This is a genomic window from Clostridium sp. BJN0013 (assembly GCF_040939125.1).
Taxonomy (GTDB): domain Bacteria; phylum Bacillota; class Clostridia; order Clostridiales; family Clostridiaceae; genus Clostridium_B.
In genome coordinates, this window is sequence record NZ_CP162495.1 from 170,691 (window position 1) to 1,093,436 (window position 922,746).

Genomic DNA, 922,746 nt, shown 5'->3' on the forward strand with positions numbered 1-922,746 from the left:
TTGAGGTGATATTATGGATTTTTATCCTGTTGCTATCGAAAAGTTAATAGAAGAATTTGCAAAGCTTCCAGGAATAGGACATAAAACAGCTCAGAGACTTACATTACATGTATTGAATTTACCAGCAGATGAAGTGAGAGAATTTGCTAAGGCATTAGTTAAAGCAAGAGATACTATAAAATATTGTTCTATTTGTGGAAATTTTACAGATTCTGATCCTTGTGCCATATGTTCAAATCCTAATAGAGATAAAAGTATAATCTGTGTAATTGAAGAATCTAAAGATATAATGTCCATGGAGAAAATAAAAGAATATAATGGAGTTTACCATGTATTACATGGCAATATATCGCCTATGGCAGGAAGAGGACCTGAAGATATAAAACTTAAAGAACTTATAAGAAGAATAAATGGTGATGTAAATGAAGTTATAGTCGCTACTAACCCGAATGTAGAGGGAGAGGCTACAGCTATGTATATATCTAAAATATTAAAGCATCTCGGAGTAAAAGTCACTAGAATAGCTCATGGTATTCCTGTAGGGGGCAATTTAGAGTATACAGATGAAGTTACATTATTAAAGGCACTAGAAGGCAGAACAGAAATATGAGTAAAATTTGTATATTACACATAATTTATGTTAATTATTAAAGTAATATACAAATTTCAGGAGGTTTCATGTTCTATGAATAAATATAATGTAGTTAAGTATTTACTGAGAAAAGGTTCAAAATATACACCAAAACAAAAAAAGTTATTAAAGGATATAGAAATGGCCAGACAAGAATTGGAGAGGTGTAGAATATACTTTGATGCTGTGAAAGATCCTCATTTGGTGGATTATGCCATATATATGGAAGAAGCAGCAAAAGCAAAATATATGTATCTATTAAATGAAATGAAAAAAAATAAAATAAAATTGAATTATAAAAATATATCTAAGAATGTAGATAATAATAGAAAATTATCTTAAAAAATAAGAAATTTAGACTTATTTCTTTTGTATTAATATTTTTTTACTGTTAGAATATAAATTAAGTAGTAATTATAGTTAAGTGTATAATTATACTAATAGTGGGTTATATGGGAGGAATAAGTATTATGGTTGAATATATAGGGTATTTTTTAATTGCTATAGTGGGGTTATATGTTATTGTAAAAGTATTTTCATGGCCTATAAAAATATTATTTAAACTTATTATAAATGCAGTACTTGGTGTGGTGCTTTTAATAATTGTAAACTTAATAGGAAGCTATTTTGGATTTAGTATAGGAATTAATGCCGTTACTGCACTTATTGCAGGCTTTCTTGGGATACCGGGAGTAATATTTCTTATAATATTTAAATTATTTTTTTAGAAATTTTAATGTATGAGACTTCATTTTTTTATTTTAAGGATGAAGTTTTTTTATTATCAAGTGATTCTTAGGTTCAGGTGGAGTTTGCTTGTAAGGAATACCTTTCTCCATCTGAACTTTAGAAGAACTTATCCAGGGGCGTAGCAGTGCTTATCCTCCACTTTGAAGAAGATGGGGACGTTAGCAATGGTAGCCTTCGGATAAAGACTTATTCATAAAAATATAACAAAAATAAATTACATGTTACATATGAGAATCTGGTATGATCTAAATGTATAAATAAATTTAGTTCTACTGGAGTTGATAGGTTGATATTTCATAAAAATATAGTAAAGGCTGAATTTATTAGAAGACCTAATAGATTTCAAGCTTATGTTAAGTTGAATGACTCAGAGATAATGGTTCATGTTCCTAATACGGGAAGATGTAGAGAGATACTTGTCCCAAGAGCAACAATACTGTTAAGAGAAGAAAATGGCATAAATAGAAAAACAAAATATGATTTAATAGCAGGATATAAAGGAAATAAATTAATAAATATAGATTCACAGATTCCAAATAAAGTTGTAGAAGAAGCTCTAAATAGTGGAAACATAAGTTATTTCAAGAAATATAAAGAAGTAGAAAGAGAAAAGACTTTTGGAAACAGCAGATTCGATTTTAAACTTTCGGGAAATGGAAGTGAAAAATGTTATATTGAAGTAAAGGGAGTTACTTTAGAGAAAAAAGGAGTGGCCATGTTTCCAGATGCACCTACAGAGAGAGGTAGAAAACATTTATTAGAATTGGTAGAAGTAAAAAAATCTGGGATGGATGCAGCAGTATTATTTTTAATTCAAATGAAAGAAGTTAGATATTTTAGACCTTATGATGAAATGGATAAAAAGTTTGGGGAAGCTTTAAGATATGCAAAGGACAATTATGTTCAAATAGTTGCTTATGATTGTGATGTAGGTGAAAATTTTATAATTTTAAAAGATGAAATAAAGGTACAATTATAATAAATTGTATAATATATATTAAATTTATTTTTAATTTTGTATATGTAGTTTATAATATTAATATATTAATGTTTAAAATATGACATGTAAAAATTTTATTAAAATCAAAGGGGGTGTAGCTGCTTTTGTAGCAGCTTGTTTATGAAATTTGTATACTGTCCGATATGTGGAAGAAAATTAGAAGAAAAATACAGCTGGGACGAAGGAGGAGTTCCGTACTGTCCTGAAGACAAGATAATGTATTTTGATACTCCTAGACCCTGTGTAATGGTGGCGGTGGTAAAGGGAAATTATATATTATTGTTAAAGCAAAGTTATATATTTAAAAATTGTAAGGTTTTATTATCAGGATATGTTACAAATGGTGAAAATGTAGAACAAACTGTTCATAGAGAAGTATTTGAGGAAGCTGGACTTAAAATAAAGGATTTAAAATATTTAGGGAGTGAATATGTATTTAACAATAAAAAAGAGTTGTTAATGCTTACATTTATGGCCAATTATGGAAGCGGATATATAAAAAAATCTGCTGAGGTGGAAGATGCTAACTGGATTCATATAAAAGATGCTTTAAATGAAATGCAAGATGATGAAGTTGGTAAAAGAATAGTAAAAAAAGTTTTAAAAGAAATAGAGTATACTGAAGAATTAATAAAGTAAGTGTTGTTAATACTGCAATAGGCTAATAGGTTAAAGAACAAAAAGGGGGAGAAAATATGGCTAAATATATACCTGAAATAAAAGGTATCCCTATAAGGCATATGGTTAAGGTACCTGAGGTTATTAGAGAAACAAGTGGTATAAGAATATTTGGTAAAAGGTTAAAATCTTTTTTGTTTACTACAGATGTAGCAGTTATAAAAAATAGTAATGCAGATGCAGTTATTGCAGTATATCCATTTACACCTCAGCCTCTCATAACTCAAGCAATTCTTTTATCTGCAGATATACCTGTATTTTGTGGAGTTGGCGGGGGAGCTGTAGCAGGAAGAAGAGTTGTAAACTTAGCTTTAGATGCAGAATTTAAAGGGGCTATGGGAGTTGTTTTAAATAGTCCTACTCCAAATGAAGTTATAAGACAGGTAAGAGATACTATAGATATACCTATAATAGTAACAATAGTGTCAGAGTATGAAAATGTAAAAGAAAGAGTGGAATCGGGAGTTACTATAATAAATGTATCAGGTGCTAAAGAAACTCCTAAAATAGTAAAAAAGGTTAGAGATGAATATCCTAGTTTTCCTATAATAGCTACAGGAGGTCCAACAGAAGAAAGTATAAAAAATACTATCCTGGCAGGTGCCAATGCAATAGCATTTACTCCACCTACATCAGCTGAAATTTTAAGCAAGATTATGGTTAAAAATAGAGAAATATATGCGAAAAAAAATCAGGAGTAAAGAACTTAATTAGAATAGAAGTATATTATATTTTAGAGAGGAATAATTTCTTTTATATTTTATAATTTAGTAAATGTAAAAGTTAAGGTTGTTATGCTATGAAAGGTATTTTATATTATTTTAGTGGTACTGGAAATACTAAATGGGTGGCAGATAGATTTAAAAAAAATTTTAAGTTTTATAATGTAGACATAGATTTAATAGATATACAACATATAGAAGATAAAGGATTAAAAAAATGTGATTTTGTAATTATAGGTTCACCAGTTCATGTGGGATTTCCACCCAAAATTGTAAGAGATTTTTTGAATAGACTTGATTCCTTAAAGAAAAACAAAAAAGTTATAATATATTGTACACAAGCAGCTGAATCGTCTTCTGCATGTTGTTTTATAGCAAAATGTTTAAAGAAAAAAGGATATATTATTTCCGCACAGATTAGCGTAAAAATGCCAAATAACTATTATTTTTTTATAGGTAAAAAACCTACGAAAAATGAAATTGAAAATTTATTGATTAAAGCTGATAAAAAAGTTAAAAATGTAATAGAAAATTTTATAAAAAATAAAAATACTAATGAAAACACTTTTTTTATTAGGCTTCAATTAAACAAAATAGCTTATGATATATTTAAAAGTATGGTTCCTAAATTATCTAAGAATATATATTCTACAAAAGAATGTAATAAGTGCGGATTATGCCTGAGAAATTGTCCGCAGGGAAATATAACATTTGAAGGAGGATATGCAATTTTTCATAGTAAATGTATTTTATGTCTTAGATGTATACATATATGCCCCATAAATGCCATAAGATATAAAAATAAAAAAATAGATCAAACCCAAAAAAATATAATGAAAGTATTAAATTTAAATAAATAAAATTTTAGATTCAGACAATACTAAAGTTATAATGTTTTTGGGAGTGAATTGAATGTTTTCGTCACAAGATAAAATGATCATTGCAGAGAATTGTAAAGAATATAGGGCTAGAAGTTATATGTTAAGTCTACAGGCTAGTTATGTTGCAAATGATTGCAGTAATTGTATGAATTTTTCTAACAACAAATGTACGAAAAATCTATTTAATAAAATTGGAAAAATGATAAGTATTAATTAAAAATTATGTTTTATTTTAAAAATAAGTATTGACATATATAAGAATACAACATATAATAGATAACAAATCTTAAGACCTAATGAATTAAATATTATTCTATGAAGAGAATAGTAACATAAGTTTAGGTAAAAGAGAATCAGTGGCTGGTGGAAGCTGATACCTATACTTTTGTGAATCCATCTTGGAGAGTTACTGCGATGAGTAGTACGGAAAATCCGTTATTTTAATGAGAGGGTTATATTTTTATATAATCAATAAGGGTGGTAACGCGAGCCAATCGTCCCTAAGAGGATTTGATTGGCTTTTTTATATTAAAATTAAATATTATCCTATGAAGAGAATAGTAATATAAGTTCAGGTAAAAGAGAATCAGTGGCTGGTGTAAACTGATACCTAATTTTTGTGAATCCGCCTTGGAGGATTATTATGATGAATAATACGGAAAACCGTTATTTAAATTGAGAGAATTATACATGAAAGTATAATTAATAAGGGTGGCAACGCGAGTCAATCGTCCCTAGAGGGGGCTATTGACTCTTTTGTTTTATACCTGATTTATATATTAATTATAATATTTATTTAAGTAATTATGTAAATTTTGGAGGTACAAGTATGCATAAAAAATTATTTATTCCAGGGCCTGTAGAAGTAAAAGAAGATGTGTTGGAAAAAATGTCCCAGCCTATGATAGGGCATAGAAGCAAAGAAGCTTCTGCATTGCAAAAGAGAATTAGTGATAAATTAAGAATTTTATTTAATACGAAAGAAGAGATATTATTATCCACCAGTTCAGGAAGTGGACTTATGGAAGGGGCCGTAAGAACCTGTACAGCAAAAAGAGCAGCAGTTTTTTCAATAGGTGCATTTGGAAAAAGATGGTATGAAATGGCTAAAAATAATAATGTGCCAGCTGATTTGTATGAAGTGGAATGGGGAAAAGCTTTAGATATAGAAAAAATTCATGAAGTATTAGATTCTAATAAATATGATGTAATTTGTATAACTCATAATGAAACTTCAACTGGAGTAATGAATCCTGTAGAGGAAATATCTGAAGTTGTAAAGAAATATCCAGAGGTTGTATGGTGTTTAGATACAGTTAGTTCTATGGGAGGTACTAAAATAGAAGTGGATAAACTTGGTGTGGATGTATGTTTAACATCCAGTCAGAAAGCTTTAGGGCTTCCTCCAGGAATATCAGCTTGTTCCTTTTCAAAAAAAGCGGTAGAGAGAGCAAAAAAAGTAGAATTCAGAGGGTATTATTTGGATTTACTTTTACTCTATGATTATATACAGAAAAAAAATTACCAGTATCCCTCAACTCCTTCTATTTCACATATGTTTGCTATGGATTACCAGCTGGATAAAATACTAGAAGAAGGATTGGAAAATAGATATAAAAGACATTTAGAGATGGCTGAGTATGTTAGAGACTGGGCTAGAGAATATTTTGAATTATTTGCTGATGAAAGGTATCTTTCGAATACTCTTACTAATATAAAAAATGTTAGAAACATAAGTGTAGCTGACTTAAATAGAGAATTAGGTGAAAGAGGATTTCAGATTTCTAATGGTTATGGAAAGTTAAAAGAAAAAACATTTAGAATAGCTCATATGGCTGATTGCAATATTTCAGATATAAAGGAACTTTTAGAAAATATTAATTATATATTAAAATTGTAGATTTGGGAGGTCTTAATAATGATAAAAATATTAGTTAGTGATGGAATGGATAAAGAGGCTTTAAATAAACTTGTAGAGGATGGTTATGAAGTTCTAGATAAACACTTTGATGAAGAGGAATTAAAAGATAAGATAAAAGATTTTGATATAATAGTGGTAAGATCTGCTACTAAAATAAGAAGACCACTTATAGATGCAGCTAAAGACGGAAATTTAAAACTTATAATAAGAGGAGGAGTAGGAGTGGATAACATTGATGTAGATTATGCACTTCAAAATGGAATAGCAGTTAAGAATACTCCAAATGCTAGTGCTGCTTCAGTTGCAGAGTTGACACTCGCTCATATGTTTGCCATATCAAGATATGTAAATATTTCTAATGTAACTATGAGAAATAGTGAATGGCATAAAAGTCAATATAAAGGAGTAGAATTATATGGTAAAACTTTAGGAATTATAGGTTTTGGAAGAATTGCAAAAGAAGTTGCAAAAAGGGCAAGCGCATTAGGTATGAAAATAATATATACTGATAAACTTGGAATGGCAAAGGGGTATAATAATTATGAGTTTTGTGAGTTTAAAGATTTGTTAAAAAGAGCAGATTATATAACGCTCCACATTCCATTTAATAAAAATCAAAAAGCTTTAATAGGAGAAGAAGAATTTAATATTATGAAGGATGGAGTATATATAATAAATTGTGCAAGAGGCGGAATAATAGATGAGAGGGCTTTAATAAATGCATTGAATTGTGGTAAAGTTGCAGGTGCTGGAATAGATGTATTTGAAAATGAACCTAACCCTTGTGAGGAGCTTCTGAATAATGATAGAGTATCGGCAACACCTCATATAGGAGCATCAACTTGTGAAGCTCAAAAGAGAATAGGCATGGAAATAGTAAATATAGTTGAACAATATTATCTTGATAAGAATTTAATTAATGTATGTTAATATACTATAAAAGGAGAAAGAGATGATAACTTTAAAGGCATTTAAAGCACTAAGACCTAGAGAAGATATAGTTCAAAAGGTTGCTGAACTTCCCTATGATGTTATGAATAGCAAAGAGGCAAAAGAAATTGCAAAAGATAATAAATATTCTTTTCTACATGTAGATAAAGCAGAAATTGATTTAGATGAAAATATAAATTTATATGATAGGGAAGTTTATATAAAAGCTAATGAAAATTTACAAAATATGATAGATAACAAGATATTAATACAAGATAAAAAAGAAAATCTATATATTTATAGATTAATTATGAATGGAAAAAGTCAGGTTGGTATAGTAGCATGTACATCTATAGATGACTACATTAATAATAAAATAAAAAAACATGAGTATACGAGAAAAGATAAGGAACAAGATAGAATAAATCATGTAGATTTTTGTAATGCAAATACTGGGCCTATATTTTTAACTTACAAATATAATGATAAAATTGATGAACTGGTAAACACTTGGATACAAAAAGATCCCATTTATGATTTTACAGCAGAGGATGGAGTTAAAAATACTGTATGGGTTATAGATGATAATAAAACAATAAATGATATTTGTAGTTTATTTAAAGATGTAGATAGTTTGTATATAGCAGATGGACATCATAGGGCAGCTTCAGCAGTGAAAGTCGGACTTAAAAGAAGAGAAGAAAATCCAAATTATTCAGGAAATGAGGAGTTTAATTTTTTCCTATCGGTAATTTTTCCACACTCACACTTAAATATTATAGATTACAATAGAATCGTTAAAGATTTAAATGGTCTTTCTAATGAAGAATATATGAATAAAGTTTTAGAGAATTTTAATATAAATATATGTGAGGAACAAGGACCCTATAAACCTTCTTCTAAACATAATTATGGAATGTATTTAAATGGCAGGTGGTATAGACTTACTGCTAAAGAAGGAATTTATGATCCTCTTGATCCTGTTGGAAGATTAGATGTATCTATTCTTCAAAATAATTTATTAGCTCCAATTTTAGGCATAAAGGATCCACGTACAGATAATAGAATTGATTTTGTAGGTGGAATAAGAGGACTCAAGGAGTTAGAAAGTAGAATAGACGAGAAAAACACAGGTGTTGCATTTTCCATGTATCCTACTACATTAGAAGATTTAATGAATATTGCAGATGCTGGGAAAGTAATGCCTCCTAAATCTACTTGGTTTGAACCAAAACTTAGAAGTGGTCTGTTCATTCACAAGTTAAAATAGTTGCTTAATTATTGTATTTAACATATAGATGTAAAGATATAAAAATTTATTTTAAAATAAATCTTTATATCTTTTAGTGTTTTTTGTAATATATCTAATGTAAGTCAATAAATTTTTAAGTTTGATACAAGACTTTAAGTATCAGAACAAGGGTCTTGGTAGTATCAATTACACACACTTCGAAGAAGATGGGGATGTTAGCCAACTTGACCTCTTATATAAACATATCCTTGTGTATCTTTATGTAAAAAATATAGAAATAAATAAAATATATGAGATATAATAAGATAATCTTATAATTTTGCCGTGAAAGTGAATTTTTATATGTAAGGCTATGATATAATAACCTTCGTCGTGTCAGCAGTACCTAAAAACAAGTAAATCAACAAATTTAATTAATATAAAGAAATAATAAAAAAGTATTGACAAAGGGAAAATGAGATGATATACTATAAAAGCTGTCTGGGAAAACAGGCGGCAGTAAAGATTAGATATGATCCTTGAAAATTAAACAGAATGAAGAACATAGGTAAACTTATTTATTAAAGAATAAACCAGCAATTCTTTTGAGCTGCGAGAGCAGTAGAGGAAGTAATTTCGTAAAGTAAGAAATGAGTCAAAAACTTTTAAAATAAGAGTTTGATCCTGGCTCAGGACGAACGCTGGCGGCGTGCCTAACACATGCAAGTCGAGCGAGGAAGCCCTTTCGGGGGTGGAATAGCGGCGGACGGGTGAGTAACACGTGGGTAACCTGCCTCAAAGAGGGGGATAGCCTCCCGAAAGGGAGATTAATACCGCATAGAAGGTAAAAACCGCATGGAGGATACCTTAAAGGAGAAATCCGCTTTGAGATGGGCCCGCGTCGCATTAGCTAGTTGGAGGGATAAAAGCCCCCCAAGGCGACGATGCGTAGCCGACCTGAGAGGGTGAACGGCCACATTGGAACTGAGAAACGGTCCAGACTCCTACGGGAGGCAGCAGTGGGGAATATTGCACAATGGGCGAAAGCCTGATGCAGCAACGCCGCGTGAGTGAAGAAGGTTTTCGGATCGTAAAGCTCTGTCATCCGGGACGATAATGACGGTACCGGAAGAGGAAGCCACGGCTAACTACGTGCCAGCAGCCGCGGTAATACGTAGGTGGCGAGCGTTGTCCGGAATTACTGGGCGTAAAGGGTGTGCAGGCGGATATTTAAGTGAGATGTGAAAGACCCGGGCTTAACCCGGGCAGTGCATTTCAAACTGGATATCTAGAGTGCAGGAGAGGAGAACGGAATTCCTAGTGTAGCGGTGAAATGCGTAGAGATTAGGAAGAACACCAGTGGCGAAGGCGGTTCTCTGGACTGTAACTGACGCTGAGGCACGAAAGCGTGGGTAGCAAACAGGATTAGATACCCTGGTAGTCCACGCCGTAAACGATGAGTACTAGGTGTAGGGGGTATCGACCCCTCCTGTGCCGCAGTAAACACAATAAGTACTCCGCCTGGGAAGTACGATCGCAAGATTAAAACTCAAAGGAATTGACGGGGACCCGCACAAGCAGCGGAGCATGTGGTTTAATTCGAAGCAACGCGAAGAACCTTACCTGGACTTGACATCCCCTGAATAACTTGTAATGGAGGAAGCCCTTTGGGGCAGGGAGACAGGTGGTGCATGGTTGTCGTCAGCTCGTGTCGTGAGATGTTAGGTTAAGTCCTGCAACGAGCGCAACCCCTGTTGTTAGTTGCCATCACAGAAAGGTGGGCACTCTAACAAGACTGCCGCGGTTAACGTGGAGGAAGGTGGGGATGACGTCAAATCATCATGCCCCTGATGTCCAGGGCGACACACGTGCTACAATGGGCAGAACAGAGAGAAGCAATACCGCGAGGAGGAGCAAATCTCAAAAACTGCTCCCAGTTCGGATTGCAGGCTGAAACCCGCCTGCATGAAGTTGGAGTTGCTAGTAATCGCGAATCAGCATGTCGCGGTGAATACGTTCCCGGGTCTTGTACACACCGCCCGTCACACCATGAGAGCTGGCAACACCCGAAGTCCGTAGTCTAACCAAGGAGGACGCGGCCGAAGGTGGGGTTAGTGATTGGGGTGAAGTCGTAACAAGGTAGCCGTAGGAGAACCTGCGGCTGGATCACCTCCTTTCTAAGGAGTCGAAAGGCAGGGAAGCTTGCCTTAAAAGCTGGGGAATATAGATAAGTAAGTTACCATTTATTCTGTTTAATTTTGAGGGATCATAGTCAGTTGACAATTAAGAGTTGACAATTGACAGTTAGATTCTCATTCCAATTGTACGGTGTAAGCAGTAATAGTAAATTGTGCACTGTGAATTGAAAGAATTTTGTCCTTTGAAAATTGCACAGTAAATAAAAGAAGTAAAGCTAAGGTTAGAAATAACCTTTGTAGTAGTAAGTATAATTAAAGTTATGCTTGCATTGTAATAAATAACTAAGGATAAAAAATTGGTAATAACGAGTACGGCAAGGAAAAGGCCGAATTAGGAGCAGAGTTTACTTATGTAAATGAGCACCGCAGTGAGGCATTTGATGCAGCTGTGCGAAGTTAATAGCAATTTTTTAATGAAACTCACTCAGCTAAGGCTGAGGAGTGCAATTTAGGAACCAAATCAAAGATTTGGACTAAATTATCAGGTCAAGCTACAAAGGGCGCATGGAGGATGCCTTGGCACCAGGAGCCGAAGAAGGACGTGATAAGCTGCGAAAAGCTCTGGGTAGGCGCAAATAGCCAGAGAACCAGAGATATCCGAATGGGGAAACCCACCTAAAAAACAATAGGTACTGCAGGGTGAATATATAGGTCTGCAGAGGGAAACCCGGGGAACTGAAACATCTAAGTACCCGGAGGAAGAGAAAGAAAAATCGATTTTCTAAGTAGCGGCGAGCGAAAGGGAAAGAGCCCAAACCGGAAACTTGTTTCCGGGGTAGAGGTCAGGTAAAAAAAATTGTGGAAGCTTAATTGAATACAACTGGAAAGATGAGCCGCAGAAGGTAAAAGCCCTGTAAGTGAAAAGCAGAAACAAAATAACCTGTACCGGAGTACCACGAGACACGAGAAACCTTGTGGGAAGCAGGGAGGACCACCTCCCAAGGCTAAATACTACCTGGTGACCGATAGAGGAGGAGTACCGTGAGGGAAAGGTGAAAAGAACCCCGGGAGGGGAGTGAAAGAGAACCTGAAACCGTGTGTCCACAAACAGTCGAAGTACGTTAAAGTACGACGGCGTGCTTTTTGTAGAACGAGCCAGCGAGTTACGGCATGCAGCAAGGTTAAATACTTAAGGTATGGAGCCGGAGGGAAACCGAGTCTGAAAAGGGCGTGGAGTTGTATGCTGTAGACCCGAAACCGGGTGACCTATCCATGGCCAGGTTGAAGCGGAAGTAAAATTCCGTGGAGGACCGAACCACGTTGGTGTTGAAAAACCATGGGATGAGCTGTGGATAGCGGAGAAATTCCAATCGAACTCGGAGATAGCTGGTTCTCCCCGAAATAGCTTTAGGGCTAGCGTCGGGAGTGAGTAATGGAGGTAGAGCACTGAATGGGGTAGGGGCTGACAACAGTTACCGAACCTTATCAAACTCCGAATGCCATATACTTGAATCCCGGCAGTCAGACTGCGAATGATAAGATCCGTAGTCAAAAGGGAAAAAGCCCAGACCACCAGCTAAGGTCCCGAAGTGTAAGTTAAGTGGAAAAGGATGTGTGATATCGAAGACAACTAGGATGTTGGCTTAGAAGCAGCCATACATTTAAAGAGTGCGTAATAGCTCACTAGTCAAGAGGTCATGCGCCGAAGATGTCCGGGGCTAAAACTTACCACCGAAGCTATGGGCCTGAAAGGGCGGTAGGGGAGCATGCTGCACAGGCAGAAGCCATACCGGAAGGAGTGGTGGACGGTGCAGGAGAGAGAATGCTGGCATAAGTAGCGAGAAATAAGTGAGAATCTTATTGGTCGAAAACCTAAGGGTTCCCGGGGAAGGTTCGTCCGCCCGGGGTAAGTCGGGACCTAAGCCGAGGCCGAGAGGCGTAGGCGATGGACAACCGGTTGAAATTCCGGTACCACATTTTTGCGAAAAAGAACAGAAGGGATGACGCAGAAGGATAGGATGTGCACACGAATGGATGTGTGTCCAAGGAGTGAGGGAGGAGATAGAGGAAAAACCATATGTCCGGTAATCCTGAGCTTTGAAGGGGAGTCCGCAAGGGCGAGTATCTGATTTCACACTGCCAAGAAAAGTCTCTATGGAGCAAGAGTGTGCCCGTACCGCAAACCGACACAGGTAGGTGAGGAGAGAATCCTAAGACCATCGGAAGAATTGTTGTTAAGGAACTCGGCAAATTGACTCCGTAACTTAGGGAAAAGGAGTGCCACGGAAGTGGCCGCAGAGAAAAGGCCCAAGCAACTGTTTATCAAAAACACAGGTCTCTGCTAAAGCGAAAGCTGAAGTATAGGGGCTGACGCCTGCCCGGTGCTGGAAGGTTAAGGGGACTGCTCAGCGAAAGCGAAGGCAAGAACTTAAGCCCCAGTAAACGGCGGCCGTAACTATAACGGTCCTAAGGTAGCGAAATTCCTTGTCGGGTAAGTTCCGACCCGCACGAATGGCGTAATGATTTGGGCACTGTCTCAACAACAAATCCGGCGAAATTGAAGTGCAAGTGAAGATGCTTGCTACCCGCGATTGGACGGAAAGACCCCGTAGAGCTTTACTGCAGTTTATCACTGAATTTTGGTATTGCCTGTACAGGATAGGTGGGAGGCAGGGAAAGAAGTGCGCCAGCATTTGTGGAGCCAACGTTGGGATACCACCCTGGCAGTACTGAAATTCTAACCGGAGTGCATGAAACTGGACACGGGACAATGATAGGCGGGCAGTTTGACTGGGGCGGTCGCCTCCAAAAGAGTAACGGAGGCGTACAAAGGTTCCCTCAGAAGGGTTGGAAATTCTTCGGAGAGTGCAAAGGCAAAAGGGAGCTTGACTGCGACACAAACAGGTGGAGCAGGGACGAAAGTCGGGCTTAGTGATCCGGTGGTACCTCGTGGGAGGGCCATCGCTCAACGGATAAAAGCTACCTCGGGGATAACAGGCTGATCTCCCCCAAGAGTTCACATCGACGGGGAGGTTTGGCACCTCGATGTCGGCTCGTCGCATCCTGGGGCTGGAGTAGGTCCCAAGGGTTGGGCTGTTCGCCCATTAAAGCGGCACGCGAGCTGGGTTCAGAACGTCGTGAGACAGTTCGGTCCCTATCCGTCGCGGGCGTAGGAAATTTGAGGGGAGCTGTCCCTAGTACGAGAGGACCGGGATGGACTGACCGCTGGTGAACCAGTTGTTCCGCCAGGAGCACAGCTGGGTAGCTAAGTCGGGAAGGGATAAACGCTGAAAGCATCTAAGTGTGAAGCCCACCCCAAGACGAGATTTCCCATGGCGAAAGCCAGTAAGACCCCTCCGAGAAGAGGAGGAGATAGGTCAGGGGTGTAAGCATGGCAACATGTTAAGCTGACTGATACTAATAGGTCGAGGGCTTGACCAAATAATATTTACTGTGCAATTTTGAGGGGATAAAACTCCTGAACAAAAGAATAGAAATCTGGTGGCAATAACGTGGAGGCAACACCCCTTACCATTTCGAACAGGAAGGTTAAGTTCCACAGTGCCCATGGTACTGCAGGGGAGGCCCTGTGGGAGAGCAGGTCGCTGCCGGATATGTTTTGGTTCACTAGCTCAGTTGGTAGAGCACATGACTTTTAATCATGTTGTCCGGGGTTCGATTCCCCGGTGAGCCACCAATAGGGAAAGGAAGCATATTATTGATATGCTTCCTTATTTATTTAAAAAATAAATATTATATTTAAAATCCATTATTATATTCCAATAATAGAAAAACTTTCATTGTAGTTATGTTATAATTAAAGTAATCCATAATTATTAGATGAAACACAATTAAATTATTAATATATTTGATTGGAGGTAAATATGAAGGATTTAGACTTTTTTAGAACAATATGTGAAGCTCATGCGCCAAGTGGAAGAGAAGATTGGCTGTATTCTATTATAGAGGATAATTTTAAGGAATTTGGAGAGACAACTATAACTAAATTAAATAACATGTATATACATAAGAGAGGTACAACTTCTAGTAAATTAATGATAATGTCTCATGCAGATGAAGTCTTTTTGATGGTAAAAGAAATTTCTAAGGATGGATTTATAAAATTTGAAGGATTTGGAATAGATGCAAAAAGTCTTGTTTCTCAAGAAGTTATCATTCATGGAAGAGAAAATATATCTGGAATTGTAGCATTAAAATATAATTATAATGATAAAGAGAAAAACAAAGTTTCCATGGAAAATTTATATATAGAAACTGGACTTAGTAGAGAAAGATTAAAAGACATAGTTGGATTAGGAGATTATATTACATTGGATAGAAAGATGGTACGGCTTTTGAATAATAATGTAAGTTGTAAATCAATAGATAATAGAGCTAGCATTTTTGCTATGTATATTTGTGCAGAAGAACTTAAAAATGTAAATTCAGATCTGGGTGTCTATTTTGTATGTTCATGTCAGGAAGAAGTAGGGCATAGGGGAGCCAAAATGGTAAGTTATGATATTAAACCCGATATAGGTATAGCGCTTGATGTAACCTTCGACAGTGGAATGTTAGGAGATAGCAATAGAGAAAACAAGCTAGGGAAAGGGCCAGTTATATGCATAGGACCTAATATACATACTAAAATTAGAAATAGATTAATACAAACAGCAGATAAGTACAATATCCCTTATCAGGTTGAAGTAGAACCAGGAAATACAGGAACAGATGCTTGGGATATTCAAACTTCCGTAGGTGGAATAGCTACAATTCTTATATCCATTCCTATAAGATATATGCATACTTCTGTAGAAGTAGTTAATTTAGAAGATATAAGAAATACAGGAAGACTGTTAGCAAGATTTATTCAGGAATTAAAAGAGAGTGAATTGGAGGGACTATTTTGTTTTTAGAAAAACTTTGTAATTCTATAGGGCCTTCAGGATATGAAGATCAGATTAGAAATGTAATAAAAGATGAACTAAGTACTTTTAATGACAATATACTTGTAGATAGAATGGGAAATATTATAGTTAATAAGGATAAACAAGATAATTCTTCACCTAAAATAATGGTGATTTCTCATATGGATGAAGCAGGGCTTATAATAACTGCATATAATAAAGATGGAACATTAAAATTTTCAACATTAGGAGATATAGATAAAAATTCACTTCCCTGTAAAACTGTTTTAATTGGAAATAAAAAAATACCTGGAGTTATTGGAATAAAGCCAATACATGTTCAGAGTAAGAAGGAAAGAAATGAAGACATATCCTATGAAAGTATGTGTATAGATATAGGTGCTTTTTCTGAAGATGAATGCAGGAAGGTTGTATCATTAGGTGATTTTGTAATATTTAATAGTGAATTTTCTAGTTTTGGAGATAATCTTTTAAAAGGAAAAGCTCTAGATAATAGAATAGGATGTTCTGTACTTTTAGAGTTATTAAAAGAAGATTTAAATTGTAATTTGTATGGTGTATTTAATGTTCAAGGAAATATAGATCAAAGAGGTATTTATGCAGCTGCTTACAATGTTGATCCAGATTTAGTTATAATTTTAGATACCATAAATAGTATAGATTATATGGAAATTCCTAGTTATTTCAGAACAAGTAAATTAAGAGAAGGTCCTGTGATACCTTTTAAAGGGGGACAATGTATATTTGATAGAGACATTGTAGAATCTATAAGGAATAAGGCAGATGATATAGGTATACCATATCAAAAAATTGGGAATACCCAGGGAGAAGGAGAACTTAAAGCAGCTTATCTCACTACTAGTAATTGTAAAACAGCATCAATATTATTACCATGCAGATATATGAATTCTAATATTTCTGTATGTAGTTTAGCCGATTATGATAACACTTTAATCTTGTTAAAAAGTTATTTAGAGGACTATAGTATCAAGTAATTCAGAGGTTCAGGAGGAGTTTGTTCATAAGGAATATTTTTCTTTATTTGAACCTTAGAAGAAATTATAAAGTGGAATAGATTCTCCACTTTGAAGAAGTTTGAAAAAGCTGGGGTTTAGCTGACTGTCTCCTTCGGACAAATATTTAGAATATATAAGGGGTGAAAATTATGGATAAGCTTTTGTTAAAATTAATTAATTCTTTTGGGATTAGTGGCAAAGAAGATGAAATTAGACAAGTGATAAAAGAGAATTTAAAGGAATCTGATCATGATATACATGAAGATAATATAGGTAATATATTAGTGAAAGTGGGAACTGGTAAAAGTAAAGTTATGATATGTTCTAATATGGATTCAGTGGGATTTATAGTTAATGATATAGAAGAAAATGGAATGATAAAAGTAGATAATATAGGGGAGTTCAATGTTCAGGATATATCACATAGTTTTATAAGATTTCATAACGGCACATTAGGTAAAGTATGTACATGCTCAAAGGGTGTCTTTGTAGATATAGGTACAATTGATAGGGAAGATACATTAAAAAAAATAAAAGAGGGAGATATGGCATCTCTTGTAGGTCCTTATTTGAAAGTAGGAAATAATAATATAATAAGTCCTCTACTTCATAATAAGGTAGGATGTTATATACTATTGAAACTTTTAGAAGAAATTAAAATAACAGATATGGAATTAAATTTTGTATTTGCTTCCCAAGGAGAAATTGGAGGAATAGGTGCAAGAATAGCTGCGAATACTATAAATCCTGATTATTGTATAGTAGTAGGTACTGAAAATACAAAAAACAAAGAGGAGACAAGAATAAATATAGGTAAGGGTCCGGTATTGAAAATTATGGATAGTTCTTTGATAATGCATAAAGATATAAAGGATTTATTAGAAAATGCCGCTGAAAGAGCTGATATAACACTTCAATATAGTATAAGCAAAGGTAAATCTCAAGGGGGATTGATACATAAAGAGAGAATAGGTATAAGGACTGGTGAGATTGCAGTACCATGTAGATATAAATATTCTACTTCTGAGATGGTATCTATTGATGATATAGAAAATACTATAAAGGTATTAAAGCAGTTAGAAAATTTTAAGGAACTTATATAGGAAAGGCTGATATGAAGAAAATCAAATGGAGTCTAGTCATAATATGGATGGTAGTAATATTTATTTTTTCTAATGAAACAGCTACTATATCAAATGAAAAAAGTGGATTTTTCATATACCTAATTCAAGTTTTAGGTTTGGACTTAAATGCATCATTTGGAAAATTATCTAATTTTGTAATTAGAAAAGTCTCTCATTTTCTTGAGTATTTTATACTGGCTATACTATTGTTTAATATTATAAAAGGTAAATTTAAAATAAAAAAAGTATTTATAATTTCCATTATTATAGTATTTCTGTATGCTTGTTCAGATGAGATTCATCAAATATTTATACCTGGAAGAACAGCTAGAATAAAAGATATATTTATAGATACAGCAGGAGGCAGTGTAGGTCTATTAGTAGGTTATTTTATTAATAAAAAAAATTCTTATAGAAAGGAGAACTAAAGATTATTTAGAACTCCTTTTAATTTTTTCCAGTCTTCTTCATACATAGATTGAAAATTTTCATTTCTATTATAGGTTAAGGCGGAAGGGTGGTACATAGGAAATATGTATTTTTTTAGATTCTCATTAAAATAGATGGTGCCATGACATTTCCCTATGGAGTTGAATTCAGTAAAACTTTTTAGAGGTACATTTCCTAATGTTATAATTATTTTAGGATTCACAAGATCAATTTCTTCATTTAATACTTCTTTAAATAATTTAATTTCTGATATTTTAGGAGTTCTGTTACTTATGGTCTTTTTACCATCTTTTGATATTTTAATTTTAATTGGTCTAAAAAAACAAGTATTTGTAATTCTTACTTCTTCTCTTTCTAATCCTATGAAATTTAAATATTTTTCAAAGTTTTTTCCTGCCATACCCACAAAAGGTTTTCCTTGTATTATTTCTGTTTTTCCTGGGGCCTCTCCTATGAATAATATGGGACAAGGAATAGGTCCATTGCCAAAAATATGTCCTTCCGTAGGCGCATCTTTATAATTTTCACATATTTCTCTAATTTTCTCTTTGATTTTTTCTTCAACTTTCATAAAAGAATTCCTTTCTTTAATTAAATAAGTTTTTTTATATTTTAACATAAGTATTAAATATAAAATTAATAGTGATAATTATTTTTTAAAAAAGTTTCTCACTTAAATATATATTTTCTTTCTTAATAATAATTTATTCAAAGGCTACCATTGATAATATCCTTAGCTTTTTAAAAATCAAAGAATAATCACTGTTATGTCCTTGAGGATAATTAATTTTTATCGAATTGTATTGATACATTTCATTTAAAAAAATGATAGTGTTATAATACTACTAGAATTATTCAGAGAGGTGATTTTGTTGAAGGTTCCATATATATTGACACCAGGTCCTACAGAAGTTAGAGAAAATGTTAGATTTGCAAGGAGCATGAGATTTACTAATCCAGACTTGGATATACAATTTTATAATTTTTATAGAGATACCTGTAAAAATATAGGTCAATTATTAAAGACTAAAAATCAGATTAGAATATTAGGTGGAGAGGGTATGTTAGGATTGGAAGCAGCCTGTGCATCTCTTACAGAAGAGGGGGATAGGGTACTTGTAATTGATAATGGCATATTTGGAGAAGGATTTTCGGATTTAGTGAAGTTGTATGGGGGAAAGGTTGTATTTTTTAAGGGAAATAGGAAAAAAGATATAGATTTAAATGAATTAAAGGAATTTTTAAATAAAGATAGTAATTTTAAATATGCAACAATAGTACATTGTGATACTCCATCGGGAATATTAAATGATGTATCAAAAATATGTCCTTTGCTTAAAGAAAAAGGTATATTAACTTTAGTAGATAGTGTTTCTGCAATGGGAGGAGAAAAATTAGAAGTTGATAATTGGAACATAGACATAGTGGTAGGAGCTTCACAAAAATGTATTTCGGCTCCACCAGGACTTACTTTGATTAGTATAAGTGATGAAGCTTTTAAGGTTATGAAAAATAGAAATCAGCCCATAAAGTCTTTTTACTGTAATTTATTAGTTTGGGAAAAATATTATGAAAATAGATGTTTTCCATATACTCTTCCAATAAGTGATATAATTGGACTTAAAGTAGCTATAGATAATATTTTAGAAGATAAGGATATCTTGGAAAGACATAGAATAATTGCCCAAAGTGTAAGAAAGACTATTATAGAAGCGGGTCTTAATCTATATATAGAAAAAGGTTATTCTAATACAGTTACTGTTATCGAGGTTCCAAAAGGCATAGAAGAAAAGCAAATTAGAAAATTTATGTTAAATAATTTTAATGTTATGATAGCAGGTTCTTTTGGATATTTGGAAGGAAAAGTTTTAAGAATAGGTCATATGGGAGAAAATGCAAGAAAAGATTTGATAAGTTATAGCCTTTATGCTCTTCAAGAAGCTTTAAAGTATTTGGGCTTTCAATGTAAATGTAATATGCCACAATTTTTTTTAAGACATTGCAGATGAAATTTTAAGATATTATAGTCTTGAGATAAATAAACATAGCCTAGTGTATCAATATAAGTATATTATAGAAAATAAGAACTATATGCCTTATATAAAGGTTATTCTTATATAGCTGGTATATTTTATAGAGACATTAGAATAAAATATGATAAAATATCACATGTTGCTGTAGAATACGGAATAGTAATTTTAGTAGCATGTGTATTTTGAAGATTTTAACCTTTGAAGGGCTAAAAAAGTATTGACAAAGGGAAAATGAGATGATATACTATAAAAGCTGTCTGGGAAAACAGGCGGCAGTAAAGATTAGATATGATCCTTGAAAATTAAACAGAATGAAGAACATAGGTAAACTTATTTATTAAGAATAAACCAGCAATTCTTTTGAGCTGCCGAGAGCAGTAGAGGAAGTAATTTCGTAAAGTAAGAAATGAGTCAAAAACTTTTAAAATAAGAGTTTGATCCTGGCTCAGGACGAACGCTGGCGGCGTGCCTAACACATGCAAGTCGAGCGAGGAAGCCCTTTCGGGGGTGGAATAGCGGCGGACGGGTGAGTAACACGTGGGTAACCTGCCTCAAAGAGGGGGATAGCCTCCCGAAAGGGAGATTAATACCGCATAGAAGGTAAAAACCGCATGGAGGATACCTTAAAGGAGAAATCCGCTTTGAGATGGGCCCGCGTCGCATTAGCTAGTTGGAGGGATAAAAGCCCCCCAAGGCGACGATGCGTAGCCGACCTGAGAGGGTGAACGGCCACATTGGAACTGAGAAACGGTCCAGACTCCTACGGGAGGCAGCAGTGGGGAATATTGCACAATGGGCGAAAGCCTGATGCAGCAACGCCGCGTGAGTGAAGAAGGTTTTCGGATCGTAAAGCTCTGTCATCCGGGACGATAATGACGGTACCGGAAGAGGAAGCCACGGCTAACTACGTGCCAGCAGCCGCGGTAATACGTAGGTGGCGAGCGTTGTCCGGAATTACTGGGCGTAAAGGGTGTGCAGGCGGATATTTAAGTGAGATGTGAAAGACCCGGGCTTAACCCGGGCAGTGCATTTCAAACTGGATATCTAGAGTGCAGGAGAGGAGAACGGAATTCCTAGTGTAGCGGTGAAATGCGTAGAGATTAGGAAGAACACCAGTGGCGAAGGCGGTTCTCTGGACTGTAACTGACGCTGAGGCACGAAAGCGTGGGTAGCAAACAGGATTAGATACCCTGGTAGTCCACGCCGTAAACGATGAGTACTAGGTGTAGGGGGTATCGACCCCTCCTGTGCCGCAGTAAACACAATAAGTACTCCGCCTGGGAAGTACGATCGCAAGATTAAAACTCAAAGGAATTGACGGGGACCCGCACAAGCAGCGGAGCATGTGGTTTAATTCGAAGCAACGCGAAGAACCTTACCTGGACTTGACATCCCCTGAATAACTTGTAATGGAGGAAGCCCTTTGGGGCAGGGAGACAGGTGGTGCATGGTTGTCGTCAGCTCGTGTCGTGAGATGTTAGGTTAAGTCCTGCAACGAGCGCAACCCCTGTTGTTAGTTGCCATCACAGAAAGGTGGGCACTCTAACAAGACTGCCGCGGTTAACGTGGAGGAAGGTGGGGATGACGTCAAATCATCATGCCCCTGATGTCCAGGGCGACACACGTGCTACAATGGGCAGAACAGAGAGAAGCAATACCGCGAGGAGGAGCAAATCTCAAAAACTGCTCCCAGTTCGGATTGCAGGCTGAAACCCGCCTGCATGAAGTTGGAGTTGCTAGTAATCGCGAATCAGCATGTCGCGGTGAATACGTTCCCGGGTCTTGTACACACCGCCCGTCACACCATGAGAGCTGGCAACACCCGAAGTCCGTAGTCTAACCAAGGAGGACGCGGCCGAAGGTGGGGTTAGTGATTGGGGTGAAGTCGTAACAAGGTAGCCGTAGGAGAACCTGCGGCTGGATCACCTCCTTTCTAAGGAGTCGAAAGGCAGGAAGGCTTGCCTTAAAAGCTGGGGAATATAGATAAGTAAGTTACCATTTATTCTGTTTAATTTTGAGGGATCATAGTCAGTTGACAATTAAGAGTTGACAATTGACAGTTAGATTCCCATTCCAATTGTACGGTGTAAGCAGTAATAGTAAATTGTGCACTGTGAATTGAAAGAATTTTGTCCTTTGAAAATTGCACAGTAAATAAAAGAAGTAAAGCTAAGGTTAGAAATAACCTTTGTAGTAGTAAGTATAATTAAAGTTATGCTTACTAAATAACTAAGGATAAAAATTGGTAATAACGAGTACGGCAAGGAAAAGGCCGAATGAGGAGCAGAGTTTACTTATGTAAATGAGCACCGCAGTGAGGCATTTGACGCAGCTGTACGAAGTTAGTAGCAATTTTTTAATGAAACTCACTCAGCTAAGGCTGAGGAGTGCAATTTAGGAACCAAATCAAAGATTTGGACTAAATTATCAGGTCAAGCTACAAAGGGCGCATGGAGGATGCCTTGGCACCAGGAGCCGAAGAAGGACGTGATAAGCTGCGAAAAGCTCTGGGTAGGCGCAAATAGCCAGAGAACCAGAGATATCCGAATGGGGAAACCCACCTAAAAAACAATAGGTACTGCAGGGTGAATATATAGGTCTGCAGAGGGAAACCCGGGGAACTGAAACATCTAAGTACCCGGAGGAAGAGAAAGAAAAATCGATTTTCTAAGTAGCGGCGAGCGAAAGGGAAAGAGCCCAAACCGGAAACTTGTTTCCGGGGTAGAGGTCAGGTAAAAAAAATTGTGGAAGCTTAATTGAATACAACTGGAAAGATGAGCCGCAGAAGGTAAAAGCCCTGTAAGTGAAAAGCAGAAACAAAATAACCTGTACCGGAGTACCACGAGACACGAGAAACCTTGTGGGAAGCAGGGAGGACCACCTCCCAAGGCTAAATACTACCTGGTGACCGATAGAGGAGGAGTACCGTGAGGGAAAGGTGAAAAGAACCCCGGGAGGGGAGTGAAAGAGAACCTGAAACCGTGTGTCCACAAACAGTCGAAGTACGTTAAAGTACGACGGCGTGCTTTTTGTAGAACGAGCCAGCGAGTTACGGCATGCAGCAAGGTTAAATACTTAAGGTATGGAGCCGGAGGGAAACCGAGTCTGAAAAGGGCGTGGAGTTGTATGCTGTAGACCCGAAACCGGGTGACCTATCCATGGCCAGGTTGAAGCGGAAGTAAAATTCCGTGGAGGACCGAACCACGTTGGTGTTGAAAAACCATGGGATGAGCTGTGGATAGCGGAGAAATTCCAATCGAACTCGGAGATAGCTGGTTCTCCCCGAAATAGCTTTAGGGCTAGCGTCGGGAGTGAGTAATGGAGGTAGAGCACTGAATGGGGTAGGGGCTGACAACAGTTACCGAACCTTATCAAACTCCGAATGCCATATACTTGAATCCCGGCAGTCAGACTGCGAATGATAAGATCCGTAGTCAAAAGGGAAAAAGCCCAGACCACCAGCTAAGGTCCCGAAGTGTAAGTTAAGTGGAAAAGGATGTGTGATATCGAAGACAACTAGGATGTTGGCTTAGAAGCAGCCATACATTTAAAGAGTGCGTAATAGCTCACTAGTCAAGAGGTCATGCGCCGAAGATGTCCGGGGCTAAAACTTACCACCGAAGCTATGGGCCTGAAAGGGCGGTAGGGGAGCATGCTGCACAGGCAGAAGCCATACCGGAAGGAGTGGTGGACGGTGCAGGAGAGAGAATGCTGGCATAAGTAGCGAGAAATAAGTGAGAATCTTATTGGTCGAAAACCTAAGGGTTCCCGGGGAAGGTTCGTCCGCCCGGGGTAAGTCGGGACCTAAGCCGAGGCCGAGAGGCGTAGGCGATGGACAACCGGTTGAAATTCCGGTACCACATTTTTGCGAAAAAGAACAGAAGGGATGACGCAGAAGGATAGGATGTGCACACGAATGGATGTGTGTCCAAGGAGTGAGGGAGGAGATAGAGGAAAAACCATATGTCCGGTAATCCTGAGCTTTGAAGGGGAGTCCGCAAGGGCGAGTATCTGATTTCACACTGCCAAGAAAAGTCTCTATGGAGCAAGAGTGTGCCCGTACCGCAAACCGACACAGGTAGGTGAGGAGAGAATCCTAAGACCATCGGAAGAATTGTTGTTAAGGAACTCGGCAAATTGACTCCGTAACTTAGGGAAAAGGAGTGCCACGGAAGTGGCCGCAGAGAAAAGGCCCAAGCAACTGTTTATCAAAAACACAGGTCTCTGCTAAAGCGAAAGCTGAAGTATAGGGGCTGACGCCTGCCCGGTGCTGGAAGGTTAAGGGGACTGCTCAGCGAAAGCGAAGGCAAGAACTTAAGCCCCAGTAAACGGCGGCCGTAACTATAACGGTCCTAAGGTAGCGAAATTCCTTGTCGGGTAAGTTCCGACCCGCACGAATGGCGTAATGATTTGGGCACTGTCTCAACAACAAATCCGGCGAAATTGAAGTGCAAGTGAAGATGCTTGCTACCCGCGATTGGACGGAAAGACCCCGTAGAGCTTTACTGCAGTTTATCACTGAATTTTGGTATTGCCTGTACAGGATAGGTGGGAGGCAGGGAAAGAAGTGCGCCAGCATTTGTGGAGCCAACGTTGGGATACCACCCTGGCAGTACTGAAATTCTAACCGGAGTGCATGAAACTGGACACGGGACAATGATAGGCGGGCAGTTTGACTGGGGCGGTCGCCTCCAAAAGAGTAACGGAGGCGTACAAAGGTTCCCTCAGAAGGGTTGGAAATTCTTCGGAGAGTGCAAAGGCAAAAGGGAGCTTGACTGCGACACAAACAGGTGGAGCAGGGACGAAAGTCGGGCTTAGTGATCCGGTGGTACCTCGTGGGAGGGCCATCGCTCAACGGATAAAAGCTACCTCGGGGATAACAGGCTGATCTCCCCCAAGAGTTCACATCGACGGGGAGGTTTGGCACCTCGATGTCGGCTCGTCGCATCCTGGGGCTGGAGTAGGTCCCAAGGGTTGGGCTGTTCGCCCATTAAAGCGGCACGCGAGCTGGGTTCAGAACGTCGTGAGACAGTTCGGTCCCTATCCGTCGCGGGCGTAGGAAATTTGAGGGGAGCTGTCCCTAGTACGAGAGGACCGGGATGGACTGACCGCTGGTGAACCAGTTGTTCCGCCAGGAGCACAGCTGGGTAGCTAAGTCGGGAAGGGATAAACGCTGAAAGCATCTAAGTGTGAAGCCCACCCCAAGACGAGATTTCCCATGGCGAAAGCCAGTAAGACCCCTCCGAGAAGAGGAGGAGATAGGTCAGGGGTGTAAGCATGGCAACATGTTAAGCTGACTGATACTAATAGGTCGAGGGCTTGACCAAAATATATTTACTGTGCAATTTTGAGGGGATAAAACTCCTGAACAAAAGAATAGAAATCTGGTGGCAATAACGTGGAGGCAACACCCCTTACCATTTCGAACAGGAAGGTTAAGTTCCACAGTGCCCATGGTACTGCAGGGGAGGCCCTGTGGGAGAGCAGGTCGCTGCCGGATATGTTTAAAATAGAATGTCAGATAAGATATTCTATTTTTATTAGCTAAAATAAAGCATTTTAAAAAGTATACTTTTAAAGTATACTTTTTAAAACTTTTCCTATACTGTCATGTATAACTATATTGGCTTTATTATCATAAGGAGTAGTAGATTTATTTATGAGAACTAAATTACTTCCATTAAAATAATCAACTAACCCAGCAGCTGGATATACTACTAGAGATGTACCTCCTACAATTAAAATATCTGCCTGACGTATATATTCAGTAGAGTTATTTAACACATCCATATCCAAGTTTTCTTCATATAAAACTACATCTGGTTTAACTATCCCATTACACTTATCACATTTAGGAATAAGATCAGCACTTTGTAGCACATAATCCAAGTCAAAGAATTTATTACATCTAGTACAGTGGTTTCTATGGATTGAACCGTGTAATTCTAATACATTATGTGATCCTGCCATTTGATGAAGTCCGTCGATATTTTGGGTTATTACAGCTTTTAGCTTTCCCCTTTTTTCTAATTCTGCTAAAGCATAATGTGTGTCATTTGGCTTAGCATCTTTATATATCATTTTTTTTCTGTAGAAGTCAAAGAAGTCTTCAGTATGATACATAAAAAATGTATGGCTTAGCATTATTTCAGGAGGATATGAATAATTATTTTTAGTCTTGTATATACCTGCTTCAGATCTAAAATCAGGTATATTTGATTCAGTAGAAACTCCGGCACCTCCTAAAAATACAACATTTTGGCTTGAGTCTACAACTGATTTTAAGTTTTCATAACTCATAAAATCACCTCTAATTTATATTGAATGTTATTTTATCCGAACGATACCATTGCTAACGTCCTAACTTCTTCAGGGGGGATAAGCACTGCTACGCGTCTGGATAAGTTCTTCTAGGTTCATATGGAGAAAAGTATTCTTTATGAGCAAACTCCACCTGAATCTAAGAATCACTTGATTTCAATTGGATATTTATCTTTTAAGTTATTAATGCATTTTGAGTATTCAAGATTTCTTTTTTCTTGTAATAGTCCATTTTTTATAGCATTTTTTACCTCGTCAAAACTTTTTATAGAGTCTTTTTCTTTTGTCTCCACTTTTATAAGATGATATCCAAATTGAGTTTTTACGGGTTTACTTACTGTACCTGTTTCCAATTGAAAAGCTACTGTTTCAAATTCGGGTACCATCTGTCCTCTAGTAAATTTACCTAAATTACCACCTTGAGCTTTGGAAGGACATGAAGAGTATTTTTTAGCTGCATCTTCAAAAGATAGACCTTCTTCTATTTCATTAGATATTTGGGCAGCTTTTTCAAATGAATCTACTAATATGTGTTTTGCAGTTACATTTTCGGGTTTTTTATACATAGATTTGTTATTGGTATAATAATTTTCTACTTCTTTATCAGTAACTCTAATATTTTCCATAATTTTGGATATTGTCTCTTGAATCAGTAATTCTTTTTTAGTCATTTCTAACTTAACTAAATAATCTTTATCTTTTTCTAATTCAATTTCCCTACCATAATTATAAAAAAGTTCAAAAGAGATAAGTTCATCTAACAACTGTTTTTTACCTTCATCTGTATTAAAATATTGTTGCCTTTCTGCAGGAAACCTCTTCACAACATTTTGAAGATCATTTTCAGTTATTTCTACATTATTAACAATTGCTAATACATTATCTTGCATATATTTTCTCCTTAAATATAATTTATAACTTATAATTAATTATTACATACTTTGCATAGTTTTTCTATACAAAATAAAAATGTGGTAAAATATTCAACTATTTAAAGCTTTTTAATAATATAAAATTTGGATGGAGGAAAGTATTTTATAGCAAAATCTACTTGAATTTAAGAATCATTTGATTTTACTACAGGTTTTAATAAATGTATTTTACCATTTTTTAAATCTATTTCTACTTCTGCACCAATCGGAATAGTTATTTTAGGATATGAATGACCGGATTGAAAATTAGTTAAAGTTGGTTTTCTAAGACTTAATATTCTATCTTCAAATATTTCAGATAAAGTTAAACTCTTTTCATATTGGGAGAACTCACAGTCTTTAAATTGACCTATAATGAAACCTCTACACTGTTGAAGGCTTCCACTTAGGGACAAATGAGTAAGCATTCTATCAATCTTATAAGGTTCTTCCTCCACCTCTTCTATAAATAATATTTTATCTTTAGTATTTATAGCATAAGGTGTGCCAAGTGTACTGCATATTAAGGACAAATTACCTCCTACAAGCTCTCCTTTAACATATTCACCGTTGAAATAATTTGTAGGTATATTATTAGTATTTTCTATGGTAAAAGGATTATATCCAAACATCAATGTATTTAAAAAGCTTTTTAGTGTAGAGGAATCAAATTGAGAATTACACATAGGAGAGTGAAAGGTAATTAAATTACATCTTTGATATATGCTATTTAGTAGAGTAGTTATATCACTGAATCCAGCAAATATTTTTGGGCTTTTTTCTATAATATCAAAATCTATAAGAGGAAGAAGTCTCATGGCACCATATCCACCTCTTATACACAGTATTATATCTACTTCTTTGTCTAAGAACATATCCATAAGATCTTGTACTCTATCTTTGTCCTTACCGGCTAGATAACCCCATCTATCGTAAATGTGTTTTCCACTTTTAACGTTAAAGCCCAAGCTCTCTAAAAATTTAATGCTTTCTTTTATTTTTTTAGGTTCTTCACTACTGGAAGGAGATACAATTCCTATAGTATCTCCCTTTTCTAATTTTTTCCCTAACAAAACTATCACCTTCCAAAATTAAAATAAATCCTTTTTTTTAAGAAATATTATGGATATAACACAAATTAAAGCTGTAATTCCATATATAATCCAAAAAGCATTTGTATATTTTCCAAAAGGTATGCCGGATACATTCATACCAAAAGAACCAAATATTATATTTGGTATAGCCATAACTATAGTTACAGATGCTAAAAGTTTCATGACTATATTCAAATTATTAGATACAACTGAAGCAAATGCATCCATAGTTCCCGCTAGAATATTGCTATAGATATTGGTCATTTCTATAGCCTGTTTATTTTCGATAATAACATCTTCTAAGATATCCTGATCTTCAGGATATTTTTGTAAAAGCTCTAATTTTAACATTTTTTCTAGGGTTATCTCATTTGCCTTTAAAGATGTAGAAAAATAAACTAGAGATTTTTCTAAAGATAAAAGTTGAATAAATTCTTTGTTTTTCATAGATTTGTGAAGTCTCTGTTCAATCATCACACTTTTTTTATCTATTTGTCTTAAATAAAGTAGATAATAACTTGCTATCCTATAAAGTATTTGCAATATAAATCTAGAGCGTTTAAAGGTGTAGAAAGATTTCACTTTACCAGCTATGAAATCTGTAAGAATCTTACTATTTTTCAAACAAACAGTTATTAAAATAAATTCCGTGTGAATTATTGCCAGAGGATAAGAGTCATAAGTTAAAGAATTAACCTCCATTTCAGTAAAAGGAATATCAACTATTACAAGTAGATTATTATCTTCTGTATCTATACGGGATGTTTCTTCTTCATCAAGGGCAGCTCTCAAAAAATCTAGTGAAACACCAGTTTTTTTTGATATTAAAAGTAAATCTTCATCAGAAGGTGCTATAATATTAATCCAACAGCCATGTTCTATAGTGTCTAAAGATTGTAACTTGTTTGATGTATCTATAGTTTTATAAATCGATATCATATAATGTCCTCCTAAGTAAATATGGTATAATTATCATCTTTAGCTAAGTGATTGTTGATGGCTATTTACATTATAGCTTATGAAGTATACTTTTGAATATGATATTATTAATATCTACATAATAATACTATATTAAAATTTAAATTTATTTATGTGGACAAAATAAATTTAGGGATAAATTGAATATTATATAATATTAGGATAATAAAATAAAATTCAATTGAATATTATATGCATTAAAAGGCGAGAATCTAAATGATAAAATTAATTTATAATTCATAATTAGGACTTGCTAGGAGGATATGAATGAAAAAAAAGTATTGTATAATATGTGGGAAGCCTTTAAGTAATGGTATAATAATATATGGTAGAGGAATATGTAGAAGTTGTGAAAAAAGATTATTAAAGTTAGAAAATAATGTGGATTTTTATGAGTATTATAAACAAAGAATAAAAAAAACTATAGTACGTTTTATTAAAAAAGGAGAGATAATCCATTGTCAGAATTACCGCTTTTAGAGGGAGTTTTAAAATACATTGAAGAAAATAATATATCATTTTGTATGCCTGGACATAAAAATGGCAGGGGATTTTTTAATACTTCAATAGGAAGGAAGTTTATAGATAATATTTTAAAGTTTGATATTACAGAGGTAGATGGAGTAGACAATTTTCATAATCCTAAAAGTATAATATTAGATGCCAGTGAGCGTCTTAGAGATTTTTATGGAAGTAAAAAATCTTATTTTCTGGTTAATGGTAGCACCTCGGGAAATATGATAATGCTATTTAGCAGCTTTAATGAGGGGGATAAAGTTTTAGTAGAAAGAAATTGTCATAGCTCTGTATTTAATGGAATAATTATGAGAAAGTTAAATCCCGTATATTTAAAAAATATTATAAGTACAAGATTAAATGCTCCTGTTTGTATAAATTTGGAGCATTTTTTAAAAACCTTAGATGAAAATAAAGATGCAAAAGGAATAATTGTTACATATCCTAACTATTATGGTATATGTAGTAATTTGGAATTTATAATAGAAAAAGCTAGAGAATATAATATGAAAATTTTAGTGGATTGTGCCCATGGCGCTCATTTTGGAGTCCATGAAAGTTTACCTGAAAGTGCAGTTAAAATGGGAGCAGATATGGTAGTCACAAGTACACACAAGACACTTCCAAGTTTCACTCAAACTGCTTATTTACATATTAATAATGAAGAGGATTTAGATAAAGTTGATTTTTATTCTAAGGTATTTTTAAGTACAAGTCCTTCTTATGTAGCACTTTGTTCTATGGATTATGCCAGATTTTATCTTGAAAAGTATGGATATAAAGATTATGAAAAACTTATTGAAATAAGTGAATATTATAGAGATAAAATAAATCTTATAAAAGGATTCAGTATAATTGGAAAAAAGGATATCTCTGTACATAATAAAAATTTACCATCAAGTGTGTGGGATATAGATTTGACCAGATATACTATAAATTTGGAAGAAGGCTACAGTGCAAATTTATTATTGGACTATTTAAGAAAATCAAGAATTCAAGCTGAAATGAGTGATAACTTTAATGTAGTATTAATTTTTTCTCCTTTTAATAAAAAAGAAGAATTTGAAAAATTGTATAGAGCATTAAAAAATTGTGATTTAAAAAATTTTACACATAAAAAAATAGATATTATGGAGTATGAAATACCTAAAATGGGCATATTGCCTTATGAAATTATAAATTCAGAAACAGAGACAATAAATATAGAAAGTTCATTAGGAAGAATAGCAGCAATTAACGTAACACCGTATCCCCCAGGAATACCTTTATTATTGATGGGGGAGATAATAGATAGAAATATTTTAGAAATCATAAAGTATTATGTAAAATCTGGATTAGATATAATAGGTATAAGGGATAATAAAATTCGAGTTGTAAAATAAATTTATGGGGGAAGTTAAATGGAATCATTAAAAGGAAAACTTATAGTTGTAGAAGGATGTGATGGTAGTGGTAAAGCTACCCAAACAACAAAACTTTATAATAGACTTCTAAATGAAAAATACAATGTAAAAAAAGTAGAGTATCCTAATTACAGTAGTGAATCATCCGCCTTGGTAAAAATGTACTTAAATGGAGACTTTGGAGAAAATCCTGAAGATGTAAGTGCCTATGTTGCATCTACTTTTTATGGAGTAGATAGATTTGCTTCTTATAAAACTCAATGGAAAAAGTTTTATGAACAAGGAGGTATAATTTTAGCAGATAGATATACTACATCTAATATGATACATCAAGCTTCCAAAATTAATGATATAGAAGAAAAAGATAAGTTTTTAAAATGGTTGTGGGATTTTGAATTTAATATATTTAAGCTGCCAATACCTGACTGCATCATATTTTTAGATATGCCTCCTAAGTATAGTAAAAATCTCATGATTGAGAGAAATAATAAATTTACAGGTAATTCTAAGAAAGATATACATGAGAGTAATTATGAATATTTAATTAATTCATATAATAATGCATTATATGTTGCAAGTAAATATAGATGGAGTAAAGTTTCCTGTGTGGGAAATAATAGAATAAATACAGTAAATGAAATTCATGAAAATATATATAGTTTAGTAAAAAACATATTAATGTAATATATCCGTATTAAATAGTTTAATATAAGATTATACAATTAAGTAATTATGCTATAATTATTATAAGTTAATTTTAAAAATTCAGATAATTTTCAGATAAAATTAGAAGGAGAGATGCTTTGTGAAATTAATTATAGCTATTGTTCAGGATGATGATGCAGGAGATTTATTAAAAATTCTAACGAAACATGAATTTAAAGTGACTAAGCTTGCTACTACAGGAGGATTTTTAAAAGCAGGTAATACAACTTTAATGATAGGAGTAGAAGAAGATGGTGTAGATAAAGTGATAGCTTATATTGAACAGGTCTGTAAAACTAGAAAACAAGTTGTAACTACTCCTTCTTCAGTTGCAAGTGCTACAGGGGTATATATGCCTTATTCTATGGAGATAGAAGTTGGAGGTGCAAATATATTTGTAGTAGATGTGGATAAGTTTATTAAAATTTAGGAGGTAAATTTAAGGGTGAGTTTTTATAGGATAATAGGTCATGACATGATAAAATCTCAGATAGAAAATTCCATAAAGCTGAATAGATTTTCTCATGCCAGTATTTTTGTAGGAGAAGACGGATTAGGAAAGAGTTTGCTTGCTAAAGAACTAGCTATAAAAATATTAGGTAAAAATGAAATTAAACAATACGTAGATATAATAGAACTCAAGTTATTTAAAAATAAAAGATCTATTGGTATAGAAGAAATAAAATATATAATAGAAGAGATTAATAAAAAACCTTATGAAGGTGATAAAAAAGTAATAATATTATATAATTCTGATAAAATTACGGAAACCGCTCAAAATGCACTGTTGAAGACTATAGAAGAACCACCCGAAGGGAGTTTTATTATACTATTGTGTGAAAAGTTGGATGGAATTTTAGATACAGTAAAATCCAGATGTCAGATATATAAACTTAATAGATTAAATTCAAAAGATATGCAAATATTTTTGAATAATAAATTTCCAGCATTGTCTAAACAGGAACTAAAGTCCATTATGGCTTTTAGTGATGGGATACCTGGAAGAGCAGAAAAATTTATTTCAAGTTCAGTTTTGAGGGAAATAAGGAATATAACTATAAAAATATTTAGGAAATTATATGATGAAGATATAAATCTTACTTTGGAATTTTCTAATTATTTATTTAAAGAAAGAGATAATTGGGAAGAGATACTTACCTGTATGTTATCTTATGTACGTGATGTTCTCATATATAAGGAAACAGGTAATAGTGATTTAATTATAAATACTGACAAATTTCAAGATCTAAAAGCTATAGGAGAAATGTTTTCATTTAATGAGTTAAATGCTATTATTAATATTATAGAAAATGTTAGAGAAAAGCTAGATAGAAATGTAAATTCAACCTTGGTTTTTGATTCTATGTTGATGAAAATGCAGGAGGTATAGATAAAATATGGTAACAGTTGTAGGGGTACGATTTAAAAAAGCTGGAAAAATATATTATTTTTCGCCAGATAATTTAAGTATAAAAAAAGATGATAATATAATAGTTGAAACGGCTAGAGGTATAGAATTCGGCAGATGTGTTATAAATCCAAAAGCTATAGATGAAAGTGATATAGTTTCACCACTTAAAAATGTATTAAGGATAGCCACAGAAGAAGATATAAAAAAACATAATGGAAATAAAAAAAAAGAAAGTGAAGCATTTAAAGTATGTATTGAAAAAATACAACAGCATGATTTGAAGATGAAACTTATAGATGTAGAATATACTTTTGATAATAATAAAGTTATATTTTATTTTACTGCAGATGGAAGAGTAGATTTTAGAGAATTGGTAAAAGATCTTGCTTCAATATTTAGAACTAGAATAGAACTTAGACAAATAGGAGTAAGGGATGAAGCTAAAATGGTGGGAGGACTTGGACCTTGTGGTAGAACCATGTGTTGCTCTACTTTCTTAGGGGATTTTGTACCTGTTTCTATTAAAATGGCTAAAGAACAAAATTTGTCATTAAATCCTACAAAAATATCAGGTATGTGTGGAAGACTTATGTGCTGTTTAAATTATGAACAGGATACTTATGAAAAAATAAGAAAAAAATTGCCTAAAGTAGGTTCCATTGTAGATACATCTTATGGACAAGGAGAAGTTGTGAGTAATTCTGTAGTGAAAGAGATAGTTAAAGTGAAAATAAGAGTTAAAGATGGTGAAGATATGATGAAAGAAATATCTATAGATGATATTCATATGATATCTGGAGGGTTTGAAGGAAATATAAATGAAGATGAAATAAAGATTGATATAGAAGACGAAGATGAAGATATAATTAAACACTTATTTAATGAGAACTAGGGAGGTCAGTGTATGAAATCTGTATTTAAGATTCCTAATATACGTAATACTAGAGATGTAAATAATATAAGAAAAGCTATTTCTAATAATGAGGGAGTAATAGCATGTCAGATAAATACACAAAAATGTGAAGTTAGTATAGTATATGATGATTATTTTATAACAGAAGATAAAATAATACAATGCCTTGAAGATGTAGGCTATGCGGTGTTTTAAAATTATCTTTAAAAATTTTAATAAGTGTGATAAAATGTTATAGGATAATAGAAACATGTGATTTTAATTAAGGAGGTGTAGGATTAATGTCATATAAAATTACAGATGCTTGTATGAATTGTGGAGCATGTGCTTCAGAATGTCCAGTTGAATGCATAAGTCAAGGAGATACTCAATTCTTAATAGATGAGGGTACATGTATAGAATGTGGAAACTGTGCTAATGTCTGTCCAGTAGGAGCACCAGTTCAAGCAGACTAATGTAAATGATTAAAATTACTTTTAAAAAGGCTGCCTAGGGTAGTCTTTTTAATTTTGGACAAGTTTCTTTTCTAAGGATCCTAATATTCTTATATTTATAAATACATAAAACATTGTATAAAGAGTAGATTATTTTGACCGATTAATAAAATATAGGTGAAAAGATTTAAATAAGAGTTTTAGTAGCAAAATGCATTAAACGGAGGTATAATATGGATATATCTGTTATTTTATTCTTAATTTTTGGATTATTAGCCCTAGGTGGGGGATTCATACTAGATGGAGGACATCTTTCAGCTCTTTTGGGGCCTACAGCAGCTATGATAGTATTTGGTGGAACAATTGGGGCTGTAGGGGTGTCTTTTCCTTTAGATTTATTGAAAAAAACTCCAAAGATGGTTAAAGTTATGATAAGTCCTCCAAAAACGGATTTGCCTTCTTTAATATCCTATTTTAAAGATGTATCTTATAGAACCAGGAAAAATGGGCTTTTAAGTTTAGAAGGAGAAATATCTAATGATCCTAATTTAGATCCTTTTATAAAGAAAGGATTGCAGCTTGTGGTAGATGGAGTAGATCCTCAGGCAGTTAGGGGTATATTAGAGTTAGAATTAGAATCCACTTCAGAAAGGCATAGACAAGGAGCAGCTGTATTTCAAAGTGCTGGCGGATATTCTCCTACTATGGGTATAGTAGGTACAGTTATGGGATTAGTTCATGTTTTGGGTAATTTAGAAGATCCGTCTACATTGGGACCTAAGATAGCAATAGCGTTTTTAGCAACATTATATGGTATCGGTGCAGCTAATCTTATATGGCTTCCAATAAGTAGTAGATTGAATGTACTTGATGATAAAGAAGTAAAAGAGAAGACTTTAATAATTGAAGGAATATTATACATACAAGAAGGAATAAATCCCAATACCATAGCAGAAAAATTAAAGAGTTTTCTAAATAAAGAAGAACTAGTTAAATTTGAAGAAATGGATGGTAGACAGCAGCTATGAAAAAGAAAAGAAAGCATTCAGAAGAAAATACAGAAAGATGGCTGCTTACTTATTCCGATTTAATAACTTTACTTATGATATTTTTTGTTGTAATGTATTCTATGAGCAATATAAGTGCATCTAAATATAAGCAGGTGGCAGAATCTTTAAAGATGTCTATGGGTGGAGGGAAAAGTGTAATAGGAAGTGATGATACTTCAAGTATAAAAGAAACTATAGATCCTGAAGAAGTACATCAAACTGATACAGATGATCAGGAAAAAAAATTGTCTGAACTAAAGGCAGAGGTGGACAAATATCTGCAAAACAGTGAAATGAGCGGAAGTGTATCTACAAGTATAAATGAAAGAGGACTTATTGTAAGTATGAATGATACTTTGCTATTTGATACAGGAAGAGCCGATATAAAACCAGAGTTTCAACAAAAACTTGTAGAAATAGGTAAAATTTTAAATCAGCTTGGAAACTATATGAGGATAGAAGGGCATACAGATAATGTTCCCATTAGTAATAATCAATATTCTTCTAATTGGAAGTTATCCTGTGACAGGGCATCTAATGTTACTGAGTTTCTTATAAAAAATGCTGGAATTGAACCAGAAAAGTTATCTGCAATTGGCTATGGGGAATACAGACCTGTAGGAGATAATTCCGTAGATGAAGGCAAAGCTAAGAATAGAAGGGTTGATATAGTTATATTGAACAGCAAATTTAATGCAGTAGAGGAAAATAGTGTTAACAATAGTTCCACTGAAAAATAAAATAATATGGTATTTACATTTCCTAGGATTATGTATCCTGGGATTTTTTATATATGAATTTATCCGAATGCTTCAATTAGCTAATACTCTCATTCTCTTCAAATTAGGAGATAAACACTGCTATGCGCTTGGATAAGTTCTTCCCCTAAAGGATAACGTATTCTAAGTGCTAAAGACACTAAGAATACTGTTAATAAGGTTCAGATGGAAAAAAGCATTCCTCATGGGCAAACTCTACCTGAACTTAAGAATCACTTGATGACTATTTGACAATGTAAAGTATTTAAATCATAATTAAAAATATCAATTTGAAAATGAGGTATTTATGTGAATAATAATTTATTAAGAAATGATGAAACTTTAGATGACTTACAATTAAAAGGATTATATATTATACAAAAAAAAGATGCTTTTAGGTTTGGGGTAGATGCAGTGCTACTTGCCAATTTTGCTAGAGTAAAAAGAGGAGATAGGGTAATAGATTTGTGCAGTGGTACAGGAATAGTTCCATTTATATTATCAGGAAAAACACCGGCAAGTAAAATAATAGGTATAGAAATACAGAAAGATATGGTGGAAATGTCCATAAGATCTGCAAAATTCAATAATATGGAAAATATTATAGAGTTTATTAATAAGGATTTAAAAGATTTAAATTATTTGAGGAATATCCCTAGAGTAGATGTGGTTACAGTTAATCCACCTTACAAATTGAAAAACTCTGGAATCATAAATTTAAAAAATAAAAATGCCATTGCCAGGCATGAAATATGTTGTGAATTAGAGGATGTTATAAAGGCAGCTAAAGCGCTCCTGAAAGATAATGGCAAAATTTATATGATACATAGACCGGATAGAATGGCAGATATTATTTGTACTATGAGACAGTATAAGATAGAACCTAAATTCATAAGAATGGTTCAGCCTGATGTAAGTAAGGCTCCTAACATGGTACTTATAGAAGGACAAAATAATGGAGGACGATTTTTAAAATGGGGTGTGCCTGTATATGTACATGAGTTAGATGGAAGTTATACGGAAGAAATTAACAAAATATATGGAAGATAAGAAGAGAGGTAAATCATGGGTAAACTTTTTTTAGTGGCAACTCCTATAGGAAATTTAAAAGACATAACTTTAAGAGCTTTAGAAACACTAGAAAGTGTGGATTTAATAGCAGCAGAAGATACCAGACAGAGCTTAAAGTTATTAAATCATTTTAATATAAAAAAGCCTCTTATAAGCTATTATAAATATAATGAAAATGGTAAGAGTGAATTGTTAATAGAAAAACTAAGAGATGGAAAAAGTATAGCATTGGTAAGTGATGCAGGTACCCCGGGGATATCAGATCCAGGAAGTGTTATTGTACGTAAGTGTATAGAAGAAGGGATAGATTTTGAAGTATTACCCGGTGCTAATGCTGTAACTACAGCATTAGTTTATTCGGGTATGGATACTTCTCAATTCATGTTTATGGGATTTTTACCCAGGGAAAATAAAGATAAAAAAATTTTTTTACAGAGTGTAAAGGATAGAAGGGAAACCCTTATAATGTATGAATCTCCACATAGATTAATACATACTTTAGAAGCTTTGAAAGATATTTTAGGTAATAGACATATAGCCATATGTAGGGAACTTACCAAAATTTATGAAGAAATATTAAGATTTACTATAGAAGAATCTATAAATTATTATTCTGGCAGAAATATAAAAGGAGAATTTGTTCTTGTAATAGAAGGTAAGGATAAAAAAGAACTTTTACAAGAGAAAAAGAAAAAATGGGAAGATTTATCTATAGAAGATCATATAAAGATGTATATTGATAAGGGATTAGATAAAAAAGAGGCTGTAAAAAAAGTAGCCAAGGATAGAAATGTTTGTAAATCTAAAATTTATAAATATTCTATTAATTTATAACAGTGGAATATAAAATTAAAATGAAATAATAAAAATAATAATGTGATAAAGTATTATCTTATTAGAAAATATAATAGAAAATAATCAATTTATCAATGAAGATTGTGGATTTACAGTAAAAATTTAATTTTTATTAAGAAGATTTTATATAAACGTTGAGAAGTATTCCAATTTAATGATATAATATACACATGTTAAATTTAAAACTATACTTAAATCAATTAGGTATGGTTTTAAGTTTTGTTTAAAGGAGACTCTAAACCTGTAATTTAGAGTAAAACATTTGCTCTTCTTAATTTATATTAAAGGAGAAAATTTGTTAAATATTTTACAAGGAGGTATGAAATATTGAATAAAAAAACTTTGTCTGTTGTAATTGCCCTAGCTATGTCATTGTCAATAGCTGGAAATGTATTAGCGGCACCTGGCAGTTCAAATTCATTAACTGAAGTTAAACAGGAAAAACAACAGTTAGAAATTAAAGTTGAAAAATTAAACAGTGAAATAGTACAAGTTATACAGAAGATTGATGCCAATAAAAAGGACATCGCTAAAGTTTCAGATAATATGAAAAAGACCCAAGATAATATAGAGTCTACTGAGAAGGATATAGAAAGTCAACAGGAATTATTTAACAAGAGGGTAAAGGTCATGTATATAAATGGTATGGACAGTTATCTTGGTGTTATACTTGATGCAGATAGTTTAAATGATTTTATATCCAGAATAGATAATATAAAGAAGATAATGGGTTTTGATAAACAAGTTATAGGCAGTTTAACGGATAAAAAAGAACAGTTGGATGAGGACAAGCAAAAATTAGATAGTGAAAATAATAGACTCTTAGCATTAAAATCTGAAAATGAAGAAAAGTTGTCCAAGCTTAATAGTGATAAAGAGACTCAAACTAATTTAATAGCTGACTTAAATAAAAAAGAAGAGGCTCTTGAAGCAGTAGATACTACTACTTCACAAGTAATAGCTACGGCATCAAATAATGTACAGCAGATTAGGGAGTCTGCGCCAAGAATTACTAACTCCGATGGAAGTTCAAGCATAAGTGTTTCAAGAGGTGGACAACAATTAGTATCTTCCAGTGCAGTGGTTGCATATGCTTCTAATTTTTTAGGTGTTCCCTATGTGTGGGGAGGAACATCTCCTTCAGGTTTTGATTGTTCGGGTTTAGTCCAGTATGTATATGCACATTTTGGAGTTAATCTTCCAAGAGTTTCACAAGATCAGCAAAAGTCAGGTACAGCTGTATCTAGAAGTGAACTTGAACCAGGAGATTTAGTATTTTTTGGTTATCCTGCATATCATGTTGGCATATATGTAGGTAATGGAGCTTTTATTAATGCACCTAAAACAGGAGATGTAGTCAAGATAGCATCTTTGGATGCCAGATCTGATTTTAGTGGAGGAAGACGAGTTAAATAACATAATAATAGACATAGACTAAAAAGACATATATACATAGTTAGCTTTATTTTAACTACAAAGAGTTTAGCTGTGATGTTTTACAAGTATATTAATAATTAGGAATAAATAAAAAACTGACATCGAAATTTCGATGTCAGTTTTTTATGTAATTGTTATTTTCCTTCTTTTAATTCATTTAGACAGCTTTTGCAGATATTTTTGCCTCTATAGTTTACTACATCTCGTGCATCACCACAAAAAATACATGCAGGTTCATATTTCTTTAATATGATTTGTTCGCCATCTACATATATTTCTAAGGCATCCTTTTCAGCGATGTCTAGAGTTCTTCTTAATTCTATAGGAATAACAATTCTTCCTAGCTCGTCTACTCTTCTTACAACACCTGTCGATTTCATTTGTTTTCCCCCTTTGATTCCATAATTCGACATAGATACAATTAAATAATAGCAAAAATTACATTAAAAGTCAACACATTTTGATAAGATATTTTACAAATTTCTTATCAAATTCCATCTAAAGTTAATATACTACCAAAATATACAAAAGTCAATAATAATTACAATTTTGTAATGGTTTAATCTTGGGATTAATGATAAAATAAAAGAAAAAATTAGATAACTTTTCAAATATATATATAAGAAAAAAGTAACTAAATGGATAATTCATATTATATGTCGAAATTCCAAATGAACTATTCAGATTATATTAATTTTAAAATAAGGAAGTTTTATCTGTAGAAATTCAGTATTCTTGTATGATAAAATAAATAGGGGAGTAGGTGATAAATTTGAATTATATAAAAAAATTTATTTATGATGTAAAAGATATAATTAATGAAGTAGAAGGAGAACTTTATTTAGTAGGAGGATATATAAGAAATAAGTTAATAAATATAGTCTCTCAGCCTAAAGATGCAGATTTTGTGTTTAATGGAGATATTCATGAACTTATAAATAAACTTCAAAATAAAGGATATAAATTTTTCCCTATAAAAAAAAGTGTATCTATATATAGATGTGTAAAAGATCAAAGTAAAATAGACGTATCTCTTATGAAAGGAAATTCCATTGAAGAAGATTTGGGAAATAGAGATTTTACAATTAATGCCATAGCCTTAAGACTTGGCGATAATAAAATAATAGATCCTTTTTATGGAAGAAGGGCAATTCAGAGTAGGATAATAAAAAATGTTACTGATAGAAGTCTAGAATATGATCCTTGTAGAATATTAAGGGGTATTAGATTTTGTATAAGTTTAGGGATGCATTTTAATTTAGAAACTGAGAATAATATTGAAAAATTCAAAGGTAAAATAGTGGATCTACCCAAGGAAAGAATTTTCAACGAACTTATGCTTATAATAGAAAGTGATAAATATGGAAGAGCCTTTGAAATTCTTGATAATTATAGAATACTAAGGTATATAATTCCTTATATAGAAGAATCTAAAACTATAGGAAAATGTAAATATCATGTTGAAGATGTATTTACTCATTTAAATTTAACTTATGGAATATTTAAAGATATTTTAAATGGCAGTATAAATTTTGAAAATTTAGATATCAATAAATTAAATACTAAAATGGGTGAATTTAAATTAAAAGAATATTTAGCTTTGGCCTGCTTTTTACATGATATAGGCAAATATGAAGCGTATAAAAAAGTAGGAGATAAAGTAAGTTTTTACAAACATGAAATAAAGGGAGCTGCTATATGTAGAAATTTTTGCAATTATATGAAATTATCTAAAAAGGCAACAAAATATATAGAAAATATAGTAGAAGGACATATGTATCCACTGAGCATTTTTACAAATAAAACTATAAATAGAAAAAAGGCTTTTTATAAATTTTTTAATAAATATGATGGATATGTAGTAGAAATAATTATTACTGCGTTTTGTGATAATTGTGCTACCAAAATGTTATTAGAGATAAAAGATAAAAATTCAGGGTTTAAAGAATTTATTGAGGAGATGTTAAAAGAATATAAATTATATTGTAGTATACGAGATAATAAAATTCTAAGTGGAGAAGAGGTTGTTGAAGTATTGGTTAAATCAGGACCTCAGGTAAAAACTGCAATTGAAAGTATTCGTAGGCTCAGATATTTAGGCGAAATAATTACTAGAGAAGATGCATTAAATTATTTAAAATCACAGACTTCTAAAATTTATATTTAACTTAATTAAAAGAATACCCGTTTACGATATAAATAAGTATTTATATTGATTACAAAAGGAGTGCTGCAAAACTACCTTTTAAAGTAGTTTTGCAGCACTCCTTTTGAAGTTACTAATAGTTTTCTATAAATATTTCAAAATATGATTGAGGATGTGCACAGGAAGGACAAACTTCAGGAGCAAATACTCCTTCATAAATATATCCGCAGTTAATACATTTCCATTTGTGTACTTTTTGCTTTTTAAATACGGTATTGTTTTCTATATTTTTAAGTAAAGCTAAATATCTTTCTTCATGATGTTTTTCAACTTCAGCTATTTTTCTAAAAACCTCTGCTATATCAGAAAAACCTTCTTTATCAGCTATGTCAGCAAATTCTGGATAAAGTTTCGACCATTCTTCATTCTCACCTTTTGCAGCTGCTTTAAGAATTGTTTTGGTATCTCCCAGAGCAACTGGATAAGAAGCATTTATTTCTACAGATTCTCCTAATAAATCTTCATTTAAAAATTTAAAAAATCTTTTGGCATGTTCTTTCTCATTTTCAGCAGTTTCTAAAAATATGTTAGAAATTTGAACATAACCTTCCTTTTTAGCAGTAGATGAATAATAAGTGTATCTATTTCTTGCTTGAGATTCTCCTGCAAAAGCCTTCATTAAATTTTCAGCAGTTTTTGTACCTTTTAAAGATGCCATAGAAATTACCTCCTAAAAATAAATTAATATTTTGTTTTATAATTTAAAAATAAGTATTTTTTAATACATTTATAAGTAACTTGATTGATAATTTTTAATGACTATTTATCAAATAGATTAATAGTCTTCTCAGTTTATTTAGGAGACTATCATAAAACATAAGTTTTTATCCGAACGCTACCATTGCTAATACTCTCATCTTCTTCAAAGTGGGAAATAAGCACTGCTACGCGCCTGGATAAGTTCTTCCCCTAAAGGATAACGTATTCTAAGTGCTAAAGACACTAAGAATACTGTTAATAAGGTTCATGATGGAAATAAGCAGTTCTCTACAGTAAACTCCACCTGAACCTAAGAATAACTTGATTATTTTTTCCAGAGTCCATGTAAATTACAATATTCTCGTGCCATTACTAATTTTTCATCTAATTTAAATGTAGCTTCTGGTTTTTCTCCTGGTTTCAAATACTTTCTATAAATTTTATTTTCAGTATGAACCTCAATCCATTGAATATAATGTTCTGGCAGCATTGGATGTTCAACTGATCCAACTTTAACTACTACTCCTCCATCTATTTCTTCGATTACGGGTACATGCTTTTCAGAAGCTGCATCTACAGTATTTTCTTCAATAAGCTTCATTGGTTGACCACAGCAAGCCAAAGTGCCTCCTCCATTATAAAGAACCTCCACTATGTTTCCACAGACTTCACATTTATATACTTGCTTAATTTCTATCATAATTATTCCTCCTTAATATTTATAACTGAAAAATATTTTTTTATATTGACCTAAGAATCACTTGATAATATTAAATTTTTTCAAATTCTATACGATGGCACCTAGGACAACGATGTAAAAAATCTGTATCCTTTCCAAGAACTACTATTTCACCATATGTAGTACATTTATAGTTACCTTTACCTGGTTTATTACCTATACAAAATTTAACATGTAAGTAATGCCTCCTCTCATTACACATATTAGTTTATTTTTTAGCCTAAGTACTAAATTGAATTTACTCTTTAATTATACCCTAAAAAAATTAAATATTCAATAGTTATTATAGTTTTTTAATAAATAGTTTTAAATAATAATAATTTAAAATTATTTATATAGTTGTAAAGACATTATTTTAAGAGAGTTCTTATTCGTTATATAATTAGCTTAATTAAGAGCAACTGTACAGGATTATGAAGGTAGGTTTAAGGGAATTAGACGAATGCGAGATAATAAAATTGCTTGCAGCCTGTATCAAGTACAGTTGACATCTTAAAAGTGTTATTGTAAAGCAGTCTTTTCAATATTTGAGGAAAGTCTTTTTATGCCAAGATACATTATCAAAAGTCCAATGATAGATAATAGGGCTATAATAAGAATATTTGAGCTAATTAGCAATAAAAACTGTGGATAGCATTGAAGTAAAATGCTTGTAATTACATTATAGAGTATATCGCCAATTATACATAAATATAATGAATAAGTTTTTATATAAAGGTAACCTAATAAGATTCCAAGTATAAAAGCGCACATAAATGCTGCAGGGCTAAAGGTAGATATTCCAAACAGCAGTGAGGATATCAATATTGCTTTTAGATTGGAATATTTTTTGGAAAGTCCGCCGACAATAATACCTCTAAATACAAACTCTGTTAATAAAGGTCCAATGACATATGAGTATCCAATAAAAAATACAGGATTTTTATTAATAAGTTGTATGCTTTTCATAACTAAGCTAAATCCCGGAAGAATTTTATCTATTGGCATCAAAAGTGAATCGAAAAACAGCAGATAACCTAAAACAATCAGTATTAGAAGCAATGAATTAATTAAAGTAAATTTTTTTACCGGTCTCACTTTAATTTTATCTTTACTAAGATTAGTAATGTAATATCCATAGAATACTGCAGTAACTGCGAAAAAAGTAACTCCTAATATAAAAATAGACAATGACAATTTTAATATGATATTGTTGAATAGGCTAATCACATGGAAACTGATGCCTAAAGAAAAATACAATATCAATATATAAGAAATTGCAGCAAGTACTGCATCTGTAATACTCAGCTTTTTAACCTCTGATTTTTCATTTTCAAGATTTGATAAAATTTTAAAAGAATTTAAATTAGACATAATTAAACCTCCCCATAAAAATTAAATTTTTATTATTTCATTTTACTTTTATTTTTGATTTTGAAGTTTATTCTTAATGAAATATACCTTCATAATTAAAACTGTAATTAATATAATGCCAGATATAATGATTAAAGTTTCTTTTACGTGATTTGGAAAAAGTATAAAGGAAACAAAAAATACACTAAAGATGATATCGCATAGGGCTATTAGATATAAAAATACGCTTTTGTTTTCAATATTGATATGTTGGTAGAAAGCAATGCACCCGATAATCCAAGAAATACTAAAAAGTAAAGAAGTAAGATTTTGAAAAGTAAGACTGCCATTATTAAAAAGAATATGAATGATGAACAAGATACAACCAGTTATAAAAATGGCAATTGCTGTTTTTACAATTTTCAAAGTAAACTCGCTTTTTCTTGTCCATATGCTGTTCATTTCTGAAATAACATTGTTTTCTTCACCAAAATTCTTCAAGGTAATTTTTATACTTTCTTCCTCGCTGAAACCTTGATCTTGCAGCTCTAATACCTCATCATGAAGGTTTGATTTCAGTTCTTCTCTAAGTATTTGGATATCCTTGTCAGATTCATTGAACTTGCTGCAAATACGGTCTACATACAGGTCAATTTTATTCATTAATGTTCACCTCCAAAAAATGATCTAATAGTTCCCTAAGAACCACCCATTCCTGAACTTTTTCTTTAAAAAAATTCAAACCTTCTTGTGTAATCCTATAATAACGTCTTCTCCCGCCACCAGTATTTTCATCGTCATTCCAGTATCCTTCCAAATAATTTCTCTTTTCCAGTCTCTTTAAAGATACATATAAGGTTGCTTCCTTCATCTCAAAGTTTTTATTTGTTTGTTTTATGGTTTTTCCAACTTCATAACCATACATATCTTTATGTTTTAAGATTGATAAAACGATTATATCAATATAGCCTTTTAATAATTCCTTTTCGAATTCCACTACAACAGCACTCCTAACTAAATTAGTTCATCGTATAAAGTATTCTAATATAATATAGTTCTTTACTATATTATATTAGAAAGTACTTGATAATATCAATTACTTTCGTAAAATAATTAGGTTTATTACATAATGTTGAAAATGTTGCCGGAATTATGGTATAGGGATGGAATGAGATGAACTGTAACATTCTAACAAGATCACATTAAAACAGTAATACTCAAGAATAAATGTCAATATCATAATACGACAAATTATAATATAATTTAAGACAATAGACTACATTTATATTTTCTTGAAATATATGAGCTTTTTTCGAAAAAGTGGACACTTTAGAGTTAGAAATTCTCTTAATGTCGCATAATTATTATTCTTGCCATTGATTATAATATTCCATATAAAATTAGCTATGATGCCATTAAAATCTTAAATTTTTTTCTGAATTGAGCATGCTGCATGTTATTTTATTCCTTCGAACACAATCTTTTACAGTTGCAAGGTATAGCCAGCCTTCATGTATACCAATATAACTGATATCAGTTACCCACACAGAATTTGAACTTTCAACTTTAAAATCTTGGTTTAAAAGATTCTCAGCTACTGGAAGTTTATGATCGGAGTATGTAGTTGCCTTGAATTTTCTTTTCCCTATGGAGTAAAGTTTATTTCCACTTTGTATCCTGTAAAGTCTCTGCCTGCTGCAGTGTGGAAATTTTTCTCTTACATCACAAAGAAGCTTGTCAAGCCCGCAAATCCCATGGCTTTTAAAATAACTGGACCGTACTATTTTAAGTATCTGCTTGTTTTCAGCTTTTATCTTACTTTTTAACGGCTTATTCAGTAACATCCACTGCATGACACATTAAATAATTTGCACATCTTTGTAACCGAATGTATGGCCACGCTGACGTCTCATTTTTGCTATTTACCCAATTTCTCAAGGTCTGGTCATTTATACCCAAATCTTTTGCTGCGCTGTTCACAAACCTTCTTTTTTCCAGTACAAGTTTTATGGCATCTGATCTAAATTCTGCATTATACCTCTTACCATTACCTGACATTTATTATCTCCTCCATATAATTATTATATCTAACTCATATGTGTTCATCAATTCGAGTACAGGTCACTACGGTTCTATGATCCAAGATATAATCTTCCAAAATGAAATATATAATATTTATATTCTACATAAAAACTCAAAATCATTTTTGTCCAAAACAAAAAACTACTGACAGAATATGTTTGTCAGCAGTCTGAACACCTATTTACAATATAAATAAGTATTCTTTTAATTTTGATGTAGTATGCATAAGTTATCCACAGAAATTGTTGATAACTTTGTGTTTTCTGTGGACAAATATTTTGAATTGACAATATATTTATTCTTCTATGGACTGAAAAGTTGAAATTATAAAGTCAAATTCTTCAGCATTTGATATTTCTCCATAACTATCCTCAGAAATTCCAGGATAATAATATAATATAAACTTTTCTTTTAAGGCAATATTTTCAATAATTATATATTTTTTATTTAATTGTACATCTTGAAGTGTTGAAAGCACAGTATACCTATTACTTTCACCAGTTTTATTATTAGTTAAGTCTACAAAGAAAGTATCATATTTTGAAGCATTTATTCTTTTCCTATCACAATGTACAATTTTAGAACCAGATTTACATCCAAGACAACTATCAAAACTACAAGGAGCTGTACAATTTAAACATTGACAACTAGAACATTTTTCAAGTTGCAGTAAGGATTGATAATTATCATTTTTATAGTCTTTTATTAGAGATATATATTTATTTCCTTTTAATCTATTTAAAAGGCTTATATTTTTAAATTCCTTTTCTACTTCTTCAATTAAATCTATATACTTTTTTAAAATTGATATTTTAGCTACATACTTTCTTATACTTAAAGTATCCTTGTCCAAAAAAGGAGAAACAGAACTTATGGCATAATTTATATCTACAAATATTTTTCCGTATTTATCCTTTTCTGCTTTTATAAACTGATCTGTTTTTCCCATGGTATCACCTAATTTTGCTTATATTTTTTTAATTCTTCATCTATGTTGATTTCATTTAATTTTTCAAATTCTTTTTCTAACGAGTCCTCCTGTCTTAAATCACCAAGGCCTTCAGCTAAAGCTTCCTTGTTCTGAATTTTTCTTTCAATGTCATCTATATTTATTTTGTTTCCACCTGTTTCTACGTTGGCTAATATTTCATTTACTTTTTTAGAGGCCTCAGCATTATTAAATCTTGCAGCAGCTTCATCTCTATATGTTCTAGTTTTTCTAATTTCTTCTTCTAATTCTTTTAATTTAGTTTTTATTGCCTCAGCTTTTTCACAGGCATCTTTATAACTTGATTCTAAAGAAGCATAGGTTTTATCAGCCTCTAATTTTCGTTCTAAAGCTTTTTTAGCAAGATCTTCATTGTTTTTACTCAAAGCAAGTTTAACTTTTTCATCAAATTCTAAAGATATTCTCTTTGAGTCTTCCATTTTCTTCTTAATTTCATGTACATTACCTAGTATTTGTGCAGAAGATAATTTAGCTTTATTTAAACTATCCTCCATATCTTTAAGTTTTTGATCCAGCAATTCAATAGGGTTTTCCATCCCATCTAAAGTGTTATTTACTTTTGCTCTGAAAATATTAGATATTCTTTTTAATACTCCCATAAAAATCCTCCTCAAATTATTTTTTATTTCTCTTATATTTTTTTATCATATTAATAATAAATATCAATACAATAATAAATATTATAAATTTAACAAAACCCCAGAAGAAACTTGCTAAAAGACTACTGCTGTTACCTGTATAGTGGTTATTTCCCCAAAATATAGGGATGGGTATCGGTAAAATAGAACGTTTTTTTTCATTGGTATAGCCTTTACTAGATTGTGAATTAGTATTAGTAGATGTATTAGAACTATCGGGAGTTTTAGAAAAACTACCAGATTTAAAATCTCCACTAGAACTATTGCTGGAATTAGAGCTATTATTAGTATTAGAAGCATTACTGGAGTTAGGCGAAGAAAAACTACCGGATTTAAAATCTCCACTAGAACTACTTTTGGAACTAGAATTAGTATTATTTTTAGAACTACTATTATTACTAGATTTAGGTGAAGAAAAGCTGCCAGATTTAAAACTATTTCCAGAAGATTTTGAAGTACTTCCAGTTGAAGAAGAACTTCTGGATTTTGAGCTTTTAGCATGTACAGTAATGGAATCTGTAGTTGTTTTTAAAGTAATTAATTGTGGAGTGACAGCATGTACCCATAAAAATAAAAAAGTAAGTAACAGGGATATGATAAAATATTTTTTATTTAATTTGATTTTACACACCTCCCCTTAGGCACCTTTTGATTGATATTTAGATACCTAAAATAATATATGTTTTCCACTATAATAGTAACATAATATGTTTATCAATGTATACAACTTATTATACGGTATATAATAACATATAACAAGTATAATATTAACTCATTTAAAGTATATTAATACGGTTTATCTAAGATATTCTAATGAAATCTTATATTTTTATAGGATGTTTGATTTGTAAACAATATGTCTATGCAATATAATATAGATATGATTTAATGTTTTAAATTTTTTTTAGAAATACATTGGTTTGGAGGATGTTAATATTGGATGAACGTAGATTTGGAATAGAATATATAAATAAGATTGCTAAAAACATATCAGATAATAATATAATACCTTATGAAGACTTGCCAAGATATGATCTATTTTTATCTCAGGTAACAGATTATTTAAATGATAAATTTAAAGGAGAAAAGTATACTAATAATATAGTGCAAAATTATATAAAGAATGAAGTTATATCTAGACCAGAAGACGGAAAAAAAAGAGGTTATACCAAAGTTCATTTAGTTCAGCTTATTTTATTAAGTTATATGAGGCCTATATTAACTACAGAGGAGATAAAAAAAGTATTTAGGTTAGCTTTTAATGAAATAAATAATGGAGAAGACGATATAATATCTTGGGAAAACGCCTATAAGATATTTTCTGACTTACAGCAAGATAGCTTTAAAAACTTAATCGAAAAAGAATATCTTAATGAAAGTAAATTTCAAAATATGGTAAAAGATATGAATTTAAAAATTCATGAAGAAGAAAAAATAATGGTTTTTTTTATGGTCATGTCTTTAATTTGTCAGGCAAGTGCAATTAAAAAGTTGGTTCAAAATATAGTAAATAATTATGAAGAAAAATAAAAAAATTATTAAAAACTTCCTTGCGACTTTTATTAGAGTCTATAATAATAAGGAAGTTTTTTGACAATATATAAAATTAGAATAAATTAAAAATCTATAGTTTGTTTTGAATTATTATATAATAAGCATATGCTTTGAGCAGCTATTCCCTTTTTTTTACCTGTAAATCCCAGACCTTCCTCAGTAGTAGCTTTTACACTTATTATAGATATATCTACTTTTAAAGTTTTAGCTATATTTAGTCTCATTTCAGGTATATAAGGAGATAATTTGGGCTCTTCAGCTATTATAGTGGAATCTATATTGCCTATAGAATATCCTTTGTTTCTTATTAGATTTGATACGTAATGTAATAATTTAAGGCTGGAGATATTTTTGTATTTCATATCACTATCGGGAAAATGTTTTCCTATATCTCCTAAAGATGTAGCTCCTAATAGAGCATCCATTATTGCATGAACAAGTACATCAGCATCAGAATGTCCAACTAATCCCTTATTAAAAGAAATATTTACACCACCTAATATAAGAGGTATGTTATAAGCTAGTTTATGTACGTCATAGCCAAGTCCAATTCTCATAGTAAATCCTCCATAAATTTTTATTATATTTTATCATATATGAAATAAAAAGGTGCATTGATTAAGCACCTAGGATATATAACGAGAATATGGAATTATTTTATTATCTTCTTTATGAGTTTTATTTTTAGAACTAAAAAGATTTATAAAAAATTTTTTTAGTGAAAGAAATAATGTCATTTTTTCATTTTTTTTATTTTTTGAGAAATCTACTTTGGTAACGTTATCTTTCATACAATAACCCCACCTTTCATAAAATATTTTCTTATTTAAATAATAACATAAGTTCAAACAAATGTTAATAAAATTGTAAAAAGTGCAAAAATTATTTTAAAAGAAATCTTATTCAAAGTTAGTAAAGTAAAGAAATTAAGAGGAAAGGTGATCCTCTTAATTTTTTGAGATAAAAAGGTATATTTTTTGTATGAGGAAATGTTAGTTATAATATATGAGCTTTGTAACTATGTGGGTATTAATATTATATGGTCATGGATCTAATTTAGTTACTATTATTTTAAATAAATGTATAATGTTTAGTGAATAATATTCATAGCTTTGTGTATACTTAATTAAATTTAGACAAATTAATAATTTTTTAGTATAATTTACATTGAATGAGGAATTTATACTAATAGTGTATATGTATACAAAATTTTAGAAGTTATGGCAATTGTAAAATGGCAAGTTGTCCACAGCTATTTGTGGATAATGTGTATAATTCATAAAATATTAAGTATATTTTAACAGGGAAGTGAAAAAATGAAAAATAATATTATAAAAATTTTAGTTAAATTAATGATAATATTATTTATTTTATCTGGAATATTTGTGATTTATAAAACCAGATTTTTATTTACAGATGAAAAAAAAAAGTAACATAACTGAGAATTTAAATTCTAAACAGATTGAAAATGACAAGAAAAAACAATATACTAATGAAGTTGTTGATGAAGATAACCAATCTATAGAGGGGAATTTAATATATAACTCACAATCTATCCCTGTATTGTATTATCATTCTATAGATTATGAAGAAGGAAATGAACTGAGAATCCCGAAAGAAAAATTTAAGCAGCAAATGCAGTATTTAAAGGACAATAAATATACTACCCTTACTTTAGATGAATTTTATAGCTTTTTAGTTAATAATAATCCAGTACCTAATAAGTCTGTAATTATAACTTTTGATGATGGATATAGGGATAACTATAAAAATGCCTTTCCCATATTAAAAGAGTTAGGTTTTAAGGCTACTATATTTATAATCACAAGTACTATAGACAAAGAAAAAGATTTTTTGACTTCTAATGAATTAAAAGAGATGTCAAACTATGGATTAGATATTGAAAGTCATACCGTAAATCATGATAATTTAAGTGATTTGGATTATGATGCTCAAATAAAGACTCTTAAAGATTCAAAAGAATTTTTAGAAAAAATCTTGAATAAAGAGGTAAAGTATATTGCATATCCCTATGGAAAATGGAATGAAGATACTTTAAGAGCTGTGAAATCAGTAGGATATAATATGGCTTTTACTGCTATAGGAGGATGGTCTAATAAAAATCAGGGATTATACATGTTAAATAGAGTGTATATAAGTTCTAATCATGATATGAATGAATTTAAAAGAAGATTGACAAATAGTCAATATGAAGTTTCGAACTAGGTAAAATTTTATCCAAAGGTGGCAATTAAGCTAAATTCCCAACTTCTTCAAAGTGGAGGATAAGTACTGTTGTGCGCCTGGATAAGTTTTTTTAAGATTCAGTTGGAGAAAAGCGGTGATTATGAGCAAACTCCGCTGAATCTAAGAATTACTTGATAATCAATATTTTTAGGAGGTGTAAATTTGAATAAAAGAGTGAAAGCAGCCATTTTATCGGTACTATTTTTAATGACATTTTCTCAATTTAAGGTATATGCAAGTTCTTTTATACCAACACCTAAGGTAAATATTAATACTAATAAAGAGTGGACTGTTAAATTCAATATTGAATTAAAATCAACTACTGTAAATAACACTAATATAAAAGTTATGGACAAGAGTAATGTTGAGGTACCTGTGGTAGTAACACAGGGAAGTGATCTAAGTACTGTAGTAATAAGTCCTAAGGTATCAGGATATAATCCTGGTGAGACATATAATTTAATTATAGGAACAGGACTTGAATCAATTTCAGGCAAAAAACTATCAAGTCCAGTAAGCTTACAATTTACAACAATAAATGAGTATTCAGATGGTACTAGTTATTCAGGTCTTCCTAAGATAACTTCCAGTAGATTTGAGTATACTCCTTTATTGTCATCTCAATATCAAGGATTTTTTGTAAATTCTGATTCATCCAATGTTCAATACAGAGTTTTTATAAATAGGCAGTCAGGTGAAAGTGGAGTTTATACAGAACTTACTAAAGGATATACTACTGTAGTAGATGGTAAAATAACAGCGTTGAATACATTAAGTTCAGGAACTAATGGAGAAAAATATAAAGTAATTATATATGTAAAGAGACAGGGGATAACAGGAGCTCATAGAGATGTAAATACAGATTATGATAATTATATTGTAGATTACTTTAGATGTGTTGATAGTATAAATGATGAAAATAACCAATATGTAGAATATGACATAACCTTGGATAAAATGGTAGACACCCAGTTTAATTCATATAGCAAGCCAGTTTTTGTTGAGACTAGTATAATGGACAATGCAGCAACTAAAAATCAGATAAAATACTATGTTAATCCAGATAACTTTCTTGATAGTTATGGAAAATATCAATTTTTAAAGCTTACATATTCAGAGGGAATTACGGTAGATAATTTAAATAGTTTTTTGAAGGGAAAAGGAATTTTTGAAGGAATGGGACAAGCATTTTTGGATGCAGCCAAGGAAAATAATATAAGTGTAGCTTATTTAGTATCTCATGCAATGCTTGAGACAGGATATGGAACTTCAAAATTGGCTACAGGAGGGGCTGTTGATGATAGCGGCAGTTATATATATGGAAAACCGGTATATAATTTCTTTGGTATAGGAGCCACAGATGATAATTCTTTAATTAATGGAACTAAGACAGCATATGACAATGAATGGTTTACTCCAGAAGAAGCTATTTTTGGGGGGACAGCTTGGATAGCAAGTCAATATATAAATAACCCTACAAAAAATCAAAATACACTTTATAAGATGAGATGGAATCCTGACAATCCAGGAGAACATCAATATGCTACGGATATAGCTTGGGCATATAAACAAATTCCTAATATAATGAAAGGAATACAAGATATATCCTCAAATTCTAATACTATATTAAAATTTGAAATACCTAAATTAAAGTAAAATTTTAGTAATATAAAAGCCTCTATGAAATTAAAATTAAGATGTATCTCAGAAAGTAGACAATAGAAAAGGCTGCTCTATAGGGTATATTTTAAAGTAACTAAACTTCATAAGGGCTTTTTTATTTATCCGAAAACAGCAACTAGAACTTAACTACCTCCAACTTCTTCAAAGTAGGGGAATAAGTACGGCTATGCCCTTTATAAGTTTTTCCCCTAAAGGATAACGTATTCTAAGTGCTAAAGACACTAAGAATACTGTTAATAAGGTTCAAATGGAGAAAAGCATTCCTTATGAGCAAACTCCACTTGAACCTAACAATCACTTGATATATTAAATATATTATTTTAATTTAATATGGCTTTTATATTTATCGGGAGATCCTCTTTTATAAAAGGCGCACAAAATTGAAAGACTTTTTCATAACCGCAGTTTGAACATATACAATGGCATATATCATAAGGAATATCATCAATTAAAATTTCATTTGAACATTTAATTATATAATTTCCACCACATACTTTACACGGGGTATAATTTATAATTGAATATTCACTTTCTATGTATTTCATTATATCTTTAATTATCATTGTTAGCCTCCCTATAAAAATATCATATCACAAATGGTAACACTCCTGAAAAATATTTTCAATATAAATTTTATATATTTTAATTAGTAATTTTATATATGATAACTGTCATATATTAATTATGTAAAAGTAAAATAATTACTTTTTATAAAAATTTTAAGATTAGAAAGTGAGTCAATTATGATCAATATTATATGGTTTTTTATTTTGGTTTTTGGAATAATATTTGGTATTATCTGTGGTAGAGGAGAAGAGGTATCTAAATCTATTATAGCTTCTTCAGATTCAACGGTAAAACTTATAATAAATCTTGTAGGAATAATGTGCCTTTGGTGTGGAGTAATGAAAATAGCAGAAAGAAGTGGACTTACGTATAAAATAGCCAAGCTTATGAAGCCAATATTGAAATTATTGTTTAAAAAAGCTGCTAAAGATGAAAAAGCCATGGGGGCAATAGTTATGAATATTACTGCCAACATGATGGGATTATCCAATGCAGCTACTCCTTTTGGAATAAAAGCCATGAAGGAATTAAGTCGTTTAAATAATGAAAAAGAAGAAGCCAGTGATGATATGGTTCTTTTTCTGATACTAAATGCAGCATGTATACAATTTTTACCTACTACGGTTATTTCCATTAGAGCTGCCATGGGTTCGAGAAATCCTGCAGAAACAATAATACCAGCGGTAATTAGTACTGCTATAGCTGCAATAGTTGGATTAATATGTTGTAGAATAATGGAAAAATATTTTTGATTGGTTTTATAATAAAAGGAGGAAAAATTTTGAGTTACATAATAAAGAGTATAATACCCATAATTATAGTGTCTGTAGTTACCTATGGAATAATAAAAGAAGTTAAAGTATATGAATGTTTTGTAGAAGGTGCTAAAGAAGGTATTGGTATATGTATTAGGATATTTCCATATTTACTGGCAATGCTATTAGCGGTAGGGGTGTTTAGAGAATCTAAAGCTTTAGATTATTTCATAGGATTTATAAAACCAATAGTAAACTTTATAGGTATTCCAGCAGAAGTAGTACCGCTTGTATTTATAAAACCTCTATCAGGAAATGGTGCTCTTGGCGTATTTAGTGAAATACTAAGTAATTTTGGGGCCGATAGTTATATAGGCAGGGTAGCTTCTGTAATTATGGGTTCCACAGAAACTATATTTTATACATTAACAGTTTATTTTGGAGCAGTAGGTATAAAAAAAATAAGACATGCCCTTTGGGCAGCTATAATGGCAGATTTGGTTTCAGTAATAATGGCAGTAACAGTGGTAAAAATTATGTTTTAATGAGATTTTTTCTATAAAAATATTATGTTTATTTTAAGTCATTAGTTGTATAATATAATTGATAATGGTATTTTGAGGTGAGATTGGAATTGTTGAAGTGGAGAGAATTATACGAAGAATGTATAAATTGTAAGAAGTGTGGTTTAGGTGATAATAGAATAAATATGGTTTTTGGAGATGGAAATCCTAAGGCAGGTATGGTGTTTATAGGAGAAGCACCTGGAGCAGATGAGGATAGGATAGGATTACCTTTTGTAGGAAGAGCAGGAAAACTTTTGACTAAAGCTCTTGAAGCACTGGATCTATACAGAAAGAGAGATTATTACATATGTAATATTTGTAAATGCAGACCTAAAAATAATAGAACTCCTTATGAAGATGAAGAAAAGACATGTCTTCCTTATTTAAGAAATCAAGTAGCACTTATAAAGCCTAAAATAATAGTTTGTCTTGGGGCTACCGCAATGGGCTGTATATTAGGGAAGGATTGGAGAATTACACGAGATAGGGGAAAGTGGGTTGAAAGAAAAGGATTTTATATAACTACTACTTTTCATCCTTCCGCTATATTGAGAGATGAGAATAAAAAACCTTTATTTTGGCAAGACTTAAAAAATATAAGAAAAAAATATGAAGAAGTATTTCAAGTAAAAAATGTTGACACATAAAAGTATATAACATATTATAGTGTTAAATACCATGAAGGAAAGAGTAGTAAATTAATTTTGTACAAAGAGAGTCGACAATTTGGTGAAAGTCGAAAGCAAAATAGTTTATGAATATGGCTCTGGAGTATACCATTTGAAGTAGTGAAATTAATATTAGGATGGTACGGCATCAACCGTTATATTGAAAGGTAATATTATTTACTTACAAATGTCTTTATTGTGAGATAAAGATGAAATAGAGTGGTAAAGCGTATTCTACGCCTCTATATGAAGAAAGTTTTCATATAGAGGTTTTTATTTTTAATATAAATTATAAGAGAAAGGAAGAAATAAACATGACTAAAGGAACATATTACATTACTACACCTATTTATTATCCATCGGCAAATCTTCATATAGGTAATACATATACTACTGTTGCAGCAGATGCCCTTGCTAGATTTAAAAGGATTACTGGTTATGATGTAATGCTTTTAACGGGTACAGATGAACATGGACAAAAGATTCAAAGACTGGCAGAGGCTAAGGGAGTTACTCCTAAAGAGTATGTAGATGAAATAGTGGCTGGAATTAAAGAATTGTGGGAAATAATGAATATAAAGTATGATAAATTTATAAGAACTACAGAAAAATATCATATAACGGCAGTTCAAAAAATATTTAAAAAATTATATGATCAAGGAGATATATACAAGGGAAATTATGAAGGATGGTATTGTACACCTTGTGAATCGTTTTGGACTGAAACTCAATTGATAGACGGAAAATGTCCTGATTGTGGCAGAGCAGTTGAAAAAGCTAAAGAGGAAGCGTATTTCTTTAAAATGTCAAAATATGCACCTAATCTTATAAAACATATTGAAACTCATCCTGAATTTATACAACCTGAGTCCAGAAAAAATGAAATGTTAAATAACTTCTTGAAACCAGGGCTTCAGGATCTTTGTGTTTCAAGAACTTCTTTTGACTGGGGAATACCTGTAACCTTTGATAACAAGCATGTAATATATGTATGGATAGATGCACTAGCAAATTATATAACAGCTCTAGGATATGGTAGTGAAGATGACAAGTTGTATAAAAAATATTGGCCGGCAAATGTACATTTGGTAGGTAAAGATATATTAAGATTTCATACAATTTATTGGCCTATAATGCTTATGGCTTTAGGAGAAGAAGTACCGGAAAAGGTATTTGGACATGGTTGGCTTCTAGTAGATGGAGGGAAAATGTCAAAATCTAAGGGAAATGTAGTAGATCCTGTAGTTTTAGTAAATCATTTTGGTACGGATGCAGTTAGATATTATTTGCTCAGAGAAATTCCTTTTGGTGCTGATGGACTGTTTAATAATGAGATATTCATAAAGAAAATTAACTCAGATTTAGCAAATGATTTAGGAAATTTATTATCAAGGACCTGTACTATGATAGAAAAATATTTTGATGGCATTATGCCAGCACCAAAAGAAAAGGAAGATATAGATGACGAACTTATAAGTTTAGCTTTGGATACACCTATAAAAATAGAGAAACATATGGATCATTTAAGAATACCCGAGGCATTAGACAACATATGGGAACTTATATCAAGAACTAATAAATATATAGATGAAACTACTCCATGGATATTAGCCAAAGATGAAAGTAAAAAGGATAGATTGGGAACGGTACTTTACAATCTTTCAGAATCATTAAGGATAATATCTGTATGCCTTTGTGCATTTCTTCCTGAAACCAGTGAAAAAATCTATAAACAGCTTAATGTAGAGGTTACATCTTGGGACAGCATAGCTTCTTTTGATGGAACTAGGTCAGGAACTAAAGTAAATAAAGGAGATATATTATTTCCTAGAATAGATGTGGATAAAAAGATAGAAGAGTTAAATAGTCTAAAAGAAGAAAAAAGTGCCCAGCAGAATTTTAAAGTAGAACCTATAAAAGAAGAAATAACCATAGATGACTTTGAAAAATTAGATCTTAGGGTTGCAAGAGTATTGGAATGTGAGGCCATAAAAGGCTCTAAAAAGTTACTTAAACTGCAGCTTGAATTAGGGCAGGAAAAAAGGCAGGTAATATCAGGTATATCTAAATATTATAAACCAGAAGAACTTTTAGGAAAGTATGTGGTGGTTGTAGCAAATTTAAAGCCAGTAAGATTAAAGGGAGAGCTCTCAGAAGGAATGATATTATGTGCAGCTTCAAATGATGACAGTAAATTATTTACAGTATCTATTCAAGGAGAACTTCCTACTGGGAGTATAGTAAAATAAATATAGAATTTCTAACTTGAATAAAGGTTAATTGAGAATTAAGAGAGAATAATTCAAGATTGTAGATTATTTTTTACAATTTGAAACTTTAATTCTTAATTAACAATATATCTATAGGAAGAATTTAATTTTAAAATGGAGAGGAGTCAATATGAAATTAAATATATTTGATGCCCATGCACATTATGATGATGAACAATTTGACGGGGATAGGAATATAGTGATAAATGAATTGAGAAAAAATAATATAGTTGGAGTATTAAATTGTGGATCTTCTATAGAGGGAGCCAGAACTTCTGTTAAACTAGCAAATGAACAGGATATATTTTATGCAGCAGTAGGCATACATCCAGAATATGCAGATAGATTTGCCTACAATACAGAAAATGAGTTAAAAATTATGGCTCAAAATGAAAAAGTAAGGGCCATTGGAGAAATAGGTCTTGATTATTATTATAAAGAAAATCCACCTAAAGAAATACAAAAATCTATATTTATAAGACAAATGGAATTAGCAAAAGAGTTAGACCTTCCTGTGATCATACATGATAGAGAAGCACACAAAGATGTTTTAGATATAATAAAACAATTTAAAGGTGTTGTTGGAGAGATACATTGTTTTTCAGGAAGTGTGGAATTTGCAAAAGAATGTATAGACCTAGGTTATTATATAGGATTTACTGGGGTAGTGACTTTTAAAAATGCAAAAAAGTCATTGGATGTAGTAAGGGAAATACCTATTGATAGAATTTTAGTGGAAACTGATTGTCCTTATATGGCTCCTGTACCTTTTAGGGGAAAGAGGAATAGATCAGAATATATAAAGTTTATTATATCAAAAATAGCGGAAATAAGAGGAATTACAGAAGAAGAAATGAGTAAAATAACAATTTCTAATATTAAACATCTTCTTAACCTAACATAATATTTATAAATAGGAATATACTATAATTGTATCCATTAGTTACCTCATAAGTAATTTAAAATATATTTATAACATAAGATGTAATAAAACTATAATAATACCACCTGAAAAATAACATAAATTGTAATTTTAAAATATAATTTAGCTTTGTAATTAGGCATAAATTATTTATTTACCTAAATTTAGGTATAAATTTACACTGTATTAATTAATAATATTGGTATCATAAATAAATATTTTTTATTTATAGTTTATGCACAAAGCTGCATTTAGAATTTTTTTACAATTTATCCTGGGCGATATTTGACATAAATTTAAGATCCGTTTATAATGAGGTATGTCGCTCTTGCCCAGAGGAGGTATTTTTATGATGGAAAAGTTTAAAACTTACTTAAAGAAATATTTTTCCGACGGTCCCAAGGTAGAATCTATTATAGTTATAAGTTTAACAATAAGTTTAGTAGTTATAAGTTTAACAATATTTTATATGATAAAAACGATAACTATTTCAGTAGATGGCAGTGACAAAAAAATTGCCACGTTTGGTGGTACTTACAAAGAAGTTTTGGATAATAATGGAATTAAATTGGGATCAAAGGATAAGGTAAAGCCTAGTCTAGACAGTAGAGTGAAAGATAAAAGTAAATTATCAATTATAAGGGCAGTACCAATTGAAGTAAAAGTGGATGGTAAAAAATTAAATATAGAGTCTGCTGAACATAATGTTAAAGATATGTTACGGGCAGAAAAAATTCAACTTTCAAATCTTGATAAAGTATATCCATCTAAAGATTATGCAATTAAAAAAGGATTAAAAGTAGTAGTGACTAGGGTGAAGACTAAAGACGTAAAAGAGATTACAAATATAGACTATGATATAGTTATAAAAAATGATAGTGAAATTGAAAGTGGGGCCAAGAAGGTTCTACAAGAGGGGCAAAATGGAGAAAAACAAACTATTACCAGAATAATATATGAGGATGATAAAGAAGTTTCTAGAAAGGTTATCAGTGAAATTGTAGAAAAAGAACCAGTGCAGCAGATAGTAGCTGTAGGAACATTAAATAGTGACTATACCCTTTCTAGAGGGGGAAATTTTAGTTATGCTAAATTCTTGCAAATGAAAGCAACTGCATATACTGCGGACTATGAAAGTACAGGCAAAGGACCTGGGCATCCGGATTTTGGCATAACAGCCTCAGGAACTGTAGCTCGAAGAAGCAGTGGAGGCTACAGCTCTGTAGCAGTTGATCCTAGAGTGATACCGCTTGGTACCAAACTTTATATAGAAGGTTATGGATATGCCATAGCTGAAGATACAGGAGGTGCCATTAAAGGTAATAGGGTAGATTTGTTTTTTAATTCTGCTTCTGAAGCAAATAACTGGGGCGTGCGATGGATTAATGTTTATGTTATGGATTAGGGGCATGTGCTCCTCTTTTTTCTTTTAATAGGAAAATTAAATATTAATGGGGGAAAATATGATTAAAGAAGTAATAGTTGTTGAAGGAAAGGACGATATATCTGCAGTTAAAAGAGCCGTAGATGCAGAATTGATAGCTGTAGGTGGTTTTGGAATAAATAGAAAGGTTATTGATGAAATAAAAGAAGCTCAAAATAGACAGGGTGTAATAGTTATGACAGATCCGGACTTTGCAGGAGAAAAAATAAGGAAAATCATATCTAAAAGAGTTAAAGGTATAAAGCATGCCTATATATCTCAAGAAGATGGGATAAAAAACGGTAATATTGGTATTGAAAACGCATTACCAGAAACTATAATAAATGCTTTGAAAAATGCTAAGTGTGAATTGAAAGAGAAGAGAAAAGAATTTAAAGTAGAAGATATGGTATTTTTTCAGCTTACAGGAGGTGCAAAATCTAAAATGAAAAGAGATATGCTTGGTAAAGAGTTAGGTATAGGATATTGTAATTCATCCCAATTTCTAAAAAGACTAAATAATTATGGCATAGCAAGAGAGGAGTTTGAAAAAGCTATAGATAAAGTAAGTAATCTAATAAAGGAGAAAGAAAATGAATAATTTATCTACTAGAGAAATAGTGGAAAAATATAATTTTAGATTTTCGAAAAATTTAGGACAAAATTTTTTAATAGATAATTCTGTATTACATGACATATTGGAAGGCACGGATATAAATAAAAATGATTTTATTATAGAAATAGGACCAGGAGTAGGCACGTTAACAAAAGAACTTTTAAAAAGGGCTAAAAAAGTTTGTGCTATAGAACTGGATTCAGATTTAATTGCCATACTAAAAGAAGAATTAAAATATTATCCTAATTTTGAATTAATACATAAAGATGTACTAAAGATAAATTTTAACAAAATAATAAAGGATGAATCAAGTGTAAAAATTGTGGCTAATCTTCCATATTATATTACTACTCCTATTATTTCAAAACTTTTAAATAATCATTATAATTTCAAAACTTTAACTATAATGATTCAAAGAGAAGTAGGTGAAAGAATAGTATCAGAGCCTAATTGTAAGCAATATGGGGCACTTTCTTTATTGGTTCAGTATTATTGTAGTGTAGAAATACTTAGAAAAGTTAGTCCCTATGCATTTATTCCATCACCTAAAGTTGATTCTATAGTTATAAAATTAACTAAGTTAAAAAGTCCTAAAGTTAAAATTAAAAGTGAAGATTTATTTTTTAGGGTAATAAGATGTTCTTTTAATATGAGAAGAAAAACTTTATGGAATGCCTTAAAAACCTTAAAGCTATCTAAGGAATATATGGAAAAAGCATTTAATAAAGCTGGAATAGATCCCAAGAGACGGGGAGAGACTCTTTCTATAGAGGAATTTGGCGTATTGTCAGATTGTATATATGAATTAACATACAGGGTATAACATGTTTTCTAACTGAGGATAAAACTATTTGTTCACTTTTTGAGAGTTATCTCATATATTATAATGAAGATAATATATGGAGGTATAGAAGTTGGCACAAAAAAAGAGTTATAGTAGATACTTTATAATATTACAAGAAGATGAAAAAGGATACTCTTTAGCTTCTGACAAGATTGCTTCAGGATATGCAAAATTGGAAACAAAAAATGATAAGTGTAAAATATCTTACTATGTACAGAATTTAAAGAAAGAAAAAACCCCTTATTATATGATGCTAATATGTAATAAAAAAGGTATAAAAAATATAATTAAAATTGGTGAAATGAACATAGATGATTATGGAAGAGCAGATACATGTTATGAATATCCCATAAATGATGTAGCAGGAAGTGGCATAGCTATGGATAAGGTATCAGGAGCTGCTATAGTTAGGATATTGGATAATAATATAATACCTGTAATGAGTGGGTTCTCAAGTACTGAAATACCGAATTGGAGATCTTTTACAGTAATAGAAGACAGGGGTGATGAAGCAAAGGACGATATAAAAGAAGATGAAAGTAAAATAAGTGAAAATGAAATAGTAGAACAAGAAGTGGAAAAGAAAGAAAAAAGCATATTTGATAAATATGAAGACAGTATAGAAAAAGCTAAAAGTGATAGAGAAAAAACTGAAGTTGAAAAAGATAATGAAGAAGACAAGCAATTTATAGAGGAAATAGAGAATGAACAAAGTCAGGAAGATGACCAAAAAAGTAAAGAAGTTTTTGTAGATAAAAAAGAAGAACCAATATCAGATGATGTATTTGAATCAAAAATTAGAGAAGATCTTCAGGAGGAGAATGTAACTCTAGAAGAAGAACTAGAAGAAGAGGATTCTCTCTATATAGATAATTTTGCAGAAAAGCACTGTGAAAAGTCAAAAGCAAGTGATCATAAGTGTGAGGATAGATGTATGAATGGAAATTATCGAAGAAACTCACAGGGGAATTTTTTTAATAAACTTGTGTATGGCTTTAAGGAGATAAAGAATTTAAATAAGGAATTAAAAAGATGCAAATGGTATAAGGTACCTGCAAATTCTATAGAAGACATGTATAATATGGATGATTATAGTAGATATGCCTTAGTTTACTATCCTATGATAGGATACTATCCTTATATAAAGAAACATCTTCATTATTTGACGGGATATAAATTTGATAAGAATAATAAAGTAAAATATTTAATATATGGTATACCAGGCACTAACAGTAAGAAGGATCAGCCATATGGAGGTAAGTCAGGATTTGTTACATGGATACCTAAGGAAGGTAAAGATAAAATGGGATACTGGTTAATGTTCTATGATTTTAAGACAAATACCATAGTCATACCAGTGAAAAAGTGAAATTATGACACCTATTATTAAATCAATAGTAATAAATAAGAGAAAACTTGGAGTTACCATAATTATAATAGGTCTTATGATAATACTTTTAGGACTTGAAAAAAATTTTGATATGAAATTAAAATTTACAGCTCTTATGCAAAATAATATAAAATATTTAACTCAGTATGAAGGAATGGAAAGTAAATTAAAGTATAAACTGCCTTCCAAGTGGTCTTCTAAGAATCAAGATATATTTGGAAATGAAATATTATACCATAGTGATTTTAAAAGTGAAGATAATAAAATAAGAGGATTTGTTGAAGTATGGAATTTAGATGGAAGCTTAAAATCATTTTTACAAAATAGTAAAATTATATCTCAAAAACAGAATTTATATAAGAAGTATCACATAAATGAGATTGAGATTAACGGAAGTAGTGGATACTTAGTTGAATATACTATTACAAAAGAAGTAGGAGATAGTTATAAAGGTATGGAGTATTTTTTAAAAAAAGGAACTCAATTTTGTAGATTTTCTTTTTTTGTAAATGAATCAGATTTTAAAGAGAATATGCCAACTATATTTGAAACTATTGTTAAAACATTAGAGTATAAATAGAGATGTGTATAATTTCTTCCCTTTCAGTTTATCATTATGGAAGGGGATTTTTTATATTTAAATATGATATAATTATTTAGAGACTTTTTAATTAAGTGATTCTTATATTCAGATGGAGTTTGTTATAGAGAGATGCTTTTCTCCATCTGAACCTTAGAAGAACTTATAAAGGCGTGTAGCAGTGTTTATACCTTACTTTGAAAAAATGGAGGTGTTAGCTAATTGCCGTATTGGGATAAATAAGGAGAAAAAATTATAACTGTGTAAATAAAAATTAGTTTATGGAATGGATTTATAACGTTGTTATATAGTAGGTGAAGGTAATGGATGGGGTTATAAAAAAAAGAATCAATATATTTTTTATATTAATTGTTTTAATAGGAGTATTTCTATTGTGTGGATGTAATAAATTAGATGAGTTAAAGGTTAAAACGGGGTTAAAGAATTCTGATTTTGAATATATAAAGCAAGGTAAAGTAGAAGAAATAATTATTCAAAGTACCAGAGATCAAGGATTTAAATTTGTAGTTACTGACCAAGATACTATTAAGGATCTATATGATATGTTGGCTTCAGCTAAAAAAGTATCTAAAAAATCTTCTCTGCAACCAGATTATACATTAGAAATAAAGGAAACGAATAATAAGGTTCATAAATTTTCTTATATAGCAGGACTTGATAAGGATGAAGCAGGAAATCTCTATAATGGAAAACAAATATACATAGTATCAAAGAGAATAGATAATGATATGATAAACAGTTTTTGGAATATAAGAATGCCTCCGAGTAATTTTAAAGAGGTATATTATGGAGCTATAATAGAAACATTAAATAAATATTTTAAGGATAAGGATAAAAAAATTGGAATAAACTTTAATGATGATATAGATGCAGCAAGATTTATATTGTCTACAGACTTAGAGGAATTTAAATCCGAGCTTATTGATGAATTTAAGAATGCTAATATTGGAAATAATGATAAGGAAAAATATGATATATGGGTTACAGTAAAAACTGAAGGATATAAGACTACGTTGTATAAAGCTACTGTTAAATTTTGGGATGTAAAAAAGAGAAGTGAGAAAATTTACTATATAAAGGATGTTTATGAAAATGGAAGATGGAATGTTACCATATCTGAAGATAAACTAGAAGGATTTTAAAATAATTTTAATTCATCTATAATAAATCATGTTTTTGAGAATACTAAAATAGGCTTTCTTAGATATAGAAAGTATAATTTATAATTCCATGATTATGGATGAAAGGGGTGAAAATCCCATTATATATTGATTGTATTATAATTAATGTATAGGGATAATATTATGAAAGCAGCAGTTGATAAAGGTACCTGTATAAGTTGTGGATTATGTCCAGAGGTATGTCCAGATGTATTTGATATGGATGGTGATGGGAAAGCAGTAGCTACAGTAAATGAAGTACCGAAAACATCTCAGGATTCTGCTAAAGAAGCGGCAGATGGCTGTCCTGTTTCTGCTATTACAGTAGAATAAGTTATTGTAAAATTAAATAATAGACTGTGTATAAATTTATTAAAGAATATTTAAATTAGTATTTTTTAAGATAGTTTGTGCACAGTTTTTTGTTGTTTCCTATTTTTATAATATATTCATAGGATAGGATATATATCATTTAGTTTATCACCCAAAGTAGGTGAGGAATTAGGAGTTATGTTTACTCTATCACCTATTTTTGAATTTGAAGGTAGATGAGTAATGTTTACATCTTTAGTAGTTCCATCTTGAAAACTTACAAGAGCATGAGAAATATTCATATCAATTATTTCTCCAATCATAAAATATTTCCTCCTCAAAATTTAATTTATATATTCTATTTAATGTTAACTATATATTTAATTATTATTCATATTTTACTATATGATACATAATAAAATATCAAGTACCATTTAGGGATAATAATTAAAAGAAATGGAAGAAATATAACTTAGAGAGTTTGTTAAATTGTGATAAAGCTAAATTCTAAAATTGATATTTTAAATTTTACATAGTATAATAAACAAGATATATACACAATATATAGTAGTTGGGAGGTATAGTGTATGCTACATGTTGTGAAAAGGGATGGTAGAAAAGTAGGATTTAATTCTATAAAAATAACTAATGCCATAAAAAGTGCATCAGAAGAAATTGGTTATGAATTAAAAGAGAGTGACTTTATAGATTTGACTCAAAAAGTAATAAAGGAAATAGAAAAGCTTAATGTAAAAGAAATAGAAGTAGAAGAAATACAAAATATAGTTGAAAAAATTCTTTTAAAAAATGGCCATAGAGAAATAGGATTGGTATATTCAAATTATAGGAATGAAAGAACTAAAATAAGAGATATAAAATCAGATCTTATGAAAGTTATTGATAAGATAGGTATAGAGACAGATAGAGACAATGCTAATGTAGGAAATAATTTTAGTTCTAAACTACTTAGAATAGCCAGTGAATCAAACAAATGGCATAATTTAGGTGCTATGCCAAAATACTTAGCAAAAGCTCATGAAAATGGAGACATATACTATCATGACTTAGATAGTTATAATCTAACTATTAACTGCCTTCATATACCAACTAAAGAGATGCTTTTACATGGATTCAATACAGGGTATGGTAATATTAGAACTCCAAAGAGAATAGAATCTGCAGCGGAACTTTCCTGTATATTATTGCAATCATCTCAAAATGATATGTTTGGTGGACAGTCTCATCCCGATTTTGATAATGATATGGCTGTTTTTGTGGAACCTACAAGAAAGGAAATAATACAGTATCTCAGGGAAGTAGGGGTAGAAGAGCATAGGCTAAAGGAGATTTCGGAAAAAAGATTAAGAAAAAATGTAGAGCAGGCTATGCAGGGAATAATTTATAATTTAAATACTATGCATTCAAGAGCAGGTTCACAAGTGCCTTTTAGTTCAATAAATTTAGGCATACCAAGATCTAAAGATGCAGCTTTAGTATGTGAGGTATTTTTAACTGAATATGAAAAAGGATTGGGAAAAGGAGAACAGCCTATATTTCCCAACATAATATTTAGAGTTAAAAAGGGAGTAAATAAAGATCAGTATGATCCTTATTATTATCTGTTTAAAATTGCATGTAGGGTAGCTTCAAAGAGAATGAATCCTACTTTTATGAATTTGGATGCTGATTTTAATAAGATGTATTATGATAAAGGTGTAATACCAGCTACTATGGGATGTAGAACTTATGTTTGTTCAAATGTAAATGGAGAACCAGGAACAAAAGGAAGAGGAAATATAGCACCGGTAACAATCAATTTACCTCGATTGGGGATTATGGCTAAAAAAAATGTGGATAGGTTTTTTGAGTTATTAGATAATAAGTTGAATTTAGCTAAAGAATCTTTAATGCACAGATATGATATTTTAAAAAGGTTAAAAGTTAAGGACTTACCTTTTGTAGTAGGTCAGGGGCTTATGAAAGGTTCTGAAGATTTAAAATTAGATGATTCTATAGAGCCTGTATTGAAGCAGGGTACCTGGGCTATAGGATTTATCGGACTTGCAGAGACGTTAATTGCACTAACGGGAAAACATCATGGTGAGGATGAAAATTCAAGAGAACTTGGGGTAAAGATAATTTCTTATATCAGGAAATATACAGACAAATTTATAGAACAAACTCATTTGAACTGGAGTTGTTATGCTACACCTGCAGAGGGTTTAAGTGGGAAGTTCATATTACAGGATAAAAAAATATTTGGAGAAATACCAGGTGTAACAGATAAAGATTATTACACTAATTCTTATCATATACCTGTAGGATTTCCAATATCTATAAAAGATAAGATAGATATTGAAGCTCCTTATCATAAAATTTGTAATGGTGGACATATAAGTTATATAGAAATAGATGATTATCCATCGGAAGAAATTATTAGGGATATAATCAATTATGCCTATGATAATACAAATATATCCTATATGGGAATAAATTTTCATATAAGATATTGCAGGGAATGTGGTACTTATTTACATGGGGAAAATAGATGTCCTCACTGTGGTAGTAGTAACATACAGGGCATATCTAGGGTAACTGGATATTTATCCTTAGATGAAAGATTTGGGGAAGGAAAAACGGCAGAAAGAAAGGACAGAATAGCACAAGGTAGTAATAAAATAGTATATTATTAAATCAATATATTGGAAAAGATAAATTTGTCTATTTTACGTAATGATTTTTACAGGAAATTCTGTGTATATGTAAAAACATTAAGTAAAATAGACCGGGTTTTAGTTCATTATTTACTTAATTTATTTAATATATTTTAATAAGGAAGTGGAATAATAATGAATAATAAGGTTAGATTAGCAGGTATTGCCTATGAAAGTCTTGTAAATGGACCTGGCATGAGGAGAGTATTTTTTGCACAAGGATGCAGACATAACTGCAAGGGATGTTTTAATCCATCTACCCATTGTTTTAATGGAGGAGAATTAAAAGATATAAATGTTTTAATCCATGATGTGAAGGTTAATCCTCTTATAAAGGGAGTTACCTTCTCGGGTGGTGATCCTTTTGAACAGGCAGAAGCTTTTGCATATATGGCCCATAAGATTAAAAAATTAAATTTAAATATATGGTGTTATACAGGATATACATTTGAATATATATTAAATAGTAAAGGTAACAAGTCATGGCAAGAGCTATTAAGAAATATAGATGTATTGGTAGATGGAAAATTTGAAGAAGATAAAAAAGATGATAGATTGAAATTTAAGGGTTCTAAAAATCAAAGAATTATTGATGTGAAGAAAAGTTTACAATATGGCAATACTATAATTAAGAACTTTAAGTTGAAAGATTATAGATAAATATAATATAATATTTCATAATGAGGTGGTATTTTTGAAGGATGATTTGAAGATTGAAGTTTGTTCCTGCACTGAAATTAATAAACAAAATATAGAATATGTGAAAGAAAATATGTTAAGTGAAAAAACTTTTATGAAATTATCAGAGCTTTTTAAAATATTAGGTGATTATACAAGGATTAAAATAATATATTCTTTATTTAAAAAAGAGCTATGTGTATGTGATATAGCAGAAGTAGTTCAAATGAGTCAATCTGCTATATCACATCAATTGAGAATTTTAAAAGCTGCCAGGCTGGTTAAGTTTAGAAGAGAAGGAAAATCTGTTTATTATTCTTTGGATGATGAACATATAGATAGATTATTTAATGCAGGACTAGAACATGTGGAACACAATTAAGATTTCTAAAGATTTAAAATAATTTTTAGAAATCTTTTCATTTAAAATATAGATATGTTTTGTATTTTAAATGAAATCAAGTACAGTAACCACATTATAATGAGATAATTTATTTTCTATAATTAAGGTATTACTTTTAATTCTCTTTCCGTTTTTCATATATTTAAGAAATTGATCTAATCCTTCCAACTCAAAGGTTAAATGAGAGGTTTTATAATGCATGGGAATTACTATGTGGCTGTTGATAGCTTTAGCTAACTTGGCAGCTTCCCTGCCGTCTATAGTAAAATTACCTCCTATAGGAATTAGAAGTACATCAACATTACCTAATTCTTTTAATTCATTCTCAGTCAATATATAACCTATATCTCCCAAGTGACATATTCTATAACCATCCATTTCTATAATGAATATTATATTCTTTCCTCTTTTAGCACCCTGTACTTTGTCATGATAAGAAGGTATACCTGTAATATTTACTCCAAATAAATTATAGGAACCTACACTATTTATAAGATGTTTATATTTTATTTTTTCAGTATAGCAGTGATCAAAATGATTGTGACTTGTAGTAATTATATCAACTTTCCCTTGAAAAGTATTATATCCAACAGTTTCGTCGAAGGGATCTGTCAAAAGTTTGTTTCCTTTTGAATCTTTTAATAAAAAACAAGAATGGGCTATCCATTTTATTTCCATGAGAGTATTTCCTTTCTTTATATATATTTTTCCTGAAGAGGAATTATGGCAATTAGTGTAAAAAATAAACCACTAAAGTTAATATTTAAATATAGTTAACTTTATTTATAAAAATCTATAAAATTAACCTTTTTTATATTATAATAGTATATGTTACATGTAAAATTTTATAGATGTAAGTTTTTAAATTTTATTATCTAGAAATTTATGATAAGGAGGTGATTATTTGAAAGATACAAAAGTTTATAAAATTATGTTGATAAGTTTTATATTTATGTTTATGGCTTTTGTAAAAATCGATATTGTTCATGCTTCTGCATATGATGGAACGGTTATAGGAAAAGATGTAGAAATTAATAAGTCATGGAAAATAAAGTTTAATATGCAATTGGATAAAAATACAGTAAATGATTCAAATATAGTAGTTATAGATAGTGATGGGAATTCTGTTCCAATATCTGTGCAATTGCAGGATAATGGAAGTGATTTGGTAGTTGCACCTAAAACTCAGTATACCTATGGTAAAACTTATAATTTAATTGTGAAAAGTGGATTGAAGTCTATAAGTGGCAAAAGCTATGGTGAATCTAAAATGCAATTTAGTGTAAAATCAAATCCAACTTCTAGTGCAAAATATACAGTTACTATTGATGCAGGTCATGGAGGAAATGATAAAGGAAATATTAGTGGATCAGGTTTAAATGAGAAAGATGTGAATCTATCTGTAGCGTTAAAAGCAGGAAATATATTAGAGCAAAATGGAATAAATGTAGTGTACACTAGAAAAGATGATAATATTTCCTGGGATAGTAGCTCAGATTTAAAATCTCGTTTTGATATAGCAAATAATGCAAAGTCAGATATGTTTGTTACTATACATTGTAATTCTTATGCTGAAAATTCAGCAGTAAATGGTATAGAAACTTATTATGCAGGTTATAGTGATGAAGCTAAAAATATTGCTCAAAAAATCCAAAATGAAATGGTAAGCTATACTGGACGTGTGGATAGGGGTGTTAAAGAAGGACAGCTCCAGCATGAAATACTTAGGGGAACCTTATCACCGGCTGTTATGGTAGAGTTAGGGTTTATGACTAATTCTGAGGAAAGTAGTTTACTTGGAAGTGACGATTATCAAAATAAAAGTGCAGCTGCTATTGCAAATGGAGTTTTGGAATCCTTAAGTTCCTTAAATGAAAATAAAGAACTAACGGTAAGTTCCATATCAGATCTAGCCAATCAGATAACTGAGGGGGATGAGTACTCTCTTCCAATTAGTGTACAAGCTACTATGAGCAATGGAACTACTCAAAAAATAGGTGTCATATGGGATTCAAAGGAAGTGGATTCGTCTAAAATTGGTACATTTACATATAAAGGCACTGCGGCAGGATATGATAAAGAAGTGACTCTTACTTTATCTATAGTTGCGAAGGCCCAACAAACACCACCTTCAAATACGGCTCCTATAATAGTTATAGATCCAGGACATGGAATGGGAAGTGATGTTGGTGCTACTGGAATAAATGGACTTCAAGAAGATGATATTACACTGTCAGTAGGTTTGAAAACAGGTAAAATACTTGAGGAGCATGGAATAAATGTAGTATATACAAGAACAACAGATATGCGTTCTACTTCAATGAGTGTTTCAGAAAGTCTTCAAAAACGTTGTGACACATCAAATAGTGTCAATGCTAAATATTTTGTATGTATTCATACTAATTCTTTTGATAGTTCTTCAGCTAATGGTACGGAGACTTTATATTATACAGGAAATGAAGAGGGTAGAAAGTTAGCCACATATATACAAAATAGCATTGTAGAAGAAGTAGGAACTTATAATAGAGGCTTAAAAGATGGAAGTTGGCTTTATATTGCAAGGAATACAACTGCACCGGCAGTATTGACAGAATTAGGTTTTGTAACAAATCCTGAGGATGCTGCAAAATTAAGCAGTGATGAATATAGAACAAAATTTGCACAAGCTATAGCTGATGGAATACTGAAAGCACTTGGGTACTAAGAGTTTAAAAATTTTCTTGCAAATAAATTGACAAGAAAATTTTCATATAATATAATAGAGAAAAATTCAATAGTAAACATTTTAAAAACTTTGAACAGGAAAAGTATTTAGGTTTATATCATTTACAGAGAGCGGCCAATGGTGAGAATCCGTAGGATAATTTAAAGAAAATCACCTGGGAGTTTGAGGATTGAAAAGTAGTTAAATATCTGAGTAAATTTTTACGTAATTCTGCGTTAGAGAATACCATGTTAGTGTTTTAAAAATTACCATAGGTGGTATAACGAATTTAACTTCGTCCTATTTGGATGAAGTTTTTTTATTGTAAATAATCTACATAGAGATTAATTTAAATAACAATGTTTTAAATATGAATATAACTGTATGCATTTTAAATAGCATATTTAAGCTATGTATAAAACAAAATAAGTAGTAAAAAATTAACAATAAAGATGAAAGGAGTTCAATTTATGTATAAAAAAATTGATAATAATAAAAGTTTTGTACAGATGGAAAAAGATATTTTGAAATTATGGCAGGATAAAAAAGTAGTAGAAAAAAGTTTTAGTTCCAATAAGCAGGGAGAGTATTTCACTTTTTATGATGGTCCTCCAACTGCCAATGGAAAACCTCATATAGGACACGTTTTGACTAGAGTTATAAAGGATCTTATACCTAGATATAAATCTATGAAGGGATATAGGGTCTTAAGAAAAGCCGGTTGGGATACCCATGGGCTTCCTGTTGAACTAGAGGTTGAAAAAAGTCTTGGAATCTCAGGGAAACCTCAAATTGAAAAATATGGTGTAGAGGAGTTTATAAAAAAGTGTAAAGATAGTGTATTTACTTATGTAAATCAATGGAGAAAGATGTCTGATAGAATAGGCTTTTGGGTAGATATGGATGACCCATATGTAACTTATCACAATGATTATATAGAGTCAGAATGGTGGGCTTTGAAACAAATATGGGATAAAAATCTTTTATATAAAGGACATAAAATAGTACCTTATTGTCCTAGGTGTGGTACTGCTCTCTCTTCACATGAAGTTTCACAAGGGTATAAGGATGTAAAAGAAACATCAGTATATGTCAAATTTAAAATTAAAAATGAAAATAAATATATTCTTGCATGGACTACAACTCCATGGACATTACCCAATAACATGGCTTTGACAATAAATAAAAGTTATGATTATGTAGAAGTAATCAATGATGGAGAGTGCCTGATATTAGCGGAAGGACTTCTTGAAAAGTTAGAAGGGGAATATGAAGTTGTAAAGAAATTTAAAGGTGAAGAAATGCTGGGAATAGAGTATGAACCTATGTTTAATTTTACACCTTTTGAGGGGAAAGCCCATTATGTTGTTCATGGTGATTATGTAACCCTGACAGACGGTACTGGAATCGTGCATACAGCACCTGCATTTGGTGAAGATGATAGTATTACATGTAAAAAGTACGATATACCTATGATAAATTCTGTAACTACACAGGGAAAATTTAAAGAAGAAGTTACTCCGTGGAAGGGACTCTTTGTAAAAGATGCGGATCCCCAAATAATAGCATACTTAAAGGAAAAAAATATATTATATAAGGCAGAGAAATTTACTCACTCTTATCCATTCTGCTGGAGATGTGATACACCACTTCTATATTATCCAAGAGATACCTGGTTCATTAGAATGTCAGCTATGAGGGATAAACTTATTAAGAATACTAATGATACAAACTGGTATCCGGACAATATAAGGACAGGAAGATTTGGAAAATTTGTTGAAGGGGTAATAGATTGGGGACTTAGTAGAGAAAGATATTGGGGTACACCGCTGCCTATATGGGAATGTGAGTGTGGTCATAGGGAATGTATAGGAAGTATTGCAGAATTAAAGGAAAAGGGAATTGATGTACCAGATGACATAGAGCTTCATAAGCCATACATAGATGAAGTTAAATTAAAATGTGATAAATGCCAGAAGGAAATGGAAAGGGTACCAGAAGTAATTGATTGTTGGTTTGACTCAGGATCTATGCCTTTTGCACAGCATCATTATCCATTTGAAAATAAGGAGCTTTTTGAAAAAAATTTTCCAGCTCAGTTTATATCTGAAGCTGTAGATCAGACTAGAGGATGGTTTTACACTCTTATGGCAATATCTACAGTATTATTTGATAAAAGTTCCTTTGAAAATTGTCTGGTTTTAGGACACGTATTGGATAAACATGGTCTTAAGATGTCAAAGCACAAGGGAAATGTATTGAGTCCTGAAGTGGTACTAGAGAATGAAGGAGCAGATGCTACTAGGTGGTATTTTTATACAGAAAGTGCGCCATGGCTTCCATCTAGATTCTATGAAGAAGCAGTTCAAGATAGTCAGAGAAAGTTTTTAGGTACACTTTGGAATGTATATTCCTTTTATGTACTTTATGCAGATTTGGATAAATTTAATCCTTTAAAATATCCAGATTTTGTAAGTAAAAATGTAATGGATAAATGGGTTATTTCAAGGTTGAATTCACTAATAAAAAAGACAGAGGAAAATTTGGATAACTATAGAATTACACAGGCTGCAGAAAACATTGGAAATTTTGTAGATGAACTTTCAAATTGGTATGTAAGAAGAAATAGAACCAGATTTTGGAATGAAAAATTAACAGAGGATAAAATAGGGGCTTATGTAACTTTATATAATGTATTAAATACGTTATGTCTAATTACAGCACCTTTCGTACCATTTATGACAGAAGAAATTTATCAAAATCTCATTTTAAGTTTAAATAAGGATGTACCGGAAAGTATACATTTATGTAAATGGCCGGAGTATAATTTAAGTTTAGTAGATAATGATTTAGAAATAAATATGGAAGAATGCTATAAAATAGTAAAATTAGGAAGAAGTGCTAGAAATGCGGCCAATATAAAAAATAGGCAGCCATTATCTGAAATGCTCATAAGTGCAAAAACACTTCCTGAATACTATGGGGATATAATAAAAAGTGAGTTAAACATTAAAAATATAGTATTTAATGCAGATCTATCAAAATATGTTAATTTTAATATAAAGCCTAATCTTCCTGTATTGGGAAAGAAATATGGAAGGATGATACCTAAAATAAAACAAAGTATATCTTCCATGAGTCAAATGAACTTGGCCAGTAAAATAAATAATAATGAAATGGTAAAAATACAAATAGATGAAACTGAAATAGAATTGAACTCAGAAAATTTACTTATTACTATGGAAGGATTAGAAGGCTTTGCTTTTGCTGGAGAAGGGAGTACAGGAATAGTTCTAGAAACTACAATTACAGAAGAACTTAAGGAAGAAGGAAATTTGAGGGAAGTATTAAGTAAAATACAAAATATGAGAAAAGAAAGTGGATTTGAAGTTGCTGATAAAATAAAATTATATGTTTCAGACAATGAAAAGCTTGAAGGAGTAGTGAAAAAATTTGAAGCTCAAATTAAAAAGGAGACTCTTGCGGTAGAAGTCGTTTATAATGAAAATAGAGAATATAGTAGTTGCAACATTAATGGAGAGAAACTTAATATTGCAGTAGAAGTATTAAAATAACAAATTATCTTGTAATAAAGTAATTTTGTAAGTATAATTATAAAAAACAAATCGGTAGGTGATAAAATGGCCACATCAATTAAAGACGTTGCTAAGGAGGCAGGAGTTTCTATAGCTACAGTTTCCAGAGTACTCAATGATGTAGATGTTGTAAATGAGGAAACTAAAAAGAAGGTTTTAGCAGCTATTAAAAAACTAGGATACAGACCTAATATAGTAGCAAGAAGTCTTAAAACCCAAAAAACAAGAACTATAGGAATAATAATTCCTGATATATCCAATCAATTTTATCCTGAGATTGTAAGAGGAGCTGAGGATGTAGCAAATATATATGATTATAATATAATGCTGTGTAATACTGATTTGGATATAGAAAAGGAAACGGAATATTTAAAAGTTTTAAAAGAAAAAATGTCAGATGGAGTTTTATATATGAGTAATTCTTTGGAAGAGGATATGTTAAATCTTATAAAACAGCTTCAGATTCCAATGGTATTGGTAGAGACTACTAATGATAAAGAGGATATTCCTAGTGTAACTATTGATAATGAAAAGGCAGCATATGATGGAGTGACTTATTTAATAAATAAAGGGAATAAAAAAGTAGCCTATATAGGTGCCAGTGAAGATATGGCTAATGCAAGTGCAGTAAGGTATAAAGGATATAAAAAAGCTCTTGAGGAAAATAATTTAAAAGTTGATAAAGATAGGACTTATTTTAGTAATCTGAAAGCAAAAGATGGATATGAGGGTATAAATAAAATACTAGATAAGGTAGAGGTGGATTCAATATTTTGCAGCAGTGATGAAATTGCTATGGGAGCCATAAACGCGCTAAGGGACAGGGGTATCAAAGTACCTGAAGATGTAGATGTTATGGGGTTTGATAATATATATTCAGCGTCTATATTTTATCCTAAATTGACTACTGTAGCTCAGCCTATTTATGACATGGGCTCTGTGGGTATGAGAATGCTTATAAAATTAATAAACAATCAGAAAATGGATAATACAAATTATGTATTACCTCATCAACTAATTGAAAGAGACTCTTGTAAAAAATAATATACAAAATTAAGTGTAGTTGGTTTTGATAAACTTAGTACTAACACTGTTTATAGAAAATTAATACAAAAATTCCGGGATATAATATATAATAGAGTATAAATAAAATACATATTTTTCGTGGGAAAGGAACGTATGATGATAGAAAGAATAATTGATGTAGTTATTTTTGTCCTGGACAAAACAGGTTATGTAGGTACATTCATAGCTATGGCCTTAGAAAGTGCCTGTATACCTATCCCAAGTGAAGCTATATTACCTTTTGGGGGATATTTAAGCTTTACAGGAAGATTAAATTTAACTCTTGTTATAATTTTTGGAACGCTTGGAGGAACAGCAGGTTCCATAGGGGCGTATTATATTGGTAAAATAGGGGGAAGACCTTTAGTTGAAAAATATGCTGATAAGCTTAGGCTATCGAAGTCCCATATTGAAAAAAGTGATTATTACTTTAATAAATATGGAGAAAAAATAGTATTTTATTCCAGGCTTTTACCTATAATTAGAACATTTATTTCTCTTCCTGCAGGTATAAGTAAAATGGATGTTAAAAAATTTACCATATATACTTTATTAGGATCGACTATATGGAGTATAATTTTAGGATACGCTGGTTATAAAATGGGAGAAAATTGGACTATTATACGTGAATGGTTTCACTTTGCAGATATAGCCTTAGTGATTTTAATAGTTGCATTTATTCTTTATAAGTTTATATCTAAAAAGGTGCAGACAGAAAATTCATAGGCATGTGTCTAAATATCATTTGATTAAAAAAATATTAATGTTACTTTGAAAGACCAGCAATTAATTTGCTGGTCTTTCAAAGTAATATATGAATAAGGCATGAAATTCGTATTTAAAGCTTTCTTACCTCTTTTCATAAGGCCGTCCTCCCTTAGCATTTCATATTTTAACTTGTTCATCACAGAATTTCTACATATCCTTCTTTTCCATTTATCCTTATTTTCTGTCCGTCTTTAATCAATTTTGTAGCATTCTCCACGCTTACCACTGCAGGTAAGCCATATTCTCTTGCAACGACAGCCCCGTGGGTCATCATCCCCCCTACTTCGGTAACCAAGCCCTTAATCGATACAAATAGCGGAGTCCAACTAGGATCAGTAAATGTTGTGACCAAAATATCTCCTTTCTCTATATTGGCATCCTCCATTTTTAAAACAACTCTTGCACGTCCTTCCACAACACCTGAGGAAACAGGTACTCCTGCTAATGCTCCATGAGGTATGCTGCTGGTATCATATTCACCAGATATAATCTCTCCTTCAGATGTTATCACACGAGGAGGTGTAAGCTTTTCAAAGATTTCATATTCTTCTTTCCTCTTAATTATAATACTGTAATCCAGCCTATTTGTTTTAACAACATTCCTAAGTTCATCAAAAGTCAGGTAATATATATCCTCTTTATGACCTATTATACCTTTATAAACTAAAATATCAGCTTCTTTCATTAACGCCTGTTTGATAATCCAATCAAACCATATGAGGATATATTTATTGAATTCACGGTAACCAGCATAGTTACGTAAAACACTGATTGCTTTTTTGGCCTTCTTGGCTTTTCTTTTTCCACCAGGCAATTTCTCAAGGCTACTTAGGATTTCCTGCTCCTTCTGCTTTGCGTCCTTCAGTCCCTGTTCAAACTTAATACTGTGTGCATTTGGTCCAAAAGCTTTGATATTACTTAGAATAGCAGGAACAAGTATGGTTGACCTTTCATTCCATCTCGTTCTTGTTATATCAATTTCCGCAGAACAACGCATACCATATTTCTTAAGATATGCTTTAATTGAATTAGTAACAGCCAAGCCACCTTCTAGTTTGCTTAAATCTTTAAAAAAAGTAGCTTCTTTCGGCTGCTGGAAATATTCAATCACTTCTGGATATTGCCTGACAACATCCGCTACATCCAAAAGCTCAAGTCCCATTTCAGATGTAACATTATTAGATACAGATTGAGCAAGGATATCAGCTGCATTTTTTTTACCCAGCCATTTTTGAATATTCTTGTTTATCCAATAAGAGGCATAGGCTCCCGCAAAAACCACTCCATAGCTATCAAAAATAGTATCCATTATTTGCTTCATACTCTTTAGAATAAAATCAAACAGTTTATCTCCCGAAACTTTAGCAATACTTTGCTCCATTTCCAGCATCAGAGCCTTATTATTATTCATTAGTCTTTCCACTATAGCTGGATCGTTTGCCCTATAGTCTTTTATGGTAAGGTTTAACCATTTCAGCCACATTGATTTTGGAGGCATGACTGTCTTTCCCTTATACAGAGTTTTCATAAAATTCTTTCTTTTCGTCAGATTAATAATAGCACTCTTCATTAGAACATCCACCGTATCAAGACCTTTTATAAATGTCATCCTGCCAAAGGGTGAAGAAATCTCACGAGATACATCTATATAAAGTCTTCCACCCATCTCACTCATGACGCCGCTGATCATCTGTTTGAATAAAGTCTGGAAAAGAGACATTCCCAGTGGCCTCATGGCTTCGGTCATCATCTGCCGGTGTCCAAATGAGATATATACATGATTCTTCCCATCCTTAGTTTCCGGAGGTATAGGATATAATGTAGTGATAGGGCGACTTTGAACAATATAGAATTTATCTTCATAAAAGCACCATTCTATATCTTGTGGACATCCAAAATACGCCTCAATCTTTCTACCCATACTCTCTAGTTGCAAAATCTGATCATCCGGAAGTGTTTGCTTATTCTGCTGTGTAGCTTCAATCTCTTGCTCCTTTGTGCCGCCTGTCTCTAGTGCATATATGGCCGATTTCTTGGTGGATATCTTTTTATCTAGTATACTGCCTTGCCGCACTTTATAGATATCTGGATTTACTAGACCGGATACGAGAGCCTCCCCGAGCCCAAAGCTTGCATCAATGGATACAACCTTTCTGTTGGAGGTAACAGGATCTGCAGTAAACATTATTCCTGAAGCCTGTGGAAAAACCATCTTCTGTATTACTACAGATAGATAAACTTTGCGGTGGTCAAAATCATTTTGTATACGATAAATTACTGCTCTGTCTGTGTAAAGTGATGCCCAGCACTTTTTGATATACTTCAGTATGTTATCTTTTCCCATAATATTCAGATAGGTATCCTGCTGACCTGCAAAGGAAGCCAGGGGCAAATCCTCTGCTGTGGCACTTGAGCGCACGGCATAGGCATTTTTTTCCCCAAGCTTTAAAATATATTGTGATACCTCTTTTGCAATATCCTTTGAAATGTCCATACTTTCTATAACCCCGCGAATTTTTTTGCTGAGCTGGCCGATTTTTCCCCTGTCATCTACCTTTAAAAGGGATAATTTATCAATTAATACATTAAATTCGGGATTGTTGTCAACAATTCTTTTATATGCTTCAGTAGTTATGCAAAAACCATCTGGAACGGCTATTCCCTTAATTTTGGACAATTCTCCAAGATTGGCACCTTTGCCTCCTACTACCGGAAGTTTTGATTTATCAATTTCTTGAAAACCTAACACATATGAACTCATATATATTCCTCCTCGTATAATATAGTTGTACCAATCAATAGAGATTAGATCATCTCTACTAACGGATATTTATAAATATAAATTAATTATTGTTCGTACATCTCAAGTTCCGTTCTGGAAATTGCAATATCCTTTAGTAAGTCTAAAAATAATAAGAGTGTATCTTCCACAAGGGTAACTTGATTAATAGTTAAATCATTGTATAATATCTTCTGAATAGAGGTTAGATGTTTAGCTGGTTGAGTTTCTTCCCTTGCGGAAGAATTACTCGTGTCACAAACGAGGTTGTTAGCTCACTGTTAGGTATGGATACTCTGTTCTATCTTCAAAAATATATGAAAAGGAGATATTTACAATGTCAAAATTTTTTAATTTACCTGTAGTAGGTATCGATGTTTCTGCTGATTATTCTATGGTTGCAATACTAGCCCCTGATGGAGCAGTTTATAGAAAGGCTTTCAAGATAATGCACACTTCTGATGGTTTCTCTTATCTTCTCAAAGAAATGAGAAAAGTGGAAAAAGAGTTCTCCATGAAACCATCACTTTTCATGGAATCAACTGGTGTTTACCATTTAACTCTTTTCCACTTCCTAAAGAATAACGAATTAGAAACTTTCGTTATAAATCCTCTTATTACTAATAGTAACAAAAATTTAGGAATAAGAAAAGTGAAAAATGATAAAATGGATGCCTTAACTATTGCAAACATAGCAAAATTTCAAAATATAAAAATGTCTGATTATTTAGATATCCCAATATTTGCTGTAAGATCACTTTGTCGTGATTACTACAGCCTTATAGATAACCGTTCCCAGTTCAAGAAAAAGTTATCTTCTGATCTTAGAACGTTTTTTCCTGGATATCATAATGTTTTTTCTGACGTAGCTGGTGTTACTTCATTAGCAGTTTTAAGTAAATTTTCATCCCCTAAAGCAATTGTTGATGCACCAAAAGATGATTTAATTGCTTTACTAAAGGAAAATTCTTGTAAATCAATTGACTGGTGTACAAACACATATAACAAACTTTTAAACGCTGCACTAAGTGCTGTACAAATAGGAATAACCAATAATTCCTTTAAAGTAACTATAGGCATAAATATAAAGCTTTTAAACATCATTAATGAACAAATTGAAACTCTAGTAAATGAAATAGAATCAGCAGTTAAAAATGACTCAACACCTGCTTCATTTAAGAACAACATAGCATTGCTTCTTTCTTTCAAAGGTATAGGCTTTATTACAGCTGTAACCATAATGAGTGAAATAGGCGATCCTACAAGGTTCAAGCATCCAAAAGAAATGGTTGCTTTCTTTGGAATTGACCCTTCAGTTAGTCAATCCGGGAAATTTAATAGTGACCAAAATAAAATGTCCAAGCGTGGTACACGCTTTGGTAGAAGAGCACTTTATGCTGCTGCTCTTGCATCAATAAGAAAATCCAAAACTGGTAAACCAATTAACAGTGTTCTTTACCAGTATCGCAATAAAAACTTAAATGGTAAGAAGAAGAAAGTTGCTCTTTGTGCAATTATGCACAAACTTGTAAAGTACATATTTGCAGTTCTTAGAGATCAAAAGCCTTATGAAATTCGTGAACCAAAACTGCACAACCAAATGTATGTTACTAATTTTTCAAGATCAGTTTCTTAACCACTTAGACAAATTAATTATGGTCCAAATTGGATAAATTATTTCCAATTTAGTTTTAGTAAAAATTTGCCATAGTTCGTATTTTTTTATGGTTTGTTTGCCATGCTCTTTTTTGCTCTTAAATTTAGTAAATAAATTTTTTAAATTAACTATTGACTTTTACTAGCTGGTCTTATAAAAATTGTTTTTAAGTAAATCCATGCATTCCTCAAATTCTTTTAAAAAGCCTTCATAATCAATCTCTGTCTTACTTGATAATTGATTCATATACCCATCAGTAAGCCAGAGAAGCATTTTCATAACCAGCTTTGGATCAATACCTTCTTTAAATTTTGAACAGTCCATACCATCAAAAGCAATTTTGTTTCTGAAACCCTCTCCTTTCGCTAAAATGCTTCTTATGTCTTCTTTTACTTTCTCATCATTTTCAAAATACATACTTGTTAAAAAGGCCGGAATTGCATTATGTTTTCTCATAATCGCAATTTCAATATTAGATGAAAGTTTAATTCTTTCAAAGAAATCAGTAATGGTATAATCAAATTTTTCATTAACTTCCTTCGTAATAATATTGCCGCATAGCTCAATTAAATAAAGATATAAGGCTTTCTTTGTACCGAAGTAATGAAATACCATTGCTTTTGAAATTCCCGCAGCAGCAGCAATGTCGCTTACGGAGGTTTTCTTATAACCATTGGCAGCAAAAGATTTAAGTGCAGCATCTATAATTGTCTTTTGTTTCTTTACAGGCAAATTAAAAAATTTTTCCATAGAACTCACCCCACAAAGTTTACCGACCGAATCGGTTCACGATGATATAATTATATTACTATAAACCAATCCGGTCAATAATATTTTCACGAATAATTTTAATCATTATATTTTATTTAATAACTATTCTAAATAACCATCTTAAGCTCTTTTCTATATTTAGACATTATGAAAAAATATTGTCGCAGATATCTGAATTTTGTTTAACGAATTTTTTGAAATTTTTTCTAAATGGTGGTATAATTTAACATAAAAGTAAATATAATTATTGTTTGCCATTATAGGAGGGGAATTATGAATTATAGGGATAAGGTAAAAAGGATATTTTATTACTTGCTAAATTTAAAAGAACTAAATCAAAAATGCATAAAGAATATTTATGATTGTGATAAGTTATACTGGGAAGAAGAATTTTGCCACACACCCAATAGTGAATCTTGGGTAGAAATAAATAAGAATAATAATAAGCTATACAGAGAATTTTTTAACTTATATCAAGAAAATGAAAAAAATGGAGAGAACTTTGAGATAGTTTTTGGGCACGGATTAATAGTATGGAAGCTAGAAAACGATAAAATTATTTATCCAGTTTTAACAACTAGGATGAAAATAGAGTTTAATAAGATAAAAGGAAATTTTATGCTAATTCCTTCTGCTAAAACTACTTTGGAGACTTTTCTATTTGAAGATTTAAAACAATGTGATGTGGCTAATATTTTTAAGTTGGAAGATAAAGTGAATGAGAGTAATTTAGATCCTAAAAATATGGGGGAAATTGAGAATATATTTTTAGAGTTACTTTCTAATATAGATACTAGGGGAGTGGTTAATAAAAATAAATTTTCAAGGAAAAAAATTAATTTTGAAGAATTTCCGGTTATCTATAATACTTCTGTTATTTTAGCAAGAAAAAATAGTATGAAATTATGGGAAATTGAAATTAATAATATAATAAAAGGAATAGATAATGGGTGTAAAATACCTGAAACTATTAAAGCTTTAGTAGATGAAAAAGATATAAATTATAGTGAAGAGGATATAAATCAGTGGAGAAATGTTGGACAAGACTTACTTTTTCCATTACCGGCAAACTCAGATCAAAAGGAAATAATAAAACGTATATCAGAAAATTATGGGGTAGTTGTACAGGGACCTCCAGGTACCGGTAAAAGTCATACTATAATAAATTTAATATGTCATCTTCTTGCCTATGGGAAAAGGGTATTAGTAACAAGCCAGACAAGCAGGGCGCTTAAAGTGTTAACGGAAAAAATACCTGATGAAATAAAACCATTGTGTATCAGTATATTAGGTAATGATGCTAACTCTTTAAATAACCTTAATGAATCTATAAGAAAAATAACAGATAATTTATCTGAAGATCCTGAATTGATGTATAGTGATATTAAAATACTAGAACGAAAATTGAATCATTGCAGAAAAAATCAACAGATTTTATATGAAAAGCTTAAGCATGTAGAAAAATTAGAAAACTACAGTGTAAATTACAAAGGGAAAAATTATGATACTATGTATATGGCAAAATGGGTAAAAGATAATAAGGACAAGTATAATTGGATAAATGATAGAGTAGATATTAATGAAAATATACCTATTTCAGAAAAAGAGTTTGAGTTATTAATTTATTTGTTAAGAGAATTAGATAAAACTGAAAAATGCCGTTTTGATAGCATAAAAAATATAGTAACCAGGCTACCTGATGAAGAGGAATTTTGTGAAAAAATAGAAGAATACAAACAATTAACTATGGAATATGAAAAATGCATTGAAACAGTAGAGGGATGGCATATACCTTATAATGACAGATGTGATTATGATAAACTATTAGAATTAATTGAAGAGTGTAAAAATAAAATTTCATATCTTGGAGAAGGTATGTGGGGAAACATGATGTATAATTATTACAATAGCAATATAACAAAGGAAGCACTTAAGGATTTACTATATAAAAGCAATAACTATATATTAATGCTTGGTAGGATTAGAAATCAACTTAGAAATCACAAGGTGGAAATTCCTAAAGATATTAATATGGACAAGTTTATAGAAAAGTTTAATGTATTATACAATGCTTTAAATGATAATGGGAAAATAAGCAAATTTTTTATTATGCTTCATTCAGAATATAACTATATATTGGACAATTGTAAGATAGATGGTAAGCCTTTAAAAACTATGAACCAAGCTATGACAGTTAAGCTCTATACACAGCAGGAACAAATATTCAAAGAATTAAAAGCTATTTGGAATAACACTGTAAAAGATTATGGTGGGAAAATAATAAGCTCCAATCTAAAAGAAGCTGACCTTATTTCTATTGAAAAAAATTTAGAACATTTGAGCGAAATTGTAAATTGGGATGCGAAGTATAAAAAACGTATTATGGAAAGTTTTGGGAGAATATCAATTCCTCCATATATTAATTGGCATAAAAAAGAAACTTATGAGTATTTAATTAAATGTGTAAAAGCCATAAAAAATATAAATAAATATAATCAGGCTAAAGCGTATATAGAAGTATTTAAGAAGACAATAAATAATTCAGAAAGATTAAAAGGTCTTTATAAAGCTATAGAAGAGCTTAATACGGATAAGGTTAAAAAGACATTAGAAAGATTGAAAGAAATGAGTGCTATAAAAAATAAATCTGCCAAGATAGATGAGTTATTAAGCAGAATAAGTAAAGTATGTCCCAACACTGCTGAAAATATAATGGACAATTGGAATTTAGCAGGAGAGAAATTTAAAGATTGGGAACAAGCATGGAGATGGGCTCAATGGAATAGTTTCCTGAGTGATATGTATAGTTTAAATTCAGAAGCCTTAGAAGAAAGTATAGAAGAAGAAAAAAATAAGGAAAAGGTAATTATAAAGGATATAGTTTCAAAAAAAACCTGGTATAATGAAATACGTCAAACTACTGAAAATCAAAAAAGAAGTTTATTTTCATGGCTGCAGGCAGTAAAGAGAATTGGCAAGGGCCGAGGTAAAATGGTACCTGAATATAGAAAAATAGCTCAAAATGAAATGGAGAAATGTAAAGAAGTAATTCCAGTATGGATTATGCCTCTAAATAGAATTATTGAGAATGTAAAGTTGTCTAAAAATATGTTTGATGTAATAATATTTGATGAAAGCAGTCAAAGTGATATATTCTCATTATGTGCACTTATGAGAGCCAAAAGGGCAGTAATAGTAGGAGATGACAAACAGATAAGTCCGGAAACTGTTGGAATTGATCAAAGTAACATATATGACTTAATAGATAAATATCTAAAAGATATACCTCAAAAAGAATGGTTTGATCTTCAAACGAGTCTTTATGATACAGCTCTTAGAGTATTTCCAAGCAGATTAATGTTAAAAGAGCATTTTAGATGTATTCCTGAAATAATAAATTTTAGCAATGATTTAAGTTATTCTGGGGAAATAATACCTTTAAGGTATCCTAAGAACTGTGAGAAATTTTATCCTCCTATAAACACTATTAAAGTCAACGATGGAGCAAGAGATCCTGTTAAGCCTATTAATGTAAAAGAAGCAAAGTGTCTGGTGGAGAAGGTCGTATCTTGTTGTAATGATACCAAATATTCTGATATGACTATGGGGGTTATATCTTTACTTGGAGAAGCTCAAGGGCATCTAATAGCAGGCATGCTCAGGGAAAAGATAGGCGTAGAAGAAATGATAAAAAGAAAGCTGATATGCGGGGATGCCTATTCTTTCCAGGGAGATGAAAGGGATATAATGTTCTTGTCTATGGTAATTTCAAATGATGTAAAATTTGCTCCTCTTATGAGAGAAAATGATATTAGAAGATTTAATGTAGCAGCTAGCAGAGCTAGAAATCAAATGTGGTTATTTCATTCAGTAGAATTAGAAGATTTAAATGTAGAATGTGCACGTTATTATCTTTTAAACTATTGTTTAAATTATGATAAATATTATGCCAATAATAAAAATGTAGATTATATATTCCAATCTAGGTTCCAAAAAGATATCTATAATATTATAAAAAATAAAGGATATAATGTAATACCAGATGTAAAAATAGGCAAATATAAAATAGATTTTATAGTAGAAGGATCTAGAAATAGAGTAGCTATTATATGTGATGGAGATATGTCTTCAGAGAAATATAATTGGAAGGAGAATATAGAGAGACAATTGGATTTAGAAAGGGTGGGGTGGATATTTTATAGGATTAGAGGAAGTGAATTTTATTATAATCCAGAAAGAGTTATGAATAAATTATGGGAAAAATTAAGTGATATAGGAATAGAGCAGTATAAAACAGAAGAAATTGATGCCAAAAATCTCAGAGTAGTATAGAGTTATTTACAAAAATTATAGTTTTGTACTGTATTTTTCAAAGAAATGTCTGGTTAATTATAAAGTGAAAAGTGTTTCAAAAGTATTTTTGGAATGCTTTTTTCTAATGACATACTTTAGGATTCAATTACCATATTACATTTCACACTTATAACAATCTATACATAGTATAAAGCATAGCAAGCATTTTTGGAGTGAAGTTATTGTTATATGCGCTAATTCTTGCAGGTGGTAAAGGAACAAGATTATTTCCATTATCAAGGGCTAAAAATCCTAAACAGTTTCTAAAAATTATAAATAATAAAAGTTTTTTAAGAAATACTGTAGATAGAATTAAGCCTTTAGTCAATGAAAAAAAAATATATATAATTACTAATAAAGAATATATAGATAAAGTTCAAGAAGAACTTCCGGATATAAATGAAGAGAATATATTTGCAGAACCGGAAAACAAGGAAACTGCTACATGTATAGGATTTTCTGCAGTAAAATTGTTAAAAAAAGACCCTGCTGCTACTATGATAATTTTACCATCGGATCATTATATAGAAAATGAGAAATTATTTATAGATACTATTTTTCAAGCAGTAGAAATAGCAGAAAGAAGAAAAGGGCTTGTAACTATGGGAATTAAACCTTCCAGACCTGAAACAGGGTATGGCTATATAAATATGGGAGAAAGGATAAATGCTAGAATTGCTACCTTTAAAGTAGAAAGATTCCTAGAAAAACCTAATTTAGAGGTTGCCAAAGATTTGATATTTAAAGGTACTTATCTATGGAACAGTGGTATATTTGTGTGGAGAGCAGATGTATTTTTGCGAGAAATGCAAAAATATCTTCCTAAAATGTATAAGTGTATGCTTTCAATATATAAAAATTTGGATACAGAACAAGAAGAAAAAGTAATAAAGGAACAATATAGTCTTATAGATGGAATATCTGTAGACTTTGGAGTAATGCAAAAAACTAGGAAAGCTTATGTAATTAAATGTGAGTTCTTATGGGATGATATAGGAACTTTTAATGCTTTAGGAAGATTTCTCAAGGATTTTAATGGTAATAGTGTAAAGGGCAATGCAGTATTGGAATCCAGTGAAAGCTGCACTGTATATGGAGATGATAAGCTTATTATAGTATTTGGAGTAAAAGATTTAATAGTAGTAGACTGTAAAGATGTACTTTTAATCATGGATAAGAATAAAGATCAAGAGATAAAATATTTAGTCGATGTTCTAAAAAATAGAAATGATTTAAAAAAGTATTTATAATAAAAGTCTGAATATGTTCTCTAAGTTTTGGAAATAAATGTAAATATGTTTTATGCAAATTTAAGTAGATTTTGTTACATTTATTATCTCTTTTTAAATGATTTAATTAAATTCAATTTATTTTTTCTGGTCATCTTTTTTATAATATATTCTCTATGTAGAGCATCTTTTTTGGAATTATATTTCTCAAAATATACAAGTTGCACAGGGAGCCTACCTTTAGTGTATTTGGCTCCTTTTTTGTTGTTATGAGCTTGTATCCTTTTTTCTAAATTATTAGTATAACCTGTGTATAATGTTTCATCACTACATTTTACTATATAAACGTAATCCATATACAATTCACTTTCTTAAATTCATTTTATAGATACATAAGGATTATCTTCTATATAAAATCTCCAGAGGTAATCTGCTGCATCCCCTGCATAGTCTACACCTATTCTTTTTGCACTTTTTATTTTAAAGTTTTTAAAGTCATCATCTTCAATGTAGAGATTACTACTATAAAGATCTTTTTTATTTTGGTTCTTATCTATAAGTAGTGCTTTACATAATTTACCAGGGCCATTGGTCAAGTTTTTTATTTCATTCTTATTTAAATAGACAAATTTTTTTTTATATCTGTTAAAAGATATCTCATCTATACAATGAAGAGGCTCTATAGCTCTTACAAGTACTGCTTCGGGTATGCCTTCATCTTCAGTTACAATATTAAAACAATGATACATACCGTATATCATATATACATATGAAAATCCGCAGGGACCATACATTACTTCTGTTCTTTTTGTTCTCTTATTCATATAAGAATGGGCAGCTTTATCTTTAATTCCCTTATAAGCTTCTGTTTCAACTATTCTACCAGATAATTTTTTACCTTTTATTTCATGAACCAATATTTTTCCCAGAAGATTTTTGGCAATTGATAACGTATCCTTACTGTAAAAGTTCCGATGTAATCTTTTCAACAATAACACAATCCTTTAATATTTAAATTTAATAATAATTATATATGAATAAGATATTTTGTCAAACCGCAGTAGTAATTAAATATATTACTAGTAAATGGATTAATGGTCGCTTTATAGAATAAAAATTAATTTATTGAATATATATCAAATAATAGAGAAATACTAGATGGAAATAGTTTCATAAAATGATTGGGAGGAATAGCATATGAAAACCACTGAAATCTTGGAAAAAACGGCTAAAGATGCTTTGGTTAAAACAGGCATAGAATTGCTTAATAGAAATCCTGAGGAAAATATTGACAGACTATTTACTCTTATTAAAAAAGCAATAAAAAAAGATGAAGATAATTTAACTAAAATTCAAAAGGTGGAAGAATTATATAAAACCAATCCTACAGTTCATGAACTTGTTATAAATATTATTAAAGATTCAAATAAGAAATGCAAAAATAAATTTTTTGCAAATTTTTTTGGAAATGCAGTTTGGTATGGAATGCCAAAGAGAAAAAAATTTTTTAACGAAAAGGGTACAAAGATACCTTTTACTATTCTTATAAGTCCATCTATGAGATGTAATTTGAGATGTAAAGGATGTTATGCTTCCAGCTATAGTAAGAAAGATGATATTCCAGAAAAAGAAGTAGATAGAATTATCAAAGAAGCTAGAACACTTGGAATCTATTTCTTTGTAATTCTTGGAGGAGAGCCCTTTATAAATGATTATATGCTGAACATATATAAAAAATATAATGACTGTATGTTCGTACCTTTTTCAAATGGCACACTTTTTAATGAAAAGTTAGCAGATAAGATAAAAGAACTTGGCAATGTTCTTCCTATGTTTTCTCTTGAAGGGTTTGAAAAAGAAACTGATATGAGAAGAGGAAAAGGTGTATTTAATTCAGTTATGAATGCTATGGATCTCTTAAAAGACAGGGGAGTTTTATTTGGAGTATCTACTGCCGTTAGCAGATATAATATAAATAAGGTGATATCAAATGAATTTATAGATATGCTTGTACAAAAAGGAGCAAAAATGGGATGGTATTTTATATTTATGCCAGTAGGTAGAGAACCTGATATAAATTTAATGCTTACTCCTAAACAAAGAATATATCTAGGAGAGAGAATACGGGAAATAAGAAATACAAAACCATATTTTGTTATAGACTTTTTTAATGATGCACCATATGTGGGAGGATGCATTGCAGGGAAATATTATTGTCACATAAATTCCAAAGAGGATGTAGAACCTTGTATATTTGCTCATTTTTCAGTAGATAATTTAAAGGGGAAAAAACTTGTGGATGTATTTAATTCAAACTTTTTTAAAGAGCTTAGACATAGACAGCCTTATAATTCTAATTTGTTATTACCTTGTATGATGATTGATAATACAGATGAAATTAGAAATATTGCGGAGAAAACAGGAGCAAGGCCTACAGACGAAGGAGCAGAGATGATGCTTCAAGATTTAGAATTTCAAGAAAAACTTAGTAAAATATCACAGGAATTTAAGCCCTATGCGCAAAAAGCATGGGAAGAAAACTTCAAATCTCAAGGCAATTATAAGATGTCTAAAGGTTAAATATTATATTCAAGTACGTCTTCCAAATAACATATTGAAAGATAAAATTATATTTGTTAGTATAAAATATATATATTAAGTTTAAATAATAGGAGAATTTTTATGAAGATATACAGAAGAATAGTATCATTTTTAATACTGGCAGTTATTATAGTATTATCATTTTTTTATTATAATCAAAAAGAAAATGGGGAAACAAGTAAAGAAGCATTAAAAGGAAAGATTGAAATTATCACTGATGAAATTCATAAGCCCCAGTTAAAATTAGCTGCAGATAGGTTTAAGTTATTACATGAGAAGGTTAATATAGATATTATAGTATTAAATGATATAGAAAATAATGTTAAATCTATATTAAATAATTCTCAATATGATGCAGATATAATAACGGTAAATGATAGTTATATAAAATATGTGCTTTCTGAAAATACAGGTAAGTTTTTAGAAGTTACAAACCTGATTAATCCCTATAAGAGTATACTGTTAAATAATAAAATTAATAATAATAGTATAAAAGGAAAAGTGTATGCTATGCCTTGGGATACTTATCCTAAAGCTGTAATATATAGAAAAGACATATTTTTAGATCAAGGTATAGATGCAGAAACTATAAAAACCTGGAGTGATTATATAGAGGTAGGTAGAAAGATAAATAAAAATACGGGAAAGATATTTGCAGCTAATGCTTTAGATGGTAATAGTGATATATATTTACTACTTGCCAATCAATTAGGGACTAGCTATTTTAATGAAAAAGGAGAATTAGATTTTCAATCTTCAAATTGGAGTAGGTTGGTTGAAGTAATTAAGATTTTATATGGAGAAGGATTAATTAAAGATTTTAATTCTAAAAATGAAATTGTGGCTAAAGCACAAACAAATGAAATAGTTTCATTTATAGGTGATCCTGTTTATGTTATAGATTTAATGAAGTATTCCCAAAATTCAGATAAGTGGGGAATAATAAAGTTACCAGCTTTTGAGTCAGGTGGAAATAGGGATGTGTCCCTGGGAGGAGTAAATTTGCTTATAAACAAAAACACATCATCATCTAATCTAGTACAGGAATTTATAAAATTTACGCTTACAGATGATAAATTGCAAATGGATTTGTTAAATCAATATGGTAGATTTCCAGTAAATATGAATGTGTATAATTTTGTAGATTTTAATAAGAATGTTTCCTATTTTAATAACGAGATATGGAATTTATTTGCCAGCATAGAAACAGGAGCTTTTAGTATAAATTACACTAAAGAATTTCCAAAAGTAAGGAAAATAACAGAGAATACCCTAACTAGTTATAACATAAAAATTCAAGATTTTAAAACTATAGTTGAAAGTATAGAAAGTTCTGTAAAGCACAAGTAGAACTTATCTAGGAGTAGAGCGGTACTTATCTCTCATTTTGAATGATTTTGGGATATTAATATAGCAGTAGCCTTCAGATAAAATTATTTTAAAATAAGTGCTATAAAACGTTTACAAAATTTTAAATTTAAGGTATAATAAACATAGGGATTAATCATATAGGGAATTTTAACATATAAGCAAAGCCTTTTAACTAGGAGCGTAAATAGTTAAAGGGTTTTGCTTATATCAAGTAAGTTTATTACAGCCTTCAGATAAATTTCTTATTTGTTTAAAACTTTCTTGTAAACTTCAATGGTTTTTTCAGAGGTTTTTTCCCAAGAAAATTTAGCTGCTTGTTTTAGGGCCTTTGAGCTTAATTCTTTCCTTATATTGACGTCATTAATTAAAGCTTCCATAGAATACATAAAGCTTTCCATATCAAAGGGATTTATAAGAATCCCACCATCTCCTACCACTTCTGGAATGGATGAAATATTGGAAGCTATTACAGGAGTACCGCAACTCATAGCTTCCAGGGGAGGAAGTCCAAAACCTTCATATAAAGATGGATATATGAATATATCACAGGCATTATAAAAAAGAGGCATCATTTTTTCTTCTACAAATCCTGTAAATTTAATATTTTTATCTATGTTCAAATCTGTACTTAAATTTTTTAACATATTAGAATCATCTTTATTAGAACCTACAATTATCAAATCATAATCTCTATCTAATTTTTTATGAATTTTAGAAAAGGCAGTAATTAATGAAGATACATTCTTTCTTGGGCTGAAGCCTCCTATATAGAGGATAAATGGATTCTCTATGTCATAATTAAGATGTAATTTATATCTACATTTATCTTTATCTAAGGGTTTATATTTTTTATCTGCAGCTAAAGGAGTCACAAATATTTTGTCTTCATTTATGGGGAAAAATTTTAGGATGTCTTTTTTTGAACAATCGGAAACAGTTATTATCCCATCAACTGAACTAATAATTTTAGGCATTTCCTTCAAAAATTTTGATAAATATCCTTTTCCCACTGTTTCAGGAAGTATATAAGGTATCAAGTCATGGATGGTGACTACTTTTTTACATCCTATATTTTCGGATATGCCAATACCGTTTTGAGGAATATGGTATATATCTACGTTTTCTTTTCTTAAATTTACTGGAAAGTAGTACTGCTCGAAAAATCTATGTTGCCTTTTAGAGGCCATTATTATTTTAGTATTTTCTTGCTGTAATTTATCATAATTACTACCTGACCAGTATATGTGATAAAAATTTTCTTTATGATTTCTTATTATATATTTTAATATTTTACTGGTATAAGTTCCTATACCGGTACCATTATACCAGTTAGCTCCCCTTGCGTCTATGGCAATTTTCATTATTCATACCTCCACATTCCAGTAACTTTAAAGTAATTGAGATTGTTATATTACATATTATTAACATTACTATAAAAAGGTGACCATAACTTTTAGATTAAGATTCAAGTAAACTTCTTTTATCACATACATATATGATTAGTCATATACTACATATATAATAATTTTTGGAGGAAAAGCTTTTGGATATATTAAAAGTTCGAGAGTATGTTGAAGATGCTTATGATCTCCATATTGAATTTATAGAAAAAATAAAAAGTATATATAGAATTCATACTAACTGTAATGAATACTGTTTAAAGGTAATAAATTATGACTATGGGCACTTCTTATTTATAATTTCTGCTATAAAGCATCTCCAAAATAAAAAATTCAGAAGTATACCTAAAATAATCAAGACTAAGGATGAGAAAGACTATATGAAAATGGAAAATTCTTATGCTTATTTGTGTGAATGGATTACCTCTAGAGAGTGTAATTATGATAATCCTTTAGATATTTTGGTAGCAACCTCTAAGCTGGGAGAGTTGCACAAAAAAAGCTGTAATTTTAAAGTTACTAAAGATATGAATCCAAGAATAGGATGGTTTAAATGGATAAACACCTTTAAGCATCGTCAAGAGGAAATGATGAATTTTAAAAAAGTAATACTGGGAAAAGAATCTAAGGGAGAATTTGATATATTATATCTAAATTATATTGATGAGGAGATCAAATTGGCAGAAAAGTCTATAAAGCATTTAAAGAAGACCAATTATATAGATAATATGAAAAAAGAAATGGAAAATATGGGATTTTGTCACCATGATTATGCAAATCACAATATTTTAATAGATGTTAAGGGAGAAGTTAATATAATAGATTTTGATTATTGTATATTGGATACTCACCTACATGATCTCTCAAGTTTGCTTCTAAGGAGAATGAAGAATGGAAGATGGAATATGAATAATGCACTTTTTATTATTGATACTTATAATTCCATAAATGACGTAAAAGAAGAGGATATACTTATTATGGCTGCTTTTATGGAATTTCCTCAAGATTTTTGGCAACTTGGAATACAGTATTACATGGAAAAGCAGCCTTGGGGAAAAGATTTTTTTATAAAAAAATTAAAGAAGATACTTAAAGATAAAGAAGAAAAATTAGATTTTATAGATGAATTTAGAAATTGGAAATACAATTAAAACATTTAAGGGGGAATTAATTCATGTCACATAAAAAATCTCATGGTAAAAATGAAGAAGAAATTGAAAATAAAGATTTAGGTTATTATGATAATAAAGTGGAAAGTCTTAAAAAGACTGTTAAACATTTAGAAAAAATCAATAAAAGAAAAAAAGAAGTTATGAAACTTGAAAAGAAGAGGAGACGGATGTTAAAGGAAATGAAGAAGAAACACAGATAGGATAGTGACAGTATAGGGGTGAGGTGGTTTAAAGGTGTATAGTGACAATGTTGAATTGTGTTTTGTAGAATATTTAAAATCAAAAGGAATATACGTAGTAAAGCAATTCAATAGGGATTTAAAACAAGAACACTTAACTTTAGATAGAATAAAAGAACAAATATCTATAATAAGTGAATTTCATAAGAAAACTTTAGGTTATACAGGAGTTATGAATAAGCGTCTAGATAATAATATAGGAAAAGTAGTAGAACGCTATAAGATATATATAAAGAAATTAAAAAAGTATTTAGAACAGATATCCAGTTACAAAAACAGAAGTAATTTTGAAGAAAAACTAAATAAAGTGGGAGAAGGATATTTAATTAGGGCTCAAAAATGTATGGACAATTTATATAAAAATAATTATATAGAGTTGATACTTAGAAGTATGAGTAGGGTAGAAATGTGTCTTACAGACACTTATTTCGATAATTTAAGGAAAGTAAAAGATATACAAATAATAAATATAAAAGATTGTTGCTATAATATGGTTGAAGTGGATTTAGTATATTTTTTAAACAAGATAAAAAGAAAAGGTATAGATATAGATTTTAGTGAACTTATAAAAATTTTTTGTATTGAAGAATCCTTAGATGATAATAGTGTGCAATTTATATTATCTATAATATCTTATCCCTATCAATTCATGAAATGTTGCAATAGGTATAGATATAATACAAAAAATTGGACAGAAGATGAATATTTACTTAGATTAGATAAATCCATTAATGAGGATGGAGAAAGTTTAATTTAAATAATAGTTAATAGGAGGCTTTCAGATTGATAGATAGATATGGTGAAAAAAAATATTTAACTGGATATGATCTATGTGTAGAACTTTTCGATAGATTTGATTTAAAAGTATATGATGTAATACCTATTAGAAAAGTATATATGGTTTCTTCGGATAAGGGTAAGAAAATATTTAAGAAATTAGAGTATACTTTGGATGAGTTAAAATTTATAAATGAACTTTTAACTTATGTAAGAAGCAAATTTTCCAGAGTGGTCAATTTTGTAAAAAATAAAGATGGAGATATATATACCATATGGAATGGAGATATGTATTGCATAATGGATGTAGTTTATGGTAAGGAATGCAATTTTAGTAATCCTGTAGATTTGAGTATTGCAGCTGAAGGGTTGGGAGAATTTCATCTTGCATCTGAAGGTTTTAAGACAGATGTACGGAATAAATATAATAATGGAAAACTTATTGATACCTTTAATCGGAGAATTCAAGAAATGGAGTTTTTTCAAAATATAGCACATATACATGAAAAGAAAACGGAATTTGATGAAATATTTATAAAGAATTCAAACTACTATATAGAACAAATAAAGAAAAGTGAAAGTATGCTTGAAGAATCTTATTATTATAAGTTATGTAGTGAGGAGGACAAAATAGTAGTATGTCACCATGATTTAGCTTACCATAACATATTAATAAATAATAATGAAGCTTATTTTGTAGATTTTGATTATGCCATTATAGATCTCAAAGTACATGATTTATGTAATTTTATAAATAAAGTCATTAAAAATTTTGCTTTTGATATAGAAAAGGCAAAGCTGATAATAGATAATTATTGTAATAAGAATACATTAAGCAATAGGGAATTAGAAGTATTATATGCTATGCTAAATTTTCCTAATGATTTTTATACTATATCTAGGGACTATTATACTAAGCGAAAAGATTGGAAGGAAGAAATATTCTTAGATAGGTTAAAAAGAAAAATCAGATATAAAGAGGATAGAGAAGAATTCTTAGAAGAATTTAGAAATAAAATTTTAAATAAAATATAAGATCATATTTGGTGTTATTAAAATAAAAAATATACCCATCCAAGTAGTGTAAAGCTTATTTTGATGGGTATATTTTTTATTGATTTAGATTCTGTTTATGCCGCCTGATCGTTTGGTTGTATAGCTTCTAAAATTCCAATCTGTTCAGGAGGGCCACCATCTCATGTTATGGTGCTGGTACAATCTTCTACTGTAGAATTATAAGTGTAGCCCGTGATGCTTCCCACCGATTCAGAACCTCCGGTAATAATCCCAGTAGTGGGACAATCTTTAATTGCAAAAGAAGAAGGAATTGGCTCAGTGGAACTCTCTTTACTGCCGCTTACTAGTCCGCTGACCCAGGTTGTGTTGTCTGACAGGTTAATGGTAATATTGGAAGCAGTTTGTTATTGAAATGGGTATGTCCCCTGACCTACGGACGGTAAAAAGGTGCTATTAGGATAGAAAAAGAAGATTATACATAAGTTAAATAAGTTACCAATGGAAAAGTGTAAAGAAATATAGCCAAGCTCTAAAATATAAGTTAAATTTATAGCAACTTATAAAATTTGTTTATATATTATATTTTCTTGGTTGGCATATGTCAATATATAGTGTTTGGTCTATTTTAGTCGCCGTACATTCTTAACCAAACCTTCTTCTTTTCTTTCAGCAGGCATATCTGACTTACAGAACCCTGAGCTATGATTAGTAAAATGAGAGATAGGAAGCAACAAGAAAAACCACAAAAGCATAGTTTTTAAGCAGTTGCCCAATGTTTTATACGATTGTATGGAATAGGCTAGATCTTTTGAAATTGGCACAGAAAATACTATTTTTTACCCGCAATTTTGTTATATATGTTTATAGTGTTTTTAGCAGTTTTCTTCCAACTTAGTTCGGAAGCTCTTTTGATACCAGAAGATATCAATTTATTTTTAAGAGTATTATCTAATAGTACGTTTAACATAGCGTGACATAAATCAGTTTTATTTAAGGGATCTATAAGCAGGGCACCTTTACCAACTACTTCAGGAAGAGATGTAGTATTTGAAGTTATTACAGGTACGCCACAGGCCATAGCTTCTATAGGAGGAAGTCCGAATCCCTCATAAAAAGAAGGATATACAAATAATTTAGCTGCATTATATATATAAGGAAGATGTTCTATGGAAATAAAACCAGGAAATAAAACTCTGTCAGATATATTTAGTTTTTCAGTATGTTCTTTATAAGTGCTATAAGATTCACCTCTTTTGCCAGCTATTACTAAAGATAGAGGTTTTTTATATAAAGTTATAAGCTTATTAAAGCTGTCAATAAGTCCTAATATATTTTTACGAGGGCTAAATCCACCTACATAAAGTATATAATCTTCAGTGATGGAGTAGTATTTTTTAGCTACATATTTACTTACTCTTTTATCCATAGGTTTGTATATATCTTCACTAGCTAAATGAGTAACATATATTTTATTTTCAGGAAAGTTAAAAGATTTAACTATATCTTTTTTAGAAAAATTAGAAACTGTAATAATACCATCACATAGAGGTACTATTTTAGGTATATATTCTGAAAAAATTTTAAGATATCTATTGCTTACAGTTTCAGGCATTCTATATGGGATCACATCATGAAGTGTTATTATGAATCTACAATTTTTATCAATAGGAAGTCCAACTCCGTTTTGAGGCACGTGATATAAATCTATTTTATTGTTTTTTATTATATTAGGTATAATAATTTCTTCCCAGAAATTAATTTTATCATTTTGCGGGGCACTGTCTAATTTGAAATTTTTTTTAAGATACATATCATTTCTAAAGCTTTCAGGCATGAAAAGTAAATAATTATTTATATTATCCATATTATTTAAACATTTTATTAATTGATAAGTATAAGTTCCTATGCCAGTACCCCTGTACCATTTGGCAGCACGTCCATCAATGCCTATTCTCATAAAATTGTCCCTCTCTAAATTAATATATTTCATTATATTAATTTGAAGTTAAAAATGTTAATGTTCTTCTAAATTAATTTGGGTGTTCATATAAATATATAGGGGTGATTAGTATGATGCGAGAATTTGAAATAGAAAGACAATTCAATGTAAAAATTGAAAATATAAAACCAAGTAGAGGAGTATATTTATTAAAAACAAATAAAGGGATGAAATGTCTTAAAAAGATAAATTATGGAACTCAAAAACTTTTGTTTGTTTATGGGGCAAAAGAACATCTTACAAAAAATGGGTTTCCTTATGTGGATAAATATTCTGTTAATATAGATGGAAATCCATACGCAATTATTAATGAAGATATATATACGCTATCAGAATGGATTAAAGGAAGAGAGTGTGATTTTAAGAATAGGGAAGATGTTATAAATGCTGCTAAGTGTTTGGCAAATATGCATATAGCCTCTAAAGGATATGAACCACCTGAAAATAGTAAATTAAAGACTGATCTTGGAAGATGGCATCACCTTATGGAAAAGAGAGTTAAAGCCTTGGATAAGATGAAAGATATGGGAAGAAAAAAAAATAATAAGGGAAATTTTGATTTGAATTATATGAAAGTAGTTAAATTTTATAAAGATTTCGGGAAAAAGGCTATTGAAGTATTACAGGATTCTAAATATGATGAGTTATGCAGTATTACCGAAGGAGAAAAGGGGTTTTGCCATCATGATTTTACCTATCATAATATAGTAGTAGATGGGAATGATACATTCAATGTAATAGATTTTGATTATTGCAAAAGGGAAATACGATCTTATGATATTTCATCTTTTATGATTAAAGTTTTAAAAAGATCTAATTGGAATGTAGAAAATGCACAACTTATTATTGATTCATATAATGAAGTTAGTCCGATTAAAGAAGAGGAGTATAAAGTGATATATGCCTTCTTATTATTTCCTCAACGTTTTTGGAGACTGGCAAATAGATATTATTATAATGAGGTCAACTGGCCAACAAATACTTTTAATAAAAAATTGGAAGAATTAATTGCTGAACAGGAGAAATATATTGACTTTATTAAAAAGTTTAAAGAAATTTATAGTGAAAAAAATATCTAAATTCAAAAATAAGGTCTATACTGGATTAATTTAAAATCCAGATATAGTCCTTATTTTTTGCACTTTAAATGGCATGTAATCATAATATATATCATGACTTTTTATATATGGGGATGTATAGAATATGAAAATAGGTGATGTAGTAGTAAGAAAATCCTATAATAAAGATATAACTTTTAAAATAATAGATTCAAAACAAACTAAAGAAGGTGTTCTATATAGTTTAAAAGGAGTAAATTTAAGGATAATTGCAGATTCTAAAGAAGATGACTTAGAAATTGTTCCTGAAAACACCCTTACAAAAGAGGAAATAGTATTTAATAAACAAGTGAATGAATCAATTAAAAACATATTAATGAATAGAGGTGGATTTAGATATAAAGATAATTTTAGACAAGAATATAGTGTAACAAAATTTGCATCCCATAATTCTAAAAATGAATTGGCTTTTGGAAGACCTGGGAAGATTCTTCATATAGATGGAGATGCAGAATATTTAGATGTATGTATTAAAGTGTATAAACAACTTTTATTGGATGTAGTTGGCAAAAATATAGTGGAGAAGGAACAACCTACAAAAGTGATAGAATTAGTAAAAGAGGTCAAACCAGATATAATTGTAATTACAGGGCATGACGCTATAGTGAAGGATACCCAGGATTATATGGATCTAAATAACTATAAAAATTCTAAATATTTTGTTCAAACAGTATCAGAACTTAGAAATTATAAATCTAATTATGATGATTTAGTAATATTTGCAGGAGCCTGTCAATCCTGTTATGAAAAAATTTTAGATTCAGGTGCAAATTTTGCAAGTTCACCTAGTAGAGTACTTATACATTGTTTAGATCCAGTATTCTTGTGTGAAAAAATAGCATATACTAATATAGAAAAGGTTGTGTCAATTCAAGAAGCCCTGCAAAATACAATAACAAGAACCAATGGTATTGGAGGACTACAGACAAGAGGAAAGTATAGAGAGGGATTTCCAAAATCACCGTATGTATAAAAATCATAAAAATTGTAAATATTATTATATAGATGAGGCACTTAGAGAAATAATCATATCTAACAGTATAAATAAAGGTAAGTTAAGTTTGTTAACAAAGATTTAATATTGACAAAGTAATTTATTAAGGATATACTAAAGTGTTTAGTTGACATAAACTCATTTAAAGTGTATAATATAAGTTGTAGAAAGAGGGTGTTTGGAATGGATGGTTCGAACGTGTTAGCTTCTATAAGAGAGAATATAGAAAATCATGTAGGAGATAAGGTAACCTTAAAAGCAAATGGAGGTAGGAGAAAAGTTTTTATAAATAAAGGAATAATAGAAAAAGCTTATCCTAGTATATTTGTAATTAGGCTAGAGAATGACACCCAAAGGAAAGTGACATATAGTTATTCGGATGTTTTAACTAAAACAGTTCAATTGGTTTTCTCAGTGTAGAGTGATATTCAATTTAATGAAACTGCTATTCTTTTTATCTCAGTGATGATCATTTAGTTTAATCAGTAATTTTTAGATATAAAGTTTACCGGTATAGAATTATGACAAAGTCATTATTTATATAAGGTATTAAAATTTTATAATTTAATTTAGAAGTAGTATGTAGAGCCATAATTGTTCTGGATGCTACTTTTGTTTATGAATTTTGGTATTAAAATATTAAATATACCTTATAGGGTAAGAAGAAAGATGGCAAGCTTCCATCTTTCTTCTATGGTATAAAAGGGTATTGAGAATTTATGAGAGGTTATATGGTTAACAACCAATTTAATATTACGTCAAAACTTTATAAATGTCAATATTAATAGACATTATAAAATTATTCATAATGTTAGCATATTTTTTACTTTCAATTTATATATATAAATAGTAGGCCTTATGGGGAGGTAAATAAATATGGATGTAGACTTTATTAAGGAAAATATAGAATGTGAACAAATGTTAGCTGAAAATTTCTCTGATACTATTATAAAAGAGGAATATGTAATACCAGATACTCATCCCGATGTAACAGATATCTTAATTCTTGAAGCAAGACCTGTTATAACTAATAAGGAAGTAATGGATGATAAAGTATTTTTAGAAGGGAAAGTTGAATATACTATACTTTATCGTGCCAAAGAAGATGAAGATATGGGTCTTTATAGTGTAGTTTATACCGGGAATTTTTCTAATTATGTGGAAATGCCGGGAGCAGAACATATAATGTCTTGCGATTCTAATTGTTATGTGGAGCATATGAATTGTACAGCTGTAAATGAAAGAAAAGTATCCATTGAAGGGATCATAAAATTAAAGGCAGAAGTATATAAAAAATATAACTTTGAGGTTATAAAAGATATTACCGGCTCTGAAAATGTGCAAATGTTAAAAAATCCTGCTACTATAGATAAAATAATAGGTACGGTTTCAGGGGATTTAGTAGCAAAGGCTGAGATACCAATACCTATGGATAAACCTCAAGTGGGAAGTATATTGCAGTATGATGTGAATGTGCATAAAAAGAATGTAACAATACTAGAAAACAAGTTAGCTATAGAGGCTTATGTACTTATAAGATTTCTTTATAGGGGAAAAGATACCAAAGATATTGTATGTGTAGAAAAGGATGTGCTTGTAAATAAGGAACTTTCACTAGAGGGAGCACTTCCTTCCATGGAAAGCTATACTGATTTTAATATAAGTGAAGTAGAACGGAATATTAGAGAAGATGATTTAGGAGAAAATAGGATCATTGAAGTAGAGGCCCTTATAACAGCTAATACCAAGGTTATGTATAAAGAAGACATTGATATAATAGAAGATGCCTATTCTCCATCTAATTTTATGCAAATGGATAGAAAAGATTATGGATTAAATGTAGTTCATGGACAAAATACTGTCCCTAGTATAATTAAATCTAACATAGAATTAGATAGCAAATCTAATCCAGCGGAGATACTTATGTGTTATGGAGATGTATGTATCACTGATAAAAAAATAGTAGAAGATAAAGTTATTGTTGAGGGAGTTTTGAATGTAAAGGTATTGTATAAAGATTCGGATAATCAAGTAAATAAGATTTGCGATGAAATACCTTTTAGTTGTAGCGTAGATGTACCTGACAGTAAAATTGATATGCAGTGTATATCGAAAATATCTTTAGAAAGTATAGAAGCAAGTATAGAAATAGATACCATAGCTGTAAAAGCAGTAGTTGAAGTTTATGCAAGAGTAAATTATGTTACCAGAAAAGAATTTTTAGTAGATATAGAAGCTGTTGAGGGGGAATTTCCTGCTAAAAAATCTAGTTTGACTATATATGTAATTCAACAGGATGATACTTTGTGGAAAATAGCAAAGAAGTACTATACTACTATAGAAAATTTAATAAAATTAAATAACATAGAAGATCCAGATATTATAAAAGTAGGAGAAAAGCTTATTATACCTGGAAGAGCCATAATATAATTTTAAAAAAGTTTTAAATTTATATTTTGAGGAAATTATACTTCAGTAGTAATCTGCTGAAGTTTTTGTTTTATTAAAGATAAGTTATGGTTGTTTATTTTCATGTATACTACGCATAATAATTAAGAATGTGGAAAAAATATAAAATATCCACAAAAGAAGGTGTATAACTTTGGAAGAAAAATTGGAAGGAAATTTGATAATAATAGGAGGGGCAGAAGATAAAACTGGTGATAAAAAAATATTAAAAGAAGTTTGTAGCAAATTAGAAAAAGATAGAGATATACTTGTAATTGCTACTATTGCCTCTGAAGTACCTGAGGAGTTAGGAAATGAATACTACAAAATATTTACGAAACTGGGTATAAAAAATGTAAAAATATTAAATATAGTAGATAGAAAAGGTGCTTTTGATATAAATAGTATAAAGACAATAGAAAATGCTTCATTAATATTTTTTACGGGAGGAGACCAGCTTAGAATAACAAGTCTTATAGGGGGAACACCTTTATATTCAAAAATTCAAGAATTATACGAAAATGGATGTACTTTTGTTGGAACTTCTGCAGGGGCCTCTATTATGAGTGATACTATGATAATAACAGGTCCTAATGATGAATCACCAAAAAAATGCACTTTGAAGATGGCGCCTGGATTGGGATTTATAAAAGGCGTAATTATTGATCAGCATTTTGCACAAAGAGGAAGAATAGGAAGGCTTTTAGTGGGAATAGCGGAAAATCCACAAAGCTTGGGTATTGGAATAGATGAGGATACAGCTATTATAGTTAAAGATAATGGGAAATTTCAGGTAATGGGTTCTGGAGCTGTATACATAATAGATGGTTCTGATATAACTTATAGTAATGTATCAGAACAATATCCGGATGAGATATTATCTATATTTAACGTAAAAGTACATGTACTTAAACAGGGAAATAGTTTTAATTTTACAACTAAATTACCTTTATAATAGTTTTATGAATTATTATAAGTTACATTATTGATAAAGTTTAAATTATATAGATATTAATAAAAGGTCAAATAGATATAAGGGAGGAGTCTGAAAAAACCGTTAAATCAGTAAGTAGCATATAAATAGATGCTGATATACCGTGAATTAAACGGGATTTTAAGCCCTTGGAGTATCAGACCAAACGAGGTAGCAGCATGTGTGCGAAATCGGATACTATGAATGGGGAAGTAAACAGGGTTTTTATGAAAATTTAAAAATTAGATTGTTTACGTAACGGGCAATATACACAAAAATGAGAATAGATGATTTTATAGTTTTTGAGGGAAGAAATATATTTGCTCATAAAAAGTGCATAAAAATGTCTGTAGATTTGGAAGGATATAGTGAAACTCCAACTAATAAAATACCAGAATTTAATGAAAAATTATTAAAGGTCATACCGCAATTAGAGGAACATAGGTGTGGTATAAATGAAAGTCATGGCTTTAAAAAGAGATTAATGGAAGGAACCTATCTAGCCCATGTTTGTGAGCATATTATAATTGCTATTGAAAATAATTTAGGTATTGATGTGTCTTATGGAAAATCAAGAGAAATAAAAGGAAATAAGTATTATATAATATATGAATACCTATATAAAAATACAGGGGTGGAAACTGGCAAAATAGCTGTGAATTTAATAAATTCTTTTATAAAGGAAACAGATTATAATTTTAGTGAGGCTATATGTCATTTGGAAGAAATATTAAAATATGAAAAGATAGGATCTAGTACATTATGCATATTATCAGAGGCTAAGAGAAGGGGAATACCTGTAGCTAGGATCGGAGATGAAAGCATTTTCCAATTGGGGTATGGCAAATACAGTAAGATTATAGAAGCTACTATATCTTGTAATACAAAAGCTGTAGGTGTAGATATATCCTGTGACAAAATGTTGACTAAAGAAATGCTTAAAAATCAATGTTTGCCTGTAGCTGAAGGGGGAAGAATAAAAAATCCATTAGAATTATTTATAAAAGCTAAAGAAATAGGATATCCTATAGTGCTGAAGCCTTGTTATGGAAATCAAGGTAGAGGAGTATTTATAAACATACAAAATGAAAAACAAGCCCTGGAAGCTTATAATATATTATCTAAAAATTTTAGAGATATAATGATGGAAAAGAACATATATGGTAAAGATTTTAGAGTATGTGTGGTTAATGGCAAAGTGGTAGCTGTATCTGAAAGAATACCTCCTTACGTTATAGGTGATGGAGTAAAGACCATAGTAGAATTAATAGAAGATATAAACAAGGATACTATGAGGGGAGAAGATCATGAAAAACCTTTAACTAAAATAAAAATAGATGAGGAATTAAAAACGTATATAAATAAAAATAATTATACTTTAAGTAGTATACTTCCAAAGGATAAAAAACTTACACTAAGAGAAAATGGAAATTTATCTACAGGAGGAAAATCAATAGATTGTACAGATTTAATATGTAAGGAAAATATAGATATTTGTGAAAGGGTAGCAAGTACTATTGGCTTAGATATATGTGGTATAGATATCTGTTGTAATGATATTGGTAAGTCTTTATTTGAAAGTAGTGGGGCCATAATAGAAGTAAATGCAGCACCAGGTATTAGAATGCATCATTATCCGGGAAAAGGTAAGAGTAGAAATGTAGCAGGAGCCATACTAGATATGTTATTCCCTAAATCTAAATCTATACCATTAGTTTCAGTTACAGGAACTAATGGCAAGACTACTACCACCAGACTTATTGCTCATATTTTAAATAAGGCAGGATATAAAGTGGGTATGACTACCACAGGAGGAATATATATAGATAATAAATGCATATGTAAAGGAGATACCACAGGATACTTAAGTGCTAAAACTATTTTAGGAAATGAAAAAGTAGAGGCGGCAGTACTAGAAACCGCAAGAGGGGGTATAATAAAAAAAGGGCTTGCCTATGATTTGGCGGATGTGGCAGTAATAACTAATATAACAGAAGATCATTTAGGTATGAATGGAATAGATAGCCTGGAAGATTTAGCATATGTAAAAGCTTTAGTTGGAGAGGCAGTAAAGAAAAAAGGATATGTGGTATTAAATGCAGATGATTTAATAAGTAAAGATATAATTAGTAGAATGAAAAGTTGTATTATAATGTTTTCAAAAGATAAGAATAATTTAATTCTCAGGAACAATATAAATATGGGCGGATATGGCGTATATATTGATCAATCTGTTATGTATTTAGAGAAAAAAAATAAAATTATACCTATTATATCCGTAGAGGACATAAAGATATCCTTAGATGGAAAATTAGTTTACAATATAGAGAATGCTATGGCTGCTTCTGCAGCTGCAATTGGGCTCAATATAGATTATTCGGTTATAAAGGAAGGATTGAAAAGTTTCTATTGTGATGCTTATTCTAATCCTGGAAGGTTTAATATATATGACTTAAATGGAGTGAAAGTGATTTTAGACTATGGTCATAATGCAGAAGGGTATAAAGCAGTAATAAACGCAGTTAAAAATTTTAATTATAGAAGATTAGTTGGAATAATTGGAGTACCAGGTGATAGAAGTGATGAAAGTGTTGAGAAAGTTGGAAAAATTGCAGGAAAAAGTTTTGATTATATATATATTAAAGAAGATAAAGATAGAAGAGGTAGAAAACCGGGAACCATAGCTTCTATTCTAAAAAAAGGTATAATAAAGACAGGTTTTAGCATAAAGAAAGTAGAAACTATATTAAACGAAAAAGTGGCTCTGGAAAAGGCAATAAATACTGCTAAAGAAGGAGATTTTATAATAATATTTTTTGAAGAAATGGAATCTTTGGTAGAATTATTAGACAATAAATTAGATGAAATAAATAAAAAATTAAATTCCATAGCTATGATATAAGAGAAAAGCTATACCTTATTAAGTGATTTTCAGGTTTAGGTGGAGTTTGCTTATGAAGAATGCTTTTTGTCCATCTGAATACTAGAAGAACTTATTCAGGGGCATAGCAGTATTTATTCCTCACTTTGAAGAAACTGGGGGGCGTTAACTAATTGCCGCCTTCCGATAAATATAATAATTATAAGAGTATAGCTTTAATTTTAAAATAGTATTATACTATTTTAAGAAATATATTGTGGTGAAATAATTTTGGAGGAATAGTAATGTTAATAAAAGCCTATGCCAAGATAAACCTTTCATTAGATGTAATAGGAAAAAGAGAAGATGGATATCATCTTTTAAAAATGATAATGCAAACTATAGATTTATATGATCTTTTAAATATAACTCCAGTTGAAAAAGGAATACAGATAAAATGCAATAAGTCATATATTCCATGTGATAAAAGAAATTTAGTATATAGGGCAGTAGAATTATTTGCAAGCAAATATGACATAAAAAGTGGAATGAGCATAGATATAATTAAAAATATACCTGTAGCAGCTGGCCTTGCAGGAGGAAGTTCAGATGCAGCGGCAGTATTAAGGGTTATGAGAGAGATATACACACCTGAATTACAATATAAAGATTTAATTGAATTAGGAACAAGCATAGGTGCAGATGTGCCTTATTGTATAATAGGAGGGACTGCTTTATGTGAGGGAATAGGAGAGAAAGTTACATCTATTTCTCCTTTTAAAAATCATGTCTTGGTATTAGTCAAACCGTTTTTTGGCGTAAGTACTACAGAGGTGTATAAAAATTTGGATATAAATAGAATAAAGATTCACCCAAACACGGATATATTAATAAATGCCATAAATTCAGGATCGCTACTGAAGGTAAGTAGAAATATGAAAAATGTATTGGAAAATGTAACCTTGAAAAAGCACCCTTTATTACGAAAAATAAAAAATGAGTTAATTAATTTTGGCGCATTAGGTACTTTGATGAGTGGAAGTGGGCCAAGTATCTTTGCTTTTTTTGATGATATGCTGAAAGCGCAAATATGTTATGATAAAATGAAAAGTAAGTATAAAGAAGTGTTTATTACAAGAACTATATAAATATTTAATATATAATATCAAGTGATTCTTAGGTTCAGGTAAAATTGATTTACTGTTGGCAGATATATTGTCAGCAGTTTTTTATGTATAAATAGCCTTTAATAGGCAAAGAATAATTTAAGATTATTCTACAGTAATGAAGGAAAGAAGGAAAAAGTGTGAGGTTGATTCACTTGTTTAATAAATATTTTTTTATACTTATGATAGTTCAAGGAATTTTTTTGGTATTTATTGATCCTAAAAAGTTTAAAAGAGATAAATTAAAAAAAACAGCCTTAAAATCTAAAGCAATTGGGATAATTTTTATAATATTTTCAACTGCACTATATATTTTTTCCATGTATTCTTTTTAAAAGGAAGTGACTAGGATGAAAGAAGAAGTAAAGAGTTCCATATATCCCCAAGTAGATAAAAATATAAACTACTTAAAAGAATTATTTGAAGATAATTCAGATGTAGTTTTCAGAGAATTTTATATAGGGGATGTTAAATGTGCTCTAGTATACATAGATGGAATGGCAGATAAAATACTTTTAAGTGATTTATTAAGAGGGCTAATGACTAGAGCTCGATATGTACAACATGCAGAGGGCATAAAGGATAAATTAATAACTATATCTGATGTAAAAGAATTAGAAGATTTTAAAAAAGGGATAGATTTAATGCTATCAGGTGATACTTTGATGGTACTTGAGGGATTGAAAAGCTTTTATATACTTTCAACAAGGTTATGGCCTGCAAGAGGGGTATCGGAACCTTCAGGAGAAACTGTTTTAAGAGGGTCTAGAGATGGATTCACAGAAACTATTAGATTTAATACAGCATTAATAAGGAGAAGAATAAGGGATACAAGACTTAAAATTGTATCTAAACCCTTAGGAGTAAGATCTAAGACTGATTTAGTAGTAATGTATATAAATGATATAGTTAACACCAAAGCATTAGAAGAACTTATAAAAAGATTAGATAATATAAAGATAGATGCAATTTTAGATAGTGGATATATAGAGCAGCTCATAGAGGATAATAAATGGTCTTTTTTCCCTCAGGTCCAAAGTACTGAAAGGCCTGATGTGGTATCATCTGCATTATATGAGGGAAGAATTGCCGTATTAGTAGATAATTCTCCTTTTGCTATTATAGTACCTACTACGATGCCAAATTTATTTCAATCACCGGATGATTATTATCAGAGGTGGATATATGGCTCAACTATAAGGGTAATACGATTTATATCTATTATAATTGCACTTATAATGCCTGCTCTTTATGTAGCAGTTACTTCTTTTCATACAGGAATATTACCTACTAAATTGGCATATTTTATTGCAGCTTCTAGAGAAGGAGTCCCTTTTCCGGCATTTATTGAAGCTATAATTATGGAAGTGAGTTTGGCATTATTATTAGAATCCATAGCTAGATTACCTAAAGCTATAGGTGCTACTACAGGTATAGTAGGAGGCTTAATTATAGGCCAGGCAGCAGTTCAAGCTGGAATAGTAAGTCCTATAATGATAATTATAGTTTCTATTACTGCTATAACTAGTTTTACTACTCCTAATTACGAAATGACTTCAGCATTTAGGATGATTAGATTCTTACTTATAATTCTTGCAGCAATAGCAGGTTTCTATGGAATTATGATTGGACTTATATTTACTTTAATACATTTAGTTAGGCTAAAAAGTTTTGGTATACCCTATTTATCTCCAATGGTAAATGAAAATACTAATGATTTTAAAGATATGTATTTAAGGTTACCTATTAATTTTCTAAAAAAAAGACCCCAATATATGCACACTCAAGATAAAGTAAGACAAAGATGAAATATTTTTAATTATGTAAATTTTGAACTAAAAGAAGGAGGTGGATATATTAGATATGCAGCGTGAAAATTCTATAACGGAATTTGGGGTATTTAGTACTATTATAGCAACTATTATAGGGGTGGGAATATTCTCTTATCCAAGACAATTGACAAGCGAAGTAGGTACTGATGGATGGATTGTCACTATAATAACGGGAATAATAATTTATTTTATATTTTATATTTGCCATAAGAGTATAAAAGCTAATGAATATAATAAATTTAACATTATACTTGAACAAAACTTTGGTAAAATATTAGGGGGTATTTTAGCTCTTATTTTTGTTATATATAATGTGTTCTCTATATCTTTGGGCATGAGAATATTTGTAGAGGTTATAAAGATGTATTTGCTTGAAAAAACTCCTACAGAATTTTTGATAATCATAACTATATTTGCAGGAATTTATCTTGTGAGAAATGAAGTAGCTACTTTGATAAAATTTAATGAAGTTTGTTTTTGGGTAATGTTTATACCTATAATTTTAGTTTTATTATGTGCTTTGAATAAAACGGACTTTACTAATATTTTGCCTGTATTTGATAATAGTATTTATAATCATTTAAGTGCATTAAAGAGTTCTATATACAGTTTTGCAGGTATAGAAATAATATATTTAATTGGACCTTTTGTAAAAAACAAATCAAATATAACTAAAACAGTTTTAAAGAGTATTGTGTTTATAACTTTATTTTATATTATAATTGTTGTTTTTGTTTTAGCTATTTTCTCTAAAGAACAAACTAAAATATTGTTATGGCCCACTATAACCATGATAAATTCTATAAATATACAGGGAGCTTTTATAGAAAGATGGGAAGGAATAATAATGGCCATTTGGATTATATTTTATTTTACTACCTTTTCTAATGTGTATTATTTATCCTCTGATGTGATAAAAGATGTATTTAAATTAGACGATATAAAACTTTCATCTGCCATAATAGCTCCTGTAGTATATGTAATATCTTTATATCCTCAAAATATAGCAGAAGTATATAATGTGGGAGATAGATTTATACCTATATTATTTTTATATAGTTCAGTTATACTTCCTATAATTATACTTTTAGCAGGAAAATTAAAAAAAGGATCAAATAGTGGAAAAGTAGTATCTCTACTTTTAATTTGTGTGCTTTTAACTGGATGTTGGGATAAAGTTGAAATAGAGAATACTGAATTAGTTTCTGTAGTTGGAATAGATGCAGGAGAGGATATAGGAAAAAGAAAAGAACTTAAAAATGTTAAACCAACAGATCCTTTAACAGATATAGATTTAAAAAAACTTCATGTAACTTTTGGAACTCCAGATTTAAGTAAATTAGGTCCGGATAAAGGGGGTATATCTGGAGATAAATATATAGATGTAGATGCATACTCAATACAGGATGCAATAAGTAGTGCTATGCTTAAAAGCAGTAGAGCCGTAAGATTCAGTCATACAAAATTATTAGTATTAGGACAAAATCTGATGATGTATCCTGATGTGGTAAAAGAAGTTATTGATTATCTTCAGAGAGAACCATCTTTAAACAGAAATATGTATATAGTTACTTCACAAGGAAGTTCACAAAAGTATATAAAATTTAAAACTTCAGTAGAGAAAAGTGTTGAGAGTTATATATTGGGCTTAATAGAGAATGATGCTAAAAGTAGTGAAATTATACCTGTTACTTTAAATGATTTTTTAATTCAAATGAGTGAAAATGGAAACAGTATATTGCCTAAGATTGTTATAGATGATGATAATAAAAATATAAAGATTGTAGGTACAACTGCAATTAAAGATTTTAAACGAAAAGGAAGTTTAAATGAAGTAGAAACTGCTAATATAGAATTGTTAAGAGGCAATTTAAGGGGCGGAAAAAAAATGATATATATAGATAATCATCCTGTAGATATAACAATGGATAATATAAGAAGAAAGATGGGAATGTATCAAAATAAAGGCAAACTGTCATTTTATATAAATTTAGATATAGAGGGACAGATAAAAAACTACTATACTAACAATAATATTTTATCTACAGATAAATTAAGTTATATTGAGAAAAGTTTTAATGAAGCTATATCTAAAGAATGTGAAGAAGTAATAAAATTAACTCAGAGGGATTTAGAGATTGATCCTATAGGATTTAGAGAATATGTGGAGAAATATCACCCTTATATATGGAAACAGGTAAAAGGTAACTGGGAAGAGATATATAAGAGTATAGTTGTAAATGTAAATGTAGATACAAAAATAAGAAGAATCGGAGTAGTAAAATAATATAAGATGAATATAAAAAAAATATATGGTAATAATTACTAATACAAAGATTAGAAAATGGGGGTATAATCTATGAAAAAATTTGTATTAGTATTTATTATAAGTATTATAAGTATATTTACTGTATGTTCTTATTTAATTAGAGTAAAGAGCAATAATCTACAAGGTGACGTAGCCTCTAAAATTATAAGATTTCATGTTATAGCAAACAGTAATTCAGAATATGATCAAAATCTTAAATTAAAAGTTAGAGATGAAGTATTAAAATATATGATACCTAAATTAAAGGATTGTAAAAATATAGATGATTCTAGAAAAGTTATAAAAGAAAATAATAAAATAATATTGAATATAGCAGATAGGGTAATAAAAGAACAAGGTTATAATTATGAAGCTAAGGGTAGTTTATCTTGGGTTAATTTCCCTATAAAGAGTTATGGTAACATAACTCTTCCACAGGGGACATATGAAGCTTATAGAATAATTATAGGTAATGGAAGAGGTCAAAATTGGTGGTGCGTTATGTTTCCTCCTTTATGTTTTGTAGACATTACAAAAGGACAAGTATCTTATAAAAAGGTATCGGATGAAATGAAAAAAGTTTTAACACCAGAAGAATATGATATGATTAATAATAATGCATTAAACATGAATAAGACAAAGAATATAAAAGTTAAATTTAAAATATTAGAGTTATTAAAAGATATGGGAATATAAAGATATGATCTATAGCATAAAAATTCAATTATAGAATTAAGAGTTATAGATCATTTTACCATAGTTTTAAATGTTCACTCTTAATTCTAAACTTAAAATGTAGTATTAATTTAAATGGAAACCTGTACAATATACAACTTAACTAAATAATATAAAATAACTTTAATACAGCTTTTAGAAAATATTTTTCTGAGCATTTAGAAAATGCTTCAATGTTACCTTCAACATGGATTTTTTTGGCTTTAAAAAAGAAGGTTCAACTAATTTTTTTTGTACAAGTCTGTTAATTAAATTAAATATGTGATCACTAGCATAAGGTTTAGAAAATTTATAGCAATTTTCAGTCATAATATTCAGGATATCTTTAGAATTTAATAGTTTTTCTATGTTTTCCTTGAATTTTTCTATGTCAGTTAAATCTATAGCAAGGTTATGTTTTAGTAAGAATTCTGCATTTTTTTCCTCTTGACCAGGTATGGGAGAAAGTAGACCCATAGGTATTTTACATATTAAAGCCTCGGTAATAGTAAGTCCTCCTGGCTTAGTCAAAAGAAGATCACTAGCTCGCATGTATTTGTTTACATGTTGAGTAAAACCTATAATTACTGTGTTCTTAAGAGAACTTTCTTTGATTTTTAAAAGTTCTGAGTAAAGTTTTTTATTTTTACCTGTTATAATTACTATTTGAATATCTGCAGTAACTTTATCTAGTTGTTTGTATATATTTAGTATTTTCCCCATACCTAAACTCCCACCCATGATTAATATGGTGAATTTAGAAGGAGATAATTGTAAACTTTTTAAAATATCCTCTTTACAATAATTTATACTAAATTCAGGTTTAACGGGTATTCCTAAATTATAAATAATATTTTCCGGGATACCTTTAGATATCATTTTGTCAATCATATCTTCGTTAGAAACTACATAGGCATCTAAATAGGGATGAAGCCAGGAGTTATGAGGATAGTAATCAGTAATTATACACATACAAGGTATAGTCATATTATACTTTGATTTCAACACTGACAACATTTCAGCAGAAAACGAATGAGTAGCTATTAATATATCCGGATTAAAATCATTAATAAGTGGAAGTAATTTATAAGTCATAGCTTCAATAAGTCTTGAACTTATAACGTTTGTAATTGTATAATCATGTTCCGAATATGTATATAATTTTCCATATAAATAAGGATATACTTTCAAAGACTTCAAATATCCCCCTATTATTACTTTATCTATTATAGGATTTATATATTTAAGAGTATCAATAATCTGTATTTCTGATTGCGGTGCTCTTAGAACTATGTAATCTTTTAGGGCTTCTGCAGCAGTTCCATGCCCACCGCCAGCAGAAATTGAAAGAATTAAAACTTTCATTTAATCACCTTCTGATTCAATGTGTAACTTTATTATATAGAATGTAGTAAAAATAATAAACTAGTTTAACAAACATTTAAGAAAAAGTTAATAATAAAAAATATTAGTAAAAGTTAAATATAATAGTAGTATTAGCGTTTATCATATATATTAATCAAATAATACATAACAATTAGATAAATGTAGATAATATAATATATAGACTAATTTATAGATATATTAAAAGTATTTTTATTGTAATTACTATAAAAATGCTTGTAAGAAAGAGGTGTAAATTCATGAGAATTACTAAAAAGAGAATAATATATACTGCTTTAGTAACACTTATTGTAGTATTTTCAAGTACCTTTGCAATTTTAATGACTCTTGAAAGAAATGATTATAGAAATTATTTACAAGGTGAATACGGAAAAAATATGTATGAATTAATAGATGCAGTTGAAAATATAAGGGCAAATTTAACTAAAGCAGCTATAGTTGGTTCAAGAGAACAAAAAATAGCTGTTTTTGAAGAAATATTTAGACATTCTGCTGTAGCAAGCGATAAACTGCATTCATTACCGGTATCACAGCCAACAATATCAGATACCAGTAAATTTTTGACTCAAACTGGAGATTTTTGCTATAGTTTAGCTAAATCCTCTACAGAAGGTAATCAATTAACTGATGAAGATTATAAAAATATAGAAGGATTAAAAAAAGAATCTATTGTTTTAGAGAATCAATTAAAATCCGTATCGGATAACATAAATCAAGGGAAAGTACAGTGGGGAGAAATAAGAAAGAAGGTTACTGGAGTTCTTGCTAAGAGCAATGCAACATCTGTATCTCAGCAATTTGAAGGAATACAAAAGCAAATAGTTCAATATCCTGCATTAATTTATGATGGACCATTTTCAGACAATATACTTGAAATAACACCTAAAGTCAATTCACAAAAAGAAGTATCAAAAAGTGATGCAGAGAAAATAGTAAGAAAAGTTATAGGAAAAAGTAAAATAGAAAATTTGGAAGTATCAGAGGTTAACGGAAAGGCCAATATAAAAACTTATAGATTTACAGCTACACTTAAAGATAGAACTAAAAAAGAAGATAGAGTGGTTTGTGAAATAAGTAAAAATGGAGGAAAAATATTTTATTTAATAAATGATAGAAGCATAAATAATAGTTCAATGAATGTAACAAAAGCAGTAGATATTGGTTTGAAATACTTGAATGACTTAGGATATCATAATATGATTTCTACATATTCTTTAAAATATGGTAATGTGGCGGTTGTAAACTATGTGTATAGTCAGGATGGAGTTGTCATGTATCCAGATCAAATAAAGTTAAAAATAGCTTTAGATAATGGAGAAATTATAGGAGTGGAAGCAGAGAAATACTTAGTATCTCATGAAGATATTAGGCAAATATCTAATCCTAAAATAAGTTATGAAAAAGCTAGAGAGAAAGTTGGAAGTAGATTAAATATATCAAACCAAAGACTTGTTGTGATTCCTACAGATACTAATAAAGAGGTATTATGCTATGAGTTTTCTGGTAACTATAATGATGATGATTTTAAGGTTTATGTAAATACGGAAACTGGCTATGAAGAAAGAATAATTCAGATAATCAATACTCCAAATGGTCAGCTTACTATATAATTTATCAAGTGATTCTTGGACTTAGGTGGAGTTTGATCATAAAAAATAAGACTTCATCTTAATGTAAGAATCACTTGATAATACATTTAAATATGAAAATTACTTTGGTATAATATAGTATAATTAAAATATTTATTAATAGATATTAATATATAATGGAAGTGAAAGATGAAGTGATAGATTGGAAAATATGAAAATGTTAAGAAAGGAAGGTGAGAAATCTTATAGATTTACTAAGAATTAATTCTATATGTAATTTTAAATATACAGTGTAATATTTTATCCAAGCTCTAGAATTAGCTAATGCTCCCATCTTCTTCAATGTGGGAGATAAGCACTGCTATGCGCCTGGATAAGTTCTTCTAAGGTTCAGATGGAGAAAAGTATTTCTCATAAGCAAACTCCACCTGAACCTAAGAATCACTTGATATCTTAGTAAAGTATAAGTATATTATGAAAAAAAAGGCTATTATATCTGTATCTAGTAAGCAAATTGATAATGAAGTTATAGAAGTTGTTACTCCAGGTAATTTTTACAGAAAAAATGATTCTTATTATGCTGTTTATGAGGAAACTGAACTTTCTGGCATGGAAGGAACTACTACTACATTAAGAATAAAGGATGATAAATTTTCTCTTATCAGGATGGGAAGTACCAGTACTAAAATGGATTTTAACAAAGATAAAAAGAGCATTTCAATTTATAAGACACCCTATGGTACTATAGAATTAAAAATAAAAACTAGTAAATTAAATATAAATGTAAATGAAGCAGGAGGGGATGTATTTGTTAACTATAGTATGAGTGCTGCAGGACAAGCTCCCCAAGATACACAATTAAAGATAAATATAAAAACGCAGGATTGAATTTCCTGTGTTTATTTATGATTAAAAATATTAATATATGGGAACTAATTAAATATCAAGCAATTTTTAGATTCAGATGAAGTTTGATATAAGTAGTTCTTTCCTCCATATGAATCTGAGAAAACTCATCCAAGGATCATGCAGTGATTATCCATCATTTTGAAGAAGATAAGGATGTCAATAATGACAACTTTGGTATAAAATTTATAAGGAGAGTATACTATGAAAAAATATTTTACAGATAAGGAAAAGGTATATTGCAAGATAATTGATATATTATGTGAGTATAAGGGATTGGATAAACAGGATTTACTTGAAATATTGAGAGATAAATCTTGCAGACATCTATATTTTTTGCTTATTAAAAAATACAAATGTTGTGATTTGGAACTGATTCAAAAAGACTTTCCTTCATTAAATAAGAATAATATAAGAAATAATGTAAAAAAAGCAGAAGAAAAATTATTGTTAAACAAGCATATAAGAGAAATGTATTTTGAAGCAGAAGAGATAATAAATGAAGCAAAGTAAAACAAATAATTTTCTAATTAAGGAAACAAAAAACTAGAATATAAATAAGAAATGTGCTATTATATTAAGTATGTTTTTCACAGAAACATACTATTCTGTATTATAAGGGTACTTTTAATTATAAAACTAATTAAATATTTTGTCAATAGTTTTCAGAATTTTTATTTAGATGGTGTAATTAAAAGTTTATAAAGAATGAATTTTATTATGATAGAAATATAGGGGGTGACGCTGCTTTTAAAAGCAGGAATTTTTATGAATACAAAATATATATTTGTAACTGGGGGAGTAGTATCTTCATTAGGAAAGGGAATAACGGCTGCTTCATTAGGAAGATTATTAAAGAATAGGGGACTTAAAGTTTCAATTCAGAAATTTGATCCATATATAAATATAGATCCAGGGACTATGAGTCCATATCAACATGGAGAAGTTTTTGTTACAGATGATGGAGCAGAAACGGACTTAGATTTAGGGCATTATGAAAGATTTATCGATGAAAGTTTAAGTAGAAACAATAATATTACCACAGGAAAAATATATTGGTCAGTGATATCGAAAGAAAGAAAGGGGGATTATTTAGGAAGTACGGTTCAAGTAATTCCTCACATAACAAATGAAATAAAATCAAGAGTATATAAGGTTGCAGAGGAAAAAGATATAGATGTAGTTATAACCGAAATTGGGGGTACCGTAGGAGATATAGAATCATTGCCTTTTTTAGAAGCTATAAGACAGATAAAATATGATGTAGGCGTTGAAAATGTATGTTTTATACATGTTACACTGGTTCCTTATTTAAAAAAATCGGGAGAATTGAAAACCAAGCCTACTCAACATTCAGTTAAAGAACTAAGAGGTATAGGTATACAACCAGATATAATAGTATGCCGTTCAGAGAAATTAATTTCCAATGATTTAAAAGAAAAAATAGGATTATTTTGTAATGTAGAAAAAGATTCAGTCATACAAAACTTAGATGCAGAAAATTTATATGAAGTTCCATTAATGCTTCATGGAGAAGGACTGGATGACTTAGTATGTAAAAAATTGAAGTTAAAATGTAATGAAATAGATAATACTGAATGGATTAATATGGTAAATAAAATAAAAAAATTGTCTAGAAGTGTTAATATAGCTTTAGTAGGAAAATATGTAGAACTTCATGATGCATACATATCTGTAGTAGAGGCATTAAGTCATGGAGGGTATGCTAATGATGCAAATGTAAATATAAAATGGCTGAATTCAGAAGATATTACAAGGGATAATATAGGAGAGTATTTAAAAGATATAGATGGCATACTGATTCCAGGAGGTTTTGGTGATAGAGGAATAGAAGGTAAAATATTAACGGCAGGTTGGGCTAGAGAAAACAAAATTCCTTTTTTTGGTATATGCCTTGGGATGCAATGTGCTTTAATAGAATTTGCTAGAAATGTGCTTAAATACGAAGGGGCTCATAGTTCAGAGATAGATCCTGGAACTAAATATCCTGTTATAGATTTAATGCCTGATCAAAAAGATATAGATAAAAAAGGAGGTACTATGAGACTTGGAAAATATCCTTGCAAGCTTTTAAATAATAGTATTTCTTTTCAAGCTTATGGAGAAGATGTTATATATGAAAGACATAGGCACAGATATGAATTTAATAATTTTTATAGGAATGAATTAATAGAAAAAGGTCTGGTACTTTCAGGAACAAGTCCTGATTCAAAGTTAGTAGAAATTATAGAAATAAAAGAGCATCCATGGTTTATAGGTGTACAATTTCATCCAGAACTTAAATCAAGACCTAATAGACCTCATCCTTTATTTAGAGATTTTATAAAAGCATCTTTGAATAATAAGCACAAATCAAGTGATTCTTAGGTTAAGATGGGGTTTAATCATGAGAAATGCCATTCTTCATCTAAATCTTAGAAGAACTTATCCAGGTGCATAGCAGTGCTTATTTCCCTTTGAAAAAGCTGGGGTGTTAGCAATGGCAGCGTTGGGATAAATTTAATTAAGATATTTAATTAAACAACTAGATACTATCTAACATAATTTAGATGGTATTAAAGTTAATTAGATATAATGAGTTTTTGTCGAGAGAAAATAATATAATTATAGGTTATATAAAGAATTTTATGAAGGATTTTGATGATATTTATAGAAATTAAATATATAAACAGTTGTTTAGATGATTTAAAGTAAATACTATAATATATACTTAAATAATTCATTTGTATTATCAAGTGATTGCTAGGTTCAGGGGGAGTTTGCTCATAAGGAATACTTTTCTTCATCTGAACCTTAGAAGAACTTATAAAAGGATGTAGTATTGCTTATTCCCATTGAAGAAGATGGAGATGTTAGCTAATTGCCGCCTTTGGATAAAAAGTTCAAGGTATAATTGAGGAGGTGAGGTTATGATATTTGAAACAAATAAGTGTATTGTTATAAAAACCCCGGAAGGAAATCATATTGTTAAAAATTTTTCTGCATTTAATCTAAATAAAATTAATGAAAATTCTACTTTCCTAAAAGTGAGCTTTTTAAATAATAAAATGGTGTCTTTAAAAGTAAAATGTATATTTTGTGAAAATACACATTATTATAGGTATAGCATAGGTGATCTTATTAAAAAAGATATGATAATCGGAGGATGTGATATATTAGGATTACCCATATTATATATAGGTAACTGTAAAATGATAGAAGATGAAATTTTAAAATACACTAAAGTTAACACCCGAATATATGCAATGATATAATTTTTTTATTATTTATGTAAAAAATATGGATTAAACTATAAAAAAAGGGTATAATGTATCTTAAAAGTATCCTTTCTATATAAAATCTTTTTATTTGATTAAATATTATTCAATGTATGTATTTCAATATTTATTTTTAGTATTCCCTAATTAAAGTATAGTATAATTTGAAATTAAATAATTGTGAGGTGTTACCTTTTGAAGGATAAAGATATAAATGACATGACAGTTACTGAGTTAAGAGAAGTTGCCAAAACTCTACAAATAAAAAATATATCAAAGTATAAGAAAATTGAATTAATTGAGGAAATAAAAAAAGTTTCTCCAGCACATATAAAAAAAGATGGAATTATACTTAGAGAAAAAATAAGTCCTAAGAATGAAACAGTAGGCAAGTGCAGAGAGATAGAACAGACTATAAAATTAGATGAAGTGAAACTTCAGGAACCCAAAATGGAAGAATCAAAAATAAACTGTGGTGAAAAAAAAGAAAAACTTAAAGAAATGATAAATGAATCAGATAGTGCAAGGGGAGTACTTGAGATAATTGAAAATAATAATTATGGATTTTTAAGAGGGAAAAATTATTTAACAGGTCCTGATGATATATATGTGTCACCTTCTCAGATAAGGAGATTTAACTTAAAAACGGGAGATGAGGTTTGTGGAAAGGTTAGAACTCCAAAAGAAGGAGAAAAATTTAAGGCATTATTATACGTTGAGAGAGTAAATGGAGAGAATCCAGAAAGAGCAGTTAGAAGAAAACCTTTTGAAACCCTTACTCCCATATATCCCAATCAAAGACTAAGACTAGAAACTAATAGTTCAGATTTATCTACTAGGCTTATGGACATAATCTCACCTATAGGAAAAGGCCAGAGAGGAATTATAGTTGCCCCTCCTAAAGCAGGTAAAACTACTCTTCTAAAAAAAATAGCCCAAAGTATTTCAAAAAATCATCCAGAAATAAAACTTATAGTTGTACTTATAGATGAAAGACCAGAAGAAGTTACGGATATGCAAAGATCTATAAATGGAGAAGTTATCTACTCAACTTTTGATGAGGAACCAGAACATCATACTAAAGTTGCTTATATGGTACTTGAGAGAACAAAACGCATGGTAGAACAAGGACAGGATGTAGTAATACTTTTAGATAGTATTACACGGCTTTCAAGGGCATATAATTTGACTATAACTCCTACAGGAAGAACTCTTTCAGGAGGGTTAGATCCTGGAGCACTTGTAATGCCCAAAAAATTTTTTGGTGCAGCTAGAAATATAGAAGAAGGGGGAAGTCTTACTATATTGGCTACTGCCCTTATTGAAACTGGTAGCAGAATGGATGATATGATATTTGAGGAATTTAAAGGAACGGGTAACATGGAAGTTCACTTAGATAGAAAACTCCAGGAAAGAAGAATATTCCCCGCTATAAATGTATATAAATCAGGTACAAGAAGAGATGATTTGCTTTTTGAAAGCAGAGCAGAAAAAGAGACTGCTTTTAATATAAGAAAAGTATTATATGATGAAAATAAAAATCAAAATATTTTAGAACAATTAATAAGTTTAATGTCAAAAACAAAAAATAATATGCAGCTTATTAATATTGCTAATAAAATAGATATAGGAAAGTATGTGAATAAATAACCAAGGTAAAAACCTGTCTTTATTTTAGAAGACAGGTTTATAAGTAAAGTAAAAAACTTTATTCCTCATTTTTTAAATTGAATTTCTTTAAGAATCTATCAACTCTTCCACCGGCATCTACTAATTTTTGTTTACCGGTAAAGAAAGGATGGCACTTAGAGCATATTTCCACTTTTAATTCTTTTTGTGTTGAACCAGTTATAAAAGTGTTTCCACATGCACACTTGACTACTGAATCATGATAGTATTCTGGATGTATGCCTTTTTTCATAATATTCACCTCTTTCAAGTTTAAAGAGAACTTTAAATTTTAACCTCTGTATTATAGCATAGCTATAAAGTTAAGTCAAATTTACTTTCTATAATACTGTTGATATCTGAAAAAGTTACATTTAAGTTATAAAATAAATTTATTTACTATATTGTTCAATTCATCATAGATATTTTTAAGTTCCTGCATATTTTCATTTATAGCTTCTATGGAATTATTCTGTTCTTCCACTGAAGCGGCCAATTGCTGACTTCCAGCAGAAGATTCTTGTGAAATGTCAGATATATTTTTTATAGCTTGTATAACAGAATTTTTATTTGATTCTACTTGATTAATTTTTTCAGTCAATATATCTATATTTGGTAGCATATCATTTATAGAATTTTCAATCATTAAAAATAATTTATTGGATTGTTCCATACTTTCATTAGCTTCAGCATTAATTTTATTAGAATTAATAACATTTTTTTGCGTTATTTCGATTTCGTTCTGTATTTCTCTTATTACCTTTGAAATCTTATCTATGGCCTGTTTAGTCTGTTCTGAGAGAGCCCTTATCTGATCTGCCACTACAGAAAATCCTTTTCCAACTTCTCCGGCTTTGGCAGCTTCAATAGCAGCATTTAATGCCAGAAGATTAGTTTGTTCTGATACAGATGTTATAGTGATTACTATTTCACCTATAGATTGGGATTTTTGTATTAAATTACTCATGCTTTTTGAGACTTGGTTAGATGCTTTGTTGTTGTTTTTTAATTTTAAGTTTAAAAGTTTTATTGTCTGTATTCCACGAGTACTAATATCTTTTATATTATAAAAGTATTTTTTAACTTGCTCAACAGCATTTGACACATCCTTAATTTCATAGGATAAATTATTTAATTTATTTACTCCATCGTTAGCGGTATTTACCTGAATAATTGAACCCTTTGCCATTTTTTCTGTAGTCTTGGAAACTTCATCTATTGATTTGGAAGTTTCATTTAATGAAGTAGCTACACTGGATGAATGAGTTAATATATTGTTAGAACTATTTTTGATATCTTTAATTACAGTAATTAAAATATTTGATAATGAATTTATATCTGCTGCTATTATACCTAGTTCATCCTTATTTTTAATTACAGTATTTAATTTACTCTTGTCATATTTAAAATTTAATTTTTCTATTTCAGATATAACATATCTTATGTTTTTTATAGGTTTAGATATAATATTTGAAATATATCTAGAAACTATAATAGCAGCGATTATACAGACAATGAAAATAATTGAATTTAAAATTATAAGTGAATTTAATTCTTTAGTAAATTCACTTTTAGGTACTGCAAATCCTACAGTCCAGTTGGATATTTTGATATTAGAAGATAAAAAATATTTATTTACACCGTCGTAGTCTTTTAAAGATAATAAGTTATTACTTTTATTTGCAATTTGAATGTATTTTCCACCATTGAAAGTATCTAAATTTTTGAGTGTTTCACCTGAGGGTTTAAGTTCTTTATATGGATGAACAAGTACGTTGTTTTCTTCGTTTAATAAATAGCCATAACTATTTTTAACAGGAGTTGCTTTTTCTATTAAATTTATAATAACATCCATTCGTAAATCTTCTGCCATTACCCCTATAAGTTGACCATCTTCTTCTATAGGTATTGTTATAGATACAACTATTTTTTTAGTATACATATCAAAATATGGAATATATGATATTTTATTTTGTTCTATTGTTTTTTTATACCAAGATCTTTTTGTACTATCATAGTTTGCTGGAGGTATCCAGCCTGCTCCATCTAAGATACCTTTATTTGGAAGCCCCATGTATAAGTCAGATATGTTAGAATTTGATTTAAGCTTTTCTTTAAAATAGGCAAGTGATTTAGTATTATCACCTACAATATTGTTATCATACATAGTCTGTACAATTTGTTTAAATAGAGCAGTTTCTTTATCTAACCAGCTGTTTACTATATTTGAATAGTTCTCTGATGATATGTTCATTTTGTCACTATATTGCTCTATAATAATATTTCTAGATACTAAATAGCTGCCTATAGATGAACAAAGTAGTAATAATATAGTTAGTGATAAAGTTAAAAAGGTCATTTTACTTTTAATACTTTTCATAATGATTCCTCCTCGTATAATATAGTTGTACCAATCAATAGAGATTAGATCATCTCTACTAACGGATATTTATAAATATAAATTAATTATTGTTCGTACATCTCAAGTTCCGTTCTGGAAATTGCAATATCCTTTAGTAAGTCTAAAAATAATAAGAGTGTATCTTCCACAAGGGTAACTTGATTAATAGTTAAATCATTGTATAATATCTTCTGAATAGAGGTTAGATGTTTAGCTGGTTGAGTTTCTTCCCTTGCGGAAGAATTACTCGTGTCACAAACGAGGTTGTTAGCTCACTGTTAGGTATGGATACTCTGTTCTATCTTCAAAAATATATGAAAAGGAGATATTTACAATGTCAAAATTTTTTAATTTACCTGTAGTAGGTATCGATGTTTCTGCTGATTATTCTATGGTTGCAATACTAGCCCCTGATGGAGCAGTTTATAGAAAGGCTTTCAAGATAATGCACACTTCTGATGGTTTCTCTTATCTTCTCAAAGAAATGAGAAAAGTGGAAAAAGAGTTCTCCATGAAACCATCACTTTTCATGGAATCAACTGGTGTTTACCATTTAACTCTTTTCCACTTCCTAAAGAATAACGAATTAGAAACTTTCGTTATAAATCCTCTTATTACTAATAGTAACAAAAATTTAGGAATAAGAAAAGTGAAAAATGATAAAATGGATGCCTTAACTATTGCAAACATAGCAAAATTTCAAAATATAAAAATGTCTGATTATTTAGATATCCCAATATTTGCTGTAAGATCACTTTGTCGTGATTACTACAGCCTTATAGATAACCGTTCCCAGTTCAAGAAAAAGTTATCTTCTGATCTTAGAACGTTTTTTCCTGGATATCATAATGTTTTTTCTGACGTAGCTGGTGTTACTTCATTAGCAGTTTTAAGTAAATTTTCATCCCCTAAAGCAATTGTTGATGCACCAAAAGATGATTTAATTGCTTTACTAAAGGAAAATTCTTGTAAATCAATTGACTGGTGTACAAACACATATAACAAACTTTTAAACGCTGCACTAAGTGCTGTACAAATAGGAATAACCAATAATTCCTTTAAAGTAACTATAGGCATAAATATAAAGCTTTTAAACATCATTAATGAACAAATTGAAACTCTAGTAAATGAAATAGAATCAGCAGTTAAAAATGACTCAACACCTGCTTCATTTAAGAACAACATAGCATTGCTTCTTTCTTTCAAAGGTATAGGCTTTATTACAGCTGTAACCATAATGAGTGAAATAGGCGATCCTACAAGGTTCAAGCATCCAAAAGAAATGGTTGCTTTCTTTGGAATTGACCCTTCAGTTAGTCAATCCGGGAAATTTAATAGTGACCAAAATAAAATGTCCAAGCGTGGTACACGCTTTGGTAGAAGAGCACTTTATGCTGCTGCTCTTGCATCAATAAGAAAATCCAAAACTGGTAAACCAATTAACAGTGTTCTTTACCAGTATCGCAATAAAAACTTAAATGGTAAGAAGAAGAAAGTTGCTCTTTGTGCAATTATGCACAAACTTGTAAAGTACATATTTGCAGTTCTTAGAGATCAAAAGCCTTATGAAATTCGTGAACCAAAACTGCACAACCAAATGTATGTTACTAATTTTTCAAGATCAGTTTCTTAACCACTTAGACAAATTAATTATGGTCCAAATTGGATAAATTATTTCCAATTTAGTTTTAGTAAAAATTTGCCATAGTTCGTATTTTTTTATGGTTTGTTTGCCATGCTCTTTTTTGCTCTTAAATTTAGTAAATAAATTTTTTAAATTAACTATTGACTTTTACTAGCTGGTCTTTTTGCTATAATAAAAAATAAAGTATTTTAAAAGTACTTTTATATGAGATTAACTTTAATATTGTTTATATATCGGCGATTATTTTAATAATTTGATATATTTTTTTATAAAATATATCAAGTTGGTAGGTATTTTTTCAATCTATAGCTTTTTAAGAAGATTAATGTTTAAATATGCACTTTTATATATGCTAGGACTTTGTTAAAATATATTTAATAATTTAAAAGCTTTTAAAAGGTGGGATATTAGTGGCAAGAAATACATCGGTTGGAGGACAGGCAATAATAGAAGGGGTTATGATGAGAGGAATATGTGGCATAGCCACAGCTATAAGAAAATCAAATGGTGAAATTATTGTTAATATAGAAAAAAATATACCTTATAGTAAAAGAAATGTTTTTTTAGGGTTACCTATTATAAGGGGATTTGTATCCTTGATAGAATCTCTAGTCATAGGCATACGTACATTGAATTATTCTGCTTCTTTTTTTGAAGAATGTGAAGAACCATCTAAATTTGACAGGTGGTTTCAAAATATATTCAAAGAAAAAACTGAAAATGTGATCATGGTAACAACTTTATTTATATCTTTAGTTATTGCCACACTTTTATTTTTTATATTTCCCACTTTTGTGGCAAATATATTTAAAAAATTTTCAGTATATGATAGTATAGTTCTTAATATAATTGAAGGAGTAATTAGGGTAATTGTTTTTCTTATCTATTTGCTCTTAATAGGGAATATGAAAGATATAAAAAGAGTGTTTCAGTATCATGGTGCAGAACATAAAACTATTTTTTGCTATGAAAATTCAAGAGAGCTTACATCTGAAAATGCACAGAAGTTTACCAGACTCCACCCAAGATGCGGTACTAATTTTTTATTTTTGGTTATGATAATAAGTATAATATTTTTTTCATTGACAGGTTGGGGCAACATTTTGGAGAGAATTTTATACAGAATAATTTTACTGCCTGTAGTTTCTGGAGTTACTTATGAACTTATAAAATGGGTAGGAAAAAGTGATAATTTTTTATCTAAAATTATATCTTATCCTGGACTTATGCTTCAGAAAATTACTACAAGAGAGCCAGATTATGAACAATTGGAAGTGGCAATTAGAGCCTTAAAGAGTGCAGAGGGAATAGACAAAAATCAAGGGGAAAGTAGAGAATTACTGTGATGGTTAAATTTAATGATATTAATACACTTTTGAAATATGGTTATAAAGTTTTAAAAGATAAAAAAATTAGTAGTTATGTTTTAGATTCCCAGCTTTTATTAGGGAAGGCTATAAATAAGGATAGACTATTTATATTTATAAATGCAGATTATAAAGTTACCAAGGAAGAGTCCGAAAAATATTATTATTATTTGAAATTGAGATCAAAAAAAATGCCTGTAAAATATATATTAGGACAATGCGAATTTATGGGAATGGATTTCATAGTAAAGCCTGGAGTATTAATACCCCGGCCAGATACTGAAACTTTAGTAGAACAGGCTTTAGAAGAAATAAATAATAATAAATTTTATAATATATGTGATTTATGTTGTGGCACAGGAGCTATTGGAGTATCATTAGCTAAGTTTATGGAACATATAAATGTAGTATGTTGTGATATATCAGATACAGCCTGTGAGGTGGCAGAACAGAATGTAAGAAGGTACAGTTTGAATAAAAGAATAAGTATTGTTAAAAGTGATTTAATGGAGTATTTTATTTTAAACAAAATAAAATTTAATCTGATTGTATGTAATCCTCCTTATATAAAAGAAAGTGTTATAGATACTCTAATGGAGGATGTAAAGAACTATGAACCCCATGCAGCTTTAAGTGGAGGAGAAGATGGATTAGAGTTTTATAGGAAAATAGTTAAACAGAGTCTAAAAGTTCTAATTGAAAATGGTATGCTTATGTTTGAGATAGGATATGATCAGAAAAAAGATGTTACAAGTATACTAATGAGATATGGATTTAAAAATATAACCTGTATAAAAGATTTGGCAGGAAAAGATAGAGTCATTAAAGCAGTGATTGTATAACATTTAAATGATATACAATAGATATTATTTTTTAGGATTATAACATTTATTGTGATGAGTAGAAATGATATGATATAATAATTAGTTGTGAAAATATTTATACGGAGTGATAAAATTATGTTAGAAAGGCTTAATTTCATAGAAAATAAATATGAAGAACTATCTATTAAAATAAGTGATCCTATGATTATAGCAGATCAAAAAAAGTGGCAGAAATTATGCAAGGAACATGCAGAATTAGAAGAGATAGTTATCAAATATAGAGAATACAAAGAAGCTTTGCAAGATTTGGAAGATAATAAAGAAATGTTGCGAGAAGAAACGGATAAAGATATGAGGGAGATGGAACAGGAAGAAATAAAAAGACTGGGGGATGTTATAGAAAAAAGAGAAAACGAACTTAAAATATTACTTCTTCCTAAAGACCCAAATGATGATAAAAATGTATTTGTAGAGATAAGAGGAGGTGCAGGAGGCGAAGAGGCAGCTTTATTTGCAGCAAATCTTACAAGAATGTATACACGATATGCAGAGATTAAAGGATGGAAGGTAGAGACTATAAGTTTAAGTGCTACTGATATAGGTGGATTTAAAGAAATTGTATTTATGGTAAAAGGTAAAGATGCCTATAGCAGATTGAAATATGAAAGCGGTACTCACAGGGTGCAGAGGGTTCCAGATACAGAATCCAGTGGTAGAATTCATACATCAACGGCTACTGTAGCTGTACTACCAGAAGTTAATGATGTGGATATAGTGGTTAATCCTAATGATATAAGGATAGATGTATTTAGGGCATCAGGCCATGGTGGACAGTGTGTTAACACTACTGATTCAGCGGTGAGAATTACACATTTACCAACAGGACTTGTGGTATCCTGTCAGGATGAAAAATCTCAGCTTAAAAATAAAGAGAAGGCTATGAAGGTACTTAAATCAAGGCTTTATGAAAAAGCTCAGGAAGAAAGAAATGCCAGTATAGCAGAAGATAGAAAAAATCAGGTAGGCACAGGGGATAGAAGTGAACGAATAAGAACCTACAATTACCCACAGGGAAGAGTTACGGATCATAGAATAGGAATGACTTTATATAAACTTGATTCATTTTTAAATGGAGATATAGATGAAATAATAGATGCATTGATAACAGAGGATCAAGCACAGAAGATGAAATCCATAGGTAACAGATAAGAATTATTGGAGGAATCCAGAAAGGAGATGAAACCGTTAAGTTCTACTAACGGGAAAGTATGAATATAGATAAAGCCATTAGAAAGCAAAAAAAATCTTATAAGATATTTCTGCTATCGATGGTCTTTATTTTTTTTCTCTTACCAATAGTTTTTATTTTAAACAGAAAATTTTATATATTTTATATGTTCTATCTCATAGTTTTAGAGATTCTTATTTTTTTAGCAATTGTTGTTACAATTAATAATGAATTTTTAAAATTCGAATATGACGGATATAGGTTAAAAATAAATATGGGAGTAAGAAATATTAAATTAAATATAATATGTAATAAAGTTGTATTAGTACATGTAGAAAATTATGTAGTAAAAAATAATAAAGTAGTGGATTTTAGAATTATTTTTTTATCTACAGCTAAATTTAGAAATAATAGAATGATTCCTGTAAACAGAGAATTTTTAAAGAAACATCTTTATTTAGCTCATCAATATAATAAGCTTAAAATTTTACGTCCTAATACAAAATTTTATTATACTATAATAAAAAATGGAAGGTTAAATAAATATCTTTTTTTGGATACTGTTTATAAAAGTTGTGTTTATGCCTATTTTACTGAAGAAACCATAGAAAAAATAAAATACTATAGAGAAAATTCGGAAAATTATAATCTGTATAGAAAAAATATAACTACTTAAAAATATAATTCATATATTATAGATTTCTGCAATAAATATTAAATATCAAGTGATTCTTAGATTCAGGTGGAGTTTGCTCATAAGGAATGCTTTTCTCCATCTAAATCTTAGAAAAACTTATCCAGGGATTAGTAATGCTCATCCCCCTACTTTGAACAAATTAGGGGCTTAGCTAATTACTGCCTTTGGATGAATAAATAGATAAAGGTGATTTTATTTTGCATACAGATATGTTTTATATACTAATAGTAGGAAGTATAGTATCCCTTTTGGGAACTATGATAGGTGCTTCATTAGGAGTAGCAGTGAAAAAACCTTCTAACAAATTATTGGGATTTATAATTGGTTTTGCAGGGGGGATAATGTTATCGGTAGTAGTATTTGATTTGATTCCGGAAGCCATTGGCAAATGGAGTTTTTTGCCTACTATAGTATTTGTGATTTTAGGAGTTATAATTATTGCTATAGTTGATGACAAAATAAATATAAATAACTCTAACAGACATATTAAAGCAGCATTTATGGCTTCATTAGGGCTTATGCTTCATAACTTTCCAGAAGGTATAATAGTGGGATGTGGCTTTGCTGCAGGCAGTACACTTGGAATAAAAATGAGTATTATAATTACAATTCATGATATACCAGAAGGTATCGCAGTAGCAGCACCGCTTATGGCATCTAAAGTAAAAATTTCAAAGATACTTTTTTATGCCTTTATTACAGCCTTTCCTACTGCTATAGGAACCTTTATAGGTGCTTATATAGCAAATATTTCTACTGGGATATTAAATATATGTATTTCTATGGCCTCTGGAATAATGCTGTATGTTATATGTGGAGAAATGATACCAGAATCTTCAAAACTTTGGGAAGGCATAACAAGTACATTGGGAACCTTAAGTGGCATTATTTTAGGGCTTGTAATAGTACAGGTATTATAAATCTTAGAGTCTAATAGAATAGCATATTAAAAATTTGTTTTAATTTTAAAGAAGGGATATTATTTTATGAATACAAAAGTAAAAATTTTAGATGAAAATGATTTGGATCTAGAAATTATTAGAGAAGCGGGAAAAATAATAAGAGATGGAGGGCTGGTAACTTTTCCTACAGAAACTGTATATGGACTTGGAGCAAATGCTTTGGATCCTGAAGCGGTAAAGAAGATATTTAAAGCTAAAGGCAGACCTCAGGATAATCCTTTAATTGTACATATAGCTGATATAGAAGATATGAAACCGTTAGTTGTAGATATATCACCTATGGCTCTCAAGTTCATAAAAAATTTTTGGCCTGGACCTATGACTATAATTCTTTCAAAATCATCTGTTATTCCAGATATTACAAGCGCATCTCTTGATAGTGTAGGAATTAGGATGCCATCTAATATTATAGCAAGGGAACTTATAAAGGCAGCAAAGGTTCCTATTGCAGCACCTTCTGCAAATATATCAGGAAAACCAAGCCCTACTGATGTAGATAGATGTATAGAAGATTTAAATGGCAAAGTAGATATTATATTAGGGGGAAATATATGTGATGTTGGGTTAGAATCTACAGTTATAGATTGTACTGTAAGTCCTAGTTGTATATTAAGACCAGGTGGTATAACTTTTGAGATGTTAAAAGAAATAGAAAAAGAAATTTATATTGATCCAGCTATAATGAAAAAAACAGAGGGAAGTAACAGACCTAAATCCCCTGGAATGAAGTATAGACATTATGCTCCTAATGCTCCAGTAAAAATAGTTAAAGGGGATTTAAATAAAACTATTGCAAAAATCAATGAAATGGTAGAAAATTATATAGATGAAAATAAAATTGTAGGAATAATTGCTACAGATGAGACAAGAAGATTTTATAAAAATGCATTGATAATATCGGTAGGAAGTAGACATAATATGTCAAGTGTGTCTAAAAATTTATTTGAAACACTTAGAAGTTTTGATGATAATAAAGTAGATATTATAATATCAGAGGCTTTTGAGGAAAAAGGCATTGGATTAGCAATAATGAACAGATTGAATAAATCTGCTGGTTTTGATATTATAAAAGTATAATTTTTATTTTAAGGGAGGTTAGTTTGTGAAAAGTATATTATTTGTCTGTACTGGTAATACTTGTAGAAGCTGTATGGCAGAATCTATATTTAATTTTAAATCTGATATAAAAAATATAAAAGCTGTTTCAGCAGGATTATCAGTAGTACCAAATAGTGTGACCTCTAAAAATTCAGTAATAGTGTTAAAGGAAAATATTGGTGTAGACATAAGTAACAGAAAGGCTGTACAGTTAAGTAGTTCCATGATAAAAGATTCAAAAATTATTTTAACTATGACTGCTTACATGAGAGATATATTAAGACAAAATTTTGTGGATTTTAAAAATAAAATATATACTTTAAATGAATTTATATCCTTAAAAGAAGATATAAAAGATCCCTTTGGACAGGATATAACTAAATATAGAACTGTTTATAATCAACTAGAAAATAGCATTTCATTGTTGATAAAGAAGTTAAAGGAAGATACGAGCATTAATTAAATGTTATTATCTTCTTTTTTTGCGAGATTATATCTTTGTTAAATTATTTGCAATATAATTTTAAATGATATATTATATACTTTTGGAGGTATTTTTTATGAAAATTGCTTTAGGTAGTGACCATGCAGGGTTTCCCTTGAAAAGGGAAATAATAGAACATTTAAGAAATAAAGGTCTAGAGTTTGAAGACTTTGGAACTTTTTCAGAAGAGTCCTGTGATTATCCAGATTATGCATTAAAAGTTGGAGAGCAAGTTGTAAATAAAAATTATGATTTTGGAATATTGGTATGTGGAACTGGCATAGGAATAAGTATAGCTGCAAATAAAATACCGGGAGTCAGAGCTGCACTTTGTGGAGACACCTTTAGTGCCCATGCTTGTAGAGAGCATAATAATGCTAATATACTAGCTATAGGGCAAAGGGTAGTAGGTGTAGGACTTGCCCTTGATATAGTAGATAATTTTTTATTCACTAAGTTTCAGGGAGGCAGACATCAAAAAAGAATAGATAAAATAGGAGAAATAGAAAAAAAATATAACGGGTAATATGGGATTGAGTAGTTATAATTATTTACTACAAATTATTAAGGAATACCTTAATGGAATTGGAGGATATATTTAATGAGCAAAGTAATACAAATAACACATCCACTTATATTACATAAATTAGCTTTAATAAGAGATCAGCATACAGGTTCTAAAGATTTTAGGGAACTTGTAGAAGAAGTAGCTATGCTTATGGCTTATGAGGTAACTAGAAATCTTCAAACAGAAGAAGTGGAAATAGAAACGCCTATATGTAAAACAACCTGTAAGATGCTTTCAGGGAAAAAAGTGGCTGTAGTACCTATATTAAGGGCAGGGCTTGGAATGGTAGGTGGAATGTTAAAACTTATACCTGCAGCAAAAGTAGGTCATATAGGGCTTTATAGGGATGAAACTACACTAAAACCAGTAGAGTATTTTTGTAAGCTGCCCCAGGATATAGGAGAAAGAGAAGTAATTGTTACAGACCCTATGCTTGCTACAGGAGGATCAGCTATAGATGCTATAACTATGTTAAAACAAAAAGGTGCTAAGAATATAAGACTTATGTGTCTAATAGCTGCAGAAGATGGTATAAAGTCAGTTACAGAAGTACACCCAGATGTTGATATTTATACAGCGGCTATAGATAAAGAGTTGAATAAAAATGGATATATAGTTCCAGGCCTTGGAGATGCTGGTGATAGATTATATGGAACGAAGTAAAAATTATTTGAGTTTTTAGTAAGGAAAGCCCAACTTATAACAAGATGGGCTTTCCTTAAAGTATTTTTTATTATAATTCATTTTTACAGGAGTAAGATTTCAATATATAACTTAATAATACTAATGCGAAAGGAATTGTTTCAAAACATTACCTAATAGTTTATAATATATAATGTATTATTATAGTTTAAGGAGATAATTGCTAATTATGAGAAAAGATTGGGATAATTATTTTATGGATATTGCTTTTGAAGTTGCAGAGAGAAGTACATGCCCTAGATTACATGTAGGAGCAGTCCTTGTAAAAAACAAAAGAATAAAGGGTACTGGATATAATGGAAGTCCTAGAGGATTAGAACATTGTGATGAGGCAGGATGTTATATGAGGGATAACCATTGTATAAGAACTATTCATGCAGAAGTAAATTGTTTGCTTGAGGTATCACCGGATGATAGAGAAAATTCTACACTATATGTAACTCATATGCCCTGTCCAGAATGCCAAAAGTTAATAATTAACTGTGGAGTTAAAAGGGTTATATATTATGAAGATTATACACCAGAAATCAATTGGTTCAAAAAAGTACCTGAAATTGAATTAATATGTATAAAAAGAGTAGAATAATATAATATCTGAATTAAGTGATTCTTAGATTCAGGTAGATTTTATATAAAATTTTTCACCCTCTGAATCTTAGAGGAAGTTATCTAAGGACATAGAAGTGCTTATCTTCTATTTTGAAAAAGATGGAAGTTAGCAATAGTAGCCCTTTGATAAACAGAAGATATGATTAAGGAAGGTTAATATGAATAATTTATATCTATTTGCAATAGTATCGACAGTGTTTTCAGTTATACTTACACCAATTGTTAAAAAAATTGCTTTAAAGTTAAAGATTATAGATATGCCAGAGGGCAATAGAAGAATACACAGTAAACCTACACCACTTTTGGGGGGGTTGTCCATATATTTTTCCTTTGTGATTACTTTATTGTTGAAGAAAGGAAATCTTACAAGGGCAGAAATAGGGCTTATATTAGGTGCTACAATAATAGTGATAGGTGGATTTTTAGATGATAAATTTGATATAAAACCTCGATATAAATTAATATTTCAAATTGTAGCTGCTTTAATTTTAATTATCTATGGGGTAAAGATAGTATTAATTACTAATCCCTTTAGCAGCGTATATCAATTTATCGATGTGGGAGTAATGTCTCTTCCATTAACTATAATTTGGGTGGTGGGTATTACCAATGCTTTAAATTTGATAGATGGTTTAGATGGTTTAGCATCAGGGATTGGGTTAATATCCTCCTTGACTATTTTAATTATAGCATTATTAAATAAAAGATATGAAGCTGCAGTACTTGCCATTATATTGTGTGGGTCTATACTTGGATTTTTACCCTATAATTTTAATCCTGCTTCTATATTTATGGGAGATACAGGGGCACAATTACTTGGATTTTTACTTGCATCTATATCCATTGAAGGAGCCGTAAAATCTGCGGCAGCATTTTCTATAGCAGTTCCTATTCTTGCACTTGGAATACCAATATATGATACTCTTTTTGCTATGATAAGAAGAAAGATAAATGGTAAACCTATTATGCAAGCTGATAGAGGGCATCTTCACCATAGACTTCTTGATATGGGATTTAGTCAAAAACAAGCTGTTGGGACAATGTATGCTATAAGTGCAGTACTAGGTAGTCTTTCTATAATAGCTATGGAAATAAAGGTACAGCTATCTTATTTTCTTCTAGTGATAATTATGGTGATTTTAGTATTTATAGCTTGGAAGGTTGGATTTTTTGAACATAAAGATTAAGGTATCTTTCAATTATATTAGATACCTAAAGATGGAGGTTTTAATATGGATAAACTTAAAATTATTACAATATTTGGAACAAGACCTGAAGCAATAAAAATGGCTCCCTTAATCAAAGAGCTTGAAAAAAGGCATAGCATAGAAAATAAGATATGTGTTACAGCTCAACATAGAGAGATGCTAGATCAGGTTCTAAAACTTTTTAATATTATACCTGATTTTGATTTAAATATAATGAAGAGCAATCAAACATTGACAGGTATAACTAATAAGGTACTTGAAGGTCTTGAAGAAGTATTTGATAAAGAAAATCCAGATTTGGTACTTGTTCATGGAGATACCACTACTACATTTGCAGGAGCACTAGCAGCTTTTTATAAAAAAATAAGAGTAGGTCATGTAGAAGCAGGTCTTAGAACTTATGATAAATATTTTCCTTTTCCAGAAGAAATGAATAGAAAACTTACAGGAGATATAGCCGATCTCCATTTTGCACCAACATCTGGTTCTAGAGAGAATCTCCTTAGGGAAGGAGTGCCTATGAATGAAATATTTGTTACTGGGAATACAGTAATAGATTCAATGGAATTTACTGTAGAGAAAGAGTATGTATTTAATACTGCTGAATTGAATAATATAGATTATCATAAAAGTAAAGTAATAATGGTAACTGCTCATAGGAGAGAAAATTGGGGAGAAGGCATTGAAAATATTTGTAATGCATTAAAAAAAATAGTAGAAGAAAATAAAGAAGTAGAAGTAATCTATCTTGTACATTTAAATCCTAAAGTGAAAGATATGGTATATAAAATACTTGGAAATGTTCCTAGAGTTCATCTATTAAATCCTCTGGATACTAAAGAAACTCATAATTTAATGGACAGATGTTATATGGTTATGACTGATTCTGGAGGACTCCAGGAAGAAGCTCCACATCTTGGTAAACCTGTATTGGTGCTTAGAAATGTAACTGAAAGACCAGAAGCGGTAAAAGCAGGTACAGTAAAATTAGTTGGCACAAAGAAAGAGGATATAGTAAAATTGGCAAGTGAACTTATATTGGATTCTAGTAAATATGATATGATGAGTAAAGCTGTAAATCCTTATGGAGATGGCAAGGCATCAAGAAGAATAGCTGCAGCTATTTTGCAGTACTTTAACATAGAAAAAGGAGAATATGAGGAATTTATTTGAGTATACTATGTTTAGGTTAGTGAATTAAAAAAATATATAAAGTAATTATAGAAGCGTATAATAAAAAACTGAGATTTTTTCATATAAAAAAACTTTGTGTTTTTTTTAACAACAACATTGACAACGTTATGATTACTTAGTATAATGAACTTGTTATTAGGTTAAAATGTTGACATCATGTAGGTTAAGTTTCAGTTAAAAAGAAAATAAACTTTTAGGAGGATTTACTTATGAGAGAAGTAGTTATTGTAAGTGCAGTGAGAACAGCTATAGGAAGTTTCGGTGGAGCTTTGAAGGATGTTCCTGCAGTAGAACTAGGAGCTGTAGTTATAAAGGAAGCAGTAAAAAGAGCAAATATTAAACCAGAACAAGTAGATGAAGTTATATTTGGAAATGTAATACAGGCAGGTCTTGGACAAAGTCCAGCAAGACAGGCAGCTGTAAAAGCAGGTATTCCTGTGGAAGTGCCAGCATTCACATTAAATAAAGTTTGCGGTTCAGGCCTTAGATCAGTAAGCTTGGCAGCTCAGGTTATAAAAGCTGGAGATGCTGATGTTGTTATAGTTGGCGGAATGGAAAACATGTCTGCTGCGCCATATCTACTCCAAAAAGCTAGATGGGGACAGAGAATGGGAGATGGAAAGTTAGTTGATTCTATGATAAAAGATGGACTTTGGGAAGCATTCAATAATTATCACATGGGGATTACAGCTGAAAATATAGCAGAAAAATGGAATTTAACGAGAGAAATGCAGGATGAATTTTCAGCAGCATCACAACAAAAAGCAACAGCGGCTCAAAAAGCAGGAAAATTTAAAGATGAAATAGTACCAGTAGTTATTAAAACTAAAAAAGGAGAAAAAGTTTTTGATAATGATGAATATATTAGACCTGAAACAACTGTTGAAACATTAGCAAAATTAAAACCAGCATTCAAAAAAGATGGAACAGTTACAGCAGGTAATGCTTCAGGAATAAATGATGCAGCAGCAGCATTGGTTGTTATGAGTGCAGATAAGGCAAAAGAACTTGGAATCAAACCACTTGCAAAAATTGTTTCTTATGGAAGTAAAGGATTAGATCCAACAATAATGGGATATGGACCATTCTACGCAACAAAATTAGCACTTGAAAAAGCTAATATGTCAGTGGCAGATTTAGACTTAATAGAAGCAAATGAAGCATTTGCTTCACAGAGTTTAGCTGTAGCGAAAGATTTGGAATTCGATATGAGCAAAGTAAATGTAAATGGTGGAGCAATAGCTCTTGGACATCCTGTTGGTTGCTCAGGTGCAAGAATACTTGTTACATTACTTCATGAAATGCAGAGAAGAGATGCAAAGAAAGGTCTTGCAACATTATGTATAGGCGGTGGAATGGGAACTGCTCTAATAGTTGAAAGATAAAATAAAGGATATTATTTAAGTCACCTGTATGTAAAACAGGTGACTTGATTTATATAGTTAGAATACTTATATCTATATGGTATAGATTCAAGAGACTTTTAATGTAGCTTATTTTTCCTTAAGATAATTTATATACTTTAAAATTGAAAATAAGCATAAAAATTATCTCTGTTTAAAATTAGACTTTATGTTTTTTTAAAATTGTTTTTCTTATATTTATTGCAATATTTACACAACAAGAAAGAAACATAGAAAATTAAATTGTTCTAAGTATTTAGTTTATCTCAAATGGTTGTTAATATAGGGATTTATAGTAGCAATTACAGTAAAATAATGTTAGGTAAAATATTAAGGTGTGTAAAAAATTTTGTTTATTCTCTTTCTTTAGACGAAAATTTAAAACTAAGTTATTTGTAAAGTGATATTAAGTTTACCGGATAGAGTTTAGTTATATACCAGTATCATGAAGTACATTATATCTAGGTTTTGAGTATAATATACTTGCCAATGAAAATATAAGACAATCTTGAGGAATAACCTGAGCGATTATTAGTATTCTATGCAGAAACAAATAGGATTTGTTCTATCCACTTTGTAGTCATTAAATTTTCAAGTATAGCATCTTCATTTACTGTTTCATAGATAAATTTTAGATTTCTTGTAATTTTTTTACTGAATATATCCAGTATATATTTCATAGTATACCTTAACTAAGGATATACTGTTTTTATTGTTTTTAAATCTATTATGTCTGTCAAACATGGAATGCAAAAATGTACTAAATATCTTTTTTTATGTATGAGGAAATTATTTTTAATAAAGTCCTTCTTTTTATTTATATATATATAAAGATTTTATGATGTCATTACTGTTATTTAATAAACTAATGAGACAAAAATTAGAATAATAAATAAAAAAAGTAAATATAAGTAATTTTTCTAATTTAAAATATCTTAAAATAAAGCATATTTGGTCATTTTAAGTTAATATACTTATATATAATTAAATAACTTAAGGAATAGTATGAAAACTTTCCATAAACGTGCGTTTATTAAACTTTGTGTTTTTTTTAACAAGAGATATTGATAAAAAATTAATTAGTTAGTATAATTAAAATGTATTAGAATTGTATGAATTAAATGAATTATTTTAAATAATGTTGTTTAAGTTATAAACTTAAATAATTGTGAAGTAATATCATACAATTTCATCATTTATAGAAATTTTCTTAATAAATTATTATAGTTTGTATTTAAAAATATAAGCACTAATATCTAAAACACTTGAAATTTGATTGATCTAGAGCTTTACGAAATATTTAAGTTTAAATAAATTTATTAGGAGGGCTTGTTTTATGAAAGATGTAGTTATTGTAAGTGCTGTAAGGACAGCTATAGGAAGTTTTGGAGGAACTTTAAAAGATGTTTCTGCTGTAGATTTAGGAGCCATAGTTATAAAAGAAGCAGTAAAAAGGGCAAATATTAAACCAGAACAAGTAGATGAAGTTATATTTGGAAACGTAATACAGGCAGGTCTTGGACAAAGTCCAGCAAGGCAAGCAGCTGTAAAAGCAGGTATTCCTGTAGAAGTACCAGCTTTTACACTAAATAAAGTTTGTGGCTCAGGACTTAGAACAGTAAGTTTGGCAGCTCAGATTATAAAGACTGGGGATGATGATGTAGTTGTAGTTGGTGGAACAGAAAATATGTCTGCTGCACCATATCTACTTCCAAAAGCTAGATGGGGATACAGAATGGGAGAAGGAAAAATAGTTGATTCCATGATAAAAGATGGACTTTGGGAAGCATTCAATAATTACCACATGGGAATTACAGCTGAAAACATAGCAGAAAAGTGGAATATAACAAGAGAAATGCAGGATGAGTTTGCAGCATCATCCCAAAAAAAAGCAGAAGCAGCTATAAAATCAGGAAAATTTAAAGATGAAATAGTACCAGTAACTGTTAAGCAGAAAAAGAAGGAAGTAGTTTTTGATACTGATGAGTTTCCTAGATTTGGGACAACTGTCGAAACATTAGCAAAATTAAAACCAGCATTCAAAAAAGATGGAACAGTTACAGCAGGTAATGCTTCAGGAATAAATGATGCAGCAGCAGCATTGGTTGTTATGAGTGCAGATAAGGCAAAAGAACTTGGAATCAAACCACTTGCAAAAATTGTTTCTTATGGAAGTAAAGGATTAGATCCAAAAATAATGGGATATGGACCATTCTACGCAACAAAGTTAGCACTTGAAAAAGCTAATATGTCAATAGCAGATTTAGACTTAATAGAAGCAAATGAAGCATTCGCTGCACAGAGTTTAGCCGTAGCGAAAGATTTGGAATTTGATATGAGCAAAGTAAATGTAAATGGTGGAGCATTAGCTCTTGGACATCCTGTTGGATGCTCAGGTGCAAGAATACTTGTTACATTACTTTATGAAATGCAGAGAAGAGATGCAAAGAAAGGTCTTGCAACATTATGTATAGGCGGTGGAATGGGAACTGCTTTAATAGTTGAAAGATAGTTTAAATATATTTTTTATAGTTAAGATGTAAAAATAATTATCTCCCGGCATAGCCGGGGGTATTTCTTTAACGGGCATAGCCTTTTTCTATTAGCTATATCTAGGTGTTATACGTTTGATACATGCGAATATATTGTTATTTGCTACCTGTAAGCTTGTAGTATCGGAAGTTAACTGTTTTTCCAATTGATTTTCTTTTAACTGTTTTTGAATATACTCTTGAATTTTTCTATCATTTTTACTAGCTGTGTCAACATAATATCTTCTACACCAAAACTTTCTATTCCTATATTTATTTATGTTTCATGTTTTCCTATCTTTCATATATCATCAAACTATTTTTCTCTTATTAATAGCTGTATTTATTTTCCCTAGTAAATGCTTCTTTGGTACTAAATTTTCCAAACTATTAAATTCAATCTGATCTCGTAACTCTTTTCTTTTTTAGGTAACATTTTTACCATCCATATTATTTTAATCTAAAAAAGCTTAGAGTGTCGACTTTAACATAATTCCCTAGTTATCTGCAATAAAAGATTATTTAGAAAGCAGAAAAAGCAAAGGGCAGTTATCGAAAGAATATAGTGTTTTAGAAACCTTAGTACAACGATGAATTTCATTATATCAATCAATGGGAGAATCAGCATTAATAACTATATATTAAATTCTGATTATTGCAAAAATTGAAATACAAAGCTGTTAAGGTTTACATTTCAGGTATTAGTTTGAAACTAGATATATGTAAAAAATACAACATCCGTTCAACAGCTCAACTATCAGATTGAGTTTTAAAATATAATGGTTATGAAAAGATAAAATTTTCGGGTATAGGAGGAATATCAGCTGACTTACGGACAGTGATTTAGAATAGATTATGTTTAAGTAGATTAATAATCCTGTTGTAGATAATATTTACACTGTAAATTAATAAAATAATATCCTCAAAATGATAAATATATATTCATATGAAGTTTATGTAAGTATAAAAGTCTATAAGTATCATGTAATACTTTATTAAATATTAAATTTTATTGTTATTGTTATATATCATAAAATATAAAATCAAATTTAAGTTTGTACTTTTTAATGCTAGAGTCATAACATCTATTAAACTATTTCAGACCACAATTAAATAGGCTGTATATTCTAACTATTCTGTTCTTTAATTTTTGTGTAACTTCCATAATTTTAATTTTTTATTTTTAGAACAATCTGCTCCTAATATTATCATCCATGTATATGCTATACTTAAGCATAAATATAGATTCTTTAAATAAACTATATCTTCTGTCTATGTATCTTCCATATGAAATCCATTAGGTTCTGAATCTCTAAATATTTCTTCTATATGCTAAAATATTTTATACCATAAGGGAATTGTCCTTTTGCCAACTTTTAATGAAAATTTTAATATTAAGAACCTGTCATCAATAGTCATATGTCAAATATTATAATTGCTTTATTGTTGTTATTTCGTTTTATATATTTTCTTAAAATTTCTTCAACAAAAAAACTATATAGATAATCTGGATTTATTGCTGAAGTTCTAAAAAATCTATATATTCTTTTTATCTTACTTTCCTCTCAGCTACCTAACTTTTATCTCTTTAATATTTATTTTTTGACCAGCGAAAGGTGGTCTATTTATCGTGTCCTCTTATGTTACAGGCTAAATATACTTTCTTTTTCAACCTTATTCCTTGGTTAATATCCTCTTTTAACTGTCCGTAAGTCAGGGGATTCTGGGGAATTTTAAAATCTGAGATGTATTATCTTCATAAGTTCAATGATCATGAAAGTTTAAAGAAATTCATTGAAATATGTAGACTATTATAATTATAACACTAGGTGATACCAGAAATGCTTAAATTGTATGGCATCATTGGAATATCGCGACTATCTTTCTAGCATACCGTTATAAAAAAATACTAGTCTTTTTGATTAACGATTTATACAAAAAATGGAAATGATACAATAAAGTAGATATCAAGATAAGAGAAAAATGTGAAAGGGTGCAGTTCGCTTTATCGATATTCTGACTATCTGTTTTACGTGTAATGTTAATTTTATATTATTAAATATTTATTGCCATATAAAATTTTAAATATACAGATTTAATGAGTAATTACTGAAAAATATAGCATTAATTTACTTAGATTGAAGAAAAATAAGCAATTTAGAGAAAAATCAAGCTTTTAGATTATATTTTTAGGGTATATAATTAAAGTTGTATGCTACAAAAGCTATGTATTTACATTAGCTGTAAAGGATTAAATGGTATTATAACTTTATTACATACCTTAGTAAAAGTATGTAATAAGCTTTTGAAATTTTCTATATTATGATAAAATGTGTTTAAAAATAGTAATCTAATTTTTAATATGTACTTATTTGTAAAGGGAGAAATTAATGGATAAAAATATTTTAGGCATGACAAAGATGGTATTTTTAATTAATGTACTAATAGGTATATTATTAGCAGGTTTATCACAGTTGTTTTTTAAAAGGTATGGATTATTTATTTTACTTGGAATATCTATAGCCATGTTTAATTTTTTTGTTAACAATATACTAGGTGGGGCAATGTTACATAAATTTAAAAATTCATCGGCATTTTTATATCTTATAGGCTTTATTATTAGAATTATGATTGCTACAGGGATAGGGTATATTACTTTTAGATACAATAAATATAATGCAATAGCATATTTGTTTGGCTATACTTGTAATCTATTAGGTATATACATATATTCAGTTTTTGAAAATAACAAAACATAAACTTATAATAATTTATAAAAGGGATGTGATGAAGTGGAACACTTTTCACCATTGTTTTCAATACATTTGGGATCATTTGAGATTCCTATAACTTCTAGTGTTGTGGTACAATGGGGTATCATTTTAATTTTAGCTGTTTTAGCAAAGTTTTTTACAAGAAATATGCAAAAACTGCCAGATAGAAGACAGAATGTTATTGAGATAATTGTTGAGGCAGTACAAAATCTAGTTAAGAATAATATGGGAAAAGAATACATATCATTTGTACCATATGTAGGAACTCTTGCAATATATATATTGGTAATGAATATTGCACCAGTAATTATAGGATTAAAAGCTCCTACGGAAGATTTGAGTGTTGCATTAGGTTTAGCACTTATAACTTTTGTGTTGGTTCAGTCTAATGCCATTAAAAAAACTGGATTGAAAAATTATTTTATAGGTTATACTAAGCCAGTTATAATGTTATTGCCCCTTAATATTATAGAGAGATTAGTTCTTCCAGTGTCTTTAAGTCTCCGACTATTTGGAAACTTAACTGTCGGAGCTGTAATTATTGGAATAGTATATAAAGGATTAGGAAATATTGCATGGTTTTCACAGCTTTTAATACCCATTCCTTTGCATGCTTTTTTTGACTTATTTGATGGGTCAATACAGATGATAGTATTTGTTATGTTAACAGTAATGAATATAAAAACCGTTGCTGAACACTAATATATATTTAATTTATTTTCAAGGAGGATTTTTTATTATGAATTTAGATTCACAATCATTTATATCAGGTATGGCAGCTATAGGAGCAGGATTAGCAGCTATAGGATGCTTAGGTGGAGGTATTGGAATTGGTATCGCCACAGGAAAGGCAGTTGAAGGTGTTTCAAGACAGCCAGAGGCAAGTGGTAAGATATTAAGTATGTTCTTTGTAAGTGCAGCTTTATCAGAGGTAACAGCTATTTATTCTTTATTAATAGCTCTTATTTTAGCATTTAAAGTTTGATTTTATTTTATACCTCACCAAATTTAAACATACATTTTAGAGGGGAGGATTGAAGTTTAACATGCAAGTTGATTGGGTTACAGTTGTTATGACAATAATAAATTTTATTGTATTATACATTATTTTAAGACATTTCTTTTTTAGACCTGTTGATAATCTACTTACAAATAGACAGCAGGAAATTGATTCTAAAATTAAAAATGCCTATGAAAATGAAAAGAGGTCTAAAGAGTTAGTTACTAAACATGAGGCATTATTGAAAGGTTCAAGAGAAGAGGGTAAAAATATTGTTGAGGGCTATAAAAATAGAGCAGAAGAAATCTCGGAAAATGTGTTAAGTGAAGCACGTAAAGAAGCACAGTTAATACTAGACAGGGCAAAGAATGAAGCTGACAGGGAAAGAGAAAAAGCCCAGGATGACATAAAAAATCAAGTGGTAGATTTAGCTATTTTAGTGTCATTAAAAGCATTAGAAGGATCTATTGATGAAGAACAACATAGAAAACTTATTAAGGACTTTATAGCTAAGGTAGGTATCTAAAAATATGTATGAATATTTAGATAGAAGATACGCTCTTGCACTTTATAAGATTGCAGAGGAAAAAGGAAAAGTTGAAGAATATTTAGAAGAATTAAAAGATGTCGCAGATATTATAAATAATGATGTTGAATTTTTAGAATTTATAGAGCATCCTGAAATTAGTACTTCCACAAAGAAAAAAACATTTATAAATATTTTTGAAGGTAAAATAAATGAAGATATACTTTCGTTTTTATTACTGCTTATTGATAAAGGAAGAATTAATCAACTGTATAGTAAGCTTAAAGAAATGGGAAAGATATATCTTGAAAATCATAATACAGTTATTGCTACAGTAAAAACTGTTATTCCTTTAGAAGATGATGAGAGGGAAACTCTAACTGAAAAATTAAAGAAAAAGTTTAATAAAGAAGTTTTGATTAAAGAAGAGTTAGATCCTAAAATAATAGGTGGGGTTTATGTAGAGGTAAATAATGTGGTTATTGATGGAACTATAAAATCAAAGCTTTCTGAAATGAAAAAAATAATGCTTAAAGGAGAACAGAGGTGAGCTTATGAACGTAAAGCCTGAAGAGATAACTTCAATTATAAAAAGTCAAATAGAAAAATATGAAAAGAAAATAGAGACAGTTGATTCAGGTACAATAATTCAAATTGGTGATGGTATTGCTAGAGTTTATGGTCTTAATAGGTGTATGGCAGGAGAACTTTTAGAGTTCCCTAATGATGTTTATGGTATGGCTCTAAATCTTGAACAAGATAATGTAGGATGTGTTCTTTTGGGTTCTCAGGAGGGAATAAAGGAAGGGAATACAGTAAAGAGAACAGGTAAAGTTGTGGAAGTGCCTGTAGGAGAAAATATCATAGGAAGAGTTGTAAATTCATTAGGACATCCCATTGATGGTAAAGGTGCTATTAATACCACTGAAACGAGAGCTATAGAGCTTGTGGCACCAGGGGTTATAACCAGGCAGGCAGTTAAGCAACCTTTGCAAACAGGAATAAAAGCCATAGATGCTATGATACCAATTGGAAGAGGACAAAGAGAACTTATAATAGGGGATAGGCAGACTGGTAAAACTGCTATTGCCATGGATACCATAATAAATCAAAAGGGAAAAGATGTAATATGTATTTATGTAGCTATAGGACAAAAACAATCTACAGTAGCACATATAGTGAATAATCTGATAGAAACGAATGCCATGGATTATACTATAGTGGTATCTGCCTCTGCTTCTGAATCAGCACCACTTCAATATATTGCTCCTTATGCAGGCTGTTCCATGGGAGAATATTTTATGAATAAAGGAAAAGATGTGCTTATAGTATATGATGATTTATCTAAGCATGCAGTGGCATATAGGGCTATGTCTCTATTACTTCGAAGACCACCGGGAAGGGAAGCATATCCGGGAGATGTTTTCTATCTCCATTCAAGGCTTTTAGAAAGAGCTGCGAAACTTTCAGATAAGTTAGGAGGAGGGTCACTTACAGCACTGCCCATAATAGAAACATTGGCAGGAGATGTTACCGCATATATACCAACTAATGTTATTTCTATAACGGATGGCCAGATATTTTTAGAAACAGAACTTTTTTATTCCGGGCAAAGGCCTGCTATAAATGCGGGTATATCTGTATCTAGAGTTGGAGGTAATGCACAAATTAAAGCCATGAAGCAAGTAGCAGGTACCCTTAGAATAGATTTGGCACAATATAGAGAGCTTGCATCTTTTGCACAATTTGGCTCTGATTTGGATAAGGAATCAAAGAGAACTCTTGAAAAAGGTAAGAGATTAACGGAAATATTAAAGCAGTCTCAATATAAGCCAATGGCTGTGGAAAAACAAGTAATGATATTGTTTGCAGCCAGCAGAAATTACATAATGGATATACCGGTAGAAAGAATATCAGAATTTGAAGAAGAATTTCTTGATTATATGGATACCCATCATAGAGAAATAGGAGATGAAATAAAGGAAAAACAAGTCATATCTGATGAATTAAGTGATAAACTTGGAAATGCTATAGAAGAATTCAAAAAAATATTTTTAATAGAGGGATAGTTGTTTTTATCTCAGGGAGGTGAAATATGGCAGGGGCAGGACTTGTTACAATTAAAAGAAGAATTAAATCAATAACTAGCACTCAGAAAATAACTAAGGCCATGGGACTTATTGCCACCTCTAAACTTAGAAAAGTGAGAAGAAAACTTGAGGCAAATAATAAGTATTGCGAACTTTTTAGTTCTATTGTAAATGAATTGGTGATAGAAGCTGAACAAAATAATATTTATATAAAGGGTAATAAGAGTGATAAAAAATTATATATAGCTTTGAATTCTGATACAGGATTGTGTGGAGGATTTAATGCTAATGTGGTAAACGAGTTAAGTGCCATAAGGTCAAAAGAGAAGGAAGATTTTCTTTTAATAACCATAGGGCAAAAAGGAAAGATGTATTTTACAAGACTTGATTATAATATAGAATCAGAATACATAGATATTCCAGATGTTCCTACAATAAAAGAAACGGATGATGTAGTATATAAAGCCTTAGAACTTTATAAAAGTGGCAAGGTTGGAGAAGTTAATATAGTGTTTACTAAATTTATTTCAACTATTAAACAAAATGTAATTGTTGAAAAATTGCTTCCGTTGGAAGTTAAGAAAATGGAAAAAAGAAATTTTATTGTAAAATTTGAACCATCTGCGGATGAAATGATAGAAGATATAGTAGAACTTCATTTAAAGCAAAAAGTACTTAATTGCATGATAAACTCAAAGGTTAGTGAACAATCTTCTAGAATGACAGCAATGGATGGGGCTACCAAAAATGCAAATGATCTGTTAGATGAACTAAATCTTCAATATAATAGAGAGAGGCAAACTGCTATAACGCAGGAAATAACTGAAATAGTTGGAGGAGCAGAAGCTCTAAAGTAAGGAGGGATGTTCATGCCCAATATAGGCAAAGTAGTTCAGGTCATAGGACCTGTAGTGGATATAAAATTTGATGAAGAAAACCTTCCAGATATATATAACGCCATAAGTATAGAATCGGGAAATATAAAAATTATTACGGAAGTAGCACAACATTTAGGCGATGATATAGTAAGGACTATATCTATGGAAAGTACAGATGGGTTAATGCGAGGTATGGATGCTTTAGATACTGGAGCACCTATATCCGTGCCTGTAGGGAAACCGGTTTTAGGAAGACTTTTCAACATGCTAGGGCAACCTATTGATGAAAGTGGAGAGATAAAAACAGATGAATATTCTCCTATTCATAGACCAGCACCAAGTTTTGAAGAGCAATCTGTTAAACCTGAAATGTTTGAAACAGGTATAAAAGTTATTGATCTTATTGCACCATATCAAAAAGGTGGAAAAATAGGATTGTTTGGCGGAGCAGGTGTGGGAAAAACAGTTATTATACAAGAACTTATAAACAATATAGCAAAAGAACATGGTGGATTATCTGTTTTTACAGGAGTAGGAGAAAGAACCAGAGAAGGTAATGACTTATATTATGAAATGCAAGAATCTGGAGTTATAAATAAAACTGCCCTAGTATTTGGGCAGATGAATGAACCACCGGGTGCAAGAATGAGAGTTGCACTTACAGGACTTACTATGGCAGAACATTTTAGAGATGAAGGGCAGGATGTACTTTTATTTATAGATAATATATTCAGGTTCACTCAAGCGGGTTCAGAAGTTTCGGCACTACTCGGAAGAATACCTAGTGCTGTTGGATATCAACCAACGCTTGCTACAGAAATGGGATCTTTACAGGAAAGAATAACTTCTACGAAACATGGCTCTATCACATCTGTTCAAGCAGTATATGTTCCAGCGGATGATTTAACTGATCCGGCACCAGCAACAACTTTTACACATCTTGATGCCACTACGGTGCTTTCAAGGTCTATATCAGAAATTGGTATTTATCCTGCAGTTGATCCTTTAGCCTCAACATCAAGAATACTTGACCCTAGAATTGTAGGGGAGGAACATTATAAAGTAGCTTCAGATGTTAAACATATACTTGAAAGATATAGCGAACTTCAAGATATTATAGCAATTTTAGGTGTAGATGAACTTTCAGAAGAAGATAGATTGGTGGTTATAAGAGCAAGAAGAATACAGAGATTTTTGTCACAGCCATTTTCTGTGGCAGAACAATTTACAGGATATGAAGGGAAATATGTACCTGTAAAAGAAACTATAAGGGGTTTTAAAGAAATACTTGAAGGTAAGTACGATGATTTACCAGAGACAGCTTTCTTATTTAAAGGTAGCATAGATGAAGTTGTTGAGTCTGCTAAAAATATAGTAAAAAATTAAATGTATGTTAAAAAGGATAAAGTGTAGATACTTTAAAAAGGAGAATTAATATGGCAGAAGTTCTGAAATTAACTATCCTTACTCCTGATAGAGAATTCTATAAAGGAGAGGTATTAGAAGTAATAACAGAGAGCATTCAAGGTAATATAACTATTCTTCCGGGACATATGCCTTTAATTACTACTTTAAAATCCACAGATACTCGCATTGTCGAAAAGGACGGCAAGGAATTAAAGGCATTTACCTCAAATGGGATGTTGGAAATAAAAAATGATGAATTAAAAATCTTATGTGATGTTTGTGAATGGCCGGAGGAAATAGACTTGAAAAGAGCAGAAGAGGCTAAAAAAAGGGCAGAACAAAGATTGGCCCATAAAGATGCAATAGATGTGAAGAGAGCACAGTTAGCATTAAACAGGGCCTTGGCTAGAATTAATTTACTGAAATAATCCAGTAATTTAGATTATTTTAGTAAATTAAAAAACACTATCAAGATCACTATAACAGGTGATAATCTTGATAGTGTTTTTTTATATTAAATATGCACATTCTATTATGTAAATTTATATATTAATATAAGGCCCTCCTTATAGAATTCTTATTTTTTGGAAACAGTAATTAATCTATTATTTCTAAACTTTAGTAAAAATAATATAAAATAAAAGCTTTTACGAATAGTAATAAAAAAGTTGTCCATAATTTCTAAAATAAGGGTAAGGAGGTGAAAAGTTCTGTATAATATATCGCAGGACTATATTATATGAAGAAACGAGGAATAATATTCTTTTTACTGATATATTTAATATCTTTTCAATGTTATTTGGAAGTACCAGTAAATGGCTGTTATAATAAACGAATATTTCAGAAAGGGTATAGTACTTCTTTAGAAAAAGTAGATTTATTTAAAGATATATTGGATAGAACTCACAGTCATCCTACAGAATGTGGAGGAATGTTGGTTTTTACTACTACAAACTATGGGGAAAAAACAGCAAATGAGATATTCACAAAATTAGATGAGTATTATAAATTAAATAAGAAAGTATGTAAGAATAATCAAATGTATTCTGTAGATTTTAATAATAGCTATATTGAAGGTTATATACAAAGTGTGAAATATGAAGATTATAATATTATAACGATTAACGTTATACAAAAAAGTAATGTATATGAATTAAAAAATATAAAAAACAATTTAAATGAATGTGTTCCAAAAGAAGCAAAAAAATGCAGATATTTTCAATATGTTAAGGCAAAAGTTGAATATGGAAAGGTTGAAGCTTTAAATAAACAGATAAAAGAAATTTTAGAATATTGGGATGCATGTAATATCAAAACTGTAGCCTTACAAGAAGGATATACTAATACTGCATATACCCATAGATATGAAAGTATACAAAGCAATGGAGATCTAATAGATTTTAATTATGCTGTTATGAAATATGATATGGAAACTTATATAATTATGGGAACTCCAGAGATAATGACTGCATATTAATAATATATACTATTGAATTATAATGGAATTTTAATTTGCAACATAAGTACTGTCTTTTTCATATTATTGTTTTTTAAAAATAATTGTCTGCTAGGATGAACTGTCTTACATAATATTTTGTTAATAAAATCCTACATGATAGAAAAACTATCAAAGGAGCTTATTTCTTTAATTTTAAGTGAAATGAGATTACCATCTTTGACTTGTAATTTACTTTGATACTATTTAACTTAAAAATAAATAGTGCCTCTCGTTAAAAAATGGTCATTGAATTGGTAAAAATTAATTAACATATCAGCAATTATAGAATGGAGGAACACTATGAATAAGATAGTAATCAAAGGAGGAAGTAACCTCCATGGGGAAGTTAACATCAGTGCTGCTAAAAATTCAGTATTACCTATTATAGCGGCTTCCATTTTAAGTGGGGATAAGTGCATTATAGATAATGTTCCTATGTTAGAGGATGTTTTTGTAATAAGTAATATATTAAAAAGTATATATGCAGATGTAATTATAGATAAGAATTTAAATAAGATTATTATAGATACTTCTAATATAAGTTATTGTGATCCCTGTAGTGAACTAGTGAAAAAAATGAGGGCATCATTTTTAATAATGGGACCTATGATATCAAGATTTGGAGGATTTAAATTATGTCTTCCTGGAGGATGTAATATTGGAACTAGGCCAATAGACTTGCATTTAAAAGGGTTTGCGGCTCTTGGTGCAAAGGTAAATGTAGAACATGGATTTGTAGAAGCAAAAGCTAAAAAATTAATAGGAAATAAAATATATTTGGATTTTCCATCAGTAGGCGCTACAGAAAATATAATGATGGCAGCAGTGACTGCTGAAGGAGAGACTATAATAGAAAATGCAGCGGAAGAACCGGAGATAAAAGATCTGGCAGACTTTTTGAATAGTATGGGTGCAAATATAACTGGTGCAGGGTCTAGGGCTATTCATATAAAAGGAGTAAAAAATTTGAAAGGTAGTAGTCATAGTCCAATATGTGACAGGATAGAGTCAGGAACATTTATGGTAGCTGCAGCCATAACTAAGAGCAAGATTAGAATAAATGGTATAAATGAGGAATATTTAAAGCCTATAATTGCTAAACTTACAGAGGCTGGGGTATATATAAAATGTGAAGGAAATAGTTTAATTGTAGATGGGAATAGAGAGTTAAATCCTATAGATATTAAGACTATGCCTTATCCAGGATTTCCTACGGATATGCAATCACAAGTAACTGGTTTATTAAGTACAGTTAAAGGTACAAGTATTATAACTGAAACCATTTTTGAAAATAGATTTATGCATGTAATGGAAATGAAAAGAATGGGAGCAAATATAAAGATAGATGGAAGAAGTGCAGTCATAGAAGGAGTTGATAAGCTTACAGGAGCAGAAGTAAAAGCTACAGATCTTAGAGCTGGTGCTGCACTTATACTTTGTGGGCTAGCGGCAGAAGGAAAAACAGAAGTTACAGATGTATATCATATAGATAGAGGATATGTAGATATTGAAAAAAAGCTAAAAGCATTGGGCGCTGATATTGAAAGAATAAATGAATAATTTTTATGTTATTAGTAGAAAAAAGAAGAAAAGTAAAATAAAAATTTTCTTCTTTTTTATTGTTCAAAGATTTTCATTGGAATAATTTAAATGCTAATGTAATAAGGATATATTAAGTCATAATACGGGAGAACAAAATGAAAAGATGTATTACAAACTTTTTCAAAAAACTTATTATTTTAGTATCTATGAGTACAGCATTTATAGTATTACTTTCTTTGGGCATAAACGGCATGAAAATTAGCCAATACACTATACCAGAATTTTTAATGAGATCCATAAATAAAAGCTATAATTATAATCCGCAGTATATAAAAGTATATATAAGTGAAGAAAATAAAATAGAAAAAATGACCTTGGAAGAATACGTAATAGGAGTTGTAGCAGCTGAAATGCCAGCGGAATTTTCGGAAGAAGCAATTAAGGCTCAAGCTGTAGCAGCTAGAACCTTTGGGGCAGCCCATATGGAGATATATGGAGGGAAAAAATATAAAAGTAATACTGGAGCAGACGTATGTGATACAGTTAAATGTCAAGTATTCACAAATAAAGAGGAAAGAATGAAAAACTGGCCTGAATCTGAGAGAAATGAATATTGGGATAAAATAGTAAATGCAGTAGAAGCTACTTCAGGACAGATATTAACCTATAAAAATAAACTGGTTATGGAACCTTATTATTTTGCGGTAAGTGGGGGTAGGACAGAAAATGCAGTAGATGTGTTTGGAAAGGGAGAAGAATATTTAAAGAGTGTAGAAAGCCCTGGGGAAGAAGATGCATCTAAGTATAAAACTTCTATACAATTATCCTATACTAATTTTATAAATAAAATAAATTCTCAATATCCTAATTCGAGATTGTCCGTAAAAAATTTATCTGATCAAGTATGTATAGAATCTAGAAATGAAGGAGGGTCTGTTAAAGAAATTAAATTAGGATCAATTACTATATCTGGAGCAAAATTTAGAACTATTATGTCATTAAATTCTTCAGATTTTAATATTTATTTTAAAGACAATATTATTATTGAGTGTATTGGATATGGGCATAGAGTGGGAATGAGTCAGTGGGGAGCAAATGCCATGGCAAAACAGGGTAAAACTTATAAAGAAATATTAGCCCATTATTACAATAAAACAGAGCTTCAAAATTTAGAAATATTTCGCAATAAATAAAGTTTATCTAAAGCTCAGATAATAAAGAGATAAAATGAAATTTCATTTTGTCTCTTTATTATTTTTTATAAAAAATATAAAGAAAAAATTATAAAATATGTATTTTTTGTTATTGTCTGGACAAACTACAAAAAGGAGGTGTTCATATGGACAGAAAAATTTTTAGTAGAGCATTTAACTTTTTGAAAAAGGAGGGCTTTTATATAATACTGTTTGTTTGTCTTTGCGTTGTAGCAACAGTTGCAGTAATAACTGCTAGAAATAATAAAAATCAGAGTGCTGAGTTACAGAAAAGTGTAAGCTTAGAGCAAAAACAAACCAAAGAAACAGCCCAGACAGATGAGAAGCCTTCTTCCAGTTATGATAATGCTCTCCAAGTAAAAAAGAGTGAAGAAACAAATAGTAATGAATCCGAAGAAACTTCAAAAAGTGTATCTAGTTCAGTTAGTACTTCTTTTCAAAAACCAGTGGAAGGAAATATTGCAAGAGCATATTCAGAAGATCCAGTATATTGGGATTCTACAGGTACCTATAGACCTAATTTGGGATATGATATACAAACAGAGTTGGGGAAACCTGTATTTGCAGCTATGGATGGAAAAGTAGAAGAAGTGAATAAAGCAACTCAGGATGGAGTAGAAGTTATTATAGATCATCAAAATGGATTAAAAACTATTTATTCTAACTTGGATCCTAATGTTGAAGTTAGTGTCGGTCAAACATTAAAAAAAGGAACTGCTATAGGAATAGTAGGAAAAAGTACATTAAGAGCAGCATATGAGAAATATGGAGATCATTTGCATTTTGCAGTTCTAAAAGGCAATGAGTTTGTAAATCCAGCTAAATATATAAAATATTAATATTAGGCCATTTCTTACTATTTTATGGGGAAATGGCCAACACACCATGAATTTAAAAATGTTAATGAGCATATTTATAAATATAGGGGGGACGAGCAACTGTGAAAGATTATGAGAGTAATGAGTATATTTAGAAGTTTTTATTTATTGCGGTCAAGTGTATAAAGGAGTTGAATAAATTTGAAAGATTACATTGAAGAAAGAGTTTTAGAAGTTGCCAAATATATAATAGGTTCTAAAGCTACTATAAGAAAAACCGCTAAAGTTTTTGGAGTAAGTAAAAGTACTATACACAAAGATATGACAGAAAGATTACCAAAGATAAATCCGCAAATTGCCCAGGAAGCTAAAAATATATTGGATTATAACAAGGCAGAAAGGCATATAAGAGGCGGAAAAGCTACAAAAATGAAATATAAAGCTATTGAGGGGTAAAAACATTCCCATTATAATTAGAATGTGATATGATAATAAATATGATAAGTTTATATTTTTATTGTGAAAAGCTAGTAAGATTAGGAGTGAAAGAGGAATGTTTTTTAATATAGGAACTGATATGGGTATAGATTTAGGCACGGCTACGGTACTTGTTTACATTAAAGGTAGAGGGGTAATTTTAAAAGAACCTTCAGTTGTTGCTATAGATAAGACTAGAGATAAAGTGCTTGCCGTGGGAGAAGAAGCATGGCAAATGATAGGGAGAACACCAGGAAATATTGTTGCTATTCGTCCACTAAGGGATGGAGTTATATCTGATTATGATGTAACAGAAAAGATGTTAAAGTATTTTATAGGTAAGGCTTGTGGGAAAAAAAGAATGTCAGCACCTAGAATAGTAGTATGTGTTCCTTGTGAATCTACTGAAGTTGAAAAGAGAGCTGTAATTGATGCAGCTAAAAATGCAGGTGCAAAAAAGGTGTTTTTGATTGAAGAACCATTAGCTGCAGCCATTGGTGCAGGAATTGACATAACTAAAGCTAGTGGTAATATGGTAATAGATATAGGGGGAGGAACTACGGATGTGGCAGTGATTTCTTTAGGAGGAATAGTTGTAAGATCCTCTATAAAAATAGCAGGAGATAAGTTTGACGAAGCTATAATGAAATATATCAGAAAAGAACATAAATTAATGATTGGAGAAAGAACTTCAGAGGATTTAAAAATAAATATAGGTTCTGCCTTTGACAGAGAAGAAGAAGTGACTATGGAAATAAGGGGAAGAGATTTGGTTACAGGACTTCCTAAAAATATAACAGTGTCCTCAGAAGAAATGAGAATAGCATTAAAGGAAATTGTAAATTCTATAGCGGATACAACTCATGCAGTATTAGAGAAAACTCCACCAGAATTAGCAGCGGATATAGCTGAAAAAGGTATTTTTATGACTGGTGGAGGATCATTATTAAATGGACTAAGTGATTTAATAAGAGAAATTACAAAAGTACCTGTTTATGTGGTTGAAGATCCTATATCCTGTGTGGCTTTAGGTACAGGCAAAGTTCTTGAATATTTAGATAAAATGGAAGTTTTCTTTACTGGTGATGATATAACATTAATAGATTAACTATATGGAATAAATATATTTTTAAGATATTAAAAGAGCAAACTCTAACTTATTGTACTGTAAATTAAACTTATTTAAGTTAGTTTTTTTGTTGTATAGGCTTAAGATAATATATTGTTATAATATAAATAATATGAATGAATTAATGAATAAAGTATTACTTCAGCCATATTTAAAATTAAATTCAGACGAATATTACTAGAGTTACTAAAGAGATTTTCATTTTCATTTGAATCAACTATGCCTATTATTGAATAATCTCCTACATTTGGAAGAGACTTTCCTACGCCTTTACCAGGATGAACAGGGAAATCCCTTGCTTGAATTTCTCCTATGGTTTCTGGATTCCCTAAACAAGCATCTATCCCTATAATAGTACTATAGGGATGAATTAACTTTATTTGTTTTAATTTATCTTCTATATTTAAAGCATGTATAGGATCTGAAATTGTACCGTAAGTAGGTAAAGGAAAGTGTTTGCATTTTAGTAGACTACCTACTAAAGGACCTAAACAGTCTCCTATATATCTATCTGTACCAATACATACAATAATAGTATCTTTATTAATGTAATTCTTTAGAAAGTAGGCAAGTTCATGGTAGGACACAGGATTTTTATAATTGACTTTTACTCTATTCATATATTCACCTTCCTTTATGTATAACCTTATAAATGTTTTTATCCGAAGGCAAGCAATTAGCTAACACTCCCATCTTCTTCAAAGTGAGGGGATGAGTACACTATGCCCTTGGATAAGTTCTTCTAGGGTTCAGATGGAGGAAAGCGTTCCTTATGAGTAAACTCTACCTAAACCTAAGAATTACTTGATAGAGAACATTATATATAATGTATATGATGAGAACGGGTAAAATATTAAATTTCAACCATATACATATGATTTTTAAAGGGATCTAAAGAAATATGGAGTAATAAACCTTTAATATTATATTATACGGGTATAGTAGGTTTGAAAATAAATGAATGAGAATGTATACTAATCTACGTTAGGTATGTGTGTTTATATTCTATAAAGATACATAGTCTGGGAATGAGCTGGCATAGCTCAGCAGGTAGAGCAACTGACTTGTAATCAGTAGGTCGTGGGTTCGAAGCCTACTGCCAGCACCAGATTCGGAGGAATTCCCGAGTGGCCAAAGGGGGCAGACTGTAAATCTGTTGTCAGTGACTTCGATGGTTCGAATCCATCTTCCTCCACCATAAAAATTGGGCGCATAGCTCAGCTGGGAGAGCATCTGCCTTACAAGCAGGGGGTCACAGGTTCGATCCCTGTTGTGCCCACCACATCATTTAATAATAAAATAAGCTGGCATAGCTCAGCAGGTAGAGCAACTGACTTGTAATCAGTAGGTCGTGGGTTCGAAGCCTACTGCCAGCACCAAATGCGGAGGAATTCCCGAGTGGCTAAAGGGGGCAGACTGTAAATCTGTTGTCAGTGACTTCGATGGTTCGAATCCATCTTCCTCCACCATAAAAGGCACTTTTAGGTGTTTTTTATTTTACTTAATTTGTTATTTTCATAACCAAGAAAATTCATTATATAAAAGCTCTTATCAAGAGAGGTGGAGGGAAAAGGCCCTGTGAAGCCCGGCAACCAGTGTGTGGTCACCAAGGTGCCAATTCCGGCAGTTAAAAGTCTGCAAGATAAGAGAGTAGTTAATTTATTTAACCTCTTCTTACTGAAGTGGTTTTTTATTTTATATAGGGAGGTATTAAGAATGAGAAGACTTTTTACATCTGAATCAGTTACAGAAGGACATCCTGATAAAATGTGCGATCAAATTTCAGATGCTATTTTAGATGCTATTTTAGAACGGGATCCCCAGGGGAGAGTGGCATGTGAAACTGCAACTACTACAGGTATGGTTTTAGTTATGGGAGAAATATCTACCAATTGTTACATTGATATTCCTAAAGTAGTTAGGAAAACTATAAGGGAAATAGGGTACACTAGAGCTAAATATGGATTTGATTGTGATACTTGCGCTGTGTTGAGTTCAATTGACGAACAATCATTAGATATAGCTATGGGAGTTGATAAATCCTTAGAAGCCAAAGTAGGTAAAATGGAAAAAGTAGATGCTATAGGAGCTGGAGATCAAGGTATGATGTTTGGATTTGCAACAAACGAAACTCCAGAATATATGCCTATGCCTATAAACTTAGCCCATAAACTTTCAAAGAGGTTGTCACAAGTCAGAAAAGAAAGTATATTGAATTATTTAAGACCGGATGGAAAAACACAGGTTACTATAGAATATGCGGATAATAAACCAATTAGAGTTGATACAATAGTAGTATCTACACAGCATGATGAATTTGTGACCAGGGAGCAAATTGAAAAAGATATAATAGATAATGTTATAAAACCTATTGTATCACCAGAATTTTTAGATTCTAATACTAAATATTTTATAAATCCAACAGGGAGGTTCGTAGTTGGAGGTCCTCAGGGAGATTCTGGACTTACGGGAAGAAAGATAATAGTTGATACATACGGCGGTTACGGAAGACATGGCGGCGGGGCATTTTCAGGAAAAGATCCTACTAAAGTCGATAGATCTGCTGCTTATGCTGCTAGGTGGGTGGCTAAGAATTTAGTCGCTGCTGGAGTTGCTGACAAGCTAGAAATACAAATTGCTTATGCCATAGGTGTAGCAGAACCTGTATCAATAAGTGTAGATACTTTTGGCACACAAAAGATATCAGAAGAGAGGATAATTGATATAGTAAATAGAGTATTTGATTTAAAGCCAGCAGCTATAATAAGAGACCTAGACTTAAGAAGACCTATATATAGGCAAGTTGCAGCTTATGGACATTTTGGAAGAACTGATATAGATTTACCTTGGGAAAGGTTAAATAAAGTTAATGATATAAAAGGTTATTTTTAATAATAAAAGAACTCTGTATTGTATTATGCGGAGTTCTTTTATTTTAATTGTTTTTAATAGATACTCAGTTAAGTATGTTAGTATATTTTACATAATACGTCCTCAATAGAACCCACATGGCAATGACAGCATTACCATCAAAGGAAGCTGATTCTTTGTATTATATAAAATACTTAATACATATTTATTTTTTGGGATTTAATATGTCCTCTATGTCATTAGCTGATAGATCATAATAGTAGTAATTTTTATAAAATTCTTTTACCTTTTGCTTAATATCTAAATCATTAAATAAGTCGGGATGGAGATTTTTGGCTAGCCATAAAGGTTGTAATGCACCTTCTGCACTTCTTACAGACCATAAATATACTCCTTTAGGATTAAGATAAACTTGTTTATTTTTTACAGCTGTTAGAGATTGCCACTGATTTGAACTGCTTGTGTCCATGATATAATCGTAAGTGTTTTTACTTGTGGCTATAATCACATCTGGCTGATTTTTGTATAGAAACTCAAAATCAACACTGGTACCTTCATTGCTAGTGCTAGATTCTTTAGAAATATTTTCTGAAGCTATATTTATACCTCCAGCAGCCTCTATGTAGGAAGTATTTATGTCATTGGAACCAATTGTGGTAAGTGACCCTTTTGGGGTACCACTGGCAACAAATACTTTAACTTTTTCACTAGACTTAGTTTTGTCACTAACATATTTTATATTATTATCATAGTATTCATTAAATTTTTTAGCTTTCTCTTCACCGCTTTCTCCAAGTACTTTTCCAACCATAGTAATAGTATTTTTTATATCTTCAGGAGTTTCTAATTTTAGTCCTAGAAAAGCTATATTAGCTTTTTGTAGTCTTTCTTGTTCAGTTTGAGTAAATGTACCAAAAACTACTTGTGAGTTTGCTTTAAGTAAAGTCTCCATGTTTAAAGTTCCAGGGCCTGAACCTGTGTAGGCAGCGGGAATTTCTGTTATCCTAGGATAAACTTTAGGAAAAAAACCTGTTTGAACCCCTTGGGCTGTTGCCACCAATTTATCTGCTCCACCAAGTATTAAAACTATCTGATTCAAAGCTCCAGATGCAGCTATTCTAGTAATCTCATAGGGTATTGTGACTGTTTTACCAGTACCATCAACTATTTTTCTTGTTGAGGATGTTGAATTCTCTTGCTTGGTGGATGTACTATTTTTTTTATTTCCACAGCCTGTACTAATAATTGACATGAGCATAACTGTAATTACTATAAATAAAATTAAAATTTTTGAATTTGTTTTTTTCATATTAGCTCTCCTTTATTATTTTATTGTAATATCTTTTTGATTTATAATCCTCTTAATATGCAGGAAAAAATATCTTCTATAAAAGCTAGCCTTCCTTCATATCCAACATAACTTTTATTGAGTATCAACCTATCTGAAATAGGAAGACTTATAGAAATGAAATATCCTTTCAACTTAGAAGCAATTATTGAATCCCAGCTGCTGCCTATAATTAAAGGAATTAAATCTTCAATTTTTTCCTTGATACTTTTAATAATTTTTTCTCCATCATTTACGAAGGTAATTGCTGAAGATATTTCACTAGTTATATTTTTAAAACTGTTTTCTATCTTATCTCTGTATTTATAAGGGGGATCATCTACTATATATTGGCATCCTGGTATCATACCCAATTCTTTTACTAAAAATCTGGTAATTCCAGATATATATGTAGACTTTCCAATAGTAAAGAAACGTTGTGGGAAGGTGCTGTCATAACGAGTTAACATTTCAGTTAATCTTTCCATTAGCCAATTTGCAATATATTTGCTGAAACGGTCAGCAGAAATTAATAGAGTACCTTGTGCACTTCCCATTTTTTCTAAACACTCATAATCTGTATAGCAAGAGATATGATTCCACTTAACGGGTATTTTATTAAGTATTTCTTTTATATCATCATTACTACTAAAATTAATAACATTATAAAATTTTCCCTCTTTATGGGTAGTTCTTATGAGTTTATTCAAGCCTCCGGCTTTTTTGAAGTTAAATCCAGAACCCCATGCCTTAGAATTGTAAAGTTTGCAGGTAATTGTGATTAAAGGAATTGAATAATTATCCTGGATAGAATCAATAACATTTTGTATATCCATCTCTGTGATATTGCTGCTAATTAACTTTGCATTTTCAATAGGCAAACCGCGTTTTTTTAATCCTATTTTAAATTTAAGATTAAAATCCACAAATGATGATGCGCATCCCAAAGGTGAGTGAATAATTACTACATTACCTTTTATTGTAGAAAGAATATTTGAAATAATAGGTGACTGACATTCTGCACATTGCATAAAAGTTAGATTGTGTGTATTATTATGTTCTAATTTTTCTTTGTACATAGATACCCCCTTTTGAGATTTTAAAATATATACTTCAAATAATAACTTAATAATATATAACATATTATTTATAAGTTTATTATTGTAATGATTCATTATGTTTCATGTAATTTTATTATGTTTAGCATAATTTTGTGTTTATTATAATATAAGAAAAATTATATTTCAATAATTTTTTCAATATTTTATTGATAATTTATTATTTATAATGCCTTTTATTTTCGTATATGATATTTTTATTATATAATTTTTTTGAATTTTACTTTGGAGAGTTTTTAGATTATTTTTTGTAAAATGCTATAAGATTAAATGTTGTACAAAAACATTTGTATATATTTTTATAACGTGTAAGTGTATAATAATGATGTAAATAGCATTATTACATTTTTAAAATTTTATAAATAATTTTATATTAAGGTGAGTTATATGCAGGAATTACAGGGAGTTGTAGAAGATATAATATTTCAGAACAAGGATAATGGGTATGCGGTGGCTAAAATGAAAGAGAGAGAACATACAATAACTATAGTTGGATGTATACCTTATATAATAGAAGGACAAAATTTAAAGGTTTCAGGAGAATGGGTAATTCATCCTGAATTTGGGCATCAATTTAAAGTTAAAATATTTGAAGAGATAATTCCAGATACCTTAGTTGGTATAGAAAAATATTTGTCTTCAGGTATTATATCAGGCATAGGACCGGTTACTGCAAAAAAAATAGTAGAAAAGTTTGGAAAAGATACCCTTCATATACTAGATAGCAACATAGAAAGGCTAAAAGAAATAGAGGGTATAGGGGCAAGAAAAATATCCTTAATAGAAAAATCTTATTGTAAGCAATATGAGATAAGAAATATAATGATATTTATGCAAACTTATGGAGTGACTCCTAATCAGTGTGTAAAAATATACAAAAAGTTAGGAGCTAACTCTATAAATATGGTAAAAGAAAATCCGTATATTCTTACAGAAGAAATATCAGGAATAGGATTCAAGATAGCAGATAAAATAGCAAGGGGTCTTGGCATAGAAAAAGATTCTCCTTTTAGGATACAAAGTGGTATAAAATATTTAATAAATAAATTTTGCAGCATGGGAAATACTTATATGCCTATAGATATATTGATAAAAAATGGAATGAATATACTTGGGGTGACTCAAAAAGAATTGGAGAAAAATATATATGAAAGTTCCTTAAATGGGAAAATAAAGTTAGAACAATGGCAAGATAAGGTCTGTGTATTTTCTATGACCTATTATTATTGTGAATTAAGTGTAACTAAGAAGATATTAACTCTAGCTTTCAACAAGTATAAAAATATAGATTTGAATATACATGAAGAAATTAAAAATTTTGAAAAGACAAATGACATAAAATTCGATCTTTCACAAAAAGAAGCAATTAAAGGGGCAGTAGAAAATAGTGTAGAAATAATAACAGGAGGACCTGGAACAGGAAAGACTACTATAATTAATTGTATAATTCAGTTATTTGAAAAATCTAACTTGAAAGTTCTCATGGCTGCACCTACCGGAAGGGCTGCGAAGAGAATGTCAGAGGCAACTAATAAAGAGGCAAAAACTATACATAGATTACTTGAAATAGGTGTGGAAAGTGATGAGGAAGCATTATTTTTTTCTAGGGGGGAAGAATCTCCTCTTCAATGTGATGTAGTAATTATAGATGAAGCTTCTATGATAGATATAGTAATGATGAATAATTTATTAAAATCTATTTCATTAAAAACAAGACTTATAATAGTAGGAGATTCACAGCAGCTTCCTTCTGTAGGACCTGGAAATGTACTTAGAGATCTTATAGATAGCCGATGCATTAAAGTAGTTAGGTTAAAAGAAATATTTAGACAGTCAAGAGAAAGCATGATTATAGTAAATGCCCATAAAATAAATTCAGGAGAAATGCCAATCTTAAATAAGAAATTTAAAGATTTTTATTTTATAAGATCTTTGGAATTCTCTAACATATTAAATCTTTTAGTAGAATTAGCAAATAAAAGATTACCAGCATTCAATGAGCATTGGGATAAAATGAAACATATTCAAATATTATCTCCTATGAGAAAAGGAATTTTAGGAGTATCAAATTTAAATAGAAAACTTCAGGAGGTTTTAAATCCTAGAAGTGATAATAAAAAAGAAAAGTGCTTTAGAGATATGATTTTTAGAGTTGGAGATAAAGTAATGCAAATTAAAAATAACTATACTTTAAAATGGACAGGAATTTCAGAAGAAAAAGAGGGAAAAGGTATGGGGATTTTTAATGGTGATTTTGGATATATTGAGGACATTGATGAAGAAAAAAACACAGTAACTGTTATATTCGATGAAGAAAAGAGAGTTGTATACGATAGTATATGTTTAGATGAACTAGATTTGGCTTATGCCATAACTATACATAAAAGTCAGGGTAGTGAATTTCCTGTTATTATTGTTCCTATATTTATGGGGTCAGTTTTACTTATGAACAGAAATTTATTATATACAGCTATAACTAGGGCAAAAGAGATGGTGGTGCTTGTAGGAGATTTAAGAGCCTTAAGCTTTATGATAGGTAATAATAAAAGTTTTGAAAGGTATTCCTTATTAAAATATAGAATAATGGATATAATGGAGAGTGAAGTGGATGTTACTTTGGAACAAAATGAGTTTCATTGATAGGAAAGAAGAAATAAGTGAAGAGATATTAAAGTGGAGTTTTACTAAAGAATCTTTTTTAAGTGTTATTTCTGTTCCGTATAATTCAACTAAGAGTTTTATTCAGATTATTCAACGTTATGTAACTGAAAACAAGAATGTAATTTATATAACTAATGAGGAATTGGGTAATATTGATATAATAAAGAATATAGAAAAGTATGGAAAAGTTGTGGATTATGCATATGTGGAAAATTCAGAAAAGTGTATAGAATCTAAGCTAAAGGTATGTAATTTCGAAAATGCCATAAAGTTAAAAGAAAAGTTTAAATTAATTATATATGATGATATAAATAGTTTTTCTGAATACAATAAATATGAAATATTTGATTTGATTGATAAATTAAGCTGCAAAGACAGTAAAGTTATTATATATTCTATAGAGAATATATTCAAACACTCAAGAGAAATATTTATACCAGTTAGAAAAGGGATACAAATAGTGGAACCAAGGTTAATACTTACAAGACTTAATATAAATGAGAACATACCATTTGTTGTATACGAATATTTAAGATGGTCTATGGATATAGGAAAAAAAACTATAATATATGTTCCAAATGAACAAAAATTACAAAATGTATGCCTGTATATTTATAAATATTGTAGAAGCTTTAGTAAAAATATTATACCTTTTTTTGATGGAAAATCTAATGAAACGTTACTCAAAGAATTTTTACACGGGGTAAATGACATATTAATAACTAATTCTTTTCATAGAGATATATGCAATGTAAAAAAATGCGATGTAATGGTATATTTTGCGGATAATCCACAGTTTGATTATAAAAAAATTGTCTATTTATGCAGAGGAAGAGATATAGGAAGAGGTGAAAATAGCTTAAAAGAAGAGGTTATATTATTGGCTAATTTAGAAAGTGTACATATGGAAGAAGCTAAAAATATAACCAGGAATTTTAATAGGAAAGCATGGAAAATAGGGTTATTAAAAATCTAAGGTTTTTATTGGATTGTGTACTGGATTTAGTGTATTGCGGAGATGGAAAATGTATATTATGCGGAGAGGATTTATATGAAGATGAAATTATATGTACTGCTTGTGAAAATAATGTAAAAATTTGCAAAGATAGTTTTAATATAAAAGTTCATAATAAACAGTGCAGATGTTATAGCAGTGCTTATTATTCTGGAAGTATGATGGAACTTATTTTAAAGTTAAAATATAAAAATTCCTTTAAGGCAGGAGAAGTTATAGCGAAGTACATGAAAAATACAATATTTAATAATAAAATTGAGTTTGATATTATAACTTATGTACCTATGACAAAGAAAAGTATTAAAAAAAGAGGATACAATCAAAGTGAATATCTGGCAAAAACACTGGGGAAATGTATGGATAAACCTGTTGTATCCTGTCTGAATAAAATAAAGGACACTAAAGATCAAATTGGATTGAGCAAAATGAATAGGTGGGATAATATTCAAGGAAGTTTTAAGTTCAATGATAGATATTCCATAGAAAATAAAAGTATTTTAATAATAGACGATGTATTAACTACTGGTGCTACAGCCTTTTATTGTTGTAGTGAGCTTATTAAGGGTAAGGGGGGAAAAATTAATATATTGACTGGAGCCAAAAGTAAGGTATAATTTTATTAGTTGGGTTAGGTTTGTGGTTGAAAATCGATGCTAGTCGCAGGCAAAACGATCCACGTAAGTTGAATAAAATATTTAATGAGCATGGTGCGGTTTAGAAGTAAGTCCTGCCGTAAAATACGAGAGGATTAGTAGTGAGAGGGTAATTCCGGGTAGTGAACGTTCCAGCAGGCGAGTGTGGGGGCAAAGACCAGGTCAACTAACTCACAAATGCACCAATCGTGCAACTGTAGCAGCCTTTTTTAAGGCTGCTATATTAATTTGATTTTAAATATTCCCGCCTTATTCCCGCCTTAGAGAAAATGGCTATGTTCTTGGGTAGTACTTCTGCTTCAATAAGGTCATGACCATAATTATGATATGGTGCAAAATTATTCATAGTTGAATTTTTTAGTGTTTTTATGTGGTAAAATAAACAATGCGATTTAAAGAGTAAATATACTTTCATTTGATAAATTTAAAATTTACTGCCATATTGACTTTTTACGCAAACAGGTATATGATGTAAAAAATAAGAGTAAAAGTCGGTGAAGAGAAGTAGTAGATATGGGAATTTAGCTAAAGCGAATTTGGGATAGTGAGAGCCAAATGCTGTAGTCTATATTGAATGGGTCTCCGAGATGTGATGTGAAATAGAAGTAGCAATAAACGGATAGTCCACCGTTAAAAGGACAGAGTATCGAGTAATCTCCGTACCTGAAAAAGCTGATTTTATATTAAGGTGGTATAGCATAATGTTCACTTTGCCCTTATTAGGGTGAAGTGTTTTTTTATTTTATAGAACTTTTAGCTGTTATTTTCATATTAGTATAAAAAATAAATATGGGTGGCATAGCAGTCACTTTGTCCCATATGGGGATAAAGTGGCTTTTTTGTTTATAAAACTATTTATGGAAAGGATGATATTCATGTTAAACTTATGGTTTAGAAATAATCATTGTTATTTAAGATAGACAAACTTAGGAGGTTAAAAAATGAGCCAAATTAAAGTATATGATCTAAAGAATAACCTAAATAATATTAAGGGAAAATTATCAGAGGTTATTCATCCTTGTGTAGTGGATGTTTTTCAGATGCCTGGAGATAAGAGATTCTATAGATTCTTTCCTTTAGATAGAGAGGATTTTTACTTTCAAACCAACAGAACAGAAAAATATACAATAACTGAAGTTAGCATATTTGAGGGAAGAACTACTGAAGCAAAGAAAAAATTAATAAAGCTTTTACTTGAAAGAATCCAAGAAGAACTAAATATTATGCCTAATGATATTGAACTAACAATTTTTGAGACTTCTAGCCATAATTGGGGAATAAGAGGATTACCAGGAGATGAATTAAGTTTAAATTACAATATCGAAATATAGTTTTGGAGTGGATGATATGGAGAAGAAATTGGACTTAAAGAATATCGTTCTAATAGGAAGAACTTTTAATGAATATTATAGGATGTTTGATATTCATAATATAAGTAAAAGTGAGAGAATATTGGATGTAGCTTCAGGTGTTAGTTCTTTTTGTGCAGAAGCTAGAACTTTAGGATATGATGTTACTGCTTCTGATAGAATTTATTGTTTTTCAGCTAAGAAAATAAAAGAAAAGTGTGCAAAAGATTTAGAAATAACAATGACAAAAATGGAAGAGATTAAAGATTTGTATAAGTGGGAGTATTTTAAAGACATTAAACATTTAAAAGGACACCGTAAAAAAGCGTATAAGACATTTATTCAGGATTTTAAACAAAATTCAAGGGTGGAATATGTTACTACTGAGTACCCTAAAAGCCATTTTAAAGATAAACAGTTTAATATAGCTCTTGTATCACACTTTCTGTTTATGTATGATGAGCATTTAGGTTATAAATTCCACAAAAAGGTTATTGAGGAATTAGTAAGGATAACATCAAAGGAAATAAGAGTATTTCCAATAGTCAATTTAAAATGTGAGAAATCTCTGTTTGTTAACAGGCTAATAGAAGATAAATGCTTTTCTAAATATGAAATTGAAACAGTAAAAGTAAATTATGAATTTGTGAAAGGTGGAAACGAAATGTTAGTAATCAAGGTTCAATAATAGTACTTGGTTCATCAATTCAATCATATGGAATGAAGCAGATAAACCTCTGAAAATGATAGGCCTATTTATACAGCAAAAGAAGGTGCTGACTATTTTAAAATTGATATTGCTCAAATGGCACCAACATTAATAATATATACTGCTAAAGGGTTTTATGTACTAGTTATATCAGGTGAAAGAGGTCATGTAAATTTCAAGGAAATAAAATGCTTGCTAAATTGTAAAAACGTTAAATTAACGACTAAAGACGAAGTTAAATTGATAACGGGATTTTCAGTTGGTAATGTTCCAATACTTGAAATCCCATTGCCATATATAATTGATAAGAGACTTCTATTGAGTATTTAGCTATTATTATATGATTAACATACTCTTTTAATTCATTACTTATTATTTTCAGCATAAAACTTTAGGGATTCTCCAATAAATTTAGATGCACCATTTCCATATTTTTTATCTGTTGCTTTTATAAATTCAGACTTTAATAAATAAAAATCTGCCATATACCCCAAATAATTTTCTCTCTCATCTACTTTTAAAGTTTCATGTATTTTTCGGGTCTCATTTGCTATTTCAGAAACAATTTGCTGGATCGCTTTTGAAGTAGGATCTTTACTTAGGTTAGATCTAAGCTTTTTATATAGAGTTTCTATTTTAGGCTCATAATCCCCCAAATAAATTTTTAAAGCTTTTCCAATAAATTTAGACGCACCTTCTCCATATTTCTTATCAATTTCTTCTATCCATGATATACCACTTCCACCATATTTCTTATCAACTTTTATTTCCTTAGGAAATACTAAGTAAAATTTTACCATAGTGTACCAATAATAGTCTCCCATGTTAGTTTTAAAAGCTTCATAATCTTTTTTAGCTATATTAGTTATTTCACCAGCAATTTGTTGAATTTCATCTGAAGAAGGATCTTTACTTAAGTCAGCTGTAAGTTTTTTATATAGCTCTTTTAATTTGGGATGCTTATCATAAAGACAATCTTTTTTAAACTTATCAATTTGTTCTGATTTAGTTATTGCCAAACTATTATTTAAATTTTTCTTCAAAGCTTCAGTAAATTTTTTTATACTTCCATAATGCTTTATAGCATCTTTAGCAATCTCATCCTCCTTAGATTTACATTTTTCAATAAATTCATTATAATTATCTACACTACCATAAATTCTGATTACTTTATCTTTATTTTCTTTCTTGAATTCTTCTAATACATTATAATATTCAGTCATATCAAATTCTTTAAAACTCATCGTATTCGCTCCCTTCAAAGTTTTATTTATAAGCTCTATCAAGCTATTTAATTTATCTCGTTTTAAAACGATTAGCTTTTTATGACTTTCTAGTGCTTTCATCTTGTCAAAGTGAGGGCTAGTTATGATTTCTTTAATTTCTTTCAGTGGTAAATCAAGTTCTTTAAAAAACAAAATCTGCTGCAAAGTTTCAAGAGCCTCATCGTCATAAATCCTGTAGCCTGTTTCTGTTAATTTAGTTGGTTTTAATAATCCAATTTTGTCATAGTGATGAAGCATACGCACACTTACTCCTGTTAAATCCGAAACTTGTTTTACTGTTCTCATAACTTTACCTTCAACTTTGATTTTAGAGCTGTCAATGCTGCCAAATACTCTGTCGGCTATGAGTTTTAGTTTATATCTTCAAACTCTATTTTTATATTATACTATGACATAATGTTAGGGTCAACACTTTAAAAAATTTTTTAATTCTAAAAATCATTAATATCACTTAAATTTTTCTAAACGAAATAAAAACTAGTAATTGCTATTTCCCTAATATTCTATAAAATCTTGAAAGTCGTACTTCATTTGGTATTGTTATAGCTCCACTACTTAGGTCTGAATTGCGTTTAAAATATTGCTTTTGGATACGTATAGTTCTTATTTTATGCTGTAATCTAAAAAGGCAATTATGTTTTTTCCTTTACATATGTTGCTTCTTAATTTTTAAGATTAGGATAAATAAAATAGAAACTGCAAGGCATTAAAAAGTATAATGTTTTTTATTGTGCTCAATATTTTTACAAGCATTAAATTCTCTTGTTGAATTCTTTATGTAGTTAATTAGTAAAAAATAATATATAATGATAATATAAATTTGATTTAGGGAAGGTGAAATATGATTAACGTAGATGCTGTAGTAAAAAAAATCGAAGCATTACCACCTCACTTATTACAGGAAGTATCAGATTATATAGATTATATAGAATTTAAGAATAATAAAGATAGAAATCTAAAAATAGATGATATAACACTTGCAAGTGAAAAGAGTTTAGCAAAGGATTGGCTTGATCCAGAGGAGGATAAAGCATGGGAGAATTTATAGAAGGTGATGTAGTTGTTGTGCCCTTTCCATTTTCTGATTTATCCAATTCAAAGAGACGTCCGGCATTGGTATTAGCCAATCTAGAAGGTTATGATTTAATACTTTCGCAGATAACAAGTAAAAATATATGTGACATATATTGAATTAAGCTCATTAATGATGATTTTACTAAAGGATCATTAATGAAAGATAGCAATATAAGATCTAATAAAATATTTACAGCTGACGAAAATATAATTATTTACAAAATTGGGCATTTAGCTGACGGAAAAATGAACAAAGTAACTGAAACGGTTATTAGGATTTTAACAGAAGGGTAGATATTTTTATTATAATAGGCGTAATTATTTTATTTTCCTATATGGTAAAAAACAATATATCACAATATAGTTGTGATATATCTCAAGTCATAGTACAAAAATGAATAAGTTTAAATTTATGAGGCACTGGCCAAGATTTAACTCTGCCATTGTTCAGACAAGAAGATTGGCCAGTGCTTTTAATTTAAATGAGATATTCCCCCTAAAAACCTAGGAAGTGCATAAACGGACTTTTTCAGTTGTAAGGAAACCTTAAACAAGTTATATTTTTTACTACGTTCAAAAAAATAGCTTGTTTAACGGGAGATTAAAGAAAAAGGTAACTATTCAACAATAATATGTATTAAAGGTTATTGGGGATGTAGTATTAATTGTAGTAATTTTGCTTTAAACATTGCTTAAATCAAGTAGTATCAATGGATAGCGGCTTTCAATAGTTCAAATCCCTCTTTCTACTCCATTATGATTCAATTTCTTATATGGAAAAATAAAATCTTCCATACTCATTTGTGTATATATTTTCTACATTTGTACAGAATATGCAATCTGAGACTGAGGATATAGAATTAAAGGCAGCACATGTTGATTGTCCTAAAAAATTATATGATACTATTTCTAGTTTTCCCAATAAATCTGGCGGTGGAATTATTATATTTGGAGTAGATGAGAGGAGAGATTTTGAAGTAGTTGGAGTATATGATGTTAACGACTTGCAGAAAAAAGTTGTACAACAATGTAATTTAATGATACCAAAAATAAGGCCTATTTTTACTGTACTTGAAATAATGAAAGGAAAGTTTGTAGTATCAGCAGAAATATCTGAAATTCCAAAGGAAGAAAAACCTTGTTATTATTCAGGTGTGGGAATTCAAAAGGGGTCATATATAGGAGTTGGTGATGCAGACGAGCCAATGTCGGATTATGAGGTATATAACTATCAATCATACATAAACTATAATATTGATACAATAGAAAGTTCTTGATTTCAATGACTTTTAGCGTTTTTTGAGAAAAGTCAGTTGGAAATTTTAAGATTTGAGACTTGGATTTATTGATTTTTATATTGGACATGCACACTCCTAGAGTTTTTGGATAGAGGGGTGTGCATTTTTAGCTTGGGGTGTGCACTTTTTAGCGGAATAGATTGCTATAAAAACTAAGCATATTGCAATAGTTTTTGTAGCAGCAGTTGAATATATTTCCTCAGACAAGGCAGGAAGAAAGCAGAAATTAAAAAGAGTGCTGATAATAAAAATTTAGAATCAATGTACAGAATAGAAAATATACTAATAAATATGGCTTTGTGGGAAAGTTATACTGTGAGAAGTGAGGGGGAAGACTTTAAAACGCAGATGATGATTTAATATTAAATAGAGCTTTTATTCAACTATATGGTTGCTGATAAAGGCTCTTTTAAAATATTTCTAGATAATATGGGAAAATTTACAAATCAAGATACTATAGTAGCTAACATTTCAAAAACTTCAAAGGAAATAACCCAAATAGAACAGGACTTAAGTGAATTGGTTCAATTAAAGCTTAGAAAGCAAATATATGATAAATATTACAATAAGGAAAAAGTAGAATATATAAAGGAAAGCATAGGTAATGGAAGTGAGCCTCTTACAGAATTTGATGATAGTCTGTTTATAGCCCTTATAGATAAGGTAATTATAAAATCGCCTAAGTATTTCAATTTTTGTAATGGGTCAGATCCTCATGCAAAGATTGGAAGTTTTTTAACTTATTTTTTTAATCTATTGAAATTTTTTATTTGAAGCATTAATCCAAATGATACTGCAAAAGATTATAAAATTATTTTTTAACTACATATTACTTATTGAGGTTTATGCGTATATTATGTTGCAAAAGTATGTAATTTTATTGTATTATATAATTATTTAAAATTACATAATATTGGATTGAGAGGAATAATGAGCGGAAAAGAGTATTATAAAACAAAAATGGTTGAATATGAAAAAGCTAGAGACAAATTAGCATCATATAAGGAAGAGCTTGATAGATATTTAGACAGCTGTAGGACAGATTTTAAAGACTTTAACACTGTATATGAAGCAAGCTATAATCTTCAAGGGGAAGTTATGGATAATTTTAATTATAAATCAGAGGATTTTAGCAAGGAAGTTAATCAACTATTTGGTAAAATTGAAGATGATATAAGTATTATTGATAACCAAAGAGCTAAAGCTAATGAATTATATAACAAGTATAGACAGTTATATGAAGAAGCATGTGAATGTGATAATTAGAAAAATAATTATTTTAGTTAGGAGATAAAAGATGCTTTATAGATTAGATAATAGTATACATGATGACATAGGAAATTTTATGAATGGTAATAAAACTTTACAAGAGTCTTTAGATACAGTTAATGAGGTATTATCAATTTTAAATACAGATGTATGGAAAGGGAAGAGTAAAGAATCAGCAATAGATTTGATGACAATATTAAAAAAATATCACGAAATGCTTCTAAGTGTAGCTAAAGATAATGTAGACACAATGGTTAAGTTAGAAACTAAAGCTGAAGAATATATGCACAGCGGTAAAATGCCATCTTTATGGAAGTAGTATGGAGGAATGAAAATGATTAGTGCAAGTGAATTATACTATCTAAATAGGGCACTAGATGGAACACCGATTTTGGGTATAAATCCCGTTGAAACTTTGATTAGTAATGATAAAGGTGAAAATTCACCAAAAAAATCATTAATTAAGAAAAAGATACTACAAAGTAATAATGGATTAAATGAAAAATCGTTTAGAATTATTAGTAACTTAGAAAAATATAAAAAGGCAAAAAGGCACATATGGATTAATAATTTATTAATATCACTAGATAAGACTGATTTTTTAGTATTTTTAAAGAACAGAGAAAAAGGACAATTTATTATTGAGAGAACAAGCAAATCTCTTATGCTGTATGAGATAATAAAAAATTATCAATTTTTATGGAATAATACAAAGGTAGAGGATAGCGAAAAAGAAATAATAGAACCTAATAATTTTATATTAAATGAAATTAAATAAATGGATGATACCATAAAGGTAAGTGGTGAATTAAAAAATATTGCAAACAAAATAGGTAAAGCATCAGAGTTAGTAAGTGATGCATCCACAATGTATCAACAAACATTTGAAAGTTTTATAGGAATGTATTTAGGAAAAGCTGGGAATGATGAGAAAGTGCTGTCAGATAATTTTGTTAAAAATTTAAATACATTAAGTTATTTTTATGGACAAGCAGAGTATTATGTAAATTATTGTTTAGAAAATTTAAGTAAGCAAGATGAAGAAGAAGCAGAAAGTTATGATGCAAATATGGTGTAGCGTAGCAAATTGGTAATATGTCAAGAGCAAAATGAAAAGGATATGAGGAGAATGCAAAATGAGAAAGTATATTTTAGATTCAGATCTTTTATCTAAGAAAACTACTGCTGCTTACTCCATGCTAAATGATATGCTTCCAGTCCTGGATAAGATAGAGGAAACTAGCAAGGAAGCATTTGAAGAAATAAACGCTCATGACGAATTAGGAAATGTGGATTATACATCAATAAAGAATAATATGGAACATATTGAAGAATACATGGATAAATATAAGGCTTTCGGAGCAGTATCTAGTGGTGCTGGACAAAATAGTAGTAGTGGATATAATTATAATATGAGTACTGTAGGTCATAGCAGCAATGATGGATTTATAGGGGAGTATCAAAGAGAAGTAGATGATGTATTCTATAATGATCTGGTTAAAACAATAAAAAAGCTAAGAGATTCGAAGTTGCAAGATATAAGAATAGATAACAATGTAGGAATACAAGGAAAAAGACCTGCATCGATATTTGATATGAATACAAAAGTATCAGATGGAATTAACAAGGATAAAATAGGCTTGGAAGACCTACTTGGCTTTGGAAGAATATCAATGGCTATGCATCAAGAGTATGAACAGATAAAATCTCAAATAGATGCCTATAATGCAAGTTTGCCAAAGTATAGTTCAGAAAATGCTTCAAAATTCCTGCCAGATTTTATTAGTAAGCTTATATTTGATTCGGAAATAGATAAGGAAAAAATAAATAGTTGTGATGATTACATAAAAAAATGGTAACTTCATCAGACTTTGATTACGAATGGTGAAAGAACAGCATCTATTGCAGCAGATTTCATACCAGTATTTGGTAAACTTAAAATGTCAGGTGAAATAGTTGAAGGAAAGGATTTAGTATCAGGAAAGCACTATAGTACAGGAGATCAATTGTTTGGACTAGGTACTCTAGGTGCAGGAAGTCTACTAGGAAAGATATACAAGGGAATAAAAACAGGAATGTCACCAGAAGTAGAAGAGGCAGCAGGCAAATTAAGTAACGGAACTGTATTTGCAATGAATGGTGCTGGTGGAGCTAGTGGAATTGAAAAACTTGCTAAGAATATAACTAAAAAGATTGTTGGTAAGGGAGAAGGGGCATCTGAGGGGGCGGGTAACCCTAATTCAATATATAAGAGCAATCCATTAGAAAATCCAAAGGTTGGAAAAGATGTTATTGAAAATCCAGATGCAGTGTATGGATATTCATTAAAACCAGAATCAAAATTAAATTCTTTTGGAGTAGATTGGACAAATACGGATGAGGTTGCATATGCACAGAGTGAAAGAATCAGATATCACGAGCATCTTCAGCAAAAGAAAGCAATGTTGAAAGATGAAATAACTAAATTGCAAAATGATGGATATTCAATGGAAGATATAGCTAGAATGAAAGTTGAACAAAGAAATCAAGATAGAATTAATAATTATATTAAATCTGATAATTATGATGGATTAGAAGCAATGAAACAAAGAAACTTGGAAGAATATCAAAGAGCTGAAGGACCAACAACAGACCAATTATATAAAAAATATGGTTCATGGGAAGAGGCTATTTATTCAAGCGTAAGAAGTAATCCTGCAATGGATGTAGTAACAGGATTATATGATATATACGGAGGTAATTAATTATGCATGAAGAAAAAAGAAAACATAATAAGATATGGTATAAATATAATGATTTTATGTTTAGAGTTGAAGCTATTGATAATGAAAATACTGTAATATGGTTAAATTATCATTTTAAGAATCCAGCCTTTTCAATGGTTATGAGAGATTTTTTAAATAGGATGGAAGAGTATGGAATACCTATAAAAGTAAATAATATTTGGAATAAACATAGAGGATTTGAAGTTAAAAATACGGATGTAAAATTATTAATTGGAGAGATTATTAATTTTTGTGATGAAAATGATGTGGAATCAATGGTTTCAAAAGACATCTATTTAAGAGATGAATGGTATGAATAATTTTTAATTGTGACATAATGGAAATGCTATTAGCTCAATTTGCTAAAGACAATGGAGTTGATGGTTCGCTATTGAGCTATGATGAAATTCTAAAATTCCGAAAAATGGATTTAACAAAAAATGATAACCTAATGCTTAATATTGGAGGGGAAAATGCTTAGTTTTATTGGTATGGGAAGTGCTTTTAATACAGAAATGGGAAATACAAGTGCTTTTGTAAAGCAAAATGGTAGCTTACTTCTTATTGATTGTGGAGGAACTGTTTTTCATAGATTACAAGAACTAAATTTATTCGATGGACTTGAAAATTTGTATATTATTGTAACTCATACACATCCTGACCATGTAGGAAGCCTTGGAGAAGTAATATTTTATTCATATTATATTTTGAAACATATACCAACTATTTTCTTTCCTAATAAGGAACTAATTGAAGGTTTTCTAACTAGTATAGGTGTAAGTGTTGAAATGTATAAACTCAATAGTTGTGAGAGAATAGATGCGGATGATATACAGCTAGGAAAGTTCAGTATAGAATTTTTGTCCGTTTCTCATGTCGATACAATACCAGCATATGGATTTATAATGAAAATAAAAGAGAAATCATTTTACTATAGTGGTGATGCAAATAATATAAGTGTTAATGTTATTAACATGATTATAAGTGGAGAAATTTATAGAGTTTATCAAGATACATGTGGATTAGACTATAAAGGAAATAATCACTTATCATTAAGAAAACTTTGTAGCATAGTACAGCCTAAATTTAGAAATACGGTTTACTGTATGCATCTTGATAAACATATATCAGAGAAGGAAATAAAAGACAAAGGGTTTAATGTTGTTGAAGTATATAAATAACAGTACTTACGCAAAAACTTGTACCTAAGATATACCAATAGTTCCATGTCTTAGATGTTTCTAAAAGGTTGTTGCTATGAGGTTTTATAAAGATTTAGCATTAAAATTTTAGAGTTAATAGCCTAAATAATAATAGCAATATGTACTGTTTAGTTACTATTTACCGATTTAAATAAGCTTTTTATATTGAATTTAAACAGAATATATAAAAAATCATGAGTAAAAGTTGCCTAAAACCCCGTAGCAACAACCCTTAAGCAATCTTAGAGTCTATAAAACCTTGATATATCTAAGTTTGAGTTGGTCTGCGTAAGTACTGTAAATAAGAATAAAAAAATCTAACTACAGAATTTTCATGAATCTGGCTACAAAATAGTTAAATATGTTGTAGAAGTGTAGCATTCGTTATATTGTGTAATTTAAGATGTAATCTGATGTATAATAATACACTGCATAATAATAATTTTGTAGCAAGTTTGTAGTCTACCACATGAAAAATACACTCTAAAAACTGTAAACAACTACCAAAAAGAGGTTTCAATGCTGACAGTCATGGGAAAAATCACGAGTGTTGATTATCCAAAATACGTAAATAAAAAGGTATGAAAATGAGGTCATCCTATGGTAATATTAATTTGCTGAGAAAAAATACTACTGTTTAGGAGAGTGACCTCATGAGAAATAATACCACTATATTTGATATATTTCAAGCACTTTTAAAAAAAGAAGAAGTAATTACAGTATGTGCGGTTTTAGGCTATAAGGATACATCAAGAAAATTCACAGTATATGATTTGTTTCAATTTTTTATAGCGACAGCAACTAATGAATACAAAAGTTTTAGAGCTGGTTCAGATTTTATGAATGAAGCTGGATTAAGAGCAGTTGATTATTCCACAATTTCGAAGAAAGCAGCAAATGTAGATTATAAAATAGCTAAGAAATTATTTGAGATTCTTATAACTAAATGCAATCGTTCGACTCGAAGAATACTTAAATTACCAAAAGATTTATTAGCAGTAGATTCCACTACTATAACTGTTGGTGAAGGCAGATTGAAATGGGCAAAGTTCAAAGGTAATAAGTCAGGAATAAAGCTGCATGTGGCTCTTAATGTAAATACTTTAATGCCTCAAAAAGTCATTGAAACTACTGCAAACAAACATGATGGTCCAAATAGGTGAAAAACTTATTAATACAGATTGTATTTTGGTAGAAGATAGAGCTTATGGGAAACATAAGAGATATGATATGTTTAAATCTATAAAACAAGCATTTGTCATAAGAATCAAAGATAATATAACACTAAGTTATCCAAAAAACATAAAAAGTTTAAGAGCTGAAAATTCTAATATAATCAAGGATGTTACTTGTTACCTTGGAGAAGGCTCTTCTAAAACTGAAAATAGATTTAGAGTTGTTGAATTTAGTGACTTATATGGAAAATCCATAAGGGTATGTACTAACTTAATGGCTATTACACCTGAAAAAATTGCAGATATCTATAAAGAAAGATGGAAAGTTGAAAGCTTTTTTAGATTTATAAAGCAAAATTTGAATGTTAAAAGATTGTTTGGAACTAAAAAAACTGCCGATGGCAAAAACCTATCGACAGTTTTTTATTCTCATAAATGAAATATTTAAAGAATAAAAATTAGTTATCTGTTCTTTTCAATTGTTCTTCTTTTACTAATACTTTTTCTTCATATCCATCAATTTTCTTATCCAGACGTTCTAGCGTTTGCTTCATTCCATTAATTCTCTCAACAAGCTGACTACGCTGTTCTATCAAGAGCTGTTTTCTAGCCTTAATTGTAGAATTTCCCTGTTGAAACATGGTTACATACTCAATCAATACTTCAATTGGAAGACCTGCATTTCGCATACATTTGATAAATTCGACCCAATTACAGTCTTCTTCCGTGTAGTCCCTAGTTCCACTGGCATTTCGATTCACAGGTGGAATTAAACCTATACGCTCATAATACCGCAATGTATCAGCTGTTATGCCATATTTTTGACTTACTTCTGCAATCATCATAGAAAAGCACCTCATTTATCGAATAAAATTTGTGAATATGGTTTGTTCTCTTTCCGGTAAAGCAATACCCGCTTTTGTTCCGGCTTCTTTGCATTTTAAAAAGAATGCCATATTAATTGGCATCTCCATTAATGTAAAGTATTTATTTAATTGATCGAAAGTTGCCGTAGTTCCAGCTCTTCTGGCTGATACCACAGCAGCTGCAGGTTTCAAATAAAAAGATTGTTTACCCGAACATAAATCTGCATAAAATACACGATCCATAAAAGAAGTAATTGCCCCGCTGGCAGCTGCATAGTGTACCAGAGAACCAAATATATATCCATCAAAATTTCCTGCTATTTCAAGAAATTCATTGACTTTGTCATCAAATACACAATGGCCTATTTTGACACAGCTTTTGCAGGCAATACATCCAGTCAATGGCTTCGTTCCAATTTGAAATATTTCCACATCTATTCCTTCGTGATTTAAAGTTTTTGCCACTTCATGTAATGCTGTATAGGTACATCCTTTTTTATGTGGACTTCCATTTACTAATAATACTTTCATAGTTTGCTCCTTCCATCTTAAACTTAAATATTTTCTGACATAACCTATTCTAAGTATCCATGATATATTTTTCAAAAATCATTATAAGTTTCTAGAGTAATTAAATATTCCACTAAACTTGCTAAAAACATATTTTCCAAATTCTTTATTTTTTTACCTACGCTTTTTACTTGTATTTCTTTGTTCTATATATACCCTATCACTTGAAGTATACTCCAAGTCAAGTATTTTTTAATAGAAATATTGTAAAATGAAAAGGTAATTTGTTGTTTGCACTACTTAATTCGTGTTTCGTGATTTTAGTCTTGCACGATATTTGGCTACAAAGTTCCTCTTTCAAAAGATAAATGCTATAATTTTTATTAGCAAGGAGGATAATTGTAATGAAAAAATTAATTCTAATTTTAGGGATAATAGTTACAATAATATTTGTGGGGACGCTAATAAAAGGCATAAATTGAAATAATAAAAATGATTCACAGCCATAAAAGTACTTGCTGTAATGGCAGGTGCTTTTGTTATGTCTGTAAAAAGGGGATGGAAATTTGGCAATAAATGCAGGACCCGTAGTAGCTTTTTCCGGGGCTTTTGATTTAATCTTATAAAAAGGTGGTATAAAATGAAAAAACTCACACATGATGTTTTTTTAAATAGAATATTAAATATACATGATAATAAGTTTAAAATATTAGGCGAATACAAAATAGTAAAACAAAAAATAATATATGAATTAAAGGATAAATTGAGCAATATAAATATGACAATACCGAGCGGAAAAAATACGAAATTGTTTATCTAATTTGTAATGAAAGGCAATTAATTATTGTAAAATTTGATGGTGTAAGAGGTTTTATGGCAGATTTTCTTCTGTATTTAGAAGATGAAGAATTTATTTATCAAGCTTTTATTGAACCAAAGTGAGAGCAGCTCATTACTCAAGACAAATGGAAAGAAAAATTTCTTGAAGCTACTTCTAGTAATGATTTACAAATAATCGATGAAAACGATAATGTTATTTTATATGGTTTTAAGTTTTTTACTAATAAAAATAAAGATTTATTTGTTAAAGAGTTAGAAGACAAGCTATTTGATGGAAGGTCTTTGGATGAGTCAATAGAATTAGTGCAATATTCAGGAAAAATGCCTGTATAAAATCCACTTTAGAACATAAAAGCCCTGGATGGCCCCAGAGCTTTTATCCATGATAAAATTATTTCATGATAAAACTATTTAGTGAGATAATAAAGGATTTTATAAACATTAATTATTATACCCAATTTACCACGTTTTATATTTATTCAAAAGTTGGAGTACTTAAGTGAAAGACTCGTACCTTAAAAGTCTGAGGCTTTTGCTGTTTATATTAATTGTGGGCGTAAATGAAAGATTTAATATGTAGAAAACTTCTGGCTAAAATAAAGCTGGATGGTATGCTTTATAAAGACTGTACAAAGGATTGAGAAAATTAAAGGATACTGTTAATTAATAGCATATTCATAATATATTGTTTTATTCATTCAAATAATTATGTTAAATAATTTTAGAGAAGCAATTAAAAATTTGTTCATACAAATATAAAAAATACATAAATTTAGTATCTTTAAAATATTACCATTATTATGCTATAATGTATTTAATAGTAATGATTCATGTTATATAGAATTACCCTCTTTCTATCATTACTGTATGAGTGATTACAGGGATAATAGGTCGGCACAATGGAAGGGGGTAATGTGAATGAACTTTTTCTTTTTGTGTATTATAGTGCTTTCAATTACTGAGATATTGAGTTTATGTATTATTTCAGTTTTCTGTTATAAACAAGATAAACTTAAAATGTTTTTTGAAAGCAAGAACGGTATCTCGAAAAACAAGATTTTGACGGATATTAAAATTAAAATAGATAAACTAAAAAAAGAAAATAACAAGTAACTTTTGGGAGAAGTCACTTGTTCATATATAGGTTCTTTCTCGTATAACATGATTTTATAAATTTACAGTTTCTCTGTAATCACTCACCTACATACCTTATTATTATATTATAATTGAAGCAAAAAATATACTTATTTATGATATTTTTTATTAGTTTAATTGTTATTGTCTAATTTATTTTAACAAATATTGCCAAAGACTCATTTAATCACCTGAAGTGTTTTTATAGAAATGTATAAACAACGAATTAATTATTGGAAGTTGTTAAATATGAAATAAAGTCAGATAAAGCTACTAAATTTGTATATAGGGTTGTTTACCCAAATCTAGTTTGATTTTAAATTGTTTTTTACACCCTTAACTAAATTAACTATATTCATATAAGCATATAAGCCTGCTGTGTTCCTTTTGTTACAATAGGTCTGCCAAAGCTTACCCAATGTAATTTCCTTAAGAGTTTAGCAAGAACTTCGTTGGGCAGGCATGGCTTCAGATGCTTGTGATGCCTGGAACAGATACAATTGCCCTATTGGGAACGTAACTTTTGAACCTGGGTGTCGTAACAACTGGTATAAACTGCAGGTGGTCAGATTCTGTTAGTTATAGGCGGAAGAGGCTAGTATCAAGAAGAAGATAAGCCAGCACAGGAACTCCATCCAGGAGATGTGGTAAAATCGGTTAATGTGAAACACTGGTATGATGCTGCTAAAACAGCTGGTTTGTACATTTTTCTGTAGAGACAAATGTACAGGCTGGTTCGGCAGAGTGATTGGAGGCTGTGGCAGATGAAGAATACAACAAATTAAAATAATTGAGAAATGAGGTGAATGAAGCATAAATAAGAATATCCAGTTTACTTCTATTCTGTAAGTGCATAACTTAAAATGGTAATTAATCGTACAGTTGCTGAGTACACTGAGATTAAAAATAAAGAATTATATTTCATTATTATTATTGTATAATTAGTGTTGTTAGATTGAATTTATTTTTTAATTCCTGTTAGTGTGATTTGTGAGTCCCCTTCATAATTCCTTATCTCAAATAAATATTATGTACGTATAAATATTCATATTATAAATTAAAGTCATCCTATTGAGAGAAATAAATATCAGGGAAATATCAAATATTTATTATTAAATTTAATATTTACTATTTTATATTCATGCATAATATAGTATAATCATAAATATAAAAGGAGGTAAATATATGAATTTAGTATTAGAAAATAGAAATTTATTAAACTATTTACTGGTAAGTAAATATGTTGATTTTGATAAAGAGATTATACAAGATAAAGCAAAGGAACTATTTCATGAAAATTTAGATGAAATTAAAAAAATTAGAATTGCATTTGAGTATGTTAGAGATAAGATTTCTCATTCTTGGGATATTCAAAGTAAGAAGATAACAAGAATTGCTTCAGAAGTATTAAAATATAAAGAAGGTATGTGTTATGCAAAATCCATGCTATTGGCTGCATTATTAAGGTATCAGGGTATTCCAACTGGTTTTTGCTATCAAAGATTAATATTAGGAGATACTCCACAAACAGGATATTGTATACATGCCTTAAATGCAGTTTTCATTTCATCAACAGGCAGATGGATACGTATAGACGCTCGAGGAAATACAAATGGCAAAAATGCTCAATTTTTTATAGATAAAGAACAACTTGCATTTCCGATCCGTGTAGAATATGATGAGATTGATTATCCAACAATATTTGTTAATCCTATTAAAGTAACAACTGAAACATTAGAAAATAATACAAATTGTATTGAAATGATTAAATATAATTTACCTACTGTATTAAGATGACTTTAATAATATGAATATTTTAAATTTAAATAGTAAATAAATACGAATTATATTAAAGCGGAGAGAGTCACAGTAAAATATTATTAGGCAGAAAAAAAGGAAAGGCCGCCAGCAATTACCTAGCTGAAAGGCCTTTTATTGATACTAAAGACTTTTTATAATTAATTTTGAGAAAACAAATATAGAAAGAAGCTTTAGTATGAATAATATAATTTTAGATGAATTGGAATTGAATTTCAACAGTATAGAGAAGGAAATTTTTGAGGTTGTATGCAAGATAGGTTTATCAAGGATAAAGGTTATCTTGGAAAATGTAGATAATTTGATATTTGAAAGCAGGGATACTAAAAGATATAGATATAAGTTTAAAACAGATGAAAAGATAAAAGAAGAACTACAAGAGGTATATAGCTACTATAAGAGTAATTTTAATGCACTTACAAGATACCAGGATAGATCTGAAGATGACAGGCGTGAAATTAACTTGTTTTTAACAGCCAAAGGTAAGGAAATATCACAAAAATCAACTTAGACTCCTGCATCATATATTGCTATGATTTCAGCGTTAGAAAAAATATCGACGGAAGATATTGATACACTACTTCATATTCATAAAGAACTCTTAAGATCTATACAGTAAAACATGAGATTATATAAAAAGATTGAAAGTAGGATTAATACGATTTTGAAATAAGACATAATTTTCTTGGAAGTGTCACAAGTGTAATTTATTATAAATTAATATTAAAAGCAGGAATTATCATAATAGAAATATAATACTAAATTTGTGAATTATCTAAATGAAGAGGAGTGTAAAATTATGGAAACAAAAGGACTTAACGAATTTCAAAAATCATTAGAAGATATTGTAAAAGAAATTGAAGAGCTAGAAAATAAATTAGAAGTATCATTTGATGAATTGTTTAATGAAGATTTTATGCGGCAATATACATCTTATAATACCTGGGATGAATTGTTAAATAAGAGTGGTTTTGGAGTAAAAAATAATGAAGATTTTGAAAAGATTCCAAATAAAAAATTGAATAGATATATCAGAAAAGTAACATCTTTTAAAAATTGGGAAAATATGATTAATAAAGCCACTGAAATTTATATTTATAAACAAATAGGAATTTAATTTTTTGTTTATATAGAAATATAATTAATACAAATAATAGATTTTGATTTATAATAAATAGTATGTTTGATAATCAATTATTGAACGATAATAAAAAATAGCTATTTACAAACTTATTTACATATTATATACGGAAAATAGTATATAAAAAATGTTTCATATTTATACAAAAATGTAAATGAAGAGAGGATTAATAATGACTGAAAAGATTAGAATGAACGTACCTTTAGTAGAAATGGACGGAGATGAAATGACTAGAATCATCTGGAAGATGATTAAGAATTTACTCTTGGAACCATACATAGACTTAAAAACTGAGTATTATGATCTTGGACTTGTTAAAAGAGACGAAACTAATGATGAAATAACTATTGAAGCTGCAAATGCAATAAAAAAATATGGTGTTGGCGTAAAATGTGCTACTATAACTCCAAATGCTAAAAGAGTTAAGGAATATAACCTTAAGAGTATGTGGAAAAGTCCTAACGGAACAATAAGAGCAATTCTGGATGGTACAGTTTTCCGTACACCTATTATAGTAAACAGTATAAAACCTCTTATGAGAACATGGGAAAAACCTATTACAGTTGCAAGACATGCATATGGTGATGTGTATAGAGATGTAGAGTACAAAGTAGAAGAACCTGGTAAAATGGAATTAGTGTTCACTTCTGAAAAAGGAGAAGAAACAAGACAAACACTTCATGTTTTCAATGGACCAGGTGTTGTAATGGGAATGCATAACCTTGATAAATCTATTGAAAGTTTTGCACGCTCCTGCTTTAATTATGCATTGGATATGAATCAAAATTTATGGTTTGCTTCAAAAGATACGATTTCTAAGACCTATGATCATAGATTTAAGGATATATTCCAAGAAATATATGATGCTGAATACGATACTAAGTTTAAGGATGCGGATATAGAATATTTCTATACATTAATTGATGATGCTGTTGCTAGAGTTGTAAAATCAGAAGGTGGTTTTATATGGGCATGTAAGAATTATGATGGTGATGTGATGTCGGATATGGTTGCTACTGCTTTTGGAAGTCTTGCAATGATGACTTCAGTGCTTGTGTCACCTGAAGGCTATTATGAGTATGAAGCAGCTCATGGTACTGTACAAAAACATTATTATCAGCACCTTAAAGGACAGCTAACCTCTACAAATTCCATGGCTACTTTATTTGCATGGACAGGAGCTCTACGAAAGAGAGGAGAAATAGACGGAATAGATGAATTAGTTGAATTTGCAGATAAACTTGAAGATACATCTATCAGAACCATTGAAGAAGGCGTTATGACTAAAGATTTAGCTCCACTTTCAGAGTTAGAAAATAAAAAAATAGTTAATACAGAGGAGTTCCTTTTAGAGATAAAGAAGAGATTAGAAGAGTAGTATTAAATGACGGTTTGTTAAAGACTATCTTTGGGATGGCGTTGATAGATCAGGGATTCCTTTAAAACAAGTGAACTGAGAGGTAGTTAATAGCAGTCTTTTTTAAGGCTGCTATATTAATTTAATTTTAAATATCATCATCTTGTTTCTGTCTAAATTCAGGGAGAAGTTTAAAAATAAGATCCATTTTAAATTTAGTCATGTATTTGGCGAAATATTTAAATGTTATAGTTGAAAATTTATTTAAAAATTAGGTGATAGTAGATAGAATTTTTTATAAAACAATACTAATATATTGACTTGATATGACATAAAATATTATACTTAAAATAACTTAGAGGAATTTAGGGGAAAAAGATGAAAATAATAAAAAGAATATATAACTATATACCAAAATATTCTATTAGACCTTTAATTTTATGTGTATTATTTAATTTTACCATATATTTAGGGGTACGTTTGTTCTATAAACATAGAGTTTTTCATAATTTAACGTCGTACTGTGATAATAAAATTCCAGTAATTCCAATATTCGTATTAATCTATTTTGGAAGTTATCTTTTTTGGATTATTAATTACATATTAATCAGTAGCATAAATGAAGAGCATTGCTATCGTTTTTTAATGGCAGATTTATTAGGAAAATTAATATGTGGCATTATATATATAAAATTTCCTACGACTAACATACGGCCCAATATTACCACATCAGATATTTTTTCGGACATGCTTAAATTTCTATATAGTATAGATGCAGCAAATAATCTTTTTCCATCAATTCATTGTTTGGTTAGTTGGTATTGTTTCATTGGTTTACGAAATTGTAAGGTTATTCCTGCTTGGTATAGATATTTCTCTTTATTTATGGCCATAATGATATGTATTTCAACATTAATGACAAAACAGCATGTTATAATTGATGTTTTAGGAGGAGTTATGTTGGCTGAATTAACATGGCAGCTATCTTTACATTTGCAACTTTATAAAACATTTAAGCTTATTAATCAGGAGGTATAAATGAAAGTTCTTACTGTAGTAATACCCTGTTACAATTCAGCAGATTATATGGATAGGGCAATAGAATCATTGCTAATTGGGAACGAGGATTTAGAAGTTTTGATTGTAGATGATGGCTCTAGTGATAATACTTCGATAATTGCTGACGAATATGAGGAGAAATACCCCAATATAATACGTGCAATACATAAAGAAAATGGCGGTCATGGTGATGCAATAAACACAGGGCTTAGATATTCAAAAGGCATATATTTTAAAGTTTTAGATAGTGATGACTGGTTTGATAAAAATAGTCTAAAAAAAGTACTTGATATATTAAAAAATATGATTAATAATTCTAAACCATTGGATATGCTTATTGCAAATTATGTATATGAAAATATAAATATGCATAAATCAAAAAGCATTAATTATAAAGGTGCAATGCCAGAAGAAAAAATATTTACATGGGATGATTTAGGACATCTTAAAAACAGCCAGAATATATTAATGCACTCAGTTATTTACCTTACAGAGATTCTTAAAAAATGTAATCTAGAGCTTCCTAAACATACATTTTATGTGGACAACATTTTTGTGTATAAACCGTTGCCTTATGTAAAAACAATATATTATGTAAATGTGGATCTTTACAGATATTTTATTGGAAGAGAAGATCAATCAGTTAATGAAAAAGTAATGATTAAACGTATTGATCAGCAGATTAAAGTAACAAAAATGATTATTGACTGTTACAATCCTATGATTATAAAATCTAAAAAGTTACGTAAATATATGATTAAATATTTGGTTATGATGATGACAATTAGTACGGTACTTTTATTAAAAGACAATACAGAAGAAAGTCTAAATAAAAAAGAAGAACTTTGGTATTATCTAAATTCTAAAAATAGGGATTTGTATGAAGAAATAAATAAATCAGTTTTGGGTTTGTTTATGCAAATTAAAGGCTTATTAGGAAGGAATATCATATTATTAGCTTATTCATTATCAAGAAGGATATTTGGATTTAATTAGTAATGAATCTCTATGTTATTAATGAAGCATTATATGTAGATGCATTGAAGGTTTGATGATTAAACTTTCAATGCATTTTACTAGATATTTTTAGACATCTCATCTTCCACACACATCAAGGCCTCTGCTACAACATTATGCATGTCAAAATATCTATACATTCCAAGACGTCCGCCAAATATAACTTTGTTTTCTGTATCTGCCAATGCCTTATATTTTGCATATAATTTATTATTTCTATCATCATTCATTGGGTAATACGGTTCATCACCATGTTGCCATGTGGTGGGATATTCCCTTGTGATTACTGTTTTAGGATTAACATTTCTACTTTGACAGCCAAATTCAAAATGCTTATGTTCAATTATTCGGGTATATGGAACATCATATTCTGTAAAATTAACAACTGCATTACCTTGATAATTCTCACAATCCAGAATTTCTGTTTCAAAACGAAGAGAACGATATTCAAGCTTCCCATAACGATATTTGTAATATTCATCGATCATTCCAGTGAAAACAATTTTATCTGCAAGAGATGTTAGTTCATCATGTTGCTTAAAGAAATCAGTCTCAAGGCGGACTTCGATGCCTTGCAGCATTTTCTCAATGATTTGTGTATAACCTCCAATTGGTATTCCCTGGTATTTATCATTAAAGTAGTTGTTATCGTAGGTAAAACGAACTGGCAGCCTTTTTATAATGAAACTTGGAAGTTCTGTTGCCTTACGTCCCCACTGTTTCTCTGTATAACCTTTGACTAACTTCTCGTAGATATCTCTACCAACCAGACTTATTGCCTGTTCCTCAAGATTTTGAGGTTCAGTAATACCGGCTTCTTTAATCTGTTGTTGAATTTTGGCTTTTGCCTCTGATGGGGTAATTACTCCCCACATCCTATTGAATGTGTTCATATTGAAAGGCATATTATAGAGTTCAGATTTATATCTGGCAACAGGGGAGTTCGTGTATCTGTTAAACTCAGCAAATTGATTCATGTATTCCCACACCTTCCTGCTATTTGTGTGGAAAATGTGTGCACCATACTGATGTACTTGAATTCCCTCTATTTGTACTGTATGTATATTTCCCCCAATATGTGAACGTTTGTCTATTACAAGACATTTCTTACCTGCTTTAGTAGCTTCATATGCAAATATTGATCCAAATAAACCGGATCCAACAATTAAATAGTCATACATTCTCAATCCCCCTTTTAATTGGTACCATTATTAAAATAAAATTTAAGACAGCTTTATACATATTAGTATTTATTTACAATGTTTTCAAATATCGGATCAATGCCGTTAATATAATCATTAATACTAGTGCTTATCTCTATATCTGGTTTAAGTGTATCATCAATAAGTATATCATTCTCCCTTTTTAAACTAAACAATACCAGATTACCCCCTAAAATCTAATAAATTTCTTCACTTATTTTAAAATTAAACCTTTTTATTTTGACTTTATTTTTAAAATAGAAGTATGGTAGTATTAAATTAAAGATGTAAATTTTATAAACAAAGGATATAGTTATTTATGGAGATATTTAAATCAATATTTTATTTTGTGGTAGCAGGATTATTTGAAATAGGTGGCGGATATCTTGTATGGCTGTGGTTAAGGAATGGTAAAAGTTATGGTATGGTTTAGCAGGAGCTATAGGTCTTATTATTTATGGTATAATACCTAGCTTATCCTCTACTAATGGCAGCTTTCGGATAAATTCAAAGCAAATTTAGTTAGAAGAGGTATCTTAATTGAAAAAATTGCTAATATGTAAATTTACCCATTTATAGATTTACATATTAACAATTTCAATGGTTATATTAGCTAATAATTATATTATTTTAACTAAAATATATTAATATATTTAAAAGGATATGCTCTAAAAATTACATGCCCCTTTATATCTTTTATATTTATAAAACCAAGTATTCTGCTGTCAGTGCTATTTTCTCTATTATCCCCAAGTACAAAAATATATCCTTCAGGTATAACATAATCTGTATTAGAGGAATTGCATTCAGTAATTGTACCCTGTGGAAGATAATTCTCTGAAAGAAGTTGACCGTTTAAATAGACTTTTCCATCTCTTATATTAATTTTATCATCAGCTATGCCTATTACTCTTTTTATATAATTATCGTTATTTTCATTATTGGAATTAAAAATAACAATTTCCCCTCTATTTATATGTCCAATTTCTGTACTGATCTTCTCTACAAATAGTATGTCTTTATTGTTAAGTGTAGGCTGCATAGAGGGGCCTATTACATCTACTCTTGCAAAAACGTAACTATGAAATATAAATAAAAATCCAAGAGCTAATAAAATGATTAGTATATATTCTTTTAAACTTTTGAAAATTGTTTTATGATTCAATTATTACCCTCCTTACTACTACTTAATAATTATATCATTATTTAGTTGATTTTTGGTTGTTGCCCTAAAGTTGTTAAATAATTTTAACAATTTATTTTTTTATAGGTAAACTCTTGATTTGTATAAATTATATTTTACACATATATCTAAATATTCATCCAATTACCTAGAGTATTTTTTATAGAAATGTACAAACTTTAAATATAATCAGTAAAAATCACTATAAAAGGAGTGTTTATTATGGCATATAACAGTAATAAATTAGCAGTACCACAAGCTAGAGAAGCTTTAAATCAGTTTAAAATGGAATCAGCTAGAGAAGTGGGAGTAAATTTAAAAAATGGTTATAATGGAGATCTTACTTCAAGAGAAGTCGGTTCTATAGGTGGAAATATGGTAAAAAAAATGGTTGAGGCTTATGAACAAGGTCTAAAGTAATATTTAATCCGAAAGCTGCAATTAGCTAATACTCCCATCTTCTTCAAAGTGGGAGATAAGCACTACTACGCAGCTGGATAACTTTTTCTAAGGTTTAGATGGAGAAAAGAAAAGCATTTCTCATAAGCAAACTCCACCTGAACTTAAGAATCACTTAATAAAAAGCCTGTACCTTTAAATAAAGATTCAGGCTTTATTTAAAAATCTATAACAGGTTAAAATGTTCCAAGTTTAAATTTTTATTATCTAAATATAAAATTAATAAATGGTTAAAATAAAGATAAATAACTATAAAAAATAATATAGGTGATGATAATATGAAAAATGGATTAATTACAACAGCCTTAGGTACTGCAGTTACTGCAGGATCAGTTGCATTAAGAGCATCAGATTTAAAAAATAGAAGAATGCATAAAAATGACGTTGTTCCTATGATAGAAACAGCTGCTTTGGGATTTGGATTAGCACATATTGTTTTGGGAACTGTAGATTTATTGCAAAATCGAAGATAAATTAAAAATCGTTATTTATATGTTTAGCATTGAAAATATTCTTAAAATTTTGAGTTGAGAAACTCTAATCTATAAATATAATAATTTTAACATATAGCAGTCTTCTAGAAGACTGCTATAGTAAGTTATACTAATAATTGTTTTAATCATATTTAATATTACCTTGTGACTTGTTTTAATATTTTTGGATAAATTATTATTTTAGCAATCTTATTAATATATTTGGAAGAGAGAATTATAACAATAAAAAATGAAAGTATAATAATAAATATTTCGGTTCTGAAGGATTCTATGTAATCGAAAAATTTATATTTAAGCAATAACTTTATAATAAAACCGTGAAATAAATATACGGTCATACTTCTAGAACCTAGATGAGTAAAAAAGAATTTTTTATCTGGAATTAATGTTAATATACAAATAGATATAATTATGGCTAATATATATATAGCTGTGCGAATAATACAATTAGGATATATGGAGTCATTTAATTGTGAATAGGAAAGACTACCATAGAACCATTTATAATTGATTTTATTATTTATTAAATATAATAAGAAAAAAATGGCTAGTAAAGTTGAAACCGCATATTTTTTTACAAAGTATTGTTTAATAATAGTTATGTGGCGCTTTTGGGTAAAGTATCCCATTAAGAAATAAGGGAAAAATGTTATGGTTCTTGATAAACTCAAATAATATCCAACGTTAGTATCATATCCACATAATATAGAAATAAGAAGTGAAATTATAATGCAGTATTTAATTTTGGAAAAGTAAGGTAATACAAGATTCCATGTAAATAGAGAAAGAAGATACCATGTAATCCAATAAGGATAAACTAAAGTAATTTTGAAGTTTTGTGCTTTTAGAATGTAAATATTAAATAAAGAATATAATAATTGAAAAATAACATAGGGTACAAAAATATTATTAATTTTAGAAAAAAGTTTTTCTTCATTATTGATATTTTTTGAAAAATATCCTGAAATAAAAACAAATAAAGGCATATGGAAAGAGTATATAAATACATATAATAATTTAATATTTAAATGTGAGTTTATTAGAGGTTCTATGGTATGTCCAACTACTACAAGAATAGTTAATAATAGTTTTAAGTTGTCAAAATAATCTTCCCTACAATTTTTTAAATTCATATTAAACTCCATCTTTATGTAATATTTTAGCCAAACGCTGGAATTAGATAATCTCCAACTTGTTCAAAGTGTGGGATAAGCACTGCTTGCATTTGGATAAGTTCTTTTAAGCTTCAGATGGAGAAAAGTATTCCTCAAGCAAATTCCATCTGAACCTAAGAATCACTTGATATTTATTATTCTATGTTTATACTGTTACAATATAGTGTTATATTAATTAATTAAATTTGTATTTTTTGAAAATTTAGTTAATAATGTTAACAAATATTAAAATGTAGGATTTCTATATCTTAATAGAAAACCCTACATTTCATAAAGTGTTATTATATTTGTGTATAAGAGGGAAAGCAATTAATAAAAATTATACCATTTCACTTTTTTCATCTAATTTTGCATACATTCTATCTTGTTGCTTAGTTGTAAATTGAAAGTATATTTCTGTATTGGAAACGGATTTATGACCCAACCACCATTGTAATTCCTTTATGTCCATATCAGATTCAGCCAAATGGACAGCAGTTGTATGCTTTAAAGCATGGAAATGGTGTTTGGATTTATCTTCAATGCCAGCCATTGAACAGTATTTTTTCATAAGATAATCCAAGGTCTGTCTTGAAATTGGATTATTTTTTTGACTTGAAAATAATACCTGGGAGGTTGAAGTTATGTTATTTTCAACAATATATTTATCTAGAATATATTTAGTTTTAGAATCTAATCTTAAAGTGTTATTATTACTGCCTTTAAGTCGCCTACAGTAAAGTTCACCTTTTGAAGCATTGTAATCTTGCAATTTTAATAAAGCAATTTCAGAAACTCTTAAACCGCATCTATAAGCTATTCTAAAGATAGCTAAATCCCTAAGAGAATGAGAAGTGTAAGTGTTCTCAATTGTTTTAAAAAGAGAATATGCTTCTTGTTGTGTTAAATATTTAATTTTACTTTCATTATTTCTTGACATAATTATTCTCCTTAGCTAGTTATTATACAAAATAAATATTTTGTACAATTTCGTCATAATATATTTTAAACATTTATATATAATTCTATGTAAATTAATATATAATAATTTGAATGGAATGTCAAAAAACAATTAAATTTTATATACTAATGGAGTATAATTTAATATTATGAGTAGATTGTGGTGTATACTTTTATTAGTTAAAGTACTATAATAAGTAAAAAAAGTTTTAATAAATAGTACAGGATATTTTTTAAAAATATAAAAGTATCAGTGTAAAATATTATTTTAAATCTAAAGGAGGATTAACATGGGCAAGACTATAAATATTGATTGGAATGAGCTGGGATTTGACTATATCAAAACGGATTTCAGATATATTTCTGTTTGGAAAGGTGGCAGCTGGGACGATGGAAAGCTAGTAGAAGATAATATGCTTACTATAAGTGAAGGTTCACCAGCACTCCATTATGGACAACAATGTTTTGAAGGATTGAAATGTTATCGTAGAAAGGATGGAAAAATACAATTATTTAGGCCGGATCAAAATGCAAAACGACTAAATAATAGCTGCAGACGTTTATTAATGCCTGAAATACCAGAAGAAAAGTTTATTAGTGCATGTACCCAGGTTGCAAAAGCTAATGAAGGCTATGTTGCACCTTATGGCACAGGGGCTACTCTTTATCTTAGACCATTTGTAATAGGAGTGGGGGATAACATTGGAGTTAAACCTGCAGAAGAGTACATATTTTGCGTGTTTTGTTGCCCGGTAGGACCTTACTTTAAAGGAGGAGTTACACCTGTTAACTTTACAATTTCAGATTATGATAGAGCAGCACCATATGGAACAGGAGCAGCAAAGGTTGGAGGAAATTATGCTGCAAGCTTACTTCCTCATGAAAATTCTGCTAAGAGAGGTTTTGCAGATTGTATATATCTTGATCCCGCTACCCATACTAAAATAGAAGAAGTAGGAGCTGCGAATTTTTTCGGAATTACTAAAGATAACAAATTTGTAACACCAAAGTCACCATCTATATTGCCTAGCATCACGAAGTATTCTTTATTATATATAGCTAAGGAATATTTAGGCATGCAGGTTGAGGAAAGAGATGTTTATATAAATAAAATAGATGAGTTTGCTGAAGCTGGAGCATGTGGTACGGCAGCTGTAATAACCCCTATTGGAGGTATAGAATATAAAAATGAACTTCATGTATTTTATAGTGAAACAGAAGTAGGCCCTGTAACTAGAAAACTTTATGATACACTTTATGGGATTCAATTTGGAGATGTAAAGGCCCCTAAGGGATGGATTGTAGAAGTATAAATGTAAAAATAATACTTCAGTATCTCAAAATAAGCACTGGTATAAAACCGGTACTTATTTTTTATTTGGCATTTTTAAAACATTGATAAAATGATAAAACTAAATTTTTGTTAATTTGCTATTAAACTCTATTGTAATTTATGGGTAACAGTATTAAAATGTAGTTAACAATTAATAATAATTTCGTAATATAATTTTATAAAATTTATCCTTTACATAAGTATATGCCAAGGATAACGATAAGGAAGGGGCTGGAAATATGAAAATAACTGTGAATGGAAAGAATATTGTGCTAACAGATGCATTGAAAAATGCAGTGAGGAAAAAGTTATCTAAAATTGATAAGTATTTCAACCCTGATGTAGAAGCTCATGTTACGTTAAGTGTACAAAAAAACAGACAGAGGATTGAAGTTACAATTCCCTTTGGTGGGGTTATACTAAGAGGAGAAGAAGAAAATGATGATATGTACGCTTCAATTGACTTAGTTCTAGATAAATTAGAAGGACAGATAAGAAAACAAAAGACAAAACTTTTAAAGAGAAATAATTCTGAATCTTTAAGGTTTCAGTTTATACCAGATGAGAAAGAAACTGATAACGAGGAACATAAAATAGTGAAAACTAAGAGATTTGCAGTAAAGCCTATGTCATCAGAAGAAGCAGTTCTTCAGATGGAACTTTTAGGTCATAGCTTTTTTGTATATCGAGATGCTGATAATGGAGATGTAAATGTGATATATAAAAGGCGAGATGGAAATTATGGATTGATAGAACCGGAATTTTAGAGGTTAACTACAGGGAGGAAGCAGAGCTTCCTCTCTTTATAATTCAAGATATACAGTAATTAATCAGTGTTTAAGTTGAATAGCATATAATTAGATGATATAATTTAAAAGATGTACTTTTTTATAAAATTTAACGGGTGAGGATGAAAAAAATGAAACTTTTTCAAAAAATATTTGGTTCATATAGCGAAAGAGAAGTAAAAAGAATTATACCTATAGTTGATAAAATAGATGGTTTAGATTTAAAAATACAGGCATTAACTAATGAACAGTTGAGGGCAAAGACGGATGAATTCAAGGATAGAATTTCTAAAGGAGAATCTTTAGATTCAATAATGCCTGAAGCTTTTGCAGTTGTTAGGGAAGTAGGATTTAGAACTGTGGGACTAAAACAATACAGAGAGCAGCTCATAGGTGGAATAGTTATTCATCAGGGAAGAATAGCAGAGATGAAAACTGGGGAAGGTAAAACTCTTGTTGCTACTGCACCGGCATATTTGAATGCGCTTACAGGCAAAGGAGTTCATATAATTACGGTAAATGATTATCTTGCAAAAAGAGACAGAGATACTATGGCACCTATATATGAAGCATTAGGACTTAAAGTAGGAGTTATTTTGCATGATATGAGTCAATCCCAAAGACAGGAAGCCTATAATTGTGATATAACTTATGGAACTAATAGTGAATTTGGGTTTGATTATTTGAGAGATAATATGGTTATCTATAAAGAAGAGAGAGTTCAAAGAAAACTAAACTTTGCTATAGTAGATGAAGTTGACTCAATTTTAATTGATGAAGCTAGAACGCCACTTATTATTTCTGGAGAAGGAGAAAAGTCAACAGAATTTTATAATATTGCCAATGGATTTGCTAAATCTTTAGAAAAAGAAGATTATAAAGTAGATGAAAAAGCAAATGCAGTAATGCTTAATGATACGGGAATAAAAAAAGCAGAGACTTTTTTTAGTCTTGAAAATTATGCAGATCCAGAAAATATGGAAATACAACACTATGTAGTGCAAGCTTTGAAAGCAAATTATATAATGAAAAGAGATAAAGACTACATGGTAAAAAATGGAGAAGTGCTTATAGTAGATGAGTTTACAGGAAGAATGATGGAGGGTAGAAGGTATAGTGACGGACTTCATCAAGCCATAGAAGCAAAGGAAGGAGTTAAAGTAGAAAGGGAATCTAAAACTTTAGCTACAATTACTTATCAAAATTACTTTAGAATATTTAATAAGTTGTCTGGTATGACAGGTACTGCACAGACAGAAGAAAATGAATTCAGACACATATATGGATTGGATGTAATAGTTATACCTACTCACAAGCCTATAGTTAGGAAAGATTATCCAGATGTAGTGTATAAGAGTGCAAAAGGCAAATTCAAAGCTATAGCCGATGAAATATATGAAACCTATAAAAAAGGGCAGCCAGTACTTGTGGGTACAGTAAGTATAGAAAAATCTGAATTACTTTCAGATATGTTAAAGAAAAAAGGAGTACCTCATCAGGTTTTAAATGCAAAGTTTCATGAAAAAGAGGCTGATATAATTTCCTATGCAGGGCAAAAAGGAACTGTTACCATAGCAACCAATATGGCAGGCCGTGGTACAGATATAAAGCTTGGAAAAGGAGTAGTTGCCTTAGGTGGATTAAAAATAATAGGAAGTGAAAGACATGAATCAAGAAGAATTGATAATCAATTGAGAGGACGTTCTGGACGTCAGGGAGATCCAGGTATGTCAAGATTTTATGTGTCCCTTGAAGATGATCTTATGAGAATATTTGGCTCAGATAGATTACAAGGTATAGTTGAAAAATTAGGACTTAAAGATGATGAAGCTATAGAAAGTAAAATGGTTTCAAATGCCATAGAAAATGCACAGAAAAAAGTAGAGGGAAACAATTTTGACATAAGGAAAACTTTGCTTCAATATGATGATGTAATAAATAAACAAAGAGAAATTATATATAAACAAAGATCTCAAGTTCTTGAAGGAGAAGACCTGAAAAATGATATACAGGATATGATAAAGAGTTTAATAAATTCAATTGTGGATTCCCATATATCTGGAATAGAAGAGGATTTTGAGGATGAAATAGTAAAATTGATTGAATATATGGAAGATGTATACGTGTCTAAAGGTTCTGTTAAAAAAGAAGATATTATAAATCTTTCTAATGAGGCCATTAAAGATAAATTTGTAGATATAGCCCAAAAAATCTATGAACAAAAAGAAATGGAATTTACTTCAGAACAGATGAGAGAAATTGAAAGGGTTATACTACTTAGAGTTGTTGACACAAGATGGATGGATCATATAGATGATATGGAACATCTGAAAAGGGCTATTGGACTTAGAGCTTATAGGCAGCAGGAGCCAGCTCAGGCATATCAATTCGAAGGCAGTGAAATGTTTGAGGAAATGATTTATAATATCAAATTGGATACGGTAAAATATCTAATGCATGTACAAATTGAAAGAGCTCCAGAAAGAGAAAGAGTAGTTAAAAATGTTATTACAAATCAGGAAGCGGATTCTATGAAGAAGACACCTGTAAAAAAGGAAAAGACTGTAGGAAGAAATGATCTTTGTCCATGTGGCAGTGGTAAGAAGTATAAAAATTGCTGTGGAAGAACTGTTTAAAATTGGAAGGTGATTAGATGTTACTTCAATTAGAAGAAACTATTGGTAAACTAAATGAATTAGAAGAAACTATAAAAGAAATAAGGGAGTCTCTTTGACTTAGATAATTTAAAAAATAAGATAGAGGAACTGCAGGCAAAGATGCAAGAACCAAATTTTTGGAATGATATAGATAACGCCCAGAAAATAGCCAGTGAAGAAAAAAATTTAGAGAGTATACTAAATAGATATGATTTATTGTCACAGAGTATAGAAGATGCTAGGATTTTATTGGAAATTATAAAGGAAGAGGAAGACAGTATATCCTTTCAAGAAGTTATAAAGGATATAAGGGATATAGAATTTCAAGTTGAAACATTTAAAACAGAAATACTTTTATGTGGAGAATATGACAAAAATAATGCCATATTAAATTTACATGTAGGAGTCGGTGGCACAGATGCACAGGATTGGACTGAAATGCTTCTTAGAATGTATACAAGATGGGCAGAAAAAATGGGATATAAGGTAAATACCATGGATATGCTTGAAGCAGAAGATGCAGGCATAAAAAGTGTATCTCTTAGCATTGTTGGGGAATTTGCTTATGGATATTTGAAAAGTGAAAAAGGAATTCATCGTTTGGTTAGAATATCTCCTTTCAATGCCAACGGTAAAAGACAGACTTCCTTTGCATCTGTGGAGGTACTTCCTGAACTTACAGCTGATCAGGATATAGAAATAAAACCTGAAGACTTAAGGGTAGACACATTTAGGTCAGGAGGTGCAGGAGGGCAGCATGTAAATAAAACTGAATCTGCTGTGAGGATAACCCACATACCTACGGGAATAGTTGTACAGTGTCAAAATGAAAGAAGCCAGCATTACAATAAAGAACAAGCATTAAAAATTTTAAAGGCCAAATTAGTGGAATTGAAAGAAAGGGTACACAAGGATAAAATAGAAGACCTTACAGGAGAACTTAAAGATATGGGATGGGGAAGTCAGATAAGATCCTATGTATTTCATCCTTATAATTTGGTAAAGGATCATAGAACCGGTGTAGAGACCAGTAATATAACTTCTGTAATGGATGGTGATATAGATAATTTTATAAAGGGTTATTTAAAGCAACAAGGTGTTAAATAGTAAAAAGATGCTGAAGGCATTGCGACCTGAGGGCGTCTTTTATTATTTATCCGAAGCTATTTTTGTCTGAGTGGATTTTGCCATATATATTGAATAAGTCTTTTTAGTTAGGCTTTTGATGATATTATAGAATTAAAGGAGGGATTATACAGCATTATGTAGAATATGTAATTTGAAAAATGAAATTAGGAGGAATTCTTATGGATATTAAAGAAAATGAAAAAGCTTTAAGTATTGACAAAAAAATTATTTATTTTTTCAAGAAACCAGGGATTATTTTTAGTGAATTTATAGAAAAACCTAAGTATTTATGGACTATGCTTTTAATTATTTTAATCAATATAATTTACGGAATCATGCAAATGACTACTTCTATAGATATTTTAAAAAAATCAATTACGGATAAATTTAAAGAAGCAGCGGCTGGTACATCTCAAGCACTTATAGAAAAATCTATAGAATATGCAACCTCAATACCTATACAGACTGTAACTATTATAATAACTACTATAATAGGTATATATTTAGTATCATTGGTTTACATGGGGCTGGCTAGAATTTTTGGTTCTAAAATAAAATACAAACAGATTGTATCTGTATACTGTTTAAGTATGCTGTCTATAACTATTGGTAAAATTATAAAATGGTTGTATATGGCCATCACAAGTAACCCTTTAGGGGTAAAAGCATTAACTAAACCTACATTACTAAATGGATTTTTAGATAACTTTGATATATTCAATATATGGCAGATAGTATTATTGACTATAGGCGTATCCATAGTTGGAAAGATTTCAAAAAAGAAAAGTTTTGCTATTGTTGCAATTTCCTGTATACTTGTTATGATTATATCTTTACACTCTTATTTAAAACTCTAAAGTAACTTTAATATGCGGCAATTTTGATGATTCGAATGCAGAGAAAGGGATGGACTTATGAAAGATAGAAAAAAAATATTAATTATTGGTTCTGCTGTTGGTGTAATTATTATATTGTTTGTTGTAACACTTTTTTTAAATTATAATAAACGAAATGCACATAAAAATGATTCATTATTTGATATATATACTATTCCAGCACAGCAGAATATATTTTTAGACGGAGAGGTTCAATATTTCAGAAAATTAAATTTTACTGAAGATGCAACTAAGGGAACCGTTGATAAAATAAATGTGGAGGATAAAGAACAGGTAGAAAAAGGACAAACTTTATTTACCTATAAGAATGACCAGATGATAGAGCAGTATGACACTCTCACCCAGCAGCTTAACAGTATTGAGGCTCAAGCAAAATCCATGGCAAATGTACAAAATAGTGCTCAAATTTCTGAAATCAATAGTCAGAAGACAAGTTTAAAACAACAGTTAAACAATATTAAAGATAAACGATATACCACAATTTCCGCTCCTTTTGATGGTATTGTTTCAATGACATCAGATAATGAAGATAGTACTAATAAAATTATTTTGACATTGATTGACCCCAAAATGCAGGTAGTAGCTAGTGTTAGTGAAAAAGATGTGTTAAAACTTAAAGAAAATCAAAAAATAAAGATTACTGTGTATGGTACAAATGAAGAATTTAAAGGTACTATTAGTTCCATTAGCACTGAACCATCACAAGCACAGTCCATTCAAGGGGCTTCAGCCTCAAACTTAACACAAACTACAGGAAGCAGTGTGTCTTATTACCCTGTTTATATTGATATAAACAATCAGCAGGGCATATATGCAGGTTTTCATATTCAGGGAACTGCGGTGGATGAAAGTGAACTGCCCAAAATTCCAGTATCCTCAGTTTTTAATGATAATGGACATAAATCTGTATGGCTTGTAAAAAATAAAAAATTAAGAAAAGTACGTGTAAGGGTTGAAAAATATAATAATACATATGTGCAGGTGAAAAGTGGTTTAGATTTTAATGATAAAATTATGAAAAATCCATCTAGTGAAATGAAAGAAGGGGACAGCATTGACACAACATCTTCTGGAAGTTAAAGGGTTATGTAAGTGGTATGAACAGGATAAAGAGTGCTGTCATATTTTAAAGAATCTTGATTTTAGAGTGGAACAAGGTTCATTTGTGGTTGTAATGGGAAAGTCAGGTAGTGGAAAGACCACTTTGTTGAATATTCTAGGACTTCTTGATAATTTCAATGAAGGAAGTTATTTATTCAATGGACAAGATGTTACGAAAATGACAGAAAACCAGCGTTGCTCATTTAGAAATAGTCATATTGGTTTTATATTTCAGCAATTTTATTTAATTGAATCTTTAACAGTGGCTCAAAACATTGAACTTCCACTATTGTATCATGGAGGATATAGTAACGAGCAAAGAATTGACATGGTAAAAAAAAGTCTTCAAGATGTCGAACTTGAGGAAAAATTTAAAAGTTATCCAAATGAGTTATCTGGGGGGCAACAACAGCGTATTTCAATTGCCAGAGCACTTGTTAATGAGCCCGATGTTATTCTGGCAGATGAGCCTACAGGTGCACTGGACTGGAAAACCGGTCTAAAAATCATTGATATATTGGTTAAACTTAATAAACAAAATAGAACTATTATAATGGTAACTCATGATAGTGATCTTAAAAAATACGCTACTCATTGTGTTTTTCTCAAAGACGGTATTTTTTCTGAGGAGGATAATATATGAATTTGTGGGAACTTATATATAGTGCAGTTTTAAGTTTACGTACACATAAGCTTAGAGTTTTTTTAACCATGATAGGAATAATTATTGGAATAAGTTCTGTGGTTATTATTCTTTCTATTGGAGAAGGGTTAAAAGCACAGGTAAATCAATCCACTAGTGATGTGGGGGCAAATACTATTACTGTTAATTTTGAACCTTCAGATGTAGATTCTACGAAAGTAGATACACCATTTGAATATAAGGACTTTCAATCTCTTAAAAATGTTGATGGTGTAGAACAAGTTAGTAAGAGCAGCAGCGGATTAGAAGGCCTGGTAGGAGTTACTGAAAATGCAACTTTTTTTGACAAACAGTCTTACCTGATGATAAATGACTATGATAAGAGTTCAGGCGTTGTGGCAGGAAGAGGCATAACCGAGGAAGATGATGAGTTTAAGCATTATGTGGTGGTGCTTTCAAAAGATCACGCTAAAGCATTGTTCGGAGAAGACGTAAATAAGGGAATTGGAAAGGGAATTAAAATAAAGGATGAGTTTTTTGAAGTTATTGGCATTGAAAATGGAAGTTCAGGTTTATTGTCTATGCAATATGATTATGTGCCTAAATTTGCAAAGAAACTTTTAGAAAATGATATATCAATTTCTTCAATTGATGTTAAAATTAAGCAGGGATTCAGCTCTGACTCCGTATTTAAAGAAGTAAAAAAAGAACTAGAAACTCTTCACCCAGATGTAAAAGGAAGTTATACTAAGGGGGACCCTAAAGCTGTTTCTAAAGCTTTTGAAAAAATAATAGGCAGTATAACTATTTTTATAGCTGTTGTATCAGGAATATCTTTATTTGTGGGTGGAATTGGAGTAATGAATATAATGTATGTATCTGTTACAGAACGCCGTCGTGAAATAGGTATTAGAAGAGCTATAGGTGCAAAACCAGGTACAATTCTATTACAGTTTTTAATAGAATCAATATTTATTACAGGTATAGGAGGAATCATTGGAATAGGTATAGGATATTTGATATCCTTAATTTTAGGAGTATTTTTACCATTTAATCCAGTTATAACCATAGGAATATTAATAGGGTCATCTATTACATCTATTACTGTGGGAATAATTTTTGGGATAATTCCGGCATATAAGGCAGCAAACTTGGATCCTATTAAGGCTATTTATAAGTAATATTTAGACCTTAAAATTATAACAAGGAGAAAAAATAAAATGGCAGCTGTTATAGGATATAATCATAATATCGTAAAAAAGGCTCAAGAGAAGGCATTAAAATTTGTGCAACAGGGAATTTGGGAGGCAGAGTAGTATTCGAACATTATAAAGATAATCTCATTTATATTCTTATAAGACCAAATAGTTTATATTTTTTACTTCAAATTAATGATTCTTAAATATATTAATTTGCAAAAGTCCATTCAACTGTTGTAATATATTTTTAGCTAGTTTAACATAAATTTATAAAGCTTTTATTTTAAGTTAACTGAAAAATTAATTGTTTACATATTTAGACAAATTAAGCAAAATCAATAGGATTCATCGGGAGGTTAAAATGAACGATATAGTAGACATACTAGTTAGAGAGTTAGACGTAAATGAAAAATATATAAATAATGTAATAGAATTATTGGACTCAGGTAATACAGTTCCCTTCATAGCCAGATATAGAAAAGAATTAACAGGAAGTATGAGTGATGTCACTTTAAGAAAACTGGCAGAAAGGCTTACATATCTTAGAAATCTTAAGGCTAGAAAAGAGGATGTAATAAGAATAATAGAAGAACAGGGGAAACTCACAGAAGAATTAAAGAAATCTCTGGAGAATTGCAATACTTTAACAGAAGTTGAAGATCTATATAGGCCATATAAACCAAAGAAGAGAACAAGAGCTATTATTGCCAAAGAAAAAGGACTGGAACCACTTGCACAGATAATGTTAGACGGCAATTTCAAAGGCAATATAGAAGAGTATGCAGAAAAATTTGTAAATGAAGAAAAGGGAGTAAATTCTATAGAAGATGCTCTTCTGGGAGCTATGGATATAATAAGTGAAATTATATCTGATGAGGCAAAATATAGAAAGTGGATAAGAAAATTTGTTCAAGATAACGGAAACATTGAAACAAGAGGGGAAAATGATGAACCAAATCCTTATGAAATGTACTATGATTATCATGAAACGGTAAAGTCCATACCTCCTCACAGAATACTTGCTATAAATAGAGGAGAAAAAGAAAAAATTTTGTCTGTAAAGATAACCTGTGATATGGATAAAGTAATAAAATACTTAAAAGGAGAATGTCTAAAGGGAAATAAAGTAACTGATAGTTACATAGAAAGAAGTGTAGAGGATTCTTTAAAAAGACTTATATATCCTTCTATTGAAAGGGAAATAAGATCTGAACTCACAGATATGGGAGAAGAAGGTGCTATAAAGATATTTAAGGCCAACTTAAAGGCACTTTTAATGCAGCCACCTATAAAAGGAAAAAATGTGCTTGGATATGATCCTGGATTTAGAACGGGATGTAAAATAGCAGTTTTAGATGATACGGGAAAACTTCTAGATACTGCTACAGTTTATGCTACAGCGCCTCAAAATGATGTAGAAGGTTCTCTAAAGATATTAAAGAATTTAGTGTATAGATATGATGTTAGTGTGATATCTCTTGGAAATGGTACAGCAAGTAGAGAATCAGAAGAAGTAATTGGCAGACTTATAAAAGAAATAAAAGAAGGAAAAAATAAGGATGTTTATTATGTGGTGGTATCAGAAGCTGGAGCTTCTGTATATTCTGCTTCGGAACTGGCTGCAAAAGAATATCCCGATATAAATGTATCACTGAGAGGAGCTATATCCATAGGAAGAAGACTGCAGGATCCTCTGGCGGAACTTGTGAAAATAGATCCTAAATCCATAGGGGTAGGCCAATATCAACATGATGTTTCACCAAAAAAATTAGATGAGTCTCTAAAGGGTATTGTAGAGGATTGTGTAAATAGCGTGGGAGTAGATTTAAATATGGCAACGGCTTCTTTACTATCTTATATATCTGGAATAAATTCAGCTATAGCCGAAAATATTGTAGCTTATAGAGAAGAGAATGGTAAGTTTAAAAATAGAAAAGAGCTTTTAAAAGTTAAAAGACTGGGAGCAAAGGCTTTTGAACAATGTGCAGGATTTTTAAGGGTTATGGAAAGTGATGAACCCCTTGATAATACCTCAGTACATCCAGAATCCTATAGTGCTGCTAAAAAGCTTTTGAAGACCCTTGGGTACAGTGATAAAGACTTGAAAAATAGCGGTCTTGTAGATATAGAAAATAGAGTTGAAAAGATTAGTATAGATAATGTATCACGGGAACTTGATATAGGTATTCCTACCTTAAAGGATATAATGAAAGAAATAAAGAAGCCAGGGAGAGATCCAAGAGAGGAACTGCCAAAACCTATATTGAAAACAGGAATAGTTGATATAAACCAGCTTAAAACAGGAATGACACTTACAGGTACAGTCAGAAATGTAGCAGATTTTGGCGCTTTTGTAGATATAGGTGTTCACCAGGATGGTTTAGTACATATAAGTCAGCTGTCTGATAAATTTGTAAAGCATCCACTAGATGTAGTTAAGATAGGAGATGTTGTAAATGTAACTGTACTTGAAGTAGATGAAAAAAGAAAAAGAATTGCACTTAGCATGAAATAGCAGAAAAATGAATATGAAATTAACATAATTAGTCATAAATATTTATTAATAGATAAAAATTATTTTAACAATGCATTGAATTTTGTCGTTAAAAGTATTATAATAAACTTATAAAAATTAAAATATAATCTTCAGGGCGGGGTGAAATTCCCCACCGGCGGTATAGCCCGCGAGTTGCGTGTGCAGCATGATTCAGTGAAATTCTGAAGCCGACAGTAAAGTCTGGATGGGAGAAGATAGAATGGTATGTTTATTAGCCCTGGTATTTTTGCCGGGTTTTTTTATTTTATCCGAATGCCACCAGTACTAATACTCCCATCTTCTTTAACGTGAGAGATAAGCACTGGTACGCACCTGGATAAGTTCTTCCCCTAAAGGATAACGTATTCTAAGTGTTAAAGACACTAAGAATACTGTTAATAAGCTTCAGATGGAAGTAAGTATTTCTCTATAGCAAACTCCGCTTGAATCTAAGAATTACTTGATTATTCACCTAGGAGATTATACTTGATATTTTAGGAGGGTATTTAAAATGAGCAGTAGTAAATTAAACAGATTAGTGAAGGTATCATTGTTAGGTGTAATAGGATTTTTATTTATGTTCATAGAAGTTGCAATTCCTATATTTCCAACATTTTTAAAAATGGATATAAGCGATTTGCCGGCTTTAATTGGAACTTTTGCATTAGGACCTGGTGCTGGGATTGCTATAGAGTTTTTAAAAAATGTACTTCATGGAATATTCAATGGTAAAACTGCATTTGTAGGAGAACTTGCAAACTTTGCAGTAGGATCAGTTTTAGTTTTTACAGCGGGGTATATATATAACAGACATAAGACCAAAAAGGTGGCAGTAATCAGTTTAGGGGTAGCCACTATTGCAATGTCAGTGGTAGCAGGACTTTTGAATTATTTCATATTGCTTCCGCTTTATGAGAGAGCGCTTAATTTTCCTATAAGTGCAATGGTGGACATGGCAGCAAAAATAAACAGCAGCATAACGGATTTGAATACATTTGTATTACTGGCTATTGTTCCATTTAACTTGTTAAAAGGTATAACTCTTACCATTTTAACACTAGTTCTTTACAAGAGTGTTTCACCTCTGCTAAAGCAGGAACATAATAAAATAAAGAACTCTGAAAAAGTAAAAATTTAGCACAAAATGGCAACTAAAAATCTGGGACATGTATCCAGATTTTTTTATTGTATTTTGACTTTATAAAATAGTAATTCTATACGATAATCTATATAATTTTAATTAGGAGACATTTTTAATAAATTATAAAGGGTGATTAAGTTGGCGGGAATATGGAATATAAATAGTGTATATAATATGAATAACAAACAAATATCTGCAAAATTATCTTTTGAAATAGGAGAGAAATTTTCTGCTAAAGTACTGAATTTAAATAAATATACAGGAGAAATACTTTTAAAACTCTTAGATGGATGGAAATTTTCAGCTCAAATAGATAATCCTGAAAATATTGTAGAAAATAAGCTTATAAGGCTTCAGGTAGAGGGATTTGAAAATGAAAAGCTAAAATTAAAAATTGTTACTGCAGAAGAAGAACGGCAAAATCAAAGCAAAGATTCCATAAAACTTTTTATTAAGGAAAATTCCCTTAACTTAAACAGTGAAGATTATGACATTATAGAGAAAATGGTTAAAAGTGAAATACCACTTACTAAGGAAAATATTTCCGATATAAAAACCATGATAGATTTTATAAACAAAATAAAAGAAAATCCTACAGAAGAAGATACATTTATAAAAAATTATTTACTTAGTAAAAATGTAGAATCTGATAGCCAAAAAGGAAATTTTATAAAAGATACCCTTAAAAATTTCTTTAGTGAACTAAAAAATATAAGTAAAGAAGACTTATTTATTCTACTAGAAAATAATATAGAATTAAATGAAGATAATATAAAAAGCTTTAATAAAGTGTTTAAACAGGAGGGTACTATATATAATGAAGTAAAATATTTAGGGGATATTTTGAAAGCTGATGAATTAACTTATAAGAGCATAGAAAATACTGAAAATGCAAAAAAATCTGGTATATATAAAAAACAGCAAGACAATATAGTAGGTAATTTAAATACAGATGGAAAAGTTACTTATGCAGATGGAGAAAAATCAAATACAGATTTAAGACCTAGTATAATGACAGAAAATATAGATAAACCAAATGAATTCTCAGATGAAATAAAAAGTATCAATGGTGAAGATAAATCACAGACTAAAAATAATCAATCGTTAGATATAAATAAAAATATTAGTCCTAAAGATATACAGGAAGAGGAGATTAAAGGGAAATTAGATAATATACTTAACTATTTTGAAAAGGAAAAAGGAACAACGTCTCGAACTTCTAAAGATTTAAATGTGATTGCAGGTAATATGGATGAAATGGTAAATCATATAAAAGAGCAGATAAATATGAAAACAGATGAAATGAAAGATATAATAAGAACATTTTTAGAACAAAATAATGATAGTGAAAATAAATTTTCTAAAAATATAATTTCTCAATTAAATAGCAGCGTAAATGATTTTAAGTTATTTAACACCATATCTAATTCTTATTATTATATGGATTTGCCTATAAATTTAAATGATATGGATTATCAGTGCAAGCTTATGATTAAAGATGATAGAAAAAAAGGGAAAAAAATAGATGCAACTAATGTGAAGATAATAACATCTATAAGTACTGAAAATATGGGAATAGTAGATGCTTATTTGACAGTGAATAATATCAATATGAATATAGATATTAAGTGTAATAAAGAGTGGATAAGCTTCATGAAACAGGGATATAAAACAATACTAGAGAGTTTATCAAACATAGGGTATAATATAGATATTGCATTTCATGAAAAAAAAGAAGAGATGAACATATCTACCTGTAGAGAATTTTTTGATGATAATGACATAGGGATGTTAAATACCAGAGCTTGATTGTGATAGCTAAAAAACATCTGAGAATTAAATAAGGGGAATATTATGAAAAAGAGAAAAAAGGCAGTAGCTTTAAAGTATGAACAAACTTATGAAGCACCTATGGTTACTGCCGCAGGTATTGGACAAATAGCGGATAACATATTAAATAAAGCCAGGGAAAGCAATGTACCTATAGTTTATGACCAGGAACTGACTAATCTTTTGAGTAATGTGGATATAGGAAATAGTATACCTATTGAACTATATGATGCAGTGGCAAAAGTGATAGCCTATGTAGTAGATGTAGACGAAAATATAAGTAGAAGGTGATTGTGTGGCGTTATTTGCAATATCAGATTTACACTTGGATATAACTGGAAATAAACCAATGAATATCTTTGGACATAATTGGATTGATCATGATAAGAAAATAAAAAAAAATTGGATTGATAAAATAACCTGTGAGGATACAATACTTGTGGCAGGAGATATATCCTGGTCTATGAATATAAAATCAGGTTTTGGCGATTTAGAGTGGATTCATAACTTGCCTGGAAGAAAGATTATGGTAAAGGGCAATCATGATTATTGGTGGAGCAGCATTACTAAATTAAATGGTTTATATAGGGATATGGATTTTATACAAAATAATTTTTTTGTATATAAAGATTATGCCATATGTGGTACTAGAGGATGGCTTTGTCCAGGAAGTGAAAATTTTTCAACCCATGATGATAAAATATATAATAGAGAGCTTTTGAGAATAAAAAATTCTTTAAATTCCGCAGTGAAAGCTGGATATGACAAATTTATAGTGATGATTCACTATCCCCCTATAGGAGAAAAATTCATGCATTCTGATTTTAGGTGTATATTTGAAAAGTATAGTGTAGAAAAAGTTATATATGGACACCTTCATGGAGAATCTCTCTCAAAGTCAGTAAAAGGATTTATAAATGGAGTAGAATACATAGTAACTTCTGCAGATTATATAGATTTTAATCCAATAAGAATAATGTGAAATAGATTACAGGTTATGCTACAAGTTAAAATATTTTCAAAAATAAAGTAATTTGCACTTAACCTGTAAGATTTAAGTATTATTTGTGAAATTTAGAAAAAATATTTTGTTTTTTATTATCTTTTAAATTATCTTCAGAGTTTGTATCATCTAAATTGGTTTTTATCAAATCTTTTTGATCACGAGCCATATTTTTAATTTTTTGTGATGCTGTAGGAGCGGTTATTACTTGTCCAAACCATATTAAAGATTCGTCTTCTTTATCAGTACGTCTGCATAGTTCACCTATAAGGTACATAGTAGTAAATCTATCCATACCGCATATAGGGAAACTCTCATTATAGTAGGCGTTTTTGAAATTTTCCAGAGCATGATTTAAATAATCCAGTTCACTTTTTTTATCTTCTTTTAATCGGAACATCCATGCTAGTTTTAGCAGGTTAATTGCTTTTTTGCTAGATCTGACTTTGATGATATCATAATTTAAAAGAGATAGTTTGTACCTTTGTATTGCTAAATTTAGATTATATACTTCAGGATAATGTTTACTATGCCATTTTGGTAAAATTTCAGTTCTTATTATATTTGCATCATAGTCACTTAAATTTTCAAAATCACTTTTTATAGATGCATAACCGCATCTATCACATACCCATACATCATAAAAATATGGATTTATAATTAAATATCGTATAAAAAAATCAGAGTCTTTTTTTAATATTCTATATGAGGATTTTTTTATAGCCTTAGCATTAAATACTGTACTACAAACGGGACAAGTTATTTTTTTATTATAAAGCATTAGTTTTTGCTTATCTTCATCATATAGTTGGCTTTTATTCTCTGAAGTGTTTGAAGTTGAAAATGTGTTATCAAGCATGTCTGTATCACCTCCACTAGTTAGTATAATTATTATATCAAAGATATGGATTAAAATCATATATTTTTGATATATTTGGTATAATGATATTATACATAGTTGTCTGTTGGAGGTGAATTTATAATGGCTATAGGGGAATGGAAAACATTCTTAATACCATATGACCAAGCTGTAGAAGAATTGAAAGTAAAATTTAAAAGTATACGAAAAGAATATAGAAGAAAAAATGAATATTCGCCAATAGAATTTGTTACAGGTAGGGTGAAAGAGATATCTAGTATATTAGAGAAAGCTAATAAATTTAATATACCGCTTGATAGGATTAGATATGAAATAGAAGATATAGCGGGCATAAGAATCATGTGTCAGTTTGTAGATGATATAGAGAAAGTAGTTCAAATAGTGAGGAATAGAAAAGATATGAATATAATGTATGAAAAAGATTATATAGATAATGTAAAAGAAAGCGGTTATAGAAGCTATCATGTAATAATTAAGTATCCCGTTAATATGGCAGGGGGTGAAATGGAAATATTAGCCGAATTCCAGATAAGAACACTTGCTATGAATTTTTGGGCCACCATAGAACATTCTTTAAATTATAAATATAAACAAGATATACCAGATCACATTAAATTGAAACTTAAAAATGCCGCAGATGCTGCATTTCAGCTGGATGAACAGATGCTTGAAATTAAAGATGAAATAAAAGATGCCCAAAAATTATTTGAAGTAAAATCAAATTTAATCTCTGATATAATGAATAACATATTGACTTTGTCATCTATGGGCAAGCTAGTTGAAGCAACCCGGTATCAAGGGCAGTTAAATAAATTAATTGAAGAGGGAGAAGTATTTGAGTTGGTAAATCTGTTAAGAGCTACAGAAAAACTACTTAAAATTTATAAACAATAGTAATAAAAAACCACCAGTTAACTGGTGGTTAAGGTTTAACTACTATATTTACAAGCCTTCCTTTTACTACTATAACCTTTTTTATGTTTTTTCCCTCTAATAGAGATTTAATATGGTCATTGGATATAGATAATTCTTTTATTTCCTCATCACTTAAATTTGTAGGTATATTTATTTTGGCTTTGATTTTACCGTTTATTTGAATAGCTATTTCTACCTCATCTTTTACTAAAGCTTTAGGGTCAAATTCAGGCCATTTTTCATTAAATATAGAATATTTTTGTCCTAGTACCTCCCATTGTTCTTCCGCAAAATGAGGTGCAAAAGGAGCTATTATTTTTATAAAATCAAGTATAGCATCTCTTAAAAGAGATATATTTTTAGCATCTTCCTGCATATACTTATAAAGTGAATTTGTAAATTCCATAATTCTGGCAATAGCTGTGTTAAATTGAAACTTGCCCGCATCTTCTGATACGGATTTTATTGAATAATTCCTTGAATAATTCAATTCTTTTTCTGCAGTATCCATTGAATTTTTAAAGTTTCCATCACTATTTATAAGTTCTTTTATATTTCCTACAATTCTTTCAATTCTATCTACAAATTTACTCATGGATTTAATACCGTCGTCGTTCCAGGCACCACCTTCAGCGTAGTCAAATCCGAACATTAAGTACATTCTAAATACATCTGAACCATATTTTTGTATACAGTCATCTGGAGATATGGTGTTGCCTTTTGACTTGCTCATTTTTTGACCATCAGGTCCAAGTATTAGTCCTTGATGTCTTAAAGATAGAAAAGGTTCATCAAAATTTAAAAACCCCATATCTCTAAGTGCTTTAGTAATAAACCTGGCATATAAAAGGTGCATACATGCATGTTCAGGACCACCTACATACATATCTACAGGAAGGAGTTTATTTATTTTATCTTTATCAAAGGCTTTTTCTGTATTTTTATTATCAGCATATCTTAAATAATACCAGGAAGAACACACAAAGGTATCTAATGTATCAGCTTCTCTTTTGGCAGACTGGCCGCAAATAGGGCATGTAGTATTCATAAACTCTTCTGATTTTAGAAGAGGAGATTTTCCATCAGGAGAAAATTGTACGTTATAAGGAAGTTCAACTGGTAAATCACTTTCTGGTACTGGCACTGTACCACATTTTTTACAGTATATTATAGGTATAGGTGTTCCCCAGTATCTTTGTCTTGATACAAGCCAATCCCTTAATCTATAATTTGTTTTTCCAGAACCCAATCCTATACTTTCTAATTCCTTGGTTACAGCTTCTTTACCTTCTGGAGTATATAATCCATTAAATTTATCACTATTTATCATATTACCATATTCTACATAGGGTAGGGAAGAACCCCCTTCTATAACCCTTTCAATGGGTAATTTATATTTTGTGGCAAATTCAAAATCCCTTTCGTCATGGGCAGGAACTGCCATCACAGCACCTGTACCATAGGTGTTTAACACATAATCTCCTATCCATATAGGTACTTTTCTTCCGTTTATAGGATTTATAGCGTAGGAACCCGTAAATACACCTGTTTTTTCTCTGGTAATTGATTGTCTTTCAATGTCAGTTTGTTTTTTAGCAGCTTCTCTATATTTTTCAATTTGGTCTTTATATTCTTCTTTAGTAACACTATCCACTAAATCATTTTCAGGGGATATAACTACATAGGTAACACCAAACAAGGTATCCACTCGAGTGGTAAATACATTAAATTTTATATTGGAATCTAATACTTTAAAAGTTACATCTGTACCTGTGGATTTACCTATCCAGTGTCTTTGCATAGCTTTTGTTTTTTCAGGCCAATCTATATTGTCAAGATCCCTAAGCAATTCTTCAGTATAGTCTGTGATCTTAAAAAACCATTGTGTTAAATCCTTTTTTGTAACTTCTGTACCACAACGTTCACATTCACCTTCTTTTACTTGTTCATTGGCGAGTACTGTATTACAGCTGGGACACCAGTTTACAGGAGCATTTTTTCTATAGGCTAAACCGTGTTTATACAATTGAAGAAATAGCCATTGATTCCATTTATAGTAATCAGAACGACAGGTGACTACCTCGTTTTCCCAATTGAACATAGCTCCCATGGATTTAAGCTGTTTTTCCATGGTATCAATATTCTTTTCAGTAGAATCTTTTGGATGGATTCCAGTTTTTATAGCATAGTTTTCAGCAGGAAGACCAAAAGCATCAAATCCCATTGGTTGGAACACATTATATCCTTGCATTCTTTTCATTCTGGCCCAGGAATCTACAGGGGCATAGTTGAACCAATGACCTGCATGAAGATTACTGCCAGAAGGATAAGAGAACATCTCTAAAGTATATAATTTTTTATCTAAATTTTTTTCATCAAAGGTATAAATATTTGTTTGGTCCCATTTCTGTTGCCATTTTTTATCTGTTTTAGTACTGTACATAATATCTTCTCCTTTTACTTATGTTTTTGTGGATTAAAGAGATTTGATCAAGTGATTCTTGGATTCAGATGGAGTTTGTTTATAAGGAGTGCTTTCCTCCGTCTGAATCTTAGAAGAACTTATCCAGGCGCGTAACAGTGGTTATCTCCTACTGTGAAAAAATGAAAGTATTAGCTAATTGCGCGTTCGAATGAATTACATCAGATAAGAAACAGTAGCTTTTGAATAATCTTGATTTAGACTTCCACATTTTTTTATTTCAGTATAGTTTTAGAATATAAAAAAGCTTTTCATCTCTTAGGACTATAAGAGACGAAAAGACTACTTTCCGCGGTACCACTCTAATTAAATCAATAAAATTGATTTCACTCAAAATAAATAACGGTTTCTACCGTATCTGATTTTTTCAGATAAAGCTCTTAAGGTGAGTTCATATTCTATTCACGCTGTTTTTCACCCTGCAACAGTTCTCTTTGGTGATATAAATACTACTATTCCTTCTTCAAAGCTAAGTATTGAATTATTTTACATTTTATAATAGTAATTGACTTTTTGTCAAGAGCTGCCCTTAAATAAAGTAAATTATAATTTTAAAATTATTTTAAAAGAGAACCCGTAAAACAAGAGTTCTCTTTGGCTGCCCATGCTGGATTCGAACCAACAGATGCCTGTTCCAGAGACAGGTGCCTTACCATTTGGCGAATGGGCAATATTATGTGAATCTCAACACTAAATATTATATCATCATAAATTTATATGTCAATAGTTTCATTTTAATAAAGCACATTTATTTTAGGGCCTTTAGTATATATTTATTAGTATAATTTATAAACAATGTTAATAGATAATCATATATTAAAAATATTATTTGTATTCCTATTATAATTAAGTATAAATTAAACTTTATTTTTAAAAGTCCAGGAAAAAATAAGCTGTATAATAAGAATAATACTAATAAACAAAAATTGAAAAATAAAAGTTTTAATATAATTTCAACAGGTAGTTTTTTGAGTTTTTCTATGTGGTATTTAACCAGTCCGTAAAGACCGAAAAATGCCACATAAGATAATACTGTTGATTTTAATCCACATATTAAAAGGGACAACAAGGCAGTTGAAATATAAATTATAAAAGCGGTTTTTTTGTTTGTAATTATGACAGCTAAAGGTATGACAAATGAAGATAGGGCCAGTAAATAAGTTTTGTTTAAAGGAACTATTCCGCTTAAGTACACTAAAACAACGCCTATGGTAGTTAACAGGCCGCCCTTGGCAATATAAGAGGTATTACTGGAAATTTGAACCATATAGGACTCATCCTTTCTTTAAATATTAACAGCCTCCACAATCCCCACAATCACACAGACAGTCAAGACAATATAAGGTAGCACAAATATTGCATATATCATCTCTTTTTCTAGTATCGTAATAAGGCTGTCTATAGGAATTATTCATTCCTCTAAGCTTGTTAAGGGCATTTTGATATTTAAAATTATTGGGATCAAGACTACAAGCAGTAGTTAAATTATTATAAGCATCATTATACCAGGCTCTTCTCATATTTAAAATTCCCATAAGGTAATGCCACTGGGCATCTCTTGTCTTAATTCCCACAAGTACTGATTCTGCATTTCTAATATTACCATTATAAATATCATTTTCTACAGATTGATAAATTGAGGAGTTAGAGCCGTTGTAAGTATTATCACTCCTACTATTATATGTACCTTTTGATGGGTTCTTCATTAAATAATCGTAAGCCTCATTTATTTCTCTCATTTTATCTTCGGCTAAATCTCTAAGTGGATTATTGCCATATTGATCAGGATGATATCTTTTTGCCAGAGTTCTATAGGCTTTTTTTATTTCCTCTTGTGAAGCATTTTCATTTATTTCTAGTATTTCATATGGATTTTTCATTTTTGTAAACACCCCTTTTAAATACTCTATCCATTTTATCTAAAAGTCCATATTGTAGTATATTATAAATTAATTCTTTATTTTTTTTTATAGGAAGCTTGTTAAAAATATTTGTGCATTGTGCTGCACAAGTTCCTAAAATAAAATCTATTCTAGGTATTATTTCTATTATGAAATTTTCATAACAAAGATTTTTATCATTAAAGCAGATATTTATGGCATTAAATTTATTTTTCTGCATATCTTTTTTTAAGTCATCCAATGCGTCTATAATATATATCCATTTTCCTAGATTATATCCAAGTAAATACAAGTCTTTCCTGGCAGCGTTACAATTATTATAAGATTTTAGTATAAATCCTGTAAGGTCTCCAAAAGGGTGGCATAAAACATCTATAGATATATTTTGGGAACTTTTTTCTAATGCATATAAATTTTCAAGCTTATTTTTTATATTTTCAAAAATGTTTTTAAAGTTATCAGGCATATTACTTAAATATCTTTTTAAGCATAAATACATTATTCTGCTCTTTAAAGAATTATCATCATAAACATCATCTAAAACTTTAAAATAGCTTAGAGATATATTACAAAAAGCTGCATATTTTAAAGGAGCGTTATCTTTTAAAATAATTTTTTTATTTGCAGGATGGAATAAGCATCGTTTTTTCATATAAATTTGATTGTCACATTCTAATGAGTCCAAAAGTAAAGCTAAAAAAGTCATATCATAGTTCAAAGAAATTCTAGGTATATTTCCTATATTATTTTTTATAGATATACATAATCCACAATAATAGGCTTTGAATTTTTCATAATCTTTTATTTTAAGTTCCATTTTACAAGGGGTTACATAACCAAACATATAATTTTCCTATCTTTTTTTATTTTTATCCAATATTTGATATATAGTTTCTGAGGTAGTGTCTTCTAAAGAATAACCAAGTAAATTTACTATTTCATGAAACTCCTGGTCATTTGTCGATTCTATTTCTAAATAGGGAAATGGACAGAAAGCTCTTTCATTTATATCTATTTCAATTAAACTATGTTTGTATTTATAACTTTCTCTATATTTTTTTATAGATTGTAATAATTTTAATCCTAATGATTGAAGAATTTTTTTGCCTGCTTCCATATTTAATATTTCTGTTTCATTTTCTTCCATTATTTTATATTTTCCCTGACTCAAAAGTTTTTTAGTAGTCATATAATAATGAGTAGAATTATGTATTAGATCTTCTACAACTCTTATTCTAGCATACCCTTTATTTTTTATTAAGAATCCATCTTCAAAATCATATATGTCATTTATCTGATTTTCCATTTTAACTTTTAAAGCATTAACCTTTTTTAGTTTATTTCTTATATTCTTAGGATCTATTCGTATTATCCGTGTTTCATATTCCTTCATAAAATTTCACTCCATTTATAAAACCACTTATTTTGCATTATACCATAAAAGTGAGTTAGCATAATTAATTTAATAAAATAAAATTGTTAAAAGATATATTACTTATATATTGAACTGAATAAAAATAAAGGACTTTCCTGAATTTAGGAAAGTCCTTTAATATAATTTTTATCCGAATGCGGTAATTAGCTAATACTCCTATTTTCTTCAAAGTGGGAGATAAGCGTAGCTAACACATCTAGATAAGTTCTTCTAAGGAATTAGCTGATCCTAAAACATTATCTATTTTATCTTCAACAACTTTTTGAATAGCATCTCTTCCAGCACCTAAATATTTTCTTGGATCGAAAACCTTTGGACTATCTCCAAAAGTTTTTCTTATAGCAGCAGTCATGCTCAACCTAAGGTCTGTATCCATATTTATTTTACATACAGCCATACTAGAAGCTTTTCTAAGCATATCTATAGGGATTCCTTTGGCATCAGCTATGTTTCCGCCATATTTATTACAAGTTTCCACGGCTTTAGGATCTACAGCTGAAGCTCCATGGAGAACAATGGGAAAGTTTGGAAGGTTTTCCTGTATTTTTTCTAATATATCAAATCTTAATTTAGGTTTGAAGTTTGGAGGGAACTTAAAAGCTCCGTGGGATGTTCCTATGGCTATAGCTAGAGAATCTACACCCGTTCTATTTACAAAGTCTACAGCTTGTTCTGGATCCGTATATATATGATCTGAAGCAGATACTTCATCTTCAATTCCTGCAAGTACACCAAGTTCTGCTTCTACTACTACCCCGTGAGAATGAGAATAGTCTACTACTTGTTTGGTTTGAGATACGTTGTCTTCATAGTCTAAATGTGAACCGTCAAACATAACAGAGGTAAAGCCTGTTTCTATACATAATTTTACAGTTTCAAAATCTGGACCATGATCTAAATGGAGGGCAATATCTATTCCAGTATCCTCTACAGCAGCATCTACCATAGCTTTTAAGTATTTTGGTCCTGCATATTTCATTGCACTTGCTGAACATTGCAGAATAACAGCAGAATTTTTAGCTTTAGCTCCATTTACCACCCCTTGAATTATTTCCATATTGTTGATGTTAAATGCACCTATTGAGTAATGTCTTTTGTAAGCCTTTTCAAACATTTTTTTAGTAGTAACTAATGCCATTTCTTATTTCACCCTTTCAATAATAAAATATTTTTAGGTATCTGAGAATAAATAATAATTGCAGGATAATAAATCTATTTTAAAATATTATTATGTAAAATAGATTCCCATATCAACTATTTATTTGTTTCAAGATGCCTTTTTTAAAATATATATATTTAATGTTATTTTAAATGCCAATACTATTAACAATCAATTTCCATTATACATTAATATTTAGTATTTTCCATAATCTAATTTTTAAAATTTTTTTAATTTAATATTCATGGTTATTATGATATTAAGTATATGCTATATCTTTAACAATATACTATAAATATATAATATATACATTTATAGTATATCATAAATAATTTATTTTTACTATAATATTCAATATAATGCATTTATCTGAAGACAGCAATTATCTGACACCTCCATCTTCTTCAAAGCGGGGGTGATTACTGCCGCGCTTCTGGGTAAGTTCTTCTGAGGTTAAGATGGGGAGAAAAGCATTCTTATGAGTAAAATTCTACCTGAACCCAAGAATCACTTGATTAGAATAAATTTTCTATATTTAATTGTTGAATATGAAGTATGCTGTAAATTGAATTTTTTATTATATCTATGGATATTAAGGCTTCTTCCTTGTTTTTATATGTTATATGATGAAGAAGTTTCCACAGCTCATTATTAATGTCATCAATTTCATGATGGTTTGAAAAGATAGATAACTTTGATGAATATTTTTTCCATTCTGCCATAAGATGTTCAGAATTTTTATAAGATTCCTCCCAGTCATTTGCTTGAATAGCTTGCTCTATTTTAACATTTAAATTTTGTAATTTTATACAGGTGTTATTTAAATATTTTATTGAGAATATTATAGAAAATAGCATTAAAATAAATATGGAGAAAGATATTATTGTATTTTTCATTTAATCACATCCTAGCTACTTTTTTCTTTTAATTGATAATAAAACTTTCCCTTTGAATCTAGAAGAGCTATTAATATATCCTTTGTAGAAGATATACTATTTTTTTTCAGCATATTATATAGCCAATCTTCAGTTTTGTTTGCCTTGATCAAATTTTTTAAATTTATTTTTCCATCTAATACTAGGGTTATAGGTAAAGTATCCTGAGTAGATTTTATTTTTAGGTCTGCTCTGGTTACAGGGGTAGATTCTGTTTTAGGTATAACTGAGAGTTGTCCGCTGGTTTCCAGTATTGCATATTCCACATCAGCTAAATTATAATATCCTTGCATTCTCAATTCTTCTATTAAATCATTCATATTAAATTTTTCGTTTTTTAATTCTTTTAAGTTTAACTTACCTTTCTCAATTAATATACTGGGTTTTCCACTAAAAATTAATCTCATTTTTTCACTTTTTAACTGGCATAAGCCCATTAAAGTTTGTAGCATTAAGAGTGTTATTATAGGTATTATGCCATGAGTTATGGACACCCTGGTATCTTGCATTGGAAGAGAGGCCAATTCTGATATCATTATTGCTATAGATAGTTCAAAAGGCTCCATTTCACCTATTTGTTTTTTACCCATAAGCCGCATAGATATAACTACCAGTAAATATAAGATAATAGTTCTAAAAAGTATTGTAAACATAAAGTATCACCCTCTAAAATTTTATAGTTAATTATATTTTTACATTTAATATAGAAAATTATAAGTAAAATTAACACAATTATAATTAAATATGAAGTATAATATATTACTAAGGGAGTTGAAGTTTATATGGATAATAAGGATATTCAATTAAAAGATAAGTGTATCAAACCCTTTTTACACAGGGAATGGGAAGAGATGATATGTTAAAATTAAAATTAAATGGTAAAGATATATCAGTTCCATTTGGAACTAGTCTATATAAAATATTTAAAGATAATTATGATATTTGTCATATACCTATAGTATTAGCTAAAGTAAATGGAAAATATTACGAATTTACCAATTCCTTGAAGGAATCTGGGATATTTGAAACTGTGGATATAAAGGATCCATTGGGTAACAAGACCTACATAAGGACACTTCAGTTTGTACTTATTAAGGCTGTATACGATTTATTCCCAAGGGCTAAGGTAATTATAGAACATTCATTAAGTAAAGGTATATTTGGAGAGATTCATAAAAGCACACCGCTTTCTAGGGAAGATATAAAACTTATAAAGAGTAAAATGAATGAAATAATAAGAAAAGATATATGTATAAGAAAAATAGAGATAAAAAAAGAGGAAGCTATAGAAATTTTTAAGAGCTATAACATGGAAGATAAAATAATGCTTTTAAATCACATAAATGCAGAAAAAGTAAAATTATATGAATTGGATGGAAGGTATGATTATTTTTATGGCTCCATGGCATTTTCTACAGGGATATTAAAACTATATGATATTATGTATTATGAGCCAGGATTTATACTTAGATATCCTGTAGAATCAGATCCCTATAATCTACCTGAATTTTTGGAATATAAAAAATTGAGTAATATATTTTATGAAACAAAGCAGTGGGATAATATACTAGATGTAGGGAATGTAGGTTCCCTAAATGATAAAGTAGAAAGCAACGAAATTGTAGATATGATAAGAGTAGCTGAGGCACTTCACGAGAAAAAAATTGCATATATAGCAGATATGGTATCTGCAAGAAAAGAGGTAAAAGTTGTATTAATTGCAGGTCCAAGTTCTTCGGGAAAAACTACTTTTGCAAAAAGGCTTTCAATACAATTAAGAGTAAATGGAATTAAGCCAGTTCCAATTTCCTTGGATGATTATTTTGTAGATAGGGAGCATACACCCAGAGATGAAAATGGAAATTATGATTTTGAATCTATATATTCTCTAGACTTGAAACTCTTTAATAAACATCTAGAATTTCTCTTGAAGGGAGAAGAAATTGAAATTCCTTCTTTTAATTTCAAGAAAGGTGCGAGGGTATGGAATGGCAAGCGAGTGAGGCTTCCACAAAATGGAGTGATTATAATTGAAGGAATACATGGGCTAAATGAAATATTAACTTCTTCAATAGCAGCAAAAAACAAGTTTAAAATATATATAAGTGCTCTTACACAATTAAATGTGGACAATCACAATAGGATAGCTACTACGGATGTGAGAATAATAAGAAGAATAGTTAGAGATTCTTTTTATAGATCATTTAGTGGAGAAGATACTTTGAAGATGTGGCCTTCTATAAGAAGAGGAGAAGAAAAAAATATATTTGTGTTTCAGGAAAATGCGGATGTTATGTTTAATTCTACACTAGTATATGAACTCTGTGTCCTAAAAAATTATGCACTGGAAGAATTAATAAAAATAAACAGTTCCAGTCCTGTATATTATGAAGCATTGAGACTTAAAAGCTTTTTGCACTTTTTTAAACCTGTAGATTTAAAATTTGTTCCTGATAATTCCATTTTAAGAGAATTTATAGGAGGCAGTTGTTTTTATAGTTAATAATGTATAATTTATAGTAACAATTAGTTCATATTGTGGTATAATTTGAGTAGGTACTTTGTGGAATTAAATTATAAAATAAATGCATTTTTATAGTTGTGTGGGTTGCAATATGTTATATGTTATAAATTAAATGAATAAATACAATTCGTAATTTCATAAAAAATTCTAAACGAAAAAGTGCTACTAAAGAATACTGCTTTAGAGTATTTTTAAATATAATATTTATGTTTATGCAAAAATATATGAATTTTAATATATAAATTGTATGTTGTGATTGCATGTAAATAACAAATATATTGACTTTTAAGAATATGTGTATTATACTTATAATAAGATAATGGGTACTTTATAATATGTTTTTATAAAATTCAAAAGATGTTTTTTGCAAGGTGTTGTTATTATTTTAACAAGTAATTATATTCATGTATTCTCACCTGCTCATAAAATGAGGAAGGTGTTTTTATTTAAAAATTAATTAAATTTTTGAAAGGTGGTTTTAAAGATGGTTTTTAAAAATTGGGAAGATTTATACAAAAGTAAAGTTGTTAGTGCAGATGAAGCTGTATCTAAAGTAAACTGTGGAGATAGGGTAGTTTTTGGTAATGCTTGTGAGGCAACATTATTCCTCCTTGATGCACTAGCTAGAAATAAGGAAAAGTATAGAAGTGTAGAGTTATATAATATGATACCTATGACTAAAAATGAGCCATATGTTCAGGAAGGTTTAGAAAAATATATTCATTATAATTCTTTGTTTGCAGGAGGAGGAACAAGAGAAGCTCTAAGTTCGGGTAGAGCAGATTATATTCCATGTTTTTTTCATGAAATGCCAAGGCTATTTAAAGAAAATTATATACCAGTAGATGTATCACTTATTAAAGTAAGTAAACCTGATAGACATGGGTTTTGCAGTTATGGAGTATCCACAGATTACATAAAGGCTGCTACAGAAAATGCTAAACTTGTAATTGCGGAAGTAAATGAAAATATGCCAAGAGTTTTAGGAGACAATTTTATACACATTTCTGATATTGATTACATAGTAGAAAATTCCGATCCAATAGCTGAATTAAAACCTCCTAAAATAAGTGATGTAGAAAAAACAATAGGAAGATATTGTGCATCACTTATAGAAGATGGATCTACACTTCAGCTTGGAATAGGAGCTATACCAGATGCAGTGCTTTTATTTTTAAAGGATAAAAGAGATTTAGGAATACATTCAGAAATGATATCTGATGGTGTTGTGGAATTAGTTGAAGCAGGAGTAATTACAAATAAGAAAAAAGCACTTCATCCAGGAAAAATAATCGTTACCTTCTTAATGGGAACGCGAAGATTATATGATTTTGTTGACAACAATCCTATGGTGGAAGCTTATCCTGTAGATTATGTAAATGATCCTAAAGTGGTTATGAAAAATTCTAAGCTTGTATGTATAAATTCCTGTGTAGAAATAGATTTAATGGGACAAGTATGCGCTGAAAGTGTAGGAATGAGACAGATAAGTGGTGTAGGTGGGCAAGTTGATTTTATGAGAGGAGCTAGTATGGCCGATGGAGGAAAGTCTATTCTTGCTATAACCTCTACTGCAGGAGGAGGTAAAGTTTCAAGAATAGTTCCATTTTTAAGTAAAGGGGCTGCAATTACAACTTCAAGAAATGATGTTCAATATGTTATTACAGAATATGGTATTGCTTCACTTAAAGGTAAAACATTAAAACAAAGAGCTAAGGAGCTTATAAAGGTTGCGCATCCTAAATTTAGAGATGAATTGAAGGATGAGTTTGAAAGAAGATTCAAATGTAAATATTAAATTTCTTTAAAAAGATATGATTAAAATAAAAAGGCTATTGAAAAACGGATATTCATAAATTTTTATGGATAAAAGCCATGTATTAAGGAATTTGTCTTTCTTTATACATGGCTTTTAGTTATGGGCTTATTGTATTTTTAAATCTCAAGTTCTTAGTATTGAAAATTTCTTTATTTGTTAGCATGATTTTTATTAAATAATAATATAGTAATATAAATAATATACTATAATTATCCAATGAAAAATTAATATGTGAGGTGAATATGGCTATAATATATTTGCCTTTTTATACTATAAATAATCAAGTGATTCCTAGATTTAAGTGGAGTTTGCTCATAAGGAATGCTTTTTTCATCTGAATTTTAGAAGAACTTATCCAAATACGGAGCATGGCTTATCTTCCACTTTGAAGAAGTTGGGAGTATTAGCACAATGGTAGTTTTTGGATAAATTATGTATGATAAATTTAAGATAGGGTGATAAATGTGTCTCATAGAAAATTAATGGAGGAGTATTATTGTGATATAAATAATCTGACAGATTTATTATCTAAATTAGCAAATAACTATAGATTGCTTATAGGAGGTGCTGGAGAGATGAATTCCATGGCGGTGTCTCATAAAAAAGATGTTAAGGATGCACTGCATAGGGCAAATAAGTTGGGGGATTTAATTGATAAAGTATTAAATACATTAGAAAAATCTACAGGAGGATATGTGGAGTATTGTAAAATGAGGTCTGAAGTTATAAAGGAAAAAATGTTGATTCAATACATAGAAACTGAAATAAATGAGGAACTATTTTTGAATGGTTTAGATGATTTGGAAGATAGTGATGGTAGTGATGATAGTGATGATATAAAGGAAGATTAGGTATAGAGTGTTTCACCTAATCTTTTATATAGAATAATAAAGGGATATATTTTTTAATGAGATTAAATTTTTTTAAATTTATAATTGGATATCATAAGGTAAGAAAGTGCTATAATAAGTAAAATTGTAATTTCAGAAGGAAGGGGGTGATTTAAAGTAAGTAAACAATAGAGAGATATAAACATACCCGTGAAAGTTATAGGAATACCTGAAAATTCCCCATCAAAATCAGTAACATTAAATCTTGCCAATCTATAGGCACCAGATATCGGTAACAATAGCACTAATAAATATCCTAGTAGTCCCAATTGTGAAAAATTATAAATATTAAAAACCAGTACTGAAGGGGCTACACCAAACGAAACCAGATCAGCAAGAGAATCTAATTCTTTACCTAAAGTACTAGATACTTTTAAAAATCGGGCAATTCTTCCATCATATCTATCGGCTAAACATGCAAGTAGTATAAATGCACCAGCCCATATATAATTTTCTTCAAAAGACATCATTAGAGACATTACACCACAACTAAGATTAGTAAATGTGAATACGTTAGGCACAGAATTTTTTGCTATTTTAGCCATTGTGATCACTCCTTAAAATAAAAAATATTTTTATTGTTTTAAATGAGTAAAAAGTATATAATTACATAAGCTAATTATAACCTATTTTAATAAATTAGTTAAGTAAATATAATATACATTATATTTATATATGTATATACTGGCATTATTTACAAAAATAGTGTATTTTTGTTAAAATTAATTTTGTTAGAAGGATAGTTAAAAATTTATGAGATATAATAAAAAAATTATTTTGAAATATGTGATAAATATTTTATTAATTATACTAATTATAGTTATAGTATTTAAATATAAAAAACATTTGCATTATGTAAATATAGAAAATATTAAAACATATATACAAAGTTATGGTAAACTTTCAGCCCTAATTTTTCTTTTGATTTATATGTTAAGGCCTATAGTACTTATAATACCTGCATCTTTGATGTCTATTATTGCAGGAAATATTTTTAATTATTATGTAGCTGTGTCATTAAGTATGATTGGATGTTTTGGTTCAGCTACAATAGCTTTCTTTTTAGCTAGGTTTCTAGGACGTTCATTTGTAGACAAGTATTTAAAAGGTAAGGCTTTAAAATTAAATAGAAATATAGAAAAGTACGGCTTTAAAATTATGACTGTGATGAGATTGTGTTTTGTATTTCCATATGATCCTTTAAGTTATAGTGCAGGACTTACAAAAATTAAATATAGGGATTTTATTTTAGGAACTTTAATAGGGATTTTTCCAGAAATTATAACTTATTCTTTAATGGGAAAGCATCTAGGAAGTCCTTTTTCCTTTAAATTTATAATGCCCGTAATAATTTTATTTGTTATAGCCTTTATTTCAATTTACACATATAAAAAGTATAAAAATACCAGCGTTTATAAGTAATATAGTTTTTTAAATTAGGAGATAATAATTTTTGAAATCTAAAATTTAAAGAGGTGTTATAATGAAGGTCAAGAATGTAATGACTAAATCGGTAGCTAGTTTAACTCCTGATGATACTATAGAGAAGGCAGCACAGGTTATGATGGAGAATAATATAGGTTCTCTGCCGGTATGTCAACAAGGAAAAATTATAGGAATTTTAACAGATAGAGATATATCTATAAGAGCTATGGGAAATAAAGGTTCTAATTCTAAAATAGTAAGAGATATTATGTCATCAAATCCAGTAACAGCATCGCCAGATATGGATGTTCAAGATGTTTCTAGAATAATGAGTGAAAGACAAATAAGAAGAATTCCAGTAGTAGAAAATGATAATGTAGTTGGTATAGTATCTTTAGGTGATCTAGCAGTAAATCCTAAATCTAATAGCCAGGCTGGAGATGCTTTAAGCAGTATATCTCAACCAGATAATTCACAATTTTAGAAATTAACAATTTGTAAATAAATCCGCAGGAATTATAACTAATCTTGTGGATTTATTGTTTATGGTGATATAATTATGTTACGTCATATATTTAACAATAAAGTTTTATTTTAGTTATAGAGCCTAAATTTTAATATTTAGACTAGAGTTCTAGGAATAATAATTACGATTAAAAAAGTTAGTTATAAAGTTTATTATTTAGGAGAGTTCAATATGAATAAAGTAAAATTTATTTATAATCCGTATTCTGGAGAAAAAACTATAATATATAATATAGAAAACGTTATTAGAATACATCAAAAATATGGATATCAAATAATACCTTTTAGAGTTAGTTTTGAATTTGGTATGAAAGAAGCTTTTAAAGATATAGATAAAACCTATAAATATATACTGATAGCTGGAGGAGATGGAACAGTAGATACTGCTGTAAATCACATGAAAAGATTAAATATAAATATACCCATAGCCATACTTCCCGTAGGCACTGCTAATGATTTTGCTAAATTTATAGGTATGCCAGAAAATATTGAAAAGGCCTGTGAACAAATAATAAACAGTGTTCCTAAAAAATTGGATTTGGGAAAAGTAAATGATAAGTATTTTATAAATGTAGCTAGTACAGGCTTATTTACAGATGTGTCTCAAAAAACAGATGTAAATTTGAAAAATACCATTGGAAAGCTGGCCTATTATTTGAAGGGATTGGAACAACTTACCAACCTTAGAAAATTAAAAGTAAAGGTGAAATCTGAAAATGCAGTTTTTGATGGAAATATGTATCTGATACTCATATTTAATGGTCAGACAGCAGGTAATCTTAAATTTGCATATAAAGCTGAAATAGATGATGGACTTTTAGATATAATTATAATAAAGGCGGGAATGATAAAAGATACTATTGCCCTCTTTATAAAAATGTTGAGAGGGGATCATTTGGAAAATGCATCAGGTCTTCTGTATTTTAAGTCAAATAAAATAGAGATATACTGCGATGAAGGTATAGTAACTGATATAGATGGAGAAAGGGGACCAGATTTTCCACTTATGGTGGAATGTATAAAAGGTGGATTAGAAGTTCTGGGAATACAGGAGAAATTATAATTTGAATGAGTTTTTCCTTAAAATAGTAATATGAATCGGGTAATAATAATAAATATAATTTAGGATACTACTAAAAACAAGGAGGACCCATGGCAATTTATATTTTTCTATTACCTGTTATATTTCTGTTGCTAATTCAAGGATTGGTCTGGATTAAATTTTTACCTCATAAAATAAAGGCAATAAGTTTTATCGTTATTACAGCCATGATACTTAGGTATATTTCAATTTTTATTATGCTTTTTGCTACCAATATGAAGTATTTATATATGCTTAAAATTCCCTTTTTTTTAAATTTAATCGCAGTTCCTGTAATAGCGATTACTATATTATATATTTTTATGAGAAAAAATAATATTAAATTTTATTATGTATTTATAGTATCTATCGTTTTGACTTTGCTGTATGTTTTTATTATGTATAATTGCAAGGCTGTATTGCAGAGTGTGGCAGAATCCGTATATACATTAGTTTTTTTACAACATATATATATATATTGGACATACATAGTATTCAATACTTTGATAATATTCTTTATTATAGGGTTTGTTAATAAGAAAAGTAGTAATAAATTAGGTATATATTTAGTACTGATAGCAGCTTTTATAAGTATAATAGAACTTATATTATGGATTGTAGGTGTAAGAATTTTAGTGGAGAATATAGTTGGAGATATGTTCTGGATTCTTGCATTAATTTATGCATTAAATAAAGTTAAAAAGAATGTAATACCTGGTTAAACTAGTATCCATTTTTTAAGATAATTGAAGTTATGCTATGATATATGCTATTAAAATGAGTAAATTCAAAATAAATTTCTGTAATGGATGAATATAAATAAATTTTATATTTACTGTTGCATTTCAATGAATTTGTAATATAATAAAAATATAGAATAAAATTATATATTTTTATTATGTTAGGTGAGGCTCCTATATAGACATATGCTGCTGCCCGGAAACATCGAGAGATGCCAATGGGTCAACAGGTATTACCGAATTAAGGTTTTACTTAATGTAGCTGGACAAAAGTCTAAAGCTATATAGTGCTAAAACTCAGACGATTTAAAAGTTTTAGTTTAATAAGGCCCTCTAGGGCTTTTTTTAATTTATTTAATTTGCATGTATTTAAATTTTTTAATTTAGGTGGTGTGTTAAATGGAAAACGGACCTTATGGAGGTCGGTGTATCTTAAAACAAAAATTTAAAAATATATAGAGAATTATTTTAAATAAGCAGTTATGTTAATTTATATAAAATATTTCTCTGTATATTAAAGGAGGAATATTTATGAAAAAATTATCTAGCTTCTTTTTGAGTAAAATTCTCTACAGGAAGATCTATGATGAATTCAATGAATATGTAGGAAGACTATGTGACATTTATGTATCTGTTGATGACGGAATACCAAGGGCTATAGGTTATAAGATAAAAAAAAAGTCAGAAGTATATAACTGCGAGTGTAAAAATATAAATTTTTATGAAGATAATGATAAGATAGTAATAAAAGGAGAAGGAATAAGAGAAATAATACTTCAGAAGTATTCTTACCTTTTATCAAAACATTTGTTGGATAAACAGATAGTAGATATTAATGGTAAAAAACTTGTAAAGGTAAATGATATCAGAATTACAGAAATAGCAGGAGAATATAGAGTTGTGGCTGTGGACACAGGAGTTTTAGCTTTGGGGAGGAGATTTGGCATTGAGAAGTTTGTGAAAAAATGTTATGACTTGTTTGGTAAAAAACCCGAAGACAGCCTAATAATATGGAATAATGTGGAGTCTTTAGAGGTTATAGATAATAACCTTAAATTATGTATACCCTATAAGAAATTATCTAAACTTCATCCGGCAGATTTGGCAGATATATTAGAAGATATGGATATAAACTATAGAAAAAGAGTTTTTGAAAGTCTAGATGAAAATTTAGCTGCAGATACTTTAGAAGAAATAGCTCCTGAGATACAAGTAGATATTTTGGAGAATTTAAGTCAATCTAAAAGGGATGAAGTATTGTATAATATGCCCAATGATGAAATAGCGGACATCTTAGAGGAAGCTGATGAGGAAACTGTTGAAAAGATACTTATCAATATGAAAAAAGAAGACTCAGAAGAAGTAAAGGAACTTATGGGTTATAAAAAAGAGACCGTGGGAAGTATAATGAATAAAGATTTCATTTCTTTTAATATAAATATAACAGTCAAGGAAACCATTGAACTTTTGAAGGAAATTAAACCGGAAGATGAGGTATCATATTATATATACATTATTGATGATAAACAAAAACTTCAAGGGGTGGTATCCCTTAAGGATTTGATATTATCAAACTTTGAAGATAGCTTAAAGGATATAATGGAATGTAGTGTATCTACCATAAATCATAATGAAAATATAGATAAAGCTATAGAAATTTGCTCAAAATATAATCTTTTTTCATTACCGGTATTGGATGATGAGGAAAAGCTGTGTGGTATAGTAATAATGAATGATATAGTAGAAGACATATTAATACCTAATTGGAAGAAAAGATTGAGAAAGGTAGGGTAAATCAATATTATTATTTAAATTTTAAAAAAATACTATTAATGAATCACTAAAACAGTGAAATTAATAGTATTTTTTTATGTATTTTTTACTATATATGTGAGCAAACTAAACTTACATAATAAAATTTCAAAAGGAGAGATGGTTGTATGGCTAAGAAAATTATGAAGTTTAAAATACAATTAATACTAGTATTTATTATAATATTTACATATATGTCTACTTCTTTATTTTTACTTCCCTATAGCAATGCAGTAAAAGCTGTAGCGTACTATTATGGTTCAAAGGGAGATGTAGTTATAAAAATACAGACAAAACTTAGAGATTGGGGATATTATAATGGAAGTGTAGATGGAATATATGGATATCAGACTTATACTGCAGTAAGATATTTTCAATCTAAAAATGGATTGAAGGTAGATGGAATAGTAGGAGATGCTACTCTATCAGCATTGGCTATAAATGTAGCTGGATCATATGGAAATGAAAGTAATAATCAGAATGTAATGTTATTGGCACGATTGATAAATGGTGAAGCTAGAGGAGAACCTTATGAGGGGCAAGTTGCAGTTGGAGCTGTAATTTTAAATAGAACTAGGGATCCTAGATTTCCATCTACCCTAGCTGGAGTAATTTATCAACCAGGAGCATTTACTGCTGTAGTAGATGGTCAGGTACATGCCAATATGGAACAAAATTCCATAAATGCTGCCAGAGATGCCTTAAATGGGTGGGATCCTTCAGAAGGAGCATTATATTATTTTAATCCTTCTACTGCTACTAGCTCATGGATATGGTCAAGACCTCTTATTAAAATTATAGGTAAACATAGATTTTGCAGGTAAAAATATATTTTAATCCTCCCAGTATATTAATATTTATTATAATTGAGTATAATAAAATTATAAAATTGGAAAAATAATATATTGGGAGTGATTAAAGCATGTTTCATTTTCTAAAGAAAAATTTTGAATTAACTGCTCCAATTGATGGAAAAATAATAGATTTATCACAAGTACCAGATCAAATATTTTCAGGAAAAATGGCAGGGGATGGTGTTGCAATTGATACTACTGGAGATATAGTTTTGGCTCCTGCAGATGGGGATGTAGTTCTTATACTTAAAACAAATCATGCTTTTGGAATGGTTTTGAAAAATGGAACCGAAATATTAGTACATATCGGTGTTGACACTGTGGAGTTAAATGGGAAAGGGTTAGAAAGATTAGTAGAAGAAGGTGCAGATGTAAAAGCAGGAGATCCTATAATAAAATTGGATAGAAAATTTATAGAAGAAAAGGGGTATTCCCTTATAACCTCAATTGTTATAACAAATTCAGAAATTATTAAAGATATAAAATATAATGTAGGTAAAGTAGTCAAAGCTGGGAAAAATCAGCTAATTATGTATAAGTTGAAGTGAAAAGTAGTCAGTTTAATAATATTATTGCTTTAAATTTATAAAAAATAAAAAGTCAAAATAATTAAAATTTCGACAATATTATTTAATAAAAATTGTTAATAAGTAGTATATAAGTATATATATTCTTATATAACCGTAGGTACAAGATTTTTATTGTCATATATAAGGGATAATTTATAAGTCCACTAATCTATGAACTGACACATTTTTTTTATAGTATATGTTAATATAATTTTAATAAGATCATTGCTATAAATAATTATGTGGGAGGTATTAATTTATGGTAGTAGAAAATTTTATTTCCACTGAGGTTGTAGAAGATATAAAATATGTATATTTTTATAGATTACTTAAGGGAAAAACAATTGTCACTTATGAAAAGGAGCCAGTAGAAGTTCAATCCTATGGCATAGAGGTAGAGAGACAGGATATATTAAATGAAAAATTAGTAAATGTACAGAGAGATTGCATAGAAAATATAAGTCCATATAGGCATAAAGTACATAATCTAATAAGATTGTTATATAAGAATAAGGTATCGCCATTACATTTAATTGATATAGCTGGTGATTATGTAGATAGATATATCTTAGATTTTGAAAGAGAAGTAAAATATATAGCATATTAAATTTAATGAAAAAGGGGAGAAATCCTCTTTTTTATTTATATAAAAATATGAAAAGTAGATATAATTTTTGTGATTAAACTCAACCTGAGTCTCTGAATTATCTGATGTTTCAACATGTGTAAATATATGTAGTTAATTATTATATGAACCTAATTTAGTATTTACTGTATTAATAAATAAATGTAATATTAAGATATAATAGTATAATTTTAAAATTGCTCTGGGGGGTGTATTGTATTTGATATTTGGTGTTGGAGTAGATATAGTTGAAATTAGGAGAATTAAGGAAGCTATTGAAAAACATAATACTTTTATAGATAGAATTTTTAGCAAAAATGAGGTGGAGTATCTTAAAAATAGAAATCTGAGACCTGAATTTGTTGCAGGTAGGTTTGCGGCAAAGGAGGCTGTTGTGAAATCATTAGGCAGTGGATTTAAGGGTTTTGATTTTAAAGATATAGAGATAGACAGAACTGCTTCTGGAAGACCAACTGTAGTGCTAAAGGGAAAGGCTAAATTAATGGTAAATAAGTATGGAAATTATAAAATACATTTAAGCATATCTCATGGAGTAGATAATGCTATAGCTTATGCGATAATGGAGGTTGATAAAATTGAAGATAGCGACTGTAGAACTATCTAGAGCTATAGATAGTTATGCTATAAATCAGTTAAAAATACCTGGTATTGTTTTGATGGAAAATGCAGCACTTAAGGTAATTAAAAATATAGATTTGGCAAATTGTAATTCTTTTTGTGTAATATGTACCCGGGGTAATAATGGAGGAGATGGATTTGCTGTGGCAAGACATCTTTATAATTTAAATAAAAAAATACAGGTGTTTTTAGTAGGAAAAGAAGATGGAATGAGTGGAGATTGTAAAGTCAATTATACTATTTTAAAGAACTTGGGATTAAACATATATAAATTGAATTCTCAGGAAGAAATGGGTACTCTTAAAAAATGTATACAAAAAAGTGATGTTACAATTGATGCATTGTTTGGAACAGGAATCTCCAGGGAAATAGTAGGAATACAAAACTCTGTTATATCCTTGATAAATGAAAATAGCAAATATACAATTTCTATAGATATTCCTTCAGGACTTAATGGAGATACGGGAAAAGTTTTGGGAAATTGCGTAAGAGCCGATATAACTGTTACTTTTCAATTATATAAAAAAGGGTTTCTAAAATATGGAAGCAATGAATTTACAGGGGAAATATTAGTGGAAGATATAGGAATCCCCGAAGCAGCTATTGAAAAGTTTAGTCTGAATTATTTTATTATTGATAAAGATTTTATTAATAAAATTTTAAAAAGAAGAAATAAATTTGCACATAAAGGAGATTATGGAAGAGTATTTATTATAGCAGGCTCTGTGGGATTTACGGGGGCTGCATATATATGTACAGAAGCAGCTATAAAGAGTGGAGCAGGACTTGTTACTTTAGGCTGTTATGACAGTGTTAGATCAATACTTAGCTCAAAACTTATAGAAGGCATGACTGTAGATTTAAATGAAACTACAAATTTAGAAAAAACTATAGAGAAAAGTGATGTTATTGCAATAGGTCCTGGCATGGGAATAAATAATGATACATTCAACTTAGTAGAAAAAATCATAAAAAATTTTACAAAAACCGTAGTAATAGATGCAGATGGAATTAATGTTTTAAGTGAGAACCTTCACATTTTAGAGGATAAAAAATGTTCCATAATTTTAACTCCTCATCTGGGGGAAATGTCTAGAATTACTGGTCTGAATATGGAATATATAAGAGAAAATAGAATTGAAGTTGCAAAAAAGTTTGCAAAAGAAAAAAATGTAATTTTGCTTTTAAAAGGATACAATACAATTGTTACAGATGGAAATAGGGTAGCTGTAAATTCTACAGGAAATTCATCAATGGCTTCAGGAGGTATGGGGGATTGTTTAACAGGAATTATAGCTTCTTTTATAGCTCAAGGGTATGAGCCCTTTGAGGCAGTATGTGCTGCAGCTTTTGTACATGGATACTGTGGAGATAAATTATCCCAAAGTATGTTTTGTGTAAATGCAAGTCATATTTTAGAAGAGTTACCATTTTCGATAAAGGAATTAATACAGTAATCTAAACTAAATCATTGAATGAAAAAAGTAATATAAAAAGACATAATAGAATAGATTAGTAGTGAAAAACTGTACGTTGGAGGTACCAAGTGAGAAAAAAACTAATACTAGGAATTATGTCTTTTACTTTAGTTATATTTTTTTCATCCTGTAATAAAAATATTAGAAATACGGAAGAGATAATCTACTATTTAAAGGATTTGAACAGTTATAGTTGTGATGTAAATATGTCCATAAAAAATACTAAACAGGAAATAAATTATAGTGGAAAACAATTTTATCATGTTAAATATGGAGATAGACTAGATTTAGGGGAAGATGAAATAATTTTTTATAAACAAAATAAAATAGTTTCTAAATGCATTAAAAGTGGAAACATATATAATCAGAATAAAGATTTTGATAGTTTGTTTAAGTTTTGCTTTATAGACCAATATATATCATTAATTTATACTAATGAAAAAATTGGAAACTCATTTAAAAATATGGGTAATCAGCAATATCAGGTTATACATTTAGATATACCTGGAAACAACAAAAACATAAATAAAGCAGAATTATATGTAAATATAAATCATAGTATTCCCACATATTTAATAATATATGATTCTGATGGAAAAGAAAGAATAAAAGTACATTATACTAATTTTAAAGCTAATCCAGAATTAGAAGAAAATGTGTTTAGCATAAGTTAGTTTTTTATTTAGGCATTTTTTAATTTTCATAATATATTCACATTCACAATAAAAAAGGTATATAATTTTAGTATGTTTTTATTTGTTAGCATTTTTAATAAAAATTAACTTTTTTTAATGAAATTATAATGGATGAGGTGATATATTATGTTTAAAAAATACAGACCTGTATGGGAAGAGATTAATTTAGATAACCTTGTATATAATATAGGTCAAATAAAATCTAAAATTGGGAGTAAGAAACTAATAGGTGTTATTAAGGCTAATGCTTATGGCCATGGGGCTATAGAGGTTGCAGAGGTGTTGTTAGAGAATGGAATAGATAGACTTGCTGTAGCGGTTTTAGATGAGGCAATAGAACTTAGAAAAAATAAAATTAAGGTTCCCATAATGGTACTTGGCATAATACCACATACATTTCTGGAGGAAATAATAGATTATGATATAGAGCCTATAGTGCCTTCTTATAATTACGCCAGCAAATTATCTAAATTAGCTGGAAGTAAGGATAAAAAAACAAAAGTACATATTGCACTAGATACGGGAATGGGAAGGATAGGATTTTCCATAGACCAAAATAGTGTAGAAGAGATAAATAAAATAAGTAAATTATCCAATATAGAAATACAGAGTTTATTTTCACATTTTTCCACAGCAGATGAAGCAGATAAAACATATAGCCACGAACAATTTAAAAAGTATGAATTATTATATAAGGAATTGGTAAAGAAAGATGTGAAAATAAATATGAGAACTATATCAAATAGTGCAGCTATAATGGAATTACCGGATACTTATTGTGATTTGGTTAGACCCGGTATAATAATGTATGGATATTATCCTTCTACAGAAGTAGATAAGAATAATTTAGATATAAAGCCTATAATGACTTTAAAAGCTAATATAGTCTATGTAAAAATACTAGAGCAAGGAAGTTATATTGGATATGGAAGAAAATTTAAATGTGATAGAAAAAGTGTAATAGCCACATTACCTTTAGGCTATGCAGATGGATATACTAGAAGGCTATTTGGAAAAGCAAAGGTTATAATTAATGGTAAATTTGCTCCAGTAGTAGGAAATATATGTATGGATCAATGTATGGTAGATGTAACAGATGTAGGTGAAGTTAATATAGGAGATGAAGTTATACTTATAGGTGAAAAAGATGGGTTAAAATTTAATGCAAATGACATAGCTGAAATTACTGGAACTATAAACTATGAGGTACTTTGTATGATAAGTAGAAGGGTTCCAAGAGTATATATAAAGGGAGGGGAGGTAGTTAAAATTAAAAATTATGTAATATAAATTTTTATGTTATAAATTTGTATTATATATTACGGAAGATAATAGTACTTGCATATAGTCTTTAAAAACAAAATTGTTTTTTACTATATAATTGAAATAATTATATTTATGTGTCAAGAAACTGTATCATTTCTTTTGGCAGAATTAAAGTGGCTTAGGTATATACTGTAGAGTTGTGAATATAAATTTGAAAATTGGTATAATATATAATATAATAATTAATTAGTAGAATAAAAAATTTATTTAGAATATATAAATACAAAATTTTTATATAGTATAAGTTTTATTACACTTTATTTTATACTAAGAATATGAATCTTATTGCTAAATAGTGGGTATTTTTATAGTTTGAAAGTAAATACATATATACATAAATTAATATCTAAGATTTTACATAATAAATTATAATATGCATGAATAGAGACGTATAAAAGGTTATATTAAATATTTATGAAGATAAAAAGCCCTATGTAAAAAATTACAAGTAGAAAAATGATGAAATTATAGATAATTTCTTTGACACAATTATAGATTTGGTAATATAATTGGTTTGTATATATCTTTCGCTTAGGGTAATAGGAGGTATTAATTTGTATATGTCAACTTCAAAAAGATTGGTAATAAACCTCTCAGAAACACTATATAATGAATTCAACAAGGCACTTAAGGAAGATTGCAAAAAAAGAAGTGAATTTATTAGGGAAGTTATCATATTATATATTAGTGAGAAAAAAAGGTTAAATAAAATATCAGAAATGGAAAAAGGGTATAGGGAAATGGCGCAGCTTAATCTTGAATTCGCAGAAATGGGCTTTGCAAGTGACATGAAAGAATTTAAAGAATATGAAGCGAAGCTTTCGGAGAGTGATTTGCAAGATGACAACAATAGTGAAAAGAGGAGATATATTTTATGCTGATCTAAGTCCAGTAGTTGGATCTGAACAGGGAGGGGTAAGACCTGTTATAATAATACAAAATGATGTAGGCAATAAATACAGTCCTACGGTAATTGTTGCAGCTATTACCTCTCAGATAAATAAAGCAAAACTTCCAACACATGTAGAAATATCATCAGAAGCCTATGGACTTAACAAAGATTCAGTAGTATTACTTGAACAAATAAGAACTTTGGACAAAAGAAGATTGAAAGAAAAGATTGGCCATATGACAGATGTTGACATGGAAAAAGTAGATGGAGCACTTTTAGTAAGTGTTGGACTTCAATAAATATTTCAGTTAAGATTAATTATGTGCCAATAATTTTAATTTTATAAATACTTTACCGATATAAACCCCTGTGTTAAGACACAGGGGTAAAGTTTTATGTGGTTTTTGTATATAAAGATGAAATTTTATGTTAAAATAACTATAAAAAGTTTTTAGCTTATTAGGAGGTTAAGTTTGTGGAAAAAAATATAGAGAAACTTGAGAAAATTGCAAGATCTATAAGAAAAAATATAATAAAAATGCTAACTAAAGCTGGATCAGGGCACCCAGGAGGTTCTTTATCCATAGTAGAAATTTTGACTGTTTTGTACTTTTGTGAAATGAATATTAATCCACAGAATTTTAGGGATTTAAATAGGGATAGGTTTGTGCTGTCAAAAGGCCACGCTGCCCCTGCACTTTATAGTGCTCTTGCTGAAAGGGGATATTTTAATGTAGATGAACTTCAATCCCTTAGAAAATTGGGATCTATGCTTCAGGGGCACCCTAACATGAATGACGTACCTGGAGTAGATATGTCCACAGGATCCTTAGGTCAAGGGGTATCTGCAGCCGTAGGAATGGCATTAGGTGGTAAAATCGATAAGAAAGATTATAGAGTGTATACTTTATTGGGAGATGGAGAACTCGAAGAAGGAGAAGTCTGGGAAGCTGCCATGGCTGCAGCACACTATAAATTAGATAATCTAACTGCTTTTGTGGATGCTAATGGACTTCAAATAGATGGTCCTTGTGAGGAAGTTATGTCTGCATATCCTATTGGAGATAAGTTTAAGGCATTTAAATGGAATGTTATAGAAGTAGATGGACACAGTTTGGAAGAATTGATAGATGCCGTTGAAGAGGCAAAATCAGTGAAAGATAAACCTACTGTGATAATTTGTAATACTATTAAAGGTAAAGGAGTTTCTTTTATGGAAAATCAGGTGGGCTGGCATGGAACAGCACCTAATATAGAACAATGTGAAAAAGCATTAAGTGAAATAGGAGGTGAGGAGTAATGTCAAATAAGATATCAACTAGAGAAGCTTATGGAAAAATATTAGTGGAATTAGGAGCAAAGAATGAAAAAATAGTGGTTTTTGATGCAGATCTTTCCAAATCAACCAAAACATCCAATTTTGGGAAATTATATCCTGAAAGATTTATGGATATGGGTATAGCAGAATCTAATATGATGGCAGTGGCTGCTGGAATTTCTACCTGTGATAAAATACCTTTTGTAAGTACTTTTGCTATATTTGCCACAGGAAGAGCTTTTGAACAAGTAAGAAATTCAATATGTTACCCTAATTTAAATGTAAAAATATGTGCTACCCATGCAGGAATTACTGTAGGGGAGGATGGTGCATCCCATCAATCTGTAGAAGATATATCACTTATGAGAAGTATACCTAATATGACAGTTGTATGTCCAAGTGATGCTGTAGAGACAGAAGAAGCCATTAAAGTTATAGCAGAAATAAAGGGACCTTGTTATGTGAGACTAGGAAGATCTGGAGTATCTGTTATAAATGATAATGAGGATTATAAATTTCAGCTGGGGAAATCAGTAAAACTTCGTAAAGGAAAAGATGCAGTAATTATAGCTACTGGTATAATGGTAGATGCAGCTCTGGAAGCTTATAATATATTATCTGAGGAAGGTATAAAGGTATCAGTTTTAAATGTACATACAATAAAACCTATAGACAAGGATGAAATAATAGAAGAAGCAAGACGAACGGGAGTTGTTATTACTGCAGAGGAGCATAGCATTATTGGAGGACTTGGTTCTGCTGTATGTGAGGTATTAAGCGAAAATTTGCCGACCCCTGTGGTAAGAGTAGGAATAAAAGACACTTTTGGAGAAAGTGGTACGCCTGCCGAACTTTTGAAAGCTTATGGATTAACTGCAGAGAATATAGTTAAAGCGGTGAAAAAGGGATTGACTTTGAAATAAATCATGATAAAAACGATGCTTATAATTTTATAACATCGTTTTTTAATTAAGGATGATTAAAGTATAATGTAAATTTCATTTTAATAGTTTATTTAATGTTAATAATTTTACAATTTTGGTTTTTGACCCTTTATGATATAATAAACTTTATAATATGACAAATTTTGAAGATGTATTAAATATGAGGAGGTTTACATGATAGAATTTAAAAACGTAAGTATGGTTTATAATAATAACATATTTGCATTATCTAATATAAATTTAGAAATAGAAAAGGGTGAATTCGTTTTTTTAGTAGGTTCTAGTGGGGCTGGAAAAACTACGTTTGTAAAAGCACTTTTAAAAGAAATTCAGCCTACAACTGGTGATATTATAGTTAATAATATAAATGTTACAAATTTAAAGAGAAGGCAGATACCTTTTTATAGAAGAAAATTAGGAGTGGTTTTTCAAGATTTTAGGTTAATACCTACACTTAATGTATATGAAAATGTAGCTTTTGCAATGAGAGTTATAGAAGCCCCTTTAAGGGAAATAAGAAAAAAAGTACCTGTGGTATTGTCTTTAGTGGGACTATCCAGTAAATATAAATCATTTCCCCATGAACTTTCCGGAGGAGAGCAGCAAAGAGTTTCTCTGGCAAGGGCTATAGTAAACAACCCTTCTATATTAATAGCAGATGAACCTACAGGAAATTTGGATCCCGATACTTCTATGGATATAATGGAAACTATAAATGATATAAATCACGCAGGAACTACAGTATTAATGGCAACTCATGCAAGTAGTATAGTTAATTCTATGAGAAAAAGAGTTATAGAAATAGAAGATGGTATTATTGTGAGAGATGAGCAAAGGGGTGCATATGATTATGAGGATTAGTACCATAAGTTTTTTTATAAAAGATGCCTTTAGAAGTTTAAATAGAAATAAGACTATAAGTATAGCAGCTGCAGCCACGGTGGCGGCTACATTGTTCATATTTGGTATAGCTATACTTGCAATGCTCACTATCAAACAGGGTATGTTGGAAGTTCAGTCTAAAGTAGAGGTAAAAGTTTATCTTCAAGACAACATAACCTCAGCTCAAAGATCAGATATTGAAAAAAAGGTTAATTCTATAGATGGTATAGTTAAATTGAACTATGAAACAAAGTCTGAAGCATTGAATAAATTTAAAAACCAGTTAGGAGAACAAAACAAGTCTCTTGTGGAAGGACTAGATAAGGACAACCCTATTCCTAGTGCATTTATAATTAAGGTTAAACAACCTGAAATTGTTTCCACAGTAGTTAAGAATATAGAAGGTATGCCCGGTATATACAGTATTCAAGATGGAAGAGGCATTGTAGATAAGATTATAACTATAAGCAGAACTATAAAGTGGGCAGGAAGTATTATACTTATAATACTAATTGGAGTTTGTTTATTTTTAATAGGAAATACTATAAGAATAACATTGTATTCTAGAAGAAAAGAAATAGGAATAATGAAATATATTGGAGCCACAGATTGGTTTATAAGATGGCCTTTTATTATAGAAGGTATTATAATAGGCTTGGTAGGAGCGGTGGTTTCAAATGTTATATTATATTATTTATATAAAATAGTATATAATAAAGCATCTAATGTTCTTATAATGATTCAAATGGTTAATCCGCAGTATGTAATTACCAACATTTTAGGTATATTTGCTTTGGCAGGTATAATTATAGGTGCTGTAGGTAGCGTATTATCTATTAGAAAATTTCTTGCAGTTTAGGATTTTGGGGAAACTTACCTATGGCAAATACATAAATAAAGCATGTAGAATATTTTAATTTCTGCATGCTGATTTTATATATTCTATTGATCAAATGATTCTAAGGTTCAGGTGGAGTTTGCTATGGAGAAATACTTATCTTCATCTGAACCTTAGAAGAACTTATCCAGGCGCGTAGCAGTGCTTATATTCCACTTTAAAGAAGATGGGAGTATTAGCAATGGTAGCGTTCCGGATAAAGTATTAATAAATAGTGGTGCAAATTTATTTTTTTTAGTGTTATAATTATTTAAGATTTACATAAATACTATATATAGTGAATGTTTCAGAAAATGAGGTGTTAATAGATTGAAAGTCAAAAGAAATTGGATAGCGTATACTGTAGTTATTGTAATTATAACAAATGTTCTCACCATGTTTGGTACGGTTAGTTTTATAAGAAATGCCCAGGGAAATGCAGTAGGTAAATTTGAAAAGTTATTTGAAGTGAGAAATCAATTGTATAAGTATTATTATGGCTCTATAGATGATAGTGTGCTAGTTGAGGGAGCTATTAAAGGTATGACAGAATCTTTAAATGATCCATATACTGTATTTATGAATAAAAAGGAATTTGAAAGTTTTAGTGCTCAAACTGAAGGAAATTATTATGGAGTTGGAATTCAGGTCATGGCAAAAGAAAATAATATTGTTGTAATAGATGTATTTGATAGTTCTCCTGCAAAACAGGTAGGGATAACTTCTGGTGACATAATACAGAAAGTAAATGGAACTGTTGTAAATGGCAAGAATTTAGATAAAGCTGTATCTCTTATAAAAGGAAAAGAAAATACAGAAGTTACCCTTACATTATATAGAGAAAATAAAGGCAGTTTTGATGCGAAGGTAAAAAGAAAAAAAATAGATATTAATACTGTAAAAGGTGAAATGCTAGAAAATAATGTAGCTTATATTCAAATAGATATGTTTGATGAGAATACAGCAGAAAGTTTTAAAAATGAATTAAAGAGATTAAATACCCAGGGGATGAAATCTTTAATTGTAGATTTAAGAGACGATCCAGGCGGTATGCTAGATCAGTGTGTAGATATGGTTTCTAATTTTGTTCCAAAAGATAAGGTAATAGTGTCAACTATAGACAAATATAAAAATAAAAAGGAATATAAGTCAAAGGGAGGAGATTTTAATAATCTGCCTGTGACCGTACTTACCAATGAAAATACAGCTAGTGCTTCAGAAATATTTTCGGGAGCTTTAAAAGACTATAAACTTGCAACTATAGTTGGAAAAAAGACTTATGGAAAAGGGGTAGTTCAGACTATATTAGATACCGGGGATAGCACTGCACTTAAAGTTACTATATCTAAGTACTATACTCCTAATGGTGAAGATATAAATAAAAAGGGAATAAATCCTGATGTGGAAGTAGAATATCCAGATGAACTTAAAGAGTCCAGTTATGATAGGAGTAGAGATCCTCAGTTTAGTAAGGCATATGAGATAGCAAAAAGTAAGGTAAAGTAATTTTGTTTTAGATTTAGTTATAATATATTGGGGATTTTTAAGTTAGGCAGACAAATTCTGTCTAATTTAATTTATCCGAGGATTGTACTCATGAATTTAGAATTAGAAAGATTTCAAAAGGTAGAAATCTTAAATTTAAGAATTTTGTTTATGGAGAGGGGAATTAATTTTAATGATACTAATGTACACATTAAAATCTGTAGCTTTTGCACTGACAGAACCATATCTAGTGCTCCTTTTAGCTATATTGGCATTTACATTTTATAGGAAAAATAAGCAGACAGTTATAATGCAGCAAATGATAATTGGAGAAAAAATTAATTCTCCTTTTGAACTCACAATATCTCAAATTGTAATAGGGATTTTCGGTGGGATTCTAGTAAGTGTCATTATGTCTTATCTTGGAGTGATTTTTAATGAAGATTCAGCTATAGATTTAATATTTTTAGCATCAATAATTTTTATGTTTTTTAATCCCAGATTTATATGTTTTTCTTATTCAGGTGCAATATTAGGATTTATAAGTCTTATGTTGGGTGTTCTATCACAAGATCTTAATATACCTGGTTTGAATTTTTTAAAAATAGATGTAGTTTCACTTATGAGTATGATAGCCATATTACATTTAGTAGAAGGAATTTTAATTATTATAGATGGTAAGAGAGGAGCTATTCCGGTTTTTACCAGTAAAAATGGAAATATAATAGGGGGATTTGCACTTCAGAGGTACTGGGCAATTCCTATGGCTATAATTTTTATGCTTCATCCAAAATCTATAATAGGTAATTTCTCACAGATACCTATTCAGGATTGGTGGCCTTTAATAAATAATTCTATACCGCGTAGTATTTTACAAAGTGCAGTTATGGTTTTGATACCATTTTATGCAGTCATGGGATATAATAGTGTAACATTTACTCGGGATGTCAAGGAAAAGACAGCTATATCTGGAGGACTTGTGATTTTATATAGTTTAGTTTTGTTTGGCATGGCACAGATTGCTGCTTTAAATATATGGTTTAAATTTTTAATATTGATATTTGCACCGTTGGCCCATGAAGGAATTATATTACTTCAGAGAAATATGGAAATCAAAGGCAAACCCAAATATATAAGTAGCAGCGAAGGCATTATGGTATTAGCTGTAGCACCCAACTCTCCTGCCAATGAAATGGGAATTAAAAGTGGGGATCTATTGGTAGAGGTAAATAGTGAGAAAATCGAAAGTGAAGACAGAATAATGGAAATAATAAAAGAATGTTCAAATTTTATATGGTTTAAAGTGAAAAGAGTAGCGGGAAATTTTGAACAGGTCAGTTATAATAGAATGAATAAAAATAAAAGACTGGGGATAGTTTTTGTTCCTAGAAATGTACCTAAAAATAGTATGGTGGTAAAATTAGATAAAAATAAATTTTCAGAAATATTAAACAAGATAAAAAATAAAGATAAGGATGATTGATAAATGGAAAGATTTAAAGTACATTCTCAATTTAAACCTACTGGAGATCAACCTCAGGCCATAGAGAGTATATCTACCCATATTTTTAAAGGAGATAAATTTCAGACATTGCTTGGAGTAACAGGTTCCGGCAAAACCTTTACTATGGCAAATATAATAGAAAAGGTACAAAAGCCTACACTGGTGCTTGCACATAATAAAACCCTGGCGGCACAGCTGTGTTCAGAATTTAAAGAATTTTTTCCTGAGAATTGTGTAGAGTATTTTGTATCTTATTATGATTACTATCAACCAGAGGCATATATACCTCAAACAGATACTTATATAGAAAAAGATGCATCTATAAATGATGAAATCGATAAATTAAGGCATTCTGCCACTTCTGCATTATTGGAAAGACGGGATGTAATAGTAGTTGCCTCTGTATCTTGTATATATGGTTTAGGAAATCCAGAGGAGTATAAAAAATTAACTTTATCTTTAAGACAGGGAATGATAAAAAACAGAGATGAAGTACTTAAAAAATTAGTAGAAATACAATATGAGAGAAATGATTTAAACTTTATAAGAGGTACTTTCAGGGTAAAAGGAGATACAGTGGACATATTTCCTGCATCCTCTGCGGAACGTGGCATACGTGTGGAATTTTTTGGGGATGAAATTGATAGAATACGAGAATTTGATGCATTAACAGGGGCAACTCTTGGAATAAGAAAACATGTTTCCATATTTCCTGCATCCCATTTTGCCACCTCTCAGGAAAAGTTGGAAATATCTATAGAAAAAATAGAAGCAGAATTAGAGGAAACACTTAAAAAACTTATATCTGAAGATAAATTACTGGAAGCCCAGAGACTAAGACAAAGAACCAATTTTGATATAGAGATGATGAGAGAAATAGGTTATTGCAGTGGCATTGAAAATTATTCTAGAATATTGGATGGAAGACCAAAAGGAAGTCCTCCCCAAACTCTTATAGACTATTTTCCTAAAGATTTTCTATTGTTTATAGATGAGAGTCATGTTACTCTTCCTCAGGTAAAAGCCATGTATGCAGGAGATAGGTCTAGAAAGGAGTCTTTGGTGGGATATGGATTTAGATTGCCTTCTGCTTTTGATAATAGACCTTTAAAATTTGAGGAATTTGAAAAAAAATTAAATCAGGTAGTATTTGTAAGTGCTACTCCCGCAGATTATGAATTAAAAAATTCTCAAAATATAGCGGAACAAATATTAAGGCCTACAGGATTATTAGACCCTGAAATTATAGTAAAGCCTATTAAAGGCCAAATTGATGATCTTTATAACAATATACAGGAAACTATACATAGAGGTTATAGGGTACTTGTTACTACCCTTACTAAAAAAATGGCGGAGGATTTAACAGAATATTTTAAAGATATGGATGTAAAAGCTAGATATCTTCATTCTAGTATAACTACCATAGATAGAATGAAAATAATAAGAGATTTGAGAAAAGGAGAGTTTGATGTTTTAGTGGGAATCAATTTATTGAGAGAGGGACTTGATATACCGGAAGTTGCACTGGTTGCAATTCTAGATGCAGATAAAGAAGGATTTCTAAGATCAGAAAAATCTCTTATACAGACTATAGGAAGGGCAGCAAGAAATTCTGAAAGCAAGGTTATAATGTATGCAGACAATATTACCAATTCAATGGATAGGGCTATAAATGAGACCAAAAGAAGAAGACAAATACAGATAGAGTATAATAAAAAGAACGGTATAAAACCTACAACTATTAATAAAGCCATTAGAGAAATCATAGAATCTACTATGATCTTGGAAGAAAAAGAGGAATATAATACTTTAGAAGAGGCTGTAAAAGCAGACAATAGAAAACTGGAAGAACTTATTAAAAATTATGAGAAACAAATGACCATGGCGGCTAGAGAACTTAGATTTGAAGAAGCAGCAAAATTAAGGGATGCAATGGTAAAGTTAAAAAAACAGAAAAATAAAAACATATCTAGAAATAATTAAATTATCTAAGGAGTAAAATTAATGAGAAATAGCATAGTGATAAAAGGTGCTAAAGTTCACAATTTAAAAAATGTGGACTTGACATTACCTAGAGATAAATTCATAGTGTTTACTGGACTTTCAGGCTCAGGGAAATCTTCTTTAGCTTTTGATACTTTATATGCAGAAGGACAGAGGAGATATGTAGAATCTTTATCTGCCTATGCAAGGCAATTTTTAGGACAAATGGATAAGCCAGAAGTTGAATATATTCAAGGATTGTCACCGGCCATATCTATAGATCAGAAGACAACCAGTAGAAATCCCCGTTCTACTGTAGGGACGGTTACTGAGATATACGATTATTTAAGATTATTGTATGCCCGTATAGGAGTACCACATTGTCCTAAATGCGGTAAAAAAATAGCCCAGCAGACTGTAGATCAAATGGTAGACAGGATTATGGAGATGGATGAGGGAACTAAGATACAAGTACTTTCCCCCTTGATAAAAGGACGTAAGGGAGAACATGTGAAAGTACTGGAAAATATAATGAAAAATGGGTTTGTAAGAGCTAGAATTGATGGAAACATAGTAGACCTTCAAGATGAGGAAATAAAACTGGAAAGAAATAAGAAGCATGTTATTGAAGTTATAGTAGATAGGATTGTAATAAAAGAAGAAATAAGAAGTAGACTGGCAGATTCTATAGAGATGGCACTAAAACTGTCAGATGGAACAGTTATTATAAATGTTATTGCAGGAGAAGATATTTTATTTAGTGATAAATTTGCATGCCCAGATTGTGGAATAAGCTTGGGAGAAATTACTTCAAGAACTTTCTCTTTTAATGCTCCTTTTGGCAAGTGTGACACCTGTGATGGGCTTGGTACATTACTTGAAATAGATGATAATCTTGTCATACCTGATAAGAGAAAGAGTATATTAGAAGGAGCTGTAATGTGCTGGGGAGAAGGTAGTTTAAAAGAAGACTCCTGGACCTTTAGTATATTAAAAGCTTTGTCTGGTAAATATAAATTTAAATTGGATACTCCTGTAGAAAAATTGGATCCGAAGATTTTAGATATATTATTACATGGATTAAGGGGAGAGAAGATAAAAGTTAAATATAAAAGAGAGAACAGGGTAGTGGAGTTTAATCATGCTTTTGAGGGAATAGTAAATAATTTAAAGAGAAGATATATGGAAACAAACTCGGATTATATAAAAAGAGAAATAGAAAATTATATGAGTCATAATCCATGTCCCAAATGCAAAGGAGCAAGATTGAGACCAGAAGCTCTTGCAGTTACAGTGGGTGAAAAAAATATATTTGAATTGAGCAGCATGTCTATAAAGGATGAGTTAAAGTTTTTTCAACAAATACAGTTATCAAAGAAAGATACTATTATAAGTGAGCAGATATTGAAAGAAATAAATTCCAGGCTGCAATTTTTAATAGATGTAGGGCTGGATTATTTAACTTTATCCAGAACAGCGGGAACTTTATCTGGTGGGGAGGCTCAGAGAATAAGGCTTGCTACACAAATAGGATCTAGCTTGGTAGGAGTGCTTTACATACTTGATGAACCAAGTATAGGACTTCATCAGAGAGATAATGACAGATTGATTGCTACTTTGAAACACTTAAGAGATCTCGGAAATACGGTTATAGTTGTAGAACATGATGAAGATACTATAAGGCAATCAGATTTTATAGTAGACATAGGACCAGGGGCGGGGGAACATGGAGGAAAAGTCGTTGCTGCAGGAAATATTTCAGATATTATAGAATGTGATGCTTCTATAACAGGACAGTATTTAAGCGGTAAGAAAAAAATAAAAGTACCGGAGAACAGGAAAAAAGGAAATGGGAAATTTATAAAAGTAATAGGAGCCAGAGAAAATAATTTAAAAAATGTTGATGTGGAATTTCCACTTGGGGTATTTAATTGTGTTACTGGAGTGTCTGGCTCAGGAAAGAGTACTTTAGTAAATGAAGTATTGTATAAGGCTCTATATAAAAAATTAAATAAATCAAGGCATAATCCTGGAAGGCACAAAGATATTTTAGGAATGGAAAACATAGATAAGGTAATAAATATAGATCAAAGTCCTATAGGAAGGACTCCCAGATCAAATCCTGCGACTTATACAGGAGTATTTGATATAATAAGACAGGTGTTTTCAAATACCAATGAAGCTAAGATGAGAGGATATAAACCAGGACGATTTAGTTTTAATGTAAAAGGTGGAAGATGTGAAGCCTGCAGTGGTGATGGAATAATAAAAATAGAAATGCAGTTTTTGTCAGATGTATATGTTCCCTGTGAAGTATGCAAAGGTAAAAGGTATAATAGAGAAACCCTGGAGGTCAAATATAAGAATAAAAATATTGATCAGGTACTTAATATGACTGTAGAGGAAGCATTGAAGTTTTTTGAGAATATACCAAGAATAAAAAATAAATTACAGACCTTAGTAGATGTAGGACTTGGATACATTAAGTTAGGTCAACCATCAACACAGCTATCTGGAGGAGAAGCTCAGAGAGTTAAGTTAGCTTATGAACTATCTAAAAGAAGCACGGGAAAAACCATATATATATTGGATGAACCTACTACAGGACTTCATATAGATGATGTAAGTAAACTTATAAATATACTTCAGAGAATTGTAAATGTAGGTAATACGGTAATTGTTATAGAACATAATTTAGATGTTATAAAGTGTGCAGATTACATCATTGATCTTGGACCTGAAGGAGGAGATAAGGGTGGAACTATTCTCTGTACAGGTACCCCGGAGCAGGTAGCTGAAAATAAAGACTCCTATACAGGACAATATCTAAAAAAGATGTTATAATCTATGTAAAGACTAGCGCGCATACTTATGATGCTAGTCTTTACATATGTTAAGGGAGGATATTTTTAAATGGATCTAAGTAAATTAAGTATGATTTTTAAAATTATAATTATAGGTATAGTTTATATTATAATATTTTGGGCATTAAGAATAATGTATAAAGATATAAAAAATGGAAGCAGAAAAAGTAGAAGTTTAATTAGAAAATCCTTTGGACTTGAAGTAGTTAATCCAGGTAAAAATTCAAATCTTAGAAAAGGTGCTGTAATTCCTGTAAGAAGAGAAGTGACTATAGGAAGGAAAAATGACAATCAGCTTATATTAGAAGATCCTTATACATCAGGTCATCATGCTAGGGTTTATATAAAGAATGCAAAAGATTGCGTACTAGAGGATCTGGGAAGTACTAATGGAACTCTTTTAAATGGTAAAAAATTAAGGGGAAAGCATTATTTAGCTCCAGGAGATGAAATTAAAATTGGAAATACAGCTTTTAAAGTTATAGGATAGTTTATTTGGAATACTGTTGAAATAGAAATTTACTATAATGGTTATAGGTGGTGGATATATTGGATACTACTCGAGATGAGAAAAAACTATTAAAATATACATATTTGTTATGTTTTATTTGTTTCTTAAATTTGGCAATAATAAAACAGCCTTTTGATAAAGGTGCTATGGTAATGGCAATTGTGATCTGTCTGTTAATAGGATACTCCTATTTTGTAATAAGAAAGTTTTTTTCTGATGGAGATAAATATATATTTATTTTTTCAAGTATACTATCAGTTATAGGTATGGTAATGTTGTATAGAATAGATATGACGGTTGCCATTAAACAGATAATATGGTTTGCAATTGGAGTCACAGGCTTTATACTTATTGTAGTTTTAATGCCGGATACCAGCAGATTTAGCAAGTATAAATACATATATTTAATATGCACATTGATATTTATGGGAATGGGAACTATTTTTGGTACAGAATTAAATGGATCTAAAAACTGGGTAAATTTTTTTGGAATACAATTTCAACCCTCAGAGTTTGGAAAGTTATTTTTAGTAGCATATTTGGCATCAGATCTAAAAGATTATAAAAATTTTAAGAATTTGATAGTACCCTGTATAGTTGTAATGGCATCATTAGTTTTTATGGTACTTCAAAGGGATTTGGGTTCTGCTCTCATATTTTTTGGAATAGCTGTAACCATGCTTTATATAGCTACTTCTAAATTTAGGTATGTACTAATTTGTTTTTTACTTTCATCTGGAGGAGCTTTCCTTAGTTATAAGTTATTTAATCATGTTAGAACTAGAATTATGATATGGAAGAATCCCTGGCCCTATGCCACCAATGAAAGTTATCAAATTGTACAATCTATGTTTTCTATAGCTTCTGGAGGCCTTACAGGTACAGGCCTAGGACTAGGACATCCAGAGTATGTCCCTATTAATACCACAGACTTTATATTTGCAGTACTTTGTGAAGAATTAGGAATATTAATAGGTTTTTCTATAATAATATTATATTTCTTGTTATTTTATAGATGTATGAGAGCTGCAGTATATGGAAATGATGAGTTTTCAAGACTTCTTGCAGTAGGCTATAGTGCAATGATAGCATCTCAGGTTTTAGTTATAGTGGGAGGGGTTATGAATGCAATTCCTCTCACTGGTATAACCCTTCCACTGGTGAGTAGGGGAGGTAGTTCCATGCTTATAACGTTTTTTTCTTTAGGTATAATACAAAAGATATCGGAAGAAGGTAGGTAATAAGATGAATGACATATTGAATAATATAAAAAAAGTAATGATGGTTTTTTTAATATGTTTCATAGCACTTATTTCTTATATGACTTATTTTGAGATGGCTATTGGACCTAATATAGTAAATAATTCTTATAACAGAAGACTATGGATAAAGAGGAATGAAGTGCTTAGAGGAACCATATATGATAGAAATGGGAATGCTCTTACTAAGAGTGAACCTATAGATCAAGAAAATCAAAAAAGAGAATACACAGGGGGTGCAATGTTTGCACATGCATTAGGTTATGTAGACATCAAGTATGGAATTACGGGACTTGAAAGAAAATATGATGAAGAATTAATGTCTACAAATATTAAGGATAGTATAAAAAGTCTCATTGAGAATAAAGGAAAATCCCAAAAAAAAGTTGGAAACAACTTAAAAACAACTTTGGATCTAGAGACACAAAAAGTGGCCTATGATTTATTAGGAGATAACAAAGGAGCTGTAGTAGTACTAAATCCTAAAACTGGAGAAGTAATAGCCATGGTATCAAGACCATCTTTTGATCCAAATGATTTGCAAAATACCTGGGAGCAGTTAAATAAAGACGAAAATAGGCCACTTATAAATAGAGTTACAGCAGGACTTTATCCACCAGGATCCACTTTTAAAACCGTAACTGCCATAAGTGCTTTAGAGAATATAAGTGGAATTCAGGGAAGGTATTTTCAGGATACTGGAGAGTTATATATAGGAGGAGATTATACTCTTCATAATTTTCAAGGAGAAGTTTTAGGGAGTATTAATTTTAAGGAAGCCTATACTCATTCCAGTAATGTATATTTTGGTTCTTTAGGTCTTGAACTTGGGAATGAAAAACTAAAGCAGACAGCAGAAAAATTTTTCTTTAACAAAGAAATTCCTGCAGATGGCATACCGGTAGAACCTAGTAAATTTCCTGAACTGAAATCTTATGAGAAAGGAAGTATAGCTCAGAGTGCCATAGGACAGAGCAGTGATCTGGCGAGTCCCCTTCAAATGGCAGTAGTTACAAGTGTCATAGCAAATGGGGGAATTTTAATGAAACCTCATCTGGTAAGTGATGTAACAAATAGTCAGGGAGAGGAAGTAAAAAGTATACAACCGGAACAAGTAGGTCAGATAATTTCTTCAGATGTAGCTGCTACTATGAAAGATATGATGAGATCTGTAGTGGAATCAGGAACAGGGACCAATGCTTCTGTAGAAGGAATAGAAGTAGCAGGAAAAACTGGAACAGCAGATAATGAATCTCAAGGAAAGTATTCTAATCCACATGCGTGGTTTATAGGGTTTGCACCTTATGAGGATCCACAGGTAGCTGTAGCAGTAATTGTAGAGAATGGAGGCCAAGGAGGTAAATTGGCTGCATCCATAGCATCAGAAGTGATAAGAACTGCACTCCGAAAATAGTTAAAATTTAAACTTTTCTCGGGAAATTTCACAGCAAAGGATAAAGTTTCTTTGAATTTAATGTTATAATATAGGTACTTAAAAAGTCGTTAAATGGCAAGTGAGATTTTAATATTGTAACTTTTTTTGAAGGAGAAAATATGAAAGGTAAAACCCATGCAGGTGTTGGATTAGTTACTTTTTTATCTGTTTATGACATACTTCCGGGAAAGTTTAATTATGTTGGTATATTTGTAGTGATATTTGCATCTGTACTTCCAGATATAGATCATCCCAAAAGCATAATAAATAAATATATACTTCCTTTTAGAAATAAACTTACTAAAGTTGTTTTTTATAGTTGTCTAGGAACAATACTGCTCTGGTATGATTATTTATATAAGGGGGAACCTGTAATCAAGGCTATTGGTATATCGTTTTTTATAATAGCCTTATCCACTCATAGAAATGGACTAACTCATAGTTTAACAGGTATGATAATGTTCTCTTTTATTATAGGATATTTAGGCAATATGTATAATTTACATTATTTGGTGTATTATTTTATTATAGGCTATGGTATGCATTTACTATGTGATATGATTACAGATAGGGGAGTACCATTGTTTTATCCTTTTAAAAATAAAAAATTCAGGATGCCTTTGACTTATAGGACTAATTCTAAAATTGGATGTACTATAGAAGAACTTTTGATGATAGGTGGGCTTTTATTTACTATATATAAACTTCCGGTTATATATAAATAATCTTAGGAGTGAATTTAGTGTTTGATTTTCAACAGCAGTTAAAAATATTACCGGATAAACCTGGGGTATATTTAATGAAAAATTCTTTAGGAGAAGTAATATATGTAGGAAAAGCAAAGATTTTAAAAAATAGGGTTAGACAATATTTCCAAGAATCTAAAAATCACTCTGAAAAAGTAAGAACAATGGTTAAGCATATTTCAGAGTTTGAGTATATAGTTACAGATTCTGAAATGGAAGCCCTTGTATTAGAATGTAATTTAATAAAAAAATACAGACCAAGATACAATATATTGTTAAAAGATGATAAAATATACCCACTTATAAAAATAACTTTAAATGAAGATTTTCCAAGGATAATATGTGCCAGAAACAAGGTAAAAGATGGTGCAAAATATTTTGGACCTTATATAAGTACCGGGGTAGTTTATGAAACTATGGAGGTTATAAAGAAGATATTTCCTATAAGGGATTGCAGACTTAATATAAAAACTGGAGATGTAGAAGGTAGACCCTGTCTGAATTATCATATAGGATTGTGCAGGGCACCTTGTGCAGGACATATCAGCAAAGAAGAATACGGAAAAATTATATCTGGGGTTATAGAGTTTTTATCAGGAAAGAACAAGGATATAATTAGGAAATTAAAAGAGGATATGGATATTTCATCCCAAAATATGGAATTTGAAAAGGCAGCAGAACTAAGAGATAAGATTTTTGCATTGGAAAAAATTATTGAAAAACAAAAAATAACCACCGGTAGTTTTGAAGATGAAGATTTTATAAATATATATTCTGATGAAAAGGATACCTGCATTCAAGTGTTTTTTTCCAGAACAGGAAAAATAATAGGAAGAGAACATTTCATTGTAGAAGATACACAAGATCTTCCTAAAGGCGAAGTAATAGCAAACTTTATTAAAGAATTTTATGGAGGCACAGCATATATAGCCAAGACAATATATGTGCCAGAAATTTATGATGTTCAATTATTAGAAGATTGGCTCAGTATTAAAAGGAATTCTAAGGTATATATTAAAATGCCCCAGAAAGGTGACAAAAAGGCAGTTTTAGACTTAGTGAAAAAAAATGCCAAGACCACTTTGAAAAACTTTAAATTAAAATTTATTCAAGATAAAAAAATGTATAAAAGGTCTTTAGAAGAACTTAGAGAAGTACTTAACCTGGATGATATTCCACATAGGATAGAAGCTTACGATATATCTAATATTCAGGGAGTAGATTCTGTGGGTACCATGGTAGTCTTTGAAAATGGAAGGGCAAAGCATAATGATTATAGGAGATTTAAAATTAATACAGTAAAGGGAGCCAATGATTATAAAAGTATGAAGGAGATTCTAACAAGAAGATTTCAAAATGGCATGGAAGAAATAAAGAGAATAAAAGAAAAAAAATTAGAATTTAGTGCAGGAAAATTTAGTGTATTTCCTGATTTAATTCTTATGGATGGAGGAAAAGGCCAGGTAAATGTAGCTCTTGAAGTACTAGAAGAATTTAACGTAGATATACCTGTATGCGGTATGGTGAAGGATGATAGACACAGAACTAGAGGACTTATATATGAAAATAAAGAATTGCTGGTAAATAAGAACTCTAATGTGATTAAATTAATTACCCGAATACAGGATGAAGCTCATAGATTTGCTGTAACTTACCATAGGAGCTTGAGGAATAAAAGGGTACTTCATTCTATATTAGAGGATATACCAAATGTAGGTGCGAAGAGAAAAAAAGAGCTTTTAAAAAAATTTGTAAGTATAGAAAATATAAAAAAAGCAAGTATAGAGGAACTTAGAAGTACTCCCTCTATAGATATGCGTACGGCAGAGAGTATAGTTTCTTATTTCAAAGGATATAAAGGTTGAATAAATTTAGTTTGATATAGCAATATAGTTTGTATAATATACTATAATTGGCGGTATTAATAGGTAAAAATCACAGATGAGATAATATAATAATCGTCATATTGCTAATTTTAAGTAGATTATATCTAAATATTGATTAAGAATTATACATACATTATACTGAGTATGATACATAATTTTAATTTTCGAGGAGAATATTTATAATGAACAAGTTTAAAGATTTTGCTATAAAGTTAAGAGAGATATTGGATATAGAGGATATAAAAATAGATGAGTCTATGAAAGAACATACCTCATTTAAAGTAGGAGGACCTGTAGATGTATTGCTTACCCCTGAAAATTTTAATCAGGTAGTAGATGTGGTGAAATTATGTAAAAAGGAAAATGTACCTTATTATATAATGGGAAATGGCTCCAATTTACTGGTAAAAGATGGTGGTATAAGGGGTATAATGATTAAACTTATAAAATTAAATAAAATTCAGGTTAAAGGAAACAAAATTGTTACAGAAAGTGGTGCATCATTAAAAGATATTTCAACTGTAGCACTAGAAAACTGTTTAACAGGATTTGAGTTTGCCTGTGGTATCCCCGGAAGTGTAGGTGGTGCAGTTACCATGAACGCAGGTGCCTATAATGGAGAAATTTCAAATGTGATAGAAAGTGCCAAAGTTATATGTAATAGTGGGGAAATTATATCACTTAATAGAGAAGAAATGGAACTAGGTTATAGAATGAGTTCTATATTGAAAAATGGATATACCATTTTAGAAGTTACATTTAATCTGCAAAAGGGTAATAAACAAAATATAATGAGCCGTATAGAAGACCTGAATAGAAGAAGAAATGAAAAACAACCTTTGGAGTATGCTTCTGCAGGCAGCACCTTTAAAAGACCACAGGGACATTTTGCTGCGAAGCTTATAGAGGATAGTGGCTTAAAGGGAGAAAGTGTAGGGGATGCACAGGTATCTGAAAAACATTCAGGTTTTATAATAAACAAGGGAAATGCTACTGCAAGGGATATTTTGACTTTAATATCTATTGTACAGGATAGGGTAAAGCAAAACTTCGATATAGATTTATATACTGAAGTTAGAATTATAGGGGAAGACTAGATAAAGATAGGATATTGAAGCTGGAGGATTAGTGTATACTGCACTGGATTCTCCTTTTTAGTTATATTTTATTGTTATAGTTGGTTATGTTATAATTAAGAAATAAATATGTACTGTAATTGTGAATTTGAAGTGTTCGGATAAAATATTGCTCATGGAGGGATGTACTGTGAGATTTGTTATAGTAACAGGATTGTCTGGAGCCGGAAAAACTCAAGCCATAAGAAATTTAGAAGATTTAGGTTTCTTTTGTGTAGATAATCTACCCCCTACACTAATACCTAAATTTGCAGAAGCCTGTTATCAAACTGACGGAAAAATTGATAAAATAGCACTTGTTATAGATATAAGAGGAGGACAATTTTTTGATGATATTTTTGAGAGTTTAAATTATCTACAAAAACAAGGATATAAATATGAAATATTATTTTTAGATGCTTCAGATGAAGTATTGATTAAAAGATTTAAAGAATCTAGAAGAAAACATCCTCTGGCACCTGATGGCAGAATTTTAAATGGAATACTCATGGAAAGGAATAGACTTAGGGAAATAAAAGATAGATCAGATAACATAATAGATACCTCTAAATTGGCAACAAGAGAACTTAGAGAAGAGATAACAAGGATATATTCCGAAGAAGGCCAAATGGAGACTCAATTGATAATTACCGTGCTTTCTTTTGGTTTTAAATATGGTATACCTGTTGATTCGGATTTGGTATTTGATGTGAGATTTCTACCTAATCCTTTCTATATTTCTGAACTGAAAAAGCATTCCGGCAGAGATAAAATTGTAGTTGATTATATAATGAATTTTAAGGAAACTGTTGAATTTATAGATAAGCTGGAGGATATGTTGGAATTTTTAATACCAAATTATTTGAAAGAAGGTAAAAGACAACTTATTGTATCTATAGGATGTACAGGAGGAAGACACCGCTCTGTAACTATTGCAAATACTATTTATAATAGATTAAAAGATAATGGCCATAGGGTGAACATAGACCACAGGGATATAGAAGAAGATATTAAAGGTGGTAAAAAGCTATGAAGATTATAGATTGGTTTAGACCTGGCATTAAGGTTAAAAGATGGGTTATGCTGGGGGCTATGGGGGTACTTTTTATAATATTTGGGGTAATTGAGTTTATAAATAGAAGATTCTATAGTCCTTATTATATATCTTTTTATATATTCTTGATGGCATCAGGAATTTTTGTGGTATATATTTCTATAACTCAAGGAATGAGATCTATAATAGCTCTTATAAACAAGGGATATTTAAGTGTATCTTTAGATTCTAAAAAGTTGGAAAATTTAATATATGAGAAACGTTTATTAGTCAAAGGTCCTAAAATTGTTGCTATAGGAGGAGGTACTGGCCTTTCTACTATGCTTAGAGGTCTTAAATACTACACTTCAAATATAACAGCTATAGTTACCGTGGCAGATGATGGAGGAGGCTCTGGAGATCTTAGAGAGGATCTTGGAATGCTTCCACCTGGAGATATCAGAAACTGTATAATGGCCCTTGCAGACACAGAACCTCTTATGGAAGAACTTCTGCAGTACAGGTTTAAAGATGGAAGGCTAAAAAATCAAAGTTTTGGTAATTTGTTTCTAGCGGCTATGGATGGCATATCCGGAAACTTTGAGGAGGCTGTTCATAAAATGAGTTCTGTACTTGCGGTAACGGGAAGGGTAATGCCAGTTACCCTGGATAATCTGGTTTTAAGGGCAAAGTTAAAGAATGGCACTATAGTATCTGGAGAGTCCAATATTCCTCAGCAAGCCATTAATCAAAACACTTGTATAGATAAAATATTTATAGAACCTGAAAATGCTAGAGCTTTAAGGGAAGCAGTAGATGCCATACTGGAAGCAGATGCGATAATATTGGGACCGGGAAGTCTTTATACCAGTGTAATTCCAAATCTTTTGGTAAAAGATATAGCAAATGCAGTAAGAAAAACTCCGGCTATAAGACTTTATGTTTCAAATATAATGACCCAGCCGGGAGAAACGGATGGATTTTCTGTGGAGGATCATATAAGTACTATTTTTAAGCATGTAGGAAATGATATAATGGATTATGTAATTGTTAATGTGGGAAAAATAGATGTAGAACTAGAAGGAAAATACAAAGAAGAAGAATCCCATTTGGTAAAAATAAATGATGATAAAGTATCTTCTTTAGGTGTAAAAGTTATTGAAGGAGATTTTATAAGTATTAAAAATGGATTAATAAGGCATAATTCTGAAAAATTAGCATCCATATTAATAGAAACTATTATGGATAAAAAACTTTTATATGATAGAAAGAAAAGAATAGAGTATTTCTATTTGTCAGAGAGATTAAAAGAAAATAAAAGATAAGCGGGAGAGAGATATGTCATTTTCATTGAAAGTAAAAAATGAAATTTGTAGATATAGAATTATTAGTGAAAGGGAAGCTGTAGCAGAATTATCTGCAATAATGAAAGTAAGTGGAACCTTGCTTTTAGGTGCAAATAAACATTTTAATTTTAAAATAATTACTGAAAATGCTGCCACTGCTAGACTTATATTCAGAATATTAAAGGATAAATTTGATATACATACCAAAATACTTGTTAAAAAAAATAATTCCTTTAAGAAAAATAATGTTTATATGATAATGATAACGGAAAATATGGATGTAAAATCCTTACTTAGAAAAGTGGGGATTTTAAAAGAAGAGGATAATGTTTTTTCTTTAAATTACAGTATACCTAAGAATATTATGGAAAGTGAAGAACTTAAAAGAGCCTATATTAGAGGAGCTTTTTTAGGAGGAGGGAGTATCAGTAATCCGGAAAAAACTTATCATCTTGAATTTGTTACCCATAATAATGAATATGCAAAAGAATTGAGTAACCTTATAAATGGATATGGGTTAAATTCTAAAGTAATACAGAGAAAAAATAGTTTTATAATATACCTTAAAGAAGGGGAACAAATAGTAGATTTATTAAATATAATAGGAGCTCATTCTTCTCTTTTGGAATTGGAGAACATAAGAATAATAAAGGAAATGAGAAATAATGTTAATAGACTTGTAAACTGTGAAACTGCAAATTTAAGTAAAACTGTAAATGCGTCTGTAAGACAATCTGAAAGTATAAAACTTATACAAAGGGAAATAGGTCTAAATAGGCTTCCTACTAATTTAAAAGAAATTGCACAATTAAGATTAAAATATCCAGATGAATCTTTAAAGGAGTTAGGTGAAATGCTAACTCCCAAAGTGGGTAAATCCGGAGTAAATCATAGATTGAGAAAAATTGAAAAAATAGCAGACGAACTAAGAAGAGAAAGGTAGGAACTTATTCAATGTCAAAGCATGAGAAGCTAATGGAATACATACTTTCATTAAAAGCTGGAACCAGAATTTCAGTTAGAAGCGTAGCCAGTGAATTAGGCGTTAGCCATGGAACTGTATATAGGGCTATAAAACATTCTGCTGATCTTGGTATAGTTACTACCATTCCCAGAGTGGGAACTGTAAGGATAGAAAAGGTTGAAAAGAAAAATATAGAAAAATTAACTTATGCTGATGTTATAAATATTGTAGATGGAAATTTACTTGGAGGAAAAGATGGAATATATAAGATATTACACCATTTTATAATAGGTGCCATGACTCTAGATACTATGAAGCAGTACATAGAGAAAGATTGTCTTGTTATAACGGGTAACAGAGAAGAAGTTCAAAAACTTGCTATTCTAAATGGAGCAGGAGTTCTTATAACAGGAGGTTTTAAATGTAGTAATGAAATAAAGAAATTGGCAAATAAGAAGTGCCTTCCAATAATATCTACAAATTATGATACATTTACAGTGGCAAGTATGATAAATAGAGCACTTTCAGAAAATTTGATAAAAAAAGAAATAGTTCTTGTAGAAGATATAATGCAAAATGATCCTTGTTATCTCAAAGATACGGATACAGTGTACGTATGGAGAAAAATAATGGAAAAAGTTAATTACAAAATATATCCTGTGGTAGACAATCAAAAAAGAGTATTAGGAATCGTATCTTTAGAGGATCTGCCAAATCATAATTTGGATAATGAACCTGTAAGTAAGATAATGCGTAAAGATCCCATTGTAGTAAAACCCAAAACTACAGTGGCTTATGCGGCTCATATGATGGATTTAAAAGGATTGGAAGTATTTCCTGTAGTAAATTATAAAAAGCTTATAGGAATTATAACTAAAAGAGATATAATAAAAGCACTTCATTATATGGCAAGGCAGCCTCAATCAGGAGAGACACTGGAAGATCTGATACTAAAAAAATTTAAATGGCAGGTAAGAGATAATAAGTTTTGTTTTATAGGAAAAATAACTCCAGAAATGTTAAATGATATAGGAACAGCTTCGTGGAGTTCTTTAAATATGATTTTGTCTACCATGGCCATCGTAACTTTGAGGCAGAAAAGTAATACTAATATGTTGGTAGTGGACAGCATAAGCACATATTTTATGAAACCTATACAAATAGATAAGCAGATTGAAATATATATTGATGTAATAGATCTTGGAATAAATCATTGCAAAGTAGAGGTAAATATGTTTAATAACAAGAATATAGCTGGAAAATGTATTTTATCTGCAAGGATAATAAGAAAGTGATTTACTATTAGAAATTTTCGGTAGACTGGCGTGCTGACCGGCTATTTTTTATCCGAGGGCTATGGGTGAGAATTTCCGGTTTCTTCAAAGCGGGAAATAAGCACTGATACGCCCCTGGATAAGTTCTTATAAGATTTAGATGGAGAAAAACATTTCTTATAGTAAACTCTATCTGAATATAAGAATCACTTGATAAAAAAGGAGGTAGACTGTTTTAAATGGGTGATAAAAAATACAAATGGGTAAGCTTACACCAGCATACAGAATACTCTCTCCTAGATTCTTCAGCTAAAATTTCAGAACTTGTAGCCAGAGCTAAAGAATTAGGTATGGATAGCATTGCTATAACAGATCATGGGAGTATGTATGGTTGTGTGGAATTTTATAAGGAGGCTAAAGCTCAGGGAATTAAACCCATAATAGGGTGTGAAATATATGTGTCCCAAAAGTCTATGTATGTAAAGCAAAATAATGGAGAAAATGAGAATTACCATTTAGTGCTTCTGGTAAAAAATAAAGAGGGATATAAAAATTTGATGAAAATAGTTTCCACAGCTTCTATTGAAGGATTTTATTATAAACCAAGAGTAGACCATGACTATCTAAGGGAACATAGTAAAGGATTAATAGCATTAAGTGCCTGCATGGGTGGTGAAGTACAGGCAAATATATTAAAAGATAATGTAAAAACAGCAAAAGAAATAGCTCTTTTTTATAAAAAGATATTTAGAGAAGGATTTTACCTTGAACTTCAATATCATGGTATAGAAGAACAACTAAAAATAAACCAGGAACTGATATCCATGTCCAAAGAACTCAATATTCCTTTAGTTGCAACAAATGATGTGCACTATATAAGAAAAGAGGATTATAGGTCTCATGATGTTTTGCTTTGTATACAGACAGGGAAAACTGTGGACGAAGAACAGAGGATGAGATATCCTTCAGACGAATTTTATTTAAAATCTCCAGAACAAATGTATGAAATATTCTCTTATGTGCCAGAAGCTCTGGAAAATACAGTGAAAATAGCGAAACAGTGCAGCTTTGACTATGAGTTTCACAATTCAAAACTACCTAAGTTTCCTCTTGAGGAAGACATAGACCCTTATGAATATATGAGAGAACTATGTTATAAGGGACTTGAAAAAAGATATAAAAATATAGATGACAATTTAATAAACAGACTGGAATATGAATTAGATATAATAAAGAAAATGGGATATGTAGATTATTTCTTAATAGTTTGGGATTTTATAAGATTTGCCACGCAAAATGGAATTATGACAGGACCGGGTAGGGGCAGCGGAGTTGGCTCAATAGTTGCATATACCCTTGGAATTACTAAAGTAGATCCCATAAAATATAACCTGATATTTGAGCGTTTTCTGAATCCAGAGAGAATATCCATGCCAGATATTGATAGTGATTTTTGTTATGAAAGACGAGGAGAGGTTATAGATTATGTGGTGGGAAAATATGGTAAAAACAATGTATCACAAATTGTAACATTTGGAACCATGGCCGCTAGAGCATGTATAAGAGATGTGGGAAGGGCAATGAATTATCCTTATGGAGAAGTAGATAGAATAGCTAAAATGATTCCCACAATGCCAAATATAACTATAGATAAAGCACTTGAAATCAACCCGGAATTTAAGGAAGCCTATGAAGAGGAGCCTAGAACTAAAGAGTTAATAGATGTGGCGAAGGCACTTGAAGGGCTTCCAAGACACACTTCCACCCATGCGGCAGGAGTGGTTATAGCCTCGGAACCTCTGATAAATTATGTACCCCTCCAGAAAAATGAAGGCAATATAGTAACTCAATTCACTATGAATACATTAGAGGAACTTGGTCTCTTAAAAATGGACTTTTTAGGACTTAGAACTTTGACAGTTTTAAGGGATGCCCTTACCATGATTAAAGAAAACAAGGGAGAAAGCATTGACTTAGATAACATAGATTATGATGATAAAGCAGTGTATGATATGATAGGACAGGGAAAAACTGTAGGAGTTTTTCAATTTGAATCTCCGGGAATGACCTCTTTCATGAAAGAATTGAAACCAGATTCTCTGGAGGATATAATAGCCGGAATCAGCCTTTATAGACCGGGACCTATGGCTGAAATACCAAAATATATTAAAAATAAGAATAATGTTCATGAAATTAATTATGTAACCCCACAGCTTGAACATATTTTATCCGTTACTTATGGATGCATGGTGTATCAAGAACAGGTAATGCAGATTGTAAGAGATCTGGCAGGTTATTCCATGGGAAGAAGTGATCTTGTAAGACGTGCAATGTCTAAGAAAAAGCACCATGTTATGGAAGAGGAAAGGCGTAACTTTGTATATGGCATAGTAGATGAAAATGGAAAAGTAGAAGTACCGGGATGTATAAGAAACGGCATATCTGAAAAGGCTGCCAATGATATATTTGATTCCATGATAGATTTTGCATCCTATGCATTTAACAAATCACATGCTGCCGCTTATGCCGTAGTGGCTTTTCAAACAGCATATCTAATGCATTATTATCCTACAGAATTTACAGCAGCAATGTTAAACAGTGTAAAAGGCGACAGTGAAAAGGTGGCGTATTATATAAGGTTCGCAAAAGGGATTGGAATAGAAGTATTGCCTCCTAGTATTAATGAAAGTTATGCAAAATTTACAGTGGAAAATGGTAAAATAAGATTTGGATTATCTGCTGTAAAAAATGTAGGGGAAAATATAATAGACAGCATAGTTAAGTCCAGGTTAAAGTATGGTAAATTCAAAGATTTAGTGGATTTTTGTAGTAATATAGAAATACAGTCAATAAATAAAAGGGTAGTAGAAAGCTTAATTAAGGCAGGAGCGTTTGATTGTTTTGGAAAGTATCGTTCACAATTAAGTTTAGTATATGAAAAAATAATTGATAGTGTCATAAACTCAAGAAAAAAAAATATAAAGGGGCAGATAAGTCTTTTTTCCCAGATAGAGGACAGTAGTATAGAAATACAGTATCCTTCTATAAAGGAATTCATGAAAAGAGATATGCTGTCTATGGAGAAGGAAATGACAGGTCTGTATCTTTCAGGTCATCCTTTAGATGAATACGAGAAGACCTTAAGATTACAAACAGATACTAAGATATCAGATATAATAGCTAGGGAAACATTAGAAGAAGGTTTCATAGAAGAATCTAGAGTAAGAGATGGAGATAAAGTTATAGTTGGAGGAATATTATCACAGGTATCTAGAAAAATTACTAAGAATAATGACATGATGGCTTTTGCTAGATTAGAAGACCTATATGGAATCATGGAGATAATAATATTCTCTAAAATTTTTCAGAAATTTAAAAGTTTAATTTATGATGATTCCATAGTTTTGGTAAAGGGCAGGATAAGTATTAGAGAAGAGGAGCAGCCTAAGTTAATCTGTGAAGTTATAGAGCCCCTTATGAGAATAGATACGGAAAAACTTTATATCTTAATTGAAGAACAGCAGGATATAAGAAACACCTTGAAAGAAGTTAAGCCTTTATTTATAAATTTTAGTGGAAGTGTTCCGGTGTATTTATGTACACAAAAAGAGAGAAAAAAATTCAGGTTGGACAGAGAACTGTGGGTAAAATCCGATTTAGAGCTTATGGCTATATTGAAAAAAAGATTTGGAGACAACAATGTGAAAATAATATAAAATAAAATTTGTATATTTTTATTATAAAATAAACAAAATATTAAAGAAAACTTTTTCTTTGTATACTTATAAATTAAATAAGGTTGATTATGTTATGGTAAAAAATACATAATTGTGGTATAAATAAGATTATATAGTTTTAGATAAAGGTTGGCTTTAAGTTGGCAGGGATATTTGGTTTCTTATAATTATGGGAGGTTTTATGTATGAAAAAGATAGCGGTATTAACCAGTGGGGGAGATGCACCGGGTATGAATGCTGCCATAAGGGCAGTGGTAAGAACAGCTTTGGATAAAAAGTTTAGTATATTGGGAATAGAAAGAGGATATAGTGGACTTATAAATGGTGAAATAACACCTATGGAAAGAAAAAGTGTAGCAGATATTATACAGCGGGGAGGCACCATATTAAAAACTGCCAGATCTGAAGAGTTTAAAACAGATAAGGGTAAAAAAATGGCAGTAGATGTACTAAAAAAATTTAAAATAGATGGACTGGTAGTAATAGGTGGAGACGGTTCCTTCAGAGGAGCCCAGGAATTATCTAAATTAGGCATATCAACTATTGGAATACCGGGAACTATAGATAATGATCTTTCATATACAGATTTTACTATAGGGTTTGATACTGCAACAAATACAGTTTTAGATGCAATTAATAAATTAAGAGATACTTCAACATCCCATCAGAGGGTAAGTATTGTAGAAGTTATGGGGAGAAACTGTGGAGATATAGCTCTTCATGCAGGGCTTGCCGGCGGAGCTGAAAATATAATTGTACCGGAAAAAGGATATGAGCAAGAAGAATTGTGTAAAAATATATTGGAGGCAAAGTTAAATGGCAAAGTGCATAATTTGATAGTTCTAGCAGAAGGTATAGGGGGAGCCGAGGCCTTGGCAAAAAAAATACAGTATGTTACTGGAATAGAGGCAAGAGCTACGAAATTAGGACATATTCAACGTGGAGGCAGTCCTACCTGCAGGGATAGAATATTGGCTTCAAGATTTGGATATAGGGCTGTTGAACTATTAGAAGAGGGAAAAACTTCAAGAGTTATTGGCATTAAAGAGGGAAAAGTTATTGATTTGGATATAGATGAAGCCTTAAGTATGCCAAGAAGATTTGATGAAAAACTATATGAAATAGCAGAAGCATTAGCATGATAATGGGGAAAATAAATTTTGTATAAGGAGAGTATGGGAATTATGCAAAAAACTAAAATGATTTTTACAATCGGACCTACCAGTGATTCAGAAGAAGTTTTATCAAAACTTATTGAAGCTGGCATGAATGTAACCAGACATAATTTTTCTCATGGTGACTATTCAAGTCATGAGAAGAGAATAAATACAGTAAAGAGACTTAGAAAAAAATATGATAAATCTATAGCAATTATGTTGGATACCAAAGGACCTGAAATAAGAACGGGAAATTTTGAAGGTGGTAAAGTTCAGTTAAAAGAGGGAGATAAGTTTACTATTTACTGTGGAGATAATATTATGGGGGATAACACTAAATGTTCCATAACTTATGATGGGTTAAGTAATGACTTGAAAAAGGGAGATAGTATATTAATTGATGATGGATTAGTTGCTCTGGAAGTAGATAGTATTGAAAATAACAAAATATGCTGCATAGTTAAAAATAGTGGAATAATCAGTAATCATAAAGGGGTAAATGTACCGGGAGTTTCTACTTCACTGCCAGCATTAACAGAAAAGGATAAAGAGGATTTGATATTTGGATGCAAAGTTGGCGTAGATATGATAGCGGCATCTTTTATAAGAAAAGCTTCTGATATACTTACCATAAGAAAAGTACTAGAGGCAAATGGAGGACAAGACATACAGATATTTTCTAAGATCGAAAATCAGGAAGGTGTTGACAATATAGACGAAATAATAAAATTTTCTGATGGAATAATGGTAGCAAGAGGAGATATGGGAGTGGAAATTCTCATAGAACAGGTACCTTTAATACAAAAAACTATAATACAAAAGTGTAATAAAGCAGGTAAACCTGTTATAACTGCGACTCAGATGCTTGATTCTATGATAAGGAATCCAAGACCTACTAGGGCTGAAGCATCAGATATAGCCAATGCCATATTTGATGGGACAGATGCCATAATGTTAAGCGGTGAAACTGCCAATGGAAAATACCCTGTAGAAGCAGCACAGACTATGGCAAGAATAGCCCGTGCTGCAGAAGAGAAAATTGACTATGATTCCCTATTGAAAAAAAGAAGGGAAATTCATATACAAAATGTACCAAATGCCATAAGCCTTGCTACCTGCAGCACTGCTTCGGAATTGAAAGCTTCTGCCATAATAACTGCCACCCAGAGTGGGCATACAGCCAGAATGGTTTCAAAGTATAGACCACAATGTCATATTATAGCTGTAACTCCAAGTGATAAAGTGGCAAGAAGGCTTGCATTAAATTGGGGAGTATTTCCCATACTTACTAAAAAGGTGGATTCTACGGATGAATTAATAGAAGATTCAGTTAAGATAGCATTAAAAAGTGGCTATGTTAAAAAAGGAGATCTGGTAATTATAGCAGCAGGTATACCTGTTAGTTATTCTGGTACTACTAATATGTTAAAGGTTCATATAGTTGGAGATATATTAGTTCAAGGGAGAGGGGCAGGAGTTAGACCGAGTTATGGAAATGCTAAAATAGTTTATAATCCTAAGGATGCCCAGGAAATAATAGAAGATGGGGATATTTTAGTAGTTAAAGATTTAGATATAGAATATATGGATGTATTAGATAGAGTTTCAGGAATTGTAGCGGAAAATGGAGGATTAACGTCCCATCTTGCTATTGAATGTCTCACAAGAGAAATACCTATTATCTGCGGAGCTGGAGGGGCTACTGAAGTATTAAAGACAGGTACATTTATAACTATGGATATTATCAGAGGAATAGTATATAATGGTAGAGCTAATATAATGTAAAAAAATGTTCATTAAAAATTTACATAAATTTATTGTATATTACAGAAATATATGGTTAAAATTATATGATGGGAAATTAAGAGACAACTGATTCCATATTTAAGCACCTTTACAGGTGCAATTTTTTTGTATTATAATAATATGTCTTATCAATAAGATTTTCATTTGAGACAATTAGAACTAGTACTCCCATCTTCTTCAGAGTGGAAAATAAGTGCTGCTGTGTGTATAGATAAGTTCTTCCCCTAAAGGATAACGTATTCTAAGTGCTAAAGACACTAAGAATACTGTTAATAAGGTTTAGATAGAGAAGAGCATTCCTCATGGGCAAACTTTACTTGAACCTAAGAATCATTTGATCAAATATTAAAGGAATTTGTTTTAGTAGGTGAATATATGGTGAATGAAATAGAAAAAAACAAAGAATATGTATTAAATATAGATGGGATGGGATATCAAGGTGAAGGAGTAGGAAAAATAGGCGGCTTTACAATTTTTGTACCTGGAACTATCGAAGGAGAAAAAGTCAGAGTAAAAGCTATAAAAGTAAATAAAAATTTTGCTTTTGGCAAATTAATGGAGGTGATTGAACCTTCCAAATATAGAGTGACTCCTATCTGCGGCATATATAAAAAATGTGGCGGATGTCAGCTTCAACATATATCCTATAATGGACAACTATCTTTTAAGGAAAATAGAGTTAAGGATTGTTTAGAGAGAATAGGTAAACTTCAAGTAAGTTACGGAGAACAAAATATTAATCAACATGGAACTGTTACAAAATTATATCATACCATAGGTATGGAAAATCCTTATAGGTACAGAAATAAAGTACAATTACCGGTAGGCAGATTAAGTGGTGGTATAACTATAGGATTTTATGCAAAGAAAAGTCATGAGATAATCAATATGACCAGTTGTTTCATACAGAGTAAAATTTCTGATCAAATAGTTAAACTAATTAGACAATGGCTTGAAAAATATAATATTGAGCCCTATAATGAAAAAAATGGTAAGGGAATTGTAAGACATATAATGATAAGAGAAGCTTTCACTACAGGTGAAATTATGGTTGTAATAGTAACAGCTGTGGATCATTTACCTTATAAGAAAGAATTTATAGAAATAATAACTAAAAATGTACCTGGCATAAAAAGCATAGTACAAAATATAAATAGTGATAGAACTAATGTAATAATGGGAAAAGAGTGTATAACTCTTTGGGGACGAGATACTATAAATGATTACATTGGAAAATTTAAATTTAGTATATCACCATTATCATTTTTTCAAGTAAATCCAGTGCAGACAGAGATACTTTATAACAAGGTATTAGAGTATGCCGAGTTAACTGGAAGTGAAGTTGTATTTGATGCATATTGTGGAACTGGAACCATATCTCTATTCTTGTCACAGAAAGCTAAAAAAGTTTATGGAGTAGAAATAATTCCTCAGGCCATAGAAAATGCCAATATAAATGCCAGGGAAAATGGTATAGATAATGTGGAATTTATAACCGGAGAATCAGAGAAGGTAATACCAGAGCTTATAGAAAAGAGAGTAAGAGCAGATGTGGTAGTGGTAGATCCCCCTAGAAAGGGATGTGATGAAATACTTCTTTACTCAATTGCCCATATGAATCCAAGAACAATAGTGTATGTATCCTGTGATCCTGCAACCCTTGCCAGAGATTTAGCTATTTTAAAAAACTTTGGGTATACAGCGGAAAAAGTACAGCCTGTGGATATGTTTTCGCAAACGAGTCATGTAGAGACTATAGTTTCGCTACGAAGAAAACATACTTAGAAATCCTTGATTTTAAGCACTTTCTCAAACATATCGTGTTTATAGAAAATGGTGATAAAAGCCGAAATAAAGAGATAAAAAATTATATTAATGTTTCAGTGGTGGTTGATATAGAGTGTGGAGATACAATAGAATAGAATTAGAAAAAAGAGATATTGTGAAAAATATCATAAAAGATCACTTGTCTTTTATGTAAAAAGCGAGTGATTTTTATTGTTTTATACCTCAGCTTATATATTTCCGTCAAAAGAAATATAATAAAATTATGGAGGTGTTATGCGTGGATTATATAACGACAAAAGAAGCAGCGAAAAATTGGGGAATCACAGACAGAATGGTAGTGTACTATTGCTCTGCTGGACGGATTAATGGAGCTAAAAAAATGGGAAATACATGGCTTGTTCCGGTTGACGCTGAAAAACCGGCTGACGGACGATATAGGAGCAGTAAAGTAAAGGATGGTGAAAATAAATGAAACGGATATTTTTGGTTGAGGACGATAAGGAAATCGCCAAAAACCTTGTGCTTCTGCTCCGCTCGGAGGGATTTACAGTCACTCACGCTCCTACGCGGAGTGAAGCCCTTGCCGCACTTGCCGGGAATAAATTTGACTTGGCGTTGATTGATATTTCTTTGCCTGACGGAAATGGATTTACGGTTTGCACGGAAGTTAAAGAAACGCAAGATGTTCCCGTTATCTTTCTGACGGCTTCTGGCGATGAGGCGAGTGTTGTTACCGGGCTGAATATAGGCGCGGACGACTATATCACCAAGCCTTTTCGTCCGCGTGAACTGATCGCACGAATCAGAACCGCCCTGAGAAAAAGCGGGCGGTTCGGCTCGGCTTTTGAAATCTGCGGGCTTCATGTCGATATGGCAAGCGGCGTCGTGAAAAAGGACGGCAGCGAGGTTTTTCTTTCAGCCTTAGAATACCGCTTGTTGTTGGTGTTTATTAACAACCCAAAAAGTATTATCACGAGGGGCAGGCTGCTTGACGAATTGTGGGACGCAGCGGGCGAGTTTGTCAATGACAATACATTGACCGTATACATCAAACGCTTGCGGGAGAAGATAGAGAACGACCCCGCAAGCCCGCAAATCATTCTGACCGTTCGCGGGACGGGATATAGATTGGGGGACGGGTATGCTTCGGAATAGAGAGTTTCTGCAGCTTGCCATTTTGTTCTCCTTAATAGCTGCCGCCGCTGTGACGTTGGGATTTGCAATCAATAGGTTGGCTGGAATTCTTGCCATTGCTTCTGCCGCCGCTTTTGGAACAGCGTTTTTTGCGTTTACCAAAGCTCGATATAAAAGCATTGCGCAGATTTCAGATCAAATCGATCTTGTGCTTCATAACGCTGACCATCTGTATATTGGTGAATCGGACGAGGGCGAACTTTCCATTCTGCAAAGCGAGATAACAAAAATGACACTACGTATTCGGGAGCAAAACGATGCACTGAAAAAAGAAAAAGAACATCTTGCCGATTCGCTGGCTGACATAGCCCACCAACTCCGCACCCCTCTCACATCCGTAAACCTTATTCTGTCATTGTTAGAGAATAGCTCTGACGAAAATGATCGGAAAGCACTGATGCGTGAAACAGAGGAATTGCTTGTGCGGATGGATTGGCTGCTTACTTCCCTATTGAAATTATCTCGCTTGGACGCGGGCATTGTGGTGTTCCAAAGCGAGCAGATAGATGTAAACAGCTTGATATGCGCCGCGCTTCGCCCGTTCCTAATCCCAATGGAACTGCACAATATTGATTTGCAAATAGATGCACCGAAAGGGATTATTATTCAGGGCGATTCAGGTTGGCTTTCGGAAGCAATTCAAAACGTCCTCAAAAATTGCATAGAAAGTGCAGGAGATAACGGGAAGATTGAGATTGTTTGTAAGGACAACCTACTGTTTACCGAGATTGCTATCCACGACAGCGGCGCAGGCTTTGAAAAAGAAGATTTACCCTGCCTGTTTGATAGGTTCTATCGTGGGAAAAACGCAGGTGCGACAGGATACGGGATCGGATTGGCTCTCTGCAAGACGATTATAACACGGCAGGGCGGGACGATTACCGCAAAGAATCATCCGCAGGGTGGCGCGATATTTTCCATTCGTTTCCCAAAGTGACGAATCTCTCACCTGAAAGTCACAGAGATGTAAGTTGAAAGTTCTATTATATAGGTAAAACATGAAAAAGGAGGCTCACATAATGGAGTTTTTAAAAACAGAAGATTTATGCAAGGTCTACGGTAGGGGCGAAAATCAGGTTACCGCGCTTGACCATGTTTCGCTTACAATCGAAAAAGGGGAGTTTACCGCAATCATCGGCTCCTCCGGCTCCGGCAAATCCACATTGCTTCACATCATCGCCGGTGTGGATGTGCCGACAAGCGGAAAGGTATATTTGGATGGGCAGGATGTATATGCCCAAAGCAATGAAAAACTCGCCATTTTCCGCAGGCGGCAGGTTGGGTTGATTTACCAGTTTCACAACCTCATTCCCACTCTGAATGTGGTGGAAAACATCACCTTGCCTATACTGATGGACAAACGGAAGGTCAACGAGGAACGGCTGAATGATTTGTTGGATTTGCTTGGGCTAAAAGACCGCAAAACGCATTTACCCAATCAGCTTTCGGGCGGACAGCAACAGCGCGTTTCCATAGGACGCGCTTTGATGAACGCCCCGGCAGTCATGCTTGCCGACGAACCCACGGGCAATTTGGACAGCCAAAATGGACATGAAATCATCAAGCTGCTGAAAGAAAGCAATAAAAAATACAGTCAGACCCTTATCGTCGTCACGCATGACGAAAATATCGCCCTGCAAGCAGACCGCATTATCGGCATAGCAGACGGCAAAGTAGTGCGAGACGAGAGGGTGAGACCATGAACATTTTCAACAAAGTTACCCTGCAAGGCATGAAAAAGAGCCGCACACGAACGATTGTAACGATTATCGGAGTTGTTCTGTCCGCCGCCATGATTACGGCAGTCGCCACCTTTGGCATTTCCCTGTTGAACTATATGGCAAACGGCGCGGCTCAGAAATACGGCGATTGGCAAGTTGAGTTTTTGGACGTCCCTTCTTCTTTCGTACAGGAACGAACCCACGACGAGGGAGTCGCTAACACCGCGGCATTTGAAAATATCGGCTACGCAAAACTTGACGGCGGGAAAAACCCGGACAAGCCGTATCTTTTTATAGCTGGATTCAGCAAGGAAGCCTTTGATACCTTGCCCATCAACCTGATTTCTGGCAGGCTGCCTGAAAACAGCGGGGAGATTCTTGTCTCGGGGAGCGTCGCAGCAAACGGCGGCGTTAAATTCGCGGTGGGCGACACGCTTTCACTTGTTGTCGGAAGCCGCATGGAGGTCAACAAAAATCTCGGTCAACACGACCCTTACATTTTCGGGAAAGAAACTCTTGTGCCACAAGACGAGAAAACCTACACGGTTGTCGGTATCTGCCAAAGACCCGGCTTTGAGGAATTTTCTGCGCCGGGATACACATTGATAACCAAAGCGGATGCACAAGACAAAGTGGACAACTTAAGCCTATTTGTCACGCTGAAAAATCCGCGCCAGGTTCGCGCTTACGCAAGCAGCACAGCCGGAAATTATAGCTATGTCTTTAACGATAATGTGCTGCGTTTCATGGGTCTTTCGGACGATAATTTGTTCAACACGCTTCTGTACGCGGTTGGCGGCATTGTGGTCGCCATCATCATGGTAGGCTCGATTTTTCTGATTTATAATTCGTTCAACATATCGCTGAATGAACGCACACACCAGTTCGGGATTCTCTCGTCGGTGGGAGCTACAGCGAGGCAGCTGCGAAATTCGGTGCTGTTTGAAGGACTTTGTATCGGTGCGGTCGGCATACCGATTGGCGTTATCGTTGGCATAGGTAGCATCGGGCTTGTGATTTCCGTTGTCGCCAGGAATTTTAGGAACATTCTCTACAGCAACGTCCCTTTAACCTTGACGGTGTCTATCCCCGCGATTATCGGCGCGGCGGCGGTCAGCATGGTTACGATTCTGATTTCGGCCTATGTCCCAGCTCGAAAGGCCGCAAGCACTCCTGTGATGGAGAGTATTCGCCAGACGAACGAGGTCAAAGTTGAATCCAAAGCCGTGAAAACGTCAAAACTGGCGCAGCGTATTTACGGTTTGGAGGGAACTCTTGCGCTAAAGAACTTTAAGAGAAACAAGAAACGTTATCGCAGCATTGTGCTGTCACTTGTTTTAAGCGTAGTGCTGTTTATATCGACCAGTTCTTTTGTAACGGATTTGAAACAGGAGTCGGAGCGGGTAACATCATTTACTACCTATGACATCGGTTTTTCCACACAGAATATGGACGACAGCGAAATGCTGCAGCTTTACGACAAACTTAAAACCGCCGACGGGGTTTATGAAAGCTCGTATCAAGCTCTTATGATGTATTCATGCGCTGCCAAAGCAAGCGATCTTTCAGACGCTTACTGGGAAAGTCAGAGTTCCCATTCGCCGGACGAGACGGTTAATCTTCCAATGGACATCCAGTTTCTTAATGACAGCACCTATCTGAATATTGTCCAGGGACTGGGCTTGCCTGCAGAGGAATATACCGGGCAAAATGCGAAACTGATTGCCGTTGCCAAAATGGAAGGCCAGGCCAATCAGATGGCGGAGGTTGACCAGCTTAGTGATATGTTCACGAGATCTTCCCTGAATTTTAACATCGCTCCCAAAACAAATGGTGAGCCGAAAACGGAACAGGAGAAAAACGTAAGCATTACGTTTGTCAATACCGTGCCGCCTGATACACTCCCGATCATAGGAAACTCCGAGCAGAAGCCATACTTTTTTAGGGTGATGGCCCCTTATTCGCTCAAGGAGAAGTTTGAAACCCCCGATAGCCCTATGGATATTAAGGTCAAGGGCTTGACTTTTCGGTCAAGGAATCCTTCGCAGTCGGCGGCTGAAATGAAAACGATGATTCAGGGTGCAGGAGTTACAGCCACGTACAACCTGTACAATAGCTATGACATGATGGATGAGAACCGCAATTACATCTTCATTGCCAACGTGTTCGCGTATACTTTTATCATTATGATTTCGCTGATTGCGGTTGCCAATGTGTTCAACACGATTTCCACGAATATCAAACTGCGCCGGCGGGAGCTTGCCATGCTTCGCTCTGTAGGGATGTCCGACCGCGATTTTAATAAAATGATGCGCTTTGAGTGTGCCTTTTATGGCATGAGGGCCCTGCTTGTCGGGCTTCCCATAGCGGCAGTCTCATCCTGGCTGATCTACAAAGGAATGTTCATCGGCGGAGCGGATGGTATCAATTTTGTGTTGCCGTGGGCCAGTATCGGAATCAGCGTGTTCAGTGTGCTCTTTGTGGTGTTCATTACAATGCTGTATGCCATTAGCAAGATAAAAAAAGAAAATATCATTGACGCACTTCGGGATGATATGACTTGATTCAAAACCGATATTAACTTGATATAAAATCAAAAAATATCTAGTCAAGTGATTCGCAATCGTCCCGAAAAGCGCTTTAGACCTTGAAAATACAGAATCTATCCTACACAAGTAATGTAAATTACAAAGGAGTGCTACCCTGCGGTAATAAAAAAAACGCCGTTGTGGCAGATGATGTTTTGCGGCCAAAATGTGGCCATGCGGCGGTTTTGAAATAACAATCAAAACCGCCATTTTCCTTTTTCAAAATTGGAAATTCGGATGGTGTATTAAAGTTACCCATTTTTTAGGACATGTGGAGACCTAACCTACGGACAGCTAATAACCATATAAATGGGAATTAAAATTTGTATAGAAATATTCTGAAAATAATAAAAAGCACCAATTCATAGTATAAAATTGATTTGCAGCACAATTTTACTAGAAAAGATGGCTTATTATGATCAATGATCAAGAATATATTACTACAGAATTAAAAAAAATACTAGAAAAAATGATAATTTTATCATCATACCGTTTAAATAACTTAATAGCTATAGTTGTAGGAATAATAGTTTCACAGTCAGTTATATTATCCAAAATATCTCAAGAGCTGAAGGATTCCTATTCTTCAGGTACAGAAGAAAGTAAAATTAAAAGATTGAGAAGATTTTTAACTAACAAGGCTATTAATTGTGAGAAAATATATGAATTCTTCGCATATAGGTTACTACAAAAGTATAAAAGTCATTCAAAGAAAATATATATAATTTTTGATCACACAACTATTATAGATAAATTTGTTATATTACAGTTTTCTTTAAAAGTGGGAAGAAGGGCAGTTCCCCTGTGGTATAAGATGTTCTTATATAAAGATGAGGGAAGTAAAGATTTCAAGTATATTAAACAAGGACTTAATTTTATACATAAAATAGTAGTTCCCTATAATTTTGATGTTACAATTTTAGCAGACAGGGGATTTAAAAGTGTCGATTTGTTTAAGTTTATAGATAAAACTTTAAAATTCAAGTATTGTATCAGGTGTACAAAAAATTTAAAAATATCAATATGCGGTAAACCAAATATAAAAAAGCTGGGAAATATAATACCTTTAAAGGGAAAGACAAGACACTTTTACAATGTAAAATTAACATCTAAAAAATATATATGCAATCTGGCAGTCTGCAGGGCAGAAAGTTCTGATGATACCTGGTTCATAGCAAATAATTTAGAACAGACCTTTTCAATTAGAGAATATAAAAAAAGATTTGATATAGAAGAAATGTTTAAAGATTTTAAATCTGGTGGGTTCAATTTAGAAGGTACCTGGACACATAATATCCAGTATGCAAGAACCTTATATTTATGCATTTGTATAGCTTACTGCTGGATGATAACCCTTGGAACATCTTGTACAAAAGATAAGAAAAATAAACTTATTGGGGCTACAAAAACATTGAGAGACAAACAGGTAAGAATCTACAGCTTATTTAGGGCTGGAGTTAAATGGTTCAAAAGATGTTATTATTCTTTAAGAAATACCTATTATTTAAAAATTGCTTTTACATTATATGAATATTAGTTCCTTTTATTTACATTGACATAAAACACTGTTATAAGTATAAATTTATACTTACATTTTAATCAATTTATTCAATAATAATCAATTAGGAATATGATTAAATCCTTGAGTATAAACATCAACATCAATCATTATACTTTAATGGAATTTTATATAAATTTACTGTCCGTAGGTCAGATGTGGAGACGGTAGTTAAGCTTAAAAGTAAAGACAGCTAGAGGCATTGGTATAGCTGCAATTAGTAAATGGTAAGAACTGTATATATTTAGTGATACGGGGGTAGGAAACAGCAAGTATAATACCCCTTGCTGTAGATTTGTATTTTACACGCTCTCAAATATCAGTTATTATTTCAAATTAATTTAACCACTAGAATGAAAAAAGGATAAAAGAATGTGAGAAATATATCTAACATTCTTTTATCCTTTGTTTTTGATATAAAATAAGAAATGGAGAAGCCACCGATCAAAGTTACTTCTCCAAATCTGAATAGAACTATAAAGATAGTTCAAACCAATAATATTATGATAATAGATTTTACAGTAAATTTCAATAATTATGATGATAGGATTTTAAAAAATTATTCAATTATTATTTATACTTGTCCAAAGTGTGGTGCAAAACATTCCTTAACTAGACATGGCTGCTACGAAAGAAATGTCTTCCTTATTGATGAATTTGACAATATACAAGATAGAAAGATGCTTATTTTAAGGGTTAAATGCTCTTCATGTAGGAGCACTCACGCTATTTTGCCCAATGATATTATACCTTATTGTATTTATTCTTTTTCATTTATTTTAAAGGTTCTAACAGCATATTATTCTAAGCAGCATAAAGTTAAGGAAATAAGTTCGAATTTCTCTATTTCTTTTCAAGTCATTTATGTGTTTATATCAAAACTTTCATCATTTCTTAATTCTTGTAAATCTGTTTTAAGAAGCCTAAGCTCCTCCATGGCTTCTACTCTAAATGCGATAGTAGCCTCAATTGCCAACTATCAATTGAATGGGAACTTTTTATACCAATATTTCTTTAACTCTCAGTGGATATTTCTAATGCTTAAGTTTCAAAATGTTTTACCTCGTGCAATTTATATTGGGGGCTTCTACTGAGTACTTTTTCCAACCCACATAACTCTTGAATAGAATTTGATAGCTTGTCCTGGTAATATCAAATCAAATATATTTTAAGGAGGTTTTTCATTGTGAAAGATAAAGAAAAACAAGCCATAGCTCTTTTTAGATTCTCTTTAATAGCTCCTTTAGTAAATGAAACTTATGAAGCTGCTTCTAAAAATCAATTTTTTAGAGATATTGCGTCTAAAGAACATACTTTACCAAATGGACATAACATTAAAATTTCCTCTGGAACCATAAAAAAGTGGTTTCTAAATTATAAACATGGTGGTTTTGATGCACTTATACCTAAGGCGAGAGCCGATGTAGGACAACCTAGAAATATTGATGCTAATGCTATTGCAAAAATTCATGAATTAAAAGAAAGATTACCCTATATAACAGGAAGCTTAGTTTATCAAAAGCTTATTGAAGAAGGATATGTTAAAGAGAGTAAAACTTCTTTAGCAACAGTTTTAAGATACATAAGGGAAAATAACTTGAAAAGAAGCCAATTAGCTCCTGTAGATAGAAAAGCTTATGAAATGGAGTTTGCAAACGATTGTTGGCAGTCAGACACTTCCTATGGCCCTATTATTAAGGTTACTGGACAACAAAAGAAGAAAACTTTCTTGATAAGCTTTATCGATGATGCCTCCCGGCTAATACTTCATGGTGAATTTTTTTTCAAGACAATGCGGTGAATATGCAGACTGTATTTAAAAAAGCTGTTTCAAAATATGGAATTCCTAAAAGACTATTTGTAGATAATGGAGGAACCTATAAAAATGATCAGTTACAGCTAATTTGTACTTCTTTAGGAATTGAGTTAATTCATACAAAGGCTTACAGTCCAGAGTCAAAAGGTAAAATAGAAAGGTCCTTTAGAACTATAAAAGATAACTGGATGAATGGCATCAATTGGAATGATTACACTTCGTTAGAAGCCTTAAATATAGATTTCAATAAATACTTAAATGAGAAATATATCAATTGTATTCACTCCTCTTTAAGTATAACCCCTAGAGAAAGATATATTCAAGATATGGATAAAATGAAATTTATGCCACATGAAGAATTAGATAACCATTTTCTACATCGAGTAAGTAGAAAGGTTAGTAATGACGCTACAATTAAATTAAATTGTCTTCAATTTGAAGTTCCTGCAAAGTATATAGGGCAAAGAATTAATTTAAGGTACTCACCTATAGATTTAAATAAGGCATTCATTTTTGACAAAGACAATAATATATGCGATACAGTTTATCCATTAAAAAAGGTTGATAATTCAAAGATTAAGAGAAATGTTATAGATTATTCTAAAGTCAATGGAGGAGAATAAAATGTATAAAGCTTATTGGGGAATGGAGTTTAATCCCTTTGAGAAAGGCTTAAGCGAAAAAAACTTTTTTCAATCTCAAGATTTTTCACAGGCAATGTCACGATTAGAGCATCTTAAAAATATTAAAGGAATAGGACTATTTACAGGTCAGTCAGGTATAGGAAAGACCTATACTTTACGATGTTTTACAAATTCATTGAACTCAAATTTATACAAAGTTATTTATCTAACACTATCTACTGTTACAGTATTGGAATTTTATAAATCCCTCGCCTACGGCTTAGGTGTAGAAATCTATTCAAAGAAAATAGATCTGTTTAAAGCAATCCAGGAAAGAATTATTTCATTATGTAGGGATAAAAAAATCACACCTGTAATTATTGTAGATGAGGCACAATACTTGAAAATAGAGGTTTTAAATGACCTTAAATTACTATTGAATTTTGATATGGACTCTAGAAATTATGCTGTGCTAATACTTTGCGGACAACCTCTTTTAAACAACATACTTTCAAAACAAATCCATGAAGCCTTAAAACAAAGAATTGTAATTAACTATAACTATGAAGGAATATCCAAAGAAGAAGTTATTGAGTATATTTCTTCAAGGCTAAAGCTTTGTGGAGTGTTCACTGAAATATTTAACGATAACGCTTTAGAAGCTGTAAATTCTTGTTGTAATGGTTCTACAAGAATACTAAATTTTCTTATTGAAAAATGTTTAATGATAGGCTATCAAAAAACTTAAAAGTTATTGATACAGAAACAGTAATGTTAGCGCAAAATGAGATAAATCTTATTTAATTGAGGAATTTGTAAATAAAGTACCTTTGTTTCCATAATAGATATATTAAACTTTGAAGAAATACACAATTTATTAGAGCAGTTATCTGCTCTTTTTCTTATATAGGTTAAATTTGCTTGCAAAAGTTGGTTAATTTATTGTGATTAAAGGATATTCTATTGTGAAAATCTATATTGCGCCAGGATAAAATAGTTTGAAAAAAGTAGGAGAAAACAAAGTGTAAATCAACACCTTGCCTCCATCAAATAAGAACTAAAATTTTGATACAATAAAAAGTCACTGAAATCAGTGGCTTTCAGCGTTTTTTGTTGAAATTAATATGTTGGTTAGGCTAAATTATTTCATTTAAGTTAATACTTAATAGTAAAAATGCACTAGAGGTGTGTAAAAGAGTGCAAGGTATGTTCACTTTTTAGCGGAAGTAATTAGTGAAAAAATAATTAAAGTGTAATTTTTTTAAATTACACTTTTAATAGTTGCAATAAAATTCCTTTTGTGCTATGATCACATCATAGTAAATAAAGTTAATTTTAGAAAGGCACAATATTTTATGAAAAAGTTGAGTGAATTAGTTAGATTAGTAAGTGGATCACCTCAGTTTAGAATTACTGAAGTGTTTGATGAGAAAACACCGCTTTTTACTTATTATAGTCAAACAGATTTAACAGATGATTTGGTAGGTATTATTTCAAACGATGTGGACAATAAACAAGTCAGAACCAATGATAAAGTAAATACCTTATACGATGGTGATGTGGTGTTTAGTTTAATCACGGGAATTGCAACAATGGTAAGAAAAGAGCACCAGGGATACCTTTATACGCAAAACTACGTTAAATTATTGCCTGGCAAAAACATTGATTCAAAGTTTTTGGTTTATCTCATTAATGAAAACAAAACAATCAAAAAACAGTTTATGCTAGGACTGCAAGGTTCACAAGTTTTAAAGTATACTCTCAAGCAACTTAAAGAGCTTGAAATACCTAAAATACCTTCCATGGATAAGCAAAAAATTATAGGACAAGTCTATTTTAATCAGTTAAGGCTGCAAACCCTTAGGAATAGGGCAGCAGAACTTGAAACAAAAATCATATTATCCAAGTTAGAGGAGGCAGGTGAGAAATGAATGAAGAGCAATTTGAAACTGAATTAATACAATATATTACCAGTGGAACCATAACTAAACCTGAACACCTGGAAGGAATCAGCGGCTTTAAGGTTAGTGAAAAATCTGCTGATTACTGTGTGAAAACAAAGCTGTGGAAGTATGAACCAAAAATTAAAAATACAGACCAGCTTTGGGATAACTTCAAAGAGATTCTTGAGCAACACAATCAAAATACACTTGATCATCCACTAAGTACTGTGGAATTTAATCAAGTTAAAAAGATTATATCTGGTATTCAAACACCATATGAAGCTGGACAATTTTTATATGGACTTAATGGTGTATCGCAAATCGAAATTGATTTAGATGACGGTCGTCATGTGTTTTTAACGGTTTTCGATCAAAAACAAATTGGTGCTGGAGATACAGTGTATCAAGTAGTTAATCAAATTGAACGCCCTGCAATCATAAGTGGAAAACAAAATCGTCGTTTTGATACGACACTTCTCATTAATGGGTTGCCTATCATACAAATTGAAGAAAAACGTGATACACATGATGTCAATGAAGCGCTAAATCAAATGCATCAATACTCTGAGGAAAACCAATATCAGGATATTTTTTCAACTTTACAAATATTGGTGGCGATTACGCCAAATAACGTGAAGTATATGGCCAATACCACGCCGGATAAGTTTAATAAGGATTTTGCTTTTAACTGGCAGCGTAAAAGTGATAATACGATTGTGCGTAATTGGAAAGAGTTTGCTGATTCAATGTTAAGTATTCCAATGGCACATCAAATGGCTACTAATTATATGATTTTGGATGGCACGAAAAACAAAGAAATGTTAAAGGTGATGCGTCCATATCAAGTATATGCTACTCAGAATGTAATTGAAAATTTAAAGCAAGTTGATTTTGAACTTGGCACAAATAAAGTAGGCTATGTTTGGCATACCACAGGTTCAGGCAAAACCATAACCAGTTTTAAAACAGCATGGCTTGCAAGTCGCATGCCAAAAATTGATAAAGTTGTATTTTTAGTAGATAGAATTGCTTTAACAGATCAGACAAATGAAAATTATAGGGCCTATGATCCAGATGCTGGCGAAGATGTTAGTGGCAGTGTTCAAGATACTAATAATACTAATGATTTGAGCCGTAAGTTAAAGAGTAAAGATAATAGTATTATTGTTACTTCTGTTCAAAAGCTTGATACCTTAGTGAAACGTAAATCTTTTAAAGCACCTGAAAAAAATATTGTATTTATCGTGGATGAGGCACATCGTTCAACTGGTGGTGAAAGTTTTGCAAAGATACAAAAGGCTTTTAAAAGATCTGCTTGGATTGGTTATACAGGGACACCGATGTTTGATGAAACTACTAGTGGTTTAAGAACAGAAGATATTTTTGGACCATTGTTACATGCTTATACTATCCGTGAAGCAATTGCGGATAGAAATGTTCTAGGCTTTAAAGTAGATTTTGAAACAACCATTGATGAAGAACAAATGAAATTAAAATATCTGCCAAATTTCTATAGAGAACGCTATCCTAAGTGGAGTGAAGAACAGATCCAAGAAAAGATTAATAATCTAAGTCAAGAAGATATGGATGATGCGATTGAACCAAGTTTTTATGATGAAAATTCAGATCATATCAAGTTGGTAGTTGAAGATATTTTCAAGAACTGGCGAAATCGTTCAAACGAAGGGAAGTACAATGCTCTCTTTACTACTCATGTTGGTGGTGGGAAAGCGAGTACTCCAATGGCAATGATGTATTTCAATGAGTTTCAACGAGTAAATGATGAAAATAAGAAGAATGGTGGACAAACATTAAAAGTAGCAGTTACATTTAGCCAAAACTCATCCAATAATGATAGTATGCTTGCCACCAATCAAGGTTTACATGATGCTATTAAGGCCTATAACAAAGAATTTGGTACAAGCTTTGGTATGGAGGATGTAGCAGGATATACACAAGATGTTACCAGTCGTTTAAATAAAACTGCTACAGACAAGAATTTTTTAGATATTGTGATTGTGGTAGATCAACTATTGACTGGATTTGATGCACCAGAACTTAATACTCTTTATGTAGATAGAACACTTAAAGGGGCTGGACTTATTCAAGCTTATTCAAGAACAAATCGTATTGCTGATATGCAAGAAAAACCTTGGGGGCGTATTGTAAATTATCGTTGGCCTGCTCAAAATGAGAAGTTGATGAATGAAGCTCTCGCAATTTATGCTAATAAAGATTCCGCAATTTTATCAGAAAATGAGCAACGTAAATCTAACCAAAAAGATGGTATTATCGCTAAATCTTTTAAAGATGTATTTAATGAAGTTAAAGAGGTTGTTGAGAAATTAGACAGCTTAACTAATGAATTTCAACAATTACCGCCTTCTGAGAAGCAAAAAGAATATATGCTTGATTTGTTGCGTGATTATAATGCTGGCATGGCTAAATTAAAACAATATACCCCTGAAGAAGTTGATGGAAATACAGTAGGTTTCAATTACGACAATCCTGATGAGTTAGTTGAAAAATTAGGCATGACTAGTGAACAAGAAGTTATGCTTACTACAGTTTTAACCAATGAGCTTAAACAACATATATCAAAAGAAAAGAAAATTCCTTTTTATCAAATTGAGTTAAGAATGACCCATGTGAAGGATGTGAAAATAGATTATGATTATTTAACTGAATTGGTGGAACAATTATTAAACCAGGTGCACGAGGGCAAGAGCCAGGAAGCACAAGCTACGAAAGAGAAAATCGATCAATTTGCCACTGGTTTGGAAGACAGAAATTACGCTGCGAAGGTTATGAATGCAGCAACTGCTATTATCAAAGGGCATTTTCCGCCGGAAGGTTCTAATCTTAAATATCCAGTAAAATTGAGGGATAGTGAACAAATTATTCAAGCGGCTAACAATGTCAGCCTTGATAGAATGTTCCTGGATTTTCGGGTGAAGTGGGGAATTACAGATATTATCACAAGTGCTCAGATGCGTGAATTATTTAGTAGTCATCGTTATGGCGTGCAAGATTTAGATGATACTGGTCAAATTCGAGATATAATTGCTAAAGCAAGTGTGAATTATAAGATTTTGGCACATAACCAAGATATACAATCTTTGTCTAAAATCAAGTACCGTAATGGTTTGCGTGAAGCAATTTATGAATTAGCCGATGAGCAGGCAGAAAGTTAATTTATATCTAATAACACTTTAAAATTAAAGCATTTAATAAGATGCTTAAGAATAGTAAAATTAATTATTGAACTGTAGACTATCAATTGACAGTTAAGATAGGAGATAAAATGGATAAAAATAAAGCTAATGTACCTAAAATAAGGTTTCCAGAATTTACTGACCCTTGGGAACAGCGTAAGTTGGGAGAGATTTCAGATAAAGTAACTGAAAAGAATACGGGAAATTTTTATGATGAAACTCTTACTAATTCAGCAGAGTTTGGTATTGTCACTCAAAGAGATTTTTTTGACAAAGATATTTCCAATGCAAAGAACTTAAATGGATATTATGTAGTTCAAAATGATGATTTTGTTTATAATCCACGAATTTCAAACTTTGCACCCGTCGGACCAATAAAAAGGAACAAATTGGCAAGAACAGGCGTAATGTCGCCACTTTACTATGTATTCCGAACACACGATATTGATAAAACCTACTTAGAGCATTATTTCGATACGACTTGCTGGCATAGTTTCATGAAACTAAATGGAGATTCGGGCGCACGTGCCGATCGTTTTGCAATTAAGGATTCTGTGTTTATAGAAATGCCAATCCCATTTCCAAATTTGGAAGAACAGAAAAAAATTGGGAAGTTTTTTGATACAATAACAATCCTTATCACCCTTCATCAGCGTAAGTTAAATCACTTGCAAGATAAGAAGAAAAGTTTGTTACAAAAAATGTTCCCTAAAAATGGCGAAGATTTTCCAGAACTTCGTTTTCCAGGATTTACTGACCCTTGGGAACAGCGTAAGTTAAGTGAGGTAGCTACAATTAAAGCACGAATAGGGTGGCAAGGTCTAACGCAAAAGGAGTTTCTTGATGAAGGTGACTATTACCTTATTACAGGAACAGATTTCGATAATGGACAGATAGATTTTAGTAATTGCCATTATATAAGTAAAGAACGATACAACCAAGATGCAAACATTCAAGTGAAGAATGGTGATGTTTTAATCACAAAGGATGGAACTATCGGAAAAGTTGCCTATATAAGGAATATGGATAAACCAGCAACGCTTAATGCAGGTGTTTTTGTAATTAAAGGAAAGGATAAAAGTTTAAGTGATTTATACCTATATCATTATTTGGCAGCTCCATTTTTGTTGGATTATGCAGATAAACAAGCTACCGGAGGAACGATCAAACATCTCAATCAAAATGTATTGGTCAGCTTTCCTATTCCACTTCCGAAAGTAAAGGAACAAAAGGAAATTGGACAGTTCTTCAGCAAAATTGACAACCTTATCACCCTTCATCAACGTAAGTTAAATCACTTGCAAGAACAAAAGAAATCATTACTACAACAGATGTTTATATAAACAGAGTTCTTGGTTTCAGGTGGAGTTTTTTTCTCCATCTGAAACTTAGAAATCGTTATCCAGGGACGTAGCAGCCGTTATCCCCCACTTTATAAGAAAAGTAGAGAACCAAAATTTTCAATTTTGTGTGAATCACTTTCACAGAGTACGATGGGGGTATTACGGCTGGTAGCCATCGGATAAAATAATTTGAAAAGAGAAAGGAAATAAAAATAATGAGTAATAATCTACAAACAATTACTAGTAAACTTTGGGCTATGGCAAATGAACTGCGTGGCACAATGGATGCGTCAGAGTACAAAAACTATATCTTGGCATTTATGTTTTATCGATACCTTTCGGAACATCAAGAGCAGTATTTAGTGGGAAATAATGTTATTGATGTTGCAGAGGGAGAATCTATCAATGATGCTTACCTAAAACAAGCGGTAGGTGCAGATTTAGATGACTATTTACAAGATATTTCATCAAGTTTGGGGTATGCAATTGCGCCGAATGATACATGGGAGTCTTTGATTAATAAAATTAATGATGCACAAGTTATTCCTAGTGACTACCAAACTATTTTTGATAACTTTAATAAAAATGCAGAATTAAATAAAGAAGCAGTTAAAGATTTTCGTGGTATTTTCAACGATATTAACTTGGGAGATTCACGTCTTGGAAGTTCTACAAATGAACGTGCAAAATCACTTAACAATATAGTTAAGTTAGTTGATGGAATTGAATACAAGGGAGATGATGGAAAAGATATTCTAGGTGAAATCTATGAATATTTAATTGGTAAATTTGCTGCAAGTGCTGGTAAAAAAGGTGGAGAATTCTATACACCTCATCAAGTAAGTAAGATTTTAGCTAAAGTGGTCACTAACGGTGTAGAAAAATCAGATGAATTCTTCAATGTATATGACCCAACAATGGGATCAGGTTCCTTACTACTTACTGTTGGACAAGAATTGCCTAATGGTACTCCTATGAAATATTTTGGTCAAGAGTTGAATACAACAACGTATAACTTGGCCCGTATGAACTTGATGATGCACAATGTGTCTTATAACAATATGACACTAAATAATGCTGATACTTTGGAAAGCGATTGGCCAGATGGACCAGACGGAAAAGGGATTGACCACCCACGTAGTTTTGATGCAGTGGTTGCAAATCCACCATATTCTGCAAAATGGGATAATGATAAAACTAAGTTAAAGGACCCACGTTTTAGCGATTATGGAAAATTAGCACCAGCCTCAAAAGCAGATTATGCTTTTATATTGCACAGTATATATCATTTAAACAACACTGGCACAATGGCTATTGTTTTGCCTCACGGTGTGTTATTTCGTGGTGCAGCAGAAGGCAAAATACGTCAAACTCTGATTGAAAAAAATTATCTTGATACGGTTATTGGTCTACCAGCTAACTTATTTTATGGAACAAGTATACCGACAATTATTTTAGTATTTAAAAAGAATCGTAAAACGAAAGACATATTATTTATTGATGCAAGCAATGATTTTGAAAAGGGTAAGAATCAAAATAACTTAAATAATGAAAATATAGATAAAATCATCAATACATTTAAAGAACGTAAAGATGTTGATAAATATGCTCATGTGGCATCAATTGAGGAAATCAAGGAAAATGAGTTTAACTTGAATATTCCACGTTATGTTGACACTTTTGAAGAAGAAGCTCTAATTGATTTGGAAGAAGTAAATAAGCAGTTAGAACAAGATAATAAGGAAATTGCAGAACTTGAAGCAGAGATTAATGAACAATTGAAGATTTTAGGTGTAAAAATTTAGATTTGTTGGTGGTGGGAAGGTGAGATTTTCACTTTTCTACATTTGCTTGGGAACAGCGTAAGTTGGAGGATGTAGTAGATTTTCTTGGTGAGCAAAGGAAACCATTGGAGGCTGGGACGCGTGAATCTGGTTCGTATCCTTACTATGGAGCATCAGGAATTATTGATTATGTGAAAGATTATATATTTGATGAAGAACTGATTTTATTGAGTAAAGACGGTGCGAATATTATAGACAGGAATTATCGTGTATGTTTCTTAGCGTGTGGTAGATATTGGGTAAATAATCATGCACATGTTTTAAAAGCAAAAAAAATTATAGCAATGGATTTATTTGTGAGGCATTAGAAAGACTTAACTATGAAAAATACAATACAGGAACAGCGCAACCTAAATTGAATCAAGAAGTATGCCAGAATATCAATATTATGGTTCCTGGGTTAGATGAACAAGAGAAAATATTTTATGTAGAATAATCGAAATATAGAGTATAATATATATAAGAATTTGCATTATTTAGTTAGGGGTGTGAAGTAAATTGGGTGCTGAAAAAGTAAAAATAGATTTGAATTTATCTAAGGATTTAATACCACTTATAGAAGATCTAGGACTTTCAAAATCTTTAAATGATAATATAACTATATCAATAGCAATTGCACTATTTACAAGTAAGTCTGTGTCATTAGCTCGTGCAGCTGAGATAGCAGAAATGAACCTTGTAGATTTTATGGATTTACTTAAAAATAAAAATATACCTTGGAATGAATATACAGAAGATGAATTTCGTCTTGATCAAATTGCACTAAGAGATTTAAAAGATGAATTAGGAGCTAACAAAAATGACTAAAGTTGTATGTAATTCAAGCCCAGTCATAGGGCTAAGTATTATTAAAAAGTTAGATTTGCTAAGGTACTGTGAAAAGCACCAGAAGCAAGTGGACAGGAAATACAGCAGGATGAACAGACCCTTTAAACACTTATATAACACCAGCAGGTGGAAGAAGCTGAGAAAACAATTCTTACAGGAACATCCCATTTGTGTAAAGTGTAAAGCTAAAGGTGTTATTAAAGCTGCAGCTGTTGTGGATCATGTTCGGGCACATAAAGGTAATGAAAGGCTCTTCTGGGACGAGAGCAACTGGCAGCCCTTATGTAAATCCTGTCATGATAGGAAAACTGCCAGGGAGGATGGCAGCCTACTGCAGGGTAAGTGTGCGTCCGTAAATAGCCTTAATATATAGGTTATGCGGGCTTGTTAAGAATACTACCTTTAGCAAGTAGTAGGTAAAAGTATTGGAGCAAGTAAAACTTGCAACCTATCACCACTGAATTTATTCCAAAGGGAAACTGGAGGAGGAGTGCAGCATATTCAGAGAAAGGCACAAGTCATTTAGTTATCAAAATGCGACTTATGGCAAATAGAAATATTTGTGCAATAGTGTCAGGTGAAAAGATGTGTATGAGGGTAAAAGCTAAACTGCTTGAATGATAGTCAGAGGTTAGGAATATGGCATCCTATGACGGAAGATAACTATTAACGTCAGAAATCAAGGCAAGTGTAAAGTTGTTACTTATAGTTGTGTAATACTCTTGATTAACTAGCTATTGGATAATAGAAAATGACGAAAGTCATACCCGACAACATATCAAGCTAATTCTGCAAGTCTAAACGGAGATTTCCTAAACAGGCAAAATGCTTGCAAGGAAACAGAGTTTTCATAGTAGTTAGAGATAGGGAAAGCCTATTACAAGGCGAAGGGAAACAGTTTGTTTTTAATTACAGTACAAAGAAAGGTGCGTGAGGCACTATGAGAAATCCTAGTATCGTATTAAAGAGTTTGAGTGAAAATTCGTGTAAAAAAAGGATATAAATTCCAAAGACTATATAGAAATTTGTACAATATTGAGTTTTACTTTAAAGCCTATGCAAACATCTATGGAACAGATGGAAGTATGACAGCAGGGATTGATGGACAAACGGTAGATGATATGAGTATAAAAAGAATGGAAGCAATAATCAGTTCATTAAAAGACCATAGTTATAAGCCTAATCCTGTAAGACGGACATATATCGAAAAAGAGAATAGCACAAAAAAGCGACCTTTAGGAATCCCGTCAGCAAATGATAAATTGATACAGGAAGTAGTCAGAATGTTACTTGAAAGCATATATGAACCTTGTTTTTCTGAGAATTCACACGGTTTTAGACCGAATAGAAGTTGTCATACAGCATTAAAAAGCATTGATAGAACGTTTTTGGGGGTAAACTGGTTTATTGAGGGTGATATTAAAGCGTGCTTTGATAGCTTTGACCACCATATATTAATAGACATCCTCCGTAAAAGAATTGATGACGAGTATTTTATATCACTAATATGGAAATTTCTAAAAGCAGGCTATATGGAGCAATGAAAGTATAACCATACATATAGCGGAACACCTCAAGGAAGTGGAATCAGTCCAATACTTGCTAATATTTACCTTAATGAGTTGGATAATTATATTGCTGAATATAAAAGCAATTTTGATGTTGGAAGTAGTAAATATCAAAAAAAGAACCCGGAATATAATCATAACCGACATAAATATGAAAATAAGAAAAAGGAAAACAATAAGCATTGGTGGAAGTTCACGGAACTTGAAAAGAAGCAGGCAACAAAAGAACTTAAAATACTTGAAGAAATATACAAAACAACAAGATGCACCGAAGTACGTGATAATGGATATAAGCGAATACAATATTGCCGATATGCAGATGACTTTATAATTGGAGTAATAGGCAGTAAAGATGACGCAAAAAAAATAAAATTAGATATAAAAGATTTTTTTGGTGAAAAGCTTAAACTCACACTGTCAGAGGAAAAGACAAAAATTACACATACAACTAAGATGGCAAGATTTTTAGGCTATGATATAGCCATATCACACAGCAATCAATTACAATACAACAATAATGGAGTAAAACAACGACAACACAGGGGTACTGTAAAAATGTATGTACCGAAAGAAAAATGGGTAGACAAACTAAGAGAATACAAAGCATTCAAGATAATAAATGGCGAAAAAGAAATTTGGAAACCAATTCATAGGGGTGAATTATTCAATCTTGAGGATATTGACATAATAACCCAATATAATGCAGAAATTAGAGAACTGTATAATTATTATAGACTTGCGGACAATGTGTCGGTATTAAACTACTTTAGCTATTTTATGGAATATAGTATGTATAAGACATATGCTAGTAAATATCAAGTTTCAATGAGTAAAATAATTACACAACACAAAATAGATGGAGTGTTCGGCATAAATTATCAAACAAAAGCAGGGAAGAAAAGGTGTGAATTTTATAATCAAGGTTTTAAAAAGGATGACAAATGCTTATATAGGGCAGATATTCTACCACAATATGTAAAGTATAAAAGACCAAACAGTATAATTGCAAGACTAAAAGGTGGTATATGTGAATTATGTGGCAAAAAAACGGATGATGTAAGAATGCACCAAATCAAGAGATTGAAGGACTTAAATGGTAAGAATGATTGGGAACAGATTATGCTTAAAAAAAGGCGAAAGACATTAGCCGTATGCTATAAATGTCATACTAAAATACACGAACAATAAACCAAACTTATAACAAATGGAGAGCCGTATACATCGAGAGGTGTACGTATGGTTCGGGGGAGAGTTACGCCTAAAACCTACTATAAGAGCAAGGCGTAGGCGGGCTTATCCCATACGGAACAATTAGAGCACTTATCAAGTTATGAAGCACAGGTTAACTACTATACTGCTTATATAAATAGTAATCCTGAATATGAATTCGCTGGAGTATTTGCAGATGAAGGGATTTCAGGAGCAAACACTAAAAAGAGAGAACAATTTAATAAAATGATAGAGGAATGCAGGGCTGAAAATAATGGGGAAGTTCCAAAGTATTATGTTGAGGAAAGTCATCCTGCCATAATAGATAGGGAGACATGGGAAGCTATACAGTTTGAAATGGAGAGGAGAAAAGCTTTTGCAAAAAAGTATGGGATAGTAAAATTAGATTATACTACGGTTGATAATCCCTTTGCAGGAAGAGTTATCTACGGACGCTGCGGCAGCGTTTTTGGGAGAAAGGTATGGAACTCCACAGATGAAAGATTACGAAGGGTGGTTTGGAGGTGAATTGATGTCATCTTGACCGTTTTTTCATTTTTATTAATAATAATTTCGATATCCTTTTAAGTATTTATGAGCATGTTGATAATCATTTTTATATGTGTTATACTGAAACAAATATTTAGAAAAGAGGTATAAGAATGTTTATTGTTAAAATGAGACTCCGTTATTTAGTTTAATACAAATAACTAAATAAAAAATAAGGTAAAAAAACCTATAGTTTTAGGTTTATTTGTTGTACCTTATTTTCGGATTCTTACAATGAACATTCATATACTTTTATCGTATCCTATTATAGACATTAAGTGTGACTGCCTTAGTGTAGTTTTTGATGTCCTATATTTTTTATAGAGATATAAGGGTTGCAGGTGAATTATGTTCATTTGCAACCCTTTTTTGCGTTGAATGGTCATTTTCAAGAATTCACATCGAATTAATTAATGAGGTGAATTTGAGAATATGTGTATAAATAATATTAAGAAAAAAGATAGAATTAGAGAATTGATACAGAAAAATAAGAGCTTTTTTAAATGTCCTGTATGCAATGGGTCAATGGTTATGAATGATTTCGGAAGTTTAACTTGTAATTCTAGGCATAACTTTGACTTATCTAAAAAAGGGTATCTGAATTTATTAACATCAAGTAATGCTCTTGTATATTCAAAGGAATTATTTGAAGCAAGACATAGAGTTTGTGAAGTTGGCTTCTATGACCTTTTGATTGATGAACTTACGAAAATAATTGATGAATACAAAAAATCTGTGGATTATAAAAAAATGAACATTTTAGATGTAGGATGCGGTGAAGGGTTCCATATTTACAGTATCTTTCAAAAGGTTAAAGAAAACCAGAACAACACTTATGTAGAAGTAGATATTTCAAAAGACAGTATTAACATTGCTGCAAGAAACAATGCTGATATTATTTGGTGTATAGCAGACTTAGCAAGACTACCTTTTCAAAATAAGAGTTTTGATGTTATTTTAAATATACTATCTCCTGCTAATTACGGTGAATTCGAGAGAATATTAAATGACAAAGGAATTGTTATAAAAGTGGTTCCACGGTCTAATTATCTTAAAGAATTACGTGAAACAATTTATATTGATAATGATGTCTCTGACTATTCCAATAGTAAAGTAATTAATTATTTTAAACAAAAGCTAGATGTTGAGGACATTCAAAATATCAACTATAAATTTGATATTAGTAAGGAGTTTTTACCGCATTTCATTAAAATGACACCATTAACTTGGGGGAAAAGCACTGAAAGATTAAATGATGTATACAAAAAGAATATATCTTCAATAACTGTAGATTTAACATTAATAATTGGTACTAAGAAAAAATAAATTGATCACTAGATAGAGGAGGTTTGTATAAGACTTAAATGAAAATTTTTGAAGGAGGAATATTTATGTATTATATTTTCATATAATCCTTTCTGCTTAAATCGCAGGGTTTTCCCTGCGAACAGGTAAATGAAAACATGCGATTTTAGACAGGAGGAAAGAAAATGGAATTAATAATAAAAGCAAAAGATCTTCGTATTGAATACACAGGGCGTGAGGTTTTAGATATAGATGAATTAGAGTTATATCACTATGACCGTATTGGTTTGGTTGGAGCAAATGGGGCAGGAAAAAGTACCTTACTAAAGGTGCTTTTGGGGGAATTAACTTCACCGGGATGTAAAATCAATCGTCTTGGAGAATTTGCCTATATCCCTCAGTTGGATGAAGTAACTTTGCAGGAGGAAAAAGATTTCGCACTTATAGGCAAACTTGGTGTTGGGAAATTAGAGGTACAGTCCATGAGCGGTGGTGAAGAAACAAGACTTAAAATAGCACAGGCTCTTTCAAAGCAGGTACATGGTATTTTGGCGGATGAACCTACCAGTCATTTAGACCGTGAAGGAATAGATTTTTTAATCGGACAGTTAAAATATTTTTCTGGTGCATTGCTAATTATCAGCCATGACCGCTATTTCCTTGATGAGGTGGTAGATAAAATATGGGAACTGAAAGACGGTAAAATCACGGAGTATTGGGGGAACTATTCTGATTATCTTCGTCAGAAAGAGGAAGAATATAAAAGCCAGGCTGTAAAATACGAAAAGTTTGTTGAAGAACGTGACCGACTGGAACAGGCGGCTGAGGAAAAACGAAAACAAGCACAAAAAATAGATCAGAAAGCAAAAGGTACTTCTAAGAAAAACAAATCTGAAAGCGGTGGACGTTTGGCTCATCAGAAAACAATGGGAAGTAAGCAAAAAACATTGTATAATGCTACTAAGTCTATGGAACATAGGATTGCAGCTTTGGGGAAGGTGGAAGCTCCTGAAGATATTCGGACTATTCGTTTCCATCAGAGTAAAGCATTGGAGCTTCATAATCCATATCCGATTTGTGGGACAGAAATTAATAAAAGTTTCGGGTATAAAGTGTTGTTTGAAAAGGCATCTTTTAGCATCCCACTTGGAGCAAAAGTGGCGCTGATCGGTGGTAATGGTGCAGGAAAAACAACTTTGATCCAAATGATCTTAAACCATGAAGATGGTATTTCGATTTCACCTAAGGCTGAAATAGGTTACTTTGCCCAAAATGGTTATAAATATAACCGTAATCAAGAAGTTATGGAATTTATGCAGGAAGATTGTGATTATAATGTGTCAGAAATCCGTTCAGCGCTGGCCTCCATGGGTTTTGTACAAAATGATATTTGCAAAAGGTTATCTGTTTTAAGCGGCGGCGAAATTATTAAATTGCTGCTGGCTAAAATGCTAATGGGTAGGTATAATATCTTGTTAATGGACGAACCGAGTAACTTCCTTGACTTGCCAAGTTTAGAGGCTCTGGAAATGCTGATGAAAGGGTATGCTGGAACCATTGTGTTTAGCACCCACGACAAACAACTGCTTGATAATGTGGCTGATGTGATTTATGAAATCAAAGATAAGAAATTGAACCTAATTCGATAAATTATTTTATCTGTATATAAGAGATGAAAAAGGAGGTAGCATCTTATGATAGGACCAGATAAGAAGAAACTATATCCAAATGAAAGTATTAAGACAGTATGCTATATAAGTAATTTGCCTAAAAGATCCAATGTTGAGATCGGAGATTACACTTACTATAGTGATAATAAAAAATCTCCAGAGAAATTTTATGATAATATAGAGCACCACTATGAATTCTTGGGGGATAAACTTATTATAGGCAAGTTCTGTGCAATTGCAGAGGGTGTTAAGTTTATCATGAATGGTGCAAACCACAGAATGGATGGAATTACAACTTATCCTTTCAATATCTTTGGTAGTGGTTGGGAAAGGGTCACTCCAACAGTAGAACAGCTGCCTTTTAAGGGAGATACAGTGATTGGCAATGATGTATGGATAGGTCAAAATGTAACTATTATGCCGGGAGTTAAAGTAGGTGATGGTGCGATTATTGCTGCTAATTCTACTGTAGTAAAAAGTATTGAACCGTATACAATTTATGGAGGCAACTCGGCCAAATTAATTAAGAAACGCTTCAGTGATGAAAAAGTTGAACTTTTACTAAAGCTTCAATGGTGGAATTGGAAAGAAGACAAGATATTTAATAATCTTGAAAAGTTAACATCGGAAGATGGTTTGGATCAATTAATGAAAGAATATTGTTGAACTATAAGTTCTATGGAATTTGCGTAAATGTATAAATCAATAAAATTGCACGCCCCCTTACTTTAGGGGGCATACCTTTACGCAAAATCAATACTATTGCGTCTTATATAATTGGAAATATGAATGCTTCAAAGTACTTTTCCACTTTTTCAGGAGTTTCCTTCATACCATTATGCATCCACCATTTAACTAAGTCAACAAAACTTCCTGAAATATGATTAATCAATAATTCATCTGGAATGGATGAACTCTTAGTAGTTCTGACATTTAGAAGATAATTAGTAATGTAACGTGAAAACTGTTGTCTTATATAGTTCCAAAATAGGTCGCTGCTTTCACAGCAAAGAACTCCTTTTAAATTCTTCTCATCATCCTTTAAATGATAAAGGATATGAGTAAGTGAGGTGTTTGATTGCCCTTTGCTTAACGAGAAATCGTGAGTTTCTTCTGCTTGTAGGTCATCTGAAAATATGTGATTAAATAATTTTTGACACATTTCTTTTAGTAAATCATCTTTTGTTTCAAAGTGGGCATAAAAAGTGCTGCGCCCTATGTTAGCTTCATCTATAATTTCTTGAATTGTAATTTTTGAGTAACTTTTTTTAGATAAGAGTTTGTTAAATGCAGCAAAGATGGCAGTATGTGTTTTTTGCATTCGTCTATCCATAATAGCCTCCATAATCATACAAATTTTTTAAAATGTTCAGTATCGTACAAAATGAGAATTCTGGTTGTTGAAGTAAATAGCTTGCAAAGTTATACTAGATACAGAACAAAGTGTACGATAACATACTTATTGTATGATACTAAATAAAATTTATCAAGTATGTTTATACTAAGAGGGTGGCTGTTATGGAAAAAATAAAGCTATGGTTTACAGATAATGATAAGAGAAGAATATTTATGACGGTAATATCAGGTATTTCATTAGCAATAAGTCTTGGTGGATGGCTGAAAAGTGCCATTCCTTTCGATATTGCATGGGTGTCAGTTATTTTATGTGGGATACCAATTGTTTTTGGTGCAGTGAATGCATTGATTAACGAACATGATATAAAGGCAGATGTGCTTGTATCCATGGCACTATTGGGGTCATTATTCATAGGAGAATGGTTTGCAGCAGGAGAAGTTGCTTTTATTATGCAGATAGGGTCTATTTTGGAAGATGTAACAGCAGCGAAGGCAAGAGCTGGAATTGAAAAATTGATTAAATTAACACCTAAAACAGCAAGAATAAGACGTAATGGAAAAGAGCAAATCGTTCAAGCAGAAGATGTACATGTTGGTGATACAGTTATTGTGCTTGCAGGAGAAACAGTACCTGTAGATGGGATTATTGTTTCAGGAAACACTGCGATAGATCAGTCTGTTATGACAGGAGAATCTATTCCTGTGGACAAGACTACAGGAGATGATGTGACTAGTGGAACTATTAATCAATATGGAACTTTTGAAATGGAAGTTACCAAAGAAGAAAAGGACAGTTCATTGCAGAGAATGATACAGATTGCAAAGGAGGCAGATGCAAATAAGGCGCCAATTGTATCTCTTGCTGATAAATGGGCAACATGGATGGTGATTATTTCTTTTCTTATATCTGTAATAACATGGTTAGCTACAGGTGAATTGATTCGTGCAGTTACAGTTCTAGTTGTGTTTTGTCCTTGTGCATTTATTCTTGCAACACCAACGGCTATCATGGCAGGGATTGGAAATGCAACAAAATATGGAATTCTCGTACGTTCAGGTGATGCGTTGGAGAGATTATCAAAAATAAAATATGTGGCTTTTGATAAGACAGGAACACTTACGAATGGAACACCAAAGGTTGTAGCAATTAAAAGTCTGACAGATAATTATAAGGAAGATGACATATTAAGGATTGCAGCTTCAGTAGAAAAATATTCAGAACATCCACTGGGACAAGCAATATGTAGGACTTATGAATCAGAACATAAACTTGATGAAAAAATATCTGATTTTGAAATTATTGCTGGGCAAGGGGTACAATGTGTTATAAATGGTAAGGTGGTTTTCGCAGGAAAATCAGCATTACTTGAGGCAGAGGGGGTAGAAGCTAATCAAAATCAGTTAGATGCAGATAAAAAATATTTAAAAGAAGGTGCAACGGTTATTTATGTCAGTATGGACAAAGAAATTATTGGTATGATAGCGCTGGCTGATACCTTACGCAGTGACTCAAAGGATATGATTAAAAATTTGAAAGAAGAAGGTGTAGAGCCTATACTGTTAACTGGAGATAATGAAGATGCAGCTAAGCATATAGCAGCAGAGGTTGGCATCAGTAATGTAAGAGCAAATCTTCTTCCTGAAAACAAGATGAAAATTATTAAAAAATATATGAGTAAAAACAAGAATATTTGTATGATAGGCGATGGTATAAATGATGCTTTAGCACTTAGTATCTCTTATGCAGGAATTGCAATGGGTGGCATCGGAAGTGACATAGCAGTTGAATCTTCGGATGCAGTTCTTCTTAATGATGATATCAAGAGAATACCTTATCTTCTATTTATAGCAGATAAAACAATGAAAAAGGTAAGCTTTAATATAATATTCTCTATGGGCCTGAATTTCATTGCTGTTGCATTAGCCGTTACTGGTGTGCTAAATCCTATATGGGGAGCACTCGTGCATAACTTAGGTTCGGTGTTTGTCGTAGTGAATTCATCTTTATTATTAATGTTAAAAGAACCCGAGAAGAAAGGACAATAAAATAGAACTAAAAAATTAAGAGGTACTGTGAAAATAGTATCTCTTTTTTAGTTTAGGCATTCAGAAATAAGCACCTATTTTTTATAAAGGGAGTGATCTATTATACAACGAAAATATATAGAAGATTTATTATTAGATAAGTTACCAGAGTTTATGAATAGGCAACAAAAGTATTATAAAATTAGTAATATTATAAAAGAAATGTCCAAAACAGATAAAGTGATTTATAATGATTCTCAAAGCACTAAATTTTCAAAATGGAAGTTAGTAAAAAAGAATAAAGTAGCAAACGAATTTTCTTTGTAAATAAGAAGTGATGGGATTGAAATTGGTAACAAAATGGCTATTCGCCAAAGAATGAAACAGTTAGGAATGCGTTGGAGCATTAATGCGGCCCCAAGAACTAAGCATGAAAATAGCAAGGGGAATGAGGTTAAATATGCCACTTGTTCTTAAATGGAATTGTATAGTAAAAATTCAATATATGCATCTTAATATTCTGATTTATTTGCATATTTCAAGCTTTTGAAATATAATACACATAGAATTTTAGCGAGGTGATAATATTTATGGAATATTTGACTGTAAAAGAAGCGGGAGAAAAGTGGGCCATCACTGGTTGGATGGTAACATATTATTGCGTGGACAGACGAATAAAAGGCACGATTAAAAAAGGCAACCTTTGGCTTGTTCCGGCTGATGCGGAAAAGCCTGTTGATGGACGTTATAAAAAGAATAAGGCAAAGGAGATGGCGACGGCATATGAGCACTATCCTACTGATTGAGGATAACGAAAGTTTACAAAAATATATTCGGGAATACCTGAACGCTTACGGTTTTGAAGTACATGTACTAAATGACTACGATATGCTTTATAAAACAATTAGCGCAGTATCACCGAAGCTCATTCTCTTAGATATTACATTACCTAAGTTTGATGGATTCTACTACCTAAAACTGATTAGGAAACAATATTCAATCCCTGTCATAATTATTTCCGCTCGAAGTGAGGACAGCGACCAAATACGCGGAATTGAAAACGGTGCAGAAGACTATATCACAAAACCTTTTTCCATTGGCGTATTGCTTGCTAAAATAAACGCTATGTTGCGTAGAGAGTCAGAGCACCAAAAAGGTGGTATTTCTATCGGCACGCTCTGCTTGAATGAAGATACTATGCGTATATCGTACAAGGATGCAGGGACGGAGCTTTCAAAAAATGAATATCGTGTTCTTCGACTTTTGATGAAAAATGCAGGGCAAATTGTCAGCCGTGAGCAGCTTTTGGAAGAACTTTGGGACGATGTGAGTTTTGTTGACGACAATACCTTAACCGTAAATATTACTCGCGTGAAAAAGAAGCTCATGGAACTTGGTCTGGAAAATTGTATCAGCACGAAAAGAGGTGTTGGCTATGTATTTGATCCGGCTTCTGCGCAAAACAATTGATAGCGAAAGGAAAGCTATTGTTTTCTATCTCGTCAACACCGCTATGATGCTTTTGATTTTTAATCTAACTTTCACTCAGATCATTATAGCCTATCCCACTTTGATTAGCCTGACCATTTTAATTGTTTATTTGATTGTTAAAGCTGTGAGTATGCACGGCTTTTTAAACAGCTTAGACAGAGCAAAGCACAGCAAGGGCTACAAATCCAATCCCGAAACTTGCAAAGAGACCTACGTTTTTGAGATTATAGAGGAAATACATAAGAATTACAATGAAAAAATCACCACCATGAATGATAAGTTGGCAGGGCGCAATTCGATGTTTTCCAGTTTTATCCATAACATGAAATCCTCTTTGGCCGTTATTGAACTTGCTTGTGCCAATCCATCCTCAGATGCACTTGGCGATATTTCACTGGAAAATGAAAAGCTGAAAAGAAATTTGGAGCAAGCTCTGAACATTCTGCGGCTTGATGAGTTTTCAAATGATTATGTGCCGGAGCGTGTTGATCTTCACGGATTAGTTAATATGGTTATCAATGAAAAGAAACGTGACTTTATATATGCAGGCGTGTTTCCGAAACTTTATGGTGAAGTTACCTATGTCTATACTGATAAAAAGTGGTGTGCTTATATCTTAGAACAAGTCATTTCAAATGCAATTAAATACAGTCCTTCAGGTAAAAATATTTATATGGAAATAAACCCAGGTGAAAAACACACTGTACTTACAATACGTGATGAAGGCATAGGTATCGAAGCTGAAGATGTTCCAAGAGTTTTCGATTTGTTCTTCACGGGCAAAAACGGGCGAAACCATAAAGCCGCCACAGGAATAGGTCTTTTTATGGTTAAACACATTGCAAAGCAACTTGGTATTGAGGTAACTCTGACATCCGCCGTAGGTGAAGGAACAAGTGTTAGTCCTAACCTACGGACAGCTAATAACCATATAAATGGGAATTAAAATTTGTATAGAAATATTCTGAAAATAATAAAAAGCACCAATTCATAGTATAAAATTGATTTGCAGCACAATTTTACTAGAAAAGGTGGCTTAACTTGAAAGAAATTCAGGTGTTTTTGAACATGACAAAAAGACCTATTAAAATGAGGTCAAAAAAAGAGACTTATATTATTTATAATTAAAAATCAACTTATTTTCGGTGATATCTCTTGACTTACTTTTGTTACTTCAAAGCCTTGAGCTTGAAGAAATAAAATAATTCTATCTATATCAGGTTGAAAATGTCGAGAAGTGTTTTCTCTTTTTAGATATTTTTCATAAATAGAATTATCAAAGGCTTCATTTTTTAAAAGCATATTATAAATACAGGTTAAAAGCATTCTTGCTATAGCAATAATTGCTCTTTTGTGCCCACGTCTTTTCTTTATACTTTCATAACGATATTTAAAGTATGGGCAGGACTTGTTTTTTATTGCTGCATTAGCACACTGAATAAGTATTGGCTTTAAATAAGCTCCGGCACGGCTTATACGAACACTTTTCTTTTTGCCAGCACTTTCATTATTTTGTGGTGTAAGACCTGCCCAAGAACACAGATGTTTAGCATCTGGAAAGACTGACATATCCACTCCAATTTCAGAAATTATAGTTGTAGCAGATTGTGTAGTTATCCCAGGGGCAGAAGCAATAAGCTCAATTTGTGACTTAAATTCACTTGAAATTAATGAAATGGCAGTATCAAGTTGAGAAATACAATTGTTAATATAATCATAATGATTCAAGCATACAGACATCTTTGCTGTTTGATTTTTAGAGATGCTTCCTTGCATAGCAATCTTAATTTCGTCAGCCTTAGATAACATACTCTTGTGTAGAAATTGAGTATAGTCTATATCTAATTTATCAGGATGCTCCATGGCATATTTAATTATAGCTGATGATGATTTACCAAAGGTATCTGATACTACGCTTGAAATCATGATATTTGAAACTGTTAATGAATTTTGGAATCTGTTTTTCTCACTTGAACGGAAATTTGTAAGTTTAAAGCGATAGCGCATAAGGTCTCGTAGTTCTCTTATGGCCTTTGGAGGAATAAAACTTCCTTTAACTAATCCATGCTTATGTAAGTCTGCAAGCCATAGAGAATCTTTTTTATCAGTTTTTTTGCCGGGAATGTTTTTAACGTACTTTGGGTTAGCCAGAGTAATATTACAGGAATCTTCAAGTATGTTATAGATAGGTATCCAGTACTTTCCGGTGCTTTCCATACAAACTTCTTTACAGTTATGCTCAGATAACCACTCTTTTAAATGGAAAAGATTCTTTGAGTAAGTACTGAATTGTTTGGTTGCATAGGTAGTGATGTTATTCTCATTGGTTGATGTTACAGTTGCAACTACAAATTTTTTGTGAACATCAATACCGCAACAAATAGAATAAACGATTTTTAACATTTATATCACCTACAAATAAAAAAATAAAGTACACAGGTGTTGACTGAATACTCATACTTTTAAACGGTCTTTGTTTAAACAAAGATTAACTTACGTGCCCTAGGGCACACTTATTTGTACTTAAAAGAGTAATCGGCACATGTTATTATACGGATTACAGTGAAGTGCAATCACACTCACCCCGCCGTGCTCTGTAGTACACCTGTATACTTGTCTATATTATTCACAGTAATTGGTAATTTTAATCACTCTTTCATTAATTTTTGTGCCTTGAGCACAGCGAAAGGAATGAATGTTATTATGATCAATGATCAAGAATATATTACTACAGAATTAAAAAAAATACTAGAAAAAATGATAATTTTATCATCATACCGTTTAAATAACTTAATAGCTATAGTTGTAGGAATAATAGTTTCACAGTCAGTTATATTATCCAAAATATCTCAAGAGCTGAAGGATTCCTATTCTTCAGGTACAGAAGAAAGTAAAATTAAAAGATTGAGAAGATTTTTAACTAACAAGGCTATTAATTGTGAGAAAATATATGAATTCTTCGCATATAGGTTACTACAAAAGTATAAAAGTCATTCAAAGAAAATATATATAATTTTTGATCACACAACTATTATAGATAAATTTGTTATATTACAGTTTTCTTTAAAAGTGGGAAGAAGGGCAGTTCCCCTGTGGTATAAGATGTTCTTATATAAAGATGAGGGAAGTAAAGATTTCAAGTATATTAAACAAGGACTTAATTTTATACATAAAATAGTAGTTCCCTATAATTTTGATGTTACAATTTTAGCAGACAGGGGATTTAAAAGTGTCGATTTGTTTAAGTTTATAGATAAGACTTTAAAATTCAAGTATTGTATCAGGTGTACAAAAAATTTAAAAATATCAATATGCGGTAAACCAAATATAAAAAAGCTGGGAAATATAATACCTTTAAAGGGAAAGACAAGACACTTTTACAATGTAAAATTAACATCTAAAAAATATATATGCAATCTGGCAGTCTGCAGGGCAGAAAGTTCTGATGATACCTGGTTCATAGCAAATAATTTAGAACAGACCTTTTCAATTAGAGAATATAAAAAAAGATTTGATATAGAAGAAATGTTTAAAGATTTTAAATCTGGTGGGTTCAATTTAGAAGGTACCTGGACACATAATATCCAGTATGCAAGAACCTTATATTTATGCATTTGTATAGCTTACTGCTGGATGATAACCCTTGGAACATCTTGTACAAAAGATAAGAAAAATAAACTTATTGGGGCTACAAAAACATTGAGAGACAAACAGGTAAGAATCTACAGCTTATTTAGGGCTGGAGTTAAATGGTTCAAAAGATGTTATTATTCTTTAAGAAATACCTATTATTTAAAAATTGCTTTTACATTATATGAATATTAGTTCCTTTTATTTACATTGACATAAAACACTGTTATAAGTATAAATTTATACTTACATTTTAATCAATTTATTCAATAATAATCAATTAGGAATATGATTAAATCCTTGAGTATAAACATCAACATCAATCATTATACTTTAATGGAATTTTATATAAATTTACTGTCCGTAGGTCAGAGTGTTAGTCTATCTTTTCTTTCAAAATTGCAAGGTTATTGTAAGCTAGATCGATTTTAACTATGCGCCTTTTTCACTATACTATAATTACACTAATACAAGGAGATGAATTTATGGATGACATTATCAAGGTGGAAAACTTAACAAAAGTATATCACTCATTTAAGGGCGCAAAGGAGGTCCGGGCTTTACAAGACGTGAATCTCACCGTTTCTAAGGGTGAGTTTATCGGGATTATGGGACCAAGTGGCAGTGGAAAAACCACGCTTCTCAATATATTGTCTGGTATTGATACTGCAACATCAGGCAAAGTAATCATAGACGGCAAGCCCATTGATAGGCTTAAAAAAGATGAGTTGGCGCTGTTTCGCCGGCAAAGAATCGGATATATCTTTCAGGACTTCAATCTTCTTGAAAGCCTGACACTGAAAGAAAATATCGCTTTACCGCTGATTCTGGATAAAGTACCGCCGCAAAAAATTGAAGACCGCGTGAATGAACTGATGAACTTCTTCGGCATAAGCGACCTTGCCGAGAAATATCAATACCATGCTTCCGGCGGTCAGAAACAGCGCGTGGCGGCTGCGAGGGCACTTTCCACCAACCCGGCGGTATGCTTTGCCGATGAACCGACAGGTAATCTTGACTCAAAGTCGTCGGCCAATATTATGGAAATGATGACACAGATGAATCAAGAAAAAAACTGTACCATATTGATGGTTACTCACGATGCCTTTGCCGCATCCTACTGCCAGAAGATTATCTTTATCAAAGACGGTAAAATCAACATTCAAATACAGAGTTCGGGCGACAGAAAGGTCTTCTTTGACAAGATATTGGAGACCTTAAGCATAGTGGGAGGCGATAAGGAATGACATTTTGGCATATTGTGGGCAAAAACCTAAAATATAATTTAAGGCGTTTTCTTTCCTATCTTTTTGTAAACAGCTTTGTCGTTGCAGTTTTATTTTTGTACGGCAGCCTGATGTTTAATGAAATTTTAGCCCAGAACGGTTCTTTTCGGTCAGCGTCTCCTTATATTAACGCGGCAGCATATGCCATCCTTTTATTTTCCATCGTTTTTGTAGCATATACAGGTATATATTTTGTAAAATCGAGAAGCCGTGAATTTGCACTATATCTCACTTTAGGCATGACGGACAGAGACTTAATACGAATGATTTATATAGAGAGCCTTGTCATTGTTGCCGGATCTATGGTTCTCGGTATGCTTTCCGGACTTTTGCTGTCAAAATTGTTTTATATGATACTTGGCAGAATATTAAGCTTCACCGGGTTCAGCTATAACGATATTTACTATATAGACTACAGAACCTTTTTGCTGAGCTTTGGTGTTTTTATCCTTGTCTTCCTTTTTAACATGCTTTTTACCAACATCTTTATCCGCAGACTCTCTATTGTACAGATGATGAAGTCCTCCAGCACCAAAGGCGTTTTCAAGTCACGTCCAGTTGTTGGTGCAGTTGCTACCGTTATATGCATTTTTTCAACGTTCTTTTTTCACGAGTTTTTAGCCAGAAGTGAATGGGCCAGGGATATTACAAGCAATCATCCCGTACTGATCCCATTGTTTACCTTCTTTGTTGTCATCGTATCGTTGTATTTTTTAATAGCTTTTGGTATTGATATTGTGAGATATTTTAGTAAGCGATTTCCTGCATTTTATAACAGAAACATTTTGACTTTTGGAAGTCTCAGTCACCGATTTTTTTCCTATAAAGTAACATTGTATATCGTTTCGCTATTAATTTTTGTGGCCATCTATTTTATGGGTATGGGCATATCAATCTATACCTATAATGATAAGACCATTAAGGAATTTGTTCCCTACGATTTTATGATTGAAACAAGCGGCAATATAAATAATATAAGCTCAGATGAGATTAAGGAACTTGTGGGAAGTGCAGGCGACGTTTTAGACACTTTTTCCGCTTTGAAATCTGCAAGCTGCCAAAATTACAGGAATACCAAGGAAGGGTTTGTCAATTATTATTTAGAAAACTATAAGGATAGTATGGTCATCAGCGAAAGCGAGTTTAACAGGCATATGGGGTTACATCTTGATGTTAAACCTGACGAATTACTGCTTGTCTATAATTCCAGTGCAAAAGCACAAGAATTCATTGACTTTGATACGGTTATCACAATTGAGCCTTGGCGAGAAGGTGTAACCCATGCAGAAGCATTTGGGGCAAATTCTACGGATATGGATACTTTTGTCCGCAAATTGGGAAATACAAAGCATTTAGTATATAGCAGAGAAAAAACAAGAAGTATGTATGCTCCTTTCATTGATTCCTATGGAAATATTGAGTATGCAGGTGTTTTGGCAGATGTAGTTGACGACAAGGTGTATGCAGAGCTGAAAGCCAAGACAGAAACCGCCTATTTGTTTAGTCTGAAATCAGGTGATGGCAAAAAGGTTTTTAATGCCATACTTGACGGGCTGCGCAAGATAAATGGTGCTGATGAAAGCTTATGGGAAAGCTCCAGCTTAGTATTTGGTGTAAAAGACGATATAACCAATTTGCGACCAATTTACAAGCAAGAACGCTTTGATATGGCGTTTGGTATTGGTGGGTTTACGTTCTTTGCGTTTAGCTTCATAGGATTTTTATTCTTACTGTCATCAGGTATTGTATTGTATTATAAAATTGTTACTGATATTGATGAAGAAAAAGAACAGATTGTGATACTAAAAAGAATAGGAGTAAACGACAAAGAGTGTAGAAGATACCTGACAACACACTTGGCAATCCTTTTCTTTACCCCTCTTATCATAGGCGTCATTTTAGGAACGGTATACATGCATGCAGAACTTGTGTTTAGCCCTTATGTGGGCTATATGATGGGCTTCATATGGATAATAATAGGGGTAATCGCGGCTTTGGACGCACTTCTTTATCTGTCGCTTAGGAAAAAATTTTTTAGAGGCGTTGAAGTTTGATAAAAAATTTCTCTTTATAATAAAGTATTTCCTTAATAAAAATCTCAACAATTTTGAAGCAGCACAAAAGAATGGTTAAAACATATATTTACAAGAATGGTAAAATTTACATCAGAAGTATTGAAGCTACTAACGGTGATTAACCTTCTTCTCGATTTTAAGGGGGTCTAACTTTTACGCAGAACCAAGGATATTTGTGTTAAGGTATAGGTTTTGCGTATTTGTTTATGTTGATAAAGGAAAATGACCCCCTTACCTTTAAAGGATCAATTACTCCCCCTCAATTTTATTATATCATATGAAATTTTTAAATAACAGGCTTATAATTTGCGCTTATTGTGTGTATTATAGGAACAGATATAACTTCATAGAGAATTGCTTCACCTATATCTAGAAAAGAGGAAGGAGAATATGTATGAATTCATATGTGCTTAGCTTTCAGAAAATTGGCAAAACACAGCTTTCCATGGTCGGGGGTAAAGGTGCCAATCTAGGGGAACTATCCAAGGTTGAGGGGATTCTAGTACCGGAAGGTTTTTGTGTTACCACAGAAGCATATAAAATGATAACGGGGAATAATGAGGAACTTAACGGTTTATTAGATGAATTATCACATCTTAGAGTAGAAGATAGGGAAAAAGTTGGTGAAGTTAGCAAGAAAGTTCGCATGGTCATCGAAAGAATAGCTATTTCTAAGGATATAGCAGAAGAGATCATGGGTTATCTCACAAAGTTTGGTGAAAAAAATGCCTATGCAGTACGATCCAGTGCAACTGCAGAGGATTTACCGACGGCCTCCTTTGCAGGCCAGCAGGATACGTATTTGAACATTATTGGAAAGGAGGCAATCCTAAAGCATATCAGCAAGTGCTGGGCATCGCTGTTTACCGAAAGGGCAGTAACTTACCGCCTTCAAAACGGCTTCGATCACCGTAAAGTCCACTTGTCTGTGGTTGTTCAGAAGATGGTCTTTCCGCAGGTGTCAGGAATTTTGTTTACTGCCGATCCCGTCACTTCTAACAGGAAAGTGTTGTCCATTGATGCCAGTTTCGGGCTTGGTGAGACATTGGTCTCCGGCCTGGTGAATGCTGATATTTATAAAGTGCGTAACGGCAAGGTTATGGATAAGAAGATATCCACCAAGAAGTTGGCTATTTATGCCTTAAAAGATGGCGGTACTAAAGAACAGGAGATTGAGCCTGAGCGGCAGAATAGGCAAGTGCTGACAGATGAGCAGATTTTGCAGCTTGAGTGCATGGGCAGAAAGATCGAAGAACATTTTGGCTGTCCCCAGGATATCGAATGGTGTTTGGCTGATGATACATTCTATATTGTCCAGAGTCGGCCAATCACTACTTTATACCCCATCCCTGAAGCAGATGATCAGGAAAATCACGTTTATGTATCTGTTGGTCACCAACAAATGATGACCGATCCCATGAAACCATTGGGATTGTCTTTTTTCCTGTTGACAACTAGTGCACCCATGTGTAAAGCTGGTGGAAGGTTGTTTGTTGATGTTACACATATGCTGGCTTCACCTGATAGCAGAGAAAGTTTATTAAATACCATGGGACAACACGATCCGCTCATGAAAGACGCACTCATGACCATAATAGAGCGAGGAGATTTTATAAAATCGTTACCAAATGATAAGAAAGAACAGAGTACCAGTAAAAGCAATAAAGGTATGTCGTCTTCGGGTTTTCATACACAAATCGAAAACCATCCGACAATCGTTTCCGATTTGATTAAGAGTAGTCAAACATCCATAGAAGAGTTAAGACAAAACATCCAAAAGTCATCAGGATCGGATCTATTTGATTTTATCCTAGAAGATATCCAGCAATTAAAGAAGATTTTATTTGATCCACAAAGCTCGGATGTGATTATGACTGCTATGAATGCTTCGTCATGGATCAATGAAAACATGATGAAGTGGTTAGGTGAAAAAAACGTAGCGGACACGCTTTCTCAATCTGTACCAAACAATATTACTTCGGAAATGGGTCTGGAGCTATTGGATGTCTCAGATGTGATTCGTCCTTATCCGGAAGTAATTGAGTATTTACAGCATGTAAAAGATGATAACTTTTTGGATGAACTGGTTAAGTTTGATGGTGGACAGGAAACCCGAAATGCTGTATATGCTTATCTTAACAAATACGGAATGCGATGTGCCGGAGAAATCGATATTACTAAAACTCGTTGGAGCGAAAAACCAATTACACTTGTCCCTATGATTCTCAGTAACATCAAAAACCTTGAGCCTAATGCCAGCAATCGGAAATTTAAGCAAGGGCGACAGGAAGCTTTGAAAAAAGAGCGAGAATTATTAGATCAATTGAAGCAATTACCGGATGGTGAGCAAAAAGTCAAAGAAACAAAACGAATGATCGATCTAATCCGGAATTTCATCGGTTATCGTGAATATCCCAAATACGGCATTGCCAATCGCTACTTCGTTTATAAGCAGGCTTTGCTGAAAGAAGCCGAACAACTCGTACAAGCGGGCGTTATTCATGAAAAAGAAGATATATACTATCTCACTTTTGAAGAATTTCACGAAATCGTACGCACAAATAAACTGGATTACCAGATCATCAACAAACAAAAAGACGAGTACAAATTATATAAAAAACTAACTCCCCCTCGTGTTATTACCTCTGATGGTGAAATCATTGCAGGTGAGTACAAACGAGAAAATCTCCCAGCGGGCGCTATTGTAGGCCTACCTGTTTCTTCCGGAGTTATAGAGGGACGAGCACGTGTCATCTTAAACATGGAAGACGCTGATCTGGAAGATGGAGATATATTAGTCACCTCCTTTACTGACCCTAGCTGGACACCATTGTTTGTATCCATAAAAGGCCTAGTCACCGAAGTTGGCGGACTGATGACCCATGGAGCAGTTATTGCACGTGAATATGGCTTACCAGCAGTTGTCGGAGTAGAAAATGCTACCAAACTGATAAAAGATGGGCAGCGAATCCGGGTTAATGGAACAGAAGGCTATGTAGAAATCCTATAATGGGGAAGATGTTGCCTTCCTCATTGCATTGAAATTTAAAATAGTATTATTATGAGGAACTTACAAGGGGATGATATCATGAGAGTTTTAATTGCACCCATGTCAGCAATGGCAGAAACAAGAGATTCATTTTCAAGAGCAGCTGATCTATGCCATATTAATATTGATAAAAGATTTGATTTTAGTAAACTTATGCCAGAAGCTATAGCCTACATAAATCATGGAGGCCAAAATAGCATTATGACGGGTCTGATGTATGGGTTCCTCAAATTATATGCCCGAGCAATGGATTCGAAAGGAGATATAATGCAGACTCAATAGTTAATTTAAGAGCAGGAGTTTCATTAGAGGTAAATGATTTTAATAGAACATCTATTTATATAAATAATTCTAAAAAAGCAGGAGAACACCTACTAAGTCTTGGAGGGGTAACCAAGGTAGTGCGAGTTATGGAAAATTTGTTATAACAAACGGTATCCTTATTTTATGTATTAATTGAAACTATATAATGGATATTTATTCCAGAATGTGGTTTGTTTTTATATATAGAGACTGTAAATTTTAATTCCTTTTTTTATTGTGCATTTTATATTCTTATAGACTGGGGTGATAAGCAGGTCTGTGACCACCAAGGGTACATAAAGTACACAAAATGATGGAATATTTTGCTGATAATGTGAAGAAAAATTAAATGATTAGGGCAGATAATTTATCTATATTATAGGGTATAATTATGATAAATAATGATTAAGGGTGTGAGGTTAAATGAGTGCTGAAGAAATAGTAAAGATAGCAATAGAAAAGAAGGCGTATATAATGAATCCGACAATTTATTATTTTTCCGCTACGGGCAATTCGCTGACAATAGCCCGGCAAATTGCAAAGGGACTTGGAAACTGTATAATTAAGTCCATGGCTGTAAGGGTGACGGATGAGCCTGTTGGTGGTCCTGATAATCCGATTGGTTTCGTCTTTCCCGTTTTTTATATCGGGTTACCGAGACTTGTAAAACGCTTTGTACAAAACCTCAATATCGTTAAAGGAACTTATTGCTTTGCATTTATAAATTTCGGTGGAAACGGAGCGGATACTTTGGGGATGCTGGACGATATCTTAAAAGAAAAGGGTGTTTGTCTGTCCTATTCAGCTGGGGTAAAGATGCCGGGGAATTATATCGTGAAGTATCAGGCTTTCGCTCCCGATGTTGTACAAAAACTGATAAAAAATGCAATGGAAAAGGCAGATGAAGCCGCCGAAGCAGTTGCTGGTGGCAAGCTGCAGCCGGTTAGAAGAAAGGCCAGGCTTCTTAGTAAGATAGCCAATTGCAGTTATTTATACAAAGGTATCTCCGAATGGGACAAAAAATTTGAGGTGAGCGAAAAGTGTAGTGGCTGCGGTCTGTGCGCCAGAGTATGCCCTGTAAACAATATAAAAATGGAAGATCGGAATCCGGTTTGGCAGCATCATTGTGAGCGGTGTCTTGCCTGTATTCAGTGGTGCCCATATGAAGCAATAGAGTATGGCAGAAAAACAATCGGGCGCAGAAGATATCACAATCCAAATGTTAAGGTTGAGGATATTATAAAAGGATCGACATGTAAAAATATTTAACCGCAGTACTGATTCCCATGGCACATAATAGATAATTATATTGTGTTTTATTTTGTAAATGAACATGTGCATTCTTTACGGTCCCAGTAATTTTAAGAATGTTTTATGCTGTGTTTTGTCTCCCCATATACTATAATATTTGTGAAAATGCGGTTAGGAATAATCCGATATAAGATTATTTGAAATTTAGGTAATGTTGACTATTGGGGAACTGGAGATTTGCAAATTGCAATAAAAAATACTAAGGATTTCGGAAGGGCTAAGGAATGTATTCATAAGGCTTATGAGGAAAATTAACAGTGTTAATTATTTTTAGTATTAGGAGGTAAATTGATGTTTCAGTTTAATAACAATATTTTAGTTATTGGGACAGGGTATGTAGGTTTGGTCAGCGGTGCATGTCTTTCAGAATTTGGTATGAATGTCATATGCATGGATAATGATTTAGACAAGATAGAAAAGTTGAAAAGTGGAGAAATGCCTATATATGAACCGGGGCTTTATGATATAGTAAAGAAAAATATGAATCAAGGTAGGTTGAGTTTCACAAGTGACTTGAAATATGCCGTTGAAAACTCGAGGGTTATATTTATTGCAGTTGGTACCCCTCCGCTGGAAGACGGCTCAGCAGATCTGCAGTATGTGCTTGATGCAGCTTGCGAAGTGGCGGAATATATGAATGAATATAAAATCATTGTAGATAAGAGTACAGTTCCTGTAGGAACGGGACAAAAGGTAAAAGCAAAGGTAAGGGATGTATTGAATGCAAGGAATGTAAATTATGACTTTGATATAGTATCCAATCCAGAATTTTTAAGAGAGGGAGCTGCTGTAAAAGATTTTACACATCCGGATAGGGTCGTTGTGGGGGTTGAAAGCAAAAAAGCTGAGGAGATAATGAAGCAAATATATAAAGTATTGTATATTATAAGTGTGCCTTTTGTTATAACTAATTTGGAAACTGCAGAGTTGATAAAGTATGCTTCTAATGCTTTTCTTGCGACTAAAATTTCTTTTATAAATGAAATGGCAAATATATGCGAGGAAGTTGGAGCTGATGTTCACAAACTGGCCCAGGATATGGGGGAAGCTGTTTTCCAAAAGACACTAAAGCATTAGTGCACATAGCAAAAGAAGCTGGCGTGAGGTCTGAAATTACAGAGACTGTTATAAAAGTAAATGACGCCCAAAAGGAAAGAATGATTAGCAAGATAAAGAATAGATTTAACAATGATTTACATGGGAAAAAGATAGCACTTTGGGGATTGTCATTCAAGCCGGAAACAGATGATTTAAGAGAATCACCGGCTCTTTACATAGGTAAAAGGTTGATTGAAGAAGGGGCAGAAGTTAATGTATATGATCCAATAGCTATGGGTAACTGTCAGAAATTTTATTCTGAAATTCAATTTAATTATTGCAAGAATGAATATGAAGCTTGTAAAAATGCGGAGGCAGTTGTCTTAGCTACCGAATGGAATCAATTTAGAAGCATGAATTTAAATAAAATTAAAAGTAATATGAAAGGTGCCTTGTTTCTGGATTTTAGGAATGTATATGAACTACAGGAAATGAAAAAGATTGGCTTTGATTATGAAGGAGTTGGCAGAAAATGAAAAACATATTGGTTACAGGCGGTTCGGGATTTATAGGTTCCAATTTGTGTGATAGGTTGTTGAGTTTAGGATACAAACTGATAAATATAGATAATTTTAATGATTATTATGCTTCTGAAATAAAGGAAAAAAACATTGAGATGGCATTGAAAAATGATAACTATACACTATATAGAGGTGACATACTTGACAAGGATTTGATAAATAGAATATTTGCTGAAAATGATATAGAACTGGTCATACACCTGGCTGCCATGGCAGGTGTCCGGAATTCCCTGAAAGATCCTCTTGAATATGTGGATATAGATATTAAAGGCACTGTAAATTTACTTCAAATATGTGCTGAAAGAGGAGTAAAAAAATTTATTGAAGCCTCTTCTTCATCTGTATACGGGGTTAATTCAAAACTTCCCTTTTCAGAGAATGACAGTGTAGATCTTCAGATTTCACCTTATGCTGCTGCAAAAAGAGCTGCGGAATTGTTTTGTTCAACCTATACAAGATTATATGGAATAAGTACGGCCTGCTTGAGATTCTTTACCGTTTACGGGCCAAGGCAGAGGCCGGAAATGGCAATACATATATTCACAAAAAATATAGATGAAGGCAAACCGATAAATATGTTTGGTGATGGTTCGAGTGAAAGGGATTACACTTATATAGACGACATAGTGGATGGAATAACTTCTTTGATAGACAGAAATTTTGAATTTGAAATATTTAATCTTGGTAACAGTGAAACCATCTCTCTTTATGATTTAATAAAAATCATAGAGAATGTTGTAGGTAAAAAGGCCATTATCAATAGAATGGATATACAAAAAGGTGATGCACCCGTTACTTATGCGGATATAAGCAAGGCAAAAAAATTCATTGGATATAATCCAAAGTTAATATAAGACAGGGTATTGAAAAATTTTATGAGTGGTATTGCAATGAAGTAAAAAACGAATAGTTTTTTACAACCATCCGTTTTTTTGCAAATATAACGCTGAGCAATTTACTGCTTACCTTTAATAGACCTTTGTTGCAATTTTGGTTCCGCCTGATTTTATAATATAATTAAGCACTGATAACACCATTCTTTTTATTAAGTAAAATATCATTATAGGTATCCATAAGTCTGCTAAAAACCTTATTCCAGGATCTTTTCAGTCCAGTATCTCTGGCATTTGTCCTTAACGTGTTTCTCAAGTTTTCATCTTCAATTAACTCTACCATTAAACCAATTAGCTCATTGACATTCCTTGCTTTGAACTTAAGGCCATTAATTCTGTGGTCAATAATATTTTTAACTCCCCCTGCGTCAGCACCTATAACAGGGATACCAGAGGCCATAGCCTCAAGTACTACATTTCCAAAGGTCTCTGTTGAAGAAGGAAACACAAATATGTCACTGGATGCATAAATTTGTGCTAATTCTTTTCCTTTCTTAAATCCCGTAAATATAGTATCTTTGGGAAAATTATTTTTACATTTATCCAGGTATGGACCTTCTCCTGTTATAATAAGAACTATCTTGTCTCTATATTTATTGTAGACTTGTCTGTAAGCATCAATTAAAATATCTAAGTCCTTCTCGGGTGAAACCCTGCCTACATATAAAAATACCAATTTATTATTGATACCAAGCTGTCTTCTTAGATCCTCACTCCTCAATTCAGGATTAAACTTTTTAGAATCTATGCCTCTTGAAAAAATATCTGTATTTGCTATTCCTTCCTTTTTAAGATACAATTTTATTTCTTCCGACGGACATAATGTCAAATTATTTTGATTGTGAAACCATCTCATATAAGCCCATATGGAATTATTTAAAAAGTCTAAATTATAATAATTTAAATACTGACAAAAATTAGTTGTATAATTAGATACAGTAGGTATCCCATGTTTTTTCCCATACTTTAATCCGGTCATTCCCATGTTGAATTCGGTCATGAGCTGTATTATATCTGGCTTAAAACTAGATAGTGAGGCATTTACTTTGAAAGTGTTAGGAAAAGCTATTCTGCATTCCGGATAGAGAAAAAATTTTATACTAAAAAATCTTTGAACATTATAACTTTCGTTTTTCTCTATATCGTTATCAGGTGCAAATATTAAATATTCAATATTATTTGCTTCATAATATTCTATAAGTTTATTTAAAGTGTTGGTAACTCCATTTATCTGGGGTAAAAAAGTATCTGTAAAAATAGCTACTTTCACATTATCCCTCCTATATCCCCTGTTAGATTATAATTTTTTGAATTTCCAAATTTGCTTATATTTAAATAAAGTATATCTCTTAAAATGACCTCCTCTGCCTAACGTATTTCTTTGCACATTAAAATAATTGATGATACATCCTTTTGTGGCAAACTGTTATTATCAATTAATTTTGACCTGCCTTATATAAGAGGAATTTACAATATAATAATATCTCTTATAGATATTTTTTGATTGCATATTTATGTTAAGTTTATGATAAATATTATGAATTTGAGTTAATATTGGGATTACTTAGTGTAGCTGTCTTTTAATTATGACAGACTGTTGTCAGGTTAAAGGTGATATAATGGCAGTATATCAGAAATGGCTGGGGGAACTTTTTATGAAGGCAATTGGCATGGTGGATGACCATATAAGAACATGCCCTTACCATTCCACAAATAGATAATCTGTTTAAGATTTTAAGAAAAAAAGATGCTGTACTTGAAAAGCTGTGCATGGAAAAAGAAAAGTTGAATTACTACGCAAGTACGGATGTTAAGACAGGGGCATTAAATAGAAGATCAGGTTTGAAATTGCAGAAGACGATCTTTCTATATAATGTAAATAAAGTATAGCAATGAGGAGGTGATATCCTATGCTGGACAAAGCAATTCTAATAGCTGCAAAGGCCCATGAAGGTCAAGTTGATAAAGGTGGACAGCCTTATATACTGCACCTCCTGCGGGTGATGTTTTCAAGAAAAAGTGAAGCTGAGAGAATATGTGCAGTACTCCACGATGTAATAGAAGACACTGATATCTCCCTGGACTATTTAAAAGCCCAGGGATTTTCTGAGGAAGTACTATCTGCACTGGATGTCCTGACGAGGCGAAAGGGCGAAACCTATGATGAATACATAAGCAGAGTTATAGAAAATAAAACAGCCTGCCATGTAAAATTGTGTGATTTATGCGACAATATGGATTTGTCAAGAATAGCAAATCCTTCAGATGCAGATCATAAGAGGATGAAAAAATACCGCAAAGCCGCAGATAGAATATCTGATGCTCTTGACGAGAATGAAGATGGAGAATTTGTCAACACCAAGGAAATCGAAATAGATGGCTGCGTATCAGTACCGGAAAACTGTTCAGAGGATGAATTCTGGGATAAATTTATAGATTTCATTGAGAGAAATTACTGGTCATTTTTCGGCGGCATAAATGAAATCAAGTGATTCTTGAGCATATGGAAAGGAGAAAGTATATGGCTAATTATAGGACACAAATACAAGTTGACGGTGGAACTATGGAAACACTTCAGGATATTTTACCCCAGGGTAATGAATTGAACATATTGTTTGTAGGTAAAGTACCTACACCTTTCAGTGTTAAAGAAGGACATTATTTTCAGGGCAGGCAGGGTAAGATGTTCTGGAATAAACTTCAAAAATATGATATTTTACACATACCATCAGGAAGCAAGGAGGATGAACAGCTGTTAAACTATGGATATGGAATTGTGGATATTACAAAAATTCCAAAAAAATATGGGGTGGAGCCTTCGGCAGATGAGTATAGGAAGGGAGCTGAAAAGATATCCAGTATCATTGGGTTATACAAGCCTAAGGTAATTGTCTTTATTTATAAAAGGGTGTTAGATAGGCTGTTGGATTGTGCCTTCAATATGAATACAATATCTCAGTATGGTTTTAATAGAAATTTAGAACGTGTACTTGGATCAAAAATCTTTGTATTTCCAATGCCGGGAACTCCCTGTAAAAAAGACGATGCAGACAAGTATATGATGCAGCTTAAAAAGCTGATTTCTGGCGATTAGTCCTTTTGCAATTTAATGAAAAAACTATTTTGAGAATAGGAAATGGGTTTGCCATGAATCGTTTAATCACAGTGAGAGGTACAGGTAATACAGTGTTAGGCCGGATTTAATTGTTATTACAATGAACCTTGAATCACAGCATTGTAATTATGATAAGACAATGGAACTTGCTGCTATTGCAAAAACACAAATAAATCCACAGCTGAATGTACAGTTTTCTGTTAAGGACAAGACTGTTGCTAGTCAGAAACTTTTGATAAATGTAGTTGAAAATGCAAAACTCAAAGCGAAAACTTTAGCAAAGGCATCAGGGGTTATTCTTGGAGACTTGATTAGCATTGATTACAATTAGAGTGAACTGTGTTTTTATTCTCAAACAAGATATGAGGATGGGATTATATGCAAGATCTATTGATAGCAATATTCTATGATGTGGATAATTATTGTATAGGACTTGAAAATTACTGCAAAAGCCATTTTCTAACCGATAACTCTGACAGTGAATTTATGATGATTAAAAGCAAAACTTTATAATTAAGTGAAGTTATGACAATTACAATATATTTTCACTTATCAGGTTATAGAACCTTTAAAAGCTATTATAAAGAACATGCTTCTACTCTCCTTAAACCTTATTTTCCTAGGCTTGTGAGTTACAATAGATTTAATGAAGAATATTAATGAAATTTGAAATTAGTTTTCATTTTTGCTATTGAGCTTTTATTGAGACTATGTGGATATACTTTATTATAATAACAAGGTATGGTATAATTATTTACTAAAAAAGGGTGGTCATATTATGTTTAGAATACTGATTGCAGAAGATAATGCGGAGCTTAGACATTTGTTTAGCCGTGTTCTGAGCAGAAATGGGTATGAGCCGTTGGAGGCGGTTGACGGTGCGCAGGCGCTGGAAATTCTTGATCATGAAACCGTTGATTTAATTATCTCTGATATTATGATGCCAAAAGTAGACGGTTTTGAGCTGACAGCTTTGCTTCGGGAGGCTGGATATACACTTCCGATATTGATGATTACAGCTGCGGGTTCTTTTAATGATATTAAAAAAGGTTTTTCGTCCGGTACCGATGATTATATGGTAAAACCGGTCAATGTAGAGGAAATGGTAATCAGAGTAGGTGCTTTGCTGCGCCGTGCTCAGATGATTAATGACAGAAAGCAAACCATTGGAGGGACCGTTTTGGATTATGATGCCATGACTGTAACCTTTGACGCCACGAGCTTTACACTTCCTCAGAAGGAATTTCAGCTTTTATATAAACTGCTCTCTGATCTCGGGCATATTTTTACCCGCCAACAGCTAATGGATGATATATGGGGTATTGATAGCTATACCGATCCACATACTGTGGAAGTCCATATCGGCCGGCTGCGGGATAAACTTCGGGACAATCGGGATTTTGAAATCGTGACTATGCGTGGAGTCGGATATAAGGCGGTGAAGCGTAAGTGAAGAAAAGACCTTTAAAATCCATGAGGCTATATTTTTCAATTATGGTCGTTTCCGTTGTTATAATAACAATTATTCTTGCAGGTCTGATAACTTTTTTCTTTGACCGGATGAAAATAACATGGCTGAGCAATCTGAATCCAATGCTGCAGATAGCCTTATATTGTACATTTTTAGGAATTTTGATTGCTGCCATATTTAATAAAAGCATTATTACCCCTATAAAGAAACTGAGTAATGCATCCCGTGAGGTTGCCAAGGGTGATTTTACAGTTAACCCTGATTGTAAATCAAATCTGAATGAGATGAAAGAGTTGTTTGAGAATTTTAGAATTATGGTTGCTGAACTGGGTGCTACAGAAACTCTTCGCAACGACTTTGTATCTAATGTTTCCCATGAGATTAAAACACCAATCAATGCAATTGAGGGCTATGCCACTTTGCTGCAGGACAAAAATCAAGCTGAAGCAGAAAAAGATGAATATGTATCAAAAATTATCTATAATACAAAACGACTGTCCAACCTGGTGGGAAACATTCTGATGCTTTCCAAAGTGGAGAGTCAGAATATTCCCTTAAAAAAAAACCTGTATGCACTTGATGAGCAAATCAGACAATCTATTGTCTCCTTGGAATCTAAATGGCTGGAAAAGGAGATTGAATTTGATGTGGAGCTTAACAGTATCAAATATACAGGGTTGGAAATGTTAATGTACCATGTATGGTCTAACCTGCTGGACAATGCAATTAAATTCACACCCAGACAAGGGCTCATTTCTATTAAATTAAAAGATAGCGGCAATCAGGTAGTCTGTTCGATCTCGGATACTGGTACAGGTATGACTGAAGAAATCAAAGCGCATATATTTGATAAATTCTATCAGGGTGATACCTCTCACCAGTCCGAAGGGAATGGGCTTGGGCTGGCACTAGTAAAGCAGATTGTGGATATTAGTAAGGGGGCCATAGAAGTGACTAGTACAGTTGGCAAAGGTTCGAGATTTACAATTACGTTGCCTAATCCTTCATCAAATAACATTTTGTGATGAAACCTCAACAAAGCTCAACAAAAGCTGAAGTCGTGTTAAGGTTTTGTTGATTAAGGAGTTTTATTCTGTAGATAACAAATTTGCATCTTTTATTGCACAAAGTAGATCCAACTATGCCAGCGGTCAAAGGCAAAGATTTACCATCGCCCGCACGATATACAGAACTCCGGAAATGTTTATTTTTGTGGCTTCTCTATTAAAAGCTATTATTTAGAAAGGTATTGTATTATGAAATTAGATAAAAGTATGGTATCCGGAGCGGATAGGATGTAAAAGAAGAAAATAACAAGGTATGTGAAATCTGTTGAGCTTCAGTTGAAAAAGATTTGATATTAATTATTTATGGATATATATAACGTTTGATGGAAGAAATAGATAACAAAACATATGATATTTTTTATCATGTAAGTAATGGAGGAGCGATTTGCACCACTTCGGCGGTTAATCTTCTTGAATATAAATCGTTTTTTGAGCAGTTTGTAAATAAGTATGATGCAGTAATCCATATAAATATCGGCAGCGGATTTTCAAGTTGTTAGTAGAATGCCTGTATAGCGGTACAAGAGTTTGAGAATGTTTTTGTTGTAGATTCTAAGAATTGTCAACCGGCCAAGGGCATGTTGTTATTGAAGCGGCAATAAAAGCTGCCGAAGACTATCCTACCGACTGTATATTGGAATGTCTGGCTTACATGACAAAAGGCGGCCGATGCTCAGCTGTTATGGCATTGGGTGTCAATCTATTGAAGCTTAAACCCTGTATTGGAGTGGAAAATGGGAAAATGCGAGTTGGAAAAAAATACCGTGGTACGTTAAAAAGGTGCCTGATGCAATATGTTGATGATAAGCTGCAAAATTCAAACAAAATTGTCTCCCGAAGGGTTTTTATTACGCATACAACTATAAATCTGGAAATAGCAGATGCCGTTAAAGATGCTGTCAGTCAAAAGGCAATTTTTGATAAGGTATATGAAACAAATGCAGGATATACTGTTTCAAGCCATTGCGGTCAGAATACATTAGGCGTCTTGTTCATTGAAAAATAAAGGAATTCTATAAGTCAAGGAGGATAAATTGAAACGCTTGAGGAACTTTATAAAAACCCATAGACATTTCTATTGGGTACTTGTGTTGATACCGATCTTAATCTGGTTTAAATATTTGGAGGTAACTTTAGTACCGAAGTATATGATATATAGTCCGCTGGATGATCTTATTCCTATGGTACCTGCATTGATTATCCCTTATTTGCTGTGGTTTCCCTATATAGCTTATGGTATTATTTATACCGGAATTTATTCTAAAAGGGACTTTTATCGGTTGCTTATCTTTTTAGCAGGGGGAATGAGTACCGCTTATATTATCTATATGATTTACCCGAATGGTCAGGAGTTAAGGCCTGCTGTTTTGGGACATGATCCGTTTTCTTTTATGGTAAGACTCGTTTATAAAACGGATACTCCAACCAATATCTGCCCAAGTGTTCATGTAATCAACTCCATTGCGGTGCATTCAGCCCTATGTCACTCAAAGGCATTTGAGAGGGTAAAATACGGAAAACAAAAATCGAGCATATTAATGGTATTGATTTGCCTGTCAACAGTTATGATTAAGCAGCATTCCATAGTAGATGTAGCCGCAGGGATTATGGTGAGTGTACTTTTTAATATATTGCTTTATCATATAATTGAATCTAAGGAGAAAAGGAAAGAATACGCCTTATTCCATTGTGCAGAGGAGGATTAGCGGGAATATGGAGATAAATATTTTTAAAAGTATATTTGTATTTTTTTTATTATCCTTATTAAATACTGTGTGGTATCTTCTTTTACCGGGGGACAAATTTCATGAGGATAACTGTTTTTTCCGGGAAAGAAAATGGGAAGAGAAAGGACTGTTTTATCAAAGGGTTTTTAAGGTAAAGCAATGGAAAGACATATTGCCTGAGCTGGGGGATTTTCTTCCGGTAACGTTTAAAAAGAAAAAAATAGTCTCTTTTGACAAAGAGTATGTTAAGCAGTTTATTGCAGAAACCTGCAGAGCTGAAATATGCCATTGGAGTATTATATTTACAGTGTTTTTGTACTTTCTATATCAAGCAAATTGGATAAATACCGTAATGTTGGTAGTGGCAGTCTTGATAAATATTCCATTTATTATAATACAAAGGTACAACCGTCCAAGGATGGCTGCAATGATGAAAAGGCAGGACAGAAACAGTAATAAAATAGAAAAGTGCAAAGTTCAGCATATGCCCTCCATGCACACCGGCAAAATATTATTTATCTCAGCTGATAATACCGGAAATGGGCATAAAAGTATTACAGAGGCCTTGAGGCATCAAATAAAGAAGCTGGATGCCACGAAGCATTTGGAAGTAGTAGATGGATTTTCAATGGGGAATTATTTCTTTCGGGTCTTGAGTAATTTATATAGCCCTATAGCCGTAAATGCTCCCCTTATATGGGGATGGCTATATAGGCTGTCTAATCACATGGTAAATGCTATTAATGTAATGTGTTCCCGGATCATTAAGAAGAAGCTGCTTCAGTTGCTGGAGGAGCTAAAGCCTGACATTATCATTTCAGTTCATGCGTTTTTTACCGGCTCTGTAACAAGAATTTTAGAAAAAAACCACATGGAAATTCCCGTTATTTCATTTGTTGCAGATCTTGACAATGTTTCGAACTTATGGGCAGACTCAAGAGCAAAGTATATACTTTGCCCTACTAAGGAAGCAGAAGACAAAATGAAATCCTTGGGAATATCTTCAGAAAGATTAAGGGTAGTGGGTTTTCCGGTAAGGGAAGAATTTTGCAGTGATATACCGGATATTGATATAGAAGCAAAAGATTCGGCTAATGGCAGTATATCTGTGCTTTTTATAAGTGGAAGCCAAGGGTCCAGGCAAGTACTTAAAATGGCGAAGAAACTTCTGGAAAATGGTAAGTGCAATGTTACAATTATTGCCGGAAAGAATGAAGTTCTTAGAAAACAACTGGAAAAAGAATTAGCAGAATATTCGGAGGAGCAGGTCAGTATAATTGGTTTCACGAAAGAAATAAAAGAGTATATGGCAAAAGCCGATATTCTTATCTTACGAGCTAGCCCGAATGTTTTAATGGAAGCTGTTAATTTATGCAAACCAATTATTATAATTGGTGCGTTAAAGGGGCAGGAAGAAAAAAATCCGGAGTTTATAGAAAAGTATCAATTAGGCTGTATTTGTGAAAATTATAAAAAAATATCAAGTGTGATACAAGAATTATATGCATTTAATCAAGAAAAGATAGTATCTCTTAAGAATAATATGGTTCGCTTTCGAAATCCTGAAGCAGCATATAATATAGCAGTATTTATAATTCAGCAATGTAATCAGCAAATCAAGGAGTATCGAAATACAAAGGAAATAAAATCAAATCGAGTAATTCATGATATGATTTCTCAATAAGAAAATAATTTAAGAACAAGAAAGGGAAACAGAAAGGATCAAGGATGAAAATCCATAGAAAAGAGCTTTTATCTATACCTAATTGAATAGGATATTTCAGGATTTTGTTAATACCGTTGTTCTGTATAATTTATATAGGAGCCGATTCCATAATAGACTATTATGTGGCAGCGGGAATTGTAATAATCTCGGCAGTAACAGATTTTCTGGATGGTAAAATAGCCAGAAGATTTTATATGATAACGGAATTTGAAAAGATCATAGATCCTATGGCAGATAAGCTGACTCACTGTCTATAGCCTTATGTCTTACGCTATGGTATCACTATATGAAATATCTTATATAATCAATTAGAAATATGATTGAATTCCTAAATATAAGTTTCAATACCAATTATTATACTTTAATGGAATTTTATATAAATTTACTGTCCGTAAGTCAGCCTACACAGTAGATTTTTTAACGAAAAAGGGGAAGCGGAAGAAGTTGGTACCGTCCCTGTAAGCGCTGTTGCCTCGCCCTAACTTGGTTGATTATAGCCCGTATTTGAACTGACAAACAGAATCAAAGAAACAATTGATGATTTTTACACAGGACGCAAAAAATTATCTGAAGAATCACTGAGAAGTATTTATTGAACAGTACCACAAATAGATAAAACAAATGAAGTACCTTACCCAAATAGGCAAGGTACCTTTGTGCAATCACTGGATTATGCCACCGTAAACTACACAGTGAAAGATAATGCTTATTCCAAATCCAACACAACCTTAATAGCACAGGTAGGATCTGCTGCAATTTCAAAAGCTTTTTCAGCATTTTCCAGAGGGAATTTATGAGTGATGATCTCTGGTGCTTTTGACTTCTTTTCAGCCAAATTGGATATTACTTCTTCAATGTCATTAGGTGAAAAACCACGGGAACCCATTAATGCGCACTGTGTACTCATCAATTCATGAAAGCTGATGGTAACGGGCTGCTTATGCAGTGCTATGCAGGTATACCTGGAATGCTGTTTTGCATGTTTCATGAATTCATCCACAAAGCCTTTGATTCCTGCACAGTCAATAACAACGTCTATATTTATTACTGAATTTTCTGTAACCGTCATTTTACCATTTTCATAACTGATACGGTGATTTGTATTTTTAAGAATGCCAAAATAGTTTTCAAGGAATTTTATTGTGCTCTCCGGACCTTTCAGTGAGCTAAAGCCAATTCCACCCAGTTTTTGGACAGCTTTAAGTCTTGTGTCGTCTATGTCCAGCACGACAATTTTTTTGTTTCCCTGTGCGGCAAGGCTACATAGTGCACATAAGCCAATTGTCCCTGCACCGATAATCAGTATGTTTTCATTAGGTTTTGCCTTTGCTGTATTTTTTCCGTGGGTAGCCACGCTGAAAGGTTCAATTAAGACGGCATCATCGTAAGAGAGATTATCTGGCAGAATATAAAGGTTATAACCAATTTTTGCATTTTGAACTCTTACATACTGGGAAAATGCGCCTGCCATGTCTGCTTCATATTGATTAGGTGTGCATTTTGAAGGTTCTACAAACACTCTTGTGCCAACTTCCACATCTTTCACATTTTCACCTTTTTCATATATATATCCAACCATTTCATGCCCGAATTCACGGCCTGGATTGATTTGCACCTTTTCTCCTCCATGAAGGTACCCTGTAATATCTGTTCCACAAATACCTGCTCTCACATTCCTTACGATTACATCATCGGGACCACAGATGGGAAGTTCTTTTTCCTCCAGTTTTACATTTCTGATTCCATGATAAATCAATGCCTTTATAGTAGATTTCTTTTCATTGTTCTCTAATTTGTTTATAGTTATATTTCTGCTATTTAATTTGTCCATAATAACGCTCCTTTTCAATTACTTTTATATTGAATGATTTTATATGTTTATAATGCATGGGTAATATTTAGCTCTTGTTAGAGAAATGTTTGGGAAATATTAATTTAAAAAAGGCAGTTTACTACAAAATTATCGTATTTTACGAAAAACAATCACCTGCAAAAAATGCAAATTTCAAGTAGGATGGCGGTAAAATTCAATTATTGCCATAAATCATTATAAATTTGTCTAATAATTTTAGAAGTATAAAAATGTATGGGAAACCATTTATCAGTATTAGTGCAGTGCTTTTGTATTTGGCAAGTAATAATCATTTTGAAGAATATATAATTGATTTATATTGGGAATATGTTAATGATGTTGAATTTGAAGTTATAAAATTTTCTTAAAAAGTTATAATAATGTATATAAATTTTTGATATTAAGATATAATGTGTACTATGTATAATTATAGTAATTGTTTCTTTTTAAGACAAAATCAAAAGAGTAGGATGTGTAAATAATGGAGCAGAAAATTAAAGAACTCACGTTATTGTTGTTATACTTAACTTCCTGGGAAGAAGATTGTAAACCATACAAATTTAAAAGAAGTTGGAAAGGATATAATTTTGAAATACTTGATAAATTAAAAGATCAAGGATTTATTAATATGGTAGCCACAAATCTAAATCAGTGTATTTTACGGATGAAGGTATAAAGAAAGCTGAAGAATTAATGTGTAGCTATCTTAAAAATTCTAAGTCAAATGAAAAAGAAAAAATATAGGTGCCCTTACTGCGGAGCATTGTCGCTAGATGAAGAAAATAGCTGGGATATTTGTGCACTGTGTGACTGGGATTTAGAATTATTTATGTTTACTTTGGTATCGGATGGTATTTCATCAGGCCTCAAAGTAATTTTTATTCTCAATTTTTATATCTGAACTTTTATCAGATAATGCTATGCTAACTATAACGGTTATTGAAAACACCAGAATCAAATTTTTGGTGTTTTTATATATTGCTGTAATATTCAAGAGGAATATAATTGTTTGTATCGAATATTATAATTGTAACATGTTTGGATTAGGTGGTTGTTTACATTAACTGATGACAATATTGAAGAGCTATGTGAATATTTAGATAAAGTATGTAACCTCATTCTTGATTTAGTATGCTGTGTAAAGAGGTTGAAAGAAAGTAAAATAACATTACTGGATAGATGGGAATGGAATTGGAGTTAACAGAAAGGAATGCTGATGTCAGTGTGTAAAGAGTGTAATAGAGAATATGATGAAACAATGTTTTTACAATATCCGTCTTGTTTAATTGAGCAGGAAAGTTCTGATGAAAAAGTTGACTGCCAGAATACAAATGGTAAAGTTAAAATAGCTGAAGTATTTTCGGAAAATGCCTATAATCTTTTCGTCAAGTACTGTACAGCACACAACCTAAAATATATCAATGACTTGAGATCTTTTGATTTTAACGAACTCAGAAAAGTGCCGGGTATTGGGAAAAAGAAAATTGATAGTATAATTGCCCGCTTTAGAAAATTTCCTGAATTGGCAGAAAAAAATTTAACAAAAGAAGTTGAGAACGTTATTGATACTATGTTTAATGAAATAGATGAAAGTATCTTAGATCTAAATATAGGATGTCTAAATACTTTAGATATCAAGTTGCGTACGTTGCATACTCTTGAAAGTAATGGATATACATATTTGAGAGATTTAGAGAATATTTCTAGAGAGCAATTGACAGATATAGTTGGTAAAAGGAATATAGAAAAGTTTGAAAATATTCAACAAGATTTTAAAAAAAATCTGACAGAATTTCTTGAAATAGTGTTGGAAAATCTATCAGATAAAGAAGAATATAAAATGTTTTTGAAACGAGCCAATGGATTTACTTTACAGGAAATTGCTAATGAAAGGGAAATAACCAGAGAAAGAGTGCGCCAAATTCTAAAAAATTTTAATTTGAAAATATCAATTTTTATAGATTTAATTATAAAACGAGCAATAGATCAAAAAGGGTATGCAACGGTTCAGGAACTGCTGGGTATATATAATAATGATGATTATGATAAGATTCTAATTTCATCATGCATTCAAAATGAACAGTTGGAATACCTTGATTTTGCAGATGTATTTGTTGCTAAAAGAAAAGATGAAAAATCTACGGAAGATATTATATTTCAAATTGCTTCAGAATTTGTTGGTGATGGAAAAGATTTATATGAGAATTCAGAAGAACTTGAGATGATAATGAGTGATAAAGGATTTCCATATATACAATGCGGTGAGTTTATTAATTTAATACAAAAATATGGATATAGATTATATGGCCACTATGCCGTCAAAGGAAAACAATCATATGGGTATTTGTGTTCAATGCTGGTTGCAAAGGAATTCCCTAATGGAATAAAACTATATGAAAGCAAAGATTTAGATAAACTCAGAAAACTTGCATTGAGGGAGTACGGTGATTTGGGACTGCCTGACAGCAATAGAGCATTGAGTGCAAGAATATCAAATTTCTTGATTTTATGTGGCCGGGGGATGGCTATAGCTGAAAAAAACGTTCATGTGGAGATGTCTACTATAGATGAGATTAAAGAATGTATCGACAGATCGGAAGAATCAATTATATTTTATACAGAATTGTTCTCGAAATTTGAAAGAATTTTAAAAATAACAAGCAATATATATAATTACAATTTTCTACATGGAATTTTAATGTTGTATTATCCAGATGAATATGATTATTCTAAAGATTATTTGCAGAAGAAGTCAACCGGCAATGTTTCTGGAAGTTTAACGAAACGTATTAAAGATTTTATCATTAGTAAGAATAGGCCTGTTAGTAAAAACGAGCTGAAAGCTGAGTTTGCAGGATTTTCAGATGCAATGATTGTCAGGGCAGTAAGTGAAGATAAAGATCTGTTCCAATGGGAATATAATTATTACAGCTGTATACAAATTATTAGCATTGATAACAGTATTATAAATTATTTAAAGTCAATTATAAAGTATATTATGGATGCAAATAACGGGTATTGTAGTGAAGGTATGTTGTATGAAACTGCGAAAGAACTATTGGGAAATTTTATGGATGTAAATAATGTCGTATTTCCAATAAACTTATTCTATATATGCGCTTGTTTGTTTGATGGTCTGTATGATTTTAGACACCCCCACATTGGACAAAAAGGTGTATTTCACGATGTATCGACAAAAAATGTTGTACTGCATTTACTTGGTGATACAGGTAAAATATCATTTAAAAAATATAGCGTGACAGCTGAAAGGTTTAAGTGGTCTGCAGCGACTACAGGTTCTGTTTTTGCCAATATTGAAAGTGACTATGTAAGGGTGTCATATGATACATATATACGAAAGGATTTATTTAGTATTAGTGATACCGCAATTCATGAAATTGAGAGTAAATTAGTAAAATTTATGAAGTTCAGTATACTTCCATTAATTAATTTTAATGAATGGGATGAGTTGCCCGATATAAGAGGATATGGATGGAATATTTTCTTACTAAATTCTATAATATGCAATTTTGGATGTAAGTTGAGGATAATTGATCCAAGAATAAAGGATAGAAGGTACCAGAAGGGTATTATTGTTTATAAGGATTCTAAATTAACAGAATATCCAGAAGTTATTACTTATGTATTGAAACAGAATGGAATGACTGAATTATCGGAAGGCAAGTTGCTTTCTTTTATGGTCACTAACGGTCTAACCTATAAAGTGATTCCGAGAGAGTTGTATAATGCAGGATGTATTAATTACATTAATGGGAAATTTTTATGCCAATAAAGATGGAACAGTATTCAAATTATAAAAAAAGGTATATAATTTATTTATACAGATATTTTTCCACATATTCATCCAATTCCCTAGAGTATTTTTTGTAGAAATGTACAAACTTTAAATGTAAGCAGTAAATATTACTATAAAAAGGAGTGTTTGTTGTGGCATATAACAGTAATAAATTAGTAGTACCACAAGCTAGAGAAGCTTTAAATCAGTTTAAAATGGAATCAGCTAAGGAAGTAGGAGTAAATCTGAAAAATGGTTATAATGGAGATCTTACTTCAAGAGAAGCTGGTTCTGTAGGTGGAAACATGGTTAAGAAAATGATTGAAGCTTATGAACAGAATTTAAAGTAAAAGGTAGCATGTAATAAAGTGTATGCAGTTCTAAATACAAGACGCACACTTTATTTGGAAGTGTATAAAACCATTATTAATAATAAAAACTCCAGTTTAGTTTTTAAGCTGGAGTTTTAGTTTTTCGATTTTTTAATTATTTTATTATTCTAAAGGTTATCATTGCTATATTCATAGCTTTTTCAAAGTAAAACATAAGCAATAATACTTCTTCGAAGAAGTTTTTCTAAAATTTATTTCATAATGGTTTATTGATAATTATTAATATAGACAGAATGGTCAATCATGTATATAGCGTTGACAATAATCTTTAGTTGGTATAAAATGTTATTATAAAATAATACTTTAACATAGAAAGGGGAAATTAAAATGAGTCACGTTTTACCAAAATTACCTTATGATTATAATGCATTGGAACCATATTACGATGAACAGACTGTAAAATTACATCATGATATACATCATAAAGGATATGTAGATGGTCTAAATGCAGCAGAGGCTAAACTTAAAGAAGCAAGAGAAAGTGGAGATTATTCACTTGTAAAACATTGGGAAAAAGAATTGGCTTTCCACGGCAGCGGTCACATACTACATAAGATTTTTTGGGAAAATATGAAGCCAAATGGCGGAGGCACTCCTTCCGGTGAAGTATCTGAAAAAATTAATGAATTTTTTGGAAGTTTTGAAGCATTTAAGGATCAGTTTACAAAGGCAGCTATTGCAGTGGAGGGATCAGGATGGTGTGCTCTTGTATGGAATAATATATTTAACAAGTTAGAGATATTGCAAATTGAAAAACATCAAAATTTGACTCAATGGGGCAGTACACCTATACTTGTAGTTGATGTATGGGAACATGCGTACTATTTGAAATATCAAAATAAGAGAGCAGATTTTGTTAATAACTGGTGGAATCTAATTAATTGGGAAGATGTAAACAAAAAATTATCAGAAGTTAAATAAAATGAGAATTTAAATGAATATGTTGAAAATTAAATTTTAAAGGTGGAAAATTAGAATGCAAAAGTATTTTAAATGTAGTTACGTTGGTGTAAATTAATTATTTATAATTATATTTATATAGAGTATATAAATATTAAAATACACCAACATCTATTATCTGAATATAATAATTGAGTAAGTAATAAAGTAGAAGATGATTAATTAATGATAGGTTATTTTTATAACTTATGGGATGGCTACTGGAGAAATTATCGCATTGACACTGAGACAGCTGTGCAAATTGCATTACAAAGAGTTCCAGGCCAATTAATAAAAATTGAAGTGGACATGGAAGATGGTTTTTTAACTTATGAAATTAGTATTAGATCTAATGATGGCTTAATGTATGAAGTTAAGATGGATGCTAATACTGGTGAAATACTTGAAGTTGACAGAAATGATTAACTTATGGGAGCTCAAGGCAGAGCTTCCTTTTTATGTGCGCCCGCCACTTCTTAAAAGAATAAAGGAACAGATTGAAAAACTCACTGAAATGGTGTCCAAAGAGGATTATAGAAATATAATAAATGAAAGAATATTTTGGTATAGTAATTTCCCTGCCCTTATGCTATATTAAAATCAATAAGGTGATGGAGTTCACCATAACCGCAGAAATGCTGATGACTCCTACAAATAACATTCTGTTATTTGTAGGAGTCATTTTGTTTAAAGTGGCTCTGAAATAATTACACAGGACAAGGAGACAAAGAAATGAGAAAGTATATATTTATTAGCATTGGAGGTATTTTAGGTGCTATATTAAGGTATGTTATCAGAAATATTCCTATTGCTCATTATCATGGGAGCATTCCCTTAAATACTTTGATTATCAATATTACAGGAAGTTTTATTTTGGCTTTGGTTTTAACGGCGGCTTATGAAGTTTTAGAACTTGATTCTGACATTCGGCTCGGGATTGCCACAGGCTTTATAGGAGCGTATACCACTTTTTCCACATTATGCAAGGAAACTGTGATATTGTTTTCTGAAGGGGATTATTTCTCAGCAATCTCCTATGTAACTGTTTCAACCATGTTAGGAATTGTTGCAGTGTATTTGGGCGTCGTGCTTGCCAGAGAGGTTGTAGTAAAATTAATTAATAAGGAAGATAAAAAGTTAGAAGAAGAATCAATTAATGAAAGCGGGTCGGATTGAATATGAATTTTGTTTTTGTGGGGATAGGCGGTGCATTTGGAAGTTTAGCTAGGTATCAATTAGGAAAAGTTATTTCACAGAAATCTGTGACTACGTTCCCTGTCGGTACTTTTACAATCAATATAACAGGCGCTATTCTTTTAGGCATGGTCAGCAGTTTGGATATTAGTAAGAATATGTACCTGTTATTTGGAGATGGCTTCCTGGGGGCATATACTACATTTTCAACATTTATGTATGAAGGGTTTAATTTGTTTCAGGAAAACGAGAAACTGAATGCATTTATTTATATTTTGGGTTCTTTGATTTTGGGTATCATTGGCTACACGTTAGGTTTTTGGTTAGGCAATCTTGTTAAAATAATATAAGAAAAAGGAAAGGTGGATAAACATATGGATATCAAGGGAAAATGTAAGATTTTAAAAATCTATATTGGTGAGGATTCCATGTATAAAAAACATAATCTTTATCATGCAATTGTCTTTAAGCTCAAAGAATTAGGAATAGCTGGAGTGACTGTTACAAGAGGAATAGAAGGTTATGGTAAGGGAAAAAGATTAAGAACAATGAGAATTCTGGACCTTAGCTCAAGCCTGCCAATTATCGTGGAAGCCATCGATGTACAAGAGCGCATCGAAAAGGCTATACCGGCTATGGAAGAAATGGTGAATGAGGGGCTAATTTTGATTACAGATGTAGATGTTATAAAATACGGCAGAGAACAGACAAATTAGCAACTGTAATGGAAAATATTGACATAGGTCAATTGGCAAATATGTTACTGATGGATCAGACTACAGTAACCCGTAATATTGAGATTCTAAGAAAAAAGGGATATGTTAATTTTAATTTTTCATCCATTTACTCAATAAAAGTAGCATAATAATCGATTAGGGACCTAAATATTTGTGTTGACATTTAATAAAAGAGTTGGTATACTAAAATTAAATTAGGTACCTAAATTAATTTCAACATATTTAGGAGGAAAAATTATGTCAAAAATAAATTTAAATGATTTGTATTGTACTTTACATCGTTTGAACAGGCAGATGCATCGTGTATACCATAAAGAAGGTTATAGAAAGGGTAGACTTTATCACGGGCAGGCGAACTTGTTATTGTTAATTTCCCAAAATGATGGTGCCAGTCAGAGAGAATTGGGAGAACAGATGGATATACGTCCATCTTCCATGACTGAAATGTTGACGAAGTTAGAACAGAATGGTCTGATTGTGAAGAAACGGGACGACAAGGACCAGCGGGTAATGCATATTTATTTAACTGAAGAAGGTAAAAAAGCATCTGAGAAAATTACTGAAAGTAAAGATACACTTGCAGAATCTTTGTTTACAGGTTTAACAGAGGATGAACAAGAACAATTACTTATTCTTACTCAAAAATTGTGTGCAAGTTTAGAAATGATTGAGAATTCTCATGGAGAGGAGATATACCATAGACATGGGCTTGGTCATCATGGTGGGCATTGTCATGATTTCTGGAAAGAAAATGGTATACATCATAGGCATGGATATCATCATGGATATTATTCTGAGTATGAGTAAACCAATAGTTTAAAATTATAAATATAGGATTGAATATTATGGAAGATTTTGAGATGTTGCTTAAAGGAAAAGGATATAGATTGACTGGGCAGCGTCAAATTATATTGAATGTGATGCTGGAAAGTATGGGGGAACACCTAAGCATAAAGGAAATATGGGAGATAGCTAGGGAAAAAGACAATACATTAGGAATCTCTACTGTTTATCGAACTTTAAAAATTATGGCTGAGATAGGGATTGTTACAGGCTTTGATAAAAAGGATGAGCTTAACAAATATGAACTTAATACAGATGAAAAAAACTTTATACATCCTCATCTCATTTGTATGCGTTGCGGAAAGATTATTGGAATTCAGGAAAACTTGCTTATAGACAATCCAAAAGTAAAAGTTTATAATAAGTATAATTTTAAAATAGAAGATATTCGAATTAAATGTTATGGATTTTGTGAGAAATGTGCTAAAGAATCGGTAAAATAGATTGTTATGCCTTGGCTTTAGATAATTTATGTATTGTAACTATAAATTACATTTATAAAGCAACTATAGGTTGCTTTTAGAAACGGCGAGTTGGTTTTCTTTTAATGTGAAATGATACAATAAAGTCATAAAGATGAATTTAAGATGTATATATTTCATATTTGAATTTAGCTATATATAGAATATAAAATTGAATAAAAGCAGAGATACCCTTTGAAGGATTTAGAGTGATCTCTGCTTTTATTTTATTAAACTAAAAATTATTATAGAATACTATTTCCTCCGATGGTTCTCTTTTGTAATGCAGTGGATTTGGGGAGGCATCTGATGCAGGGTATCCCAGAGGAAGCAAGGCAACCGGTACAATATGATCTGGGAGAGAAAATTCTTTTTTGATAATAGCAGGATCAAAATGTCCCACCCAGGTAGTACCCAGTCCAAGTTCTGAGGCCTGAAGCATTAAATGTGTAGTTACAATACTGGCATCTATATCTCCGCTATCTTTACCGTCAAAACTGCGTTTCCAGCTTTCTGAATTGTCATAGCAGATGAGCAATACTACCGGTGCATTAAAATGATAGGGTGTGCATTTTCTTATTTTTGCCAAAGCTTCTTCATTTTTTATCACAAGAATACGCTGAGGTTGATTATTACAAGCAGTAGGAGCAAGCAGGCCAGCCTTCAGTACAAGGTCAATAAATTTCATACATCTCATCCTTTCATAACATATTTTTAATAATGTGGAGTATAAGGGTCAATATTAAAGTTTGCTTAAATACTTGTCAGTCTAACGCCTATATCAAAGGCTTTTTTAAGGTCAATAGGAAATTGCTCTGCCTTTATGTAAAATTTTACTTTTATTAATAAAAGTATTATACTAAGTAAGAAACAAATAATCAAGTATGCAAATTTTTGTGTCTTGAATTTGAGGAGTATTTAAATTTGTAAACAAACTCTACCTGAACCAAGGAATCACTTCATAGAAAAAAGCTGACCCAAGGTCAGCTCAAAATAATTCGAAAGGGTAATGATATTTATAGTATGTCCAAAATTTTCAAAATATATACATAATTATTTAGGTATAATATAAATGATATAAGAGATATTATAGATAAAATTATTGAGTACAGAAATGGTTGGTAGATAACTATTTGAGTCTGATTAAGTATCGTATGGAGAAGGGAGATTTTATTTATGAAAAAAATTGTACTTGCAGGAGGATGTTTTTGGGGAGTTCAAGCTTATTTTGACAACAAAAAAGGCATTTTAAGTACAAAGGTAGGATATGCAAATGGAAATGAGGAAAATCCTAGCTATGAAGAAGTATGTAGTGGGGATACAGGTTTTGCAGAAGCTTGTTTTTTAGAATATAATGCTGGAGTTATAGATCTTGAAGAATTATTGGAGCTTTACTGGAGGATAATAGATCCAACCATTGTGGATAGACAGGGAAATGATAGGGGAAATCAATACAGAACGGGAATTTATTACATAGATGAAGAAGACGTAGAGATAATAGAAAGATCCAGAGAAAAGCAGCAGAAGAACTATAATAAAAAGATTGTGACGGAAATTTTACCACTTAAAAATTTTTATTATGCAGAGGAATATCACCAAAAATATCTGGAGAAGAACCCCGGTGGCTATTGCCACATACCAGGAGAGTTAATGGAATAGTTAAGTAAATATAGATTCTGGAATTACAATGAACTCCATTTGAATTTAAAAATCACTTCATTGACAAGTAGAAATATAGTGGTTATATTTAATGCATATCTGTGATTAAAGGAGGAAATATTATGAATTATTTAAATAAGCCATTAGATACAGGTAAATTATTACTAAAAAATAGATTGATCATGCCCCCTATGGCAACAGCAAAATCTGGGATAGACGGAAGGATAAGCAAAGACATTTTGGATTATTATGATGAAAAATCAAGAGGGGGATATATTTCTCTTATTATCATTGAGCACAGTTTTGTATCACAGCAGGGGAAAGCTAGTAACAATCAGATGTCTATTGCACAGGGAAGCATGGTGGAGGATCTGAAAAAACTAGCAGAAATTATTCATAAAAATGGATGTAAAACAGTAATGCAGATAAATCATGCTGGAAGTGCGGCAAATGTGGAAGTCACAGGTATGGAAATTGTGGGGCCTTCAGCTGTTCCTAATTCCTTTGGAACCGGAATGACTCCAAAAGAACTTCAAAAAAATGAAATTAAAACAATTGTAAATGATTTTAAGGAAGCAGCACTAAGGGTAAAAAATGCGGGTTTTGATGGTGTAGAAATTCATTCTGCCCATGGCTATCTTTTAAATCAGTTTTTATCTCCTATCACCAATAAAAGGACAGATGAATATGGAGGAAACATAACAGGAAGAGTTAAGATTCACAAGGACATTATAAAGAGTGTACGTGAAGCTGTAGGAGAATCTTTTCCAATATTTATGAGGTTAGGTGCATGTGATTATATGGATGGAGGTTTAACTATAGAAGACAGCAAGATAGCCGTACAGCAGCTTGAAAAAGCTGGAGTGGATATTTTGGATATTTCAGGAGGACTTTGCAGATATACTATTCCCGGGGTAAATGAAGAAGGTTATTTCACGCCTCTTTCAAAGGCAATTAAAGAAGTTGTATCAATACCTGTAATTGTAACAGGAGGAATTATCCATGCAAAAACAGCAGATGAGATTTTAAGTAGGGGAGAAGCTGATTTAGTAGGAGTGGGAAGAGCTATATACAAAGATTCAGATTGGGCCAGAAATGCTATGAAATAACCTGGAATACAATACTTAAGGAATTATAAAATAGACAGTTTTGAAAAATTCAAACTGTCTATTGATTTTGTTATTAAACTGTAGGCTATAATGAAAGTCATCAATTTAGGTTATTTGATTTTCTCTGCACTTATTTCTTGACCTGACTCATATAGGGAGATTCCTGTAACCTGATCTTTGTTATTTATATTGAAATTTATTTGAACATCAGATACTCTCAGAAAAAATTTATTTTGTGATTGGGCAAAGAGTTCATATTTTTGTCCACTATTGTTTTGTTTACAATATAGGTGTCCGTTCTCATGTGTTATGGATATACTTCCAAGATTGCCCTCAATTTTATAATTTCCTGTATATTTATCAAGGAGGGCATCATCAATTTTTACTATGGATTTTTTCTTGGGCATTTCATAGTTTTTGCCAAGGGATATATCTGCCAGAGTATCATTAAGAGAATTTATGTTGTAATATCCCACATTAGTGAGAATAATTATAGTTAAATTTTTATCTGGATATCTTGCTATATTGCTTGTAAAGCCAAGTGTATTCCCGCCGTGATATATTTTTTTGCCGTAATTTTCTTTTGATAACATCCAACCATAGCCATAGTATATTCCAGATGATGTTATCTGTATGTGATTTGAAAAAATATCTTTTAAAGTGGATTGTTTTACTAGCGTATCCGTATAAAGGGCTCTATCCCATTTATACAAATCTCTTGTGGTGGAGCATAGGTTACCTGCACCATAGGTACCGTTAATTGTCATCATATCGCTTACAGGAAAAACATCCAGATAACCACTATATCCTGTGGAGGTATACATTTTTTTCATTCCATTATAACCTAGTCCAGTATTTTTCATGTTAAGAGGGTGAAATATATTTTTTTGAAGATAATCTATATAATTTATTCCGCTTACTTTTTCCACTATATACCCAAGTAATATATACCCTGAATTGCTGTAGCTAAATTTACTTCCAGGTTGAAATTCCAGAGGCTTATTTTTAAATAAATTTATTACATTATTTATATCATTAAAGGAATCAATACTCATAGACCAGAACTCAGGCAAATTTGTACAGTTTACAATTCCTGAACTGTGGGTTAGAAGTTCTTGTATCGTTATAATATTACCATTTGGAAAATCTGGTATGTATTTGGATATAACATCATCTATATTTATAAGGCCTTTTTCAACCAGCTGCATTATTGCTATGGCTGTAAATTGTTTGGTCATGGAGCCTATGGGAAATATAGTGTCTTCAGTGTTTTTAATATTTTGTTCAAAGTCAGATTTCCCATATCCCTTATTAAGAATTATACTGCCATTTCGTGCCACAAGTACACTGCCGTGAAAGTTATCTGTAGTTTCTAGTGCATTTAAATAGTTATCCAATTTTTGTGAAATGGTCAAATAATTTTTCAGATTTAACACATTTTTAAAAGAGTCTTCTATATTTTTTGAAGAAGTATATATTTCAATGGATTTTGTACTGTTGTCCCAATTTATTGTCTTACCAAGTACTTCACTGAAAAATTCAAGAGGTACAAAAACAATATTTGTTCTAATAACAGGTGCTGTGGCTAAAGTAATATTTTTCCTATTTACAGATATTTTTTTGTTATTGTTTTCAATTTTTATCTTATAATTGGAGGTATTCAGTAGAGCACTGTCATTTTTTACTTCAAGCTTTGCATCTCTATCTAGTTTCTGACATAATACATTAAGGGAAAGCATGACTACTGAATTTAAATCTTGATAGGGTTGTACATATTTTGATGGAATATTGGTGCCATCTACGTTTATGGTAAATTCATTTGAAATGGATGCTGTCTCAGCATGTACTGTTATCTCTATTATATTACTACTTGAAAATGCTAAAAAAATTGAGAGAAAAATACACATCAATGGTTTCTTAAACATTAGATTATCATCTCCTCTGTTAAAAATTAATGGAATAATATAATTATATCATAAGAAGTAGATAATTTTTATAATTAAGATAAATTATTGTTTTATTTCCAATATATTAATTTCATCTCATATTATATGATAGTCAGATTCAGGTGGAGCTTAAATAAGGAATGTTTTTCTCCTCCCTGAATCTTAGAATTATCTGATAATTGTTAAAAGCATTTTGAATCTTTCTCCAGATCCAAGTGCATGAGGAATATTAGAGGGCATTATTATGGTTTCGCCTGATTTAACAGTAAAAGTATTATTATTTATTGTAACATCTGCTGCCCTATCTAATATTTGAACCATAGCATCTCCAGAAATTATATGGATACAATATACCATACTCTCTTCAGTACTTGTCTAATATTATACCAAATGATTTGAAAAAAATTTTTAAATTCAATTTACAAATGGCAAAAATATGATAAAATGTGGTTATTATTTGTTATTAGCTTGTTAATTTACAAATACAAGGTGGTAAGGAAAAATGACAATTCAAGTTTATTTGGTTTTTATTTTAACTTTTGTTATTTACATAATAGGAACACTGGCGTATTCTGCAAGAATTGTAGGAGTAAGAACAAGAAGAATTGCAGTATCTTCTGCAGTATTTAATGTGTTTGTATTGATACAAAGAACCGCGAATACTGTGCAGGCACCTTTACTTGCAAAAACTATTGAAAATGGTATAAATTCAGGACAGTCTGCAGGTTTAATACATATCTTTAGATGGGTAATTTTTTCTATTACCTTAGCTACAATATCAGGTGCAATTTTAATGCCCACTTTTATAAAAATATTCAACAAATTAGTTATATCATTTAGTGTTTATAGATCTTTGCCCAGATTAATGATGCATGCATTTTCAAAGTCGGGAATTGAACAATTTAAAAATAGTATTTCAATCCCTAAAAGAGAAAACCTATCTGAATTAAAAAATTTTAGGGAGACTCCTAAAAAGGTGATTTTATTAAATATGATTTCATTTTCAGTATCAAGTATAAGTGTCTTATCAGCTTTGTATGCTAGTTGTTTAGAACCAGATTTGAGAATGACAAGCAGTACTTTATCTTCAGTTATTAATAGCATTTCAACAATATTTATGGTTATATTTATCGATCCCTATTTATCCATGATGACAGATGATGTAATAAGGGGAGAATCCACGGAACTGGAATTTAATCGCTGTATAATTTTTATTGTAGGAGGTTTGATTGTAGGAAGTATACTTTCACAATTTTTATTAGTACCTGCTTCAAAGTTAATAGTAATTATTGCAAGGCTTATTTAGCATAAGTTTTTCTAAGGTTTATATAGATAAAGGAACTTCTTATAGGCAAATGGACAAACCTTAGCTGTATTTAAAAATAACTTTATTGTAAAGTTAGCTTGACAGTAAAATATTAATGGCATATAATATGTGTAAAGTTAACTTTACGTATGAAGGAGTCATAAGTTGAAGAATTCAATCAGGGAATTAAGAGAAAAGCGAGGATTAACCCAAAAAGAATTGGCAGATGCGATGAGAGTATCAAGACAGACCATAAATTCACTGGAAACGGGAAAATATAATCCATCAGTAATGCTTGCTTATAAGATTGCTAAATTTTTTGGATTAATAATTGAACAAGTTTTTATATTTGAGGAAGAATAAGAAGTCAAGTACGGTAATAGATATTTTTAGTAAAGGTTATGTCATTTAAAGGGGAGATTTATTGTGGATGTGAACAGGTACGTTAAAAAAGAGATTTTATATGCAAAGGTATTTATTGCAATAGGAATTATAGGTATAGCTATTTTATTAATTGACCTCATTTTTGATTTAAGAATAAAATCTTTGTTGGGAGTGGGGAGTGCCTTAGCATTTGGATTTACACCAACTGGAGTCGGAATGTTCTTAATATATAAAAATGCAACAAGAAATCCTAAAATAATAAAGAATATAGAATTAGAAAATGAAGAAAGAAATATTTTTATTAATACAAAATCAGCCCACTCAGCATTTTGGATTATGTACTGGTATATATTTATTTTAGTAATGCTAAACAATATAATAAATATTTCTTTTTATAAATTTGGTATTTTTACACTGATTTTTATGCCAGTAGTTTATTTTTCTATGGTTGTAATAAATCATAAAAGATATTAATTCATTAATATTTTAACAATTTGCTTCCTACTTTTATTTTAGAGAAATTTGTAATTGTTTTAAGTATTTATACTATGTTTAATTATTTTATGTTTGAAATAATATTATGATATGTAATTATTGAAAGTTTTTATAGAAGTAATGAATAGTATATTTTAAAAATAAAATGCATTTAATTGATGTGTTTTATTTTTTTGTCCTTATGTCACATTATAATCAAATACATGTGAGAGCAATGTGAATGTATTATTGCTGTTTTTACTTTTTCATTGATTTAAATATTTCTATATAGCTTTTAAAGTTTTTTTATATAATTTTGTGAAATATCAATTATATTATCCGTATTAATTAGTGATAGGATAAACTGAAAGGAGCTAAAAATGAAAATTAATGACGAAAATTTTTTATTAGAACTTAAGAAAAAAAATCCTATGGCTTTAGAATACATAATTAATACTTACTGCAATTTAGTCTTCAAAATCGTAATGAATGTACTTGGAAAGGATAATTATGAAAATGCAAAAGAATGTATTAATGATGTATACCTTTTAATATGGAATAAAAGCCATTTATATAATCCTGAAAAATCTTCATTCAAAAATTGGATTTTAGCTGTAAGTAAATATAAAGCTATAGATTATAAAAGAAGTTTAGTTAAACAGGACAACCTCCAAATAGAAGAACAAATGTTAATTTCTAAAACTGATGTTGAAAATGAGTATATATTCAAAGAAAAGAAAGAAATATTAATAAAGCTTCTGCAATGTGAGAATGAGCTGGATAGAGAATTATTCATACGAAAATACATTTTAGATGAAGATATGGGCAGTTTATGTAAAAATTTTAATTTATCAAGAGGAGCTGTTTACAACAGATTATGGCGCACTAAAAATTCACTTATAAGAAAGTTAAATGTTTCAAATGAAGTGGAGGAATTAAAATGAAATTAAATTTAAATGAAGATGATATTTTAATGCTTTTGAATGATATTAATATAAAGGAAAATGAATTTAGCAGTGATGAGCTCAATGAAATTGAAAAGAAAGCAATCTGTAAAAATATTATTAGCAAAGTAAAATCTAAAAGCTCCAAAGTTAAAAGAAATTCTATTGCAGCAGCGGTTATTTTGTTGATAAGTATTCCAATATTCATATCACAAAAGGATGTTTTAGCCAATATGATAGAAAAACTCACTGTCATATCTGGCATTGGAGAAGTAAAGATTTCTTCAGATACCCCAAAAATTCTTAAAAACAGTCTTAAACAAGGTAATATAACTTTAGCGAATATGTATGTAGATAACAGTAAGATTGTAGTTACTTTAACCATTGAACCGGAAGAACTTAAACGCTCTTATTATATTATTAGAGACGAACATGGTAATTCCTATGAACTTAATAGGAGTGATAATCTTGCCATGATGCCGGATAATCACATAGGTTCATATAGAGCAGAATACAATGGCAAAGTAAAAAAAGCTAATAGTTATACTTTAAGTATTATGGATAATGATAAAAAATTTACTAAAGCAACTTTTAAACTGAAAAATTCTGATTTTAAAGAAGTTCCTGAATCAAATATATTATATACTGCAGCTAATGGAATAACTACGTTAAATGTGACTTCATTAAAAAGAGAGGGAAATATTTTAAAAGTAGATTATTATTTTACAGATACCTTACCAGATTTTAAATTAGAAAGAATAGATAAAGTTAATTGTGGAACCTTTGAAGAAAGTAAAAAATGGGAGTTAAAAGAACCAACTAGTATAAAATCAATAAATAATGATTCTATACAGGATTCTCGCATTATAATTTCCGATGAATATAATAATGCAGTATATGGACATGACAATACCAACTATTTAGATCAGGGAAATGAATCTCTATTCGATTTAAGCAAACTCACCGGCAAAAAGTTAAAATTGACTGTTCCAAAAGTAGTTTATCACGTTCAAAATGATTATTTGGGTAAAAGTAATGATTTTAAGATAGACTTAGATGTTCCTAAATCAGGAAAAAGTATTTTAAACAAAACTGGTGAGTATAAGGGAATTAAATATAAAATTATTAGTATTCAGCGACTATCAGATAAAAGTGTAGAACTGATTTACAGTTATCTAAATGACGGCAGTGCAAAATTGCAAATTTGGGATATTTCTTTTGCAAGCGTCACTATGGGCGGAAATGGAAGTAACCATCATAGTAGATATAATGATAGTATTAAACATATTCTTGAAGATGAAAAAGTAATAGGTGATAAATTACAATTAAACGAAATTGATGTGTCTTTTTCTTCAATAGGTCCTTTTGAAATAGAATTAGATCCATCAATGATTAAGTAGTTTCTATACTCATAGTTAATCCATATTTTCTATAATAGATTTTAAAAAGTCTGTAAAGAGAGAATCTCTTTCATGGTTCATGTGTTATACACAAATTATGAAAGGGGTTCTTTCTTTTTATGTAATACCCAAAAATTAACTCAAACAGGTAAACAATTGATTATTTCTTTACCTGTTTGAATAACCAGTCTCGTACACCTTCAATTGTATAAGCATATTGCCAAGTATATCTATGGCTACCGCCCTTGAATACCGTATAATTGATGCTGCAGTTTGAACTCAGCATTTTACTTACGTCAGTTGCCAATTCATCTTTACTAGCTTCTGCATTCCAAGTTGCCTTGCTTACAGTAGCTCCTTTCTTTTTCAATACTTCAGTAATAGCATCCTCTCCTGGATTAGCCTTATTATCACCTTCTGATACAATAATCCATAAGTTCTTATTTGCCATTGGACTTACTTTTGTAGGATCCCATTGACAAGCAACCAGTAATGATGCTGCAAACATGTCAGGATACTTGATATCCATAGAGATGGAAGTCATTCCTCCCATTGATTGACCAGTGTTGTATATACGATTGAAATCAATGCTATATTGTTTTTCCAACTGTTTTACAAGATCAATTGTTATATCCATTTGATCGGTAGTTTGAGAAGTGTCATCAGCAATAATACTAGTATATTGTGGTGCAAGTACAAAGCATTCATTCTTTGCCTGTTCAGATGGTTCTGCCCATACAACTGCTCCTAACCCCTGTGTTAACGTATTTGTAGGATTATTACTTACAACACCGGCATCATGCATAAACAACACTAATGGGTACTTTTTAGATGAATCATAATTTTTTGGTACATATAGATTATACATAAGTTTTTCATTGTTGTAATTTGGATCTGTATAAGTAAGTTGCTTGAAGTCTTCTACTACTAAATTAACATCCTTGGTACTTGTCATCGCTTTTGAATCGGCCTTATATATTTGACCTCCCACAGTTTCTATGTCACCACTTTGTGTTATATTCACTGTCAACGGCTTACTTTTAGCTGAATCAGTGGCTTTTTCTCCTAATTTAGGACCAGCGCTGCCGGGCGTTTGATTACCGCTGCTTTGAGAAGCACCTTGCTAAGCATTTCCATTTTGACTGTCACTGCCACCATTTCCTGAATCAGATTTAATGGTTGTATCAAGCTCAACAATGACATATTTACCATTTACACCGTTATCTGATTTTTTTGCTTCAGTATTAGCATATACCTTTGTAACGGTCTTTCCCTCAACTTTAAAATCTGATGTATTCAACTTAGAGGTATCTATAGCACTATCGTATTGCAGCGCTGCGGCACTTACCTTTTGCCCATCTCCATATACTTCATTAATTGCTGTGACACTTTTAATATGCCCACTGCCTGGTGCTGATTTTGCAGTTAAACCACTAGATGAACATGCAGATAAATTTGTTATCGTAAAAAGCATGAAACCTGCTACTAGGGTAGACATTATTTTTTTCTTTTTCATTATTGGCCTCCTTATTTTCCTTAATTATTAAATGTACAAAAAATTATAGTCTGCTGTTTGTATGGAGTTAAATTTTTACTTCTGTAAATAATCAGTCTCTAATTTTTAACACTACCGGCCAAATCATATATTTGTTCGGAGTTATTCTGATTTGAACTTTCTGAGGAATTTGTTGAAGCATAGGAAACAAGCTTGCCATTCTTTTGGATCCAGGACATAATTTCATTGTTTGAATTACCTCTATTATCCTTGCTGTTACCACTGCCAGCTAAAACATATCGTATTTCTCCACTTTTTACACGAGCCTCAAATTGTTCCAAGGTCATAACAGTTTCATTTCCTTCAAATCCACTTAAAGATCCAACATACAAATTAGTATTAATGGTAAGGTTCTCTGCAGTGTTTAATGAGGTCACAACAACTTGACTTTTTCCATTCACTTGATGACTATTTAAAAATTTAACTAAATCAGCTGTGTTAATATTTTGATTGTCGAATTCACGGTTGCTATTTCCATACATGCTTTTAGCTCCAGTTTGGCTTTGGTTTTTTGACGACTGTGAGGACAGCAACTCCATACCAGCGGAAGGGTTTGTCGAATCCACAGCATAAAACATTACAGCACTAGACCCGACCATAGGTGATATTAGAATTCCTGCAACACCCATGCAGACCAATACCCTATTAATTTTAGACAATCTGTTTTTGAAAAGGTTAATCCCTGACAATATTAATACAGGTACAAAGCATAACCCAATAAGTAAAACCATCAATATTTTAACTATCCGAGAGGAACTGTAGAAATAAGAAAGTATCAGCATCTGTACTGCACCATTTGCCAATAGTGCTAATGGTAGGAACCAAGCTTTCCATCCTCCCTCTTTGTACATTTGCCACATGGCTACGATTCCGATCCCAGTCAAAGCTGCAGCAGGAGGTGCCATCATTGTTAAATAATGCGGATGGAATAACCCTGTATTGAAACTAAAATATATAAACTCCGGAAATAGCCACATAAACCACAGGAGTAGTGCCTGCTTTTTATCAGTATCTAGTTTACTCCTCAGTTTTTCTTTTATTGATGCTGCTATAAATCCAAGGAATGCTAATGGAATAAACCAAATAATCTGATCTGAAAGAATATTTTTCGAAAACAAACGTGTAATACCTGCAGGTGTCTGGTTTCCCATGGAGCCTGCTAACCTGCTTCCGCCGCCAAATCCTCCACCTGAAAAGTTTTCATTCGTATCAGGGTTGTCTTGCTCTAAGCCTCTTTGGCCTGGATTATTTTGACTTGGCTCTCCTTGTCCAGGGCCTCCTGAACCATGACTCTGTTGATTACTGCTGCTGCTAAGGTTAAGTCTTTCTGTACCATTATGTCCTATAATAAGACCTATTTCGGTATTATTGCCACTACTTCCTACATAGGGACGATTGCTTGCGGGTATAGAATCCACTATCAATGCCCAGGAAAACGATACTGCAAGCAAAATTGCCGTACCTGCAAACAGATGGATAACCCGTCTTTTGATGGAAATTGTATTGGAAAGTAAATACATGATGTATATTGCTGGCAGGATCATATATGCCTGCAGTGCTTTAATATTAAATCCAATACCTATAAGTATCATGCCTAATATAAGATATTTAAATTTTCCCTCTCTGGCTGCAGCTGAAAGTGCCCAACATGCCAGCAATAAAACAAATACCAGCTGATTGTCGATTGTATTATTTCTGCTTACTGCTACAAACACAGGGGTAACAGAAAGGCACAGGGCTGAAATTAAACCAGCAGCACTGCCGAAAGATTTTTTAACAATTACATATATCAACACAGTGGAAAGTACTCCCGCCAGAGCTTGTGGAAAAAGTAGACTCCATCCGTTAAAACCAAATATTTTAGCTGAGATTGCTTGAATCCAAAAACCCAAGGGAGGCTTATCAATAGTGACAAAACCTGCAGGATCCATGGCTACAAAAAAGAAGTTCTTAAGGCTCAGTGTCATGCTCTTTACTCCAGCTGCGTAATATTGATTAGAATATCCCTCTATTCCTAAATTTGAAAAATTTAGTACTGCAGACATAATTACAATAGCTGCAAGATAAATATATTCTTTTGCTTCCTTGACTTTTTTCAATTTATGTATCCTCCTTTATGATATTCTATTTTTTTCAAGTTATCATCTTAAATGTTAACATACAAAAACGGAATGATTATGTGAATACTATGTGATTTATAATGGACAGTTGTGAAAACTAAAAGCCACTCTCCATCAGGGAAAACGCTTTATTGTAAGGAGAGAGAAAAAAGATTTTTTAATCTGATAGAGATGTTGTATCAGCAGAATATGGGATAATGAGAGTATCTGTGACACCGAGGGCGAAGTATATTCCATAACTCAGGTGTTTCCATTAGATGTCTTATTGCATATTAGACGGAAAATTTATAATGCCTAGTTAGTCTGCTCACTATTGTGTGGAACTGATAAAATAGGCATAAAACCTTGATACACAAGGCCTTATGGCTGTTTTTTATATTTTAAAGTATAAAATTGTATTTTCTAATTACACATATTATAATATATATAAATAATAAGTAAAATTATTTGGAGGTAAAAATGGAGAGGGTAGAACCAATAAGATCGGTCAAAAAAATAAATGATTTAAAGAAGTATTTTAATTGGATCAGGAAACATGAGAAATTATGCTTTAATAGTTTTGGGACTGAATTCAGCATTAAGAATATCAGATATGCTTTCACTTACCTGGGAAGATGTATTTGATTTTGAGGAAGACCAATTTAAGACCCCATGTTTACATTAAAGAAAAGAAAACTGGTAAGGTTAAAAAATTTCTACTAAATAAAAACGCTGTAGGAGCACTTTCAAGGCTTAAAAAGAAACTTAAGCATAAAATGATCAGGAATATATTTTTAAGAGTAGAGAGGGACAAAATAGGCCAATTAACCGTTATATGGCTATAAAAATAATAAAGGGGGACTGTGAAGCAGTTGGGATAAAAGAACATATTGGCTGCCATAGTTTGCGTAAAACTTTTGGCTACCATTCATGGAAAAAGGGAGTGCCTATACCAATGCTCATGGAGCTATATAACCACAGTAACCAAGCTATAACCAAACTTTATTTAGGTATCAATCAGAATGATATTGATGATGTATACCGTCTAATCGAATTATAAGAGAGCCATTTGTGAAAAATTTATAAATGGCTTTTTAACTTTAATATAAATCCTATTAGGATTTAGTCTCACGAAATTCTATATGAAGATCTTTACCTAGAGCTTTTGCGATTTTTTGTAAGAAATCTATACTTGGATTGTAATTACCACTTTCTAGCCTAGAAATATTGCTTTGTCTTATACCAACTTTATCTGCAAATTGTTTTTGTGTTAAATGTTGGGCGTTTCTTTCTTCTATAATTTGTTTTATTATTTCATGTTTAGGAGTTAGTTTATTGTATTCTTTTCGAAATTCTTCATCTTTCATTTGTTTTTCGATAAACATATTTAAATTACTCATTTTCCATATCTCCCTTCATAATCAGCTTTATATCTTAAGGCTCTGTCAATTTCACTTTTTGGCGTGTTTTGGGTTTTCTTAATAAAACCATTTGTAAGAATTATTCTATTTCCAACACAAAAGAAGTAAAAAATTCTGGATATATCACTGCCTAATTTGATTCTTAGTTCAAATATTCCATCCTTAATTGGTTTTGAATGAGGTTCTCTTAAGTCCATACCAAATTGTTGAAGTATATTTATTCATAAAGAGCTTTTGCACGCATTTTAATATTTAACTGTTTAAAAACTACTCTACTGGAGCAATATTATCTTTTGTTCTGTAAAAATCTACATTCCACATTAGTAGTCCTTTCTTATATTTCATTGTGTTCAATTCTTAATATAAATATACCATGTATGATATAAAGAATATACCTTATTATGATATATTCTTTTAAAATAAAAAAAATTGCCCCAGTCATTACAGCAATTAATTCTTATATACAAAAATAATTATTTTTCTTTGAAAATTTTAGATAGATCTATTTCAGAGTTTTTATTCAATTAGGTACATATGGTTTTCAGTATATGATAATATTGCTAGCATTGGGCTATTTATGAAAAACAAAAAAACTCTTGACATTTATATTCTACTTTTGTAGAATATAAACTAAGGAGGTGATTTATATTGTCAATTATGAAAATTCCTGAATCAGAATTAGAAGTTATGAAAATTATCTGGTCTAGTGAAATTCCTGTATCTTCAAAAGAAGTAGTTAAAATTATGGAAGGAAAAAAAGGATGGAAAATTACAACTACATTAACACTACTTTCACGTTTAGCAAAGAAAAAATTTATAACAGCAACAAAAGGTAAAAAAATCACTCATTACACAGCTATTGTAACAGAAAATGAATATTTAAGATTAGAGACAAGAACTTTCTTTAAAAAAATTCATGGAAGCTCATTAAAAAGTTTTATTACTACGTTACATGAAAATAATGATATTACAGATGATGATTTAAATGAATTAGATAAATGGATAAAAAATAGGTGATAGTATGATTGAAATATTTGTAAAAAATCTATTGAAAGCATCTTTAGTAGGAAGTATAGGGATTATATCTATTATGATTTTGCAAAAAACTTTATTAAAAAAATATACTCGTGCATTTACCTATTATATATGGTTAGCTGTAATAATAAAAATGCTTATACCTTTTAAAATCCCAATTTATATGTCAGAAAAAATATGTAATATTGTTGGATACTCGCCTAGCAATATTAAAACAATTATTAATAATGGAATTTCTATAAATCAAGGTATAAAAATAGAAAATAGCATCAATATAGTATCCGATAATAACAATTTAAATTATTTTATAATAGTGTTTCATTTGTGGTTAATTGTTTCGATAATATTTTTATCTTATCACATTATTTCTTATTTTGTTTTCAATAATAAAATTAAACATTTAGTTTACGATGTACCTGACAATAATATTAAAAATATATATTTGAAATTATTAAAAGAAATGAATATTAAGAAAAAAATTTCACTAAAGTCTTGCAAAGCAATTTCAACACCATTAGGTATAGGAATATTTAATGCCCGCATAGTGATTCCTACTGTTTCATATGATATTCAGGAATTAAAATATATTTTAAAACATGAACTTATGCATTATAAAAGACATGACATAATGTATAAAATTGTATTATTAATAACTTTATCAATACATTGGTTTAATCCTCTAGTTTACATAATGTGTAAAGTGATAAACAATGATTGTGAACTATCTTGTGATGAAGCTGTACTTAAAAGATCAGATATAAAAGAAAGAAAATTATATGCGTCAGCTCTTGTCAATTCTTTAAGGCTTAATAAAAATAATATAGTAAAACAAAATCTAATTACAGGCTTTAATAATAAGAAGAATATATTAAAAAGGAGACTAGAAAATATGTTGAATTTAGAAACAAGAAAAAAAGGTATACTTATAGGTGCTTTGGCTACTATCATAACTGTAAGTTTATCGGTAAGTTTAAATACCTTAGCAAAAAGTAATACTGATGAACTCCATACTGATGAACTCCATACTGAAAAATTTTATGCTGGAGAAACTATACAAGGCATTACCATAGTATCAGTTGATAAAGAGGGACGACCAACTAAGATTAAGTATAAAACTGATTCTGTTTTAAACGAAGAGAAAATTATGGAAATTATAGGCAAATCCGATAAAGATAGTATAAGAGTTAAACCTTATAGCACTAAACCAGTACAATTTAATGTTTATACGTATGAAAATGCTCCATCAGATGTAAAAGCACAATATGAAGCTGATGTTAAGGCTGTGAATGGCAAAGTTTCTCCTTCAGATGAAATACTTGTACCAACCGAATAATATTTTTTAATTCATACCATTATATGTATAATTATATGAAAATAACGCATTGCGCTAGTTAATATATTATAAGAAAAACCCTAACAAAAACTAATCACCTGGATTATAATTAAATTAGGAAAAGAAATTATAATAAGGAGATGATTAATTATGTTAGAGTTCACTTATTATAATACTGAAAAAATTAATAATTTAAAAGACTTTTTTACAGCTGCTTTTGTTTTGATAGATGATATGTGCTTTCAAAAAAGAAACTTATTTTTGATTAAAGCTTCATGCATTAATTTCAATGAATAGCTTTATAACCGACATTCCACATGTAAAAATTAACAAATAATTAATTACATTTAGCACTCCACTAAGATATTAGAATATATTATTATATTGTTCAATATAGTACGTGAAGGGAAAAATGAATATAAAAAGTATAAAACCTGTTATAGATGGAGCTATACTATTAATTTTAAAATATTGCAGAAAGCTTAAGATTGCAGAATATATTAATGATAAGATAAATTTTGATAAGGAAAGACTACTAGTACACCTGGAACTGCTATTGAAGCCATTATCGCTAATGTTCTAGTAGACAGACATCCTTTATCAAGATTAGATGAGTTTTATGAGAATACTGATGTTGAAAAGTTTTTTGGCAGTGGTATAAATTATAGACACCTAAATGATGATGCGCTTGGTAGAGCACTAGATGATTTCTATGAGGTAAATCCTAAAGAATCTTTCTCAAACATAGCTCTCGAAGGAATTAAAACTTTTAATGTGGAAGTTAAAAGTATTCATGCTGATACCACAAGCAAAAATGTCTATGGACAATACACTTCTCCATCATCAGATGATAATTGCATTAAAATAACCTATGGTCATAGTAAAGACAAAAGACCTGATCTGAAACAAATTATGTTTGGAATTGCCTGCACTAATGACAAAACTATTGTTACCGGAGAAGTTTTGGATGGCAGCACCAGTGATAAAACATGGAATACAGACTTCATAAAAAAAATAAGAACTACTGCCGATAAACTTGATGTTAATAATATGATATATGTTGCTGACAGTGCTGCACTTACAAAAGACAATCTTTATGCAGCTTTTGAGCATAATATAAGTCTTATTTGCTTACTGCCATCTACTTTTAATATTGAAAAAGAACTTAAGAGTAAGGCTTATGAAAATACAGAAAAGTGGACTGATGTAGGTAAAATCAGCAATAGAAAAGATTCTGCAAAGTGCAAAATACAAAGCTTTATTGATGAAATTAATGACCGGAAGTATAGGTTTATTGTATGTCATTCAAGTGCGTTAGATAACCGTAAAATTAATTCTTTAAAGAAAAAAAGAGATAAAGAAGAAATGAATATTAAAAAGATTATAAAGGACTTTGAGAAGAATGAGTATTATTGTGAACAGGATGCAGTAAGCGAACTTAAACGATTTATCGGTGAGAATGAACTCGATTTTTATACTATAGATGGTACAGTCTACTCCAAGGATAAGAAAAAGAAAACAGAGGAAAATTAAAGGCGGGAGAGAAAGTTCAAATGGAGACTAAATTTAAATTGTCTCTGCAATATGATATAAACTATGGTGCATTTGAAAGAGCCAAAAATGAAGCAGGAATGTTTGTACTTCTAACCAACATATTAGATACCCAGGCTATGTCTGATGAAGATATATTGAAGGAATACAAGGAACAAGTTTGCGTAGAAACAAACTTTAAGTCTCTTAAAAACTCTGACTTTATAGATGAAATTTATCTTAAAACACCTAAAAGGATAGAGGCTTTGGGATATGTTTTTCTGTTGGCACTAATGGTTTATACTACAATTGAAAGAGAAGTAAGAAATGCTTTAAAAAAAGAGAAGGAGCCTGTTATAATACCTGGTAAAGTTAAAAGTTACACCCCCACGGCTAAAAACATTATGGAACTCTTGAAGAATATCATTGTATCTATTATCACCTTTAAGGACGGCAGTACTGTGCGTGTAATAAACAACATCAATGATAACACAAAGAGAATTTTAATTTTAGCTGGTTCTAGTGAAAAAATATATACAGAGGATTTTATCTATTAATCTAGAAATATTAAAAAATTCCTATTTATACCATCAACTATTAATGAGTCTTTAACTTTTTGATTTTTGTGTGGTAAATATAACACATAATGCTTAATTAAAGTCGTAATGCTATGTAGTGCTAGTCTATATTTCCTTTGTAGAATGTAAGAATCTCCAATAGATATACCGGAAAATTCTACGTGCGGAATATAAGATATAACAACTTTATTGTAACTACTGCAGCTGTATTTGAATTAGTTGAAGCAAATAACACATTAAAAATACTAGGAGATAAGGGATATATCTGCAAGGAACTTAAAACTTCATTAACTAAAGAAAAACAAGTATTATTAATCTCTCTGAAAAGAAAGAACAGTAAACATCCATTAGAAGAGCAGTTTCGTAATATTTTATCAAAAGCAAGGCGGAGAAAGAATTGAAACTAGCTTTTCTCAATTAGCAGAGCAATTCAATATTAATAGAGTATTAGCTAAGTCTAAATGGGGATTAATGCTTAGAATTGCTTTAAAAGTTCTAGCTCATAATCTATCATTTATATTGAACATAATTACAGGTAATGTAATAAACATGGCACAAATTAAGCAACTTATATTTTAGATTTTTTTAAAAATATTAAATTTAGCATAGGGACATTTTGTGCTTTTTCAAAATGCAATATTTTGGAATATAGGATCTAGCACAATGCGTGAAAATAATAAACCCATTAAGATCATCCCAATAGCTTTTTAGATAAATATGCAATATATTTAATTATTTTTATAAAGTCAAGCCCATGAAACTTTATTATAAAAAGGAATATAGTAACTATACTCCTTTTTATATATTCCGTGAATTGTACGAAAAATAATTATATTTTTTATGATTATATGAAATTTTATTAATTAACAATTACTTGCCAAGTTGAAGGACCTACAATTCCATCGCAGGAAAGATTGTAGCTACTTTGAATATCAAGTACTGCAGATTGAGTTTGAGAGCCAAAGTATCCATCAACAGCTAAACTATATCCGAATTTATAATCTATAGCCGCTTGAAGACACTTTACTTTATCTCCTTCAGTTATATGCCCATATCCTATGTAATCGCTATATATGTTAGCATGATGGATATACATACCATGTATATCCATCATGATAGTAACGTAATACAGCAGTTACATTACCAGAAGAATCACGATATACATCTACAACAGTTGCAGTTACTGTTGATTGAGGACTAGCTTTAGCAGAGTTAGTATTCACATCTGTAATAGGTACAAGTATTTCATCTGAAGGAGAAACTTTGCCATTCACAGCCTTAACATCAGCTTCATATTGTGCTTTTACATCTGATGGAGCATTTTCATACGTATAAACATTAAATTGTACTGGTTTAGTGCTATAAGGTTTAACTCTTATACTATCTTTATCGGTAGCTTGGACATTATTAGCCGAATTAGATGTAGCTAGAACAGGCATTGAAGTAAATGTTACAGTAAGTAGAACAGATAAAATTAAAAACAAAACTTTAACTTTATTGTTTTTTAAAACTTCAGTCATTTTAATTACCCCCTCAATTTTAAATTTATAACATTATTCTACACCAGTAGAGTTATGTTAGTCAATACTTATAATGGAAATAATATAATATTTTTAATTTATTGTTTACTAATGTGTTTAACACCAATATATAACGGGTAATATTAATATGGCCTAATACCAACAAACATGTAACAAGGGGGAAAGTATATTCCATAATTTAGGGAGTTGCATTAGATATTTTATTATATTTACATAAAATAGTTGTTTTTACCAATTTTATGTAGGTATAAACCTTATTTAAGCGGGGTTATAAAGATACTAATGAAGAATTAAATAAACTTTTAGCCGATTCTCAAACTAGAAATATTGAATTAGATAATAGCATTAAAGAAAAGGATATTGTTATTGAAAAGTTGAATAGTGAATTAGCAGTGGTAAAAAAAGCTAATGAAAAGGCAGTACAGGAATTAAATACTAAACATAATGAATTTATTCAATCTGTTAAAGATAAGGCAGAGCTTCAAAGGGAAAAGGCAATATTAGAATTAACACAGCAGCAGCAGGAAAAAGAAGAATTGCAGGGTAGGTATAATAAGCAAATTGAAGAATATCAGAATAAGTACAGAGAGTTGTTAAAGGAGATGAAGCAGAAGAAGGCTCCACGTACAACTACCACCAGAAAAAAACAGTAAAGAGCTGTTTAAAATTTAGATAAGCTCTTTACTGTATTGAAGGAATAAACATTTTGGTCAAAGACGTAGATTAAAATATGAGTTTATTTGAAAAAGTCACTTAAGTACCTTTCCTGATTTATTTTTATTTATAATTTTTCAAACTTTATGAGCCTACAACCTATCATAAATCCTATTATGTTAAATATTATATCATCTATATCAAAAATACCTACTTTTAAAATATATTGAATTATTTCTATACAAAGAGAAATAACAAATGCGCTTACCAAAGAAAATGTAAAAGTTTTTTTTCTAAATAAATACCCTAATGGGATAAATATAAATATATTCATAATCACTGTGAATATAAATAAAGGATCTGCAGATATATTTTTGATAATATCAAGAGGATTAAGATTTATTCCTGTCATTCCAACCATTCTTATAAAAAAAATAAACATTAGAATACAAAAATAACATCCCCAAAGTATATATGCATATGGTTTACTAATCTTTTTATGTATAAGAAGATTAATAAGAGCAAATATAAATATTCCTTGACATATTATAGCCATTATATGTATCCAAGTATGTGAGTAAATTCTAGGGAAAAAATTCATTATTAAATCTGCTGTCAACATCCTATGTAAAGAAAAACCTATTATTGAAGAAAATATAAAAAGCACAATGTTTTTTGTAAAATTTTTCATTATATTCCCCCTTTATTCATTAAAATCTCTTAATTATACCTAATATTCATTATATAACATAAAATGTAAAATTTGAATATAATCTGTAGATTTTGTCAAAAAGTTTACTAGATTATCGGCAAGTGATTTTAAAATTTATACCTTTCCAAATAATATAATGAAAAAGGCGGATGTTTATCAATGAAAAAAACTAATATTTTTATATCAACAGTATGCTTAATTTTGATATATTTAAAACTTAGAAAGTAGAGTGTCTAAAACGGGCATTCTTTTTTGCAATATTTTTTTATTGCTTTATTTCATTAATGTTTATAAAGCTAAATTATTAGGATTTTCAGATATTAGCTACCTTCTTCAAATATTAAATATCTTTTACCAAAAATATGCTTACTTATTAACAACAATCTTTTTCCATTAGCGTTTCTAAATGAATACCCAGCCCCTAACTGTTCTTGAAATTTCCAACCATTATTTTCTAAAAATGATTTAATATATTTTGGATTTGATTTTGTTAAATATGAATATTCATCCAATTTTACCACATCTCTTCCATCGAATTCTATCTTTACAATAGATTTAAACACATCAATAGGGTTTTTTTCTGCCGTAATAATTTGAATTGCACGAAATCCAATTATTAAGAGCACAAAAACTATAATTACAATTAAACCTCGTTTGATTACCATTGACATTTATTTATTCCACCACCTTATATTTAAAACCTACTTCTTGAAATGGAAATAGCATCGGTATCATATATTTTACACTTGATGATATCGATACTATCTCTACTTCACCTTAATTGTATCATCGCATACTAAATACTATAATTTTTATTTTTTTAGTAGCCATTTTTTACAAGATAAAAGTTAAATGTTGTATTTTTTTGAGAATACTTTTCTTCTAATGCGTTTTTATAGTTTTTCAAATAATCGGGATCTTTATTACTTGAGTTTGCCAGAACTGCCTCTATTTCTGAATCAGATTTTGTTGTTTGATTTTTGATTAATTTCATGTGGTCTTGTTTATAATTATTAATTTATTTTAATTCGTCCGCTGTCTTAGTTTTCGTAAGTGTTTCTGCAAAAGCAGTTTGACCTGCTAACGTTAAAATAGTGACTGTACAAATTGACAATATGAGTAATTTTTTTAACTTTAGTCCAATTTTATGAGCCATAGTTTAGGTTCCATTCCTAATATTTACTTCTTGTTTCAATTTTTAATATTGAGCTTGTACAAGTTTTTTCACAATAACCCTCCTTACAATTATGTGATAAAATACATTTTATCATATAATTTATAAAAATAATGTCATAATTTACACTAGTTAATAAAAAATCACACGTGTTGATTAACCAGTTTCCACCATAAACAAATTTGATAATTATTGATATTTCTAAATAATAAGTCAATACATACGTATCGCATACTTTAAACCTCCTGAAAGTTTTGACCATTGATAATTGGCTGCTACCATGTTATCATATACTCAAATAAACTTAGAGTACACAGTTTTATGATATATACTACTATTATTAATACTATTGTGATTTTAGGAGGTTTTATGAGTACATCAGTAAATCAAAATAAGAATGTGTGTCCTCTGGAATTGGTTCAGCAGGTTATCGGAGGCAAGTGGAAAATTATGATACTTTGGGCATTAAGTGAAGAAACAAAAAGATTTAATGAGTTGCAGAAGTTATTTCCCAACATAACGCAGACTATGCTTACAAAACAATTGCGGGAGCTTGAAAACGATAATTTTATCCATCGTGAAGTTTATAAGGAGGTTCCGCCAAAAGTAGAATATTCATTAACGCCTACGGGAAAAGACTTTTTTCCAATCATACGGCAAATGAACGATTGGGGAAGACTTAATTATGATATTTTGAATAAATGATTTAGGTATCCAAAAAAGGTTAGAGCATGGAAATTGGTTGTACCATGCTATTCTGTCGAAAATATCTCCTTTCATAGTACCAACAATACTACTAAGTACCATCAAATTGCGTACTTAAATATTTAAATGATATATGTTATTGTGAAATAAATAACTTGTTGAAAGGAGATTATTAAAATGAATGTAGTTGTTGTTTACGCGCACCCCTATGATGGAAGCTTTTGCAAAGGAATATTGGACACTATCACATCCCACTTGCAAAGCAGAGGTGCAACTGTTAAGGTAAAAGACCTTGTAAAAATAAAATTTGATGCCGTTATGCAACCAGACGATCTAAAAGCCGCAAGCACTGAGGTCTATACAGATGAGGTGAAGCGAGAACAGGAGGATGTTCTCTGGTCAGATGCAATTATTACAATTGCTCCTATTTGGTTCGGAGCAATGCCCGGCTTTCTAAAAGGTTATTTTGACAAGGTGTTTATGACTAAATTCGCCTATGATGTAGAATATGGCGGTAAAATAAAAGGGAAAAGGGTATTTTCACTCTTTACAGCCGGCTCTAACGATCCGTATCTGGATATGGCAGGTCAATATGAGTGCATTAATCTTTCACTGGACAATCTCTTTGGCAGTGTAGGCTTCATCGATGTTGCCACTAAATTCTTTCAATCTGTGCCTATTGTTACTGATGAAGCAAGGAAACAGTATTTAACCGAAGCAACTCAATTTGTGGATCAGATTTTTGATTGCCAGCCCGGAGAGGTTGGATAGGTCGGAAATGGTGGCCTTCTTACCAAGCTTCATATGCAAGGGTATCTAAACGGAAAAATATAAGTTTTGAGTGATTAAGACTGTTATTGTATTTAGGCACTGCTTATCGGGCAGCGTCCATTCTGTTAGCCAATGTAAGGTTCTTGCGCACATCAAGGGCCGCAAATAAATCGCTGGCTAATTCTAAATAATATATAAAGATAGTAAATTTACAAAAAATGGAGGTCAATGTATGAAAGTGCTAGCATTTAACGGAAGTCCGCGAAAAAAATGGAATACTGCCACCCTTTTAAACAAAGCATTGGAGGGGGCCACATCACAGGGTGCTACAACCGAGATGATTCATCTTTATGATCTGAACTACAAGGGGTGTATCAGCTGTTTCGCCTGTAAAACCAAAGGCGGAAAAAGCTTTGGCAAATGCCCGGTACAAGACGATCTGGCAGAAATCTTCCAAAAAGTAGAGCAAGCTGATGCACTTATTTTCGGATCACCTATCTATTGGGGTCGGGTAAGCGGTGAAATGGTTGCTTTTCTGGATCGGTTACTGTTTCAGTACCTTGGATATGGTAAATCCCGGCGCTCGTATTATCCGAAAAAAATAAATACCGGGTTTATTTATACAGGGAATGCGACAGAAGACTCGCTAAAAAAAATGGGTATGGATAAACCCATTGAGATTAATGAGTGGTCAATGAAAATGATATTTGGGTCTTCTGAGTCGCTTATTAGTTATGAGACGTGTCAGTTTGAAGATTACTCCAAGGTTGAAGCTGATCTTGTTGACGTTGAAGCGAGGGCTAAAAGAAGGGCCGAAGTATTCCCCATTGATTGCCAAAAAGCATTTGACATGGGGGTAAGATTGGCAACTAAAGAGTTAATTAAGTCTATAATACAAAATCCTTTAAAGTATACTGAAAGAGCATTAAGGGATATAAAAAGAACCCATCATAATGATGAGAGGCTCAGGCAGATACTTTTAAATCCAAAAAAAGTAGATATTTGTGGTGAAAATACTTTTATAGTTCGCGGGAGGAAGACAGCAAAAATGAAAGTTGAGATTATTGAAGGCAAGTATTTGTTAGTGCATTGGTTTGAGTATAATAAAACATTTATTATCTAAAGCGGATTGACAGTATATTTTGTTTAAAAAGCCGAGAGAAGTCACCGTATTTTTAGAAGTTAAGAGAATTAAAGCATAAGTAACTAATTTATCCACAATATATTGAAAATATTTGAATTTAAAAAAATAAACCTGTGTAGGAAAATGAGGTTTTATATTTATGAAAATAAACAGATTGCTGGCAATTATAGTTATGCTTTTAAATAGAGATAAAATATCTGCTGTAGAGTTATCCCAAAAATTTGAGGTTTCCATAAGAACCATTTACAGGGATATTGATGCAATCAATATGGCAGGGATTCCCATAGCTTCAAAACAAGGAAATAATGGGGGATTCTATATCTTAGAAAACTATAAAATAAATCATCAATTCCTCACACTGGGGGATATGATTTCCATAGTGGAAGCTTTAAAAAATATAAATGGGGTATTAAATAATAAAAATGTAGAAATTGCCATGGAAAAGATGAAGAATATAATACCATCCAATAAGAAAAGTGAAGTTGACCTGCACTTCAAGCAAGTTTTTATAGATACACTGCCCTGGGGGTTTAAAAAATCTGAAAATGAAAATATTAAATACAAAGTTATATATAAAGCACTAAAGGAAAATAAGTGTATAAGTTTTAATTACAGAAATTCAAAAGGAGAATATATTTTAAGAGAGGCGGAACCTGTTACTCTTGTATTTAAAGGATTTTCCTGGTATATTTTTTCCTTTTGTCTTTTAAAAGGGGATTACAGAATATTTAAACTCACTAGAATGGATGGATTGGAGATTTTAAATAGGGAAGTTTCAAGGGAAAGAATTTCCTATGGAGAATATATAAACAGTAAAAGTCCGGAAAAAAGTCCTGTAAAACTTTTACTTAAGTTTTCAGAAGAAGTGAGGTATAGGATACAGGATTATTTCCATGAAGAGGAGATGACATTTCTTGAAGATGGTAGTGTTATAGTAAATACGGAAGTTATAGAAGATGGCTGGGTATATTCTATGGTGTTGAGTTATGGTGCAACTAAACGGTAGTTGTAAATGTATAAATAACTGCAATAATATAAAACATTATTTATAGATTTATCAATAAGACGATAAGCACCCCATGTTCGTAAAGAGCATGGAGTCATAGAGATAGAATCTATGCAAAATTTCTTGAATTGCTGGAATCCCCTAAAGCTAACTAAACTACAACGTAGGTATGAAATAAAACCAAGCGTGAATGTTACGAAAGTAGAAAAAATTAGTTAGATGGCATAAGGTTAAATCCTAAGTGCTGTAAAAATGGGCAATCAGCAGCTAAGACCCGAATATAGGGTAAAGTTCAACGACTATCCTGTGATGGGAGTAGGATTAAGCAATCCGAAGTGGGAAATGCCCTTTTGCAAGGGTAATGATATAGTCTGAGCTTATGTGAGAGCATAAGAAGTTCATAAGAGAACTGCTTAGTGGCAGCGTACTAAGTGAACAACGTCAAAATTCTATTATAAATTTGTTGAAAAAATAACACCCTGTTTAAGAGCGTTAATGTAATCTTTTAATGTTATTTAAAAATGATTCGATAGCTTTATCTAATAATTTTGACATTGGTGTTCCTGTTTCTTTAGAATAAGCTTTTAGTTTATTCAGTAACTCAGTATTAACTGCATTTGAAAAAGGAGTTCTATTTTTCAAATCTTTGTCAGCCATGCCATCACTTCAAAAATATTATATAACATTTAAATAGCCTTTGTAAGTAATTGGACATTGGGTATAATAATATTAGAAAGTGAGGTGAAAGATATGATAAGAGCAATTAAGATAAGATTAAAACCAACAAAAGAACAAGAAATATTAATGTGGAAATCAATAGGTATAGCCAGATTTGCTTACAATTGGGGTTTAGCAAGACAAGAAGAAAATTATAAGAAAGCTAGTGAATTCATATCTTGCAGAAAATTGAGGGATGAATTTAATAAGTTGAAGAGTACAGAAGAATTCGCATGGCTAAATGAAATAAGCAGTAAAACTATCAATCAAGCGTTTGAAGATTTACAAACAGCTTATAATAATTTCTTTGATGGAATAGCTAAGCATCCTAAATTTAAATCTAAGAAAAAGTCGAGAAAATCATTTTATGTTAGACACGATGCCGTTAAATTTAAAGATGGCAAGGTTAAAATGGAGAAAATAGGTAAAATTCAATACAAAACTAATTATGATATTCCCGATTTACCTAAGTACACTAACCCAAGATGTCATTTTGATGGCCGATACTGGTATTTATCTTTAGGATTTGAACAGGGCGAAAACCAGGCTGGGTTGAATAAAGATTTAAGTGTAGGAATAGATTTAGGCGTTCATGATTTAGCTATAGTAAATTGTCTGGACAATCCTATAAAAAACATTAATAAATCAGGTAAAGTTAAGAAATTAAAGAAAAAACTTAAAAGATTACAGAAACAAGTATCAAGGAAGTATGAAGCAAATAAACAAGGACTCCAATTTATCAAGACTAATAATATTGTTAAATTGGAAAAGAAGATAGGACTTATACATAGAGAGCTTGGCAATATTAGATTAAACCATATTCATCAAGCTACCAATAAAATAATTAAGTTAAGACCATATAGGGTAGTTATGGAAGACTTAAATATAACAGGTATGATGAAGAATAAACATCTATCGGAAGCCATACAAGAACAATGCCTATATGAATTTATGAGGCAGATTAAATATAAATGCGGGTTTAATGGAATTCAATTTGTTCAAGTTGATAAATTCTACCCATCAAGTAAAACATGTTCTTGTTGTGGAAGCATAAAGTCAGATTTAAAACTGAAAGATAGAGTTTATGTCTGTCCTGAATGTGGATTAGTTATTGATAGAGACAAAAACGCTTCAATAAATCTTGGTAATTATAAATTAGTAGAATAATCACATGAAAGATACTACTAATGTGTAGGATGAGTTGTATCCGAATTTAAGCTCTGGGAGTGTTATATCAAACGAAAGTAGTATATCCTTTTAGGATTACAAAATCGGACACTATGAATAGAGAATTAAACAAATTTATATATATTTATACATTTGTATAGATTTTTATAGAATTTTGGCAACTGAGTATGTGGAAGTGCTTGCCCCAAAACATATAAGAGAAATTATAAGAAAAAAGTGCAAAAAAATAATTGATATGTATAAATAAATTCAAACATGACATAATGATGGCAAAGTTCTTCTATATAATGTAGATATCAAGTGATTCTTAGGATCAGGTGGAGTTTGCTTATAAGGAATACTTTTCCCATCTGAACCTTAGAAGAACTTATCCAGGGGCGTAGCAGTGCTTATCCCCCACTTTGAAGAAGATGGGGGTGTTAGCAATGGTAGCCTTCGGATAAAATATTAAAGGGGAAATATATTATGGAAGAGAAATATTGTCAGAGTTGTGGAATGCTTTTAAGTGAGGAATTTTATGCCAGTGAATCAGATAATAAGAAAAACTATGAATACTGCATGTACTGCTATGAAAATGGAAGTTTTAAACAGCCGAATTTAACTATGGAAGAAATGATTGAGGCTTGTATTCCTTTTATGAAAGAAAAAGGAATGGGAGAAAAGGAAGCAAGATCTCTTATGAAAAATGTCCTTCCAAATTTAAAAAGATGGAAAAAACACTAATGGATTTTAAAATAGTGGAAAAAAGCCGGATACTTTTGGTGGGTAAAGAGATAAGAACCAGCAATAAAGATGAAGATTGCAGCATTAAAATTCAAACACTGTGGAAGGAATTTTCAGAAAAAAAACTTGGAGATGCTGTACACAATAAGTTGAATAGTGATGAAATTCTTGGAGTGTACACAGATTATGAAAACAAAGAATTTGGTTATTATTCCTTTGTAGTTGGATTTGAAGTTTCAAATGGAGATGACATACCTGAAGGAATGGTATTAAAAATAATACCACCTTCAAAGTATTGCGTTATAACTGCGAAAGGTAAAATGCCTGAGAGCATTGGTAAGGCTTGGCAGTATATATGGAATGCGGACATTAAAAGAAGTTATACGGGAGATTTTGAACTTTATGATAAAAGGTACAATGACAATGAAAACCCTGAAGTGGATATATATGTGGCAGTAAAATAATTTAAAGAAGGATATTTTGATGCAGAATAGTATTTACATAAAATATATATGTAAAAAATATTTCATATATCTATTGACATTAACGCTGCGTATAAGTTTATAGTTGAATTGTCAGGAGGTGCAGTTATGGAATATACAGTGCAGAAGTTGGCTCTCATGTCAGGTGTCAGTGCACGGACACTCAGGTATTACGATGAAATTGGAATTTTAAAACCTGCCAGGATCAATTCATCAGGTTACCGCATATATGGGGAAAAAGAAGTGGATAGGCTTCAGCAAATACTTTTTTACAGAGAATTTGGAATAAAATTGGATAATATTAAAAGTATTATGGATTCTCCCTATTTTGACAGGGCAAAGGCACTTAAAAAACATCATAATAAACTTCTTGAAAAGAGAATACAGTTGGATTTATTGATTTCAAATGTGGAGAAAACAATTGAATCCATGGAGGGGAGAATTAAAATGAATGACAGTGAGAAATTTCAAGGATTTAAAGAAAAGCTCATTTATGATAATGAAAAAAAGTACGGAGGAGAAATCAGAAACAAATATGGAAATGATGTGGTGGATAGATCAAATAACAGGTTAAAAAATATGACCCAGGAAGAATATGAAGAAGTTACTAATCTTGAAAAGGAAATCCTTGAGACTCTGGATAAAGCTTATAAAACAGGTGATGCTTCAGGAGAGTTGGCTCAAAAGACTGCAAAACTTCATGCTAAGTGGATAAGTTTTTACTGGGGAAATTATAATAAAAAGGCTCATGCATCCCTTGCACAAATGTATGTGGAAGATAGTAGGTTTAAGGCATATTATGATAGAAAACAGCCTGGAACAGCAGAGTTTTTAAGAGATGCAATTTTGATTTATACAGGAATAAAAAAATAGCAGTAATTTAATAAGAGCATTCAATACCTATTTGAGTTGAGTGCTCTTATGGTGTTGATATATATGGCTAAATTATATAGTCCAACTTATAATTTGGCAAGATCAACGCTTAATGAAAATATGATCATCTGCCATCCCATAAATATTTTTTCATATCTATATGCCCATCTTTTTTTAAAGTGATCCCCTCTGATTTTAAAAGAGCTTTTTGAATGTCAGAGCTTCCAAATACATAATCTGGAGACAGTTCACCGGATTTTTTCACAACTCTGTGACAAGGGAGATGGGAAGGAGCTTTTCTCATTGCCCACCCAACTATTCGGGCACTTCCGGGTTCTCCCAGCATGAAGGCTATCTGACCGTAGGTAGCTACTTTGCCCCTGGGTATTCTGGCAACTAGGTCATAAACTTTTGAGAAAAAATTTTTGGCCAACTTAAAACACCTCCTGAAAATATCAATGAATATTATATACTATTTTTAAGATAAAAAGATTTATTGTCTATGGCCCGCATTGTAGCAAGTATACCGTCTAAGTGGTCATATTCGTGTTGTATCAGTTCTGAAAGATCACCTTCAAATTTTATGGAATTTTCTTCGAAATTCATATCCTTATAGGTTACCGTACAATTTTTAAAACGCTTTACTTTTACTAAAAGGTTGGGAAAAGACATACAGTCATCCATTACTTCCATCATTTCTTTATTGGGAAAGGTAAGTATGGGATTAATGAAAATCAAAGGTTCGTCAATGTACATATATATAAGCCTTTTGAATACACCAATTTGAGGTGCGGCAATTGCCCTGCCTGCATTATATTTTTTACGAAAATCAATTAAAGTATCATGTAAATTAGAAACGGCTTGTTTTATTAAATCTGTGTCTTTTTCTTCCACTGGTGAACTTTTTCTATATAGATCATAATTTCCAAGAAGCAGTATTTCTTTTATCATAAGTATAAAACCCCCTACTGTATAGTATTTTTTTATCCGAAGGCTAGAATTAGCTAATACTCCCATCTTTTTCAAAGTTGGAGATAATATTTCTTTATAGCAAACTCCATCTGAACCTCTGAATCACTTGATATAATTTTACTACATAAGCATAGTTAAAAAAAGGTTGCTATGATTATTTGGGCCTTTGTAGTTTATGATAAAATTAAAACATATGATGTATATGATTTTATCATTTTAGGGGGTAGTATATTTATATATGTATAAAATAATGATAATTGAAGACGACAGGGCACTTTCAGATAATATTATGGAAATGTTGATTAAATGGGGTTTTAATGTGTATGGAGTAAGAGATTATTCCAATATTCTCTCTGAATTTATTGAAAATAAACCCCATTTAGTTGTTATGGATATTAACTTACCTTATTTTGATGGGTTTTATTGGTGTAATAAAATCAGAGAAATGTCTCAATGTCCCATTATATTTCTTTCTTCAAGAGATAGCAATATGGATATTATTATGGCTGTAAATATGGGGGCAGATGATTATATAACAAAACCTTTTTCTATGGATGTTTTAATTGCAAAAATAAGTGCACTTATAAGAAGGACTTATTCATATAGGGAAGGAGCTTCTGAACTATTAGAGTGTAATGGAGCTATATTGAATTTGACGTATAAAACGCTTTCGTATAATGAAAGAGAAATTGAACTTACAAAAAATGAATTTAAAATTATACTACTTTTAATGAAAAATAATGGAAAAACTATATCAAGGGAGAGAATAATGAGAACACTTTGGGATGATGAGAATTTTATAAGTGATAATACCCTTACAGTAAATATTAATAGACTTCGTATGAGATTAAGAGATATAGGACTCCATGATTTTATAAAAACAAAAAAAGGACGTGGGTATGAAATATCATGAATAAATTAACTTATATGAAAAATTCAGTTTTTAAAATAATATATTTCATCTGCATTTTTACTGTGATAAATTTAATATTATACAGTAGTAAGCCCGTTGGTGCATCATTTTATGATATAGTTTACATGGATTTTTTAATTATAGCTATATCAGTATTTTTTATGTTTGTTGATTACAAAAGATGGAAATGCAATTATAAAGAAATATATGAATCTGTAACTGGTGGAAAGGAAATAAACTTAAGTATATTGGGAGGGAATCATGTTTTTGAAGTTTGGCTTATAAAGGAAATCCTAAAAATTAAGGATAGAGAAAAAAATGAAAAGGTTCAGGAAGTAAAAGATAATTTAGATGAAATCAATGATTATATGACAAAATGGATTCATGAAGTAAAGATCCCCTTATCTGTGTGTGAACTTATTTTAGATAAAATGGAGGAGACAAATATATCTGAACAACTGAGACTTGAAATGGACAGAATAAAATTTCTTATAAACCAGGTGCTTTATATAAGTAGAGCTTCAAGCTTTTCAGAGGATCTCCAGGTAGGTGAAATTAATGTTGCCCGGATTATTAAAGCAGTAGTGAAAAAAAATGCATCATTTTTTATAGCAAAAAAAATAAATTTAAATTTTGAAAATATTGATTTTAATGTAATAACGGATGAAAAATGGATTTCCTATATTATAGATCAAATTATAAATAATAGCTGTAAATATATGTATGAGGGTGGAAGAATAGATATATGGGGAGAAGAAAATGATAAGGAGATAACACTTCACATTAAAGATAATGGAATAGGCATAGAAAAAAAAGATATAAGGAGAATATTTGACAAAGGTTTTACGGGAGAAAATGGAAGACAATTTGGCAAATCTACAGGAATGGGTTTGTATCTTTCAAAAAAAATAATAGATAAGTTAAATCATCAATTAAAAGTCGAATCTCAAGTAGGCATCGGAACAGAATTTATTATATATTTTTACAAACTGTCAGATTATTTTAATGTTACATAAATGTAAGGTTAAAAGGGAAAATGTAAGCTAAATTGGATGGAAACCTGCAAAGTCAAGAGATAAAATAACACTGAGCTTTAAAAAAGGAGGATTTTTAAATGGGTATAGTTATAGAAACAAAAAATTTAAAAAAAGTTTACGGTTCAAAATCTATGTCTTTTACTGCTTTAGGTGGAATTGATTTGCAGGTTGAAGAAGGGGAATTTCTTGGCATAATGGGGCCTTCAGGAGCAGGGAAGACTACTTTGCTGAATATTATTTCTACAATTGACAATCCAACTAGTGGAAGTTATTTTTTTCAGGGAGAGGATATGTCGAAGGTTAAAGGTAAAGCTCTGGCAAGTTTTAGAAAGAATAAAATAGGTTTTATATTTCAGGATTTTAACCTTTTGGATAATATGTCAGTTCAGGATAATATAGCTCTTCCACTTGCACTTGGGAAGGTCAAATACAGTGAAATAACAAGGAAAGTCAATGAGATATCGGATTTTTTGGGACTTAAGGAACATCTAAATAAATATCCCTATCAGCTTTCTGGAGGACAAAAGCAGAGAGTTGCAGCGGCAAGGGCGCTTATGACAACGCCTTCTGTAATATTTGCAGATGAACCTACAGGTTCTCTGGATTCAAAGTCTGCGGCAGAACTTCTAGGATGTCTTACAGATATGAATATAAAATATAAAACAACTATAATAATGGTAACACATGATGCCTTTGCTGCCAGCTACTGCAGAAGAATAATGTTTATAAAAGACGGAAAAATTCATGCAAGACTGGATAAAAACAAGGATAGAAAGGAATTTTTCCATAGGATTATGGATATGGTTTCCTCCATGAGCAGCGGTATAGATTATTATGTACAGGATGATAAGAGGAGGGATCATTAATGAATTCTCTCAGTATGGCTTTTGATAATTTCAGGAGAAATATAAAAGTTTATGGGCTTTATGTAATGTCAATGATTTTTTCTGTACTTATATACTATAATTTTATTGCTTTAAAATATAATCCGGATTTTGAAAAGGCAAAAGAAGTTACACAGTACATTAAGGGAACCTCCACAGCAGTATCATATATGCTTCTTTTATTTATTATATTCTTTGTGTGGTTTTCAAGTTCATTTTTTTTAAATCAAAGGAAAAGGGAAATAGGAATTTATGCTTTTATGGGTGTTACAAACTCTGAAATTGCCCTTATATATTCTATAGAATTTATTTTTATAGGAATTACAGCAATTGCATCAGGGTTATTTCTTGGAATTATATTTTGCAAGCTGTTTCTTATGATGCTGGCCAAAGTTGCCATAATGAACATGAAAATAAGTTTTTTTATATCCTATAAGGCAATAGCTGAAACAGCTGTTACATTTTTTATAATCTTTTTTGTAAATTCAATTTTAGGTTATATAAATATAATAAGGACTAAGCTTATTGATCTTTTGAATGCATCTAAAAAGGAGGAGACCTATCCAAAAGTAAGCTATATAAAGGGCATATTGTCTTTGGTATGTATAGGTATGGGATACTATTTTGCCAGAAAAACAACGGGGGGTGTAGGCAATTTTATGGAAAATTTGCCCCTGGCTATCATATTTGTAGTGATAGGGACTTATTGGCTGTTTGGAGCGGCGTATTCTGTACTAATGAAGTTTATAATAAATCAAAAGAAAATACTTTACCGGGGGATAAATATAGTAAGCATGTCCAATATTGCTTTCAGAATAAAAAACAATTATAGGACTCTAGCAGCAGTAGCCATTTTAGTAACTGTAACGCTGACTTCCTATGGTACTGTGGCATCTCTTAAGTATTTTATTAAAATAAGAGATTCTATACAGGCTCCCTATGAAATTTCATATATTTTAGAGGAGAATGGCAAAGTAAAATCTGAAGTAAAGGACAAGTTAAGAGAAGGTGGCAAAGATATAATTCTCGATGAAAATATAAAATTTCTTATTTTAAAACCACATATAGAAAATCAAACTGAGTTCAAAATGAAAGATTCTGATACGGCGGTAGTAAGATATTCTGATTTTATAAAGATAAGTAGAGATTTAAAGGTAAAAAAGTTAAGGAGAATAGAAAAAGAAAAACTTTTAAAAGGAGAAGCTTTCTATGTGCAAACACCCACGGTAGTAATGAGTCTTATGAATTTTGAGAAGATAAAAGCATATATAGATGGAAAAAGTTATTTTATAAAGAAAACCTATAAAACCCCTTTGTTTGGCAATGGCATGCCTACAGGATGTCTTATATTAAATGACGAGGATTATAACCTGCTAAGAAGTAAAAATAAGGAATATGATTTTACCGGATTGAAAATAAATAATGTAAGTGATATAAAATCAACAGCTAAAAAATTAAAATCTATTGATGCAATTAAAGATACACTATATGTCACTGTAAGCAAAGATGTTACAAGCTACAGCACCTTTGGAATAATCTACTTTCTTGGTGCCTTTTTAGCTCTTGTATTTATAGTAGCTACGGGAAGCATAATATATTTCAAGCTTGTAAGTGAAGCTTATATAGACAAAGAAAAATACAGCATTTTGAAGAGAATTGGAATGACTTATAAAGAAATATACAGTGCTTCTGCAAGGCAGATAGGTATTTCATATTTGTTTCCTCTTATAGTTGGAATAATTCACAGCTGTGTGGCAATGTCTGTACTAAGTAATCTTATGAGCTACAATATAATAGTGCCTGCAATTTTAAGTATAATAATCTTTATTTTTGTATATGGCATTTATTTTGTTGCAACCACTAAAAAGTATTTAGATATAGTATTATCAGATGGAATTTTGTATACCTAATGGCAAATATAGAATTGAAAGGGGTAATTAATTATGTGGATAAACGAAGCGATATTTTATCAGATATATCCTCTTGGTTTCTGCGGAGCACCAGAAGAAAATGACGGTGAGATTAATTCTCGTATTCTAAAAGTCAATCAGTGGATTAATCATATTCAAAACTTAGGAGCAAATGCGGTTTACTTTTCCCCAATATTTCAATCTGACAGACATGGATATGATACTCGGGATTTCCGAAGGATTGACTGCAGGCTTGGCACCAATCAGGATTTTGCTGATGTTTGTGCAAATCTACACCAGAAAGGTATCTGGGTGGTGATAGATGGTGTATTTAATCATGTAGGGCGTGGTTTCTGGGCCTTTCAGGATGTGCTAGAAAATGGGGAGCAGTCCTGTTGCAAAGATTGGTTCTTTATTAACTTTCATGGTAACAGTCCTTATAATGATGGTTTTGGTTATGATGCCTGGGAAGGACATTATGAACTTGTAAAGCTTAATTTAAGCAATCCACAGGTGAGAGAGCACATTTTTGAAAGTATTGGCCTGTGGGTGAAGGCGTTTGGAATTGATGGGTTGAGGTTGGTGTAGCTTATTGTCTGGACGTGGATTTTTTAAGGGCATTAAGGACATTTGTGATAGTCTCAAAACTGATTTTTGTCTTATAGGAGAAGTTCTTTTTGGTGATTACAATAGAATTGTGAATGATGAGATGTGCCACAGCTGTACTAATTACGAATGTTACAAAAATCTCTATTCAAGCTTCAATGACCTGAACTTGTTTGAGATCAACTATTCACTTAACCGTCAATTTGGAAATGAAGCCTGGACACTTTATAAGGGTAAGAGTTTGCTCAGCTTTGCAGATAATCACGATGTAACCCGTATTGCCAGTATTCTTAAAGATAGAGGACATTTACCACTGGTTTATGGACTGCTTTTTGGTATGCCGGGTATACCTTGTATCTATTATGGAAGTGAATGGGGTGTAGATGGAGTAAAAGAAAAGGGTTCAGATAAAGGATTACGTCCTTATTTTGATTTACCTCAAAGTAATGCTCTGACTCATTTTGTTGCTAAACTTGCACATATCCGTAAAAAAAGTAAAGCCCTATGCCATGGAGGGTATAGGACAGTTTTGATTACTAATGGACAGTTGATTTTTGAAAGATGTTTTAAAGATGAACGGGTTGTTATTGCATTAAATGCTCAGGATAGGGAGCATTGTGCTCATGTTGATTTAGTGGCATCTAATGCTGTTGATTTGTTAACAGGTCACAGCATAGAGTTATGTGGAGATTGCAGTCTTCCACCTTACAGTGTATACTTTTGGTCTGTAAACTAATAATATGAAAGTGTTATAGATAGGGGCTTTTGCTCTGTTTCCTGTGATAATATTTCTACAGGTGATTAGGGCATGAAAGCCCTTTCAATATTGGAAGCATTAATATAGTTATTAGAGGAATAGTTAAGGAATAAATTAACAGAAATTATATTGAAATTAACAGAAATTAATTATATTATAATAATAAGTATTAGTTTAGACTAATAATTTTTATAAGGAGGATGCTATGGGGAAACAATTAGATGATAAGAAAGCTTTATGTAAAGAGATTGAAACAGTAAGGGAATTACTTCATAAGAAAATAGAAGAAAACACTGATGGAGAAGAAATCCAGCAGGTCAGTGAGACTTTGGACAAACTTATAGTTGCCTACTTTACAAAAGTAAAATAACATATTTTCACCTGTGTCCCAGAAAAATAGAGAAACAATCAAATTTTTACTAAACTTGTCTTGTTAAAATAGCATCTTAAAATTAATTATTTCATGTTTTTAATTAACACAATAGGTTGATTGGACTAATTATTAAAAATGTAATTTTAATAGTGTATTTTGATAGATTTATAATTTAAAATGTATATTTTTGATAAATCATTAAAATATACTATTGCCTTTTTAGAAAAGTTATGATATAGTTTAATGCAAGTTATTATTCTAAATAATGTTAATTTTCATTTGATAAGAATTAACTGTTATCAAAATCCTTTCATAGAATAATTCACATAATTTCAAAAGATGAAAAATCATTGTAATAGACTGGAAGACAATGATAGACCTAATTACATTATTTGTTACCAGAGGTAGTTTTACTAATAAAGAAGAACAATATGGAATATGTGCTAAAGAAGTTACTGAGAAGATAAAATGAATATGTAGCAATAAGAGAGCATACCCCTTAGTTTTATAAAAACGTCAAGAGATACACTCACAGATAAGTTAGAATCCGTTAAATTCTAACCACATGTAGTATAGCATAAAAGGTAAGCAGTGTCAATATCGTTTACACTTTTAAGAAGTATATGAAATGAGGATTATAAGGAGATGATTAATTAGAAAAAATAATGTCTTGGTTTAAAGGGATAAATATAGACTATGAGAGGATTAATGAAAATAATTTTTAAAAAATAAGGAGGAAATAATTATGCCATATCATGAGTTTGAATGCAGCGAGTGTATTCCTGAAAGAAAACAACACGCTGTTATAAAAGGTCCCGGTGAGAATTTGACAGATGCCCTTCCATTAGGATACCTTAACACGATTCCGGGGACTATTTCGGAACGAGGCTGTGCATACTGTGGAGCAAAACATGTTATAGGTACACCTATGAAGGATGCCATCCATATGAGTCATGGACCTGTAGGATGTACCTATGACACATGGCAAACTAAACGTTATATAAGTGATAATGACAATTTTCAGATTAAATATACCTATGCCACAGATATGAAGGAAAAGCATGTTGTATTTGGTGCTGAAAAATTGCTGAAACAAAATATCATTGAGGCATTTAAAGCATTTTCAGATATTAAACGAATGTGTATTTATCAAACCTGTGCTTCAGCTCTTATCGGGGACGATATTAACGCGGTAGCTCAAAAAGTAATGAAAGAAATGCCTGGTGTAGATATTTTCGTTTGTAATTCTCCGGGGTTTGGGGGTCCCAGCCAATCCGGAGGACATCATAAAATCAATATCGCCTGGATCGACCAGAAGGTAGGAACATTTGAACCAGAAATTAAAAGTGACTACGTCATTAATTATGTGGGAGAGTATAATATTCAGGGTGATGAGCCAGTCATGATGGATTATTTTAAGAGAATGGGTATTCAAGTTCTTTCTACTTTTACAGGTAATGGGTCTTATGATGATCTAAGGAGTATGCACAAGGCACACCTGAATGTACTTGAATGTGCATGTTCCGCAGAATACATTTGTAATGAACTCAGGAAAAGATACGTCATTCCCCGTCTTGATATCGACGGATTTGGTTTTGGACCACTATCGCTATCACTGAGGAAGATTGGATTGTTTTTCGGAATTGAAGACAAAGCTCAAGCCATTATTGATGAAGAAACAGCTAGATGGAAACCGGAACTTGACTGGTACAAGGAACGGCTTAAAGGTAAAAAAGTATGTCTCTGGCCGGGAGGATCCAAACTCTGGCACTGGGCCCATGCAATTCATGAAGAAATGGGAGTAGAAGTGGTGTCGGTGTATTCAAAATTCGGCCATCAGGGAGATTTTGAAAAGGGCATTTCCAGGTGTGAAGTAGGTGCACTGGCTATAGACGATCCAAATGAACTTGAGGGATTGGAAGCCATGGAGATGTTGAAACCTGATGTTATTTTCACCGGAAAACGTCTGGGGGAGGTTGCCCAAAAAATACGGGTACCCTATCTTAACGCACATGGATACCATAATGGTCCTTATAAAGGATTTGAAGGATGGGTCAGGTTTGCACGTGATATATATAACGCTATTTATTCCCCTATTCATCAGCTTGCCTATTTGGATATTAGCAAAGATGAAGTACCTACAGATGCAGGATTTTTAACACAAAGGATGATTTCTGATGTGAATTTAAGTCAGGAAGTAATTTCTTCAAGCAATTTGAGGGAGTATACGGGTAAATATGATATTATTCCAGAGTTGTGCAAAAAAACCTACCCGGATTTCCCACTGCAAAAACAACTTTCCACATTATAATGGAGGTAATGACTTATGGAAGATATAATGAAAGATAGGATTGAACAGCTTGTTGACTATATTATGAAGAACTGTCTATGGCAATTTAACTCACGTGCCTGGGACAGAGAAAAACAAAATGAGGGAATACTTACGAAAACCATGCAAATATTGTGTGAGGAACCCGCAGAACATGAAACTCCAGCCGACAGGTGCTATTGGGTGGATGCTGTGTGTCTGGCTGATGCGTTCAAAAGCCGCTACTCCTGGCTGGCTGCCATGGACAAAGCAGAAATTAAAATATTAATGCAGGGACTCAAAGATCGTATGGATTTTTTAACTATTACAGGCTCTCTTAATAAAGAGCTTACAGTTCCACTCTATTAGAAAGGAATGATGTTTATGTCTTGTGAAGTGAAAGAAAAAGAACGTGTGGGTATTATCAATCCTATATTTACATGTCAACCTTGTGGTGCACAATATGCCAGCATAGGTATAAAGGATTGTATTGGCATAGTACATGGAGGACAAGGATGTGTTATGTTTGTCCGCTTACTATTCTCACAACATTTCAAGGAAAGTTTCGAGCTTGCATCTTCCTCCCTGCACGAAGATGCTGCGGTATTCGGTGCCCTGAGACGTATAGAAGAGGCGGTAGATGTACTTTTGATGAGATATCCCCATGTAAAAGTTGTACCAATTATCACAACCTGCTCCACAGAAATAATCGGTGATGATATTGATGGTGTTGTTAATAAACTCAACAAGGGACTTTTGAAGAAAAAATTTCCTGGCAGGGAAGTCTATCTTATTCCAGTTCACACACCAAGTTTCACTGGAAGTATGGTAAGTGGATACGATATTACGGTAAAAGATTTCGTAAAATATTTTGCTAAAAAAGGTGAACCTAACGGAAAACTCAATTTGATTACCGGCTGGGTCAATCCTGGAGATGTGACAGCATTGAAGCATCTTTTATCGGAAATGCAAGTGGATGCTACTGTTCTTTTCGAAATTGAAAGTTTTGATTCTCCACTGATGCCAGATGGGAATGCAGTTTCCCATGGCAATACAACAGTTGAGGATCTCACTGGAACAGCCAATGCACTTGGAACTATCGCACTTAATAGGTATGAAGGTGGTCAAGCTGCTCAATACCTAGAAAAGGAATTTGGGGTTCCAGCCATTATTGGTCCTATACCTATTGGTATACGTAACACGGATACTTTTTTGAAAAATTTGAGCAAAATTACCGGAAAGCCAATTCCTAAATCTCTGGTTCATGAGTGTGGAGTTGCCATTGATGCAATTACAGATGTTACACATATGTTTTTAGCGGATAAAAAAGTAGCTATTTATGGCAGTGCCGATCTTGTAATAGGCCTTGCTCAGTTCTGTCTGGATATGGAAATGAAACCCAAACTGCTTCTTCTGGGAGACGACAACAAGTCTTATGCAAAAGAGCCACGTATCGAGGAATTGCAGCAAAATGTAGATTATAATATGGAAATCATAACCAATGCCGATTTATGGGAACTGGAAGACCGTATAAAAAATAAGAGACTTGAGCTTGATCTCATTCTTGGTCATTCCAAAGGACGGTTTATTTCCATTGATAACAATATTCCCATGGTACGGGTGGGTTTCCCAACTTATGATCGTGCAGGACTCTATCGCTATCCGGTAGTGGGGTATGCGGGTGCCATATGGCTTGCTGAAGCCATGGCAAATACCCTATTTACCGACATGGAGTACAAAAAAAAATAAAGAATGGGTGTTGAATGTATGGTAAAATATATTTAAAAAGTTACATCTTTGAGCAATTAAATATTGTAAGATTTATTTTTAATTTTATTGGGTTCTGCCAGATATTGCTTGTTATTAGACTCTGGCAGAATTATTAAGAAGAGGTGTAAATGATGTTTTAGGAGGGGAAGTTACCAAAAATCCGGAGCGTGAAATAGGATGGTTTCCAGTTACTTTTAATTCAGCGACTTTAAAGTCCAGCCTTTTCAAAAGTTTTCCAAAAGAGCCTTATGTGTTCCAGTGGCACGGTGATACATTTAGTACATTGCCTGAAGGTGGCGCTTGTATTGCCAGCAGTGAAGCTTGTAGTAACCAGGCATTTATTTATAAAAAACATGTGATAGGTTTTCAATTTCATATGGAAGGTACTAAAGACAGTATTTCATTACTTATAGACAACTGTTTGGAGGAAATAAAAGAGGGTGGCAGCTATGTACAATCAGAAGATGAAATTAAATCTAAAATGAATTTTTTAATTGATGCCAATTCACTGATGGAGAATTTCCTCAATGGACTTGAGGCTTATCATTTAGAAAGGAAGTAGTAATTATGGAGCAAATAAGTTATACAGCCAGAATATGCAGTGACCAGAAAAAAATTAATAGTTTTTTAACTGAAAAAAGAGTAGGAATATTGGGTATGTGTGATAAGGAGGGTAAACCTTATTCCATACCTGTAAATTATATATATGAAGATGGTAAAATGTACATTCATGGTATGGGAAGCGGCAAGAAAAATAATATACTTAAAGAAAAATCTTTCGTTTGTTTTACAGTATTTGAAGAGTTCGGAACGGTTAAAGATTCCATACCATGCAAATGTGATACCTCTTATTTTAGTGTAGTTATTTTTGGAAAAGCAGTTTTAGTAGAAGATTTGGAAGAAAAGGCCCGGGTACTTACGCTAATTTCAGAAAAGTTTGTTCCTGGAATTTTTAAAAATCCCCTTTCCAAAGAATTTGTAAGTAAGTACCACTCTTCTTGTGATAATAATACCACAGCTGTCTATTGTATTTCTCCAGAAGATATTACTGCTAAAGAAAATCCGGTTGATATGGAAAATATGGTACAATATAATTGATTGAATAGATAAAAATTTATTTTACATATTTTTAGTTTAGAAAGGATAAAAAATGCTTGGTATTACTAAATTATTATGTGGATCTGAAAACTTTGGAGATAGGTTGCGCTATGTTCCCGGTGCAGGACATGAGAAAAGTGGTGCAGCTAAAGGAAAGGGTCCTGTAGTTGTATGGAATTGTACTAATAGTTGTAATCTAAAGTGTAAGCACTGCTATGCTGATTCCCAAAATAAAAAATTTGAGGGAGAACTGGATTCAAAGGAAGCAAAATATCTAATAGATGATATGGCAAAGCTAAGAGTTCCGGTACTTCTCATTTCTGGTGGAGAGCCTCTAATTAGAAATGACTTATTTCAATTGATACAATATGCTGGCAAATATAATATCAGAATTACTATTTCCACTAATGGAACATTAATAGATAAAAAAGTGGCAAAAGATTTGAAGCAAAGTAGTGTAGGTTATGTAGGAATAAGCCTGGATGGAATAGGCTCAAAACATGATGAATTAAGAGGGGTAAGTGGAAGTTTTAATAAGTCCTTGAGAGGAATTAGAAGTTGCCTTGAAATAGGACAAAAAGCAGGACTTAGATTTACAATAAGTAAAAATAATTATAATCAGTTAAAGGATATTTTCTATTTGATAAAGGAAGAAAAAATACCAAGAGTGTGTTTTTATCATTTAGCTTATTCCGGAAGGGGAAATGCTATGATAGAAGAGGATATTGGTTTCCAGGAAAAAAGAGATGCTTTAGATCTTATAATGGATATGACAGTGAAGTTTGGAAGAGATACAGAAATCTTGACAGTGGCTAACCATGCGGATGCAGTTTATTTATATCTTCAGGTTAAAAAGAAATATCCCCATTTGACAGACAAGGTCTGGAATTTAATACACATAAATGGTGGTAATAGATCGGGAATGGCTCTTGCAAATATTGATTTTAAAGGGAATGTGCATGCAGATCAATTTACCCAACATCATAGTTTTGGCAATGTAAGAGAAAAGAGTTTTAATGATATATGGAAAAATCCTTCAAGTTCTCTGGCTTTAGGTTTGAGAAATAGAAAGCCTCTGTTAAAAGGAAGATGCAGTAAATGTAAATGGCTTAATATTTGTAATGGAAATCTCAGGGCAAGAGCCGAAGCAGTAACAGGAGATTTTTGGGAATCGGATCCTTCCTGTTATCTAACTGATGAAGAAATAGGAATTTTTCATAGAGTTAAATGAAGAGGAGGATATGCAGCTTTGATATTATCATGGAATGCTACAAATAGGTGTAATATGAAATGTAAACATTGTTATAGAGATGCAGGTCTAGAGCTTAAAGGGGAATTAAATACAGTAGAAGCTAAAAAATTGATTGAAGATATTGCAGAAGCCGGATTTAAAATTATGATATTTTCTGGTGGAGAACCTTTAATGCGTCCGGATATTTTTGAATTGATAGAATATGCGGCAAAGTGCAGACTTAGACCTGTTCTTGGAAGTAATGGTACTTTAATCACGAGGGAAACAGCGGTTAAACTTAAAAATGCAGGTATCATGGGAGTGGGCATTAGTTTAGATAGCCTTGATAGCAGTAAACACAATAAGTTCAGAGGGCTGGATACAGGATGGGAGTACACTTTAAATGGAATGGAAAATTGTAGAGAAGTGGGACTTAACTTTCAAATACATACAACAGTTATGGATTGGAATTTCAGGGAAATAATGGATATAACAGATTTTGCTATTAAAATAGGAGCTGTTGCCCATCATATTTTCTTCATAGTGCCTACAGGCCGTGCTCAAAATATTCAACATGAATTTTTAAATGCCTCTCAGTATGAAGAACTTCTCACAAACATAGTTAATAAGCAAAAAGAAGTATCTATAGAAGTAAAGCCTACCTGTGCACCACAATTTATGAGAATAGCGAAACAAAAAGGAGTTCCATATAGATTTTCAAAAGGATGCATAGCAGGGATAAGCTATTGTATCATTAATAGTAAAGGTGATGTACAGCCCTGTGCGTATTTAGATATGTGTTTGGATAATGTTAGAGTTAAATCTTTTCATGAAATATGGAAAAACAATAAGGTTTTAAAAGAACTCCGTACAATGGATTATAAGGGGAAATGCGGTATTTGTAGTTATAAGAATTTATGCGGAGGATGTCGTGCTAGAGCTGCATTTTATAACAGTGGTGATTATATGGCAGAAGAGAGTTTATGTGTTTATGAGGAAAGAGGTTAATAAATGGAAAGAAAGAGTGTAGATTTACTAAATATTATACAAAACAATTTTCCAATGGAATCAAGGCCTTTTTTAACTCTGGCAAATAAATTGGATATGACTGAAGAAGAAGTTATAGAACTTGTGAAGAAATTTAAAGAATCAGGCTATATTCGCAGATTAGGAGGGGTCTTTGATTCAGAAAAATTAGGATATACAAGTACCTTGTGTGCAATAGAAGTTCCAGAAGAAAGAGTTGAGGAAGTGGCATCTATAATAAATAGTTATAGTGGTGTCACTCATAATTATCTAAGAATACATAAATATAATATGTGGTTTACATTAACGGTACCCGCCAGTGAGAGTATTGAAGACACCCTCGAAGAAATAAAAAATAGCATAAAAATTAATAATATATTAGTTTTAAATTCCGTAAATACTTTTAAAATAAAAGTGAATTTTAATGTAGAAGGAGTATGAAATTTATGGATATACTAGATAAAGCTATTATTTTTAAGCTTCAGGAGGATCTGCCTTTAGTTTCCCGGCCATATAGGCATATAGCATGTGAATTAGGGATTTATGAAGAAGAATTATTGGATAGATTGAAAAAATTAAAGGAAGAAGGAATACTGCGTAGAATAGGTGCTATATTATATCATAGAACTGTGGGATTTAAAGCTAATGCCATGGTTGTATGGAATGTTTCAGAGTGTAGAATTAAAGAGGTAACGGATATAATGATTACTTTTCCAGAGGTAAGTCACTGTTACCAGCGCAAGGCTTTGCCAAATTGGAATTATAATATTTATACAATGATACATTCTAAAAGTTTTGAGCAATGTGATAGTATTATCTTACATATAGCAGAGCGTATAAATGTAAATGAATATGAAATTTTATATAGTACTAAAGAATTAAAAAAAAGCAGTATGAAATATTTCCTATCCTATAATAATTGTAAGGAGTAATTTGGTATGGTAAGGGAGATAAATATGAAAGAAAATTTAAAATTAAGCTGATTAACTAGTATTTTAAAAAGGATTAAAATTGTTTAATTGCAATAATATAATTATTGGTATAAAATCATAATTAACAAATTTATATAGGAGGTTTTGCTGTGATGGAGGTAAGAAAAGGTAAGAATAAATTTTATATAGGATATGAAGAAAAAGAACCTTTGGCTGAAATAGTGCTGGATGATTTTAATAAAAATCCAATAACAATTGAGCATACTTATGTGTCAGAAAAATTAAAAGGTCAGGGTGCAGGTAAAAGATTAGTTAAGAGTGTTGTTGATTTTGCAAAGGAAGAAAATAAAAAGGTTATACCAGTATGTGAATTTGCAAAAAAAGAATTTTCAAAAAATAAAGAATATGACAATGTATTGGATAATTCCACAACTATTTAAGCATAAGCACTACTAAGGTTAAATTAGTAGTGCTTATATATTTGAATATTCTTCAAGAAAAATTTGTTTTCACTAAATTCTCCCTTTTCTAAATTGGAAAGAGTATCCTGAAACTGATATATAATAGCATCTATTTCATCTAGTTTGTTTAATAATTGAGCCTCCAGAATCATGGGTCTTCTAGGAGAACCATTTTCTTCAGAGCCATGATGAGAGATTAAAATATGTTTTAAAACCAGTTCATCCTCCGCAGGAATATTTAATTCCCTGGCTGCATCGTGGAGCATAATCACTCCCTGTACTATATGACCAAGTAATTTACCTTCTGTAGAATAATCTTCTACTATGCCATTTTCATTGGAACTTAGTTCATTCAATTTTCCTATGTCATGCAGTATAATCCCTGATATGAAAAGTTCTGTATTTATACCATATTTATATATATCTGCAAGAGCCAGACCGCTTTTATACATTCTATATATGTGATATAGAAGACCTCCTTGTATAGCATGATGGACTACTTTGGCAGCAGGGTAGTAGAGAAGTTTGTCTTTATTATCCTCTAAAAGTTTTGTAACCACTTTTTTAAAGCTTTCATTTTCAAAATGGGATACTCTTGTTAAAAGTTCATTATATATTTCCAAAGGATCTACAGGAGAAGTTTTTATAAAATCTTCTATATGTACATTATCATCTTTGGTAATTAATCTGCACTGTAATACGGTAAGCTGAAGAGTACCTTTGTAAGTTTTAGGAATTGTCCTTATTTTAATAACGCTGCCAGAGGAAATATTGGGAATGTCTGTAATGCTTTTGTCCCACATAACTCCTTTGATGGAATCTTTGCCATCAGTAAAAGTGAATTTAATATAAGGTGAATTATTGGAGGTGAGGCCTTCAGATACCTCATTTACCATAACAAAAATATCGCTAAGCTTATTGTGAATTAGTTCCTTAATTTTCATTTAATATACCTTCTTCCATTTGATTTTATATCATTAAGGATTATAATGATATAAAGTGATTTTCAGATATACTTAATATTATACCCTAAGTCCGAATTTATTGTACATGAATAATATAAATATTAGGAAGGTATGTATATAATATGATATTTGTAATTCAATTGTTAATTAAAACTTGTATAGAAACTGCATATCTTATAGGAATGATAACTTTAATTGGGTTACTTCTTGAAATATTAAGAAATAATTCTATAAGAAATTTTCAGAGAAGTTTTGGAAATAAGGCATTAATGGTAACAGGGTTTATCGGAGTTCCAATACATGAATTGAGTCATGCTATTTTTGCTTTATTATTTAGGCATAAAATTAATAAAATAAAACTACTACAAAAACCAGATGTATATGGTGTTATGGGATATGTACAGCATAGTTATAATAAGGGAAGCATTTACCAACAGATAGGGAACTTTTTTATAGGTGTGGCACCTATATTTAGAGGAGTTTTTTCTATTATCTTGTTAATGAGAATTACAATACCTGAAGCCTATGAAAAATTTATTAGTATATTGATAAAAAGTTTAAATATTACAGTAATCAACAAAAGCACAATGGAAATAATAATAAATTCTTATGGAGAATTGATAAGAATTATTTTTTCAGTAAAAAATTTTCAGGATATTTACTTTTATATATTTTTGTTTATAGCTATATGTATATCATCTCATATGTCATTAAGTATTGCGGATATAAAAGGAGCTTCCAGAGGGCTTATGGCTATATTTTCCATATTATTAGTGTTTAATCTCTTGAATTTATCAAAATATTTAGCTTCTTTTAACTTTATAAAGTATAATATTATAGTAACAGGATTTTTAGTTATAGCTATAATACTTTCTGTAATAACATACCTGGTAAGTTTGATTTCAGTTGCTATAAGGAGAATTTCTCTAATATAAGGTGTAAGGGAGTAAATATGGATAAGCATAATAGAAAAATTGAGAATTTCAATTTGTATGTAAATAGAGATAATAATATAGAAAAGTATATTATAAATGATGGTATAGAGAAATATATAGTTCAAGATAATGTGGAAACTAAAAAAGAGAATTTACCTACTATAGCAAAGAGTAAGAAGAACAAAAAGGATAAGAAGGGTATTTGGGGTATAATTGGAATTATTATTGCAGTACTTATAAAACTTAAATCTATAATAATACTTATTTTTACCAAGCTAAAGTTTTTGTTAATATTTTTTAAATTAGGTAAATTTGCTTCAACTTTAATATCCATGTTATTAATGATTTTGGTGTATGCTAAAATCTACGGATGGGCCTTTGGTCTGGGTTTTGTAGTATTGTTGTTTGTCCACGAAATGGGACATTATTTAAGTGCCAAAACTGTTAAACTTGATGTAACACTTCCTCTGTTTATTCCATTTGTGGGAGCTTTAATAAATATGAAAGAAGAGCCTAAGGATGCAGCAGTGGAAGCTAAAGTGGCAATAGGGGGTCCTTTGATTGGAAGTCTGGGAGCATTAATTTGTTTTATATTGTATTTTTCATTTAAAGAAAACTTTTTAATGGCTCTGGCTTATACAGGTTTTATGCTGAATTTGTTTAACCTTATACCTCTGCACCCTCTTGATGGTGGTAGAATTGTATCTGCAATATCTCCCAAGTTATGGCTCATAGGAATACCTATTGCTGTAATTGCCCTATTTAAGTTTTTCAATCCTATTATTTTACTACTGCTTATACTTGGAATTTTTCAAGTTATTAATCAATATAAAAATCCTGATAAAACTTATTATGAAGTAAAGTCTACCACAAGATGGATATTTGCTTTTATGTATTTTGGATTAATTTTATTTCTTGGAATAGGAATAGCATATATCCATGGCATCCATGAATATATGCTGGTTAAATAGAAGAACTGTAGTTACAGTTCTTTCCTTCTGTATAGAGTTAAAGATATTAAAATGGAAATTATAAAAATTGCAAAATGAGAAAACTTGCTATAAATGGCAAGAAAAGTTCTGAGGAAATATCATTTGAATTGGTTGAAATGAAAAAACAAATTGAATCAATCCAGAAGAATGTAATACAAGTTCTTTCTATAGTAGAAAGTCAAGTTGCAGCAATTGAAGAGATCACTTCAGCGTTAGAAGAAATTATATCTTTGCCATTGGTTATTATTGAATAAATTGATTAAAATGTAAATGTAAATAAAAGGAATTAAATTCCATATAATGTAAAAGTAATTTTTAAATAATAGTTATTTCTTAAAGAATAATAACATCTTTTAAACCATTTAACCCCAGATCTAAATAAACTATATAATCCAAGAAAATTGCAGCAAATACAGCAATAGCAGCTATTTTAAATTCTTTTCTTTTTACACATTTCCTATAATTTACAGTACCTGTGGCAGTATTAATCTCTAATTGTACATTTTTTAATTCACATGATAGTATATTCTTAAAAAAATAGTAATACAATACAAAAGCATGAAATACCTTATTCAAAGCATGAAAAATATATTAATAAATATTAATAACTTTTCATGCTAAAAAAACACTGTTTCATGCTTTTTATATTGAATTTATTTTTTTTAGATATAAAATCAATATTGTAATTACTCTTGAATTCAACCAAATAATGTTTACAAGTATTGATATATTACATCTTACTAAAATTTTTTTGTAAATGAGTTATACATTACCAATTGCTTGATTGTCTTATTTGGGAATTCAAGTTCGTATTCGTATATGTAGCGCTACATATGATAGAGCATGTTACTTTGTTCTTTTTAAATATTAAATTTGTGGTGGAGACTATTTATAAAAATAGCAGTTTGATTAGGTGTTTTATTACCATCTAATACATTAGTAAGCACTAACATCAAGGATACTGTAAAAAATCAAAAAACTATAAATGAAATTGAAAAAGTTCAAACTCAGCTTCAAAAACTTAGGATTGAAGAAATGCAATTATTAGCAGACTCTATAGTATTAAATTAAAAGAGGAGTGATTAAAATGAAAAAATTTTCAATAGTGTCAATGTTATTTTTAGCAATTACGCTTTTTGCTGGCGCAGGTAGTGCATGTGCTGATAGTTGGGGAATAACATTAAGTCCAGCTTGTATATCTACTGGAGAGGACAATTGGAGTTATAAACATAATTATGTTTCAAGTTATATATCATTAACTGATATTGTAGGAGGGTCGTCATATTATATTAGAGGAATGGCTGTAAATTCAAATAAAGAAAGTAGAAGTAATTATGCGTTAATTCAACAAGGTGTTGGACCAGTATATTTAGACGATTGGATGACGGTGGGCAATCAATATTGGGTTATGGCAAAAAACACTGTTTTTGAAACATCATATAGATGGGCATATGGAGAATTTGAATGGTAATATTTCAATATACCCATTAAATATATTTAGTAACCATTACTATAAAATGTGTTAGTAGATTTTTTAATCTATATATAGATTAAAATAGGTAATTATACTAGAAAATATATTTTGAACTATTGATATAAGATAAAAAGCGAATATCAATAGTTCAAAGTTAAAAAAATATTATTTTTTAAAAGGAAAAAGAGGAGAATAGTTGATGTTGATAAATGAATTAAAAAGGAGTTTAAAGAGTAAGAAATTTTTAATAATAATCATTATTGGACTTTTAATTCATTTTTTAAGTCTATATATGGAAGTAAAAGACTTTATTTTTTTTAATTATAATGCTTCTGATCTTCAGGCACCAGAAATACAAGCTAAAGCAAGGCATATGATAGAAAAGGCATTTAATATTTATGCTGTTTGGTTCAGTATATTTCAACTGTATGCAGTGGCAATGCCAATTATTTCAGCACTTCCATTTTCATTATCATATTTAGAGGATAAGGAATATGGAATTATTAAATATATAGATGTTAGAATTAATCATAGGAGGTATTTAATTACAAAAACATTAGCAAATAGTATAGCCGGAGGTTTAGCTGTTGCACTCCCGACAATTATTATGACAATCTTTATTCATATTTTTTTCAAAGGAAGTATAAATGATTTTTATGGAAAAGGTGTATATGGAGGAATCTTTACTTCTTTGCTAACATATAGCTTCTGGTTGTATAGTTTGTTACATATTTTTATAGAATTTATGTTTGGTTTTGCTTATGCTAACATTGCATTAGCAGTATCTGCATTTATAAAAAATAAAATTGCTATAATGCTTTCACCATTTTTATTCTGGATTAGTATTAGTGTTGTATTCAATTTTTTAAATATACAACATTATTCAACAGAACGTATTAATCAGTTTTATATGATTCCAACAGTAACTGTACGGGAAATTTTTATAGAGCTAACATTTATAACTATTACATCAGCCTTATTATTTATTTTTAAATCAGGAAAGAGGAATATTTATGAATGTTAATTTTGAAAAACATCTAATAATAAATCTAGTTAAGTTAAATTTAAAAACATATAATTTATCAAAGAGAGTAGGTCTTAGCTTAATATTATTTTTAATTATTTTATATAAAGTTATAAGTAGATTAAATACCTTTGGTATAGAAAATAACTTGAATGTTAACTTTTGGGATGGGGTTTTTAGGGTTTTAAGTTATCCTATGTTATTTTTAGGATTATACTTTCCATTTGTAATAATAATAACATTTTTATCTAATCATACTAAAAATAATTACATTACATTTATAATGATAAGAACTAATAAAAAAATCACTTGGATAATTAGCAAAATAATTATTAGTTTAATTTTAAGTCTAGTGTTTGTAATTACATTTTTTTTATCAATTTTTACAATTAGTTATATTTTTTTTGGATTTAGTAGTAATTGGAGTGATGTTATTTTAAATCCAAACAGCTTAAAATTAGTGCCTGAGTTATATGTAAATAGCTTTGTTTTTCAATTAACACCTATAAAAGCATATTTTATTTCATTTTTTGAAATTTATTTATGTACCACTATAATTATAAATTTTAGAGATATACTTATAAATTATATACCAAAAGCTTACATAGCAAATCTAATCCTAAGTGGATATTTATTTTTTAATATGATTTGTAACGGATATAATTTAAATGACGGAATATTTATATTGTCTAACTATATTGGACTAGATACAATGTCACTTATATGGCATCATAAATTTTATAATTTTAACTATTATAAAGTTACACTAACTCAATCACTTATAATAAGTTTGTTGCTTTTAATTATATTAATAGTTATTGATTTAGTGATGAATAGAAAGTTAGTGGTGGATCATGATTAGAAGACTTATAAAATTGAATTTAAAAGGAACTAATAACAAATTACATATATTAATTTTGATAATTTCAGCTACTATGATAACATTTATAAATTTAGGTATACTTACTATGCCACATACAGGATATTTTTGTATGGGTGACATTATAATTGGAGTTTTTGGTGGTCTCACACCAGATTTTGATTTAACAAAAGATGTTATGTCGTTTATATTATGGGTACTTCCAAATATATTAATTATTTATTTGATTGATATTTGTATAATACATAAACTTAGAGAAAGTACTATTTTAATTCTTCCTAAAGTAAAAAGCAAACTGAAATGGTTTATCGCTTTTGATTTAACTATTGCAATAATAGTTATCAAATATTATTTAATATTAGTAATTTCTTCATTGTTTATTATTTTTATAAAAATGAACAGTAATGCTTTTAAAAACAGTAATATTATAATGAATACTTTTAATTCTTTAAATGTTAATGTAAATCAGTATTTGATTCTATTATATATTGTTATATTAAATATTTTAACTATAATAGCAGTATTATTTTTTACAAATAATTTGTATTATATTTTCTTTAATTCAAATGAAGCAAGTATAATTGGATTATTATTATGCATAGTTTCAGTGAATATTACAAAATCAAATATGTTTAATAAATTTATACTTATGAATCAAGGAATGTTAAAGAGACACAATATGTTTAAGCTTGGATTTAAAGGATTTAACATAGAAAGTTCGATTTTTTATCTAATTACTTTTTTAACTATTAATTTTATTATAGGAATATTAATAATTAGAAAAAGAGAGCTCAACAATATTTAATTATGAGGAGAAAAGGTGTTTTTATGGAGAATAATAATATAATAGAAATCGTTAATTTTACAAAAAAATTCAAAAACAATGTCATTTTAAAGAATATTAACTTGAGTATAAAAAAAGGAAAATGTTATGGATTTGTAGGCTTAAATGGATCAGGAAAGACTTTGATTTTCAAAGCTATTTGTGGATTTATTAAACCAACATCAGGACATATAATTGTTAGCGGAAAAAAAATTGGGTCAGAAGTTGACTTTCCAGAAAATGTAGGAGTTTTGATTGAGCAACCAGGTTTTTTACCTAATTACAGTGCTTTTGAAAATTTGCAATTTTTAGCTGGAATTACCAATAAAATAGGTAGAACAGAAATTGAAAATGCACTGCAATTTGTTGAATTATATCCATATGAAAGAAAAAAAGTGAAAAATTATTCTATGGGAATGAAACAACGTTTAGGAATTGCACAAGCTATTATGGAAGATCCTGAAATATTAATTCTTGATGAACCACTAAATGGATTAGATAAAGATGGAGTAAAAATAATTAAAAATAAATTACTAGACCTTAAAAAGAAAGGAAAAACAATACTTTTAACGAGTCATATTTCACAAGATATTGAAGAATTAAGCGATTATATTTATGAAATTTGTGATGGTAATTTGAAAGTATTACGTTAACTAACAAAAGTGTATTTCATCTTAGGAGTGGTTTTATGGAAAAAGAAAATAAACACAAAAAAGAAGTGATTAATTGGATAAAGATTATTATAATTACTATTATAATATCATTGGTTGCTAAAAATTATGTATTTGAAAGAATACATATTAATGGATATTCAATGATGCCAACACTTAATAATAATGATAGTGTGTTGATTGAAAAACTTTCGTTATTAACTAATAATTTTAAAAGAGGTCAAATAATAATATTCGATTCTGAAAATAAAAACCATGATGTATTAATAAAAAGAATTATAGGTGTTGAAGGTGATGAAATAGAACTTATTAAAGGAAAAGTATATTTAAATGGTAAAATTCTAAAAGAACCTTACCTTGAAAAAAATATAATTACAGATGGTGGCACATTTTTAAATCAAAAAAAGAAAATAAAAATTGAAAAAGGATTTGTTTTTTTACTTGGAGATAATAGAGTAAATAGTAAGGATAGTAGATATTTTGGACCTATTAATATAAAATCAATAAAAGGACATATTATATTAAAAATTTTTCCATTAGGCCAAATCAAGCTTTTGTTTTGATTTATGTCAAAGATTAGACAGTGCCTTAATTTAAATTTCAAATAAATATACACTAACGAGAGATAAAGCATATTCCTTTTTAGTTTCTTGAGACTTTCATAAGATGATACTGTTGCAGATCTCCTACGTATAATATATTTTTGTAACCATGAGTTTCAAAAAAGCCTTCATTTCAGTTATTGCTGTTGGATTCCACTCACTATCTGAATGATTGCCAGAAAGAATTTGTGCCATAACTGGAAGACCATTTTTTGAACAGCAGTACCTATTTTAAATTGTTTTAAATCTGGACGATGGTCCTTGAATTGGTGTTCTTTATTATTTTCAGAATACTTTTTTTATACAAGTTTTAATTCCCATTTATATGGATATTAGGTGCCCGTAGGTCAGGGGAGCCTTCGAATAAAAATTTTTAATCAGAAGTTAAGAATAAAAAGGACTTAAATACTAAGGCTTATACCTGTAAGATGGGGCTATTTCTTTTAAGGTTTTTTCTTTAGTAGCATTATTTTTAAATATCTTAAATGAGTATATAGCTAAAAGTAATACTATAAATACGGTAGAAAATCTATACATAACAGCATAACTTTCATGTTCTGCAACAAAACTTAAAAGAATAGCACCTAATGTGTAAGATAGATCCATGGAGGATAAAAAAGTTCCATATTCCACATAATGTTATTACTAAGAGAAAACATAATAAAGAGGGTAGGGCAGCTTTTTTTCAAAGGATTCTACCGGTGAAAAAATTTTCCTTGAGTTAGATTTTGAAGCAATTTTCTCAGGCGTTTTAACCTGAAAAAGAAATAGTACTCCAACAACTACTAGAGTTATTGATATAAAAGCAATATTTTTAAAACTGTATAAGTTCATTAGAATTATTGCAACCATAGGGGATAAAGCCATAGATATTATCATGGAAAGAGAATAATGACCCATGCCTTCACCACGTTTTTCTTTAGGTATAATATCAGAAAAGATAGCAGCAGCACCGGTAGAAGCAAGTCCCCATCCTACTCCTTGAATAATACGGACAATTATTATGGCATCTACAGGAAGCCAAATATAAGATAGTGTAGTTATATTAAGAATTATTCACCCTATTACAAGTAAGGGCTTGATCTCAAGTTTATCCATTATACTGCTTGAAATTAACCTGATAAGCAGTGAAGTTATTGAAAAAGTGCTTACAACAAGACTTGCTTCAAAGTTACTTCCACCACAGAGTTTTGTGTATGCAGATAAAGTTGGTACAAGCATGTAAAATCCTAAATATATAAATAGGTTTGAAAACAGCATTACTATGTAACTTTTAGTCCATGGTCCTTTAGGTATTGATTGAAGCTCTTCTTCCAAGATGATTCTTCCTTAAATATAATCTATATTTTTGTTAATCTGCAAAAGAACTTTGCGATATATTTTTAGTTCCTCGCAAGATATATCATGAAGTATATCCTTAAATATTTCCTCTAAAAAGGGAATAACTTTATTACATATGTTTAGACCATCTTCTGTTATGTGTATTACAAAGGATCGCCTGTCATTTTCAGAGGCATGTCTTTCAATAAAATTTTTTCTTCCCATTATATCAAGTATTCTGGTTAATGTAGATTGATCTTTATCTGAAATCTCTGCCAACAGTTTGTGGCTTATCCTATTCTTTTTAGATAAGTTCACTAGTACCAGCCACTGTTCAGTAGTTAGATGAAATCTTTTTAATTGTTTATTGACATAATGTACTAATTTTTTGGAAGTTTTATTAGTCAACATTCCAATATCTTCATCATAAGATTGAAACATATTATTTTCATCTCCTTAAAATAAATTTGTTATATTAATAGTTTGTACAACAATTAATTTATAAACAGATTTATACACATTTTTCAATAAGTATTATATAAATTAAGGTTAATAACATATGTTTTATCCGAAGGCTACCATTGCTAACAGTCCCATCTTCTTCAAAGTGAGGGATAAGCACTGCTACGCCTTTGGATAAGTTCTTCTAAGGTTCAGATGGAGAAAGGTATTCCTTATAAGTAAACTCCATCTGAGCCTAAGAATCACTTGATATAATGAATAATTTATTGTTAAAAATGAATAAATTACATTATTATACAGAGGTTTTTATACTTTTTTGTAGAATAATTACTATAATGTATATTAATATGGATTTATAGTGAGGTGGCTTATGGTTAATATATTGGTATTGGAAGATAATCCAGTTCAAAGAAAAATTTTAGTTGAAACAATAAAACAAATAGACAAGCACTTTATTATTTATGAAGGAGACAGCGAAAAAGAAGGCCTGGAAATTGCAAACAAAAAAGAAATATCATTATTTTATGTAGATATCAGTTTAAAAGGCTCTTCAGGACTAGACTTTGCAAAAAAAGTAAGAACCATAAATGAATATAAGTTAACATGGATTGTGTTTATAACCACCTACGTAAAACATATGCTGGAGGCATTTAAAGAAATTCATTGTTATGACTATATTATAAAACCCTATAAAGAGGAAAAGGTAAGGGAAGTTACCTTAACTCTTCTGGAAAATAAGAAGCGGGAAGATACAAAGCTTATTGATAAAAAAAAGTATATGGTATTTAATGTAAAGGGAATTCTCCTTAAACTTTGTGTTGATGAGATTATTTTTATTGAAGTATATTTGAGAACTTTTATTATACACACTAAAACTGGAAAATATGAGGCAAAAAATACTTCCTTAAAGAAAATAAAAGAACAGATGAAGGATTTCAATTTTATTCAAGTGCATAAATCGTATATTGTCAACTTAAAATTAGTAAAATCCATTGATAGGACTACATGTCCATGGAACATACAATTTGAAAATTATAAAGAGTGTGTACCTATAGGAAATAAATTTAAAGATGATGTACTTAAGAAATTTAAAGATAATTTTAGAGGTGTGCTATGAATAACTATGAACTTTTTTTTAGTTCTTTTACAGAATTAATCAGTATACTTATATTGTTCAATGCCTTCAATAAGAATTCTCAGAATAAGTTTATAAAAAGTTTTATTATTATTTTATTATCGAGTATAGTGGTAGTTATAACCAATTCTTTTACTTCATGGATAGGAACACTCATCAATTTTGCTTTTCTAGTATTTATGCTTATGTTCTTCTATAAAAAAAATATGAGGGATCTGGTGATAGAATATACATTTATAATAGTATTTGTCATGGTAATGGAATTAATTGTAGATAGAATTTTAATAGTATTTGTATTCGGAGAACTTAATAGTGAATTTCTCAATTATATTTTCACTAATACGATAATGATAATTTTATGTATTTTTGTTTATTTTTGGATTACAGATAAAATTATATTTAATATGTATAAAAGAATAGATAAATTGTATTTTTTGTTAATAAACTTAATTATCTATGGCATTATAGCAAAGTTGATCTGGGAAAACAATAAATACATTATACTGAAAAATGTATTTGTTTTTATTATGATACCCATTGTGATGTGCGTTGTAAATTTAATATTCATTATTTATATTCAAAATATTGTAGAACATAAAAAATCTCTCGAAACCTATAATAAATACAATTCTATAATTTTAAATTTAATAGATGAAATAAAAAGTAGGCAGCATGATTTTAAAAATCATTTCACAACTATATATGGAATGGTATTAACTTATGATGAAAAAGAGTTAAAGTATGAACTGAAAAATTATTTGGAATCCCTACAGAAATCTCTTTCAGACACTGAAGAATATATATATATGGGCAGCAAAGTTTTTGTTGCAATAATTTATGTAAAAGTTAGAGAAGCAAAACAAAAAAATATCAATTTTTCTTTTAACATTGAAGATAATACTATAAAATTTCCGTTAAGAGGATATGAACTGTCAGAAGTGTTAAATAATTTGATTGACAATGCCTTTAAAGCTGTAATGGATATGGAACCAGATAAAAAAAATGTATATTTAAAGATAGCGCAAAATGAGAAGAAAAAGTGTATAGAGGTAGGCAATACCAAACCTGAAATGTTTGAAAAAGTTATTACAGATATTTTTCATAAGGGTTTTACTACTAAAAAAGAGGATGGGCATGGATATGGACTGTACAATGTAAAAAAGATAGTACAGAGGTACAAAGGTAAGATTGAAGTTTTAATAGAAGATGAAAATGTAATTTTTAGGATAACGTTCTATTCCATATGAATTTTTATTTAGGGATTATTTGAAATATTTACGATACTATAATTTATACAGAATGTAAATACAAAAAGCATGAAATAGTGTTTTTTAAGCATGAAAAACTATTAATGTTCATTAATATATTTTTTATGCTTATTTATTTAGGTTTCATGCTTTTTGTATTGAATATAAAATATATATCCATATAATCTTAAGTATGGCAATTGTATGTATGATTACAAGACTGTACATATAAATTTTCTAGGTTGCCAAGGTTTTTAAGGGGGAATAAAAAATGTTAAGAAGAAGACTGTCAACACTTTTTTTATGTGCATCCTTGTTACTGTGTAATTTACCTTTTAGTTCATCAGCTTTTGCAAGTCCATCAAATGCAACCACAATGGATATTCAGAACATTACTTTAACAGAAACTGATAAAGCAAGCATACAGCGTACTATTAACGACTTCTTTAATATTGAAAAAGAATCATTAGTAAATGGAAATTTAATTGATAGCAATAAAATTACTCCTAATGAGAAACTGAGAAAATCATATAACGCAAAAAATGAATTTAATATTTTGTGGAACAAAAAATTAAATGAAAAAATAACATCATATAATTTCAATGTTAAATATGACTCTTTCGAATTAAAAGATAATAAATGCACAGTTGATTTAACAAGAGATAGAACTATGACTAGTACTAACTTTCCTAATATTGCTCAACAATCAGCAGGTGAAAAATTTTCATTTGTATTAGAAAAAGAAGATAGCAATTGGTATATTGATAGCTATGCTAATTCAGAAGATGATGGATTTGATAAAGAGGAAGTATCCTTAAAGTCAAATAAATTAGAAGTAACTAATGAGAGATTAGCTAAATGGGAACAGAATCTACAAAATATAGATGAATTAGTATCGGATTTTAAAAATATTACTTTAAATAAAGACAAAGATAAAGACAGCAGTAGTATGAAACCTGCTCAATATTCAGGTTATAATGGTATAGCAGCTTCAGAATATGCTCAAACATGGGCAATGTCATATAATCCTTATTACCAGCATTTTGATGGAAATGGTGGAGATTGTACTAACTTTGCATCTCAAGCTATCCATGCAGGAGGATTACCTTATGGTCTTAGTTGGCAACCTTACACTAATGCATGGATACGGGTAATTACATTAAGGGATTATTTAGTTATTAACAACTATGGTACAGAATTTCCTTATGTACCTTTTGATTATATTGGACAACTAATTCAATTTTCTGATGCAAGTGGATGGGGCCATTCTGGTATTTTGACTTATTATTCTTCAAATGGAGATTACTTATACTGTTGCCATAGTGATTTTAAAAAAAATTGGCCGTTAAGTAGCGTATTTCCAGGGAGATACTCCCAAATCAGGGTTTTTAGGATATATAGTTAAGCTTGAATATGTAATGATTTGTGTAAAAAGCAACAGTAAAGTAGCTGTAACTTTTATATGCCGCTATTATTATGGTAATAGATAAGTTTGCCTATGAAGGTATAGAAAAACTATGCTAATAAACTAAGAAATTAGCATAGTTTTTTGACTTTACTCCTAACTCATAATAATAAATATGATGGTAATCGATTTATTAATTAAATAGAATAAAATTAAGGCTGCCCCATATCATCTATAAGCCAGGGTGAATTTTTATCTTTTCTAATTACATAAAACCAGCATGTGTGATTTCCATTTTCTTCAGGAACAACTGAACCTTCTGTATATTTTACATCATATTTAGCTCTATATACTTTTACATTCTCTTTTTTGACCCCATTAATACTTCCTCTGCCATGGGATAAATAACCATTTTTGAAAAGAGGATCTGATTCTTCGTTTATACTAATAATTTTAAAGTATTCTATATATTTAAATACCCATATAGGATTAGGGCCAATGGCTTCTTTAGTTAATAATTTTTCCACATGTTGTTGATCTTTTTCACTATAATATTTAAAATAATTTTCTACTACTTGTTTTGGCTGTAATAATTCTCTATTACCAGTTACATTGTTTTTTTGACTTATGTTATTTTGGGCAAATATATTAACACTAATCAATGATACTGCAGTTAATGTCACAACTAAAAGTATAAGAATTATACCTTTTTTTCTCTTCTTAAAATTAAACATATTTTTAAGTCTCCCCTTTAATATATTCTTATTATTAAACCCTGTAATTAAATTTTGCTTTACAGCATTATTTTTATTAAGTCTTAGTGAATTAACAAGAGCGGATGCATATAATTTTCTTTCTTCCATATCTGACTTTTTAAGTACAGCTTCATCACAGGACAATTCACAGTCTTTGTTTATTTCTCTGCACATAACATAAACCATAGGATTAAACCAATGCATGGATGAAATTATTAATACTAAAAGCTTATACATCATGTCATATTTTTTATAATGCATAAGTTCATGTTTTAAGATATATTTTAATTCTTGAGTATTATATAAAACTGAAGGAATTAATATACAGGAATTAAATATTCCAATACCCAGAGGTGTTGAGATTCCCCGGCAGAACTTGAGAGAAATTTTTCTTTTAATATTCATTTCAACTAACAATTCTGAATATATATTTCTAATTTTACTGTCAGGTATATCATAAGTGAAGTGTTTGATTTTATTGTTGAAAATAATATAGGAAATAATATGATAAGCTAAAAATATTACTGACACAATGAGCCATATATAAAACAGTATTGTGAAGTAGTTTTCCATAGGGTAGCTGTCAGTTATCATATCAGGACTGTTTTTTATTTTCATACTTTCACTTAAAGAAATTCCACTTTCTATAATTGTCTTTACATTAGTTGGGGAGTGTTGAAAAGTATTGGATATCTTTTCTGGAATATAAATTGGAATTTTAAAAGGCATAATCATTTTAAGTATTACAGCCAGCCATATATAATAATTAAAGGCACTGGTATATCTTTTAAATAATGTTTTTCTTAAAATTAGAATGAGTATAATTATTATGCTGCCTGTTAAAGAGGTTTTTAAAAGATTTTTCATGAATATCTCAATCATACTATCACCTATTTCTAATCCATTTGTCTAACTCATCTAAATCATCTTCTGTAATATCATTATTATCATGAAGTGTGGTAATAAAACTTTTTAATGAACTTCCATGGACTTTTTTAAAGAAGTCCCTTGTTTCCAATCCTAAATATTCATTTTCTGTTACAATGGGTGTATAATAAGTAATTTTTTTACCCTTTGCTGATGTTATGAAATTTTTCTTTGTGAGACGTGAAAGCAGTGTTAAAATAGTAGTATTTTTCCACCCTTTTTTTTCTTCCAGGGTTTTAATAATTTCTTTTGAAGATACAGGAATTTCACCACTCCAGATAACTTTCATCACTTCTAGCTCTGATTCAGGAATTTTCATAATTGACAATATAAAGCACCTCCTTAATATATATTCTACATATGTAGAATATATATGTCAAGTGCTTTTAAATGAAATATTATTTTTGTTAAGTAATTTCAAGGTTCAGAAGAAGTTTGTTGGTGCTAGAATAAAAATAGTACAATAAATAATAGAAATCTGTTTTTATAAGGAGGGCTAAAAAAAGAAAAATTAATAACATAAAATGGAATCAGGGAATTATCAAACCACATATTACAATACTTATCAAAAGAAGAGGCTGCAGCTTTTAGTTCATATCTTACTAGGCATATTAAACTTTCAGCGATTATATAATTAATTTAGATAATGCACCAAATGATATAGATATGAATGTTTCAATACCAATAAAACAAGAAAAAGCCAGGTGATGGATATTTATTGTTATTCTCCCCAATCATCAATTAACCAAGGTGAATTTTTGTCTTTTCTTATAACGGTACACCATTTAGTCTCTTTATCTCTATGAAATACCCAATTTACATCAATGAATTCAATTTTATAAATTTTTACATTTTCTTCTGTTGCACCATTTCTTCGTCCTCTTCCATTTTCCAGGTATGATTTCTTTTGAAAGGGGTTAGTCTCTTCTGATATACTTTCGATTTTAATATAATTAATGTATTTAATATTATTGGTATCTTTAGAACCTCTTCCCCAAATTATAGAATAATACTCTTTAGTCATCAAATTTTTTTGAACTTTTTTATCATTTTTATTCAAATATTTTATATAATTTTCAACTACTTGTTTAGGCTGTAGTAATTGTCCTTTAGTATTTATTTTATCACTGCCATCATCTTTAGAAAATATATTAACACTAATGAGTGAGACTGTGATTACCGCTATAACTAAAATTCCTATAAGGACATCCTTTTTTCTCTTTTTAAAATTAAACATATTTTTAAGTCTCTCCTTTAATACATTCTTATTATTAAACCCTGTAATTAAATTTTGTTTCAAAGCATTATTTTTATTAAGCCTTAGTGAATTAACAAGAGTAGAGACATATGTTACCAACCAATTAAGTTTTTTTCCTTCTGCGTTTTTATATTTACTGCCTTTGGCTTCTTTACATTTTCTCCATCTATTAAAATGAAGGAATCATTATCATACCAGCCAGCAGGGTAATGGGATGGTTTTTTACGTGTATCATATTTGTAAATTTTAGAACTGCCTATAGTAGCTACTGTAATTTTATCATCATCATAAGACCTCATAAGAATTTTATCTTTATTTGGGGAAATATAATATGCTGGAAAATCTTCTAATTTATCTTGTACATTAAATAGAATTTCTTTATTGGTTAATGTATCAAATACATGAATTTCATTGTCGTTTAGAAACGCGAACATATCTGTAGTATCAAATACTGGAATAGCATTTAAATTCGCTGGTATTGAGTATACTTTGTTAACTTGTCTTGTTCTTGGTACCAATTTTGAAACTTGATTTTTATCTATTAAATAACAGTTATCTGCACTATTGCTGTAGATGTATCCATCCCAGTCATCTAGCACTTTATTCCAGCTATTATCTGAATACTGATATAAACTATTATCAATGACACAAAGAATATAGTTGTCTTTAATATATACAATATTACAATTGCGCTTAAACTTCCCAGTAGGTCTTTTTATTTCTTTACTCTTGTTACTTTTTACATCATATATGTATATACTATCCAATCTATTGCTGCTAAATATATATTTACTACTATCCTTTGACCAGCAGCCCACTGCATTGTATCCACCTTTTTTAATGAGAGTTTTTAACTTTTTAGATTGTATATCATATATTTTTAATTGATCTTTATCTTCATTTTTGTCAATTAAATCTTCATCTGCTCCATCAAATCTAAAGATAATGTGTTTACAATCTGGACTAATAGTGCTAATGACAGTTGTACTTCCCTGTACTCTTGTGGCATCTACTCTTTCGGAGTCAAAAAGCTTTGTTATCTTCTTTTTCTTAACATCAATCAATAGTCCATCTACAGGATTGTGTACAAATATTTTAGAGCCATAAACGTCCTGAATAGTATAAGGCCAATCTGAAAAGTCGTAACCTGTTTTGTTCTTACAACTTACGCATAAAACAATAATTAATAATTGCAAAATAAATATAAATAGGATATTTCTTAATGAAAATACTCTTTTTAAAATTGTTTTATCCAACATATTTAACCTCCTTTATGCATAAATCCACATTATAACTTTAATAGGTTTCATATAAAATGTAAATACAAAAAGCATGAAACAGTGTTTTTTTGACATGAAAAGTTGTTGAAGGGAATTAGAATGTTTTTCATGTATGAAATAAGCTATTTCATGCTTTTTGCATTGTAGTATTATTTTTGTTAATAATATAATGGAAATGAAATTGAAAAGTAAGTTTATACACCAATTCTTAGCTATATAAATTTTATTAACAGATTAATATAAGAATTCTCCAGAATTACTTTTGAAATTAGTCATTTGTTATTGTAAGTCATATAGTTGGAATCCAATTTAAAATATAGTTAAAAAAGAGAGTTGATGTTAATGAAAAATAATAAAATTAATGATAGAATTATAATAGTAATACTTGCTGTAATAATATTAACTATTATAAATGTATCTTTTAAAAATAGCAGACTACCTTCTGCTGTAAATGTTTATACGTCAATTAATAATGATCCGGAAACTATATTAAGTTACTCTAAATATAAACATTCAATAGGGAGTTATAAAGAGGCTATTGAAGGATATGAAGCTGTTATAAACAACTCTTCATCAAGTAAATCTTTGAAATTAAAAGCACAAGCATATCTTATATTATCACAGCATGGACATGCATTAGAGCCAATTGAAACAATTAAATACTTAGAAGATAGTAAGGCTAAGAGTAATGAATTTAAAAAAATAGGATATATATTTTTAGATAGAGTTAACTATACAACCACAGGCGATTATTTTAATGCCAGTAAAGAAACTTGTTATCATGAAAGTGAGTTTACTCATCTTGATGAAAATGGACTACCTATGGTTAAATATAGTGCTTATAATGGGGGGGATGGAAATTTTCATTATAATCCTGTAACAATAGCACAATTTTCTTTAACTGCATTTGGTAGATATAAAAATGGAACTGGTACTAGAAAACAATTTATAGATTCAATTGATAAATTATTATCCCGGCAGAGTCCTTCAGGTGCCATGAGACTTGATTTTAATTTCAAGCATTATGTAAATAGTGATATCTATAAACCAGGCTGGGTATCATCATTAGCTCAAGGACAGGCTATAAGTGCCTTTGTACGGGCCTATCAGGTAACAGGTGATAATAAATATTTACATGCCGCAGATAAAGCTTATATGTTTATGTGTATACCAGTAAATGAAGGTGGCACCAAAGATACTAGTGAGGATTTAGATGGAACTGATAATGTATTTTTTCAAGAGTACATTACTACACCAAAATCATATACTTTAAATGGCTTTATATTTACTATTATAGGTATTTATGATTTATCTCAAACTAAAGATAGTATATATAACGAGGATGCTCATAAGATGTTTGTTAATTGTAATGATACACTTCTAAAAGTTATACACAAATATGATTTAGGGTGTATGACAGCTTATGATACAGCATATCTTACAAGAAAGGATCAGTATCCTAACATGAATATACAATACCATGCAACTCATATAGAGCTTATGGATGCAATGTATTCTATAACTAACAATCCAATATACAAATACTATAATTTAATGTGGAAATCATATGTTGTTTGATATATAATTATTGACTTGTATTATTTACAGGCGTAATATTAAATTATAAATTACATCTGTAAACAGAAAGGAGAATATTTTTTGAGGAAAATAGTTGCAATCTCTGATGCGGAATTAGAAATCATGAAAATAATATGGAAAAACCCCAATATAACAGCAAATAAAATTATTGGACAGCTTAAAGGTAAGACTGAATGGAAGCCTAATACCATAAAGACATTAATAAATAGATTACTTAATAAAGGGGCCATTGATTTTCAGAAGGAAGGAAAAGAATACTACTATTAACTTGATTAATGAAGAGGAATACAAAATTTCAGAGAGTAAGTCTTTTTTAAATAAAATATTTAATGGATCTTTCAATTTGATGCTGATGAACTTTATAAAAACTAAGAACCTGTCAGAAAAAGATATTGAAGAATTGAAAAAAATTTTAAATAATGCCCATAAATAGATGATGGTGAGGTTTAGATATGGTAAATATAGTAAAAATACTATTTTTAATGTCACTGCAGGGAAGCTTTTTAGTTATATTTATACTTTTAATAAAATTAATTTTAAGGGAAAGGCTTAATGTCAAATTTCACTACTGTATATGGTTTTTGTTAATAATAAAACTTATCGTCCCGTATGCCCCCGAGAGCAATTTCAGTATATTTAATATATTTAATTCTATAGTGGATATAAGGGCTGCTGGGGCAGATCATGTTTTTAAAATTAATAAAAATAACTTTACCATATCAGATGTTAAACAGGTAGAACCTATAAAAAACACTGGAACTACAGAAAAATCTAAAAATACTATAAATTCAAATAGTATACCTGAACCAGATAAAAAAATTGATTATGAGTTTATATTTATATGTATATGGATTCTAGGCATTATGATCATGAGTATATTTGTATTATATGGAATTATAAGGATTAGGCTTATTAAAAAATTATCTACTTACCAGCAATCATCTAATATTAATAAAATTTTAGATGATTGTTTAGACATAATGGCTATTAAAGAAAAAGTAAATTTAGTATATACCTATAAAATAAACAATCCGTGTATATATGGGGTTATCAAGCCTTCAATTTTTATACCTATAAAGATTTTGGAAAGTATTTCAGAAGATGAATTCAAGTATATTTTATTACATGAGCTTTCTCATTTTAAAAGAAAAGATACTTTAGTAAATTGGATATTGATAATACTAAATATTTACTGGTATAATCCTGTGATATGGTATGGATTTTATAAGATGAGACAGGATTGTGAAATTGCATGTGATAACTGTGCCATGAAGTATTTAGGACATGGGGAAAATATAAAGTATGGAAGTGCAATTATAAAGTTGATACAGTTAACTAATGAATCACAGATTTTAATTGGTACTACCTCAATAGTTAGCAGCAAATCTGAAATAAAGAAGAGAATCATTATGATATCAAAATATAAAAGAACATCATGGAAAAGCATATTATTTGGACTCATAGTTATTATGGGCATGGGAATAGTAGGATTGACATCATCCAGTTTAAAAGTAAGTGCCCTAGATAACCATAAGATCACATTTACAAATAAAACTTTGGAAAAAGCCTTAAGAGAGAAAATGAATAAACCAGAGGGAGATATATTAAAAAACGATGTATTAAAGATAGATGAACTCAACTTATCATATAAAGAAAAAGAACTTAAATCTTTAGATGGCATTGAGAATTTAACCAACTTGAAGAGTTTGAATTTAACATTTAGTTACGCATTAAAGAAATTAATTTAAGTGGTGGTTCAAGGGATGGATATAACCATATAAAAGATATTTCTGTATTGAAGAATTTTAAAGATCTTCATAATCTAAATATTTCATTTAATGATGTTTATGTAACTTATGATACGTATAGTGGTTCAAATATCATTACAGAAGGCTCAACTTCAGTTTCATTTGCTAAGATAGTAAAAACATGTTCAAATAATAATGTCAGGTATGCCTTACTTGAAAATGAAGATACAAAGAAGATATGGGAGTAACTGTACTTAGGCTTCTCATCTGATAGTATAAAAAATTAATTTAATAATTTAGAATGTCTATTATAAAAGATATTAGTTAAATAATGGTAATTACACGAATACATTAAAAAATGATTAAGCCTAAATTCCTGGCAATAACTGGAGATCTTTAAAGTATATATGATGAATGTAGTTTTAGTATGAATGTATTGGGAATTTAGGCTTAATAATATCAGGAGTATATGATGAAAAAAAATATAATTTTAATATCGATATTTTTATTAGGGTGTGTCTGAAAACAATGCAACAATAAATTACTTAGATAAAATAAAAATAGCAGCAATATAAACAAAAGCAAGGAAAGAATCAGCAAGCTTGTCATAACGAGTTGCAATTCTTCTAAAATGTTTGATTTTGTTAAAGAAACATTCAACTAAATGACGTTCCTTGTACAGCCACCAGTCACAATTCCATGGTTCTCTTACATTTGATTTTGGTGGAATAGTATATGAGGATTTCTTTGAAGTAATATATTCTCTAATTTCATTTGTGCCATATGCCTTATCTGCCAGGATATTGCTGCCTTCTATATCAACGTTGGAAAGAACATCTACGGCCTGTGTACTGTCGTGTAGATTGCCAGATGATAATTGAAAATGGATTGGATTGCCAAGTCCATCAACAACTGCATGAATTTTTGTTGTATGTCCGCCGCGACTCAGTCCAATATGCTGTTTTGTTTCGCTGTTTACAGCCCCTTTTTAGCACCAGCACTGTGCTGGTGGGCTTTTATACATGTTGAATCAATGCTTAAATTTTCATAATCTGCATCTGAGGTTAACTCTTTAAAAATTGTTAATAAAGTACCATCGTTACGCCACTTACAAAAACGACTGTATACAGTTTTCCATGAACCGAAGCGTTCTGGTAAATCACGCCATGCTGCACCACTTCTTGCAATCCATAGTATGGCATTAAATATAAGTCGGTTGTCTTTTGGAGGTCGTCCTGTTTTTGCTATTGGAATTAAGTTTTTTATTTGATCCCATTGTTCATCTGATATTTCATAACGCTTCTGTGACATATTTGCACCCTCCGAGTTTTTTATCTTATTTTACCTAAAACTCGCTTCTTTCGCAATATTTAGTTTTCAGACACACCCTAATAAGCTGTTGTTCTTTTTCTAGTTGTAATAATTTATTTTTTAGTAATAAAAAACAATCAGCAGTATCTAATAACGTAGTGAAAGAATCAAATAAACAGTTAATGATGGATACTGTTAAAACATTGACTGGTAGTAGTAGAGCTGTTGGCTCAAATGATGAAAAAAAAGCTTGTAAATACATAAAAAATAAACTTGAATCCTACGGATATAAAACACAGTTACAGACATTTTCTGTACCTTCTGATTACTCAGAAAGTGGTGAAGTAAAGTTTAATAGCAGTCAAAACTTAATATCAATTAAAAAGAGTAAAGTAAATTATAATAAAGGTATTATAATCATTTGTGCACATTATGATTGTAATAAAGATTCTGTTGGTGCAAATGACAATGCTTCTGGAGTTTCGGTAGTTATGGAGACAGCTAGATTGTTAAAAAATATATCAAGTGATTATGAATGCAGATTTATTTTTTTTGGAGGTGAAGAAATAGGTTACTTAGGTTCTAGATATTATATAAAAAATTTATCTTCTAATGATAAAAAAAATATAAAGGCAGTTATAAATATTGACTCAATAGCACAAAAGGATGGTAGTAAGCCATCTATATTTACTATAAATGGAGAAAAAAATTACGCTACTATGTTATTAAAAAATATTCCTGAATATATGACTGTAAAGAAAACAGTTAAAGAATTTAGCGATTATGCTGTATTCGATGAAGCTGGAATTCCATCATTATGTATCGGACAGGTTTATGATAAAAATTTAAAAATAAATGGTCCACAGGATACAATTTCTACTATAGATGAATCAAAACTTAAGTTGGTTGCAGATATTATTATAAATTCGTTAGTCAATTTGGAAGTTTTAAATTATTGAGGTAATGCTAAAATTAAAGCTACTTTCATTAGAGGGTTTGTTATTCCTTTAATTTAGAGTGGCTATTTTATAAAAGGGGAGAAAATTGAGTATAAATGTTTATAAAAATATATAATATAATGAAAAAATATTTAATAGAAATAATAATCTTGATACCTATAATTATCATATTAATAAATACTCTTTTTATTTATCCAATTATAGGGAAATGTGATAATGGAGATTTTGAGAGATTGTTCTTATATGGAGGACTCTCAAATTTATGTAATAGTTATAATAAAATTTACGATGGATTCGTACATATACATTATTTGATGTCAATACCAGATATATTTTTAATATTTTTATTATTCTACAAAAATTGGGTATCTGGAAGTATATTGTTAAAATTAGCTGTAGTTATTTCATTATTCATAAATAACTCTAGTAACAATATATTTGATATAAGATACTTAGCATTTGTATATTCAGCAATATTTGTGTTAGCAGTATTTCTTATAGTTAGCTTCAAAAGATTTTCTACTTCATTAAAAGTGTTAGCAGGTATTTATATTATTTTAATTTTTACGGACACATCTTATATATCTTATTTTAACTCTTTTTTTGGAGAGGCAGGTACAATTGTTTTCTTTTTTCTAAGTATTGGAACATATTTGACACTAATAACTAGAGATAACCCTGAAATAAGATACTTTGTATACTTTTTTATAGCATCTGCAGGTTTTTTGACATCTAAGGCACAGGAGATTCCGTTATTTGTTTTTATGATTATGGTGTATATAGGATTATTTATTTATTATAAGGACAGGAATTGTAGAAAGTGTATTGTAATATCTTCACTACTTGTATTTATACTTTGTGGTGTCTCCTATATTTCATTGACAGGTAGAATGAATCAAAACAATATGTATCAGGCAGTTTTTTCAGGTATTCTAAGAGGCTCTGAGAATCCAGAAAAAGATTTACAAGAACTTGGATTAAATAAAAAATTTATAGTCTTTTATGGAAAATCTTTTTATAATAGAAATTCTGATGCAGATCCATTAAGAAAAGAGATGATAGAACAATTCTATCCTAATATATCACCAGTAAAGATCCTGTGTTTTTATTTAAAACACCCAGATAGAATGTGGCAAAAAATTCAGGATTCTGCAATGAATGCCTATGACTTTTCTATACCGGGTAAATGGAACTTTGCTAAAGGAGAATACGATGCTAATAAAAATATAAATACATTTAGAACAAAACTTAAAGATAAATACCCCCAATTACATCATAATATTTATATTTTTATTTTATTTTCAGTTATGTATCTATGTGTAGTAATAATTTATTTTATAAGGAGAAAAGATAAAACTACAAGACTTATTTTGTTAATGCTAATATTTATTTTAGCAGCAGGTTCGTCACAATTTATTTTACCAGTTATTGGTTCAGGACATGGAGATTTTGGTAAACATTTATTTTTATTGAATCTATGTTATGATACTATGTTTGGTATTTCTTTATTATGGTGTTTGAATATTATAGTAAAATTATTTTATTATAGTGGTATCTGTAATAATGAAGGTAAACACGGCCGTACAAGATTTTATTAAATTTATCGATTCCTGTTGTACTAAAATTAGGGTTGGATCAAGAATCCCCCCACCTCTTTCAAAGTGGGGGATAAGCATTGATATGATCAAGGATAAGTTTTTCTAAATGAGCAAACTCCAATTGAATCTTAGAATCACTTGATGAATTAAGATGTTAATTTATTCAAATGATCTGCAATTAATGTGATTTCCTGTAAATTTGCATTGGTTTCCTGGATGGCAGAGGTTTGTTGCTGTGTAGTCTGCAGGGTAGAATTTGATGACTCTACGGTTTTTTCTACAGAGTCTTGAATTTTTTTAGTAAGCTCTGATATTTTTACAGCTGTATCTTTTGAGTTCTGAGATAACTTTCTTATTTCTGTGGCAACCACGCCAAAACCTCTTCCTGAATCACCTGCTCTTGCAGCTTCTATAGCAGCATTTAATCCAAGCATTTTAGTCTGATCAGCTATGGATTTTATTCCATCCAATATAGAGTTTATTTCCAAAGATATATCTTTAATATTAATAATTTCTTTATTTAATACGTGCTGATTATCCGTAACATTAATTGAGGATGCAGATAGCTCTTCCATAATTGCAGAAACTTGATTTAAATTATCAAAAAGTGTTTCAGAGGTATTTTTAAGTTTTAGTTCCTGATAACCAATTTTCGATAGTGCATTTGAAATAACATATAGTACTTCTGCAGCTGCTCTTATATTTTTTTCAGTACTAATATTTACTTCATTTACAGCTTGTAAATATTTAGCCTCATCAATTCCTAGTTCTTTTGCAGTGTTTCTATATAGGGATTCTTCGGGAGCAGAAGTTAAAATTTGACCTCCTAAAATTGAGCCTATTTGTATATCCTCTACTAATATGGGAACAGCAAAATCTATTAATCCTGCGTGACAGGTATAAATGTAAGGTTTTCCTGTTCTTGCTGCTTCTATACCTCCTTTTCTATGAGATTCAGCACAGCGTCTGGTACCCATATCGGTAGACTGGGTAAGATTTAAACAAAAATTTGTATAAGAACTTGGATTTGTTACAGGGTTTCCATCCATATCTACAGTTACGCTGGCAATATTTATGCTTTCTGCAAAATTATCTTGAAATTTTTGAAGTAGTTCAATATCTATAATATCCTGTATCTTAAGTGAACTTACATCATCGTAAATATGATTGTTTTTAATATCTTTAGTCATGTTTTTATAATACCTCCAATGAATTTAAATATAATTAAAAGTAAACTAATAGTGCAATTTTTTATTTAAAGATTGCAATTAGCTAGTACTCCCAATTTTTCCAAAGTAGGGAATAGGTACTGTTCTATACCCCTAGATAAGTTTTTGTGTGATTTTTGCACTTAACTAAAAAGAACAAAGGGATGAATGATTATAAATATAAATTTACCTGATATATAGATTGAAAATAGGCATTTATTAAATCTGTATAATTTAGGCCAAAATCTAAGTTTAGTAATTTTACTTTATCCCATTGTTCATTTTCATATGCAATAATTAGTTTTAATACTTTATAATAATTATTTTTTTCCCCCAATAAGGCGCTCTTAACTTCATTTGATATGTTCAATTCTTTTAATATTTCGTTTAAAGGTCTTTCTAATATTATATCTATTAAGGATAGCATTCCTGTTAAAAATGCATTGAAGGAGTCTTTTGCCAACCCCAATTTAATAAATATTAATTCAGCAAAATGGGCTCTGACTAGTGTGTTGATCATGAATATTTCAGGTTTATCATGAGAAATTAATTTTAAGCAGGTCAGATTTATCCATTTTTTTATTCTGTCTTCACCAAAATAAATAAGAGCCTGTTTAACTGATTCTATTTTAGTTTTCAAGCAAAATTTAGCAGAGTTTGTTATCTTTAATAAATTATAAGAAAGTGAAACATCATTCTTAATTAAGTTTTCAACATTATTTATGGAGATTTCCTCTGAATTTACTTCCTTCAATAGTTTTATATATATAAGTTCATTTTCAGGTATTTTTTTACCTGATATAATTGTAGGTTTGCTAAAATAATATCCTTGAAAATATGTATAGCCGTATTCTATAGCTTCATTAAAGTCATCAAGTGTTTCAACCTTTTCTGCAAGAAATTTTATATCTTTAGACTTTATAGTGTTAATTAATTTAATTATATTTTTTCGTTCGTAACCTCTAGTTATATTAAAATCTACTTTTATTATGTCTACTAATTTAATAAGTTGTTTATATTCAGAACTAAAAGTAAAATCGTCTAAAGCCAGTGTAAAACCATTTTGCTTCAAAATTTTGCATGCATTTATTATTTTATTGGATGGTTTTATATTTTCTAAAATTTCAATTACAATAGTTTTAGGTGAAATTATTTGAAATATTTGTGAAGTTAAAATATTTTCAGTAAAATTGATGAAAGCCATTTTATTTTGAGTTATTTTATTTATATCCATATAAAATGTACTATTTATTATAATTTCCATAGTGGCTTTATCTCCATCATTTTCACTATATTTATTTTTTTTCATGTCATTTCTAAATAAAAGCTCATATCCATAAATTTTACTGTATTTATCTAGGATAGGTTGTCTAGCTATAAATATGTTCATAAAACCTCCATAATAAAATTTGTGTTTTAAATATTATTATATTTTATATTTTATTAAAACAAAACAAATATTTTGTATTGTTATGGTAGCATATTTTAAATTTAATTAAACTTAATGATGATATTTATGTGATAATTATATTGAATAAGATAAAAAATCTACATTTAAACTTAAAATTATAAATATATTATGCAATGTTTGCATGTTTTTACAAAATGTATTATAATAAAATGATACAAAATATTTGTTTTGTATCATTAACTTGTCTTGTTTTATCTAATTATCCACTAAAAATTTTTTATGGGGTATTTTGAAGCGTAATTATATTGATTTTACTGACTAATAATGATATGCTTATAGTGTATTATATACAATAATAGCAAAATTTAATAATAAAATATAGGTTTAATCAAAATTTATTAATTAAAAGGGAATCAGGTGAAATTCCTGGACTATCCCGTAGCTGTATTAGATGAATTTAAATACATTAGTAACCACTTGGAAACAGGGAAGGGGTATTTAAATGAGGATTCTTGAGTCAGAAGACCTGCCTATATTTTTGACCATGGTCTCTACGAGTGATAGGGGGTGTCAAAAAATGAAATGTACTTGTTAAATTCCTTATGAATGAGTATAGTTTTTGTCTTATCCTTTTAATGCTTTTGTTAGGGGGATTATTTACTTTTTGTGCTGTAATTTTAAATTTTAGAACAGGAGGTTTTTGTTTATGTCAAAAAAGTATCAAATTTCATTGGGAATTTTTCTTGCATTATTATTTATACCTAAAGATGTATCTGCTATGCACATTATGGAAGGCTTTCTTCCAGCAAAGTGGTGTATAGCGTGGGGTGTTGTATGTATACCTTTTGTTGTGGTGGGATTATTTTCTATAAAACAAAAGATAAAAGTAAATCCTAAAATAAAAATGCTAATAGCTATGGCAGGCGCATTTGCATTTGTTTTATCTGCCTTGAAAATTCCATCGGTTACAGGAAGTTGTTCTCATCCGACAGGAGTAGGACTTGGGGCTGTACTTTTTGGACCTGCAATTATGAGTGTCTTAGGCCTTATAGTTCTTATATTTCAAGCATTACTTCTTGCACATGGAGGATTGACTACTCTTGGAGCCAATACTTTTTCTATGGCTGTAATTGGTCCGTTGGTATCCTATTTCTTGTACAAGTTCTTGAAGAAAATGAATGTATCACCATCAATAGCTGTATTTACTGCTGCCATGCTGGGAGATTTAATGACTTATGTTACAACCTCAATTCAACTTGCTCTGGCATTTCCTGATACAACAGGAGGAGTATTGGTTTCTATGACCAAGTTTATGGGTATATTTGCCGTAACCCAAATTCCTCTTGCGATAAGTGAGGGATTACTAACTGTTATAGTTTTTAATCTTTTAAATAATTATAATAGGGAAGAACTTGTACAGCTAGGTGTTATATCAAAGGAGGTATAATAAATATGAGCGTAGAAAATAAAACTAATAATATATTCAAGAAAAATTTACTATTGGCTTTTCTTGTGATATTAATAGCAATTATTCCATTAGTATTTATGAAAAATGCCGAATTTGTAGGCTCAGATGATAAAGCAAAAAAGGCAATCACCCAAATTGACAAAAATTATAAGCCTTGGTTTTCCTCAGTCTGGGAGCCCCCAAGCGGTGAAATAGAAAGTCTTTTATTTGCATTGCAGGCAGCTATCGGTTCAGGAATAGTATGTTATTATCTAGGATACTCAAAAGGCAAGTCTAAGAAAGTGGAAAAAGATAAACTATGATTTCCATAGACAAGCTGGCCTATACATCTCAATTAAGAAGTGTTAGTCCCATGGAAAAGGTTATATTCAGTATTTTTACTATGGTATTATGTATATTCTTAAACAATATAGTGTATTCATTGATAATTACAGTACTCATGGGCATTATAACCCTTTTTAAGGGAAAAATACCAGGTAGAGCATACTTGGAATTAATGTTGATTCCTATGATTTTTCTCATTATTGGGGTTATTACCATTGCTATAAATGTAATTGGAAATAGTAAAGATGTATTATTTGGTTTTACCATATTAAATATCAAACTAGGCTGTACAAGAGAAAGTATTGAAATGTCTTTAAAAATATTTTTCAAGGCTCTTGCTGCAGTTTCGTGCTTATATTTTCTTGCTTTGTCAACTCCTATTTTTGAGGTATTAATGGTATTGAGAAAATTGAAAGTACCTAAATTGTTTGTGGAACTAATGGGACTTATATATAGATTTATTTTTGTATTGTTAGATACAGCCAATATGATCTTTATCTCACAAAATTCAAGACTGGGATACTCAACAATAAAGACTAGCTATAATTCCCTTGGAAAGTTGATAAGTTGTTTATTTATAAGTTCTTATAGACGTTCACAGGATATTTATACTGCAATGGAATCCAGATGTTATGATGGAGAAATAAATTTAATAGAAAATAATTATAAAGTTTCATATGGGAATATGTTAATAATAATTATTATAGAAATTATAGCCATATGTATAAGTTTTAACAAAGGTATTTTTGGAGGGATCATATGAGTAAATATATACTGGAAACAAAGAATTTAAGTTTTCAGTATCCAGATGGTACTAAAGCTTTAAATAATATAAATTTAAAAATAGAAAAAGGGAAAAAAATATCTTTTGTTGGTGTTAATGGATCTGGAAAATCTACACTATTTTTAAATTTCAATGGAGTCTTAAGACCTACTAAAGGTAGCTTGATATATAAAGGGAGTGAGATGAAGTATAATCAAAAATCTTTATTGGAATTGAGAAAAAATATTGGAATTGTTTTTCAAGATCCAGAAAATCAATTATTCTCAGCAAGTGTATATCAAGAGGTTTCTTTTGGAGCTATGAATTTAAAGCTTGGTGAAACCGAAGTGAAAAGAAGAGTGGAAACTGCCTTGAAAAATATAGGCATGTATGATTATAGGGAAAAGGCTGTACATTTTTTAAGTTATGGACAGAAGAAAAGAGTTTCGATTGCAGATATACTTGTTATGAATCCAGAAATAATAGTATTTGATGAACCCACTTCAAGCCTTGATCCCAAACATGCCACACAGATTATTGATATATTCAATGACATTAATGAAAAAGGTATTACTGTGATCTTATCAACTCATGATGTAGAACTGGCATATTCCTGGTCAGATTATATCTTTGTTATGAAAAATGGAGAGATAGCTAAAGAGGGAACACCTTATGAGATTTTTTCAGATAATAAATTGATAGATGAATGTTATCTTCAAAAGCCTCTGGTTCTGGAAGTTTTTGAGGTTTTGAATGAAAATAATAAAATATCTTGGAATAATAGCATACCCAAAAATAAAGAGGAGCTTTTTAAAATTTTAAGAGAATAATTTAAATTGAGGTAAAGGAATCAGGGCTGGAGAAGCCCTTTTTCTTATGGATTATTTATATTAGAGCTTTTGAATTGATTTTAAATAGCAGCTTTAAAAATATTCATTATATCTGTAAAAGTTCCTTGTCTTGGGTTTGTAAGGGAGCTTATATCTTTTTCTGCATTTTTCGAAAGAAATTCTAAATCTTTTTCATTAAATCCTAAAGAACTCAAATGAGTTGGAAGACCAATATCTTCACAGAGATTTTGAATACTATGTTTAATATTATTAACTGCATCTTTCTTTGTCTGTGCTTCTAATCCTATGATCTCATTCATTTTAAAGATTCTTTCATCGGGTATTGATGGAGAATTAAATTCTAATACATAGGGCAGTAAAATTCCATTACAAGTTCCGTGAATTTGATCATAAAATGGTCCTAATTGGTGGGACATGGAATGAACATATCCTAATCCTGCGTTATTAAAGACCATTCCAGCCATGATATTAGCAAACATCATTTGTTCTCTAGCTTCTAAATCATTCCCATTCTCATAGGCTCTTTTTAAATACCTAAAAACTAATTTCATAGATTTCATTGCCAGGGCATCTGTAATAGGTGAAGATTCAGTAGATACAAAGCCTTCTATTGAATGACTTAGAACATCAATGCCGGAGCTGGCAGTTACTTCTGGAGGCATAGTTGACATAAACATGGGATCATTTACAGATATAATAGGCATCATTTTAGGATCCCCTATAGTCATTTTTACCTTTCTGCTGTCATCTTTTATAATTGCAAAATTTGATATTTCAGATCCTGAACCAGAAGTAGTATTTATTGATATTACTGGCAGAGCAGGTTTTTTCATTTTTTCATATCCTTCGTAATCCTCTATAGAGCCGCCATTTGTTGCTATAATAGCTACAGCTTTTGCACAATCATGGTTAGTTCCACCTCCTATGGATATTATAATTTGGTAGTTTCGTTTTAATATATTCAATCCTTTTTTAAAGTAGGTAAGGGCATCCTCCACAAATGAAATAGTACAATCTGGATGTAAAATGCCATCAAATATATCGTAAGAGATAAATAAACTTTTTAATATTTTTTCTACCATTTCAACATAACCAAGTTTTATTATATTTTTGTCCGTAACAATTAAAGCTTTACTTAATTTATAAGGCATCAATTCTAATGGTAAATCTTTAATGGCTCCAACTCCAATGAGATTTATTGCAGGTGAATGAAAATCATGCGTGTTTTCCAATATAACTCCCTCCAAATTTTAAATATATATGATTTATTTTTTCTGTTTACTATTGCACTTATGTATAAAATATAAATTATTATTTGGAAAAATTAAGTATATATTAAAAATGTGTTTAAGAAAAATACCAGGCTTAAGACAATCAGTAGCTATTGTTTTAGCCATAGTAGGTACTTTTTTTATGATTATCCGTGGAAATATTCATGCATTGTCTATTTCTAAATTAGGATTATTTTGGGGTCTTAGTTCTGCCTTTACTTTAGCCTCTTATACATTACAGCCTTGTTCTCTCCTGCGTAAATGGGATTCCATTGTTGTAGTTGGCTGGGGCATGCTTATTGGAGGATTATCATATAGAAAAAATTTCTTGAAAACGAATATTTTAAAGTATATTATATTTTACTATATATAAAAATTATGATAGAATTATTAGAGAAAAAATTATAAATTGAGATGTTAAAGGGGAGTAACTATCCTATAGTGGTGATAAAGTCAACATACTGACCTTGTGGTCTGGCTTTATTATGGCTGATATCAGTCAAGTGAGACTTTTAACACAATGTTATTTGTACATTTTAAATTTCATTGTGGTAAAAGTCTTTTTTATATTTTAGGAGGTAAATTTAATGGATACATTTATACAAGCACTGTTACTTGTAGTTATTGCAGAAATGGGAGATAAAACCCAGTTGCTTGCTATGGCCATGGCCAGTAAGTATAAAATAAAGGAGGTGTTATCAGGGGTACTCATAGCCACAATTTTTAATCATGGACTAGCAGTGGCAGTGGGAAGTTATTTAAGTTCTCTTATATCTATGAGATTAGTAAATATAGTAGCCGCAATATCTTTTTTGATTTTTGGTTTCTGGACTTTAAGAGGGGATAAAATTGATAAAGAAGGTGATAATAGAAGCAGATTTGGACCTATTGTTACAGTTAGTATAGCCTTCTTTTTAGCAGAAATGGGAGATAAAACTCAGCTTATGACAATAACCATATCTGCAAAGGCAAATGAACCAATATTCACATTAATAGGGACAACAATGGGAATGATTATTGCAGATGGTATAGGGATCATAGGTGGAGCCTGGATATATAAGCATATTCCGGATAAATGCATAAAATGGACGGCAGGAGGTATATTCATATTTTTTGGAACTCTTTCTATTTATAATGTTATTCCTTCATGGATGTTTCATCCCGTATATATTATAATGTACATAATATTACTTGGTATATTTATATATTTATTTGGAGTGAAATTTGCATATGGCAATAAAAATTCATAATCAATGAAGTGTTTAGTGTACAAGTTACATATCAAGTACTTATTGAAATTATTAAATTAGGGTATTAACATAAAATACAATATATATTAATATACTGGTAGGAGAAACTAAAATGAATAATATTAAGAGAAATAAAAAATATATAATGATTCAGCTTATGAAAAAAATGCCTTCTTTATTTTTGGGACTTATCTTATATTCTGTAGGTATACTGTTGACTTTGCACTGCAATTTAGGGATGGGTCCTTGGGATGTATTGCACGTGGGAATAGTAAAACATAGTATCTTTACTTTAGGACAGGTATCTCAGTTAGTAGGAATTTTAATATTGGCAATATGTCATTTTATGGATGTACCTTTAGGACTGGCTAGTATATTTAATATGCTATTTATAGGATTTTTTATTGATATAATTGAAAAATTTAACATGATAAAGACAGCGGATATACTACCGGAACGAATACTTATGCTGTTTTCAGGTATTTTAATAATAGGGTGGGCAACATATTTTTACTTAAAGGTTAACCTTGGAGCAGGGCCGAGAGACAGTTTAATGGAAGGCTTAGTAAAAAAGACTAATAAGCCTGTATGGATGATAAGGACATTTATAGAAGGAAGTGTACTGATTGTAGGATATTTTCTAGGAGGACCTGTAGGTATAGGAACCCTTATAATTGCCTTGACATTGGGACTTTCTATACAACTGGCATTTAAAATAGGAGGATATAGTTCTGAAAATGTGAAACATGTAAGTCTGATGGATTTATACAGAGATTTTCGCCTGCAAAAGGAGTACTTATCAGAAAAAAATAGTGAAACTTATTTAAAATGAATGGAAAAATTAACAGGGACTAAAAATGTCCCTGTATGATTATTGACATATAAAATTATCTATCTGTTTTATATTCATACCAAAATATGCCCATCTATTTCTGTACCATCTATAACCAGAAATAGTGTTTCTTTCTACGTAGGTAATCCATGCCCAAAATGGATTACCTCTTTTTGGCCATATGTGAGTGTATCTAAATAAGCATGGCTTTAAAGATGATTTTGTTGTACTAGCATTTTTTTTTGAAGGAGTATGAGCCGGAGGAGGTCCTGGTGGAAGTCTGTGGTGAGGCTGTTGTCTAGACATATTAGGCATATACATAGGCGGGTGAAATGCATAAAACTGAATATACGGGCAATAAAATTGATTAGCAGGATCTAATATTTCAGGCATATCATCATAAGTAGCACCTTCATAGTCAATTTCATCATATATGGGGTCGTCTTCAAATCTAAAGTAGTCATAATCGTACATATATACAACTCCTATTTTTTACTGTTAATTAAATTATATGTATTTATAAAGTATATAGTTACAAATTATATAAATCAGAAATGCTGGTATTGACAAATACTTATTTGGAGCATAAAATTTAAACATGGGGTGTTTCTGATGTGAAGTCTTTTTTAAGAGAATATTAAATTTATTAGAGGAGATTATTTGGGTACTTGTATCAAGTATGGCCAATAGGGGAGTTATAATGAAAATTGTAATGGTAATAGGGAGAACTGGCTCGGGAAAAACCACTTTGTGTAAGGCTATGAGTGGCCAGAATGTAAGTACTGAAGAAATGAATTATAGCAGCACTCAGACTACAGATATTATAAATGGTACATTTATAGATACACCGGGGCAATATATAGAAAATAAGTGGTATGGATCACTTACAATTATTTCAGCAGATTGTGATATTATGGCTATTTGTCAGGATTGTACGAGTATGGAAAGTGTATTTCCTCCAAGTTTTGCTAGCATATTTGCTAAACCTGTTATAGGTATAATAACTAAAATGGATCTCTGTGAGGATATGAATAATGTTAAAATGGTAGAAGAAATGTTAAGTATGGCAGGAGCAGAAGCTATATTTAAAGTTAGCAGTCTAAGTAAACTTGGTTTTGAAGAAATAGAGAAATATATTAAAAATTAATTATGAATATATTGAAATTGTTGGTAAAAATATTTCATTGGAAGAGATCTTCTGGCGAGTTAATTGTCAGAAGGTTTTTTATTTTTTGACGTATTAAATTAGTTATTTTATGTTATTTTTTTTATTATTCAATAATAATAATGTTTTCTTTTTTATAAGTATATAACATAATCATTAAATTTTAAATATAGGAGATGAATTATGTTATATCCAATTAAGTTTGAAAACTTATATTACAGTAAAATTTGGGGAGGAAGAGATCTGGAGCTTTTTAGAAATAATCTACCGGAGGGAAAAATAGGGGAAAGTTGGGATATAGCATGTCACAAAAATGGTATGGGAATAGTAGCAAATGGAAAGTTAAAGGGCGTTAGGTTTGATGAACTTATTTTAAGGGAAGGAGAGAGGCTTTTAGGAAGAAAAATTAAAGTAGATAGATTTCCACTTCTTGTAAAACTCATTAATGCCAGAGATAAACTTTCCGTACAAGTTCATCCTGACAATATATACGCCAATAATGTGGAAAAGGATTGGGGAAAATCGGAAGTTTGGTATGTAATGGAATCAGCTGAAGGAGCCAGCTTGATACTAGGTACTAAAAATATAGTAAGTGGAGCTGAATTTAAAGATGCCATTAGACGGGGAATTCTAGAAAAACATTTAAATAAAGTGCCTGTAAACAGAGGAGACGTATATTTTATAAAAAGCGGACTAGTTCATGCTATAGGGGCAGGGGTGATTGTAGCAGAAATTCAGCAAAATAGCGATATAACTTATAGAATCTATGATTATGGAAGAGAAAGAGAGCTTCATATTGAAAAAGCTCTACATGTAATAGACTTGAATTTAAAAGGAGAAAAAAGCAGGGGGGTTACGCTGAAAAGAAAAGGCTATGAAAAAACTTATTTATGTCTTTGTAGGGAATTTTCCTTAGAATTATATAATATTCATACAGAGGCAGTAGAGGAAAGTGATTGGGAAAGATTTTATATATTTACATGTGTTCATGGCCATGGAAACTTAATATATGAAGGAGGAGTGCTCCCTATATTTATAGGAGATAGTGTGCTTATTCCTGCATTTTTAGGAAAATATATCTTAAGAGGGAATATGAAGATATTGAAAAGTTATGTACCTGATTGTAACAAGGTAGAAAAAGAAATATTAAAAGAAATAAAAAAATTTTAAAAACCTCTTGCAATATAATAATATATATTATATAATAATAATTGTTAAAAGAAACTTATAAAAATAATTATATAATATAAATATATAGGGAGGAATTTATAATGAAAAAATTTGTTTGTACAGTATGTGGTTATGTTCATGAGGGAGATACACCTCCAGCAAAATGTCCTGTTTGTGGTGCATCAGCAGATAAATTCATAGAGAAGAAAGAAGCTGGAGCAATCAGTTGGGCAGATGAGCATGTAATAGGCGTTGCTAAAGATGTGGATCCAAAAGTAGTAGAAGAACTAAGGGCTAACTTTACAGGAGAATGTTCAGAGGTTGGAATGTATTTAGCTATGAGTCGTCAGGCAGATAGAGAAGGATATCCAGAAGTTGCAGAAGCATACAAAAGAATAGCTTTTGAAGAAGCAGAACATGCAGCTAAATTTGCTGAACTATTAGGAGAAGTGGTAGTAGCAGATACAAAGAAAAATTTACAAATGAGAGTAGATGCAGAAGAAGGAGCCTGTAAGGGGAAAAAAGATTTGGCAACTCTTGCTAAACAATTGAATTATGATGCAATTCATGATACAGTACATGAAATGTGTAAAGATGAAGCAAGACATGGAAGTGCATTTCAAGGATTGTTAAATAGATATTTTAAATAGGCATTAACAAATTATTAATAAATATTAAAGTAACATAAAGTTACTCCTCTTAAAAATACATTGAAAGAACCTGTGTACAGGTTCTTTCAATGTATAATACAAAGGTGTATTTTTGCAATTTAAGAATATATCTTTTGAAATACCATTGTAAAAATACCAGTATATAAAATTGTATATATCTGTTCAAGAAATTCTATAGATATATTAAAATATATGGAAATTTAATAAAACCTAATTTTGCTTATATAGCTACAAATTTTACCTGTTTATCCTGGCATAACTTCCTCTGAACAGTTGACAAATGCACATTAGTGGCGTATTATTAACTTAAATCAATATCGAAAAAGTCGAAAAGGAGATTGTGACATGGATTTACAAAATATACTGGCACAAGAAGGCAAAGTGAGAATTATCCAGGAAACTGTTCCGGGTAAGCAAATCACGATTGCACACATAATCGCCAGTCCTGATGATATTATATATAAAAAATTAGGATTAAATCCTACTATTGATTATGGTAAGGCAGCTATTGGAATTATATGTATGACTCCAAGCGAAACTGCAATCATTACAGGAGATATTGCTTCTAAAGCTGCTGATATAGATATCGGTTTTGTAGATAGATTCAGTGGGACACTTATTATAACAGGAGGAGTTGCAGATGTTGAATCTGCTATGAAAGCAGTAGTGGATTATTGTAGGGACAAGCTCCTTTTTACAGTATGTGAAATAACAAGAACGTAGGTGAGGACGTATGAGGAAAATAATCTTATTTGGTAGAAGTGGATGTGGAAAAACTACACTGACCCAGGCTTTAAGGGGAAAAGATATAGTCTATCATAAAACTCAATATATTAATTATCATGATGCAGTTATTGATACCCCAGGAGAATATGCAGAAAACAGGTCTTTAGGAAGTGCACTTGCTATATATTCCTATGAGGCAGATGTGGTAGGGTTATTGCTTAGTGCCATAGAACCTTATTCTATATTTCCACCTAATATTGCACCTTATGTAAATAGAGAAGTCATTGGCATAGTAACACAAATAGATAGGCCTGATGGTGATGCTAAACGAGCAGAGGAGTGGCTGAGTCTTGCAGGTTGTAAAACAATTTTCCGTGTAAGTTCTTATACCAGAGAAGGAATAGATAAGGTTTTAAATCACCTTAAAGAGGATAGGGATAATAACGATGTGCTAAATAACTGATATTAGACGCTATCTGTTGAAAGTTAGGATTCCTACACTAAGTTAAGGTATTAAAGTTGGAGCTTTAATGAGAACGTCTACAATTGATAGCATAATTATTTTATCCGAAGGTTATTATTACCAATATCCTTTCCAGGAAGTGCTTTCATTGTTATTTACTGTTATATTTAAAATAATAGAGTGTGAACAAAGTTCACACTCTGAGAACCTAGTTATTTAGGTTCTTTTTATTTTTAAGTTAAATACATAAAGTAAGATAAAGCATCCTTGGTCGGTGTAGCAAAGCTTATATTTCTTTTGTGATAGTCATTACATCCATAATCATAACCTTGGTTATCACAGACATAAGCATAATCATAATCATAGTTGTCTGTACTAACCCATCCCATAAATGTATAGGTATGAGTTGGACCATATCCATAAGAAGTGGTAAAACATATATCTCCTGGTAAAAGCATAGACAGGTCTGTAGAAGTCTCCCATCCTCTGCTTCTTAGTTGTGATGTAAGTGTAACGGTATTTGCCACATAATTTGGAAGGTCAGTTAGTCCTGCCCTGCGAAGTGCTTCGCTGGCAAAATACACACAGTTGTTACTGGTGATTCCATTATGAAGTTCAACTGCCCTGTTTAAAACAGATTGTCTATTATCGTAGTTCATAAGGTAATTATAGAGGTTTGTCCCAATTGTAGATTGAGTTCTATATTCATTTGAAATAGATTCTACAGGTTCAAAAGGTTTTATAGTTAAATTTAGTGTTACTGCTTTGTCATAACCATCTACTGTACCTGTGTAGGTATAATTACCAGGGATACTTGTTCTATCTATGGATTTGTCCCAAGATACACCTACGGAAGCAGTTGAATCATTTGACATTTTAGAGGTTACTTCTGTAGGTAAGCTGTATTCATCTTCTTGATCGATAGTTACAGTTATATCATCAATAGATACTATAGAAGGTGATGTTTTGAATTCTACTATAGTGGGATTTTTAAGTTTTCTATTGTACGTAGATACTATATCTTTTCCCAAAGTTAAGGTATATTCTGTTTCGGCACTATAAGTATTTTTAGGAGTTATAATAACTGAGGTGCCATTATCTTCTAGAGATAAAGTTATAGGAATTTCTGTATTATTTTCATCAACTAATTTTATATTATCCTTTAAAGAGTCGATATCCACTGGCTGATTAAACAATATTTTCCATTTTTTATTTAAAGATATATCATATTTAATCAGTGTATTATAATTAACATCTTCATTTTCATTATTGGATGCATTGTTTTTTTGTGCAATATTGTTTTGGGTAATACTTTCACCATATGTATTATTAACTGATGAATCTTCATCATAATATGTGTCAGTTTTAGATGTAGTATCCTGAGTTGAGATTTCTTCATTTAATTCAGTATCAGTTTGATTTTGTGTATCTACATTGTCATTTTCTGATAAATCATCAGAATTTTTATCTTGTTCTAAAGTAGTTTTATCAGGAGTACTGTAAGAAATTGAGGAAGGGTTGTCCTCGTTGTTTGCTGCAAGTACAATTTTATAATAAAAACCCTGGGTAATTACATAAACTATACACAATATTACAAAATTCTTGATAAACTTTTTCACTTTTATCCTCCTTTCTTTATATAAAATATCTTCACAGTTAAGTTTAATTGTTTTAAAAAATATTTCAATACATTTATTTATAATTTAACATACTGAAATAAAAAATTATAATAATATAATGATAATATAATATAATATAAATATAATTTTAAAATATAAAATCTGGCTTAAATCCAGGCAGAGTTTGTTATATGATGATATTTGTATGGGTTCATGGAGGTGTATATGTGAAAAAAAATTCATTATCATTTAATAAATTGAAAGCATTTATCTTTAGATTTATAGAGGATGATGTATTGGCACTAGCCTCCCAATTGGCTTATAGCTTGATATTTTCTTTTTTTCCCTTTTTAATATTTATTATAAGTATCATAGGGTATAGTGATATAAGCAGTAGTGATATACTCAGTAGTCTAAGTTATATATTGCCTGAAAATATATTACAGTTGATAAAAACTACCATAATAAGAATAACTAATACAAGAGATATAAAATTATTATTTAGTAGTTTGGCTCTTACCATATGGTCTTCATCAGGAGGATTTCATTCAGTGATAAAGGGGCTTAATAAGGCCTATAATAAAAAAGAAAGCCGATCTGTACTAAAAATTTATACCATATCCATGTTATGTACGCTGGGAATAACGGTTATAATAATAATTACCATATTGCTGCTGGTATTCGGGCGAATTATTGGTAGTTTTCTAGCATTTAATTTGGGGCTTTCTGAAGAATTTAATTTTATATGGAATATGTTTAGATATTTAATGATTCTTTTTTCAACTACATTTATTTTTGCAGCAGTATATCGCTACACTCCTAACATAAAACTTAGATGGAGGGAAGTAATGTCGGGAGCATTTTTTTCCACTGCTGGTATTGTAATAGCATCTATAGGGTTTGGGTTTTATATAAATAATTTCGCTAATTATTCTATAATATATGGAAGTATAGGGGCGGCCATAATACTTATGACATGGCTTTTTATATTATCTGTTATAACTATCTTGGGAGGAGAAATCAATTCTGTATTATCTATACATAGGAGAAAATAGCTTCATTTTACACATGAATTTAAGTCCGGATACATTATGAAATATATTTAATATTTTACAATAAAATATTAAAAAAACATTGACAAAAACTTAGGTAGTTGTATAATATAAATATATAAATTATAGTGAAATAGTCAGAAATACTTTGAAAAAGAAAAGTAGTTTAAAGGAAGTTTTGTAGAGAGGGAACTGTAGGCTGAAAGGTTTCTAAATGGAATTTAAATGAAGTGCTCTTTGGAGTTATTGGCCGAACTAATAGTAGGTTGTATCGGGTTCACCCGTTATAGTGATAGAACATAGTGTTGTGTTTGATGAGTGAGGTCAGAAGATCTAAAAAGAGTGGAACCACGGAGTAATACTTCGTCTCTATAAAGTATAGAGAGGGAGTTTTTTTTATGTTAAAATTCAAAACATTTTACTAAAATATTAAAATTTATTATATCGGGAGGAATAAAAAATGATATTTAATAATGCTATAGATATGATAGGAGCTACACCTTTATTTAAATTGGATAATTTTAAAAATAAAGATTCAGCTGAAATATACGTTAAGCTTGAAAAATATAATCCAGGTGGAAGTATTAAAGATAGAGCTGCCCTTGGAATGATTGAAGAAGCAGAAAAAAATGGTCTTATAGAAAAAGGGGGAACCATAGTTGAGCCTACCAGTGGTAATACAGGGATAGCCCTTGCTATGATAGGGAAATTGAAAGGCTATAAAGTTATAATTGTTATGCCTGAAACCATGAGTGTAGAGAGAAGAAATATGATAAAGGCATATGGAGCAGAATTGGTTTTAACAGATGGTACTAAAGGTATGAAGGGTGCTATAGAAAAAGCTTATGAAATTGCTAAAAATAAAAGAGGATATTATATACCACAGCAGTTTATAAATAAAGCAAACCCTAAAAAACATTATGAAACTACTGCAGAAGAAATATTAGAGGATTTACAACATGTAGATGCATTTGTAGCAGGAGTTGGCACAGCTGGAACGCTTGTAGGGGTAGGAGAAAATTTAAAGGGACGCGATAAGAATGTAAAAATTATTGCAGTAGAACCAGCATCTTCACCAGTTTTATCGGGAGGTCAAACCGGAGCACATAAAATACAAGGCATAGGTGCAGGATTTGTACCGGATATATATAAATCAGAGCTGGTAGATAAAATAATTACCATAACAGATGAGACAGCCTTTAAATATGCTAGGCTTATGGGAAAAGAAGAAGGAATATTAGTTGGAATATCTTCAGGTGCCAATATAGCTGCAGCAATACAAGTAGCTGAAGAACTTGGAAAGGGTAAAAATGTGGTAACAGTGGCACCTGATGGAGGAGAAAAATATTTGTCTATGGGACTATATGATTAGCTTACAACAGGGTAAAAAGGGATTTAATCTAAAAAACTTTAAGAGGGGAGATAGTGATGAAGAATCCATTTAAATTATTGGCTTACGATATTAAAAATGCCATGAAAAATGATCCTGCTGCTAGAAATCCATTGGAAGTATTCTTACTGTATCCTTTTATACATGCATTGATATGGTATAGAATAGCCCACTTTTTCTACAAGAGAAAATGTTTTTTTATTGCCCGTCTTATATCACAGGTTGCTAGAAGTTTAACTGGTATAGAAATACATCCTGGAGCTAAAATAGGCAAAGGATTATTTATAGATCATGGAATGGGAGTTGTAATAGGTGAAACTGCGGAAGTAGGAGATAATGTGACTCTATATCATGGGGTGACATTAGGAGGAACTGGTAAGGATACAGGTAAGAGGCATCCTACTGTTGGAAACAATGTATTTATAGGCAGTGGAGCCAAATTGCTTGGACCAATAGTTGTAGGAGATAATGTAAAAATAGGTGCAAATGCAGTTGTATTGAAAGATGTACCTTCAAATTGTACTGCGGTAGGAGTACCGACAAGAACTATATATAAACCCATCGCCCAGGTTATAGAAATAAAAGACTATGCAGGTAAAAAAAGAAAAATATACAATGAAATGGTTATATAATTTTTAATTATAATTCCATAGATACAGAAAAGACAATGTCATTATTGTCTTTTCTTAATTTTTTAAAATTATTATAGTGATAGACTTTTCCAGCTTTTAAAATTATAATTTATTATAGCAGCATTTAATTTTAAAAACATAAGGCAATGTGAAAGGAAAGGTGATTTTATCTATGATTTCTCCATGGATGGCTAAATTGATAGGATATCTTCCTAAAAGATGGGTAAGTTATATTTCAGAGAGAGTGTTATTTGGTTATTTAGAAAAATATGCAGATATAAAGGTAGGAGGTATTGAGAATTTAAATAAGGTGAAAAAACCTGCAATATTTATTTGCAATCATCTTAGTAATTCAGATGCACTTGTATTAAGCAGTGTACTTAAATCAGAAAGTTTAACTTTTGTAGCAGGAGCAAAACTTAACCAAAATCCTTTAACTCAATTAGGAATGAGTATCACTAGAACTATAAGCATAAAGCCTAATAGTGCAGATAAGGAGGCTATATCCAAAATCGTAAAAACTTTAAAAGCAGGGGAAAGTATACTTATATTTCCAGAGGGAACGAGAAGTAGAACAGGAGCTATGGGAAAGGCTAGAAAAGGCGTAGTTTTAATACAAAAATTAACTAAAGCTTCAATTGTACCTGTTGGTATTTATGGCACTGAAAAGCTTTTACCTATAAGCAGCAGGGATATGGCATTAGAAAATTTTCATAATGCAGAGGTTTATGTAAATATAGGATCACAAATAGATATCCCAATTAGAGAAAAAGGTGAAAACAAACATGATTATGAGGATAGGACAGCAGATTTTTTTATGTTTAAAATATCTGAATTACTGCCTGAAAAATATAGAGGAGTTTATAGTCTAGATGAAGGTGATAAAATTTGAATAGAGAAAATATAGACAATATATTAAAAACACTAAGTGAGACATATCCTCAGGCAAAATGTGCATTGAATTTTAAATCTCCCTATGAACTTTTGGTATCAACCATATTATCAGCTCAATGTACAGATGTTAGAGTAAATAAAGTTACTCATGAACTTTATAAGCAATATAACACTCCTGAAAAAATGCTTTCTTTAACAGAGGAAGAATTGGGAGAAAAAATAAAAAGTTGTGGCTTTTTCAGAAGTAAGAGCAAACATATATTAGAAACTAGTAGGGTAATTTTGGAGAATTACAAGGGTCAAGTTCCAAAAACTATGGAAGAGCTGACCAAATTATCAGGAGTGGGAAGGAAAACTGCAAATGTAGTTTTATCGAATGCCTTTGGCATACCGGCTATTGCTGTGGATACCCATGTTTTTAGAGTATCTAACAGGCTTGGTATTGCAACAGGTAATACACCAGATAAGGTAGAAAAAGAACTTATGAAAAATATACCTGAATCTATGTGGAGTGATGCTCACCACTACCTGATATGGCATGGACGGCTTATATGTAAGTCTAGAAAGCCAGACTGTGAAAACTGCCCTTTAGTACCTTGGTGTCAATATTTTAATTATCCTGAAAAATATGAAAAGGTATCTAAAAATAAATAACTGGTTATCCTGTTATTTATTTTCAGATACCTAAAATCTGAAATATATCTATAATATTTGTCGTCTTATCCAGTCAAGAGCGTTCATAGTGGTTCTTTTTCTTATCATATCTCTTGTTCCTGCATGGTGAAGTTCTTTCACTTTAATATCACCTCTATTATAAAGTCCCAAATATACAAGGCCTATAGGTTTTTCAGGAGTTCCACCATCAGGCCCTGCAATACCTGTGGTAGATATGCCTATGTCCGTATTGGAAGTTCTGGCTATACCAACAGCCATTTCTTTTGCAACTTCAGGGCTTACAGCACCATATTTATCTAAAGTATCTTCTTTTACTCCAAGTCTATTAATTTTAGCTTCATTACTATAAGCTACCACACCTTCTTTGAATACTTTGGATATACCAGGATAATTTATAAGCTTTGAGGCAATTAATCCACCGGTACAGGATTCTGCGGAAGATAGAGTATATCCTTTATCTACAAGTAATTTGCCTAGCACATCTTCCATTTTTACATCATCTTCTCCATATACATTTACTCCGAGAATTTTCCTAAGTTCAATTTCTACAGGTTTTATGAGATTTGAGGCTTCTTCTTCTGTTGCTGCTCTTGCAGTAATTCTAAGTATTATGTCCTCTGCTTTAGCGTAGGGAGCTACAGTAGGATTTGTGCTATTTTCTATAAAGTGTGATACCTTTTCTGCCATAACACTTTCTCCAAGTCCATATATTCTAAGTGTTTTAGATTTTATTATACCATTACTATATTTTTTTAAAAGTGGTATTACATAGTTTTTAAACATAGGTTTTGTTTCTCTTGGGGGACCTGGTAGAACTATTAAAATCTTACCTTTATCTTCAATAGCACATCCTGGAGCCGTGCCATGAGGATTTGGAAATACCATAGAACCTTTTGGAAAATAAGCCTGCTTTATATTATTGCCATCTGAATAGGATTTTCCCATTCTATTGAAATGTTCTTTTAGGTCTTTTAAAGACTTTTCATCTAATACAAGTTCTCTGTTAAAAAATTTAGCACCGGTTTCTTTGGTTAAATCGTCCTGGGTAGGGCCAAGGCCTCCTGTAGTAATTATAATGTCAGATCTTTCAAATCCAATCTTAAATTCATCTAAAAGTCTTTCGGGATTATCTCCTACTACAGATTGGTGGTATACTTCTATGCCTAAATTTGCCAATTCTTTAGAAATAAATTGAGAGTTTGTATTTACTATATCTCCCAATAAAATTTCGGTGCCTACACATAATATTTCAGATTTCATGGCTTAACTACCTCCGTATTTTAAGTATTTAAACAATTTTTTAATTAAACTGTTATAGTTTTATAATATCATAAAATTATGTCTATTTTTAGGGAATAATATAATTAAAATAATACTTTTTACATATCCAAAATTATAACTGTATAGTATAATAATTATGTGGAAATAAAGAGGTGGTCAAAATGAGTAGAAGAGCTCAGTCAAAAAAGTCAAAACTAGTATTAAGAAAAAGATTGTCAGTGGCAATTATATGTGCTTTAGCTATCTTTATAAGCATAAGTTGTGGATTCATAGTATATCATTATAATGATATAAAATACTGGGATAATTTAATTTATCCTAAGGTTTCTATAAACAATATAGATCTTTCTGGAAAAACCAAGACAGAAGCTGAAAATATAGTAAAAGCCGCCTATTCAGACGAGATACAAAATAAGAAAATTATTGTAATTGCTGAAGATAAAGAATATGAATTATCTTATTCAAATCTCAGCGCAAAGTATAATGTAAGTGAAGTGGTAAATCAGGCTTATTCCTATGGAAAGGATACTAACATATTTAAAAAATATAAAATTTTAAATTCACCTGACCCTGTAAATTACACATTAAAATTTACTTATAATGAAAAACCTGTAGAAACATTTATAGATGATATTGAAAAACAGATTAACTTAGATCCTATAAATGCATCTTTGAAAATGGGAAGTGTAGGTTTTATAATAAATCCTGATCAAAATGGAATTGAATTAAATAAAGAGGCACTGAAAAAGGAGTTGACTTCTAAAATAGATGGTAGTGTAGGTAAAAATTTAAGTGTGAAGGCAGAGCTTAAGTCTATAGAAGCCTCAATAAAGGCAGAAGAGTTAGAAAGTGTTGATACATTAATATCAAGCTTTAGTACAAACTATGGAAGTATATCTTCTTCTGAGAGAGCAAATAACATAGGGCTTGCTACGGGAAGTATAAATGGATATATAGTAATGCCTGGAGACACTTTTAGTTTTAATGGAGTTGTGGGGGAAAGAACTGCGGCTAAAGGGTATCAAGCAGCTCCTGTTATTATTGGAGATAAGCTGGAGGCAGGATTAGGAGGGGGAATATGTCAGGTGTCTTCTACGCTTTATAATGCAGTCAATAATGCAGGACTTCCTTCTGTGGAAAGAACACATCACACCCTTCCAGTACACTATGTAAAAGAAGGTATGGATGCTACTGTAGATTATGGAAACATAGATTATAAGTTTAGAAATGACTTTAAATATCCTATATATATAGAAGGATATACTTCAGGAGGAAATATAGTATTTAATTTGTATTCAAATTCTGATGTAGTAAATTGATAAATGGATTTATATATTTTAATAAAAATAGAACTTATATATTAACTTAATTAAAAAAGTATGATATAATATCTAAGTAATTTTGCGGATATGGCGGAATTGGCAGACGCGCTAGATTCAGGTTCTAGTGAGGGTAACTTCATGCAGGTTCAAGTCCTGTTATCCGCACCATAATCCTCGTGAATTCAATACTTCATGGGGTTTTATTTTTTTATAATTTATTAAAAATATCAAGAAACCCCCTATAAGATTCTTTGAAAATTTTTAATAGAATTAGTGAGGGGTTTTTATTTTGTATATTTGTAAATTTGAAAGTAAAAGGTGAAGATATGCAAAATAAAATTGAGTTAAAAAAGAATGGTATTGATAAAGGATTTGATAAATTTATTTTTTATTGTAAAGTAAGGAATTTAAGATCAACTACTATAAAATATTATAATGATGTAATTAATACTAATGTTACAGTGAATTAAGATTGGGGAAGTTTAATTATGATTTCATTAATAGTGGCAGTGTCAGAAAATAATGTTATAGGTAATAATGGAATAATACCCTGGAAGGTAAAAGGCGAACAGAAGAGATTTAAAGAGCTAACTACTAGAAAAACAATAATTATGGGTAGAAAATCTTTTCAAGAGATAGGAAAACCATTGCCAAATAGAAAGACAATTATTATTTCAAATACTGTAAATATAATAGCTGATAATTGTACAACTGTAAAATCTTTGTCTGAAGCATTTGATTTAGTTAAAGGCGAAGATGAAGTATTTGTTGCTGGCGGAGGGCAAGTATACAAAGAGGCGTTGCCTTATTCAGATAAAATATACCTTACTGTAATTGATAAAATAATAGATGGTAATATCTATTTCCCTCAAATTGATAAAGATGATTTTGTAAAAACCTATGAAGAAAGAATTGAGGGTGAAATACCATATACATATTATACTTATGAGAGAAAAAGAAAGTAGGGTAGGGTTTATTAATTGTAAATCTAAGATATTTGAACAATGGTAATTTACAATATTATTTGTGTAAATAGAAGGATATTTAATTATTCTGTGGAATATTACAATAATAGATAAAATAAAAATATACACTTAAGGAAAAATCTTAGATAATCACAATAACTTTATAACATATAAATTGTTAATAATTAAGGGGTGATTTTATGAAATATGATGATTTTCCATATTATGTAAAATACAATGATGAAGAAATTCAATGTCATGTTTTTAGGTGGGATAATACTTTAAGAGTAAAATGTAAATACAAAAATACTTCAGTAGAATGTACTTGTTCCTATAAAAAATATTTAGAAGATATGTCTATAATTGAAACTATGGTTAATAAACATTTAAAAATAATTGATAAAAAAGGAAAAGAGTTTTATCAGTATTATAAACTAAAAGAGATAATGGAAATTTTAAAAGATTAAATATAATTATGCTATATGAAAGAGGATCGTAATTTAATGAAAAATATAAACTTAAAATTGAAAGAATTAAAAAAATATGTTTTCGAAAGAAAAATGAAATTAATGATTTGTATAATAATTTAATAAATTCTATATTAAAAAGAGATATGGAATTACTTTCAAAAAAATACAAGGTAATGAAAATGGTAAAACCTAGCTTTTGTAAAACGGACTATTTCAGATGTCATATAGATAGAAATGTACTTGATATAATTGATGTTCGAGGAGAATATTTTGGATGTTTTTTTTATCATATAAATAACTTGCATTTCTTTGTTTTATGGTAGTAAGATAATTTTATACAAAAAATTACCTATTACATTTTTTAAAAAAATTATGTTATAATTTATATAGCTCAACGTGTAGTTTGCTTAGCGGAACGTAAGTCCGGTTGCAGCAAACTGCACGTTTTTTATATCTGGCAATAGCCAATTAGCTAACATTTTTATCTTATCCAAAGTGGAAGATAAACAGAGAAAAAATTGATATATTTTATAATAACAAGAAAATACTGTAGAAAGAATAGAATGGAAGGGGGAGAAATTCGTGTACAGAATAAATGATATCATACTGTATGGAATACAGGGTGTATGTAAAATTATAGATATTACAGAAAAAGAAATTGAAGGAAAACGCCGTGAATATTATGTATTAAAGCCTGTTTATGATAGTAACTCTACTATATTTATTCCAGTTCATAGTGAGAAATTAGTCGCCAAAATGCGCCGTATTCTTTCCACCGAGGAGATTTATGCACTTATCAAAGCCATCCCTAGCGAAAGCACAGTCTGGATTGACAACGAAACCCTTCGCAGGGAAAAATACAGTGCGATCCTCACCAGCGGAGATAGAACGGCACTTGTAAGACTGATTAAAACTTTGTATCTACATCAGAAGATGCAAAGGGAAAAAGGGAGAAAACTGCACGTTTCCGATGAACGTTTTATGAAGGACGCGGAAAGGATGATTTATGATGAGTTTGCCTATGTGCTTCACATAAAGTGTGAACAGGTTCTCCCATTTATCTTAGAACAATTAAGGTTGATGAGAAAAGGGCAGGGACAAGGTTCGCAGGGAGTCATATGAAGACTTGACTAAGTATGATGAAATAGAATGGGTCAAAGTAATTTAAGTTTGGTATATCTTTGCAAACAGGAGAGGCGCTCATACCATCAGGAATGGCATATGGCAAAAAGGCGAAAGACTTTTTGTATAGTGAAATATTGGTGATTTTGGAAGTCTCCATGGGTAAAGTCGAGGACTATTCAACGCTTATGGTGCAGTTACTTCTATGTTCTGAAATTTTAATAATGATAAGGAAACTCGAAAAACTGCAAAAAGTCAATTAAAATCCGTACTAAAAAAAGATTATAAGGGAAATAATGGTACGAGGGAGAGTATGCTATTGATTTGCTGACCTTTGCACAGTTAATAGCCGTATTATATTAACTTATATTAAAGGCTTGTTTATTAAATCATTCAAACTAATCTTACCTTCTTCTACTATTAAAAGTTTAAGAGAAAAGAATACAGTTAGAAAAGATGTAAAGGTAAGTGACTTGTTAGATAAAAGTTATTTGGATGGTGCCGGAATCAAATGATTTTAGGGTTCAGGTGGAGTTTGTCATACTCTATCTGAACCTTATTTTATTTCCCCTTAAGTTATATAGATAAAAATAGTCACAGTATGGTTTTTGGTTGTAAACCCAACAAAGAAATGATATACTATTTTTTGTCGAAATAATGTAAATGTATTCTGTTTTTTGCCTGAAATGTTTATTTAAAGTCAAATGTATACATATATCAATCAGGCAGGAAAGGCTCTGTGATTTCAGTAGTTATAGAATTTTTTAAGTTATTCATTAAATTCTTATGAGGGATATTTGAGGACAAGTATAAGCCATATAAACTTTGACCTCAATTTCAGCAATTATTTATCCAAAGGCTGAAGTTAGTTGACACCCCAAGTTTCTTCAAAGTGGGGGATAAGCTCTTCTAAGATTCAGATGGAGAAAAGCATTCTCCATGAGAAAATTCCACCTGAATTTTAGAATTATTTAATAATGATTAAGAGAAAATTATAAGGGGATTGAAAAAATGGAAATGGGATTGAAAAAGAAATATGGATTATTTACAGCAGTTGCCATGGTAGTGGGCATCGTTATAGGAAGTGGAGTTTTTTTCAAGGCAGAGGCGGTACTTAAAGCTACTGGAGGAAATATGCCCCTTGGAATTGCGGCATGGGGTATTGTAGGTCTAATTATGATTGTATGTTCTTATTCTTTTGCTACAATGGCTACAAAATATGAAAAGGTTAACGGTGTGGTAGATTATGCCGAGGCGGCGGTAGGTAAAAAATATGGATATTATGTAGGTTGGTTTATAGCAGTTATTTATCAACCCACCATTACATCTGTATTGGCTTGGGTATCTGCAAGATATACCTGTGTGCTTATTGGATGGGATATTACAGGGGGAGCCTGTATGACTATTGCGTGTTTTTATCTTGTTGCCAGTTTTGCAATGAACGCACTATCTCCTGTTGTTGCGGGAAAATTTCAGGTGGCTACTACGGTTATTAAACTTATACCCCTTTTGTTGATGGCGGTTATAGGTACTATAATTGGATTATCAAATGGTATGACTGTGAGTAATTTTTCTCATGCAGTGGATTCTAGTGTCAGTGTAGGAGGAGGCTTGTTTGCTTCTGTGGTAGCAGTTGCTTTTGCCTATGAAGGATGGATTATTGCCACTTCAATAAACTCGGAGATTAAAGATTCTAAAAAAAATTTGCCAAAAGCACTTATGATAGGAGCCTTTATAGTGGTGGCGGTGTATATTTTTTATTATATAGGACTTGCGGGTGTGGTTACTACAGAAACACTGATGAAAAGCGGTGAAGCAGGTGCAAAACTAGCTTTTCAGAATATTTTTGGTTCAGCAGGGGGAGCTTTAGTCTTTGTATTTGTTATTATATCCTGTCTTGGCACGTTAAATGGGCTTATGCTGGGATGTAGCAGGGGATTGTATTCACTGGCTATTAGAAATGCAGGTCCAAGGCCTGATATTTTTAAACAGGTAGATTCAATTACTGATATGCCAACTAACTCTTCTGTATTTGGATTACTCCTCTGTGGATTTTGGCTGCTTTATTTTTATGGTGCAAATCTCACTACACCTTGGTTTGGAGTATTTTGTTTTGATACATCGGAACTTCCTATAATAACTCTCTATGCTGCATATATTCCAATCTTTTTCATGTTAATGAAGAAAGAAAAAGATTTAAGTACATTTAAGCGATTTATAATGCCTGCACTTTCTATTATAGGTTGTGTATTCATGGTGGTAGCCGCTTATCTGGCTCATGGTATGTCTGTGGTTTATTATCTTATTGTTTTTGCAGTTATTATGATTATAGGAAGTAATTTCTCTGAAAAAAGTTCCAAAGGTCAATTGATATAGCAGGATTTAAGTTTAATAAATAAATTTAAAAGTTTTATATCAAGTTTTAAAATAGCAGGGAGTAAATATTTAAGCTTCAATCTTTACTCCCGTTGTTTTTAGAATATGCCCTGGCAGATGCCTATAATATCTGCAATGTATTCTTTTTTAAAAATAATAAGTACTAATTTTGAGCATAGTATACCAAGTATGGTTCCGGATATAATATCCGTAGGATAATGAACGTATAGATATACTCTTGATAAGGCTATCAAAAGTGCTATTGCAATAAATATAAATTTATACTGCAGAAAATATACAGACAGGGTATGTGCTGCAGCGAAAGATGATAAAGTGTGTCCTGAAGGAAAAGAGTAAGATTTAGGTTTTGTTATGAGCAAGTTTAAATTAGGTCTCCTGTAAAAAGGTCTGTTTCGTTTTACTATATTTTTTATAATCCCTTCTCCCAAAATGGTACTTGCAATTAGAGTTAATATTACTAAAATACCAATTTCCCTGTAAGGTTTATTTACTATTAATAAAAGGGCCATTATTATCCAAATTGTACCTAAATTACCTGTAGTAGTTATCACACGCATTACAGCATCTAAATATTTATTCTGCATATATTTTTTTATAAGAAATAAAATATAATTATCAAATACATATATTGCTTTTAATATGTTGAAACCCATAGAAAGATACCCCTTTGTAAAAGTTAATTAAATTCTCATTATTATCCTATCATATATTGGAGATTTAAACATTAGAATTGGATTAAGAAGCGTTTATAATTATGTAAAAAATGAAACTGGGAATAGAATTTAATCTAATCCCCAGTTTTTTATAGTATAAAAATTTAATTTACAGTATTTTTATTTAATTCATAATTCGGTTGTTTTACCCCTATACAAGGAATGTTTGATTTTATAAATCCATACCATCCTATAAGTGCTATAGCTGAAAATAATGTAACCAAACCTCCTAATCCCACAACTATATTTTTATAGGAAATAGAAGCTAATAACATTCCTGCACTGCCAAATACAGTAAACAAGGTATTGATTAGTGAAGAGGCGGATCCTGTATCTCCATTCTGCTGTTCCAATAAAATGTTGGTACTGAAGGGACGAATAGCAGTACCTATTAAAGATATAATCATAAAAGATAAAAGGAAAAATACAGGAGATAGTTTTCCTACAGTTATTATTAAAATACCGCTTAGAACACTCAATCCAAAACAACCTGAAGCAAAGATTTTTTTATCAATAGTATTTAAATATTTTACATATATAATTGGACCTATAATAGATATTAATGCGTTAGCTGCAAAAAAATAGCTGTAAACTTGTTCGCTGAGACCAAAATAATCAACATAAATATAAGATGAAATAGCTATATACCCCATAAATGGCAGTGCGCTTAGTGAAAATATAATGGCCGGGATTAAAAAAGCTTTATTTTTTCCTACTACTAATAAACGTTTTATGGATTCTGCCAATGTTCCCATGTATCTTTCATTGTCTTTCAGAGTTTCTTCATATAAAAAAGTCAGTAATAAATTTAAAATACTAATTGCAGTCAGAATCCAGAAGGAACCCCTCCAGGTGGAAATTTTTAAAATCCAGGCACCTATAATTGGTGCCACCATAGGTGCTATACCTGATAGTGATTGTACTATTGCCAGGATGGATTCTCGTTCTTTTCCTGAAAAGTAGTCTTTAATTATGGCAATAGAAACTGAAGTAATGCCTCCTGCTCCTATGCCTTGTGCAATTCTCGAAAAAATAAGAAAATAAACATTTGAAGATAGGGCACAAAAACTGCTGCTTATAATGTATATAATACTTCCCACTATAAGAACGGGTTTGCGACCATACTTATCACTTATAGGACCCCAGATTAAAATGCCCAGTGCATAAAAGAAGAAAAAAGCAGTTAGTGTCAAATTAGTTACTGAAATACTGCTTCCAAAATATGAACTCATTTTGGGTAAAGCAGGCAGATATAAATCCGTAGAGAGAGGAATAAACATATTCATTAATGCTATAAAGGCAATAAGACCTTTTTTCCCTAAATACTTTTGATTATTTGTCTGGTTTGTATTTTCATACCCTTTTTCACTCATTTTTTCCCTCCTGATAATATTTTAAATAACATTTAAATGTGTATAAATACACTTCAGACCCTTTATAGATATTGAAAAGGGTCTGTGATATACTAGTTGGTGTACTAATTATGTAGAGTTTATAAATTATTAATATATATATATATTTAATAAATATTAACTATTTTATTATACTGACTTATATGGGAATTGTCAATGATTATAGATATTTAGGAGGTTACTCAAATGAAAGAAGTTGATATAAATCAGGTGGCAAAAAATTTATCTACTTTATTACCTACCCTTGACAGAAAACTTATAAGACCCTTTGAACAGCAAGCACGACATTTAGTAAGTCCTCTAGCAATTCATGTCATGTCTATTTTATCTGAAAAACATTCATTTACAATGACAGAACTTGCGGAGGAAATTAGAATTGCAAAACCCCAGTTAACACCTATTATTGATAAGCTTATTGCCAGTAACTGGGTCTGTAGGGAACATGATTGTAAAGACAGAAGAATAGTAAAGATAAAAATTACTTCCTCTGGTATTGAGTTTCTTGATAATCTGCAAAAAGATATAATCAGCAGCATTAAAACAAAAATAGAAGGCCTTGATAAAGAAGATCTGTTTCTCCTAAATAAGGCTTTAAATCAGCTTTATACAGTAATAAATAAGATTTTCTAGTAATTATTTATGGCAGCAGATTATTTAGATATTTAAAATATAAAAATAGCTGTAATATGATAATAGCAGGAATACCTATAATAAATTTTGGATGCTTGGTCTTATGCCTGAAAGCATACATACCTAAAAATATACCCAAGCTTCCAAATAAAATAGCTGTAATAAAAAGCTTGTTTTCAGGTATTCTCCATTTGCCTTTTTTGGATTTGTTTTTATCAATATACATTAATACAAAGCCATATATATTTATAAGTAGAATATAATATAAAAATATTTTCATAACTTAAAGCCCTCTTGTCCTTTCTTAAGTGGTAAATATATTATATGAGTAAATAATGGGAGTACAATTTCTGTAAAAATAAAATAGGTTTAATCTTTTATTTCTTTAAATAATTCGTATGCTTTTGCTTTGGCTTCTTTAAGAACCTCTTCTCCAAACTCAGTGATTGAATAATATTTTCTTATCTTTCCCTCAACATTTTTATCTTCAACTTTCAAAACACCATTTTTCTCCAGGGTGTGAAGTATAGGATATAGTGTACCCGCACTGATTTCATATCCGTGTTCCTTGAGTTCTTCTATCATCCACGCCCCATAAAAAGGTTCTTCTTTGGCATGATGTAATATATGAACATGAATAAATCCCAAAAATAATTTTCTCATAATTTGATCTTGCATTTAAATTCCTCCTGTGATATCCTTAATTTATAATTCAGATATCGTAGTTCGATATCTAATCCAGATATCTGATTCAGATATTAATTTTCGTTATCTATGATATTATTTTATCAATTAGATATACTGCAGTCAAGGATGGGACTTAGCTTGAAAGAGATATAAGTATTCCTGGCATCCGTGACTTGTATATGTAAATAAAGGAAGGAAATATAATGAATAAACCATTATTTCAGGCCAGTAACCTTATTTATAAAGCTAATTTAACTTATGATAGTGTTAAAATTGAAAAGAATAAAATTAATTTTATTGTTGGGGAGAGCGGCAGTGGTAAAAGTACTTTTTTAAAGCTGCTGAATCATTCCATAAGTCCGGTATCTGGAGAATTATTGTATAACGGTAAGACAATAGAAGAATATGACCCCATTGCTTTAAGACGTGAGGTAAGTCTGGTTTCTCAAGAAGTTTTTCTCTTTGATGAGAGTATTTTAGATAATTTTAAAATCTTTTACTCCATGAGGCAATTACCTGTGCCTGAGAAAGATTATGTCAGTTATATTACCAGACTTTGCTCTGTAAATATTTCTTTAGATCAAAATGCATCTAGCCTTTCTGGTGGAGAGCGTCAAAGAATCTATATATCCATTTTTTTATCATTATATCCAAAGGTTATATTGTTGGACGAGCCGACTTCAGCACTAGATGAAAAAAATAGCTATAAAATAATGAAAAATGTAATAAATTTTTGTAAGGAAAAAAATATTGATATTGTAATTGTAAGTCATGATAAAAATATTGTTGGGGAGTTTTGTGAAAATAAAATTGAAATAGTTAAGGAGGACAAAATTTGGAAGGAGTAGTTTCACTGGGTATTTTTCAGTTTTTGTTTATTTATTTGCTACTAATTATAGTGCTATTAATAATGAAAAAATCGAAAGTTAATCAAACAAAACTTCTTTTAGCTGCAAGTTTAAGAATGTCAGTTCAACTGGTAATTGTAGGGTATATACTTCAATATATATTTAGTAATCCAAAGCCTTTGTTTACTGTTATTTTTCTTATACTTATGATAGCATTTGCTGTTAATAGAGTAATTAAAAGCAGAAAGGACCTAAATTATAATTTTAAGATTGCAATAGGAATTTCTTTAACATTTTCAGGGATTTTTATTTTGTTTTTCTTTATGACTGTAGTGGTTAACGAATCTATATTTAATCCTCAATACAGCATACCTTTAGCTGGTATGATAATTGGAAATGCTATGACTGGAATAAATATTGGAATAAAAACCTTTATGGATTCTGTAAATAAAGAAAAAAATAGAATTAATACTCTACTTAATTTAGGAGTAGAGCCTAAAGATATTTTGAAACCCTTTGCTAATAATGCTTTAGAAACCGCATTGATTCCCACACTAAATTCCATGGTAGGAATGGGAATAATATTTTTGCCTGGAATGATGACAGGACAAATATTATCTGGCACGTTACCTACCACAGCAATTATGTACCAAATAGCTATTATGATTGCAATCTGTACTTCTGTTTGCATAACAGTGTTTTTATCATTAAATTTAGGCTATAAATCTTTATATAATAATAGAAAACAATTGTTATAATAAAAAAGTAAGCAATCCCGTATATGTCTTTAATATGGAAACTAAATTTGCTTACCATGCTGCAGGAAGACTTCTCTATTAACTTTTATAATGAATGGTGAAAGGTTGAAAGGAATTTTAAATCAATTATATTAAATTACTATGTAAAGAAATATAAAGGCTTTAGCTTATAGGATAATAACCCTGATATATACTTTAAACAAATATGAGTTTCCCTAAAGATACAATATCATTGATAGACATTATGACCTGTTTTGCTGAATATATAGAAAACCAAGGCTTTAGCTCCCTTGGTTTAATAATTTTCTAGTTTTGTTTTTACTAAAATTAAATTCAGTCCATGAATTTTGCTTATCAAGCACTTCTTTTCTATATTTCAAATTTTTATCAATAACCATTTTTATATGGCTGTCGCCCTTATCCCTCAGTTCAATCAAATAAGGAACGGCTTCAAAAGACAATGAAGTCAAATAATAAGCATCCAGCTTGCCAGTTTCATTATAGCGCTCTATATTTTTTCTCGCTATAAACCCATCTATATTAAGATAATTTATTATTGTATACATAATTATTGTTATCACAATTATGCTTTTTACTATAGGAATTTTTCTGTACCAAATACCAGCAGCCACAACCAGGCACAGTATGAAAAGCAGCAGCATAAATAAATGCACCGATACCCTTAAAAAAGTATACCCAAAGGCAGCCTCATACAAAGTAAGTTTAAAGTTAGCAGAAAAAAGCATATTTAAGGTAAATACTACAAGCACAGTTAAAAGAAGATTTGCTACATTTAAAAGCTTTTTATTATCTTTTTTTATATATTTCTGGCAGCCCAGCACTATTATAAAATTGATAAAGGTAACTGCGGTTAGCTCAAAAAAGCCTTTTCTAGCATATTCTGCATAGGTAAAATCAGCTGGTAGTGTTATATTATCTCCACCATAAAGATAAGAAAATTGAATTATTGTGAAAATCAGATACAGTATATTTAAAGCAGCCAATACGGTTATTATTGTAACCGCCTCCCAGCTCACAGCAGGGGCATCCAAGTCCTTCTCAATTGCTTTTTCCTCACTTTTAAAGCCCCAAACATAACCAAATAAATAGAAGGCTATAACTAAAATGATTATGGCATGTGGTACAAACTCTTCTATATTTATATTATTAAAAATTTCTGTCAGGTTAGCAAAGTAGTAGCCAAAAACCATATCTGCAGAGCTTAAAAGTATCATTAAAATCACAAGTAAAGGCAAGGAAATAAGTATGCCAATCAATATCTGCTTTTTTCCTTCCTCCATTTGAACAGTTCTTCCCATTTTTATTGAAGCCTTTAAAATTGTAAAGGGTTTGGTGATATTATTAAGCACATTTGCTATTCCTTTTCTTAACATTTCAGCTACAAAGCTAGCTTTATCCCATTTAAGCCTTGGATTCACTATTAAAATTGAGCTTGCAATCATAAGAATTGGAACCGCTAAAAAATTTAATAAATAAAATATGTTCTCTGTATGAACTGCAAAGCCGAGGGACAGCAGGGCTATTGGTATAAGTAAAAACCAGCCAAAGCTTTTTTTCATTATTATCCTATCTCTTATGGACCATAGGAAAAATCCAATACACAGTCCTATAAATATGGGGTAGGATATGCCAGGGGCCTTGTCAAAAAATAATTTGTCAAATGTAATTCCAAGCAGCAGTGAAAATAGCATACGGTATAGTTCATCCTTAGTTTTAGTTTCTAAAGTTTTATTAACTTCCATTTTGCCTCCTCCTTTTATTCCTCATATTTTCTATTTACTGCCCCAATATCCCCTGAAGTTAATGTACTTATAATTAAACTTATAAAGGTTAATACCCCAAAGGCAATAAGCACATTTAATACAATTATTAAAAATCTGGCCATAGAATTATATTTGTTCTCTTTCATAAATCACTGCCTCCATTTACAATTTTGTAATTTCATCATACTACATCCTCTTAATAATTTCAATAATTATTTATTGTTTTTCAATAAATAATTATTGAAATTTACAAAGGAAACCTTATTGACTTTTTATTTATATTGGATACAATTTCATTTATACTAAATATATATTCTTACTGGAGGTAGTTTCTATGAACATAATAAATTTTTATAAATCAAGTAAATGTCGTATTATTGTGGTAATAGTGGGCTTTGCAGGAAGTATTATCCTGCCATATATATTACTATTATTTTTACCTGCTGTAGTAATATATTATCTTATTAAAAGGTAGAAAGTTATGTTAAAGAATAATCCTACTTTTCTACTGAAACAAATTGGGCATGACTGTTTACCAACTTTGATGTATAATTGAAAATTTCATAAAAACGTTTTTTGAAAAAGAAATATTAAACTTAAGCACAATATTATGGTTTGACAGTAAAATTAATTAAGGTTACTATGTGTTTAAAAGATTTATCCAAGAGGAGTGATTTTAGTGAAGCGAATCCTTGTTGTTGAAGATGATATTATGCTAAATTCTGGGCTGTGTTATAACCTTCAATTAGATAACTATGAAGCCATTCCTGCATATAATATGCCCTCTGCAGAGGAGGATATAAGAGATACGGACTTTGATTTAATTGTATTAGATATAAATTTGCCTGAAGGCAGTGGCTTTAATTTTTGCAAAAAAATAAAATCTCGAAGAGATGTTCCTGTGATATTTTTAACTGCCCGTGATATGGAAGAAGATGTTATGAAAGGTTTTGAACTAGGTGCTGAGGATTATATTACAAAGCCTTTTAATATCAATATCTTCAGAAAAAAAGTAGCAGCTATTTTAAGGCGGTGTGATAAACAATGGGGAGAAAATATTTATACACAGGGCAGTTTTATTCTGGATTTTAATAGGTTTACAGCAACTCTGGAAGGAAAATATATTACATTGACCCCTACGGAATATAAAATGTTGAAGGTATTCATAGAAAATCCTAATAAAGTACTTACAAGACAAGTATTGCTTGAAAAGTTATGGGACTGTCATGGAAATTTTGTTGATGAACATGCCCTTACTGTTAATATTAATCGTCTCCGAGGGAAAATTGAAAGTGAAAATAGAAAATACATAAAAACAGTTTATGGTATGGGGTATATGTGGATAAACGAAAAATGCTGAAAGAGAAAGTGTCTATAGATAATATCTATAGGGGAATTGGCATTTCATTTTTTACACTGGGAGTATGTTTTATTACAGCTGTATTTTTCTATTTTCAACACTGGATTATGAGGCTTATTGCATTTTTATTTATTATATCTTTTGTTATATTGGCGTTTATATTTATTTTACTTGTGAGAAAAAAAGTAGTTGATTTTTCTGATTCAATAAGTGAATGTATTGACGATGTAATGAATGGAAAAGAAGAAATTGCCTTCCATATGGAATCTGAAGATTTAATTGCTAAAATTCATGTAAAGTTAAGACGCCTTTATAAGATTATGAGGGAAAACAGCAGTAGAAATAAAAATGAAAAACAAGCCATACAGGAAATGGTTTCAGATATTTCACATCAAGTAAAAACCCCTGTGGCAAACCTTAAAATGTATAATTCTACCCTGCTTCAGTCACAGCTTCCCGCTGAAAAGCGAAGGGAATTTTTGTTGGTTATGGAAACCCAAATTAATAAGTTGGATTTTTTAATGCAGTCTTTGGTGAAAATGTCTAGATTGGAAACAGGAGCTATCACACTTTATATTAAATCTATACCATTGTATGATACCCTGGCTCTGGCTTTAAGCAGTATTGTCCTTCCGGCAGAAAAGAAAAATATTGAAGTAACAATAAATTGTGATCCTCATATTAAAGTATTTCATGATAGAAAATGGACAGCCGAAGCTCTCTTTAATATTTTAGACAATGCAGTAAAGTATACAGAAAAAGGAGGAAAGATTTCTGTTGAAGTAACTCGGTGGGAGATGTATACAAAAATTGATATTAGTGATACGGGAAAAGGCATTGCAAAACAGAATGTAACTAATATATTTAAGAGGTTTTACCGTGAAGAGGAAGTCCACCATATATATGGGGTTGGCATAGGGCTTTATCTTTCCCGCCAGATTATTTCACGACAAGGAGGATATATAAAGGTAACTTCTAAAGTAGGAAAAGGCTCAACTTTTTCTGTATTTCTTCCTAATGAAGGGCAGTTTTAAGAGCTGCTTTTTTCTTTTTACAAATATCTCAATACTGTGATATTTTATTTTAAAATTGAGAGATTCATGAGATATTTCCACTGTAATATATAAGTATAGTACTACTAAAAATATTGAACTTAATTGTATTTTGGAAGGAGGAAATATGAATATATTAAAAACAAATGAACTGAAAAAATATTATGGCTCGGGAGATACTATTGTAAAAGCTTTAGATGGAGTGAGCATAACTGTAGAAGATGGCCAGTTTGTTGCTATTGTAGGTACCTCCGGCAGTGGAAAATCCACATTGTTGCATATGCTTGGAGGACTAGATAAGCCCACTTCCGGCAGTGTAATAGTAGATGGAAAAGAGTTATCTTTCATGGATGATGAATCACTTACTGTTTTTAGGCGCAGAAATATTGGATTTGTCTTTCAAAATTATAATTTGGTGCCTATACTGAATGTTTATGAAAATATTGTTCTTCCCATTGAGCTCGACGGTAACAAAGTGGATGAAAATTTTGTGGATAAAATTGTGAAGATGTTGAAACTGGGGGAGAAACTCAATGTACTGCCAAACAATCTGTCCGGTGGACAGCGGCAGCGGGTAGCTATTACAAGGGCATTAGCTGCAAAGCCTGCTATCATACTGGCAGATGAACCTACAGGAAATTTAGACAGCAGAACAAGTCAGGATGTAATTGGACTCTTAAAAGCCACAAGCATGGAATTTCATCAAACTATAGTAATGATTACCCATAATGAAGAAATAGCACAACTGTCAGATAAAATTATTCATATTGAAGATGGCAAAATTGTAGGGTAGGGAGGGGAGAATTTGTTTCAAAATAATAACAATGCAGTGGTAAAAAAACTTACAAAAAGAATGGTGCACACAAATAAGTCCCGAAATATCTATGTAATTGCTGCAATTACCCTTACTGCACTTTTGATTACTTTTGTATTTAGTATAGGCATGAGTTTTTTAAAATCCTATAAAATTCAACAGGTACGACTTATGGGAACTAAAGCCCATGCTGCAGTCACAAGGGTCACTAACAACCAGATTAAAAAATTAAAATCTTTGGACTATGTAAAAATTGTAGGACTTCAAAGCTATGTGGCAGGAGTGAAAAATACCTCTAAAATGAAAAATATATCTGCCAGCCTATACTGGTATGACAAAACTGAGTGGGAACAGTTTAGAGTCCCTACAAATACCAATGTGGTAGGAAATTATCCTAAAAAGTACAATGAAATCATGGTTCCACTGTGGATGCTTGAAAATATGGGTGTTAAAAATCTTGCAGTAGGAATGAAGATTCCACTTGATTTTTTCATAGAAACTGAAGGTAATAACAAATTGAAAAGCCAGACTTTTGTATTGTCTGGGTACTTTAAAGACTATGTAAATATTCGTTCTGGAAATATAGATGTAATGCTTGTATCTAAGGAATTTGCAGAGAAAAATGGAATGTCAGTTAAAGAAGATGGTGCTGCATCTGTAATTTATAAAGACAGCAAAAATATTAATAAATACAATAAACAGCTGGCTAAAGATTTATCTATCACTGGAAATCAAAAAATTAAAATCTCACCTATATATGATGAAACAAGTAATGAGGATTTACCCTATACTATACTTGCCTTTGGAATTATTATATGTTTTATTATGTTTACTGGTTATTTGCTTATTTACAATGTGCTCTATATTTCAATTTCAAAGGATACCAGATTTTATGGGCTTCTAAAAACCATTGGCACTACCCCTAGACAATTAAGCAATATAGTAAAAGGTCAGGCACTTAGATTATCTGCAGTGGGAATTCCTTTAGGACTTATATTTGGAGCTATTCTATCTTTTCTGGCAGTTCCTATGGCCTTAAGTACAGTTAATCTGGATACAGGAGTTGAAATATCTTTTAATCCTTTAATTTTTATAGGAGGAGCATTTTTTGCACTGATTACTACACTGATTGGAGCATATAAGCCTGCAAAAATAGCAGGAAAAATAACTCCTATTGAATCTATGAACTATACCGGGATAAATTTAAAAGGAAAGATAAAGCGTTCTGTAAATGGAGGAAAATTATACAAAATGGCATGGCGTAATGTCTTTCGTAATAGAAAGCGTGCTCTCATAGTGTTTATATCACTATTTCTAGGTATCACTACTTTCATGACAGTTACCTGTTTAATCTCCAGTATGAATATGGATAATTTTATTGCATCTTATGTGGAAAATGATTTTACCCTTGAAAATAACACCTTAGGTATTGGTACTACTGGTGAAAAGAAGCAAAAATTCAATAAAGATTTTCTGAAAAAAATCAAATCCATAGAAGGGATAACTGCTTTGCATACTACCTCTCTTGAAGGAATGCATATGAAATATAGTCCAGAGCAGTTTGGAAAACATGTAAAATGGTTCATGAAGAGATTTAATATTAAAGAAAATACCACAGAAAAGAATATACAACAGACGTTTTGGGGATATGTCATAGGGATCGACAGCAGTTATATTGAAGAATTTAATAAAAGCAGAAAAAAGCCTATAGATGTTGAAGCATTTGAAAAAGGGCAATTGGCACTGATTGGAACAGATAATCCGGAAAATTATTCAAATGTGGATAAAATGGATGTCACTATTGAATCTACAAAGACCAATTTTGAAGTACATTTAGGTGGATTCATTCCCTGGGGATTTCAGTATGCAGGAGGAGGAATGGCTCCTAATATTTATATGTCCAATAAAGCTCTTGAAAAATTAGTAGATAATCCTTTTGTATATAAAGTAAACATTGATGTGGAGGACAATTTTGAAAAACAGGCTCTGGAGAAAATAAAGTCTCTTACAGATAATGATCATGAAATTACTCGTATTTCTAAAATAGAGCAGCAGGAAATGATGCATTATGCTAAGATGACCATGTATATTTTAGGAGGGGGAGTTGCTTTAATACTGGCACTTATTGGAATGCTTAATTTTGTCAATGTTATGTCAACTGGTATTATGGTACGCAGGCATGAATTTGCTATAATGGAAAGCATGGGTATGACTAAAAAGCAGATGAGAAAAATGTTGAGGTTTGAAGGAGTGGTATATGCAGGTATTACCACAGTTTTAGTTGGATCATTTGGAAACGTTATTACCTTTGGCTTATTTAAATTATTTCAGCAGCAGGCGGATTATGCAGTTTTCTCATATCCCTATCTACAGTTGTTGTGCAGCATTATAATAATATTTTTTATATGTGTTATTACCCCCGAAATTCAATATAGGGTATCTACCAGATCCAGTGTTGTAGAGAGGCTTAGAGAAATAGAGTAATGATGGATTTTGTAGCATTTACCAGATAAATATATTTTGATAAAGAAATTATTGCATTAAAATATGTGTAAAATTTAACGATAAATAAGGAGAAGAAAGTTGATTAGAGTATATAAAAAATGTATATGCTCTAATCTATATTTTTTTATTCTTATAATATATTTATGGTAAATAAAAGCAGGAAATTCAGGCTATATTTAGATATAAAGCCAATTGATATAATTTAAAATAAAATATCAAGATTTTATAAATAAATTATAAATTAAGTGGACATATGCATATTATAGTAGTATAATTAAATTAAAGAATGACAATAATTTAACAAACTCATGGGCTATTGAAAGTAAGAATATTAAAAAATATAAAAGAAATAATTTATCAAAACAAATTTTAATAAGGAGGAAATTTTTATGAGTAATTCTTTAACAAAGTACAAGGATTTTGATACAGTAGATGAAATTTTAGGAAAATGGTTTGGTGAGCCGCACAATTTAATGGATAATTGCAATAATAAAGATATCTCTCCTGGTCGTTGGGAAGAAGTCCCAAATGGTTACAAAGCTGTTTGCAAAACTGTAGGAATAAGGCCCGAAGATATTAAAGTTGTTTTAAAAAATGATTATATAGAAGTAAGTGGCAAAAGTGTTGTAGATAATCATGATTACTCTGTTAGTTGCAATTTACCTGTAGGTTTAAAAATGAGAGATAAAGTTGAGAGTATAGACTATAGAGCGCAGGATGGAATAACCATTATTTATCTTAATGTTAAAAAAGAATTTAAAAAAGGCATTGACATAAGAAGAATTTAGAGCATGAGGAGAAATGCCTGTATTTGATTACATGCCTAAAAACTTATAATTTATCATATGAGAGCTTATAGAAATATAAGTTCTTTTTTTATCTGAAGAAAATTTTTAAAAGGCTTGACTTTTATTTGTTTAACGCAATATTATTATATAAATAATAAAAATATAATTAAAAATCTAATGATTTAACAATCTGATTTCAAGGGGGCTTTTAATATGTATTATTTAAATTTGTTTGAAAATGATCAACCATCCGTCTATTCTTAATCTGGGATGAGGATGGACAGTTATTATAACATGGCACCTCATTTTAGATATTGTATCAATACTATTAAATGAAAAGACGGAGGATATTTAAAATGAAGGAAAAATTGATTGGATCGTTGTGTTTATTCCTAGCAGCTTCTATATGGGGATCAATGTATGTACTAAGTAAATACATTTTAGAATTTGTGTCTCCCATTACACTGTTGTGGATTAGATATGCCATTGCATTTGTAGTGTTATTTATAATACTTATGGTTTTTCAACATAAAAAAAGGTGTAAAGTGGCTATAAAAAAGAGGGACTGGCTCCTAATAGCCTGGATAGGTTTTATAGGTTATTTTATATCCATTTTTATGCAGTTTCTGGGAACAAAACTATCCGATGCACATACAGGGGCTTTAATTACAGCATCTACACCGGTTTTTGTTGTTTTGTTTGCTAGGTTTATATTAAGGGAAGCCTTTACAAGAAAAAAAATAATTTCCTTAGTGCTGGCTACTTTAGGTGTTGTTACAGTTATAGGGCTTGATACAATGTTTTTAAAACATCTTATAGGTAATATAGTGTTGGTTGGGGCAGCTGTAACCTGGGCACTGTTATCTGTTTATGTTAAAGTGGCATCAAGGCGTTTTGATTCTTTAATTATAACCACCTATGCAATGTTGTTTGCATTAATATTTACTACTCCTTTAATGCTTTTGCAGCATGAAAATATTTCTTTTTTGTTATATAATAGACAGTTTTTGCTTGGAATATTATATCTTGGAGTTATATCCACTGCAGTAGCATTTTTTCTTTGGAATAAAGGTATTGAATTAATGGATACAGGAATAGGCTCTTTATTTTTGTCATTTCAGCCTGTTACAGGTTCAATTTTAGGCTGGATTTGTCTTGGTGAACAATTAAACATCGGTTTTTTTATAGGGGGAATATTAATAATAGTTGCCATGTTTATAGCTTCAAAGGATGAAGCACAATAAAATTTAATTTGTAAAAAATGCTATTATATGACTTTTTTCTGTAATAGCATTTTTTCTAAAATATCATATATTTCATTCCAATCAAAAACCCTTGTTATATTTTTATTTAAGGGCATACGGTTGTAGTTAGTATCTATTAGCAAGGTTTTGAATCCATTTTGAGATAGTTCCAGGGCATTTTCATAACAGTCTTCTATAAACACGTCACAGTTTAAATTTATGGCGGTATCTACCTTGTAAGAAGTGCCTAATACAAAAACTCCGTCATAGGGTATGTTATGTTTATTTAAATAGTGATAAGTGAGAATTTCCAGGTCTTTTTCTCTGGCAGTTACAAAGTAGATATTATTTGTTTCTATAAGTTTTTGAATGATTTTTTTTGCATCTTTTCTCATAGGTTCTTTTCCACTGTGAAGTTCAAATTTGTTTTTATTGTAAAAATCTACATATTCCTTTCTGGTTACTCCCATGGCTTTATCAACTCTGTACTGGGTTATTTCCTGAATGGATACATTCTTTTTAAAATATTTATTAGCACTATCCAGCCAGAAATAAGGGTCTGTAATTGTTCCGTCAATGTCTATACATATATTAAGATATTTCATATTATCAACTCCTCTGATAAATATATTAGTATATAAATGTTAATAGCATATTAAAATAAGATAAAATATAATTTACTGAAAGTATGATGGAATTGTAATATTAAAGCAAGTAGTGCTATAGAATATAAAAGATTAGATATTAAATATAGAAAGAAAAAAACATAATGTATATTATAAGGGGAAAGAAGAGGAGGTAGTGGTAATGAGAGAAGCTTTGGGAATGATGGAGACAAAAGGTTTAATAGGAGCTATGGAAGCAGCAGATGAGATGTTGAAAAATGGTGATGTTAAGTTATTGGGATATGAAAAGGTAAGTGCAGGACTTGTAACAGTAAAGATAAAAGGAGATGTGGGAGCAGTAAAGGCAGCTACCCAGGCAGGGGCGGAAGCTGCTAAAAGAGTAGGGCAGTTATTGGCTGTACATGTAATTCCCGCACCCCAAATAGATGCAGATAAAATTAAGTAATTTTTAGATTGAGGTGGAGTTTGATGTGAGAAATATCTTTCTCCACCCTAAATCTAACTAAATAAAATTTAAATTTATATGGAAATTTAAGGTAATAAATGGTATACTTGTTATAAATTATAAAAACAAAAAAGAGAGTAGTGATAGTATGTTATTTAATAGCAAGAAAAAAGTCATGTTTTCTTGTGTTTTTTTCACCTTGGTCATGTTAATTTTTGCCAAAAACATTAATCTGTTCAACGGGAAAAATTCAATTAATATAACTGCAGCTCCTTTGGGAAGTACAGTGAGTAAAACTACTGATAAGAATGTTTCATCAAAAAAATACTACATAGTTCTTGATCCAGGACACGGAGGTATAGATAAGGGTACTAGCTATGGAAATATGGAGGAGAAAAATATAACTCTAAAGATAGCAAAGTATGCTAAAACTTATTTAAGTAGTAAGGGAAATGTGGTATTTCTTACGCGAGAAGAGGACAAGCTGTTATCTCTTACAGAGATAGGAGACAAAGTGAATTCCTCTTGTGCAGATGCTTTTGTTTCTATACATGTAAATTCTTTAAATGACAAAGATTTTAAAGGAATAACTACTTTATATTATGATGTAAATGGGTACCAGAAAGAGGAAAGAATAAAACTGGCTAATTCCATAGAAAAAGAGTGTGTTAAAAATGATGGATGGGAAAATAGGGGTATAAAGAGGCAGAATCTGGCGGTATTAAGATATAGCAAGATACCCGGGGTATTGGTGGAGTGTGGATTTATAACTAATGAAGAAGATAGAAAGAGATTATCCAATGAAAAAGTATTAAAAACATTGGCAGAGAATATATCAAAGGGAATAATCAATTATTTGAATGAAGGTGGAAAGTAAAACAATTTTCCCTTTAAAGTTTTTCAAGAGAGAAGGGCTTATAAAGAGGCACAGCAGTGCTTATCCTCCATTTTGAACAAGCTGAGAGTATTAGTTAATTTTAGACTTTGGATAAAAATATACAATATTCTAAAAGTGGAAGGATAGTTGGAATACCCGATAAAAGTCCAAAAGAAATGTACCTTCAAGGTAAAAACACTTTAGTGGTGGGTATTAGAAAGATTTCTAATTTTCAATCCTGCAAGCCTTCTGCCCATTATCAACTCCCCCTTGTGCAGTGGATGTAAGAGTATAAGGGGCTTATACAAAGGATAAATAATATTTTTTCTGGAGAGGAAATTTCTTTTGAAGTAATATCTCATAGGTTCACTAAAAAGGCAAAAGAAAATATTTTGAAAGTATTTTCTAAAACCAATCTTCCCATGGAAGAGGAATTGAGAAAATTTAAATATGGTCAATTTGGATATGGAAAATACATATATAAACAAGAAGAATTACAAGATATGAAAGAATTTTTTCAAGAAAATATAGGAATAAATTTTGGTACTGGTGCTATAAATTATATTATATAATTTATAGCACCTCCTCTTTACTGTATTATTATTATGGAGTAATATATTTATTAGGACTTTTGAACTGATGAATCAATTATATATACACATATTAGGGGGGAAATAAGATTGAGCTTGAATATAGTTCTGTTTGAACCTGAAATACCTCAAAATACCGGTAATATTGCTAGAACTTGCGTGCTTACAGGTTCAAAACTTCATCTTATAAAACCTTTAGGTTTTAGTTTAGATGAAAAGCATTTGAAAAGAGCAGGTCTTGATTATTGGAAATATTTAGATTTGGCCTTATATGATTGTTATGAAGAACTTAGAGAAAGATATAAGAATGGTACTTTTTATTTTTCTACTACCCATGGGAAAAATTTTTATCAACGTGCAAAATTTAAAGATGAAGATTTTATAGTTTTTGGAAAAGAAAGCTGTGGATTGCCTGACAAAATAAGAAACAGCGCTCCGGAGAAAAATATAAGGTTACCTATGATAAAAACAACTACTCGTTCTTTGAATTTATCCAATGCTGTAGCAATAGTTGTTTATGAAGCCTTAAGACAGCTGGATTTTCCAAATATGAAGTAATAAATTCCGGTTTGATATGTATATTTACATACCTAAGGAAGGAGCTATTTTGAAATGGAAAAAATAAAAATAATAACAGACAGTACTGCGGATTTACCAGACAGTGTATTGAAAAAATATAATATAGAGGTACTGCCTCTTCTTATTAATTTTGAAAAAGATTCTTATAGAGATGGAATTGACATAGATATCCATGCCCTTTTGGATAAAATGGATAAAAGTGATATATTCCCATCAACAACACAGATAAATCCTCAAACATTCCTGCAATGCTATGATTCCTATATGAAACAAGGATATAAAATAGTGTCTATTCACCTTTCATCTAAAATGAGTGGTACGTATCAATCAGCATGTATTGCAAAAGAAATGCTTGAGACAGAGGATATAATTGTAATAGATGGTATGAATGTAACTTCCGGGCTAGGACTTCAGGTTATTAAGGCTGCAAGATTAAAGGATCAGGGGCTTGGAATAAAAGAGATAGAAAATAGAATAAAAAAAATTTCTCCCCATATAAAAAGTACTCTTGCCTTTAATAGTTTAGACAACCTTATAAAGGGAGGGCGTCTTTCTAAAACTGCTGGTGTTATAGGAAATATTTTGGGAATAAAAATAATAGTTGCAGTAGAAAATGGAGAAATGACAGTAATTGACAAAGTAAGGGGAAGTAAAAGAACTCTTAGAAATATGGTGGATTATATTGACAAAAAGGGAATAAAGGAAGGAGAAATATCTATATTGCTTCATGTAGGGGAATCAGATATATTGGATATATTGAGAAAACATTTAGAGGAAAAGAAGATAGAATTTATAGAATGTGAAGTGGGTTGTACAGTGGGGGTACATTCAGGTTCTGGAGCTTGTGGGTTATTTTTTGTAGAAGATTATTAGGATAGGACTTGCATATAAAAACACTTAATTTTAAGCATATAAGAAAATACCAGATATTTTTACCAGGTATTTTTTTATATGCTTTATATTTATGAATATTTTTGTGTGAACTGCGATAAAATATAAATTAGTAATGGTAGTAATAGGATAAATATTTTAATATTAGGAGGAATCGGAAGTGACTAAAATTGGTATTAATGGTTTCGGTAGAATAGGAAGGAATGTATTTAAAGCATTGATAAAAAATTATGATGACAATTTAGAAGTAGTAGGTATTAATGATTTAACTGATGCAAATACCTTGGCTCATTTATTAAAATATGATTCATTGTATGGAAAATTTCAGGGCAGCTTAGAGGCAAAGGAAGATTCAATAATTGTAAATGGGAAAAAAGTAAAAATATTTGCCCAGAGAGATCCTAAAAATATAGATTGGAGTTCTTTGGGGGTAGAGATAGTTATAGAGTGTACGGGGTTATTTACAGATGCCACAAAGGCCAGTGCACATATGGGAGGGCAGGTTAAAAAAATTTTAATATCAGCTCCAGCTAAAAATGAGGATATCACTATAGTTATGGGAGTTAATGAAGAAAGTTATGATTCTTCTAAACACAATATAATTTCAAATGCATCCTGTACTACAAATTGTCTTGCACCTTTTGCAAAAGTACTTCATAGAGAATTTGGCATAATAAAAGGATTGATTACTACAGTTCATTCCTACACGGGAGATCAGAGATTGCTTGATGCCCCTCACAAGGATATGAGAAGGGCCAGAGCTGCCATAGAGTCCATGGTACCAACTACTACAGGGGCTGCAAAAGCTGTTGCATTGGTGCTTCCAGAGTTAAAAGGCAAATTAAATGGATTCTCCCTTAGAGTTCCTACTCCTACAGTATCCTGTACGGATTTAGTTGCAGAGCTTTCAAGGGATATTACTGCAGATGAGGTAAATGAAGCCTTTAAAAGAGCAGCGGAAACTGATATGGAGGGAATACTTGGATATAGTGAAGAACCTTTAGTATCCATAGATTACAGGGGAGACAATAGATCCTGTATAATAGATGCTCTTTCAACTATGGCTATAGGAGGGAATATGATAAAAGTTATTGCTTGGTATGATAATGAATTCGGATACTCCAACAGATTGGCGGATTTAACTAAATATGTTGCTGATAGACTATAGACATTACAAGGTTCCTGATTTTGTAGTTTTTACTATAAGACAGGGATTTTTTACTATAATATTTTCTAAATCAGTTGTATAATATTAAATAGAGTGTTTATAAAGGAGATGAAAAGACAGATGATTTTTAATAAAAAGACAATTGAAGATGTAGACGTAAAGGGGAAAAGGGTACTTGTAAGATGTGATTTTAATGTACCTCTAAAGGAGGGAAAAATTACAGATGAGAACAGACTTATAGGCTCACTTCCTACTATAAAGTATTTAATGGAAAATAATTCTAAAATTATACTGTGTTCACATCTTGGAAAACCAAAGGGGGAAGCAAAATCGGAAATGTCACTGCTTCCTGTTTCAAAAAGGCTTTCAGAACTCTTGAAAAAAGAAGTAATATTTGCAGCAGATAATAATGTGGTAGGTGAAAATGCTAAATCTGCAGTTGAAAATATGAAAGATGGGGACATAGTACTGCTTGAAAACACAAGATACAGAATAGAGGAAACTAAAAATCAGGATAACTTTTCAAAAGAACTGGCATCTCTTGGAGAAATTTTTGTAAATGATGCTTTTGGTACGGCACATAGGGCACATTGTTCTACTGTAGGAGTTACCAAATTTTTGCCTATAGCTGTATGCGGCTATTTAATACAAAAAGAACTTAAATTCTTAGGAAATGCCATAGAAAATCCATCCAGACCTTTTACAGCCATACTTGGCGGAGTAAAGGTTTCCGATAAGATAAATGTAATAAATAATTTATTGGAGAAGGTAGACACTTTAATAATCGGAGGGGGAATGAGTTATACTTTTGCAAAGGCTGAAGGATATACCATAGGAACTTCCGTAGTAGAAGAAGATAAAATAGAATATGCAAAGGAAATGATAGATAAGGCAAAAGCTAGGAGTATAAAGTTGTTATTGCCTGTAGATAGAATAGTTACAGATAAATTTGATGAAAATGCAAAGCCCATATTAGAGGATGACAAAAATATAAAAGATGGTTATATGGGCATGGATATTGGACCTAAAACTGCTAGAGTATATACAGATGTTATAAGAAATTCCAAAACTATAATCTGGAATGGTCCTATGGGAGTATTTGAATTTAAGAATTTTGCAAAGGGAACTTTTGAAGTGGCTAAAGCCATGGCTGAGTCCAATGCCGTTACTATTATAGGCGGAGGAGATAGTGCGGCAGCTATAAATCAACTGGGTTTTGGAGATAAAATGACTCATATATCCACAGGTGGAGGAGCTTCTCTTGAATTTTTAGGCGGAGAAGAATTGCCAGGGATAGCAGCTTTAAACGATAAATAACATTATGGGGGGAATTATTTGTGAGAAAAGCAATAATAGCTGGAAACTGGAAGATGAATAAAAATCTGGAGGAAGCATTAAAATTAGTCCAGGAACTGAAACCTCTGGTAAGCAGTGCAAAGTGTGATGTAGTTTTATGTCCACCTTATGTTTGTTTAGATGCAGTAGTTAAAGCAGTAAATGGGACCAATATAAAAGTTGGAGCACAGAACATGCATTATGAAGAAAGTGGTGCCTACACAGGAGAAGTGTCTCCAGGAATGTTAAAGTCCCTTAAAGTAGATTATGTCATAATTGGACACAGTGAAAGAAGACAATATTTTAATGAAACAGATGAAACAATCAATAAAAAAATAAAAAAAGCTTTTGAATATGATATAACTCCTATAGTTTGTTGTGGGGAAAGTCTTGAGGAAAGAGAAAATGGTATAACAGAAGAAATATTAGGAAAGCAGATAAAATTGGATCTTAAGGATCTCAAAGAGGAGCAGGTAGAAAAATTGGTTATAGCTTATGAACCCATATGGGCTATAGGTACAGGTAAAACTGCCACTGATAAACAGGCAAATGATACAATAGCTTATATAAGAAGTGTAGTTGGAAAAATGTATGGAGAAAGTGTGGCAGAAAAAGTAAGAATTCAATATGGAGGCTCTGTAAAGCCCGCTACAATTAAAGCCCAGATGGAACAACCCCATATAGATGGAGCGCTGGTTGGAGGAGCTAGTTTAAAGTCAGCAGATTTTGCGGCTATAGTAAATTATTAAATTTTGGAGGAAGACATGGAAAAAAAGCCAGTAATGCTTATAATATTAGATGGTTTTGGAATTTCAAAAACAGATAATGGAAATGCTGTTAGGGCAGCCTATAAACCTAATCTGGATAAATATTTTAAAGAGTATCCCCATACTGAACTTGGAGCCAGTGGCTTGAGTGTAGGATTACCTGAAGGTCAAATGGGTAATTCAGAGGTTGGGCATTTAAATATAGGTGCAGGAAGAATAGTATATCAATCTCTTACCAGAATCACAAAGTCCATAAATGAAGGAAAATTTTTTGAAAATGGAGTTTTAAATAGCGCTGTAGATAATGTTATCAAAAATAATTCGGATCTCCATCTTTTAGGACTTGTATCTCCAGGAGGAGTACACTCCCATACAGATCATTTAAAGGGACTTTTACGATTGGCCAAACAAAAAGGAGCGAGCAGAGTGTATATCCATGCTTTTACAGATGGAAGAGATGTTCCTCCCAGTTCTGCATATATGTATATAGATGATATGGAAAAATATACAAAAAAAATTGGGGTAGGGAAAATAGCAACGGTATCGGGAAGATATTATGCCATGGATAGAGACAAGAGGTGGCAAAGAGTAGAGCTGGCATATAATGCATTGGTTTATGGCAGGGGGAATAAGGCAGGTAGTGCTTACGAGGCAGTAACAAATTCCTATGACAATGGAAAAACAGATGAATTCATAATTCCAACAGTAATTGAAGAAGATAATAAACCTGTGGCTACTATAAAAAATGGAGATTCTGTAATATTTTTTAATTTTAGACCAGATAGGGCAAGACAACTTACAAGAGCATTAAATGACAATATATTTGAGGGTTTTAAAAGAGAGAGGCTAAATCTGAAATTTGTAACCATGACTGAATATGATTCCACCCTTGAAAATGTATATGTTGCTTTTAAAAATGAAGTATATAAAAATACTTTGGGGGAATATGTAAGTAAAATGGGAAAAAGTCAATTAAGAATAGCAGAAACGGAAAAATATGCCCATGTAACTTTTTTCTTCAATGGGGGAGTTGAGGTGCCAAACAAAAATGAAGATAGGGATCTTATTCCTTCACCAAAGGTTGCAACTTATGATTTAAAGCCTGAAATGAGTGCAAGAGAGGTAACTTCTAAGGTTTTATATAGATTAGATGAGGATAAATATGATATGATAATATTAAATTTTGCAAATCCGGATATGGTAGGACATACAGGAATATTTCAGGCTGCTAAAAAGGCAATAGAAGTAGTGGATGAGTGTTTGGGCAAGATTGTAAGTAAGATATTAGAAAAAGATGGTATAGCATTTATAACTGCGGACCATGGAAATTCTGAGCAGATGGTAGACTATTCTACAGGAAATGCAATGACAGCTCATACTACAAATTCAGTGCCGTTTTTGTACATATCAAAAAATTCCACTGAATTAAGAAAAGATGGCATATTAGCGGATATTTCTCCCACTATACTCCAGATTATGGGACTTGAAAAACCTAAAGAAATGACAGGAAAAAGTCTTATTAAATAATAAAATTTTGCATTAATTAATTTCCAGGAACATTATCAAAATAAAGTATTGAGAGGAGTTGAAAAAAGTCGTCATAAGTCTATGTGGCGGTGAATATTCATGAGAAATTATGTAGAGATAGTAGATGTAACAGCAAGACAAATTCTTGATTCCAGGGCAAATCCAACTGTGGAGGTGGAAGTAATACTAGAAGATGGTACAGAAGGAAGGGCAGCAGTGCCTTCTGGTGCATCTACCGGTGCATTTGAAGCTGTAGAGTTGAGAGATGGAGACAAGGAAAAATATATGGGAAAAGGTGTTTTAAAGGCCGTAGAAAATGTAAATAATTATATTGCAGAAGAACTTATAGGAATGAATGTATTTGATCAGATACTGATAGATAAAACTATGTTGGAACTTGATGGTACTCATAATAAGGAAAAATTGGGGGCTAATGCCACTTTGGGAGTATCTCTTGCTTGTGCAAGAGCTGCAGCTAAATATCTGGGGATCAGCTTATACCAATATATAGGTGGAGTAAATGCCAAAGTTCTACCTGTTCCTATGATGAATATAGTAAATGGAGGAAAACATGCGGATAATAATGTGGATTTGCAGGAATTTATGATAATGCCTGTGGGAGCTCCAAGTTTTACAGAAGCACTTAGAATGAGCTCAGAAGTTTATCATACATTAAAATCACTTTTAAAATCCAAAGGACAGGATACAGGTGTAGGTGATGAAGGAGGTTTTGCTCCAAATTTGAATTCTAATGAAGAGGCAATACAGATAATAGTTGAAGCTGTAGAAAAGGCTGGATATGTTCCTGGAAAAGATATATTTATAGCTTTAGATCCTGCTTCTACGGAAATATATGAAGATGGAAAATATAATTTAAAAAGTGAAGGAAAAGTTTTAAGTTCAGAAGAAATGGTAGATTACTATGTAACCCTTGTAAATAAATATCCTATAATCTCCATAGAGGATGCTATGGCAGAAGAGGATTGGGAAGGATGGAGTATACTCACTGAAAAATTGGGAGATAAGGTACAGCTAGTAGGTGATGATTTGTTTGTTACCAATACAGAAAGATTAAAAAAAGGTATAAATAAAAAAGTGGCAAATTCCATACTTATAAAATTAAATCAGATAGGAACTCTTACTGAAACATTAAATGCCATAGAAATGGCGGAAAGAGCTGGATATACTGCAGTAGTATCTCATAGATCAGGGGAGACGGAAGATACCACAATAGCTGATTTAGTTGTAGCAGTGAATGCGGGGCAGATAAAAACCGGTGCTCCAGCCAGAAGTGAAAGAGTGGCAAAGTATAATCAACTTTTAAGAATAGAAGAGGAACTTGGAGAAACAGCTGAGTATAGGGGATTAGATACCTTCTACAATATCAAGTAATCCTTGGAACTCTGATTTTTAGAGGTCTGTTATTTGAAGGTCTTTAAAAATTGCAATTCGTATATATATATGCTACAATAAGGTATCTAAAAAAGAGTATAATAAGAACATATCCGGCGGATATGTGAATTTATCCGAACGCTAGAATTAGCTAATGCTCCTATCTTCTTCAAAGTGGAATATAAGCAATACTATGCGCCTGGATGAGTTCTTCCCCTAAAGGATAACGTATTCTAAGTGCTAAAGACACTAAGAATACTGTTAATAAGGTTCAGATGGAGAAAAGCATTTTTCATAAGAAAAAAAACTCCATCTGAATCTAAGAATCACTTGATTTTAGGTTAATATTTCCTATGTAATGGCAGGAGGTGGAATCCATGCATATCTTTTTAACAATTGCACAGCTAGTAGTAGGAGTTATGCTTATATGTTTTATATTAATGCAGCCAGGTAAAACCAATGGGTTAAGTGGATTTATATCAGGAGGGCCTTCTGAAAGTTTTTATTCAAAAAATAAATCTAGAACTTCAGAAGCAATGTTATCCAGAACAACTGTTGTGTTAGCTATATTATTTGCAGTTATATGCATAATACAAAATATGGTAAAATAATTTGAATAGTAGTTTACATAAATAGAGTAGTTTTGTACTCTATTTATTTTTTTAGTATGCAGTAAGGATATTTATAAGATATTTTACAATAGAGGGAATATATTGACTTATAACATGGACATAATATATTATTAGGAATATATTAAGATAGGAAACAAGTAAAGTATTTACGTGAAATTGTTTGATTTAAAATAAAAATGTTTTTATAATATTGAATATTATTTTATTACTAATCTCAATATATATAGAAGGTGGTGAAAGAATGAATATAAAAGAAGCTATTGTAGATTTTATGAAAGAACAGGCGTATAAGCCTATGAATATAAAAGAATTGGAAAGAGTGTTTTCTGTAAAAAAGGCAGATGTGAAAAATTTTAAAAAAATATTGGATGAAATAGAAAGAGAAGGCACCATAGTTAAAACCCGTACTAATAGATATGGTATACCAGATAGAATGGGGCTTGTGACTGGAAAACTTCAGGGTCATCAAAAAGGATATGGATTTGTAATACCTTATGATGGGGGAAATGATATATTTGTATCATCTTCAGGATTAAATGGTGCTATGAATGGGGATAAGGTAGTAGTAAAAATAATTAAACAAGGAAACACAGAAAAGAAATGTGAAGGAGAAATAATAAGAGTGCTTGAAAGAGCAAATAATAAAGTTATAGGAACTTTTGAAAATAGCAGAAATTTTGGGTTTGTTGTACCAGAGGAAAAACGTATATACCAGGATATATTTATACCTAAAAATTGTAAGAGAAAAGCTGAGACAGGGGATATTGTAATTGCAGAAATAACTGAATGGCCTGACAAGAGAAGAAATCCAGAGGGAAAGATAGTTGATATACTAGGCAAAAAAGGAGAAAAAGGTATAGATATATTAACTATAATAAAAAAGAATAATCTTCCTGAAGAATTTCCTCAGAAAGTTGAATCTTATGCGGAGAATATACCGGAAAAAATACCAGATAAAGAGTATAAAAGAAGAATGGATTTGAGGGATATGCTCACAGTTACAATAGATGGAGAAGATGCCAAAGATTTAGATGATGCAGTGTCTTTGGAAAAACTACCTGATGGAAGCTACTATTTAGGAGTACATATAGCAGATGTATCTTATTATGTAAAAGATAAAAATCCTCTGGATAAAGAAGCATTAAAAAGGGGAACGTCAGTATATCTCATAGACAGAGTTATACCCATGCTTCCAAGAAAGTTATCCAATGGAATTTGCAGTTTAAATCCTAACACAGATAGATTAACCTTAAGCTGTTTTATGAAAATAGACGGAAATGGAAAAGTCATAGAGCATAATATTGTAGAAAGTGTAATAAGAAGTAATGAAAGAATGACTTATACAGATGTTACAAAGATACTTAAAGGAGATAGGAAAACTATAGAAAAGTACAGTCATCTGGTGGATACATTTAAGCTCATGGAAGAACTTTGCAAAATCTTAAATAAAAAAAGAATGGTACGGGGAGCTATAGATTTTGATTTTGAAGAGTGTAAGATAACTCTTAATGAATTGGGTGTACCTATAAGGATTGAACCTTATGAAAGGGGAATATCAAATAGGATAATAGAGGAATTTATGCTTGTGTGCAATGAAACTATAGCAGAGCATATGTTCTGGACCAATGTACCTTTTGTATTTAGAGTACATGAAAATCCTGACGAAGAAAAATTGATGAATTTTAATGAATTTATTCATAATCTAGGATATGTAGTGAGATGGGGAAAAGATGTTCACCCAAAAACACTTCAGGATATAATAGAAAAGGTAAAGGGAAAAAAGGAGGAAACTGTAGTAAGTACGCTAATGCTTCGTTCTATGAAACAGGCTAGATATTCTCCTGAATGTATAGGACATTTTGGACTGGCAGCCAAGTATTATTGTCATTTTACATCTCCTATAAGAAGATATCCTGATCTTATTATCCATAGAATAATTAAAGAATTTATAAATGGTCAGTTAACCGATAATAGGATAAAGAGATTGACAAAGGAAGTGGATTATGCAGCAAGACAATCCTCTGATATGGAAAGATTGGCTCAGGAAGCGGAAAGAGAAGTAGATGACTTGAAAAAGGCAGAATATATGAGTACGAGAATAGGAGAAAAGTTTAATGGTATAATATCTTCAGTTACTAACTTTGGAATGTTTGTAGAAATCCCAAATACCATAGAAGGATTAGTTCATATAAGTACTTTAGAAGATGATTATTATGTATATGATGAAAAGTACTTAAGTCTTATGGGAGAAAGAACTAGGAATATCTACAAATTAGGTGATGAAGTTAGAATCTGTGTATCAAAGGTTGATCTGGCCGCCCATGAAATATATTTTGAAGTGGTAAAGGAAGAAGATGGTGAAGAGGAATAGACTAAATGGTAAGGGGGGATAAGAAACTATGACAGCTAAAAATAAATCCAGTAATAAAACTCTTGCAGAAAATAGAAAGGCAAGACATGATTATTTCATTGAAGAATCAATGGAAGCAGGAATACAGTTGGTTGGAACTGAAGTTAAATCCATAAGGGCAGGAAAATCCAATTTAAAAGATAGTTATGGAGAAATAATAAATGGAGAAATTTTTATACGTAATATGCATATAAGTCCCTATGAAAAAGGAAATATATTTAATAAAGATCCTCTAAGGGACAGAAAGTTACTTCTCCATAAGAAGGAAATAGCAAGGCTGCTTGGATATACTGCACAGCAGGGATATACTATTGTGCCACTATCTCTTTATCTTAAAAATGGCAGGGTGAAAGTAAATCTAGCAGTAGCCAAAGGAAAGAAAAACTATGATAAAAGGGATTCCATGCTGGAGAAAGCTGCTAAAAGAGATATAGAGAGACAGATGAAAGAGAGATTTAGGTAGTCACATAGGGAAGTTAACCATAGAAAATCTAGATCAAGTTTTTCTAAGATTTAGGTGGAGTTTAATATAAGTGATATTTTTCTCTATATGAAACTTAGAAAAGTTTACAAAAGGATGCAGCGGTGTTACCTCATTTTCAAGAAGTTGGGGTGACAGGCATAGTGGAGACAATTTGGATAAAAGCTTTTATTGCCGCTGTTATCCATTTATTCTTATGGTAGAGCATCTGTGTCATCATGCTAAATTCACATCCTTTTAAATCCAATACTATTAAATCCTTTTTATCCAGTTCTTTTTTTACAGTCATCACAGGCAATAAAGTAATTCCAAGGTTACTCATAGTAAAATTCTTGATAGCCTCAATATTTCCTACCTCCAGTGATAAATGTGGACTTAGACCCGATTCATGAAATATTTTTTCAAAGGCATTTCTATAACTGCAGCCACTTTCTGTAAGAATTAATGGCTCATCTTTAATATCTTCTATGGTTAGATTATTTTTATATGCTAATTTATTTAATGGTGAAGCCAGAACTGCCATAGGTTCATCATAGGACATACATGATATTAAATCTGAATCCATAACTGGCTCATCTAATATAAACATTAAATCCACTATGTTATTTTTAAGCATATCTTTTAAATCGGAGCATATACCTAATTTAATTATAATTTCCACATTGGGATATTTTTTGTGATAATTTCTGAGAAGCTCAGGAAGTTTCATTGTGCAAAGAGATTCAACGGTACCAATTCTTAAAGTTCCAGCAGGAATATCTGTGTCACTTATTGCTTCTTTAGCCTCATGTGCAAGATTCACTATATTTTGTGCATATCTAAGAAAAATTAGACCTTTAGAAGTCAGCTTTATACCTCGTCCAATTCTTTCAAATAGCTTTATATTAAGTTCTTGTTCTAGAAGTTGAATTTGGGTTGTAATCGTAGATTGAGCATATCCAAGTTCTCTTGCAGCTTTAGAATAGCTTTTTAAATGGGTGATTTTACAAAATGTTATTAGATTTCTAAGTTCCATGGTATTTTCTCCTGACTTCAATAAAATTGAATTATAGTTTCAAATAATTCAATTTTATTAATGATTAATTCTATGTTAGTGTAATATTGATAAAAATTCAAGTAATTTTTAGGGAAAGTGGGGAGAGTATGGATAAAAATAGAACTATTGGAGTTGTTACACTTTGTGGTCTTATAGTGGGACCTGTTTTAGGATCAGGAATAGTATTATTGCCCCCCATAGCTTATGGAGTAATTGGCCAATGGGCCATATTGGCATGGATTGTAATAATGGCACTGGGAATTGTATTTGCTTATGTTTTTGTATTTTTAAGTTTGAAAAGTCCAGGAAATGAGGGAGTTGCAATTGCAGTGGGTAACACCCTTGGAGTTTTTTGGCGTGAACTTACTGAAAATTTTCTCACAGCTGCCGTTTGTTTTGGTCCTGTAGCGGTTTTAATTACTGCAGCAGGTTTTTTGAAAAACTTTCGTGTTTTTTCAAATGTAAAGATTGAAATCATAGCCTTTGGAATAGAAATTATTTGTGTCTGTATAATTATTTCAGGTGTTAAAACTTTGGGCAGGGTAGCTTTCATATTAACGGGATTTACAGCAGTATTGTTATTGTGTGGAAGTATCTATGCTCTGATCTTTAATTCTGATATAGGATTGCCTAATACAGCATTTTCTCTATCCAAATTTGGATATACGCTGCTAATTTTATTTTGGGCAATAGTGGGGTGGGAAGTCATTGGTAACTATATTGAAGATATAGAAAATCCTAAAAAAACACTTATGAAAGCTATGACAATAAGTCTTGTGATTATTGCAGTTTTGTATTTAGCCGTAGCACTTTCAATACAAAGTGTATTAGGGGGTAAACATGATATTATAGCAATTATGACGCCTTTGTTTGGTGTGTTTGCTTTACCCATAATAGGAATTATTGCAATGGGACTTTGTATGTGTACATATCTTATGATAGTTGGGGCAGTTTCGCGAATGAGTGCCCTTCGTGCAGCAAAAAATAGATTGCCAGGATATCTTTCATACTTAAATAGAAATAGAAGTCCAGTTAATGCCGTTATAACTTTTGTCATTATACATTCCTTAGTGATGCTTTTTACAGGTATGGGAATTTTAAGCCTTGATAGTGTTGTAACCTGTGCAAATGTATTTTTTCTATGCAATGCAATAATTGGATTAGTTGCTGGATTTCGATTACTTCATAACATAAAAATAAGAATTGCAATTGGCATACTTATTATAGCTTTTACTCTGCTCTTATTTAAATCAAATTTATGGAGTATGTTACTTTTAGTGATAGTTATTCTCTTATCTCTACATAATAGTAAAAAATCAGGTGTAATCAATATTTATGAAAAAACTGTATTGTAAAAATTTTAGATAATACTGATGTAATTGAAAAAATTACACTTATAAAATTAAAAAATAATTAATGAATCAATAAAAATTTTAATATAACTATAGATAATTTGTACAAAAATTAGTATTATATAAATAGTTTTTTAAAAGGCCTTTAAAAACTATTTATATAATACTTTATTTTTTATTTATTTTTTAGGAGGTATTTTTATGAGTGGAGTAAATGCAGCAGATACTGTATTTGTAATTATGAGTACAGTTCTGGTAATGATTATGACTCCGGGACTAGCTTTGTTTTATGGAGGTATGGTTAGGGGGAAGAATACATTAAACAGTACTCTTCATAGTTATTCAGCCCTGGCAGTAATATCCATTCAATGGATATTTATAGGATATACATTATGTTTTGGGACAGATATTGGTGGATTAATAGGAGGTTTTAATTTTGCAGGTTTGAAGGGAGTTGGAATTGCACCAAATGCAGATTATTCAAGTACAATTCCACAACAGGCATTTATGATATTTCAGCTTATGTTTGCAATAATAACTTCAGCTGTTATATCAGGTTCTATTGCAGAGAGAATGAAATTTATTCACTGGATTTTATTCCTTTTTCTTTGGACAACATTAGTTTATGATCCTATTGCCCATTGGGTATGGGGAGCAGGAGGCTGGCTTAGAAATCTTGGAGCCTTGGATTTTGCAGGGGGAAATGTAGTGGAAATAAGTTCAGGTATATCAGGGCTTGTTGCAGCATTGATGCTTGGAAAAAGGAAGAATGTAGGTAAACCCAGCAGTCTTCCATTAACCTGTTTAGGAGCTGGATTACTTTGGTTTGGGTGGTATGGTTTTAATGCAGGAAGTGCACTGGCTGTAAACAGTGTAGCACTAAATGCTTTTATAACTACCAATACCTCTGCTGCAACTTCTGTTGTAAGTTGGAGTATTTGTGAGTACATATATAGAAGAAAAGTAACCTCTCTTGGTGTTGTCAGTGGTATAGTGGCAGGTCTTGTAGCCATAACTCCTGCAGCGGGTTTCGTAAGTCCTATGGCTTCGGTAGTTGTTGGTTTGGTTGCAGGAATTGTATGTTATATAGCTATTACATTTGTTAAAGCTAAATTTGGATATGACGATGCATTAGATGTATTTGGATGTCATGGTATAGGTGGAATATGGGGTGGAATCGCCACAGGAATATTTGCCTGGAAATCCATAAATCCAGCTGGTGCCAGTGGATTGATACATGGAAATCCAAGATTGATAGGGATTCAGCTTATAGCTATTTTATCCAGTATTGCATATTCAGCTATAGGCACATTTGTAGTAATTAAAATAATTAATACTTTAAGCAGTATGAGAGCAAGTGATAAAAATGAGCAGACAGGTCTTGATGTAACAGAACATGGAGAAGAAGCTTATGGTGGACTGGGAGTATAAAAAATAATTTAAATATGCAAATATGGTTGAAAACCTTTTATAAAATAGTATAAAATCTATATATAGAATATAAATATATATTTTCAGGTGATTTTTGCACTAAGGTTAAGAATATTGATGATTTTTAGAACATTGCTTAATTTATCCGAACGCAGTAATTAGCTAATAGTCCTATCTTTTTTAAAGTGGGAGGCAAGCACTACTACGCACCTGGATAAGTTCTTCTTAGGTTCAAGATGGAGATAAGCATTTTTCTATAGCGAACTCCACTTAAATCTAAGAATCACTTGATTATGGTTATAAAGGACTATATTTTCAAATACTGCATATGTTACTTATATACTATTATTTTAAATTATAAAAAAGCTGAAATATATATTTAAAAGGGAGGTAAAACCAATGGCTGACAAACTTACAAAAATAGATATTATTACTTCTAAAGCTAAGTTAGATGAATTGAAAGAGGCGTTAAATGAAATTGGCATTGCAGGTATGACAGTTACAAATGTTTTAGGTTGTGGAATACAGAAAGGTCATAAAGAGTATTATAGAGGATTGACTATGGATATTAATCTACTTCCAAAAATAAAAGTAGAAGTGGTGGTTTGTGAAGTGCCTGTGGAACTTGTTGTCGAAACTGCCAAAAAAGTGCTTCATACAGGGGAAATGGGAGATGGAAAAATATTTATTTATGATGTAGAAAATGTTATACGCATAAGTACAGGAGATGAAGGTAGGACAGCTCTGCAATACAATACTAGGTCTTAGAGAATAGTCTAAACGCATTCAATATAGAAGTTATATTAAAAATGAAATTATTTTTATAGTAGATAAAAAGGAGATACTTTATATGGAGGTATCTCTTTTCTTTTTCAATCCATCTAGAAATATAATAGAGTTTGTGAAATAATACAAAATTATTAAAGAATAGATATAAAGTTATTTTTACTGGCTATTTATTTAAAGATACTTTAATATAAAAATTGTTAGAAAAGTGTAAAAGGAGATGAATGTATGGAATTTAAAGGACTGTGGGATATTTATGAAATAAAAACTATCAATGGTAATTATGCCCATATGGAAGTACAATCTTTTATAAAAATTAATGATAATGGAAAAGGACAGCTTCAATTGGGATTGACCACCGGGGATTTAACAGGGGAAATTGTAGAGCAAGGAAGCGGGAAAAAATTCATATTTAGATGGCTTGGAATGGATAAACTTAAAATAGTAAATGGCAGTGGTTGGATTGAAATTGTAAAGGAAGATTTCATAGAAGGGGAAGTTACATTTTATAATGGACAAAAATGGAGAATTTCAGCTAAAAAAAATAAGTTCATATAAGGTATAAATTTAAATATAAAGTAATATATTACATAAAATGGAGTGGTATTTGGCATTATTTATTTAATTTGAATAATTTTAATCTTTTTTTAATAATTTAAGAAGGAAAAAATAAAATATTGTAGAATGTATACAATAAATTGCTTGAAATTACTTGAATTACAAATTATTTAAGGAGGAATATCAAAATGAAATCTTTAAAAGGGAAATTATTGAGAAATGGTTTAAAAGTGTTGGGAAATGTATCTTTATTTTTATCAGCAGTAATTTTAGTTGTGACATCGAGTGGCGGATATTACCAGCCAAAATGCCCTGAGAAACTTTTAAAATAGTAATTTAGGTTTTTATGAATGTTGTAGTTAAAAACATAAAAATATTAACGTATAACATTTGTAAAAGCCTTGGCAACAAAGGAGGAATTATATGGATACTATTGTAAGAGAAATAGTATTGGATACTATAGAAGTATTACTTATTTTGGGAATTTTTGAAGCATTGTGTAATAGAAAGAGATTTGTAATAGAAAATAAAATCAGAACGGGATTATTTTATATATTGTTTGTTTTTGTAACTTATTGGAGCACATTTCATATGTCTATGTCTTATCATACACCGGTTCTTGTAGTGTTTGATATTTTATTACTGGCATATGTTATGAAAATAAAGCTTTTTGATTCCACAGTTATAATTTGCTTATTTTTTACAATACTTTTTATTACGGAAAACTTTATTGAAGTTATTCAAATGATTATATTTGGAATAAACTTAGAGCAAAATTTTTTAGGCAGATATTTTTGGATTGGTGCAATAACTTCCAAAACATTGCAAATAATTATTGTAGCTATGATTTTTAAATTCAATTCCTATTTTGTTAAACTTAAATTATTCGAAAAGGAAGGAAAAGTTTTTGCAAATTTAATAATTGAATTAGGAGTAGTTAGTGTGTTTATGTTTTGTGTTAACTTTAGTATTTTTAATATAAAAAATATTCAAACCTATAATATGTTTATTTTTATATTATACTTTACATTTTTAATAATAAAATTTAGAAGTTTAAGAGAAAAAGAAATGCTTGTAAATATAAATGCTAATTATAAAGTGCAAAAACAGCAAATTAAGAATATGGAGGAAATAATAAGCATAATAAGACAGGAAAAACATGATTTTGCCAACCATATTAATGTTATACAGGGGCTGTGTTTGTTGAACAAACCTAATACGGTAGAGAGAATAAACAACTATGTGAAAAAAATATCAGGTACAATACATTCTTCTTTTAGATATCTAGATACAGGGAACGATTACATAGATGGCATGTTATCCATAAAAAATAACTATGCCATGAAAAACAATATTGACTTTAAAGTTATAATCGATGAACCCTTTAGTTTGATAAAAATTAGAGAGGATGAATTAATAAGTATTATAAGTAATCTTGTAGATAATGCCTTTGAAGCATTTATTAAGTCAGATGTTGAAAATAAAGAAATATCTATTATCACCTTTAAGGAAGGTATGAATTTTTGTATTGAAATAGCTGATAATGGAGATGAAATTCCTAAAAATATAAAGACAAAAATCTTTGAAAAGGGTTTTTCTACAAAAACCAAACAAAAGGGTGGACATGGCTTTGGATTATATATTATCAAACAACTGGTTGAAAAAAATAATGGCAGTATATTTTTAGAGAGTACTCCCCAAAGAACCAAATTTACAGTAAAATTTAAAATGGAGGATTAACTAAATGAATGGACTTATAAACTGTGTGGTAAACAAAATTTCTGAGACTAATCCACAATTTTCAGATTTGGAATTGAAAAAGATAGCCTATGGACTGGAATGCATATTTGATGAAATAACAAAAATCATCCCCTATTTTATTGTATTCTGGCTGTTTTCCCTTCATAAGTATTATTTAATTATTCTTATATTTTTTTGTCCTATAAGATTATTTACAGGAGGATATCATGCCAAAACTTACTGGGGATGCTTTTTTATTACTTTTATCACATTTTCAGCTATAATTTTTATGGGTAAATATATTTTAATCAATAATGTTATTTTAGTGGCTTTACTGATTATATCCTTTATATTTGTGTGTATTTTTGCGCCTGTAGACAATGTTAATAAGAGGATAAAAAGTGAGCAGTGGAGGAGAAAAGTAAAACATATTTCTATGGTCATCACTTTTTGTTTGAGTGTATTGTGTTATTTTTTACCTGAGGCATTTTTAAATACTGCTGTAATTTCCATTACATTTTCAGTAGTACTTATGATGGTAGGTAAAATAATGGACTTAAAAATATCTTAAAAAGTAATGAATATATGGTTATTTCACATAACATAAGGACAATATTTATCTATAATAAGTTTTACTTATTAAATAGTTTTGTCGGCCAGGTATTATGTGAAATATTTAGTATGTGATTATCTTATAAAATTAGTAACTGCCATTGGTTCTTTTTGGGGTAATGAAATTCCAGCCTTTTTTCCTGCCTGGATACATTTTAAAAGCCAGGCCATATTTTTACCTAATGTTCTCATTGTCTGCATTCCCTCCAAATCTTGTTTCACCTCTTCTGGAGTATTTCCATGAACCATATTCCAATATTGAGAGGATACCACAGGCATGTTTGAAATAGTAAAATATTTGTTTAACTGTTCAAAAGCTGCTGTTGCACCTCCCCTCCGGCAACTTACAATTGCAGCCCCCGGTTTATATTCAAAGCAATTCCCTGCATAGAAAAATCTATCTAGAAAAGATGTTATAAGACCAGATGCTGATGCGTAATGTACAGGGGAACCGAATATAAAACCATCTGCCGCTTTAGCCTTTTCCAAGGCCGCATTTACAGTATCATCATCAAATACACACTTGCCGGATTTAGTATTAAAACAGTTGTTACAGGCTGTGCAACCTATAATAGGTTTATTTCCTATATGAAAAATTTCTGCTTCAATTTTTTCTTTTTCCAGCTCTTTTGCTATTTCGCATAAGGCAGTATAAGTACATCCCTTAGCTTTTGGGCTTCCGTTGATAAGCAATACTTTCATAATTAACACCTCATTTTTTAATTTATCCGAAGGCTACCATTGCTAATACCCCCCCAGCTTCTTCAAAGGTGGGGGATAAGCACTGCTACACCCCTGGATAAGTTCTTCTAAGGTTCAGATAAAAGTATTCCTCGTAGGCAAACTCCACCTGAACCCAAGAATCACTTGATTATTAATAATAGTACCATATAATTTAACAATATGGTTTAAATGGTAAAAATTCTTTTTACAGTATTTTTAAAGTAAGCTTCATGTAATAAGAGAGCCATGGTATTATTGTTTTATTTAGAATACATATGTTTTTATGGATGAAATAGACAAACAGTAAATTATTTGATATAATGTAATAAAATATATATAAAAGGAGAGTTGTTATGGAAAACAAAAAAACAGTGGAATTAGTTCTAGGACTTATTGGAGGTATTTTAGGAATTATAGCAGGTATTTATTCAATGAATATTGGAGGGCTGGCATCTGTATTTCAGGTTGATAAGGCAGTTACAGTAAATAATTTTGGAATAGGTGCTATATTGTTGTCAATACTAGGCATCATTGGAGCTTTAATAGTTAAAAGTAAAAGGAAGCTTGGAGGAATATTTATGATTATTGCAGCTTTAGGAGGGCTTGTATGTATAACTTATTTTTATATTCCATCGGGTATACTTTTAATAATTCCTGGCTTGATGAGCATCATTAAGAAAAAAGATGAGAGCAAACCCAAAGCAGTTGTATAATAGTACTTTTTAACACATGGAAACCTTGACTTGATTTTTAAGTCAAGGTTTCTATTTTTTTGCATTGAAATAGACATTGCCAATTTGTTAGTGCTTATTTTTTGTATTTTATATTAATTCAATTTAACATAAATAAAAAATGCGCTCTTTTTAGGATAGTTTATACTGATTTTGGAAGGAGGTGTTTTTTTATGTACAAAATTGAAGACATATTAAGGGAAATAGAAGCGTTAAGAGTCGAATTAGTGGATGCAATTAGAAGTAAGGAAAATTTGCTTGATCCGGATATAATCAAGGAAAGTCAAAGATTAGATTTGATTTTAAATGAGTATAACAATATGATCAAGCAAAAAATGCACAATGTGAAAGACTAAGAAAAAGAGAGGCTTTGGCCTCTCTCGCAGTTTAAAAATTTAGTTCCAATTTTTTATTGATATCCAAGATATAAGAAATAAGATTTTCCCTTAAATCACTACGTTTTAGGGCATATTCTATATTAGCTTCAATGAATCCTAGCTTGTCACCTATATCATATCTCTTTCCTTCAAAACAATAGGAATATATTGCCTCTTGCTTTAACAATTCTTTTAATGCATCTGTAAGTTGAATTTCATTACCTTTTCCAGGTTTAGTTCTTTCTAGTATATTAAATATTTCTGGTGTTATTATATATCTTCCTAAAATAGCAATATTGGATGGAGCTTCCTCTTCTTTGGGCTTTTCTACCATGTTTTTTATTTTACGAACTCTATTGTCGATTTGTATACCGTCAATAATTCCATATTTGGATACATCTTTTTTGTTAACAGGTTGTACCCCTATAATTGATGTATTATACTTGTTATAGCAGTTAATTAGTTGTTTTAAACAGGGAACTTCACTATCTACTATATCATCTCCCAATATAACACCAAAGGCTTCATTACCTACAAAAGCTTTTGCAAGACTTATAGCGTGACCTAATCCTTTTGGCTCTTTTTGACGTACATAATATATGTTCACCATATTGCTTATATTTTGAATCAATTCCAGCAAGTTATCTTTATGGCTGCTTTTTAATTCATCTTCAAGTTCTACGGACTTATCAAAATGATCTTCAATGGATTTTTTATTTTTGCCTAGAATTATTAATATTTCTTCAATACCTGAGTTAACGGCCTCTTCTACTACATATTGAATTGTAGGTTTATCTACTATTGGTAACATTTCTTTAGGCTGTGCTTTTGTAGCAGGCAAAAACCTTGTTCCTAGACCGGCAGCGGGAATTACTGCTTTTTTTATACTCATAATAGCTTACCACCTTTTCTAATTTTAAAGTTATTTAAAATGAGAATATCATTTAACTTTTAAATTTACTGTTTAACGTTATATAAAATTATACTTGTCTTTTGTTGTATAAATATCAAAAAATTGTGTGAAATCTATGTGATTATAATTATTTTTTATTTTGGTACTGGATAAATTTTTCTAATATATCTGAGTTGTCCTTAAAAAAGTTGTTTAGTGTTTCAATTTTTGTTAATGCATTGGAAGTTATGTTATGTTCTATGAGTTCCACATTTATCAATATATCTTTTTGTACACCTATTATTTTTAAAAATTGTTCAATTATAATATGACGGTTTAAAAGAAATTCTCCTATATTTATACCTTTTTCTGTGAGTTGTATAATTCCATATTTTTCATAATTCACAAATCCTAATTTGGTTAATTTTTGAACCATCTTAGTTGCAGAGGAGGCTTTTATATTTAATAATTCTGACAGGCTATTTATACGGGCATAACCTTCTTCCAGATAGCATCTGTATATCATTTCCAAATAATCTTCCATACTGTGAGTTAAACTTTTTTTTTCTTTTTCTAAGATTTCATACCCTCTAACAGTATGAAAGGATTGATTATTATTCATAAATAACACTTCCTATATAAACTTGATGTTCTTTTAAAGATATATGTTTAATAATCATGTATAATTACTTTTATCGGGTGTTGACTTTGAATTGAAATTATGGTAATATGGGCAAGATAAAATCAAGTACTCAACCTTTAAGACTAGTTCCGTGAAGCTAGGAAGGCATAGTAAGAATTATAATATTATTATATTTATGGTATAATAATGCCTTCCAACGGGGAAGGCATTTTTTTAAGCCTTTAAATTTAGCACAGAGATGCTGACAAGGAGGAATGAAATGTTAAAAGGAAGACATCTAATTGATGCAATGGATCTTTCAACAGAAGAATTAGAGGAAATATTTAAACTTTCCGATGAAATAATTTCAAAAGAACAAGAATTTTCACATATCTGTGAAGGAAAGCTTCTGGCTACCTTATTTTATGAGCCAAGCACCAGAACTAGATTGAGTTTTGAATCTGCCATGCTAAGACTAGGTGGAAAAGTAATGGGATTTTCAGAACCGGGATCAAGTTCAGCTTCAAAGGGTGAGAGTATAGCAGACACCATAAGGGTAATTAGCTGTTATGCAGATATAGCTGCCATGAGACATCCCAAAGAAGGAGCTCCAAAGATTGCAGCCATGTATTCCACAATACCTGTTATAAATGCAGGAGATGGAGGACACCAACATCCTACACAAACCCTTACAGATCTCTTAACTATTAAATCTATAAAAGGAAAATTATCCAATCTAAAAATAGGCTGTTGTGGTGATTTGAAGTTTGGAAGAACAGTACATTCACTTATTAAAGCCATGTCTAGGTATGAAAACAATAGTTTTATATTAATATCTCCAGAAGAATTAAAGATTCCTAATTATTTAAAGAAAGAGTTAAATAGAAAAAATGTTAAATATGAAGAAACTAGAAATTTGGAAGATTCTATAGAATCTCTAGATATACTATATATGACCAGGGTGCAAAGAGAAAGATTTTTTAATGAAGAGGATTATATAAGACTTAAAGATAGTTATATACTTGATAAAGGAAAAATATTCAGGGCAAGAGATGACATGATAGTTCTTCATCCGCTGCCTCGGGTTAATGAGATTTCCTATGAAATAGACAAGGATCCTAGGGCTTATTACTTTAAACAGGCTAAGTATGGCATGTATGTAAGAATGGCTTTAATGATAAAATTACTTGGAATTCAGTAAGGGGGAGATGTAATGCTTACAATTAATAGTATAAAAAATGGAATTGTAATTGATCATATAAAAGCAGGATATGGAATGAAAATATATAAGTATTTGGACCTGGATAAGGCTAATTATTCTGTAGCCCTCATAATGAATGCAGAAAGTAAAAAATTCAATAAGAAAGATATAATCAAAATAGAAAATAATATAGAATTGGATTTGGCTGTATTAGGATTTATAGACCCTAATATAACAATTGATATTATAAAAAATGAAACTATATATAAAAAGATAAAGTTAAAGTTACCAGATAGAGTGGAAAATATTATAGTCTGTAAAAATCCAAGATGTATCACTTCCATAGAAAAAAATATACCTCACATTTTTAAGTTAGTAGATGAAAATACCGGAGAGTATAGGTGCGAATACTGTGACCAGATATATGAAAATTGATCATTATAAAAATTGTGTAAAGTTTTGGAAAGGGAGTTAAATATGGAACTTCTAATAAAAGGAGCCAGGATAATTGACTATTATCAGGATTTTATAGGAGATATTTATATAGCTGATGGAATTATAAATAAAATAGGAGTAAACTTAAATGATGACTGTCTTAAAATAGATGGAAAAGGATTAGTAGTTATGCCTTCTTTTGTGGATCTCCATGTACATTTTAGGGAACCTGGATTTACAATTAAGGAGGATATAGAAAGTGGAAGCAAGGCTGCAGTTAAAGGGGGATATACCATGGTAAATCTTATGGCAAATACAAATCCTGTGTGCAGCAATATGGACACTGTAAACTATGTTTTAAAAAGAGCCAGCCAGGTAGGGATTTTAGATGTACATCAGTGTGTATCCATAACTGATAATTTTGAAGGAAAGGATACAAGTCATTTAGATAAATTGGATGACAAGGTAAAAATAATATCTGAAGATGGAAAAGATGTTATGGACAGTGCTGTTATGCTAAGGGCAATGGTAAAGGCCAAAAAATCTGGAAGAATAGTTATGTGTCATTCAGAGGACCACTCTCTTTCACATAGGGATATGAGATTAGCGGAAAATATAATGACCTGGAGAAATATCACCCTATCTGAATTTACAGGGTGTGCTGTGCATGTAGCTCATGTGAGTACAAAAGAAGCTATGGAGTATATAATAGAAGCAAAAATTAAAGGAGTAAATATAACCTGTGAAGTTGCACCACATCATATAGTACTTTATGAAAATGACTATAGAGTAAATCCACCTATTAGGACAGAGAAGGATAGAAATTTCTTAATAAAATCTATTAAAGAGGGATGGGTGGATACCATAAGTACTGATCATGCCCCTCATACTGCTGAAGACAAGAGGAAGGGGGCACCAGGTATATCGGGAATAGAGACTGCCTTTAGCCTATGCTATACAAATCTTGTGAAAAATGGACATATAACTTTAAACAAACTTTCAGAATTGATGTCTAAAAATCCTTCTGATATATTAGGTGTAAAAAAGGGTAGGATAACTCCTGGCTATGACGGGGATTTGGTTTTACTTGATTTAAATAAGGAATATAAAATACAAGGGGACAAATTTTTATCCAAGGGCAAAAATACTCCTTTTGAAGGATATAGGGTATTTGGGGACATAGTTAAAACAATAAAGGCGGGAAAGATTGTATTTGATAATGCTTCCGATTGGAGTTGGAATTTATGATTATTGATGAATTGTATGAAACTGTAAATAAAAAGGGAAATGTATGTGTAGGTTTGGATACGGCACTAGAATACATACCTGAGAATATAAGAGAACGTCATGAGAATATAGAAGATTGTATATTTGAATTTAATAGGACAATAATAGACAGTACTTTAGATGTAGCTGCCTGTTATAAAGTTCAGATTGCATATTATGAAGCACTTGGTATTGAAGGACTTAGAGCTTACAGTAAAACCTTAAAGTATATAAGGTATAAAAATGCCCTGTCCATTGCAGATATTAAAAGGGGAGATATAGCAAAAACAGCTGAAATGTATGCAAAGGCCCATTTTGAAGGGGAATTTGAAAGTGATTTTGTAACGCTGAATCCATACATGGGATTTGATACCATAGAACCTTATTTGCCTTATGTAGAAAATAACAATAAAGGATTATTTATATTAATAAGAACTTCAAATAAAGGAGCAAAAGATCTTCAGTATGTAGATACGGGAAAAGGCGCAAAATTATATGATGTTGTGGGAGGAAAAGTAAACTCCCTTGGAAAAAAGTATCTAGGAAATTGTGGTTATAGTTCCCTGGGAGGGGTAATAGGTTGTACCCATCAGGAAGAGGGTATAAAGCTGCGAAAAAATTTAGAAAATGTATTCTTTTTAATACCGGGATATGGAGCTCAAGGGGGCACTGCAGAGGATATTTCAGTTTATCTCAAAGAGGGAAATGGAGGAGTGGTTAATTCTTCAAGAAGTATACTACTTGCTTATAAAAATAAAGAAGATGGATTTAAAAAGTATGGGGAATGTGCAAGACAGGAGTGTATTAAAATAAGAGATGATATTTTAAAAATATCGCAGAATAAAAATTCTTAGTATATAGAATATTTTGGAATGGAGAAGAAATTACATTGAAAAGTAAATTGGATTATAGGGTTGAAAAGGTATTTAAAAATAGACAAATATCTGAGAATTTATATGAACTTGAAATACAGGGAAATTTTGAAGGAATACCCGGTCAGTTTTATATGTTAAGATGTTGGGATATGGAGCCTGTACTTTGGAGGCCTATAAGTATACATTATATGGATGAAAAAAGAATAGTTTTTTTATATCATGTAACGGGTAGAGGAACTAAAAAGCTCAGCAGTTTAAAATCAGGAGACCAAATGAAAATTTTAGGACCTCTTGGAAATGGTTTTTATATAAAAGATATAATAAGAAAGAATATTGCTATAATAACAGGAGGAATAGGTATTGCCCCTATGCTTTATTTGGCAGAGAATATAAGAGAGAAAATTAAAGCAGACAAACTATTGTATAGGGATTATAAATTAGACTTGTATGCAGGGTTTAGAGACAATACATATTGTATGGAAGAATTTAATTCTTTGGTAGATAATATTTATATTTCTACGGAAACAGGATTGGAAGGCAAGAAAGGATACATAACGGATATTTTTAATCCTGAAAAGTATGATGTGGTGTTATGCTGTGGTCCTCAGGTAATGATGAAAAAAGTAGTAAATATGTGCAGAGAAAAACAGGTAACTGTATATGTGTCTATGGAAAACCGCATGGCTTGTGGAATTGGAGCTTGTTTGGTATGTACCTGCAATACAATTGGTGGAAATAAAAGAGTGTGCAGGGATGGGCCAGTTTTTTTAGGCACTGATATAGTAATATAACAATTGAAAAGGAAGGAAGATTATTTATATTGATAGATATATGTGGTGTAGAGTTTAAAAATCCTGTAATTGCCGCTTCTGGAACTTTTGCTTTTGGAGCAGAATACAATGAAATTTACGATGTATCAAAATTGGGAGGTATATGTTCCAAGGGGCTTACACTGGAGAGAAAAGAAGGTAACAATGGCATAAGAAGCTTTGAAACCAGGTCAGGTATGTTAAATAGTGTAGGTCTTCAAAATCCAGGAGTGGAACATTTTATAAAAGTTGAACTTCCAAGAATGAAAAAATTTAATACAGCAATTATAGCTAATTTAGGGGGAAGTAGTAAGGAGGAGTATATTAAGGCTGTGGAGAAATTAAATGATTCTGCAGTGGATATTATAGAGCTTAATATATCTTGTCCCAATGTGAAAAGTGGAGGTATGGCCTTTGGAATAAAATCTAAAGTAGCTGGTGAAATTGTACATTCTGTAAAGAGGGTGTGTAAAAAACCTCTCATGGTAAAACTTTCTCCCAATGCAGAGGATATTGTAGATATGGCCTATACATGTTGTCAGGCAGGAGCGGATAGTCTGTCTCTTGTAAATACATTTAAAGCTATGGCTGTGGATATAAAAAATAGGAAAGCTGTATTTGATAATATAACTGCAGGACTTTCAGGCCCTGCAATAAAACCTATAGCTCTCAGAATGGTATATGAAGTTTCAAAGGTTGTAGAAATTCCTGTAGTAGGAATAGGTGGAATATGTAACTGGCAGGATGCTGTAGAGTTTATAATGGCTGGAGCCAGTGCAATACAGGTTGGAACCGCCAATTTTATAAAACCTGATATTTGTTTGGATATAATAAAAGGTATAGAAGAATACATGGAAAAAGAAAAAATTAAAAATTTGAATGAAATAAGAGGAATAATATAAGAGGTGGACTATGGATAATTTAGTTATAAAGTCTTTAAAAGAAGTAGGTGCACTTTTAGAAGGACATTTTTTGCTTTCTTCGGGAAAACATAGTGATAAATATTGCCAGTGTGCAAAACTTTTGCAATATCCTTCTAAAGCAGAAAAGGTAATAAGAGTTATTGTGGATAAATTAAAGGATGTAGATTTTGATAAGATAGTAGGACCTGCCATGGGAGGTATTCTAGTTTCTTATGAGCTTGCAAGACAAACAGGAAAACCTGGTATATTTGCAGAAAGACAGGATGGAAATATGATTGTAAAAAGAGGATTTGAAATAAATAAAGGGGAGAAAATAATAATATCGGAGGATGTGGTAACCACAGGAAAATCTTCTTTAGAAGTTGCTAAAGTAATAGAAGGATTGGGCGGGGAAGTTATAGGTATATGTTGTATAATAGATAGGAGATCAAGAGATGTTAATATACCTTATCCTATTTATAGTGCAGCAAAATTAGATATAAATACTTATGATAAAAAAGACTGTCCTATGTGCAGAGAAGGACTGGAATATGTAAAGCCAGGAAGCAGGGTGTTTAAGTAACAATTCACAATGCACGATTCACAGTTTGTAGTGTGCGGTGTATTATAATTTAAAATAAATTTATATTAAATTCATATTGAATTCATTTCTGTATAGTAAATTAATTATTTGTAAAATTTAAAAAGTTTTATATTATTGAAATAATTAATTGAATTTTAGAAATGAATTTAATTTTTGGTATAGAAACTGAATTTTAGCTTTTAAAATATTATATTTATACTGTGAAAATTTTGTGTTTGGTAATTTTAATAGGTTTATAAAAAATTATTACTATTTATATTATTTTTAAGTTATAATAAGTAATAATTTTTAACATAGTATGTTATTATATACATGGAGAATTACAATAATTTCTTTAGGAATTTAAGCTTGATATTATATATTTATCTGAAGGCGGCAATTAGCTAGCTTCCAGCTTCTTCAAAATGGGAGATAAGCACTGTTATGCTTCAGGATAAGTTTTGTTTCTATTAATACAGAGTATAGGAGGAGTTTTTTAGTGGGTAAACCAAGTATTTTTAGTAAAGATTATGGAAAAAAAGTGAGACAACGCAGGAGAAATATAGTTATATTGGTTGTAGTATGTTTACTAGTGATAACTTTAGGTGTAATTTATATAAGAGGGGCATTTAAAGATGTGATAAATACAAAGAATGCAAAGGTTAATAATTCAGCTGTGAATAAACAAACTACGGATAACAATAAAAATGTACCTCAATCTGATAACAAAGCTGAACCTAAGGAAAAAGACACAAAAAAAGAAAATTCCTATAAAGTACAATTAAGTGATGGCAGAGATATTACATTGACTTATGAAGGGGACAGTAGTAATAAGGCGTTTAAAAGTGCTGCAGCAGCATCTGGTGATGTGGCTTATGATATTAATCCATCACATAAGAATATAATTTTATTTGATAATGCAGCCCAGAGCATGCTATTAGTTGATATAGAAGGCAATAAACAGGATGTAACAAACTCTCAGTATGTTTCTACTTCAGGAGATGTTATACAAAAGGATTCTCAAATATCAAGCAACCCATCCTATGTATGGTGTTCTTCTCCAAAGTTTTTGGATGATGGCAATATTGCATACATAAGCCAACTACCATGGATTGGGAAAACAACTAAATATGTTTGGATAGAAAATATTCAGGACAAAAGTCATATTATGGTACAGAACATACAGGGTGAGGATATAAAATTTGGAGAGCTGACGGAAAAGGGACTTACGGTAATTGCAGACGGAGTAACTGTTTATATGACAGCATCTGGTTCTGTGAGCCAGTAGAAAAATATCTTTAATTTTTAATTGAAATTTTAATAGTTAAATGTTTTTGTGTAAATAATATTTTTGGAGGGATTATGGATGTAGGACTGTCTTCCGCCAGTTTTTATCCCTATGTAAATACAGAGGAAAGTATAGCTTTAATGAAGAATTTGGGATTTAATTCTGGGGAAATATTTTTAAATAGCATTAGTGAGTATGAAGAAGATTTTGCAAATATAATTTTAGAACAAAGTTTAGAAAATGATTTTAAAATTAATTCCGTGCATGGATTTTCTTCTTCTTTTGAACCTTATTTATTTGACGAATACAAGAGGAGAAGAGATGATTCCTTTTTACAGTTTGAAAAAATATGTAAATTTACTAAAATCGTAGGAGCTGATTGCTACACTTTTCATGGAATGAGAAATAAAAAATTACATGAAATTTCGAAAGAATTTGTATTTGATGCATATGATAAGTTATTATATATATCAGGAGAATATGGAATAAAGCTTTGCCAGGAAAACGTATTTTGGTGTATGTCAGGTAATATTGATTTTTTATATATGCTGAAGGAAAAGTATGGTAACTCAATATATTTTACTTTGGACATAAAACAGGCATATAGAGCAGGAAGGACACCGGAAGAATACATAGAAGTCATGGAAGATTCCATAGAAAATCTACATATAAATGATAAAAACTGTGAAAATTCTTGTTTGCTTCCGGGAAAGGGAGATGTAAATTTTAAAAAAATATTTTGTAAATTAAAGGAAATAGGGTATAATAAGATAGGAATAATTGAAGTATATAGAGATAATTATAAAAACTATGAAGAATTAAGTAGTGCTAGAAATTATATTAAAAATTGCTTTACATAATTAAAAAAAACTATAAAAGTTGTGTTTTTTGATATATAATTATAATACTATTGTTTTTTAGTATTATATCAGAAATATGTAATTTAAAGTTGGGATTAGCATCTTTTGTGGTATATATTATTATTGGATGAATTTTAAACTCTGATTATATGTAAATTAAATATTTACACCAAATAAATGTAAAGGAAAGTAATATACTAGGCATATAGGAATGTTTATAAATATATGGTATAATGGCATAGTTAAATATAAGAGTGTAGAGTAATTAGTTAGTAGGAGGAATTTTATAATGAATGTTAAAATGGAGAAAATAGAAGAAAATGTTGTAAAATTAGAGATAACTGTGGAAGCAGATAAATTTAATGAATCTATGAAAAAAGCCTTTGTTAAAAATGCAAAGAAATTTAATATACCAGGTTTTAGAAAGGGCAAAGCCCCTATGAATATAATAAAGAAATATTATGGTGAAGGTGTATTTTATGAAGATGCAATAAATTTTTCCTGTGAAAGTACATATCCAGAGGCCTTAAAAGAAAATAACGTAAATCCAGTAGATTATCCTAAAATTGAAGTAGTTCAGATCGGAGAGGGAAAAGAATTTATATATACAGCTGAAGTAACGGTATTTCCAGAAGTTAAATTAGGAGAGTATAAAGGCCTGGAAGTAAAAAAGAATACATATGACGTTAAAGAAGAAGACATAGAGCAAGAATTAAAAAATATGCAGCAGAAAGATGCTAGAATAGAGACAAAGGAAAATGGAAGTATAGAAAATGGCAATATAGCTATAATAGATTTCAAGGGTTTTGTAGATGGTAAGGAATTTGAAGGTGGAGAAGGAAAAGATTATCAGCTGGAGATTGGCTCTGGCACTTTTATAGATAATTTTGAAGAACAATTAATAGGATTAAATGCAGGTGACTCAAAAGATGTTCATGTGAAATTTCCTGAAGAGTATGGAATAGATGATTTGAATGGAAAAGAAGCTATATTTAAAGTAACAGTTAAGGAAATAAAAGTTAAAGAAGTGCCTGAATTAGACGATGAATTTGCAAAAGAGGTATCAGAATTTGATACATTAGATGAAGTTAAAGAAGATATAAGAAATAAAAAGCAAGAAGCAAATAAGCTGAGGGAAGAAAGAGAATTTGAAGAGGCTGTTTTGGAGGCAGTTTGTTCAAATACAGAAATAAATATTCCTAAAGTAATGGTAGAAAAAGAAGTAGATAATATGATTAGAGATTTGGAAACTAGGTTAAAATATCAAGGGCTGGATCTTGAAATGTATTATAAATATACAAATAATGATGAACAAAAAGTTAGAGAGTATATGAGAGAAACATCTGAAAAGAAGGTAAAGGCAGATTTGGTAATTTCAGAAATAGCAAAAGTAGAAAAGGTAGAGGCAGAAGAACATGAAATTATGGAAAAGGCCACTGAAATAGCTAAACAATATAGTAGTGATGATATAGAGAAAATGGCAAAAGTAATTTTTGATAGTCAGAAAGAATATTTGAAAATGCAGATAGTTAATGAAAAAGTGATGAAGATGTTAGTAGACAGCAGTAAAATAATAGCATAATATTATAAAGGTTAATTGTCAGAAGGTCTTCTGGCAATTAATTTCAAATATATGATTATATAGATAATTGTACCATAGTATCAAAAGTTTGATTACTAAAAAATTAATATATAAAAGGAGGAAAGTTTTATGAGTTTAGTACCGGTAGTTGTAGAACAGACTAATAGAGGGGAAAGATCTTATGATATTTATTCTAGGCTTTTAAAAGATAGAATAGTAATGTTAAGTGAGGAGGTAAATGATGTTACTGCAAGTCTCATAGTAGCACAACTGTTGTTCTTAGAAGCAGAAAATCCTGATAAAGATATATACTTTTACATAAATAGTCCAGGAGGTTCAATAACATCAGGTATGGCGATTTATGATACAATGCAATATATAAAACCAGACGTATCCACTATATGTATAGGTATGGCAGCTTCCATGGGTGCATTTTTACTTACAGCTGGTGCAAAAGGAAAAAGATTTGCACTTCCAAATTCCGAGATAATGATACATCAGCCTCTTGGGGGGTTCCAGGGTCAGGCAACTGATATTGGAATTCATGCGGATAGAATACTTAAAATAAAGAAGAAATTAAATGTTATAATAAGTGAAAGGACAGGTCAATCAATCGAAAAAGTTGAAAGAGATACAGAAAGAGACAATTTTATGACGGCAGAAGAAGCTAAAGAATATGGATTGATAGATGAGGTTTTTACAAAAAAGAAATAACCTTTAGTGAGGTGTGAAAATGGCCAAAAATGATGATAAGAAACAGCTTAAATGTTCATTCTGTGGTAAGACACAGGATCAGGTAAGAAGATTAATTGCAGGTCCGGGGGTATATATTTGTGATGAATGTATAGAACTTTGCTCCGAAATAATAAGTGATGAGTTTGAAGAAGATATTCAGATAGATATGACTTCTATTCCAAAACCTGTGGAAATAAAGAATTATCTTGATCAGTATGTAATAGGTCAGGAAGATTCAAAAAAATCCCTTTCTGTGGCAGTATATAATCATTATAAAAGAATAAATTCCAATAACAATTCAAATGATGATGTGGAACTGCAAAAAAGTAATATACTTTTACTGGGACCTACAGGTTCAGGAAAAACTCTTTTAGCCCAAACACTGGCAAGATTTTTAAATGTGCCCTTTGCAATTGCAGATGCTACCACTTTAACAGAGGCAGGTTATGTAGGTGAAGATGTAGAGAATATATTATTGAAATTAATACAAAATGCAGATTATGATATAGAAAGAGCAGAACATGGAATAGTCTATATAGATGAAATAGATAAGATAGCAAGGAAATCAGAGAATCCATCTATAACTAGAGATGTATCAGGAGAAGGGGTACAGCAGGCACTTTTAAAAATATTAGAGGGTACAGTAGCTTCAGTTCCTCCTCAAGGAGGAAGGAAACATCCTCATCAGGAATTTATTCAAATAAATACTACTAATATATTATTTATTTGTGGAGGAGCCTTTGATGGCATAGACAGCATAATAGAACGCAGAACCAGGGTTAGTACTTTAGGATTTGGAGCAGAAATACAATCTAAAAAGGATAAAGACATAGGAAAACTTTTAAAGCAGATAATGCCAGGAGATCTGTTAAAGTTTGGACTTATACCAGAATTTGTAGGAAGAATTCCTATTATAGTTACTTTAGAGGCATTGGACAGAGCGGCATTAATAAGTATTTTAAAAGAACCCAAAAATGCACTTGTTAAACAGTATAAAAAACTTTTCGAACTGGACGATGTAGAACTTGAATTTAAAGATGAGGCCTTGGAGGCAATAGCAGATGAAGCCTTAAAGAGAAATACTGGTGCTAGAGGTCTCAGGGCTATTATAGAAGAAACTATGAAGGATGTAATGTTTGATATCCCTTCAAAAGAAGAGATAGCTAAAGTTATAATTAATAAGGATGCGGTGCTCACAAAAAGGCCTGAACTTATAGAGGCAGAAAATGGGAAAAGGATACCTATTAAATTAAAGAAGTCAAGAACACGAAAGGGTCCTGAAACTGCATAATCTTATTTAAAAAAGAGTACTGATGTCGGTACTCTTTTTTAAATAAGTTATTGGTATATATATAAATTCCCCTTGTATTGTTAAAATTATCTAAGAAAATATTAAAGGAGAGAGAGATATGGATAAAAACTTTAAGGAGCTTCCTCTGATCCCATTAAGAGGTATTACTATATTTCCATATATGGTCTTGCATTTTGACGTAGGTAGAGAAAAATCAATACTTGCTTTAGAAAAAGCCATGCTTGAGGAACAGAAAGTGTTTTTAACTGCACAAAGGCGGGCAAAAACTGAAGAGCCAGGTAAAGAAGATATCTTTGAAACAGGTACTATTTGCAATATAAAGCAAATATTAAAATTGCCCGGTGATACAGTAAGAGTATTGGTAGAAGGTGAAACCAGGGCTTTACTTAAAGAATATATTAGTGAAGAGCCTTTTTTTAAGGTTAAAGTTGAAGTTTTAGAAGATGAAGAAGACTATAATGAAGATAAGGATTGTGAGGCACTCGTACGTGCTATAAAAAAGAACTTTAATGAATATGTAAAGTTGTCAGGCAACATACCGGCAGAAACTATAATGACATTAGATGAGATAGATAATGCTGGGAGACTGGCAGATACCATTAGTTCTTATTTGATGTTAAAGCAAGAAAAGAAACAGGAACTTCTTGAATGTTATGAAATAGAAAAAAGACTTCAAAAAGTGCTTGCAGTGTTGGCAAATGAAATAGAAATTTTGAAATTAGAAAGAAAAATAGGAATTAAAGTAAAAAATAAAATAGATAAGGTGCAAAAAGATTATTATTTGAGAGAGCAGTTAAAGGCAATACAGGAAGAGTTAGGGGAAGATGATGAGAATAAAAAAGAAATAAAAAGATATAAAAATAAAATAAGTAAGGCTAAGCTTCCTAAATCCGTCAAAGATAAAGCACTGTATGAATTGGACAGATTGAAAAATACAGGGGCATATTCAGCAGAGGGGGGAGTAATAAGAACGTATTTGGATTGGATATTAGAACTTCCCTGGAATATTCAGACTAAAGACAATTTAAATATAAAGTCTGTTAGAGAGATACTTGAAAAAGAGCATTATGGTTTAAAAGATGTGAAAGATAGAATAATTGAATATTTATCAGTTAAAAAGATGAGTAAATCTCTCAAAGGTCCTATACTCTGTCTTATGGGACCTCCGGGAGTGGGGAAAACTTCCATAGCTAAATCCATAGCACATGCTTTAAATAGAAATTTTGTTAGAATGTCTTTGGGAGGAGTAAGAGATGAAGCGGAAATAAGAGGGCATAGAAAGACCTATGTGGGAGCTATTCCAGGAAGAATAATATATGGTATGAAACAGGCAAAGTCTAAAAATCCTTTATTTTTACTGGATGAAATAGATAAAATGAGTAATGATTTCAGAGGAGATCCTGCAGATGCTCTTTTAGAAGTATTAGATAGTGAACAAAATAATTCCTTTAGAGATCACTACATGGAGCTTGATTTTGATCTGTCAAATGTTATGTTTATAACTACGGCAAATACCATAGGCAATATACCTAGACCACTTTTTGACAGAATGGAAGTTATAGAAGTATCTGGGTATACCAGTGAAGAAAAATTTCATATATGCAGAGAACATTTAATAGCTAAACAATTACAGGAAAATGGCATAAAAAATAATGAGATTGTAATATCGGATTCAGCTATATATAAGCTAATAGATAATTATACTAGAGAATCTGGAGTGAGAAGTCTGGAGAGAAAGGTTGCTTCTGTTATAAGAAAAGCAGTAGCTGAGATGGTGGAAAAGGATAAAAAGAGAATTAATATTAATTTGACTAAAGTAAAATCTTATCTTGGACCTGAAATATATACGTATGACAAAATTGACAAAGAGGATAAAATAGGTGTAGTAATGGGAATGGCATGGACAGGGTATGGGGGAGATACATTACCCATAGAAGCAACAATTATGTCAGGAAATGGAAAATTAGAATTGACAGGTCAACTGGGAGATGTAATGAAAGAGTCTGCTAAAACGGGATATAGTTATATAAGAGCCAATGCTGATAAATATGGGGTGGAAAGTGATTTTTACAAAAAATATGATTTACATATACATGTGCCAGAAGGAGCGGTACCAAAAGATGGACCTTCTGCCGGAGTAGCTATGGTAACGGCAATGATATCTGCCCTGAGCAAAAAGAAAGTTAAACATAATGTAGCCATGACTGGAGAAATAACATTAACAGGAAGGGTACTTCCCATAGGAGGACTTAAAGAAAAAAGCCTTGCCGCATATAGGGCAGGTATAGATACAGTTATAATACCTAAAGATAATGAAAAACACTTATTGAAAATCCCAAATACAGTTAAAAATAAATTAAAGTATATACTTGCAGATAATATAGATGTAGTACTGGAAAATTCAATTTCAAATTATAGTTAGGTGGTAGTATTAATGGAAATAAAACAAGCAGAGTTTATAATTTCTGCAGTGCATCCAGAGCAATATCCTAAGGATAAAAGGATAGAAATAGCATTTGTGGGAAGGTCAAATGTGGGTAAATCTTCTCTTATAAATGCCCTCACAAATAGAAAAAAATTGGTTAAAGTAAGTGGTACACCAGGTAAAACCAGATTGATTAATTTCTTTTTAATAAACAATGAATTTTATTTTGTAGATTTACCTGGATATGGATATGCTAAAGTTTCTAAAACAGAGAAAAAGAGTTGGGGTAAAGTAGTAGAGGATTATCTTAGAGATAGGGAACAATTAAAAAGAGTAATACTACTTTTAGATTGTAGGCATAAACCAACAAATGATGACATAACTATGTATAAGTGGTTAAAGTATTATAACTATCACACCAATATTGTTGCTACTAAGGTTGATAAAGTATCTAAAAACCAACTATTCAAAAATTTAAAAATTATAAAAGATACTTTAAAGCCAGAAGCTGAAGATGAAATTTTAACTTTTTCATCTCTTAATAAGCAGGGAAAGGAAGAGTTTTTAAAAGTATTAGAATCTATAATAGATTTTTATTCCTAAATATTTGATATGAATTTAAATATGGGTCATAGAGGTATTATTAATGCCTAAAATAATAACACAAGGGGAAATAACCATGTTTGGATTAGAGATTATAAAAAATATCCTTGTATTTATGATTGTATATATACCACCTTTTCTGATATTTGCAAAGTTTTGGAGGGAAAGAAGAAGGAGCAATGTACTTCTTGTATTTATTGGAATATTATATATAATTAGTTCTATATTTATGGAGAACTTTATTCCTTTCATCTTTGTATTTTTGAATATAAAGTATATGAGACACTCTGGTGAATTTAATGAATTTGATATAAAAAATTTTAAATTTGTTAAGGCATTAAATTTGACAATTATATTTTATATAGTGAGTATTGCTATATCTACAGTTCAAACTATTATACTTTCTAACTTTAAAGTTGAATTAAAACATCAGGAAATAGTAACTAATATGGTAAATATGCCGTTAGAAAAATTTTTAATAATGGTACCTATAGTTATAATTTTTGCACCTGTACTTGAAGAATTTGTATTTCGCTGGCTTTTGTTTAAAAAGATATTTTCTAGAAGAATGGGAGTGTATCTGGCTGCACTTTTAAGTAGTGCCATATTTGCAGTAATTCACTTCAGTTTAAATGCCTTTGCAGTAATACTATGGGTTGGTTTATATAATTGTTATTTAATGAATAAGAAAGGATACTGGTATGCAGTATTTAATCACTTTATATTTAATTCTATAACCATAGCGGCACTTTTAGCAGAAAAATTAAAGTTTATGTGATTGTTAACATTATTAAGATAAAAATACTATCAAAATCTATTGAGCTAATTTTGATAGTATCTTTTATTTAATTTATTTTAAATCTGCCTTTAATTATAGATTTATTAATTAGAATTTTTAAAGTTCGAATTAATAAAATCATTTAATGTTTTAACTGCATCAGGAGAGTTTTGAAGTTCTTTTATTGTGTTTATCAATTGCTCTTTAGTAGAACTTTCATTCTCCATTTTAGATAATCTATTTTCAAGTGTAGCAAGTTGAGACTTTATATTAGATTCGTTCAATCCGGATTTATTAGCTGCTTTAGATATATCACCTAAATCCAAATTATCCAGCATTGCACTTAATTTATCTTTGGATAAATTATTATTAGAACCTCCTAAAGCTGATAATATGGACATAAGTTGAGTAATATCTATATTTCTTAAAATATCACCTAAATTAAAGCCTGTATTATAATTTCTGTGATGGTGTTTTGACATTACATTCACCCCTTATTCTAAGTAGAACTTTACTAAAGTTACTTTTAAATTTTATTTGAAAGTATATTAATGAGAATAAATTTATCGAGCAGATAGTAGATAATGTAGACCTAATTATACTATATACTATTCTTAAATGGAAAATTTGATACAGAAAGTAAGGTATGTAGTTAAAGCAATAGATATTTGTGTAAACTATTTCAAATAATACAAATTTTAATTTTATGTAAAAATACACTAAAAAAAATATAGAAAATAACGATATATATTAAATATTATGATATTTACACTGGAGGTAAAATACATGTCTAAAATTTCTAACTTATTAGAAATGATAATAATATTACAATATAAGGAGTTAACTACAGCGTCAGAGTTATCTGAAATGTTAAAAGTAGATAAGAAGACTATCTATAGATATATAAATAGTTTAAATAAAGCCAATATACCAGTTCATACCAAGAAAGGAAGATATGGAGGATTTTACATAGATAAAAATTTTTATATGAAATCTGCGGATTTAAATGAGGAAGAACTCAAAGCTCTATTCATGGCTTCACAAACGTTTACTGAGAAAACAGGATTTGTATATGAAAAGGATTTAAAAAGCGCCGTTCATAAGATAAAGAATTTGTACATAAATAAAAGCATGAATTTAGATAGAATAGGTAATACGGGAAATTTTTCTATAAATTCAATAGGCAATGTGGAAAATTTAGAACATAAGATATATAAAATTAATCTTTCCATGAGCAAAGGACGAAGTTTAAATATAAATTATTTTTCTATAAATAAAAATGACTTAACTATGAGAAAAGTGGATCCTTATGATTTAATATTTAAAGAGGGTGCCTGGCATATAATAGGATATTGTCATATGAAAAATGATGTAGAGAATTTTCAATTGGATAGGATAAAAAGTTTGAAAGTAAGTAATGATATATATATGAGACCACATACTTTTTCTTTAAAAGATTATTTAAATAATCATTGGGGATTATTTGTTGAAGATAAAATAAAAATAGTAATAAGATTTGATAAAGAAATAGCCAGTTTTATTCAACATACCAAATGGCATGTGAATCAGATTATAGATGAATTACAGGGAGGAAGTATATTATTTAGCTTATATGTAGATGATATTAAAGATGTAAAACAGTGGATACTGGGATTTGGAAAAAATGCAGAAGTAATTGAACCTAAAGTACTAAGAGAAAGTATCAAATTAGAAGTAGAAGAATTATATAAAAAATATTATAATTTTTAATTTATGTGAATACTTTATTCCTATTTGGATATTATAATAAATGTAATTGGAGATATAATTCTCCTTTACATCAGATAATAAGTGTTATTTGATGTAATAACCCCCCATCCCCCTTGGGACCGCATTAAACGGTCCCTTTTATTTTTACTTTTGTTTGTACATGGAAGCAATTCTAAAATAATAATTATCTTTACTGTTTTTATCCGGTGTTAATGTTAAATCCAATGTGTAGTTCTTTACTATACTATTATCAGAATTGGATATACCTCTGAAATTTAGCGTCCAACAGATCTCTGATATGTTCCCATTATTATCACATTTATTTTCTTTAAACAATGCATCTTGAAATACATAGGAATTATTTTCTCCCGACAGATTTCCTATCAAGGACATGTCCTCTTTAGATATATCAGATGAAAATATACTGTTTGGTTTATAGGACTCACTTTCGGGAAGACCTTCAATGAGTTTTATGAATGTACATATGGTATCTTTGCCTATAAAAGTTTTATTGGTATCATAGCTATAATTTGTAAATTTATAATTCAAAAAAATGTAATTTGAAAAAGCTATGGTATTTCCTTGAATTTTACCAGATATAACCTTTGGAGTTTTATTATTTTTACAATCTATAAATCCCAGTATGTTATTAGAATTAGAGAGAACATTATCGAAATTATTATTATGGAATATAAAAACACGTTGTAATGGTTTGTTTTCTTTGGAACCTTGTATAAATATTTCTGGAATCTTATTTCTTGATACGTCCATAAGAGTAACTCTTATGGGCCAATAGGGAGAATAAGTTTCAATTATAGGAGAATTTTCATCTGTTTTAAAACTAAAGGTTTTATTGTTAATTGTTACTTCCATTAAGTAATTGTTATCTACCCGGGTAACAGATAATATATCATCTTTTCCGTCTCCATTAAAATCTGCCTTTATATTTTTATTATTGGAAATAATATTGGATGTAGGAGAAGTTTTGGATGTTATAAAAAGTATAAATAATATTGTAAATAACAATATTAATATTACAAGATATATATGTGTCTTTTTTAGAAATAGTACCCTGAATTTCATGAATTTCACCTCCATTTAATTATATGAATGTATTATATATTTAATTATTATGTATAAAATAAATTTGTAGAATATTAATATTGAATTTGATCTGTATCTTATTAAAAAGTGAGATGAGGAAAGGTATGGTTTATAAGAATAAGAGCATAGCGATTTTATTAATTATAATATGTGCATTTAATTTATATGCCTGTGGTAGAAAAGAAGAATCTTCAAAAAATGAACAGATAAATTTATATATAGGTGTAAAAGATAAGGAATCTTTAAATATAATAAAGTTTTTAACAGATGAATATAAAAAGGAAAATCCTAAAACTCAACTTGATATAAATAACGCCATAGGGGGTAAAATAGAAGAGGACATAAGTGAAAGTAAGGATATAGATGTTGTATTTACTTCTAGAAATGATATGTTGAAATTAGTTAGAAAAAGTCTTTTATCTAATATGTGGAATTTATATGAAAAAAATAATTTAAGTAATAGATATTATACTGTAGCAAAATCCTATGGTCGGTTTAATGATAGATATTATGGAATTTCTATTATTCCCTATACAGTAGAGATAATATTTAATAAAGAAGCTTTTAATAAATTAAATTTAAAGGTACCAAGTACAATAAGTGAAGTAGAGACAACTTTAAAATCCCTTAATTCTTCATCACAGAGAGTGCCTGTAGTATTAAATGAAGGAATGGATATAAATAATACCATATTTTCTATTATATTAAATAATATGATTCCAATGAGAAAACTTGAAAATATATATGATAGTAGTCCTTCAGAATATAAACAATTAAGTCAGGTTCAAAAAAGTTTTGATGTTCTGGAAGATCTAGTAAAAGGTGGATATATAGATGAAGATACTTTTGAAATAGGTAATGAGAGTACTATAGAGAAATTTAATAGAAATGATATTCCGATGATTATAGCATCTTCTTATTATGCAAATAAGTTTGACAATCCTAATGTAGAATGTTTAAGGTCTTATGATCTAGAAGGCAAGAATAAATTAAAAGTTCCAATTATGTCAGATGTTATAGTAAGTATTCCTATGAATAGTGAAAATAGAGATGTAGTAGATGATTTTGTAAAGTTCATATTTAGTGATGGTATTCAAAAAAAGCTATCTGGCAAAGGATTTGTGACAGCCAACAAAAATGCCAATACTTCTAGAGAAGGAGTTAAAAAAACTGTAGTAGAACATTTACAAAATAGTACAGAAGATAATATTAGTTTTATATATAACATACCAGAAAATTTCACAAATAATATATCTTCTAAAATAGACAGTATACTTTCAGGAAAATATACTGATAATGAGTGGAATGAAGTGGTGGATGAATCTTATTAGAAGAATAGGGGCATAGAGTGATTATTCCCACTTTAAATGGGGTATTAAATAAGTACAGTCTTCGGAAAAGGTAGGCAGTTACTTGTGTTTATTTAAAACAGTAACTGCCTTTAGCAATCTCAAGCAACTTATTGATGGGTTTTATTTTTGCCGCAATCTTTACATATTCCATAAAAATAAACTTGGTTGCTTATTACCTCATAATCAACACAATCTTTAATTTTGTCGTTTAAACTTGTAAAACAAACTCCTTCTACATCATTGACTTTTCCGCAGCATAAGCACTGTATATGAGAGTGAGGAGAAGTATTTCCATCATATCTGAAGTTCCCTTCACCTACATTGATTTCCTGAATTAAATTTACCTCAACTAGCGTTTTTAATGCTTTGTATATAGTTGCCAGGCTCATAGTAGGGTAGTTTACCTGAAGGGTTTTATATATGGTCTCAGCAGATGGATGTTCTTTAGTAGATTGTAGATACTTATATACTGCAATTCTCTGAGGAGTAAGTTTCAGTTTTTTTTCTCTAAATATAGAAGTTAAGTTATTCATATGCACCACCTTCATTCTGGATTAATTATAATTATATAATAAAAATTATTGTTTGTCAAAAATAATCTATAAGTAATGATTTTCAAAATTGTAAAATTATCATATAATTTGTCATAAATATTTTAAGCATATGTAAATTTGTATATACTACATTGTTATAATATAATAAATAATATCAGTATTTGATTAATTATGGAAAGGTAAATTATTATGAAAGAACTTTTAAATGATTTCTTTTTAATACTTCAATTATTAACTAGAATTCCAATCAACGGAAATTTATTTTGCAATAAAGAAAATTTTAGAAGAGGAGCTAGCTTTATGCCTCTTGTAGGAGTAATAGTTGGGGGAATACAATGGATTACATATAAGTTATGTATAGGTATATTTTCGCTAAATATTTCTATTGTTATTGTGATTTTAATGGGAATAATACTTACAGGTGCATTGCATATAGATGGGCTGGGGGATATGTGTGATGGTTTTTTTGCTTTTAAAGATAAAGATAAAATAATAGAAGTTATGAAAGACAGTAGAATAGGAACCTATGCCTGTTTAGCTATAATAACAGATATACTTTTAAAATATAGTTTTTTTTGTTTTATAGTACCCTCATTTTCTTTAGTAATAGTAATTGTACCTGTTATAGCTAGATTTTCAATAGTTTTTATAGCGTTTATAGGAAAACCAGCTAAAAGTACGGGTTCTGGAAATTTATTTATAGGAAATATAGGTAGGTGGGAACTTTTTCTGGCTGCTTTCATAACAGTAATTACTTTGTTCTTTTTAATGAATATGAATTTTATATATGTGATTATGCTAATATTTGCTGCACTACTTATGTCACTTTTAATTAATGTATTCTGTAATAGAAAAATAGGAGGGCTTACTGGAGATTTATTTGGAGCAAATAATGAAATAATAGAAATACTTACTATGGCCATATTATGTGTTATAATTACAAGGTAGATTAAGGTAGATTATAGTTTAGTTAAGTACTGATTAAAGGGAGATAAATAAAAATGACCTATAAAAAAAATATATGTATGATTTTCACTGCAATCATGGTGGTTTGCGTAATTTTTTTGTGCTCATGTGTGAATAATTATTCTTCTGTAGAACCCATTTCAAAAACTGAATACATGTTAGGTACTATATGTACTATAACTGTTTATGATGATAAAAGGGAGGCAGTTATAGATGCAGCTTTTAATAGAATTAAAGAAATTGAGAATAAGATGAGTGTGAATAAATCTGGTACGGAATTAGATGCAGTAGCAGATTATGCCGGTAAAAATTTTGTTAAAGTATCAGACGATACTTTCTATGTCTTAAAAAAAGGGAAGTACTATTCACAGAAATCATCAGGAGCTTTTGACATAACTATTGGACCTTTGGTAAAACTTTGGGGAATAGGCACAGACCACGCTAGACTTCCATCCCAACAGGAGATCAATGAAAAAAAAGTATTAGTCAACTATGAGGATCTTATATTAGATGAAGAAAATAAGAAGGTAATGTTGGCTAAATCAGGAATGTCTTTAGATTTAGGAGGGATAGCTAAAGGATATTCGGCAGACGAAGCTGCCAGAATATTAAAAGAAAAAGGGGTTAAGCATGCTATTATAAATTTAGGAGGAAATGTAGTGGTTATAAATAATAATATAAATGGCAAACCCTGGAATATAGGAATACAGAATCCTTTTGAAGCTACAGGGAAAGAAGTGGGAACTATAAAAGTTACTAATAAGACTGTAGTGACTTCAGGCATATATGAAAGATATCTGGAGGAGAATGGTAAAAAATATCATCACATATTAAATCCATTTACGGGGTATCCTATGGATAATAACCTGGCGAGTGTTACTCTAGTTACCAATGTTTCTATAGATGCAGATGCCATGACCAAAAACATATTTTATCTAGGAGTAGATAAGGGAATGAAGTATGTGAAAACAATACAAGGTTTAGATGCCATATTTATAACTAAAAATAAAGAAATATATATTACAGATGGATTAAAAAACAATTTTAATGTGGATGATTCCAGTTTTAAATTGATGAATATTAAATAATAATCTTTTTCATTAGAAAAGTTATTTTAATCTTGATATGATGTGATTTTAGTATTAAAATAGATAATAATTATAATTAAATAGTTAACTATATACTTAGTAAAAAATTATTAAAGAGAGGTTAATATTATGGATAAAATTAATAAGGATACTACTGTAGGTGAAGTAATAAGAATGAATCCTGCAAATGCTCAGACACTTATGAATTTTGGAATGGGATGCGTGGGTTGCCCTTCTGCACAATCTGAGACATTAAGGGAAGCTTCCCTAGTGCATGGAATAGATCTAGAGAGATTGATTAAAGCATTAAATGACAGTAAAAACTAAATAAGAAGTTAAAAGCAGATAGGATAATTTAATTCCTATCTGTTTTACATTCTACTGTTTTATAAAAAGAACAGTTTTTACAATTATTATTACAGGATTCTAAGTGAATCATACATTCTGTATTTTTTAAAGAATGTTCTATTTCTGTTTCTATTTTATCACAAATATTATGGGCATTTTTTACAGACATATTTTGTGGAAATACCAGATGAAGATCTACATATCGCTTATCTCCTGATTTTCTAGTTCTTAACTTGTGGAAATCACAGTATCCGAAGTTGTATCTATTTAAAATTGTGGTTATGATTTCAATTTCCCTATCACATAACTTTACATCTACTAAAGGGTCAAATGCAACTTTTAGCAGGACAAAGGCCTCTTTCAAAATAAATAAAGCTACGAATATAGCTATTAGCGGATCTAAAAAGTGAAGATCTGTAATCCATATAAAAAATAATCCCAAGCCTACTCCTAAAGAAGTATATACATCAGTTTTAAGATGAAGAGCATCTGCCTCTAGTGCTATGGAATCCACTTTTTTTGATGTGCTATATAATTTTTTAGATACTAGATAATTTATACCTGCAGATAAAAACATAACTATAAAACCTATATTTGATGAAATAACCTCCTGTCCATTTACTAATTTTTTAGTAGATTCTATTATTATCCACAAAGATGCTATAAATATCAGTACTGCCTCTAATACACCAGATACATTTTCAAATTTACCATGTCCGTAGGGGTGCTGTCTATCTGCAGGTTTAGATGATATTTTCACAGAAAAAAATGCTATTATGGATGCAGCTAAATCCATAGTAGAGTGTATGGCTTCTGATATAATACTAACCGAACCGGTGGATAATCCTACTACTAATTTCATACCAATTAATCCGGTATTTGATAAAATAGAAAGCCTAGCCACTTTTACTTTTTCTTTCACTTAAAACATCTCCCTTTAAGTTCAATAGTTATCAAATGATAAATAACAATACCTATATAATAGAGTAAAAATTCTTATAAGTCAATAGATTAATGCCTTGATATATTTTATCAATTGATAATGAAATTAATTTAGGTACTATTTCATGATATATAATTTAGCTGCCTATATAGTATATGTGAAATAGCTTGTTTTGATTAAGCTATTTGAAAATAAAATGTTTTTATGGTTTATATGCATGAGAATTTATATATTTCAAATAATAGATAAAAGAATATATAAAAAGGAGGGTAACAAATTATGGTTAAGATTAAGAAGACTATGGATGGGAATGAAGCGGCAGCTTATGCTTCTTATGCCTTTACAGATGTAGCTGCTATATATCCAATTACACCATCTACACCAATGGCCGAAGGGGTAGACGAATGGGCCGCCCATGGGAAAAAGAATATTTTTGGTCAGACTGTTAAAGTAGCTGAAATGCAGTCAGAAGCAGGAGCTGCAGGAGCAGTGCACGGTTCTTTAATAGCAGGTGCATTAACTACTACATATACCGCCTCGCAGGGACTTCTGCTTATGATTCCCAATATGTATAAGATGGCAGGAGAGCATTTGCCTGCAGTATTTCATGTAAGTGCCCGTGCAGTTGCAGCACATGCACTTTCAATATTTGGAGATCACCAGGATGTTATGGCCTGCAGGCAGACTGGCTTTGCACTCTTAGCATCTTCTAATGTTCAAGAGGCCATGGATTTAGCTTTTGTGGCTCATTTAAGTGCTATAAAAGCTAAAGTACCATTTTTGCATTTTTTTGATGGATTTAGAACTTCTCATGAATATCAGAAAATAGAAGTTATAGATTATGAAGATATCAAATCTCTAGTAGACTATAATGCAATACAGGAATTCAGAGATAGGTCCTTAAATCCAGAACATCCTACAGTCAGAGGTACCGCCCAAAATCCAGATATATACTTTCAAAGTAGAGAGGCTTCAAACAAATTTTATGATAAAGTGCCTCAAATTGTAGAAAGATATATGGAGGAGATAAACAAGATAACGGGAAAAAATTATAAACCTTTTGAATATTATGGACACAGGGAGGCTGAACATGTAATTGTGGCTATGGGCTCCGTATGTGATACTATAGAAGAAAGTATAGATTATTTAATGGGAAAAGGGAGAAAAGTGGGATGTATAAAAGTACATCTTTACAGACCTTTTTCAGAAGTACATTTTTTGAGGATATTGCCTTTAAGTGTTAAAGTTATTTCAGTGCTGGATAGGACCAAGGAACCAGGCTCCATTGGGGAACCTTTATATTTAGATGTATGTAAAGTATTTTATGAAAGAGATAATAAACCTTTGATATTGGGTGGGAGATATGGACTTGGATCTAAAGATACTACCCCTTCTCAAATATTAGCTGTATTTGAAAATATGATTGCCAATGAACCAAAAAGAAGATTTACTATTGGAATAATAGATGATGTAACTAATACTTCTCTTAAAGAGAAAGGAGTGGTAGAAACCACTCCAGAGGGAACTATAAGCTGCAAATTTTGGGGGTTAGGTTCGGACGGTACTGTAGGAGCAAATAAATCTGCCATAAAAATAATAGGAGATAATACGGAGCTTTATGTTCAGGCCTATTTTTCTTATGATAGTAAAAAGTCTGGAGGAACTACTGTATCCCATTTAAGATTTGGTAAAAAATTTATAAAATCTCCTTATCTTGTACACAGCGCAGACTATGTAGCCTGTCATAATAATTCTTTTATATATAATTATAATATATTAAAAGGATTAAAAAAGAATGGGACTTTTGTGCTTAATTGTCCTTGGAAGGAAAAAGAATTGGAAGAAAGACTTCCAGCGTACATGAAAAAATATATTTTTCAAAATAATATAAAATTCTATACTATAGATGCGGTCAAAATTGCAAGGGAAATCGGTCTCGGCGGAAGAATAAATATGGTAATGCAGGCAGTGTTCTTCAAATTGGCTAAGGTAATACCTATAGATGAGGCCCTTAAATATTTAAAAGAATCCGTAGAAAAAACCTATGGAATAAAAGGTAAAAATATAGTAGAAATGAATAAAATGGCAGTAGATAAAGCTATAGAAGCTCTTGTAAGGGTGGATGTACCTGTAAGTTGGATAAATGCAAGGGAGTATGACAGTAAACCTGGTGATATTCCATATTTTGTAAAAAATATTCAAAAGCCTATGGCAAGAAATGAAGGAGATGATTTACCTGTAAGTGCATTTTTAGATAGGGCAGATGGAGTCTATCCCCTTGGAACAACGGCCTATGAAAAAAGAGGCATAGCTGTAATGATACCAGAATGGCAAATTGATAAGTGCATCCAGTGTAATCAGTGTGCAATGGTTTGTCCTCATGCCACCATAAGATCTTTTCTTTTAAATGAAGAAGAAGTAAAAAATTCACCACAGGGATTCCAAAGCAAAAAAGCCTTAGGCAGCGGATTAGATGGATTGAATTTCAAAATACAGGTAAGTCCTATGGATTGTACAGGATGTGGAAATTGTGCAGATATATGTCCTGCACCTGGAAAAGCACTTGTTATGAAACCTTTAGAGGAGAAAGTTGAGGTTGAATCAGAGAATTGGGACTATGCATTAAAAATAACTCCAAAGGAAGATTTAATAAATAGAAATACGTTAAAGGGAAGTCAGTTTATAAGACCTCTTCTAGAATTTAATGGAGCTTGTCCAGGATGCGGAGAAACTCCTTATATAAAACTGCTTACACAATTGTTTGGTGAAAGAATGATGATCGCGAATGCTACAGGATGTTCTTCTATATGGGGAGCAAGTGCACCTTCCATAGCTTATACTAAAAATTCAAATGGAAAAGGACCTTCCTGGGGAAATTCACTATTTGAAGATAATGCAGAATATGGTTATGGTATGTTCTTGGCAGTAAAGCAAATGAGAGAAAGATTGAAGTTTATTATGACTTCTTATCTGAAAGATTGTAAATATGATAATATAAAAGAAGCCTTTAATGAATGGCTTAATACCATGGAAGAGGGTAATTTATCAAAAATAACTTCAGATAAAGTGGTAAAAGCCATTAAAAATTACGACTATTTAAAAGATCCTATATTAAAAGAAATAATTGACAGGAAAGATTATCTGGCTAAAAAGTCCCATTGGATAGTAGGTGGAGACGGATGGGCTTATGATATTGGATTTGGGGGTGTAGATCATGTATTGGCTTCAGGAGAAGATGTGAATCTATTTGTAATGGATACAGAGGTTTATTCAAATACAGGAGGTCAGTCTTCTAAAGCAACTCAAACTGGTGCTGTAGCAAAATTTGCAGCTTCAGGTAAGGTGACTAAAAAGAAAGATTTAGGTCTTATGGCAATGAGTTATGGATATGTATATGTAGCCCAGATTTCCATGGGCGCTAATATGAATCATACTATAAAGACAATAGTAGAAGCTGAAAATTATAAAGGACCATCTCTTATAATAGCTTATTCACCATGTATAAATCATGGTATAAAAACAGGGATGGGAACTAGTATGGCTGAAGAGAAAAAAGCAGTGGAGTGTGGATACTGGCATTTATATAGATTTAACCCTGCGCTAAAATTAGAAGGTAAAAATCCTTTTGTTTTAGATTCTAAAGAACCGTCATCTTCTTTCAAGGAATATATAGATGGAGAAGTAAGATTTTCTTCATTAAAAAGTATTTTCCCAGAAAGAGCAGAAGGATTGTTTAGCCTATCAGAAAAAAATGCCAGAGATAGATATGAAATATATAAAAAATTGTCCCAAATGTAAAAATAGATTAAAGGCCGTTTTAAAACGGCCTTTAATCTATTTTTCATTATTGTCTACCCATTCTTTAGCATTTTCAACTTCTATTTTATTCGGTAAGGGTACTTTTGAAGTTGGCTTGGTTTTATATATATTTGCCCAGGAGGCTGTTTGGTGATTTTCTACAATTGGTTGTTTGAGTTTCTGCTTATTTTTTGACATGATTTTTATCACCTCTATATATAGTATTTTCGAAAAATCATAACATATAAGTGGAAAAATTTGTAGTGAATCAACTGCTTTTTTTGATATTTATCCTCCTAAAGTTATATCTTGATGTTTATACCATTTAAGAGCCTGCATTAAATGTTCGGGTTTAAAATCTGGCCAGTAATCGTCTATTATATAAAAATCTGAGTATACTGATTGAACAGGAAGGAATCCGCTGAGTCTTCTTCGGCCTCCCCAGCGTATAATTAGATCTATTCTAGTTATATCACTGGAATTTAGATTACACATAATGGAGGATCTGTTTGTAGTTCCAAGATTTTTTACATTACTTAGATCCCATTCCCAACCGTAATTTACTAAAAAATTTATTTTGATCCCGCCTTTCCCAAATTTCTTTCTAACAGTATAGGGAAGAAGTGATTTAGGGAACATAGGAGAATCTAAATTTCCTACTACTAAAAGGGAAGCATTTTCTTTAGACAACATTTTTACAGCGTCTATGCATGCTTTAGTGAATGCTTTGGTTTGTAGAGCAGGACGTTTTGTATTATCTGTGGTAAACCCATAATAAGTTAATTCTTTTATACCTAATTTTTCGCATAATTTAAATAACTCTATGCCAGGCTTTAAACCAAAATTATAGCCATTTTCCTTTGCCATACCATTTTTAAGTGCCCATCTCCTATTTCCATCTGGAATTATTCCTATGTGAGCTGGCATTGACATTTCTTAGTCCTCCTTTTTACTTAAGACATCTGAAAATGAATAACAAGTCAAAAGTGGTAAGACTATTTTCCATAAGACAAGGAAGTAGGTTTCTTTGATAGTGGTGCTATCATAGGGTTCTGCTGACGCAGTATTATGGAAAATGGGCTACTGTACTGACTAGTTATTTATTTGAAAATGCCTAAGTATATCTTTAAAACAATACTTTAAATTATTGCCAATACACTATCAGATTATTCTAAAAAGATATAATTTAAATTTTATTCTGTAACATATGTTACGGACTATAAGTATTGGGACTGCTAAAATAAAAAATAACATCAAGTGAAATTTTAATTATACGTTTTAGGAGGGAAAATATATGAATACTAATATGTTTTGTTTTCAGTGACTAATGTAAATTTTGACGAAGATAGATTTGTAGAACTTATAAAAAAAGCTAACCATATAAAGTCCCAACTTATAAATATGGCAGGCAATATAGATGTGCCAGAGGATGCAAAATATATGGCACCTGTTGAAAAAGAAAATATGTTTAAGCAGGCAAGGAATATAGGAATAATGTGTGATTCAGATTTAAATGAAGATATAAGATCCTTAAGAGAACTTGCAATTTATGGACTTAAAGGAATGGCAGCTTATGCTCATCATGCTTCTGTACTTGGAAAAGAAGACAAGGAAATAAATAATTTTTTTTATAAAGTTCTGGCATGTACTTTGGATAATAGTTTAGGTGTAGAAGATTGGTTTTCATTGAATATGGAACTTGGACAGGTAAATTTTAAGGTTATGGAAATATTAGATGAAGCAAATACGGGAATTTATGGTAATCTTATACCTACAAAAGTTTTAATAAGTAAAAAAAGAGGACCTTTTATAATTGTGTCAGGACATGATCTTAAAGATTTAAAACAGCTGCTGGAACAGACAGAAGGTAAAGGAATAAATATATATACCCACGGTGAAATGCTTCCTTGTCGTGGTTACCCGGAATTGAAAAAATACAGCCACCTGGTAGGTAATTATGGTGGGGCATGGCAAGATCAGCAAAAAGAGTTTAATAATATACCAGGATGTATTCTTATGACAACCAATTGTATTCAAAAGCCATCAAATAGTTATAGTGACAGAATATTTACTTCCAGCGTGGTAGGCTGGCCTGACATAGTGGAAAATACAGATTTAATAAGTTGGATTTTGGAGCCATAGGAGAGTTACCAAGATTACTAGATGTAGGTCAGTGTAATGATGTATATTCTGCAATAAAGATTGCACTAGTACTTGGAGAAGCGTTTAATTGTGGAGTGAATGAGCTACCTCTTTTACTTATACTTTCCTGGTATGAGCAAAAAGCAGTATGTATACTTTTGACCCTTCTTTCTTTTGGAATTAAAAATATTCATTTAGGTCCTTCTCTACCTGCTTTTTTATCTCCAAATGTAGTAAATATTTTGGTAGATAAATTTGCGATTATGCCTATTTCCACTGTAGAAGAAGATTTAAAAGCCATATTAAAATAATCAATAATTGCAAAGTAAAGTAGGAATTAAACTATTCCTACTTTATTTGCTTTCAGGACAAACGCATGAAATAAATTTTATTTAAAATCTCCACTTTTTTTGATAAAATCATAAAAAGGGAGATTTTAAATTTATGAAGAATATTTATGATATGTATGATTTTTTTGAGTCACTGAAAAATATAGATGATCCAAGACAATTTAATAAAGTAAGATATCCAATAAATGAAATTGTGGGAATGGTTTTGATTGCATCTTTAGGAAATGGAAATGAGTGGACTGAAATAGAGGTATTTTGTAAATTACATGAAACACTTTTAAAAAGGTATTTTAAATTAGAAAATGGCGTTCCATCACATGATACTTTCCAAAGAGTGATGGGAATGATAGAACCTAATTTAATTCAACAGATTCAATCTACTTGGAATGAATATATATCTAAAAATGATGGTGAAAGTATAAAAAAAATACTTAACATAGATGGAAAAACTATGAGAGGAAGTAAGACTGAAGGTAAAAAACCACTACACATAGTGTCAGCCTGGTGTGATGAAGAAGGAGTTTGTTTTGGACAAAGTGCAGTGAAAGAAAAAGAAAATGAGATTTTAGCAATTCCTGAATTGTTAGATAGATTACAAATAAAAGGATATGTAGTAACAATAGATGCAATGGGAACACAAACTAAAATTGCTGAGAAAATAATAAAGAAAAAAGCTGACTACGTGTTAGCAGTAAAAGGGAACCAAGAAATACTGCATAATGATTTAATAACCTATTTTGAAGATGATGACTTTAGGGAAAAAATAATTAAAGATGGGAATTATAAAAAAACAGTTGAAAAGTCACATGGCCAAATTGAGATAAGGGAATATTATCAAACAAAGGACATTAAGTGGCTAACTAATAGGGAAAAATGGAAGAATCTTAAAAGTATAGGAATTGTAGAAAAAACTATAAAGAAGAAAGATAAAGAAAGTAAAGAAATACGTTATTATATAAGTAGTTTGGCCCCTGAAATAAACTTATTTGAAAAAGCTGTACGAGGTCATTGGGGAATAGAAATAATGCACTGGCATTTAGATGTTACATTTAAAGAGGATAGCATTAAAACAGTTGAAGAAACAGCAAATAAAAATATGAATATAATAAGAAAATGGGCATTATCTATATTAAAATTATTGGATATGGGAAAAAAGATGAGTTTAAAATTAAAAAGATTTTCAATCAATTGTAAACCTGATGAATATATAAGTAAAATTATGGAAATTTAGTTAACTCGTAATCTTACTTATGTAGTTATATATTTTCATGCGTTTGTCCTGTATTTGCTTTCACTTGTTATTTATTTTTATATACTTTATAATAAAATAGTAAAGTAAATAACTGTATGAAAGTTTTTAAGTCTATAGAAATTTGATGATTTCTAGAATAAAAACTTATAGAATTTAGAATGTAGGTGAGTTTTATGCAAGATGTAATTTTGACAGAAGCTGGTAAGAAAAAACTAGAGGAAGAATTAGAGTATTTAAAAACAGTAAAAAGAGTAGAGATTAAGGCTGCCTTAAAATCTGCCCGTGCCCAGGGAGACCTTAGTGAAAATGCTGATTATAGCGCAGCTAAAGAAGATCAATCTATGACTGAGACTAGAATACAAGAACTTGAATATCAACTTAAAAATGCTGTAATAATAGAGAGTTCATCGGAAACAGATGTGTTTGATATAAATAAAACTGCTTTAGTAAAATTTTATGATGTAGACGAAGTTGAAAAGGTTACCCTGGTAAGTTCTGTAGAATCAGATGTTAAGAATATGAAAATAAGTATAGAATCTCCTCTGGGAAAGGCTCTTTTTAGGCTGAAGGTAGGGGATAAGGCGACAGTAATATCACCTGATGGAAATTATGATGTAGGAGTAGAGAAATTACTATAATGGATATATTTTATAGCAGAATATTTTTTACTACGTAATTTCTAGGAGTTTATATAAAGCTCCTTTTTTGTGCCATTTTGATTATATTGAGGTTGACAAATATTTGTTGTTTTGTTATCATGTATAAAATTAAATAGTAAGATTCTTATTGCGAGAGACTGAGGGACTGGCCCTATGATGTCCAGCAACCTAATATTTAAGGTGCTAATTCCAGCAGGTATTACCTGAAAGATAAGAAGAAGTATGTAAAACCTCTTGTAGCTTATCTGCAAGAGGTTTTAAAAAATTAAAGTTTTAATTTTTAAAACCCATTGTGTAGTTAATGGTATTTAAGTGTATAGAATAAAAAATTTTAATAAAATTGAAGGAATTAAAGATGAGTGTAGAAAATGTGGTTAACTATTTTTTAAATAGAAATTTAGAGAGTCCCGTATTTAAACTTCCTGATAGTGGTGCTACTGTACAGCAGGCAGCGGAGACCATACATACAGACCCCAAATATATAGCAAAAACTCTAGCTTTTAAGCTTAAGGATGAAGATATACTAATAGTTATGAGAGGAGATTTAAGAGTTAGTAATAAAAAATTTAAAAAAGTCTTTAAAACTAAGGCTAAGATGTTAAGTCAGGATGAAGTTTTAGAGAATACAGGCCATCCTGTGGGGGGATTATGTCCTTTTGGTTTAAAAAATCCTTTAAAAGTGTATATAGATGTTTCTGTAGAAAATTTTCCGTATGTATATCCTGCAGCTGGTTCAAAGGAATTTGCTCTTAAGATAAACCCACAACAAATTAAAGAGCTGGTAGATGGGCAATGGATTGATGTATGCGAGGATGAATCAAGAGATTTTTAGATTCAGGTGGAGTTTACTCATAATGAATGCTTTTCTCCATCTGAACTTTAAAAGAATTTGTAAGCATAATATAATTTTAGGAAATATATTTCAATTTATAAGTGACATATTTGGAATTTATAGGTATAATATAGTTATTATTAATGAAGGGAGTGGAATTTATTGAGGGGTGATGAAAAGACTTCTTTAGTGCTTATGGTTCAAAATTCCCATAGAATATTTTGTTATTATAACATATCATCTATGACGGTGAAAGAATTTGAAGATAGATATGGAGAAGCACTGTGGAAAAACTCAAAACCAGTTATAAAAGTCTATTCTGTAGAAAATGGAATAGCTAATAATATAAAGACAATCTTTATAGACCCCTTTGCAGATAGCTGGTATATAGATATTGAAAAGGACGATATGGATCTTTTTGTAAAGCTGGGGAGGATTATATCAGGTAACAAATTTGTCGCATTTGCAGTTTCAAATACAGTAACAACTCCAAGGGATAGTAAGTCTTTAGACAGTTCTCTTTGTTTTTTGGATGTCTCTCAAAGTTATATATCTAATTCGAAAGAGGAATTTTCTGATAACTTTACAGAGGGGAAAAAAAAAATCGATATCCAGAATTAATATTTAAAGATGAAGGTGGATACAATGAATTTATAGATAAATATATGGAAGAGTTAGAGAATAAATATACTTTAACTTCTTCTAGAGGAGGTCTAAAATGACTAAAGGATATATTTCAATTATACTTCACAGTCATATGCCTTTTATAAGACATCCAGATTTAAAAGATCCACTAGAGGAAAGATGGCTATTTGAAGGTATCAGTGAATGTTATATACCTCTTATAGATGTATATGATAAACTCATAAAAGATCATATGGATTTTAAAATTACTATGTCTATAACGCCTACTTTAATGACCATGTTAGAAGATGAATATTTAAATAAAAGATATTTGGAATATCTAAGAAAGTCCATAGCTCTCTCTGAAAAGGAGATAAAGAGAACAAAATATAATAAAGAGCTTGCTATTCTTGCCCGGTTTTATAATGAGAGATTTTCCAGAATATTAAATGTATACAAAAATTATGATTACAATATAATGAATGCCTTTAGAAAGTTTGATAGACTGGGGTACTTAGAAGTGTTAACCAGCTCTGCCACCCATGGACTTTTACCCTTGCTTGCCGTAAATCCAGAATCAGTCAGGTCACAGATAGGGGTGGGAGTTCAGAGTTACTTGGAGCATATGGATCATGCACCAGATGGAATATGGCTTCCTGAATGTGCCTATACCTATTCATTGGATTATATACTTAAAGAATTTGGAATTAAATATTTTATAGCAGAGAGCAAGGCACTCGTAAATGCTTCTCCTAAGCCTAGATATGGTGTTTATGCACCTATTGCCCTTCCAAGTGGAATTTCTGTATTTGGAAGGGATATGGAGTCATCTTATCAGGTGTGGAGCGACTTTATGGGTTATCCCGGAGATTTTAATTATAGGGAATTTTATAGGGATATAGGATATGAACTCCCTCTAGAGTATATAGAACCTTATATAAATGAGAATAAGATTAGAATTGATACTGGAATGAAATACTACAGAATAACTGGTAATACAGACAACAAGGAATATTACAATAGGAAAAGAGCTTTAGAAAAGATAAAAGAGCATGGAGAACATTTTTTTAAATGCAGGGTAGAACAAATCGATAAACTTAGTGAACATATGGATCAGCCTCCTATAATAGTATGCCCTTATGATACAGAATTATTTGGACATTGGTGGTTTGAAGGACCTGACTTTATAGATGAATTTATAAGAAAAACTCTGCAAAATAACTGCAATTATAGATTGAGTTCTCCTATGGACTATTTGAAAAAATACCCTATGGTTCAATGCTCAAGTCCTTGTCCTTCTAGTTGGGGTGAAAATGGAGATTTTTCTGTGTGGATAAATCCATCCAATCAATGGATATATATGGAAATACATAAATGTGCACAACAGATGATAAGACTTTCCAATACCTATACAAATCCTACAGATTTACAAAGGAGAGCCTTGAATCAAGCAGCTCGTGAATTGATGCTTGCAGAATCCTCAGATTGGTCTTTTATTATAAAAAATAATACTGCTGTAGAATATGCTGTTAAAAGGGTAAATAGCCATGTAGATAGATTTAATAAACTTTACGATAGTATAACTAAAAATGCCATTGACTTAAAGTACTTATCACAGTTAGAATCCTTAGATAATATTTTTCAAAATATTGATTACAAAATTTATCAAAAATAAAAATAAGCATTACAAAAGCCCTAAAAGACCTTTTAAACTAAATTGTGGTACATAGGGCTTATTTCATTGTATATATTTAAAGACTCTGTTATGTCTTTAAAAGTAAACGAATTTATATATTTACATTAATTTTTTTACTTTTTGCAAGTTCTACAGAAACTCTTCTGCCTTGAAGTTTTTTACCATTGGATTTCTTTAATATAATAGATGCAATTTTTTCAGGAACATTTATAAAAGTGAATTTATTTAATATATCTATATCACCTATTTCATAGGCTTCTACTGAAGAAGTTTCATTTATAAACTTTATCAACTTTCTTGGGGTTATATTATCCATTCTCCCTATGGAGAAGAATAATCTTACATTACTATCTTCTACACCTATGGAATTTTCTTTATAATCAAAACTTAACTCCTTATCAAAGATTATTTTCATAAGGGCCGCGGCTACGTCTACCAGGTTATATTCTTCATCTAGTTCTGTAGCTATAGGAATAAAGTTCTTATAGTTATTTTCTGATAACACTTTTTTAATTTTTTCTTCTATATTTTTATATTTAGCCTCAAATATTTCATCTACAGTAGGTATATCTTTTCTTTTTATTTTGCTTTTAGTAAACTTTTCTATTTGTTTTAATAATATATATTCCCTAGGGGTTACTAGAGAATAGGCAATACCTTCTTTGTTGGCCCTTCCTGTTCTACCTATTCTATGTACGTAGGATTCTGTATCTTGTGGAAGATCATAATTTATAACATGGGAAACATTTTCTACATCTATACCTCTTGCAGCCACATCTGTAGCTACTAAAAAGTCCAGAGAACCTTCTTTGAATTTTCTAAGGGTATTTAGTCTTTGATTTTGTCCCATGTCACCATGCATACCTTCTACATTATATCCTCTGGCTTGCATACTTTCTACTAATTCATCCACACCACGTTTTGTTTTGCAAAATATTATAGCGCTAGAAGGTTCATCTACATCCAAAATTCTGCACAAAGATTCAAATCTGTCCTTGTGTTTTATTTCATAGTAATATTGTCTTGTTTTTTCTACAGTGAGTGTGTTTTTAGCTATTGTTATATATTTTGTATTTGGTTTCATGTATTTGGAAGCTAATTTTTTAACTTGCTCTGGCATAGTGGCGGAAAAGAGTAGAGTCTGTCGGTTAGGGTTAGAAGCTTTTATTATTTCTTCTATGTCTTCTATAAATCCCATATCAAGCATTTCATCTGCTTCATCTATTGTTAAAAATTCTATGTTACTTAAATCGAGAGTTTTTCTGTGAAGGTGATCCAGTATTCTTCCAGGAGTACCTACTACTATATTTATTCCTCTTTTTAAGGATTTAATTTGTCTTTCTATAGGTTGACCACCGTATATAGGGAGTAGCAATATTTTCATGAATTTAGCAATTCTAGATAATTCATCGTTAACTTGAATAGCCAGTTCTCTTGTGGGAGTAATTATAAGAGCAGAAATATGTTTATTTTTGGGAGTTATTTTACTTAACATTGGTGCTCCAAAAGCTAAAGTCTTTCCAGTACCTGTTTGTGCCTGACCTATAATATCATTTCCTTCTAATATTACAGGAATAGATTCTGATTGAATTTGTGATGGTTCTTCAAATCCCATATTATCTATGGCTTCAAAAACCTTAGGATGTAAATTTAAATCGTTAAAACTAATATTTTTCATCAATATTCCTCTTTCTTTTTTATATTACAAAGCAAAATTTATCATATCATAGTATATACATATTATCAAATTTTAATTTGATTTTTAAATACTTTTTATTTGTAAAAATATAATTTATAATAGAATGTACCGTAACCTAAGAATTACTTTACATTTTAAAAGGAGAATTAATATGTTTGATGCTAGACAAAGAGTTTTATCTAATGGAATAAAACTCATTACAATAAAGAAAGATACCCAGTTGGCAGCTTTTCATGCAGCAATTAATATAGGAGCTCTGTATGAAAATAATAATGAGAGGGGCATATCTCATTTCATAGAACACATGCTTTTCAAAGGTACAATGTCTAGAAGCAATAAAAAGTTGAATATGGATTTGGAAAATTTGGGGGGAGAATATAATGCCTATACAGATAATACTTCCACGGTGTATAGTGTTACATCTCTAAGGGAAGAATTAGAAAAGTCTGTGGATATTATTTCTGACATGCTTATGAATTCTATATTCCCACCAAAAGAAATTGAAAAAGAAAGGGAAGTCATATTATCGGAGATAAGAAGTAGCAGAGATGATATAGAAGATTATAGTTTTGATAGGATAAATAAAATAGCCTTTAAGAAAAGTGCACTTAGATATAATGTTGCCGGGAATAAAAAAGATATAAATAAGTTCACAAGAGAAAATTTGCTTGAATTCTATAATAGATATTATGTACCTAATAACTGTTATATATCAGTAGTTTCATCTTATGGACATGAAAAAGTCTATGATTTAATCCATAGATATTTTAATAAATGGAAAGTTAAAGATTTTAAGCGAAACGACATAATATTTGAATATAATACGCCCTGCAAGAAAATTTCTTTTAAGAAAGATATAGAACAAAGTACTATTTTGTATCTCTTTACTTTTAACGGATTAAGTGAAAAGCAGGAATTGGCTCTTAGAATATTAAATCATAAATTCGGAGGCAGTAATAATTCTATATTGTTTACAAAATTAAGAGAAGAAAGAGGACTTGCTTATGATGTATATACGGATTTAGATTTAGACGATGGTGTAAAAACTTTATATGTATATACCTCTGTAAGTGAAGAAAATTTAGAAACTGCTGTTGACGTTATTGAAGATTGTATTGACAAAGTGAAAAATGGAGATGTGATTTTTAAGGATGATATGGTTAATTTAATGAAGAAAGTATTAAAAACTGCAGTGGCGTTTACTCTTGAAGATCCTACGGATATGGGAAATTACGTTTTGTATCAATCCATGAGGGGAGAAGATATATACAAACTTGTTAATGATATAGAAAAAATTGAAACTATAAAAAAAGAAGATCTATATGAAGTAGCTAAAATTGTATTTAATGATCCTACTGTCCATATTCTTAAAAGAGGATAGTTATTATTAGGAGGTATAATTTTTGAAGGAATATATAGTAACTAAAATTGAGATACAAAAGAGAAACAATAACAGGGTAAATATATATTTAAATGAAGAGTTTGCATTTTCCTGTAGTGCAGAACTTGTTTATAAGTATAATATATGTAGAGATAAAGTTTTGGATATAAATTATTTAAAGGATATAATTTATAAGGATAACTATATAAAATGTAAGAGTTATGCTCTTCGCATAATAGAGAAGTCATATAAAACAGAAAAACAAATGTATGATAAATTAATCAAAAGTTTTGATGATAGTATAGTTAAGGAGTGTATAGAGTTTTTAAAAGAATATAATTTTATAGATGATAATAAATTTGCAGAAATATATATAAAGGAAAAAATTTATTCTCAAGGTAAAAATAAAATTAAATATTCTCTAATTAAAAAAGGTATAAAAGAAAGTGTTGTAAATGAAAAATTATGCAGTATAGATAATTCTTTAGAAGAAAAAATTGCCTTTGACATGGCAAAAAAGAAATATTATCTTATTATTAAAAGTGAAAATAATATAAATAAGGTATATAATAAACTGGGTAATTATATGGTGAAAAATGGCTATGACTTTGATTTGGTAAGGCATATACTAAAAAAAATTATGAAAGATCATAGCTGCAATGAGGAGAAAAATAATATTCAGGAAGATAATAGAGATGAATTATATAATGTTGCAAAGAAAAGATATGATATAATAATAAAATCTGAAGATGATCCTGTGAAAATATATAAAAAGTTAGAGGCATATCTTTTAAGAAGAGGATATTTATGGGAAAATGTCAGAAGTGTTTTAAAAGAACTAATAGAGAATTTAGCAATTTAGAAAAATATGTTCTCTTTATAGTTTCATAAAAATAATTTGATTTTTTATATAATAAAATTTAGTGTAAACCTGAAATTTTTGATATTTAGAGGTGATTGTTATGGACACGAGTCCTGTAACTATATTGATAGGATTGGTATTTCTATATCCTCTTGTAAAGGGATTTCTATTTAAATTTTCTTCTAAGGATTTAAAATTGGATATAGATGATGTAAATAGAAATATTTCTTTTATAATAGCCTTAATAACCGGGATATATTTCTGGAGAAAGATATTTATACAGCACAGTTATAGCTTATATAGTATTTTGCCTGAATATATTGAAAGATACTTTGAAAATAATAGTTTTTTGGTATATGCAATTGTAATTCCTATCTTTATATTTATAGTTTATAAAATTATAAAGCTTCTATTGAATTTGATAAATTATTTAACCTTATATCCTTTGATTGACAGTATAGATAGATTCTTAAAGTTTAAGAGTAATATTTTTAAAAGGATATTAGGAATGATTTTTCAGTTGCCTAGATCAATATGTTATGTACTTTTAATTTCTTTTATATTGAATATAATTTCTATGTTTAATATAAATTCCAAGCTGAATACATATCTGGAAAGTTCGAGACCCTATAATTCCATATGTAGGGAAATAATAATTCCAGTGACTAATTCCAGTATTGCGAAACAGTTGCCTAATGTAATCAATAATTCTTTTAAGATAGTAATAAAGCAGTCAAATTCAAAGGACACACAAAATGTAAATAATTTGAATAGATTTAAAAGTGATGAAGGTACTGTAATATATTATAATGGCGTTACCATAGAAGAGGGAATAAAATCTAATCAGGAAATTAATACTTTTGCCAAAGCTCTTGGTACAGAAGGAAGCAATACTACTGAAAGATCAGAAATACTTTATAACTGGATAGGTACCAATATAAGTTATGATCACCAAAAAGCAACTAAAGTATTAAATAACGATTTTGATGTACAATCAGGGGCAATTCCTACTTTTTACTCTAAAAAAGGAATTTGTTTTGACTATGCTTGTCTTTATGTGGCCATGGCAAGAGCCAATAATATGAAAGTAAGACTTATAACAGGTGAAGGATTTAATGGAATAAGCTGGGTAAGCCATGCATGGAATCAGGTTTATATTCCAGAAGGGAATCAATGGATAAATGTAGATACAACTTTTTATAAGGGTGGGGACTATTTTAATAGCAAAAGATTTCAACTTGATCATAGGGATTCACAAATAGCAGGAGAGTGGTAAAATAAAACCACTCTTTTATTCAAGCTAGTTTTATTTAGTTTTTGTTATGTAATTTTTTAATATGGTGTTTATAGCTTTTTCACAATCTGTGTCCTCATTATTGAGACACCATGCATTGTTAAAGTATATAAGAGCTTTTTTAGTATTGTGTAACATTACATAGCAGTATCCCAGGTTAAAAAAATATTTACTTTCTCTCCTTAATTTTATAGCAGAATTTAATAGTTCTATTGCCTTTTCATATTTTTTTAATTTTATAAAACATACTGCAGAATTATATAGTGAAGATGCTTCATTATCCTTTATCTGTATGGCTTTTTCATATAGGTCAATAGCTTTCTTGTAGTTTTTGATATTATAATATTCATTGGCCCTTTGAAAGTAATTCATTTTAATCCTCCTTAAGTTTTATTGCCTAAAAACTTGATATGTCATTATATAGTCCTTTAATAAATTTATATCCATTTTTTAAAAAAATATACCAATAGTTTTTATAAGATTTAAAGTGTATAGGGAAGTAGAAAAAGGAAATATATGTATGTAAGTTTCAAAGAGAGATAATTTACTCCCTTTAAAACTTGAAATTTTGGACTAATGAAATATTAGCTTTCTAAGTTTTTTTTCAGCAAAGGATATAGATGCATACATTGCATAAGCTAATATTGAAAGTATAATTATACTCACCATAACGGTATCCAGTTGAGATATTTGTCCACCATATATTATTAAAAATCCCAAACCTTCCTTTGCTACTAGGAATTCTCCCATTATTACTCCTACCCAGGAAAGCCCTACATTTATTTTTAAGGAGGATATTAGAGTAGGAACTGAAGAAGGTATTATAAGATGGGTTAAGATCTGAAGTTTTGAAGAACCAAAAGTTTTAAGAAGGGTGATTTTATCCTTATCTACTTCTTTAAAACCATTTAATACAGTTAGTATAGTTACAATTATGGAAATTAATACTGTAACTAAAATAATAGCAGAAATTCCGTTACCTACCCAAAATATTATTATAGGAGCCAGAGCAACTTTTGGAAGGGCATTTAATACTACTATATATGGATCCAATATATCTGAAATAAATTCAGACCACCAAAGAATTATAGCAATTAAAGTTCCAAGAGCTGTACTTAATAAAAAACCTAGTATTGTTTCAAAGCAGGTAATTCCAATGTGTGTAAATAAAGTTCCTTCAAGATAAAGGGTTATAAGATTTTTGTACATTCTAGAGGGAGTACTAGTTAAAAAAGGATCTATCCATCCCAAATCTCCTGCAATTTCCCATAAAACAAAAAAAGCTATTAAAATTATTATTCGACATAGTGTAATTTTTTTCTTTCTTCTATTTATGTTTTTTATATAGAGTTCATGTTCTTTTCTGTCGTCCACCATCAATAGTTCAACTCCTTCCATATGTGGTTAAAGTAAATTCTAAATTCCGGATCTTCTCTGGATTTTAAAGGAGAATCATGATGTTCTTTAAAGGTTATATTGAATATTTTTTTGATTTTAGCAGGTCTTTTAGATAATACTATAATTCTACTTGACATGGATACGGCCTCAGAGATATCATGAGTTACCATTATGGCAGTTTTACCTTCATTTTTTATTATTTTAAATATTTCATCACTTATATTTAATCGAGTCTGATAATCTAGAGAGGAAAAGGGCTCGTCAAGAAGCAATACTTCAGGGTCAAGGGCAAGGGTTCTTATTAGAGCTACTTTCTGCCTCATACCTCCGGATAATTCCTGAGGATAATGATATCTAAAATCCCACAATCCATAGTTTTTCAATAAAGTTTCTAATTTAGTTTTATAGGCATTTATAGACTTGTGTTGTATTTTAATACCAATCAATATATTGTTCCAGACATTTAACCATTCAAATAATTGATCTTTTTGAAACATATAGCCCATCTTATGGGAAAATGAAGTTATTTTTTCATCATCTATATATATCTCTCCAGAAGAAGGTTTTATAAGACCGGCTATTATATTTAAAAGTGTAGTTTTACCACATCCGGAAGGGCCTACTATACTTAAAAATTCTCCTTTTTTTATGGTGAAACTTATATCTTCCAATGCTTTAGTGGAACCTTTCAATGAATGATAGTTCATATAGATATTGTTAAGGGTTAATTTGTCCAAAATATCATCTCCTTACATAAACTGTAATTACAGTCTATAGAGTTTGTGATTTTAAATTTAGTTAAAAATTAATATATAGTTTATTATATGAATAGATATAGTATAGTGTTAAAGGTCTTGAAACTATATATAAACTTTGCAGCTTGGTTTCAAATATGGTTTTTAGGAAATTATTGGAATTGCACATATGCATACATATGTTATAATGTATGTGAAAGCATTTTATTACATAGATCAGATTATTATCATTGATAATTTAACCGTATACAAGAATAGGGTTATTTTTTGTATTACAGATATATAATACATAATTAAGAATATTATCATTTTAAAAAAAGGTTATTTTAAATTAAGATATTTTTAATTATCTATTATTTTAAAGTTTATAAATTCAATCTAAATTATTAATTTTAAAAGGTGATTAAATATGAAAAATTTATTTCGCGTAGGCCTAGATGTGGGGTCAACTACAGTAAAGATAGTTGTTTCAGATATAAAAGACAGTATAATTTATAGTAAATATCAAAGACATTTTTCTGATATAAAAAGTACTATAGCCAAAGTTATTAAAGATGCCTATGAAAAGTTAAAAGATGCTAATATAACTATTATGGTTACAGGTTCTGGAGGATTGTCCGTATCAAAGTGGCTTGATATACCATTTATTCAAGAAGTAGTAGCATGTACTAATACCATAGAAAAATTTATTCCGGATACTGACGTAGCTATAGAGCTTGGTGGTGAGGATGCCAAGATAACCTTTTTTGATGGAGGTATTGACCAGAGAATGAATGGAACTTGTGCAGGCGGTACAGGTGCATTTATTGATCAGATGGCATCTCTTCTTCAAACAGATGCAAAAGGGTTAAATGAATTAGCTAAGGAATATAAAGTTATTTATCCTATAGCTGCTAGATGTGGGGTATTTGCTAAGACTGATATTCAACCCCTTTTAAATGAAGGAGCTAAAAAAGAAGATATTGCAGTATCCATATTTCAATCTGTGGTAAATCAGGCCATAAGTGGGCTTGCTTGTGGCAAATCTATAAAGGGAAATGTTGCTTTCTTAGGAGGACCTTTATATTTTCTATCAGAGCTTAGAAAGAGATTTATAGAAACTTTGAAACTTAGTAAAAATCAAGTAATTTTTCCTGAAAATTCTCAGATTTTTGTAGCAATGGGGGCTGCTATATCTTCTAAAAATGAAAAACCTATTTCTTTTAAGGAGTTAATAGATAGATTGCCGAACTTAAATAAATCTTTAAAAGATGAAATTCAAGTACTTAGACCTCTTTTTAAGAATGAAAACGAATTTAGTGAATTTAAAGAAAGGCATAATAGGAATAAAATAAAAAGAAAAGATTTAGAAAGTTTTAATGGAGATTGTTATTTGGGAATAGATGTAGGGTCTACCACTACTAAAGCAGCCCTTATAGATCAGGAAGGTAATTTGCTTTATTCTTTTTATGGAAGTAATAATGGAAATCCATTAAAGTCTGCTGTAAATATATTAAAGGATTTATATAAAAAATTGCCTAAGGGTGCTATTATAGTAAATTCTGCTGTTACAGGCTATGGGGAAAGCCTTACCAAAGCGGCATTATCTGTAGATATAGGTGAAGTGGAAACAGTTGCCCATTATAAGGCTGCAGAATTTTTCCAACCTGGAGTGGAATTTATATTAGATATTGGTGGACAGGATATGAAATGTCTTAAAGTAAAAGATGGAATAATCGACAATATAATGTTAAATGAAGCTTGTTCATCTGGATGTGGTTCCTTTATAGAAACTTTTGCTAAATCATTAAATATGAATGTGAAAGATTTCGCAATTTCTGCACAAAATTCTAAGAAACCCGTAGATCTAGGCTCCAGATGTACTGTATTTATGAATTCCAGAGTCAAACAAGCTCAGAAAGAAGGAGCTTCTGTAGGAGATATATCTGCAGGACTTTCTTATTCAGTCATAAAAAATGCCTTATTTAAGGTGATAAAGATAACAAATCCTAAGAATCTAGGGAAAAAAATAATAGTTCAAGGGGGAACTTTTTATAATGATGCCATATTAAGGGCTTTTGAGATCATATCTGAGAGAGAAGCGGTGAGACCTGACATAGCAGGCCTTATGGGTGCTTTTGGAGCTGCACTTATTGCAAAAGAACAATATGATGGAGTTTATAAAAGTACCTTATTAAATGAAAAAGAGTTGGATAACTTTACTACTGAAGTTAGTATGAGAAGATGCGGCAAATGTTCCAATAATTGCCTTTTGACTATAAACAAGTTTTCAGATGGAAAAGAATTTATATCAGGAAACAGGTGCGAAAGAGGTGCCGGTTTAGAGAATAATACTTTAAAGGTGCCTAATCTTTTTGCTTATAGATATCATAGGGTATTTGACTATGTCCCTCTTAAGAAAAGTGAAGCTAACAGAGGACAAGTGGGTATACCTAGGGTTTTAAATTTATATGAGAACTATCCTTTCTGGTTTACCTTTTTTACTGAATTAGGTTTTAGGGTGGAGTTGTCTTCCCGTTCTTCAAAACATATTTATGAAATGGGTATAGAGACAATACCTTCTGAATCGGCCTGCTATCCTGCAAAAATAGTTCATGGACATATAATGGATTTGATAAATAGAGGAATAGATTTTATATTTTATCCTTGCATACCCAATGAGCAAAAAGAACAGCAGGGAGCAGATAATAATTATAACTGTCCTATGGTAACTTCTTATCCTGAAGTTATAAAGAATAATATGGATGTAATAAGAGAGAAGCATATTAACTTCAAAAATCCATTTTTAGCCTTGGATAATAAGACGAGACTTGTGAAAAGGCTTAAAGATGAATTACAAGAATTCAATATATCTAAAAAAGAGATATCTAGCGCATTAGAGAAAGCTTTTGAAGAACAGAGAAAGATGAAAGAAGATATGAGGTTAAAAGGAGAAGAAACAATAAAGTATCTTAAAAATACTGGGAAAAAAGGTATAATACTTGCAGGGAGACCTTACCATGTGGATCCTGAAATAAATCATGGAATATCAAATATAATAACTTCCTACGATATGGCAGTATTAACAGAAGACTCTGTAGCTCATTTGGGAGTAGTAGATAGACCTTTAAGGGTAGTAGATCAATGGGTATATCATTCCAGACTTTATGCTGCTGCAAGTTTTGTGGCAACTCAGGACAATTTAGAATTGGTACAGTTAAATTCTTTTGGATGTGGATTAGATGCAGTTACTGTAGATCAGGTTCAAGAAATACTTGACAAATATAAAAAAATATATACAGTATTAAAAATTGATGAAGGAAGTAATTTAGGAGCAGTTAAAATAAGAATACGTTCTCTAAAGGCAGCTATTGAAGAGAGAGAGAAGTATGGCTTTAGACCTCATAAAGTGCAAGAGGAGTATAAGAGAGTGGTTTTTACTAAAGAAATGAGGAAAACACATACTATATTATGTCCTCAAATGTCACCAATACATTTTCAATTTTTACAGGAGGCATTTAAAGAGTCTGGATATAATTTAAAAATATTACCTTCTGTAGATAAAAAAGCTGTAGAAGAAGGTCTCAGGTATGTAAATAATGATGCATGCTATCCTTCTATAATAGTAATAGGACAATTGATAGAGGCTTTGAAATCAGGTGAATATGACCTGGAAAATACGTCTGTTATAATATCTCAAACAGGAGGAGGATGTAGAGCTACAAATTATATAGGATTTTTGAGGAAGGCTTTAAAAGAAGCGGGAATGGAAAAAATACCGGTTATATCTTTAAATGTAGCGGGTTTAGAGAAAAATCCTGGATTTAAAATTACTACAGGACTTGTAAATAAATCTATGATGGCACTTTTATATGGGGATTTGCTTATGAGAGTTTTATACAGAGTAAGACCTTATGAAAAAATAACAGGTTCTTCAAATTTACTATATGAAAAATGGGTGGAAAAGTGTAAGAAGAATGTAGTCAATGGAAACCATAGAGAATTTAAAGAAAATATTTATAATATAGTAGAGGATTTTGACAATTTAGATATAAATTCTATAAGGAAACCAAGAGTTGGGGTGGTAGGAGAGATATTAGTAAAATTTCATCCTACAGCCAATAACAATATTGTAGATATTTTAGAAGATGAAGGGGTAGAAGTGATAGTTCCTGATTTAACGGACTTTTTCTTATACTGTGCCTATGATGCTGGATTTAAATATAAATATTTATCTGGAAGTTACTTTAATAAAATCATAAAAGATGGAGCTATAAAGTTTATTGAATATTATAGAAGACATATGAAAGCTGCATTGAAAAATAGCCAGCGGTTTAGTGTGACTTCTGATATTAGAAAGCTGGCTGAAGATGCTTCTCAGATATTATCTATTGGAAATCAAACTGGAGAAGGATGGTTTTTAACGGCTGAAATGATAGAACTCATAAAAGGTGGTACTAAAAATATTGTATGTATGCAGCCTTTTGCTTGTCTACCTAACCATGTAACAGGTAAAGGTATGATAAAAGAATTGAAGAGAGTATATCCAGGCAGTAATATTGCAGCCATAGACTATGATCCAGGAGCAAGTGAAGTTAACCAGTTAAATAGATTAAAGCTTATGTTATCCGTAGCATTTAAATCTATGGAAAATGAAGCAGAATTGGAAGGCTGTAAAGAAAAACTTATTCCAAAAGCAGTTCTTGCAGAAAATACTAATAAATAATATTTATAAGTTTAATTTTAAATTTACAGTATTTAAAGGAGATGATTACAATGGGCAACTCAATTATTATTGGCAACCCTGATTCTGCAATATGGAAGATGCTAGGTATCGATAATTCTAAAACTACTAATACCAAACAAGAATCCATTAACATTGCTAGAAAAAAGATAGAAAATAAAAAATCTGAATTAAACATCCATGATAAAAATGATAAAATCTAAAAATGGTCACCGACATATCCATGCTCACAAAAGACTAATTCTTATCATAGCTAGGAGTTAGTCTTAACATTGCTATCTTAACATCATCACTTACCTCACTCCAGCCCATTCATTTTAAATTTATATTTTCAAATATATCTCTATTAAAGCAATTACCAGACTGCCACCTAGTAACGCAACTATTCCTTGTTTCACTTTACCATTTGCAAATAGCGTGATTACAATGATAAACATTAATATTTCAGTAAAAGAGAGGTATTCGCCTCTCCTGGATTTATGTCTATTTAGTTTTTTATCTTGATTAAGCTTTTCTTTTAGAATTTCTCTTATTTTCATACCTCTCACTTCCCTACTAATCCACAAGTTATCGACAACTCATCCACAGGTTATACACATTATCTACAATATTCCATTAATTTCTTGAAATAAAAAAATAAGTACCAAAATAATGTTGGTACTTTCTACGGCTTCTAGTTGATAAAATTAATAGGCATAATTATACTATTAAGAAATTATATTCATATGAATAACAAGCCATATTTAATCATGAGTATATCTTTGGTGTTATTATGAATGGTATTTGAACATTATTATATTCACTAATTGTTATGATGGCATTATGCTTGTGTTAAAAAATACAAAAATAAGCACCCTAGATGACGAGTGCTTATTTTTAACAATATTATTTTGAAGGGATACAATTTTAATATACGAACTTCTGGCGGTTGCATTTGAGTTTAAAGTACCCTGCAACCACAGACACAGGTTTAAATTTTATGTGGTGGGGAACTAATTTATAATCCGTTATAATATTTATTATATAGGGTATTTGTTACAATCCAATGTCCTATATAACAATTATTTGTAAACAATATACAAAATAAGCACCCTAAATGATGAGTGCTTATTTCCAATATTCTTTTATTTAAAAGGTGTGGTGTAGTAAATATATAACTATGATGGTTACATCTATATTTAATGTGCCCTGCAACCACAAATACAGCCTTACATATCCTCAATGCTTAGGGATATATTAATATTATAATATATACTTTGTTATATATTATATACATCAATTGTTACGATATCATTACGTATATGTTAAAAGATATAAAAGTAAGCACTCTAGATGACAGGTACTTACTTTTAATAATATTATTTTAAAGGAGTCTAAACTATATACTATCCTGTGGCAGTTGCATTTTAATTTATCGTGCCCTGCAACTACAGACACCAGTTTGGTAATTACCATTACTTAAAGATTTTTTATTTATTTTTAATTAACGCTTAAATGTCTAATATATATAGAAAGTTGAAATTAAATATTTGTATATCCATCAAATGTAATCAATTGAGGATCAGGTTTGGGTATTACTTCAACTTCACATTTCCTATTTAATCTTTTATGTTCAAATTTAATTTCTTTTATTTTATTTTCTAAATCTTCTAATTTATTTGTACTATAAACTACAGTAGCATTCGGAAAATCATGCATCATGCTCACCCTTTCAAATAGTTATTTTTCATTTCCTCTAAGGCTTATTTCCTTAGGACACTTATAATTATATATAGTATTTATTACGGTTTAATGTCATATTTATTAACTGTTTGTAATAAATTTTACCATTGTATGAACAAAATAAAAAATAAGCACCAATTAGGCAATAATATATTTCACATTTAAAGTCTTAATTCCTACCTAACTAGTATATATTAATCGTATATATTAGTTGTCAAAACATTATGTGATTTAACCTAACATAAAAAATAAGCACCAGTCTCCCCAGTGCCTACCTTCTTCTGACATACACACCATATAGTATAATTTTTATTTACGGTTTCCCGTATTGGCAGCCCCATTTAATCCTAGGGCTAGAGGTATAATCTTAAGGGAGAAATTTGTATATGATCCGTAGCAATAATTTTACTCAATAACATTAAAACATTTTATAGAGGACATGTAAATCCCACTAAATTAGTAGCAAAAACTTTAAAAATTTCATAGCATATATTAAGGATATGTTTGCTTTTTAATTGAAAGTGAAATTTTAAAATAGGCGTTTCGGCCTATAATCTTTTGCTTTCAATTCTTTGCATTAACACATCTAGTCCTCTGGCTCCTGAGCCTTCCTCTTTAAATAATTTTTCAAGGACTATCAATGTTGCTTTCGCTTGGCTTTCGTGAAGTTGTCGCATTGCTTCCGGATCATCCAATGGCCAATTAGCTATAACTTTTATTGTCATGCCCATACCCCTTTTGCTTACTTTTTACTATATTATTCAGTTTAGAATTAAGTTGTTACTGTTTGTTCTAGTTTTGCTAACTACATTGCTTTATGTTGAGCTCTATTATTTACGTTAATTTTTTCACGTTTTGAGGTAAAATTATATAATTTTTATAATCAAGCCCTTCTTGTTCACATGAAGCAAGTAGTCCACTATAAAATTTAGCTCCAACTCTGTCACCGTGATTTAATAACATAGATATTTGAGTTCTATCTACACCAATAGTTCTCGCAAAATCTGATTGATTGCCACCAAATTTTTCATTAATAAGTTTTCTTATGTTATTGATATTGGGCTTCACTTTTGTACCTCTTTACTGTTAATTTCTTTTTTACGCCTTTAGTATATAAACATCTTTAGATACAGTCAATAATTTTCACGCATACGATTAATATTAACTTAGAGGAGTGATGATATGTTTGATAAGAAAATGTTTAAATTTCTAATAGAAAAAGCAATAGGCACCAGAAAAATAACGCAATACGCAGAAGATAGTGGTGTAAACAGAACCTACTTATCAAAATACATTAACCAAAGATTAGATAGCCCTCCTACTCCTGATATTTTAAAGAGATTATCTAATGCATCATATGGCGTTGTTTCGTATGAGAAATTCATGGAAGCAGCAGGTTATATTGGTAATAACTCAGTTAAAGATATAAATGCCCATCAAGAATATATGATAAACAACAGTCTTGGAGATAGACTTAGACATTTAAGAGAGGAAAAAGGAGTAACCCAAAAAGAATTGGGAAATTTCATAAATGTTTCAGATAGAGTAGTTGGATATTATGAGTCAAGCTGAATTAGCCGAAAAACTCGGTGTGACTCAACAAGCTACAAGTAAATATGAAAATGGTAATCGTGAACCTGATATAGAAATATTAAAATTACTATCATCTATATTTAATGTTTCTATAGATTACTTGTTAGGTGGAACAAATATACGGAACCATGATAATACACACATAACACCTAAAGAACACGAAGATAAAGAAGAAGTTGTGGAAGAATTAAGAGGACGGTTACTAAATACAAAAAATTTTAAAATAGAAGGTAAGCCTGCTACCAAGGAAGATATTGAAACAATTTTGGATTCTGTTAAAGTGGGTATAGAAATGGCTAAGATTAAAGAATGTAGAAATCAAGAATAAATAAAAATTCTCATTACATACTAAAATAGTTTGAGAGTTTTTTTTCATAGAATCTTCTTAAAAATTCACTAAAACTTTAGGAAAATAAAACTTAATTTTCTTAAGTTTTATTTTTTTTGTCTATATGAAAACCACCTGCTATGCAGGTGTGTTCAGAATAGCTTAAGCGGTGAACAAAAAACCTCACTTTGATAAAATAGAAGAGGTCTCGTCAACCAAATCTATAATCAAAGGAGGTTTGCCCTAAATGGACAGTAATAGTTTATCACATACTAAATGGAGATGTAAATATCATGTAGTATTTTCACCCAAATATAGAAGAAAAGAAATATATGGAGAAAAAAGAAAAGAGATAGGAAAAATATTAAGGAAACTTTGTGAATAGAAAGGTGTAGAAATAATAGAGGCGAATGCATGTGAAGATCATATACATATGCTTTTATCGATACCACCAAAGACAAGTGTTTCAAGTTTTATGGGATTCTTGAAGGGAAAAAGTAGTCTAATGATATTTGAGAGATTTTCAAATTTAAAATATAAATATGGAAATAGGCACTTTTGGTGCAGAGGATTCTATGTAGACACAGTTGGAAAAAATAAAAAAGCAATAGAAGAATATATAAGAAATCAACAGAAAGAAGATATGATCGCCGACCAAGTAAGTATGAAGGAATACATGGACCCTTTTAAGGGTAGCAAGTAACATAAATTGCGGCTGGCGAGATCTTTAAGATGCCTTGAGGCATAATGCTGGTAATGTGCCCTTATAGGGCTTAGGAAAAACCACCAGCTAAGCTGGTGGATATTTATTGTAAAATATAGCAGGAAAATTCAAAATATTGTAGAATTTTTAAATTAAAATGCTTTATAGGAGGTATAAAAAAAATGAACTTTTTTAAGAAAAAGCTATTAATGAGAAGTATGAAAATAATAGGTACTTTAATCTTGTTTTTATCACCAATATTTATTACTCCAACATGTACACTTGGTTACCATCAGCCAAAGTGTCCCGATGAACTCTTAAAATAATTAATTAAGCTTTTTATAAATGTTATGATTAAAAATTCTTATAAAGAACATAAAAACATTAATTTTTAATCTATAACATTCATAAAAAGCTCTAAAATGAAAGGAGCTGCTATATTGATTGATGTTATAAGAGAAATAATAATAGACATTATAGAAGCGTCACTTCTTTTAGTAGTTTTTGAATCATTATATGATAAAAAAAAGTTTATAATACAGAATAAAATTAGAACAGTCTTATTTTTTATATTGTTTGTTTGTGGGACTTATTGGAGTACATTTCATATGTTGCCAGTTTATCATGCATTATTTCTTGTAATGTTTGACATTTTATTACTTAGCTGTATTACAAGAATAAAGATTTTTGATTCTATAGTTATAATTTCTTTATTTCTCACAATCCTTTTAACTACAGAAACTTTTATTCAAATTATTGAAATGATTATATTCAATATAAATTTAAAACAAGCTTTTTTAAGTCCCATATACGTGTGGATTGCCACAATAGTATCTATACTGTTGCAAATACTTATTGCAGCAATAATTTTTAAGTTTAACTCATATTTTACTAGACTTAAATTATTTGAAAAAGAAGGGGCTGTATTTGCTAACTTAATAATTGAATTAGGTGTGTTTACTATATTTATATTTTGTATTAATTATGGTATTTTTCATATAAAAAATGTTCAAACCTATAATATCATTATTTTTATTATTTACTTTGTATTTTTGATAGCAAAATTTAGAAGCTTAAAAGAAAAACAACTGGCTGTAAATATAAATGTTAATTACAAAATTCAAAAGCAGCAAATTAAAAATATGGAAGAAATAATAAGCATAATAAGACAGGAAAAGCACGATTTTGCCAACCACATCAATGTTATACAAGGGTTATGTTTATTAAACAAGTCTGATACTGTCGAAAAAATAGATAGTTATGTGCGAAAAATTTCAGGTACATTACATTCTTCGTTTAGATATTTAAATACAGGGAATGATTACATAGATGGTATGTTATCCATAAAAAACAACTATGCAGTAAAAAATAATATTGATTTTGAAGTTTTAATTGATGAACCTTTCAGCTCAATAAAAATTAGAGAAGATGAATTGATAAGTATTATGAGTAATCTTATAGATAATGCATTTGAAGCATTCACTAAATTGGATGTAGGAAATAAAGAAATATCTATTACTACTTTTAAGGAAGATAGAAATTTTTGTATTACGATAGCCGATAATGGAGATGTTATTCCTGAAAATATAATAGAAAAAATTTTCAATAGAGGTTTTTCCACAAAAGTTAAACAAAATGATCTTCATGGATTTGGACTGTATATTACTAAACAATTGGTTGAAAAAAATAATGGGACTATATCTGTAGAAAGTATTCCAGGAAAAACTAAATTTTTAATAAAGTTTAAAATGGAGTAAATAGATAAAGCTCTTACGTAGAAAAGTAACTAAAATATGGTATAATATTAATCAAGAGAATAAAAATGTTTTTAGTTGGACACCTCCCGGAATTTATCTCTTGCAAAAGAGGTCGTCGCGGTTAATTTGACAGCAGAGGAGGTGGCGGTATGGGTGACACTGTGATTATAGTAATATCTATATGTATTACATCATCAGGCTTAACAGCTATGGTGATTGTAGGAACATATTTAAAAGATAGATTAATAATCAAATAATCAAAGGTAAGTCTTCAATTGGAAATTGACTGAAAATGAAATTTCTATAACTGCTGAAGATAAAAACTCAAAAAACTAAAAATGCACCCTTCGCCAAGTAGTGCATTTTTGAACTAAAAACTTTATAAACCATAAACTGTAACGGCTTCTTTTAAATATATTATACCACAACTATATTAAATTTAAACTCATTTAAATTATAAAAATAAAATATGATATAATCTTTGTTAAATAAGGCAGGTGAAAATATGAACAAAGAAGATTTAAAAGCTATGTCTGAATTATTAGATATGAAGCTTGAACCTATAAAAAAACAGCTAGAAGAATTAGAACCTATAAAATCTCAACTTAATGGACTTCAATCTCAAGTTCAAGAAAACACACAGATTTTAAAAGCTCTTGAACATAGCGCAGAAGTGAACAAAGCTGAAAAAGATAAATTAAATAATGATATAGCACATATAAAAGAACATTTAAAAAATATAGATGAAAATATAGATGTAATGAAAGAAATTTTAGGAAGACATGAGGTCGATATTGCTGTATTGAAACGTAGGCCAGTATAAAATTTTATAACCCATAATATTTCCAGAGGTGTATTTTAATGATAGCAGCCATATATTCTCGTAAATCCAAATTCTCTGAAAAAGGGGAATCCGTTGAAAATCAAATTGAGATGTGTAAAGAATACCTTAGAAGAAACTATAATAAAATTGAAGATATAAAAATATATGAGGATGAGGGTTTTAGTGGTGGAAATATCAACAGACCTGAATTTAAAAAACTCCTTATTGATGCTAAAAAGAATAAATTCAATGTTCTTATATGTTACAGACTTGATAGAATAAGCAGAAATGTCGCTGACTTTTCTAATACCATTGAGGAACTCCAAAGACATAATATAGACTTTGTGAGTATAAAGGAACAATTTGACACCAGTTCTCCAATGGGGCGTGCCATGATGAATATAGCTGCAGTATTTGCCCAACTGGAAAGGGAAACAATTACAGAGCGTATCAAAGATAACATGCTTGAACTTGCAAAAACCGGTCGGTGGCTTGGAGGTACTCCTCCATTAGGTTATAGATCGGAAGCAGTAGAATATTTCAATCAATATGGTAAAGATAAAAAGATGTTCAAGTTAAGCATAGTTCCTGAAGAAATAGAAACGGTAAAATTAATCTATAAATTATATTTAGAGAAGAGGGGTTTTGCATCAGTAGCTACCCACATGTGTAAGAATAGGTACAAAGGTAAAAATGGCGGGGAATTTTCAAGAACTACAGTAGAACAAATTATAATCAATCCAGTATACTGTATAAGTGATGAAAATATATTTAAATGGTTTAAGGAACAGGATACTATAACATATGGTGTTCCAGATGGAATACATGGACTAATGGTATATAATAAAAGAAGAGAAAGTGGTAAAAAATCAAATTCCATAGACCAATGGATTGTTTCAATAGGCAGGCATGAAGGAATTATATCCTCTGATATGTGGATAAAATGCCAAGACATATTAAGAGAAAACAAAGCAAAATCCTCTCCACGTTCTGGAACAGGTAATAAATTTCTCCTATCTGGGATGGTAGTATGCAGTGAATGTGGTTCTGGCATGGCCTCATGGTCGCATTATAATAAAAAAAGAAACTTTATGGAGAGATATTATAGGTGCAACCTTAAAAACAGAGCCAGCAACAGATGTAGTAATAAAATGCTTAATGCGTATAAGGCAGAAGAATATATAGAAAATTATCTGCTCGGGTTGGATATGGGAAGTCTAATCTTAATGTATAAAAGCGATAAACCCAAGGTAGATAAAGATTCTATAGTAAAAAAACTTTTCAAACTTAAAAAGCAGATTGATGATAATAATAAAATAATTAAAGGTCTTGTAAGAAAGCTAGCTTTAGAAGAAAACATTGAATTAATCCAGACATTAAAGGAAGAAATAAGTAATACAAAAATAGAAAACAATGAATTACAAAAGCAAATAACAGAATTAACAGGCTCTATGGAGGATTATGAGGTCAAAGAGGACTTTATAAAAATGATAGAGGAATCTTTAATTAATTTTAAGAAGTTCTATAAATTAGTAGATGTAGACAGCAAAAGAATATTAATAAAATCTTTAGTTAAAAACATTATATGGCATGGGGAAAATGAAACCTTAGAAATAAATCCATTGATAAGTAATAAATCAATCCCTCAAGGTATCGTAAGAAGGCGTAACTATTAGTGTTGCGTCTTATTGTGTTTTTGTAATGGTTGCATCAGCCCCTTGTCCTGTTGTAAGTTCTATATCTATACCCTGCTCTTCAAAAAATCCTTGATTTATTGCTACATACATAGGTGCATAAAATGTAGATCTAGCCACCTCGTTTAATTTTATAGTAACTGTGGATTTATTACCTTTTTTACTGCCACTACACCCAGTAAAAACAGTCACTATAAATACAAGACACAATAAAATAGATCCAAGATACAGTTTTTTCTTTATCATATATCCTCCAAAACAATTTTAATATTAATTTATAATATGTAGGTTATTATAGTTATGTTAAAATAATTTTTCATAAACAATTATTGTATTTTAGTTGATTTTAATAAGAATATATACTATAATATTATCATACAAATAATAATTATTTATTAATAATAAATAGGGGGTAAGTAATATGAATGCTTTAGAAATAAAAAAAGATATTTATTGGATAGGAGCTTTAGACCCAGATCTCAGAATATTTGATATAATAATGAATACACCTTATGGAACTACTTATAATTCTTATGTAGTAAAAGGAAGGGAAAAAACTGCTGTATTTGAAACTGCAAAAAAAAGATTCTTTGATGAATTTTTAGAAAGATTAACTTCGGCAAATGTAGATGTAAAAAATATAGATTACATAATAGTTGACCACACAGAACCAGATCATTCAGGATCCATAGCAAAATTATTAGAGCTTTCACCTAATGCAAAACTTGTAGGTTCTGCTGCTGCGATTAGATTTATGAAAGCTATATCAAATAAAAAATTTGACTCTATTGTGGTAAAAGATGGAGACACTTTAAATCTTGGAAATAAAACCCTACAGTTTATTTCTGCACCATTTCTTCACTGGCCTGACTCCATATATACTTACATTCCGGAAGATAATATATTAATTACCTGTGATTCTTTTGGTGCACATTACTGTAGTCCAAAGGTATTCAATGATTTAAATACAGATGAAAAAGGCTATATGGATGCTTTAAAATATTACTTCGATGGTATAATGGGCCCTTTCAAACCTTATGTACTTGAGGCAATTGACAAAATTAAAGATTTGAAAATTGATATCATCTGCCCAGGCCACGGTCCTGTTTTAAGAAAAGATCCTTTGAGAATAGTAAATTTATATAAACAGTGGAGTACACCTTCAAAACCAAATGAAAAAAAATATATAGTAATACCTTACGTATCTGCTTATGGATACACTGAATCTCTTGCAAATAAAATAATTGAAGGAATAAGAGCTTATGGAGATTTTAAAATACAACCTTATAATGTAATCTATAGTAATATGAATGAAATAATTGAAAATATAGGAAAAGCAGATGGTATTTTATTTGGTTCTCCAACTATTAACGGCGATGCCTTAAAACCAATCCTTGACATATTGGTTTCTTTAAATCCTATAGTACACGGTGGTAAAGTGGCTGCTGCCTTTGGCTCTTACGGATGGAGTGGCGAAGCTGTAAGAAATATTGAAGCCAGACTACAGCAACTAAAAATGAATTTATTGACTCCTGGACTTAGGATAAATTTTAAACCATCTGAAGATGAGTTAAATTCTGCTTATAAATTCGGAAAAAATTTTGCGGAAAAAGTTAATCAAAATTCAAACGAAGTATTAGAAGCCCCAAAGACTAAATCCGCAAAGAAATGGAAATGTACTGTCTGCGGTTTTGTAGCAGAGGGTGATACTCCTCCTGCAAACTGCCCTATATGTAACGTTGATGCAAGTAAATTTGTAGAAGTATAATTAAAGTATAGAAAGTATCAAATTATAATATTTAAACTAACAGTACTTACTTAATAAAAGGGAAAATAAAAAACTAAACTGTTCTAAGCACTTAGTTTGTTCAAAATGATTGTTGCTATATGATTTATAATCTAAATTTATGGGCGAGGCTTATCATGTCTTTTACCAATTCAGGCTTGATAAGCTTCACATTTTTATTTTGATATATTCTAATAACATATAGAATTTGATTATAACAAAACAACTATGTACATACCAGCCCATAAATATCTTTTATTTATAATCTAATGTTAATACATATTTATTCTCAATTAAATATAAGTAATTTACTTCACAAATAAATTTTGTAAAAAACATAATATGTACTTTAAAACCATCAATTGATTTTGACTTTAGATAAAATTCAAGCATAAAAATTTTATAAAACTTTAGAGTACTTAATAAATCCATCCTCTATGTTTAATTTTATCATTTTCATTTCATCTAAATACTCCACATAAGATCTTACTATTCTTTCCATTATGATATATTTACATATACCACTTATACTAATATCAAAATTCTCAATAACACTTTTTACAATGGTCTCCATTGTTATCGACCCATTTATAACATTATATATCTTGGCTGCTATATTTCTATAAAAATTCACATTATCTTCTATAAGCTTTGTAATATTGCTATAAATACCTTTATGTGCCACTATGTATTTTTCATATTTAAAATTATAAAGCTTTGTTTTACTTTTTAAATCTTTACTTATAGTATAGGTATAGGGCATTTTAGCCCCTTCCATAACTTCATAACTTATAAGACTATCTCCTAAATATACTACATCATCAGGAGTAACAATACATATATGTGCAGGACTATGTCCCGGTGTATGAATAATTTTAAATTTAATGCCATATACACATATATAGTCCTGATTGTCCAAAATCATAACATCCGTTTTACATACCATATTTCCGAAATTTTCCTTAAGGTCAGATAATGTTTGATATCCGTAATAAAATTTCAAATTATCTATAGAACTACAGATAAAAGCTTCATATTCCGGCATAGCAATAATACAATTATATTTTTCTTTAAAATACGCATTATTGCCCACATGATCTACGTGAGCATGACTACATATTATAGCGGCTAATTTTAAATTATGTCTTTCTAAAAGTTTTTCTATTCCCTCAGTCTCTTCCCCAGCAAGCCCTGAATCCAGCATAATAATTTCTTTATTATTAATTTTATAGAAAGGTATATATGTCATTCCTGTATCAATACAAAATGTATTTCCTTTTATTTTTTTTATTACCATATAATATATTTAGCAATCGTATTAAAAATACAAAATCACCAAATTTTTGCCTCCTTTCTCTAAAGTATACCCTTTTATAACTACCAACATAATTAATATGTGAATATTCACAGTTAAATTATAAAACTAAAAAAATATTATATCAAGTTTAAATATTTTTATTCAAAATTTTATTTTATTAAATTTATATAAATTTCATTAACAGATAACTACTAAAAATTCTCCAAAGCACACATACTAGAAAAATACAATTTTAGAGATAATATTGTAGTATGAGTAAAAAGCTTGAAGTTAAGTTAGCATGTCATGTTAAAACAATCATATAAAACTGAAAAAGACGTAAGAATGAAAATTAGGCTACTTCACTTATTTGTAATTCTACACTTTTTTAAAGGTTACTCAAGTATAAAAGTAGCTAAGCTGGTTCATCAATCTGACTCAATAATTAGAAGATATCTCCATAGATATAACAAATCTGGATTGAAAAGATTAAAGGATATTTCTAGTCCACCTAAATAAATATGTTATTTTCACTGATGACGAATTGAAAGAAGTTAACAAAGCATTGTCTTCAAGCCCAAGAAATGCGGGTTTAAATTCCGGTAACTGGATAGTACACTTTGTAACTTTATTTGTTAAGTACAAACTCAATAAAACTACAACATTAAGTGATGCATAAAATCATCCCTTTTTTTAACTTGACAAATGAAAAATAGAGTTATAAAATAAGTTAGTATTCTTAAGGTAAGAATTCTAATCTTATTGAAGGTGATATGTATGAGATACGAAAAATTGCGAGAATTGCATGACTTGTTGTTTAAAACCATAGGTTTATTCCATGAAAAATTTCTTTGTCAATTTCGTAAAGAAAGCCCACGTTATCTAGGGGTTAAAAAGAATCATATTATGATCATTGGTTTCCTTTATCGGCATCAGACTCTTACTGCAACCGAAATTGCAAAGAAACTAAATATGGAAAAAGGTAGCTTAACCACCTTGATTGATCAATTAGAGGAGTTCGGTCTGGTTACTCGCTGTAAGGATCTTAATGACCGTCGAAAAACCTTGATATCGCTTACAAATGCTGGGAAAGTAGAAATGGAAGCTATGATGAGAAACTCTACTCAGCGTATGAATGAAATCCTAAGTAATGCAGATCCTAATGAGTTGTTAAAATTTATTAGTAGCCTCAGATATGCTGTCGAATTCATGCAAAAAATTAAGAAGGTGAATTAAAAAGTGAATAATACAAATGAACTTAGAGATGGTAAAATTAATAGTCTGTTATGGAAGTTTTCCTGGCCGGCCGTGATTGCTATGCTGATAAATTCTCTGTATAACATTATTGACCGAATATTTGTAGGGCATGGGGTTGGTTCAGTTGCAATTGCGGCCACAACCGTAGCCCTTCCAATCATGCTTATTCTTATGGCAGTATCTGTGCTAATTGGTGTTGGTGCTACATCACTGATCTCTATTCGCTTGGGAGAGAAAAAGTCGGAAGAAGCTGAAAAAATCATCGGCAATGCTACATTATTGTTGATCTTACTGCCAATATGTATCAGCATTATTTATTTCCTTTTTAGCAATCCTATTTTAACTTTTTTTGGGGCCAGTGCTGAGGTTCTACCTTATGCTAAAGAATTTACACATATTATAATGCTGGCATCAGCATTTGGCTCTCTAAGTATGGGAATGGTCAATTTTATCAGAGCTGAAGGTAATCCTAGAATGTCTATGTATACCCAGGTAATTGGAACGGTAATTAATATAGTCTTGAATTATATTTTCGTCATAAAATTAGGCCTTGGAATTAAAGGATCTGCACTGGCAACCGTCTGTGGTCAAACATTTTCAGCAATTTGGGTCTTAAGTTATTTTCTCTGGGGATCTAGTCTTCTCAAAATACGGTTAAAAAATCTCAAATTGAAGAGGAGTTTAGTCTTTAGTATTATGTGTATTGGATTTGCATCTTTTTCTATGCAATTAGCCAACAGTTTACAAAATGTCATTCTGAATAAATCACTAATGACTTATAGTGGGGATATGGCATTATCAGCTATGGGCATTATTGGAAGCATAGCCACTTTAATGTTTATGCCTATTCTTGGTATTAGTCAAGGTGCCCAGCCTATCATCGGCTTTAATTATGGTGCTCAGCAATTTAATAGAGTAAAAGAGACTTTGAAAAAGGCAGTAATTGTGGGTACAATTATTGCAGTAGTCAGCACTGCAGTGGTACATTTATGGTCCACTCAAATTGCTGACATATTTAACAATAATAATATAGAGTTAACCAGACTAACTGCTCATGCAATGTCAGTCTATTTTTTTATGTTTCCTGTAGCAGGTTTTCAAATTGTTTGCTCTCAATATTTTCAGGCAATTGGAAAGCCAATTCAATCCACGATCCTGGGACTATCCAGACAGTTGCTGTTATTGATTCCTCTATTGCTGATATTACCACGTTTTTGGGGTACTGAAGGTGTATGGAGAACTCCACCTATTGCAGATATTCTATCAGCGCTCATAACCGCAATCGTTATATTCTTGGAAGTGAAATACATAAATGAAAATGATATGTCTCAAAATGTTAACTTGAAAAGAGTCAATTCTCAATAAATAATATCCTTGTGTGTAGCAATTTTTCCTTAGTTGATAATGATAATAGATATTTTGCCTTTGATAATAGTTTTAGAAGTGAAAATTAATTATAGACCAACTATTTCAGAGACCTTAAAATGGTACCTAAAGTGATCATTTGGAAAAGTATAAGTAGGATACTGTGGATATATTAGCAATTTTATGGCATTACTATAGCAATGAATTAGAATGAATGTTCTGCAAAAGAGATGTAGTTAGAGGGGGATCTTAAATGAGCTTACTTTATTTACAGTAAATTCAATTTGAAGCAGAAAAACTAGAGCTTGAACTTTCTATAGAGTATAATAAAGATATTTTTCTAAAAAAGATGTATGATTTTATATTGGATTTAAATTTGAAAGACAGTCATAATTATGGTCTATCTATGGTTTGTGTTTTTGTATAGGTAGCAGATAAAACCATGCAGCAGGTACTTAGTGGCAGTTGCGATATAGGATTTTGCGGTCCTGAACAGACCATATATATATATAATCAAAAACGAGAAGATTTTCCTGTAATTTTTGCACAGTTAACTTCCACGGATGGTTCTTTTTTGGTTGGAAGAAATGAAGAAAAAGATTTTAAATGGGAATCTGTAAAAGGAAAAACCATAATTGGAGGAAGACCTGGGGGAGTTCCAGAGATGACATTAGAGTATGTACTTAAAAATCATGGTGTACAACCTGGAAAAGATGTAAATATAATAACAAATCTAGCTTATACTGCTACAGCTGGTGCATTTAAAGCAAATACAGGAGACTATGTAGCCCTTTTTGAACCAACGGCTAGTATGCTCCAGAAAGATAAAAATGGTTATATAGCAGCTTCCATAGGTAAATCTGCAGGTGCCATTCCATATACATGTTATTTTGCTACAAAATCCTATATATCAAAAAATCCTGAAATCATACAAAGATTTACTAAGGCAATTTATCAAGGGCAAATGTGGGTTAAAGAGCACAGTGATGAGGAAGTAGCTCAATCTATAAAATCATTTTTTCCTGGAACTGATGAAGATATATTAAAATCTGTAGTAAAAAATTATAGAGATATAGATGCCTATGCAGATACTCCTGTTATAGAAGAAGAAAATTTAAATAGACTTATGGACATAATACAGTCCTATAAATCTGATTTAATACCCGAAAGACCACCTTTTGATAAGATAGTTAATAATTCTTTTGCAAAAGAAGCTATTAAATAAAGCAGTAAATTAAGGTATAAGTTTTAAGATTGAAAAGTATTCTAATAAGTAATATACTCTCTGTAGAGTAAACAATTAAAGTGATAAATTGTTTACTTTATGGAGGTTTTTTTTATTTTTTCACAGAAATATATTAAATATATTAAGACCATTTAGTCAGGGAAAGGATGATTTTTATGGAAATTGATTATATAACAGTTATTCTTACAATTGTCAATTTTTTAGTGCTGTTTGCAATTATAATAGGCGTATATAAATTAATAAAAGGCTTTAAAAATTTTATTAATAGAAATAAAGATATGGATAGAAAGATAGATAATATTTTAAGTGAATTGAAAAATAAAAGAAATGACTAGTAATACAGGTATATTGGGTTTTCATTTATAAAATTTCTTGACAGCCTAAAAATTAAGGTTATAATAAAAATATATAAAATTAAATCAAATTTAATGACTGTGAAAAAGAGGAGTAGAGATAATAGAGTATAAAGAGAGGAGAACTTATTAGTTGAGAGGTTTTCTATATGAATTATCTCCAAGGTAGCTTTAGAGTCTCTTTGCTGAAATATTCAGTAGGTAAAGACGGTTTCTTAATCGTTATTTTTTAAGGGCCTGTAGTTTTTACGGGAAAAAAGGTGGTAACGCGGACCTCCGTCCTTTATAGGATGGGGGCTTTTTATCGTAAAATAATATCCTACCTTTGCTAATACCCCTAAATTTCTTCAAAGCGGGGGATAAGCACTGCTACGCGCCTGGATAAGTTCTTCTCCTAAAGGATAACGTATTCTAAGTGCTAAAGACACTAAGAATACTGTTAATAAGTTTCAGATGGAGAAAAGCATTATTTATGAGCAAACTCCACATGAACTTAAGAATCACTTGATTACAAAAGGAGGAAATTTAATGTCAGAAAAAAAAGAAATGGCAACTACCTATGATCCCAAAGCATTTGAAGAAAGACTTTATAATATTTGGCAGGAAAAAGGATATTTTACACCTGAAGCAGAACACGGCAAAAAGTCCTATACAATAGTGATCCCACCTCCAAATATTACGGGAAAATTACATTTAGGTCATGCGCTGGATGATACCATCCAAGATATAATAATAAGAACTAAAAGAATGCAGGGGTATAATACATTATGGGTTCCAGGAGAGGACCATGCCAGTATAGCCACGGAAGTGAAAGTAGAAAAAGAACTTTTAAAAGATGGAATTGTAAAAAAGGAAATAGGAAGAGAGGTTTTTCTTGAAAAAACCTGGGAATGGACTGATGAATATAGAGCCAGAATAAGGGAGCAGATGAAAAAATTAGGTTGTTCTGTGGATTTCACAAGAGAAAGATTTACTATGGATGAGGGGTTGAATAAAGCTGTTAGAAAGTTCTTTGTAAAATTATATGAAGAAGGACTTATATATCAGGGAAATAGAATAATAAACTGGTGTCCTAAATGTCATACTGCCATATCCGATGCGGAAATTGAGTACAGTGAACAGCAGGGTCATTTTTGGCATATAAGATATAAAGTAGTTGGCAGTAACGAGTATTTGGAAATAGCAACTACAAGGCCAGAGACCATGTTTGGGGATACAGCTATTGCGGTAAACCCTAAAGATGAGAGATATAAACATTTAGTAGGAAAAACTGCCCTGCTCCCAATTTTAAATAGAGAGATACCAATAGTTTCTGATGATTATGTAGATATGGAATTTGGTACAGGGGCAGTAAAAATAACTCCAGCACACGATCCTAATGACTATTATGTAGGTAAAAGACATAATCTGCCTGAAATTATAGTATTAAATGAAAATGGAACTGTAAAACTTCCTGGAACCAAATATGATGGGCTTGATAGATATGAAGCTAGAAAATTATTGGTAGAGGATTTAGAAGAGCAGGGATTTTTGGTAAAAGTAAAGGAGCATGTACATAATGTAGGATGTCATGACAGATGTGAGACCACCATTGAACCTATGCTCTCGAAGCAGTGGTTTGTAAAGATGGAGTCTCTTGCAAAACCAGCTATTGATGTAGTAAAAAATAAGAAAGTTAAATTTATACCTGAAAGATTTGAAAAGACTTATTTTAACTGGATGGAAAATATTCAGGATTGGTGTATATCCAGGCAGCTTTGGTGGGGGCATAGAATTCCAGTCTGGTACTGCAAAGACTGTGGAGAAGTTATAGTAAGTGATACTGATCCTTCAAAATGTACCAAATGTAATTCCAGTAATATAGAACAGGATAAGGATGTATTGGATACCTGGTTTAGTTCTGCATTGTGGCCTTTTTCCACATTGGGATGGCCTGAAAATACAGAGGATTTAAAGTGTTTTTATCCTAATAATACTTTAGTTACAGGATACGATATAATATTTTTCTGGGTAGCGCGTATGATATTTTCTGGATTGTATTGTATGGATGATATTCCTTTTGAAAATGTATTGATACATGGAATTGTAAGAGATTCAGAAGGAAGAAAAATGTCTAAATCCCTTGGAAATGGTGTAGATCCAATAGAAGTAATAGATGAGTATGGGGCAGATGCACTTAGATTTGCACTTATTACAGGAAATGCACCAGGAAATGATATAAGATATTATCCAGAAAGGGTAGAGTCTGCTAGAAATTTTGCCAATAAAATATGGAATGCTTCAAGATTTGTACTTATGAATTTAGATGAAAATATAATGGATAAGTACAAAGCATGCAGGGAGTATAGTGATGCAGATAAATGGATACTTTCCAGATTAAATACCCTGGTAAAGGAAGTAACGGATAACATAGAGAAGTTTGAACTTGGAATAGCCGCGCAAAAAATATATGATTTTATCTGGGGTGAATTCTGTGACTGGTATATAGAACTTGTTAAACCGGTTATGTACGGTGGAGATGAAAAAGAGAGGGGTGTTGCATACAATGTATTGAATAAGGTACTTATTGTTTCATTACAGTTGCTTCATCCTATAATGCCTTTTATAACGGAGGAAATATATTCTCATCTTTATACGGATTGCGAATCCATAACTATTTCGCCATGGCCAGAGTACAATGAAGAGCTTAAAGATTTAAAAGTAGAAAAGGATATGGAATATATTATAGAGTCCATTAAAGCAATTAGAAATGTGAGAACAGAAATGAATGTTCCCCTTTCCAAGAAGGCAAAGTTATTAGTATATATAACAGAAAAAAATGCACTGGATACCTTTAAAAATGGAGAAGAATACTTTAAAAAATTAGCCTCTGCCAGTGAAATTGAATTTTTAGAGGATAAGAATGAAGCTCCTGAAAATGTAGTATCTGCAGTGACCAGGGGAGCTGAATTATTTATTCCACTTTTAGATCTAGTGGATAGGGATAAAGAAATTGCAAGACTTAATAAGGAAAAAGAAAAGTTGGAAAAGGAAATAAAAAGAGTGGATAATAAGCTTTCAAATGAAAAATTTGTCTCAAAGGCACCAAAATCCGTCGTGGATGGAGAAAGAGAAAAAGGGGATAAATATAGAGAAATACTTAAAACTGTAATGGAAAGATTAGAAAGCCTAAAATAAAATATAGGATGTGGCAATATGAATTATGAAGACACATTGCAGTATATAAACAATATTGCTAAATTTGGGGTGAATTTAGGTCTTGAAAGAACGGAAAAAATACTGGAACTTTTGGATAATCCACATAAAAAAATAAGAACTATACATGTGGCAGGAACCAATGGAAAGGGCTCTATTACAGTGATGATTAGCAAGATATTAATGGAGTCCGGATTTAAGGTAGGTATGTATACTTCTCCTTATTTGGAGGAATTTGAAGAAAGAATTCAAATAAACGGGCAAAATATATCTCATGATGATTTAAGCAGAGTAGTTACCAAAGTATCAAAAGTTGTAGATAGAGTTTTAGAACTTGGCTATGATAATCCTACGGAATTTGAAATAATTACCTGTGCTATGTTTTATTATTTTTGGGAGAAAAAAGTGCAGATAGCAGTAATTGAAGTAGGATTGGGAGGAAGATTTGATTCCACCAATGTTATGCTTCCTTTTTCCAAAGAGTATCAAGGGGGAGTTATGGCAAGTGTAATTGCTTCCATAAGTTATGATCATATGAATATACTGGGAGATACTCTAGAAAAAATAGCTTATGAAAAAGCGGGAATAATCAAAAAAGGTATTCCCGTTATACTTTATCCTCAGCCAGAATCCGTTGAGAAAGTTATATCAAAGATATGTCAGGAAAAGGGTAGTGAACTTATAAGAGTTCCTTTAAATTGTTGTCATTTTATGGGCGAAAATAAAATTAATAATAAAAGCAGAGAATACATGCAGCACATTAAAGTATATACCAAGAAATCTAATTATGATATTAAGTTATCTCTTTTAGGTAAACATCAACTGTTAAATTGTGCTGTAGCTTTATTTACTTTAGAGCAATTATCTAGATATGGCATTTTGATGGATAAATCTGTAATATCAAGAGCATTAGGCAATGTAAGCTGGAAGGGAAGACTTGAAGTTATGGGTAAAAATCCATTGGTAGTAATAGATGGAGCCCACAACATACAGGGGATTTCAATGCTTAAGAAAAATCTATGCAGCTATTTTCAGTATAATCATATGATTTTAATACTTGGTATACTGGCAGATAAAGAAGTGGATACAATGGTAAAGACCATTGTGCCTATTGCAGAAAGAGTTATAGCAGTTACTCCTAAAGATAAAAGAGGAGAGAAAGCCAATAAACTGAAAACTATAATAGAAAAGTATAATTCTAATTGTGAAGATTTTGATGATTATGAGGAAGCCTATAGAAAAGCACTTTCTTATTGCAGTAAAGAGGATTTAATTCTGGTGTGTGGTTCGTTGTATGTGGTGGGGGATATGAGAAAGATTATCAAATAATTTTCATTATATAATCATAGTAATTGTGTAAGTAAAAACATATTTTCATACTGGAAAATATGTTTTTTATTTTTATCTGAAAGTTGGAATTAGCTAATGTGTCTACTTTCTTTAAGGTGGGGATGAATACTGCTGTGCCCCCGAGTGATTTTTCCAATAATTACTAATTTATCACAATAAATTCTTTAAGTGCAGTTGCCAGTTGATCAGGACAGGAAGTACCTTTTCCGTTGCAAGAAATACCCTGTAGTTTTGTTATGGCTTCATTTAAATCCATTCCCTCCACTAATCGGGATATTCCTTGAAGGTTACCATTACATCCTCCTATAAAATTTGCATTTTTAATTTTATTATTAGATATATCAAAATTTATTTGTCTTGAACATACTTCTTTTGTTATATAACTGTACATTTCATCACCCTATTCTTATAGAATTACTTTATAGAATAATTATATAAAATATAAATTACTTATACAAGAAAATAATTTGGTATTGCTATTACCCATTTTGATTCATACTCATATTATATTTGTAGGGGGTGATGGTATTGGACTATCTTTATGTATGTAGCACTTCTTCTGATTTTGTATCGAAGGTTAACTTGGATGATTTTCATGAAGAAAAGAAAATATATTTAAAGTCTAATGATATGATTTATAGAGTTGGACCTCAAGGCATATGTATGGGAAATGACAAGATTATAACTGCAAATAGATATAATAATGCCATAACTATAATAGATACAAAAAATGAAGTTCAAGAAGAAAGTTATTATATAGGAGAGTGCTGTAATGATGCAGTAGTCTATGGTAATAATGTTTATATAATATGTGGAGATTTGAATAGTGTACTAATATTTGACTTAAAATTGAAGAGAGTAGTTGAACGTATACCCTGTGGAAATCTTCCCTATAGTATATGTTTAAACAAGGAAAGAAAACTATTATTAATAGCCAATATGAAAGATGACAGCATAACCTTGATAGATTGTGAAAATAGAGGATATGTGAAAAATATAAGAGTAGGCTGCTATCCCACTAAGGCCGTATTTACAGTGGATGGACAACATATTTTAATATGTGAGAGTAATATAGGTTCGGAATTTAAGGGCAGTATAGCTATTTTATCTTTGAAAAATTATAAAATTATAAATAGAATTATTGTGGGAAATTCTCCTATAGATATTTATTGTAATAGCAGGTATGGCTTTGTATCTAATTTTGGCGATGGAACCATAAGTATTTTAGATATAAATAACTATAAAGAAAAAAAGAGAATAATTGTAGGAGGTATGCCGAGAAATATAGTAAAGTATAAAGATAACTTATATATAGGAGACAATTATAATAGTTTACTTATAAAATTAAATATAAGAGATGAAAGTAAAAAATATATACCTATAGGAGGGGAACCTACAGGTATGATTATAAATTAGAATTTTTAATTTTCCATAAGAGATTCCACAATTTTCTGATAAAGTTCTGAAAAATTTTTTTCCCATTTTTTGCACAATTTTTCTGCTTTTTTATCGGAATCTACATTTAGTTTTATTTCCATTAATATAGAATCATTCTCTGATATCTTTAAGTCTACAATAAAATTATTTTTGTCTTTTAAAACGTGGGTATTTATTGCAAGGTGTTCTTTTATGTTTTTGCTCTGTTTCTCCAAATAATGGTTTATAATATCCAGTTTGTCTTTTGAAATTCTGTTTTTAAATAAACATAGTACTTTTAGCCCCTTTTTAGTAATTACTAGATTATGATTATTAGCTTTATCTATATAACTGATAAAATTAGAAGATAAAAGTTCATTTAAATATTGTTTCATAGTGAAATAATTTATAAAATCATTCTCTAATATAATTTCAGTTATATCATTATCTGAAATAGGGAGTTTGATTTTTTTAAATATATAAAGTAATAATAATTTGTTTTCTGCTAGTTCCAAAGTATCTTCAAACATTATAAAATCCTCTCCATATAAATTCGAAATACTATAATTATATATATTATAACATAAAGTATTTCAACATAATTAACATGTTAAACAATAAATTTTTATATTCCTGTAATATTTATTAATATAGAATACTATATAAAGTTATGAAAATAAATATATATAGGAGGAAGAAAATTGAAAGCAAGACTTATAAAAAAGATATTTATGTCAACTTTATTGCTGTTTATAGCTATTTTAATATCTGTATTTACAAATTATAGATATAGGGGAACTTTTATAAATACAAACAAAAAGATTCCTATTTACTGTGTTGATACAAAAGAAAAAAAGGTTGCTATAACTTTTGATGTGAGTTTAGGAGATGAGTATATTGAAGATATATTAAATATACTAGATAAATATAATATTAAAGCTACATTTTTTGTAGTAGGGGATTGGATAGATAGAAATCCTGATAAATTGAAGCAGATACATGAAAGAGGACATGAAATAGGTAATCATTCCGACAGACACCCTAATATGACTAAAATATCAGAGGAAAAAATTATAGAAGATATAAATATAAATGAAGCTAAAATAAGAAATATCATAGCTTCTGGAACAAAATTATTTAGATGTCCTGAGGGGGCGTATAATGACAGTGTTATAAATACAGTAGAAAAGTCAGGATATTATTGTATTCAATGGGATGTAGACAGTATAGACTGGAGGGAACAAGGGGCAGATATTGAATATAACAGAGTAATAAAGAACATAAAACCAGGCTCCATAATATTATTTCATAATACAGCTAAGTACACCCCGGAAAATTTACCTAGGATAATAAAAAAATTGAGTGAAGAGGGATATAAGTTTGTTAAAGTGGGAGATTTAATTTATAAAGATAATTATAGATTAGATAATGAAGGAAAACAAATAAGTAATTAATTTGATTTATATTATAACTATTATTGAAAAATAGAATAAATATGTATTATAATGGCAATGAGGAAAATCAACAAATATAGAACATTAAGTAAAATAAATTTCTAATCTTTTGCTCCACATGTATTTTGCATACCTTAGTATAAAAAAGTATATCCTGTTTAAAATAATTTTAAACCAGTATATATTTTGACAGGGGGCAATAAATATGAAATCTGTAAAAATTATAGGAAGTAGCTACAAATTCACAACTTACTTAATGAATCTATTTGATAAAATCAATGTAAGCTATAATATTTTTATAAATGATAATGATAACAAAAAGGTGGAATATATAATCTTAAATTCTATAAATGAAGAATTTAAGATTTTAAATAGCGGATATTGTTTTGTAAATATGGATTTAATAAATAGAGAAAAAAGTAATGTGGATATATGTGGATATATTATAACTTATGGATTGGGAAGTAAAAATACAGTTACTATATCTAGTTTGGATTATAATAGTGGTTTTGTATATTGTCTTCAAAGAGATATTATGTGCAGAGGAAAAGTTGTAGAGGCACAGGAAATTCCAGTAAATGTTATTCTAAAAGACATAGAAGAACTTTATGCTTCTATGATAGCTATAACCATAGGCTTGATGGAAGGATCTTACAATAATGCTTTATTTAAAAATAAAATACTTAATGTTTAAATTTAAATATTTTAAGTATTTAAAGTATATTTTTGTTTTTTAATGAATACTTATATGGTAATGATATATTTAAAACTAAGGGAAAGAGGGGTTTATGATGGACAATTTAATGTTAAATAATAAAATTTATCTTGAAGGTAAGGTGATTTCGGAACTACAATTTAGCCATGAAATGTATGGAGAAGGTTTTTATACTTTTAATATTGAAGTTCCAAGGTTAAGTGAAAGTAAAGATATATTATTTATTACTATTTCAGAAAGGCTTATAGAAGGAATGGATATAAAGGTAGGAACGGAAATTATAGTAGAGGGACAATTGAGATCCTACAATAAATTTGTAGATGGAGGAAATAGATTAATATTAACTGTATTTGCTAGGAATATAGAGCTGTGCATTGAAAAAAGTAAAAACCCAAATCAAATTTTTCTTGATGGATTCATATGTAAAGAACCGGTTTATAGGACAACTCCTTTTGGTAGGGAAATTTCAGATATGTTGTTAGCTGTAAATAGAGCCTATAATAAATCTGATTACATACCTACTATTGCTTGGGGAAGAAATTCTAGATTCTGCAAATCATTAAAAGTTAGCGACAATATAAGAATATGGGGAAGATTACAGAGTAGGGAGTATCAGAAAAAAATATCCGATACGGAAACAATAAAAAAAGTAGCCTACGAAGTTTCTATATCGAAGATGGAAAAGGTAAACAAAGATAAAGATCATGAAACTGTGGAAGAAAAAGAAAACTTTTCCCATGAAGATGAGGAAAATTGTGAAAAAAATGGGGAAGGGGAAGAAAATTTAAATGAAAATGTAGAAGATAAACGTATATGTTAAAATTTGTGTTTATTTTCAGGGATGAAAGATTCATCCCTGTTTAAATATTTATTTTCTTAAATCTGCTAAAATTTTAGTCTTACCTTTTGTCATATCATCCACAGATTTTAGTATTCTTGCGGGAGTACCTCCGGCTACAACTCCGTCTGGTACATCTTCTATTACTATTGAGCCTGCCGCAATTACAGAGCCTTTTCCAACCTTAACTCCCTCTAGAATAACGGAATTAGCACCTATAAGTACATCATCACCTATTTCGCAAGGTGATTTACTAGGTGGTTCTAGAACTCCTGCCACTACGGCACCGGCACCTAGATGAACATTTTTGCCCAATTTTCCTCTGGCACCCACAACGGCATTCATATCTATCATGGTACCTTCCCCTATTTCTGCACCTATGTTTATTACCGCTCCCATCATAATAACTGCATTTTTACCTATTTTTACTTTATCCCGTATTATAGCACCAGGTTCTATTCTGGCATCTATGTTTATTAAATCTATAAGTGGGATAGCAGAATTTCTTCTATCTTGTTCTATTCTAAATTGTTCAATTTTATTTCTGTTTTCATCCACAAATTTACATATATCTGTACTCTCTCCAAAAAGAACATAAAAATTATTGCTGCCATAACATTCTATGTTTTTCAGATTACAGCTTGATATATTGCCTTGAAGGTAAACTTTAAGGGGAGTAGATTTTTTAGCTTCTTTTATGTATTTAGCTATCTGATAAGGGTCTGTAAGATCATATTTTGTTTCCATAAATTAAATCATCCTTTCATTTTTAATCTATAATCAATTTTCATGGGGATTGTTGTATTTTCAGTTTTTTAAACAAATTATAACATATAAATATTTTTTTATCCATACAAATATAAGGGATTAGATTTTTTTTAAGCTTTGCAGAAGCTTTCCTATCTCCTGGTGTGTGAATTTGTAGGATTTATTGCAAAAATTGCACTTCAACTCTTCAGATTTTTTATCCAGGTAAATTTGTTCTAAATCTTTTATACCTATACTTATAAGTGCTTTTTCTACTCTTTCTCTGGAACAGTCACATTTATAGATGGGGTACAGTGTGTCTAGTATTTTTAAATCCATATCTTGAAATATAGTGTTTAATATTTCAATTATAGTCAGTCCATCTCCTATCATGTGGGATATGGAAGGCATATCTTGTAATCTATAAGTTATCAAATCCGATAAAAGATTGTCTGCCTCAGGCATCATTTGAATTATAAAACCCCCAGAACCCTTTATAGTTAAATCTGTATCCACTAAAACACCAAGGGCTACTGCAGAAGGAGTTTGTTCTGAAACTGTAAAATAGTAGGCCAGATCATCCCCTATTTCTCCAGTTTGTATGGGAACTTGACTGGAGTAAGGTTCTTTCAATCCCATATCTCGTATTACAGTCAGATTGCCATTTATGCCTATAATTCCTCCTACATCAAGTTTACCTTTATTATTTGCAGGTAAGTCTGCAGAAGGATTTCCAATATATCCTTTTACGTGGGCATCAGCATAGGAAGTTACAATTATACCTTTGGCTATGCCATCTCCTGATATTTTAACGGTCAGACTATCTTTAGATGATTTTAGCATTGCTCCCATAAGGCTGCCTGCAGTAAGCATTCTTCCAAAAGCAGCAGCAGCGGTAGGAGCACAGTTGTGAATTTTAACAGCTTCATTTACCAAGTTGATAGTTGAGGCCGCTATTATTCTAATATTATCATCTTTAGCTGTAGCTCGTACTAATTTATCTTGCATTTTATGTTTCATCTCCTTATAAGTAAAAGTATAATTATATACCTTTTTTTACCACATAGACTATTCTTAGAGAAGTAGGTGTAACAAGTTTATCCTGATAATTATCTAGTTTGGTTATAATATGTAAATTACAATCTGTGAGAGTTTTTTCAATGTAATCACAAGTATAAGCCCTTTCTCTATGATGTTCATCAAATCGTTTATATAGATCTTCATGCTTTATAAAAAAAGTAAGATACATGTCTACAATTTCATTCTCTAAAAAATTTTCCCATATGTAAGTTATTTGTTCACTATCATAAGTATAAGTATTATCTCCCAGTATATTAGTGATTTTATAATGAGAATTTATATCAAATATGAATATCCCATTGGAAGTTAAATGATTAAATACACTTTTAAAGTAATCTTTTAGAGCTGATTCATCCAGTATATAATTTGTGGAATCAAGACAGCAGGTTATAAGATCAAATTTTCTATTTAAGTTAAGTTGACTTATATTCTGGCGTATTAGATTTACTTTTAATCCTTTGCTTCTTAATTTTTTATCTGCTTCTGTTAGCATTTCATTTGATAAATCTACACCCCAGACAATTTGGAAATAGGGGGCCAATTTTTCTGTTAAATTACCTGTTCCACAAGCTAAATCAAGGTAGCTTTTTTTGTGGACATTTAATCCTTCACATAAATTTATAATTTTTTTATGCCATATATTATAATCTATATCAGTGTTTATCAAAGTATCATATATATGGGCAAATTTTTCATAACATTTCATTTATGTTTTATGAAAAACCTATAAATAAGGTTTTTATTCCTTTCTTCAATTTATCTTTATATTATAAAATTTAAATAAATTATTTTTTACATATGAGTATTATTATAGTACATATTTTAATATAAGGTAATATTTTTTACTACAAATCTTTAAAGTTATCTTTATTATTCAATAGAATCTCATTTTTGGGGATGTTAAGCTCTTTTTTCTTCTTCGTCATTATGCCGCCAATTCTTCCTGTTTCTTCAGCAGTCAACCCACTCCATCCATAGGTATCGATTTTTTCTTTTAATCCTAATTCCTCTGCTATTTCATATTTTAATTGTTCTCTTAATTTTTCTATTTCACTAAGTTCTTTGTGTGATTTTAGTTTAGCCTTTATAATTTTTTTAAGCGGTGTTTTTGCCATTATTACCATCCTCCCACTTTTACTATAAATTATTTTTACCTCAAAAGCGAGATTTATACATAAGACCATAAGAGCCTTATGAAAGATTTTAGATTATTTTCTTTCAATAGATAAACACATATGAATATTATGTGACATATATTATAGAAGTTATATTGAATATGTGTTATTTTTTATTCTAAATAATATTTATTTTTATTAACATATTTCAAGAGTTTAGTGTAAAATGTTATATAGATATAAATATTTTAAATTTATTTTAATGGTAATAATATCATATAAAGTTTTTAGGAGGAATTAACATGAGTTGCAATTTAGCGGTAGTTGGATGTACTGGAATGGTAGGAAGGAAATTCCTTGAGGTGCTGGAGGAAAGAAATTTTCCTGTGAAAAATTTATATTTATATGCATCAGCTAAATCTGATGGGAAGGTATTAAAGTTTAGTGGCAAAGATTATGTGGTAGAAGAATTGAAAGAAGATAATATTAAAAATAAGAAAATAGATATTGCTCTTTTCTCTGCAGGTGGAAGTACAAGTCTTGAATTTGCCCCTGTATTCTCAAAGTATGGAGCAGTAGTTGTAGATAATAGTAGTGCATGGAGAATGGATAAAGATATACCTTTAGTAGTTCCAGAGGTAAATCCAGAGGATATAAAATGGAATAAGGGAATAATTGCAAATCCTAATTGTTCAACAATACAGGCTTTAGTGCCAATTAAACCCCTTTACGACAAATATGGTATAAAAAGAATTATATATTCTACATATCAGGCTGTATCTGGTGCCGGAGTGGGAGGATATAATGATTTGATGGAAGGATATAAAGGAAATCCACCTAAAAAATTTCCTTTCCCAATAGCAGGTAATGTAATTCCGCACATAGATACTTTTTTAGAGAATGGGTATACAAAAGAAGAGATGAAAATGATAAATGAAACTAGAAAAATATTGCATGACGATACTCTAAAGATTACTGCTACTACAGTCAGGGTTCCAGTAGTGTACGGACATAGTGAGAGTATAAATATAGAACTTAAAAAAGATTTTGAATTAGAAGATATATTTAATTTATATAGAGATTGCAAAGGAATTGTGCTGAAGGATGATGTGCAAAATGGACAATATCCAATGCCTATAGATGCGGCTGGTAAAAATGAGGTATACGTAGGAAGAATAAGAAGAGATTTTAGCTTGGATTCTGGGTTAAATTTATGGGTTGTAGCAGACAATATAAGAAAGGGCGCTGCTACCAATGCAGTTCAAATAGCAGAATGTTTAATTAAAGATAAGAAATAAATATTTTTATAAATATTTTAAAATAAAGAAAATGAGGTGTTTTTATGAGTTTATTTAAAGGTTCAGGGGTTGCCATAGTTACTCCATTTAATGATAAAGGTGTTGACTTGAAAAAACTTGAAGAATTATTGGAGTGGCATATTGAATCAGGTACAGATGCTATTATAATTTGTGGAACTACTGGAGAAGCTTCTACTATGACAGAACAGGAGAGAAAAGATGCTATAAAACTCACTGTGGATGTAGTAAAAAAGAGAATTCCGGTTATTGCAGGAACAGGCAGTAATTGTACCCAGTCATCTGTGGATATGAGTAAATGGGCAGAGAGCATAGGTGTAGATGGAGTTTTAGTAATTACTCCATACTATAACAAAACTACTCAAAAGGGATTAATAGAACATTTTAAAGCAGTGGCTTCTGGTATAAAAATTCCTATTGTGGTATACAACGTTCCAGGAAGAACTGGCATGAATGTACAGCCTAAGACTCTTAAAGAATTATGTGAGATAGAAAATATTGCTGCTATTAAAGAGGCCAGTGGAGATATAAGCCAGATTGCACAAATGAAAGCTTTATGCAGGGATAGGATTGATATATATTCTGGAAATGACGATCAAGTAATTCCTATACTTTCAGTAGGAGGAATAGGGGTTATATCGGTGCTTGCAAATATTATTCCAAAAGATATGCATAATATGTGCAAATTGTTTTTAGAAGGAAAGGTAGAGGAAGCATTGAAAATACAATTGGATTCTCTGGCATTGAATAAAGCCATGTTTATAGAAACAAATCCTATACCTGTAAAAACTGCCATGAATATTTTAGGAATGAATGTTGGTAAACTCAGACTTCCACTCTGTGAGATGTCAGAAGGAAATTTAGAAATTCTAAAAACAGAACTTAAAAATTATGATCTCCTAAAATAAAATAAAATTTAACTTATTTAGATTATTATAAAAATGGAAGGTTATTTTTTAGATTTTAACGTGAAAGATTAATTTCTTTCACGTTAAGTTGTGAAATTACTGAATTTAAAATATATAAATATAATTTTTAAGGGGAGTTGTAAATGATTAAAATCATATTAAGCGGCTGTAATGGCAAAATGGGAAAAGTAATAACTAATTTAATAGAAGGGTATTCTAATTTAACTATAGTAGCTGGAATAGATAAAAATTGTGAAAAATCTAAATTTCCTGTATTTCCAGATATATCTAAGTACAATATAGAAGGAGATGTAATACTAGATTTTTCAAGGCCTGAGGCTTTAAATCTTATTTTACAATATGCTAAAGAAAAAAATATAGGGGTTATACTGTGTACTACAGGATATAGTGAAGAACAGATTGAAAAGATTAATGAAGCTTCCAAGTACATTCCTATATTCAGGTCGGCTAATATGTCCATAGGTATAAATATGATAAATAAAATATTAAGAACCATGAGTGCAGTTTTATATGAAAACTTTGATATAGAAATAATAGAAAAGCACCATAATCAAAAAGTAGATTCACCAAGTGGAACTGCCCTGTTGCTTGGAAATACTATAAAAGACTCCATTGGAGAAAAATTGGATTTTGTAAATGGAAGAGAAGGTATTAAGAAGAGAACTCATAATGAAATAGGAATACATGCTATAAGAGGAGGTAGTATAGTAGGAGAACATGATGTTATATTTGCCGGCCAGGGAGAAACCATAGAAATTAAGCATACTGCTATTTCCAGGGAAGTATTTGCAGTAGGAGCTTTAAAGGCATGTGAGTTTATGTTCAATAGAGAAAAGGGTTTCTATTCAATGGATGATGTAATTGGCGGTAAATAATAAGATTTAAAATTAAGAGCTAAGAGTTAATTCACTTTTCACTCTTAACTCTTAACTATTAAAAAGAATTTACCCACTGTTCTAATTTATCCATACATAGCTTAAGTTTATCCATACTATATGCATAGGATATTCTAACGTATCCTTCTCCACCTGAGCCGAAAGCAGAACCAGGAACAATAGCGACACCAGCCTCTTTTAAAAGTTTTTCGCAAAATTCTTCACTGCTTATAGAAAAGTTCTTTATAGAAGGAAATATATAGAAAGCTCCTTCAGGTAAATTTGTGTCAAAACCTATGGATTTTAATTTATTATAAATATAATCCCTTCTTTTCATAAATTCATTTTTCATATAATCTACATCTTTCATACAGCTTATAAGTCCCTCGCAGGCACCCCATTGGGCAATAGAAGGGGCGCAGGATACATTATATTGATGTACTTTCATTATCTCATCCATAATTGATGGGTGGGCACATACATATCCTACTCTAAGCCCAGTCATGGAAAACATTTTAGAAAATCCACCTATTAATATAACTTTATTTCGTATTTTTTCATATTGAGCAATGGAATAGTAATTTTCTTTAAAACACAGACAAGCGTACATTTCATCACTTACAACAATGATATTATATTTACATAATAAATTAAAAAGTTTTTTATTATCTTTCTGGGATAGTATAGCACCAGTAGGATTAGAAGGATAAGATAAAACTATTATTTTAGGTTTTTCATTTTCTAGTATTTTTTTTAGTTCATCAAAATCTATGGAAAAGTCTTCTTTTAAGTTGTAATTTATTACGCTACCCCCTAAAATCTTTACACAGCTCTTATAAGCAGGATAGGCAGGTGTGGGTATCAATACTTTGTCCCCTGGATTTACCAGAGCGGTGAAGGTATCCATAAGTGCTTCACTGCCGCCTACGGTAATACAGATTTCTTCTGGATTATAAGATATGTTTAAATTTCCAAGGTAATTGGATATTTCTGTTCTAAGTTCTAATATTCCTGCATTTTGTGTATAGGTAGTTTTATTTTGTTCAATAGCTTTTGTCATAGCAATCTTAATTTTTTCAGGTACATTAAAATCAGGTTGACCTAGAGTTAAAGATATAGCACCTGGATAAAGGGCAACCTTATTATAAAATTGTCTAATACCTGATATTTCTATACCTTTAACATTTTCTGATATGGAATTTTTTAAAAGAGTATTCAATTTCTCACGTCCAATCTGTATAATTAAATTACTTTACTACTTTATTACTAGTTTATATTATATATTTTAAGTTCTGTAAAATAAACTAGTAATTTTATAATTGAGAGTATATTTTGTTTACCGGTTATCCTTATTCTCGCTTTGAAGAAATTTTGGGGGGCTAATTAATTGCAGCCTTTGGATAAGTAATAAAAAGATCCTAAAAATATATTTTTAGGATCTTTTTATTAAGGAGATCTTATCCAGATTTGAACTGGAGATAAAGGTCTTATAAGTTGTATATTTTGCTAAAAAGGTTGGTAATATCTATTTTTAGCTATTTTGTAGTATAGTATTATGTTAAAATTATAACATAGTTAAAAATAGGAGTAAACAAGTAACATATTCCAGTTATAAGGAGAGAAATATTATTGTGAAAAATAGGGCATTATACACTGTATTTATGGCATAGGAATTTGGACAATTCTACAAGTATTTTGCTGGACATTAGTTGTGTTCGCATCTCTTTTGTTAAAATACTTAATAGATGTGCAATCAGTATTAAAACTTTCCATTATAGGCTTTAGTTTAGTCTTCATGTATGGAGTCAGTATGAATATTTGTATGACTGTATTTTATGGATCCATGACTGGTATAAGAGCATATTTTTTTATAAGTTTTCCTTATGACCTGGCACATGCAGTATCAACTTCAGTAACATTACCTATACTTGTGAAATTACTAAAAAAAGTAAAAATATATTTTTAATAGGTCTAAATTTTAAATTATGTATCAATTATAAAAATGGTTATTTTATCTCAAAACCGCTATTTAAGTTCAAGTGGAGAAAAGCATTCATTATGAGCACACTGCAAAAGAAGTGAAACCCAAATAAAAAGCAGCCTGTATACTGAAATAACAGCATACAGGCTGCTTCTCTAAATAAAAAATTGGAGGCGCCACCCAGATTTGAACTGGGGATAAAGGTTTTGCAGACCTCTGCCTTACCACTTGGCTATAGCGCCATATTATTGGAGCGGAAGACGGGATTTGAACCCGCGACGTTCACCTTGGCAAGGTGACGCTCTACCACTGAGCCACTCCCGCAAAACTGGTGGCCAGACCAGGAATCGAACCAGGGACACGAGGATTTTCAGTCCTCTGCTCTACCGACTGAGCTATCTGGCCAAAATGGCGACCCAGAAGGGACTTGAACCCTCGACCTCCGGCGTGACAGGCCGGCACTCTAACCAGCTGAGCCACTGGGCCATAGTGGTGGGCACAACAGGGCTCGAACCTGTGACCCTCTGCTTGTAAGGCAGATGCTCTCCCAGCTGAGCTATGCGCCCATGAAAAACTTTCATTACGTGACAAGTAATATTATATATTCACACCTACATATTGTCAATACTTTATTATAATTTTTTAATATATTACTAAAATCAGAGTTTATTTTAAAAACTTGGGTCAATTTCACCTGTAGAAGTCAGGCAGTTTCTTAAATATATTATAATTTAATCTTAAAAATTATTACTGTCGATATTTGACAGCAGAAAATTGAATAGAGATTTTGTTTAGACATATACTACTTTGGAAGGGAGTGTGAATAAATGCTGTTGCTAACCATAGTATATAATAAAGAAAGAGATCGTATAATGCAGGGAATAAGAGAGATAAAAGAATATTTTAAACACAAAGATATACTCATTGGAATATATGAAAGTATAGAGTGTAGTACTCACTTCCTTAAAATATTTTGTGATAGAGAATTTAATGATAAACTTAACAATATATTTGATATACATGTTGCCAGTATTATTTACAATATAATAATAGATGAATTTTGTAAAAAAGATATGGGAGCTTTTTTATCTGACACATACTTTTTTTTAAAATATGAAGAATTAGAAGAAATTAAAAAAGAGAGTTTAAAAGTATTAAGAGGAGAAATGGAAATTAGAGATGAGGATTCTATTTATTGTATAAATAAAAGAAATGATATAATAGATAAAATATGTGGATGTATAGATGAAAATAGGGAAATAAATATAGAAGGATTTATGACCTTTAGAATGAAAGAGCTTCTAGATGATCTGGAAACAATTATTGATCGGGTAGTGGAGAAATACATGGCGGAAAAGGAATATAATGAGTTTATAAAGCTTTTAAAATATTTTATAGAGATTCAAGAAAGTAAAATGGATTATCTGAGCATAATTATTTCCAATGATGGGAAATACATTATAAATAACGAGAGGGAAGAAGATATAACGGATAGTTTTTTTAAAGATCTAACAGAATTAAAATATAATGCCAATACAGACTTGGATGATATTCTAATAAGTGCATTGATAACAAATTCACCTGAAAATATAGTAATACATTGTGTTGAAAACTGTAAAAATAAAGAATTAATAGATACTATAAAAAATGTTTTTACACATAGAGTTAAATTTTGTGATGATTGTAAAATCTGCAGACTTATAAAAAATAATTTAAACAGGGTATAGAATATCAAGTAATTCTTGGATTTAGATGGAGTTTGTTCATTTTTCTTCATCTCAATCTTAGAATAATTTATTCAGGGCATACAAGTGTTTATTTCCCACTTTTAAAAAGATAGGGATATCATAATCACAGCCTTTAGATAAAAACTTCTATTTTTATATTGACATAATAATTTTAGAATAATATAATGATTGAAAATAGAAATAAAGACTATGAAGAGGAAAGTAGATAAATTATTTGCTTTAAGAGAGAAGGATTGTAAGCTGAAATATCCTTTAGGTAAAATTTATTAAAAACCACCTTGGAGTTGTATACTGAAATTTTAGTAGGTATTTCCGTTATCCTGCGTTAAGGATATAGAGATAGTAGCATTTAAAGGTATACTTTTACTATAAAGTATGGTGCTATTAATTTGGGTGGAACCACGGCAAAACTCGTCCCATTTCAGGGAAGAGTTTTTTATTTGTTCATTTTTATTTATCCGAACGCTGGAATTAGATAACGCCCCCAATTCCTTCAAAATGGAGGATAGGCACTGATATGAACATGGATAAATTCTTCTTAGGTTCAATGGAGAAAAGTATTCCTCATGGGCAAACCCTACCTGAATCTAAGAATCACTTGATTTGAAAGTTAAAACATGAAAGATCTGTTTGAAGGAGGAATAACTGTGATAAAAATAAGTTTAAAGGATGGTAAAAAAATAGAAGTGGAAAAAGGATCAAAAGTAATTGATATTGCATCAAAACTGAGTATTTCTTTATCCAAGAAGGCATTGGGAGCTGTGGTAGACGGTAAAGTGGCAGAACTCAATGATGAAATTAATGAAGATTGTAAACTTGAAATTTTGACCTTTGAAGATGAAGAAGGAAAGAAGATATTAAGACATACAGCTTCTCATATACTTGCCCAGGCCATAAAAAGGTTGTATCCGGAAGTTAAGCTTGCTATAGGACCAGCTATAGATTCAGGATTTTATTATGATGTAGATGCCGAATTTTCCTTTACTCCGGAATTGCTTGAAAAAATCGAAGGCAAGATGAATGAAATAGTTAAGGAAGATATAAGATTGGAAAGATTTGAACTTCCAAGAGAAGAAGCCATAAAATTTATGGAAGAGAAGGATGAACCCTATAAAGTAGAATTAATAAAAGATTTGCCGGAGGATTCAGTAATATCTTTTTATAAACAGGGTGATTTTGTAGATCTCTGTGCAGGTCCTCATGTACCTTCTACAGGAAGAGCTAAAGCTGTAAAGCTTCTTTCTATAGCGGGGGCCTACTGGAGGGGAAATGAAAATAATAAAATGCTTCAAAGAATATATGGTACTGTATTTGAAAAGAAAAGTGATCTCGAGAATTATATTAAATTAATGGAAGAAGCAAAAAAAAGGGATCACAGAAAATTGGGCAAGGAATTAGATTTATTCAGTATACATGAGGAAGGACCAGGATTTCCATTTTTCCATCCAAAGGGAATGGTAATCAGAAATACCCTGCAGAATTTTTGGAGAGAGATGCATTCCAGAGCAGATTATAGTGAAATAATGACTCCTATTATATTGAATGAAGACTTATGGCATAAATCGGGACACTGGGATCATTATAAGGAGAATATGTATTTTACTAAAATAGACAATGAAAATTATGCTATAAAGCCTATGAATTGTCCAGGATCAATACTTGTGTATAAAAGTAATATAAGATCCTACAGGGATCTTCCTAAAAGATATGCAGAGATGGGTATAGTTCACAGACATGAAAAATCCGGTGCACTACATGGTCTTATGAGGGTAAGATGTTTTACTCAGGATGATGCCCATATATTTGTTACCAAGGATAATATTGCAGATGAAATAATAAAGGTAATAGATCTTATAGATAATTTTTATAAAATATTTGGTTTTGAGTATTTTGTTGAACTCTCTACAAGACCTGAGGATTCCATGGGTAGCGATGAAGATTGGGAAGCTGCAACAGAGGGGTTAAAAAATGCATTGAAAATTGCAGGACTTGATTATAAGGTTAATGAAGGAGATGGAGCCTTTTATGGTCCTAAAATAGATTTTCATTTAAAGGATTGTATAGGTAGAACATGGCAGTGTGGAACTGTGCAGTTGGATTTTCAGATGCCTGAAAAGTTTGACTTAAATTATATAGGTGCAGATGGAGAAAAGCACAGACCTGTTATGATACACAGGGTAGTGTTTGGCTCTATAGAAAGATTTATAGGCATTTTAATAGAACATTATGCAGGAGCATTCCCTGCATGGATTGCTCCTGTACAGGTTCAGGTTATGAATATAACTGATTCTCAGGCAGATTATGTGGAAGAAATAGCTAAGGTGCTGAAAGAAAATAATATAAGAGTGGAATGTGATATTAGAAATGAGAAAATAGGTTATAAAATAAGAGAAGCACAGATGCAGAAGGTCCCTTATATGATTATCTTAGGAGATAAGGAAATGAAAGCTAAAAATATATCTGTAAGAAGCAGAAAAGAAGGGGATATAGGTACTATGGCTTTAGAGGATTTTATAGTAAAACTTAAAGAAGAAATAGATAAAAAAGTAAGCCATGTATAATCTGAAATTTTTTAGAAAATGGCAAAAATTATATATTGACTGTAGTAAATAAAAATAGTACAATGTAATATGTTAAGAAGAAACAGCCGTTTCTCACCTTACAGCAAAGCTAGTGAGGTTGTGGTTATAAGAATTTCTTAATTGTCAAGATTCTTTACTATGTGATTTATTCAAGGGCGGCTTTAGGTCGCCTTTTTTATGTGTACTTATAAATTCACTATATTAGAAGAATTTTAGATATTTTCATTTGAACTTCAGGATATTTGTATAATAGAATATGACTAAAGCTTCAAGCAAAAATATGGCAATGATTTTATTTAAGTAGGAAAAGCATGATTGAGAGGAGGAATTTATTATGCCAAAAATGAAAACTAAAAAAAGTGTGGCTAAAAGATTTAAACTTACGGGAACAGGTAAATTAAAGAGAGCACAGGCTTTTAAAAGTCATATATTGACAAAGAAAAGTAGAAAGACTAAGAGAAATCTTAGAAAAACAGCATATGTTTCAGAAACTCAGGAAAAAGTAATGAAAAAATTATTACCTTATGTGTAACTGAATAATTCTAAAAGGAGGTTTTTACTATGGCAAGAGTAAAAAGGGCGGTAAATGCCCGTAAACATCATAAAAAAATATTAAAACTTGCAAAGGGCTATTATGGCGGTAAAAGTAAATTATTTAAAACTGCTAACGAAAGTGTTATAAGGGCTTTAAGAAATGCCTATGTGGGAAGAAAGTTAAAGAAAAGAGATTTTAGAAAACTTTGGATAGTGAGAATAAATGCTGCAGCTAGAATAAATGGATTGTCTTATTCTAAATTTATGAACGGGATAAAAACTGCAGGTATTAATATAAATAGAAAAATGCTTTCAGAAATAGCTATAAATGATCCTAAAGCATTTACAGAATTGGTTCAAGTAGCTAAAGCACAGTTAAATGCATAGATTTAAGATTACATAAAAGTGAGTGGAGCAAAATTTTGCTGCACTTATTTTTATCCAAAGGCTGTAAATTGGCTTACCCTAACATCTTCTTCAAAGTGGAAGATGAGCACTGCTGTGTGCCTGGATAAGTTTTTCCCCCTAAAGGATAACTATTCTAAGTGCTAAAGACACTAAGAATACTGTTAATAAGGTTTAGATGGAGAGGAGTATTTGTCATAAGCAAACTTCACCTCAATCTCTGAATCACTTGATAATATGGAGAGGATTATATGGACATAATTAAAAGTAAAGATAATTTGCATATAAAAGAGGCCAAAAAATTAAAAGAAAAAAAATATAGGACTCAAAGGAAAGAATTTATGATAGAAGGTTTTAGATTTGTAAAAGAGGCTATTGACTCTAACTTTTATATATCTCAAATCTTTTTAAGTGAAAATTTTATAAATAAAGAAGAAAAATTTTTTCTAGAGAAAAATCCCAAGGTAAAGTGTCCTATATATTTTGTTGAGGATAAGCTATTGAGAAGTATAAGCTGTACAGAGAATCCTCAAGGAATAATTGCCCTGGTAAAAAACAGGGGATTAAATGTTAAGGATGAGCAGGGCTTTTATATTTTGGCAGATAAAATACAAGATCCGGGAAATATGGGTACTATAATAAGGAGCGCCCATGCCGCAGGAGCCTTGGGGATTATAACTACCAAGGGAACAGTAGATATATATAATGAAAAAACATTGAGGGCCACCATGGGTTCTATATTCCACATACCTATAATTCAGGATGAAAATCTTGAAAAGGTAAAATCTTTAAAACAAACAGGTTTTAAGGTAATATGCAGTTCCCTTGATGCAGATACTAATTTTTATAGTATGGATTTAAAGGGGAAAATTATAATTGCTGTAGGGAACGAAGGCAGCGGACTTGGAAAAGATGTGAAGAAAATTTCAGATATAGAAGTGAGTATTCCCATGCCCGGAAAAGCTGAATCTTTAAATGCAGCTGTAGCAGCTTCTATAATGATGTTTGAAGTAGTTAGACAAAAATTAAATTGATATGTTGACAATATGTAAATGTGTATGTAAAATTTAAAGGTATAGGTAGAAATTAAACACTATATTTTAAATTACTGTGAAAGAGAGAGTAGATATATAAAAGTTTTTTAGAGAGAAAAAGTTATGGCTGAAAGCTTTTTTAAAATGGAGTATATTGAAGTTCACTCTGGAGTACTTACTGTGAAATTTAAGTAGCGGTTAAGCGGGAAATACCGATAAATATACAAGAGGATATTATTTTTAATATCAATTTGGGTGGTAACGCGGAGTAGTTCGTCCCTTAATGGGAGGAGCTTTTTTTATTTTTAAATTTAATCTCATTTCTAGAAAGGAGCATTTAATATGAAGGAAAAATTAAAACAGATAAAAGAAAATGCATTTAAAGAATTACAAAATAAAGGAAAAGATTTAGATATAGAAAGTATAAGAATTAAATATTTAGGCAAAAAAGGTGAGTTGACTCGTATATTAAGAGGAATGAAAGAACTTTCCAAAGAAGAAAGACCAATTATAGGTAAGCTTGCCAATGAAATTAGAGCTTCCCTTGAAAATGCAATAGAGGAGGCATCGCAAAAAATAAAATCTGGTGAAAGGGAATCAAGACTTAAAAATGAAACTATTGATATCACTATGCCGGGAATAAAGCAAAGTATAGGAAGACGTCATCCGTTGGAACAAGTCCTTGAAAATATGAAAGAAATATTTGTTTCTATGGGATTTACTATAGAAGAGGGACCAGAGGTAGAGCTAGATTATTATAATTTTGAGGCTCTAAATATACCTAAAAATCATCCAGCCAGAGGAGAACAGGATACTTTTTACATAAATGATAATTTAGTTTTAAGAACTCAAACTTCACCTACGCAGATAAGAACTATGGAAAAACAGAAACCACCTATAAAAATGATATCTCCAGGAAAGGTTTATCGTTCGGATTCGGTAGATGCCACTCATTCCCCTATATTTTATCAAATGGAGGGACTTGTAGTTGATAAAGGTATAACTTTTGCAGATTTAAAAGGTACCCTTGAACTATTTGCCAGAAAAATGTTTGGACATGAGATGAAAACAAAATTCAGACCACATCATTTTCCTTTTACAGAGCCTTCTGCGGAAATGGATGCTACCTGTTTTGTATGTAATGGAGAAGGTTGTAGAGTGTGTAAAGGAGAGGGTTGGATAGAACTTTTAGGCTGTGGTATGGTTCATCCACAGGTTCTAAGAAATTGCAAAATAGATCCTGAAATATATAGTGGGTTTGCCTTTGGCATGGGTGTAGATAGAATGGTTATGTTAAAGTATGGAATAGATGATATAAGAAATATGTATGAAAGTGATATGAGATTTTTAGACCAATTTTAGTATATAGATTAATATTACAAGGTTTAATCAACATAATTATACTTTAGAAAGGAGATTTTTATATGAAAGTTCCAGTAACATGGTTAAGAGATTATGTAGACATAAATATTACGGGTAAAGAGTTGGGGGATAGACTTACTCTAAGTGGTTCAAAAGTAGAGGAGGTAGTTACAACAGGAGAAGACATACAAAATGTAGTTACAGGTAAATTAATAAAAATAGAAAATCACCCTGGGGCAGATAACTTGTTTGTATGTCAGGTGGATGTTGGGAGAGAAGAACCTCTGCAAATTATAACAGCAGCTAAAAATATGAAAGAAAAAGATATAATTCCAGTGGCATTACATGATTCCATTATTTACGGAGGAGTAAAGATAAAAAGAGGAAAACTTAGAGGGCTTATATCAAATGGTATGTTTTGTTCTGAGGAGGAACTTGGAATAGCAGGAGATAAACAAATAGATGGACTTATGATTTTACCGGAGGATACCCCCATTGGAAAAGATATAAAAGAAGTATTAAATATGACAAGTTCCATATTAGATTTAGAAATAACATCCAATAGACCGGATTGCTTAAGCATTCTGGGAATAGCCAGGGAAACTGCAGCAACCTTAAATGAAACCTATAAAGTGCCTGAATTTAAATACAGCTCTTCTTCCAGAGAAGATATACAGGATAAATTGAAAGTTGAAATAAAGGATGGTCTTTGTAGAAGATACATAGCCCGGGGAGTAACAGATGTAAAAATAAAGCCCTCTCCTTCATGGATAGAAGAAAGACTTTTAAAAGCAGGAGTAAGACCTATAAACAACATAGTAGATATAACCAACTTTGTAATGCTGGAAATGGGAGCACCTATGCATGCCTATGATATAAGGGAAATAACTTCAGGGAGCATAGTGGTTGAAAGGGCAGAAGAAGGAGAAAAGTTTATTACATTAGATAGTGAAGAAAGAATATTGGATAAAGATACACTTACCATAAAAGATGGAAATAGAACCATAGGAATTGCAGGAATAATGGGAGGGCTTAATTCTGAAATTAGAGATGACACTTCTTCAGTTGTTTTTGAATGTGCTAACTTTAATGGAACTAACATAAGAATCTCTTCCCAAAAATTAGCTCTTAGAACAGAGGCTTCTTCCAGATTTGAAAAAGATCTGGATCCTAATTTAGCTGAAATTGCCATGGATAGGGCCTGCCATTTAATAGAGATGTTAGGTTGTGGAAAAGTAATGCAAGGTACCATTGATGTATATAATGAAAAAGTTTATCCTCGCAGTCTGCAGGTTGATTGTAATTGGGTAAATAAATTTTTAGGAACTGAGATATCAAAGGAACATATGGCAGAATATTTAAATAGGCTGGAATTGAAAACGGAAATAGATAAGGATACTTTAAAAATAGAAGTGCCTACTTTTAGAGGAGATATAAATATAAAAGAAGATGTGGCAGAGGAGATTGCTAGAATATATGGCTATGATAATATACCTTCTACCATAATAAAAAGTGTAAGTACAAAAGGGGGAAAAAGTGAAAAACAAAAATTAGATGATAGAATTATAGAGACAATGATTTCCAGTGGATTCAGTCAATCTATAAATTATTCTTTCATTAGTAAAAAGGTATTTGATAAAATACTTTTACCTGAAGGTAGCCCTCTCAGAAATGCAGTAACTATAAAGAATCCTCTGGGGGAAGATTATAGTATAATGAGGACTACTACATTATCTTCAATGATGGAGTGTTTAAGCAGAAATTACTCTAGAAAAAATGATCTGGTAAGATTATTTGAAATAGGGAAAATATATATTCCTCATAAAGATGTGAATAAACTGCCCAAGGAGAAAAATATTATAACTATTGGTATGTATGGTAGTTCAGATTATTTTAATTTAAAAGGTGCAGTGGAAAATATACTGGAAATTTTAAAAATAGAAAGATTTTCTTTTCAAAGAGAAACTAAAAATTCAAGTTTTCATCCTGGAAGAACTGCACTGCTTTATATAAAAAAAGACTTAGTAGGAGTATTGGGAGAAGTGCATCCTCAGGTATGTGAAAATTATGAAGTTGAAGAAAGATGTTATATAGCAGAACTTGATTTAGATATACTATATAAATATACCAATTCCTATAAAAAATATGTTCCTCTTCCTAAATTTCCATCAGTCACCAGAGACTTGGCAATATTAGTAGATGATGATATATTGGCACAGGATATAGAGGACATTATAAAGAAACAAGGTGGGAATATGGTAGAAAAAGTAAAATTCTTTGACATTTATAAAGGAAAACAAATAGAACAAGGTAAAAAGAGTATAGCCTATTCCATATCCTATAGACTTTCAAATAAAACACTTACTGATACTGAAGTTAATAAAGTCCACGATAAAATATTAAAGGCCTTGGAATACAAGCTGGGAGCACAGCTTAGATAAAATGATTCTTAGGTAAAGTGATTTTTATGGCTTAGATAGAAATTAATTTTTCTTTCTAGGCCTTAAAATATGGTTAATATTATATTTAGTACATATTTTGGTCTAATTTATATAGAAATATATGGAATTTTTAAATAATATATTTAATATGTAAAAGATTTATGATAAAATATCCATATGGGTTTAGAAAACATCATGATTTGAGAGGGTGTTTAAATGAATGTAGTGACAGTTTTTATAAATGGAATTGAATATAATTTAAAGGGAGACGAACAAGAGGAGTATTTACATAAGGTTGCTAGTTATGTAGATAAAAAAATAAAAGGTGTATTAAAAAATAATAGTAAGTTAAGCACTTCCTCAGCTGCCGTTTTATCTGCAATTAACGTAGCAGATGATATGTTAAAAACACAAAAGCACAATCATGAATTGTTAAAGAAATTGGATGAACTGAGGGAAATTGAGAAATCCAATAGGGAACAGATTAATTTTTTAAAAGAAGAGCTTAATTCTTTAGAAGAAGTTAATATGGAACTTAAAATTAAACTTGAAAATAGTAGCGATGGCAAGAGTATAAATGAAAAAGAACATCAGATTAACAAATTACAGGAAGAATTAAAGATTGAGAAAGAATCAACTCAAAAATATATCAATGAAAATAGAAAACTTATGTCACAAAATAAAGAATTGAAATTTCAAATACAATCAGAAAAATATAAGGTGATAGATCTTCAACATAAATTAATAGAAAATGAAATAAGTCTGGTAAAGGAAAAAAAACAAAAAAACCCTCTTTTAAATAATGATGGAGTAAAATGAAAAAACTCAAGGCTCGTTACCTTGAGTTATAATAATTCAATATGCACAAATTAACAGCATGAACTAGATCCACATGTAGCTACTGCTCCAAGAGTTGCGTTGTTGATAGCAAGAGTACCAACGGTAACTGCACTGGCAACAGTGGCAACTACAGTATAGGTACAGCAGCAATCATTGCAGCAGGTATCATTGCAGTCACATACGAAAAATGAGAATGTCTGGCTGGATACTAGTGCTACTAAGTCAAAAGTGTATGCAGGACCTACAGGGGTAGGTGTAATTTGGTTACCACACTGTTTAAATATTTGAAAATTTACAGTACCGGTAAAAGCAACAGCTGCAACGAGATTGCTTGCAAATTCAAGTTTGATGCATGGATCCTTTAATTTGCAGGTATTTAATGTTAGTGTAGCAAGGGTAAAAGTGGTACCCAGGACAGTAGCAGCAGGTAATGTAGTTGAACTAGGGCATCCGCATTTTACAATAGTTTGACAGTCTTGTTCTTGTTTTTTATTGCAAGGATCAAACTCACGTTTACTGCAAGGATCATAATTGTCTCTATAATATTTTGACATAGAATTCATGAATAAAGTCCTCCTTTTTATATTTAAAGTTAAAATAGCTTATAACAAAGATAATTTTTAAAAAAATTATTTTTATTATAATTGATAATTTTGTCATTGGCTTCTACTATAATATATGATTTCCAGAAAAAAAGGTGATCACATATAAAAAAACTTAAAGTATTTCAGTGGAATCTTCCGTATTATCAGAGTAAGGGAATAATGGTTCTAAGTTTTGATCAGGATAAAACTTAGGAACAGGAGCTTTTTCAAATATTTCGCATGGATTTTCTTCGGATTCTTCACATGGCTCATCTGGAATTGGACAGTAACTATAAGCTGGAATGAGCAGCTGTACAATAAGTTCGCACTTTACAATAATGTAGTATCCCAAGGTAATATCCAAAACGAAATTTCCTGAAGAGTCTTCTGTTAATTCGCCATCCAGTGCATCTGCAACCATTTCAAGTTTAATAATATTTGAATCTATATCTTTAGGGTAGGCAGCAGGGGTAAAATTACCGGAAGTTTCAGCTATTGAATCGGGACAATAAAACTTTCCGATTACGTCTGTTCTATTAATTTCATAAAATTCAGTTTTATTTACATTATTGCAATCAACATAATCCGCATAGAAAGAAATAATATAAGAAATAATAACCTTTTTAAAACCTTCATTCCTTTTGATAGGAATCCTATCTACAGAAATTAACTTTATATTAAAATCTCTACTTCCAAGATATCTCTTAGGATCAACAAGAGCATTGCTTCTTAATTCACTATCTGTTCTATTTGTATCGGGTCCTTCATTGTATACAAGACACCGTTTAATTAGACATTGATCAAATACTTTAGGTACCTCAATACAAACTAATTCAGAAGGATCAGGTAAACGTCCTTGTTTGTTTACAAGACCAGGACGTGGTACAAATTTATTAAAATTAATGGACATAAATTCTCCTCCTTTTATAAATATTTATCATAAAAAATAGGCACTCCTACACTGGTATAGTATGCTTGATTATTTATAGTTGTGATTTTAGTAATACATTTTATAAAGATTTTATAAAATATAAATAGGGGAGGTGAAAAATATCATGACTAATAAATACCCATGGATATTTATAAATAATAAAAAAGAAGTATGGAAATTTTATTTAAATAATAATAATGAATTAATGTATAAGGTAATGTATGAAAAAGAAAAATGGACTGAAGAAAAAGTTATTGATACGGGAATAATTGAATTTGCAATATGTGTAGAGGATGAACTAATTCATATATTATATATCAATAAAAGAAATGAAGTGAAATACTGTACAAGAAAAGAGGACAAGTGGATTGGAGAAAGAGTTTATAATGTAAAAAAAGATAACTTTCAAGTACAGGATTTGAAAGCTATGATTTTACAAGGTAAAATGCATCTGTTTTATTTACTGGCTGCAGTAGATGGCAGTAAACGGGGAATTTTAAAACACTGCCTTTGGGATGGTAAAGAAATAAAACTATATACTATTCAATATATAGTTTTATCACATAAAGTTGATAGATATTATGAAATACAATTAAATAAAAAAAATTGTATTGATATTTTTTTTATTTCAAACAGAGGTAATGAATTATCCTTAAATTATTGTACTTATAATAAAAATTCCTGGACCGAAGCTAAAAGACTCTATGGAATTCAAGGTGATAATATAATATTCAAGGTATTAAACACACCTTATGCCTACAATATAGTTAACAAAATTAAAGAGGGAGCCATATATTCACTGGAACATGTCCGTGTAGAAGAAAATGTAAGTATGAAAAAATATAAAATTTACACGGGAAATATAGAACCCATTGAACCGATTATGTTTTATATAGATGATAGAATGTTTACTTGTTGGCATGAAGAAAGTCATATTTTTTGTTCTGAATATAAATTTGGAAAATGGGAAACTCCAGTTAAATTCAACAAAAATTTAAAAATTCCTATCAGATCATATAATTTTTTGAATATGGAAAATATAAGTACATCACATATAGTCTATGGCATAGAAGATAAAGATTTCTATATTTTCACTTTTGAAGAGCTAGTTGAAAATCATGTATCCATAGTGGAAGAAGAAAAGTCAGCAAATGACCCTAGTATTGGAGCTGAAGATAAAAGTATTGAAGAAATAAAAGATAAGTTTAAAAGGATATGTTATGAAAATAGCCTCCTTAAAGAAAAAATTGATTCATTTAGTATTAACATGAAAAAGAAAAAATTTATTGTACAGGAGTATGAAGATAAAATCAATAGAATACTTGAAGAAAAGAAGAAATTAAAGGAACATTGTAATTTTTTTATGGAAGTTAAACAAAATATTCAAAGGGAATTGGATGAAACAAAAAGTGAATTGGAAAAACAGAGGATGTTTAATAATAATATGAAAAATGATGTAAATAAAAGAAATAAAGATAATAAACTTCTTAAGGAAAAAATAGATTCTTTGATAGAAGAGAATACTAGACTTAAGGAAGAATTGGATTTTGAGAGGAGTCAATCTTTAGTGACAAAATTATTTAGAAAGAAGGAGTAATTTAACATGCTCCTTCTTTAATTTATCAGAAGGCTGCAATTAGCTAACACCCCCCAGCTTCTTGAAAGAAAGGGGGATGAGCACTGCTGCACGCCTGGATAAGTTTTCTAAAGTTCAGATGGAGAAAAGCATTTCTTATGAAAAAACTCCACCTGAATCTCTGAATCATTTGATGTCATATTATACGTTTAGGTAATTAATTTTGATATAGGTTTTTGTTTATATGTCTACAAGATACTTTATAATTTATAAATATATATTTTATATAGGGCTTTAATTTTCAAGATTTATATATTTTTAGAGATTGTGTAATTATGGAAATATGTGGGCAAAGATACAGGAATTATTTTATTTTTAAGAGTAATTCATTTATATTCTTCTCCATTATCTCCTGGATATTCATCTTCATATTCCTCTTGATAGTCCTCTTGATAGTCTTCTTCATATTCTTCTTCGTCTATTCTTGAGCTTGGATCTCTGTCAGGAAATAATGGTTTTAAATTTTGATCTGGGTAAAATTTAGGTACTGGAGCTTTATTAAATTTATCACATAAGTTTTCTTCAGGTTCAGGTGCACATGGTTCCTTAGGTATTGGACAGTAACTATAAGCAGGTATTAAGAGCTGTACTACTATTTGACACTTAACTATAATATAATAACCTAAAGTGATATCTAGATATTTTCTATTATTGCATTCAGTTAATATGCCTTGAAGTGCTTCTGCTACCATTTCAAGCTTTATGACATTTGTATCACAGTCATTTGAGTCATTGGAATTAACAGAGCTGTTGGATGCCTTAGATAGTGAGTCAGGACAGTAGAAGCTTCCGATTATATCTTTTCTATTAATCTCAAAAAGTTCGCATCTATTTACTGCATTACAGTCAATATAGTCTGCATAGAAGGATATAACATAACAAATAATTATTTTTTTAAATCCAGTTTTCCCTATAATAGGGATTTGTTCCACGGATTTTAATGTAATTTTGAAATCTCTGCAGCCTGCAAATATTTTTGGTTCATCTAGGGGGTTGCTTCTTAATTCACAATCTGAGGTGTCTGTATCAGGACCTTCATTATAAAAAAGGCATCTTTTAATTAAACACTGGTCAAAAACTTTAGGTACCTCAATACAAACTAATTCTGATGGGTCTGGCAGACATCCTTGCTTATTTACAAATCCAGGACGTGGTGTGAAATTATTAAAGTTTATTGACATAGTTTTCCTCCTTTTGAGAAGTATACAATATTTACATTATATATTATGCTTAAAAATCATAGGTGTGATTTTTTTATAATAAATAATGATTTAAGAATAAAGTATTTACTTCCTTAATTAATAGGATTTATACAGCAAAATAATTCATGTTCTAGTTTTTTTTAATCAAAAATATATTACCCACATCACTATCCTTTGTTTATGTATTAAGTGCATTTTGAATTTTATTTTCTATCCATAATATGTATTATAATATATTTTGTTAACTTTAAAGAGCCAGTTGTAATAACTGACTCATATATTAATAAAAATTATTTTCTGTGAATTAAATCATTAATTGGAAAATTCCAGTCCCCATTTGGTGAAGGATATGATTTTTTAACTGGTTTTTTAACACTGTCTCTAAAGCCATTTTTACCATATTTATCATATTTATCATCTTTACCATCTTTACCATCTTTACAGTCATCTAGGGACCGAACTTGTTGTTTCTGAAGTAGTTTCAAGCATACATATACAACTGATTTATCAGTAAATTCTTCAAACTCTTCTTCGTTAATAAATCCATCAATTGGAATACCTTTATCATCAATATCTGCATCAAAAATTGCGGACCATTCAAGTTCACAAAAAACAGGTTCGTTAAAAATTTCTATATTTGCTCTGTCTGCTTCTCTTATATTTTTTCCCATTCTCTTAGCATCAAAATATCTTGCTACTCTAGGAGGAAGGTTCGGAAAAATTTTTGGGAAATTTGCAAAGGTTACTTCAACAGAGGCTCTGATTGGAATGTGAACAGTAGTATCTTTGATAACGCCGCCTATTCCAGATTCTGTTGTGCATTCTCTTACGGCATATTCTATATTTTTTCTTATATATCCTTCAATGAAAATTTTGTTAGTTGGTGCAATATATCTGCATTGAGTTAAAAATAGTTGTTTTTCTATTCTTTTTATTTCATAAGAAGGTTCATTAAGTCTAATTTTTGATTCTGAATCTATCTGGATTACAAGTTCTGCAAGAACTTTTGGAACTTTAAATTCTCCTTTTGGCCATGGGTAATTAGTAGCAGGTGTAAGTGTATCTGCACTTATAACCCTAGCATTACATCTAGAATCAGGACAAAAGTTATTGTTATCCATTTTATTATCTCCTTTTTAAAAAGTGTAGGATAATAATGTTGTTTTATATCCTAGTACATACTATTCTAAAATAAAAAAAATGTACACATAAAATATATAAATTATGTTTGAAAAACTTCATATTTATCTGGCTCAGTATGTAATTTTATTGTATGATGCCATTATTTTATGGTACTATAAATAAGAATTTATCCGAAGGCTGCAATTAGCTAATACCCTAGCTTTTTCGAAGCAGGGAATAATCATTACAATCATGAACTGTGAATTATGAATTAATATATAGGGAGATAGGTTTATGAAAAGAATAGAGTTATTGGCTCCTGCTGGAAATGTAGAAAGCTTGTATGCTGCAGTTCAAGCAGGAGCAGATGCAGTTTATTTAGGAGGAGGTAAATTTTCTGCTAGGGCTTATGCCCGTAATTTTGACGATGCTTCTATGAAAGATGCAGTAAAATATTGTCATCTATATAATGTAAAAGTGTATGTAACCATGAATACCATAATGAAAGAAGATGAATTAAATAAAGCTTGTCAGTATGCAAAATTTTTATATAATATAGGAGTAGATGCTCTTATAATACAGGATATTGGTTTTTTTTATATGCTGCAGCAGGAGATACCGGATTTTGAAATCCATGCTTCTACTCAAATGACAATACATAATGGAGAGGCTGCACTGTTCTTAAATAAGGTAGGATTTAAGAGAATAGTGCTTTCCAGGGAGCTTTCTTTAAAAGAGATAAGGCATATATCTAAAGAACTTGGAATAGAAACAGAAATATTTATACATGGCGCTCTTTGTATATGTTATTCAGGACAGTGTCTTATGAGTAGTATTATTGGAGGAAGAAGCGGAAATAGAGGAAAATGTGCTCAGCCTTGTAGGCTTCCCTATAAAATAGTAAATAAAAAAGAATGTACTGAAAAGAGTGGATATCTTTTAAGCCCTAAGGATATGTGTACTATTGAAGATATTCGTAAAATAATAGAGAGTGGTACCTCTTCTTTAAAAATTGAAGGAAGAATGAAAAGACCTGAATATGTAGCTGGAGTTGTAACAGAATATAAGAATGTAATTGAAAATTTTTATAATAATTCCCCTTGTAAATGTAATGATATACATGTGAAGAAAAAACTTTTACAATTATTTAATAGGGAAGGTTTTTCTAAAGCTTATCTATATAAGAATACAGGGAAAGACATGATGGCCTATTCTTTTCCTAAAAATACTGGAATAAAAGCAGGTAAGGTAGAAAATGATAGAACTATTCTTTTATATGAGGATATATCTTTAAATGATGGAATTAGAGTTGGGGATGAAGGTTTTACTATTTCTAAAATAATCAAATCACAACAAGAGGTAAATAGAGCTTATAGGGGAGAAAGGGTAAGGATTATACCAGCTAAATATAGCAGTGGGAATGTAATATATAAAACTTCTGATTTTATGCAAATAACACAATTACAAAATATATATAACAATCCCTATGGAAAAAAATTTGGTTTGAATTTGAAAATAGAATTTGAAAGGGGAAAACCCATTGTACTTTATACCAATTTTAATGGCAAGGATTTTAAAGTAGAAGGAGAAAAAGTTCTAGAAGCACTAAAACATCCCTTGAGTAAAGATAGAATATGTAAAAGTATAAATAAAACAACAGATAATATATTTAAATTTGATAATATAGAATTTAAAAATTTTGAAGAAGGATTTTTACCTATATCGGATATAAATCAAGTTAGAAGAAAACTTTTAAATGAACTTGAACGATATATATTAATTAGAAATAGAAAAAATAATAATTTAAATAGTATACTTTTAAAAAGAAAATTTAATAAGATTTGTCTACCTGAAAAAATGGTATTTGTAGACAATAGTGAACAGTTAGAAGCTGCCCTTGAAATGGAGTTTAATCACATATGTATAAATCCATTTCAAAGAAATAAAGACATTGATCTATGTGGAATTAAATGCAGTAAAATATATGTTAAAGTACCTAATATAGTAAGAATGGAATTTGATTATATAGAAGAGTTTATAAATAAAAACTTAAGTAGGATAAGGGGAATAGTTACTGGAAATTTAGGCATAATAAATAAATTTGCAAATAAGATACAGATTTTTGGTGATTATAAACTGAACATAACAAATAGCTGTGCTTTGGAAGTTTATAATAAGCTTACCAATGGAAATTGTTTAAGCGTAGAATTAAATAGAAATGAAATAAAAAAAATCATTTCAAATAGTAATTTTAGTAGTCAAATACTAGTATATGGGAAAATAGAGACTATGGTAAGTGAATATTGTGCTGTAGGGAGTATTTTTGGAGGTAAATCTAGTAGTAAAAATTGCAATAAAGCCTGTGAAAAAGGAGATTTTTTACTGGTAGATAGGAAGAAAAAGGAATTTGCATTAAAAACAGATAAATTCTGTAGAAGTTATATATACAACACAGTACCTGTTAATTTAATTTCACATATGAAAGAATTAAGAAATATAGGTATCAATTCTTTTAGAGCTGATTTTATTGATGAAAATTATAAAAAAACAAAAGAGATACTAAGATATTTTAAAGAAGAACAGTTTAAAGGTGACTTTAGTAAATTTACAAGAACACATTATAGAAATGGAGTGGAATAAAGGTAATCTTAGTCTTGAAAGGAAGGATAAATTTAAATGAACGAAAAATCGCTAAGGATTTTAGAATTTTATAAAGTAAAGGATAAATTAAAAAGGTATACAAATACCAGTGCAGCCAAAGATATAGTGGATAATTTAAAACCCTATGATAATATATATGAAGTAAGAGAGCATTTAGAAGAAACTGAGGAGGCTTTAAAACTTATTATATCCAGAGGAAATCCTCCTTTTGATGGAGTTTACGATATAAGACAGGGTATAAAGATGGCGCAAAAAGGTTCTATGCTTATGCCAGCACAAATTTTTAGGATAGGAGCTGTTTTAAAAGCGTCCAGGAGATTTGAAAAATATATAAGATCAAAAGAAGAAGGAGAAGACTTCAGAATTATAGAAGATATTTGTCAGGGTATTGTTTTATTAAAGGACTTAGAAGACAAAATTTTTATTTCCATAGAAGATGAAGATGAAATATCAGATAGGGCAAGTTCTCTTTTATATGGTATTAGAAAGAGTTTAAGAGATAAAAATGCCTCTGTAAGAGATAAGGTGAATTCGCTTATAAGAACATATTCTTCTTATCTACAGGATAATTTGTATACCATAAGGGGAGATAGGTATGTGCTGCCGGTAAAGGCAGAAAATAAGGCTTCAGTACCGGGGCTTGTTCACGATCAAAGTTCCAGTGGCTCAACACTGTATATAGAACCTATGGCTCTTGTAAATTTGAATAATGAAATAAAAGAATTGAAGTTAAAAGAAAAAGCCGAGATAGATAGAATATTATATGAACTGTCCCGGGAAATACATGACAATATAGTTGTGATTAAAAACAATGCAGATATAATATGGGAATTGGATTTTATATTTGCTAAAGCTAAATTTGGAAGTGAATTAAATGGTAATATCCCTATAGTAAATGATAATTGTATAATAGATATAGTAGGGGGAAGACATCCTCTCATAGATAGAAAAACAGTAGTACCTATGGATGTATATATTGGTAAGGATTTTACCTGTCTTGTTGTAACAGGACCCAATACCGGGGGAAAAACTGTAGCACTTAAAACCATAGGACTTTTACACATTATGGCCTTAAGTGGGCTTATGATACCTGCCAGGGAAAATTCAACTGTAGGTTTTTTTACAGAGATATTTGCAGATATTGGTGATGAACAGAGTATAGAGCAGAATTTATCTACCTTTTCCTCCCATATGACCAATATAGTCAATATTATCAACAAATGTGATGAAAAATCTTTGGTGTTATTTGATGAGTTAGGGGCTGGTACCGATCCTACAGAAGGAGCGGCACTTGCAGTATCCATACTTGAAAATTTAAAAAACAGAGGTTCCATGATAGTTGCTACAACTCATTATAGTGAATTGAAAGCTTATGCCCTAAAAAGTAATGGAGTAGAAAATGCCTCGGTAGAATTTGATGTGGATACCTTAAAACCTACCTATAAACTTATGATAGGAATACCTGGAAAATCCAATGCTTTTGAAATATCTAAAAGACTTGGACTGCCTGAATTTATAATAAAAGCTGCAAGAGAGAATATAGCCAGTGAAGCTTTAAAGTTTGAAGATTTGATTCAAAGTCTTCAGGAAAAGAGAATAAAGGCTGAAAATTATTTTAGGGAAGCGGAAATACTCAAAAGAGAAGCAGCTAAAATTAAAGAAAAATATGAACAAAAGGCTAGTAGATTACAAGAAGTAAGGGATAAATCCATTACAGAAGCCCATAGAAAAGCCAGAGAAATAATAAGAGAGTCTAAAGAAGAGGCAGATAGAATTTTAAAGGATATAAGAGAATTAGAAAAAATGGGTTATAATTCTTCAGTAAAGCATAAATTAGAAGAATGTAGAAAAATGCTTAAAGATAAACTGGAAAATACTGAGGAAAATTTATATAAAGTCAAAAGTGAAAATGGCCAGCAGCTTAAGTCTGTAAGAGAAGGTGAAGAAGTATTTATTCCGTCACTGAACCAAAAAGTATTGGTATTATCAAAGCCTGATAATAAAGGAGAGGTACAAGTTCAGGCAGGCATTATGAAAATAAGTGTTAATCTAAAAAAATTAAGGGCATTTAAAGGAAGTACTAAAAGTACAGATAAAAAATTAAAAAGAGAAGTCAACTTAAATTTAAAAAATGTAGCTGCATCAGTAGACCTGAGAGGAATGGATTCTATAGAAGCAGCTTATATTACAGATAAGTATTTAGATGATGCTTATATAGCAGGACTCAAAGAAGTAACTATAATACATGGAAAGGGTACGGGAATATTGAGAAGTTCCATAACAGATATGTTGAAATCTCATTCCCATGTAAAAAGCTATAGAATTGGTGAGTATGGTGAAGGTGGTACTGGAGTTACAATAGTAGAACTAAAGTAGTTTAGATTAGGAGGAAAAATGATATTAGTAAGTGCATGTTTGTGTGGAATTAATACTAAATACAATGGGGAAAACAATCTTTCTCAGGATGTTTTAAAACTTATAAGGAAAGAGAGAATGATACCTGTATGTCCAGAACAGCTGGGAGGACTTACCACCCCAAGAGAACCCTGTGAAATATGTGGAGGTACAGGAAAAGATGTATTAAATAAAAAAGCCATTGTAATAACTTCAGACGGAAAAAATGTTACAGATAATTTTCTAAGAGGGGCTTATGAAACCTTAAATATAGCTAAAGCATTCGATATAAAAAAAGCCATATTAAAATCTAAAAGTCCCTCCTGCGGTTATAATAAAATTTATGATGGCAGTTTTAAGAAAAACATTATAAAAGGAAATGGAGTTACAACAGAGCTTCTTGTTAAAAATGGAATAAAAATATATACAGAAGAAGATGTATAGAGGGAACGTACCTTGTATTTGTATTTATACTACTACTTTTATATATTCTACCTCGGGATCTTCTGTACCCTGAACATATAATCCAGTGTCCTTCAATCTTTGTACATAATCTACAATTTCTTTTGTTATCTCTTCTCCAGGACAAAGTATTGGTATTCCAGGAGGATATGCCATTAAAAATTCACCACTTATCATGCCTATACTGTTTTTTAAGAGAAGTGGTTGTTTAGGAGAATTAAAAGCATCCCTTGGGATTTTTATCTGTTTTGGTATATCGGGTATATCTAAAAAATCAGATTTTTTATTTTCTTTAACATAATATTCCATGCTTATTTCTTTCAATGCCTGCAATAGGGTATCCATGGCTTCTTTAGTATCCCCAAAGGAACCCACTGCTAAAACATTATATAAATCGGAAAGCTCCATTTGAATATGATATTTATTGGATAAGATCATATCTAAGTCATATCCTGTAATTCCAAGTTCTCTACAGTTTATAGTTATTTTAGTAGGATCAAGGGTTGTGACACCCTCATTTCCTACTATTTCTTCTCCAAAGCAGTAGAATCCTTTAATATTGTTTATTTCATACCGCACATAATTTGCAAGTTCAATAGATTTATCCAAAAGTTCTTTTCCATGAAGAGCTATTTGTCTTCTGGCACAGTCCAGCGAAGCCATTAAAATATAAGAGGGAGAAGTTGTCTGTAATAGAGATAAAACCTGATGAACTCTATTTATGTCAATACGTTCTGAACAGACATGAAGTAGGGAACACTGGGTTAAGGCACCGATTATTTTATGTGTACTTTGTGCACACATATCCGCACCGGCTTCTATAGCGGACATAGGTAGATTATCATTAAAACCAAGGTGTGGTCCGTGAGCCTCATCTACAATTAGAGGAATATCATAACTGTGTACAATATCTGAAATTTTCTTTATATCTGTAGCTACTCCATAATAGGTAGGATTTATTATTAAAACAGCTTTGGCATCAGGATGCTTTTTTAAAGTCTTCTCCACAGTTTCAGGAGTGACACCCTGAGCAATTCCTACTCTTTTGTCTAGGGCTGGCTGCATATATACAGGTATTGCACCGCTTAGTATAATTCCTGCAGTAACGGATTTATGCACATTTCTCGGAATTATTAATTTGTCACCAGAATTTACTACAGCCATAATCATTGACTGTATAGCTCCTGATGTACCATGAATGGAAAAAAAAGCAGCGTCAGAACCATAGGCATCTGCAGCTAATTGCTGGGCTCTTTTTATTGGACCTGTAGGGTGATGAAGGCTATCCACTAGTTTAAATACAGTAACATCAATTTTAAATAGGTTTTCTCCTATAAATTGTTTGAATTCCTTATCCATTCCTATACCTTTTTTATGTCCTGGTACATGAAAAGGTATGGTGTCCCTGTTTACATATTCCATTAATGCGTCAAATAGTGGAGTTTCACTTTGATCTAATCTATACACCTTGATAAAGCACCTTCTTTCATAAAAATATCCCTTTAACTTTTAAAATTAAAGGGTCGGCCGCACGTTTAATCAAAACTAATATCATTATATGTTAATTGTTCTATAAATTCAATAATATGCAGCTAATTTTTATATAATAATAAAATCTATTAATAACATATTCATAAATTATGTACATAAAGTAAAATAAAAGTAAAATATAAGATTATAGGTATCTTTGATTATAAAATTTATAGTATAATAGTAAATGTTAAATATTGCATGTAGGAGGTAAAAATATGTATAGAGAAAAGTATGAGTTCTGGTTAAATTCATCTTATTTAAATAATGAGGAAAAATTAGAATTAAAAAATATAAAGGATGAAAAGGAAATAGAAGATAGATTTTATAAAGAGTTAGAATTTGGTACAGGTGGTCTCAGAGGTATAATAGGTTTGGGGACCAATAGAATGAATATACATACTGTTGGAAAAACAACTGAAGGCTTATCACGATATCTTATAGAGACATATGGCAATAATATTTCTGTAGCTATAGCCTATGATTGTAGAATAATGTCTAAAGAATTTGCCAGGGCTGCTGCAAGTAATTTATGTGCAAATGGTATAATAGTAAATCTTTTTGGCACACTTCATCCTACTCCAATGCTTTCTTATGCAGTAAGAGAACTTAAATGCAAAGCAGGGATTGTTATAACGGCATCCCATAATCCTAAAAATTATAATGGATACAAGGTTTATGGAGAAGATGGTGGTCAGGTGACAGATAAAATCGCAAATAAAATACTTAATTATATAAACAATATTAAGGATTTTTCAGAAATAAAGCGTATGGATATAAAAGAAGCAGAAAATAGAAAAATTTTTCGCGTAATAGGAGAAGATATAGACAGGTCTTATATAGAAAAAGTAAAACAAATCGTTATAAGAAAAGAACTGGTATCCTCCCATGGAAAAGATTTAAATATAATATATACACCGCTTCATGGAACTGGAAATATTCCGGTAAGGAGAACTTTAAAGGAATTAGGATATGAAAATGTATTTATAGTAAAAGATCAGGAATATCCAGATGGAAATTTTCCAACAGCAGCATGCCCTAATCCAGAAGATCCTAAAGTGTTTCAATTGGCTTTAGATTTAGCAAAGGAAGTAAAACCAGATATAATATTTGGAACGGACCCTGATTGTGACAGAATAGGAATTATAGTGAAAGATAATGACAATAACTATAGGGCACTTACTGGAAATCAGGTAGGAATTCTTTTGACAGAATATATTTTATCCTCATTGAAAGAGTTGAATAGATTGCCAGAAAATGGTGTAATAATAAAGACAATAGTAACTACGGAGATGGTAAAAACTATAGCCGATGAGTATAATGTAAAACTTATAGATGTATTAACCGGATTTAAATATATAGGGGAAAAAATAAAGGAATTTGAACAGTCTCAAAATAAAAAATTTATATTTGGATTTGAAGAAAGTTATGGATATCTGGCAGGAGATTTTGTAAGAGATAAAGATGCTGTAATTGCATCTACTTTAATATGTGAAATGGCTTTATACTATAAGATGAAGGGAATAAATATCTACAAGGCATTAATCAATCTTTATAGCAGATATGGATTTTATAAGGAAAATATAGTTTCTATAGAACTTAAAGGCAGGGAAGGTTGTGAAGAAATAGACACAATACTTGAATATTTGAGACATTCCATGAAAAGAACATTGGGAGGAGTAAAAATAGTTAAAAAACTAGACTATAAATTAAGTATTGAAAAAGATCTTGTAAATATAACTGAAAATATAATACAGCTTCCAAAATCGAATGTACTTAAATTTGTTATGGAGGATAGGAGTTGGTTTGTAGTAAGGCCTTCAGGAACAGAACCAAAGATAAAAATTTATTTTTCAGTAATAGGAAATAGTTTAAAAGATTCTGAAGACAAAATGGAAATGTTAAAACAAAATGTAATGAATATAATTAAGGATGCCAATTGTTAATAATAAAATGTGCAGGTGACAAAACTTATGAGTATAAAATCTTATTTTGCAGAGAAATTGTCTAAATTATTATTCTTGGAAATAAAAAAAGAAAACATTAAAAAGATATTTAAGATTTCATTAGAAGAAGATATATATATACCTATAAATTCCAGGTATATAGTAGATAGTATTAAACTACAGGATAATCTGGATAAAATACCTGTAACATATTTTATAGAAGGTATGTTTTATGTATTGGGGGCAGATGAGGAATTTAGATTTAATAAATACTATAAAGATATAATTTCTAAAGATAAAAATAATAATAAGTTTATAAAAAGTATAATTGGAAAAAATGTTAAAAGCAAAAATTATGAAGAAGCCTATATAATTTTGAAAGGCTTATCCCAAATAGAAGATACTGTAGAAATATATGATAAACTCATAGTTATGGCAGAGGAAATTAGAAAGAAAAATAATATATATAAAGAAGAGGAATTAAATATATTGCAAAAGGCTAAACTTAAAGATAATTATGCTCTGCCTTATTTATATGAGGCAATTATAAAGAAAGAAGAAGGAGACGACGAAAGGGCGCTGTTTTGTATAAATAACTACATAGTAAAAGGTGGAGAAGAAACTCTAGAGGTAACAGATATGAAACAGTGGTTGAAGTCTGCCGTAGATTATGACAGGGGGAAAGAACTTTTGGAAAGCAATCCCCAGGAAGCTCTGAAATATTTAATTCCCCTTATAGATATTTTAGGAGACAATGCCTCTATTTATTATTATATAGCTGTGGGATATAGGATGATTGAAAACCACGAAAAAGCTATCTATTATTTAAATGAAGCTTTAAATATAGATAGCAGCATAGTGGAGGTGGTAAATGAAATGGGAATAAATTATGCATCTTTAGGAAATTATGAAAGGGCCATAGCTTATTTAAGGAAAGCTTTTGAAGCCACTAAATCAGTGGAGGTATGTACAAATCTTATATTGTGTTATTTGAATTCAGGAAATTTAAAAGATGCTAAAGCTCATTTGGAAATTGCAAAAAAATTGGATTCAAAAGATCAGGTGGTAATAGAGTTAAACGAAATTATTAATAAAACAGTAGATAAGAATTAAAAATTAATGAGAGGAGATTTATTATGAATGTAAAAAAAGCTATAATACCCGCCGCAGGGTTGGGTACACGGTTTTTACCTGCTACTAAAGCCCAGCCTAAAGAGATGCTTCCCATAGTAGATAAACCCACTATACAATATATTATAGAAGAAGCAGTAGCCTCTGGAATAGAAGAAATATTGATAATAACAGGGAGAAATAAAAGGGCTATAGAAGATCATTTTGACAAATCTATAGAATTGGAAAGAGAACTGGAGAAAAAGGGAAAAGAAGATCTTTTGAAAATAGTAAAAGATATATCCAGTATATCGGATATTTATTATATAAGACAAAAAGAACCAAAAGGTCTTGGCCACGCCATAGGTTGTGCCAGAACTTTTGTAGGGAATCAACCTTTTGCAGTAATGCTGGGGGATGATGTGGTAGATAATGAAGTTCCTTGTTTAAAGCAGCTTATAGATTGTTATAATGAATATAAAACTTCAATTATAGGAGTACAGGAAGTACCTAAAGAAGAAGTATACAAATATGGCATAGTGAAAGGTATGTACATAGAAAATAATGTATATAAGGTTAAAGATTTAATAGAAAAACCCAAAGTAGAAGAAGCTCCTTCAAATATGGCTATACTTGGAAGATATATAATAACTCCTTCTATATTTGAAATACTACAAAATACTACTCCAGGAAAAGGAGGAGAAATACAGCTTACAGATGCCCTTAGAACTCTGGCCAAGAATGAAGCTATGTACGCTTATACTTTTCAAGGGAGAAGATATGATGTGGGTGATAAGCTTGGATTCCTTCAGGCTACAGTGGAATTTGCATTAAAGAAAGAAGAACTAAAAAAACCTTTTATGAAATATCTTTTAGGGTTGAAAGAACAGACCATATTTAAAGAAGTTAAGGATGAAGTGACCGATAAGGTAAAGGAGAAACAATTGCAATAGGGTAGCATTTGATTTTGCTGTAATTTAACTATATGTTAAATTACAGCAAAAATAATTATAGCAATGTTAAGCTTATATGTATAATTGCTGGATGGCAAAAATATGTTGATTAATTTTCTTTATGATGTAAAATAGATAAGGAGAGTTTATATAATCAATAGATTTAGGAAGTGTTTAAATGCAGAAAGACAAAAAACTTATAGTGTATGACATATTTTTTCTCATAGCTTCTTTATACTTTGCTTTATTACTTAAGTTTGATTTTAATATACCATCAGAGTATATGATATTTTTGAAATTATCTGCTGTTCCAGTGGTTATAGTAACATTAGTGTGCAATAAATTTTTTAATTTATATAACAACATATGGAAATATGCATCTGTAGAAGAGTTGATTTCTATAGTGTACTCCGTATCTCTATCCAATATTATTTTTATAATTTACAGTTATTTTATAAACTATAAATTTCTTGAGAACAGGTATTATAGATTTCCCTATACAGTACATATAATTTTTTGGATACTGTCTGTATTGGCCTTAGGTGGGATAAGATTTACATATAGATTATCTGGAGACAAAAAGGAAGAAAATTGTAAAAAAAGAAGACATAAAAATCTCCTTATAATTGGAGCAGGAGATGCCGCTGCAATGCTCATAAAAGAAATAAAAAAACATACAAATTTCAACTATAATATAATAGGGCTTATAGATGATGACAAATCTAAAAGGGGGAAGCTCATAAAGGGTATAGAAGTTTTAGGTGGAAGAAATGAAATAATAGAGGTATGCAAAAATAGGGGTATAGAAGAAATAATAATTGCAATGCCTTCTGCTGATCTTCATACAAAAAGAGAAATTATAAACATATGTAAAAATACAAAATGCAAATTAAAAACTTTACCGGGAATATATGAGATGATAGACGGAAACATAAATATTACAAAGCTTAGAGATGTAAATATAGAAGATTTGCTTGGAAGAGAAGAGGTTAAATTAAATACTCGGGACATAAGCAAGTACATAAAAGATAAAATTATAATGGTTACAGGTGGAGGAGGATCTATAGGCTCCGAATTATGCAGACAACTAGCTAAATTTCAGCCCAAACAATTACTTATATTAGATATATATGAAAATAATGTATATGATCTTGAGATGGAATTAAATTATAATTATGCTGATTTAAATAAAAAAGTAATTATAGCATCTATAAGAGACAGTGAGAGGTTAAAGGATATATTCAGGAAGTATACTCCACAGGTGGTTTTTCATGCAGCTGCCCATAAGCATGTTCCTCTTATGGAGGGAAATCCTTCAGAAGCTGTAAAGAACAATATAATTGGAACTTATAGAGTTTTAAAATGCTGTGATGAATTTAAAGTAGAGAAATTTGTACAGATAAGTACGGATAAAGCTGTTAACCCTACCAATGTTATGGGGGCTACAAAAAGATTTTGTGAAATAATGGTGCAGGCTTTTAATGAAGTCAGTAAAACTGAATATGTGGCTGTAAGATTTGGAAATGTCTTGGGAAGTAATGGTTCTGTAATTCCATTATTTAAAAGGCAAATAGCTCATGGTGGGCCTGTTACAGTAACTCATCCTGAAATAAATAGATTTTTTATGACAATTCCAGAAGCGGCTCAATTGGTAATTCAGGCAGGTGCTATAGCTGCCGGGGGAGAAATTTTTGTGCTTGATATGGGAAAACCTGTTAAGATAGTGGATTTAGCCAGAGATCTTATAACTTTATCAGGATATGAACCGGATGTAGATATAAAAATAGAATATACAGGTCTTAGACCAGGTGAAAAGTTATATGAAGAACTGCTTATGAATGAAATAGCATTGACTTCTACGGAGCATGATAAAATATTTGTGGAAAAACCTAATAAGGTAGATATGAATTTTATAGAAAAATCTATTGATGAATTTAAAGAAGTATTGAATCAGGATAAAGAGCATATAATGCAGCTTATAGAAAAGAAAGTTCCTACTTATAAGAGAAAAAAATAGCAAAAGGATGAATAAGCCCATGAAGAATATACTAGTTATTTCCCATATGTATCCCTCACCTTCAAATAGTGTTTTGGGTATTTTTGTCCATAAACAGGTACAGAAGCTTATAAATGAGGGCTGTAAAGTAAAGGTAATATGTCCGGTACCCTATGTGCCATCTTTTTTAGGTGTAATAAAAAAATATAAAGCTTATATTGATATTCCCACTAAAGTATTTCTTGATGGGGTGGAAGTTTTTTATCCTAGATATGTAGAATTTCCAAGAGGGCTATTTCTACAGTACTCTGGAATTTTTATGTATCTTGGTATAAAAAGAACTATAGATAATTTATACAAAAGATTTAAATTCAATGTTATACACGCACATACTGCCATACCTGTAGGTTTCGCAACTATACACTTAAGTAAAAAGTATAATGTACCTTTTGTAGTAACCATTCACGGTCAGGATTTCCAATATACCGTAAAAAAGAATAGTATGTGCAGAAAAAATGTATTTAAAGTTTTAAAAGCTGCAGATAAAATAATAACTGTCAGTAATAAATTGAAAAATGTTATAAAAGAAAAGTATATTTTAAATAAAACCATAGTTATAAATAATGGGATCAATCCTGAAGAGTATGTAATAAAGGAACAAGTGGAATTAAAGGGAAGTCATATAATGCTAAGTGTATCTGCTTTAATAAAAACCAAAGGTATAGATTTAAATATAAGGGCAGTATCAAAACTTGTAAAAAAATATCCTGATTTAATGTATTACATAATTGGAGATGGAGAAGAAAATAGAAATTTAAGAAAGCTGGTAAATGATCTGAATTTAAATGGAAATGTATTTTTTCTAGGTAGATTGCCTCATTCTCAAGTAATAAAATATATGTCTTCGAAATGTGATGTTTTTTCACTTCCCAGCTGGCAAGAAGGATTTGGAATAGTATATATAGAAGCTATGAATAGTGGAATACCGGTTATAGGTGTCAGGGGTCAGGGAATAGAAGACGTTATCGAAGATAAAAAGAATGGTTTTTTAGTTGAACCCCATCAGGTGGAGGATCTGATTTTTACCATAGATTATATATTAAGTAATAAATCTGAAGCCAGAATCATAGGACAAAATGGTAAAAATACTGTATTAAAAGAATTTACCTGGCTTAGAAATGCACAAAAAACTATTGATATATACAATGAAATTATGAGGTGAGGAAAGTGAATATTGCAATGATATTGACCAATGGATTTGATCCGGATCCCAGAGTATATAAAGAGGCAAAATCACTGAAAAAACTTGGACATAAGATAACTATTTTATGCTGGGATAGAGAGGGAACTTATGTGGATACTCCGGAAGAGGATTTAGATGGAATACATATAGTAAGATTTTTTGGAAATGCAGAATATGGCACAGGATATAAGCAAATTTTTAAGTTTTTAAATTTTAAAGATGATGTTTATAATTACATGAAAGACAAGAATTTTCAAGCACTGCACTGTCATGATTTTGACGGACTTTTTATAGGATATAGTATAAATAAAAAGCTTAAATTAAAGGTTACATATGATGAACACGATTTGTTTTACATGTATTTTTACAATAGGAAGGGACTTCTAAACAAACTTATATATTATTCTGTTATTTTACTGGAAAAACATATGGTAAAAAGAGTAGATACCCATATAGTGGTTACTCCCAAGATGAAGGAAGTTTATAAAAAGATAAGTAAAAATATTTACATAGTAAATAATGCACCTTATAAAAGTTTATTTAATGATATAGAAAAAACTCCAGATAATCTACTTAGAATAGGATTTATAGGTTCTGTTAGATATTATGATGAGATAAAAGCACTAATTGATGCGGCACAAAAGTATGATAAATCTGTAAAGGTAATAATTTGCGGCTGGGGAATATATGCAGAACAACTTGCCAGTTATTCTAAAAAATTCTCAAATGTAGAAATAAAAGGTGCTTATAATATAAGTGAATTGGAACAATTGTATAAAAATATAGATGTAACTTATGCCTTTTATCCAGGGGATACAGCTACCATATCCATGCCTAATAAATTTTATGAAAGCATAATAACAGAGACACCTATTATTGCCAATAAAGTTACGGAGTTTGGACATGAGGTTTGGAAAAATAATTTTGGCTATGGAATAGAAGGAAAAAATCTTAAAGAAGAAATAGAACATATTATAGAGAAACTTCTAAAAGATCCGGCAGAAAAAAATAATATAATAGAAAATATGAGAAAAGCCAAAAATAATTATTTTTGGGAAAGCAATGAATCAAAATTAAATGCTATATATACAATTTGCAATTCATAATTCACAGTGCATAATTGCAGTGATTATTTTTGGTTTTGAAACAGAAAATTGATTAAAGGAGATTCATATGTATAAAAAACATACGGTTTCAATAATAATTCCTGTTTATAATGAAGAACTTTATATAGAGAAATGTTTAAAATCTATAATTAACCAAACTTATGAAAATATTATTGAAATATTAGTGGTAGATGGTATGTCAACGGACTCTACACGAAATCTATTAAAAAGTTTTGAAAATGAAAAAATCATTTTAATAAATAATGAAAAGAAAATTCAATCTGCAGCTTTAAATAAGGGAATAAAAATGGCAAAGGGTGATATAGTGGTTAGAGTTGATGCCCATGCACTATATGATAAAGATTATGTAAGAGAATGTGTAAATACATTAAATAAATTCAAAGGAGATAATGTGGTAAATGTAGGTGGACCTACTTATTTACTTACTTCAAAATCCTATGTGGAAAACTGTATTGTTTTTCTTCATGAAAGTAAATTTGGAATAGGTGTAGCTAAGTTTAGACAGAAGGATTACGATGGCTTTGTAGATACGGTTTGGAATGGAGCTTTCTACCGATGGGTGTTTGATGAAATTGGTTTTTATAATGAAAGTTTTACAAGAAGTGAGGATAATGATTTAAACAATAGAATATTAAAAAGTGGTTATAAAATATATCAAAATAAAAATATAATAGCCTACTATAAACCTAGAAGCAGTGTAAAGAAAGTGCTATTTCAAAATTATGGCAATGGTAAGGCGATAGGCCAATCTCTTATTAATAATAGAGATATAGTAAAAGTCAGACATATTGTGCCTTTAATATTTTTTCTCACCATAGTAATATTTGGATTAAGCTATAGACTTTTTTTTGCAAGTAAAATAATAGAAATTTTGGCTTTGGGAAGCTATTTTATTGTAGATATGGTAGAATGTATAAAAATAGGTGTAAAAAATGGGGCGAAATATATACCTTTAATGTTTATACTATTTTTTTTACTTCACATTATGTATGGCCTAGGAACTATAGTTGGCTTTTTTACTGGCTTAAAAAAAGCATCTTAGAAAACAAATAACCAGTGAAAGGAAGGATATTCCAAAATGATACATAAAATCTGTAACAGAGGAAATGAAAACAGTAAGATAACCTCATTCATTTTATACATAGTTATGATAGCCGGATTAACAGTAGGATACATTGGATCCATTACATATTATAAATCCTTTAATTTCATAATAAATGCAGGTATTTTAAAAAGAGTATTTGTTATGGCACCTTTATTTGTAATTATAGTCTACACCTTAATATTTTTAGTACCTTCAAAAATTGATAAACTGTCAAGTTTATACTGGTTTTTATTTTTAACTTTAAATATAACACCCCTTTTAATAGTATATATTATGAGTGGACTGGCAGAAAGCAAAAATTCAGAAATATACATATATCTAATAACATTCATTGCTGTAATAGGAATATTACTTGTAAGTAAACCGGATTTTAAAATTCCCCAAATTAAAGTTACCCCTAAAGTGTTCTGGATAGGCATTATAGCTTTTATGGTAATTGGATATTCATATCTGGTGTATACCTTGGGACTTCCTACTAACATAATAGAAGCTTTTAAAGATGTATATGGTGTAAGATTGAATTACAGAGACACGGCAGGAAGATTTGACGATTATTTTATACAATGGCTTGGCAATGTAATAAATCCTTTTATACTTACATTTTTAATATACAAGAAAAAATATAAGCTCATATTTATACCGTTTGTATTGCAATTGGTGTTATACGGTTATGCAGCCTATAAAAGTCAATTTGCCGTTTTATTTTTGGCTCCATTTTTTGCCATGGTTTTAAAAGGAGGGATAAAGAGAACCTTTATAGAAAAAATGATGCTTTTGTCTATAGTAGTAGGTCTTGTTGCATTTTATTTTAAAAAATTATCCATATATCTTCTCATAATTATAAGAATATTTTTATTTCCCCCATTAATAGCCTTGGAGTATTATGATTTTTTCTGGATGTATCCTAAGATGTTATTATCCCACAGTATATTTGGTGGCTTCTTCAAAAATATATATAATATGGATCCCAACTTTTATATGGGAACAGTATATTATGGAAGATCAGATATGAGATTAAATGTAACCTGGTATGGAGATGCATATATGAATTTTGGCCTTATAGGAGTAATTTTATTTGCCATACTTTTGTATTTTATAATGATAGTTATAAAATCTGTAGAAAATAAAAATATATTTTTAGTATCTGCACTGCTTTTTGGAGGTGTAATGGCATTATTCAATGGACCTATATTGACTACTCTACTTACTAATGGACTGGGACTTGGATTACTTCTGGCATATCTGATGCCTGAAAAAATATAATCGTCTCTTCAATTGTGAATCGTGAACTGTGAATCGTGAATTGTAATAAAAGGTGGTAAATTATTATGAAAAAATATTATAAAGATATGGATATAGCCAGGGGAATAGGTATATTTTTAGTGGTTCTTGGACATTCTTTTCCCGATGCGCAATTTAACGGAAGTGTTTTTTATGCTTACATATATAGACTTATATATTCATTCCACATGCCCTTGTTTTTTATTATATCAGGTTTCTTTGCCTATAAAATATATGAAATAAGCACTTTAAAAAGTTATGGTAGGTTTGTTTATAGCAAATTTAAAAGACTTATGATTCCTTATATTTCCGTATCTTTGATTGCAGTGCCTATAAAGCTGTATATGAATAATTATGCTGCAAGGCCTATAAAATTAAATGATTTAATAATAAATATAATATTTTATCCCTTGGATATTCCTATACAATATTTTTGGTTTATATACACCTTGTTTTTTATATTTGTAGTGGCACCTTTATTTAAAAAACTGCCTATAAATATAACACTTGCAATAACCTTAATATTGAACCTACTTTTTACCAAACAAATAGGCTTTATGTATATCTATGGGGTAATCCACTATTTATTTTATTTTTTCTTTGGAATCTATTTAAACAGTACATATAAAAACTGGGGGAATATTAAAAATAAACAGATAATAATTGTAACATTTTCTATAATTATTATAGTTTTAAATCTATTTCAGCCTACAAGGAAAATATATCCTTACTACAATTTAATTACTTCTCTTGTGGGAAGCGGGATATTTTTAATGCTGTCAAATTTAATAGTAAATGGTTCTGTAGGAGAACTATTCAAGAATATAGGAAAATACAGTTATGATATTTATCTATTATCCTGGTTTTTTCAAACTGGATTTAGAGTAGTAACTTATCAAGTGTTGGGCTTTAATTACAATATAGTAATTCTTATAATGTTCCTAGTAGGATTTTTCCCTATAATGATGTCTATGTATATTTTCAATAAAAGTCCATTGCTAAGTAAAATATTTTTAGGACATAAATGAAGAATTAGTTATTAATTGTTGACTAAATACTAGGATTATTAACTCATTGTATATGAAATTAATTAGTGATAAAATACTTAAAGATAGAATCTATTGTCTTTAAATATGTAAAAATACTGTTAAATAATGTTGCAGGAAGATTATTTGGAGGAAAACATGAAAAAAGATAAACTTGTTAAAGCTGCTGGAGTAGTAATGGTGATTTCAATGGCAAGCAGAGTAATGGGATTTGTAAGAGATGTACTTATTGCCAGTGCCTTTGGCGCATCTAATAGTTCAGATGCATATTTTATGTCACTTACAATACCTAATCTACTGTTTAATTTATTTGGGCTTGCCATTACTACTACTTTTATTCCTCTACTTAGTGAAAGTTATAATAAAGAAGGCAAAAAGGGAATGTTCAAATTTGCTAATTCTATAATGAATATTCTCATGTTAATTTCAATTGTTTTATGCATCCTGGGATGGATATTTACCAAAGAGATAGTGGGTGTTATTGCACCAGGCTTTACAGGGGAAAGGTATACTTTAGTTATATTCTTAACTAAAATAAGTATGATAAATATATTATTTTTGAGTCTAAACAGCGGTTATACTGCGGTGCTTCAAACACTAGATGATTTTATTGCACCGGCACTGGTTGGTATAGTGATGAACATACCTATAATAACATACATATTAATTGGAAATCACCATGGAATCGTAGGACTTACTGTAGCTACAATGCTTGGAAATGGACTTCAGATAGTAATACAAATTCCCTGGCTTATAAAAAATAAATATAAATATAGTTTTAAAATAGATTTTAAAGATACGAAGATAAAAAAAATGCTTATGCTTATTGCACCGGTTATTATAGGAACGGGAGTTAATCAGGTAAATGAAGTAGTCCAAAAGAGAATGGCTTCTGGCCTTGCAGTGGGAAGTATAGTAGCTCTGGATTATGCCAATAAATTGAATATGCTTGTATATTTTACTTTTGCATCTGCTATAGTTACAGTAATGTTTCCTTCTCTATCTAGAAGTGGAAATCTGAAAAAATATGATGAATTTAAAGAGCATATAAGCAGTGCTGTAAATAATATCAATATTATAGTAATTCCAGCTATAATAGGACTTTTGGTACTTAGAATTCCTATAATAAGCGTACTTTTTATGCATGGTGCTTTTAATGAAAAGGCAGTTAACATGACTGCAGAAGCTCTGTCCTTTTTAATATCCGGTTTAGTATTTTGGGGTATAAGGGATATATTTAATAGATCTTTTTATGCTATTCAGGATACCACCACTCCTATGATAAATGGAGCTATAGGTGTGGGGGTAAATATAATTATGAGTATAGTACTGGTTACAAAAATGGGTATAGGAGGATTGACCTTGGCTACTACAATTTCTGCTTTTGTAAGTTGTGTACTTCTTGTGAAAGATTTGAGAAAGAAAATTGGAAATATTAATGGCCTTAGTATGTTAAAATGTGGAATTAAAATATTGACTTCAGGAGTAACCATGGGTGTAGTTATATTTTTTATAAATGATTACTTAGGACAATTTTTAATAGGATTTAAAGGTCAAATTATAATAATATTAGTTTCAATTGTAGTTGGTGTTTTAGTATATGTAGCGATGCTGCTGCTTTTAAAAGTAAATGAACTTAAAACTATAATAGACTTAATTAAAAGAAAATTTAAAAGATCACAATGTGTTTAACATGCAAAATGTAAGTGAAAAGGAGAAGAAAATTCCTATGAGAAGATTTTACAAATATCTCTGTACTTTATTAATATGTATACTTTTTTTTACAGGTTGTACCAATACTGTAGGCGACAAAAAAGAAATAGTGATTTGGTCTCATCTCACAGACGCTGAAATAGCAGAACTTAGAATTTTGGCAGACAAATGGTCTGAAACTTCTGGTTATAAAGTTAAAATTCATTCTGATAAAGGAGATAATAGAGCCTATATAGAAGCTGCAAAGCGGGGAATAGAACCAGATATAGAGTTCGGCGTATCTCATGATAGAATGGAAAAACTAAATAGTGAAAAGTTATTAGCCCAGGTTCCTGACAATTTAATAGATAAGAACAAGTATGTATCTTCTTCCCTTGAGACCGTTACCTTTGGAAATAAAATGTATGGAATACCTATATCTATAGAAACCTATGGACTTTATTATAATAAAAATAAAGTCAAGAAAGTGCCTGAAACTTTAGAGGAATTGATTTCCCAAGGGGAAAAACTGGGATTTCAATATGATATAAATAACTTTTATTTAAGCTTTCCTATATTACAAGCCAATGGGGCATACATATTTAAAAAACAAAATGGAAATTACAATGTAAAAGATATAGGACTAAATAATAAAGGAGCCATTAAGGGATACACCATGATTAGAGATATGGTTCAAAAGTATAAATTAATGCCTGAAAATATAGAAAGTATAACTGCTAGAAATAATTTCAAGAACGGAGAGACCAGTTTTTATATAAGTGGTTCCTGGGATTTGGAAGAATTAGATAAGTCAGGACTGAATTATGGGGTAGCAGCCTTTCCCAAATATAATGGAAATCAGATGATGTCTTTTATCACATCACAGGTGGTTTATGTAAGTTCAAAATCAAGCCACCAAAAAGAAGACTGGGACCTCGTAAATTATCTTATTGATAATTCCAAGGGAAAATTATTTGATATAACAGGCAGGATTCCTCCTTTTAAAATAGATTATAATATAAAAGAAGTTAAAAATAGTGAAAAGTTAAAGACCTTTATAGAACAGTCACAATATGGAGAGGTATTGCCTAATGTATCTGAGATTCAGGCTCTTCAGGATGCCAATAAAATAATGATGGAATTAACTGCAGGTAAAATAACTCCAGAGGAATGTGGCAAAAAAATAGAACAAAATATACTGGACTTTATCATTAAAGAGAAACAAAAATAAGAAAAAATCTATGCAGTAAGTTAAACTAGGAGGTAAAAATAATGTCACGGTTAAAAAAAGAACTAGTGAAAAAGATAGAGGATAAAAAGGCTAAATTAGGGGTAGTGGGATTAGGATATGTAGGACTCCCATTAGCAGTAGAAAAAGCTAAGGCGGGATATAAGGTTATTGGTTTTGACGTTCAGGATAAAAAAGTAGAACTTGTAAATAAAGGCCACAACTATATTGGAGATATAGTGGATTCAGACTTGGAAAAATTAGTTGAATTAGGATCTCTTAAGGCTACTACAGATTTTAGTTTTGTGGAAGATGTAGATGTGGTTTCTGTATGTGTTCCTACCCCTTTGGATAGATATAAACAACCAGATATATCTTATGTAGTAAATTCTACCGAAAGTATTGCAAAGTATTTACACAGGGGAATGCTTGTAGTACTTGAGAGCACTACTTATCCTGGCACTACAGAAGAGGTATTAAAACCCATACTTGAAGACAGTGGATTAAAATGTGGGGAGGATTTTTTTCTAGCTTTTTCACCAGAGAGGGTAGATCCTGGTAATAAAAAATTTAAAACCAAGAATACTCCAAAAGTTGTGGGGGGATGTACTCCAGAATGTACAGAAGTGGCAGCAACTTTATACAGAAACATATTGGAAAGTGAAATATACACTGTATCCTCACCAGCTGTAGCAGAAATGGAAAAAATACTTGAAAATGTATTTAGGAATATCAATATAGGTCTTGCCAATGAAATGGCAATACTATGTAAAAGAATGAACATAGATGTATGGGAAGTTATAGATGCAGCTAAAACTAAACCCTATGGATTTATGCCATTTTATCCAGGACCAGGTCTTGGAGGACATTGCATACCGCTGGATCCTTCTTATCTATCCTGGAAAGCCAAAGAATATGATTACCATACCAAATTAATAGAAACTTCTGGAGAGATAAATGATTTAATGCCGGAATTTGTTGTGGATAATGCCATGAAGCTTTTAAATGACCATAAGAAAGCAATGAATGGTGCAAAGGTTCTTATTATGGGAATGGCCTATAAAAAGGATATAGATGATTTAAGAGAATCTCCATCTCTTAAGGTAATAGAGCATCTGGAGAAAAATGGAGCAGATATAATTGTAAATGATCCTTACATTCCTGAATTTAAATATAGAGGCAAGGTATATCACACAGTGGATTGGGAAGAAGTAATAGATGAATCAGATATAGTAATTATAACCACGGATCACAGTTGTTATGACTATGAAGGTATAGCTGAAAGGGCTAAAATAGTCTATGATACAAGAAATGCTACCAAGGATGTAAAAAACAACAGAGATAAAATACATAAGTTATAGTTAACAATTAAAATTTAGTATATATTAATCAATTATTTTTAAGAGGTGTTTTTTATGAAAAAATTAAAGTTTGCCATTATAGGTTGTGGCAGAATTTCTTATAAACATGTGGAAGCTTTAAGAGCTAATTATGAAGAAGCTGTTTTAGTAGCATTATGTGATATAGTAGAAGAAAAGACTGAAAAGTTAAAAAGTGAGTATATAGAAAAGTTGAAAAAAGATGAAAAAGTATCCCTTTATACTGACTATAAAGAGATGTTGAAAGCAGAGGATATAGATGTGGTAACTATAGCTACTGAAAGTGGATATCATTTTGAGATAGCAACATATTGCATGAATAATAAAAAACATGTTATATGTGAAAAACCTATGGCACTTTCTTCAAAAGATGCAGAGGAAATGATAAATTGTAGTGAAAAGAATAATGTTAAATTGTGTGTAAGCCATCAGAATAGATTTAATAAGCCAATTCAACAGCTTAGGAGAGCCATTGAAAGTAATAGATTCGGAAAGCTAATAAATGGAACTGCCAGAATACTATGGAATAGAAATATGGATTATTATAAACAGGCTCCATGGAGAGGTACCTGGAAGCTTGATGGGGGAACTCTCATGAATCAATGTATACATAATATTGATCTGCTTCAATGGATGATGGGTGGAGAAGTAGATACGGTATATTCCCAGTGTGACACTTTCTTAAGAGACATAGAAGGAGAAGATTTCGGGGCCATTATAATAAGATTTAAAAATGGAGCCATAGGAATAGTTGAAGGAAGTGCTTGTGTTTATCCGAGAAATTTAGAAGAAACTTTAAGTATATTTGGAGAAAAGGGTACAGTATGCATAGGTGGCCTTGCGGTAAATAAAATTGAAACGTGGAAATTTGAAGATCATAGAGATATAGACGATGAAATATTAAAATCTCAGCAGGGTGATCCAGATACTGTATATGGATTTGGACATATACCACTTTTTAAAAATATGATAGATGCTGTAAACCTCAATAAAAGTCCTCTTATAGATGGAAGACAGGGTAAAAAAGGACTGGATATAATTTTGGCCGCATATAAGTCTAGGCTTACAGGGACGCCTGTAAAATTTCCTATAGGAGACTTTTCTACTAAGGATATGGTTTCAGCTAAAAGTAGGTAAAGTATATTTTAAGTACTTTTAAAATATGCAGTAATAGGAGGGAGTACCCATGTGTGAAAATTATATATCTAATACTTCTCAAATTGGACACAATGTAACTATAGGAAAGTTTTCAGTTATTGAAGATGAAGTAGTTATAGGAGATAACTGTATCATAGGTCATAATGTGGTGATACATAGTGGGAGTAGGATTGGCAAGAATGTAAGAATAGATGACAACACAGTAATTGGAAAACAGCCTATGAGATCAATAAACAGCATATTTAAAGATGAAGATAAGCTTCAGCCTGCCATTGTAGATGATAATTGTTTAATAGGTGCAGGAGTTATAATATATTGTGGATGCAGTATAGGACAACATGCACTAATTGCAGATTTAGCTACAGTAAGAGAAAATGTTACAGTAGGTAGTAGGACAATAATAGGTAGAGGGGCAGCTGTTGAGAATTTCTGTAAAATAGGTTCTAGTTGTAAGATTGAAACTAATGTGTATATTACTGCCTATTCACAGATTGAAGATAATGTGTTTATTGCCCCGGGAGTTGTAACTTCAAATGACAATTTTGCCGCCAGATCTAAAAAAAGATATAAGTATTTTAAAGGAGTTACTGTTAAAAAGGGAGGAAGAATAGGGGCACAGGCTACTATTCTTCCAGGGAAGATTATAGAAGAAGATGGATTTGTGGCAGCTGGAAGTGTAGTTACAAAAAATGTGGAGAGTGAAAATATAGTTGCAGGGAATCCAGCAAGAAAATTAAAAAAGGTTCCAGAGGATCAACTTCTTAAAAATCAGCAGTGAATTTAATAGGGAGGAAATAAATGAAAATATTAACGGTTGTAGGGGCTAGACCTCAGTTTATTAAAGCCTCTGCAGTATCCAATGTAATAAGAAAGTGCCATGAAGAAATATTGGTTCATACAGGGCAGCATTATGATGAAAATATGTCTCAGGTATTTTTTGAAGAACTAAATATACCAAGACCGGATTATAACTTGGAAGTTGGATCGGGAAATCATGGAAAACAAACGGGAACCATGCTTATAAAGCTGGAAGAGATATATATAAAGGAAAAACCGGATTTTGTACTTGTTTATGGAGATACCAATTCAACTTTAGCAGGTGCTCTCTGTGCAAGCAAGCTTTTAATTCCACTGGCCCATGTGGAAGCCGGTCTTAGAAGCTTTAACAGGAAAATGCCCGAAGAACAAAACAGGGTAATTACAGATAGATTATCCAATATTTTATTTGTTCCCACAGAGTCTTCTATTGAAAATTTAAAGAGAGAAGGTATTAAAGAAGGCATATATAATGTAGGGGATGTAATGTTTGACGCAATTCTCAATTTTAAAAAACTAGCAGAAAATAAAAATGAACTTATTGAAAAGCTCAATTTGGAAGGTACTGATTATATACTAACAACTATACATAGGGCTGAGAATACAAATTATATAAACAGATTAAAAAATATAGTAGAAGCTTTAAATGAATGTGGTAAACCTGTGGTGCTTCCACTTCATCCTAGAACTAGAAAGTATATGGCAGATTATGAATTAAAATTTAATGACAATATAAAAGTTATAGAACCTGTAGGTTATTTAGAAATGATAAATCTTGAAATGAATTCACAAAAGATAGTTACGGATAGCGGGGGAGTTCAGAAAGAAGCTTTCTTTATGAAAAAACCTTGTATAACTATGAGAGATGAAACAGAATGGGTGGAAACTGTAGAAAATGGATGGAATATAGTAGTGGGTACAGATAAAAATAAAATATTAGATGGTATAATTAATTTTATACCAGAGAAAACACAAAAAAATATATTTGGAAAAGGAGATGCTGCCATTAAAATACTTGAAGTACTAAACAGGTGATTTTTACAGAAGATATTTTTTAAGGAAGAGGTGAGATTTTGTTTTTGGATAGATTATTGTATTTGTTTATGTGTGCCTATGTAATCTTATTACCTTTATTAAGCAGTAATAAGATGTCTATAATGGGAATTCATGTTCCACCCGCAGATTGTATACTTGCTTTAATTATACTTGTTTATATAGTGAAGTTTATACTTTCTAAAGAGTGCAGAGGAAGATTTTTCTCTGGAATAAAGGATTTTTTCACCAGTTATTTGACTATATTTATAAGTATACTGGCTCTTATGATGCTTATTTCCATAAGTTATGCAGGTGAAAAAACAATAGCTTTAAGTGAAAGTTTTAGATTTATATCTTATATAGTATTATTTTTTATAATTAAATATGAATATAATAAAAAGGAACTTTTAAATGGAATATTGGGATCTTATATAGCTGTAAGTGCTGTCTTGTGTATATATGGCATTTATCAGTATTTTACAGGATTTGGACTAAATGAGAAATTTGAGAATTATGGCTATGCTAAATTTAAAATAATGGCTACCATGGATAATCCAAATAATCTGGCAGCTTTTTTAGTATTGGCTATTTTCCCTATAATTATGCTGAGTATATATGAAAAAGAAAGAATAAAAAAGCTTTTTTATATTTTATTGACAATTATAATGCTTTTGAATATAGCATTTACAGGTTCAAGAAATGCTATTGTTGGAATAGTAGTGGGAATGATAGTGTTAATTGTCTTATATAGTTTGAAGCTTATTATACCACTTTTTGTAGTAGCTGCAGCAGCATTATTTGTTCCAGGCGTAAGGGATAGAATTTTGGACATAAGTGATCCTGTACAGAATCAATCCAGAATATATCTTTGGAGTATTGCAAAGAAAATGATAGTGGATCATCCTATATTTGGAGTGGGAAATGGAAATTATGTAAGCCTGTATAATAAATATGTGGAAATATACCCACAATACAAATTTTATGGATACAGCAGATATCCATGCCATAATTCTTACCTAAAGATTGAAAGCGAACTTGGAATTATAGGGGGTATATCCTTTGTGGCAGTGCTTATTTCCTCTTTGATTCAGGTTAAGACATTTATAAATACTGTAAAGAGTAATTTTTATAAATATTTTTATACAGGATTTTTGGCTTCCATGATAGCCTTCTATGTTATGAATTTATTTGACAACTTGTTCTTTGTACCTAAAACAACTACATATTTTTGGATATTGTTAGCTGTATCTCAGGGAATGATGTATAGAGAAAAGAATAATAGTATTTTTATAAGGTCATTTTAATAGTGGGGGTGAAAATATTAAAGTACTGCAGATTATATCCTCAAATGATACTGGAGGAGGGGGAATTCATGTATTGAATTTAGCCCTTTATTCAAAAGATATGTTTCATTGTATTATTGGAACCTTAGGAGCAGGGGAACTTTATAAAAAAAGTAAAAGTTTAAAAATAGATACGGTGAAGTTTGAAAAAAATCCAACTTATGGAAAAGATATAATGGAGTATATAGTACAAAATAATATTGATATTGTAAATTTTCATGGGGCAAAGCCTTTTTTCATACATTATTTTTTAAAAAACAGTATAAAAATACCTACAGTTGCTACATTGCATAGTGATTATAGAAAAGATTTTCTAAATAATAAAATTAAGTATTTATTTTTCACCCCTTTGAGTTTCATAGGATTAAAAAGTTTTAAAAATCACATATGTGTTTCCCGCTACCTTGAAAATTTACTTCAGAAAAATAATTTTATGGGAAAAAAATTTATAGTAAGTAATGGAATGGATTTTAATCATATAAATATAAGTTGTTCCAGGAAAAATATAAGAGAAAAATATGGAATTTCAGAAGATGATTTTGTGTATGTAAATGTAGCCAGAATGCATCCTGTAAAAAATCAACTATCTCTTATAAAGGCTTTCGGCTTACTTGAAAATCACGTAAAAAATGTAAAGCTTATTATAGTTGGAGATGGCTCTATGGAGGAAAGATTGAGAAAAGAAATACTTCAGTTGAATTTACAGCATAAGGTAATACTTACAGGATATAAGTCCAATGGAATAGATTTTATAAATGCAGGAGAAGTAGGAATTTTGACTTCTTTCAATGAAGGTGGAGCCCCTCCTATGGTCTTACTTGAAAGTGCTGCAGTAAAAAAATTTTTTATAGCTCCGGATGTAGGAAGTATAGGAGAAGTAGTGGGCAAAAATTCAATTTATTTGATAAATCCCACATCTATAGAAGATATATATCAAAAAATGAAAGCAGTTTATAATAGAAGAGATGAAATTTCTCTTATGGGGCAAAATTTATACAATAGTACAGTAGGTAAATTTTCCATAAATAATTTTTGTAGGCAATACCTAGAAGCATATAATGAAATACTTTCAGAAAAATAGTTGGAGTGAAAATAATGACAGGAAAAAAAGTAATAAAAGGTTCCGCTGTAGTTATGCTTTTGATAATTGTAGGGAAAATTTTAGCGCTGATAAGAGATGCACTTATAGCTGCCAAGTTTGGTGCAACCTATATTACGGATATATATAACTTTGCCCTAGGTATAGTGTATTTGCTTACTACTGTGAGCTATGGACTTACCACTACTTTCATACCGCTGCATTGGGAGCATATTCAAAAGGGCAATAAAAAGGAAAGGTATAATTTTGTAAATAATATAATAAACATATCCTCTCTTTTTACTGTAATTATAACTGTGCTGCTTATATTATTTTCAAAACAAATAATATATGTTTTTGCTCATGAATTTACATATAATAATTTAATATTTAGTCAGTTCGTAGAAATAGTTAGAATATTACTTTTGTCTTTGATATTTGTAACTCTTCAAAGTGTAGTTACAGGAGTACTTCAGGCTCACAAAAATTTTTATGAGCCTGCGGCTATGGCATTAATGTCCAACTTGGTTTATATAATATATCTGGTGTTTTTAACTTCTAAATATGGAATGAAGGGTTTTGCTGTAGCAACAGTAATAGCATTCTTTATTCAATTTGCAGTAAATGTACCTAAATATAGAAAATTAGGCTATGGCTATAAATTTATATTGAATTTTAAAGATAAATATGTAACACAGATGTTTAGAATGATGATACCTGTAATTATAAGTACTTCATTAATTCAGCTAAATGTTTTCGTGAACAGGTCTTTTGCCACCAATATATATTTTGGAGCTGTTACAGTATTGGATTATGCAAACAAAGTCAATACCCTGGCCTATGAGGTTTTTGCCATTGGAATAGCTATGATAGTATATCCAACACTATCTGAACTGGCAGTTAAAAATAATATTTTAAAATATAAAAAAGCGCTTGTAACTGCTATAACTTCTATAATGATAATAATGGTACCTGCAGCAGTTGCCATAGGGATATTAAGATATCCCCTTATAGATATAATTTTCAAAAGAGGGGCTTTTACATTGCAGGCTGCTAATTTAACTTCCAGTGCACTGCTTTTTTATTGTCCTGCTATGGTAGCCTATGGACTAAGAGATATTTTAAATAAGGCTTTTTATTCTATTAAAGATGTAAAAACTCCTATGATAAATAGTTTTATAGGAATAGTGTTAAATATAATTATAAATTTTTTTATAATAAAATATATGAAAGTGTCGGGACTTGCTTTAGCCACATCTGTATCTGCTATTGTGACCACTTTACTTATGTTGTGGAATTTAAATAAGAAATTACAGGGTATAGAACTTGGCAGAATATTTTTTGGCTTTTTCAAAATAGTTCTTTCATCGATTATAATGGGTATAGCCATATATATTATAAATGACATATGCAAGAATGTAATTTCTTCTATCATGGTAGGAAGTCTCACTTCCATAGTAGTATGTTTTATATTTGGAAGTACAATTTATTTTATGTGTTTGTATTTTTTTAAGGTTGAAGGATTTAGATATTTAGTTGATGAATTTAAAATGAAAATTTTAAAATAATTGTTATGTAAAGAAGGTGGGGAATTATTAAAAGACGTGTTTTAGAGATAGATGTAATCAGGGCAGTTTCTATAGTGGCAGTAATAGTATTACATGTTTCTGCTACTGTACTTTATAGATGTACACCTTATTCTACTACTTATGATATAACGTTTTTATTGAATCAGCTCTCAAGATTTTCTGTTCCTGCCTTTATAGTTGTTTCAGGAATGGGATTGACTATAAATTATAAAAAGAATTCCAGCTATTCAGAGTTTATAGTTAAAAGATTTTTAAAAATTGTACCTCAGTATGTATTGTGGTGTATTCTGTATATATTAATTATAACTAAAAATTATAATATATATAGTGATTTAAATGATATGGTATATGGAAATGTATTTTATCATTTTTATTTTGTACCTCTAATTATAGAATTTTATATTATATTTCCCTTTATATATAAATTTATGGGGAAAAGATGGTGGCTTTTTTTGAGCTTTCTTATTACCTCTTTTTTTCTTATATATTTTTATTATTTCAAAGCGCAAGCACCGGAGCAGTGGTTCTGGAATAAGAAAAATTTATTTTACTGGCTTTTTTATTTTTCTTTAGGAGGATACATTGGAAAAAATATTGACAGCATTTCTGAAAAATTAAATAAATATAGACCTGTAATTTTAATTATGTTTTTCTTATCAATATTTATAGTACTTTATAATTTCATACCAGGCAATCAATATAATAAGGATATAGACTGCATTACTACATTTCAACGTCCGGCAGTACTTGTATATTCTACGCTATTTATATTATTTATATTTAGTTTCAGGTGGAAAAAAGGATTTTTTATGGATATAATAAAATATATATCTAATACTTCTTATGATATTTATTTATCCCAATCGGGAATATTGTATTTATATGGACAATATTATACGGTGAAATATGGACATATGGGAAATCTGCATTTTGCTTTAAGTGCCTTTATAGTCACATTTTTTGGTGCTATGATTTTAAATAGGGTAAAAAAGTTATTATAAAGTGATTTTTAGGTTCAGATGGAGTTTACTATATATAAATGCTTTTTCCGTCGAACCTTATTAACAGTATTCTTAGTGTCTCTAGCACTTAGAATACGTTATCCTTTAGGGGAAGAACCTGTTCAGGCGCGTAGCAGTGCTTGTCTTCCACTTTGAAGACGATGGGGGGAGGTATTAGCTAATTCTAGCGTTCGGATAAAATATCGGATGAAATATTCTATAGGGTGAAAGTAGGTGAATACATAATTTCTGTAATATATTTTTACGGAATATAAAATTATGCAGATAGAAGATATAAAAATAGATTTGGATAAAGATATAAAATGTAAAAAGATACAACTTTTTTTTAAGAGAATATTTGATTTTCTAATTTCACTCTTAGGGATAATTGTATTGAGTATAGTGTTTATAGTATTGGCTATATGGGTGAAATTAGATTCAAAAGGGCCTGCTATATTTAAACAAACTCGAGTAGGAAAAAATGGAAAAAAATTTATAATATATAAATTTAGAACTATGATAGTAGATGCAGATAAAAAAATGACATTGGATATAAACCCTGAAGATTTGGAAAGTTTTGTGTTTCAAAGCAGAAATGACAGTAGAATTACAAGATCTGGAGCTTTTTTAAGGAAAACAAGTTTAGATGAAATTCCCCAGCTATTTAATGTACTTCTTGGAAATATGAGTTTAGTGGGGCCTCGACCTGAAATACCAGATGTGGTTAAATTTTATCCTGAAGCATACAAACAAAGACTTCTAGTTACCCCTGGAATAACTGGATTGGCTCAAGTCAACGGCAGAGGGGAAATAGAGCTTGGGAAAACCGTCTATTATGATCTTATCTATATAAAAAATTTTTCATTATGGACAGATATAAAAATTTTATTAAAAACAGTTTTTTCTGTATTTAAAAGTGAAGGTGCATTTTAACATGTTTACTAGAATATTAGAATATGATGTGTTTAATAGAAGTAAATTAGAATTTTTAAATTATATAGAGAAATTTTCAAAAGTTAATATAGTCTCTGGCAATCCTGAAATACTTTACAATGGACTTAATGACAGCAGGCTTTTAAGAAGTTTTACTTCTAAAAGCACTGTAATAATTCCAGATGGAATGGGTACTGTGTTGGCTTCTAAAATGCTGAAACTGCCTGTAAAAGAAAAGATAGCAGGTATAGATGTAATGGAGTCTTTAATAAAAAAGTGCAGTGAGGAAGGAAAATCCATATATCTTTTGGGAGCCAGACAAGACATATTAGAAGACTGTATTAAAAATTTGTTAAATAAATATCCTAATTTAAATATATCTGGAAGTCACAATGGATATTTTGATTTGAATAACTGTGAAGATATTATTCAGGATGTAAAAAAAAGTGAGCCTTATGTACTGTTTGTGGCTATGGGTGCCCCTAGACAGGACATTTTTATAGCTGAAAATATGGATAGACTCCCTTGTAAGGTATATATGGGAGTAGGGGGAAGTTTTGATGTTTTTTCCGGAAAAATCAAAAGAGCTCCAGCCTGGATGATAAGATTAGGACTTGAATGGTTGTATAGAGTTTTTAAGGAACCCTGGAGAATAAAAAGACTTTCTTCAATACCCAAATTTTTATTCAAAGTAATAGTATATAGTAAAAAGTTTAATTAAGAGTTAAGAGTTAAAATTCATAACTCTTAACCTTTAATTTATTTTTAAGGAATTTTATCTAAGCTTTGCAATATATAGCCATTGTTTCTCCAGTCTTTTATTACAGAATCCAGTATTTCTGAATTTGTTTTTGATACTGCATGAAGCAAAATAATAGCTCCATTGTGAGTCCTGCGACTTATCATTTTTTTACATTCAACAGGAGAAGGCTGCCTTTTTATATTCCAATCATTATAGGCAAAACTCCAAAAAATTGTTTTGTAACTTAATTTTTGAGTATAAAACAAGGATAATTCACTGTATTTTCCCATAGGAGGTCTAAAAAATTTAGGCATTTGTTTGCCTGTGATATTTTTATAGGTATCTTCTGCAACAGTGAATTCTTTTTGGAATTTTACAGGATCTTTTGCAGCTTCTGCCATAGAAGGATGATGTGTAGAATGATTGCATACCAGATGCCCTTCATCCACCATTCTTTTTACAAGATCCGGGTTATCTTTCATATAAGGGGTAGTAACAAAAAAGGCGGCACTGACATTGTTTGATTTTAGTATATCTAATATTTTAGGGGTATATCCATTTTCATATCCTTCATCAAAAGTCAAATAAAGTACTTTTTTAGAGGTATCTCCTAAATAATACGAAGAATATTTATTTAAAAGTTGTAAAATTTCTTCAGGTTCTTCTGAAGGAGTACCCCTATTATTAGGCTTAAAAAACCAATTTTTTTCACTTCTGTCCAATTTAGATATGTCTAAGCCTTTTAAACTTTCGGAATCGGTATTGGACTCATTGACACTTAAATTTTTATTAACAGTTAAAGTATGGCCATTTCCCAAAATAGCCTTATGTTTATAGCAATTTTTTGTGTTAAAAAAACATAAAAAAATTATACATAACAGAATTAGCGATGTGAATTTCTTTTTCATTTTATCACCTACCTTACAATATATATTTTATGGTATACTTAATCAGATATCTTATACTTAAAATTTACAGGAATCATTTCAATTATTAGGTATATTAAAATAGTAATAAGTAAAACATAATTTACATAAAAATGGAGATAAAAATGTGAATGATTTTATTGAAAGTATTAAAACAATTTATAATTTTATGGAAATATCAATTTCTAGGGAAGAAAAATTAAACTTTATAAAAAATTACAAACAAAAGTTCAATATATCTAAAGAGGAATATTTCTCTGAGAAATATTATGAACTGATAAAAATAAATAAGAGAAAAGGAATAGTATATACCCCAAGGGAAATTTCCTACTTTATGATTAAAAATTTAATAGTGGCAAAGGATGTAATTGATAATCCATTTATAAAAATTGTAGATCCAGCTTGTGGCTGTGGAAATATACTTTATGTGTGTTTTTTTTATTTACGCCATATATTTATTAAAAATATAGAGGTTATAAATAAAATAAATAATATGAATTTAAAACTTGAGAATATAAATTCACATATAGTACGTAATAATTTATTTGGATTTGATATAGATGAAATTGCACTTAAAATTTTAAGTATAGATCTGTTCTTGATAAGTGGAGAATTTGCCAAAGAAAATTTTGTTCTAAAGGATTTTTTAATAGATACCATAGAAGAAAAATTCGATATATTCATAGGGAATCCTCCCTATATAGGACATAAATCTATAGAAAAGAACTATTCTAAAATTTTAAAAGGAGTTTATAAAAATATATATAAAGACAAATCGGATATCTGTTATTGTTTTTTTGAGAAATCACTAAAGGCCTCAAAAGAAGGAGGAAAATCTGCTTTTATTGTTCCCAGATATTTTTGTGAAGCCTGTAGTGGAAAACAGCTGAGAAAATTTTTAAGTGATAATACAACTATATATAAAATTGTGGATTTTTATGGAATAAGACCTTTTAAAGGAGTTGGAGTAGACCCTATAATAATATTTTTAAAGAACAAAAAAGGTCTTAATAATAAAATAGAAATTATAAGACCTGAACAAAATGAAAAAAAGGGTGAAAATAAATTTTATCATTCTTTATTTTTAAATAAGTATAAAGTTGGGTATAAAAAATTTTTTATACCCCAAAACTCTATAGATGACAATGGATGGGTATTTATCAGTGAATTTGAAAAAAATATAATTTATAAGATAAGAAAAAAATGTAATTTTACATTGAATGATATATGTGAAAGTTATCAGGGTATAATAACAGGTTGTGATAAAGCTTTTATAGTGGATAGGGATACTATATTAAAGAATAAAATTGAATCAAATATAATAAAGCCCTGGATAAAGAACAGCCAAATATACAAAAACGACATAGTGGAAGATAAAAAATTTATAATATATTCTAATCTTATAGAATATGAAGATCAATATCCTAATTCCATAAAATATATAGGTCAGTATAAAGAAAAACTTATTAAACGAAGAGAGTGCAAAAAGGGAATAAGAAAATGGTATGAGCTTCAATGGGGAAGAAAAGCGGAAATATTTGAGAACAGAAAAATTATATTTCCCTATAAATCTAAAAATAATAGATTTGCTTTAGACAAGGGAAGCTATTTTAGTGCAGATATATACTCTCTGGTAATCAAAAAAGATGCTCCAATAGATTACCATACTCTTTTAAATGTGTTAAATAGTTCTGTTTATGAATTTTATTTTAAGACTTTTGGAAAAAAATTAGGATATGATTTATATGAATATTACCCCAGCAATTTAATGAAGTTGTACATTCCCCCTATAATTTTTTCAAAATTATATAGTTTTGAAGAACAATTATATGATTATTTCCAATTAACAGATAGAGAAATTAAATTTATAGAGAATAATATAAATATTTAAATCTAAGAATTACTTGATTTGTGAAGAATAAAGTTACTTCAATTGTGAACTGTGAATTGTAAATCGTGCATTGTATAATTATAATATTATTGCTATAATAATATCTGCAGTAAATAAGACTTTAGTAGTTTTAACTAAGTGGTGGCAGTTCACAATTAAAGAGTAGGAAAGGAGTTTTGTCAATGGATTTATGGTTAAAGGAAGGTCAAATTGAAAATGCTGCTATGACCTATAAAATAAAAGAGACTTTAGTTACAAAGAAAACTAAATATCAGGAACTAGCTATAGTAGATACCTATGCTTTAGGAAGAATGTTGGTTTTAGATGGTATAGTACAAACTACAATTAAAGATGAGTATGTATACCATGAAATGATAACTCATGTACCTTTATTTACCCATTCCCATCCACGAAAAGTCCTTATAGTTGGTGGAGGAGATGGAGGGACTGTAAGAGAAGTATTAAAACATGAAACCGTAGAAAAAGTTGTACTTTGTGAAATTGATGAAGAAGTTATTAATGAGTGTAAAAAGTATCTTCCAGAAATAAGTTGTGAGCTGGATAATCCAAAATGTGAAATTTTTATTGGAGATGGAATAAAATATGTTCATGAACATAGAAATGCATTTGACGTTATAATAGTGGATTCCACAGATCCTTTTGGTGCTGCAGAGGGATTGTTTGGGGGAAGCTTTTATAAGGAAATATATAAGTGTTTAACAGAAGATGGAATATTTGTAGCTCAGACAGAAACTCCTTTTTATTTGCCAGAAGTAGTAAAACAGGTTTATAAGGATGTTAGTGAAAGTTTTCCTATTGCAAAATTGTTCATGGCAGGTATACCAACTTATCCTAGTGGGTTTTGGAGTTTTACCATAGGTTCTAAAAAGTATGATCCTAAGGAAGTAGATTTATCTTCTGCTTTAGATATAGATACAAAGTATTACACTAAAGAATTACATAAGGCATGTTTTGTACTTCCAAAATTTGTAGAAGATTTAACCCGGTAGTTTTTGATAATCCATAATTTGGTTTTTAAATATGTCAAAAGGTTATTGATTTGGTTTAATATAAGCTAGATCAATAACCTTTTATTATCTTTGTTTAGTTTAAATACTTGAAAGCTATTAAAAATTTTCAACATATGTTTAAAAATATACTAACTGTCAATAATATGAATAAAATATCGATAAAAATACAAAAAAATAAAGGAAAATTATTTCCTGTGTAGAATATATTAAAAACATGTATTTTATTTTGATAAATGTAAAATATTTTATCTGAAAACTGAAATTGGCTAATACCCCAGTTTCTTCAAAGTAGGGGAATAGTACTGCAATTGTAAATTGTAAATTGTGAATCGTGAATTGCAAAATATTATAAGAGGGGGGGTAAGAAGGTCTGACTCGGACTATGCAATATTTTGCATATGCTAAAGTTTATATATTAAACTTTAGTCATATAACATGGGCTCATATGTTATATGGTAAATTAAAGTTAAAAGTATATTTTAACGCTAAAACTACATTAGAGCAGATTATTTTTGTATTAGTTTTAGTAGAGTTTTGTATAGTATATGAATTTAGAATTTTATGTAAAAGAAGATAATCTTATAGTTATTATGGAAGGTGAACTAGATCATCATAGTACAGAAGAAGTTAGAAATAAAATCGATAATCAACTGGATGTAGAAGGCATGAACAAGTTAATATTGGATTTTTCAAAGATAAGCTTTATGGATAGCTCAGGAATAGGGGTGGTAATTGGAAGGTATAAAAAGCTGCATGCCAAGAAAGGAAATTTATGTATTGTAGGTGTATCACCCTCAGTGAGAAGAGTGTTTGAATTATCGGGGATGTTTAAAATTATAGGACTTTATGACAATATTGAGGAAGCAGTTCAGAATATTTAATGGGGGGATAAATTATGTATGATAACAGTATGAAAATAGAGTTTATTAGTAAGTCACAAAATGAAAGTTTTGCTAGAGTATCAGTAGCGGCCTTTGTATCCCAGTTGGATCCTACATTAGATGAATTAACAGATGTAAAAACTGCAGTTTCAGAAGCAGTTACAAACTCTATTATTCATGGTTATGAAAACAAAGAAGGTATAGTTAAAATTGAAGCCACTATTAAAGAAAAAGAGCTAACTTTAATAGTAGAAGATAATGGTATAGGTATAGAGGATATAGATGTCGCCATGCAACCTCTTTATACTTCTAAACCTGAACTAGAAAGATCAGGAATGGGATTTACTGTAATGGAGACATTTATGGATTCCCTTCAAGTGGAATCTGAAAAAAACAAAGGGACAAGATTGATTATGAAAAAGGTTTTTAATTCATTAAGTTAGGTGAATGATATGGGTGAAGAAACAGTAAAAAAAATTAAATATAGCTACGATGATAATCTAAAATTGATTAAATGTGCAAAAGAAGGAGACAAAAAAGCATTAAACAAGCTAGTGGAACTAAATTTACCATTGGTTTCAGCTATAAGTAAAAAATTTTTAAATAGAGGATATGAATATGAAGATATATTTCAAATAGGCTGTATGGGACTTATGAAGGCAATAAATAATTTTGATGAAACTTATAATGTGAAATTTTCTACATATGCTGTACCCATGATATTAGGAGAGATAAAGAGATTTCTCCGAGATGACGGAATGATAAAAGTAAGCAGAAGCATAAAAAATACAGCTAAGAAACTTCATTATGATAGAGAAGCACTTACAAAAAAATTGAACAGAGAACCTACTATAGAAGAATTGGCTGAATATTCAGGAGTAAAAACAGAAGAATTACTTTTTGCCACAGAGTCTACCAATAGTTTGCAATATCTATATGATACTATACATCAAGATGATGGGTCACCTGTTCTTTTAATAGATAAAATAAGTGAAAATCCTAAGGAAGATGTGGAAGTTATAGATAGAATTGCATTAAAAGAGGCTTTAAGAAATTTAGATGTAAAGTCCAGGCAGATTATAATGCTAAGATATTTTAAGGATAAAACTCAAGTACAGGTGGCAAAAATGTTAGGAATAAATCAAGTACAGGTTTCTAGAATTGAAAAAAAAGTACTTAAAATCATGAGAGAAATTTTAAGTGAATGATCTGCAAAATGTAGTAAATCAAATGATTCTAAGGTTCAGGTGGAGTTTGTTATAGAGAAATGCTTTTCTCCATATGAACCTTATTAACAGTATTCTTAGTGTCTTTAGCACTTAGAATACGTTATCCTTTAGGGGAAGAACTTATCCAGGTGTGTAGCAGTGTTTATCTCCCACTTTGAAGAAGATGGGAGTATTAATAATGGTAGCATTCGGATAAAAAAATTAAAATAACATATAAGTAGTATTACCCCGAAGATTAATTCCACCTTAAAATACTAAGGTGGAATTTTAATTTAACTTAATATACTTAAATATATCAGTTATTTTCAACAGATGTTTCTGTAGAAGAATTATCCGTGTGAGTCTCATCCTTTTTTCCTGAATTATTCTTGTCATTATCATCATTTTTTTCGGAGGAATTATTATTATCTACAGTATTGTTATTATCTTTGTTGTTGTCTTTATCAGTATCTGTATTTTTGTTAGTATTCCTTTTATATTGACTTCTATTGGTATTTTTGTTAGGAAGGTTGTCAAATATATTCCACGAATGGGACATATTACAGTAACTTGTAGGTACTGTACCTTCTATAAATAATTCGTTGTAAACCTTGTTGCCTGTAAGATCCTTATAACAATTGGATCTGGCAAGTTTACCAGATTCAGAACAGATTGCTGCAGTTACCACTCCAGAGGGCATTTCCAACTCTTTTGATTCTAAAGTTTCATGGAAAGGAGACATTATATCTGCCCAGAGTTTGGCTGCAGAGTTACTGTTAAGTCCATATAATGTGGAACTATTGTCATTGCCAATCCATACTGCTGCAGAGTAGTATGGAGTTAATCCACAAAACCACAGGTTTTTGCTATCAGTGGAAGTACCAGTTTTACCCCTTACAGCCATATTTCCAAAGTTCGCATTATATCCTGTACCTTCTGCACTAACGGGTCCTTTTAACATATCGTATAGTATATAGGCAGTTTGACTGGATAGAACGGTTTTTGTTTCCGTTTTATTCTGCAATAAAATTTTTTGGTTTCTATCCTCCACTTTAGTATAAAGTTTTGGAGATGTATAGGTACCGTAATTTCCAAATACTCCATAAGCTGCAGCCATTGTAAGGGTATTTGTACCATGGTGAAGCTCGCCAAGAGATAGTGCTGCTATACTGGCTCTATCATGTTCGTCTAAAGTTATGCCAAATTTTTCTGCATATTCAGATGCAATTTCTAGTCCCAGTTTATCTTCCAGTTTAACGGCAACTAGATTTATAGAATGCATTAAAGCAGTCCTTAAAGTCATATTACCTCCAATGTAGTCATCATCTTTAGGTTGATAAGGTTCACCATTAGAGGCATATTTATTGGCTATTTCATTGGATAATGGGGAATCCTCAAAAATACTGGCAGATGTAAACTGCTGTGAATTTATGGCAGGGCTGTATACAGTTAATGGTTTTATACTAGATCCAGGGGATCTTAAGTAATTTTCAGAGGCAGCTCTGTTAAAAGATCTAGCAGGCTGAGTTCCCCTACCACCTACAAGAGCTTTTACTTTTCCAGAATGATAATCCATAACTACTGCTGATGCTTCAGGTTGTAATATCCCATTTTCATCTGTGGTAGAATTTTGAAAAACACTATTGTTAGTTATAGTATCTTCTGTTTTTTTCTGTAAGTCCTTGTCCATTGTAGTATATATCTTAAGGGCCCCATACATAAGTAAATTGTTTATTTGTTCATCAGTATACTTGTATTTAGATTTTAAATCCTTTTTTACTTGAGTGATAACAGGTACTGTAAACCACTCATAGTTATATGTATTACTTACAGTAGGTTCTGGTTTAATATCTAATTTACCTTCTGAAATGTCTTTTATGGCAGTAGTATACTGACTTTGAGAAATGTATCCATTTTCATACATTTTTGTAATTACCGATTTGGTTCTGTTTAAATATATGGATGGATCTTTTTTAGCTTTATCAGAATAGGGATAATACACAGAGGGACTTTGGGGAATAGCCGCAATAAGGGCACATTCAATTAAATTCAAGTCTTTTGCAGACTTCCTAAAATATTGCTGGGATGCAGCTTCAACACCTAATGCTCTTCCACCTAAATATATCGTATTCATATATGCTCCCAGTATTTCATCTTTACTTAATTTATTTTCAAGCTTTATAGATAAGTACATTTCCTGAAGTTTTCTTTTAAAAGATACATCGGAAGATAGAAATATACCCCTTACCAGCTGCTGGGTTATAGTAGATGCTCCTTGAATGTTGTCATTGCCTGTAATCTTATTTTTGATATCTATAAATATTACACCTATAATTCTTTTCAAATCTATACCGTTATGTTTATAAAATCTTTCATCTTCTATGCTGATAAAAGCATTTTTTAAGTCCTGGGGCATATTATCAAAAGGAATTACTGTTCTTTGTTGTGGGGTAACTACTACATCCATAGCATCATTGCTGTCATCATATAGAACAGAAGGCTCATTTAAATTTAATATCTGGTTTACATCAAGTGTTGGAGAATTTTTTATAATAGCTAAGCTTGCACCAATTATTGATACAAATGCCAATAACAATAAGCCGGATAAGATAGTAAATATAAGTTTAGAAGTTTTAAATGGAGCCTTTTTATGTCTTTTTACCATAATTGTCCTCCTTGCTCTAAATTGTTATTTTAATTTTAATTATTATAACATAAATTAAAGTATTAATGAAATATAAATGATTTTTGGAATTTTGGCAAGGGAATATGTGAAAATGATTTTTACTTTATAAGTATATAATGTATACTAGAAGGGTAAATGGTAAGATTAAATATTGATGGTTTTAGATAGAGATATAAATTTTGCAATAAATATCTTTAATAAATACAAAGAAAATCAAGAGTTGAATTATAAGAATATAAATAAAGTAACTACTCTATATTTTCAAGATGGAAAATTAGTTGCTTAATTTTGGAAGGGAAGTGACAAAAGTACCGTTGGCTTGCGGTATAACATTATAGAGAAATGTTATTATGTACACTAATAGCAATATTGAGTGTATGAACTAAATCTATAATTTTTTATATATTTAACTGGATTTTTATAGATTTTTTAAAGCTGATTTTTTGATATATGGAAATACAGAAGGCATAAGAAAGTCTATATTGGATGAATTAGAAGAAATATATGATATTAAAGTACCTAAAGATATTGTTTGCAGTATGGAGATTGTAGAAATACTTTGCAAAAATACTATATATTTAAATAGAGAAATAAGTGTGCTTATTAATAGAAAAGGAAAGGTTTTAAATATATCAGTAGGTGACAGTAACAGTGTAAATATTGAAGTTTATACATCAGAAAATAAGCTTTCTGGAATTAGAATGATACACACTCATCCTAATGGCAATTCACAGCTTTCAAAAGTAGATATTTCAGCTTTAATAAAATTGAAATTGGATTGTATATCGGCCATAGGAGTTAATGATAGAGGACCTACGGGTATGAGTTTAGGTTTTTTAAGTATTAAAGGAGATTCTGTTGAAAGTGAAGTCTTGGATAACCTGACTCTGGAAGAAGCTGCTAATTATAATGTATTAAGAAAGATAAATGAAATAGAAGAGTTGATAAAAAAAATATATACACTGGAGGAGTATGAAGAAAGAGCCATACTCGTAGGAACGGATAGTGAAGAGAGTTTAGATGAATTAGAAGAATTGGCTAGAGCTTGTAATGTAAAAGTTTTAGAAAAAATATTCCAAAAAAGAACTATCATAGATACAGCTTTTTATGTGGGAAAAGGAAAAGTAAGTGAGATAGGATTAATTGCTCAAATTCATAATGCCAATGTAGTGATTTTTGATGATGAAATATCTGGCTCACAGGCTAGAAATTTAGAAGAGAGTTTAAAAATAAAGATAATAGACAGAACTACATTAATACTTCACATATTTGCTACCAGGGCAAAAAGTAGAGAGAGTAAAATGCAAGTAGAGCTTGCCCAACTTAAATATAGATTAGCTAGACTTTCAGGATTTGGTATAGTTCTTTCAAGAACTGGTGGAGGTATAGGTACTAGAGGACCGGGAGAAAAAAAGCTGGAAACAGATAAAAGGCATATAAGAGAAAGAATATATGAGATTAATAGAGAATTAAAAAAGATAAAAAAAGTAAGAAAAGTACAAAGAGAAAAGAGAAATGAAATATACAATGTATCTCTGGTTGGATACACTAATTCAGGAAAATCCACCTTGAGAAATAAGTTATGTGAAATAGCTGTGCCTAAGAAAAATATTTCAAAAGATAAAGTGTTCGAAGCAGATATGTTATTTGCCACTTTAGATACTACTACCCGTGCTGTAGAATTAAAAGATGGCAGAATAATTACAATAACTGATACCGTAGGATTTATAAATAAACTTCCTCATGATCTTATAGAAGCCTTTAAATCTACCTTGGAAGAAGTTTATTATTCTGATTTACTGCTTCATGTGGTGGATATATCCTCAGAAAATGTATGTCAGCATATAGAAACAGTAGATAGGGTTTTACACCAACTTGACATAAGTGATAAACCAATACTTTTGGTATTAAATAAAATAGATAAAGTGAAAACAAAAAAAATAAAGGATATAGAAAATACGTATAATATAGATAATATATACATATCTGCTAAATATGATATTAATTTAGAAGAACTTCTAGAAAAAATATCACATATGCTTCCCCAAAGTATAAAAAAGGTGGAATATTTAATTCCCTATACGGAACAAGCTACAGTAGCTTTTATACACAGAAATTGTAAAATAGAACAGGAGGATTATAGGGAGCAGGGAACCTATATAAGTGCTTTGGTAGACGAAGAAGTATATAACAAGTGTAGAAAATTTATGTATTGAATAGTAAACTATATTTTAAAGTCGAAATATTAAAAAAAGGTACAGTGTAAGTACAATTACTCTTCTTCAAAATCTTCCTATTGTATTCTTATAAAAATATATTATATAATATATAAAAATTCAGAATAATCTTTGTTTGCGGGAATTAAATTTAAAAGGAGGTTCATTTTATATGGGAAGGACTATCTTGCAATATCAAAAAGCTTTTAACAGTGCTATTGATAGATTTAAAGCTAATAAATCAGTTCTTGCAGTTATGGTCTTTGGAAGTATGATTAGTGGAGACTTGTGGGATGAATCAGATATTGATTTGCTTGTAGTATTTGATAATAAGAGAACTGGTTTAAAAGACATATATACAGAAGAAAAGGGGATACCAATCCATATTAAACTTATGAGTAAGAGTAATTTTTTGCAATCTTCCAAAGAAGACTTAAAGGGAGGCTTTATCCATAGAATAGTATCTTCTTCCAGATTAGTATTTTCAAAGGACATGGAAATAACATCTAAATATGATGTGGGAAGATATTATCCTGATCTGGATAGAGAGAGATGGAACATGGTATACCTTGGAGAATTATTTAAAAATATGGGAGTATGTAAAAAGTATCTTCAAAATGATGTTATATATACATCTTATATTGCAGCAGTACGTTCTGTGGAAGAATTCTCAAAGTTATATGTAAATTCCTCGGGACATATGATAAGTAAAGATGCGGTAACTATTGCTATGAATTTAAATAATAGCTTTAGAAAATGTGTAGAGGAATTATTCTTTAGTAAATTGGATGTAGCTGAAGCTATAAATGACATTATGGATTATTTTAAAAAATATATAGATAAGAATATAAGAAATATTACAAAAGTACTTTTAAATTATATGAGAGAAAAGGATTCTTTTTTAAGTTCCGAAGATATAAAAAATGATAGATTATTTTATAATTATGACATAAATATGGAAGAAATATTAAATAGTTTATGGCAGAAAAATTTACTTAAGAAGGATACAAGAGACTATAAGATGAAGGATGGAACTACCTTAGCTAAAGAAAATGTGTATTTTATGTAATTATTGACGCTAATTAATAAAAGTATTTTTATAAATATAGATTAAGGTTTTGGGGGGTGAAATTTATTTTAAATAAATATTTTGTAGATCTAAATAAGGGAGAAATACCCAAATATTTATTAATAAAAAAACACATAAAAAGATTAATTGATACCAATATAGTAGAGGATAGAGAAAGATTGCCTTCCATAAGAAAGTTAGCTCAGTTTTTGAATGTAAATAATATTACAGTAATAAATGCCTATAAAAGGCTTCAAGCTGAGGGATATGCAATTCAAAAAATAGGAAGTGGAACTTACGCCAAAAAAAAAGACATACATAAAAATTTTAATAGAGAATATTCTAAGGCTCTAAAAAAAATATTTAATAAAGAAACAGTAGATTATATAGATTTTACAGGAGAAACCCCCAGTGGGGAATTTTTCCAGATAGATTTTTTTAAGGATGTTTTAAATGAAGTATTGGATAGAGATGGAGCTAAAGCCCTGATTTGTCAGGAATATCTAGGATATGAAGGTCTTAGAAATAGTATAAGTAGTGTTTTCTGGAATAAAAATGTGGATAAAGAAGACATACTTATAATTTCCGGGGCACAGCAGGGTATAGATTTGGTTTCAAAAGCAATATTGAATATAAATGATAGTGTAATAGTGGAAAAGCCGACTTACAGTGGAGCCTTATCTGTATTTAAATGGAGAAGAACGGAGATTTTTGAAGTACCTGTTGAAAAAGATGGTATTGACATGGACAAGTTTGAAAAAATACTTAAAAAAAATAATATAAAATGTTTTTATACCATGAGTTATTTTCAGAATCCTACAGGAATAAGCTGCAGTAATTATAAAAAAATACAAATATTGAAATTGGCACAAATATATGATTTCTATATAATAGAAGATGATTATCTGTCAGAATTAATCTATGATAATAGTATAAAGTATAATAGCTTTAAAAGTTTAGATAATAATGATAGGGTGGTATATATAAAAAGTTTTTCAAAAATATTTTTACCCGGTATAAGAATTGGATATTTAATACCTCCTAAAGTATTTAAGGAGAGTATTCAAAATTCTAAAATTAATACGGATATATCTACATCTAGTATTATGCAGAGAGCTTTAGACTTATATATTAGAAAGGGGTTGTGGAAAAATTATATAGAAACTTTAAATTGTGCCTATAAAAAAAGATATATTTACATGGAAAAGTGTATATTAAAGTATTTGGGAGATAAAGTAGAATTTGTAAAACCAGGGGGAGGATTACACTTTTATTTAAAAATTAAGGAAGATATAAAATTAAATTCTGTAGATATTTTTAGACAGGGAAAAGATAGGGGAATTTTAATTACTCCCGGACTTTTATTTTATAAAAACGCTTTAGAGGGGAAAAATTATTTTAAGATAAGTTTTTCTCATACAAATGAAGAAGAAATAGAATATGGAATAAAAATATTAAGTGAAATCATGATTGCATAACATTTAATTTTGCATTGTGAACTGTGAATTGTTTAAAGGGTATTGGAAAGGTGGGTTATTCATGAGCTATTTTACAGTGAAAGATGAGGCTAATTCTAGAGTTGAAGAAAAAAAATCTGTATTTATAGGTAATATAAAAAGAGTCTGTACAGAAAATGATGCTAAAAAATTTATAAGCAGAATAAAATCAGAAAACTCCAAGGCATCTCATAATGTGTATGCTTATGTAATTGGACAAAAAATGAATATACAAAGGTACAGTGATGATGGAGAACCTCAGGGAACTGCAGGAATACCTATATTAGAAATAATAAAACAGCATAAGATAACAGATGTGGCTGTAGTTGTTACAAGATATTTTGGAGGTACATTGCTTGGTAAAGCGGGGCTAATTAAAGCCTACTCAAAAGCTGCAGTCTCAGCAATTGACCAGGGTAAAATAGTAGAAAAAGTACAGGGCTCCTCTGTAGATATGTTTATAGATTATTATAATTTGGGTAAATTACAGTATATGTTTGAACAAAAATCAGTTTATGTAGAAAATGTAGAATATGCCGATAAGGTTAAAGTATCCATAAACTGTGTTATAGAAGATGTAGATAAATTAATAAATGAAATTATAGAAGTTACAAATGGAAAGTGTGAAGTAATAGTTGGTGATGAAGAATTTTATTTTAAAATGGATAATAGACTTATCAAGGAATAATTTTTGAAGTAGTTGACTGAGAGCTGAATTAGATAATTAAATTTGTATATAATTATGTTTATATGATATAATACCTTCGGATAAATAAGTAACACCGCAGTTAGGGGGAAATTTATATGTCAGGACATTCAAAATGGCATAATATACAGGCAAAAAAGGGTAAAGCAGATGCGATAAAAGGTAAGATATTTACTAAAATAGGAAAAGAGTTGGCTATTGCAGCTAAAGATGGGGGATCGAATCTAGATAACAATGCTAAACTAAGAGACATTGTAGCAAAGGCTAGGTCCAATAATATGCCCCAGGATACAATTAACAGGGCCATTAAAAAAGGTGCAGGAGAAATGGAAGGGGTAAATTATGAAGAAATAATTTATGAAGGATATGGCTCAAATGGAGTAGCAGTAATAGTTAAGGCTTTAACAGATAATAAAAACAGAACAGCAGGTAATGTAAGGAGTATATTTTCAAAGCAAGGTGGAAATTTAGGAGCTAATGGCTGTGTATCATGGATGTTCCAAACTAAAGGTGAATTAGTAGTAGAAAGAAAAGATGATATGGATGAAGATGAAATTATGATGCAGGCATTGGATGCAGGTGCAGAGGATTTTAATACTGAAGAGGAAGTATTTGAAATAATTACAAGCGTAGAAGATTTTGGAAGTGTGCGAGAAAAATTGGAGAATGAGGGTCTTGAATTTATATCAGCAGAAATTACAATGATACCGGATAATACAGTAGCTGTTGATATGGATGCTGCAGGAAAAGTTCAAAAACTTATAGATAAGCTGGAAGATGATGACGATGTTCAAAATGTCTATCATAATGCAGATTTTCCAGATGAATTTGAAGAATAAAATACATATGTCAGCTGTAAAAAAGGACGTTTTTAAAAGACGTCTTTTTTTATTTTAGGGAATATAGAAATGAATTAATGGAGAAAATAGATCTATTTTAAGTTGATATTTTTTAAAATGTTGATGGAGGAATGGATCGATTATGAAGAAAATAATAACATTCATTGCTACCTTTATACTAATAATAGGTATAAATAATATAGCTTCTGCAGGTCATGAAAAATACGAGGTACATTTTTTGAATGTAGGTCAGGGTGACTGCATTTTAGTAAAAGCACATGACAAAAGCTATTTGATAGATACAGGGAGTGCATATTATAGTAAAAAAGTGATAAAATATTTAGATTCAAATAAGATAAATAAAATAGAAGGTATAATATTAACCCACTACCATAGTGATCATTACGGTGGCATAATAAAAATAGCACAATGTAAAAAGGTAGGCAAGGTATATTTGCCGGGGCATGAAAGTTCTATGAAATATATTATAAGGGGTAAATTAATTAATATGGGAACTCCTGTGGAATACATAGGTGAAGGCTGGCGTCTAAAATCACAGGGTATAGATCTTGAAGCTATTGCACCCTTGCATGAAGATAATAATATAGAAAATAATAATTCCATTGTATTACAGGGAAATATAGGTCAGCTTGATTATCTGTTTGCTGGGGATTGCGAAAAAAGTGAAGAACAGAGTATGATAGATTCAGGAAAGATTAGAAAATGTGATGTACTAAAAGTTCCCCATCATGGAATTCATACAAGTACTCTTGGCGAATTTTTAGAAAAAACAAATCCCAAAGTGGCCATTATAACGAGTAATAAAAGTACTCCGAATAAGACAATAGAAGATAGACTGGTAAATAGGGGAATTACAGTTTGGAGAACAGACAAGCAAGGGAATATATTTATTAAAAATAAAATTTTATATTGTGATAGAAATTATACTAGTATAAAGTTAAAATAATATGTATAATTTTACAATGAATTGTCCATAATATTCAAAAAGGAGGGATATTATGGATAGAAGAAAATTGCGTACTGTAATATTAGTTATTTTTACTATTTTAATTTTTGGTTTAAGTTGTTATATATGTGTGACAGGATTTCAAAATGCCAACATGAAAAAGGAATTGCTTCAAGTGAAAGAAAAAAATAAGGAAAGTGGTACTGTAAAAACAAATTCTAATGTAGCTACTACTGTTTCTGATAAGGCAAAAGTTATATTTAAAATCAAATATGATAAAAGTGGAGAGTACCAGATAGAAAAAGAAGAATCAGCAAAAGAACTGTCTGGAAAGAGTAAAAATGAAGTTGAAGCCACCTATAAAAGTGCAGGCTACAAAATAGAAAAATTTAATACGGAAGAAGTAATACTGGTAAAAGAAGTGGATAAGTATGTTCCGAATAAATATGTACTGGGTATAAAAAATGGCTTTATTGCTATATATAAGACAGATAAAGAGGGGAATATGTTCATAGAAAATGAAAATACGGATATAACTGATATAAAAACAAAAAAATTAAAAGAACAAGATATCAAACTTTTAACTAAAGGAGATAAGTATTTTCAGTGTAATACTAGAGAAGAAGCACAGTCACGCCTGGAAGACTATGAATAATAGTAGCTTCCAGGGCTTTTTCTGATTTTTACTTAATGATATAATTATTATGTTATAAAATTTGGGACGAACCCTAATTTTAAAATATTTCCTTGAACTAAATTATTTTCCGTGATAAAGTAATATGTGTTATTTTGAAATTAAACAGTTCAGATTTTGGAGGAGTTTGTAAATGTATGAGTATATAAAAGGCATATATAAAGGGGTAGTTAAGGATTATATAGTAGTTGAAAACAACGGTATAGGATATAAGATAAATACCTCTGGAAGTACTATTGCTAAAACTCCAAAAATAGATGAAAATATAACTTTATATCTTCAGCAAATAGTAAGAGAAGATTTTATAGGATTATATGGATTTTTAACAAAAGAAGAGATTAATATGTTCAATCTTCTTCTTACTATAAATGGCATAGGAGCAAAAGCGGCGCTTTCTCTCTTATCTATGTGTAGTGTTAATAATTTAAAATATGCTATAATATCTGGAGATGAAAAAAATTTAGTAAGAGCTCCAGGGGTAGGAAAGAAAACTGCACAGAGAATTATATTGGAACTTAAAGATAAAATAAAAACAGAAGAAATTATAAATAATGAAAAAGATTATAGACAAGTTAATTCAGAAGAACAGACGACGGAAGTTTTAGAAGCACTTATAGCCCTTGGATATTCCGAAAAAGAAGCAGCTAGGGCTGTGGCTTTTATAGATACTAATGATTCTATTGAATCAATGATAAAAAATGCTTTGAAATTTTTAATGAATTAGGTTAGGTGATGGGTATGGAAGATAGAATAGTTACTCCACTTAATATTAAAGGCGATGCAGAAGGTGAGTACAGTTTAAGACCTAAAAGCCTCAGTGAATATATTGGACAGAGAAAAGTGAAAGAAAAATTAAAAATATTTATAGAGGCTGCTAAAAATAGAAAAGAAGCTCTGGATCATGTACTGTTTTATGGTCCCCCAGGGCTTGGCAAAACTACACTAGCTAATATAATTGCTTTGGAGATGGGAGGTAATTTAAAAATTACCTCAGGACCTGCTATAGAAAGGGCAGGGGACTTAGCTGCAATACTTACCAGCCTTGATGACAGGGATGTGCTTTTTATAGATGAAATACACAGATTAAATAGAAGTGTAGAGGAAATACTGTATCCAGCTATGGAAGATTATGCCCTCGATATAGTTATAGGAAAGGGAGCAGCCACCAAGTCCATAAGATTGGATTTACCTAGATTTACCCTTATAGGAGCTACTACAAGGGTAGGACTTTTGACTGCTCCTTTAAGAGATAGATTTGGCGTTTTATGTCCTATGGATTTTTATGAACAGGATGAGTTAAGTCAAATTATAGTTAGATCCTGTAGTATACTCCAAGTAAAAATAGAGCCGGAGGCTGCAGTGGAGATAGGAAAGAGATCCCGGGGAACTCCAAGGATTGCCAATAGACTTTTAAAAAGGGTAAGAGATTATTCTGAAGTTAAAGGTAATGGAATAATAGATTTAAAAACCAGCAAGGCAGCATTGGAACTGTTGGAAGTGGATAGAGAAGGATTTGACAGTATAGATAATAAAATATTAAGAGCCATTATAGATAACTTTAATGGAGGACCTGTGGGCATAGAAACACTTGCTTACTTTATAGGAGAGGAACTGGATACTATAGAAGATGTATATGAGCCTTATCTGCTTCAAAGGGGATTTATAATTAGAACTCCCAGAGGGAGAGTTGCCTCTGACAGTGCTTACAGGCACTTTAATAAAACCAGGAAAAGTAGTAATAAAAATTTTAAACAGTCATCTCTATTTGAGGACGAGGTATAACTTAATGTATTAAAAATATTACATAAGATGAAATGGAGTGAAGCTTATTGGAGGTTACAGATTTCGATTTTTACTTGCCAGAGGAATTAATTGCACAGAAGCCTTTAAAAAAAAGGGATGAAGGAAGGCTTATGATACTGGATAGAAAAACTGGTAAAGTTGAACACAAAGTATTTAAGGATATAATAGATTATCTAAATCCAGGGGATTGTCTTGTATTAAATGATACCAGGGTTTTACCTGCAAGGCTTATAGGTGTGAGAGAAGATACCATGCGGAAAATGGAGTTTTTGCTGTTGAAAAGAAAGGATAGCTGTACCTGGGAAACTTTAGTTAAGCCTGGCAGAAGGGCTAAGATTGGGAGTAGATTTAATTTTGGCAATGGACAGTTAAAGGCTGAAGTAGTTAGTATAAACCAGGATGGAAATAGAATAGTTAAATTTGAATATAATGGAGTATTTGAAGAAATACTAGATAAACTAGGCCAAATACCTCTTCCACCATACATAAAGGAAAAATTAGAGGATAAAGAGCTATATCAAACTGTGTATTCCAGGGAAGAAGGATCTGCAGCAGCACCTACAGCTGGACTTCATTTTACTGAAGAACTATTGAGAGAGCTCCGTGAAAAAGGTGTCAATCTGGCATTTTTAACGCTGCATGTGGGTCTTGGAACTTTCAGGCCTGTTAAAGTAGAAAATATAGAAGAGCATACCATGCATTCTGAGTTTTATTCCATGTCAGAAGAGGCTGCGAATATGATAAATACAGCTAAAGAAAGCGGTCACAGTGTAATTTCTGTGGGAACTACCTCTTGCAGAACACTTGAAACTATAGGAGATGAAAATGGCAGGGTAAAAGAGCAATCGGGATGGACGGATATATTTATATATCCGGGATATAAATATAAAGTAGTAGATAAACTTATAACAAACTTTCATCTTCCAAAATCCACCCTTATAATGCTTGTAAGTGCATTTTACGGAAGAGAAAATACATTGAAGGCGTATAATACGGCAGTAAAAGAAAAATATCGCTTTTTCAGTTTTGGGGATGCTATGTTCATCAAGTGAAGTGAGGTGCTTAAATGTATAAATTGCTTAAAAAAGATGGAAATGCCAGAAGAGGCGAGTTTAATACACCCCATGGGGTAGTTCAAACTCCAGTCTTTATGAATGTAGGTACTCTGGCTGCTATAAAAGGTGCAGTTTCTAGCAGAGATTTAAAGGAAATTGGATGTCAAATAGAACTTTCGAATACCTATCATTTGAGTTTGAGACCTGGGGATGAAATTATCAGAAAGCTTGGTGGATTACATAAATTTATGAATTGGGATAGACCTATTTTAACTGATTCTGGAGGATTCCAAGTATTTTCTCTCTCCAGTATAAGAAAGATAAAAGAAGAGGGAGTATATTTTAATTCTCATATAGATGGTAGAAAAATATTTATGGGACCGGAAGAGAGTATGAAGATTCAAAGTAACCTGGCATCTACGATAGCTATGGCTTTTGATGAGTGTGTTGAAAATCCTGCCCCTAAAGAGTATGTTGAAGATTCAGTTAAAAGAACTACCCGCTGGTTAAAAAGATGTAAAACCGAAATTGATAGGTTAAATTCCATGCCGTATACCATAAATAAAAGGCAAATGCTCTTTGGTATAAACCAAGGAGGGGTATATGATGATATACGGGTGGAACATGCAAAAATAATAAGCGATATGGATCTGGATGGATACGCCATAGGAGGGCTTGCTGTAGGAGAAACTCATGAGGAAATGTATAGAGTTCTAGAAAAGGTAGTTCCAAATCTTCCCCAGAATAAGCCAATATATTTGATGGGAGTAGGTACTCCAACTAATATACTGGAAGCGGTGGAAAGAGGAGTGGATTTTTTTGACTGTGTGATGCCTTCGAGGAATGGAAGACATTCTCATGTATTTACATCCTATGGTGTAATACATCTGTTAAATGCAAAATATCAGCTGGATGATACTCCCATTGACAGTGAGTGCAATTGTCCTACCTGTAAAAATTACACCAGGGCATACATAAGACACCTGTTTAAAGCAAAAGAGATGTTAGCTATGAGACTTTGTGTAATACACAATTTGTATTTTTATAATAATTTAATGAAGGAAATAAGAGAATCTATTGATAAAGGAGATTTTTTACAATATAAAAAGGAAAAGCTTGAAAAGTGGAATGAAACAGCTTAAAAGGATTTTTAATATATAGAATTTTATAGAGGGAGGTGAAAATATTGGATGCATTGGGTAGATTGGCACCGCTTATAATTGTGCTAGCATTTTTTTATTTACTTATATTCTTGCCGGAAAGCAGGAGAAGAAAAAAGTATAATGCTATGCTGCAAAGTCTTAAAGTTAATGATGAGATTATGACTAAAGGCGGTATAATAGGTAAAATTACACATATTCAGGAAAATGTTTTAACCATTCAAACAGGACCTGACAGAGTGAAAATAAAATTAGATAAAACAGGAATATTGAATGTTTTATCTGAAACAAAAAAACAAGAAAGTACTGACATTGATAAAAAGTAAAAAGAAGTTTGAAATTAAGGTATAAAGCACCGTTTATCTACATAGATACTATTAGATGGGGGGTGTTTTAATTTTGGAAAAGAATAATAATTACCTTCCTGCAGTGGAAGGGGTTCTAAGAGGGTTCATAATTACAGTTATTTTGCTCTTGATTTTTGCAGTTGTAATGACTTTTGTAGAAGTTAGTTCAAGGGCAAGTTATATATTCTACTTAATTACTACAATACTTAGTATAATGTATGCTTCTATTTATGCAGTGAGAAAAATAGGGAAGAAAGGATGGCTTATAGGTATTTTAGTAACTCTTCTATATTTGGTTATATTGTATGTAGTTTCCATTATTTCAGGAAATTCTATGGTTATAGGTACAGGTGGATTTACCAGGGTTTTACTTGCTCTTATAGTTGGTGCGCTATCCGGTATTATTGGAATCAATTTATAAACATTCATATCTAGTGGTTCAGAGGTTCAGGTAGAATTTACTCACAAGGTATGCTTTTCTCTACCTAAACTGTTAAACTTTATTTTATATACAGTTTATGTTATAATCAATCAGATAACTTAATTACATGGAGGAGCTTAATATGAAGCATATAAAAACTATAAATAATAGTAATATAAAAGATAGTCTGAAAAAGCCAGGATGTAAGGAATGCACTAACTCATGTCAGTCAGCATGTAAAACTTCCTGTACAGTTGCCAATCTGGCTTGTGAAAATTAACATTTTTTAGGCAGTAACAAAATAGTTGCTGCCTAAAATTTATTATAAGAATTACTTGATAGGAGGAGAAAAATTTGGCTGATATTCATAAATTTATTCAGGGATCATATTTTTATGTAATAGATGTGAACTCTGGTGCAATTCATGAAGTTGATGAATTGGTATATGATATTTTGGATGACGAAAAATTGCCGGAACTTAATCAGGTATTGGAATCACTTAAAGACAAATATGATAAAAATGAGATTATAGAAGCCTATGGAGAAATATACCAGTTAATTAAAGATGATATACTTTATTCACAGGACTTATATGAAAATATTGTATTAAAAGACAATACTACTTCATTTATAAAAGCCTTGTGTTTAAATGTTGCCCACGATTGTAATTTAAAGTGTAAGTACTGTTTTGCAGATGAAGGTGAATATAAAGGTGCAAAAGCATTGATGCCTGTACATATTGGCAAAAAAGCCATTGATTTTGTTATAGAAAAATCAGGCCCCAGAAAAAATATAGAGATAGATTTATTTGGCGGAGAACCTTTAATGGCCTTCCAGTGTATAAAAGAAATTGTGGAGTATGCAAAAGAGCAGCAAATTAAAAATAATAAGAAAATAAGATTTACCATGACTACCAATGCCATGATGCTAAATGATGAAATAATGGAGTATATTGACAAAAATATGGGGAATATAGTACTTAGCATAGATGGTAGAAAGGAAATAAATGACAATATAAGAGTTAGGAAAGATGGAGGAGGGACCTTTGATTCCATATTACCTAAAATTAAACATATGGTGGAAATTAGGGACAAGTCTAAACAATACTATGTAAGGGGAACTTTTACTAGAAAAAATACAGATTTCTTTGAAGATATAAAATTTCTTCGAAATGAAGGTTTTGAAGAAATATCTGTAGAACCTGTAGTACTTCCCCCAGATAACCCCTTATCTCTTAGAGAAGAGGATTTGCCTGAAATTTACGCTCAATATGATAAATTATATGAGGAAATGTTAAAATGCAGCTATGGTGATAAAAAATTTAAATTCTATCATTTTAACATAGATATTACTGGAGGACCTTGTATATATAAAAGGATATCTGGATGTGGAGCAGGTCATGAGTATGTAGCTATAACTCCTCAGGGAGATATATATCCCTGTCATCAATTTGTAGGAAATGAAGATTTTAAAATGGGTAATTTAGATGACTGGAACAATTTAAGAGAAGATATTTCCAGTGAATTTAAAAATTCTCATATATATAACAAACCTCAGTGTAAAAAATGCTGGGCTAGATTTTATTGCAGCGGAGGATGTCAGGCAAATAATTATAATTTTAATGGAGATATGAAAATACCTTATGAACTAGGGTGCAAAATGCAAAAAAAGAGAATTGAATGTGCCATTGCTCTTAAAGCTAGAGGTATGGTAAATAATATTTAATATTATACATTTTTTACAGAAAGTTAATACTATCTATGGTTCTAATTGGTCTTGTATGTATTGACGGTATTTTTTTTAAGTAATATAATTGCTAATGTGAATATATGAAAGTGAAGAATATTTGGCTAGTGGCAAAGGAGGTAAATAATGAAATCTAAGGTGAAAAGCACTATAGTTTTCTTCCTGTGTTTGATTGTAATAGGTTTTTTAGTCTATTCGGGAGCATATGGGGTGACTTTAGGTGGATACAAATTGAAACCCTTTAGTGAAGTCATAACTAGAGGTCTAGACCTTCAGGGCGGGGTTTCTGTACTTGAGGAAATTCAAGGGAAAAATGTAGACGAAAGTACCATAGAAAGAACAGTAGAACTTTTGTCCTTAAGAGTTAATAAATTGGGGGTAAGTGAAACAGTAGTTGTTAGAGAAGGTAAAAACAGGATAAGAATTGACATACCGGGTAAATTTGATGCTAAAGAAGTGACTGATGGTGTGGCTAAAACGGGAGAACTGAAATTTGTAGGACCTGATAATAAAACCATACTTACAGGTAAAGATGTAAAAGATGCCACAGCTTCCATTGACTCTCAAAATGGTAGTAAAGCTATAATAAATTTAGAGTTTAATAAAGATGGTACTAAAAAATTTTCAGATGCCACTAAAAAATTTATAGGGCAAAAGATTGCTATTTATTTAGATGATGAAATGCTTACTGATCCCCAGGTAGATGCACATATAACCGATGGCAAGGCTATTATACAAGGTAATCAGACCCTTAAAGAGGCCCAGAGACAGGCAAATTTAATAAAATCTGGGGCACTGCCAGTTACAGTAAAACCAGTTCAGGTTAAAACAGTAGGAGCTTCTCTTGGAGCTAATGCACTGCCTCTTAGTATATTGGCAGGTGAAATTGGTATAGGACTTGTAATGTTGTTTATGCTACTTTACTATAGATTACCTGGACTTATTGCAGACATAGCACTGGCGTTGTATGTATACATAGTTCTGGCTGCTTTTGCCAATATAGGTGTAACTCTCACTCTGGCAGGCATTGCAGGATTTCTTTTGACGGTAGGTATGGCAGTAGATGCAAATATACTTATATTTGAAAGAACCAAAGAAGAACTTAAAAGTGGTAGAACCATTAAAGCATCTATAGATGCAGGTTTTAGAAGGGCCATGACTTCCATACTGGACTCAAATATAACTACAATTATTTCAGGTTTTATACTTTACAGTATTGGAACAGGTTCTGTAAAAGGATTTGCCCTTACGCTTATTATAGGTACAATTTTAAGTATGTTTACAGCAATAACTGTTACTAGAACACTCATGAAGCTTGTTGCCAATATGGGATGGTTTAATCATAAACAGACTATTGGAACCTTCGGTGTACATGACTTCAGAAAGGGGGTAGTAAAATAATATGGATAATATATATAAAATTATCGAGAAGAGAAAAATATGGTTTACTATATCCCTTATAGTAATTGCAATTGGAATTTTTACTATGGCCACAAAAGGATTGGAGTATGGACTTGATTTTAAAGGAGGTACCATAGTTGAGATAAATTTGGGAAGTAATTTTAACAAAGAAGATGTAGACAGTATAATAAAAAAATACTCAAAGGATTTTCAATCAACTAAATCAGATAATAAATCCATAACCATAAAGTCTACTTCTCTAAGTAGTGATAATGTAAATAAGATTGTAAAAGATGTAAAGGCCAAGTACAAAAAAAGCAGTCTTACAAATCAGGAAAATATAGGTACTACTATAGGAAAGGAGACTAAAGTTAAGGCTATACAAGCTGTTATAGTGGCCATTATAGCCATGTTTATATACATAGGTATAAGATTTGAACTGAGTTATGGTATAGCTGCCATGATATCTTTGGTTCACAATATACTTGTAATGCTTTCAGTCTATGCAATATTTAGGATTTCCATAGATTCTAATTTTATAGCTGCCACACTTACAGTTATGGGATATTCTGTTCATGATACCATAGTTGTGTTTGATAGAATAAGAGAAAATCACAAGTACATGAGAGGGCAGGAACCTGAAATGGTTGCAGATGCCAGTGTAACTCAGACTCTGGCAAGATCAATAAACACTGTACTTACAGTTGTAATAACCTTGATATCGGTATATGTTTTGGTACCTTCCATAAGGATTTTTTCAGAGCCTATACTTATAGGAGTAATAACAGGATGTTATTCATCTATATGTATAGCCAGTCCGTGTTGGGTTATAATTAAAAAACATATAGTGAGTAGAAAGAAGAGATTACGCAGTGCAGTATAGTAAAGCTTATTATCTAAAAAATAATACTTAATACGATAAAATAAAAAATTTAGAGTATATTAAAACTCTAGATTTTTTTATTGTGAAAAATGTGGTCATACTGTATTTGTAATAGAAGACAATATCATTTATAATATAAGTGCTTTCGATCAGTTTGGAGGATTTTGTTATGGAGTGGCAAAAGCATAATATACAGGATTTTGATTTTTTAGGCATGGAAAACCCTTTCCTTTTAAAAGATATGGAAGAAGCCATGAAAAAAATAATAAAAGCTGTAAACAAAAGAGAGAAAATTGTAATTTATGGTACCTGTGATTTAGATGGTATAGCTTCAGTGGCTATATTGTTACTTGTGTTGAAGTATTTAAATGCAGATGTAGAGTATTTTATTTCAGATAAAATTGATGACTTTAGTATAAAATCTGATATAATAGAAAATCATATAAAATTTTTAGGGGCAAAACTTATAATAACCATAGGTTGTGGAATTAAATCTCTACCTGAGATAGAACTTTGTAAAAGGCTGGGCATTGATGTCATAGTAACAGATTACCATAAATGTGGAGAGTTTCTGCCTGAAACAATTATTATAAATCCCAATCAACCAGGTTGTGAGTATCCCTTTAAGGATCTTGTGGCAGTAGGAATTGTATTTAAATTGTGTCAAGCTATATCCATTTATTATAATATGAAGTATATAAGTAAATATTTAGATCTTGTAACCCTGGGTATTTTTTCTAAAGGAATTTATATAACTGGAGAAAATGAAGTTATGGTAAGGGAGGGCATGCGCTGTTTGAGTTATACTAATAATTACGGGATAAAGGCCTCATTGAAAGTAAATAAAATTCATACTATAACCAAAGAAAATATATATGAACTTTCAAATAAAATGGTATCCTCAATTGGCTGCAAAAGGTATATAGACAATGCCAGAATTGCAGTAGAACTCTTTACAACGGAAAGTACAGATAGAGCAGAGCAGATAGCTAAATATTTAAGAAATGAAATGATATATTAAGTTGGAACTATTAAATTAATTATAGCTTGAAAGTTTATAAATATTTAATATATAATTATATGGTAAAAGGATTAGAATAGCATTACAATTTAATGAGTTCATATAAGTTTTTGAGGGGGAATTGTAATTGAATTTACAGGATAACATAAGGGTAATAGAAGGATTCCCGAAGAAAGGAATAAGTTTTAAAGATATAACCACTTTGCTCCGGGATAAGGATGCTTTTAAATATACAGTGGATAAGATAGCTGAATATTTAAAGGATAAGAATATTGATGTAGTAGTGGGTCCGGAAGCTAGAGGTTTTTTATTTGGAGCTCCTATAGCTTATACCATAGGGGCAGGTTTTGTTCCTGTTAGAAAGCCGGGAAAATTGCCTTATGATACTTTAAGTATTAAATATGATCTGGAATATGGAAGCGATGCACTTGAAATACACAAGGATGCAATAAAGAAAGGCGATAGAGTAGCTTTAGTAGATGACTTGCTTGCAACAGGAGGAACTACATCTTCTGTGGCTAAGTTAATAGAACAAGCCGGTGGAGAAATTGTAACTATAGATTTTGTAATAGAATTGACGGATTTAAAGGGAAGAGAGAAACTAAAAGATTATGATGTACTTTCTTTAATAAAATATGACATTTAAAGTATATAAATTTGAAATTATAATTTTCTATAGGATATAATATTAACAAAAATAATGGCTGGTTTATAAACCAGCCATTGATTTTAGGGAGTATCAGCATGTTGGAAAAATTAATGAGATTAATAGATGAAAATTGTAATAATATTGATAAAAAAATGGTTAGAAAAGCATATTATTTTGCAGATGAAGCTCATAAAAAACAAAAAAGAGAATCTGGTGAGCCCTATATAATGCATCCTGTAGAAGTAGCTTGTATACTGGCAGAAATGGGAATGGATACAAGTACTATAGTAGCAGGATTACTTCACGATATAGTAGAGGATACCGAATTTAGTCGGGAAGATGTAAGTAGAGAATTTAGTGTGGAGGTTGCAAATTTAGTAGAAGGTGTTACTAAATTGGGAAAAATAGAGTATAAAACCAAGGAAGAACAGCAGGCGGATAATGTAAGAAAAATGCTTCTTGCCATGTCAGATGATATTAGAGTTATACTTATAAAGCTTGCAGATAGGTTGCATAATATGAGGACATTAAAATTTCTACCTGTAAAAAAACAAAAAGAAAAGGCAAAAGAAACCTTTGATATATACGCTCCTCTGGCATATAGATTGGGTATGTCTAAAATTAAATGGGAACTGGAGGATTTGGCTTTTAGATATATTAATCAAAATGAATACTATTTTATAGTTAGAAAAATTGCAGAAAAAAGGGTAGAGAGAGAAAAGTATATAGAACAGATAATAAAACAGTTAAAAGAAAATATGGAAAAAGCAGGTATAAATACAGACATTGAAGGAAGACCCAAGCATTTTTACAGCATATATAGAAAAATGGTAAAGAAAAATAAAACCATAGATCAAATTTTTGATTTAACTGCAGTAAGGATTTTAGTAAGTACCATGAAGGATTGCTATGCTGCTCTTGGCATAGCACATACTATATATAAGCCTGTACCTGGAAGATTTAAAGATTATATTGCAATGCCAAAAGCAAATATGTATCAATCTTTGCATACTACAGTTATTGGTCCCCAGGGAAAACCTTTTGAAATACAGATAAGGACCTTTGAAATGCACAAAACTGCAGAATATGGTATAGCAGCCCATTGGAAATATAAAGAAGGGGTTGAGACTGCAGAGGATATAGATAAAAAACTTACCTGGCTTAGGGAAATGCTGGAGTGGCAGAGAGAAACTTCAGATGCAGAAGAGTTTATGGAAAGATTTAAAATAGATTTATTTTCAGATGAGGTATTTGTATTTACCCCAAAGGGTACTGTTATAAATCTGCCCTATGAAGCTACCCCTATAGATTTTGCCTATAAAATACACACTGATGTAGGAAATAGCTGTATAGGGGCTAAGGTTAGTGGGAAAATGGTTCCACTAGACTATCATCTTAAAACAGGAGAAATTGTGGAGATATTTGTATCAAATACCCCTAAGGGTCCAAGTATTGACTGGCTGAATATGGTTAAGAGCAATCAGGCAAAAAGCAAAATAAGGTCCTGGTTTAAAAAAGCCAGAAAAGAAGAAAATATAGTAAAAGGTAAAGAGCTTCTAGAAAGGGAGACAAAAAAACAGGGATACAACTTTGGGGAGATTGCAAAAAGGGAAATTATAGATGTTGTACTTAAAAGATACAATATAAATTCTGTAGATGATCTTTATGCTTCTGTAGGAATTGGTGCTATAAATCCGTCTACTGTGGTTCTGAAGATGAAGGAAATGTATATAAATATTTCCAGATCGGGCAATGAAGATTGGAGTGAGCTGGAAGATAAACTTAATAAATATTCAGATAAATCTACAGGTAAAAAAGTTAAAAAATCTCCTGGAGTAATTGTAAAGGGAGAAACCAATGTACTTGTTAGATTTGCAAAATGTTGTAATGCTGTACCGGGAGATTCTATAATAGGATATATAACTAAAGGCAGGGGAGTATCCATTCATAGAAGAGATTGCAAAAATATGCAGCTGCCTTTAAAAAATAAAGATAATAAATTAATAGAAGTAACCTGGGGTAATCCTAAGGGGGCAGAGTATATTACCGAGATTCAAATAAAAGCGGAAAATAGAGAAAGGCTTTTAGCTGAAATAGTAGAAATCATAAGTCAGAGCAATGCTACATTATATGCTATAAATACCAAACCCCCTAAAAATGGAATATCCATTATTAATATAAAGTTAAAAATATTAGATAGAGAAGACATTAAAGATGTAATAAAGAAACTTAGAAGAATAAAAGATATTATTTATGCTTATAGGACAAAAAATTGATTGTTGAATCAACGGCTTTAAAACAAATGGTATTTTTGATGTTTATTTGAGGATAGCTTAAAGGGAGTGTTATGTATGCGAGCAGTAGTTCAACGGGTAAAAAGATCCAAAGTTGAAGTAGATGGAAAAATTGTAGGTGAAATAGGAAAAGGATTAAATGTACTTTTGGGTATATCTGTAGAAGATAAAAAAGAGGATATATCCTATATGAAAGATAAAATATTAAATCTTAGAATATTTGAAGATGAAGAGGGAAAGCTTAATAAATCTCTTCTGGATGTTCAAGGGGAATTACTTATAATTTCTCAGTTTACGTTATATGGAGATTGCAGAAGAGGTAGAAGACCCAGTTTTATAAAGGCTTTAGGGGGAGAAGAGGCCCAGATTATCTATAATGAATTTGTAGATCAGTGTAAGGATTTAGTGAATAATGTTCAAACGGGAGAATTTGGAGCAGATATGCTGGTTGCCATAGAAAATGATGGCCCGGTAACTATTATGATAGACAGTGAGAAAACTTTTTAACAAGACTATATGTTATTAATTAAAATTTAAGAAGCAGTGTAAAAAACTTTACACTAACTAATATTTTAGGGAGGTATATTTATGAAAATAAAGAGTTTGACTGTAGGAAATTATGGAACTAATTGCTATATATTAATAGATGAGGGCAGCTTGCAATGTGTGGTAATCGATCCAGGTGGAGATGCCTCGCAGATAATAAAAGCTGTAGATGATTCAAAATGTGAAGTGAAATATATACTGCTGACCCATGGACATATAGACCATACAGGTGCCGTAGTGGAAATAAAAAATAAATATAATGCCCCGGTAGCAATAAATGAGAAGGACTATAAAATGGTACAGCAGGGAGCTTTCATATATGGAAATATAGGAAATGAAGCTCCCCTTTATATTAAAGACAATCAAATATTTGAAATTGGAAATATAAAGCTAAAGGCTGTTTATACACCAGGACATACTCCGGGAGGTGTAAGTTTTTTAACAGACAAAGTAATATTTTCAGGGGATACACTTTTTCAAGGTTCCATTGGAAGAACTGATTTTCCAGGGGGAGATTTTAAAACAATTATAGATAGTATAAAAACTAAAATTATGGTTTTACCGGATGAAACTGTAGTATTATCAGGTCATGGTCCTAAAACTTTTGTAGGAGAGGAAAAAATGCATAATCCATTTCTGTAGTTATTTTAAGTTTTAGCTATTATCTGTATAGGTTTGAAGGGGGCTTAAAATGACTTTTGTGGAAGTAAAAGTTAAATTAAATTGCCAGAAGCATAGATATCATATTTTTCAAATAATCAATCTGTTCTATGAATTTTCACATATAATTTTTGTAGAAGAGGATAACTGGGATTTTAATATAGAAATATTAAAAAATAAGGTTATAATAAAGCATGACAATGAGACCTATGAAGCTGAGTTTGAAAGCTGCTTAAAAGAGAAGGAGAATATAAGAAAGATAATATTTCTATATTTTAGTAATATAGTTCACAAAAAATTGCCTTGGGGAACTTTGATTGGCATAAGACCAAGTAAAATAGCACTGGAACTTATAGAAAAAGGGGAAAATTATGAAGGTATAATTGAATACTTTCGTAATCATTTTTGTTGTGAAAGTCGCAAAGCAGAACTTTGCATAAATGTAGCAATGAAAGAAAAAAATCTGGTGAATACATGTAGCAGGAATATAAGTGTGTACGTAGGCATGCCCTTTTGTCCTACTAAATGTCTTTACTGTTCTTTTACTTCCAATCCTATTGAAAGCTTCAAAGATTTAGTAGAGCCTTACATTGAAAGTTTAATTTATGAAATAAGGCAGATCTCAAGATATATTAAAAAAAATCAATTGAATATAGAGTGTATATATTTTGGAGGAGGTACTCCTACTTCCGTTGATGATGAAAAATTTGAAAAAATAATCCGTGAAATATATAATAGTTTTGTATATGGCTATAAAGTAAAAGAGTTTAATGTAGAATGTGGAAGACCTGACAGTATAACTTTAAATAAACTGGAAATCATGAAAAGATATAAAGTGAACAGGATAAGCATAAATCCACAAACTATGAATGACAGTACCCTTAAGTTTATAGGAAGAAACCATAGGGTGAGAGATATAAAAGAAAAATTTTATATGGCAAAAAAGTGTGGATTTAACAATATAAATATGGATATAATTGTGGGGCTTCCCGGTGAAGGATTGAAACATATAGATAAAACCTGTAGTGAAATAGAAAAACTTTCTCCGGATAGTTTAACAGTACATGGCATGTCTATAAAAAGAGGATCCAGACTTTATGAGAATATAGTAAACAATGTGAAGTATTCCATTTCAGATGCTGAACAGTTAAATTTTATGTATGAAAGAACAGCTCAGGCTGCTAAAGCTTTAAATATGGAACCTTACTATTTATACAGGCAAAAAAATATGGTAGGCAATATGGAAAATATAGGATATGCTGCAAACAATAAATTTGGACTCTATAATATAGAGATGATTGAAGAAAGACAGACTATAATAGGCTGTGGTGCTGATGCTGTTACCAAGGTAGTATTTTTAGATGAGAATAGATTGGAAAGACATGCAAATGTAAAAGATATAAAAGTATATATAAATAGGACAGAGGAAATGGCAGAGAAAAAAATAATGCTTTTAAATACCCTCTATGGAAATTTTTAAGCTCGATAATTAAACCAAAAAATTTAGGAAGGAAGTAAATAATTATGGCTATACAAGCACCCAAAGGTACAAAAGATATATTACCTACGGAGTCTTATAAGTGGCATTATTTAGAGAACAAATTTAAAAATATAGCTGATTCTTATGGATATAGAGAAATAAGGACCCCTGTATTTGAATATACAGAACTTTTTCAAAGGGGAGTAGGCGAGACTACCGATGTAGTACAAAAAGAGATGTATACCTTTGAAGATAGGGCAGGCAGAAGTCTTACATTGAAACCGGAAGGTACATCCCCTGCAGTAAGGGCTTTTGTAGAAGGCAGTTTGTACAATGAAGTACAGCCTACAAAATTATTTTATTTTACACCAGTCTTAAGATATGAAAATGTTCAAAAAGGAAGACTTAGAGAACATCATCAGTTTGGCATAGAGGCTTTTGGCTCCTGGGAGGCTTCATTGGATGCAGAAGTAATAAGTCTGGCCATGAGAATTTATAAAGAACTTGGGGTAGACGGAATAGAACTGAATATAAACAGTATAGGTTGTTCTAAATGCAGAAAAGAATATAATGATATATTGAAAGCTTTCTTATCTGAACAATATGACAATATATGTGATACTTGTAAGACCAGGTTTCATAAAAATCCTATGAGAATATTGGATTGCAAGGTAGAAAGCTGCAGGCAAATAGTTAAAGATGCACCTTTGATGCTTCACCACTTATGCCCTGAGTGCAGGGAGCATTTTGAAGGTCTTAAGATATATCTTGAAGGTCTTGGAATAGAATATAAGATAAATCCTTTAATAGTAAGAGGACTTGACTATTACAGTAAAACTGTATTTGAAATAATTGATAAGAATATAACCATATGCGGTGGGGGAAGATATGATTACTTAATAGAAGAAGTGGGAGGACCTAAAATGCCTGCGGTAGGATTTGGTATGGGAATAGAAAGAACACTTCTTACACTCAGTGAAAATGGCATAAAAATACCCAAACTTCCCTATATAGATTTATATATTGGAACTATAGGGGATAAAGCAAAAATAAAGGCTTTCAGTCTGGTGAACAAATTAAGGGAAAAAAATTTAAGATGTGAATATGACCATATGAGTAGAAGTGTAAAAGCAGAAATGAAATATGCCAATAAGATAAATGCAAGGTTCACAGTTATATTGGGGGAAAATGAAATTGAATCCGGTATTGCTAAATTCAAGAGAATGGAAGATGGGCAGCAGTTTGAGATCAATTTAGAAGATTTAAATGCAATTTTAAGTTTAACAAAGATATAGTTTGTAAGACTTGAAGTACTCAAATAATAATAGGATAGGAGTTGAAAATCTATTATGTGCTTAAGTATATAATGGAGATATAATATGGGAGAAGAATTAAAAGGACTTAAGAGAACCTATATGTGTGGTGAATTAACAGAAAAAAACATAGGTGATAAAATTACTGTCATGGGTTGGGTTCAGAGAAAGAGAAATTTGGGAGGTCTTGTATTTGTAGATTTAAGAGACAGGACAGGAATACTTCAAATAGTATTTGGGGAAAAAATAGATAAAGAGGCCTTTGAAAAATCAGATAGTGTAAAATCAGAATACTGTATAGCAGCGGTGGGAACTATTGTAAAAAGGGAATCCCCTAATATGGAAATCCCAACAGGAATGATAGAGTTAAAAGGGGAATATATAAGAATATTTTCAGAGTCGGAAACTCCCCCGATATACATAAAGGAAAATCTGGATGCGGCTGAAAATATAAGGCTTAAGTATAGATATCTTGATTTAAGAAGACCGGATATGCAAAGAATATTTATGTTAAGGCATAAAACTGCCAAAGTTATAAGGGATTTTCTAGATGAACAGGGATTCTTGGAAATAGAAACTCCTATACTTGGGAAAAGTACTCCAGAAGGTGCCAGAGATTATCTTGTACCCAGCAGAAATTATAAGGGAAAATATTATGCCCTTCCTCAATCACCTCAGTTATTTAAACAGCTGTTAATGGTTTCCGGGTATGACAGATATTTTCAAATAGCAAAGTGTTTTAGAGATGAGGATTTAAGAGCCAACAGGCAGCCGGAATTTACTCAGGTAGACATGGAAATTTCCTTTGTAGACCAGGAAGAAGTAATGGAATTGAATGAGAGACTACTTCAAAGGGTATTTAAACAGATATTGGATGTGGATATAAAACTTCCTATAGAAAGAATGACTTATAAGACTGCCATGGATAAATATGGAAGTGATAAGCCGGATTTGAGATTTGGCATGGAGATAAATGATATAAGTCAAATTGTTAAAGGTGTGGATTTTAAAGTATTCCAAAGTGCATTGGAAAAAGGAGGCTCTGTAAGGGCCATAAAAGTTTCTGGTTCTGCTTCTATGGGAAGAAAACAAATAGATAAGCTGGTTGAATTTGTAAAAACCTATGGTGCCTCAGGACTTATATGGATGGCATATAAAAAAGAAGGAATTAAGTGCTCCATATCAAAGTTTTTGACAGAAGAAGATACCCGGAATATATTAAATAAAATGGAAGCGTCTGAAGGAGATTTAATATTAATAGTAGCAGATAAAAATAAAGTTGTACTTGAAAGCCTGGGTGCCCTTAGAATTCACATGGCTAAACAAACCGGCATACTGGAAGAAAATAATGATTTTAAATTTGTATGGATAACAGAATTTCCTCTTTTATCTTATAATGAAGAGGAAAATAGATATCAGGCAGAACATCATCCTTTTGTCATGCCTATGGACGAAGACATACAGTATCTGCAAAGTAACCCGGAAAAAGTAAGGGCCAAGGCCTATGACATAGTGTTAAATGGAGAAGAACTAGGTGGAGGAAGTATAAGAATACATGATACAAAACTTCAGGAGAAAATGTTTCAGGCAATTGGTATTACAAAAGAGACTGCCTGGGATAAATTTGGATATTTCTTGGAAGCTCTTAAATTTGGTCCACCACCTCATGGAGGACTTGCTTATGGATTTGACAGAATGATAATGTTTTTAGCTAAAACAGATAATATCAAAGATGTTATAGCTTTTCCTAAAAACCAAAATGCATTTTGTCCATTGACAGAAGCACCAAATGTAGTAGATAAATCCCAGTTAAAAGATTTAGGAATAGAAATATCATAATACCAAAATATTTTTTAATTTACAGTTAAATTAATATACATACTAAAGATAAATTTAAAAAAATGTAGTATAATAGTATTATAAGATAACTTCTATTGTAGTTGAAAGTTGAAAATTTCATAAAAATATGTATTAATTTCCTACTGTGTACGGGGAATGAGTTAATGTTGGCTGAACATTTTATAAAGGGGAATCCAACTCTTTTTGTGGAATGAAACTCAATTTATTTTGGGCACAAGAAGCAAAAAGGAGATGCCCACCTGTTAAGAGCGGGTTCAATATAACTTATTCTGCGGCATGGTGGGGTTTTATTTTAGTTAAGAAGTAAGAGTTAAGAGTGAAAAGTGAAGGTGAATTTTTCTCTACTTTGTTATGAAAAATTCTAAATTAAGGTTTATTGAAGCAAAGTTTCAATAGTATTGCATAGGTTTTCCTCAGTTTTAACTGAAGAAAACCAACCATAACTTTTCACTTTTAACCCATAACTTTTAATAAGAGGAGATGACAGCATGGGATATCTGTATATTATTTTAGCTGCTATAACCTTCAGTACTATGGAAATAGCAGGTAAAGTAATTTCTAATGTTATAAATCCATTTCAGTTGAATTTTTTGAGATTTTTAATAGGTGGACTTATATTGTTACCATCTACCATTAAAATACTTAAAAATAAAGGTATAAAATTAAATAGAAAAGATTTTGGGTATTTTATTATAACGGGACTTTTATGTGTTGTAATTAGCATGTCCTTTTTCCAGTTTGCTATAGTTTACACAAAAGCTTCCATTGTAGCTATAATATTTAGTACAAACCCCATATTTACAATTCCTTTTGCCTATTTAATTTTAAAAGAAGATTTAAATAAAGCTACCATTGTTTCTTTAGTATTAAGTTTAATTGGAATAGTATGTATTTTGAATCCTTTTCAAGCAGCACAGGGTGGAAATGTTACAGGAATAGTGTTGTGTGTAATAGCTGCCTTTACATTTTCAATATACAGTGTAGTAGGTAAAATGAAATCTTATAGATATGGAAGTATAGCCATGAACTGCATAACATTTTTAGTAGGAGACATGATAATGTTTATTCTAATATGTATTTCTAAACTTTCAATATTTAAAAATGCAGTTTCAAATAGCAGTTTTCATATTTTTTCAGATATTCCACTATTTCAGGGCATAAACTCTTCAAATATATTTGTTATAATTTATTTAGGTGTAGTTGTAACCGGTCTTGGATATTTATTTTATTTTCTTGCCATGGACAATACTTCTGCATCCACTGCATCTGTGGTATTCTTTATAAAACCAGCTCTTGCTCCTATTCTTGCATTAATACTGTTAAAGGAGAGTATACCATTTAATACTGTAATGGGTATATTATTTATATTATTTGGTTCTCTTATGACATTTACGCAAAAAAAGAATAAAAATCCAGTATGTATTGAAGAGAAAGTTAAAATAAATGATTGAAACCTTTTTAGGTCTCAATCATTTATTTTATGTTGATCTTAATAATTTTTCATTTAAAGAATTCAATGACTCAATTATCTCTTCCCGGGGCAGATTACCTCTATTGAGTTCATCTTCACTTTTTAAAAGTAGATTGTGGTAAAATTTCAGGGCATTTTTTAGACATTTTTCAGAAAAATTACTGTCTTGCAGCATTTCATATAATATATTTTCGGCTTTATCATATATTCCAATTTTCAGGTAATATTCTATTAGTTTATTTTCAACATCTAGGGATAGTTTATAAGGGGAAATCTTAATTATAATGGGATCAATATCTGAAAAATAGTTTTCTAGATTACAGTGATCATCTTTGATTAAATAGGCGTTTAAAAAAAGATTTAAAGATTTTTCATATATGTAAAAAGCATCTTCTGTCTTATGCTGGTTTTCTAAAATATCTGCCTCTTCTTTTAATAATTTAGCCATCATTATATATTTATCCACATTTATGGTTCCATCACTTTTTATTATTTCAAGTAAGTTTTCTGTAGAAAAAGAATTAAAAAATTTTATGCTAAGCCTGAATATATACTTAAAGGCATCATCTATCAAATTCATGGCCTTTGTATAATTTTCATTTTTTTTATTAAAAATTATTTGTTCTAACAATTCTTCAAATTTTTTAATCAATTCATCTGTTATGCTTCTTTTTAACATTATTAGACCCTCCTGGAATTTTCACAAGACATACATTAACACATACATTATACTAAAAAATCAATTTATTTACTATAAGTATACAGTAAAAATTGATAACAAGTATTGAATATGAATATCTCATGTGATATTATTGTATACAGTACATATAGTTTACAAAACTACATATAATAATATATATATTAAATTTTAAAGGAGTGGTTTCATTTGTATAATGAAGTTAAATTATATACAAGAGGAGAGGAGATGGCAAATGCCATAACTCATGGCATAGCTACACTTTTGTCCATAGCAGCTATGGTCCTTTTAATTGTATTTTCAAGCAGGCTGGGTGATAAATGGTATGTTATAAGTTATACAATTTATGGAATCTCCATGTTCATATTATATCTGGGATCTACCTTATATCACAGCATAACCAACCCAAAAGCTAAGAGGGTTTTTAGAATAATTGACCATTCATCCATTTATCTTTTAATAGCTGGAACCTATACTCCCTTTACCCTGACAATTTTAAGAGATTCTGTAGGTTGGATACTATTTTGGATAGTATGGATTATGGCAGTACTCGGAATAATAATGAAGGTATTCTGGGTAGGCAAATATGATGTTGCATCTACCTTGTTATATATATTCATGGGCTGGATGATAATTTTTGCCATAAAAATACTTTTAGTAAAGTTATCTTCTACAGCAATAGTTCTTTTAGTCTCAGGAGGAATTATATATACAGTAGGGGCTCTTTTATATATGTTTAATAAAATACCCTATAATCATGCTATATGGCACCTTTTTGTCATAGGAGGAACTGTATGTCATTTCTTTTGTATACTTTTATATTTATTTCCAAACCAATAAGCCAAAGTTTTACAGAAGGTAAGAATTTTTTATTTTTAAGTAAAAAAGTAATATAATTATTTTAGATAATATAGTGAAATTCACATAAATAAAGAAATTTTACTAAATATTAAAAGGAGTATGATGTTATAGCATAGAATATATAAAACATAAGTTTAATTTATATTTATAGAGGGTAATGATTATGGATAAAAATAATATTTTTGGATTTCATTCTTCTTTTTATTATTTTGGGTTACAACATTTAGTTTTAAACATGTATAACTATATTAAAGATGGTATTGATAAGAATGAAAAAATATATGTGTGCATGGCTCCTGGAGTATATAGTGAATTAATAAAATATTTATCGGATATATGTGGATTTAGTTATATAAAAAATTTTAATGTACATAAGATGATTGATTATTACGACAAATTGGATTTAACTGAAATAAGAACAAAGCTTTCAAAGCATATAGATGAAATTATTGAAAATGGTTATTCGGGAATCAGATTTATTATACAAACTGATTATGTAATTTTAAGCAGTTCCCGGGAATATTTCATAGACTTTAATAGATCCATATTGTATATAATCTCAGGATTGAAGGTTTCTTCTATGAGTCTATATGATTTTGAGGATTATTTAAAACACAAATATATAATAGATGATGAGATCATTTTAGAATCCTATAGAGTTCATCCTTACAGATTGTATAATGGAAGTCTGCAAAATTGCTGTGGACTCTCTCATTCAAAATAATCCTAGTTGTTCAACTAGGATTATTTTAAATGAGGATTTCAAATAAAATTCATTAAATTTATGGAGTTATTACATATGGGAGTTATTATATTATCAAGGCATTATAAGTTTAACCGTAAATGATAAAAATTATGTATAAGATACTTAATATTCTAAAAATAAATATAGTAACATAATAAACATATTTTAATAGTATGTATTAATGGCATTTTAAATCCTTTGTTTTTATATTACATAAAAACAAAGGAGGTGTTATTGTGAAAAATTCACAGGACCATTATGAAGGTATCCCAGTTGATTTAAGATCTTGCAAGTATTTAGGGGGAGGGCATAGTGGACAAGTATATTTAATGCCAGACAAAAAAGTTTTAAAAATATTCAATAGTTCACACAGCTGTAAACGTGAATTTGATATATTAAAATCTGTAGAAGGAAGTCCTCACTTTCCTAGGGCTTATGAAATGGACAAGTATTATATGATTAGAGAATACGTGGGGGGAACTAATGTAAAAGATTATCTTATAAAGAATGGTTTAAGTAGGTCCTTTGTTATAAGAGTGATAGAGCTTATTGATGATATGAAGAAGCTGGGTTTTACAAAACTGGAAATGAGATTTCCTCATCTGTTTGTTCAAAAAGATGGGTCACTTATGCTAATAGATCCAAGAAAAAGCTATGTTCAAGATATACCTTATCCAAAATCTTTTTTAAGAAAGTTAAAAAAAATGGGGCTATTACAAGAATTTATAAAAATATTGAATGAAGAGAGACCTGATATGGACTTTGGAGTTTATTCCCATAAAGTAATATAAAAGAAGAGAGCTTACAATGTTATTTAACCATTGTAAGCTCCTTTTAAATACTGATTAACATAACAATTCAATAAATTATAAGTAAATTATCAGAATAATCATTGACATTTTAATAAAATGGTAATATTATTAATAAATAATAATAAATTTAATAATGTATTTAATTTATTGTTATGACATATCTCTTCTAGATAATACGACTCATAATATATCTCGAAAATTTGTTTAGGCGCCTTTATTTTGAAATTTTCAAAATAAAGGCGTTCTTTTAAAAAATGCTAAGAATAATATGAAGGTGTGTGGTGAAATTATGATAATAAATTGTGAAAATATAAGGACTTTACCATATGCAAATAAATTAAAGATTGTAGCAGGAAAGAAAGGTATGGGAAGAATTATAAAATGGGTGCATTTTATGGAAAACCCGGGATATATACGTTGGCTAAAGGGAGGAGAATTGATTTTAATAACAGGAATACTTATAAAAGATGATATAAATATTCTTTACAAGTTAATTAAAGATTTAAATTCCAAGAATATAGCTGGACTTGTTATAAATATAGGCCCTTATATTTCAAGCACTCCCCAAAATATAATAGAACTTGCAGATTATCTTGATTTTCCAATATTTGAATTACCCTTTGAAGTAAGATTAATAGACATAAGTCAAAGTATATGTAAAGCAATTTTTATGAATAAAATGGAACAGGAGTCAATGAATAGTTTCATAAGGAGTATTATTCTTGGAGATTTAAACTATAATGAAGATGAAGCAAATAAATCTAAATTTTATAAATACAACCCGGGCAAGACTTATTGTTCAATGGTAATATCCATAGATAATTTTATAAGCTTTGTCAAACAAGATGGAGTTTGGAATGAAGATTTAGAAACCAAAACAAGACAGCAGATTGAACAGATTATATTTAATATAATGAATAAATTAAATAAAAAATCAATTAATATAATTGAAAATACTTTTGTTATAATTATTTTTCCTGTGGAAAAGGATGAAAAAGATAAAATAGATTCAATTGCAGAAGATATTTTAAGTAATATAAATTTAAAAGTAGGAGAACTTGAAATAGGTATTGGTATAGGAAGTTTCTGGACAAAGCTTGAAGAACTTAAAGATAGTGTAAATAAAGCACAAAATGCTTTAAAGATTTTAGGAGGAGGTAAAAATAAAATATGCAATTATAAAGATATGGGCATGTACAGGTTATTGTTTGACCTGGACAAAAAAGATGAAATGAAGAGACTTCTTGAAGAAATATTAGGAGAACTTATAGAATATGACAATAAAAATTCTACAAGTTTAGTCGAAACTTTGCAGGTTTATATTAATGAAAATTGTAATTTGATACAGAGTGCAGAGGAACTTTTTATTCACAAGAATACCTTGAAATATAGAATAAAAAGAATAGAAGAGATATTAAACTGCAATCTTAGAAATATGGAACATTTATTTAAATTTGATATGGCTTTCAAAATAAAGAACTTCTTGACCTGTATAAAGTAAACAAATGCTGTGTTATATAATTGTCCTTTTTATACATATGAATATGGATGATAATATGTTAAATTATATATAATATATTTATCAAATCAATAAATTATAAGTTTAAATATAAAAATATATTAATTTATTATGAAGTATGTATATGTATGGGGGCGTTAAAAATGATTGAGGAAAAGAATGCAAAAATTATAACTGAAATACCAGGACCTAAGTCTAAGGAACTTATTAAAAAAAGAGAACAATATGTAGCTAAAGGAGTGGGATGCAGTGCACCTATATTTGTGGAAGAGGCTAAAGGTGCACTTATACAAGATATAGATGGAAATGTATTTGTTGATTTTGCAGGGGCTATAGGAGTCCAAAATGTAGGACATAGAGATGAGGGAGTAGTGGAAGCCGTAAAAGCCCAGCTTGATAAATATATACATCCTTGTTTTCATGTAAATATGTATGAGCCATATATTGCCCTGGCGGAAAAACTTGTAGAAATTACACCGGGCAGTTATGAAAAAAAAGCTATGTTTGCCAATAGTGGTGCGGAGGCAGTGGAGAATGCCATCAAAATAGCTAGAGCCTATACTAAAAAATCAGGTATAATCTCCCTTTGGGGTTCTTTTCACGGCAGGACCAATATGACAATGTCTATAACAAGTAAATACAGGCCATATAAAGATGGATTTGGACCCTTTGCCTCACAAACTTATAAGACAGAAGGTGCCTATTGTTATAGATGTGCCCTTGGATGCAAATATCCTGAATGTGGTATAGCCTGTGCTGAAAAACTTAGGACTATGTTGAAAACCGTAAATTCCAAGGATGAAATAGCTTGTTTAATAGCAGAGCCGGTACAAGGGGAAGGTGGATTCATAGTACCTCCAAAAGAGTATTTTAAAGTTATTCAACAAATATGCAATGAAAATGACATAGTATTTATTATTGATGAAGTACAAGCCGGCTTTGGAAGAACCGGAAAATTATTTGCCCATGAACATTTTGGAGTAGAAGCAGATATTATAACCATGTCAAAGTCAATTGCCAATGGATTTCCGTTAAGTGCAGTTGTAGGAAAGGCAGAAATTATGGATGCTGCTTGTGTAGGAGGTATTGGAGGCACATATTCGGGAAGCCCTCTGGGATGTGTTGCAGCTCTTAAGGTTATAGAAAAGATAGATAAAGATGATCTTTGTAGTAGAGCCTTTAAAATTGGGAAATATATTACAGCCAGGTTTCAGCACATGAGAGAAAAATATGATGTAATAGGTGATATAAGAGGCCTTGGAGCAATGATAGGAGTGGAATTTGTAAAAGACAGAAGCACAAAAGAAGCTTATGCAGAGCTGGTTAAAAAGGTTACACAATATTGTTTTAAAAGAGGAGTAGTAGTTTTAAATGCAGGATTGTTAAGTAATGTAATAAGATTCTTGCCGCCTCTTGTAATAACCCAGGAACAATTAAAATATGGCATTGATGTAATTGAAGAGGCAATAGAAAGTGAATTGGAAGTAAAGAGTCAGTTGGAATATAAAAGTATAGTTTAAAGAACTTAGTATATATTAAAAACTGCTATCTAAAAAACTCTATATAATATATAATAAAATGGTAGGTATAACCTACCATTTTATTTTTGTAAAAAACTATATTAAAACACTAGCTTTCCTAATTTACGTTAAGAAAATTTTATAAATTTAAGTTATAACTTTAAATATTAATATGTTATAATAATTTAAAGTAAAATATGTAAAGGAGATTTTTATAATGAATTGGTTCTCAGATTTAAAGATTTTTAAAAAATTAATGTTATCCTTTATTGTAATAACACTATTTACATGTTTAGTAGGAATCATATCTATAAATAAGATAGGAAATGTAAATGACAGTTTAAACAATATGTATAATATAAATTTAAGAAGTACAAACATTCTTCAAGAATTGAAGACAAATCTAATGGAAGGCAGATCAGATATGCTTGTTATCCTGGATCCAGTTAATAAAGATAGTTTAAATGATATTATCAGTAACATTGATAAGTTAAAAGAAAAGGATGAAAAGCTCCAATCGGACTATAAATCTACCATAGTAACAGATAAAGACAAACAATTGTATGGAGAATTTCAACAATATTTAGAAGGCTGGAGAAGTGCTAGAGGAAATTACATAAAGTTTATACAACAGGGGGATTATGAAAATGGCAGAATACAATTTGAACAAACAGAAAGCTATAGAACAAAAGTGTTTTCTGTACTTGATCAGTACATAGCTCTAAAAGTGAAAGCAGCTGAAAATGATTATAATAGTGGAATTGCCCAATATAGATCTTCTTTTATATTTTTAATTGTAATAATTCTGGCCAGTGCGGTTTTATCCCTAGTTCTTGGAATTATTACATCAAATAATATTAACAGACCTATTTTAAAAATTAAAGAGCTGGCAGATAAGTTTTCAAATTTTGATTTTTCTTCAAATACAAATGTAAAGAGAAAAGATGAATTTGGACAAGTTGCACTATCTCTTAACAAGGCACAAAAAAATATAGTGGATTTGGTGAAAAATATTATGGAAGACTCTGAAAATATGAGCAGTTCCAGCCAGGAGTTATCTGCAACTTCAGAGGAACTTTCATCTAAGGCCCAGAGTATAGACAGCTCATTAAAAAATGTGGCAAACAGTATACAGGAAACCAGTGCCGCATCTGAGCAGATAACTGCTTCCATAGAGGAAGTGGACTCAAGTGTAAATGAATTATCACAAAAGGCTATGGATGGAAGCAATAATTCCATGCATGCTAAAGAGAGAGCCACCAATGTAAGAAATACAGGAAAAACTGCCATGGAATATACTGAAAAAATATATGAAGAGAAAAAACAAAATACCTTAAAGGCCATTGAAGATGGCAAAGTAGTGGAAAATATAATACAAATGGCAGATACCATAGGAAGCATAGCAGAACAGACAAATTTACTGGCTCTTAATGCAGCTATAGAAGCTGCCAGGGCGGGAGAACATGGAAAAGGGTTCGCTGTAGTAGCAGAAGAGGTCGGAAAACTTGCTGAACAGTCCTCAGAAGCTGTTGTAGGTATTCAGGACACTATTGTAAAGGTTCAGGAAGCTTTTAAAAATATATCCAAAAGCAGTGAGGAAATATTGAATTTTATAAATGAGAAGGTAAATCTCCAATTTAAAACATTTGCAGGTATGGGCGTGGAATATTATAACGATGCAGATTTTGTAAGCAAAATGTCAGAAGAGCTGGCATCCATGTCAGGAGAGTTGGCTGCAACCATAGGCCAGGTAAGTGAAGCGGCACAAAGCATGTCTTCTACTGCACAAAAATCCTGGGAAAATACGGAGATAATACAAAATGGTATTGACGAAACTGTAAAAGCTGTTGCTCAGGTATCAATGACAGCACAAAGTCAGGCAGAACTGGCTCAACAGTTGAATGGAATGGTGCAGAAATTTAAAATTTAAATAAAAGGGTTTGTAGTTTTTATTTAAGCTGCAAACTCTTTTAATTTGAAAGGGAATATATATCAGAAAATTCTATATCTATTCTTTCCACATTTGTCTTGAATGGTGTGTTATTTTGGGATTCATCGTTATCAATTATTTCCACAGGCAATTCTATGGAAAATTTACTTCCCTTTCCCTGTATACTGCTGACATCTATTTTTCCATTATGCATGGTTACAAAAGATTTTACAAGATATAAACCTACTCCACTTCCCTCATGTTCCCTGGATAGAGAACGGTTGGCCTGGCCAAAGCGTTCAAATATAACCTGGAGTTTATCTTCAGGAATTCCATCTCCATCGTCCTCTACAGTAATCAGTACTGTTTTACCTCTATCCTCTATATTTACATATATATGTCCTGTGGAGTAGGTGTATTTAAAAGCATTGGAAAGTAAATTCAGCATTATACGTTCCATTTTATCAGGGTCAAAAGCCATAATTTTTTCTTCTGTATTTGTATCAAATATTAAATCTATATTTTTAGAGTTTATATGGGAAGCCACGGATTGGGTAATGTCCTCCACCACACTTACTATATCCATATTTTGTCTGTTAAGATTGATAAATCCGGAGTCCACCTTGGTTATATCTGTTATATTATTTATTAATCTTATCAGCCTTAAACAATTTTGTTTCATGGTTTTTAAATAAGATTTACATTTTTCCATATCTTCATTGTCGTATTTATTTAAATATATCTCCATAGTTTGAATAGCTACAAATATAACATTTACAGGTGTTTTGATTTCATGGGACATATTTATAAAAAAGTCCATTATGAGGGTGTTGAATTCTTTGGTTTCATTTAATAATTTTAAATTTTTTTCTGCAGTGTTTTTTAAAGTTTCCATTTGTTTTTGAGAGGTTAAATCCAGGAGAAAAGTGAGTATAACAGGCTTTCCGTTATAAATAAAAAATGAAGAAGTATTTCTTATAGAAATAGTATTACCTTCACAGTCTAGTATATTTTCTTCATTTACAACTGTAGATAGTTTTTCATCTATAATATTTGTATATTTTTCTCTGAGGTCGGATATATCTTCAGGGTTATAGTGACTATACAATAATTTATCATTTAATTTTAGAGGGTTCTCATATCCCAAAAGTCTGGCGGCACTTTGGTTTGCATAAATTATCTTTCCCTTATCGTGGACTATAATGGAGTTTATGGAATCTTGAAATAACATATGAAAGCATACTTCATTTTTAAACAGTGAAAATTCAATATCTTTTCTTTTGATATTTTGTTCTTTTAATTTGCAGTTCAACAAGTCCAATTTGTTGTCCTTATTTCTATTATTTTCAGCTTCTATATCCACATAATAACCAAGTATCCAGGATATAAATATAAATATCCCCACCAGTATCAAATCCTTTTGGAAATATACATTTACATCTTTTATGGTGGGGGCATATAGTAAATCCGCTCCCAGTATAAAAAAGGAAGAAAAAAAGGCAGTTATAATTCCATATCGAGAGCCATACTGTATTACTGCAGCTATTATCAATAGTAGAAACAGGTATTTATATTCATTTTCGTAAGAATTAGACAGGTATATGGGCAAAGCAATCAATAATGTAAAAAATATTGTCTCTATGAGCCAGGATTTTCTGAATACATTTGAGGATCGCTCTATTTTAACGTTAATTATAAGCCACATTATATAAATTAGTGCTAGAATACCTGAGAGAAAAGCTGTAGTATATAAACTGAAATTAATATTTTCTTTTATATTTAAATATGTCCAGTAATTAGGCAGATTGATGTATATAATTAGTGAAATAAATATTATTATGGCTATTTTTATCATGGACAGCATAACAGACATATCTCTTGTAACAGATTTCACAGATAGTCCTCCAATCATACAAATTATATTTGGTTTTTAAAAAGTAAAAATCACCAATTTCATAAATCAGTAATTTTTACTAAGAATATGCTCAGATTTTTTATTTACTTTCTCAAACAATCAGGTTCTTCTGTTTGATAAAATCCCCAATAACATGCTGAGGCAGAAACTGTAAAAGCCATTAATGTACATATTAATACGCATAAGGATAAAAATATTTTTATAAATTTACTTTTCATTATTATAGACTCCTTCCAGTTATAAATTTTAAAGTAAAAGTAACTTTTTCAAAGGTTATTGTACATATTTTGGTTAAGGTAATAGACTGCCATAAAATACCTAGAATAATGCTGTAGATAATTTTCAAGTAACAAAGTTTAAAGGTAATTTTATAAATTATAGATAAGATTGCTATAATTATTGAAAATATCATTAATGTAATAATAGAATTTTTTTTGAATTTTTTTTTCATATTTAAATCTGTAATGGGTTTTTTAATGCTGTCTATAGGGGCTTTTAGAATAACTATTATAAATGAAGCTGTTATGAAAAATATACCCATAGCTGTAGTGTTTATAAGAGAGAGACTGTAAGGAAATTTATCAATTACAAGTCCTGCAGCAGAGGATAAAACAGTACCTATTATAATACATCTATTGGGAGAAGAAGCATGTACACCCCCAGAATATTTTCTTAAAATGCTTGCTGCAGTGGAAAATATAAGAGCTTCATAAAGTACTCCTAAAATAAATCCTGCAATTATAATCCATAAAATAGAAAATACAGTCTGCAGCAGATTAATTGCACCATATACTATAATTTGTTCTCTATTTTTGTCTATATTTAAAAGTATTTTAGCTTTTTTCCCTAAAGAAACTGCCAGTTTTTCAGTCAGATACATTTTTTAGCTTTTCTCTCCTTTTTAATATATAATGGAGGATAATAATTACTAAAAATAAAATTACTAGTGAAGGAATACCAAGTAGGCACTTTTTTAGGGGATTAATATTATTAATATTAATATTTGTATTTATATTAAAAAAGTTTAATATAAATATACTTAGAAATTCACTTGATGAAAGTATTAAGGACATAATTAATGTACCATATATGGAAGCAATTATAGGTATTCCTGCAATTACCATGATAATTATAGTTAAAATAATTATTATTATGGTATGAACTCCAAAATATATAGGAAGATTTCTTACAGAAAATACAGCTAGTCCTGTTATAATACTTAAAAATATGTATTTTTTTACACTAAAAGATTTTTTAGCTAATGTAGCTATTCCCCAAATTACCAAAAACATTTCAGGAATAAGTCTTAAAAAAATTTCTATCCAGTGAAGTTTCAACATATATTAAAATCCCTTCTGAATTTTATAATTTTATTTAAACAAGTTATATATGTGAAAATTCTACATAAAAAGTAAAATTCCTTCTTAAAATATTAAAATAAATGAAATTTTTAATATTTTAACAAGAAAATTAAGTTTTTAATGGATTAATATGTTTATTTTTAAAATAATAAAGTATCAATACAAACAAAAATACCATAATAAGGGAAGGAATTCCCAGTAAACATTTTTTAATAGAAGCACTGATAGAATCTATGTATAGCAAAGTTGTTTTGATATGAAAAATATTTAGTATTAATATATTTAGAACTTCACTTGTACTGAGTATTAAAAGCATACAAAATGTGCCACAAATAGAAGAGGTTAAAGGAATGCCTTGAATAAACATAATACTTATTATTAAAATGATAAATATTAGTGTATGAATACCCCAATACATGGGAAGTCTTCTTATAAAAAAAATACAAAGACTCAGCAGGATACTTGAAATAATATAGTTTTTTATAGGAAGAAACTTTTCAGTTATTACACATATTCCTGCCAGCACTAAAAAACTTTCAGGAATACCTCTGAAAAAAATCTCTATCCAGTGAAGTTTAAGCATAATTGTTGTGTCCTTTCGTTATATTTTTAAGAATGTTATTTAAATTAAAATTAAGTTTTCAAAAAATTGGTATTATTATTTTTTAAAATGTCGAATTAGTATAATAAATAAAAACATTATAATAAGAGAAGGAATTCCAAGCAAACATTTTCTAATAGAACCCATAATGGAATCTATATATGTTAAATTTATTTCAATGTTAAATATACTTAGTATTAAAATATTTAAAAATTCACTGAAGGAAAGAATTAAGAACATGCTCAATGTCCCGTATGTGGAAGCAATTAATGGAATACCTTGAATAAACATAACACTTATTATTAAAATTATAGCAATCAATGTATGTATACCCCAATATATGGGGAGTTCTCTTATAAAAAAACTACAAAAGCTTAGTCCAACAGTTAATATAATATAATTTTTTAAATTAAAAGATGTTTTATTTATTACATATATACCCCAAATTATTAAAAGAGTTTCAGGAATAAGTCTTAAAAAAATTTCTATCCAGTGAAGTTTAAGCATAGTTGCTATATCCTTTCCCAAGTGAGCATGGAAGCATTTTGATATTAATCTACAATTTTCTACAAATTCTACATTTATTTCATCTTATATTCTATGTATAAATTCTACAAAAAAAAAAAAAATCCTTCTTAAAATTCTAGAGGAATTTAAATAAATATTAAAAATTCATATTTTGTACCAGAGTAATTTTCAAAATTGTATTTATATAGAAAATAATGACTTTTTGATTTCATGTTAATTTTATACATAACATTTAAAATATTCAAAAATATCCTTTTCAAATATTTATTTTTAATTGAATAAATGGTATAATTATTAGTAAACGTAAAGTTTTATTGCATTGTTCTGAAATAACAATTTTAAAAATGTTCTCTAAAAGATTAAATTTATTTTACTTATTGTCTAATTGTTTATATCCAAATGTCAAGTTAAATGTAGTTCTTGCAAAAAGTTCTATAATAGGATAACTATCAATATAATTATCAATATAGTTACAGTGTTTTATGAAATCAAGTGATTCTAAGGTTCAGCTGGAGTTTGCCCATGAGGAATGTTTTTCCATAAGAACCTTAGAAGAATTCATCCAGGGGCTCAGCAGTGCTTATTTCCCTTTTTGAAAAAAATGGGTGTCAGCAAAGTGGTAGCCTTCGGATAAAAATACAATTATTGATACGGAAATGGGTGTGAAAATATGAATAGTTTTAGTGAACAAGGTAGAATCAATGATAAATTATTGGATGATTCCTCAAAATTAGGTGTTTTTTGCGGCATGACCTTAGAAAAACAGGTTCAAAAACTTAAAAGCGACGTAAAGAGAAATACTGAACTTCTGAATGAAAGTCAAAAATTTAATAAAAATATTACAGAATTTATATCTGATATATCCCATGAGTTAAAGACACCCTTAAATGTTATTTTTGCTGCAATACAAGTACTGGCTGAATGCAAAAACTGTGAAGACCAGAAATGTATTGATAAGCAAGATGAGTATCTTAAAATAATGAAGGAAAACTGTTACAGGCTAATGAGGCTTATAAACAATTTATTGGATATAAGCAAACTGGATTCTGGGTTTATAAAATTAAACTGTCATAATGAAAATATTGTGAATATAGTTGAGGATATTACGTTATCTTTAGTGCCTTATGTAGAAAGTAAAGATATAGAATTAATTTTTGATACAAATGTAGAAGAGAAAATAATGGCTGTGGATTCAGATAAGATGGAGAGAATAATTTTGAATTTACTATCTAATGCAGTGAAATTTACTCCGCCAAAAGGAAAAATATATGTAAATGTTCAATGTGATGATGAAAATGTATATATTACGGTAAAAGACACTGGAATAGGTATACCAGAAGATAAACTGCAAATCATATTTGAAAGGTTTGGACAGGTAGGTAGCACTGCTGTAGAAAATAAAGGAAGTGGCATGGGTCTTTATCTGGCAAAATCTTTTGCCAAGCTTCATGAAGGGGAAATCACTGTAAAAAGCAGTATGGGTGAAGGCAGTGAATTTACCGTAAGACTCCCTATAAAAATTATTGAAGAAAATTATATAGATAAAATTGATCATAGAGACAATAAAGAAATTATGTGTAAAAATAAAATAGATCAGATCAATATGGAGTTTACAGATATGTATTTTAAAATTTAAATTTTACTATTGAAAAAGAGGCTTAAATCGGTAATACTATAAATGCTATAATGTTCTGGTAAAGAACGGAGTGATAACGTGGATAAGATAAAAGGAACAGGATGTAAAATACAGGTTCCCTTTAATGAGAGAAAACCATTAAAAGAAATAGAACACAGTATTACGAAAAGATATAGAAAACGCATATGGTCAAAATTTGTAAGGGCTATTAGTGAATTTAATCTGGTAGAAGAAGGAGACAGGGTGGCGGTAGCAGTATCTGGTGGTAAAGACAGCATGCTTATGGCTAAGTTATTTCAGGAATTAAAAAAGCATTGGAAGGTAAATTTTCATATGGAATTTATTGCTATGGATCCAGGTTATCATGAAAGCAACAGAAAACTTTTAATGGAAAACTGCAATTATTTAAATATTCCTCTACATATTTTTGAATCCCATATTTTTAATGTAATAGATAATATTGGAAAAGATTATCCCTGTTATATTTGTGCCAAAATGAGAAGAGGAGCACTGTACTCTAAGGCACAGCAGTTGGGGTGCAATAAACTTGCACTGGGACACCATTTCAATGATGTAATAGAAACAACTCTTCTAAACTTGTTTTATGGGGGAAGTTTTAAAACTATGCTGCCAAAGTTAAAATCTAAAAATTTTAAAAATATAGAACTTATAAGACCCCTTTATTTTGTAGAGGAAAGCAATATTGAAGCCTTTATGAAAAATGCAGGAATATCTCCCTTAAATTGTGGGTGTATAGTTGCAGCCAAAAGAACGAGCAGTAAACGATATGAGATTAAAGATATGATAAAAAAAATGAAAATTAATTTTAAAGATATAGACAAGTCAATTTTTCATGCGGCACAAAATGTGAACTTAGATGGGGTATTGGCTTGGAAGAAAGATGGACAGTTATATTCTTATTTGGAATTTTATAATAAAGAAAGAGAAAGTGCTGAAAATATATATAATAGAAGATAATTAATAGACCAGCAACAGATGCTGGTCTAAATGTTTTTTATGGACTAATCAAATATAACTACAAATTTTATAGAATATATGTCTGCCAGTTCTCTGCTATTTGTTTCTTCATTTCTAAGTATTATATAACTTATACCTACGCTTTCTAAAACACCAGTACGATCCTGAAGAGTTCCGGTACCCAGAAGGAAAGTTGCCCTTACTCTTTTTCCTATCTGTGTTCTTAAGTACCCTTGAGTGTAATTTATATCCTGATTTACAGGGGAGCCGGGAGCCATTTCAAAAGTAGAAGGTGGTGCAGGTGTAGGTGTAGGCGTGGTTTGTCTTAGATTATTATCTTTCAGTGTATCCTGTATAAATTCATCTTCTGATATTTCTTCACACATTTCCGGTGTAAATTCAGGAGTCATAGGCATAGTTCTAAAGTATTCAGGATAATTTGAAATCATTAAAATACCTCCATATTTATTATTAATTAATTAAGAGTTAAAGGTTAATAGTGCATTGTAAATTGTGAACTGTGCATTGTGCATTGTCTAAGTTTGTGCATAAAGTTCCGTTGGATTGTAAAAACAATGCTGCAGTATTTTTACCTGAAAAGAGCCTACGCCGTTAAATGGAAAAATCCAGGGGCAGGGGGCATAGGGGTTGAAATACCAGAGGGAATAACCTATATTAAATAGTCTGTTACCTGCCAGTGCCCAGTCGGCTATGTCATAATGTACTTGATCCGGAGGGTTCGCCCATATGGTCTGGGGATTAGTCACTCCCCTGATTTGTGAGCGCATGCAGTCAAACTGGCCTTCCTGATAAAGTATTCGTCTTATATCTCCCTGGCCTATTCTATGATATTCTCCATAAGGAACACGTACTCTATTCATAATGGTAGTTGCCACGGCCCTCATGCCAACGTCTCCTTCTCCGCCCGCTTCGCACTTTATAATTCTTGCCAGAAGTTCTCTATCTGAGAATGCCATAGATTTTCACCTCGTCAATTTTGCTTACAATATTATTTTATTTATAAGAACTTAAAAAGTTACAACTATTTCTATGATAAAAGAAAAAATTGGAATAAAGATCCGGTATAAAAATTGGATATTATCTATAAAAAAAATCAGTATTGTTATATAATAAAAATAATGTATATTTAATAATTAATTGGAGGAGAGGTAAACTGATGGTAAACAAGAAAAGATTTTTAAGTTCCGTACTAACTGCACTGGTTTTATCAGCAGCACTGGGAAGCGGCAGTGTGTGTGCAGCTGCAGTAAAGAGAACAGATGGAGGTGATGGGGGAAGAATAGGTACTGCAAATCAAGTGGCTTTAGATTTGTTCAACAAGTGCGATAATATAATATTGGTAAATGGATATGGCTATGCGGATGCAGTAAGTGCCACACCACTGGCAAAACAGCTTGACGCACCTATACTTCTGACTCATGGACAAACCTTAGAAACAGAAGTTGCTTCAACTATAAAAAGTTTAGGTGCCACTAAAGTATACATAGTAGGGGGTACAGGAGTAGTATCTGAAGATATAGAAAATACATTGGAGGACAGTTATGAAGTAGAACGTATAGCAGGAACTACTGATACCACCAGAATGGGAACTAATGCAGAAGTGGCTGAAAAAGTGCTTCAAATGAGCAATCAAAAAACTGCCATGCTGGTAAATGGACAAGACGGATATGCAGATTCTCTTTCCGTAGCTTCCATTGCAGCACAGAAGGGATATCCTGTATTATTTGCATCTACAAAAGAGGTAGCTCCTGTAGTCAAAGATATAATAACTTCAAAAAATCTAGAGATACAAGCTTTTGGAGGAGATGGGGTATTGCCTGAGTCTGTAGTAACTTCCGTAGGTGGAACCAAGGTAACCAGCAATACATCAGATAGATTTGAAACTAACCTGGCAGTACTAAATTATTTTAAAGAAAATGGTGGACTGGACTTTACCAATATATATGTAGCCGCAGGAGGAGCCGCCCAGGATCAATTTGCAGATGCACTGGTAGCATCAGCAGCTGCAGCTAAAACTGGTTCACCTCTTGTGCTCACAGGAGCAGGTGCAGGAAGTACCCAGGTAGCAAATGCCAATAGTTATATATTATCCAATGCAAAAGATGATTCCACTATAATAATAGTGGGTGGAACTTCCTCTGTTTCTTCAGAGGTAGAAGCAGTTCTTAAAAATAATGATGATTTAGAAATTATAGGCATTGAATAAAAGAGGATTTTTACAGGTTATGTAGAATAATATATCATTGACTTAAGTATAATTATATGTACTTTATTTTTTATGGGGTATATTTTAGGAATATATTTCTTCTACGGCCTTAAATTACTATTAATTAAGGTATGGAAAAATTAGAAATGTTGTTGTATAATTGGAACATAGAGTATAAATTCTAATTAATAAATTATTTATCATAGTATATAAACTGTAGAAATTATGGATTTATTATGCTATAATAAGGAATGAATTGTTAGAAATAACGTAAAAACGGTAGTTCTTTATAAAAATTGGTTTAGTTTTACATGTAATTGATAGCATATATTATAAATTACATAATATAATTATTTTTGTTTCATAAATGTTGACCAGGCAGTATAGGTATTAAATATATAAATTTAAAATTGTACATAGGTATGTGTTATATACTTATAGTACTTGGACATACATTTTAAGAAAGTATATATTTAAAAATATATATTATATATATTCAATAATCTTTTATTAAATAAAGAAAAAGAATTTTAATTAAAATTCACTTAATCGAGGAGGGTATTACAATATGAGTAAAAAGAGTACAAAGGCACTTGCAAGTGCTACACTTATGTCTTTAGTTTTAACTACAGCTTTATCAGCTGGTCCAGTTAAAGCAGCAGCAGGAGAAGTAACAAGGACAAGTGGTGCCGACAGATATGCAACAGCTGCCCAGGTTGCCAAGTCAAACTGGACAACTACTGATAATGTAGTATTAGTATCAGGAGAAGGGTATGCAGATTCAGTAAGTGCTTCTGCATTGGCTAAAAAATTGGACGCACCGATACTTTTAACTACACCAGATACACTTAGTTCAGATGCAGAAGGTGCAATAGAACAATTAAAACCAAAGAACATATATGTTATTGGTGGAAATGCATCAATTTCACAGAGCATAAGGAATAACTTAAAAACCGATTATAATTTGGTAGAGCTTGGTGGAGCCAACAGATATGAAACTAATGCAAAAGTAGCTGAAAAATTAGTTGAATTAGGTGTTAGTGCCAGCGATGTATTGGTAGTTGGAGGAGAAGGATTCTCAGATGCACTGTCAGTGGCACCGGTTGCAGCAGCAAAAGGACAGATATTATTACTTGCAAACAACAATGAAAGCTCAATTCAATCAGTTATTGATTTTGTAAAAGACAATAGTTCAAAGGTTACAGTGGTTGGAACTAAAAATGTTATAAATGATACTATCTACAATGCTCTTGGAGCTAGCACCAGAGTAGATGGAGGACAAGATAGATTTGAAACTAACTTAAATGTATTAAATGAATTTAAAGACAGTTTGAAAAATGACAAATTATATGTGGCAAATGCAAGTCCTGCTACACCAGATAACTTATATGCAGATGCTTTAGTTGCATCAGCATTAGCTGGAAAATATACTGCACCGCTTGTATTAGTTGATAAGGATAGTTCAGATGCAACAAAGAATGCTGTAGTGTATATTGGAGATACTGCTTCAAAAACTACTGATTTAAATGTAATAGGAGGAGAGGGAGTTGTTTCAAATTCTATAGTTGATGCAATTAATAAGGCTGTAAATCCAACTCCATCAGATGTTGATCCAGAAGTTTCATCTATAAGTGCTAATGGGTTAACTCAAATAAAAGTTGTGTTCAATCAGGAAGTTGATGAAGATACTGCTGAGGATGTAGCAAATTATGAGGTTGATGGAACCAAACTTACTGATGAGAAAGCAACTGCAAACTTGCAGGATGATAATAAAACTGTTTTAATAACTCTTGCCGAAAAACAAAAACAAAATGATGATGTTGATGTAACAGTTAAAAAAGGAATACTTACTGATGACAAGTCAGATACAGTTCCAGAATTCAGTCAGACTATAACATTTGAAGATACCACGGCTCCTACGCTTGAATCAGTAGAAGTTAGAGGAAATAATAAGTTGGATATTAAATTTTCTGAACCTGTAAAAGCAAAGGGTTCAACTGAAGCTGCTGCACTTAAATCAGTAATATCCAAACTTAAGATAAACGATAAGAATTTATCTTCATTTTCAGTTAATTATGATGCTGATGATGGTGAACTTAGGTATTCTTCTTTAGATAATGCAATTAAAGCAGATGATAGTGATGCTGATGAATATTATTGGACTGATGAAGTTGAATTATATTTTGATTCAGATCTTAGTAGTGGAAATAATACATTAAGTGTTTCTGATGCAGATGATGATGCTCTTGAAGATGCTGCAGGTTTTCCTGTTGCAGATACAAGTGAAAACTTTGATGTAGATGAGCTTAGTAGTGAACCTGAGATTACAAGCATAACAGCTGAAGATAGTGGAAAAGTATATATTAACTTTGACAGACCTATGGATGAAAAGACAGCTAAAAATAATAAATATTTCAAGATAAATAACGAAGAAATCGATAATGCCACAATTGAGCTTAAAAAAGATGATACTCAAATTAAAATAAGTGGTGTAAGCAGTTTATTAAATAAAAATTCCAATACCATATATATAGATGATAGTGTGGAAGATGCTTATGGAAATAATATACCAGATGACACTTATGAAACATTTACATTGGATGAGGATACTACAAAGCCTGATGTAAGTTCCGTTTATGCACTTGATGAAGACACTATAAGAGTAAAATTCAGTAAAGATGTAGATGCAACTTATGCAACTAATGTATCTAACTATACATTGGAAGATGGGGATGGACTTGATATCACTGATAATATACAGCCTATTAATGATAGTAGTAGTTCTTATCAAGAAAGCAATGGAATTACTATTCCAGGGAAAGGTTCCAGTTATGAAGTTAAAGATGGCGATACTACAGATGTAGTTGATTTACATGTAAGTGAAAATTTAACAGATTCTGAGTATACACTGACTATAAAAAATATTCAAGATACTGCTTCAACTCCAAATATAATGGATGATAAAGTTATTGTATTTGATGGCTCTGAAGATGTAAGTGCAACAGCGGAGGTTTATAAAGTTTCAGCTGATAAAGTTGTCTTTGTATTTAATAAAGCAATGGATGGGGGCACATTAAACGATACAGATAATTATGAATATGTAAATGAAAAAGGACAAACTAAGACCCTTCCAAGTAGTGCAGATATTGATGTAAGTGATGACAATAAGAGTGCAGTTATCGACTTAAGTGATACATCAATAGTTGCTGATGGGTCAAAATCTTCTGAGTATAATATAAAATCAATTTATGCAACTGGTGTTAAAGATGAAGATGGAAATTCTTTAAGTACTGGAAACAATGGAGGAACACTACAAGATTATGAAGGTAATACTACTGCTAAGAAAAACTCCTTAAAACTTTATTATGACGATGATGACTTAAAGGCTAAATTAAGCTTTACTATGCCTATAGATAGTAGTGCTTCAGATGAAAAAACTAACTTTGAATTAAACGGAGAAACACCAGATTCAGTTATTGTAGATGGAAGTGAGGTAACTCTTACATTCTATGAAAGTGATGATGATACAAGTGATAGTACTACAAAGATTAATAAGATTAAAGCTGTAGGTAACGGTGCTAAATTAACTATTTCAAATGTTAAGGATATATTGGGTGGAGATGTTACTGCTTCTTCAGTACCTATATACTCATATGATGCGGGTCCAAGGCTAATTACTGATAGAGATGGTAATGATATCGCTACCAATTGGGGTGAGAATGGAGAAGCAACTGCTAATGGTAATGAAGTAGATATAGCTGTTAAATTTGATACTCCAATTAGTAACAACAGTCTTAGTACTTCAGATTTTACATTTAGTATATCAGGTGCTACTGTAGATGCTAGTGATGTTAGTGCAGATGGAACATCAGTAGTATTTAAGTTCCAAGACGATGATCTACAGGATCTTAAAAAGGCAGTTGATAAATCATCAGGTGACAAAGTGAAAGTTAAAGTTACGCCTAAAGATTCTTCTAAAATTTCTACAGTTAAGGATGCATCCGGAGATTATGCATATTATGTGCCTACAGATGATGACAAAGACACTACTTATGTTTGGTTGACTAAAGAGGTTGTTAATGATGCGACTAGTGCAACTGATACAGCAGCAACTAATCAAACAGATGTTAATAATGAGATTTCAAAGGTAAATCCTTCATACACAACACCAGTAGGCACAGTTGATGTAGCAGCATATTTAAAAGAGCAAGTAACTACTGCCATTAATGATTCAGGAACTACAATTACTGTAGCTCAAAATACAGATGGTACTTATAAAGTTACTTTAACTAAAGGTGAGGCAACAGCTTCAAAAGATAACATTGCTGTTTCAGTAGCGACTGAATAATATTAGAGTCAGTTAACTTAAAATTGTAAATAAAAATGAGGGAAATGATTTTCCCTCATTTTTATTTACAATTATTTTAGTGATTAGTTCGTATTTGAGGTGGCTATTTTTTGTATAAATTTTGCCTAAAAAACTAGCATCTATGGTACAATATTCATATAACACTAAAAAAGACTGGAGGTAGTAAATTTTATGAATAGAAATACTCTTAGAACTATAGGAAGTACTGTTGTATTTTCACTTGTTATGTCTTCAGCGATTCCTGCAGCTACTGCAAAGGCTTCAGAAAATCAGTTGAATCAAGTAAGTGGATCTGATAGTTATGGCACTGCAGCAGCTGTTGCTGATTCCAATTGGACGAGCAGTGATAATGTGATCCTTGTATCCGGCGAAAGTTATGCAGATGCTATAAGTGCTGTTGTACTTTCTAAAAAACTTAATGCACCTATACTTTTAACTGGAAATTCTAGTTTAAACAGTACTACAAATGATGAAATAAGTAAATTAAAAGCTAAAAACATATATATATTAGGTGGCGATGGAGTAATATCCCAGAACATAAGAGAACAATTAAAAAGTGAAAATTATAACTTGATTGAACTTGGTGGTAAAAATAGGTACGAAACTAACGCAGCTGTGGCAGCGGAACTTGTTAAGCTTGGAGTAGATCCTTCCAACGTAATGATGACTGGAGGAAGTGGTTTTTCAGATGCCCTTTCTGCAGCACCTGTAGCTGCTGCTAAAGGGGAAATACTCCTTCTTGGTGAAAATGACAATAATGACATATCTTCCGTAGTTGCTTTTGTAAAGAACAACAATTCTAAGGTTACAGTAATAGGCATAGATAACGTTATAAATGAAAGTACTTATAATGGTCTAGGGGCAGTTGAAAGAATAGATGGTGGTTTAGATAGATTCGAAACTAATTTAAATGTACTCAAGGCTTTTTCCAGCGATTTGAAATCCGATAAAATATATGTGGCAAATGCATCTGGAGATAGATATACAGATGCTCTCATAGCTGCATCTGTTGCAGGAATAAACTCATCCCCTTTGGTACTTGTAAATGGAGAGGGGGATTCTGAAACTAAAGATGCACTAAATTATATTAAATCAAAGGCGGATTCTTCTACAGAATTGAATGTAATATCAGAAGATGGTGCGATTTCAGATAGTACTGTTTCTGATATTAAAAATGCAGCTCAGGGAATTGTTAGTGATAGTGAGAGTAATACGGTAAATTCTGTAACTGCAGTTGGGCTTAATCAGATAAAAGTTGTTTTTAATACTGATGTTGATGAAGATTCTGCAGAGAGAACTGCAAATTATGAGATAGATGGTGATTATCTTGGAGTTGTATCTCAGACACAGGCTTCTGCACATCTTCAAGATGATGGTAGAACTGTAGTCATTACATTTAGAAATCCATTTTCTCAAGGGAAAAATGTTACTTTTAAAGTAAAGAACAATGTGCTTGCTGAAGACTCATCTTCCAGTATAACTGAATATGAGAAGGAAGTTAAATTTGAAGAAACTGGATCTCCTTCAATTGAATCAGTTACTGCAGTTGGAGGTAATAAACTGAAAGTAAAATTTTCAGAAGCCATAAGAATGGATGAAGATGATGTATACTCTATGAAGATAAATCAGAGAAGTGTTAAAAACTATGGCCTTGATACTTCCTATACAGAACTTACAGATCAATGTGGAGATTGGGCAGATGGAGTAGACTTCTATTTTAATTCTGCACTTCCTATAGGTAATAATACTTTTAGTGTATCTGATGGAACGTCACAAAGCAAATTTGATAATGCCGCCAATATTCCAATACAAAGCCAATCTAAAAATTTTACAGTTGAATCAGTAGCTGGAAGTCCGCAAGTTGAAGGTGTTACAAGCAACAATGCGGGAATCATATATATAAAGTATAATAGGGCCATGGACACTCAAACTGCTCTCGAGCCTTCAAACTATAAAATAAATGGTACGACTCTAGATGTGGATGATTCCGATGTTACTTTTGATTCTGGTTCAGGAGATAGTGTAGTAAAGATAAAGAATGTAGGAAGCATGCTTGAGCAGGGTACAAATACAATTTTGGCTGAAAATGACATAATGGATACCTATGGAAATCCGATTAATGATACAAATAGTACGCTCTATTATGGAAGTGATAGTGAAAAACCTACAGTTAAATCTGCAAATATTTTGAATGAAGAAACTATAAGAATTAAATTTAGCAAAGATGTTGTCAGGAGTTATGCAACAAATATTGGAAACTATACACTTAAGGATTCAGATGGAAATGATATAAGTTATAAGTTAAACAACGTAAATACTATAACTGTAGATGGAAATAATAACACAACCTTTGATTTGAAATTTGGCGATGGCACCTTGAGTGATTCAAAATATACATTAACTGTAAAAAATGTTATAGATACTGAAGCGAAACCTAATGTAATGGATACCTATACTACTACTTTATCAGGTATGGATAGTGAAGGAGTTACCGTTACAGAGATAGTTAAAAGGGCCGATGACGATCAGGGTGTTACAATGTTTTTTAATCATACTATGGATAATGATTCCATATCCAATAAATCAAACTATGTATACAGAGATGGAACTGGAAAGGTAAAAAGTCTTCCGGGAGGAGCTGATGTAACACCTTCCTATGATGATAAGAGTGTAACTATTGAATTTCCATCAAATTATACTATAGGTGATGGAACTACAGCTAGAGATGTAACTCAAGTTGGAGTTCAAAATGTGGTGGATGCAGATGGTACTTCAATTGATTTAGGTTCATATATAGGTGATATAAGTACAAGTAGCAGCAGCGGACCTAAGATTATAGCGGGTGGTGCTGATATGACTTTCAGCGGCAATAATATAATTGTTAGGGTTGCACTTTCAGCATCGCTAGAATCTCTTGATATAGGTGATTTCAGGGTTGACGGATACAAGCCCGATAGTGGTAGTACAGAGGGGAATGATGTAATACTCATATATAAATCCGGTGTAGATGATGGCGAAAAGGTAGACGGTATAAAAGACTGTGGTGAAAGCACTACTGTAAGTGTGGTAAATAATGGTTCGGTTGATGCTGCAGGCCGTAATATAAGGACTGGTTCTACTAAGGTTTATATACCTCCTGTAACAAAATCTAGTGATTTTGAAGCAGTTAATGCTTCAAATGCAGATACTATAAATATAAAATTTAATCAGGATATAGATAATGCTATACAAAATCTATATGGTGATGACTTTATATTTACGAATCAAACTACAGGGAAGACCCTTACCCCGAATGCTATAAGTATTGACGATGAAACTGTAGTTTATAGGTTCAGTTCAGCATCATTTGATAAAGGCGACAAAATCAAAGTAACTGCTAACAGTAATTCATCAAGCATAAATATAAGAAGTGAAGAACACGATAATGCTGCTTATACCACATATTCACCTTCGAATGATGATTTAAATGGTTATACCATTACTGCAAAATAATATATAAATGGTTAAATTTATAGAATAAAATTTAAATGACAAGTCATGACCACCCCTAGAATGAGGTTGTAATATAAAAGTAGACATAGGTATTAACCATCTGTTGTCTACTTTTTTTCATGTAAATAAATACAAGCATATAGGAAAAGAAAATAAAACTTATACTAATCTAGTAAAAAATCAATGGAATGCAAAAAACCGTTAGAAATTGTAGTATTTGATATGATGAAAATAGGTCAGGGCAACATAATGTATGAATGGACATATATTTTAGATACCTTTAACAACGAAATTATTTCTCATCATATTTCTACTAAATAATTAGTTAGTTTGATCTAAATAGTAAAAGCAATAGATATAGGAATTCAGCCTACCTTGTAATAGTGTCATAATTTGAATTTTTACCATCTATACTTATTATAAGTCTGTGGGGAAGGCATACGATGTTTTCCCCGGGTTCCGATATCCACCCTTTTTTTACGCATATTTTATCAGGGCAATTTGCATCTGTAATGCGAATCCTCCCTTTTTCCACCTTTATTTTATTAAAATCATTCTCCTTATATTTTATAATAAATTCCTCACTGTTTTTAACAGTATTTAAATTGATAGTCTTTATAAGTTTGCCATCTTGTTTTATCAGGGCAATCCTACTGGAACTTTCCGTATGGTTTTTGTATATTAAAACTCCTGCAGTACTTATAACAAGCAGTATAATTATAATTAATGCAGCAATCTTATCTCCTTTTTTCATTTGGTTCTCCTCTGTATGGATTCTATATTTTTTATATAGAGAATTGTACTACATTTCAAGTACATTTACAACTTGATAATTTAATCAAGTTGATTCTTAAATTTAAACATATCTTTAGTTTTTTAAAAAATATATTGCAAAAAAACTGTAAAAAGGTATACTTATGTTAAATTAAAATAAAGTATGAGTACTGGGGGAAAGATTATGGAACACATAAATACTAAATATGGAACTTTGAAAGGTTTAAATTATGTAAAGTACTATGAGGATGGCAGTTTAAAGGAATGTACATTAGATAAATTAAATAAACTGGAAACTCCCTATGGACTTTTAATACCTAAGTACGAATATGGTGAAGAAAGGAGTAAATATATCCCTTCTGTTGCTTTTTACAATAGTGGAAGTTTAAAAAAAATTTATTTTGAAAAACAGACTGATGTTAACACTTCTATTGGTATGTTACCAGCTGAACTTATCACATTTTATGAAGATGAAAGTATAAAGAGAATTTTCCCTTTAAATGGGAAAATAACAGGTTACTGGTCCGAAGAAGATGAATACAATCTGGCAGAAGAAATAGAGATTGATGCTTCCATAGGAAAATTAAAAGAGAAGATTATTTCAGTATATTTTTATAAAAGTGGAAGTATAAAGAGCATTACTTTCTGGAGTAAAAATGATATTAAAATAAATTCTCCTTTAGGAGATGTATTTGTGCGTATAGGAGTATCTTTTTATGAAGATGGGAAACTTAAGTCTTTTGAACCTGCAAAACCTACAGATATCTCTACTGAAATAGGTACTATAATGGCTTATGATACCCAGGCTATGGGTATTTACGGAGATTCTAATTCTGTGAAATTTTCTAATGAGGGAAGAGTGGAATCACTTATGACTTCTACAGATACTATAGAAGTGATTAATATAGAAGGAGAAAAGAAATTATACAAACCTCTGTTAAAAGAAAGTGTAATTAATGAAAATTTTATGGAAATTGTACCCTTGAATATAGAATTCTATGAGGATAAAGTAAAATTCAGCAGTGGCATACACCATAAATTTCCTGCTCAATATATTATTAATCAATATAATTTTCATATAAAAAGTTCACCTTTTGAGGGAAGTTCTCCCTGTTCATCCTGTACAGGCTATTAAAATCATGCTATAGTTCTGCTATAATATTTCCCGTTTCTGTAAGGTCATAGCCCCCTATGCCCAGTGGAACTGTATTTTAATTCTCCGCTTCCTATAGGAGAAAATACTTTTACTGTGCCAAATGGAGCGGTAGGGAGTAATTTTGATAGTTCGGCGGGTTTTCCTTTAAGCGGTACTACTGAGAATTTTACAGTAAACTCTGTATCTGTAGATCCTAAAATTCAAAGTATAATCAGTAATAATACAGATACCATTTATGTGGAGTATAACAGGGCTATGGATCAGCAGACAGCTCTTGAACCTACTAATTATACTGTAAATGGAACTATATTAAATGTAGATTCTTCCTGCGTTACTTTTGATACAGGTTCTGATGATGCAGTGGTTGAAATTACTAATATAGGGAATTTGCTTAAATCAGGGAAAAATACAGTGGTGGTAAATGACAATATAGAAGATACCTTTGGAAACTGTCTTAGTCAGACAAGTATGGATTTTTATGTGGTAAAAGATGATGATAAGCCTGAGGTTAGCTCTGCTGTTATTTTTGACCAAGGAACTATAAGAATTCAGTTTAATAAACCTGTTTCTCAAAGCTGTGCTGTAAATAAAGAAAACTATAATATACTGGATTCAAATGGAACAGATATAACTTCTAAAATTAATGATATATATGCAATAACTTTAGATGGAAATAGTAATAGATACTTTGATATTAAATTTGATAAAGGTACATTGAGTGATTCTGGGTATATTCTAACGGTAAAAAATATTATTGATACAAATTCAACTCCAAATACAATGGACGACTACACAACTACTCTTACTAGTGCAGAGGATGAAGGAGTAAATGTTACAGAAATAGTAAAGAGAAGTGATAAACCCCCAGGCTTTAGCTATATTTTTCAACAAAGTTATGGATGAATCCTCTTTGAAAAAGGCTTCAAATTATGTATTTAAAGATGGCAATGGATACATAAGAAATCTCCCAACTAATGCCGTAGTTACTCCGAGCTTAGATGATAAAAGTGTAATTATAGAATTTCCATCCAGTTTTACAATAGGATCTGGAAATGGAGGTACGGGTATTTGTCAGCTGGGAGTTAAAAATGTAAAGGATATAAATGGAAAATTATTAGAACTTGGATCCTATATTGGAAATATAAGTACCGGCTCCGGGGAGGGTCCTGAAATTATAAAAGATGAGGCACAGATTACATGGGATGGTAATGATATAAAAGTGAAAGTTTCTCTCACAGCATCCCTTGATATACTGAGTCTAAATGATTTTAGAGTGGATGGGTATGCCCCTGATAGCGGCTATTGCAGCGGAAGTGATGTAATACTTTTATTTAAATCTGGAATCAAAAATAATGAGAAAATCGATGCCATAAAAGATTCGGGAAGCAGTATCAATCTCAGCGTAGTTAACAACAATTCTGTAGATTCTGCAGGGTGTAACATAAAATCTGGTTCCACGACAGTATATATTCCTCCGATAGCTATGCCTGATTTATGGTCTGCCAGCAGTTCAAATACAGATACTGTAACTGTAGTATTTAATCAAAATATTGATGATGAGATTAAAACTTCTTATGATGATGATTTCATATTCACGAACAGCAGTACAGGAGAGGAATTAACTCCTACTACGGTAAGTATAAATGGAAAAAATGTTATCTACAAATTTAGTAGCGGATCACTAGAACAGGGAGATAACATTTCTATTTGTGCTAACAGCGATAGTTCTAAAATCAACATAAGAAGTGAACAGCATGGTGATTCTGGATATACACTTTATATTCCATCTAGTGATGATTTGGAAGGTAAAACTATTATAGTGGATTAAAGCAAATTTACAATTGTAAAAAAGCCTTTTCCTTACATAGGAAAGAGGCTTTTTTAATTACTGTGACTTGTTATTTATTTTCGATACCTAAATTGTTTAAGGAAGTTGTAAGTCTGGTATATAAACTGTCTATTCCACTGCTTTCATTTGTAATATCTAAACTATCCTCTGTATCTTTGCTCAGCTCCTCAAGTTTATTAACTTCCGTATCTATTTTACCTAAATCTGAATTATCCACTGCATCTTTAAGAGAAATAAGTATATCTGTGCAATTATTTGTATAATTCAAAGATGTATTTATAGTTCCAATTTCAACATCTATACTATCCAAATACTGTTTGTTTAAAGTTTCCAACCCTTCCGGTATTGAAAGGTTTGATACCTCATCTCTCAATGTAGTCAAATTATTTTTATAAGTGGATAGATAGGAGCTGCCCTGTTGAAATGACTGAATTAGTTGTTCAAGCTCCTGAGATACTTCATCAATACTGGATGCAGAATCCAAGTTTGTCATTATGGAAATAATATCATTATATACTTGGGTCAACTGGTTTGAAGCATTACTGTTTTCACTTTTATAGGATTCACAGTGACTTTTTAAATTATTTATATAGTCCTTTTCAAGCTGTGGTACAGCTGACGGGTCTTTTAATAAATACTCCACAGGTAAATCTATGGAACCTATGCCACCTAAAAGAATTATGTTTTTATATGCTTTTTCATCTATAAAAGTCTTTTGATTAGATATGTCACTGCCGTCTGTAAGAATTACAGGTGCATTTAATTTAGAAGCCAGAGCACTTCCAGATAATGCATCGGGAAAGTTTGCACCGCTGGCCAGTACAGCTGTATCTGTATCCAAATTAAAATATTTACATATATTTAGTGAAGTATCATATCTGGTTTGTCCATCTACTCTTATTATGTTGTTGTCTTTTAAAGATGGTACAAGAGATTTTAACTGGTTTATTACTCCATCTTTTACAGAACCTTGTCCACCTATTATGTAAACATCACTAGGATTGATATCTGAAATAAGGCTTTTGGTTTCCTCTGGAAGATAAGCATCTCCTGTCATAAGTATAGGATATCCTCTTGAAGCGGCTACACTGGATATACTTAGGGCATCTGCAAATCCCCATCCATTTGCAATAACTATAGGAGTTCCCTTTTCCACTTTCATGGAATTTATTACAGATTTGTTGGTGTCAAATCTATTTTTTCCTCCAAGCCTTGTAATATTTTTGTAACCTGACTGTTTCATGTAGTTTAGGAATTCGTCACTTATTGATGCAGTGCCTCCTAAAGCGTATAGAGTTCCAGACTTATCTACATGGTTTTTTATGTACTCTATGGCGTCGGAATTTTCACTTAAATCAGTATTTATAAGAAGTATGGGAGCATTATATTTTTTAGATAAAACACTTCCGCCTAATGCATCTGGAAAATCTCTTCCACTGGCAAGTATTATATTCTGCAAATTTCCCTGTTGAAAGTTGTTTGAAATTTTTAAAGAAGTTTTATATCTGTCCAAACCAGCAAATCTCGTCACATTGTATGTAGTTTTGGCATAGGCAATATTGGACATACAAAACATCAAAGCTATTGACACAGCCAATCCTATTGCTTTTTTCATAAAGTTTACATCTCCCTCAATAATAATGTACATTTAAAGTCTATCATAAATATTTAAAATACTATATAAGTAAATTGTGGTAAAATATTTTTAATAATACAGTAATTAAAAATATTGTTGTAAGATTTTACATCATGGCAATTATAATTTTAACTATGGAAAAATACATATAATTGTGGTAAAATCAGTTCATGATTGAAATATTATATTTCTTAAGAAAATATTTTAACATATGGAAGGAGGAAAATATGAATAAGATTAAAATACTTGCTACTGCAGTTGTTCTGAGTTTTTGTACAAGTACTATGGCTTTTGCACAGGGAAATACCTTAGATATTGACAGTTTGATAAGTAACAATATTGACAGTACTTATAAAGTTAAAAATGCTGATATTTCAATACGGCAGGCCCAGAATTCTTATAATAAGGCTGTAAAGAATGCCGGCAGTTCTGGCAGTCAACTTAATGGAGATTTATCAAGTTCTGAAAGATATCAACTTATGAAAACTATAGCAAATGCCCCTAAGGAGGCTAAATTTTCTATCTACAAATATACTAATGAAAAAGAAGTTGCTAAAAATGAAGTTAAATTAGCAGCTTATACAGAATATCAAACTGTTATGAATAGTAAAGATAGCCTGGATTTACAGCAGCAAGAATTTAGTAATGCAGAGGAACAGTATAAAAGTGCACAGCTAAAATTAAATTTGGGAATTATGTCACAGGCAGATGTAAAACAGGCAGAGATATCTTATTATGATGCAAAAGCTCAGCTTAATAAAGCTCAAAGAGAATATGATCTTCAGATTATGAATTTAAATAAGGTGTTTGATATAGATGTATATGTAAAATATGATGTACTTCTAAAGGATAAAATTACAGAATCCCCCTATATAAGAAGTTATGATGATTATGTAAATGATGCACTTAAAAATAGGGCGGAAATTTTAAATAATCAGGAAAATATTAATTTACAAAAATTTGAATTTAATATTATAAGAGGAGTATATCCATCTAAATATGATGCTATGTATAAAATTGGACAGTATAATGTGGAGCAGGCAAATGACACTTTAGATTTGAACAAGATAACTATAACTACTGAGATAAATAACCTTTACAATGATTTGCAAGTTAAATCTAAAATGCTGGATTCTAAAAAAGATACTTTTGCATTAGCACAGAGAAATTATGATACTGCTCTGGCAAAGTACAATGCAGGAGTATTGAGTAAAATAGATTTTGATTCACAGTCTGTAAATCTTAAATCTGCCCAAAATGACTTAAAATCACTTCAAAGAGATATATGGATGGCACAGTTTAAACTAAATCTTGCCTGCGGTATTGGAAGTGACACATCAAAAATTATTAATTGAGGAGGTAAAAAAATTGAAGAGAAAGTTATGTATAGTAATTGGACTTGCTGTATTTCTTAGTATAGGTACCACCAGCATGGCACAGGCTGATGTAACATCATCTACCAGTACAGCGGATACATCTTCGGCTGTTGGAAATGGTAGTGGAGTTGGTTTCACTTTAGATGATTTGTTAAACAATATAGAAAAAAATAATATACAAATTCAAATGGATGACCAAAAAATACTTCTTTACCAAAGACAGTTTGATAGGGATAAACAAAATGCATCCTTAAGTGATGATAAAAGTTCTATTAATTATCCTAACGGGCAATATGCTGCGGTAAAAATTATGATAGATGTTACACCTAAACTAGATGAACAAAATATTAAAAATGCACAATATGCTAGAGACGATGACTTGGAAAATATAAAGTTTTCTGTAAAGGGAAAGTATCTAGATGCAGTAAATTGTCAGCGTCAGATAAATATTATAAATGCTCAGATAGAAAACATAGATAAACAAATTGAGCAGGTAAATGCTAAAATACAGCAGGGTCAGTTGACTAGTGATGCCCTGCAGTCCCTTGAAGTTCAAAAAAGTAATTTTATAGCTTCACTTAATACGCCAAAAGCCCAGCTTCAGGAATATATGCTAAATATAAAACAGGCCGTAAATATGGATTTAAATATAGATATAACCTTGCAGGAAGTAGAAAATCCATTTGTAGTATTTGACGACAGCAATATACAATCAAAAATTGATCAGGCAGTTAATAACTCCTATGATATTGCTAAAATAACCAATAATATTGCTATACTTAAGATACAGGAAGATATATATAAACAATATTCATATAATGATGCAACAGGAGAAGTAAGTACAGGACTCCAAATACAGCAGGCTGAAAATAACATTTACACCACTCAGCTCCAGAAAAAAGTTGATTTATGGAACGATTATTATACACTTAAAAATAGTGAGGATTCTGTAAATACGGAGCAGATAAAGGTAGATAATGCAGAAATGAATTATAACAATGCCCTTGCAAAAGTTCAGGCAGGTGTTTTAACCAATGTTGAATTGGACTCCTATGCCCTTGCTCTTGAAAGTGAAAAAATAAATCTTAAAAATGCTCAAGACAACTATATGATACTATCAGAAAAATTTCAATATAATCTAACTAAAGATCTGAAGTAAATTTGCCATTTAAAGATATAGAGTTAGTGAAAGTTTTTTACTAATTCTATATCTTATATTTTCTTAGAAAAAATTTCATTAACTATTAACTTTTAGCTATTAATTCTTAACTTTTTATGAATAACCATCAGGATACCTGCTAAATTATAATAAGTATGATAGAATGTACTTGCTTATTTAATGTATAGTTTATAATTGGGAAAATATTGTTTTGTTGTTAATTGATTTAGGGAGGATGGGTTCATGAAATATAAGCTTAAATTAATAAAAGATAAAATAATGAAAAATAAAATTAAAGCACTAGGTTTAGTTGCAGTTATTGTAATAGTAATTGCTGGCTTAGGGTGGTATTTTTATCAAAATAAAACTGATAATTCCAAAAATCCTGCTCAGATTGAAGCCGTTAAGACGGATAAAAAGCTTAATATAACTGAAGATGAAAGTAACACTAAAAAACTTAAAAAGGAAAAAAACATATTAAATGGAAGAATATATACACAAAATAATAAAGTTATAGTAACTATGGTAATTAAAGATGGTATTAGTGATCAGGAAGTAAAGGAGCTGGCACAAAAATATGCTGAAAACATGAAAAAGAAGTATAAAAATATGCCGGTTACTGTAATGGCTGTAAGAGACGATAAAAATGTAGCCAATATAACTATCAAATAAAATTCAGATATGAATCCAAAATTAAGAGTTATAGGTGATTTTCTTCCGTGAAAACTATAGAAAATCCTCCTTAACTCTTGATTTTTCATTTTTAATTCTTAATTGAAAATGTGATTTTTATAATAGAGGGTTTTAAATCATTTCCATCCTTGTCACTGATATTGTATCTTCCATTGCTAAGTACGGTAATAGTATACCTCTCATTAACTTCATAGCCTTCATAAGGTGGATTTATTACTATGGTATCAGGGCTTTCCAATGTAAAAGAAACATCTGCATAGTTTCCACTGCTGTCAGTAACTTTGATGTTATCTGTCATGGTCATGTCTATATTGTTTATTACAGTGTCATCGCTATCATTGGTGATAGTTTTATCCCGTATTGATTTACTAAATTTTATTTTCCAGGCCTTAAAAGGGTCTGTTACAGTACTGTTTGGCATAAATTTTATATCGGGATTTTTTATAATACTGCATTTGTCATCTTTTAAGACCAGGGCAAAGCCGTTGTTAAAAGGGGAAGCACTGTCAAAATCATAAGGAATAAAATTAGAGCCTTGCCTGTCAATGTATCCCCATTTTATATATTTTTTTAACAGAGGTATATAACTTGAATTTTCAATATTTGAAGGGCCGCTATTTTTCTCTACTGCCGCATAGCCTTCATTAAAATCAGAGGCGGCATTAAATATGGGCTCTATAACTACATCTCCTTTAGAGTTTATAAAACCATACTTATTATCTTTTTTTACTTTTGCCATGCCTTCTCTGAAATCATATACCTTATCAAACTGAGATTCATATGTTAATTCTCCTTTAGTGTCTATAAATCCATACTGATTATGGGATAATACAATAGCTTTTCCCTCCTGATAATTATTTATCCAGTCAAGTTCAGGTTTAACAATTGTTTTTCCGTAAGTATTTATAACTCCATATTTTCCATTTTTATTTATTAGAGATAAACCTCCTTGGGTAGGGGTAATGCTGTCGTAGCTTGTATCTAAAATTACACTACCTTTTTTATCAATGGCTCCATATTTATCTCCATTAGATACCTTAATTAAATTCTTATTTAAAGATGATATGCCTGTGTATTTAGGTTCTAAAATCATTTTACCACTCATGTCCGCAAGTCCCCACTTCCCATCTTTTTTTATAGGAACCAATCCTAAAATAGGAGATCTTATCTCATCAAAGTCAAAGGCGGTAAATTCTCCTGTTTTATCTACAAGTCCCCACAGTGTGCCTTTTTGAACAGCGGCATAATTTTCCTGAAAGTCATAGGCATTGTCATATTTACAATCTGAAATTACACTTCCACTATCATCTAAAAATCCATACTTGTTTTCTTTTCTTACTCTCATAAATCCATTTTGAAAATCGTATACAGCATCAAATTGTGGTTCAATAATAAGTTTACCTGTGTTGTTTACCAGTCCCCATTTAGAGCCTGTACTTACAGTTGCTACACCTTTTTCAGAAAAATCTCCTATGTCTTCAAATTCAGGCTGCACTATCACTTTTCCATCTGTGTTTACAATTCCAAGCTTGGATCCTTTGGAAAATTTCGCATATCCGTTTTTAAAGGATGATATGGAAGTAAATTCAGGTTCCGATTTTACTGTACCTTTTTCATCCATTAACCCGTATAAATTGCCTTTTTTAAATTTTGCAAGTCCACTTTCAAAGGAGTATATATTGTCCGCAGATATATTCAGGTCTGAAATTGAATATTTTTTACTGTTTGCTGCCAACACCTGATGGGAATTTAGCTGTAAGCAGCCGAAGACAGACAGAGAAATCAAAATCAAACTAGAGCATTTTTTAAAAGCTTTTCTCAAACTTTTTCCCTCCCAAATATGTTTTTAGGTTATTATACCATATTATTCATTGACAGGGTCTGTAATCCAATATAATTTTTATCCAAATATATACCATAAATTATTCCCAATTATTAATTGTCATCTATTAGTTGCCAGCTGAAAAAATTACCATGGAAATTGCATTTGATTTTATAAAATCCTTATGATATATTTAACTAAGATAATGAAGAGAGTTAGAAGCTAAATTCGTTATTATAAGAAATTGGGAGGTTAATCATGGTAAGAAAAACAGAACAAAATAAAGAAAATACCAGCGAAGAATATGTTTCCACAGTTCTCTCACTTTTAGATGCAGAGGAAAATATAGTTTCAAATGTGCAAAAAGAGATTTTTGAAGATGAGATAAAAGAATTGCCCCCAATAAAAGAGGGAGAGCTTAATGTAACAGGTATGTATGTTTATGATGGGGAAGATAAACTTGAAGTTAAAATATATATAAGAAATGGTCTTTCATACAACTTGAACTTGGATATAATTCCTTTTGTAATTACAAACTCTAAAGGAAAAGTTTTAGCATCTCAGGAATTTAATCTGGCATCCCTTGGAACACTGCCTCCTCATTCAGCTAGGCCATTAAAACTTTACTTTGATAAGAAAAATGTTAAAGTGGACAAAATACCTGAAGATGACTGGCAGATTGCCTTAAATGGTAAATTTAATATAACTTCAAAAGTTAAACCTATATATGAGGGACTTCCAGAAGGTATAACTGTAAATGATAAGCTTGTTTTTGATAAGTTCTTAGATGAGTTGCCAGATCTGGAAGAGGGAGAGTTTTCTATATCCACTTTCAGTATAGGACTTCAAAAAAACGGCAACATATTAGTTACGGCTGTAATGAGAAATTCTACAAATAAACCAATTACTATTGATAAAATACCTATGACAGTAGTAGATAATAAAAAAAGAGCTGTTAAGTCAGAAAAATTTGTGCTGGAGAATTTTACAGTAAGCCCTCATAGAGCCAGAATATGCAATTTTGCCTTTCCAACTAACGTATATCCGGAGGAAGATACTTCATTAAGTGACTGGTCTGTGATTTACAAGCTGGTAAAAATAAATGGAGGCAAAAATATTAAGGCTGTGAAACCCAAAAAATAAAATTGAAAAATCAAGAGGTTATCCTAAAGGTATTCATTTTAGGATAACCTTTTTTATTTCCAAATTTTAAGTAAATGCATTCGATGATATCTATTTCTTATATACATATTAAAAAAATTCAAAACTATACGACTATAAAATTATAAATATTTAGAAAATAATTATGTTTATGTATAAATTTTCTATAAATGGTTGGAAAACAATTATCTTTATAGTATAATAATAGTGTAATTGTATCAAATTTGTGAAATAATAAATTATTCAATAAATATATTGAATTTTAAATTATAAAAAATATAAATAAGGAGGGAGCTATGTGAAGAAAAAAGGTAAGAAAATTTTATCTGTGTGTAGTATAGCATCATTATTGATAGCTAGCTCAGCAGTCTCCACAGCTGTAGAAGCCGTGGATTCATCATCTATTATAAGAATAGGTGGAACTGACAGGTATGAAACAGCTGCAAAAATTGCTGAAGCAGGATGGAGTTCTTCGAATTATGCAATAGTGGCAAATGGAGAAGGTTATGCAGATGCACTTTGTGCAGTTCCGCTGGCAAAAGCTAATGATGCACCTATATTACTTACCACAAGTAGCGATAGTTTAAATCAAAACACATTAAATGAATTAAAAAGTTTAAAAGTTAACCATGTAATTGTAGTTGGTGGAACAGGGGTAGTATCCGACAGTGTAGTAGACAGCATAAAGACACAAGTTAAATCTGATGTAGAAAGATTAGGTGGACAAGATAGGTATGAAACCTCTGTAAAAATAGCCGAAAAGCTGGGCTCCACTAGTAAGATAGTTGTTGCCAGTGGAGAAGGATATGCAGATGCACTTTCAGCAGCTTCTGCTGCAGCTATAGAGGAAATGCCGATACTTTTGACGAGAAGTACCATTTTACCTGATGTAACATCAAATTACATAACATCAAATTCTCAAATAACTAAAACTTATGTAATAGGTGGCACTGCTTCTGTAAGTGACTCAGTTGCAAACTCACTTAAATCTGTAGAGAGATTTGGCGGGGCTGATAGATATGAGACAAATGCAGATGTTATAGAAGGATTTGCTTCAGACTTTAAGTTCAACAATATTTATGCGGCACTTGGAAATGGACCGATAGGCAATGAATTTGCAGATGCCCTTACAGGAGGAGCACTGGCTGCCAAGAACAAAAATCCTCTGGTTATAACTGGACAAACCTTAAGTTCCTCAACTAAGCAGCTTCTTAAAGGCAAGGTATATAAAAGTGCAACTATAACAGTAATAGGCGGAACTGCTAACATATCCGATACACTAGCACAGGAAATGAAAGATGCATTTGGAGCATCATCATCTGGCGGCGGTGGCGGCGGTGGTGGCTCAAGTTCCAGCTATACAAATATTACTTCTAATCTTAAAAGTGGTAAAGGGATATTAGGGGCTAAGTATACTTCTTATAAAGAGAAAATAAACAATAATAGTAAATATAACAAGTACTTTAAAATAGATAGCAACGCATCAGATGATTCTAACTATATAAATGTAGATTTACAAAGTAAGGGACAGGATATAAATAATTTATCAGATGTATTCAAAAAAGCTCAAAGTAGATACAGCATTGATGAAAATGGGAATATAACTGATACTGCTAAATTTAATGCGGATATAGACAAAATTAATGATAAATTATCAGCTGGTTTTAACAATGTTACAATAAATGGTGATCCAATAACAACATTTTTAGGAAGCCTTGGCTCACAATATTTTGATTCAAATGGAAACTTAGTGGCAGATAAAATTCAAGCTGTAATTGAGTCACATTCAGATGATATGGAAGATGCATATGAGCAATTTAAAACAGATGTAAATAATCAGATAGATAAATATTTTACAGATAATGCCCAAGGTCAAGCATTGGCAAATAAAGATCCAGAATTGACTTATGATGAGGATATACAAATAAATAGAATTGTCAAGGGTAATTCTAGTGAAGTATTTGATGCAAGTCAGGGCTATAAATTAGCAGTAGAAGAATTGGTAAATAAATTGGTGTTCCCAAGTTATGAAAGTGATGATTTTTATATAGACACATATAAAGTATATTTAACGGGCGGAGATTATATAAATATAAAAGTTAATCCTTTTTCTGAATAATAGCATTTAAAGTAACAATAGAACTCAGGCTAACCCCTGAGTTCTATTGATAGAAAGGAGTTACTTATGGCTAAAAAAAGTAAAATATTATTAAATAGCATATTAAGCATTTTTCTAGTGACATCAGTAAATATAATTTCACCTAAAACGGCATTTGCTACTTCTAAAAGGTTGTGGGGACAGAATAGATATGAGACTTCTACAGCAGTGTCAAAAAGTGGATGGACAACTTCCGATTATGTAATTCTTGCCAGTGGTGAAGGCTATGCGGATGCTCTTTGTGCTGCCCCTATTGCAAAAAAGTACGGTGCACCGATACTTTTAACTGAAAGTGGCAATTTGGACCAGACAGTAAAGGAGGAAATAACAAGGTTAAAAGCCAAGTACATAATAGAAATAGGTGGAACGGCTTCCATATCACAATCTATTGAAGACCAATTGAAATCCATGTCACTGGATGTTCAGCGTTTAGGTGGACAGAATAGATTTGAAACCTCTGTAACTGTTGCAAAGGCACTTGGAACTATTGATAAGATAGTGATAACTTCGGGATATGGTTTTGCAGATGCCCTTTCCATAGCACCTATAGCTGCTAGCCAGAACATTCCAATACTTTTAACTGGAGCAGATTCTCTACCAGATGCAGTGCAGAGTTATATAGATAAAAATAAAGATTCCATAAAGGATTCTTACATAATAGGTGGACAGGGTGTTATAAGTGACAGTGCAATTTCAACATTACCTCAATCTGTCAGAATAAGTGGGCAAAATAGATTTGAGACTAACGTAAAGGTACTGGATTATTTTAAAGGCAGTATTGATTTTGATAATTTATATATAGTTCAAGCTGACGGCCCTACAGGGAATGAATTTGCAGATGCCCTTTCTGGTTCTGCACTGGCAGCTAAAACTTCCTCCCCTATAATATTGACTTACAATAGTATGTATTCAGGAACAGAAGACTTTATAAAATCCAATGTATCAAAAGATGCCAGCATCACAGCTATTGGAGGAATAGCTGCAGTTCCAGAAAGCTTGGTAAGTTCACTTCAGCAGATTGTATCTCAAATTTCTACATCAGGCAGCAGCGGTAGTACTAGTGGCGGCAGCAGTGGAGGAGGATCTTCTTCTGGTTCGGATTCTGATTATGATACTTTGAGTTCAGCTTTGAGCAAACTTAAGACTGTAGATACCTCAGGAATGAATGATACACAAAAAGAAATAATATCAGACACTATAACTGCTGTAAGTAAGTATTTAGCAGATACTAATTATGATTACAGTGAAGATGCAAAAAATATAAAAGCACTTTATAGCAGTCTTTCGGATTCTGATAGAAATGACCTTCAAGCTGCTGTAGTAAATTCAGGAATTAGTACTTCAGAAATTCTTATACTTAGTAGTAAATTTGGATTATAGGCTGAGCCATTTTTGTTAACAATTAGTGACAATTATAAATTTATAAATAAGTTATCTAAAATATGATATAATAAATATGATATTTCTAGGTAACTTATAAATTTTTAAGCTTCATTTTAATATAGATATAAGTTTCATAGTATTTATACTAATTTAGACAATTTTAAAACACCGTCGTGGAATTTAAATTTTGGAGAGAAAAGATATGAAAAAATTAATAAAGAGTAAAAGAAATCTAGCTTTACTTATAAGTATACTTTTGATTTTGTTGGTGGCAATTTTTGTAAAACAGATTTTTTGGAATTCATCCTATAGTTCATCTGAGTATAAATTTTCGGTACAGCTTTTATCTCTATTTGATTTTGAATTATCCTCCTCAATATCTAAAATAGGAAGATAGTAGTCATTATAAGCTTTTTCCCTGTAACTATTCTGAGTTATTTCCAACATGGCATTTGACACGGCATCTATTAAAAATAAAGAACCATTGTATGCAGTTATCACCTGCCTTTGTCCTCCCACTCTGTCATGAATTGGAAAACCTGTCCTTATGAGCTTTACCCCAAGTTTCTTTGCCATTCTCCTTCCATCTGAATTGCCTATCATTAAATTGATATTAAATCTTTTAGCATAACTTTCCATAGTTTCAAAATCAGTATCATCAAGTACTATGGAATCCTCTTTCTGAGCCTTCAACTCCTCCTTAAGCATTTTCTTCAAAATAGGATTTCTAGAACCTGTACCTGCCACTTTCACAAGTATTCCATTTTCCACACAAAGCCTTGCTGTAGAGAGTAAAAGTTCAGGTTCTCCATATAATACAACTCTTGCTTCTCCGGTATATTTATGATTGTCTATCATGGCATCTAAATATCTTCCTTTCTTTAATCTCATTCATGGAGTCCTTTAAACTTGCAGCAGCAGATATAGTTAAAGTTACTTTCTTTGTTGATGTGTCAGATTTCTTTGTGTCTGAGCTGCCGGTAGTATTGCCGCAGCCCACTGAAAAAAATACAATTAGTAAAAATAAAATTGAGGATAAAATTTTTTTAGTTCTGTTCAAATTAATGACCTCCTTAAATTTAAAAATTATATTACCATAACAAAACATAACATTACATGTTATAACTTAATTTACATCTATTTTTTTTAATGTAATATTATGTATCATAGCATACTTATGATTATATATTCAAATAAAGTGTTAATCAAGACTTTTTTGGACAACTTATTATTAAATTTGCAAAATAACATGTTCTAATTGTCAAATTGCAAAATAAATAGTCTTTTTAAAATCCGATTGGCAATTTGAAATCATTCTGGAAATGTGCTAAAATTTAAGAGTTATTATAAATCACGAGTGTTGATTATCCAAAATACGTAAATAAAAAGGTATGAAAATGAGGTCATCCTATGGTAATATTAATTTGCTGAGAAAAAATACTACTGTTTAGGAGAGTGACCTCATGAGAAATAATACCACTATATTTGATATATTTCAAACACTTTTAAAAAAAGAAGAAGTAATTACAGTATGTGCGGTTTTAGGCTATAAGGATACATCAAGAAAATTCACAGTATATGATTTGTTTCAATTTTTTATAATGATTGCCTTCTTGTGACCGCGACGTTTTCTTAAACGAAGATAGCGGTTGCGAATTTCAGGATGCTTTTCACTTTTTACCACAGAATTAGCGCATTGGACTAAAAGTGGTTTGATATAGCATCCGGCTTTGGAAACCCGGACAGATTTTTTCTTTCCTGCACTTTCATTGTTGGTAGGTGTAAGACCAGCCCATGAGCATAAGTGTTTCGCCGAAGGAAAAGCCTCCATGTTGACACCAATCTCTGAAATGACAGTGATTGCAGAGAAAGGATTACTAAAAGATGGTGCGGTTAGAATTAGATCGAGTTCTTGCTGATAGGGACTGGCGAGCGCAAGAATCAGTTTTTCTAACTCTGCTTTCCGGGATTCCAAATCCTCAAAATGTCTTTTGATAATCTTTAATTTACCAGCCTGTTCTGGTGTAATAAACCCATCAATGGCGAGCTCCAATTCGGGAATTTTGTTTCTCATAGAGCCATGAATTAAAGGTTCTAAATCAAAAGAAGTATCAAGAGGATTTTCGAGAATCTTATCCAGAATTTTTTTAGAACTTTTACCAAAAGTGTCCGAAACAACGTTTCCCAATTGAATGTTGGAAACCGTGAGACAGTTTTGGAGACGGTTCTTCTCACTGGACATAAAGCAGGTTAGTTTGTAACGATAGCGCATAAGGTCACGAAGCTGACGGATATCAGCAGGAGGCATAAAGCTACCGGCAACAAGATCGTGCTTAAACAGGTCAGCAATCCATTTCGCATCTTTCTTGTCAGTTTTATTACCACGAATAGCCTTAACATATTTAGGATGTGCAAGTACAATAGAACACCATTTTCTAAAATATTGTAGGCTGGAATCCAGTACTTACCAGTAGATTCCATGCAAACATCCTTACAATTGGAATCAAGCAGCCATTGTAACAGCTCTTTCAAACCTTTGGTATAGGTAGAAAAGCGATGGCTCTTGTAAGTGGTAACACCACAAGAATTAGTGCTTGCAATACAAGCAACTACAAAAGTTTTGTGGACATCAATACCACAACATGTTTTATAGATAATTTTTAAAGCCATAGGGACTCCTTTCTGAACTAAAAAGTTCTAAAGAATAATAGGGGAAAACGGCATTGACTGATAGCCTAGCATTTAAACGAGATTGTTTAAACAAAGATAAGGTTACGTGCTCAAAAGACACACTTATTTGTGCTTGAAAAGGCTATCTACACATATAATCATTCGGTCATCTGACAAATCAGACAGCCCACTCACCTCCCCGTGATTTGTAGCATACCGAAATCCCTATGACTTAATAATAGAATAGAAACTCGCTCAAAGCCAGCATTTTTCATCACGTTTTGTGCCTTGAGCGAAGCGAAAGGAATGGATATAATCATGGTAAAAAAACAGAATACAATAAAGAAAACACCAGTAAAGAGTATGTTTCCACAGTTCTCTCACTTTTAGATGCAGAGGAAAATATAGTTTCAGATGTGCAAAAAGAGATTTTTGAAGATGAAATAAAAGAATTACCCCCTATAAAAAAAGGACATCTTAATGTATCGGGTGTATATGTTTATGAAGCAGAAGATAAGCTTGAAGTTAAAATATATGTAAGAAATGGTCTTTCACATAATCTGAACCTGACTAAAATACCTTTTGTAATTAGAAATTCTAAAGGAGATATTTTAGCATCCCAGGAATTCAATTTAGCATCTCTTGGAACACTGCCTCCTCGTTCAGCTAGACCATTGAAACTCTATTTTGATAAGAAAAATGTTAAGGTAGATAAAATACCTGAGGATGATTGGCATATTGCTTTAAATGGTAAATTTGTTATAACTTCAAAAATCAGACCTATATATGAAGGCCTGTCAGAAGAAATAACTGTAAAAGACAAACTAGTTTTTGACAAATTCTTAGATGAGTTGCCAGAAATGGAAGAGGGACAATTTTCTATATCTACCTTCAGTATTGGGCTTCAAAAAAACGGCAATATACTTGTTACAGCTGTAATGAGAAATGCCACAAATAAACCAATTACTGTTGATAAAATACCTATGACCGTGGTGGATGCTAAAAAAAGAGCTGTTAAGTCGGAAAAATTTGTACTGGAGAATTTTACAGTAAACCCTTATAGAGCCAGAGTATGTAACTTTGCATTTCCAACTAATGTACATCCTGAAGAAGATACAGCCTTAAACGACTGGTCAGTAGCTTACAAATTGGTAGATATAAATGGAGGGAAAAATATTAGAAGAAGAAAATAGAGAAGTTGTAGATTAAATGAGTTTTTATAGATTTTTAACAAAGGTTATCCTGAAATATTAATTTTGGGGTAACCTTTTTTATTTTTAGTTTTAAATAAATACTATAAAAAAAAATTAAAACTATACGACTATAAAATTATGTATATATTCTATGCAGATTTGAGAAAATAATTATTTATATGTATAAATTTTCTGTGAACAGTTGGAAAAGAAGCATCTTTATGGTATATTTATGGTATAATAATATATGTTAAATTTAAACTAAGAGTCTAAAGCTGTCATTTGGTGTGAATGGTTTACTCACCTGACTGTAAGGAGGATGAGTTTCATTATAAAAATATAGTAGGAGGGATTTATATGAAGAAAAAAGGTAAAAAAATTTTATCTGCTTGCAGTATAGCATCATTATTAATAGCTAGTTCAACAGTTTCCATAAATGTAAAAGCTGCAGATCCATCATCTGATGGTGTAGACAGGCTGGGTGGTGCAGACAGGTATGAAACAGCAGCAAAGGTTGCACAGGCAGGGTGGCAGTCATCTGATTATGCAATACTGGCAAATGGAGAAGGGTATGCAGATGTCCTATGTGCTATTCCTCTGGCAAAAGCTAAGGATGCTCCGGTGCTGCTAACCACAGGAGGCAGTTTAAATGAAAATGCACTAAATGAATTAAAAAGCTTAGATGTTAAACATGTAATTGTAGTTGGAGGAACAGGGGTAGTATCAGATAATGTGATAAACAGCATAAAATCACAGGGAATATCTGATGTAGAAAGAATAGGTGGACAAGATAGGTATGAAACTTCTGTAAAAATAGCTGGGCGGCTAGGAGTTGTTACTAAGGCAACTATCGCCAACGGTGAAGGATATGCCGATGCACTTTCAGCAGGTCCTGCTGCAGCCATAGAAGGAATGCCAATACTTTTGACAAGAGGCACCAGTTTACCAGATGTAACAGTAAATTACATAAAATCACACTCTCAAATAACTAAAACTTATGTAATAGGGGGGACTGCTTCTGTAAGTAATTCCATTGAAAATTCACTTCCATTTCCAAAGAGATTAGAAGGATCGGATAGATATGAAACAAATGTAGCAGTACTAACTGAATTTGCTTCAGATTTTAGTTTTAAAAATGTTTATATGGCGCTAGGAAATGGTCCAACAGGAAATGAATTTGCAGATGCCCTTATAGGAGGAGTTCTGGCAGCTAAGCTTAAAAATCCTCTCATAATAACTGGAAAAACTTTAAGTTCCTCTACCCTGAAGTTTATTGAGTCAAAAGGATATAAAGGATGTACTCTTACAGTAATAGGTGGAACTGCTAATATACCTAATTCATTGGCTAATTATACAAATATTACTTCAATAGTAAAGGCTAACTCTTCTTATGAAGAACTTGTAAGTAGTATAAATGGCAGTCAATACTTTACTATAGAGGATGATGACTCCAGTACTATAAATGTACAATTAAAGAAGGATAACGTAAATTCTATTGAAGGTATATTTGAAGAGGCTGAAGATAGATATAATAGTACAGGCAGTGTAGATGAACAGCAGATAAGAGACGATGTGGACAAAGTTAATGATAAATTGGACATACTATATAACAAAAATATAACAGTAAAAGTTGATGGAAGTACTAAAAGCTTAGCTGCATTTTTTGGAAGTTTGGGTTCTAGATATTTTGATAGTGAGGGTAAATTGGATGCAGATGCCATAGTAACTCAAATAGAGAAAAAGCTTGGAAGTACTTATGATTATAATGATTTTAGGACAGATTTGATTGAAAAAATAGATTATTATTTTCATAATAATTCATCATCACCAGAAAGTTCATTAGATCTTAAAGTTATGGGATTTGAAGTAAATAGTATTAAAAAAGGAAATTCTGTTTTATATAAATCTAACTACATTGCAAAAGTTGCTGCCAAAAAATTAGTACATTTATTGATGCCGGCTAAAGGAACCGATATTACAGGAACGTATACTATTTATGTAGATGGAAGTAGTTATGTTAGAGTAAAGGTTATTCCTAAAAGCAACTAAATAGGTACTAAATTATATATTAATTTAAGGTTAATTAAAGTATAGAACTCAGGTTTTTAATCTGAGTTCTATAATAAATTAGTTTAATAAAAAATTTTTAATAGAAAAGGAGTTATTCATGATTAAAAAAATAAAATATTTTTAAATAGTGTACTAAGCATTTTTTAATAACATCAGTAAATGTGATTTTACCTAAAAGAGCATTTGCTGATTCTGAGAGGTTGTGGGGACAGGATAGATATGAAACTTCTGCAGCGGTATCAAAAAGTGGATGGACAACTTCCGATTATGTAATTCTTGCTAGTGGTGAAGATTATGCAGATGCTCTTTCCATAGCACCTATAGCTGCCAGTCAAAGTATTCCTATACTTTTAACTGTGGAAGAATCTCTTCCAGATGTAGTGAAGAGTTATATAAAAGAAATAATATCAGACGTTATAACAGTCGGGAATAAATATTTGGAAGACTCCAGTTATGATTATAGTGAGGATGCGGAAAATATAAAGGCACTTTGTAACAGCCTTTCCAGTTCTGAAAAAGTTAGTCTTGAAAATGCTGTAATTGATGCTGGAATTAGTCTTTCAGATCTTATTACTCTAGCAGACAAATTAGGAATAAGTTTCTAAAAGTTATTGTACAAATATATGTTATAATAAATAAGGAGTAATTAAAGATTTGTAATAAAAGTATGTGATTCAAAGGTGTTTGTAACTTTGCTTACAAATGAATTTAGATACTAGGATATGGTGGCAGAATTTTCAATTTTGGAGAGAAAAGATATGAAAAAATTAATAAAAAGTAAAAGAAATCTAGGCTTACTTATAATTATACTTTTAGCAGTGGCAATTTTTGCAAAACGTATTTTCTGGAATTCATCCTACAGTTCACCTGAGTACAAATTTTCAGTACAGCTTTTTGACAAAATAATTAAAGCCCAGAGTGAAGACTCTACTGCAGAACTGACAAAAGATGAGGTAAATCAGATTATATGTCTGTACTTTAAAGAATATAGAAAAAATGATGTGGTAGTAAAATCAGTAGAGGCAGAACTTGAAAATGACAGCATGAGGTTTTATGTACCTGTCAGCTATAAAGGACTAAATCTACTTTTGTGGTCTCAGGGCAGCATTTCCCTTGAAAATGATCATATTAAATATACTCCTGCCTATTTTAAAGTAGGTAAAGTCACCCTGCCTAAATCCTATATTCTAAAAAAGTTGAGCCAAAAGTTAAAAAGTGGGGCAGATATTGAAGGAAACTCCATAGCAATTAATATTAAAGAACTTCCTGTAGGTATTAAGTCTATAAGTGTGAAAGATAAAAAGCTTCTGGTTACACTGGAAAAAAGAGAATTTAATATTGAAGATATATTAAAAGGAAAACTTAGTTCTATAAAAAATTTTATAGAGGATTCTTCTGCTATAAAGGAATCAAGTTCCTATACGAAAATCAATAAAGGAAGTAATACTTCCAAAGTGAATAAAAAAAGCACAGAGAAAGATGCTGAAAGCAAAAATGATACTAGTGCATCAAGTCCAGTTTCTTCCCAAAAGCAGCAGGCACTTAATAGTGTAATAAGTGGATTAAATGCGGCTTCAGCTTCTGTCAGTACAGGGGCACAAAAGGCAGTTATATCACAGATGATATCTGTTGTAAGTAATATGAAAGACTCATCTTATAATCCATACTCAGAGGAAAGCAGTGTTAAGGCTGCTTATGGACAATTATCTCAAACTGAAAAAGCAGAATTAAAGGCTGCTGTATTTTCAAATGTAGACACGTCTCAGGTAAGTATACTGGCAGGTATGATAGGAAATTAATCAAAAATAAGGGGAGGAGATATACCCATGCAGGAAGAAGAAATAACACTGGATCTTAGAGATTTTTACTATATATTAAAAAAGAGAAGGATGCTTATTGCAATAGTGACAGTGGTGTGTACTTTAGTGGCAGGTATTTTGAGTTTTTTCATAATAAAACCTACCTATGAGGCAACTACCACTATAATTATAGGAAAACCTGAAAGTGATGGAAAGGACAGCACTCAATACAATGATGTAATGATGTATCAAAATTTAGTAAAAACCTATGCTAAAATTGCATCCTCCAATACTGTTATGGAAAGTACAAGCAATAAGCTGAAGGGTACTATTGGAGTTGGGGAACTTAAGAAGAAGATTTCTGCTGCACCTCAGGAGGGTACTCAGATTTTACAAATAACGGGACAAAGTAAAGATCCTAAACAGGCTGTAAATATGGTAAATGCAGTAGTGCAGGCTTTTGTATCTGAATCTAAAAGAGTATTTCCTACAGGAGGAGATATACAGGTTATGGATAAGGTTCAATTTCCAGATAAACCTATAAAGCCTAAAAAGGCATTAAACATGGCTATTGCATTTTTTGTTGGATTGATGGCTTCTGTAGGGTTTTCCTTTATGCTGGAATGTATGGATAATACCATAAAGACAGAAGAAGATGTAGCAAGATATTTAGACATGCCTATAATAGGTATAATACCTAGAGGAGAAGTTTAGACAATTCACAATTGGCCATTCACAATGCACAATGAATGAAAGATGATTTTTCTACGAAAAATCTACATTAATTGTGAAATGTAAATTGTGAATTGTGAGTTGAAAAAGATTGAGGTGAAAGTATGGTAGATATACACAGCCACATACTTCCAGGGGTAGATGATGGTTCAAAATCCATGGATGAAACCTTGAAAATGCTTAAACTTGCGGAATTGGATGGAGTAAAAACCATAGTGGCAACTCCACATTTTTATAGGGGATACTATGAAAATAGTTACGAGGACATAATGAAGTTAGGTCAGCAGGTGAGAAGTGCAGCAAAGAAAGCAAATATAGCTGTAAATATTGTTTTGGGTCAGGAAGTATTTTTAGATAAATATATCCTGAAGGATTATAAATTGGGGAAAGTAGGATGTATTGAAGGAACTGATTATATTCTGGTAGAGTTTCCTATGACTGTGCTGCTAAAGGATGCTTTAGATATTATATATGAACTTCAAGTTATGGGAATACGGCCAATTTTAGCTCATCCTGAAAGGTATAAGTATATTATAGATAAGCCTTCTAAAATAAATGAATTTTTAGATGAAAGATGTTTGTTACAAATAAATACCGGAAGCATAAAAGGGATTTTTGGAAAAAAAGTAAAAAGTACTGCAGAAATTTTAATAAGCAGCGGAGTTTGCAGTTTTATAGCTTCTGATGCTCATTCTACAACAGGGAGAAGTCCGGGTATTAGTGAGGCCCTTAAAATTGCTGCTGAATTTAAAAGCGGTATATTTGAAATGCTACAAAGTAATTGTGAAAGATTGTTAAAAAATCAATTTATAGAATTTGTTAGTGAAAGAATAAAAGAAAGAAAAAGTATATTTAAGTTTTTAAAAAAATGAGAGTATTATTTGAGATATAAATGGAGTGAAGATAATGGAAAAACCCGATATTGTTACCGTAAAGAATCCTAAAGTTCCTATTGCAGAAGCTTATAGAACTTTAAGAACCAATATTCAGTTCTCTTCTTTTGATAAGAAGATACAGACCATAATGCTGACAAGCTCCGTGCCGGGAGAAGGAAAATCTACAACCTGTTCTAATCTGGCAGTAGTTATGGCAGAGTCAGGTGCCAGAACTATTCTAGTAGACTGCGATGAGAGAAAGCCAAGGTTACATAAAATATTTTTTGTTTCAAATGAAAAAGGACTATCCGATGTTTTAGCAGGAAAAGTTGAATTTGAAGAGGTTGTCAAAGAAACTGTAATAGAAAATTTAAAGCTTTTAACTTCAGGGACACGTCCCCCAAACCCTTCGGAACTTTTGGCTTCTAAAAAAATGGAGACTTTTTTAGAAAGCTTAAAGGATAAATTTGAATACATAATAATAGACACCCCACCTGTAGTGGCGGTAACAGATGCCCAGCTTTTAGCGCGTTGTGCAGATGGATGTATTCTTGTAGTGGCATCTTCTCAGGTAGAAAGGGAGGCTGCAGTGCGGGCAAAAGAGCTTTTGTTAAAAGTAAATGCCAATATATTAGGTATTGTTTTAAATAAGCTGGAAGTAAGGGAAAAGGGTTATTATGGTTATTATTATCAGTACTACTATAATGATGGGCACAGTAAAACTAATGACCATAAGAAGGAAAATAAAAAGAAATAATAATGCATGCAAAAAGGTAAAGGTTTTATTGTACTTTACCTTTTTTATTTTTTGCCTATTTTTAAAAAGCTGCATATATACTATGTGAAGGGAGATGATTTAAATGGCTGCAAGTTCAACCTTACTGGAAACTTCTATAATATTAAGCTACAATGACGGCCTAGATGCACAGGGGAAAGAAATAATTAAGAAGCAAAGTTTTTCAAATGTAAAAATAACTGCTCCTATCCAGGATATCTACGATGTTGCTAAGGAAATAGAAAAGCTTCTTGGAAAGACAATAGATGAAATTGTAAGGCAGGATGAAAGTGCTATAACAAATGTTTAATACAATGCACAATGCACAATTAACAATTCACAATTAATGATGATTTTTCTCTGAAAAATCTATAATATAGATTTTCTGAAGCGTAGCGGAAGAAAATCCTCCACAATTGTGAATTGTGAATCGTAAACTGTGAATTGAAAAAAAGGGTGGTGAAAATCATGAGTAGGGCACTAGTTATGAGTTTCTTAACTGAAGAAGGCAAAAAGACTTCTATAAGGGTTTCTAATGTGAAAGACAATTTAACGGACCAGGAAGTAAAAACTGCCATGGAAATAATTATTGCAAAAAATATATTTACCTCAAAGAATGGGGATTTACAAGCCATAGATTCAGCTCATATATTAGAAAGTTCAACTACGGAACTCGAAGTAAAATAATATAATTGACAGTTGACAATTGAGAATTGACAATTGATGAGGATTTTTCTACGAAAAATCTATATTATAGATTTTCTGGAGCACAGCGGAGGAAAATCCACCGAAATTGTCAATTGTACATTGTCAATTGTCAATTGAATAAATATGCACAAAAATTGCAATTTATAATACAATATTAGAAAACAAAAAATAGTTAAATGTAAAATTACTAAAGAATTCACAGGATATAAATTTTATGGGAGGACAAAATAATGTGTGGTTTCAAAAGCGGAACTGTAATGGACAAACGCCATGAAATCAAAGAAAATACAAACTATAATTTACCCAAAATATCCCGCCTTGAAAATTTACTGAAGAAGGCAAAAAGTGGCGACAAAATCGCAGTAGAGGAAATTTGTAAAAAATTTAATGGAATGATTATAAGTCTATGCAGATTTATTTATATAAATGGATACACCATGGAAGACATGATACAAGAAGGAAGAGTTTCCCTTATAAAGGCAATTCACAGTTATGATTTAAATTCAAAATATCCTTTTCCTGCTTATGCTAAAAGTGCTGTAAAGAAAAATTTCCACTGGAAGATAAGGAATAATACAAGAAAACCCAGATGCTGCAGTATTCATAGTTGTAACAGCCAGGGAAATGAACTCTCAGACATGATACCATCTACAGAAAATATTGAAGAGGATTTTATAAAAAAGCAGTATAAAATCAAGCTCCGGGAAGCCATTGAAAAGCTTCCTGAAGAAAAAAGAGATATAATAATCTGGTATCATATACTGGAAAAGGACTTAAAAGAATATGCGATAAGAAAGGGAATAGCTTATAGAACAGCAGTTTATAAAAAGAAAAAAGCTCTTGACAGTTTGAAGGAGTATTTAAAAGATTATGTATAGTTTTGGAAGTTGAGAGTTAAGAGTTAAAATTTAAGAGTAAATGAAGATTTTTCTACCAAAAATCTAAAATTAAGAAGTATTGAAACAAAGTTTTCAATGCCTCTATATTTTTCCAAATTTTCTGGAGTACAGCTCGAGAAAATTATTCCATAATTGTAAATTGTAAACTGAATATAGTTGGTCTAAGTTACCAGATATCTTATTTATTAAAAAGCTTTAAGGTTGTTGGATAAAAGTATATAATAAAAACAATTATGATATTATAATAATAACAATAAATATTACGTGAATATTGTAAAAAATATGGTTTTAATCTTGTTTATTATCAATTATGATATTATAATAATGACAATTAATATTATGTGAATATTGTATAAAACATGATTTTAATTTTGTTTGTTAACAATTATGATATTATAATAATAATAATGAATATTATGTGAATATTGTAAAAAATATGGTTTTAATCTTGCTTATTACCAATTATGGTATTATAATAATGGCAATGAATTTATATGAATATTGTAAAAAATATGGTTTTAATCTTGCTTATTACCAATTATGGTATTATAATAATGGCAATGAATATTATATAATATTGTAAAAAATATGGTTTTAATCTTGCTTATTACCAATTATGGTATTATAATAATGGCAATGAATATTATGTGAATATTGCAAAAAATGATTTATTAGGAGGGATAACTATTGACGGAACTGCAAAGTAGAGTTATTGAAGTATATGTAGAAAATATGGAAAAATACAAAAAAGGTGTTATTTACATTTTTATTAAAAGAATGACAGATATAATATTTTCCATTTTGGGAATTATAGTATTTGCCCCTGTTATGATGATTATTGCAGTTGCTATTAAGCTGGATTCTAAAGGAGCTGTTATATTTTCTCAAGAAAGAGTGGGGTTAAATGGAAGGCTCTTTAAGATGTACAAGTTTAGGTCTATGGTGGAAAATGCTGAGGATCTTTTGGACGAGCTTAAAGACAAAAATGAAATGACAGGTCCTATGTTTAAGATGAAAGAGGACCCCAGAGTTACCAGAGTAGGAAAATTTATAAGAAAGACAAGTCTTGATGAACTTCCCCAATTGTTTAATGTGATTAAAGGAGAGATGTCACTGGTAGGCCCAAGGCCTAACCTTCCCAGAGAAGTTGTAAAGTTTACCCGGAAGCAAAAGATTAAATTATTGGCCAAGCCTGGATTAACTTGTTACTGGCAGGTTATGGGCAGAAGCAATGTAGATTTCGAAAGATGGATGGAACTGGATATTAAATACATAGAAATGAGAAATACTTTGCTTGATTTTAAGCTTATCTTTAAAACTTTGGGAGTGTTTTTTGGGGATGAGAATGCGGCGTAGCATGCGCTTTGTATGATATTGGTGTGGAATTGAAAATGAAAATGTGGAAAATTGCACTCGAAACTTTTATTGAAAGAATACGGATGTAAGTAGTTAAAAATAATTTCAAGGTTGAAAGGGTGTAAAAATGATGAAAATTGTAATTGCAGGAACTGGTTATGTGGGCTTAGTAACAGCTGCTTGTTTATCTCATTTAGGTCATAATATAACTTGTGTTGACATAGATAAAAAAAAGGTTGAACTTATGAGACAAGGAATATGTCCAATATATGAACCTGGGTTAGAGGAAATACTTAAAAAAAATTATGAAGAAGGCAGATTAAATTTTACAATTGATTGTAAATCAGCATATAAAGATGCCGATATAATATTTATAGGGGTGAGTACCCCAGAAAGAGAAGATGGTTCGGCTAATTTAGATTATGTATATGATGTAGCAGAACAAATAGCTGAAAATGTAGAGAAAAATTGTTTGGTTGTTGTTAAGTCAACAGTTCCAATAGGAACTAATGATAAAGTAGAAGAATTTTTAAGGGAGCATCTAAAAAATGATGTTTACATAGAAGTGGCTTCAAATCCAGAATTTTTAGCTCAAGGAACAGCAGTCAAAGATACATTATATGCTAATAGAATAGTAATAGGAGTTGAATCAAATAAAGCTAGAATTATTCTAGAAAAGGTATATGAGAGATTTAATCAACCAATAGTTGTAACTAATAGGAGAAGTGCTGAGATGATAAAGTATGCTTCTAATGACTTTTTAGCATTAAAGATATCATTTATAAATGAAATTGCCAATTTTTGCGAAATTGTTGGAGCAGATATTGAGGATGTAACAAAAGGAATGAGCTATGATCCAAGAATAGGAGATAAATTTTTAAAAGCAGGTATCGGGTATGGCGGTTCCTGTTTCCCAAAGGATACTAAAGCACTTCACTGGCTTGCAAATGATAACGGGTATGAACTAAAGACAATAAAGGCAACCATAGAAGTAAACCAAAACCAAAAATATAAACTCTTTAGAGCAGCCAAGCAGAGATTTGGAAGTTTAAAAGGACTAAAGGCAGCGGTACTTGGATTGACTTTTAAACCGGGAACAGACGATTTAAGAGAGGCAGCTTCCATACCTAATGTAAGAAGGCTGCTAGAAGAAGGAGCAGAAATTGCTGCATATGATCCTGTTGGAGAAAAAAATTTTAAAAAATTATTTCCAAGTAAAATCATATATGGGAAAACTGTAGAAGAAACTTTAAAAGATGCAGATGTAGCGTTTATATTCACTGAATGGGATGAAATTAAGTCTTTAGACTTAAGTGTATATGAGAAATTAATGAATATCCCTATTATATTTGATGGGAGAAATTGTTATAAAATTAGTGAAGTAGAAAAAAAAGCTGTAGAATATCATTCTGTTGGAAGAGAAGCTGTTTTGAATTTAGTGAAAGATGTTAAAAGTGAAGTGGCAGCTACGATTATTTAAAATAAATTCGGTTTAGAGTGTAAAGAAGGGATGAATGATTTTGAAAAAGGTATTAATAACTGGAATAACGGGACAGGATGGTTCCTATTTAACAGAATTTTTACTAGAAAAGGGATATGAAGTACATGGAATAATTAGAAGAGCTAGTACCTTCAATACTAAGAGAATAGACCATCTATTTGAAAATCCTGAAATAGGAAATAGACATCTTTTTCTTCATCATGGTGATCTAACGGATTCAAGTAACTTAAATAGATTAATAGAAAAAGTTCAGCCAGATGAAATATACAATTTAGCAGCTCAAAGTCATGTACAGGTTTCCTTTGAAATTCCAGAGTATACTGCCGAAACAGATGGCATAGGTACACTGAGAATACTTGATGCTATAAAGGAAAGTGGACTAAAGTGTAAGTTTTATCAGGCATCTACTTCAGAACTATTTGGAGGACTTCCAGAAACAGTACCCCAAAGTGAAAAAACTCCTTTTTATCCCAAAAGTCCTTATGGAGCAGCTAAACTTTACTCTTACTGGATCACAGTTAATTATAGAGAAGCTTATAACCTATTTGCATGTAATGGAATATTATTTAATCACGAATCTCCAAGAAGAGGAGAAACCTTTGTTACAAGAAAAATAACAAGGGCAGTAGCTAGTATAATGGCAGGAAAGCAGGAAAAATTGTCATTAGGGAGCTTAGATGCTAAAAGAGATTGGGGATATGCAGGGGATTATGTAGAGGCTATGTGGCTTATACTTCAGCAGGATAAACCCCAGGATTACGTTATAGCTACCAATGAAACTCATACTGTAAGAGAGTTTGTAGAATTGTCTTTTAAAGAAGTAGGAATAGATATTGAATGGGGAGGTACTAAAGTTGAGGAAAAAGGTTACGATAAAGCTACTGGAAAAGTTTTAGTTGATATAAATCCAAAATATTTTAGACCTGCAGAAGTTGATCTTTTATGGGGAGATTGTTCAAAGGCTGAAAGAGAACTTGGATGGGAAAGAAAAGTTGATTTTCCTGAGTTAGTAAAAATGATGGTAGATGCTGATATGAGACAAATTGCTGGGGTAAGCACTGAAGAATTCTTAGCACAAGATGAAGTTGCAATAACAAAATAACAATGAAAACTATAGCATTTTATATATCTAATCATGGTTTTGGACATGCATCTAGAAATATACCCATTATTCATGAATTATTAACTAAATCTAGAGAAATAGAGATTATTATAAAAAGCGGTAAAAATCAAATTCATTTTATGCAGCAACTTTTAGAGGAATTTTCTCCCAGAGTTGCTTTCTATGAAAAAGATGTAGATTTAGGGTTAATTTTAAAAAAAGGTAAAATAGAAGTAGATAAAATTAAATTACAATATGAGTTAGAAAAGTTCATAAATTCATGGGATGATAAGATAAGAAAAGAAAATACTTTTTTAATAAATAATGGAGTGAATTTAGTAATTTCAGATATAGCTTCTTGGATATTTAAATGTTGTAAGGGGCTAAGTATTAAATCCATCCTTATATCCAACTTTACATGGGTTGAAATATATAAGGAATTATTTAATAATGATATATATAAAACATATTTACAATATTATAAGATGGCTGATGAAGTTTGGTTTTATCCTTTGTATGGATATGTAAAAGATTATATAGAAAATCCAAAATATCTAGGATTATGTTGTAGAGAATTTAATGATGAAAATGTACAATCCATAAAAAGAGTGCATAAGCAGCCTATAGTTTTTGTAAGCGTAGGTAGATCAGTACATTTAAAGGAGGCTATAGATATAGAAGGATTACCTTATGATTTTATTTATACAGAAGGTGTAAATCTAAAAGGTAAAAATGCATACAAGCTTTCAATAGATACATTAAATACCCAAGATTACATTAAGGCATCGGACTATGTCATTACTAAAGCAGGTTGGGGAACAGTAGCAGAAGCTATATGTGCCAAGAAACCAATGTTAGTTATAGAAAGAAATGAAATTGCAGAGGATAGAAAAACATTAGAAAATTTAATAAAGCTAGATATAGTCTTGCCTATTAAACAAGGTGAGTTTAATAAAGATAATATTGGTACGCTATTAGCAAGGGTAAAAGAAAAGGCGTTTAATTATAATAATTTACCTAAAATATATAATAATTCAGTACATTATATAGCCAGTGACATATTAAGGTGTTTGTCTTAACTTTAAGGGGTGAAGAAAGTGAAAAAGGACAGTAAAATATATGTAGCAGGACATAGAGGATTGGTTGGTTCTGCTATAGTTAGAAAGTTAAAAGAAAAGGGTTATACAAATATAATTAGGAAGACTCACAGTGAACTTGATTTAACAAACTCCACTGAAGTTGAAGAATTTTTTAAAATAGAAAGACCAGAATATGTATTCTTAGCAGCAGCTAAAGTAGGAGGAATTCTTGCAAATAGTACTTATCCAGCAGATTTTATATATGAAAACTTACAAATACAAAATAATGTCATAGGAATGGCTCATAAGTATGAAGTGAAGAAGTTGATGTTCCTTGGAAGTTCATGCATTTATCCTAAAATGTGTCCACAACCTATAAAGGAAGAGTATCTGCTTTCAGGATATTTGGAAGAAACAAATGAAGCCTATGCATTGGCTAAAATATCTGGACTTAAAATGTGTCAATTCTTTAATAAACAGTATGGTACAAACTATATAAGTGTAATGCCTACAAATTTATATGGACCTTATGATAACTTTCACTTGGAAAATTCTCATGTAATGCCAGCATTAATTAGAAGATTTCATGAAGCAAAAGAAAACAATGCTCCAGAAGTTGTAGTATGGGGAAGTGGAACTCCGCTAAGAGAGTTCTTATATTCTGAGGATATGGCAGATGCATGTATTTATTTGATGGAAACATATGAAGGAAATGATTTCTTTAATATAGGCACTGGTAAGGAGATTAGTATAAGAGGGCTCGCAGAACTGGTTAAGGAAGTTATGAGGTATGAGGGAAAATTGGTATTTGATACTAGTAAACCAGATGGAACTCCTAGAAAGCTTCTTGATGTAAGCAGACTTGAGGCAGCAGGATGGACTTATAAGACTGAGCTTAGAAATGGGGTCGAGAAGGCTTATAAGTGGTTTAGAGAGAACTATATTAATAAGTAGAAGGGATTACCTATGAAGGATGTAAAGAAAAAGCTATTAGTATATGCTCATTATTATTACCCTGATGTTGCTTCAACTGGTCAGATATTAAAGGAATTATGTGAAGGTATGAAGGATAAATTTGATATTACAGTAATTTGTGTAGTACCTAGTTACAGTGGAAAAATAGATGAGAAATATAAAGTAGATAAATACTACTACGAGAATATTAGTGGGGTAAAAGTTATAAGGGTAAGAGTGCCTGAATTTACTAAAGATAATAAAAAGAGTAGAATTAAAAATCTTTTAGCATATTCCTTTAGAGCAGTATGGGCAACATTTAAAGTTAAAGAACAAGACTATATTTTTACAATATCCCAGCCTCCAATAATCGGTGGAGTTTTGGGTACAATTGGAAAATGGTTTAAGGGTGGAAAGTTAATTTACAATATACAAGACTTTAATCCAGAGCAAACAATAGCAGTAGGATATAGTAAAAATAAAATTATACTTAATATGGCAATGTGGGTAGATAGATTTTCTTGCAGAAGATCAGATAAAATAATAGTAGTTGGAAGAGATATGCAAAAAACTTTAAGGGATAGATTTAAAAATAGAAATGTTCCAAAGAATGTTTTTATCAACAACTGGGTTGATGAAAAAGAAATATATCCTTTACCAGATGATAATGAAAAGGTATTGGCTTTTAAAAAGAACTATGGTTTAGAAAACAGAATAGTAGTAATGTATTCAGGAAATATAGGACTTTACTATGATTTAGAAAATTTGATTAAGGTTATTGGAAGATTTAAAGATAGAACTGATGTAGTTTTTGCTTTTGTGGGAGATGGAAGTAAAAAGAAAGATATAGAAGATTACGTTATTGAACATAAGCTGACAAATGTTGTATTTATTCCGTATCAGGACAAAGCTGATCTGATTTACAGTCTTAATGCGGCTGATTGCCAGTGGTGTGTGAATGCTAAGGGGATTAAGGGTGTTTCCGTTCCTTCTAAGCTATATGGTATTATGGCAGTGGGCAAGCTGGTCATCGGTGTTATGGAAGAAGGTGCTGAAGCAAGACTCATTATGGAAGAGACACAGTGCGGTTTAGTATGCGAACCGGGAGATTATGCGGCTGTAGAAGCCAATTTACGATGGTTTATCGACCACGCGGGGGATCCTAGGCAGAAGGCCATGGGCATGCGTGGACACGAGTATCTGATCAAAAATTTGACCAAGGATGTCAGTGTCAAGAAGTACATAGATGAGATTTTGAGCTGCTGATCCTGTGGTCAAGGCAAGTAGGTTTAAAGGACTAGAACAACGGTAGGTTACCTTAGATGTTTGGAATATACCCTGAAAATCGGCAAAACATGATATTGGCAAAAAGGGTAAGGTTGTTAACGAGATGGAGGTATTTAAGTCTACTTTCGATGTTATTGTGGCAACTGCTTCAATGTAGAACTGGCAGATGTTATGGATAAGGTTTATACTAGAGATTTGTATTTCAGAGATTAAAGGAAGTTAAGGGGAACTGGATGATGGATTTGTATACATATAAAAAGAATTGTTCAGGATGTACTGCATGCGTGAATGTTTGCCCACAAAATGCAATAGTGATGCAAAAGGATTCAGAAGGATTTCTATATCCAGAAATTGTTTGGGATAAATGCATGAATTGTAGGCTTTGTCAGAAAGTTTGTGGGTTTAAAACACCGTCTGAAAAGTATCCGCTGAAGTTTTATGCGGTTAAAAATAAAAGCACGGAGATTATACACACTAGCTCTTCGGGTGGCATGTTTTCAGCAATTTCTGATTATATCTTAAATTTGGGCGGTGTTGTATGTGGTGCTGCTTATAACTATGAGCAGCATATTGTTGAACATGTGTTTTGTAGGACGCGAGAAGAGCGGGACAGACTGAAAGGTTCTAAATATCTGCAGAGTGAATTACATGATTCGTTTGCTCAGATTGAAAACTGTTTAAAAGCAGGAGAAACAGTACTCTTTGTTGGTACTCCATGCCAGGTATCTGGCCTTCTGAATTTTTTAGAACAAAAACGCTTAGATTTGACAACACTTTATACTTGTGACCTTGTTTGTCATGGTGTACCAAGTCCAAAAATCTGGAAAGACTATATTACAGCAATTGAGAAAAAACAGCATATAAAAGTAGATTATGTGACATTTAAAGATAAAAGAAACGGTTGGGAACACCCGGTAATAATTGTAAAAAATGGGTCGCGAGAAATCCAACTGGATGCTATTAAGAGGGTCTTGTTCGGCGATGTAGCTATGAGGCCATCGTGCCATAATTGCAAATTCACAAATCTTAATCGTGTTGGAGATATAACAATCGGTGATTTTTGGGGAATAAGAGGTAAACATCCAGAGTTCTATGATAAAAATGGTGTTTCTCTTGTTTTAGTCAATACTGGACAAGGAATGGAATTATTTCAAAAAATTAGAAATTATATTGATATTTGTGAAAGCAATGAAGCAGAATGTGAGCAACCAAATTTGAAATCGCCTACGAAAATGTCAGATAGACGTCAAATATTTTGGAAAGATTATGAGAATACACAAATTTGTAAATTGATTAATAAATACGGATGCATTTTTTTGGCAGATTTACTTTGTTTAAAGGTTAAAAAAATTTTAAAAAGATAAGGCAATATAAGGGAGAACATCATGGTTGATTTAACGGTTGTCATTCTCACAAAGAATGAAGAAAAGAATCTTGAAAAGTGTATACAGTCATTTAAGGGAATTGCAAAGCACTTTGTGATCATCGACAGCTTTAGTACAGATGAGACTTTGAATATTGCAGAATCCTTTGGGGCAGATGTTATTCAGCATAAATTTGAAAACCATGCAGCACAGTTTAACTGGGGAATTGCAAACGCCAATATTACTACAACCTGGACAATGAAAATAGATGCGGATGAGGAATTGACTACGGAACTTGCAGAAGAATTAGATCATAAACTGGATTCTTTGCCACAGGATGTTAATGGTATTATCCTTCGTCGGCGTGTTTATTTCATGGGAAAATGGTTGCGTCACGGTGGCAAATATCCTGAACTGCTTCTTCGGATTTTCAGGACTGGTCATGGTATGTCTGAAATGAAGATGATGGATGAGCATCTTATCATTAATGATGGAAAAGTTGTTACATTTGATAAAGACATGATTGATAACAACAATAAAGACTTGGAATGGTGGATCAATAAGCATAACTGGTACAGCAATAAGGAAGTTCTGGATTGCCAGATGAAGGCTGACAAACAGAATGCTGAAGAAACCGTCTCTGAAACGACTACTTCTTTTCAGGCAAAAATAAAGCGCTTCATAAAGAATCACGGATATTATAGCTTGCCTAAATTTTTCAGAGCACATGTTTATTTTATTTATAGGTATTATTTTCGTCTTGGTTTTCTTGACGGTACAGAAGGTAAGATTTACACATTTCTGCAGGCTTATTGGTACCGATTCTTGGTAGATGCCAAGATGTATGAATGTGAAAAGACTGGTCGAAAGATGGAAGAACAGGGGGAGCTAAAGAAATGAAAGTTGCAACTATTACTTTTGGATATAGCCAAAATCTAGGTGCATTGCTGCAGGCATATGCACTGGCTCAATTTATTCAGAGATTAGGACATGATTGTAAAATAATAAAATATAAGGATTTTGATAATAGACCTTTTGAGACAGTTAAAGGCCTGTTAGATGGGTTAAGTGATTTAATCTTTTTACCTGATTGTAAGAATAAAATTAAAAAGATTAACTTGTATCGTCAAAAATATTTGCCGTTTACTGAAAAAACCTATTACATCACTGACGATATGAGAGAACTAAATCAACAATTTGATGTGTTTGTTGCTGGAAGTGACCAGATATGGAATGTTCATAAAGGTGTAGTCGATGAATTTTTTCTTTCATTTGTAGATGAACAACACAAAAAAATCTCATATGGCGCCAGCTTTGGGTTGTCTATGATTCCAAATGAATACAGAGAGAAAACAGCTATAGGAATTAACAATTTTGATTTGATTTCTGTACGAGAAAAGACAGGAGTCGAACTAGTAAAACAGTTGACGGGATTATCTTGTGAACAAGTGCTTGATCCCGTTTTCTTAAAACCTAAGAATGAATGGGAAGAATTTTGTGGCCCCAGAAAGTTAAAGGAAAAGTATATTTTTGTATATCCTACTCAAATTACTGAAAATTTAACGAAAACAGTAAAAGAGTTAAAGAAAAAAACAGGTTACAGAGTTTGTTCACTTTTTTATTTCTGGGGTGTGGATAAGGTTATCAAGGATGCAGATCCTATTGAGTTAGTAAATTATATTAGGAATGCAGAGTTTGTTGTAGCTTCCTCCTTTCATGCAACAGCGTTTTCCATTATTTTAAATAAAAAATTGTTTGTTATTCCTCACAGTACAACTGGATCAAGAGTTGTAGATTTACTAACAGATTTAAATATGAAAGACTGTATTGTGTTGGATTCCCAACATTTGAATATGGAAAATATTGATTATGAAGCCGTAAATAGTTTACTTTTAGAAAAAATTATCGCATCAAAAAACTTCTTAAGAGAAGCTATTGATGTTTAATAGTGAGGTTTGTAATGAAAAGAGTTTTAATTTTAACGGGTTATTATTGGCCCGGCTTTAAAGGTGGCGGACCAATACAATCCTGCATTAATATGGTTGAGAATTTATCGGATAAATTTGATATGTATATTGTCACTACTGATCGCGATAAAGGTGATTTGAAACCTTACGATGGGATTAAGGTGGATGAGTGGAATCAGGTTGGCACGGCAAAAGTATATTATATGAGTCCTGAGATGCAAAATTTAAAAGGATTTGCAAAGGTCTTGAATGAAACCGACTTTGATGTTTTATATCTTAATGGATTTTTCTCTCCTATATTTACAATAAAGCCTTTGCTTTTGAGAAGGCTGGGACGTCTTAAAGAGTGCAAAATCATTCTTACTCCAAGAGGGGATTTTACAGGTGGCTGTGAGAATAAAAAAATAAAGAAGTACAGTTATATTTATTTATGTAAGTTGATTGGCTTGTATAAAAATCTTCTCTGGCATGCAACGAGTGAACTTGAAGAACAAGATATAAAAAAGAAGTTTTCGAAGGCAGAAACGTTTGTGGTTCCAAATTTTCCGGCAAAGTTCGTTCCCAAGGAGCCACTTGTTGAAAAGAAATCAGGCGAATTAAGACTTGTATTTGTTTCAAGAATTTTTCCAAAGAAAAACTTGAAATTTGCATTGGAAGTATTAAAAGATGTACATGAGGGTAATGTGATATTTGATATTTATGGACCGATGGAAGATAAAAATTATTGGGCTGAGTGCGAGTCTATTATTAAAACACTTCCAGAGAATATCAGGGTCACATATAAAGGAGAAGTTCCGCATAATCAAATTCCGCATGTATTTGAACAATATCATGCATTCTTTTTTCCAACGTTGGGAGAAAATTATGGGCACGTAATCGTAGAAGCCATGATGAATAATTGTCTTGTTATTCTTAGTAAGGGAGTTACTTCATGGGATGATTGTAACGGAAAAGGTGGATTTATAGCTCCTCTAAATGATAAATCTGTCTTTATTAGAACTATTGAGGATTTAGTTGAAATGGATGAGCATGAATTTAAAGTTAATATCAAAAAGATTAATAGTTATATTGCTCGCAAGCTGCGTGTTGACAAAAATATTAAATTTTATAATAAGATGTTTGATGAGAAGTAACACAATAAGTTAATTGAGGAGTAAATTATGAAAGTATATTTTTTTCCGCCATCTTCGCCATTTAATTCTTATATAGACATGATTACAAATGTATTGGGGAATAATGGAGTTGAAATTATAAATAAAAAATATCAATCTAAAAGCGCTAAGTTTTTATCTAGTTTTTTGGCTATTATAAAAGGTACAGAAATTTACCATTTTAATTGGATTGAAAACAAAGCTTCTTTTAATTCCTTGAAAAATCGTATAATATGTGAAGGCATTTTTTTGTGGTTGCGTTTTATCAAATTTACTGGGGGGAAATTAGTATGGACTATGCATAATAAAGAATCTCATTTTTCTGAGAGGGAAAAAGATAGGACATTTTATAAGGAATTTTTGGCAAAATTTATACCTATGGTGGACATGGTTTTAGTCCATGCTAGCGAAACTAAGGATTTTCTAATAAAAGATTATAATTATCCTGCTTCCCAGATTTGCTTTGTTCCTCATGGCAGCTATATTTCTGATGATTTGAAAGAAGTTAAACTTTTACCGCGTACACCTCAGTTTACAGTTTTGGCATTTGGAATGGTAAATCGTTATAAAAATATTCCTTTATTGATTCGAGCTTTCCGTAAAGCAAATATTCCTGATGCTAAGCTAGTGATTTGTGGAAAGTGTAGCAAGGAAGAAGCTGGCTTGGCTGAAGAAATTCAGTCGGAATTGGATGGATGTGATAATGTAGTATATGATAATCGTTTTATTCCTGATGATGAGGTGCACACTATTTTTGAGAAAAGTGATATTGCAGTGTTACCATATGACAAGGGTTCAATGATAAATTCTGGAGCTGCTATTATGGCATTTTCACAGTCTAAACCAATTATTGTGAGTCGTTTTGGTTTTATGAAGGACATTGAGGATAGAGATTTTGTCTATTGCTATGACTATGATAACGAAACAGATCATGAAGAGAAGCTGGCCAAGTATTTTCGCCAGTTGAATGATAAATATCAGAAGGATCCAATGATTTTTCGACAATTAGGTCTTAAGGCACATCAATATGCTGTTGATGAATTAAATTGGGAAAATATTTGTGCTGATATTGTAGAATTCTATAAAAAAATTTCTAAAAAAGTGAAGTAAATTAAGAACATAGTAAGGTAATCTTGTATTCTAATACATAGCGAAAGTTCATAGCAATCAGAAAATTGCCTCTTAGTATAGGTGGAATTTACAGAAAACTTTTAAAATAGTTAGTGCTCCTAAAGTTATTGCAGTGACTGTACAATAGAAGGTAGGTTAACAGATGAATAATAGTGTAATATTACTAGGGTATTCAATAAAACGTAGAAAATTAAAATTCAAAAATATTTTTCTTATAGGAATCATCATTGCATGTGTAATTCCTAAGGAGATGAATTTATGGAAATACGAAAGCTATAATATCGGCCGACCTTATGGGAATAGTATAGCTCTGAGCTTAGTTATGTTTATATGTATAGCGTGGTTCATGTTAGGGTTAAAAAAATTTAATATTTCAAAAAGATCGTTAGTAAATAGTTTGTGTAATTTTTTGATTTTTGGAATTTTAACAATAGTCTTTCCGATAAGTAGAAGCATAGAGTTATATGCCATTGGTGCATACAAATATATATTCTATATTATTTTATTTGTTTTATTAACAAATAGAATGGATTTTGAGAACTTTGAACAGTCTTTAAATATAGGATTTAGAATTAGCTTAGTATTGCAATCGGCTGTTGGAATGCTTTATGTGTTTTTTGGCATCTTAATCCCATTTATTTCAAATTATTCATTATCAGAACGTAATGAATTATCTAGAATGACTGCCTCCTTTAGTCATCCTGGAGATTTTAGCTTATATATTTCCATTTTGTTTCTTTATTTTATATGTAAGTCATTAATTGGAAGAGATAAGTCGGCTTTAAAGTATGCACTCTTAGGATTTATTGACTTATATTTATCTGGAGCAAGAACAATGCTGATTACGAGTTTTATCGTTGCATTTTTCATAGTTTTAAAAAAATATAAACATAATTTAATTTTTAAACTTGTTAGTATCGTAACAATAATTTTCCTAGTGGATTGGTTTATACATTCTAGCATATTTCAGAATATGTTTATAATTAATAGTATTTATGATATGTTTATGGCTAGATTTGTGCATTGGATCATTGGTTTTAAGATCATGTTTGCCAACATTCAAAATTTTATTTTTGGTGTTGGACTAAATTATCATGTTGATTATATTGATGCAAATTATAGTAATTTTTCAGAATTGCTTTTAAAGGCAAGTGATGTAATTTCATCAGATTTCGTTAGAAGAAGCCCAATTCATAATAGTTTCTTGATTATTGGTACTGAACTGGGAATATGCGGCTTGGTTTTATATTTAAAAATATATTTAAAGGGAATTAGAGATGCACTAGTTATATTGAAAAGAGATTCTACTAATAAAACAAATTGTTATTTTATAATAGGCAGTTTTTGTATTTTCATGATATATGCATGTCAAGGATGGGCATTGATGAAAAATTTTGGGTGGACGTTGTTTATTCTTGTCAATGCATATTTATTCCTTTTGAAGAAAAATACAAATGCAAGCAAGGAAAAAGAAAGGTATAAACTTTGAGAGGTATATTTTTGATGAAACGAGAAAAATATTTAATAAAAAATACATTAATTCTTGCCCTTGGTAATTTTTTCCCTCAATTAACTGCTTTGATTACATTACCGATTTATACTGGAATGTTAACAAAAACAGAATATGGACGTTATGACCTTGTCAATATAATTGTTTATATTTTAACAGTGGTTGCAACGATTCAAATTCATCAGGCAACTTTTCGATTTCTAATTGATGTGCGAGGTACGAAAGTAGAGAACACATATATTACAAATACAGTATGTTTTGAGGCCATTCCTTCAGTTATTGCTGCTATAGCTTTTGGAATGGCGTATAAAGCCCTTCCAGTTTTTACACAGATTTTACTAGGCTTGTATTTATTTTTTAACATTCAATATAATATTTCTGGACAGATTGCTCGAGGACTGGGTAATAATAAAGTATATGCAATAGGATCAATTATCAATTCTGTACTAAATATGATTCTTGTAGTTATATTAGTGTCAGGGTGTAAACTGGGCTTCAATGGACTGTTCATATCTTTGGATGCTGCATACCTTGCAGGAACAGTTTTTCAGGTTATCGCAAGCGATACACAGAAAAAAATAAATATTAAACTGTTTGATAAAAATATTATAAAAAAAATGTTGTCATATTCCTGGCCGATGGTTCCGAATACACTTTCAATTTGGATTGTTAACACCTGCAATAAATTCATTATTAATGCTTTTTTAGGTTTGCAAATGAATGCAGTTTTTGCTGTTGCGGGGAAAATACCAAATATATTTAACTCGGCGTATGGTATTTTTAATATGGCCTGGCAGGAGTCAGCTTCGATTAGTGCTTCAGATAAAGACAGCAATCAATATTATAGCACCGTATTTAATATGCTGTTTTATTTTTTAACAGGATGTATGTTACTATTAATTGCCGGGACTCCAATTTTATTTACAATTTTAATCAGAGGTTCATATGCAGAAGCTTATTATCAGATACCATTATTGTATATAGGAATTTTCTTTTCTAGCATCTCGTCTTTTTATGGGAGTATTTATATTGCACGTAAGATGACAGCAGTTGTTGGCATTTCATCCGCAATAGGTGCTATAGTAAGTTGTGTTGTAAATTTAACATTAATTCACCAAATTGGCATTTATGCATCATCGATATCGATGATAGTTAGCTATCTCACTCTAGTTTTATATCGAGGTATTGATATAGAGAAAAGGCACATAGCACCTATTCAATATAATTTTTCTAAAATTGGTGTATGTTTAGGTTTGATTGCTATATCTTCGATACTTTGTTATCAACAAATCTTTATGCTAAATGTTGTTAATTTGATTTTGGGTATAAATGCATTTTTTATTCTTAATAAAAACTTTATTTTTGCAATTTTAAAGCAATTTAAACGCCAATAGTTCCATTAGATTGCTAGTATAAAACTTTTAGAGAGGTGTGGGTACATGTCCCAAAAAGTTGGTATTATAACACTTTTTAATCATAATTATAACTGTGGTGTAATGTTACAAGCATTTGTATTAGAAAAATCAATTGAGTCACTTGGGTATGAGTGTAAAGTTATAAATTATCAAAGCAAAACTTCTAATTCATCTGTTGCTCCTAAAACTAAAATTCAAAAAGTGAAAGGAAAATTGTCTAATACCTTCTAGCACTTAGGGGAAGTAGCAGGTTCGGGCAGGCCCTTTACAAAAGGATGGAACAGCTGTCAAGGCTGAGAATTTAATGGAGTGAAAGTCTCCTACCAACAATTGATCGGTTGGGTTAGTTAGCATATCCAAGACATGGAGAGGTAACAAACCGTGAGGTGTTCGGATGTAAAAGTCACTGGGGCTAATATTATTCAGAGAATATATGGTTTGAACAGTTAGAGTGGCAGGCAAACTTGGAGACCGGAAGGTTTTAACAAATGCTACAGTCCCGAAATAGAAGGCATTTCAAAAGTTGTTGAAAGGAGAAATGTTGACCGCTGACATTTGCCCCTTTGTTGAAAGCCGATGCTCAGTAGGGAGAAACGACTAAAGAACCACTGAATAGGAATGTGAATTAACAAAGAAAAAAGGTAGTAATTGTAGGACAAAAGGTATTTTGTAGTTATTAGGAGGATTTATATGAAAATAGCATTATGGGGATATTATGGACCAAATTATGGTGACAATATTATGTTAAAAGTTATAATTGATTATTTTAATAATAAACACATTGAAGTAGAAATAATAGACCTTTTTGGTATAAAAGGAAGTAACACATTACATACAGATAGTAAAATAACAAAATTTAAGGAGTTCAACAAGGTAAAGAAGTTATATGAACTTTATAGACTTTCTAATAAAGATACAATAAATATATGGGGGGGAGGAACTATTTTTACCGATTGTGATGGCGATGGGAATTTTAAATTTTTTAAATTAATAAAATTATTTGGTGGTAAGTTTTCATATTTAGGTATAGGAATAGGTAAATTAACTATTAAGGAAAGAATAGAAAAAGCAATATATTTATTAAGCAAATGTGAATTTGCTATTTTTAGAGATAGTTCATCATTAAAAAAGGCAAATGATTTATCAAGTAATGAGAATTATTATTTAGCTGAAGATTTATCATATATATATTTTAATGAATTTAAGATAAAGAAAGTCAAATATGATGAGTATGTATTAATAACGTGGAGGAATCTTATACGATATATGGATAAAGAACAAGAAAAAAAATTAATGAATGATGTTGTGAATGCTTGTAGTAAATTATGTAATGAACTCAATATAAAAAATATAGTATTATCAGCATTAGATGAGAATTATGATATTGAAGGATGTAATGTTATATCTAAAATGTTTAATGATAATTTTAATATACAAATTGACTTAGATAATAATATAGATAATATTACAAATTTAATATGTAATGCTAAATTTCATTTTTCAGGTAGATTACATGGATGTATAGCCTCGGAATATTTTAATGTTCCTACCTATGGCATGTCATACAGTCCCAAAATGAGATATTTTTATGAGTCAATTTCTTCAAATGATTATTTTGATATTTATGAAGAAAAAGTTAATTATAAAAAAATTAAAGCTATTATTAATAGTAAGAAACGTTATTCTAAAAGTAGACTTTTAATAAAGTCTACTGAAAATTTTGATTTTCTAAGTAAATTATTAAATAATGTGCTATGAATAAGATAAAAGGTTTGAAAGCAAAAGTGTAGGGAAAACAAAAAGTTACTAGAAAAAATTCGGAGTATTCACAACAAAAGTAAAAAAGTTTATGACCCTATTAAAATAACTAATGAAGTAAATGCTAAAAGCTCAATGTCCATTAATCATAAAAGAGTAAAACGTATTATGCGAGAAAATGCTACAAAATCAAAGGTTGCAAAGAAATTTAACGCTACTAGGAATTCTAATCATAAGCTTCCGGTAGCAGAAAATATCTTAAATCGAGATTTTTCTGTGGATAAACGAAATGAGAAGATGGTTAGTAATATATCTATGGACAAAATAAGGATAGCTCTATATATTAGGGGTTATGGATTTGTGTGGGCAAAAGCTTATAGATTTGATGACAAAGGATTTAATAATCAATACGTTAAAGGATGCTTATCAACAATCAGGTAAATCTTCAGGCGTTATTTTGCATTCAGACAGGGGATCACAAGTGCGACAAGAAGTCGCGTAATACATTGTCGTAAGACTGCCCCATCCATTCGGGGTAACTCTATCGTGACTAGCGTGAATGGTAACGTTTGGGTTAGAAAGCTCACGAGACAATGTGGAAGTTCGAGTAGCCTAAGCTGGGACAACTGCTAGAGTAAGAATGCTATGGAGAACGTAAAGTGAATCATTGTAGGAATCGTTACGCTGGAGAAAGCGAAATAGGCTGAAACGCTTTGACCAAAATGGTAAGGAGTCGAGCAAAGGCCAACTGTTAAACCAATGCGAATGGATAAAGAACTCCCGGTTTAAAGATGACTCCTAAGGCATTTACAATTATGTATTATGTGGAACTTGGTAAACCCTATATGTTCCTCCATCGAGAGGTATCTAACCGTAAGGGGCGAAATGACATAGAGGGCAGAAGAAAAGGATAAAAAGCGAATGCTGATTTTGTAATGAAAACAGATAAGGGTTCAAAATTTGCCCTAATTCGAAAGAGTGCAGACTTATCCTATGGTATTTCTTAGCAGGAAAGGAGTATATATTTATGAATTTTAGTAATTCAACGACGGATAAAACCGAGAGACTAAAAGACACGAAATCACTTGAATTTCAATGGGAAACAATTGACTGGAAACAAGTTGAATTCGATGTTAATAGACTACAAACCCGAATCGCTAAGGCAACAAAAAAAGGGGACAATAATAAAGCCAAAAGATTACAATACTTATTAACCCACTCTTTTTCAGCTAAGGCTTATGCTGTAAGAAAAGTAACAACAAATAAAGGGAAGAATACGTCTGGAGTAGACAAAAAACTATGGTCTACCTCTGCTTCGAAGATGAAAGCTGTGCTTTCACTTACTGACAAAAACTATAAAGCAAAACCTTTAAGACGAGTATACATCGAAAAGAAAGGTAAAAAACAGAAACGTCCATTAGGTATACCAACAATGTATGATAGAGCAATGCAAACATTATATGCACTAGCGCTTGAGCCAATCGCAGAAACAAAAGGTGATTCCATTTCCTTTGGATTCCGCCGTGGACGAAGTGCAAAAGATGCCTGTGAGCAGATATTTTGTGTATTAGCTAGAAAGTGTTCTCCGACATGGATACTTGAAGGCGATATTAAAGGTTGCTTTGATAACATTAACCATGAATGGTTACAAAACAATATACCAATGGATAAAATTATTATGAAGCAGTTCCTAAAATCGGGATATATATATGAAGAAAAGCTGTTCCCAACGGAAACAGGGTCGCCACAAGGCGGTGCAATCTCAAGTATATATGCAAATATGACATTAGATGGACTCGAAAAAGTGATTCAAGATAAATATCATAGAAATTCAAAAGGTAAAATAGAAAATCATTACAGAGCCAAAACTAAAGTGAACTTGATTCGGTATGCTGATGATTTTGTTATTACTGCAAACTCAAAAGAAATTGCTGAAGAACTTAAAACTACTGTTAGTCAATTCCTCCAATCAAGAGGTCTAACACTATCAGAAGAAAAGACTACAATCACACATATCGACAAAGGGTTTGACTTTCTTGGCTGGACATTTAAGAAATACAGTGGGAAATTAATAGTTAAACCTTCTAAAAGTTCTATTAAAAACATAATTAGGAGATGTTCCACAATAATCCTTAAGGAGGGGAAAGCTAGCACCCAATCTGACTTAATAAGAAGGCTTAATCAAGTCATAAGAGGTTGGACAAATTATCACAAACACGTGGTTGCTAGTAAAGCCTTTTCAAATATTAACAACACCCTTTATCACTTACTACAGCAATGGGCAAAACATAGACACCCAAATAAGAACAAATGGTGGAGACTAAATAAATACTGGCATGAAAAAGGTTGGAAAAGATGGCTTTTCAAGACGGACGAGTACAGTCTAATTAATTTGAGACGGATTAAAATCGTCAGATATCCAAAATTGCAGATCATAAAAACACCTTTCTTAGACAAGGACTATTTTGATAAAAGAAAGATAAAACTGCATACATTTGTTGCTGCCTGAAAGGGTGAAGAAATGCTTGAGCCGTATGAGCGGGAAACTCTCACGTACGGTTCTTAGATGAGGGAAAGGGAGCAATCTCTTTTTCTTAATCGATTACTGTTCTAAGGACTACCGCAATTTAATAAAAGAGTATGGTTCTATATGCAGTATGTCTCGAGGAGGTAACTGTTGGGACAACACTCCTATGAAATCCTTTTGGAGCAAGATGAAATACGAATGACTTTATGATGAACATTTTAAAATTTGCCAAGGGGGCTGTGCATGCATATATATCTTTTATAATAGGCAAAGAATTCATATCTCTAACGACTACTTAACACTAGAAGCTTATTACAATAATGCTATTAAAAAGTCGAAAGCAGCATAGAAAATAACAAGTTAATCTGGGGAAAAGTTAAAAATAAAGAGTTTGAATTGTTTAATTTATTAGGGGAAGGGCAGTATGAATTATGATCATCTTTACCAATTATTTAAATTATTAACGTTAAGCTTCAGATACGAATTTTTATCCTCATCATTGAGGAGATATGGAGGAAAATCCGTGAATTCAAATTACTATAAAATAATCTTAAAACTTTTACATATTTCTTATGGTAGCAATCTGCTTCTAAAAGGCTGTCCTGTGATCTTTAATAAGTCGGGTGCTACTATGACAATAGGGAACGGAGTAACAATCAAGTCATCGTTCTTGTCAAACTTGGTTGGTCTTTATAGCCGTACGATTATTGTTACTCGTTCTCCGGAAGCTGAAATTAAGATTGGCAATAACGTTGGTATTAGTGGTGCTACAATTTATGCCAGAAAATCAATCATAATTGGTGATAATACAAATATTGGCGGTAATGTGAAAATTTTGGATAATGATTTTCACCCAATTGAAATTGAAGCTCGTAATGATGATAATAAAGAGAAAATTAATACTAGACCGATTGTTATTGGCAAGAACTGTTTCATCGGATGCAATGCTTTAATTCTAAAGGGAACAGAACTTGGCGATGGTTGTGTTGTTGGTGCAGGAGCTGTAGTTTGTGGGAGTTTTCTACCCAATAGTGTAATTGTAGGAAATCCCGCGAAAATCATTAAAACCATTGATCAATAATTAATACTGGGAGTGGTTAAGCTCTCGATTGACTTCGACACTAAGAGCAAGCTCAAGGCAAGCCTTTGGCAGTGCCCCCGGGGATGTGAACAACAAAATAGCAAGGAGTTAACTTCCAGTCATCTCTTAGTACCTCGGGGAAACTAACTTATTTTGGAAATCACGACAAGCAAAAACTTAAAGTGGTTTATTTTTTAGCAAGTAGCCACTTGGTATCCTGTTGCGGTAACAGAGAGAAGGAAGCAGAATATGTTCACTCAGTCTCCAATTTATGCAAGACGGGTAGACTCTCATGTAAAACATGGAAACGAAATTAAAAGAAATTATTTCATTAATATTAATGGATCATAGGAAATGGAGGTAAAGGTTGAAAAAGAAAGTTTATTAAGCCAATAATATAAGAGAGCATAACAAATAGACCATTTTTCGCTGGTCAAAAAATTGAATATTGAAGCAAGTTAAGGTTAATTAGCTGATTTGATTTTATAACCTTGGAACTGTGCCATTAGTATTGCTTGTTCTACAGTGATCTCACGGTCAAGAGGAATAACATCAGATTTTCTATAAAGTTCAGCATTGTAGGGTTCATTATTTTTCAACATGTTGTATAATGTTGTTAGAAGCATTCTTGCTATTGCAATGATTGCTTTCTTGTGACCGCATCGTTTTTGTATCGGAGACAACGTTTGCCAATTGAATGTTGGAAACAGTGAGACAATTTTGGAGACGGTTCTTTTCACTGAACATAAAGCAGGTTAGTTTGTAACGATAGCGCATAAGGTCACGGAGCTGGCGAATATCAGCAGAAGGCATAAAGCTACCTGCAACAAGATCATGCTTAAACAGGTCAGCAATCCATTTCGCATCTTTCTTGTCAGTTTTTTACCACGAATAGCCTTAACATATTTAGGATATGCAAGAACAATGGAACAGTCTTTTTCTAAGACGTTGTATACAGGAATCCAATACTTACCGATAGATTTCATACACACATCCTTGCAATTAGATTCAAGTAGCCATTGTAACAGCTCTTTCAAACCTTTAGTGTAGGTAGAAAAGCGATGGCTCTTGTAGGTGGTAACACCTTTTGAATTAGTAATTGCAATACAAGCAACTACAAAAGTTTTGTGGACATCAATGCCACAACAGATTTTATACACAATTTTTAAAGTCATAGGGACTCCTTGCTGAACTTAGAAGTTCACAAGAATAATGGGGCGGAACGGCAGTGACTGACAGCCTAGCATTTAAACCAGATTGTTTAAACAAAGATAAGGTTACATGCTTGAAATCATACTTATTTGTGCTTGAAAAGGCAGTCTGCACATATATAAATGCGGTTATCGATAGACAATAGCCCACTCACCTCCCCGTGATTTGTAGTGTGCCGATTCCCTATGACATTATAATAAAAAATATTCGCTCGAAGCAAAATTTTTTCATTTCATTTTGTGCCTTGAGCGAAGTGAAAGGAATGGATATATAAATGAAAATAATTATACTAGCAGGTGGAAATGGTACTAGATTATGGCCGTTAAGTCGTGGTAGTTACCCAAAACAATTTATAAAGCTGCAGGATGATAAACCTTCATTGTTCCAGCAAACATTTAAGAGGAGCTTATTATTGGCAGATCTGGATGATATATATGTAGTTACTAATGAGAAATATAAGTTTTTAGTTATGGGTGAAATTGAAGAATTAGGCTATGAATATAATGAGTCTAATATTCTTGTTGAACCTGAGGCTAAGAATACTTTGCCGGCAATTTATGCAGGTGTTCATGAAGTAGCTAAAAAAGGGACAGACTCTGTGGTTGTTTTTCCTTCTGATCACATGATTTTAAAAGAAAAGGAATTTGCTAATATTATTAAAGCTTCAGAGGCGTTAACAAAAGATTCAATTATAACCTTTGGTATTAAACCGGATGGACCAAACACTGGATATGGATATATTGCACCTGGTGACGAAAAACTAAATGCTTATGAAGTTAAAGAATTCAAGGAAAAACCCGAGTATGAAATTGCAGTTACATATGTTAATGATGGTTATTTTTGGAACAGCGGCATATTTATGTTTAATACTGATTTTTTTATAAATGAAGTAAGATCGTATGCTAAAAATATCTATGATGCTTTTGAAAATAGTAGTAAAATTGAAGAAGCTTTTAGTAAAATAGATGAAAATATTTCAATTGATTATGGCATTATGGAAAAAAGCAAAAATGTTGCTGTTGCACCCGTAGATATTGGCTGGAGTGATCTTGGCAGTTTTGATGCTATTTATGATGTTTCTGATAAAGATGAAAATAATAACATAGTTAATTCTGATAATATAGTTATTGATTCAAAGAATAACTACATATACTCAGAAAAGGATAAAATAGTATCAACAGTAGGAGTTAATGATTTAATTGTGGTAGACAATAGGGATGCTTTACTAATATGTAAAAAGGATCAATCACAAAAAGTAAAAAAAATTGTGGAAACTTTAAAATCAAGAAATGACAGTAGGATAGAGTATCATGTTCAAGATTATAGACCTTGGGGGTACTACAAGGTACTTGAAGAAGATAAGGATTCTTTTAAGATTAAGAGAATAGAAGTGAGTCAGGGAAAGAAGCTAAGTTATCAGCTGCATCATCATCGTAGTGAACACTGGATTGTCGTTAAAGGTATGGCTAAAGTAACAATTGATGATATTGAGAGATTTGTGCCTGCAGGAGAAAGTATTTTTATAAAACCTGGACAAAAACACAGATTAGAGAATCCAGGTAAAATACCTTTAGAGATTATAGAAGTACAAATGGGTGATTACTTGGAAGAAGATGATATAGTAAGATTTGATGATGATTATGGAAGAAGGTAGTATTTTGTAAAGGGTCAGGCTCTTATAAAAAATGGAAATAAAAAAGTAAAACAGAGTAGACAGTTTACTCTGTTTTACTTTATACAAAAAATAATCATGGAATTGATTAGTTCAATGATTAAAAGTGAGTATTTAATTAACATCCATATCTTTTTCTTTATACATATAATAAATAATTGAAATATTGGAACTGTTAGGTTTATTATTAGTTATTTCATTCTGATTTGGTTTATTTGGTTTATATGAACTTTCAAATCGATTATAATCGCTTATTACCTGGCTTGATAGTATAGTTTTTTCAAAATTATTTATAACGGTATTTGAATCATCTCCAAAATATAGTTTGTCCTCATTTAAAACAGCAAGTAAATCATTAGTATAAGTAGTTAATTTTTTCTTGTCATTTGTTGTGTTTGTTTTCATAAATTGTTCATAATTAATTAATTTTGAAGTTGTTGTATCAATTAAGGATATTCTTTTATCAAGCACTTTATCAGAAAGTTGAAATTTGTGCTGATTATTTAATAAGCTCAAATTACTATAGTAAGATAAACAACTGCCTACAATAACCGCAATAATGATAAATAATGGGGTTATAATTGTATTCCAATTAAATTTGTTAGTGTGAGATTTATAATGTTCTCCCATTTTAACCCTCCTATGTAAAATAATAATTTACAATAAACATTATATAGCATAAATAAGTTGGATTCAATCGCAATTACCCCATGAGATGTAAAACAAATGTAAACAAATTCTAGCACCTCATAGAAAGAGCAATAAATTGCCAGAGACAAACAGTTTGGGATAGTAAGGGCAAACTTTTTTCATAGCCTACTGGTCCATATGAACAAAATGTAGGCAAGAAAAGAGCACTTGATTTTAAACTTGAATCAAGTGCCAATGTCATATAAAGTTTCTAGTGTGTATTAAATTATTAGTTAAATTGATTTTTTATTTTGCTGCAATAATTCCTAATAGTATACCAATTATATCAAAAATCATATCTATTATTGATTCCCATAAAGGATCTAACTGAACTACAACATCATAAATCTCTTTGAAAAAACCAAATATAAATACAATTAAACAAATTTTTAATAATCCTACTCGTTTTCGGAATATAGGAATAATGATTATTGGTAATATGAGATGTAATACCTTATGCCATTGAAATATTATTTGTAAATTCAAACTCCTCGCCCCCTAATACTTCTGTATTTTAACTGACAGAGGATTATTATTCAAAGAAAATTATATTAATTTTTTTGGAATTTTTTATGTCTTGTATTCAAAATGAGTTATGAGAATAGTAAAAGTGCCCTTTCCACAATAAAATATTAAGCATGTGTCCATATCCTTAATATTTTGATTGCTTTTTCTTCTTCAAGAACTTGGTATATTATTCTGTGTTGGATATTAATTCTCCTGGAATAAAATCCTTTTAGATCACCAACAAGTTTTTCGATCCTTCTAAAATACTTTCTCTCATGCCTGGTATATTTAAAAGATATAATGTTTCATGGATTGCTGACCAATCTTCTAGCAAGGAGCCAATTTCCAATTGCCTCCTAGTACCTCGGAGGAAGAGTAATATCGGAGGAAGAGTAATAAATTTCCAGAGGCAAGTAGTTTAGAGTAGTAGGCTCAAGGCAAACTTTTCGTACAGCCTGTCGAGGTATGTGAAAAAAATAGTGGAGCTAGGAGTTGGACAACCGAAATTTTGAACAAGTTCGGTTGTTTTTACGTTGAAGTTACCTTTAGCGAAGTTATTAAAATTATTGAATTATATGTAAAGCAATGCTAAAATGAAATTGAAAAGTTTATTTATTAGTAGGTAATTGTATTAAAATGAGGAACAAATAGAATTCTAATGCATGGAATTATAATAACAGAATAGAAAGGATTTAATATGCCAACTATATGTATGTTTAGAGGAATAAAGATCTATATTAATTATAGAGAGCATCTTCCATCACATTTTCATGCCGAATATGGAGAATATAATTGTTGTATCACTATTGATGATATAGAGTTACTTAGTGGTTCTATGCCAAATAAACAGCTTAAAATGCTGTTTGGATGGGCTGCTTTGCATCAAGAAGAATTGCAAGAAGAATGGTATCTTGCTCAACTGCAAAAAGAATTATTTCCAATAGAGCCTTTAAAATAAAAAATTGGAGGTGGGTGTTTTGGAAGCAAATTTAATTCCAGGTGAAGTTAGGGAATATTTTATAAAAGGATCTAGAAAAATTAAGAAGATAACTCCGAACAATGATTACACATTAGTCATAGCATTTGATAATGGAGAAACAAGAGTATATGATATGTCTAGGAACTTATTTGGAGTATTTGAAGTATTAAAAGATATAGATAAATTTAAGGAAGTATTTATAGATGAATCGGGGAATATTGCTTGGGATGTAGATAAAAATCTTGATTCGGCTGTAGTGTGGAATAATAGAATTAATATATGTAAAGATTCAGCATATATGGAATCTATTCCTGTTTTAGCCAAGAGCTAATTTCCTAGCAAGTTCAGGGCAAGCTCTTTACAAAGGGGTCAGACCTTATGTGAAAAATGGAAATGAAATAAGAGAGAAAACAATCGAAGTTTATGGAGAAATTCGATTGTTTTTACGTTGAACAATAAATTAAGTAAAGTAAAAATATTAGTGTGAATAGTAAAATAATTTGATATACTTTATGTATTATTAAAGTTTCAATCGAAAGTAGATTTTCAAATGCCCAGTAGACTTTTGTTTTATATGGTAGAAATATGGAGAGATACACTCAAAAATACAGATAAAAATGAAAGGAAAAGAAAAGAAAGAATTTCAAGTTACCTGCAATAATTCCTATAGCGATATATAATGGGAAAAATAAATGGACAGCACATATAAGTTTTAAAGAAATATTAAGTGGTTATCAATTATTTGAAGAAAATGTTTTAGATTTTAAATATATATTTTTAGATGTAAATAGATATGATCAGGATGAACTATTTAGTATAGCAAATTTAGTATCATCAATATTTTTAATAGATCAAAGAATAGATGACAAGGAATTAATAAGAAGATTAAGGAAAATGGTATTTATATTAAAGAAAATAAAGCCGGAACAATATGATATATTTAGAAAATGGTTAAAAGGTATAATAAAGCCAAGACTGCCGAAGGAGATGCAAAAAGAGATAGAAAATGTATTAGAAAAAACAAATCAATGGGAGGTAGAATCTATGGTATATAATTTAGAAAGAGTAATAGATGATGTAAGGAAAAAAGGTATTGAAGAAGGAATAGAAAAAGGAATAGAAAAAGGAATAGAAAAAGGAATAGAAAAAGGTAAGATTCAAGTAGCAAGAAATCTTATAAAAATGGGAACAGATTTACTAACAGTTATAAAGGCAACTGGACTTACAGAAGAAGAAATTAGTAGTATAAAAAAAGATATAAATTAGAAATAATTGGTTATAATTGAGAACATACACAGATTTGTGTAAAATAGAATAGAAATGATAAAAACTAATTGGAAATTACTATAGGATGCGTTTCTATAGTAATTTTTATTATGTTTTAACAAGTTGAAAAAACAATAGCAAGCAGCTAATTTCCGGCTGGTATGAATTATAGATATGTAGCTCAATTTAATATGGAAAGGAGTCTTTTAAATGGATCAATTTAAAGACATAAGATGGAGACAAAGGTTTGTAAATTTCGAGAAGTCATACAAATTATTAAGTAAATATATTAATCAACCTCTTAAAACAGAATTAGAACGTGCTGGCATTATACAGTTTTTTGAGATTGCCTTTGAACTATCCTGGAAATTGATGAAGGATTACCTGGAAGCACAAGAATTATATACAAAAAGTCCAAGGGAAACAATCAAGCGAGCTTATCAAATAGGGTTAATTGATGATGGACATATTTGGATAGATGCCCTTTCAGATAGAAATTTGACTGTGCATACTTATGACGATAAATTGGCAGAGAAAATGGTTAGGGATATAGTGCAGAGCTATTTTCCTGAACTAAAAAAACTTTATGAAAAGTTGATTAAGGAGCTTTAAAATGTTCGGATTATTGGAGAGAGATTTAAAATACATACTGGAGGCTGTTAAAAAATATTCAGAAATAGAGGAAGTGATTATTTTTGGCAGCAGAGCTATGGGTAATTATAAAAAAGGCTCTGATGTTGACATAGCATTAAAAGGTGAATATGTAAATAGAAAAATAGTATGCAGACTTAGTGATGATTTAAATGAAGAGTATCCACTACCGTATTTTTTTGATGTGGTAAATTATAATGATATTTCAAATGAAGAGCTTAAAAAGCATATTGACAATGTAGGAAAAACTATTTATAAAAGGAAAGATTAAATCCTATAAAAAAAGGAAGAGAAGAAGGAAAAGAACAAGCTAGGTTAAAGGATGTAGAAAGGGTTTTAAAACTAGTCAATAAAAAATTCAATTATTCAGATAGAACTTTTGATGAAAGGCTAAAAAAGCAAGTAGTGATGAACTAAATTTAATTATTGAAAATATTTTGGATATAGAAAAAATGGAGGATTTAACTAGATATTTGAGTTGATTTAGCAAACCCTTAATTTCTAACTTTTAATCCACAGCTGAAATATTCCAAGATATTCATGTAAAGCAATTCCTGTAGTATTGAAACTATCATAGGAAGGAATAAATGATTTAAGGTCTATACTTACATGAGTATTGGTAAAATAGCCAGTAGGGTAGGGTATAGCTGTTTTTATACCGGCATTGGAAAAATTCATCATTGAACGTTTCATATGGAAAGCTGATGTTACTATTATAGGTTTTGAAAAGTGATATTTATTTAGAATTTTAGCGGTAAATTTTGCATTTTCTGTTGTAGTACGGCTGCTATTTTCTATTATTATGTTATTTTTGTTAATATTTAAATCCAGCAATTGTCTTTTGGCAATTTCAGATTCTGTTCCAGTTGAAGCATAGACCTTGCCGCCAGACAAAATTATAGGTAAATTTGTTTTATTATGTATACGCAGTGTGGTTAGTAAACGGCTGGGGGCAGAACCAGAAAGCCCCCCGGTACCGCTGAAGTCCGGGGAATCAAGTGTAGCACCCCCACCAAGCATGATAATTACATCGCCATTTAGTTTTTGGGGAGGAATAAAAGTATATTCCAGTGAGTGAATTGCTAAATTTGCAGTAAGGGGAATTGAAACCACGTAAATTAGGACAGCTATTGATATTGTTAATTTTGGAATTTCCTTTTGAGATTTATATTGAAGCAGGGCTGAAATCAGTAGTATAATGATAAAGCAGCCAGGAGGAAGAATCAAGCTAGCTATGAACTTAGCAAAATATATCACAATAACACCTCTTTATATCAATCTGTTTTCACCGTATCCTGGTTTTTTTAGAAGAGCAAACATATTATTTTTATAGGCTTCAACTCCAGGCTGATCAAATGGATTTATTCCCATCAAATATCCACTGATTGCGCAAGCTTTTTCGAAAAAGTATACCATATATCCAAAATAATAAGAGGTAAGTTCAGGTATATTTACAATCATTACTGGAACATCTCCATCACTATGGGCTAGCACTGTCCCCTTCAAAGCTTGGTAGTTTATAAAACTCATTGATTTACCTGCAATAAAGTTTAATCCATCTAAATTGTCTTTGTCTTCTTCTATAATTATTTCTTTTCTGGATTTTGTTACATTTATAAAAGTTTCAAATAATATCCTAAGCCCCTGTTGTATATATTGTCCCATGGAATGTAAGTCCGTTGAGAAATCTGCCGCTGCAGGAAATATACCTTTATTATCCTTTCCCTCACTTTCTCCAAAAAGTTGTTTCCACCATTCTCCAAAATAATGAAGACAAGGCTCAAAATTTACCATAATTTCAGTAGTCTTACCCTTTTGAAATAATATATTCCTAACTGCAGCATACCTGTACGCTGCATTTTTATCTAAGTATTCACTACTGTAGGCTTCCCTGGCATCTGCTGCGCCTTGCATAATATCGTCTATATTAATTCCTGCTACTGCTATAGGAAGTAACCCTACTGCAGTTAATACAGAATATCTTCCACCTATGTTGTCTGGAATAACAAAAGTTTCATATCCCTCTATATCCGCCAATGTCTTTAAAGCTCCTCTTTTCTTATCCGTAGTAGCATATATTCTATGCCTTGCCTCTTCTTTACCATATTTTTTTTCTAATAAATTTTTGAATGTCCTAAATGCAATAGAGGGCTCTGTAGTAGTACCTGACTTGGAAATAACATTTATAGATATGTCCATACCTTCTACCGCTTCCAGCAAATCTTTCATATAAGTTGAACTCATATTATTTCCTGCATAAAGTACAATAGGTCCCTGCCTTTTATCTTTAGATAAAATGTTACTAAATGTATGTGAAAGCATTTCAATAGCAGCTCTAGCTCCCAGATAAGAACCGCCTATTCCCATAATTATAAATACATCTGAAGTATGCCTGATTTTTTCAGCTGCCACTTTTATTCTGTTAAATTCTTCTTTATCATAACTTACGGGTAAATCTACCCATCCTAAAAAATCACTTCCTGCACCTGTTTTACTTTCTATCATATTGTGGGCAACAGATACAAAAGGCTGTAAATTATCTATATCATTCTGACTAACACAGGAGTAAATTTTACTTAAATCCAAACCTATACCTTTTTCCAACATCGCTTTACTTGCACCTCCAGTAAATTTGTTCTAATTTAATTTAAATTTCATATAACCATATACTATGTATTATAGAGTATATTGATAATATTTTCAATTAATTATATGATATTTCAGGATAACAACAGCTTACGCTGTAAATTTGTCAATAAAAAATTTTATTGACAAATTAAAAGTTCTAATTTATTATTTATTGTAAGCAAATAAACTGATGAATAAGAATAGTATTCTGGAATTATATGTTTTTAGAGAGTCGCAGTCTTGGTGGAATGCGATAACATTTATCTAGATGAATGGACTTATGAAGGCAGTCTGAAAGGATTTTTTCCAAGTAGGCACTGGCGGGAACTCTACCCGTTATCAAGTGAGCATGTATTATTATGTATATGAAAAGAGTGGGTAATTTTTTACCAATTTGGGTGGTATCGCAGGAGTAAAAGCTCTTGTCCCTTTTACTAGGGACAAGAGCTTTTTATATTCTTTAAAGTAAAATTTGAAAAGGGGGTTAAAATTAAATGAGTAAAGTACCTTATAGAGTTTATTTGTCAGAGGAGAAAATACCACATAAGTGGTACAATATTAGAGCTGATATGAAAGAACAACATGAGCCCTATATAAATCCAGGTACCATGAAAACTGCAAAAGTTGAAGATCTATATCCTGTATTTTGTGAAGAACTTGCAAAACAAGAAATAGATGATAAAACTAGATATGTAGATATTCCAGATGAAGTTCTTGATTTTTATAAAGTCTATCGTCCATCACCTCTTTGTCGGGTATATAATTTGGAAAAAGCACTTGGTACGCCTGCAAAGATTTACTACAAGTTTGAGGGAAATAATACCTCTGGCAGTCATAAGTTAAATTCTGCCGTAGCACAGGTTTATTATGCAAAGAAACAAAGGATTACTTCTCTTACTACAGAAACTGGAGCCGGTCAATGGGGTACAGCTTTATCTGAGGCTTGTGCATATTTTGAAGTACACTTAACAGTCTATATGGTTAAGGTATCTTCCCAGCAGAAGCCTTATCGAAAGGCAATTATGGAAACCTTTGGGGCAAAAGTTATTTCAAGTCCATCAGATACAACAGAAGCTGGACGCTCTATCCTTGCTAAGAATCCAAATACAGGAGGCAGTCTTGGTTGTGCTATTTTATAGCAGTTGAACCTGCTTCTTGTCCATCTCTTACTAGAGGAAAATATGCCTATGATTTTTGTGATACGGAAATGATCACTCCTCTGGCAAAGATGTATACATTAGGTTGTGAGTTTATTCCTTCTGCTAACCATGCAGGTGGGTTACGTTATCATGGTATGAGTCCGGTTCTTTCAAAGCTTTATCATGATGGATATATTGATGAAGCTCGTGCTGTAGAGCAGACAAAGATATTTGATGCTGTTGTATTGTTTGCAAAGTATGAAACAATATTACCTGCTCCAGAATCTTCCCATGCAATTCGTGTGGCTATTGATGAAGCACTTAAGTGTAAAGAAATAGGGGAGGCAAAGACAATTTTATTTGGTCTTACCGGAACAGGTTATTTTGATATGCAGGCATATATACAGTATAATGAAAATAGTACGTTTAAAATATGGGATTTATGTAAATATTTTTGCCTAAAACTTTTTGACAGTGACCTAAACTCATTTCTTAACACTTCTGTTTGAAATGTGATATTATTATTTTTAGGAGTAAGTCCCGATTCTAAAAATATGGCATGCTCTTTGGCTGTTCTCGTAAAAAACAAGTTTAATTCTAACGATTGTCTAACAAATTCACTGTTAGATAGCATAGTACAAGCTCCTTGTTAATTAATTCACTTACACTATATTAATGTTATATTATCTTTAGAATAGATATGGGTAATAAACTAAATTTGGACTCTATACTTCTGCTAACTTTGTGGAGAATCTTAGAAATATCTCGCGGGTTGTTCCTATATAATACTTTGACATAGTTAAATCGTTATATTCCGCATTTAAAACTTAACTATATACAAATAGTACCATAAATAAATTATTATTGAGACAGATAATTATATGTTTACATAAAAAAGTGAACATTATAAATTATTTGTAAGTCGTTCATATTTAGCCGCTTTTGATGTTTCCAAATTTGGGTATTCAACAACCTATTATTTATAAAGTTATATTGTAGCAAGAGACTTATTTGTAGGGCTTTGTATCCAATTTCCTTTATAATCATATCGTGAACCGTGGCAAGGACAATCCCAGGTTAATTCATCAGCATTCCAGTGAAGTTCACATCCTAAATGGGCACATTTGGTTGATACTGTAAAGACATTTCCATCATTATCTTTATAAACTCCAACCTTTTGATCCTTATAGTCCACAATTCCACCGTGACCTCTCTCAATATTTTTCAGATTTTCATCAGGAATATCTATCCTCTGTGCAATAAAGTTCTTTGCTGTTGTTATAAGATCCTTGGCAGCATTTTTCATAGATGTTGATATATCAAATCTTTCAGGTGAAAATATTTTTGAAAAGTCATTTTCCTTTTCAAGAATCATATCACTTATTATGATTGCAGCTGCCATTGAACTTGTCATTCCCCATTTTTTAAATCCTGTCTCAACATAAATATTAGGAGTTTTTGATGAGTAATGCCCTATGTAAGGTATATTATCTAAGGTCATACAATCTTGTGCCGACCAATGATATTTTTCCATGGAATTTGGATAAAACTTTTTGGCTGCTTTTCTTAATTTATCATAAGCTCCACCTTCCTCATTTTCACCAGTTCTTTGAGCTATGCCTCCAAGCAATAATAAGTTTTTATAATTTCTAAATGAATATGAGTTTTTATCAATGCCTATATACATTCCATTTACATTTTGGGCATTTTCTAAAGCTATAACATAAGATCTTTCCTGATGTATTCTCATAAAATAATAGCCTGGAGTATTTAAAAATGGATAATGTGTTGCTACCACTATTTTATTTGCTTTAATTTCTATCCCATCCTTTGTAACTACAGAATTTTCTTCGGTAATATCAAGTGCTGTTGTATTTTCATAAATAGTCAATTTTTCTGAAATTGGTTTTAAAAATTTAAGTGGATTAAACTGCGCTTGATTCTTAAATTTCAATGCCATTTTGACCTTAAAAGGAAGATTTACCTTATCCACTAATTCTGCATCTATTTCTAACTTCTTGGCTGCACTATATTCATTTTCAAGACTTTGAGTATTATCTAAAGAATACACATATGCATCCTTGTATTCAAAATTACAATCAATATTTTCTTCATCAATTATTTCCTTATATCTTTGTATTGCAAGTCCATTAGCCTTAGCATATTGCCTTGCTCCCTCTTTACCAAATTTTTTTATCAAATTATCATAAATTAAGTCGTGCTGGCATGTTATCTTTGCAGTTGTATTTTTTGTAACTCCGCTTGCAGTGGTTTTTGCGTCAATAACAACAACTTCTTTTCCGCTTTTGTTAAGCATATATGCTGTCAGAAGGCCAGCCATTCCAGCTCCTATTATAACAGTATCGCATTCTATATTTTTATTTAAAGCTTCTCTTTTTCTAAAATCGACCTCGGAATTCCATACACTTTCCATGTAAATCACCTCATACTTAATATTCCACTTTTTTTGCAATATATACAGATTTTTAGTATAAGATAGGTTGATTTAGGTTATAAATACTCAACTTTTTAACTCTCATCGGTCTGAAGGGACAATTTTTGTTCAAAATCTTGACTTTTTAAAATAACTGGTTATAATAAAGTTATATAAATCATACAAATCATACTTTTGATACAATACCAACAATGAATGGAGGAAATAATATGAAGCACCCAAATGACAAGTATGCGTGGACAGTAAAAATCGGTGAAAAAGGACAATTTGTTATCCCAAAAGAAGCCAGAGATATTTTTGATATCAATCCCGGCGATACCATTATAGTTCTTGCTGATAAGAAGAAAGGTATTGCTATACCCCCAAAATCACTGTTTACAAAACTGACCAAAACAATTTTTGACGGAGGCCTTCCGAAAAGAGAGGATGATGAAGAATGAGTGTACTTGAAGTAAAAAATCTGTGTAAGAAATACCCTGCTATTTTAAAGAATAATGCACAACTGTTACAAATTGAATTATATGAAAATACAGGAGGTTACTTATGAGAAAAAATTATTTGGATAATATTCGTTGGGGTATTATCATATTAGTTGTTATTTATCATGTAGTATACATTTTCAATAGTGTGGGAGTAATATCTAATATCGGGGTAAAGGGAATACCACAGATGGATGTAATACTGTATTTTATATATCCATGGTTTATGGCTTGTTTATTTTTAGTAGGAGGAATATCTGCACGTTATTCTTTACAAAAGAGAACCGGAAAACAATTTGTAAAAGAGCGTGTCAAAAGGTTGTTAGTGCCTTCAATTGCAGGTATTTTTATTTTGGGTTGGATAAGTGGTTATGTCACAAATCATTATGTAGATATGTTTGGTGGTAAAGGAAATCTTATTCCAAGTTTTATAAAATATCTGATTTATTCACTTTGCGGAATAGGACCTTTGTGGTTTGCACATGAATTATTTTTAGCGTCTATGATATTGTTGCTATTTAGAAAATTTGACAAAGACGATAAATTATGGAAAATCTGCAAAAAAGTAAATATGGTAATTATCTTACTGTTGTTCTTTGCAGTATGGGGAAGTTCTTTCATTTTAAATACACCTCTTATTACTGTATATCGCAATGGTATCTATATTTTTATGTTTTTACTCGGATATTATGTTTTTTCACATGATGAAGTGCAGGAAAGACTGAAAAAATGGCATTTACCACTTTTAATTTCCGCAGTTATTTGTGGAATTGCTTATACAATTTATTATTATGGAGATAATTATACCACACCAGCCTGTTTACAAAGTGCATTTACTAATTTTTATCTATGGATAATTATTCTTGCAATTTTAGGCTGTGGAAAGGCATGGTTTAATGGAACAAATCACTTTACAGAATATATGAACAAAAGAACCTTCGGAATATATGTGTTGCATTATCCAGTTTTAATAATGAGTGCATATTTGTTAACCACATATTTGCAATTACCAATGCTGTTATATTATTTTATTTTATTAGTCATTGAGATTATGGCAATGCCTTTTCTATATGAAATAATAAGCCATATCCCTGTGCTAAGTTTCTTGCTTTTAGGAATATCAAAGCATTCTAGTTAGAAAGAGTAAATAATGTGTATTATTTGTATATTATTAAGTTATTGGAGGTTGTTCAAATGTCAAATCTTACCCTGCCCAAAATTCTTGTAATTTCTACTTCATATTCTGCATCTGCTTTATCTGCTGCTGTTGGATTTAGCGTAACTAGTTCATATACTATATCTCCTAGTTATAGTGTATATTTATCATCATAATGACTATTTGATATGATATAATGTTTATAAGGGCATAAATATTTTTTAGATAGCCACCTCCCAGGTTTTTATCTCTCATAAAGAGGTCATTGCGGTAATCGACAGCAGAGGAGGTGGCGGCATGAGTGGATATATTATTATTACAGCTATGGCATGTGTTACTATAGTTGGTATAGTGGGTATTTTTTCTATACTTGCATACTTAAAAGAAAGAGCTATTCTTAAGTATAAGAATAACTCTAGTGTTAACGATAATGAAATTTCAATTACCGTTGATGATAATAAAGATAAAAACTCAAAAAATTAAAATGCACCCTCCGAAAGTGCATTTTAATTAAATCTAAAAAGTAATATATGTAAAACCGCAATGGCTTCTTTTAAATATATTATACCACAAATATCTTAAGATTAAACTTAAAATATTTACATATTCACTGTTATCAATATTTATTATACTAACTTTTATTAATTTTTTTCATATATTCATTTAAAATTAAATCTAATTTTTGACTTTCATTAATTATTTTAGGACTAGATAAATTTTCACTTTGCTTCATTTCCTGTTTCAATAGCTCCCGTTGTTTTTCTAATTCTTTTAGTAACTTGACTTTTTTCACAAAACATCTCCTTTTATAAAGGTTATTAAAATGCTATTAAAAAGCTAGAGGAATTATCTATAAGTATTAATTCCTCTAATTCAATTTAAAATGGGGTAATACCCTTATATATTGAGTTTTGGATAAATAAGTTAATAGAGCTTTGTTCACCGAATCCAAAAGAAATTTTTGATAAAAGGGTAAGTTTTTCTACTAGGCTTATGCTTGTTTATAATATGGGATTAATACCAGAACAACTATATATTAATATTAAGAAATTTAATACACTTAGAAGTAAATATACGCACAATCTTGATTATGATTATCAGGTAACAGTTACTTTTTGTACTTTTCCATCTTTTATCTTTATAATTCTATCCGCTTTACTTGCTATATTTTCATCGTGGGTTACAATAATAAAAGTTGTATCAAATTTGCTATTTATACTTCTAAATAAATTATATATCTCCCTGGCATTAGTAGAATCTAAATTTCCTGTAGGTTCATCTGCTAAAATTATTTTAGGTTTATTCATAAGTGCCCTAGCTATAGCCACCCTTTGCTGCTCTCCTCCAGATAAATCATAAACATTCTTTTTTCTAAGATCTGCAATACCTACTAAATCCAGGAGCTCCTTCGCCCTATCTTTGGCCTTTTTTCCACAAAAAAAACGTTTTATTCTATAAGGCATAAGCACATTTTCTATAGTATTAAATTCAGGAAGAAGATAATGAAACTGAAAAATAAACCCTATGGTGGTATTTCTAAAAGAAGCCAAGGACCTTCTCCCCATATCTTTTATAGTCTTCCCTTGAATGTATACCTGACCTTCTGTAGGATTATCTAAAATACCCATTATATTTAATAAAGTAGTTTTTCCACTTCCTGATGCCCCTATTATGGAATTAAAAGAACCCTCCGGTATAGATAAGTTAATATCATATAAAACTTTATTTTTAATTCTCCCCCCAAAAACTTTACTAACATTTTTAAGTTCAATAATATTATCCATTTTTTATTACCTCCACAGGATTAAGTCTAAAAGATTTAAGTGCAGGGAAAAATGCTGCAAAAGTTGAAGCAGCTATGTCAATAGCACAAGATAACTTAATAAATCTATAGTTTACAACTATATCAACTAAAGGTAATCCTTTAGAATTAACTATATACCTATTGAATCCTTTTATATAAATCCATGTAAAAAATAACCCTAATGCCATACCTAATACTCCTAGAATAAATGCCTGTACAAAAAATATAAAACCTGCACTGCTATCCCTTATTCCCATAGCTTTTAATATTCCTATCTGTTTATATTTTTGAACTACACTTATACCAAGTATACTTATGATGCTAAGAACAGCTGCAAGAAGTACAAAAAATTGGATTATAAGAGTACAAATTTTTTGACCAATCATGCCACTGGCTAAAAACTGATTTTGATCTTTCCAGTTTTGAACCTTTAAGTTTTCATCAGAAAGTACTTTTTCTATAGCTTTTGCCTCTAAGTCCGCATTATATATATCCTTCACTCCTATTTCTATAGAAGTAACTTTATCACCAAAACCAATCAACTGCTGCACTGCAGTTAAATCTGTAATAATCCAGGTAACATTTATCTTAGAAGCACCTAAATCAAAAAACCCTACTACATTCAAAGTTAATTTTTTTCTGCTTATAGTAAATATGTCAATATTATCTCCTAATTTAAGACCTAATTTTTCTTTTAAGTCTTTTCCTATAATAACTTGTCCAACATTTTCATACATCTTTCCCTCATATATATTATATTTCATACCATATAATGCACTTACATCTTCAGGAATAAAGCCTCTCACCTGAACTGGCTGATTTGCATTTTCAAGCTTGATAAAAGCCTGACAATCAGCCACAGGTGCCACATGATTTACATTTGAATCTCCATTTATAATTTTGCTTTTTTTATCCTGCCAATTTTCAATACCTCCACTATGAGAGTAAACTGTAACCTGAGAGGAGTCCGCAATAATTTTATTTAAAATGGTATTTTCAAGTCCACTGCTTAAAAGCCCTATAAAAATCTGAACAGAAACCCCCACGGCTATGCCAAGTATTATAACAAAAGTCTGTATTTTACTGTGTTTTAAAAATTTCCAGGCTATTTTAAATGCTGCAAACATTATAACCTCCTAATTTACATTTATTATTTCATATCTAAAAGTATAGAAAAACCTATTTTTTAGATACCTTAGCTATAATTATAGCTAATATTTATAAAGCCAACAACAAATATAAAAATAATTATGAAGTCTAAATAATAATATCATTTTTTTGTATACAAATGTGTTAAAATAAAGTAAATATTATAAATTTAAGATAGAATAGAGGGGAAAAATTCGATAAAGCATTTAAGGAAGAAATAGTTGCAAGAATATTAGCTGGTGAAATAACGACAAGTTTAATGGCGAAGGAATTAGGTGTACATTACAAGAGTCATAGAATCTATGGTTCACCTCAGATAACTAAAAATCTACCTGATGATCAAAAAGCCAGTAAAGGGCGTGTAGCCAGATTGATGAAGGTACACGCGCTCTAAAGTGTCAAGGAAATATAAAGCGACCACAAATTCAAAGCATAATCTAACATTCTCAACAGGAATTTTACAGCTAAAAAACCCAATCAAAAATGGGTATCGGATATAACCTACATCTCAACAAAGGAAGGTTGGCTTTATCTTGCTGGTGTAATGGGTCTATATGGCCGCTGGCTTGTAGGTTGGGCTACGGATAGCCATATGAGAACTAAACTTATGGGACTAACCCTTACCTTAGGAAGATTGTTGTGAACTATGTTTGAATGGCATTAAACTTTTGATTATGGCCTCTTCCTGTTGTTGTGTTATTGTTCCGTTCTTTACAAGAGTATCAAATTTTTGTTTGAAAAATGCATTTAGGTTGTCAATATGTTCTTTTCTACAGGAACGAAATAAATTTTCCACTTCTGTCTTTTGGTCTTTAGTTATTGTTCCGTTGTTTACTAATTCATCCAATCCGTTATTGATAGAACTTCTAAAATTTTTTCCCTGCTTTTTGGAAGAGGAGATTACTTTCTTTATGGAAGATTCCTGTTCTTTGGTTAAGGTACCATTTTTGACTAGAGTATCTAATTTATTCTTTGAACATTTATGATTTTTTTTCATAAATTTATGAAAATCATTGGATTTTATTAAGTCCAGTGCTGCATTTTCTTGCTGGGCAGTTATGATATTATTTTTTACCAGTTCATCAAGGCGGGACTTGTAATCCAAATGTTTATGATCATTATTTTTTGATGGTGTGGTGATTTCATTTACTGTAGATACATTTTTAGTTGATGAAGCATTAACTGTGATGCAATTAATATTTAATGAAGTTAAAATAGTTAGAACAGTTATTATTTTAATATTCTTTTTTAACATTTTATTCCCCTCCTAAAATATATTTTTTTATAGTTTGCCAATTTATTTGGTAATTATTCGTCATATATAGTAGGGGGCTTCACTTTTATAGAAGCAAAATTTTGTAGAGTATTTATGAATGAAAATTTAGAGACTTTTATTATTTAATAATTGACACATTATAATACAATTAGTATAATGTATTACGACGTGTAAAATATAAATAATATGAAATTTTAAAAATCAATAAACTAGGTTCTTATCAAGAGAGGTGGAGGGACTGGCCCTATGAAACCCAACAACCGGCATTTATTTTAATATGTATCGGTGTTAATTCCTGCAGAGTTAATTTTATACTCTGAAAGATGAGAAAAGTGGCCGTTTTATAAAAGTTTGGGATATTAAAAGCTATTTTTCTTAAATAAGAAAAATAGCTTTTTTAATTATTTAAATCAATTGAAGGGAGGGTGTTTTATGAAATGATAAAAGTTAAAAATCTATACAAGAAGTTTAATGAGCTTACAGTTTTAAAGGGTATTAACCTGGAAATAAAAAAGGGGGAGGTTATTGCAATAATAGGTCCCTCTGGTACAGGTAAATCGACTTTGTTAAGATGCATAAATTATTTAGAAACTCCAGACAAGGGTACCATAGAAATAGGAAAATTAAAAATAGACTTTGAAAAAATAACTAAAAAGCAAATACATGAATTGAGGAAGCATACATCCATGGTATTTCAAAGTTATAATCTTTTTAATAATAAAACAGCAATAGAAAATATTATGGAACATTTAACTATAGTAAAAAAAATAAATAAAATTGAAGCTGAGAAAATAGCAATGGATATATTGAGACAGGTTGGATTGGTGGATAAAAGAGATTATTATCCATCCAAGTTATCAGGCGGCCAGCAGCAAAGAGTTGGCATAGGCAGGGCTATGGCTGTGAATCCAGATATAATGTTATTTGATGAACCTACATCTGCTTTAGATCCTGAATTGGTTGGAGAAGTGCTGGATGTTATAAAAAAACTTGCTGAAAAAGATACCACAATGATTATTGTAACCCACGAAATGAGATTTGCTAAAGAAGCAGCAGATAGAGTCATGTTTATGGACAGCGGAAGTATAGTAGAAGAAGGGACTCCGCAGGAGGTATTTGATAATCCTAAGAATCCAAGAACTATAAAATTTTTGAAACAGGTTCAATTTAACTAAATGTGAAACTTAAATTCATATTGCAATATTATAAAAATTTTGAAATAAGTAATTATTATTAATTTTAATTTATAGGGGGTACAACCATGAAAAAAATTGGCTTACTAATTAGTGTTTTATTGATATTTGCTGTAGCTCTTACAGGATGCGGAGCTAGTAAAGGTGACAATAAATCTGCAACTAATGCAACCAACGATACTGATTTACTGTCCAAGATAAAAAAAGATGGAGTAATACGAATTGGCACTGAAGGAACCTATTCACCATTTACATTTCACGATAAAAATGAAAAGTTAACTGGTTTTGATGTGGAAATAGCAGAGGAAGTGGCTAAACGTTTAGGTGTAAAAGCCCAATTTGTTGAAACAAAATGGGATGGAATGTTTGCTGGATTAGATGCCAAAAGGTTTGATATCATAGTTAATGAGGTTGGAATAAAGCCAGAACGTCAGAAAAAATATGATTTTTCAACTCCATATATAGTTACAAAGGGAGTGCTTATAGTTGCTAAAGACAATGAAGATATTAAAAAGTTTGAAGATTTAAAAGGTAAAAAATCTGCACAAACATTAACTAGCAATTATGCCGAACTTGCCAAATCTTATAATGCTGAAGTTGTACAAGATGATGGATTCAATCAGTCCATTGACTTAATACTTTCCAAACGTGCAGATGCAACTATTAATGATAATATATCCTTTTTAGATCTAAAAAAGCAAAAACCAGATATAGCAGTAAAAGTAGTTGATGAACAGCCAGATGCAGCTTCCAATGGAATTATGTTTAGAAAAGGAAATAAAGAATTGGTAGATGCTGTAAACAAGGCATTAGCCGATATGAAATCAGATGGCACTTTTCTAAAGATATCCAATAAATGGTTTAATTCCGATGTATCTAAATAGTAATAGGGTGATAATATGCATATAAGTGATGGAGCAATAAGAATAATACAAATATTACAAGATTCTTTTTTTCCTTTGTTAAAAGCTGGTATTCAATTTACTGTGCCGCTTACATTAGAATCGTTTATTCTGGGGTTGGTTCTTGCATTAGTAACAGCTTTAGCCCGTATATCAAATGTTAAGCCTTTTGTACTATTGGCACGTTTTTATGTATGGATTATAAGAGGAACTCCTTTATTAGTACAATTATTCATTATATTTTATGGATTGCCAGCGGTGGGTATAACAATGGAACCACTGCCAGCAGCTATTATTGGATTTACATTGAGTGTGGGAGCATATAATTCTGAAATAATTAGGGCTGCTATTTTATCAATACCTAAAGGTCAGTGGGAAGCGGCATTTTCTGTAGGTATGACAAATACTCAAGTAATCCGGCGTATTATTTTACCTCAGGCAGTACGGGTTTCTGTGCCACCTCTGTCTAATTCTTTTATATCACTGGTTAAAGATACTTCACTTGCTGCCAGCATTACCCTAACTGAAATGTTTCAGGTGGCACAAAGAATAACAGCATCAACCTATGAACCTCTGTGGTTATATAGTGAAGCTGCATTTATATATTTAATATTTTGTACGGTGCTGTCTTCAATTCAAAATAAAATTGAGCTGAAGGTGGAAAAATACATATCTATATAAGATAAGGCAAAATGCTTATATTTAAGCATTTTGTCAGCAATATGTTGTATGGCTAAGCCTGTACAAACTATTATAGACAGCAGGTATATGTGGATCTATTTTAAACTAGTATAAATTATCTCTAAATTATTTTTCATACTTTCAATGTAGTTTTTGTTATCCTCTTTACTTTCAAGTGTATATATTTTTTCGACCTTGGCGCCTATTTCATTGGCCAGGGTGGTAGATACTTTAGGACTTACCATGTCTTCCATAAATATAGTTGTTATTTTATCTTGTTTGCAGTAATCTATCAGTTCTTTTAATTTTTTTGTAGAAGGTTCTCCTTCTGCAAATATATTTTCTACACTGTTTTGATTCAGACCATAATCTCTACAGAGGTATGCAAAGGCAGCATGGCCTGTTACAAAATTTTTGTTTTTCACGGTTTCAAATTTTTTAGTATATTCATTATGGAGATCCTTTAGTTGTTTTGAAAATTCATCATAATTTTTTTCATAGAATTCTTTATTTGAAGGGTCCACTTTAACTAAAGCATCTTTGATATTTTTGGATTCAACTTCTGCACCCTTTAAACTAATCCAAATATGAGGATCATATTCCCCATGTTCTTTTATTTCTTCAGCGTCAGTATTTTTGATGGGATTTGAGTCCTTTGAAGCATTTACTACAACTAAATTTTTATTATCAATAGATTTTAAAATCTTGTCTGTCCAGGATTCCATGCCTAGTCCATTGTATATAAATACATTGGCATTGCTTAAATTCTTAAGACTTTCTGTAGTTGGTTCAAAATCGTGAGGTTCCGTTCCATTAGGAACTATTGTAGTAATGGCAATTTTATCTTTTCCAATAGCTGAAGCAAATTCTTTCATGGCATTAAAGGATACTACAACTTTTATTTTGGATTGGGAGTTTGTATTAGTAGTTTCAGCCGTTTTGCTGCTGCAGCCGGCAAAAATAAACATGAAAGAAGTAATTAGAAAAGAGCATAATACTATTTTGCATATCTTGTATTTTTTACACACTTGTATTTCCACTCCTTAAAAAATGATATTTAGATGCAAATGGTTTGCATCTAAATATATAATACTTAATAAAAAAGATATTGTCAATCATATAGAATATTATTACAATTGGAGATGAATCACTTGATTTTTTTGTGATATAATAAAAGAAATAAGAAAATAGTAAAATATTATTAAAAGGAGTGAGCATTCATAATTGAATGATGATATACGTTGGAAACAAAGATTTTCTAATTATAATAAAGCTGTATTTCACTCATTTAAATCATGAAGAATTAAAAAAGCACATAGAGCGAGTTGGAAAAGTAATTTATGAAAAGTAGCTATCACTGCAAGTAGTAATAGCTGCTTTTAAAATTAAACTATTCCCTGCTCCATCATAGCTTCTGCTACTTTTAGAAAGCCGGCTATATTGGCACCGACTAAATAGTTTCCTTTGTGACCATAAGCTTCTGCTGCATCGTAGGTATGCTCATGAATGCTGGACATAATGTGGCGCAGGCGGGTATCAACTTCATAAAAAGTCCAGCTTGTACGGATGGAATTTTGACTCATTTCCAGTGCGGAAGTGGCCACTCCGCCGGCATTGGCTGCTTTTCCAGGGGCATAGAGTGTTCCTTCACTTTGTAAAAGTTGTATAGCCTCAATGGTTGTAGGCATATTTGCACCTTCAACAACCATTTTTACACCATTTTTAATAAGAGTTGAGGCATCCTTTGCATTCAGTTCATTTTGTGTGGCACAGGGCAGGGCAATATCACAAGGAATGGACCATATACCTTTACCTTTGTGATATTCTGCATTTTTGTGAATGGATACATAATCTCTGAGACGGCTGTGGTTAACCAGTTTGATTTTTTTCACTGTTTCTAAATCTACCCCTTCTTTATCATATATCCAACCTGTGGAATCACTAAGCGCTATGACTTTCCCATTTAATGCCATGGCTTTTTCAGCAGCATAGATAGCTACATTGCCTGAACCTGAAATGACAATTTTCTTGTTTTTAATGGAATCGTTTTTAATTTTCAGCATTTCTTCTGCAAAATAAATTACACCATAACCGGTTGCCTGGGTGCGGGCTAATGATCCCCCGTAAGTTAACCCTTTCCCAGTTAAAACACCATGAAAACGATTGGTCAGTCTTTTATACTGACCATAAAGATATCCAATTTCACGACTTCCAACACCAATATCACCGGCAGGTACATCTGTATCCGGCCCTATATGATGAAAGAGTTCAGTCATGAAACTCTGGCAAAATACCATTATTTCATGATCGGATTTGCCTTTGGGATCAAAATCCGCACCGCCTTTACCGCCTCCGATAGGCATACCGGTCAGTGAATTTTTAAAGATCTGCTCAAAACCAAGAAATTTGATGATACTGAGATTGACAGAGGGGTGAAAACGAAGTCCTCCTTTATAAGGGCCAATGGCACTGTTGAATTGCACACGAAATCCACGGTTTACCCTTACCTTTTTGTTGTCATCCACCCAGGGTACACGGAACATCAAAACTCGTTCAGGTTCCACTATACGTTCCAAAAGTCCCATCTCTTTAAAGTGGCTGTTGGAATCAATTACAGGTCTAATAGAATTCAGAACTTCTGTGACAGCTTGAATAAACTCTTTTTGCGGGGCATCTTTTTTAATGAGTTCTTCCAGTACGGAATCAACGTAAGACATAATGATCACTCCTATCCTTTAGCAGTAGTTTTAATTATAGTAAAAAAAAGCAATTTATACAACATAAAACTGAAAATTAATTTATAAAAATCATATATCTTTTTTATTGAATTCATATACACCAACAATTATAAAAATAACAAATACTGCCAGGGATATTATATACATATAATTGGGGTAGGGAAAATTTAAATTTGAACCATTTAAAAGTGCCCTTCCAGGATAAGCCCAGGGAAATAATATCCAGTATCTGGTGTTGTTTATAAGTACTGATGGAAGAGAAAATACCACTCCCACTCCTAAAGGAACTGCAATGTTTTCAAATTTCATGGTCAAGTAGTATTGAATTGCTATAACAGGAAGTGAAGCTATAAAGCACAACAGGGGAGAATATATAATCTCTTTTGGCATACTCTCATTATTGGGTGCTGCAATTATTCCTGCAGCAATTATAAGTAGAGTAAAGATAAAAAGATTCAAAAGTACCATACCACAGCCTATAAATAGTTTTGATATGTATATATCACTTCTTTTTACAGGTAATGCAAGTATTCTTTTAAAGTTATCTCCACTGTTTTCTATTCTCACTAAAACTGCAACTAAAATAGTAATAAACAAAACTATGAGAAATAGTCCATAAAACATGGAACTTTGAGTGTATATCTGCTGCCATATGTTCTGACCTTTTGATGTGAAGAGATCTTTGTATCTTAGGAAATTTCCAAAACCTAGGATTACGAAGAATAAAGGCAAAAACATAACTATGCCCAGTATTTTTGAATGTTTTAATTTTAATAATTCCACTTTATATATATTCTTCATTTTATACACCACCTATTTTATATCCCTTCTATTAAATTCTAAAATTCCTATGATAAGCCATAATATACCTGAGATTGCTCCAAAAATGGCAGCGATATAGGCATCATTCATGTCCCCTAAGGGAAGTGATCTTAAAACACAGGAAAATGGATTTATATTTCCAAGTATCTTACTCTGTGCAAGCAGATATGATCCTATAGTACCTGCAAATCCTATGGCAGCGGCAACTAAGGAATTTTTGATGTAACAGCTTATAAACTGCTGGAAACTTACTACTCCTGAGACTGCAGCAATTTCCAGAAGTACATATTTAAAAATCAATGCAGAATTTCCTTCAATTCCAAAGAACTTTTTTATAAGTATTACAAAAATCCCATTTAAAGCTATCAAAGCAACTGATGCTGTAAATACTATGATCCATTTAGATAGATAAATTTTCATTCTTTTTACAGGTCTTGCCACTATTTGTTTCCAGGTATTTTCACTGTATTCCATGTAGTTTACAATAAAAGCTATTATTACCACAGATAAATTTAAAAGTATGGACCACAATGTAGATAAATGATTTTCATAAAGCAGAACATCCATTTTATTATAAATTCCTATTTGGGCTAATTCCTTTATTCGACTGCTTTCCATTAAATAATCATATCTTAGATGAAGATCTATAAATAAAAGAATAGATGAAAATACCGGAATAAAAAATACACCTTTCCACAATAGAGATCTTTTATACTTTGCCAATTCAGATTTTAAAACACATATAAAGCTCATATATTTTTTCCCCCTTCAGTGAGATCAAGAAATATTTCTTCAAGAGATTTTTGTACTTCTATAAATTTAAATACTCTGTTGTCATTTAATATTAACTGCTTTAAAATTTCATAAGGTTCCACTTCCAGGGGTTTTACGAAAATATCATCGTCTTTTATTTTGTATTTATAGCCATAATCATTCAATGTATGGGCTGCTTTTTTCAAGTCCTTTACTCCTATACAGATCTCGCCTTTGCTTCTTGAATGAAGTTCTTCAAGAGTACCTTGAAACAACATATTCCCTCTGTTTATGATACCTATGTCATCTGCTGTAAGTTCAATTTCACTTAAATTATGGCTGGATATAATTACTGTCATATTATAAATTTTAGGAAGATTTTTTATAAGCTCCCTTATTTCATGAATTCCAGAGGGGTCAAGTCCATTGGTAGGCTCATCTAATATTAAAAGTTCCGGCTTTGATATAAGTGCCTGGGCGATTCCAAGTCTTTGCTTCATTCCAAGAGAAAATTTTTTGCATTGTCTGTTTTTCCATTCAGTAAGTTTTACAAAATCTAAAACTTCATCAATGTATTTATAATCAAGTTCCAAAAGTTTTGCTGTTACCTCTAGATTTTCATAGGCAGTTAAATTTCCATAATAGGAGGGGGATTCAACCAGAGAGCCAATTTTTCTCAAAATGGTCAGTCTATTTTCCTTTAAATTTTTATCAAATATTTTAATTTGTCCTTTTGTAGGCGTTATAAGTCCCAGGAGCATTCTTATGGTTGTAGATTTTCCAGCACCGTTTGGCCCCAGAAATCCATATACCCTACCTTTTTTTACTGTAAGGCTCAGCTTGTCTACTGCCTTAAAACCTTTAAATTCCTTGGTTAAGTTTTTAGTTTCTATAATTTTTTCTGACATTATTTTTTCCTCCTTTAATTCATTGTGAGTTTATAATATAAGTTCAAACTTAAGTTCTGCTTATAGGAACCTTATGAGAACCTTAAAATTTTGATGTGTAAATCAAAAATATTAAATAATGTTATAATTGAGGCAGATAATATTCATATTGGAGGGCTAATATGTATGATGAAATTTTAGATAAAAAAATTCTTTTAATTGATGATGAAATAGAATTGTTGAAGCTTATGGAGACAGTTCTCAGAAAAGAAGGCTTCAAGAGGATATTTAAAGCTTTAAAGGGTATGGATGGAATAAATTTATGTAAAAATGAAAAACCTGATATAGTAGTTTTAGATGTTATGATGGAGGATATGGATGGTTTTGAAGTTTGTAAAGCCATAAGAGAATTTTCTTATGTACCTGTTGTTTTTTTATCTGCCAGAGGTGACCATATAGATAAAATACTGGCTCTTGGATTGGGAGCAGATGATTATGTGACAAAACCTTTCAGCCCTAAAGAAGTCGTATTTAGAATTAAAGCCCACTTAAGGAGAAATATATACATAAAAAATGAACTCACCATGAAAAAGGAGAAAATATGCTTTGGAGATTTAATTATTGATTTTCAAAAGGGAGAAGTGTTAAAGAGCGGCAAAAATGTTACACTTACCCCTAAAGAGTATCATCTTTTATGTTATATGGTGCAAAATGCCAATCAGATATTGACAAAGGAGATGATATGTGATGAGGTGTGGAATGATAATTATGAAGGATATGACAATACCATAATGGTTCATATGAGAAAGCTCAGACAAAAATTAGAAAGTAATCCCTCAAAGCCCCAATATATAGTTACCGTAAAGGGACTGGGATATAAGTTTAATATTCCCCAAAATTAACATTTTTTATTTAGAGGTAGCAGCTTATGAAATTTATGAACAAAATTAAAACCAATTGGAGCCTTACAACAAAATTTTTAGTAACTCTGGTATTTATAATTATGATAGAGTTTATTGTAGTTATGTTTGTATGGAGAAGCGCTATTATATACACCAAAAATAATTTGCCAGGATTTAATCCTGAAAAGTTTACATGGACTTTTTCAAAATATATAGATATTGAAGATAATAAGCCTGTTTTGAATGAAGAAGGTAAAAGTGAGCTTGTAAAAAATAAAGCCTGGATTCAAATAATAGATGAAAGTTTTAAGGAAATGTATTCTTTTAAAAAGCCACAGGAGGTACCAAAGGTATACATTCCCATAAAAATGGCCCATATTTATAAATATGACATAGCCAATTATTCTATATTTATAAGTGAAAAAGAATATGATAATGAAAGTTTTACATATATTATAGGTTTTCCTACCTGGCGTATAGCAAAACACACTGTTATTTTCAATCCAACTGCACTTAGAAATTTTTTTGGAGGAGGGTTTATTGTACTTTTAGCTGTAAATGTTATTATTGCAGTGATTGCCTCTTATTTTATATTTGGAAAAAGAATGGGAAGGCCTCTTGAAACTATTATTAACAGTATAAATGAGCTTTCCAGGGGACATTATGAAACTAATCATGTGGAACAGGGGGTTTATAAAAATGTATTTGCCAATTTAAATAATTTAGGCAAAACTCTTAAAGAAAATAAAAATAAAAGAGAAGAAATGGAAAAGATGAGGGAGAACTGGATTTCCTCCATATCCCATGATGTAAAAACCCCCCTGTCTTCTATAAAAGGATATGCTGAAATAATGAAAGATTCTGATTACACTTTTTCACAGGATGAAATTTTAGAGTATTCAAAAATAATATACGATAAATCTTCCTATATTCAGGGGTTAGTTGAAGATTTGAATCTCACTTATAAATTGAAAAACAGGATCATACCCTTAAAAAAAGAAAGTGTAAATGTGGTGGCACTTATTCAAAATATAATTGTGGAAATTTTAAATCACCCTCTATATTCAAATAGAAATATAAATATTTATTTTGAAAGAGAAAATATAAATATTTTCACAGATAAAAATCTATTTAAAAGGGCCATCTCCAATTTGATTTTTAATGCCATAATACATAATCCACAGGAAGTTAGGGTGGATGTTTCAGTTTATGAAAAAGATAGAGTTCATATTTTAATAAAAGATAATGGCAGGGGAATATCCCAGAATGATTTAAAATACATTTTTGAAAGATATTACAGAGGCACAAATACCAATGTTTCTGTTGAAGGTTCTGGACTTGGAATGGCCATATCCAAACAGATAATAGATGCCCAGGGAGGCAGTATAAATGTAGAGAGTACTTTAGGCAAGGGTACCAATATAGATATAGTACTGTAGTAAAAATGAAAGGAAAATTCATATGAAAAAAATACTTATAGTAGAAGATAATATAGCTTTAAGTACAGGTCTCAGTTTTGATTTGGAGAGGGAGGGTTATAAGGTTGATACAGTTTGTAGTTCCGGCCAGGCAAGAGAAGCTGTAAGGGAAACTGAATTTGATTTAATTGTACTGGATATAAATCTTCCAGATGGCAGTGGTTTTGAACTCTGCAGATGGATAAAAGAATTAAGAGACATTCCACTTATATTTCTCACTGCCTGTGATATGGAAAAGGATACTATAAAAGGTTTTGAATTAGGTGCCGATGATTACATAACCAAGCCTTTTAGCATGGGGATTTTTAGAAGGCGTGTGGCAGCCGTATTAAAACGCTGTGAAAAAGAGAACATAGGGAATATTTACAATGATGGATATCTTATGGTTGATTTTGATAAATTGATGGTAATTAGAGAAAATAAAACATTTATGCTTACATCTTCTGAGTATAGGCTTATGAAAATTTTTGTTGCCAACAGCGGCAAGGTTCTCACAAGACAAATTTTATTGCAGAAACTTTGGGATAATGATGGAAACTTTGTTGATGAACATGCTCTAACGGTTAATGTAAACCGTCTTAGAAATAAAATAGAAAATAAAGGTCATAAATATATTAAAACTGTCTATGGGATGGGTTATATGTGGGTAGGTGAAAAATGCAATGTTTTATAAATCTTCTTCAAAGGGTATTTATATAAGCTGGGCAGCATCATGGATTTTTACCTTTATATGTTTTTGCTGTGTTACATTCCAGATAACAGAAAAATGGAGTCTGCGTCTTTTACTTCTTGGATTTGCAGGTCTTTTTCAGTTTATAGCCCTGTTGGCTGTGGCTGCCCTTAGAAGAAAAATTGTATATTTTTCTGAATCCATGAGTGTGTGTCTGGATAATATGATAAAAGGCAGTGAAGAGGTGCACTTTAATTTGGAAACAGAAACCTTAATGGCAAAACTCCAGATAAAATTAAAGCGTCTTTATGACATCATGGAAAATAACAGCAATAAAAATATAAGTGAGAAAACAGCCATACAAAGATTGGTATCTGATATCTCCCACCAGGTGAAAACCCCCATTGCCAACATAAAAATGTATAATACTATTTTAAGAGAGCGTTCAATGTCCTGGAAAAAGCAGCAGGAGTTTTTAAAGTCTTGCGATATCCAGATAAACAAACTGGATTTTCTCCTGCAGTCCATGGTTAAAATGTCCCGCTTGGAAACAGGAGTTCTTCAAATATGTCCAAAACTGTATCCTATTTATGATACATTGGCAGAGGCATTAGGAGGAGTGCTTGTAAATGCAGAGAAGAAGAATATCCATATTTCAGTACAATGTGATCCACTGCTGGTTGTTAACCATGATAAAAAATGGACAAGTGAAGCTCTCTATAATATTTTAGATAATGCAGTAAAGTATACAGAGAAGGGGGGCAGTATAGAAATAAAAGCAGATAAATGGGAATTTTATACAAAAATAGATATTAAGGATACAGGAAAAGGAATTTGTGAAAAGAACCAGGGGGCAATTTTTAAAAGATTTTACCGTGAGCCGGAGGTTCATGACGAAGAGGGCATTGGCATCGGACTTTATCTTTCCCGTGAAATTATTACCATGCAGAAAGGGTATATTCAGGTGAAATCTAAGCCTGGTTATGGCTCTATTTTTTCTGTTTTTATTCCAAATCACTAAAAAATTAAAATCTCTCAAAATTGTGAGTTTTCAGAGACATTTTAGAGACATTGGCATTTTATAATTGAGGCAGTAAAGAGAAAGAAGGTGTAATTTGTGAATGCTGTTGTACAAATTTCAGATTTAAAAAAATATTATGGCAGAGAACCTAATCTTGTGAAAGCCTTGGATGGCATAAATCTATGTGTGGAATCCGGAGAATTTATTACCATTGTCGGTACATCGGGAAGTGGAAAATCTACTCTGCTGCACATGATGGGAGGTCTTGATAAACCAACTTGTGGCAGTGTCATAATTGAGGGCAGGGAATTATCTAAAATGAATGATGAGGATCTCACTATTTTCAGGAGAAGACAAATTGGCTTTGTTTTTCAAAATTATAATCTGGTTCCTATTTTGAATGTGTATGAAAATATTGTGCTGCCTGTTGAATTGGATGGAAACAAGGTGGATAGGGATTATGTGGACAAGGTTATTTCCATGCTTCATTTGGAGGATAAGTTAAATAGTCTGCCAAACAACCTTTCAGGAGGTCAGCAGCAGAGGGTAGCCATTGCACGGGCCCTTGTAAGCAAACCTGCCATTATTCTTGCAGATGAGCCTACGGGAAACCTGGACAGCCGCACCAGCCAGGAAGTAATGGGGCTTTTAAACATGAGTAACAATGAGTTCCATCAAACTCTGGTGATGATAACTCACAATAGTGAAATTGCCCAGCTTGCCCATAGAATTATCCGTATTGAAGATGGAAAAATTATGGACAGGGAGGTGTGATGGATGCTTCAAAATAACAATGGGAAAGTTATAAATCATCTGGCAGTAAGCAGCCTTAAGAGTAATAAAATGCGTAATTTTTTTATTGCATTTACAGTGGTACTGTCTGTGAGTTTATTAGCGGTTATGGGGCTTTTCTATTCAGCTTTGAGGGAAAGTGATAAAAAAGCAGTGGCAAAGGTTCAGCATGTTATATATGAAGGTGTAAATAAAGAACAGTTTGAATCACTTAAAAAAGATAAACGTATAGAATATGCCGCTCTTTACAAACAGGGACAGAGTTTTGAAATGGAGGGACATATGATCCGCCCTGTTTATTTTGATGGCAATTCTAAAAAGATTGAGACTATAAAATTATCTGATGGAAAACTGCCGCAGAAGGAAAATGAAATTGTTGTAGATAAATCCTACATGAGAGAGACAAAAAGGAAAGCAGAGCTTGGAGAAACTATTTCTTTTACTTTTTTAGATGGAACTACTGAAAAGTTTGTTATTTCAGGTTATACGGACAGTAGGGTAAATTTGGGAGCATATCCTGTATTATTTTCAAAGGAGTATGCTGAAAAAGGGGAGCAATTTAAAAATGTACCCTATGGTGCTCTTGTCCGTATAAATGGCGCAGAAAAGATGTCAAAAGATCAATTTATTGAAGTTATTCATTCCATTGGACAGGATTATGGAATTGAACGTAAATATATAAATGAGAATAATTCCTTTGCCAATATGCTGTCCATGAATTTCCAGGATGGTATGGTTATCATTGGTATAGGCATTGGTATTTTACTGGTAAGTGTTTTAGTTATCTACAGTATATTTTATATTTCTGTTGTAAGCCGCACACGACAGTTTGGACAGTTTCGTACCCTAGGCATGACCGGGAGACAAATCCGTAAAATGGTAAATAGAGAAGGACTTATTCTCTGTGCAGTTGGTATACCTATAGGACTTGTTATAGGGGGAATAATTGCATATTTTTTAAAACCGGAGGGTTGGAACTGGATTAATTCTGCATTCATTGCTGTAATTGTAGCTGCAGCAGATATTATAACACTGCTTTTTTCTATTCACAAACCGGCAAAGCTGGCATCAACCGTATCTCCACTGGAAGCTTCTAAATTTTCCTTTTATTCCGGTGGAAAAAAAGAAACCTCAAAGCTCCATAGAAGAATTACTCCAATGAATCTTGCACTTATGAATTCTATACGAAACCGGAAAAAGACATTTTTGACAATGCTGTCTCTTGGCATAGGTGGAGTATTGTTTTTAATGGCAGCCACTTTTATAGTTTCTATCAATAAAGACGAGTATTCAAGACAGACAGCATTTTATTTTGGAGAGTATTTAATTGAGTTTTCCTACAATAAAGTTGAGACTTCAGAGCATGGATATAGTGATATTCAAATAAATAACCCATTAAATGAAAAGCTGAAGGAAAAGATAAAAGCTGTTCCAGGGGTAAAGGGGATTAAGAGTTTTAAGCAGGTAAATATCCAGTATGAATACAATAATGAAAAAGCAGGGGACTATTTAACACCATTTACTAGGGATAAGATATCATTACTGAAAAAACTCTTGAGTGAAGGAGATTTTGATTATGATAAAATGATAAAAAATAATGAAATTTTAGTAATAGCCAATGATGGTGTAAAAGAGCTTTACGGATGGAAATTTAAGGCTGGAGACAAGATAAAGATACATTACTATAATGGAAAGCCCATGGAAAAGGAATTTAAAATTGCAGCATGTATAGATGATTATGTATCCTACAAGGATTTGGAGGGAGACTGGGGATACTTTCTCATTCCTGATGAAGCGCTTAACAAGCTTATGAACAATATGAACCTTACTATTGGATTTATAGTATCTGCTTCTGATTTTAAAAAAGAGGGAGAGCAAATTGAGAAGAATCTCAATAAAATAGTGGATGAAAATTCTCTTTTAAGTATGGATACATTGAGAGAGAGGATGGAACAGGATGAGAATAGCTTTAGTATTATGTATGGAGTTATTCTGGGACTGGCTGCATTTATAGTGTGTTTTAGTTTTATTAATCTTATAAATACTTTGATTATGAATATTTTAACTCGAAGGCAGGAACTTGCCATGATGCAATCTATCGGCATGAGCAGCAGACAACTAGCTGTAATGCTGCATAGTGAAGGAATTATCCTGGCAATAGGTAATATTTTTATAACACTAGTGTTAGGTACAAGCCTTGGATATTTGCTGATACAGGCAATGAGAGATATAGGGACTGAGTATTTCCATTACCACTTTCCAGTCTGGTACTTATTGGGGTATATCCTGATAATTTTGCTTTTGCCTATGGTAATTTCCGGAGTGCAGATTCACTTTTTTAAGAAAGATTCTCTGGTAGATAGGTTGAGAGAGCAGGAATAAGTTCTTCCCCTAAAGGATAACATATTCTAAGTGCTAAAAGACACTAAGAATACTGTTAATAAGATTCAGATGGAAAAAAGCATTCCTCATGAGCAAACTCCGCCTGAACCTAAGAATTGCTTGATGTATCGGTAGGGGTTCTAACAAATAATCCACACAGTCCTATTCCTGCGAATAATAGAAAGCCGAAAGCATAGGATGCTAAATCAATGATTGCTCCTGCTATAAGTGAGCCGAAGGACTGACCTATACCCAAAAGCAGAAAACCCAGGCTCACTCCTAAAAAAGGTGCTTCCACAAACAGTTTTACACTCCAAACAATGAAGACACCGGTTATAAAAATATAAGAAATACCAAATAAGAGTGCAGAACAATAAATGCTTATGGTTGAGGGAATTGTAATTAAGCATATTGAAGCCAACAAGACAAGGAGAACACCTCGATAGGAAGTCGCTAACCCAAACTGTCTAATAAAATTGCCTGCAACTCCTCCCAAAATCCCTGCAATTCCCATCAGAATCCAAAAGAACATACTTTCCATTGTGCTCATGCCATACTCTGTCGTTAAAAAGCTTCTGGAAAAGGTCCAATAAATAGAAGAACTGATGCCTGTAATAAATGCAGCAATGAATAAATGAATGCTTCTTTTCCATGAAATATTCCATCTATTCTTTCTTTCTATAGGTAGGCCAGATTGTTTAAATTGTAGGTCTGTTTTTGGGATGCTGCGGCGATTCCATAGTATAACAATGAAGCTAATAGCAGCAAAGAATATATAGGCTAGCCTCCAATAGTTACTGAAAAATAGTGCCAGTGGTCCTGATATGATTAAACCAAAGCTAGTACCAGTATTAATCCATGTATTTCCCTTATCCCGTTCCTCTGGCTTCAAATTAACTGCAGCAATTTTGCTGAATGCAGGGGAGGACAGGCCACTCCCTATGCCGGCAATAAATGTACTGATTGATAGCATATGTAGATTCTGAGAAAGTGCAATACAAAGTGTTCCAACTACAGCACTGAAACCAGAAATTTGGATACTGTTATATGCTCCTGCCCGATTAATTAATAATGAGGAAAACACTAAAGTTAGGCAGTATGCTATATAAGCAAAGGAACTGGGCACTCCGGCCTGCATTTCTGACAGCTTAAGTGAGTTTGAGATATCTGGCAGGAATAGACCATAACTGAATCTGGCAAAGGCATAGGTTACACCAATCATTGCAATACCAGGAAATACAATTTTCTTCACAATAATCCCTCCTATATAGAACGTTCACTATATTTTTATTAAAAATAAAAAGCCTCATATAGAAATGTATGGTTAGATAAGTTTGGACAGTTCGATTAACTGTTTCCCCACTTTTTCCATATCTTCTGTTTCTGCCAATGCTGTTGCTCCTTCGAACAGGATCATTAATTTAAGTGCAACTGATTCATTTAAACCATACTGGCAAAGCTTATACAGCAAATGCTGCTTGTGCTGATTTACAAACTGTACTATCTCATTACTGGGATCTGCTCCGAATTCCTCTTTTGCCCGTAGGAACATGCACCCTTTTGCACTATATTTCTTCAGCCATTGAAAATGAGCATTTGCTAATTCCACAACCGGTTTTTCAGTATGAGAAATACCGGAAGCCAGATATGAAAAATATCTTTTTTCTCTTCTTTTTAATACTTCCATAATTAAATCTTCTTTGGAAGCAAAGTGGTTATATAATGTCATGACAGCCACATTTGCTTCATTGATCACTCGTTTTAGTCCGATTGAATGGAAGCTGTGCTCATAAAACAGTATTTCCGCTTTATTTAATAAATCTTCCTTCTTTGAACTCATAAGTATCCTCCTATGTAGAACGTTTATTCTATTTTTGATATTCTATCATGATAAATATGTATTTGTCAATTCATATTCATTCATATAATTCTATAAGTGTATTTTATAAATATTTAATCAGGGTATTTTATAAAGCAATATTGCCTCAAGTCTATTTCATCTTTTGCTATAGTTTTGACTAGCTTGAAACCAAAGTGTTTATAGATTGATATATGGTTTTTCAATAAAAAAGAGCTTCATGCTCTTAAATTTTTTCAAGTATCATCTATTTAATCCATTTTAAATTTCACTGTAAATTTGGTTCTCTGAGCAGTACTCTCTACAAATATGATCCCATTATTTTTCTCAATTAATTGTTTAGTAATATACAATCCAAAGCCATGTTCACCCTTTTCTTTAGTTTTTGTAGAAAAGCCTTTATTAAAAATTTTTTCTATTATATTTTCAGGAATAACATCTCCATTATCAGCTATCTCAATACAAAAATTCATATCTTCCTCAAAAGTTATAATAGATATTTCCTTATTTTCAACATCTGATTTATTAAAGGCTTCAAAAGCATTATCCACAAGATTACTTATAATACTTATTAATTCATCCTGTCTAATTTTTAACAAACTAAAAGGTTCATTAATTGTTACCTTGAAATCCATGTTATTCTTTAATGCATAGCTATTCTTTATGGATAATAGTCCGTCTATGTAATCATTACCTGTATCTAAGTGCCTAAATGATGAATGTATTGTATCTGATATTTTTCGCACATAACTATCTATCTTTTCTATGGTATCAGGCTTATTTAACAAACATAATCCCTGTATAACATTAATATGGTTGGCAAAATCATGTTTTTCCTGTCTGATTATACTAATTATTTCTTCCATATGTTTGATGTGTTTTTCCTGAATCTTATAATTGATATTTATATTTACAGCTAGTTGTTTTTCTTTTAAATTTTTGAATTTTGATATTAGAAATATAAAATAAATAATGAAAATAATAATGTTATAGCTTTGGATATTTTTTATATGAAAAATACCAAAGTTAACACAAAATATAAAGAGGGTAAATACACCTAATTCAATGATTAAATTAGCAAAGATAGCTCCTTCTTTTTCAAATAATTTCAGTTCAATGAAATATGAGTTAAACTTAAAAATTATTGCTATAATAATTATTTGTAATATTTTGGACGATGCTACAAAAATATAAAAATACCTAGAATTTGAAATAAGTTGATTTAAATTCACATTAAATATAGGCATTTCAATAATTTGTACAAAAGATTCAGTAGCAAACATTATTGTAAAAAATAAACAAACTATAATTGCAGAATCAAAAAGCTTTATTTTCGTAATGAAGGCAAGTAATAGAATATCAAATATTACAAGAAATAATGTGTGATAGGCTAGTGGAATATGAAATGTACTCCAATAAGTTAAAAAAATAAACAATATAAGAAATAATCCTGTTTTAATCTTATTCTGTATTATCACGAGTGTTGATTATCCAAAATACGTAAATAAAAAGGTATGAAAATGAGGTCATCCTATGGTAATATTAATTTGCTGAGAAAAAATACTACTGTTTAGGAGAGTGACCTCATGAGAAATAATACCACTATATTTGATATATTTCAAACACTTTTAAAAAAAGAAGAAGTAATTACAGTATGTGCGGTTTTAGGCTATAAGGATACATCAAGAAAATTCACAGTATATGATTTGTTTCAATTTTTTATAGCGACAGCAACTAATGAATACAAAAGTTTTAGAGCTGGCTCAGATTTTATGAATGAAGCTGGATTAAGAGCAGTTGATTATTCCACAATTTCGAAGAAAGCAGCAAATGTAGATTATAAAATAGCTAAGAAATTATTTGAGATTCTTATAACTAAATGCAATCGTTCAACTCGAAGAATACTTAAATTACCAAAAGATTTATTAGCAGTAGATTCCACTACTATAACTGTTGGTGAAGGCAGATTGAAATGGGCAAAGTTCAAAGGTAATAAGTCAGGAATAAAGCTGCATGTGGCTCTTAATGTAAATACTTTAATGCCTCAAAAAGTCATTGAAACTACTGCAAACAAACATGATGGTCCAATAGGTGAAAAACTTATTAATACAGATTGTATCTTGGTAGAAGATAGAGCTTATGGGAAACATAAGAGATATGATATGTTTAAATCTATAAAACAAGCATTTGTCATAAGAATCAAAGACAATATAACTCTAAGTTATCCAAAAAACATAAAAAGTTTAAGAACTGAAAATTCTAATATAATCAAGGATGTTACTTGTTATCTTGGAGAAGGCTCTTCTAAAACTGAAAATAGATTTAGAGGTGTTCAATTTACTGACTTCTATGGAAAATCCATAAGGGTATGTACTAACTTAATGGCTATTACACCTGAAAAAATTGCAGATATCTATAAAGAAAGATGGAAAGTTGAAAGCTTTTTTAGATTTATAAAGCAAAATTTGAATGTTAAAAGATTGTTTGGAACAAGTGAAAATGCAGTTTACAATCAACTTTTTATAGCTTTAATTGCGTATGTATTACTTCATTTTTCTTATGTTAATGTGTCTCAAAATTTCAAATTTGTTAAGTTATCATTTTGTGAGTTTGTTAGAAAACTTCTTAATTCTACACTTCAAGACGAAGTTCAAGTATGCATTGACTTATTATTTAAAAATATCAATAATTATCAAATTTGTTTATGGTGAAAAATGGTTAATCAACACGTGTGCTGTATTATAAACTTTTTTTTATCATATAATGATTCAAAAACTACTAAAAGAAGTAATGCTTCTATAATGTCTATTATTACTTCTCTTATAACATCAATCAATATAGCATCTCCTTTCATTTTAGAGCTTTTTATGAATGTTATAGATTAAAAATTAATGTTTTTATATTCTTTATAAGAACTTTTAATCACAACATTTATAAAAAGCTTAATTAATTATTTTAAGAGTTCATCGGGACACTTTGGTTGATAACCACTGAATGTACAGGTTGGAACTATAACTATTGTTGCTAGGAACAAAGATAAAGAACCTAATATTTTCATACTTTTGTTAAATAAATTTTTTTTGAAAATTTCATTTTTTATATCCTCCTAACTAAAACGTTTTAATTTATAAATTCTACAATACTTTAAATTTTCCTGCTATATTTTACAAAAAAAAATAAAACTCAAAAAAATTAAGTTTTATTTTCCGAATAGCTTGAATCAAGTCTATAATAAGCAAGAATAAGCTTGTCTAACTCTTGACTTACAGCTAATATTTCATCACTAGTAAATTCACCTGAATCTAACATATTATTTAGTTTATCTCTTATTTTTTCTAATATTTCTTTCATGTAATTTACATCCCTACTAATTTATTATTAATTTACAATAACTTAGATATTATATTATAAAGATATAAATTATTCAAGATAATTTTTGGATATATATCAAAAATATGTAAATATTTCTAAATAAGAATCGATGATATAAAAGATAATATGATATAATATTATCAAGAGAATAAAATGTTTTTAGCTAGTTACCCTCCAGTATTTTATCTCTTTCAAAGAGGTCGTTTCGGTTAATTTGACAGCAGAGACCAGCTATGAGAAGTCAATAGATTTTATAAAAAAATTATAATATATTTATTAAACTTTAGGAAATAAAATATATATTGAGAATTTACCATTATTATAAGACGCTTCTATTTATCATTTGGTTCATCCTATACCAAATATTCTGTTAATTATTGAATGATGCCTCGTCTTTTTAATTTTTATCATTTGGCTATTCTGGCGTATTCCAGAAATAGCTGGCACTTTTGCCACTTTTCTTGCAGGAATATATGCTGAGACTAAAACAGTAATTAACGAGATGATTACAGAAAAAGCAATTACTACCCAAGAGAAAGAAACATTTATATTCTTATAATCTTCTGTAATGCTAAGAATTCCGTTAACCTTAGAGAATACAATATAACTAAATATATATCCTATTATTAAACCAATTGGTAATTGAATAAGCCACAGCAAAAATCCTTCATAAAGGACAGAATACTTAATTTGTTCTGGAGTTGCTCCCAGACTTTTTAGGATGCTCAATTCTTTAATCCGGCTGTTGGCAGACAAGGAGAATGCATTATAAATAATAAGAACAAATGCACCCATAATTAGTAAAAAGAGGATCATTACTATAGCTAAAATTATAATAAACTGAGTACTTGTAGTACTTTTATCGCTAATTCCATATAAATTTAGCAACTGGGTATTATACATAACTCCATACTGTCCATATTCGTCTTTGGTTAATCCAACAGATTCTGCAATATCAGGTAATGTCTCATATATTTTACGAGGATTTTTAAAACGCATATAAACCGTAAGTTCATCATTAGGTTGAATGTCTGCAACATTCAAATATTCCATAGCAATATATTCTGGATAAGCTGAGATTCCAAAAAAATCCAATTTTCCAACTATTGTATAAGTCTTGGTTCCTGCCATCTTAAATGTTTCACCTGAGTGTTTATAATTTTGCGTTAAAATTATTTTGTTATCAAGCATACGATTTCCTATAGGAAGTGTTAACTTATCACCAATTTTATATGCAGGATTGTCTGTAAAGAATAATTTTGATACGATAATTTCACCGGATTTTCTAGGAAGGCGCCCCTCTATAAGAGTATTTTTCAGATTCATGTCACTCCAAAAATTTTTATCTGCATCTCTCATTAACAGATATGAACGTTTGGAATTAGAAAGTTCAGCAGTAACCCAATCTCCTTTAATCATCATAGTTTCGACAGATGGATTTTCTGTAATATATTTTAATTTATCACCAGATATAGAATCCCATAATTCTCCTTGCCAATAACCTGTTTTTTCAGTTGTTGATGTTACCTGTGTGTCCCATATGGAATACGTAGAGGGTGGCAATATGAGTGATACTGTGATTATGGTAATATCTATTATTTATATCATTCCTTATGAAATTGGCAATATTAGATTTTTTATTTTTTTGAATCATCAAGTAAATATTTGCAAATATCAACGTTGATTTTTTGTCTATGTAGACTCATAAGTAAATATTTTGAATTAATTTCTTTACTGATATTTAACTCAATAAATTCTTTAAATTCTTTGAATGATGGCTTTTTATTAGAGATTAACATGTTAAGTTCAGGATGGTCATTCTCTAATTGAGATATTTTACTGCCTTCTAGTCTATCTTTTAATATTGCCAAACTTTTTAGTATTAATTTCGTTTGATATTCAGTTATATTGTGGTCTATTATAAAGCTAAAAAAGTCAAATTTATAATCATCCATACTTGCGATTATCATATGAATAAGTTTTATTTTGTATTCTAATAAATCTATTTTTTTATTTTGTTCCATAAAATGTTCCCCTTTGTCAAGACAAATTTTTAGCATATTTATATAGTTAGATTAACAAGCAGAGTAGCTTGTACAGAAATCAGAAGTTCCCTATGGTGGAAATCCGTCGTGAAAATGCATTTGCTGAGGCTAAAATCGGATAAAAAATATTATAGAGAACCTAACTAAAAATCAAGCTTTTTTTGTCTGAATTCTTAGGTCCATTATATACGAAAAACGTATATTCTACAATTTTAAAAATATTAAAAAGTAAGATTTTCCACTGAAATCAAGTTAATATATGGTTATTTATTATATAAATACCATATATGTATTAAGCTCCTCTTAACATATACGATAAAGTAATGAGGTGTGTAGTCATATTAGTTAAAATAGGAACAACGAAAATCCCTCTCAAATGGATTAATACATCTATGTATATGTATGTTGCCGATGTCCCCGTTACTAGTAATAAAATTTTAAAAAGTCCCTGAGTATTTCAACTTGAGGGAAAAGTATCTATTAGTTCTGGATGGTTTGAAATTAAAAGTGGCTCACAATCCAATAAATTCTATCTATTGGATAATGGGCTTATATATCCAGAATATCAAGTAGAATCTGAAAGGCGTGGATTTAATCAGTCTAATTGGTTTTGAATATGGTTATACAAAAGATTCAGTATTTATAGTTGAGAGAAAAGAATATAAATTGGATGAAAATGGTCATTTAAATATTCCAAAGGGGGTAGGATGCCTTATGGATAATATGAAAATTATAAAATAATTATTTTATAATTTAATTTTATAAAATCTAAAATTTATGTTTAAGCTGTAAAAATAATTATATGTATTTTCTTTCTTTAGACAAATAATTTTTAAATGTTATGATTTATAAAATTAGGAGATGTTTATGTGATAAATTTAAATAATATTAATCTAAATGAATATAATTTTGATAAATATAAGTCTAATAATAAAATTAATAAAGAGGACAATTTAAATTCTAGGTTTCAAGAATCAGCAGTTTATAATTCTAAGAATGATTCTACTGGCGATAAACATATACTTGATGAAATAAATAGTGAAACAGACTCAGTAGAAAAACAAGAAGACTTAATTTTATATTATGATTTAAAAAAAGCTGGTGTAGAATTTAAAAATATTTCATGGGAACAAGAAAAAAGTTGGCTAGTAACTTTTCCACCAACAACAGCTCCTGGATATATAAGACAAGCTTTTAGGGAAGCTCTTTTAAATATACCTGAAAGTGAAAGAGGAAATATTTGTTTTGGGCTATCATGTGAGTATGATATGTATAAATCAAAAAATCAAATAGAAGATTCTAATAGTATTTCTTATTATAATAATCTAATTAGTTGTATGTTACAAAATAATGAAAAAAATAGATCTATATTGGGTGGAGATATTTATAGATATACAAAAAATTTGTTAGATAATTTTTCGTTTGATTTGCAAAAAATTAAATAATATCAGTTCCACAGAATGCTATTGTGTGAAACTGATAAAATTGGATTATAGAAATATCATTAACTATATTTATATCCATAATTCTGATTTATACATTAAAATAATATAAATAATGGGGTCTCGAGCACAATTCAGGGTATAGCCACATAGCCATCAAGCTAAGAGAATTGTATAAGATAAACAACCCTTTAGTTACGTATTATTTTTTATGATAATGTGGGGTAATCCTAGGGTAGCTACGATAAATCGCAAACTTAATTTCTTAAAATGTAAATGAGTTTGCGGTTTAATTATTTTTCTATATTTAGTATAATCTTGGTATGGATGGTTATGTATTAATTCGGAATAGTAAATAGATGCGATGTAAGAATCATTTGTATTCTGCGAATTAAATCTATCGTTTTTAAGAGGTAAATTATGTAAGAAGAAGAAAAAATATTTGCAGGTAGGTTATTTGATGCTCGTACAAAAGAACTTCGAGATATTAAGCACAAGGCACATGTTCTTTGCCAAAAATTTAATGCACTTGATGAATATGATGAAAATCGTTTATTGATAATCAAGGAGTTTATTGGTAATATAGGGGATAGATACTATTTTCAAGGCCCAATACAGTTTAATTACGGGTGTCATACTTTTATTGGTGAAAATTTCTTTGCTAATTTTAATCTTATGGTTATGGATGATGCAAGAATTTATATAGGTAATAATGTTATGTTTGGTGCAAACGTATCTTTAATGGCTACCAATCACCCACTGATCGCAGAGGAAAGAACGACTATGAAATATCCAGATGGTCATATTTCAATGTCTGAATATGCCGAAGAGATTCATATAGGAAATAATGTTTGGATTGCAGCAAATGTTGTAATTATCGGTGGTGTTCATATTGGCGATAATGCTGTTATTGGAGCAGGCAGTGTAGTAACAGAGGATATTCCTGCTAGCTATCTTGCGTATGGCGTTCCTTGCAAACCTGTGCGAATGATTACTGAAAAAGATTCAAAATTAGACTTACTGTAATTATTAAAGCAAGATTATGGTTATAATCTTTATACATAACATGTGTCATAATGTTCAAATTAGACGAACTAATAAAAAAGGCAGCTATGCCTTTTTTATTTCTACTTGTCTATATGAAAACCACCTGCTATGCAGGTGTGTTCAGAATAGCTTAAGCGGTGAACAAAAAACCTCACTTTGATAAAATAGAAGAGGTCTCGTCAACCAAATCTATAATCAAAGGAGGTTTGCCCTAAATGGACAGTAATAGTTTATCACATACTAAATGGAGATGTAAATATCATGTAGTATTTTCACCCAAATATAGAAGAAAAGAAATATATGGAGAAAAAAGAAAAGAGATAGGAAAAATATTAAGGAAACTTTGTGAATAGAAAGGTGTAGAAATAATAGAGGCGAATGCATGTGAAGATCATATACATATGCTTTTATCGATACCACCAAAGACAAGTGTTTCAAGTTTTATGGGATTCTTGAAGGGAAAAAGTAGTCTAATGATATTTGAGAGATTTTCAAATTTAAAATATAAATATGGAAATAGGCACTTTTGGTGCAGAGGATTCTATGTAGACACAGTTGGAAAAAATAAAAAAGCAATAGAAGAATATATAAGAAATCAACAGAAAGAAGATATGATCGCCGACCAAGTAAGTATGAAGGAATACATGGACCCTTTTAAGGGTAGCAAGTAACATAAATTGCGGCTGGCGAGATCTTTAAGATGCCTTGAGGCATAATGCTGGTAATGTGCCCTTATAGGGCTTAGGAAAAACCACCAGCTAAGCTGGTGGATATTTATTTGCCCTGGTTACAGAGCTGCTGGTATTACCCCATATTAGACAGAAAATGTATAATGTCTAGTTAATATACTCACTAAAAAATAAAACTAGAGCATTTTTAACTCTAGCTAATAAACGGAATATGGTATTATCATTACTGAATGAGATACTTCTTTGTATTACACAAAAGTATAATTGTGTGGAATTGATGACATTACCTTTGTATTGAAATGTTCCTTTTTCCTTTAATAGTAGTAGATACTCGTTCAAAATATTCTTCTGATGCTTTTATACCTGTCTTAGAAGTAAAATTCAAGTTTCTTTTTGATGTAGTAAGATCATAATTCCTATTTATTTCCCCATAATATCTGCAATTCGTAATTTAAACTAATGTAGAAAATTTTCTAGCGGAAGAATGCGGCTTCAAGGCATTTTCAAGTATAATATTTATGCAAAAACATATGAATATTTAGTGCATGCAGTGTATATTACGAATTGCAGATTATACACTATATGAAACCTAGCATACTACTTTTGTAGGCCGGTTTACTTTTTTATATATTATCCATTTTAGTAAAGTTCGCATTTATTTATATGATAATAAAAGAAACATTTATATATATAGAGAAATGTAGAGTTAATTCGATATCATCAGTGTTTTATATCCAATTATGATTAGTATCAACATAATTGGATATTGAAGTATATTAAATTTTATAATATACTTTGTATATACTTGTTAAGAGTTATTAAAAACCATATTAGTAAGAACTAAAGAAACTATAGAAGCCTTTGGTTATAAGATAACTAAAAAAGTTGTACAAGGATCAAAAATTACTCAGAAGATGTTTTGTATTCTAAGGTTTATGGTCATTTAAATAAGAGGATATATTTAATGAGGAGGATAATATTATGGCAAATATTCTTTCTGTTGCAGGTTCAAATTCAAAGTATAAGTTACCTAATGCTAAACCTGCTGGATTCTGGGCTGGTTTATGGCATGGACTAATATCACCTATTACATTTATAATTAGTATATTTAATCCTAAGGTAAGAATCTATGAAATAAATAATAGAGGGCGTTTATATGATTTTGGTTTCATTTTAGGGGTTTCGATTTCATTTGGAGGAAGTGCTTCCATGTCAACGAAATAGTTCTTGATACATATTTATTAGTGACACTCCTTTAAAAAATAGTTTAGTGGAAAGTTTAAACTTACTTGATATACTTAAGCCAGAAATTATAGCAATTTTAATTTTTGAATTTGACCTTATAAGAGAAGTTAGAAGGAATTCTGGAAAATTTGCAAACAAAATTATGATAAGATTGGTAGTGTAGTAAAAACGAATTATCGCAAAATTTAATAAGGTTACTTCCACAGAATGGATGTTGTGTGGAACTCACAGCTCAGGTATAAAACCTTGGTATATAAGGGGTTATACCTATTTTTTATACTCTAAAATATAAAATCGAAATTTTTAATTACGCATAATGTAATATATATAGATAATAAGTGTAATTAATTGGAGGTAAAAATGGAAAGAGTAGAACCAATAAGATAGGTTAAAAAAATAAATGATTTAAAGAAGTATTTAATTGGATCAGGAAACATGAGAAATTATGCTTTAATAGTTTTGGAACTTAATTCAGCATTAAGAATATCAGATATGCTTTCACTTACCTGGTCTATGGCTCTTATTTCTTTTGCTCCACCTGTGGCTTTGATGAGTTTGTCATGAAGTTTTAAAATATATTCAATTGAAATGTACTTCATTTAGCTAATTCCTCAAATGCTTCCATGTTCTCTTCTAATATTCTATCAGCAATATTATCTAACTTTTCTTCTTCTGATATAGCATTTTTACTGAATTCTTCAAAATCAAAAATAACATATTTTCAATGATTTTTCTATGGAAAGCTGTTTTCGGGATATAAAACAGTATGATGAAATAATAAGCATGAATTATTGTTTAAAAGGCAAGTATGAATGTGAATTTAGAGACGACTCCCTTATTTATATTGGAGAAAGTGATTTGGCTGTAAATTCTTTTAAAAACAATGTATTGAAATATTAGTGAAAAAATTAATAAAAGTTTGATATAATAAAATTAATAAATCAATTAAAGTATAAGGGCGTGAATAACTTTTGACAAAGAAACATGATTTTGATGCAGCCTGGAAAACAATATTGGAAGCTTTCGAAGTAGAAATAGTAGAATTACTTTTTCCGGAGCTTTTTTATGAAATAGCATGGGAACTTGGAACGGAGTCTTTAGATAAAGAATTAAGTGAAATACAAAAAGAGATAATTTTTTGGAATATTTATTTTTAATTGAAGACTCAGAGTTGGAAGGTAAATATGAGGAATTTAAAAAATCACAGGGAGGTGTATTTAGCATGTCTGTTGATGAAATAAGGAAAATACACTACACACAAAAAGGCAGAGAGGAAGGAAGAGAAGAAGCTAGGTTAAGGGATGTAGAAAGGGTTTTAAAACTGATTAATAAAAAGTTTAATTATTCAGATAGAACTTTTAATGAGAGGATAAAAAAAGCAAGTAGTAATGAACTAAATTTAATTATTGAAAATATTTTAGATATAGAAAAATTAGAAGATATAGATGGATATTTATCATGATTAGGGCAGCGGCTCTCCTTGGGACAGTAGCCAAGTTCGGGCAGATCCTTCACAAAGAAATGTAGAAAAATTGAAAAATTCGTGGCTCATACCGGATTTAGTAAATGTTACAGCTGCAGTTGTCATTTTAATTGCAGCCATGAATTTATTGAAAATTTACCTAAGGGATATGAACTCTTATTGGAGAAGGGGAGTTTATTTGTCCGACGGCGAGGAGCAGTGGGTATCTGTTGCAATGGCAATTTTAAAAAATTCTCCTATACTTGTTTTGGATGAGGTATCGTTACTTAAATGGTTCTCCTGCAATATTGTTTTTCAAATTTTTTACCTTCAGAGTTTTACCAAAAGTGGAACTTTGTAAAATAACACTGTAGTTACAAATTCCTTTATTGTGTTGAAAATAACTGTAGGACAGGGTCATTGATTGTACCGCCTTTATTTTTAACAGAGATTGGGTTTTATTAAAGCTATTGCAGCACATATAGACCATATTTTTATCCATGCCAAAAGCAGTGTTTTTAAACTCTAAATGTCCCATGACAAATAAGAATAATAAGATTATTAAACTGGGTAATACAAATACAGGTTTTATAAAAAAGCAGATAATTGCTATAACAGCCCAGAGTATAAATTTTTTATATAAAAATCTAAAGTAAGTATGTTTCTGGGGCTTGTTCACTTCTCCGCTATATTCAAATTCTCCAAGTATATTTTTAAAAATATCTTTTTTTAACGAATCACTACATATTGGATAGAGTATAGCTTTTTCACCTTTTTCATCTCCATAGCCTATATTTTCAATTTCCAAGGTGAAAAATTTAAAATGCTGCATCAAAATACTTTGTTTTATGTGTATGCCTTTTACTTTTGTTTTGTCAAAGGAGTAATTTTTTTTATTTGCAATGCCATAATTTACATAAATATTTTTCTCGTCAGCCCACAGTTTAAAATTATAATACTTAAAGACATTATATATAATAGATAAAAAAATACTTATAAATATTAAAACAAACAGTAAAAATATTATTATTGTTATACTGTGATAGAGATCATTTTTTTCCAGTTGATTAATATATTTTGAAGTATTTATATTGATAAAGGACTTTAAATAATCCTCAAAAAATTGTTCTGCAACAAATAACAGTCCAATTCCTTTAAAGAGTGAATTTGAAATAAGTGAATATATAAATAAATGCTTTGTATCTATAATATAATGATAATTATCCTGTGTTTTTTGAGAATCATACTCCTGATTTTTTAGCAGAATATTTCTTAGGCTTTCTGCCCTATTTTTATTTAAAGTAAATTTTAGTTCGCTTCCACTGGTAGAGGTATCTCCTGTATCAATTTTAATAGTGGCTACCTTGAAAAGTCTTTCTAAAAGCTTCTGGGAAATATCTATTGTATTAATTCTATCTAAGGGGATTTCAATTTTTTTTATACTAAAAACCCCTTCTTCATGATATATTGAGTTCACTTTTACTATAAAAAAATTTCTTCTCCATGCTGCCAGTTCACATAAAAGTATAAGTATAATTAAAATGGATAGTATTAAGATGGATTTTATAAGTCCTGTTTTGGTTGCTAAAAACCCTATTAGTATGATTCCAAGGGGTATAAAATTTTTAATCATATTTATAAAATTATAAAATAGTCTTAAAATATGGTTTCTTTCTATGTTAGACAACTACATCACCTGCTTCTATAACTTTTTTGAGATTTTCTGTGATTTTTTCTGCTTTCTCCAAAGGCAGTGCAGGTATTTCATAATGGCCTCCTGCAGTTATTATATTTACAGAAGTTATTTTATAGATTCTTTGAATGGGACCTTGTTTTATTTTTAAATTTTGAATTCTTGAGATAGGGATTATTGTCTTTTCTCTTATGATAATACCCTTTATTAATTCAACTTTATCTTCAAATATGGCATACCTCCATTGTTCATACTCTAAAAAGGATCCTATAAAAGTATCTGCTATGGAGATGGATATTATAATCAATGCTAATATATAGACTATATATTTAACTAAAAGGATATGCCCAAATTTTGGGATAAGAAACAGCTGCATTACTAAAGTATAAATAGCAATAATTATGATGCTTGTTATAGCTTTTGATATTATCCATGTTTTTATAGCGTTTTTATGAATTCTTTCATAGGTTTTAGGCTCATTTTCTATATTCATATTATCTCCTTGCATGTTATGAATTTTTTATACTCACTATTATATTTTATAATAGCAGGTACTCATTATCAATAATATAACTGCAAAACTGTTATGAGATTGTGCTGGCTACTGCAATTTCTTTTGAAGTTGAATTTTTTAAGGCTTTCAGCTTGTTAAAAATCTGTCATATAAAAGCAGGGTAAGACAGGAAATTTTAATATATTAATGATAAGGTATTTACATCGATAGGCTCTATGCCACATGCAATACAGAATATATGGTCAAGAATTTTTGAAGAGTGGTTTCCGTCAGTGGGATTTGAGCATGCAGATGCACCTGAACTTGAAGTATATCCTCTTGGAGATCTATCATCAAAGGATTACAAATGTGAAATATGGATACCCGTAGTAAAAAAATAATCAAATGATTCTTAGATTCAGGTGGAGTTTGTTTATGAGAAATACTTTCTCCATCTGAATCTTAGAAGAACTTAATAATAATTTTAACATCATTAATAAAAAATTCACATTAAAATAATATTATTGCCATAATTTCGTAACACATTCATTATTATAATTAAATAAATAAATTTAAATGTGGATAGAGGTGAAAATTTTATTAATGAAAATGAAAAATGTATTAAAAAAGTTTCAAATTTTATTGTTATCAGTATTTTTACTTTTAGGAAGCAGTTCTGTTATTGCCAAAGAACAGTCTTATAATATTGTTAATAATAAATATGTTCTATCAAACTACTGCTTTCCAGGCTCAGATTTAATCCATCCAATCCAAGATTATCAGTCTCAAAATAATGAAACTACAATAGATCTTCCCGATAATACAGAGAAATCCAGCAATTGGGCGGGATATATAGTTACACCTGCTTCTGAAAGTGATAGTTATACTAGTATCTCTGGAAGTTGGACAGTTCCCAGTATTTCTTCAAATAATGAAAATACGGTGGCTGCACAATGGATTGGCTTAGGTGGAATAGATTCTTCAGATTTACTTCAAATGGGAACCATGGAAGAGCTAGAAAATGGACAACCTGTTGCAGTAGTATTTTGGGAGCAATTACCTGATGTTGCCCAAAATATAATGACCATACCAATTAATTCTACTATTAGTGTGAATATATATAATTCATCAGGTTATACATGGAATCTTACATTTACAGTCACTACACCTAGTGCTGAAGTAAAAACTCAAACTATATCCACTACATTAGATTCTTCTTATGCTGAAGGAATTGGTACATCAGCAGAGTGGATAAGTGAAGATCCGTCAGATGTATACGGACAACTTGTGCCTCTGGCAAATACAGATGTAGTAAAGTATGAATCTGCAAAAGTTAATGGCAATTCTTTGAGTGACTCTAGTAATACAATTTGTCCTGTTGCAATGGAGTCAAGTAGTGGAAATATTGTGATTTATCCTTCTTCATTGGGAGTAGATGGGGAATCTTTTACCACAACTACAGCAGTTTCTAATGGTAATTCAAATAATAGACCAGATAATAATCAAAATTATGTCCCTAACTTTAGACATAGATTTAATAATACTCCACCAGGGCAAAGGCGTATAGATAATCTTAGTGGCCGATTCCATTTTCAGAAGAGTCCATAACATTACTAATTTATTATAATACAAGTTTTTATCCGAATGCGGCAATTAGCTAATACTCTCATCTTTTTCAAAGTAGGAGATAAGCACTGCTACGCGTCTGGATAAGTTCTTCTTAGGTTCAGATGGAGAAAAGCATTCATCTATAGCAAACTCCACCTGAACCTAAGGATTACTTGATGTGCTTTATTTGTTACACACTATTTTGATACTTTATCTCCCTCGGCAGCTTCTGCCTCTGCTTTGGTAACATGAACTGTGCCGCGTGGATGCTTGGGTGGTGCATAAATAGAATAAACTTTAAGAGGTGTATTACCTGTATTTACAACATTATGCCATGTACCAGCAGGTATCATAATTGCAAAGTCATCATAAACTTTTGCTTGAAAATCTAAATTATGTTTGCTGTTTCCCATTTTAACAAGTCCGTGCCCTTCTTCAACACGTATGAATTGATCAACGTCAGGATGAATTTCAAGACCTATAGATTCCCCTACAGGTATGCTCATCAAAGTAACTTGAAGATGAGATCCTGTCCATAAAGCAGTACGGAAAGTATTATTTTTACTGGTGGCTTTATTAATATCGACTACAAAAGGTTGTGGTCCATAATCTCTTAATTGAATTGAATTCTCATTTTTTGCAGAATGTGAAGAATCAAGTCTTGAATAATACTCAATTCCATCATCGTAAGGAATGTATGGATCATTATATACCCGCCAAAAATCCCAAGGATAAATTGTACTTACAAAGTAAGGACAGGGATAAATATCATAAGTATTATACATACTATCTGAAGCGTAGTTTTGTGTGTTTCTACAGTAGTGACGTGGATACGTCCTATAATTATTATACATATTTTTTCTTCCTCTCATAATCTTACAAAATTATAATATGTTATAATTTCTAGAAATGTGATCATGGGAATTATAACTTATATTTTATATCCTGTGGGATAAGATAAATGTAGCTGCAAAAATGAAATGGTATGCAAAATTGCAACATAAGTATATATGGCATAAACGCTCTTGTATTATACAAAAATTTAATAATTCTGTTGCATTAATGCAATAAAATTATTTGGAAAATCTATATATCCTTAAAATCAGGGTATCTTTTAAGGTGGCATGGTAATTGCTTTAGTTAATGTAATCAATATATTTTTGGAGGGATATACTCATGGAAAAACTAGATAAATTCAACAAGATAATTTGTGATACCTTAAATATAAAGGATACAGCTGATATTAAAGACGATTTGGGGCCGGATGAAATAGAAGCATGGGATTCTTTAGCCCACGTAGAACTGGTTACAGCGCTGGGAGAAGAATTCGGGGCAGATTTTGATGTAGTGGATATATCTAGAATGTACACTATTGGAGACATTAAGAAGATATTAAAAAAATATGGAGTAGAAATATGACCTTTACAGACTATATTTTTGAAAAGTCTAAAGATTTAGACGAAGTAGCGATAATAGATAAAAGTAAAATAAGTTACAGGGAAATTTATGGGGGCGTAAATTATGTAACTTATTTATTGCAGGAAAATGGATGTTCAAAAAAAAATAGTGTACTTGTTATTTCAGACAATTCTGTTTTTTTTATAAAAACTTATTTTGGAATAATTAAAAATGGAAGCATATGTGTCCCTGTAAACCCCACTATATCTGAAAACGATATGAGGTATATTATGGATATTTTAAAAATAAAGATAGTATTTTGCCAGAAAAAATACAGAAATAAAGTGGAGAAGATAGTCTGTAGGGACACCATGGTGTATAGTGAGGAAAGTGTTTGGGCAAGTAAAGATGAAACTAATTCAAGAGGCTTTATAGATGAAAAAGAAGATACGGCACTTATTATGTTTACATCGGGTTCTACTTCAGAACCAAAAGGGGTAATGCTTACTCATTATAATCTCATGTACAATACCAATTCCATAATAGAGTATTTGAAATTGACTAAAAATGACAGAGTGGAAGTGGTACTTCCCTTCTACTATTGTTATGGAACATCTCTTTTGAACACACATTTTAGATGTGGGGGAAGCCTTGTAATAAATAATAGATTTATGTTTCCGGAAACAGTTATAGAAGATATAAAAAAATATAACTGCACTGGTTTTGCAGGAGTACCAAGTACCTATCAGATATTACTTAGAATGACCAGTATTAAGACGGCCAAACTACCTTCACTAAGGTATGTAACCCAGGCAGGCGGCAGGCTCCCAGAAGTATTCATATCGGAACTATGTGAAGCACTTGAAGAAACTGATGTATACATTATGTATGGACAAACTGAGGCTACAGCCAGATTGTCATATCTTCCTCCAGAGCAGATTAAAAATAAATTGGGTTCCATAGGACGTGGTATTCCGGGAATAGAGCTTGTGGTAATAAATAAAGAAGGAAATCCTACCTCTGTGGGAGAGGTTGGAGAAATAGCTGCAAGAGGCGGAAATATAATGAAGGGATATTTTAATGACCAGGAAGAGACAAAAAAGGTGCTAAAAAATGGTCTTTTGTACACGGGAGATTTAGCTTTTAGGGATGAAGATGGATATATATTTGTGGTTTCAAGGGAAAAAAATATAATAAAGTGTGCGGGAAATAGAATAAGTCCTAAGGAGATTGAAAACACTATATGCAGCATAAAGGAAGTGGTTGAGTGTGCTGTCATAGGGGTTGAAGATGATATTCTAGGAGAGGCTATAAAGGCTTTTGTGGTTTTAAAAGATAAAAATTCTTCTATAGATGACAAGTATATAATTGACTATTGTTCTTCAGTATTACCAAGATACAAGTTGCCTAAATATGTTCAGTTTTTATCACAGCTTCCCAAAAATTCTTCGGGAAAAGTATTATTTGCAAAATTGAAAGACATGTAAAATAAGTATGGAAATAGGTGAGATATGCTGTGGATATGAAACTTTTAATAGAAAATATAATTTTCAGGGATCAATTTGAAATGTTTCAGGAAGAAAAAGAAAGTATGCTGCTTGAAATAATTAAAGAACAGCTTGCATTAAATGAAGTGAATCCAAATGTAAAGAGTATGTATGGGAAACTTTCAATAGATATTTCTAAAATTTCAAAGCTTAGCCAGGTGCCTTTTATTCCAGTAAATATGTTTAAGATATTTGACCTTTTAACCTGCAGAAAAGAAGATGTAATAAGAGTATTGAATTCCAGTTCCACAACTTCAAAGACTCCAAGTAAGATATATCTGGATAAAGGTACATCTATAAGACAATCTCAGGCACTTATAAATATATTAAAGAGTTTTTTAGGAGTTACCAGAAAGCCCCTTTTAATTTTAGATACGGCAGGTGTAAACAAGAACAAGGAAGTGTTAAATGCCAGGGGGGCGGCAGTGAGAGGAATCAGTAATTTTGCCAGCAGTATAACCTATGCTATGGACGAAAAAGATGGAGAGCTTGAAATAAATCTGTCTAGGCTAAGGAAATTTGAAGAAGAGAATAAAAACAGGGAAATATTGGTTTATGGATTTACCTATATAATATGGAGTAAATTTGTAACACAGTTAGAGGAAAAAAATATTAAATTATCCTTGCCTAAAATGAAACTTTTACACAGCGGCGGGTGGAAGAAACTTGTGTCAGAAAGTGTTGAAAAAGAGGAATTTAACAGAGTGACAGCTGAGATATTTGGTACTGAAAAAAGTAATATAATGGATTTTTATGGAATGGTGGAACAGCTGGGTGTGGTGTTTGTGGATTGCGAATGTGGATATAAACATGTACCGGATTTTGCAGATATTATAATAAGAGATTTCAATACTTTAGATGAAGTAGAGATTGGACAACAGGGAATAATAGAAGTCTTGAGTATCCTTGGAACCAGTTATCCTTCTCAAGGTATTTTAACAGAAGATGTAGGTAAATTTATGGGAGTTGATGATTGCAGATGTGGAAGACGGGGAAAATATTTTAAGTTTAGATCTAGAATAGAAAAAGCTGAAACAAGAGGCTGTGGAGATACTTTTGCAGAAAGGGAGGAGAAAAAATGATAGATTGTTATTCATTGGATGGATACCTTTATGAAAAAGAGATAAGCTTCAATAGTTTCAGTCGTGTAAATGATATTTTGAAATCAAACTTAAAATTATTAAATTCTATGCCCACCCAGGCTATTGTACTTATATTGGATGAGTATAGTAAAAAATTGTGCAGAGATAGACAGCTTCTAAAAATTCAAGGAGTATCCTATTTATCTTTTTATTTTAGAAGATCAAATATAGAAAAGTTAATAAAAATCAATTTGAAGGATAAAAAATATTTAGATGAATTTATATCCATAGGAAATGATAAATTTGTAAAAGCACAGGGTAGGGGAATAAGCTGTCACTGGATAGCGGGAAATGTAAGCACTCTTGCACTTTATTCAATTTTTCAATCGCTTATAGCAAGGAATTCAAACCTTGTAAAAGTTCCTGAAAAAAGTATGGCCCTGGTTTTAAGACTGCTGAAGCTTCTGGATGATATACAGGTAGTTTATGAGGAAAAAATATATGATTCTAAAGATTTACTTAAAAATATATGTTTAGTATATTTTCCGAGGGAAGATGAATCCTTAAATAAATCCATGTCCATTATGGCAGATGCAAGAATTGTATGGGGAGGAGAAGATGCAGTAGATTACATCACATCACTTCCTAAAAAAACCACCTGTAAAGACTTGGTATTTGGACCAAAGTATTCTTTTGCCCTATTTGACAGAGATGTTCTTGAAAGTGATAAATGTTTTTCATATATGGATAAACTAGTGAAGGACATAGTCTTATTTCAGCAAAAAGCCTGTTCTTCTCCCCAGGTACTATTTGTTGAAAAAAGCCGTGTTCCCCTGAAAGATATAATTAAGATGTTAAAAAGATCCTTTGAAAAGATAAATAAAAGATATAATGATTTGCTTGATGAAAGTATCTGTGTAAAAATTATAAATGAAAGAGGAATATACAGTCTTGACCCTGATAAAGATATCTGCTGCAGCAGGGGACTTGAATATACCATTTTAATTAATGACAAAATAGTATTGGAAGAACCTGTAGGTGGAAGATGTATTTTTGTAAAGGAAATAAACAGTATATTTGATGTAGAGAATTTGATTACCCGGAGAATTCAAACTATAGGTTATGCTATTTTAGATAAGAGTAAACTTTTTAAATTTGCAGATAAGGTTACATCACTTGGCGTAAATAGGGTGGTAAATGTGGGAACTATGAATATTTATGATTCTCCCTGGGACGGAAATTTTATGATAAATGAACTTGTAATGTGGTGCAGTCTGAATATTTAGTTTAAGATTGATTTATATGTGGAAGGAATATAAATTTATGAGAGGTTTAACTATTGATGAATTAAATATTGGAGATAGAGGTTGTATTGAAAAAGTTGTAACTTGTGAAGATGTATATTCATTTGCAAAAATAACTGGAGATTTCAATCCTCTTCATACAGATAAATTTAAATATAAGGATAAATTTAAAAAAAGAATAGCCCATGGCATATTGTTAACCGGTTATATATCAGCCTGTATAGGCATGAAATTTCCAGGACCAGGAACCATATATTTAAGCCAAAATTCCAAATTTAATTTACCCGTATATTTTGGAGATAATATAAAGGTGGAAGTAGAGGTTTTGGAAATATATAAAAAAGAAAATATAGTAAAACTAAAGACAACTTGTATAAATCATAATAACAGTAAAGTTCTAACAGGTGAAGCTTTCGTCATGCCTCCATTAAAATGATCAAAAAAATTACAGTAAAAGCATATGTATATCTATTGTGGTAATTTTTTGTTTATATGGGAATAAGGTATAAGCCTAAAAACATTGTTGACTTAAAAATTTTTTTCATATATACTGAAAACTAATGACAGTGATGAGGCGGCTTCAAAATGTAAATATTTTATATAATTTTCATAAATTGTATGAAATATTTTTAGGAGCTGCAGGCGGTTAAAATAGAGAAGAGGATTCATGAGGATTCTCTTTTTATTTATGGCTAAATTAAAAAGTTACTATGGTTTGTGTAATTTGAAAGGGGATTGTAATATGAAGAATAAGGAATTATTGGATTTTGATGATTTGCATAAGGGGAAAAAAGTATTGGATCCAACAGTAAAGCAGTTATATCAGGTTATTGAAAATTCTTATGATGGTATATATATAACTGATGGAGATGCAAATACTATATTTTTAAATAAGTCCTATGAGAAAATTACTGGAATGAAAAGAAGTGACATGATAGGAAAGAATATGAGGTACCTTGTAGAGAATAAATATCTTTCCCAGTCTGGTACCCTTTTGGTTCTTGAAAGTGGGAAAAATGCTACTGTAGAACAAAAATTTAAAACTGGTAAAACAGTGCTTGTTTCAAGCAGTCCTATTTTTAATGACAAGGGAGAAATAACAATGGTAGTTACAAATGTAAGAAATGTTACAGAGCTTTATGAGCTTAAGGAACAGATGAAAAAGAACATGGAACTTACCCAAAAATATTACTCCCAATTGGAAGGAATGCGTCAACAACTTCTTAGATTTTCAGATATCATAGCAAAAGATGAAAAAATGCTTAATACATTGGAAATGGCCAGAAAAGTAGCTAAGGTAGATACTACCGTACTTTTACTTGGAGAAACTGGTGTGGGTAAAGAAAAAATAGGGAAGTATATACATAAAAACAGCAGCAGAAGTAATAGAAGTTTTATAAAAATAGATTGTGGATCCATACCTTGTAATCTTATAGAATCAGAACTTTTTGGATATGAAAAAGGAGCCTTTACAGGTGCAAATAAAGGAGGAAAAATAGGACTCTTTGAACTAGCAGATGGAGGAAGTATTTTTTTGGATGAAGTTGGAGAACTTCCTCTGGATATGCAGGTAAAGTTGTTGAGAGTGCTTCAGGAGGGTGAAATCAAAAAAGTAGGGGGAACAGATACTATTAAAATTGATGTAAGGGTAATTGCGGCCACCAATAGAAATTTAAAGGAAATGGTAGAGAAGAAAACCTTTAGGGAGGATTTATACTATAGATTAAATGTAGTGCCTATTACAATTTTGCCTCTTAGGGAAAGAAAAGATGATGTTGAGCCTCTTATAAGTCATTTTATGTGTGTATTTAATAAAAAATATGACTTTAATAAGATAATTACCACTGCAGCGGTGGACTCTTTAAAAAAATATAAATGGCCGGGAAATGTAAGGGAGTTAAAAAATATAATAGAGAGAGTTATAATTATGAGTTCGGGAGACAAGATACTGAGAAGTGATTTGCCTATTAAGGAAGTCTGGGATAGTGATGTATCAGGCAGTAATATGTGGAATGAAAACTTGACTTTAAAAGAAGCAGTAGAAAATTTAGAGGAATCTATAATAGAAAGTTCACTGGAGAAACACGGAAATGTAAGGGATGCTGCTAAGGAGCTGGGAATAAATGCTTCTACTTTAGTAAGAAAGAGAAAAAGGTATAAAAATAAGCATGTGTTGCAAAAGTAAAATTTGTTGCAATTATGCATACAAAACATTCAATTGACAATATGAGCAGGCAAGCAGACTCTTATGGGCACATAAGGGTCTTTTAATTGCAATATTGCAGCAAAAGTATAATTTTGTTATACAGATTATAGATGAAATAAAGCATTGAAATTTTTAGAATATAGGCTTATACATAGTTTGTAAAATTTTTTTAAAGATCATATAAAAATTTGGCATGAAAATTGCTAAATAATATAGTGTAATCAAAAATATATTTATTTATGAAAGGAATGATTTTCATGTCTTTAATGACTGGAGAAGAATATGTAGAAAGTTTACGTAAATTGAAATTAAACGTTTATTATTTGGGAGAGAAGATAGACAATCCAGTAGACAATCCTGTACTTCGTCCATCTTTAAATTCTGTTAAAATGACTTATGATTTAGCCAAGCAGCCTGAATATGAGGATTTAATGACAGTAACATCAAATATAACAGGTAAAAAAATAAATAGATTCACAAATTTGCATCAAAGCAGTGAAGATTTAGTGAAAAAAGTTAAAATGCAGAGATTGTGCGGACAAAAAACTGCAGCTTGTTTCCAAAGATGTGTTGGTATGGACGCATTTAATGCTGTATACAGCACTACTTTTGAAATAGATAAAGAATATAACACCAATTATTTTGAAAATTTCAAGAAATTTTTAGCATATGCTCAAGATAACGATTTAACAGTAGATGGAGCTATGACAGATCCAAAAGGAGACAGAGGATTGTCACCAAGCAAACAGGCTGATCCAGATTTGTATTTAAGAGTTGTAAAAAGAAGAGAAGATGGTGTAGTTGTAAGAGGAGCAAAGGCTCACCAGACAGGTATATGTAATTCTCATGAGGTACTGGTTATGCCGACTATTGCTATGAGACCTGAAGATAAAGATTATGCAATAGCTTTTTCTGTTCCTACAGATGCAGAAGGAATAACTATGATAATTGGAAGACAGTCCTGTGATACTAGAAAAATGGAGAAAGATGCTGACATAGATGTTGGTAATAGAGAGTTTGGCGGAGTAGAGGCATTAGTGGTATTTGACGATGTGTTTGTTCCAAATGACAGGATATTTTTAAATGGCGAAACTGAATATGCAGGAATGATGGTAGAAAGATTTGCAGGGTATCATAGACAAAGTTATGGTGGATGTAAAGTAGGAGTAGGAGATGTATTAATAGGTGCTGCTGCGGTAGCTGCTGACTATAATGGAGCTGCTAAAGCATCTCATATAAAAGATAAATTAATAGAGATGATGCATTTAAATGAAACTCTTTATGCTTGTGGAATCGCCTGCTCAGCTGAAGGACATGCAACAAAAGCTGGAAATTATCAAATAGATCTACTTCTTGCAAATGTATGTAAGCAAAATGTAACAAGATTTCCTTATGAAATCGTAAGATTAGCAGAAGATATAGCTGGAGGATTAATGGTTACTATGCCTTCTGAAAAGGATTATAAGAGTCCTGAAGTAGGAAAATATGTAGAAAAGTACTTAGTAGGAGTTGCCTCTGTGCCTGTTGAAAACAGAATGAAAATACTTAGATTAATAGAAAATTTATGTCTTGGTACAGCAGCAGTAGGATACAGAACTGAATCCATGCATGGAGCAGGTTCACCTCAAGCTCAGAGAATAATGATATCAAGACAGGGAAATCTAGCACAGAAAAAGATACTTGCTAAGAATATAGCCAGAATAGAAGAGTAAAGAAAAGGTGGCTTTTCACCTTTTCCCTAAAAATGGGGTGCTGTATTTTATGAAGGAAAGAGTATTAAAAATAATTGAAGAAAAGGTAAGACCTTATTTGAACAGCCATAATGGAGATATTGAAGTTGTTGAAGTAAAAGAGGGTATAGTTAAAGTAAAGCTTTTAGGTCAATGCAGTGGCTGTATTTCAGCTAAGTATACAGTACAGGATTTAGTGGAAGGTTCCATAAAAGATGAAATTCCTGAAATAAAGTCAGTAGAGGTTATAGATTACATAGATGAAGATACCTTGAATCTGGCAAGAAAAATATTAAGTAAGCATCATAAGTAAGGTGAGTATATTTTGGATATAGGAATTAAATATTGCGGTGGATGTAATCCCAAATATGATAGAAAACAATTTCTATATAATTTAAAGGAAAACTTCAATTGTAATTTTGAAATAATCGAACCACATAAAACTTACGATGTAGTCATAGTTTTATGTGGATGTACCAGTTGCTGCATTGATCATAGTAAGTTTAAATTTAAGTTTGAGAAAATATTGGTGAATTCTGAAGAAGATTTTAATGAAGTTAAAGGTATATTAAATAAATATTTAAACAGACAGTATATGGAGGAGATAATTTTTATGGAATGGGAAGATATATATAAAGAAAAGCTGGTAAGTGCAGAGAAGGCTGTTTCGAAAATAGAAAACCACAGTAGAGTAGTTTTTTCACATGCAGTGGGAGAGCCATCAGATTTAATAAATGCACTGGTTGAAAATAAAGAAAATTATATAGGACTTGAGATAGTTCACATGGTAGCCATGGGTAAGAGTGATTATGTGAAAAAGGGTATGGAAAAATATTTTAAACATAATGCCTTATTTGTAGGTGGAAGTACCAGAGAGGCAGTGAATTCAGGAAGAGCAGATTATACACCTTGTTTTTTCTACGAAGTGCCAAAATTATTTAAAGAAAAACGGCTGCGTGTAGATGTGGCACTTATTCAGGTAAGTGAGCCAGATGAATATGGCTACTGCAGTTTTGGAGTTTCCAATGACTATACTAAGCCGGCAGCAGAAAGTGCCAGTCTTGTAATTGCAGAAGTAAATAAAAATATGCCAAGGACACTTGGAGATTCTTTTATACATGTATCAGATATTGATTATATAGTGGAAGTTTCACACCCATTAATAGAATTGCAGCCACCTAAATTGGGAGAAGTGGAAAAAGCTATAGGAAAGAACTGTGCATCTTTAATTGAAGATGGATCTACTCTTCAGCTTGGAATAGGAGCTATACCAGATGCTGTGCTTATGTTTTTAAAGGACAAGAAAGATCTTGGAATACATTCTGAGATGATATCAGATGGTGTAGTGGAATTGGTAAAGGCAGGAGTTATTAATAACAAGAAGAAAACTCTTCATCCAGGTAAAATAGTTGTAACATTTTTAATGGGGACAGAAAAATTGTATAATTTTGTAAATAATAATCCAATGGTAGAAACTTATTCTGTAGACTATGTAAATAACCCACTGGTAATTATGAAAAATGATAATATGGTTTCAATAAATTCCTGTGTTCAGGTGGATTTAATGGGACAGGTATGTTCTGAAAGTGTGGGATTAAAACAGATAAGTGGAGTAGGAGGCCAGGTAGATTTTATTAGAGGAGCTAATTTGTCAAAGGGTGGAAAGGCAATTATAGCTATCCCTTCTACAGCAGCTAAAGGCAAGGTTTCAAGAATAGTTCCACTTTTAGATGCTGGAGCTGCAGTTACAACTTCAAGAAATGAAGTGGATTATATAGTAACAGAATTTGGGGTTGCTAATCTTAAAGGAAAAACCTTAAAAAATAGAGCTAAAGCACTTATAAATATTGCACACCCTAATTTTAAGAAATCTTTAAAGAAGGAGTTTGAAGCTAGATTTAATTGTAAATTTTAGTTAAATTATAAATTTAAAATATATTGTAAAGGAGAAAATTTATGTTACGAAAAAGAGAATATGGAAAGGAACAACCGTATATGGCGGCAGGACCGTTTAAAATACGTGTTCCAGGGATCCACTATAAGTTTGAAATAGCAGATTATATTCAGGGACTTCTAATGTGTGCTGTCTGTCTTGGAGCAATTCCTATGCTTCAGCAATATTTGGGCATGCCCTTTGAAGTTGCATTAGCTATTGTTGTCCTTAATGGAATATTTTATTGTGCTCATGTTTTCCTGGGAGATCCGGTTGTACCTGGATGGGTTACTCCCGCTATACCACTTTTGATACTGTATGTAAGCGAATTTCCAATGGGACCTGAAAGGGTACAGGCATTGATTGCCTTTGAATTAAGTCTTGGAATCTTAGCTGCGTTTCTTGGAATTACCGGTTTAGGCAAGAAGGTTATTACATTAATACCTAATTGTATGCAGGCAGGTATTATAATGGGAGCCGGTCTTGCAGCTGTAAATACTGTATTCGGAAAAGGCGGTCACTTTGATAAATTTCCACTATCTATTGTAATCTGTATAGGACTGGCATTTTATTTATTATTTTCAAATCATTTTAAGAGTATAAGAAATAAGAGTAAATTTCTTAAAACGATATCTAATTTAGGAATATTACCTTGTGTATTATTGGCGGTTTTTGTAGGTCCTATTGTAGGGGAAACTGTATGGCCAACTATTAAATGGGGATTTTCAAATCCTTCTTTTGGTGAACTTTGGAGTCACTGGACATTTTGGTCTATAGGTTTTCCTCCTCTAAAGATGTTTATTCAAGCAATACCTATGGTATTTTCAGCATATGTAATATTATTTGGTGAAATGATTCAGGCACAGGCTCTTATTGAAGATGCAGCTAAATCACGACCAGATGAATTAATAGATTATAATCCTAACAGATCTCATTTAATATTTGGATTACGTAATATGGCAATGTCACTTATAGGACCTGATATAACTATGTGTGGACCTCTCTGGGCAGCAATGCAGGTTGTCGTGTGCGATAGATATAAACATGGTAGAAAAGCCATGGATTCAATAAATGGTGGTGCAGGTTCTTTTAGATTTGGTACTTTAACAGGATATTTTCTTATGCCTATAGTTACTTTTGTTACACCTGTTTTAAGCATAGCACTGGCACTTACCATGTTGATTCAAGGATATGTTTCCGTAAGGATAGGTATATTGAAGTCACGTACTATGAATGACTTGGGAATTGCTGGTGTAATGGCAGCTGTAATAGTTGCAAGAGGTGCTGCGTGGGGTCTTGGCGTTGGTATAGTGCTCAGTTTATTGATATTACTCGGTAATAAAAAGAATTTGGACGTAAACGTTTTTGCACCACAAGAAGAAAAATTGGAAGTTAAGGAAGAAGCTTAAAATTTTATACAAAACATAACAAATCCATCAGAGAACCGCCAGTTTGTAACTGGTGGTTTTCTGGTGGATTTGTATTTATATAACATATGAGCCTGGTATTTCTGATACTACCTGTGAAAAAGTTTTCATCAATTCTATTGCTTCATGATATAATAAGAATAATAGAAAATTATTTTCATAATAATTTTGAATGGGGGTGTATAAAAGTGAAAATGGATTTTTCTCTTAATTTAACTCAGGAACAAAGATTGGCCATGACCCAGGAAATGCAATTATCTATAAAGTTGCTCCAAATGTCAAGCTTTGAACTCCAGGAATATGTGGAAAAAGAACTTCAGGAAAATCCTGTGCTTGATATTAAAGAATCCAGTGTGGATAAAGTAGAGAAAGATAAACTTGAGTATAAAGAAATTATAAAAAATCTGGATTTTGACAACTATAGCCATCATAATTATAATGGAAACCCTGACGAGGAAGTATCTCCCTTTAATTTTATTTCTGAAGAAAAGTCTTTAAAAGAGTATTTGAAAGATCAAATAAGAGATCTTGATGAAAACCAGTGTATAAAGACAATATGCTTATATATTGTAGAAAATATAGATGATAGAGGATATTTAATATTGGAGAATAGGGAAATAGAAGAAGAACTGAAAATTTCAAAAGAACTGGCAGCATATTGTGTAGAAGTGATTCATTCTTTAGAACCCTATGGAATAGGAGCGAGAAATTTAGCCGAATGCTTAAAAATACAGATAAAACAAAAAGGTATGGATGAGGAAAATATATTTATAATAATAGATAAATACTTGGAATTCATAGCAGAAAATAAATATAATGTTATAGCAAAAGAGTTGAATATAGATGTGAAGCAGGCTCAGGAATATGGAGATTTAATAAAGACACTTTCTCCTAAACCTTCCCGGGGATTTTATACAGGAGAAAGTGTAAGGTATATATCACCAGATGCATATATAAAAAAAATAGATAATGAATATTTTATAATTATGAATGATGATTTAACACCAAGATTGACCATAAATGCAATGTATAAAGATATAATAAATAACGATACTGACAAAGATGCAGTAAGCTATGTAAAAGAAAAACTAAACAGTGCATTGTTTTTAATAAAAAGCATACAGCATAGAAAAAGTACTATTTATAAAGTTCTGGAAAAGATACTGGAAGTTCAAAGGGATTATTTCGATTATGGAGAAAATTATCTAAAGCCTATGACTTTAAAAGAAATAGCAAATAGTACAAATATGCATGAATCTACTGTAAGCAGGGCTATAAGAGATAAGTATATACACATAAGCAGGGGTACAATAAAAATAAAGGATTTGTTTACTACAGGTATGATTACAAGTTTTAAAGAGGAGAGTGTATCAAGTTTAATTATTAAAAATAACATTAAAAAAATGATAGATGAAGAGGATAGGAAAAAACCACTATCTGATCAAAAAATATGTGATTTAATTAATAAGCAGGGTATGAATATTTCAAGGAGAACTGTGGCTAAATATAGAGAAGAAATGGGTATAAAATCATCAAAAGGGAGAAAAAGATTTTAATTCTCCCTTTTATAGTTGAAGATAATAATCAATTGTTAAGATCTAAATACGACTTCTTCTTTGGAAAACATAAATTTTGCCAAAAATACGGTAGCTATCACATATACAATATGCCAGAGTAAAACCACTGTAATATGAGAAGGGTTAAATACTCCTGCAATAGCTTCTTTCATAACTACCACTGCATTTACTATGGGGATATTAAAAAATAAAAAACCTATATTTTTTGAATCCATCATAAAAGGTATGTAAGTTAAAATCATTACAGGAATTATAAATCCACCAAGATAGGTATTTGCCTCTTTCATGGAACGGGCAAACATACTTATGGATATTTCTATGGAGCTTAGTGCTATTAATACAAACAGAGATACTATGCCTATAACCATAAAAGCACCTATGGGAATACTTAATTTCCCTTCTGAGGAAAATATGTAGAGCATGGAGACTATCATGGAAGTTAATGTAACTATTAATGTAATAAGTGCCACAGATGAAATTGCCATAAGTTTTCCCCAAAATATAGACATTCTTTTCACAGATGTGGATAAAAGTGCTTCAAAGGTGTTTCTTTCTTTTTCACCTGCCACAAGATCAGCAGCTATTCCTATGGTGGGACTTATCATAAAAATAATTAATATAGTAGGTAGTACACTTAAAATTCCAAAAGCTATGGTATTATCATTTTGATTATCTAAAGTTTCCTCTTTTACTTGAAAAGGAGTTAATATATCTGTATTAATTTCTTCTTCATTCAATCTTTCATATACAATAGATTTATTATAATTATCTAAAGTGTCTTTTATAAGTGAAGATGCCAGAGAGGATTTACTGGAGTCTTTGTCATATATTATTTTGACAGTGGTCTTAATTTTATTGGAAATTTTTAAGTCAAAGTCTTCAGGAGCTTCAATTATAAGGGATATTTTTCCCTTTTTCAGTTTTTCATTTGTATTGCCTGTATTATCTATAGTTATGTTATTTAGATTTTTTAACATAGTGTATACTGAAGAACTTTCACTGCCTTTATAGGCAATAGTTATATTTTTTTCAATGGATTTTGTGGTGTCTTTCATGGTAAAATCTATTATTTTAAACATGGCAGGATACATTATAATAGGTAATAGTATAGTGAACACAAGAGTTTTCTTATCCCTGAAAATATCCATAAGTTCTTTCTTGAAAATTATCCAAAAGTTATTCATGGACATTACCTCCTATTAATTTTATAAATACTTCTTCCAAGTTGCGATCGTTATATTTTTTCTTCAATTGATCTACGGTTCCCTCTTCTATAAGTCTTCCTTTTTGGATTATTATAACTCTATCACAGAGTTTTTCTACTTCTGTCATGGAATGAGAGGATAAAAGAATTATTTTATTTTCACTTTTGCATTTCAAAATAAATTCATGTATTACTCTTGTTGCGGAAACATCCAGTCCGGTACTTGGCTCATCAAACAACATTACTTCTGGAGAATGTATTATAGACCTTGCTATGGATACCTTTTGCTTCATTCCCCTTGAAAATTTGCCTGCTTTTCTATTTATGTATTCTTCCATTTCAAGATCTTTTATGAGTTCTTCTATTTTTTTATTTATTTCTTCTTGAGTCATTCCATAGAGACGCCCAAAATATTCAATGTTCTCTCTAGCTGATAATCTATCATAAAGTCCAACCTCACCTCCAAATAAAATGCCTATTTCTCCTCTCACCTTGGAAGGTTCTCTAATTACATCATATCCATTAACCTCTATAGTTCCCCGGGTAGGTTTTAACATAGTGGAAATCATTCTTAAAGTGGTAGTTTTTCCGGCACCATTTTCACCCAGAAGGCCTACTATTTCTCCTTTACTTACATGGAAAGATAGATTATCTACAGCTTTTATATCTTTAAATTCTTTACTTATATTTTTTATTTCAAGCATTCATATCCCTTCTTCTATAAGACATATACTATTAAGTTACTATATAAGTGTGTATTTTTCAATATTTATCAAGTAATTTTTAAGTTTGGTAGAGTTTGTCTATAAAAAAGTACCTAGATTTAATTTGTGTAAATCTTAGGTACTTTGTTCTATTTGACATTTATGTTATCAAGGATTGTATTGTATAAATTAGCCACATGTTTTCCCAGTCGTTTGGTTAGTTGTTTATCTATATCAAATTTTATGTCTGTTTTAGTACTTGTTTCTTCTAAGAGGTTAAAATGGCCAAGGGCTGCTACGGCCAATTGCAGGGCAATTTCTTCTTTAGTCAAATTATCATCTCCTCTCTTTAGAAAATTTGTTTCAAACTATTATATATATATATTCCACATTGGTATGATTTATAAAATTATTTTATAATATTTTACAGTAAAATTTTAGGGGAGAATGCTCATGTAAAAATTTTTACATGCCTTCCCCTGTTATAAATTTAAGAACCTATAAAATCTCCGCCATTTACATGAATTATTTGACCGGTAACATAAGTGGAATCTTCTGATGCTAGATAAACATATATAGGGGCAAGTTCAACAGGCTGTCCCGATCTTTTCATAGGAGTATCTGTACCGAAAGTTGTAATATATTCAGCTGGATAACTTGCAGGCTGAAGTGGAGTCCAGATAGGTCCTGGAGCTACTCCGTTAACTCTTATTCCTTTTGATACCAGTGAAAGAGATAATGAGCGGGTGAAACTTACAATGGCACCTTTGGTAGATGAATAATCAATAAGAAGTTTACTCCCCTGATAAGCTGTAATAGAAGTTGTATTTATAATCACAGCTCCTTTTTTCAAATAAGCTAAAGCAGCTTTAGTAACATGAAATAATGGAAATATATTTGTACGAAAAGTATCCTCCAATTGCTCTGTACTAATATCTTCCAGTTTGTTTTGTGGAAATTGTACAGCTGTATTATTAACTAACACATCCAAACATCCAAAAGCAGAAATAGTATCTTCAACTATTTTTTTACAGAAGGATTCTTTTCTCAAATCACCAGGGAGCAAGATGCATTTTCTGCCCTGGTCCTCTATTAATTCTTTTGTTTCTCTTGCATCCCTATGTTCGTTAAAATATGCAATGGCAACATCTGCCCCTTCCTTTGCAAAGGCTAAGGATACAGCTCTTCCTATGCCACTGTCACCTCCTGTGATTAGGGCAACCTTGTCTTCTAACTTGCAACTTCCTATATAATCTGGATTGTCAAATATAGGTCTTGGAATCATTAAATATTCCATACCTGGTTGAACTGACTGATGCTGAGGGGGAAATGCAATGGGTATTTTTTTACATTGTTCTTTATAACCTAAATATGGATAGTAAAACTTCAAATATACTCCTCCTAAAAATATCTACCTTAATATCATATGTACATATTTTATTTGTGTTATAAAATTTAAAGATAGAAAATAAGAGTCAGCTTAGAATCTAGATTATAAGATAAAACTTTTGCTTTTTATTTATGTCTTTATCTGAATCTAAGAATCACTTGATAATTTAAATATATTTGTAAGTTTGTTCATATCCTCGGATAGAACCACCAGTTCGCCAGAAGTACTGTCAATTTTATTAAATAAGGTTTCTTGTATATTCAGTTTTCCCTTAATATCATTTGAAACATCAATTCCTGATTCAACAGTTGAATTCATACTATCTATAGTTGCACTCATTTCTTCAAGAGCAGCTGCTTGAGTTGTAACTCCCTCAGTTATAGTATTTAACATACTAAAGGTATTTTCAATACTGTCAATAATTTCATCTATGTTTGTTTTTATCTGGTTGGATTTAGAGACCCCAAGTTCTACCTTTTCTTCTGTTGTCATAACAGCAGATACTACATTTCTAGTTTTTGCATTCATATCTTTAACAAGGTTACCAATATCCTGCAGGGAACTGTTGGTGTCTTCTGCAAGTTTTCTTATTTCCTCAGCTACCACAGAGAAGCCCCTGCCTGCCTCACCAGCTCTAGCGGCTTCAATAGCAGCATTTAAAGCAAGAAGATTTGTTTGTTCTGAAATTCCAGAAATAATAACAACAATTTCATCGATTTTATTACTTTGTTTTTCAAGTTCAAGTACCTCATCACTTACATCTTTTGAGTTTGAGGCAAGATCATTTATAGCGCCTACAATAGAATCAACGGAAACTCTACCATTTTCAGCAGCATACTTTACCGACTTTGCATATTCTAAAATTTTAGAAGCAAGTTCAGCCGTATTTTGTGAATTATCAGTTATATCAGATAATGAAATTGAAGTTTGTTTTATATTCTCAACATTTTGATGGAAATCAGATATAAGTTTTTTAATTCCTGTATTGATTTCATTTATATGAGCACTAGCCTGTCCGATTATATTATTCAAATCTTCAGAGGAAAAAGCTACTTTTTTAGAAGATTTTTGTATTTCCGATATTAAATTTTTTAAATTATTTTTTGCTTTTAAAAGGGATTCTATCATCTGGCCTGCTTCTCCATGATGAATAGTTTCAATGTTAACTGAAAGATCGTTGTTTGCAATGGAATCAGCAAGTATAATGCCTTTTTTTAAAGGCCTTATAATGACAAATTCTGACAGTGAACCTGCAATTGCTTCAAAAATTATAAAAAATAGTATAGCTTTGAAAATAATCTGCCCGGTCAGTATTTGAAAAAAATTATTATAAAGGTTATAGGATAAAGTAACTGCTATAGATATATTTGATACAAACATTGCAAAAAAAACTAAAAGCATAATACGAATACGTACTGAAACATCTTTAATTTTATTCATAATAACATTCATTCCTTTCGCTGTGCTCAAGGCACAAAAATTAATGAAAGAGTGATTAAAATTACCAATTACTGTGAATAATATAGACAAGTATACAGGTGTACTACAGAGCACGGCGGGGTGAGTGTGATTGCACTTCACTGTAATCCGTATAATAACATGTGCCGATTACTCTTTTAAGTACAAATAAGTGTGCCCTAGGGCACGTAAGTTAATCTTTGTTTAAACAAAGACCGTTTAAAAGTATGAGTATTCAGTCAACACCTGTGTACTTTATTTTTTTATTTGTAGGTGATATAAATGTTAAAAATCGTTTATCCTATTTGTTGCGGTATTGATGTTCACAAAAAATTTGTAGTTGCAACTGTAACATCAACCAATGAGAATAACATCACTACCTATGCAACCAAACAATTCAGTACTTACTCAAAGAATCTTTTCCATTTAAAAGAGTGGTTATCTGAGCATAACTGTAAAGAAGTTTGTATGGAAAGCACCGGAAAGTACTGGATACCTATCTATAACATACTTGAAGATTCCTGTAATATTACTCTGGCTAACCCAAAGTACGTTAAAAACATTCCCGGCAAAAAAACTGATAAAAAAGATTCTCTATGGCTTGCAGACTTACATAAGCATGGATTAGTTAAAGGAAGTTTTATTCCTCCAAAGGCCATAAGAGAACTACGAGACCTTATGCGCTATCGCTTTAAACTTACAAATTTCCGTTCAAGTGAGAAAAACAGATTCCAAAATTCATTAACAGTTTCAAATATCATGATTTCAAGCGTAGTATCAGATACCTTTGGTAAATCATCATCAGCTATAATTAAATATGCCATGGAGCATCCTGATAAATTAGATATAGACTATACTCAATTTCTACACAAGAGTATGTTATCTAAGGCTGACGAAATTAAGATTGCTATGCAAGGAAGCATCTCTAAAAATCAAACAGCAAAGATGTCTGTATGCTTGAATCATTATGATTATATTAACAATTGTATTTCTCAACTTGATACTGCCATTTCATTAATTTCAAGTGAATTTAAGTCACAAATTGAGCTTATTGCTTCTGCCCCTGGGATAACTACACAATCTGCTACAACTATAATTTCTGAAATTGGAGTGGATATGTCAGTCTTTCCAGATGCTAAACATCTGTGTTCTTGGGCAGGTCTTACACCACAAAATAATGAAAGTGCTGGCAAAAAGAAAAGTGTTCGTATAAGCCGTGCCGGAGCTTATTTAAAGCCAATACTTATTCAGTGTGCTAATGCAGCAATAAAAAACAAGTCCTGCCCATACTTTAAATATCGTTATGAAAGTATAAAGAAAAGACGTGGGCACAAAAGAGCAATTATTGCTATAGCAAGAATGCTTTTAACCTGTATTTATAATATGCTTTTAAAAAATGAAGCCTTTGATAATTCTATTTATGAAAAATATCTAAAAAGAGAAAACACTTCTCGACATTTTCAACCTGATATAGATAGAATTATTTTATTTCTTCAAGCTCAAGGCTTTGAAGTAACAAAAGTAAGTCAAGAGATATCACCGAAAATAAGTTGATTTTTAATTATAAATAATATAAGTCTCTTTTTTTGACCTCATTTTAATAGGTCTTTTTGTCATGTTCAAAAACACCTGAATTTCTTTCAAGTTATCATCCACCTATCTTGTATAATTAATTTTAAAGTAAAAATATAAAATTTTAATTATATGTCAAATTTTTAATGTCATATGAATACTTTACACTATTTTAAATAAAAATGACAGATTTAAATTAATATAAAATATATTGTAATAAGCAATCTGTAGAGAATTTAATTGTCAGTTAGGAGATTTGCTTGAATATAAAGAAAATGGTTGATGGTTCGAATTTAAAAAGTTAGATAATCAAGTGATTCTTAGGTTCAGGTGGAGTTTGCCTATAAGGATTACTTTTCTCCAGTTGAACCTTATTAACAGTATTCTTAGTGTCTTTAGCACTTAGAATACGTTATCCTTTAGGGGAAGAACTTATCCAGGGGCGTAGCAGTGCTTATCCCCCACTTGAAGAAGATGTGGGTGTTAGCTAATTCTAGCCTTCGGATAAAATTCTAAAAGTTTTTCTTTTTAAGATTCATTCAAGGTACGGCCATTATAATGAAAACTGTAAGGCAGCTGCTTACGAGAAAAGTTATTCTGGAGGTATTAAAAATATGAAAAGTAGGTTATCATTAATTTTGAATACAACAAAAAAGAAAATGGGTGCTGCTCTCCTTTGTGGGGCATTTGCTGCTACAATAGGAACAGGAACGGTATTAGCATCAAACTCTACAAATTCTCTGCTTGGTAAAGTGGTAAATGGTGTTAAAAGCTATTCTACAGATGGTGGTAAGACATGGAGTGGAAAAGCTCCTGAGGGTGTAACCATTAATGAAGACAGCACAGGCGGCGTTCTAAAAGGTCTTTCACCTGAAGGTACTGTTAAAGGTGGATTAGCAGTAAAAGTGGAAAACGGTGTTAGAAGCTACTCTACGGATGGTGGTAAAACTTGGAACAAAGAGGTTCCTAAAGGTGTAACTGTAAGTGAAGACGGTAAAAAAATCAAAATGGTAAAAACGCAAAGTGCAGCTGATGCTAATTAATAGTTATGAAAACCAGTCGGTGTGAGATTACAGAGTTACCTGGATAAAAAGACCATTATAAAGCAATTCAAAATAAGGAGCTTCACAGCAGCTCCTTGTTTTGAATGCATCCTGTTTTTAGTAGCTTAAACTTATGGATGAGGAGATATGAAAATGAGAATTTTAATGGTGGAAGATGAAAAGTATATGGCAGAAGCAGTGGCTCAAATTCTTAAAAGAAATCACTATAGTGTTGATTTGGAGTATGATGGCGAAAGTGGATTGGACTGTGGGCTTTCAGGCATTTATGATATAATAATTCTAGATATCATGCTTCCTAAAATGAACGGCATAAGCTTACTTAAAGAATTACGTCGAAATGGTATTGAAACCCCTGTAATTTTATTAACAGCAAAAGGGGAAACAGAGGATAAAGTAAGAGGATTAGATAGCGGTGCGGACGATTATTTGTCAAAACCCTTTGAGGCGGAAGAATTATTAGCTCGTTTGCGGGCTTTAGGGCGTAGGAAAAGTGAATTGGTAAATGAGGGCATTTTAAAATATGGAGATATGGAATTAGACCCTCTTAATTTGAGACTAAGCTGTAGGAAGCAGGAATTTAAATTGACTTTAAAAGAATGTCGATTGTTAGAACTGCTAATCAAAGGAAAAGGTATTATAATTTCAAAGAATGTCATTGTTGAAAAGCTCTGGGGTTACGAAACTGACGTAGAATATAATAATGTAGAAGTTTATGTATCTTTTTTACGAAAAAAGTTAAGAAATATTAAGTCCAATGTTTTTATCCAAACGGTACGTGGAGCAGGATATGTTATAGGTATGGAAAAGGATGGCAAATAATATGTTTAAAAGGCTGCGCAATAAGTTTCTAATTCTCAATATGTCAATTATTTCAGTGATGATGATTACGGCGTTTGCTGTTATTTATACAATAACTTATAACAATATGCAAATGGAGAATCAGAATAAGCTGCTTTCATTACCTGTTATCAAGCTTGAAGGCAGTAATAATCCACCAAAAACCAATGGCAGTGTTTCTGCTGGATTGCATGTAATTCGCAATATTTCTTCCGATTATTCTCTTTCTTTCTCTATAAGAGTAGATTCAGATGGAAAGGTATTAGATATTGAATTCTTATATTGATATGTCTGATGAAAACTATCACAAAGCAGCTGGACTTGCCTGGAATAATAAAAAAAACGATTCCACAATAAACCTTGATGGTAAGCTGTGGGAGTATACCTTATCTCCTATTGTTGAAAATCATATAATTTTTCAAAATGGTCAGCAATCAGTAAATACCACAGATAAGGGATATGATATTAAATTTTTGGATGTTACGGATACACATAAGACACTAGGAGAACTGCTAGCCACTTTCATCCTTGTAGGTCTTATTATGCTCATTGTTATATTCATCATTAGTCTTTATTTTGCTAATCGTGCCATTAAACCTATTGCAGAAGCATGGAAAAAGCAAAAGCAGCTTGTGGCCGATGCTTCTCACGAGCTTAAAACTCCCCTTGCCATTATAAATGCAAATTCAGATGCACTCCTTGCAAATGAAGAAGAAACAATCAAAAATCAGAAAAAATGGCTTAATTATATAAAAACTGAAATTTGCAGAATGACAAAACTGATAAATGATCTTCTGTATTTGGCTAAAACTGAGAATGCAAGTATACGCAAGATTTACTCATCCATAAATATAAGCAGTATTGTAAACAATGTAGTGCTGTCAATGGAAGCTATTGCTTTTGAAAAAGGTATTAAGCTTTCTCATAAAGTAGAACAGGACATAATGGTAAAAGGTGATCCGGAACAAATTAAACAAGTTGTCATGATTTTGCTTGATAATGCCATAAAATATACAAATGAAAAAGGATATATTGACATATCGTTGAAAAAACAAAACGTTATATTGTATTTTCCATTAAAAACAGTGGAAAGGGAATATCCAAACAAGATCTTCCCAAGTTATTTGACAGGTTTTATAGAGTGGACCCGTCCAGAACTCACGAAGGTGGTAGTTATGGATTGGGATTGTCTATTGCAAAGGCTATTGTAGATAGTTTGGGTGGCAAGATTCATGCTGAAAGTGTAGAGAATGAGAGTACTACTTTTACTTTCACACTTGGAATTTAGCCTTATAATACATAGGATAAGTGTTGCTGATTTTTTTATTAATATTGACAGGTAATTATTTAAGTGATATTTTAAAATGACAATCTTAAGAAAGGCTGATGTAAATTGACTGATCCAACATCTAATATAGGCTCTGTTTTAAAAAGGGTGAGATTTGAAAGGGGATTGACTTTGGAGGAAGCATCTAAACTTACTGAAGTGAGTAAGGCAATGCTTGGTCAAATTGAAAGAGGCGAATCAAATCCTACAATATCAATATTATGGAAGATTTCTACAGGGCTCAAAATTTCATTTTCTGAAATACTAGGAAGCGAAGCCAATAATTTTCAATCAATATCAATAGATAGTATAAAACCTGTATATGAATCAGATGGGAAAATGATATTATATGATGTATTCCCTTTTAATCCAATATCAGGATTTGAATATTTTTATATTAAACTGCTTCCTGGTGCTGAACATATTTCTACACCGCATCAAAATTCAGCGGAAGAATATGTTGTAGTGACAAAAGGCACTGTAGTGATAACTGTAGAAGATCAAACTTTTGAACTTACTGCTCCTTCAGCATTAAAGTTTAAGGCCAACAGAAATCATACCTATAGTAACCCATATGATATTGAAGCTGTATTTCAAAATATAGTTAAATATTGAAATAAACCTGGAGTATTATTAAAAATGTATTCTGGATTTATTTTAGAAATTCTGTATGTTATAACGTATAAAATATGTGATAAAATAAATGTAAAATGAAAGGAGATAAAAAATATGATTACAGAGAGAATTGAAACTCTAAGACAGAATTATATAAATGCAAAACCGGCAATTTCATACCAAAGGGCAAGAATTTGGACAGAGTCGCACAAAAAAACAGAAGGTGAATCAATTCCTATAAGAAGAGCCAAAGCATTTAGAGACACTTGTCAGCAAATTGATGTTACTATTTTTAATGGAGAACTTATTGTTGGCGCCATTGGAGAATTCAGAAAATGCGGTATCTTAACTCCAGAATTCTCCTGGAGCTGGGTAGATAGGGAAATGGATAATTTTGGCAAAAGGGTGCAGGATCCATATGTTATGACGGATGAACAAAGGGCATTTGTAAGAAAAAATATATTTCCGTATTGGAAAGGAAAATCTTTAGAAGAAGCATTTCTAGCACAATTACCTAGAGAAACTGCAAAAGTTGTAGTAGATACCGGCTTTGTTGATAACGATTCAAAATGGAGACAGGCAGTTGGCGAAATAACACCAGATTATCAAGATGTTCTATTTAAAAAAGGTTTTGGAGGCATTATCAAAGAGGCAAAAGAAAATATTGCAAGGCTTTCTCTTACTTCAGCGGAAAATATGAAAAAGAAAGATTTTTATAATTCCATAATAATTACCTCCCGGGGAATTATCACACTTGCAAATAGATATGCTGAAAAAGCTAGAGAGATGGCCGATGTAGAAAATGATAGTGTGAGAAAAGAAGAACTTTTAAAAATTGCTGAAATATGCAGCAGGATACCTGAGAAAGCCCCTAGTACTTTTTATGAAGCTATTCAATTTGTCTGGTTTACACAAGTTGGTGGAATAATATCTGAAAATCCACTGGCACTTAACATAGGGAGATTCGACCAGTTTATGTATCCATATTATAAATCTGATATGGATAAAAAAATTATGACAAAGGATCAAATACAAGAGCTTATTGAATTACTCTGGATAAAGTTATCTGAATGGGTTTGGACAATTTCTGCAAATACTGCTGAATTCTTTGCAGGATATAATCAATTTCAAAATCTTACAGTTGGCGGTAAAACAAGAGAGGGAAAAGATGCTATAAATGATCTTTCATATATGTGTTTGAAAGCCACCGAAAGAGTGAAAACTCACCAACCGGGTCTAAGTGTTAGAATTCATCAGGATTGTCCGGGAAGCTTTTTGGATGCAGTTACTTATTTAGTAAGTAAAGGTACTGGATTTCCTGCAATTCATAATGATGCTGCAGGTTATCAAATGCTTATAAATGCAGGCTATGCACCAGAAGATGCTAGAGATTGGAACAACTGTGGTTGTGTAGTACCACATTTTCGTAAAACTGGTGAATGGACTTCAGCGGTAAATATCAATTTTACTGCAGCTTTGGAGTTTGCATTAAATAGAGGTAAAAGCAGGATCATTGGTGAGAAAATAGGTTTAGACGAAAAAAATCCAATGAATTTTGAGTCTTATGAGGAAGTCGAAAAAGCATTTTACAAACAATTTGATAATTTAATTGAACATTCAATTATAGCTACTTTATTAGCACAAAAACTTCACAAGGAAATGGTCCCAAGACCATTTTTATCCTCCTGTATAGAAGAGTGTATGATAAAAGGCAAGGATTTAGTTGATGCTGGAGCAAAATATAATATAGGACCTGTGCTTACTGGAATAGGCCTTGCAGTTACCTCCAATTCTCTTGCCGTAATCAAAAAACTTGTTTTTGAAGATAAAGTTATCACAATGGAAACTTTAATAAAGGTACTTGATGCAAACTGGGAAGGTTGCGAAAATTTGAGACAATTAGCTATTGCAGTACCAAAGTATGGTAATGATATTGACTATGTTGATGATATTGCCATTAAAATGGCAAATCATTATTATAAAGAAGGACACAAATATAAAGACATAAATGGCAATAATTTTATCACTGCCTTTATGGGGATTTCTAATTATTTGCCTACAGGAAAAGTTGTTGGTGCAACCCCATGTGGCAGAAAAGCTAAAGAACCATTGTCTGAAGGTGTATCTCCCTTTGCAGGGTCTGACACCTCTACGCCACTGGCAGCCATGCGTTCAGCAGCAAAAATTAATCAGGATGTACATTCTGGTGGAACACTGTTAAACTTGAGATTAAATGAGGATTTAGTAAATACTAAAAGGGGACAGAGCAACTTGGGAGCAATGATTCAATCTTTCTTTTCTCTAGGGGCATTCCATGTTCAGTTTAATACAATATCTACTGAAACACTGCGTAAAGCTCAAAATAATCCTGAAGACTACAAAGATTTGTTAGTTAGGGTTGCAGGATATAGTACGCAATTTGTTAATTTATCCAGGTCAATGCAGGATGCAATCATTGCAAGAACAGCTCATGAAAATTATTAGAATTGAAATAAAGACATAGATTAATTAGGTTGTGTCTTTATCCGAAGGATGTAATTAGCACCCACCTTCTTCAAGTGGAGGATAAGTACTGCTAGGCCTCTGGATAAGTTCTTCCCCTAAAGGATAACGTATTCTAAGTGCTAAAGACACTAAAAATACTGTTAATAAGGTTTGGATGGAAAAGCATTCCTCATGTGCAAATTCCACCTGAACCTAAGAATTACTTGATTTTAGATAGGGAGGGATTTACATGAATAGCATAGGTGGATATTTTATGGAACCGCAAAATTTTTCTGTTAACGATGGAAATGGAATTAGAACAATTATTTTTTTTGTTGGTTGTCCACTTAAATGTCAATGGTGTTCCAATCCGGAAAGTTGTACAAATTCTAACAAGATTGCCTACTACCAAAGGACATGTATAGGATGTGGAAGATGTGTTGAAGTATGTCCCCATGGAGTAGATATAAATTTAAACCAAATTCTCGAACGAAAAAAATGCAAATCCTGTGGATTTTGTGTAGAGGCATGCCCAACCAATAGTAGGAAAAATTTAATTTATCATTATAATAGTGAACAAATATTAAAAATAGTAGAAAAACAAAGTATATTCTACAGATATTCAGGTGGAGGTGTTACTTTTTCTGGAGGAGAAGCAACCCTTCAGGCTGATATACTGAGAGAGCTTGTAAATAAACTTTATGATAAAGCTGTAGATTTAGCTATTGAAACTTCTGGCTACTTTCAGTTTGATAACGTGAAAGATATATTGGAAAAATTAAATTTAATATTTATAGACATAAAACATATGAATGATGATAAGCATAGATTTTATACAGGAGTTGGCAACGAAAGGATATTGGAGAACATATCAAGACTTAAAGAGTTGAAAGTACCTGTGATAGTTCGTATACCGGTGATTGATGGGGTGAATTCCGATATGGATAACATTAGAAAAACTGCTAGATTTGTTAAGGATAATATAAATAAGCCAAAGTTAGAGCTATTACCATATCACTCATTTGGCAATAGTAAATATGAGGCTCTTGGCCTAGAAAAACCATCAGAAGAGTTCAAGACCCCATCACAGGAATATTTAATGGAATTATGCAAAATAGTTAAAAATGAAGGTGTTGAGGTAGTAAGCTATAAATAGGTTTATATATTGGGCTAAAATAAATTATTGACAAAAATGAGATTTTAGTATAGCATGTGATATAAAATCAAATTAAATCTTATCAAGAGCGGTGGAGGGACTGGCCCTATGAAACCCGACAACCGACATTTTTTATATGCATCGGTGTCAATTCCTGCAGAGTGTACTGTAATGCTCTGAAAGATAAGAAAAGTAGAAGTCTTATTAAATAAGTTGCTATTCGCTAATAGAAGCTATTTTTCTTATATGTAAGGAATGTAGCTTTTTTCTTGTATTTAGAATTAAGTTTACTACTGTTTAAAGAAAAATTATAAAAATTCACAAATTATTACTTTGTGGTATGTTAAAAGTTTAATAATGCCTAAGAATATACTGATCTTAACAAAATTAAGTACCAGTGAATTTATATTATAAGGAGAGATTTTTATGAATATTTTAATTGTGGGAGGAGACAGGCTTGACAATATTAAAGATAAGTTAGATAAATGCGGAATTAATAAAGTTAATCACATTACAGGTGGAAAAAGAGGGGATAAGAAAATAGAAATTCCTAAAAATATGGATTTAGTATTGGTACTTACAGATTTCATAGGACATAACATGACTGAAATAATAAAGAAACAATCTAAAAAATCATACTTTAATTATGTTTTCAAAACGTTCATGGATATGTATTCAAGCAAACATAAAAAATACACTTATTGATTAAATGAAAAATATTGAAGGATACAAATAAAATGGTATACTGAACAGATTGCATACTATGTAAAACTAATTATTAAGATAATGGTGTAGAGTAAAATTTTTACTCATTAGATAAGGATAAAATGATGAATATAATATATGCACAAAAGAATTGAGGATTGACTGCAAAAAATGTTTCGGTCTATGTTGTGTAGCATTGTACTTTTTTCTCAGGCATATAACTCATATTTTATGAATAACCAGCCTGCCAAACAGAAAAGATAAAATTAATATATATTTGAGATTTGGAGGGATTATATTGGAGAATATTCATGATTTTCGTTTGCCTGCAATAAATCTTATTGGCGTGGGAGCCATTAAGAATTTATATACAGAACTACTTCCATATAAATTAAGTAAAGCTCTAATTGTTACGGATAAAAATATAATAAATCTTGGTCATGTCGAAACAGTTGAGAAAATATTAAAAGACTTATTTATTTCTTATGATATATTTGATGGAATCTTACATCCAGATTGTACAATTTCATTTGTAGAAGATGCTCTTACATACTTTAAAAAAGGACTAAGCATGTTGAGAAGGGACTATCACTTTATTATATCTATTGGAGGTGGAACTAACCATGATTGTGCAAAAGGTATAGCTATTGCAGCAACTAATGGTGGATCTATAGAAGATTATGAAGGATATAAAAAAATGACAAAACCTAGTTTGCCAGTTATCTCAATAAATACTACTTCTGGTTCAGGATCTGAAGTAACTAACGTTACAATTATGAGAGATGATAGTAGAAGAGTAAAAATGGTTATTGCAGATCCAAAAATGATGCCTATAATATCTGTAAATGATCCTAGATTTATGACAACCATGCCTCCAAAGATAACTGCTAATTCTGGTATTGATGTTTTAACTCATTCAATAGAGGGCTTTGTTGCTACAGAGGCTTCACCCTGTTACGGATAGCCTGGCAATTGATGCTGTAAAGTTGGTCTTTGGGTACCTAAGAAGAGCATATAAAAATGGAAATGACATGGAAGCCAGAGAAAAGATGATGTTTGCCGGTGTTATGGGTGGAATGGTTCTTAACAATGCAGGACTAGGATATGTTCATTCCATGTCTCATCAAATAGGTGCACTTTATGAGGAAATGCATGGAGCTTGTAATGCGGCTCTACTGCCCCACGTATTAGAGTTTAATTCGGTATCAATATCAGAGGAAAGAATTCTTAAAATCAGTGAAGCTATGGGGATGAAAGCAACTGATAAACAAGATGCTATCAATAAAATTAAGTATTGTATTCAAAGTCTTTGTAAGGATATTGGACTTCCAATTCATCTCAGTTCCATTGGAGTTGATGAAAATGATTTAGAGTTACTTTCGAAAAATGCTGAAAAAGATATTAGTTCTATTACAAATCCAAGAAGAGGAACTTTTGTGGATATAATGAATATTTTTAAGGCTGCCATGTAAATGTACTACTAATACCCTATATGATATAATATAGAAAATAGTGGAATGAAGCAAAGTGAACTGGCTGAATTAGTTGAAGTGAGACGGGAGACGATAGTTCATCTGGAAAATGGAAGATACAATCTGTCACTTAAACTGGGAATGAATATTGCAAAAATATTCCATACCACGGTTGAAGAATTATTTAAGTTTGAAGATTAGTGCTCTTATTTTGCTTCAAATAGAAGAAATAAAATATAAATAAGACTTATTAATTTAAGCATTTTTAGATTGTTTATATAATGAAATGAAGTTATAATAATGAGGAGAGAATATATGATTGATAGTAATATTGAGAATGATTATGTACAAAATATGGTTAATTACTTAATCCTCGTTCATGAAAAATTAAGTAAGCCCTTTGAAGATTGTTTTAAAGAAAAATTAAGTGCTCTTCAGTTTAATACACTATGCGTACTTCAATCTTATGGAAGCTTAACAATGAAAGAATTAGCTGAAAGGATGAATTTATCTAAGCAGCAAATGACTAAAATTATTGCCAAACTTGTTAAGATTAACTTTGCTGAGCGTAGTTACGATAAAGATGATAGACGTATAATTAAAATATCTGCTACAAAAGAAGCTGATGAATATATTAAATTAGAAAGTAAAGCTTTTGCGAGAAGATTGAAAGATATAATAAATTCATTAAATGAAGAAGACCTAAAAGATTTAGAAATTGCAATTAGAAGTATGAATAAAATACTTCCTAAGTTTCCTAAGTGGTTGAGTAAGTGAGATATTAAAAAGTAAAATATTATGTATTATCACACATGTTGATTAACCATTTTTCACCATAAACAAATTTGATAATTATTGATATTTTTAAATAATAAGTCAATGCATACTTGAACTTCGTCTTGAAGTGTAGAATTAAGAAGTTTTCTAACAAACTCACAAAATGATAACTTAACAAATTTCAAATTTTGAGACACATTAACATAAGAAAAATGAAGTAATACATACGCAATTAAAGCTATAAAAAGTTGATTGTAAACTGCATTTTCACTTGTTCCAAACAATCTTTTAACATTCAAATTTTGCTTTATAAATCTAAAAAAGCTTTCAACTTTCCATCTTTCTTTATAGATATCTGCAATTTTTTCAGGTGTAATGGCCATTAAGTTAGTACATACCCTTATGGATTTTCCATAGAAGTCACTAAATTGAACAACTCTAAATCTATTTTCAGTTTTAGAAGAGCCTTCTCCAAGATAACAAGTAACATCCTTGATTATATTAGAATTTTCAGTTCTTAAACTTTTTATGTTTTTTGGATAACTTAGAGTTATATTGTCTTTGATTCTTATGACAAATGCTTGTTTTATAGATTTAAACATATCATATCTCTTATGTTTCCCATAAGCTCTATCTTCTACCAAGATACAATCTGTATTAATAAGTTTTTCACCTATTGGACCATCATGTTTGTTTGCAGTAGTTTCAATGACTTTTTGAGGCATTAAAGTATTTACATTAAGAGCCACATGCAGCTTTATTCCTGACTTATTACCTTTGAACTTTGCCCATTTCAATCTGCCTTCACCAACAGTTATAGTAGTGGAATCTACTGCTAATAAATCTTTTGGTAATTTAAGTATTCTTCGAGTTGAACGATTGCATTTAGTTATAAGAATCTCAAATAATTTCTTAGCTATTTTATAATCTACATTTGCTGCTTTCTTCGAAATTGTGGAATAATCAACTGCTCTTAATCCAGCTTCATTCATAAAATCTGAACCAGCTCTAAAACTTTTGTATTCATTAGTTGCTGTCGCTATAAAAAATTGAAACAAATCATATACTGTGAATTTTCTTGATGTATCCTTATAGCCTAAAACCGCACATACTGTAATTACTTCTTCTTTTTTTAAAAGTGTTTGAAATATATCAAATATAGTGGTATTATTTCTCATGAGGTCACTCTCCTAAACAGTAGTATTTTTTCTCAGCAAATTAATATTACCATAGGATGACCTCATTTTCATACCTTTTTATTTACGTATTTTGGATAATCAACACTCGTGATGTATTATATTTAATATGCTACTTTTTTACTTGTTATATTGACATTAAAGAACATACATTGTAGTATGAATATAGTAGACGTATGTTTATAGTAAATATACGTCTATTATATATGCACTATAGATTTTTATGATGTTCCGTTGTAATACTAAAATTTCTTGAGGGGTGGAAATGTGGAAAGAGATATACAATTTGTGGCAAAGAATAATAAAGGTAAATGGATGTTATGGATACAGGTAGATGGTAAAAAAATGCTTTTAACCGATATACTAAGATCTGAAGAAGAAGTAAAAAATTTTATAAAAGGCATTTTTGAAAAACCAATAAATTTAATTGAATAAAAGTATAATTTGAGAAATTAAAAATAAGTAAATATAAGAAATTTTATACACATTTAGAGTTTCAGAAAGATCCCAAACTCTTTTTATTTTGCTCCATATGATGGCAATATGATTAAGAAAATGATTAAAGTCTATGAGCAAGGCTTTAAAGTAAAAATGTAATGAAAGTCTGTATTTGAGGTTGCAGGCCTTGTTATATTTATATTCGCCCATATTTATACATAAGGTGTAAATCCATGTAATTAGCCGAAATATTTATATTCTTATAGTTTTTATGTTAAAATTTACCCTATATTATATCTTAAATTGGGGGATAGCGTATGACTACAAGATGTAGAAAATGTATATTTAAAGATGTAGATGGGGGAAAATACCCCTGTAGTGATTGTAGTGAAATTATGGATATGAACAGTACGAAATGTACTGAGAGTCATTTTAAACAAATAGTTGAATACAATAAGAACATTAGACCTAAAGAACGATTAAAGCAAAAATTAAATGAGATATTGGTCTCTACAAATAAAGAAATAATTTACGGTAAATATAAAGCGCTAGAGGATGGAAATATGATGTTAACAGCTTTCTTAAATGATGATGAGGACGTTACCTTATATCAAATAGTAGACACAGGAGAAAGTTTAGTTCAAAATGTGGTTTGGCTGGATAAGGATTTATTACATAAAATAAACAAGCTATAGCAAAGAGGAGGGTTAATTTTCCCCCTTCTCTTTACTCTAACAACTTACAATAAAAATTAATCGAACAGAAGATAGATAATTAGAAAATTAATGTGAAGTATGAATTTTAAAAATGATATGAGGTGATTATTATGTTTAGAGAAATGCGAAGAAAAGACAGAGAAATCAAAAGTGATGAAGTTATTGAAACTTTAGAAAACAGTGATTATGGTATTCTATCTACTATAGGCCAAAATGGATATCCTTATGGAGTACCAGTAAGTTTTGTCTTTTTAAATAATTCAATATATTTTCATAGTGCTGTTGAAGGACACAAATTAGATAATATATTAAATAATAGTAAAGTATCTTTTTGTGTAGTTGGACAAACTGATATTCTGCCTGACAAATTTAGCACAAAATATGAGAGTGTAATTGTATTTGGAATAGCAAGTGAAGTTTTTAATAACGAAAAAAATACAACTCTTTTAGAGATATTAAATAAGTATTCACCAGATTACATTGTGAAGGGGAAAGAATATATTAAAAATGCAAGTAAAGCAACTAAAGTAATAAAAATTAGTATTGAACATATTTCTGGCAAAGCAAGGAGATAGTTAATGTCAGTTTATAATATATGAAGTTTAGTAATATTATTGTTTTAGGTATTAATATAAAAGAAAATTAAAGATAATGCTGTAATTGGAACAATAGGATTATTTCATAGAGAATCCAAAGATTATTTTAATAATTGCGGGCTTCTCCGTTTAGATTTGAGAAGTGATTATGAAACAAAAGCCAATATAATAGATATTTTAAAATTGATTATTGATAAAACTTATATATTGTTTGAATGTAATATGATAGCAACAAAGGCACTTCCTATTGCAGGCGAAAGAATAAAAGCTTTGAAGAAATTAGATTTTTCACCTAATGAAAATGAGTTGAGTGGTAATGATGGGATGGAATATTCATCATATTATTTTAAAAAGAGATAAACTTCAATTTATTTAATTGAAAAATATAAATGTACTATAAATTAATTGTTATAAATAATGTTCAAACATTCTGTCTCTATTTATAATTGAAAGAGGTGATGAACTTTGAATTGTTTTATCAGGGAAATTGAGGATGAAGAGTTATCAATTAGCACACAGGTTATTAGACTATCGTTTTTAACAGTTACAAGGGAATTTAATCTAACAAAAAAGAACTGTCCAACAAATGGTGCGTTTATTGAAACTGAAAGACTTATAAAAGACAAAGCAAGAGGAATAAAGATGTTTGGCTTATTTACAGACAATATCCAAATAGGTTTTGTTGCTATTGTAAAGCAGGATGATGATACTTATGAGATGGAAAAACTATCTGTATTACCAGAGTATCGCCATAATAATTATGGAAAAGTATTAATAAATTATGTGAAAAATTATGTGAAATCTTTGAATGGAAATGTAATTAGGATAGGTATAATTGAAGAAAATAGAATATTGAAGCAGTGGTATCTATCCCATGGATTTATAGAAAAGGAAACAAGAAATTTTTCACAGCTACCATTTACTGTAGGTTTTATGGAATTGACATTATAATTGGAACGTATTCGAAATATGGATAAAGAACTAGCTAGATTGACAATGGAATGATAGATTACTAGATAATTATTGGTTTAAGGTGGAGGTTATATTGAGGATAATATTATTGGTCAGCAGCTATAGAGCAAATGGCAACACAAACAGGATTGTTTCACTGATTGAAAAACAACTTTTATCAATTGCTGATGAGGAGAATATTACTCTGGAGGTTGAAAAAATACAGTTGAGTTATTTTGATATAAAGACATGCTGTGGTTGTAGAGCCTGTTTTGACAAGGGAGAAGAAGAGTGTCCTTTGAAGGATGAGTTGCTTATAATCTGGGAAAAGATATATCAGGCTGACGGGATACTTGCTGCAAGTCCTGTATATGTTGAGGATGTCAACGGGATAATGAAAAACTGGATTGATCGTATGGCATTTAACTGCCACAGGCCTGCATTTGCAGGAAAGACTGTATATATAGTAACTACTTCGGGAGGCGGTTCATCAAATCATACAATAAATACAATGAAAAATGCATTTATCACTTGGGGTATGAATTTTGCAGGGAGCAGCAAGTTTCAGACAGGCAAACTGATGAATTCTGTTGAGATGAAATTAAGATACAGTAATGAAATTAAAGAGGCAGCTGAAGTGTTATTCAAGGCAGTTAAAAATAAATTAGCTCAAAGGCCCTCACTTTATTCGTTGATTGCATTTAAGGTCCAACAAAAATGTTGGCAGAAGTCAACACAATTTCAAGATACAGTTGATTATAAGTATTGGCAAAGGAATGAATGGCTTCAAAGAGATTGTAATTATTATATTCCTAATAAGGCGAATTTTCTAAAAATAAAATTTGCACGACTAATTGGAAGTATTGTTGCGATTTTCTATCTGACAAGCTTTCAATACAAAATATAGTAAATTCTGATGCTTTTTATTATTTTCAGAATACTTTTTTTATACAAATTTCAATTCCCATTTATATGGATACTAGTGTCCGTAGGTCAGGCCTTTTGATTTACAAATATTAACTTTTGATTCATTTCTAGTGTAGTTAATGTCACGGATGCTCCCATTATCCCATATAGAGTAATCTTCTTTAACCAGTTGATTATTATATATTCCCAAAAATATAAATTGATTAGTAGAACCAAATATAACAGCTCTTTTTCTTGCACCAGTTGGTAAAGTTTTAATTATAGGTTGTATTTAAACCTTAGTCCAAACGGCAGTCACAGACGGCCCAGATGTAACAATTGCTTCATCTTCATAGAGAACTACAGTATTCTCATCTTTTGATTTTACAAAATTTGAAAATTATTCTCTAAAGTTAGTCAAGGTTTCTTTGTTAATTTTGCTACTTAATTTCTTAGCTCTAGTTTTGGAGCAATTAAGCCTAATAAATATATTATAAGCGGTACCAAGTGAGATTTTTTTATTAAAGTTTAGGCCTATCCATTTAACAAGAAGTTTACCAGTACAATTATTATAATTAAGACCGGCATCATATGGTGATTTTTTTAAGATTTCATCAATAATAGTAAGTTCATCAGACGTCAAAATTGTTTTCTTAGGGGGATGTTCTAAGTCTTTTAATCCATCCAATCCAAATTTGTTGTATCGAGGATATGCTGGACAAATAGGCAAATGGATTTATAACAAGTTTACTTAATTTAAAACAGGATAAATTAAAGTATAAGTATAAGAAAAAGGATTGGCAATTAGGTATGAAATTTAATATGTCTCAAGGTGCAGTTACAAAGAGGCGGCATAGGTTTATTGAGAATATAGTTAACTAGGATATGTGGATTAGTGCCGTGAATTAGTATGGATTTGTTTATTTAATAGTAACAGTTTATTCATAAAATTAATATAATAATTGCAGTAAGTAATTGTTATATTAAGAAAGGTAAACTATGTTATCTAGTATTGAATTTATACGACAATCTTTGGGATTACATCTCTTTTTTGCAAGGATTATGAAAGAACATTCATTCTTTCTGGAAGTAAGTTTTACACAAAAGAACTCAAATCTTATACTTAAAGCAGATACGCTTAGGATGGAGTTTGATAGACTTTTAGCAGATACAATAGCTCTTTCTAATGGTGTTGTTAGCTGTAGTGTATTACAGTCTGGTGAAGTAATAACCCCATTTACATTAAAAGCCGAAATGGCTTCAGCATATTTTACAGGAGTAAACATTTTAACTGATTTGACGAAGGCAGAAGCAACATTGATGTGTAATGACTTAATGATAGTTAACCCCATACTTGAACAAAGAGTATTCATGCTTAATCAAAGAGCTATGGAGCTGATTTCAACTTTAGTACGGTTTAAGTCCAGGATATTATCAGCAGTCATATCATGTAAGATATTCACAAGTAATTATCCTTTACTTATAGACCACATTTTAAGAGAAGCAAAGTTTTATCATAAGTTGATTCAAAAACTTCAAAATTGTGAAAATATGAACTTGGAAATGGAGGCTTATAAGCAAGAAGCTTTCTGGAACAGAATTATGGCCGAACATTCAAAATTTATTCGTGGACTTCTTGATCCAACCGAAAATGAACTTATAAATACTGCAAATAATTTTGGGAATGAGTTTGATAAATTGACAAAAGAAGCGAAAGAAGCTATGGATAAGACAATACCAATTTCAAAAGTAACAGATGACAGCCTTAAAGCCACTATAGAAATTAGTAAATTTAAAGCACAAGGTACACAAGGATTGGTAAATTGTAAAATTAAATCCATAATAATACCGTTATTGGGTGACCATGTCTTACGAGAAGCAAACCACTATTTGCGATTATTAAAAATATTTAAGAAAGCAAAAGTATAATAAAATATTGCTATGTAACAAAAATATTAGGAATTAAAGTGGAATTAAGTAGGAATTAAAGTGGAATTAAGTAGGAATTAAAATGGAATTAGATTGGAATTAAGATATTGCCAAAGTGCAATATAATAATATTATGAGAGTATTGAAGATGGCTCATATACAAATTTCTTCCTTAAAATATACCTCTAGCTCCAGGGTTAAATGGAGCTGCCAATGTGGGAAACCGTAAATAAAAATTATACTATATGGTGTGTATATCAGAAGAAGGTAGGCACTGTTAAATCAGTGCTTATTTTGTATATTGTTTACAAATAGTTGTTATATAGGACATTGGATCGTAACAAATACCGTATATAATAAATGTTATAACAGATTATAAATTAGTTCCCCACCACATAAAATTTAAACCTGTGTCTGTGGTTGCAGGGCACGTTAAACTCAAATGCAACCGCCAGAAGTTCGTATATTAAAATTGTATCCCTTCAAAATAAATTGTCGAAATAAGTACCCATTATCTAGGGTGCTTATTTTTGTTTTAAAGAATTCATTATAAGGTATGTGCAAATTATTATAGTTGCTCCTAATGCATATAAAGTAATTAATATTACGCCTGAATCAGAATCATTATTAAATAGTCCCTCAAGAATAGATGAACCATACATGAAAGCAATAAAACTTATAATCCATAGAAATATGTACTTTAGAATTTTCATAGATGAGAAATCTCCTTTTTATCTAACCATAACATAAAGAAGGTGAGAGGTATGAAGATAAGAGAAATCCTGAAAGAAAAGCTTAACCAAGATAAAAAATTAAATAAAGATAAATCCAGGAGAGGCGAATACCTCTCCTTTTCTGGTATAGAAAAATTGATGGCTCATGACTGCAATAAGAATATGAGAGCACATGGGTCAAAGTGCATAGAACTTTATCTTTTATCTTGATAGCTCTGATAGGTTTTCATGTAATGTTTTCTAGATTTTTATTAATTCGCAGATAAAATTGAATTATGTATTAGGGTAGAAACATAGTAAATATTGACGAACAATAGTTGAAGGATATTATCTTCTTTTGTAGAAGTTTTAGGCAAAAGGAAATGAAAATATGCAAAGCAAACAACAATCCGATCCTCCGAGCTGGTAATTGTATCACAGGCATTTGAGTTTTAAAACTTAGACGTCTTTCTTCATCCCCAAAACGAAACGAATAGGGCAGGTGGTGACAATGTAGAGATGCCGAGACAGAGAAGTCCAAACAGAGATAAAGCATTTGAGATATACAAAGAGAATGATGGAAATATAAAACTTAGAGATATAGCAAAAAAGTTAAATATATCTAATACCCAAATACGTAAATGGAAAAGCAAAGATAAATGGGATGAAAAATTAAAAGGTACATTACCATCGAAAAGTAACGTTACTAATAGAGAAAAATGTGATACAAAAAAGCCTTTAGAGAGAGAAGTTCAGGAAGTTTTAAATAACTCTGAACTTACTGATAAACAGTGGCTTTTTTGTGTTATATATGCTACTTAAAAACATTTGAAGCAAACTATTGCTAGTATACAGAGAGTGCTGCAGGGTGCTGTGCAGAATACGAATATCTCTACAGCTGTTGTAAATGCAGAAGATAAAATAACACAAGATACTTCTATTGCTCAAACTGAGTAGTAACAGTTCAAGAAATATTCAATGTCTCTTAACATTTCACATAGAAAAACATTAAGATAACATTGGAATAACATGGGTGTTGCATTAAATTGTCATAAAGGATAACTAGAATATTAAATATAGCAGCTGCAATAAATAATTTAAAAATTCAGGAGGTAATAAAAATGTTAAAAATGAAATATAAGGTACTCTCAGCTGTAATGCTCGCAACACCATTGTTACTTAATACAGGAATTGCTACGACAGTTAGTGCATGTTCTGCCAATAACAAACCAGGTGTAGTTTGTAAATCTAAATACAAAGCACCTGCCAGACCAGTACAAAAGGTAGTAAACAAGCATAAAGTTAAGGCACCACATGCTAAACCAGCACCAAAAGCAGTACATTCAGCAGCAAATGCTCATAGATAGTAGTATTACAATATGAATAAGCCTATTGGGATTTTCTTGATAGGCTTATTTTTATTATTATATAAAAGAAGAATATTTTAATATTGGCAGACAATAATAACCATCCATATTATCATTTAGCACGCGAAGCAAGATAATACAAATTATTATAGAAATAATTATCGCCCCGGTTTCCCGGGGCTTTATTTTTTTATATAAAATTGGAATATTGAGCAGGAATATGAAAATTTTTGTAGAAGTACTTATATGTAATTAGGTAATTGCGAAACTCACCGATAAAAATGAATAAAAGATGATGAGAAGTTTTAAAAATGCAGTTAGAAGATTAAAGGCAAATTTTTACGATTTGGAATAGTTAAATTGAAAAAAAGGTACAAGAAATAAAACCATACTTAATTGAAAATTTAAGTATAGCAAATATCTATGCAACCAATGGTTTTAGACTTCGAATATATTCATGCTTGTGTATTTTATTTGCTATAACAACCGTTATTAGCTGAGTTATACCTGTAAGAAGCAAATCAGCACGAAGAGTTTTTTCATTATGTGTTCTGCGACAAGCAATACAGTAACTATGTTTAAATTGATCAATGCTTTTTTCTACAACAGAACGAATTTTATAGATATAATTCCATTCTTGAGAACCACGAGTGGTTCCAGGATATGCACGGAGATTCTTTTCAGGATAAATGTAGAACATTCTGCCACAAGATGATTTTGTACATGGGTTTTCACATAAAGTTACTCGTCGACTCTTTTTAGTTTTTTTATTGTAGATCCATTTCATTTTAGGACATATGGTATCATATGTATATAACTCCTTTCTGAGGTATGTGGTGATTTTGTTTGTTGATTAATTCAATTTTACCATAAATCAGTGAGGAGTTATTCTATTTTACAACAAAAAATATACCGCATTTATGCGGGTTGTAGCGTTTCGCAAACGCCTATTATATGTAATAATTGAAAGGGGAGAGAAATAAATGAAAGTCACAGGAATAATTCTTATTATTGTAGGAATTGCTGGAATAATAGTGGGTTGTGTTGTGCGCGGCAACATAGGAATAGCTGCTATAATAGGAGCTTTAGCAGGCTTAATATCAGGAATAGGATTTATTTTGGCAGACAAAAAGATTGAATTATTATCGAATAATAAGATTTCTTAATTTATTCTATACTGGTGGAAAGAGATCAAATATATAATTATTCCTAAAAAAAGATAAAAGCCCTGGACTAATCCCAGGGCTTTTATTCATGATAAAACTAATTTAGTGAGAGTTGAACCTTAACAAGGATTGTATTTAAATAAAATTAAGATGCTCACATGTGCTCATGTTGAACCATAACACGTAGTGTATTAAATTTTTTATAAAGTTTTCCAATAAAAAAGGAGAGCTTCACGCCCTCAAATCTTCTTCCACGTATCGTAGAACCAATCAGTTTTTTCTTTACCGAACTGTCTTGCTACTTCTTCCTTGACTTTCTCATCATATATACAATCAGACTTATAGTTATTAGCAATTTCAAATACTTTATTGTACATTAAAGCAAATAATTCCCTATTAGACATTACCATATAACCATCCCCTTTTTATTCCATTATACCTAATCTAAACAATTCGTCAAAATCCCTGTATATTCTGCAATTTCTATGCTAAAATTTACCTTAGTAAGATTTAAAATTGGGGGAAGAGTTATGGCTACAAGATGCAAAGAGTGCATATTTAGAGATGTAGATGGGGGGAAATACCCATGTAATGATTGCAGTGAAATTATGGACATAATTAGTACAAAGTGTATTGAAAGCCGTTTTAAAGCAATAGTTAAATACAATAAGAATGTTAGACCTAAGGAAAGGCTGGAAGATAAATTAAACGAGATATTGACTCTTACAAATAAAAAAATGATTTATGTGGAATACAAAAACTTGGAAGATGGAAATATGATGCTAACAGCTTTCTTTAAGTCCGGCAAGGATATTACTGTATACCAGATAGTGGACACAGGGGAAAGTTTAGTTCAAAATGTAGTTTTAGTAGAGAAGGAACTGCTGGGGAAGATAAAGACAATGAAGTAAAGAGGGGAGTTTAATATTCCCCTCTTTCTTTCTCTGGCAACCATTTATACAGCAGTTGATTTATTAAGTTACTTAAGCTTTGGTTTTCACCGTCCCAGATAAGTTCTATTCTAACAGCCTTTTTTAAATCCGATTCTAAGTATATTGAGGTCTTTTCATTCATATAAAAACACCTCATTCTAATTTTAAAGAATGGAATAATAAAATTCCAGCTTTATTTTAGCTGGAATTTTATTATTTATCTTCTTCAATTTTATAATTAAGAGCATCTAATAAATTTAAAACTGTTTGTTTAGTTTTTGACCCTAAGTTTGTGGAATCCATCCAAGAGTTTCCTCTCAGTTGTTGTTAACATTACAGTGTTGTTTATATCTAAAAGCCAATCAGCAGATATATTAAATGCTTCACATACAGCTTTTATGAATTCTGCACTGGGCATGGATAGCCCATTTTCTATATAACTTAAAGTTGTTCTTGAAAAGCTAGGGTTAAGGCGTGAAATAAATTCCTCCTGAGTCAATTCAAGTTCCATGCGTAAATCATAAATTTTATCTCCAAAAGTTTTCTTTAATTCCATGTAAATTCTCCCATCAAAACATAGATCAGGGATATCCTACCATAAAATGAATTCATATCAATAAAATATCGTTATATAGACTATATATAAAAATAAATGTCTGTATAACGACATAAAATTATAAAGTTATCTTTTTGTTTTATTGTAACAATTCTTATAGTTGCAATATTTACACTTATTTTCTAAGGAATAAAAAGGAGAATAAAATTGCCCATCATAAAAATATAGAAATAATATTATGGGGCATAGAAAAAAATATCACATACCTTCCTTATAAAGGTAATTTTTATAATATTAATTTTATAAACAGAATTGTTTTCTAATTTACTTAACGTACCTTGGCTTATACCGAGCTTTCTAGCCATTTGATTTTGTGTAAATCCTAATTTTTTTCGCATATTTTTAAACAAGAAAAACCACCTCAACCTACATTTTATGACACAATATTTGTATTCTATACAAGAAAATAATGGAATATCTAATTTTGCAATACGATATTCCGCCCAGGAATATTTTTTGTGCTAATATATAAGGCAATAAAAGGTGCACCGTTTAAATTGAACAACAAAGGGGGATTCTTAGATGCTAAATAAAGTCTTAAAGAGAAAGAATACTAGAATGATGTGGATATGTTAACAATTTTATGGTATTATTATAATAGTTGATTAGAACGGATGTTCTTCAATTTTATAAAGGGGGAACTATGGGTGACAAATGAAAAAGTATTATATGCAGAAAAATTAAAGGATGAGAATGAAATTTTAAGAGAGGAGAATGTAAAGCTTAAATCAATAATTAAAGAGTTAAAACTTTTTATTTTAAATATGAATATAATGGAATCTTAATATATGCCTAAAAATTAGACAACCAAATCGAAAAAATTCATTTGATAAATAGACATAACAAAAGCCTGTAATACGTTGATATTACAGGCTTTGTTCTGGCAGGGGCAGTAGGAATCGAACCCACAACCAACGGTTTTGGAGACCGCTACTCTACCAGTTGAGCTATACCCCTATATTTAGTAATATTTTATTGTATTTCGGTAAATCTGCTATAATGTTTACTGACAAAATTTATTATAAGACAGAAAGCTTAATCAGTCAAGCACAATTTAATTAATTCTGTTGATTTTTTCTATTATTTATCATTGAAACTGTAATCTTGTACTGTTGATTACACAGCACACAGCAATTCAACTTTAAAGTACATAAAATGCTAAATTATGAATATTACTATTTAAAAAAGTAGTTAGTGTTTTATGTGAACTTAATTGAAATATTACTTTTTCAGGGAGTATGATAGCAGTCTTTAAAATGTAAATCCTAATTTACCCTAGATAGTGCATATATGTATGTATTAGTTAATTATGAAATTAATACATAAATAGTATGATTTTGACATATAATTGTTACATTTATATGATATAATTATTACAAAAAAATTATATTTAAGCAGCGATTATAGAGGTTTATATATGGTAAGTGAATTTTTAGCCAAAATTAAAATTTATACAGATAACATTGATAAATATCTAAGTGAGTATGAAAAACTGAAATGGATAAATGACAAACTAATGATTTACATCTTGAATTGAAATTGTTAGTTTTTAGTTAGCTAAAAAAAAACAAGCAAGGAGTAGAGAATGGATTATAATAAACTTTATAATAAGTACATGGAGCTGTTAGAAGAGAATCAAATTTTAAAAATAGAAAATGAGAATTTAAGAAAATATATTCAATTGAAAAAAGTTAAAGTATGTGTAGATAATAAAGATAAAACATTAGCTGAGAATAAGACTGATATGACAATTCAAGAAAATGAACACACACAAATAAATAATAGTAGTTCACCAGAAGATAAAATAAAACTATTTATGTCACTATTTAAAGGAAGAGAAGATGTATATGCTAAGCGTTGGCAAAATAAAGGTGGAAAATCTGGTTATTCTCCAGTATGCATAAACGAATGGAGAAAAGAAGTTTGTTATAAACCTAAAATAAAATGTTCGGATTGTAAAAATAGAAAATATCTAATATTAGATACATATGCAATTAATAAACACTTAAGAGGAATAGAGATTCTAGGGATTTATCCTATGACCATGGACGATAGCTGTTATTTTCTTGCTATAGATTTTGATGATGAGGGATGGGAAAAGGATATTAGCATATTGAGAGAAATATGTGAGGACAAGAAAATACCTTTTGCAATTGAACGATCGAGATCTGGTTCAGGGGCTCATATATGGTTCTTCTTTAAAGAAAGTATAAGTGCGGTATCAGCTAGAAAATTTGGAACGGGGCTTCTTACCTATGCAATGACAAAAAGGCATGAAATCAAATTTGAATCTTATGATAGACTATTTCCGAATCAGGACACTATACCAAGAGGAGGCTTTGGAAATCTTATAGCTTTGCCAATGCAGCGAAATGCTAGAAGAAACAAAAATAGTGTTTTTATAGATAAAAACTTAGAACCCTATAAAGATCAATGGCATTTTCTAAGTTCTGTTGGTAAACTCACAAAAGATGAGATTGAGTTTTATATTTCTGAATTTTGTTCTGGTGATGAATTAGGAGAGCTAAAGGAGGATGTAGAGGAAGAAACTAAACCATGGGAAAGAATTAGGAAAAGCTATAAATTAAGTAATACAGATTTTCCAACTAATGTTCATATTATAAAAGCTAATATGATTTTTATAAAGAAAGAGGGATTTTCGAATAAAACTCTAAATTCTATTAAAAGAGTGGCAGCATTTAAAAATCCGGAATTTTATAAAGCTCAGGCTATGAGACTACCGACCTTTAATAAACCAAGAGTTGTTTCTTTGTCAGAGGAAACGTCAGAATATTTATGTCTTCCAAGAGGCACAGAGAGTGACCTTTATAATCTATTTAATGAAAATAAAGTTAACTTTAAGTGCAACGATGAAAGGTATAGTGGTAAAACAATTTCAGTTACGTTTAATGGAGAACTTAGAGAAGAACAAGCGGCAGCTGCAGATGCTATGTTAAAACATGATAATGGAGTGTTATCTGCAACCACTGGTTTTGGTAAAACTGTTATTGGAGCTAAGTTAATAGCTGAAAGAAGGGTAAATACCCTTATAATTGTACACACTCAACAATTGTTAGAACAATGGAAAGAAAGATTAAACCAGTTTTTAACAGTAAATGAATTTTTAAAGGTTGATAATATTAAAAAGAGAGGACGAAAAAAGAATCTCAGTATTATAGGACAAATAGGGGCAGGCAAAAATAACTTAAATGGTATCATTGATATTGCTATAATGCAGTCGTTAGTAAGAAAAAATGAAGTCAAAGAATTAGTAAAAAGTTATGGAATGGTTTTAGTGGATGAATGTCATCACGTTTCAGCCTTTAGCTTTGAACAAATACTAAAAAATACATGGGCAAAATATGTTTATGGATTAACTGCAACTCCAATAAGGAAGGATGGTCATCATCCTATAATATTTATGCAGTGTGGTCCTATTAGATACAAGGTCGATGCACGAAAGCAGGCTGAAAAACAACCTTTTGAACATTATGTTATTCCGAGATTTACTTCTTTTAGAAAACCTGTTTGTCAAAATGAAAAGGAATGGACAATAGCAGAAATATATTCTGAAATAAGTACTAGTCAGATTAGAAATGAATTAATTATTAGTGATGTTATAAGTTGTGTAAAAGAGGGCCGAAATCCCATAGTTTTAACTGAAAGAACAGCACATGTCGAAATACTTGCTAATGCTTTAGAAAAAAAACTACCTAATGTTATTGTACTTACTGGAAGAATGTCAGTTAAAGAAAAGAAAACTGAATTAGAGAAACTTTCAAGTATAGCAAAACAAAGTAGCTTTGTAATAGTAGCTACAGGTAAATTTGTAGGAGAAGGCTTTGATGAACCGAGACTAGATACTCTATTTCTTGCAATGCCTATAGCATGGAAAGGAACGCTGCAGCAATATGCTGGTAGACTTCACAGAATATATGATAATAAAAATGAAGTTCAAATTTATGATTATGTTGATGTACATATTGGTGTATTAGAAAGAATGTATGAAAAAAGGTTAAAGGGATATGCTTCAATAGGATATTCCGCTAAAAGTGAGAGTAAACCATTTGAAACAATAAATTTGATTTATAACAATAATAATTTTTTAACTGTATTTAGTAATGATGTTTTTTCAACTAAACATGAAATTATTATAGTTAGTCCTTTTATAAGCAAAAGAAGACTGTCGCAAATGTTAAAACTTTTGATGATTGCAATAAAAAATGGAAATAGGGTCAAGGTAGTTACTCGTCCAGAAACAGATTTTAAAGAAAAAGATAAAGGTGCTTTAATGGAAATGTATAAATTTATAAGGATGTCTGGAATAGATATTATTTTTAAAACAAATATATATCAGAAATTTGCAATATTTGATCAGAAAATTGTATGGTACGGCAGTATTAATCTTTTAAGTTATGGAAGTGCAGAGGAAAGTATTATGAGGTTAGAAAGCATAAACATTGCAAATGAGTTATTAGGTAGTATAGAATAAAAAATATTTATCTCAAGGATAAATTAACTTATAAATAAAAACTAGGAGGTTTAAAAAAAAATCTGATTGATGGTAATATTGATCACATTTTTTGAGAATGAGTTATAGTAAAAATAAGTTAGGGAATATAGAGATGAAAAAGGCTCTTTAGATGAGTAATCTGAAGAGTCTTTTTCCGTCAATATGACCTGGTGCCGAAGGCGGGACTTGAACCCGCATGCTGTTGCCAGCGACGGATTTTGAGTCCGTTGCGTCTGCCAATTCCACCACTTCGGCATGATATAAACCAGTTTGATTTACTTTTAATGTCTATTAATTCCTGTAGTTAACATATAAAATAATAACAGGTGCTAAAGTATTTGTCAACTAGAATTTCAAAACTTAGCAGAAAATCTTTTATAGTAGTTTTAGGTTTAGAATATAAATGTGTAAAAATATTAGTAAGAGTTTTGTGTGAAATGTTTTCAGATGAAATAGATAAAAGTAAAATACTAATAGAAGGGTGAGTGTGAAAAATTTGTATATAAAATTTAGGTTGCAAATTTTTATTACTGTAGTAAAATAAAAGTAAAATATAATAGTTTTGTGGGGGTGCTTGTAAAAGCTGAGAAGAAGTATTTCTAACCCTTTGAACCTGATCCAGGTAAAGCTGGCGTAGGGAAACAATATTATATAGTCTTATAGGCTTTTTAAGTGTATGTTTTTCTGCATACACTTTTTATTTTTATTCGAAGGGTGGAATCAGATAATACTCCCAGCTTCTTCAAAATGGGGGATGAGTAATTTATAAATGGAGGTGTTTTTGATGAAAAAGGTATTAACAATTGCAGGCTCTGACAGTTCGGGAGGAGCTGGTATACAGGCAGACTTAAAAACTATGAGTGCTCTTGGGGTATATGGCATGAGTGTAATTACTGCTGTTACAGCACAAAATACAATGGGAGTACAAGCTGTTATGGATGTAAGTCCTGAAATAGTAGAGTCTCAAATAAGAGCTGTATTTGATGATATAGAAGTAGATGCGGTAAAAATTGGCATGGTCTCAAATAGCGATACTATATTTGTAATACAAAAACTTCTGGCAGAATATAAGGCTAAAAATATAGTATTGGATCCTGTAATGATATCGAAAAGCGGATATTTTCTTTTAAGACCAGAAGCCAAGCAAGCTATAAAAGATATGGTAAAAATTGCAGATGTTATAACTCCCAATATTCCAGAAGCAGAAGTACTTACTGGATTAAAAATAGAAAGTAGAGAAGATATGGAAAGGGCAGCTTTTAAAATAAAAAAATTAGGAGCAAAAAGTGTACTTGTAAAAGGAGGACACAGGTGTAATGATGCAGATGACATTTTACTTTATGATGGCGGCATATTAAATTTACAGGGACATAAAATAAATACCCAAAATACCCATGGTACAGGATGTACTTTGTCTTCTGCCATAGCATCTTATCTTGCTAAAGGTTACAGCATTGATAAGTGTATGCTCCTCTCGAAAGAGTATATAACCAAAGCTATAGAAAATTCATTTAATTTAGGTAGAGGAGTTGGTCCTGTAGGGCATCTTATTGAAATTTATAGAAAAGCCGGTATAGATTTTTAAGATTAAAATAGCATTGATTGATACTTGATTTTTGGCTAGATTTATAAGAGGAGGAAAAAAATGAATGATTTAAGATTGAATAGAGTTTCAGAGGTATTGAAAGAAGTTAGAAGAAATGTGCCTCTTGTGCACTGCATTACTAACTATGTAACCATAAATGATTGTGCTAATATTTTGTTATCCTATGGTGCTTCACCTGCCATGTGCGAAGCCTATGATGAAGTTTTTGATTTTGTTAAAATATCGTCTGCTTTATATATAAATATAGGAACTTTTACTAGAGAACAGGAATCTTCTGCAATTTTGGCAGCTATGTCTGCAAAAATACATAATATTCCGGTAGTATTAGATCCGGTGGCTTGTGCTACCATACCAAAGAAGATTCAGTTTATAGATAAACTATTCAAAGTTGGAAGAGTTGATGTGATAAAAGGAAATATAGGAGAAATTAAATTTTTAGCAGGAGAAACTTCAAATGTAAAAGGAGTAGATTCTTTAGAGGATGGAGAAGGGGCTTTGGAGTGTTCTCGGATTTTGTCTGAAAAATATAATTGTGTAGTTGCAGCTACAGGAAAAAAAGATTTTATAGTAAAGGGGAAAAATAGTGCAATAATTGAAAATGGAACAGAAATGCTAACTAATATAACAGGAGCAGGATGTATGCTTGGAGCACTTTGTGCTGCTGCCTGTGGAGCTTTTGAAGACAAGTTTATAGCTACTGTAGGGGCCATACTTTCCATGAATATAGCAGGTGAAGAAGCCTATAAAGAAGCTAAAGCTCCAGGAAGCTTCAGAGTAAAGCTTATAGATTGTATATATGAATTAAGTGAAGAAAAATTGAAAGAGGAAGGTAAAATAATATGGAGTTAGATTATAGTTTATATCTAGTTACAGATAGAAATGTTTTAAAGGGGAAACCTCTTTATGAGGCTGTGGAACAAGCCATTCTAGGCGGGGTTACCCTAATTCAGTTAAGAGAAAAAGATGCCTCTACAAGAGAGTTCTATGAGCAGGCATTGGAAGTAAAAAAAATAACTGAAGCTTATAATATTCCTTTGATAATAAATGATAGAGTAGATATAGCACAAGCTGTAGATGCAGAGGGGGTACATCTTGGACAAAGTGATATGCCTTTAATTGCAGCTAGAAATATATTAGGCAAAGATAAAATAATAGGAATATCTGTAGGCAACATAGAGGAAGCTTTAGAGGCAGAAAAAAATGGTGCAGATTATGTGGGAATAGGGACAATATTTTTTACAGGTACTAAAAAAGACATAGATATTCCTATAGGAATAGAGGGGTTAAAAAGTATATATAATAGCATAAATATACCTGCAGTTGCAATTGGGGGAATTAATGAGAATAATTTTAGAGAAGTGTTGTCTACAGGAATTGATGGCATTTCTGTTGTATCTGCTATTTTAGGAAAAAATGATATAGAGATTGCAGCTAAAGCTTTGCACAAATAATATTTTTATTGACTCATAGATATAGAAGTTTATACTTTAACATAGAACTATTAAGTAAATATTAGAAAAATTTATTCAATGGAACACTCATTTTGAATTTTGGACAGGCTGTGAATTCCAGTAGAATAGTGACCTTGAGATAAATTTAATAATATACTTTAAGAAAGGAAAATAAGAATATGAGTATGAGATTTATAAAAAAAATGCCTACTGCAGATGAGATAATAGAGGAAATGCCCTTATCAAAGCATATAAAGGAAATTAAAAAAAACAGAGATGAAGAGATAAAAAAAGTTTTTTTAAATGAAGATAATAAATTTCTTCTTATAATAGGCCCTTGTTCTGCAGACAATGAAGATTCTGTTTGTGAATATATAGGCAGGCTTGCAGAGGTACAGGAAAAGGTAAAGGACGTTATAATTATTATACCTAGAATTTATACAAATAAGCCAAGGACTACAGGTGAAGGATATAAAGGAATGGTGCATCAACCGGATCCAAATAAGGAACCAGATTTAATTGCAGGAATAAAGGCTATTAGAAAAATGCATATAAAGGCATTAAGTGAATACCATATGCCTGCGGCAGATGAAATGTTGTATCCTGAAAATTACACATATCTTGGAGATGTGTTAAGTTATCATGCAATTGGGGCTCGTTCTGTGGAAGATCAACAGCATAGATTTACTGTAAGTGGCATTGATATGCCTGTAGGAATGAAAAATCCTACCAGTGGAGATTTAACGGTAATGTTAAACTCTATTAAAGCAGCACAACTTCATCATACTTTCATATATAATGGCTGGGAGATTGAAACCAGTGGAAATCCTCTTGCACATGCTGTTTTAAGAGGAGCAGTGGACTCTTATGGAAGAAATATTCCAAATTATCATTATGAAAATTTAATTATTCTTTCCAGAAAGTATGAGGAGAAGCAATTGTTAAATCCGTCTATTATTATAGACACCAATCATGCAAACTCTATGAAATGTTATGAAGAACAGCCTCGAATTGCAAGGGAGGTACTTATGAGTAGAAAATACGATGCTTCCCTTAAAAAGATGATAAAGGGATTTATGATTGAAAGTTATCTTGTAGAAGGTAATCAACATATAAATGATGGTGTTTATGGAAAATCCATTACAGATCCATGTTTAGGATGGGAAGATACAGAAAAATTAATTTATTATATTGCTGAAAATGTGTAGATATATAAAATTTATATTTGTATTTGACAATAATTTCAATTATTAATTTTGAATAATATAAACATATATGTTAAAATGTTATATAAAACATCTTCGGATTTGACTACAAACAGAGTGCACTATTTAAAATATTTATATTTCTGGAAGAGGAGATGATATTATAACATGAACATTTCATTTTTAGGGGGAGCTAGAGAAGTAGGAGGAAGTTGTATACTTGTTAAAATATATAATAAAAATATACTAATGGATTGTGGTATAAGACAGGGCTCATCCAAAGATGCTCTTCCAGATTTTAAATCCATTCAGGAGCAGGGAGGCATAGATGCTATAATTATAAGTCATTCCCATATGGATCATATAGGATCTCTTCCTATAATAAGTAAAGAATATCCATTAGCTAGAATATATACTACCAAAATGACAAAAGATCTAATGAGAGTACTTCTTTATGATAGTTTGAAAATCATGAATAATAGAGAAGGGGAAATTCCCCTATATGCAGAATCAGATGTTAAAAATATGCTAAATAATATATTTCCTATAAATTATATGATAGAATTTCCTATTTTTCAGGATGTAAAACTTACATTTTATATGGCGGGGCATATAGCGGGGGCAGCCTGTGTTTATATTACCACTCCAGAGGGTTCGTTGTTTTATTCTGGAGATTTTTCTGTGTTTTCACAAAAAACTGTAGAGGGACTAAAAGTCCCAAGGTTAAGGCCGGATGTAGCAATTTTTGAAGCTACCTATGGAGATAGACTACATTCAAATAGAGAAGTGGAAGAGGAGCGTCTTATAGATATTATAAATGAATGTAAAAGAAAAAAAGGAAAAATGTTGATTCCGGCTTTTGCCCTTGGCAGATCACAGGAGGTACTGCTTACTATAAAAAAGGCATTGAATAAGAATATATTAAAAGATATTAAGGTTTATGTAGATGGGATGATAAGGGATATAAATAGAACTTACAAATTAAATCCACTATACCTTAAAAATTCGTTGGGTAGGAAAATATTAAAGGGAATTGAACCTTTTTATGATGATAATATAATTCCTATAGATGATAATAAGCTTAGAAAAAAAGTATTAGAAGATGACAATCCTTTAATAATAGTTTCAAGTTCGGGTATGCTTACAGGGGGATATAGCCAATATTATGCAGAAAAGATAGCTCCTATGGAAAATGGGTATATAGTTATGACAGGATATCAGGATGAAGAATCTCCAGGAAGAAAACTTCTGGATCTTTTAGAAGAAGAAAAAGATAAAAAATTATATATAAATGAAAAGGCTATTCCAGTAAATTGCAAAGTGAAAAATATAGGACTCTCAGCTCACAGTGACAAAAGCGAAATAAAATCACTTATAAATTTTCTAAGTCCTAGAAATATATTTATAGTACATGGAAATGAATATGTAATAGAAAATTTTTGCATACAACTTTCTTCAGAAGTAAAAGGAAAAGTCTATGCGCCTAAATGCAGTGAAATTTATGATATTAATATAAATAAACCTCGAAAACAATGGAGAAAATCTTTAGATAAAGTTATGAACTGTGATGAGGAATTAGATGAAAATAATTTAAAAAAGTTTTGGAAGTTTGTATTGCTTAATTATGGAGAAAGATTGTTTACCCTTGAAGAGATGATTTATATATGGAGTGGAAATAATAAGGAGGTAAGTGCAACAGAGAATTTTCAAAGAATTATAGTGAATTCTCCTTATTTTGAAAGTGATAATAGAAGATTATTTCTGTTTAAATGTAAAAGTGAGGAAAAGGTTCAGGAAGATTTAAAAATGAAAGAACTTAAGCCAAATGAATTAAAAGAACTTACCAATAAATATTTTAAATATTTTAATCCTAAAAAATCAAGTTTTATGTATGACGAAAAAAAGGTGATCCTAAACTTTGATTTTCCATCTACAGTACATGAAAGTATAAATAATAAAATAAAGCAATTTGAAAAACAAGTAGGATGGAAAGTAGAAATAAGCGATACTGTAAATATAAATGAAGCCTCTGAAATTATAAATACCATTTTAAAGGATGTGTCCATTAAAAAAATATCTTACAGGCTGGAGCAGAAACAAGCTATAGTAATGACAAATTCCAAGTATGTTATAGCGGAAGATAAGTTAAAGGAATTTAAAGATATTACCGGATTGTGTTTATTAATTCAATCTCCGGAGAATAAAGCAAAAGAGAATCTGGAGAGTGTTTATGTAAAGGCTTCTGGTGAATGTGAAGTTATGGAGCAAAATAAAGCCTTAACCTTAATTGAGGAGTTTTTTAATAAAGAAGAATTTAAGCCTTATAGGAAAAGTATAAGATCATGTGGCGATGAAAAGTACATAGAACTTTCCTTTATAAGTCCTGTAATTGGAGAAGAGTATAAAGTACACATTAGGGATTTAGCGAATGTGACAGGATGGAATATCAGTGTATCCAGCAGTGCAAATCAAAATGAAATAATAAAGATAGGCTTAGAAATATGCAAAAGAAAAAATATAAAATTAAAGAAAAATCCTTCCTTTAACAATGTGAACTTAAGTTTAGAATTAAAATTGGAAGATATAAATGCAGAGGGACTGGATTCTGTAAAATCAGAATTTGAACATAAAACAGGATGTATATTAAAATGGTAGTTTAGGGGAATGTCTTCATATTCCCCTAATAAAAGAGTTCTTTTTTATAAAGAACATTGTATTATTTTATCTAATAATTCTGTGAAAGATATATTTACTCCATTGGCACTCTTAGGGAAGAGACTATTTTTTGTAAGCCCTGGGAGAGTATTGAGTTCGAGTACATATGGAACTTTGTCTTTTAATATCATATCTACCCGGACATATCCTTTGCATTTGAATAGATCCCAACATTTTAGGGATATTTCTTCTATTTTATTTTGTAGTGGCTTTTCAAATTCTACTACTATTTCATCACAGCCGCCATCTGCATATTTTGAAGTATAATCAAAGAAAGTTCCTTTTTTGGGTCTTATAGCAAGTATAGGCAGAGTGATTCTGTTTAATATACAGCAGGTTATTTCATCTCCTTCTATATATTTTTCAATCATAATTTCTTTGTCATAATTAAAGGCAAGACGAACAGCATTTTCTATATCCTCACTTTTTTTTATTATGGTAGTAGCTACACTTGAACCACCAGAATTTGGCTTTACCACTACAGGATATTCTATTTCTTCTAGGTAGCTGTAATCAATGTCATTTATGGATTTAACACATATCCATTTTGCTGTGTTTATATTGGCAGAGCATAGTAGTTTTTTGCTTATATCCTTATCCATACATATACTGCTGGTTAAAGGGCTGCAGCCTGAATAAGGTATATCCATGGTTTCGAAAACGGATTGTATTATACCATCCTCACCAAATTTTCCGTGAAGAGCAATAAATGCAAAATCTATATTCTTTACTTTTTCAAGCACATCACTTTTTTTATCTATAACAATAGGTACTATGTCATATTTATTTTTATCCATGTAGCTTATTATTGATTTTCCTGAATTTAGGGAAACTTCTCTTTCAGAAGATATCCCACCCATTATAATTCCTACTTTCATATTATAATTCCTCCAAAATTTGATTTTTAAGTAGTAAGCCTTTCAATATAATATTATACATTTTTATTTAAATATTAAAGGACCACAGTGGTGATATTTATATGAAAGCGTGGTTTTTAAAACAGGACAAACGCATGAAATAAATTTTATTTAAAATCTCCACTTTTTTTGATAAAATCATAAAAAGGGAGATTTTAAATTTATGAAGAATATTTATGATATGTATGATTTTTTTGAGTCACTGAAAAATATAGATGATCCAAGACAATTTAATAAAGTAAGATATCCAATAAATGAAATTGTGGGAATGGTTTTGATTGCATCTTTAGGAAATGGAAATGAGTGGACTGAAATAGAGGTATTTTGTAAATTACATGAAACACTTTTAAAAAGGTATTTTAAATTAGAAAATGGCGTTCCATCACATGATACTTTCCAAAGAGTGATGGGAATGATAGAACCTAATTTAATTCAACAGATTCAATCTACTTGGAATGAATATATATCTAAAAATGATGGTGAAAGTATAAAAAAAATACTTAACATAGATGGAAAAACTATGAGAGGAAGTAAGACTGAAGGTAAAAAACCACTACACATAGTGTCAGCCTGGTGTGATGAAGAAGGAGTTTGTTTTGGACAAAGTGCAGTGAAAGAAAAAGAAAATGAGATTTTAGCAATTCCTGAATTGTTAGATAGATTACAAATAAAAGGATATGTAGTAACAATAGATGCAATGGGAACACAAACTAAAATTGCTGAGAAAATAATAAAGAAAAAAGCTGACTACGTGTTAGCAGTAAAAGGGAACCAAGAAATACTGCATAATGATTTAATAACCTATTTTGAAGATGATGACTTTAGGGAAAAAATAATTAAAGATGGGAATTATAAAAAAACAGTTGAAAAGTCACATGGCCAAATTGAGATAAGGGAATATTATCAAACAAAGGACATTAAGTGGCTAACTAATAGGGAAAAATGGAAGAATCTTAAAAGTATAGGAATTGTAGAAAAAACTATAAAGAAGAAAGATAAAGAAAGTAAAGAAATACGTTATTATATAAGTAGTTTGGCCCCTGAAATAAACTTATTTGAAAAAGCTGTACGAGGTCATTGGGGAATAGAAATAATGCACTGGCATTTAGATGTTACATTTAAAGAGGATAGCATTAAAACAGTTGAAGAAACAGCAAATAAAAATATGAATATAATAAGAAAATGGGCATTATCTATATTAAAATTATTGGATATGGGAAAAAAGATGAGTTTAAAATTAAAAAGATTTTCAATCAATTGTAAACCTGATGAATATATAAGTAAAATTATGGAAATTTAGTTAACTCGTAATCTTACTTATGTAGTTATATATTTTCATGCGTTTGTCCTGAAAAAAATGAAGAGGGTATTGAATAATTATAATAATATATGTATAATTATTTATGTACTTAATCTAAGGAGTTAAAGTTTAATTATTTTTAGAAAAGGGGAGAAACAATGAAAAATTTTAAAAAGGCAATAATTTCGTTAGTAATGATCATTTTTACAGTTGCCTTATTCACAGGCTGTGGTAATAGCAGCAGTAATGAGACACAAAATTCTCTTGAAAAAGTGAAAAAGGCAGGGGTTTTAAAAATAGGATTGGAAGATTCTTTCCCTCCAATGGAATTTAGGGATAGTAAAAATACTCTTCAGGGATTTGATGTGGATATGGCAAGTGCCATAGGAAAAAAACTTGGAGTGAAAACTGAATTTGTAAGTACTGATTTTAGCGGTATAATTTTAGCACTGAACTCTGGTAAGTTTGATGCTATAATATCTGGAATGAGTATAACAGATGAAAGAAAAAAACAAATAGATTTTTCAGAAGCATATGTAATGGCAGGACAAATTGTGATTGTTAAAGATGAAAATACAGAAGTGAAAAGTGTTAGTGATTTAAAAGGTAAAACTGTGGGGGTGGAACTTGGAACAACAGGTGAGAAATCTGCGTCAAAGCTAAGTGGGCTAAAAGAACTAAAAAAATATGACAAGGCTACAGAAGCACTTCAAGATCTTGCGGCAGGTAGAATTGATGCTGTAATCATTGACGAACCTGTAGGAAGATATTATGTGACAAATGCATCAAAAAATGGAAAATATAAAGTGCTGAGTGAAAAGCTTACTAGTGAACCAATGGGCATAGGATTTAGAAAAGGTGATAAGGAATTAGAAGAAGCAGTACAAAAGGCAGTAAATGATTTAAAAAAAGATGGAACAATGTCTAAAATCTCAACTAAATGGTTTGGGGAAGACATATATAAATAAATATATGCAAAAGGAAGTGTATAAAAACAGTGAACGTGGGATTTATTAAAGACATATTACCTATTTTATTAAAGGGAAGTGTAATGACTATAGAACTTACAGTTATTGCTTTGATACTTGGAACAATTCTTGGAATATTTTTGGCACTTTTAAAGCTATCTAAAAATATGGTATTGAGAATTGTGTCAAGTATTTATACTTGGGTATTTAGAGGGACTCCTTTATTACTTCAATTATTTTTCTTTTACTATGGATTACCTTTTGTTGGTATAGAACTTAAGCCTTTTTCTGCAGCTATAATAGGGCTTTCTTTAAATTGTGGCGCTTATATGGCAGAGATAATAAGAGGAGGAATACAATCTATACACAAAGGGCAGTTTGAAGCAGCTAAAGCTCTAGGATTTAGCTATGGAGAAACTATGAGAAGGATAATATTACCTCAAACCTGGAAAGTTGTAATACCTCCAGTGGGAAATGAATTTATAGCTATATTAAAAGATACTTCACTGGTATCTACTATAGCAATGGTTGAACTTATGAGATCGGCCCAGCAGATATATGCCAGTAGTTTTGATCCAATATCCGTATTTTTCACAGCAGCAGTGCTGTATCTTATAATGACAACTATGTTTACAACTGTATTTGCAGCATTTGAAAAAAAATTAGCTATCTATAGTTAATAGGTAAAATATAATTGGAGGTAATTATATGGAAAATATAATCTTGAATAATTATGAAAACTTGAATAAAGAAGAATACATGATAGAAGGAATTAATTTAACTAAAAGCTTTAATAATTTAATAGTTTTTAAGGATCTAAACATAAAGGTAAAAAAAGGTGAAGTTTTAGTAGTAATAGGAGCATCAGGATCAGGTAAAAGTACTCTTTTAAGGTGTCTAAATCATCTAGAGACATTAGACAGTGGAACTGTAATTATAGAAGGAGAAAAATTAAATCCGAAAGATAAAAAAATGCTTAGAAAGATAACTACCAAAATGGGTATGGTATTTCAAAGTTTTAATCTATTTCCGCATATGACTGCCATTGAAAATGTTATGGAGGCTCCTTTGATAGTTAAAAAGGAAAAGAAATCAGTAGTGCTTGAAAGAGCCAAAAGGCTTTTGAATAAAGTTGGACTTGGAGATAAAATGGATTATTATCCATCTAAACTTTCAGGAGGACAACAGCAAAGAGTTGCTATAGCAAGGGCTCTTGCTATGAATCCAGATATAATGTTGTTTGATGAGCCTACATCAGCACTAGATCCAGAACTTGTGGGAGAAGTTTTAAATGTAATGAAGGATTTGGCAAAGGATGGGATGACTATGGTGGTTGTAAGTCATGAAATGGGATTTGCAAAAGAAGTTGCGGACAGAGTTATATTTATGGATGGAGGAAAAATAGTTGAACAGGGGTCTCCTGAAGATATATTTTCTAATCCTAAAGAGGCCAGAACAAAAGCTTTCTTAGACAAAGTTATCAAGTGATTCTTAGAAGAACTTATCTAGGGCTTAACAATGATTATCCCCAATTTTAAACAAGTTTGGGGTGATGGCAGTGATAGCCTTCGGATGAAATAATATTTAGTTGAAGAAAAATTAGTTGTTAATCTTAATTTAGCTATTGGTATAGTAGATAAAAATTTTGATATAATTTGGAGGTCTGATTTATGAAGGATAAAGTTGTGTTGGCATATTCAGGAGGGCTGGATACCTCAATTATTATTCCCTGGCTTAAGGAAAATTACGATTTAGACGTTATTGCTGCTTGTATAGATGTAGGACAAGATGATGATATGGAGGAAGTAAGAAAAAAAGCTATAAGAACAGGGGCAATTAAAGTATATATTGAAGATGTGAAGGAAGAATTTGTGAGGGATTATTTATTTAGTGCAGTAAAAGCTCATATATTGTATGAAGATGCATATTTACTTGGAACTTCTCTTGCAAGACCGCTTATGGCAAAAAGATTGGTAGAAATAGCCCATGCAGAAGGAGCTAAGTATATAGCTCATGGATGTACTGGGAAAGGTAATGATCAGGTGCGTTTTGAAGTAGGAGTAGCAAGTTTTGATCCTGAAATAGGTATAATAGCACCCTGGAGAATATGGGATATAAAATCTAGGGAAGATGCTATAGATTATGCAAACTCTAAAGGTGTAGAAGTACCTGTAACTAAAGAAAAAATATATTCAAATGATAAAAATATATGGCATGTAAGCCATGAAGGTGGAGATTTAGAGGATCCTAAAAATGAACATAAAACCAGCATGTATTTTATGACAACTCCTCCTGAAAAAGCAAAGGATGAGGTTTCTTATGTAGAGTTGTATTTTGAACAGGGCATTCCTAAAAAGTTAAATGAAAAAGAATTACCTCCTGTAGAAATGCTAAAAGCTCTTAATAAGTTAGGTGGAGAAAATGGAATTGGAATAGTAGATATGGTAGAAAATAGATTAGTTGGCATGAAATCAAGAGGGGTTTATGAAACACCAGGTGGAACAATATTATATGCTGCTCATGCTGCTCTTGAAAGATTGACTATAGATAAGAATACTGCACATTATAAACAGATAATATCTCAGAAATATGGAGAACTTGTATATGATGGGTTATGGTTCAGTCCTTTAAGGGAGGCATTGGATGCTTTTGTAGAAGTTACCCAAAAGAATGTAACGGGAAGTGTAAAGTTGAAACTTTATAAAGGAAATGTGATGACGGTTGGAATAGATGCATCACATGCCCTGTATGATCAGGATATTTCATCTTTTGGAGCAAGTGATTTGTACAGTCATAAAGATGCAGAAGGATTTATTAAATTATTTAGTCTTCCATATAAGATTAAAGCTATGATAGAAAAGGAGAAAGGAAATTAGTTATGAAGCTTTGGGGCGGAAGATTTAAAAAATCTGAAAGTAAACTTATGGAGGATTTTAATAGTTCTCTAAGTTTTGATAGACAACTTTATAGGGAAGATATAGAAGGAAGCATGGTTCATGTTAGAATGCTTGCTAAATGTAATATTTTATCTAATGAAGAAAGTAAAGTTATATTGAGTGGATTAGAGTCTATATTAAAAGATATAGAAGAAGATAGACTTAAAGTAGAAGGAGATTATGAAGATATACATAGCTTTGTGGAGATTAATTTAATAGAGAGGATAGGACAAGTAGCAAAAAAATTACATACCGCTAGAAGTAGAAATGATCAAGTAGCATTAGATTTTAGATTATATACTAAGAGAAAGGCTCTGGAAGTAGTTGAAAATATAGAGTATCTTCAGGATGTGATAAAAAATCTTGGTGATAAAAATAGTGTAATAATGCCGGGATATACTCATCTACAGAGGGCCCAGGTAGTAACTTTTAAACATCACATAATGGCATATTACCATATGCTTAAAAGAGATAGGCAAAGAATATTAAATGCTGTTGACATTATGGATGAGAGTCCTTTAGGGTGCTGTGCTCTAGCGGGAACCACTTATAACATAGATAGGAATTTTACTGCTAAGGAATTGGGATTTAAAAAACCTGTAGATAATTTTTTGGATGGCGTAAGTGACAGAGATTATGTTATAGAATTAATATCAGATTTTTCTATAATAATGATGCATTTAAGCCGTTTAAGTGAAGAACTTATATTATGGAGCAGTAAAGAATTTGATTTTATACAAATAGATGATGAATTTTCCACAGGAAGCAGCATAATGCCTCAGAAGAAGAATCCTGATGCTGCAGAACTTATAAGAGGCAAAACTGGGAGAGTATATGGGTCACTCATATCACTGCTAACTACTATGAAAGGTATTCCTCTTGCCTATAATAAAGATATGCAGGAAGATAAGGAACAGCTTTTTAACTCCTTAGATACTGTATTAAGCTGCCTTAAAATTATGAGTGGCATGCTCTCCACATTAAAAGTCAATGAAAGAAATACCTTTAATGCAGTTAAAAGAGGTTTTTTAAATGCCACAGAAGCAGCAGATTATTTAGTTAATAAAGGTATGGCCTTTAGGGATGCACATAAGGTAATTGGTGAAATTGTGCTGTATTGTGAAGATAAAAATAAAGCTATAGAAGATATTTCTTTAGATGAGTTAAAAAAATTCAGTTCTCTTTTTTCAGAGGATGTATATAATTTTATAGATTATAAAAATACATTAAATAGAGGAATTAAAAAGAATTTAAAGTAATAGATACCCTAAAAAGTGGAAAACTTGATTAAAAAGTTTTCCACTTTTTAGGGTAAATAATTGGTTTAACAATTATTTAACTTCACCCGCATCTCTTGAATCTCCGGCAATTCTTTCTTTTCCGAAAAATGAAAGAGCATATAATCCTCCGAGGCCTACAATGGCGTATAATACTCGAGTGAATGTAGACATTGTTCCAAATAGTGCTGCTATAAGATCAAATCTAAAAAATCCAATTAGTCCCCAATTTAGAGCACCTATTACAACTAATATTAATGCAATAATATCTAGTGTTTTCATAACTTACATCTCCTTTTTATTTTATATAAATATATTGTGCCCATATTTATTATTTCCATATTCTTAAAATTTATAAGCTAAAAATAAAAAGAAGATAAAAAACTAATGTCCGCTGTCTAAGATATCTATATTTAAACTTCTATCTACAGGTTGAAAAAGAGATATGATAGTATCTGTTCTCTGTACTCCATCTACAGATTGTATTTTATTCATAAGCAAATTTTGTAAATCAGTTATATTTTTACAAATTACTTTTATAAATATTGAATATTCTCCAGTAGTGTAATGGATCTCCACAATTTCTTTTATGTTCTCTAATTGTTCCAGGGTCTCTTTAAAAGATTTAGCTTTATCAAGGTATATGCCGATAAAACCACATACATCGTATCCTATTTTGGAGTTGTCAATTATAAGTTTAGTACCTTTTATTATGTGCATATCTTGCATCTTTTTCATTCTAACATGTATGGTTCCACCACTTACGTGACATTTTCTAGCTATTTCTAGAAAAGGAGTTCTTGAGTCCTTTAAAAGAATATCAAGAATTTGAAGGTCTAAATCATCTAATCCATTAATTTTTAAGCTCAATTTACATTTCCTCCTTTTTAAAATCTATTAAAATCAATTTAGTTTTTTAATAAAATTTAAATTAATATAATTTGCTATAGTTTAAATAGATAGCAATCCTATAATAACATTATATCAGAAACTTTATCAAATTAATAATTTGAAACGTTATCATTAACACATAATTTTTAATTACTCAATTAAAGATGGAGCTGACTGATAAATAAATAAATTTCAATAATACTAATTAATAATATTGTAATTTATGCAAAAAAGTATTATTATATTGTTAAAGAAATAAAAAGCAAAGGGGTGTAGCAGCGCTCATCCCTCACTTTGAAGAAGCTGGGTTAGTTAATTGCAGCCTTCGGATAAAACTATTAAGAATATTGAGGGAGGTTTTTATATATGAAAACATATGTATTAAAAGATGAGAGGGAAAGGGAATTAAAACTTTTAGATGAAGCAATTGGAAAAATTAAAAGAGAAAAATTACCTAGTATACTTAAGATACAGCAAGCAATTTTAAGATCAGTAGATGATTATATGTATAAAAATGGAGTAGTGAGACTTTTACCTAACATGATATCTCCTATAACAGATCCGCTTTGCCACAGCGTAGAAGAATGTGATTTTACTTATGGAGGTCAAAAATTCAATGTTACAAAGTCCATGATATTCCATAAACAGCTGGCCTTGTCAAGTCCATATTTACAAAAGATATACATTGTATCTCCTAATGTAAGGTTAGAACTTCCAGAAAGAGGAGATACCAGACATTTATTTGAATTTACTCAAATAGATTTTGAATTTAAGGATGCAACTATGGATACCATATTTGAATTTATGGAAGGATTAATAGAACAAGCATTTTCCTATATAAAAGAAGAGTGCAAAGAGGAGTTTAGAAAATTAGAAATAGGAACTTCTCATTTAGATATATCGGGACCTTTTGAAAGACACACTACTCAAGAGTTAGAGGCTAAATATGGAAAAGATTTTGAAGCTCTTGCTTCAAAAGAAGCAACTAAACCTTTCTGGCTCATAAACCACAAGAGAGAGTTTTATGATGCTGAAGATTTAGAAAATATGGGAACTTATAAAAACTATGATTTAATATGGCCTATGGGTTATGTAGAAGGATTAAGCGGTGGAGAAAGGGAATATGAATATGACAGAATTATTACAAGAATGAGAGAAGTAGGCATGGATGAAGAGGCTATGGAAGATTATATTAAACTGGCCAAAAGAGGAGAAATTCCCAAAACAGCTGGAGCTGGATTTGGAGTTGAAAGAATGACCAGGTTTGTTTGTCAACAGGATGATATTGATGAAGTTACTGTATTTAGTAGAAAACCAGGAAAAGGTAAATATATATTTTAAAAAAAGGCTGATTTAGGACAGCCTTTTTTTAATATATAAAAAGCTCTCTATTATTTATTTTTCTACGTTTAAAGTATATAATAATATAAAGATAGATAAATTAAAGGAGGAAATGAAATGCCTTCATGGTTGAATATAGCATTACAAGTACTGTTTATGACAGTATTGGTGATAATTTTTTATAGGCTATTAAAATCCCATATACTATATAGATTTCACCCTAATAAATGGCTGATTCTTATATTATCTATATGTGCCTTTTTTTTGCCACCTGTAATTTCAGCTTATTTTAAATACAATCTAAGTGGTACTATATGGCAATATATTTCTTCTGCCCTGTTTTTAATCTTATTTTTATGGTTTGTAGATTTAAAGAATGGGGGTATATATACTGACAGAAGAAAATCTTCCAAGAGTAAAGACATAAGAATAAGGCCTAAAGCTAAGCCTAATAGAGTGAATAAGAAAAAATAAGAAATCAAGGTGTAAATATAATACTTTTATATCAAGATTAAATTGATTGTAATTTAGTTAGGTATAATTTACTTTAATAAAATACTAATTTTTAAGGGAGTGCGGGTTTATGATAAGAAAGTTTAAATACTATATTCCAGAATTGGATGAAAGCTGTTTTATAGCAGATAATGCAGAGGTTATAGGAAAAGTTAAACTTTGTGAGGATGTGAGTATATGGTTTGGAGCTGTACTTAGGGGAGATCTAAATCACATATATGTGGGAAAAGGGAGTAATGTACAAGATAATTGTACTATACATACAAGTCTAGAGGAGAATCCTACGGAGATAGGAGAATATGTTACTATAGGACATAATGCTATAATACATGGAGGAAAAGTTGGAGATTATTCTTTAATAGGAATGGGTTCTATAATTTTAGATAATGCGGAAATTGGGACAGAGACTATTATAGGAGCAGGAAGTCTTGTAACTAAAAATAAAAAAATACCTTCTGGGGTATTATGTATGGGTTCTCCGGCAAAAGTTATAAGGAAACTTACTACTGAGGAAAAAAAGTTTCTAAGACATTCGGCAGAGGAATACATTAGACAATCTAGAAGTTATAAGCAATATGTAATAATATAAATCTTATATAATAACTGAAATATATAATACAAATAATTTTAAATATGATTTAGTCACCTATTTTATTAGAAAAGTATAGATATATATTAACATAAATAATTAGGAGATTAAATATGCCCATTTTTAAATTAGGATCTAGAGGCACTGAAGTTATGCACATACAGGCAACTCTAAAAAAAATAGGATATAATCCTGGAGCAATAGATGGAATATATGGTACAGATACTAAAGCAGCAGTAGAAATTTTTCAGAGAAATCATGGCTTAACTGTAGATGGAATAATAGGATCTGCTACTTATAGAATTTTGAGAAGTTTTATGTTAGGGTATGATATATATACTATTAGAACAGGAGATACTCTATACAACATAGCTAAAAAATATGGAACTGATGTGTATGACATAATAGTAGCAAATCCAGGAATAGAACCTTTTGGATTAATTCCTGGAGTGAAAGTCAAGGTACCTTATAATATAGATGTAGTAGATACAAATATAGATTATACCTATGATATATTGGAAACGGATCTTATGGGACTAGAAGCTAGATATCCCTTTATAACTGTTGGCAGTATAGGTGAAAGTGTACTTGGAAAGCAGCTTTACTATGTGAGGCTTGGTGTAGGAACTAATGAAGTATCATATAATGGAGTTCATCATTCACTGGAATGGATAACGGCTCCACTTTTGATGAAATTTATAGAAAATTTTGCTAGAGCCTATAGCCGGGGAGAAAATATAAGAGGATATAATATAGGGGATATATGGAGAAATAGTAGTATATATATAGTTCCCATGGTAAACCCTGATGGAGTAGAACTTGTTTTAAATGGATTAAGTAGAAATAATCCTTTCTACTATGACTTGAAGAGGTGGAACAATAACAGTGAAGATTTCTCTAAAGATTGGCAAGCCAATAATAGAGGGGTAGATATTAATCATAATTATGACGCAGGATGGCAACTTTCAAAAGAAGCAGAAGCTTCTTATGGGGTATATGGACCTGGACCTACCAGGTATTCAGGACCTTATCCTGTATCAGAACCTGAAACAAAGGCTATGGTGGGGTTTACAAATAATCATAATTTTAGGTTGGTGTTAGCTTATCACAGTCAGGGTGAAGTTATTTATTGGCAGTATGATGAAGTAACTCCTTCAGAGTCAAGAAGGATAGGAGAATTGTTTGCTAAGGCCAGTGGTTATTCTTTAGCGGAAACTACTGGAATAGCATCTTATGCTGGATATAAAGATTGGTTTATACAAGATCACAAAAGACCTGGGTTTACTATAGAAGTAGGCAAAGGGAAAAACCCTCTTCCTATAAGTCAATTTGACAAAATATATGATGATAATGAGGAAATACTTCTATTGGCATCTGTAATATGATATATTCCACCTTTTAGGGTGGAATATATCATATTAAAAATACATAGGATTTAAATACAACTATCAAAAAATTTTATTTGTATATATCTACTAAAAGGCCACTTATATCATCAATAGTAGCAGCTACACTTAAATTTTCTTTCTGTTCACTCATTAATAATGAGGTAAGTTCTTCTAGCTTTCTATCTATGGTATCTACAGTTATAAAATATTGTGTTTGCCAAAAGCTTATATCTTTTTTTACATTATACATATACTTTAACACTGATTCTAAATATTCTTGTATCATTTTTTTATAGATTTTAACGTCTGCATAACATTTTGTTATAGATAATCTATTTCCTTTTTTCTTAATATTGTCAAACATATTTTTTAGTTCTTGTTCAGATTTTTTTCCCATCTGGGAATTAAAACTTTGAGAAAAATCCTTTTTTATTGTCATACTTTTATTTTTAGAAGAAGGAGCAGAAGATCTACCAATTCTAGAAATTTCCATAATTTACCTCCACACTTTTATTAAAATACACTTATAAATTATTATATATAATATTTCCGTAAAAACATAGTGAAATTATATTAAAAATAAAGTTAGGATGTAATAATTATTTAAAATAAGTATAAGATTATACTAAATTCAAAAAATACAACAAAGGGTAGGTGATTTTATGTGGTTTAAAAAAAGCAGCAAAGAGGTAACAGAGGAATTGAATACAGATTCTATAAATGGTATTACCAGTGAAGAAGCAAAGATCAGAATAGAAAAATATGGACAAAACAAATTGGCAGAGAAAAAGAAAAAGTCAATTTTAGTGCTTTTATTTGAACAGATAAATGATGTTCTTATATATATACTTCTGGCTGCAGCAGTGGTTTCTGCATTACTTAATGAAATAAGTGATGCAATTATAATAGGGATTGTAATTGTATTAAATGCAGTTATAGGCTTGATACAGGAAGCGAAGGCAGAAAAGGCACTGGAATCTTTGAAGAAACTTTCCGTACCCAAGGCACTGGTAAAAAGAGATGGAAAAGTTATAGAAATTTCTTCTGAAGATGTAGTCATTGGAGATATAGTGATTTTAGATGCGGGTAAATATGTTCCCTGTGATTTAAGATTAATAGAAAGTGCAAATTTAAAAATAGAAGAATCAGCTTTAACGGGAGAATCTGTGCCTTCAGAAAAATATGCAGAGGGTATTTTAGAAGAAGATGATGTAGCCCTTGGAGATCAAAGAAATATGGCTTTTATGTCTACGTTAGTTACTTATGGAAGAGGTGTAGGGGTGGCTGTAGCTACAGGCATGAATACGGAAATAGGGAAAATAGCAAAAATGCTTCATGAAGATAGTAAAAATTTAACTCCACTTCAAAAAAAATTGGCTCAGCTCGGAAAAATGTTAGGTTTTGTAGTACTTATAATTTGTATTCTTATGTTTGCAGTAGCTGTGATTCAAAAGAGAGATTTATTTGAAATGTTTCTAACGGCCATAAGTCTAGCGGTAGCTGCCATTCCAGAAGGCCTTCCAGCTATGGTTACTATAGTACTTGCAGTGGGAGTACAGAGAATGATAAGAAAGAATGCCATAGTGAGAAAGCTTCCGGCTATAGAGACATTAGGTTCTGTAAATATAATATGTTCTGATAAGACTGGAACCCTAACTCAAAATAAGATGACTGTTACAAAGTTTTATGCAGATGATACATTAGACAGTATTCTAAAGTTAGATGAAAATAATTTTATACATAAGAGACTTATAGAGAATATGGTACTTTGTAATGATGCCACTTATTCTGAAAATTCACAAACAGGAGATCCTACAGAAATTGCACTTTTAGAACTTGGTTTTAAGTTTAATATATTTAAAGATAGTGAAAGTAAATCCCATACTAGGGTAAATGAAATACCTTTTGATTCTGATAGGAAGCTTATGACCACTTTAAATGAATATGGGGATAAGTATCATGTGATTACAAAAGGTGCGGTAGATAACTTAATAAAAATCTGCAGTTATATGTATTTGGGAGGTCATGTAGTAGATTTCACAGAAGAATTAAAATCTAAAGTGATTTCAGCTTCTGATTCAATGTCAAAAGATGCTCTTAGAGTACTTGCAACTGCCGTTAAGACGGAGAATTCATCAGATATTAAAATTGATTCCATGGAAAATGAATTGATCTTTGTAGGACTTGTGGGAATGATAGATCCTCCTAGAGAAAATGTAAAGAAATCTATAGAAGAATGTAAAAACTCTGGTATAATAACTGTTATGATTACAGGAGACCATAAAAATACTGCCTATGCCATAGCAAAAGAGCTGGGTATAGCAGAGGATAGTTCTCAGGTAATACTGGGAGCTGAATTTGATAGAATGTCAGAAGATGAAGTCGTAAATAAAATTGATGATTTAAGAGTCTTTGCAAGAGTGTCTCCAGAGCACAAGGTAAGAATAGTTAAAGCTTTAAAACAAAAAGGGAATATAGTATCTATGACTGGAGATGGTGTAAATGATGCACCTTCTTTGAAAGCAGCTGATATAGGAGTAGCTATGGGTATTACTGGAACAGATGTGGCAAAGGGTGCTTCTGATATGATACTTACGGATGACAATTTTTCAACTATTGTGGAAGCTGTAAAGGAAGGAAGGAATATATACAATAACATAAGAAAATCTATAACATTTCTTCTTTCTTGTAATATAGGGGAGCTAATAGCCTTATTTATAGGAATAGTGTTAGGGTGGCCTGCAATTTTAAGACCTATTCATCTGCTTTGGGTAAATCTTATAACAGATAGTTTGCCTGCTTTGGCATTAGGAGTAGATCCAGATGATCCTGATATAATGAAAGAAAAACCTAGAAATCAAAAAGAAGGATTATTTTCAGGAAGAAGTGGTGTATTTTTAATAGGAAATGGTATTTTAATAGGTATACTTACCTTGTCTGCCTTTTATATAGGTATTAAGGTATATCCAAATTCTGTTATGCATGCACAAACTATGTCTTTTGCAGTACTTAGCATATCTCAACTCTTGTATACTTTAAGTATCAGACATAATAAAAAGTCTATATTTGAAATTGGAATTTTTACCAATAAATATTTAATAGGGGCTATAATTTTAGGTATAATACTTCAGAATATAGTTATCACGGTACCTTTCTTAGCTTCAGTATTTAAGGTATTTACTCTTACACCAAATGACTGGATGTTTGTTATTCTCCTGTCACTTATACCTCTTATTATAAATGAGATTGCAAAAATAATTTATAATAAAGTAGAGCGAAAGTAATAATCTATTTCTAAGCTTTAAGAGTATTTAAATTCTTAAAGCTTAGAACTTCAAAAAATTTTTTAAAGATTTTTAAGTTTTGTGCCTTTCTCATCCTGTGTTATTAAGTTTCTTTTCATAAGTCCGCCTAAGGCATTTTTAAAGTAATTTTTACTTTCATGAAAAACACGTTTTATATCTTCAGGAGAGCTCTTGTCATTATAAGGCATAAATCCATTGTGATTTTTCAGATAATTTAAAATAGATTCTTCCAGGGATATTCTTTCATATTTGGGCGTTTTTCTTGGAGTAAGACCTAGTTTACCATCTTCATATATGTTCTTTATCCTAAGCTTTAGTTCATCACCGGGATAAAGATTTATGTAATATTCATTTTTTAGTATTACACCCCTATAAAGATTATCCACAGCTGTCATGGCACTGCCGTTAGTTTGAAATCCATAGACTATGCCAGTTACTTCAGAACCTATAATATATTTTTGTTCTATTTGTTCTGGTTTAGTATCAGTTATTGTAAAGAGATATTTATCTATATCTGTGGTAGCTGCTATTCTGTTGGTTTTATCTAAATATATGTAAAAAAGATAATACTTTTCAGGAAGCAGTGGGTATTTTTGCTCTGAAAGGGGTACAAGAACATCTCTTTCCAGTCCTATGTCTATAAAACTTCCAAAACTTGTATTTGATACTACTTTTAAATAAGCAAGGTTTTCTACTGTAGCTTTAGGAGCCTTTAAAGTGGCTATCAGTCTGTCCTTTGAATCTTTGTATATAAAAGCATTTACTTCATCTCCCACAGAGAGAAGATCTTCTTCATCATTACTTTTTGGAAGAAGTATATCATCTTTAGTTTTACCGGTTTGTGCATCCAGATAATATCCGAAAGATGCTTTCCTAACTATTTTTAGAGTATTAAATTTTCCTATAAAAATCAATTAATTTTCACTTCCTTTATATTTCCTAAATTTCATCCACAGCTTATTATATACTATTATTATTATTTATGTCAGCCAATTTTATAAAACTTATTTTAATATAATAAAATAACTTTTGAAATTGATAGTACATTTTTAAAATATATAATTTAGAGAAGGAAATTCATATACCTGAAGAACAAATATTTTGTATCTATACTTATAATACATATAAGTATATAATAAGATTAGACTATTACCAAGGAGGAAGAAATATGTCATCAATGGATTTTATAAGGATAGCAGCAGCATGCCCCTTAACAAATGTAGCAGATATAGAATTTAATTTAAATAATATAAAGATATGTATAGATAAGGCTTTAGCAGAAAAATCAAAACTTGTGGTATTTCCAGAGCTTTCCATGACATCCTATACCTGTGCAGATCTTTTTGAACAGCAATTGCTCCTGGAAAAATCCACAGAGGCTTTAAAAAAGCTTTGTGATTATTCCAAGGATAAAGATATACTTATAGCAGTAGGAGCACCTCTTGTATTTAATTATTGCTTATACAATTGTGCTTATATAATATTTGATGGGGAAATTTTGGGCATTGTTCCTAAAAGCTATATTCCAAACTATGAAGAGTTTTATGAAAAAAGGTGGTTTACAGAAGGACTGCATATTATAGATGAGAGGGTGGATTTGTATTTTCAAAAGGACATACCTTTTGGAGTAAATCTAATATTTGTCTGTGAAAAATTTAAATTTGCTTTTGAAATATGTGAGGATTTGTGGGCCGTAATACCTCCAAGCAGTTATTTAACCCTTATGGGTGCAAATATCATAGGAAATCTTTCAGCATCCAATGAAATTGTAAGTAAATCTTTTTATAGAAGAAATTTAGTATCCTCTCAAAGTGCCAGGTGTATGTGTTCCTACATGTATGTTTCATCTGGAGTATTTGAATCCTCTACAGATTTAGTATTTAGTGGAGATCTGTGTATTTGTGAAAACGGTACAGTATTAAAAGCCAACCAGAGATTTAACAGGAAAAATGAAGTTATCACTTCAATTGTAGATTTGGGTAGATTGAATAACCAAAGGCTGAAAAATGTGAGCTTTAGGGATAATATAAAAAAACTTTCACAGAAGTCTGTAAACGTAGAATTTCAGTTTAAAACTCTAGATTATGGAGAATTTGATAGAAGTGTTGATAAACATCCTTTTGTGCCATCAAGTGGAGATGAGAGAGAAATAAGATGTAGAGAGATATTTAACATACAGACTTCTGCCCTGGCAAAAAGAGTAAGCCATACTAATTTGAAAAAAGCGGTTATAGGTATATCTGGAGGACTTGATTCCACTTTAGCATTGTTAGTTACAGTGAAAACCTTTGACATTCTTAAAATTTCAAGGAAAAATATAATAGCTATAACTATGCCGGGGTTTGGAACTACAGACAGGACTTATAATAATGCAGTGAGTTTATGTAAAAATTTAGGTGCGGAACTTAGAGAAATAAATATAGTGGCTTCCTGTCTCCAACATTTTAAAGATATATCCCATGACAGGGATATACATGATGTAACTTATGAGAATGTTCAGGCAAGAGAAAGAACCCAAATTATAATGGATATAGCCAACAAAGAAGGTGGCTTAGTAATTGGTACAGGAGATCTATCGGAACTGGCTCTTGGATGGTGTACTTATAATGGAGATCATATGTCTATGTATGGGGTAAATTGTTCTGTGCCTAAAACTCTTGTAAGATATCTGGTTAGATATGCAGCAGATAGGGAAGTTTCAAAAAATATAGCAGATATTTTAATAGATATATTAAATACTCCTGTAAGTCCAGAACTACTTCCTAAAGGAAAAGACGGTGAAATATGTCAAAAAACTGAAGATATAGTGGGACCTTATGAACTTCATGATTTCTTCTTGTATTATTTTGTAAGACATAATTATTCCCACAAAAAAATATTGTTTTTAGCAAAACATGCATTTAAAGAGGATTATGATAGTAGTGTTATTGAAAAGTGGCTTAATATATTTATAAAGAGATTTTTTACCCAGCAGTTTAAGCGTTCTGCCATTCCAGATGGTCCTAAGGTGGGTACTGTAAGTTTATCTCCAAGAGGGGATTGGAGAATGCCTTCAGATGCCAGCTTTAATTTGTGGATTGAATCAAGTGATTCTTAGATTAAGGTGGAGTTTGCTCATAAAGAATTGCTTTTCTCTATCTAAACCTTAAAAGAACTTATCCAGGCGTGTAGTAGCAGTGCTTATTTTTCACTTTGGAGAACATGGGAGTGTTAGCAATTGATATCATTTAAATAAAGTATTTTAGAAAGGAGGATATATGTATAACAGTATTATTTTATGGGTTATAATTGGAATAGCAGCTTTATCGTTGGACATAATAACAAGTAGTTTTTTATTTGTATGGTTTACAGTAGGAGCTATTGGAGCAATTATAGCTGAAATATTAAATTATCCTTTTATAATTCAGCTTATAGTATTTGTGGTAATTAGTGCAGTATTTATAATTATCTGTTACCCAATAGTGAAAAAAAATATTAAAAAATATGTAAAACCTACTCCTCTTAGAGAAGAGACCTATGTGGGAAAGGAAATTGTTGTGGATGAAGAAATGGTAAAAAATAATGGCTTAAAAATTGATGGAGTTTACTGGAATATAAAAAAACAGGGATATACTTTAAAAAAAGGGGACATAGTAAAAGTAATTGCAATAGAAGGGAATAGATTAGTTATAGAAAAAATATGAGCATGTGTATGTTAGGACAATCATCAATTATTTATAGTTGAAGGAGGATAAGTATTATGGGTAAAATTATAATTTTAATTATAGTTATAATTATTTTAGCAGCGGTGGTGTCTTCTATTAAAATTGTAAATACAGGATATGTTACAATTGTAGAGAGACTGGGGCAATTTCACAGAGTACTTCAGCCAGGGTGGCACTTTATAATTCCTTTTATTGATTTTGTAAGGAGAAAGGTTTCAACTAAACAGCAGATACTGGATATTGAACCTCAAAGTGTTATAACCAAAGATAATGTAAAAATATCTATAGATAATGTTATTTTCTATAGAGTATTAAGTCCAAAGGATGCTATATACAATATAGAAGATTATAGGGCAGGTATAGTTTTTTCAACCATTACCAATATGAGAAATATCGTAGGTAACATGACTTTAGATGAGGTGCTTTCAGGAAGAGATCAAATAAATGGAGAACTTTTAAGAGTGGTAGATGATATAACAGATGCCTATGGAATAAAAATATTATCTGTAGAGATCAAAAATATCATGCCTCCTTCTGAAATACAACAGGCTATGGAAAAACAGATGAGGGCTGAAAGAGATAAAAGAGCCGTAATACTTCAGGCAGAAGGACAAAAACAAAGTGATATAGCCAGAGCAGAAGGGGAAAAACAGGCTAAAATACTTCAAGCCGAAGCTGAAAAGGAAGCAAATATTAGAAGGGCAGAAGGACTTAGACAATCTCAAATGCTGGAAGCAGAAGGTAAGGCAATGGCAATAAAATCTGTCGCAGAAGCAGAAGCTGAAGCTATTAATTTAGTGAATAGATCCATAATAGATTCTGGCACAGATGAAAAGGTAATAGCTTTAAAACAAATAGAGGCATTAAAAGAAATGGCTAAAAATCCAGCGAATAAACTTATACTTCCAAATGAAGCAGTATCTTCTCTTGGAAATATGGCAGCAATAGCTGATATGCTGCAAGTAAATAAAGTTAAATAAATTTAAAGTAAGATATAGAGTCTGACAAGGTTAATAGAATAACTTGTCAGGCTTTATTTTTTATCCGAACGCGGTAATTAGTTAGCACCCAAGCTTCTTCAAAGTGGGGGGTAAGCACTGCTATGCGCCTGGATAAGTTCTTCCCCTAAAGGATAACGTATTCTAAGTGCTAAAGGCACTAAGAATACTGTTAATAAGGTTCAGTTGGAGAAAAGCATTTCTTATAAGCAAACTCCACCTGAACCTTAGAATTACTTGATATATTTTAGATGGAATGGGCAAGTAATTGTAATATTATAGAATATACTAATATATAATAAAGTATCAAGTGGTTGTGAAACAGTTGAAACTAAAGAAGAAAATAAAATCTAATATTAAAAATAGATGAAGGGTGTGATATTTATGAAAGCTATAATAATGGCAGGAGGAGAAGGAACCAGGTTAAGGCCCCTAACCTGTAACATACCTAAACCCATGATGCCCATTATGGATAAACCTATAATGGAGTATGCCTTAGAACTACTTAAAAATACGGGAATAGAAGATATTGGAGTCACCCTACAATATTTGCCCGATGAAATAATAAATTATTTTGGGGATGGCAAAGATTTTGGAGTAAATATAAGTTATTTTATAGAGGAAACCCCATTAGGTACTGCAGGAAGTGTTAAAAATGGAGAGGCATTTTTAAATGACACCTTTATTGTTATAAGTGGAGATGCCCTTACAGATATAGATTTATCCAGAGCAATTGCCTATCATAAGAGTAAAGATGCTGTAGCCACTTTGGTACTTAAGCAGGAATCAGTACCATTAGAATTTGGAGTGGTAGTTACAGATGATAAAGGAAAGGTAACTGGTTTTTTGGAAAAGCCGGGATGGGGGGAAGTATTCAGTGACAAGATAAATACAGGAATATATATTTTAGAACCGGATATTTTTAAATATTATGATAAAAATAAGAAATTTGATTTCAGCAGAGACCTTTTTCCTATTTTGCTTAGGGAAAAAGTACCTGTGTTTGGGTATGTATCACAGGGATATTGGTGTGATATAGGAAATATTGATCAGTATATGAAATGTCATTTTGATGTATTGAAGGGGCTTGCAAATATAAATATAAAAGCAGAGAAGTATGGAGAAGATATATGGATGGGAGAAGACTGTGAAATAAGTCCTCAGGCTAAAATTTTAAGGCCTGTATATATAGGGAGGGGCAGTAAAATATATAAGAATGCCCAAATTGGTCCTTATACTATATTAGGAGAAAATAATATTATCTCTCAGGATGCCACCATAAAAAGAAGCATACTTTTTAATAACTGTTATATAGGGGACAAGGCGCAAATAAGAGGCGCCGTACTTTGTAAGAAAGTTCAAGTTGAATCTCAGTGTTCTGTATTTGAAGAAGCTGCCCTTGGAAATGACACTATCATAAAGGATAAGGCCATAATAAAGCCGGGAGTTAAAATATGGCCCAATAAGATAATAGAAAGCGGCACTTTGGTAAGTTCTAATATTATATGGAAAGAAAAAGCATCAAAATCCATTTTTGGCAAAAATGGTATTAGTGGAGAGATAAATGTAGATATAACTCCAGAGTTTGTATCAAAGCTTGGTTCTGCCTATGGCTCTGTTCTAAAGGCAGATTCCAGGGTTGCTATAGCCTGCAGTGATAATGGAGCGGCACAGATGTTCAAATATTCCCTGGCCACAGGGCTTTTATCCATGGGTATGGAAGTTATAGACTTAAAAAAGATGCCAATGGTCTTTATAAGGCAGTCAATTCTTTTTTTTGGAGCTCAGGCAGGAATTTATGTATGTGTAAATAGAAGTACGCCGGAGAAGGTTACTATAATATTTATGGATAAAAATGGTCTTAATATAGACAGAGCTATAGAGAGAAAGATAGAAAGTAGTTTTATAAGAGAAGATTTTAGGAGAGTTAGATCAGATAAGTTTAAACATATGGAACATATATACAATTGTCTGGAGTATTATGAAAGACAGCTTATAAATGGACTTTCTCTCGAAAATATAAAAATTCAGAAATATAGGGCAATTTTAAGTATAGAAGATCCTATGGTACTCGAAGTAATAAGTGAAATTTTAAGAGAGCTTAAAGTAGAGGTAAAACTTTATGATAGATTTGGAGATACCAAAGGGCTGGCCAAAAAAGTTGTAGAAGATAGTGCGAGCTTTGGAATTGAAATAGATGAGGAATGTAAAAAACCAGTTATTATAGATGAAAAGGGAAGTATAATAAAGGACAATCTATATGATGCTTTAAATGCACTGGTTATGCTTAAAACCCATGACATAAAAATTTTAGTAGTTCCAGTTACAGCCTCTTCCACCATGGAAAAGCTGGCAAAAATATGTGGATGTAAATTTATAAGGACTAAGACCGCCCATAAATTTATACTGGAAACTTATTTAAAAAATACTCCTTATTTAAGTGAGAGGGATATAGTAAGTGCATATCTTATGACATTAGATGCAGTAAGTGTATGTGCCATGATTATTAATTTTATGGCAAATTGCAACAGAACTCTTTCCCAGATAACTTCTACTATTCCTCAATACTATACTTTGAAAAAAGAGATAAAGTGTCCTTGGAATATGAAAGGGAGACTAATGAGAAATTTAATAGAAGAAAATACTTCAAAATCTATAGATTTAATTGAAGGGGTAAAACTTAATTTTGAAGACGGATGGGTTTTAGTGATGCCGGATGCAGATGAACCTTTATGTAAGATATATACAGAGTGCAGTGATTATAAAAAGCTTAATAAACTTACAGATGATATTTTAAATAAAATTACTACTATAACTAAAGAATACTAAAATATCTTCTACTTGTTATTTATTTTTATATACTTTAAAATTATATATAACAGATAAAAAACAGTAAATAATATATAAAAGTAGGATCAATTTTTAGTAGCATAGGTGTGATTATATTATGAGTATAAGGTTTATATATGGAAGGGCAGGTAGTGGCAAAAGTTATTATTGTCTTGAAGATATTAAAAAAAGAATACAAAAAGGTAGTGACAGAAATCTAATACTTCTAGTTCCAGAACAATTTTCCTTTCAGGCAGAGAAAAATTTAATAAAGTCAATAGGAGAAAAGGGAACTTTAAAGGCGCAGGTGCTTAGTTTTAGAAGGATGGCTGAAAAAGTATTTGATGAAGTAGGAGGAGGAATTAAAAAACACATAAATGATGCGGGCAAAAATATACTTTTGTATAAAATAATAGAAGAAAATAAGAATAAATTAAAAGTTTACAAAACTTCTGCAAAAAAACGGGGTTTTGTAAACTTGGTTTCAGATATAATAGGAGAATTGAAGAAGTACAATATATCTCCTGAAATCTTAAAGGAAAATTTAGATAGGATAGAAAATAAAAGTTTAAAAAATAAGTTAGAAGATATAGGAATGTTATTTTTGGAATTTCAAAATAGGCTTAGTAAAAATTATATAGATTTAGAAGATACATTGCACAGCCTATGTGAAAAATTAGATAAGTCTACTATTTTTAAAAATGCAGAGGTTTGGATAGATGAATTTTCCACTTTTACCCCCCAGGAATACAGTGTAATAGAAAAAATTATGTGCAGTGCGTATCGAGTAAATATAACCTTATGTATGGATGCATTGGGGGAATATTCAGAAAGGGAAAGCATGGACTTGTTTTTACCTATTAAAATTACAGAGCAAAAGATTTTACAAATAGCAAAAGAAAATAATATAACCTATCACAAACCAGTAAATTTAAGGTGTAGTCCCTGCTATAGATTTAAAAATAGTACCGCACTTCAACACCTTCAACATTCTTTGTTCTCATATCCTTATAAGAGTTATGAAGAATCTACAGAAGACATAAAGATATTCAAAGCTTTAAATAAATATACTGAAATAGATTATATTGCAAGAGACATAGTAAAAGCTTGCAGGGACAAAAATCTTAGATTTAAGGATATTGCGGTGGTTACAGGAGATTTAGATGAATATGAAAATTTAATAAAAGCAGTATTTAATCAATATGACATACCTTATTTTATAGATAGAAAAAGAGAAATTATTCATAACCAAATTGTAGTTTTAATAATTTCTGCCGTTGAGATATTGGCTAAAAACTGGTCTTATGAGTCTGTGTTTAGATATTTAAAAACAGGACTTTTGGATTTAGAATTTGATGATATAGATATGCTGGAGAATTATGTGCTGGCTAATGGAATAAGGGGAAAACAATGGCTGGATACAAAACCTTGGAGTTTTAAGATAAATTATGGTAATTTTAAAGAGGGTGACTGTGAAGAGGAGGAAGAATATTTAAATAGAATAAATTTCATAAGGAATAAGGTTAGAGAACCAATTTTAAAACTTTCTTCTGATATAAAAGGAAGGAAAAAAGGAAGGCATATATGTGAGGGATTATATAATTTTTTATGTGAGTTAAAAATACCAGAAAAGGTAGAAGAACTTATAATAGAATTCAGAAATAGTGATAAATTAGATAAGGCAAATGAGTATAGTCAAATCTGGGATATAGTGGTAGATGTATTGGATCAAATTGTAGACGTAATAGGAGACCAATCTTTTGGTATGGAAATATTTAACGAACTATTGGTAATAGGTTTTTCGCAATATGAAATAGGGGTAATACCTCCTGCGTTAGATCAAGTTTTGGTAAGTAATATAACCAGAATAAAGAGTTATAATATAAGTGCACTCTACATAGCTGGCGTCAATGATGGAATCTTTCCTGTAACTATATTGCCAGAGGGAATTTTTACAGATCAGGATAGGGATGAACTTAAGGAAAATGGATTGGAAATAGCACCTAATACAAGAAGCAGGGCTTTCGAAGAACAATTTTTAATATATTCTACATTAACCATAGTAGATAAATATTTAACATTGACTTATTCTATGAGCGATGAAGAAGGGAAAGCTAAAAGACCTTCTGTCGTTATATCCATGATAAAAAAATTATTTCCTAAATTACAGGAAAAAAGCAATTTGTTGGATGCATCAGGCTGTGAAGAGGGAATAGAAGCTGTAAACAGTCCTAAAGCCACCTTTAATATGTTAATTTCAAATATAAGGAAAAATTTAGGCCATAAAGAAAATATAAATTTACTTTGGATAGGTGTCTATAGGTGGTACAGAGAACATGAAATCTGGAATAAAAGACTAGAGACAGTGTTAGGTGCATTTTATTACAATAATGAAATTAAAATTTCAGATTTAGCTAAGATTAGAAGGCTTTATGGAAAACATCTAAATATGAGCGTTTCAAGGTTAGAAAAATTTGCACAATGTCCTTTTGGGTATTTTGTACAATATGGACTTAAAGTTAAAGACAGGGAAATGTATAGTTTAAGTGCTCCAGATCTAGGAAGCTTTATGCATGGCATACTTGAAAGATTTTCTATTAAGCTAAAAGAAAAAAATTTAACCTGGGAGAGTGTAGATGAAAGATATTGCGAAGAAAATGTAAAGGCTTTAATAGATAATGCTTTAGACAATAGTCCTAATTTCATACTAAACAGTTCTAAAAAATATAAACATATTACAGATAAATTAAAGAAAACACTTACAAGGTCGGTATGGCTTATAGCACAACATATGAAAAAAGGGAATTTTATACCTAGGGCCTATGAACTTGTCTTTGGTGAAATAGGTGATTTTCCTTCTATTTCAATAGAGTTAGATTCAGGAGAAAAAGTTAGTCTTACAGGAAAAGTAGACAGAGTAGATACAGCAAGGGAAGATATAACAACTTATATTAGAATAGTAGATTATAAATCAGGTACCAAGGAATTTAGACTTTCTGACGTATATTATGGTTTTCAATTACAGCTTTTAATATATTTGGATGCTATACTTACAGAGTTTGATAAAATGACTAAAGGGAAATCTATTCCTGCTGGATTACTATATTTTAAGTTACAAGACCCCATACTAAAGACTAAAGGAAATATATCTGACCATGAAATAGAAGATAGAATAACTAAAAGTTTAAAAATGGATGGATTGCTTTTAAATGATGTAAATGTAATAAAAAAGATGGATACTAGTATGGAAAAGAGTTCAGATATTATATCTGTTTCCATAAAGAAGGATGGAAATCTTTCTAAGTCCAAATCGTCATTGGCCACAAGAAAGCAGTTTGAAATTCTAAGGAAGTATGTAAAAAAAACTATAGCAGATTTATGTAAAAAAATATTGGCTGGAAATATAGAAGTTACCCCTTATAAAAATAAAACTAAAAATGGCTGTAGTTATTGTGAATATTCGGCTATATGTCAATTTGATACTTCTATAAAAGGAAATAAATATAGAATAATTGAAGATAAAAGTGATGAAGAAATATGGAGGAGTATAGAAAATAAAATTGAAGAATAGGACGTTAATAATTTTTGATTTGAATATACATTATAATTAGCATTGGAGGATAAAGAATGAGATTATTGTTGACTAACGATGATGGAATAATGGCGGAAGGAATACACGTACTGGCTAAACATTTTGAAAAAGATAATGAAGTTATAATTGCAGCACCGGATATACAACGAAGTGGCAGCGGTCATTGCATAACTACTGTACCAGGTGAATTAACTGTACAGGAAGTAAAACTTAAAGGAATAAATTCAAAAGCTTATAGCATTAATGGTACTCCAGCAGATTGTGCCAGATTAGGAGTGCGAAAATTGGGAAATGATCAAATAGATATGGTTATATCTGGAATAAATAATGGCTTTAATTTAGGTATAGACTCATTATATTCTGGAACTGTATCTGCAGCTATAGAAGCTGCTATATGTGAGGTGCCTTCCATAGCTGTATCCCTTGATACTAAGGGAGGAAATTATGATTACAATATAGCAGCGGAATATGCTCTGGAAGTTTTCTCTATATATAAAGATAAATATAAAGGTAAAGATGAAAATATAGTTTTAAGTTTAAATGTACCATGTTTACCTAGGGAGGAAATAAAGGGGTTAAAGGTATGCAGAGTTGGATTCAAATATCATCTTCAGGAAATATATGATAAGGGAGAAAAGATAGAAGAGCTAAGTTACAATTATACGGACATATATTATGTGAAAAGAGGATATGCGGCACTTAGTCCCTTGCACTATGATTTAACTAATTATAAAATATTAGAGGATGTTAATAATCTTTTTGCTGAAAAATAATATGTATGTATTTAAACTATATATTGTATTTTTCTTGATCTAGAATTATAGATATATCAGTTCTAATTATACAAAACAAGAGGAGGAAAATTTTTAATGAAACTATTTATAGATACTGCTAATGTTGATGAAATAAGAAAAGCTAATGAGATGGGTATAATATGTGGAGTTACAACTAACCCTTCCTTAATTGCTAAGGAAGGCAGAAATTTTAAAGAAGTGGTAAAAGAAATAACTGATATAGTAGACGGTCCTATTAGTGCAGAAGTAATAAGTTTAGAATCTGAAGGTATGATAAAGGAAGCTAGAGAACTTGTAAAAATACATAAGAATATTGTAATAAAAATTCCAATGACACAAGAGGGGCTAAAAGCAGTGAAAGTTCTTTCACAGGAAGGGATAAAGACCAATGTAACTTTAATTTTTTCTGGAGCACAGGCACTTTTAGCTGCAAAAGCGGGAGCTACATATGTAAGTCCGTTCCTTGGAAGACTAGATGATATAGGTATGGATGGAATTAAATTAATAGAGGAAATAGTAACCATATTTAAAGTACAAAATATAGTTACTGAAATTATAGCTGCTAGTATAAGAGGACCTATACATGTGGTTAAATCTGCTGCAGTAGGATCTCATATTGCTACAGTTCCATATAAAGTTTTAATGCAGATGTGTAAACATCCTTTAACTGATCTTGGAATAGAAAGATTTCTTAAAGATTGGGAAACTGTTTCTGACAAATAATATGTATTATACAATTACTAAATTTGTCATTAATTATATAATAATTTTCAGAATACATAGTTGACATAATAAATTGGTTGTTATATAATGACTATGAAATAAAAGTTAATTGAGTATAAATTGTAGATAACTGATTATATTCTGAAATATACGCAAGCTTTTTTTTGAACTACATTATTTAAACGGAAGTTCAATATTTAGATGGGTACATGTATCCTCTGTTAGTTGTTAATACGAGGAAGATGAAGACATCTGTGAGGACATCCACCTGTAGTTATATAGGTGTCAAAATAAAGCTTATCGGTATTTTGGATGAGTGTAATCGTTAAGGTTATGATTTTTAAAGAGAGATTTTAATCTCTCTTTTTACGTAATTATATAGTGAAAGCGGTGATATTAATAGAGATTGATGTTAGTTAATTGATTCTGCTATAGATATTATAGACTCTTTAGATATGTTACCATATAAGGTGTATTCAATATTATCTTTAGTCCATGCTATTTGTACTATAGGAGAATCTGAAGCAGCAGAGCCATTATTTATATATATGTAGCCTTGAATTTCATCATTAATAGATACTTTTTCCCCAGGAATACTAGAAGAAAGTTTTTTACTTTGAGTTAATTTGAAATATTTATTTTCAGGACTGCTGTAATCTATAGTTATAATTTTTTCTGTTTCTATATCTTCGGGAATATGTATATCTGTCAGTTTAAAATTTTCTGGTATATAAGAAGGCATAGAAATTGTTCCTCCAAAATAATTTTGAGCATTAGCAAGACTTACCATATCTGGAGAAATAGTAGTATTTTTATTTAACTCTTCTGTTGGATTTGTAATGGGTTCATCTTCAGGTTCTGGATTTTCATTTTTAGCTATGTATTCAGTATTATCATTTAATTTGGGTTGCGGATCTTTAGTAGTATTGTTATTATTTATATTTGAATCTGAAGTAGAGTTAGAGTTTGAATCTACATCTTTTTTGGTGTTTTGAGAAATTTCACTGTTAATTGAGGAATTCTCTGTAGAAGGTATAGATTTTTTTGATTTATCTTCTGTAGTTTTTAATTCCGTATCTGTGGATTTTCCTATAATTTTATCTAAGGCTTTAATAGACACTCTTGCAATAGGATTATTATATATATATTTCTTAGCTATATCGTTATGGAAATTAGCATAATAATATTGATAATCTATTAAAGTAAATACAATTATTGCAGTAAATATACCTATAGCATATATAGGTTTTAATTTTAATCTTTTTTTACGTTTACATTTTTTTAGAGTACTATCTTTTAACTTTTCAGTTACATGAATGTCTTTTAAAACTAAATTAGTTATTTCCCTTAAATTTCTCATGTTATCCTTCATATTCAATACTACCACCTATATTATATTTTAATATTCCTCTTGCTCTATAAAGTCTGCTTCTTACAGTACCTTCAGGTATCTTTAAAATTTTACTTATTTCGGAGGTGGACAACTCCTGATAATAATACAAAAGTATAACTTCCTTGTATTTTTTTGGCAAATCCATAACCTTTTTTAAAACATCTTCGTATTCAATATTTTTAATTACCGTATCTTCTATGTCATTTAAATTCTCTGTAGAATTAAATATTCCATATTCAGTATCATCAAATCGTAGAACTTTTTTTATCCAACAACTTCTAAGTATATCTCTACAGGTGTTTATAGTTATAGTAAGTATCCAAGTTTTTTCACTGCTTTTGCCGTTGAATTTATGAAAGTTCTTATAAACTTTTACAAATACATCTTGAAAGACATCTTCTGCTAGGTGTATATCCTTAAGGTAAATATAAGCAGTTCGCAGTATGTCATTTCCATAACAATTCATTAGCCTTTCCAGCTCTTTGTCCAAATTATCCTCCTTTCTCTATATTAGACGGAATATACATATTTTATGCTCCTGCTTTATGGACATATTTTCATAGTGTTAATTAAAAAATATGAGTTATTCCGTAATTCTATATATAGGTTATAATTTTTATCTTGTGTAAAAATTATTATTTTTTTAGTTATATAACTGTTTTTGATATGCATTTTTGAGTAATCCTTATTAAAACACTCATTATAATTAATTTTAAATTAGGAATTTTAAACTGTAAAGTATTTAAATTTTCTTGAAATTAATATTTTTAAAATATAATTAGAATTGGGTGTTAGTTAATTTCAGTCTTTAGATAAAATTTTATTAACAAATTATATGTTTTTGTATATAATAAAATTAAATAAATTTATATTTTAATTTTAAAAATAAAAATATTTTATAATATTTTGCTTGATTATATTAAATTTATGTAGTATTATGAAACTGTAAATTTAATACATAGTAAATTAATAATAATTGCGATGATGAGAAGAGTAGATTACACAAAACTGCAAGAGAGAATTCCCCTTGGGTGTAAGGGAGTTTTGGTGGGAGGTAATTGAAGTGCATCTTGGAGCACTGAGTTGAATCTTAGTAGATTTCAGCGTGTACGTACGTTAAAACGTTGAGGTATGATTGTACCAATAAAGAGTTTTCACATGTAAACTTGTATTTATATAGTTTTTATTAAGTTTATATGGGATAAACAGAGTGGAACCGCGGAAGTAACCTTCTGCCTCTGTACAGAGGCAGAAGGTTTTTATTGTCTATATGAAAACCACCTGCTATGCAGGTGTGTTCAGAATAGCTTAAGCGGTGAACAAAAAACCTCACTTTGATAAAATAGAAGAGGTCTCGTCAACCAAATCTATAATCAAAGGAGGTTTGCCCTAAATGGACAGTAATAGTTTATCACATACTAAATGGAGATGTAAATATCATGTAGTATTTTCACCCAAATATAGAAGAAAAGAAATATATGGAGAAAAAAGAAAAGAGATAGGAAAAATATTAAGGAAACTTTGTGAATGGAAAGGTGTAGAAATAATAGAGGCGAATGCATGTGAAGATCATATACATATGCTTTTATCGATACCACCAAAGACAAGTGTTTCAAGTTTTATGGGATTCTTGAAGGGAAAAAGTAGTCTAATGATATTTGAGAGATTTTCAAATTTAAAATATAAATATGGAAATAGGCACTTTTGGTGCAGAGGATTCTATGTAGACACAGTTGGAAAAAATAAAAAAGCAATAGAAGAATATATAAGAAATCAACAGAAAGAAGATATGATCGCCGACCAAGTAAGTATGAAGGAATACATGGACCCTTTTAAGGGTAGCAAGTAACATAAATTGCGGCTGGCGAGATCTTTAAGATGCCTTGAGGCATAATGCTGGTAATGTGCCCTTATAGGGCTTAGGAAAAACCACCAGCTAAGCTGGTGGATATTTATTTTTCAAAATTCCGGAATTTGAAAAACATTTTTTATTTAGAATTAAAAATTAATTGTGTATTTTAGGAGGATAAATAATTATGAATTCAGTAGCTTATTTTGATTCTATTGCAGATAAATGGAATGTAATTAGGGAAGATTATTTTGAGGATAGATTAAAGTATATTGTGCTTTCTAAGTTTAATATAAAGGATAAAATATGTGCAGATCTGGGCTGTGGAACAGGATTTATTTCTTTAGCTCTATCTTCAGAAGCAAAATTGGTGTTTTCTATAGATAATTCTAGAAATATGTTAAAAGAATTGCATAATACATCTTCAAATAGAGGAATAAAAAATATATATCCTATAAAAGGTTCTGCAGTGGATATTCCTTTATTTGATGAATCTATAGATGCTGTTTATATGAATATGGCACTTCATCATGTTGTGGATGCTGAAAAAGTAGTAAAAGAAGCCTATAGAATTCTAAAAAATAAAGGGACATTTATCATATCAGATGTAGAAGAACATGATGGAGAGTGGGCAAGAATTGAAATGCATGATGAATGGCTGGGATTTTCCCATGAACAAATAAAACATTGGATGGATGAAGCAGGATTTAAAAAAATAGGGATTGAGACTACAGATCTAAAAGGTAAGGCTTATTCAAGTAAAGGTGAATATACTGAAACAGGAATATTTATGGCGAGTGGGGTCAAGGAAGGAGAATAATTAATGAAAATTGAGTCATTGTTGATACATGGAGGAATAGATGGAGATAAAATTACAGGAGCAGTTAGTGTACCCATATATCAAACTTCTACTTACAAACAAGAAGCACTTGGTAAAAATAGCGGCTATGAATACTCACGGACAGGAAATCCCACAAGAGAAGCTGTAGAAAAGTTAATTGCGGATTTAGAAGGAGGATACAGAGGTTTTGCCTTTGCATCAGGACTTGCTGCTATATCAGCAGTACTTATGCTTTTTAAAAGTGGAGATAAGGTAATACTTTCTAGTAATGTATATGGAGGAACTTTTAGAGTTGTAGATAAGATATTTAAAAATTTTAATTTAGAGTATGAATTAGTAGATACCAGTAATCTGGAAAAAGTTAAAGAGAGTCTTAATCGAAATCAAAATGTTAAAGCAATATTTATTGAAACTCCCACTAATCCACTTATGACTATAACGGATATAGCGGGGATAAGTGAAATTGCCAGAAAAAATAAAGTGATGACTATTGTAGATAATACCTTTATGACTCCATATCTGCAAAAACCTATAGAATTGGGAGCTGATATAGTACTTCATAGTGCCACTAAATATTTAGGAGGACACAGTGATTTAATTGCTGGTCTTCTGGTAGTAAATAATGAAGAATTAGGAGAGAAAATTCACTTTATTCAAAATTCTACAGGAGGGATATTAAGTCCATTTGACAGCTGGCTTCTCATAAGGGGAATAAAAACACTGTCTGTTAGAATGGACAGACATGATGAAAATACTAAATATATAGCTGATTTTTTAAAAGGCAATAGTTTGATAGAAAAAATATACTATCCAGGGTTTTCTACTGATGATTATGAAATTCAAAAATCTCAGGCAAAAGGGCAGGGTGCAATTATATCCTTTGTGTTAAGGAGTAAATTGGATATAAATAAGTTTTTTAAAGGCTTGAAGCTTATAACTTTGGGAGAAAGTCTGGGAGGAGTGGAGTCTTTGATATGCCATCCAGCCACTATGACCCATGCAGCAGTACCTTATGATATAAGACAGGAAATCGGAATAGAAGATGGGCTAATTAGGCTATCTGTGGGACTTGAAAATAAAGAAGACCTGGTAGAAGATTTGAAAAATGCATTGGAATCTGCAAAATAATATAATGGAGGGGTACCAATATGGTTTATTATAATGACATAAAAGAAATGATAGGAAATACTCCCATACTAAAATTAAATAACCTTAATGTAAAGAAAAATGTTGGTATATTTGCCAAGTTGGAGAATTTTAATCCAGGAGGAAGTGTAAAAGACAGAATTGGAGTATATATGATAGATGGTGCGGAGAAAAAAGGCTTTTTAAATAAGGGGTATACCATAGTGGAAGCTACAGCAGGAAATACAGGATTGGGAATTGCACTTGGAGCATTAAATAGAGGATATAAGGTTATATTTGTAGTCCCTGAAAAATTTTCTCAAGAAAAACAGATATTGATGAAAGCATTAGGGGCAGAAATAATAAACACTCCAAAAGAAAAAGGTATGTTAGGTGCCATAGAAAAATCCCAGGAACTTCTTAATAATATACCGAATTCAATTTCATTAAAGCAATTTGAAAATAAGGATAACCCTAAGGCACATTACCTTACTACAGGTCCTGAAATATATATGGATATGGAGGGAAATATAGATTATCTTGTAGCTGGTGCGGGCAGCGGTGGAACTTTTACAGGTATTGTAAAGTATTTGAAAGAAAAAAATAAAAATATAAAATCAATTTTAGTTGATCCAGAAGGTTCTACTATGGGAGGAGGAGCTGAAGGATGCTATGGCATTGAAGGTATAGGTAATAACTTTATTCCTGATACTATGGATATGAGTTTAGTAGATAAAATCATAAAAGTGAATGATGAAGAAGCCTTTTATATGGTAAGGAAACTGGCTGAAAAAGAAGGATTAATAGTTGGCTCTTCCTCAGGTGCAGCTATGGCAGGAGTCCTAAAATTAGTACAATCTATAGATAAAGGAAATATAGTTGTAATATTTCCAGATAGAGGTGATAGATATTTTAGTAAAAATATTTATCATTAAGCTAGAACAGAAATAGAATTAATGAATATAATGATTAATGATAATAAATAAAAAAGGAGCGCCTATATTTGAATATATACGTAGTTCGTCCTGGCGATTCTATATGGTCTATAGCTAGAAGGTTTGGCGTTACACCAGATAGTATTATAGATGCTAATAGTATTCAGCCTCAGTTAAGTTTAGTAGTGGGAGAATCACTTGTAGTTCCAACCAAAGAAAGAGCATACAGAGTAAGACCGGGAGATTCACTATGGTCTATATCTGAAAGATTTGGTGTCTCTGTAAATAGTATAGCCCAATTAAATAATATTTCCGATCCTTCATCTATTTATCCTGGAATGATACTTAGAATACCAGATAAATCAAAAAATTATGGTGTTATTGAAACTAATGCTTTTATACAACCTTCTAATGCTGATAGGGAAACCGTGATTGTAAATAATGTAGCTCCATATTTGACTTATATAACTCCTTTTAGTTATCATGTTACAGCAAAAGGAGGATTAACTCCGCTTAGAGATGAAACTATTATTAGTGTGGCAAGAAATAACAGAGTAGCACCATTGCTTTCTGTGACAAATTTATCGGGAGCAAATTTTGACACAGAGTTAATAAGTAATATATTAAATAATGAAAACCTTCAAAATACTTTAATAGATAATATAATAAACATCATGGATGAAAAATCCTATTATGGAGTTATAGTGGATTTTGAAAGGATTCCACCTTCTGATAGAGAAGAATATAATAATTTTCTTAGAAAATTAGTATCAAGAGCCCACCCATTAGGATATGTGGTAGGAACAGCATTAGCACCTAAAACATATGATGTAACAGTTGGTGCTTGGCATGGAGCTCATGATTATAGAGTTCATGGTGAGATAGTTGATTTTGTTATAATAATGACTTATGAGTGGGGGTGGTCAGGAGGTGCTGACCGGATTAATTAACATCACTTTCGTAAAAAGATCTGCAGCTCCTTTGTACTACTATCCCATATAATTTTATCAAATATAATTTTAGCAAGTCGCTTCTTTTGTTCCATAGATTCAGTGTGTAAAAACTGTTTAATGCTATTGTGAAGTAAATTTACATTTGCTTTGTCGGTAGTATTAAACAGTTTTTCCCTTTCAAGTTTCAATAATTCCTCTTTAAGCATATTGTTTTCCTGGGTGAGTTCTTCTATCCTCCCGGTAAGTGATTTAGCCGCATCCTTACTTAACAATATCATTTTGTCTATTAAACTATCTATTGCCTTTTTGTTTGAATCCAGCTTTTTATTAATGTTTTTTATATCGTTGCCTATATTGGAGACATTGGATTTCTGTTTATTTTTATTATGATATTCAACTAATTTTTCTTTGTCACGCATGCTTTCCAAAAAATCATTAATTTTATTTTCAGCCATGTCAACTCTGAGGGAAAGATTATCACAGCCATTTTGTCTATATCTTTTTCCACTGCATGTAAAATAATATCTTCTGGTTCCGTCACTTCTCTGTCTGCCAGGAGAAACTCCCATACCAGAGCCACATTTGCACTTCATAATTCCACCGGTAAGAAAGGTAAAACTGCTTTCATGGGGATGAGGGGCAACGGTTTTTTCTTCAAGCTGATTTTGGACGGCAATCCATAAATTTAAATCTACAACAGCTTCATGTTTGGATACACCAACTAACATATTTTTATCTTTCCATGCCTTAACACCTTTATATCTTGGCCTTCGATTATAAGGCAAAAATCCACGTCCATTCGGTTCTCCATAGACAGTATAACCTCTGTTTTTTAAATAAGCTATGGACTGTTCTGTGGCCTTTAAATAGGTTGGGTTGGTAAGAATACCATAGATGGTTTTGGGATTATATTTCAGCCCCTTAAGCTTAAAATATTTGTGTATTTCAAAAGCAGTATAACCACTGGCGTATTTTTTAAATATTTCTTTTATATTATCTGCTTCTTTTTCCTTCTTTAAATAAGATACTTCTTTTCCACCTTCCTTAATTCTCTCTATAGAATATCCTGTTGGAGCAGTTCCACCACTCCAACGACCCATCTTTGCAAGTTCTCTCATATTGTCCTTTACTCTTTGGGCAATATTCATTCTTTCCATTTCAGCAAATGAAGCCAGAAGCATCATCATCATTTTTCCTATAGGAGTAGAAGGGTCAAAACCTTCTGTAACAGATACAAGTTTCACATTTAATTTGTCCAGTTCGTCAAATACATTTACAAAGTCCACTATATTTCTGGCTATACGATCTATTTTGTAAACTGCCACCACATCAAATTGTTTAAGTTTAACCAGATGCATCATTCTTTTAAAATCAGGTCTGTTTATATTACCTCCGGAAAAACCTTCATCCTCAAATATTTCAAATTTACATTCTTCATTTTCTCTTTCAAAATATCTTTTGCAAATTGCTATTTGATTTTTTATACTTTCTCCAGTATCTGTTTCTACTGATTTACGGCTGTATATGGCAATATTCATTTATATTAAATTCCCCTTTTTACAATATATAAGATTAAATTTAAATTAAATTAGTTTAAATTTAATCAAATCGTGGTATAATATATTTAAAAGAAGCCGTTGCGGTTTTTAAGTTTTAAGATGTTTTTGGTTTAACTAAAATGCACTTTGTCAGAAAGGTGCATTTTTACTTTTTTGAGTTTTTATCTTCAGCAGTCATAGAAATTTCACTTTCAGTCAAATTTCCAACCGAAGACTTACCTTTAATTTCAAGTCTATCTTTTAAATATGTTCCTACAATCACCATAGCTGTCAAGCCAAGTGATGTAACACATATAAATCCTAATGCAATGATAGTTTCACTCAAATTCGCCACCTCCTCTGCTGTCAATTACCGCAACGACCTCTTTTGCAAGAGATAAATTCCGGGAGGTGGCTAACTAAAAACATTTTTATTCTCTTGGTAAATATTATAGCATATCTATAGTTTAATAATGTATTCTTTATATAAATTAGATGAGATATTATGAATTATTAAAGTGGACCAGTGCTATCTGATGGGTATAGGTATTTATCTAGAAGTGAAATATCCATATCATTGAGTGAGGCAGAAGTTTATATTCCTTGTAGTATTTGTTATCCACTACAATACAACATATTGTATAATTAGTTCAGGCTTTTTTATCCAATGAATTGTCAGATTAATTGAAACACCTTGTTAAGAGGCTTCTGATTGTATATTTTTACTCTCCAATAATTTATTCCATTTAGCTTTAGAAATATGGTACTCTTCTGCCTGGGCCAATTTTGTAAATTCAACAGCTTTATTGTGATTAGCCTTAACAACCTGTTCAATTTCTTCTAAAGTTACCTTGAAAAATTCTTTTTTATTGTTTACCATGTTAACTTTTCTATTGTTAAAAGCTTTATGTTTTATTAACATTAGTCAGCTCTACATTTATATTTTTTAATTTTTCTTCTGCAGTATTAATTTCAATATTGATTTTTTTCAAGTCTTCTTTTTTAGTGTCAAGAGATTTATTTTTTAATTCTTCTATTTGTGTCAATAAAGACATATGTTCTGTGCGAATTACCTTGTTTTCCTTTGCTTTTAGCCATAATAAAATAATTCCTAGTATAGCAGGAATAATAAAGATGGAGAAAGCAAAAATCAGTGAAATGAGCCAAGTCTGTAGGTACCATTTTCTTTTATACATATAATGTCTCCCCAAAAATAAACTATTTATTCTTTTTCTTTCTTTTTTGAATAACAAATTCTATAAAATTTTTTATATCTTCAACATCATCATCTGTTATATCCTCACCGTCAAAATGTGCTGCCAATGTTTTTATCTCATTCTCTTTTACTAGTTCTGATATTTTTTCATATGATGTGTTTTCTTTAGGATTAAGAGTAGTTCTATCATCTGAATTACCAAGTAGGTAATCTACTGATACGTTGAAAAAGTTAGCTATTTCTAATAACGTTTCTGTATCTGGTTTTCTTTGATTTAACTCATATTTTGAAATGGCTGTATTTTGCATGTTGAGTTTTTGTGCCAATTCTTTTTGAGTTAGACCCTTTTCTTTACGTAATAATTTTAATCTAGCACCAAACTCACCGTTTATTATATATTCCTCATGTGTATTTATATCTTTAGTTATTTTATTATCAATATATCCAGACACTTCCATAAATTCCTCATACGAAACATTACCATATGAAGCATTAGATAATCTTTTCAAAATGTCAGGAGTAGGAGGATTATCTAATCTTTGATTAATATATTTTGATAAATAAGTTCTATTTACACCACTATCTTCTGCGTATTGTGATATTCTTCTGTCTCTCATTGCTTTTTCTATTAGAAATTTAAATTTTTTCTTGTCAAACATATAATCACTCCTCTATATTAATATTAATTATAAGCGTGAAAAAATTCAACAAGTGAAAGCGTAAAATTTTTTCACGATATTTTGTGAAAATTATTGACGGTAGGTGCAAATGTTGCTATACTAAAACTGTGAAAAAAATTAACAACAAGGAGGTAGAAAAGTGAAGCCTAATATTAATAATATTCAAAAGCTTATTGATGAAAAATTTAATGGCAATCAGTTAGGTTTTGCTAGAACCATTGGTGTAGACAGAACCCAAGTGTCTATGTTACTAAATCATGGGGATAGAGTTGGAGCTAAATTTTACGGTGGATTAATTGCTCTATGCGAACAGGAAGGATTAAATTATAGAAATTATATAAATTTGCTTAAAACGTGAAAAAAATTAACATAAGTAAACAAAAGGAGGTCGTGTGATAGATGCAAAGCTCCATCTACTTAACACCTTTAAGAAAAGCTATGTCGGTCATGTTCTTGCCAGCAACCTTCCACCATAGTTAAATCTTTTGATATGGTATCAACATCTTTCTTTATTGATTGTATGTCACCGGAAATACTGGATAAATCATGTTTCATGTTTTCTTGCTCAGCTTTTACAACATCAACTTTATGCTCAAGAGCTTTAAGTATTTGAGTGTTTTCAGATGTTTGAGATTGAAGTCCATCAAATTTGGATTCAAGCCCATTAAGCTGAGATTGCATTGATTCAAGGACTTTTAATATTTTTTCTTCATTGTTTATGGAATCATTCCTTTCGATTTATTTCAGAGATTGTATAAATTTGGACAATAGCTCCAATTGTTCTGGAGTTAAATCCTTAGCACTGTTTAAAAGTTCTTTGAGTCCAGAGGTAAGTGTTACATGATCTGAACTTATCATCATTGAAAAATTCAGAAAGAGTTATATTAAATATTTCACATAATTTAAATAAATTATCCATAGAACATTTCTTGATATTATTCTCTAAACCTGAAATAAAGCTTTGGTGGACATTCATTTTATATCCAAGTTCTTTGGTAGTTAATTTATTTAATTTATGTAATTCACGAATTCGAGTGCCAATATCAAACATAATTAAAAACTCCCTTTATAACCTTCAGGTAATTATATAATATATTTTATTTTTTCATAATTCAAGCCATACAAAAAATATTACCTATAGGTATAAAAAAGTACTTAATTTTATTGCTCATAAGCAATAAAATTATATTAAATTAATGACTAGGAGGTATTAAAAATAATCAGAGAGATAATTGATGAACTTACTTCAATAAGAATAAAAAACAAAATAACAATGGATGAACTTTCTTTAAAATCAAGAGTAAGTCAAAAACATGTTAGTAATATAAAGAATCACAAAGCTACTCCAACAGTTGAAACTTTAAATAAGATTGCTAATGCTTTAGGAGCAGATATTCAACTAACAATTAATAAACATAGTTTCCAAATGGCAAAGGAGGTCGTGTGATGGATACAAAACTAGAGCAACAAGTTAAAGAATTAGGGCAAAGTGGAGCTGCACTTGAGGAGCAAGTTCAAGAACAGCCTAATGAAAAAATAAAAGAAGTTAATACTAGAATACAATGTTTTCTGATAAATTATTCCAGATATATTGATTCAACTATGCTGGAAGTTAAAAAAGGAAAAGAGATTGATGAAAAAGCTATTTATGCATTAAATGATGCAGTTAGAACTATTGCTTATATTAAAAGAATCTTAGAATAAAGGCTACTTCACAATATCTTTTCCCATTCATAAACTATCTGTATTGTAACAAAAGAAGCAGTGTAATAAGCTCATGTACAATTTAAATATATCAAAATTTGATGTAGATATAAATATGTAAAATTCTACATCTACAAGAATATCTAGCCTGAATTTTACAGCAAAGGGGGTGACAGAGTGATAGGAGTTGTATAAAGGAAGCCAGAGAAGAAAGGGGAATGACACAACAAGAGTTGGGTCAGGTAAGTTTTTTATCAGATAAGATGATAAGTGCTGTGGAAACTGGGAGAAGGAGTCTTACGAAGGAAACTTCTAAAATTATTTGCAAAAAGTTAAATAATCCTAGAGTTTATTTTGAAATGGCCAGTGAAATAACAGGTGATGTATTTAGTCTTAATTGGCTGGATGGAGGAACTGCCGACTTACATAGGGCAGTAGTAAGGGAAAAGGTTATAGAAGAACTTGGTGAAGCAGTACAAGCTATAACGATTGTCAAAACCTATAAAAATCCTAAAACATGTAGTGGCAAAGATATAGAAGATATAACTAAAAGCATACAGGAGGCCATAGATGTATATAATGCAAGTGCCATTTATATATCGGTGATGTGTACAGAATTTAACTTGGACATTAAAGAAATATTTAGATTACAAAAAGAAAAATTAATTAACAGAGGTTATCTGATAAGAAAATGAAATGTGTGAATTGCTCTTAACAATAGTAACCATATAAATTTATTTGAATAATATGATAGTAGCATTCTTAAAGGAGGATCTTATGAGAAAGAAAAGAGAAAATGATGATGACATAAAAGTGGTTGTCATGAATCCTGAATATATGCCTCTAGCTCGGGAAAGAATGTTTGATTTTTTCTATGAAAAGTTTCAAAGGGAACAGCAAGAAAAAGATGAAGATAAACTTAAAGATGCAAAATAGTTAACAGGGCTTTTTAGCCTTTTATAAAAAATTGTTTTGTAGAAAAATATAGACATACCCCAGAATATGTTATGAAACATATCTTTGGAATGTGACAATTTTAAAAAAATAATTATTTTAAATATCAATGGGAGGAGGAAAAAGGATGTTGGAAATAATAATTCCAAAGGACAACATAAAGCTGGATAGGCAAATTGAGGCATTAGAATGGCAAATAGAGCATGATACCAGTGAAAAAGACAGATGTATCCATAGAGCAGCTCATGACAAGTTAGCTAAAGAGAGAGAAAAAGGGATAATAAATAAAAATAGATGAAATTAGCATGTTTATGCATCAAGCAGTAAAAAGATAGGTAATTGCGAAACTCACTGATAAAAATGAATAAAAGATGATGAGAAGTTTTAAAAATGCAGTTAGAAGATTAAAGGCAAATTTTCACGATTTGGAATAGTTAAATTGAAAAAAAGGGTGCAAGAAATAGAACCATGCTTAATTGAAAATTTAAGTATAGCTAATATCTATGCAACCAATGGTTTTAGGATCCATTTCATTTTAGGATAGACGAATTTCATTGTTGGAATTCCTGAACGTAAGTGTGTTTTGCTTCCTTGTCGTTTCATGGGTAGAGAATGGTCATGAGGGCAGCATGGGATACCATCTTCATTCAAAGGACAATCGGATTCTTCTGGTGCAAGCTTAGTTTTTAGTGGAATATATGCTTTTTCAAACTTTAGTTCTTGAAAAAGATATTGATAAATTTCAATACTATCAAAAGCAGCGTCACCTAAAAAAGTTCTAGGATTTATCAAAGGATGTTTTTCAAAAAAATCCTTAAGGACAGGTATAAGTGCTTTAGAATCAGCAAGGGACTTATCTTCATCAGGAGAATTGGATTTTTTCTCAACAACGATATCTGGGTGAGTCTTAAGAAAATCTTGGTTGTAAAATGAAATATCTCTTACAATACCAAGGCCGTTGGTTACAATGCCAAATTTAAAAGCGTAACAAAAATGACTGTTAATGTACATCTGCTGAATGGCCGGGTTAGCTGCAGCATGAGAAGGCATAGCCCTGTAAGCAGCTTTATAAGGGTCATAAGAATCATCCAGACCATGTGTCTTCTTAAAAGCTTTAAGTTGTTTTATGATGCGGTTAGCATATTTAGGGTTGTTTTCAGTGACGAAAGTTTCAATACCAGAAGTATCAAAAATAGTCATAGAAGCAAGTTTTGCATCAATTTGTTGGCATATTGGTTCAGTAATATCAACAAGATTATGGAACATCAATTGTAAGTCTAGAATAAAATCCTGTTTAAAACGTGTGAATTTAGAAGCATCAGGAACTTTTAAGAAACCGCAGAAATCCCTTAACTCTTGAGAATATTTAAGAAAAATAATCAAAAGGGAATCTGTAGGAATAGAAAAAATACGCTGTAAAATCAAAGCACTAATCATAGCATAAAGCTGATATTTTCGTGGTCTTCCAGTAGAAGCATAAAAATGATTTATAAAAGAAGCTGGAATTAAATCATCCAGATTAATAGTATCTTCAAGTAGAGAAAGAAACTGGGGCTTGTTGTTTTCAAATTTTTCTTTACAATCAGAAAAAACTTCTGCCAAAGAAAGCTGTTTATGTGGTATCATATGTATATAACTCCTTTCTGAGGTATATGGTGATTTTGTTTGTTGATTAATTCAATTTTACCATAAATCAGTGAGGAGTTATTCTATTTTATAACAAAAAATATACCGCATTTATGCGGGTTGTAGCGTTTCGCAAACGCCTATAAGTAAAAAGAAATTGAAAGGAGAAAGAAAATATGAACATAAAAAAATTATCTAAATCAATTCAAAATTATATTGAAGATGGATGTGCCTATATAGCAATATACAAGAAGGGTCGTTCATGGGATCATGAGATATTAGATTGTGATTCAGAGGATGAGCTTAAAAATGATAGTGAGTTAAAGGAACTTTATCTCATGGATAAAAATGTAATTGTAGTTAATGGAGAAGTTGATAACTTTGGTACCAACACCCTTTCTGATATTGAATACAGAATTAGAACCAATTATGAAAAAGGTATCGGTCAAATTTATTTTCAGGCTGAATTTACTAGTGAGAGTTTAGAAGATGAAAAAATGATTAAAAATTGCTCCCGAAAATCAAAAAAAGTTGCAGGAGTAATAAAACAATTATTTGAAAATTCCGGCATTGAAGTGACACAGAGGGAATTTAAAGATATATTGCAAATTGCAACAGATGATATAAGAGAAAATCGGCTTAAGTTTGGAAAGAAGACAAGTATGGAGCAGATGTTTACTATAGCAGTTAGTGGCTATGAGGTAATGAAGAGAGTGATGCCATTTGATATGTCCTGGCCGATAAATAATGCAAATAAAGAATTTCTTAAATACGCATAAAAAAAGCCCTCGCCAAAGGGCACAAAATTAAACAATTCATATTCCAATTCTATCGCAGAATTGGGGAAAAATCAAGATTTATAATATAGAGAAGTCAATTTAATGGCTTCTCTGAAAGGATATAGTATCTATGGCAGACAAATTAGTCTAATTAGGAGGGTATGTAAATGAAAGTATCAATATGGAATAAACAAGATTCTATTAATGGAGTAGAGGCTCAGACAATATTGGTCTCCAGGAAAGATTTGCAAAATGCTGAAGAGGTTGTCTTAATAGCTGATGATACAGGTAAGAGTAACTAATATTGAACTACCAAAAACATTATATGTTGTTATGGGATTGACAGATATTACTTTAACAGCTTTACAGATAGGTTAGAAATATGCAGATAAGTTGCAACAAGGACAACAAGCATCATCTCCAACAGTCACCTCAACAGCAATTAGACACTATACAACAAATACAAGCACGGATATTATTAGCTTTAGTACAAGGAGGTTTAATGTAAATGGATTGGTTTAAAATATATACACAATATTATAATGCAGGGTACTACAATAATGATTCTTTAAAAGTATTTGTTGCTAAAAATAAAATAACAGTAGAACAGTATAAAACTATTGCAGGTGTAGATTATGTTGCTTAGGAAAACTATTTAGTGGCACAGGATATAACAGCACAATAAACCACAAGGCAAAATAGGAGCTAGAGATAGCTTATTATTTTGCCTTTAAGAAAATATGGTACCATTAATTATAAAAGTAAAATAAAATTATATTCTATTTTTTCCGCCTCATTCACACATCATATTGAGGACAGGAATTAGTGACTTCCCTCTTTCGGATAAAGAATATTCAACCCTTGGAGGAATTTGAGGATATTCAGTTCGTACAATCAACTTATCTGATTCCAGCTCTTTTAAGTTGATGCTTAAAGTTTTGTATGAAATTGTACCAATGCATCTTTTTAATTCATTATATCGAATTACTGGTTTGTATTCGGCAAGCCAATATAGAATAATCATCTTGTACTTGCCCCCAATTAGTGATAAGGTATAACCAAAATCTGTGTCTTTGATATCAATTCCAGTTGGACTACAATCTTCTATTGCCATATGATACTCTCCTTTATGTTAGTATATAACCAAAATGTGCGTACTTCATTTTTTATCTATTGTATTATATAATTTAGTGAAATTCAATGGAATTTAAAGTATAAAATTTAAGGAGGTAAATTATGAAAAAGAATATTTTGGTTTTAACAGGGAGCCCCAGAAAGGGCGGGAATAGCGATTTAATGGCAGACTCCTTTATAGAAGGAGCTATTAAATCAGGACATAAAGTAACCAAATATGAAACTGCAACTAAACATATAGAAGGATGCAGAGCTTGTGATACTTGTTTTAGCAAAGGTATGGCCTGTTCATTTCAAGATGATTTTAATGAACTGACACCCTTATTGGAAAAAACTGACTTAATTGTATTTGCAACGCCACTTTACTGGTATACATTTCCTACACAAATAAAGGCTGTTATTGATAAATTGTATTCTTTTATTGTAGGCCAAAAGCCTTTGAAAATAAAAGAGTGTATGCTATTGGTATGTGGTGAGGAAAAGGATGAGAAAAAATTCGATGGAATTATCAAATCCTATGAGCTTATTGCCATTAATAGGGGGTGGAATGATATAGGAAAGTTGATTGTTCCTGGTGTAATTGATAAGGGTGATATTAAAAATACTGATGCATTAAAAAAAGCAAAGGAATTAGGTATAAGAATATAAATGATGTATCTAACATTTTGTTATAGGAAATAATGTTTGGATTGGTGGTGGAGCGATAATATGTCCAGGAGTAAAAATTGGAGATAACGTAACTATAGGAGCAGGTAGTGTCATAACTAAAGATATACCAGGTAATGTAACCGTGGCAGGAAATCCATGCAGGGTTATTAAAAATATTTAACCTTACATAAATTTTTTATGTTGTGACGTAATAGAAACATAGAACGAAGCCACGGGGCAGTTACTATGGGGTTTCAATATCCCTCATTATATCCTTAAGTTTAATATTTTCTTATGTTTTGGCACAGAATCTAGAGTAAACTGTAAGATACACCTACAATTGTTGAATTTTTACTTGATTACATACATACTTTCCCCCTTCCCATAGTTAATGAACTAATCACAATCTCCATAATCTATGCCGTTTTAGTATTTTTATCTGGTGGTCCTGAAATTATCGGTTCTATTTTTCTCCTGGTTACCATTTTGCCACTACAGCATGGACATTTATTTATATCTATCCCCTAACCTACGGACAGCTAATAACCATATAAATGGGAATTAAAATTTGTATAGAAATATTCTGAAAATAATAAAAAGCACCAATTCATAGTATAAAATTGATTTGCAGCACAATTTTACTAGAAAAGGTGGCTTATTATGATCAATGATCAAGAATATATTACTACAGAATTAAAAAAAATACTAGAAAAAATGATAATTTTATCATCATACCGTTTAAATAACTTAATAGCTATAGTTGTAGGAATAATAGTTTCACAGTCAGTTATATTATCCAAAATATCTCAAGAGCTGAAGGATTCCTATTCTTCAGGTACAGAAGAAAGTAAAATTAAAAGATTGAGAAGATTTTTAACTAACAAGGCTATTAATTGTGAGAAAATATATGAATTCTTCGCATATAGGTTACTACAAAAGTATAAAAGTCATTCAAAGAAAATATATATAATTTTTGATCACACAACTATTATAGATAAATTTGTTATATTACAGTTTTCTTTAAAAGTGGGAAGAAGGGCAGTTCCCCTGTGGTATAAGATGTTCTTATATAAAGATGAGGGAAGTAAAGATTTCAAGTATATTAAACAAGGACTTAATTTTATACATAAAATAGTAGTTCCCTATAATTTTGATGTTACAATTTTAGCAGACAGGGGATTTAAAAGTGTCGATTTGTTTAAGTTTATAGATAAGACTTTAAAATTCAAGTATTGTATCAGGTGTACAAAAAATTTAAAAATATCAATATGCGGTAAACCAAATATAAAAAAGCTGGGAAATATAATACCTTTAAAGGGAAAGACAAGACACTTTTACAATGTAAAATTAACATCTAAAAAATATATATGCAATCTGGCAGTCTGCAGGGCAGAAAGTTCTGATGATACCTGGTTCATAGCAAATAATTTAGAACAGACCTTTTCAATTAGAGAATATAAAAAAAGATTTGATATAGAAGAAATGTTTAAAGATTTTAAATCTGGTGGGTTCAATTTAGAAGGTACCTGGACACATAATATCCAGTATGCAAGAACCTTATATTTATGCATTTGTATAGCTTACTGCTGGATGATAACCCTTGGAACATCTTGTACAAAAGATAAGAAAAATAAACTTATTGGGGCTACAAAAACATTGAGAGACAAACAGGTAAGAATCTACAGCTTATTTAGGGCTGGAGTTAAATGGTTCAAAAGATGTTATTATTCTTTAAGAAATACCTATTATTTAAAAATTGCTTTTACATTATATGAATATTAGTTCCTTTTATTTACATTGACATAAAACACTGTTATAAGTATAAATTTATACTTACATTTTAATCAATTTATTCAATAATAATCAATTAGGAATATGATTAAATCCTTGAGTATAAACATCAACATCAATCATTATACTTTAATGGAATTTTATATAAATTTACTGTCCGTAGGTCAGTATCTATCCCTGCAACTTTTAAAAGAAACTCTGCTGTTGTTAAATTTAATTTAGCTTGGCTTTCACTCAACAGAACTTTAAGAATCATCTTACATTTTTTAAGTTTTGTTCTACGGTTGCGATTACATTAGAATCCCATAATGTCTTATCTTAATAAATTTAGGCGGCAGCACATGCATTAAAAATCTATGTATGAATTCTTCAGCTTTAACTGTCATAACTTTTTCTTTATTATTATCCCGGTAATCTCTCCACTTAAAACTCACAAGTCCATTTTCAAGAGCAAGGATTCTGTTGTTTGAAATTGCAACCCCGTGTGCATATCTTCCTAAATATTCAAATACATGTTCGCTGCTCTTAAATGGAGATTTACAATAAACCACCCATTCTTTTTTATACAACTTGTCTAAAAAGCAGTGAAAAACATCCTTGTATCTTAAATCTTCAATGTCGGCAGTAAATTTTAATTTGGCATTGCTGTAGTATTCTTTTTTTAGATAGTATAAAAATTTTCCACGAAATTTTGCAGACAGGACCTTAACAGGTATAAAAAAATCTTTCTTAGAATTAATCCACCTTACCCCATCAAAAGATATTCCGCCTCCGGTAACTATACAATGAATATGGGGATGATTCATAAGATTTTGTTCCCAAGTATGCAGTATTGTTGTAAAACCTATTTCTGCACCAAGATACTTTGCGTCCTTTGAAAGTTCCAGAAGAGTTTCTGATACAGACTTAAACAAAATAGAATACATCTCTTTCTGATTTGTAAGTACCAAAAAATTCAGTTCTTCAGGTATAGTAAATACAACATGAAAATATGGTACCTGTAATAAGTCATTTTTTCTATCTTCAATCCATTTTTCTTTTTTTAATGTCTGGCATTTAGGACAGTGTCTATCTCTACAAGAATTATAAGAAATTTTAATATGTCCGCATTCTTCACATTCGTCCATGTGACCGCCTAACTTTGATGTCCTGCATGAGATAATATTCCGAATTACCTTTTTAACGTGGAATGGCAGTTTATGTTTTTGGCAATACTCGTCTCCATGCTTAAGAAAAATATCCTGCAGCTCAATCATTTTCTATACCTATAAGTATATCCAGTGGACTTTTTATATTTAATAAATCCATTCTTCTGAGGTGTAGATATATAGTGGTAGTAGTTATCCTTGTATGTCCTAAAAGTCTCTGGATATAGCAAATATCCGTTCCAGTATCCAAAAGATGTGTTGCAAAACTATGTCTCAGTGTATGTACTGTTGCAGGTTTAGTAATCTCTGCTTTTTCCTTTGATTTCTGAAATACCCTTTGAACGCTGCGTGGTGTTATGGCATCAGTCCTATATCTTCCTGAAAACAAATATTCTTTAGGTTTATATTTTTTCCAGTACTCCCTTAGAACTTGAAAGTTTAATTTTGATAAAAGTGAATATCGATCTTTTTTACCTTTACCCTGCCTTATAAATATTTGCATATTTTTACTGTCTATATCTGTTACTTTGAGATTGCAAACCTCACTTACCCTTAATCCTGCAGAATAAATTGTCATAAAAATTGCCTTATGTTTAATATTTGGGGTAGTATCAAAAATAGCTTTTATCTCTTCAGGCGATAATACAACAGGCAGTCTTCTACGTTCTTTTATTCTCGGAATTTTATTAATATCCCAGGTTCGGTTTAAGACTTTTATATATAAAATTTTAAGAGCTGCATAAATTGAACCTACAGGATCCTTCTGTTAAACATCTTTTTGTGATACAACAGTGTAAATACTCACGTATTTCTTTCTCACCCAATAAATTAGGTGATTTTTTATAGTATTTTGCAAAATTGCCAACGTGATTAAGATAATATTTTGTAGTAATTGGACTGTACCCTTTTAAATCCATATAGATTTTCATTTGTTTTCTTAACTCTGACATGATAACAAAGTGGTATTTACATAAAAATAAATATCACTTTTAAAATACATGTCTTTAAATTTTACCACAAAAGTTTAAATTACTTACAACGCAGCCATCACTTAATAGTGGTTTCGTTCTGATTTACTATTGCGAACCATTGTAATTTTGTTTTTGTATAAAATATAATACATTAAGATTAAGTGTTTAAAATAAAATATAATGTGGTATAATATATGTATAAGAAGCCGTTGGGGTTTTAAAAATCAGATTGTTTTTAATTAATCAAAGTGCACTCAGTGGGATGGGTGCATTTTTACTTTTTTGAATGATTATTTTCATCATCAACAGTAATAGAAATTTCATTACTATCCCTAAACTTACTTTTATGTTTAAGTATAGCTTTTCCCTTTAAGTATGCCAACATAGCAAAAATTGCTGTAGTACCCAATGTTATGCCCGTTGTTGTTATGCATACCACGGAGACGATAATAACGTAAGCATTCATATTGTCACCCCCTCTGCTGCTAATTAACCGCAACGACCTCTTTGAAAGAGATGAAACACTGGAGGGTGACTAACTAAAAACATATTCATTCTCTTAATGATATTATAGCATAATTTTATAGTAAAAAATAATTATTGCCCCGGTTTTCCGGGGCTTTATTTTTTTATATAAAATTGGAATATTGAGCAGGAATATACATATTATTGTAGAAGTACTTATATGTAATAATTGAAAGGGGGAGAGAAATAAATGAAAGTCACAGGAATAATTCTTATTATTGTAGGAGTTGCTGGAATAATAGTGGGTTGTGTCGTGCGCGGCAACATAGGAATAGCTGCTATAATAGGAGCTTTAGCAGGATTAATATCAGGAATAGGATTTATTTTGGCAGACAAAAAGATTGAATTATTATCCAATAATAAGAGTTCTTAATTTATTCTATACTGGTGGAAAGAGATCAAATATATAAGTACTCCTAAAAAAGATAAAAGCCCTGGACTAATCCCAGGGCTTTTATTGAATTATGGTAAAAACATACTAAGCAAGATAATAAAGCATTTATAGGAGCATTATTATTATATCCAATTTACCATGTTTTATGTTTATTCAAAAGTTGGAGTATTTAAGGAAGCTCACACCTCGAATGATACCGGCTTTATTTTATGTCTAAATATAAATACCATATTTACAAATGAAGCAGTAGATACAAAAGCTCAATCTCAATTAAAATAATATAATAAAAAAACAAAGGAGCATTAATAATTTGCTCTTTTTCTAATTAAGCATTTCAGCCCGCCCACAATGTTTACATGTATCATTAATAAGAGCTATTTTAACTGTGTTGCTCCTACAGAGTCGGAAAAGGATACACAGATTGCAAAGATACAACAAGATTTAGCAGCAGCACAAGCTGAAAATACTCAATTAAAGCAAACTATTGCTAGTATACAGAGTGCTGCAGGTGCTGTGCAGAATACGAATATCTCTACAGCTGTTGTAAATGCAGAAAATAAAACAACGCAGGATACTTCTATTGCTCAAACTGAGTAGTAACAGTTTAAGAAATATTCAATGTATTTTAACACTTCACATAGAAAAACATTAAGATAACATTGGAATAACATGGGTGTTGCATTAAATTGTCATAAAGGATAGCTAGAATATTAAATATAGCAGCTGCAATAAATAACTTAAAAATTCAGGAGGTAATAAAAATGTTAAAAATGAAATATAAGGTACTCTCAGCTGTAATGCTTGCAACACCATTGTTACTTAATACAGGAATTGCTACGACAGTTAGCGCATGTTCTGCCAATAGCAAACCAGGTGTAGTTTGTAAATCTAAATATAAAGCACCTGCCAAACCAGCACAAAAGGTAGTAAACAAGCATAAAGTTAAGGCATCAAATACTAAACCAGCACCAAAAGTAGTGCATTCAGCAGCAAATGCTAGAAGATAGCAGTATTGTAATATGAATAGCCTATTGGGATTTTCTCGGTAGGCTTATTTCATAGAATTAGGTTAATAGGGTAAATTTATTAAATAAGAGAGAAGTATAACAATTGCATAATGAAAAAAGTGGACCCCTTTGTCAAGACAAAGTTCAAGACTAATGCACTATTTTATTCATTATCATTTACAGAAGAAGAAATTAACGAATTAAATACTATATAAAGGATTATTTTAGTACTTTCCTTCATTTTTGCTATTGATAATATTTGTTTCTGCCATTAGATTAGAAGAGCCATAAAATATAAAAATAGAGATAATTACAATAAGATTATCTCTATTTAAAGTTTATTAAAAATGTTAAAAATTATAATACTTCATATCGTCCTTATTTAGCAATAATATATTATACTTTTAATCAGTAAATGCATTTAATGTTGTATTAGTACTGCTTGATTCTGAGTTAAGACTCCTATTATTACTAAAATATTTAATTGAGATCTTAAATTTTTTGTCGTTAAATTACCTTTATTAAATAAATTTAATATTGTTGTCTTTTGATCTTGAGTTATAGTTCCTGCTGTTACTAAATTGTCTAATTTAGTTTTAATATCCTCAAGAGAGAAACTTGTATTTGAAATAGTTGTTGAATTATCTACATTAGACACTGGTACTGTTGGTTTTACTGGTGCTGGTATTTTCCAATTAGAACCCCAACTAGTAAATGCATTTAATATTGAATATTCTTGACTAGCAGTTGTAGTTCCTGCTGATACTAAGGCATCTAATTGAGCCTTAAAGGTTTCTCCTGTTGTTATTTTGTTATTATAATACAAATTTAATATTATTGTTTCTTGATCTTGAGTTATAATTCCTGCTACTACTAAATTATCTAATTTAGTCTTAAAATCTGAAAAAGAATAATTACATGAAGTATGAATTATAGTTGGTGTGTACTGGTGGACAGGATATGTATTAATTCTATCAGAATATCCTTGGTCGTTGAATTTTGAATGATCACTCGGATTGCTGTATCCTGTATTATTTCTTGAATTATTGCTTATGCTATTACATCCTGAATTTTTACCATAATTTGCATGAACTGTTGTAGTAACTCCTGTATTCAATAATAATGGTGCTGCTATTACCAAAGTTGAAAGTAATTTGTATTTCATTCTTTGCATCACTTTTTCCCCCTTAAATCTTATATATTAGTTAACATTATATACTAAAATTGTATTTTCAAGGTCAATTATCTGTGTGAACTTTATGTTATCGTAAAATTAACACAGGTACTGATGCAAAAACATAGTTTGAATGTAATAATATGTAATGATTTAACAACAAAATACATGGAATGAGGGTCTCCTGAATGAAAAAGTTTAAAGAATTATAGTATTATTTGTTACAATAAACATTTTATTATTTTTAAATATACCCATATTTACAGCAATAATTACAAGATCTAAATAACCGTCCTTAAAATAACATCTTAGAATCTTGACCATATTAGATTGGATGTAGTGGTTAAAAATTATTTTTAATTTAGTTTTGGTTAGGAAAGAACAAGGTTTATAATTATAGTTATTACTTTTATAATAAGTATAATACAAGTAATTAAGTCATTTTTAAATAATGTTGATTAATCCGGTCAGGAGGACCACCTATGGCGGTTGCACCAATTAATGAAGTACGTAAAGTAATAAATTATGCAGTAAGTGTAATTCCACCTAAAAAAATAATGATGAGTATTCCTTTATATGGATATGATTGGACACTTCCTTATACTCCAGGAGGTGAATTTGCGGAAAGTATTGGAAATCAAGAAGCAATAAATAGAGCTAGAAGATATGGAGCACAAATTAAATATGATACTAAAGCTGAGTCTCCTTACTATAACTATATAGATGAAGAAGGTAGAGAGCATGTAGTATGGTTTGAAGATGCAAGAAGTGTAGAGGCAAAGTATAAGCTTGTAAATGAATATGGACTAAGGGGAGTAAGCTACTGGCAATTATCTAAGGAATTTCAGCAAAATTGGCAAGTTCTAGATAATATGTTTCAGATTACAAAGGTTATACCAGCTGAATAAATATAGATTTTTTTATTTTATATGGGCATGGATTTTGGCGAAAATCATATGTCCATTATTTTTGTTCAAAATAGAACTACCTACTGTGCAGGTAAGTTCATATGTAGATGTAAAGAGTATTAATAAACTTTTTTGAAATTTATCCAAAGTTCGCAATTAGCTGGAACTTCCATCATCTTCTTCAAAGTAGGACGTAGCACTGCTGTACCCATGGAGTTCTTTTAAGGTTCAGATGGAGAAAGCAATCCTTATGAGCAAACTCCATCTGAATCTAGAAATCACTTGATAGAAATTTAAGATCATGATAATGCCAGCTTTTCATAATGTTTATATAGAGAGTGAAAATCCCCGGTATAATTTTTCTGCCAGGGTTTTTTCTTTCCACAAAAGTGGATTATAGAAGTATTATTAATAATATAATCCATATTAATATCTCCCTTGCTTAGAAGTCTATTATATTTGTAGTATCTGGGATCATAATTAAATAGTATCTCATCAATTTTTTTTATATGTTTAGAATATAATGCATTAATTATATCTTGATCCGGTAGAATAAGTTTGTTTTTATTTTTTTCTACAAATTTATAGATTTGCTCTTCTTGTATTACTTTTTTATGGAGAGCGATATTCATTAAAAGAACTCCAGAGTTGTAATATGTTTCAATTTCGTAAGGCTTTAACCTTAATTTATTAATCTCTTTAACTGGCAATGTATTATGATATGCTGCAGCATAAAGATATTTAGAAATATCAATATCATATAATTTCCTTATTTCATTTATAACAATAATATCTGGATCGAGATATAATATTTTATTTATAGTTGAAGGTAGGAATTTAAATGCCAGCAGCCTATAATACATTTCTTTAGTATAGTGTTTCGTTAAAGGTGCATCTTTAAAGTATTCATTTTTTATAGTTATAATAAAAAGTTCATGACCTTCTTTTTCTATAAATTTATTTATATCATAGAGTTCAGTTTCTTTTATATTTGAATGCATCATATAAATACAAAATTTTTCTTTTGGATTATTCAGAAATAATGATTTAAGCATAACCCTTAGTGGTTTTAAATAATTTGAATCTAATGTAACAAGAATGTTCATCTGTATTTTCTCCATGTTAATAATTTTATCCGAAGTTTGCAATTAGCTAACACTCTCATCTTCTTCAAAATGGGAGATAAGCACTGCTGCACCTATACATAAGTTCTTCCAAAGTTCACAGGGAAAAGTATTCTTTATAAGCAAACTCTACATGAACCTTAGGAGCACTTGATAAATTTACTATATCATAAATTTTCACATCTTAGAATCATAAGTTAAAAGTTATATATAAGAGTTATGTAAAAAAATCAGAATTTTCTTCATAACTTTTATTTTTTACATATGAAATAAAGTTATGAACTGCAGGGGCAAAATATTTATTTTTTTTGTAAGCTAGATGAATTTGTCTAGAATATTTAATATTTTTAATATGTAGTTTTTTAACTTTAGCATATTTAAGAGCAGGTGCTTCAGCTATAATAGATACTCCAAAATTTGCAGCCACTAAGGCAGAAAGAGCATACTCATCAGAAGCTTCACAGATGATTTTTGGATGTAAATTCTTACTCTTTAATAACTTTGAAGTGAGTTTACCCAATCCGGAAGCCTTATCATAGCCTACTAAAGGGTAAGGTTCAATATCTTTTAGATCAACACTATTCAGTTTTGCCAGAGGATGATCCAGAGGAACAATCACAAATAGTTTTTGATCAAAAATAGGAATAAAAGTTATATCCGGTTCATCTTCTACATAAGATGCAAATATTAAATCATATTTATCGTTTTTTAAACCCTCTATTAATTCATCAGTAATCCCCTGCTTAAAAGTAAAGGTAACATTTTTGTTTTCTTTTAGATTTAAAAAACTGCGTACTGTTTTTGGAATATAATATTGGGATAATGGGAAAATGTATGCTATATCAACATGACCTCGATCACTACTGGCTAATTGTTTCATATCTTTTTTAGCAGTATCCAAGTCATGTAATATTTTTTCTACATAGTTTAAAAATATTAAACCGTATTTTGTTAGCGCAACATTTCTACCACTTTTTTCAAATAGACAAAGTTCAAATTCTTCTTCTAAATTTGACATAGATTTACTCAGACTAGGCTGGGATATATTTAATTTTACAGCTGCTTGTCTAAAATGTTGTAAGTGAGCAATTTCCCTAAAATAATATAATTGATTTAAATTCATTGAGTCATCTATCTCCTGTACAATAAAGATAACATGAATGATAACAAAAAGCTATTAATAAATAGTAAAACATATATTAGAATTATCAAAGATATTGAACTATAATATAAATATAGTATGTTAAAAAAGTAACTAAGTTGTTTATTGCTCTGATACCATTTATAATACTTAAAGTATTATAAATGGTATGGTATTTAATTTATCCAAATGCGGTAATTAGCTAACCTCTTTCCAGTTTCTTTAAAGTAGGGGATTAAACATTGCTAAGTCTATGGATAAGTTCTTCCCCTAAAGAATACTGTTAATAAGGTTTAGATGGAGAAAAGTATTCATCATGAGTAAACTCTACCTGAACCTAAAAATTACTTGATTTTAATAGACTATATTGAAATAAATATTTAAACTCTAGGAGGGGAAATTAAAAATGGCAAGTATAGTTAAAGTAAGAGATATAAAATTAGGTGAAGGAATTCCTAAAATTGCAGTTCCATTTGTGGGGTGTAATGAAGAGGAAATAATGGAAGAAATAAGCTGCCTGAAAACAATTAAACTTGATATTGTAGAATGGAGAATTGATCATTACAAGTATGTAGAAAATATTGAAAAAGTGAATAAACTTTTACAAAAAATAAGAAAAAACTTAAATAATATTCCTATATTAGTGACTTTCAGAACTGTTAAAGAAGGTGGAAAAAAGAAAATCAGTTTGGAATATTATATAGAACTTAATAAAGCAATTGCAGCTACTGGGAATGCTGATATGGTAGATATTGAATTATTTGTAGCAGAAGATGAAGTGGTAAAAAAAATTGTAGGGGATCTTCATAAATATAATGTAAAGGTAATTATGTCAAATCATGATTTTCATAAAACGCCAGATAAAGATGAATTAATATCAAGAATGTGTAAGATGCAGCAGTTAGGTGCAGATGTAGCTAAGATAGCAGTAATGCCATGTAATACAAAAGACGTACTGGAACTTTTAAATGCTACTGATGAGATGAAATGTAGACATAATGATACTCCAATTATTACCATGTCTATGGGAGCTCTTGGTGTTATTAGTCGTTTAGCAGGTGAAACTTTTGGTTCAGCACTGACTTTTGGCTCAGCTAAAGTTGCATCCGCTCCAGGACAATTAGAAGCCAATGAATTATATAAGGTGCTTCAGCTCATTAGTACATATAGATAATTTAAAAGAAATATAATAAAAAACCCCTCCAAATGTTTTATCATAGTAAGTGACCAAACAAACCAAGTAAAACAAAGGGATAGGGTTCACATATTATAATGTCATTATATAATATTAAGCCAGTAACTGACAAGTATAAAATATGAAATTTAAATTAAAAGGAGAAGATTTATTATGACTCAAAAAATTACAGGACATACAGAACTTATAGGATTAATTGCATATCCAATCAGGCATTCAAGTTCACCGGAGATGCATAATGAGGCATTTCAAAAATTAGGTTTGGATTATGCTTATCTTGCTTTTGAGGTTGGTAATGAGGACTTAGAAGACACTATAAAGGGATTTAGAGCAATGAAAGTACGTGGTTCTAATGTATCAATGCCCAATAAAACTGTGGTGCACAAATATCTTGATAAGTTATCAGAGGCTGCAGAACTTTGTGGAGCAGTTAATACAATTGTAAACGATAATAATGTGTTAACTGGACATATTACAGATGGAATTGGATATATGAAATCATTAGAAGATGCAGGAATTGATGTAATAGGTAAGAAAATCACAGTTGCAGGAGCAGGTGGCGCAGCTACAGCAATTGAAATACAGGCTGCTTTGGACGGTGTGGCTGAAATATCAATATTCAATCGGAAAGATAAATTTTTCGAAAGAGGTAAAAAAACGATAAGGGATATTAATAAAAGAACTAAATGTAAAGCAACTTTATATGATTTAGAAGATTTGGATAAATTAAAGGAAGAAATTGCAGATAGCTGTTTATTTGCAAATGCAACTGGAGTTGGAATGAAACCTTTAGAAGGACAAACATATATTCCTGATACAAGCTTTTTTAGGCCTGATTTAATTGTAACAGATACAGTTTATGAACCAAGAGAAACAGAATTATTAAAAATGGCTAAAAAAGTTGGATGTAGAACTATGAACGGTTTGGGTATGATGTTATTCCAGGGAGCTGCTGCTTTTAAATTATAGATGGGAAAAGATATGCCTATTGAACACATGAAAAAGGTATTAAATATTGAATATTGAATACTAATTTTTAAAATATTTGTGAATAATTATTCGAAATATTTAATAATAAGCATGCAATATATATAGAAAAAATTTATATATATTGCATTTATAATTGATTATATAAATATATTTACAATGGAGGAACAAAGATGAAAAAATATAAACATATTTTTAACCCATTAAAAGTAAAAAATATGATATTAAAAAATAGAATAGTTATGCCACCTATGGGTACCAATTATGCAGGACAAAATGGAGAAATAAGAGAAGAACATGTTAAATATTATGAACAAAGGGCTAAAGGAGAAACAGGATTAATAATTGTAGAAAATGCTGCAGTAGATTTTCCATTAGGATCAAATGGAACAACACAGCTTAGAATAGATCATGACAGCTTTATACCTGCTTTATATAACCTAACTGAGAGATTACACAAATATGGTGCAAATGTGGCAATGCAGATTAATCACTCAGGAGCTTCAGCTGTACCAGATAGAATAGGCTGTCAGGCTGTATCTTCTTCAAATATTCCATCTAAAACTGGTGGTTCAATTCCAAGGACTTTAGAAAGAAAAGAAATATTAGATATAATTGAGAAGTATGCTAAAGCGGCAAAAAGAGTTCAGATAGCTGGTTTTGATGCAGTGGAAATACATGCAGGACATTCCTATTTAATCAGTCAATTTTTATCACCAATTTATAATAAACGTAGGAATGAATTTGGTGGAAATATTGAAAACAGAGCTAGATTTGGGAGAATGATAATTGATAGTGTAAGAAGGGAAATAGGACCTATGTTCCCTATAATACTAAGAGTTAGTGCAGATGAGCTTATACCAGGGGGCAATACATTACAAGATACACTGAGAATATTAGAATATTTGAATGATGAAGTCGATATTTTTGATGTATCTGCAGCTTTAAATGATTCATTACAATATCAGATAGATAAGATGGCTCTTGAAGATGGATGGCGTTCATATATGTCTCAAGCGGTAAAGGAAAAGTTTAATAAGCCAACCATTACAACAGGAAATATAAGAACTCCAGGAGTGGCTGAGGAAATATTAGTTCAAGGTAAGGCTGATTTAATAGGAATGGGAAGAGGATTGATTGCTGAGTCTAAATGGGGATTGAAAGTTAAAAATGGAGAAGAAGATATGCTTAGAAAATGTATATCCTGTAATATTGGATGTGCAGGTCATAGAATAGGCTTAAACAGACCAATTAGATGTACAGTTAATCCTGATACTATATATGAAGATGAATATAAAAATAAAAGAGTAAAGAAGCAAACTAATGTAGTAGTTATCGGAGGAGGAACAAGTGGTCTTGAAGCTGCTTGTACAGCAGCAGAATTGGGATGTAATACTTTCCTATTTGAAAAAAAACCTTATTTGGGTGGATTAGCAAAAGAGATTTCAAAATTTCCAGATAAATATAGAGTTTCTTATTTACCGGAGTATTTAATTAACAGAGCTGAGAAGTTAAACAATTTAACCATATTTACTAATACTGAAGGTAATGTTAAATTAATAGATATTGTAAAACCAGGTATTATAGTAAATGCCACAGGTTCAAAACCTTTATTACCACCTATAAAAGGTCTATTAGATAATATTGATAAAGAAGGAGGAAAATTATATTCCATATTTGGATTATTGAACAGAATAGATCAATTTGAAAATATGAATCTTGATGGCAAAAAAATAGTAGTCATTGGTGGAGGAGCAGTAGGGTTAGATGTTGTGGAATTCTTCTCTGAAAGAAAAGCAAAGACTTCTATAGTTGAAATGTTACCTACAATTGGAAAAGATTTAGATGTAATTACTAAGATTTCTGTAAAAGAAATAGTAAAAAAATATGATGTTAATGTAAATACAAATACAGCTCTTACAGAAGTGGCATCGGATCATTTTAAAGTGAAAAAAGATGATAGGGAAATAGTTATGAATTTTGACTATGGTTTTGTGTGTCTTGGTATGAGAGCTGAAAATCAGGGATTAGAAGAATTAAAAGATTATTTTAAAGAAAAAAATGTAGAAATAGTTAATATAGGAGATAGTTTTAGGGCAAGAAAAATAATAGATGGAGTTAAAGAGGGAAGAGACATTATCCTTGCATTAGAAAAGATAAAAGCTATTTAAGTACATCTATCAAATAATTTAGGAGTTCAAGTGGAGTTTGCTTTATGAGCATGTACCTCTTTTGTCTATCTGAATCTTAAAACTCTAACTCTAACTTAAAGTAAGGTTAGAGTTTTTTGTCGTTTTTAGAATATATTTTTCTACAGTAGAAAATAATATTAAAATATTATATAAAGTTACTATGCAGGAAGGAGAATTTTATAATCTATGAAAATTATAAGGAAAAATATTTTTATAAGAATTACATGTATGTTTATAACTGTAATTTTTATGATATTTCAAGGAGTTAGAGTAGCAGGTGCTTCTGAAAGTGGGTGAGGCATCTTTAAAGGAAAAGATGAATATATTGAAAAGAAGTAAAAAAGCCCACAATAATAAAAAATATTCCATGGCAATAAAGGGATATGATCAAATCATATTGGATAAGTCTCTACCCGCTCATATTATAAATGAAGCAAGGGTATGCAAGTTATTAGCTGAACAAAAAGCACCTGTTTTGAAAAAATATTCATTTTCACCTGATTTTATAGAAGTATGTGAAAATGGGAAAAAATATTACAGAGATAATAAATGCAGTTATTTTTTATATGAAGATTACAATACTTTTAAAAAATACTTTAATCTTCAGCAGGATTGGGTGTATGTTGAATCCGAACATTTTAAATTTGATCATAAAGGCATACCTATGGTAAAGTACAATGATAAATTTTACTATAATACAGTAACTGTCTGTCAATATGGTTTATGGCTATATGATAAATATATTGACAATAAAGAAGATAAAAAGAAATTTTTAAGTATAGCAGACTTTTTAATAGACAATATGAAAGAAGATGGTTCTTTCAGGTACGAATTTAAATACCATCACTATGAACTTTTAAATGTGGGATGGACTTCTAGTATGTCCCAAGGCCAGGCATTGAGTGTATTTGCCAGGGCTTATAATTTAACTAAAGATATTAAATATTTAAATTCCGGAGACAAAGTTTTAAAATATTTGCTTACTCCTATTTCTAAAGGTGGAGTAATGGATAATTTAGGAACATTAGATGAAAGACTTAAAGATAAAATATTCTTTCAGCAGTATGTAAATTCAACTTCTACTTATACTTTAAATGGATTCATATTTACTTTAATTGGCTTATATGATTGGAGCAATGTAAATTGTCCAGGGAATATATATTATAGCAATATAGCCAGAGAATACTGGAATAAAGGTTTAAATAGTTTAAAATTTATAATACCTTATTATGATATAGGGGAATTTACAGCTTATGATCTATATCATATTGTAAAAAAATCAAAACCCAGTAGTTCTGATTTTTATCATTCAGTGCATATAGAACAAATGAATGCACTTTATAATATTACGAAAGACAACTATTTTAAAAACATAAGAGATATGTGGATTTCTTATGTTTCAGAACCAAATGAGTCTTAGAGGAACTTATCAAGGGACTTGAATGTGTTTATCTCCTACTTTGAGGAAGTCAGGGTATTATCAATAATATTTTTATCTGCTGCAATTTTAACAAAAGTCAAATTTTTTTATATAAGGTATTGTAAAATACAATATTTTAAATATAAAATTAATGTAGGTATTATCTTAACTAATAAAATATATAATACTTTAAATATAATTGTGGAAGAGAGGATTTACATGGTTGATAATTTTGAAATAAAAGGTGAACAAAATGGGAGTATAAGAGGAATTATAAATAGACCCAGTATATCAGGCAAAATTCCCTGCATAATTTTCTGTCATGGGTTTATGGGAAATAAATTGGGTCATAATTTTATGTTTGTAAAAATAGCCAGAACCTTGGAAAAACTTAATATAGCTTCTATTAGATTCGATTTTAGGGGAAGTGGAGAAAGTGATGGGGATTTCAAGGATATTACCATATCCTCAGAAGTAGAAGACTGTAAAAGAGTACTGCAGTTTGCTAATTCTCTTGATTATATTGATAAAAATAATATAAATATTTTAGGATTTAGTATGGGTGCTGCAATTGCTGTAGTAATTGCTTCTAGTTATTCTAATATAATCAAAAATTCTATACTTATGAGTGCCGGATTCAATATGTATGATATATTTATTTCTGAAGCTACAGGAGATAGACTATATGAATTCTTAGAAAAGGGATACATAAACTTTGAAAATAACATACTTAGTGAAAAAGCTATAGAAGATGCATTTAATTATAGGGTTTTCGATTATTTAAAAGATATGAAAGGAAATACACTTATAATTCATGGTACAGAAGATAAATCCGTATACCCTTTATATGCAAGAAAAATTCAGCAATTATTGGGGAGTAAAGCTAAATTAAAATTTATTAAGGGAGCAGATCACTGCTATTCTAGTCCGGAGTATTATGCGGAATTGGTTAAAGAAATAGTACTTTTTGTAAAAGAATATATAATCTAAAAAGTACAAAGGTTTAGTATTTAAGATAAAACCAATACACACTAAAAGCATCCATGAATATATCTGAAAGATTTTTAGTGTGATAAATATTGGTTATTATTTTACGTTAACTTAAGTATGATAGAAAAAATTAGTCAGGAATTATAATACGTTTAGGCTTTCCTATGATGAATATGTAAGATAATGCTCCTATAATGGCCATACAAGAAACAAAAACTAATGCGGATGAATAAGAACCAGTTCTGGAAATTAAATAACCAACTATAGCAGGAGATAAGGCTCCACCCATGTTAGCTATAAAGTTATAGGTACCACCGCATAAACCTACCAGATCTTTAGGGGCTATTTCAGATAATAATGCCCAGGAAATAGCTGATGCCATGCCTTGTCCGAAAAATGATATGGACATGAATGTAATAACAACGCTAACATCTGTGGCATAATTAGATACCATGATTACAGAAGATAATAGTAATCCCACAATAACGGGAAGTTTACGTGAAAGTCCCAGTCCCAATTCTTTTGATATCATCCAGTCGGACCATTTACCGGCTACAAGAACTCCGGCAATTGCTGCAAGATAAGGCATAGCCCCATAGATTCCAGCTTTTAATATAGCCATATCTTTTTCGTTTACAAGATAAGAAGGAAACCAAGTCATAAAAAAGAATAGTATGGCGGTTATAGCAAAACCTCCTATGTACATTCCCCATAATTGACGGCTGGTGAATAAATACTTTAGTTCTTTTTTATTAATCTTCTTTTGTTCTGATACTGTATCAGAAAGGCCTCCACCTTCTTTGATAAGATCGAGTTCTTCTTTATTAACGCCTTTTGAATGAGCTGGATCATTATAATGTGTAAACCAAATAAAAGCAAATAAAAGTCCGAGTACACCTGTAATAATGAATATGACTCTCCAGCTAAAAGTTACTAGAAGCCAGGTGAGAATAGGGGTACAAAGGGCAAGACCTACATATTCAGAAGCAGTATAAGCACCAATGGCTAAACCTCGTTCTTTAGAAGGAAACCATGTAGTTACAATACGACCATTTGCAGGAAAAGCTGGAGCTTCGAAAAATCCAAGTCCAAGTCGACAAAATATCATGCTAGTAAAATTAAAAGTAAAAGTCACAATTGCAGTGAAAGCAGACCATCCACAAAGGGCAATTCCATATACCAATCTAGGACCAAATCTGTCTAGAAACCATCCGCTGGGAATCTGCATAACAGTATATGACCAGCTTAAAGCGGAAAATATAAGTCCCATTTTAGCTGGATCCAGCATGAACTCTTTTGATAAAAATGGAGCAGCTACTGAAAGATTAGCTCTATCTAAGTAATTTATAAAAGTTATGGAACACACTAAAAAAAGTATAAACCATCTTTTCCCGGTGGGTTTATTTTCCAAGTTATTTACAATATTTTTTCTCATTAATTGTTTATATATAGTATTATATTGCTTTTTTCATGGAGTGTTTATTCACATATAATGCAAGTAAAATACCGATAATTGTAATTGCTATATTGAATAAAATTACATATTTAGGTCCATATACACCTCCGGCGTTTGTAATAGCTCCAGCGATATTTAAAATAACATAATTCGCTATACTGGATGAAATCATAACAATAGATGTAATTTTACCTTTATTTGTTGGAAACATAGAATTTGCTGTGGATACAGCTAATTGAAGTACACCACCTGCTGCAGAGTATCCAAGTACAAAGCCCCCAATTAAACAGATGGCAGGTGTTTCTACAAAGTATAAAATTATAAGCATAATTGTAGCAATTGTAGGGTAAATGGCCAGAATTCTCACTGGTTTAATAAATTTTTTCACTAGAAATGCAGTTACTAATATAGCAGTCATGGTTCCCAGTGAATAAAATGACTGAATTTTACTGGGATCAATCATCCCATACAGCTTTCCTAACTCTTGATTACAATTCAACCATAATTGAAAGGTAGATGTAGATGTAAATCCTATACAGATTATTGCTATACTAACTGGTGTAAATTTCATTTTTCCTTTTACAGGTTTAATGCCATTTTCTTCTGAATCATTAGTACGATTCATAGGAGGGAATGGCATAAATGCAATCAAAATAGCATCTATAATGATAAAAAGAGCTACTACAAGGAAAATAGTCTTATAAGATAGTTGATTTACTGCAACAAAACCAATCATAAATGGAAGTACAAATTGTCCTATAGATATAGAGAACTTTGTAAACATGTTAGCTACGTCTCCTGAATTTACAAATATCTCTAAACATGATGGAGTAACGCAGGTATCTAAGAAAGAGTTAGCAGCACCTCCAATTAGTGCAAAGGCATAAGCAACATATAGATTTGGCGAAAATACAATGCCTACAAAATAAGCAGCGTAACAAGCCATTCCAATTAATCCAGAAATTCTTCTACCAAATCTATCGGAAATAGGTCCTGAAAAAGGAAGTGTAATTAAACGGCCTAAACCTAAAGCAGCAATAACAGCAAGAACTACACTTACATCAAAGGTACCATCGGCCAATGTTTTTGCACCCCAGGTACCTGCAAAATTTTGTTTATATTGTCCAAGGATAGATACTCCAATACCATGTACAAAATAAGTAAAATATAATGCCAGTGCGGTAGGATAGTATTTTTTGTTATTCATTTTTTTCTCCTTTCATGATCTCTTTAAATTATAAGTTTATTTAATAATAGGGACGGATGTGAAAATCCATCCCTTTATTGTTAAAGTATCAAGTTATTCTTAGGTTCAGGTGGAGTTTGCTATAGAGAAATGCTTGTCTCCACCTGAACCTTATTAACAGTATTCTTAGTGTCTTTAGCACTTAGAATACGTTATCCTTTAGGGGAAGAACTTATCCAGACGCGTAGCAGTGCTTATATCCCATTTTAAAGAAGATGGGAGTATTAGTTAATTCTAGCGTTCGGATAAGGTTTTTATTTAAAATATAGTTCTTTAATTTCATCTACAGGCATTTCTAATCCAGTATATAATTTAAAAGCTTCTGCTCCCTGCCATAGAAGCATTCCTAAACCACCTATTATTTTGCAGCCAGCAGCTTCTGCATCTTTTAAGAGTTTTGTTTTTTTTGGATGATATATAGTGTCTGCTACGATTAGATCTTTTCTAAAAATACTTGTATCTTTTATATTACTTTTATCCTCATTAGGGTGCATTCCAACAAGTGTTGCATTTATTAAAATATCACTTGATGCAACTTCTTCATTAAGTTAATCTATATCATTTAAATCATATAGATTAACAATGCAGTCAGGAACTTCTTTTTTTATAGTTTCAACATTTTTTTTGGCTCTTTCATAAAAATTATCTTTTATGTTGAAAATAGAGATTTCTCTGCTGTCGTCTAAAGCACACCGTACCTGAATAGCTGTGGCAGCACCTCCAGAACCCATAATAGTTATTTTCTTACCTTTTACTTCTACACCTTCTTCTTTTAAGCTGCGTACAAATCCAACTCCATCAGTGATATGACCTGTTAGTTTTCCATTGTCATTAACTATGGTGTTAACTGCTCCAATAATACGTGCAGCAGGGGATAACTCGTCCATGTATTTAACCACTTCACTTTTACATGGCATGGTTACATTTAAACCTCTCATTTTAAAAGTTTTTATGGTTGCAATAGCGTCAGGTGCTTTTTCAAGTGCAATTTGAAAAGCTAAATATACATAATCTAAATTTAATTTTTCAAAACCATAATTATACATAACCGGTGATTTAGAATGATCTACCGGATCACCTATTAAGCCTAATAAACCTGTTTTTCCTGAAATGTCATTTTTCATGTCATAACCTCCTAAATTTGATTTTATCTAATAGGGTACTCTATATTTTTATTGCTACCTCGAAGGCTTCGGTAGTGGCATCTAATGCTCTACGTGCCTTTACTGCATCACCTATAACATAGGTTTCTTTTATAGTTTTTTTCACTTCTTCACTTAGAGGATCATAAGCTCTGGATCCCATGGCAAGCACTACTGAATCAAAACCATCTATTTTATCTGTTTTATCTTCTGACAAACTGTATTCGATACCGCCTTCAAAGAATTTGGTAACCTTTGCTCTGGTGATAGTCTTAATATTATATTTTTGGAAATCTTCCATTAAAAACTTCCTATGTTCTGATATTACATCTGCTCCAACTTTATCACGGAATTCAATAACAGTGACATCATGGTTCTGTTCCCCAAGAAAAGCTGCAGTTTCACATCCAACCATTCCGCCGCCAACTACAAGAACCTTTTTCCCACAGCATTCCTTGCCATCAAGGAGATTCACTGCGTGAATCAGTCCTGAATCATTTATACCTGGAATAGGGAGTACAAGAGGAGTTGCACCTGTTGCAATAATCACCACATCAGGAGATTCTTCTGCTATTATTTCAGAATTAACTTTTGTATTTTTTCTTACTTTTACCCCATATTGTTTACATTTAGTAATATAACTGCGTACCATGTTTGTAAGATCTCCCTTTCCAGGAGGATAAGCCGCCAGTCTCATTTGTCCTCCAAGAGTATCGCAGGCCTCAAACAATGTTACATCATGACCTCGCAGGGCAGATATCCAGGCTGCATACATGCCTGCCACTCCACCACCTACAACCATTACTTTCTTAATAACCTCTGCGGGTTTTAATTCAGATTCCCTGCCTACACATGGGTTCACAAGGCAGGTGATTGGTTTTCCCTGATACATGTTTGGAACACATCCCTGTAGACAACCAATACATGGAAGCATTTCGTCCAGACGACCTGCGGAAGCTTTATTAGGTGTATGGGGATCTGTAAGACTCTGACGTCCAAAGGCCACCAGGTCACATCGTCCTTCACGAACTAGAAGTTCTGCAAAATGAGGCTCTGTGAAACGTCCTACAGTAATAACCGGAATATCTACAGCACGTTTAATTTCTGTAACAAGCTCTGCACTGAATCCTCCATGCAGCACTGTAGGTGCCCACATATATTCGTCACGAAGGTGGATGGCACGGGAAACATGGAGAGCATCTACTCCCAAGTCTTCCAGATAGGCAGCAATTGCTGCGCTGTCATGTACATCAAGTCCTCCCGGCATTTCATCGGAACTATTGATACGACAAATAATTGCTATGGAATGTCCTACTTTTTTACGTATGTTTTCAATGATAAGACAGGGAAGGCGCATTCTATTTTCAAAGCATCCCCCAAATTCATCTACACGTTTATTTGTTCTTGGCGAGAGAAAGCTGTTAATTAAATATCCATGGGCACAATGCACTTCAACTGCATCGGCTCCAGCTTTCTTTGCACGAAGAGCTGCATCACCATAAAACTCTATTAGTTCATAGAGTTCTTTGGTAGTTATGGCTACAGGTATGTCACGTCCTACTGCTGAAGGAATTGCAGAGGCGGATTTTATAGGATAGCCTGCAGCCTTTGCATTACCCTCAGGTCCTGCATGTTGAAGCTGTATTGATACTTTGGCGCCATTTTCATGACAGGCATCAATGACACCTTTAAAACTTTCTATTGTACTGTCATCATATAAACATGGTTTACGAAAACCGCCCTTTGCTTTCTTGTCTACAACTGTAGCTTCAAAGGTAATCAATCCAAATCCTCCTTTAGCGCGCTCGCTGTAATAAGCTAAGGATCTATCACTCATAGAACCATCGGTATTGGCAAAATTATTACCCATAGGTGAAACTACGAAACGATTTGGTACTATTATTGGACCAATTTTTATTGGTTCAAACATAGATTTAAATTTCATAAAAAGAATCATCCTTTCCCAAAATTAATTTATGGAATTTTTATTTCATTATTTTAAATGTTCAGATACTTCAGGCCATGCCTTATCTAAAACTTTTTTTGCTGACTTAAAGGCACCTTGGGCAGCATATCGAACTCCCTTCTCAACAATAGGATCTGATATTGTCTCAACACCTATAGCTCGAGGACATACCCCATGTTCTTTTAACATACGTACAAATCCTGCAGTATCCCCATAACCTTCTCCTGGGAACAGACGGTCATGCATTGATTCATCTCTCAATATCTTTTTAGGATATGGTCTGTCGTGAACATCACAGATTTGTATTGAAACTATTTTATTTGCAGGAACAGATTTAATCATGTCAAAAGTTTGGTTTGCTCTAGCCCAGTGCCATGTATCACAAATAAGCATGGCATTTTTTCTGCTGCATGCCTTAACCGCACGCCAGGCAGAAGCTAAATCAGGAACTCCGCTGTACGGCATGAATTCAAGACCTATCATGATGTCTCCTGCACGGTCACAAAGTTCTCCAAGAGCAGTTGCAATTTCTTCATCTGAAAGTTTTTCCATTAGCCCGCAGTTAATGTGTTTTACATTAAAAAGGTGTGCCATATGGTATATTGTTTGTTCTTTTTCCTGCTGCTGTTTAGTTCTATCTTCTTTAGTACCCCACTGAGTTATATATTCAACTTCTGTAACTTTTATTTTGTATTCATCAAGGATTGCCAGCATGTCTTCATCAGTAAAGCCTTCTTTTTTAGCATCTACGTAATTTTCAGCACGTAAACCTATACCATCAAATCCAACCTCTGCTGCGGCTTTAACTCTATCTCTAAATAACACCTCAGTTCCCAGTGTATATGAACTTATTGTAATTGGTGGGTATGAGTTTGTATTGATCTCTTTTTCCATAATATATTATTCTCCTTTTCATTAAGATTAAGTGATTCTTAAGTTCAGGTGGAGTTTGCTTATGAGAAATGCTTTTCTCCAACTGAACCTTATTAACAGTATTCTTAGTGTCTTTAGCACTTAGAATACGTTATCCTTCAGGGGAAGAACTTATCCAGGGGCGTTAGCAGTGCTTATCTCCCACTTTGAAGAAGATGAGAGTATTAGCTAATTCTAGCGTTCGGATAAATTATAATGGTTTGTAATTTTACTTATTTTAGATAAAAATTACCTAAAAACATCAAAATAAGATGCTTTATGTGCCTATTGATTGTCAATCTTTTTAAGTTCCCAAAATATTGTTTTTAACTTAAATTATTTATTTTATATGATGATTTTAAAGAAATATAAATAAGTTAATATTTATTACTAATCGATTTCATTAGAACTATGGCTTTATTATATGATATAAATTTAACAAAAACAAATTGATAATATTCTAACAATCTATAGATTTTATATATAGTTCGTGTTATAATTGTTACTAGCAATATAGATGTATTATGAAAGTGGTGTACTGAATTGAATTTATATCATTTACGTTATTTTGTAACTCTGGCACATTTGGAACATTATACTAAAGCTGCAGAAGAACTAATGATTACACAACCAAGTTTAAGTCATGCTATAGCTCTACTAGGAAAAGAGCTTGGAGTTTCCCTATTTGAAAAAGACGGTAGAAATGTGGTACTCACAAAGTACGGAAAAATGTTCTTATCTGATGTAGAGAAGGCATTAGAAATTTTGGACTCCAGTGTGAAAACGTTAAAAATGATTGGAAATGGTGAAGGTACTATTGAACTTGCTTTTCTTCGCACTTTAGGAACAGATTTTGTGCCGGGAATTACCAGAGATTTTTTGCAAGCAAACAGGGGAAAATCTGTTAAATTTAACTTTCACACAGGTGTAACAGGGGATATTATAGAAGGACTTAAGGCTAGAAAATATGATATTGCTTTTTGTTCTAAAATGGAGGATGATCAAAGTATTGAGTTTACACCAGTTGCAACACAAGAACTTGTATTAATTGTTCCTACTAATCATCCTTTAGCCGATAGAGATACCATAGATTTAGTGGATACAATTTCATATCCTCAAATATTTTTTACTAAAAAAAGTGGTCTTAGACCTATAGTTGACAACTTATTTGCACAGATTGGTAAAATGCCTGAAATTGCTTATGAAGTTGAAGAGGATCAGGTAATTGCAGGACTGGTTTCTAAAAATTTTGGTATAGCAGTAAGTCCTAACATGCCTATGCTTAATTCTATGGATTTGAAAGTTATTGAAATAACAAATCCTAGTTGGGAGAGAATGTTTTATTTAGCAATAATGAAAGATAAATATTCCACACCAGTGGTTCAAGAATTCAAAAACTTTGTTATAGAACATACAAAAATACAATAGATAATTCAAAAACTAGCCATAGGATTAACAATACAAATTATGGCTAGTTTCTAAATTAACTCTATTTTCTATAAAATTCCTTTATGGTATTACATACAAAGTCAACTTCATCTTCTGATATTTCAGGATATATAGGCAGTGCCAATATTTCTTTACATATTTTTTCTGATACAGGAAAATCTCCCTTTTTGTGTCCAAGATATTTGAAACACTTTTGAAGATGAAGAGGGATAGGATAGTATATGCTGTAACCAATTTGCTTCTCTTTTAAATATGCAGCAAGTTCGTCTCTTTTTTCTGTGAGTATATTAAATACATAATATACTGGATATTGATCATTTTTAATTTTAGGAATTTTTATATAAGGAAGCTCTTTAAGTCTTTCTTTGTACCAGTTGGAAACAATATTACGTTTAGTTATGGAATTGTCAATATATTTCAATTTAACAAGCAATAAGGCAGCTTGAATTGTATCAAGTCTTGAATTATAACCTATGTAATCATAATGGTATTTTTTCGAGGCTCCATGAACTCTGAACATTTTCACTTTTTCAGCTAAATAGGAATTATTTGTAATTATCATACCTCCGTCTCCATAACCACCTAATGTTTTAGTTGGAAAGAAAGAGAATACTCCTAAGTCTCCCAAAGTACCTGAATGTTTATAGGTAGTATTGTTGTTTCCTTTCCAATGCATACCGAAGGCTTCTGCAGCGTCTTCAAGTACATTAAGATTATTTTTTGAAGCCAAATTTATTATTTTATCCATATCTGACATTTGACAAAATAAATGTATAGGCAGTATACCTGCGGTATTTGAATTTATTTTTTCCTCAATTTTATCTGCATCAATATTAAAAGTATCTTCATCTATATCTACAAAAACAGGTTTTGCATTATGCTTAACTAAGCAGGAGGCAGAGGCAAGAAAGGTAAAAGGTGAAGTTATTACCTCTTTACCATTTTTAAAGCCCAGTACATCAGAGGATATGACTAGAGCGTCTGTACCAGAAGCTACTGCAATAGCATGTTTTGCACCAGTATATTTTTCTACGGCTCTTTCAAGATTTGAAACTTCTTCTCCTAATATAAAATTGCCTTTTTCTAAAACATTCTTTATGGCCTTATTAAATTCATCCTTTTTTTCATTATATTCTCTTTTTGGAGTATAAAAATCGACTTTCATTTTTACTTCATCCTCTCTACTGCTTTTATAAGTTCTTTTGCCACATATTCAGCATCTTCTGGCAGGAGAGTTGAATAAAGTGGTAGTGTTATTTCATTGGCATACTGTTCATATGCATTTGGGTAATCCTCTATGGAATAACCAAGGGATTTATATAAAGTAAACATAGGCAGCGGTATAAAATGAACATTAACTGCTATATTTTGTTCTGCAAGTATTTTTATAACTTCATCTCTTTGTTCCTCTTTTAATCCTTTAATTCTAAGTGGATACAGGTGATAGGAGGTTTCCATGTTTTTATCTTCTTTAAAAGGAAGTATGGCCCATTCTTTTTGGGATAATATATTTGAGTATATTTCAAATATATTCTTACGTTTTTCAAGCATACTATTATATCTTCTAAGTTGAACTAATCCGAGAGCAGCATTTATGTCTGCCATGTTGCATTTATATCCTGCTGTAACTATGTCATATTTCCAGGCACCTGCTTTCATCTTTGATAGAGCATCTTTTGATTGACCATTAAGGGAATTCAATTTTAAATCCTTTAATAAGTTTTCTTTTCCAAATAAGTTATTGTTGTCAAAGGTTATAGCTCCACCTTCTGCTGTAGTCAAATTTTTTACTGCATGAAAAGAAAATACATGGGCATCTAACTGGTTGCCTACTCTTTTCCCTTTATATGAAGCTCCAATGGCATGGGCAGAGTCTGATACAAGTAGTATATCTTCACGATTTTTAAGTTTTACAACCTGTCTCAGAGCATCGTAGTCTATAGGTACTCCTGCAAAGTCTACAGAAAAAATAGCTTTTGTATTTGGAGTAATTGCATCATATATTTTATCTATATCTATAGAAAAGTCATTCTTTTTTACATCCACCATAATTGGCTTTATGCCTCTTTGGATAGATACGGCTGCAGTAGATGTATAAGTATAAGGAGTTGTTATCACATCATCTCCCTTTTTAATACCAAATACTTTTAGTAGTAGTTTCATACCACAGGTGGCACTTGAAACTGCTGCTGAATAATTTGCACCGCAGTAGTCAGCTAATTTCTCTTCAAATTCGGCAGTCTTAGGTCCAGAAGTTATCCATCCTGATTTTAAAACTTCTGATAGGGCGTCAATTTCGTCCTGGGTAATATCAGGAGGAGAAAAGGGAATTTTTTTATTCATAAATATCAAATCCTTTCTTTATGTAGTTAACAAGAGTAGTGAACAACCAAGTAATCAAATGCATTAAATCAATTTTATTCTTTTGTCCGAGGGCGGCAATTAGCTAATACTCCCATTTTCTTCAAAGTGGGAGATAAGCACTGCTAACGCGTCTGAATAAGTTCTTCCCCTAAAGGATAACGTATTCTAAGTGCTAAAGACACTAAGTATATTATTAATAAGGTTCAGATGGAGAAAAGCATTTCTCTATAGTAAACTCCACCTGGACCTGAGAATCACTTAATTCCCTGAAAGAAACCTGTGTCTTTTGTTATATAAATATATCCATTTTTATTTATTTCAGACTTTAAGAAATCTTTAAGATGTTGGATTTTAATTTCATCAAATGCATTTTTAGTATTTCCCGGCATGGAGAATATGTAGTCCATAAGGGGTTCAATAATTGTCAACTTTAAATTATCATTGTATCGTTTTAGTGTTACATTTTTAAACCATGTGGAGATTTTATCCAATCCGTTTTCAAGTTGAAAGCTTTCTGTAAGGTTCCAACTATCTGTAGTTATATTTTGTAAATCAGCTCTTTTAACAATTTCTCTCATTTCTTTCATATGATTTTTTCCAACTGTAGAAGCATAAAAATATCCTTTAGGTTTTAAAATTCTATAAATTTCTGAAAGGGCTTTATCTACATTGGTAACATGGTAGAGCATATGGTTTGCGATTACTACATCAAAACTATTATTTTTATAGGGAATATGCTGAACATCTACAATGTTAAATTTAAATCTTTTTAAATTTAACATAAGATTTTTTTTAGTATCTTCCAGCATTCCAGGAGAAAAATCAGTGAGAGTTATATCCCATCCCTCTGGAATTTTATCTAAGTTTTTTTGCCACAGTCGCCCATCGCCGCAGCCTAATTCCAATATGGAAACTTTATCTGGAAGGTTTAGATGATTAAAAAACCACCTCATCCAACCCTGCTTATTGGTACTAAAAAGTTCATGAATCCTTATTCTCGCTCTTAAATTAGAGGCATTTTCATATTGCTCCATCCACTTCTGATCTGTGTTTATTATATTTATTATATTTATAAATTTATTCCAATTTAATTCTTCTTCACTATCTATCATGTGTGCAGCTTCCTCTATGGACTTAATTACAGCTTCTATATGATATATTTTTTCTTTCATTATTTTTTTCTGTATTTCAAGAGACTTTTTTAAATCTCTGTGATTTACGTCATAGTTCATTATTTTTGATATATCTTCTAGTGAAAGTCCTATGAATTTAAGAGTAAGTATTTTTTGTAGCTTACTAAAATCTTCAAAATTGTACAGTCTGTGGCCGGATTTACTATAAGAACAGGGTTTTAAAAGTCCTATTTTGTCATAATATCTTAGAGTTCTTAAAGTAACCCCTGATTTTTCAGCAAATTTACCAATGGTGACTAAATCAGATTTTTGTATGCACATATAATATCACCTCTACCTAAATTATTGTATCACATGACGTAAGGTAAGGTGCAATAGATTTTTTAAAAGTATAAAAGTATATTATAAGTAATAAAGTAGCTGCAATATCAAGTGATTCTTAGGTTCAGGTGGAGTTTACTATAGAGAAATGCTTTTCTCCATCTGAACCTTATTAATAATATACTTAGTGTCTTTAGCACTTAGAATACGTTATCCTTTAGGGGAAGAACTTATCTAGGGGCGTTAGCAGTGCTTATCTCCCACTTTGAAGAAAATGGGAGTATTAGCTAATTGCCGCCCTCGGATAAATAAAATGGCTTATTATTGAATATAAACATATTATATGGTAATATCATATAAAAGTAATGGAATTTTCATATTATAATGTTGTAAATAGTACTATTTTTTAAATAAAGAGTTATAATTTAATTAATAAAACTTTTAGTATAAACTTAGTATATTTTTGTTAAAGTAAAGATAAGGCCTATAGCCTTTAGGCGTTTGTATGATTGTTTTAAAAGGGCATTTTTTATTCAAAATGCCTTTTATTGTGGGTATAGAGATTAATTCTATAATCTAGTTTGATTGCCTATGATTGGGTGAAATTGTTTTGATACAAAAATAAGTTTTAGAAAAGGAAGGTTATTTATGGGAGAAAATAATAATTCATCAAATTTTATTAAAAATATAGTTATAGATGATTTAAAATCGGGAGAATACAAGGAAGTAATAACAAGATTTCCCCCAGAGCCTAATGGATATTTACACATAGGGCATGCAAAATCAATAATTTTAAATTTTAGTTTGGCAGACGAATTTAAAGGAAGAACTAATTTAAGGTTTGACGATACTAATCCGTCAAAAGAGGATGTGGAGTACGTGGAATCAATAAAAGAAGATGTAAAATGGCTTGGATATGATTGGGATAATTTATGTTTTGCTTCTAGTTATTTTGAACAAATGTATGAATATGCAATTTTTTTGATAAAGAAAGGAAAGGCATATGTATGTGATTTGACTGCAGATGGAATAAGACAATATAGAGGTACTTTGACAGAACCGGGAAGGGAAAGTCCTTATAGAAACAGAACTGTAGAGGAAAATCTTCAATTATTTAATAGCATGAAAAAGGGAAAATTTAAAGATGGAGAAAAGGTGTTAAGAGCAAAAATTGACATGATATCTCCTAACATAAATATGAGAGATCCTGTATTGTATAGAATAGCCCATGCACATCATCACAATACTGGAGACAAATGGTGCATATATCCCATGTATGATTTTGCCCATCCCCTAGAAGATGCCATTGAAGGAGTTACCCATTCTATATGTACACTTGAATTTGAAGATCATAGACCTCTCTACGATTGGATAATACAGGAGTGTGAAATAGAAAATAAACCTAAACAAATAGAATTTGCTAGATTGAATATGACAAATACAGTTATGAGTAAGAGAAAGCTTAAAAAGCTCGTAGATGAGAATTTTGTGGATGGATGGGATGATCCACGTATGCCAACTATTGCAGGTTTGAGAAGAAGAGGTTTTACCCCGGAATCCATTAGAAATTTTTGCAGAGCAATAGGTGTGTCTAAAGCTAGCAGTGTAGTGGATTCACAGATGCTGGATTATTTTTTAAGGGATGATCTTGAGAAAAAAGCTCCTCGAACTATGGCTATATTAAATCCCCTTAAGATTGTAATAACTAATTATCCTGAGGGAAAAACAGAAACTTTTAAAATTGAGAATAATCCTGATGATCCTAACGCAGGAATTAGAGAAGTACCTTTTTCGAGAGAACTATATATTGAACAGGAGGATTTTATGGAAAATCCCCCTAAAAAATACTACAGATTGTTTCCGGGGAATGAAGTAAGGTTAAAAAGTGCTTATTTTATAAAATGTAATGAGGTAATTAAAGATAAGGATGGAAATATAATAGAATTACACTGTACTTATGATCCTGCATCAAAGGGAGGAAATAGCCCTGATGGAAGAAAAGTAAGAGGTACACTTCATTGGATAAATGTAGATACTGCAATTCCAGCAGAAATAAGGCTTTACGAGCCTTTGATATTAGAACAGCAGGAAAGGGAAGGAGAAGAAGATTCCTTCCTAGATTATGTTAATCCAAACTCTTTGAAAATTTTAAAAGGTTTTGTAGAGCCTGATATGAAATATGTGAAACCTGATAAAAAGTTCCAATTTTTTAGGCATGGATATTTCACCCTAGATGGCAAATGTAGTAAAGATGGCAAATTGGTATTTAATAGGATAGTATCTCTTAAAAGTTCTTTTAAAATATCAGAGAATAAATAAAAATAAAAAGTTTAGATTTTGTTTATAATTAGTTTAGATAAAGTAGAGATACATATTTTACAATGTAATATAGTGAATGAATTGTATTAATGAAATTATATTTTCTTATGATGTGTATAGAAATAGAATAATATAGATATTGGCTCAGGATAAATCTTTTGTAGCATATGGGGTTGGGGAGATAGATATTATGAATAAATATGAATATAGAATTAAGAAGAATAAAATTATCAGAAGAAGAAATAAGATCCTTACGGCAGCTTTTACTTTAATGATTTTTTTTTGGGGGTTTTATATAGGAAATAAACTTGCTTCTCAAAAAAATACTGAACAAAATGCAGTAGTGGCACAGACAAAAGAACAGGATGTATTAAAGAAGAGGTTCACTACTTCCCAACCACCAGGAGAGTATAAGCCTTGGGAAGTTAAGAGAGAAGATGGTAAAAAAGTGGCATATTTAACTTTCGATGATGGTCCTTCTATAAATAATACTCCAGAGGTGCTCAGAATACTAAAAGAGAATGGTATAAAGGCAACCTTTTTCTTAATCGGTCAAAATGCTGAGAAGCATAGAGAACTAGTTAAACGAGAAGTAGAAGAAGGACATGTAGTAGGTAACCATACTTATAGTCATAGATTAAGATATAGAGAAGAGCCATCAGTATTTGTAGATGATGTAAATAAGTGTAATTTAGTGCTCAAATCAATATTAGGACAAGATTACAATTTAAAACTGTTAAGATTTCCAGGAGGATCTTTTACCACAGCACATTTAAATATGCAGCCTTTTAAGGATGCTATTACAAAGGAAGGATATCATTTTGTAAATTGGAATGATATGACGGGAGATGCTAATGGAAATAATTTATCTGTAGACGTTCTTATGAATAATTTGAAGAAGTATACTACTGATAATACGGTGGTGATTCTGATGCATGATGCTCCAGCAAAAATTACCACAGTAGAAGCTCTTCCAGAGGTAATACAATATTTAAAATCTAATGGATATACTTTTGAAACTTTAAATTAGTAATATGAAAATAATATATGTACTTCCATGAACGTAAGATAATTTATCCAAAGGTGGCAATTAGCTAACACCTCCAGCTTCTTAAAAGTGGGGGATGAGCACTGCTACGTCCTTGGGGATAAGTTCTTCCCCTAAAGGATAACGTATTCTAAGTGCTAAAGATACTAAGAATACTGTTAATAAGGTTCAGATGGAAAAAAGCATTCCTTATGAGAAGCCTCTACCTGAACCTAAGAATCACTTGATGAATTATTTATCTATATATGTGCATAAATTAGTTAATTTATGCACATATATATTTTTAAATCATAAATTGTAATTAAAGTACGTAAAAATAAATAAGAGTAAAAAATATTTTAATCTTAAATTAATAAATTATTTGGAGGTAACTTCTCTATGTGTGGAATTGCAGGATGGATTAATTTAAAAGAAGATATTTCTAAAAATAGGGATATAATTTTAAATATGACAAATACATTAAAAGAAAGAGGGCCTGATGATCAGGGATATTATTTCTCTAAGAATGTGCTTTTAGGCCATAGGAGACTTATAGTGGTAGATCCTTCTGGCGGTGCCCAGCCTATGTCCAAAAGTGTAAATGGTAAAAAGTTTATAATTGTATATAACGGGGAACTTTATAATACTGAAGATCTAAGAAAAATACTTATAAAACAGAATTATTCTTTTAACTCATATTCAGATACGGAAGTACTACTTACTAGTTATATACATTGGGGAGCAGATTGTGTAAAGTATATAAACGGTATATATGCTTTTGTAGTTTGGGATGAAAATGAAGATAGATTATTTATGGCAAGGGATCCTTTGGGGGTAAAACCTTTATTCTATACAATAAGAAATAATTCTCTTTTATTTGGTTCGGAAATTAAGACACTTTTAGCACATCCTTCTGTTGAGCCCATAGTAGATAAAGAAGGATTAACTGAGATATTTGCCTTGGGACCTGCAAGATCTTTAGGGGGAGGTATATTCAAGAATATACATGAGATACCTCCAGCTCATTATGCAATATATACAAGAGATGGGTTTAGATTAAAAGAATACTGGAAGCTAGAGTGTAGGATTCATAATGAAGATACAGAAACTACAGCAGAACATGTAAAAAGTCTTTTGGTAGATGCTATAAAAAGACAACTGGTAGCAGATGTTCCAATTTGTACATTTCTTTCAGGGGGGCTTGATTCCAGTGCAATATCTGCCGTAGCAGCTTCTGAATTTAAAAAACAGGGGAAAATTTTAAATACCTATTCTATTGATTATGAGGATAATGATAAGTACTTTAAGGCAAATGATTTTGAACCTACTCCAGACAGAATTTGGGCCTTAAAAATGTCAGAATATATAAATAGTAATCATCATGGGATTATAAATACTAGTGAAAATTTGGCTAATGCGTTGTATAATTCTGTAAAGGCCAGTGATCTTCCAGGAATGGCGGATATTGATTCATCTCTGTATCTTTTTTGTAGAGAAATAAGAAAAGATAATACTGTAGCTCTGTCAGGGGAATGTGCAGATGAAATATTTGGCGGATATCCTTGGTATAGAAGACCAGAAGATATTAATGCCCATACTTTTCCTTGGTCTAAATCTGTAAGTGCCAGAAAGGAAATTCTATCTCATGAATTAAAGTCTCTCAATTTAGAAGAATATTTAAAAGATCAATATGAAAGTAGTATAAAACAGGTTCCTCATTTAGATGGAGAATCAAAATTAGAACATCGTATGAGAGAATTATTTTATTTAAATATTAAATGGTTTATGATTACTTTATTAAATAGAAAAGATAGAATGAGTATGTCAAATAGTCTTGAAGTGAGGGTTCCTTTCGCAGATTATAGATTAGTAGAATATGCTTTTAATATACCTTCTGAAATAAAATTTTATAAAGGCAGAGAAAAAGGATTATTGAGAAAAGCTCTAAAAGGAATACTACCTGAGGATATTATTGAGAGAAAAAAGAGTCCTTATCCTAAAACTCATAATCCTGAATATACTAAAAGGGTTCAAAGATGGATGAAAAATATAATGAAAGATAAAACATCTCCTATTCTTAATCTTATAGATAAAAAAGCAGTGAAAACTTTAATAGAAACAGGAGGAGCTTCTTTTAAAGCTCCTTGGTTTGGACAGCTTATGAGAGGACCACAATTGCTGGCTTATTTAATACAGGTTAATGAATGGCTTAAAGAGTATAGGGTTAAAATAGAAATCTAATGAAGATAAACCATGCAGTATTTATAATATTTTAATTATAAGCTGCATGCTTTTTTAATTTAAGAGTATCTCATCCAAAAATAATTTTAAATTACTGTTGATTTTTCTAGAAAATAATATATAATAGATATTAGTAGATAATAATTATTTAACAGGAGGTATTTTAAATGAGCAAGAATTTTTATGATGCGGTAAAACATAGAAGGAGTATTTATGGTATAAGCAGGGAAAAAGTTGTTTCTGATAATAGAATAATAGAGATAGTGGAAGAAGCAGTAAAAAATTCACCATCAGCGTTTAATTCTCAAAGTGCCAGAGTAGTAGTTCTTTTAGGACAAAATCATGATAAATTATGGGATATTACAGAGGGACAACTTAAAAAGAGAGTTCCTACCGAAAGATTTTCAAAAACAGCAGAAAAAATTGACTCTTTTAGAAGTGGATATGGTTCTGTTTTATTCTTTGAGGATGAAGATGTTGTATCTGAACTTGAAAAGAAGTTTCCTAGGTATAAGGATAATTTTCCTATATGGTCTCAACAAGGTTCTGCAATACTTCAATATATAATATGGACGTCACTAGAATTAGAAGGGTTTGGAGCTTCAATTCAGCATTACAATCCTCTCATAGATGAAGAAGTAAAGAAAACATATAATATACCGAATAATTGGAAATTAATTGCACAGCTTCCTTTTGGGAAACCGACTTCCCCTGCTGGAGAAAAAGAGATTAAACCATTGAAAGATAGATTAAAAATATTCAAATAGATATAAAAGCAACCGCTCCCCAAAAGTTAGGAGGGTTGCTTTTTATCTGAATTTCAAAGTATATTTTTTATACTTTTATAGTTATTGTGTTAAAATAAATTATAAATTCTAAATTTCATTTATGAATTAAGAATGTATTTTAATAAATATACATATTTTAGGGGGCATTTTATGAAAAATATACATTTTGAAGTTGGTTATGAAATAAAATATGCAGAATTAAGTTTAAATTCAATATCTGTTTACAGGGAATTACTTCAGGACAAGGTGATCTTAAGTTTAAGGAATTTTCTTAAGCTTATTTGTCAGGGTAAAGTCTATATAGAATCTGTTACCAATTTATATAATGAATTTTTCTTTCTGTTAGTACATAAGGGATATTCTTCTTTAGAGCAGTATATTATAGATGAGATAATTTTTAGTGAGAATGCATTTTCGAAAGGGGCAGAAAACAAAAATTTTAAGAACTCTGAAAATTCAATTAAAAGTGCTGCAGCCAATGATTTAGAGAGTTTAAGGTATGTTGCAAGATTGGATTTTTCCAATATAAAAGAAAGATTATTGAATTATTTTCACAATGATGAATTTAAGAATATAATAGAAAAGTTTCCAGAATTGAAAAATACAAATAATTTTGAGGAACATAATTATGCTGATCATATAAGGAATTTAAAGGAAAAGTTTCATTACAGTAGTAATTGGAGTGAATGTATAGAAGATCTTCAAAAGTTTCATGAAGATTATGGCTGCGGCATGTTTGTTCGCTATAGAGCCTTTATATGGGAATATATTGATGGAAAAGGAAGATTTAAAGGTATTGAAAAACCAGATCCTATCAAACTTTCAGAGCTTGTGGCTTATGAAAGAGAACGTTCTATAATAATAGAAAATACAATTCAATTTTTGAAGGGATTTCCTGCAAATAATGTTTTAATACATGGAGATCGTGGAACGGGTAAATCCTCTACAGTAAAGGCCATACTCAATAAATATTATACAGAAGGATTAAGAATGATTGAACTTCCTAAAGCCTATTTAAAAGATTTTGCAGATATAATAAGAGTTTTAAAGACTAGGACTCAAAAATTTATTATATTTATAGATGATTTGGTATTTGAAGACAATGAAGGAAGTTACACTGCCCTTAAATCCATACTTGAAGGAGGGCTGGAGAATAAATCGCAGAATGTATTAATATATGCTACTTCTAACAGAAGACATCTTGTTAAGGAGTATTTCAATGAAAGGGGAGTATTTCCTTCTCCTAATTTTAGTGAAGAAATTCATGGAGGGGACAGTGTTCAGGAAAAACTTTCACTGGCAGATAGATTTGGAATAAATGTGGTATTTGTATCTCCAGATAAAAATAAATATTTACAGATTGTAGATGGAATTGCTAAAAATAGAAATCTAAAAATTGATAAGGAAACATTACATAAAGAAGCCCTTAAATGGGAAAGATGGTATAATGGGCGTTCAGCAAGAACTGCCAGACAATTTATAGATTGGATAGAAGGACATGAAAGGGTAGAAAGTCATAAAATTTAAAAGTAAAAACTCAGGAATCAAGCTTGAATTCCTGAGTTTTACATGTTGTTTCTAAAATGATAACTTTATTATATGTTTATACAATATTTTTCTCCCATTTTTATAGGATGATAGGATCTTTTTGCTTTTCTAAGACCTTCAATGCCTAAATCTTGTTCTCTATTTATATATTTAACATCAGATAAATAATTTTCTACAAAGGTTTTATTGGTAAAAGTGTATATTCCCCGTATAGAAGAACTTCCTTTTTCTATGTGAATGATTGCCATGTCAGAATTCACCTTTTCCCCTATGGTAAAAGCGGATATTTTATTATCCACATAGACAGCCATTGCCTTTAAATTTAATTTTTCCATGTTAAATACAATTTCTTTAATACCTTCTAATTCATATTTTAAATATTTATTACCACTGTTTTTTTGTTCATACCAATTCCTGGCCGCACTTATGATATCTGTTTTTACATCTGTATCATAGAAATCTTTAACGCTATAATTATAAGTTTTTATAAAATAATTATAATGATTTTTTTTGGAATGAAGTTTTTTACCGGATAGAGTAATAAGTTTCTCGGTGGTGTAAATATAGTCGAAATTATTTATATCTGGTTCTGAATGGATGTTTTCCCCATAGATTTCTTTTAGATCATTTAAAAATTTTCCTTCAGCATCTTTAAATAAATAGGGCATATTATTTTCTTCTTTATATTCTATAAGTTTTTTTATTATATTTTTAATATTGTCTTTGGTATATCCTATAGGCTGTATAAAGTGGTAATTACCGTTGAAGTCTTTTTTCTTTATAATAAGAGCATTATCATATATGGTATATTTAATATCGCACCCTTCTCTCCATATAATTAAACTGGTGAAAGAATATTCGCTTGTATCAAAATTATAGTTGACTAAATACTTATCAAAAATGCTTTTATCGTCAATAGTTATAGGTTTAAATATAAGCATAAAAATTCTGCAACTTAATAAAATAGCGCACACATCAAAAAATGAGGCACATTATTCTACTGGCAGTATACCTCCTTTTAATATTTTGTATTAATTTTCCATTCTGATCTTAGTATGCCGTAAAGGTACATATCATACCTAATTCCATCTCTATGAATAAATTCTCTATAGGTTCCTTCTCTTTTAAATCCTAATTTTTCGTATAATCTTATGGCTGGTGTATTGTAAGATAGAACGGTAAGTTGTATTCTATGAAAATTTAATTCTTCAAAACCAAATTCCATAGTAAGGTATAGGGCCTCTCGTCCTATTCCCTTTCCCTTAAAGGTATCATCTCCTATACCTATGTATATTGTCGCAGTACCATTATTCCACAATATATTTTCAAATCCTGTAATTCCAATTATTTTATTTTGTTTTATAGAGTTTAAAGCAAAAATAAATTTATCGGAACTTTCTTTTAAATCTTTTATGATGTATTTTAATTCTTCGTAATTTTTAGGAAAAGCGGATATAACATCGAAGTTTCTTAAAAACAACATATCATTATACCATTTTTCCATATAAATGAGATGTTCTTCTTTAAGAGCAGTAAGTACTACATTAGAACCTTTTAGTAAATTTTTAATCAAGATATATGCACCTCTCGTAGAAATTAAAATTAAATAATAGTAACTTTTTTCACATAACCATTATAACCTATAAGTTATATGAAATTCAATTTTAAATTGAATAAGCTACTATTAAGCTTTTATATATTATAATATATTTTTATTTACTATTATATGAAATTAATATAAACTTTAATAATATATAAAACTTTCTATGTTAAAAAATCTTAATCTACTAAATTAATTAAGTGGTTATTTTATAAAGGATTGAAGTGTATGAATGTAAATTATCAAAACGAGTTAGATAAAATTATAAATAAAATTGTAGATGAGCAAAAAACTCCTTCACTATTGCTTCACAGTTGCTGTGCACCCTGCAGCAGTTACGTATTAGAATATCTATGTAATTATTTTTATATAACAGTTTTTTATTATAATCCCAATATATACCCCTATGAAGAATATATAAAGAGAGTTAAGGAACAGAGAGAATTTATTTTTAATTTTAATACTAATAATAAGATAAATTTTGTAGAAGGCTCCTATGATAGTGAAAAATTTTATTTTTTATCCAAAGGACTTGAAAGAGAGAAAGAAGGAGGCCTAAGATGTTTTAAATGTTATAAATTAAGACTTAGCGAGACAGCAAAACTTGCTAAAGAGAAAAATTATGATTATTTTACCACTACTTTAACCATAAGTCCTTATAAAAATGCACAAAAATTGAATCATATAGGAAGAGATTTAGCTGATAAATATGAACTTAAATATTTGTATTCAGATTTTAAAAAGAAAAATGGATATAAGAGATCTATTGAACTTTCTAAGGAATATAATTTATACAGACAAAATTATTGTGGTTGTATATTTTCTAAAGGTGAGTTACCATGAAATTATTAATTTGAAAAGTTATCGACGAAAATTAGAATAGTTCAAAGTAAGGAGGTTTAAGGTTGCAATATAATTTTGATAAAATTATTCATAGAAAGAATACCCATTGTGTTAAATGGGATTTGAGTAAAAAACAATGTGGAGATGAATATATTATTCCAATGTCTATAGCAGATATGGATTTTGAAACTGTACCCGAAGTTAAGAAAGCAATAATTGAAAGGGCACAGGAAGGTGTTTATGGATATACAAAAATTAATGAAGGTTATTATGAGGCTGTAACAAATTGGATGATGAAAAGACATTGTTGGGAGATAAAAAAGCAGTGGATTGTTATCAGCTCCGGCGTTGTTCCTGCTATTAATACTATTATTAGGGCTTTTACCCATGCCGGAGATAAAGTTATTTTGCAATCACCAGTTTATTATCCTTTTTATAAATCTATAGTAAGAAATGGATGTGGTATAGTAGATAATCCTCTAAAATTTATTAATGAAAAGTATTATATGGATTTTGAAGATCTAGAGCAAAAATTAAAGCATCCCCGGGTTAAGCTATTAATACTATGTAGTCCCCATAATCCGGTTGGGAGGGTATGGACTGAAGAAGAATTAAAAAGATTAGGAGAAATGTGTGTAGAGAATAATGTACTCATAGTGTCTGATGAAATTCATTCGGATTTGATATATAAAGGTTACAGGCATATTCCTTTAGCTACCTTATCAAAGCAGATTCAGGAAAATTCCATAATATGTACTGCTCCAAGCAAAACTTTTAATTTAGCAGGTCTTCAAGTTTCAAATATAATTATACCTAATAATAGATTAAGAAAAGAGTATACTGTACAATTAGAGAATATGGCAGCACTAAGTCTTAATTTATTTGGTATAGTAGCTTGTGAAACAGCTTATGAATATGGAGAACAGTGGCTAAATCAACTTATGGATTATTTGTATGAAAATAAAGAAATTGTTAAAAAGTATATAAGAGAAAAAATACCTGGACTTAAAATTATTGAACCTGAAGGTACTTATTTATTATGGATAGATTGTAGAGAACTAGGTATGAATGGAACAGAACTTAAAAGTTTTATGCTTACTAGGGCAAAAATTCAATTTAATGAGGGATTTACTTTCGGCAAAAATGGAGAAGGCTTTGAAAGAATGAATATTGCCTGCCCCAGAGATATTTTAAAACAAGCTTTAAAGAGAATTGAAAAAGCTGTAAATAATTTATAATTGATTTACAAATAGTATAATTAATTATACTATTTTACTTTGGGAGGGGTTCTTGTGTCAGAAATAGCAGTAAAAGTTACAAGAGGAGCCTTAGTTGAAAGTATTCATAGGGGGGATATAGCCGTAGTGAATAGTAGTGGGGAACTTCTTCATAGTTTGGGAAATCCATATAAAGTTACATATATGCGTTCTGCAGCAAAGCCAATACAGGCTTTAAATGTTATATTATCCGGGGCTGATAAAAGATTTTCTTTTACAGATGAAGAGATATCTGTAATGTGTGCTTCTCATTATGGAGAGGATTTTCATAGAAATACTGTGGAAAACATATTGAAAAAGATAGGCCTTGGCATAGACAATTTGCTTTGTGGGTCTACTTTGTCTCTTAATGAAGATTATGCTGAAAAACTTTTATGGAATCATGTAAAGTTAAATCCTTCTTATACGGATTGTTCAGGAAAACATTGTGGAATACTTTCTGTGTGTGTCCTAAAAGGATATGATTTAAATAGTTATAATCTTTTGGAGCATCCTGTACAAAGAGAAATAAAGGAAATAATATCTAAAGTTTGCTTTATAAAGGAAGAGGATATAATTGTGGGTATAGATGGATGTACTGTGCCAATTTTTGGAATGCCATTATATAATATGGCATTAGGATTTTGTAGAATGGCTAATAGCAGTGTATTTAGCAGGGAGTATAAAAATGCTGCAGATAGAGTGTTTAAAGCTATGACAAAAGCACCTGAAATGGTAGCGGGGACTGGCGGCTTCTGTACTGAACTTATGAAAAATACGGGAGGAAGACTTATAGGAAAACTTGGTGCAGAAGGAGTATATTGTATTGGAGTAAGAGATATGGATTTGGGCATAGCGATTAAGATAGAAGATGGCAATAGCAGAGCTCTATGGCCTACAGCAGTTAAATGTTTGGAAGATTTAAAAGTTCTAAAGGAAAAAGAGAAAAAAGCCTTAAGTATATTTAAGATTAGAGATAACATTAATAATGTAAAAGAAAAGGTAGGAGAGATATTTCCTGATTTTTATTTAAATAAAAAATAAATTTTTAAATTTATTGAAGCAAAAACAAAATGTATTTCGTCTAATATGTATCGAGGAAGTTATAATTGTTTTGGATTAAGTAGGCGCTATTATTTATCCGAACGCGGCAATTAGCTAACACTCCCATCTTCTTTAAAGTGGGAAATAAGCACTGCTATGCGCCTGGATAAGTTCTTCTAAGGTTCAGGTGGAGATAAGTATCTCTCTATAGCAATTTCCACCTGAGCCTAAGAATTACTTGATAATATTGCCTGCTTTTGTTTTGATGCAGAAATATACCCTATTAAATTTCTATGAAATTTAATAGGGTATATTGGCGAAATCAGGGGTTTTTATTTTTAAGTAAAATTATTGTACTATTTAGCCTATGGTCATTATTTCAAAGATTTATTAACTAAATTAATAATAACATAACATTAAATGATATTCAATATCATTTAGAAAAAATAGCTTAAACTACGATTTTTAAGAAAATTTCAAGGAAGTGAAAATTATTTAATATATTTATGTTATTTTAGTTTGTAGTTAAATTTTACATAATTATAGTATAATATAATTCAGAAAGGTGGTATTAAAGTGAATATATTAACAAAGTTTTTAAGTTATTATAAACCATATAAATTTTTATTTTTTACAGATATGGTTTGTGCATTTTTAGTTTCAGTAGTAGATTTATCTTTTCCTTTAATTTTAAGTTATCTTTCAAAGAATTTTTTTATTAGGGATAAAAGTGTAGTGCTGGAAGGGCTGATTTACATAGGTATAGCGTTAATGGCTATTTACATATTAAAATACTTTTGTCAATATTTTATAGCCTCTTGGGGACATATTATGGGAGCTAGAATGGAAAACAATATGAGAAGTGATTTGTTTAATCATCTTCAAAAGTTGTCATTTTCTTATTATGACAATAATAACACAGGACAGATGATGTCCAAACTTGTATCTGATCTTTTTGATATATCAGAACTTGCACATCATGGCCCGGAAAATGTATTTATATCCGTTGTTAAAATTATAGGTTCTTTTATAATACTATTATTTATAAATATTAAAATGACATTTATTTTATTTTTAGTTACTGTAGTTATGGTAGTGTTTTCAATATATAAAAATAAAAAAATGCAGCATATATTTTTAGATAACAGAAAAAAAATGGCTAATATAAATGCATCAGTTCAAGATAGCTTGGAAGGAATAAGGACAGTGAAATCTTTTGGAAATGAAGATTTGGAAAAAAGAAAATTCAGTAAAAATAATAATGAGTATTTGAATTCTAGAGCAGATAGCTATAAAGTTATGGGAGAATTTATTGCAGGTAATTCTTTTTTTCAGGGAATATTATATGTTTCTATAATAGTCTCTGGAGGTATATTTTTCACTGAAGGTTCTTTAAAAATATCAGATTTAGCAATTTATGCGTTATATATAAATATTTTCATAAATCCTATAGATATACTTATTAATTTTGCAGAACAATTTCAAAAAGGCTATGCCGGCTTTAGGAGGTTTATGGAAGTAATAAAAACTGAACCAGAAATAATTGATAGTAAAGATGCTGTAGTACTTGAGAATGTAAAAGGCAATATAGAGTATAAAAATGTATGTTTTAATTATCATAGTAAGCATAATGTATTAAATAATATAAATATAAGTATAAAAGCTGGTCAAAATATTGCGTTAGTTGGTCCTTCCGGTGCCGGGAAGACAACCATATGTTCCCTGCTTCCAAGATTTTATGATGTGACAGAGGGTTCTGTAACAATAGACGGAAAGGATATAAGAGATTTAAGTATTGAATCTCTTAGAAATTCTATTGGAATTGTACAGCAGGAGGTTTATATGTTTTCTGGTACTGTAAAGGATAATATAAAGTATGGAAAGCCAGATGCTTCTGATGAAGAGGTAATAAAGGCTGCAAAAGAAGCCAATATTCATGAATATATAATGACACTACCTGAAGGATACGATACTTATATAGGTGAGCATGGAGTAAAACTTTCAGGAGGTCAAAAACAAAGAATATCTATTTCGAGAGTGTTTTTAAAAAATCCACCTATATTAATATTAGATGAGGCAACATCTGCTTTAGATAATGAAAGCGAGAGATTTATACAAAATTCCCTTGAAAAGCTCTCTAAAAATAGAACTACAATAGTAATTGCACATAGATTAAGTACTATAAGAAATGCCGATGAAATAATAGTTATTGATAATGAGAGAATTAAAGAGAGAGGAAGTCATGAAGAACTTTTAAAGAAAAAAGGATTATATTCTCATTATTATAATATGCAATTTCAAGGACTTAATGCCTAAAAACAAACACTGTTTATTTTTATAATGTTTACAAATAGGTCATGCAGTTGTACTGTGTAAGATCAAACAAATGCAGGATTTAGGTCATCATGTAGTTATTATTATTGGGGATTTCACTGGAAAAAATCGGCGACCCTACAGGAAAATCTAGGGATAGGGTCGCACTAACCGATGAACAAGTAAAAGAAAATGCCAGAATTATTGCAAGCAAATTTTCAAAATATTTGATATGGAGAAAATAGAGGTACGATGATCCCTTTATTCCTATGAAAAATATAATAAAGATGGATATTATAATAATTAGTAAGAAAATATTAACCTTTTTTATAAGCATCGTCTTTTTTAAAATGAATTAAAATTGCTACTGCAGAAATATATATTAAGTTGAATATTACATAAATAATAATTAGTTTATATGTATACTTTCCTCTATTTGTTGGATTCCCATATAATATAGTTATAATAATAATTACAGGGTATAAAATCAGAACAAATACTTCAGCAGGTATCTTTTTTACTGATTGATTTAAACCGTAAGAAACTGCAAAATAGTAGGTAGCTAGACATTTAAATTCTACCAGAGACCATAAAGATATAAATACAAACCTAAAACTATTTATAATAGGAATATTTATACTATCGGCTAACGTTAAGATAGGCCATAAATACTTTGGAGGAGTTTCAATACCTAAGTAATAAATAGTTGCAAAAACAGACCATGTATAAATAAATCCTATAATAGCAGTAGCCACTATACCACATTTTAATAACTTTTTATTATTCTGTAAAAAAGGATAAATAAGAAATATAATCTCCATACCAGAAATGGCAAAGACAGTTTCTTTTGAACCTTTTAATATATTAGTTAGTCCTGAGCCAAATACAGGCATCAGATTTAAAAAACTCCCATATGCTAAAATAGCTATAGGAAGAATAACTAATCCTATAGTTAAATAAAAACCTACTTCAGCTAGCCTTCCCAAAGGTTTTATACCCTTATAAGCAATGTATGATATGGGAATTAAAGTAGTGAGAAGAATCTGATAAAGCTTCAGAAAAGGAGTTGAATACATCCTGAATAAATTGGCATATTCGGAAAATGATGATGTAAGCACAAATAAGAAGAAAGATATAAAAATAATATTTAAAATATTTCCTAAAAAGTTTCCAAAACATTTTTTACTCAATGTCAGTATATTGTCTTTAGGAAACTTTTTACACAGATAATTTGCTATAATAACTATATATAAAGGATATATTGTTCCTAATATGCAGCTAATCCAGCTGTCCTGTTTTGCAAATTTTATAATACGATTAGGCAAGTGCATAAGCTCAATACCTACAATAGCTGATTTTAGTATAAATATAAACTGACTTGGGGTTAAGAAGATATTCTGAGTTTTATTCATTTTTTTCATTCCTAAAATCACTTTGTCTTGTAGGATCATTATGTGGGATAGCATCAGGTCTTTTATTCATCTTCCATATAGGTAACCTTATAAATATATCTTTTATATTGCTTATATCAGTATTTTTACCTACACTGTATTTTTTATCAGTCATTTATATCACCTCATAATTTATATTTTCCAAGCTTCATTAAAAATATTTACTTGAATTATATATGTATCCAAATAAATTTCCATATAACTCTGTAGTTAGTGACATAAATACCCTTCTATTCCTGATATAAGCATATATTATAACCTTAATACATAGTTTCTTTATATAAACACGTAATTATCTGTCTAAATAATAATTTGTTTATGGTATTATTTATTTTATCTGCAGAGGTAAAAATAACACCATCATGTACAGCATTAATGGGATTTATGTGTATCTTCTTAATAAGAAGCTCACCACAAGCATAGCCATCCCCGATTTCCAGAATCCTTACTCCAATATCTGTTGCAAAATCATCTAGTTCATTTTTTCCTCTATGAACTTTTTATAATCCATTTTTTTGTTCTCCTATCCTTGTACAATATTATACAACGCCAAACTGTGCATATAAAAATTGTATCATATTAGCAATACGGTTTTCTAGCGTTAGAATAAAAACAACCGATGCTATTATATAACGGTTTACTACAAAGGAATAAACGTTTCTTTTGCTTATACATTGCATCTGTTAGATCACAGAAAAATTATGTAATACTTAGAATATGTGCAGGATTGTCTACTGTTATTGTATGAATTTGTGCATCTGACAGGCCTTTTTCCTTCATTAATGGTAGAATTTTAGTTGGTATATGAATATAACCTGGACCACCAGTATAAGTCATACAATCGTTAGTGCAGAAATCGTGAGAAACCAGTATCTGGCCCAAATGACCATGTTCAATCAGTTCCTTGATTTGGTCTACACGTTGAACGTCTGTTGTTATCTTACAACCAGACCTTTTAAACACCGTGTCAGAAACTCCTAAACTATCAAACTGTATATGGCAGCCCAAATCAGCAAATTTTAATCTTGCTTCATTAGAAAAAGCAAATTCCATATGACCTAGAATAATTCGTTCTGGGTCAGCACCAGCTTCTGTTAATATTATTAAAATCTCAAATGGTGCATCAGGATGAAAAGCAGAATGAATACTTATTGGTACTCCAGTTTCCTTTTGAGCAATTGCTGCTGCTTTAAGAGATTTTATCTCATTTTCCGTGATTGGCCAGGAACAACCAATTTCTCCAATGATGCCTGCCCTAATTCCAGTATCATCGAAACCCTTTGTAATGTCATTAATATACTCATTGGCAATATCTTCTATAGTCTTGTTATTCATGTCCCTTGGCAATGTGGGTTCAATATAATAAGCCGTACCCATAACAATGTTGATTCCTGTCTCTTTAGCAATACGTACCAACACCTGGGTATCAAAACGAATATGACGAGGTGTCACGTCAACAATGGTATTGCCGCCAGCTTTTTTGAATAAAATGGCTTCATGGATTGCATCGTCTACATTTGTTTTCTTCATATTCCTAGCTATTTTTCTGAATAGAAGAGTAACAAACTTTGGAACTAATATAGACATATCCATCAAAAGATGCTCATGTGTAATAGTAAATCCCAATTTATTGCTGTCTACTAGACCTAATACTGTTTGAACTTTTCCCTGTACAGATTTATTATCCATTTTATTATCCTCCAAATCAATATTGAGATTCCAGGCGTATCTCTCATGACTTAGTTATATCAATATAAAGTGTAAAAAAGCAAGAAAAATTTTTAAAAAACATATAAACTTTGTGTAAATTAAACAATTATATATGAGGTTGATAAATGATTGAAATCTACAAAAAAAATTTTAAATTATAAAAAATTAGCTATTGACAAAAGAACTAAAAAATTGTATAGTACTATCAACAAGTAAAAATACACATTATGTTAGTTAAAATTTAATATAAAATTTCTTATCAAGAGAGGCGGAGGGACTGGCCCTATGATGCCCGGCAACCTGGATGTTATTTATTCAATGGTGCTAATTCCTGCGGGGTAACCTGAAAGATGAGACATTAAGAAAGAGTTAAACTTCTTACATTTCATCTGTAAGAAGTTTTTTATTGTATAATATTAATTTCGATACCTTAGTTGACCAGACACACTGGAGACTAAGTAAACTGAATTTTATTCGGTTTACTTAGTCTTTTTTTATATTTAAGTTATGCAGAGAGGAGATAAATAAAATATGAGCATAGATTTTGCAAGAAGTATAGAAGAGAGGACATTAACCCATCCCTGTTACAACTGTATTGCCCATAAATATGCAAGAATGCATATCCCTGTAGCACCAAAGTGTAATATAAGCTGTAACTTTTGCAATAGAAAATATGATTGTGTGAATGAAACTAGACCAGGGGTTACCAGTGAAGTTTTAACTCCTGAGGAAGCTAGAGATAAATTTAATATAGTAAAAGAAAAAGTGAAAAATTTGACTGTAGTGGGTATAGCAGGTCCAGGAGATCCACTGGCAAATTTTGAAGAAACTAAAAAGTCTATAGAGTTAATAAAAAAGGAATCACCAAATATTACATTTTGTCTTTCTACCAATGGATTGATGTTGCCTTTTTATGCAGATGAAATAATAAGACTGGGGGTCACTCATGTCACTATAACTATAAATGCAGTGGATCCTAAAATAAGTGGCAAAATATATAAATATGTTAATTATCTAGGAAGTGTTCTTGAAGGAGAAGAGGCAGGGAATGTATTGTTAAATAATCAATTATCAGGTCTTAGATATATTACTCAAAAAGGTATAATATGCAAGGTAAATATTGTTATGATAAAAGGAATTAATAGCAATCATATTCCAGAAGTAGTTAAAAAAGTTAAAGAGTGTGGAGCATACATGACAAACATTATGCCTCTTATACCTGTTAAGGGTAGTGTATTTGAGAATATGCCTACTGTAAGTGATTTGGAGTTAAACCATATGAGAAAAAAATGCGAACTGGATTTAAAGCAGATGTATCATTGCAAACAATGTAGGGCAGATGCAATAGGAACTTTAGACAAGGATATATCTAGTGAATTTAGAAATGATACTGAACATGATTTTAAAGGGAAAAATATAGTTAAGCTTAACAGTAAAGAAAAAATTTATAAGAAGAGTAAATATAGATTTGCAGTTGCAACTAAGTCCGGTGTAAATGTAGATGCACATTTTGGACATGTGTCACAATTCTATATATATGATGTAATAAACGGGAAAATTGAACTTAAAGAAAAAAGGATCATAAACAAATACTGCAGTGGTATAAGTGAATGTGATGGCCATGATAATAAGATATCAAATATCTTAAAAAGCATAGAGGATTGCAATGCAGTACTTGTATTGAGGATAGGTTTTGAACCTTTGACCATGCTGCATGAGAAGGGAATAAAAGTATTTCAAATGTATTTTAGTATAGAACAGAGTATAAAAAAAGCCATAGAATTACTTGAAAAAGATTCATAAATATTCAAGTACAAAGGGGAATGGTAAATATGAATATAAAAAATATGACAAAAAATATAAAAATTTCAAATAGCAAGGGCAGTTTTAATGAATTGGTAATTAAAATTTTAAGAAAAAGTTTAGCCATTGTATTGTTTCTGGTTTTTTGGCAGATAGCCCCCATAGTAGGTATAGCTGATCACCAATTTATACCTACTTTTTCAGAAACCATTAGTACAATTTGGGATCTTATATTGAAAAATGAAATGATAGTACATGTTAAAGTAAGTCTTATGAGAGCCATAATAGGGTTCATGCTGGCAGCAGTTATAGCACTACCATTAGGCTTCTTACTTGGGGGAGGATTTAAAAAGGTTGAGGAATTTTTAGATCCCCTACTTCAAATTTTAGCTCAGGTGAATCCTTTTTCATTACTTCCAGTTTTTATTTTACTTTTTGGAATTGGAGAGGTAGCCAAAATATCGATAATATTTTGGGTTTCCATATGGCCTATACTGTTTAGTACCATAACAGGAGTAAAAACTATCGATCCACTTCTGATTAAAGCCGCCAGGGCTATGGGTACATCTAAAGTAAAATTGTTTTGGAAAATCATTTTGCCGGGTTCAGCACCTAATATATTTGCAGGATTGAAACTGAGTTCGGGAAATGCATTTCTTATGTTGATTGCAGCTGAGATGATTGGTGCAAGTGCAGGACTTGGGTGGATGGTGTTAAATTCAGAGGTTAATTTTCAAATTAATAGACTTTTTGCAGCAGCATTTACAATTGCAGTATTAGGAATACTTATAAATAAAACAATAGCTTTTATAGAAAGAAAGGTTGTAGTCTGGAAAGAAGAATCTTTTACAGCTTAAAAATATTAGATAATAAAGCACTTTTAAGGGGGAAACTAAAAATGAAAAATAGAAAATTAGCTTTAATATTAAGTACTGTATTTGTATCAACATTGATTTTTTCAGCTTGTGGCAGTAATAAGGATGAAGCAGCTAATGCTGATAAAAGTGAAGAGTTACAGGTCGTTAGAACATGGAGCAGGAAAGATTGTACTGCAGCACCTATTGTAATAGCGGATAAGCTTGGATATTTTAAAGAACAAGGTTTAAAAGTAGAGTATACAGGGGATACACAGCCTGCACAAAGGCTTCCATCTATATTAAATGGGAATAATGATTTTGGAGATGCACATCCTAATAATTTAGCCATTGCTGCACAAGGAGGAGCCAAAATAAAAGCTGTAGCAAGATCTATTGTAGAACCATCAAAAGATACAGATGACTATGAGCATCTTCAGCATATGTGGTGGGTAAGTAATAAGAATAGTTCCATAAAAACATTAGCAGATATTAAAAACTTTGATGGAAAAGTTAAAGTTGGAACTAATTCTAGAAATTCTTGTGTAGATTATTTATCTTATAAATTGTTTGTGGATCAAAATAATATACCTATAGATAAAATTGAATGGATTCAAATGCCTGATGTAGAACAGGTTCTAGCTCTAAAGAAAGGTCTTATTCAAATTGCTGTAGTTCACCCACCATACTATAAATCTATTGAAGATAGCGGAATAGGTAATATACTTACTACAAGCGAACCTATAGCCGGTGAAAATGGAGGAACTTATCTTTACTATTTTTCAGATAGCTTTATAGAAAAGCATCCAGAAGAGATTGAAAAGTTTATAGTGGCAGTTAAAAAAGCAGAAAGGTATATAAATGAAAGTATTCCAAATAAGGAAGAAAGGGCTAAAGTAAATAAAATGGTAGAAGAGGCTATAGGAGTACCTGTAAGTGCCAATCATTACTATGCCATTGATGGAACTATAAAAGATAGTGATATACAAGAGTGGATAGATGGGAGTATAAAAAGCGGAGCACTTCCTCAGGATACAAAAGTGAAGGTTAGTGATATAGTCACTCATAAGTTTGATAAATATACTAACTTAGCTTCATCACCAAATTTTATAGTTAAAAATTAGGAGGAAAATTAAATGAGTAAAGTAATTGAGAAATCAAGATCTGATAATTACAAAATTATAGTTAAAAATGTACAGAAATTTTATGATGTAAAATCTGAAAGTGGCGAAAAAAGTGAAAAATTTTTGGCACTGGACAATTTTAATTTAAAAATAAAAAAAGGGGAATTTATAACTATTGTAGGACCCAGTGGATGTGGAAAATCAACTTTCTTAGATATTTTGGCCGGGTTGTCTAAACCTACATCAGGTGAACTATATATAGATGATAAGTTAATTGAAGGACCAGATTTGGACAGAGGTATTATTTTTCAAGGATATGCACTATTTCCATGGAGAACTGTAGAACAAAATATTGAATTTGGCCTTGAGATAAAAGGTATACCAAAAAATGAAAGAAAAGAAATAAGTAATAAATTTATTAAACTTGTGGGATTAAGTAATTTTGAAAATAGATATCCCCATGAATTATCGGGAGGTATGAAGCAGAGGGTGGCAATTGTTATAGCCGCTCTTGGGTTGTTTGTAGATATAATAATAAAATTTGTTGAAAGCAAATTGATAGGTAACAAAAATGAGGAGGTATTTAATGGTATTAATTTGAGTATATAATTTACAAAAAATCATGTTTTATTAGCTAAGGTATCTTCAAATAAATAATTAGCCAGTATGGTAGTCTATCTTACATAATACTGCGTCAGCAGAACCCTATGATAGCCCCACTATCAAAGGAACCTGCTTCCTTGTCTTATGTAAAATAGCCTTACCACCTTTGACTTATTATTTATTTTCAGATACCTAAATCAAGGGAGGATGTAATATATGAAGAAATTTAATCTTAATACTTCTGTAGTAAATACCCGTGAACAGCGTCTGGGGACTATTATTGGCTGGAAAACCGGAAAAGCTTCAGAGCTTTCCAAAGACTCTGCCTTTACTTGTGCAGGATGCAAGGGAAATGGAGGAAAAAGGCTTTGTGAGGCTACAGGACCTTTTACCCAAGGTTCTACTTGCAGTGAGCAAATGGTAGAATGTCAGGCTGGAAATGTAAGAGATGCAGTTCTGATTCAACATGCACCAATAGGATGTGGAACAGGGCAGGTAGCCTACAATTCCATATATAGAAATGGACTTGCCATTAGAAATCTGCCTATACAAAATATAAAGATAATCAATACTAATATGAAAGAAACAGATATGGTATTTGGCGCACTTGATAAATTGGAACAGTCTATAAGGGACGCATGGAACAGGCATCACCCTAGAGCTATATTTATTGGGACTTCCTGTGCCTCGGGAATAATTGGAGAGGATATAGATAGTGTAGCCAGTAAAATGCAGGAAGAACTTAATATTCCGGTCATTCCCATGTATTGTGAAGGTTTTAGATCAAAACACTGGAGTACAGGATTTGATGCTACCCAGCATGGAATATTGAGGCAGATAGTTAATAAAAATCCTAAAAAACAAGGGGATCTAGTAAACATAATTAACCTTTGGGGTAGTGATGTATTCACTCCCATGCTGGCAGAATTGGGGCTCAGAGTTAACTATGTTGTAGATCTAGCTAAAGTGGAAGATTTAGAAAAGCTTTCAGAAGCTGCTGCCACTGTTACTTTCTGCAATACACTGGGGTCTTATATGGCAGCTGCACTAGAAGAACATTTTGGAGTTCCTGAAGTTAAAGCACCCCAACCTTATGGAATTGCAGGAACGGATGCATGGCTAAGAGAATTGGCCAGAATTACCCATAGAGAAAAAGAAGCAGAAATATATATAGAAAAAGAGCATAAAAGAATAGCACCTAAAATAGAAGAACTTAAAAAGTTATTAAAAGGCAAAAAAGGATATGCGGCTACAGGTTCAGCTTATTCTCATGGACTGATTGCAGTTCTTAAAGAACTTGGAATTGAGGTAGATGGATCCTTAGTATTTCATCATGATCCAATATATGACAACAATGATCCTAGCAAGGATACCCTTAAATTCTTAGTAGATAACTATGAGGATGTTGCTAATTTTAGTGTAAGTAACAGACAGCAATTTCAGTTTTATGGGCTGCTTAAAAATGTAAATCCAGATTTTATTCTTATCAGGCATAATGGATTGGCTCCATTAGCTTCACGAATGGGAATTCCCGCAGCTCCATTGGGGGATGAACACCATGCCATAGGGTACAGCGGAATTTTAAATTTAGGAGAAACTATTTTAGATATACTTGCACGTAAAAAATTCCACAAAGATTTGTCATCTCATGTTAAACTGCCTTATACAAAATGGTGGCTTGAACAGAGAGATCCTTATATATTGGAAAAACAACATTATGTTGTGTATTAGAAAAATAGCAGTGACTTTATAGAATAGGAGTGAATTTAGTGTCTAATATAAAAATAGAACAAAAAAATACAAATAAAATTGTCGAAAAGTCAAACTCAATTGAACAGATTAGATATGGATGTGCCCTAGGGGCTGTACACAGTGTTTTCGCAATTCCAAGAGTAATTCCAATTGCCCATTGTGGTCCAGGATGTGTGGACAAACAAACTTCTAACCTGGCTTTCTATAATGGATTTCAGGGAGGAGGCTATGGAGGAGGGTCTGTTGTTCCAAGTTCCAATATTTATGAAAAGGAAGTTGTATTTGGTGGTGAAGATAGATTAAGAGAACTTATAGATGCAACTTTTAAAGTTCTGGATGCGGATTTATTTGTAGTTATGACAGGATGTATTCCAGATACTGTTGGAGATGATGTTGGGGCTGTAGTGGGCGAATTTCAGGATGAAGGTCGTCCTATAGTGTATGCAGAAACAGGTGGATTTAAAGGAAATAATTTTACAGGACATGAACTGGTTACAGAAGCTATCATCGATCAATATGTAGGTGATTATGATGGACCTTTAGAAAAAGGACTTGTAAATGTGTGGTCACTTCTTCCTTATCATAATACTTTTTGGAGGGGAGATCTTACAGAAATTAAAAGAATCCTAGAGGGTATAGGTTTAAAGGTCAATATATTATTTGGGCATGAAAGTGCAGGGGTTTCAGAGTGGAAAAATATTAAAAAAGCACAATTTAATCTGGTAGTATCCCCATGGCTGGGTCTTAAAACTGCAGAAAAATTAAAGAAAAAATATAAACAGCCTTATTTGCATATTCCTATAATTCCAATAGGAGCAAAGGAAACCAGTAGTTTTTTAAGAAAAGTAGTAGAATTTTCAGGAATTGATAAAGTTAAAGCGGAAAAATTTATTGAAGAAGAGGAAAAGAAATATTATGAATACCTAGAGGATTTTTCTGATTTTTATGCAGAGTATTGGTGGGGATTACCAGCAAAATTTGCAGTTATAGGTGACAGTGCATATAATTTAGCCCTGACAAAGTTTTTGGTAAATCAATTGGGACTGATACCTGCCATACAAATTATTACGGAAGATCCACCTGAAAAATATAGAAGTGGTATTCGGGAGGAATTTAAAAATATAGCAGAAGATGTTTCAGTAGATATAGAATTTGAAGAAGACAGTTATACCATTCATGAAAAAATAAGAAAAACAGATTTTGGTCATAAGCCCCCTATTATTTTTGGAACTACCTGGGAGAGGGATCTCACTAAAGAATTAAAAGGATCCATAGTTGAAGTGGGTTTTCCGGCATCTTATGAACTGGTGCTTTCAAAATCTTATGTAGGTTATAGAGGAGCGCTTACTTTGCTTGAAAAGATATACACTACTATAGTTGGAGCGAGTGCATAATTTTAATGTAAATGTAGTTTGAATAAATTTTATAATCATATTTTCAATTTGAGGAGGAACATATATATGAGACAAATAGCTATTTATGGAAAAGGTGGAATAGGTAAATCTACAACCACACAAAATTTAACAGCCGGTTTATCGGAATTAGGAAAAAACGTCATGGTAGTTGGATGTGATCCTAAGGCTGATTCTACAAGACTTCTTTTAGGTGGACTTGCACAAAAAACAGTGCTAGATACTTTAAGGGAAGAAGGAGAAGATGTAGAATTAGATTATATAATGAAAACAGGTTTTGGTGGAATAAAGTGCGTTGAGTCCGGTGGACCGGAACCAGGAATAGGATGTGCAGGAAGAGGAATAATTACATCTATAAATATGCTGGAGAGATTAGGAGCATATACTGATGACTTAGACTATGTTTTTTATGATGTATTAGGAGATGTTGTGTGTGGAGGCTTTGCTATGCCTATTCGTGAAGGAAAAGCCAAAGAAATATATATTGTGGCCAGTGGTGAAATGATGGCTCTTTATGCTGCAAACAATATATCAAAAGGAATAAAAAAATATGCTAAAAAAGGAGGAGTAAGGTTAGGTGGGATTATTTGTAACAGCAGAAATGTAGACAATGAAAAAGAATTGTTAGAGGCCTTTGCAAAAGAATTAGGCACTCAGTTAATTTACACTGTTCCAAGGAATAATGTGGTCCAAAAAGCTGAAATTCACAAACAGACAGTAATACAATTTGATTCTGGTGAAGCTCAGGCAGCTGAATATAGATCTCTTGCAAAATCCATAGAGGAAAATGAACTATTTGTAATTCCAAAACCTATGAGTCACGAAAGACTTGAGGAAATATTTTTAGAACATGGGCTTATAGATTAGCGTAAATCAAGTTATTCTTAGGTTCAGGTGGAGTTTGCTATAGAGAAATACTTATCTCCATCTGAACCTTATTAACAGTATTCTTAGTGCCTTTAGCACTTAGAATACGTTATCCTTTAGGGGAAGAACTTATCCAGGCGCGCAGCAGTGTTTATCTCCCACTTTGAAGAAGATGGGAGTGTTAGCTAATTACCGTGTTCGGATAAAAGTAATTTTAACATTAATATAGTCAGATACCTAAACTATATGTTACTTTAATGTAGAATTAAATATAGGGGGTAGATAGTTTTGAGGGTAAATATAAAGTCACCAGAAGTTGAAATTAGAGAGAGAAGACTTGGCTCAATCACGGGATTTTATGGAAGTGCATCTGAACTTTGTAATAAATCAAAATCAGGAAAACTCTGTGATAGAATACATTCTTTTAGCCAATGCTTAGGATGCAGCTCAGGTAATGCATTGTGTCAGCTGGCTTTAATACTGGATGCTGTGGTTATAAATCATGCTCCACTGGGCTGTTCAGCTGATTTTTCAGATTTTAACTTTATAAATAGAGTAGAAAGACAAGCAAGAAATATTCCGGTTGCAAACGCAAATTTATTAAGTACAAACTTAAATGAGGAAGATACTATATATGGGGGAAGACAAAAATTGGAATCCACTATAGAAGAAGCATATTATAGATTTAAACCTAATGCAATATTTATAACAACTTCCTGTGCATCTGGAATTATAGGTGATGATGTAGATACCATAGCCCAGGAAGCTGAGAATAAATTTAATATTCCGGTTGTATATGTTTCATGTGAAGGCTTTAGATCTAAAATTTGGACCACTGGTTTTGATGCAGCATATCATGCAATAATCAGAAAGATAGTAAAACCACCAATTAAAAAAAGAAAAGATACAATAAATGTGATTAATTTTTGGGGTACCGATATTTTTACTGATTTATTTGGAAGGATTGGTTTAACCCCCAATTATATAGTACCATTTTCTACAATAGATCAATTGGAAAAAATATCTGAAGCAGCAGCTACAGTGCAGATTTGTCCCACACTTGGAACCTATTTGGCTGCATCTCTTGAACAGGAATATGGAGTGCCGGAAGTTAAAACTCCACCTGCTTATGGAATAGAGGGAACGGATGCCTGGTTTAGAGAACTTGGCAGTATAACCGGGAAAGAAAAAGAAGTGGAGGAATTAATTAAATCAGAAAAAGAAAGAATATATCCTGAGCTTGAAAGGCTGAGAGAAAAATTAAAAGGAAAAAGGGTCTATATTACAGCAGGTGCTGCCCATGGACACAGCATAATGTATATTTTAAGGGATTTGGGCATTGAAATTGTAGGAGCATCCATATTTCATCATGATCCATGTTATGACAACAGAGATAATAAAGGAAAGAGTTTAGATCACTTAGTTGAAACTTATGGAGATATAAAACATTTTAATGTATGTAATAAACAATCATATGAACTTATAAATTCCCTTAATAGATTAAAACCGGATGTATTTGTGGCACGTCATGGCGGTATGGCTATATGGGGAGCCAAGCTTGGTATACCAACATTTTTGATGGACAATGAACAATTTGGATTAGGGTATCAAGGATTATTGAATTATGGAAATAAAGTTTTGGATGTACTTGAGACTCCAGAATTTATAAAAAATATTGCTGCACACACTAAACTCGCATATACGGATTGGTGGATTAATCAAAAACCTGATACTTTTTTGGAGGTAAACAAGCATGAGTAAAATATTGGAACAGCCTAGACATTATTGTACTCTTGGAGCACAACAAACAGTAACTGCAATAAAAAGTGCAATACCAATAATTCATTCAGGACCCGGATGCGGTGTAAAACTCTTTAGAGGGCTTAGTACAAATTCTGGCTATCAAGGTACAGGATATTCTGGAGGGGGAACAATCCCATGCACCAATTCAACTGAAAGAGAAGTTGTATTTGGGGGAGAAACAAGGTTAAGAGAGGTAATAGATGGAACTCTTAAAGTGTTAAAAGGAGAAATTTTTGTAGTTCTTACGGGGTGCACTGCGGATATAGTAGGGGATGATGTGAGTCAAGTAGTAAAAGACTACAAGGATCAGGGAGTACCCATAGTATATGCTGAAACAGGCGGATTCAAAGGTACAAATTTTAAAGGACATGAGATAGTGATCAAAGCTATAGTAGATCAGTTTATAGGGGAAAGAAATCCCCAAATTAAAAAGGGTCTTGTAAATGTTTGGTCGTCAGTTCCCTACCAAGATAGCTTCTGGGCAGGAAATCTAAACCAGATAAAATATCTTTTGGAGAATATAGGGCTTAAGGCCAACATATTATTCGGGCCAAAATCCAGAGGATTAGAGGAATGGAATTCAATACCAGATGCTCAATTTAATATTGTAGTTTCTCCCTGGGTTGGAATTGAAACAGCAGAATTTTTAAAAGAAAAATATGGTACACCTTATTTGCATTATGCACTGCCGCCTATAGGTGCTGGGGAAACCAGTAAATTTTTAAGAACAGTTGGAGAGTTTGCTGATTTGGATTCTAGTAGAGTTGAAGATTTCATTAAAAATGAGGAAGATAATTTTTATTATTATCTAGAGAGAGCAGCTGATTTTTTTCTTGAATTTAGGTATAGCATACCAGATAGATTTTTCAATATAACAGATTCTTTTTATGCACTTGGTATAAGTCAGTTTTTATTAAATGAACTGGGCATTCTTCCAGGCGAACAATATATAACAGATGATACGCCTAAGAAATATCAAAATAATATAATAGATGAATTCAGTAAAATTTCATCCACTAGAAAATTTGAAGTATTTTTTGAATTAGATGGCGGAAAGATACATCAAAGGCTTAGAAAATATAATTTAGGAACACATATTCCATTAATTTTAGGAAGTTCATGGGATAGAGACATAACCAGGGAATTAAATGCTTTTGGAATAAATATAACTCTTCCTGTTATGCATAGGCTTGTACTAAATGGAGAGTACCTGGGATATAATGGTGTAACTAAACAGTAGTTGTAAATTTATAAATAACTGCAATAATAAAAAACATTATTTATAGATTTATGAATAAGACGATAAGCACCCCATGTTCGTAAAGAGCATGGAGTCATAGAGATAGAATCTATGCAAAATTTCTTGAATTGCTGGAATCCCCTAAAGCTAACTAAACTACAACGTAGGTATGAAATAAAACCAAGCGTGAATGTTACGAAAGTAGAAAAAATTAGTTAGATGGCATAAGGTTAAATCCTAAGTGCTGTAAAAATGGGCAATCAGCAGCTAAGACCCGAATATAGGGTAAAGTTCAACGACTATCCTGTGATGGGAGTAGGATTAAGCAATCCGAAGTGGGAAATGCCCTTTTGCAAGGGTAATGATATAGTCTGAGCTTATGTGAGAGCATAAGAAGTTCATAAGAGAACTGCTTAGTGGCAGCGTACTAAGTGAACAACGTCAAAATTCTATTATAAATTTGTTGAAAAAATAACACCCTGTTTAAGAGCGTTAATGTAATCTTTTAATGTTATTTAAAAATGATTCGATAGCTTTATCTAATAATTTTGACATTGGTGTTCCTGTTTCTTTAGAATAAGCTTTTAGTTTATTCAGTAACTCAGTATTAACTGCATTTGAAAAAGGAGTTCTATTTTTCAAATCTTTGTCAGCCATGCCATCACTTCAAAAATATTATATAACATTTAAATAGCCTTTGTAAGTAATTGGACATTGGGTATAATAATATTAGAAAGTGAGGTGAAAGATATGATAAGAGCAATTAAGATAAGATTAAAACCAACAAAAGAACAAGAAATATTAATGTGGAAATCAATAGGTATAGCCAGATTTGCTTACAATTGGGGTTTAGCAAGGCAAGAAGAAAACCATAAAAATAGTGGTAAGTTTATACCATGTAGAAAATTAAGAGATGAATTTAATAAGTTGAAGAAGACAGAAGAATTTACATGGTTGAACGAAGTGAGCAGCAAAACTATTAACCAAGCGTTTGACGATTTACAAATAGCTTATGATAATTTCTTTGATGGAATAGCTAAGCATCCTAAATTTAAATCTAAGAAAAAGTCGAGAAAATCATTTTATGTTAGACACGATGCCGTTAAATTTAAAGATGGCAAGGTTAAAATGGAGAAAATAGGTAAAATTCAATACAAAACTAATTATGATATTCCCGATTTACCTAAGTACACTAACCCAAGATGTCATTTTGATGGCCGATACTGGTATTTATCTTTAGGATTTGAACAGGGCGAAAACCAAGCCGGGTTGAATAAAGATTTAAGTGTAGGAATAGATTTAGGAGTTCATGATTTAGCTATAGTAAATTGTCTGGACAATCCTATAAAAAACATTAATAAATCAGGTAAAGTTAAGAAATCAAAGAAAAAACTTAAAAGATTACAGAAACAAGTATCAAGGAAGTATGAAGCAAATAAACAAGGACTCCAATTTATCAAGACTAATAATATTGTTAAATTGGAAAAGAAGATAGGACTCATACATAGAGAGCTTGGCAATATTAGATTAAACCATATTCATCAAGCTACCAATAAAATAATTAAGTTAAGACCATATAGGGTAGTTATGGAAGACTTAAATATAACAGGTATGATGAAGAATAAACATCTATCGGAAGCCATACAAGAACAATGCCTATATGAATTTATGAGGCAGATTAAATATAAATGCGGGTTTAATGGAATTCAATTTGTTCAAGTTGATAAATTCTACCCATCAAGTAAAACATGTTCTTGTTGTGGAAGCATAAAGTCAGATTTAAAACTGAAAGATAGGGTTTATGTCTGTCCTGAATGTGGATTAGTTATTGATAGAGACAAAAATGCTTCAATAAATCTTGGTAATTATAAATTAGTAGAATAATCACATGAAAGATACTACTAATGTGTAGGATGAGTTGTATCCGAATTTAAGCTCTGGGAGTGTTATATCAAACGAAAGTAGTATATCCTTTTA

Annotated in this window: 886 protein-coding genes, 15 tRNA genes, 6 rRNA genes, 2 other RNA genes, 38 pseudogenes, 10 riboswitches and 12 other annotated features; of the genes and pseudogenes, 715 read left to right on the forward strand and 232 right to left on the reverse strand. The window is 30.9% G+C overall.

All coding sequences use genetic code 11. The annotated features are described in order from the left end of the window. The first annotated feature begins 13 nt into the window (after positions 1-13). From recR to AB3K27_RS01150, 19 genes are all read left to right on the forward strand, one after another. Complete coding sequence (gene recR, locus AB3K27_RS01060; RefSeq protein WP_368489431.1) at positions 14-610, forward strand: recombination mediator RecR; 597 nt, start codon at positions 14-16, stop codon at positions 608-610. A 75-nt stretch (positions 611-685) separates the two neighbouring features. Beyond that, on the forward strand, positions 686-973 hold the full coding sequence (locus AB3K27_RS01065) for a DUF2508 family protein (protein ID WP_368489432.1): 288 nt from the start codon (positions 686-688) through the stop codon (positions 971-973). Positions 974-1,101: 128 nt separating this feature from the next. Then, complete coding sequence (locus AB3K27_RS01070; RefSeq protein ID WP_368489433.1) at positions 1,102-1,359, forward strand: pro-sigmaK processing inhibitor BofA family protein; 258 nt, start codon at positions 1,102-1,104, stop codon at positions 1,357-1,359. A gap of 308 nt (positions 1,360-1,667) precedes the next feature. Beyond that, positions 1,668-2,360: a DNA/RNA nuclease SfsA gene (gene sfsA, locus AB3K27_RS01075; RefSeq protein ID WP_368489434.1), complete on the forward strand. Its 693-nt coding sequence runs from the start codon at positions 1,668-1,670 to the stop codon at positions 2,358-2,360. A 141-nt stretch (positions 2,361-2,501) separates the two neighbouring features. Further along, on the forward strand, positions 2,502-3,020 hold the full coding sequence (locus AB3K27_RS01080; RefSeq protein ID WP_368489435.1) for an NAD(+) diphosphatase: 519 nt from the start codon (positions 2,502-2,504) through the stop codon (positions 3,018-3,020). Between the two features lie 56 nt (positions 3,021-3,076). Further along, positions 3,077-3,760, forward strand: coding sequence for a hydrolase (locus AB3K27_RS01085; RefSeq protein ID WP_368489436.1), 684 nt, complete (start codon positions 3,077-3,079; stop codon positions 3,758-3,760). Between the two features lie 98 nt (positions 3,761-3,858). Next, a complete protein-coding gene (locus AB3K27_RS01090; RefSeq protein WP_368489437.1) occupies positions 3,859-4,641 on the forward strand; it encodes an EFR1 family ferrodoxin in 783 nt (260 codons plus the stop codon). A 52-nt stretch (positions 4,642-4,693) separates the two neighbouring features. Then, positions 4,694-4,879 carry a hypothetical protein gene (locus AB3K27_RS01095; RefSeq protein WP_368489438.1) on the forward strand — a complete coding sequence of 62 codons (186 nt, stop codon included), beginning with the start codon at positions 4,694-4,696 and terminating at the stop codon, positions 4,877-4,879. An 89-nt stretch (positions 4,880-4,968) separates the two neighbouring features. Next, positions 4,969-5,167 (forward strand) — a binding site (T-box leader). 34 nt (positions 5,168-5,201) lie between these two features. Next, positions 5,202-5,401 (forward strand) — a binding site (T-box leader). A gap of 90 nt (positions 5,402-5,491) precedes the next feature. Next, on the forward strand, positions 5,492-6,562 hold the full coding sequence (locus AB3K27_RS01100; protein WP_368489439.1) for an alanine--glyoxylate aminotransferase family protein: 1,071 nt from the start codon (positions 5,492-5,494) through the stop codon (positions 6,560-6,562). 18 nt (positions 6,563-6,580) lie between these two features. Beyond that, a complete protein-coding gene (locus AB3K27_RS01105; RefSeq protein ID WP_368489440.1) occupies positions 6,581-7,513 on the forward strand; it encodes a D-2-hydroxyacid dehydrogenase in 933 nt (310 codons plus the stop codon). Between the two features lie 22 nt (positions 7,514-7,535). Beyond that, a complete protein-coding gene (locus AB3K27_RS01110; protein WP_368489441.1) occupies positions 7,536-8,783 on the forward strand; it encodes a DUF1015 domain-containing protein in 1,248 nt (415 codons plus the stop codon). Positions 8,784-9,410: 627 nt separating this feature from the next. Then, a 16S ribosomal RNA gene (locus AB3K27_RS01115) occupies positions 9,411-10,921 on the forward strand. A gap of 505 nt (positions 10,922-11,426) precedes the next feature. Then, a 23S ribosomal RNA gene (locus tag AB3K27_RS01120) occupies positions 11,427-14,323 on the forward strand. Between the two features lie 56 nt (positions 14,324-14,379). Next, positions 14,380-14,496 (forward strand): 5S ribosomal RNA (rrf, locus tag AB3K27_RS01125). The 16S, 23S and 5S rRNA genes sit together here with 1 tRNA gene alongside, the layout of an rRNA operon. A gap of 7 nt (positions 14,497-14,503) precedes the next feature. Beyond that, positions 14,504-14,579 (forward strand) — tRNA-Lys (locus AB3K27_RS01130). 187 nt (positions 14,580-14,766) lie between these two features. After that, positions 14,767-15,798, forward strand: a complete 1,032-nt coding sequence (locus AB3K27_RS01135) for a M42 family peptidase (RefSeq protein WP_368489442.1) — start codon at positions 14,767-14,769, stop codon at positions 15,796-15,798. After that, positions 15,789-16,805, forward strand: a complete 1,017-nt coding sequence (locus tag AB3K27_RS01140) for a M42 family metallopeptidase (protein WP_368489443.1) — start codon at positions 15,789-15,791, stop codon at positions 16,803-16,805. Before AB3K27_RS01135 ends, AB3K27_RS01140 begins: the two co-directional genes overlap by 10 nt. A gap of 170 nt (positions 16,806-16,975) precedes the next feature. Next, entirely contained in the window at positions 16,976-17,929 is a 954-nt protein-coding gene (locus tag AB3K27_RS01145; protein ID WP_368489444.1) for a M42 family metallopeptidase, read from the forward strand. A gap of 11 nt (positions 17,930-17,940) precedes the next feature. Continuing rightward, positions 17,941-18,378, forward strand: coding sequence for a VanZ family protein (locus AB3K27_RS01150; RefSeq protein WP_368489445.1), 438 nt, complete (start codon positions 17,941-17,943; stop codon positions 18,376-18,378). Here AB3K27_RS01150 and AB3K27_RS01155 read toward each other — a convergent pair. Continuing rightward, positions 18,375-18,971, reverse strand: a complete 597-nt coding sequence (locus tag AB3K27_RS01155; protein WP_368489446.1) for a uracil-DNA glycosylase — start codon at positions 18,969-18,971, stop codon at positions 18,375-18,377. The two genes, AB3K27_RS01150 and AB3K27_RS01155, sit on opposite strands and share 4 nt — an antisense overlap. A 301-nt stretch (positions 18,972-19,272) precedes the next feature. On the opposite strand from AB3K27_RS01155, the gene AB3K27_RS01160 reads away from it, so the two are divergent. The 4 genes from AB3K27_RS01160 to rrf (AB3K27_RS01175) all read left to right on the forward strand — a co-directional run bounded on the left by AB3K27_RS01160 (position 19,273) and on the right by rrf (AB3K27_RS01175) (position 25,933). Continuing rightward, positions 19,273-20,409: an alanine--glyoxylate aminotransferase family protein gene (locus tag AB3K27_RS01160; RefSeq protein ID WP_368489447.1), complete on the forward strand. Its 1,137-nt coding sequence runs from the start codon at positions 19,273-19,275 to the stop codon at positions 20,407-20,409. Between the two features lie 446 nt (positions 20,410-20,855). Continuing rightward, a 16S ribosomal RNA gene (locus AB3K27_RS01165) occupies positions 20,856-22,366 on the forward strand. A 497-nt stretch (positions 22,367-22,863) separates the two neighbouring features. Next, positions 22,864-25,760 (forward strand): 23S ribosomal RNA (locus tag AB3K27_RS01170). Between the two features lie 56 nt (positions 25,761-25,816). Then, a 5S ribosomal RNA gene (rrf, locus tag AB3K27_RS01175) occupies positions 25,817-25,933 on the forward strand. Positions 25,934-26,007: 74 nt separating this feature from the next. Here rrf (AB3K27_RS01175) and AB3K27_RS01180 read toward each other — a convergent pair. From AB3K27_RS01180 to AB3K27_RS01195, 4 genes are all read right to left on the reverse strand, one after another. Continuing rightward, positions 26,008-26,733, reverse strand: coding sequence for an NAD-dependent protein deacylase (locus AB3K27_RS01180; protein WP_368489448.1), 726 nt, complete (start codon positions 26,731-26,733; stop codon positions 26,008-26,010). A 167-nt stretch (positions 26,734-26,900) separates the two neighbouring features. After that, positions 26,901-27,644, reverse strand: a complete 744-nt coding sequence (locus tag AB3K27_RS01185; RefSeq protein WP_368489449.1) for a peptidylprolyl isomerase — start codon at positions 27,642-27,644, stop codon at positions 26,901-26,903. A gap of 167 nt (positions 27,645-27,811) precedes the next feature. Further along, a complete protein-coding gene (locus tag AB3K27_RS01190; RefSeq protein ID WP_368489450.1) occupies positions 27,812-28,738 on the reverse strand; it encodes an LD-carboxypeptidase in 927 nt (308 codons plus the stop codon). Between the two features lie 18 nt (positions 28,739-28,756). Then, the gene (locus tag AB3K27_RS01195) at positions 28,757-29,698 is read right to left on the reverse strand and encodes a magnesium transporter CorA family protein (RefSeq protein WP_368489451.1); all 942 of its coding nucleotides are present in this window, start codon (positions 29,696-29,698) and stop codon (positions 28,757-28,759) included. Between the two features lie 306 nt (positions 29,699-30,004). Between AB3K27_RS01195 and AB3K27_RS01200 the strand changes: the two genes are divergently transcribed. The 13 genes from AB3K27_RS01200 to AB3K27_RS01260 all read left to right on the forward strand — a co-directional run bounded on the left by AB3K27_RS01200 (position 30,005) and on the right by AB3K27_RS01260 (position 40,268). Then, positions 30,005-30,217: a sigma factor G inhibitor Gin gene (locus tag AB3K27_RS01200; protein WP_368489452.1), complete on the forward strand. Its 213-nt coding sequence runs from the start codon at positions 30,005-30,007 to the stop codon at positions 30,215-30,217. Then, complete coding sequence (locus AB3K27_RS01205) at positions 30,196-31,635, forward strand: aminotransferase class I/II-fold pyridoxal phosphate-dependent enzyme (protein ID WP_368489453.1); 1,440 nt, start codon at positions 30,196-30,198, stop codon at positions 31,633-31,635. Before AB3K27_RS01200 ends, AB3K27_RS01205 begins: the two co-directional genes overlap by 22 nt. A gap of 18 nt (positions 31,636-31,653) precedes the next feature. Further along, positions 31,654-32,340, forward strand: coding sequence for a dTMP kinase (locus AB3K27_RS01210; RefSeq protein ID WP_368489454.1), 687 nt, complete (start codon positions 31,654-31,656; stop codon positions 32,338-32,340). Positions 32,341-32,461: 121 nt separating this feature from the next. After that, positions 32,462-32,791, forward strand: a complete 330-nt coding sequence (locus AB3K27_RS01215) for a cyclic-di-AMP receptor (RefSeq protein WP_368489455.1) — start codon at positions 32,462-32,464, stop codon at positions 32,789-32,791. 15 nt (positions 32,792-32,806) lie between these two features. Next, positions 32,807-33,751 (forward strand): DNA polymerase III subunit delta', encoded by a 945-nt coding sequence (locus AB3K27_RS01220; protein ID WP_368489456.1) that lies wholly within the window; start codon positions 32,807-32,809, stop codon positions 33,749-33,751. A 7-nt stretch (positions 33,752-33,758) separates the two neighbouring features. Further along, positions 33,759-34,664, forward strand: coding sequence for a stage 0 sporulation family protein (locus AB3K27_RS01225; RefSeq protein ID WP_368489457.1), 906 nt, complete (start codon positions 33,759-33,761; stop codon positions 34,662-34,664). Between the two features lie 12 nt (positions 34,665-34,676). Continuing rightward, positions 34,677-34,880 (forward strand): heavy-metal-associated domain-containing protein, encoded by a 204-nt coding sequence (locus tag AB3K27_RS01230; RefSeq protein ID WP_368489458.1) that lies wholly within the window; start codon positions 34,677-34,679, stop codon positions 34,878-34,880. 86 nt (positions 34,881-34,966) lie between these two features. Beyond that, positions 34,967-35,140 carry a DUF362 domain-containing protein gene (locus AB3K27_RS01235; protein WP_368489459.1) on the forward strand — a complete coding sequence of 58 codons (174 nt, stop codon included), beginning with the start codon at positions 34,967-34,969 and terminating at the stop codon, positions 35,138-35,140. A 212-nt stretch (positions 35,141-35,352) separates the two neighbouring features. Continuing rightward, the gene (locus tag AB3K27_RS01240; protein WP_368489460.1) at positions 35,353-36,147 is read left to right on the forward strand and encodes a flagellar motor protein; all 795 of its coding nucleotides are present in this window, start codon (positions 35,353-35,355) and stop codon (positions 36,145-36,147) included. Continuing rightward, positions 36,144-36,908, forward strand: a complete 765-nt coding sequence (locus AB3K27_RS01245) for a flagellar motor protein MotB (protein ID WP_368489461.1) — start codon at positions 36,144-36,146, stop codon at positions 36,906-36,908. The genes AB3K27_RS01240 and AB3K27_RS01245 overlap by 4 nt, the downstream gene beginning before the upstream one ends. Positions 36,909-37,235: 327 nt before the next feature. After that, the gene (locus AB3K27_RS01250; protein ID WP_368489462.1) at positions 37,236-37,976 is read left to right on the forward strand and encodes a tRNA1(Val) (adenine(37)-N6)-methyltransferase; all 741 of its coding nucleotides are present in this window, start codon (positions 37,236-37,238) and stop codon (positions 37,974-37,976) included. Positions 37,977-37,991: 15 nt separating this feature from the next. Next, on the forward strand, positions 37,992-38,831 hold the full coding sequence (rsmI, locus tag AB3K27_RS01255; RefSeq protein WP_368489463.1) for a 16S rRNA (cytidine(1402)-2'-O)-methyltransferase: 840 nt from the start codon (positions 37,992-37,994) through the stop codon (positions 38,829-38,831). 348 nt (positions 38,832-39,179) lie between these two features. Further along, positions 39,180-40,268: an NlpC/P60 family protein gene (locus tag AB3K27_RS01260; RefSeq protein WP_368489464.1), complete on the forward strand. Its 1,089-nt coding sequence runs from the start codon at positions 39,180-39,182 to the stop codon at positions 40,266-40,268. A gap of 155 nt (positions 40,269-40,423) precedes the next feature. On the opposite strand, the gene AB3K27_RS01265 is transcribed toward AB3K27_RS01260, so the two are convergent. Beyond that, positions 40,424-40,669: an AbrB/MazE/SpoVT family DNA-binding domain-containing protein gene (locus AB3K27_RS01265; protein WP_013236841.1), complete on the reverse strand. Its 246-nt coding sequence runs from the start codon at positions 40,667-40,669 to the stop codon at positions 40,424-40,426. A gap of 383 nt (positions 40,670-41,052) precedes the next feature. Between AB3K27_RS01265 and AB3K27_RS01270 the strand changes: the two genes are divergently transcribed. Continuing rightward, entirely contained in the window at positions 41,053-42,456 is a 1,404-nt protein-coding gene (locus AB3K27_RS01270; RefSeq protein ID WP_368489465.1) for an HD domain-containing protein, read from the forward strand. Positions 42,457-42,568: 112 nt separating this feature from the next. Here the strand turns inward: AB3K27_RS01270 and rbr are convergent, their stop codons facing one another. The 9 genes and pseudogenes from rbr to AB3K27_RS01315 all read right to left on the reverse strand — a co-directional run bounded on the left by rbr (position 42,569) and on the right by AB3K27_RS01315 (position 48,955). Next, a complete protein-coding gene (gene rbr / locus AB3K27_RS01275) occupies positions 42,569-43,153 on the reverse strand; it encodes a rubrerythrin (RefSeq protein WP_368489466.1) in 585 nt (194 codons plus the stop codon). Between the two features lie 366 nt (positions 43,154-43,519). Further along, positions 43,520-43,894, reverse strand: a complete 375-nt coding sequence (locus AB3K27_RS01280; RefSeq protein ID WP_368489467.1) for a desulfoferrodoxin — start codon at positions 43,892-43,894, stop codon at positions 43,520-43,522. Positions 43,895-44,434: 540 nt separating this feature from the next. Beyond that, positions 44,435-45,286: a lysostaphin resistance A-like protein gene (locus AB3K27_RS01285; RefSeq protein ID WP_368489468.1), complete on the reverse strand. Its 852-nt coding sequence runs from the start codon at positions 45,284-45,286 to the stop codon at positions 44,435-44,437. A gap of 48 nt (positions 45,287-45,334) precedes the next feature. Continuing rightward, positions 45,335-45,928 (reverse strand): permease prefix domain 1-containing protein, encoded by a 594-nt coding sequence (locus AB3K27_RS01290; protein ID WP_368489469.1) that lies wholly within the window; start codon positions 45,926-45,928, stop codon positions 45,335-45,337. Next, entirely contained in the window at positions 45,921-46,262 is a 342-nt protein-coding gene (locus AB3K27_RS01295; protein WP_368489470.1) for a PadR family transcriptional regulator, read from the reverse strand. Before AB3K27_RS01295 ends, AB3K27_RS01290 begins: the two co-directional genes overlap by 8 nt. Before the next feature lie 481 nt (positions 46,263-46,743). Then, positions 46,744-46,908 (reverse strand): annotated as a pseudogene (locus AB3K27_RS01300) (IS3 family transposase); the annotation flags it as partial. A gap of 187 nt (positions 46,909-47,095) precedes the next feature. Next, positions 47,096-47,323, reverse strand: a complete 228-nt coding sequence (locus AB3K27_RS01305; RefSeq protein WP_368489471.1) for a transposase — start codon at positions 47,321-47,323, stop codon at positions 47,096-47,098. Between the two features lie 319 nt (positions 47,324-47,642). Further along, complete coding sequence (locus tag AB3K27_RS01310) at positions 47,643-48,296, reverse strand: DUF1292 domain-containing protein (RefSeq protein ID WP_368489472.1); 654 nt, start codon at positions 48,294-48,296, stop codon at positions 47,643-47,645. An 8-nt stretch (positions 48,297-48,304) separates the two neighbouring features. Next, positions 48,305-48,955 carry a PspA/IM30 family protein gene (locus AB3K27_RS01315; RefSeq protein WP_368489473.1) on the reverse strand — a complete coding sequence of 217 codons (651 nt, stop codon included), beginning with the start codon at positions 48,953-48,955 and terminating at the stop codon, positions 48,305-48,307. Between the two features lie 302 nt (positions 48,956-49,257). Between AB3K27_RS01315 and AB3K27_RS01320 the strand changes: the two genes are divergently transcribed. Together AB3K27_RS01320 and AB3K27_RS01325 are read left to right on the forward strand one after the other, a co-directional pair. After that, complete coding sequence (locus AB3K27_RS01320; RefSeq protein WP_368489474.1) at positions 49,258-49,635, forward strand: hypothetical protein; 378 nt, start codon at positions 49,258-49,260, stop codon at positions 49,633-49,635. Positions 49,636-49,921: 286 nt separating this feature from the next. Then, positions 49,922-50,524, forward strand: coding sequence for a DUF1836 domain-containing protein (locus tag AB3K27_RS01325; protein ID WP_368489475.1), 603 nt, complete (start codon positions 49,922-49,924; stop codon positions 50,522-50,524). Between the two features lie 86 nt (positions 50,525-50,610). Here the strand turns inward: AB3K27_RS01325 and ispF are convergent, their stop codons facing one another. Together ispF and AB3K27_RS01335 are read right to left on the reverse strand one after the other, a co-directional pair. Further along, positions 50,611-51,105, reverse strand: coding sequence for a 2-C-methyl-D-erythritol 2,4-cyclodiphosphate synthase (gene ispF / locus AB3K27_RS01330; protein WP_368489476.1), 495 nt, complete (start codon positions 51,103-51,105; stop codon positions 50,611-50,613). Positions 51,106-51,174: 69 nt separating this feature from the next. Next, complete coding sequence (locus tag AB3K27_RS01335; protein WP_368489477.1) at positions 51,175-51,339, reverse strand: hypothetical protein; 165 nt, start codon at positions 51,337-51,339, stop codon at positions 51,175-51,177. An 844-nt stretch (positions 51,340-52,183) separates the two neighbouring features. Here AB3K27_RS01335 and AB3K27_RS01340 point away from each other — a divergent pair. Both AB3K27_RS01340 and AB3K27_RS01345 read left to right on the forward strand, forming a co-directional pair. Beyond that, positions 52,184-52,774: a polysaccharide deacetylase family protein gene (locus AB3K27_RS01340; RefSeq protein ID WP_368491140.1), complete on the forward strand. Its 591-nt coding sequence runs from the start codon at positions 52,184-52,186 to the stop codon at positions 52,772-52,774. A gap of 183 nt (positions 52,775-52,957) precedes the next feature. Then, positions 52,958-54,451 carry an N-acetylglucosaminidase gene (locus tag AB3K27_RS01345; protein ID WP_368489478.1) on the forward strand — a complete coding sequence of 498 codons (1,494 nt, stop codon included), beginning with the start codon at positions 52,958-52,960 and terminating at the stop codon, positions 54,449-54,451. A 347-nt stretch (positions 54,452-54,798) separates the two neighbouring features. Here AB3K27_RS01345 and AB3K27_RS01350 read toward each other — a convergent pair whose 3' ends face one another. After that, positions 54,799-55,041 carry a metal-binding protein gene (locus tag AB3K27_RS01350; protein ID WP_368489479.1) on the reverse strand — a complete coding sequence of 81 codons (243 nt, stop codon included), beginning with the start codon at positions 55,039-55,041 and terminating at the stop codon, positions 54,799-54,801. A gap of 180 nt (positions 55,042-55,221) precedes the next feature. On the opposite strand from AB3K27_RS01350, the gene AB3K27_RS01355 reads away from it, so the two are divergent. The 12 genes from AB3K27_RS01355 (at position 55,222) to AB3K27_RS01410 (ending at position 66,593) form a co-directional block, all read left to right on the forward strand. Beyond that, on the forward strand, positions 55,222-55,797 hold the full coding sequence (locus tag AB3K27_RS01355) for a nucleoside recognition domain-containing protein (protein ID WP_368489480.1): 576 nt from the start codon (positions 55,222-55,224) through the stop codon (positions 55,795-55,797). A gap of 29 nt (positions 55,798-55,826) precedes the next feature. Beyond that, on the forward strand, positions 55,827-56,345 hold the full coding sequence (locus tag AB3K27_RS01360) for a spore maturation protein (protein WP_368489481.1): 519 nt from the start codon (positions 55,827-55,829) through the stop codon (positions 56,343-56,345). 89 nt (positions 56,346-56,434) lie between these two features. Next, positions 56,435-57,013, forward strand: coding sequence for a uracil-DNA glycosylase family protein (locus tag AB3K27_RS01365; RefSeq protein WP_368489482.1), 579 nt, complete (start codon positions 56,435-56,437; stop codon positions 57,011-57,013). A 22-nt stretch (positions 57,014-57,035) separates the two neighbouring features. Next, positions 57,036-57,281, forward strand: a binding site (T-box leader). 37 nt (positions 57,282-57,318) lie between these two features. Next, on the forward strand, positions 57,319-59,283 hold the full coding sequence (gene metG / locus AB3K27_RS01370; RefSeq protein ID WP_368491141.1) for a methionine--tRNA ligase: 1,965 nt from the start codon (positions 57,319-57,321) through the stop codon (positions 59,281-59,283). 151 nt (positions 59,284-59,434) lie between these two features. Further along, positions 59,435-60,208, forward strand: a complete 774-nt coding sequence (locus tag AB3K27_RS01375; RefSeq protein WP_368489483.1) for a TatD family hydrolase — start codon at positions 59,435-59,437, stop codon at positions 60,206-60,208. A 367-nt stretch (positions 60,209-60,575) separates the two neighbouring features. After that, positions 60,576-61,631, forward strand: coding sequence for a 3D domain-containing protein (locus tag AB3K27_RS01380; RefSeq protein ID WP_368489484.1), 1,056 nt, complete (start codon positions 60,576-60,578; stop codon positions 61,629-61,631). 58 nt (positions 61,632-61,689) lie between these two features. Continuing rightward, positions 61,690-62,250, forward strand: coding sequence for a ribonuclease M5 (gene rnmV, locus AB3K27_RS01385; RefSeq protein WP_368489485.1), 561 nt, complete (start codon positions 61,690-61,692; stop codon positions 62,248-62,250). Then, positions 62,243-63,088 (forward strand): 16S rRNA (adenine(1518)-N(6)/adenine(1519)-N(6))-dimethyltransferase RsmA, encoded by an 846-nt coding sequence (rsmA, locus tag AB3K27_RS01390; RefSeq protein ID WP_368489486.1) that lies wholly within the window; start codon positions 62,243-62,245, stop codon positions 63,086-63,088. Before rnmV ends, rsmA begins: the two co-directional genes overlap by 8 nt. A 91-nt stretch (positions 63,089-63,179) precedes the next feature. Then, a complete protein-coding gene (locus AB3K27_RS01395; protein WP_368489487.1) occupies positions 63,180-64,478 on the forward strand; it encodes a hypothetical protein in 1,299 nt (432 codons plus the stop codon). Positions 64,479-64,482: 4 nt separating this feature from the next. Further along, on the forward strand, positions 64,483-65,079 hold the full coding sequence (locus AB3K27_RS01400; RefSeq protein ID WP_368489488.1) for a hypothetical protein: 597 nt from the start codon (positions 64,483-64,485) through the stop codon (positions 65,077-65,079). 323 nt (positions 65,080-65,402) lie between these two features. Then, on the forward strand, positions 65,403-66,242 hold the full coding sequence (locus AB3K27_RS01405; RefSeq protein ID WP_368489489.1) for a hypothetical protein: 840 nt from the start codon (positions 65,403-65,405) through the stop codon (positions 66,240-66,242). Positions 66,243-66,404: 162 nt separating this feature from the next. Then, positions 66,405-66,593: a ferredoxin gene (locus tag AB3K27_RS01410; RefSeq protein WP_368491142.1), complete on the forward strand. Its 189-nt coding sequence runs from the start codon at positions 66,405-66,407 to the stop codon at positions 66,591-66,593. 116 nt (positions 66,594-66,709) lie between these two features. On the opposite strand, the gene AB3K27_RS01415 is transcribed toward AB3K27_RS01410, so the two are convergent. After that, entirely contained in the window at positions 66,710-66,895 is a 186-nt protein-coding gene (locus tag AB3K27_RS01415; RefSeq protein WP_368489490.1) for a hypothetical protein, read from the reverse strand. Between the two features lie 264 nt (positions 66,896-67,159). Between AB3K27_RS01415 and AB3K27_RS01420 the strand changes: the two genes are divergently transcribed. The 3 genes from AB3K27_RS01420 (at position 67,160) to AB3K27_RS01430 (ending at position 70,346) form a co-directional block, all read left to right on the forward strand. After that, entirely contained in the window at positions 67,160-69,265 is a 2,106-nt protein-coding gene (locus AB3K27_RS01420) for an anaerobic ribonucleoside triphosphate reductase (protein ID WP_368489491.1), read from the forward strand. 156 nt (positions 69,266-69,421) lie between these two features. Continuing rightward, positions 69,422-69,946 (forward strand): anaerobic ribonucleoside-triphosphate reductase activating protein, encoded by a 525-nt coding sequence (nrdG, locus tag AB3K27_RS01425; protein ID WP_368489492.1) that lies wholly within the window; start codon positions 69,422-69,424, stop codon positions 69,944-69,946. A 34-nt stretch (positions 69,947-69,980) separates the two neighbouring features. Then, on the forward strand, positions 69,981-70,346 hold the full coding sequence (locus AB3K27_RS01430) for an ArsR/SmtB family transcription factor (RefSeq protein WP_368489493.1): 366 nt from the start codon (positions 69,981-69,983) through the stop codon (positions 70,344-70,346). 66 nt (positions 70,347-70,412) lie between these two features. Here AB3K27_RS01430 and AB3K27_RS01435 read toward each other — a convergent pair whose 3' ends face one another. Beyond that, positions 70,413-71,045: an MBL fold metallo-hydrolase gene (locus tag AB3K27_RS01435; protein ID WP_368489494.1), complete on the reverse strand. Its 633-nt coding sequence runs from the start codon at positions 71,043-71,045 to the stop codon at positions 70,413-70,415. Between the two features lie 226 nt (positions 71,046-71,271). On the opposite strand from AB3K27_RS01435, the gene AB3K27_RS01440 reads away from it, so the two are divergent. From AB3K27_RS01440 to AB3K27_RS01455, 4 genes are all read left to right on the forward strand, one after another. After that, complete coding sequence (locus tag AB3K27_RS01440) at positions 71,272-73,071, forward strand: N-acetylmuramoyl-L-alanine amidase (RefSeq protein WP_368489495.1); 1,800 nt, start codon at positions 71,272-71,274, stop codon at positions 73,069-73,071. A gap of 81 nt (positions 73,072-73,152) precedes the next feature. After that, positions 73,153-73,377 (forward strand) — a binding site (T-box leader). A 164-nt stretch (positions 73,378-73,541) separates the two neighbouring features. Beyond that, positions 73,542-76,646 carry an isoleucine--tRNA ligase gene (gene ileS, locus AB3K27_RS01445; protein ID WP_368489496.1) on the forward strand — a complete coding sequence of 1,035 codons (3,105 nt, stop codon included), beginning with the start codon at positions 73,542-73,544 and terminating at the stop codon, positions 76,644-76,646. 66 nt (positions 76,647-76,712) lie between these two features. Then, positions 76,713-77,711, forward strand: a complete 999-nt coding sequence (locus AB3K27_RS01450; protein WP_368489497.1) for a LacI family DNA-binding transcriptional regulator — start codon at positions 76,713-76,715, stop codon at positions 77,709-77,711. A 138-nt stretch (positions 77,712-77,849) separates the two neighbouring features. Continuing rightward, positions 77,850-78,458 carry a DedA family protein gene (locus AB3K27_RS01455; RefSeq protein WP_368491143.1) on the forward strand — a complete coding sequence of 203 codons (609 nt, stop codon included), beginning with the start codon at positions 77,850-77,852 and terminating at the stop codon, positions 78,456-78,458. A 178-nt stretch (positions 78,459-78,636) separates the two neighbouring features. Here AB3K27_RS01455 and ppsA (AB3K27_RS01460) read toward each other — a convergent pair whose 3' ends face one another. Further along, on the reverse strand, positions 78,637-81,261 hold the full coding sequence (gene ppsA / locus AB3K27_RS01460; RefSeq protein WP_368489498.1) for a phosphoenolpyruvate synthase: 2,625 nt from the start codon (positions 81,259-81,261) through the stop codon (positions 78,637-78,639). Between the two features lie 355 nt (positions 81,262-81,616). Here ppsA (AB3K27_RS01460) and AB3K27_RS01465 point away from each other — a divergent pair, with 355 nt between their 5' ends. Continuing rightward, positions 81,617-82,915 carry an IS110 family transposase gene (locus AB3K27_RS01465; RefSeq protein ID WP_368487541.1) on the forward strand — a complete coding sequence of 433 codons (1,299 nt, stop codon included), beginning with the start codon at positions 81,617-81,619 and terminating at the stop codon, positions 82,913-82,915. A gap of 162 nt (positions 82,916-83,077) precedes the next feature. Here AB3K27_RS01465 and AB3K27_RS01470 read toward each other — a convergent pair whose 3' ends face one another. Further along, positions 83,078-83,686, reverse strand: coding sequence for a TetR/AcrR family transcriptional regulator (locus tag AB3K27_RS01470; protein ID WP_368489499.1), 609 nt, complete (start codon positions 83,684-83,686; stop codon positions 83,078-83,080). A gap of 294 nt (positions 83,687-83,980) precedes the next feature. Between AB3K27_RS01470 and AB3K27_RS01475 the strand changes: the two genes are divergently transcribed. Both AB3K27_RS01475 and AB3K27_RS01480 read left to right on the forward strand, forming a co-directional pair. Then, positions 83,981-88,039 (forward strand): AAA domain-containing protein, encoded by a 4,059-nt coding sequence (locus AB3K27_RS01475; RefSeq protein ID WP_368489500.1) that lies wholly within the window; start codon positions 83,981-83,983, stop codon positions 88,037-88,039. Between the two features lie 203 nt (positions 88,040-88,242). Continuing rightward, positions 88,243-89,310, forward strand: coding sequence for a mannose-1-phosphate guanylyltransferase (locus AB3K27_RS01480; RefSeq protein ID WP_368489501.1), 1,068 nt, complete (start codon positions 88,243-88,245; stop codon positions 89,308-89,310). A gap of 83 nt (positions 89,311-89,393) precedes the next feature. On the opposite strand, the gene AB3K27_RS01485 is transcribed toward AB3K27_RS01480, so the two are convergent. Together AB3K27_RS01485 and AB3K27_RS01490 are read right to left on the reverse strand one after the other, a co-directional pair. Continuing rightward, a complete protein-coding gene (locus AB3K27_RS01485; protein ID WP_368489502.1) occupies positions 89,394-89,645 on the reverse strand; it encodes a GIY-YIG nuclease family protein in 252 nt (83 codons plus the stop codon). Positions 89,646-89,666: 21 nt separating this feature from the next. Continuing rightward, positions 89,667-90,278: a DNA-3-methyladenine glycosylase gene (locus AB3K27_RS01490; protein ID WP_368489503.1), complete on the reverse strand. Its 612-nt coding sequence runs from the start codon at positions 90,276-90,278 to the stop codon at positions 89,667-89,669. Positions 90,279-90,486: 208 nt separating this feature from the next. On the opposite strand from AB3K27_RS01490, the gene AB3K27_RS01495 reads away from it, so the two are divergent. Further along, complete coding sequence (locus AB3K27_RS01495) at positions 90,487-91,869, forward strand: radical SAM protein (RefSeq protein WP_368489504.1); 1,383 nt, start codon at positions 90,487-90,489, stop codon at positions 91,867-91,869. Positions 91,870-91,971: 102 nt separating this feature from the next. Beyond that, entirely contained in the window at positions 91,972-93,240 is a 1,269-nt protein-coding gene (locus AB3K27_RS01500) for an ABC transporter substrate-binding protein (RefSeq protein WP_368489505.1), read from the forward strand. A gap of 263 nt (positions 93,241-93,503) precedes the next feature. Here AB3K27_RS01500 and AB3K27_RS01505 read toward each other — a convergent pair whose 3' ends face one another. Beyond that, positions 93,504-94,622, reverse strand: coding sequence for a glycosyltransferase family 4 protein (locus AB3K27_RS01505; protein ID WP_368489506.1), 1,119 nt, complete (start codon positions 94,620-94,622; stop codon positions 93,504-93,506). A gap of 182 nt (positions 94,623-94,804) precedes the next feature. On the opposite strand from AB3K27_RS01505, the gene AB3K27_RS01510 reads away from it, so the two are divergent. From AB3K27_RS01510 to AB3K27_RS01525, 4 genes are read left to right on the forward strand one after another with little or no spacing between them, the layout of a single operon-like run. Next, positions 94,805-95,812 carry a CotS family spore coat protein gene (locus tag AB3K27_RS01510; RefSeq protein WP_368489507.1) on the forward strand — a complete coding sequence of 336 codons (1,008 nt, stop codon included), beginning with the start codon at positions 94,805-94,807 and terminating at the stop codon, positions 95,810-95,812. Between the two features lie 23 nt (positions 95,813-95,835). Next, a complete protein-coding gene (locus AB3K27_RS01515; RefSeq protein WP_368489508.1) occupies positions 95,836-96,033 on the forward strand; it encodes a hypothetical protein in 198 nt (65 codons plus the stop codon). A gap of 34 nt (positions 96,034-96,067) precedes the next feature. Then, positions 96,068-96,829, forward strand: coding sequence for a spore coat protein (locus tag AB3K27_RS01520; RefSeq protein ID WP_368489509.1), 762 nt, complete (start codon positions 96,068-96,070; stop codon positions 96,827-96,829). Positions 96,830-96,855: 26 nt separating this feature from the next. After that, complete coding sequence (locus AB3K27_RS01525) at positions 96,856-97,884, forward strand: CotS family spore coat protein (protein ID WP_368489510.1); 1,029 nt, start codon at positions 96,856-96,858, stop codon at positions 97,882-97,884. A gap of 161 nt (positions 97,885-98,045) precedes the next feature. Here the strand turns inward: AB3K27_RS01525 and AB3K27_RS01530 are convergent, their stop codons facing one another. Further along, on the reverse strand, positions 98,046-98,111 hold the full coding sequence (locus AB3K27_RS01530) for a GLUG motif-containing protein (RefSeq protein WP_368491144.1): 66 nt from the start codon (positions 98,109-98,111) through the stop codon (positions 98,046-98,048). On the opposite strand from AB3K27_RS01530, the gene AB3K27_RS01535 reads away from it, so the two are divergent. After that, positions 98,101-98,277 (forward strand): hypothetical protein, encoded by a 177-nt coding sequence (locus AB3K27_RS01535; protein ID WP_368489511.1) that lies wholly within the window; start codon positions 98,101-98,103, stop codon positions 98,275-98,277. The genes AB3K27_RS01530 and AB3K27_RS01535 overlap by 11 nt on opposite strands. A 418-nt stretch (positions 98,278-98,695) precedes the next feature. On the opposite strand, the gene AB3K27_RS01540 is transcribed toward AB3K27_RS01535, so the two are convergent. Further along, the gene (locus AB3K27_RS01540) at positions 98,696-99,823 is read right to left on the reverse strand and encodes a glycosyltransferase family 4 protein (RefSeq protein ID WP_368489512.1); all 1,128 of its coding nucleotides are present in this window, start codon (positions 99,821-99,823) and stop codon (positions 98,696-98,698) included. Positions 99,824-99,936: 113 nt separating this feature from the next. Here AB3K27_RS01540 and AB3K27_RS01545 point away from each other — a divergent pair, with 113 nt between their 5' ends. The 11 genes from AB3K27_RS01545 (at position 99,937) to spoIIR (ending at position 114,260) form a co-directional block, all read left to right on the forward strand. Further along, positions 99,937-100,944 (forward strand): CotS family spore coat protein, encoded by a 1,008-nt coding sequence (locus AB3K27_RS01545; RefSeq protein WP_368489513.1) that lies wholly within the window; start codon positions 99,937-99,939, stop codon positions 100,942-100,944. 124 nt (positions 100,945-101,068) lie between these two features. Beyond that, positions 101,069-101,956, forward strand: a complete 888-nt coding sequence (yabG, locus tag AB3K27_RS01550) for a sporulation peptidase YabG (protein ID WP_368489514.1) — start codon at positions 101,069-101,071, stop codon at positions 101,954-101,956. Between the two features lie 204 nt (positions 101,957-102,160). Beyond that, on the forward strand, positions 102,161-102,397 hold the full coding sequence (locus AB3K27_RS01555) for a Veg family protein (RefSeq protein ID WP_012104047.1): 237 nt from the start codon (positions 102,161-102,163) through the stop codon (positions 102,395-102,397). 456 nt (positions 102,398-102,853) lie between these two features. Further along, positions 102,854-104,407 carry an SPOCS domain-containing protein gene (locus tag AB3K27_RS01560; RefSeq protein WP_368489515.1) on the forward strand — a complete coding sequence of 518 codons (1,554 nt, stop codon included), beginning with the start codon at positions 102,854-102,856 and terminating at the stop codon, positions 104,405-104,407. Positions 104,408-104,579: 172 nt separating this feature from the next. Beyond that, the gene (locus tag AB3K27_RS01565) at positions 104,580-105,380 is read left to right on the forward strand and encodes a cyanophycinase (RefSeq protein ID WP_368489516.1); all 801 of its coding nucleotides are present in this window, start codon (positions 104,580-104,582) and stop codon (positions 105,378-105,380) included. 295 nt (positions 105,381-105,675) lie between these two features. Further along, positions 105,676-108,300: a cyanophycin synthetase gene (cphA, locus tag AB3K27_RS01570; protein ID WP_368489517.1), complete on the forward strand. Its 2,625-nt coding sequence runs from the start codon at positions 105,676-105,678 to the stop codon at positions 108,298-108,300. Positions 108,301-108,563: 263 nt separating this feature from the next. Further along, the gene (gene ispE / locus AB3K27_RS01575) at positions 108,564-109,406 is read left to right on the forward strand and encodes a 4-(cytidine 5'-diphospho)-2-C-methyl-D-erythritol kinase (protein ID WP_368489518.1); all 843 of its coding nucleotides are present in this window, start codon (positions 108,564-108,566) and stop codon (positions 109,404-109,406) included. Between the two features lie 158 nt (positions 109,407-109,564). Further along, positions 109,565-109,759: a CLC_0170 family protein gene (locus AB3K27_RS01580; RefSeq protein ID WP_368489519.1), complete on the forward strand. Its 195-nt coding sequence runs from the start codon at positions 109,565-109,567 to the stop codon at positions 109,757-109,759. Between the two features lie 15 nt (positions 109,760-109,774). After that, on the forward strand, positions 109,775-111,232 hold the full coding sequence (locus AB3K27_RS01585) for a spore germination protein (RefSeq protein ID WP_368489520.1): 1,458 nt from the start codon (positions 109,775-109,777) through the stop codon (positions 111,230-111,232). A 55-nt stretch (positions 111,233-111,287) separates the two neighbouring features. Continuing rightward, positions 111,288-113,543, forward strand: coding sequence for a Ger(x)C family spore germination protein (locus tag AB3K27_RS01590; protein ID WP_368489521.1), 2,256 nt, complete (start codon positions 111,288-111,290; stop codon positions 113,541-113,543). A 72-nt stretch (positions 113,544-113,615) separates the two neighbouring features. Further along, a complete protein-coding gene (spoIIR, locus tag AB3K27_RS01595; RefSeq protein WP_368489522.1) occupies positions 113,616-114,260 on the forward strand; it encodes a stage II sporulation protein R in 645 nt (214 codons plus the stop codon). Between the two features lie 174 nt (positions 114,261-114,434). Here spoIIR and AB3K27_RS01600 read toward each other — a convergent pair whose 3' ends face one another. Further along, the gene (locus tag AB3K27_RS01600) at positions 114,435-115,643 is read right to left on the reverse strand and encodes a glycosyltransferase (protein ID WP_368489523.1); all 1,209 of its coding nucleotides are present in this window, start codon (positions 115,641-115,643) and stop codon (positions 114,435-114,437) included. Between the two features lie 278 nt (positions 115,644-115,921). Between AB3K27_RS01600 and ypeB the strand changes: the two genes are divergently transcribed. The 6 genes from ypeB to rho all read left to right on the forward strand — a co-directional run bounded on the left by ypeB (position 115,922) and on the right by rho (position 123,105). Continuing rightward, a complete protein-coding gene (ypeB, locus tag AB3K27_RS01605) occupies positions 115,922-117,292 on the forward strand; it encodes a germination protein YpeB (protein WP_368489524.1) in 1,371 nt (456 codons plus the stop codon). Positions 117,293-117,745: 453 nt separating this feature from the next. Beyond that, on the forward strand, positions 117,746-118,159 hold the full coding sequence (locus tag AB3K27_RS01610) for a DUF1934 domain-containing protein (RefSeq protein ID WP_368489525.1): 414 nt from the start codon (positions 117,746-117,748) through the stop codon (positions 118,157-118,159). Positions 118,160-118,381: 222 nt separating this feature from the next. Further along, positions 118,382-118,690 carry a ribose-5-phosphate isomerase gene (locus AB3K27_RS01615; RefSeq protein ID WP_368489526.1) on the forward strand — a complete coding sequence of 103 codons (309 nt, stop codon included), beginning with the start codon at positions 118,382-118,384 and terminating at the stop codon, positions 118,688-118,690. 255 nt (positions 118,691-118,945) lie between these two features. After that, positions 118,946-120,565 (forward strand): CTP synthase, encoded by a 1,620-nt coding sequence (locus AB3K27_RS01620; protein ID WP_368489527.1) that lies wholly within the window; start codon positions 118,946-118,948, stop codon positions 120,563-120,565. Positions 120,566-121,107: 542 nt separating this feature from the next. Further along, positions 121,108-121,452 (forward strand): hypothetical protein, encoded by a 345-nt coding sequence (locus tag AB3K27_RS01625; protein WP_368489528.1) that lies wholly within the window; start codon positions 121,108-121,110, stop codon positions 121,450-121,452. A 198-nt stretch (positions 121,453-121,650) separates the two neighbouring features. Continuing rightward, the gene (gene rho / locus AB3K27_RS01630) at positions 121,651-123,105 is read left to right on the forward strand and encodes a transcription termination factor Rho (protein ID WP_368489529.1); all 1,455 of its coding nucleotides are present in this window, start codon (positions 121,651-121,653) and stop codon (positions 123,103-123,105) included. Between the two features lie 58 nt (positions 123,106-123,163). Here rho and rpmE read toward each other — a convergent pair whose 3' ends face one another. Together rpmE and AB3K27_RS01640 are read right to left on the reverse strand one after the other, a co-directional pair. After that, positions 123,164-123,376 carry a 50S ribosomal protein L31 gene (rpmE, locus tag AB3K27_RS01635; protein WP_368489530.1) on the reverse strand — a complete coding sequence of 71 codons (213 nt, stop codon included), beginning with the start codon at positions 123,374-123,376 and terminating at the stop codon, positions 123,164-123,166. A gap of 126 nt (positions 123,377-123,502) precedes the next feature. Further along, positions 123,503-125,503 carry a methyl-accepting chemotaxis protein gene (locus tag AB3K27_RS01640; protein WP_368489531.1) on the reverse strand — a complete coding sequence of 667 codons (2,001 nt, stop codon included), beginning with the start codon at positions 125,501-125,503 and terminating at the stop codon, positions 123,503-123,505. A 355-nt stretch (positions 125,504-125,858) separates the two neighbouring features. On the opposite strand from AB3K27_RS01640, the gene AB3K27_RS01645 reads away from it, so the two are divergent. The 14 genes from AB3K27_RS01645 (at position 125,859) to AB3K27_RS01710 (ending at position 139,495) form a co-directional block, all read left to right on the forward strand. Continuing rightward, a complete protein-coding gene (locus AB3K27_RS01645; RefSeq protein WP_368487541.1) occupies positions 125,859-127,157 on the forward strand; it encodes an IS110 family transposase in 1,299 nt (432 codons plus the stop codon). Positions 127,158-127,579: 422 nt separating this feature from the next. Then, positions 127,580-128,515, forward strand: a complete 936-nt coding sequence (locus AB3K27_RS01650; RefSeq protein WP_368489532.1) for a DUF1385 domain-containing protein — start codon at positions 127,580-127,582, stop codon at positions 128,513-128,515. Beyond that, positions 128,515-129,378 carry a peptide chain release factor N(5)-glutamine methyltransferase gene (prmC, locus tag AB3K27_RS01655; RefSeq protein ID WP_368491145.1) on the forward strand — a complete coding sequence of 288 codons (864 nt, stop codon included), beginning with the start codon at positions 128,515-128,517 and terminating at the stop codon, positions 129,376-129,378. Before AB3K27_RS01650 ends, prmC begins: the two co-directional genes overlap by 1 nt. Positions 129,379-129,495: 117 nt before the next feature. Beyond that, the gene (prfA, locus tag AB3K27_RS01660; protein WP_368489533.1) at positions 129,496-130,569 is read left to right on the forward strand and encodes a peptide chain release factor 1; all 1,074 of its coding nucleotides are present in this window, start codon (positions 129,496-129,498) and stop codon (positions 130,567-130,569) included. A gap of 59 nt (positions 130,570-130,628) precedes the next feature. Beyond that, positions 130,629-131,264 (forward strand): hypothetical protein, encoded by a 636-nt coding sequence (locus AB3K27_RS01665; protein WP_368489534.1) that lies wholly within the window; start codon positions 130,629-130,631, stop codon positions 131,262-131,264. 230 nt (positions 131,265-131,494) lie between these two features. Further along, positions 131,495-132,205 (forward strand): ZIP family metal transporter, encoded by a 711-nt coding sequence (locus AB3K27_RS01670; protein WP_368489535.1) that lies wholly within the window; start codon positions 131,495-131,497, stop codon positions 132,203-132,205. A 66-nt stretch (positions 132,206-132,271) separates the two neighbouring features. Beyond that, positions 132,272-133,324: an L-threonylcarbamoyladenylate synthase gene (locus AB3K27_RS01675; protein ID WP_368489536.1), complete on the forward strand. Its 1,053-nt coding sequence runs from the start codon at positions 132,272-132,274 to the stop codon at positions 133,322-133,324. Between the two features lie 25 nt (positions 133,325-133,349). Then, positions 133,350-133,808 carry a low molecular weight protein arginine phosphatase gene (locus AB3K27_RS01680; protein ID WP_368489537.1) on the forward strand — a complete coding sequence of 153 codons (459 nt, stop codon included), beginning with the start codon at positions 133,350-133,352 and terminating at the stop codon, positions 133,806-133,808. A gap of 97 nt (positions 133,809-133,905) precedes the next feature. Continuing rightward, the gene (gene rpiB / locus AB3K27_RS01685; RefSeq protein WP_368489538.1) at positions 133,906-134,355 is read left to right on the forward strand and encodes a ribose 5-phosphate isomerase B; all 450 of its coding nucleotides are present in this window, start codon (positions 133,906-133,908) and stop codon (positions 134,353-134,355) included. A gap of 75 nt (positions 134,356-134,430) precedes the next feature. Next, a complete protein-coding gene (gene upp / locus AB3K27_RS01690; protein ID WP_368489539.1) occupies positions 134,431-135,060 on the forward strand; it encodes a uracil phosphoribosyltransferase in 630 nt (209 codons plus the stop codon). Between the two features lie 208 nt (positions 135,061-135,268). Then, a complete protein-coding gene (locus AB3K27_RS01695) occupies positions 135,269-135,685 on the forward strand; it encodes a cytidine/deoxycytidylate deaminase family protein (protein WP_368489540.1) in 417 nt (138 codons plus the stop codon). A 181-nt stretch (positions 135,686-135,866) separates the two neighbouring features. Continuing rightward, positions 135,867-136,895, forward strand: a complete 1,029-nt coding sequence (locus AB3K27_RS01700) for an MraY family glycosyltransferase (RefSeq protein WP_368489541.1) — start codon at positions 135,867-135,869, stop codon at positions 136,893-136,895. Between the two features lie 45 nt (positions 136,896-136,940). Next, positions 136,941-138,089 carry a non-hydrolyzing UDP-N-acetylglucosamine 2-epimerase gene (gene wecB, locus AB3K27_RS01705; protein WP_368489542.1) on the forward strand — a complete coding sequence of 383 codons (1,149 nt, stop codon included), beginning with the start codon at positions 136,941-136,943 and terminating at the stop codon, positions 138,087-138,089. A 230-nt stretch (positions 138,090-138,319) separates the two neighbouring features. Beyond that, positions 138,320-139,495, forward strand: coding sequence for an acetyl-CoA C-acetyltransferase (locus AB3K27_RS01710; protein WP_368489543.1), 1,176 nt, complete (start codon positions 138,320-138,322; stop codon positions 139,493-139,495). A 557-nt stretch (positions 139,496-140,052) separates the two neighbouring features. Here AB3K27_RS01710 and AB3K27_RS01715 read toward each other — a convergent pair. After that, positions 140,053-140,193 carry a hypothetical protein gene (locus AB3K27_RS01715; protein WP_368489544.1) on the reverse strand — a complete coding sequence of 47 codons (141 nt, stop codon included), beginning with the start codon at positions 140,191-140,193 and terminating at the stop codon, positions 140,053-140,055. A 656-nt stretch (positions 140,194-140,849) separates the two neighbouring features. Here AB3K27_RS01715 and AB3K27_RS01720 point away from each other — a divergent pair. From AB3K27_RS01720 to AB3K27_RS01795, 16 genes are all read left to right on the forward strand, one after another. Next, positions 140,850-142,025: an acetyl-CoA C-acetyltransferase gene (locus AB3K27_RS01720; protein WP_368489545.1), complete on the forward strand. Its 1,176-nt coding sequence runs from the start codon at positions 140,850-140,852 to the stop codon at positions 142,023-142,025. Positions 142,026-144,434: 2,409 nt separating this feature from the next. Further along, complete coding sequence (locus AB3K27_RS01725) at positions 144,435-144,803, forward strand: ATP synthase subunit I (protein ID WP_368489546.1); 369 nt, start codon at positions 144,435-144,437, stop codon at positions 144,801-144,803. A 33-nt stretch (positions 144,804-144,836) separates the two neighbouring features. Further along, positions 144,837-145,520, forward strand: a complete 684-nt coding sequence (locus tag AB3K27_RS01730; RefSeq protein ID WP_368489547.1) for a F0F1 ATP synthase subunit A — start codon at positions 144,837-144,839, stop codon at positions 145,518-145,520. A 37-nt stretch (positions 145,521-145,557) separates the two neighbouring features. Further along, positions 145,558-145,803: an ATP synthase F0 subunit C gene (gene atpE / locus AB3K27_RS01735; protein WP_012104011.1), complete on the forward strand. Its 246-nt coding sequence runs from the start codon at positions 145,558-145,560 to the stop codon at positions 145,801-145,803. 61 nt (positions 145,804-145,864) lie between these two features. Further along, positions 145,865-146,344: a F0F1 ATP synthase subunit B gene (locus AB3K27_RS01740; protein ID WP_368489548.1), complete on the forward strand. Its 480-nt coding sequence runs from the start codon at positions 145,865-145,867 to the stop codon at positions 146,342-146,344. A 4-nt stretch (positions 146,345-146,348) separates the two neighbouring features. Beyond that, positions 146,349-146,894, forward strand: a complete 546-nt coding sequence (locus AB3K27_RS01745) for a F0F1 ATP synthase subunit delta (protein WP_368489549.1) — start codon at positions 146,349-146,351, stop codon at positions 146,892-146,894. A gap of 4 nt (positions 146,895-146,898) precedes the next feature. Further along, complete coding sequence (gene atpA, locus AB3K27_RS01750) at positions 146,899-148,413, forward strand: F0F1 ATP synthase subunit alpha (protein ID WP_368489550.1); 1,515 nt, start codon at positions 146,899-146,901, stop codon at positions 148,411-148,413. Positions 148,414-148,439: 26 nt separating this feature from the next. After that, complete coding sequence (gene atpG / locus AB3K27_RS01755) at positions 148,440-149,291, forward strand: ATP synthase F1 subunit gamma (protein WP_368489551.1); 852 nt, start codon at positions 148,440-148,442, stop codon at positions 149,289-149,291. 12 nt (positions 149,292-149,303) lie between these two features. Continuing rightward, entirely contained in the window at positions 149,304-150,698 is a 1,395-nt protein-coding gene (gene atpD, locus AB3K27_RS01760; protein WP_368489552.1) for a F0F1 ATP synthase subunit beta, read from the forward strand. Positions 150,699-150,748: 50 nt separating this feature from the next. After that, on the forward strand, positions 150,749-151,147 hold the full coding sequence (locus tag AB3K27_RS01765) for a F0F1 ATP synthase subunit epsilon (RefSeq protein ID WP_368489553.1): 399 nt from the start codon (positions 150,749-150,751) through the stop codon (positions 151,145-151,147). Positions 151,148-151,458: 311 nt separating this feature from the next. Further along, positions 151,459-152,196, forward strand: coding sequence for a hypothetical protein (locus AB3K27_RS01770; protein ID WP_368489554.1), 738 nt, complete (start codon positions 151,459-151,461; stop codon positions 152,194-152,196). Positions 152,197-152,517: 321 nt separating this feature from the next. Next, complete coding sequence (gene murA / locus AB3K27_RS01775) at positions 152,518-153,777, forward strand: UDP-N-acetylglucosamine 1-carboxyvinyltransferase (RefSeq protein ID WP_368489555.1); 1,260 nt, start codon at positions 152,518-152,520, stop codon at positions 153,775-153,777. 137 nt (positions 153,778-153,914) lie between these two features. Further along, the gene (spoIID, locus tag AB3K27_RS01780) at positions 153,915-154,952 is read left to right on the forward strand and encodes a stage II sporulation protein D (protein WP_368489556.1); all 1,038 of its coding nucleotides are present in this window, start codon (positions 153,915-153,917) and stop codon (positions 154,950-154,952) included. Between the two features lie 146 nt (positions 154,953-155,098). Beyond that, entirely contained in the window at positions 155,099-155,812 is a 714-nt protein-coding gene (locus tag AB3K27_RS01785) for a peptidoglycan DD-metalloendopeptidase family protein (protein WP_368489557.1), read from the forward strand. A 180-nt stretch (positions 155,813-155,992) separates the two neighbouring features. After that, entirely contained in the window at positions 155,993-156,247 is a 255-nt protein-coding gene (spoIIID, locus tag AB3K27_RS01790) for a sporulation transcriptional regulator SpoIIID (RefSeq protein ID WP_012104000.1), read from the forward strand. 97 nt (positions 156,248-156,344) lie between these two features. Then, a complete protein-coding gene (locus tag AB3K27_RS01795; RefSeq protein WP_368489558.1) occupies positions 156,345-157,376 on the forward strand; it encodes a rod shape-determining protein in 1,032 nt (343 codons plus the stop codon). A 101-nt stretch (positions 157,377-157,477) separates the two neighbouring features. Here the strand turns inward: AB3K27_RS01795 and yyaC are convergent, their stop codons facing one another. Further along, positions 157,478-158,017, reverse strand: a complete 540-nt coding sequence (gene yyaC, locus AB3K27_RS01800; protein ID WP_368489559.1) for a spore protease YyaC — start codon at positions 158,015-158,017, stop codon at positions 157,478-157,480. A 412-nt stretch (positions 158,018-158,429) separates the two neighbouring features. Here yyaC and AB3K27_RS01805 point away from each other — a divergent pair. From AB3K27_RS01805 to metK, 6 genes are all read left to right on the forward strand, one after another. Then, positions 158,430-158,505: transfer RNA gene (locus AB3K27_RS01805), tRNA-Thr, on the forward strand. 5 nt (positions 158,506-158,510) lie between these two features. After that, a tRNA-Tyr gene (locus tag AB3K27_RS01810) sits at positions 158,511-158,595 on the forward strand. 8 nt (positions 158,596-158,603) lie between these two features. Further along, a tRNA-Val gene (locus AB3K27_RS01815) sits at positions 158,604-158,679 on the forward strand. A gap of 21 nt (positions 158,680-158,700) precedes the next feature. Beyond that, a tRNA-Thr gene (locus AB3K27_RS01820) sits at positions 158,701-158,776 on the forward strand. 5 nt (positions 158,777-158,781) lie between these two features. Further along, positions 158,782-158,866, forward strand: a tRNA-Tyr gene (locus AB3K27_RS01825). A 76-nt stretch (positions 158,867-158,942) separates the two neighbouring features. Then, a riboswitch (SAM riboswitch) is annotated at positions 158,943-159,046 on the forward strand. 67 nt (positions 159,047-159,113) lie between these two features. After that, positions 159,114-160,289, forward strand: a complete 1,176-nt coding sequence (gene metK, locus AB3K27_RS01830; RefSeq protein WP_368489560.1) for a methionine adenosyltransferase — start codon at positions 159,114-159,116, stop codon at positions 160,287-160,289. 184 nt (positions 160,290-160,473) lie between these two features. On the opposite strand, the gene AB3K27_RS01835 is transcribed toward metK, so the two are convergent. Both AB3K27_RS01835 and AB3K27_RS01840 read right to left on the reverse strand, forming a co-directional pair. Next, on the reverse strand, positions 160,474-161,577 hold the full coding sequence (locus AB3K27_RS01835) for an ABC transporter substrate-binding protein (RefSeq protein ID WP_368489561.1): 1,104 nt from the start codon (positions 161,575-161,577) through the stop codon (positions 160,474-160,476). 41 nt (positions 161,578-161,618) lie between these two features. After that, positions 161,619-162,674, reverse strand: coding sequence for a nitrogenase component 1 (locus AB3K27_RS01840; protein WP_368489562.1), 1,056 nt, complete (start codon positions 162,672-162,674; stop codon positions 161,619-161,621). 426 nt (positions 162,675-163,100) lie between these two features. Between AB3K27_RS01840 and AB3K27_RS01845 the strand changes: the two genes are divergently transcribed. The 6 genes from AB3K27_RS01845 (at position 163,101) to AB3K27_RS01870 (ending at position 169,430) form a co-directional block, all read left to right on the forward strand. Beyond that, positions 163,101-165,353: an ATP-dependent RecD-like DNA helicase gene (locus AB3K27_RS01845; RefSeq protein WP_368489563.1), complete on the forward strand. Its 2,253-nt coding sequence runs from the start codon at positions 163,101-163,103 to the stop codon at positions 165,351-165,353. Further along, on the forward strand, positions 165,340-166,350 hold the full coding sequence (locus AB3K27_RS01850; RefSeq protein ID WP_368489564.1) for a hypothetical protein: 1,011 nt from the start codon (positions 165,340-165,342) through the stop codon (positions 166,348-166,350). Before AB3K27_RS01845 ends, AB3K27_RS01850 begins: the two co-directional genes overlap by 14 nt. Further along, positions 166,323-167,003: a ComF family protein gene (locus AB3K27_RS01855; RefSeq protein WP_368489565.1), complete on the forward strand. Its 681-nt coding sequence runs from the start codon at positions 166,323-166,325 to the stop codon at positions 167,001-167,003. The genes AB3K27_RS01850 and AB3K27_RS01855 overlap by 28 nt, the downstream gene beginning before the upstream one ends. A 980-nt stretch (positions 167,004-167,983) precedes the next feature. After that, positions 167,984-168,373 carry a tautomerase family protein gene (locus AB3K27_RS01860; protein WP_368489566.1) on the forward strand — a complete coding sequence of 130 codons (390 nt, stop codon included), beginning with the start codon at positions 167,984-167,986 and terminating at the stop codon, positions 168,371-168,373. Positions 168,374-168,389: 16 nt separating this feature from the next. Beyond that, complete coding sequence (locus AB3K27_RS01865; RefSeq protein WP_368489567.1) at positions 168,390-169,079, forward strand: hypothetical protein; 690 nt, start codon at positions 168,390-168,392, stop codon at positions 169,077-169,079. Between the two features lie 66 nt (positions 169,080-169,145). Continuing rightward, positions 169,146-169,430 (forward strand): YbaK/EbsC family protein, encoded by a 285-nt coding sequence (locus AB3K27_RS01870; RefSeq protein ID WP_368491146.1) that lies wholly within the window; start codon positions 169,146-169,148, stop codon positions 169,428-169,430. Positions 169,431-169,465: 35 nt separating this feature from the next. On the opposite strand, the gene AB3K27_RS01875 is transcribed toward AB3K27_RS01870, so the two are convergent. Then, entirely contained in the window at positions 169,466-170,671 is a 1,206-nt protein-coding gene (locus tag AB3K27_RS01875) for a MerR family transcriptional regulator (RefSeq protein WP_368489568.1), read from the reverse strand. Positions 170,672-171,227: 556 nt separating this feature from the next. Here AB3K27_RS01875 and AB3K27_RS01880 point away from each other — a divergent pair. From AB3K27_RS01880 to AB3K27_RS01955, 16 genes are all read left to right on the forward strand, one after another. Next, a complete protein-coding gene (locus AB3K27_RS01880) occupies positions 171,228-171,434 on the forward strand; it encodes a DUF2281 domain-containing protein (protein WP_368489569.1) in 207 nt (68 codons plus the stop codon). Beyond that, positions 171,419-171,577 (forward strand): hypothetical protein, encoded by a 159-nt coding sequence (locus AB3K27_RS01885; protein ID WP_368489570.1) that lies wholly within the window; start codon positions 171,419-171,421, stop codon positions 171,575-171,577. The genes AB3K27_RS01880 and AB3K27_RS01885 overlap by 16 nt, the downstream gene beginning before the upstream one ends. 39 nt (positions 171,578-171,616) lie before the next feature. Further along, positions 171,617-171,754 (forward strand): hypothetical protein, encoded by a 138-nt coding sequence (locus tag AB3K27_RS01890; RefSeq protein WP_368489571.1) that lies wholly within the window; start codon positions 171,617-171,619, stop codon positions 171,752-171,754. A gap of 509 nt (positions 171,755-172,263) precedes the next feature. Then, complete coding sequence (locus tag AB3K27_RS01895) at positions 172,264-172,737, forward strand: helix-turn-helix domain-containing protein (RefSeq protein WP_368489572.1); 474 nt, start codon at positions 172,264-172,266, stop codon at positions 172,735-172,737. A 450-nt stretch (positions 172,738-173,187) separates the two neighbouring features. Next, positions 173,188-173,532 carry a hypothetical protein gene (locus AB3K27_RS01900; protein WP_368489573.1) on the forward strand — a complete coding sequence of 115 codons (345 nt, stop codon included), beginning with the start codon at positions 173,188-173,190 and terminating at the stop codon, positions 173,530-173,532. Between the two features lie 156 nt (positions 173,533-173,688). Next, on the forward strand, positions 173,689-174,024 hold the full coding sequence (locus tag AB3K27_RS01905; protein ID WP_368489574.1) for a hypothetical protein: 336 nt from the start codon (positions 173,689-173,691) through the stop codon (positions 174,022-174,024). A gap of 31 nt (positions 174,025-174,055) precedes the next feature. Continuing rightward, complete coding sequence (locus tag AB3K27_RS01910; RefSeq protein WP_368489575.1) at positions 174,056-174,346, forward strand: hypothetical protein; 291 nt, start codon at positions 174,056-174,058, stop codon at positions 174,344-174,346. A gap of 15 nt (positions 174,347-174,361) precedes the next feature. Continuing rightward, positions 174,362-174,805, forward strand: coding sequence for a DUF5081 family protein (locus tag AB3K27_RS01915; RefSeq protein ID WP_368489576.1), 444 nt, complete (start codon positions 174,362-174,364; stop codon positions 174,803-174,805). After that, on the forward strand, positions 174,806-175,105 hold the full coding sequence (locus tag AB3K27_RS01920) for a hypothetical protein (RefSeq protein ID WP_368489577.1): 300 nt from the start codon (positions 174,806-174,808) through the stop codon (positions 175,103-175,105). 58 nt (positions 175,106-175,163) lie between these two features. Next, positions 175,164-175,886, forward strand: coding sequence for a hypothetical protein (locus AB3K27_RS01925; RefSeq protein WP_368489578.1), 723 nt, complete (start codon positions 175,164-175,166; stop codon positions 175,884-175,886). 12 nt (positions 175,887-175,898) lie between these two features. Beyond that, a complete protein-coding gene (locus tag AB3K27_RS01930) occupies positions 175,899-176,771 on the forward strand; it encodes a pre-toxin TG domain-containing protein (protein ID WP_368489579.1) in 873 nt (290 codons plus the stop codon). Between the two features lie 2 nt (positions 176,772-176,773). Beyond that, the gene (locus AB3K27_RS01935; protein WP_368489580.1) at positions 176,774-177,112 is read left to right on the forward strand and encodes a hypothetical protein; all 339 of its coding nucleotides are present in this window, start codon (positions 176,774-176,776) and stop codon (positions 177,110-177,112) included. A gap of 17 nt (positions 177,113-177,129) precedes the next feature. Further along, positions 177,130-177,273, forward strand: coding sequence for a hypothetical protein (locus tag AB3K27_RS01940; protein WP_368489581.1), 144 nt, complete (start codon positions 177,130-177,132; stop codon positions 177,271-177,273). Next, positions 177,266-177,973 (forward strand): MBL fold metallo-hydrolase, encoded by a 708-nt coding sequence (locus AB3K27_RS01945; RefSeq protein ID WP_368489582.1) that lies wholly within the window; start codon positions 177,266-177,268, stop codon positions 177,971-177,973. The genes AB3K27_RS01940 and AB3K27_RS01945 overlap by 8 nt, the downstream gene beginning before the upstream one ends. Before the next feature lie 674 nt (positions 177,974-178,647). Then, positions 178,648-179,157, forward strand: a complete 510-nt coding sequence (locus tag AB3K27_RS01950; RefSeq protein ID WP_368489583.1) for a transposase — start codon at positions 178,648-178,650, stop codon at positions 179,155-179,157. Continuing rightward, complete coding sequence (locus AB3K27_RS01955; protein WP_368489584.1) at positions 179,138-179,608, forward strand: transposase; 471 nt, start codon at positions 179,138-179,140, stop codon at positions 179,606-179,608. Before AB3K27_RS01950 ends, AB3K27_RS01955 begins: the two co-directional genes overlap by 20 nt. Before the next feature lie 19 nt (positions 179,609-179,627). On the opposite strand, the gene AB3K27_RS01960 is transcribed toward AB3K27_RS01955, so the two are convergent. Together AB3K27_RS01960 and AB3K27_RS01965 are read right to left on the reverse strand one after the other, a co-directional pair. Next, positions 179,628-180,014 carry a MerR family transcriptional regulator gene (locus AB3K27_RS01960; RefSeq protein ID WP_368491147.1) on the reverse strand — a complete coding sequence of 129 codons (387 nt, stop codon included), beginning with the start codon at positions 180,012-180,014 and terminating at the stop codon, positions 179,628-179,630. Between the two features lie 15 nt (positions 180,015-180,029). Next, positions 180,030-180,566: a flavodoxin family protein gene (locus AB3K27_RS01965; RefSeq protein ID WP_368491148.1), complete on the reverse strand. Its 537-nt coding sequence runs from the start codon at positions 180,564-180,566 to the stop codon at positions 180,030-180,032. 619 nt (positions 180,567-181,185) lie between these two features. Between AB3K27_RS01965 and AB3K27_RS01970 the strand changes: the two genes are divergently transcribed. Together AB3K27_RS01970 and AB3K27_RS01975 are read left to right on the forward strand one after the other, a co-directional pair. Further along, on the forward strand, positions 181,186-181,365 hold the full coding sequence (locus AB3K27_RS01970; RefSeq protein ID WP_368489585.1) for a hypothetical protein: 180 nt from the start codon (positions 181,186-181,188) through the stop codon (positions 181,363-181,365). Positions 181,366-182,303: 938 nt separating this feature from the next. Continuing rightward, positions 182,304-182,498, forward strand: a complete 195-nt coding sequence (locus tag AB3K27_RS01975) for a hypothetical protein (RefSeq protein ID WP_368489586.1) — start codon at positions 182,304-182,306, stop codon at positions 182,496-182,498. A 376-nt stretch (positions 182,499-182,874) separates the two neighbouring features. On the opposite strand, the gene AB3K27_RS01980 is transcribed toward AB3K27_RS01975, so the two are convergent. Further along, positions 182,875-183,015 (reverse strand): DUF3189 family protein, encoded by a 141-nt coding sequence (locus AB3K27_RS01980; RefSeq protein WP_368491149.1) that lies wholly within the window; start codon positions 183,013-183,015, stop codon positions 182,875-182,877. Between the two features lie 689 nt (positions 183,016-183,704). Here AB3K27_RS01980 and AB3K27_RS01985 point away from each other — a divergent pair. From AB3K27_RS01985 to AB3K27_RS02010, 6 genes are all read left to right on the forward strand, one after another. Beyond that, the gene (locus AB3K27_RS01985) at positions 183,705-184,316 is read left to right on the forward strand and encodes a transglutaminase family protein (RefSeq protein ID WP_368489587.1); all 612 of its coding nucleotides are present in this window, start codon (positions 183,705-183,707) and stop codon (positions 184,314-184,316) included. A gap of 199 nt (positions 184,317-184,515) precedes the next feature. After that, entirely contained in the window at positions 184,516-184,848 is a 333-nt protein-coding gene (locus AB3K27_RS01990; RefSeq protein ID WP_368489588.1) for a UPF0236 family transposase-like protein, read from the forward strand. A gap of 288 nt (positions 184,849-185,136) precedes the next feature. After that, entirely contained in the window at positions 185,137-185,454 is a 318-nt protein-coding gene (locus AB3K27_RS01995; RefSeq protein ID WP_368489589.1) for a hypothetical protein, read from the forward strand. Positions 185,455-185,650: 196 nt separating this feature from the next. After that, on the forward strand, positions 185,651-186,856 hold the full coding sequence (locus AB3K27_RS02000; protein ID WP_368489590.1) for an NADP-dependent isocitrate dehydrogenase: 1,206 nt from the start codon (positions 185,651-185,653) through the stop codon (positions 186,854-186,856). Between the two features lie 357 nt (positions 186,857-187,213). Next, positions 187,214-187,873: a phosphatase PAP2 family protein gene (locus AB3K27_RS02005; protein ID WP_368489591.1), complete on the forward strand. Its 660-nt coding sequence runs from the start codon at positions 187,214-187,216 to the stop codon at positions 187,871-187,873. Then, complete coding sequence (locus AB3K27_RS02010) at positions 187,874-188,890, forward strand: glycosyltransferase family 2 protein (RefSeq protein ID WP_368489592.1); 1,017 nt, start codon at positions 187,874-187,876, stop codon at positions 188,888-188,890. It abuts the gene before it with no gap. Positions 188,891-188,970: 80 nt separating this feature from the next. Here the strand turns inward: AB3K27_RS02010 and glf are convergent, their stop codons facing one another. Together glf and AB3K27_RS02020 are read right to left on the reverse strand one after the other, a co-directional pair. After that, positions 188,971-190,092 (reverse strand): UDP-galactopyranose mutase, encoded by a 1,122-nt coding sequence (glf, locus tag AB3K27_RS02015; RefSeq protein WP_368489593.1) that lies wholly within the window; start codon positions 190,090-190,092, stop codon positions 188,971-188,973. A gap of 62 nt (positions 190,093-190,154) precedes the next feature. After that, positions 190,155-190,289, reverse strand: coding sequence for a hypothetical protein (locus AB3K27_RS02020; RefSeq protein ID WP_368489594.1), 135 nt, complete (start codon positions 190,287-190,289; stop codon positions 190,155-190,157). Positions 190,290-190,432: 143 nt separating this feature from the next. On the opposite strand from AB3K27_RS02020, the pseudogene AB3K27_RS02025 reads away from it, so the two are divergent. After that, positions 190,433-190,590: pseudogene (locus tag AB3K27_RS02025) on the forward strand (hypothetical protein); the annotation flags it as partial. Positions 190,591-190,747: 157 nt separating this feature from the next. On the opposite strand, the gene lepB (AB3K27_RS02030) reads toward AB3K27_RS02025, so the two are convergent. Then, entirely contained in the window at positions 190,748-191,278 is a 531-nt protein-coding gene (gene lepB, locus AB3K27_RS02030; protein WP_368489595.1) for a signal peptidase I, read from the reverse strand. Between the two features lie 240 nt (positions 191,279-191,518). Between lepB (AB3K27_RS02030) and AB3K27_RS02035 the strand changes: the two genes are divergently transcribed. Together AB3K27_RS02035 and AB3K27_RS02040 are read left to right on the forward strand one after the other, a co-directional pair. Further along, on the forward strand, positions 191,519-191,716 hold the full coding sequence (locus tag AB3K27_RS02035) for a small, acid-soluble spore protein, alpha/beta type (RefSeq protein WP_368489596.1): 198 nt from the start codon (positions 191,519-191,521) through the stop codon (positions 191,714-191,716). Between the two features lie 317 nt (positions 191,717-192,033). After that, positions 192,034-192,228 carry an asparagine synthase gene (locus tag AB3K27_RS02040; RefSeq protein ID WP_368489597.1) on the forward strand — a complete coding sequence of 65 codons (195 nt, stop codon included), beginning with the start codon at positions 192,034-192,036 and terminating at the stop codon, positions 192,226-192,228. 158 nt (positions 192,229-192,386) lie between these two features. Here the strand turns inward: AB3K27_RS02040 and AB3K27_RS02045 are convergent, their stop codons facing one another. After that, the gene (locus AB3K27_RS02045) at positions 192,387-193,394 is read right to left on the reverse strand and encodes an acyltransferase family protein (RefSeq protein WP_368489598.1); all 1,008 of its coding nucleotides are present in this window, start codon (positions 193,392-193,394) and stop codon (positions 192,387-192,389) included. 349 nt (positions 193,395-193,743) lie between these two features. Continuing rightward, complete coding sequence (locus AB3K27_RS02050) at positions 193,744-194,343, reverse strand: tyrosine-type recombinase/integrase (RefSeq protein WP_368489599.1); 600 nt, start codon at positions 194,341-194,343, stop codon at positions 193,744-193,746. Positions 194,344-194,653: 310 nt separating this feature from the next. Here AB3K27_RS02050 and AB3K27_RS02055 point away from each other — a divergent pair, with 310 nt between their 5' ends. From AB3K27_RS02055 to AB3K27_RS02115, 13 genes are all read left to right on the forward strand, one after another. Continuing rightward, positions 194,654-195,676, forward strand: coding sequence for a branched-chain amino acid aminotransferase (locus AB3K27_RS02055; RefSeq protein ID WP_368489600.1), 1,023 nt, complete (start codon positions 194,654-194,656; stop codon positions 195,674-195,676). A 259-nt stretch (positions 195,677-195,935) separates the two neighbouring features. Further along, positions 195,936-196,463, forward strand: coding sequence for a ribosome-associated translation inhibitor RaiA (gene raiA / locus AB3K27_RS02060; protein ID WP_368489601.1), 528 nt, complete (start codon positions 195,936-195,938; stop codon positions 196,461-196,463). Between the two features lie 152 nt (positions 196,464-196,615). Next, positions 196,616-199,120: a preprotein translocase subunit SecA gene (secA, locus tag AB3K27_RS02065; RefSeq protein WP_368489602.1), complete on the forward strand. Its 2,505-nt coding sequence runs from the start codon at positions 196,616-196,618 to the stop codon at positions 199,118-199,120. A 17-nt stretch (positions 199,121-199,137) separates the two neighbouring features. Then, positions 199,138-200,248, forward strand: a protein-coding gene (gene prfB, locus AB3K27_RS02070) for a peptide chain release factor 2 (protein ID WP_368489603.1) whose coding sequence is annotated in 2 segments (ribosomal slippage) — positions 199,138-199,215 and positions 199,217-200,248 — 1,110 coding nt in all. Because the reading frame shifts where the segments join, the coding sequence is not laid out codon by codon here. 200 nt (positions 200,249-200,448) lie between these two features. Next, a complete protein-coding gene (locus tag AB3K27_RS02075) occupies positions 200,449-201,126 on the forward strand; it encodes a Yip1 family protein (RefSeq protein WP_368489604.1) in 678 nt (225 codons plus the stop codon). A gap of 57 nt (positions 201,127-201,183) precedes the next feature. Then, complete coding sequence (locus tag AB3K27_RS02080) at positions 201,184-202,245, forward strand: efflux RND transporter periplasmic adaptor subunit (protein ID WP_368489605.1); 1,062 nt, start codon at positions 201,184-201,186, stop codon at positions 202,243-202,245. Next, positions 202,220-202,909 carry an ABC transporter ATP-binding protein gene (locus tag AB3K27_RS02085; RefSeq protein ID WP_368489606.1) on the forward strand — a complete coding sequence of 230 codons (690 nt, stop codon included), beginning with the start codon at positions 202,220-202,222 and terminating at the stop codon, positions 202,907-202,909. Before AB3K27_RS02080 ends, AB3K27_RS02085 begins: the two co-directional genes overlap by 26 nt. Next, positions 202,906-204,090 carry an ABC transporter permease gene (locus AB3K27_RS02090; RefSeq protein ID WP_368489607.1) on the forward strand — a complete coding sequence of 395 codons (1,185 nt, stop codon included), beginning with the start codon at positions 202,906-202,908 and terminating at the stop codon, positions 204,088-204,090. Before AB3K27_RS02085 ends, AB3K27_RS02090 begins: the two co-directional genes overlap by 4 nt. Positions 204,091-204,469: 379 nt before the next feature. Beyond that, positions 204,470-206,623, forward strand: coding sequence for a Tex family protein (locus AB3K27_RS02095; RefSeq protein WP_368489608.1), 2,154 nt, complete (start codon positions 204,470-204,472; stop codon positions 206,621-206,623). Between the two features lie 123 nt (positions 206,624-206,746). Continuing rightward, positions 206,747-206,865, forward strand: a riboswitch (FMN riboswitch). A 290-nt stretch (positions 206,866-207,155) separates the two neighbouring features. Beyond that, a complete protein-coding gene (locus tag AB3K27_RS02100) occupies positions 207,156-207,782 on the forward strand; it encodes an ECF transporter S component (protein WP_368489609.1) in 627 nt (208 codons plus the stop codon). A gap of 177 nt (positions 207,783-207,959) precedes the next feature. Beyond that, the gene (locus AB3K27_RS02105) at positions 207,960-209,594 is read left to right on the forward strand and encodes a hypothetical protein (protein ID WP_368489610.1); all 1,635 of its coding nucleotides are present in this window, start codon (positions 207,960-207,962) and stop codon (positions 209,592-209,594) included. A gap of 45 nt (positions 209,595-209,639) precedes the next feature. Then, on the forward strand, positions 209,640-209,906 hold the full coding sequence (locus AB3K27_RS02110) for an EscU/YscU/HrcU family type III secretion system export apparatus switch protein (RefSeq protein WP_368489611.1): 267 nt from the start codon (positions 209,640-209,642) through the stop codon (positions 209,904-209,906). A gap of 4 nt (positions 209,907-209,910) precedes the next feature. Continuing rightward, positions 209,911-210,597 (forward strand): metallophosphoesterase, encoded by a 687-nt coding sequence (locus AB3K27_RS02115; RefSeq protein ID WP_368489612.1) that lies wholly within the window; start codon positions 209,911-209,913, stop codon positions 210,595-210,597. A gap of 79 nt (positions 210,598-210,676) precedes the next feature. Here AB3K27_RS02115 and AB3K27_RS02120 read toward each other — a convergent pair whose 3' ends face one another. Continuing rightward, positions 210,677-211,477, reverse strand: a complete 801-nt coding sequence (locus AB3K27_RS02120) for a DUF2225 domain-containing protein (RefSeq protein ID WP_368489613.1) — start codon at positions 211,475-211,477, stop codon at positions 210,677-210,679. 123 nt (positions 211,478-211,600) lie between these two features. On the opposite strand from AB3K27_RS02120, the gene AB3K27_RS02125 reads away from it, so the two are divergent. After that, positions 211,601-212,392 carry a GTP pyrophosphokinase family protein gene (locus tag AB3K27_RS02125; RefSeq protein WP_368489614.1) on the forward strand — a complete coding sequence of 264 codons (792 nt, stop codon included), beginning with the start codon at positions 211,601-211,603 and terminating at the stop codon, positions 212,390-212,392. A 28-nt stretch (positions 212,393-212,420) separates the two neighbouring features. Here the strand turns inward: AB3K27_RS02125 and leuS are convergent, their stop codons facing one another. The 8 genes from leuS to AB3K27_RS02165 all read right to left on the reverse strand — a co-directional run bounded on the left by leuS (position 212,421) and on the right by AB3K27_RS02165 (position 220,978). After that, a complete protein-coding gene (leuS, locus tag AB3K27_RS02130) occupies positions 212,421-214,856 on the reverse strand; it encodes a leucine--tRNA ligase (RefSeq protein WP_368489615.1) in 2,436 nt (811 codons plus the stop codon). Between the two features lie 305 nt (positions 214,857-215,161). Then, positions 215,162-215,371, reverse strand: a binding site (T-box leader). A 119-nt stretch (positions 215,372-215,490) separates the two neighbouring features. Beyond that, positions 215,491-215,565 (reverse strand) — tRNA-Gln (locus tag AB3K27_RS02135). A 622-nt stretch (positions 215,566-216,187) separates the two neighbouring features. Then, on the reverse strand, positions 216,188-216,775 hold the full coding sequence (locus tag AB3K27_RS02140; protein WP_368489616.1) for a J domain-containing protein: 588 nt from the start codon (positions 216,773-216,775) through the stop codon (positions 216,188-216,190). Then, complete coding sequence (locus tag AB3K27_RS02145; RefSeq protein ID WP_368489617.1) at positions 216,759-217,640, reverse strand: DUF5685 family protein; 882 nt, start codon at positions 217,638-217,640, stop codon at positions 216,759-216,761. Before AB3K27_RS02145 ends, AB3K27_RS02140 begins: the two co-directional genes overlap by 17 nt. Before the next feature lie 9 nt (positions 217,641-217,649). After that, complete coding sequence (locus tag AB3K27_RS02150; RefSeq protein WP_368489618.1) at positions 217,650-218,189, reverse strand: class IV adenylate cyclase; 540 nt, start codon at positions 218,187-218,189, stop codon at positions 217,650-217,652. 238 nt (positions 218,190-218,427) lie between these two features. Then, complete coding sequence (gene fba, locus AB3K27_RS02155) at positions 218,428-219,369, reverse strand: class II fructose-1,6-bisphosphate aldolase (RefSeq protein ID WP_368489619.1); 942 nt, start codon at positions 219,367-219,369, stop codon at positions 218,428-218,430. A gap of 536 nt (positions 219,370-219,905) precedes the next feature. Further along, positions 219,906-220,286, reverse strand: a complete 381-nt coding sequence (locus AB3K27_RS02160) for a DUF4363 family protein (RefSeq protein ID WP_368489620.1) — start codon at positions 220,284-220,286, stop codon at positions 219,906-219,908. A gap of 11 nt (positions 220,287-220,297) precedes the next feature. Beyond that, positions 220,298-220,978, reverse strand: a complete 681-nt coding sequence (locus AB3K27_RS02165) for a DUF421 domain-containing protein (RefSeq protein WP_368489621.1) — start codon at positions 220,976-220,978, stop codon at positions 220,298-220,300. A 203-nt stretch (positions 220,979-221,181) separates the two neighbouring features. Here AB3K27_RS02165 and AB3K27_RS02170 point away from each other — a divergent pair, with 203 nt between their 5' ends. From AB3K27_RS02170 to AB3K27_RS02180, 3 genes are all read left to right on the forward strand, one after another. Then, entirely contained in the window at positions 221,182-222,828 is a 1,647-nt protein-coding gene (locus tag AB3K27_RS02170) for a nucleoside kinase (protein WP_368489622.1), read from the forward strand. A 505-nt stretch (positions 222,829-223,333) separates the two neighbouring features. Beyond that, positions 223,334-224,647: an acetyl-CoA hydrolase/transferase family protein gene (locus AB3K27_RS02175; RefSeq protein WP_368489623.1), complete on the forward strand. Its 1,314-nt coding sequence runs from the start codon at positions 223,334-223,336 to the stop codon at positions 224,645-224,647. 503 nt (positions 224,648-225,150) lie between these two features. Continuing rightward, positions 225,151-225,519, forward strand: a complete 369-nt coding sequence (locus AB3K27_RS02180; protein ID WP_368489624.1) for a hypothetical protein — start codon at positions 225,151-225,153, stop codon at positions 225,517-225,519. A gap of 62 nt (positions 225,520-225,581) precedes the next feature. Here AB3K27_RS02180 and pssA read toward each other — a convergent pair whose 3' ends face one another. Next, a complete protein-coding gene (gene pssA, locus AB3K27_RS02185; protein ID WP_368489625.1) occupies positions 225,582-226,103 on the reverse strand; it encodes a CDP-diacylglycerol--serine O-phosphatidyltransferase in 522 nt (173 codons plus the stop codon). Positions 226,104-226,488: 385 nt separating this feature from the next. Here pssA and AB3K27_RS02190 point away from each other — a divergent pair, with 385 nt between their 5' ends. From AB3K27_RS02190 to AB3K27_RS02490, 61 genes and pseudogenes are all read left to right on the forward strand, one after another. Next, positions 226,489-226,980 (forward strand): TVP38/TMEM64 family protein, encoded by a 492-nt coding sequence (locus tag AB3K27_RS02190; RefSeq protein ID WP_368489626.1) that lies wholly within the window; start codon positions 226,489-226,491, stop codon positions 226,978-226,980. A 61-nt stretch (positions 226,981-227,041) separates the two neighbouring features. Continuing rightward, positions 227,042-227,467 carry a CBS domain-containing protein gene (locus tag AB3K27_RS02195; RefSeq protein WP_368489627.1) on the forward strand — a complete coding sequence of 142 codons (426 nt, stop codon included), beginning with the start codon at positions 227,042-227,044 and terminating at the stop codon, positions 227,465-227,467. A gap of 213 nt (positions 227,468-227,680) precedes the next feature. Continuing rightward, positions 227,681-228,571: a YegS/Rv2252/BmrU family lipid kinase gene (locus AB3K27_RS02200; RefSeq protein WP_368489628.1), complete on the forward strand. Its 891-nt coding sequence runs from the start codon at positions 227,681-227,683 to the stop codon at positions 228,569-228,571. Positions 228,572-228,660: 89 nt separating this feature from the next. Next, positions 228,661-229,311 (forward strand): hypothetical protein, encoded by a 651-nt coding sequence (locus tag AB3K27_RS02205; RefSeq protein WP_368489629.1) that lies wholly within the window; start codon positions 228,661-228,663, stop codon positions 229,309-229,311. 168 nt (positions 229,312-229,479) lie between these two features. Next, a riboswitch (M-box (ykoK) riboswitch) is annotated at positions 229,480-229,645 on the forward strand. Positions 229,646-229,860: 215 nt separating this feature from the next. Next, positions 229,861-231,123 (forward strand): magnesium transporter, encoded by a 1,263-nt coding sequence (locus AB3K27_RS02210; protein ID WP_368489630.1) that lies wholly within the window; start codon positions 229,861-229,863, stop codon positions 231,121-231,123. Between the two features lie 146 nt (positions 231,124-231,269). Beyond that, entirely contained in the window at positions 231,270-231,965 is a 696-nt protein-coding gene (sleB, locus tag AB3K27_RS02215; protein WP_368489631.1) for a spore cortex-lytic enzyme, read from the forward strand. Between the two features lie 98 nt (positions 231,966-232,063). Beyond that, the gene (locus AB3K27_RS02220; protein ID WP_368489632.1) at positions 232,064-232,543 is read left to right on the forward strand and encodes a PTS glucose transporter subunit IIA; all 480 of its coding nucleotides are present in this window, start codon (positions 232,064-232,066) and stop codon (positions 232,541-232,543) included. Between the two features lie 280 nt (positions 232,544-232,823). Further along, positions 232,824-233,171, forward strand: coding sequence for a DUF6514 family protein (locus AB3K27_RS02225; RefSeq protein ID WP_368489633.1), 348 nt, complete (start codon positions 232,824-232,826; stop codon positions 233,169-233,171). 238 nt (positions 233,172-233,409) lie between these two features. Continuing rightward, complete coding sequence (gene acpS, locus AB3K27_RS02230) at positions 233,410-233,814, forward strand: holo-ACP synthase (RefSeq protein ID WP_368489634.1); 405 nt, start codon at positions 233,410-233,412, stop codon at positions 233,812-233,814. After that, a complete protein-coding gene (locus AB3K27_RS02235) occupies positions 233,786-235,285 on the forward strand; it encodes an NAD(P)H-hydrate dehydratase (RefSeq protein WP_368489635.1) in 1,500 nt (499 codons plus the stop codon). Before acpS ends, AB3K27_RS02235 begins: the two co-directional genes overlap by 29 nt. A gap of 89 nt (positions 235,286-235,374) precedes the next feature. Continuing rightward, the gene (locus AB3K27_RS02240; protein WP_368489636.1) at positions 235,375-235,980 is read left to right on the forward strand and encodes a germination lipoprotein GerS-related protein; all 606 of its coding nucleotides are present in this window, start codon (positions 235,375-235,377) and stop codon (positions 235,978-235,980) included. Between the two features lie 147 nt (positions 235,981-236,127). Further along, a complete protein-coding gene (gene alr / locus AB3K27_RS02245; RefSeq protein ID WP_368489637.1) occupies positions 236,128-237,291 on the forward strand; it encodes an alanine racemase in 1,164 nt (387 codons plus the stop codon). A 596-nt stretch (positions 237,292-237,887) separates the two neighbouring features. Next, positions 237,888-238,208 (forward strand): CopG family ribbon-helix-helix protein, encoded by a 321-nt coding sequence (locus AB3K27_RS02250; protein ID WP_041701016.1) that lies wholly within the window; start codon positions 237,888-237,890, stop codon positions 238,206-238,208. Then, positions 238,168-238,518 carry a type II toxin-antitoxin system PemK/MazF family toxin gene (locus AB3K27_RS02255; protein ID WP_012103902.1) on the forward strand — a complete coding sequence of 117 codons (351 nt, stop codon included), beginning with the start codon at positions 238,168-238,170 and terminating at the stop codon, positions 238,516-238,518. The genes AB3K27_RS02250 and AB3K27_RS02255 overlap by 41 nt, the downstream gene beginning before the upstream one ends. A 176-nt stretch (positions 238,519-238,694) precedes the next feature. Then, positions 238,695-239,519, forward strand: coding sequence for a transketolase (locus tag AB3K27_RS02260; protein WP_368489638.1), 825 nt, complete (start codon positions 238,695-238,697; stop codon positions 239,517-239,519). Continuing rightward, a complete protein-coding gene (locus AB3K27_RS02265) occupies positions 239,519-240,460 on the forward strand; it encodes a transketolase family protein (RefSeq protein WP_368489639.1) in 942 nt (313 codons plus the stop codon). Before AB3K27_RS02260 ends, AB3K27_RS02265 begins: the two co-directional genes overlap by 1 nt. Before the next feature lie 195 nt (positions 240,461-240,655). Continuing rightward, positions 240,656-241,342, forward strand: coding sequence for a cell division ATP-binding protein FtsE (gene ftsE, locus AB3K27_RS02270; RefSeq protein ID WP_368489640.1), 687 nt, complete (start codon positions 240,656-240,658; stop codon positions 241,340-241,342). Then, a complete protein-coding gene (ftsX, locus tag AB3K27_RS02275) occupies positions 241,332-242,222 on the forward strand; it encodes a permease-like cell division protein FtsX (protein ID WP_368489641.1) in 891 nt (296 codons plus the stop codon). The genes ftsE and ftsX overlap by 11 nt, the downstream gene beginning before the upstream one ends. A 348-nt stretch (positions 242,223-242,570) precedes the next feature. Next, positions 242,571-243,746, forward strand: a complete 1,176-nt coding sequence (locus AB3K27_RS02280) for a S41 family peptidase (protein WP_368489642.1) — start codon at positions 242,571-242,573, stop codon at positions 243,744-243,746. 172 nt (positions 243,747-243,918) lie between these two features. Beyond that, a complete protein-coding gene (locus AB3K27_RS02285; RefSeq protein WP_368489643.1) occupies positions 243,919-245,208 on the forward strand; it encodes a PDZ domain-containing protein in 1,290 nt (429 codons plus the stop codon). A 3-nt stretch (positions 245,209-245,211) separates the two neighbouring features. Beyond that, the gene (uvrB, locus tag AB3K27_RS02290; RefSeq protein ID WP_368489644.1) at positions 245,212-247,212 is read left to right on the forward strand and encodes an excinuclease ABC subunit UvrB; all 2,001 of its coding nucleotides are present in this window, start codon (positions 245,212-245,214) and stop codon (positions 247,210-247,212) included. 21 nt (positions 247,213-247,233) lie between these two features. After that, complete coding sequence (gene uvrA, locus AB3K27_RS02295; protein WP_368489645.1) at positions 247,234-250,056, forward strand: excinuclease ABC subunit UvrA; 2,823 nt, start codon at positions 247,234-247,236, stop codon at positions 250,054-250,056. A 69-nt stretch (positions 250,057-250,125) separates the two neighbouring features. Continuing rightward, positions 250,126-250,566 carry an FHA domain-containing protein gene (locus tag AB3K27_RS02300; protein ID WP_368489646.1) on the forward strand — a complete coding sequence of 147 codons (441 nt, stop codon included), beginning with the start codon at positions 250,126-250,128 and terminating at the stop codon, positions 250,564-250,566. A 59-nt stretch (positions 250,567-250,625) separates the two neighbouring features. After that, complete coding sequence (locus AB3K27_RS02305) at positions 250,626-251,828, forward strand: FtsW/RodA/SpoVE family cell cycle protein (protein ID WP_368489647.1); 1,203 nt, start codon at positions 250,626-250,628, stop codon at positions 251,826-251,828. Between the two features lie 4 nt (positions 251,829-251,832). Further along, positions 251,833-253,260, forward strand: a complete 1,428-nt coding sequence (locus tag AB3K27_RS02310; protein WP_368489648.1) for a peptidoglycan D,D-transpeptidase FtsI family protein — start codon at positions 251,833-251,835, stop codon at positions 253,258-253,260. Positions 253,261-253,400: 140 nt separating this feature from the next. Then, a complete protein-coding gene (locus AB3K27_RS02315; protein ID WP_368489649.1) occupies positions 253,401-254,006 on the forward strand; it encodes a metal-dependent hydrolase in 606 nt (201 codons plus the stop codon). 17 nt (positions 254,007-254,023) lie between these two features. Continuing rightward, positions 254,024-255,892, forward strand: coding sequence for an excinuclease ABC subunit UvrC (uvrC, locus tag AB3K27_RS02320; protein WP_368489650.1), 1,869 nt, complete (start codon positions 254,024-254,026; stop codon positions 255,890-255,892). A 203-nt stretch (positions 255,893-256,095) separates the two neighbouring features. After that, positions 256,096-257,010: a UDP-N-acetylmuramate dehydrogenase gene (murB, locus tag AB3K27_RS02325; RefSeq protein WP_368489651.1), complete on the forward strand. Its 915-nt coding sequence runs from the start codon at positions 256,096-256,098 to the stop codon at positions 257,008-257,010. Between the two features lie 169 nt (positions 257,011-257,179). Further along, a complete protein-coding gene (rapZ, locus tag AB3K27_RS02330) occupies positions 257,180-258,061 on the forward strand; it encodes an RNase adapter RapZ (RefSeq protein ID WP_368489652.1) in 882 nt (293 codons plus the stop codon). Beyond that, positions 258,058-259,386: a uridine diphosphate-N-acetylglucosamine-binding protein YvcK gene (gene yvcK, locus AB3K27_RS02335; protein ID WP_368489653.1), complete on the forward strand. Its 1,329-nt coding sequence runs from the start codon at positions 258,058-258,060 to the stop codon at positions 259,384-259,386. Before rapZ ends, yvcK begins: the two co-directional genes overlap by 4 nt. Before the next feature lie 13 nt (positions 259,387-259,399). Beyond that, positions 259,400-260,350: a DNA-binding protein WhiA gene (whiA, locus tag AB3K27_RS02340; RefSeq protein WP_368489654.1), complete on the forward strand. Its 951-nt coding sequence runs from the start codon at positions 259,400-259,402 to the stop codon at positions 260,348-260,350. 11 nt (positions 260,351-260,361) lie between these two features. Beyond that, a complete protein-coding gene (locus AB3K27_RS02345) occupies positions 260,362-261,666 on the forward strand; it encodes a DRTGG domain-containing protein (protein ID WP_368489655.1) in 1,305 nt (434 codons plus the stop codon). Between the two features lie 218 nt (positions 261,667-261,884). After that, positions 261,885-265,361 (forward strand): DNA polymerase III subunit alpha, encoded by a 3,477-nt coding sequence (locus AB3K27_RS02350; protein ID WP_368489656.1) that lies wholly within the window; start codon positions 261,885-261,887, stop codon positions 265,359-265,361. Between the two features lie 206 nt (positions 265,362-265,567). Next, the gene (gene pfkA, locus AB3K27_RS02355; RefSeq protein ID WP_368489657.1) at positions 265,568-266,524 is read left to right on the forward strand and encodes a 6-phosphofructokinase; all 957 of its coding nucleotides are present in this window, start codon (positions 265,568-265,570) and stop codon (positions 266,522-266,524) included. A 42-nt stretch (positions 266,525-266,566) separates the two neighbouring features. Further along, positions 266,567-268,324 (forward strand): pyruvate kinase, encoded by a 1,758-nt coding sequence (pyk, locus tag AB3K27_RS02360; RefSeq protein ID WP_368489658.1) that lies wholly within the window; start codon positions 266,567-266,569, stop codon positions 268,322-268,324. A gap of 396 nt (positions 268,325-268,720) precedes the next feature. Further along, positions 268,721-270,130: a 23S rRNA (uracil(1939)-C(5))-methyltransferase RlmD gene (gene rlmD / locus AB3K27_RS02365; RefSeq protein WP_368489659.1), complete on the forward strand. Its 1,410-nt coding sequence runs from the start codon at positions 268,721-268,723 to the stop codon at positions 270,128-270,130. Positions 270,131-270,410: 280 nt separating this feature from the next. After that, the gene (locus AB3K27_RS02370; RefSeq protein ID WP_368489660.1) at positions 270,411-270,605 is read left to right on the forward strand and encodes a helix-turn-helix domain-containing protein; all 195 of its coding nucleotides are present in this window, start codon (positions 270,411-270,413) and stop codon (positions 270,603-270,605) included. After that, positions 270,602-271,288, forward strand: a complete 687-nt coding sequence (locus AB3K27_RS02375) for a response regulator transcription factor (protein ID WP_368489661.1) — start codon at positions 270,602-270,604, stop codon at positions 271,286-271,288. Before AB3K27_RS02370 ends, AB3K27_RS02375 begins: the two co-directional genes overlap by 4 nt. Then, positions 271,275-272,264 (forward strand): sensor histidine kinase, encoded by a 990-nt coding sequence (locus AB3K27_RS02380; protein WP_368489662.1) that lies wholly within the window; start codon positions 271,275-271,277, stop codon positions 272,262-272,264. The genes AB3K27_RS02375 and AB3K27_RS02380 overlap by 14 nt, the downstream gene beginning before the upstream one ends. Positions 272,265-272,346: 82 nt before the next feature. After that, the gene (locus AB3K27_RS02385) at positions 272,347-273,030 is read left to right on the forward strand and encodes an ABC transporter ATP-binding protein (protein WP_368489663.1); all 684 of its coding nucleotides are present in this window, start codon (positions 272,347-272,349) and stop codon (positions 273,028-273,030) included. Then, complete coding sequence (locus AB3K27_RS02390; RefSeq protein ID WP_368489664.1) at positions 273,027-275,612, forward strand: ABC transporter permease; 2,586 nt, start codon at positions 273,027-273,029, stop codon at positions 275,610-275,612. Before AB3K27_RS02385 ends, AB3K27_RS02390 begins: the two co-directional genes overlap by 4 nt. A gap of 83 nt (positions 275,613-275,695) precedes the next feature. Next, on the forward strand, positions 275,696-275,830 hold the full coding sequence (locus AB3K27_RS02395) for a hypothetical protein (RefSeq protein ID WP_368489665.1): 135 nt from the start codon (positions 275,696-275,698) through the stop codon (positions 275,828-275,830). Positions 275,831-276,051: 221 nt separating this feature from the next. After that, a complete protein-coding gene (locus AB3K27_RS02400) occupies positions 276,052-277,173 on the forward strand; it encodes a transposase (protein ID WP_368488027.1) in 1,122 nt (373 codons plus the stop codon). A gap of 524 nt (positions 277,174-277,697) precedes the next feature. Beyond that, positions 277,698-277,994, forward strand: a pseudogene (locus AB3K27_RS02405) (DUF6431 domain-containing protein); the annotation flags it as partial. A 386-nt stretch (positions 277,995-278,380) separates the two neighbouring features. Further along, positions 278,381-278,995, forward strand: a complete 615-nt coding sequence (locus AB3K27_RS02410; RefSeq protein ID WP_368489666.1) for a hypothetical protein — start codon at positions 278,381-278,383, stop codon at positions 278,993-278,995. A 2-nt stretch (positions 278,996-278,997) separates the two neighbouring features. Next, positions 278,998-279,633, forward strand: coding sequence for a Mu transposase C-terminal domain-containing protein (locus tag AB3K27_RS02415; RefSeq protein ID WP_368491150.1), 636 nt, complete (start codon positions 278,998-279,000; stop codon positions 279,631-279,633). A gap of 1 nt (position 279,634) precedes the next feature. Further along, positions 279,635-280,381: an ExeA family protein gene (locus AB3K27_RS02420; protein WP_368489667.1), complete on the forward strand. Its 747-nt coding sequence runs from the start codon at positions 279,635-279,637 to the stop codon at positions 280,379-280,381. Positions 280,382-280,988: 607 nt separating this feature from the next. Continuing rightward, entirely contained in the window at positions 280,989-281,564 is a 576-nt protein-coding gene (locus tag AB3K27_RS02425; protein WP_368489668.1) for a restriction endonuclease subunit S, read from the forward strand. After that, positions 281,561-284,770 carry a type I restriction endonuclease subunit R gene (locus tag AB3K27_RS02430; RefSeq protein ID WP_368489669.1) on the forward strand — a complete coding sequence of 1,070 codons (3,210 nt, stop codon included), beginning with the start codon at positions 281,561-281,563 and terminating at the stop codon, positions 284,768-284,770. The genes AB3K27_RS02425 and AB3K27_RS02430 overlap by 4 nt, the downstream gene beginning before the upstream one ends. 110 nt (positions 284,771-284,880) lie before the next feature. Next, positions 284,881-286,134, forward strand: coding sequence for a restriction endonuclease subunit S (locus tag AB3K27_RS02435; protein WP_368489670.1), 1,254 nt, complete (start codon positions 284,881-284,883; stop codon positions 286,132-286,134). Between the two features lie 215 nt (positions 286,135-286,349). Further along, positions 286,350-287,939, forward strand: coding sequence for a type I restriction-modification system subunit M (locus AB3K27_RS02440; RefSeq protein ID WP_368489671.1), 1,590 nt, complete (start codon positions 286,350-286,352; stop codon positions 287,937-287,939). 59 nt (positions 287,940-287,998) lie between these two features. Beyond that, positions 287,999-288,286 (forward strand): annotated as a pseudogene (locus AB3K27_RS02445) (restriction endonuclease subunit S); the annotation flags it as partial. Further along, the gene (locus AB3K27_RS02450) at positions 288,271-288,414 is read left to right on the forward strand and encodes a restriction endonuclease subunit S (RefSeq protein WP_368491151.1); all 144 of its coding nucleotides are present in this window, start codon (positions 288,271-288,273) and stop codon (positions 288,412-288,414) included. The pseudogene AB3K27_RS02445 and the gene AB3K27_RS02450, both read left to right, overlap by 16 nt. Positions 288,415-288,476: 62 nt before the next feature. Beyond that, positions 288,477-288,785: a UPF0175 family protein gene (locus AB3K27_RS02455; protein WP_368489672.1), complete on the forward strand. Its 309-nt coding sequence runs from the start codon at positions 288,477-288,479 to the stop codon at positions 288,783-288,785. Then, a complete protein-coding gene (locus AB3K27_RS02460) occupies positions 288,778-289,179 on the forward strand; it encodes an HNH endonuclease (RefSeq protein ID WP_368489673.1) in 402 nt (133 codons plus the stop codon). Before AB3K27_RS02455 ends, AB3K27_RS02460 begins: the two co-directional genes overlap by 8 nt. A 567-nt stretch (positions 289,180-289,746) precedes the next feature. Then, positions 289,747-291,562: pseudogene (locus tag AB3K27_RS02465) on the forward strand (reverse transcriptase domain-containing protein). 174 nt (positions 291,563-291,736) lie between these two features. Further along, a pseudogene (locus AB3K27_RS02470) lies at positions 291,737-291,796 on the forward strand (hypothetical protein); the annotation flags it as partial. Between the two features lie 33 nt (positions 291,797-291,829). Beyond that, a complete protein-coding gene (locus tag AB3K27_RS02475; RefSeq protein ID WP_368489674.1) occupies positions 291,830-292,111 on the forward strand; it encodes a recombinase family protein in 282 nt (93 codons plus the stop codon). Between the two features lie 453 nt (positions 292,112-292,564). Further along, positions 292,565-293,458: a methyltransferase domain-containing protein gene (locus AB3K27_RS02480; RefSeq protein WP_368489675.1), complete on the forward strand. Its 894-nt coding sequence runs from the start codon at positions 292,565-292,567 to the stop codon at positions 293,456-293,458. Between the two features lie 164 nt (positions 293,459-293,622). Then, positions 293,623-295,086, forward strand: coding sequence for an Msr family ABC-F type ribosomal protection protein (locus AB3K27_RS02485; protein WP_368489676.1), 1,464 nt, complete (start codon positions 293,623-293,625; stop codon positions 295,084-295,086). Between the two features lie 45 nt (positions 295,087-295,131). Then, a complete protein-coding gene (locus AB3K27_RS02490; protein ID WP_368489677.1) occupies positions 295,132-295,773 on the forward strand; it encodes a Vat family streptogramin A O-acetyltransferase in 642 nt (213 codons plus the stop codon). 103 nt (positions 295,774-295,876) lie between these two features. On the opposite strand, the gene AB3K27_RS02495 is transcribed toward AB3K27_RS02490, so the two are convergent. Further along, a complete protein-coding gene (locus AB3K27_RS02495) occupies positions 295,877-296,440 on the reverse strand; it encodes a TetR/AcrR family transcriptional regulator (RefSeq protein WP_368489678.1) in 564 nt (187 codons plus the stop codon). Between the two features lie 185 nt (positions 296,441-296,625). Here AB3K27_RS02495 and AB3K27_RS02500 point away from each other — a divergent pair, with 185 nt between their 5' ends. The 4 genes from AB3K27_RS02500 (at position 296,626) to AB3K27_RS02515 (ending at position 300,925) form a co-directional block, all read left to right on the forward strand. Continuing rightward, positions 296,626-298,509: a heavy metal translocating P-type ATPase gene (locus tag AB3K27_RS02500; RefSeq protein ID WP_368489679.1), complete on the forward strand. Its 1,884-nt coding sequence runs from the start codon at positions 296,626-296,628 to the stop codon at positions 298,507-298,509. Between the two features lie 569 nt (positions 298,510-299,078). Continuing rightward, positions 299,079-299,294 carry a DNA-binding protein gene (locus tag AB3K27_RS02505; RefSeq protein WP_368489680.1) on the forward strand — a complete coding sequence of 72 codons (216 nt, stop codon included), beginning with the start codon at positions 299,079-299,081 and terminating at the stop codon, positions 299,292-299,294. After that, positions 299,272-299,958 carry a response regulator transcription factor gene (locus AB3K27_RS02510; protein WP_368489681.1) on the forward strand — a complete coding sequence of 229 codons (687 nt, stop codon included), beginning with the start codon at positions 299,272-299,274 and terminating at the stop codon, positions 299,956-299,958. Before AB3K27_RS02505 ends, AB3K27_RS02510 begins: the two co-directional genes overlap by 23 nt. After that, positions 299,924-300,925 carry an ATP-binding protein gene (locus AB3K27_RS02515; RefSeq protein ID WP_368489682.1) on the forward strand — a complete coding sequence of 334 codons (1,002 nt, stop codon included), beginning with the start codon at positions 299,924-299,926 and terminating at the stop codon, positions 300,923-300,925. Before AB3K27_RS02510 ends, AB3K27_RS02515 begins: the two co-directional genes overlap by 35 nt. Before the next feature lie 185 nt (positions 300,926-301,110). On the opposite strand, the gene AB3K27_RS02520 is transcribed toward AB3K27_RS02515, so the two are convergent. Beyond that, on the reverse strand, positions 301,111-302,382 hold the full coding sequence (locus AB3K27_RS02520; RefSeq protein WP_368488380.1) for an IS110 family transposase: 1,272 nt from the start codon (positions 302,380-302,382) through the stop codon (positions 301,111-301,113). A gap of 270 nt (positions 302,383-302,652) precedes the next feature. On the opposite strand from AB3K27_RS02520, the gene AB3K27_RS02525 reads away from it, so the two are divergent. From AB3K27_RS02525 to AB3K27_RS02565, 9 genes and pseudogenes are all read left to right on the forward strand, one after another. Continuing rightward, positions 302,653-303,804 carry a transposase gene (locus AB3K27_RS02525; RefSeq protein WP_368489683.1) on the forward strand — a complete coding sequence of 384 codons (1,152 nt, stop codon included), beginning with the start codon at positions 302,653-302,655 and terminating at the stop codon, positions 303,802-303,804. A 290-nt stretch (positions 303,805-304,094) separates the two neighbouring features. Beyond that, positions 304,095-304,856, forward strand: a complete 762-nt coding sequence (locus AB3K27_RS02530) for an ABC transporter ATP-binding protein (protein ID WP_368489684.1) — start codon at positions 304,095-304,097, stop codon at positions 304,854-304,856. Further along, positions 304,853-306,949 (forward strand): FtsX-like permease family protein, encoded by a 2,097-nt coding sequence (locus AB3K27_RS02535; RefSeq protein WP_368489685.1) that lies wholly within the window; start codon positions 304,853-304,855, stop codon positions 306,947-306,949. Before AB3K27_RS02530 ends, AB3K27_RS02535 begins: the two co-directional genes overlap by 4 nt. Positions 306,950-307,364: 415 nt before the next feature. Beyond that, positions 307,365-309,980: a phosphoenolpyruvate synthase gene (ppsA, locus tag AB3K27_RS02540; RefSeq protein ID WP_368489686.1), complete on the forward strand. Its 2,616-nt coding sequence runs from the start codon at positions 307,365-307,367 to the stop codon at positions 309,978-309,980. 78 nt (positions 309,981-310,058) lie between these two features. Continuing rightward, positions 310,059-310,301 carry a hypothetical protein gene (locus AB3K27_RS02545; RefSeq protein ID WP_368489687.1) on the forward strand — a complete coding sequence of 81 codons (243 nt, stop codon included), beginning with the start codon at positions 310,059-310,061 and terminating at the stop codon, positions 310,299-310,301. Between the two features lie 444 nt (positions 310,302-310,745). Then, the gene (locus tag AB3K27_RS02550) at positions 310,746-311,591 is read left to right on the forward strand and encodes an EFR1 family ferrodoxin (RefSeq protein ID WP_368489688.1); all 846 of its coding nucleotides are present in this window, start codon (positions 310,746-310,748) and stop codon (positions 311,589-311,591) included. 333 nt (positions 311,592-311,924) lie between these two features. After that, positions 311,925-312,715, forward strand: a pseudogene (locus tag AB3K27_RS02555) (UDP-glucose/GDP-mannose dehydrogenase family protein); the annotation flags it as partial. A 75-nt stretch (positions 312,716-312,790) separates the two neighbouring features. Continuing rightward, positions 312,791-313,207 carry a UDP binding domain-containing protein gene (locus AB3K27_RS02560; RefSeq protein ID WP_368491152.1) on the forward strand — a complete coding sequence of 139 codons (417 nt, stop codon included), beginning with the start codon at positions 312,791-312,793 and terminating at the stop codon, positions 313,205-313,207. Continuing rightward, on the forward strand, positions 313,204-314,106 hold the full coding sequence (locus tag AB3K27_RS02565) for an SDR family NAD(P)-dependent oxidoreductase (RefSeq protein WP_368489689.1): 903 nt from the start codon (positions 313,204-313,206) through the stop codon (positions 314,104-314,106). The genes AB3K27_RS02560 and AB3K27_RS02565 overlap by 4 nt, the downstream gene beginning before the upstream one ends. A gap of 163 nt (positions 314,107-314,269) precedes the next feature. On the opposite strand, the gene AB3K27_RS02570 is transcribed toward AB3K27_RS02565, so the two are convergent. Continuing rightward, positions 314,270-315,415 (reverse strand): glycosyltransferase family 4 protein, encoded by a 1,146-nt coding sequence (locus tag AB3K27_RS02570; protein WP_368489690.1) that lies wholly within the window; start codon positions 315,413-315,415, stop codon positions 314,270-314,272. A gap of 316 nt (positions 315,416-315,731) precedes the next feature. Here AB3K27_RS02570 and AB3K27_RS02575 point away from each other — a divergent pair, with 316 nt between their 5' ends. The 13 genes and pseudogenes from AB3K27_RS02575 to AB3K27_RS02635 all read left to right on the forward strand — a co-directional run bounded on the left by AB3K27_RS02575 (position 315,732) and on the right by AB3K27_RS02635 (position 323,508). Then, on the forward strand, positions 315,732-315,866 hold the full coding sequence (locus AB3K27_RS02575) for a hypothetical protein (RefSeq protein ID WP_368489691.1): 135 nt from the start codon (positions 315,732-315,734) through the stop codon (positions 315,864-315,866). A 189-nt stretch (positions 315,867-316,055) separates the two neighbouring features. Beyond that, positions 316,056-316,475, forward strand: a pseudogene (locus AB3K27_RS02580) (GTP pyrophosphokinase); the annotation flags it as partial. 191 nt (positions 316,476-316,666) lie between these two features. Further along, positions 316,667-317,239 carry a uracil-DNA glycosylase family protein gene (locus AB3K27_RS02585; RefSeq protein WP_368489692.1) on the forward strand — a complete coding sequence of 191 codons (573 nt, stop codon included), beginning with the start codon at positions 316,667-316,669 and terminating at the stop codon, positions 317,237-317,239. Between the two features lie 121 nt (positions 317,240-317,360). Next, positions 317,361-317,591, forward strand: a complete 231-nt coding sequence (locus AB3K27_RS02590) for an SIMPL domain-containing protein (RefSeq protein ID WP_368489693.1) — start codon at positions 317,361-317,363, stop codon at positions 317,589-317,591. 47 nt (positions 317,592-317,638) lie between these two features. After that, entirely contained in the window at positions 317,639-317,773 is a 135-nt protein-coding gene (locus AB3K27_RS02595; protein ID WP_368489694.1) for a hypothetical protein, read from the forward strand. A gap of 265 nt (positions 317,774-318,038) precedes the next feature. After that, positions 318,039-318,713, forward strand: a complete 675-nt coding sequence (locus AB3K27_RS02600) for a response regulator transcription factor (RefSeq protein ID WP_368489695.1) — start codon at positions 318,039-318,041, stop codon at positions 318,711-318,713. Further along, complete coding sequence (locus AB3K27_RS02605) at positions 318,710-319,756, forward strand: ATP-binding protein (protein WP_368489696.1); 1,047 nt, start codon at positions 318,710-318,712, stop codon at positions 319,754-319,756. The genes AB3K27_RS02600 and AB3K27_RS02605 overlap by 4 nt, the downstream gene beginning before the upstream one ends. A gap of 49 nt (positions 319,757-319,805) precedes the next feature. Further along, positions 319,806-319,973: a hypothetical protein gene (locus tag AB3K27_RS02610; RefSeq protein WP_368489697.1), complete on the forward strand. Its 168-nt coding sequence runs from the start codon at positions 319,806-319,808 to the stop codon at positions 319,971-319,973. A gap of 148 nt (positions 319,974-320,121) precedes the next feature. Continuing rightward, positions 320,122-320,298, forward strand: a complete 177-nt coding sequence (locus AB3K27_RS02615) for a DegV family protein (RefSeq protein ID WP_368491153.1) — start codon at positions 320,122-320,124, stop codon at positions 320,296-320,298. Positions 320,299-320,357: 59 nt separating this feature from the next. After that, complete coding sequence (locus AB3K27_RS02620) at positions 320,358-320,804, forward strand: DegV family protein (protein ID WP_368489698.1); 447 nt, start codon at positions 320,358-320,360, stop codon at positions 320,802-320,804. A 28-nt stretch (positions 320,805-320,832) separates the two neighbouring features. Next, positions 320,833-321,504 carry a phosphatase PAP2 family protein gene (locus AB3K27_RS02625; protein ID WP_368489699.1) on the forward strand — a complete coding sequence of 224 codons (672 nt, stop codon included), beginning with the start codon at positions 320,833-320,835 and terminating at the stop codon, positions 321,502-321,504. A 7-nt stretch (positions 321,505-321,511) separates the two neighbouring features. Next, positions 321,512-323,209: a glycosyltransferase gene (locus AB3K27_RS02630; protein WP_368489700.1), complete on the forward strand. Its 1,698-nt coding sequence runs from the start codon at positions 321,512-321,514 to the stop codon at positions 323,207-323,209. 101 nt (positions 323,210-323,310) lie between these two features. Continuing rightward, the gene (locus tag AB3K27_RS02635; protein WP_368491154.1) at positions 323,311-323,508 is read left to right on the forward strand and encodes a CDP-alcohol phosphatidyltransferase family protein; all 198 of its coding nucleotides are present in this window, start codon (positions 323,311-323,313) and stop codon (positions 323,506-323,508) included. Positions 323,509-323,957: 449 nt separating this feature from the next. Here AB3K27_RS02635 and AB3K27_RS02640 read toward each other — a convergent pair whose 3' ends face one another. After that, entirely contained in the window at positions 323,958-325,082 is a 1,125-nt protein-coding gene (locus tag AB3K27_RS02640; protein ID WP_368489701.1) for a zinc-binding dehydrogenase, read from the reverse strand. 224 nt (positions 325,083-325,306) lie between these two features. Between AB3K27_RS02640 and AB3K27_RS02645 the strand changes: the two genes are divergently transcribed. The 14 genes from AB3K27_RS02645 (at position 325,307) to AB3K27_RS02710 (ending at position 333,447) form a co-directional block, all read left to right on the forward strand. Then, complete coding sequence (locus tag AB3K27_RS02645) at positions 325,307-325,471, forward strand: hypothetical protein (protein ID WP_368489702.1); 165 nt, start codon at positions 325,307-325,309, stop codon at positions 325,469-325,471. A 113-nt stretch (positions 325,472-325,584) separates the two neighbouring features. Further along, on the forward strand, positions 325,585-325,779 hold the full coding sequence (locus AB3K27_RS02650; protein ID WP_368489703.1) for a hypothetical protein: 195 nt from the start codon (positions 325,585-325,587) through the stop codon (positions 325,777-325,779). Next, positions 325,755-325,847 (forward strand): hypothetical protein, encoded by a 93-nt coding sequence (locus AB3K27_RS02655; protein ID WP_368489704.1) that lies wholly within the window; start codon positions 325,755-325,757, stop codon positions 325,845-325,847. Before AB3K27_RS02650 ends, AB3K27_RS02655 begins: the two co-directional genes overlap by 25 nt. Beyond that, a complete protein-coding gene (locus AB3K27_RS02660) occupies positions 325,828-326,004 on the forward strand; it encodes a CPCC family cysteine-rich protein (RefSeq protein ID WP_368489705.1) in 177 nt (58 codons plus the stop codon). The genes AB3K27_RS02655 and AB3K27_RS02660 overlap by 20 nt, the downstream gene beginning before the upstream one ends. Before the next feature lie 309 nt (positions 326,005-326,313). After that, positions 326,314-328,896 carry a hypothetical protein gene (locus AB3K27_RS02665; RefSeq protein ID WP_368489706.1) on the forward strand — a complete coding sequence of 861 codons (2,583 nt, stop codon included), beginning with the start codon at positions 326,314-326,316 and terminating at the stop codon, positions 328,894-328,896. Between the two features lie 155 nt (positions 328,897-329,051). Further along, positions 329,052-329,249, forward strand: coding sequence for a small, acid-soluble spore protein, alpha/beta type (locus tag AB3K27_RS02670; protein WP_368489707.1), 198 nt, complete (start codon positions 329,052-329,054; stop codon positions 329,247-329,249). Positions 329,250-329,618: 369 nt separating this feature from the next. Then, positions 329,619-330,212 (forward strand): superoxide dismutase, encoded by a 594-nt coding sequence (locus tag AB3K27_RS02675; RefSeq protein WP_368489708.1) that lies wholly within the window; start codon positions 329,619-329,621, stop codon positions 330,210-330,212. A gap of 204 nt (positions 330,213-330,416) precedes the next feature. Further along, positions 330,417-330,656, forward strand: coding sequence for a PepSY domain-containing protein (locus tag AB3K27_RS02680; RefSeq protein WP_368489709.1), 240 nt, complete (start codon positions 330,417-330,419; stop codon positions 330,654-330,656). Beyond that, on the forward strand, positions 330,649-330,828 hold the full coding sequence (locus AB3K27_RS02685; protein WP_368489710.1) for a hypothetical protein: 180 nt from the start codon (positions 330,649-330,651) through the stop codon (positions 330,826-330,828). Before AB3K27_RS02680 ends, AB3K27_RS02685 begins: the two co-directional genes overlap by 8 nt. Then, positions 330,829-330,888, forward strand: a riboswitch (Fluoride riboswitch). It begins immediately after the preceding gene. Positions 330,889-330,962: 74 nt separating this feature from the next. Beyond that, entirely contained in the window at positions 330,963-331,406 is a 444-nt protein-coding gene (crcB, locus tag AB3K27_RS02690) for a fluoride efflux transporter CrcB (RefSeq protein ID WP_368489711.1), read from the forward strand. Between the two features lie 2 nt (positions 331,407-331,408). Beyond that, entirely contained in the window at positions 331,409-331,774 is a 366-nt protein-coding gene (gene crcB / locus AB3K27_RS02695; RefSeq protein ID WP_368489712.1) for a fluoride efflux transporter CrcB, read from the forward strand. Positions 331,775-331,798: 24 nt separating this feature from the next. Beyond that, complete coding sequence (locus AB3K27_RS02700; protein WP_368489713.1) at positions 331,799-332,140, forward strand: DUF190 domain-containing protein; 342 nt, start codon at positions 331,799-331,801, stop codon at positions 332,138-332,140. Between the two features lie 258 nt (positions 332,141-332,398). Beyond that, positions 332,399-332,968, forward strand: coding sequence for a MarR family winged helix-turn-helix transcriptional regulator (locus AB3K27_RS02705; protein ID WP_368489714.1), 570 nt, complete (start codon positions 332,399-332,401; stop codon positions 332,966-332,968). Between the two features lie 38 nt (positions 332,969-333,006). Further along, entirely contained in the window at positions 333,007-333,447 is a 441-nt protein-coding gene (locus AB3K27_RS02710; RefSeq protein ID WP_368489715.1) for a Fur family transcriptional regulator, read from the forward strand. Between the two features lie 253 nt (positions 333,448-333,700). Here AB3K27_RS02710 and AB3K27_RS02715 read toward each other — a convergent pair whose 3' ends face one another. Beyond that, entirely contained in the window at positions 333,701-334,153 is a 453-nt protein-coding gene (locus tag AB3K27_RS02715; protein ID WP_368489716.1) for a nitroreductase family protein, read from the reverse strand. A 488-nt stretch (positions 334,154-334,641) separates the two neighbouring features. Here AB3K27_RS02715 and msrA point away from each other — a divergent pair, with 488 nt between their 5' ends. After that, a complete protein-coding gene (gene msrA, locus AB3K27_RS02720; protein ID WP_368489717.1) occupies positions 334,642-335,124 on the forward strand; it encodes a peptide-methionine (S)-S-oxide reductase MsrA in 483 nt (160 codons plus the stop codon). 122 nt (positions 335,125-335,246) lie between these two features. Beyond that, positions 335,247-336,233 (forward strand): NADH:flavin oxidoreductase, encoded by a 987-nt coding sequence (locus AB3K27_RS02725; RefSeq protein WP_368489718.1) that lies wholly within the window; start codon positions 335,247-335,249, stop codon positions 336,231-336,233. Positions 336,234-336,343: 110 nt separating this feature from the next. On the opposite strand, the gene AB3K27_RS02730 is transcribed toward AB3K27_RS02725, so the two are convergent. Together AB3K27_RS02730 and AB3K27_RS02735 are read right to left on the reverse strand one after the other, a co-directional pair. After that, entirely contained in the window at positions 336,344-338,158 is a 1,815-nt protein-coding gene (locus AB3K27_RS02730) for a serine hydrolase (protein WP_368489719.1), read from the reverse strand. Between the two features lie 189 nt (positions 338,159-338,347). Then, positions 338,348-338,512, reverse strand: a pseudogene (locus tag AB3K27_RS02735) (cupin domain-containing protein); the annotation flags it as partial. Positions 338,513-338,681: 169 nt separating this feature from the next. On the opposite strand from AB3K27_RS02735, the gene AB3K27_RS02740 reads away from it, so the two are divergent. From AB3K27_RS02740 to AB3K27_RS02760, 5 genes are all read left to right on the forward strand, one after another. Continuing rightward, positions 338,682-339,485 carry a lipid II flippase Amj family protein gene (locus AB3K27_RS02740; RefSeq protein ID WP_368489720.1) on the forward strand — a complete coding sequence of 268 codons (804 nt, stop codon included), beginning with the start codon at positions 338,682-338,684 and terminating at the stop codon, positions 339,483-339,485. A 165-nt stretch (positions 339,486-339,650) separates the two neighbouring features. Continuing rightward, positions 339,651-339,848: a helix-turn-helix transcriptional regulator gene (locus tag AB3K27_RS02745; protein WP_368489721.1), complete on the forward strand. Its 198-nt coding sequence runs from the start codon at positions 339,651-339,653 to the stop codon at positions 339,846-339,848. A 63-nt stretch (positions 339,849-339,911) separates the two neighbouring features. Further along, entirely contained in the window at positions 339,912-340,343 is a 432-nt protein-coding gene (locus AB3K27_RS02750) for a hypothetical protein (protein WP_368489722.1), read from the forward strand. A gap of 380 nt (positions 340,344-340,723) precedes the next feature. Further along, positions 340,724-341,287 (forward strand): sigma-70 family RNA polymerase sigma factor, encoded by a 564-nt coding sequence (locus tag AB3K27_RS02755; protein WP_368489723.1) that lies wholly within the window; start codon positions 340,724-340,726, stop codon positions 341,285-341,287. After that, the gene (locus tag AB3K27_RS02760) at positions 341,284-342,687 is read left to right on the forward strand and encodes a hypothetical protein (RefSeq protein WP_368489724.1); all 1,404 of its coding nucleotides are present in this window, start codon (positions 341,284-341,286) and stop codon (positions 342,685-342,687) included. Before AB3K27_RS02755 ends, AB3K27_RS02760 begins: the two co-directional genes overlap by 4 nt. 160 nt (positions 342,688-342,847) lie before the next feature. Here the strand turns inward: AB3K27_RS02760 and AB3K27_RS02765 are convergent, their stop codons facing one another. From AB3K27_RS02765 to AB3K27_RS02775, 3 genes are all read right to left on the reverse strand, one after another. After that, positions 342,848-343,711 carry an alpha/beta hydrolase-fold protein gene (locus AB3K27_RS02765; protein WP_368491155.1) on the reverse strand — a complete coding sequence of 288 codons (864 nt, stop codon included), beginning with the start codon at positions 343,709-343,711 and terminating at the stop codon, positions 342,848-342,850. A 99-nt stretch (positions 343,712-343,810) separates the two neighbouring features. Next, positions 343,811-344,203 carry a hypothetical protein gene (locus tag AB3K27_RS02770; protein WP_368489725.1) on the reverse strand — a complete coding sequence of 131 codons (393 nt, stop codon included), beginning with the start codon at positions 344,201-344,203 and terminating at the stop codon, positions 343,811-343,813. Between the two features lie 98 nt (positions 344,204-344,301). Continuing rightward, positions 344,302-346,341 carry a glycosyltransferase family 39 protein gene (locus AB3K27_RS02775; RefSeq protein WP_368489726.1) on the reverse strand — a complete coding sequence of 680 codons (2,040 nt, stop codon included), beginning with the start codon at positions 346,339-346,341 and terminating at the stop codon, positions 344,302-344,304. 641 nt (positions 346,342-346,982) lie between these two features. Between AB3K27_RS02775 and AB3K27_RS02780 the strand changes: the two genes are divergently transcribed. Next, a complete protein-coding gene (locus AB3K27_RS02780) occupies positions 346,983-347,186 on the forward strand; it encodes a hypothetical protein (protein WP_368489727.1) in 204 nt (67 codons plus the stop codon). Next, positions 347,177-347,401: a tyrosine-type recombinase/integrase gene (locus AB3K27_RS02785; protein ID WP_368489728.1), complete on the forward strand. Its 225-nt coding sequence runs from the start codon at positions 347,177-347,179 to the stop codon at positions 347,399-347,401. The genes AB3K27_RS02780 and AB3K27_RS02785 overlap by 10 nt, the downstream gene beginning before the upstream one ends. Positions 347,402-347,456: 55 nt before the next feature. Here the strand turns inward: AB3K27_RS02785 and AB3K27_RS02790 are convergent, their stop codons facing one another. Beyond that, positions 347,457-347,741: a helix-turn-helix transcriptional regulator gene (locus tag AB3K27_RS02790; protein ID WP_368489729.1), complete on the reverse strand. Its 285-nt coding sequence runs from the start codon at positions 347,739-347,741 to the stop codon at positions 347,457-347,459. Further along, entirely contained in the window at positions 347,738-347,959 is a 222-nt protein-coding gene (locus tag AB3K27_RS02795; RefSeq protein ID WP_368489730.1) for a type II toxin-antitoxin system RelE/ParE family toxin, read from the reverse strand. Before AB3K27_RS02795 ends, AB3K27_RS02790 begins: the two co-directional genes overlap by 4 nt. 451 nt (positions 347,960-348,410) lie before the next feature. On the opposite strand from AB3K27_RS02795, the gene AB3K27_RS02800 reads away from it, so the two are divergent. The 7 genes from AB3K27_RS02800 to AB3K27_RS02830 all read left to right on the forward strand — a co-directional run bounded on the left by AB3K27_RS02800 (position 348,411) and on the right by AB3K27_RS02830 (position 352,639). Next, positions 348,411-348,779: a BlaI/MecI/CopY family transcriptional regulator gene (locus AB3K27_RS02800; RefSeq protein ID WP_368489731.1), complete on the forward strand. Its 369-nt coding sequence runs from the start codon at positions 348,411-348,413 to the stop codon at positions 348,777-348,779. 4 nt (positions 348,780-348,783) lie between these two features. After that, positions 348,784-350,130, forward strand: coding sequence for a M56 family metallopeptidase (locus AB3K27_RS02805; protein ID WP_368489732.1), 1,347 nt, complete (start codon positions 348,784-348,786; stop codon positions 350,128-350,130). A 150-nt stretch (positions 350,131-350,280) separates the two neighbouring features. Then, a complete protein-coding gene (locus AB3K27_RS02810; protein ID WP_368489733.1) occupies positions 350,281-350,427 on the forward strand; it encodes a hypothetical protein in 147 nt (48 codons plus the stop codon). A 103-nt stretch (positions 350,428-350,530) separates the two neighbouring features. Then, the gene (locus tag AB3K27_RS02815; RefSeq protein WP_368489734.1) at positions 350,531-350,713 is read left to right on the forward strand and encodes a hypothetical protein; all 183 of its coding nucleotides are present in this window, start codon (positions 350,531-350,533) and stop codon (positions 350,711-350,713) included. After that, positions 350,698-351,663 carry an IS1634 family transposase gene (locus AB3K27_RS02820; RefSeq protein WP_368491156.1) on the forward strand — a complete coding sequence of 322 codons (966 nt, stop codon included), beginning with the start codon at positions 350,698-350,700 and terminating at the stop codon, positions 351,661-351,663. The genes AB3K27_RS02815 and AB3K27_RS02820 overlap by 16 nt, the downstream gene beginning before the upstream one ends. A gap of 20 nt (positions 351,664-351,683) precedes the next feature. Then, a complete protein-coding gene (locus tag AB3K27_RS02825; RefSeq protein ID WP_368489735.1) occupies positions 351,684-352,217 on the forward strand; it encodes an IS1634 family transposase in 534 nt (177 codons plus the stop codon). Between the two features lie 182 nt (positions 352,218-352,399). Then, on the forward strand, positions 352,400-352,639 hold the full coding sequence (locus tag AB3K27_RS02830) for a hypothetical protein (RefSeq protein ID WP_368489736.1): 240 nt from the start codon (positions 352,400-352,402) through the stop codon (positions 352,637-352,639). A gap of 458 nt (positions 352,640-353,097) precedes the next feature. On the opposite strand, the gene AB3K27_RS02835 is transcribed toward AB3K27_RS02830, so the two are convergent. Further along, positions 353,098-353,352 carry a peptidoglycan-binding protein gene (locus AB3K27_RS02835; protein ID WP_368489737.1) on the reverse strand — a complete coding sequence of 85 codons (255 nt, stop codon included), beginning with the start codon at positions 353,350-353,352 and terminating at the stop codon, positions 353,098-353,100. Further along, positions 353,315-353,758 (reverse strand): hypothetical protein, encoded by a 444-nt coding sequence (locus AB3K27_RS02840; RefSeq protein ID WP_368489738.1) that lies wholly within the window; start codon positions 353,756-353,758, stop codon positions 353,315-353,317. Before AB3K27_RS02840 ends, AB3K27_RS02835 begins: the two co-directional genes overlap by 38 nt. A gap of 395 nt (positions 353,759-354,153) precedes the next feature. Between AB3K27_RS02840 and AB3K27_RS02845 the strand changes: the two genes are divergently transcribed. Next, complete coding sequence (locus tag AB3K27_RS02845) at positions 354,154-354,432, forward strand: hypothetical protein (protein ID WP_368489739.1); 279 nt, start codon at positions 354,154-354,156, stop codon at positions 354,430-354,432. A gap of 128 nt (positions 354,433-354,560) precedes the next feature. Here the strand turns inward: AB3K27_RS02845 and AB3K27_RS02850 are convergent, their stop codons facing one another. The 3 genes from AB3K27_RS02850 to AB3K27_RS02860 form a co-directional block, all read right to left on the reverse strand. After that, positions 354,561-355,124 carry a VanZ family protein gene (locus tag AB3K27_RS02850; protein WP_368489740.1) on the reverse strand — a complete coding sequence of 188 codons (564 nt, stop codon included), beginning with the start codon at positions 355,122-355,124 and terminating at the stop codon, positions 354,561-354,563. Between the two features lie 341 nt (positions 355,125-355,465). Continuing rightward, a complete protein-coding gene (locus AB3K27_RS02855) occupies positions 355,466-355,816 on the reverse strand; it encodes a hypothetical protein (RefSeq protein ID WP_368489741.1) in 351 nt (116 codons plus the stop codon). A 149-nt stretch (positions 355,817-355,965) separates the two neighbouring features. Continuing rightward, positions 355,966-356,139 carry a hypothetical protein gene (locus tag AB3K27_RS02860; RefSeq protein ID WP_368489742.1) on the reverse strand — a complete coding sequence of 58 codons (174 nt, stop codon included), beginning with the start codon at positions 356,137-356,139 and terminating at the stop codon, positions 355,966-355,968. Between the two features lie 549 nt (positions 356,140-356,688). On the opposite strand from AB3K27_RS02860, the gene AB3K27_RS02865 reads away from it, so the two are divergent. The 4 genes from AB3K27_RS02865 to AB3K27_RS02880 all read left to right on the forward strand — a co-directional run bounded on the left by AB3K27_RS02865 (position 356,689) and on the right by AB3K27_RS02880 (position 359,945). Continuing rightward, the gene (locus AB3K27_RS02865) at positions 356,689-357,024 is read left to right on the forward strand and encodes a winged helix-turn-helix transcriptional regulator (RefSeq protein ID WP_368489743.1); all 336 of its coding nucleotides are present in this window, start codon (positions 356,689-356,691) and stop codon (positions 357,022-357,024) included. Positions 357,025-357,201: 177 nt separating this feature from the next. Beyond that, positions 357,202-357,795, forward strand: a complete 594-nt coding sequence (locus AB3K27_RS02870) for an NAD(P)H-dependent oxidoreductase (RefSeq protein ID WP_368489744.1) — start codon at positions 357,202-357,204, stop codon at positions 357,793-357,795. A 232-nt stretch (positions 357,796-358,027) separates the two neighbouring features. Then, complete coding sequence (locus AB3K27_RS02875) at positions 358,028-358,918, forward strand: flavodoxin family protein (RefSeq protein WP_368489745.1); 891 nt, start codon at positions 358,028-358,030, stop codon at positions 358,916-358,918. 160 nt (positions 358,919-359,078) lie between these two features. Beyond that, the gene (locus AB3K27_RS02880) at positions 359,079-359,945 is read left to right on the forward strand and encodes a helix-turn-helix transcriptional regulator (protein WP_368489746.1); all 867 of its coding nucleotides are present in this window, start codon (positions 359,079-359,081) and stop codon (positions 359,943-359,945) included. 492 nt (positions 359,946-360,437) lie between these two features. Here AB3K27_RS02880 and AB3K27_RS02885 read toward each other — a convergent pair whose 3' ends face one another. Next, positions 360,438-360,602 (reverse strand): ribbon-helix-helix domain-containing protein, encoded by a 165-nt coding sequence (locus AB3K27_RS02885; protein WP_368489747.1) that lies wholly within the window; start codon positions 360,600-360,602, stop codon positions 360,438-360,440. Between the two features lie 93 nt (positions 360,603-360,695). On the opposite strand from AB3K27_RS02885, the gene AB3K27_RS02890 reads away from it, so the two are divergent. The 4 genes from AB3K27_RS02890 to AB3K27_RS02905 all read left to right on the forward strand — a co-directional run bounded on the left by AB3K27_RS02890 (position 360,696) and on the right by AB3K27_RS02905 (position 363,928). After that, a complete protein-coding gene (locus AB3K27_RS02890; protein WP_368489748.1) occupies positions 360,696-361,829 on the forward strand; it encodes an RNA-guided endonuclease InsQ/TnpB family protein in 1,134 nt (377 codons plus the stop codon). 486 nt (positions 361,830-362,315) lie between these two features. Continuing rightward, complete coding sequence (locus AB3K27_RS02895; protein WP_368489749.1) at positions 362,316-362,573, forward strand: zinc ribbon domain-containing protein; 258 nt, start codon at positions 362,316-362,318, stop codon at positions 362,571-362,573. Next, positions 362,573-363,037, forward strand: coding sequence for a GyrI-like domain-containing protein (locus AB3K27_RS02900; protein WP_368489750.1), 465 nt, complete (start codon positions 362,573-362,575; stop codon positions 363,035-363,037). Before AB3K27_RS02895 ends, AB3K27_RS02900 begins: the two co-directional genes overlap by 1 nt. 126 nt (positions 363,038-363,163) lie before the next feature. Then, complete coding sequence (locus tag AB3K27_RS02905) at positions 363,164-363,928, forward strand: MerR family transcriptional regulator (RefSeq protein ID WP_368489751.1); 765 nt, start codon at positions 363,164-363,166, stop codon at positions 363,926-363,928. A gap of 124 nt (positions 363,929-364,052) precedes the next feature. Here AB3K27_RS02905 and AB3K27_RS02910 read toward each other — a convergent pair whose 3' ends face one another. Continuing rightward, positions 364,053-364,361 carry an MGMT family protein gene (locus AB3K27_RS02910; RefSeq protein WP_368489752.1) on the reverse strand — a complete coding sequence of 103 codons (309 nt, stop codon included), beginning with the start codon at positions 364,359-364,361 and terminating at the stop codon, positions 364,053-364,055. A 32-nt stretch (positions 364,362-364,393) separates the two neighbouring features. Beyond that, a complete protein-coding gene (locus tag AB3K27_RS02915) occupies positions 364,394-364,879 on the reverse strand; it encodes a peptide deformylase (protein ID WP_368489753.1) in 486 nt (161 codons plus the stop codon). A gap of 259 nt (positions 364,880-365,138) precedes the next feature. On the opposite strand from AB3K27_RS02915, the gene AB3K27_RS02920 reads away from it, so the two are divergent. The 17 genes and pseudogenes from AB3K27_RS02920 (at position 365,139) to AB3K27_RS03000 (ending at position 380,185) form a co-directional block, all read left to right on the forward strand. After that, entirely contained in the window at positions 365,139-365,813 is a 675-nt protein-coding gene (locus AB3K27_RS02920) for a response regulator transcription factor (protein WP_368489754.1), read from the forward strand. 14 nt (positions 365,814-365,827) lie between these two features. Beyond that, entirely contained in the window at positions 365,828-366,829 is a 1,002-nt protein-coding gene (locus AB3K27_RS02925) for a sensor histidine kinase (protein WP_368489755.1), read from the forward strand. A 98-nt stretch (positions 366,830-366,927) separates the two neighbouring features. Continuing rightward, positions 366,928-367,716, forward strand: coding sequence for an ABC transporter ATP-binding protein (locus tag AB3K27_RS02930; protein ID WP_368489756.1), 789 nt, complete (start codon positions 366,928-366,930; stop codon positions 367,714-367,716). Continuing rightward, a complete protein-coding gene (locus AB3K27_RS02935) occupies positions 367,716-369,644 on the forward strand; it encodes an FtsX-like permease family protein (protein ID WP_368489757.1) in 1,929 nt (642 codons plus the stop codon). The genes AB3K27_RS02930 and AB3K27_RS02935 overlap by 1 nt, the downstream gene beginning before the upstream one ends. 33 nt (positions 369,645-369,677) lie before the next feature. Continuing rightward, positions 369,678-370,232, forward strand: coding sequence for an alpha-amylase family glycosyl hydrolase (locus AB3K27_RS02940; RefSeq protein ID WP_368489758.1), 555 nt, complete (start codon positions 369,678-369,680; stop codon positions 370,230-370,232). A gap of 4 nt (positions 370,233-370,236) precedes the next feature. Continuing rightward, positions 370,237-370,986 (forward strand): alpha-amylase family glycosyl hydrolase, encoded by a 750-nt coding sequence (locus AB3K27_RS02945; RefSeq protein ID WP_368489759.1) that lies wholly within the window; start codon positions 370,237-370,239, stop codon positions 370,984-370,986. A 226-nt stretch (positions 370,987-371,212) separates the two neighbouring features. Continuing rightward, the gene (locus AB3K27_RS02950) at positions 371,213-371,377 is read left to right on the forward strand and encodes a Spo0E family sporulation regulatory protein-aspartic acid phosphatase (RefSeq protein WP_368489760.1); all 165 of its coding nucleotides are present in this window, start codon (positions 371,213-371,215) and stop codon (positions 371,375-371,377) included. 748 nt (positions 371,378-372,125) lie between these two features. Beyond that, entirely contained in the window at positions 372,126-373,691 is a 1,566-nt protein-coding gene (anfD, locus tag AB3K27_RS02955) for a nitrogenase iron-iron protein, alpha chain (RefSeq protein WP_368489761.1), read from the forward strand. 15 nt (positions 373,692-373,706) lie between these two features. After that, positions 373,707-374,057 (forward strand): Fe-only nitrogenase subunit delta, encoded by a 351-nt coding sequence (gene anfG / locus AB3K27_RS02960; RefSeq protein WP_368489762.1) that lies wholly within the window; start codon positions 373,707-373,709, stop codon positions 374,055-374,057. A gap of 15 nt (positions 374,058-374,072) precedes the next feature. Next, positions 374,073-375,462, forward strand: a pseudogene (anfK, locus tag AB3K27_RS02965) (Fe-only nitrogenase subunit beta). Between the two features lie 168 nt (positions 375,463-375,630). Next, positions 375,631-376,020, forward strand: coding sequence for a type 1 glutamine amidotransferase (locus AB3K27_RS02970; protein WP_368491157.1), 390 nt, complete (start codon positions 375,631-375,633; stop codon positions 376,018-376,020). A 5-nt stretch (positions 376,021-376,025) separates the two neighbouring features. Next, on the forward strand, positions 376,026-376,556 hold the full coding sequence (locus AB3K27_RS02975) for a pyridoxamine 5'-phosphate oxidase family protein (protein ID WP_368489763.1): 531 nt from the start codon (positions 376,026-376,028) through the stop codon (positions 376,554-376,556). Positions 376,557-376,608: 52 nt separating this feature from the next. Then, positions 376,609-377,787 (forward strand): putative heme d1 biosynthesis radical SAM protein NirJ1, encoded by a 1,179-nt coding sequence (gene nirJ1, locus AB3K27_RS02980; protein ID WP_368489764.1) that lies wholly within the window; start codon positions 376,609-376,611, stop codon positions 377,785-377,787. Between the two features lie 18 nt (positions 377,788-377,805). Beyond that, on the forward strand, positions 377,806-378,795 hold the full coding sequence (nirJ2, locus tag AB3K27_RS02985) for a putative heme d1 biosynthesis radical SAM protein NirJ2 (protein WP_368489765.1): 990 nt from the start codon (positions 377,806-377,808) through the stop codon (positions 378,793-378,795). Positions 378,796-378,798: 3 nt separating this feature from the next. After that, positions 378,799-379,254, forward strand: a complete 456-nt coding sequence (locus AB3K27_RS02990) for an Lrp/AsnC family transcriptional regulator (RefSeq protein ID WP_368489766.1) — start codon at positions 378,799-378,801, stop codon at positions 379,252-379,254. 5 nt (positions 379,255-379,259) lie between these two features. After that, positions 379,260-379,745 (forward strand): AsnC family transcriptional regulator, encoded by a 486-nt coding sequence (locus AB3K27_RS02995; RefSeq protein ID WP_368489767.1) that lies wholly within the window; start codon positions 379,260-379,262, stop codon positions 379,743-379,745. Between the two features lie 152 nt (positions 379,746-379,897). After that, positions 379,898-380,185, forward strand: a complete 288-nt coding sequence (locus tag AB3K27_RS03000) for a GNAT family N-acetyltransferase (RefSeq protein WP_368491158.1) — start codon at positions 379,898-379,900, stop codon at positions 380,183-380,185. Between the two features lie 23 nt (positions 380,186-380,208). Here the strand turns inward: AB3K27_RS03000 and AB3K27_RS03005 are convergent, their stop codons facing one another. Continuing rightward, positions 380,209-381,150, reverse strand: coding sequence for a 3'-5' exoribonuclease YhaM family protein (locus AB3K27_RS03005; RefSeq protein ID WP_368489768.1), 942 nt, complete (start codon positions 381,148-381,150; stop codon positions 380,209-380,211). Between the two features lie 143 nt (positions 381,151-381,293). Here AB3K27_RS03005 and AB3K27_RS03010 point away from each other — a divergent pair, with 143 nt between their 5' ends. From AB3K27_RS03010 to AB3K27_RS03020, 3 genes are all read left to right on the forward strand, one after another. Beyond that, entirely contained in the window at positions 381,294-382,106 is an 813-nt protein-coding gene (locus AB3K27_RS03010) for a hypothetical protein (RefSeq protein WP_368489769.1), read from the forward strand. Between the two features lie 17 nt (positions 382,107-382,123). After that, positions 382,124-383,077 carry a site-2 protease family protein gene (locus AB3K27_RS03015; RefSeq protein WP_368489770.1) on the forward strand — a complete coding sequence of 318 codons (954 nt, stop codon included), beginning with the start codon at positions 382,124-382,126 and terminating at the stop codon, positions 383,075-383,077. Between the two features lie 74 nt (positions 383,078-383,151). After that, on the forward strand, positions 383,152-383,352 hold the full coding sequence (locus AB3K27_RS03020; protein ID WP_368489771.1) for a hypothetical protein: 201 nt from the start codon (positions 383,152-383,154) through the stop codon (positions 383,350-383,352). 79 nt (positions 383,353-383,431) lie between these two features. On the opposite strand, the gene AB3K27_RS03025 is transcribed toward AB3K27_RS03020, so the two are convergent. Next, on the reverse strand, positions 383,432-383,674 hold the full coding sequence (locus AB3K27_RS03025; protein ID WP_368489772.1) for a hypothetical protein: 243 nt from the start codon (positions 383,672-383,674) through the stop codon (positions 383,432-383,434). A 511-nt stretch (positions 383,675-384,185) separates the two neighbouring features. On the opposite strand from AB3K27_RS03025, the gene AB3K27_RS03030 reads away from it, so the two are divergent. The 6 genes from AB3K27_RS03030 (at position 384,186) to lepB (AB3K27_RS03055) (ending at position 388,533) form a co-directional block, all read left to right on the forward strand. Next, a complete protein-coding gene (locus AB3K27_RS03030; protein ID WP_368489773.1) occupies positions 384,186-384,569 on the forward strand; it encodes a hypothetical protein in 384 nt (127 codons plus the stop codon). A 202-nt stretch (positions 384,570-384,771) separates the two neighbouring features. Next, complete coding sequence (locus tag AB3K27_RS03035; protein WP_368489774.1) at positions 384,772-385,596, forward strand: hypothetical protein; 825 nt, start codon at positions 384,772-384,774, stop codon at positions 385,594-385,596. Next, positions 385,586-386,458, forward strand: coding sequence for a hypothetical protein (locus AB3K27_RS03040; protein ID WP_368489775.1), 873 nt, complete (start codon positions 385,586-385,588; stop codon positions 386,456-386,458). The genes AB3K27_RS03035 and AB3K27_RS03040 overlap by 11 nt, the downstream gene beginning before the upstream one ends. Beyond that, complete coding sequence (locus AB3K27_RS03045; protein ID WP_368489777.1) at positions 386,451-387,281, forward strand: hypothetical protein; 831 nt, start codon at positions 386,451-386,453, stop codon at positions 387,279-387,281. The genes AB3K27_RS03040 and AB3K27_RS03045 overlap by 8 nt, the downstream gene beginning before the upstream one ends. Positions 387,282-387,304: 23 nt before the next feature. Further along, complete coding sequence (locus AB3K27_RS03050) at positions 387,305-387,952, forward strand: ABC transporter ATP-binding protein (protein ID WP_368489778.1); 648 nt, start codon at positions 387,305-387,307, stop codon at positions 387,950-387,952. A 35-nt stretch (positions 387,953-387,987) separates the two neighbouring features. Then, positions 387,988-388,533: a signal peptidase I gene (gene lepB, locus AB3K27_RS03055; RefSeq protein WP_368489779.1), complete on the forward strand. Its 546-nt coding sequence runs from the start codon at positions 387,988-387,990 to the stop codon at positions 388,531-388,533. A gap of 447 nt (positions 388,534-388,980) precedes the next feature. Here lepB (AB3K27_RS03055) and AB3K27_RS03060 read toward each other — a convergent pair whose 3' ends face one another. Genes AB3K27_RS03060 through AB3K27_RS03075 form a run of 4 tightly spaced genes read right to left on the reverse strand, consistent with a single transcriptional unit; the run spans position 388,981 to position 390,333 of the window. Then, a complete protein-coding gene (locus AB3K27_RS03060; RefSeq protein ID WP_368489780.1) occupies positions 388,981-389,178 on the reverse strand; it encodes a hypothetical protein in 198 nt (65 codons plus the stop codon). Between the two features lie 39 nt (positions 389,179-389,217). After that, positions 389,218-389,628 (reverse strand): MFS transporter, encoded by a 411-nt coding sequence (locus AB3K27_RS03065; protein ID WP_368491159.1) that lies wholly within the window; start codon positions 389,626-389,628, stop codon positions 389,218-389,220. Next, entirely contained in the window at positions 389,629-389,889 is a 261-nt protein-coding gene (locus AB3K27_RS03070) for a hypothetical protein (RefSeq protein ID WP_368489781.1), read from the reverse strand. It abuts the gene before it with no gap. Positions 389,890-389,901: 12 nt separating this feature from the next. Beyond that, positions 389,902-390,333, reverse strand: a complete 432-nt coding sequence (locus tag AB3K27_RS03075; RefSeq protein WP_368489782.1) for a MarR family winged helix-turn-helix transcriptional regulator — start codon at positions 390,331-390,333, stop codon at positions 389,902-389,904. Positions 390,334-390,724: 391 nt separating this feature from the next. On the opposite strand from AB3K27_RS03075, the gene AB3K27_RS03080 reads away from it, so the two are divergent. From AB3K27_RS03080 to AB3K27_RS03090, 3 genes are all read left to right on the forward strand, one after another. Continuing rightward, entirely contained in the window at positions 390,725-391,471 is a 747-nt protein-coding gene (locus tag AB3K27_RS03080; protein WP_368489783.1) for a LytR/AlgR family response regulator transcription factor, read from the forward strand. Next, complete coding sequence (locus AB3K27_RS03085) at positions 391,468-392,736, forward strand: sensor histidine kinase (RefSeq protein ID WP_368489784.1); 1,269 nt, start codon at positions 391,468-391,470, stop codon at positions 392,734-392,736. Before AB3K27_RS03080 ends, AB3K27_RS03085 begins: the two co-directional genes overlap by 4 nt. 271 nt (positions 392,737-393,007) lie before the next feature. Further along, positions 393,008-394,141 carry an amidase domain-containing protein gene (locus AB3K27_RS03090; protein WP_368489785.1) on the forward strand — a complete coding sequence of 378 codons (1,134 nt, stop codon included), beginning with the start codon at positions 393,008-393,010 and terminating at the stop codon, positions 394,139-394,141. A 212-nt stretch (positions 394,142-394,353) separates the two neighbouring features. Here the strand turns inward: AB3K27_RS03090 and AB3K27_RS03095 are convergent, their stop codons facing one another. The 4 genes from AB3K27_RS03095 to AB3K27_RS03110 all read right to left on the reverse strand — a co-directional run bounded on the left by AB3K27_RS03095 (position 394,354) and on the right by AB3K27_RS03110 (position 398,340). Continuing rightward, positions 394,354-395,778: a M56 family metallopeptidase gene (locus AB3K27_RS03095; protein ID WP_368489786.1), complete on the reverse strand. Its 1,425-nt coding sequence runs from the start codon at positions 395,776-395,778 to the stop codon at positions 394,354-394,356. A 4-nt stretch (positions 395,779-395,782) separates the two neighbouring features. Next, entirely contained in the window at positions 395,783-396,151 is a 369-nt protein-coding gene (locus AB3K27_RS03100) for a BlaI/MecI/CopY family transcriptional regulator (protein ID WP_368489787.1), read from the reverse strand. Between the two features lie 393 nt (positions 396,152-396,544). Beyond that, positions 396,545-397,180 (reverse strand): DUF4829 domain-containing protein, encoded by a 636-nt coding sequence (locus AB3K27_RS03105; protein WP_368489788.1) that lies wholly within the window; start codon positions 397,178-397,180, stop codon positions 396,545-396,547. After that, positions 397,174-398,340, reverse strand: a complete 1,167-nt coding sequence (locus tag AB3K27_RS03110) for a hypothetical protein (RefSeq protein ID WP_368489789.1) — start codon at positions 398,338-398,340, stop codon at positions 397,174-397,176. The genes AB3K27_RS03105 and AB3K27_RS03110 overlap by 7 nt, the downstream gene beginning before the upstream one ends. Before the next feature lie 363 nt (positions 398,341-398,703). On the opposite strand from AB3K27_RS03110, the gene AB3K27_RS03115 reads away from it, so the two are divergent. From AB3K27_RS03115 to AB3K27_RS03130, 4 genes and pseudogenes are all read left to right on the forward strand, one after another. Beyond that, complete coding sequence (locus AB3K27_RS03115; protein ID WP_368489790.1) at positions 398,704-399,939, forward strand: D-glucuronyl C5-epimerase family protein; 1,236 nt, start codon at positions 398,704-398,706, stop codon at positions 399,937-399,939. 81 nt (positions 399,940-400,020) lie between these two features. Continuing rightward, a pseudogene (locus tag AB3K27_RS03120) lies at positions 400,021-400,393 on the forward strand (BlaI/MecI/CopY family transcriptional regulator). Positions 400,394-400,412: 19 nt separating this feature from the next. Then, the gene (locus AB3K27_RS03125; protein WP_368489791.1) at positions 400,413-401,708 is read left to right on the forward strand and encodes a M56 family metallopeptidase; all 1,296 of its coding nucleotides are present in this window, start codon (positions 400,413-400,415) and stop codon (positions 401,706-401,708) included. Positions 401,709-401,755: 47 nt separating this feature from the next. Further along, the gene (locus AB3K27_RS03130) at positions 401,756-401,956 is read left to right on the forward strand and encodes a hypothetical protein (protein ID WP_368489792.1); all 201 of its coding nucleotides are present in this window, start codon (positions 401,756-401,758) and stop codon (positions 401,954-401,956) included. 293 nt (positions 401,957-402,249) lie between these two features. Here the strand turns inward: AB3K27_RS03130 and AB3K27_RS03135 are convergent. Beyond that, positions 402,250-403,019: pseudogene (locus AB3K27_RS03135) on the reverse strand (IS5 family transposase). A gap of 158 nt (positions 403,020-403,177) precedes the next feature. Between AB3K27_RS03135 and AB3K27_RS03140 the strand changes: the two are divergent. Both AB3K27_RS03140 and AB3K27_RS03145 read left to right on the forward strand, forming a co-directional pair. Then, on the forward strand, positions 403,178-403,978 hold the full coding sequence (locus AB3K27_RS03140) for a M28 family peptidase (RefSeq protein WP_368489793.1): 801 nt from the start codon (positions 403,178-403,180) through the stop codon (positions 403,976-403,978). Between the two features lie 95 nt (positions 403,979-404,073). After that, positions 404,074-405,576: a hypothetical protein gene (locus AB3K27_RS03145; RefSeq protein WP_368489794.1), complete on the forward strand. Its 1,503-nt coding sequence runs from the start codon at positions 404,074-404,076 to the stop codon at positions 405,574-405,576. A 146-nt stretch (positions 405,577-405,722) separates the two neighbouring features. Here AB3K27_RS03145 and AB3K27_RS03150 read toward each other — a convergent pair whose 3' ends face one another. Together AB3K27_RS03150 and AB3K27_RS03155 are read right to left on the reverse strand one after the other, a co-directional pair. Beyond that, entirely contained in the window at positions 405,723-406,766 is a 1,044-nt protein-coding gene (locus AB3K27_RS03150; RefSeq protein WP_368489795.1) for a PocR ligand-binding domain-containing protein, read from the reverse strand. Between the two features lie 190 nt (positions 406,767-406,956). Then, positions 406,957-408,174, reverse strand: a complete 1,218-nt coding sequence (locus AB3K27_RS03155) for an EAL and HDOD domain-containing protein (RefSeq protein WP_368489796.1) — start codon at positions 408,172-408,174, stop codon at positions 406,957-406,959. A gap of 384 nt (positions 408,175-408,558) precedes the next feature. Next, a riboswitch (cobalamin riboswitch) is annotated at positions 408,559-408,744 on the forward strand. A gap of 157 nt (positions 408,745-408,901) precedes the next feature. Here AB3K27_RS03155 and AB3K27_RS03160 point away from each other — a divergent pair. Genes AB3K27_RS03160 through AB3K27_RS03175 form a run of 4 tightly spaced genes read left to right on the forward strand, consistent with a single transcriptional unit; the run spans position 408,902 to position 411,580 of the window. Next, the gene (locus tag AB3K27_RS03160) at positions 408,902-409,642 is read left to right on the forward strand and encodes an energy-coupling factor ABC transporter permease (RefSeq protein ID WP_368489797.1); all 741 of its coding nucleotides are present in this window, start codon (positions 408,902-408,904) and stop codon (positions 409,640-409,642) included. 5 nt (positions 409,643-409,647) lie between these two features. Next, positions 409,648-409,965 (forward strand): energy-coupling factor ABC transporter substrate-binding protein, encoded by a 318-nt coding sequence (locus tag AB3K27_RS03165; protein ID WP_368489799.1) that lies wholly within the window; start codon positions 409,648-409,650, stop codon positions 409,963-409,965. Further along, positions 409,962-410,750 (forward strand): cobalt ECF transporter T component CbiQ, encoded by a 789-nt coding sequence (cbiQ, locus tag AB3K27_RS03170; protein WP_368489800.1) that lies wholly within the window; start codon positions 409,962-409,964, stop codon positions 410,748-410,750. Before AB3K27_RS03165 ends, cbiQ begins: the two co-directional genes overlap by 4 nt. Next, positions 410,747-411,580 carry an energy-coupling factor ABC transporter ATP-binding protein gene (locus AB3K27_RS03175; protein ID WP_368489801.1) on the forward strand — a complete coding sequence of 278 codons (834 nt, stop codon included), beginning with the start codon at positions 410,747-410,749 and terminating at the stop codon, positions 411,578-411,580. Before cbiQ ends, AB3K27_RS03175 begins: the two co-directional genes overlap by 4 nt. Positions 411,581-411,660: 80 nt before the next feature. Here AB3K27_RS03175 and AB3K27_RS03180 read toward each other — a convergent pair whose 3' ends face one another. After that, the gene (locus tag AB3K27_RS03180) at positions 411,661-412,833 is read right to left on the reverse strand and encodes an iron-containing alcohol dehydrogenase (protein ID WP_368489802.1); all 1,173 of its coding nucleotides are present in this window, start codon (positions 412,831-412,833) and stop codon (positions 411,661-411,663) included. 109 nt (positions 412,834-412,942) lie between these two features. Between AB3K27_RS03180 and AB3K27_RS03185 the strand changes: the two genes are divergently transcribed. From AB3K27_RS03185 to AB3K27_RS03195, 3 genes are all read left to right on the forward strand, one after another. Then, on the forward strand, positions 412,943-413,245 hold the full coding sequence (locus AB3K27_RS03185; RefSeq protein WP_368489803.1) for a hypothetical protein: 303 nt from the start codon (positions 412,943-412,945) through the stop codon (positions 413,243-413,245). A 214-nt stretch (positions 413,246-413,459) separates the two neighbouring features. Then, positions 413,460-414,122 carry a TMEM165/GDT1 family protein gene (locus AB3K27_RS03190; protein ID WP_368489804.1) on the forward strand — a complete coding sequence of 221 codons (663 nt, stop codon included), beginning with the start codon at positions 413,460-413,462 and terminating at the stop codon, positions 414,120-414,122. 112 nt (positions 414,123-414,234) lie between these two features. Next, positions 414,235-414,954 (forward strand): YitT family protein, encoded by a 720-nt coding sequence (locus AB3K27_RS03195; RefSeq protein WP_368489805.1) that lies wholly within the window; start codon positions 414,235-414,237, stop codon positions 414,952-414,954. Positions 414,955-414,993: 39 nt separating this feature from the next. Here the strand turns inward: AB3K27_RS03195 and AB3K27_RS03200 are convergent, their stop codons facing one another. Then, positions 414,994-415,428 (reverse strand): hypothetical protein, encoded by a 435-nt coding sequence (locus tag AB3K27_RS03200; RefSeq protein WP_368489806.1) that lies wholly within the window; start codon positions 415,426-415,428, stop codon positions 414,994-414,996. 226 nt (positions 415,429-415,654) lie between these two features. On the opposite strand from AB3K27_RS03200, the gene eutP reads away from it, so the two are divergent. The 5 genes from eutP to AB3K27_RS03225 all read left to right on the forward strand — a co-directional run bounded on the left by eutP (position 415,655) and on the right by AB3K27_RS03225 (position 419,149). Further along, a complete protein-coding gene (eutP, locus tag AB3K27_RS03205) occupies positions 415,655-416,101 on the forward strand; it encodes a EutP/PduV family microcompartment system protein (protein WP_368489807.1) in 447 nt (148 codons plus the stop codon). 201 nt (positions 416,102-416,302) lie between these two features. Then, positions 416,303-417,289 carry a type I phosphomannose isomerase catalytic subunit gene (locus AB3K27_RS03210; protein ID WP_368489808.1) on the forward strand — a complete coding sequence of 329 codons (987 nt, stop codon included), beginning with the start codon at positions 416,303-416,305 and terminating at the stop codon, positions 417,287-417,289. 101 nt (positions 417,290-417,390) lie between these two features. Beyond that, positions 417,391-417,939, forward strand: coding sequence for an NADH peroxidase (locus AB3K27_RS03215; RefSeq protein ID WP_368489809.1), 549 nt, complete (start codon positions 417,391-417,393; stop codon positions 417,937-417,939). A gap of 366 nt (positions 417,940-418,305) precedes the next feature. Further along, positions 418,306-418,683, forward strand: coding sequence for a BMC domain-containing protein (locus AB3K27_RS03220; RefSeq protein ID WP_368489810.1), 378 nt, complete (start codon positions 418,306-418,308; stop codon positions 418,681-418,683). Positions 418,684-418,693: 10 nt separating this feature from the next. Then, entirely contained in the window at positions 418,694-419,149 is a 456-nt protein-coding gene (locus AB3K27_RS03225) for a EutP/PduV family microcompartment system protein (RefSeq protein WP_368489811.1), read from the forward strand. Between the two features lie 233 nt (positions 419,150-419,382). Here AB3K27_RS03225 and AB3K27_RS03230 read toward each other — a convergent pair whose 3' ends face one another. Beyond that, the gene (locus AB3K27_RS03230) at positions 419,383-420,768 is read right to left on the reverse strand and encodes an Ig-like domain-containing protein (protein WP_368489812.1); all 1,386 of its coding nucleotides are present in this window, start codon (positions 420,766-420,768) and stop codon (positions 419,383-419,385) included. A 227-nt stretch (positions 420,769-420,995) separates the two neighbouring features. Here AB3K27_RS03230 and AB3K27_RS03235 point away from each other — a divergent pair, with 227 nt between their 5' ends. From AB3K27_RS03235 to nth, 5 genes are all read left to right on the forward strand, one after another. Then, positions 420,996-421,823, forward strand: a complete 828-nt coding sequence (locus AB3K27_RS03235; RefSeq protein ID WP_368489813.1) for a YihY/virulence factor BrkB family protein — start codon at positions 420,996-420,998, stop codon at positions 421,821-421,823. 136 nt (positions 421,824-421,959) lie between these two features. Further along, positions 421,960-422,194 (forward strand) — a binding site (T-box leader). 86 nt (positions 422,195-422,280) lie between these two features. Further along, the gene (gene cysK / locus AB3K27_RS03240; protein ID WP_368489814.1) at positions 422,281-423,192 is read left to right on the forward strand and encodes a cysteine synthase A; all 912 of its coding nucleotides are present in this window, start codon (positions 422,281-422,283) and stop codon (positions 423,190-423,192) included. 56 nt (positions 423,193-423,248) lie between these two features. Next, on the forward strand, positions 423,249-423,842 hold the full coding sequence (gene epsC, locus AB3K27_RS03245; protein ID WP_368489815.1) for a serine O-acetyltransferase EpsC: 594 nt from the start codon (positions 423,249-423,251) through the stop codon (positions 423,840-423,842). Between the two features lie 172 nt (positions 423,843-424,014). Next, positions 424,015-424,734 (forward strand): lysophospholipid acyltransferase family protein, encoded by a 720-nt coding sequence (locus tag AB3K27_RS03250; protein ID WP_368489816.1) that lies wholly within the window; start codon positions 424,015-424,017, stop codon positions 424,732-424,734. Beyond that, entirely contained in the window at positions 424,731-425,390 is a 660-nt protein-coding gene (nth, locus tag AB3K27_RS03255; protein WP_368489817.1) for an endonuclease III, read from the forward strand. Before AB3K27_RS03250 ends, nth begins: the two co-directional genes overlap by 4 nt. 48 nt (positions 425,391-425,438) lie before the next feature. Here nth and AB3K27_RS03260 read toward each other — a convergent pair whose 3' ends face one another. Further along, positions 425,439-426,671, reverse strand: coding sequence for a competence/damage-inducible protein A (locus AB3K27_RS03260; RefSeq protein ID WP_368489818.1), 1,233 nt, complete (start codon positions 426,669-426,671; stop codon positions 425,439-425,441). A gap of 182 nt (positions 426,672-426,853) precedes the next feature. On the opposite strand from AB3K27_RS03260, the gene AB3K27_RS03265 reads away from it, so the two are divergent. The 10 genes from AB3K27_RS03265 to AB3K27_RS03310 all read left to right on the forward strand — a co-directional run bounded on the left by AB3K27_RS03265 (position 426,854) and on the right by AB3K27_RS03310 (position 432,947). Continuing rightward, positions 426,854-428,011 (forward strand): VanW family protein, encoded by a 1,158-nt coding sequence (locus tag AB3K27_RS03265; protein ID WP_368489819.1) that lies wholly within the window; start codon positions 426,854-426,856, stop codon positions 428,009-428,011. An 84-nt stretch (positions 428,012-428,095) separates the two neighbouring features. Then, a tRNA-Leu gene (locus AB3K27_RS03270) sits at positions 428,096-428,182 on the forward strand. 137 nt (positions 428,183-428,319) lie between these two features. Then, the gene (locus AB3K27_RS03275; protein WP_368489820.1) at positions 428,320-428,484 is read left to right on the forward strand and encodes a hypothetical protein; all 165 of its coding nucleotides are present in this window, start codon (positions 428,320-428,322) and stop codon (positions 428,482-428,484) included. 18 nt (positions 428,485-428,502) lie between these two features. Further along, positions 428,503-428,979, forward strand: a complete 477-nt coding sequence (locus AB3K27_RS03280; RefSeq protein ID WP_368489821.1) for a dihydrofolate reductase — start codon at positions 428,503-428,505, stop codon at positions 428,977-428,979. A 200-nt stretch (positions 428,980-429,179) separates the two neighbouring features. Further along, entirely contained in the window at positions 429,180-429,446 is a 267-nt protein-coding gene (locus AB3K27_RS03285; protein WP_368489822.1) for a hypothetical protein, read from the forward strand. Positions 429,447-429,622: 176 nt separating this feature from the next. Further along, positions 429,623-429,772, forward strand: a complete 150-nt coding sequence (locus AB3K27_RS03290; protein WP_368489823.1) for a hypothetical protein — start codon at positions 429,623-429,625, stop codon at positions 429,770-429,772. A gap of 259 nt (positions 429,773-430,031) precedes the next feature. Next, complete coding sequence (locus AB3K27_RS03295; RefSeq protein WP_368489824.1) at positions 430,032-430,571, forward strand: CarD family transcriptional regulator; 540 nt, start codon at positions 430,032-430,034, stop codon at positions 430,569-430,571. Between the two features lie 59 nt (positions 430,572-430,630). Continuing rightward, positions 430,631-430,834 (forward strand): hypothetical protein, encoded by a 204-nt coding sequence (locus tag AB3K27_RS03300; RefSeq protein WP_368489825.1) that lies wholly within the window; start codon positions 430,631-430,633, stop codon positions 430,832-430,834. A gap of 114 nt (positions 430,835-430,948) precedes the next feature. Then, positions 430,949-431,086, forward strand: coding sequence for a hypothetical protein (locus tag AB3K27_RS03305; RefSeq protein WP_368489826.1), 138 nt, complete (start codon positions 430,949-430,951; stop codon positions 431,084-431,086). A 496-nt stretch (positions 431,087-431,582) separates the two neighbouring features. Continuing rightward, positions 431,583-432,947: an APC family permease gene (locus AB3K27_RS03310; protein WP_368489827.1), complete on the forward strand. Its 1,365-nt coding sequence runs from the start codon at positions 431,583-431,585 to the stop codon at positions 432,945-432,947. A gap of 98 nt (positions 432,948-433,045) precedes the next feature. Here the strand turns inward: AB3K27_RS03310 and AB3K27_RS03315 are convergent, their stop codons facing one another. Both AB3K27_RS03315 and AB3K27_RS03320 read right to left on the reverse strand, forming a co-directional pair. Beyond that, entirely contained in the window at positions 433,046-433,621 is a 576-nt protein-coding gene (locus AB3K27_RS03315) for a phosphatase PAP2 family protein (protein WP_368489828.1), read from the reverse strand. Between the two features lie 164 nt (positions 433,622-433,785). Then, complete coding sequence (locus AB3K27_RS03320) at positions 433,786-435,054, reverse strand: multidrug effflux MFS transporter (RefSeq protein WP_368489829.1); 1,269 nt, start codon at positions 435,052-435,054, stop codon at positions 433,786-433,788. 225 nt (positions 435,055-435,279) lie between these two features. Between AB3K27_RS03320 and AB3K27_RS03325 the strand changes: the two genes are divergently transcribed. Further along, positions 435,280-435,723 (forward strand): MarR family winged helix-turn-helix transcriptional regulator, encoded by a 444-nt coding sequence (locus tag AB3K27_RS03325; RefSeq protein WP_368489830.1) that lies wholly within the window; start codon positions 435,280-435,282, stop codon positions 435,721-435,723. A gap of 7 nt (positions 435,724-435,730) precedes the next feature. On the opposite strand, the gene AB3K27_RS03330 is transcribed toward AB3K27_RS03325, so the two are convergent. Together AB3K27_RS03330 and AB3K27_RS03335 are read right to left on the reverse strand one after the other, a co-directional pair. After that, positions 435,731-436,003, reverse strand: a complete 273-nt coding sequence (locus AB3K27_RS03330; protein WP_368489831.1) for a DUF1294 domain-containing protein — start codon at positions 436,001-436,003, stop codon at positions 435,731-435,733. 89 nt (positions 436,004-436,092) lie between these two features. Next, on the reverse strand, positions 436,093-436,401 hold the full coding sequence (locus AB3K27_RS03335) for a PadR family transcriptional regulator (RefSeq protein ID WP_073540244.1): 309 nt from the start codon (positions 436,399-436,401) through the stop codon (positions 436,093-436,095). A 212-nt stretch (positions 436,402-436,613) separates the two neighbouring features. On the opposite strand from AB3K27_RS03335, the gene AB3K27_RS03340 reads away from it, so the two are divergent. Both AB3K27_RS03340 and fetB read left to right on the forward strand, forming a co-directional pair. After that, positions 436,614-437,258, forward strand: a complete 645-nt coding sequence (locus AB3K27_RS03340; RefSeq protein WP_368489832.1) for an ATP-binding cassette domain-containing protein — start codon at positions 436,614-436,616, stop codon at positions 437,256-437,258. Next, a complete protein-coding gene (fetB, locus tag AB3K27_RS03345) occupies positions 437,246-438,016 on the forward strand; it encodes an iron export ABC transporter permease subunit FetB (RefSeq protein WP_368489833.1) in 771 nt (256 codons plus the stop codon). The genes AB3K27_RS03340 and fetB overlap by 13 nt, the downstream gene beginning before the upstream one ends. Positions 438,017-438,297: 281 nt before the next feature. Here fetB and AB3K27_RS03350 read toward each other — a convergent pair whose 3' ends face one another. Together AB3K27_RS03350 and AB3K27_RS03355 are read right to left on the reverse strand one after the other, a co-directional pair. Beyond that, positions 438,298-439,779, reverse strand: a complete 1,482-nt coding sequence (locus tag AB3K27_RS03350; protein WP_368489834.1) for a DUF4153 domain-containing protein — start codon at positions 439,777-439,779, stop codon at positions 438,298-438,300. A gap of 14 nt (positions 439,780-439,793) precedes the next feature. Then, positions 439,794-439,946 (reverse strand): hypothetical protein, encoded by a 153-nt coding sequence (locus AB3K27_RS03355; RefSeq protein WP_368489835.1) that lies wholly within the window; start codon positions 439,944-439,946, stop codon positions 439,794-439,796. 188 nt (positions 439,947-440,134) lie between these two features. Between AB3K27_RS03355 and AB3K27_RS03360 the strand changes: the two genes are divergently transcribed. The 7 genes from AB3K27_RS03360 to AB3K27_RS03390 all read left to right on the forward strand — a co-directional run bounded on the left by AB3K27_RS03360 (position 440,135) and on the right by AB3K27_RS03390 (position 447,563). After that, entirely contained in the window at positions 440,135-440,275 is a 141-nt protein-coding gene (locus AB3K27_RS03360) for a hypothetical protein (RefSeq protein ID WP_368489836.1), read from the forward strand. 204 nt (positions 440,276-440,479) lie between these two features. Further along, positions 440,480-441,160 (forward strand): response regulator transcription factor, encoded by a 681-nt coding sequence (locus AB3K27_RS03365; RefSeq protein WP_368489837.1) that lies wholly within the window; start codon positions 440,480-440,482, stop codon positions 441,158-441,160. Further along, positions 441,139-442,194: an ATP-binding protein gene (locus AB3K27_RS03370; protein WP_368489838.1), complete on the forward strand. Its 1,056-nt coding sequence runs from the start codon at positions 441,139-441,141 to the stop codon at positions 442,192-442,194. Before AB3K27_RS03365 ends, AB3K27_RS03370 begins: the two co-directional genes overlap by 22 nt. A gap of 145 nt (positions 442,195-442,339) precedes the next feature. Beyond that, a complete protein-coding gene (locus AB3K27_RS03375; protein WP_368489839.1) occupies positions 442,340-443,005 on the forward strand; it encodes an ABC transporter ATP-binding protein in 666 nt (221 codons plus the stop codon). Positions 443,006-443,017: 12 nt separating this feature from the next. Then, positions 443,018-445,510 (forward strand): ABC transporter permease, encoded by a 2,493-nt coding sequence (locus tag AB3K27_RS03380; RefSeq protein WP_368489840.1) that lies wholly within the window; start codon positions 443,018-443,020, stop codon positions 445,508-445,510. Positions 445,511-445,920: 410 nt separating this feature from the next. Further along, complete coding sequence (locus tag AB3K27_RS03385; protein ID WP_368489841.1) at positions 445,921-446,319, forward strand: hypothetical protein; 399 nt, start codon at positions 445,921-445,923, stop codon at positions 446,317-446,319. Positions 446,320-446,675: 356 nt separating this feature from the next. Continuing rightward, the gene (locus AB3K27_RS03390; RefSeq protein ID WP_368489842.1) at positions 446,676-447,563 is read left to right on the forward strand and encodes a DMT family transporter; all 888 of its coding nucleotides are present in this window, start codon (positions 446,676-446,678) and stop codon (positions 447,561-447,563) included. A 23-nt stretch (positions 447,564-447,586) separates the two neighbouring features. Here AB3K27_RS03390 and AB3K27_RS03395 read toward each other — a convergent pair whose 3' ends face one another. Beyond that, positions 447,587-448,168, reverse strand: coding sequence for a hypothetical protein (locus AB3K27_RS03395; protein ID WP_368489843.1), 582 nt, complete (start codon positions 448,166-448,168; stop codon positions 447,587-447,589). Positions 448,169-448,370: 202 nt separating this feature from the next. On the opposite strand from AB3K27_RS03395, the gene AB3K27_RS03400 reads away from it, so the two are divergent. The 13 genes and pseudogenes from AB3K27_RS03400 to smpB all read left to right on the forward strand — a co-directional run bounded on the left by AB3K27_RS03400 (position 448,371) and on the right by smpB (position 461,265). Further along, complete coding sequence (locus AB3K27_RS03400) at positions 448,371-448,634, forward strand: BMC domain-containing protein (protein ID WP_368489844.1); 264 nt, start codon at positions 448,371-448,373, stop codon at positions 448,632-448,634. Between the two features lie 175 nt (positions 448,635-448,809). Then, positions 448,810-449,511, forward strand: coding sequence for an N-acetylmuramoyl-L-alanine amidase (locus AB3K27_RS03405; protein ID WP_368489845.1), 702 nt, complete (start codon positions 448,810-448,812; stop codon positions 449,509-449,511). Between the two features lie 119 nt (positions 449,512-449,630). Continuing rightward, positions 449,631-450,083 (forward strand): annotated as a pseudogene (locus AB3K27_RS03410) (spore photoproduct lyase family protein); the annotation flags it as partial. Positions 450,084-450,191: 108 nt separating this feature from the next. Then, positions 450,192-450,659, forward strand: a complete 468-nt coding sequence (locus tag AB3K27_RS03415) for a tRNA (cytidine(34)-2'-O)-methyltransferase (RefSeq protein ID WP_368489846.1) — start codon at positions 450,192-450,194, stop codon at positions 450,657-450,659. 54 nt (positions 450,660-450,713) lie between these two features. Next, positions 450,714-451,553, forward strand: coding sequence for a DegV family protein (locus AB3K27_RS03420; protein WP_368489847.1), 840 nt, complete (start codon positions 450,714-450,716; stop codon positions 451,551-451,553). Between the two features lie 178 nt (positions 451,554-451,731). Then, a complete protein-coding gene (gap, locus tag AB3K27_RS03425; RefSeq protein WP_368489848.1) occupies positions 451,732-452,739 on the forward strand; it encodes a type I glyceraldehyde-3-phosphate dehydrogenase in 1,008 nt (335 codons plus the stop codon). Positions 452,740-452,859: 120 nt separating this feature from the next. After that, positions 452,860-454,056, forward strand: a complete 1,197-nt coding sequence (gene pgk / locus AB3K27_RS03430; RefSeq protein ID WP_368489849.1) for a phosphoglycerate kinase — start codon at positions 452,860-452,862, stop codon at positions 454,054-454,056. Positions 454,057-454,076: 20 nt separating this feature from the next. Continuing rightward, positions 454,077-454,823 carry a triose-phosphate isomerase gene (gene tpiA, locus AB3K27_RS03435; RefSeq protein ID WP_368489850.1) on the forward strand — a complete coding sequence of 249 codons (747 nt, stop codon included), beginning with the start codon at positions 454,077-454,079 and terminating at the stop codon, positions 454,821-454,823. 15 nt (positions 454,824-454,838) lie between these two features. Further along, positions 454,839-456,368: a 2,3-bisphosphoglycerate-independent phosphoglycerate mutase gene (gene gpmI, locus AB3K27_RS03440; protein ID WP_368489851.1), complete on the forward strand. Its 1,530-nt coding sequence runs from the start codon at positions 454,839-454,841 to the stop codon at positions 456,366-456,368. A 99-nt stretch (positions 456,369-456,467) separates the two neighbouring features. Continuing rightward, a complete protein-coding gene (gene eno / locus AB3K27_RS03445; RefSeq protein ID WP_368489852.1) occupies positions 456,468-457,760 on the forward strand; it encodes a phosphopyruvate hydratase in 1,293 nt (430 codons plus the stop codon). Positions 457,761-458,137: 377 nt separating this feature from the next. Beyond that, a complete protein-coding gene (gene secG, locus AB3K27_RS03450) occupies positions 458,138-458,371 on the forward strand; it encodes a preprotein translocase subunit SecG (protein WP_368489853.1) in 234 nt (77 codons plus the stop codon). A 262-nt stretch (positions 458,372-458,633) separates the two neighbouring features. After that, a complete protein-coding gene (gene rnr / locus AB3K27_RS03455; RefSeq protein WP_368489854.1) occupies positions 458,634-460,763 on the forward strand; it encodes a ribonuclease R in 2,130 nt (709 codons plus the stop codon). 28 nt (positions 460,764-460,791) lie between these two features. After that, complete coding sequence (gene smpB, locus AB3K27_RS03460) at positions 460,792-461,265, forward strand: SsrA-binding protein SmpB (RefSeq protein WP_368489855.1); 474 nt, start codon at positions 460,792-460,794, stop codon at positions 461,263-461,265. A 136-nt stretch (positions 461,266-461,401) separates the two neighbouring features. Here smpB and AB3K27_RS03465 read toward each other — a convergent pair whose 3' ends face one another. Further along, positions 461,402-462,298, reverse strand: coding sequence for a LysR family transcriptional regulator (locus tag AB3K27_RS03465; protein ID WP_368489856.1), 897 nt, complete (start codon positions 462,296-462,298; stop codon positions 461,402-461,404). 128 nt (positions 462,299-462,426) lie between these two features. Here AB3K27_RS03465 and AB3K27_RS03470 point away from each other — a divergent pair, with 128 nt between their 5' ends. The 7 genes from AB3K27_RS03470 (at position 462,427) to AB3K27_RS03500 (ending at position 468,757) form a co-directional block, all read left to right on the forward strand. Beyond that, complete coding sequence (locus AB3K27_RS03470; RefSeq protein WP_368489857.1) at positions 462,427-463,674, forward strand: APC family permease; 1,248 nt, start codon at positions 462,427-462,429, stop codon at positions 463,672-463,674. 198 nt (positions 463,675-463,872) lie between these two features. After that, complete coding sequence (locus AB3K27_RS03475; protein ID WP_368489858.1) at positions 463,873-465,102, forward strand: ammonium transporter; 1,230 nt, start codon at positions 463,873-463,875, stop codon at positions 465,100-465,102. Positions 465,103-465,501: 399 nt separating this feature from the next. After that, positions 465,502-465,870: a P-II family nitrogen regulator gene (locus tag AB3K27_RS03480; protein ID WP_368489859.1), complete on the forward strand. Its 369-nt coding sequence runs from the start codon at positions 465,502-465,504 to the stop codon at positions 465,868-465,870. 246 nt (positions 465,871-466,116) lie between these two features. Next, positions 466,117-466,446, forward strand: coding sequence for a hypothetical protein (locus AB3K27_RS03485; RefSeq protein ID WP_368489860.1), 330 nt, complete (start codon positions 466,117-466,119; stop codon positions 466,444-466,446). A 188-nt stretch (positions 466,447-466,634) separates the two neighbouring features. After that, complete coding sequence (locus tag AB3K27_RS03490; RefSeq protein ID WP_368489861.1) at positions 466,635-466,778, forward strand: cyclic lactone autoinducer peptide; 144 nt, start codon at positions 466,635-466,637, stop codon at positions 466,776-466,778. Between the two features lie 91 nt (positions 466,779-466,869). Continuing rightward, entirely contained in the window at positions 466,870-468,186 is a 1,317-nt protein-coding gene (locus AB3K27_RS03495) for a sensor histidine kinase (protein ID WP_368489862.1), read from the forward strand. 4 nt (positions 468,187-468,190) lie between these two features. Then, positions 468,191-468,757, forward strand: a complete 567-nt coding sequence (locus AB3K27_RS03500) for an accessory gene regulator ArgB-like protein (protein WP_368489863.1) — start codon at positions 468,191-468,193, stop codon at positions 468,755-468,757. A 116-nt stretch (positions 468,758-468,873) separates the two neighbouring features. Here AB3K27_RS03500 and AB3K27_RS03505 read toward each other — a convergent pair whose 3' ends face one another. Next, positions 468,874-469,500: a flavodoxin family protein gene (locus AB3K27_RS03505; protein WP_368489864.1), complete on the reverse strand. Its 627-nt coding sequence runs from the start codon at positions 469,498-469,500 to the stop codon at positions 468,874-468,876. A 374-nt stretch (positions 469,501-469,874) separates the two neighbouring features. On the opposite strand from AB3K27_RS03505, the gene AB3K27_RS03510 reads away from it, so the two are divergent. Both AB3K27_RS03510 and AB3K27_RS03515 read left to right on the forward strand, forming a co-directional pair. Next, positions 469,875-470,234, forward strand: coding sequence for a DUF4064 domain-containing protein (locus tag AB3K27_RS03510; RefSeq protein WP_368489865.1), 360 nt, complete (start codon positions 469,875-469,877; stop codon positions 470,232-470,234). Between the two features lie 191 nt (positions 470,235-470,425). Further along, complete coding sequence (locus AB3K27_RS03515; protein ID WP_368489866.1) at positions 470,426-470,608, forward strand: aspartyl-phosphate phosphatase Spo0E family protein; 183 nt, start codon at positions 470,426-470,428, stop codon at positions 470,606-470,608. A gap of 31 nt (positions 470,609-470,639) precedes the next feature. On the opposite strand, the gene galU (AB3K27_RS03520) is transcribed toward AB3K27_RS03515, so the two are convergent. Together galU (AB3K27_RS03520) and mntR are read right to left on the reverse strand one after the other, a co-directional pair. Continuing rightward, the gene (gene galU, locus AB3K27_RS03520; RefSeq protein ID WP_368489867.1) at positions 470,640-471,521 is read right to left on the reverse strand and encodes a UTP--glucose-1-phosphate uridylyltransferase GalU; all 882 of its coding nucleotides are present in this window, start codon (positions 471,519-471,521) and stop codon (positions 470,640-470,642) included. Between the two features lie 148 nt (positions 471,522-471,669). After that, positions 471,670-472,143 carry a transcriptional regulator MntR gene (gene mntR, locus AB3K27_RS03525; RefSeq protein ID WP_368489868.1) on the reverse strand — a complete coding sequence of 158 codons (474 nt, stop codon included), beginning with the start codon at positions 472,141-472,143 and terminating at the stop codon, positions 471,670-471,672. Between the two features lie 280 nt (positions 472,144-472,423). On the opposite strand from mntR, the gene pyrB reads away from it, so the two are divergent. The 15 genes from pyrB to AB3K27_RS03600 all read left to right on the forward strand — a co-directional run bounded on the left by pyrB (position 472,424) and on the right by AB3K27_RS03600 (position 487,797). Further along, the gene (gene pyrB, locus AB3K27_RS03530; protein WP_368489869.1) at positions 472,424-473,344 is read left to right on the forward strand and encodes an aspartate carbamoyltransferase; all 921 of its coding nucleotides are present in this window, start codon (positions 472,424-472,426) and stop codon (positions 473,342-473,344) included. A 12-nt stretch (positions 473,345-473,356) separates the two neighbouring features. Further along, the gene (locus AB3K27_RS03535; protein WP_368489870.1) at positions 473,357-473,779 is read left to right on the forward strand and encodes an aspartate carbamoyltransferase regulatory subunit; all 423 of its coding nucleotides are present in this window, start codon (positions 473,357-473,359) and stop codon (positions 473,777-473,779) included. 42 nt (positions 473,780-473,821) lie between these two features. Further along, positions 473,822-475,027: a dihydroorotase family protein gene (locus AB3K27_RS03540; protein ID WP_368489871.1), complete on the forward strand. Its 1,206-nt coding sequence runs from the start codon at positions 473,822-473,824 to the stop codon at positions 475,025-475,027. Next, positions 475,024-475,899, forward strand: coding sequence for an orotidine-5'-phosphate decarboxylase (gene pyrF, locus AB3K27_RS03545; protein WP_368489872.1), 876 nt, complete (start codon positions 475,024-475,026; stop codon positions 475,897-475,899). Before AB3K27_RS03540 ends, pyrF begins: the two co-directional genes overlap by 4 nt. 35 nt (positions 475,900-475,934) lie before the next feature. Then, entirely contained in the window at positions 475,935-476,711 is a 777-nt protein-coding gene (locus tag AB3K27_RS03550) for a dihydroorotate dehydrogenase electron transfer subunit (protein ID WP_368489873.1), read from the forward strand. A 29-nt stretch (positions 476,712-476,740) separates the two neighbouring features. Beyond that, positions 476,741-477,631: a dihydroorotate dehydrogenase gene (locus AB3K27_RS03555; protein ID WP_368489874.1), complete on the forward strand. Its 891-nt coding sequence runs from the start codon at positions 476,741-476,743 to the stop codon at positions 477,629-477,631. 10 nt (positions 477,632-477,641) lie between these two features. After that, positions 477,642-478,214, forward strand: coding sequence for an orotate phosphoribosyltransferase (gene pyrE, locus AB3K27_RS03560; RefSeq protein WP_368489875.1), 573 nt, complete (start codon positions 477,642-477,644; stop codon positions 478,212-478,214). Positions 478,215-478,713: 499 nt separating this feature from the next. Then, a complete protein-coding gene (locus tag AB3K27_RS03565) occupies positions 478,714-479,502 on the forward strand; it encodes a hypothetical protein (protein WP_368489876.1) in 789 nt (262 codons plus the stop codon). Positions 479,503-479,576: 74 nt separating this feature from the next. After that, positions 479,577-480,362 carry a sugar phosphate isomerase/epimerase family protein gene (locus tag AB3K27_RS03570; protein WP_368489877.1) on the forward strand — a complete coding sequence of 262 codons (786 nt, stop codon included), beginning with the start codon at positions 479,577-479,579 and terminating at the stop codon, positions 480,360-480,362. Between the two features lie 289 nt (positions 480,363-480,651). Further along, positions 480,652-481,944 carry a trigger factor gene (tig, locus tag AB3K27_RS03575; RefSeq protein ID WP_368489878.1) on the forward strand — a complete coding sequence of 431 codons (1,293 nt, stop codon included), beginning with the start codon at positions 480,652-480,654 and terminating at the stop codon, positions 481,942-481,944. A 129-nt stretch (positions 481,945-482,073) separates the two neighbouring features. Next, positions 482,074-482,658: an ATP-dependent Clp endopeptidase proteolytic subunit ClpP gene (gene clpP, locus AB3K27_RS03580; RefSeq protein ID WP_368489880.1), complete on the forward strand. Its 585-nt coding sequence runs from the start codon at positions 482,074-482,076 to the stop codon at positions 482,656-482,658. Between the two features lie 19 nt (positions 482,659-482,677). Continuing rightward, positions 482,678-483,970 carry an ATP-dependent Clp protease ATP-binding subunit ClpX gene (clpX, locus tag AB3K27_RS03585; RefSeq protein WP_368489881.1) on the forward strand — a complete coding sequence of 431 codons (1,293 nt, stop codon included), beginning with the start codon at positions 482,678-482,680 and terminating at the stop codon, positions 483,968-483,970. Between the two features lie 118 nt (positions 483,971-484,088). Then, positions 484,089-486,413, forward strand: a complete 2,325-nt coding sequence (gene lon, locus AB3K27_RS03590) for an endopeptidase La (protein ID WP_368489882.1) — start codon at positions 484,089-484,091, stop codon at positions 486,411-486,413. A gap of 12 nt (positions 486,414-486,425) precedes the next feature. Then, positions 486,426-487,019, forward strand: coding sequence for a ribosome biogenesis GTP-binding protein YihA/YsxC (yihA, locus tag AB3K27_RS03595; RefSeq protein ID WP_368489883.1), 594 nt, complete (start codon positions 486,426-486,428; stop codon positions 487,017-487,019). A 43-nt stretch (positions 487,020-487,062) separates the two neighbouring features. Then, complete coding sequence (locus tag AB3K27_RS03600; RefSeq protein WP_368489884.1) at positions 487,063-487,797, forward strand: lysostaphin resistance A-like protein; 735 nt, start codon at positions 487,063-487,065, stop codon at positions 487,795-487,797. A 104-nt stretch (positions 487,798-487,901) separates the two neighbouring features. On the opposite strand, the gene AB3K27_RS03605 is transcribed toward AB3K27_RS03600, so the two are convergent. Continuing rightward, positions 487,902-488,279, reverse strand: a complete 378-nt coding sequence (locus AB3K27_RS03605) for a hypothetical protein (RefSeq protein ID WP_368489885.1) — start codon at positions 488,277-488,279, stop codon at positions 487,902-487,904. A gap of 304 nt (positions 488,280-488,583) precedes the next feature. Between AB3K27_RS03605 and AB3K27_RS03610 the strand changes: the two genes are divergently transcribed. Continuing rightward, positions 488,584-489,546 carry a helix-turn-helix transcriptional regulator gene (locus AB3K27_RS03610; RefSeq protein ID WP_368489886.1) on the forward strand — a complete coding sequence of 321 codons (963 nt, stop codon included), beginning with the start codon at positions 488,584-488,586 and terminating at the stop codon, positions 489,544-489,546. A 144-nt stretch (positions 489,547-489,690) separates the two neighbouring features. On the opposite strand, the gene AB3K27_RS03615 is transcribed toward AB3K27_RS03610, so the two are convergent. Continuing rightward, a complete protein-coding gene (locus tag AB3K27_RS03615; RefSeq protein ID WP_368489887.1) occupies positions 489,691-490,629 on the reverse strand; it encodes an FG-GAP repeat domain-containing protein in 939 nt (312 codons plus the stop codon). 125 nt (positions 490,630-490,754) lie between these two features. Here AB3K27_RS03615 and AB3K27_RS03620 point away from each other — a divergent pair, with 125 nt between their 5' ends. Continuing rightward, on the forward strand, positions 490,755-491,981 hold the full coding sequence (locus AB3K27_RS03620) for an ABC transporter substrate-binding protein (protein WP_368489888.1): 1,227 nt from the start codon (positions 490,755-490,757) through the stop codon (positions 491,979-491,981). A gap of 128 nt (positions 491,982-492,109) precedes the next feature. Here AB3K27_RS03620 and AB3K27_RS03625 read toward each other — a convergent pair whose 3' ends face one another. Further along, positions 492,110-492,535, reverse strand: a complete 426-nt coding sequence (locus AB3K27_RS03625; RefSeq protein ID WP_368489889.1) for a Fur family transcriptional regulator — start codon at positions 492,533-492,535, stop codon at positions 492,110-492,112. A 210-nt stretch (positions 492,536-492,745) separates the two neighbouring features. On the opposite strand from AB3K27_RS03625, the gene cobS reads away from it, so the two are divergent. From cobS to AB3K27_RS03640, 3 genes are all read left to right on the forward strand, one after another. Then, entirely contained in the window at positions 492,746-493,504 is a 759-nt protein-coding gene (gene cobS, locus AB3K27_RS03630; protein WP_368489890.1) for an adenosylcobinamide-GDP ribazoletransferase, read from the forward strand. A 53-nt stretch (positions 493,505-493,557) separates the two neighbouring features. Next, on the forward strand, positions 493,558-494,610 hold the full coding sequence (locus AB3K27_RS03635; protein WP_368489891.1) for an FAD:protein FMN transferase: 1,053 nt from the start codon (positions 493,558-493,560) through the stop codon (positions 494,608-494,610). 129 nt (positions 494,611-494,739) lie between these two features. Then, a complete protein-coding gene (locus tag AB3K27_RS03640) occupies positions 494,740-494,937 on the forward strand; it encodes a DUF1858 domain-containing protein (RefSeq protein ID WP_368489892.1) in 198 nt (65 codons plus the stop codon). 28 nt (positions 494,938-494,965) lie between these two features. Here the strand turns inward: AB3K27_RS03640 and AB3K27_RS03645 are convergent, their stop codons facing one another. After that, positions 494,966-495,880, reverse strand: coding sequence for a cation diffusion facilitator family transporter (locus AB3K27_RS03645; RefSeq protein WP_368489893.1), 915 nt, complete (start codon positions 495,878-495,880; stop codon positions 494,966-494,968). A 300-nt stretch (positions 495,881-496,180) separates the two neighbouring features. On the opposite strand from AB3K27_RS03645, the gene nifJ reads away from it, so the two are divergent. Beyond that, on the forward strand, positions 496,181-499,699 hold the full coding sequence (nifJ, locus tag AB3K27_RS03650) for a pyruvate:ferredoxin (flavodoxin) oxidoreductase (RefSeq protein WP_368489894.1): 3,519 nt from the start codon (positions 496,181-496,183) through the stop codon (positions 499,697-499,699). Between the two features lie 36 nt (positions 499,700-499,735). Here the strand turns inward: nifJ and AB3K27_RS03655 are convergent, their stop codons facing one another. Together AB3K27_RS03655 and AB3K27_RS03660 are read right to left on the reverse strand one after the other, a co-directional pair. Further along, complete coding sequence (locus AB3K27_RS03655; RefSeq protein WP_368489895.1) at positions 499,736-499,897, reverse strand: DUF3787 domain-containing protein; 162 nt, start codon at positions 499,895-499,897, stop codon at positions 499,736-499,738. Positions 499,898-499,987: 90 nt separating this feature from the next. Further along, positions 499,988-500,632: an undecaprenyl diphosphate synthase family protein gene (locus tag AB3K27_RS03660; RefSeq protein ID WP_368489896.1), complete on the reverse strand. Its 645-nt coding sequence runs from the start codon at positions 500,630-500,632 to the stop codon at positions 499,988-499,990. A 384-nt stretch (positions 500,633-501,016) separates the two neighbouring features. On the opposite strand from AB3K27_RS03660, the pseudogene AB3K27_RS03665 reads away from it, so the two are divergent. The 6 genes and pseudogenes from AB3K27_RS03665 to AB3K27_RS03690 form a co-directional block, all read left to right on the forward strand. Continuing rightward, a pseudogene (locus AB3K27_RS03665) lies at positions 501,017-502,152 on the forward strand (hypothetical protein); the annotation flags it as partial. Between the two features lie 133 nt (positions 502,153-502,285). Next, a complete protein-coding gene (locus AB3K27_RS03670; protein ID WP_368488402.1) occupies positions 502,286-503,422 on the forward strand; it encodes an ISAs1 family transposase in 1,137 nt (378 codons plus the stop codon). A gap of 194 nt (positions 503,423-503,616) precedes the next feature. After that, complete coding sequence (greA, locus tag AB3K27_RS03675) at positions 503,617-504,081, forward strand: transcription elongation factor GreA (RefSeq protein WP_368489897.1); 465 nt, start codon at positions 503,617-503,619, stop codon at positions 504,079-504,081. A gap of 142 nt (positions 504,082-504,223) precedes the next feature. Then, positions 504,224-504,319, forward strand: a riboswitch (SAM riboswitch). Between the two features lie 138 nt (positions 504,320-504,457). Then, entirely contained in the window at positions 504,458-504,934 is a 477-nt protein-coding gene (locus tag AB3K27_RS03680) for a YbaK/EbsC family protein (RefSeq protein ID WP_368489898.1), read from the forward strand. Positions 504,935-505,096: 162 nt separating this feature from the next. After that, complete coding sequence (locus AB3K27_RS03685) at positions 505,097-505,555, forward strand: DUF4912 domain-containing protein (RefSeq protein WP_368489899.1); 459 nt, start codon at positions 505,097-505,099, stop codon at positions 505,553-505,555. A 97-nt stretch (positions 505,556-505,652) separates the two neighbouring features. Next, positions 505,653-507,233 carry a glycoside hydrolase family 57 protein gene (locus AB3K27_RS03690; protein ID WP_368489900.1) on the forward strand — a complete coding sequence of 527 codons (1,581 nt, stop codon included), beginning with the start codon at positions 505,653-505,655 and terminating at the stop codon, positions 507,231-507,233. Positions 507,234-507,345: 112 nt separating this feature from the next. Here the strand turns inward: AB3K27_RS03690 and AB3K27_RS03695 are convergent, their stop codons facing one another. Beyond that, positions 507,346-508,932, reverse strand: coding sequence for a DEAD/DEAH box helicase (locus AB3K27_RS03695; protein ID WP_368489901.1), 1,587 nt, complete (start codon positions 508,930-508,932; stop codon positions 507,346-507,348). A gap of 172 nt (positions 508,933-509,104) precedes the next feature. Here AB3K27_RS03695 and AB3K27_RS03700 point away from each other — a divergent pair, with 172 nt between their 5' ends. The 3 genes from AB3K27_RS03700 (at position 509,105) to AB3K27_RS03710 (ending at position 512,472) form a co-directional block, all read left to right on the forward strand. After that, a complete protein-coding gene (locus AB3K27_RS03700; protein ID WP_368489902.1) occupies positions 509,105-510,334 on the forward strand; it encodes a M16 family metallopeptidase in 1,230 nt (409 codons plus the stop codon). A gap of 22 nt (positions 510,335-510,356) precedes the next feature. Next, positions 510,357-511,196: a recombination regulator RecX gene (gene recX / locus AB3K27_RS03705; protein WP_368489903.1), complete on the forward strand. Its 840-nt coding sequence runs from the start codon at positions 510,357-510,359 to the stop codon at positions 511,194-511,196. 100 nt (positions 511,197-511,296) lie between these two features. After that, positions 511,297-512,472, forward strand: coding sequence for a transglutaminase-like domain-containing protein (locus AB3K27_RS03710; protein WP_368489904.1), 1,176 nt, complete (start codon positions 511,297-511,299; stop codon positions 512,470-512,472). Between the two features lie 30 nt (positions 512,473-512,502). Here the strand turns inward: AB3K27_RS03710 and AB3K27_RS03715 are convergent, their stop codons facing one another. The 3 genes from AB3K27_RS03715 to AB3K27_RS03725 form a co-directional block, all read right to left on the reverse strand. Then, positions 512,503-512,862 carry a tetratricopeptide repeat protein gene (locus tag AB3K27_RS03715; RefSeq protein WP_368489905.1) on the reverse strand — a complete coding sequence of 120 codons (360 nt, stop codon included), beginning with the start codon at positions 512,860-512,862 and terminating at the stop codon, positions 512,503-512,505. A 201-nt stretch (positions 512,863-513,063) separates the two neighbouring features. Next, positions 513,064-513,867, reverse strand: coding sequence for an ABC transporter permease (locus AB3K27_RS03720; protein ID WP_368491160.1), 804 nt, complete (start codon positions 513,865-513,867; stop codon positions 513,064-513,066). Continuing rightward, the gene (locus tag AB3K27_RS03725) at positions 513,867-514,625 is read right to left on the reverse strand and encodes an ABC transporter ATP-binding protein (protein ID WP_368489906.1); all 759 of its coding nucleotides are present in this window, start codon (positions 514,623-514,625) and stop codon (positions 513,867-513,869) included. The genes AB3K27_RS03720 and AB3K27_RS03725 overlap by 1 nt, the downstream gene beginning before the upstream one ends. A gap of 427 nt (positions 514,626-515,052) precedes the next feature. On the opposite strand from AB3K27_RS03725, the gene AB3K27_RS03730 reads away from it, so the two are divergent. Both AB3K27_RS03730 and AB3K27_RS03735 read left to right on the forward strand, forming a co-directional pair. Beyond that, the gene (locus AB3K27_RS03730; RefSeq protein ID WP_368489907.1) at positions 515,053-519,348 is read left to right on the forward strand and encodes an acyl-CoA dehydratase activase-related protein; all 4,296 of its coding nucleotides are present in this window, start codon (positions 515,053-515,055) and stop codon (positions 519,346-519,348) included. 50 nt (positions 519,349-519,398) lie between these two features. Next, the gene (locus AB3K27_RS03735) at positions 519,399-519,569 is read left to right on the forward strand and encodes a DUF2188 domain-containing protein (RefSeq protein ID WP_368489908.1); all 171 of its coding nucleotides are present in this window, start codon (positions 519,399-519,401) and stop codon (positions 519,567-519,569) included. A 120-nt stretch (positions 519,570-519,689) separates the two neighbouring features. On the opposite strand, the gene AB3K27_RS03740 is transcribed toward AB3K27_RS03735, so the two are convergent. The 4 genes from AB3K27_RS03740 to AB3K27_RS03755 form a co-directional block, all read right to left on the reverse strand. Next, a complete protein-coding gene (locus tag AB3K27_RS03740; RefSeq protein WP_368489909.1) occupies positions 519,690-519,905 on the reverse strand; it encodes a hypothetical protein in 216 nt (71 codons plus the stop codon). Between the two features lie 982 nt (positions 519,906-520,887). Further along, positions 520,888-521,067 carry a hypothetical protein gene (locus AB3K27_RS03745; protein ID WP_368489910.1) on the reverse strand — a complete coding sequence of 60 codons (180 nt, stop codon included), beginning with the start codon at positions 521,065-521,067 and terminating at the stop codon, positions 520,888-520,890. A 569-nt stretch (positions 521,068-521,636) separates the two neighbouring features. Then, the gene (locus tag AB3K27_RS03750; protein ID WP_368489912.1) at positions 521,637-521,819 is read right to left on the reverse strand and encodes a hypothetical protein; all 183 of its coding nucleotides are present in this window, start codon (positions 521,817-521,819) and stop codon (positions 521,637-521,639) included. A gap of 103 nt (positions 521,820-521,922) precedes the next feature. Then, positions 521,923-522,156 (reverse strand): hypothetical protein, encoded by a 234-nt coding sequence (locus AB3K27_RS03755; RefSeq protein ID WP_368489913.1) that lies wholly within the window; start codon positions 522,154-522,156, stop codon positions 521,923-521,925. 114 nt (positions 522,157-522,270) lie between these two features. Here AB3K27_RS03755 and AB3K27_RS03760 point away from each other — a divergent pair, with 114 nt between their 5' ends. The 7 genes and pseudogenes from AB3K27_RS03760 (at position 522,271) to AB3K27_RS03790 (ending at position 527,968) form a co-directional block, all read left to right on the forward strand. After that, on the forward strand, positions 522,271-522,660 hold the full coding sequence (locus AB3K27_RS03760; protein ID WP_368489914.1) for a hypothetical protein: 390 nt from the start codon (positions 522,271-522,273) through the stop codon (positions 522,658-522,660). Beyond that, positions 522,647-523,009 carry a helix-turn-helix domain-containing protein gene (locus tag AB3K27_RS03765; protein WP_368489915.1) on the forward strand — a complete coding sequence of 121 codons (363 nt, stop codon included), beginning with the start codon at positions 522,647-522,649 and terminating at the stop codon, positions 523,007-523,009. The genes AB3K27_RS03760 and AB3K27_RS03765 overlap by 14 nt, the downstream gene beginning before the upstream one ends. A 247-nt stretch (positions 523,010-523,256) precedes the next feature. Continuing rightward, a pseudogene (gene tnpA / locus AB3K27_RS03770) lies at positions 523,257-523,712 on the forward strand (IS200/IS605 family transposase). A gap of 182 nt (positions 523,713-523,894) precedes the next feature. Continuing rightward, positions 523,895-524,038, forward strand: coding sequence for a cyclic lactone autoinducer peptide (locus AB3K27_RS03775; RefSeq protein WP_368489916.1), 144 nt, complete (start codon positions 523,895-523,897; stop codon positions 524,036-524,038). Positions 524,039-524,155: 117 nt separating this feature from the next. After that, on the forward strand, positions 524,156-525,469 hold the full coding sequence (locus AB3K27_RS03780) for a sensor histidine kinase (RefSeq protein WP_368491161.1): 1,314 nt from the start codon (positions 524,156-524,158) through the stop codon (positions 525,467-525,469). A gap of 505 nt (positions 525,470-525,974) precedes the next feature. Further along, a complete protein-coding gene (locus tag AB3K27_RS03785) occupies positions 525,975-526,292 on the forward strand; it encodes a hypothetical protein (protein WP_368489917.1) in 318 nt (105 codons plus the stop codon). A gap of 38 nt (positions 526,293-526,330) precedes the next feature. Continuing rightward, positions 526,331-527,968: a recombinase family protein gene (locus AB3K27_RS03790; protein ID WP_368489918.1), complete on the forward strand. Its 1,638-nt coding sequence runs from the start codon at positions 526,331-526,333 to the stop codon at positions 527,966-527,968. Positions 527,969-527,977: 9 nt separating this feature from the next. Here the strand turns inward: AB3K27_RS03790 and AB3K27_RS03795 are convergent, their stop codons facing one another. Beyond that, positions 527,978-528,232, reverse strand: a complete 255-nt coding sequence (locus AB3K27_RS03795; protein ID WP_368489919.1) for an ABC transporter substrate-binding protein — start codon at positions 528,230-528,232, stop codon at positions 527,978-527,980. Positions 528,233-528,407: 175 nt separating this feature from the next. Here AB3K27_RS03795 and AB3K27_RS03800 point away from each other — a divergent pair, with 175 nt between their 5' ends. Beyond that, positions 528,408-529,754 (forward strand): MBL fold metallo-hydrolase, encoded by a 1,347-nt coding sequence (locus AB3K27_RS03800; RefSeq protein WP_368489920.1) that lies wholly within the window; start codon positions 528,408-528,410, stop codon positions 529,752-529,754. Positions 529,755-530,172: 418 nt separating this feature from the next. On the opposite strand, the gene AB3K27_RS03805 is transcribed toward AB3K27_RS03800, so the two are convergent. Continuing rightward, entirely contained in the window at positions 530,173-531,069 is an 897-nt protein-coding gene (locus AB3K27_RS03805) for an MBL fold metallo-hydrolase (RefSeq protein WP_368489921.1), read from the reverse strand. 777 nt (positions 531,070-531,846) lie between these two features. Between AB3K27_RS03805 and AB3K27_RS03810 the strand changes: the two genes are divergently transcribed. The 6 genes from AB3K27_RS03810 (at position 531,847) to AB3K27_RS03835 (ending at position 539,814) form a co-directional block, all read left to right on the forward strand. Then, positions 531,847-532,305 (forward strand): MarR family winged helix-turn-helix transcriptional regulator, encoded by a 459-nt coding sequence (locus AB3K27_RS03810; RefSeq protein WP_368489922.1) that lies wholly within the window; start codon positions 531,847-531,849, stop codon positions 532,303-532,305. 3 nt (positions 532,306-532,308) lie between these two features. Next, positions 532,309-533,691: an MATE family efflux transporter gene (locus AB3K27_RS03815; RefSeq protein ID WP_368489923.1), complete on the forward strand. Its 1,383-nt coding sequence runs from the start codon at positions 532,309-532,311 to the stop codon at positions 533,689-533,691. A 442-nt stretch (positions 533,692-534,133) separates the two neighbouring features. Then, the gene (locus AB3K27_RS03820; protein WP_368489924.1) at positions 534,134-534,916 is read left to right on the forward strand and encodes an ABC transporter substrate-binding protein; all 783 of its coding nucleotides are present in this window, start codon (positions 534,134-534,136) and stop codon (positions 534,914-534,916) included. Positions 534,917-535,092: 176 nt separating this feature from the next. Next, on the forward strand, positions 535,093-535,272 hold the full coding sequence (locus AB3K27_RS03825; protein ID WP_368489925.1) for a hypothetical protein: 180 nt from the start codon (positions 535,093-535,095) through the stop codon (positions 535,270-535,272). A 90-nt stretch (positions 535,273-535,362) separates the two neighbouring features. Then, positions 535,363-535,577, forward strand: a binding site (T-box leader). 241 nt (positions 535,578-535,818) lie between these two features. Then, positions 535,819-538,467: a valine--tRNA ligase gene (locus tag AB3K27_RS03830; RefSeq protein ID WP_368489926.1), complete on the forward strand. Its 2,649-nt coding sequence runs from the start codon at positions 535,819-535,821 to the stop codon at positions 538,465-538,467. 18 nt (positions 538,468-538,485) lie between these two features. Further along, positions 538,486-539,814, forward strand: a complete 1,329-nt coding sequence (locus AB3K27_RS03835; RefSeq protein WP_368489927.1) for a folylpolyglutamate synthase/dihydrofolate synthase family protein — start codon at positions 538,486-538,488, stop codon at positions 539,812-539,814. Positions 539,815-539,977: 163 nt separating this feature from the next. Here the strand turns inward: AB3K27_RS03835 and AB3K27_RS03840 are convergent, their stop codons facing one another. Continuing rightward, positions 539,978-540,226, reverse strand: a complete 249-nt coding sequence (locus AB3K27_RS03840; RefSeq protein WP_368489928.1) for a TIGR03905 family TSCPD domain-containing protein — start codon at positions 540,224-540,226, stop codon at positions 539,978-539,980. 137 nt (positions 540,227-540,363) lie between these two features. Here AB3K27_RS03840 and AB3K27_RS03845 point away from each other — a divergent pair, with 137 nt between their 5' ends. After that, complete coding sequence (locus AB3K27_RS03845) at positions 540,364-541,251, forward strand: YncE family protein (protein WP_368489929.1); 888 nt, start codon at positions 540,364-540,366, stop codon at positions 541,249-541,251. Between the two features lie 5 nt (positions 541,252-541,256). On the opposite strand, the gene AB3K27_RS03850 is transcribed toward AB3K27_RS03845, so the two are convergent. Further along, positions 541,257-541,781: a DUF4364 family protein gene (locus AB3K27_RS03850; protein WP_368489930.1), complete on the reverse strand. Its 525-nt coding sequence runs from the start codon at positions 541,779-541,781 to the stop codon at positions 541,257-541,259. 171 nt (positions 541,782-541,952) lie between these two features. Here AB3K27_RS03850 and pdaB point away from each other — a divergent pair, with 171 nt between their 5' ends. From pdaB to AB3K27_RS03865, 3 genes are all read left to right on the forward strand, one after another. Further along, on the forward strand, positions 541,953-542,705 hold the full coding sequence (gene pdaB / locus AB3K27_RS03855) for a polysaccharide deacetylase family sporulation protein PdaB (protein WP_368489931.1): 753 nt from the start codon (positions 541,953-541,955) through the stop codon (positions 542,703-542,705). 205 nt (positions 542,706-542,910) lie between these two features. Beyond that, entirely contained in the window at positions 542,911-543,399 is a 489-nt protein-coding gene (locus AB3K27_RS03860) for a hypothetical protein (RefSeq protein ID WP_368489932.1), read from the forward strand. A 97-nt stretch (positions 543,400-543,496) separates the two neighbouring features. Further along, positions 543,497-544,240 carry a single-stranded DNA-binding protein gene (locus tag AB3K27_RS03865; protein WP_368491162.1) on the forward strand — a complete coding sequence of 248 codons (744 nt, stop codon included), beginning with the start codon at positions 543,497-543,499 and terminating at the stop codon, positions 544,238-544,240. A gap of 48 nt (positions 544,241-544,288) precedes the next feature. Here AB3K27_RS03865 and dapD read toward each other — a convergent pair whose 3' ends face one another. From dapD to AB3K27_RS03885, 4 genes are all read right to left on the reverse strand, one after another. Further along, a complete protein-coding gene (dapD, locus tag AB3K27_RS03870; protein WP_368489933.1) occupies positions 544,289-545,005 on the reverse strand; it encodes a 2,3,4,5-tetrahydropyridine-2,6-dicarboxylate N-acetyltransferase in 717 nt (238 codons plus the stop codon). Positions 545,006-545,125: 120 nt separating this feature from the next. Next, positions 545,126-546,013 carry an Hsp33 family molecular chaperone HslO gene (hslO, locus tag AB3K27_RS03875; RefSeq protein WP_368489934.1) on the reverse strand — a complete coding sequence of 296 codons (888 nt, stop codon included), beginning with the start codon at positions 546,011-546,013 and terminating at the stop codon, positions 545,126-545,128. Positions 546,014-546,047: 34 nt separating this feature from the next. Continuing rightward, on the reverse strand, positions 546,048-546,791 hold the full coding sequence (locus AB3K27_RS03880; protein WP_368489936.1) for a class I SAM-dependent methyltransferase: 744 nt from the start codon (positions 546,789-546,791) through the stop codon (positions 546,048-546,050). 139 nt (positions 546,792-546,930) lie between these two features. Continuing rightward, the gene (locus AB3K27_RS03885; protein ID WP_368489937.1) at positions 546,931-547,200 is read right to left on the reverse strand and encodes a small, acid-soluble spore protein, alpha/beta type; all 270 of its coding nucleotides are present in this window, start codon (positions 547,198-547,200) and stop codon (positions 546,931-546,933) included. A 302-nt stretch (positions 547,201-547,502) separates the two neighbouring features. Here AB3K27_RS03885 and AB3K27_RS03890 point away from each other — a divergent pair, with 302 nt between their 5' ends. The 3 genes from AB3K27_RS03890 (at position 547,503) to dapB (ending at position 550,320) form a co-directional block, all read left to right on the forward strand. Beyond that, positions 547,503-548,498, forward strand: a complete 996-nt coding sequence (locus AB3K27_RS03890) for an aspartate-semialdehyde dehydrogenase (RefSeq protein ID WP_368489939.1) — start codon at positions 547,503-547,505, stop codon at positions 548,496-548,498. A gap of 44 nt (positions 548,499-548,542) precedes the next feature. Next, positions 548,543-549,424, forward strand: a complete 882-nt coding sequence (gene dapA, locus AB3K27_RS03895) for a 4-hydroxy-tetrahydrodipicolinate synthase (protein ID WP_368489940.1) — start codon at positions 548,543-548,545, stop codon at positions 549,422-549,424. A 143-nt stretch (positions 549,425-549,567) separates the two neighbouring features. After that, complete coding sequence (dapB, locus tag AB3K27_RS03900) at positions 549,568-550,320, forward strand: 4-hydroxy-tetrahydrodipicolinate reductase (RefSeq protein ID WP_368489941.1); 753 nt, start codon at positions 549,568-549,570, stop codon at positions 550,318-550,320. A gap of 58 nt (positions 550,321-550,378) precedes the next feature. Here the strand turns inward: dapB and AB3K27_RS03905 are convergent, their stop codons facing one another. Beyond that, on the reverse strand, positions 550,379-551,539 hold the full coding sequence (locus AB3K27_RS03905) for a pyridoxal phosphate-dependent aminotransferase (RefSeq protein WP_368489942.1): 1,161 nt from the start codon (positions 551,537-551,539) through the stop codon (positions 550,379-550,381). Positions 551,540-552,130: 591 nt separating this feature from the next. On the opposite strand from AB3K27_RS03905, the gene AB3K27_RS03910 reads away from it, so the two are divergent. Then, positions 552,131-552,286: a hypothetical protein gene (locus AB3K27_RS03910; RefSeq protein ID WP_368489944.1), complete on the forward strand. Its 156-nt coding sequence runs from the start codon at positions 552,131-552,133 to the stop codon at positions 552,284-552,286. Between the two features lie 183 nt (positions 552,287-552,469). Here AB3K27_RS03910 and AB3K27_RS03915 read toward each other — a convergent pair. From AB3K27_RS03915 to AB3K27_RS03935, 5 genes are all read right to left on the reverse strand, one after another. Further along, a tRNA-Cys gene (locus AB3K27_RS03915) sits at positions 552,470-552,543 on the reverse strand. 7 nt (positions 552,544-552,550) lie between these two features. After that, positions 552,551-552,625: transfer RNA gene (locus tag AB3K27_RS03920), tRNA-Gly, on the reverse strand. A gap of 5 nt (positions 552,626-552,630) precedes the next feature. Further along, positions 552,631-552,706 (reverse strand) — tRNA-Phe (locus tag AB3K27_RS03925). Positions 552,707-552,710: 4 nt separating this feature from the next. Then, positions 552,711-552,787 (reverse strand) — tRNA-Asp (locus AB3K27_RS03930). A 4-nt stretch (positions 552,788-552,791) separates the two neighbouring features. Continuing rightward, positions 552,792-552,867, reverse strand: a tRNA-Val gene (locus AB3K27_RS03935). Between the two features lie 261 nt (positions 552,868-553,128). Here AB3K27_RS03935 and ytxC point away from each other — a divergent pair. From ytxC to zapA, 8 genes are all read left to right on the forward strand, one after another. Then, positions 553,129-554,028, forward strand: a complete 900-nt coding sequence (gene ytxC, locus AB3K27_RS03940) for a putative sporulation protein YtxC (RefSeq protein WP_368489946.1) — start codon at positions 553,129-553,131, stop codon at positions 554,026-554,028. 201 nt (positions 554,029-554,229) lie between these two features. Next, positions 554,230-554,471, forward strand: a binding site (T-box leader). 225 nt (positions 554,472-554,696) lie between these two features. Then, entirely contained in the window at positions 554,697-556,610 is a 1,914-nt protein-coding gene (thrS, locus tag AB3K27_RS03945; RefSeq protein WP_368489948.1) for a threonine--tRNA ligase, read from the forward strand. A gap of 68 nt (positions 556,611-556,678) precedes the next feature. Next, positions 556,679-556,815 (forward strand) — a sequence feature (ribosomal protein L20 leader region). A gap of 150 nt (positions 556,816-556,965) precedes the next feature. Next, on the forward strand, positions 556,966-557,163 hold the full coding sequence (gene rpmI / locus AB3K27_RS03950) for a 50S ribosomal protein L35 (RefSeq protein ID WP_012103540.1): 198 nt from the start codon (positions 556,966-556,968) through the stop codon (positions 557,161-557,163). A gap of 29 nt (positions 557,164-557,192) precedes the next feature. Beyond that, positions 557,193-557,552, forward strand: a complete 360-nt coding sequence (rplT, locus tag AB3K27_RS03955; RefSeq protein ID WP_368489950.1) for a 50S ribosomal protein L20 — start codon at positions 557,193-557,195, stop codon at positions 557,550-557,552. Between the two features lie 269 nt (positions 557,553-557,821). Beyond that, positions 557,822-558,604 carry a TrmH family RNA methyltransferase gene (locus tag AB3K27_RS03960; RefSeq protein ID WP_368489951.1) on the forward strand — a complete coding sequence of 261 codons (783 nt, stop codon included), beginning with the start codon at positions 557,822-557,824 and terminating at the stop codon, positions 558,602-558,604. A gap of 67 nt (positions 558,605-558,671) precedes the next feature. Continuing rightward, positions 558,672-558,888 (forward strand) — a binding site (T-box leader). 58 nt (positions 558,889-558,946) lie between these two features. Further along, a complete protein-coding gene (pheS, locus tag AB3K27_RS03965) occupies positions 558,947-559,966 on the forward strand; it encodes a phenylalanine--tRNA ligase subunit alpha (protein ID WP_368489952.1) in 1,020 nt (339 codons plus the stop codon). 62 nt (positions 559,967-560,028) lie between these two features. Then, positions 560,029-562,407 (forward strand): phenylalanine--tRNA ligase subunit beta, encoded by a 2,379-nt coding sequence (pheT, locus tag AB3K27_RS03970; RefSeq protein ID WP_368489954.1) that lies wholly within the window; start codon positions 560,029-560,031, stop codon positions 562,405-562,407. Between the two features lie 216 nt (positions 562,408-562,623). Next, positions 562,624-563,226, forward strand: a complete 603-nt coding sequence (gene zapA / locus AB3K27_RS03975) for a cell division protein ZapA (RefSeq protein WP_368489955.1) — start codon at positions 562,624-562,626, stop codon at positions 563,224-563,226. 50 nt (positions 563,227-563,276) lie between these two features. Here zapA and AB3K27_RS03980 read toward each other — a convergent pair whose 3' ends face one another. After that, positions 563,277-563,810, reverse strand: a complete 534-nt coding sequence (locus AB3K27_RS03980) for a DUF4489 domain-containing protein (protein WP_368489956.1) — start codon at positions 563,808-563,810, stop codon at positions 563,277-563,279. A 154-nt stretch (positions 563,811-563,964) separates the two neighbouring features. Beyond that, complete coding sequence (locus AB3K27_RS03985; protein WP_368489957.1) at positions 563,965-564,741, reverse strand: hypothetical protein; 777 nt, start codon at positions 564,739-564,741, stop codon at positions 563,965-563,967. A gap of 145 nt (positions 564,742-564,886) precedes the next feature. Between AB3K27_RS03985 and AB3K27_RS03990 the strand changes: the two genes are divergently transcribed. Continuing rightward, complete coding sequence (locus tag AB3K27_RS03990) at positions 564,887-566,359, forward strand: hypothetical protein (protein WP_368489958.1); 1,473 nt, start codon at positions 564,887-564,889, stop codon at positions 566,357-566,359. A gap of 365 nt (positions 566,360-566,724) precedes the next feature. Here the strand turns inward: AB3K27_RS03990 and AB3K27_RS03995 are convergent, their stop codons facing one another. After that, a complete protein-coding gene (locus tag AB3K27_RS03995; RefSeq protein WP_368489959.1) occupies positions 566,725-567,579 on the reverse strand; it encodes a hypothetical protein in 855 nt (284 codons plus the stop codon). Between the two features lie 311 nt (positions 567,580-567,890). Then, positions 567,891-568,721, reverse strand: a complete 831-nt coding sequence (locus AB3K27_RS04000; RefSeq protein ID WP_368489960.1) for a CsxC family protein — start codon at positions 568,719-568,721, stop codon at positions 567,891-567,893. 295 nt (positions 568,722-569,016) lie between these two features. Here AB3K27_RS04000 and AB3K27_RS04005 point away from each other — a divergent pair, with 295 nt between their 5' ends. The 3 genes from AB3K27_RS04005 to AB3K27_RS04015 are packed head-to-tail and all read left to right on the forward strand — an operon-like array spanning position 569,017 to position 574,221. After that, positions 569,017-571,362 carry a DUF3656 domain-containing protein gene (locus AB3K27_RS04005; RefSeq protein ID WP_368489961.1) on the forward strand — a complete coding sequence of 782 codons (2,346 nt, stop codon included), beginning with the start codon at positions 569,017-569,019 and terminating at the stop codon, positions 571,360-571,362. A gap of 36 nt (positions 571,363-571,398) precedes the next feature. Continuing rightward, positions 571,399-573,759, forward strand: a complete 2,361-nt coding sequence (locus AB3K27_RS04010) for an endonuclease MutS2 (RefSeq protein ID WP_368489962.1) — start codon at positions 571,399-571,401, stop codon at positions 573,757-573,759. A gap of 18 nt (positions 573,760-573,777) precedes the next feature. Further along, complete coding sequence (locus AB3K27_RS04015) at positions 573,778-574,221, forward strand: DUF523 domain-containing protein (protein ID WP_368489964.1); 444 nt, start codon at positions 573,778-573,780, stop codon at positions 574,219-574,221. Positions 574,222-574,245: 24 nt separating this feature from the next. Here the strand turns inward: AB3K27_RS04015 and AB3K27_RS04020 are convergent, their stop codons facing one another. Then, positions 574,246-575,706: an aminotransferase class I/II-fold pyridoxal phosphate-dependent enzyme gene (locus AB3K27_RS04020; RefSeq protein WP_368489965.1), complete on the reverse strand. Its 1,461-nt coding sequence runs from the start codon at positions 575,704-575,706 to the stop codon at positions 574,246-574,248. Between the two features lie 281 nt (positions 575,707-575,987). Here AB3K27_RS04020 and AB3K27_RS04025 point away from each other — a divergent pair, with 281 nt between their 5' ends. The 21 genes from AB3K27_RS04025 to AB3K27_RS04125 all read left to right on the forward strand — a co-directional run bounded on the left by AB3K27_RS04025 (position 575,988) and on the right by AB3K27_RS04125 (position 601,549). After that, complete coding sequence (locus tag AB3K27_RS04025; protein ID WP_368489966.1) at positions 575,988-577,715, forward strand: phospho-sugar mutase; 1,728 nt, start codon at positions 575,988-575,990, stop codon at positions 577,713-577,715. Between the two features lie 27 nt (positions 577,716-577,742). Then, on the forward strand, positions 577,743-578,828 hold the full coding sequence (locus AB3K27_RS04030) for a tetratricopeptide repeat protein (protein WP_368489967.1): 1,086 nt from the start codon (positions 577,743-577,745) through the stop codon (positions 578,826-578,828). A gap of 23 nt (positions 578,829-578,851) precedes the next feature. Continuing rightward, positions 578,852-579,778 carry a UTP--glucose-1-phosphate uridylyltransferase GalU gene (galU, locus tag AB3K27_RS04035; protein WP_368489968.1) on the forward strand — a complete coding sequence of 309 codons (927 nt, stop codon included), beginning with the start codon at positions 578,852-578,854 and terminating at the stop codon, positions 579,776-579,778. 178 nt (positions 579,779-579,956) lie between these two features. Beyond that, positions 579,957-581,795 carry a polysaccharide biosynthesis protein gene (locus AB3K27_RS04040; protein WP_368489969.1) on the forward strand — a complete coding sequence of 613 codons (1,839 nt, stop codon included), beginning with the start codon at positions 579,957-579,959 and terminating at the stop codon, positions 581,793-581,795. A 19-nt stretch (positions 581,796-581,814) separates the two neighbouring features. Beyond that, complete coding sequence (locus AB3K27_RS04045) at positions 581,815-582,996, forward strand: glycosyltransferase (RefSeq protein ID WP_368489970.1); 1,182 nt, start codon at positions 581,815-581,817, stop codon at positions 582,994-582,996. A gap of 5 nt (positions 582,997-583,001) precedes the next feature. Next, positions 583,002-584,123 (forward strand): glycosyltransferase, encoded by a 1,122-nt coding sequence (locus AB3K27_RS04050; protein ID WP_368489971.1) that lies wholly within the window; start codon positions 583,002-583,004, stop codon positions 584,121-584,123. Between the two features lie 67 nt (positions 584,124-584,190). After that, the gene (locus AB3K27_RS04055; RefSeq protein WP_368489972.1) at positions 584,191-585,186 is read left to right on the forward strand and encodes a glycosyltransferase family 2 protein; all 996 of its coding nucleotides are present in this window, start codon (positions 584,191-584,193) and stop codon (positions 585,184-585,186) included. Positions 585,187-585,222: 36 nt separating this feature from the next. Further along, positions 585,223-586,512: an O-antigen polymerase gene (locus AB3K27_RS04060; protein ID WP_368489973.1), complete on the forward strand. Its 1,290-nt coding sequence runs from the start codon at positions 585,223-585,225 to the stop codon at positions 586,510-586,512. 65 nt (positions 586,513-586,577) lie between these two features. Beyond that, the gene (locus AB3K27_RS04065; protein WP_368489974.1) at positions 586,578-587,558 is read left to right on the forward strand and encodes an acyltransferase family protein; all 981 of its coding nucleotides are present in this window, start codon (positions 586,578-586,580) and stop codon (positions 587,556-587,558) included. Positions 587,559-587,714: 156 nt separating this feature from the next. Next, entirely contained in the window at positions 587,715-589,268 is a 1,554-nt protein-coding gene (gene murJ, locus AB3K27_RS04070) for a murein biosynthesis integral membrane protein MurJ (RefSeq protein WP_368489975.1), read from the forward strand. A gap of 37 nt (positions 589,269-589,305) precedes the next feature. Then, positions 589,306-590,499: a maltose ABC transporter substrate-binding protein gene (locus AB3K27_RS04075; protein WP_368489976.1), complete on the forward strand. Its 1,194-nt coding sequence runs from the start codon at positions 589,306-589,308 to the stop codon at positions 590,497-590,499. Between the two features lie 41 nt (positions 590,500-590,540). Next, on the forward strand, positions 590,541-591,857 hold the full coding sequence (locus AB3K27_RS04080; RefSeq protein ID WP_368489977.1) for a nucleotide sugar dehydrogenase: 1,317 nt from the start codon (positions 590,541-590,543) through the stop codon (positions 591,855-591,857). Positions 591,858-591,911: 54 nt separating this feature from the next. Beyond that, the gene (locus AB3K27_RS04085) at positions 591,912-593,012 is read left to right on the forward strand and encodes a Gfo/Idh/MocA family protein (protein ID WP_368489978.1); all 1,101 of its coding nucleotides are present in this window, start codon (positions 591,912-591,914) and stop codon (positions 593,010-593,012) included. Positions 593,013-593,061: 49 nt separating this feature from the next. Beyond that, positions 593,062-593,811, forward strand: a complete 750-nt coding sequence (locus tag AB3K27_RS04090; RefSeq protein ID WP_368489979.1) for a DapH/DapD/GlmU-related protein — start codon at positions 593,062-593,064, stop codon at positions 593,809-593,811. A 20-nt stretch (positions 593,812-593,831) separates the two neighbouring features. After that, complete coding sequence (gene wecB, locus AB3K27_RS04095) at positions 593,832-594,884, forward strand: non-hydrolyzing UDP-N-acetylglucosamine 2-epimerase (protein WP_368489980.1); 1,053 nt, start codon at positions 593,832-593,834, stop codon at positions 594,882-594,884. 44 nt (positions 594,885-594,928) lie between these two features. Then, positions 594,929-596,188 carry an O-antigen ligase family protein gene (locus tag AB3K27_RS04100; protein WP_368489981.1) on the forward strand — a complete coding sequence of 420 codons (1,260 nt, stop codon included), beginning with the start codon at positions 594,929-594,931 and terminating at the stop codon, positions 596,186-596,188. Between the two features lie 34 nt (positions 596,189-596,222). Then, complete coding sequence (locus tag AB3K27_RS04105; protein WP_368491163.1) at positions 596,223-597,308, forward strand: glycosyltransferase family 4 protein; 1,086 nt, start codon at positions 596,223-596,225, stop codon at positions 597,306-597,308. Positions 597,309-597,322: 14 nt separating this feature from the next. Beyond that, positions 597,323-598,873, forward strand: coding sequence for a murein biosynthesis integral membrane protein MurJ (gene murJ, locus AB3K27_RS04110; RefSeq protein ID WP_368489982.1), 1,551 nt, complete (start codon positions 597,323-597,325; stop codon positions 598,871-598,873). A gap of 47 nt (positions 598,874-598,920) precedes the next feature. After that, complete coding sequence (locus AB3K27_RS04115; RefSeq protein ID WP_368491164.1) at positions 598,921-599,895, forward strand: acyltransferase; 975 nt, start codon at positions 598,921-598,923, stop codon at positions 599,893-599,895. A 279-nt stretch (positions 599,896-600,174) separates the two neighbouring features. After that, positions 600,175-600,828: a sugar transferase gene (locus AB3K27_RS04120; RefSeq protein WP_368489983.1), complete on the forward strand. Its 654-nt coding sequence runs from the start codon at positions 600,175-600,177 to the stop codon at positions 600,826-600,828. A 1-nt stretch (position 600,829) separates the two neighbouring features. Continuing rightward, entirely contained in the window at positions 600,830-601,549 is a 720-nt protein-coding gene (locus AB3K27_RS04125) for a WecB/TagA/CpsF family glycosyltransferase (protein WP_368489984.1), read from the forward strand. A gap of 44 nt (positions 601,550-601,593) precedes the next feature. On the opposite strand, the gene pdaA is transcribed toward AB3K27_RS04125, so the two are convergent. Then, the gene (gene pdaA, locus AB3K27_RS04130; RefSeq protein WP_368489985.1) at positions 601,594-602,478 is read right to left on the reverse strand and encodes a delta-lactam-biosynthetic de-N-acetylase; all 885 of its coding nucleotides are present in this window, start codon (positions 602,476-602,478) and stop codon (positions 601,594-601,596) included. Positions 602,479-602,623: 145 nt separating this feature from the next. On the opposite strand from pdaA, the gene AB3K27_RS04135 reads away from it, so the two are divergent. The 5 genes from AB3K27_RS04135 to sigF all read left to right on the forward strand — a co-directional run bounded on the left by AB3K27_RS04135 (position 602,624) and on the right by sigF (position 607,507). Further along, positions 602,624-604,387, forward strand: coding sequence for a DNA methyltransferase (locus AB3K27_RS04135; protein WP_368489986.1), 1,764 nt, complete (start codon positions 602,624-602,626; stop codon positions 604,385-604,387). 182 nt (positions 604,388-604,569) lie between these two features. Next, on the forward strand, positions 604,570-605,397 hold the full coding sequence (gene speE, locus AB3K27_RS04140) for a polyamine aminopropyltransferase (protein ID WP_368489987.1): 828 nt from the start codon (positions 604,570-604,572) through the stop codon (positions 605,395-605,397). 566 nt (positions 605,398-605,963) lie between these two features. Next, on the forward strand, positions 605,964-606,299 hold the full coding sequence (spoIIAA, locus tag AB3K27_RS04145; RefSeq protein WP_368489988.1) for an anti-sigma F factor antagonist: 336 nt from the start codon (positions 605,964-605,966) through the stop codon (positions 606,297-606,299). Positions 606,300-606,313: 14 nt separating this feature from the next. Further along, positions 606,314-606,742 carry an anti-sigma F factor gene (gene spoIIAB / locus AB3K27_RS04150; protein ID WP_368489989.1) on the forward strand — a complete coding sequence of 143 codons (429 nt, stop codon included), beginning with the start codon at positions 606,314-606,316 and terminating at the stop codon, positions 606,740-606,742. 9 nt (positions 606,743-606,751) lie between these two features. Then, positions 606,752-607,507 carry an RNA polymerase sporulation sigma factor SigF gene (gene sigF / locus AB3K27_RS04155; RefSeq protein ID WP_368489990.1) on the forward strand — a complete coding sequence of 252 codons (756 nt, stop codon included), beginning with the start codon at positions 606,752-606,754 and terminating at the stop codon, positions 607,505-607,507. 316 nt (positions 607,508-607,823) lie between these two features. Here the strand turns inward: sigF and AB3K27_RS04160 are convergent, their stop codons facing one another. After that, the gene (locus tag AB3K27_RS04160; protein WP_368489991.1) at positions 607,824-610,172 is read right to left on the reverse strand and encodes a transglycosylase domain-containing protein; all 2,349 of its coding nucleotides are present in this window, start codon (positions 610,170-610,172) and stop codon (positions 607,824-607,826) included. Positions 610,173-610,347: 175 nt separating this feature from the next. Here AB3K27_RS04160 and AB3K27_RS04165 point away from each other — a divergent pair, with 175 nt between their 5' ends. The 28 genes from AB3K27_RS04165 (at position 610,348) to AB3K27_RS04300 (ending at position 638,270) form a co-directional block, all read left to right on the forward strand. Continuing rightward, complete coding sequence (locus AB3K27_RS04165; protein ID WP_368489992.1) at positions 610,348-610,479, forward strand: hypothetical protein; 132 nt, start codon at positions 610,348-610,350, stop codon at positions 610,477-610,479. 157 nt (positions 610,480-610,636) lie between these two features. Then, a complete protein-coding gene (gene hflX, locus AB3K27_RS04170; protein WP_368489993.1) occupies positions 610,637-612,409 on the forward strand; it encodes a GTPase HflX in 1,773 nt (590 codons plus the stop codon). 172 nt (positions 612,410-612,581) lie between these two features. Further along, on the forward strand, positions 612,582-613,478 hold the full coding sequence (locus tag AB3K27_RS04175; RefSeq protein ID WP_368489994.1) for a nucleotidyltransferase domain-containing protein: 897 nt from the start codon (positions 612,582-612,584) through the stop codon (positions 613,476-613,478). 56 nt (positions 613,479-613,534) lie between these two features. Next, on the forward strand, positions 613,535-614,956 hold the full coding sequence (locus AB3K27_RS04180; RefSeq protein ID WP_368489995.1) for a PLP-dependent aminotransferase family protein: 1,422 nt from the start codon (positions 613,535-613,537) through the stop codon (positions 614,954-614,956). Between the two features lie 61 nt (positions 614,957-615,017). After that, on the forward strand, positions 615,018-615,662 hold the full coding sequence (locus AB3K27_RS04185) for a YigZ family protein (protein ID WP_368489996.1): 645 nt from the start codon (positions 615,018-615,020) through the stop codon (positions 615,660-615,662). A gap of 116 nt (positions 615,663-615,778) precedes the next feature. Further along, positions 615,779-616,519 (forward strand): YebC/PmpR family DNA-binding transcriptional regulator, encoded by a 741-nt coding sequence (locus AB3K27_RS04190; protein ID WP_368489997.1) that lies wholly within the window; start codon positions 615,779-615,781, stop codon positions 616,517-616,519. 142 nt (positions 616,520-616,661) lie between these two features. Next, positions 616,662-617,486 (forward strand): ComEC/Rec2 family competence protein, encoded by an 825-nt coding sequence (locus tag AB3K27_RS04195; RefSeq protein ID WP_368489998.1) that lies wholly within the window; start codon positions 616,662-616,664, stop codon positions 617,484-617,486. Between the two features lie 52 nt (positions 617,487-617,538). Then, positions 617,539-618,141: a hypothetical protein gene (locus tag AB3K27_RS04200; protein WP_368490000.1), complete on the forward strand. Its 603-nt coding sequence runs from the start codon at positions 617,539-617,541 to the stop codon at positions 618,139-618,141. A 172-nt stretch (positions 618,142-618,313) separates the two neighbouring features. Next, positions 618,314-618,904, forward strand: coding sequence for a Holliday junction branch migration protein RuvA (gene ruvA / locus AB3K27_RS04205; RefSeq protein WP_368490001.1), 591 nt, complete (start codon positions 618,314-618,316; stop codon positions 618,902-618,904). 14 nt (positions 618,905-618,918) lie between these two features. Beyond that, positions 618,919-619,962, forward strand: coding sequence for a Holliday junction branch migration DNA helicase RuvB (ruvB, locus tag AB3K27_RS04210; RefSeq protein WP_368490002.1), 1,044 nt, complete (start codon positions 618,919-618,921; stop codon positions 619,960-619,962). Positions 619,963-620,009: 47 nt separating this feature from the next. Beyond that, positions 620,010-621,035, forward strand: a complete 1,026-nt coding sequence (queA, locus tag AB3K27_RS04215; protein WP_368490004.1) for a tRNA preQ1(34) S-adenosylmethionine ribosyltransferase-isomerase QueA — start codon at positions 620,010-620,012, stop codon at positions 621,033-621,035. Positions 621,036-621,049: 14 nt separating this feature from the next. Next, positions 621,050-622,180, forward strand: a complete 1,131-nt coding sequence (gene tgt, locus AB3K27_RS04220) for a tRNA guanosine(34) transglycosylase Tgt (RefSeq protein WP_368490005.1) — start codon at positions 621,050-621,052, stop codon at positions 622,178-622,180. A gap of 44 nt (positions 622,181-622,224) precedes the next feature. Beyond that, positions 622,225-622,524 (forward strand): preprotein translocase subunit YajC, encoded by a 300-nt coding sequence (yajC, locus tag AB3K27_RS04225; protein WP_368490006.1) that lies wholly within the window; start codon positions 622,225-622,227, stop codon positions 622,522-622,524. 55 nt (positions 622,525-622,579) lie between these two features. Beyond that, positions 622,580-622,966 (forward strand): TIGR04086 family membrane protein, encoded by a 387-nt coding sequence (locus tag AB3K27_RS04230; RefSeq protein ID WP_368490007.1) that lies wholly within the window; start codon positions 622,580-622,582, stop codon positions 622,964-622,966. 142 nt (positions 622,967-623,108) lie between these two features. Then, a complete protein-coding gene (gene scfA, locus AB3K27_RS04235) occupies positions 623,109-623,246 on the forward strand; it encodes a six-cysteine ranthipeptide SCIFF (protein WP_368490008.1) in 138 nt (45 codons plus the stop codon). 74 nt (positions 623,247-623,320) lie between these two features. Further along, positions 623,321-624,691, forward strand: a complete 1,371-nt coding sequence (gene scfB, locus AB3K27_RS04240) for a thioether cross-link-forming SCIFF peptide maturase (protein WP_368490009.1) — start codon at positions 623,321-623,323, stop codon at positions 624,689-624,691. A gap of 147 nt (positions 624,692-624,838) precedes the next feature. After that, positions 624,839-626,113 (forward strand): protein translocase subunit SecD, encoded by a 1,275-nt coding sequence (gene secD / locus AB3K27_RS04245; protein ID WP_368490010.1) that lies wholly within the window; start codon positions 624,839-624,841, stop codon positions 626,111-626,113. A 10-nt stretch (positions 626,114-626,123) separates the two neighbouring features. Continuing rightward, positions 626,124-626,996 (forward strand): protein translocase subunit SecF, encoded by an 873-nt coding sequence (gene secF / locus AB3K27_RS04250; RefSeq protein ID WP_368491165.1) that lies wholly within the window; start codon positions 626,124-626,126, stop codon positions 626,994-626,996. Between the two features lie 169 nt (positions 626,997-627,165). Continuing rightward, entirely contained in the window at positions 627,166-628,017 is an 852-nt protein-coding gene (locus tag AB3K27_RS04255) for a DHH family phosphoesterase (protein WP_368490011.1), read from the forward strand. A gap of 127 nt (positions 628,018-628,144) precedes the next feature. After that, positions 628,145-628,663 (forward strand): adenine phosphoribosyltransferase, encoded by a 519-nt coding sequence (locus AB3K27_RS04260; protein WP_368490012.1) that lies wholly within the window; start codon positions 628,145-628,147, stop codon positions 628,661-628,663. A 98-nt stretch (positions 628,664-628,761) separates the two neighbouring features. Further along, a complete protein-coding gene (locus AB3K27_RS04265; protein WP_368490013.1) occupies positions 628,762-630,942 on the forward strand; it encodes a bifunctional (p)ppGpp synthetase/guanosine-3',5'-bis(diphosphate) 3'-pyrophosphohydrolase in 2,181 nt (726 codons plus the stop codon). A gap of 75 nt (positions 630,943-631,017) precedes the next feature. Beyond that, a complete protein-coding gene (gene dtd, locus AB3K27_RS04270; RefSeq protein WP_368490014.1) occupies positions 631,018-631,467 on the forward strand; it encodes a D-aminoacyl-tRNA deacylase in 450 nt (149 codons plus the stop codon). Between the two features lie 81 nt (positions 631,468-631,548). Then, positions 631,549-632,148, forward strand: coding sequence for an MBL fold metallo-hydrolase (locus AB3K27_RS04275; RefSeq protein WP_368490015.1), 600 nt, complete (start codon positions 631,549-631,551; stop codon positions 632,146-632,148). 58 nt (positions 632,149-632,206) lie between these two features. Beyond that, positions 632,207-633,646 carry a coproporphyrinogen III oxidase gene (locus AB3K27_RS04280; RefSeq protein WP_368491166.1) on the forward strand — a complete coding sequence of 480 codons (1,440 nt, stop codon included), beginning with the start codon at positions 632,207-632,209 and terminating at the stop codon, positions 633,644-633,646. 44 nt (positions 633,647-633,690) lie between these two features. Beyond that, entirely contained in the window at positions 633,691-634,941 is a 1,251-nt protein-coding gene (gene hisS, locus AB3K27_RS04285) for a histidine--tRNA ligase (RefSeq protein WP_368490016.1), read from the forward strand. A gap of 84 nt (positions 634,942-635,025) precedes the next feature. Next, positions 635,026-636,798, forward strand: coding sequence for an aspartate--tRNA ligase (gene aspS / locus AB3K27_RS04290; protein WP_368490017.1), 1,773 nt, complete (start codon positions 635,026-635,028; stop codon positions 636,796-636,798). Between the two features lie 134 nt (positions 636,799-636,932). Further along, positions 636,933-637,109: non-coding RNA, 6S RNA (gene ssrS / locus AB3K27_RS04295), on the forward strand. Positions 637,110-637,307: 198 nt separating this feature from the next. Beyond that, positions 637,308-638,270, forward strand: coding sequence for a DMT family transporter (locus tag AB3K27_RS04300; protein WP_368490018.1), 963 nt, complete (start codon positions 637,308-637,310; stop codon positions 638,268-638,270). Between the two features lie 27 nt (positions 638,271-638,297). On the opposite strand, the gene AB3K27_RS04305 is transcribed toward AB3K27_RS04300, so the two are convergent. Continuing rightward, a complete protein-coding gene (locus tag AB3K27_RS04305) occupies positions 638,298-638,969 on the reverse strand; it encodes a DUF6483 family protein (RefSeq protein ID WP_368490019.1) in 672 nt (223 codons plus the stop codon). A gap of 207 nt (positions 638,970-639,176) precedes the next feature. Between AB3K27_RS04305 and AB3K27_RS04310 the strand changes: the two genes are divergently transcribed. The 6 genes from AB3K27_RS04310 (at position 639,177) to AB3K27_RS04335 (ending at position 646,374) form a co-directional block, all read left to right on the forward strand. Further along, the gene (locus AB3K27_RS04310) at positions 639,177-639,827 is read left to right on the forward strand and encodes a hemolysin III family protein (RefSeq protein WP_368490020.1); all 651 of its coding nucleotides are present in this window, start codon (positions 639,177-639,179) and stop codon (positions 639,825-639,827) included. A gap of 184 nt (positions 639,828-640,011) precedes the next feature. Then, the gene (locus AB3K27_RS04315; RefSeq protein ID WP_368490021.1) at positions 640,012-640,572 is read left to right on the forward strand and encodes an MEDS domain-containing protein; all 561 of its coding nucleotides are present in this window, start codon (positions 640,012-640,014) and stop codon (positions 640,570-640,572) included. A gap of 257 nt (positions 640,573-640,829) precedes the next feature. Beyond that, positions 640,830-641,384 carry a protein kinase gene (locus AB3K27_RS04320; protein WP_368490022.1) on the forward strand — a complete coding sequence of 185 codons (555 nt, stop codon included), beginning with the start codon at positions 640,830-640,832 and terminating at the stop codon, positions 641,382-641,384. 310 nt (positions 641,385-641,694) lie between these two features. Beyond that, complete coding sequence (locus AB3K27_RS04325) at positions 641,695-642,906, forward strand: PucR family transcriptional regulator (RefSeq protein WP_368490023.1); 1,212 nt, start codon at positions 641,695-641,697, stop codon at positions 642,904-642,906. Positions 642,907-643,067: 161 nt separating this feature from the next. Further along, positions 643,068-644,444, forward strand: coding sequence for a 4-aminobutyrate--2-oxoglutarate transaminase (gene gabT / locus AB3K27_RS04330; protein WP_368490024.1), 1,377 nt, complete (start codon positions 643,068-643,070; stop codon positions 644,442-644,444). A 217-nt stretch (positions 644,445-644,661) separates the two neighbouring features. After that, positions 644,662-646,374: a methyl-accepting chemotaxis protein gene (locus tag AB3K27_RS04335; protein WP_368490025.1), complete on the forward strand. Its 1,713-nt coding sequence runs from the start codon at positions 644,662-644,664 to the stop codon at positions 646,372-646,374. Positions 646,375-646,414: 40 nt separating this feature from the next. Here the strand turns inward: AB3K27_RS04335 and AB3K27_RS04340 are convergent, their stop codons facing one another. From AB3K27_RS04340 to AB3K27_RS04360, 5 genes are all read right to left on the reverse strand, one after another. After that, the gene (locus AB3K27_RS04340; protein WP_368490026.1) at positions 646,415-648,268 is read right to left on the reverse strand and encodes an ATP-binding protein; all 1,854 of its coding nucleotides are present in this window, start codon (positions 648,266-648,268) and stop codon (positions 646,415-646,417) included. Positions 648,269-648,372: 104 nt separating this feature from the next. Then, the gene (locus AB3K27_RS04345) at positions 648,373-648,507 is read right to left on the reverse strand and encodes a cyclic lactone autoinducer peptide (RefSeq protein ID WP_368490027.1); all 135 of its coding nucleotides are present in this window, start codon (positions 648,505-648,507) and stop codon (positions 648,373-648,375) included. A 2-nt stretch (positions 648,508-648,509) separates the two neighbouring features. Then, positions 648,510-649,169 (reverse strand): accessory gene regulator ArgB-like protein, encoded by a 660-nt coding sequence (locus AB3K27_RS04350; RefSeq protein ID WP_368490028.1) that lies wholly within the window; start codon positions 649,167-649,169, stop codon positions 648,510-648,512. Further along, positions 649,156-649,629 carry a hypothetical protein gene (locus AB3K27_RS04355; RefSeq protein ID WP_368490029.1) on the reverse strand — a complete coding sequence of 158 codons (474 nt, stop codon included), beginning with the start codon at positions 649,627-649,629 and terminating at the stop codon, positions 649,156-649,158. The genes AB3K27_RS04350 and AB3K27_RS04355 overlap by 14 nt, the downstream gene beginning before the upstream one ends. 679 nt (positions 649,630-650,308) lie before the next feature. Next, positions 650,309-650,758 carry a hypothetical protein gene (locus AB3K27_RS04360; RefSeq protein ID WP_368490030.1) on the reverse strand — a complete coding sequence of 150 codons (450 nt, stop codon included), beginning with the start codon at positions 650,756-650,758 and terminating at the stop codon, positions 650,309-650,311. A gap of 691 nt (positions 650,759-651,449) precedes the next feature. On the opposite strand from AB3K27_RS04360, the gene AB3K27_RS04365 reads away from it, so the two are divergent. Both AB3K27_RS04365 and AB3K27_RS04370 read left to right on the forward strand, forming a co-directional pair. Next, positions 651,450-652,415 (forward strand): sensor histidine kinase, encoded by a 966-nt coding sequence (locus tag AB3K27_RS04365; RefSeq protein WP_368490031.1) that lies wholly within the window; start codon positions 651,450-651,452, stop codon positions 652,413-652,415. 78 nt (positions 652,416-652,493) lie between these two features. Further along, entirely contained in the window at positions 652,494-653,393 is a 900-nt protein-coding gene (locus AB3K27_RS04370; protein ID WP_368490032.1) for a tRNA 2-thiocytidine biosynthesis TtcA family protein, read from the forward strand. Positions 653,394-653,437: 44 nt separating this feature from the next. On the opposite strand, the gene AB3K27_RS04375 is transcribed toward AB3K27_RS04370, so the two are convergent. Together AB3K27_RS04375 and AB3K27_RS04380 are read right to left on the reverse strand one after the other, a co-directional pair. Further along, a complete protein-coding gene (locus AB3K27_RS04375; RefSeq protein ID WP_368490033.1) occupies positions 653,438-653,842 on the reverse strand; it encodes a hypothetical protein in 405 nt (134 codons plus the stop codon). An 87-nt stretch (positions 653,843-653,929) separates the two neighbouring features. Further along, positions 653,930-654,370, reverse strand: a complete 441-nt coding sequence (locus AB3K27_RS04380; protein ID WP_368490034.1) for a cell wall hydrolase — start codon at positions 654,368-654,370, stop codon at positions 653,930-653,932. 200 nt (positions 654,371-654,570) lie between these two features. Between AB3K27_RS04380 and AB3K27_RS04385 the strand changes: the two genes are divergently transcribed. The 4 genes from AB3K27_RS04385 (at position 654,571) to AB3K27_RS04400 (ending at position 663,802) form a co-directional block, all read left to right on the forward strand. Continuing rightward, complete coding sequence (locus tag AB3K27_RS04385) at positions 654,571-655,620, forward strand: cell wall-binding repeat-containing protein (protein WP_368490035.1); 1,050 nt, start codon at positions 654,571-654,573, stop codon at positions 655,618-655,620. 568 nt (positions 655,621-656,188) lie between these two features. Continuing rightward, on the forward strand, positions 656,189-659,968 hold the full coding sequence (locus AB3K27_RS04390) for a cell wall-binding repeat-containing protein (RefSeq protein ID WP_368490036.1): 3,780 nt from the start codon (positions 656,189-656,191) through the stop codon (positions 659,966-659,968). A gap of 192 nt (positions 659,969-660,160) precedes the next feature. Further along, positions 660,161-663,481, forward strand: coding sequence for a cell wall-binding repeat-containing protein (locus tag AB3K27_RS04395; protein ID WP_368490037.1), 3,321 nt, complete (start codon positions 660,161-660,163; stop codon positions 663,479-663,481). Positions 663,482-663,664: 183 nt separating this feature from the next. After that, positions 663,665-663,802, forward strand: a complete 138-nt coding sequence (locus tag AB3K27_RS04400) for a hypothetical protein (RefSeq protein ID WP_368490038.1) — start codon at positions 663,665-663,667, stop codon at positions 663,800-663,802. A 49-nt stretch (positions 663,803-663,851) separates the two neighbouring features. Here the strand turns inward: AB3K27_RS04400 and AB3K27_RS04405 are convergent, their stop codons facing one another. Beyond that, positions 663,852-664,235, reverse strand: a complete 384-nt coding sequence (locus tag AB3K27_RS04405) for a NusG domain II-containing protein (RefSeq protein ID WP_368490039.1) — start codon at positions 664,233-664,235, stop codon at positions 663,852-663,854. Between the two features lie 204 nt (positions 664,236-664,439). On the opposite strand from AB3K27_RS04405, the gene AB3K27_RS04410 reads away from it, so the two are divergent. From AB3K27_RS04410 to AB3K27_RS04420, 3 genes are all read left to right on the forward strand, one after another. Beyond that, complete coding sequence (locus tag AB3K27_RS04410; protein WP_368490040.1) at positions 664,440-665,390, forward strand: hypothetical protein; 951 nt, start codon at positions 664,440-664,442, stop codon at positions 665,388-665,390. A 114-nt stretch (positions 665,391-665,504) separates the two neighbouring features. Next, positions 665,505-666,314, forward strand: coding sequence for a hypothetical protein (locus AB3K27_RS04415; protein WP_368490041.1), 810 nt, complete (start codon positions 665,505-665,507; stop codon positions 666,312-666,314). 7 nt (positions 666,315-666,321) lie between these two features. Further along, entirely contained in the window at positions 666,322-667,239 is a 918-nt protein-coding gene (locus AB3K27_RS04420) for a hypothetical protein (protein WP_368490043.1), read from the forward strand. Between the two features lie 70 nt (positions 667,240-667,309). On the opposite strand, the gene AB3K27_RS04425 is transcribed toward AB3K27_RS04420, so the two are convergent. Next, positions 667,310-668,875 (reverse strand): cell wall-binding repeat-containing protein, encoded by a 1,566-nt coding sequence (locus AB3K27_RS04425; RefSeq protein WP_368490044.1) that lies wholly within the window; start codon positions 668,873-668,875, stop codon positions 667,310-667,312. Positions 668,876-669,123: 248 nt separating this feature from the next. Here AB3K27_RS04425 and AB3K27_RS04430 point away from each other — a divergent pair, with 248 nt between their 5' ends. The 3 genes from AB3K27_RS04430 (at position 669,124) to AB3K27_RS04440 (ending at position 672,103) form a co-directional block, all read left to right on the forward strand. Then, positions 669,124-670,251: a TolC family protein gene (locus AB3K27_RS04430; RefSeq protein ID WP_368490045.1), complete on the forward strand. Its 1,128-nt coding sequence runs from the start codon at positions 669,124-669,126 to the stop codon at positions 670,249-670,251. A 13-nt stretch (positions 670,252-670,264) separates the two neighbouring features. Continuing rightward, positions 670,265-671,431, forward strand: a complete 1,167-nt coding sequence (locus AB3K27_RS04435; protein ID WP_368490046.1) for a TolC family protein — start codon at positions 670,265-670,267, stop codon at positions 671,429-671,431. A 243-nt stretch (positions 671,432-671,674) separates the two neighbouring features. After that, a complete protein-coding gene (locus AB3K27_RS04440) occupies positions 671,675-672,103 on the forward strand; it encodes a hypothetical protein (RefSeq protein ID WP_368490047.1) in 429 nt (142 codons plus the stop codon). A gap of 91 nt (positions 672,104-672,194) precedes the next feature. Here AB3K27_RS04440 and AB3K27_RS04445 read toward each other — a convergent pair whose 3' ends face one another. Beyond that, positions 672,195-673,946, reverse strand: a complete 1,752-nt coding sequence (locus tag AB3K27_RS04445; protein WP_368490048.1) for a WG repeat-containing protein — start codon at positions 673,944-673,946, stop codon at positions 672,195-672,197. 258 nt (positions 673,947-674,204) lie between these two features. On the opposite strand from AB3K27_RS04445, the gene AB3K27_RS04450 reads away from it, so the two are divergent. From AB3K27_RS04450 to AB3K27_RS04460, 3 genes are all read left to right on the forward strand, one after another. Continuing rightward, positions 674,205-675,089: an SLAP domain-containing protein gene (locus tag AB3K27_RS04450; protein ID WP_368490049.1), complete on the forward strand. Its 885-nt coding sequence runs from the start codon at positions 674,205-674,207 to the stop codon at positions 675,087-675,089. 316 nt (positions 675,090-675,405) lie between these two features. Continuing rightward, the gene (locus AB3K27_RS04455; RefSeq protein ID WP_368490050.1) at positions 675,406-677,226 is read left to right on the forward strand and encodes a cell wall-binding repeat-containing protein; all 1,821 of its coding nucleotides are present in this window, start codon (positions 675,406-675,408) and stop codon (positions 677,224-677,226) included. A 66-nt stretch (positions 677,227-677,292) separates the two neighbouring features. Continuing rightward, positions 677,293-678,645 carry a cell wall-binding repeat-containing protein gene (locus tag AB3K27_RS04460; RefSeq protein ID WP_368490051.1) on the forward strand — a complete coding sequence of 451 codons (1,353 nt, stop codon included), beginning with the start codon at positions 677,293-677,295 and terminating at the stop codon, positions 678,643-678,645. A 309-nt stretch (positions 678,646-678,954) separates the two neighbouring features. Here the strand turns inward: AB3K27_RS04460 and AB3K27_RS04465 are convergent, their stop codons facing one another. Both AB3K27_RS04465 and AB3K27_RS04470 read right to left on the reverse strand, forming a co-directional pair. Further along, positions 678,955-679,539, reverse strand: coding sequence for a nitrogenase component 1 (locus AB3K27_RS04465; RefSeq protein WP_368490052.1), 585 nt, complete (start codon positions 679,537-679,539; stop codon positions 678,955-678,957). After that, entirely contained in the window at positions 679,490-679,708 is a 219-nt protein-coding gene (locus tag AB3K27_RS04470; protein WP_368490053.1) for a hypothetical protein, read from the reverse strand. The genes AB3K27_RS04465 and AB3K27_RS04470 overlap by 50 nt, the downstream gene beginning before the upstream one ends. 403 nt (positions 679,709-680,111) lie before the next feature. Between AB3K27_RS04470 and AB3K27_RS04475 the strand changes: the two genes are divergently transcribed. Then, on the forward strand, positions 680,112-680,267 hold the full coding sequence (locus tag AB3K27_RS04475; protein ID WP_368490054.1) for a hypothetical protein: 156 nt from the start codon (positions 680,112-680,114) through the stop codon (positions 680,265-680,267). Here the strand turns inward: AB3K27_RS04475 and AB3K27_RS04480 are convergent. Further along, positions 680,249-681,318: pseudogene (locus tag AB3K27_RS04480) on the reverse strand (IS110 family transposase); the annotation flags it as partial. The gene AB3K27_RS04475 and the pseudogene AB3K27_RS04480 overlap by 19 nt on opposite strands. Positions 681,319-681,599: 281 nt before the next feature. On the opposite strand from AB3K27_RS04480, the gene AB3K27_RS04485 reads away from it, so the two are divergent. The 29 genes and pseudogenes from AB3K27_RS04485 (at position 681,600) to AB3K27_RS04625 (ending at position 711,552) form a co-directional block, all read left to right on the forward strand. Further along, entirely contained in the window at positions 681,600-682,511 is a 912-nt protein-coding gene (locus AB3K27_RS04485; RefSeq protein WP_368490055.1) for an SLAP domain-containing protein, read from the forward strand. 357 nt (positions 682,512-682,868) lie between these two features. Continuing rightward, positions 682,869-684,560 carry a cell wall-binding repeat-containing protein gene (locus AB3K27_RS04490; RefSeq protein WP_368490056.1) on the forward strand — a complete coding sequence of 564 codons (1,692 nt, stop codon included), beginning with the start codon at positions 682,869-682,871 and terminating at the stop codon, positions 684,558-684,560. A 182-nt stretch (positions 684,561-684,742) separates the two neighbouring features. Further along, positions 684,743-685,186: a cell wall-binding repeat-containing protein gene (locus AB3K27_RS04495; protein WP_368490057.1), complete on the forward strand. Its 444-nt coding sequence runs from the start codon at positions 684,743-684,745 to the stop codon at positions 685,184-685,186. A gap of 153 nt (positions 685,187-685,339) precedes the next feature. Then, positions 685,340-686,380, forward strand: coding sequence for a DUF2140 domain-containing protein (locus AB3K27_RS04500; RefSeq protein WP_368490058.1), 1,041 nt, complete (start codon positions 685,340-685,342; stop codon positions 686,378-686,380). Between the two features lie 27 nt (positions 686,381-686,407). Then, complete coding sequence (locus AB3K27_RS04505) at positions 686,408-687,094, forward strand: YveK family protein (RefSeq protein ID WP_368490059.1); 687 nt, start codon at positions 686,408-686,410, stop codon at positions 687,092-687,094. A 122-nt stretch (positions 687,095-687,216) separates the two neighbouring features. After that, on the forward strand, positions 687,217-687,984 hold the full coding sequence (locus tag AB3K27_RS04510) for a tyrosine-protein phosphatase (RefSeq protein ID WP_368490060.1): 768 nt from the start codon (positions 687,217-687,219) through the stop codon (positions 687,982-687,984). A gap of 34 nt (positions 687,985-688,018) precedes the next feature. Further along, the gene (locus AB3K27_RS04515) at positions 688,019-688,744 is read left to right on the forward strand and encodes a CpsD/CapB family tyrosine-protein kinase (protein ID WP_368490061.1); all 726 of its coding nucleotides are present in this window, start codon (positions 688,019-688,021) and stop codon (positions 688,742-688,744) included. 103 nt (positions 688,745-688,847) lie between these two features. After that, positions 688,848-689,072, forward strand: coding sequence for a DUF1659 domain-containing protein (locus AB3K27_RS04520; protein WP_368490062.1), 225 nt, complete (start codon positions 688,848-688,850; stop codon positions 689,070-689,072). 158 nt (positions 689,073-689,230) lie between these two features. Continuing rightward, on the forward strand, positions 689,231-689,449 hold the full coding sequence (locus AB3K27_RS04525) for a DUF2922 domain-containing protein (RefSeq protein ID WP_368490063.1): 219 nt from the start codon (positions 689,231-689,233) through the stop codon (positions 689,447-689,449). Positions 689,450-689,700: 251 nt separating this feature from the next. Then, complete coding sequence (locus AB3K27_RS04530) at positions 689,701-690,348, forward strand: RNA polymerase sigma factor (protein ID WP_368490064.1); 648 nt, start codon at positions 689,701-689,703, stop codon at positions 690,346-690,348. Between the two features lie 753 nt (positions 690,349-691,101). Further along, positions 691,102-691,725 (forward strand): sugar transferase, encoded by a 624-nt coding sequence (locus tag AB3K27_RS04535; protein WP_368491167.1) that lies wholly within the window; start codon positions 691,102-691,104, stop codon positions 691,723-691,725. Positions 691,726-691,855: 130 nt separating this feature from the next. Then, positions 691,856-693,205: a UDP-glucose/GDP-mannose dehydrogenase family protein gene (locus AB3K27_RS04540; RefSeq protein WP_368491168.1), complete on the forward strand. Its 1,350-nt coding sequence runs from the start codon at positions 691,856-691,858 to the stop codon at positions 693,203-693,205. 40 nt (positions 693,206-693,245) lie between these two features. After that, positions 693,246-694,328: a GDP-mannose 4,6-dehydratase gene (gmd, locus tag AB3K27_RS04545; RefSeq protein WP_368490065.1), complete on the forward strand. Its 1,083-nt coding sequence runs from the start codon at positions 693,246-693,248 to the stop codon at positions 694,326-694,328. 2 nt (positions 694,329-694,330) lie between these two features. Further along, complete coding sequence (locus AB3K27_RS04550; protein WP_368490067.1) at positions 694,331-695,407, forward strand: glycosyltransferase; 1,077 nt, start codon at positions 694,331-694,333, stop codon at positions 695,405-695,407. Positions 695,408-695,425: 18 nt separating this feature from the next. Further along, a complete protein-coding gene (locus AB3K27_RS04555; protein WP_368490068.1) occupies positions 695,426-696,361 on the forward strand; it encodes a GDP-L-fucose synthase family protein in 936 nt (311 codons plus the stop codon). Between the two features lie 12 nt (positions 696,362-696,373). Then, positions 696,374-697,627 (forward strand): glycosyltransferase family 4 protein, encoded by a 1,254-nt coding sequence (locus AB3K27_RS04560; protein WP_368490070.1) that lies wholly within the window; start codon positions 696,374-696,376, stop codon positions 697,625-697,627. Between the two features lie 254 nt (positions 697,628-697,881). After that, positions 697,882-699,012, forward strand: coding sequence for a Coenzyme F420 hydrogenase/dehydrogenase, beta subunit C-terminal domain (locus AB3K27_RS04565; protein ID WP_368490071.1), 1,131 nt, complete (start codon positions 697,882-697,884; stop codon positions 699,010-699,012). 21 nt (positions 699,013-699,033) lie between these two features. Then, entirely contained in the window at positions 699,034-699,912 is an 879-nt protein-coding gene (locus AB3K27_RS04570) for a glycosyltransferase family 2 protein (RefSeq protein WP_368490072.1), read from the forward strand. Further along, on the forward strand, positions 699,909-700,958 hold the full coding sequence (locus AB3K27_RS04575) for a polysaccharide pyruvyl transferase family protein (RefSeq protein ID WP_368490074.1): 1,050 nt from the start codon (positions 699,909-699,911) through the stop codon (positions 700,956-700,958). The genes AB3K27_RS04570 and AB3K27_RS04575 overlap by 4 nt, the downstream gene beginning before the upstream one ends. Positions 700,959-700,972: 14 nt before the next feature. Then, a complete protein-coding gene (locus AB3K27_RS04580) occupies positions 700,973-702,112 on the forward strand; it encodes a glycosyltransferase family 4 protein (protein ID WP_368490075.1) in 1,140 nt (379 codons plus the stop codon). 27 nt (positions 702,113-702,139) lie between these two features. Next, positions 702,140-703,240, forward strand: a complete 1,101-nt coding sequence (locus AB3K27_RS04585; protein WP_368490076.1) for a glycosyltransferase — start codon at positions 702,140-702,142, stop codon at positions 703,238-703,240. A gap of 163 nt (positions 703,241-703,403) precedes the next feature. Continuing rightward, positions 703,404-704,750 carry an O-antigen ligase family protein gene (locus AB3K27_RS04590; RefSeq protein ID WP_368490077.1) on the forward strand — a complete coding sequence of 449 codons (1,347 nt, stop codon included), beginning with the start codon at positions 703,404-703,406 and terminating at the stop codon, positions 704,748-704,750. A 14-nt stretch (positions 704,751-704,764) separates the two neighbouring features. After that, entirely contained in the window at positions 704,765-706,165 is a 1,401-nt protein-coding gene (locus tag AB3K27_RS04595) for a lipopolysaccharide biosynthesis protein (RefSeq protein WP_368491169.1), read from the forward strand. 45 nt (positions 706,166-706,210) lie between these two features. Continuing rightward, on the forward strand, positions 706,211-706,417 hold the full coding sequence (locus tag AB3K27_RS04600) for a hypothetical protein (RefSeq protein WP_368490078.1): 207 nt from the start codon (positions 706,211-706,213) through the stop codon (positions 706,415-706,417). Between the two features lie 459 nt (positions 706,418-706,876). Beyond that, complete coding sequence (locus AB3K27_RS04605) at positions 706,877-707,944, forward strand: polysaccharide pyruvyl transferase family protein (protein ID WP_368490079.1); 1,068 nt, start codon at positions 706,877-706,879, stop codon at positions 707,942-707,944. A 48-nt stretch (positions 707,945-707,992) separates the two neighbouring features. Further along, positions 707,993-708,385: pseudogene (locus tag AB3K27_RS04610) on the forward strand (IS3 family transposase); the annotation flags it as partial. Positions 708,386-708,971: 586 nt separating this feature from the next. Further along, positions 708,972-710,453, forward strand: coding sequence for a group II intron reverse transcriptase/maturase (gene ltrA, locus AB3K27_RS04615; protein ID WP_368488991.1), 1,482 nt, complete (start codon positions 708,972-708,974; stop codon positions 710,451-710,453). Between the two features lie 94 nt (positions 710,454-710,547). Further along, a pseudogene (locus tag AB3K27_RS04620) lies at positions 710,548-710,670 on the forward strand (IS3 family transposase); the annotation flags it as partial. A gap of 225 nt (positions 710,671-710,895) precedes the next feature. Next, positions 710,896-711,552 carry a DapH/DapD/GlmU-related protein gene (locus AB3K27_RS04625; protein WP_368490080.1) on the forward strand — a complete coding sequence of 219 codons (657 nt, stop codon included), beginning with the start codon at positions 710,896-710,898 and terminating at the stop codon, positions 711,550-711,552. A 464-nt stretch (positions 711,553-712,016) separates the two neighbouring features. Here the strand turns inward: AB3K27_RS04625 and AB3K27_RS04630 are convergent. Then, positions 712,017-712,727: pseudogene (locus AB3K27_RS04630) on the reverse strand (transposase). Between the two features lie 53 nt (positions 712,728-712,780). Between AB3K27_RS04630 and AB3K27_RS04635 the strand changes: the two are divergent. Then, on the forward strand, positions 712,781-712,909 hold the full coding sequence (locus tag AB3K27_RS04635) for a hypothetical protein (RefSeq protein ID WP_368490081.1): 129 nt from the start codon (positions 712,781-712,783) through the stop codon (positions 712,907-712,909). Between the two features lie 129 nt (positions 712,910-713,038). Beyond that, positions 713,039-714,418: a mannose-1-phosphate guanylyltransferase/mannose-6-phosphate isomerase gene (locus AB3K27_RS04640; RefSeq protein WP_368490082.1), complete on the forward strand. Its 1,380-nt coding sequence runs from the start codon at positions 713,039-713,041 to the stop codon at positions 714,416-714,418. A 132-nt stretch (positions 714,419-714,550) separates the two neighbouring features. On the opposite strand, the gene AB3K27_RS04645 is transcribed toward AB3K27_RS04640, so the two are convergent. The 4 genes and pseudogenes from AB3K27_RS04645 to AB3K27_RS04660 all read right to left on the reverse strand — a co-directional run. Further along, positions 714,551-715,066, reverse strand: coding sequence for a hypothetical protein (locus AB3K27_RS04645; RefSeq protein WP_368490083.1), 516 nt, complete (start codon positions 715,064-715,066; stop codon positions 714,551-714,553). 306 nt (positions 715,067-715,372) lie between these two features. Continuing rightward, positions 715,373-715,612 (reverse strand): hypothetical protein, encoded by a 240-nt coding sequence (locus tag AB3K27_RS04650; protein WP_368490084.1) that lies wholly within the window; start codon positions 715,610-715,612, stop codon positions 715,373-715,375. Between the two features lie 146 nt (positions 715,613-715,758). Further along, on the reverse strand, positions 715,759-715,887 hold the full coding sequence (locus AB3K27_RS04655) for a Txe/YoeB family addiction module toxin (protein ID WP_368491170.1): 129 nt from the start codon (positions 715,885-715,887) through the stop codon (positions 715,759-715,761). Next, positions 715,863-715,961 (reverse strand): annotated as a pseudogene (locus tag AB3K27_RS04660) (type II toxin-antitoxin system Phd/YefM family antitoxin); the annotation flags it as partial. The pseudogene AB3K27_RS04660 and the gene AB3K27_RS04655, both read right to left, overlap by 25 nt. Before the next feature lie 384 nt (positions 715,962-716,345). Between AB3K27_RS04660 and AB3K27_RS04665 the strand changes: the two are divergent. The 7 genes and pseudogenes from AB3K27_RS04665 to AB3K27_RS04695 all read left to right on the forward strand — a co-directional run bounded on the left by AB3K27_RS04665 (position 716,346) and on the right by AB3K27_RS04695 (position 718,800). Next, complete coding sequence (locus tag AB3K27_RS04665) at positions 716,346-716,591, forward strand: DUF4160 domain-containing protein (RefSeq protein ID WP_368490085.1); 246 nt, start codon at positions 716,346-716,348, stop codon at positions 716,589-716,591. 19 nt (positions 716,592-716,610) lie between these two features. Beyond that, complete coding sequence (locus AB3K27_RS04670) at positions 716,611-716,943, forward strand: DUF2442 domain-containing protein (RefSeq protein ID WP_368490086.1); 333 nt, start codon at positions 716,611-716,613, stop codon at positions 716,941-716,943. Between the two features lie 219 nt (positions 716,944-717,162). Beyond that, positions 717,163-717,273, forward strand: a complete 111-nt coding sequence (locus AB3K27_RS04675) for a hypothetical protein (protein ID WP_368490088.1) — start codon at positions 717,163-717,165, stop codon at positions 717,271-717,273. Positions 717,274-717,284: 11 nt separating this feature from the next. Further along, a pseudogene (locus AB3K27_RS04680) lies at positions 717,285-717,473 on the forward strand (transposase); the annotation flags it as partial. Between the two features lie 33 nt (positions 717,474-717,506). Then, entirely contained in the window at positions 717,507-717,878 is a 372-nt protein-coding gene (locus AB3K27_RS04685; protein ID WP_368490090.1) for an Rpn family recombination-promoting nuclease/putative transposase, read from the forward strand. Positions 717,879-718,088: 210 nt separating this feature from the next. Beyond that, a complete protein-coding gene (locus AB3K27_RS04690; RefSeq protein ID WP_368490091.1) occupies positions 718,089-718,490 on the forward strand; it encodes a nucleotidyltransferase substrate binding protein in 402 nt (133 codons plus the stop codon). A 1-nt stretch (position 718,491) separates the two neighbouring features. Then, positions 718,492-718,800 (forward strand): nucleotidyltransferase domain-containing protein, encoded by a 309-nt coding sequence (locus AB3K27_RS04695; RefSeq protein ID WP_368490092.1) that lies wholly within the window; start codon positions 718,492-718,494, stop codon positions 718,798-718,800. Positions 718,801-719,030: 230 nt separating this feature from the next. Here the strand turns inward: AB3K27_RS04695 and AB3K27_RS04700 are convergent, their stop codons facing one another. Together AB3K27_RS04700 and AB3K27_RS04705 are read right to left on the reverse strand one after the other, a co-directional pair. Continuing rightward, the gene (locus tag AB3K27_RS04700; protein ID WP_368490093.1) at positions 719,031-719,786 is read right to left on the reverse strand and encodes a YdcF family protein; all 756 of its coding nucleotides are present in this window, start codon (positions 719,784-719,786) and stop codon (positions 719,031-719,033) included. 12 nt (positions 719,787-719,798) lie between these two features. Further along, entirely contained in the window at positions 719,799-721,133 is a 1,335-nt protein-coding gene (locus AB3K27_RS04705) for a glucose-6-phosphate isomerase (protein WP_368491171.1), read from the reverse strand. Between the two features lie 205 nt (positions 721,134-721,338). Continuing rightward, positions 721,339-721,590 (forward strand) — a binding site (T-box leader). A 61-nt stretch (positions 721,591-721,651) separates the two neighbouring features. Here AB3K27_RS04705 and AB3K27_RS04710 point away from each other — a divergent pair. Beyond that, positions 721,652-722,709 (forward strand): annotated as a pseudogene (locus AB3K27_RS04710) (pyridoxal-phosphate dependent enzyme); the annotation flags it as partial. On the opposite strand, the gene AB3K27_RS04715 reads toward AB3K27_RS04710, so the two are convergent. After that, positions 722,676-722,930, reverse strand: coding sequence for a DUF2935 domain-containing protein (locus tag AB3K27_RS04715; RefSeq protein ID WP_368490094.1), 255 nt, complete (start codon positions 722,928-722,930; stop codon positions 722,676-722,678). The pseudogene AB3K27_RS04710 and the gene AB3K27_RS04715 sit on opposite strands and share 34 nt — an antisense overlap. Positions 722,931-723,284: 354 nt before the next feature. Beyond that, on the reverse strand, positions 723,285-724,730 hold the full coding sequence (locus tag AB3K27_RS04720; RefSeq protein WP_368490095.1) for an FAD-dependent oxidoreductase: 1,446 nt from the start codon (positions 724,728-724,730) through the stop codon (positions 723,285-723,287). Between the two features lie 230 nt (positions 724,731-724,960). On the opposite strand from AB3K27_RS04720, the gene AB3K27_RS04725 reads away from it, so the two are divergent. The 4 genes from AB3K27_RS04725 (at position 724,961) to AB3K27_RS04740 (ending at position 726,869) form a co-directional block, all read left to right on the forward strand. Continuing rightward, on the forward strand, positions 724,961-725,191 hold the full coding sequence (locus tag AB3K27_RS04725) for an AbrB/MazE/SpoVT family DNA-binding domain-containing protein (RefSeq protein WP_368490096.1): 231 nt from the start codon (positions 724,961-724,963) through the stop codon (positions 725,189-725,191). A 103-nt stretch (positions 725,192-725,294) separates the two neighbouring features. Next, the gene (locus AB3K27_RS04730) at positions 725,295-726,368 is read left to right on the forward strand and encodes an acyltransferase (protein ID WP_368490097.1); all 1,074 of its coding nucleotides are present in this window, start codon (positions 725,295-725,297) and stop codon (positions 726,366-726,368) included. A gap of 56 nt (positions 726,369-726,424) precedes the next feature. Then, the gene (locus AB3K27_RS04735; protein WP_368490098.1) at positions 726,425-726,562 is read left to right on the forward strand and encodes a hypothetical protein; all 138 of its coding nucleotides are present in this window, start codon (positions 726,425-726,427) and stop codon (positions 726,560-726,562) included. A 121-nt stretch (positions 726,563-726,683) separates the two neighbouring features. After that, a complete protein-coding gene (locus AB3K27_RS04740) occupies positions 726,684-726,869 on the forward strand; it encodes a hypothetical protein (RefSeq protein WP_368490099.1) in 186 nt (61 codons plus the stop codon). Positions 726,870-727,017: 148 nt separating this feature from the next. Here the strand turns inward: AB3K27_RS04740 and AB3K27_RS04745 are convergent, their stop codons facing one another. The 3 genes from AB3K27_RS04745 to AB3K27_RS04755 all read right to left on the reverse strand — a co-directional run bounded on the left by AB3K27_RS04745 (position 727,018) and on the right by AB3K27_RS04755 (position 729,317). Continuing rightward, on the reverse strand, positions 727,018-727,179 hold the full coding sequence (locus AB3K27_RS04745) for a Spo0E family sporulation regulatory protein-aspartic acid phosphatase (RefSeq protein ID WP_368490101.1): 162 nt from the start codon (positions 727,177-727,179) through the stop codon (positions 727,018-727,020). Between the two features lie 304 nt (positions 727,180-727,483). Then, positions 727,484-728,170 (reverse strand): ABC transporter ATP-binding protein, encoded by a 687-nt coding sequence (locus AB3K27_RS04750; RefSeq protein WP_368490102.1) that lies wholly within the window; start codon positions 728,168-728,170, stop codon positions 727,484-727,486. Further along, a complete protein-coding gene (locus AB3K27_RS04755) occupies positions 728,163-729,317 on the reverse strand; it encodes an ABC transporter permease (protein WP_368490103.1) in 1,155 nt (384 codons plus the stop codon). The genes AB3K27_RS04750 and AB3K27_RS04755 overlap by 8 nt, the downstream gene beginning before the upstream one ends. A gap of 221 nt (positions 729,318-729,538) precedes the next feature. Between AB3K27_RS04755 and AB3K27_RS04760 the strand changes: the two are divergent. After that, positions 729,539-729,619 (forward strand): annotated as a pseudogene (locus tag AB3K27_RS04760) (hypothetical protein); the annotation flags it as partial. Continuing rightward, positions 729,615-729,925 (forward strand): annotated as a pseudogene (locus AB3K27_RS04765) (DDE-type integrase/transposase/recombinase); the annotation flags it as partial. The pseudogenes AB3K27_RS04760 and AB3K27_RS04765, both read left to right, overlap by 5 nt. Positions 729,926-729,964: 39 nt before the next feature. Here AB3K27_RS04765 and AB3K27_RS04770 read toward each other — a convergent pair. After that, positions 729,965-730,594: a hypothetical protein gene (locus tag AB3K27_RS04770; protein WP_368490104.1), complete on the reverse strand. Its 630-nt coding sequence runs from the start codon at positions 730,592-730,594 to the stop codon at positions 729,965-729,967. A gap of 235 nt (positions 730,595-730,829) precedes the next feature. Beyond that, positions 730,830-730,945, forward strand: a riboswitch (SAM riboswitch). A 107-nt stretch (positions 730,946-731,052) separates the two neighbouring features. Here AB3K27_RS04770 and AB3K27_RS04775 point away from each other — a divergent pair. The 3 genes from AB3K27_RS04775 to AB3K27_RS04785 all read left to right on the forward strand — a co-directional run bounded on the left by AB3K27_RS04775 (position 731,053) and on the right by AB3K27_RS04785 (position 733,391). Beyond that, positions 731,053-731,790, forward strand: coding sequence for an amino acid ABC transporter ATP-binding protein (locus tag AB3K27_RS04775; RefSeq protein ID WP_368490105.1), 738 nt, complete (start codon positions 731,053-731,055; stop codon positions 731,788-731,790). Between the two features lie 86 nt (positions 731,791-731,876). Next, positions 731,877-732,692: an amino acid ABC transporter substrate-binding protein gene (locus AB3K27_RS04780; RefSeq protein ID WP_368490106.1), complete on the forward strand. Its 816-nt coding sequence runs from the start codon at positions 731,877-731,879 to the stop codon at positions 732,690-732,692. 15 nt (positions 732,693-732,707) lie between these two features. Further along, positions 732,708-733,391, forward strand: coding sequence for an amino acid ABC transporter permease (locus AB3K27_RS04785; RefSeq protein WP_368490107.1), 684 nt, complete (start codon positions 732,708-732,710; stop codon positions 733,389-733,391). Positions 733,392-733,486: 95 nt separating this feature from the next. Here AB3K27_RS04785 and AB3K27_RS04790 read toward each other — a convergent pair whose 3' ends face one another. From AB3K27_RS04790 to AB3K27_RS04810, 5 genes are all read right to left on the reverse strand, one after another. Then, complete coding sequence (locus AB3K27_RS04790; RefSeq protein ID WP_368491172.1) at positions 733,487-734,359, reverse strand: metal ABC transporter substrate-binding protein; 873 nt, start codon at positions 734,357-734,359, stop codon at positions 733,487-733,489. A gap of 417 nt (positions 734,360-734,776) precedes the next feature. Beyond that, positions 734,777-736,108, reverse strand: coding sequence for an NADP-specific glutamate dehydrogenase (gene gdhA, locus AB3K27_RS04795; RefSeq protein WP_368490108.1), 1,332 nt, complete (start codon positions 736,106-736,108; stop codon positions 734,777-734,779). Positions 736,109-736,198: 90 nt separating this feature from the next. Then, complete coding sequence (locus AB3K27_RS04800) at positions 736,199-736,930, reverse strand: ABC transporter permease (protein ID WP_368490109.1); 732 nt, start codon at positions 736,928-736,930, stop codon at positions 736,199-736,201. 12 nt (positions 736,931-736,942) lie between these two features. Further along, complete coding sequence (locus AB3K27_RS04805) at positions 736,943-737,704, reverse strand: ABC transporter permease (RefSeq protein WP_368490110.1); 762 nt, start codon at positions 737,702-737,704, stop codon at positions 736,943-736,945. Further along, positions 737,701-738,612 (reverse strand): ABC transporter ATP-binding protein, encoded by a 912-nt coding sequence (locus tag AB3K27_RS04810; RefSeq protein ID WP_368490111.1) that lies wholly within the window; start codon positions 738,610-738,612, stop codon positions 737,701-737,703. Before AB3K27_RS04810 ends, AB3K27_RS04805 begins: the two co-directional genes overlap by 4 nt. Positions 738,613-738,773: 161 nt before the next feature. Between AB3K27_RS04810 and AB3K27_RS04815 the strand changes: the two genes are divergently transcribed. The 6 genes from AB3K27_RS04815 (at position 738,774) to AB3K27_RS04840 (ending at position 745,836) form a co-directional block, all read left to right on the forward strand. Beyond that, entirely contained in the window at positions 738,774-739,493 is a 720-nt protein-coding gene (locus AB3K27_RS04815) for a response regulator transcription factor (RefSeq protein ID WP_368490112.1), read from the forward strand. A 26-nt stretch (positions 739,494-739,519) separates the two neighbouring features. Then, positions 739,520-740,932 carry a sensor histidine kinase gene (locus AB3K27_RS04820; RefSeq protein WP_368490113.1) on the forward strand — a complete coding sequence of 471 codons (1,413 nt, stop codon included), beginning with the start codon at positions 739,520-739,522 and terminating at the stop codon, positions 740,930-740,932. A 22-nt stretch (positions 740,933-740,954) separates the two neighbouring features. After that, positions 740,955-741,644 (forward strand): response regulator transcription factor, encoded by a 690-nt coding sequence (locus AB3K27_RS04825; protein ID WP_368490114.1) that lies wholly within the window; start codon positions 740,955-740,957, stop codon positions 741,642-741,644. Then, the gene (locus AB3K27_RS04830) at positions 741,634-742,662 is read left to right on the forward strand and encodes a sensor histidine kinase (protein WP_368490115.1); all 1,029 of its coding nucleotides are present in this window, start codon (positions 741,634-741,636) and stop codon (positions 742,660-742,662) included. Before AB3K27_RS04825 ends, AB3K27_RS04830 begins: the two co-directional genes overlap by 11 nt. Before the next feature lie 96 nt (positions 742,663-742,758). Then, complete coding sequence (locus AB3K27_RS04835) at positions 742,759-743,436, forward strand: ABC transporter ATP-binding protein (RefSeq protein WP_368490116.1); 678 nt, start codon at positions 742,759-742,761, stop codon at positions 743,434-743,436. A 3-nt stretch (positions 743,437-743,439) separates the two neighbouring features. After that, positions 743,440-745,836 (forward strand): ABC transporter permease, encoded by a 2,397-nt coding sequence (locus tag AB3K27_RS04840; RefSeq protein ID WP_368490118.1) that lies wholly within the window; start codon positions 743,440-743,442, stop codon positions 745,834-745,836. Positions 745,837-745,945: 109 nt separating this feature from the next. On the opposite strand, the gene AB3K27_RS04845 is transcribed toward AB3K27_RS04840, so the two are convergent. The 3 genes from AB3K27_RS04845 to AB3K27_RS04855 all read right to left on the reverse strand — a co-directional run bounded on the left by AB3K27_RS04845 (position 745,946) and on the right by AB3K27_RS04855 (position 748,977). After that, on the reverse strand, positions 745,946-747,088 hold the full coding sequence (locus AB3K27_RS04845) for an MFS transporter (RefSeq protein ID WP_368490120.1): 1,143 nt from the start codon (positions 747,086-747,088) through the stop codon (positions 745,946-745,948). 72 nt (positions 747,089-747,160) lie between these two features. After that, a complete protein-coding gene (locus tag AB3K27_RS04850) occupies positions 747,161-747,676 on the reverse strand; it encodes a TetR/AcrR family transcriptional regulator (protein ID WP_368490121.1) in 516 nt (171 codons plus the stop codon). A 269-nt stretch (positions 747,677-747,945) separates the two neighbouring features. Beyond that, positions 747,946-748,977 carry a sensor histidine kinase gene (locus tag AB3K27_RS04855; protein ID WP_368490122.1) on the reverse strand — a complete coding sequence of 344 codons (1,032 nt, stop codon included), beginning with the start codon at positions 748,975-748,977 and terminating at the stop codon, positions 747,946-747,948. Between the two features lie 303 nt (positions 748,978-749,280). Between AB3K27_RS04855 and AB3K27_RS04860 the strand changes: the two genes are divergently transcribed. Then, positions 749,281-750,405 (forward strand): IS4 family transposase, encoded by a 1,125-nt coding sequence (locus AB3K27_RS04860; RefSeq protein WP_368490123.1) that lies wholly within the window; start codon positions 749,281-749,283, stop codon positions 750,403-750,405. A 239-nt stretch (positions 750,406-750,644) separates the two neighbouring features. Here the strand turns inward: AB3K27_RS04860 and AB3K27_RS04865 are convergent, their stop codons facing one another. From AB3K27_RS04865 to AB3K27_RS04880, 4 genes are all read right to left on the reverse strand, one after another. Then, positions 750,645-750,752: a cyclic lactone autoinducer peptide gene (locus AB3K27_RS04865; RefSeq protein ID WP_073539854.1), complete on the reverse strand. Its 108-nt coding sequence runs from the start codon at positions 750,750-750,752 to the stop codon at positions 750,645-750,647. A 134-nt stretch (positions 750,753-750,886) separates the two neighbouring features. Beyond that, positions 750,887-751,045, reverse strand: a complete 159-nt coding sequence (locus tag AB3K27_RS04870) for a Spo0E family sporulation regulatory protein-aspartic acid phosphatase (protein WP_368490124.1) — start codon at positions 751,043-751,045, stop codon at positions 750,887-750,889. A 369-nt stretch (positions 751,046-751,414) separates the two neighbouring features. Beyond that, positions 751,415-752,488: an ABC transporter permease gene (locus AB3K27_RS04875; protein WP_368490125.1), complete on the reverse strand. Its 1,074-nt coding sequence runs from the start codon at positions 752,486-752,488 to the stop codon at positions 751,415-751,417. A 215-nt stretch (positions 752,489-752,703) separates the two neighbouring features. Beyond that, positions 752,704-753,090: a hypothetical protein gene (locus tag AB3K27_RS04880; RefSeq protein WP_368490126.1), complete on the reverse strand. Its 387-nt coding sequence runs from the start codon at positions 753,088-753,090 to the stop codon at positions 752,704-752,706. Between the two features lie 606 nt (positions 753,091-753,696). Here AB3K27_RS04880 and AB3K27_RS04885 point away from each other — a divergent pair. The 7 genes and pseudogenes from AB3K27_RS04885 to AB3K27_RS04915 all read left to right on the forward strand — a co-directional run bounded on the left by AB3K27_RS04885 (position 753,697) and on the right by AB3K27_RS04915 (position 757,697). After that, positions 753,697-753,852 carry a hypothetical protein gene (locus tag AB3K27_RS04885; protein ID WP_368490127.1) on the forward strand — a complete coding sequence of 52 codons (156 nt, stop codon included), beginning with the start codon at positions 753,697-753,699 and terminating at the stop codon, positions 753,850-753,852. Positions 753,853-753,980: 128 nt separating this feature from the next. Continuing rightward, the gene (locus AB3K27_RS04890) at positions 753,981-754,556 is read left to right on the forward strand and encodes a hypothetical protein (protein WP_368490128.1); all 576 of its coding nucleotides are present in this window, start codon (positions 753,981-753,983) and stop codon (positions 754,554-754,556) included. 435 nt (positions 754,557-754,991) lie between these two features. After that, positions 754,992-755,129 (forward strand): annotated as a pseudogene (locus tag AB3K27_RS04895) (maltose acetyltransferase domain-containing protein); the annotation flags it as partial. Between the two features lie 105 nt (positions 755,130-755,234). Next, positions 755,235-755,579 (forward strand): DapH/DapD/GlmU-related protein, encoded by a 345-nt coding sequence (locus tag AB3K27_RS04900; RefSeq protein WP_368490129.1) that lies wholly within the window; start codon positions 755,235-755,237, stop codon positions 755,577-755,579. Positions 755,580-755,815: 236 nt separating this feature from the next. Further along, positions 755,816-756,271, forward strand: a pseudogene (gene tnpA / locus AB3K27_RS04905) (IS200/IS605 family transposase). Positions 756,272-757,270: 999 nt separating this feature from the next. Then, on the forward strand, positions 757,271-757,513 hold the full coding sequence (locus tag AB3K27_RS04910) for a hypothetical protein (RefSeq protein ID WP_368490130.1): 243 nt from the start codon (positions 757,271-757,273) through the stop codon (positions 757,511-757,513). 46 nt (positions 757,514-757,559) lie between these two features. Beyond that, on the forward strand, positions 757,560-757,697 hold the full coding sequence (locus AB3K27_RS04915) for a hypothetical protein (protein ID WP_368490131.1): 138 nt from the start codon (positions 757,560-757,562) through the stop codon (positions 757,695-757,697). Between the two features lie 280 nt (positions 757,698-757,977). On the opposite strand, the gene AB3K27_RS04920 is transcribed toward AB3K27_RS04915, so the two are convergent. Continuing rightward, a complete protein-coding gene (locus tag AB3K27_RS04920) occupies positions 757,978-758,133 on the reverse strand; it encodes a death on curing protein (protein ID WP_368490132.1) in 156 nt (51 codons plus the stop codon). Positions 758,134-758,269: 136 nt separating this feature from the next. Between AB3K27_RS04920 and AB3K27_RS04925 the strand changes: the two genes are divergently transcribed. The 3 genes from AB3K27_RS04925 (at position 758,270) to AB3K27_RS04935 (ending at position 758,996) form a co-directional block, all read left to right on the forward strand. Continuing rightward, positions 758,270-758,434, forward strand: a complete 165-nt coding sequence (locus AB3K27_RS04925) for a hypothetical protein (RefSeq protein WP_368490133.1) — start codon at positions 758,270-758,272, stop codon at positions 758,432-758,434. Positions 758,435-758,505: 71 nt separating this feature from the next. Next, positions 758,506-758,691: a hypothetical protein gene (locus AB3K27_RS04930; protein WP_368490134.1), complete on the forward strand. Its 186-nt coding sequence runs from the start codon at positions 758,506-758,508 to the stop codon at positions 758,689-758,691. After that, positions 758,673-758,996 (forward strand): DUF4351 domain-containing protein, encoded by a 324-nt coding sequence (locus AB3K27_RS04935; protein WP_368490135.1) that lies wholly within the window; start codon positions 758,673-758,675, stop codon positions 758,994-758,996. The genes AB3K27_RS04930 and AB3K27_RS04935 overlap by 19 nt, the downstream gene beginning before the upstream one ends. Positions 758,997-759,279: 283 nt before the next feature. Here the strand turns inward: AB3K27_RS04935 and AB3K27_RS04940 are convergent, their stop codons facing one another. Further along, a complete protein-coding gene (locus AB3K27_RS04940) occupies positions 759,280-760,683 on the reverse strand; it encodes a PH domain-containing protein (RefSeq protein ID WP_368490136.1) in 1,404 nt (467 codons plus the stop codon). Then, entirely contained in the window at positions 760,676-761,182 is a 507-nt protein-coding gene (locus AB3K27_RS04945) for a PH domain-containing protein (protein WP_368490137.1), read from the reverse strand. The genes AB3K27_RS04940 and AB3K27_RS04945 overlap by 8 nt, the downstream gene beginning before the upstream one ends. Positions 761,183-761,409: 227 nt before the next feature. Between AB3K27_RS04945 and AB3K27_RS04950 the strand changes: the two genes are divergently transcribed. After that, positions 761,410-761,583: a GyrI-like domain-containing protein gene (locus AB3K27_RS04950; protein ID WP_368491173.1), complete on the forward strand. Its 174-nt coding sequence runs from the start codon at positions 761,410-761,412 to the stop codon at positions 761,581-761,583. Between the two features lie 202 nt (positions 761,584-761,785). Further along, positions 761,786-762,790: a G1 family glutamic endopeptidase gene (locus AB3K27_RS04955; RefSeq protein ID WP_368490138.1), complete on the forward strand. Its 1,005-nt coding sequence runs from the start codon at positions 761,786-761,788 to the stop codon at positions 762,788-762,790. Positions 762,791-762,987: 197 nt separating this feature from the next. Here AB3K27_RS04955 and AB3K27_RS04960 read toward each other — a convergent pair whose 3' ends face one another. Beyond that, positions 762,988-763,644, reverse strand: a complete 657-nt coding sequence (locus tag AB3K27_RS04960; RefSeq protein WP_368490139.1) for a cupin domain-containing protein — start codon at positions 763,642-763,644, stop codon at positions 762,988-762,990. Positions 763,645-763,966: 322 nt separating this feature from the next. Here AB3K27_RS04960 and AB3K27_RS04965 point away from each other — a divergent pair, with 322 nt between their 5' ends. From AB3K27_RS04965 to rpoN, 11 genes are all read left to right on the forward strand, one after another. Then, positions 763,967-764,209, forward strand: coding sequence for an acyl carrier protein (locus AB3K27_RS04965; protein ID WP_368490140.1), 243 nt, complete (start codon positions 763,967-763,969; stop codon positions 764,207-764,209). Further along, positions 764,206-765,675, forward strand: a complete 1,470-nt coding sequence (locus tag AB3K27_RS04970) for an AMP-binding protein (protein WP_368490141.1) — start codon at positions 764,206-764,208, stop codon at positions 765,673-765,675. The genes AB3K27_RS04965 and AB3K27_RS04970 overlap by 4 nt, the downstream gene beginning before the upstream one ends. A 35-nt stretch (positions 765,676-765,710) precedes the next feature. Next, a complete protein-coding gene (locus AB3K27_RS04975; RefSeq protein WP_368491174.1) occupies positions 765,711-766,817 on the forward strand; it encodes an acyl-protein synthetase in 1,107 nt (368 codons plus the stop codon). After that, entirely contained in the window at positions 766,814-768,103 is a 1,290-nt protein-coding gene (locus AB3K27_RS04980) for an acyl-CoA reductase (protein ID WP_368490142.1), read from the forward strand. Before AB3K27_RS04975 ends, AB3K27_RS04980 begins: the two co-directional genes overlap by 4 nt. 37 nt (positions 768,104-768,140) lie before the next feature. Continuing rightward, positions 768,141-768,557 (forward strand): MaoC family dehydratase, encoded by a 417-nt coding sequence (locus tag AB3K27_RS04985; protein ID WP_368491175.1) that lies wholly within the window; start codon positions 768,141-768,143, stop codon positions 768,555-768,557. Between the two features lie 306 nt (positions 768,558-768,863). Next, complete coding sequence (locus tag AB3K27_RS04990) at positions 768,864-770,306, forward strand: sigma-54 interaction domain-containing protein (protein ID WP_368490143.1); 1,443 nt, start codon at positions 768,864-768,866, stop codon at positions 770,304-770,306. Between the two features lie 278 nt (positions 770,307-770,584). Next, complete coding sequence (locus AB3K27_RS04995) at positions 770,585-772,039, forward strand: 4-hydroxyphenylacetate 3-hydroxylase family protein (protein ID WP_368490144.1); 1,455 nt, start codon at positions 770,585-770,587, stop codon at positions 772,037-772,039. Between the two features lie 49 nt (positions 772,040-772,088). Continuing rightward, a complete protein-coding gene (locus AB3K27_RS05000; protein WP_368490145.1) occupies positions 772,089-772,370 on the forward strand; it encodes a NifU family protein in 282 nt (93 codons plus the stop codon). Positions 772,371-772,670: 300 nt separating this feature from the next. Continuing rightward, complete coding sequence (locus AB3K27_RS05005) at positions 772,671-773,972, forward strand: acetyl-CoA hydrolase/transferase family protein (protein ID WP_368491176.1); 1,302 nt, start codon at positions 772,671-772,673, stop codon at positions 773,970-773,972. A 41-nt stretch (positions 773,973-774,013) separates the two neighbouring features. Beyond that, on the forward strand, positions 774,014-775,399 hold the full coding sequence (locus AB3K27_RS05010; protein ID WP_368490146.1) for a hypothetical protein: 1,386 nt from the start codon (positions 774,014-774,016) through the stop codon (positions 775,397-775,399). Between the two features lie 212 nt (positions 775,400-775,611). Next, positions 775,612-776,973 carry an RNA polymerase factor sigma-54 gene (gene rpoN, locus AB3K27_RS05015; RefSeq protein ID WP_368491177.1) on the forward strand — a complete coding sequence of 454 codons (1,362 nt, stop codon included), beginning with the start codon at positions 775,612-775,614 and terminating at the stop codon, positions 776,971-776,973. A gap of 35 nt (positions 776,974-777,008) precedes the next feature. Here rpoN and AB3K27_RS05020 read toward each other — a convergent pair whose 3' ends face one another. The 5 genes from AB3K27_RS05020 to AB3K27_RS05040 all read right to left on the reverse strand — a co-directional run bounded on the left by AB3K27_RS05020 (position 777,009) and on the right by AB3K27_RS05040 (position 781,762). Continuing rightward, positions 777,009-778,178 carry an ABC transporter permease gene (locus AB3K27_RS05020; protein WP_368490147.1) on the reverse strand — a complete coding sequence of 390 codons (1,170 nt, stop codon included), beginning with the start codon at positions 778,176-778,178 and terminating at the stop codon, positions 777,009-777,011. After that, positions 778,171-778,902, reverse strand: coding sequence for an ATP-binding cassette domain-containing protein (locus AB3K27_RS05025; RefSeq protein ID WP_368490148.1), 732 nt, complete (start codon positions 778,900-778,902; stop codon positions 778,171-778,173). The genes AB3K27_RS05020 and AB3K27_RS05025 overlap by 8 nt, the downstream gene beginning before the upstream one ends. Before the next feature lie 149 nt (positions 778,903-779,051). Then, the gene (locus tag AB3K27_RS05030) at positions 779,052-779,234 is read right to left on the reverse strand and encodes a hypothetical protein (protein WP_012103353.1); all 183 of its coding nucleotides are present in this window, start codon (positions 779,232-779,234) and stop codon (positions 779,052-779,054) included. Positions 779,235-779,392: 158 nt separating this feature from the next. Continuing rightward, positions 779,393-780,292 (reverse strand): SDR family oxidoreductase, encoded by a 900-nt coding sequence (locus AB3K27_RS05035; RefSeq protein ID WP_368490149.1) that lies wholly within the window; start codon positions 780,290-780,292, stop codon positions 779,393-779,395. Positions 780,293-780,439: 147 nt separating this feature from the next. Next, positions 780,440-781,762 (reverse strand): methyl-accepting chemotaxis protein, encoded by a 1,323-nt coding sequence (locus AB3K27_RS05040; protein ID WP_368490150.1) that lies wholly within the window; start codon positions 781,760-781,762, stop codon positions 780,440-780,442. Positions 781,763-782,032: 270 nt separating this feature from the next. Between AB3K27_RS05040 and AB3K27_RS05045 the strand changes: the two genes are divergently transcribed. The 14 genes and pseudogenes from AB3K27_RS05045 to AB3K27_RS05110 all read left to right on the forward strand — a co-directional run bounded on the left by AB3K27_RS05045 (position 782,033) and on the right by AB3K27_RS05110 (position 793,759). Next, a complete protein-coding gene (locus AB3K27_RS05045) occupies positions 782,033-783,304 on the forward strand; it encodes an IS110 family transposase (protein WP_368487573.1) in 1,272 nt (423 codons plus the stop codon). A gap of 238 nt (positions 783,305-783,542) precedes the next feature. Further along, a pseudogene (locus AB3K27_RS05050) lies at positions 783,543-783,605 on the forward strand (helix-turn-helix domain-containing protein); the annotation flags it as partial. A gap of 331 nt (positions 783,606-783,936) precedes the next feature. Further along, the gene (locus AB3K27_RS05055) at positions 783,937-784,365 is read left to right on the forward strand and encodes a sialidase family protein (RefSeq protein WP_368490151.1); all 429 of its coding nucleotides are present in this window, start codon (positions 783,937-783,939) and stop codon (positions 784,363-784,365) included. A gap of 153 nt (positions 784,366-784,518) precedes the next feature. Continuing rightward, a complete protein-coding gene (locus AB3K27_RS05060; RefSeq protein ID WP_368490152.1) occupies positions 784,519-785,205 on the forward strand; it encodes a response regulator transcription factor in 687 nt (228 codons plus the stop codon). A gap of 1 nt (position 785,206) precedes the next feature. Next, a complete protein-coding gene (locus tag AB3K27_RS05065) occupies positions 785,207-785,509 on the forward strand; it encodes a hypothetical protein (RefSeq protein ID WP_368490153.1) in 303 nt (100 codons plus the stop codon). A 256-nt stretch (positions 785,510-785,765) separates the two neighbouring features. Next, positions 785,766-785,981, forward strand: a pseudogene (locus AB3K27_RS05070) (histidine kinase dimerization/phospho-acceptor domain-containing protein); the annotation flags it as partial. A gap of 338 nt (positions 785,982-786,319) precedes the next feature. Further along, entirely contained in the window at positions 786,320-786,511 is a 192-nt protein-coding gene (locus tag AB3K27_RS05075) for an ATP-binding protein (protein ID WP_368491178.1), read from the forward strand. Between the two features lie 105 nt (positions 786,512-786,616). Beyond that, positions 786,617-787,165: a helix-turn-helix domain-containing protein gene (locus AB3K27_RS05080; protein WP_368490154.1), complete on the forward strand. Its 549-nt coding sequence runs from the start codon at positions 786,617-786,619 to the stop codon at positions 787,163-787,165. A 114-nt stretch (positions 787,166-787,279) separates the two neighbouring features. Then, entirely contained in the window at positions 787,280-789,649 is a 2,370-nt protein-coding gene (locus AB3K27_RS05085) for a formate C-acetyltransferase/glycerol dehydratase family glycyl radical enzyme (RefSeq protein ID WP_368490155.1), read from the forward strand. A gap of 250 nt (positions 789,650-789,899) precedes the next feature. After that, entirely contained in the window at positions 789,900-790,805 is a 906-nt protein-coding gene (locus tag AB3K27_RS05090) for a glycyl-radical enzyme activating protein (RefSeq protein WP_368490156.1), read from the forward strand. A gap of 76 nt (positions 790,806-790,881) precedes the next feature. Continuing rightward, positions 790,882-790,995, forward strand: a riboswitch (SAM riboswitch). Between the two features lie 236 nt (positions 790,996-791,231). Then, positions 791,232-791,514 (forward strand): annotated as a pseudogene (locus tag AB3K27_RS05095) (DUF2325 domain-containing protein). Positions 791,515-791,808: 294 nt separating this feature from the next. Then, positions 791,809-792,982 (forward strand): annotated as a pseudogene (locus tag AB3K27_RS05100) (iron-containing alcohol dehydrogenase). Between the two features lie 45 nt (positions 792,983-793,027). Then, positions 793,028-793,183 (forward strand): helix-turn-helix transcriptional regulator, encoded by a 156-nt coding sequence (locus AB3K27_RS05105; RefSeq protein ID WP_368490157.1) that lies wholly within the window; start codon positions 793,028-793,030, stop codon positions 793,181-793,183. 114 nt (positions 793,184-793,297) lie between these two features. Beyond that, positions 793,298-793,759, forward strand: coding sequence for a MarR family winged helix-turn-helix transcriptional regulator (locus AB3K27_RS05110; RefSeq protein ID WP_368490158.1), 462 nt, complete (start codon positions 793,298-793,300; stop codon positions 793,757-793,759). A gap of 53 nt (positions 793,760-793,812) precedes the next feature. On the opposite strand, the gene AB3K27_RS05115 is transcribed toward AB3K27_RS05110, so the two are convergent. After that, on the reverse strand, positions 793,813-794,937 hold the full coding sequence (locus AB3K27_RS05115) for an IS4 family transposase (RefSeq protein ID WP_368488366.1): 1,125 nt from the start codon (positions 794,935-794,937) through the stop codon (positions 793,813-793,815). Positions 794,938-795,222: 285 nt separating this feature from the next. On the opposite strand from AB3K27_RS05115, the gene AB3K27_RS05120 reads away from it, so the two are divergent. From AB3K27_RS05120 to AB3K27_RS05145, 6 genes are all read left to right on the forward strand, one after another. Next, complete coding sequence (locus AB3K27_RS05120; protein ID WP_368490159.1) at positions 795,223-795,390, forward strand: hypothetical protein; 168 nt, start codon at positions 795,223-795,225, stop codon at positions 795,388-795,390. A 320-nt stretch (positions 795,391-795,710) separates the two neighbouring features. Continuing rightward, the gene (locus AB3K27_RS05125) at positions 795,711-796,088 is read left to right on the forward strand and encodes a hypothetical protein (protein WP_368490160.1); all 378 of its coding nucleotides are present in this window, start codon (positions 795,711-795,713) and stop codon (positions 796,086-796,088) included. A gap of 131 nt (positions 796,089-796,219) precedes the next feature. Next, the gene (locus AB3K27_RS05130; RefSeq protein ID WP_368490161.1) at positions 796,220-796,684 is read left to right on the forward strand and encodes a pyridoxamine 5'-phosphate oxidase family protein; all 465 of its coding nucleotides are present in this window, start codon (positions 796,220-796,222) and stop codon (positions 796,682-796,684) included. 156 nt (positions 796,685-796,840) lie between these two features. Continuing rightward, positions 796,841-797,065 carry a hypothetical protein gene (locus AB3K27_RS05135; protein WP_368490162.1) on the forward strand — a complete coding sequence of 75 codons (225 nt, stop codon included), beginning with the start codon at positions 796,841-796,843 and terminating at the stop codon, positions 797,063-797,065. Positions 797,066-797,170: 105 nt separating this feature from the next. Further along, positions 797,171-797,656: a GNAT family N-acetyltransferase gene (locus AB3K27_RS05140; RefSeq protein ID WP_368490164.1), complete on the forward strand. Its 486-nt coding sequence runs from the start codon at positions 797,171-797,173 to the stop codon at positions 797,654-797,656. Between the two features lie 94 nt (positions 797,657-797,750). Further along, positions 797,751-798,563, forward strand: coding sequence for a flavodoxin family protein (locus AB3K27_RS05145; protein WP_368490166.1), 813 nt, complete (start codon positions 797,751-797,753; stop codon positions 798,561-798,563). Positions 798,564-798,962: 399 nt separating this feature from the next. Here AB3K27_RS05145 and AB3K27_RS05150 read toward each other — a convergent pair whose 3' ends face one another. Further along, positions 798,963-799,250 carry a helix-turn-helix domain-containing protein gene (locus tag AB3K27_RS05150; protein WP_368490167.1) on the reverse strand — a complete coding sequence of 96 codons (288 nt, stop codon included), beginning with the start codon at positions 799,248-799,250 and terminating at the stop codon, positions 798,963-798,965. Between the two features lie 311 nt (positions 799,251-799,561). Between AB3K27_RS05150 and AB3K27_RS05155 the strand changes: the two genes are divergently transcribed. Continuing rightward, positions 799,562-800,491: a DUF2935 domain-containing protein gene (locus tag AB3K27_RS05155; protein WP_368490168.1), complete on the forward strand. Its 930-nt coding sequence runs from the start codon at positions 799,562-799,564 to the stop codon at positions 800,489-800,491. Between the two features lie 524 nt (positions 800,492-801,015). Here AB3K27_RS05155 and AB3K27_RS05160 read toward each other — a convergent pair. Continuing rightward, positions 801,016-801,204 (reverse strand): hypothetical protein, encoded by a 189-nt coding sequence (locus tag AB3K27_RS05160; protein ID WP_368490169.1) that lies wholly within the window; start codon positions 801,202-801,204, stop codon positions 801,016-801,018. Between the two features lie 51 nt (positions 801,205-801,255). On the opposite strand from AB3K27_RS05160, the gene AB3K27_RS05165 reads away from it, so the two are divergent. The 4 genes from AB3K27_RS05165 (at position 801,256) to AB3K27_RS05180 (ending at position 802,571) form a co-directional block, all read left to right on the forward strand. Further along, positions 801,256-801,435, forward strand: a complete 180-nt coding sequence (locus tag AB3K27_RS05165) for a hypothetical protein (protein ID WP_368490171.1) — start codon at positions 801,256-801,258, stop codon at positions 801,433-801,435. Between the two features lie 288 nt (positions 801,436-801,723). After that, entirely contained in the window at positions 801,724-802,026 is a 303-nt protein-coding gene (locus tag AB3K27_RS05170; protein ID WP_368490172.1) for a phage terminase small subunit-related protein, read from the forward strand. Between the two features lie 6 nt (positions 802,027-802,032). Next, positions 802,033-802,161, forward strand: a complete 129-nt coding sequence (locus AB3K27_RS05175; RefSeq protein WP_368490173.1) for a hypothetical protein — start codon at positions 802,033-802,035, stop codon at positions 802,159-802,161. A gap of 164 nt (positions 802,162-802,325) precedes the next feature. Then, positions 802,326-802,571: a hypothetical protein gene (locus tag AB3K27_RS05180; protein WP_368490174.1), complete on the forward strand. Its 246-nt coding sequence runs from the start codon at positions 802,326-802,328 to the stop codon at positions 802,569-802,571. A 501-nt stretch (positions 802,572-803,072) separates the two neighbouring features. On the opposite strand, the pseudogene AB3K27_RS05185 reads toward AB3K27_RS05180, so the two are convergent. Beyond that, positions 803,073-803,418: pseudogene (locus AB3K27_RS05185) on the reverse strand (ISNCY family transposase); the annotation flags it as partial. Between the two features lie 136 nt (positions 803,419-803,554). Here AB3K27_RS05185 and AB3K27_RS05190 point away from each other — a divergent pair. After that, positions 803,555-803,737: a hypothetical protein gene (locus tag AB3K27_RS05190; protein ID WP_368490175.1), complete on the forward strand. Its 183-nt coding sequence runs from the start codon at positions 803,555-803,557 to the stop codon at positions 803,735-803,737. A gap of 239 nt (positions 803,738-803,976) precedes the next feature. Here AB3K27_RS05190 and AB3K27_RS05195 read toward each other — a convergent pair whose 3' ends face one another. Further along, positions 803,977-804,147: a hypothetical protein gene (locus AB3K27_RS05195; protein WP_368490176.1), complete on the reverse strand. Its 171-nt coding sequence runs from the start codon at positions 804,145-804,147 to the stop codon at positions 803,977-803,979. Between the two features lie 120 nt (positions 804,148-804,267). On the opposite strand from AB3K27_RS05195, the gene AB3K27_RS05200 reads away from it, so the two are divergent. Continuing rightward, positions 804,268-804,648, forward strand: coding sequence for a hypothetical protein (locus AB3K27_RS05200; protein ID WP_368490177.1), 381 nt, complete (start codon positions 804,268-804,270; stop codon positions 804,646-804,648). A gap of 10 nt (positions 804,649-804,658) precedes the next feature. On the opposite strand, the gene AB3K27_RS05205 is transcribed toward AB3K27_RS05200, so the two are convergent. The 3 genes from AB3K27_RS05205 to AB3K27_RS05215 all read right to left on the reverse strand — a co-directional run bounded on the left by AB3K27_RS05205 (position 804,659) and on the right by AB3K27_RS05215 (position 805,623). Then, a complete protein-coding gene (locus tag AB3K27_RS05205) occupies positions 804,659-804,811 on the reverse strand; it encodes a hypothetical protein (RefSeq protein ID WP_368490178.1) in 153 nt (50 codons plus the stop codon). Positions 804,812-804,940: 129 nt separating this feature from the next. Next, the gene (locus tag AB3K27_RS05210; protein WP_368490179.1) at positions 804,941-805,225 is read right to left on the reverse strand and encodes a helix-turn-helix domain-containing protein; all 285 of its coding nucleotides are present in this window, start codon (positions 805,223-805,225) and stop codon (positions 804,941-804,943) included. Between the two features lie 236 nt (positions 805,226-805,461). Then, on the reverse strand, positions 805,462-805,623 hold the full coding sequence (locus AB3K27_RS05215) for a helix-turn-helix domain-containing protein (protein WP_368491179.1): 162 nt from the start codon (positions 805,621-805,623) through the stop codon (positions 805,462-805,464). 309 nt (positions 805,624-805,932) lie between these two features. On the opposite strand from AB3K27_RS05215, the gene AB3K27_RS05220 reads away from it, so the two are divergent. Then, the gene (locus tag AB3K27_RS05220) at positions 805,933-806,070 is read left to right on the forward strand and encodes a hypothetical protein (protein ID WP_368490180.1); all 138 of its coding nucleotides are present in this window, start codon (positions 805,933-805,935) and stop codon (positions 806,068-806,070) included. A 96-nt stretch (positions 806,071-806,166) separates the two neighbouring features. On the opposite strand, the gene AB3K27_RS05225 is transcribed toward AB3K27_RS05220, so the two are convergent. Continuing rightward, a tRNA-Trp gene (locus tag AB3K27_RS05225) sits at positions 806,167-806,242 on the reverse strand. Between the two features lie 628 nt (positions 806,243-806,870). On the opposite strand from AB3K27_RS05225, the gene AB3K27_RS05230 reads away from it, so the two are divergent. Then, positions 806,871-809,777 (forward strand): DEAD/DEAH box helicase family protein, encoded by a 2,907-nt coding sequence (locus AB3K27_RS05230; protein ID WP_368490181.1) that lies wholly within the window; start codon positions 806,871-806,873, stop codon positions 809,775-809,777. 189 nt (positions 809,778-809,966) lie between these two features. On the opposite strand, the gene AB3K27_RS05235 is transcribed toward AB3K27_RS05230, so the two are convergent. Then, a tRNA-Leu gene (locus tag AB3K27_RS05235) sits at positions 809,967-810,053 on the reverse strand. Positions 810,054-810,136: 83 nt separating this feature from the next. Here AB3K27_RS05235 and AB3K27_RS05240 point away from each other — a divergent pair. The 6 genes and pseudogenes from AB3K27_RS05240 to AB3K27_RS05265 all read left to right on the forward strand — a co-directional run bounded on the left by AB3K27_RS05240 (position 810,137) and on the right by AB3K27_RS05265 (position 816,715). Then, positions 810,137-810,283 carry a hypothetical protein gene (locus AB3K27_RS05240; RefSeq protein WP_368490182.1) on the forward strand — a complete coding sequence of 49 codons (147 nt, stop codon included), beginning with the start codon at positions 810,137-810,139 and terminating at the stop codon, positions 810,281-810,283. Positions 810,284-810,354: 71 nt separating this feature from the next. Next, positions 810,355-810,456: riboswitch (TPP riboswitch) on the forward strand. Between the two features lie 126 nt (positions 810,457-810,582). Next, on the forward strand, positions 810,583-811,383 hold the full coding sequence (thiD, locus tag AB3K27_RS05245; protein ID WP_368490183.1) for a bifunctional hydroxymethylpyrimidine kinase/phosphomethylpyrimidine kinase: 801 nt from the start codon (positions 810,583-810,585) through the stop codon (positions 811,381-811,383). A gap of 60 nt (positions 811,384-811,443) precedes the next feature. Next, a complete protein-coding gene (thiM, locus tag AB3K27_RS05250; protein ID WP_368490184.1) occupies positions 811,444-812,253 on the forward strand; it encodes a hydroxyethylthiazole kinase in 810 nt (269 codons plus the stop codon). After that, entirely contained in the window at positions 812,244-812,855 is a 612-nt protein-coding gene (gene thiE / locus AB3K27_RS05255; RefSeq protein WP_368490185.1) for a thiamine phosphate synthase, read from the forward strand. The genes thiM and thiE overlap by 10 nt, the downstream gene beginning before the upstream one ends. A gap of 176 nt (positions 812,856-813,031) precedes the next feature. Continuing rightward, positions 813,032-814,063: pseudogene (locus tag AB3K27_RS05260) on the forward strand (3-deoxy-7-phosphoheptulonate synthase); the annotation flags it as partial. Positions 814,064-814,228: 165 nt separating this feature from the next. Continuing rightward, the gene (locus AB3K27_RS05265) at positions 814,229-816,715 is read left to right on the forward strand and encodes an MBL fold metallo-hydrolase (protein WP_368490187.1); all 2,487 of its coding nucleotides are present in this window, start codon (positions 814,229-814,231) and stop codon (positions 816,713-816,715) included. A gap of 44 nt (positions 816,716-816,759) precedes the next feature. Here the strand turns inward: AB3K27_RS05265 and AB3K27_RS05270 are convergent, their stop codons facing one another. Continuing rightward, positions 816,760-817,653 (reverse strand): D-alanine--D-alanine ligase, encoded by an 894-nt coding sequence (locus AB3K27_RS05270; RefSeq protein ID WP_368490188.1) that lies wholly within the window; start codon positions 817,651-817,653, stop codon positions 816,760-816,762. Between the two features lie 202 nt (positions 817,654-817,855). On the opposite strand from AB3K27_RS05270, the gene AB3K27_RS05275 reads away from it, so the two are divergent. The 6 genes from AB3K27_RS05275 (at position 817,856) to argH (ending at position 824,155) form a co-directional block, all read left to right on the forward strand. Continuing rightward, positions 817,856-818,992 (forward strand): ISAs1 family transposase, encoded by a 1,137-nt coding sequence (locus AB3K27_RS05275; protein ID WP_368488402.1) that lies wholly within the window; start codon positions 817,856-817,858, stop codon positions 818,990-818,992. Between the two features lie 158 nt (positions 818,993-819,150). Then, positions 819,151-819,960, forward strand: a complete 810-nt coding sequence (locus tag AB3K27_RS05280) for an ABC transporter substrate-binding protein (protein ID WP_368490189.1) — start codon at positions 819,151-819,153, stop codon at positions 819,958-819,960. 29 nt (positions 819,961-819,989) lie between these two features. Beyond that, positions 819,990-820,640, forward strand: a complete 651-nt coding sequence (gene ehuC, locus AB3K27_RS05285) for an ectoine/hydroxyectoine ABC transporter permease subunit EhuC (protein ID WP_368490190.1) — start codon at positions 819,990-819,992, stop codon at positions 820,638-820,640. A gap of 28 nt (positions 820,641-820,668) precedes the next feature. After that, positions 820,669-821,448, forward strand: coding sequence for an amino acid ABC transporter ATP-binding protein (locus AB3K27_RS05290; RefSeq protein ID WP_368490191.1), 780 nt, complete (start codon positions 820,669-820,671; stop codon positions 821,446-821,448). Between the two features lie 182 nt (positions 821,449-821,630). After that, a complete protein-coding gene (locus AB3K27_RS05295) occupies positions 821,631-822,836 on the forward strand; it encodes an argininosuccinate synthase (protein ID WP_368490193.1) in 1,206 nt (401 codons plus the stop codon). A gap of 2 nt (positions 822,837-822,838) precedes the next feature. Further along, positions 822,839-824,155: an argininosuccinate lyase gene (gene argH / locus AB3K27_RS05300; RefSeq protein ID WP_368490195.1), complete on the forward strand. Its 1,317-nt coding sequence runs from the start codon at positions 822,839-822,841 to the stop codon at positions 824,153-824,155. A gap of 72 nt (positions 824,156-824,227) precedes the next feature. Here argH and AB3K27_RS05305 read toward each other — a convergent pair whose 3' ends face one another. Both AB3K27_RS05305 and AB3K27_RS05310 read right to left on the reverse strand, forming a co-directional pair. After that, a complete protein-coding gene (locus AB3K27_RS05305; protein ID WP_368490197.1) occupies positions 824,228-824,455 on the reverse strand; it encodes a DUF378 domain-containing protein in 228 nt (75 codons plus the stop codon). A 102-nt stretch (positions 824,456-824,557) separates the two neighbouring features. Further along, positions 824,558-825,043 (reverse strand): Lrp/AsnC ligand binding domain-containing protein, encoded by a 486-nt coding sequence (locus AB3K27_RS05310; protein ID WP_368490199.1) that lies wholly within the window; start codon positions 825,041-825,043, stop codon positions 824,558-824,560. A gap of 387 nt (positions 825,044-825,430) precedes the next feature. On the opposite strand from AB3K27_RS05310, the gene AB3K27_RS05315 reads away from it, so the two are divergent. The 4 genes from AB3K27_RS05315 (at position 825,431) to AB3K27_RS05330 (ending at position 828,892) form a co-directional block, all read left to right on the forward strand. Next, positions 825,431-826,405, forward strand: coding sequence for an asparagine synthetase A (locus tag AB3K27_RS05315; RefSeq protein WP_368490200.1), 975 nt, complete (start codon positions 825,431-825,433; stop codon positions 826,403-826,405). A 117-nt stretch (positions 826,406-826,522) separates the two neighbouring features. Further along, positions 826,523-826,879 carry a hypothetical protein gene (locus AB3K27_RS05320; protein WP_368490201.1) on the forward strand — a complete coding sequence of 119 codons (357 nt, stop codon included), beginning with the start codon at positions 826,523-826,525 and terminating at the stop codon, positions 826,877-826,879. Between the two features lie 109 nt (positions 826,880-826,988). Further along, entirely contained in the window at positions 826,989-827,507 is a 519-nt protein-coding gene (locus tag AB3K27_RS05325; protein WP_368490202.1) for a gamma carbonic anhydrase family protein, read from the forward strand. 113 nt (positions 827,508-827,620) lie between these two features. After that, positions 827,621-828,892: a M14 family metallopeptidase gene (locus AB3K27_RS05330; RefSeq protein WP_368490203.1), complete on the forward strand. Its 1,272-nt coding sequence runs from the start codon at positions 827,621-827,623 to the stop codon at positions 828,890-828,892. A gap of 73 nt (positions 828,893-828,965) precedes the next feature. Here AB3K27_RS05330 and AB3K27_RS05335 read toward each other — a convergent pair whose 3' ends face one another. Next, positions 828,966-829,388 carry a YaaR family protein gene (locus tag AB3K27_RS05335; protein WP_368490204.1) on the reverse strand — a complete coding sequence of 141 codons (423 nt, stop codon included), beginning with the start codon at positions 829,386-829,388 and terminating at the stop codon, positions 828,966-828,968. 169 nt (positions 829,389-829,557) lie between these two features. On the opposite strand from AB3K27_RS05335, the gene AB3K27_RS05340 reads away from it, so the two are divergent. Further along, on the forward strand, positions 829,558-832,179 hold the full coding sequence (locus tag AB3K27_RS05340) for a calcium-translocating P-type ATPase, PMCA-type (RefSeq protein WP_368490205.1): 2,622 nt from the start codon (positions 829,558-829,560) through the stop codon (positions 832,177-832,179). 62 nt (positions 832,180-832,241) lie between these two features. On the opposite strand, the gene AB3K27_RS05345 is transcribed toward AB3K27_RS05340, so the two are convergent. Next, complete coding sequence (locus AB3K27_RS05345; RefSeq protein ID WP_368490206.1) at positions 832,242-833,114, reverse strand: S1 RNA-binding domain-containing protein; 873 nt, start codon at positions 833,112-833,114, stop codon at positions 832,242-832,244. A gap of 254 nt (positions 833,115-833,368) precedes the next feature. Between AB3K27_RS05345 and AB3K27_RS05350 the strand changes: the two genes are divergently transcribed. From AB3K27_RS05350 to ssrS (AB3K27_RS05385), 8 genes are all read left to right on the forward strand, one after another. Continuing rightward, positions 833,369-835,297 (forward strand): NAD(+) synthase, encoded by a 1,929-nt coding sequence (locus AB3K27_RS05350; RefSeq protein WP_368490207.1) that lies wholly within the window; start codon positions 833,369-833,371, stop codon positions 835,295-835,297. Positions 835,298-835,457: 160 nt separating this feature from the next. Continuing rightward, the gene (locus AB3K27_RS05355) at positions 835,458-835,883 is read left to right on the forward strand and encodes an NfeD family protein (RefSeq protein ID WP_368490208.1); all 426 of its coding nucleotides are present in this window, start codon (positions 835,458-835,460) and stop codon (positions 835,881-835,883) included. A 56-nt stretch (positions 835,884-835,939) separates the two neighbouring features. Next, positions 835,940-836,884 (forward strand): SPFH domain-containing protein, encoded by a 945-nt coding sequence (locus AB3K27_RS05360; protein ID WP_368490209.1) that lies wholly within the window; start codon positions 835,940-835,942, stop codon positions 836,882-836,884. A 402-nt stretch (positions 836,885-837,286) separates the two neighbouring features. Continuing rightward, positions 837,287-839,731: a sugar phosphate nucleotidyltransferase gene (locus AB3K27_RS05365; RefSeq protein WP_368490210.1), complete on the forward strand. Its 2,445-nt coding sequence runs from the start codon at positions 837,287-837,289 to the stop codon at positions 839,729-839,731. Positions 839,732-839,849: 118 nt separating this feature from the next. After that, a complete protein-coding gene (addB, locus tag AB3K27_RS05370; protein ID WP_368490211.1) occupies positions 839,850-843,302 on the forward strand; it encodes a helicase-exonuclease AddAB subunit AddB in 3,453 nt (1,150 codons plus the stop codon). 56 nt (positions 843,303-843,358) lie between these two features. Further along, entirely contained in the window at positions 843,359-844,096 is a 738-nt protein-coding gene (gene surE, locus AB3K27_RS05375) for a 5'/3'-nucleotidase SurE (RefSeq protein WP_368490212.1), read from the forward strand. A 96-nt stretch (positions 844,097-844,192) separates the two neighbouring features. After that, positions 844,193-844,840, forward strand: coding sequence for a fructose-6-phosphate aldolase (gene fsa / locus AB3K27_RS05380; protein WP_368490213.1), 648 nt, complete (start codon positions 844,193-844,195; stop codon positions 844,838-844,840). Between the two features lie 135 nt (positions 844,841-844,975). Next, positions 844,976-845,159, forward strand: a non-coding RNA gene (ssrS, locus tag AB3K27_RS05385) — 6S RNA. Between the two features lie 93 nt (positions 845,160-845,252). Here ssrS (AB3K27_RS05385) and AB3K27_RS05390 read toward each other — a convergent pair. Beyond that, positions 845,253-846,212, reverse strand: a complete 960-nt coding sequence (locus AB3K27_RS05390) for a DUF4367 domain-containing protein (protein WP_368490214.1) — start codon at positions 846,210-846,212, stop codon at positions 845,253-845,255. Then, positions 846,202-846,723, reverse strand: coding sequence for a sigma-70 family RNA polymerase sigma factor (locus tag AB3K27_RS05395; RefSeq protein ID WP_368490215.1), 522 nt, complete (start codon positions 846,721-846,723; stop codon positions 846,202-846,204). Before AB3K27_RS05395 ends, AB3K27_RS05390 begins: the two co-directional genes overlap by 11 nt. A 482-nt stretch (positions 846,724-847,205) precedes the next feature. Beyond that, positions 847,206-847,476 (forward strand) — a binding site (T-box leader). A gap of 150 nt (positions 847,477-847,626) precedes the next feature. Between AB3K27_RS05395 and tnpA (AB3K27_RS05400) the strand changes: the two genes are divergently transcribed. From tnpA (AB3K27_RS05400) to AB3K27_RS05420, 5 genes are all read left to right on the forward strand, one after another. Then, positions 847,627-848,082, forward strand: coding sequence for an IS200/IS605 family transposase (gene tnpA, locus AB3K27_RS05400; protein WP_368487531.1), 456 nt, complete (start codon positions 847,627-847,629; stop codon positions 848,080-848,082). A 187-nt stretch (positions 848,083-848,269) separates the two neighbouring features. After that, a complete protein-coding gene (locus tag AB3K27_RS05405) occupies positions 848,270-848,902 on the forward strand; it encodes a class I SAM-dependent methyltransferase (RefSeq protein ID WP_368490216.1) in 633 nt (210 codons plus the stop codon). 3 nt (positions 848,903-848,905) lie between these two features. Beyond that, the gene (locus tag AB3K27_RS05410; RefSeq protein ID WP_368490217.1) at positions 848,906-850,051 is read left to right on the forward strand and encodes a PLP-dependent aspartate aminotransferase family protein; all 1,146 of its coding nucleotides are present in this window, start codon (positions 848,906-848,908) and stop codon (positions 850,049-850,051) included. 20 nt (positions 850,052-850,071) lie between these two features. Continuing rightward, positions 850,072-850,983: a PLP-dependent cysteine synthase family protein gene (locus AB3K27_RS05415; protein WP_368490218.1), complete on the forward strand. Its 912-nt coding sequence runs from the start codon at positions 850,072-850,074 to the stop codon at positions 850,981-850,983. A gap of 68 nt (positions 850,984-851,051) precedes the next feature. Next, the gene (locus tag AB3K27_RS05420; protein WP_368490219.1) at positions 851,052-851,933 is read left to right on the forward strand and encodes a LysM peptidoglycan-binding domain-containing protein; all 882 of its coding nucleotides are present in this window, start codon (positions 851,052-851,054) and stop codon (positions 851,931-851,933) included. 2 nt (positions 851,934-851,935) lie between these two features. Here the strand turns inward: AB3K27_RS05420 and AB3K27_RS05425 are convergent, their stop codons facing one another. The 5 genes from AB3K27_RS05425 to AB3K27_RS05445 all read right to left on the reverse strand — a co-directional run bounded on the left by AB3K27_RS05425 (position 851,936) and on the right by AB3K27_RS05445 (position 855,349). Then, positions 851,936-853,474: a recombinase family protein gene (locus AB3K27_RS05425; protein ID WP_368490220.1), complete on the reverse strand. Its 1,539-nt coding sequence runs from the start codon at positions 853,472-853,474 to the stop codon at positions 851,936-851,938. A 166-nt stretch (positions 853,475-853,640) separates the two neighbouring features. Then, a complete protein-coding gene (locus AB3K27_RS05430) occupies positions 853,641-853,820 on the reverse strand; it encodes a hypothetical protein (protein WP_368490222.1) in 180 nt (59 codons plus the stop codon). 351 nt (positions 853,821-854,171) lie between these two features. Then, positions 854,172-854,396: a hypothetical protein gene (locus tag AB3K27_RS05435; protein ID WP_368490224.1), complete on the reverse strand. Its 225-nt coding sequence runs from the start codon at positions 854,394-854,396 to the stop codon at positions 854,172-854,174. Next, positions 854,380-854,670: a hypothetical protein gene (locus AB3K27_RS05440; protein ID WP_368490225.1), complete on the reverse strand. Its 291-nt coding sequence runs from the start codon at positions 854,668-854,670 to the stop codon at positions 854,380-854,382. Before AB3K27_RS05440 ends, AB3K27_RS05435 begins: the two co-directional genes overlap by 17 nt. A gap of 22 nt (positions 854,671-854,692) precedes the next feature. Beyond that, positions 854,693-855,349 carry a helix-turn-helix domain-containing protein gene (locus AB3K27_RS05445; RefSeq protein WP_368490226.1) on the reverse strand — a complete coding sequence of 219 codons (657 nt, stop codon included), beginning with the start codon at positions 855,347-855,349 and terminating at the stop codon, positions 854,693-854,695. A gap of 160 nt (positions 855,350-855,509) precedes the next feature. On the opposite strand from AB3K27_RS05445, the gene AB3K27_RS05450 reads away from it, so the two are divergent. Then, a complete protein-coding gene (locus AB3K27_RS05450) occupies positions 855,510-855,728 on the forward strand; it encodes a hypothetical protein (protein ID WP_368490227.1) in 219 nt (72 codons plus the stop codon). A gap of 68 nt (positions 855,729-855,796) precedes the next feature. Here AB3K27_RS05450 and AB3K27_RS05455 read toward each other — a convergent pair whose 3' ends face one another. Further along, the gene (locus tag AB3K27_RS05455; protein WP_368490228.1) at positions 855,797-856,051 is read right to left on the reverse strand and encodes a hypothetical protein; all 255 of its coding nucleotides are present in this window, start codon (positions 856,049-856,051) and stop codon (positions 855,797-855,799) included. Positions 856,052-856,166: 115 nt separating this feature from the next. After that, on the reverse strand, positions 856,167-856,421 hold the full coding sequence (locus tag AB3K27_RS05460; RefSeq protein ID WP_368490229.1) for a helix-turn-helix domain-containing protein: 255 nt from the start codon (positions 856,419-856,421) through the stop codon (positions 856,167-856,169). 198 nt (positions 856,422-856,619) lie between these two features. Here AB3K27_RS05460 and AB3K27_RS05465 point away from each other — a divergent pair, with 198 nt between their 5' ends. The 5 genes from AB3K27_RS05465 (at position 856,620) to AB3K27_RS05485 (ending at position 858,326) form a co-directional block, all read left to right on the forward strand. Beyond that, positions 856,620-856,817: a helix-turn-helix domain-containing protein gene (locus tag AB3K27_RS05465; protein ID WP_368491180.1), complete on the forward strand. Its 198-nt coding sequence runs from the start codon at positions 856,620-856,622 to the stop codon at positions 856,815-856,817. Then, positions 856,817-857,074 carry a hypothetical protein gene (locus AB3K27_RS05470; protein ID WP_368490230.1) on the forward strand — a complete coding sequence of 86 codons (258 nt, stop codon included), beginning with the start codon at positions 856,817-856,819 and terminating at the stop codon, positions 857,072-857,074. The genes AB3K27_RS05465 and AB3K27_RS05470 overlap by 1 nt, the downstream gene beginning before the upstream one ends. Positions 857,075-857,265: 191 nt before the next feature. Beyond that, positions 857,266-857,769, forward strand: coding sequence for a helix-turn-helix transcriptional regulator (locus AB3K27_RS05475; protein WP_368491181.1), 504 nt, complete (start codon positions 857,266-857,268; stop codon positions 857,767-857,769). An 82-nt stretch (positions 857,770-857,851) separates the two neighbouring features. Then, positions 857,852-858,010, forward strand: coding sequence for a hypothetical protein (locus tag AB3K27_RS05480; protein ID WP_368490231.1), 159 nt, complete (start codon positions 857,852-857,854; stop codon positions 858,008-858,010). 145 nt (positions 858,011-858,155) lie between these two features. Further along, positions 858,156-858,326 carry a hypothetical protein gene (locus AB3K27_RS05485; RefSeq protein ID WP_368490232.1) on the forward strand — a complete coding sequence of 57 codons (171 nt, stop codon included), beginning with the start codon at positions 858,156-858,158 and terminating at the stop codon, positions 858,324-858,326. Between the two features lie 224 nt (positions 858,327-858,550). On the opposite strand, the pseudogene AB3K27_RS05490 reads toward AB3K27_RS05485, so the two are convergent. Further along, a pseudogene (locus AB3K27_RS05490) lies at positions 858,551-859,654 on the reverse strand (transposase); the annotation flags it as partial. Between the two features lie 176 nt (positions 859,655-859,830). On the opposite strand from AB3K27_RS05490, the gene AB3K27_RS05495 reads away from it, so the two are divergent. The 3 genes from AB3K27_RS05495 (at position 859,831) to AB3K27_RS05505 (ending at position 861,079) form a co-directional block, all read left to right on the forward strand. Further along, positions 859,831-860,433, forward strand: a complete 603-nt coding sequence (locus AB3K27_RS05495; protein WP_368490234.1) for a hypothetical protein — start codon at positions 859,831-859,833, stop codon at positions 860,431-860,433. Between the two features lie 167 nt (positions 860,434-860,600). Next, on the forward strand, positions 860,601-860,735 hold the full coding sequence (locus tag AB3K27_RS05500; protein ID WP_368490235.1) for a hypothetical protein: 135 nt from the start codon (positions 860,601-860,603) through the stop codon (positions 860,733-860,735). A gap of 206 nt (positions 860,736-860,941) precedes the next feature. Continuing rightward, positions 860,942-861,079, forward strand: coding sequence for an XkdX family protein (locus tag AB3K27_RS05505; RefSeq protein ID WP_368490236.1), 138 nt, complete (start codon positions 860,942-860,944; stop codon positions 861,077-861,079). A 147-nt stretch (positions 861,080-861,226) separates the two neighbouring features. On the opposite strand, the gene AB3K27_RS05510 is transcribed toward AB3K27_RS05505, so the two are convergent. After that, positions 861,227-861,547, reverse strand: coding sequence for a winged helix-turn-helix transcriptional regulator (locus AB3K27_RS05510; RefSeq protein ID WP_368490237.1), 321 nt, complete (start codon positions 861,545-861,547; stop codon positions 861,227-861,229). Between the two features lie 122 nt (positions 861,548-861,669). On the opposite strand from AB3K27_RS05510, the gene AB3K27_RS05515 reads away from it, so the two are divergent. The 3 genes and pseudogenes from AB3K27_RS05515 (at position 861,670) to AB3K27_RS05525 (ending at position 863,997) form a co-directional block, all read left to right on the forward strand. Continuing rightward, entirely contained in the window at positions 861,670-862,215 is a 546-nt protein-coding gene (locus AB3K27_RS05515; RefSeq protein WP_368490238.1) for a flavodoxin family protein, read from the forward strand. A 22-nt stretch (positions 862,216-862,237) separates the two neighbouring features. Next, positions 862,238-862,396, forward strand: a pseudogene (locus tag AB3K27_RS05520) (DapH/DapD/GlmU-related protein); the annotation flags it as partial. Positions 862,397-862,875: 479 nt separating this feature from the next. Further along, positions 862,876-863,997 (forward strand): transposase, encoded by a 1,122-nt coding sequence (locus tag AB3K27_RS05525; RefSeq protein ID WP_368488027.1) that lies wholly within the window; start codon positions 862,876-862,878, stop codon positions 863,995-863,997. Positions 863,998-864,121: 124 nt separating this feature from the next. Here AB3K27_RS05525 and AB3K27_RS05530 read toward each other — a convergent pair whose 3' ends face one another. From AB3K27_RS05530 to AB3K27_RS05550, 5 genes are all read right to left on the reverse strand, one after another. Next, the gene (locus tag AB3K27_RS05530; protein ID WP_368490239.1) at positions 864,122-864,262 is read right to left on the reverse strand and encodes a hypothetical protein; all 141 of its coding nucleotides are present in this window, start codon (positions 864,260-864,262) and stop codon (positions 864,122-864,124) included. Between the two features lie 34 nt (positions 864,263-864,296). Further along, positions 864,297-865,262, reverse strand: a complete 966-nt coding sequence (locus tag AB3K27_RS05535; protein ID WP_368490240.1) for an IS91 family transposase — start codon at positions 865,260-865,262, stop codon at positions 864,297-864,299. Next, positions 865,255-865,899 (reverse strand): tyrosine-type recombinase/integrase, encoded by a 645-nt coding sequence (locus tag AB3K27_RS05540; RefSeq protein ID WP_368491182.1) that lies wholly within the window; start codon positions 865,897-865,899, stop codon positions 865,255-865,257. The genes AB3K27_RS05535 and AB3K27_RS05540 overlap by 8 nt, the downstream gene beginning before the upstream one ends. Further along, the gene (locus AB3K27_RS05545) at positions 865,883-866,104 is read right to left on the reverse strand and encodes a phage integrase N-terminal SAM-like domain-containing protein (RefSeq protein ID WP_368490241.1); all 222 of its coding nucleotides are present in this window, start codon (positions 866,102-866,104) and stop codon (positions 865,883-865,885) included. Before AB3K27_RS05545 ends, AB3K27_RS05540 begins: the two co-directional genes overlap by 17 nt. Before the next feature lie 295 nt (positions 866,105-866,399). Continuing rightward, positions 866,400-866,591, reverse strand: a complete 192-nt coding sequence (locus tag AB3K27_RS05550; RefSeq protein ID WP_368490242.1) for a hypothetical protein — start codon at positions 866,589-866,591, stop codon at positions 866,400-866,402. Positions 866,592-866,840: 249 nt separating this feature from the next. On the opposite strand from AB3K27_RS05550, the gene AB3K27_RS05555 reads away from it, so the two are divergent. The 4 genes from AB3K27_RS05555 to AB3K27_RS05570 all read left to right on the forward strand — a co-directional run bounded on the left by AB3K27_RS05555 (position 866,841) and on the right by AB3K27_RS05570 (position 868,051). Continuing rightward, positions 866,841-867,023 carry a hypothetical protein gene (locus AB3K27_RS05555; protein WP_368490243.1) on the forward strand — a complete coding sequence of 61 codons (183 nt, stop codon included), beginning with the start codon at positions 866,841-866,843 and terminating at the stop codon, positions 867,021-867,023. A gap of 159 nt (positions 867,024-867,182) precedes the next feature. Then, positions 867,183-867,323, forward strand: a complete 141-nt coding sequence (locus AB3K27_RS05560) for a hypothetical protein (RefSeq protein ID WP_368490245.1) — start codon at positions 867,183-867,185, stop codon at positions 867,321-867,323. Positions 867,324-867,392: 69 nt separating this feature from the next. Continuing rightward, positions 867,393-867,641, forward strand: a complete 249-nt coding sequence (locus tag AB3K27_RS05565; RefSeq protein ID WP_368490246.1) for a hypothetical protein — start codon at positions 867,393-867,395, stop codon at positions 867,639-867,641. A 164-nt stretch (positions 867,642-867,805) separates the two neighbouring features. Next, complete coding sequence (locus AB3K27_RS05570; protein WP_368490247.1) at positions 867,806-868,051, forward strand: hypothetical protein; 246 nt, start codon at positions 867,806-867,808, stop codon at positions 868,049-868,051. A gap of 421 nt (positions 868,052-868,472) precedes the next feature. Here the strand turns inward: AB3K27_RS05570 and AB3K27_RS05575 are convergent, their stop codons facing one another. Beyond that, on the reverse strand, positions 868,473-869,225 hold the full coding sequence (locus AB3K27_RS05575; RefSeq protein WP_368490248.1) for a hypothetical protein: 753 nt from the start codon (positions 869,223-869,225) through the stop codon (positions 868,473-868,475). A 467-nt stretch (positions 869,226-869,692) separates the two neighbouring features. Here AB3K27_RS05575 and AB3K27_RS05580 point away from each other — a divergent pair. After that, positions 869,693-870,133, forward strand: a pseudogene (locus tag AB3K27_RS05580) (glycosyl hydrolase family 18 protein); the annotation flags it as partial. Positions 870,134-870,432: 299 nt separating this feature from the next. Here AB3K27_RS05580 and AB3K27_RS05585 read toward each other — a convergent pair. Further along, positions 870,433-871,239, reverse strand: coding sequence for a glycosyltransferase family 8 protein (locus AB3K27_RS05585; RefSeq protein WP_368490250.1), 807 nt, complete (start codon positions 871,237-871,239; stop codon positions 870,433-870,435). A 235-nt stretch (positions 871,240-871,474) separates the two neighbouring features. After that, positions 871,475-872,380, reverse strand: a complete 906-nt coding sequence (locus tag AB3K27_RS05590; RefSeq protein ID WP_368490251.1) for a LysR family transcriptional regulator — start codon at positions 872,378-872,380, stop codon at positions 871,475-871,477. A 424-nt stretch (positions 872,381-872,804) separates the two neighbouring features. Here AB3K27_RS05590 and aroD point away from each other — a divergent pair, with 424 nt between their 5' ends. The 5 genes from aroD (at position 872,805) to AB3K27_RS05615 (ending at position 879,182) form a co-directional block, all read left to right on the forward strand. Then, positions 872,805-873,572, forward strand: a complete 768-nt coding sequence (aroD, locus tag AB3K27_RS05595) for a type I 3-dehydroquinate dehydratase (protein WP_368490252.1) — start codon at positions 872,805-872,807, stop codon at positions 873,570-873,572. A gap of 174 nt (positions 873,573-873,746) precedes the next feature. Further along, positions 873,747-874,562, forward strand: coding sequence for a shikimate dehydrogenase (locus AB3K27_RS05600; RefSeq protein WP_368490253.1), 816 nt, complete (start codon positions 873,747-873,749; stop codon positions 874,560-874,562). Between the two features lie 191 nt (positions 874,563-874,753). Next, entirely contained in the window at positions 874,754-876,751 is a 1,998-nt protein-coding gene (locus AB3K27_RS05605; RefSeq protein WP_368490254.1) for an FAD-dependent oxidoreductase, read from the forward strand. Positions 876,752-877,049: 298 nt separating this feature from the next. Beyond that, on the forward strand, positions 877,050-878,192 hold the full coding sequence (locus AB3K27_RS05610; protein ID WP_368490255.1) for a D-glucuronyl C5-epimerase family protein: 1,143 nt from the start codon (positions 877,050-877,052) through the stop codon (positions 878,190-878,192). Positions 878,193-878,216: 24 nt separating this feature from the next. After that, positions 878,217-879,182 (forward strand): alpha/beta hydrolase family protein, encoded by a 966-nt coding sequence (locus AB3K27_RS05615; RefSeq protein WP_368491183.1) that lies wholly within the window; start codon positions 878,217-878,219, stop codon positions 879,180-879,182. Between the two features lie 130 nt (positions 879,183-879,312). Here the strand turns inward: AB3K27_RS05615 and AB3K27_RS05620 are convergent, their stop codons facing one another. From AB3K27_RS05620 to AB3K27_RS05640, 5 genes and pseudogenes are all read right to left on the reverse strand, one after another. Continuing rightward, positions 879,313-880,617, reverse strand: coding sequence for an MFS transporter (locus tag AB3K27_RS05620; protein WP_368490256.1), 1,305 nt, complete (start codon positions 880,615-880,617; stop codon positions 879,313-879,315). Between the two features lie 19 nt (positions 880,618-880,636). Next, positions 880,637-881,845: an MFS transporter gene (locus AB3K27_RS05625; protein ID WP_368490257.1), complete on the reverse strand. Its 1,209-nt coding sequence runs from the start codon at positions 881,843-881,845 to the stop codon at positions 880,637-880,639. Positions 881,846-882,138: 293 nt separating this feature from the next. Beyond that, positions 882,139-883,008 (reverse strand): annotated as a pseudogene (gene aroE, locus AB3K27_RS05630) (shikimate dehydrogenase). Between the two features lie 40 nt (positions 883,009-883,048). After that, positions 883,049-884,971 (reverse strand): FAD-dependent oxidoreductase, encoded by a 1,923-nt coding sequence (locus AB3K27_RS05635; RefSeq protein ID WP_368490258.1) that lies wholly within the window; start codon positions 884,969-884,971, stop codon positions 883,049-883,051. Positions 884,972-885,019: 48 nt separating this feature from the next. Then, positions 885,020-885,886, reverse strand: coding sequence for a sugar phosphate isomerase/epimerase family protein (locus AB3K27_RS05640; protein WP_368490259.1), 867 nt, complete (start codon positions 885,884-885,886; stop codon positions 885,020-885,022). A 561-nt stretch (positions 885,887-886,447) separates the two neighbouring features. On the opposite strand from AB3K27_RS05640, the gene AB3K27_RS05645 reads away from it, so the two are divergent. Next, positions 886,448-887,332, forward strand: a complete 885-nt coding sequence (locus AB3K27_RS05645; protein ID WP_368490260.1) for a LysR family transcriptional regulator — start codon at positions 886,448-886,450, stop codon at positions 887,330-887,332. Positions 887,333-887,393: 61 nt separating this feature from the next. Here AB3K27_RS05645 and AB3K27_RS05650 read toward each other — a convergent pair whose 3' ends face one another. From AB3K27_RS05650 to AB3K27_RS05660, 3 genes are all read right to left on the reverse strand, one after another. After that, on the reverse strand, positions 887,394-888,518 hold the full coding sequence (locus tag AB3K27_RS05650) for a DegT/DnrJ/EryC1/StrS family aminotransferase (RefSeq protein WP_368490261.1): 1,125 nt from the start codon (positions 888,516-888,518) through the stop codon (positions 887,394-887,396). 2 nt (positions 888,519-888,520) lie between these two features. Beyond that, positions 888,521-889,696 carry a DegT/DnrJ/EryC1/StrS family aminotransferase gene (locus AB3K27_RS05655; RefSeq protein WP_368490262.1) on the reverse strand — a complete coding sequence of 392 codons (1,176 nt, stop codon included), beginning with the start codon at positions 889,694-889,696 and terminating at the stop codon, positions 888,521-888,523. A gap of 275 nt (positions 889,697-889,971) precedes the next feature. After that, positions 889,972-891,171, reverse strand: coding sequence for a methyltransferase domain-containing protein (locus tag AB3K27_RS05660; RefSeq protein ID WP_368490263.1), 1,200 nt, complete (start codon positions 891,169-891,171; stop codon positions 889,972-889,974). A gap of 648 nt (positions 891,172-891,819) precedes the next feature. Here AB3K27_RS05660 and AB3K27_RS05665 point away from each other — a divergent pair. The 5 genes from AB3K27_RS05665 to AB3K27_RS05685 all read left to right on the forward strand — a co-directional run bounded on the left by AB3K27_RS05665 (position 891,820) and on the right by AB3K27_RS05685 (position 899,073). Beyond that, a complete protein-coding gene (locus tag AB3K27_RS05665; RefSeq protein WP_368490264.1) occupies positions 891,820-893,490 on the forward strand; it encodes a glutamine--tRNA ligase/YqeY domain fusion protein in 1,671 nt (556 codons plus the stop codon). A 190-nt stretch (positions 893,491-893,680) separates the two neighbouring features. Then, positions 893,681-894,520 carry a polysaccharide deacetylase family protein gene (locus AB3K27_RS05670; RefSeq protein WP_368490265.1) on the forward strand — a complete coding sequence of 280 codons (840 nt, stop codon included), beginning with the start codon at positions 893,681-893,683 and terminating at the stop codon, positions 894,518-894,520. Positions 894,521-894,916: 396 nt separating this feature from the next. Further along, positions 894,917-896,758 carry an asparagine synthase (glutamine-hydrolyzing) gene (asnB, locus tag AB3K27_RS05675; RefSeq protein WP_368490266.1) on the forward strand — a complete coding sequence of 614 codons (1,842 nt, stop codon included), beginning with the start codon at positions 894,917-894,919 and terminating at the stop codon, positions 896,756-896,758. A gap of 167 nt (positions 896,759-896,925) precedes the next feature. Continuing rightward, positions 896,926-897,525, forward strand: coding sequence for a nitroreductase family protein (locus AB3K27_RS05680; protein ID WP_368490268.1), 600 nt, complete (start codon positions 896,926-896,928; stop codon positions 897,523-897,525). Positions 897,526-897,696: 171 nt separating this feature from the next. Beyond that, positions 897,697-899,073: an ATP-binding protein gene (locus tag AB3K27_RS05685; RefSeq protein ID WP_368490269.1), complete on the forward strand. Its 1,377-nt coding sequence runs from the start codon at positions 897,697-897,699 to the stop codon at positions 899,071-899,073. 68 nt (positions 899,074-899,141) lie between these two features. On the opposite strand, the gene AB3K27_RS05690 is transcribed toward AB3K27_RS05685, so the two are convergent. Next, the gene (locus AB3K27_RS05690; protein WP_368490270.1) at positions 899,142-900,035 is read right to left on the reverse strand and encodes a DUF2156 domain-containing protein; all 894 of its coding nucleotides are present in this window, start codon (positions 900,033-900,035) and stop codon (positions 899,142-899,144) included. 77 nt (positions 900,036-900,112) lie between these two features. Further along, entirely contained in the window at positions 900,113-900,670 is a 558-nt protein-coding gene (locus AB3K27_RS05695) for a GNAT family N-acetyltransferase (protein WP_368491184.1), read from the reverse strand. Positions 900,671-900,922: 252 nt separating this feature from the next. On the opposite strand from AB3K27_RS05695, the gene AB3K27_RS05700 reads away from it, so the two are divergent. The 5 genes and pseudogenes from AB3K27_RS05700 to AB3K27_RS05720 all read left to right on the forward strand — a co-directional run. After that, complete coding sequence (locus AB3K27_RS05700) at positions 900,923-901,537, forward strand: epoxyqueuosine reductase QueH (protein WP_368490272.1); 615 nt, start codon at positions 900,923-900,925, stop codon at positions 901,535-901,537. A 62-nt stretch (positions 901,538-901,599) separates the two neighbouring features. After that, the gene (locus AB3K27_RS05705; RefSeq protein WP_368490274.1) at positions 901,600-902,775 is read left to right on the forward strand and encodes a MalY/PatB family protein; all 1,176 of its coding nucleotides are present in this window, start codon (positions 901,600-901,602) and stop codon (positions 902,773-902,775) included. A 54-nt stretch (positions 902,776-902,829) separates the two neighbouring features. After that, positions 902,830-903,837 carry an asparaginase gene (locus AB3K27_RS05710; RefSeq protein ID WP_368490276.1) on the forward strand — a complete coding sequence of 336 codons (1,008 nt, stop codon included), beginning with the start codon at positions 902,830-902,832 and terminating at the stop codon, positions 903,835-903,837. A 576-nt stretch (positions 903,838-904,413) separates the two neighbouring features. After that, positions 904,414-906,153 carry an ABC transporter ATP-binding protein gene (locus AB3K27_RS05715; protein ID WP_368490278.1) on the forward strand — a complete coding sequence of 580 codons (1,740 nt, stop codon included), beginning with the start codon at positions 904,414-904,416 and terminating at the stop codon, positions 906,151-906,153. Between the two features lie 28 nt (positions 906,154-906,181). After that, positions 906,182-906,403: pseudogene (locus tag AB3K27_RS05720) on the forward strand (tyrosine--tRNA ligase); the annotation flags it as partial. A gap of 64 nt (positions 906,404-906,467) precedes the next feature. On the opposite strand, the gene AB3K27_RS05725 reads toward AB3K27_RS05720, so the two are convergent. The 3 genes from AB3K27_RS05725 to AB3K27_RS05735 all read right to left on the reverse strand — a co-directional run bounded on the left by AB3K27_RS05725 (position 906,468) and on the right by AB3K27_RS05735 (position 909,290). Beyond that, entirely contained in the window at positions 906,468-907,562 is a 1,095-nt protein-coding gene (locus AB3K27_RS05725; RefSeq protein ID WP_368490280.1) for a GerAB/ArcD/ProY family transporter, read from the reverse strand. After that, positions 907,555-907,716 carry a hypothetical protein gene (locus AB3K27_RS05730; RefSeq protein WP_368490281.1) on the reverse strand — a complete coding sequence of 54 codons (162 nt, stop codon included), beginning with the start codon at positions 907,714-907,716 and terminating at the stop codon, positions 907,555-907,557. Before AB3K27_RS05730 ends, AB3K27_RS05725 begins: the two co-directional genes overlap by 8 nt. 584 nt (positions 907,717-908,300) lie before the next feature. Further along, positions 908,301-909,290 carry a hypothetical protein gene (locus AB3K27_RS05735; RefSeq protein WP_368490282.1) on the reverse strand — a complete coding sequence of 330 codons (990 nt, stop codon included), beginning with the start codon at positions 909,288-909,290 and terminating at the stop codon, positions 908,301-908,303. 274 nt (positions 909,291-909,564) lie between these two features. Continuing rightward, positions 909,565-909,668, forward strand: a riboswitch (SAM riboswitch). 174 nt (positions 909,669-909,842) lie between these two features. Here AB3K27_RS05735 and nifB point away from each other — a divergent pair. The 9 genes and pseudogenes from nifB to AB3K27_RS05780 all read left to right on the forward strand — a co-directional run bounded on the left by nifB (position 909,843) and on the right by AB3K27_RS05780 (position 920,769). Then, positions 909,843-911,114, forward strand: coding sequence for a nitrogenase cofactor biosynthesis protein NifB (gene nifB / locus AB3K27_RS05740; protein WP_368490283.1), 1,272 nt, complete (start codon positions 909,843-909,845; stop codon positions 911,112-911,114). A gap of 29 nt (positions 911,115-911,143) precedes the next feature. After that, positions 911,144-911,971, forward strand: a complete 828-nt coding sequence (locus tag AB3K27_RS05745) for an ABC transporter permease (protein WP_368490284.1) — start codon at positions 911,144-911,146, stop codon at positions 911,969-911,971. 41 nt (positions 911,972-912,012) lie between these two features. After that, a complete protein-coding gene (locus AB3K27_RS05750; RefSeq protein WP_368490285.1) occupies positions 912,013-913,092 on the forward strand; it encodes an ABC transporter substrate-binding protein in 1,080 nt (359 codons plus the stop codon). Between the two features lie 12 nt (positions 913,093-913,104). After that, positions 913,105-913,590 (forward strand): annotated as a pseudogene (locus tag AB3K27_RS05755) (ABC transporter ATP-binding protein); the annotation flags it as partial. Positions 913,591-913,911: 321 nt separating this feature from the next. Then, a complete protein-coding gene (locus tag AB3K27_RS05760) occupies positions 913,912-915,426 on the forward strand; it encodes a nitrogenase component 1 (protein ID WP_368490286.1) in 1,515 nt (504 codons plus the stop codon). Between the two features lie 38 nt (positions 915,427-915,464). Further along, the gene (locus tag AB3K27_RS05765) at positions 915,465-916,841 is read left to right on the forward strand and encodes a nitrogenase component 1 (RefSeq protein WP_368490287.1); all 1,377 of its coding nucleotides are present in this window, start codon (positions 915,465-915,467) and stop codon (positions 916,839-916,841) included. Between the two features lie 66 nt (positions 916,842-916,907). Next, positions 916,908-917,726, forward strand: a complete 819-nt coding sequence (gene nifH, locus AB3K27_RS05770; protein ID WP_368490288.1) for a nitrogenase iron protein — start codon at positions 916,908-916,910, stop codon at positions 917,724-917,726. Positions 917,727-918,014: 288 nt separating this feature from the next. Next, positions 918,015-919,487 carry a nitrogenase component 1 gene (locus AB3K27_RS05775; RefSeq protein ID WP_368490289.1) on the forward strand — a complete coding sequence of 491 codons (1,473 nt, stop codon included), beginning with the start codon at positions 918,015-918,017 and terminating at the stop codon, positions 919,485-919,487. Then, positions 919,480-920,769 (forward strand): nitrogenase component 1, encoded by a 1,290-nt coding sequence (locus tag AB3K27_RS05780; protein ID WP_368490290.1) that lies wholly within the window; start codon positions 919,480-919,482, stop codon positions 920,767-920,769. Before AB3K27_RS05775 ends, AB3K27_RS05780 begins: the two co-directional genes overlap by 8 nt. Positions 920,770-921,261: 492 nt before the next feature. Here the strand turns inward: AB3K27_RS05780 and AB3K27_RS05785 are convergent, their stop codons facing one another. Continuing rightward, a complete protein-coding gene (locus AB3K27_RS05785) occupies positions 921,262-921,426 on the reverse strand; it encodes a ribbon-helix-helix domain-containing protein (RefSeq protein WP_368489747.1) in 165 nt (54 codons plus the stop codon). A 93-nt stretch (positions 921,427-921,519) separates the two neighbouring features. Here AB3K27_RS05785 and AB3K27_RS05790 point away from each other — a divergent pair, with 93 nt between their 5' ends. Beyond that, positions 921,520-922,653: an RNA-guided endonuclease InsQ/TnpB family protein gene (locus tag AB3K27_RS05790; RefSeq protein WP_368490291.1), complete on the forward strand. Its 1,134-nt coding sequence runs from the start codon at positions 921,520-921,522 to the stop codon at positions 922,651-922,653. Positions 922,654-922,746: the final 93 nt, after the last annotated feature.

Excerpts from the sequence above, each read along its gene's own strand:
- AB3K27_RS04870 (WP_368490124.1), bottom strand. The coding sequence starts at position 751,045 with ATGAAAGAAATATTAGAAAAAATAAGAGATAAACTAAATAATATGTTA.
- rbr (WP_368489466.1), bottom strand. The coding sequence starts at position 43,153 with ATGGCATCTTTAAAAGGTACAAAAACTGCTGAAAATTTAATGAAGGCT.
- AB3K27_RS04460 (WP_368490051.1), top strand. The coding sequence starts at position 677,293 with ATGGCTAAAAAAAGTAAAATATTATTAAATAGCATATTAAGCATTTTT.
- galU (WP_368489867.1), bottom strand. The coding sequence starts at position 471,521 with ATGAGTATAAAAAAAGCAGTAATTCCCGCTGCCGGTCTAGGAACAAGG.
- AB3K27_RS03655 (WP_368489895.1), bottom strand. The coding sequence starts at position 499,897 with ATGTCAAAAAATAAGCAGAAACTCAAACAACCAATTGTAGAAAATCAC.
- AB3K27_RS04625 (WP_368490080.1), top strand. The coding sequence starts at position 710,896 with ATGAATTATGATCATCTTTACCAATTATTTAAATTATTAACGTTAAGC.
- AB3K27_RS05130 (WP_368490161.1), top strand. The coding sequence starts at position 796,220 with ATGTTTAGAGAAATGCGAAGAAAAGACAGAGAAATCAAAAGTGATGAA.
- AB3K27_RS03885 (WP_368489937.1), bottom strand. The coding sequence starts at position 547,200 with ATGGCAAAAACACCGCTTAAAAAAATTATAAAGGCTAAACTAAAATCA.
- AB3K27_RS02675 (WP_368489708.1), top strand. The coding sequence starts at position 329,619 with ATGAGTCACGTTTTACCAAAATTACCTTATGATTATAATGCATTGGAA.
- AB3K27_RS04045 (WP_368489970.1), top strand. The coding sequence starts at position 581,815 with ATGAAGAATATACTAGTTATTTCCCATATGTATCCCTCACCTTCAAAT.
- AB3K27_RS01670 (WP_368489535.1), top strand. The coding sequence starts at position 131,495 with ATGTTTTATATACTAATAGTAGGAAGTATAGTATCCCTTTTGGGAACT.
- AB3K27_RS04755 (WP_368490103.1), bottom strand. The coding sequence starts at position 729,317 with ATGTTTGCAGCATTTAAAATAGCCTGGAAATTTTTAAAACACAGTAAA.
- AB3K27_RS05485 (WP_368490232.1), top strand. The coding sequence starts at position 858,156 with ATGTTGGAAATAATAATTCCAAAGGACAACATAAAGCTGGATAGGCAA.
- AB3K27_RS02550 (WP_368489688.1), top strand. The coding sequence starts at position 310,746 with ATGAGTGCTGAAGAAATAGTAAAGATAGCAATAGAAAAGAAGGCGTAT.
- AB3K27_RS05305 (WP_368490197.1), bottom strand. The coding sequence starts at position 824,455 with ATGAAAACACTAGATATTATTGCATTAATATTAGTTGTAATAGGTGCT.
- ispF (WP_368489476.1), bottom strand. The coding sequence starts at position 51,105 with ATGAGAATTGGACTTGGCTATGACGTACATAAACTAGCTTATAACATA.
- epsC (WP_368489815.1), top strand. The coding sequence starts at position 423,249 with ATGAAGAATCCATTTAAATTATTGGCTTACGATATTAAAAATGCCATG.
- AB3K27_RS05025 (WP_368490148.1), bottom strand. The coding sequence starts at position 778,902 with ATGCTTGAAATAAAAAATATAAGTAAAGAATTTAAAGATATAAAAGCT.
- AB3K27_RS03040 (WP_368489775.1), top strand. The coding sequence starts at position 385,586 with ATGAATGTTAATTTTGAAAAACATCTAATAATAAATCTAGTTAAGTTA.
- AB3K27_RS02860 (WP_368489742.1), bottom strand. The coding sequence starts at position 356,139 with ATGAAATTAATCAAAAATCAAACAACAAAATCTGATTCAGAAATAGAG.
- AB3K27_RS03125 (WP_368489791.1), top strand. The coding sequence starts at position 400,413 with ATGGTAAATATAGTAAAAATACTATTTTTAATGTCACTGCAGGGAAGC.
- AB3K27_RS05590 (WP_368490251.1), bottom strand. The coding sequence starts at position 872,380 with ATGAATTTAAATCAATTATATTATTTTAGGGAAATTGCTCACTTACAA.
- clpX (WP_368489881.1), top strand. The coding sequence starts at position 482,678 with ATGGCCAAAAATGATGATAAGAAACAGCTTAAATGTTCATTCTGTGGT.
- AB3K27_RS02595 (WP_368489694.1), top strand. The coding sequence starts at position 317,639 with ATGCAAGATCTATTGATAGCAATATTCTATGATGTGGATAATTATTGT.
- AB3K27_RS02475 (WP_368489674.1), top strand. The coding sequence starts at position 291,830 with ATGATAGAGGAATGCAGGGCTGAAAATAATGGGGAAGTTCCAAAGTAT.
- pyrF (WP_368489872.1), top strand. The coding sequence starts at position 475,024 with ATGATTATTGATGAATTGTATGAAACTGTAAATAAAAAGGGAAATGTA.
- AB3K27_RS02890 (WP_368489748.1), top strand. The coding sequence starts at position 360,696 with ATGATAAGAGCAATTAAGATAAGATTAAAACCAACAAAAGAACAAGAA.
- AB3K27_RS02885 (WP_368489747.1), bottom strand. The coding sequence starts at position 360,602 with ATGGCTGACAAAGATTTGAAAAATAGAACTCCTTTTTCAAATGCAGTT.
- AB3K27_RS02310 (WP_368489648.1), top strand. The coding sequence starts at position 251,833 with ATGAATGACATATTGAATAATATAAAAAAAGTAATGATGGTTTTTTTA.
- AB3K27_RS04965 (WP_368490140.1), top strand. The coding sequence starts at position 763,967 with ATGGAAAAACTAGATAAATTCAACAAGATAATTTGTGATACCTTAAAT.
- AB3K27_RS02300 (WP_368489646.1), top strand. The coding sequence starts at position 250,126 with ATGGATCTAAGTAAATTAAGTATGATTTTTAAAATTATAATTATAGGT.
- AB3K27_RS02785 (WP_368489728.1), top strand. The coding sequence starts at position 347,177 with ATGGCTATAAAAATAATAAAGGGGGACTGTGAAGCAGTTGGGATAAAA.
- uvrA (WP_368489645.1), top strand. The coding sequence starts at position 247,234 with ATGAGAAATAGCATAGTGATAAAAGGTGCTAAAGTTCACAATTTAAAA.
- AB3K27_RS04190 (WP_368489997.1), top strand. The coding sequence starts at position 615,779 with ATGTCAGGACATTCAAAATGGCATAATATACAGGCAAAAAAGGGTAAA.
- AB3K27_RS03350 (WP_368489834.1), bottom strand. The coding sequence starts at position 439,779 with ATGGAAGTTAATAAAACTTTAGAAACTAAAACTAAGGATGAACTATAC.
- AB3K27_RS02190 (WP_368489626.1), top strand. The coding sequence starts at position 226,489 with ATGTTAAGGCCTATAGTACTTATAATACCTGCATCTTTGATGTCTATT.
- AB3K27_RS03195 (WP_368489805.1), top strand. The coding sequence starts at position 414,235 with ATGAATAATATTAAGAGAAATAAAAAATATATAATGATTCAGCTTATG.
- rnmV (WP_368489485.1), top strand. The coding sequence starts at position 61,690 with ATGATTAAAGAAGTAATAGTTGTTGAAGGAAAGGACGATATATCTGCA.
- AB3K27_RS05360 (WP_368490209.1), top strand. The coding sequence starts at position 835,940 with ATGGGTAAAATTATAATTTTAATTATAGTTATAATTATTTTAGCAGCG.
- AB3K27_RS05090 (WP_368490156.1), top strand. The coding sequence starts at position 789,900 with ATGAATAGCATAGGTGGATATTTTATGGAACCGCAAAATTTTTCTGTT.
- AB3K27_RS01795 (WP_368489558.1), top strand. The coding sequence starts at position 156,345 with ATGTTTTTTAATATAGGAACTGATATGGGTATAGATTTAGGCACGGCT.
- AB3K27_RS01590 (WP_368489521.1), top strand. The coding sequence starts at position 111,288 with ATGCAGCGTGAAAATTCTATAACGGAATTTGGGGTATTTAGTACTATT.
- AB3K27_RS04000 (WP_368489960.1), bottom strand. The coding sequence starts at position 568,721 with ATGGATAACAATAACTTTTGTCCTGATTCTAGATGTAATGCTAGGGTT.
- AB3K27_RS05265 (WP_368490187.1), top strand. The coding sequence starts at position 814,229 with ATGAACATTTCATTTTTAGGGGGAGCTAGAGAAGTAGGAGGAAGTTGT.
- pdaA (WP_368489985.1), bottom strand. The coding sequence starts at position 602,478 with ATGAAAAAGAAATTCACATCGCTAATTCTGTTATGTATAATTTTTTTA.
- AB3K27_RS02440 (WP_368489671.1), top strand. The coding sequence starts at position 286,350 with ATGAGTAATAATCTACAAACAATTACTAGTAAACTTTGGGCTATGGCA.
- AB3K27_RS05550 (WP_368490242.1), bottom strand. The coding sequence starts at position 866,591 with ATGAATGCTTACGTTATTATCGTCTCCGTGGTATGCATAACAACAACG.
- AB3K27_RS01135 (WP_368489442.1), top strand. The coding sequence starts at position 14,767 with ATGAAGGATTTAGACTTTTTTAGAACAATATGTGAAGCTCATGCGCCA.
- lepB (WP_368489779.1), top strand. The coding sequence starts at position 387,988 with ATGGAAAAAGAAAATAAACACAAAAAAGAAGTGATTAATTGGATAAAG.
- AB3K27_RS03165 (WP_368489799.1), top strand. The coding sequence starts at position 409,648 with ATGAGCGTAGAAAATAAAACTAATAATATATTCAAGAAAAATTTACTA.
- AB3K27_RS05700 (WP_368490272.1), top strand. The coding sequence starts at position 900,923 with ATGAATGTAAATTATCAAAACGAGTTAGATAAAATTATAAATAAAATT.
- AB3K27_RS01195 (WP_368489451.1), bottom strand. The coding sequence starts at position 29,698 with ATGATATCGATTTATAAAACTATAGATACATCAAACAAGTTACAATCT.
- AB3K27_RS03635 (WP_368489891.1), top strand. The coding sequence starts at position 493,558 with ATGACCTATAAAAAAAATATATGTATGATTTTCACTGCAATCATGGTG.
- AB3K27_RS04685 (WP_368490090.1), top strand. The coding sequence starts at position 717,507 with ATGGTATTTATATTAAAGAAAATAAAGCCGGAACAATATGATATATTT.
- cphA (WP_368489517.1), top strand. The coding sequence starts at position 105,676 with ATGAGAATAGATGATTTTATAGTTTTTGAGGGAAGAAATATATTTGCT.
- AB3K27_RS01210 (WP_368489454.1), top strand. The coding sequence starts at position 31,654 with ATGGAATCATTAAAAGGAAAACTTATAGTTGTAGAAGGATGTGATGGT.
- aspS (WP_368490017.1), top strand. The coding sequence starts at position 635,026 with ATGGGAGAAGAATTAAAAGGACTTAAGAGAACCTATATGTGTGGTGAA.
- AB3K27_RS05785 (WP_368489747.1), bottom strand. The coding sequence starts at position 921,426 with ATGGCTGACAAAGATTTGAAAAATAGAACTCCTTTTTCAAATGCAGTT.
- AB3K27_RS03210 (WP_368489808.1), top strand. The coding sequence starts at position 416,303 with ATGTTATATCCAATTAAGTTTGAAAACTTATATTACAGTAAAATTTGG.
- AB3K27_RS01920 (WP_368489577.1), top strand. The coding sequence starts at position 174,806 with ATGGATGATACCATAAAGGTAAGTGGTGAATTAAAAAATATTGCAAAC.
- AB3K27_RS02810 (WP_368489733.1), top strand. The coding sequence starts at position 350,281 with ATGTTAGAGTTCACTTATTATAATACTGAAAAAATTAATAATTTAAAA.
- AB3K27_RS02990 (WP_368489766.1), top strand. The coding sequence starts at position 378,799 with ATGGAAAGAAAGAGTGTAGATTTACTAAATATTATACAAAACAATTTT.
- AB3K27_RS04300 (WP_368490018.1), top strand. The coding sequence starts at position 637,308 with ATGGGATATCTGTATATTATTTTAGCTGCTATAACCTTCAGTACTATG.
- AB3K27_RS04275 (WP_368490015.1), top strand. The coding sequence starts at position 631,549 with ATGAAAATAAAGAGTTTGACTGTAGGAAATTATGGAACTAATTGCTAT.
- AB3K27_RS05125 (WP_368490160.1), top strand. The coding sequence starts at position 795,711 with ATGACTACAAGATGTAGAAAATGTATATTTAAAGATGTAGATGGGGGA.
- AB3K27_RS03480 (WP_368489859.1), top strand. The coding sequence starts at position 465,502 with ATGGCTGACAAACTTACAAAAATAGATATTATTACTTCTAAAGCTAAG.
- AB3K27_RS02920 (WP_368489754.1), top strand. The coding sequence starts at position 365,139 with ATGTATAAAATAATGATAATTGAAGACGACAGGGCACTTTCAGATAAT.
- AB3K27_RS02415 (WP_368491150.1), top strand. The coding sequence starts at position 278,998 with ATGCAGACTGTATTTAAAAAAGCTGTTTCAAAATATGGAATTCCTAAA.
- AB3K27_RS02220 (WP_368489632.1), top strand. The coding sequence starts at position 232,064 with ATGTTTCATTTTCTAAAGAAAAATTTTGAATTAACTGCTCCAATTGAT.
- AB3K27_RS01080 (WP_368489435.1), top strand. The coding sequence starts at position 2,502 with ATGAAATTTGTATACTGTCCGATATGTGGAAGAAAATTAGAAGAAAAA.
- AB3K27_RS01340 (WP_368491140.1), top strand. The coding sequence starts at position 52,184 with ATGCAGTATTTAAAGGACAATAAATATACTACCCTTACTTTAGATGAA.
- AB3K27_RS05535 (WP_368490240.1), bottom strand. The coding sequence starts at position 865,262 with ATGATTGAGCTGCAGGATATTTTTCTTAAGCATGGAGACGAGTATTGC.
- AB3K27_RS03710 (WP_368489904.1), top strand. The coding sequence starts at position 511,297 with ATGGACACGAGTCCTGTAACTATATTGATAGGATTGGTATTTCTATAT.
- AB3K27_RS01100 (WP_368489439.1), top strand. The coding sequence starts at position 5,492 with ATGCATAAAAAATTATTTATTCCAGGGCCTGTAGAAGTAAAAGAAGAT.
- AB3K27_RS02770 (WP_368489725.1), bottom strand. The coding sequence starts at position 344,203 with ATGAAAAAGAAAAAAATAATGTCTACCCTAGTAGCAGGTTTCATGCTT.
- AB3K27_RS01090 (WP_368489437.1), top strand. The coding sequence starts at position 3,859 with ATGAAAGGTATTTTATATTATTTTAGTGGTACTGGAAATACTAAATGG.
- AB3K27_RS04065 (WP_368489974.1), top strand. The coding sequence starts at position 586,578 with ATGAAAAAATATTATAAAGATATGGATATAGCCAGGGGAATAGGTATA.
- AB3K27_RS05545 (WP_368490241.1), bottom strand. The coding sequence starts at position 866,104 with ATGTCAGAGTTAAGAAAACAAATGAAAATCTATATGGATTTAAAAGGG.
- AB3K27_RS01515 (WP_368489508.1), top strand. The coding sequence starts at position 95,836 with ATGTCACATAAAAAATCTCATGGTAAAAATGAAGAAGAAATTGAAAAT.
- AB3K27_RS02180 (WP_368489624.1), top strand. The coding sequence starts at position 225,151 with ATGGAGGAGTATTATTGTGATATAAATAATCTGACAGATTTATTATCT.
- AB3K27_RS04120 (WP_368489983.1), top strand. The coding sequence starts at position 600,175 with ATGCAGATAGAAGATATAAAAATAGATTTGGATAAAGATATAAAATGT.
- AB3K27_RS02650 (WP_368489703.1), top strand. The coding sequence starts at position 325,585 with ATGGAGCAGAAAATTAAAGAACTCACGTTATTGTTGTTATACTTAACT.
- AB3K27_RS01950 (WP_368489583.1), top strand. The coding sequence starts at position 178,648 with ATGAGAAATAATACCACTATATTTGATATATTTCAAGCACTTTTAAAA.
- AB3K27_RS01265 (WP_013236841.1), bottom strand. The coding sequence starts at position 40,669 with ATGAAATCGACAGGTGTTGTAAGAAGAGTAGACGAGCTAGGAAGAATT.
- AB3K27_RS05425 (WP_368490220.1), bottom strand. The coding sequence starts at position 853,474 with ATGAATATTGCCATATACAGCCGTAAATCAGTAGAAACAGATACTGGA.
- AB3K27_RS03840 (WP_368489928.1), bottom strand. The coding sequence starts at position 540,226 with ATGTACAGTTATATAACAAAAGAAGTATGTTCAAGACAAATAAATTTT.
- AB3K27_RS03835 (WP_368489927.1), top strand. The coding sequence starts at position 538,486 with ATGAATTATGAAGACACATTGCAGTATATAAACAATATTGCTAAATTT.
- AB3K27_RS04695 (WP_368490092.1), top strand. The coding sequence starts at position 718,492 with ATGTTCGGATTATTGGAGAGAGATTTAAAATACATACTGGAGGCTGTT.
- AB3K27_RS01495 (WP_368489504.1), top strand. The coding sequence starts at position 90,487 with ATGAAAACCACTGAAATCTTGGAAAAAACGGCTAAAGATGCTTTGGTT.
- AB3K27_RS01625 (WP_368489528.1), top strand. The coding sequence starts at position 121,108 with ATGATATTTGAAACAAATAAGTGTATTGTTATAAAAACCCCGGAAGGA.
- AB3K27_RS04515 (WP_368490061.1), top strand. The coding sequence starts at position 688,019 with ATGGAAAAACCCGATATTGTTACCGTAAAGAATCCTAAAGTTCCTATT.
- AB3K27_RS04025 (WP_368489966.1), top strand. The coding sequence starts at position 575,988 with ATGTATAGAGAAAAGTATGAGTTCTGGTTAAATTCATCTTATTTAAAT.
- AB3K27_RS04125 (WP_368489984.1), top strand. The coding sequence starts at position 600,830 with ATGTTTACTAGAATATTAGAATATGATGTGTTTAATAGAAGTAAATTA.
- eno (WP_368489852.1), top strand. The coding sequence starts at position 456,468 with ATGAGAAATTATGTAGAGATAGTAGATGTAACAGCAAGACAAATTCTT.
- AB3K27_RS01305 (WP_368489471.1), bottom strand. The coding sequence starts at position 47,323 with ATGTCAGGTAATGGTAAGAGGTATAATGCAGAATTTAGATCAGATGCC.
- AB3K27_RS01865 (WP_368489567.1), top strand. The coding sequence starts at position 168,390 with ATGGAGAAGAAATTGGACTTAAAGAATATCGTTCTAATAGGAAGAACT.
- eutP (WP_368489807.1), top strand. The coding sequence starts at position 415,655 with ATGAAAATTGTAATGGTAATAGGGAGAACTGGCTCGGGAAAAACCACT.
- AB3K27_RS01620 (WP_368489527.1), top strand. The coding sequence starts at position 118,946 with ATGAATACAAAATATATATTTGTAACTGGGGGAGTAGTATCTTCATTA.
- AB3K27_RS01145 (WP_368489444.1), top strand. The coding sequence starts at position 16,976 with ATGGATAAGCTTTTGTTAAAATTAATTAATTCTTTTGGGATTAGTGGC.
- AB3K27_RS04160 (WP_368489991.1), bottom strand. The coding sequence starts at position 610,172 with ATGGTAAAAAGACATAAAAAGGCTCCATTTAAAACTTCTAAACTTATA.
- speE (WP_368489987.1), top strand. The coding sequence starts at position 604,570 with ATGGATTTATGGTTAAAGGAAGGTCAAATTGAAAATGCTGCTATGACC.
- AB3K27_RS05365 (WP_368490210.1), top strand. The coding sequence starts at position 837,287 with ATGAAAGCTATAATAATGGCAGGAGGAGAAGGAACCAGGTTAAGGCCC.
- AB3K27_RS03115 (WP_368489790.1), top strand. The coding sequence starts at position 398,704 with ATGAAAAATAATAAAATTAATGATAGAATTATAATAGTAATACTTGCT.
- AB3K27_RS05410 (WP_368490217.1), top strand. The coding sequence starts at position 848,906 with ATGAAAATTGAGTCATTGTTGATACATGGAGGAATAGATGGAGATAAA.
- AB3K27_RS01875 (WP_368489568.1), bottom strand. The coding sequence starts at position 170,671 with ATGAGAACAGTAAAACAAGTTTCGGATTTAACAGGAGTAAGTGTGCGT.
- rnr (WP_368489854.1), top strand. The coding sequence starts at position 458,634 with ATGAATATAAAAGAAGCTATTGTAGATTTTATGAAAGAACAGGCGTAT.
- AB3K27_RS05230 (WP_368490181.1), top strand. The coding sequence starts at position 806,871 with ATGGATTATAATAAACTTTATAATAAGTACATGGAGCTGTTAGAAGAG.
- AB3K27_RS04645 (WP_368490083.1), bottom strand. The coding sequence starts at position 715,066 with ATGGGAGAACATTATAAATCTCACACTAACAAATTTAATTGGAATACA.
- AB3K27_RS01945 (WP_368489582.1), top strand. The coding sequence starts at position 177,266 with ATGCTTAGTTTTATTGGTATGGGAAGTGCTTTTAATACAGAAATGGGA.
- AB3K27_RS04520 (WP_368490062.1), top strand. The coding sequence starts at position 688,848 with ATGGCTGCAAGTTCAACCTTACTGGAAACTTCTATAATATTAAGCTAC.
- AB3K27_RS01335 (WP_368489477.1), bottom strand. The coding sequence starts at position 51,339 with ATGAAAGATAACGTTACCAAAGTAGATTTCTCAAAAAATAAAAAAAAT.
- AB3K27_RS01835 (WP_368489561.1), bottom strand. The coding sequence starts at position 161,577 with ATGAAAAAAACAAATTCAAAAATTTTAATTTTATTTATAGTAATTACA.
- metK (WP_368489560.1), top strand. The coding sequence starts at position 159,114 with ATGAGAAGACTTTTTACATCTGAATCAGTTACAGAAGGACATCCTGAT.
- AB3K27_RS01285 (WP_368489468.1), bottom strand. The coding sequence starts at position 45,286 with ATGTCTAATTTAAATTCTTTTAAAATTTTATCAAATCTTGAAAATGAA.
- AB3K27_RS01545 (WP_368489513.1), top strand. The coding sequence starts at position 99,937 with ATGATGCGAGAATTTGAAATAGAAAGACAATTCAATGTAAAAATTGAA.
- AB3K27_RS05635 (WP_368490258.1), bottom strand. The coding sequence starts at position 884,971 with ATGAAATTTAAATCTATGTTTGAACCAATAAAAATTGGTCCAATAATA.
- AB3K27_RS02040 (WP_368489597.1), top strand. The coding sequence starts at position 192,034 with ATGAAAAATGGATTAATTACAACAGCCTTAGGTACTGCAGTTACTGCA.
- spoIIAA (WP_368489988.1), top strand. The coding sequence starts at position 605,964 with ATGAATTTAGAATTTTATGTAAAAGAAGATAATCTTATAGTTATTATG.
- AB3K27_RS05200 (WP_368490177.1), top strand. The coding sequence starts at position 804,268 with ATGGCTACAAGATGCAAAGAGTGCATATTTAGAGATGTAGATGGGGGG.
- AB3K27_RS01910 (WP_368489575.1), top strand. The coding sequence starts at position 174,056 with ATGCTTTATAGATTAGATAATAGTATACATGATGACATAGGAAATTTT.
- AB3K27_RS04570 (WP_368490072.1), top strand. The coding sequence starts at position 699,034 with ATGGTTGATTTAACGGTTGTCATTCTCACAAAGAATGAAGAAAAGAAT.
- AB3K27_RS01935 (WP_368489580.1), top strand. The coding sequence starts at position 176,774 with ATGCATGAAGAAAAAAGAAAACATAATAAGATATGGTATAAATATAAT.
- fsa (WP_368490213.1), top strand. The coding sequence starts at position 844,193 with ATGAAACTATTTATAGATACTGCTAATGTTGATGAAATAAGAAAAGCT.
- AB3K27_RS05605 (WP_368490254.1), top strand. The coding sequence starts at position 874,754 with ATGAAAAAATATAAACATATTTTTAACCCATTAAAAGTAAAAAATATG.
- AB3K27_RS02560 (WP_368491152.1), top strand. The coding sequence starts at position 312,791 with ATGATTAGCAAGATAAAGAATAGATTTAACAATGATTTACATGGGAAA.
- rplT (WP_368489950.1), top strand. The coding sequence starts at position 557,193 with ATGGCAAGAGTAAAAAGGGCGGTAAATGCCCGTAAACATCATAAAAAA.
- AB3K27_RS01725 (WP_368489546.1), top strand. The coding sequence starts at position 144,435 with ATGGATAAAAATATTTTAGGCATGACAAAGATGGTATTTTTAATTAAT.
- AB3K27_RS04475 (WP_368490054.1), top strand. The coding sequence starts at position 680,112 with ATGAGAAATAATACCACTATATTTGATATATTTCAAACACTTTTAAAA.
- AB3K27_RS05790 (WP_368490291.1), top strand. The coding sequence starts at position 921,520 with ATGATAAGAGCAATTAAGATAAGATTAAAACCAACAAAAGAACAAGAA.
- AB3K27_RS01720 (WP_368489545.1), top strand. The coding sequence starts at position 140,850 with ATGAAAGATGTAGTTATTGTAAGTGCTGTAAGGACAGCTATAGGAAGT.
- AB3K27_RS05460 (WP_368490229.1), bottom strand. The coding sequence starts at position 856,421 with ATGTTTGATATTGGCACTCGAATTCGTGAATTACATAAATTAAATAAA.
- AB3K27_RS04900 (WP_368490129.1), top strand. The coding sequence starts at position 755,235 with ATGGATGATGCAAGAATTTATATAGGTAATAATGTTATGTTTGGTGCA.
- AB3K27_RS01540 (WP_368489512.1), bottom strand. The coding sequence starts at position 99,823 with ATGAGAATAGGCATTGATGGACGTGCTGCCAAATGGTACAGGGGTACT.
- AB3K27_RS04640 (WP_368490082.1), top strand. The coding sequence starts at position 713,039 with ATGAAAATAATTATACTAGCAGGTGGAAATGGTACTAGATTATGGCCG.
- AB3K27_RS04880 (WP_368490126.1), bottom strand. The coding sequence starts at position 753,090 with ATGGAACAAAATAAAAAAATAGATTTATTAGAATACAAAATAAAACTT.
- AB3K27_RS05505 (WP_368490236.1), top strand. The coding sequence starts at position 860,942 with ATGGATTGGTTTAAAATATATACACAATATTATAATGCAGGGTACTAC.
- AB3K27_RS05640 (WP_368490259.1), bottom strand. The coding sequence starts at position 885,886 with ATGGAAAAAGAGATCAATACAAACTCATACCCACCAATTACAATAAGT.
- pheS (WP_368489952.1), top strand. The coding sequence starts at position 558,947 with ATGAAGGAAAAATTAAAACAGATAAAAGAAAATGCATTTAAAGAATTA.
- secA (WP_368489602.1), top strand. The coding sequence starts at position 196,616 with ATGAAACTTTTTCAAAAAATATTTGGTTCATATAGCGAAAGAGAAGTA.
- AB3K27_RS03800 (WP_368489920.1), top strand. The coding sequence starts at position 528,408 with ATGAATGCTTTAGAAATAAAAAAAGATATTTATTGGATAGGAGCTTTA.
- AB3K27_RS01290 (WP_368489469.1), bottom strand. The coding sequence starts at position 45,928 with ATGAATAAAATTGACCTGTATGTAGACCGTATTTGCAGCAAGTTCAAT.
- AB3K27_RS03760 (WP_368489914.1), top strand. The coding sequence starts at position 522,271 with ATGTTTGATAAGAAAATGTTTAAATTTCTAATAGAAAAAGCAATAGGC.
- AB3K27_RS01380 (WP_368489484.1), top strand. The coding sequence starts at position 60,576 with ATGATGGAAAAGTTTAAAACTTACTTAAAGAAATATTTTTCCGACGGT.
- AB3K27_RS05625 (WP_368490257.1), bottom strand. The coding sequence starts at position 881,845 with ATGAATAACAAAAAATACTATCCTACCGCACTGGCATTATATTTTACT.
- AB3K27_RS03790 (WP_368489918.1), top strand. The coding sequence starts at position 526,331 with ATGATAGCAGCCATATATTCTCGTAAATCCAAATTCTCTGAAAAAGGG.
- AB3K27_RS05560 (WP_368490245.1), top strand. The coding sequence starts at position 867,183 with ATGTTTTATGTTTATTCAAAAGTTGGAGTATTTAAGGAAGCTCACACC.
- secD (WP_368490010.1), top strand. The coding sequence starts at position 624,839 with ATGAAATCTAAGGTGAAAAGCACTATAGTTTTCTTCCTGTGTTTGATT.
- AB3K27_RS03265 (WP_368489819.1), top strand. The coding sequence starts at position 426,854 with ATGAGTAGAAGAGCTCAGTCAAAAAAGTCAAAACTAGTATTAAGAAAA.
- AB3K27_RS03475 (WP_368489858.1), top strand. The coding sequence starts at position 463,873 with ATGAGTGGAGTAAATGCAGCAGATACTGTATTTGTAATTATGAGTACA.
- ileS (WP_368489496.1), top strand. The coding sequence starts at position 73,542 with ATGTATAAAAAAATTGATAATAATAAAAGTTTTGTACAGATGGAAAAA.
- AB3K27_RS03045 (WP_368489777.1), top strand. The coding sequence starts at position 386,451 with ATGATTAGAAGACTTATAAAATTGAATTTAAAAGGAACTAATAACAAA.
- thiD (WP_368490183.1), top strand. The coding sequence starts at position 810,583 with ATGAAAAAGGTATTAACAATTGCAGGCTCTGACAGTTCGGGAGGAGCT.
- AB3K27_RS05435 (WP_368490224.1), bottom strand. The coding sequence starts at position 854,396 with ATGTTAATAAAACATAAAGCTTTTAACAATAGAAAAGTTAACATGGTA.
- AB3K27_RS04490 (WP_368490056.1), top strand. The coding sequence starts at position 682,869 with ATGAAGAAAAAAGGTAAAAAAATTTTATCTGCTTGCAGTATAGCATCA.
- AB3K27_RS02790 (WP_368489729.1), bottom strand. The coding sequence starts at position 347,741 with ATGAGTAATTTAAATATGTTTATCGAAAAACAAATGAAAGATGAAGAA.
- AB3K27_RS03320 (WP_368489829.1), bottom strand. The coding sequence starts at position 435,054 with ATGAGTGAAAAAGGGTATGAAAATACAAACCAGACAAATAATCAAAAG.
- dapD (WP_368489933.1), bottom strand. The coding sequence starts at position 545,005 with ATGGAAACAAAATATGATCTTACAGACCCTTATCAGATAGCTAAATAC.
- AB3K27_RS03220 (WP_368489810.1), top strand. The coding sequence starts at position 418,306 with ATGGATTTACAAAATATACTGGCACAAGAAGGCAAAGTGAGAATTATC.
- AB3K27_RS05690 (WP_368490270.1), bottom strand. The coding sequence starts at position 900,035 with ATGCTTATATTTAAACCTATAACTATTGACGATAAAAGCATTTTTGAT.
- AB3K27_RS03090 (WP_368489785.1), top strand. The coding sequence starts at position 393,008 with ATGTTAAGAAGAAGACTGTCAACACTTTTTTTATGTGCATCCTTGTTA.
- AB3K27_RS03315 (WP_368489828.1), bottom strand. The coding sequence starts at position 433,621 with ATGGGTTTCAACATATTAAAAGCAATATATGTATTTGATAATTATATT.
- AB3K27_RS03060 (WP_368489780.1), bottom strand. The coding sequence starts at position 389,178 with ATGGATCTATCTTACACATTAGGTGCTATTCTTTTAAGTTTTGTTGCA.
- galU (WP_368489968.1), top strand. The coding sequence starts at position 578,852 with ATGAATGTAAAAAAAGCTATAATACCCGCCGCAGGGTTGGGTACACGG.
- AB3K27_RS02705 (WP_368489714.1), top strand. The coding sequence starts at position 332,399 with ATGTCAAAAATAAATTTAAATGATTTGTATTGTACTTTACATCGTTTG.
- AB3K27_RS01955 (WP_368489584.1), top strand. The coding sequence starts at position 179,138 with ATGATGGTCCAAATAGGTGAAAAACTTATTAATACAGATTGTATTTTG.
- AB3K27_RS03980 (WP_368489956.1), bottom strand. The coding sequence starts at position 563,810 with ATGAATTCTATGTCAAAATATTATAGAGACAATTATGATCCTTGCAGT.
- AB3K27_RS05055 (WP_368490151.1), top strand. The coding sequence starts at position 783,937 with ATGAAAAGTAGGTTATCATTAATTTTGAATACAACAAAAAAGAAAATG.
- AB3K27_RS03695 (WP_368489901.1), bottom strand. The coding sequence starts at position 508,932 with ATGAAAAATATTAGTTTTAACGATTTAAATTTACATCCTAAGGTTTTT.
- AB3K27_RS04825 (WP_368490114.1), top strand. The coding sequence starts at position 740,955 with ATGAAAAAAATACTTATAGTAGAAGATAATATAGCTTTAAGTACAGGT.
- AB3K27_RS04850 (WP_368490121.1), bottom strand. The coding sequence starts at position 747,676 with ATGAGTTCAAAGAAGGAAGATTTATTAAATAAAGCGGAAATACTGTTT.
- AB3K27_RS01860 (WP_368489566.1), top strand. The coding sequence starts at position 167,984 with ATGAGCCAAATTAAAGTATATGATCTAAAGAATAACCTAAATAATATT.
- AB3K27_RS05665 (WP_368490264.1), top strand. The coding sequence starts at position 891,820 with ATGGGAGAAAATAATAATTCATCAAATTTTATTAAAAATATAGTTATA.
- AB3K27_RS05315 (WP_368490200.1), top strand. The coding sequence starts at position 825,431 with ATGAAAACATATGTATTAAAAGATGAGAGGGAAAGGGAATTAAAACTT.
- AB3K27_RS01610 (WP_368489525.1), top strand. The coding sequence starts at position 117,746 with ATGAAAAAAAAGGCTATTATATCTGTATCTAGTAAGCAAATTGATAAT.
- AB3K27_RS02660 (WP_368489705.1), top strand. The coding sequence starts at position 325,828 with ATGAAAAAGAAAAAATATAGGTGCCCTTACTGCGGAGCATTGTCGCTA.
- AB3K27_RS01505 (WP_368489506.1), bottom strand. The coding sequence starts at position 94,622 with ATGAAAATTGCCATAGACGCAAGGGGAGCTAACTGGTATAATGGTACC.
- AB3K27_RS05290 (WP_368490191.1), top strand. The coding sequence starts at position 820,669 with ATGGAAAATATAATCTTGAATAATTATGAAAACTTGAATAAAGAAGAA.
- AB3K27_RS03405 (WP_368489845.1), top strand. The coding sequence starts at position 448,810 with ATGTTTTCTTGTGTTTTTTTCACCTTGGTCATGTTAATTTTTGCCAAA.
- yvcK (WP_368489653.1), top strand. The coding sequence starts at position 258,058 with ATGAAGATTATAGATTGGTTTAGACCTGGCATTAAGGTTAAAAGATGG.
- AB3K27_RS04430 (WP_368490045.1), top strand. The coding sequence starts at position 669,124 with ATGAATAAGATTAAAATACTTGCTACTGCAGTTGTTCTGAGTTTTTGT.
- AB3K27_RS01990 (WP_368489588.1), top strand. The coding sequence starts at position 184,516 with ATGAATAATATAATTTTAGATGAATTGGAATTGAATTTCAACAGTATA.
- AB3K27_RS01985 (WP_368489587.1), top strand. The coding sequence starts at position 183,705 with ATGAATTTAGTATTAGAAAATAGAAATTTATTAAACTATTTACTGGTA.
- AB3K27_RS05390 (WP_368490214.1), bottom strand. The coding sequence starts at position 846,212 with ATGAAGGATAACATGAGAAATTTAAGGGAAATAACTAATTTAGTTTTA.
- AB3K27_RS03740 (WP_368489909.1), bottom strand. The coding sequence starts at position 519,905 with ATGAAAATAAGAGAAATTCTAAAAGAAAAGCTTAATCAAGATAAAAAA.
- AB3K27_RS01375 (WP_368489483.1), top strand. The coding sequence starts at position 59,435 with ATGAAATTAAATATATTTGATGCCCATGCACATTATGATGATGAACAA.
- atpD (WP_368489552.1), top strand. The coding sequence starts at position 149,304 with ATGCCCAATATAGGCAAAGTAGTTCAGGTCATAGGACCTGTAGTGGAT.
- AB3K27_RS02350 (WP_368489656.1), top strand. The coding sequence starts at position 261,885 with ATGGGTGATAAAAAATACAAATGGGTAAGCTTACACCAGCATACAGAA.
- AB3K27_RS01245 (WP_368489461.1), top strand. The coding sequence starts at position 36,144 with ATGAAAAAGAAAAGAAAGCATTCAGAAGAAAATACAGAAAGATGGCTG.
- AB3K27_RS05065 (WP_368490153.1), top strand. The coding sequence starts at position 785,207 with ATGTTTAAAAGGCTGCGCAATAAGTTTCTAATTCTCAATATGTCAATT.
- scfA (WP_368490008.1), top strand. The coding sequence starts at position 623,109 with ATGAAGCATATAAAAACTATAAATAATAGTAATATAAAAGATAGTCTG.
- AB3K27_RS01095 (WP_368489438.1), top strand. The coding sequence starts at position 4,694 with ATGTTTTCGTCACAAGATAAAATGATCATTGCAGAGAATTGTAAAGAA.
- rpmI (WP_012103540.1), top strand. The coding sequence starts at position 556,966 with ATGCCAAAAATGAAAACTAAAAAAAGTGTGGCTAAAAGATTTAAACTT.
- pssA (WP_368489625.1), bottom strand. The coding sequence starts at position 226,103 with ATGGCTAAAATAGCAAAAAATTCTGTGCCTAACGTATTCACATTTACT.
- AB3K27_RS05470 (WP_368490230.1), top strand. The coding sequence starts at position 856,817 with ATGGATACAAAACTAGAGCAACAAGTTAAAGAATTAGGGCAAAGTGGA.
- AB3K27_RS01880 (WP_368489569.1), top strand. The coding sequence starts at position 171,228 with ATGATTAACGTAGATGCTGTAGTAAAAAAAATCGAAGCATTACCACCT.
- AB3K27_RS03720 (WP_368491160.1), bottom strand. The coding sequence starts at position 513,867 with ATGGTGGACGACAGAAAAGAACATGAACTCTATATAAAAAACATAAAT.
- AB3K27_RS05335 (WP_368490204.1), bottom strand. The coding sequence starts at position 829,388 with ATGGAAATTTCTAGAATTGGTAGATCTTCTGCTCCTTCTTCTAAAAAT.
- AB3K27_RS03395 (WP_368489843.1), bottom strand. The coding sequence starts at position 448,168 with ATGAAATATCTTAATATATGTATAGACATTGACGGAACAATTACAGAC.
- AB3K27_RS03850 (WP_368489930.1), bottom strand. The coding sequence starts at position 541,781 with ATGTTTGAAGATACTTTGGAACTAGCAGAAAACAAATTATTATTACTT.
- sleB (WP_368489631.1), top strand. The coding sequence starts at position 231,270 with ATGGCTAAGAAAATTATGAAGTTTAAAATACAATTAATACTAGTATTT.
- AB3K27_RS03340 (WP_368489832.1), top strand. The coding sequence starts at position 436,614 with ATGAATAAACCATTATTTCAGGCCAGTAACCTTATTTATAAAGCTAAT.
- AB3K27_RS05445 (WP_368490226.1), bottom strand. The coding sequence starts at position 855,349 with ATGTTTGACAAGAAAAAATTTAAATTTCTAATAGAAAAAGCAATGAGA.
- uvrB (WP_368489644.1), top strand. The coding sequence starts at position 245,212 with ATGGAAAGATTTAAAGTACATTCTCAATTTAAACCTACTGGAGATCAA.
- AB3K27_RS05110 (WP_368490158.1), top strand. The coding sequence starts at position 793,298 with ATGATTGATAGTAATATTGAGAATGATTATGTACAAAATATGGTTAAT.
- AB3K27_RS01885 (WP_368489570.1), top strand. The coding sequence starts at position 171,419 with ATGGGAGAATTTATAGAAGGTGATGTAGTTGTTGTGCCCTTTCCATTT.
- AB3K27_RS03730 (WP_368489907.1), top strand. The coding sequence starts at position 515,053 with ATGAAAAATTTATTTCGCGTAGGCCTAGATGTGGGGTCAACTACAGTA.
- AB3K27_RS02925 (WP_368489755.1), top strand. The coding sequence starts at position 365,828 with ATGAAAAATTCAGTTTTTAAAATAATATATTTCATCTGCATTTTTACT.
- wecB (WP_368489542.1), top strand. The coding sequence starts at position 136,941 with ATGGATAAACTTAAAATTATTACAATATTTGGAACAAGACCTGAAGCA.
- AB3K27_RS05180 (WP_368490174.1), top strand. The coding sequence starts at position 802,326 with ATGTTAAAAATGAAATATAAGGTACTCTCAGCTGTAATGCTCGCAACA.
- AB3K27_RS04980 (WP_368490142.1), top strand. The coding sequence starts at position 766,814 with ATGATAGATTGTTATTCATTGGATGGATACCTTTATGAAAAAGAGATA.
- AB3K27_RS05350 (WP_368490207.1), top strand. The coding sequence starts at position 833,369 with ATGTCATCAATGGATTTTATAAGGATAGCAGCAGCATGCCCCTTAACA.
- AB3K27_RS02285 (WP_368489643.1), top strand. The coding sequence starts at position 243,919 with ATGATACTAATGTACACATTAAAATCTGTAGCTTTTGCACTGACAGAA.
- AB3K27_RS04540 (WP_368491168.1), top strand. The coding sequence starts at position 691,856 with ATGAAAATTGTAATTGCAGGAACTGGTTATGTGGGCTTAGTAACAGCT.
- AB3K27_RS02425 (WP_368489668.1), top strand. The coding sequence starts at position 280,989 with ATGAAAAAGTTGAGTGAATTAGTTAGATTAGTAAGTGGATCACCTCAG.
- AB3K27_RS01355 (WP_368489480.1), top strand. The coding sequence starts at position 55,222 with ATGATCAATATTATATGGTTTTTTATTTTGGTTTTTGGAATAATATTT.
- pyrE (WP_368489875.1), top strand. The coding sequence starts at position 477,642 with ATGGATAATTTAGTTATAAAGTCTTTAAAAGAAGTAGGTGCACTTTTA.
- AB3K27_RS01350 (WP_368489479.1), bottom strand. The coding sequence starts at position 55,041 with ATGATAATTAAAGATATAATGAAATACATAGAAAGTGAATATTCAATT.
- AB3K27_RS03620 (WP_368489888.1), top strand. The coding sequence starts at position 490,755 with ATGGTTTATAAGAATAAGAGCATAGCGATTTTATTAATTATAATATGT.
- mntR (WP_368489868.1), bottom strand. The coding sequence starts at position 472,143 with ATGAATAATAATCAATCCTTTCATACTGTTAGAGGGTATGAAATCTTA.
- AB3K27_RS03495 (WP_368489862.1), top strand. The coding sequence starts at position 466,870 with ATGGATACTATTGTAAGAGAAATAGTATTGGATACTATAGAAGTATTA.
- nifH (WP_368490288.1), top strand. The coding sequence starts at position 916,908 with ATGAGACAAATAGCTATTTATGGAAAAGGTGGAATAGGTAAATCTACA.
- AB3K27_RS02825 (WP_368489735.1), top strand. The coding sequence starts at position 351,684 with ATGGAGACTAAATTTAAATTGTCTCTGCAATATGATATAAACTATGGT.
- prfA (WP_368489533.1), top strand. The coding sequence starts at position 129,496 with ATGTTAGAAAGGCTTAATTTCATAGAAAATAAATATGAAGAACTATCT.
- AB3K27_RS04465 (WP_368490052.1), bottom strand. The coding sequence starts at position 679,539 with ATGAGATTAAAGAAAGGAAGATATTTAGATGCCATGATAGACAATCAT.
- yihA (WP_368489883.1), top strand. The coding sequence starts at position 486,426 with ATGGAAATAAAACAAGCAGAGTTTATAATTTCTGCAGTGCATCCAGAG.
- AB3K27_RS01240 (WP_368489460.1), top strand. The coding sequence starts at position 35,353 with ATGGATATATCTGTTATTTTATTCTTAATTTTTGGATTATTAGCCCTA.
- AB3K27_RS04315 (WP_368490021.1), top strand. The coding sequence starts at position 640,012 with ATGGATAAAAATAATATTTTTGGATTTCATTCTTCTTTTTATTATTTT.
- AB3K27_RS05480 (WP_368490231.1), top strand. The coding sequence starts at position 857,852 with ATGAGAAAGAAAAGAGAAAATGATGATGACATAAAAGTGGTTGTCATG.
- AB3K27_RS01925 (WP_368489578.1), top strand. The coding sequence starts at position 175,164 with ATGAGAAAGTATATTTTAGATTCAGATCTTTTATCTAAGAAAACTACT.
- AB3K27_RS01785 (WP_368489557.1), top strand. The coding sequence starts at position 155,099 with ATGGACAGAAAAATTTTTAGTAGAGCATTTAACTTTTTGAAAAAGGAG.
- AB3K27_RS05600 (WP_368490253.1), top strand. The coding sequence starts at position 873,747 with ATGACTCAAAAAATTACAGGACATACAGAACTTATAGGATTAATTGCA.
- AB3K27_RS04970 (WP_368490141.1), top strand. The coding sequence starts at position 764,206 with ATGACCTTTACAGACTATATTTTTGAAAAGTCTAAAGATTTAGACGAA.
- AB3K27_RS02740 (WP_368489720.1), top strand. The coding sequence starts at position 338,682 with ATGACAATTCAAGTTTATTTGGTTTTTATTTTAACTTTTGTTATTTAC.
- AB3K27_RS04390 (WP_368490036.1), top strand. The coding sequence starts at position 656,189 with ATGAGTAAAAAGAGTACAAAGGCACTTGCAAGTGCTACACTTATGTCT.
- anfG (WP_368489762.1), top strand. The coding sequence starts at position 373,707 with ATGGAAGATATAATGAAAGATAGGATTGAACAGCTTGTTGACTATATT.
- AB3K27_RS04090 (WP_368489979.1), top strand. The coding sequence starts at position 593,062 with ATGTGTGAAAATTATATATCTAATACTTCTCAAATTGGACACAATGTA.
- AB3K27_RS03985 (WP_368489957.1), bottom strand. The coding sequence starts at position 564,741 with ATGTCCATTAATTTTAATAAATTTGTACCACGTCCTGGTCTTGTAAAC.
- AB3K27_RS05160 (WP_368490169.1), bottom strand. The coding sequence starts at position 801,204 with ATGAAAATTCTAAAGTACATATTTCTATGGATTATAAGTTTTATTGCT.
- AB3K27_RS02165 (WP_368489621.1), bottom strand. The coding sequence starts at position 220,978 with ATGTTTACAATACTTTTTAGAACTATTATCTTATATTTACTGGTAGTT.
- AB3K27_RS02090 (WP_368489607.1), top strand. The coding sequence starts at position 202,906 with ATGAATTTGTGGGAACTTATATATAGTGCAGTTTTAAGTTTACGTACA.
- AB3K27_RS05620 (WP_368490256.1), bottom strand. The coding sequence starts at position 880,617 with ATGAGAAAAAATATTGTAAATAACTTGGAAAATAAACCCACCGGGAAA.
- AB3K27_RS02870 (WP_368489744.1), top strand. The coding sequence starts at position 357,202 with ATGAATGTAGTTGTTGTTTACGCGCACCCCTATGATGGAAGCTTTTGC.
- AB3K27_RS05440 (WP_368490225.1), bottom strand. The coding sequence starts at position 854,670 with ATGTATAAAAGAAAATGGTACCTACAGACTTGGCTCATTTCACTGATT.
- murA (WP_368489555.1), top strand. The coding sequence starts at position 152,518 with ATGAATAAGATAGTAATCAAAGGAGGAAGTAACCTCCATGGGGAAGTT.
- AB3K27_RS02500 (WP_368489679.1), top strand. The coding sequence starts at position 296,626 with ATGGAAAAAATAAAGCTATGGTTTACAGATAATGATAAGAGAAGAATA.
- AB3K27_RS01585 (WP_368489520.1), top strand. The coding sequence starts at position 109,775 with ATGAAAGAAGAAGTAAAGAGTTCCATATATCCCCAAGTAGATAAAAAT.
- crcB (WP_368489712.1), top strand. The coding sequence starts at position 331,409 with ATGAATTTTGTTTTTGTGGGGATAGGCGGTGCATTTGGAAGTTTAGCT.
- AB3K27_RS01710 (WP_368489543.1), top strand. The coding sequence starts at position 138,320 with ATGAGAGAAGTAGTTATTGTAAGTGCAGTGAGAACAGCTATAGGAAGT.
- AB3K27_RS05415 (WP_368490218.1), top strand. The coding sequence starts at position 850,072 with ATGGTTTATTATAATGACATAAAAGAAATGATAGGAAATACTCCCATA.
- AB3K27_RS02850 (WP_368489740.1), bottom strand. The coding sequence starts at position 355,124 with ATGAAAAATTTTACAAAAAACATTGTGCTTTTTATATTTTCTTCAATA.
- AB3K27_RS03010 (WP_368489769.1), top strand. The coding sequence starts at position 381,294 with ATGATATTTGTAATTCAATTGTTAATTAAAACTTGTATAGAAACTGCA.
- AB3K27_RS02250 (WP_041701016.1), top strand. The coding sequence starts at position 237,888 with ATGTCAACTTCAAAAAGATTGGTAATAAACCTCTCAGAAACACTATAT.
- ypeB (WP_368489524.1), top strand. The coding sequence starts at position 115,922 with ATGAGAATTACTAAAAAGAGAATAATATATACTGCTTTAGTAACACTT.
- AB3K27_RS02010 (WP_368489592.1), top strand. The coding sequence starts at position 187,874 with ATGAAAGTTCTTACTGTAGTAATACCCTGTTACAATTCAGCAGATTAT.
- AB3K27_RS02170 (WP_368489622.1), top strand. The coding sequence starts at position 221,182 with ATGTTAAAATTAAAATTAAATGGTAAAGATATATCAGTTCCATTTGGA.
- AB3K27_RS04400 (WP_368490038.1), top strand. The coding sequence starts at position 663,665 with ATGGAATGCAAAAAACCGTTAGAAATTGTAGTATTTGATATGATGAAA.
- AB3K27_RS02100 (WP_368489609.1), top strand. The coding sequence starts at position 207,156 with ATGAGCAGTAGTAAATTAAACAGATTAGTGAAGGTATCATTGTTAGGT.
- AB3K27_RS04675 (WP_368490088.1), top strand. The coding sequence starts at position 717,163 with ATGCCCAGTAGACTTTTGTTTTATATGGTAGAAATATGGAGAGATACA.
- AB3K27_RS05670 (WP_368490265.1), top strand. The coding sequence starts at position 893,681 with ATGAATAAATATGAATATAGAATTAAGAAGAATAAAATTATCAGAAGA.
- AB3K27_RS04810 (WP_368490111.1), bottom strand. The coding sequence starts at position 738,612 with ATGTCAGAAAAAATTATAGAAACTAAAAACTTAACCAAGGAATTTAAA.
- AB3K27_RS02895 (WP_368489749.1), top strand. The coding sequence starts at position 362,316 with ATGGAAGAGAAATATTGTCAGAGTTGTGGAATGCTTTTAAGTGAGGAA.
- AB3K27_RS01960 (WP_368491147.1), bottom strand. The coding sequence starts at position 180,014 with ATGATGATTGCAGAAGTAAGTCAAAAATATGGCATAACAGCTGATACA.
- AB3K27_RS04590 (WP_368490077.1), top strand. The coding sequence starts at position 703,404 with ATGAATAATAGTGTAATATTACTAGGGTATTCAATAAAACGTAGAAAA.
- dapA (WP_368489940.1), top strand. The coding sequence starts at position 548,543 with ATGAGTTTATTTAAAGGTTCAGGGGTTGCCATAGTTACTCCATTTAAT.
- AB3K27_RS01280 (WP_368489467.1), bottom strand. The coding sequence starts at position 43,894 with ATGATAGAAATTAAGCAAGTATATAAATGTGAAGTCTGTGGAAACATA.
- AB3K27_RS03215 (WP_368489809.1), top strand. The coding sequence starts at position 417,391 with ATGAAAAAATTTGTTTGTACAGTATGTGGTTATGTTCATGAGGGAGAT.
- AB3K27_RS05515 (WP_368490238.1), top strand. The coding sequence starts at position 861,670 with ATGAAAAAGAATATTTTGGTTTTAACAGGGAGCCCCAGAAAGGGCGGG.
- AB3K27_RS04715 (WP_368490094.1), bottom strand. The coding sequence starts at position 722,930 with ATGCTATCTAACAGTGAATTTGTTAGACAATCGTTAGAATTAAACTTG.
- AB3K27_RS04560 (WP_368490070.1), top strand. The coding sequence starts at position 696,374 with ATGAAGGATGTAAAGAAAAAGCTATTAGTATATGCTCATTATTATTAC.
- AB3K27_RS03355 (WP_368489835.1), bottom strand. The coding sequence starts at position 439,946 with ATGAAAGAGAACAAATATAATTCTATGGCCAGATTTTTAATAATTGTA.
- AB3K27_RS03825 (WP_368489925.1), top strand. The coding sequence starts at position 535,093 with ATGGAAATTGATTATATAACAGTTATTCTTACAATTGTCAATTTTTTA.
- AB3K27_RS03680 (WP_368489898.1), top strand. The coding sequence starts at position 504,458 with ATGAGTGTAGAAAATGTGGTTAACTATTTTTTAAATAGAAATTTAGAG.
- AB3K27_RS02435 (WP_368489670.1), top strand. The coding sequence starts at position 284,881 with ATGGATAAAAATAAAGCTAATGTACCTAAAATAAGGTTTCCAGAATTT.
- ppsA (WP_368489686.1), top strand. The coding sequence starts at position 307,365 with ATGAATTCATATGTGCTTAGCTTTCAGAAAATTGGCAAAACACAGCTT.
- nifB (WP_368490283.1), top strand. The coding sequence starts at position 909,843 with ATGAGCATAGATTTTGCAAGAAGTATAGAAGAGAGGACATTAACCCAT.
- secG (WP_368489853.1), top strand. The coding sequence starts at position 458,138 with ATGCATATCTTTTTAACAATTGCACAGCTAGTAGTAGGAGTTATGCTT.
- AB3K27_RS05320 (WP_368490201.1), top strand. The coding sequence starts at position 826,523 with ATGCCTTCATGGTTGAATATAGCATTACAAGTACTGTTTATGACAGTA.
- pgk (WP_368489849.1), top strand. The coding sequence starts at position 452,860 with ATGATTTTTAATAAAAAGACAATTGAAGATGTAGACGTAAAGGGGAAA.
- AB3K27_RS04945 (WP_368490137.1), bottom strand. The coding sequence starts at position 761,182 with ATGAATATAGAAAATGAGCCTAAAACCTATGAAAGAATTCATAAAAAC.
- ruvA (WP_368490001.1), top strand. The coding sequence starts at position 618,314 with ATGTATGAGTATATAAAAGGCATATATAAAGGGGTAGTTAAGGATTAT.
- AB3K27_RS02975 (WP_368489763.1), top strand. The coding sequence starts at position 376,026 with ATGGAGCAAATAAGTTATACAGCCAGAATATGCAGTGACCAGAAAAAA.
- cysK (WP_368489814.1), top strand. The coding sequence starts at position 422,281 with ATGATATTTAATAATGCTATAGATATGATAGGAGCTACACCTTTATTT.
- AB3K27_RS02760 (WP_368489724.1), top strand. The coding sequence starts at position 341,284 with ATGAAATTAAATTTAAATGAAGATGATATTTTAATGCTTTTGAATGAT.
- spoIID (WP_368489556.1), top strand. The coding sequence starts at position 153,915 with ATGAAAAGATGTATTACAAACTTTTTCAAAAAACTTATTATTTTAGTA.
- AB3K27_RS01405 (WP_368489489.1), top strand. The coding sequence starts at position 65,403 with ATGGATGGGGTTATAAAAAAAAGAATCAATATATTTTTTATATTAATT.
- AB3K27_RS04510 (WP_368490060.1), top strand. The coding sequence starts at position 687,217 with ATGGTAGATATACACAGCCACATACTTCCAGGGGTAGATGATGGTTCA.
- ftsX (WP_368489641.1), top strand. The coding sequence starts at position 241,332 with ATGAGGATTAGTACCATAAGTTTTTTTATAAAAGATGCCTTTAGAAGT.
- AB3K27_RS05585 (WP_368490250.1), bottom strand. The coding sequence starts at position 871,239 with ATGAACATTCTTGTTACATTAGATTCAAATTATTTAAAACCACTAAGG.
- AB3K27_RS02000 (WP_368489590.1), top strand. The coding sequence starts at position 185,651 with ATGACTGAAAAGATTAGAATGAACGTACCTTTAGTAGAAATGGACGGA.
- AB3K27_RS04855 (WP_368490122.1), bottom strand. The coding sequence starts at position 748,977 with ATGTTTGCTACTGAATCTTTTGTACAAATTATTGAAATGCCTATATTT.
- AB3K27_RS04230 (WP_368490007.1), top strand. The coding sequence starts at position 622,580 with ATGGGGGGTGTTTTAATTTTGGAAAAGAATAATAATTACCTTCCTGCA.
- AB3K27_RS04085 (WP_368489978.1), top strand. The coding sequence starts at position 591,912 with ATGAAAAAATTAAAGTTTGCCATTATAGGTTGTGGCAGAATTTCTTAT.
- AB3K27_RS05760 (WP_368490286.1), top strand. The coding sequence starts at position 913,912 with ATGAAGAAATTTAATCTTAATACTTCTGTAGTAAATACCCGTGAACAG.
- AB3K27_RS03360 (WP_368489836.1), top strand. The coding sequence starts at position 440,135 with ATGAACATAATAAATTTTTATAAATCAAGTAAATGTCGTATTATTGTG.
- crcB (WP_368489711.1), top strand. The coding sequence starts at position 330,963 with ATGAGAAAGTATATATTTATTAGCATTGGAGGTATTTTAGGTGCTATA.
- AB3K27_RS03670 (WP_368488402.1), top strand. The coding sequence starts at position 502,286 with ATGAAGAATATTTATGATATGTATGATTTTTTTGAGTCACTGAAAAAT.
- AB3K27_RS01970 (WP_368489585.1), top strand. The coding sequence starts at position 181,186 with ATGAAAAAACTCACACATGATGTTTTTTTAAATAGAATATTAAATATA.
- AB3K27_RS05655 (WP_368490262.1), bottom strand. The coding sequence starts at position 889,696 with ATGAATAAAAAAATTCCCTTTTCTCCTCCTGATATTACCCAGGACGAA.
- AB3K27_RS03325 (WP_368489830.1), top strand. The coding sequence starts at position 435,280 with ATGAAAGAAGTTGATATAAATCAGGTGGCAAAAAATTTATCTACTTTA.
- argH (WP_368490195.1), top strand. The coding sequence starts at position 822,839 with ATGAAGCTTTGGGGCGGAAGATTTAAAAAATCTGAAAGTAAACTTATG.
- AB3K27_RS02375 (WP_368489661.1), top strand. The coding sequence starts at position 270,602 with ATGAAACGGATATTTTTGGTTGAGGACGATAAGGAAATCGCCAAAAAC.
- AB3K27_RS05730 (WP_368490281.1), bottom strand. The coding sequence starts at position 907,716 with ATGACTGATAAAAAATACAGTGTAGGTAAAAATACTGATATAAGCAAT.
- AB3K27_RS05680 (WP_368490268.1), top strand. The coding sequence starts at position 896,926 with ATGAGCAAGAATTTTTATGATGCGGTAAAACATAGAAGGAGTATTTAT.
- AB3K27_RS04595 (WP_368491169.1), top strand. The coding sequence starts at position 704,765 with ATGAAACGAGAAAAATATTTAATAAAAAATACATTAATTCTTGCCCTT.
- AB3K27_RS02940 (WP_368489758.1), top strand. The coding sequence starts at position 369,678 with ATGTGGATAAACGAAGCGATATTTTATCAGATATATCCTCTTGGTTTC.
- AB3K27_RS03960 (WP_368489951.1), top strand. The coding sequence starts at position 557,822 with ATGGACATAATTAAAAGTAAAGATAATTTGCATATAAAAGAGGCCAAA.
- spoIIAB (WP_368489989.1), top strand. The coding sequence starts at position 606,314 with ATGTATGATAACAGTATGAAAATAGAGTTTATTAGTAAGTCACAAAAT.
- rpmE (WP_368489530.1), bottom strand. The coding sequence starts at position 123,376 with ATGAAAAAAGGCATACATCCAGAATACTATCATGATTCAGTAGTCAAG.
- AB3K27_RS02110 (WP_368489611.1), top strand. The coding sequence starts at position 209,640 with ATGAAAAAGAGAAAAAAGGCAGTAGCTTTAAAGTATGAACAAACTTAT.
- AB3K27_RS03690 (WP_368489900.1), top strand. The coding sequence starts at position 505,653 with ATGACTAAAGGATATATTTCAATTATACTTCACAGTCATATGCCTTTT.
- AB3K27_RS04500 (WP_368490058.1), top strand. The coding sequence starts at position 685,340 with ATGAAAAAATTAATAAAAAGTAAAAGAAATCTAGGCTTACTTATAATT.
- AB3K27_RS02575 (WP_368489691.1), top strand. The coding sequence starts at position 315,732 with ATGACAGACTGTTGTCAGGTTAAAGGTGATATAATGGCAGTATATCAG.
- AB3K27_RS03600 (WP_368489884.1), top strand. The coding sequence starts at position 487,063 with ATGCCTAAAATAATAACACAAGGGGAAATAACCATGTTTGGATTAGAG.
- AB3K27_RS05495 (WP_368490234.1), top strand. The coding sequence starts at position 859,831 with ATGAACATAAAAAAATTATCTAAATCAATTCAAAATTATATTGAAGAT.
- AB3K27_RS03390 (WP_368489842.1), top strand. The coding sequence starts at position 446,676 with ATGAAGGAAAAATTGATTGGATCGTTGTGTTTATTCCTAGCAGCTTCT.
- AB3K27_RS05500 (WP_368490235.1), top strand. The coding sequence starts at position 860,601 with ATGAAAGTATCAATATGGAATAAACAAGATTCTATTAATGGAGTAGAG.
- AB3K27_RS02385 (WP_368489663.1), top strand. The coding sequence starts at position 272,347 with ATGGAGTTTTTAAAAACAGAAGATTTATGCAAGGTCTACGGTAGGGGC.
- AB3K27_RS05000 (WP_368490145.1), top strand. The coding sequence starts at position 772,089 with ATGAAGGAAAGAGTATTAAAAATAATTGAAGAAAAGGTAAGACCTTAT.
- thiE (WP_368490185.1), top strand. The coding sequence starts at position 812,244 with ATGGAGTTAGATTATAGTTTATATCTAGTTACAGATAGAAATGTTTTA.
- AB3K27_RS03795 (WP_368489919.1), bottom strand. The coding sequence starts at position 528,232 with ATGATAAAGAAAAAACTGTATCTTGGATCTATTTTATTGTGTCTTGTA.
- AB3K27_RS01180 (WP_368489448.1), bottom strand. The coding sequence starts at position 26,733 with ATGAGTTATGAAAACTTAAAATCAGTTGTAGACTCAAGCCAAAATGTT.
- AB3K27_RS03185 (WP_368489803.1), top strand. The coding sequence starts at position 412,943 with ATGTGTTTAAGAAAAATACCAGGCTTAAGACAATCAGTAGCTATTGTT.
- AB3K27_RS01770 (WP_368489554.1), top strand. The coding sequence starts at position 151,459 with ATGAAGAAACGAGGAATAATATTCTTTTTACTGATATATTTAATATCT.
- wecB (WP_368489980.1), top strand. The coding sequence starts at position 593,832 with ATGAAAATATTAACGGTTGTAGGGGCTAGACCTCAGTTTATTAAAGCC.
- AB3K27_RS02005 (WP_368489591.1), top strand. The coding sequence starts at position 187,214 with ATGAAAATAATAAAAAGAATATATAACTATATACCAAAATATTCTATT.
- upp (WP_368489539.1), top strand. The coding sequence starts at position 134,431 with ATGAGCAAAGTAATACAAATAACACATCCACTTATATTACATAAATTA.
- AB3K27_RS03765 (WP_368489915.1), top strand. The coding sequence starts at position 522,647 with ATGAGTCAAGCTGAATTAGCCGAAAAACTCGGTGTGACTCAACAAGCT.
- AB3K27_RS04720 (WP_368490095.1), bottom strand. The coding sequence starts at position 724,730 with ATGGAAAGTGTATGGAATTCCGAGGTCGATTTTAGAAAAAGAGAAGCT.
- AB3K27_RS02725 (WP_368489718.1), top strand. The coding sequence starts at position 335,247 with ATGAATTATTTAAATAAGCCATTAGATACAGGTAAATTATTACTAAAA.
- AB3K27_RS03375 (WP_368489839.1), top strand. The coding sequence starts at position 442,340 with ATGAATATATTAAAAACAAATGAACTGAAAAAATATTATGGCTCGGGA.
- AB3K27_RS02045 (WP_368489598.1), bottom strand. The coding sequence starts at position 193,394 with ATGGAGTTTAATATGAATTTAAAAAATTGTAGGGAAGATTATTTTGAC.
- AB3K27_RS02710 (WP_368489715.1), top strand. The coding sequence starts at position 333,007 with ATGGAAGATTTTGAGATGTTGCTTAAAGGAAAAGGATATAGATTGACT.
- msrA (WP_368489717.1), top strand. The coding sequence starts at position 334,642 with ATGAAAAAAATTGTACTTGCAGGAGGATGTTTTTGGGGAGTTCAAGCT.
- AB3K27_RS02875 (WP_368489745.1), top strand. The coding sequence starts at position 358,028 with ATGAAAGTGCTAGCATTTAACGGAAGTCCGCGAAAAAAATGGAATACT.
- AB3K27_RS03145 (WP_368489794.1), top strand. The coding sequence starts at position 404,074 with ATGTTTATAAAAATATATAATATAATGAAAAAATATTTAATAGAAATA.
- AB3K27_RS05060 (WP_368490152.1), top strand. The coding sequence starts at position 784,519 with ATGAGAATTTTAATGGTGGAAGATGAAAAGTATATGGCAGAAGCAGTG.
- AB3K27_RS02150 (WP_368489618.1), bottom strand. The coding sequence starts at position 218,189 with ATGAAGGAATATGAAACACGGATAATACGAATAGATCCTAAGAATATA.
- ftsE (WP_368489640.1), top strand. The coding sequence starts at position 240,656 with ATGATAGAATTTAAAAACGTAAGTATGGTTTATAATAATAACATATTT.
- AB3K27_RS03465 (WP_368489856.1), bottom strand. The coding sequence starts at position 462,298 with ATGGAACTTAGAAATCTAATAACATTTTGTAAAATCACCCATTTAAAA.
- AB3K27_RS02490 (WP_368489677.1), top strand. The coding sequence starts at position 295,132 with ATGATAGGACCAGATAAGAAGAAACTATATCCAAATGAAAGTATTAAG.
- AB3K27_RS04750 (WP_368490102.1), bottom strand. The coding sequence starts at position 728,170 with ATGGATAATATTATTGAACTTAAAAATGTTAGTAAAGTTTTTGGGGGG.
- AB3K27_RS05190 (WP_368490175.1), top strand. The coding sequence starts at position 803,555 with ATGAAAGTCACAGGAATAATTCTTATTATTGTAGGAATTGCTGGAATA.
- rpoN (WP_368491177.1), top strand. The coding sequence starts at position 775,612 with ATGGATTTTTCTCTTAATTTAACTCAGGAACAAAGATTGGCCATGACC.
- AB3K27_RS01675 (WP_368489536.1), top strand. The coding sequence starts at position 132,272 with ATGAATACAAAAGTAAAAATTTTAGATGAAAATGATTTGGATCTAGAA.
- AB3K27_RS03175 (WP_368489801.1), top strand. The coding sequence starts at position 410,747 with ATGAGTAAATATATACTGGAAACAAAGAATTTAAGTTTTCAGTATCCA.
- cbiQ (WP_368489800.1), top strand. The coding sequence starts at position 409,962 with ATGATTTCCATAGACAAGCTGGCCTATACATCTCAATTAAGAAGTGTT.
- AB3K27_RS03080 (WP_368489783.1), top strand. The coding sequence starts at position 390,725 with ATGGTTAATATATTGGTATTGGAAGATAATCCAGTTCAAAGAAAAATT.
- AB3K27_RS02140 (WP_368489616.1), bottom strand. The coding sequence starts at position 216,775 with ATGAAAAATCCATATGAAATACTAGAAATAAATGAAAATGCTTCACAA.
- AB3K27_RS04425 (WP_368490044.1), bottom strand. The coding sequence starts at position 668,875 with ATGAAAAAAGCAATAGGATTGGCTGTGTCAATAGCTTTGATGTTTTGT.
- AB3K27_RS03190 (WP_368489804.1), top strand. The coding sequence starts at position 413,460 with ATGGATACATTTATACAAGCACTGTTACTTGTAGTTATTGCAGAAATG.
- AB3K27_RS02095 (WP_368489608.1), top strand. The coding sequence starts at position 204,470 with ATGAACGATATAGTAGACATACTAGTTAGAGAGTTAGACGTAAATGAA.
- AB3K27_RS01420 (WP_368489491.1), top strand. The coding sequence starts at position 67,160 with ATGCTACATGTTGTGAAAAGGGATGGTAGAAAAGTAGGATTTAATTCT.
- AB3K27_RS03500 (WP_368489863.1), top strand. The coding sequence starts at position 468,191 with ATGAATGGACTTATAAACTGTGTGGTAAACAAAATTTCTGAGACTAAT.
- tnpA (WP_368487531.1), top strand. The coding sequence starts at position 847,627 with ATGGACAGTAATAGTTTATCACATACTAAATGGAGATGTAAATATCAT.
- AB3K27_RS03085 (WP_368489784.1), top strand. The coding sequence starts at position 391,468 with ATGAATAACTATGAACTTTTTTTTAGTTCTTTTACAGAATTAATCAGT.
- AB3K27_RS02905 (WP_368489751.1), top strand. The coding sequence starts at position 363,164 with ATGGAATATACAGTGCAGAAGTTGGCTCTCATGTCAGGTGTCAGTGCA.
- AB3K27_RS04505 (WP_368490059.1), top strand. The coding sequence starts at position 686,408 with ATGCAGGAAGAAGAAATAACACTGGATCTTAGAGATTTTTACTATATA.
- AB3K27_RS05105 (WP_368490157.1), top strand. The coding sequence starts at position 793,028 with ATGAAGCAAAGTGAACTGGCTGAATTAGTTGAAGTGAGACGGGAGACG.
- AB3K27_RS02265 (WP_368489639.1), top strand. The coding sequence starts at position 239,519 with ATGTCAAATAAGATATCAACTAGAGAAGCTTATGGAAAAATATTAGTG.
- AB3K27_RS01065 (WP_368489432.1), top strand. The coding sequence starts at position 686 with ATGAATAAATATAATGTAGTTAAGTATTTACTGAGAAAAGGTTCAAAA.
- AB3K27_RS02160 (WP_368489620.1), bottom strand. The coding sequence starts at position 220,286 with ATGAAAAATACAATAATATCTTTCTCCATATTTATTTTAATGCTATTT.
- AB3K27_RS04175 (WP_368489994.1), top strand. The coding sequence starts at position 612,582 with ATGGGAAGGACTATCTTGCAATATCAAAAAGCTTTTAACAGTGCTATT.
- AB3K27_RS03505 (WP_368489864.1), bottom strand. The coding sequence starts at position 469,500 with ATGAAAGTATTGCTTATCAACGGAAGCCCAAAAGCTAAGGGATGTACT.
- pheT (WP_368489954.1), top strand. The coding sequence starts at position 560,029 with ATGAAAGTTCCAGTAACATGGTTAAGAGATTATGTAGACATAAATATT.
- AB3K27_RS03785 (WP_368489917.1), top strand. The coding sequence starts at position 525,975 with ATGAACAAAGAAGATTTAAAAGCTATGTCTGAATTATTAGATATGAAG.
- ruvB (WP_368490002.1), top strand. The coding sequence starts at position 618,919 with ATGGAAGATAGAATAGTTACTCCACTTAATATTAAAGGCGATGCAGAA.
- AB3K27_RS01615 (WP_368489526.1), top strand. The coding sequence starts at position 118,382 with ATGAAAAAATATTTTACAGATAAGGAAAAGGTATATTGCAAGATAATT.
- AB3K27_RS04410 (WP_368490040.1), top strand. The coding sequence starts at position 664,440 with ATGGAACACATAAATACTAAATATGGAACTTTGAAAGGTTTAAATTAT.
- tgt (WP_368490005.1), top strand. The coding sequence starts at position 621,050 with ATGTATAAATTGCTTAAAAAAGATGGAAATGCCAGAAGAGGCGAGTTT.
- rpiB (WP_368489538.1), top strand. The coding sequence starts at position 133,906 with ATGAAAATTGCTTTAGGTAGTGACCATGCAGGGTTTCCCTTGAAAAGG.
- prmC (WP_368491145.1), top strand. The coding sequence starts at position 128,515 with ATGGTTAAATTTAATGATATTAATACACTTTTGAAATATGGTTATAAA.
- AB3K27_RS04525 (WP_368490063.1), top strand. The coding sequence starts at position 689,231 with ATGAGTAGGGCACTAGTTATGAGTTTCTTAACTGAAGAAGGCAAAAAG.
- AB3K27_RS04530 (WP_368490064.1), top strand. The coding sequence starts at position 689,701 with ATGTGTGGTTTCAAAAGCGGAACTGTAATGGACAAACGCCATGAAATC.
- AB3K27_RS02175 (WP_368489623.1), top strand. The coding sequence starts at position 223,334 with ATGGTTTTTAAAAATTGGGAAGATTTATACAAAAGTAAAGTTGTTAGT.
- AB3K27_RS02600 (WP_368489695.1), top strand. The coding sequence starts at position 318,039 with ATGTTTAGAATACTGATTGCAGAAGATAATGCGGAGCTTAGACATTTG.
- AB3K27_RS03385 (WP_368489841.1), top strand. The coding sequence starts at position 445,921 with ATGAGTAATTCTTTAACAAAGTACAAGGATTTTGATACAGTAGATGAA.
- cobS (WP_368489890.1), top strand. The coding sequence starts at position 492,746 with ATGAAAGAACTTTTAAATGATTTCTTTTTAATACTTCAATTATTAACT.
- sigF (WP_368489990.1), top strand. The coding sequence starts at position 606,752 with ATGGGTGAAGAAACAGTAAAAAAAATTAAATATAGCTACGATGATAAT.
- atpG (WP_368489551.1), top strand. The coding sequence starts at position 148,440 with ATGGCAGGGGCAGGACTTGTTACAATTAAAAGAAGAATTAAATCAATA.
- AB3K27_RS04265 (WP_368490013.1), top strand. The coding sequence starts at position 628,762 with ATGTTGGAAAAATTAATGAGATTAATAGATGAAAATTGTAATAATATT.
- AB3K27_RS02145 (WP_368489617.1), bottom strand. The coding sequence starts at position 217,640 with ATGTTTGGTTATGTAACCCCTTGTAAAATGGAACTTAAAATAAAAGAT.
- AB3K27_RS04055 (WP_368489972.1), top strand. The coding sequence starts at position 584,191 with ATGTATAAAAAACATACGGTTTCAATAATAATTCCTGTTTATAATGAA.
- AB3K27_RS05750 (WP_368490285.1), top strand. The coding sequence starts at position 912,013 with ATGAAAAATAGAAAATTAGCTTTAATATTAAGTACTGTATTTGTATCA.
- AB3K27_RS05745 (WP_368490284.1), top strand. The coding sequence starts at position 911,144 with ATGAATATAAAAAATATGACAAAAAATATAAAAATTTCAAATAGCAAG.
- AB3K27_RS01465 (WP_368487541.1), top strand. The coding sequence starts at position 81,617 with ATGTCAAAATTTTTTAATTTACCTGTAGTAGGTATCGATGTTTCTGCT.
- AB3K27_RS03470 (WP_368489857.1), top strand. The coding sequence starts at position 462,427 with ATGGATAAAAATAGAACTATTGGAGTTGTTACACTTTGTGGTCTTATA.
- AB3K27_RS03490 (WP_368489861.1), top strand. The coding sequence starts at position 466,635 with ATGAAATCTTTAAAAGGGAAATTATTGAGAAATGGTTTAAAAGTGTTG.
- AB3K27_RS04030 (WP_368489967.1), top strand. The coding sequence starts at position 577,743 with ATGAGTATAAAATCTTATTTTGCAGAGAAATTGTCTAAATTATTATTC.
- AB3K27_RS04960 (WP_368490139.1), bottom strand. The coding sequence starts at position 763,644 with ATGTATAATAATTATAGGACGTATCCACGTCACTACTGTAGAAACACA.
- AB3K27_RS05155 (WP_368490168.1), top strand. The coding sequence starts at position 799,562 with ATGTTATCTAGTATTGAATTTATACGACAATCTTTGGGATTACATCTC.
- AB3K27_RS04740 (WP_368490099.1), top strand. The coding sequence starts at position 726,684 with ATGAGTGGATATATTATTATTACAGCTATGGCATGTGTTACTATAGTT.
- AB3K27_RS03155 (WP_368489796.1), bottom strand. The coding sequence starts at position 408,174 with ATGAACATATTTATAGCTAGACAACCTATCCTAGATAAATACAGTAAA.
- anfD (WP_368489761.1), top strand. The coding sequence starts at position 372,126 with ATGCCATATCATGAGTTTGAATGCAGCGAGTGTATTCCTGAAAGAAAA.
- greA (WP_368489897.1), top strand. The coding sequence starts at position 503,617 with ATGCAAGATGTAATTTTGACAGAAGCTGGTAAGAAAAAACTAGAGGAA.
- AB3K27_RS03485 (WP_368489860.1), top strand. The coding sequence starts at position 466,117 with ATGGAATTTAAAGGACTGTGGGATATTTATGAAATAAAAACTATCAAT.
- AB3K27_RS01470 (WP_368489499.1), bottom strand. The coding sequence starts at position 83,686 with ATGGAAAAATTTTTTAATTTGCCTGTAAAGAAACAAAAGACAATTATA.
- AB3K27_RS03700 (WP_368489902.1), top strand. The coding sequence starts at position 509,105 with ATGTTTGATGCTAGACAAAGAGTTTTATCTAATGGAATAAAACTCATT.
- nrdG (WP_368489492.1), top strand. The coding sequence starts at position 69,422 with ATGAATAATAAGGTTAGATTAGCAGGTATTGCCTATGAAAGTCTTGTA.
- AB3K27_RS02715 (WP_368489716.1), bottom strand. The coding sequence starts at position 334,153 with ATGAAATTTATTGACCTTGTACTGAAGGCTGGCCTGCTTGCTCCTACT.
- AB3K27_RS03890 (WP_368489939.1), top strand. The coding sequence starts at position 547,503 with ATGAGTTGCAATTTAGCGGTAGTTGGATGTACTGGAATGGTAGGAAGG.
- AB3K27_RS01845 (WP_368489563.1), top strand. The coding sequence starts at position 163,101 with ATGCAGGAATTACAGGGAGTTGTAGAAGATATAATATTTCAGAACAAG.
- AB3K27_RS01200 (WP_368489452.1), top strand. The coding sequence starts at position 30,005 with ATGAAAAAAAAGTATTGTATAATATGTGGGAAGCCTTTAAGTAATGGT.
- AB3K27_RS04550 (WP_368490067.1), top strand. The coding sequence starts at position 694,331 with ATGAAAACTATAGCATTTTATATATCTAATCATGGTTTTGGACATGCA.
- ytxC (WP_368489946.1), top strand. The coding sequence starts at position 553,129 with ATGCTGTTGCTAACCATAGTATATAATAAAGAAAGAGATCGTATAATG.
- AB3K27_RS04440 (WP_368490047.1), top strand. The coding sequence starts at position 671,675 with ATGAAATATAAGCTTAAATTAATAAAAGATAAAATAATGAAAAATAAA.
- AB3K27_RS03030 (WP_368489773.1), top strand. The coding sequence starts at position 384,186 with ATGAAAAAATTTTCAATAGTGTCAATGTTATTTTTAGCAATTACGCTT.
- AB3K27_RS02195 (WP_368489627.1), top strand. The coding sequence starts at position 227,042 with ATGAAGGTCAAGAATGTAATGACTAAATCGGTAGCTAGTTTAACTCCT.
- AB3K27_RS04385 (WP_368490035.1), top strand. The coding sequence starts at position 654,571 with ATGGTAAACAAGAAAAGATTTTTAAGTTCCGTACTAACTGCACTGGTT.
- AB3K27_RS01415 (WP_368489490.1), bottom strand. The coding sequence starts at position 66,895 with ATGATTGGAGAAATAATTGATATGAATATTTCTCATGCTCTTGTAAGT.
- murJ (WP_368489975.1), top strand. The coding sequence starts at position 587,715 with ATGAAAAAAGATAAACTTGTTAAAGCTGCTGGAGTAGTAATGGTGATT.
- AB3K27_RS03050 (WP_368489778.1), top strand. The coding sequence starts at position 387,305 with ATGGAGAATAATAATATAATAGAAATCGTTAATTTTACAAAAAAATTC.
- AB3K27_RS04325 (WP_368490023.1), top strand. The coding sequence starts at position 641,695 with ATGATAATAAATTGTGAAAATATAAGGACTTTACCATATGCAAATAAA.
- AB3K27_RS01645 (WP_368487541.1), top strand. The coding sequence starts at position 125,859 with ATGTCAAAATTTTTTAATTTACCTGTAGTAGGTATCGATGTTTCTGCT.
- AB3K27_RS01110 (WP_368489441.1), top strand. The coding sequence starts at position 7,536 with ATGATAACTTTAAAGGCATTTAAAGCACTAAGACCTAGAGAAGATATA.
- AB3K27_RS03540 (WP_368489871.1), top strand. The coding sequence starts at position 473,822 with ATGGAACTTCTAATAAAAGGAGCCAGGATAATTGACTATTATCAGGAT.
- AB3K27_RS03880 (WP_368489936.1), bottom strand. The coding sequence starts at position 546,791 with ATGAAATGTTATGAAAAATTTGCCCATATATATGATACTTTGATAAAC.
- AB3K27_RS02035 (WP_368489596.1), top strand. The coding sequence starts at position 191,519 with ATGGCATATAACAGTAATAAATTAGCAGTACCACAAGCTAGAGAAGCT.
- rsmI (WP_368489463.1), top strand. The coding sequence starts at position 37,992 with ATGGGTAAACTTTTTTTAGTGGCAACTCCTATAGGAAATTTAAAAGAC.
- AB3K27_RS05205 (WP_368490178.1), bottom strand. The coding sequence starts at position 804,811 with ATGAATGAAAAGACCTCAATATACTTAGAATCGGATTTAAAAAAGGCT.
- AB3K27_RS02665 (WP_368489706.1), top strand. The coding sequence starts at position 326,314 with ATGCTGATGTCAGTGTGTAAAGAGTGTAATAGAGAATATGATGAAACA.
- AB3K27_RS05330 (WP_368490203.1), top strand. The coding sequence starts at position 827,621 with ATGCCCATTTTTAAATTAGGATCTAGAGGCACTGAAGTTATGCACATA.
- AB3K27_RS05660 (WP_368490263.1), bottom strand. The coding sequence starts at position 891,171 with ATGTGCATACAAAAATCTGATTTAGTCACCATTGGTAAATTTGCTGAA.
- AB3K27_RS04535 (WP_368491167.1), top strand. The coding sequence starts at position 691,102 with ATGGAAAAATACAAAAAAGGTGTTATTTACATTTTTATTAAAAGAATG.
- AB3K27_RS04345 (WP_368490027.1), bottom strand. The coding sequence starts at position 648,507 with ATGAAAAGTAAATTTATAAAAATATTTTTATCCTTATGCGTATTAATA.
- AB3K27_RS05685 (WP_368490269.1), top strand. The coding sequence starts at position 897,697 with ATGAAAAATATACATTTTGAAGTTGGTTATGAAATAAAATATGCAGAA.
- AB3K27_RS01325 (WP_368489475.1), top strand. The coding sequence starts at position 49,922 with ATGTTAATATTGGATGAACGTAGATTTGGAATAGAATATATAAATAAG.
- AB3K27_RS02640 (WP_368489701.1), bottom strand. The coding sequence starts at position 325,082 with ATGGACAAATTAAATAGCAGAAATATAACTATAAACAAATTAGAGAAC.
- AB3K27_RS03005 (WP_368489768.1), bottom strand. The coding sequence starts at position 381,150 with ATGAAAATTAAGGAACTAATTCACAATAAGCTTAGCGATATTTTTGTT.
- AB3K27_RS02835 (WP_368489737.1), bottom strand. The coding sequence starts at position 353,352 with ATGATGGATATACATGGTATGTATATCCATCATGCTAACATATATAGC.
- AB3K27_RS03605 (WP_368489885.1), bottom strand. The coding sequence starts at position 488,279 with ATGTCAAAACACCATCACAGAAATTATAATACAGGCTTTAATTTAGGT.
- AB3K27_RS05010 (WP_368490146.1), top strand. The coding sequence starts at position 774,014 with ATGTTACGAAAAAGAGAATATGGAAAGGAACAACCGTATATGGCGGCA.
- AB3K27_RS05570 (WP_368490247.1), top strand. The coding sequence starts at position 867,806 with ATGTTAAAAATGAAATATAAGGTACTCTCAGCTGTAATGCTTGCAACA.
- AB3K27_RS01890 (WP_368489571.1), top strand. The coding sequence starts at position 171,617 with ATGAAAGATAGCAATATAAGATCTAATAAAATATTTACAGCTGACGAA.
- AB3K27_RS02510 (WP_368489681.1), top strand. The coding sequence starts at position 299,272 with ATGAGCACTATCCTACTGATTGAGGATAACGAAAGTTTACAAAAATAT.
- AB3K27_RS03660 (WP_368489896.1), bottom strand. The coding sequence starts at position 500,632 with ATGTCAATGCCAGCTCACATAGGAATAATTCCAGATGGAAATAGGAGA.
- AB3K27_RS02495 (WP_368489678.1), bottom strand. The coding sequence starts at position 296,440 with ATGGATAGACGAATGCAAAAAACACATACTGCCATCTTTGCTGCATTT.
- AB3K27_RS02520 (WP_368488380.1), bottom strand. The coding sequence starts at position 302,382 with ATGTTAAAAATCGTTTATTCTATTTGTTGCGGTATTGATGTTCACAAA.
- AB3K27_RS01400 (WP_368489488.1), top strand. The coding sequence starts at position 64,483 with ATGACACCTATTATTAAATCAATAGTAATAAATAAGAGAAAACTTGGA.
- AB3K27_RS04080 (WP_368489977.1), top strand. The coding sequence starts at position 590,541 with ATGTCACGGTTAAAAAAAGAACTAGTGAAAAAGATAGAGGATAAAAAG.
- AB3K27_RS04605 (WP_368490079.1), top strand. The coding sequence starts at position 706,877 with ATGAAAATAGCATTATGGGGATATTATGGACCAAATTATGGTGACAAT.
- AB3K27_RS01500 (WP_368489505.1), top strand. The coding sequence starts at position 91,972 with ATGAAGATATACAGAAGAATAGTATCATTTTTAATACTGGCAGTTATT.
- AB3K27_RS05045 (WP_368487573.1), top strand. The coding sequence starts at position 782,033 with ATGTTAAAAATCGTTTATCCTATTTGTTGCGGTATTGATGTTCACAAA.
- AB3K27_RS02315 (WP_368489649.1), top strand. The coding sequence starts at position 253,401 with ATGAAAGGTAAAACCCATGCAGGTGTTGGATTAGTTACTTTTTTATCT.
- nirJ1 (WP_368489764.1), top strand. The coding sequence starts at position 376,609 with ATGCTTGGTATTACTAAATTATTATGTGGATCTGAAAACTTTGGAGAT.
- AB3K27_RS02880 (WP_368489746.1), top strand. The coding sequence starts at position 359,079 with ATGAAAATAAACAGATTGCTGGCAATTATAGTTATGCTTTTAAATAGA.
- AB3K27_RS02805 (WP_368489732.1), top strand. The coding sequence starts at position 348,784 with ATGATTGAAATATTTGTAAAAAATCTATTGAAAGCATCTTTAGTAGGA.
- AB3K27_RS05020 (WP_368490147.1), bottom strand. The coding sequence starts at position 778,178 with ATGAATAACTTTTGGATAATTTTCAAGAAAGAACTTATGGATATTTTC.
- thiM (WP_368490184.1), top strand. The coding sequence starts at position 811,444 with ATGAATGATTTAAGATTGAATAGAGTTTCAGAGGTATTGAAAGAAGTT.
- AB3K27_RS02120 (WP_368489613.1), bottom strand. The coding sequence starts at position 211,477 with ATGCTTGATAACACATTTTCAACTTCAAACACTTCAGAGAATAAAAGC.
- AB3K27_RS03095 (WP_368489786.1), bottom strand. The coding sequence starts at position 395,778 with ATGATTGAGATATTCATGAAAAATCTTTTAAAAACCTCTTTAACAGGC.
- AB3K27_RS03225 (WP_368489811.1), top strand. The coding sequence starts at position 418,694 with ATGAGGAAAATAATCTTATTTGGTAGAAGTGGATGTGGAAAAACTACA.
- AB3K27_RS04735 (WP_368490098.1), top strand. The coding sequence starts at position 726,425 with ATGTCAAATCTTACCCTGCCCAAAATTCTTGTAATTTCTACTTCATAT.
- AB3K27_RS03570 (WP_368489877.1), top strand. The coding sequence starts at position 479,577 with ATGGATGTAGGACTGTCTTCCGCCAGTTTTTATCCCTATGTAAATACA.
- AB3K27_RS03750 (WP_368489912.1), bottom strand. The coding sequence starts at position 521,819 with ATGGGCATGACAATAAAAGTTATAGCTAATTGGCCATTGGATGATCCG.
- AB3K27_RS01975 (WP_368489586.1), top strand. The coding sequence starts at position 182,304 with ATGAACTTTTTCTTTTTGTGTATTATAGTGCTTTCAATTACTGAGATA.
- AB3K27_RS03000 (WP_368491158.1), top strand. The coding sequence starts at position 379,898 with ATGGAGGTAAGAAAAGGTAAGAATAAATTTTATATAGGATATGAAGAA.
- AB3K27_RS05565 (WP_368490246.1), top strand. The coding sequence starts at position 867,393 with ATGTTTACATGTATCATTAATAAGAGCTATTTTAACTGTGTTGCTCCT.
- AB3K27_RS03250 (WP_368489816.1), top strand. The coding sequence starts at position 424,015 with ATGATTTCTCCATGGATGGCTAAATTGATAGGATATCTTCCTAAAAGA.
- AB3K27_RS01485 (WP_368489502.1), bottom strand. The coding sequence starts at position 89,645 with ATGGATTACGTTTATATAGTAAAATGTAGTGATGAAACATTATACACA.
- surE (WP_368490212.1), top strand. The coding sequence starts at position 843,359 with ATGAGATTATTGTTGACTAACGATGATGGAATAATGGCGGAAGGAATA.
- AB3K27_RS04580 (WP_368490075.1), top strand. The coding sequence starts at position 700,973 with ATGAAAAGAGTTTTAATTTTAACGGGTTATTATTGGCCCGGCTTTAAA.
- glf (WP_368489593.1), bottom strand. The coding sequence starts at position 190,092 with ATGTATGACTATTTAATTGTTGGATCCGGTTTATTTGGATCAATATTT.
- AB3K27_RS05005 (WP_368491176.1), top strand. The coding sequence starts at position 772,671 with ATGGAATGGGAAGATATATATAAAGAAAAGCTGGTAAGTGCAGAGAAG.
- ltrA (WP_368488991.1), top strand. The coding sequence starts at position 708,972 with ATGAATTTTAGTAATTCAACGACGGATAAAACCGAGAGACTAAAAGAC.
- AB3K27_RS04380 (WP_368490034.1), bottom strand. The coding sequence starts at position 654,370 with ATGGCATTCTCAGATAGAGAACTTCTGGCAAGAATTATAAAGTGCGAA.
- AB3K27_RS02420 (WP_368489667.1), top strand. The coding sequence starts at position 279,635 with ATGTATAAAGCTTATTGGGGAATGGAGTTTAATCCCTTTGAGAAAGGC.
- AB3K27_RS01600 (WP_368489523.1), bottom strand. The coding sequence starts at position 115,643 with ATGAAAGTTTTAATTCTTTCAATTTCTGCTGGCGGTGGGCATGGAACT.
- yyaC (WP_368489559.1), bottom strand. The coding sequence starts at position 158,017 with ATGAATAGAGTAAAAGTCAATTATAAAAATCCTGTGTCCTACCATGAA.
- AB3K27_RS02080 (WP_368489605.1), top strand. The coding sequence starts at position 201,184 with ATGAAAGATAGAAAAAAAATATTAATTATTGGTTCTGCTGTTGGTGTA.
- AB3K27_RS04355 (WP_368490029.1), bottom strand. The coding sequence starts at position 649,629 with ATGTTGAAACTTCACTGGATAGAAATTTTTTTAAGACTTATTCCTGAA.
- AB3K27_RS05725 (WP_368490280.1), bottom strand. The coding sequence starts at position 907,562 with ATGAATAAAACTCAGAATATCTTCTTAACCCCAAGTCAGTTTATATTT.
- AB3K27_RS01315 (WP_368489473.1), bottom strand. The coding sequence starts at position 48,955 with ATGGGAGTATTAAAAAGAATATCTAATATTTTCAGAGCAAAAGTAAAT.
- AB3K27_RS03625 (WP_368489889.1), bottom strand. The coding sequence starts at position 492,535 with ATGAATAACTTAACTTCTATATTTAGAGAAAAAAAACTGAAACTTACT.
- AB3K27_RS03150 (WP_368489795.1), bottom strand. The coding sequence starts at position 406,766 with ATGACTAAAGATATTAAAAACAATCATATTTACGATGATGTAAGTTCA.
- AB3K27_RS05085 (WP_368490155.1), top strand. The coding sequence starts at position 787,280 with ATGATTACAGAGAGAATTGAAACTCTAAGACAGAATTATATAAATGCA.
- AB3K27_RS03610 (WP_368489886.1), top strand. The coding sequence starts at position 488,584 with ATGTCTAAAATTTCTAACTTATTAGAAATGATAATAATATTACAATAT.
- AB3K27_RS05210 (WP_368490179.1), bottom strand. The coding sequence starts at position 805,225 with ATGGAATTAAAGAAAACTTTTGGAGATAAAATTTATGATTTACGCATG.
- AB3K27_RS04450 (WP_368490049.1), top strand. The coding sequence starts at position 674,205 with ATGGTAAGAAAAACAGAACAAAATAAAGAAAATACCAGCGAAGAATAT.
- AB3K27_RS02480 (WP_368489675.1), top strand. The coding sequence starts at position 292,565 with ATGTGTATAAATAATATTAAGAAAAAAGATAGAATTAGAGAATTGATA.
- AB3K27_RS05735 (WP_368490282.1), bottom strand. The coding sequence starts at position 909,290 with ATGGATAATAAATCTGTACAGGGAAAAGTTCAAACAGTATTAGGTCTA.
- AB3K27_RS02225 (WP_368489633.1), top strand. The coding sequence starts at position 232,824 with ATGGTAGTAGAAAATTTTATTTCCACTGAGGTTGTAGAAGATATAAAA.
- AB3K27_RS02485 (WP_368489676.1), top strand. The coding sequence starts at position 293,623 with ATGGAATTAATAATAAAAGCAAAAGATCTTCGTATTGAATACACAGGG.
- AB3K27_RS04790 (WP_368491172.1), bottom strand. The coding sequence starts at position 734,359 with ATGTTTATTTTTGCCGGCTGCAGCAGCAAAACGGCTGAAACTACTAAT.
- AB3K27_RS02530 (WP_368489684.1), top strand. The coding sequence starts at position 304,095 with ATGGATGACATTATCAAGGTGGAAAACTTAACAAAAGTATATCACTCA.
- AB3K27_RS03420 (WP_368489847.1), top strand. The coding sequence starts at position 450,714 with ATGGAAAAAATAAAAATAATAACAGACAGTACTGCGGATTTACCAGAC.
- gabT (WP_368490024.1), top strand. The coding sequence starts at position 643,068 with ATGATTGAGGAAAAGAATGCAAAAATTATAACTGAAATACCAGGACCT.
- AB3K27_RS02200 (WP_368489628.1), top strand. The coding sequence starts at position 227,681 with ATGAATAAAGTAAAATTTATTTATAATCCGTATTCTGGAGAAAAAACT.
- AB3K27_RS05275 (WP_368488402.1), top strand. The coding sequence starts at position 817,856 with ATGAAGAATATTTATGATATGTATGATTTTTTTGAGTCACTGAAAAAT.
- AB3K27_RS01185 (WP_368489449.1), bottom strand. The coding sequence starts at position 27,644 with ATGCAAGATAATGTATTAGCAATTGTTAATAATGTAGAAATAACTGAA.
- AB3K27_RS02050 (WP_368489599.1), bottom strand. The coding sequence starts at position 194,343 with ATGTCAAGAAATAATGAAAGTAAAATTAAATATTTAACACAACAAGAA.
- AB3K27_RS05780 (WP_368490290.1), top strand. The coding sequence starts at position 919,480 with ATGAGTAAAATATTGGAACAGCCTAGACATTATTGTACTCTTGGAGCA.
- AB3K27_RS05510 (WP_368490237.1), bottom strand. The coding sequence starts at position 861,547 with ATGGCAATAGAAGATTGTAGTCCAACTGGAATTGATATCAAAGACACA.
- zapA (WP_368489955.1), top strand. The coding sequence starts at position 562,624 with ATGAATGTAGTGACAGTTTTTATAAATGGAATTGAATATAATTTAAAG.
- raiA (WP_368489601.1), top strand. The coding sequence starts at position 195,936 with ATGAAAATAACTGTGAATGGAAAGAATATTGTGCTAACAGATGCATTG.
- AB3K27_RS05280 (WP_368490189.1), top strand. The coding sequence starts at position 819,151 with ATGAAAAATTTTAAAAAGGCAATAATTTCGTTAGTAATGATCATTTTT.
- addB (WP_368490211.1), top strand. The coding sequence starts at position 839,850 with ATGAGTATAAGGTTTATATATGGAAGGGCAGGTAGTGGCAAAAGTTAT.
- AB3K27_RS01765 (WP_368489553.1), top strand. The coding sequence starts at position 150,749 with ATGGCAGAAGTTCTGAAATTAACTATCCTTACTCCTGATAGAGAATTC.
- AB3K27_RS02345 (WP_368489655.1), top strand. The coding sequence starts at position 260,362 with ATGTCAAAGCATGAGAAGCTAATGGAATACATACTTTCATTAAAAGCT.
- AB3K27_RS04840 (WP_368490118.1), top strand. The coding sequence starts at position 743,440 with ATGCTTCAAAATAACAATGGGAAAGTTATAAATCATCTGGCAGTAAGC.
- AB3K27_RS05555 (WP_368490243.1), top strand. The coding sequence starts at position 866,841 with ATGAAAGTCACAGGAATAATTCTTATTATTGTAGGAGTTGCTGGAATA.
- AB3K27_RS02460 (WP_368489673.1), top strand. The coding sequence starts at position 288,778 with ATGACTAAAGTTGTATGTAATTCAAGCCCAGTCATAGGGCTAAGTATT.
- AB3K27_RS04910 (WP_368490130.1), top strand. The coding sequence starts at position 757,271 with ATGGCAAATATTCTTTCTGTTGCAGGTTCAAATTCAAAGTATAAGTTA.
- ppsA (WP_368489498.1), bottom strand. The coding sequence starts at position 81,261 with ATGAGTTCATATGTGTTAGGTTTTCAAGAAATTGATAAATCAAAACTT.
- AB3K27_RS01105 (WP_368489440.1), top strand. The coding sequence starts at position 6,581 with ATGATAAAAATATTAGTTAGTGATGGAATGGATAAAGAGGCTTTAAAT.
- AB3K27_RS05575 (WP_368490248.1), bottom strand. The coding sequence starts at position 869,225 with ATGCAAAGAATGAAATACAAATTACTTTCAACTTTGGTAATAGCAGCA.
- AB3K27_RS04005 (WP_368489961.1), top strand. The coding sequence starts at position 569,017 with ATGAAAAGAATAGAGTTATTGGCTCCTGCTGGAAATGTAGAAAGCTTG.
- AB3K27_RS03865 (WP_368491162.1), top strand. The coding sequence starts at position 543,497 with ATGGACAATTTAATGTTAAATAATAAAATTTATCTTGAAGGTAAGGTG.
- AB3K27_RS01555 (WP_012104047.1), top strand. The coding sequence starts at position 102,161 with ATGGATGGTTCGAACGTGTTAGCTTCTATAAGAGAGAATATAGAAAAT.
- rlmD (WP_368489659.1), top strand. The coding sequence starts at position 268,721 with ATGGTGAATGAAATAGAAAAAAACAAAGAATATGTATTAAATATAGAT.
- AB3K27_RS05215 (WP_368491179.1), bottom strand. The coding sequence starts at position 805,623 with ATGCGAAAAAAATTAGGATTTACACAAAATCAAATGGCTAGAAAGCTC.
- AB3K27_RS05295 (WP_368490193.1), top strand. The coding sequence starts at position 821,631 with ATGAAGGATAAAGTTGTGTTGGCATATTCAGGAGGGCTGGATACCTCA.
- AB3K27_RS04995 (WP_368490144.1), top strand. The coding sequence starts at position 770,585 with ATGTCTTTAATGACTGGAGAAGAATATGTAGAAAGTTTACGTAAATTG.
- AB3K27_RS02685 (WP_368489710.1), top strand. The coding sequence starts at position 330,649 with ATGATTAACTTATGGGAGCTCAAGGCAGAGCTTCCTTTTTATGTGCGC.
- AB3K27_RS04350 (WP_368490028.1), bottom strand. The coding sequence starts at position 649,169 with ATGTATCTGACTGAAAAACTGGCAGTTTCTTTAGGGAAAAAAGCTAAA.
- AB3K27_RS02900 (WP_368489750.1), top strand. The coding sequence starts at position 362,573 with ATGGATTTTAAAATAGTGGAAAAAAGCCGGATACTTTTGGTGGGTAAA.
- AB3K27_RS01855 (WP_368489565.1), top strand. The coding sequence starts at position 166,323 with ATGGAAAATAGGGTTATTAAAAATCTAAGGTTTTTATTGGATTGTGTA.
- AB3K27_RS01535 (WP_368489511.1), top strand. The coding sequence starts at position 98,101 with ATGCTTCCCACCGATTCAGAACCTCCGGTAATAATCCCAGTAGTGGGA.
- AB3K27_RS04255 (WP_368490011.1), top strand. The coding sequence starts at position 627,166 with ATGGAGTGGCAAAAGCATAATATACAGGATTTTGATTTTTTAGGCATG.
- AB3K27_RS05195 (WP_368490176.1), bottom strand. The coding sequence starts at position 804,147 with ATGGTAATGTCTAATAGGGAATTATTTGCTTTAATGTACAATAAAGTA.
- yabG (WP_368489514.1), top strand. The coding sequence starts at position 101,069 with ATGAAAATAGGTGATGTAGTAGTAAGAAAATCCTATAATAAAGATATA.
- AB3K27_RS03990 (WP_368489958.1), top strand. The coding sequence starts at position 564,887 with ATGACTAATAAATACCCATGGATATTTATAAATAATAAAAAAGAAGTA.
- AB3K27_RS01995 (WP_368489589.1), top strand. The coding sequence starts at position 185,137 with ATGGAAACAAAAGGACTTAACGAATTTCAAAAATCATTAGAAGATATT.
- gpmI (WP_368489851.1), top strand. The coding sequence starts at position 454,839 with ATGGAAAAAAAGCCAGTAATGCTTATAATATTAGATGGTTTTGGAATT.
- aroD (WP_368490252.1), top strand. The coding sequence starts at position 872,805 with ATGGCAAGTATAGTTAAAGTAAGAGATATAAAATTAGGTGAAGGAATT.
- AB3K27_RS01695 (WP_368489540.1), top strand. The coding sequence starts at position 135,269 with ATGAGAAAAGATTGGGATAATTATTTTATGGATATTGCTTTTGAAGTT.
- AB3K27_RS03310 (WP_368489827.1), top strand. The coding sequence starts at position 431,583 with ATGGAAATGGGATTGAAAAAGAAATATGGATTATTTACAGCAGTTGCC.
- AB3K27_RS02505 (WP_368489680.1), top strand. The coding sequence starts at position 299,079 with ATGGAATATTTGACTGTAAAAGAAGCGGGAGAAAAGTGGGCCATCACT.
- AB3K27_RS02055 (WP_368489600.1), top strand. The coding sequence starts at position 194,654 with ATGGGCAAGACTATAAATATTGATTGGAATGAGCTGGGATTTGACTAT.
- AB3K27_RS03805 (WP_368489921.1), bottom strand. The coding sequence starts at position 531,069 with ATGGTAATAAAAAAAATAAAAGGAAATACATTTTGTATTGATACAGGA.
- AB3K27_RS02210 (WP_368489630.1), top strand. The coding sequence starts at position 229,861 with ATGAAAAAATTATCTAGCTTCTTTTTGAGTAAAATTCTCTACAGGAAG.
- AB3K27_RS01450 (WP_368489497.1), top strand. The coding sequence starts at position 76,713 with ATGGCCACATCAATTAAAGACGTTGCTAAGGAGGCAGGAGTTTCTATA.
- AB3K27_RS03535 (WP_368489870.1), top strand. The coding sequence starts at position 473,357 with ATGCTTACAATTAATAGTATAAAAAATGGAATTGTAATTGATCATATA.
- AB3K27_RS04185 (WP_368489996.1), top strand. The coding sequence starts at position 615,018 with ATGAGCTATTTTACAGTGAAAGATGAGGCTAATTCTAGAGTTGAAGAA.
- AB3K27_RS04040 (WP_368489969.1), top strand. The coding sequence starts at position 579,957 with ATGCAGAAAGACAAAAAACTTATAGTGTATGACATATTTTTTCTCATA.
- AB3K27_RS04815 (WP_368490112.1), top strand. The coding sequence starts at position 738,774 with ATGTATGATGAAATTTTAGATAAAAAAATTCTTTTAATTGATGATGAA.
- AB3K27_RS02515 (WP_368489682.1), top strand. The coding sequence starts at position 299,924 with ATGTATTTGATCCGGCTTCTGCGCAAAACAATTGATAGCGAAAGGAAA.
- AB3K27_RS04860 (WP_368490123.1), top strand. The coding sequence starts at position 749,281 with ATGAGAAATAATACCACTATATTTGATATATTTCAAACACTTTTAAAA.
- AB3K27_RS04375 (WP_368490033.1), bottom strand. The coding sequence starts at position 653,842 with ATGATTTCAAATTATCCTGAATACTTTAGAACTATGCCTATGACTCCT.
- AB3K27_RS01475 (WP_368489500.1), top strand. The coding sequence starts at position 83,981 with ATGAATTATAGGGATAAGGTAAAAAGGATATTTTATTACTTGCTAAAT.
- AB3K27_RS03995 (WP_368489959.1), bottom strand. The coding sequence starts at position 567,579 with ATGTCAATAAACTTTAATAATTTCACACCACGTCCTGGATTTGTAAAT.
- AB3K27_RS01155 (WP_368489446.1), bottom strand. The coding sequence starts at position 18,971 with ATGAAAGTTGAAGAAAAAATCAAAGAGAAAATTAGAGAAATATGTGAA.
- AB3K27_RS03820 (WP_368489924.1), top strand. The coding sequence starts at position 534,134 with ATGCAGCAGGTACTTAGTGGCAGTTGCGATATAGGATTTTGCGGTCCT.
- AB3K27_RS01560 (WP_368489515.1), top strand. The coding sequence starts at position 102,854 with ATGGATGTAGACTTTATTAAGGAAAATATAGAATGTGAACAAATGTTA.
- AB3K27_RS04770 (WP_368490104.1), bottom strand. The coding sequence starts at position 730,594 with ATGTTAAAAAAGAATATTAAAATAATAACTGTTCTAACTATTTTAACT.
- AB3K27_RS04075 (WP_368489976.1), top strand. The coding sequence starts at position 589,306 with ATGAGAAGATTTTACAAATATCTCTGTACTTTATTAATATGTATACTT.
- AB3K27_RS05405 (WP_368490216.1), top strand. The coding sequence starts at position 848,270 with ATGAATTCAGTAGCTTATTTTGATTCTATTGCAGATAAATGGAATGTA.
- pfkA (WP_368489657.1), top strand. The coding sequence starts at position 265,568 with ATGAAAAAGATAGCGGTATTAACCAGTGGGGGAGATGCACCGGGTATG.
- AB3K27_RS05355 (WP_368490208.1), top strand. The coding sequence starts at position 835,458 with ATGTATAACAGTATTATTTTATGGGTTATAATTGGAATAGCAGCTTTA.
- atpA (WP_368489550.1), top strand. The coding sequence starts at position 146,899 with ATGAACGTAAAGCCTGAAGAGATAACTTCAATTATAAAAAGTCAAATA.
- AB3K27_RS03285 (WP_368489822.1), top strand. The coding sequence starts at position 429,180 with ATGAAATATGATGATTTTCCATATTATGTAAAATACAATGATGAAGAA.
- AB3K27_RS01740 (WP_368489548.1), top strand. The coding sequence starts at position 145,865 with ATGCAAGTTGATTGGGTTACAGTTGTTATGACAATAATAAATTTTATT.
- AB3K27_RS03110 (WP_368489789.1), bottom strand. The coding sequence starts at position 398,340 with ATGTTGGATAAAACAATTTTAAAAAGAGTATTTTCATTAAGAAATATC.
- AB3K27_RS02380 (WP_368489662.1), top strand. The coding sequence starts at position 271,275 with ATGCTTCGGAATAGAGAGTTTCTGCAGCTTGCCATTTTGTTCTCCTTA.
- AB3K27_RS04165 (WP_368489992.1), top strand. The coding sequence starts at position 610,348 with ATGGTTTTAGATAGAGATATAAATTTTGCAATAAATATCTTTAATAAA.
- AB3K27_RS03745 (WP_368489910.1), bottom strand. The coding sequence starts at position 521,067 with ATGATGCATGATTTTCCGAATGCTACTGTAGTTTATAGTACAAATAAA.
- AB3K27_RS04920 (WP_368490132.1), bottom strand. The coding sequence starts at position 758,133 with ATGAAGTACATTTCAATTGAATATATTTTAAAACTTCATGACAAACTC.
- AB3K27_RS05165 (WP_368490171.1), top strand. The coding sequence starts at position 801,256 with ATGAAGATAAGAGAAATCCTGAAAGAAAAGCTTAACCAAGATAAAAAA.
- AB3K27_RS04990 (WP_368490143.1), top strand. The coding sequence starts at position 768,864 with ATGAAGAATAAGGAATTATTGGATTTTGATGATTTGCATAAGGGGAAA.
- AB3K27_RS04875 (WP_368490125.1), bottom strand. The coding sequence starts at position 752,488 with ATGATGATTAAAGGAGATTGGGTTACTGCTGAACTTTCTAATTCCAAA.
- AB3K27_RS04665 (WP_368490085.1), top strand. The coding sequence starts at position 716,346 with ATGTTTAGAGGAATAAAGATCTATATTAATTATAGAGAGCATCTTCCA.
- smpB (WP_368489855.1), top strand. The coding sequence starts at position 460,792 with ATGACAGCTAAAAATAAATCCAGTAATAAAACTCTTGCAGAAAATAGA.
- AB3K27_RS04360 (WP_368490030.1), bottom strand. The coding sequence starts at position 650,758 with ATGCTTAAACTTCACTGGATAGAAATTTTTTTAAGACTTATTCCTGAA.
- AB3K27_RS05650 (WP_368490261.1), bottom strand. The coding sequence starts at position 888,518 with ATGAAAGTCGATTTTTATACTCCAAAAAGAGAATATAATGAAAAAAAG.
- fba (WP_368489619.1), bottom strand. The coding sequence starts at position 219,369 with ATGGCATTAGTTACTACTAAAAAAATGTTTGAAAAGGCTTACAAAAGA.
- AB3K27_RS01915 (WP_368489576.1), top strand. The coding sequence starts at position 174,362 with ATGATTAGTGCAAGTGAATTATACTATCTAAATAGGGCACTAGATGGA.
- AB3K27_RS04865 (WP_073539854.1), bottom strand. The coding sequence starts at position 750,752 with ATGAAAATATTAGGTTCTTTATCTTTGTTCCTAGCAACAATAGTTATA.
- AB3K27_RS05340 (WP_368490205.1), top strand. The coding sequence starts at position 829,558 with ATGTGGTTTAAAAAAAGCAGCAAAGAGGTAACAGAGGAATTGAATACA.
- AB3K27_RS02615 (WP_368491153.1), top strand. The coding sequence starts at position 320,122 with ATGGAAGAAATAGATAACAAAACATATGATATTTTTTATCATGTAAGT.
- AB3K27_RS02545 (WP_368489687.1), top strand. The coding sequence starts at position 310,059 with ATGAGAGTTTTAATTGCACCCATGTCAGCAATGGCAGAAACAAGAGAT.
- AB3K27_RS01715 (WP_368489544.1), bottom strand. The coding sequence starts at position 140,193 with ATGAAATATATACTGGATATATTCAGTAAAAAAATTACAAGAAATCTA.
- AB3K27_RS03335 (WP_073540244.1), bottom strand. The coding sequence starts at position 436,401 with ATGCAAGATCAAATTATGAGAAAATTATTTTTGGGATTTATTCATGTT.
- AB3K27_RS02840 (WP_368489738.1), bottom strand. The coding sequence starts at position 353,758 with ATGACTGAAGTTTTAAAAAACAATAAAGTTAAAGTTTTGTTTTTAATT.
- murB (WP_368489651.1), top strand. The coding sequence starts at position 256,096 with ATGAACAAGTTTAAAGATTTTGCTATAAAGTTAAGAGAGATATTGGAT.
- AB3K27_RS04775 (WP_368490105.1), top strand. The coding sequence starts at position 731,053 with ATGATAAAAGTTAAAAATCTATACAAGAAGTTTAATGAGCTTACAGTT.
- AB3K27_RS01410 (WP_368491142.1), top strand. The coding sequence starts at position 66,405 with ATGAAAGCAGCAGTTGATAAAGGTACCTGTATAAGTTGTGGATTATGT.
- AB3K27_RS01905 (WP_368489574.1), top strand. The coding sequence starts at position 173,689 with ATGAGCGGAAAAGAGTATTATAAAACAAAAATGGTTGAATATGAAAAA.
- AB3K27_RS01700 (WP_368489541.1), top strand. The coding sequence starts at position 135,867 with ATGAATAATTTATATCTATTTGCAATAGTATCGACAGTGTTTTCAGTT.
- AB3K27_RS01665 (WP_368489534.1), top strand. The coding sequence starts at position 130,629 with ATGAATATAGATAAAGCCATTAGAAAGCAAAAAAAATCTTATAAGATA.
- AB3K27_RS04780 (WP_368490106.1), top strand. The coding sequence starts at position 731,877 with ATGAAAAAAATTGGCTTACTAATTAGTGTTTTATTGATATTTGCTGTA.
- AB3K27_RS02400 (WP_368488027.1), top strand. The coding sequence starts at position 276,052 with ATGATCAATGATCAAGAATATATTACTACAGAATTAAAAAAAATACTA.
- AB3K27_RS02680 (WP_368489709.1), top strand. The coding sequence starts at position 330,417 with ATGATAGGTTATTTTTATAACTTATGGGATGGCTACTGGAGAAATTAT.
- AB3K27_RS01230 (WP_368489458.1), top strand. The coding sequence starts at position 34,677 with ATGAAATCTGTATTTAAGATTCCTAATATACGTAATACTAGAGATGTA.
- recR (WP_368489431.1), top strand. The coding sequence starts at position 14 with ATGGATTTTTATCCTGTTGCTATCGAAAAGTTAATAGAAGAATTTGCA.
- AB3K27_RS02755 (WP_368489723.1), top strand. The coding sequence starts at position 340,724 with ATGAAAATTAATGACGAAAATTTTTTATTAGAACTTAAGAAAAAAAAT.
- AB3K27_RS04565 (WP_368490071.1), top strand. The coding sequence starts at position 697,882 with ATGATGGATTTGTATACATATAAAAAGAATTGTTCAGGATGTACTGCA.
- AB3K27_RS03715 (WP_368489905.1), bottom strand. The coding sequence starts at position 512,862 with ATGAATTACTTTCAAAGGGCCAATGAATATTATAATATCAAAAACTAC.
- AB3K27_RS02855 (WP_368489741.1), bottom strand. The coding sequence starts at position 355,816 with ATGTCAATGGTAATCAAACGAGGTTTAATTGTAATTATAGTTTTTGTG.
- AB3K27_RS04805 (WP_368490110.1), bottom strand. The coding sequence starts at position 737,704 with ATGAGCTTTATATGTGTTTTAAAATCTGAATTGGCAAAGTATAAAAGA.
- dtd (WP_368490014.1), top strand. The coding sequence starts at position 631,018 with ATGCGAGCAGTAGTTCAACGGGTAAAAAGATCCAAAGTTGAAGTAGAT.
- AB3K27_RS03775 (WP_368489916.1), top strand. The coding sequence starts at position 523,895 with ATGAACTTTTTTAAGAAAAAGCTATTAATGAGAAGTATGAAAATAATA.
- AB3K27_RS05270 (WP_368490188.1), bottom strand. The coding sequence starts at position 817,653 with ATGAAAGTAGGAATTATAATGGGTGGGATATCTTCTGAAAGAGAAGTT.
- AB3K27_RS03910 (WP_368489944.1), top strand. The coding sequence starts at position 552,131 with ATGAATATTTGTATGACTGTATTTTATGGATCCATGACTGGTATAAGA.
- spoIIR (WP_368489522.1), top strand. The coding sequence starts at position 113,616 with ATGAAAAAATTTGTATTAGTATTTATTATAAGTATTATAAGTATATTT.
- AB3K27_RS03035 (WP_368489774.1), top strand. The coding sequence starts at position 384,772 with ATGTTGATAAATGAATTAAAAAGGAGTTTAAAGAGTAAGAAATTTTTA.
- nifJ (WP_368489894.1), top strand. The coding sequence starts at position 496,181 with ATGGTTAAGATTAAGAAGACTATGGATGGGAATGAAGCGGCAGCTTAT.
- lon (WP_368489882.1), top strand. The coding sequence starts at position 484,089 with ATGGATAAAAACTTTAAGGAGCTTCCTCTGATCCCATTAAGAGGTATT.
- AB3K27_RS03735 (WP_368489908.1), top strand. The coding sequence starts at position 519,399 with ATGGGCAACTCAATTATTATTGGCAACCCTGATTCTGCAATATGGAAG.
- AB3K27_RS02590 (WP_368489693.1), top strand. The coding sequence starts at position 317,361 with ATGAACCTTGAATCACAGCATTGTAATTATGATAAGACAATGGAACTT.
- AB3K27_RS04585 (WP_368490076.1), top strand. The coding sequence starts at position 702,140 with ATGAAAGTATATTTTTTTCCGCCATCTTCGCCATTTAATTCTTATATA.
- AB3K27_RS05530 (WP_368490239.1), bottom strand. The coding sequence starts at position 864,262 with ATGATTCTTAAAGTTCTGTTGAGTGAAAGCCAAGCTAAATTAAATTTA.
- leuS (WP_368489615.1), bottom strand. The coding sequence starts at position 214,856 with ATGTACAGTACTAAAACAGATAAAAAATGGCAACAGAAATGGGACCAA.
- AB3K27_RS02915 (WP_368489753.1), bottom strand. The coding sequence starts at position 364,879 with ATGATAAAAGAAATACTGCTTCTTGGAAATTATGATCTATATAGAAAA.
- AB3K27_RS04195 (WP_368489998.1), top strand. The coding sequence starts at position 616,662 with ATGAAGAAAATAATAACATTCATTGCTACCTTTATACTAATAATAGGT.
- AB3K27_RS04600 (WP_368490078.1), top strand. The coding sequence starts at position 706,211 with ATGTCCCAAAAAGTTGGTATTATAACACTTTTTAATCATAATTATAAC.
- AB3K27_RS02075 (WP_368489604.1), top strand. The coding sequence starts at position 200,449 with ATGGATATTAAAGAAAATGAAAAAGCTTTAAGTATTGACAAAAAAATT.
- atpE (WP_012104011.1), top strand. The coding sequence starts at position 145,558 with ATGAATTTAGATTCACAATCATTTATATCAGGTATGGCAGCTATAGGA.
- AB3K27_RS02795 (WP_368489730.1), bottom strand. The coding sequence starts at position 347,959 with ATGGACTTAAGAGAACCTCATTCAAAACCAATTAAGGATGGAATATTT.
- AB3K27_RS01310 (WP_368489472.1), bottom strand. The coding sequence starts at position 48,296 with ATGGGAAAAACAGATCAGTTTATAAAAGCAGAAAAGGATAAATACGGA.
- tig (WP_368489878.1), top strand. The coding sequence starts at position 480,652 with ATGAATGTTAAAATGGAGAAAATAGAAGAAAATGTTGTAAAATTAGAG.
- AB3K27_RS04365 (WP_368490031.1), top strand. The coding sequence starts at position 651,450 with ATGAATAGTTTTAGTGAACAAGGTAGAATCAATGATAAATTATTGGAT.
- AB3K27_RS04690 (WP_368490091.1), top strand. The coding sequence starts at position 718,089 with ATGGATCAATTTAAAGACATAAGATGGAGACAAAGGTTTGTAAATTTC.
- AB3K27_RS02535 (WP_368489685.1), top strand. The coding sequence starts at position 304,853 with ATGACATTTTGGCATATTGTGGGCAAAAACCTAAAATATAATTTAAGG.
- AB3K27_RS03400 (WP_368489844.1), top strand. The coding sequence starts at position 448,371 with ATGAGAGAAGCTTTGGGAATGATGGAGACAAAAGGTTTAATAGGAGCT.
- AB3K27_RS02255 (WP_012103902.1), top strand. The coding sequence starts at position 238,168 with ATGACAACAATAGTGAAAAGAGGAGATATATTTTATGCTGATCTAAGT.
- pyk (WP_368489658.1), top strand. The coding sequence starts at position 266,567 with ATGCAAAAAACTAAAATGATTTTTACAATCGGACCTACCAGTGATTCA.
- AB3K27_RS03830 (WP_368489926.1), top strand. The coding sequence starts at position 535,819 with ATGTCAGAAAAAAAAGAAATGGCAACTACCTATGATCCCAAAGCATTT.
- AB3K27_RS02205 (WP_368489629.1), top strand. The coding sequence starts at position 228,661 with ATGGCAATTTATATTTTTCTATTACCTGTTATATTTCTGTTGCTAATT.
- AB3K27_RS02730 (WP_368489719.1), bottom strand. The coding sequence starts at position 338,158 with ATGTTTAAGAAACCATTGATGTGTATTTTTCTCTCAATTTTTTTAGCA.
- AB3K27_RS04200 (WP_368490000.1), top strand. The coding sequence starts at position 617,539 with ATGGATAGAAGAAAATTGCGTACTGTAATATTAGTTATTTTTACTATT.
- AB3K27_RS01900 (WP_368489573.1), top strand. The coding sequence starts at position 173,188 with ATGGGAAAATTTACAAATCAAGATACTATAGTAGCTAACATTTCAAAA.
- AB3K27_RS04985 (WP_368491175.1), top strand. The coding sequence starts at position 768,141 with ATGAGAGGTTTAACTATTGATGAATTAAATATTGGAGATAGAGGTTGT.
- AB3K27_RS01965 (WP_368491148.1), bottom strand. The coding sequence starts at position 180,566 with ATGAAAGTATTATTAGTAAATGGAAGTCCACATAAAAAAGGATGTACC.
- AB3K27_RS04820 (WP_368490113.1), top strand. The coding sequence starts at position 739,520 with ATGAAATTTATGAACAAAATTAAAACCAATTGGAGCCTTACAACAAAA.
- AB3K27_RS02390 (WP_368489664.1), top strand. The coding sequence starts at position 273,027 with ATGAACATTTTCAACAAAGTTACCCTGCAAGGCATGAAAAAGAGCCGC.
- AB3K27_RS04015 (WP_368489964.1), top strand. The coding sequence starts at position 573,778 with ATGATATTAGTAAGTGCATGTTTGTGTGGAATTAATACTAAATACAAT.
- AB3K27_RS03510 (WP_368489865.1), top strand. The coding sequence starts at position 469,875 with ATGGAAAACAAAAAAACAGTGGAATTAGTTCTAGGACTTATTGGAGGT.
- AB3K27_RS04975 (WP_368491174.1), top strand. The coding sequence starts at position 765,711 with ATGAAACTTTTAATAGAAAATATAATTTTCAGGGATCAATTTGAAATG.
- murJ (WP_368489982.1), top strand. The coding sequence starts at position 597,323 with ATGACAGGAAAAAAAGTAATAAAAGGTTCCGCTGTAGTTATGCTTTTG.
- AB3K27_RS02865 (WP_368489743.1), top strand. The coding sequence starts at position 356,689 with ATGAGTACATCAGTAAATCAAAATAAGAATGTGTGTCCTCTGGAATTG.
- pyrB (WP_368489869.1), top strand. The coding sequence starts at position 472,424 with ATGTTAAAAGGAAGACATCTAATTGATGCAATGGATCTTTCAACAGAA.
- AB3K27_RS04830 (WP_368490115.1), top strand. The coding sequence starts at position 741,634 with ATGTTTTATAAATCTTCTTCAAAGGGTATTTATATAAGCTGGGCAGCA.
- AB3K27_RS01225 (WP_368489457.1), top strand. The coding sequence starts at position 33,759 with ATGGTAACAGTTGTAGGGGTACGATTTAAAAAAGCTGGAAAAATATAT.
- AB3K27_RS02585 (WP_368489692.1), top strand. The coding sequence starts at position 316,667 with ATGGCTAATTATAGGACACAAATACAAGTTGACGGTGGAACTATGGAA.
- AB3K27_RS01455 (WP_368491143.1), top strand. The coding sequence starts at position 77,850 with ATGATAGAAAGAATAATTGATGTAGTTATTTTTGTCCTGGACAAAACA.
- AB3K27_RS04305 (WP_368490019.1), bottom strand. The coding sequence starts at position 638,969 with ATGTTAAAAAGAAGCATAACAGATGAATTGATTAAAAAATTTGAAGAA.
- hslO (WP_368489934.1), bottom strand. The coding sequence starts at position 546,013 with ATGCAAGATAAATTAGTACGAGCTACAGCTAAAGATGATAATATTAGA.
- AB3K27_RS02950 (WP_368489760.1), top strand. The coding sequence starts at position 371,213 with ATGGGGAAACAATTAGATGATAAGAAAGCTTTATGTAAAGAGATTGAA.
- asnB (WP_368490266.1), top strand. The coding sequence starts at position 894,917 with ATGTGTGGAATTGCAGGATGGATTAATTTAAAAGAAGATATTTCTAAA.
- AB3K27_RS04405 (WP_368490039.1), bottom strand. The coding sequence starts at position 664,235 with ATGAAAAAAGGAGATAAGATTGCTGCATTAATTATAATTATACTGCTT.
- AB3K27_RS01640 (WP_368489531.1), bottom strand. The coding sequence starts at position 125,503 with ATGAAAAGTATTAAAAGTAAAATGACCTTTTTAACTTTATCACTAACT.
- AB3K27_RS03290 (WP_368489823.1), top strand. The coding sequence starts at position 429,623 with ATGAAAATGGTAAAACCTAGCTTTTGTAAAACGGACTATTTCAGATGT.
- AB3K27_RS04010 (WP_368489962.1), top strand. The coding sequence starts at position 571,399 with ATGAACGAAAAATCGCTAAGGATTTTAGAATTTTATAAAGTAAAGGAT.
- AB3K27_RS01070 (WP_368489433.1), top strand. The coding sequence starts at position 1,102 with ATGGTTGAATATATAGGGTATTTTTTAATTGCTATAGTGGGGTTATAT.
- AB3K27_RS01235 (WP_368489459.1), top strand. The coding sequence starts at position 34,967 with ATGTCATATAAAATTACAGATGCTTGTATGAATTGTGGAGCATGTGCT.
- AB3K27_RS04575 (WP_368490074.1), top strand. The coding sequence starts at position 699,909 with ATGAAAGTTGCAACTATTACTTTTGGATATAGCCAAAATCTAGGTGCA.
- AB3K27_RS02125 (WP_368489614.1), top strand. The coding sequence starts at position 211,601 with ATGGCTATAGGGGAATGGAAAACATTCTTAATACCATATGACCAAGCT.
- AB3K27_RS03160 (WP_368489797.1), top strand. The coding sequence starts at position 408,902 with ATGTCAAAAAAGTATCAAATTTCATTGGGAATTTTTCTTGCATTATTA.
- AB3K27_RS01745 (WP_368489549.1), top strand. The coding sequence starts at position 146,349 with ATGTATGAATATTTAGATAGAAGATACGCTCTTGCACTTTATAAGATT.
- AB3K27_RS02430 (WP_368489669.1), top strand. The coding sequence starts at position 281,561 with ATGAATGAAGAGCAATTTGAAACTGAATTAATACAATATATTACCAGT.
- AB3K27_RS03075 (WP_368489782.1), bottom strand. The coding sequence starts at position 390,333 with ATGTTTCAATCTTATGATGAAGATATTGGAATGTTGACTAATAAAACT.
- AB3K27_RS02930 (WP_368489756.1), top strand. The coding sequence starts at position 366,928 with ATGGGTATAGTTATAGAAACAAAAAATTTAAAAAAAGTTTACGGTTCA.
- ispE (WP_368489518.1), top strand. The coding sequence starts at position 108,564 with ATGTTAATAAAAGCCTATGCCAAGATAAACCTTTCATTAGATGTAATA.
- rsmA (WP_368489486.1), top strand. The coding sequence starts at position 62,243 with ATGAATAATTTATCTACTAGAGAAATAGTGGAAAAATATAATTTTAGA.
- AB3K27_RS02995 (WP_368489767.1), top strand. The coding sequence starts at position 379,260 with ATGGATATACTAGATAAAGCTATTATTTTTAAGCTTCAGGAGGATCTG.
- AB3K27_RS03615 (WP_368489887.1), bottom strand. The coding sequence starts at position 490,629 with ATGAAATTCAGGGTACTATTTCTAAAAAAGACACATATATATCTTGTA.
- hisS (WP_368490016.1), top strand. The coding sequence starts at position 633,691 with ATGGCTATACAAGCACCCAAAGGTACAAAAGATATATTACCTACGGAG.
- AB3K27_RS02630 (WP_368489700.1), top strand. The coding sequence starts at position 321,512 with ATGGAGATAAATATTTTTAAAAGTATATTTGTATTTTTTTTATTATCC.
- alr (WP_368489637.1), top strand. The coding sequence starts at position 236,128 with ATGTTTAAAAAATACAGACCTGTATGGGAAGAGATTAATTTAGATAAC.
- AB3K27_RS04800 (WP_368490109.1), bottom strand. The coding sequence starts at position 736,930 with ATGAAGAATATATATAAAGTGGAATTATTAAAATTAAAACATTCAAAA.
- AB3K27_RS01435 (WP_368489494.1), bottom strand. The coding sequence starts at position 71,045 with ATGGAAATAAAATGGATAGCCCATTCTTGTTTTTTATTAAAAGATTCA.
- clpP (WP_368489880.1), top strand. The coding sequence starts at position 482,074 with ATGAGTTTAGTACCGGTAGTTGTAGAACAGACTAATAGAGGGGAAAGA.
- AB3K27_RS04060 (WP_368489973.1), top strand. The coding sequence starts at position 585,223 with ATGATACATAAAATCTGTAACAGAGGAAATGAAAACAGTAAGATAACC.
- AB3K27_RS03330 (WP_368489831.1), bottom strand. The coding sequence starts at position 436,003 with ATGAAAATATTTTTATATTATATTCTACTTATAAATATATATGGCTTT.
- AB3K27_RS03280 (WP_368489821.1), top strand. The coding sequence starts at position 428,503 with ATGATTTCATTAATAGTGGCAGTGTCAGAAAATAATGTTATAGGTAAT.
- AB3K27_RS04730 (WP_368490097.1), top strand. The coding sequence starts at position 725,295 with ATGAGAAAAAATTATTTGGATAATATTCGTTGGGGTATTATCATATTA.
- AB3K27_RS04395 (WP_368490037.1), top strand. The coding sequence starts at position 660,161 with ATGAATAGAAATACTCTTAGAACTATAGGAAGTACTGTTGTATTTTCA.
- AB3K27_RS04725 (WP_368490096.1), top strand. The coding sequence starts at position 724,961 with ATGAAGCACCCAAATGACAAGTATGCGTGGACAGTAAAAATCGGTGAA.
- AB3K27_RS03810 (WP_368489922.1), top strand. The coding sequence starts at position 531,847 with ATGAGATACGAAAAATTGCGAGAATTGCATGACTTGTTGTTTAAAACC.
- AB3K27_RS01940 (WP_368489581.1), top strand. The coding sequence starts at position 177,130 with ATGGAAATGCTATTAGCTCAATTTGCTAAAGACAATGGAGTTGATGGT.
- AB3K27_RS03020 (WP_368489771.1), top strand. The coding sequence starts at position 383,152 with ATGAGAAAACTTGCTATAAATGGCAAGAAAAGTTCTGAGGAAATATCA.
- AB3K27_RS02700 (WP_368489713.1), top strand. The coding sequence starts at position 331,799 with ATGGATATCAAGGGAAAATGTAAGATTTTAAAAATCTATATTGGTGAG.
- AB3K27_RS04335 (WP_368490025.1), top strand. The coding sequence starts at position 644,662 with ATGAATTGGTTCTCAGATTTAAAGATTTTTAAAAAATTAATGTTATCC.
- dapB (WP_368489941.1), top strand. The coding sequence starts at position 549,568 with ATGATTAAAATCATATTAAGCGGCTGTAATGGCAAAATGGGAAAAGTA.
- AB3K27_RS03640 (WP_368489892.1), top strand. The coding sequence starts at position 494,740 with ATGGATAAAATTAATAAGGATACTACTGTAGGTGAAGTAATAAGAATG.
- AB3K27_RS04785 (WP_368490107.1), top strand. The coding sequence starts at position 732,708 with ATGCATATAAGTGATGGAGCAATAAGAATAATACAAATATTACAAGAT.
- AB3K27_RS02935 (WP_368489757.1), top strand. The coding sequence starts at position 367,716 with ATGAATTCTCTCAGTATGGCTTTTGATAATTTCAGGAGAAATATAAAA.
- AB3K27_RS01085 (WP_368489436.1), top strand. The coding sequence starts at position 3,077 with ATGGCTAAATATATACCTGAAATAAAAGGTATCCCTATAAGGCATATG.
- AB3K27_RS04925 (WP_368490133.1), top strand. The coding sequence starts at position 758,270 with ATGGAAAGCTGTTTTCGGGATATAAAACAGTATGATGAAATAATAAGC.
- gdhA (WP_368490108.1), bottom strand. The coding sequence starts at position 736,108 with ATGTCTTACGTTGATTCCGTACTGGAAGAACTCATTAAAAAAGATGCC.
- whiA (WP_368489654.1), top strand. The coding sequence starts at position 259,400 with ATGTCATTTTCATTGAAAGTAAAAAATGAAATTTGTAGATATAGAATT.
- AB3K27_RS03515 (WP_368489866.1), top strand. The coding sequence starts at position 470,426 with ATGTACAAAATTGAAGACATATTAAGGGAAATAGAAGCGTTAAGAGTC.
- AB3K27_RS02105 (WP_368489610.1), top strand. The coding sequence starts at position 207,960 with ATGAATAACAAACAAATATCTGCAAAATTATCTTTTGAAATAGGAGAG.
- AB3K27_RS05525 (WP_368488027.1), top strand. The coding sequence starts at position 862,876 with ATGATCAATGATCAAGAATATATTACTACAGAATTAAAAAAAATACTA.
- AB3K27_RS03015 (WP_368489770.1), top strand. The coding sequence starts at position 382,124 with ATGGATAAGCATAATAGAAAAATTGAGAATTTCAATTTGTATGTAAAT.
- AB3K27_RS05455 (WP_368490228.1), bottom strand. The coding sequence starts at position 856,051 with ATGCAATCTCAGCTTAATGGGCTTGAATCCAAATTTGATGGACTTCAA.
- AB3K27_RS03260 (WP_368489818.1), bottom strand. The coding sequence starts at position 426,671 with ATGAAATCTGAAATATTATGTGTAGGCACCGAAATTTTATTGGGAGAT.
- AB3K27_RS04955 (WP_368490138.1), top strand. The coding sequence starts at position 761,786 with ATGAAAATGAAAAATGTATTAAAAAAGTTTCAAATTTTATTGTTATCA.
- AB3K27_RS02565 (WP_368489689.1), top strand. The coding sequence starts at position 313,204 with ATGAAAAACATATTGGTTACAGGCGGTTCGGGATTTATAGGTTCCAAT.
- AB3K27_RS05115 (WP_368488366.1), bottom strand. The coding sequence starts at position 794,937 with ATGAGAAATAATACCACTATATTTGATATATTTCAAACACTTTTAAAA.
- AB3K27_RS01840 (WP_368489562.1), bottom strand. The coding sequence starts at position 162,674 with ATGTACAAAGAAAAATTAGAACATAATAATACACACAATCTAACTTTT.
- AB3K27_RS01150 (WP_368489445.1), top strand. The coding sequence starts at position 17,941 with ATGAAGAAAATCAAATGGAGTCTAGTCATAATATGGATGGTAGTAATA.
- AB3K27_RS05325 (WP_368490202.1), top strand. The coding sequence starts at position 826,989 with ATGATAAGAAAGTTTAAATACTATATTCCAGAATTGGATGAAAGCTGT.
- AB3K27_RS03200 (WP_368489806.1), bottom strand. The coding sequence starts at position 415,428 with ATGTACGATTATGACTACTTTAGATTTGAAGACGACCCCATATATGAT.
- AB3K27_RS01850 (WP_368489564.1), top strand. The coding sequence starts at position 165,340 with ATGAGTTTCATTGATAGGAAAGAAGAAATAAGTGAAGAGATATTAAAG.
- AB3K27_RS05170 (WP_368490172.1), top strand. The coding sequence starts at position 801,724 with ATGCCGAGACAGAGAAGTCCAAACAGAGATAAAGCATTTGAGATATAC.
- AB3K27_RS03860 (WP_368489932.1), top strand. The coding sequence starts at position 542,911 with ATGAAATCTGTAAAAATTATAGGAAGTAGCTACAAATTCACAACTTAC.